The organism is Bradyrhizobium sp. USDA 4454, assembly GCF_054822705.1.
In genome coordinates this window covers 3,785,840-4,690,517 of sequence record NZ_JBTRCN010000001.1, presented here as the reverse complement: position 1 = coordinate 4,690,517, position 904,678 = coordinate 3,785,840, and the positions used below count along the sequence as shown (strand labels likewise).

Annotated in this window: 855 protein-coding genes, 8 tRNA genes and 15 pseudogenes (2 of these 878 cut by a window edge); 440 read left to right on the top strand and 438 right to left on the bottom strand. The window is 64.8% G+C overall.

The window, feature by feature from the left end; all coding sequences use genetic code 11:
- The 9 genes from eda to ACVIW0_RS22065 all read left to right on the top strand — a co-directional run.
- Nucleotides 1–288, top strand: the 3' portion of a protein-coding gene (gene eda / locus ACVIW0_RS22105) for a bifunctional 4-hydroxy-2-oxoglutarate aldolase/2-dehydro-3-deoxy-phosphogluconate aldolase (RefSeq protein ID WP_461354251.1). It extends 363 nt beyond the left edge of the window; 288 of the gene's 651 nt are visible here — the last part of the coding sequence; its start codon lies beyond the left edge, outside the window; the stop codon is at nt 286–288.
- 44 nt (nt 289–332) lie between these two features.
- The gene (locus ACVIW0_RS22100; RefSeq protein ID WP_461354250.1) at nt 333–1,505 is read left to right on the top strand and encodes an acetyl-CoA acetyltransferase; all 1,173 of its coding nucleotides are present in this window, start codon (nt 333–335) and stop codon (nt 1,503–1,505) included.
- A 13-nt stretch (nt 1,506–1,518) separates the two neighbouring features.
- On the top strand, nt 1,519–3,072 hold the full coding sequence (locus ACVIW0_RS22095) for a class I adenylate-forming enzyme family protein (RefSeq protein ID WP_461354249.1): 1,554 nt from the start codon (nt 1,519–1,521) through the stop codon (nt 3,070–3,072).
- Between the two features lie 147 nt (nt 3,073–3,219).
- On the top strand, nt 3,220–3,423 hold the full coding sequence (locus ACVIW0_RS22090; RefSeq protein WP_461354248.1) for a hypothetical protein: 204 nt from the start codon (nt 3,220–3,222) through the stop codon (nt 3,421–3,423).
- A gap of 273 nt (nt 3,424–3,696) precedes the next feature.
- Nucleotides 3,697–4,896, top strand: coding sequence for a CaiB/BaiF CoA transferase family protein (locus ACVIW0_RS22085; protein WP_461354247.1), 1,200 nt, complete (start codon nt 3,697–3,699; stop codon nt 4,894–4,896).
- An 11-nt stretch (nt 4,897–4,907) separates the two neighbouring features.
- Nucleotides 4,908–6,074, top strand: coding sequence for an acyl-CoA dehydrogenase family protein (locus tag ACVIW0_RS22080; protein ID WP_461354246.1), 1,167 nt, complete (start codon nt 4,908–4,910; stop codon nt 6,072–6,074).
- Nucleotides 6,075–6,222: 148 nt separating this feature from the next.
- Complete coding sequence (locus tag ACVIW0_RS22075) at nt 6,223–7,359, top strand: thiolase family protein (RefSeq protein WP_461354245.1); 1,137 nt, start codon at nt 6,223–6,225, stop codon at nt 7,357–7,359.
- Nucleotides 7,356–7,715, top strand: coding sequence for a Zn-ribbon domain-containing OB-fold protein (locus tag ACVIW0_RS22070; RefSeq protein WP_461354244.1), 360 nt, complete (start codon nt 7,356–7,358; stop codon nt 7,713–7,715). The genes ACVIW0_RS22075 and ACVIW0_RS22070 overlap by 4 nt, the downstream gene beginning before the upstream one ends.
- Before the next feature lie 420 nt (nt 7,716–8,135).
- Nucleotides 8,136–8,663, top strand: coding sequence for a carboxymuconolactone decarboxylase family protein (locus ACVIW0_RS22065; RefSeq protein WP_461354243.1), 528 nt, complete (start codon nt 8,136–8,138; stop codon nt 8,661–8,663).
- A gap of 169 nt (nt 8,664–8,832) precedes the next feature.
- Here the strand turns inward: ACVIW0_RS22065 and glsA (ACVIW0_RS22060) are convergent, their stop codons facing one another.
- Together glsA (ACVIW0_RS22060) and ACVIW0_RS22055 are read right to left on the bottom strand one after the other, a co-directional pair.
- The gene (gene glsA / locus ACVIW0_RS22060; RefSeq protein WP_461354242.1) at nt 8,833–10,692 is read right to left on the bottom strand and encodes a glutaminase A; all 1,860 of its coding nucleotides are present in this window, start codon (nt 10,690–10,692) and stop codon (nt 8,833–8,835) included.
- Nucleotides 10,693–10,973: 281 nt separating this feature from the next.
- Nucleotides 10,974–11,195, bottom strand: coding sequence for an acyl-CoA carboxylase biotin carboxyl carrier protein subunit (locus tag ACVIW0_RS22055; RefSeq protein WP_461354241.1), 222 nt, complete (start codon nt 11,193–11,195; stop codon nt 10,974–10,976).
- 130 nt (nt 11,196–11,325) lie between these two features.
- Here ACVIW0_RS22055 and ACVIW0_RS22050 point away from each other — a divergent pair, with 130 nt between their 5' ends.
- Nucleotides 11,326–12,300, top strand: a complete 975-nt coding sequence (locus ACVIW0_RS22050) for an IclR family transcriptional regulator (protein WP_461354240.1) — start codon at nt 11,326–11,328, stop codon at nt 12,298–12,300.
- Nucleotides 12,230–13,789, top strand: coding sequence for an acyl-CoA carboxylase subunit beta (locus ACVIW0_RS22045; protein WP_461354239.1), 1,560 nt, complete (start codon nt 12,230–12,232; stop codon nt 13,787–13,789). The genes ACVIW0_RS22050 and ACVIW0_RS22045 overlap by 71 nt, the downstream gene beginning before the upstream one ends.
- 46 nt (nt 13,790–13,835) lie before the next feature.
- Here ACVIW0_RS22045 and ACVIW0_RS22040 read toward each other — a convergent pair whose 3' ends face one another.
- On the bottom strand, nt 13,836–15,140 hold the full coding sequence (locus ACVIW0_RS22040; protein ID WP_461354238.1) for an MFS transporter: 1,305 nt from the start codon (nt 15,138–15,140) through the stop codon (nt 13,836–13,838).
- Between the two features lie 108 nt (nt 15,141–15,248).
- Nucleotides 15,249–16,445: an acetyl-CoA C-acyltransferase gene (locus ACVIW0_RS22035; protein ID WP_461354237.1), complete on the bottom strand. Its 1,197-nt coding sequence runs from the start codon at nt 16,443–16,445 to the stop codon at nt 15,249–15,251.
- A gap of 693 nt (nt 16,446–17,138) precedes the next feature.
- Between ACVIW0_RS22035 and ACVIW0_RS22030 the strand changes: the two genes are divergently transcribed.
- Nucleotides 17,139–18,398, top strand: a complete 1,260-nt coding sequence (locus tag ACVIW0_RS22030; protein WP_461354236.1) for an MFS transporter — start codon at nt 17,139–17,141, stop codon at nt 18,396–18,398.
- Between the two features lie 81 nt (nt 18,399–18,479).
- On the opposite strand, the gene ACVIW0_RS22025 is transcribed toward ACVIW0_RS22030, so the two are convergent.
- Complete coding sequence (locus ACVIW0_RS22025) at nt 18,480–20,759, bottom strand: FdhF/YdeP family oxidoreductase (RefSeq protein WP_461354235.1); 2,280 nt, start codon at nt 20,757–20,759, stop codon at nt 18,480–18,482.
- A 309-nt stretch (nt 20,760–21,068) separates the two neighbouring features.
- Complete coding sequence (locus ACVIW0_RS22020; RefSeq protein WP_461354234.1) at nt 21,069–21,839, bottom strand: enoyl-CoA hydratase; 771 nt, start codon at nt 21,837–21,839, stop codon at nt 21,069–21,071.
- Nucleotides 21,840–22,060: 221 nt separating this feature from the next.
- Between ACVIW0_RS22020 and ACVIW0_RS22015 the strand changes: the two genes are divergently transcribed.
- The gene (locus tag ACVIW0_RS22015; protein ID WP_461354233.1) at nt 22,061–22,609 is read left to right on the top strand and encodes a PaaI family thioesterase; all 549 of its coding nucleotides are present in this window, start codon (nt 22,061–22,063) and stop codon (nt 22,607–22,609) included.
- A 60-nt stretch (nt 22,610–22,669) separates the two neighbouring features.
- Complete coding sequence (locus ACVIW0_RS22010) at nt 22,670–23,281, top strand: TetR/AcrR family transcriptional regulator (RefSeq protein ID WP_461354232.1); 612 nt, start codon at nt 22,670–22,672, stop codon at nt 23,279–23,281.
- Nucleotides 23,282–23,592: 311 nt separating this feature from the next.
- On the opposite strand, the gene ACVIW0_RS22005 is transcribed toward ACVIW0_RS22010, so the two are convergent.
- On the bottom strand, nt 23,593–25,155 hold the full coding sequence (locus ACVIW0_RS22005; protein ID WP_461354231.1) for a winged helix-turn-helix domain-containing tetratricopeptide repeat protein: 1,563 nt from the start codon (nt 25,153–25,155) through the stop codon (nt 23,593–23,595).
- Nucleotides 25,156–25,326: 171 nt separating this feature from the next.
- Here ACVIW0_RS22005 and ACVIW0_RS22000 point away from each other — a divergent pair, with 171 nt between their 5' ends.
- Nucleotides 25,327–25,560, top strand: a complete 234-nt coding sequence (locus ACVIW0_RS22000; RefSeq protein ID WP_461354230.1) for a DUF1127 domain-containing protein — start codon at nt 25,327–25,329, stop codon at nt 25,558–25,560.
- 15 nt (nt 25,561–25,575) lie between these two features.
- Here the strand turns inward: ACVIW0_RS22000 and ACVIW0_RS21995 are convergent, their stop codons facing one another.
- The gene (locus ACVIW0_RS21995; protein ID WP_461354229.1) at nt 25,576–26,490 is read right to left on the bottom strand and encodes a LysR family transcriptional regulator; all 915 of its coding nucleotides are present in this window, start codon (nt 26,488–26,490) and stop codon (nt 25,576–25,578) included.
- Between the two features lie 120 nt (nt 26,491–26,610).
- Here ACVIW0_RS21995 and ACVIW0_RS21990 point away from each other — a divergent pair, with 120 nt between their 5' ends.
- From ACVIW0_RS21990 to ACVIW0_RS21950, 9 genes are all read left to right on the top strand, one after another.
- The gene (locus tag ACVIW0_RS21990) at nt 26,611–28,107 is read left to right on the top strand and encodes a CoA-acylating methylmalonate-semialdehyde dehydrogenase (RefSeq protein ID WP_461354228.1); all 1,497 of its coding nucleotides are present in this window, start codon (nt 26,611–26,613) and stop codon (nt 28,105–28,107) included.
- Between the two features lie 21 nt (nt 28,108–28,128).
- The gene (locus ACVIW0_RS21985) at nt 28,129–29,274 is read left to right on the top strand and encodes an isobutyryl-CoA dehydrogenase (RefSeq protein WP_461354227.1); all 1,146 of its coding nucleotides are present in this window, start codon (nt 28,129–28,131) and stop codon (nt 29,272–29,274) included.
- Complete coding sequence (locus ACVIW0_RS21980) at nt 29,271–30,350, top strand: enoyl-CoA hydratase/isomerase family protein (RefSeq protein ID WP_461354226.1); 1,080 nt, start codon at nt 29,271–29,273, stop codon at nt 30,348–30,350. Before ACVIW0_RS21985 ends, ACVIW0_RS21980 begins: the two co-directional genes overlap by 4 nt.
- A gap of 25 nt (nt 30,351–30,375) precedes the next feature.
- Nucleotides 30,376–31,263, top strand: a complete 888-nt coding sequence (gene mmsB, locus ACVIW0_RS21975) for a 3-hydroxyisobutyrate dehydrogenase (RefSeq protein ID WP_461354225.1) — start codon at nt 30,376–30,378, stop codon at nt 31,261–31,263.
- A gap of 148 nt (nt 31,264–31,411) precedes the next feature.
- Nucleotides 31,412–33,136, top strand: coding sequence for an AMP-binding protein (locus ACVIW0_RS21970; protein WP_461354224.1), 1,725 nt, complete (start codon nt 31,412–31,414; stop codon nt 33,134–33,136).
- 12 nt (nt 33,137–33,148) lie between these two features.
- Nucleotides 33,149–33,628, top strand: coding sequence for a MaoC family dehydratase (locus tag ACVIW0_RS21965; RefSeq protein ID WP_163162560.1), 480 nt, complete (start codon nt 33,149–33,151; stop codon nt 33,626–33,628).
- 141 nt (nt 33,629–33,769) lie between these two features.
- Nucleotides 33,770–33,958: a hypothetical protein gene (locus ACVIW0_RS21960; protein ID WP_461354223.1), complete on the top strand. Its 189-nt coding sequence runs from the start codon at nt 33,770–33,772 to the stop codon at nt 33,956–33,958.
- A gap of 261 nt (nt 33,959–34,219) precedes the next feature.
- Nucleotides 34,220–35,137 (top strand): SDR family NAD(P)-dependent oxidoreductase, encoded by a 918-nt coding sequence (locus ACVIW0_RS21955; RefSeq protein WP_461354222.1) that lies wholly within the window; start codon nt 34,220–34,222, stop codon nt 35,135–35,137.
- 123 nt (nt 35,138–35,260) lie between these two features.
- Nucleotides 35,261–36,496: a BaiN/RdsA family NAD(P)/FAD-dependent oxidoreductase gene (locus ACVIW0_RS21950; protein WP_461357388.1), complete on the top strand. Its 1,236-nt coding sequence runs from the start codon at nt 35,261–35,263 to the stop codon at nt 36,494–36,496.
- 34 nt (nt 36,497–36,530) lie between these two features.
- Here the strand turns inward: ACVIW0_RS21950 and ACVIW0_RS21945 are convergent, their stop codons facing one another.
- Entirely contained in the window at nt 36,531–37,748 is a 1,218-nt protein-coding gene (locus tag ACVIW0_RS21945) for an MFS transporter (protein WP_461354221.1), read from the bottom strand.
- Between the two features lie 93 nt (nt 37,749–37,841).
- On the opposite strand from ACVIW0_RS21945, the gene ACVIW0_RS21940 reads away from it, so the two are divergent.
- Entirely contained in the window at nt 37,842–38,744 is a 903-nt protein-coding gene (locus tag ACVIW0_RS21940) for a LysR family transcriptional regulator (protein ID WP_461354220.1), read from the top strand.
- 104 nt (nt 38,745–38,848) lie between these two features.
- On the opposite strand, the gene ACVIW0_RS21935 is transcribed toward ACVIW0_RS21940, so the two are convergent.
- From ACVIW0_RS21935 to ACVIW0_RS21925, 3 genes are all read right to left on the bottom strand, one after another.
- Entirely contained in the window at nt 38,849–39,928 is a 1,080-nt protein-coding gene (locus tag ACVIW0_RS21935) for a D-TA family PLP-dependent enzyme (protein WP_461354219.1), read from the bottom strand.
- A gap of 108 nt (nt 39,929–40,036) precedes the next feature.
- Nucleotides 40,037–41,851, bottom strand: a complete 1,815-nt coding sequence (locus tag ACVIW0_RS21930) for an ABC-F family ATP-binding cassette domain-containing protein (RefSeq protein WP_461354218.1) — start codon at nt 41,849–41,851, stop codon at nt 40,037–40,039.
- 4 nt (nt 41,852–41,855) lie between these two features.
- Nucleotides 41,856–42,353 (bottom strand): YaiI/YqxD family protein, encoded by a 498-nt coding sequence (locus tag ACVIW0_RS21925; RefSeq protein ID WP_461354217.1) that lies wholly within the window; start codon nt 42,351–42,353, stop codon nt 41,856–41,858.
- A 135-nt stretch (nt 42,354–42,488) separates the two neighbouring features.
- Here ACVIW0_RS21925 and ACVIW0_RS21920 point away from each other — a divergent pair, with 135 nt between their 5' ends.
- Complete coding sequence (locus tag ACVIW0_RS21920; protein WP_461354216.1) at nt 42,489–43,289, top strand: hypothetical protein; 801 nt, start codon at nt 42,489–42,491, stop codon at nt 43,287–43,289.
- 160 nt (nt 43,290–43,449) lie between these two features.
- Here ACVIW0_RS21920 and ACVIW0_RS21915 read toward each other — a convergent pair whose 3' ends face one another.
- Nucleotides 43,450–45,822 (bottom strand): xanthine dehydrogenase family protein molybdopterin-binding subunit, encoded by a 2,373-nt coding sequence (locus ACVIW0_RS21915; RefSeq protein WP_461354215.1) that lies wholly within the window; start codon nt 45,820–45,822, stop codon nt 43,450–43,452.
- A gap of 239 nt (nt 45,823–46,061) precedes the next feature.
- On the opposite strand from ACVIW0_RS21915, the gene ACVIW0_RS21910 reads away from it, so the two are divergent.
- Together ACVIW0_RS21910 and ACVIW0_RS21905 are read left to right on the top strand one after the other, a co-directional pair.
- The gene (locus ACVIW0_RS21910; protein ID WP_461354214.1) at nt 46,062–47,105 is read left to right on the top strand and encodes a Ppx/GppA phosphatase family protein; all 1,044 of its coding nucleotides are present in this window, start codon (nt 46,062–46,064) and stop codon (nt 47,103–47,105) included.
- Nucleotides 47,106–47,272: 167 nt separating this feature from the next.
- On the top strand, nt 47,273–47,977 hold the full coding sequence (locus tag ACVIW0_RS21905) for an RlmE family RNA methyltransferase (RefSeq protein ID WP_461354213.1): 705 nt from the start codon (nt 47,273–47,275) through the stop codon (nt 47,975–47,977).
- Between the two features lie 144 nt (nt 47,978–48,121).
- Here the strand turns inward: ACVIW0_RS21905 and ACVIW0_RS21900 are convergent, their stop codons facing one another.
- Entirely contained in the window at nt 48,122–49,609 is a 1,488-nt protein-coding gene (locus ACVIW0_RS21900) for an MFS transporter (RefSeq protein WP_461354212.1), read from the bottom strand.
- Nucleotides 49,610–49,750: 141 nt separating this feature from the next.
- On the opposite strand from ACVIW0_RS21900, the gene ACVIW0_RS21895 reads away from it, so the two are divergent.
- The 4 genes from ACVIW0_RS21895 to ACVIW0_RS21880 all read left to right on the top strand — a co-directional run bounded on the left by ACVIW0_RS21895 (nt 49,751) and on the right by ACVIW0_RS21880 (nt 53,620).
- On the top strand, nt 49,751–50,002 hold the full coding sequence (locus ACVIW0_RS21895; RefSeq protein ID WP_461354211.1) for a hypothetical protein: 252 nt from the start codon (nt 49,751–49,753) through the stop codon (nt 50,000–50,002).
- Nucleotides 50,003–50,182: 180 nt separating this feature from the next.
- Complete coding sequence (gene guaB, locus ACVIW0_RS21890) at nt 50,183–51,673, top strand: IMP dehydrogenase (protein WP_461354210.1); 1,491 nt, start codon at nt 50,183–50,185, stop codon at nt 51,671–51,673.
- A 243-nt stretch (nt 51,674–51,916) separates the two neighbouring features.
- A complete protein-coding gene (locus ACVIW0_RS21885) occupies nt 51,917–52,939 on the top strand; it encodes an NADP-dependent oxidoreductase (RefSeq protein ID WP_461354209.1) in 1,023 nt (340 codons plus the stop codon).
- A gap of 390 nt (nt 52,940–53,329) precedes the next feature.
- Nucleotides 53,330–53,620 carry a hypothetical protein gene (locus tag ACVIW0_RS21880; protein WP_461354208.1) on the top strand — a complete coding sequence of 97 codons (291 nt, stop codon included), beginning with the start codon at nt 53,330–53,332 and terminating at the stop codon, nt 53,618–53,620.
- Nucleotides 53,621–53,626: 6 nt separating this feature from the next.
- On the opposite strand, the gene ACVIW0_RS21875 is transcribed toward ACVIW0_RS21880, so the two are convergent.
- Nucleotides 53,627–54,463: a metallophosphoesterase family protein gene (locus ACVIW0_RS21875; protein ID WP_461354207.1), complete on the bottom strand. Its 837-nt coding sequence runs from the start codon at nt 54,461–54,463 to the stop codon at nt 53,627–53,629.
- Between the two features lie 360 nt (nt 54,464–54,823).
- On the opposite strand from ACVIW0_RS21875, the gene ACVIW0_RS21870 reads away from it, so the two are divergent.
- Both ACVIW0_RS21870 and ACVIW0_RS21865 read left to right on the top strand, forming a co-directional pair.
- The gene (locus ACVIW0_RS21870) at nt 54,824–55,246 is read left to right on the top strand and encodes an MAPEG family protein (RefSeq protein WP_461354206.1); all 423 of its coding nucleotides are present in this window, start codon (nt 54,824–54,826) and stop codon (nt 55,244–55,246) included.
- 22 nt (nt 55,247–55,268) lie between these two features.
- Nucleotides 55,269–56,568: pseudogene (locus ACVIW0_RS21865) on the top strand (RsmB/NOP family class I SAM-dependent RNA methyltransferase).
- Between the two features lie 96 nt (nt 56,569–56,664).
- On the opposite strand, the gene ACVIW0_RS21860 reads toward ACVIW0_RS21865, so the two are convergent.
- Nucleotides 56,665–57,936, bottom strand: a complete 1,272-nt coding sequence (locus ACVIW0_RS21860; RefSeq protein WP_461354205.1) for an MFS transporter — start codon at nt 57,934–57,936, stop codon at nt 56,665–56,667.
- Nucleotides 57,937–58,051: 115 nt separating this feature from the next.
- On the opposite strand from ACVIW0_RS21860, the gene ACVIW0_RS21855 reads away from it, so the two are divergent.
- Nucleotides 58,052–58,504 (top strand): winged helix-turn-helix transcriptional regulator, encoded by a 453-nt coding sequence (locus tag ACVIW0_RS21855; protein WP_461354204.1) that lies wholly within the window; start codon nt 58,052–58,054, stop codon nt 58,502–58,504.
- A gap of 394 nt (nt 58,505–58,898) precedes the next feature.
- On the opposite strand, the gene ACVIW0_RS21850 is transcribed toward ACVIW0_RS21855, so the two are convergent.
- Nucleotides 58,899–59,270, bottom strand: coding sequence for a nuclear transport factor 2 family protein (locus ACVIW0_RS21850; protein ID WP_461354203.1), 372 nt, complete (start codon nt 59,268–59,270; stop codon nt 58,899–58,901).
- A gap of 138 nt (nt 59,271–59,408) precedes the next feature.
- Here ACVIW0_RS21850 and guaA point away from each other — a divergent pair, with 138 nt between their 5' ends.
- Both guaA and ACVIW0_RS21840 read left to right on the top strand, forming a co-directional pair.
- Nucleotides 59,409–61,007: a glutamine-hydrolyzing GMP synthase gene (gene guaA, locus ACVIW0_RS21845; protein WP_461354202.1), complete on the top strand. Its 1,599-nt coding sequence runs from the start codon at nt 59,409–59,411 to the stop codon at nt 61,005–61,007.
- An 89-nt stretch (nt 61,008–61,096) separates the two neighbouring features.
- Entirely contained in the window at nt 61,097–61,999 is a 903-nt protein-coding gene (locus ACVIW0_RS21840) for an HNH endonuclease (protein ID WP_461354201.1), read from the top strand.
- A 744-nt stretch (nt 62,000–62,743) separates the two neighbouring features.
- On the opposite strand, the gene ACVIW0_RS21835 is transcribed toward ACVIW0_RS21840, so the two are convergent.
- A complete protein-coding gene (locus tag ACVIW0_RS21835; RefSeq protein WP_461354200.1) occupies nt 62,744–63,307 on the bottom strand; it encodes a TetR/AcrR family transcriptional regulator in 564 nt (187 codons plus the stop codon).
- Between the two features lie 113 nt (nt 63,308–63,420).
- Here ACVIW0_RS21835 and ACVIW0_RS21830 point away from each other — a divergent pair, with 113 nt between their 5' ends.
- Nucleotides 63,421–64,074, top strand: coding sequence for a glutathione S-transferase (locus ACVIW0_RS21830; RefSeq protein WP_461354199.1), 654 nt, complete (start codon nt 63,421–63,423; stop codon nt 64,072–64,074).
- Between the two features lie 152 nt (nt 64,075–64,226).
- Here the strand turns inward: ACVIW0_RS21830 and ACVIW0_RS21825 are convergent, their stop codons facing one another.
- Nucleotides 64,227–64,826, bottom strand: a complete 600-nt coding sequence (locus ACVIW0_RS21825) for an NADPH-dependent F420 reductase (RefSeq protein WP_461357387.1) — start codon at nt 64,824–64,826, stop codon at nt 64,227–64,229.
- Nucleotides 64,827–64,852: 26 nt separating this feature from the next.
- Nucleotides 64,853–65,587 carry an SDR family NAD(P)-dependent oxidoreductase gene (locus tag ACVIW0_RS21820; RefSeq protein ID WP_461354198.1) on the bottom strand — a complete coding sequence of 245 codons (735 nt, stop codon included), beginning with the start codon at nt 65,585–65,587 and terminating at the stop codon, nt 64,853–64,855.
- 291 nt (nt 65,588–65,878) lie between these two features.
- Between ACVIW0_RS21820 and ACVIW0_RS21815 the strand changes: the two genes are divergently transcribed.
- Complete coding sequence (locus ACVIW0_RS21815) at nt 65,879–66,775, top strand: LysR family transcriptional regulator (protein WP_461354197.1); 897 nt, start codon at nt 65,879–65,881, stop codon at nt 66,773–66,775.
- A gap of 85 nt (nt 66,776–66,860) precedes the next feature.
- Here ACVIW0_RS21815 and ACVIW0_RS21810 read toward each other — a convergent pair whose 3' ends face one another.
- Nucleotides 66,861–67,097, bottom strand: a complete 237-nt coding sequence (locus ACVIW0_RS21810; protein ID WP_461354196.1) for a hypothetical protein — start codon at nt 67,095–67,097, stop codon at nt 66,861–66,863.
- Nucleotides 67,098–67,683: 586 nt separating this feature from the next.
- Between ACVIW0_RS21810 and ACVIW0_RS21805 the strand changes: the two genes are divergently transcribed.
- Nucleotides 67,684–68,880 carry a serine hydrolase domain-containing protein gene (locus ACVIW0_RS21805; protein WP_461354195.1) on the top strand — a complete coding sequence of 399 codons (1,197 nt, stop codon included), beginning with the start codon at nt 67,684–67,686 and terminating at the stop codon, nt 68,878–68,880.
- On the opposite strand, the gene ACVIW0_RS21800 is transcribed toward ACVIW0_RS21805, so the two are convergent.
- Nucleotides 68,877–69,524, bottom strand: coding sequence for a glutathione S-transferase family protein (locus ACVIW0_RS21800; RefSeq protein ID WP_461354194.1), 648 nt, complete (start codon nt 69,522–69,524; stop codon nt 68,877–68,879). The genes ACVIW0_RS21805 and ACVIW0_RS21800 overlap by 4 nt on opposite strands.
- 334 nt (nt 69,525–69,858) lie before the next feature.
- Here ACVIW0_RS21800 and ACVIW0_RS21795 point away from each other — a divergent pair, with 334 nt between their 5' ends.
- The 3 genes from ACVIW0_RS21795 to ACVIW0_RS21785 all read left to right on the top strand — a co-directional run bounded on the left by ACVIW0_RS21795 (nt 69,859) and on the right by ACVIW0_RS21785 (nt 74,428).
- Entirely contained in the window at nt 69,859–71,487 is a 1,629-nt protein-coding gene (locus ACVIW0_RS21795; protein WP_461354193.1) for a DUF1963 domain-containing protein, read from the top strand.
- A gap of 996 nt (nt 71,488–72,483) precedes the next feature.
- Nucleotides 72,484–72,960 carry a VOC family protein gene (locus tag ACVIW0_RS21790; protein WP_461354192.1) on the top strand — a complete coding sequence of 159 codons (477 nt, stop codon included), beginning with the start codon at nt 72,484–72,486 and terminating at the stop codon, nt 72,958–72,960.
- 205 nt (nt 72,961–73,165) lie between these two features.
- Nucleotides 73,166–74,428, top strand: a complete 1,263-nt coding sequence (locus ACVIW0_RS21785; protein WP_461354191.1) for a serine hydrolase domain-containing protein — start codon at nt 73,166–73,168, stop codon at nt 74,426–74,428.
- Nucleotides 74,429–74,553: 125 nt separating this feature from the next.
- Here ACVIW0_RS21785 and ACVIW0_RS21780 read toward each other — a convergent pair whose 3' ends face one another.
- From ACVIW0_RS21780 to ACVIW0_RS21765, 4 genes are all read right to left on the bottom strand, one after another.
- Nucleotides 74,554–75,051: a peptide deformylase gene (locus ACVIW0_RS21780; RefSeq protein WP_461354190.1), complete on the bottom strand. Its 498-nt coding sequence runs from the start codon at nt 75,049–75,051 to the stop codon at nt 74,554–74,556.
- Between the two features lie 69 nt (nt 75,052–75,120).
- On the bottom strand, nt 75,121–75,993 hold the full coding sequence (locus tag ACVIW0_RS21775) for a bifunctional helix-turn-helix transcriptional regulator/GNAT family N-acetyltransferase (RefSeq protein WP_461354189.1): 873 nt from the start codon (nt 75,991–75,993) through the stop codon (nt 75,121–75,123).
- A gap of 71 nt (nt 75,994–76,064) precedes the next feature.
- Nucleotides 76,065–76,925 carry a DMT family transporter gene (locus ACVIW0_RS21770; protein ID WP_461354188.1) on the bottom strand — a complete coding sequence of 287 codons (861 nt, stop codon included), beginning with the start codon at nt 76,923–76,925 and terminating at the stop codon, nt 76,065–76,067.
- Complete coding sequence (locus tag ACVIW0_RS21765) at nt 76,922–77,428, bottom strand: MarR family winged helix-turn-helix transcriptional regulator (RefSeq protein ID WP_461354187.1); 507 nt, start codon at nt 77,426–77,428, stop codon at nt 76,922–76,924. Before ACVIW0_RS21765 ends, ACVIW0_RS21770 begins: the two co-directional genes overlap by 4 nt.
- 208 nt (nt 77,429–77,636) lie before the next feature.
- Here ACVIW0_RS21765 and ACVIW0_RS21760 point away from each other — a divergent pair, with 208 nt between their 5' ends.
- Entirely contained in the window at nt 77,637–78,434 is a 798-nt protein-coding gene (locus tag ACVIW0_RS21760) for a DUF899 domain-containing protein (RefSeq protein ID WP_461354186.1), read from the top strand.
- 34 nt (nt 78,435–78,468) lie between these two features.
- Here the strand turns inward: ACVIW0_RS21760 and ACVIW0_RS21755 are convergent, their stop codons facing one another.
- Nucleotides 78,469–79,368: a LysR family transcriptional regulator gene (locus tag ACVIW0_RS21755; RefSeq protein WP_461354185.1), complete on the bottom strand. Its 900-nt coding sequence runs from the start codon at nt 79,366–79,368 to the stop codon at nt 78,469–78,471.
- A gap of 99 nt (nt 79,369–79,467) precedes the next feature.
- Here ACVIW0_RS21755 and ACVIW0_RS21750 point away from each other — a divergent pair, with 99 nt between their 5' ends.
- Together ACVIW0_RS21750 and ACVIW0_RS21745 are read left to right on the top strand one after the other, a co-directional pair.
- Nucleotides 79,468–80,025 carry a GNAT family N-acetyltransferase gene (locus ACVIW0_RS21750; protein ID WP_461354184.1) on the top strand — a complete coding sequence of 186 codons (558 nt, stop codon included), beginning with the start codon at nt 79,468–79,470 and terminating at the stop codon, nt 80,023–80,025.
- Nucleotides 80,022–81,215, top strand: a complete 1,194-nt coding sequence (locus ACVIW0_RS21745; RefSeq protein ID WP_461354183.1) for an MFS transporter — start codon at nt 80,022–80,024, stop codon at nt 81,213–81,215. Before ACVIW0_RS21750 ends, ACVIW0_RS21745 begins: the two co-directional genes overlap by 4 nt.
- Before the next feature lie 20 nt (nt 81,216–81,235).
- Here the strand turns inward: ACVIW0_RS21745 and ACVIW0_RS21740 are convergent, their stop codons facing one another.
- Nucleotides 81,236–82,675 carry an MFS transporter gene (locus ACVIW0_RS21740; protein ID WP_461354182.1) on the bottom strand — a complete coding sequence of 480 codons (1,440 nt, stop codon included), beginning with the start codon at nt 82,673–82,675 and terminating at the stop codon, nt 81,236–81,238.
- Between the two features lie 115 nt (nt 82,676–82,790).
- On the opposite strand from ACVIW0_RS21740, the gene ACVIW0_RS21735 reads away from it, so the two are divergent.
- Nucleotides 82,791–83,702 carry a LysR family transcriptional regulator gene (locus tag ACVIW0_RS21735; protein ID WP_461354181.1) on the top strand — a complete coding sequence of 304 codons (912 nt, stop codon included), beginning with the start codon at nt 82,791–82,793 and terminating at the stop codon, nt 83,700–83,702.
- 15 nt (nt 83,703–83,717) lie between these two features.
- Here the strand turns inward: ACVIW0_RS21735 and ACVIW0_RS21730 are convergent, their stop codons facing one another.
- Nucleotides 83,718–84,617: a LysR family transcriptional regulator gene (locus ACVIW0_RS21730; protein WP_461354180.1), complete on the bottom strand. Its 900-nt coding sequence runs from the start codon at nt 84,615–84,617 to the stop codon at nt 83,718–83,720.
- 214 nt (nt 84,618–84,831) lie between these two features.
- Between ACVIW0_RS21730 and ACVIW0_RS21725 the strand changes: the two genes are divergently transcribed.
- The gene (locus tag ACVIW0_RS21725) at nt 84,832–86,349 is read left to right on the top strand and encodes an MFS transporter (protein WP_461354179.1); all 1,518 of its coding nucleotides are present in this window, start codon (nt 84,832–84,834) and stop codon (nt 86,347–86,349) included.
- A 51-nt stretch (nt 86,350–86,400) separates the two neighbouring features.
- Here the strand turns inward: ACVIW0_RS21725 and ACVIW0_RS21720 are convergent, their stop codons facing one another.
- A complete protein-coding gene (locus tag ACVIW0_RS21720) occupies nt 86,401–86,820 on the bottom strand; it encodes a cupin domain-containing protein (RefSeq protein WP_461354178.1) in 420 nt (139 codons plus the stop codon).
- Nucleotides 86,821–86,906: 86 nt separating this feature from the next.
- Nucleotides 86,907–87,308 carry an Ohr family peroxiredoxin gene (locus ACVIW0_RS21715; RefSeq protein WP_461354177.1) on the bottom strand — a complete coding sequence of 134 codons (402 nt, stop codon included), beginning with the start codon at nt 87,306–87,308 and terminating at the stop codon, nt 86,907–86,909.
- 148 nt (nt 87,309–87,456) lie between these two features.
- On the opposite strand from ACVIW0_RS21715, the gene ACVIW0_RS21710 reads away from it, so the two are divergent.
- Nucleotides 87,457–87,924, top strand: a complete 468-nt coding sequence (locus ACVIW0_RS21710) for a MarR family winged helix-turn-helix transcriptional regulator (protein ID WP_461354176.1) — start codon at nt 87,457–87,459, stop codon at nt 87,922–87,924.
- Nucleotides 87,925–87,991: 67 nt separating this feature from the next.
- Here ACVIW0_RS21710 and ACVIW0_RS21705 read toward each other — a convergent pair whose 3' ends face one another.
- Both ACVIW0_RS21705 and ACVIW0_RS21700 read right to left on the bottom strand, forming a co-directional pair.
- Entirely contained in the window at nt 87,992–89,335 is a 1,344-nt protein-coding gene (locus ACVIW0_RS21705; protein WP_461354175.1) for an ATP-binding protein, read from the bottom strand.
- On the bottom strand, nt 89,332–90,054 hold the full coding sequence (locus tag ACVIW0_RS21700; RefSeq protein WP_461354174.1) for a response regulator: 723 nt from the start codon (nt 90,052–90,054) through the stop codon (nt 89,332–89,334). The genes ACVIW0_RS21705 and ACVIW0_RS21700 overlap by 4 nt, the downstream gene beginning before the upstream one ends.
- Before the next feature lie 286 nt (nt 90,055–90,340).
- On the opposite strand from ACVIW0_RS21700, the gene bamA (ACVIW0_RS21695) reads away from it, so the two are divergent.
- The 3 genes from bamA (ACVIW0_RS21695) (at nt 90,341) to ACVIW0_RS21685 (ending at nt 95,008) form a co-directional block, all read left to right on the top strand.
- Entirely contained in the window at nt 90,341–92,863 is a 2,523-nt protein-coding gene (bamA, locus tag ACVIW0_RS21695) for an outer membrane protein assembly factor BamA (RefSeq protein WP_461354173.1), read from the top strand.
- 130 nt (nt 92,864–92,993) lie between these two features.
- Nucleotides 92,994–93,545, top strand: a complete 552-nt coding sequence (locus ACVIW0_RS21690; protein WP_461354172.1) for a carboxymuconolactone decarboxylase family protein — start codon at nt 92,994–92,996, stop codon at nt 93,543–93,545.
- A gap of 242 nt (nt 93,546–93,787) precedes the next feature.
- Nucleotides 93,788–95,008, top strand: coding sequence for an MFS transporter (locus ACVIW0_RS21685; protein ID WP_461354171.1), 1,221 nt, complete (start codon nt 93,788–93,790; stop codon nt 95,006–95,008).
- 31 nt (nt 95,009–95,039) lie between these two features.
- Here ACVIW0_RS21685 and ACVIW0_RS21680 read toward each other — a convergent pair whose 3' ends face one another.
- Together ACVIW0_RS21680 and ACVIW0_RS21675 are read right to left on the bottom strand one after the other, a co-directional pair.
- Nucleotides 95,040–95,684, bottom strand: coding sequence for a Vgb family protein (locus tag ACVIW0_RS21680; protein ID WP_461354170.1), 645 nt, complete (start codon nt 95,682–95,684; stop codon nt 95,040–95,042).
- An 87-nt stretch (nt 95,685–95,771) separates the two neighbouring features.
- Nucleotides 95,772–96,992 (bottom strand): helix-turn-helix domain-containing protein, encoded by a 1,221-nt coding sequence (locus tag ACVIW0_RS21675; protein WP_461354169.1) that lies wholly within the window; start codon nt 96,990–96,992, stop codon nt 95,772–95,774.
- A 92-nt stretch (nt 96,993–97,084) separates the two neighbouring features.
- Between ACVIW0_RS21675 and ACVIW0_RS21670 the strand changes: the two genes are divergently transcribed.
- Nucleotides 97,085–97,333: a hypothetical protein gene (locus ACVIW0_RS21670; RefSeq protein WP_461354168.1), complete on the top strand. Its 249-nt coding sequence runs from the start codon at nt 97,085–97,087 to the stop codon at nt 97,331–97,333.
- 5 nt (nt 97,334–97,338) lie between these two features.
- Here ACVIW0_RS21670 and ACVIW0_RS21665 read toward each other — a convergent pair whose 3' ends face one another.
- The gene (locus ACVIW0_RS21665; protein ID WP_461354167.1) at nt 97,339–98,430 is read right to left on the bottom strand and encodes an adenylate/guanylate cyclase domain-containing protein; all 1,092 of its coding nucleotides are present in this window, start codon (nt 98,428–98,430) and stop codon (nt 97,339–97,341) included.
- A gap of 76 nt (nt 98,431–98,506) precedes the next feature.
- Between ACVIW0_RS21665 and ACVIW0_RS21660 the strand changes: the two genes are divergently transcribed.
- Nucleotides 98,507–98,959: an SRPBCC family protein gene (locus ACVIW0_RS21660; RefSeq protein ID WP_461354166.1), complete on the top strand. Its 453-nt coding sequence runs from the start codon at nt 98,507–98,509 to the stop codon at nt 98,957–98,959.
- Between the two features lie 13 nt (nt 98,960–98,972).
- Here ACVIW0_RS21660 and ACVIW0_RS21655 read toward each other — a convergent pair whose 3' ends face one another.
- Nucleotides 98,973–99,614 (bottom strand): HD domain-containing protein, encoded by a 642-nt coding sequence (locus ACVIW0_RS21655; protein ID WP_461354165.1) that lies wholly within the window; start codon nt 99,612–99,614, stop codon nt 98,973–98,975.
- Between the two features lie 209 nt (nt 99,615–99,823).
- On the opposite strand from ACVIW0_RS21655, the gene ACVIW0_RS21650 reads away from it, so the two are divergent.
- Nucleotides 99,824–100,789 (top strand): GlxA family transcriptional regulator, encoded by a 966-nt coding sequence (locus ACVIW0_RS21650; RefSeq protein ID WP_461354164.1) that lies wholly within the window; start codon nt 99,824–99,826, stop codon nt 100,787–100,789.
- A gap of 72 nt (nt 100,790–100,861) precedes the next feature.
- The gene (locus ACVIW0_RS21645) at nt 100,862–101,431 is read left to right on the top strand and encodes a histidine phosphatase family protein (RefSeq protein ID WP_461354163.1); all 570 of its coding nucleotides are present in this window, start codon (nt 100,862–100,864) and stop codon (nt 101,429–101,431) included.
- A gap of 21 nt (nt 101,432–101,452) precedes the next feature.
- Here the strand turns inward: ACVIW0_RS21645 and ACVIW0_RS21640 are convergent, their stop codons facing one another.
- Nucleotides 101,453–101,806, bottom strand: coding sequence for an MmcQ/YjbR family DNA-binding protein (locus ACVIW0_RS21640; protein ID WP_461354162.1), 354 nt, complete (start codon nt 101,804–101,806; stop codon nt 101,453–101,455).
- 178 nt (nt 101,807–101,984) lie between these two features.
- On the opposite strand from ACVIW0_RS21640, the gene ACVIW0_RS21635 reads away from it, so the two are divergent.
- The 4 genes from ACVIW0_RS21635 to ACVIW0_RS21620 all read left to right on the top strand — a co-directional run bounded on the left by ACVIW0_RS21635 (nt 101,985) and on the right by ACVIW0_RS21620 (nt 104,672).
- Nucleotides 101,985–102,614 carry a PadR family transcriptional regulator gene (locus ACVIW0_RS21635; protein ID WP_461354161.1) on the top strand — a complete coding sequence of 210 codons (630 nt, stop codon included), beginning with the start codon at nt 101,985–101,987 and terminating at the stop codon, nt 102,612–102,614.
- A gap of 23 nt (nt 102,615–102,637) precedes the next feature.
- Nucleotides 102,638–103,282 carry an O-methyltransferase gene (locus ACVIW0_RS21630; RefSeq protein ID WP_461354160.1) on the top strand — a complete coding sequence of 215 codons (645 nt, stop codon included), beginning with the start codon at nt 102,638–102,640 and terminating at the stop codon, nt 103,280–103,282.
- 125 nt (nt 103,283–103,407) lie between these two features.
- Nucleotides 103,408–104,106, top strand: a complete 699-nt coding sequence (locus ACVIW0_RS21625) for a GNAT family N-acetyltransferase (protein ID WP_461354159.1) — start codon at nt 103,408–103,410, stop codon at nt 104,104–104,106.
- 221 nt (nt 104,107–104,327) lie between these two features.
- The gene (locus ACVIW0_RS21620; protein ID WP_212014469.1) at nt 104,328–104,672 is read left to right on the top strand and encodes a Lin0512 family protein; all 345 of its coding nucleotides are present in this window, start codon (nt 104,328–104,330) and stop codon (nt 104,670–104,672) included.
- Between the two features lie 24 nt (nt 104,673–104,696).
- Here the strand turns inward: ACVIW0_RS21620 and ACVIW0_RS21615 are convergent, their stop codons facing one another.
- Nucleotides 104,697–105,545 (bottom strand): SDR family oxidoreductase, encoded by an 849-nt coding sequence (locus tag ACVIW0_RS21615; RefSeq protein ID WP_461354158.1) that lies wholly within the window; start codon nt 105,543–105,545, stop codon nt 104,697–104,699.
- Nucleotides 105,546–105,834: 289 nt separating this feature from the next.
- Here ACVIW0_RS21615 and ACVIW0_RS21610 point away from each other — a divergent pair, with 289 nt between their 5' ends.
- The 3 genes from ACVIW0_RS21610 to ACVIW0_RS21600 all read left to right on the top strand — a co-directional run bounded on the left by ACVIW0_RS21610 (nt 105,835) and on the right by ACVIW0_RS21600 (nt 110,321).
- The gene (locus ACVIW0_RS21610) at nt 105,835–107,952 is read left to right on the top strand and encodes a phospholipase D-like domain-containing protein (protein ID WP_461354157.1); all 2,118 of its coding nucleotides are present in this window, start codon (nt 105,835–105,837) and stop codon (nt 107,950–107,952) included.
- A 150-nt stretch (nt 107,953–108,102) separates the two neighbouring features.
- Nucleotides 108,103–108,807 (top strand): glutathione S-transferase family protein, encoded by a 705-nt coding sequence (locus ACVIW0_RS21605; protein ID WP_461354156.1) that lies wholly within the window; start codon nt 108,103–108,105, stop codon nt 108,805–108,807.
- A gap of 185 nt (nt 108,808–108,992) precedes the next feature.
- On the top strand, nt 108,993–110,321 hold the full coding sequence (locus ACVIW0_RS21600) for a dicarboxylate/amino acid:cation symporter (RefSeq protein WP_461354155.1): 1,329 nt from the start codon (nt 108,993–108,995) through the stop codon (nt 110,319–110,321).
- Between the two features lie 1,077 nt (nt 110,322–111,398).
- Here ACVIW0_RS21600 and ACVIW0_RS21595 read toward each other — a convergent pair.
- The 3 genes from ACVIW0_RS21595 to ACVIW0_RS21585 form a co-directional block, all read right to left on the bottom strand.
- Nucleotides 111,399–111,647, bottom strand: a complete 249-nt coding sequence (locus tag ACVIW0_RS21595; RefSeq protein WP_461354154.1) for a hypothetical protein — start codon at nt 111,645–111,647, stop codon at nt 111,399–111,401.
- 205 nt (nt 111,648–111,852) lie between these two features.
- On the bottom strand, nt 111,853–112,062 hold the full coding sequence (locus ACVIW0_RS21590) for a cold-shock protein (RefSeq protein ID WP_456755241.1): 210 nt from the start codon (nt 112,060–112,062) through the stop codon (nt 111,853–111,855).
- 400 nt (nt 112,063–112,462) lie between these two features.
- On the bottom strand, nt 112,463–113,416 hold the full coding sequence (locus ACVIW0_RS21585; RefSeq protein WP_461354153.1) for an amidohydrolase family protein: 954 nt from the start codon (nt 113,414–113,416) through the stop codon (nt 112,463–112,465).
- A 302-nt stretch (nt 113,417–113,718) separates the two neighbouring features.
- On the opposite strand from ACVIW0_RS21585, the gene ACVIW0_RS21580 reads away from it, so the two are divergent.
- Entirely contained in the window at nt 113,719–113,985 is a 267-nt protein-coding gene (locus ACVIW0_RS21580; protein ID WP_461354152.1) for a hypothetical protein, read from the top strand.
- 217 nt (nt 113,986–114,202) lie between these two features.
- Complete coding sequence (locus ACVIW0_RS21575) at nt 114,203–114,580, top strand: hypothetical protein (RefSeq protein WP_461354151.1); 378 nt, start codon at nt 114,203–114,205, stop codon at nt 114,578–114,580.
- Nucleotides 114,581–114,672: 92 nt separating this feature from the next.
- Here ACVIW0_RS21575 and ACVIW0_RS21570 read toward each other — a convergent pair whose 3' ends face one another.
- The gene (locus tag ACVIW0_RS21570) at nt 114,673–115,059 is read right to left on the bottom strand and encodes a cupin domain-containing protein (protein ID WP_461354150.1); all 387 of its coding nucleotides are present in this window, start codon (nt 115,057–115,059) and stop codon (nt 114,673–114,675) included.
- A gap of 257 nt (nt 115,060–115,316) precedes the next feature.
- The gene (locus ACVIW0_RS21565; RefSeq protein WP_461354149.1) at nt 115,317–116,870 is read right to left on the bottom strand and encodes a winged helix-turn-helix domain-containing tetratricopeptide repeat protein; all 1,554 of its coding nucleotides are present in this window, start codon (nt 116,868–116,870) and stop codon (nt 115,317–115,319) included.
- Between the two features lie 163 nt (nt 116,871–117,033).
- Between ACVIW0_RS21565 and ACVIW0_RS21560 the strand changes: the two genes are divergently transcribed.
- The 3 genes from ACVIW0_RS21560 (at nt 117,034) to ACVIW0_RS21550 (ending at nt 119,068) form a co-directional block, all read left to right on the top strand.
- Entirely contained in the window at nt 117,034–118,074 is a 1,041-nt protein-coding gene (locus ACVIW0_RS21560; RefSeq protein ID WP_461354148.1) for an alpha/beta fold hydrolase, read from the top strand.
- Between the two features lie 16 nt (nt 118,075–118,090).
- On the top strand, nt 118,091–118,600 hold the full coding sequence (locus ACVIW0_RS21555; RefSeq protein ID WP_461354147.1) for a cytochrome P460 family protein: 510 nt from the start codon (nt 118,091–118,093) through the stop codon (nt 118,598–118,600).
- A gap of 99 nt (nt 118,601–118,699) precedes the next feature.
- Complete coding sequence (locus ACVIW0_RS21550) at nt 118,700–119,068, top strand: ArsC family reductase (protein ID WP_461354146.1); 369 nt, start codon at nt 118,700–118,702, stop codon at nt 119,066–119,068.
- 252 nt (nt 119,069–119,320) lie between these two features.
- Here ACVIW0_RS21550 and ACVIW0_RS21545 read toward each other — a convergent pair whose 3' ends face one another.
- A complete protein-coding gene (locus ACVIW0_RS21545; protein ID WP_461354145.1) occupies nt 119,321–119,938 on the bottom strand; it encodes a hypothetical protein in 618 nt (205 codons plus the stop codon).
- Between the two features lie 455 nt (nt 119,939–120,393).
- On the opposite strand from ACVIW0_RS21545, the gene ACVIW0_RS21540 reads away from it, so the two are divergent.
- The 7 genes from ACVIW0_RS21540 (at nt 120,394) to ACVIW0_RS21510 (ending at nt 126,915) form a co-directional block, all read left to right on the top strand.
- Nucleotides 120,394–121,149, top strand: coding sequence for an ABC transporter ATP-binding protein (locus tag ACVIW0_RS21540; protein ID WP_456756557.1), 756 nt, complete (start codon nt 120,394–120,396; stop codon nt 121,147–121,149).
- Nucleotides 121,142–121,885 carry an ABC transporter ATP-binding protein gene (locus ACVIW0_RS21535; protein WP_461354144.1) on the top strand — a complete coding sequence of 248 codons (744 nt, stop codon included), beginning with the start codon at nt 121,142–121,144 and terminating at the stop codon, nt 121,883–121,885. The genes ACVIW0_RS21540 and ACVIW0_RS21535 overlap by 8 nt, the downstream gene beginning before the upstream one ends.
- A 39-nt stretch (nt 121,886–121,924) precedes the next feature.
- The gene (locus tag ACVIW0_RS21530) at nt 121,925–123,145 is read left to right on the top strand and encodes an ABC transporter substrate-binding protein (RefSeq protein WP_461354143.1); all 1,221 of its coding nucleotides are present in this window, start codon (nt 121,925–121,927) and stop codon (nt 123,143–123,145) included.
- 65 nt (nt 123,146–123,210) lie between these two features.
- A complete protein-coding gene (locus ACVIW0_RS21525; protein ID WP_456755231.1) occupies nt 123,211–124,074 on the top strand; it encodes a branched-chain amino acid ABC transporter permease in 864 nt (287 codons plus the stop codon).
- 1 nt (nt 124,075) lies between these two features.
- Complete coding sequence (locus ACVIW0_RS21520) at nt 124,076–125,044, top strand: branched-chain amino acid ABC transporter permease (protein ID WP_461354142.1); 969 nt, start codon at nt 124,076–124,078, stop codon at nt 125,042–125,044.
- A gap of 145 nt (nt 125,045–125,189) precedes the next feature.
- Complete coding sequence (locus ACVIW0_RS21515; protein WP_461354141.1) at nt 125,190–125,834, top strand: DUF47 domain-containing protein; 645 nt, start codon at nt 125,190–125,192, stop codon at nt 125,832–125,834.
- Nucleotides 125,835–125,910: 76 nt separating this feature from the next.
- Nucleotides 125,911–126,915 carry an inorganic phosphate transporter gene (locus tag ACVIW0_RS21510; protein ID WP_461354140.1) on the top strand — a complete coding sequence of 335 codons (1,005 nt, stop codon included), beginning with the start codon at nt 125,911–125,913 and terminating at the stop codon, nt 126,913–126,915.
- On the opposite strand, the gene sugE is transcribed toward ACVIW0_RS21510, so the two are convergent.
- Entirely contained in the window at nt 126,916–127,230 is a 315-nt protein-coding gene (gene sugE, locus ACVIW0_RS21505; RefSeq protein ID WP_461354139.1) for a quaternary ammonium compound efflux SMR transporter SugE, read from the bottom strand.
- Between the two features lie 151 nt (nt 127,231–127,381).
- On the opposite strand from sugE, the gene ACVIW0_RS21500 reads away from it, so the two are divergent.
- The 9 genes and pseudogenes from ACVIW0_RS21500 (at nt 127,382) to ACVIW0_RS21460 (ending at nt 137,380) form a co-directional block, all read left to right on the top strand.
- Nucleotides 127,382–129,001, top strand: a complete 1,620-nt coding sequence (locus ACVIW0_RS21500; RefSeq protein ID WP_461354138.1) for a peptide chain release factor 3 — start codon at nt 127,382–127,384, stop codon at nt 128,999–129,001.
- A 259-nt stretch (nt 129,002–129,260) separates the two neighbouring features.
- Entirely contained in the window at nt 129,261–129,836 is a 576-nt protein-coding gene (locus tag ACVIW0_RS21495) for a hypothetical protein (protein ID WP_461357386.1), read from the top strand.
- Between the two features lie 192 nt (nt 129,837–130,028).
- Nucleotides 130,029–130,613: an NnrU family protein gene (locus ACVIW0_RS21490; protein ID WP_461354137.1), complete on the top strand. Its 585-nt coding sequence runs from the start codon at nt 130,029–130,031 to the stop codon at nt 130,611–130,613.
- Between the two features lie 2 nt (nt 130,614–130,615).
- Nucleotides 130,616–131,437 (top strand): 3-methyl-2-oxobutanoate hydroxymethyltransferase, encoded by an 822-nt coding sequence (gene panB, locus ACVIW0_RS21485; RefSeq protein WP_461354136.1) that lies wholly within the window; start codon nt 130,616–130,618, stop codon nt 131,435–131,437.
- Between the two features lie 10 nt (nt 131,438–131,447).
- The gene (locus ACVIW0_RS21480) at nt 131,448–133,040 is read left to right on the top strand and encodes a class I adenylate-forming enzyme family protein (RefSeq protein WP_461354135.1); all 1,593 of its coding nucleotides are present in this window, start codon (nt 131,448–131,450) and stop codon (nt 133,038–133,040) included.
- Between the two features lie 156 nt (nt 133,041–133,196).
- A complete protein-coding gene (locus tag ACVIW0_RS21475) occupies nt 133,197–133,853 on the top strand; it encodes a tetratricopeptide repeat protein (RefSeq protein WP_461354134.1) in 657 nt (218 codons plus the stop codon).
- Nucleotides 133,854–133,889: 36 nt separating this feature from the next.
- Nucleotides 133,890–134,448 (top strand): annotated as a pseudogene (locus tag ACVIW0_RS21470) (hypothetical protein).
- Nucleotides 134,449–134,706: 258 nt separating this feature from the next.
- Entirely contained in the window at nt 134,707–136,089 is a 1,383-nt protein-coding gene (gene der / locus ACVIW0_RS21465; protein WP_461354133.1) for a ribosome biogenesis GTPase Der, read from the top strand.
- A gap of 40 nt (nt 136,090–136,129) precedes the next feature.
- Nucleotides 136,130–137,380, top strand: a complete 1,251-nt coding sequence (locus ACVIW0_RS21460) for an MFS transporter (RefSeq protein WP_461354132.1) — start codon at nt 136,130–136,132, stop codon at nt 137,378–137,380.
- 215 nt (nt 137,381–137,595) lie between these two features.
- Here the strand turns inward: ACVIW0_RS21460 and ACVIW0_RS21455 are convergent, their stop codons facing one another.
- From ACVIW0_RS21455 to ACVIW0_RS21390, 14 genes are all read right to left on the bottom strand, one after another.
- Nucleotides 137,596–138,822 carry an ABC transporter substrate-binding protein gene (locus ACVIW0_RS21455; protein WP_461354131.1) on the bottom strand — a complete coding sequence of 409 codons (1,227 nt, stop codon included), beginning with the start codon at nt 138,820–138,822 and terminating at the stop codon, nt 137,596–137,598.
- Between the two features lie 136 nt (nt 138,823–138,958).
- Entirely contained in the window at nt 138,959–140,095 is a 1,137-nt protein-coding gene (locus ACVIW0_RS21450; protein ID WP_461354130.1) for an NHL repeat-containing protein, read from the bottom strand.
- A gap of 199 nt (nt 140,096–140,294) precedes the next feature.
- Complete coding sequence (locus ACVIW0_RS21445) at nt 140,295–141,035, bottom strand: SDR family NAD(P)-dependent oxidoreductase (protein ID WP_461354129.1); 741 nt, start codon at nt 141,033–141,035, stop codon at nt 140,295–140,297.
- Between the two features lie 198 nt (nt 141,036–141,233).
- A complete protein-coding gene (gene purF, locus ACVIW0_RS21440; protein WP_461354128.1) occupies nt 141,234–142,784 on the bottom strand; it encodes an amidophosphoribosyltransferase in 1,551 nt (516 codons plus the stop codon).
- A 25-nt stretch (nt 142,785–142,809) separates the two neighbouring features.
- On the bottom strand, nt 142,810–143,445 hold the full coding sequence (locus ACVIW0_RS21435; protein ID WP_461354127.1) for a CvpA family protein: 636 nt from the start codon (nt 143,443–143,445) through the stop codon (nt 142,810–142,812).
- 187 nt (nt 143,446–143,632) lie between these two features.
- The gene (gene radA / locus ACVIW0_RS21430; RefSeq protein ID WP_461354126.1) at nt 143,633–145,135 is read right to left on the bottom strand and encodes a DNA repair protein RadA; all 1,503 of its coding nucleotides are present in this window, start codon (nt 145,133–145,135) and stop codon (nt 143,633–143,635) included.
- Between the two features lie 77 nt (nt 145,136–145,212).
- On the bottom strand, nt 145,213–145,707 hold the full coding sequence (locus ACVIW0_RS21425; protein ID WP_461354125.1) for a hypothetical protein: 495 nt from the start codon (nt 145,705–145,707) through the stop codon (nt 145,213–145,215).
- A 350-nt stretch (nt 145,708–146,057) separates the two neighbouring features.
- A complete protein-coding gene (locus tag ACVIW0_RS21420; RefSeq protein ID WP_461354124.1) occupies nt 146,058–146,345 on the bottom strand; it encodes a hypothetical protein in 288 nt (95 codons plus the stop codon).
- Nucleotides 146,346–146,721: 376 nt separating this feature from the next.
- On the bottom strand, nt 146,722–147,447 hold the full coding sequence (locus ACVIW0_RS21415) for a sulfite exporter TauE/SafE family protein (RefSeq protein ID WP_461354123.1): 726 nt from the start codon (nt 147,445–147,447) through the stop codon (nt 146,722–146,724).
- Between the two features lie 237 nt (nt 147,448–147,684).
- Nucleotides 147,685–148,455: an exodeoxyribonuclease III gene (locus ACVIW0_RS21410; RefSeq protein ID WP_461354122.1), complete on the bottom strand. Its 771-nt coding sequence runs from the start codon at nt 148,453–148,455 to the stop codon at nt 147,685–147,687.
- A 31-nt stretch (nt 148,456–148,486) separates the two neighbouring features.
- Nucleotides 148,487–149,791, bottom strand: a complete 1,305-nt coding sequence (alr, locus tag ACVIW0_RS21405; protein ID WP_461354121.1) for an alanine racemase — start codon at nt 149,789–149,791, stop codon at nt 148,487–148,489.
- Nucleotides 149,792–149,839: 48 nt separating this feature from the next.
- Nucleotides 149,840–151,342, bottom strand: coding sequence for a replicative DNA helicase (locus tag ACVIW0_RS21400; protein WP_461354120.1), 1,503 nt, complete (start codon nt 151,340–151,342; stop codon nt 149,840–149,842).
- Between the two features lie 292 nt (nt 151,343–151,634).
- Nucleotides 151,635–151,757 carry a hypothetical protein gene (locus tag ACVIW0_RS21395; protein ID WP_321176887.1) on the bottom strand — a complete coding sequence of 41 codons (123 nt, stop codon included), beginning with the start codon at nt 151,755–151,757 and terminating at the stop codon, nt 151,635–151,637.
- A 387-nt stretch (nt 151,758–152,144) separates the two neighbouring features.
- The gene (locus ACVIW0_RS21390; RefSeq protein ID WP_461354119.1) at nt 152,145–153,398 is read right to left on the bottom strand and encodes a class I SAM-dependent methyltransferase; all 1,254 of its coding nucleotides are present in this window, start codon (nt 153,396–153,398) and stop codon (nt 152,145–152,147) included.
- 258 nt (nt 153,399–153,656) lie between these two features.
- On the opposite strand from ACVIW0_RS21390, the gene ACVIW0_RS21385 reads away from it, so the two are divergent.
- The 3 genes from ACVIW0_RS21385 to ACVIW0_RS21375 all read left to right on the top strand — a co-directional run bounded on the left by ACVIW0_RS21385 (nt 153,657) and on the right by ACVIW0_RS21375 (nt 155,777).
- A complete protein-coding gene (locus ACVIW0_RS21385; protein WP_461354118.1) occupies nt 153,657–154,622 on the top strand; it encodes a hypothetical protein in 966 nt (321 codons plus the stop codon).
- A gap of 91 nt (nt 154,623–154,713) precedes the next feature.
- Nucleotides 154,714–155,319, top strand: a complete 606-nt coding sequence (locus tag ACVIW0_RS21380) for a TetR/AcrR family transcriptional regulator (protein WP_461354117.1) — start codon at nt 154,714–154,716, stop codon at nt 155,317–155,319.
- Entirely contained in the window at nt 155,316–155,777 is a 462-nt protein-coding gene (locus tag ACVIW0_RS21375) for a PaaI family thioesterase (protein WP_461354116.1), read from the top strand. Before ACVIW0_RS21380 ends, ACVIW0_RS21375 begins: the two co-directional genes overlap by 4 nt.
- Before the next feature lie 49 nt (nt 155,778–155,826).
- Here the strand turns inward: ACVIW0_RS21375 and rplI are convergent, their stop codons facing one another.
- The 4 genes from rplI to rpsF form a co-directional block, all read right to left on the bottom strand.
- Nucleotides 155,827–156,426 (bottom strand): 50S ribosomal protein L9, encoded by a 600-nt coding sequence (gene rplI, locus ACVIW0_RS21370; RefSeq protein ID WP_461354115.1) that lies wholly within the window; start codon nt 156,424–156,426, stop codon nt 155,827–155,829.
- A 51-nt stretch (nt 156,427–156,477) separates the two neighbouring features.
- Nucleotides 156,478–157,401 (bottom strand): DUF2232 domain-containing protein, encoded by a 924-nt coding sequence (locus tag ACVIW0_RS21365; protein WP_461357385.1) that lies wholly within the window; start codon nt 157,399–157,401, stop codon nt 156,478–156,480.
- 176 nt (nt 157,402–157,577) lie between these two features.
- The gene (gene rpsR, locus ACVIW0_RS21360; protein ID WP_016844287.1) at nt 157,578–157,817 is read right to left on the bottom strand and encodes a 30S ribosomal protein S18; all 240 of its coding nucleotides are present in this window, start codon (nt 157,815–157,817) and stop codon (nt 157,578–157,580) included.
- 6 nt (nt 157,818–157,823) lie between these two features.
- Nucleotides 157,824–158,291 carry a 30S ribosomal protein S6 gene (gene rpsF, locus ACVIW0_RS21355; protein WP_279706200.1) on the bottom strand — a complete coding sequence of 156 codons (468 nt, stop codon included), beginning with the start codon at nt 158,289–158,291 and terminating at the stop codon, nt 157,824–157,826.
- Nucleotides 158,292–158,654: 363 nt separating this feature from the next.
- Here rpsF and ACVIW0_RS21350 point away from each other — a divergent pair, with 363 nt between their 5' ends.
- The 9 genes from ACVIW0_RS21350 to gmk all read left to right on the top strand — a co-directional run bounded on the left by ACVIW0_RS21350 (nt 158,655) and on the right by gmk (nt 167,363).
- Nucleotides 158,655–159,359 carry a TetR/AcrR family transcriptional regulator C-terminal domain-containing protein gene (locus ACVIW0_RS21350; RefSeq protein ID WP_461354114.1) on the top strand — a complete coding sequence of 235 codons (705 nt, stop codon included), beginning with the start codon at nt 158,655–158,657 and terminating at the stop codon, nt 159,357–159,359.
- On the top strand, nt 159,356–160,381 hold the full coding sequence (locus ACVIW0_RS21345) for a fatty acid desaturase family protein (RefSeq protein ID WP_461354113.1): 1,026 nt from the start codon (nt 159,356–159,358) through the stop codon (nt 160,379–160,381). The genes ACVIW0_RS21350 and ACVIW0_RS21345 overlap by 4 nt, the downstream gene beginning before the upstream one ends.
- A gap of 224 nt (nt 160,382–160,605) precedes the next feature.
- Nucleotides 160,606–161,559: an ACP S-malonyltransferase gene (fabD, locus tag ACVIW0_RS21340; protein ID WP_461354112.1), complete on the top strand. Its 954-nt coding sequence runs from the start codon at nt 160,606–160,608 to the stop codon at nt 161,557–161,559.
- Between the two features lie 20 nt (nt 161,560–161,579).
- The gene (gene fabG / locus ACVIW0_RS21335; protein WP_018271293.1) at nt 161,580–162,317 is read left to right on the top strand and encodes a 3-oxoacyl-[acyl-carrier-protein] reductase; all 738 of its coding nucleotides are present in this window, start codon (nt 161,580–161,582) and stop codon (nt 162,315–162,317) included.
- A gap of 288 nt (nt 162,318–162,605) precedes the next feature.
- Nucleotides 162,606–162,845, top strand: a complete 240-nt coding sequence (locus tag ACVIW0_RS21330; RefSeq protein ID WP_002716125.1) for an acyl carrier protein — start codon at nt 162,606–162,608, stop codon at nt 162,843–162,845.
- A 96-nt stretch (nt 162,846–162,941) separates the two neighbouring features.
- On the top strand, nt 162,942–164,207 hold the full coding sequence (gene fabF / locus ACVIW0_RS21325; RefSeq protein ID WP_461354111.1) for a beta-ketoacyl-ACP synthase II: 1,266 nt from the start codon (nt 162,942–162,944) through the stop codon (nt 164,205–164,207).
- 225 nt (nt 164,208–164,432) lie between these two features.
- On the top strand, nt 164,433–165,692 hold the full coding sequence (gene mltG / locus ACVIW0_RS21320; protein ID WP_461354110.1) for an endolytic transglycosylase MltG: 1,260 nt from the start codon (nt 164,433–164,435) through the stop codon (nt 165,690–165,692).
- A gap of 126 nt (nt 165,693–165,818) precedes the next feature.
- Nucleotides 165,819–166,706 carry a YicC/YloC family endoribonuclease gene (locus ACVIW0_RS21315; protein WP_461354109.1) on the top strand — a complete coding sequence of 296 codons (888 nt, stop codon included), beginning with the start codon at nt 165,819–165,821 and terminating at the stop codon, nt 166,704–166,706.
- A 3-nt stretch (nt 166,707–166,709) separates the two neighbouring features.
- Nucleotides 166,710–167,363 carry a guanylate kinase gene (gmk, locus tag ACVIW0_RS21310; protein WP_461354108.1) on the top strand — a complete coding sequence of 218 codons (654 nt, stop codon included), beginning with the start codon at nt 166,710–166,712 and terminating at the stop codon, nt 167,361–167,363.
- Between the two features lie 59 nt (nt 167,364–167,422).
- Here gmk and ACVIW0_RS21305 read toward each other — a convergent pair whose 3' ends face one another.
- The 8 genes from ACVIW0_RS21305 to lptF all read right to left on the bottom strand — a co-directional run bounded on the left by ACVIW0_RS21305 (nt 167,423) and on the right by lptF (nt 177,474).
- Nucleotides 167,423–168,472, bottom strand: coding sequence for a hypothetical protein (locus tag ACVIW0_RS21305; RefSeq protein ID WP_461354107.1), 1,050 nt, complete (start codon nt 168,470–168,472; stop codon nt 167,423–167,425).
- A 270-nt stretch (nt 168,473–168,742) separates the two neighbouring features.
- The gene (locus ACVIW0_RS21300; protein WP_461354106.1) at nt 168,743–169,801 is read right to left on the bottom strand and encodes an alcohol dehydrogenase; all 1,059 of its coding nucleotides are present in this window, start codon (nt 169,799–169,801) and stop codon (nt 168,743–168,745) included.
- A gap of 19 nt (nt 169,802–169,820) precedes the next feature.
- Nucleotides 169,821–170,675, bottom strand: coding sequence for a 16S rRNA (adenine(1518)-N(6)/adenine(1519)-N(6))-dimethyltransferase RsmA (gene rsmA / locus ACVIW0_RS21295; RefSeq protein WP_461354105.1), 855 nt, complete (start codon nt 170,673–170,675; stop codon nt 169,821–169,823).
- Complete coding sequence (gene pdxA, locus ACVIW0_RS21290) at nt 170,676–171,677, bottom strand: 4-hydroxythreonine-4-phosphate dehydrogenase PdxA (protein WP_461354104.1); 1,002 nt, start codon at nt 171,675–171,677, stop codon at nt 170,676–170,678.
- Between the two features lie 17 nt (nt 171,678–171,694).
- Nucleotides 171,695–172,645, bottom strand: coding sequence for a SurA N-terminal domain-containing protein (locus ACVIW0_RS21285; RefSeq protein WP_461354103.1), 951 nt, complete (start codon nt 172,643–172,645; stop codon nt 171,695–171,697).
- 73 nt (nt 172,646–172,718) lie between these two features.
- Entirely contained in the window at nt 172,719–175,136 is a 2,418-nt protein-coding gene (locus ACVIW0_RS21280; protein ID WP_461354102.1) for an LPS-assembly protein LptD, read from the bottom strand.
- 77 nt (nt 175,137–175,213) lie between these two features.
- Nucleotides 175,214–176,311: an LPS export ABC transporter permease LptG gene (gene lptG / locus ACVIW0_RS21275; RefSeq protein WP_461354101.1), complete on the bottom strand. Its 1,098-nt coding sequence runs from the start codon at nt 176,309–176,311 to the stop codon at nt 175,214–175,216.
- Nucleotides 176,308–177,474, bottom strand: a complete 1,167-nt coding sequence (gene lptF, locus ACVIW0_RS21270; protein ID WP_461354100.1) for an LPS export ABC transporter permease LptF — start codon at nt 177,472–177,474, stop codon at nt 176,308–176,310. Before lptF ends, lptG begins: the two co-directional genes overlap by 4 nt.
- A 370-nt stretch (nt 177,475–177,844) precedes the next feature.
- On the opposite strand from lptF, the gene ACVIW0_RS21265 reads away from it, so the two are divergent.
- The 3 genes from ACVIW0_RS21265 to ACVIW0_RS21255 all read left to right on the top strand — a co-directional run bounded on the left by ACVIW0_RS21265 (nt 177,845) and on the right by ACVIW0_RS21255 (nt 180,488).
- Nucleotides 177,845–179,347: a leucyl aminopeptidase gene (locus tag ACVIW0_RS21265; RefSeq protein ID WP_461354099.1), complete on the top strand. Its 1,503-nt coding sequence runs from the start codon at nt 177,845–177,847 to the stop codon at nt 179,345–179,347.
- Between the two features lie 18 nt (nt 179,348–179,365).
- Nucleotides 179,366–179,818, top strand: coding sequence for a DNA polymerase III subunit chi (locus ACVIW0_RS21260; protein WP_461354098.1), 453 nt, complete (start codon nt 179,366–179,368; stop codon nt 179,816–179,818).
- A gap of 157 nt (nt 179,819–179,975) precedes the next feature.
- Nucleotides 179,976–180,488 carry a hypothetical protein gene (locus tag ACVIW0_RS21255; protein ID WP_461357384.1) on the top strand — a complete coding sequence of 171 codons (513 nt, stop codon included), beginning with the start codon at nt 179,976–179,978 and terminating at the stop codon, nt 180,486–180,488.
- 17 nt (nt 180,489–180,505) lie between these two features.
- On the opposite strand, the gene ACVIW0_RS21250 is transcribed toward ACVIW0_RS21255, so the two are convergent.
- The 3 genes from ACVIW0_RS21250 to ACVIW0_RS21240 all read right to left on the bottom strand — a co-directional run bounded on the left by ACVIW0_RS21250 (nt 180,506) and on the right by ACVIW0_RS21240 (nt 183,137).
- Entirely contained in the window at nt 180,506–182,371 is a 1,866-nt protein-coding gene (locus ACVIW0_RS21250; protein WP_461354097.1) for an ABC-F family ATP-binding cassette domain-containing protein, read from the bottom strand.
- Between the two features lie 107 nt (nt 182,372–182,478).
- Nucleotides 182,479–182,661 carry a hypothetical protein gene (locus ACVIW0_RS21245; RefSeq protein WP_461354096.1) on the bottom strand — a complete coding sequence of 61 codons (183 nt, stop codon included), beginning with the start codon at nt 182,659–182,661 and terminating at the stop codon, nt 182,479–182,481.
- A gap of 221 nt (nt 182,662–182,882) precedes the next feature.
- On the bottom strand, nt 182,883–183,137 hold the full coding sequence (locus ACVIW0_RS21240; RefSeq protein WP_050425937.1) for a hypothetical protein: 255 nt from the start codon (nt 183,135–183,137) through the stop codon (nt 182,883–182,885).
- Nucleotides 183,138–183,484: 347 nt separating this feature from the next.
- Between ACVIW0_RS21240 and ndk the strand changes: the two genes are divergently transcribed.
- Together ndk and ACVIW0_RS21230 are read left to right on the top strand one after the other, a co-directional pair.
- Nucleotides 183,485–183,907: a nucleoside-diphosphate kinase gene (gene ndk / locus ACVIW0_RS21235; RefSeq protein WP_461354095.1), complete on the top strand. Its 423-nt coding sequence runs from the start codon at nt 183,485–183,487 to the stop codon at nt 183,905–183,907.
- A 113-nt stretch (nt 183,908–184,020) separates the two neighbouring features.
- Nucleotides 184,021–184,857, top strand: coding sequence for a TerC family protein (locus ACVIW0_RS21230; RefSeq protein WP_461354094.1), 837 nt, complete (start codon nt 184,021–184,023; stop codon nt 184,855–184,857).
- Nucleotides 184,858–184,919: 62 nt separating this feature from the next.
- On the opposite strand, the gene ppx is transcribed toward ACVIW0_RS21230, so the two are convergent.
- The 4 genes from ppx to ACVIW0_RS21210 form a co-directional block, all read right to left on the bottom strand.
- Nucleotides 184,920–186,422: an exopolyphosphatase gene (gene ppx, locus ACVIW0_RS21225; protein ID WP_461354093.1), complete on the bottom strand. Its 1,503-nt coding sequence runs from the start codon at nt 186,420–186,422 to the stop codon at nt 184,920–184,922.
- Between the two features lie 12 nt (nt 186,423–186,434).
- Nucleotides 186,435–188,639, bottom strand: coding sequence for an RNA degradosome polyphosphate kinase (locus ACVIW0_RS21220; RefSeq protein WP_461354092.1), 2,205 nt, complete (start codon nt 188,637–188,639; stop codon nt 186,435–186,437).
- Nucleotides 188,640–188,771: 132 nt separating this feature from the next.
- Nucleotides 188,772–189,449 (bottom strand): P-loop NTPase family protein, encoded by a 678-nt coding sequence (locus tag ACVIW0_RS21215; RefSeq protein ID WP_461354091.1) that lies wholly within the window; start codon nt 189,447–189,449, stop codon nt 188,772–188,774.
- 84 nt (nt 189,450–189,533) lie between these two features.
- Nucleotides 189,534–190,076 carry a CDP-alcohol phosphatidyltransferase family protein gene (locus tag ACVIW0_RS21210; protein WP_456755167.1) on the bottom strand — a complete coding sequence of 181 codons (543 nt, stop codon included), beginning with the start codon at nt 190,074–190,076 and terminating at the stop codon, nt 189,534–189,536.
- A 160-nt stretch (nt 190,077–190,236) separates the two neighbouring features.
- Between ACVIW0_RS21210 and purM the strand changes: the two genes are divergently transcribed.
- Together purM and purN are read left to right on the top strand one after the other, a co-directional pair.
- Entirely contained in the window at nt 190,237–191,310 is a 1,074-nt protein-coding gene (purM, locus tag ACVIW0_RS21205; RefSeq protein WP_461354090.1) for a phosphoribosylformylglycinamidine cyclo-ligase, read from the top strand.
- Complete coding sequence (gene purN, locus ACVIW0_RS21200; protein ID WP_461354089.1) at nt 191,307–191,957, top strand: phosphoribosylglycinamide formyltransferase; 651 nt, start codon at nt 191,307–191,309, stop codon at nt 191,955–191,957. The genes purM and purN overlap by 4 nt, the downstream gene beginning before the upstream one ends.
- Nucleotides 191,958–192,091: 134 nt before the next feature.
- Here purN and ACVIW0_RS21195 read toward each other — a convergent pair whose 3' ends face one another.
- The 3 genes from ACVIW0_RS21195 to ACVIW0_RS21185 form a co-directional block, all read right to left on the bottom strand.
- Nucleotides 192,092–192,295, bottom strand: a complete 204-nt coding sequence (locus tag ACVIW0_RS21195; protein WP_021079877.1) for a cold-shock protein — start codon at nt 192,293–192,295, stop codon at nt 192,092–192,094.
- Between the two features lie 353 nt (nt 192,296–192,648).
- Nucleotides 192,649–193,797, bottom strand: coding sequence for a ribonuclease D (gene rnd, locus ACVIW0_RS21190; RefSeq protein ID WP_461354088.1), 1,149 nt, complete (start codon nt 193,795–193,797; stop codon nt 192,649–192,651).
- A 952-nt stretch (nt 193,798–194,749) separates the two neighbouring features.
- Nucleotides 194,750–195,502 (bottom strand): helix-turn-helix domain-containing protein, encoded by a 753-nt coding sequence (locus ACVIW0_RS21185; RefSeq protein WP_461354087.1) that lies wholly within the window; start codon nt 195,500–195,502, stop codon nt 194,750–194,752.
- Nucleotides 195,503–195,592: 90 nt separating this feature from the next.
- Here ACVIW0_RS21185 and mhpA point away from each other — a divergent pair, with 90 nt between their 5' ends.
- Genes mhpA through ACVIW0_RS21165 form a run of 4 tightly spaced genes read left to right on the top strand, consistent with a single transcriptional unit; the run spans nt 195,593 to nt 200,202 of the window.
- Complete coding sequence (gene mhpA, locus ACVIW0_RS21180; protein WP_461354086.1) at nt 195,593–197,110, top strand: bifunctional 3-(3-hydroxy-phenyl)propionate/3-hydroxycinnamic acid hydroxylase MhpA; 1,518 nt, start codon at nt 195,593–195,595, stop codon at nt 197,108–197,110.
- Complete coding sequence (locus ACVIW0_RS21175) at nt 197,082–197,936, top strand: fumarylacetoacetate hydrolase family protein (protein WP_461354085.1); 855 nt, start codon at nt 197,082–197,084, stop codon at nt 197,934–197,936. The genes mhpA and ACVIW0_RS21175 overlap by 29 nt, the downstream gene beginning before the upstream one ends.
- Before the next feature lie 18 nt (nt 197,937–197,954).
- A complete protein-coding gene (locus tag ACVIW0_RS21170; protein WP_461354084.1) occupies nt 197,955–198,953 on the top strand; it encodes a VOC family protein in 999 nt (332 codons plus the stop codon).
- A 16-nt stretch (nt 198,954–198,969) separates the two neighbouring features.
- Nucleotides 198,970–200,202 carry an ABC transporter substrate-binding protein gene (locus ACVIW0_RS21165; protein WP_461354083.1) on the top strand — a complete coding sequence of 411 codons (1,233 nt, stop codon included), beginning with the start codon at nt 198,970–198,972 and terminating at the stop codon, nt 200,200–200,202.
- 36 nt (nt 200,203–200,238) lie between these two features.
- Here the strand turns inward: ACVIW0_RS21165 and ACVIW0_RS21160 are convergent, their stop codons facing one another.
- From ACVIW0_RS21160 to ACVIW0_RS21140, 5 genes are all read right to left on the bottom strand, one after another.
- Nucleotides 200,239–200,448, bottom strand: a complete 210-nt coding sequence (locus ACVIW0_RS21160; RefSeq protein WP_456755157.1) for a hypothetical protein — start codon at nt 200,446–200,448, stop codon at nt 200,239–200,241.
- Nucleotides 200,449–200,551: 103 nt separating this feature from the next.
- Entirely contained in the window at nt 200,552–201,667 is a 1,116-nt protein-coding gene (locus tag ACVIW0_RS21155; RefSeq protein ID WP_461354082.1) for an acyltransferase family protein, read from the bottom strand.
- Nucleotides 201,668–201,735: 68 nt separating this feature from the next.
- Nucleotides 201,736–202,959, bottom strand: coding sequence for a chromate efflux transporter (gene chrA / locus ACVIW0_RS21150; protein ID WP_461354081.1), 1,224 nt, complete (start codon nt 202,957–202,959; stop codon nt 201,736–201,738).
- Nucleotides 202,960–203,318: 359 nt separating this feature from the next.
- Nucleotides 203,319–203,813 carry a YciE/YciF ferroxidase family protein gene (locus ACVIW0_RS21145; protein ID WP_461354080.1) on the bottom strand — a complete coding sequence of 165 codons (495 nt, stop codon included), beginning with the start codon at nt 203,811–203,813 and terminating at the stop codon, nt 203,319–203,321.
- Between the two features lie 188 nt (nt 203,814–204,001).
- A complete protein-coding gene (locus tag ACVIW0_RS21140; protein WP_461354079.1) occupies nt 204,002–204,901 on the bottom strand; it encodes a LysR family transcriptional regulator in 900 nt (299 codons plus the stop codon).
- Nucleotides 204,902–204,978: 77 nt separating this feature from the next.
- On the opposite strand from ACVIW0_RS21140, the gene ACVIW0_RS21135 reads away from it, so the two are divergent.
- Nucleotides 204,979–205,968 (top strand): zinc-dependent alcohol dehydrogenase family protein, encoded by a 990-nt coding sequence (locus ACVIW0_RS21135; protein WP_461354078.1) that lies wholly within the window; start codon nt 204,979–204,981, stop codon nt 205,966–205,968.
- Nucleotides 205,969–206,053: 85 nt separating this feature from the next.
- On the opposite strand, the gene ACVIW0_RS21130 is transcribed toward ACVIW0_RS21135, so the two are convergent.
- On the bottom strand, nt 206,054–207,526 hold the full coding sequence (locus ACVIW0_RS21130; protein WP_461354077.1) for a protein adenylyltransferase SelO: 1,473 nt from the start codon (nt 207,524–207,526) through the stop codon (nt 206,054–206,056).
- Nucleotides 207,527–207,722: 196 nt separating this feature from the next.
- Between ACVIW0_RS21130 and aspS the strand changes: the two genes are divergently transcribed.
- Nucleotides 207,723–209,630, top strand: coding sequence for an aspartate--tRNA ligase (gene aspS / locus ACVIW0_RS21125; RefSeq protein ID WP_461354076.1), 1,908 nt, complete (start codon nt 207,723–207,725; stop codon nt 209,628–209,630).
- A gap of 149 nt (nt 209,631–209,779) precedes the next feature.
- Here the strand turns inward: aspS and ACVIW0_RS21120 are convergent, their stop codons facing one another.
- Complete coding sequence (locus ACVIW0_RS21120) at nt 209,780–211,795, bottom strand: hypothetical protein (RefSeq protein ID WP_461354075.1); 2,016 nt, start codon at nt 211,793–211,795, stop codon at nt 209,780–209,782.
- 223 nt (nt 211,796–212,018) lie between these two features.
- Between ACVIW0_RS21120 and ACVIW0_RS21115 the strand changes: the two genes are divergently transcribed.
- Together ACVIW0_RS21115 and ACVIW0_RS21110 are read left to right on the top strand one after the other, a co-directional pair.
- A complete protein-coding gene (locus ACVIW0_RS21115; RefSeq protein ID WP_461354074.1) occupies nt 212,019–214,328 on the top strand; it encodes an NADP-dependent malic enzyme in 2,310 nt (769 codons plus the stop codon).
- A gap of 154 nt (nt 214,329–214,482) precedes the next feature.
- On the top strand, nt 214,483–214,935 hold the full coding sequence (locus tag ACVIW0_RS21110; protein ID WP_461354073.1) for a DoxX family protein: 453 nt from the start codon (nt 214,483–214,485) through the stop codon (nt 214,933–214,935).
- A gap of 113 nt (nt 214,936–215,048) precedes the next feature.
- Here the strand turns inward: ACVIW0_RS21110 and ACVIW0_RS21105 are convergent, their stop codons facing one another.
- From ACVIW0_RS21105 to ACVIW0_RS21090, 4 genes are all read right to left on the bottom strand, one after another.
- A complete protein-coding gene (locus ACVIW0_RS21105; RefSeq protein ID WP_461354072.1) occupies nt 215,049–215,606 on the bottom strand; it encodes a dihydrofolate reductase in 558 nt (185 codons plus the stop codon).
- A gap of 78 nt (nt 215,607–215,684) precedes the next feature.
- Nucleotides 215,685–216,689, bottom strand: a complete 1,005-nt coding sequence (locus tag ACVIW0_RS21100; protein WP_461354071.1) for a polysaccharide deacetylase family protein — start codon at nt 216,687–216,689, stop codon at nt 215,685–215,687.
- A 159-nt stretch (nt 216,690–216,848) separates the two neighbouring features.
- Entirely contained in the window at nt 216,849–217,418 is a 570-nt protein-coding gene (locus ACVIW0_RS21095; protein WP_461354070.1) for a glutathione peroxidase, read from the bottom strand.
- 178 nt (nt 217,419–217,596) lie between these two features.
- Nucleotides 217,597–219,306 carry a L,D-transpeptidase gene (locus tag ACVIW0_RS21090; RefSeq protein ID WP_461354069.1) on the bottom strand — a complete coding sequence of 570 codons (1,710 nt, stop codon included), beginning with the start codon at nt 219,304–219,306 and terminating at the stop codon, nt 217,597–217,599.
- A 293-nt stretch (nt 219,307–219,599) separates the two neighbouring features.
- Here ACVIW0_RS21090 and ACVIW0_RS21085 point away from each other — a divergent pair, with 293 nt between their 5' ends.
- Nucleotides 219,600–220,103, top strand: a complete 504-nt coding sequence (locus ACVIW0_RS21085) for a CreA family protein (protein WP_461354068.1) — start codon at nt 219,600–219,602, stop codon at nt 220,101–220,103.
- Nucleotides 220,104–220,146: 43 nt separating this feature from the next.
- Here the strand turns inward: ACVIW0_RS21085 and ACVIW0_RS21080 are convergent, their stop codons facing one another.
- Complete coding sequence (locus ACVIW0_RS21080) at nt 220,147–220,374, bottom strand: hypothetical protein (RefSeq protein ID WP_461354067.1); 228 nt, start codon at nt 220,372–220,374, stop codon at nt 220,147–220,149.
- A gap of 442 nt (nt 220,375–220,816) precedes the next feature.
- Here ACVIW0_RS21080 and ACVIW0_RS21075 point away from each other — a divergent pair, with 442 nt between their 5' ends.
- Both ACVIW0_RS21075 and ACVIW0_RS21070 read left to right on the top strand, forming a co-directional pair.
- A complete protein-coding gene (locus ACVIW0_RS21075; protein ID WP_461354066.1) occupies nt 220,817–220,975 on the top strand; it encodes a hypothetical protein in 159 nt (52 codons plus the stop codon).
- A 38-nt stretch (nt 220,976–221,013) separates the two neighbouring features.
- Complete coding sequence (locus tag ACVIW0_RS21070) at nt 221,014–221,409, top strand: hypothetical protein (RefSeq protein ID WP_461354065.1); 396 nt, start codon at nt 221,014–221,016, stop codon at nt 221,407–221,409.
- 50 nt (nt 221,410–221,459) lie between these two features.
- Here the strand turns inward: ACVIW0_RS21070 and ACVIW0_RS21065 are convergent, their stop codons facing one another.
- Genes ACVIW0_RS21065 through pdxR form a run of 3 tightly spaced genes read right to left on the bottom strand, consistent with a single transcriptional unit; the run spans nt 221,460 to nt 223,424 of the window.
- A complete protein-coding gene (locus ACVIW0_RS21065; protein ID WP_461354064.1) occupies nt 221,460–221,702 on the bottom strand; it encodes a DUF6719 family protein in 243 nt (80 codons plus the stop codon).
- A gap of 11 nt (nt 221,703–221,713) precedes the next feature.
- Nucleotides 221,714–221,863, bottom strand: a complete 150-nt coding sequence (locus tag ACVIW0_RS21060; RefSeq protein WP_165445530.1) for a hypothetical protein — start codon at nt 221,861–221,863, stop codon at nt 221,714–221,716.
- Between the two features lie 46 nt (nt 221,864–221,909).
- Nucleotides 221,910–223,424: a MocR-like pyridoxine biosynthesis transcription factor PdxR gene (gene pdxR, locus ACVIW0_RS21055; protein WP_461354063.1), complete on the bottom strand. Its 1,515-nt coding sequence runs from the start codon at nt 223,422–223,424 to the stop codon at nt 221,910–221,912.
- 73 nt (nt 223,425–223,497) lie between these two features.
- Between pdxR and ACVIW0_RS21050 the strand changes: the two genes are divergently transcribed.
- Together ACVIW0_RS21050 and ACVIW0_RS21045 are read left to right on the top strand one after the other, a co-directional pair.
- Nucleotides 223,498–224,223, top strand: a complete 726-nt coding sequence (locus tag ACVIW0_RS21050; RefSeq protein ID WP_461354062.1) for a pyridoxamine 5'-phosphate oxidase family protein — start codon at nt 223,498–223,500, stop codon at nt 224,221–224,223.
- Nucleotides 224,224–224,278: 55 nt separating this feature from the next.
- Nucleotides 224,279–225,556: an ArgE/DapE family deacylase gene (locus ACVIW0_RS21045; RefSeq protein WP_461354061.1), complete on the top strand. Its 1,278-nt coding sequence runs from the start codon at nt 224,279–224,281 to the stop codon at nt 225,554–225,556.
- Between the two features lie 110 nt (nt 225,557–225,666).
- Here the strand turns inward: ACVIW0_RS21045 and ACVIW0_RS21040 are convergent, their stop codons facing one another.
- Both ACVIW0_RS21040 and ACVIW0_RS21035 read right to left on the bottom strand, forming a co-directional pair.
- Complete coding sequence (locus ACVIW0_RS21040; protein WP_461354060.1) at nt 225,667–226,452, bottom strand: cobalamin-binding protein; 786 nt, start codon at nt 226,450–226,452, stop codon at nt 225,667–225,669.
- Nucleotides 226,453–226,484: 32 nt separating this feature from the next.
- A complete protein-coding gene (locus ACVIW0_RS21035; RefSeq protein WP_461354059.1) occupies nt 226,485–226,616 on the bottom strand; it encodes a hypothetical protein in 132 nt (43 codons plus the stop codon).
- Here ACVIW0_RS21035 and ACVIW0_RS21030 point away from each other — a divergent pair.
- The gene (locus ACVIW0_RS21030; RefSeq protein WP_461354058.1) at nt 226,615–227,013 is read left to right on the top strand and encodes a PaaI family thioesterase; all 399 of its coding nucleotides are present in this window, start codon (nt 226,615–226,617) and stop codon (nt 227,011–227,013) included. The two genes, ACVIW0_RS21035 and ACVIW0_RS21030, sit on opposite strands and share 2 nt — an antisense overlap.
- Nucleotides 227,014–227,153: 140 nt before the next feature.
- Nucleotides 227,154–227,777 carry a GNAT family N-acetyltransferase gene (locus ACVIW0_RS21025; protein ID WP_461354057.1) on the top strand — a complete coding sequence of 208 codons (624 nt, stop codon included), beginning with the start codon at nt 227,154–227,156 and terminating at the stop codon, nt 227,775–227,777.
- An 82-nt stretch (nt 227,778–227,859) separates the two neighbouring features.
- Here ACVIW0_RS21025 and ACVIW0_RS21020 read toward each other — a convergent pair whose 3' ends face one another.
- From ACVIW0_RS21020 to ACVIW0_RS21010, 3 genes are all read right to left on the bottom strand, one after another.
- Nucleotides 227,860–228,168 (bottom strand): hypothetical protein, encoded by a 309-nt coding sequence (locus ACVIW0_RS21020; protein ID WP_279706102.1) that lies wholly within the window; start codon nt 228,166–228,168, stop codon nt 227,860–227,862.
- Between the two features lie 89 nt (nt 228,169–228,257).
- Nucleotides 228,258–228,557: a putative quinol monooxygenase gene (locus ACVIW0_RS21015; RefSeq protein WP_461354056.1), complete on the bottom strand. Its 300-nt coding sequence runs from the start codon at nt 228,555–228,557 to the stop codon at nt 228,258–228,260.
- Nucleotides 228,558–228,573: 16 nt separating this feature from the next.
- On the bottom strand, nt 228,574–229,257 hold the full coding sequence (locus ACVIW0_RS21010; protein WP_461354055.1) for a DUF2161 domain-containing phosphodiesterase: 684 nt from the start codon (nt 229,255–229,257) through the stop codon (nt 228,574–228,576).
- Nucleotides 229,258–229,398: 141 nt separating this feature from the next.
- On the opposite strand from ACVIW0_RS21010, the gene ACVIW0_RS21005 reads away from it, so the two are divergent.
- Nucleotides 229,399–229,743, top strand: coding sequence for a hypothetical protein (locus ACVIW0_RS21005; protein WP_461354054.1), 345 nt, complete (start codon nt 229,399–229,401; stop codon nt 229,741–229,743).
- On the opposite strand, the gene fabG (ACVIW0_RS21000) is transcribed toward ACVIW0_RS21005, so the two are convergent.
- On the bottom strand, nt 229,740–230,420 hold the full coding sequence (fabG, locus tag ACVIW0_RS21000; protein WP_461354053.1) for a 3-oxoacyl-ACP reductase FabG: 681 nt from the start codon (nt 230,418–230,420) through the stop codon (nt 229,740–229,742). The genes ACVIW0_RS21005 and fabG (ACVIW0_RS21000) overlap by 4 nt on opposite strands.
- Nucleotides 230,421–230,547: 127 nt before the next feature.
- On the opposite strand from fabG (ACVIW0_RS21000), the gene ACVIW0_RS20995 reads away from it, so the two are divergent.
- Nucleotides 230,548–231,237, top strand: a complete 690-nt coding sequence (locus ACVIW0_RS20995) for an SGNH/GDSL hydrolase family protein (protein WP_461354052.1) — start codon at nt 230,548–230,550, stop codon at nt 231,235–231,237.
- A 136-nt stretch (nt 231,238–231,373) separates the two neighbouring features.
- The gene (locus tag ACVIW0_RS20990) at nt 231,374–231,580 is read left to right on the top strand and encodes a hypothetical protein (protein ID WP_035634033.1); all 207 of its coding nucleotides are present in this window, start codon (nt 231,374–231,376) and stop codon (nt 231,578–231,580) included.
- A gap of 41 nt (nt 231,581–231,621) precedes the next feature.
- On the opposite strand, the gene ACVIW0_RS20985 is transcribed toward ACVIW0_RS20990, so the two are convergent.
- On the bottom strand, nt 231,622–232,365 hold the full coding sequence (locus ACVIW0_RS20985; protein WP_461354051.1) for a tyrosine-protein phosphatase: 744 nt from the start codon (nt 232,363–232,365) through the stop codon (nt 231,622–231,624).
- A gap of 98 nt (nt 232,366–232,463) precedes the next feature.
- Between ACVIW0_RS20985 and ACVIW0_RS20980 the strand changes: the two genes are divergently transcribed.
- Entirely contained in the window at nt 232,464–232,775 is a 312-nt protein-coding gene (locus tag ACVIW0_RS20980; RefSeq protein ID WP_461354050.1) for an MliC family protein, read from the top strand.
- 104 nt (nt 232,776–232,879) lie between these two features.
- Here ACVIW0_RS20980 and ACVIW0_RS20975 read toward each other — a convergent pair whose 3' ends face one another.
- Complete coding sequence (locus ACVIW0_RS20975) at nt 232,880–233,089, bottom strand: DUF2735 domain-containing protein (protein ID WP_461354049.1); 210 nt, start codon at nt 233,087–233,089, stop codon at nt 232,880–232,882.
- A 541-nt stretch (nt 233,090–233,630) separates the two neighbouring features.
- Between ACVIW0_RS20975 and ACVIW0_RS20970 the strand changes: the two genes are divergently transcribed.
- The 5 genes and pseudogenes from ACVIW0_RS20970 (at nt 233,631) to ACVIW0_RS20950 (ending at nt 236,862) form a co-directional block, all read left to right on the top strand.
- Nucleotides 233,631–234,665: a glutamine synthetase beta-grasp domain-containing protein gene (locus tag ACVIW0_RS20970; RefSeq protein WP_461354048.1), complete on the top strand. Its 1,035-nt coding sequence runs from the start codon at nt 233,631–233,633 to the stop codon at nt 234,663–234,665.
- A 182-nt stretch (nt 234,666–234,847) separates the two neighbouring features.
- The gene (locus ACVIW0_RS20965) at nt 234,848–235,552 is read left to right on the top strand and encodes a GrlR family regulatory protein (RefSeq protein WP_461354047.1); all 705 of its coding nucleotides are present in this window, start codon (nt 234,848–234,850) and stop codon (nt 235,550–235,552) included.
- 123 nt (nt 235,553–235,675) lie between these two features.
- Nucleotides 235,676–235,798 (top strand): annotated as a pseudogene (locus tag ACVIW0_RS20960) (ABC transporter substrate-binding protein); the annotation flags it as partial.
- A 32-nt stretch (nt 235,799–235,830) separates the two neighbouring features.
- Entirely contained in the window at nt 235,831–236,649 is an 819-nt protein-coding gene (locus ACVIW0_RS20955; RefSeq protein WP_461354046.1) for a tetratricopeptide repeat protein, read from the top strand.
- Nucleotides 236,650–236,712: 63 nt separating this feature from the next.
- Nucleotides 236,713–236,862, top strand: a complete 150-nt coding sequence (locus tag ACVIW0_RS20950; protein ID WP_461354045.1) for a hypothetical protein — start codon at nt 236,713–236,715, stop codon at nt 236,860–236,862.
- Between the two features lie 41 nt (nt 236,863–236,903).
- Here ACVIW0_RS20950 and ACVIW0_RS20945 read toward each other — a convergent pair whose 3' ends face one another.
- Nucleotides 236,904–237,347 (bottom strand): DMT family transporter, encoded by a 444-nt coding sequence (locus ACVIW0_RS20945; protein ID WP_461354044.1) that lies wholly within the window; start codon nt 237,345–237,347, stop codon nt 236,904–236,906.
- 159 nt (nt 237,348–237,506) lie between these two features.
- On the opposite strand from ACVIW0_RS20945, the gene ACVIW0_RS20940 reads away from it, so the two are divergent.
- A complete protein-coding gene (locus tag ACVIW0_RS20940; protein ID WP_461354043.1) occupies nt 237,507–239,129 on the top strand; it encodes an ABC-F family ATP-binding cassette domain-containing protein in 1,623 nt (540 codons plus the stop codon).
- 67 nt (nt 239,130–239,196) lie between these two features.
- Nucleotides 239,197–239,732, top strand: a pseudogene (locus ACVIW0_RS20935) (REP-associated tyrosine transposase).
- 96 nt (nt 239,733–239,828) lie between these two features.
- Here the strand turns inward: ACVIW0_RS20935 and ACVIW0_RS20930 are convergent.
- Nucleotides 239,829–240,461 carry a DapH/DapD/GlmU-related protein gene (locus ACVIW0_RS20930; protein WP_461354042.1) on the bottom strand — a complete coding sequence of 211 codons (633 nt, stop codon included), beginning with the start codon at nt 240,459–240,461 and terminating at the stop codon, nt 239,829–239,831.
- Nucleotides 240,462–240,673: 212 nt separating this feature from the next.
- Here ACVIW0_RS20930 and ACVIW0_RS20925 point away from each other — a divergent pair, with 212 nt between their 5' ends.
- Nucleotides 240,674–241,549, top strand: a complete 876-nt coding sequence (locus ACVIW0_RS20925; protein WP_461354041.1) for an MBL fold metallo-hydrolase — start codon at nt 240,674–240,676, stop codon at nt 241,547–241,549.
- An 18-nt stretch (nt 241,550–241,567) separates the two neighbouring features.
- On the opposite strand, the gene ACVIW0_RS20920 is transcribed toward ACVIW0_RS20925, so the two are convergent.
- Nucleotides 241,568–241,864, bottom strand: a complete 297-nt coding sequence (locus ACVIW0_RS20920) for a PilZ domain-containing protein (RefSeq protein WP_461354040.1) — start codon at nt 241,862–241,864, stop codon at nt 241,568–241,570.
- An 8-nt stretch (nt 241,865–241,872) separates the two neighbouring features.
- Nucleotides 241,873–242,757 (bottom strand): DUF2336 domain-containing protein, encoded by an 885-nt coding sequence (locus tag ACVIW0_RS20915; RefSeq protein ID WP_461354039.1) that lies wholly within the window; start codon nt 242,755–242,757, stop codon nt 241,873–241,875.
- 216 nt (nt 242,758–242,973) lie between these two features.
- On the opposite strand from ACVIW0_RS20915, the gene ACVIW0_RS20910 reads away from it, so the two are divergent.
- Nucleotides 242,974–243,933 carry an AraC family transcriptional regulator gene (locus ACVIW0_RS20910; protein WP_461354038.1) on the top strand — a complete coding sequence of 320 codons (960 nt, stop codon included), beginning with the start codon at nt 242,974–242,976 and terminating at the stop codon, nt 243,931–243,933.
- A gap of 71 nt (nt 243,934–244,004) precedes the next feature.
- Nucleotides 244,005–244,250: a PilZ domain-containing protein gene (locus ACVIW0_RS20905; RefSeq protein ID WP_461354037.1), complete on the top strand. Its 246-nt coding sequence runs from the start codon at nt 244,005–244,007 to the stop codon at nt 244,248–244,250.
- A gap of 110 nt (nt 244,251–244,360) precedes the next feature.
- Here ACVIW0_RS20905 and ACVIW0_RS20900 read toward each other — a convergent pair whose 3' ends face one another.
- Entirely contained in the window at nt 244,361–244,609 is a 249-nt protein-coding gene (locus ACVIW0_RS20900) for a hypothetical protein (RefSeq protein ID WP_461354036.1), read from the bottom strand.
- A 148-nt stretch (nt 244,610–244,757) separates the two neighbouring features.
- Here ACVIW0_RS20900 and ACVIW0_RS20895 point away from each other — a divergent pair, with 148 nt between their 5' ends.
- Both ACVIW0_RS20895 and ACVIW0_RS20890 read left to right on the top strand, forming a co-directional pair.
- Nucleotides 244,758–245,435, top strand: coding sequence for a nitroreductase (locus tag ACVIW0_RS20895; RefSeq protein ID WP_461354035.1), 678 nt, complete (start codon nt 244,758–244,760; stop codon nt 245,433–245,435).
- A gap of 293 nt (nt 245,436–245,728) precedes the next feature.
- Complete coding sequence (locus ACVIW0_RS20890) at nt 245,729–246,892, top strand: acyl-CoA dehydrogenase family protein (RefSeq protein WP_461354034.1); 1,164 nt, start codon at nt 245,729–245,731, stop codon at nt 246,890–246,892.
- 135 nt (nt 246,893–247,027) lie between these two features.
- Here ACVIW0_RS20890 and ACVIW0_RS20885 read toward each other — a convergent pair whose 3' ends face one another.
- Together ACVIW0_RS20885 and ACVIW0_RS20880 are read right to left on the bottom strand one after the other, a co-directional pair.
- Nucleotides 247,028–249,109 (bottom strand): methyl-accepting chemotaxis protein, encoded by a 2,082-nt coding sequence (locus ACVIW0_RS20885; protein ID WP_461354033.1) that lies wholly within the window; start codon nt 249,107–249,109, stop codon nt 247,028–247,030.
- Nucleotides 249,110–249,349: 240 nt separating this feature from the next.
- The gene (locus ACVIW0_RS20880; RefSeq protein WP_461354032.1) at nt 249,350–249,601 is read right to left on the bottom strand and encodes a hypothetical protein; all 252 of its coding nucleotides are present in this window, start codon (nt 249,599–249,601) and stop codon (nt 249,350–249,352) included.
- Between the two features lie 181 nt (nt 249,602–249,782).
- Between ACVIW0_RS20880 and ACVIW0_RS20875 the strand changes: the two genes are divergently transcribed.
- Complete coding sequence (locus ACVIW0_RS20875; RefSeq protein WP_461354031.1) at nt 249,783–250,373, top strand: NADPH-dependent FMN reductase; 591 nt, start codon at nt 249,783–249,785, stop codon at nt 250,371–250,373.
- Nucleotides 250,374–250,394: 21 nt separating this feature from the next.
- Nucleotides 250,395–251,177, top strand: a complete 783-nt coding sequence (locus tag ACVIW0_RS20870) for an SDR family NAD(P)-dependent oxidoreductase (RefSeq protein WP_461354030.1) — start codon at nt 250,395–250,397, stop codon at nt 251,175–251,177.
- A 13-nt stretch (nt 251,178–251,190) separates the two neighbouring features.
- Here ACVIW0_RS20870 and ACVIW0_RS20865 read toward each other — a convergent pair whose 3' ends face one another.
- Entirely contained in the window at nt 251,191–251,571 is a 381-nt protein-coding gene (locus tag ACVIW0_RS20865; protein ID WP_461354029.1) for a hypothetical protein, read from the bottom strand.
- A 241-nt stretch (nt 251,572–251,812) separates the two neighbouring features.
- Between ACVIW0_RS20865 and ACVIW0_RS20860 the strand changes: the two genes are divergently transcribed.
- On the top strand, nt 251,813–252,379 hold the full coding sequence (locus tag ACVIW0_RS20860) for a L,D-transpeptidase (RefSeq protein WP_461357383.1): 567 nt from the start codon (nt 251,813–251,815) through the stop codon (nt 252,377–252,379).
- A 107-nt stretch (nt 252,380–252,486) separates the two neighbouring features.
- On the opposite strand, the gene ACVIW0_RS20855 is transcribed toward ACVIW0_RS20860, so the two are convergent.
- Nucleotides 252,487–253,590 (bottom strand): hypothetical protein, encoded by a 1,104-nt coding sequence (locus tag ACVIW0_RS20855; protein ID WP_461354028.1) that lies wholly within the window; start codon nt 253,588–253,590, stop codon nt 252,487–252,489.
- Nucleotides 253,591–253,968: 378 nt separating this feature from the next.
- On the opposite strand from ACVIW0_RS20855, the gene ACVIW0_RS20850 reads away from it, so the two are divergent.
- Complete coding sequence (locus ACVIW0_RS20850; protein WP_461354027.1) at nt 253,969–254,550, top strand: septal ring lytic transglycosylase RlpA family protein; 582 nt, start codon at nt 253,969–253,971, stop codon at nt 254,548–254,550.
- Nucleotides 254,551–254,966: 416 nt separating this feature from the next.
- Nucleotides 254,967–255,173: a hypothetical protein gene (locus ACVIW0_RS20845; protein ID WP_461354026.1), complete on the top strand. Its 207-nt coding sequence runs from the start codon at nt 254,967–254,969 to the stop codon at nt 255,171–255,173.
- Nucleotides 255,174–255,238: 65 nt separating this feature from the next.
- Here the strand turns inward: ACVIW0_RS20845 and ACVIW0_RS20840 are convergent, their stop codons facing one another.
- Nucleotides 255,239–255,967, bottom strand: coding sequence for a class I SAM-dependent methyltransferase (locus ACVIW0_RS20840; protein ID WP_461354025.1), 729 nt, complete (start codon nt 255,965–255,967; stop codon nt 255,239–255,241).
- Nucleotides 255,968–256,142: 175 nt separating this feature from the next.
- Between ACVIW0_RS20840 and ACVIW0_RS20835 the strand changes: the two genes are divergently transcribed.
- Both ACVIW0_RS20835 and ACVIW0_RS20830 read left to right on the top strand, forming a co-directional pair.
- Nucleotides 256,143–256,328 (top strand): hypothetical protein, encoded by a 186-nt coding sequence (locus ACVIW0_RS20835; RefSeq protein WP_128970955.1) that lies wholly within the window; start codon nt 256,143–256,145, stop codon nt 256,326–256,328.
- Between the two features lie 285 nt (nt 256,329–256,613).
- On the top strand, nt 256,614–257,135 hold the full coding sequence (locus ACVIW0_RS20830) for a DUF1993 domain-containing protein (RefSeq protein WP_461354024.1): 522 nt from the start codon (nt 256,614–256,616) through the stop codon (nt 257,133–257,135).
- A gap of 109 nt (nt 257,136–257,244) precedes the next feature.
- Here ACVIW0_RS20830 and ACVIW0_RS20825 read toward each other — a convergent pair whose 3' ends face one another.
- The 7 genes from ACVIW0_RS20825 to ACVIW0_RS20795 all read right to left on the bottom strand — a co-directional run bounded on the left by ACVIW0_RS20825 (nt 257,245) and on the right by ACVIW0_RS20795 (nt 260,408).
- The gene (locus ACVIW0_RS20825; RefSeq protein WP_461354023.1) at nt 257,245–257,481 is read right to left on the bottom strand and encodes a hypothetical protein; all 237 of its coding nucleotides are present in this window, start codon (nt 257,479–257,481) and stop codon (nt 257,245–257,247) included.
- Between the two features lie 328 nt (nt 257,482–257,809).
- Nucleotides 257,810–257,983: a hypothetical protein gene (locus tag ACVIW0_RS20820; RefSeq protein ID WP_461354022.1), complete on the bottom strand. Its 174-nt coding sequence runs from the start codon at nt 257,981–257,983 to the stop codon at nt 257,810–257,812.
- A gap of 8 nt (nt 257,984–257,991) precedes the next feature.
- Nucleotides 257,992–258,222, bottom strand: a complete 231-nt coding sequence (locus tag ACVIW0_RS20815) for a DUF6894 family protein (protein WP_461354021.1) — start codon at nt 258,220–258,222, stop codon at nt 257,992–257,994.
- A gap of 140 nt (nt 258,223–258,362) precedes the next feature.
- Nucleotides 258,363–258,707 (bottom strand): tRNA-binding protein, encoded by a 345-nt coding sequence (locus tag ACVIW0_RS20810; RefSeq protein ID WP_461354020.1) that lies wholly within the window; start codon nt 258,705–258,707, stop codon nt 258,363–258,365.
- Nucleotides 258,707–259,333, bottom strand: a complete 627-nt coding sequence (locus ACVIW0_RS20805) for a LysE family translocator (RefSeq protein WP_461354019.1) — start codon at nt 259,331–259,333, stop codon at nt 258,707–258,709. The genes ACVIW0_RS20810 and ACVIW0_RS20805 overlap by 1 nt, the downstream gene beginning before the upstream one ends.
- Before the next feature lie 18 nt (nt 259,334–259,351).
- On the bottom strand, nt 259,352–260,224 hold the full coding sequence (gene pdxY / locus ACVIW0_RS20800; protein ID WP_461354018.1) for a pyridoxal kinase PdxY: 873 nt from the start codon (nt 260,222–260,224) through the stop codon (nt 259,352–259,354).
- A 10-nt stretch (nt 260,225–260,234) separates the two neighbouring features.
- Nucleotides 260,235–260,408, bottom strand: a complete 174-nt coding sequence (locus ACVIW0_RS20795; RefSeq protein WP_016840760.1) for a hypothetical protein — start codon at nt 260,406–260,408, stop codon at nt 260,235–260,237.
- A gap of 500 nt (nt 260,409–260,908) precedes the next feature.
- On the opposite strand from ACVIW0_RS20795, the gene ACVIW0_RS20790 reads away from it, so the two are divergent.
- Nucleotides 260,909–261,139, top strand: a complete 231-nt coding sequence (locus ACVIW0_RS20790; RefSeq protein ID WP_461354017.1) for a hypothetical protein — start codon at nt 260,909–260,911, stop codon at nt 261,137–261,139.
- Nucleotides 261,140–261,412: 273 nt separating this feature from the next.
- Here the strand turns inward: ACVIW0_RS20790 and ACVIW0_RS20785 are convergent, their stop codons facing one another.
- The gene (locus ACVIW0_RS20785) at nt 261,413–262,213 is read right to left on the bottom strand and encodes an alpha/beta fold hydrolase (RefSeq protein ID WP_461354016.1); all 801 of its coding nucleotides are present in this window, start codon (nt 262,211–262,213) and stop codon (nt 261,413–261,415) included.
- Nucleotides 262,214–262,335: 122 nt separating this feature from the next.
- On the opposite strand from ACVIW0_RS20785, the gene ACVIW0_RS20780 reads away from it, so the two are divergent.
- The 5 genes from ACVIW0_RS20780 to ACVIW0_RS20760 all read left to right on the top strand — a co-directional run bounded on the left by ACVIW0_RS20780 (nt 262,336) and on the right by ACVIW0_RS20760 (nt 267,590).
- Nucleotides 262,336–263,274, top strand: coding sequence for a LysR family transcriptional regulator (locus tag ACVIW0_RS20780; RefSeq protein WP_461354015.1), 939 nt, complete (start codon nt 262,336–262,338; stop codon nt 263,272–263,274).
- Nucleotides 263,275–263,660: 386 nt separating this feature from the next.
- A complete protein-coding gene (locus tag ACVIW0_RS20775) occupies nt 263,661–264,383 on the top strand; it encodes an ROK family protein (RefSeq protein WP_461354014.1) in 723 nt (240 codons plus the stop codon).
- 133 nt (nt 264,384–264,516) lie between these two features.
- On the top strand, nt 264,517–264,777 hold the full coding sequence (locus ACVIW0_RS20770; protein ID WP_461354013.1) for a PepSY domain-containing protein: 261 nt from the start codon (nt 264,517–264,519) through the stop codon (nt 264,775–264,777).
- 180 nt (nt 264,778–264,957) lie between these two features.
- Nucleotides 264,958–266,241: a cystathionine gamma-synthase family protein gene (locus ACVIW0_RS20765; RefSeq protein WP_461354012.1), complete on the top strand. Its 1,284-nt coding sequence runs from the start codon at nt 264,958–264,960 to the stop codon at nt 266,239–266,241.
- A 158-nt stretch (nt 266,242–266,399) separates the two neighbouring features.
- The gene (locus ACVIW0_RS20760; protein ID WP_461354011.1) at nt 266,400–267,590 is read left to right on the top strand and encodes a S1C family serine protease; all 1,191 of its coding nucleotides are present in this window, start codon (nt 266,400–266,402) and stop codon (nt 267,588–267,590) included.
- Here ACVIW0_RS20760 and ACVIW0_RS20755 read toward each other — a convergent pair.
- Together ACVIW0_RS20755 and ACVIW0_RS20750 are read right to left on the bottom strand one after the other, a co-directional pair.
- Nucleotides 267,583–268,599: an LLM class flavin-dependent oxidoreductase gene (locus ACVIW0_RS20755; protein WP_461354010.1), complete on the bottom strand. Its 1,017-nt coding sequence runs from the start codon at nt 268,597–268,599 to the stop codon at nt 267,583–267,585. The genes ACVIW0_RS20760 and ACVIW0_RS20755 overlap by 8 nt on opposite strands.
- Before the next feature lie 553 nt (nt 268,600–269,152).
- Nucleotides 269,153–269,980: a hypothetical protein gene (locus ACVIW0_RS20750; RefSeq protein ID WP_461354009.1), complete on the bottom strand. Its 828-nt coding sequence runs from the start codon at nt 269,978–269,980 to the stop codon at nt 269,153–269,155.
- Between the two features lie 288 nt (nt 269,981–270,268).
- Here ACVIW0_RS20750 and ACVIW0_RS20745 point away from each other — a divergent pair, with 288 nt between their 5' ends.
- From ACVIW0_RS20745 to ACVIW0_RS20735, 3 genes are all read left to right on the top strand, one after another.
- Nucleotides 270,269–270,856 carry a hypothetical protein gene (locus ACVIW0_RS20745; protein ID WP_461354008.1) on the top strand — a complete coding sequence of 196 codons (588 nt, stop codon included), beginning with the start codon at nt 270,269–270,271 and terminating at the stop codon, nt 270,854–270,856.
- Between the two features lie 252 nt (nt 270,857–271,108).
- Nucleotides 271,109–272,233, top strand: a complete 1,125-nt coding sequence (locus ACVIW0_RS20740) for a metallophosphoesterase (RefSeq protein ID WP_461357382.1) — start codon at nt 271,109–271,111, stop codon at nt 272,231–272,233.
- 586 nt (nt 272,234–272,819) lie between these two features.
- On the top strand, nt 272,820–273,092 hold the full coding sequence (locus tag ACVIW0_RS20735; RefSeq protein WP_461354007.1) for a DUF2312 domain-containing protein: 273 nt from the start codon (nt 272,820–272,822) through the stop codon (nt 273,090–273,092).
- A 181-nt stretch (nt 273,093–273,273) separates the two neighbouring features.
- On the opposite strand, the gene ACVIW0_RS20730 is transcribed toward ACVIW0_RS20735, so the two are convergent.
- Together ACVIW0_RS20730 and ACVIW0_RS20725 are read right to left on the bottom strand one after the other, a co-directional pair.
- Nucleotides 273,274–273,651 (bottom strand): hypothetical protein, encoded by a 378-nt coding sequence (locus ACVIW0_RS20730; protein WP_461354006.1) that lies wholly within the window; start codon nt 273,649–273,651, stop codon nt 273,274–273,276.
- A 122-nt stretch (nt 273,652–273,773) separates the two neighbouring features.
- On the bottom strand, nt 273,774–277,553 hold the full coding sequence (locus ACVIW0_RS20725) for a vitamin B12-dependent ribonucleotide reductase (protein ID WP_461354005.1): 3,780 nt from the start codon (nt 277,551–277,553) through the stop codon (nt 273,774–273,776).
- A gap of 826 nt (nt 277,554–278,379) precedes the next feature.
- On the opposite strand from ACVIW0_RS20725, the gene ACVIW0_RS20720 reads away from it, so the two are divergent.
- Complete coding sequence (locus ACVIW0_RS20720; protein WP_461354004.1) at nt 278,380–279,273, top strand: DMT family transporter; 894 nt, start codon at nt 278,380–278,382, stop codon at nt 279,271–279,273.
- Between the two features lie 383 nt (nt 279,274–279,656).
- Here ACVIW0_RS20720 and ACVIW0_RS20715 read toward each other — a convergent pair whose 3' ends face one another.
- Together ACVIW0_RS20715 and ACVIW0_RS20710 are read right to left on the bottom strand one after the other, a co-directional pair.
- Entirely contained in the window at nt 279,657–281,894 is a 2,238-nt protein-coding gene (locus ACVIW0_RS20715; protein WP_461354003.1) for a CHASE3 domain-containing protein, read from the bottom strand.
- Between the two features lie 21 nt (nt 281,895–281,915).
- Nucleotides 281,916–282,320, bottom strand: coding sequence for a response regulator (locus tag ACVIW0_RS20710; RefSeq protein ID WP_076860141.1), 405 nt, complete (start codon nt 282,318–282,320; stop codon nt 281,916–281,918).
- A gap of 244 nt (nt 282,321–282,564) precedes the next feature.
- On the opposite strand from ACVIW0_RS20710, the gene ACVIW0_RS20705 reads away from it, so the two are divergent.
- Nucleotides 282,565–283,401 (top strand): DMT family transporter, encoded by an 837-nt coding sequence (locus ACVIW0_RS20705; protein ID WP_461354002.1) that lies wholly within the window; start codon nt 282,565–282,567, stop codon nt 283,399–283,401.
- A gap of 67 nt (nt 283,402–283,468) precedes the next feature.
- Here the strand turns inward: ACVIW0_RS20705 and ACVIW0_RS20700 are convergent, their stop codons facing one another.
- Nucleotides 283,469–284,053, bottom strand: coding sequence for a BA14K family protein (locus ACVIW0_RS20700; RefSeq protein ID WP_461354001.1), 585 nt, complete (start codon nt 284,051–284,053; stop codon nt 283,469–283,471).
- A gap of 268 nt (nt 284,054–284,321) precedes the next feature.
- Between ACVIW0_RS20700 and ACVIW0_RS20695 the strand changes: the two genes are divergently transcribed.
- Nucleotides 284,322–284,732, top strand: a complete 411-nt coding sequence (locus tag ACVIW0_RS20695; protein ID WP_461354000.1) for an NADH:ubiquinone oxidoreductase subunit NDUFA12 — start codon at nt 284,322–284,324, stop codon at nt 284,730–284,732.
- A 381-nt stretch (nt 284,733–285,113) separates the two neighbouring features.
- Here ACVIW0_RS20695 and ACVIW0_RS20690 read toward each other — a convergent pair whose 3' ends face one another.
- Complete coding sequence (locus ACVIW0_RS20690; RefSeq protein ID WP_461353999.1) at nt 285,114–285,800, bottom strand: DJ-1/PfpI family protein; 687 nt, start codon at nt 285,798–285,800, stop codon at nt 285,114–285,116.
- A 129-nt stretch (nt 285,801–285,929) separates the two neighbouring features.
- Here ACVIW0_RS20690 and ACVIW0_RS20685 point away from each other — a divergent pair, with 129 nt between their 5' ends.
- Complete coding sequence (locus ACVIW0_RS20685) at nt 285,930–286,868, top strand: GlxA family transcriptional regulator (RefSeq protein WP_461353998.1); 939 nt, start codon at nt 285,930–285,932, stop codon at nt 286,866–286,868.
- 539 nt (nt 286,869–287,407) lie between these two features.
- Here ACVIW0_RS20685 and ACVIW0_RS20680 read toward each other — a convergent pair.
- From ACVIW0_RS20680 to ACVIW0_RS20665, 4 genes are all read right to left on the bottom strand, one after another.
- Nucleotides 287,408–287,842: a hypothetical protein gene (locus ACVIW0_RS20680; protein WP_461353997.1), complete on the bottom strand. Its 435-nt coding sequence runs from the start codon at nt 287,840–287,842 to the stop codon at nt 287,408–287,410.
- A 183-nt stretch (nt 287,843–288,025) separates the two neighbouring features.
- A complete protein-coding gene (locus ACVIW0_RS20675) occupies nt 288,026–289,249 on the bottom strand; it encodes an SLC13 family permease (protein ID WP_461353996.1) in 1,224 nt (407 codons plus the stop codon).
- Nucleotides 289,250–289,411: 162 nt separating this feature from the next.
- On the bottom strand, nt 289,412–290,353 hold the full coding sequence (locus tag ACVIW0_RS20670) for an alpha/beta hydrolase (RefSeq protein ID WP_461353995.1): 942 nt from the start codon (nt 290,351–290,353) through the stop codon (nt 289,412–289,414).
- Nucleotides 290,354–290,384: 31 nt separating this feature from the next.
- Nucleotides 290,385–290,627, bottom strand: a complete 243-nt coding sequence (locus ACVIW0_RS20665; RefSeq protein ID WP_461353994.1) for a hypothetical protein — start codon at nt 290,625–290,627, stop codon at nt 290,385–290,387.
- 323 nt (nt 290,628–290,950) lie between these two features.
- On the opposite strand from ACVIW0_RS20665, the gene ACVIW0_RS20660 reads away from it, so the two are divergent.
- On the top strand, nt 290,951–291,967 hold the full coding sequence (locus tag ACVIW0_RS20660) for a DUF2155 domain-containing protein (RefSeq protein WP_461353993.1): 1,017 nt from the start codon (nt 290,951–290,953) through the stop codon (nt 291,965–291,967).
- Between the two features lie 115 nt (nt 291,968–292,082).
- On the opposite strand, the gene aat is transcribed toward ACVIW0_RS20660, so the two are convergent.
- A complete protein-coding gene (gene aat, locus ACVIW0_RS20655) occupies nt 292,083–292,763 on the bottom strand; it encodes a leucyl/phenylalanyl-tRNA--protein transferase (RefSeq protein ID WP_461353992.1) in 681 nt (226 codons plus the stop codon).
- Nucleotides 292,764–292,999: 236 nt separating this feature from the next.
- On the opposite strand from aat, the gene ACVIW0_RS20650 reads away from it, so the two are divergent.
- From ACVIW0_RS20650 to ACVIW0_RS20620, 7 genes are all read left to right on the top strand, one after another.
- Nucleotides 293,000–294,445: a DASS family sodium-coupled anion symporter gene (locus ACVIW0_RS20650; protein ID WP_461353991.1), complete on the top strand. Its 1,446-nt coding sequence runs from the start codon at nt 293,000–293,002 to the stop codon at nt 294,443–294,445.
- A gap of 268 nt (nt 294,446–294,713) precedes the next feature.
- Nucleotides 294,714–295,928 carry an MdtA/MuxA family multidrug efflux RND transporter periplasmic adaptor subunit gene (locus ACVIW0_RS20645; RefSeq protein ID WP_461353990.1) on the top strand — a complete coding sequence of 405 codons (1,215 nt, stop codon included), beginning with the start codon at nt 294,714–294,716 and terminating at the stop codon, nt 295,926–295,928.
- Nucleotides 295,925–299,032 (top strand): MdtB/MuxB family multidrug efflux RND transporter permease subunit, encoded by a 3,108-nt coding sequence (locus tag ACVIW0_RS20640; RefSeq protein ID WP_461353989.1) that lies wholly within the window; start codon nt 295,925–295,927, stop codon nt 299,030–299,032. The genes ACVIW0_RS20645 and ACVIW0_RS20640 overlap by 4 nt, the downstream gene beginning before the upstream one ends.
- A gap of 3 nt (nt 299,033–299,035) precedes the next feature.
- Nucleotides 299,036–302,320 (top strand): efflux RND transporter permease subunit, encoded by a 3,285-nt coding sequence (locus ACVIW0_RS20635; protein ID WP_461353988.1) that lies wholly within the window; start codon nt 299,036–299,038, stop codon nt 302,318–302,320.
- Entirely contained in the window at nt 302,321–303,805 is a 1,485-nt protein-coding gene (locus ACVIW0_RS20630) for an efflux transporter outer membrane subunit (protein ID WP_461353987.1), read from the top strand.
- A gap of 8 nt (nt 303,806–303,813) precedes the next feature.
- Nucleotides 303,814–304,134 carry a hypothetical protein gene (locus ACVIW0_RS20625; RefSeq protein ID WP_461353986.1) on the top strand — a complete coding sequence of 107 codons (321 nt, stop codon included), beginning with the start codon at nt 303,814–303,816 and terminating at the stop codon, nt 304,132–304,134.
- 11 nt (nt 304,135–304,145) lie between these two features.
- Complete coding sequence (locus ACVIW0_RS20620; RefSeq protein WP_461353985.1) at nt 304,146–304,484, top strand: BA14K family protein; 339 nt, start codon at nt 304,146–304,148, stop codon at nt 304,482–304,484.
- A 13-nt stretch (nt 304,485–304,497) separates the two neighbouring features.
- On the opposite strand, the gene ACVIW0_RS20615 is transcribed toward ACVIW0_RS20620, so the two are convergent.
- From ACVIW0_RS20615 to ACVIW0_RS20565, 11 genes are all read right to left on the bottom strand, one after another.
- Nucleotides 304,498–305,169 (bottom strand): hypothetical protein, encoded by a 672-nt coding sequence (locus ACVIW0_RS20615; protein ID WP_461353984.1) that lies wholly within the window; start codon nt 305,167–305,169, stop codon nt 304,498–304,500.
- A gap of 249 nt (nt 305,170–305,418) precedes the next feature.
- Entirely contained in the window at nt 305,419–306,510 is a 1,092-nt protein-coding gene (locus tag ACVIW0_RS20610; RefSeq protein ID WP_461353983.1) for a sensor histidine kinase, read from the bottom strand.
- Nucleotides 306,507–306,947 (bottom strand): response regulator, encoded by a 441-nt coding sequence (locus ACVIW0_RS20605; protein WP_461353982.1) that lies wholly within the window; start codon nt 306,945–306,947, stop codon nt 306,507–306,509. Before ACVIW0_RS20605 ends, ACVIW0_RS20610 begins: the two co-directional genes overlap by 4 nt.
- A complete protein-coding gene (locus ACVIW0_RS20600; RefSeq protein ID WP_461353981.1) occupies nt 306,944–308,473 on the bottom strand; it encodes a sensor histidine kinase in 1,530 nt (509 codons plus the stop codon). The genes ACVIW0_RS20605 and ACVIW0_RS20600 overlap by 4 nt, the downstream gene beginning before the upstream one ends.
- 100 nt (nt 308,474–308,573) lie before the next feature.
- The gene (gene accC, locus ACVIW0_RS20595; RefSeq protein WP_461353980.1) at nt 308,574–309,929 is read right to left on the bottom strand and encodes an acetyl-CoA carboxylase biotin carboxylase subunit; all 1,356 of its coding nucleotides are present in this window, start codon (nt 309,927–309,929) and stop codon (nt 308,574–308,576) included.
- Between the two features lie 24 nt (nt 309,930–309,953).
- The gene (accB, locus tag ACVIW0_RS20590; protein WP_461353979.1) at nt 309,954–310,451 is read right to left on the bottom strand and encodes an acetyl-CoA carboxylase biotin carboxyl carrier protein; all 498 of its coding nucleotides are present in this window, start codon (nt 310,449–310,451) and stop codon (nt 309,954–309,956) included.
- Between the two features lie 52 nt (nt 310,452–310,503).
- Nucleotides 310,504–310,977, bottom strand: coding sequence for a type II 3-dehydroquinate dehydratase (gene aroQ, locus ACVIW0_RS20585; protein ID WP_461353978.1), 474 nt, complete (start codon nt 310,975–310,977; stop codon nt 310,504–310,506).
- A gap of 336 nt (nt 310,978–311,313) precedes the next feature.
- Nucleotides 311,314–312,165 (bottom strand): DUF1236 domain-containing protein, encoded by an 852-nt coding sequence (locus ACVIW0_RS20580; protein ID WP_461353977.1) that lies wholly within the window; start codon nt 312,163–312,165, stop codon nt 311,314–311,316.
- A 126-nt stretch (nt 312,166–312,291) separates the two neighbouring features.
- Nucleotides 312,292–312,429 carry a hypothetical protein gene (locus ACVIW0_RS20575; protein ID WP_461353976.1) on the bottom strand — a complete coding sequence of 46 codons (138 nt, stop codon included), beginning with the start codon at nt 312,427–312,429 and terminating at the stop codon, nt 312,292–312,294.
- A 254-nt stretch (nt 312,430–312,683) separates the two neighbouring features.
- Nucleotides 312,684–313,451 carry a DsbA family protein gene (locus tag ACVIW0_RS20570; RefSeq protein ID WP_461353975.1) on the bottom strand — a complete coding sequence of 256 codons (768 nt, stop codon included), beginning with the start codon at nt 313,449–313,451 and terminating at the stop codon, nt 312,684–312,686.
- Nucleotides 313,452–313,537: 86 nt separating this feature from the next.
- Entirely contained in the window at nt 313,538–314,947 is a 1,410-nt protein-coding gene (locus ACVIW0_RS20565) for a M48 family metalloprotease (RefSeq protein ID WP_461353974.1), read from the bottom strand.
- A gap of 238 nt (nt 314,948–315,185) precedes the next feature.
- On the opposite strand from ACVIW0_RS20565, the gene ACVIW0_RS20560 reads away from it, so the two are divergent.
- A complete protein-coding gene (locus tag ACVIW0_RS20560) occupies nt 315,186–316,373 on the top strand; it encodes a pyridoxal phosphate-dependent aminotransferase (protein WP_461353973.1) in 1,188 nt (395 codons plus the stop codon).
- Nucleotides 316,374–316,559: 186 nt separating this feature from the next.
- Nucleotides 316,560–317,894 carry a dicarboxylate/amino acid:cation symporter gene (locus ACVIW0_RS20555; RefSeq protein WP_461353972.1) on the top strand — a complete coding sequence of 445 codons (1,335 nt, stop codon included), beginning with the start codon at nt 316,560–316,562 and terminating at the stop codon, nt 317,892–317,894.
- A 123-nt stretch (nt 317,895–318,017) separates the two neighbouring features.
- On the opposite strand, the gene ACVIW0_RS20550 is transcribed toward ACVIW0_RS20555, so the two are convergent.
- Together ACVIW0_RS20550 and ACVIW0_RS20545 are read right to left on the bottom strand one after the other, a co-directional pair.
- A complete protein-coding gene (locus ACVIW0_RS20550) occupies nt 318,018–319,250 on the bottom strand; it encodes an NAD(P)/FAD-dependent oxidoreductase (RefSeq protein WP_461353971.1) in 1,233 nt (410 codons plus the stop codon).
- Nucleotides 319,251–319,355: 105 nt separating this feature from the next.
- Nucleotides 319,356–321,827 carry an Rne/Rng family ribonuclease gene (locus tag ACVIW0_RS20545; RefSeq protein WP_461353970.1) on the bottom strand — a complete coding sequence of 824 codons (2,472 nt, stop codon included), beginning with the start codon at nt 321,825–321,827 and terminating at the stop codon, nt 319,356–319,358.
- Between the two features lie 63 nt (nt 321,828–321,890).
- On the opposite strand from ACVIW0_RS20545, the gene ACVIW0_RS20540 reads away from it, so the two are divergent.
- From ACVIW0_RS20540 to ACVIW0_RS20515, 6 genes are all read left to right on the top strand, one after another.
- Nucleotides 321,891–322,628, top strand: a complete 738-nt coding sequence (locus tag ACVIW0_RS20540; RefSeq protein ID WP_461353969.1) for a hypothetical protein — start codon at nt 321,891–321,893, stop codon at nt 322,626–322,628.
- A gap of 615 nt (nt 322,629–323,243) precedes the next feature.
- The gene (locus ACVIW0_RS20535) at nt 323,244–324,581 is read left to right on the top strand and encodes an N-acetylmuramoyl-L-alanine amidase (RefSeq protein WP_461353968.1); all 1,338 of its coding nucleotides are present in this window, start codon (nt 323,244–323,246) and stop codon (nt 324,579–324,581) included.
- 267 nt (nt 324,582–324,848) lie between these two features.
- A complete protein-coding gene (locus ACVIW0_RS20530; protein WP_461353967.1) occupies nt 324,849–327,350 on the top strand; it encodes a penicillin-binding protein 1A in 2,502 nt (833 codons plus the stop codon).
- A gap of 106 nt (nt 327,351–327,456) precedes the next feature.
- Nucleotides 327,457–328,588 (top strand): peptide chain release factor 2 gene (gene prfB, locus ACVIW0_RS20525; protein ID WP_461353966.1). Its coding sequence is split into 2 segments (ribosomal slippage): nt 327,457–327,525 and nt 327,527–328,588, totalling 1,131 coding nucleotides; the frame shifts between segments, so codons are not numbered across the junction.
- Between the two features lie 3 nt (nt 328,589–328,591).
- Nucleotides 328,592–329,461 (top strand): NAD(P)-dependent oxidoreductase, encoded by an 870-nt coding sequence (locus tag ACVIW0_RS20520; RefSeq protein ID WP_461353965.1) that lies wholly within the window; start codon nt 328,592–328,594, stop codon nt 329,459–329,461.
- 169 nt (nt 329,462–329,630) lie between these two features.
- Complete coding sequence (locus ACVIW0_RS20515; protein ID WP_461353964.1) at nt 329,631–330,566, top strand: DMT family transporter; 936 nt, start codon at nt 329,631–329,633, stop codon at nt 330,564–330,566.
- On the opposite strand, the gene ACVIW0_RS20510 is transcribed toward ACVIW0_RS20515, so the two are convergent.
- A complete protein-coding gene (locus ACVIW0_RS20510) occupies nt 330,478–332,589 on the bottom strand; it encodes a carbamoyltransferase C-terminal domain-containing protein (protein ID WP_461353963.1) in 2,112 nt (703 codons plus the stop codon). The two genes, ACVIW0_RS20515 and ACVIW0_RS20510, sit on opposite strands and share 89 nt — an antisense overlap.
- Nucleotides 332,590–332,838: 249 nt before the next feature.
- On the opposite strand from ACVIW0_RS20510, the gene ACVIW0_RS20505 reads away from it, so the two are divergent.
- Entirely contained in the window at nt 332,839–334,074 is a 1,236-nt protein-coding gene (locus tag ACVIW0_RS20505) for an ABC transporter substrate-binding protein (protein WP_461353962.1), read from the top strand.
- A 181-nt stretch (nt 334,075–334,255) separates the two neighbouring features.
- On the opposite strand, the gene ACVIW0_RS20500 is transcribed toward ACVIW0_RS20505, so the two are convergent.
- Both ACVIW0_RS20500 and ACVIW0_RS20495 read right to left on the bottom strand, forming a co-directional pair.
- A complete protein-coding gene (locus ACVIW0_RS20500; RefSeq protein ID WP_461353961.1) occupies nt 334,256–335,611 on the bottom strand; it encodes a peptidoglycan DD-metalloendopeptidase family protein in 1,356 nt (451 codons plus the stop codon).
- Between the two features lie 100 nt (nt 335,612–335,711).
- On the bottom strand, nt 335,712–336,440 hold the full coding sequence (locus ACVIW0_RS20495) for a peroxiredoxin (RefSeq protein WP_461353960.1): 729 nt from the start codon (nt 336,438–336,440) through the stop codon (nt 335,712–335,714).
- A 229-nt stretch (nt 336,441–336,669) separates the two neighbouring features.
- Between ACVIW0_RS20495 and ACVIW0_RS20490 the strand changes: the two genes are divergently transcribed.
- Complete coding sequence (locus ACVIW0_RS20490) at nt 336,670–340,380, top strand: YhdP family protein (protein ID WP_461353959.1); 3,711 nt, start codon at nt 336,670–336,672, stop codon at nt 340,378–340,380.
- A 422-nt stretch (nt 340,381–340,802) separates the two neighbouring features.
- Here ACVIW0_RS20490 and ACVIW0_RS20485 read toward each other — a convergent pair whose 3' ends face one another.
- Both ACVIW0_RS20485 and ACVIW0_RS20480 read right to left on the bottom strand, forming a co-directional pair.
- The gene (locus ACVIW0_RS20485; RefSeq protein WP_461353958.1) at nt 340,803–341,588 is read right to left on the bottom strand and encodes a hypothetical protein; all 786 of its coding nucleotides are present in this window, start codon (nt 341,586–341,588) and stop codon (nt 340,803–340,805) included.
- 1 nt (nt 341,589) lies between these two features.
- The gene (locus ACVIW0_RS20480; RefSeq protein ID WP_461353957.1) at nt 341,590–341,742 is read right to left on the bottom strand and encodes a hypothetical protein; all 153 of its coding nucleotides are present in this window, start codon (nt 341,740–341,742) and stop codon (nt 341,590–341,592) included.
- Nucleotides 341,743–341,988: 246 nt separating this feature from the next.
- Between ACVIW0_RS20480 and ACVIW0_RS20475 the strand changes: the two genes are divergently transcribed.
- A complete protein-coding gene (locus ACVIW0_RS20475; RefSeq protein ID WP_461353956.1) occupies nt 341,989–343,014 on the top strand; it encodes a hypothetical protein in 1,026 nt (341 codons plus the stop codon).
- A gap of 213 nt (nt 343,015–343,227) precedes the next feature.
- Nucleotides 343,228–343,551: a hypothetical protein gene (locus ACVIW0_RS20470; RefSeq protein ID WP_461353955.1), complete on the top strand. Its 324-nt coding sequence runs from the start codon at nt 343,228–343,230 to the stop codon at nt 343,549–343,551.
- Nucleotides 343,552–343,598: 47 nt separating this feature from the next.
- Here the strand turns inward: ACVIW0_RS20470 and ACVIW0_RS20465 are convergent, their stop codons facing one another.
- On the bottom strand, nt 343,599–344,846 hold the full coding sequence (locus ACVIW0_RS20465) for an MFS transporter (protein WP_461353954.1): 1,248 nt from the start codon (nt 344,844–344,846) through the stop codon (nt 343,599–343,601).
- 112 nt (nt 344,847–344,958) lie between these two features.
- Entirely contained in the window at nt 344,959–346,212 is a 1,254-nt protein-coding gene (tyrS, locus tag ACVIW0_RS20460) for a tyrosine--tRNA ligase (protein ID WP_461353953.1), read from the bottom strand.
- Between the two features lie 151 nt (nt 346,213–346,363).
- Here tyrS and ACVIW0_RS20455 point away from each other — a divergent pair, with 151 nt between their 5' ends.
- The 3 genes from ACVIW0_RS20455 (at nt 346,364) to ACVIW0_RS20445 (ending at nt 348,561) form a co-directional block, all read left to right on the top strand.
- Complete coding sequence (locus ACVIW0_RS20455; protein ID WP_461353952.1) at nt 346,364–347,467, top strand: anhydro-N-acetylmuramic acid kinase; 1,104 nt, start codon at nt 346,364–346,366, stop codon at nt 347,465–347,467.
- Nucleotides 347,468–347,550: 83 nt separating this feature from the next.
- Nucleotides 347,551–348,228 (top strand): glutathione S-transferase family protein, encoded by a 678-nt coding sequence (locus tag ACVIW0_RS20450; RefSeq protein ID WP_461353951.1) that lies wholly within the window; start codon nt 347,551–347,553, stop codon nt 348,226–348,228.
- A 3-nt stretch (nt 348,229–348,231) separates the two neighbouring features.
- Nucleotides 348,232–348,561: a DMT family transporter gene (locus tag ACVIW0_RS20445; RefSeq protein WP_461353950.1), complete on the top strand. Its 330-nt coding sequence runs from the start codon at nt 348,232–348,234 to the stop codon at nt 348,559–348,561.
- Between the two features lie 101 nt (nt 348,562–348,662).
- Here the strand turns inward: ACVIW0_RS20445 and ACVIW0_RS20440 are convergent, their stop codons facing one another.
- Nucleotides 348,663–349,310, bottom strand: coding sequence for an alpha/beta hydrolase (locus tag ACVIW0_RS20440; protein ID WP_212398774.1), 648 nt, complete (start codon nt 349,308–349,310; stop codon nt 348,663–348,665).
- Between the two features lie 467 nt (nt 349,311–349,777).
- Here ACVIW0_RS20440 and ACVIW0_RS20435 point away from each other — a divergent pair, with 467 nt between their 5' ends.
- From ACVIW0_RS20435 to ACVIW0_RS20400, 8 genes are all read left to right on the top strand, one after another.
- On the top strand, nt 349,778–350,935 hold the full coding sequence (locus ACVIW0_RS20435) for a cysteine desulfurase family protein (RefSeq protein WP_461353949.1): 1,158 nt from the start codon (nt 349,778–349,780) through the stop codon (nt 350,933–350,935).
- Nucleotides 350,936–351,029: 94 nt separating this feature from the next.
- Nucleotides 351,030–352,526 carry a Fe-S cluster assembly protein SufB gene (gene sufB, locus ACVIW0_RS20430; protein ID WP_461353948.1) on the top strand — a complete coding sequence of 499 codons (1,497 nt, stop codon included), beginning with the start codon at nt 351,030–351,032 and terminating at the stop codon, nt 352,524–352,526.
- Between the two features lie 59 nt (nt 352,527–352,585).
- Nucleotides 352,586–353,338 carry a Fe-S cluster assembly ATPase SufC gene (gene sufC / locus ACVIW0_RS20425; protein WP_461353947.1) on the top strand — a complete coding sequence of 251 codons (753 nt, stop codon included), beginning with the start codon at nt 352,586–352,588 and terminating at the stop codon, nt 353,336–353,338.
- 17 nt (nt 353,339–353,355) lie between these two features.
- Nucleotides 353,356–354,678: a Fe-S cluster assembly protein SufD gene (gene sufD, locus ACVIW0_RS20420; protein ID WP_461353946.1), complete on the top strand. Its 1,323-nt coding sequence runs from the start codon at nt 353,356–353,358 to the stop codon at nt 354,676–354,678.
- On the top strand, nt 354,675–355,922 hold the full coding sequence (locus tag ACVIW0_RS20415; RefSeq protein ID WP_461353945.1) for a cysteine desulfurase: 1,248 nt from the start codon (nt 354,675–354,677) through the stop codon (nt 355,920–355,922). Before sufD ends, ACVIW0_RS20415 begins: the two co-directional genes overlap by 4 nt.
- Nucleotides 355,919–356,290: an SUF system Fe-S cluster assembly protein gene (locus ACVIW0_RS20410; RefSeq protein WP_461353944.1), complete on the top strand. Its 372-nt coding sequence runs from the start codon at nt 355,919–355,921 to the stop codon at nt 356,288–356,290. The genes ACVIW0_RS20415 and ACVIW0_RS20410 overlap by 4 nt, the downstream gene beginning before the upstream one ends.
- 168 nt (nt 356,291–356,458) lie before the next feature.
- Nucleotides 356,459–356,848, top strand: coding sequence for a HesB/IscA family protein (locus ACVIW0_RS20405; RefSeq protein WP_461357381.1), 390 nt, complete (start codon nt 356,459–356,461; stop codon nt 356,846–356,848).
- A gap of 149 nt (nt 356,849–356,997) precedes the next feature.
- Nucleotides 356,998–357,480, top strand: coding sequence for a TfoX/Sxy family protein (locus ACVIW0_RS20400; protein ID WP_461353943.1), 483 nt, complete (start codon nt 356,998–357,000; stop codon nt 357,478–357,480).
- Nucleotides 357,481–357,532: 52 nt separating this feature from the next.
- Here ACVIW0_RS20400 and ACVIW0_RS20395 read toward each other — a convergent pair whose 3' ends face one another.
- The 4 genes from ACVIW0_RS20395 to ACVIW0_RS20380 all read right to left on the bottom strand — a co-directional run bounded on the left by ACVIW0_RS20395 (nt 357,533) and on the right by ACVIW0_RS20380 (nt 362,528).
- Nucleotides 357,533–358,600, bottom strand: a complete 1,068-nt coding sequence (locus ACVIW0_RS20395; RefSeq protein ID WP_456755014.1) for a GGDEF domain-containing protein — start codon at nt 358,598–358,600, stop codon at nt 357,533–357,535.
- Between the two features lie 207 nt (nt 358,601–358,807).
- Nucleotides 358,808–360,301, bottom strand: a complete 1,494-nt coding sequence (locus tag ACVIW0_RS20390; protein ID WP_461353942.1) for a DEAD/DEAH box helicase — start codon at nt 360,299–360,301, stop codon at nt 358,808–358,810.
- Between the two features lie 427 nt (nt 360,302–360,728).
- A complete protein-coding gene (locus ACVIW0_RS20385) occupies nt 360,729–361,361 on the bottom strand; it encodes a helix-turn-helix domain-containing protein (protein ID WP_461353941.1) in 633 nt (210 codons plus the stop codon).
- Nucleotides 361,362–361,574: 213 nt separating this feature from the next.
- Nucleotides 361,575–362,528, bottom strand: a complete 954-nt coding sequence (locus ACVIW0_RS20380) for a helix-turn-helix transcriptional regulator (RefSeq protein WP_461353940.1) — start codon at nt 362,526–362,528, stop codon at nt 361,575–361,577.
- A 228-nt stretch (nt 362,529–362,756) separates the two neighbouring features.
- Here ACVIW0_RS20380 and ACVIW0_RS20375 point away from each other — a divergent pair, with 228 nt between their 5' ends.
- From ACVIW0_RS20375 to ACVIW0_RS20365, 3 genes are all read left to right on the top strand, one after another.
- Entirely contained in the window at nt 362,757–364,277 is a 1,521-nt protein-coding gene (locus ACVIW0_RS20375) for a caspase family protein (protein ID WP_461353939.1), read from the top strand.
- A gap of 72 nt (nt 364,278–364,349) precedes the next feature.
- Entirely contained in the window at nt 364,350–365,594 is a 1,245-nt protein-coding gene (locus ACVIW0_RS20370) for an FAD-dependent oxidoreductase (RefSeq protein ID WP_461353938.1), read from the top strand.
- Nucleotides 365,595–365,792: 198 nt separating this feature from the next.
- On the top strand, nt 365,793–366,569 hold the full coding sequence (locus tag ACVIW0_RS20365; RefSeq protein ID WP_461353937.1) for an outer membrane protein: 777 nt from the start codon (nt 365,793–365,795) through the stop codon (nt 366,567–366,569).
- Nucleotides 366,570–366,638: 69 nt separating this feature from the next.
- On the opposite strand, the gene ACVIW0_RS20360 is transcribed toward ACVIW0_RS20365, so the two are convergent.
- The 4 genes from ACVIW0_RS20360 to ACVIW0_RS20345 form a co-directional block, all read right to left on the bottom strand.
- Nucleotides 366,639–367,409 carry a glucose 1-dehydrogenase gene (locus ACVIW0_RS20360; protein ID WP_461353936.1) on the bottom strand — a complete coding sequence of 257 codons (771 nt, stop codon included), beginning with the start codon at nt 367,407–367,409 and terminating at the stop codon, nt 366,639–366,641.
- A 198-nt stretch (nt 367,410–367,607) separates the two neighbouring features.
- Nucleotides 367,608–368,399: an outer membrane protein gene (locus tag ACVIW0_RS20355; RefSeq protein ID WP_461353935.1), complete on the bottom strand. Its 792-nt coding sequence runs from the start codon at nt 368,397–368,399 to the stop codon at nt 367,608–367,610.
- Between the two features lie 228 nt (nt 368,400–368,627).
- Nucleotides 368,628–370,688: a DNA topoisomerase IV subunit B gene (gene parE, locus ACVIW0_RS20350; protein ID WP_461353934.1), complete on the bottom strand. Its 2,061-nt coding sequence runs from the start codon at nt 370,686–370,688 to the stop codon at nt 368,628–368,630.
- Nucleotides 370,689–370,815: 127 nt separating this feature from the next.
- The gene (locus ACVIW0_RS20345; RefSeq protein WP_461353933.1) at nt 370,816–371,184 is read right to left on the bottom strand and encodes a hypothetical protein; all 369 of its coding nucleotides are present in this window, start codon (nt 371,182–371,184) and stop codon (nt 370,816–370,818) included.
- 188 nt (nt 371,185–371,372) lie between these two features.
- On the opposite strand from ACVIW0_RS20345, the gene ACVIW0_RS20340 reads away from it, so the two are divergent.
- From ACVIW0_RS20340 to ACVIW0_RS20320, 5 genes are all read left to right on the top strand, one after another.
- Entirely contained in the window at nt 371,373–371,903 is a 531-nt protein-coding gene (locus ACVIW0_RS20340; protein ID WP_461353932.1) for a DedA family protein, read from the top strand.
- A 148-nt stretch (nt 371,904–372,051) separates the two neighbouring features.
- The gene (locus ACVIW0_RS20335; RefSeq protein WP_461353931.1) at nt 372,052–373,041 is read left to right on the top strand and encodes an MBL fold metallo-hydrolase; all 990 of its coding nucleotides are present in this window, start codon (nt 372,052–372,054) and stop codon (nt 373,039–373,041) included.
- Between the two features lie 342 nt (nt 373,042–373,383).
- Nucleotides 373,384–374,061, top strand: coding sequence for an FMN-binding negative transcriptional regulator (locus ACVIW0_RS20330; protein ID WP_461357380.1), 678 nt, complete (start codon nt 373,384–373,386; stop codon nt 374,059–374,061).
- Nucleotides 374,058–375,035 (top strand): N-acetyl-gamma-glutamyl-phosphate reductase, encoded by a 978-nt coding sequence (argC, locus tag ACVIW0_RS20325; protein WP_461353930.1) that lies wholly within the window; start codon nt 374,058–374,060, stop codon nt 375,033–375,035. The genes ACVIW0_RS20330 and argC overlap by 4 nt, the downstream gene beginning before the upstream one ends.
- Nucleotides 375,036–375,048: 13 nt before the next feature.
- Nucleotides 375,049–375,642 carry a class I SAM-dependent methyltransferase gene (locus ACVIW0_RS20320; protein ID WP_461353929.1) on the top strand — a complete coding sequence of 198 codons (594 nt, stop codon included), beginning with the start codon at nt 375,049–375,051 and terminating at the stop codon, nt 375,640–375,642.
- 30 nt (nt 375,643–375,672) lie between these two features.
- Here the strand turns inward: ACVIW0_RS20320 and ACVIW0_RS20315 are convergent, their stop codons facing one another.
- Nucleotides 375,673–376,071 (bottom strand): MAPEG family protein, encoded by a 399-nt coding sequence (locus ACVIW0_RS20315; protein WP_461353928.1) that lies wholly within the window; start codon nt 376,069–376,071, stop codon nt 375,673–375,675.
- A gap of 73 nt (nt 376,072–376,144) precedes the next feature.
- Nucleotides 376,145–377,953, bottom strand: coding sequence for a PHA/PHB synthase family protein (locus ACVIW0_RS20310; RefSeq protein WP_461353927.1), 1,809 nt, complete (start codon nt 377,951–377,953; stop codon nt 376,145–376,147).
- A 290-nt stretch (nt 377,954–378,243) separates the two neighbouring features.
- Between ACVIW0_RS20310 and ACVIW0_RS20305 the strand changes: the two genes are divergently transcribed.
- The 7 genes and pseudogenes from ACVIW0_RS20305 to ACVIW0_RS20275 all read left to right on the top strand — a co-directional run bounded on the left by ACVIW0_RS20305 (nt 378,244) and on the right by ACVIW0_RS20275 (nt 385,995).
- Nucleotides 378,244–378,531, top strand: a complete 288-nt coding sequence (locus ACVIW0_RS20305; RefSeq protein WP_461353926.1) for a hypothetical protein — start codon at nt 378,244–378,246, stop codon at nt 378,529–378,531.
- A 216-nt stretch (nt 378,532–378,747) separates the two neighbouring features.
- A complete protein-coding gene (locus ACVIW0_RS20300; protein ID WP_461353925.1) occupies nt 378,748–379,968 on the top strand; it encodes an LL-diaminopimelate aminotransferase in 1,221 nt (406 codons plus the stop codon).
- A gap of 38 nt (nt 379,969–380,006) precedes the next feature.
- A pseudogene (locus tag ACVIW0_RS20295) lies at nt 380,007–381,327 on the top strand (homoserine dehydrogenase).
- 79 nt (nt 381,328–381,406) lie between these two features.
- On the top strand, nt 381,407–382,405 hold the full coding sequence (gene glpX, locus ACVIW0_RS20290) for a class II fructose-bisphosphatase (protein WP_461353924.1): 999 nt from the start codon (nt 381,407–381,409) through the stop codon (nt 382,403–382,405).
- Between the two features lie 139 nt (nt 382,406–382,544).
- Complete coding sequence (locus ACVIW0_RS20285) at nt 382,545–383,264, top strand: haloacid dehalogenase type II (protein ID WP_461353923.1); 720 nt, start codon at nt 382,545–382,547, stop codon at nt 383,262–383,264.
- Nucleotides 383,265–383,319: 55 nt separating this feature from the next.
- Nucleotides 383,320–385,161, top strand: a complete 1,842-nt coding sequence (gene recJ, locus ACVIW0_RS20280) for a single-stranded-DNA-specific exonuclease RecJ (RefSeq protein ID WP_461353922.1) — start codon at nt 383,320–383,322, stop codon at nt 385,159–385,161.
- Nucleotides 385,162–385,179: 18 nt separating this feature from the next.
- Nucleotides 385,180–385,995 (top strand): glucose 1-dehydrogenase, encoded by an 816-nt coding sequence (locus ACVIW0_RS20275; RefSeq protein WP_461353921.1) that lies wholly within the window; start codon nt 385,180–385,182, stop codon nt 385,993–385,995.
- A gap of 185 nt (nt 385,996–386,180) precedes the next feature.
- Here ACVIW0_RS20275 and ACVIW0_RS20270 read toward each other — a convergent pair whose 3' ends face one another.
- A complete protein-coding gene (locus ACVIW0_RS20270; protein ID WP_461353920.1) occupies nt 386,181–387,413 on the bottom strand; it encodes a lytic murein transglycosylase in 1,233 nt (410 codons plus the stop codon).
- Nucleotides 387,414–387,524: 111 nt separating this feature from the next.
- On the bottom strand, nt 387,525–388,100 hold the full coding sequence (locus ACVIW0_RS20265; RefSeq protein ID WP_461353919.1) for a MarR family winged helix-turn-helix transcriptional regulator: 576 nt from the start codon (nt 388,098–388,100) through the stop codon (nt 387,525–387,527).
- Nucleotides 388,101–388,183: 83 nt separating this feature from the next.
- On the opposite strand from ACVIW0_RS20265, the gene ACVIW0_RS20260 reads away from it, so the two are divergent.
- The 4 genes from ACVIW0_RS20260 to ACVIW0_RS20245 all read left to right on the top strand — a co-directional run bounded on the left by ACVIW0_RS20260 (nt 388,184) and on the right by ACVIW0_RS20245 (nt 390,810).
- Entirely contained in the window at nt 388,184–388,663 is a 480-nt protein-coding gene (locus ACVIW0_RS20260; protein WP_461353918.1) for a carboxymuconolactone decarboxylase family protein, read from the top strand.
- A gap of 43 nt (nt 388,664–388,706) precedes the next feature.
- Nucleotides 388,707–389,213, top strand: coding sequence for a cupin domain-containing protein (locus tag ACVIW0_RS20255; RefSeq protein ID WP_461353917.1), 507 nt, complete (start codon nt 388,707–388,709; stop codon nt 389,211–389,213).
- 111 nt (nt 389,214–389,324) lie between these two features.
- Nucleotides 389,325–390,218 carry a dihydrodipicolinate synthase family protein gene (locus tag ACVIW0_RS20250; protein ID WP_461353916.1) on the top strand — a complete coding sequence of 298 codons (894 nt, stop codon included), beginning with the start codon at nt 389,325–389,327 and terminating at the stop codon, nt 390,216–390,218.
- Nucleotides 390,219–390,387: 169 nt separating this feature from the next.
- Complete coding sequence (locus ACVIW0_RS20245) at nt 390,388–390,810, top strand: chorismate mutase (RefSeq protein ID WP_461353915.1); 423 nt, start codon at nt 390,388–390,390, stop codon at nt 390,808–390,810.
- Nucleotides 390,811–390,895: 85 nt separating this feature from the next.
- Here ACVIW0_RS20245 and ACVIW0_RS20240 read toward each other — a convergent pair.
- Both ACVIW0_RS20240 and efp read right to left on the bottom strand, forming a co-directional pair.
- Nucleotides 390,896–392,477, bottom strand: a pseudogene (locus ACVIW0_RS20240) (M23 family metallopeptidase).
- A 37-nt stretch (nt 392,478–392,514) separates the two neighbouring features.
- Nucleotides 392,515–393,081, bottom strand: a complete 567-nt coding sequence (gene efp, locus ACVIW0_RS20235; RefSeq protein ID WP_461353914.1) for an elongation factor P — start codon at nt 393,079–393,081, stop codon at nt 392,515–392,517.
- A gap of 378 nt (nt 393,082–393,459) precedes the next feature.
- On the opposite strand from efp, the gene epmA reads away from it, so the two are divergent.
- Genes epmA through ACVIW0_RS20215 form a run of 4 tightly spaced genes read left to right on the top strand, consistent with a single transcriptional unit; the run spans nt 393,460 to nt 396,109 of the window.
- Nucleotides 393,460–394,512: an EF-P lysine aminoacylase EpmA gene (gene epmA / locus ACVIW0_RS20230; protein WP_461353913.1), complete on the top strand. Its 1,053-nt coding sequence runs from the start codon at nt 393,460–393,462 to the stop codon at nt 394,510–394,512.
- The gene (locus ACVIW0_RS20225) at nt 394,509–395,600 is read left to right on the top strand and encodes a lysine-2,3-aminomutase-like protein (protein ID WP_461353912.1); all 1,092 of its coding nucleotides are present in this window, start codon (nt 394,509–394,511) and stop codon (nt 395,598–395,600) included. Before epmA ends, ACVIW0_RS20225 begins: the two co-directional genes overlap by 4 nt.
- A complete protein-coding gene (locus tag ACVIW0_RS20220) occupies nt 395,551–395,820 on the top strand; it encodes a hypothetical protein (RefSeq protein ID WP_461353911.1) in 270 nt (89 codons plus the stop codon). Before ACVIW0_RS20225 ends, ACVIW0_RS20220 begins: the two co-directional genes overlap by 50 nt.
- A 22-nt stretch (nt 395,821–395,842) precedes the next feature.
- Entirely contained in the window at nt 395,843–396,109 is a 267-nt protein-coding gene (locus ACVIW0_RS20215) for a hypothetical protein (protein ID WP_461353910.1), read from the top strand.
- Nucleotides 396,110–396,175: 66 nt separating this feature from the next.
- Here the strand turns inward: ACVIW0_RS20215 and ACVIW0_RS20210 are convergent, their stop codons facing one another.
- The 3 genes from ACVIW0_RS20210 to ACVIW0_RS20200 form a co-directional block, all read right to left on the bottom strand.
- Nucleotides 396,176–397,261, bottom strand: coding sequence for a 3-deoxy-7-phosphoheptulonate synthase (locus ACVIW0_RS20210; RefSeq protein WP_461353909.1), 1,086 nt, complete (start codon nt 397,259–397,261; stop codon nt 396,176–396,178).
- Nucleotides 397,262–397,496: 235 nt separating this feature from the next.
- Nucleotides 397,497–398,069 (bottom strand): HdeD family acid-resistance protein, encoded by a 573-nt coding sequence (locus ACVIW0_RS20205; RefSeq protein WP_461353908.1) that lies wholly within the window; start codon nt 398,067–398,069, stop codon nt 397,497–397,499.
- 48 nt (nt 398,070–398,117) lie between these two features.
- Entirely contained in the window at nt 398,118–399,155 is a 1,038-nt protein-coding gene (locus ACVIW0_RS20200) for a PrsW family glutamic-type intramembrane protease (RefSeq protein ID WP_461353907.1), read from the bottom strand.
- A gap of 422 nt (nt 399,156–399,577) precedes the next feature.
- Here ACVIW0_RS20200 and ACVIW0_RS20195 point away from each other — a divergent pair, with 422 nt between their 5' ends.
- Nucleotides 399,578–400,483 carry a sulfite exporter TauE/SafE family protein gene (locus ACVIW0_RS20195; RefSeq protein ID WP_461353906.1) on the top strand — a complete coding sequence of 302 codons (906 nt, stop codon included), beginning with the start codon at nt 399,578–399,580 and terminating at the stop codon, nt 400,481–400,483.
- Nucleotides 400,484–400,490: 7 nt separating this feature from the next.
- On the opposite strand, the gene ACVIW0_RS20190 is transcribed toward ACVIW0_RS20195, so the two are convergent.
- Nucleotides 400,491–401,723 (bottom strand): hydantoinase/carbamoylase family amidase, encoded by a 1,233-nt coding sequence (locus tag ACVIW0_RS20190; protein WP_461353905.1) that lies wholly within the window; start codon nt 401,721–401,723, stop codon nt 400,491–400,493.
- Between the two features lie 184 nt (nt 401,724–401,907).
- Here ACVIW0_RS20190 and ACVIW0_RS20185 point away from each other — a divergent pair, with 184 nt between their 5' ends.
- The 5 genes from ACVIW0_RS20185 to ACVIW0_RS20165 all read left to right on the top strand — a co-directional run bounded on the left by ACVIW0_RS20185 (nt 401,908) and on the right by ACVIW0_RS20165 (nt 403,513).
- Entirely contained in the window at nt 401,908–402,231 is a 324-nt protein-coding gene (locus ACVIW0_RS20185; RefSeq protein ID WP_461353904.1) for a hypothetical protein, read from the top strand.
- 196 nt (nt 402,232–402,427) lie between these two features.
- Nucleotides 402,428–402,577, top strand: a complete 150-nt coding sequence (locus ACVIW0_RS20180) for a hypothetical protein (RefSeq protein WP_461353903.1) — start codon at nt 402,428–402,430, stop codon at nt 402,575–402,577.
- Between the two features lie 156 nt (nt 402,578–402,733).
- A tRNA-Glu gene (locus tag ACVIW0_RS20175) sits at nt 402,734–402,808 on the top strand.
- Between the two features lie 170 nt (nt 402,809–402,978).
- Nucleotides 402,979–403,236 carry a PilZ domain-containing protein gene (locus ACVIW0_RS20170; protein WP_461353902.1) on the top strand — a complete coding sequence of 86 codons (258 nt, stop codon included), beginning with the start codon at nt 402,979–402,981 and terminating at the stop codon, nt 403,234–403,236.
- A 31-nt stretch (nt 403,237–403,267) separates the two neighbouring features.
- A complete protein-coding gene (locus ACVIW0_RS20165) occupies nt 403,268–403,513 on the top strand; it encodes a hypothetical protein (RefSeq protein ID WP_461353901.1) in 246 nt (81 codons plus the stop codon).
- A gap of 18 nt (nt 403,514–403,531) precedes the next feature.
- Here ACVIW0_RS20165 and ACVIW0_RS20160 read toward each other — a convergent pair whose 3' ends face one another.
- The 4 genes from ACVIW0_RS20160 to ACVIW0_RS20145 form a co-directional block, all read right to left on the bottom strand.
- The gene (locus tag ACVIW0_RS20160) at nt 403,532–404,173 is read right to left on the bottom strand and encodes a glutathione S-transferase family protein (RefSeq protein ID WP_461353900.1); all 642 of its coding nucleotides are present in this window, start codon (nt 404,171–404,173) and stop codon (nt 403,532–403,534) included.
- Between the two features lie 348 nt (nt 404,174–404,521).
- Nucleotides 404,522–404,974: a VOC family protein gene (locus ACVIW0_RS20155; protein WP_461353899.1), complete on the bottom strand. Its 453-nt coding sequence runs from the start codon at nt 404,972–404,974 to the stop codon at nt 404,522–404,524.
- A gap of 583 nt (nt 404,975–405,557) precedes the next feature.
- Nucleotides 405,558–405,803 (bottom strand): hypothetical protein, encoded by a 246-nt coding sequence (locus ACVIW0_RS20150; RefSeq protein ID WP_461353898.1) that lies wholly within the window; start codon nt 405,801–405,803, stop codon nt 405,558–405,560.
- Between the two features lie 125 nt (nt 405,804–405,928).
- Nucleotides 405,929–406,102 (bottom strand): hypothetical protein, encoded by a 174-nt coding sequence (locus tag ACVIW0_RS20145; protein ID WP_461353897.1) that lies wholly within the window; start codon nt 406,100–406,102, stop codon nt 405,929–405,931.
- 164 nt (nt 406,103–406,266) lie between these two features.
- On the opposite strand from ACVIW0_RS20145, the gene ACVIW0_RS20140 reads away from it, so the two are divergent.
- The 3 genes from ACVIW0_RS20140 to ACVIW0_RS20130 all read left to right on the top strand — a co-directional run bounded on the left by ACVIW0_RS20140 (nt 406,267) and on the right by ACVIW0_RS20130 (nt 407,607).
- Complete coding sequence (locus tag ACVIW0_RS20140) at nt 406,267–406,614, top strand: GrlR family regulatory protein (protein WP_461353896.1); 348 nt, start codon at nt 406,267–406,269, stop codon at nt 406,612–406,614.
- Between the two features lie 233 nt (nt 406,615–406,847).
- On the top strand, nt 406,848–407,033 hold the full coding sequence (locus ACVIW0_RS20135; protein WP_461357379.1) for a hypothetical protein: 186 nt from the start codon (nt 406,848–406,850) through the stop codon (nt 407,031–407,033).
- A gap of 298 nt (nt 407,034–407,331) precedes the next feature.
- Entirely contained in the window at nt 407,332–407,607 is a 276-nt protein-coding gene (locus tag ACVIW0_RS20130) for a hypothetical protein (RefSeq protein ID WP_461353895.1), read from the top strand.
- Between the two features lie 102 nt (nt 407,608–407,709).
- Here ACVIW0_RS20130 and ACVIW0_RS20125 read toward each other — a convergent pair whose 3' ends face one another.
- Nucleotides 407,710–407,871: a hypothetical protein gene (locus ACVIW0_RS20125; RefSeq protein WP_461353894.1), complete on the bottom strand. Its 162-nt coding sequence runs from the start codon at nt 407,869–407,871 to the stop codon at nt 407,710–407,712.
- 190 nt (nt 407,872–408,061) lie between these two features.
- Between ACVIW0_RS20125 and ACVIW0_RS20120 the strand changes: the two genes are divergently transcribed.
- The 5 genes from ACVIW0_RS20120 (at nt 408,062) to ACVIW0_RS20100 (ending at nt 411,607) form a co-directional block, all read left to right on the top strand.
- A complete protein-coding gene (locus ACVIW0_RS20120) occupies nt 408,062–408,823 on the top strand; it encodes an SIR2 family NAD-dependent protein deacylase (RefSeq protein WP_461353893.1) in 762 nt (253 codons plus the stop codon).
- A gap of 215 nt (nt 408,824–409,038) precedes the next feature.
- A complete protein-coding gene (locus ACVIW0_RS20115; RefSeq protein WP_461353892.1) occupies nt 409,039–409,701 on the top strand; it encodes a cold-shock protein in 663 nt (220 codons plus the stop codon).
- A 122-nt stretch (nt 409,702–409,823) separates the two neighbouring features.
- On the top strand, nt 409,824–410,297 hold the full coding sequence (locus ACVIW0_RS20110; RefSeq protein WP_461353891.1) for a DUF192 domain-containing protein: 474 nt from the start codon (nt 409,824–409,826) through the stop codon (nt 410,295–410,297).
- 120 nt (nt 410,298–410,417) lie between these two features.
- A tRNA-Pro gene (locus tag ACVIW0_RS20105) sits at nt 410,418–410,494 on the top strand.
- Nucleotides 410,495–410,830: 336 nt separating this feature from the next.
- On the top strand, nt 410,831–411,607 hold the full coding sequence (locus tag ACVIW0_RS20100; protein WP_461353890.1) for a cyclase family protein: 777 nt from the start codon (nt 410,831–410,833) through the stop codon (nt 411,605–411,607).
- Between the two features lie 556 nt (nt 411,608–412,163).
- On the opposite strand, the gene ACVIW0_RS20095 is transcribed toward ACVIW0_RS20100, so the two are convergent.
- Nucleotides 412,164–412,427 carry a hypothetical protein gene (locus tag ACVIW0_RS20095; RefSeq protein ID WP_461353889.1) on the bottom strand — a complete coding sequence of 88 codons (264 nt, stop codon included), beginning with the start codon at nt 412,425–412,427 and terminating at the stop codon, nt 412,164–412,166.
- Nucleotides 412,428–412,792: 365 nt separating this feature from the next.
- Between ACVIW0_RS20095 and ACVIW0_RS20090 the strand changes: the two genes are divergently transcribed.
- Entirely contained in the window at nt 412,793–414,613 is a 1,821-nt protein-coding gene (locus tag ACVIW0_RS20090) for a carbamoyltransferase family protein (protein ID WP_461353888.1), read from the top strand.
- Nucleotides 414,614–414,655: 42 nt separating this feature from the next.
- Here ACVIW0_RS20090 and ACVIW0_RS20085 read toward each other — a convergent pair whose 3' ends face one another.
- From ACVIW0_RS20085 to ACVIW0_RS20075, 3 genes are all read right to left on the bottom strand, one after another.
- Nucleotides 414,656–416,125, bottom strand: coding sequence for a SagB/ThcOx family dehydrogenase (locus ACVIW0_RS20085; RefSeq protein ID WP_461353887.1), 1,470 nt, complete (start codon nt 416,123–416,125; stop codon nt 414,656–414,658).
- Between the two features lie 12 nt (nt 416,126–416,137).
- Entirely contained in the window at nt 416,138–418,390 is a 2,253-nt protein-coding gene (locus ACVIW0_RS20080) for a TOMM precursor leader peptide-binding protein (protein WP_461353886.1), read from the bottom strand.
- A 209-nt stretch (nt 418,391–418,599) separates the two neighbouring features.
- On the bottom strand, nt 418,600–419,007 hold the full coding sequence (locus ACVIW0_RS20075; RefSeq protein ID WP_461353885.1) for a hypothetical protein: 408 nt from the start codon (nt 419,005–419,007) through the stop codon (nt 418,600–418,602).
- A 263-nt stretch (nt 419,008–419,270) separates the two neighbouring features.
- Between ACVIW0_RS20075 and ACVIW0_RS20070 the strand changes: the two genes are divergently transcribed.
- On the top strand, nt 419,271–420,164 hold the full coding sequence (locus ACVIW0_RS20070; protein ID WP_461353884.1) for a VOC family protein: 894 nt from the start codon (nt 419,271–419,273) through the stop codon (nt 420,162–420,164).
- A gap of 9 nt (nt 420,165–420,173) precedes the next feature.
- Here the strand turns inward: ACVIW0_RS20070 and ACVIW0_RS20065 are convergent, their stop codons facing one another.
- Nucleotides 420,174–421,337 carry an OpgC domain-containing protein gene (locus tag ACVIW0_RS20065; protein WP_461353883.1) on the bottom strand — a complete coding sequence of 388 codons (1,164 nt, stop codon included), beginning with the start codon at nt 421,335–421,337 and terminating at the stop codon, nt 420,174–420,176.
- Nucleotides 421,338–421,592: 255 nt separating this feature from the next.
- Here ACVIW0_RS20065 and ACVIW0_RS20060 point away from each other — a divergent pair, with 255 nt between their 5' ends.
- Nucleotides 421,593–421,898, top strand: a complete 306-nt coding sequence (locus ACVIW0_RS20060) for an ETC complex I subunit (protein WP_461353882.1) — start codon at nt 421,593–421,595, stop codon at nt 421,896–421,898.
- A 50-nt stretch (nt 421,899–421,948) separates the two neighbouring features.
- On the opposite strand, the gene ACVIW0_RS20055 is transcribed toward ACVIW0_RS20060, so the two are convergent.
- Nucleotides 421,949–422,443 (bottom strand): Lrp/AsnC family transcriptional regulator, encoded by a 495-nt coding sequence (locus ACVIW0_RS20055; protein ID WP_461357378.1) that lies wholly within the window; start codon nt 422,441–422,443, stop codon nt 421,949–421,951.
- Between the two features lie 2 nt (nt 422,444–422,445).
- The gene (locus tag ACVIW0_RS20050; RefSeq protein ID WP_461353881.1) at nt 422,446–423,096 is read right to left on the bottom strand and encodes a TetR/AcrR family transcriptional regulator; all 651 of its coding nucleotides are present in this window, start codon (nt 423,094–423,096) and stop codon (nt 422,446–422,448) included.
- Nucleotides 423,097–423,282: 186 nt separating this feature from the next.
- On the opposite strand from ACVIW0_RS20050, the gene ACVIW0_RS20045 reads away from it, so the two are divergent.
- From ACVIW0_RS20045 to ACVIW0_RS20030, 4 genes are all read left to right on the top strand, one after another.
- Nucleotides 423,283–424,455 (top strand): isovaleryl-CoA dehydrogenase, encoded by a 1,173-nt coding sequence (locus ACVIW0_RS20045; RefSeq protein ID WP_461353880.1) that lies wholly within the window; start codon nt 423,283–423,285, stop codon nt 424,453–424,455.
- 203 nt (nt 424,456–424,658) lie between these two features.
- Complete coding sequence (locus ACVIW0_RS20040; protein WP_461353879.1) at nt 424,659–426,263, top strand: carboxyl transferase domain-containing protein; 1,605 nt, start codon at nt 424,659–424,661, stop codon at nt 426,261–426,263.
- A 14-nt stretch (nt 426,264–426,277) separates the two neighbouring features.
- A complete protein-coding gene (locus ACVIW0_RS20035) occupies nt 426,278–428,287 on the top strand; it encodes an acetyl/propionyl/methylcrotonyl-CoA carboxylase subunit alpha (protein WP_461353878.1) in 2,010 nt (669 codons plus the stop codon).
- Entirely contained in the window at nt 428,284–429,198 is a 915-nt protein-coding gene (locus ACVIW0_RS20030; protein ID WP_461353877.1) for a hydroxymethylglutaryl-CoA lyase, read from the top strand. The genes ACVIW0_RS20035 and ACVIW0_RS20030 overlap by 4 nt, the downstream gene beginning before the upstream one ends.
- A 236-nt stretch (nt 429,199–429,434) precedes the next feature.
- Here the strand turns inward: ACVIW0_RS20030 and ACVIW0_RS20025 are convergent, their stop codons facing one another.
- Nucleotides 429,435–429,617, bottom strand: coding sequence for a hypothetical protein (locus tag ACVIW0_RS20025; RefSeq protein ID WP_461353876.1), 183 nt, complete (start codon nt 429,615–429,617; stop codon nt 429,435–429,437).
- A 312-nt stretch (nt 429,618–429,929) separates the two neighbouring features.
- Between ACVIW0_RS20025 and ACVIW0_RS20020 the strand changes: the two genes are divergently transcribed.
- The 3 genes from ACVIW0_RS20020 to ACVIW0_RS20010 all read left to right on the top strand — a co-directional run bounded on the left by ACVIW0_RS20020 (nt 429,930) and on the right by ACVIW0_RS20010 (nt 435,157).
- On the top strand, nt 429,930–431,531 hold the full coding sequence (locus ACVIW0_RS20020; protein ID WP_461353875.1) for a sensor domain-containing diguanylate cyclase: 1,602 nt from the start codon (nt 429,930–429,932) through the stop codon (nt 431,529–431,531).
- A gap of 1,072 nt (nt 431,532–432,603) precedes the next feature.
- Nucleotides 432,604–434,334: a dihydroxy-acid dehydratase gene (ilvD, locus tag ACVIW0_RS20015; protein ID WP_461353874.1), complete on the top strand. Its 1,731-nt coding sequence runs from the start codon at nt 432,604–432,606 to the stop codon at nt 434,332–434,334.
- Complete coding sequence (locus tag ACVIW0_RS20010) at nt 434,321–435,157, top strand: tetratricopeptide repeat protein (RefSeq protein ID WP_461353873.1); 837 nt, start codon at nt 434,321–434,323, stop codon at nt 435,155–435,157. The genes ilvD and ACVIW0_RS20010 overlap by 14 nt, the downstream gene beginning before the upstream one ends.
- A 21-nt stretch (nt 435,158–435,178) precedes the next feature.
- On the opposite strand, the gene xth is transcribed toward ACVIW0_RS20010, so the two are convergent.
- Nucleotides 435,179–435,979 carry an exodeoxyribonuclease III gene (gene xth / locus ACVIW0_RS20005; protein WP_461353872.1) on the bottom strand — a complete coding sequence of 267 codons (801 nt, stop codon included), beginning with the start codon at nt 435,977–435,979 and terminating at the stop codon, nt 435,179–435,181.
- 10 nt (nt 435,980–435,989) lie between these two features.
- The gene (locus ACVIW0_RS20000; protein WP_461353871.1) at nt 435,990–436,448 is read right to left on the bottom strand and encodes a GNAT family N-acetyltransferase; all 459 of its coding nucleotides are present in this window, start codon (nt 436,446–436,448) and stop codon (nt 435,990–435,992) included.
- Between the two features lie 226 nt (nt 436,449–436,674).
- On the opposite strand from ACVIW0_RS20000, the pseudogene ACVIW0_RS19995 reads away from it, so the two are divergent.
- Together ACVIW0_RS19995 and ACVIW0_RS19990 are read left to right on the top strand one after the other, a co-directional pair.
- Nucleotides 436,675–437,809 (top strand): annotated as a pseudogene (locus tag ACVIW0_RS19995) (efflux RND transporter periplasmic adaptor subunit).
- Nucleotides 437,810–437,812: 3 nt separating this feature from the next.
- Nucleotides 437,813–440,941 (top strand): efflux RND transporter permease subunit, encoded by a 3,129-nt coding sequence (locus ACVIW0_RS19990; RefSeq protein ID WP_461353870.1) that lies wholly within the window; start codon nt 437,813–437,815, stop codon nt 440,939–440,941.
- 62 nt (nt 440,942–441,003) lie between these two features.
- On the opposite strand, the gene erpA is transcribed toward ACVIW0_RS19990, so the two are convergent.
- Nucleotides 441,004–441,333: an iron-sulfur cluster insertion protein ErpA gene (gene erpA / locus ACVIW0_RS19985; RefSeq protein ID WP_021081206.1), complete on the bottom strand. Its 330-nt coding sequence runs from the start codon at nt 441,331–441,333 to the stop codon at nt 441,004–441,006.
- Between the two features lie 139 nt (nt 441,334–441,472).
- On the opposite strand from erpA, the gene ACVIW0_RS19980 reads away from it, so the two are divergent.
- The 12 genes and pseudogenes from ACVIW0_RS19980 to surE all read left to right on the top strand — a co-directional run bounded on the left by ACVIW0_RS19980 (nt 441,473) and on the right by surE (nt 454,053).
- Entirely contained in the window at nt 441,473–442,681 is a 1,209-nt protein-coding gene (locus ACVIW0_RS19980; protein WP_461353869.1) for a deoxyguanosinetriphosphate triphosphohydrolase, read from the top strand.
- Nucleotides 442,682–442,690: 9 nt separating this feature from the next.
- Nucleotides 442,691–444,487, top strand: coding sequence for an arginine--tRNA ligase (argS, locus tag ACVIW0_RS19975; RefSeq protein WP_461353868.1), 1,797 nt, complete (start codon nt 442,691–442,693; stop codon nt 444,485–444,487).
- 118 nt (nt 444,488–444,605) lie between these two features.
- Complete coding sequence (locus tag ACVIW0_RS19970) at nt 444,606–446,090, top strand: SPOR domain-containing protein (protein WP_461353867.1); 1,485 nt, start codon at nt 444,606–444,608, stop codon at nt 446,088–446,090.
- Nucleotides 446,091–446,136: 46 nt separating this feature from the next.
- Nucleotides 446,137–447,159 (top strand): beta-N-acetylhexosaminidase, encoded by a 1,023-nt coding sequence (gene nagZ / locus ACVIW0_RS19965; protein WP_461353866.1) that lies wholly within the window; start codon nt 446,137–446,139, stop codon nt 447,157–447,159.
- Complete coding sequence (locus tag ACVIW0_RS19960; RefSeq protein WP_461353865.1) at nt 447,156–447,977, top strand: segregation and condensation protein A; 822 nt, start codon at nt 447,156–447,158, stop codon at nt 447,975–447,977. Before nagZ ends, ACVIW0_RS19960 begins: the two co-directional genes overlap by 4 nt.
- A gap of 22 nt (nt 447,978–447,999) precedes the next feature.
- Nucleotides 448,000–448,720 (top strand): annotated as a pseudogene (scpB, locus tag ACVIW0_RS19955) (SMC-Scp complex subunit ScpB); the annotation flags it as partial.
- A gap of 347 nt (nt 448,721–449,067) precedes the next feature.
- A complete protein-coding gene (locus ACVIW0_RS19950; RefSeq protein WP_461353864.1) occupies nt 449,068–449,301 on the top strand; it encodes a twin-arginine translocase TatA/TatE family subunit in 234 nt (77 codons plus the stop codon).
- A gap of 190 nt (nt 449,302–449,491) precedes the next feature.
- A complete protein-coding gene (tatB, locus tag ACVIW0_RS19945; protein WP_461353863.1) occupies nt 449,492–449,989 on the top strand; it encodes a Sec-independent protein translocase protein TatB in 498 nt (165 codons plus the stop codon).
- Entirely contained in the window at nt 449,986–450,786 is an 801-nt protein-coding gene (tatC, locus tag ACVIW0_RS19940; protein WP_461353862.1) for a twin-arginine translocase subunit TatC, read from the top strand. Before tatB ends, tatC begins: the two co-directional genes overlap by 4 nt.
- A 203-nt stretch (nt 450,787–450,989) precedes the next feature.
- Nucleotides 450,990–452,321 carry a serine--tRNA ligase gene (gene serS / locus ACVIW0_RS19935; RefSeq protein ID WP_461353861.1) on the top strand — a complete coding sequence of 444 codons (1,332 nt, stop codon included), beginning with the start codon at nt 450,990–450,992 and terminating at the stop codon, nt 452,319–452,321.
- A 16-nt stretch (nt 452,322–452,337) separates the two neighbouring features.
- On the top strand, nt 452,338–453,207 hold the full coding sequence (locus tag ACVIW0_RS19930; protein ID WP_461353860.1) for a hypothetical protein: 870 nt from the start codon (nt 452,338–452,340) through the stop codon (nt 453,205–453,207).
- A gap of 78 nt (nt 453,208–453,285) precedes the next feature.
- Nucleotides 453,286–454,053 carry a 5'/3'-nucleotidase SurE gene (gene surE, locus ACVIW0_RS19925; RefSeq protein WP_461353859.1) on the top strand — a complete coding sequence of 256 codons (768 nt, stop codon included), beginning with the start codon at nt 453,286–453,288 and terminating at the stop codon, nt 454,051–454,053.
- A gap of 106 nt (nt 454,054–454,159) precedes the next feature.
- Here surE and ACVIW0_RS19920 read toward each other — a convergent pair whose 3' ends face one another.
- Nucleotides 454,160–454,537: a response regulator gene (locus ACVIW0_RS19920; RefSeq protein WP_461353858.1), complete on the bottom strand. Its 378-nt coding sequence runs from the start codon at nt 454,535–454,537 to the stop codon at nt 454,160–454,162.
- A gap of 345 nt (nt 454,538–454,882) precedes the next feature.
- On the opposite strand from ACVIW0_RS19920, the gene ACVIW0_RS19915 reads away from it, so the two are divergent.
- Entirely contained in the window at nt 454,883–455,539 is a 657-nt protein-coding gene (locus ACVIW0_RS19915; RefSeq protein WP_461353857.1) for a protein-L-isoaspartate(D-aspartate) O-methyltransferase, read from the top strand.
- Between the two features lie 110 nt (nt 455,540–455,649).
- Nucleotides 455,650–457,038 (top strand): peptidoglycan DD-metalloendopeptidase family protein, encoded by a 1,389-nt coding sequence (locus ACVIW0_RS19910; RefSeq protein ID WP_461353856.1) that lies wholly within the window; start codon nt 455,650–455,652, stop codon nt 457,036–457,038.
- 229 nt (nt 457,039–457,267) lie between these two features.
- Here the strand turns inward: ACVIW0_RS19910 and ACVIW0_RS19905 are convergent, their stop codons facing one another.
- Nucleotides 457,268–458,251, bottom strand: coding sequence for an ATP-binding protein (locus ACVIW0_RS19905; protein ID WP_461353855.1), 984 nt, complete (start codon nt 458,249–458,251; stop codon nt 457,268–457,270).
- A gap of 191 nt (nt 458,252–458,442) precedes the next feature.
- Between ACVIW0_RS19905 and yajC the strand changes: the two genes are divergently transcribed.
- The 5 genes from yajC to ACVIW0_RS19880 are packed head-to-tail and all read left to right on the top strand — an operon-like array spanning nt 458,443 to nt 462,710.
- Nucleotides 458,443–458,787, top strand: a complete 345-nt coding sequence (gene yajC, locus ACVIW0_RS19900; protein WP_461353854.1) for a preprotein translocase subunit YajC — start codon at nt 458,443–458,445, stop codon at nt 458,785–458,787.
- Nucleotides 458,788–458,826: 39 nt separating this feature from the next.
- Nucleotides 458,827–460,422 (top strand): protein translocase subunit SecD, encoded by a 1,596-nt coding sequence (secD, locus tag ACVIW0_RS19895; RefSeq protein ID WP_461353853.1) that lies wholly within the window; start codon nt 458,827–458,829, stop codon nt 460,420–460,422.
- A 10-nt stretch (nt 460,423–460,432) separates the two neighbouring features.
- Nucleotides 460,433–461,461: a protein translocase subunit SecF gene (gene secF / locus ACVIW0_RS19890; RefSeq protein ID WP_461353852.1), complete on the top strand. Its 1,029-nt coding sequence runs from the start codon at nt 460,433–460,435 to the stop codon at nt 461,459–461,461.
- Between the two features lie 5 nt (nt 461,462–461,466).
- Nucleotides 461,467–461,850, top strand: coding sequence for an Mth938-like domain-containing protein (locus ACVIW0_RS19885; protein WP_461353851.1), 384 nt, complete (start codon nt 461,467–461,469; stop codon nt 461,848–461,850).
- The gene (locus ACVIW0_RS19880) at nt 461,847–462,710 is read left to right on the top strand and encodes a phytoene/squalene synthase family protein (protein ID WP_461353850.1); all 864 of its coding nucleotides are present in this window, start codon (nt 461,847–461,849) and stop codon (nt 462,708–462,710) included. Before ACVIW0_RS19885 ends, ACVIW0_RS19880 begins: the two co-directional genes overlap by 4 nt.
- On the opposite strand, the gene ACVIW0_RS19875 is transcribed toward ACVIW0_RS19880, so the two are convergent.
- The 4 genes from ACVIW0_RS19875 to ACVIW0_RS19860 form a co-directional block, all read right to left on the bottom strand.
- A complete protein-coding gene (locus ACVIW0_RS19875) occupies nt 462,707–462,991 on the bottom strand; it encodes a DUF1488 family protein (RefSeq protein ID WP_461353849.1) in 285 nt (94 codons plus the stop codon). The two genes, ACVIW0_RS19880 and ACVIW0_RS19875, sit on opposite strands and share 4 nt — an antisense overlap.
- A gap of 70 nt (nt 462,992–463,061) precedes the next feature.
- Nucleotides 463,062–464,165 (bottom strand): AMP-binding enzyme, encoded by a 1,104-nt coding sequence (locus ACVIW0_RS19870; protein ID WP_461353848.1) that lies wholly within the window; start codon nt 464,163–464,165, stop codon nt 463,062–463,064.
- Between the two features lie 5 nt (nt 464,166–464,170).
- Nucleotides 464,171–465,604, bottom strand: coding sequence for a methylenetetrahydrofolate--tRNA-(uracil(54)-C(5))-methyltransferase (FADH(2)-oxidizing) TrmFO (gene trmFO, locus ACVIW0_RS19865; protein ID WP_461353847.1), 1,434 nt, complete (start codon nt 465,602–465,604; stop codon nt 464,171–464,173).
- Between the two features lie 159 nt (nt 465,605–465,763).
- Complete coding sequence (locus ACVIW0_RS19860; RefSeq protein WP_074278622.1) at nt 465,764–465,916, bottom strand: DUF1127 domain-containing protein; 153 nt, start codon at nt 465,914–465,916, stop codon at nt 465,764–465,766.
- A 343-nt stretch (nt 465,917–466,259) separates the two neighbouring features.
- On the opposite strand from ACVIW0_RS19860, the gene ACVIW0_RS19855 reads away from it, so the two are divergent.
- Together ACVIW0_RS19855 and ACVIW0_RS19850 are read left to right on the top strand one after the other, a co-directional pair.
- Nucleotides 466,260–466,661, top strand: coding sequence for a hypothetical protein (locus ACVIW0_RS19855; protein WP_461353846.1), 402 nt, complete (start codon nt 466,260–466,262; stop codon nt 466,659–466,661).
- Nucleotides 466,646–466,930, top strand: coding sequence for a hypothetical protein (locus ACVIW0_RS19850; RefSeq protein ID WP_461353845.1), 285 nt, complete (start codon nt 466,646–466,648; stop codon nt 466,928–466,930). Before ACVIW0_RS19855 ends, ACVIW0_RS19850 begins: the two co-directional genes overlap by 16 nt.
- A gap of 117 nt (nt 466,931–467,047) precedes the next feature.
- On the opposite strand, the gene ACVIW0_RS19845 is transcribed toward ACVIW0_RS19850, so the two are convergent.
- On the bottom strand, nt 467,048–468,046 hold the full coding sequence (locus ACVIW0_RS19845; protein WP_461353844.1) for an AraC family transcriptional regulator: 999 nt from the start codon (nt 468,044–468,046) through the stop codon (nt 467,048–467,050).
- A gap of 487 nt (nt 468,047–468,533) precedes the next feature.
- On the opposite strand from ACVIW0_RS19845, the gene ACVIW0_RS19840 reads away from it, so the two are divergent.
- Nucleotides 468,534–468,959, top strand: coding sequence for a DUF3574 domain-containing protein (locus ACVIW0_RS19840; RefSeq protein ID WP_461353843.1), 426 nt, complete (start codon nt 468,534–468,536; stop codon nt 468,957–468,959).
- A gap of 26 nt (nt 468,960–468,985) precedes the next feature.
- Here ACVIW0_RS19840 and ACVIW0_RS19835 read toward each other — a convergent pair whose 3' ends face one another.
- Both ACVIW0_RS19835 and ACVIW0_RS19830 read right to left on the bottom strand, forming a co-directional pair.
- Nucleotides 468,986–469,801 carry a lytic murein transglycosylase gene (locus tag ACVIW0_RS19835; protein ID WP_461353842.1) on the bottom strand — a complete coding sequence of 272 codons (816 nt, stop codon included), beginning with the start codon at nt 469,799–469,801 and terminating at the stop codon, nt 468,986–468,988.
- A 268-nt stretch (nt 469,802–470,069) separates the two neighbouring features.
- On the bottom strand, nt 470,070–470,981 hold the full coding sequence (locus ACVIW0_RS19830) for a DUF2189 domain-containing protein (protein ID WP_461353841.1): 912 nt from the start codon (nt 470,979–470,981) through the stop codon (nt 470,070–470,072).
- Between the two features lie 288 nt (nt 470,982–471,269).
- Here ACVIW0_RS19830 and ACVIW0_RS19825 point away from each other — a divergent pair, with 288 nt between their 5' ends.
- Both ACVIW0_RS19825 and ACVIW0_RS19820 read left to right on the top strand, forming a co-directional pair.
- On the top strand, nt 471,270–471,683 hold the full coding sequence (locus ACVIW0_RS19825) for a DUF3597 domain-containing protein (RefSeq protein ID WP_461353840.1): 414 nt from the start codon (nt 471,270–471,272) through the stop codon (nt 471,681–471,683).
- A 114-nt stretch (nt 471,684–471,797) separates the two neighbouring features.
- Nucleotides 471,798–472,589, top strand: coding sequence for a fumarylacetoacetate hydrolase family protein (locus tag ACVIW0_RS19820; protein ID WP_461357377.1), 792 nt, complete (start codon nt 471,798–471,800; stop codon nt 472,587–472,589).
- Nucleotides 472,590–472,683: 94 nt separating this feature from the next.
- Here ACVIW0_RS19820 and ACVIW0_RS19815 read toward each other — a convergent pair whose 3' ends face one another.
- Entirely contained in the window at nt 472,684–472,956 is a 273-nt protein-coding gene (locus tag ACVIW0_RS19815; protein WP_461353839.1) for a GNAT family N-acetyltransferase, read from the bottom strand.
- Nucleotides 472,957–473,058: 102 nt separating this feature from the next.
- Here ACVIW0_RS19815 and ACVIW0_RS19810 point away from each other — a divergent pair, with 102 nt between their 5' ends.
- From ACVIW0_RS19810 to ACVIW0_RS19760, 11 genes and pseudogenes are all read left to right on the top strand, one after another.
- Complete coding sequence (locus ACVIW0_RS19810) at nt 473,059–474,003, top strand: tetratricopeptide repeat protein (protein ID WP_461353838.1); 945 nt, start codon at nt 473,059–473,061, stop codon at nt 474,001–474,003.
- Between the two features lie 181 nt (nt 474,004–474,184).
- Entirely contained in the window at nt 474,185–474,586 is a 402-nt protein-coding gene (locus ACVIW0_RS19805) for an SPW repeat protein (protein ID WP_461353837.1), read from the top strand.
- 209 nt (nt 474,587–474,795) lie between these two features.
- The gene (locus ACVIW0_RS19800) at nt 474,796–476,436 is read left to right on the top strand and encodes an acyl-CoA synthetase (protein WP_461353836.1); all 1,641 of its coding nucleotides are present in this window, start codon (nt 474,796–474,798) and stop codon (nt 476,434–476,436) included.
- 4 nt (nt 476,437–476,440) lie between these two features.
- Entirely contained in the window at nt 476,441–477,316 is an 876-nt protein-coding gene (locus ACVIW0_RS19795; RefSeq protein ID WP_461353835.1) for a PCC domain-containing protein, read from the top strand.
- 496 nt (nt 477,317–477,812) lie between these two features.
- Nucleotides 477,813–477,923: pseudogene (locus ACVIW0_RS19790) on the top strand (AAA family ATPase); the annotation flags it as partial.
- Complete coding sequence (locus tag ACVIW0_RS19785; protein ID WP_461357376.1) at nt 477,915–478,469, top strand: AAA family ATPase; 555 nt, start codon at nt 477,915–477,917, stop codon at nt 478,467–478,469. The pseudogene ACVIW0_RS19790 and the gene ACVIW0_RS19785, both read left to right, overlap by 9 nt.
- 160 nt (nt 478,470–478,629) lie before the next feature.
- Nucleotides 478,630–479,169: an SRPBCC family protein gene (locus ACVIW0_RS19780; protein ID WP_461353834.1), complete on the top strand. Its 540-nt coding sequence runs from the start codon at nt 478,630–478,632 to the stop codon at nt 479,167–479,169.
- A 2-nt stretch (nt 479,170–479,171) separates the two neighbouring features.
- Nucleotides 479,172–480,110, top strand: a complete 939-nt coding sequence (locus ACVIW0_RS19775; RefSeq protein WP_461353833.1) for a YVTN family beta-propeller repeat protein — start codon at nt 479,172–479,174, stop codon at nt 480,108–480,110.
- Nucleotides 480,111–480,455: 345 nt separating this feature from the next.
- Entirely contained in the window at nt 480,456–480,788 is a 333-nt protein-coding gene (locus ACVIW0_RS19770) for a PRC-barrel domain-containing protein (RefSeq protein WP_461353832.1), read from the top strand.
- 91 nt (nt 480,789–480,879) lie between these two features.
- A complete protein-coding gene (locus ACVIW0_RS19765) occupies nt 480,880–481,032 on the top strand; it encodes a hypothetical protein (RefSeq protein WP_461353831.1) in 153 nt (50 codons plus the stop codon).
- Between the two features lie 91 nt (nt 481,033–481,123).
- Nucleotides 481,124–481,273 (top strand): hypothetical protein, encoded by a 150-nt coding sequence (locus ACVIW0_RS19760; RefSeq protein WP_461353830.1) that lies wholly within the window; start codon nt 481,124–481,126, stop codon nt 481,271–481,273.
- A 148-nt stretch (nt 481,274–481,421) separates the two neighbouring features.
- Here ACVIW0_RS19760 and ACVIW0_RS19755 read toward each other — a convergent pair whose 3' ends face one another.
- From ACVIW0_RS19755 to ACVIW0_RS19740, 4 genes are all read right to left on the bottom strand, one after another.
- Nucleotides 481,422–481,775, bottom strand: a complete 354-nt coding sequence (locus ACVIW0_RS19755; RefSeq protein WP_461353829.1) for a barstar family protein — start codon at nt 481,773–481,775, stop codon at nt 481,422–481,424.
- A gap of 52 nt (nt 481,776–481,827) precedes the next feature.
- Nucleotides 481,828–484,812: an excinuclease ABC subunit UvrA gene (gene uvrA / locus ACVIW0_RS19750; protein ID WP_461353828.1), complete on the bottom strand. Its 2,985-nt coding sequence runs from the start codon at nt 484,810–484,812 to the stop codon at nt 481,828–481,830.
- Between the two features lie 257 nt (nt 484,813–485,069).
- A complete protein-coding gene (locus ACVIW0_RS19745; RefSeq protein ID WP_461357375.1) occupies nt 485,070–485,729 on the bottom strand; it encodes an outer membrane protein in 660 nt (219 codons plus the stop codon).
- Nucleotides 485,730–486,188: 459 nt separating this feature from the next.
- Nucleotides 486,189–486,932, bottom strand: coding sequence for an outer membrane protein (locus ACVIW0_RS19740; RefSeq protein ID WP_461353827.1), 744 nt, complete (start codon nt 486,930–486,932; stop codon nt 486,189–486,191).
- Nucleotides 486,933–487,381: 449 nt separating this feature from the next.
- Between ACVIW0_RS19740 and ACVIW0_RS19735 the strand changes: the two genes are divergently transcribed.
- The 3 genes from ACVIW0_RS19735 to gyrA all read left to right on the top strand — a co-directional run bounded on the left by ACVIW0_RS19735 (nt 487,382) and on the right by gyrA (nt 491,120).
- Nucleotides 487,382–487,873 (top strand): single-stranded DNA-binding protein, encoded by a 492-nt coding sequence (locus ACVIW0_RS19735; RefSeq protein WP_461353826.1) that lies wholly within the window; start codon nt 487,382–487,384, stop codon nt 487,871–487,873.
- Between the two features lie 135 nt (nt 487,874–488,008).
- Nucleotides 488,009–488,170 carry a hypothetical protein gene (locus ACVIW0_RS19730; RefSeq protein WP_461353825.1) on the top strand — a complete coding sequence of 54 codons (162 nt, stop codon included), beginning with the start codon at nt 488,009–488,011 and terminating at the stop codon, nt 488,168–488,170.
- Nucleotides 488,171–488,393: 223 nt separating this feature from the next.
- Nucleotides 488,394–491,120, top strand: a complete 2,727-nt coding sequence (gyrA, locus tag ACVIW0_RS19725; RefSeq protein ID WP_461353824.1) for a DNA gyrase subunit A — start codon at nt 488,394–488,396, stop codon at nt 491,118–491,120.
- Nucleotides 491,121–491,184: 64 nt separating this feature from the next.
- Here the strand turns inward: gyrA and ACVIW0_RS19720 are convergent, their stop codons facing one another.
- Nucleotides 491,185–493,101 carry a potassium transporter Kup gene (locus tag ACVIW0_RS19720; RefSeq protein ID WP_461353823.1) on the bottom strand — a complete coding sequence of 639 codons (1,917 nt, stop codon included), beginning with the start codon at nt 493,099–493,101 and terminating at the stop codon, nt 491,185–491,187.
- A gap of 232 nt (nt 493,102–493,333) precedes the next feature.
- A complete protein-coding gene (locus ACVIW0_RS19715; RefSeq protein WP_461353822.1) occupies nt 493,334–493,591 on the bottom strand; it encodes a hypothetical protein in 258 nt (85 codons plus the stop codon).
- Between the two features lie 267 nt (nt 493,592–493,858).
- Here ACVIW0_RS19715 and coaD point away from each other — a divergent pair, with 267 nt between their 5' ends.
- The 5 genes from coaD (at nt 493,859) to queA (ending at nt 497,031) form a co-directional block, all read left to right on the top strand.
- The gene (coaD, locus tag ACVIW0_RS19710) at nt 493,859–494,356 is read left to right on the top strand and encodes a pantetheine-phosphate adenylyltransferase (RefSeq protein WP_461353821.1); all 498 of its coding nucleotides are present in this window, start codon (nt 493,859–493,861) and stop codon (nt 494,354–494,356) included.
- Between the two features lie 50 nt (nt 494,357–494,406).
- Nucleotides 494,407–494,970 (top strand): peptidylprolyl isomerase, encoded by a 564-nt coding sequence (locus tag ACVIW0_RS19705; RefSeq protein ID WP_461353820.1) that lies wholly within the window; start codon nt 494,407–494,409, stop codon nt 494,968–494,970.
- Nucleotides 494,971–494,975: 5 nt separating this feature from the next.
- Entirely contained in the window at nt 494,976–495,413 is a 438-nt protein-coding gene (locus tag ACVIW0_RS19700) for a hypothetical protein (protein ID WP_461357374.1), read from the top strand.
- Nucleotides 495,389–495,853: a peptidylprolyl isomerase gene (locus tag ACVIW0_RS19695; RefSeq protein WP_021081268.1), complete on the top strand. Its 465-nt coding sequence runs from the start codon at nt 495,389–495,391 to the stop codon at nt 495,851–495,853. Before ACVIW0_RS19700 ends, ACVIW0_RS19695 begins: the two co-directional genes overlap by 25 nt.
- Nucleotides 495,854–495,954: 101 nt before the next feature.
- The gene (gene queA / locus ACVIW0_RS19690; RefSeq protein WP_461353819.1) at nt 495,955–497,031 is read left to right on the top strand and encodes a tRNA preQ1(34) S-adenosylmethionine ribosyltransferase-isomerase QueA; all 1,077 of its coding nucleotides are present in this window, start codon (nt 495,955–495,957) and stop codon (nt 497,029–497,031) included.
- Between the two features lie 207 nt (nt 497,032–497,238).
- On the opposite strand, the gene ACVIW0_RS19685 is transcribed toward queA, so the two are convergent.
- The 4 genes and pseudogenes from ACVIW0_RS19685 to ACVIW0_RS19670 all read right to left on the bottom strand — a co-directional run.
- Nucleotides 497,239–498,276, bottom strand: coding sequence for an aspartate-semialdehyde dehydrogenase (locus tag ACVIW0_RS19685; protein WP_461353818.1), 1,038 nt, complete (start codon nt 498,274–498,276; stop codon nt 497,239–497,241).
- A 231-nt stretch (nt 498,277–498,507) separates the two neighbouring features.
- The gene (locus ACVIW0_RS19680) at nt 498,508–499,110 is read right to left on the bottom strand and encodes a PepSY domain-containing protein (protein ID WP_461353817.1); all 603 of its coding nucleotides are present in this window, start codon (nt 499,108–499,110) and stop codon (nt 498,508–498,510) included.
- 305 nt (nt 499,111–499,415) lie between these two features.
- Entirely contained in the window at nt 499,416–500,177 is a 762-nt protein-coding gene (locus ACVIW0_RS19675) for a TetR/AcrR family transcriptional regulator (RefSeq protein WP_461353816.1), read from the bottom strand.
- A gap of 113 nt (nt 500,178–500,290) precedes the next feature.
- Nucleotides 500,291–500,704: pseudogene (locus tag ACVIW0_RS19670) on the bottom strand (patatin-like phospholipase domain-containing protein); the annotation flags it as partial.
- Between the two features lie 175 nt (nt 500,705–500,879).
- Here ACVIW0_RS19670 and tgt point away from each other — a divergent pair.
- Complete coding sequence (gene tgt, locus ACVIW0_RS19665) at nt 500,880–502,013, top strand: tRNA guanosine(34) transglycosylase Tgt (protein ID WP_461353815.1); 1,134 nt, start codon at nt 500,880–500,882, stop codon at nt 502,011–502,013.
- Nucleotides 502,014–502,023: 10 nt separating this feature from the next.
- Here the strand turns inward: tgt and ACVIW0_RS19660 are convergent, their stop codons facing one another.
- The gene (locus ACVIW0_RS19660; RefSeq protein ID WP_461353814.1) at nt 502,024–502,245 is read right to left on the bottom strand and encodes a hypothetical protein; all 222 of its coding nucleotides are present in this window, start codon (nt 502,243–502,245) and stop codon (nt 502,024–502,026) included.
- Nucleotides 502,246–502,472: 227 nt separating this feature from the next.
- On the opposite strand from ACVIW0_RS19660, the gene cysK reads away from it, so the two are divergent.
- Entirely contained in the window at nt 502,473–503,447 is a 975-nt protein-coding gene (gene cysK, locus ACVIW0_RS19655; protein ID WP_461353813.1) for a cysteine synthase A, read from the top strand.
- A gap of 18 nt (nt 503,448–503,465) precedes the next feature.
- Entirely contained in the window at nt 503,466–503,705 is a 240-nt protein-coding gene (locus ACVIW0_RS19650) for a BrnA antitoxin family protein (protein ID WP_050400483.1), read from the top strand.
- A gap of 100 nt (nt 503,706–503,805) precedes the next feature.
- On the opposite strand, the pseudogene ACVIW0_RS19645 reads toward ACVIW0_RS19650, so the two are convergent.
- Nucleotides 503,806–503,961, bottom strand: a pseudogene (locus ACVIW0_RS19645) (EamA/RhaT family transporter); the annotation flags it as partial.
- Nucleotides 503,962–504,151: 190 nt separating this feature from the next.
- On the opposite strand from ACVIW0_RS19645, the gene ACVIW0_RS19640 reads away from it, so the two are divergent.
- Both ACVIW0_RS19640 and ACVIW0_RS19635 read left to right on the top strand, forming a co-directional pair.
- Nucleotides 504,152–504,550, top strand: a complete 399-nt coding sequence (locus ACVIW0_RS19640) for a RidA family protein (RefSeq protein WP_461353812.1) — start codon at nt 504,152–504,154, stop codon at nt 504,548–504,550.
- 11 nt (nt 504,551–504,561) lie between these two features.
- Nucleotides 504,562–504,768 carry a hypothetical protein gene (locus tag ACVIW0_RS19635; RefSeq protein WP_229197489.1) on the top strand — a complete coding sequence of 69 codons (207 nt, stop codon included), beginning with the start codon at nt 504,562–504,564 and terminating at the stop codon, nt 504,766–504,768.
- Nucleotides 504,769–504,837: 69 nt separating this feature from the next.
- Here ACVIW0_RS19635 and ACVIW0_RS19630 read toward each other — a convergent pair whose 3' ends face one another.
- The 6 genes from ACVIW0_RS19630 to ACVIW0_RS19605 all read right to left on the bottom strand — a co-directional run bounded on the left by ACVIW0_RS19630 (nt 504,838) and on the right by ACVIW0_RS19605 (nt 508,638).
- Nucleotides 504,838–505,392: a hypothetical protein gene (locus tag ACVIW0_RS19630; protein WP_461353811.1), complete on the bottom strand. Its 555-nt coding sequence runs from the start codon at nt 505,390–505,392 to the stop codon at nt 504,838–504,840.
- Nucleotides 505,337–505,696, bottom strand: a complete 360-nt coding sequence (locus tag ACVIW0_RS19625) for a hypothetical protein (protein WP_016846110.1) — start codon at nt 505,694–505,696, stop codon at nt 505,337–505,339. Before ACVIW0_RS19625 ends, ACVIW0_RS19630 begins: the two co-directional genes overlap by 56 nt.
- A 184-nt stretch (nt 505,697–505,880) precedes the next feature.
- On the bottom strand, nt 505,881–506,480 hold the full coding sequence (locus ACVIW0_RS19620) for a formyltransferase family protein (RefSeq protein ID WP_461353810.1): 600 nt from the start codon (nt 506,478–506,480) through the stop codon (nt 505,881–505,883).
- Nucleotides 506,481–506,598: 118 nt separating this feature from the next.
- Nucleotides 506,599–507,888, bottom strand: coding sequence for a hemolysin family protein (locus ACVIW0_RS19615; protein WP_461353809.1), 1,290 nt, complete (start codon nt 507,886–507,888; stop codon nt 506,599–506,601).
- A 165-nt stretch (nt 507,889–508,053) separates the two neighbouring features.
- A complete protein-coding gene (locus ACVIW0_RS19610; RefSeq protein WP_461353808.1) occupies nt 508,054–508,293 on the bottom strand; it encodes a hypothetical protein in 240 nt (79 codons plus the stop codon).
- A gap of 129 nt (nt 508,294–508,422) precedes the next feature.
- On the bottom strand, nt 508,423–508,638 hold the full coding sequence (locus ACVIW0_RS19605; protein WP_461353807.1) for a hypothetical protein: 216 nt from the start codon (nt 508,636–508,638) through the stop codon (nt 508,423–508,425).
- 421 nt (nt 508,639–509,059) lie between these two features.
- Here ACVIW0_RS19605 and ACVIW0_RS19600 point away from each other — a divergent pair, with 421 nt between their 5' ends.
- The 8 genes from ACVIW0_RS19600 (at nt 509,060) to ACVIW0_RS19565 (ending at nt 513,142) form a co-directional block, all read left to right on the top strand.
- The gene (locus tag ACVIW0_RS19600; protein ID WP_461353806.1) at nt 509,060–509,251 is read left to right on the top strand and encodes a hypothetical protein; all 192 of its coding nucleotides are present in this window, start codon (nt 509,060–509,062) and stop codon (nt 509,249–509,251) included.
- Between the two features lie 133 nt (nt 509,252–509,384).
- On the top strand, nt 509,385–510,236 hold the full coding sequence (locus tag ACVIW0_RS19595) for a 3-hydroxybutyryl-CoA dehydrogenase (protein ID WP_461353805.1): 852 nt from the start codon (nt 509,385–509,387) through the stop codon (nt 510,234–510,236).
- Between the two features lie 312 nt (nt 510,237–510,548).
- Nucleotides 510,549–510,809 (top strand): DUF3551 domain-containing protein, encoded by a 261-nt coding sequence (locus ACVIW0_RS19590; RefSeq protein WP_461353804.1) that lies wholly within the window; start codon nt 510,549–510,551, stop codon nt 510,807–510,809.
- Between the two features lie 89 nt (nt 510,810–510,898).
- Entirely contained in the window at nt 510,899–511,063 is a 165-nt protein-coding gene (locus ACVIW0_RS19585) for a hypothetical protein (protein ID WP_461353803.1), read from the top strand.
- Between the two features lie 54 nt (nt 511,064–511,117).
- Entirely contained in the window at nt 511,118–511,855 is a 738-nt protein-coding gene (locus tag ACVIW0_RS19580; protein WP_461353802.1) for a hypothetical protein, read from the top strand.
- A 126-nt stretch (nt 511,856–511,981) separates the two neighbouring features.
- Complete coding sequence (locus tag ACVIW0_RS19575) at nt 511,982–512,176, top strand: hypothetical protein (protein WP_461353801.1); 195 nt, start codon at nt 511,982–511,984, stop codon at nt 512,174–512,176.
- A gap of 259 nt (nt 512,177–512,435) precedes the next feature.
- The gene (locus ACVIW0_RS19570; RefSeq protein WP_461353800.1) at nt 512,436–512,684 is read left to right on the top strand and encodes a hypothetical protein; all 249 of its coding nucleotides are present in this window, start codon (nt 512,436–512,438) and stop codon (nt 512,682–512,684) included.
- 212 nt (nt 512,685–512,896) lie between these two features.
- Complete coding sequence (locus ACVIW0_RS19565; protein WP_456754865.1) at nt 512,897–513,142, top strand: hypothetical protein; 246 nt, start codon at nt 512,897–512,899, stop codon at nt 513,140–513,142.
- 22 nt (nt 513,143–513,164) lie between these two features.
- Here the strand turns inward: ACVIW0_RS19565 and ACVIW0_RS19560 are convergent, their stop codons facing one another.
- Nucleotides 513,165–513,620, bottom strand: coding sequence for a hypothetical protein (locus ACVIW0_RS19560; RefSeq protein ID WP_461353799.1), 456 nt, complete (start codon nt 513,618–513,620; stop codon nt 513,165–513,167).
- 117 nt (nt 513,621–513,737) lie between these two features.
- Between ACVIW0_RS19560 and ACVIW0_RS19555 the strand changes: the two genes are divergently transcribed.
- On the top strand, nt 513,738–514,109 hold the full coding sequence (locus tag ACVIW0_RS19555; RefSeq protein WP_461353798.1) for a hypothetical protein: 372 nt from the start codon (nt 513,738–513,740) through the stop codon (nt 514,107–514,109).
- Between the two features lie 985 nt (nt 514,110–515,094).
- Here ACVIW0_RS19555 and ACVIW0_RS19550 read toward each other — a convergent pair.
- Complete coding sequence (locus tag ACVIW0_RS19550) at nt 515,095–515,289, bottom strand: hypothetical protein (protein WP_461353797.1); 195 nt, start codon at nt 515,287–515,289, stop codon at nt 515,095–515,097.
- A 157-nt stretch (nt 515,290–515,446) separates the two neighbouring features.
- Between ACVIW0_RS19550 and ACVIW0_RS19545 the strand changes: the two genes are divergently transcribed.
- From ACVIW0_RS19545 to ACVIW0_RS19505, 9 genes are all read left to right on the top strand, one after another.
- Nucleotides 515,447–515,716 carry a hypothetical protein gene (locus tag ACVIW0_RS19545; RefSeq protein WP_461353796.1) on the top strand — a complete coding sequence of 90 codons (270 nt, stop codon included), beginning with the start codon at nt 515,447–515,449 and terminating at the stop codon, nt 515,714–515,716.
- A gap of 1,910 nt (nt 515,717–517,626) precedes the next feature.
- A complete protein-coding gene (locus tag ACVIW0_RS19540; RefSeq protein ID WP_461353795.1) occupies nt 517,627–517,863 on the top strand; it encodes a hypothetical protein in 237 nt (78 codons plus the stop codon).
- Nucleotides 517,860–518,201 (top strand): hypothetical protein, encoded by a 342-nt coding sequence (locus ACVIW0_RS19535; RefSeq protein WP_461353794.1) that lies wholly within the window; start codon nt 517,860–517,862, stop codon nt 518,199–518,201. Before ACVIW0_RS19540 ends, ACVIW0_RS19535 begins: the two co-directional genes overlap by 4 nt.
- 78 nt (nt 518,202–518,279) lie before the next feature.
- Nucleotides 518,280–519,266: a hypothetical protein gene (locus ACVIW0_RS19530; RefSeq protein ID WP_461353793.1), complete on the top strand. Its 987-nt coding sequence runs from the start codon at nt 518,280–518,282 to the stop codon at nt 519,264–519,266.
- Nucleotides 519,263–520,015, top strand: coding sequence for an HK97 family phage prohead protease (locus ACVIW0_RS19525; RefSeq protein WP_461353792.1), 753 nt, complete (start codon nt 519,263–519,265; stop codon nt 520,013–520,015). Before ACVIW0_RS19530 ends, ACVIW0_RS19525 begins: the two co-directional genes overlap by 4 nt.
- Before the next feature lie 3 nt (nt 520,016–520,018).
- A complete protein-coding gene (locus ACVIW0_RS19520; protein ID WP_461353791.1) occupies nt 520,019–520,756 on the top strand; it encodes a hypothetical protein in 738 nt (245 codons plus the stop codon).
- 11 nt (nt 520,757–520,767) lie between these two features.
- A complete protein-coding gene (locus tag ACVIW0_RS19515; RefSeq protein WP_461353790.1) occupies nt 520,768–522,285 on the top strand; it encodes a hypothetical protein in 1,518 nt (505 codons plus the stop codon).
- Between the two features lie 53 nt (nt 522,286–522,338).
- Nucleotides 522,339–525,674, top strand: coding sequence for a hypothetical protein (locus ACVIW0_RS19510; protein WP_461353789.1), 3,336 nt, complete (start codon nt 522,339–522,341; stop codon nt 525,672–525,674).
- 16 nt (nt 525,675–525,690) lie between these two features.
- The gene (locus ACVIW0_RS19505; RefSeq protein WP_461353788.1) at nt 525,691–526,026 is read left to right on the top strand and encodes a hypothetical protein; all 336 of its coding nucleotides are present in this window, start codon (nt 525,691–525,693) and stop codon (nt 526,024–526,026) included.
- Between the two features lie 10 nt (nt 526,027–526,036).
- Here the strand turns inward: ACVIW0_RS19505 and ACVIW0_RS19500 are convergent, their stop codons facing one another.
- Together ACVIW0_RS19500 and ACVIW0_RS19495 are read right to left on the bottom strand one after the other, a co-directional pair.
- Nucleotides 526,037–527,440: a HEPN domain-containing protein gene (locus tag ACVIW0_RS19500; RefSeq protein ID WP_461357373.1), complete on the bottom strand. Its 1,404-nt coding sequence runs from the start codon at nt 527,438–527,440 to the stop codon at nt 526,037–526,039.
- Nucleotides 527,441–527,617: 177 nt separating this feature from the next.
- Nucleotides 527,618–527,854 carry a hypothetical protein gene (locus ACVIW0_RS19495; protein ID WP_461353787.1) on the bottom strand — a complete coding sequence of 79 codons (237 nt, stop codon included), beginning with the start codon at nt 527,852–527,854 and terminating at the stop codon, nt 527,618–527,620.
- Between the two features lie 695 nt (nt 527,855–528,549).
- On the opposite strand from ACVIW0_RS19495, the gene ACVIW0_RS19490 reads away from it, so the two are divergent.
- From ACVIW0_RS19490 to ACVIW0_RS19475, 4 genes are all read left to right on the top strand, one after another.
- Complete coding sequence (locus tag ACVIW0_RS19490; protein ID WP_461353786.1) at nt 528,550–529,200, top strand: hypothetical protein; 651 nt, start codon at nt 528,550–528,552, stop codon at nt 529,198–529,200.
- A gap of 321 nt (nt 529,201–529,521) precedes the next feature.
- Nucleotides 529,522–530,760 (top strand): hypothetical protein, encoded by a 1,239-nt coding sequence (locus ACVIW0_RS19485; RefSeq protein WP_461353785.1) that lies wholly within the window; start codon nt 529,522–529,524, stop codon nt 530,758–530,760.
- A gap of 333 nt (nt 530,761–531,093) precedes the next feature.
- Complete coding sequence (locus ACVIW0_RS19480; RefSeq protein ID WP_461353784.1) at nt 531,094–531,558, top strand: MerR family transcriptional regulator; 465 nt, start codon at nt 531,094–531,096, stop codon at nt 531,556–531,558.
- Between the two features lie 373 nt (nt 531,559–531,931).
- Nucleotides 531,932–533,023, top strand: coding sequence for a hypothetical protein (locus tag ACVIW0_RS19475; protein WP_461353783.1), 1,092 nt, complete (start codon nt 531,932–531,934; stop codon nt 533,021–533,023).
- A gap of 56 nt (nt 533,024–533,079) precedes the next feature.
- Here ACVIW0_RS19475 and ACVIW0_RS19470 read toward each other — a convergent pair.
- The 3 genes from ACVIW0_RS19470 to ACVIW0_RS19460 all read right to left on the bottom strand — a co-directional run bounded on the left by ACVIW0_RS19470 (nt 533,080) and on the right by ACVIW0_RS19460 (nt 537,025).
- Nucleotides 533,080–533,155: transfer RNA gene (locus tag ACVIW0_RS19470), tRNA-Lys, on the bottom strand.
- Between the two features lie 233 nt (nt 533,156–533,388).
- Nucleotides 533,389–536,217, bottom strand: a complete 2,829-nt coding sequence (locus ACVIW0_RS19465; RefSeq protein ID WP_461353782.1) for a glycosyltransferase — start codon at nt 536,215–536,217, stop codon at nt 533,389–533,391.
- Nucleotides 536,218–536,410: 193 nt separating this feature from the next.
- Complete coding sequence (locus ACVIW0_RS19460; RefSeq protein WP_461353781.1) at nt 536,411–537,025, bottom strand: beta-1-3, beta-1-6-glucan biosynthesis protein; 615 nt, start codon at nt 537,023–537,025, stop codon at nt 536,411–536,413.
- A gap of 244 nt (nt 537,026–537,269) precedes the next feature.
- On the opposite strand from ACVIW0_RS19460, the gene ACVIW0_RS19455 reads away from it, so the two are divergent.
- Nucleotides 537,270–538,898 (top strand): glycoside hydrolase family 17 protein, encoded by a 1,629-nt coding sequence (locus ACVIW0_RS19455; protein WP_461353780.1) that lies wholly within the window; start codon nt 537,270–537,272, stop codon nt 538,896–538,898.
- Here ACVIW0_RS19455 and ACVIW0_RS19450 read toward each other — a convergent pair.
- The 3 genes from ACVIW0_RS19450 to ACVIW0_RS19440 form a co-directional block, all read right to left on the bottom strand.
- Nucleotides 538,858–539,238, bottom strand: coding sequence for a hypothetical protein (locus ACVIW0_RS19450; RefSeq protein ID WP_461353779.1), 381 nt, complete (start codon nt 539,236–539,238; stop codon nt 538,858–538,860). The two genes, ACVIW0_RS19455 and ACVIW0_RS19450, sit on opposite strands and share 41 nt — an antisense overlap.
- 96 nt (nt 539,239–539,334) lie before the next feature.
- Entirely contained in the window at nt 539,335–539,847 is a 513-nt protein-coding gene (locus ACVIW0_RS19445) for a hypothetical protein (protein WP_461353778.1), read from the bottom strand.
- A 97-nt stretch (nt 539,848–539,944) separates the two neighbouring features.
- Nucleotides 539,945–540,709, bottom strand: a complete 765-nt coding sequence (locus ACVIW0_RS19440) for a hypothetical protein (protein WP_461353777.1) — start codon at nt 540,707–540,709, stop codon at nt 539,945–539,947.
- Between the two features lie 185 nt (nt 540,710–540,894).
- On the opposite strand from ACVIW0_RS19440, the gene glmU reads away from it, so the two are divergent.
- Complete coding sequence (gene glmU / locus ACVIW0_RS19435) at nt 540,895–542,253, top strand: bifunctional UDP-N-acetylglucosamine diphosphorylase/glucosamine-1-phosphate N-acetyltransferase GlmU (RefSeq protein ID WP_461353776.1); 1,359 nt, start codon at nt 540,895–540,897, stop codon at nt 542,251–542,253.
- 238 nt (nt 542,254–542,491) lie between these two features.
- Here glmU and ACVIW0_RS19430 read toward each other — a convergent pair whose 3' ends face one another.
- The 7 genes from ACVIW0_RS19430 to ACVIW0_RS19400 form a co-directional block, all read right to left on the bottom strand.
- The gene (locus ACVIW0_RS19430; protein WP_461353775.1) at nt 542,492–542,674 is read right to left on the bottom strand and encodes a hypothetical protein; all 183 of its coding nucleotides are present in this window, start codon (nt 542,672–542,674) and stop codon (nt 542,492–542,494) included.
- Nucleotides 542,671–542,991, bottom strand: a complete 321-nt coding sequence (locus tag ACVIW0_RS19425) for a hypothetical protein (protein ID WP_461353774.1) — start codon at nt 542,989–542,991, stop codon at nt 542,671–542,673. Before ACVIW0_RS19425 ends, ACVIW0_RS19430 begins: the two co-directional genes overlap by 4 nt.
- A gap of 10 nt (nt 542,992–543,001) precedes the next feature.
- Nucleotides 543,002–543,319, bottom strand: coding sequence for a hypothetical protein (locus ACVIW0_RS19420; protein WP_461353773.1), 318 nt, complete (start codon nt 543,317–543,319; stop codon nt 543,002–543,004).
- Nucleotides 543,320–543,391: 72 nt separating this feature from the next.
- The gene (locus ACVIW0_RS19415) at nt 543,392–543,847 is read right to left on the bottom strand and encodes an Hsp20 family protein (protein WP_461353772.1); all 456 of its coding nucleotides are present in this window, start codon (nt 543,845–543,847) and stop codon (nt 543,392–543,394) included.
- A gap of 893 nt (nt 543,848–544,740) precedes the next feature.
- Nucleotides 544,741–546,324, bottom strand: a complete 1,584-nt coding sequence (locus tag ACVIW0_RS19410; RefSeq protein ID WP_461353771.1) for a solute symporter family protein — start codon at nt 546,322–546,324, stop codon at nt 544,741–544,743.
- A 13-nt stretch (nt 546,325–546,337) separates the two neighbouring features.
- Entirely contained in the window at nt 546,338–546,640 is a 303-nt protein-coding gene (locus ACVIW0_RS19405; protein ID WP_461353770.1) for a DUF485 domain-containing protein, read from the bottom strand.
- Between the two features lie 78 nt (nt 546,641–546,718).
- Nucleotides 546,719–547,669 (bottom strand): LysR family transcriptional regulator, encoded by a 951-nt coding sequence (locus tag ACVIW0_RS19400; RefSeq protein ID WP_461353769.1) that lies wholly within the window; start codon nt 547,667–547,669, stop codon nt 546,719–546,721.
- A 259-nt stretch (nt 547,670–547,928) separates the two neighbouring features.
- Between ACVIW0_RS19400 and ACVIW0_RS19395 the strand changes: the two genes are divergently transcribed.
- Together ACVIW0_RS19395 and ACVIW0_RS19390 are read left to right on the top strand one after the other, a co-directional pair.
- Nucleotides 547,929–549,020 (top strand): carbon-nitrogen hydrolase family protein, encoded by a 1,092-nt coding sequence (locus ACVIW0_RS19395; protein WP_461353768.1) that lies wholly within the window; start codon nt 547,929–547,931, stop codon nt 549,018–549,020.
- A gap of 135 nt (nt 549,021–549,155) precedes the next feature.
- Nucleotides 549,156–549,950 (top strand): adenylate/guanylate cyclase domain-containing protein, encoded by a 795-nt coding sequence (locus ACVIW0_RS19390; RefSeq protein ID WP_461353767.1) that lies wholly within the window; start codon nt 549,156–549,158, stop codon nt 549,948–549,950.
- Between the two features lie 61 nt (nt 549,951–550,011).
- Here the strand turns inward: ACVIW0_RS19390 and ACVIW0_RS19385 are convergent, their stop codons facing one another.
- Both ACVIW0_RS19385 and ACVIW0_RS19380 read right to left on the bottom strand, forming a co-directional pair.
- Nucleotides 550,012–550,170 (bottom strand): hypothetical protein, encoded by a 159-nt coding sequence (locus ACVIW0_RS19385; RefSeq protein ID WP_461353766.1) that lies wholly within the window; start codon nt 550,168–550,170, stop codon nt 550,012–550,014.
- Between the two features lie 135 nt (nt 550,171–550,305).
- Nucleotides 550,306–551,418 carry an acyltransferase family protein gene (locus ACVIW0_RS19380; protein WP_461353765.1) on the bottom strand — a complete coding sequence of 371 codons (1,113 nt, stop codon included), beginning with the start codon at nt 551,416–551,418 and terminating at the stop codon, nt 550,306–550,308.
- Between the two features lie 338 nt (nt 551,419–551,756).
- Between ACVIW0_RS19380 and glmS the strand changes: the two genes are divergently transcribed.
- Together glmS and ACVIW0_RS19370 are read left to right on the top strand one after the other, a co-directional pair.
- On the top strand, nt 551,757–553,583 hold the full coding sequence (gene glmS / locus ACVIW0_RS19375; protein ID WP_461353764.1) for a glutamine--fructose-6-phosphate transaminase (isomerizing): 1,827 nt from the start codon (nt 551,757–551,759) through the stop codon (nt 553,581–553,583).
- Nucleotides 553,584–553,678: 95 nt separating this feature from the next.
- Nucleotides 553,679–554,470, top strand: coding sequence for a DUF502 domain-containing protein (locus ACVIW0_RS19370; RefSeq protein ID WP_461353763.1), 792 nt, complete (start codon nt 553,679–553,681; stop codon nt 554,468–554,470).
- Nucleotides 554,471–554,515: 45 nt separating this feature from the next.
- On the opposite strand, the gene ACVIW0_RS19365 is transcribed toward ACVIW0_RS19370, so the two are convergent.
- On the bottom strand, nt 554,516–555,646 hold the full coding sequence (locus ACVIW0_RS19365) for an FAD-dependent oxidoreductase (protein WP_461353762.1): 1,131 nt from the start codon (nt 555,644–555,646) through the stop codon (nt 554,516–554,518).
- A 251-nt stretch (nt 555,647–555,897) separates the two neighbouring features.
- Nucleotides 555,898–558,006, bottom strand: coding sequence for an ATP-dependent DNA helicase RecG (recG, locus tag ACVIW0_RS19360; RefSeq protein ID WP_461353761.1), 2,109 nt, complete (start codon nt 558,004–558,006; stop codon nt 555,898–555,900).
- Nucleotides 558,007–558,149: 143 nt separating this feature from the next.
- Here recG and ACVIW0_RS19355 point away from each other — a divergent pair, with 143 nt between their 5' ends.
- Together ACVIW0_RS19355 and mfd are read left to right on the top strand one after the other, a co-directional pair.
- Entirely contained in the window at nt 558,150–558,440 is a 291-nt protein-coding gene (locus ACVIW0_RS19355) for an FAD assembly factor SdhE (RefSeq protein ID WP_461353760.1), read from the top strand.
- On the top strand, nt 558,437–561,955 hold the full coding sequence (gene mfd, locus ACVIW0_RS19350; protein WP_461353759.1) for a transcription-repair coupling factor: 3,519 nt from the start codon (nt 558,437–558,439) through the stop codon (nt 561,953–561,955). The genes ACVIW0_RS19355 and mfd overlap by 4 nt, the downstream gene beginning before the upstream one ends.
- Before the next feature lie 121 nt (nt 561,956–562,076).
- Here mfd and ACVIW0_RS19345 read toward each other — a convergent pair whose 3' ends face one another.
- The 3 genes from ACVIW0_RS19345 to ACVIW0_RS19335 all read right to left on the bottom strand — a co-directional run bounded on the left by ACVIW0_RS19345 (nt 562,077) and on the right by ACVIW0_RS19335 (nt 566,718).
- Nucleotides 562,077–563,303: a GGDEF domain-containing protein gene (locus ACVIW0_RS19345; protein ID WP_461353758.1), complete on the bottom strand. Its 1,227-nt coding sequence runs from the start codon at nt 563,301–563,303 to the stop codon at nt 562,077–562,079.
- A gap of 106 nt (nt 563,304–563,409) precedes the next feature.
- Complete coding sequence (locus ACVIW0_RS19340; RefSeq protein WP_461353757.1) at nt 563,410–564,963, bottom strand: AMP-binding protein; 1,554 nt, start codon at nt 564,961–564,963, stop codon at nt 563,410–563,412.
- 18 nt (nt 564,964–564,981) lie between these two features.
- Nucleotides 564,982–566,718, bottom strand: a complete 1,737-nt coding sequence (locus ACVIW0_RS19335) for an extracellular solute-binding protein (protein WP_461357372.1) — start codon at nt 566,716–566,718, stop codon at nt 564,982–564,984.
- A 401-nt stretch (nt 566,719–567,119) separates the two neighbouring features.
- Here ACVIW0_RS19335 and ACVIW0_RS19330 point away from each other — a divergent pair, with 401 nt between their 5' ends.
- On the top strand, nt 567,120–567,956 hold the full coding sequence (locus ACVIW0_RS19330) for an invasion associated locus B family protein (protein WP_461353756.1): 837 nt from the start codon (nt 567,120–567,122) through the stop codon (nt 567,954–567,956).
- A 347-nt stretch (nt 567,957–568,303) separates the two neighbouring features.
- On the top strand, nt 568,304–569,578 hold the full coding sequence (locus tag ACVIW0_RS19325) for an MFS transporter (RefSeq protein ID WP_461353755.1): 1,275 nt from the start codon (nt 568,304–568,306) through the stop codon (nt 569,576–569,578).
- A gap of 44 nt (nt 569,579–569,622) precedes the next feature.
- Here the strand turns inward: ACVIW0_RS19325 and hspQ are convergent, their stop codons facing one another.
- Entirely contained in the window at nt 569,623–569,955 is a 333-nt protein-coding gene (gene hspQ / locus ACVIW0_RS19320; RefSeq protein WP_461353754.1) for a heat shock protein HspQ, read from the bottom strand.
- Between the two features lie 121 nt (nt 569,956–570,076).
- Here hspQ and ACVIW0_RS19315 point away from each other — a divergent pair, with 121 nt between their 5' ends.
- Nucleotides 570,077–571,030: an AEC family transporter gene (locus ACVIW0_RS19315; RefSeq protein ID WP_461353753.1), complete on the top strand. Its 954-nt coding sequence runs from the start codon at nt 570,077–570,079 to the stop codon at nt 571,028–571,030.
- A 170-nt stretch (nt 571,031–571,200) separates the two neighbouring features.
- Here the strand turns inward: ACVIW0_RS19315 and ACVIW0_RS19310 are convergent, their stop codons facing one another.
- The gene (locus tag ACVIW0_RS19310) at nt 571,201–572,385 is read right to left on the bottom strand and encodes a UbiH/UbiF family hydroxylase (protein WP_461353752.1); all 1,185 of its coding nucleotides are present in this window, start codon (nt 572,383–572,385) and stop codon (nt 571,201–571,203) included.
- 134 nt (nt 572,386–572,519) lie between these two features.
- Here ACVIW0_RS19310 and pcsA point away from each other — a divergent pair, with 134 nt between their 5' ends.
- The 3 genes from pcsA (at nt 572,520) to ACVIW0_RS19295 (ending at nt 575,029) form a co-directional block, all read left to right on the top strand.
- Complete coding sequence (pcsA, locus tag ACVIW0_RS19305; protein ID WP_461353751.1) at nt 572,520–573,248, top strand: phosphatidylcholine synthase; 729 nt, start codon at nt 572,520–572,522, stop codon at nt 573,246–573,248.
- A complete protein-coding gene (locus ACVIW0_RS19300) occupies nt 573,245–573,970 on the top strand; it encodes a TerC family protein (RefSeq protein ID WP_461353750.1) in 726 nt (241 codons plus the stop codon). Before pcsA ends, ACVIW0_RS19300 begins: the two co-directional genes overlap by 4 nt.
- A gap of 84 nt (nt 573,971–574,054) precedes the next feature.
- Nucleotides 574,055–575,029: a quinone oxidoreductase family protein gene (locus tag ACVIW0_RS19295; protein ID WP_461353749.1), complete on the top strand. Its 975-nt coding sequence runs from the start codon at nt 574,055–574,057 to the stop codon at nt 575,027–575,029.
- Nucleotides 575,030–575,125: 96 nt separating this feature from the next.
- Here ACVIW0_RS19295 and ACVIW0_RS19290 read toward each other — a convergent pair whose 3' ends face one another.
- From ACVIW0_RS19290 to rimO, 4 genes are all read right to left on the bottom strand, one after another.
- A complete protein-coding gene (locus ACVIW0_RS19290) occupies nt 575,126–576,322 on the bottom strand; it encodes an acetylornithine transaminase (protein ID WP_461353748.1) in 1,197 nt (398 codons plus the stop codon).
- A 247-nt stretch (nt 576,323–576,569) separates the two neighbouring features.
- Nucleotides 576,570–576,896 carry a tetratricopeptide repeat protein gene (locus tag ACVIW0_RS19285; RefSeq protein WP_461353747.1) on the bottom strand — a complete coding sequence of 109 codons (327 nt, stop codon included), beginning with the start codon at nt 576,894–576,896 and terminating at the stop codon, nt 576,570–576,572.
- A gap of 400 nt (nt 576,897–577,296) precedes the next feature.
- Nucleotides 577,297–577,512, bottom strand: coding sequence for a hypothetical protein (locus ACVIW0_RS19280; RefSeq protein WP_461353746.1), 216 nt, complete (start codon nt 577,510–577,512; stop codon nt 577,297–577,299).
- A 381-nt stretch (nt 577,513–577,893) separates the two neighbouring features.
- Nucleotides 577,894–579,219: a 30S ribosomal protein S12 methylthiotransferase RimO gene (rimO, locus tag ACVIW0_RS19275; protein WP_461353745.1), complete on the bottom strand. Its 1,326-nt coding sequence runs from the start codon at nt 579,217–579,219 to the stop codon at nt 577,894–577,896.
- A gap of 219 nt (nt 579,220–579,438) precedes the next feature.
- Here rimO and ACVIW0_RS19270 point away from each other — a divergent pair, with 219 nt between their 5' ends.
- The 3 genes from ACVIW0_RS19270 (at nt 579,439) to ACVIW0_RS19260 (ending at nt 581,596) form a co-directional block, all read left to right on the top strand.
- Nucleotides 579,439–580,029, top strand: coding sequence for an ANTAR domain-containing response regulator (locus ACVIW0_RS19270; RefSeq protein ID WP_461353744.1), 591 nt, complete (start codon nt 579,439–579,441; stop codon nt 580,027–580,029).
- The gene (locus tag ACVIW0_RS19265) at nt 580,026–581,183 is read left to right on the top strand and encodes a CmpA/NrtA family ABC transporter substrate-binding protein (RefSeq protein WP_461353743.1); all 1,158 of its coding nucleotides are present in this window, start codon (nt 580,026–580,028) and stop codon (nt 581,181–581,183) included. Before ACVIW0_RS19270 ends, ACVIW0_RS19265 begins: the two co-directional genes overlap by 4 nt.
- A 260-nt stretch (nt 581,184–581,443) precedes the next feature.
- The gene (locus ACVIW0_RS19260; protein ID WP_461353742.1) at nt 581,444–581,596 is read left to right on the top strand and encodes a hypothetical protein; all 153 of its coding nucleotides are present in this window, start codon (nt 581,444–581,446) and stop codon (nt 581,594–581,596) included.
- 74 nt (nt 581,597–581,670) lie between these two features.
- Here ACVIW0_RS19260 and ACVIW0_RS19255 read toward each other — a convergent pair whose 3' ends face one another.
- From ACVIW0_RS19255 to pxpB, 4 genes are all read right to left on the bottom strand, one after another.
- Entirely contained in the window at nt 581,671–582,093 is a 423-nt protein-coding gene (locus tag ACVIW0_RS19255) for a hypothetical protein (protein ID WP_461353741.1), read from the bottom strand.
- 150 nt (nt 582,094–582,243) lie between these two features.
- Nucleotides 582,244–583,017, bottom strand: coding sequence for a LamB/YcsF family protein (locus ACVIW0_RS19250; protein ID WP_461353740.1), 774 nt, complete (start codon nt 583,015–583,017; stop codon nt 582,244–582,246).
- A gap of 88 nt (nt 583,018–583,105) precedes the next feature.
- The gene (locus ACVIW0_RS19245) at nt 583,106–584,140 is read right to left on the bottom strand and encodes a 5-oxoprolinase subunit C family protein (protein ID WP_461353739.1); all 1,035 of its coding nucleotides are present in this window, start codon (nt 584,138–584,140) and stop codon (nt 583,106–583,108) included.
- Entirely contained in the window at nt 584,137–584,868 is a 732-nt protein-coding gene (gene pxpB, locus ACVIW0_RS19240; RefSeq protein WP_461357371.1) for a 5-oxoprolinase subunit PxpB, read from the bottom strand. The genes ACVIW0_RS19245 and pxpB overlap by 4 nt, the downstream gene beginning before the upstream one ends.
- Before the next feature lie 215 nt (nt 584,869–585,083).
- On the opposite strand from pxpB, the gene ACVIW0_RS19235 reads away from it, so the two are divergent.
- Nucleotides 585,084–585,782, top strand: coding sequence for a ribonuclease activity regulator RraA (locus tag ACVIW0_RS19235; RefSeq protein ID WP_461353738.1), 699 nt, complete (start codon nt 585,084–585,086; stop codon nt 585,780–585,782).
- A 23-nt stretch (nt 585,783–585,805) separates the two neighbouring features.
- Nucleotides 585,806–586,210, top strand: coding sequence for a (R)-mandelonitrile lyase (locus ACVIW0_RS19230; protein WP_461353737.1), 405 nt, complete (start codon nt 585,806–585,808; stop codon nt 586,208–586,210).
- 159 nt (nt 586,211–586,369) lie between these two features.
- On the opposite strand, the gene ACVIW0_RS19225 is transcribed toward ACVIW0_RS19230, so the two are convergent.
- From ACVIW0_RS19225 to ACVIW0_RS19185, 9 genes are all read right to left on the bottom strand, one after another.
- Nucleotides 586,370–587,119, bottom strand: coding sequence for a DUF2147 domain-containing protein (locus ACVIW0_RS19225; RefSeq protein ID WP_461353736.1), 750 nt, complete (start codon nt 587,117–587,119; stop codon nt 586,370–586,372).
- 175 nt (nt 587,120–587,294) lie between these two features.
- Nucleotides 587,295–588,068 (bottom strand): transporter substrate-binding domain-containing protein, encoded by a 774-nt coding sequence (locus ACVIW0_RS19220; protein ID WP_461353735.1) that lies wholly within the window; start codon nt 588,066–588,068, stop codon nt 587,295–587,297.
- 51 nt (nt 588,069–588,119) lie between these two features.
- Nucleotides 588,120–588,791 carry a hypothetical protein gene (locus tag ACVIW0_RS19215; protein WP_461353734.1) on the bottom strand — a complete coding sequence of 224 codons (672 nt, stop codon included), beginning with the start codon at nt 588,789–588,791 and terminating at the stop codon, nt 588,120–588,122.
- Between the two features lie 80 nt (nt 588,792–588,871).
- Complete coding sequence (locus ACVIW0_RS19210) at nt 588,872–590,296, bottom strand: amidase (RefSeq protein WP_461353733.1); 1,425 nt, start codon at nt 590,294–590,296, stop codon at nt 588,872–588,874.
- A 161-nt stretch (nt 590,297–590,457) separates the two neighbouring features.
- Complete coding sequence (locus tag ACVIW0_RS19205; protein WP_461353732.1) at nt 590,458–591,447, bottom strand: hydroxyacid dehydrogenase; 990 nt, start codon at nt 591,445–591,447, stop codon at nt 590,458–590,460.
- Between the two features lie 28 nt (nt 591,448–591,475).
- Nucleotides 591,476–592,576, bottom strand: a complete 1,101-nt coding sequence (locus ACVIW0_RS19200) for an ABC transporter ATP-binding protein (RefSeq protein ID WP_461353731.1) — start codon at nt 592,574–592,576, stop codon at nt 591,476–591,478.
- A 4-nt stretch (nt 592,577–592,580) separates the two neighbouring features.
- A complete protein-coding gene (locus ACVIW0_RS19195) occupies nt 592,581–593,492 on the bottom strand; it encodes a carbohydrate ABC transporter permease (RefSeq protein WP_461353730.1) in 912 nt (303 codons plus the stop codon).
- Nucleotides 593,492–594,430 carry a carbohydrate ABC transporter permease gene (locus tag ACVIW0_RS19190; protein ID WP_461353729.1) on the bottom strand — a complete coding sequence of 313 codons (939 nt, stop codon included), beginning with the start codon at nt 594,428–594,430 and terminating at the stop codon, nt 593,492–593,494. Before ACVIW0_RS19190 ends, ACVIW0_RS19195 begins: the two co-directional genes overlap by 1 nt.
- 117 nt (nt 594,431–594,547) lie before the next feature.
- Nucleotides 594,548–595,888 (bottom strand): ABC transporter substrate-binding protein, encoded by a 1,341-nt coding sequence (locus tag ACVIW0_RS19185; protein WP_461353728.1) that lies wholly within the window; start codon nt 595,886–595,888, stop codon nt 594,548–594,550.
- 455 nt (nt 595,889–596,343) lie between these two features.
- Between ACVIW0_RS19185 and ACVIW0_RS19180 the strand changes: the two genes are divergently transcribed.
- Nucleotides 596,344–597,093 (top strand): Spy/CpxP family protein refolding chaperone, encoded by a 750-nt coding sequence (locus ACVIW0_RS19180; protein ID WP_461353727.1) that lies wholly within the window; start codon nt 596,344–596,346, stop codon nt 597,091–597,093.
- A gap of 260 nt (nt 597,094–597,353) precedes the next feature.
- Here the strand turns inward: ACVIW0_RS19180 and ACVIW0_RS19175 are convergent, their stop codons facing one another.
- From ACVIW0_RS19175 to ACVIW0_RS19165, 3 genes are read right to left on the bottom strand one after another with little or no spacing between them, the layout of a single operon-like run.
- Nucleotides 597,354–597,755: a VOC family protein gene (locus ACVIW0_RS19175; RefSeq protein ID WP_461353726.1), complete on the bottom strand. Its 402-nt coding sequence runs from the start codon at nt 597,753–597,755 to the stop codon at nt 597,354–597,356.
- 24 nt (nt 597,756–597,779) lie between these two features.
- Nucleotides 597,780–598,967 carry an acyl-CoA dehydrogenase family protein gene (locus tag ACVIW0_RS19170; protein ID WP_461353725.1) on the bottom strand — a complete coding sequence of 396 codons (1,188 nt, stop codon included), beginning with the start codon at nt 598,965–598,967 and terminating at the stop codon, nt 597,780–597,782.
- Between the two features lie 11 nt (nt 598,968–598,978).
- The gene (locus ACVIW0_RS19165; RefSeq protein WP_461353724.1) at nt 598,979–600,385 is read right to left on the bottom strand and encodes an MFS transporter; all 1,407 of its coding nucleotides are present in this window, start codon (nt 600,383–600,385) and stop codon (nt 598,979–598,981) included.
- 219 nt (nt 600,386–600,604) lie between these two features.
- Here ACVIW0_RS19165 and ACVIW0_RS19160 point away from each other — a divergent pair, with 219 nt between their 5' ends.
- Nucleotides 600,605–600,904, top strand: a complete 300-nt coding sequence (locus tag ACVIW0_RS19160) for a PilZ domain-containing protein (RefSeq protein ID WP_461353723.1) — start codon at nt 600,605–600,607, stop codon at nt 600,902–600,904.
- Between the two features lie 88 nt (nt 600,905–600,992).
- Nucleotides 600,993–601,724 (top strand): adenylate/guanylate cyclase domain-containing protein, encoded by a 732-nt coding sequence (locus tag ACVIW0_RS19155; protein ID WP_461353722.1) that lies wholly within the window; start codon nt 600,993–600,995, stop codon nt 601,722–601,724.
- A gap of 146 nt (nt 601,725–601,870) precedes the next feature.
- Here the strand turns inward: ACVIW0_RS19155 and ACVIW0_RS19150 are convergent, their stop codons facing one another.
- On the bottom strand, nt 601,871–603,940 hold the full coding sequence (locus tag ACVIW0_RS19150; protein ID WP_461353721.1) for an ATP-dependent helicase: 2,070 nt from the start codon (nt 603,938–603,940) through the stop codon (nt 601,871–601,873).
- Between the two features lie 112 nt (nt 603,941–604,052).
- Here ACVIW0_RS19150 and ACVIW0_RS19145 point away from each other — a divergent pair, with 112 nt between their 5' ends.
- Nucleotides 604,053–604,310, top strand: a complete 258-nt coding sequence (locus tag ACVIW0_RS19145; protein ID WP_212013805.1) for a hypothetical protein — start codon at nt 604,053–604,055, stop codon at nt 604,308–604,310.
- A gap of 180 nt (nt 604,311–604,490) precedes the next feature.
- Here ACVIW0_RS19145 and ACVIW0_RS19140 read toward each other — a convergent pair whose 3' ends face one another.
- Entirely contained in the window at nt 604,491–604,745 is a 255-nt protein-coding gene (locus tag ACVIW0_RS19140) for a hypothetical protein (RefSeq protein WP_461353720.1), read from the bottom strand.
- Nucleotides 604,746–604,829: 84 nt separating this feature from the next.
- Entirely contained in the window at nt 604,830–605,024 is a 195-nt protein-coding gene (locus ACVIW0_RS19135) for a DUF3072 domain-containing protein (RefSeq protein ID WP_461353719.1), read from the bottom strand.
- A gap of 121 nt (nt 605,025–605,145) precedes the next feature.
- Here ACVIW0_RS19135 and ACVIW0_RS19130 point away from each other — a divergent pair, with 121 nt between their 5' ends.
- The 7 genes from ACVIW0_RS19130 to ACVIW0_RS19100 all read left to right on the top strand — a co-directional run bounded on the left by ACVIW0_RS19130 (nt 605,146) and on the right by ACVIW0_RS19100 (nt 618,108).
- Entirely contained in the window at nt 605,146–605,412 is a 267-nt protein-coding gene (locus tag ACVIW0_RS19130) for a hypothetical protein (protein WP_461353718.1), read from the top strand.
- Between the two features lie 162 nt (nt 605,413–605,574).
- Complete coding sequence (locus tag ACVIW0_RS19125) at nt 605,575–605,757, top strand: hypothetical protein (RefSeq protein WP_461353717.1); 183 nt, start codon at nt 605,575–605,577, stop codon at nt 605,755–605,757.
- A 290-nt stretch (nt 605,758–606,047) separates the two neighbouring features.
- Nucleotides 606,048–612,338, top strand: a complete 6,291-nt coding sequence (locus ACVIW0_RS19120) for a HAMP domain-containing protein (RefSeq protein WP_461353716.1) — start codon at nt 606,048–606,050, stop codon at nt 612,336–612,338.
- Between the two features lie 13 nt (nt 612,339–612,351).
- The gene (locus ACVIW0_RS19115) at nt 612,352–613,845 is read left to right on the top strand and encodes a sensor histidine kinase (protein WP_461353715.1); all 1,494 of its coding nucleotides are present in this window, start codon (nt 612,352–612,354) and stop codon (nt 613,843–613,845) included.
- A gap of 70 nt (nt 613,846–613,915) precedes the next feature.
- Complete coding sequence (locus ACVIW0_RS19110; RefSeq protein WP_461353714.1) at nt 613,916–615,073, top strand: HlyD family secretion protein; 1,158 nt, start codon at nt 613,916–613,918, stop codon at nt 615,071–615,073.
- Nucleotides 615,070–616,683 carry a DHA2 family efflux MFS transporter permease subunit gene (locus ACVIW0_RS19105; RefSeq protein ID WP_461353713.1) on the top strand — a complete coding sequence of 538 codons (1,614 nt, stop codon included), beginning with the start codon at nt 615,070–615,072 and terminating at the stop codon, nt 616,681–616,683. The genes ACVIW0_RS19110 and ACVIW0_RS19105 overlap by 4 nt, the downstream gene beginning before the upstream one ends.
- 117 nt (nt 616,684–616,800) lie before the next feature.
- The gene (locus tag ACVIW0_RS19100) at nt 616,801–618,108 is read left to right on the top strand and encodes a PQQ-dependent sugar dehydrogenase (protein WP_461357370.1); all 1,308 of its coding nucleotides are present in this window, start codon (nt 616,801–616,803) and stop codon (nt 618,106–618,108) included.
- Between the two features lie 18 nt (nt 618,109–618,126).
- Here the strand turns inward: ACVIW0_RS19100 and ACVIW0_RS19095 are convergent, their stop codons facing one another.
- The gene (locus ACVIW0_RS19095; RefSeq protein WP_461353712.1) at nt 618,127–618,384 is read right to left on the bottom strand and encodes a hypothetical protein; all 258 of its coding nucleotides are present in this window, start codon (nt 618,382–618,384) and stop codon (nt 618,127–618,129) included.
- A 194-nt stretch (nt 618,385–618,578) separates the two neighbouring features.
- Here ACVIW0_RS19095 and ACVIW0_RS19090 point away from each other — a divergent pair, with 194 nt between their 5' ends.
- Nucleotides 618,579–619,397, top strand: coding sequence for an aminoglycoside phosphotransferase family protein (locus tag ACVIW0_RS19090; RefSeq protein ID WP_461353711.1), 819 nt, complete (start codon nt 618,579–618,581; stop codon nt 619,395–619,397).
- 10 nt (nt 619,398–619,407) lie between these two features.
- Here the strand turns inward: ACVIW0_RS19090 and ACVIW0_RS19085 are convergent, their stop codons facing one another.
- Together ACVIW0_RS19085 and ACVIW0_RS19080 are read right to left on the bottom strand one after the other, a co-directional pair.
- Nucleotides 619,408–619,575 (bottom strand): hypothetical protein, encoded by a 168-nt coding sequence (locus ACVIW0_RS19085; RefSeq protein ID WP_176531327.1) that lies wholly within the window; start codon nt 619,573–619,575, stop codon nt 619,408–619,410.
- A gap of 95 nt (nt 619,576–619,670) precedes the next feature.
- Nucleotides 619,671–620,129 carry a winged helix-turn-helix transcriptional regulator gene (locus ACVIW0_RS19080; RefSeq protein ID WP_461353710.1) on the bottom strand — a complete coding sequence of 153 codons (459 nt, stop codon included), beginning with the start codon at nt 620,127–620,129 and terminating at the stop codon, nt 619,671–619,673.
- Between the two features lie 118 nt (nt 620,130–620,247).
- Between ACVIW0_RS19080 and ACVIW0_RS19075 the strand changes: the two genes are divergently transcribed.
- Both ACVIW0_RS19075 and ACVIW0_RS19070 read left to right on the top strand, forming a co-directional pair.
- Nucleotides 620,248–621,168 carry an alpha/beta fold hydrolase gene (locus ACVIW0_RS19075; RefSeq protein ID WP_461353709.1) on the top strand — a complete coding sequence of 307 codons (921 nt, stop codon included), beginning with the start codon at nt 620,248–620,250 and terminating at the stop codon, nt 621,166–621,168.
- Nucleotides 621,169–621,335: 167 nt separating this feature from the next.
- The gene (locus ACVIW0_RS19070) at nt 621,336–621,608 is read left to right on the top strand and encodes a hypothetical protein (protein ID WP_461353708.1); all 273 of its coding nucleotides are present in this window, start codon (nt 621,336–621,338) and stop codon (nt 621,606–621,608) included.
- 44 nt (nt 621,609–621,652) lie between these two features.
- Here the strand turns inward: ACVIW0_RS19070 and ACVIW0_RS19065 are convergent, their stop codons facing one another.
- From ACVIW0_RS19065 to ACVIW0_RS19055, 3 genes are all read right to left on the bottom strand, one after another.
- Entirely contained in the window at nt 621,653–622,750 is a 1,098-nt protein-coding gene (locus tag ACVIW0_RS19065; protein WP_461353707.1) for a 2OG-Fe(II) oxygenase, read from the bottom strand.
- Nucleotides 622,751–623,006: 256 nt separating this feature from the next.
- Nucleotides 623,007–623,639 (bottom strand): SGNH/GDSL hydrolase family protein, encoded by a 633-nt coding sequence (locus ACVIW0_RS19060; RefSeq protein ID WP_461353706.1) that lies wholly within the window; start codon nt 623,637–623,639, stop codon nt 623,007–623,009.
- Nucleotides 623,640–623,880: 241 nt separating this feature from the next.
- Nucleotides 623,881–625,140, bottom strand: a complete 1,260-nt coding sequence (locus ACVIW0_RS19055) for a histidine kinase (protein ID WP_461353705.1) — start codon at nt 625,138–625,140, stop codon at nt 623,881–623,883.
- Nucleotides 625,141–625,296: 156 nt separating this feature from the next.
- Between ACVIW0_RS19055 and ACVIW0_RS19050 the strand changes: the two genes are divergently transcribed.
- From ACVIW0_RS19050 to ACVIW0_RS19040, 3 genes are all read left to right on the top strand, one after another.
- Nucleotides 625,297–625,941 carry a response regulator transcription factor gene (locus ACVIW0_RS19050; protein ID WP_461357369.1) on the top strand — a complete coding sequence of 215 codons (645 nt, stop codon included), beginning with the start codon at nt 625,297–625,299 and terminating at the stop codon, nt 625,939–625,941.
- A 1,995-nt stretch (nt 625,942–627,936) separates the two neighbouring features.
- Entirely contained in the window at nt 627,937–628,284 is a 348-nt protein-coding gene (locus ACVIW0_RS19045; RefSeq protein ID WP_461353704.1) for a response regulator, read from the top strand.
- A gap of 126 nt (nt 628,285–628,410) precedes the next feature.
- Nucleotides 628,411–629,487 carry a flavodoxin family protein gene (locus tag ACVIW0_RS19040; RefSeq protein WP_461353703.1) on the top strand — a complete coding sequence of 359 codons (1,077 nt, stop codon included), beginning with the start codon at nt 628,411–628,413 and terminating at the stop codon, nt 629,485–629,487.
- A 25-nt stretch (nt 629,488–629,512) separates the two neighbouring features.
- On the opposite strand, the gene ACVIW0_RS19035 is transcribed toward ACVIW0_RS19040, so the two are convergent.
- The 4 genes from ACVIW0_RS19035 to ACVIW0_RS19020 form a co-directional block, all read right to left on the bottom strand.
- Entirely contained in the window at nt 629,513–630,403 is an 891-nt protein-coding gene (locus ACVIW0_RS19035) for an SDR family oxidoreductase (protein ID WP_461353702.1), read from the bottom strand.
- A 149-nt stretch (nt 630,404–630,552) separates the two neighbouring features.
- Nucleotides 630,553–631,314, bottom strand: coding sequence for a Crp/Fnr family transcriptional regulator (locus ACVIW0_RS19030; protein WP_461353701.1), 762 nt, complete (start codon nt 631,312–631,314; stop codon nt 630,553–630,555).
- A 1,447-nt stretch (nt 631,315–632,761) separates the two neighbouring features.
- On the bottom strand, nt 632,762–632,932 hold the full coding sequence (locus tag ACVIW0_RS19025; protein ID WP_461353700.1) for a hypothetical protein: 171 nt from the start codon (nt 632,930–632,932) through the stop codon (nt 632,762–632,764).
- Nucleotides 632,933–633,088: 156 nt separating this feature from the next.
- Nucleotides 633,089–633,487, bottom strand: a complete 399-nt coding sequence (locus tag ACVIW0_RS19020; protein WP_461357368.1) for a response regulator — start codon at nt 633,485–633,487, stop codon at nt 633,089–633,091.
- A gap of 94 nt (nt 633,488–633,581) precedes the next feature.
- Here ACVIW0_RS19020 and ACVIW0_RS19015 point away from each other — a divergent pair, with 94 nt between their 5' ends.
- Together ACVIW0_RS19015 and ACVIW0_RS19010 are read left to right on the top strand one after the other, a co-directional pair.
- Nucleotides 633,582–634,592 carry a chemotaxis protein CheB gene (locus ACVIW0_RS19015; protein ID WP_461353699.1) on the top strand — a complete coding sequence of 337 codons (1,011 nt, stop codon included), beginning with the start codon at nt 633,582–633,584 and terminating at the stop codon, nt 634,590–634,592.
- Complete coding sequence (locus ACVIW0_RS19010) at nt 634,592–634,861, top strand: hypothetical protein (RefSeq protein WP_461353698.1); 270 nt, start codon at nt 634,592–634,594, stop codon at nt 634,859–634,861. The genes ACVIW0_RS19015 and ACVIW0_RS19010 overlap by 1 nt, the downstream gene beginning before the upstream one ends.
- A gap of 18 nt (nt 634,862–634,879) precedes the next feature.
- Here the strand turns inward: ACVIW0_RS19010 and ACVIW0_RS19005 are convergent, their stop codons facing one another.
- A complete protein-coding gene (locus ACVIW0_RS19005) occupies nt 634,880–635,155 on the bottom strand; it encodes a hypothetical protein (protein WP_461353697.1) in 276 nt (91 codons plus the stop codon).
- Between the two features lie 103 nt (nt 635,156–635,258).
- Here ACVIW0_RS19005 and ACVIW0_RS19000 point away from each other — a divergent pair, with 103 nt between their 5' ends.
- The 13 genes from ACVIW0_RS19000 (at nt 635,259) to ACVIW0_RS18940 (ending at nt 645,232) form a co-directional block, all read left to right on the top strand.
- The gene (locus ACVIW0_RS19000; RefSeq protein WP_461353696.1) at nt 635,259–638,429 is read left to right on the top strand and encodes a CheR family methyltransferase; all 3,171 of its coding nucleotides are present in this window, start codon (nt 635,259–635,261) and stop codon (nt 638,427–638,429) included.
- A 1-nt stretch (nt 638,430) separates the two neighbouring features.
- Nucleotides 638,431–639,177, top strand: coding sequence for a Crp/Fnr family transcriptional regulator (locus ACVIW0_RS18995; RefSeq protein WP_461353695.1), 747 nt, complete (start codon nt 638,431–638,433; stop codon nt 639,175–639,177).
- Between the two features lie 675 nt (nt 639,178–639,852).
- The gene (locus tag ACVIW0_RS18990) at nt 639,853–640,701 is read left to right on the top strand and encodes a hypothetical protein (protein WP_461353694.1); all 849 of its coding nucleotides are present in this window, start codon (nt 639,853–639,855) and stop codon (nt 640,699–640,701) included.
- 32 nt (nt 640,702–640,733) lie between these two features.
- Nucleotides 640,734–640,955: a hypothetical protein gene (locus ACVIW0_RS18985; protein ID WP_461353693.1), complete on the top strand. Its 222-nt coding sequence runs from the start codon at nt 640,734–640,736 to the stop codon at nt 640,953–640,955.
- A 4-nt stretch (nt 640,956–640,959) separates the two neighbouring features.
- A complete protein-coding gene (locus tag ACVIW0_RS18980; RefSeq protein WP_461353692.1) occupies nt 640,960–641,403 on the top strand; it encodes a hypothetical protein in 444 nt (147 codons plus the stop codon).
- A gap of 67 nt (nt 641,404–641,470) precedes the next feature.
- On the top strand, nt 641,471–641,968 hold the full coding sequence (locus ACVIW0_RS18975) for a hypothetical protein (RefSeq protein ID WP_461353691.1): 498 nt from the start codon (nt 641,471–641,473) through the stop codon (nt 641,966–641,968).
- Between the two features lie 2 nt (nt 641,969–641,970).
- Nucleotides 641,971–643,056 carry a YihY/virulence factor BrkB family protein gene (locus ACVIW0_RS18970; protein WP_461353690.1) on the top strand — a complete coding sequence of 362 codons (1,086 nt, stop codon included), beginning with the start codon at nt 641,971–641,973 and terminating at the stop codon, nt 643,054–643,056.
- A 68-nt stretch (nt 643,057–643,124) separates the two neighbouring features.
- Nucleotides 643,125–643,331 (top strand): hypothetical protein, encoded by a 207-nt coding sequence (locus ACVIW0_RS18965; protein WP_461353689.1) that lies wholly within the window; start codon nt 643,125–643,127, stop codon nt 643,329–643,331.
- 85 nt (nt 643,332–643,416) lie between these two features.
- On the top strand, nt 643,417–643,977 hold the full coding sequence (locus ACVIW0_RS18960) for a type 1 glutamine amidotransferase domain-containing protein (RefSeq protein WP_461353688.1): 561 nt from the start codon (nt 643,417–643,419) through the stop codon (nt 643,975–643,977).
- Between the two features lie 9 nt (nt 643,978–643,986).
- Nucleotides 643,987–644,316, top strand: a complete 330-nt coding sequence (locus ACVIW0_RS18955; RefSeq protein ID WP_461353687.1) for a four-helix bundle copper-binding protein — start codon at nt 643,987–643,989, stop codon at nt 644,314–644,316.
- A gap of 340 nt (nt 644,317–644,656) precedes the next feature.
- Complete coding sequence (locus ACVIW0_RS18950) at nt 644,657–644,836, top strand: hypothetical protein (RefSeq protein ID WP_461357562.1); 180 nt, start codon at nt 644,657–644,659, stop codon at nt 644,834–644,836.
- Nucleotides 644,837–644,893: 57 nt separating this feature from the next.
- A complete protein-coding gene (locus ACVIW0_RS18945) occupies nt 644,894–645,052 on the top strand; it encodes a hypothetical protein (protein WP_461353686.1) in 159 nt (52 codons plus the stop codon).
- A gap of 24 nt (nt 645,053–645,076) precedes the next feature.
- On the top strand, nt 645,077–645,232 hold the full coding sequence (locus ACVIW0_RS18940; protein ID WP_461353685.1) for a hypothetical protein: 156 nt from the start codon (nt 645,077–645,079) through the stop codon (nt 645,230–645,232).
- A gap of 192 nt (nt 645,233–645,424) precedes the next feature.
- Here ACVIW0_RS18940 and ACVIW0_RS18935 read toward each other — a convergent pair whose 3' ends face one another.
- The 5 genes from ACVIW0_RS18935 to ACVIW0_RS18915 form a co-directional block, all read right to left on the bottom strand.
- A complete protein-coding gene (locus ACVIW0_RS18935; RefSeq protein ID WP_461353684.1) occupies nt 645,425–645,856 on the bottom strand; it encodes a CBS domain-containing protein in 432 nt (143 codons plus the stop codon).
- 274 nt (nt 645,857–646,130) lie between these two features.
- The gene (locus ACVIW0_RS18930) at nt 646,131–646,883 is read right to left on the bottom strand and encodes a DUF72 domain-containing protein (RefSeq protein ID WP_461353683.1); all 753 of its coding nucleotides are present in this window, start codon (nt 646,881–646,883) and stop codon (nt 646,131–646,133) included.
- Nucleotides 646,884–646,913: 30 nt separating this feature from the next.
- On the bottom strand, nt 646,914–648,701 hold the full coding sequence (locus ACVIW0_RS18925; RefSeq protein ID WP_461353682.1) for a thiamine pyrophosphate-requiring protein: 1,788 nt from the start codon (nt 648,699–648,701) through the stop codon (nt 646,914–646,916).
- Nucleotides 648,702–648,842: 141 nt separating this feature from the next.
- Nucleotides 648,843–649,379 (bottom strand): DUF4142 domain-containing protein, encoded by a 537-nt coding sequence (locus ACVIW0_RS18920; RefSeq protein WP_461353681.1) that lies wholly within the window; start codon nt 649,377–649,379, stop codon nt 648,843–648,845.
- An 11-nt stretch (nt 649,380–649,390) separates the two neighbouring features.
- On the bottom strand, nt 649,391–649,879 hold the full coding sequence (locus ACVIW0_RS18915; protein WP_461353680.1) for a YciE/YciF ferroxidase family protein: 489 nt from the start codon (nt 649,877–649,879) through the stop codon (nt 649,391–649,393).
- Nucleotides 649,880–650,094: 215 nt separating this feature from the next.
- On the opposite strand from ACVIW0_RS18915, the gene ACVIW0_RS18910 reads away from it, so the two are divergent.
- Nucleotides 650,095–650,298: a CsbD family protein gene (locus tag ACVIW0_RS18910; protein ID WP_050420890.1), complete on the top strand. Its 204-nt coding sequence runs from the start codon at nt 650,095–650,097 to the stop codon at nt 650,296–650,298.
- A 918-nt stretch (nt 650,299–651,216) separates the two neighbouring features.
- Here ACVIW0_RS18910 and ACVIW0_RS18905 read toward each other — a convergent pair.
- The gene (locus ACVIW0_RS18905; protein WP_461353679.1) at nt 651,217–652,749 is read right to left on the bottom strand and encodes a CYTH and CHAD domain-containing protein; all 1,533 of its coding nucleotides are present in this window, start codon (nt 652,747–652,749) and stop codon (nt 651,217–651,219) included.
- A gap of 431 nt (nt 652,750–653,180) precedes the next feature.
- Nucleotides 653,181–653,270: transfer RNA gene (locus tag ACVIW0_RS18900), tRNA-Ser, on the bottom strand.
- Between the two features lie 124 nt (nt 653,271–653,394).
- Here ACVIW0_RS18900 and ACVIW0_RS18895 point away from each other — a divergent pair.
- Complete coding sequence (locus tag ACVIW0_RS18895) at nt 653,395–653,826, top strand: arsenate-mycothiol transferase ArsC (protein ID WP_461353678.1); 432 nt, start codon at nt 653,395–653,397, stop codon at nt 653,824–653,826.
- Nucleotide 653,827: 1 nt separating this feature from the next.
- On the opposite strand, the gene ACVIW0_RS18890 is transcribed toward ACVIW0_RS18895, so the two are convergent.
- Complete coding sequence (locus ACVIW0_RS18890; RefSeq protein WP_461353677.1) at nt 653,828–654,253, bottom strand: NUDIX domain-containing protein; 426 nt, start codon at nt 654,251–654,253, stop codon at nt 653,828–653,830.
- 854 nt (nt 654,254–655,107) lie between these two features.
- On the opposite strand from ACVIW0_RS18890, the gene ACVIW0_RS18885 reads away from it, so the two are divergent.
- Complete coding sequence (locus ACVIW0_RS18885) at nt 655,108–656,037, top strand: septal ring lytic transglycosylase RlpA family protein (RefSeq protein WP_461353676.1); 930 nt, start codon at nt 655,108–655,110, stop codon at nt 656,035–656,037.
- Between the two features lie 30 nt (nt 656,038–656,067).
- Here ACVIW0_RS18885 and ACVIW0_RS18880 read toward each other — a convergent pair whose 3' ends face one another.
- Complete coding sequence (locus tag ACVIW0_RS18880; protein ID WP_461353675.1) at nt 656,068–657,003, bottom strand: alpha/beta fold hydrolase; 936 nt, start codon at nt 657,001–657,003, stop codon at nt 656,068–656,070.
- A 162-nt stretch (nt 657,004–657,165) separates the two neighbouring features.
- Here ACVIW0_RS18880 and ACVIW0_RS18875 point away from each other — a divergent pair, with 162 nt between their 5' ends.
- The 6 genes from ACVIW0_RS18875 to ACVIW0_RS18850 all read left to right on the top strand — a co-directional run bounded on the left by ACVIW0_RS18875 (nt 657,166) and on the right by ACVIW0_RS18850 (nt 663,850).
- Entirely contained in the window at nt 657,166–658,425 is a 1,260-nt protein-coding gene (locus tag ACVIW0_RS18875) for a D-alanyl-D-alanine carboxypeptidase family protein (RefSeq protein ID WP_461353674.1), read from the top strand.
- A 1-nt stretch (nt 658,426) separates the two neighbouring features.
- Nucleotides 658,427–659,113, top strand: coding sequence for a dTMP kinase (gene tmk, locus ACVIW0_RS18870; protein ID WP_461353673.1), 687 nt, complete (start codon nt 658,427–658,429; stop codon nt 659,111–659,113).
- Nucleotides 659,110–660,150, top strand: a complete 1,041-nt coding sequence (locus ACVIW0_RS18865; RefSeq protein WP_461353672.1) for a DNA polymerase III subunit delta' — start codon at nt 659,110–659,112, stop codon at nt 660,148–660,150. The genes tmk and ACVIW0_RS18865 overlap by 4 nt, the downstream gene beginning before the upstream one ends.
- 90 nt (nt 660,151–660,240) lie before the next feature.
- Entirely contained in the window at nt 660,241–662,241 is a 2,001-nt protein-coding gene (gene metG / locus ACVIW0_RS18860; protein ID WP_461353671.1) for a methionine--tRNA ligase, read from the top strand.
- Nucleotides 662,242–662,255: 14 nt separating this feature from the next.
- Entirely contained in the window at nt 662,256–663,047 is a 792-nt protein-coding gene (locus ACVIW0_RS18855) for a TatD family hydrolase (RefSeq protein ID WP_461357367.1), read from the top strand.
- On the top strand, nt 663,044–663,850 hold the full coding sequence (locus tag ACVIW0_RS18850) for an MBL fold metallo-hydrolase (protein WP_461353670.1): 807 nt from the start codon (nt 663,044–663,046) through the stop codon (nt 663,848–663,850). Before ACVIW0_RS18855 ends, ACVIW0_RS18850 begins: the two co-directional genes overlap by 4 nt.
- Before the next feature lie 199 nt (nt 663,851–664,049).
- On the opposite strand, the gene ACVIW0_RS18845 is transcribed toward ACVIW0_RS18850, so the two are convergent.
- Genes ACVIW0_RS18845 through ACVIW0_RS18835 form a run of 3 tightly spaced genes read right to left on the bottom strand, consistent with a single transcriptional unit; the run spans nt 664,050 to nt 668,668 of the window.
- A complete protein-coding gene (locus tag ACVIW0_RS18845) occupies nt 664,050–665,699 on the bottom strand; it encodes an acyl-CoA synthetase (protein ID WP_461353669.1) in 1,650 nt (549 codons plus the stop codon).
- 24 nt (nt 665,700–665,723) lie between these two features.
- A complete protein-coding gene (locus tag ACVIW0_RS18840; RefSeq protein ID WP_461353668.1) occupies nt 665,724–667,610 on the bottom strand; it encodes a TRAP transporter large permease in 1,887 nt (628 codons plus the stop codon).
- 38 nt (nt 667,611–667,648) lie between these two features.
- Nucleotides 667,649–668,668 carry a TRAP transporter substrate-binding protein gene (locus tag ACVIW0_RS18835; protein WP_461353667.1) on the bottom strand — a complete coding sequence of 340 codons (1,020 nt, stop codon included), beginning with the start codon at nt 668,666–668,668 and terminating at the stop codon, nt 667,649–667,651.
- A gap of 389 nt (nt 668,669–669,057) precedes the next feature.
- Between ACVIW0_RS18835 and ACVIW0_RS18830 the strand changes: the two genes are divergently transcribed.
- The 4 genes from ACVIW0_RS18830 (at nt 669,058) to ACVIW0_RS18815 (ending at nt 672,069) form a co-directional block, all read left to right on the top strand.
- Nucleotides 669,058–670,305, top strand: a complete 1,248-nt coding sequence (locus ACVIW0_RS18830; RefSeq protein ID WP_461353666.1) for a DUF763 domain-containing protein — start codon at nt 669,058–669,060, stop codon at nt 670,303–670,305.
- A gap of 101 nt (nt 670,306–670,406) precedes the next feature.
- Nucleotides 670,407–671,036 (top strand): nitrile hydratase subunit alpha, encoded by a 630-nt coding sequence (nthA, locus tag ACVIW0_RS18825; RefSeq protein WP_461353665.1) that lies wholly within the window; start codon nt 670,407–670,409, stop codon nt 671,034–671,036.
- A complete protein-coding gene (gene nthB / locus ACVIW0_RS18820) occupies nt 671,033–671,692 on the top strand; it encodes a nitrile hydratase subunit beta (RefSeq protein ID WP_461353664.1) in 660 nt (219 codons plus the stop codon). The genes nthA and nthB overlap by 4 nt, the downstream gene beginning before the upstream one ends.
- Nucleotides 671,692–672,069, top strand: coding sequence for a nitrile hydratase accessory protein (locus ACVIW0_RS18815; protein WP_461353663.1), 378 nt, complete (start codon nt 671,692–671,694; stop codon nt 672,067–672,069). The genes nthB and ACVIW0_RS18815 overlap by 1 nt, the downstream gene beginning before the upstream one ends.
- Before the next feature lie 154 nt (nt 672,070–672,223).
- Here the strand turns inward: ACVIW0_RS18815 and queC are convergent, their stop codons facing one another.
- On the bottom strand, nt 672,224–672,943 hold the full coding sequence (queC, locus tag ACVIW0_RS18810) for a 7-cyano-7-deazaguanine synthase QueC (protein ID WP_461353662.1): 720 nt from the start codon (nt 672,941–672,943) through the stop codon (nt 672,224–672,226).
- 127 nt (nt 672,944–673,070) lie between these two features.
- Here queC and mazG point away from each other — a divergent pair, with 127 nt between their 5' ends.
- A complete protein-coding gene (gene mazG, locus ACVIW0_RS18805; RefSeq protein WP_461353661.1) occupies nt 673,071–673,886 on the top strand; it encodes a nucleoside triphosphate pyrophosphohydrolase in 816 nt (271 codons plus the stop codon).
- Nucleotides 673,887–674,085: 199 nt separating this feature from the next.
- Here mazG and mgtE read toward each other — a convergent pair whose 3' ends face one another.
- From mgtE to dusB, 8 genes are all read right to left on the bottom strand, one after another.
- Nucleotides 674,086–675,456: a magnesium transporter gene (gene mgtE / locus ACVIW0_RS18800; protein ID WP_461353660.1), complete on the bottom strand. Its 1,371-nt coding sequence runs from the start codon at nt 675,454–675,456 to the stop codon at nt 674,086–674,088.
- Between the two features lie 150 nt (nt 675,457–675,606).
- Nucleotides 675,607–677,001 carry a GTPase HflX gene (gene hflX, locus ACVIW0_RS18795; protein ID WP_461353659.1) on the bottom strand — a complete coding sequence of 465 codons (1,395 nt, stop codon included), beginning with the start codon at nt 676,999–677,001 and terminating at the stop codon, nt 675,607–675,609.
- 11 nt (nt 677,002–677,012) lie between these two features.
- Complete coding sequence (hfq, locus tag ACVIW0_RS18790) at nt 677,013–677,261, bottom strand: RNA chaperone Hfq (protein WP_006020546.1); 249 nt, start codon at nt 677,259–677,261, stop codon at nt 677,013–677,015.
- 361 nt (nt 677,262–677,622) lie between these two features.
- Nucleotides 677,623–678,993 (bottom strand): nitrogen assimilation response regulator NtrX, encoded by a 1,371-nt coding sequence (gene ntrX / locus ACVIW0_RS18785; RefSeq protein WP_456754740.1) that lies wholly within the window; start codon nt 678,991–678,993, stop codon nt 677,623–677,625.
- 17 nt (nt 678,994–679,010) lie between these two features.
- Nucleotides 679,011–681,515: an ATP-binding protein gene (locus tag ACVIW0_RS18780; protein ID WP_461353658.1), complete on the bottom strand. Its 2,505-nt coding sequence runs from the start codon at nt 681,513–681,515 to the stop codon at nt 679,011–679,013.
- Nucleotides 681,516–681,690: 175 nt separating this feature from the next.
- Nucleotides 681,691–683,133: a nitrogen regulation protein NR(I) gene (gene ntrC / locus ACVIW0_RS18775; protein ID WP_461353657.1), complete on the bottom strand. Its 1,443-nt coding sequence runs from the start codon at nt 683,131–683,133 to the stop codon at nt 681,691–681,693.
- A gap of 12 nt (nt 683,134–683,145) precedes the next feature.
- Nucleotides 683,146–684,321: a two-component system sensor histidine kinase NtrB gene (locus tag ACVIW0_RS18770; protein WP_461353656.1), complete on the bottom strand. Its 1,176-nt coding sequence runs from the start codon at nt 684,319–684,321 to the stop codon at nt 683,146–683,148.
- Nucleotides 684,318–685,319 carry a tRNA dihydrouridine synthase DusB gene (dusB, locus tag ACVIW0_RS18765; RefSeq protein ID WP_461357366.1) on the bottom strand — a complete coding sequence of 334 codons (1,002 nt, stop codon included), beginning with the start codon at nt 685,317–685,319 and terminating at the stop codon, nt 684,318–684,320. Before dusB ends, ACVIW0_RS18770 begins: the two co-directional genes overlap by 4 nt.
- A gap of 293 nt (nt 685,320–685,612) precedes the next feature.
- Between dusB and ACVIW0_RS18760 the strand changes: the two genes are divergently transcribed.
- From ACVIW0_RS18760 to ACVIW0_RS18750, 3 genes and pseudogenes are all read left to right on the top strand, one after another.
- Nucleotides 685,613–686,809, top strand: a complete 1,197-nt coding sequence (locus ACVIW0_RS18760; RefSeq protein WP_461353655.1) for a bifunctional 2-C-methyl-D-erythritol 4-phosphate cytidylyltransferase/2-C-methyl-D-erythritol 2,4-cyclodiphosphate synthase — start codon at nt 685,613–685,615, stop codon at nt 686,807–686,809.
- Between the two features lies 1 nt (nt 686,810).
- Nucleotides 686,811–687,410, top strand: coding sequence for a CinA family protein (locus ACVIW0_RS18755; protein WP_461353654.1), 600 nt, complete (start codon nt 686,811–686,813; stop codon nt 687,408–687,410).
- A gap of 32 nt (nt 687,411–687,442) precedes the next feature.
- Nucleotides 687,443–687,604 (top strand): annotated as a pseudogene (locus ACVIW0_RS18750) (BA14K family protein); the annotation flags it as partial.
- A gap of 313 nt (nt 687,605–687,917) precedes the next feature.
- Here the strand turns inward: ACVIW0_RS18750 and ACVIW0_RS18745 are convergent.
- From ACVIW0_RS18745 to lipA, 3 genes are all read right to left on the bottom strand, one after another.
- Nucleotides 687,918–688,376, bottom strand: coding sequence for a type II toxin-antitoxin system RatA family toxin (locus tag ACVIW0_RS18745; RefSeq protein ID WP_461353653.1), 459 nt, complete (start codon nt 688,374–688,376; stop codon nt 687,918–687,920).
- Nucleotides 688,377–688,389: 13 nt separating this feature from the next.
- On the bottom strand, nt 688,390–688,929 hold the full coding sequence (locus ACVIW0_RS18740; protein WP_461353652.1) for a P-loop NTPase family protein: 540 nt from the start codon (nt 688,927–688,929) through the stop codon (nt 688,390–688,392).
- A gap of 68 nt (nt 688,930–688,997) precedes the next feature.
- Entirely contained in the window at nt 688,998–689,957 is a 960-nt protein-coding gene (lipA, locus tag ACVIW0_RS18735) for a lipoyl synthase (RefSeq protein ID WP_461353651.1), read from the bottom strand.
- 132 nt (nt 689,958–690,089) lie between these two features.
- On the opposite strand from lipA, the gene ACVIW0_RS18730 reads away from it, so the two are divergent.
- Nucleotides 690,090–690,695, top strand: a complete 606-nt coding sequence (locus tag ACVIW0_RS18730) for a DNA-3-methyladenine glycosylase (protein ID WP_461353650.1) — start codon at nt 690,090–690,092, stop codon at nt 690,693–690,695.
- A gap of 4 nt (nt 690,696–690,699) precedes the next feature.
- Here ACVIW0_RS18730 and ACVIW0_RS18725 read toward each other — a convergent pair whose 3' ends face one another.
- From ACVIW0_RS18725 to ACVIW0_RS18670, 12 genes and pseudogenes are all read right to left on the bottom strand, one after another.
- A complete protein-coding gene (locus tag ACVIW0_RS18725; protein ID WP_461353649.1) occupies nt 690,700–693,567 on the bottom strand; it encodes a valine--tRNA ligase in 2,868 nt (955 codons plus the stop codon).
- A gap of 151 nt (nt 693,568–693,718) precedes the next feature.
- Entirely contained in the window at nt 693,719–694,462 is a 744-nt protein-coding gene (locus ACVIW0_RS18720; RefSeq protein WP_461353648.1) for a PopZ family protein, read from the bottom strand.
- A gap of 334 nt (nt 694,463–694,796) precedes the next feature.
- Nucleotides 694,797–696,179, bottom strand: a complete 1,383-nt coding sequence (locus ACVIW0_RS18715) for a TolC family outer membrane protein (RefSeq protein ID WP_461353647.1) — start codon at nt 696,177–696,179, stop codon at nt 694,797–694,799.
- A gap of 214 nt (nt 696,180–696,393) precedes the next feature.
- Complete coding sequence (locus tag ACVIW0_RS18710; protein WP_461353646.1) at nt 696,394–697,059, bottom strand: protein-L-isoaspartate O-methyltransferase family protein; 666 nt, start codon at nt 697,057–697,059, stop codon at nt 696,394–696,396.
- Between the two features lie 123 nt (nt 697,060–697,182).
- Nucleotides 697,183–697,362: a hypothetical protein gene (locus ACVIW0_RS18705; protein WP_461353645.1), complete on the bottom strand. Its 180-nt coding sequence runs from the start codon at nt 697,360–697,362 to the stop codon at nt 697,183–697,185.
- Nucleotides 697,363–697,498: 136 nt separating this feature from the next.
- Nucleotides 697,499–697,573, bottom strand: a tRNA-Asn gene (locus tag ACVIW0_RS18700).
- Nucleotides 697,574–697,927: 354 nt separating this feature from the next.
- A complete protein-coding gene (locus tag ACVIW0_RS18695; protein WP_461353644.1) occupies nt 697,928–698,311 on the bottom strand; it encodes a RidA family protein in 384 nt (127 codons plus the stop codon).
- A gap of 22 nt (nt 698,312–698,333) precedes the next feature.
- Nucleotides 698,334–699,578 (bottom strand): annotated as a pseudogene (locus ACVIW0_RS18690) (acetamidase/formamidase family protein); the annotation flags it as partial.
- A 105-nt stretch (nt 699,579–699,683) separates the two neighbouring features.
- A pseudogene (locus tag ACVIW0_RS18685) lies at nt 699,684–700,697 on the bottom strand (helix-turn-helix domain-containing protein); the annotation flags it as partial.
- Between the two features lie 151 nt (nt 700,698–700,848).
- Nucleotides 700,849–702,090 carry an acetamidase/formamidase family protein gene (locus tag ACVIW0_RS18680; protein WP_461353643.1) on the bottom strand — a complete coding sequence of 414 codons (1,242 nt, stop codon included), beginning with the start codon at nt 702,088–702,090 and terminating at the stop codon, nt 700,849–700,851.
- A gap of 49 nt (nt 702,091–702,139) precedes the next feature.
- The gene (locus ACVIW0_RS18675) at nt 702,140–703,759 is read right to left on the bottom strand and encodes an amino acid ABC transporter permease/ATP-binding protein (protein WP_461353642.1); all 1,620 of its coding nucleotides are present in this window, start codon (nt 703,757–703,759) and stop codon (nt 702,140–702,142) included.
- Between the two features lie 5 nt (nt 703,760–703,764).
- Entirely contained in the window at nt 703,765–704,664 is a 900-nt protein-coding gene (locus ACVIW0_RS18670; protein ID WP_461353641.1) for an ABC transporter substrate-binding protein, read from the bottom strand.
- 514 nt (nt 704,665–705,178) lie between these two features.
- Here ACVIW0_RS18670 and ACVIW0_RS18665 point away from each other — a divergent pair.
- Nucleotides 705,179–705,361 (top strand): hypothetical protein, encoded by a 183-nt coding sequence (locus tag ACVIW0_RS18665; RefSeq protein ID WP_024584196.1) that lies wholly within the window; start codon nt 705,179–705,181, stop codon nt 705,359–705,361.
- A 43-nt stretch (nt 705,362–705,404) separates the two neighbouring features.
- On the opposite strand, the gene ACVIW0_RS18660 is transcribed toward ACVIW0_RS18665, so the two are convergent.
- The 6 genes from ACVIW0_RS18660 to ACVIW0_RS18635 all read right to left on the bottom strand — a co-directional run bounded on the left by ACVIW0_RS18660 (nt 705,405) and on the right by ACVIW0_RS18635 (nt 715,488).
- Nucleotides 705,405–705,478: transfer RNA gene (locus ACVIW0_RS18660), tRNA-Cys, on the bottom strand.
- A gap of 55 nt (nt 705,479–705,533) precedes the next feature.
- Nucleotides 705,534–706,259, bottom strand: coding sequence for a tRNA-uridine aminocarboxypropyltransferase (locus ACVIW0_RS18655; protein WP_461353640.1), 726 nt, complete (start codon nt 706,257–706,259; stop codon nt 705,534–705,536).
- Between the two features lie 37 nt (nt 706,260–706,296).
- Nucleotides 706,297–709,401, bottom strand: a complete 3,105-nt coding sequence (locus ACVIW0_RS18650; RefSeq protein WP_461353639.1) for an efflux RND transporter permease subunit — start codon at nt 709,399–709,401, stop codon at nt 706,297–706,299.
- The gene (locus ACVIW0_RS18645; RefSeq protein ID WP_461353638.1) at nt 709,398–712,526 is read right to left on the bottom strand and encodes an efflux RND transporter permease subunit; all 3,129 of its coding nucleotides are present in this window, start codon (nt 712,524–712,526) and stop codon (nt 709,398–709,400) included. The genes ACVIW0_RS18650 and ACVIW0_RS18645 overlap by 4 nt, the downstream gene beginning before the upstream one ends.
- A gap of 48 nt (nt 712,527–712,574) precedes the next feature.
- On the bottom strand, nt 712,575–714,029 hold the full coding sequence (locus ACVIW0_RS18640; protein ID WP_461353637.1) for an efflux RND transporter periplasmic adaptor subunit: 1,455 nt from the start codon (nt 714,027–714,029) through the stop codon (nt 712,575–712,577).
- Complete coding sequence (locus ACVIW0_RS18635; protein WP_461357365.1) at nt 714,019–715,488, bottom strand: efflux transporter outer membrane subunit; 1,470 nt, start codon at nt 715,486–715,488, stop codon at nt 714,019–714,021. The genes ACVIW0_RS18640 and ACVIW0_RS18635 overlap by 11 nt, the downstream gene beginning before the upstream one ends.
- A gap of 615 nt (nt 715,489–716,103) precedes the next feature.
- On the opposite strand from ACVIW0_RS18635, the gene ACVIW0_RS18630 reads away from it, so the two are divergent.
- A complete protein-coding gene (locus ACVIW0_RS18630) occupies nt 716,104–717,138 on the top strand; it encodes a cysteine synthase A (protein ID WP_461353636.1) in 1,035 nt (344 codons plus the stop codon).
- A gap of 117 nt (nt 717,139–717,255) precedes the next feature.
- On the opposite strand, the gene ACVIW0_RS18625 is transcribed toward ACVIW0_RS18630, so the two are convergent.
- From ACVIW0_RS18625 to ACVIW0_RS18610, 4 genes are read right to left on the bottom strand one after another with little or no spacing between them, the layout of a single operon-like run.
- Nucleotides 717,256–717,996, bottom strand: a complete 741-nt coding sequence (locus ACVIW0_RS18625) for an amino acid ABC transporter ATP-binding protein (protein ID WP_461353635.1) — start codon at nt 717,994–717,996, stop codon at nt 717,256–717,258.
- A gap of 11 nt (nt 717,997–718,007) precedes the next feature.
- The gene (locus ACVIW0_RS18620; protein WP_461353634.1) at nt 718,008–719,528 is read right to left on the bottom strand and encodes an amino acid ABC transporter permease; all 1,521 of its coding nucleotides are present in this window, start codon (nt 719,526–719,528) and stop codon (nt 718,008–718,010) included.
- Entirely contained in the window at nt 719,525–720,730 is a 1,206-nt protein-coding gene (locus ACVIW0_RS18615; RefSeq protein WP_461353633.1) for an amino acid ABC transporter permease, read from the bottom strand. Before ACVIW0_RS18615 ends, ACVIW0_RS18620 begins: the two co-directional genes overlap by 4 nt.
- Before the next feature lie 24 nt (nt 720,731–720,754).
- Nucleotides 720,755–721,774, bottom strand: coding sequence for an amino acid ABC transporter substrate-binding protein (locus ACVIW0_RS18610; protein ID WP_461353632.1), 1,020 nt, complete (start codon nt 721,772–721,774; stop codon nt 720,755–720,757).
- A 335-nt stretch (nt 721,775–722,109) separates the two neighbouring features.
- On the opposite strand from ACVIW0_RS18610, the gene metC reads away from it, so the two are divergent.
- The 5 genes from metC to ACVIW0_RS18585 all read left to right on the top strand — a co-directional run bounded on the left by metC (nt 722,110) and on the right by ACVIW0_RS18585 (nt 727,915).
- The gene (gene metC, locus ACVIW0_RS18605; protein ID WP_461353631.1) at nt 722,110–723,306 is read left to right on the top strand and encodes a cystathionine beta-lyase; all 1,197 of its coding nucleotides are present in this window, start codon (nt 722,110–722,112) and stop codon (nt 723,304–723,306) included.
- A 286-nt stretch (nt 723,307–723,592) separates the two neighbouring features.
- The gene (cpaB, locus tag ACVIW0_RS18600) at nt 723,593–724,396 is read left to right on the top strand and encodes a Flp pilus assembly protein CpaB (protein ID WP_461353630.1); all 804 of its coding nucleotides are present in this window, start codon (nt 723,593–723,595) and stop codon (nt 724,394–724,396) included.
- A 13-nt stretch (nt 724,397–724,409) separates the two neighbouring features.
- Complete coding sequence (locus tag ACVIW0_RS18595) at nt 724,410–725,876, top strand: type II and III secretion system protein family protein (protein WP_461353629.1); 1,467 nt, start codon at nt 724,410–724,412, stop codon at nt 725,874–725,876.
- A gap of 33 nt (nt 725,877–725,909) precedes the next feature.
- Entirely contained in the window at nt 725,910–726,650 is a 741-nt protein-coding gene (locus ACVIW0_RS18590) for a CpaD family pilus assembly protein (protein WP_461353628.1), read from the top strand.
- Nucleotides 726,647–727,915 (top strand): AAA family ATPase, encoded by a 1,269-nt coding sequence (locus ACVIW0_RS18585; RefSeq protein WP_461353627.1) that lies wholly within the window; start codon nt 726,647–726,649, stop codon nt 727,913–727,915. The genes ACVIW0_RS18590 and ACVIW0_RS18585 overlap by 4 nt, the downstream gene beginning before the upstream one ends.
- 27 nt (nt 727,916–727,942) lie before the next feature.
- On the opposite strand, the gene ACVIW0_RS18580 is transcribed toward ACVIW0_RS18585, so the two are convergent.
- On the bottom strand, nt 727,943–728,704 hold the full coding sequence (locus ACVIW0_RS18580; protein WP_461353626.1) for a tetratricopeptide repeat protein: 762 nt from the start codon (nt 728,702–728,704) through the stop codon (nt 727,943–727,945).
- A gap of 202 nt (nt 728,705–728,906) precedes the next feature.
- Nucleotides 728,907–729,152: a PilZ domain-containing protein gene (locus ACVIW0_RS18575; protein WP_021079298.1), complete on the bottom strand. Its 246-nt coding sequence runs from the start codon at nt 729,150–729,152 to the stop codon at nt 728,907–728,909.
- 270 nt (nt 729,153–729,422) lie between these two features.
- Here ACVIW0_RS18575 and ACVIW0_RS18570 point away from each other — a divergent pair, with 270 nt between their 5' ends.
- Nucleotides 729,423–731,105 (top strand): Na/Pi cotransporter family protein, encoded by a 1,683-nt coding sequence (locus ACVIW0_RS18570; protein ID WP_461353625.1) that lies wholly within the window; start codon nt 729,423–729,425, stop codon nt 731,103–731,105.
- A gap of 17 nt (nt 731,106–731,122) precedes the next feature.
- Here ACVIW0_RS18570 and ACVIW0_RS18565 read toward each other — a convergent pair whose 3' ends face one another.
- From ACVIW0_RS18565 to ACVIW0_RS18535, 7 genes are all read right to left on the bottom strand, one after another.
- A complete protein-coding gene (locus tag ACVIW0_RS18565) occupies nt 731,123–732,937 on the bottom strand; it encodes a peptidoglycan DD-metalloendopeptidase family protein (protein WP_461353624.1) in 1,815 nt (604 codons plus the stop codon).
- A 145-nt stretch (nt 732,938–733,082) separates the two neighbouring features.
- On the bottom strand, nt 733,083–733,421 hold the full coding sequence (locus ACVIW0_RS18560) for a lipid-A-disaccharide synthase N-terminal domain-containing protein (protein ID WP_461353623.1): 339 nt from the start codon (nt 733,419–733,421) through the stop codon (nt 733,083–733,085).
- A complete protein-coding gene (locus ACVIW0_RS18555) occupies nt 733,421–734,182 on the bottom strand; it encodes a glycosyltransferase family 2 protein (protein WP_461357364.1) in 762 nt (253 codons plus the stop codon). Before ACVIW0_RS18555 ends, ACVIW0_RS18560 begins: the two co-directional genes overlap by 1 nt.
- 87 nt (nt 734,183–734,269) lie before the next feature.
- Nucleotides 734,270–735,115 (bottom strand): phosphatase PAP2 family protein, encoded by an 846-nt coding sequence (locus ACVIW0_RS18550; RefSeq protein WP_461353622.1) that lies wholly within the window; start codon nt 735,113–735,115, stop codon nt 734,270–734,272.
- Between the two features lies 1 nt (nt 735,116).
- Nucleotides 735,117–736,859 carry an ArnT family glycosyltransferase gene (locus tag ACVIW0_RS18545; RefSeq protein ID WP_461353621.1) on the bottom strand — a complete coding sequence of 581 codons (1,743 nt, stop codon included), beginning with the start codon at nt 736,857–736,859 and terminating at the stop codon, nt 735,117–735,119.
- Nucleotides 736,860–736,941: 82 nt separating this feature from the next.
- Nucleotides 736,942–739,056: a penicillin-binding protein 1C gene (gene pbpC / locus ACVIW0_RS18540; protein WP_461353620.1), complete on the bottom strand. Its 2,115-nt coding sequence runs from the start codon at nt 739,054–739,056 to the stop codon at nt 736,942–736,944.
- Complete coding sequence (locus ACVIW0_RS18535; RefSeq protein WP_461353619.1) at nt 739,053–744,260, bottom strand: alpha-2-macroglobulin family protein; 5,208 nt, start codon at nt 744,258–744,260, stop codon at nt 739,053–739,055. The genes pbpC and ACVIW0_RS18535 overlap by 4 nt, the downstream gene beginning before the upstream one ends.
- A 290-nt stretch (nt 744,261–744,550) precedes the next feature.
- Between ACVIW0_RS18535 and ACVIW0_RS18530 the strand changes: the two genes are divergently transcribed.
- Nucleotides 744,551–744,627, top strand: a tRNA-Arg gene (locus ACVIW0_RS18530).
- A 261-nt stretch (nt 744,628–744,888) separates the two neighbouring features.
- Nucleotides 744,889–745,134 carry a hypothetical protein gene (locus ACVIW0_RS18525; protein ID WP_461353618.1) on the top strand — a complete coding sequence of 82 codons (246 nt, stop codon included), beginning with the start codon at nt 744,889–744,891 and terminating at the stop codon, nt 745,132–745,134.
- Between the two features lie 459 nt (nt 745,135–745,593).
- On the opposite strand, the gene ACVIW0_RS18520 is transcribed toward ACVIW0_RS18525, so the two are convergent.
- Both ACVIW0_RS18520 and ACVIW0_RS18515 read right to left on the bottom strand, forming a co-directional pair.
- On the bottom strand, nt 745,594–746,646 hold the full coding sequence (locus ACVIW0_RS18520; protein ID WP_461353617.1) for a hypothetical protein: 1,053 nt from the start codon (nt 746,644–746,646) through the stop codon (nt 745,594–745,596).
- Nucleotides 746,647–746,661: 15 nt separating this feature from the next.
- Nucleotides 746,662–746,844, bottom strand: coding sequence for a hypothetical protein (locus ACVIW0_RS18515; RefSeq protein WP_461353616.1), 183 nt, complete (start codon nt 746,842–746,844; stop codon nt 746,662–746,664).
- 83 nt (nt 746,845–746,927) lie between these two features.
- Here ACVIW0_RS18515 and ACVIW0_RS18510 point away from each other — a divergent pair, with 83 nt between their 5' ends.
- On the top strand, nt 746,928–747,128 hold the full coding sequence (locus ACVIW0_RS18510) for a hypothetical protein (protein ID WP_461353615.1): 201 nt from the start codon (nt 746,928–746,930) through the stop codon (nt 747,126–747,128).
- Between the two features lie 10 nt (nt 747,129–747,138).
- Here the strand turns inward: ACVIW0_RS18510 and ACVIW0_RS18505 are convergent, their stop codons facing one another.
- Nucleotides 747,139–747,330 carry a hypothetical protein gene (locus ACVIW0_RS18505; RefSeq protein ID WP_461353614.1) on the bottom strand — a complete coding sequence of 64 codons (192 nt, stop codon included), beginning with the start codon at nt 747,328–747,330 and terminating at the stop codon, nt 747,139–747,141.
- Between the two features lie 192 nt (nt 747,331–747,522).
- On the opposite strand from ACVIW0_RS18505, the gene ACVIW0_RS18500 reads away from it, so the two are divergent.
- Both ACVIW0_RS18500 and ACVIW0_RS18495 read left to right on the top strand, forming a co-directional pair.
- Nucleotides 747,523–747,873 carry a DUF6173 family protein gene (locus tag ACVIW0_RS18500; protein ID WP_461353613.1) on the top strand — a complete coding sequence of 117 codons (351 nt, stop codon included), beginning with the start codon at nt 747,523–747,525 and terminating at the stop codon, nt 747,871–747,873.
- Between the two features lie 90 nt (nt 747,874–747,963).
- Nucleotides 747,964–748,227, top strand: coding sequence for a hypothetical protein (locus tag ACVIW0_RS18495; RefSeq protein WP_461353612.1), 264 nt, complete (start codon nt 747,964–747,966; stop codon nt 748,225–748,227).
- Nucleotides 748,228–748,280: 53 nt separating this feature from the next.
- Here the strand turns inward: ACVIW0_RS18495 and ACVIW0_RS18490 are convergent, their stop codons facing one another.
- The 12 genes from ACVIW0_RS18490 to ACVIW0_RS18435 form a co-directional block, all read right to left on the bottom strand.
- Nucleotides 748,281–748,868, bottom strand: coding sequence for a hypothetical protein (locus tag ACVIW0_RS18490; RefSeq protein WP_461353611.1), 588 nt, complete (start codon nt 748,866–748,868; stop codon nt 748,281–748,283).
- A gap of 612 nt (nt 748,869–749,480) precedes the next feature.
- Nucleotides 749,481–750,374, bottom strand: coding sequence for a hypothetical protein (locus ACVIW0_RS18485; protein ID WP_461353610.1), 894 nt, complete (start codon nt 750,372–750,374; stop codon nt 749,481–749,483).
- Nucleotides 750,343–752,532 carry a phage tail length tape measure family protein gene (locus ACVIW0_RS18480; protein WP_461353609.1) on the bottom strand — a complete coding sequence of 730 codons (2,190 nt, stop codon included), beginning with the start codon at nt 752,530–752,532 and terminating at the stop codon, nt 750,343–750,345. The genes ACVIW0_RS18485 and ACVIW0_RS18480 overlap by 32 nt, the downstream gene beginning before the upstream one ends.
- A gap of 19 nt (nt 752,533–752,551) precedes the next feature.
- Nucleotides 752,552–752,845 (bottom strand): hypothetical protein, encoded by a 294-nt coding sequence (locus tag ACVIW0_RS18475; RefSeq protein ID WP_461353608.1) that lies wholly within the window; start codon nt 752,843–752,845, stop codon nt 752,552–752,554.
- Nucleotides 752,846–753,291: 446 nt separating this feature from the next.
- Nucleotides 753,292–754,194 carry a hypothetical protein gene (locus ACVIW0_RS18470; protein WP_461353607.1) on the bottom strand — a complete coding sequence of 301 codons (903 nt, stop codon included), beginning with the start codon at nt 754,192–754,194 and terminating at the stop codon, nt 753,292–753,294.
- A gap of 11 nt (nt 754,195–754,205) precedes the next feature.
- Complete coding sequence (locus ACVIW0_RS18465) at nt 754,206–755,567, bottom strand: DNA-packaging protein (protein WP_461353606.1); 1,362 nt, start codon at nt 755,565–755,567, stop codon at nt 754,206–754,208.
- Nucleotides 755,554–756,180 (bottom strand): hypothetical protein, encoded by a 627-nt coding sequence (locus ACVIW0_RS18460; RefSeq protein WP_461353605.1) that lies wholly within the window; start codon nt 756,178–756,180, stop codon nt 755,554–755,556. The genes ACVIW0_RS18465 and ACVIW0_RS18460 overlap by 14 nt, the downstream gene beginning before the upstream one ends.
- Before the next feature lie 614 nt (nt 756,181–756,794).
- A complete protein-coding gene (locus ACVIW0_RS18455; RefSeq protein WP_461353604.1) occupies nt 756,795–757,919 on the bottom strand; it encodes an AAA family ATPase in 1,125 nt (374 codons plus the stop codon).
- On the bottom strand, nt 757,916–758,140 hold the full coding sequence (locus tag ACVIW0_RS18450) for a hypothetical protein (protein ID WP_461353603.1): 225 nt from the start codon (nt 758,138–758,140) through the stop codon (nt 757,916–757,918). The genes ACVIW0_RS18455 and ACVIW0_RS18450 overlap by 4 nt, the downstream gene beginning before the upstream one ends.
- On the bottom strand, nt 758,137–758,508 hold the full coding sequence (locus ACVIW0_RS18445; RefSeq protein ID WP_461353602.1) for a putative PDDEXK endonuclease: 372 nt from the start codon (nt 758,506–758,508) through the stop codon (nt 758,137–758,139). Before ACVIW0_RS18445 ends, ACVIW0_RS18450 begins: the two co-directional genes overlap by 4 nt.
- A 185-nt stretch (nt 758,509–758,693) precedes the next feature.
- Complete coding sequence (locus ACVIW0_RS18440; RefSeq protein WP_461353601.1) at nt 758,694–758,933, bottom strand: hypothetical protein; 240 nt, start codon at nt 758,931–758,933, stop codon at nt 758,694–758,696.
- Between the two features lie 24 nt (nt 758,934–758,957).
- A complete protein-coding gene (locus tag ACVIW0_RS18435) occupies nt 758,958–759,167 on the bottom strand; it encodes a hypothetical protein (protein ID WP_461353600.1) in 210 nt (69 codons plus the stop codon).
- A 596-nt stretch (nt 759,168–759,763) separates the two neighbouring features.
- Here ACVIW0_RS18435 and ACVIW0_RS18430 point away from each other — a divergent pair.
- A complete protein-coding gene (locus ACVIW0_RS18430; RefSeq protein WP_461353599.1) occupies nt 759,764–760,972 on the top strand; it encodes a tyrosine-type recombinase/integrase in 1,209 nt (402 codons plus the stop codon).
- Between the two features lie 233 nt (nt 760,973–761,205).
- Nucleotides 761,206–761,328: transfer RNA gene (locus ACVIW0_RS18425), tRNA-Arg, on the top strand.
- 88 nt (nt 761,329–761,416) lie between these two features.
- On the opposite strand, the gene ACVIW0_RS18420 is transcribed toward ACVIW0_RS18425, so the two are convergent.
- Complete coding sequence (locus ACVIW0_RS18420) at nt 761,417–762,832, bottom strand: Ig-like domain-containing protein (RefSeq protein WP_461353598.1); 1,416 nt, start codon at nt 762,830–762,832, stop codon at nt 761,417–761,419.
- A gap of 817 nt (nt 762,833–763,649) precedes the next feature.
- Here ACVIW0_RS18420 and ACVIW0_RS18415 point away from each other — a divergent pair.
- The 3 genes from ACVIW0_RS18415 (at nt 763,650) to ACVIW0_RS18405 (ending at nt 765,671) form a co-directional block, all read left to right on the top strand.
- On the top strand, nt 763,650–764,120 hold the full coding sequence (locus tag ACVIW0_RS18415; protein WP_461353597.1) for a DUF992 domain-containing protein: 471 nt from the start codon (nt 763,650–763,652) through the stop codon (nt 764,118–764,120).
- Nucleotides 764,121–764,865: 745 nt separating this feature from the next.
- Nucleotides 764,866–765,162 (top strand): OapC/ArvC family zinc-ribbon domain-containing protein, encoded by a 297-nt coding sequence (locus tag ACVIW0_RS18410; protein ID WP_461353596.1) that lies wholly within the window; start codon nt 764,866–764,868, stop codon nt 765,160–765,162.
- A 203-nt stretch (nt 765,163–765,365) separates the two neighbouring features.
- A complete protein-coding gene (locus ACVIW0_RS18405) occupies nt 765,366–765,671 on the top strand; it encodes a hypothetical protein (RefSeq protein WP_461353595.1) in 306 nt (101 codons plus the stop codon).
- Here ACVIW0_RS18405 and ACVIW0_RS18400 read toward each other — a convergent pair.
- From ACVIW0_RS18400 to ACVIW0_RS18390, 3 genes are all read right to left on the bottom strand, one after another.
- Nucleotides 765,668–766,303 carry a 2-dehydro-3-deoxy-6-phosphogalactonate aldolase gene (locus tag ACVIW0_RS18400; RefSeq protein WP_461353594.1) on the bottom strand — a complete coding sequence of 212 codons (636 nt, stop codon included), beginning with the start codon at nt 766,301–766,303 and terminating at the stop codon, nt 765,668–765,670. The genes ACVIW0_RS18405 and ACVIW0_RS18400 overlap by 4 nt on opposite strands.
- Nucleotides 766,304–766,314: 11 nt before the next feature.
- Nucleotides 766,315–767,229, bottom strand: a complete 915-nt coding sequence (locus tag ACVIW0_RS18395) for a 2-dehydro-3-deoxygalactonokinase (RefSeq protein WP_461353593.1) — start codon at nt 767,227–767,229, stop codon at nt 766,315–766,317.
- A gap of 196 nt (nt 767,230–767,425) precedes the next feature.
- Nucleotides 767,426–767,641 carry a hypothetical protein gene (locus ACVIW0_RS18390; RefSeq protein ID WP_456754686.1) on the bottom strand — a complete coding sequence of 72 codons (216 nt, stop codon included), beginning with the start codon at nt 767,639–767,641 and terminating at the stop codon, nt 767,426–767,428.
- A 188-nt stretch (nt 767,642–767,829) separates the two neighbouring features.
- Between ACVIW0_RS18390 and ACVIW0_RS18385 the strand changes: the two genes are divergently transcribed.
- Nucleotides 767,830–768,027 (top strand): hypothetical protein, encoded by a 198-nt coding sequence (locus ACVIW0_RS18385; RefSeq protein WP_461353592.1) that lies wholly within the window; start codon nt 767,830–767,832, stop codon nt 768,025–768,027.
- A gap of 79 nt (nt 768,028–768,106) precedes the next feature.
- Here ACVIW0_RS18385 and ACVIW0_RS18380 read toward each other — a convergent pair whose 3' ends face one another.
- A complete protein-coding gene (locus ACVIW0_RS18380) occupies nt 768,107–768,412 on the bottom strand; it encodes a hypothetical protein (RefSeq protein WP_461353591.1) in 306 nt (101 codons plus the stop codon).
- 142 nt (nt 768,413–768,554) lie between these two features.
- Nucleotides 768,555–768,767, bottom strand: a complete 213-nt coding sequence (locus ACVIW0_RS18375; RefSeq protein WP_461353590.1) for a hypothetical protein — start codon at nt 768,765–768,767, stop codon at nt 768,555–768,557.
- 150 nt (nt 768,768–768,917) lie between these two features.
- Here ACVIW0_RS18375 and ACVIW0_RS18370 point away from each other — a divergent pair, with 150 nt between their 5' ends.
- Both ACVIW0_RS18370 and ACVIW0_RS18365 read left to right on the top strand, forming a co-directional pair.
- Complete coding sequence (locus tag ACVIW0_RS18370; RefSeq protein WP_461353589.1) at nt 768,918–769,154, top strand: hypothetical protein; 237 nt, start codon at nt 768,918–768,920, stop codon at nt 769,152–769,154.
- 304 nt (nt 769,155–769,458) lie between these two features.
- Entirely contained in the window at nt 769,459–769,815 is a 357-nt protein-coding gene (locus ACVIW0_RS18365) for a DUF6481 family protein (RefSeq protein ID WP_461353588.1), read from the top strand.
- 56 nt (nt 769,816–769,871) lie between these two features.
- On the opposite strand, the gene ACVIW0_RS18360 is transcribed toward ACVIW0_RS18365, so the two are convergent.
- Complete coding sequence (locus ACVIW0_RS18360; RefSeq protein WP_461353587.1) at nt 769,872–770,105, bottom strand: pentapeptide MXKDX repeat protein; 234 nt, start codon at nt 770,103–770,105, stop codon at nt 769,872–769,874.
- A 315-nt stretch (nt 770,106–770,420) separates the two neighbouring features.
- Between ACVIW0_RS18360 and ACVIW0_RS18355 the strand changes: the two genes are divergently transcribed.
- The 4 genes from ACVIW0_RS18355 (at nt 770,421) to ACVIW0_RS18340 (ending at nt 773,814) form a co-directional block, all read left to right on the top strand.
- Nucleotides 770,421–771,443: a TRAP transporter substrate-binding protein gene (locus ACVIW0_RS18355; protein WP_461353586.1), complete on the top strand. Its 1,023-nt coding sequence runs from the start codon at nt 770,421–770,423 to the stop codon at nt 771,441–771,443.
- On the top strand, nt 771,443–771,994 hold the full coding sequence (locus ACVIW0_RS18350) for a TRAP transporter small permease (protein ID WP_461357363.1): 552 nt from the start codon (nt 771,443–771,445) through the stop codon (nt 771,992–771,994). Before ACVIW0_RS18355 ends, ACVIW0_RS18350 begins: the two co-directional genes overlap by 1 nt.
- Nucleotides 771,991–773,349, top strand: coding sequence for a TRAP transporter large permease (locus ACVIW0_RS18345; protein WP_461353585.1), 1,359 nt, complete (start codon nt 771,991–771,993; stop codon nt 773,347–773,349). The genes ACVIW0_RS18350 and ACVIW0_RS18345 overlap by 4 nt, the downstream gene beginning before the upstream one ends.
- A 225-nt stretch (nt 773,350–773,574) precedes the next feature.
- Nucleotides 773,575–773,814, top strand: coding sequence for a hypothetical protein (locus tag ACVIW0_RS18340; protein WP_461353584.1), 240 nt, complete (start codon nt 773,575–773,577; stop codon nt 773,812–773,814).
- Here the strand turns inward: ACVIW0_RS18340 and ACVIW0_RS18335 are convergent.
- Nucleotides 773,811–774,659: an SMP-30/gluconolactonase/LRE family protein gene (locus tag ACVIW0_RS18335; protein ID WP_461353583.1), complete on the bottom strand. Its 849-nt coding sequence runs from the start codon at nt 774,657–774,659 to the stop codon at nt 773,811–773,813. The two genes, ACVIW0_RS18340 and ACVIW0_RS18335, sit on opposite strands and share 4 nt — an antisense overlap.
- 287 nt (nt 774,660–774,946) lie before the next feature.
- On the opposite strand from ACVIW0_RS18335, the gene ACVIW0_RS18330 reads away from it, so the two are divergent.
- On the top strand, nt 774,947–777,175 hold the full coding sequence (locus ACVIW0_RS18330) for a lytic transglycosylase domain-containing protein (protein ID WP_461353582.1): 2,229 nt from the start codon (nt 774,947–774,949) through the stop codon (nt 777,173–777,175).
- A gap of 160 nt (nt 777,176–777,335) precedes the next feature.
- Here the strand turns inward: ACVIW0_RS18330 and ACVIW0_RS18325 are convergent, their stop codons facing one another.
- From ACVIW0_RS18325 to eno, 13 genes are all read right to left on the bottom strand, one after another.
- Nucleotides 777,336–778,307, bottom strand: a complete 972-nt coding sequence (locus tag ACVIW0_RS18325; protein ID WP_461353581.1) for a tripartite tricarboxylate transporter substrate binding protein BugD — start codon at nt 778,305–778,307, stop codon at nt 777,336–777,338.
- Nucleotides 778,308–778,450: 143 nt separating this feature from the next.
- Nucleotides 778,451–779,692, bottom strand: a complete 1,242-nt coding sequence (locus ACVIW0_RS18320) for a threonine synthase (RefSeq protein WP_461353580.1) — start codon at nt 779,690–779,692, stop codon at nt 778,451–778,453.
- A 169-nt stretch (nt 779,693–779,861) separates the two neighbouring features.
- Nucleotides 779,862–781,283, bottom strand: a complete 1,422-nt coding sequence (gene lpdA / locus ACVIW0_RS18315; protein ID WP_461353579.1) for a dihydrolipoyl dehydrogenase — start codon at nt 781,281–781,283, stop codon at nt 779,862–779,864.
- Nucleotides 781,284–781,300: 17 nt separating this feature from the next.
- On the bottom strand, nt 781,301–781,543 hold the full coding sequence (locus tag ACVIW0_RS18310) for a hypothetical protein (RefSeq protein WP_461353578.1): 243 nt from the start codon (nt 781,541–781,543) through the stop codon (nt 781,301–781,303).
- The gene (locus ACVIW0_RS18305; protein WP_461353577.1) at nt 781,544–781,720 is read right to left on the bottom strand and encodes a hypothetical protein; all 177 of its coding nucleotides are present in this window, start codon (nt 781,718–781,720) and stop codon (nt 781,544–781,546) included.
- A gap of 12 nt (nt 781,721–781,732) precedes the next feature.
- Nucleotides 781,733–783,097, bottom strand: coding sequence for a pyruvate dehydrogenase complex dihydrolipoamide acetyltransferase (locus tag ACVIW0_RS18300; protein WP_461353576.1), 1,365 nt, complete (start codon nt 783,095–783,097; stop codon nt 781,733–781,735).
- A 2-nt stretch (nt 783,098–783,099) separates the two neighbouring features.
- Nucleotides 783,100–783,405: a DUF5076 domain-containing protein gene (locus ACVIW0_RS18295; protein ID WP_461353575.1), complete on the bottom strand. Its 306-nt coding sequence runs from the start codon at nt 783,403–783,405 to the stop codon at nt 783,100–783,102.
- Between the two features lie 5 nt (nt 783,406–783,410).
- Nucleotides 783,411–784,814 carry a pyruvate dehydrogenase complex E1 component subunit beta gene (locus ACVIW0_RS18290; RefSeq protein ID WP_461353574.1) on the bottom strand — a complete coding sequence of 468 codons (1,404 nt, stop codon included), beginning with the start codon at nt 784,812–784,814 and terminating at the stop codon, nt 783,411–783,413.
- A gap of 45 nt (nt 784,815–784,859) precedes the next feature.
- Entirely contained in the window at nt 784,860–785,879 is a 1,020-nt protein-coding gene (gene pdhA / locus ACVIW0_RS18285; protein ID WP_461353573.1) for a pyruvate dehydrogenase (acetyl-transferring) E1 component subunit alpha, read from the bottom strand.
- A gap of 159 nt (nt 785,880–786,038) precedes the next feature.
- Complete coding sequence (locus tag ACVIW0_RS18280; protein WP_461353572.1) at nt 786,039–786,356, bottom strand: FtsB family cell division protein; 318 nt, start codon at nt 786,354–786,356, stop codon at nt 786,039–786,041.
- Nucleotides 786,357–786,519: 163 nt separating this feature from the next.
- Entirely contained in the window at nt 786,520–787,071 is a 552-nt protein-coding gene (locus ACVIW0_RS18275) for an NADPH-dependent FMN reductase (protein ID WP_461353571.1), read from the bottom strand.
- Between the two features lie 167 nt (nt 787,072–787,238).
- Complete coding sequence (locus ACVIW0_RS18270; protein WP_461353570.1) at nt 787,239–788,375, bottom strand: zinc-binding dehydrogenase; 1,137 nt, start codon at nt 788,373–788,375, stop codon at nt 787,239–787,241.
- 48 nt (nt 788,376–788,423) lie between these two features.
- Nucleotides 788,424–789,707 (bottom strand): phosphopyruvate hydratase, encoded by a 1,284-nt coding sequence (gene eno / locus ACVIW0_RS18265; protein WP_461353569.1) that lies wholly within the window; start codon nt 789,705–789,707, stop codon nt 788,424–788,426.
- A 165-nt stretch (nt 789,708–789,872) separates the two neighbouring features.
- Here eno and queF point away from each other — a divergent pair, with 165 nt between their 5' ends.
- Nucleotides 789,873–790,349: a preQ(1) synthase gene (gene queF / locus ACVIW0_RS18260; protein WP_461353568.1), complete on the top strand. Its 477-nt coding sequence runs from the start codon at nt 789,873–789,875 to the stop codon at nt 790,347–790,349.
- A 10-nt stretch (nt 790,350–790,359) separates the two neighbouring features.
- On the opposite strand, the gene glsA (ACVIW0_RS18255) is transcribed toward queF, so the two are convergent.
- The 3 genes from glsA (ACVIW0_RS18255) to kdsA all read right to left on the bottom strand — a co-directional run bounded on the left by glsA (ACVIW0_RS18255) (nt 790,360) and on the right by kdsA (nt 794,426).
- Nucleotides 790,360–792,210, bottom strand: coding sequence for a glutaminase A (glsA, locus tag ACVIW0_RS18255; RefSeq protein WP_461357362.1), 1,851 nt, complete (start codon nt 792,208–792,210; stop codon nt 790,360–790,362).
- Between the two features lie 156 nt (nt 792,211–792,366).
- The gene (locus ACVIW0_RS18250) at nt 792,367–793,560 is read right to left on the bottom strand and encodes an MFS transporter (RefSeq protein WP_461353567.1); all 1,194 of its coding nucleotides are present in this window, start codon (nt 793,558–793,560) and stop codon (nt 792,367–792,369) included.
- Nucleotides 793,561–793,574: 14 nt separating this feature from the next.
- Complete coding sequence (gene kdsA, locus ACVIW0_RS18245) at nt 793,575–794,426, bottom strand: 3-deoxy-8-phosphooctulonate synthase (protein WP_461353566.1); 852 nt, start codon at nt 794,424–794,426, stop codon at nt 793,575–793,577.
- A 169-nt stretch (nt 794,427–794,595) separates the two neighbouring features.
- Here kdsA and ACVIW0_RS18240 point away from each other — a divergent pair, with 169 nt between their 5' ends.
- Nucleotides 794,596–794,928, top strand: coding sequence for a PAAR domain-containing protein (locus ACVIW0_RS18240; RefSeq protein ID WP_461353565.1), 333 nt, complete (start codon nt 794,596–794,598; stop codon nt 794,926–794,928).
- Between the two features lie 158 nt (nt 794,929–795,086).
- Here ACVIW0_RS18240 and ACVIW0_RS18235 read toward each other — a convergent pair whose 3' ends face one another.
- Entirely contained in the window at nt 795,087–795,413 is a 327-nt protein-coding gene (locus tag ACVIW0_RS18235; protein WP_461348250.1) for an NIPSNAP family protein, read from the bottom strand.
- Nucleotides 795,414–795,584: 171 nt separating this feature from the next.
- Between ACVIW0_RS18235 and ACVIW0_RS18230 the strand changes: the two genes are divergently transcribed.
- From ACVIW0_RS18230 to ACVIW0_RS18220, 3 genes are all read left to right on the top strand, one after another.
- Nucleotides 795,585–796,259: a response regulator transcription factor gene (locus ACVIW0_RS18230; protein WP_461353564.1), complete on the top strand. Its 675-nt coding sequence runs from the start codon at nt 795,585–795,587 to the stop codon at nt 796,257–796,259.
- Nucleotides 796,256–797,635, top strand: a complete 1,380-nt coding sequence (locus ACVIW0_RS18225) for a sensor histidine kinase (protein WP_461353563.1) — start codon at nt 796,256–796,258, stop codon at nt 797,633–797,635. The genes ACVIW0_RS18230 and ACVIW0_RS18225 overlap by 4 nt, the downstream gene beginning before the upstream one ends.
- A 159-nt stretch (nt 797,636–797,794) precedes the next feature.
- Entirely contained in the window at nt 797,795–798,460 is a 666-nt protein-coding gene (locus ACVIW0_RS18220) for a class I SAM-dependent methyltransferase (protein ID WP_461353562.1), read from the top strand.
- Nucleotides 798,461–798,478: 18 nt separating this feature from the next.
- Here ACVIW0_RS18220 and ACVIW0_RS18215 read toward each other — a convergent pair whose 3' ends face one another.
- Both ACVIW0_RS18215 and secG read right to left on the bottom strand, forming a co-directional pair.
- Nucleotides 798,479–800,110, bottom strand: coding sequence for a CTP synthase (locus ACVIW0_RS18215; RefSeq protein WP_461353561.1), 1,632 nt, complete (start codon nt 800,108–800,110; stop codon nt 798,479–798,481).
- 167 nt (nt 800,111–800,277) lie between these two features.
- Nucleotides 800,278–800,670 carry a preprotein translocase subunit SecG gene (gene secG, locus ACVIW0_RS18210; protein ID WP_461353560.1) on the bottom strand — a complete coding sequence of 131 codons (393 nt, stop codon included), beginning with the start codon at nt 800,668–800,670 and terminating at the stop codon, nt 800,278–800,280.
- A 205-nt stretch (nt 800,671–800,875) separates the two neighbouring features.
- On the opposite strand from secG, the gene ACVIW0_RS18205 reads away from it, so the two are divergent.
- Nucleotides 800,876–801,442, top strand: a complete 567-nt coding sequence (locus ACVIW0_RS18205; RefSeq protein WP_461353559.1) for a helix-turn-helix domain-containing protein — start codon at nt 800,876–800,878, stop codon at nt 801,440–801,442.
- A 3-nt stretch (nt 801,443–801,445) separates the two neighbouring features.
- Entirely contained in the window at nt 801,446–801,979 is a 534-nt protein-coding gene (locus tag ACVIW0_RS18200) for a GNAT family N-acetyltransferase (protein WP_461353558.1), read from the top strand.
- A gap of 148 nt (nt 801,980–802,127) precedes the next feature.
- Here ACVIW0_RS18200 and tpiA read toward each other — a convergent pair whose 3' ends face one another.
- Nucleotides 802,128–802,880, bottom strand: coding sequence for a triose-phosphate isomerase (tpiA, locus tag ACVIW0_RS18195; RefSeq protein ID WP_461353557.1), 753 nt, complete (start codon nt 802,878–802,880; stop codon nt 802,128–802,130).
- A gap of 317 nt (nt 802,881–803,197) precedes the next feature.
- Between tpiA and ACVIW0_RS18190 the strand changes: the two genes are divergently transcribed.
- From ACVIW0_RS18190 to ACVIW0_RS18170, 5 genes are all read left to right on the top strand, one after another.
- Nucleotides 803,198–805,099, top strand: a complete 1,902-nt coding sequence (locus tag ACVIW0_RS18190; protein ID WP_461353556.1) for a peptidylprolyl isomerase — start codon at nt 803,198–803,200, stop codon at nt 805,097–805,099.
- A 65-nt stretch (nt 805,100–805,164) separates the two neighbouring features.
- Nucleotides 805,165–806,187 carry an anthranilate phosphoribosyltransferase gene (gene trpD / locus ACVIW0_RS18185; protein WP_461353555.1) on the top strand — a complete coding sequence of 341 codons (1,023 nt, stop codon included), beginning with the start codon at nt 805,165–805,167 and terminating at the stop codon, nt 806,185–806,187.
- 4 nt (nt 806,188–806,191) lie between these two features.
- Nucleotides 806,192–807,013 (top strand): indole-3-glycerol phosphate synthase TrpC, encoded by an 822-nt coding sequence (gene trpC / locus ACVIW0_RS18180; RefSeq protein ID WP_461353554.1) that lies wholly within the window; start codon nt 806,192–806,194, stop codon nt 807,011–807,013.
- A 4-nt stretch (nt 807,014–807,017) separates the two neighbouring features.
- Nucleotides 807,018–807,551 (top strand): cyclic pyranopterin monophosphate synthase MoaC, encoded by a 534-nt coding sequence (moaC, locus tag ACVIW0_RS18175; RefSeq protein ID WP_461353553.1) that lies wholly within the window; start codon nt 807,018–807,020, stop codon nt 807,549–807,551.
- Between the two features lie 154 nt (nt 807,552–807,705).
- Nucleotides 807,706–810,438: a bifunctional diguanylate cyclase/phosphodiesterase gene (locus tag ACVIW0_RS18170; protein ID WP_461353552.1), complete on the top strand. Its 2,733-nt coding sequence runs from the start codon at nt 807,706–807,708 to the stop codon at nt 810,436–810,438.
- 1 nt (nt 810,439) lies between these two features.
- Here the strand turns inward: ACVIW0_RS18170 and ACVIW0_RS18165 are convergent, their stop codons facing one another.
- Nucleotides 810,440–811,942 (bottom strand): calcium-binding protein, encoded by a 1,503-nt coding sequence (locus tag ACVIW0_RS18165; RefSeq protein ID WP_461353551.1) that lies wholly within the window; start codon nt 811,940–811,942, stop codon nt 810,440–810,442.
- Nucleotides 811,943–812,271: 329 nt separating this feature from the next.
- Nucleotides 812,272–813,630: a S41 family peptidase gene (locus tag ACVIW0_RS18160; RefSeq protein ID WP_461353550.1), complete on the bottom strand. Its 1,359-nt coding sequence runs from the start codon at nt 813,628–813,630 to the stop codon at nt 812,272–812,274.
- Between the two features lie 877 nt (nt 813,631–814,507).
- Between ACVIW0_RS18160 and ACVIW0_RS18155 the strand changes: the two are divergent.
- Nucleotides 814,508–814,690 (top strand): annotated as a pseudogene (locus ACVIW0_RS18155) (hypothetical protein); the annotation flags it as partial.
- A gap of 99 nt (nt 814,691–814,789) precedes the next feature.
- Here the strand turns inward: ACVIW0_RS18155 and ACVIW0_RS18150 are convergent.
- The 4 genes from ACVIW0_RS18150 to ACVIW0_RS18135 all read right to left on the bottom strand — a co-directional run bounded on the left by ACVIW0_RS18150 (nt 814,790) and on the right by ACVIW0_RS18135 (nt 818,365).
- Nucleotides 814,790–814,939 (bottom strand): hypothetical protein, encoded by a 150-nt coding sequence (locus ACVIW0_RS18150; RefSeq protein WP_461353549.1) that lies wholly within the window; start codon nt 814,937–814,939, stop codon nt 814,790–814,792.
- A 230-nt stretch (nt 814,940–815,169) separates the two neighbouring features.
- A complete protein-coding gene (locus ACVIW0_RS18145; RefSeq protein WP_461353548.1) occupies nt 815,170–816,186 on the bottom strand; it encodes an ABC transporter substrate-binding protein in 1,017 nt (338 codons plus the stop codon).
- A gap of 222 nt (nt 816,187–816,408) precedes the next feature.
- Entirely contained in the window at nt 816,409–817,320 is a 912-nt protein-coding gene (locus ACVIW0_RS18140) for an amino acid ABC transporter substrate-binding protein (protein ID WP_461353547.1), read from the bottom strand.
- Nucleotides 817,321–817,429: 109 nt separating this feature from the next.
- A complete protein-coding gene (locus ACVIW0_RS18135; protein ID WP_461357361.1) occupies nt 817,430–818,365 on the bottom strand; it encodes a DUF3280 domain-containing protein in 936 nt (311 codons plus the stop codon).
- Nucleotides 818,366–818,601: 236 nt separating this feature from the next.
- On the opposite strand from ACVIW0_RS18135, the gene ACVIW0_RS18130 reads away from it, so the two are divergent.
- The 4 genes from ACVIW0_RS18130 to ACVIW0_RS18115 all read left to right on the top strand — a co-directional run bounded on the left by ACVIW0_RS18130 (nt 818,602) and on the right by ACVIW0_RS18115 (nt 821,812).
- The gene (locus ACVIW0_RS18130) at nt 818,602–820,008 is read left to right on the top strand and encodes a HAMP domain-containing sensor histidine kinase (RefSeq protein WP_461353546.1); all 1,407 of its coding nucleotides are present in this window, start codon (nt 818,602–818,604) and stop codon (nt 820,006–820,008) included.
- On the top strand, nt 820,005–820,667 hold the full coding sequence (locus tag ACVIW0_RS18125) for a response regulator (protein WP_461353545.1): 663 nt from the start codon (nt 820,005–820,007) through the stop codon (nt 820,665–820,667). The genes ACVIW0_RS18130 and ACVIW0_RS18125 overlap by 4 nt, the downstream gene beginning before the upstream one ends.
- Before the next feature lie 175 nt (nt 820,668–820,842).
- Nucleotides 820,843–821,571 (top strand): Crp/Fnr family transcriptional regulator, encoded by a 729-nt coding sequence (locus ACVIW0_RS18120; protein WP_461353544.1) that lies wholly within the window; start codon nt 820,843–820,845, stop codon nt 821,569–821,571.
- A 10-nt stretch (nt 821,572–821,581) separates the two neighbouring features.
- The gene (locus ACVIW0_RS18115; RefSeq protein WP_461353543.1) at nt 821,582–821,812 is read left to right on the top strand and encodes a DUF6894 family protein; all 231 of its coding nucleotides are present in this window, start codon (nt 821,582–821,584) and stop codon (nt 821,810–821,812) included.
- Nucleotides 821,813–822,372: 560 nt separating this feature from the next.
- On the opposite strand, the gene ACVIW0_RS18110 is transcribed toward ACVIW0_RS18115, so the two are convergent.
- Entirely contained in the window at nt 822,373–822,528 is a 156-nt protein-coding gene (locus ACVIW0_RS18110) for a hypothetical protein (RefSeq protein WP_461353542.1), read from the bottom strand.
- Nucleotides 822,529–823,299: 771 nt separating this feature from the next.
- Here ACVIW0_RS18110 and ACVIW0_RS18105 point away from each other — a divergent pair.
- The 3 genes from ACVIW0_RS18105 (at nt 823,300) to ACVIW0_RS18095 (ending at nt 824,195) form a co-directional block, all read left to right on the top strand.
- On the top strand, nt 823,300–823,506 hold the full coding sequence (locus ACVIW0_RS18105; RefSeq protein ID WP_461353541.1) for a hypothetical protein: 207 nt from the start codon (nt 823,300–823,302) through the stop codon (nt 823,504–823,506).
- A 35-nt stretch (nt 823,507–823,541) separates the two neighbouring features.
- A complete protein-coding gene (locus ACVIW0_RS18100; RefSeq protein WP_461353540.1) occupies nt 823,542–823,727 on the top strand; it encodes a hypothetical protein in 186 nt (61 codons plus the stop codon).
- A gap of 216 nt (nt 823,728–823,943) precedes the next feature.
- Nucleotides 823,944–824,195, top strand: coding sequence for a hypothetical protein (locus ACVIW0_RS18095; protein WP_461353539.1), 252 nt, complete (start codon nt 823,944–823,946; stop codon nt 824,193–824,195).
- A 601-nt stretch (nt 824,196–824,796) separates the two neighbouring features.
- Here ACVIW0_RS18095 and ACVIW0_RS18090 read toward each other — a convergent pair.
- Both ACVIW0_RS18090 and ACVIW0_RS18085 read right to left on the bottom strand, forming a co-directional pair.
- Nucleotides 824,797–825,126 (bottom strand): hypothetical protein, encoded by a 330-nt coding sequence (locus ACVIW0_RS18090; RefSeq protein WP_461353538.1) that lies wholly within the window; start codon nt 825,124–825,126, stop codon nt 824,797–824,799.
- A 206-nt stretch (nt 825,127–825,332) separates the two neighbouring features.
- Nucleotides 825,333–825,515, bottom strand: coding sequence for a hypothetical protein (locus tag ACVIW0_RS18085; RefSeq protein ID WP_461353537.1), 183 nt, complete (start codon nt 825,513–825,515; stop codon nt 825,333–825,335).
- Nucleotides 825,516–826,355: 840 nt separating this feature from the next.
- On the opposite strand from ACVIW0_RS18085, the gene ACVIW0_RS18080 reads away from it, so the two are divergent.
- The 5 genes from ACVIW0_RS18080 (at nt 826,356) to ACVIW0_RS18060 (ending at nt 830,248) form a co-directional block, all read left to right on the top strand.
- Complete coding sequence (locus tag ACVIW0_RS18080) at nt 826,356–826,982, top strand: HAD family hydrolase (protein ID WP_461357360.1); 627 nt, start codon at nt 826,356–826,358, stop codon at nt 826,980–826,982.
- Between the two features lie 25 nt (nt 826,983–827,007).
- Nucleotides 827,008–828,219: a molybdopterin molybdotransferase MoeA gene (locus tag ACVIW0_RS18075; protein WP_461353536.1), complete on the top strand. Its 1,212-nt coding sequence runs from the start codon at nt 827,008–827,010 to the stop codon at nt 828,217–828,219.
- 243 nt (nt 828,220–828,462) lie between these two features.
- On the top strand, nt 828,463–829,167 hold the full coding sequence (lexA, locus tag ACVIW0_RS18070) for a transcriptional repressor LexA (protein ID WP_461353535.1): 705 nt from the start codon (nt 828,463–828,465) through the stop codon (nt 829,165–829,167).
- A gap of 268 nt (nt 829,168–829,435) precedes the next feature.
- Nucleotides 829,436–829,864: a hypothetical protein gene (locus ACVIW0_RS18065; RefSeq protein ID WP_461353534.1), complete on the top strand. Its 429-nt coding sequence runs from the start codon at nt 829,436–829,438 to the stop codon at nt 829,862–829,864.
- A 156-nt stretch (nt 829,865–830,020) separates the two neighbouring features.
- Nucleotides 830,021–830,248 (top strand): hypothetical protein, encoded by a 228-nt coding sequence (locus tag ACVIW0_RS18060; RefSeq protein WP_461353533.1) that lies wholly within the window; start codon nt 830,021–830,023, stop codon nt 830,246–830,248.
- On the opposite strand, the gene ACVIW0_RS18055 is transcribed toward ACVIW0_RS18060, so the two are convergent.
- The 3 genes from ACVIW0_RS18055 to ACVIW0_RS18045 all read right to left on the bottom strand — a co-directional run bounded on the left by ACVIW0_RS18055 (nt 830,245) and on the right by ACVIW0_RS18045 (nt 834,756).
- Nucleotides 830,245–832,530 carry a ComEC/Rec2 family competence protein gene (locus ACVIW0_RS18055; RefSeq protein ID WP_461353532.1) on the bottom strand — a complete coding sequence of 762 codons (2,286 nt, stop codon included), beginning with the start codon at nt 832,528–832,530 and terminating at the stop codon, nt 830,245–830,247. The genes ACVIW0_RS18060 and ACVIW0_RS18055 overlap by 4 nt on opposite strands.
- 124 nt (nt 832,531–832,654) lie before the next feature.
- Nucleotides 832,655–833,041 carry a YybH family protein gene (locus tag ACVIW0_RS18050; protein WP_461353531.1) on the bottom strand — a complete coding sequence of 129 codons (387 nt, stop codon included), beginning with the start codon at nt 833,039–833,041 and terminating at the stop codon, nt 832,655–832,657.
- Between the two features lie 35 nt (nt 833,042–833,076).
- Entirely contained in the window at nt 833,077–834,756 is a 1,680-nt protein-coding gene (locus ACVIW0_RS18045; RefSeq protein WP_461353530.1) for a glutamine--tRNA ligase/YqeY domain fusion protein, read from the bottom strand.
- 202 nt (nt 834,757–834,958) lie between these two features.
- On the opposite strand from ACVIW0_RS18045, the gene gltX reads away from it, so the two are divergent.
- Nucleotides 834,959–836,380 (top strand): glutamate--tRNA ligase, encoded by a 1,422-nt coding sequence (gene gltX, locus ACVIW0_RS18040; protein ID WP_461353529.1) that lies wholly within the window; start codon nt 834,959–834,961, stop codon nt 836,378–836,380.
- A gap of 160 nt (nt 836,381–836,540) precedes the next feature.
- Nucleotides 836,541–837,842 carry a citrate synthase gene (gltA, locus tag ACVIW0_RS18035; RefSeq protein ID WP_461353528.1) on the top strand — a complete coding sequence of 434 codons (1,302 nt, stop codon included), beginning with the start codon at nt 836,541–836,543 and terminating at the stop codon, nt 837,840–837,842.
- A 135-nt stretch (nt 837,843–837,977) separates the two neighbouring features.
- On the opposite strand, the gene lpxB is transcribed toward gltA, so the two are convergent.
- The 3 genes from lpxB to lpxA are packed head-to-tail and all read right to left on the bottom strand — an operon-like array spanning nt 837,978 to nt 840,827.
- Nucleotides 837,978–839,156, bottom strand: a complete 1,179-nt coding sequence (gene lpxB / locus ACVIW0_RS18030; protein ID WP_461353527.1) for a lipid-A-disaccharide synthase — start codon at nt 839,154–839,156, stop codon at nt 837,978–837,980.
- Nucleotides 839,156–840,013, bottom strand: a complete 858-nt coding sequence (locus tag ACVIW0_RS18025; protein WP_461353526.1) for an LpxI family protein — start codon at nt 840,011–840,013, stop codon at nt 839,156–839,158. Before ACVIW0_RS18025 ends, lpxB begins: the two co-directional genes overlap by 1 nt.
- 19 nt (nt 840,014–840,032) lie before the next feature.
- Nucleotides 840,033–840,827: an acyl-ACP--UDP-N-acetylglucosamine O-acyltransferase gene (gene lpxA / locus ACVIW0_RS18020; protein ID WP_461353525.1), complete on the bottom strand. Its 795-nt coding sequence runs from the start codon at nt 840,825–840,827 to the stop codon at nt 840,033–840,035.
- Between the two features lie 134 nt (nt 840,828–840,961).
- Between lpxA and ACVIW0_RS18015 the strand changes: the two genes are divergently transcribed.
- A complete protein-coding gene (locus ACVIW0_RS18015) occupies nt 840,962–841,285 on the top strand; it encodes a KTSC domain-containing protein (RefSeq protein ID WP_461353524.1) in 324 nt (107 codons plus the stop codon).
- A gap of 12 nt (nt 841,286–841,297) precedes the next feature.
- On the opposite strand, the gene fabZ is transcribed toward ACVIW0_RS18015, so the two are convergent.
- From fabZ to ACVIW0_RS17950, 13 genes are all read right to left on the bottom strand, one after another.
- Entirely contained in the window at nt 841,298–841,756 is a 459-nt protein-coding gene (gene fabZ / locus ACVIW0_RS18010; protein WP_461353523.1) for a 3-hydroxyacyl-ACP dehydratase FabZ, read from the bottom strand.
- A complete protein-coding gene (gene lpxD / locus ACVIW0_RS18005) occupies nt 841,756–842,817 on the bottom strand; it encodes a UDP-3-O-(3-hydroxymyristoyl)glucosamine N-acyltransferase (protein WP_461353522.1) in 1,062 nt (353 codons plus the stop codon). Before lpxD ends, fabZ begins: the two co-directional genes overlap by 1 nt.
- Nucleotides 842,818–842,849: 32 nt before the next feature.
- Nucleotides 842,850–845,390, bottom strand: a complete 2,541-nt coding sequence (gene bamA / locus ACVIW0_RS18000; RefSeq protein WP_461353521.1) for an outer membrane protein assembly factor BamA — start codon at nt 845,388–845,390, stop codon at nt 842,850–842,852.
- A gap of 175 nt (nt 845,391–845,565) precedes the next feature.
- The gene (rseP, locus tag ACVIW0_RS17995) at nt 845,566–846,717 is read right to left on the bottom strand and encodes an RIP metalloprotease RseP (RefSeq protein WP_461353520.1); all 1,152 of its coding nucleotides are present in this window, start codon (nt 846,715–846,717) and stop codon (nt 845,566–845,568) included.
- A gap of 43 nt (nt 846,718–846,760) precedes the next feature.
- Nucleotides 846,761–847,987 carry a 1-deoxy-D-xylulose-5-phosphate reductoisomerase gene (gene dxr / locus ACVIW0_RS17990; protein ID WP_461353519.1) on the bottom strand — a complete coding sequence of 409 codons (1,227 nt, stop codon included), beginning with the start codon at nt 847,985–847,987 and terminating at the stop codon, nt 846,761–846,763.
- Between the two features lie 4 nt (nt 847,988–847,991).
- Nucleotides 847,992–848,861, bottom strand: a complete 870-nt coding sequence (locus ACVIW0_RS17985) for a phosphatidate cytidylyltransferase (RefSeq protein WP_461353518.1) — start codon at nt 848,859–848,861, stop codon at nt 847,992–847,994.
- On the bottom strand, nt 848,858–849,616 hold the full coding sequence (locus tag ACVIW0_RS17980; protein ID WP_461353517.1) for an isoprenyl transferase: 759 nt from the start codon (nt 849,614–849,616) through the stop codon (nt 848,858–848,860). The genes ACVIW0_RS17985 and ACVIW0_RS17980 overlap by 4 nt, the downstream gene beginning before the upstream one ends.
- 20 nt (nt 849,617–849,636) lie before the next feature.
- Nucleotides 849,637–850,200: a ribosome recycling factor gene (frr, locus tag ACVIW0_RS17975; protein ID WP_461353516.1), complete on the bottom strand. Its 564-nt coding sequence runs from the start codon at nt 850,198–850,200 to the stop codon at nt 849,637–849,639.
- Between the two features lie 72 nt (nt 850,201–850,272).
- Entirely contained in the window at nt 850,273–850,989 is a 717-nt protein-coding gene (gene pyrH / locus ACVIW0_RS17970; protein ID WP_461353515.1) for a UMP kinase, read from the bottom strand.
- 71 nt (nt 850,990–851,060) lie between these two features.
- A complete protein-coding gene (tsf, locus tag ACVIW0_RS17965; protein WP_461353514.1) occupies nt 851,061–851,984 on the bottom strand; it encodes a translation elongation factor Ts in 924 nt (307 codons plus the stop codon).
- A gap of 127 nt (nt 851,985–852,111) precedes the next feature.
- Nucleotides 852,112–853,104 carry a 30S ribosomal protein S2 gene (locus ACVIW0_RS17960; RefSeq protein WP_461353513.1) on the bottom strand — a complete coding sequence of 331 codons (993 nt, stop codon included), beginning with the start codon at nt 853,102–853,104 and terminating at the stop codon, nt 852,112–852,114.
- A 225-nt stretch (nt 853,105–853,329) separates the two neighbouring features.
- The gene (gene dnaE, locus ACVIW0_RS17955; RefSeq protein ID WP_461353512.1) at nt 853,330–856,857 is read right to left on the bottom strand and encodes a DNA polymerase III subunit alpha; all 3,528 of its coding nucleotides are present in this window, start codon (nt 856,855–856,857) and stop codon (nt 853,330–853,332) included.
- Between the two features lie 594 nt (nt 856,858–857,451).
- Complete coding sequence (locus tag ACVIW0_RS17950; protein WP_461353511.1) at nt 857,452–858,186, bottom strand: outer membrane protein; 735 nt, start codon at nt 858,184–858,186, stop codon at nt 857,452–857,454.
- Between the two features lie 294 nt (nt 858,187–858,480).
- Between ACVIW0_RS17950 and ACVIW0_RS17945 the strand changes: the two genes are divergently transcribed.
- Nucleotides 858,481–858,774, top strand: coding sequence for a DUF3551 domain-containing protein (locus ACVIW0_RS17945; protein WP_461353510.1), 294 nt, complete (start codon nt 858,481–858,483; stop codon nt 858,772–858,774).
- 25 nt (nt 858,775–858,799) lie between these two features.
- Nucleotides 858,800–859,081, top strand: a complete 282-nt coding sequence (locus ACVIW0_RS17940) for a DUF3551 domain-containing protein (RefSeq protein ID WP_461353509.1) — start codon at nt 858,800–858,802, stop codon at nt 859,079–859,081.
- A 112-nt stretch (nt 859,082–859,193) separates the two neighbouring features.
- Here ACVIW0_RS17940 and ACVIW0_RS17935 read toward each other — a convergent pair whose 3' ends face one another.
- From ACVIW0_RS17935 to ACVIW0_RS17890, 10 genes are all read right to left on the bottom strand, one after another.
- Entirely contained in the window at nt 859,194–859,892 is a 699-nt protein-coding gene (locus ACVIW0_RS17935; RefSeq protein ID WP_461353508.1) for an ABC transporter ATP-binding protein, read from the bottom strand.
- 9 nt (nt 859,893–859,901) lie between these two features.
- On the bottom strand, nt 859,902–861,182 hold the full coding sequence (locus ACVIW0_RS17930; protein ID WP_456754558.1) for a lipoprotein-releasing ABC transporter permease subunit: 1,281 nt from the start codon (nt 861,180–861,182) through the stop codon (nt 859,902–859,904).
- Between the two features lie 71 nt (nt 861,183–861,253).
- Nucleotides 861,254–862,573: a proline--tRNA ligase gene (gene proS, locus ACVIW0_RS17925; RefSeq protein WP_461353507.1), complete on the bottom strand. Its 1,320-nt coding sequence runs from the start codon at nt 862,571–862,573 to the stop codon at nt 861,254–861,256.
- A gap of 164 nt (nt 862,574–862,737) precedes the next feature.
- Nucleotides 862,738–864,327: a copper resistance CopC/CopD family protein gene (locus ACVIW0_RS17920; protein WP_461353506.1), complete on the bottom strand. Its 1,590-nt coding sequence runs from the start codon at nt 864,325–864,327 to the stop codon at nt 862,738–862,740.
- Between the two features lie 4 nt (nt 864,328–864,331).
- Nucleotides 864,332–864,859: a YcnI family copper-binding membrane protein gene (locus ACVIW0_RS17915; RefSeq protein ID WP_461353505.1), complete on the bottom strand. Its 528-nt coding sequence runs from the start codon at nt 864,857–864,859 to the stop codon at nt 864,332–864,334.
- A gap of 7 nt (nt 864,860–864,866) precedes the next feature.
- A complete protein-coding gene (locus ACVIW0_RS17910) occupies nt 864,867–865,394 on the bottom strand; it encodes a copper chaperone PCu(A)C (protein ID WP_461353504.1) in 528 nt (175 codons plus the stop codon).
- Between the two features lie 35 nt (nt 865,395–865,429).
- The gene (locus tag ACVIW0_RS17905) at nt 865,430–865,927 is read right to left on the bottom strand and encodes a TlpA family protein disulfide reductase (RefSeq protein ID WP_461353503.1); all 498 of its coding nucleotides are present in this window, start codon (nt 865,925–865,927) and stop codon (nt 865,430–865,432) included.
- On the bottom strand, nt 865,924–867,150 hold the full coding sequence (locus tag ACVIW0_RS17900) for a sialidase family protein (protein ID WP_461357359.1): 1,227 nt from the start codon (nt 867,148–867,150) through the stop codon (nt 865,924–865,926). Before ACVIW0_RS17900 ends, ACVIW0_RS17905 begins: the two co-directional genes overlap by 4 nt.
- Before the next feature lie 11 nt (nt 867,151–867,161).
- Nucleotides 867,162–869,564: a TonB-dependent receptor family protein gene (locus ACVIW0_RS17895; protein WP_461353502.1), complete on the bottom strand. Its 2,403-nt coding sequence runs from the start codon at nt 869,562–869,564 to the stop codon at nt 867,162–867,164.
- Between the two features lie 83 nt (nt 869,565–869,647).
- Entirely contained in the window at nt 869,648–870,268 is a 621-nt protein-coding gene (locus ACVIW0_RS17890) for a DUF2946 domain-containing protein (protein WP_461353501.1), read from the bottom strand.
- Between the two features lie 209 nt (nt 870,269–870,477).
- Here ACVIW0_RS17890 and ACVIW0_RS17885 point away from each other — a divergent pair, with 209 nt between their 5' ends.
- The 4 genes from ACVIW0_RS17885 to ACVIW0_RS17870 all read left to right on the top strand — a co-directional run bounded on the left by ACVIW0_RS17885 (nt 870,478) and on the right by ACVIW0_RS17870 (nt 874,613).
- Nucleotides 870,478–870,903: a globin gene (locus ACVIW0_RS17885; protein WP_461353500.1), complete on the top strand. Its 426-nt coding sequence runs from the start codon at nt 870,478–870,480 to the stop codon at nt 870,901–870,903.
- A gap of 89 nt (nt 870,904–870,992) precedes the next feature.
- On the top strand, nt 870,993–872,054 hold the full coding sequence (locus ACVIW0_RS17880; RefSeq protein ID WP_461353499.1) for a sugar ABC transporter substrate-binding protein: 1,062 nt from the start codon (nt 870,993–870,995) through the stop codon (nt 872,052–872,054).
- A 9-nt stretch (nt 872,055–872,063) separates the two neighbouring features.
- Nucleotides 872,064–873,566, top strand: a complete 1,503-nt coding sequence (locus ACVIW0_RS17875) for a sugar ABC transporter ATP-binding protein (RefSeq protein ID WP_461353498.1) — start codon at nt 872,064–872,066, stop codon at nt 873,564–873,566.
- A 12-nt stretch (nt 873,567–873,578) separates the two neighbouring features.
- Nucleotides 873,579–874,613 (top strand): ABC transporter permease, encoded by a 1,035-nt coding sequence (locus ACVIW0_RS17870; RefSeq protein ID WP_461353497.1) that lies wholly within the window; start codon nt 873,579–873,581, stop codon nt 874,611–874,613.
- Nucleotides 874,614–875,401: 788 nt separating this feature from the next.
- Here ACVIW0_RS17870 and mtnK read toward each other — a convergent pair.
- From mtnK to ACVIW0_RS17760, 22 genes are all read right to left on the bottom strand, one after another.
- Nucleotides 875,402–876,706, bottom strand: a complete 1,305-nt coding sequence (mtnK, locus tag ACVIW0_RS17865; protein ID WP_461353496.1) for an S-methyl-5-thioribose kinase — start codon at nt 876,704–876,706, stop codon at nt 875,402–875,404.
- A gap of 73 nt (nt 876,707–876,779) precedes the next feature.
- Nucleotides 876,780–877,055: a DUF1467 family protein gene (locus tag ACVIW0_RS17860; RefSeq protein WP_461353495.1), complete on the bottom strand. Its 276-nt coding sequence runs from the start codon at nt 877,053–877,055 to the stop codon at nt 876,780–876,782.
- A 6-nt stretch (nt 877,056–877,061) separates the two neighbouring features.
- Nucleotides 877,062–877,466: a methylmalonyl-CoA epimerase gene (mce, locus tag ACVIW0_RS17855; protein WP_461353494.1), complete on the bottom strand. Its 405-nt coding sequence runs from the start codon at nt 877,464–877,466 to the stop codon at nt 877,062–877,064.
- Between the two features lie 188 nt (nt 877,467–877,654).
- Nucleotides 877,655–879,328 (bottom strand): ribonuclease J, encoded by a 1,674-nt coding sequence (locus tag ACVIW0_RS17850; RefSeq protein ID WP_461353493.1) that lies wholly within the window; start codon nt 879,326–879,328, stop codon nt 877,655–877,657.
- On the bottom strand, nt 879,328–880,134 hold the full coding sequence (locus ACVIW0_RS17845; protein ID WP_461353492.1) for a biotin--[acetyl-CoA-carboxylase] ligase: 807 nt from the start codon (nt 880,132–880,134) through the stop codon (nt 879,328–879,330). The genes ACVIW0_RS17850 and ACVIW0_RS17845 overlap by 1 nt, the downstream gene beginning before the upstream one ends.
- A gap of 59 nt (nt 880,135–880,193) precedes the next feature.
- Nucleotides 880,194–881,630 (bottom strand): NADH-quinone oxidoreductase subunit NuoN, encoded by a 1,437-nt coding sequence (gene nuoN, locus ACVIW0_RS17840; protein WP_461353491.1) that lies wholly within the window; start codon nt 881,628–881,630, stop codon nt 880,194–880,196.
- Nucleotides 881,631–881,641: 11 nt separating this feature from the next.
- Nucleotides 881,642–883,156 carry an NADH-quinone oxidoreductase subunit M gene (locus tag ACVIW0_RS17835; RefSeq protein WP_461353490.1) on the bottom strand — a complete coding sequence of 505 codons (1,515 nt, stop codon included), beginning with the start codon at nt 883,154–883,156 and terminating at the stop codon, nt 881,642–881,644.
- Nucleotides 883,157–885,229, bottom strand: a complete 2,073-nt coding sequence (gene nuoL / locus ACVIW0_RS17830) for an NADH-quinone oxidoreductase subunit L (protein WP_461353489.1) — start codon at nt 885,227–885,229, stop codon at nt 883,157–883,159.
- 8 nt (nt 885,230–885,237) lie between these two features.
- Complete coding sequence (gene nuoK / locus ACVIW0_RS17825) at nt 885,238–885,546, bottom strand: NADH-quinone oxidoreductase subunit NuoK (protein ID WP_016841823.1); 309 nt, start codon at nt 885,544–885,546, stop codon at nt 885,238–885,240.
- Nucleotides 885,543–886,181, bottom strand: coding sequence for an NADH-quinone oxidoreductase subunit J (locus tag ACVIW0_RS17820; RefSeq protein ID WP_456754535.1), 639 nt, complete (start codon nt 886,179–886,181; stop codon nt 885,543–885,545). The genes nuoK and ACVIW0_RS17820 overlap by 4 nt, the downstream gene beginning before the upstream one ends.
- Before the next feature lie 125 nt (nt 886,182–886,306).
- On the bottom strand, nt 886,307–886,801 hold the full coding sequence (gene nuoI / locus ACVIW0_RS17815) for an NADH-quinone oxidoreductase subunit NuoI (RefSeq protein WP_018271854.1): 495 nt from the start codon (nt 886,799–886,801) through the stop codon (nt 886,307–886,309).
- A gap of 7 nt (nt 886,802–886,808) precedes the next feature.
- Nucleotides 886,809–887,879 (bottom strand): NADH-quinone oxidoreductase subunit NuoH, encoded by a 1,071-nt coding sequence (gene nuoH, locus ACVIW0_RS17810; RefSeq protein WP_461353488.1) that lies wholly within the window; start codon nt 887,877–887,879, stop codon nt 886,809–886,811.
- A gap of 10 nt (nt 887,880–887,889) precedes the next feature.
- Nucleotides 887,890–889,965, bottom strand: coding sequence for an NADH-quinone oxidoreductase subunit NuoG (gene nuoG / locus ACVIW0_RS17805; protein WP_461353487.1), 2,076 nt, complete (start codon nt 889,963–889,965; stop codon nt 887,890–887,892).
- A gap of 9 nt (nt 889,966–889,974) precedes the next feature.
- Nucleotides 889,975–891,300, bottom strand: a complete 1,326-nt coding sequence (gene nuoF / locus ACVIW0_RS17800; RefSeq protein WP_461353486.1) for an NADH-quinone oxidoreductase subunit NuoF — start codon at nt 891,298–891,300, stop codon at nt 889,975–889,977.
- A gap of 19 nt (nt 891,301–891,319) precedes the next feature.
- The gene (locus ACVIW0_RS17795) at nt 891,320–891,538 is read right to left on the bottom strand and encodes a hypothetical protein (protein WP_461353485.1); all 219 of its coding nucleotides are present in this window, start codon (nt 891,536–891,538) and stop codon (nt 891,320–891,322) included.
- Nucleotides 891,538–892,149: an NADH-quinone oxidoreductase subunit NuoE gene (nuoE, locus tag ACVIW0_RS17790; protein ID WP_461353484.1), complete on the bottom strand. Its 612-nt coding sequence runs from the start codon at nt 892,147–892,149 to the stop codon at nt 891,538–891,540. Before nuoE ends, ACVIW0_RS17795 begins: the two co-directional genes overlap by 1 nt.
- Nucleotides 892,150–892,192: 43 nt before the next feature.
- Nucleotides 892,193–893,389 (bottom strand): NADH-quinone oxidoreductase subunit D, encoded by a 1,197-nt coding sequence (locus ACVIW0_RS17785; RefSeq protein ID WP_069276821.1) that lies wholly within the window; start codon nt 893,387–893,389, stop codon nt 892,193–892,195.
- On the bottom strand, nt 893,386–894,003 hold the full coding sequence (locus ACVIW0_RS17780; protein ID WP_461353483.1) for an NADH-quinone oxidoreductase subunit C: 618 nt from the start codon (nt 894,001–894,003) through the stop codon (nt 893,386–893,388). The genes ACVIW0_RS17785 and ACVIW0_RS17780 overlap by 4 nt, the downstream gene beginning before the upstream one ends.
- Nucleotides 894,004–894,013: 10 nt before the next feature.
- On the bottom strand, nt 894,014–894,619 hold the full coding sequence (locus tag ACVIW0_RS17775; protein ID WP_461353482.1) for a NuoB/complex I 20 kDa subunit family protein: 606 nt from the start codon (nt 894,617–894,619) through the stop codon (nt 894,014–894,016).
- Nucleotides 894,610–894,975, bottom strand: coding sequence for an NADH-quinone oxidoreductase subunit A (locus ACVIW0_RS17770; RefSeq protein WP_461353481.1), 366 nt, complete (start codon nt 894,973–894,975; stop codon nt 894,610–894,612). The genes ACVIW0_RS17775 and ACVIW0_RS17770 overlap by 10 nt, the downstream gene beginning before the upstream one ends.
- 626 nt (nt 894,976–895,601) lie before the next feature.
- Entirely contained in the window at nt 895,602–896,420 is an 819-nt protein-coding gene (locus ACVIW0_RS17765) for an alpha/beta fold hydrolase (protein WP_461353480.1), read from the bottom strand.
- Between the two features lie 118 nt (nt 896,421–896,538).
- Entirely contained in the window at nt 896,539–897,552 is a 1,014-nt protein-coding gene (locus ACVIW0_RS17760) for a TRAP transporter substrate-binding protein (RefSeq protein WP_461357358.1), read from the bottom strand.
- Nucleotides 897,553–897,751: 199 nt separating this feature from the next.
- Here ACVIW0_RS17760 and ACVIW0_RS17755 point away from each other — a divergent pair, with 199 nt between their 5' ends.
- The 7 genes from ACVIW0_RS17755 (at nt 897,752) to ACVIW0_RS17725 (ending at nt 903,557) form a co-directional block, all read left to right on the top strand.
- On the top strand, nt 897,752–897,955 hold the full coding sequence (locus tag ACVIW0_RS17755) for a hypothetical protein (RefSeq protein WP_461353479.1): 204 nt from the start codon (nt 897,752–897,754) through the stop codon (nt 897,953–897,955).
- 335 nt (nt 897,956–898,290) lie between these two features.
- Entirely contained in the window at nt 898,291–899,280 is a 990-nt protein-coding gene (locus ACVIW0_RS17750) for a UbiA family prenyltransferase (protein ID WP_461353478.1), read from the top strand.
- A 2-nt stretch (nt 899,281–899,282) separates the two neighbouring features.
- Nucleotides 899,283–900,908, top strand: a complete 1,626-nt coding sequence (locus ACVIW0_RS17745) for a hypothetical protein (RefSeq protein WP_461353477.1) — start codon at nt 899,283–899,285, stop codon at nt 900,906–900,908.
- Nucleotides 900,901–901,545: a haloacid dehalogenase-like hydrolase gene (locus ACVIW0_RS17740; RefSeq protein ID WP_461353476.1), complete on the top strand. Its 645-nt coding sequence runs from the start codon at nt 900,901–900,903 to the stop codon at nt 901,543–901,545. The genes ACVIW0_RS17745 and ACVIW0_RS17740 overlap by 8 nt, the downstream gene beginning before the upstream one ends.
- Before the next feature lie 97 nt (nt 901,546–901,642).
- Entirely contained in the window at nt 901,643–901,843 is a 201-nt protein-coding gene (locus tag ACVIW0_RS17735) for a hypothetical protein (protein ID WP_461353475.1), read from the top strand.
- A gap of 14 nt (nt 901,844–901,857) precedes the next feature.
- Complete coding sequence (locus tag ACVIW0_RS17730; protein ID WP_461353474.1) at nt 901,858–902,049, top strand: hypothetical protein; 192 nt, start codon at nt 901,858–901,860, stop codon at nt 902,047–902,049.
- Between the two features lie 164 nt (nt 902,050–902,213).
- A complete protein-coding gene (locus ACVIW0_RS17725; protein WP_461353473.1) occupies nt 902,214–903,557 on the top strand; it encodes a hypothetical protein in 1,344 nt (447 codons plus the stop codon).
- Nucleotides 903,558–904,017: 460 nt separating this feature from the next.
- Here the strand turns inward: ACVIW0_RS17725 and ACVIW0_RS17720 are convergent, their stop codons facing one another.
- Nucleotides 904,018–904,678: the 3' portion of a Gfo/Idh/MocA family protein gene (locus ACVIW0_RS17720; RefSeq protein WP_461353472.1), read on the bottom strand. Its footprint extends 422 nt past the window's final position; the window shows 661 of its 1,083 coding nt (coding positions 423–1,083); the start codon falls outside the window, past its right edge — the gene reads right to left on this strand; it ends in the stop codon at nt 904,018–904,020.

Here is a 904,678-nt window from a genome sequence, read left to right as displayed (position 1 = left end):
GAGCTGATGCAGGCGCTGGCGCACGGCTTCGACGTCGTCAAATTCTTCCCCGCCGAGCAGGCCGGCGGTATCAAGGCACTGCGGGCCTTGGCCGGTCCATTCCCGAACGTCAGGGTTTGCCCGACCGGCGGGATCGGCGAGGCCAATGCGGCGACCTGGCTCGCCGAGCCGAATGTGCTGGCGGTTGGCGGCTCCTGGCTGTGCCCGGCAGCCGATATCCGCGCCGGCAACTGGGCGGGCATAACCGCCATGTGCGCCAAGGCGATGAAAACGCTGAAAGCTAGCTGAAGATACGCTACATAACTCCCGAACAGGAACAGGGAGAGACGACCATGACGGCAGCCAGCATCGTGGGTTGGGCGCACACGCCATTCGGAAAGTTCGACGCGGAGACCGTCGAGGGTCTCGTGGTCAAGGTCGCCAATGAGGCGCTGGCTGACGCCGGCATCGCCGCATCCGATGTCGACGAGATCATGCTTGGCCATTTCAACGCCGGCTTCTCGCCGCAGGATTTCACGGCCTCGCTGGTGCTGCAGGCCAATCCGGCGCTGCGCTTCAAGCCGACCACCCGCGTCGAGAACGCCTGCGCCACCGGATCGGCCGCCGTGCACCAGGGCATCCGCGCCATCGAAGCGGGCGCCGCGAAGATCGTGCTGGTGGTCGGCGTCGAGCAGATGACCAGGACGCCGGGCCCGGAGATCGGCAAGAACCTCTTGAAGGCGTCGTATCTGCCCGAGGACGGCGACACGGTCGGCGGCTTCGCCGGCGTATTCGGCAAGATCGCGCAGGCCTATTTCCAGAAATACGGCGACCAGTCGGACGCGCTGGCGATGATCGCCGCCAAGAACCACAAGAACGGCGTCGCCAACCCTTACGCGCAGATGCGCAAGGATTTCGGCTTCGAGTTCTGCCGCGCCGAGAGCGAGAAGAACCCGTTCGTCGCAGGTCCCCTGAAGCGGACCGATTGCTCGCTGGTGTCGGACGGCGCCGCGGCGCTGGTGCTGACCGATGCCGAGACCGCCAAGACCATGGGCAAGGCGGTAAACATCCGCGCCACCGCGCATGCGCAGGATTTCCTGCCGATGTCGAAGCGCGACATCCTGCAGTTCGAAGGCTGCACCACCGCCTGGCAGCGCGCGCTGCAGAAGGCGGGCCTGCAGCTCTCCGATCTCTCCTTCGTCGAGACCCACGACTGCTTCACCGTCGCAGAGCTGATCGAATATGAAGCGATGGGCCTGACGCCGAAGGGGCAGGGCGCGCGCGCGATCATGGAAGGCTGGACCCAGAAGGACGGCAAGCTGCCGGTCAATCCGTCCGGCGGCCTCAAGGCCAAGGGCCATCCGATCGGCGCCACCGGCGTGTCCATGCACGTGATGAGCGCGATGCAGCTCACCGGCCAGGCGCCCGAGGGCATGCAGCTCAAGAACCCGCAGATCGGCGGCATCTTCAACATGGGCGGCGCCGCGGTCGCCAATTACGTCTCGATCCTCGAGCAGGCCAAGTAGTCTGAACAGTAGCTTGAACATTGCCGAATGGCTGGCGGCGACGGCGCGGGCGCGTCCCGATGCGCCGGCGCTGCTGACCGGCTTCGACCTCGATGCCGACTACGCAACGTTCGCCCGCCGCGCCGCCTCGATCGGGGCGGCGCTGGCGCGCGATCACGGCGTCGTTGCCGGTGACCGCATCGCGCTGTTCGCGACGAACTGCACGCAATACCTCGAATGCCTCTATGGCATCTGGTGGATCGGCGCCGCCGCGATCCCGATCAACGCAAAACTGCACGGCCGCGAAGCGGCGTGGATCTGCGGCAATGGCGGCGCCAAGCTCGCCTTCGTCTCGGATGACACGATCGGCGCGTTGACGGAGGCGAAGGACGATTGCCCCGGTGGCATGACCATGCTGTCGGTCGACGGCGACACCTACGAGGCGATGCGCAGCGGTGAGGGCGCGCCTGCGCCGCTGCCGTGCGAGACCAACGATCTTGCCTGGCTGTTCTACACCTCAGGTACGACCGGCCGCCCGAAGGGCGTGATGCTGAGCCACGGCAATCTGCTTGCGATGTCGCTGTGCTATCTCGCCGATGTCGATCCGGCGACGCCGCACGATGCCTCGCTCTACGCCGCGCCGATCTCGCATGGCGCCGGCCTCTACAATTTCCCGCATGTCCGGATGGGCGGCCGCCACGTCGTTCCGGAGTCCGGCGGCTTCGATCCGGACGAGGTGCTCAATCTCGGCCGTCAGCTCGACAATGTCGTGATGTTTGCGGCGCCGACCATGGTGCGCCGCCTGGTCGATGCCGCCAAGAAGCGCGGCGAGAATGGCGAGGGGCTGCGCACCATCATCTATGGCGGCGGGCCGATGTACACCGCCGACATCCTCGACGCGATGGCGACGATGGGCCAGCGCTTCGTGCAGATCTACGGCCAGGGCGAATCGCCGATGACGATCACGGCGCTGTCGCGCGACTGGCACCGCGCCAGCGATCATCCGCGCTACCTCGAGCGGCTGGCGTCGGTCGGCACCGCACAGAGCGTCGTCACCGTGCGCATCACCGGCAAGGACGGCCAGCCTTTGCCCGCCGGCGAGACCGGCGAGATCGAGGTCAAGGGCGCCACCGTGATGCTCGGCTACTGGAACAATCCGAAGGCCAATGCCGAGACGCTGAAGGACGGCTGGCTGCGCACCGGCGATGTCGGCCGGCTCGATGCCGACGGCTTCCTGACCCTGTCGGATCGCTCCAAGGACGTGATCATCTCCGGCGGTACCAACATCTATCCGCGCGAGGTCGAGGAAGCGCTACTGACCCATCCCGATGTCAGCGAGGTCTCGGCGATCGGTGTGCCGGATCCGGAATGGGGCGAGATCGTCGTCGCCTGCGTCGTGCTGAAGGACGGCGCCACGGCCGACGACGGCAAGCTCGACGCGCATTGCCTGGCCTCGATCGCCCGTTTCAAGCGACCGAAGCGCTATGTCTATCTCGATGCCCTGCCGAAGAACAATTACGGCAAGGTGCTGAAAACCGCGCTGCGGGAGATGATGGCCAAGCGCACTGCCTCCAAGGGCATGGGCTAAGACGCGACCAGGCCGGGGGTTGAATCAAAAACATCGAAAACAACCCCATGTACAGGAGGGATTGGGGTCACCCGAGCGGTTAAGGGATAGGCCACAGCCTGCCGTCACGCTAAGCTGCCAGCGGCCCAGTCACCGGGAGAACGGACCATGGGAATCGAGACGTCGCTGTCGCTGTCGGAAGTGAACGATCGCATCGCGATCGTCCGGGACAATATCAGGCAGCTGATCGAGCAGGCTGCGGGCGCGGCCGGCGCCGAGGTCGAGGAGCGCATCGCCGAGCGGCTCGAGCAGCAGAATGCGGAACTGGAAAAGCTCCTGAAGGCGCGCGAGGTGATGACCGGTGGCCGGTAGTGGCCAGTAGGGTGGGCAAAGGCGCGTGCGCCGTGCCGACCATCGATGCCGTGCGCGAGCTGGTGGCACGCTTCCGCCTTCGCTCTTCGAGCTACGGCGGACAAGTCGCTTTGCCTACCCTGTACTGGTTCTGATGGAGCGCCGGCGTTCCGCCGCGCGGAAGCGGCCCAGCCGTTGCGGCGCATACGCCCATACGCCCGGCGCAGCTTGATCTCCGAGAAAACCTCCCGTTACTAGGCTTCAATCCAGAACAGCCGGGGAGCGCGCAGCACGATGGGACCATTGCAGGGTATCAAGGTCGTCGACATGACGACCGTGCTGATGGGACCCTACGCCACGCAGATGCTCGGCGATTACGGCGCCGACGTCATTAAGGTGGAATCGCCCGATGGCGACGTGACGCGGCAGATCGGTCCGACCCGGCATCCCGGCATGGGGCCGGTGTTCCTCAACACCAACCGCAGCAAGCGCTCGATCTGCCTCGACCTGAAGAAGCCGGCTGGACGCGAGGCCGTGCTGCGGCTGATCGCGAAGGCCGACGTGCTGGTCTATAATGTGCGCCCGCAGGCGATGGCGCGGCTGCAACTCGGCTACGACGTCGTCGCCAAGGTCAATCCGCGGCTGATCTATGCCGGCGTGTTCGGCTTCGGCCAGGAAGGACCGTATGCCGCAAAGCCCGCTTATGACGACCTGATCCAGGGCGCCACCGCGCTGCCGGCGCTGATGGCGCAGACTTCGGATGGTGTGCCGCGCTACGTGCCGAATGCGCTGGTCGATCGCATCGTCGGCCTCACCGCTGTCGGCGCGATCTGCGCGAGCCTGGTGCATCGCGACCGCACAGGGCAGGGCCAGCGCGTCGACATTCCGATGTTCGAGACCATGGCCGGCTTCGTGATGGGCGACCATATGGGCGGGTTGACCTACGACCCGCCCCTCGACAAGGGCGGCTATGCGCGCCATCTGTCGCCGGACCGGCGGCCGTACAAGACACAGGACGGCTACATCTGCGTGATCGTCTACAACGACAAGCAGTGGGAGAATTTCTTCAAGGCGACCGGGCGCGACGATCTGCGCAGCGATCCGAAGTTCGCGACCTTCGCTGGCCGCGCCGCCAATATCGATGTCGTCTATGCCGAGCTCGCGCGCATCCTGCTCACTAAGACCACCGCCGAGTGGAACGAGATTCTCGAGAAGGCCGACGTGCCCGTGATGCCGATGCACGATCTCGAGAGCCTGCTTGAAGACCCGCACATGGTTGCCACCGGCGTCTTCCCCGTGGTCGATCACCCGACCGAGGGCCGCATCCGCAGCATGACGCCGTCGGCGCGCTGGTCAGAGACCAAGGTCGAGCCGAGCCGGCTGGCGCCGCGGCTCGGCGAGCACAGCATGGAGATTTTGCAGGAGGCAGGTTTCTCGACCGACGAGATCGCGGCGATGCTGCGCGACGGCGCGGCCAAAGCGGTGAAGGCATAGGAGCACGACCGATGGATTTCGCACTCTCCGCCAACCAGGAATCGATCCGCGACGCGGTGGCAAAAATCTGCTCGCGCTTTGACGAAGCCTACTGGCTGAAGAAAGACAAGGAGGGCGGCTACCCGGCGGACTTCCACCGCGCGCTGGCCGATGCCGGCTGGCTCGGCATCTGCATCCCGGAGGAATATGGTGGCTCCGGCCTCGGCATCACCGATGCCGCGATCATGATGCGTACGATCTCGGAATCCGGTGCCGGCATGTCCGGCGCGTCGGCCGTGCACATGAACGTGTTCGGACTCAATCCGGTGGTGGTGTTCGGCACCAAGGAGCAGTGCCAGCGCATGCTGCCGCCGATCATCGACGGCCGCGACAAGTCGTGCTTCGCGGTCACCGAGCCCAACACCGGCCTCAACACCACGCAGCTCAAGACCCGCGCGGTGCGGCAGGGCGACAAGTATATCGTCAACGGCCAGAAGGTCTGGATCTCGACCGCGCAGGTCGCCAACAAGATCCTGCTGCTGGCGCGCACCACCCCGCTGGAGGAGGTGCGCAGCCCGACCCATGGCTTGAGCCTGTTCTACACCGACTTCGACCGCAAGCGCGTCACCGTTCATGAGATCGAGAAGATGGGCCGCAAGCCGGTCGACTCCAACGAGCTGTTCTTCGAGAATTTTGAAATTCCGGTCGAGGACCGGATCGGCGAGGAGGGGCGCGGCTTCGAATACATCCTGCACGGCATGAATCCCGAGCGCATCCTGATCGCGGCGGAAGCGGTCGGCCTCGGCCAGATCGCGCTGAAGCGGGCGTCGGACTACGCCAAGGGGCGCATCGTGTTCAATCGTCCGATCGGCATGAACCAGGCGATCCAGCATCCGCTGGCGAAATGCTGGATGGAGCTCGAAGCCGCCTGGCTGATGGTGCTGCGCGCCGGCTGGCAGTACGACCAGAACCTGCCATGCGGACCGGCGGCGAACGCGGCCAAATATCTCGCCGCGGAAGCCGGCTTCCACGCCTGCGAGCAGGCTGTCATGACCCATGGCGGCTTCGGCTACGCCAAGGAATATCATGTCGAGCGCTACCTGCGGGAATCGCTGATCCCGCGCATTGCCCCGATCAGCCCGCAACTCATCCTCAGCTTCATCGGCGAGAAGGTGCTCGGCCTTCCGAAGTCGTATTGATGATGGGTGACGGGTCTCTCCACGTGTCATTCCGGGGCGCGCCGCTTGGCGCGAGCCCGGAATCCATCGGGCGACATATCGTGCGGCGAAATGGATTCCGGGCTCGCGCTTCGCGCGCCCCGGAATGACGAGGGGAGGGAGTAGCGCAATGAGCTTCGTCACCGGCGTCGGCCTCACATCCTATGGCAAGCATGAGGGCCTGTCCTCGCTGGACCTGATGAGCAAGGCGGCCGAGCTTGCGATAACAGATGCCCACCTGAAGCGCGCCGACATCGACGGCATCCTGTGTGGCTACTCCACCGTCTCGCCGCACATCATGCTGGCGACGGTGTTCGCCGAACATTTCGGCCTCCGCCCGTCCTACGCTCACGCCGTGCAGGTCGGCGGCGCCACCGGCCTTGCGATGACCATGCTGGCGCATCACCTCGTCGATGCCGGAGTCGCGAAGCACGTGCTGGTGGTCGGCGGCGAGAACCGGCTGACCGGGCAGAGCCGCGACGCCTCGATCCAGGCGCTGGCTCAGGTCGGGCATCCCGATTATGAGGTGACGCTGGGACCGACGATTCCGGCCTATTACGGCCTGGTCGCGACCCGCTATATGCATGAGTACGGCGTGACGCAGGAGGACCTTGCGGAGTTCGCGGTGCTGATGCGCAAGCACGCGCTGACGCATCCCGGCGCGCAATTCCACGAGCCGATCACGGTCGCCGACGTGATGGCCTCGAAGCCGGTGGCGATGCCGCTGAAACTGCTCGACTGCTGCCCGGTGTCCGACGGCGGTGCGGCCTGCGTGATCAGCCGGGAACCGACCGGCGACCAACGGGTTCGCGTCCGCGGCTGCGCCCAGGCGCACACCCATCAGCACGTCACGGCGGCGCCCGCGCTGAGCGAGCTCGGCGCGGAGATTTCGATCGCCAAGGCCAAGCAGGCGTCGGGCCTCGCGATCTCGGACGTGCGCTACGCCGCGGTCTATGACAGCTTCACGATCACGCTCGCGATGCTGCTCGAAGATCTAGGCCTCGCCGGGCGCGGCGAGGCGGCGGCGCGGATGCGCGCCGGCTATTTCAACGGGGACGGCGAAATGCCGCTGAACACCCATGGCGGACTGCTCAGCTATGGCCATTGCGGCGTGGGCGGCGCGATGGCGCATCTGGTCGAGACCCATTTGCAGATGACCGGCCGCGCCGAGAACCGTCAGGTGCGCGACGCTTCGATTGCGCTGCTGCACGGCGACGGCGGCGTGCTGTCGTCGCATGTCAGCATGTTCCTGGAGCGCGTGCGATGAGCGGACCGATCGCCGACTGGACCAAGGGCAGTGAGGCCATCACCTATCAGACCTGCAACGCCTGCGCTGCGCGGCAATACTTCCGCCGCAGCTTCTGCGCGGCGTGCGGCGCGACCGACCTCGCCGAGCATCGCGCCAGCGGGGCAGGGACGGTGTATGCGACCTCGCTGGTCTGCCGCGCCGCGACGCCGGAGACCCGGGCGCACGTGCCCTACAACATCGTGCTGGTCGATGCCGATGAGGGCTTTCGCATGATGGCCCATGGCGACAACGACCTCGCCATCGGCGACAAGGTCTTGGCGCGCTTCACGCAATTTGCGGGGCGGCTGGTTCCATATTTCGCGAAGGCGAAATGAGAGGCCGAACGACCCAGCCAGAACGCGAGACCAGGCTGAACTGGTTCGCTCTCGCCCCTCAAGTTTGCGGATACTATCGCCAATAGAAAATAAAGCTGGCGATGACGAGCATCGCCGTCACCGCCAGCATTTGCGCAAGCGCTTCCGAGGCCGCCCTCTTGGTGGCTTCCTTCATGCGTTTTCCCCTAGACTTGGGCGTGACTCATCGTTGCGCGTATGACGCGCAAGACGGCCAGATTTTCTACTCGGAACACCCCGCGTCGAGCATTCGCTTTGATGAGTCCCCACTCAGCGAATATCGACTGTGGCAGGGTTGTCTTTGAATGCGGCGGCAATTTGACTCGGGCGTGTTGCTCCTGCGACGGCCGGCAGATACTGTTTCGAACCCGACAGAAACGACGGCAAGATCAAGGTTAGGAAATGGCCCGCATCGACTACTCCGATCCCGGGAAGGCAAGCCCGCGCACCCGCGAGATCCTCGACAAGAACCGCAACGCCAACATCTTCCGCATGATGGCGCACTCGCCGAGCTATTTTGAGCAGTACTGCCGGCTCGGCGGCGCGATCCGCCACAAGGGCGAGCTCGATCCGGTCGTGCGCGAGCTCGCCATCACCCGAACCGGCATCCTCTGCGAGGCGCCCTACGAGATCGTCGCGCACAAACGCATCGGCAAGAATGTCGGCGTCACCGACGAGCAGAACGCCGCGCTCGAGAACTGGCAGTCCGCGACTTGCTTCAACGAGGTGCAGCGCGCCGCGCTCGCCTTCACCGACGAGATCGTCAAGCTGAAGAAGCCGACGGATGCGACCTTCAAGGCGATCGCGGCGCTGCTGACACCGGCCGCGCTGATCGAGCTGCAGCTCTCGGTCGGCTTCTACATCATGACCTCGAAATTCCTCGAGACGTTCGAGATCGACTTGCAGCCGGTGACGGAAGTGGTGAGCTGAGGTCTTTGCCTCTCCCCGCGCGCGGACCGCGCGCGGGGAGAGGCCGGATCGCACGAAATGCGGTCCGGGTGAGGGGGAGTTTCCGCGAGTTCGACACGAAGTCCTTTTGCGGAGGCAGCCCCTCACCCCGACCCTCTCCCGTAAGAACGGGGGGAGGTGAAACAGACATCTACCCCGACGTCAGCAGATCGAGCTTCGCATTCGCCACGATCAGCCGCTCGGCGAGGAGCTGCGCGAGGTTGCGCATGATGCGCTCGCCGGCGCGCGGGTGCTGCTCGCGGAAGCGCTCGAAATCCGTGATCGCGACCTCATAGGCGGTCGCCGACATGTCGGCGAGCACGTCCGCCGAACGTGTCGGCTCCAACAGCGCCATCTCGCCGAACGCCATGCCGGCGGTCAGCGTCGCCAGCCGGATGCCGTCGGGCAGGGTGACGTGGACCACGCCGCTGCGCAGGAAGAACAGCGAAGCCGCCTCGCTGCCCGCGGCCATGATCTTCTCATTCGGCTGGTAGGTCCGGACGGTGCAGCGCGCGGCAAGATCGGCGATCTCTGCCTCGCTCAATCCGGCGAGCAGCGGCTGCTCAGACAGCTCCGTGGTCTCGAAGAAGTCGATCGAGCCACCATAGCGGTAGACGATCTGGTCCTCCGCCCACTCGATCGCGGTGTCGAGCAGGTAGAAATCCCTGATGTTGCCGAGCCGCTTGGTCCACTCGCTGATCGTGGCCCATTCGCGCGAAGTCCGCTTGATGCCGGACAGGATCACGGTGACGCCGAGCTCGGCCAGTTCCTGGAAAGCCTCGGAGACCAGCCGGGCACCGGCGCGGGTCGTTGCGGTGACGCGGCGCAGGTCGAAGATCACGAATTCCGGTCGCGGGCTGCCGGCGAGGCGGCGCGACACATAGTCGACATTGGACAGCGACAGCGTGCCGACCAATTCGATCACGCGGACCTCCTGGAAGTGCCTGGCCAGGATCTCCTGCTCCTGCGGCCGGCGCAGCCGGCGTGACGGGTTCTTGCCGATATTGTAGTCGGCGATGATGCTGTGGCGGGCGTCGTCGCTGCGGTTGAGCATATGCAGATCGTAATGCGCCGACAGCGTCTCGCAGACCTTGATGCCGCGCACGCTGTTGCCGTGCTTGTCGAGCTTTGGCGAGTAGCTGCCGAGCCCGAGCCGCGCCGGCAGCGCCGCCAGGATGCCGCCGCCGACCCCGCTTTTGGCGGGGATGCCGACGCGGTAGATCCATTCACCGGCAAAGTCGTACATGCCCGACGAGGTCATCACCGACAATGTGCGGGCGATCGCGTAGGGCGTCACCACCTGCTCGCCGGTCAGCGGATTGATGCCGCGATTGGCCAGCGTCGCCGCCATCACGGCGGCGTCGCGCGCGGTGACGAGGATCGCGCATTGCCGGAAATACACGTCGAGCACCGCGGGCACGTTCTCCGTGATCACGCTGTTGGTGCGCAAGAGATAGCCGATCGCCCGGTTCCGGTCGCCGGTCGCGCTCTCGGAGGCGTAGACCGCCTCGTCGACCTCGAGCTCGCGGCCGGCGAAGCGGCCGAGCGCCTGGCGGATATAGTCGAATGCGCCAGCGCCCTTGTCGGCATGGAGCAGGCCGGAGCAGGCGATCGCGCCGGCATTGACCATCGCGTTGAACGGATGGTTGTCGGCGTTGAGCCGGATCGAGTTGAAGGGGTCGCCTGACGGTTCGACGCCGATCACGCTTTCCACCCGCTCGGCGCCCAGCGTGTCCAGCGCCAAGGCGAACACGAACGGCTTTGACATCGACTGGATGGTGAAGGGCACCCTGGTATCGCCGACCTCGTAGACATGACCGTCGAGCGTCGCCAGGCTGATGCCGAAATGGGCAGGATCGGCCTTGCCGAGTTCGGGGATGTAATCCGCGACCGCGCCGGCAGCCTCCGGGAGGAAGTCTGCGTAACAAGCGTGCAGAAACCGCAGCAGCGGCGGCTGCGAGCGGGTCCAGTTGACGGTGCTGGCGGTGACGGGAGGAGGCGATTGTTTCATCGCCTCCTGTTGTGCAACGCAATCAGGGCGCGCGCAACTGAGCGCCCGCCGTCGTCGGCCGTGCATGGAGCCGAGCGCGCGCGAGCCGGTAGCTGTCGGCTTTCGAACAGATGTTCACAAAACGAGCGGTTGCTCGGTAAATGTATCGCCATGCGAAACTTTATACCCGGAACGTTTCGAGCGAGAACTGGCATGGTGAAGCGTGCCGCTCCCAAAGGAGGCGCCGTCCATCACATGACATCTGGGAATCTAGTCCGCGCCGGGTGGTGCGAAGGTAGCGTTCAGGTCTCGACGATCGCGACCGCCTGGCCTTCGGCGATGACATCGTCGATCCTGACCAGAATAGACTTGATTTTGCCTGCTGCCGTCGATGTGACCGGTATTTCCATCTTCATCGCCTCGACGAACGCAATCTCGTCGCCATTGCCGATGCTGTTGCCGGCCTCAACGGGAAGCGCGCAAACGCGCCCGGCAACTTCGGTCACGACCTTGATCTCTGGCATTCCACTCTCCGACACCGTCCTGCGGAAATTTCATCCGGCGAACGGCTTTTTGTTGTGGCGGCAGATTGCCTGAGGTAGCTTCTTCTGCAAGTGGAATTTTATTCCGCATGACGGAATGGAGCCAAAACAAATGGGACGGCGCTCGGAACGGCTTAGCAGGCAGGGAATGCTCGCCAGCGAGACAGGCGATGGCGATGTCATCCAGGTGGTGTCGCGCGCCTTCGACGTGTTGCGGTGCTTCGAGGGACACGAGGCGCGGCTCGGCAATCTCGAAATCTCGAACCGCTGCGGCCTGCCGCGATCGACGGTGTCGCGACTGACGCACACGCTGACCCGGATGGGGCAGCTGGTCTATCTGCCCCGTGACCAGAAATACCGAATCGGTCCGAGCGCGGTCGCGATGAGCACCACGATGATGAAGGGGTTGCAGCTGCGCAACCTGATCCGGCTGCGCCTGCAGGACGTCGCCGATCAGTTGCCCGGCACCGTGGGCTTCGTGATCCCCGACCGTTTCCATCTGGTCTATCTGGAGTTCGCCCGCGCGGCGAACGCACTCGGCCTGCATGAGGCCACCGGCAGCCGCATTTCGATGGCGACCACCGCCGCCGGCCACGCCTACACCGCCGCTCTCGATCCCGCGATCGGCGACGCGCTGATCGCGGAGATGGAAGGCGAGCTGCCCGAGAGCGCCAAGATGCTGACGCCGCGCATCGCCGCCAACCGCCGTCATTTGCAGGAGCACGGCTACGTCGTCGCCTGCGGCCTGTGGAGCCCGCACATCAACGGCGTCGCGGTGCCGCTGTGGTCGCCGCAATACCAGACCTATGTGGTCACCACGATCGGCCTGCTCTCGGCGATGTATGACGAGGCGCGGCTGCACCGCGAGGTCGCGCCGCAGATGATCGAGCTCGCTGCCGCGCTCGGCAGCCTGTTCGAAGGCGCCGACGGCGACATCTTCAGCAATCGGATCGAGCGCAAGTCGCTTCCGGTGGCCAGCCATAACAACAATAAAATCATCAAGACGGGAGCGGTGAATGAACTGGAAGCCGGAACTCGACGACCTCGCCCGGCGCGAAGCGTTCGCGCGGGAGATGGGAGGCGTTGACAAGGTCAAGCGGCAACGCGACCAGGGCCGGCTCACCGTTCGTGAGCGCATCGACAAGCTGGTTGACCAGAACAGCTTCCACGAGGTCGGCGCCATCTCCGGCATCGCCGAATACGACGAGAACAACGAACTTAAGCAACTGACGCCGGCGAACTGCGTGTTCGGCCGCGCCAGGATCGACGGCCGCACCGTGGTCGTGGTCGGCGATGATTTCACCGTGCGCGGCGGCTCGGCCGATGCGTCGATTTCCGCCAAGCCGTTGATGGCCGAGGAGATGGCGCATGACTTCCGGCTGCCGATCATCCGCGTGATCGAAGGCTCCGGCGGCGGCGGCTCGGTGAAGACGATCGAGACCAAGGGCGCGGCCAATCTGCCCGGCGGCGTGGGCGGCACGCGCTGGTACTGGTACACGACCGCCAACCTGGCCCGGGTGCCGGTGGTCGGTCTCGGGCTCGGTTCGGTTGCGGGCCTGGGTGCCGCGCGGCTCGCGGCCACGCATTACTCGGTCATGACCAGGAGCTCCGCGATGTTCGTCGCCGGCCCGCCGGTGGTGAAGCGCCTGGGGCAGGATCTGACCAAGCAGGAGCTTGGCGGCGCCGACATCCAGACCCGCGCCGGCGCGATCGACCAGGCCGTCGAGACCGAAGAAGAGGCATTCGACTATGCGCGGCGCTTCCTGTCGTATCTGCCGTCGTCGGTCTACGATCTGCCGCCGACCATTCCCTGCACCGACGATCCCGAACGCGCCGAAGAGTCGCTGCTGAATGCGGTGCCGCGCAACCGGCGGCAGGTCTACAAGATGCGGCCGATCATCGAGGCCGTGGTCGATAAGGGCTCGTTCTTCGAGGTCGCCGCCAATTTCGGCCGCCCTGTGATCACGGGCATTGCGCGGGTCGAGGGCCGGGCGGTGCTGCTGCTCGCCAGCGATCCCTTCCACTATGGTGGTTCGTGGACCGCGGACGCCTGCCAGAAGGTGGTGCGCTGGGTCGACTTCGCCGAGACCTTCCATTTGCCGGTGGTCTATCTGATGGATTGCCCCGGCTTCATGATCGGGCTCGAGGCGGAGAAATCGGCGACCATCCGGCACGGCGTGCGGGCGATGGCGGCGGTCAACCAGAGCACGGTGCCGTGGTGCACGATCATCATTCGCAATGCGTTCGGTGTTGCCGGCGTGGTGCATCAGCCGGCCAACCGCTTCTCGATACGCTATGCCTGGCCGTCGGCCTATTGGGGTTCGCTGCCGCTCGAGGGCGGCATCGAGGCGGCCTATCGCGCCGAGATCGATGCCGCCGCCGATCCCGCCGCCAAGCTGCGCGAGATCGAGGATCGCCTCAACAAGCTGCGCTCGCCGTTCCGTTCGGCCGAGAAGTTCTGGGTCGAGGAGGTGATCGACCCGCGCAAGACGCGCTCGCTGCTCTGCGAGTTCGCGCGTCTCGCCGAACCGATCCGCACTGCCGGGCCGCCGCGCAACATGTCGACGCGGCCGTAAAGTCGGAGTAGGCGATGGCCGACATGGACCGCGGCAGGCCGCAGCCTCAGGCCGCCGCCGGCTTCGGCTCGGCCACCGGCTTCGGTTGCGGTCGTGCGATCGCGAGCGTGATCAGCGCGGCGAAGACACACAGCGCGCCGGCGATGAAGAACGCCGGCAGATAGCTCTGATAGATCGTGCGCGACAGGCCGGCGCCAAACGCGGCCGCGCCGGCGCCGAGCTGGTGGCCGGCAAAGATCCAGCCGAACACCAGATTGGCGCGCTCGGCGCCGAAGCGCTGCGCGGTGAGGCGCACCGTCGGCGGCACGGTCGCGATCCAGTCGAGCCCGTAGAACATCGCAAACAGCGACAGGCCGTAGAAGGTGAAGTCGGAATACGGCAAATACAGCAGCGACAGGCCGCGCAGCCCGTAATACCAGAACAACAGATAGCGGTTGTCGTAGCGATCTGACAGCCAGCCCGAAATGATGGTGCCGAAGAGATCGAAGATGCCCATCGCGGCGAGCAAGCTCGCGGCCCGCACCTGCGGGATGCCGAAGTCGAGGCACATCGGGATCAGATGGACCTGGACCAGGCCGTTAGTCGAGGCGCCGCAGACGAAGAAGGTCGCGAACAGGATCCAGAACACCAATGATTTCGAGGAGTCGCGCAGCGTGCCGAGCGCGGCCGCCATGATCGGCGCATTGGCCGGCGGCGGGGCCGGAAGCGGCGCGGTGCCCGCATCGCCGAACGGGCGCAGGCCGACGTCGCTCGGGCGGTCACGCATCAGCATCAGCACGGCAAAGGCGGCGACGCCGAGCATGACGCAGACGAATCCGAGCGCGAGGCGCCAGCCGTAACGCTCCGTAATCGCAGCGAGCAGCGGCAGGAAGGCGAGCTGGCCGGTCGCGACGCTCGCGGTGAGCATGCCGATCACGAGGCCGCGTCGCGCCACGAACCAGCGGGTGGCAATCGTCGCGCCCAGCACCAGCGCGGTCATGCCGGTGCCGATCCCGATCACGACGCCCCACAGCGCGATCAGCTGCCAGACCTGCGTCATCGCGAGCGACGCGATGAGGCCTGACACCACGATCAGTTGCGCCGCCAGCGTCACGTTGCGCAGGCCGTAGCGGTTCATCAGCGCGGCGGCGAACGGCGCCATCAGCCCGAACAGGATGAAGCGGATCGAGAGCGCCGAGGAGATCTCGGCGGTGGACCAGCCGAATTCCTGCTGCAGGGGAACGATGAAGACGCCGGGTGCGCCGACCGTGCCGGCGGAGATCAAAGCGGCCAGGAAGGTGACGGCAACCATCACCCAGCCGTAGTGAATGTTGCGGCGGGCGAGGGCGGAAGCAAGCCAGTTCGAGATCATTGGGTTCCGGATCAATTGCGGTGAAAGCTTTGCGTGGTGCACAATATGGCACGAGGGAGCCATGGCTAAAATGCCATAGTTCCCTCGTTTTCGGACTCGGATTGCAGGCTAGTGCGTGACGCGCTCGATCGCGATCGCGGTGGCTTCGCCGCCGCCGATGCACAGGGCGGCGATGCCTCGCTTCAAATTCTGCGCCTCCAGCGCGTGCAGCAGCGTCACGATCAGTCGCGCGCCGGTGGCGCCGATCGGGTGGCCGAGCGCGCAGGCGCCGCCATTGATGTTGAGCCGGTCACGGGGAATTCCGAGGTCACGCTGCGCGGCCATCGCGACCACCGCGAACGCCTCGTTGATCTCGAACAAATCGACATCGCCGACGCTCCAGCCGACCTTGTCGAGCAGCTTCCTGATTGCCGGGATCGGCGCGGTGGTGAACCATTGCGGCTCCTGGCTGTGGGTGGCGTGACCCTTGATCTCGGCCAGCACCGGCAACCCGTCGCGATCGGCCAGCGAGCGCTTCGCCAGGATCAGCGCCGCGGCGCCGTCGGCATTGGCCGAGGAGGCGGCCGGCGTGATGGTGCCGCTTGCGCGGAACGCCGGCTTCAGGCCGGGAATCTTGGCCGGGTCGACCTTCAACGGATGCTCGTCATTGGCGACGATGCGGGGACCTGCCTTCTCGGCGAGCGTGATCGGCGCGATCTCGGCCTTGAAGGCGCCGCTCTCGACCGCCTTGCGGGCGCGGCTCAGCGTCTCCATCGCGAACGCATCCTGGTCGGCGCGGGTGAACTGATAGGCCTCCGCGGTGGCTTCGCCGAAATCGCCCATCGAGCGGCCGGTCTCGTAGGCGTCCTCGAGCCCGTCCATCATCATGTGGTCGATGATGCGGTCGTGCCCGGCGCGATAGCCGCCGCGCGCTTTCTGCAGCAGATACGGCGCATTGCTCATGCTCTCCATGCCGCCGGACAGCACGATCTCGGCCGAGCCGGCCTTGATGATGTCATGGGCCAGCATGGTCGCCTTCATGCCGGAGCCGCAGACCTTGTTCACGGTGGTGGCGCCGGTCGCATCCGGCAGCCCGGCGCCGCGCGCGGCCTGGCGGGCGGGGGCCTGGCCCTGGCCGGCGGGCAGCACGTTGCCCATGAACACCTCGTCGATCCGCTCGGGCGTGAGTTTGGCGCGGTCCAGCGCCGCGCCGATCACATGCGAGCCGAGCTTGTGCGCCGCGAGCGGCGCGAGCTCGCCCATGAAGCGGCCGAGCGGGCTGCGGGCGGCGGAGAGAATGACGACGGGATCGGTGCTGGTTGCCATGGCAGGGTTTCCTTCAATGCCGGCGATTTTTGATTGAATTATATACATCATATGATGCGATGCAAAAAATGCAACCGCGGCTCCCATGACAAAATGTCGTGTTCGCATGAGTTGGCAGCGTGATGTGCGGTCCCACCCAATCCCGCTGTCGTCCCGGCGAAGGCCGGGACCCATACGCCGCGGCGGAAGTTGTTGAGGGACTCGTCGTTCCCAATGACCATTTGTGGTTATGGGTCCCGGGCTTCGCCGGGACGACAGCGAACGTGTTGCGCGGTCCATTGCCAAATATCGCCGTCGTGGCGAAAGCCAGGACCCATAACCACCGGATTTCGATCGTGAGCGAGATCTTGGCCCCAGCGTCGCGCAGCAATTGCCGTTTGGGGTAATGGGTCCTGGCTTTCGCCGGGACGACGATGAGCATTGTTCTCGATTCAAATCGTCATACCATGGGGGTGTCCCGCGAAAGCGGTGAGCCGGTATTCCAGAGACGGTTGTGCTTGAGCCGAGAAGCCGCGGCGTGCTGGATCGCCATCCCGCCGCGCATGGCCGCATGCGGCGGCCTCGATTGACACCGACTCCGTCGGCGCTAGGCTCCCGGAACGGCAATATTTTCCAATAGAATCAAGACCTGGAATCGAGACCCAGAAGAACCAAGAAAAGGGCAGGACACGCCGTGACACGCGTCATCGCGCCGTGAGCGGGACCGCGCGGACTTCCGCGCTCGCGCCATTTCGCATCCGTAGCTATCGTTTCCAATGGCCTTCCGACCTGCTCACCTCGTGGGCGTTCGAAGTCGAGACGCTGGTGCTCGGCTGGTACATCATGGTCGAGACCGGATCGGTCTTGCTGCTGACCGTGCTCGCCTCGCTGCAATATGTCGGGACGCTGGTGGCCCCCGTGGTCGGCATGATTGGTGATCGGATGGGGCATCGCGATCTGCTCGCCGTGATGCGCTTTGTCTATACGGCGCTGGCCGGCACCATCATGACCCTCGCGCTATCAGGACATCTGGCGCCGCTGAATGTCATGATCATCGTTGCGATCATGGGGCTGATCCGCCCGTCGGACCTCGGCGTGCGCGGCGCGCTGCTCGCCGACATCATGCCGCCGGAGCAACTGGTCGGGGCCATCAGCCTGGCGCGCACCACGCAGGATTCGGCGCGGATCGCGGGGGCGCTGACCGGCGCCGGATTGTTCGCGGCGCTCGGCATCGGCTATGTCTATGTCGGGATCGCCTCTTTCTATTTCATTGCCGCCATCCTGATGCTGTGCATGAACCGTCCGAAATTGCACGGCACGACGGATCGGTCGGCGGTCGACCTGCCGGGATCGAAACTGCTGCACGACCTCAAGGAGGGCATCGTCTATGCCTGGAGCGGCCCGGGCATGCGCGCCGCGCTCTGCGTCGCGTTCCTCGCCAACCTGACCGCGTTTCCGCTGACCAACGGGCTGCTGCCATACGTCGCGCGCGACATCTTCCATACCGACCAGACCGGCCTCGGCTATCTCTCGGCGAGCTTTGCTGTGGGATCGCTGATCGGCTCGATCACGCTAAGCATGGCCGGCGGCGTGCGGATCGCGCGGCTTCTGATCGGCGCGACGCTCGCCTGGTACGCGATGCTGCTGGTGTTCGTCGAGCTCAGAACCATGCCGGTGGCGATGGCCTGCCTGCTGCTCGCCGGCATCGCGCAAAGCATGTCGATGATCTCGGCCGCCGTGATGCTGATGCGCAATGCCAGCGCGCATCTGCGCGGTCGCGTGATGGGCGTGCGCATGATGGTGATCTACGGCCTGCCGCTCGGCCTGCTCGCGGCCGGCAGCCTGATCGACCTGATCGGCTACACCGCGACCGGCACGCTACTCGCCGCCGCCGGCTTCATCGCCATGCTCGCGATCGCGCTGCACTGGCGGGCGGACCTCTGGCCGACGCATGCGCCGGCGAACACAAGATAAAACTCCTGTAGCCCGGATGAAGCGCAGCGCAAATGGCGGCCCTCGGATTTCGCTTGCGCTCCATCCGGGCTACGAAAGCCGCTACGTCGCCTGGGCCGCCCGGCGAATATGCACAGGCACCGACTTATAGGACGGCGTGCCGCTCTCCTTGTCCTGATAGTCGAGCGGCACCAGGCCGTTGGCCTCCGGATAATAGGCGGCGACCGAGCCGCGGGCGATGTCGTAGGCGATTGCGGTCAGGGTGAGGCGGCGCGGCTCGCCCGAGGGCAGCGCGGTCTCGATCTCGACCAGGTCGCCATGGGCAAGTCCGCGTTCGGCGAGATCGGCTGCGTTGGTGAACAGCACGTCGCGCCGTCCGAACACGCCGCGATAGCGGTCGTTCAGCCCGTAGATCGTGGTGTTGTACTGATCGTGGCTGCGGATGGTGGCGAGCTTGAGCACGCTCTTGTCGGTGAGGACAGGGTCTTCCTCAAGGCCCTTGAAGATCAGGAACTCGGCCTTGCCTGACGGCGTGGTCCATTTGCGCTCGGTCGGCGGCAGCGGCAGGCGGAAGCCGCCGGGAATCCGGATCCGCGCGTTGTAATCCTTGAAGTCGGGGAACACGCCCTCGATGGCGTCGCGGATGCGGTCATAATCCGCGACCAGGTCCGTCCACGGCACCTTCGACGCCGGCAGGGTCGCCATCGCCATGCCGGCGACGATCGCCGATTCCGAACGCAGATTTTTCGAGGCCGGGGTGAGCTTGCCGCGCGAGGCATGCACCATCGACATCGAATCCTCGACGGTGACGACCTGCGGGCCCGAGGCCTGGATGTCCTGCTCCGTGCGGCCCAGCACCGGCAGGATGATCGACTGCTTGCCGACCAGAAGATGCGAGCGGTTCAGCTTGGTGCCGAGATGCACGGCAAGCTCGAGCTTGCGCATCGCGGCGGTGCAACGCTCGGGATCGGGCAGCGCAATGGCAAAATTGCCGCCGAGGCAGATCAGCACCTTCGAGCGGCCGTCGTCGATCGCCTCCATCGCCGCGACCGCGTCGTGGCCGTGATGCCGCGGTGGCTTGAAGCCGAAGGTGCGCTCGATGCCCTCGAACATCGGGATATTGGGCTTCTCGGTGATCCCCACGGTGCGGTTGCCCTGCACGTTGGAGTGGCCGCGCAACGGGCAGATGCCGGCGCCGGGCTTGCCGTAATTGCCCTTCAACAGCAGCAGGTTTGCGATCTGCTGCACATTGTCGGTGCCGCGCATGTGCTGGGTGATGCCCATGCCGTAGGTGACGATGGTGGCGTTGGATTTTGCATAGGCGGCGGCGACCTCGCCGAGCTGGGCGCGGCTGAAACCGGAGACGGTCTCGATCTTGTCCCACGGCGTCGCGCGGAGGTCGGCGGCGAACGCATCAAAGCCGTTGGTGTGCTCGGCGATGAAGGCGTGGTCGAGCACGTCGTGGCTCGAATCGTCCTTCTCGATCAGCGCCTTCATGATGCCCTTCAGCACCGCGGCGTCGGCGCCGACCTTGGGCTGGTAGTAGGTCGAGGCGATCCGCGTCGAGCCGAGCGTCGCCATCTCGATCGGGTCCTGCGGATCGGCAAAGCGCTCCAGCGCACGCTCACGCAAGGGGTTGAACACGATGATCGGCACGCCGCGACGCGACACTTCCCACAAGGTGCCCATCATGCGCGGATGGTTGGTGCCGGGATTGTGGCCCATCGCGATGATCAGCTCGCAATGGTCGAAATCGTCCAGCGACACCGTGCCCTTGCCGATGCCGATCGATTGCGGCAGCCCGACGCTGGTCGCCTCGTGGCACATGTTCGAGCAGTCGGGGAAATTGTTGCTGCCGTATTCGCGCGCGAAGATCTGGAACAGGAAGGCGGCCTCGTTGGAGGCGCGGCCGGAGGTGTAGAACTCGGCCATGTCAGGATCGGGCAGCGCGCGCAGGCTCGCGCCGATCCGCGCAAAGGCGTCGTCCCAGGAGATCGGCTGGTAGGTGTCGCTGGCCGCGTCATAGGCGAGGGGCTCGGTCAGCCGGCCTTCGTTCTCCAGATGGAAGTCGCTCCAGCCGAGCAACTCGGTAACGGTGTGGGCGGCGAAGAAATCCGGCGTGACGCGCTTGCTGGTCGCCTCCCAGGTCACGGCCTTGGCGCCGTTCTCGCAGAACTGGAAGGTGGAGGTGTGTTCCTTGTCGGGCCAGGCGCAGCCCGGACAATCGAAGCCGTCGGGCTTGTTGGTTCGCAGCAGCGTGATCGGCGCCTCGACCAGTTCCATCTGGTCGCGCACCGCGATCGCCGTGGCCTTCAGGGCACCCCAGCCGCCGGCCGGAGCATCATAGGGTCGGATACCCGGAACGTCGCGCTTCTGGACCATACGTCCTCCTGCAGCTCTTGAAGTGTGACCCCGTGCGTCTGTCCCGAAGTTGATTGTTTTGTTGGCCGCGTGCGCGGCGATCCACGTGAGCAGAGTGTTGTGATCGACGTTCTCGATCTGGAACACCTGGCTAGTGCGTGAGGTTAGACTAGTCGGCTGCGGCCTGCGGTCAACAGTCCGTCAAATGCGTAGCCCGGATGAGCCAAGCGATATCCGGGGCAAGTGGTCCCGTATATCGCGGAGCCTGTCATCGGGCGCGCGTTCGCGCGACCCGTTGGCTCATGCGGGCTTCTACAAGTCCTCGCCAGGCTACCGCTTCCGATCCAGAAATCCCTGCAATAGCCGCTGCGGCTCACCGCTCTGGAACGATTTTCCGAACACGCCGACGCTGAGATTGACCGACTCGGTCAGCGGCAGCTCTTCCCACTGCCGCAGCAGGTCCTTCTGGATGCGCAGCGCTTCGGGGCCGCATTCCAAGAGCGCCTTCACCGTGTGCTCGACGGCCTCGTCGAGGCCGCCGGGCTTTGCCACGGTGTCGACCAAACCCCAGGCGAGCGCGGTTGGCGCGTCGATGTTTTCCGCGGTCATCATCAGCCAGCGGGCGCGGCCCCAGCCGATCAGGCGCGGCAAGAGCGCGGCGTGGATCACCGAGGGGATCCCGACGCGCACCTCGGGCATGCCGAACATCGCGTCATGCGCGGCGACGCGGACGTCGCAGGCGGCGGCGACCTCGAGGCCGCCGCCGAGACACCAGCCGGGCAGTCGTGCGATTACGGGCGCCGGGAATTTGCGCACCGCCTCGCAGAATTCGCGCAGCCGGCTGATGAAGGCTTCCGCGGATGTCTGATCGAGCGTCGCCATCTCCTTGATGTCGGCGCCGCCGATCATGCTGCGCTCGCTTTCGCCGGCGAGGATCAGCGCGCGGATGGTCGGATCGGCGGCGAGGTGCTCGAAGCCCTCGCGCACGCCGTTGGTGACGGCTGAACTCACGATGTTCAGCTTGCCGGCGTTGCAGATCGTGAGGCGGACGACGCCTCTGTCGTCGCGGGCGATGCCGCAGTGCGGATTGAGCATATCCATGGAAAAGGTCCCGGCGCAGGAATTGAGTAACACGTCATTCCGGGATGGTGCGTAAGCGCCAGACCCGGAATCTCGAGATTCCGGGTTCGATGCTTCGCATCGCCCCGGAATGACTTGGGTCATGTCCCGGACAAAGCGGGCCTCTGTCAAGGCACTGGCCCGTGGTTGCGCCGCACGGCGCCGACATATAGAATTACATGTATCATATAAACGGAGCCGTCATGACCGCCGAGACCGCCGATCTTCATTCACCCGACCTGAAGCGCGTGCGCGTGGTGGAATGGCAGGCGCCCGGGCCGGTGGCGAAGGCGGCGCTCCCGATGTCCGGCATCGCGGCGATGTGCGCGATCCGCGATGGCCGTCTGCCGCCGCCGCCGATGGCGAAATTGATCGGCTTCAGCGTGGCCGTGGTCGAGGAGGGGCGCATCGTGATGGAGCTCGAGCCGCATGAGAGCCTGGAGAACACCATCGGCCTGCTGCACGGCGCGGCCGCCGCCGCGCTGCTCGATACCGCGATGGGTTGTGCGATCTCGACCCTGCTGCCGGCGGGGCAGACATCGGTAACCCTCGACCTCAAGCTGACCTATCTGCGCCCGCTCTCGGTGCGCTCCGGAACCATCGCGGCCGAGGGCAAGGTGATCAAGCTCGGTCGCCAGACCAGCTACACCGAGGGCTTCGTCCGTGACGGCACGGGCAATCTTGCGGTGCACGCGACCGCGACATTTTCCATGCTGGGCGGGGAACCCCAGACCCTGAACAAGACGAAATAAATGCAGCGTCGCGGCTGCAAATCTGCTATTATATGATTAGAAACATTCCATGAGATCGGCATGCGCTATTCGAAAGAACACAAGCAGGAGACCCACGCGCGGATCGTGAAGCGGGCCGCGACGCGGCTGCGCGAGAGGGGCGCCCACGGCATCGGCGTCGCCGACCTGATGAAGGACGCCGGCCTGACCCATGGCGGCTTCTACGCGCATTTCGATTCGCGCGAGGCGCTGGTGATCGAGGCCTTCAACTACGCCATGGACCGCGCCAACGAGCGCTGGCGCAAGGTGACCGCAGAGGTGCCGCCGGAGAAGCGGCTGGCGACCATCGTCGACGGCTACCTCTCGGCCGCCCATCGCGACGAGCCCGGTCAGGGCTGCGCGGTGCCGGCGCTCGGCGCCGAGATCGCCCGCGAGAGCCCGAAGACCCGCAAGGCCTTTGCCCTCAAGCTCGACCAGATGATCGACATGATCACCGACCAGATCCAGGACGTGCCGCGCAAGGCCGCGCGCAAGCAGGCGATGGGTGTGCTCGCGACCATGCTGGGCACCATCGTGATGTCGCGGATCGCGGGCAATGGCGAAATGTCCGATGAGATCCTGAGCGCAGGCCGCGAGGCGGTGCTGGGCCGGGCGGCGGCGAAGGCGCCGGCGAAGAAGGCCAAGGTGAATTAACGCTTCGAGCGGCGTGCGCCGGACGTTGTCCGTGGTCCTGAGGAGCGCCACCGGGTCCGCGCGAAGCGCGGCCCGATGAATCCGCGCGTCTCGAAGGATGCGCGGCCCGGCTGCTGGCCGTCGACCCTTCGAGACGGCCGCTTCGCGGCCTCCTCAGGGTGACGGGTGTGAGTTTGCCGCCTTACGTCCCGCCAAACAGCGCGCGCTCGGCTTCCACGGTCTCGTAGATGTAATCCGCGACCGCGCGGATGCGGGCGAGGTCCTTCGGCGTGCGCCGACTGCAGCTCGGGAAACGGGTTGCGACCTCCCGATCAGTCCGGGAGCCCCGCTTTGCGAAGGCCCTTGGCAAAAAGGGCGACATTCTCCGCCCGACGAAAGGGTGCCAGATCTTCCAGGTTGGAGATACGCAGATCGGGATTGCGTTCGCGTGCTCGAGCGATGCCCTTCCGTGCTGGTTCAAGGCGTCCGGCGAGCCCATTGCAGGCGGCGGACATGCAGATTGCCAGCAGGAAATCCGGATTGTCGCGCAATGCCTTTTCTGCCCATGACAACGCCGTATCATAGCGGCCCAAGAGAAAATGGGCGTACGACACGGCAGCGTGTACACTATAGTTCGTCGGATCGACCGGGCTCAAGCGCATCGCTCGCGCCGTGTAGTCGAGGACGAGGTCGGGCTCACCTCTAAAAATTCTCACCCAGGCACCAATGTTCCAGGCTTGCGCCAGGTTCGGATTGATCGCCAACCCGCGATCCACGAATTCAATGGCGTCATCGAACTCATGGGCGATGAAGGCAAGCGCATACGCACCCATACACATCGCTGCCGGGTCATCTGTTCCGAGATGCACCGCTTTCCAGCCTAGCTGCGTCGCTTCGGCAGTTCCCTGCTCACGATCGATCATCCAGCGACGCGCTTTGCGTTGGATGTAGCACCACCCGGCCATGCCATAGGCGCACGCCAGACTGGGGTCGAGTTGAATCGCCTTGTAAAAGAGCTCGAGCGCTTCGCCGTTCGCTTCCCTGGTCCAGCGACGAACGATCGCCAACCCGCGCAGGTAATAGTCGTATGCATCGAGATTTTCGGTTGGTTTGCGCCTGGCTCGCCTGATTTCTTCTCGCTGCAACATGGGCGCGATCGCACCCACCACCGTAGAGGTCACCTGGTCCTGCAGATCGAAGATATCCTCGAGCGCACCATCAAAGCGGTCAGCCCAGAGATGCGCACCGGTCTCAGCATCGATCAACTGACCGGCGATCCGAATGCGATTTCCGGCCTTGCGCACGCTTCCTTCGAGGACATAGCGCACCGCGAGTTCGCGGCCCACCTGCTTGATGTCCACGGACCGGCCCTTGTAGGTGAAACTCGAATTGCGCGCGATCACAAGCAGCCAGCGAAACCGCGACAGTGCCATCGTGATCTCTTCCACGACACCATCGGCGAAATACTCCTGCTCCGGGTCGGCACTCAGGTTCTGGAAGGGCAGCACGGCAATCGACGGCTTGTCGGGAAGCGCGACGGTGGGCTGCCGCGGTCCTGGCGGGGCGGTGTCCATTGCCGGTGCCTGTTCTTCCCGGACCGCACCGATGAACCGGAAACCCTTGCGCGGCAGTGTCTTGATGAGACGCTGCTCCTCGCCGGAATCGCCGATTGCGCTCCGCACCGCGTTGAAGCGTGTGGTTAAGGCTGCTTCGGATACGGCACGCCCATTCCAGATCGCCTCGATGACATCGTCCTTGCTGACGACGCGCTCCCTGTTGCGGATCAGGAAAACGAGCAGGTCGAATACCTGTGGCGCGACGGAAACCACGTCCGTCCCGCGATGCAACTCGCGCCGGGCCATGTCGAGTGCATACTCCTCGAAGAGATAGCGCAAGCTGCGAATCCCTTGGGTGCGCCTCTGATGATCGCCAGAAGGCGCTTTGGCACTGTGTCCAGCGTCAAGAATAAGCGGCCGGTGAGGAAAATGTAAGCCGACTGTTAAGCGCGCGCGCTCGTGCGGCGGCAAGCTTGTCCCGGTCGAAAGAACGATCCCGGAGGTGCTGAAATGAGCACGGCCTATAGTCCAGCCAACTCGGCCCAGACGACTGCGCTGCGCGTCCCCAACGTCTTCAAGGGCTTTTGGGACGCCCTTCAGGAATGGCGCAAATGGGAGCGGCTGCGCGTCGAGCTCGGCAGCCTGAGCGATCAGGAGCTCATGGACATCGGGATATCGCGTGGCGAGATCGACTATGTCGCATCGAACCGGGATACCGACCCGCGAGGCATCCGATCTGCCTGACGCTACCGACGGGCTTTACATCCCGCCAAACAGCGCGCGCTCGGCTTCCACGGTCTCATAGATGTAATCCGCGACCGCGCGGATGCGGGCGAGGTCCTTGCTGTCGGCGTGCATCAGGAGCCAGAAGGTGCGCGAAATCCGCACCTCCTCGGGCAGCACCGGTTGCAGTTCGGGGTGGGCTGATGCCATGAAGTGCGGCAGCACCGCGATGCCGAAGCCCGCGATGGTGGCGTTGAGCTGCGCGATCAGATTGGCGCTGCGGAATTTCGCGGAAATCTTTGGCGAGACCTGCGGCAGATAGTCCAGCTCCGGCGTGAACAGCAGCTCCTCGATGTAGCCCACGAAGCGATGTCCCGGCAGGTCGGTGCGGGCGGCAATGGCCGGCGCCTGAGCGAGATAGGCGGGTGCGGCATAAAGCCCGAGCGCGTAGTCCAGGAGCTTGCGGCCGACGATGCGGCCTTCCTTCGGCATGGTCAGGCTGATCGCGATGTCGGCCTCGCGCTTGGAGAGCGAGAACAGCCGCGCGGTGGCGACGAGCTGCAGGTCGAGATCGGGATACCGCTCGGTGAACTTGACCAGCCGCGAGGCCAAAAAATGGCTGCCGAAGCCGTCGGGCGCGCCGATCCGCACCGTGCCGGTGAGATGCGCGCGCGAGCCGCCGACCGCCTCCTGGTTGGCCACGATGGTGGATTCCATCGCCTCGGCGCTGTCGGCGACGCGCTGGCCGGCTTCGGTCAACAGATAGCCGGTCTTGCGGCGATCAAACAGTTTTGCCGAGAGGTGGCCTTCCAGCCGGTCGACACGGCGGATCACTGTGGCATGATCGACGCCGAGCTGCTTGGCGGCAGCCGAAACCGACCCGCCGCGCACGATGGCGAGCACGAAACGGAAGTCGTCCCAGTCGATTGTGCCGCCGCCTTGATCCAGCATTTCCGCACATCTAAGGTGCAATTTATCGGACTTGAATCCTATAAAATGCAGGGTCAATAGGGTTTGTAAAGCGATCTCGCCGCGCGCAGCGGCGATTCACGTCTCCAAGGGAGGATATTCATGCGCTCGATCGGACATTTCATCGGTGGCAAGGAGGTCAAGGGCACATCGGGCCGTACGGCCGACGTCTTCGAGCCGATGACCGGCGAGGTTCAGGCCAAGGTGGCGCTGGCCACCAAGGCCGAGGTCCGCGCCGCGGTCGAGAACGCCAAAGCGGCGCAAGGCGAATGGGCCGCGACCAATCCGCAGCGCCGCGCCCGCGTCATGATGAAGTTCGTCGAGCTGGTGCAGCGCGACTACGACAAGCTCGCCGAGCTTCTGGCGCGCGAGCACGGCAAGACGGTTCCCGACGCCAAGGGCGACATCCAGCGCGGCCTCGAAGTCGCCGAGTTCGCCTGCGGGATCCCGCATCTGATGAAGGGCGAGTACACCGAGGGCGCCGGTCCCGGCATCGACATCTATTCGATGCGCCAGCCGCTCGGCGTGGTCGCCGGCATCACGCCGTTTAACTTCCCGGCGATGATCCCGATGTGGAAGTTCGCGCCCGCGATCGCCTGCGGCAACGCGTTCATCCTCAAGCCGTCCGAGCGCGATCCCGGCGTGCCGATGAAGCTCGCCGAGCTGATGATCGAGGCGGGGCTGCCGGCCGGGATCCTCAACGTCGTCAACGGCGACAAGGAAGCGGTCGACGCCATCCTCGACGATCCCGACATCAAGGCGATCGGCTTCGTCGGCTCGACGCCCATCGCACAGTATATCTATGAACGCGCCGCGCAGACCGGCAAGCGCTGCCAGTGTTTTGGCGGCGCCAAGAACCACGCTATCATCATGCCCGACGCCGACATGGACCAGACCGTCGACGCGCTGATCGGCGCGGGCTACGGCTCGGCCGGCGAGCGCTGCATGGCGGTCTCGGTTGCCGTCCCGGTCGGCAAGACCACCGCCGACCGTCTGATGGAAAAGCTGATCCCGCGCGTCGAGTCGCTCAAGATCGGCACCTCGGTCGATCCGTCGGCCGATTACGGCCCGCTGGTGACCCGCGAGGCGGTCGAGAAGGTCAAGAGCTACATCGACATCGGCATCAAGGAAGGCGCCAAGCTCGCGGTCGACGGCCGCGGCTTCAAGATGCAGGGCTACGAGAACGGCTTCTATCTCGGCGGTTCGCTGTTCGACAACGTCACCAAGGACATGCGGATCTACAAGGAAGAGATTTTTGGTCCGGTGCTGTCGGTGGTGCGCGCCCACGACTACCACGAGGCGCTGGCGCTGCCGTCCGACCATGACTACGGCAACGGCGTCGCGATCTTCACCCGCGACGGCGACGCGGCGCGCGATTTCGCCGCCAAGGTCAATGTCGGCATGGTCGGCATCAACGTGCCGATCCCGGTGCCGATCGCCTATTACACCTTCGGCGGCTGGAAGAAGTCGGGCTTCGGCGACCTCAACCAGCATGGTCCGGACTCGATCCGCTTCTACACCAAGACCAAGACCGTGACCTCGCGCTGGCCGTCCGGCGTCAAGGATGGTGCGGAGTTCTCGATCCCGACGATGAAGTAAACCTTCATCGTGGGCGGCGAGATGCAGTTCGCTCTCAACGAGGACCAGATCGCGGTTCGCGACATGGCGCGGGCATTTGCGGCGTCGAGGATCGCGCCGCACGCGCTCGAATGGGACGAGAAGAAGCACTTTCCCGTGGACGTGATGCGCGAGGCCGCAGGCCTCGGCATCGGCGGCATCTATATCAGGGACGATGTCGGTGGCTCGGCGATGACGCGGTTCGACGCGGCGCTGATCTTCGAGGCCTTGGCGACGGGCTGCCCGACCACCTCGGCCTTCATCTCGATCCACAACATGGCGTCCTGGATGATCGATGCCTATGGCAACGACACCCAGCGCCGGCAATGGCTGCCGAAGCTCTGCACCATGGAGCTGATCGCAAGCTACTGCCTGACCGAGCCGGGCGCCGGCTCGGACGCCGCGGCGCTGCGCACCCGCGCGGTGCGCGACGGCGATCACTACGTGCTCAACGGCCAGAAGCAGTTCATCTCCGGCGCGGGCAGCACCGACCTTCTGGTGGCGATGGTGCGGACCGGCGGCGATGGTCCCGGCGGCGTCTCCACTGTTGTCGTCGACGGTAAGACGCCGGGCGTGTCGTTCGGCAACAATGAGCGCAAGATGGGCTGGAACGCGCAGCCGACCCGCGCCGTGATGTTCGAGAATGCCCGCGTGCCCGTCGCCAACCGGCTGGGCGAGGAGGGCATCGGCTTCAAGATCGCGATGGCCGGCCTCGACGGCGGCCGGCTCAACATCGCGGCGTGCTCGCTCGGCGGCGCGCAGGCGGCGCTCGACAAGGCGCTGGCCTACATGAAGGACCGCAAGGCGTTCGGAAAGCGGCTCGACGAATTCCAGGCGCTGCAATTCAAGATCGCCGACATGGCGACCGAGCTGGAGGCCGCACGCACCTTCCTGTGGCGCGCGGCGGCGGCGCTCGACCGCAAGGACCCGGACGCCTCGATGCTGTGCGCGATGGCCAAGCGGTTCGGCACCGATGTCGGCTTCGAGGTGGCCAACCAGGCGCTGCAATTGCACGGCGGCTACGGCTACTTGAGCGAATACGGCGTCGAGAAGATCGTGCGCGACCTGCGCGTGCATCAGATCCTCGAAGGCACCAATGAAATCATGCGGCTGATCGTGTCGCGCAAGCTGATCGAGGGCGCGCGATGAATGATATGGCCGCGGAAGGTGACCTGATCGCGCGCAGGGAAGGGGCGGCCGGCATTATCCGGCTCAACCGGCCGAAGGCGATCAATGCCGTGACCCTGGAGATGTTCCACGACATCGACAAGGCGCTCGATGCGTTCGAAGCCGATCCCGATGTCGCCGTTATCGTGCTGGAAGGGGCCGGCGAGCGCGGCCTGTGCGCCGGCGGCGATATCCGCGCGCTCTGGGAGAGTTCGAAGGTCAAGGGCGACCTCGGCAAGATCCTGTGGCGCGACGAATACATCCTCAACGCCCGGATCAAGACATTCCCAAAGCCCTATGTCGCCTTCATGGACGGCATCGTGATGGGCGGCGGGGTCGGGCTCTCGGCGCACGGCCGCCACCGCGTGGTGACGGAACGGACAAAACTCGCGATGCCCGAAGTCGGCCTCGGCTTCTTCCCCGATGTCGGCGGCACCTACCTGCTGTCGCGCTCGCCGGGCGAGGTCGGCACCTATTTTGGGCTCACTGGCACCACGATGAATGGTCCCGACGCGATCTACGCCAAATTCGCCGACGCGGTGGTGCCGAGTGCCAAGCTCCCGGCGCTGCGCGAGGCGCTGACCAAGGTCGCCCCTCGCACGAACTCGGCCGAGATCGACCGGCTGATCGCGGACTTTGCCACCGGCGAGACATCCGGGCCCGTGGCCGCGATGCAGGCCAGGATCGACGGCTGGTTCGCGCGCGGACGGATGCAGGACATCATTGCGGCGCTGAAGGCCGATGGATCCGAACTGGCGCAATCGACCTTGAAGACGCTCGGCGAGAAGTCGCCGCGCGGCATGGTGGTGACGCTGAAGCTGCTGCGGCTGGCGCGCGCAACCGAGACGCTGGAGGAGTGCCTGGTGCGCGAATATCGCGCCGCGCTCGAAGTGTTCGCCAGCGACGATTTCCGCGAGGGCGTGCGCGCCGCCGTGATCGACAAGGACCGCAACCCGAAATGGTCGCCGGCTGATATCGCGGACGTGACGCCGGAGATGCTCGCGCCATACTTCGCCGAGATCGGCGCCGACGAATTGAAATTTCCAGACAGCAAATAGAAACGTCGCAAGCGGAGGATTTCCCATGGCAAACGTCGCATTCATCGGGCTCGGCAACATGGGCGGGCCGATGGCGGCCAATCTGGTCAAGGCCGGCCACAAGGTAACCGCGTTCGATCTGGTCGCAGCATCGCGCGAACAGGCGAGGCACGACGGCGCCGCGATCGCCGAGAGTGGCGTTGACGCGGTGACGGGCGCCGATGTCGTGATCACCATGCTGCCGGCCGGAAAGCATGTGCTCGGCGTCTGGAACGAGGTGCTGCCCGCGATGACCAGGGGCGCGCTGATCATCGACTGCTCGACCATCGACGTCGAAAGCGCCAAGCAGGCGCATGCGCTCGCCGCCAGGCACGGCATGGCTTCGGTCGATGCGCCGGTCTCCGGCGGCACCGGCGGCGCCAAGGGCGCGACGCTGACCTTCATGTGCGGTGGCGAGGCGACGGCCTTTGCTGCGGCGCAGCCGATGCTGGCCAACATGGGCAAGAAGATCGTGCATTGCGGCGCCGGCGGCGCGGGGCAGGCGGCCAAGATCTGCAACAACATGATCCTCGGCATCTCCATGATCGCGGTCGGCGAGGCGTTCGTGCTGGCTGAAAAGCTCGGCCTGTCGCACCAGGCGCTGTTCGACGTCGCCTCGACCTCGTCGGGGCAGTGCTGGTCGCTGACGACCTATTGCCCGGTCCCTGGCCCGGTGCCGACCTCGCCCGCCAACAACGACTACAAGCCGGGTTTCGCCTCCAATTTGATGGTGAAGGACCTGACGCTGGCCCAGGACGCCGCCAATGCCGCGGGCGCGGTCACGCCGCTCGGCAGGCACGCGCAGGAGATATACAAGGCCTTCGATGCGTCGGGCCATGGCGGGGTCGACTTTTCCGGAATTATCCAGCACGTTCGCAGCCTCGCTGGGAAATAGCGGGCTTTTCACTGGTAGCCCGGATGGAGCGCAGCGAAATCCGGGACAGCTTCATCAGTTGGCGCGACCGGCCCCGGATTACGCTTCGCTCCATCCGGGCTACGAATGCAACGCTGGTCGCCTAGCGTGAATTCGACGGGTTCCGACGATGACCACATTTCAGGACGCTCGCGCCTTTCTGCTCAAGCACCGCACCGACTACGACGCAGCGGTGAAGGGATTCCGCTGGCCGGATCCGGTGCCGTTCAACTGGGCGCTGGACTGGTTCGACGCCGAGCTGGCGCGCAATGCCGAGAGCCGCGACCGCGCGGCGTTGTGGATCGTCGATGCCGCCAGCGGCAACGAGACGAGACTGTCCTTCGCCGAGCTGTCGCGCCGTTCCAATCAAGTTGCAAATTTCCTGCGGGCGCAGGGGCTGAAGCGCGGCGACCATCTGTTGCTGCTGCTCGGCAATGTGGTGCCGCTGTGGGAGACCATGCTGGCGGCGATGAAGCTCGGCGTCGTCGTGATCCCCGCGACTACGCTGCTCACCGCCGACGAATTGCGCGACCGGCTTGATCGCGGCAAGGCGAAAGCGGTGGTTGCGACCCAAGATCAGGTCGCAAAATTCGCGGGCCTTGGCAGCGACAGGCTGGTCCGCATCGTGGTCGCCGCGACGCAGAAGCAGGACGGCTGGCTGCCGTTCGAGGACGCGGCGAAGGCACCCGAGGCCTTCACGCCGGACGGACCGACCAAGGCCGACGATCCGATGCTGCTCTATTTCACCTCGGGCACCACGGCAAAACCAAAGCTGGTGCGGCACAGCCAGCGCAGCTACCCGGTCGGCCATCTCTCGACCATGTACTGGATCGGCCTGCAGCCCGGCGATATCCATCTCAACATTTCCTCGCCCGGCTGGGCCAAGCATGCCTGGAGCTGCTTCTTCGCGCCGTGGAATGCCGGCGCGACGATCTTCATCGCCAACCAGCCGCGCTTCGAGGCGAAGGGACTGCTCTCGATCATCGGCCGCTGCGGCGTCACCACGCTGTGCGCGCCGCCGACGGTGTGGCGGATGTTCATCCAGGAAGACCTCGCAAGCTTCAAGGTCGCGCTTCGCGAGGTCTGCGGCGCCGGCGAGCCGCTCAACCCCGAGATCATCGACCAGGTCAAATCGGCCTGGGGCCTCACCATCCGCGACGGCTATGGCCAGACCGAGACCACGGCGCTGGCCGGCAATTCGCCGGGGCAGAAGGTCAAGGTCGGTTCGATGGGCCGGCCGCTGCCGGGCTATCGCGTCCAGGTGACCGACAATGACGGTCATCCCGCCAAGGAAGGCGAGGTGACCCTGCTGCTCGGCGCCCACCGACCGGCAGGCCTGATGCAGGGCTATCAGGGCGACGACGGCCGGCTGATCGGCACCGACGGCGAGATCTATCGCAGCGGCGACGTCGTGTTCACCGATGACGAGGGCTATCTCACCTTCGTCGGCCGCACCGACGATGTGTTCAAATCCTCCGACTACCGGATCTCGCCGTTCGAGCTCGAGAGCGTGCTGCTGGAGCATGACGCGGTGGCGGAAGCCGCCGTGGTGCCAAGCCCGGACCCGATCCGGCTCGCGGTCCCCAAGGCCTATGTGCTGCTGGTCTCCGGTGTCGAGCGCACGCCGGAGACGGCGCTGTCGATCTTCAAACATTTGCACACGCGGCTCGCACCGTTTAAACGCATCCGCAAGATCGAGCTGGTCACCGAACTGCCCAAGACGATTTCCGGCAAAATCCGTCGCGTGCAGTTGCGCCGGCTCGAACATGACGATGTCAGAAGCGATGCGTTGCGCGGAGCCGAGTTCCGCGAGGAAGAATTTCCGGAGCTGCAGAAGGTGCGGACCTCCGGTTAGCGGAGGTTAGCAATGAACGAAGTCTGGAAGAAGCCGCCGGTGTCGCTGGAAACCTACCAGGGCATGGTCGGCAAGGAGATCGGCGTGTCCTCGTGGCACCTGCTCGATCAGGGCCGCATCGACACCTATGCCGACGTGATCGAGGATCACCAGTTCATCCACGTCGATCCTGAGCGCGCCAAGAAGGAGACCGCGTTCGGCACCACGATCGCCCACGGCTTCCTCACGATGTCGCTGCTGTCCATCATGTCGTACGAGGTGATGCCGGTGCTCGAGGGCACCGCGATGGGCGTCAATTACGGCTTCGACAAGCTGCGCTTCATCTCGCCGGTGCGCTCGGGAAAGCGTGTGCGCGGCCGCTTCGTGCTGGCGGAAGCCACGCTGCGCAAGCCGAAGGAACTGCTGTCGCGCACCAATGTCACGGTCGAGATCGAAGGCGAGGAGAAGCCCGCGCTGGTCGCCGATTGGCTCGGCCTGATCTATTTCAGCTAGAGCGATTGCTGAGTAGCTCCACCTTTTCCGCAAGCGGGAGAGGTGGAGCGAACTCGTCTGATTCAAGTCACGCATTGACGGCCGTGTTTCCCGGTGTCCATGATACCGCCTTCAGGCGGTGCGGTCCCGGGAGTGGCAGCCATGGTGCAGAACTTCGTCGCCGGACTTGTCGTCGTCGGTTTGCTGGTGATTGGGGCGATCAGCTACGCCCAGGAGCATCACGAGTGCTGGAACGGGCACCTGATCAGCAACTTGAAAGACAAGACGTTGAGGGACGGCCACCTCATCAAAGCCCTGAAACCCTGCGGCTCGATGGCTCCTGACGTCTAGCCCGCCGCGCGGCCGTCACGGCCAGCCTTGCCCGGGCTTGACCCGGCCATCCATCGCTGCTCAAAAGCTGCCAATCGCGAGCGTTTCCACCCTCTCCCCCTGTGGGAGAGGGTGGCTTCGCGGCACGCGAAGCCGGGCGAGGGTCTGTCTCCACGCAAAGACTCTTGCTTGAGTTCGCGGAGACAAACCCCTCATCCGGCGCGCTTTCGCGCGCCACCTTCTCCTACAAGGGGAGAAGGGAAGTAAGCAGGACGGACAAGCATGGCAATCAGGTTTGATGGACGCGTCGCTATCGTCACCGGCGCGGGCAATGGTCTTGGGCGGGCACATGCGCTCGGGCTCGCCAGCCGCGGCGCCAAGGTCGTGGTCAACGATTTCGGCGGCGCGCGCGACGGCACCGGCGGCTCGCTGTCGCCGGCCGAGGCCGTGGTCGAGGAGATCCGCAAGGCGGGCGGCACCGCGATGGCCGATGGCGCCGACGTCTCAAATTTCGAGCAGGTCACCGCGATGGTCGAGCGCGCCACCAAGGAGTGGGGCAGCGTCGATCTGCTCTGTGCCAATGCCGGCATCCTGCGCGACAAGTCGTTCGCCAAGATGGAGGTCGCCGACTGGGCCAAGGTGCTCGACGTGCATCTCACCGGCACCTTCTACTGCTGCAAGGCGGTGTGGGCCGGGATGCGCGAGCGCAATTACGGCCGCATCGTGCTGACGACCTCGTCGTCCGGCCTGTTCGGCAATTTCGGTCAGGCCAATTACGGCGCGGCGAAGGCCGGCATGGTCGGCCTGATGAACGTGCTCGCCGAGGAGGGCCGCAAGAACAACATCAAGGTCAACACTATCTCGCCGACCGCGGCGACCCGGATGACCGAGGAACTGCTGCCGCCGCAGGCGCTGCAACTGATGAAGCCGGAGGCCATCACGCCGGCGGTCGAATTCCTGCTCTCGGAGGACGCGCCGACCCGCACCATCATGGGCGCAGGGGCCGGCTCGTTCGCGGTGATCCGGGTGCTGGAGACCGAAGGCGTCAACCTGCCGCAGTCCGAATGGACGCCGGACGGCGTCGCCGCGCACTTCAATGCGATCAGCGACATGTCGACTGCGAAAGCGCTGCAGGGCGCCTTCGAGCAGACGCAGAAATACGTCGCCCAGGCCGCTGCGCGTGCCGGGATCAAGCTGTAACCGTCATTCCGGGGCGATGCGCAGCATCGAAACCGGAATCTCGAGATTCCGGGTCTGGTGCTAACGCACCATCCCGGAATGACACCTTTTGTTGTGGCGCCGAGCTGGGCCTACACTCACGCCATGTCATCACCCTCCGTCAGCCACGTCGCCGTCATCGGAGCCGGACCTGCCGGCCTGATGGCGGCGGAGGTGCTCGCGCAAGGTGGCGCTGCTGTCACCGTCTACGACGCGATGCCGTCGGCCGGCCGCAAGTTCCTGATGGCCGGCCGCGGCGGGCTCAATCTCACCCACTCCGAGCCGTTGCCGGATTTCCTCAAGCGCTATCGCGAGGCGATGCCGCGCCTGAAGGCTGCGGTCGAGGCGTTTCCGCCGGATGCGTTGCGCGCCTGGAGCGAGGCGCTGGGCCAGCCGACGTTCATCGGCAGCAGTGGCCGCGTGTTTCCAAAAGCGTTCAAGGCATCGCCTTTGCTGCGCGCCTGGTTGCGGCGGCTCGATGCCGCCGGTGTTGCATTCGCATTCCGCCATCGCTGGGTTGGATGGGACGCGAGTAGTGCTCTGCTGTTCGAGACGCCGGACGGCCGGCGTGCGGTCGATGCTGATGCAACCGTGCTGGCACTCGGTGGCGCGAGCTGGCCGCGGCTCGGCTCGGATGCGGCGTGGGCAGGCGTCCTCGCAGCGAAGGGTGTTGCCATGGCGCCGATGAAGGCGGCCAATTCCGGCTTCACGGTCGCCTGGTCGAATATCTTCCGCGATCGATTTGAAGGTCAGCCACTCAAGAGCGTCGCGCTCACAATCGGTCCGCATACGGCGCGCGGCGAGGCCATTGTCACCCGCACAGGGATCGAGGGCGGCGCGATCTACGCGCTGTCGGCCGAATTGCGCGAGGCGGTGCTCACCGAGGGAGCGGCGACGCTCAGCGTCGCGTTGCGGCCCGACACCGCGCGCAACGAACTGGTCGCGCGCCTGTCGGCGGCAAAGGGCAAGCAATCCGTCTCCAACTTCCTGCGCAAGGCGGCGCAGCTCTCGCCCGTCAGCATCGGATTGTTGCAGGAGGCCGCCGTCGCATCCGGCCGATCGCTGGCGTCGCTTTCGCCGGCCGACCTGGCCGTGCTGATCAATGCGGTGCCAGTCAGGATCACCGGCGTGGCGCCGATTGCGCGCGCGATCTCGAGCGCCGGCGGGATCAGGTTCGACGAACTCGACGACCATTTCATGCTGCGGCGGTTGCCGGGTGTGTTCGCCGCCGGCGAGATGCTCGACTGGGAGGCGCCGACCGGCGGCTATCTGTTGCAGGCGTCGTTTGCAACGGGCGTCGCCGCCGGAAAGGGGGCGTTACGTTATATCGGCATCGCATAGCCGCGGGCGCTCGACTCGTCGGAATCGGAAACACTCACTCGGAACCGGTCTTCGTCACGAGATCGGTGATGAACCCGAGCACGCCGAACGCCGCAGCCACTGCGCAGACCGCTATCCAGCCACCAAAGCTCCACGCCGCTGACGCCGCGGCGGCGCCGACCGCGCCGCCGATGAAGAACAGCGCCACGAACAGGCCGTTGATCCGGCCGCGCGCCTCGGGCCGCAGCAGATTGACGGCGCGCCGGCCAAGCGTCTGGTCGGTCGTGATGCCGAAATCGAGCAGGACGGCGCCGACGCCCAGCAGCGAGAGAGCCGCGATCCGCGACTCGATCATGCCGGCCCAGGCGCACAGCACGAGCGCGCCGACGATGAGAAGATGCGAGACGATCAGCAGCGGCCGCGCAAAACCCCGGTCGCCCCATCGCCCGGCGATCGGGGTCGCTGCCGCCCCGGCGACGCCGATCAGCGCGAACAGCGCGATCCCCCTGGCGTCGAGCTTGAACGGCGCATCGGGCAGCCGCAGCGCGATCGCGACCCAGAACGCGGTGAAGGATGCCATCACCAGCGCCGCGGTCCAGGACCGCACCCGCAGCACCGGCTCTTCTCGCAGCAGTCTAGGAAACGAACGCAGCAGCGCGCCGTAGCTGACCTTCGCCGCCGGCTGAAGCGTCGGCAGCGTGCGCGCCAGCGCGGCGGCGAGCACCGTCATCAGCACCGCCGATGTGAAGTAGTAGCCGCGCCAGTTCCAGCTGTCCGCGATCAGGCTCGCCATCGGTCGCGACAGCAGGATGCCGATCATCAGGCCGCTCATGACATCACCGATCGCTTGTCCCCGCCGTTCCGGCGGCACCATCGCGGCCACCAGCGGCACCACCATCTGGATCGCGGCGCAAGAGGCGCCGAGAATGAAGGTAGCGGCCAGCAGCATCAGCGGCGTCGGCGCCAGCGCGGTGCCGATCGCGGCCACGATGGCGCAGGCCAGCGTGCGCAGGATCAGCCGCTTGTTCTCGACCAGATCGACCAGCGGCACCAGCAGCAACAGGCCGAGCGCGTAGCCGAGCAGGGTCAGCGTCGAGATCAGGCCGGCCTCCAGCGCGCTCATGCCGAGCGAGCGGCCGATCAGGCCGACCAGGATCTGCGGCGCAAACAGGTTGGTGACGACGGTGCCGGTGGTGATGGCGCCGATCCAGATCAGCGGACGCACGGAGCTCGTGCGCGCCGGGGAGAGTTTGGTGGCTTCGGAAATGGTCATGGGACCTCGCAAGGACGTGGCGAGGCCCCCTTTAGGGGATCGGCCTAATATGCTACAATTCAAATAAGATAATGAAGAATATGCGGGATTGTTATGAACACGCATGACCTCGTGGCGTTCGTCGCCGTGGTGGAGACCGGATCGATCGTCGCGGCGTCGTCGCGGTTGAACCTTACCCAGCCCGGCGTGACGCGGCGGATCCAGAATCTCGAGGAGATGCTGGGCGCGCAGCTGCTCGACCGGCTGTCGAAGCCGCTGAAGCCGACGGCTGCCGGCATCGAGGCCTATGAGCAGGGCCGCCGCCTGCTACGGATGCTCGACGATCTCAAGTCGGGCGTTGCCAATGACGGCGTGGTGCGCGGCGAGTTCAGGCTTGGGCTGACGCCGTATTTGTCGGAGGCGGGACTGGCCGGCCCGCTCGATGCGGTGCGCGCGGAATTTCCCGCGCTCGCGGTGCGCGTCGTGGCGGGCCTGTCGCCGCACCAGATCGAGGCGGTGTCGCGCAACGAGCTGGATGCGGCGGCGATCTGCATTCCCGACGGTGCCGTGCCGCCGTCGGACCTCGCCGCCGACGATCTCGGCGCGCAGCCGGTCATCTTCGTCGTCGCGCGCGACATCAAGCTGCCGAAAGACACCGACCTCGAATGGTTGTCGCGCATGGGATGGGTGATGAACCAGGACGGTTGCGGCTTCCGTCAAACACTGAGGCGCCAGTTCGAAGCCGCGCATCTGCCGTTCAATGTCGCGGTGGAGGCGCTCGACAGCGAGCTGCGGCTGTCGCTGGTCGCGCGCGGGCTCGGCATCGGCGTCGTGACGCCGGTCGCGCTGAAGCGAAGCGCGCTGCGCAGCCGGCTCAAGGTGGTCAGGATCGAGGGGTTCAAGGCCGCGGTCCGGGCCTGGGTCGTGCATCGCCCGCCTGCCGGCCGCCTGGCGCGGCCGATCGAGGTGTTTCGCGCGGCCCTGGACCATGAGCTGCAGGCGCTGATCCGGGGGTAGGGCGAAATCGTAGGGTGGGCAAAGCGCAAGCGTGCCCACCATCACGAGCACGCCGAGAATGGTGGGCACGGCGCAAGGGCGCCTTTGCCCACCCTACGGGAGCGCTAGCGCAGCTTGCCCCTTGCCGTCACCGGCAACGCGCCGATGATTTCATCGCCACGCACCATCACGACTTCGTCCATCATGTTGACGACGACGCAGACATGGTTGGGCACGATCCGTACCACGTCGCCGACGTCAGGCCGGGTGTTGCTGCGGGAGAGGTCGAGGAAGCCGTGCTCCTCGGCGAAGCGCGCGATCTTGGCCTCGGGATGTTCGAGGATCAGGCCGTGACCCTCGAGCCCGCCGGTGTCCGAGGTCAGCGTCTTGGAGCCGGCATCGAGGATGCCGCGCTCGGGGCCGGCGCGGCTGACCACGGTGGAATAGATGTGCAGCGCGCAATCGTCCCAGGTCGCGACGCCGGCCGCGACCTGCATGCGGTCGTTGTAAATGTAAGTGCCGAAGCGATGCTCGGTGCCGCCCTTCAGTCTGCCGAGATTCTTCAGGTTCGGCGTACCGCCGGTCGACACGATGGTCGCATCGAGGCCGTGGGCGCGGACGCCGGCCAGCGCCTCGTCGTAAAACTTCTGCGCATCGGCCCAGCCGCTCTCGGTCGGGTACAGCATGAAGCCCGCGAAAGTCAGACCCTTGGAGGCCGCGATCTCGCGCGCCAGCGCGATCGCCTCACGCGGGGTCTCGACGCCGGCGCGCTTGCGGCCGGTGTCGCATTCGACCACGACCGAGAGCGGACGCCCCGAGGCGGCGGCGGCCTTCGGCAGGTCGCCGACCACGACGGAATTGTCCGCCGCGACGGTGACGTTGGCCTTGGCTTGCAGCGCGCCGAGCCGCGCCATCTTCTCGTCGCCGAGCAGATTGTAGCTGATCAGGATGTTGTCGATGCCGCTGTCCGCCATGATCTCGGCCTCGCCGAGCTTCTGGCAGGTGATGCCCTTGGCGCCCGTCTTGATCTGCAGCTGCGCCAGCATCGGGTTCTTGTGGGTCTTGATATGCGGCCGGTTGGCGACGCCGGCCTCGTCGCAGGCTTTCTGGATGCGCGCGATGTTGCGCTCGACCCGGTCCATGTCGATCACGGCGCAGGGCGTGCCGTAGTCCTTGGCGATCTTGGCGGCGAGGGTCGTGGTCATCGGGTCAACTCCAGTTTGACGTTCTCGTCATTGCGAGGAGCTCGCGACAAAATTGCAAAGCAATTTTGCGCTGAAGCGACAAAGCAATGACGGCAAGAACGTTTAGGTTCATGCCTGTTCGATCTCTTCGCGCAGCACTTCGAGCTCGAGCCAGCGGTCTTCGGCGGCGGCGAGGTCTTGCTGCGCCTTGGCGATCGCGGCCGACGCCGCGTCGAACGTCTTGCGATCCTTCGCGTAGAGATCGGGATCGTCGAGCAGCTTCTGCTGCTTGGCGATCTCGGCGTGCAGTCTGTCGATCGTCTTCGGCAGCGTCTCCAGCGCGTGCTTCTCGTTGAAGCTCAGCCGGCGCCGCGGCGCGGCTTCGGGTGCAGCGGCCCTGGCTTCCTTCTTCTCTTCGGTCGGGGCATCCGCCTTCACCGTCTCGCGCTTCACGTCGGCGCCGCGCTGCGCCAGCATGTCGGAATAGCCGCCGGCATATTCGATCCAGCGCCCCTGGCCTTCGGGCACCACCACTGAGGTCACCACGCGGTCGAGGAAGTCGCGGTCGTGGCTGATCAGGATCACCGTGCCCTCGTAATCGCCAAGCATGTCCTCGAGCACGTCGAGGGTTTCGAGATCGAGATCGTTGGTCGGCTCATCCAGGATCAGGAGGTTCGACGGCTTGGCCAATGCGCGGGCCAGCATCAGCCGGCCGCGCTCGCCGCCGGAGAGCGCCTCCAACGGCGTGCCACGCTGCTCCTGCGCGAACAGGAAGTCTTTCATGTAGCCGATCACGTGCTTCGACTTGTCGCCGATCATGACGTGATCGCCGCGGCCGCCGGTCAGCGCCTCGGCAAGCGTCAGCTTCGGATCGAGGCTTTCGCGATGCTGGTCGAGCGTCGCCATCTCGATATTGGCGCCCAGCCGCACCGAGCCGGAATCCGGCGGATCGTTGCCGATCAAGAGATGCACCAGCGTGGTCTTGCCGGCGCCGTTCGGGCCGACGATGCCGACGCGGTCGCCGCGCTGAATCCGCGTCGAGAAGCCGTCGACGATCTTGCGCTCGCCATAGGCCTTGCTGATATTCTTGGCCTCGATCACCAGGCGGCCGGATTTCTCGGCCTCGGCGGCGGCGAGCGTGGCATTGCCGGTGGCGCCGCGATAGTTGCGGCGTTGGTCGCGCAGCGCGTGCAGATTGCCGAGCCGCTTCACATTGCGCTTGCGGCGGCCGGAGACGCCATAGCGCAGCCAGTGCTCCTCGTTGACGATCTTGCGGTCGAGCTTGTGCTGCTCGCGCTCTTCCTCGGCCAGCACCTCGTCGCGCCATTCCTCGAAGGCGCCGAAGCCGCGTTCGATCTGCCGGATCTGGCCACGATCGAGCCAGGCGGTCGCGCGCGACAGATTGGTGAGGAAGCGGCGGTCGTGGCTGATCAGCACCAGCGCACAGCGGCGGCTCTCCAGTTCGCTTTCGAGCCATTCGATGGTCGGCAGGTCGAGATGGTTGGTCGGCTCGTCGAGCAGCAGGATATCGGGCGAAGGCGCCAAAACCCGTGCCAGCGCCGCGCGGCGCGCCTCGCCGCCGGAGACATGCGCCGGATCTTCCTCGCCGCTGAGGCCGAGCTGTTCGAGCAGATAGCGCGCCTGGTAGTGGTCGTCGCCGGGACCAAGCCCTGCCTCGACATATGCCAGCGTCGTCTTGTGCTCACCGAAATCAGGCTCCTGCGGCAGATAGCGGATGGTGGCGCCGGGCTGCACGAAGCGGCTGCCGGCATCGGGCTCGACCAGGCCGGCGGCGATCCGCAGTAGCGTCGACTTGCCGGAGCCGTTGCGGCCGATCAGGCAGACGCGCTCGCCCGCGGAGACCGACAGCTCGACGCCGGTCAACAGCGGCGTGCCGCCGAAGGTCAGGCTGATGTCCTTGAGCTGGATGAGGGGCGGGGCCATCGCGCTAATCCCCGTTCGCAGGCAGCCGCTCGGCGCGGCGGCGCTGGATGCGGCGGATGGTCTGGTCGAGCGTCGACAGGAAGGTCGAGCGGTCGCGCGGCGAATATGATTTCGGCCCGCCTGTGATCTCGCCCGACGAACGCAGGTCGGTCATCAGATTGCGCATCGCCAATGTCATGCCGATCGACTGTTCCGTGAACGGTTTCCCATTTGGCGCGATCACGTCGGCGCCGGCCTTGACGCAGCGGCTCGCCAGCGGAATGTCCGCGGTGATCACGATGTCACCTTCATGCACGCGTTCCGCGATCCAGTCGTCGGCCGCATCCATCGCGGCGCCGGCGGCGACGCGCTCGATCAGCGGATCCTGCGGCACGCGGATGAAATTGCCGGCGACCACGCTGACGGGCACGCCGAGCCGGATCGCGACGCGATAGATCTCGTCCTTCACCGGGCAGGCGTCGGCATCGACATAAATGCGGGTGGGAGCAGGGGTTTCAGTCATCGATTCAAGAGTTGGAGAGCGCGGCCTGCGTGTACTCCATCGGGCGGAAAATTGCGAGCAGAACGAGAGGCTTGCTACGTTGTCCGGTTCGACTACGATTGCCCGAGAAAAACAACCGAAATAAGGGGAAACCCGATGGATTTGAAGGCTTCGCACACCTACCGCGTCTCGGCGTACAACACCTCGAAACTGTCGGAGAACAAGATCCACGACGACACGGTGGCGAAAAAATTCGGCTTTTCCGGCGGGCTGGTGCCCGGCGTCGATGTAATGGCCTACATGATGCATCTGCCGGTCGAGAGATGGGGCCGCGATTTCCTCGAACGCGGCCTGATCGAGGCGCGCTTCGTCAAGCCGGTCTATGACGGCGAGATCGCCGAGCTGACCGGGCAGGAGACTGGCAATGGGCTGACGATCGAGCTCTTCAGCCGGGGCGAACTCTGCGCCACCGGCACCGCCTCGCTGCCGGCCTCCGCGCCGACAGTCGTGCTCGGCGATTACAAGCAGGTCGCCGCGGTCGCCGAGCGCAAGCCGGTCAGCGCGTCGTCCTATGAAGAGGGCAAATGGCTCGGCACCATCCCGCGCGACTGGTCGGGCGACGCCGCGAAGGACTATCTCGCCGATATCCGCGAGACCGATCCGATCTACTTGCGCGAAGGCCTCGGCCATCCCGGCTTGCTGCCGCGGGTGATGAACAAGGTCCTGGTCGACAATGCGATCCTCGGGCCGTGGATCCATGTCGGCACCCGCATGCAGCTGTTGTCGGCGGGCAAGATCGGCGACGAGCTGACGGCGCGCGCCAAGGTGACCGGCAATTACGACAAGAAGGGCCACCGCTTCGTTGAGCTCGATGCGCTGGTGCTCGGCAACGGCATGCCGCTGGCGCATTGCTGGCACATCGCAATCGTCCAGCCGCGCGAGCAGGCCGCGGCGTAGGGAAGGGGCACAGCGTCTCCACGCCACAGCCGTCATACCCCGCGAAAGCGGGGTATCCAGTACGCCGCGGCCCGTCGGCTCAAGCACTGCCGCCTCTGGAATACTGGATCGCCCGCTTTCGCGGGCGATGGCAGCGGTGAGTCGGGGAGGCAGCGCGCCCTTACGCCGCCTTCGCCTTGGCGTCCTGGATCGCGCGCCAGACGCGCTCCGGCGTCAGCGGCATGTTGATGTGCTTGATGCCGTACTCCGACAGCGCGTCGACCACCGCGTTGACGATGCAGACCAAGCTGCCGGCGCAGCCGGCTTCGCCGCAGCCTTTTGTCCCCAGCGGATTGGATTTCGCCGGCGAGGGGTGATCGCCGACCAGCATCGACGGCACGTCGCCGGCGCGCGGCAGCGCGTAGTCCATGAACGAGCCGGTGATCGGCTGGCCCGAGGCGTCGTAGCTGACTTCCTCCATCAGCGCCTGGCCGATACCCTGCGCGACGCCGCCATGGAGCTGGCCGGCGACGATCATCGGATTGACCACGACGCCGAAATCGTTGACCGCCGAGTAGCGCACGATCCGCGTCACACCGGTGTCGGGATCGATCTCGACCTCGGCGACGTGGCAGCCATTCGGGAAGGTCGAGGCGGTCTCCTTGGTGGCGTGATCGACGTCGAGCGTGTCCGGCGTACCCTCGGGCATCTTGCCGGCGCGCATCCGCTCGGCGAGCTCCATGATGCCGATCGAGCGGTCGGTGCCGGCGATGGTGAAGCTGCCCTGGCCGAACTCGATGTCGGCCTCGGACGCCTCCAGCATATGCGCGGCCGCCTTCTTGCCCTTCTCGATCACCAGCGCCGCAGCTTCGACGATCGCCTGTCCGGTCGCGGTGATCGAGCGCGAGCCGCCGGTGCCATTGCCGAACCGCACCAGATCGCTGTCGCCCTGTTCGAGCGTGATCTTCTCGAAGGGCACCCCGAGCTGTTCGGACAGCACCTGCGCGAACGGCGTGGCGTGGCCCTGGCCATAGTCGAGCGTGCCGGTGGTGAGCTTCACCGAGCCGTCGGGCTCGAAGGTGATCTTGCCGAGCTCGCCGGACGGCGGCGCCGTGACCTCGAGATAGGAGCCGACCGCAACGCCGCGCAGCTTGCCGTTCTTTTTGCTCTCCTTCTTGCGCTTGGGGAAATTCTCGTAGTCGGAGATCTCCAGCGCCTTCTGGAACACGCCGGCGAAATCGCCGCTGTCATAGGTGACGCCGGAGGCGGCCGAGAACGGCAGCTGCGAGGGCTTGATGAAGTTGCGCTTGCGCAAGGTCATGCGGTTGATGCCCATCTCGTCGGCGGCGGCATCGATCAGCCGCTCCATGTAGTAATTGGCTTCGGGCCGGCCGGCGCCGCGATAGGCGCCCATCAACGTGGTGTTGGTCAAGACCGTCTTGATGTCGACGCCGAGCAACGGCGTGCGATAGACGCTGGCGAGGTTCTTGCCGGTGTTGAGCGACAGCGGCCCCGGCGCGACGCCGGTGATGTAGGCGCCGAGATTGCCGTAGCCGGAGAGCCGTACCGCGAGGAACTTGCCGTCGGCATCGAGCGCGAGCTCGGCATGGATCAACTGCGCGCGGCCCTGGCTGTCGGACAGGAAGCTGGTCGAGCGCTCGTCCAGCCACTTCACCGGGCGGCCGAGCTCGCGCGCCGCATGCGCGATGCAGGTGTATTCGGGATAGCTGAGGTTCTTCATCCCGAACGAGCCGCCGACATTGCCGGTCAGGATGCGGACCTTGTCGGCGGGCACGTTGAGCAGGCGCGCCATGATCGCTTTGTTGCCGGAGACGCCCTGGGTCGGCACCTGCAACGTGAAGCGTTCGGTCGTCTTGTCGTAATGGGCGAGGGCGACGCGCGGCTCCATCGAGACCACGGCGACGCGGGTGTTGACGATGTCGAGTTTTGTGACGTGCGCGGCCGCGGCGAACGCTGCCTCGATCTTGGCGGCGTCGCCATAGTGATAGTCGAGCGCGACGTTGTTCGGGATGTTGTCATAGAGCTGCGGCGCGCCCGGCTTGGCCGCCTCGGCCGCGTCGGTCACTGCCGGCAGCGGCTCGATGTCGACCTCGACCGCCTCGGCCGCGTCGCGGGCCTGCGCCGCGGTCTCCGCAACCACGAAGGCCACGGGATCGCCGACGAAGCGCACCTTGTCGGTCGCCAGCGCCGGACGGTTGGTTTGCAGCAGCGGCGAGCCGTCGCGGCTCTTCAGCGGCAGGCCGCAAGTGAAGGGGTTGTAGCCCGCGGCCGCGAGGTCGGCGCCGGTCCAGACCCCGAGCACGCCCGGCATCGCCCTGGCGGCCGCCGTATCGATCCCCTTGATGATTCCGTGGGCATGGGAGGAGCGGACCATCCAGCAGATGGCCTGGCCCGGCAGGCAGAAATCGTCGGTGTATTTGCCCTTGCCGCGCACCAGGGTGTCGTCCTCCTTTCGTCGAACAGGCTGTCCGACACCGTATTTTTGCAGTGCGATAGCGTTTTCGAGGGAGGCTGGCGGCGTATGATCTTGCATCGAAAATGACCTGAAATGCCCGGATTTGGTGGCGTTTGGGGGCGCAGACGAGATAACGCACGCCCCCCTTAACGACAACGCCCGATTGGGCATGGAGCCAATGTGAACGGAGTTTGCGCAGGGCTTTGACGCTGCTAAAGTTTCCGTGAACGACAATTATTCGGCGGGCCCATGGATTGCTCCTGGTGGAGATTGCTCCTGGTGGATTGCTCCGGGGGTCCTGCGGAAAGACAGTTTTGATGAACGACCATGTGCGGCTTTGCGACGGCCCCCCGGCCGGCGAAGCCCCGTCAGGGTTGGTCGCGGCAGCCGCGGAAAGCGGGGTGTACGCCGCGCTCGATCTTGGCACCAATAATTGCCGGCTGTTGATCGCCTGTCCCACTGGCGACGGGTTCCGCGTGGTCGACTCGTTTTCGCGGATCATCCGGCTCGGCGAGGGTATCGCCGCGACCGGCTCGATCAGCGAGGCGGCGATCGAGCGGGCGATTGCCGCGCTCGCCATCTGCAGCGACAAGATCCGCTATCGCAAGGCGCGCCGGCTGCGGCTGATCGCCACCGAGGCCTGCCGCGCTGCCGGGAATGCCGAGAGTTTTCGCGCGCGCGTCGCGGCCGAGACCGGCATCGAGCTCGAGGTGATCGATCGCGAGACCGAGGCGACGCTGGCCGTGATCGGCTGCTCGCCGCTGCTCGACCCGAAGGGGCGGGGCGCCATCCTGTTCGACATCGGCGGCGGTTCGACCGAGCTGGTGCGGATCGAGCGCGATCCCGACGCGCCCGACGCGCCGCCGCGCATCAAGGCGTGGATGTCGATCCCGCTCGGCGTCGTTACGCTGGCCGAGAATTTCGGCGGCAGGAACGTCACCCGCGATCTGTATGCGCAGATGATCGACGAGGTCGCCCGCCACGTCGCGCCATTCGCGGCCGAGCACGGCGGGGATCTGCGCGGCATGCACCTGCTCGGCACCTCGGGCACCGTGACCACGCTGGCCGGTGTCTTCCTCAACCTGTCGCGCTATGACCGCCGCCGCATCGACGGCATCTGGATGGAGGATGCCGATGTCACCGCCACGATCCAGAAATTGCTCGGCATGAGCTATGAGGCGCGGGTCAGCAACAGCTGCATCAGCGTCGAGCGGGCCGACCTGGTGCTTGCCGGTTGCGCGATCCTCGATGCGATCCGCAACGCGTTCCCGACGCCGCGGCTCCGCGTCGCCGATCGCGGCCTGCGCGAGGGCATGCTGGTCGAGATGATGCGCGAGGACGGCGCGCTTCGGGCGTGCTAGGGCTTCTCTTGCCTCGCCCCGCTTGCGGGGAGAGGCCGGATTGCATGTTAATGCAATCCGGGTGAGGGGGACTCTCCACGAGCGCATCTCTCACCTTCATTGCGGAAGCAGCCCCTCACCCCAACCCTCTCCCCGCAAGAGCGGGGCGAGGGAGAAGAGAAAATGAAATGGCGAAAGACACCACCGGGCGGCTGCACGTCACGGTCAAGAGCGGCGGCAAGCGCAAACTGTCGTCGAAACTCTGGCTCGAGCGCCAGCTCAACGATCCCTATGTCGCCAAGGCCAAGGCGATGGGTTACCGCTCGCGCGCGGCCTTCAAGCTTCTCGAGATCGACGACAAATACCGCCTGCTCAAGCCGGGCATGACCGTGGTCGACCTCGGCGCCGCGCCCGGCGGCTGGAGCCAGATCGCGGCCAAACGCACCGGTGCCGCCGACGGCAAGGGCAAGGTGGTCGCGATCGATCTGCTGGAGATGGGCGAGATTCCCGGCGTCACCTTCGCGCAGCTCGATTTCCTCGACCATGACGCGCCCGAGAAGCTGATCGCGATGATGGGCGGCCGCGCCGATTTCGTGATGTCCGACATGGCCGCCAACACCACCGGCCATCGCAAGACCGATCAGCTCCGCATCATCGGCCTGGTCGAGACCGCCGCGCATTTCGCCGGCGAGGTGCTCAATCCCGGCGGCACGTTCCTGGCAAAAGTGTTCCAGAGTGGCGCCGACGCCGAACTGGTGGCGCAGCTGAAGCGCGATTTCGCCACCGTCCGCCACGTCAAGCCGGCCGCCAGCCGGCAGGATTCGTCCGAGCGCTACGTGCTGGCGACCGGGTTTCGCGGACAGCAGCATGAATTGCGAACTCCGTCACCCTGAGGAGCGCGTAGCGCGTCTCGAAGGGTCGACGGCCCGGCTGGTGGCCGTGCATCCTTCGAGGGCCGCTGAAGAAGCGGCCACCTCAGGATGACGGTGATAGATCGAGCGCGCACCTCGTCATTGCAATGACGGAGGTAACCAGCCTCACCCCAGCCGCTGATCCCGCGCGTTCTGGGTATCCTCGGTCGCGGCCTTGACGGCGTCGGCGGCGGCGCGTTTCTCGGCGCCCTTGCGGCTCGAGATGTCGATCGCCTTGCGGCCGGCGATCTCGTTGCCGGCGTCGGCGGGCATCTGCCAGAAGAACCAGGCCGAGGCCGCCGAGATCAGCGACACCACGATGAAGGCCGGCGCGAACACATCGGCGGAGAGCTCGGTTGCATGGTGCAATGCCAGCGTGGTCTCGACCGAGAACGCGCCGACCGCGACGCCGGCGGACACCGCGAGCTGCTGGTTGACGCTGACCAGCGTTGTGGCGCGACTCATCTGCGGCGCCTCGACCTCGGCATAAGCGACGGTGTTGATCGCGGTGAATTGCAGTGAGCGGAAGAAGCCGCCGACCACCAGGATGGTGAAGATCAGCATCAGCGGCGTCGAGATCGTGAACAACGCGCAGGCGGCGAGGAAGGCCGAGCTGACCACGGCATTCACCGTCATCATGTTGCGGAAGCCGAAGGCCTTGATGATGCGCGCCGCGAGCGTCTTCATGCCCATCGCGCCGACGGCGGACGCAAAGGTGACCAGGCCGGACTGGAACGGCGACAGGCCGAAACCGACCTGCATCAACAGCGGCAGCAGGAACGGTAGCGCGCCGATGCCGAGCCGGAACATGAAGCCGCCGACGATCGACGCGCGCATGGTCGGCAGCCGCAGCAGGCCGAAATCGAGCACCGGCGAGCCGGTGCGCCGCGCGTGCAGGACATAGAGCGTCATCGAGACCGTGCCGATTCCGACCAACGCGGCGACGATCGGCCAGGGCAGCAGGTTGAGACCCGCGACCGACAGTCCGAAGGCGATGCCGGCAAGGCCGATGCCGGCCAGCACCAGTCCCATCAGATCGAAACGCTCCGGGTCTTCGCTCTTGATCGGGTCGATGTATTTCAGGGCCAGGAAGATGCCGAGCAGCCCGATCGGGATGTTGATCAGGAAGATCCAGTGCCAGGAGAAATAGGTGGTGATGAAGCCGCCGAGCGGTGGACCGATCACCGGGCCGATCAGCGCGGGCACCGTCACCCAGGCCATCGCGTTGACCAGCGCGCTCTTGTCGACCGAGCGCAACAGCACCAGCCGTCCGACCGGGGTCATCATCGCCCCGCCGAGGCCCTGCACGATGCGGGCGAACACGAAATCGGTCACCGAGCCCGACAGCGCGCAGCCGATCGAGCCCAGCATGAACACGGCCACCGCGCCGGCAAACACGATGCGGGCGCCGAAGCGGTCGGCGGTCCAGCCGCTCGCCGGGATGAACACCGCGAGCGACAGCAAATAGGAGGTGATCGCAAGCTTCAGCGTCAGGGGGCTGGTGCCGATATCGGCGGCGATCGCCGGCAGCGACGTCGCAATCACCGTGGAGTCCATGTTTTCCATGAACAGGGCGGTGGCCACGATGAGCGGGATCAGGCGTTGTTTGTTCATCAAAATAGGACAGCTATGCTGAAAAAGGCGGGCGAGGGGGCCATATCATCCTCCCCCCGGCCACGCTATTGCGGAACCGGTCAAACGCCCTAAATCCTGCGTGACGCTGGTATGCATCCGCTCGCGTCAGAGGTATCCGCCGTGATCTACGTCCTTGCCGCTCTCTTGCCGCCGATCGGGCTGCTCCTGAACGGACAGCCATTTTCGGCCCTCTTCAATCTGGTCCTGATCGTGTTTTGCGCGATTTTCGGGCTGTTTTTCCACGTGTTGCTGCTGGTGCCGTCGGCCCATGCGGTGATTGCCGTCCACATGAAGCGGGAAGACCGCCGCCATCGCGAGATGGTCGAGGCGATCCGCCGGCACGGGCCGCCGCCCGGATACAGGGTGCCCTGAATCGGCCGGTAAAAAGGCCTGTGCATGGCTGGCAAACGCTTTGATTCGTCATGCCGCCATGCTATCGACCAGCGTCAACCCCACCGATGGGCGCCGATTCGACGGTGACGCAGCAGCGTCGCCGCAGGCGGCGTTCATCCGTAAGACCATCGCGGCTGGACCGCAGATAAGGAGTTGGCAATGGCCACGGGATTTCCGGCTATCCGCGAAGCCTTCACGTTCGACGATGTGCTTCTGAAGCCCGGTCTGTCCGACGTCCTTCCCTCGGAAGTCGATATTCGCTCGCGCGTCACCCGCGCGATCTCGCTCAACATCCCGATCATGGCGTCCGCGATGGACACCGTCACCGAAGCGCGGATGGCGATCGCGATGGCGCAGGCCGGCGGCCTCGGCGTCATTCACCGCAACTTCGATCCGGACGGCCAGGCCGCGCAGGTGCGGCAAGTGAAGAAGTTCGAATCCGGCATGGTGGTCAATCCGCTGACCATCGGCCCCGACGCCACGCTGGCCGACGCGCTGGCGCTGATGAAGGAGAACGGCATCTCCGGCATTCCGGTCGTCACCGGCGCCGCCAAGAACGTGCCGGGCAAGCTGGTCGGCATCCTGACCAACCGCGACGTCCGTTTCGCCAGCGATCCCCGCCAGAAGGTCTCGGAGCTGATGACGCACGAGAAGCTGGTGACGGTGCGCGAGGGCGTCAGCCAGGACGAGGCGAAGCGGATGCTGCACCAGCACCGCATCGAGAAGCTCCTGGTCGTCGACGAGCAATATCGCTGCGTCGGCCTGATCACCGTCAAGGACATCGAGAAGGCGGTCGCCCATCCGCTCGCCTGCAAGGACGAGCACGGCCGCCTGCGCGTCGCCGCCGCCACCACGGTCGGCGAGACCGGCTATGAGCGCACCGAACGGCTGATCGATGCCGGCGTCGACGTCGTCGTGGTCGACACCGCGCATGGTCATTCGCAGCACGTGCTCAACGCCGTCAACCGCATCAAGCGGCTCTCCAACGCCGTGCAGGTCGTGGCCGGCAATGTCGCGACTGAGGGCGGCGCACAGGCGCTGATCGATGCCGGCGCCGACTGCATCAAGGTCGGCATCGGCCCGGGCTCGATCTGCACCACGCGCATCGTCGCCGGCGTCGGCGTGCCGCAGCTCACCGCGATCATGGATGCGGTGGCGGCGGCGAAGAAGGCCGACATCCCCGTGATCGCCGACGGCGGCATCAAATATTCCGGCGACCTCGCCAAGGCGCTCGCCGCCGGCGCCGACATCGCGATGGTCGGCTCGCTGCTCGCCGGCACCGACGAGACGCCGGGCGAAGTGTTCCTGTGGCAGGGCCGCTCCTACAAGGCCTATCGCGGCATGGGCTCGGTCGGCGCGATGGCGCGCGGCTCGGCCGACCGCTACTTCCAGCAGGACATCAAGGACACGCTGAAGCTCGTGCCCGAAGGCATCGAGGGCCAGGTGCCCTACAAGGGTCCGGTCGGCAACGTGATGCACCAGCTCGCCGGCGGTCTCCGCGCGGCGATGGGCTATGTCGGCGCCAAGGACATCAAGGACTTCCACGACAAGGCCGAGTTCGTCCGCATCACCGGCGCCGGCCTGCGCGAGAGCCACGTCCACGACGTGACCATCACCCGCGAAGCCCCCAACTATCCGGGCGGGGTGTAGAGCTCCTCTCTCCACGTCATTCCGGGGCGTGCGAAGCACGAGCCCGGAATCCATTCATCGGCCAACGATGCGGCTCGATGGATTCCGGGCTCTCGCTTCGCGAGCCCCGGAATGACGTGCCTTGTCATTTCAAACAACATTTCAAACAACACGCGCATCAGAACAAAATCCATCTCCCTTGCGGCGAGGCGGATTGCATGACTACGTGTGCGCCACGAACCAATCATCTCAGAGGAAATCCATATGTCCCAAGGAAAGCGCATCGTTCTGGCGTCGCGCCCGCATGGCGAGCCTACGCCGGCCAATTTCAGGCTTGAGGACTACACGCCGCCGACGCCGGGCCCGGGCGAGGTGCTGCTGCGCACCATCTGGCTGTCGCTCGATCCCTATATGCGCGGCCGCATGGCCGACGGTCCGTCCTATGCCGCACCGGTGCCGGTCGGCGGTGTGATGGAAGGCGGCACGGTGAGCGAGGTGATCGCGTCCAACAATCCCGGCTTTGCCAAGGGCGATATCGTGCTGTCGCGCGCCGGCTGGCAGACCCATGCGATCTCGGACGGCAAGGGCCTTGCCAAGATCGATCCGAAGCTCGCGCCGATCTCGACCGCGGTCGGTGTGCTCGGGATGCCCGGCATGACCGCCTATACCGGCCTGCTCGAGATCGGCAAGCCGCAGGCGGGCGAGACGGTGGTGGTCGCGGCCGCGTCCGGCGCGGTCGGCTCGGCGGTCGGCCAGATCGCCAAGATCAAGGGCGCGCGCGCAATCGGCATTGCCGGCGGCAAGGACAAATGCGCCTACGTCAAGAACGAGCTCGGCTTCGACGAGTGCCTCGACCATCGCGATCCCAATCTCGCAGCCAAGCTGAAGGAAGCCTGCCCGAAGGGCATCGACGTCTATTTCGAGAATGTCGGCGGCGCGGTGTTCGATGCGGTGTTTCCGCTGCTCAATGCGTTCGCACGCATCCCGGTCTGCGGCCTGATCGCGCATTACAACGATACCGAAGCGCATGCGCCGAAATGGGCCGGCGCGATGATGCGCAACATCCTGACCAAGCGGCTGACCTTCCGCGGCTTTATCGTCAGCGATTTCGCCGCGATGCATGGCGACTTCCTGCGCGACATGTCGCAGTGGGTGCGCGAGGGCAAGGTCAAGTACAAGGAGTTCGTGACCGAGGGGCTGGACAGCGCGCCGGAGGCCTTCATGGGCCTGCTCAAGGGCGCCAATTTCGGCAAGCAGCTGGTCCGGGTCGGGCCGGACAAGGCGTGATGCTTCCAGGATTCGATTTACCTCTCCCCGACGGGGAGAGGTCGATTTGCGTAGCAAATCGGGTGAGGGGCCGCGGCTCAACGTGGGACCGTCAACCCTCACCCGGCGCTTCGCGCCGACCTCTCCCAAGGGAGAGGCGAAGACACGAGTTGGTCCGGGTCGGGCCGGATAGGGCCCAGATCATGATGCGTTTCCACGGAATCGCATCATGATCTCATCTCTTTGTTTGAGCATGATCTTTTCGGAAAACCGGTTTCCACTTTTCCGGATCATGCTCTAGCGCGGGGGCGTTCCAGCTCCCAATCCGCGCAACAAAGTAGCAAAACCGCCACATCGGCGGGGTTTTTGGGGGCCCTCTGGCTCCCATTTGCTTGACGGGACCCACAGCACTTGATTCAATATGGCTATATTTCAGGTGTAGCCGTGGTTTTTGAAGTCATTGTTTCCGGGGTCATTCTCCTCGCCGTCGGCTATTGGGTGACGATGTTCGTCATGGGCCGCCGCGACGACGTGTTGCATGGAAAATTCGTCGAGGAAGAGCCGGCCGCTGAGCCGGTTCGCGTCACGCCGCAGGTGCTGCGCGGGCGGCCCGCACCCGCAGCGCCGCAACCGAGCAAGGACTCGCTGCAGGCGCTGCTCACCGTCATCAAGCGGGACCTGAACGACGCGGCGCGAAGCTGAGATCGCTCAGGCCGGCTCTTTGCCGAGCAGCGTGTCCAGATCGACATCGACCTGGCCCTTCGCCCTGACGTGGCGGACCTCGAAACTGTCGGGCTGGAAGCGGTACTCGACGAGGCCGACTTCCTTGCTGCCGATCAATTCCTGTCGCGCGTCCGAGATGACGAAGCCGGCCGAGGGCGCCCAGACGTGCCGGACATGCTCGAACGTGTAGTCGCGGCGCTGGTGCACATGGCCGCTGCCGACCAGGCGCCAGTCGACCTTGCCGAACATCTCGATCAGGCGGCGCCGCGCCGGCTGCGGCACGTAGCGGAACGAGGTCTCGACGCGTTCGGCATCGTAGGGCAGGTCGAGATAGAGCGGCTTGTGCACGAACAGCGCGACCGGTCTGCCGACCGCCTTGTCGAGCGCGCTTGCGAGCCAGTCGAACTGCTCGGCCTCGCGGTCGAGGCCGGTGTTCATGATCAGCGCGTTGAGCCCAATGAAGCACCAGCCGGCGGCGTCGAAATGCCAGCGGTCCTCGCCGAGCACCGAGGTGAAGGCTCCGCACGTTTCTTCGGTCGGCAGCTGTGCCGGCGTGGGGCCGACCGCGGTCGGATTGTCGCCGATGTCGTGATTGCCGGGCAGATAGAGACAATCGACCGGCAGCGCGTTGTGCAATTGCTTGGCGAATGCCAGATCGTCGCGGCTGGTCGGCCCGTCGAACGCGACGTCGCCGGAGTTGAGCACGAGATCGGGCCGCGTCGCGTCGATGTGCTCGCTGACGCGATGAAAATTGTCGATCAGCGGCGTGAAGCGGCGCGCAAGGTGGGTGTCGGAGATTTGCGTCAGGCGAAACTGGGCCATGGATCGATCCTTTCGCCCGGAGCATAGGTCGGCGCGAAGTCGGAACGATGACGATTTCGGCGACGTATTCGCGGCTCTGTTTGATGCGTTGTTTGATGTCTTGTTTAAATGAGACGGCTTCCAAACAGGCCGATGTTGGGCAGGTTTGTCCTCGCTTCTGACGGCGCCGCGCTCGGGGCCGCGCCGTCGAAGATCAGGGTGACGATGCTCATCGCGTCATCCAAGGGACTGAAACCGTCATTGTTCCCAGGAGTTGTTCACCCGGGCCCGATCATGGTTCAACGGGTTACCCAGGCGCCTTATTGGGACGCTTCATTGTGCTGGGCCGCTCCGGCGGTTAAGAGGGCTGAGGAGATTCTGATGTCGGTTCAAATGGTTCTGTTGCCGGTCTTCGTCCAGATCGGGCTCACCTTCGTGCTCCTGTTCGGGATGGCGACGCTGCGCACGCGGACGCTGGCGAGCGGTGAGACGAGGATGAAGGACATCGCGCTGCGCGAGCCGAACTGGCCGGCCCGCACCACCCAGTTCGCCAATTGCTTTGCCAACCAGTTCGAGCTGCCGGTGCTGTTCTATGTCCTGATCGCCATTGCGCTGCCGCTGCGCCGTGCCGATCTGTTCATCGTGCTGATGTCCTGGGTGTTCGTGGTCACGCGGTTCGCCCATGCCGGCGTGTTCGTCACCTCCAACGACGTGCGGCCGCGCTCGCTCGCCTGGTTCGCCGGCGTGCTGGTGCTGGCGGCGATGTGGCTGTATTTCGCGCTCAGGCTGCTGCTGCTGATCTGACGCACCCAACCGAAAGAGATCCATGACCCCCGCTGCCCGGCTTTCCGCCGCGATCGAGCTGATCGCCACCATCGATGCACAGCGCATTCCCGCGGCGAAAGCGCTCAAGGAATGGGGCACCGCGCACCGCTATGCCGGATCCGGCGATCGCGCCGCGATTTCCGGCCTGATCTGGGACGTGCTGCGCCGGCAATCCTCCGCGGCCTGGCTGATGGACGATTCCAGCGCCCGCTCGCGCGTGCTCGGCATGCTCAAGCTCGAGCGCGGCATGGATGTCCCGACGATTTCTGCGCTGTGCGACGGCGGCCGGTTCGCGCCGGATCCGCTGACCGCGACAGAGGAGGCCGCACTGACCTCGCGCTCGCTGGCCGATGCGCCGGCGCATGTCGCGGGCGACTATCCCGATTGGCTCGATCCGCATCTGGCCAAGGTGTTCGGCGACGACCGCGCCGCGGAGGCGACCGCGATGGCGAGCCGGGCGCCGCTCGATCTGCGCGTCAACACGCTGCGCGGCAAGCGCGAGAAGGTGCTGCCGCGGCTGGCGCATCTCGGCGCCAGGGAGACACCGTGGTCGCCGCTCGGCCTGCGCATCGAGCTCGGCGCCGATGCGCGCAACCCCGGCATCCATGCCGAGGAGGATTTCATCAAGGGCGCCATCGAGGTGCAGGATGAGGGCTCGCAGCTCGCCGCGCTGTTCTCGGCCGCCAAGCCCGGCGAGCAGGTGATCGACCTCTGCGCCGGCGCCGGCGGCAAGACGCTGGCGATTGCGGCGATGATGCAAGGCAAGGGGCCGGCTGATCGCGACCGACAGCGACAAGCGCCAGCTCGCGCCGATCCATGAGCGGCTGTCGCGCGCCGGCGTGCACAATTGCGATGTCCGCACCCCGCGCGGCGAGGAGGATGTGCTGTCTGACATCAGGGCCTCCGCCGACCTCGTGCTGATCGACGCGCCGTGCACCGGCACCGGCACCTGGCGCCGCAACCCCGACGCCAAATGGCGGATGCGACCGGGCGCGCTCGAGGTGCGGCTGAAGGATCAGGCCGAGGTGCTGGAACGCGCGGCGCCGCTGGTGAAGGCCGGCGGCCGCATCGCCTACATCACCTGCTCGGTGCTGTCGGAGGAGAACGGCGAGCAGGTCAGCGCCTTCATCGCGCGGCATCCGGAATTCTCGGTGCAGCCGCCGGAGCAGACAGCATCGGTGCTTTGGGACAAGGCCGAGCAATTTGCCGAGGCTGCGCTGCTGTCCGCGGAGGGCCTGCTGATGACGCCGCGCCGCACCGGCACGGATGGATTTTTTGTTTCGGTGCTGAGGAAGGCGTGACTTCGTAGGGCGGGTTAGCCGAAGGCGTAACCCGCCAACTTCGTGCCGCATGCGGCGAACGGTGGATTACGCCTTCGGCTAATCCACCCTGCGATTCTACGACGACACCGAGCACATACCCGCTGGCACCTTCGTCTTGCTCACCGCGATCACCCAGAACAGCAGCGCGACGGCGCTGATCGCGGCCCCCAGCGCACAGACGCCGAGCCAGCCGGCCGCCGCATAAGCCAGCGTCGAAGAGATCGCGCCGAATCCCGTGCCGATCGAATAGAACACCATGTAGCCGCCGACCAGGCGGCTCGCGGCGTCGGGGCGGGCGGCGACGATCAGGCTCTGGTTGGTGACGTGGATCGCCTGCACCGCGAAGTCGATCATCACGACGCCGGCCAGCACCAGCCATAGCGACGTGTTGAGGCAGGCGATCGGCACCCAGCCGGCCAGCATCAGCAGCAGCGACAGCCCGGTGGTGCGCTGGCCCCAGCCGCGATCGGCGAGGCGGCCGGAATTGCGCGCCGCCAGCGCGCCGGCTAGGCCCGCGATCCCGAGCATGCCGATGGTGGTGTGCGACAGCGACAGCGGCGGGGCCGCGAGCGGCAGCACGACCGAGCTCCAGAACACGCTGAAGCTCGCGAAGATCAGCAGCGCGAACACCGCGCGCTCGCGCAAGATCGGCTCCTCGACGAACAGCGCGACCGTCGAGCGCAGCAGTTTTGCGTAGGACGATCCCGCCATCGGCTGCGGTGCGTGCCGCGGCAGCGCGCGCGCCAGCAGCGCTGCCAGCACCAGCGTCAGCGCGGCCGAGGTGAGATAGACTGCGCGCCAGCCGGCGAGATCGGCCAGCGCGCCGGCGGCAAAACGTGCCAGCAGGATGCCCGACACCACGCCGCTGGTGACGGTGCCGATGGTGCGGCCGCGATCGGCCGGTGCGGCCAGCGTCGCGGCGTAGGCGACCAGCACCTGGATCACGACGGCGAGCAGCCCGATCAGCACCATGCCGATGAGCAGCACAAAGGCATTAGGGGCCGTGCCGACGATGGCAAGCGCAAGCGCCGACAGCACGGTCTGGCCGACGATCAGCTTGCGGCGGTCCCAGAGATCGCCGAGCGGCACGATCAGCATCAGCCCGAAGGCGTAGCCGATCTGGGTCAGGGTCACGACGCCGCCGATCACCGCCGGCGTGATGGCAAGATCCCGCGCCATGGTGTCGAGCAGCGGCTGGGCGAAATAGATGTTGGCGACGCTGAGCCCGCAGGCGACCGCGAACAGCAGCACGACCGCCGGCCGGAGGGCGCCCGCGTTGCCGCGCTTGTCGTCCGCCGCGTCTTCCTGCCTGGCCGGCCCGGCCTCTGCCATCGATTGGTCCGTCATCTTGCCTCCGCTGCAATTCGCAATCTGGTCTTATCATGAGACCAGTTGCATCGCACGCTGTCTAGTCCTATTTTAGGACCAGTTCGGAATCGTGATCGAAGGGAGGCTGCGTGCAATGAAGCGGACCGGCTTTGCAAAGGCGGACTGCCCGGTGGCGCGCGCGCTGGATGCGATCGGCGACTGGTGGTCGCTGCTGATCGTGCGCGACGCGTTCGACGGCCTGCGCCGGTTCGGCGATTTTCAAAAGAACCTTGGCATCGCCAAGGGGATGCTGACGGCACGGCTGCGCACGCTGGTCGAGCTGGGCGTGCTCGAGCAGGTGGCGGCGTCGGACGGCAGCGCCTATCAGGAATATGTGCTCACCAAGCGCGGCCACGACCTGTTCCCGATTGTGGTGGCGTTGCGGCAGTGGGGCGAGGCGCATCTCTACGCCCGCGGCGAGCCGCATTCGGTGCTGCTCGATCAGGCCGGCCAGGCGGTCGGGCAATTGGTGCTGCCGTCGAACCGCGGCAAGCCGCTGGCGTGGTCGGACACCAAGGTGAAGAAGGTTGCGGCGCGCAGGCGGTGAACATCGCGCTTACTTCGTAGGGTGGGTTAGGCGAAGCCGTAACCCACCAACTTTCTCTCCGTGTGACGCGGCGGGTTACGCCTTCGGCTAACCCGCCCTACGATTCGACGACAACCTCAATGCACCAGATGGTTCGCCGAGCCCTGCCGGATCTTGCCCTCGGCATCCAGCCGCAGATATTCGCAGATCCTGTTGCCGCGTTCGTTCCGGTAGAACACGACGACGCTGTCGGGCGAGACATAGAGGTCGATCAGTGTCGTAGGGTGGGTTAGGTCAACGGGTCCGCGCGAAGCGCGGCCCGATGACAGGCTCCGCCGTAACCCACCAACTTTCTCACCGTGTGACGCGGCGGGTTACGCCTTCGGCTAACCCGCCCTACGATTCGCCGGCAACCTCAATGCACCAGATGGTTCGCCGAGCCCTGCACGATCTTGCCGTCGGCGTCACACCGCAGATATTCGCAGATCCTGTTGCCGCGTTCGTTCCGGTAGAACACGACGACGCTGTCGGGCGAGACGTAGAGGTCGATCAGCTCGAAATGCAGCTCGGGCAGTTTCGCCAGCGCCGCGCTCCAATAGGCCCGCAGCTGCGCCTTGCCGCGCACCGTGCCGGAGGGGTCGAAGCCGAATGCCGGGATCCGGTCCGAAGTCATCTCGGTATCCTCGGCATACATCGCCAGCACGCGTTCGAGGTCGCGTGCGTTCCAGGCGGCGATCCAGTCGTGGCCGAGGGCTGCGAGGCGCGACGGGTCGTGAAAATCCGGCATCGGTTTCCTCCTTGTTTGCTTATGGCCAAATTAGGTCAATCATATTGACCTATATCGATTTGTCCATGCCCAAAGAAGAATGTGGGCGCCCCGTCGAGCGCGGTTGCGGGGGCCGGCGCCGTCGCGTATCTGCTTGCCATGACAGCCCAGCACACAGACCGTGAACCGTCGACGCCCTCCGTGGCCTCGGCGCATGACAAGATTCTGATTGTCGATTTCGGCAGCCAGGTGACGCAACTGATCGCCCGCCGCGTCCGCGAGATGGGCGTCTATTCCGAGATCGTGCCGTTCCAGAAGGCCGAGGCCGCCTTCAACGAGATGAAGCCGAAAGCGGTGATCCTCTCCGGCGGCCCGGAGTCGGTGCACGAGACCGGCTCGCCGCGCGCCCCGCAGCTGATCTTCGAGTCAGGCGTTCCCGTGCTCGGCATCTGCTACGGCCAGATGACCTTGGCGGCCCAGCTCGGCGGCGAGGTCGAGGGCGGGCATCACCGCGAATTCGGCCGCGCCGATGTCGAGGTGAAGACCGATAGCCAGCTGTTCGACGGCATCTGGAACCACGGCGAGAAGCACCAGGTGTGGATGAGCCATGGCGATCGCATCACCAAAATGCCGCCCGGCTTCTCGGTGGCCGGCACCTCGCCGAATGCGCCGTTCGCGATCATCCAGGACGAGAAACGCAAATATTACGGCCTGATGTTCCATCCCGAGGTGGTGCACACGCCCGACGGCGCCAAGCTCTTGCGCAACTTCGTGCGCAAGGTCGCAGGCCTCACCGGCGACTGGACCATGCGCGCCTTCCGCGAGGAGGCGATCGAGAAGATCCGCGCCCAGGTCGGCAAGGGCAAGGTGATCTGCGGCCTCTCCGGCGGCGTCGATTCCGCGGTCGCGGCGGTCCTGATCCACGAGGCGATCGGCGACCAGCTCACCTGCGTGTTCGTCGATCACGGCCTGCTGCGGCTCGACGAGGCCAAGACCGTCGTCGACCTGTTTCGCAACCACTACAACATCCCGCTGGTCCATGTGGACGCGTCGAAAGAATTTCTCGGCGAGCTCCACGGCGTCACCGATCCCGAAGTGAAGCGCAAGACCATCGGCCGCTTGTTCATCGACGTGTTCGAGGCCGAAGCCAAAAAGATCGGCGGCGCGGAATTCCTGGCGCAGGGCACGCTCTATCCTGATGTGATCGAGAGCGTCTCCTTCACCGGCGGCCCGTCGGTAACCATCAAGTCGCACCACAATGTCGGCGGCCTTCCTGATCGCATGAACATGAAGCTGGTCGAGCCGCTGCGCGAGCTGTTCAAGGACGAGGTGCGCGTGCTCGGCCGCGAGCTCGGCCTGCCCGAAGTGTTCGTCGGCCGCCACCCGTTCCCGGGCCCGGGCCTCGCGATCCGCTGTCCCGGCGACATCACCAAGGAAAAGCTCGACATCCTGCGCAATGCCGACGCCGTCTATATCGACCAGATCCGCAAGCACGGCCTCTACGACGCGATCTGGCAGGCTTTTGCCGTGCTGCTGCCGGTCAAGACCGTCGGCGTGATGGGCGACGGCCGCACCTACGAATACGTCGTCGGCCTCCGCGCCGTCACCTCGACCGACGGCATGACCGCGGACTTCTACCAGTTCGACATGAAGTTCTTAGGTGAGACCGCGACGCGCATCATCAACGAGGTGAAAGGCGTGAATAGGGTGGTGTACGACGTCACGTCGAAGCCGCCAGGGACGATTGAGTGGGAGTAGTTAGGCTCGGGAGCGCCAATCCCATGATAACTTCCTGGAGCGTTAACACGAAGACCAAATAGATTCGGGGAGGTCGGGCCGAAAGAGTTATGGGATTTGGCGTATTCATTCATCGGTCAGACTCGATCTACGACGACAGTCCTGCGGAAAAGTATCAATTTCCCAGTCAGTATTTGCGCCGTGTCCAGGCCTGTGTCGGTGATTGGATTATCTACTATGAGCCAAGCAAAGTGGCAGAGACAAAAGGCTACTTTGCGATAGCCAAGATTAGCCAAATTATCTCCGATCCCAGCGTTTCCGGGATGTACCTCGCACTGATCGAGCCAGGGACTTATCTTGACTTCGCAAAGCCGGTTCCCTTCAACGGTGCAGAGGGACCGGTGGAGCGAGGTGTTCTCAATGATGAGGGACGCATATCCGGACGGGCTCAATCGGCGGTTCGTCCACTTTCACCCGAAGATTTCGCCAGGATAGTCGGACTGGGCTTCGAGGAAGATGTGCCTCTGTTGCCGCGTTCCGACAATGACGTGCCATCGCTCGATCTTGGAGAGGGAGCACAAGCGCCCTTCATATACGACCAGCAACGCGACCGCATAACTGTTACGATGTCGAGGATCATGCGCGACCGGGTTTTTCGTCGCGTCGTTCTGCGTGCTTATGACGCACGGTGCGCGATCACAGGACTAAAACTGATCAATGGAAGAGGGCGCGCGGAAGTCGCTGCCGCACACATTCGGCCAGTCGAGGCGAGCGGGCCGGATATTGTCAGCAACGGGATCGCGCTTTCAGGGACGGCGCATTGGATGTTCGATCGCGGCTTGATCAGCTTGGCTGACAATTTGGAAATATTGATCTCGCGGCAAACCAATGATCCGCAGGGCATACGATCGATAATTAACAAATCAGGGCACGCGCTTGCACCGCAGCGGATGTCCGACCGTCCCCATCCGCATTTTCTGAGATGGCATCGTCAATATTGCTTCAAGCAGTGATGAGCTTGCAGTGCTAGGAAAGCGTAGCGCGGAGCGAAGCGATATCCGGGCGTTTGCTGTGTGGTCTCCCGCTGCTCCCATGCGGGCTACTCGCTGAGCAGTGACGCCACCTGACCCGGTGGAAATCAAATCCGCTGACTTCGCCTGCGACAAATCACCCCGACGGGCAACTCAGCAAACCCGTCAATCCCCAGATAAGAAAATATTCCGCTTGGCGTTTTACCCAACTCAGATGTTCAATATGTGCGTCTCACCCGACACGAGGGGCGGATCGCGATCGTCACGAACGCGGGTCGAGATGCGGTGGACGCTGAATGCGCAACTGACGAGTGCGCGTGAGGTGGACGGCGAAGTCGTGCAGGCCTGACGCCCTAGTGGTAGGTGTCTTTTCGGATTGCGCAATGCGCGTCGCGAAGACGGTGACAACAAAGCCCAGTCTCGCCGGGGAGAGCACGTATAAGCCGCACAACCATCGCGCAGGGAAGGCCGGGTTGTTCCCGGTTACACCTGTGGTCCTACCCCCGTGCTTACTACCCATTGCACGGGGCCCATGGGTGCGATCGGCACCCGGTCTTCCCTGCGCCCTCTGCCACGTGCGAGGGCGAAACGACCCGCAAGGCTCGGACGTTTCCGTCGCGAGAATGCCGTTGCATGCCCTTAGCGCCGGCTAAAGCGCGAGGGTGGAGAGGGTGGATCAGCCGGGGGCGCGATGCACCACGTCAGCAGGATTGAGTCATGGACGACCTACTTCGGCAGCAGACCCGCGGCGCGATAATTGTCGATCGCTGCGTCGTAGAGCGAAATATCGGAGCGGCTTCTGGCGACGAGCTGCGCGCCGGCGATGGCGGCGAAGATGGCGCGGGCGCGCTGTTCGCTCTTTCTCGCACTGACCAGGCCCGCCGCCACCAACAACTTGCTCAGCCACGCCACGTTGACGTCGGCAAAGGTCTGGACTTCCTGCTTCACCGCGTCCGGCAGGTCGTCGACCTCCGCGGACATGAAGCTGCACAGGCACATGCGATTGTTGTTCTCGAGCGCCTTGCGAAACACCTCGGGATAGCGGCGCAGGCAGCGGACGGGATCGGCGGTTTCCGCCAGCATCGCCTCGAGCTGGGCGGCGGTGTCCTCCCAGTAGCGCCGCGCCACGGCTGCGCCGAGTTCGGCCTTGCTCGGGAAATGGTGGTAGATGCTGGCCGCCTTGATCCCGACGTCCTCGGCGAGATCGCGGAAATTCAGGCCGCCATAGCCGCGCGCCTGCGCGGTCCGCCTTGCTGCCGCCAAAATGGCCTCCCGCGCGCTTGAACTCACGTCGTCCTCTCACTGCTTCGTTATCTACCAAGTGACAGGTAGGCCTTGACTCGGCGAATTAAAAGTCCTCATATCGGACCTACCAAGTGACAGGTAGACAAATAGGAGTGATGATGAAGATTTACGATTTTCCGACCGGCCCATATCCGGCCCGCGTTCGCATCGCCTTGGCCGAAAAGAACCTGCGGCCGCAGGTGCAGTTCGTCCTGGTCGATCTCTACAAGGGCGAGCACAAGCAGCCCGACTTCCTCGCCAAGAACTACTCCGGCACCTTGCCGGTGCTCGAACTGGACGACGGCACCTACATTGGCGAGTGCACGGCCATTACCGAGTACCTCGACGCGCTCGATGGCGCGCCGACGCTGACGGGCAGAACGCCGCGCGAAAAGGGCGTGATCCACATGATGAGCAAGCGTGCCGAACTGGAGGTGCTCGACGCCATCAGCGTCTATTTCCACCACGCCACGCCGGGCCTAGGGCCGCATGTCGAGATCTATCAGAACCCCGAATGGGGATTCCGCCAGCGCGACAAGGCCCTCAGGGGGATGCACTATTTTGACGGCATCCTGAAACGACAGCCGTTCGTCGCCGGCAACGCGTTCACGATGGCCGATATCACGCTGATCGGCGGCTTGATCTTCGCAGGACTCGTGAAGGTGCCGGTGCCGGCAGAGTGCGAGGCGCTTCTCGCATGGTACGCAAGGATGCAGGAGCGTCCGAGCGTCAAGAACCGGATCACGATGTCCGAGCCCATCATGGCATCTTGATTGAGCAAGCGTAGCCCGGATGAGCGAAGCGATTTCCTGTCCGCGTGTGCGCGGCGGCCCGCATGTCGTGGAGCTTGTCATCGGGCGCGCGTTCGCGCGACCCGTTGGCTCATGCGGGCCACTCGCTCCGGGGTCAATCACGCGATCGTGGATCATTGCTCCTTCTTGAACAGATCCTGGAAGATCAGCGGGCCCCAGACGCGCCCGCGTGCGTGCACCAGCGCGCCACCCTCGTTGAGCTTTCCGAGCTTCAGGGGCGCGAATCCGAGTTGCTTGGCCAGGGCCTCGACCGGAGCGATCGCGTCCTCGTCGTCACCAGACAGGAAGACCACCCGGTGGCCGCCCTCGACGACGGGATCGGCAGCCAATTTTGCTGCGACCAGGTGATTGAAGCCTTTGACATACCGGGCGCCGTTGAAGGCCTTCGCGGCGAAGGCGGAGGAGAGCAGACCATCCAGCTCCTCAAGCCGGACCAGCGCGTTCATCGCGTCGATCACCATCTTGCCTTGCCAGCTCGGCAGCGCCTTCGCGACCTCGCGATGCTCCCCGAACGGGACCGCCAGGATGATCGTGTCGGCCGCGAGTGCATCCCGCAGCGACTTGGCGACGACCGTGGGTCCGATCGCGCGAGCCTGCGGCGCCAAATCCTCGGCAGGCCGGCGGCTCGCGACGGCCACCTCGATCTTCTTGCGGGCGAAGGCCGTGGCAAGCGCCTGACCGACCTTGCCGAAGCCGATAATTGCATAGCTCATGATACGTTCTCCGATCAGGTGCGATTTCAAATGGCCGAGAAACCGCCGTCGACAGACAGGTCCACCCCATTCACGAAGCTGGAATCGTCGGAAGCAAGGAACAGCGCGGCCGCCGCGATTTCCTCAGGACGGCCCATCTTTCCGCGCGGGATCAGAGATTCGAACATCCGCTTTGCTTCCTCGGTGAGGACCTGGTCCTGCATCGGCGTGGCGATCGGCCCCGGGCTCAGCACGTTCACCCGGATATTCCTGCCCTTCAGTTCGTTGAGCCAGGTGCGTGCGAATGAGCGCAACGCCGCCTTGCTCGCCGCATACACGCCGTAACCGGGAAAGCCTTTCACCGACGCAACCGACCCGGTCATGAAGATCGATCCGCCATCGCCAAACAGCGGCAGCGCCTTCTGCACGGTAAACAGCGTGCCGCGCGTATTCAGGCCGAAGGCCGCATCGAAATGCTGCTCGGTGATCTCGCCCAGTGGGACGGCTTCGCCGATGCCGGCGCTCGCGTACAGGACGTCGATCCTGCCCTTTTCGCGGCTGACCGTCTCGAACAGGCGGTCGAGGTCGTCGAGATTGGCCGCGTCGCCGCGCACGCCGGTGACGTTCCGGCCGATCAGACTGACGGCCTGGTCGAGCGCCTCCTGCCTCCGGCCCGTGATGAAGACATACGCGCCTTCTTCGACGAACCGCTTGGCGCTCGCCAGCGCCATGCCGCTCGATCCACCCGTGATCACTGCAACCTTACCCTCAAGCTTTCCCATGATTGTTCTTCAGGCTCCATTTTCGACGCGTTTGGGGGAGGCCCCCGAGAGCCTCGACATAGACCCGCGGGTGTTGGGCGTTGAGTGCGGAAGCGCGCACATCGGTGGTGCGAAATCGATCCACCTGGACGGGCTGACGCCAGCGGCGAGGATGGGTATCCGCCCTTCGTGAATTGCGCCGCGCGCTTGCCGGCACAGGCTTTGATCGCCGCCAATGTCCCCCACATACGAGCTGCTGACGTATCGGATACGCGTTTTGGGAGGGGCACCGCGGTGGTGCCGGATTGCACCATGATCGACTGGGATGACGTTCGCTACTTTCTGGCCGTTGCGCGCGGAGGCTCGGTGCGGGCTGCCGCCGAGCGCCTCGGGGTCAATCACTCAACCGTGCTCCGACGCATCGCCCAGCTCGAGGAACGCCTCGGAGCGCAGATGTTCGAACGGCTGCCTTCGGGCTACCGCCTGACGGCTGCGGGGGAGGAGGTGCTCGAATTCGCCGACCAGATGGAGGCGTCGTCGCACCAGCTGGAGACGCGCGTGTTCGGGCGCGACCAGAGCGTGCGCGGGCGTCTGCGGGTGACGCTGGCGCCGACGCTGGCGACACACCTGCTGATGCCTGATTTCGCCGAGTTCGCGCGTCTGTATCCGGACATCGAGATGGACATCCTCTCGTCCGGCGAGCTGGCAAACCTGACCAACCGGGAGGCCGACGTCGCGATCCGCGTCGTCTACGACCGCAAAAACCTTCCGCTCAATCTTCACGGCCAGAAGGGACCGGAGGTGTTTGGCGGCATCTACATGTCCCGCGATCGACTGGCCGCGTGGCGTGCCGGCGCGCCTGACCCGGTCAGGTGGATCGTCATCAGCATTCACGGAATCCCGGACTGGGCCCACGAGGGTGAGGTTCGCGCCGCGGGGGTTCCGTTCAGGATCACGGACGCCGAGGCGCAGCTCGTTGCCGTCCGGCAAGGGCTCGGGATGACGACCCTGCCGTGCTTCATTGGCGATGCCGATCCCCATCTGGTGAGGGCACCCGGCACCCACCTGCACATGTACGGAACGCTCTGGCTTCTCACCCAGGGGGAGACGCGCAAGACGAAGCGCGTGCGGTTCTTCACCGAGTTCGTATCCCGCAGGCTCGCCGCCTACGCGCCGCTGCTCGCGGGGCTGTCCGTGTCGCGCGACTGATGCGCGGACGTAGCGAGCGTAGCGGCGACATAGCGCGCCGATCAAGCGGCTAGCGGCCGCTCGAACGGCGATGCGTCCGGCGCGATCAATACGGACCGGGTTCGCAGGGGACATTGTCTCCGGTCCAGGGCGCGGTGGCGAATGCGCCGACCCGCGGCGCCGGGATGCAGGCGCGACCATCGACGTAAACCGGCTCGGCCGGCGCGGCGGCGCTGGCCTCCGCGACGTGGCGGGACACCGCGTGGGTTTCACGCGCCATTGCCGGCGACGCGATCATGGCAACCGCGATCAAAGCAGCCGACAGCAGTTTGACGTTCGTCATTGCGTTTCTCCGTTTGTTGATGGGGCCAAGCAGTCTGGCCTCGTCGGATAATTGTGCGCGGCAACGGCGGAGTTAAATGTAATCCTCGCTCACGCCGGCTCAACGCTGCGTGAGTCACGAGGTCACGCCGTCGTCGTGCAGCCGATGTGGACCATCACCGGCACACTGGATGAACGAAACGTCGTCCGTCACATCTTTGCGTGATGGATCGTGAGGATGCGTGCGCGCTAGTGTCCCGAATCCGCAGTTCGCATCATTTGCCGCAGCTTCGGAGCGAGCTTCGGATTCGATAAGGACACTGGCAAACTTGCAATTCTAGTGTGCTTTATGAATGCGAAGTTCGCGAAAGCAGTTGCCGCGAAGCCGCACGAACTTCGCATTCAGCAGACTGGCTCGTCCTGCGATCTCTGCGGAACTTTTCGCGACCACCAAGAACTCGGCGCGAGCCAACGCCTGATGACGTTGCTGTCGGCATGTTCTTTCCTTGAAACAAACAGTAACGGTGATTTCACTCGCGCCAGGCGGAGTTGTGTGCGAGGATGCAACCCAAGGTCAACATCGTGCATCTTCACTGGTGGAGGGCGAAATGAGCGACCAAATGATCGAAGGAACGACAAGTCCAGCACAGATCGTTCAGGAGGCGGCCGCAGATTATCTCAGTATCAGCAATGCGCCTGGCTGCTGCATCGCAGTCTACGACGAAAAGTCGTTCGGCACCAAGGGCTACGTCTATCCAAAGGGGCTGTCAGCCGTTGCCGGCTCGTCGCCCGCGCCATTTAATGTCACGACCGACACGGTGTTCGAGATCGGATCGGTGACCAAGGTGTTCACCAGCACATTGCTGGCGGTTGCCGTGCAGGCGGGCGCGGCCTTTCTTGATGACAGCGTCGGCTATTGGCTGAACTATAGCCACAGTTTCGGTCCAGACCCGGTGGGAACGCCGGTGCTGGACGCCATCCAACTCGTGCAATTCGCCACCCATACCTCCGGCATGCCGGAGCAGCCGGGGGACGGCTTGACTGGCTACAGCGAGCAGCTGTTTGCTGATGAGTTACCATCCGCCGATCTCATCAAGTGGTGGAACAAATATGATACGCCCCCTTCAGGCTGTTGGCAGTACTCCAATATCGGCTTTGTGACCCTGGGCTTTGCAGTCACGCAGATGTTCCCGACAGACCGAGGCCACAACTACAACGAGATGCTGGCCAAATATGTCACCGGTCCGCTCGGCATGAAGCAGACCGGAGCGGTCGTCAATTCATCATGGAAGGTCGCGCGGGGATGTATCGGGCATTGGAGCAAGGGTTCTGAGCCGCCATATCCGATCGTTTTCGACCGCAACACGCCGACCAACGACTCGGCCTTCGATCTGAAGACCACCGGCGACGACATGATCAAATTTCTTGCCGCGCAGATCGTGGCCCCGAACGGGACGCTCGGGAAGCAGATCGCGCTCACGCAGCAGGAGCAGGGGACATTCCCCGTCTGCGGGCAGGACAACAGCGTCACCATGGGCCTTGCCTGGCAAATCACGTCAGACAATCAAGGCAATACCGTTTTCACAAAGAACGGCGCGACGAGCAAGGGCGGATTCGAAGCGATCGTGATCGTCGTGCCGGGGCTGCAATGCGGTGTGGCGGTGCTGAGCAATCAGTACTTCAATGCGTCGGGCGTGCATCCCGCGGGGATCGGACCCGGCCGCACCGCGCTGAAGATCATCTCGCAGCTTCATCCAGGTTTCGAGCTGAGCGAACCGCTGGCAGAGCACGATCCATTCGACTAGTTTTGCTTGCCCGTGTTGACCGCCAGCTGCGCCGCGAATGCCCGCCGGTACGCCGGCCGCGCTTCGCCGCGCGCGACATAGGCGGAGAGGTTCGGGTATTCGTCGAGAAGGCCCGATGCCCGCAGCCTGAGCAGCACCGAGACCATCATCAGGTCGCCCGCGCTGAATTGGCCGTCGAGCCAGTCGGCCTCGCCGAGCCGGATGGAGAGCTGCTTCAGGCGGTCGCGGATGCGATCGATCACCAGCGGCAGACGCTCTTCGCTCCAGGGCTTGTCGCTCTCCAGAATCCTGGCGGTCATGAGTTCGAGGATCGGCGGTTCCACCGTGTTGACCGCGGCGAAGATCCAGCTGATCGCGCGGGCGCGGCCATTGGCATCGCCGGGCAGTAGGCCGGCATGATGCTCGGCGATATGGAGCACGATCGATCCGGTTTCGAACAGCGCGAGATCGCCGTCCTCAAAGGTCGGGATCTGGCCGAACGGATGCAGCGCCAGATGCGCCGGCTGCTTCATCGCCTGGAATGAAACGAGACGGACCTCATAAGGCTGGCCCACTTCCTCCAGCGCCCAGCGGACCCGCGTATCGCGCGCCAGTCCCTTGCCGCCGTCGGGCGAGCGTTCGAAGGCGGTGATGGTGGGGGGCATCGCTTTTCTCCGTGTCGTTGCGTCCCGAGGACGAAGAGGCGGCCGGTCTCCCGACAACCGATTCCGGAATATCTGGATCAAGAAGTTCGCTGGAAGGACTGAGGAAACGCAACCCATCGCATCTTGAACGCGCACGCGCCATGGCGGGTCGCGCTTTCGTTGGCCCGACCGTCCTGCTTTCTTCGACCCACCATCGCTCCACGCAAACGAACAAGCGGGACGACAAGGTTACGCGTTTGCTAATCGCGCCGCGCAGCCGCGCAAGACCGATTCCGCAGCCCGTTAACGCCCTGCTGCTACCTGAGGGTGTCTTCCGGAGCCCTGGATCGTGAGCATGTCGTGGTGGCAAGTCCTGGTCGTCTGCGCTGTCGTGTTCGTCGTTTGGGACTTTCGGCGCTTCCGGCGCGGCAGGGAGGCGGCAGGGCCGGCGACGTCGGCACCGTCTGCCGCGGCGGCGCGCACTGCGCCGGTCGAGCCGCCGGCCGGCATCAGCGAGAGCGTCTCCGTCGTGTTGCGCCGGCAGGTGCCGCCACGGACTGAAGCGCCGCGGTCATGGCTTGGCGGGTTGCCGATGCTGCCGGACGGCGTCGAATGGCCGCGGTCGGTATCCGAGGAGCATCCGGAGCGGGGCGAGCGGCCGCTCCATTTCATCGCGCAGATCGCCTGCGCCGACCTGCCGGTCGAACTGTGGGGCGGTCTCGGCCCGCGGCATGGATTTCTGCTGCTGTTCATCGATCCCAATCAGGGCGTGCCGGAGGGACCTGACGCGCTCTGCGTGCTGCACGTCGATGCGCTGGGATCGGAACGGCAAGCACCCGCGGATCTCGGGCCCGTGCACGACGGCATGTATTCGGGACCGAGCTACGACTATTGCCGCTCGGTCGACGAAGTGCCGGATCGATGGCGGCGCTGGCCGGTCGATCTCGTCGTCGTCGCCAACGAGGCCAGGATCGAAGGCCAGCGCACGCGCGTCGCTCCGGACAATTTCGCGCAGGTGCTCTATGCGGGGCAGCCTGTCGCGTCGGATGGTCAGCGGCCGGCCGAACCCGAGCCCTTTACCTGGCGCGGTGCGCTTTACGTGCTCGACACTATTGCGCGCGCATATGCCAAGCCGGCCAAACCGCCGGCCGAGTCGCAGATTCCCGACTGGCTGGTAGAGCGGCTGAACCAGCCGGGCTATATCGGCTCCATCCTCGCCGCGGTTGAGGCCGACGCCGCCAAATGGATCGCATCGTCGGCGGTCATGCTGGAAGGGCCCGAGCCGGACGACGCGGCCCTGCGCCAGCAGCGCGCGCAAATCCGGTCCGCTGCCGCGCATCGCAAGTCTCGACGCGATGCGCTGGCCGACTTCCTGGCACGCCATCCAACGCCCGGCGCGATCGTGGATTATCTCCGTCGGTCCGATCGCGAGCATCACGACTGGCTGGCGGGGGTGAGCGAACGCGTTGCCGGCGAACGCGCCGCCGTCCTGACGCATGATCTCGACAGCCCGATTCCGGATCAAGCCTGGCACGAGCTCAAGGCGCGGCTGCAGCAGGACGCGTTCCAATTCTGGAGATACGCCGCGACGGAGCGGGATGGGGAGGCCGGCCATGTCACCTTCCACGAGACCGTAATCTCGGCCTATGGGGAGCGGCGCTTCGGCATCAATGAACTCGTGGCCGACTATTACGTCGATGACGCGCGTAGATCGTTGATTCCGCCATCCGTGCTTGCGGAATTCGAACCGCATTGGCGGAGCATCTACCACAATCGTCCGCACCGTATCGGCGGTTACCACGACGGCCTGCAGTCGGATGCCCGGATCGGCCCGGCCAGCGAGCTGCTGCTGTTCCAGATCGCAACCGATGACGCGATGCACTGGTGCTGGGGCGATGTCGGCGCCTATTATGTTTTCCTCGAGATGGGCGCGTTGAAGGCAATGGATTTTTCGAAGGCGACGATGACCCTTGAATGCTATTGAGGGACGACCGGGCGGATGCGGGTGCGGCAGAGCCGCGGCCGGCGCAAATCAATTCCCACCCTTGCACCTGCGACATATCATCCCGACGGGCAACACAGCAAATCCTGTCAATCGCCTCGCGCGAAAATATTTCGCTTTATCAGAAGCGCAACTCATTGTATGAATTCCCGGTCTCACCCGATACGAGGGGCGCTTCGCGGTCGTCACGAACGCGGGTCGAGATGCGGTGGACGCTGCGCGTGGCCTGACGAGAGCACGCAAGGCGGACGGCGAAGTCGTGCAGGCCTGACGCCCTAGCGGTAGGTGTCTTTTCGGATTGCGCAGATGCGCGTCGCGAAGACGGTGACAACAAAGCCCAGTCTCGCCGGGGAGAGCACGTATAAGCCGTAACCCATCGCGCAGGGAAAGCCGGGTTGTTTCCGGTTACACCTGTGGTCCTACCCCCGTGCTTTCTACCCATTTGCACGGGGCCCATGGGTGCGATCGGCACCCGGCTTTCCCTGCGCCCTCACCAACGGAGAGGGTGGAACGAACAGCAAGACTCGGACAAATCATGTCGCGAGAATGCGATGTTATGATTCACAGCTCGCGCAACAAACTCATTGTCGTCCCGGCGAAAGGCCGGGACCCATTACCCCAAATGCGCATTGTTGTGCGACGTTGGGGCCAGCATACTTCAACAACACAACCCTGTGGTTATGGGTCCCGGCCCGCGTGCGCAATTGCGCACTAGGCCGGGACGACGATGGGGATGTATTTCGCGCCACACACTCGCTGTCGTCCTGGCGAAAGCCAGAACCCAGTACCCCAAATCTCAATTGTTGCGCGACGCTGGGCCGCGATCGCATCCGCAACCAAGCCGGTGGTGATGGGTCCTGGCTTTCGCCAGGACGACAGTGGTGTTGGAGGCCTGGTGTTCCGCAGAATTATTTTCATGAGCCTGTCGGCCGGCGTTGTCGTCAACCGTCCTTTGCACACACAAGGGAGAAACTGCAAATGACCGATCTCGTCACATGCCTGTGGTTCGATCAGGGCCGGGCGCGCGAAGCCGCCGAGTTTTACGCCGCGACGTTTCCCGACAGCCATGTCGACGCGGGGCATGTATCGCCGATACCGGGCATCGGGCAGGGCGAGGAACTGACGGTCGAATTCACCGTCCTCGGCCGCCACTTCGTCGGGCTGAACGGCGGTTCCAACTTCACGCCGAACGAGGCTGTCAGCTTCATGGTGCTGACCGATAGCCAGGAGGAGACCGATCGCTACTGGAATGCCGTCACTTCGAACGGTGGCAAGGAATTGCCGTGCGGCTGGTGCCGGGATCGCTGGGGCTTTGCCTGGCAGATCACGCCGCGGCGGCTGCTCGAGCTCGTCAACGGCGCCGATCGCGCCGCGGGCAGGCGCGCGATGGAGGCGATGATGACGATGAAGAACATCGACATCGCCGCGATCGAGCGCGCGGCCGCGGCAGCGTAGGGTGACTAGCCGACCACGTCCGCCGTAGCTCAACGAGCGAAGGCGGAAGGCGTAATCCACCGTTTTCACCGGGGTGTGCGTCATGGCGGGTTACGCTTGCGCTAACCCGCCCTACGCATCGGCGGAGCACCCCGGCGCAAACGCGGGATGTGCGGCCTGCCATCGCGTGATACGAACGCGCATCGCAGCTCTGGAGCCAGAATTGATGTCCGTCGCAGCCGCCGCCAATCAACAACAAAATCCCACCGCCGCCGAGAGCGATCCGCAAGTGCTCGGCTGGATGCAGGGCTTTCCGCCGCCGCAGGACAAGACCATCACGTTCCAGGACGGCTCGTTCCGCAGCTTCCCCGAGCTGCGCTGGGCCTGGAGCAACATTCGCCAGTTGGTGCCGACGGTGAATGTCTGGCGCGGAGCCGGGCCGGCATCGGTGCTGCCGCGCGAGGATCACGAGATCGGCGCGTCCGCGTCGGTGACAATGGACGGCCGGCCGCAGACCTTCGCGCAGATGCTCGAGGAGAGCTACGCCGACGGCATCGCCGTGCTGCATCGGGGCAAATTGATTTACGAGCGCTACTTCGGCGCCTTGAAACCGCACAAGCCGCATATCGCCATGTCGGTGACGAAATCGTTCACCGGCACGCTCGCCGGCATCCTGATCGCGGAGGGAAAGATCGATCCGCAGGCGCCGATCACGGACTACGTGCCGGAGCTGAAGGCCAGCGCATTCGGCGATGCGCGCGTGCATGAGGCAATGGATATGACCACGGGCCTGAAATACACCGAGGTCTATACCGACAGGAATTCCGACGTGTGGGGGCTGCGGCGCGCCAACGGCATGGCGCCGATCCCGCCGGGCTATGACGGCGCCACCAACATCTTCGATTTCCTCTGCGCGCAGCAGAAGCAGGGCGAGCACGGCAAGGCGTTCGCCTACAAGACCGTCAATTCCGACGTGCTGGCCTTCATTATCAGGCGCGCCAGCGGCATGACGTTGTCCGATTTGCTGTCCGAGCGGATCTGGGCGCCGATGGGCGCGGAGGAGGATGCGCATTACCACGTCGACCGCATCGGCACCGAAAGCGGCGGCGGCGGGCTGTCGACAACGCTGCGCGATCTCGCCCGTTTCGGCGAGACCATCCGCAACCACGGCCGCTTCAACGGCCGCCAGATCGTGCCGTCCACGGTGGTCGAGGACATCGCGCGCGGTGGCGATCCCGAAAAGTTCAAGCCGGCCGGCTACACCACCTTGCCCGGCGCGTCCTACCGCAATCAATGGTGGGTGACGCACAATGCGCACGGCGCCTACATGGCGCGCGGCGTGCACGGCCAGGGCATCTATGTCGATCCCAAGGCCGAGATGGTGATCGCGCGCTACGCCTCGCACCCGATGGCGGGTAACGCCGCCAACGACCCCGTGACGCTGCCGGCCTACATGGCGCTGGCGAAGGATTTGATGGCGGGAGGCTAGCGACGCAGGCGGACTCGCACGGTGCCGTAGGGTGGATTAGCCGAAGGCGTAATCCACCGACCAATCTCACCAGTGATGCTGGTTGCGGCGGGTTACGCTTCGCTAACCCACCCTACGAATCTCGCTTAACCGCGCGAGATCTTCTCATACCGCTTGATCAGGCGCTCCCGCTTCAGGCGGGACAGCCGCTTGATCCAGAACACGCCGTCGAGCTGATCGATCTCGTGCTGATGGCACACCGCAAGCAGCCCGTCGGACTCCTCGGTCTGCATGTTGCCGTCGAGGTCCTGATAGCGGATTCGGACCCGCGCATGGCGCTCGACCTCGTCGGTGACGCCGGGCATCGAGACGCTGCCTTCCTTGTGCAGCATCATCTCGGGCGAAGTCCGGATGATCTCCGGATTGACGTAGGTGCGGGGGCCTTCCTTGGCATCGAGCTCGAGCACCACGACGCGCAGCGGCACGCCGATATGCGGCGCGGTGATGCCGATGCCGGGTGCGGCGCGCATGGTCTCGAGCAGGTCGGCCGTCAGCTCGCGCAGCGTGTCGTCGAACACGGCCACCGGCTCAGCCGGCAACGCAAGGCGCGGATCGGGATAGCGGACGATGGGGCGGATGGTCATGCCGCTGTCTTAGGCCAGCGCACGGCGCCGGACAACACGGGCACGCAGTCGCCGCGCGCGGTGCGCCGCTCAAAGCCGCTTTTCGAAGAACAGATCGGGGTAGGGATCGTCGTTGAAGCGCGGGATCTCGGTCCAGCCGGTCCGACGGTAGAGCTGACCGGCTTCCGCCAGCGCGCTGTTGGTGTCGAGCCGCAGCACCGCGATGCCGAGTTCGCGCGCGGCACGCTCGGCGGTATCCATCAGGCGGCGGCCGAGGCCGAGGCCACGCGCGGCCGGCGCGACCCACAGCCGCTTGATCTCCGCGAACTCGCCGCTCGTGCCCTTCAGCCCGACGCAGCCGAGCGGCAGGCCGTCCGACATCGCCACGATGAAGCTGCCGCGCGGGCGCACCATGTCCTTGGCATCAGGGTCGCGCGACAGCTTGACGTCAAAGCCCTGTTTGAAGCGCCGCGCCAGCTCGGCGTAATACTCGCCGAGGCAATAGCGCGCCTCGTCGCTGCGCGGGTCCATCTCATCCAGCGACGTGCCATCGCGCCCGAGTGCCGAGGCGATCAGATCCATCGCCGCCAGCAGCGCCCCGCGCTGGCTGTGGTGGCTAAGGAAGTCCCTGGCCTGCCGGTTGGAGATTGCCTCATAGGCATTGAACTCGCGCCTGCCTGCCGGCGTCAGCCTGGCGATGCGGCGGCGCGCATCGTCCTCATGCGCCGTGGTCTCGATCAGCCCTTCGTCCTCGAGGCTGCGCAGCAGGCGGCTCATCAGGCCGGAATCGAGCGCGAGATAATCCCTGATGTCGCCGACATCGCTGCGTCCGTGGCCGATCGCGTTCAGCACCCGCGCCGCCCCGAGCGGCCGGCCGCGTCCGAGGAACGAGGTATCGAGCGCGCCGACGGCGGAGGTTACGGCACGGTTGAAGCGGCGAACGCGGGAAACGGGGTCGAGCATATATCTGACTTTAGTCAGAGATATTGCTCGCGTCAATTGCGATGCCCGTCTGACCAGGTCAGCGAACCGGACTAAGCCCGCGCCAGCACCAGCACGTTGCCGGCGAGGATCGCGGCGGCGCCGGCAAGCACCGGCCAGCCCAGTGCGAGGTGCTCGAACAACGCCGACAGCACGAGGGCGACGAGCGGCACCAGCGCCAGCGTGTAGGCGGCGCGGCCGGGACCGAGCCGGCGCACCAGCTCGAAATACAGCATGAAGGTGATGCAGGATGCGGCGACGGCGAGATAGAGGAAGCTCGTGACATAAGACGGCGACAAATCGACGGCAAACCGCGTGCCGGTCGCGATCGCCCACAGCGCGCTCGCGGCGGCGCCGACGAAGGCCCCCCACCCCAACACCGAGGAAACCGGCAGTCCGGCGCGCTGGTTGCGCGCGCCGACGGTGGTGCCGGCGCCGGTCGCGACCGCCGCCGTGAGCGCCCAGGCGAACCCGGCGAGCGATGCGGTGCCATGCGCGCCGGCGCCGGGCAGGAAGATGATCGCAAGCCCGAGAATGCCGCACAGCGCGCCCCACACGAAGCCGGAGGAGATCGGGACGCCGAGCGCGGCGCGCGCGATCACGGCGGCGAACAGCGACGAGGTCGAGAGCACCAGCGCCGCAAGCCCGCTCGGCATTCGCGCGGCGGCTTCATAGAAGGCGATGAAGGCGATAGCGAAGAACAGCACGCCCTGCAACGCGACGGCCGGGCGGTCCTTGCGCGGGATCGCAAGCGGCACGCCGCGCAGCCCGCCGTAGCCGAGCAGGATGAGGCCTGCGAACACCATGCGCAGCGCCACCGACCAGGGCGCGGGCGTGACGCCGGCCTGCATCGCGGTGGCCAGCGCGCCGCCGCCCCAGAGCAGTGCGGTCAGCGCGAACAGTGCGGCGGTCATGGTGCGCCGGTGTCGTCGCGCAGCGCGCGCCAGCCGCCCACGTCGATCCGCGCGCTCTCTGCTTCGAGCCGGGTGAGGGCGGAATCGAGCGTGGTTTGCTCGCTGTCCGAGAGGCGCGCCAGCAGCCGCGCCTCGATCGCGCTGCCGAGCGCGGCGATCCGGTTGAACGCAGCCCGGCCGCTGCGGGTGATGCTGACCGCGGCGAAGCGGCGGTCGGTCTTGCCGGGACGCCGCACCGCGAAGCCGAGCTCGGTGAGCTGGCCGATGCCCCGGCTGACCGCGAACGGATCGAGCGCGCAGGCGCGGCCGATCTCGGACGCCTTGGCGGCATCGCGCTCGGCGATGACGGCGAGGATGCGCCAGCCGGCCTGGCTCAAGCCGAATGTCTCGCTGTAGAAACTCTCCAGCGGGCGCGCGATCTGGGCTGCGACCAGGAACAGGCGATAGGGCAGCCAGGCGCTGAGCTTCAGGCCATCATCGGAGGCACCGGCAGTCTGTTTCATGGCGAAAGGTTCGCACGGGTAATTGCAAAGTGCAAGCATTATGCAAAGAGACCGCAAGGCACGGATGCGCGCAAATCCCGACACACTTGTCACTCCCACTCGTCATGGCCGCCGCGCCAGATTGCGGCATGGCCAATGACGAACGGCCGCCGGCGCCGGAACTGCGCAGGGTCCCGGAGTTCGTCCAATTCGAAGGATGGAGAGCATCATGAGCAAATCAGCAGAGAACGATCGCGGCGGACTGGCGGGAATGCAGACCCCGCCGGTGGTTTCGCAGGAGGTGTGGGAGGCGGCGCGCCTGCAGATGCTGGTGAAGGAGAAGGCGCATGTGCGGGCGCGCGACGCGCTGGCGGCCGAGCGGCGGCGGATGCCCTGGATGGCGGTCGAGAAGCCGTATGTCTTCGAAGGACCGAATGGCAAGATGAGCCTGCTCGATCTGTTCGAGGGCCGCCGGCAGCTGATCATCTACCGCGCGTTCTTCGAGCCCGGCGTGTTCGGCTGGCCCGATCACGCCTGCCGCGGCTGCTCGCTCGGTGCCGATCAAGTCAGCCACCTCTCGCACCTGAACCAGCGCGACACCACGCTGGCCTACGCCTCGCGCGCACCGCAGGCCGACATCGCGCGGCTGAAGGCGCGGATGGGCTGGGACATGCCGTGGTACACCATCACCGACAGCTTTGACGCCGACTTCGGCGTCGCCGAGTGGCACGGCCACAACGTGTTCATCCGCGATGGCGAGCGGATCTTCCGCACCTACCTCGTCAACAGCCGCGGCGATGAATCGATGGGCACCGTGTGGAGCTATCTCGATATCACGCCGTTCGGCCGCCAGGAGCTCTGGGAGGATTCGCCGAAGGGCTATCCACAGGGCCCGACCTACAAATGGTGGAACTGGCACGACAATTACGAGGCCGAGACCGCGCCGAACGCGAAGTGGGCGGCAGTGACCGATGCCGGTGAAGCGGCATTCCGCAAGATCGCCGAGCAGGAACGCAAGGCCACCTGACGAGCCGCGGCAGGGAGGATGCGCGGCGTCCTCCCTAGCGCTCGTTGTCCTTGGCGGTCGCGAGTCCCTTCAGGGCGGACAGCATCTCGCGCAGCCCGCGGTCGAGGCGCTTGTCGCGGCGGATCACGACCGCGAGCCGGCGGTAGAGTTTGGGCGACAGCGAGCGGACGATCAGGTCGCGCTGCTTGGTCCTGGGAACGGCCATGCCGGGCAGAATTGCGCAACCGAGGCCGGCGCGCACCATCTCCTTGATCGCCTCGACGCTGCCGAGCGACATCAACGGCTTCAGTGACACGCCACCGCGCGCCAGCCATTCGTCGGCGGTGCGCCTGGTGTTGCCGCCGGGCTCGAACAGCAGCACCGGTCTGCTCGCCAGCACCTCCGGCGTGATCCGCGCCGGCAGCTTCATGTCGCGCGGCGCGATCAGCACGAACTCGTCGTTCATCACAGGCGTGACCTCGAAGCTGCGTCCCGACACCGGCAACGTCACCAGCGCGATATCTATCGTGTTGTCCTCGACCGCCCGCGCGATCTCCGCCGTGTTGCCGGTCGTGACCGTGATCTCCAGCGACGGCATTGCAGTCCGCAGCTCCTTCAGGATCGGCGGCAGCAGGAAGATGCAGGCGGTCGCGCCGGTGCCGAGCCGCACGCGGCCGGCGGTTCCCGTGGTCTGCTGCGCGACGGCGTCGACCGCCGAGGTTACGGCCGCGTTGATCTGATGCGCGTGCGAGAGCAGGGCGGCGCCGGCGGCGGTCGGCCTGGCGCGTCGACCGACCCGCTCGATCAGTGTCGCATTGAGGCTGCGCTCGAGCTGGCGCACCTGCAGGCTCACCGCAGGCTGCGTCAGCTGCAATCGCTCCGCCGCGGCAGAGAAGCTGCCGCTGTCGATCACGACGGCGAAGCTTTCGAGATAATCGAGGTTGAGGCTTTTCATCAAAGTAAGTTTTATACCGTTCATAACCAATCAAAGCTTCACTTATATAGCGCCGAGGCGCATGCTCGGGCAACAATGACGGCACGGGTGAGAGACGGAATGACGACAGGCAGCAACGGCGTCGTGGTCCGGGACGCGACGGACGACGACATGGCCGAGGTGCAGGGCATCTACGCCCATCACGTGCTCCATGGGCTCGCGACCTTCGAGGAAGTGCCGCCGACGCTCGACGAGATGCTTGGGCGTCGCGCCGCCGTGCTGGCCGCGGGGCTGCCGTATCTCGTGGCCGATATTGATGGACGTGTGGCCGGCTACTCCTACGCGACGGCGTACCGGCCGCGGCCCGCCTATCGCAACACCATCGAGGACTCGGTCTATGTGGCGGAAGCCCTGCGCGGTCGTCGTGTCGGCGCGGCGCTGCTGCAGGCGCTGATCGAACGAGCCGAGGTGGGGCCCTGGCGGCAAATGATCGCCGTGATCGGCAACAGCGGCAACGCCGGATCGATCGCGCTGCACCGTCGCATGGGTTTCGAGATGGTCGGAACGCTGAGATCGGTCGGCTTCAAGCTCGGGCAATGGGTCGACACCGTGCTGATGCAGCGGCCGCTCGGGCCGGGCGCGTCCACGCTTCCCTCGGACAGGGAAGCAACCCGGTGATCGCACGCCGGATCGTGGCCGCGCTCGGGCTGGCGCAACTGATCTCGTGGGGTGCGACCTATTATCTGATCGGCGGCTTCGGCGAGCAGATATCAGCGGATCTCGGCTGGAGCCGCGACATCGTCTATGGCGGATTTGCCGCGGCGCTGTTGGTGATGGGGGTGACGTCGCCGCTTGCGGGCAGATGGGTAGACGGTCGCGGTGGCCGCGAGGTGATGGTCGCAGGCGCCGTGATCAATGCGCTCGGCTGCGCCGGTCTTGCGGTCTCGCATCAGATCGGCACCTACTTCGCATCGTGGATCGTTCTCGGGCTCGGCATGCGGCTGACGCTGTACGATGCCGCATTTGCGGCGCTGGCCCGAATCGGCGGGCCGGAGGCGCGCCGCGCGATGTCCGGGATCACCTTGCTCGGCGGCCTGGCCGCCACCGTGTTCTGGCCGCTCGGCCACACGCTCTCGGAACACTTTGGCTGGCGCATCGCGGTGCTGGCCTATGCCGGCTTCGCGCTGCTGACGATTCCGCTGCATCTGCTGATTCCGAACCAGCGGTTTGCCGGCGTGTCGACCTCTGCGGCGACGGCAGCTCGGAAGCCGCTCGCGGTCGGCCGGCGGCAGTTGGCGGCGGCCGGTGGGCTCTATGCGGTGATCATGACCGGCGCGAACTTCCTCAATGCAGGCATGTCTGCACACATGATCGCGGTGCTTTCAGATCTCGGCCTCACGGTCACGGTGGCCGTATGGATCGCGACGCTCCGCGGCATCGGGCAGTCCGCCGCGCGTCTTTGCGAAATCCTGTTCGGTGCACGGCTCGATCCGCTCGCACTCAATTTGATGGCCTGCCTGATCATGCCGCTCTCCTTCATCGCGGGCCTGTTCAGCGGATCGTCGAAGGAGCTGGGGATCGCCTTCGCGCTGCTCTACGGCGCCTGCAACGGCATTCTGACCATCACCCGGGGAACGCTGCCGCTGATCTTGTTCGATCACCGCAGCTACGGCACGCTGGTCGGCCGGCTCATCGTTCCGAGCTTCGTCCTGCCGGCGGCCGCGCCCTTGCTCTATGCGATCGTGATCGACCGGTTCGGCAATGCGAGCGCGCTGTATCTCTCGATCGGTCTTGCGATGATGACGCTGCTCGCCGCCGTCCTGCTCAAGCTGCTGTTTCCGCCGCCGCTCGCGGCCGCGAGGCAATAGTCGTGTCGGCGGTGTCGATCTCAACCCGCCGCCGGCTCGCGCGGCAGCCACAGCGACAGCCAGCCGCCGAGCGCCAGCAGCGCGACGTTGCAGCCGAGTGCGATCGTGAAGGCATGCGTGTAGTCGTCGGCCTGCGGATGCGGGCCGAGCAGGCTGTAGAACACGCCGCCGATGATCGCGACGCCGAGCGCGGCGCCGATCTGGAAGGTCGAGATCATCATGCCCGATGCCAGCCCGGCATGACGCGGATCGATGCTGCCGATCACGGCCTTGATCACGGACGGCATCACGGTGCCGAAGCCGAGCCCGCCGCAGATCAGGCCGAACTCGAGGCTTTGCGGCAGCGCGCCGCCGACCGACAGCATCACGACGCCAAAGCCGACGACCTGGAGCGCAAAACCCAGCGCCAGCGTGCGCGCGCCGAGCCATTGCATCACCAGCGACGACAGCAGCGAACTGACGAAGAAGCCGGTGGCAAAGGGCAGGGTGGCGAGGCCGGCCGCGAGCGGCGAAAAATGCAGTCCGCTTTGCAGGTAGACCGCAAAGGTCAAATAGAACGACGACAGCATGTAGAACGCGAGTGCCATCACCAGCCCGATCACGAAGTCGCCGTTGCGCAAGAGTTGCAGGGCGACCAGCGGATCGCCGCCGCGGGCTTCGAGCCTCGCCTCGAAGCGGACGAAGGCGGTGAGCATCAGCGGCGAGGCCAGCAGCATCGCGACGATCCAGATCGGCCAGCTGGATTCGCGGCCCTCGATCAGCGGATAGACCAAAAGGCCGAGCGTGAGCGACAGCAGGATGACGCCGCCGATGTCGAGACGCTGGGCATGCTCGGCGCGTGAATCTGTCAGCAACAGCAGCCCGCCGATGAACGCGGCGAGGCCGATCGGCAGGTTGATCAGGAAGATCGCCTGCCAGGCCAGTCCGAACGGATGGGCCGACACCAGGACGCCGCCGAGCACCTGGCCGCAGATGTTGGCGAGGCCGAATGTCGCGCCGTAGAAGCCGAGCGCGCGGTCCTGTTCGGCCGTCGGAAACAGCACGCGGATCGAGGCGAGCACCTGCGGCGCCATCACGGTGGCGGCGAGGCCTTGCAGGATCCGTCCAGCCACGAGGACCGTCGGTGACCATGCGACGCCGCACAGCAGTGACGCGATCGTGAATCCGGCGACGCCGGTCAGGAACATGCGTCGTCGACCCAGGAGGTCGCCGAGCCGTCCGCCGGTGATCAGGAACACCGCGTAGGTCGCGGCATAGGCCGAGATCACGAACTGAACCTCGCTCGGGCTCGCACCGAGATTGTCGCGAATGGCCGGCAGCGCGAGGTTGACGACGTTGAAGTCGAGGATCGGCAGGAAGGCGCCGGTAAGCAGCACCGGCAACGCCAGCCATCGCCGTGGATCGGCTGCCGCCGGCCGCGTGTCGTGCAATCGAAATGTCTCGGTGGTCTCGCTGGTCACTTGGCCTGCTCCTCTGGGTAATCGGCGGCGTGCTGCGCCTGTCGATCGAACCCGGAAGATGGTCTGTCTGTTTGTGATAAGATATTGTCCAGGGATGCGAAGCGAGTTTGCAAAAATGCACAGCCCCCTCGACTGGAATGACCTTCGCCTCGTCCTCGCGGTTGCACGCGAGGGCAGTCTGTCGGGCGCGGCGCGCCGGCTCGGCGTCACGCATTCGACGGTGTTTCGCCGCCTCGGCGCGATCGAGACCGCGATCGGGACGCGGTTGTTCGAGCGCTTCCGCGACGGTTATGCGCCGACCCCGGCCGGCGAGACCGCGGCGGCATCGGCGGCCCGGCTCGAGGACGAGGTGCTCGCGCTCGAGCGCAAGCTCGCGGGGCAGGACCTCAGGCCATCAGGCACGGTTCGGATCACGACGACCGACACGCTCGGCGCGGTGCTGATGCGGCATCTGCCCGCGATGCGCGCCGCGCATCCGGAGATCCAGCCGGAGATCATCATCTCCAATGCGATGGCGAACCTGACGCGCCGCGAGGCCGAGATCGCGATCCGGCCGACACCGGCGCCGTCCGGGCTGCTGGTCGGGCGGCGGATCGCCGATATTGCCCATGCGGTCTACGGATCGCGCAGCTATCTTGCCCGGCGCGGCGACAACGATCTGTCGGCGCATGATTGGATCGGGCTCGACGACGCGCTGGCAGGAACCGTCATCGCCGGCTGGATGCGCGACAAACTGCACGCGGCGCGGATCGCCTGCCGCGTAGATGCGCTACCGGCGCTGCGCGATGCCGCGGCGGCCGGAATCGGGCTTGCCTTGCTGCCCTGCTATGTCGGCGATCTCGCACCGACGCTGCGCCGCCTGACGCCGAAGGCGCTCGCTGAGCCGCGCTCGGCGCTGTGGCTACTGACCCATGATGATCTCAAGCGCACCGCGCGCATCCGCGCGACGCTGGATTTCCTCGCCACGGCACTGGCGTCGGAACGCGCGCTGTTCGAGGGCAAGCGCGCTGACAGCGCTCGGCGCTAGACGGTCTTGCAGAGTTCACATCTGGAGGACGTTTGCCGGGATGTTGCCTGCTGTGCGATCAACTGGCGGCCGATGATGGTCGCGAAAGGCGCCGACGATCGTCTTCAGGATCGCGCGGGATCTGACGTCGGACAGTGCCGACAGCAGCACGATCTCGGACGGGGCCAGCGCAGGGAGGCCGAATTTCTCGCCAACCTCGATCGTTCCGGGAGGCGCCATCCGGCGCGAGAATATCGAAATCGCAAGGCCGGCTGAAACGGCCTCGGCAACGGCAAAGGCGCCGCAGCCAAGGAAGGTCTCGGTCCACGGAAGGCCTGCGGCGTCGAGCGCGCGAGTCGCGGTGTTGAGGATGCCGCAGGACGGTGAGGAGGCTGCCAGCCGAAACGGCTCGCCGGCGCGGTGGACAAAGCCGGGCGTGGCAAACCAGCCGAAATGATCAGGTCCAAGCACGTCGCCGTCGCGGCGGTCGTCCTCGCGAAATACGATCACCGCGTCGATCGAGCCGTGATCGAAGGCATCGATCAGGTCACGGGCATCATCGAGCCGGACCTCGATCGTGAGTGCCGGGTCGTGCGTGCTCAGCCGCGCCAGCACCGTGGGGAGCTCGGGCGCTCCGACGTGGGTGGCTATCCCGAGCGAGAAACGGCGGCGCGCCGACGACAGGCCGGCGACGGCGCGGTCGTGCGCGGCAAGGAAGGCGCGGGCGGACTCGAGAAACACCGCGCCCTGCGCCGACAGCCGCACCAGCCGCGGCGTCCGCTCGACGAGCTTCTGCCCGATCCGGGCTTCCAGCCGCTTCAACTTCACGCTGATCGCGCCTTGCGTGGTGCCGAGCGCATCGGCTGCGCGGGTAAAGCTCTTGAGATCGGCGATCGTCACGAACGCCTTGACGGCATCGACATCGAGGGTGGTCATGTCATTCATCCGGAATTGTTGTCTCTGAAATATCTAGTCATCCAATTCACCAATGCTCAAGCGGTGACTAGCTTTGCGTTGTGAAGCGCCGCGGCCACCCGATTCCTGCCGCTGCTGCCTCAATACATCGTGAGTCGATCGACCGACGCTGCTGCCAGCACCCTGGCAACAGCGCGCGGTATGCCGTTGGCTCGTCACAACAAAAGGCCCGATCATGTCAACTGAACCGAGCCGCCGCGGCACTGTCGTGCTGGCAGCCGCATGTCTTGCCTGCCTGATGTTTGGATTGGAGATATCCAGCATTCCCGCGATCCTGCCGACGCTGGAGCGGGTGCTGCATGCCGATTTCAAGGCGCTGCAATGGATCATGAACGCTTACACCATCGCGGTGACCACGGTGCTGATGGCGATCGGGACGGTGGCGGACCGCTACGGACGTAAGCGCGTCTTCCTGGTCGCGATCGCCGCCTTCGGCATCACCTCGCTGATCTGCGGCGTCGCCTCGAGCGTCGAAATGCTGATTGTCGCCCGGTTCCTGCAAGGCCTGAGCGGCGGTGCGCTGTTGATCTGCCAGATCGCGGTGCTGTCGCGCGAATTCCAGGGCGGCCGGCTGCGCGCCGTCGCCTGGGGCTGGTGGGGCGTGATCTTCGGCATCGGCCTCGGCTTCGGACCGATCATCGGCGGCGCCGTGGTCGCGGTGCTGAGCTGGGAATGGGTGTTCCTGGTCCACGTGCTGTTCGCGGCGGTTGCCTTCGTGCTGACGATCGGCGGGGTTCATGAATCGAGGGACCCGAAGGCGAGCAGCCTCGACGTCGCGGGCATCGTGACGATGTCGCTCGCGGTGTTCTGCCTCGCGTTCTACATCACGCAGGGGCCGGATCTCGGCTTCGTCAGTTCGAAGGGGCTCGCGATCCTCGGCGTGTCGGCCATGAGCTTCGTCGCGTTCCTGGTTGCCGAGAGGGTCAGCCGGCGTCCGATGTTCGATTTCTCGGTGTTCCGGATCCCGGCGTTCGCAGGCTCGATCATCGGCTCGGCGGCGATGAACCTCAGCTATTGGCCGTTCATGATCTATCTGCCGATCTGGTTTCATGCCGGCCTCGGCTATGACAGCGTGTCCGCCGGGCTGGCACTGCTCGCCTATACGCTGCCGACCTTGGTGATGCCGCCATTCGCCGAGCGGCTGTCGCTGCGCTACCAGCCGGGCCTGATCATTCCGGTGGGGCTGTTCACTATCGGCGCCGGATTCATGCTGATGAAGTTCGGCAGCGCCGCCGCACAACCGGACTGGCTGACGATGCTGCCGGGCTGCCTGCTCGCCGGAATTGGCCTCGGCATCACCAATACGCCGGTCACCAACACGACGACCGGCTCGGTCTCGAGCGACCGCGCCGGCATGGCCTCCGGCATCGACATGAGCGCGCGGATGGTCTCGCTGTCGGTCAACATCGCGCTGATGGGGTTTATCCTGTCGAGCGGCGTGCTGGCGCATCTGAAGGCCGTGCTGCCATCGATGGACGGCGCGCAACTCCGCGTCATCGCCGAGCGGATCGCCGCCGGCGACGTTGCATCCGCACCAGAGCTGACCGGGTCGATCGTGCATCAGGCACTCGCGAGCGGGTTCGGTTGGGTGATGCTCTATGGCGGCATCGGCGTCTGGATCATGGCGGCGATCAGCTTCCTGATCTTCAATGCGCGGCAGGTCGCGCAGGCCCAAGCCCAGGGCACCAAGTGAGACGCCGCCGCTGCGCCCGCCCTGAGGAAAGGGGCGGGCAGGCGGGATCTGTCACTTCACGAGGGTCAGCAGCGGCTTGTCCTTCTCGACGATGTAGGTCGCAAGCTCGCTGGCCGTGACGTCGCCGACGTTCTTCGCCGCGTGGACGGCGCCTGCGGGGATGAACAGCACGTCACCGGCCTTCAGCGTTGCCGGCGATCTGCCGTCGACATCGTATTCGAGCGTGCCGGCGAGCACATAGATGATCTCTTCGCCGGGATGGGTGTGCTGGCCGAACGCCTTGCCAGGCGCGATGTCGACGCGCACCTGGACGGCTTCACGTCCGGGGGCGCTGAGGTCATGGCGTTGCAGGTCGGTTCGGGTGATGCCGGCCGGCAGCTCGGCCTGCGCGCTCGGGATCGTCAGGAGACTTGCAGCGAACAAGGCCGTCCTTGCGAGAAGGCGCGTCGCCGTCAACAGCTTGCTGGTCATCTTGGACTCCAGGTTTGTCGTCTGAATCTGTCCGGCCGCGAACCGGCAAGCGGCCGGTCCGCGTCGGAGGTCGTCATGAGCTGGTCTCAAACGAGGGTGGTCGTGACGTCGATGTTGCCGTGCACCGCCTTGGAGTAGGGGCAGATGCCGTGCGCGGCTTCGATCAGCTGCTGCGCAACCTCGCGCTCGACGCCGGGAATGTGGACGTTGAGGCGCGCGCTCAGGAAGAAGGCGCTGCCGGCCTGGTTCAGATCGATCTCGGCGTCGACCTCGGGCTCGCTCGCGAGCTTGACCTTGCGCTGGCCGGCCGCGAGTTGGATCGCGCCGATGTAGCAAGCCGACCACGCGGCGGCGAACAGGTTTTCGGCAGCCGGGTGCGGCTGCGGCAGCTTGACGTCGAGGAAACCGTCGCGCGAGCGGGCGGCACCGTTCGGGCCGGCGGTGACGTGGGTCTTTCCGGTGACGAGAACCTTGGCATTGGCGGTCATGGCGAACTCCTTTCGGTTGAATTTAAATCGTGTCCGATTTAATCGGATACGTGTCGAAATAAACCCCGCATTCGAGCGTGTCAAGCACTTCCGATTTAATCGGATACGATTTATATTGACCCGGACTTCACAAACTCCGGAGCCGCCCGTGACCCGCCTCGCCAAGACCGAAACCAAAGGCCGAAAACTCTCGAATTTTCTGTGCTTTGCGGTCTATTCGGCCAATCTGGCCTTCGGCCGCGCCTACAAGCCGATCCTGGACGCCGTCGGCCTGACCTACACCCAATACATTGCCTTGATCGCGCTGTCGGAGGCCGACGACCAGACCGTCAGTGCGCTCGGCGAGAAGCTATTCCTGGAATCCAACACGCTGACGCCGATCCTCAAGAAGCTGGAGCAGAGCGGCTATATCAGCCGCACCCGCGATCCCGCCGACGAGCGGCAGGTGCGGGTGAGCCTGACGGCGGCCGGCCGGCGGCTGCTCGATAAGGAGATCAACGCGTCGCTGGTCGAGGCCACCGGGCTCGGCGACGAGTTTCCGATCGTGCAGAAGAGCGTGGTCAGGCTGCGCGACAATCTGCTGCATCACATGCGCGGCGACTCGAAGAAGGGCTGAGCCTCCGGCGGCGACTGCCGCGTCACGCCGGACGAACTGAAACGGCGTTCTCAGAAGCTCACGTGAGTTAGCCCGACACAAGCTCGCGCAGCGCGGGGCGAGGCAGGCTCGTTTCGGCTCGATCCGATACAAGATGCACGGCTCCCGCCAGCGCGATACGGACAAGAAGGCCGTGCGGCTCGTTGTCGTGCAGGGACAGTTCGCCACCATGCCCACGCACCATGGCCTGCGCGATCGAAAGACCGAGCCCGAAGCCGCTCTTCTCGTCCATGGTGCGGGCCTCGTCGCCGCGGATGAAGGGCTTCAGCATATCGGCTCGAAGGTGCGCCGGAATCCCCGGGCCGTCGTCGGTGACGTCGATGACGGTGCGATCGGCGGATGCGGACAGCCGGATATCGACCTCGCTGCCGAACCGCAGCGCGTTTTCCACCAAATTGGTCACGGTGCGGCTGATCTCGCTGGGGCGGATCAGAAGCGATGCCCTGGTCGGGCCGTGGTAGCGCACGACATGACCGCAATCGGAGAATTGCTCGCACACCGTCTGCAGCAGGGCGGCCACGTTCACCAGCGTCGGCTTCGCCGCGCTGCCGCCGCTCAGGAATGACAGCACGGATTCCAGCATCGCCTGCATCTGGTCGAGATCGTGCAGGGTCTCCGCGCGCTGCGCGTCGTTCTCGATATATTCGGACCGGAGCCGCAACCGGGTGATTGGGGTGCGCAGATCATGACTGATGGCGGCGAGCATGCGCGTGCGATCGTTCATCAGGGTGGTGATGCGTTCGCGCATCCGATTGAGCGCGACGGCGGCAGCGCGGATTTCCTCCGGACCGGTCTCCGGAAGCGGAGCGGCCGCCTGGCTGACGCTGAAATTCTCGGCGGCGCGGGCAAAGGCGGAGAGCGGCGCGCTAAGCGCGCGACCGGCCCAGACGCCGAGCAGCGTGACGCTGACGAACAGGAACAGGAACGTGCTGACCCAGAATGCGCCGAAGAAAGGCGGCATTTTCGTCGGGCCGATCGTCGCTTCGACCAGGGCTCCGTCCGGTAACCGAACCGCCGCCGGCGCAGCCTTCGCGGAAAACTCATCGATATCGTCGACGTCGGGTGCCTCGGACGAAGCCCTGTCAGACGAGTCGGGAGCTGCATCGCGCAAGGTGAAGTGCAAGCGGGGAAAGGCCCGGTCGGCCGCCTGCAACAGCGCTGGGCGATTGGCCGCAGGCGCCTCGGCCAGAAGCTTGGCAACCAACTGGAACTGATGGATCGGCCGGTCCGCGAACGATTTCGGTTTCTGGCTGGTGAAGTAGAGCCCGATCAGCGCGTGGATCAGCACCAGCGACAGCAGGATTAGGGCCGCGATCTGGCCGCTGATCCGGCGGAAGCTGAACAGTGCGGCGATCCTGCGGGTCCAGCTCATGCGTCCTCCACATGCGGCGTGAAGATGTATCCGCCGGTGCGCACCGTCCTGATCACCGACGATCCTTCGCTGATGTCGAGCTTGCGGCGAAGCCGGCTGACCAGCACGTCGATGCTGCGTCCGAACGGACTGGCTGGCCGGCTGCGCGTCATGGTCAACAGGCCATCGCGCGTCAGGATCCGGCCGGGCCGCTCGCAGAACACCTGCAGCAGGTCGAACTCGGCGCTGGTCAGCGTGACCTGGGCGCCGTCGGGATCGCGCAGTTCACGCAGGCGCAGATCGATGGTCCAATCCTGGAAGCGCAGGCGGGCAGCGCTCTGGCCGGAGCGCCCGGCAAGGTCGGCCTGGGCCTGGCGGCGCAGCACGGCGTTGATCCGCGCCAGCAACTCGCGCGGGTTAAACGGTTTGGCGAGATAATCGTCCGCGCCCATCTCGAGCCCGAGGATCCGGTCGAGGTCCTCGCCCTTGGCTGTCAGCATGATGATCGGGATCGTCGAGTCGCCGCGCAGGCGGCGGCACAGGGTCAGTCCGTCCTCTCCCGGCAGCATCAGATCGAGCACGACGAGATCGAGCGAGTGCCCGGCAAGGTAACGATCCATTTCCCGGCCGTTCGAGGCCGTGGCGACCAGACAGGATTGGTCGCGCAGGTAGCGGGCGATCAGGTCTCTGGTTGGCAGATCGTCCTCGACGACCAGGATCTTTGGCGTATGTGCAAGCATGGTCCGCGACTGGGCCTCTTGATGAAGGGTGTCGTCGCGCGCGTTGCGGCGCGCTCAGCCATCAATCGACCAGCATAGGCGTCGCTTGTGGGCGGCATTGCGCCTTTTCGTAAGCATAATGTTTCTGAACTGTGAGCGGCGCACGCAGGCGGAAACACACCGGGCGGCGATCAGCGCTGCGTCGCGCTCACAGTCCCAAACCACTGGAAATAATCCCGCAATCCGGCAGCCACACCGCAGCCATCACCATCCCCTCACAACGGGTGACTTGTTCGCGAGGTGTGGAATGAAAACGTGGCGGAGCCTTGTCGCGGCGATCGTACTTGCGGTTTTTTCGATCCCGGGGACGTCGGTGACATCGCTGGTGACTTGGCTGTTGGTGGCGCCGGTGGCAGCCCAATCGGTTGATGCGATCACGATCGAAGGCAACCGGAGGGTCGAGGCGGAGACCGTCCGCTCCTATTTCAGGCCCGGGCCCGGCGGCCATCTCGATCAGGCGGCCATCGACGATGCCCTCAAGGAGCTGGTCGGGACCGGCCTGTTCCAGGACGTCAAGATCAATCGCATCGGCGGTCGGATCGTGGTTTCGGTGATCGAGAATCCCGTGATCGACCGAGTCGCCTTCGAGGGCAACAAGAAGGTCAAGGACGAGCAGCTCTCGGCCGAGGTACAGTCGAAGCCGCGGGGCACGCTGTCGCGGCCGATGGTGCAGTCGGATGCGCTGCGGATTGCTGAAATCTACCGGCACTCCGGCCGCTACGACGTGCGCGTCACGCCCGAGATCATCGAGCGCTCGAACAACCGCGTCGATCTCGTCTTCACCGTCGACGAGGGCGCCAAGACCGGCATCAAGACCATCGAGTTCATTGGCAACAACAGCTTCTCGGCGTCGCGTCTGAAGGACGTGATCAAGACCCATGAGACCAACTTCCTGAGCTTCCTCGGCAACGCCAACATCTACGACCCCGATCGCATCGAGGCCGACCGCGACCTGATCCGCCGCTTCTATCTGAAGCACGGCTATGCGGACGTGCAGGTGGTGGCCGCGCTCGCCGAGTATGACCCGGAGCACAAGGGCTTTCAGGTGACCTTCAAGATCGAGGAGGGGCAGCTGTACCGCGTCGCGACCGTGAGCTTCCAGTCCGGCATTGCCGGCTTCGATCCGAACAGCCTGCGCTCGCTGTCGCGCGTCAGCGTAGGTTCGCTCTACAACGCCGAGGCGGTCGAGAAGTCGGTCGAGGACATGCAGATCGAGGCATCGCGCCGTGGCTACTCCTTCGCAGTGGTCCGTCCGGACGGCAACCGGAATTTCGAGGCCCATACGGTGGGGATCGTGTTCCACGTGGACGAAGGGCCACGCAGTTATATCGAGCGCATCGACATTCGCGGCAATGGCCGCACGCGCGACTATGTGATCCGTCGCGAGTTCGACATCTCCGAGGGCGATGCGTATAATCGCGCGCTGGTCGATCGCGCCGAGCGGCGATTGAAAAATCTCGACTACTTCAAGACGGTGAAGATCACCACCGAGCCCGGCTCGTCCAGCGATCGCGTCATCCTGGTTGTCGATCTGGAGGAGAAGTCGACCGGCGACTTCTCGGTTTCGGGCGGCTATTCGACGACCGACGGCGCGCTCGCCGAGGTCAGCGTCTCCGAACGCAATCTGCTCGGCCGCGGCCTGTACGCGAAGGCATCGGTCAGCTACGGCCAATACTCGCGCGGCCTGACGTTGTCCTTTGTCGAGCCGTATCTGCTCGACTATCGCATCGCGCTCGGGCTCGATGCCTACTACAAGGAGCAGTTGCCGACGTCCTTCACGACGTATGGCGTGAAGACGATCGGGTTCTCGCCGAGGCTCGGCCTTGCCCTGCGCGAGGACTTGACCCTCCAGCTGCGCTATTCGCTCTATCAGCAGGAAATCTCGCTCGATAGCGCCTATAACAATTGCAACAACAATGCGGCCAACACCTCGCTCGCGTTCAATCCGACGCCCGCCTACATCCAGAGTGTGCTCCACGGCATCGACCCCACCAATTCGGTCTCTTCGGGGCTTTACGGATATGGTTGCTATGGCGACGGCGAATCCACGCTGCCGGTGCGTGAGGAGTTGGCGCAGGGGGCAACCTGGACCTCGGCGGTCGGCTATACGCTGACCTACAACACGCTCGACAACAACAAGAACCCGACCGACGGCTTGCTGATCGATTTCAAGCAGGATTTCGCCGGCGTCGGCGGCGACGTGAGCTATCTGAAGAGCGCGATCGACGCGAAATACTACACGCCTTTAGTCTCCGATCTGATCGGCCTGATCCATTTGCAGGGCGGCCTGCTCAGCAAGGTCGGAAACAATGATCCGCGCATGCTCGATCATTTCCAGATGGGGCCGAACCTGGTGCGCGGCTTTGCCACCGGCGGCATTGGGCCGCGTGACATCACCTATGCGAGCTTCGGGGCGACCGGGGATGCGCTCGGCGGAACCAAATATTGGGGTGCGTCGATGGAGTTGCAGATGCCGTTCTGGTTCCTGCCCTCCGAGGTCGGGCTGAAGGGCGCGGTCTATGCGGACGCCGGCTCGCTGTGGGACTACCAGGGCCCGACCTCGTGGGCCGCGACGGGTGAGGTGAATACGGCCGCCTGCAAATGCGGCCTGCAATACGACGACGAGAACGTGGTGCGGACCTCAGTCGGCATCGGCCTGATCTGGGCGTCGCCATTCGGCCCGCTGCGCTTCGACTACGCGGTGCCGATCACCAAGGGCAAATACGATATCGTGCAGGAGTTCAGGTTCGGCGGCGGAACGTCGTTCTAGGGCGATGGCTTCGTGTATCGTCGCCAGCGGCAGCGATCCAGCGTGATAAGTGCCATGCCGTCGGGCGGCTTGCGGTATCGGACGAAGCGGGGCAGGCTGGGCCGGTTCAATTCCGATCCGAGGCAAGATCATGTCACGCGTGTCCGTCAAGACCAGGAACGACCTGCCGGCCGAGCTCAAGCCGCTGTGGGACAAGATGACCACCTACGGCGCATTCGAGAACCAGGCCGGCGTCATGGCGCAGCGGCCGCCGATCTTCAAGCACATGTGGTCGCTGCTGGTCGATCTTGCCGACGAGGCGGTGGTCTCGAAGCGGCATCTCGAGCTTGCGCTGGTGACGGTGTCGCTGTTGAACAAGTGCGACTACTGCGTCTCGCACCATGCGCCGAAGCTCGCGATCCAGGGCGTCTCGGAGGCGGGCGCCGAGCGCTTGCTCGACTATCAGGATCACCCCGAGCTTGATTCGCTCGACAGGCTGGTGGTCGAATATGCGATCGCCATCACCAACAATTGGAACAAAACCCGCGACGAGATCTTCGCACGCCTGCGCGAGCATTTTTCGGAAGCGCAGATCGTCGAGCTGACCTGGCGGATCGCGCTGTGCGGCGCCTTCAATCGCTTCAACGACATTTTGCAGCTCGACGTCGAGCAGGGCGTCCCGCAGCGCGAAGCCGCGGAGTGACGGTCTGACCCAGCGATCCCTGCATGCCCATTCCGCGCCGAGACCAAGGAAACATCGGCGGCAAGTAAAAAGGAACCCCTCCCGTTCGGCGGGCGCATCCATAGGTACACGCCCTAGCATCGCGGTAGCGGCCCTGGCCGCTGCCAGGCTCGCAAAAAAGTGAGCCGGCGCGGTCCTTCGTTGTCGGTTCCGGTCCGGCCCGTTCGTCTTTCAGCCAGAACGAACGCCATGGGAGTTCCGGAATGAGCAATTCGACCTATCGCTGGGTGATCGTCGCGGCCGGCGGCCTGCTTGGCTGCGTCGCGATCGGCGGCATGTTCTCGCTGCCGGTGTTCCTGCAGCCGATGGCGCGGGAGACCGGCTGGTCGGTGACCGGGATCTCCAGCGCGATGACCATCGGTTTCCTCGCGATGGCCTTCACCAGCATGATCTGGGGCACGCTGTCCGACCGGTTCGGGCCGCTCCCGGTGGTGCTGACCGGATCGATCGTGCTGGCGGCAAGTCTGGCGCTGGCAAGCCGGGCGACCTCGCTGCTGGCCTTTCAGTTCATGTTCGGCGCGCTGGTCGGCGCGGCCACGGCGGCGATCTTCGCGCCGATGATGGCCTGCGTCACCGGCTGGTTCGACACCCATCGCAGTCTCGCCGTCTCGCTGGTGTCGGCCGGCATGGGCATGGCGCCGATGACCATGTCGCCGCTCGCGGCCTGGCTGATCTCCCACCACGACTGGCGGACCGCGATGCTGATCGTCGCAGGCGTGGTCGGCGCGATCATGATCCCGGCGTCGTTGCTGGTGCGGCGCCCGCCGGCGCTGCAAGGCGACGCCCCAGAAGCAGCGGTCTCCGCCAACGGAGAGCCGCCGATGTCGCTGGCACAGGCGCTGCGTTCGCCGCAATTCCTGATCCTGATCACGACCAATTTCTTCTGCTGTGCCACCCATTCGGGGCCGATCATCCACACGGTGAGTTACGCGGTGACCTGCGGCATTCCGCTGGTTGCCGCGGTCACGATCTACAGCGTGGAGGGGCTCGCCGGGATGGGCGGTCGTATCGCCTTCGGCCTGCTCGGCGACCGCTTCGGCGCCAAGCGCGTGCTGGTGCTCGGCCTGCTGGCACAGGCATTCGGCGCGCTCGGCTACGTCTTCGTGCGCGAGCTTGCCGCATTCTATGCGGTCGCGGCGATCTTCGGCTTCATCTATGCCGGCACCATGCCGTTGTATTCGGTGCTGATCCGCGAGAATTTCCCGCTGCGCATGTTGGGCACCGTGATCGGCGGCACCGCGATGGCCGGCAGCCTCGGCATGGCGACCGGGCCATTGGCCGGCGGCCTGATCTACGATGCCTTTGCGAGCTATACGTGGCTCTATGTCGGCTCCTGGGCCACGGGCCTCGGCGCGTTCCTGATCATGATGACCTTCCGGCCGATGGCCTCGGCGCGACCCACCGCGGTGCCCGCTCCGGCTTAAGCTGGCTCAGCGCGTGGAGCGATCGTTCGCTTCACGCGCGGCTGCGCTTCGGCCGGCGGATCGCGCGCACCTTGTTGTTGCTCGAGCCGCTGCCGCAGAAGAAGCGGTCCTTGCCGTCGGATTCGAGCCCGGAGACGAACGTGCCCTTCGGCATCTCCAGCCGCTCCATGACTTCGCCGGTTTGCGGATCGATCCGCCTGACGTCGCTCTGGTCCTCTTCCCAGGTGCCGTGCCAGAGTTCGCCATCGACCCAGGAGACGCCGGTGACGAAGCGGTTGCTTTCGATGGTGCGCAGCACCTTGCCGGTGTCCGGATCGACCTGCACGATGGTGCGGTCGCGATACTGGCCTACCCACAGCGAACCTTCCGCCCAGGCGAGGCCCGAGTCGCGGCCGCCGCCGGGCGCGGGGATGGTGGCGATCACGCGTCCGCTGCTCGGCTCGATCTTCAGAATGCGGTCTTCGGCGATCTGGTAGAGGTGCTTGCCGTCGAAGGCGGTGCCGGCATGGGCCGCGATGTCGAGGGTGCGGGTGGTGTTGCCGCTGTCGGGATCGAACGCGATCAGCTGGCCGCCGGCCGCGAACCAGACCTGCTCGCCGTCGAAGCTGACGCCGCCGACGCTCTCGACGCCCTCGAAGGCATATTCCCGGATGATCTCGGCTTCAGACTTCTTCATGCTCCACTCCAGATTTTGTTCTGACGCGTTTTCTTTGCGCGAACCGGTACCCACTTCGCGCGAAAACGCTCCGATTGCAGCCCCATGCTAGCCGTTGGGCAGCGGGGCAGGGAGTAACAACGTCGTCGTGAATCCCGGCACCGGGGGCGTCATCCAGCGCCGGGCCCGGGCGCGACCGACCGACTGCACCTTGCCGGTGGCCGCCAGCGCATCGAGCGCGCGCTGCACGGTGCGCTGGCTCGCCCCGAGCGCGACCGACAGCGCCGAGCTCGACCAGGCCTCGCCGTCGGCGAGGAACGCCAACACCGCCGCATGCTCTTCCTCGACTGGCAGCGCCAGCACGCTCACCTCACGCCGGCCGTGCGGCTCCAGCACGAAGCCGTCGGGCGTGGCGCTGAGGTCGGCGAGCGGCCGCAAGGCCCGGCGCAGCCGCCCGATTTCGACCCGCAGCCGCGCCCGGTGCGATTCATCGGCGTGCTTGCCGCGAAAGGCGCGCGCGATCAGCGTGCTGCGCGACACGTCCTGCGGCCAGGCTTCGCCCAGCGCGCGGGCGAGCGCAAACAGCACCGGACGCCGATTCAGAGAGATCGTTGTCCGGGCATCGCGCACCGCGTAGCGGCAGGCATCGACGACGAGCGCCTTCGACGCCATCAGGGCCTCGACTTCCTCGAGCAGCAGCGGCCGTTCGCTGCCGCGTGCGATCAAGCGTGCCGCGGGCGTGGCGAGCAGGTTCGCGGTGCTCTCGACCTCCGCTGCAAGCGCGGCGATGCGGGCGCGCCGTGCGGCATCCCTTGCGCGGGCCAGTGCTTCGCGGGCCGGCTTGGTGCGCAGCCGCCGCATCGCAATCCCGGCGACGACCAGTTCATGGCCGACGCGCAGCGCCGGCGGGAAGGGCGCCGGATCGAGGTCAGACAGCATGCGCTCGGCGGCATCGAGGCTCCCGATCAGGAGCAGGCGGCGGATCTCGAGATAGCCGGCATGCGCGGCGTTGAGCGCATCGCCGCGCGCCGCGAGCGTCGCGCGCGCCGCGGCGAGGCTCTTCGAGGGAAAGGACAGGTCACGCGATACCAGCGCGATCTCGGCCTCGGCCACCACGCAGCGCGCCCGCGCGATCGCCTCGCGTGGGCCGAACGCGCGGCCGGCGCGCCGCAGCAGCTCCTTGGCGCGGGCGAAATCGCCGAGCCTTGCCATCGCGATGCCGCGCAGCGCCAGCGCCGGCGCGTCGTCGCGCAGGGCCACCCGTTTCAGTGCGCCGAGGGGATCACCCGCCGCGAGTGCGCGCGCCGCAGCTGTAATCAGCGAGTCCATTCGAATCCCGACACACTTGTCACTCTCGCCCTCCGAGGCCCGGTCCTAACCTAGCACATGACGACATGGATCATCTCCAGAGAGATCGAACGATGAGCGGTATCGAAACACGTGACGATCGGTTGAAGGGCAGGCCGGGCGGGCGCGGTTCGACGGCGGCGCGCTGGCTGTCGCTCGCGGCAGCGCCGACCTTCGCGGTCATGGCGCTGCTGGCGACGATGACGCCGGCCGACATGATCTGCGGCGCCATGCAGGGGCCGCTGTCATTGCAGGGCATGGTCCCGATGTACGTGCTGATGAGCGCGTTCCATCTGGCGCCGTGGCTGCGGCTGTTCCGATGACCGGCTCATCCCTCCGGCAGCGTGAAGACCGCGCAGGGCCGTGCGATGCCGCGCAGCTCATGGGTGCCGAGCGCAACCAGCGGCATCTCGGTCGCGGCAGCAACGGCTTCCGAGACCAGCACGCTCTGCTCCAGCGGTTTGCACAGGCCTTCCAGCCGGCTGACCAGATTGACCGCGGCGCCGATCGCAGTGAAGTCGAGCCGGTCCGCGGCGCCGATATTGCCCCAATGCACCTCGCCGAGATGCAGCGCCGCGCCGAATGGCAGGGGCGGCAGGCCGCGGCTGCGCCGCTCGGTGTCGAGATGCGCCATGCCGACGCGCGCCGCCGAGACCGCGCGCAACGCCGCCTCGCATGCGCTGCGCGCGCTGATGGTGACCGGAAAGATCGCGAGCAGGCCGTCGCCGATGAATTTCAGCACCTCGCCGCCGAAGGCATGGATCGCGCCGGCGATGCGGTCGAACCAGGCATCGAGCGCCGCGATCACCTCGGCAGGCGGACGGCTTTCGGAGAGCGCGGTGAAGCCGCGCAGATCGGCAAACAGCAGCGCGGCGCGGATGGTTTCGCCGGTGTTGCGCCGCAAGGGCGACGCCAGCACGCGCGCCGCGCTGCGCCGGCCGAGATAGGCCTCCAGCGCCGCCGTCAAGGTCGCGCGCGCCGCAAGCGCGGCGAGCGGCGCGGCCATGAAACGCGCCGCCTCGCGCAATCGATCCGCCTCAGTGGGCGTGAAGGGATCGGCCCCGATCCAGCTCAGGGTCGGACCATCCGGCCGCGTTCCGATCGTATCGTCGTGGATCGGGCCGGGCGCGAGGCTATTGAGCCAGCGCCGGCCGGCATCGCCGGATCCCACCATAGCGGGCATCGCAAAGGGTTGTTCCGGCGCGAAGCCGAGCGCCTCGATGACCTCGCCGGTGTCGGCGCGCCACAGCCAGGTCCGCCTGGCGATCAGCGGGTGCGGAACTTCGAGCGTCAGCGCACCGCCGGCAAGCGGCAGACCATCCGTGATAAGGTGGCTCCCGAGGTCCGCCAGCAACCGGTTGGCGCCCGCGGTCTCGGCGGCGGCGTCGACCAGCCAGCTCAGTGTCGAGGACATCTGCATCACCCCATCATGCGATTGACGCACCGCCCTTGTCACGAATTATCCCGAAACCTGACCGCCCATGGAGGATAGACCGATGACCGAAGCCTTCATCGTCCAACGCGAGATGCAGATCGCAGCCCCGCGCGCAACGGTGTTCGCGTTCCTGACCGACCCGCAGAAGATCGTCAGCTGGATGGGATTAGAGGCCGAGACCGAGCTGCATCCCGGCGGGCTCTATCTGCTCAAGGGCGTCTCCGGCGATCTGTCGCGGGCGGCGCGCGGTGCGTTCCGCGAGGTCGTGCCGGTGCATCGACTTGCCTACAGCTTCGGATGGGAAGGCGGCGCCGAGGTGCCGCCGGGATCCAGCCTGATCGAGATCGACCTGATCGACAAGGACAGCGGCACGCTGTTGCGCATGACCCATAGCGGCCTGCCGAATGCCGAGCAGTGCGCGGCCCATGACAAGGGCTGGGCGCACTATCTGAGCCGGCTTTCACTCGCGGCGGCCGGTCGGGATCCCGGACCGGAACGCGGTCCGCCCGCCTGAGAGTCGTTTTGCGTCATGTCGGCCATTTCGAACCAAGGATGATCGAGCAGAAGTTCGTCCTTCTGTAGTTCATGTCCTTCAGCGCCAGCACGTCGGCCTTGACGTTGCCAAAGGTGGTGTGCGGCTTCTTGATGGTGCCGCTGGCGAAATGATCGATGATGTTCTCCTTGAAGTTCGCCTCGCGCGGATGGTGCGCGCAGACGTGGTCGCGGTGTGCATCGGAGAAATCGTCGTAGGCGATGCCGAGTACGTCCATCTCGACGCCGGCGGTGACCAGCGCGACGGTCGGACGCATATGCTCGGGAATGCCGGGCGTGGTGTGCAGTGCGATCGAGGCCCAGACGTCGTCGATGTCGCGTTCGGGTATGCCGTAACGCCTGAGGAAATCGCGCGCGGCGTTGGCGCCGTCGACCTCGAAGCGCAGATCGGGGCTCGCATGCGCCGGCGTGAGGCCCATGTCGTGGAACATGGCGCCGATATAGAGCAACTCGGGATCGAAGTTCAGCTTGCGGCGGTTGCCGGTCAGCGCGCCCCAGAAGAACACGCGGCGGCTGTGATTGTAGAGCAAATCGTCCTCGGCATCGCGCACCAGCTGGGTCGCGGCGCGGGCCATGGCGCTGTCGGGTACGCGGATGCCGGCGATGATCTCGGTCATTTCAAGACGCTCCTCGATGTGGCAAGACGAGACCATGGCGTGGGATCACGCGGGCTCGGCGCTCGCTTCTGCGGTGTGTTCTGGATCGCCTTCCGGCGTGATCCGTGGCGGCGCTGTTGTCGCTTGTTCTGGGCCGATCCCGCAACGATCGCGCGCCGCCGGATCGGGCCAACGAGACGTCGTTTCGCGCCAGCGGGCAGGGAGAAGGCATGGCGGTTCAGAAGGTCGCGGTCGCGATTCACGAGGGGGTTCAGGCGCTCGACGTCGCCGGTCCGGTCGACGTGTTCGCGGAAACGAACGGCTTTGTGCCCGCAGGCGATGGCTATGAGACGGTGCTGGTTGGCGCCACCCGCGAACCGCTGCGCGCATCGAACGGCATGAAAATCGCGGCCGACCTCAGCTTCGACGAGGCAAGGCAGAAGTTTGATATCCTGTTGGTTGCCGGCGGGCCCGCGCTGCCCGAGGCCGCGCCGGATCCCGAAATGACGCAGTGGCTGCGCGGGGCGCCGGAGCGCGCTGAACTCTACGGCTCGATCTGCACCGGCGCCTTCGCGCTCGGCCATGCCGGGCTGCTCGACGGCCACAAGGTGACGACGCATTGGCAGAACGCGCAGCGGCTGGCGGCGCGCTTTCCGGCCGCGGACGTGATTCCCGATCGGATTTACATCCGCGACGGCAGGCTGATGACCTCGGCCGGCGTGACCGCGGGGATCGATCTCGGGCTCGCGCTGGTCGCCGAACGTCATGGGCCGGAGGTTGCGGTCGCCGTGGCAAAGCGGCTGGTCGTGGTGGTGCAGCGCCAGGGCGGGCAGTCGCAGTTCAGCCCCTATCTCACCGCGCCAGTCGACGAAGCCTCGCCGATTGCGCGGGCGCAGGCGCATGTCATGGAGCAGGTCGGCGCGCGCCACACGCTGCAATCGCTGGCGGAGGCCGTCGGCATGAGCGTGCGCAATTTCGGCCGCGCCTTTGCGCAGGAGACCGGCATCACACCGCACGAATTCGTCGAGCGGGCGCGGGTCGATGCCGCGCGCCGGCTGCTCGAGGGCTCGGACCGGCCACTGAAAGCGGTTGCGTTCGACTGCGGCTTCGGTTCGGCCGATCGGATGCGCATCGTGTTCACCGAGCGGCTCGGCGTGTCGCCGGCGCAGTACCGGTCGAGCTTTCGCAAATTGTGATGCGGTTCATCAACCGCAGGCTGTATCGAGGCTAGCATCATTCCGCCCCATCTCTGCTCCGGAGAGGCCGCCATGGACGCACTCACACTCTTCATCATCCGTCATGCCGAGAAGCCGGACGACGGCTGGCCGGGCCCCGGCTTCACCGCAAACGGGGTGTCGGATACCGAGTCGCTGGTGCTCCGCGGCTGGCAGCGCGCCGGCGCATGGGCGGCGTTGTTCGGCACCGAACTCACTGGCGGCGACTATGCCAAGCCCGACGCGATCTATGCGGCGATGCCGGGCACGACGCCCAATCAGCCGCCGTCGAGCCGTCCCGCCGAGACGATCTCGGCGCTCGCCGCGCGCCGCCACCTGAAACCGAACGAAGGCTTTGCCAAGGGGCAAGAGCCGGCGCTGATGAAGGCCGTGCTGGCGTCGAAGGGCATCGTGCTGTTGTGCTGGGAGCACAAGACGATCATCTCCGACATCCTGCCGCTGATCCCGGTCAGCAAGGGCACGCCGCCGACCAAATGGGAGGGCGACCGCTTCGACGTCGTGCTGCGGTTCGAGCGCGCCAAGGGCAATGACAAATTCGCCTTCAAGCAGCTGTTTCCGAAATTGCTGTCGGGCGATTCCGATAGGCCGCTGGGGAGCAGCTGAGCCGCGCGGCGGCCGCGCCGATCAGTCGAAGCCGAGCGCCTTGCGCGATTTTCGCGTCAGCTTCGCCGCGATCAGCGCATGCGCCTGATTGAGATAGGCCTTGAGCTCTGCGTCGGGCAGGGCGTCATTCCGCACCAGCTGCACCCATGTGGCGCGCGCCAGATAGGGCGCGGGCCGCGCCAGGCCCTGCTCGATCAGGAGCTGGTAGGCCATGGACGAGGTCTTGAACATGAAGCCGCCGGTGCTCTCGATGATGCCGCCGGCCAGCGCGAACATCTTGCCGCCGACCTTGAACACCGACGTGCCCTCCCATTGCACCACTTTGGTGGCGGCGGGCAGTCGCAGGCAATGAGCTTCGAACGTTTTGGGGCGCATGAGGACTGGAAGGATTTTCAAAGCCATAAGCCGGCGGCGCGCACGTCGGCAAGTCTGGGGTGGGGCGGCGACTATGACTGCTTGGTTGCGGCTTCGCCCCCGAGGCCTCACGCAAACGTGGGTTGCGATCTTTCTGTCTGGGTATATCGTAAGATATGTTTTCAGTAAGGAAAGACCGATGAGAAAATCAAGGTTTCATGACCGGCACGACGATGGCTTCCGGTTCGGGTTTTTCGCCATTGGCCGGCACGGCCGGGGCGGTCATCGCTTTGGCCGTGGCGGGCATGGCTTCTTCGGCCGGGGCGGCGGCGACTTTCCGGGATCGCGGCGGCTCTCGTCGCAGGATCTGCAGCTCGTCATCCTGGCGTTGCTCGGCGAGCAGCCGGCGCACGGCTATGAGCTGATCAAGACGATCGAGGAGCGGTCGGACGGCTTCTACAGCCCGAGCCCGGGCGTGATCTATCCGGCCCTGACCTTCCTCGAGGAGATCGGACATGCCAGCGTCACCCAGGACGCGGCGCGCAAGCTCTACAGCATCACCGAGCAAGGCAAGGCCTATCTCGGCGATAACCGTGCGACCGCCGATACCATTCTCGAGGCGTTGTCGCGGATCGGCCGCCGCATGGAGGAGGTGCGCGAAGCCTTCGCCGGCATCAGCGATCTCGACAGTGAGGCGTCCGACGATATTCACCGCGCGCGTCATGCGCTGAAGAGCGCGCTGCGCCAGAAGCGCGGCTGCGATGCCGCCGAGGCGCGACGGATCGCGAAAATTCTCGACCGCGCGGCCGCCGAAATCCTGCGGCAATGACGCCGTCGCAAAGGAGACCCTTCATGTACAACGCCGAACCGCACAGCGCGATTGCTGACGCCCGCGTCGCTGCCGTCATCGAGCGCCTGCAGGCCACGCGCCGGGCGCCGGTGAGAGGCAATCCGATGCAGAGCGGCAGCCGTGATCCGCACGACTATGCCGAGCAGGGATTCTCGATCCGCCCGGAGCAGGGCGAGCTGATCTACCTGCTGTGCCGCGGCCTGCGCGCCAGGCGCGTCGCCGAGTTCGCGACCTCGGTCGGAATGTCGACGCTCTATTTCGCCGCCGCAATGCGCGACAATGGCGGCGGCACCGTGATCGGCTCGGAGATCGTGCCGGCCAAAGTCGCGGCCGCGAAGCGCAACCTTGCGGAGGCCGGCCTTGCCGATTACGCCGAAATCCGCGAAGGCGATGCACGCAAGACGCTGCGCGATCTCGGCGGCCCCGTCGACTTCATCCTGATCGACGGCTGGCCGGGCGAGAAGGGAGCGACACTGGCGCGCCAGGTGATCGAGATCGTAGCTCCTCAGCTTCGTGTCGGCGGCTATGTCGTGAACGACAATGCCGAGGCGGATTTTTTGGAGTTCGTGCGTGATCCCAAAAATGGCTTCGTGTCGATCACGCTGCCGCTGAAGGGCGGCACCGAGCTCTGCCTGAAGGTGGCGTAAGCGCCGTTCGGTCCAACGACAAGAAATCCGGCTGGCGTGATTGTGAGCCGCAACGGCATCACGCCAGGCTGGATTTCATCGCCGCTTCTTGCTCTTCTCTGGAAAAATCAGGAGCGAAGCGCCGCATGTCCGATGTTCCGCCAACCCATCCGCTTGATCGTCCTATCTGGAGCGCGCTGACCACGCGGCAGCGCGATCTCGCGGAAGGTGGCGCCGCTGCAAGGCGCTTCCCGCTCGCGATCGCACCCTTCGCCGACTTGGTCGACATGTCGCCCGAGAGCTTTGCCGCGCTTGGTGCGCTGCTGTCGGGGCCTGATATCGCGGTGCTGTTCACGCCCGATCCGGTCGCCGTGCCGGCGGAGTTCAAGGTGCTGCTGGCCGAGACCGGCGAGCAGATGATCGGGGTGCCCGCGGACTATTCCGCGCCCGGCGTCGAGATCGTCAGGCTCGGCGTGGCCGACGTTCCCGCGATGATGGCGCTGACGGAAATGACCAAGCCCGGTCCGTTCAGTGCGCGGACGCATGAGCTCGGCAATTTTTTCGGCATCCGCGTTGGCGGCGAGCTGGTCGCGATGACCGGGGAGCGGATGAAGCCCGGGAACTACACCGAGATGACCGCCGTCTGCGTGCATCCGGATCACCGCGGCCGCGGCTATGCGCAGGCGCTGCTGTCGGCGGTCGGCCGCCAGATCGTGGCGCGCGGCGAGATTCCGTTCCTGCACGTCTTCACCAGCAACGTCTCGGCAATCGCGCTCTACCGCCGCCAGGGCATGGCGATCCGCCGCCGTCTGCACATCACGGTGTTGCAGAAGCAGGGCGAATGAGAGGCTCACGTCAGCCGGTTGCCGGCAAGGTGCACCGTGCGCTTGTCGCAGCACGGATCGAACGGCGGACAGGTGGCGCGGGGCTCTCGACGTTGTGAACGACGCTTCCGTCAGGCCCGCCAGTCACAACCGCGTGGACGAGTCGCGGGACCCGGCTTGACGCCGCGGGCGCGGCGGTCGAAGGAGTGAGCGTCTCTCACGAACGACAACAGGAAAGTTTCATGACACGCGTGCGCTGTATCACCGAAATGGGCATGGGCGTCGACGTTCACGGTCGCGACGCCACCAAGGCTGCCAAGCGGGCCGTCTCGGACGCGATCCGCCATTCCAGCCTCGGCTTTTTCCGCATGCTCGGCAAGACCGCCAACGACATGTTCGTCGATGTCACGATCGCGGTGCCGAATCCCGAAGCGGTCGATACCGAAGCGGTCGCCAGGGAACTGCCCTATGGCACCAAGACGGTGAAGGCGATCGCGGGCGGGCTCGAGATTCCGTCGGATCTCGGCAACGACCCGATCCTGATCGCGAACGCCGCCGTCATCGTGAGCTTCGACGACGGGAAGTGACGAACGGGCAGCGGCGGCCGGCGTTTATTCGCCGCCCCTGAAATAGTCCGGCTTGGCGGTGGTCCAGGTCTCGCCCCAATGCTGGCCGCCGCCGTCGACGGTCAGCATCTCACCGGTGATGAACTTGCCGGACGGCGCGGCGAGATAGACCGCGGCTTCCGCGATGTCCCAGGACGTGCCCGGACGCATCATTGGATTGGAGCGTGGATAGGTGGCGCGCGCCGCCTCGCTGTACACGTTCCAGCCCTCGGTCTCGATCGCGCCTGGCGCGATGCAATTGATGCGGATGTTCAGCGGCGCCCATTCGACCGCCAGCGCGCGCGACAGCCCGATGACGCCGGACCGCGCCGCGATCGAGTGCGCGATGCCGTAGAGGCCGTGCGTCGTGACCACGACGATATTGACGATGCTGCCGGGATGTGTGCGATCGCGCCAGCGCTGCGCCGCGGCCTGCATCATGTACCAGGTGCCGTTGAGGTTGGTGTTGATGACCGCGTTCCAGCCCTTGATCGAGACGTCGATCGCGGCCTGCGGGAACTGGCCGCCGGCGCTGTTGATGAGATGATCGATGCGGCCATGCTCGGTCCATAGCGTATCGAACATCGCGTTGACCGCGTCGGCGTCCCTGATGTCGGCGACATGCGCCGATGCCTGCAGGCCGCGATGGCCGAGATGATCGACCAGCGCGTCGAGCTTGTCGGCATTGCGCCCCGCGACAACGACGTGGGCGCCGAGCCGGGCGAACAGCCAGGCGATGGCGCGGCCGATGCCACCGGCGCCGCCGGACACGACGACCACCTGACCGGCCAGCGCGTCGGCCGCGAACACCGTCGGATGTGTCGCGAGTTCGTCGTCGGAGAGGCCTGGAGGCATTCGTCGTCCGTGTCGGTTGGAGCTGTCGCGAGCCAATCTGTCCTATCGGCCGCCGCGCGGCAAGGCCGCACGGACCGCCGATACATTCGCGTGATCTGTGAGTCAGCTCACAGCTTTCGGTAGCAAATCCATCCAAGGTCACGTGGCGCGCGGCGCTGGCGATTGTGCGGATCGCAACCGCGGCGTCATCGTCGCGCGATCTGATTCGGGTATTCATTGATGCGGCCCCGGCAGACCTGCTGCGGGGTTCGAGGTGCTTGATTCTCAAAACCGGATTTGAGGAGGCGTTATGAAAGCCGTTGCGTTCTCCAACAACGACATGGCCGTGGTCGCCTGGACCTTCGGCGGCAAGCTCAAGGATTGCCTCGGCTTCGCCGTGCACCGGATCGACGTCAAGGCGGGAACGGAAACCGTGCTGCCGGCGCTGGCCACGTTCAAGGGCGAGCAGGCGACCGAAGGTCGTACCACCGCCGACGATCCCGTCCAGAAGTTCTTCTGGAAGGATGTCTTCGCCAAACGAGGGGGCACCTACAAATACAAGATCGTGCCGATGACGGGCGCCCCCGGCAAGCTCACGCCGATGCCGTTCGGTCCGCTGATCTCGAACCAGGTGCAGCTCAATCCGAACTACGGAACGCTGTCGGCATATTTCAATCGCGGCATCCTCGCGACGCAGGCCACCGCCCACAAGCTGACCGACGGATCGCCGGCGGGTGCAATGGTCGACGTTCTGAAGGAGCGGATTGTCAAGATCGGCGATCAGCTGCGCGTCGACCTTGCCGGAGACATGATCAAGGCGCTCACCATGTTGCCGGATGAAGCGTTGACCTCGAACGGGGAGTTGCTGCTCGCACTCTACGAATTCCAGGATCCCGAGCTGATACAGCATTTTGCGGCACTGCATAGCCGCGGCAGTCTGATCCTCTCCAACATGCCCAGCGGCAGCACGAAGACCGGCGATCTCACCAACGACACCTATGCCGAGGAGCGCAAGCAGATCAAGGCGGCCGGATTGACCGTCATCGACCGGTTCATGCCGAGCAACAGCATCGGCCACAACAAGTTCCAGGTGCTGGTCAACGGCACACCGCAGGCGGTGCTGTTCGGATCGACCAATTGCACGTCGAATGCGCTGTGCGCGCAGACCAACAACACGATCATCGCGCGCTCGCCGGCGATGGCTCAGGCCTATGCCGACTACTGGCAGCGGCTGAAGCAGGACACCGTGCCATCAGGCAATAACGGCAAGGCGCAGCAGGGGCCGGCGCTGCGCAGCGCCGACGGCGCCAAGCTGCCGACCATCACGCTGGAAGACAACAGCGGTACGGTCGATCTCTGGTTCTCGCCGAACACGCCCCAGCGTCGTGCCAGCAAGCCCGGACCAAACGAGCCGACGCCGCCCGACATGCAGATGGTGTTCGATGCGATCGCCGGCGCCAAGCAGGCGATCGTGTTTCTGGTGTTCGAGCCGGGCTCGCCGAGCATCATCACGAAGATCGCCGACGCGTTGAAGGCGAAGCCGTCGCTGTTCGTGCGTGGCGCGGTCACCGCGCCCCAGGCGTCGGGCGATTTCGCCGTCGGTATCACCGGCGGCGGCGCGGGGACCAGGCCGGCCAAGCGGCAGAAGGGCGATCCGCCATTGCCCGAGGATTACCGGGTGATCCATACCCGCGGCGTGACCAAATCGGACGCGTTCGGGCAGTGGGAGGCCGAGCTGAACCAGGCGGGCCACGCCGTGATCCACGACAAGATCGTCGTGATCGATCCGTTCGCCGATGATTGCGTCGTCATCACCGGCAGCCACAATCTCGGTTACAAGGCCTCCTACAACAACGACGAGAACATGGCGATCATCCGCGGCCATCGTGCGATCGCGGAAGCCTATGCCGCACATTGCCTCGACGTCTACGATCACTACGCCTGGCGCTACTGGCTGCAAACCAGCCCCAACACGGCCTGGCATTTCCTCGCAACCGACGACAGCTGGCAGAACAGCTACTTCTCGGCCGACAATCAGGTCAAATCCGCCGAGCTGTCGTTCTGGCTGTCGGCGACTCCGGCCGCAGAGGCGTTGCCGACGCCGGTCGATCAGAGCAGCACGCGCGTCCGCCCGGGCCTTCAGGCCGCGGTCGGTGGCGTCGCGCCGGCGATCGGTCCGCATGCCCGCGCGCCGCGCCGGCAGGGTGGCGCGACCAGGCGCAGCCCGGCAGCCGGCCAGCCGAGGGCCGCCGCGGCCGCGCGGAGCAGGGTCGCGAAGACCAAAAAGTCGACAACCAGAACTGTGAAAGCCAAATCGGCAAGGGCCAAATCAGCAAAGGTCAAGACCAAGAAGGCGTCGAAAGCCGGGAAGCGTCGGGTGGCGGCCCGTCCTGCCAAGCGCGCAAAGACGAAACGCGCGAAGACGTGATCGGGTGATCCGTCGGAGCGAGCTATCGAACGGGCGATGCGGATCGCGCCGGAAGGTTGAATAATTGCGGAGGGGGCGGGCTTCAATCGGCGCGCCGGATCACCTAGATTGTTTCGGCCTCCGATCGCCCGCCCTCCGACGAGTTCATCCATGCCCGACCTGTCTGCCTTTCCGATCACCAAGCGCTGGCCCGCGCAGCATCCCGACCGCCTGCAGCTCTATTCGCTGCCGACGCCGAACGGCGTGAAGGTCTCGATCATGCTGGAGGAGATCGGGCTGCCCTACGAGGTGCATCTCGTCGACTTCAACAAGGACGACCAGAAGACGCCTGAGTTCCTGTCACTGAATCCGAACGGCAAGATTCCGGCGATCCTCGATCCCAACGGTCCCGACGGCAAGCCGCTGCCGCTGTTCGAATCCGGCGCGATCCTGCAATATCTCGCCGACAAGACCGGCAAGCTGCTGCCTGAGGATGCCGCGCGCCGCTATCAGGCGGTCCAGTGGGTGCATTTCCAGATGGGCGGCATCGGGCCGATGTTCGGCCAGGTCGGCTTCTTCCACAAATTCGCCGGCAAGGACTATGAGGACAAGCGGCCGTTGCAGCGCTACGTCGCCGAGTCCGCGCGCCTGCTCGGCGTGATGCAGACGCATCTCGCCGGACGGCAATGGTTCATGGACGACGAATACAGCATCGCCGACATCTCGATGCTCGGCTGGGTGCGCAATCTGATCGGCTTCTACGGCGCGCGCGAGCTCGTCGAGTTCGACCGCTTCACCCACGTCGCGGCCTGGCTGGAGCGCGGCCTGAAGCGGCCGGCGGTGGAGCGCGGCTTGAACATTCCGAAGCGCGCCTAAGTGCGCTTCAGCAGCTCGTAGACGATCGGATTGTCGGCGCAGGCGCCAAAGCCGCATTCGAGCCGGCCGCAGTCTATGACAGATTCGTGTGCGCGCGCGGCGGCCTGAATGGCCATTGTCGCTTGCCTGCGGCTCCGCCAAGATGGCATCACGAGTTTGAGTTCACTTCCAGCCCGGGGCACCTCATGACGACAGACGCGATCAAGCCCGCAGTCCATCACAAGCATCAGCCCTGGTACAAGATCCTCTACGTCCAGGTGCTGATCGCGATCGTGGCAGGCGTCCTGGTCGGGTACTTCTATCCGAGCCTCGGCAAGGAACTGAAGCCGCTCGGCGACGGCTTCATCGCGCTGATCAAGATGATGATCGCGCCTGTCATCTTCTGCACCGTGGTGCACGGCATCTCCTCGATGGGTGACCTCAAGCGCGTCGGCCGGGTCGGGCTGAAGGCGCTGATCTATTTCGAGACGGTGTCGACGGTGGCGCTCGCGGTCGGCCTCTTGATCGGCGAATTATTGCAGCCCGGCCGCGGCTTCAACATCGATCCCGCCACGATCGATCCGAAGTCGGTCTCCACTTACGTGACGCAGGCCAAGGAGCAGGGCATCGTTTCCCATCTGATGGCGATCATCCCCGACTCTTTCTTCGGTGCGCTGGCGCGCGGCGACCTGCTGCAGGTGCTGCTGATCTCGATCCTGTCGGGGTTTGCCATCGCCCTGATGGGCAAGCCCGGCGAGCCGATCGCCGAGGCGATCGACAAGGCCGCCAAGATGTTCTTCGGCATCATCCGCATGATCGTCCGGCTTGCGCCGCTCGGCGCGTTCGGCGCCATGGCGTTCACGGTCGGCGCCTACGGTCTCGGTTCGCTGGTCAACCTGGCGGCGCTGATCGGCACCTTCTATCTGACCAGCGTGCTGTTCGTGCTGATCGTGCTCGGTGCGATCGCGCGGCTGGCGGGCTTCTCCATCATCCGCTTCATCGCCTATATCAAGGACGAGCTCCTGATCGTGCTCGGCACCTCGTCGTCGGAGACCGTGCTGCCGCAGATGATCCAGAAAATGGAGCATCTCGGCGCCTCGCGCTCGGTGGTCGGCCTCGTGGTGCCGACCGGCTACAGCTTCAACCTCGACGGCACCAACATCTACATGACGCTGGCGACGCTGTTCCTGGCGCAGGCTACCAACACCCATCTGACGATCTGGCAGGAGCTCGGCATCCTCGGCATCGCCATGATCACCTCGAAGGGCGCCTCCGGCGTCACCGGCGCCGGCTTCATCACGCTCGCAGCGACGCTGTCGATCGTGCCTGACATTCCGATCCAGTCGATTGCGATCCTGGTCGGCATCGACAAGTTCATGAGCGAGTGCCGCGCGCTGACCAATTTGATCGGCAATGGCGTCGCCTGCGTCGTGATCAGCCTCTCCGAGGGCGAGCTCGACAAGGACGCGCTGCACGAGACCATGGCGCACCCGCTCGAGCTCGGCGAGGCGCTGGAGCCGGGCGGGACAGGCTAGGGCAATATGACGGTATGGGCCGTCGAATGCGGCGCAGCCAAAATACCGAGGAACAACCCCATGCAAAGGAGCCGGCGGCGCCCGGCTTTGGCCGAACGACTTGACACGTCGGGCAACTCAGGGGTAATTTTCTAATATTCCGAAATGGCACGGGCCTCCGCTCACCCCAACGCATGTCCCAATAAGCCATGTCCCAATAAGCCATGTCCCACTAAGCTATGTCGCACAAAGGCATGTCGCACATTTGCGCCAAGCCCTGAGTGCATGATTCGCGATCAGACCTATTGTGATTAGTTTGCGCAATGGAGGACGGGCCTCGCCCCGGCGAAGGCCGCCGCACTCGGCGGACTCTTTCATGGTGCCCGAGATTGTTCGACACGGTCTTTGTCAGGCGTCAAAGACTCAGAGTTGGCTACCATTTGCCTTCCGTCGCATCTGCGTAGCCGCGCCTTCGATGAACTTTGCAAGCCACTCGAAATTGCTCAGGAGGCTTTCGGCGTGTCTGCGTTCCATCGAGCCGGGCGCAAATGAATCCGTCAACCGCCGTTGCCGCTCGGCGCGCGCGCGGCATGCCATGGCCCTGGTTTCGGCGAACTCAGTTGCTCGCGCTCGTGGCCTAACTTCCTCTCTTCCTCGATCAGTATCCGGGTAGCCGTTGCTCTGGTTTCCTTCCTCTTACCATCGCAAAGGTCAGAACACCTGTCTTGACCGGTATTCCAACGGCACCTGTCAGATAATCCGAATGGCAGAAAGCCTTGCGCGGTGCTTGGGCGACCTCAAGCGATGTCCCTGCAACGTGAGGCTGCTATCTTACTTTAATGCGGCATCCGCATTTCCGGGTGAGCGTGCGTTATCACCGACAGCGCGTCACTGGGCATCGGTGGCTGAGAGAGACATGTGCTCCCGCCCGTCAACGAGGACGGCGCAAATGGACACCCCGGACGACGCAAAGCGCGTGCCTCTGTCCTGCCCCAGATGCAAAGAGCCGGCCCCTTTGTATCTGAGGCTCCCGAATGGAGCGGGCGTCGTTGTGCATCTCTATCGATGCATTCGATGCAGGGAGTTGATCTGGGACGACTAGGAAAGCTTCACGACGCGCTTGGCTCGTGGCGTCCCCTTGGCGAGCCGTGCAGCCGGCGCCGCATTGGCCGCAGCCTCGACGTCGCGGGCTTCGCGAAGCGCACGCAGCCGTTCCATGTTCTTGCGGATGGCCTGCGCCTCGCGCTGTACATCGGCGATCGCACGCGCGCCTTCTTCGGCCGCAATACGCTTGCGCTCGGCGAGAGCAAGGCTTGCGGGCGAGGACTCCGGCGGCTTCCTGGCCATCGCTGATCCCTTTCCATAGAGGCGCCAAAGCCCGCCCAATCCTCAATCGAGGGGATCGAGCGGGCTGCGACGTCATCCCAGTACATCCGTGAGAATGACGCCACCGGCTTGCGACGTTGTGCTGGGCCGATACTGGCCCATCTCAGGAGAGCGCGTCAGGCGCGACATCCCGAGCTCGGTTCCGATTTTGTCGGAACGCAATGTTTCAAGCCAGCTGGAGATTCTCGGCGCTCGTCTTGCCGCGCATCTTGTCGGTCTTCAGCTCGAAAGAGAGCTTCTGGCCTTCAGCGAGGCCGGACAAACCGGCGCGCTCGACGGCGCTGATGTGAACGAACACATCCTTGCTGCCATCGCTCGGCTGAATGAAACCAAAGCCCTTCTGACCGTTGAACCACTTCACTGTACCTGTTGTCATCTTGTCGTCTCCAATGCGCATATGCGCCATCGTGCGCAGGATCGCGCGTTATCCATTCAACTGGCGATGTCTTTGGAGGAGGGCCGCTTTGACCATTCAACAAGGCGCAACGGCTAATCGAATAACCACAGTATATGCACTTCTCGCGCGAATACAAGCTCGCCGGTAGTGGGTTCCATCTCTGCTGTCGTTATGGTCGCATCAACGACCTCGGCGAGGGTGTCGCCTGGGTCGTGATCAGCCTCTCAAAAGGCGGACGTTCGACCAGGCAACCTGACACGTCAGGCATCAGGAGCATTCTTCTAGTATTCCGAAATTGCGCAAGCGTCCGCACCTGCGGAAATGCGGACATCTTTCGAGGTCGCTGAGGGGCGAGGGCCGGACTCGGCAACAATTTGGTTCACGTCCAGCGAAGCCGCGCCAGAATTGCGCGACCCATGATCCAGTCCTTGTCGCTTTCGGTGAGGAACGGAAGCTCCTCGGTGAATTGCGTTACGCGCTGCCGGTAGGTGGCTCTCGCGAATGAATTGGTTATATCGGTTCCCCAGTGGCATCGCTCCGGGCCGTAGGCGTCGAACAGGCGGTGGATATGCGGGATCACGTCACGGAATGGATAGGGTTCAGTCGAAATCAGCGGCACCGACGACAATTTTACCGACACATTCGGATATTTTGCGAGCGCGGCGGCCTGGACGATGGCTTCCGGCACCACGTTGTTGCTTGCGGATCCCGATGAATCGGCATGAGGGCGAAGACCCGCGCCGACGCCCATGTGGTCGATGATGAGCGTAAGTTGCGGGTGTCGCTCGGCGATGAGGGCGAACAGCGATGTCTGGCCCGATGTGAGAAACATCACGGGCAGGCGGGCCTTCTCCGCCGCCGGCCAGAACCAGTCCGCGGTCCCGTCTGTCAGCCATGCCGCTTCGCCGGGGCCGAAGTTCAGCCTCACGCCCAGCACGCCGGGCTGGTCGCGCCAGGTCGCAAGCCGTGCCGCGCGGTCGGGCTTGTCGATGGCGACACGCGCCATGATGGCGAATCGCCCGGGGTACCGTTTGACCGCCTCCTGGGCATAGTCGATGCGCTCGCCTTCGAGCGATGCCGGCGGAACGATGACGACGCGATCGACGCCGGCCTCGTCCATCAGTGGAATTATTCGCTCGATAGTGAAGGGCTCCGGAAGCTGCGGTTTGGCACCGGGGAGCCAGGGTCTTTCCGGCGTGCTCGCCGGCCACAGGTGAACCTGCGAATCAACGATCACCCGTTTTTGCTGCGCGACCGTTGTCGCGGCGTGCTGCATTGACAGCGCGACGCCGGTCGCGACGGTGCCGGTCAGAAAACTGCGGCGCGAAGGCATGCGATGTCTTTCCTGTTCTATCATTTTAGTCACGACGTGACGGTGATCGACACGGCGCCGCGCTGGATCAAAGCAAATTGGCCCGCAATATTGAGGATCACATCAGGAAATTGCGATCATGGAAATGGGGTTCAAAGGTCAATTTGCGGCGCTACAATTTTGAACTGCACATGTCGCAGTTGGTCAAAAGGCGACAAAGACGGCTGACCGGGCGACGTCCGCAAAGGGCCAATAGCGGTCATTCACTCGGGCGAAACGGCATAGTAGACTTGCGTTCCATTCCATAGCCGCGTCGGGGGCCGATGGGTTTCAAGATTACGCTTGTTTGCTGCGGGATTGATGCTTCTGTTGGAGCAATGGCGGCACAAGACATCCAAAATGAATTCAGCAATCACCGTCGATGGCATCGAGAGGTCCACTGTCATTACGAAAGTGGGACCCTGATCCTCTGCGGGACTAATGATTTTGATCAGGCCGGGCTAGCCTTTCTGGACGAGTTTGGCGACTGCCTCTCCGCATATCTCAAGGACCACGGTGCTGTTCGTGTGCTCTCAGTTGAGGCCGTGTAAACCCGCCACGGGTCGGCCTAGCGGGAAATCCGCTTCGGGTCAAAGGCTGCCCCGGCAGCGAGCATGCCCTCGGTCGGGTCACCTCTCGGAAGCGGACATCGCCGCGCCCTGGGCTGAGGTCAGCCATGGGCCAAAAGCTGCCGTCCGCACCGGCGATTGAGCAGGGGCCAGTGAGAAGTTAAAAGCAACCCAGAGGCGGGCTCCGACATGCGGCGCGATGGCGACCGCCTTCCTCCTAGATGCAAAAATAGGTGGTGCGCGCATTATGAATACGCAGAACGAGGACGTGGATTGGCTTAACCCTTGGATTCCGATTGAAAGCGACGAACAGCGGCAGGCACTGGAAAGCGAGCTGCATCGAGAGCTTACCCCCGGGCATCAGCTTGTCGGATTGTCCGTTGTCGCGCTCGCAATGCGCAGGGACCAAGATGACGTGCTGTTCCGGCTCCAAGATGGCCAAGTGGCGGTGGTTCATCTCACGTGGAAAGGCGGACCAGAAATTGACGCGCGCTGGCCGGAGACCGCCTGCTATTCGTCCTTGGGCGAATGGATCGAGGTTGCAATGAAGCCGGACCACTTGGACTTCAATAGTTGAACCCACAGGTCCGTCTTGGGTCAAAGGGCGACATCAATCAGCCTTGGCTCGACGTCCGCTTGGCGGCCCGAAGCGGACATCAGTTTCGCCTTCTATTTTGGCGCTGGCTTATCGTAGAGGGGCTTGCCCTTATCGGCGATATGCACCGTCAGAAGTTTCAGCGTCTTGTCGCCGACCACCTTGTAAGCCCCATGAGGCACATCCCGAACATTCATCCCGACGGTGCCGGTCGGAATAGGCACCTGCTTTCCATCGGGCAACTCGATAAGACCACCCTCGAGGAAGTAGTACGACTCGTCACCATGATGAATATGCAGCGTCGATGTCTCGCCGGGCTTTATCTCGCTGATGCTGGTGACGATTTCCATGTTCGTGCCCGTTAGGTCACCTCGCTTCAACTCCTTTCGAAACGGGGAGTCCTGTGCACTTGCCGTGGTCACGAACATTGAAGCCAAAGCGGCTGCGATTATGACCTTCATGGAAAATATCCTTTTGAAAAAAATGCGGCTTGTCTGGGTCTGCCCTTCCAAGCTTGTCGGAATTTACACCTATCGGCAAGGTCGTGCTGGAGGGCCAGCACCCCGCAACTGGTGAACATGTCGGCGCTGCTTCGGGTCAAGCTCGACAATCCGCAGCGTGAGCAGAGTGCGTCCGCTTTCGGCACATCGCGACCGCTCCCGCGGCACAAGCGTGCGGTGTATCACGGGTGAACGATCGTCGCGCTCCCCGAGCGGTGTCAGTCCGGGACGCCAGCGGCCTTGAGGGTCTCACGATAAATCGCGGACATCGATTGCACCGGGAATGGAATGCGCGACAGGAAGCCGGAGATCGAAAACTCCGGATCGACCTTGAGCAGTTCGCGCGCCGTCTGGGTCGCGCGGTCGCGCTCGCCGGTCTTCACCAGCGCTACAATCAGCACGCGCAGCGCGACTGCGAAGCGGCGGTTCTGCGCCAGCGCCTTGTCGGCCCAGACAACCGCTTCGGCAAAGTTGCCGTCGAGCACCGCGCAGATCGCGAGCGCCGCGGCGGCGAACCAGCCGCGCGGGTCGCGCGGGTTGAGCCGCTGCGCGCGCTCGATCATGGCGCGGCCGGCGGTCTGGTTGCCGCGCATCGCCTCGATCCAGCCGCCGAGCACCAGCGCCATCGCCGAGTTCGGATTGATCGCCAGCGAGCGCTCGAACAAGTCGCGCGCCGGCTCGATCTCGTCGGCCATGTTCCAGATCGCGAACGCCGCCATCCACAGCACCTGCGGATCACCGGGCGCAAGCTCCACCGCGCGCCAGGCCTGCGCGACCGCGCGCTCCCGGTAGGTGTCATCAGGCTTCAGCCAGCCCTGGACATGGCGCATCGCATGGCAATAGGCCGAGGCGGCCAGCGCCGGTGCGTAATTCGGATCGAGCGCCAGCGCCTGGTCGAGGCAACCGAGCGCGGCTTCCATGCTCTCGGGCGTGAACTCGTATCTCAGGCTGTAGGCGCGCAGCAGCAGATCGTAGGCGTCTAGCTTGTCGGGCGGCGCTGCCCGCACCCGCTCGGCTTCCGCGACCAGCATGGTCGGCTCGATCGCGCCGACCACGTTCTCGGTGATGCGGTCCTGCAGGTCGAACACGTCGGTCGCCGCACCATCGAAGCGGTCGGCCCACAGATGCGCGCCGGAGGTCGCATCGATCAGCTGGCCGGTGATGCGCAAGCGATCGCCGCCGCGGCGGACGCTGCCCTCCAGCACATAGCCGACGCCGAGCTCGCGGCCGACCTGGCGGATATCGACCGCCTTGCCCTTGTAGGTGAAGGCGGAGTTGCGCGCGATCACGGTGAGGCGGCTGCAGCGCGCCAGCGCGGTGGTGATGTCCTCGGCGATCCCGTCGGCGAAATAATCCTGCTCGGGATCGCCGCTCATATTGGTGAAGGGCAGCACCGCGATCGACGGGCCTTCGCTCAGTCGCGGCGGGGCGGCGTTGTCGGCGACCAGACGAGCGGACGCGCTGTCCTCCCGGACATCGCCGACGAAGCGGAGGCCCTTGCGGGGCAGGGTGCGGATCAGCCGCTGCGCTTCGCCATTGTCGCCGATCGCGGTCCGCGCGGCGTTGACCCGGCTGCTCAGCGTCGCCTCCGAGACGATCCGGCCGTGCCAGACGGCGGCCAGCACCTCGTCGCGGCTGACGACGCGGTCGCGGGCCCGGATCAGGAATTCGAGGAGGTCGAAGACCTGCGGCTCGACGGCCACCAGGGCAGCGCCGCGGCGCAGCTCCCGGCGCTCGGAATCGAGGGTCAAGTCGTTGAAATGGTATGTCAATTCGAAGAGTCCGGCGGCCGGCGGCTGAATTCGGGGCGGAACCTAGCACAGGCCGACGGAAGCCAAAATCACGACGGTCTGAAGGACAAATCCATGTCCTCTGAAAGCGGGCGGGTTCGGTCTCTGCGATAGTGATTTCGACACCAGACGCAAGGAGATCGCCATGTCGCAAGCCATCAATCAGCAACGCCGCCGCTTCCTCGGCATCGCCGGCGGGATCCTTGCCGTGTCCCGGTTCGGCTTGATCGGATCGGCCAGCGCGCAGTCCAAGCCGGCGCCATTGGCGGTCAAGGCTGGCGGCCACACCACGATCGGTCCGGTGAAGCAGATCAACGCCGGCGTGCTCGATACCGGCTATGTCGAGATGGGGCCGGCGTCCGGTCCCGCGGTGATCCTGCTGCACGGCTGGCCCTACGACATCCACAGCTATGCCGACGTCGCGCCGGCGCTGGCGGACGCCGGCTATCGCGTGATCGTGCCGCATCTGCGCGGCTATGGCAGCACGCGCTTCCTCTCCAGCAATACCAAGCGCAGCGGCCAGCCGGTCGCGGTCGCCGCCGACATCATCGCGCTGATGGACGCCTTGAAGATCGAGAAGGCGGTGCTCGGCGGTTATGATTGGGGTGCCCGCACCGCAAACATCATGGCGGTGCTCTGGCCCGCGCGCTGCAAGGCCATGGTGTCGGTGAGCGGCTACCTGATCGGCAGCCAGGCCGCCGGCAAGCTGCCGCTGCCGCCGAAGGCCGAGCTGCAATGGTGGTACCAGTTCTATTTCGCCACCGAGCGCGGCCGCGAGGGCTATGCCAGGAACCGGCGCGACTTCAACAAACTGATCTGGCAGCTCGCCTCGCCGCAGTGGAAATTCGACGACGCCACTTACGACCGCAGCGCGGCCGCCTTCGAGAATCCCGACCATGTCGAGATCGTGATCCACAATTACCGCTGGCGGCTCGGCCTCGCCGAGGGCGAGGCGAAGTACGACGCCTTCGAGACGACGCTGGCGCAGGCGCCTGCGATCGCGATCCCGACCATCACGATGGAGGGCGACGCCAACGGCGCGCCGCATCCGGAGCCCGCCGCCTATGCCAAGAAGTTCTCCGGGCATTACGAGCACCGCCAGCTCGCCGGCGGCATCGGCCACAATCTGCCGCAGGAAGCGCCGCAGGCCTTCGTGCAGGCGATCGTCGACGTCAGCAAGGTCTAGAGCCGGGCAACGGATCATGAAGCAGGTTGTGAAATGGGCCGCTGCCGCGATCGCGGCAGCCTGCATCAGCGCGTCATTGCCGTTTGCCGTCGGCCATGCCGATGACGCCGCATTGGCATCGCCGATCTTCGGCGTGAAAATCCCGGATGGCTATCGCGACTGGAAGCTGATCGCGGTCGGCGAGGAGACCGGGCTCGACGAACTGCGCAGCGTGCTCGGCAACACAACCGCGGTAAGGGCGTATCAGGACCGCGCCGCGCGATTCCCCGACGGCACCGTGCTGGTCAAGCTCGCCTGGAAGCGCAAGCCGGTTGCGGGCCTCGACGGCGCCTTCATCACGGGACCGGCGACCACGGTGCAGGTCATGGTCAAGGAAAGCGCCAAATATGCCGCCACCGGCGGCTGGGGCTTTGGCCGCTTCATCGACGGCAAGCCGGTCGATGCCGCCCAGCACGAGACGTGCTTCGCCTGTCACAAGGCCCACGCCAGCGATCACGATTTCGTCTTCACGCACTACGCACACTGAGTGCGACTGATATCGGTGTGGAGAGTGGCGCGCTCCGATCTGGCGCTGCCGTTGCAGTGAGGTTAGTTTCCCCGCCGCAATCGCATGCGGGGAACGGCTTTGACCATCACCATCTACGGCATCAAGAACTGCGACACCATGAAGAAGGCGCGCGCCTGGCTCGACGATCATGGCGTCGCCTACGACTTCCATGACTACAAGACGGCCGGGATCGCCAAGGACAAGCTCAAGCAGTGGAGCGAGGAGGTCGGCTGGGAGACGCTGCTCAACCGTGCCGGCACCACGTTCAAAAAGCTGCCCGATGCCGACAAAGAAAGTCTGAATGAGCGCAAGGCGCTGGCGCTGATGGCCGAGCAGCCCTCGATGATCAAGCGCCCGGTGCTCGACCTCGGACTAAAGCGCGTGGTCGGCTTCAAGCCGGATATCTATGCCAAGGAAGTGCCGGCGAAGGCGCGCAAGAAGGGGTGATGCGTTCGGCGCCAGCCAAAACGGGATGAGTCGCGATTGAAGTGGCTTGGCGGTTTCGGTTCACCTCTCCCCGTTGGAGAGAAGTCGGATTGCGTCTGGCGAGGCGAAGCATCGTCCAGTGCAATCCGGGTGAGGGCTCTTGCTCTCTCGATAGACCGCAGCCCTCACCCGATTTGCTTCGCAAATCGACCTCTCCCAAGGGAGAGGTGGACTTCCGACGCCGTTGCAGGCCAACCTATCTCGTCATGCCCCCTAGATCAGCTCGACCGAATCCTGGCTCGCCGGACGATCCGACGGCACGAACCTGCGGTCGATCACCGCGCGCACCGCGACGAGCGGGACCGACTTCGCCTTCACGCCCATCAGATTGTGCAGCCGGAAGCCGCCCTCGATGCTGATCGCCTTGTAGGAGCCGATGATGTGCTCGACGGTGTCGCCGCGTCCGAACGGCAGCAGCAGCCGCTCGTAGGAGACGTCCTTGCCGTCGGCGTCGGTGAGCTCCGCGACGGTGTAGGTTGGTCGCATTCGCTCGAGGCAGGCGCGATAGGAGAGGACAACGGCGGCATAACGCTCCGGGCCGATTGCGTCATGGAGATAGCGGTTGGTGCGCAGCCGCGGCTCGACGTGCTCGTTGCCATAGGCCGTCGTCAGCCTCGCGCCTTCCTGCGTGATGATGAAGCGCGCGGCGTCGCCGCTGCCCTCGACGTCAAAGCCCATCATGTCGGCGCGCTCGTCGGCGCTGCCGTCGGTGTGGAAATCGCACAGCAGGGGAAGCGCATCCGGCGTGCGCAGCGCGCGCAGCCAGGCATTCAGCAGCACCCGCTGCGTGATCGATTTGATCACCGATGGATCGGCGCTTGTGAAAGGCATGGGCTAGCCGGAGCGGGGGATCGTCGGGACGCGGGCATAAAGCCGCAGCCACGCGTTGAGGACATCGCGTGGCCGGATCGACATGACGACCGAGGAATTGGCGCTCTCGAAATGCAAGGCTGCAGCCGTTCATCATTCAATGGCCAGAGCTTCGGCGACAAGGCGGAAATATTCTATGAAAGGGAAGGAGCGGAGCAAAACACCCTTAATGCCGACTTTCCGAGGCGCAAAGCGCGCTCAAATACCATTCGACTAAGGATCAACCGGAACAAGCCGTGCCGATACTGCACTGCACAGCTTTCCACCTTGCGTAACCACCGCAGATGACGGCATATTCCGGCCCGGAGGAGGCGGGCGCCGGACGGTTTCCAAGACGGACCGACGACCTGTCTGACATGAAAAAACTGGCCACGCGGGCGAGGCGCTTCGCGGCGATGGCGTATGGGGGAATCTTTTTGGCCGATGAGTTTATCCTCGAAACCAGCGGATTGACCAAGGAATTCGCGGGTTTCTTTGCCGTTCGCGACGTCGCGCTGAAGGTGCGTCGCGGCAGTATCCATGCGTTGATCGGGCCGAACGGCGCCGGCAAGACGACCTGTTTCAATCTGCTGACCAAGTTCCTGAAGCCGTCGGCCGGCCAGATTCGCTACAAGGGCCAGGACATCACCGCGATGCCGCCCGCCGACGTGGCGCGGCTTGGCCTCGTCCGCTCGTTCCAGATCTCCGCGGTGTTTCCGCATCTGACCGCGCTGGAAAACGTGCGCGTGGCCCTGCAGCGCCAGCACGGCTCGTCATTCGATTTCTGGCGCTCCAAGAGCGTGCTCGACCGCTTCAATCCGCGCGCCCATGAACTCCTCAACGATGTCGGCCTGAGCGAATTCGCCAACACGCCGGCGGTCGAGATGCCCTACGGCCGCAAGCGCGCACTTGAAATTGCAACCACGCTCGCGCTCGACCCCGAGATGATGCTGCTCGACGAGCCGATGGCCGGCATGGGCCATGAGGACATCGACAAGATCGCGGCGCTGATCAAGCGGATCTCGGCCAAATACACCATCCTGATGGTCGAACATAACCTCTCGGTGGTGGCCAACCTCTCCGACATCATCACCGTGCTGACGCGCGGGCAGGTGCTGGCGGAGGGCAACTACGCCGACCTCTCCAAGGACGAGCGCGTGAAGGAAGCCTATCTGGGAGCGGGTCATGGCTGAGGCAAATCTCGCGGAGAAGCCGGTGGCCGCGGCCGGCGCCGAGGTGCTGGCGGTCAAGGATTTGCAGGCCTGGTACGGCGAATCCCACATTCTGCACGGCATCAATTTCAACGTGAAGGCCGGCGAGGTGGTGACGCTGCTCGGCCGCAATGGCGCCGGCAAGACCACCACGCTGAAGTCGATCATGGGCGTGATCGGCAAGCGCTCCGGGTCGATCCGCTTCGACGACAAGGAGATCATCCGCGCCACCTCGGACAGGATCGCGCGACTCGGCATCGCGTTCTGCCCGGAGGAGCGCGGCATCTTCGCCAGCCTCGATGTGAAGGAGAACCTGCTGCTGCCGCCGGTGGTGCGCCCGGGCGGCCTGCCGCTCGACCAGATCTTCACGCTGTTTCCCAACCTGAAGGAGCGCCTCACCAGCCAGGGAACCAAGCTGTCGGGCGGCGAGCAACAGATGCTGGCGATCGCCCGCATCCTGCGCACCGGCGCGCGCTTCCTGATGCTGGACGAGCCGACCGAAGGGTTGGCGCCGGTCATCATACAGCAGATCGGCCACACCATTGCGCGCCTGAAGTCGCAGGGATTTACCATCCTTCTGGTCGAGCAGAATTTCCGTTTCGCCTCGACCGTTGCCGACCGCTACTACATCGTCGAGCACGGCAAGGTGATCGACGGCTTCGCCAATTCCGAGCTGTCCGCCAACATGGACAAGCTGCATACCTATCTCGGCGTTTGATCGCCCGAGCCAGAAAATTTAAGGACTGAGGGAATCCCCATGAAGAACACGATTTCTGCGCTTCTGCTCGGCACCGCGATGGCGCTCAGCGTCGCGAGCATTGCCTCCGCCGACGACAAGGTCGTCAAGATCGGCGTGCTGTCGGATCAGTCCGGCCTCTACGCCGACCTCGCCGGTCCCGGCTCGACGCTGGCGGCGCAGATGGCGATCGAGGATTCCGGCCTCAAGGCCAAGGGCTGGACCATCGACCTGATCTCCGGCGATCACCAGAACAAGCCCGATATCGGCACCACCATCGCGCGCCAATGGTTCGACGTGGACAAGGTCGACACCATCGTCGACGTGCCGAATTCCGGCGTCGCGCTTGCGGTCAACAACGTCGTCAAGGAAAAGAACGGCGTCTACATCAATTCGGGTGCTGCGACCTCGGACCTCACCAACGCACAGTGCTCGCCCAACACGGTGCACTGGACCTACGACACCTACATGCTGGCGCACGCCACCGGCCAGGCGCTGGTGAAGGCAGGCGGGGACACCTGGTTCTTCCTGACCGCGGACTACGCGTTCGGCGCGGCGCTCGAGCGCGACACCACCGCGGTCGTCACCGCCAATGGCGGCAAGGTGGTCGGCGGCGTCAAGCATCCGCTCAACACCGCCGACTTCTCCTCGTTCCTGCTGCAGGCGCAGGCCTCCAAGGCCAAGATCATCGGTCTCGCCAATGCCGGCGGCGACACCACCAACTCGATCAAGCAGGCGGCCGAGTTCGGCATCGTCAAGGGCGGCCAGAAGCTCGCCGCGCTGCTGCTGTTCCTCACCGACGTCAAGGCGATCGGGCTCGAGACCGCGCAGGGCCTCAACTTCACCGAAACGTTCTACTGGGACCTCAACGACAACACCCGCGCGTTCTCCAAGCGTTTCTCGGAGAAAATGAAGAGCGGCGCGCCGCCGACCATGGTGCAGGCCGGCGTCTATGCGGGCCTCACACATTACTTCAAGGCGCTGGACGCGCTCGGCGGCAATCCGCATGACGGCGCCAAGGTGATCGCCAAGATGAAGACGATCCCGACCGACGATCCGCTGTTCGGCAAGGGCGAGATCGAGCCCAACGGCCGCGTCACCCACGACGCCTATCTGTTCGAGGTGAAGAAGCCCTCGGAGTCCAAAGGACCGTGGGACTTCTACAAGCTGGTCGGCACCGTGCCGGGCAAGGAGGCCTTCACGCCGCTCGACAAGAGCACCTGTGCGCTCCTGAAGAAGTGACGATCATGCCCGCCGGCCATGCGCGTGGCCGGCGGGCTTCATCTATCTAAGCGAAAGCTCACTCGATGCAGGCTCTCTACGCACAGCTTCTGGTCGGACTGATCAACGGCTCATTCTACGCGCTGCTCAGTCTCGGGCTTGCCGTCATCTTCGGCATGCTCAACATCATCAATTTCGCGCATGGCGCGCTCTACATGATGGGCGCGTTCGTGGCGTATTTTCTGCTCAACCTGGGCGGCATCAACTACTGGTGGGCGCTGATCATCGCCCCCGTCGTGGTCGGCATCTTCGGCATGATCCTCGAGCGCACCATGCTGCAATGGCTGACCGGGCTCGACCATCTCTACGGCCTGCTCTTGACCTTCGGCATCGCGCTGATCGTGCAGGGCGTGTTCCAGAACTATTTCGGCTCCTCCGGCCTGCCTTACTCGATCCCGGATCAGCTCAAGGGCGGCGTCAATCTCGGCTTCATGTTCCTGCCGATCTATCGCGGCTGGGTGGTCGTGTTCTCGCTGGTGGTGTGCCTTGCCACCTGGTTCCTGATCGAGAAGACGCAGCTCGGCGCCTACCTGCGTGCCGCGACGGAAAACCCGACGCTGGTGCGCGCCTTCGGCATCAACGTGCCGCGCATGATCACGCTGACCTACGGTCTCGGCGTCGGCCTGGCCGCGCTCGCCGGCGTGCTGTCGGCGCCGATCAACCAGGTCCGCCCGCTGATGGGCGCCGATCTCATCATCGTGGTGTTCGCGGTGGTCGTGATCGGCGGTATGGGCTCGATCATGGGCTCGATCATCACCGGCTTCACGCTCGGCGTGATCGAGGGATTGACCAAGTATTTTTATCCCGAGGCCTCCAACACCGTGGTGTTCGTGCTGATGGTGCTGGTGCTGCTGGTGAAGCCAACGGGACTGACGGGACGGGCGGCCTGATATGTCAGCATTGACCGACGATACACTTCCGGTGACGCCGCGCGCGATGCGCGACGAGATGATCGTATTCGCCGTGATGGCGGCGCTGCTGGCGATCGTGCCGTGGACGGGGATCTATCCGTTCTTCGTGATGCAGGCGCTGTGCTTTGCGCTGCTCGCCTGCGCCTTCAACCTCTTGATCGGCTTTGGCGGCCTGCTGTCGTTCGGCCACGCCATGTTCCTCGGCACCGCCGGCTACGTCTCGGCGCACGCGCTGAAGGTGTGGGGGCTGCCGCCCGAACTCGGCATCGTGGTCGGCACCGCGGCGGCGGCCCTGCTCGGCCTCGCCACCGGCTACATCTCGATCAAGCGGCAGGGCATCTACTTCTCGATGATCACGCTGGCACTGTCGCAGCTGCTTTACTTCCTGTATTTGCAGGCGCCGTTCACCCATGGCGAAGACGGCATCCAGGGCATCCCGCAAGGCCATTTGCTCGGGATCTTCGACCTCTCGAAGCCGATGGTGCTGTACTACGTCGTGCTGGTCGGCTTCCTTGCCGGCTTCCTGTTGATCTACCGAACCATCAACTCGCCGTTCGGCGAGGTCTTGAAGTCGATCCGCGAGAACGAGCCGCGCGCGATCTCGCTCGGCTACAAGACCGACCAGTACAAGCTCTTGGCCTTCATCCTGTCCGGCACGCTGGCCGGCTTTGCCGGCTCGCTCAAGGTGTTCGTGGCGCAGAACGCCTCGCTCACCGACGTGCATTGGTCGATGTCCGGAGAAATCGTGCTGATGACCCTGGTCGGCGGCCTCGGCACCATCTTTGGCCCGGTGGTCGGTGCGTTCGTGATCATCGCCATGCAGCAATATCTCGCCGGGTTCGGCCAATGGGTGACGGTGATCCAGGGCGTGATCTTCGTGGCCTGCGTGCTGCTGTTCCGCCGCGGCCTGGTCGGTGAGCTGGCCCATCTGCTCAGGCGGTCGCTGTAAGGGCAGGGGGCGGGATTTTCGGCCGACATAGCGGTGGACGACCGCCCGTTCGGGCGGTCGTTTCAGGTTTTTTCCCCGCCAGATGCTCTATGACAGTTCCGTGACAGTCGCTAAAAGGGCTGTCCCGGAATGATGGAACAGAGACATGCTGCGCTGGTTTCGCGCCTTCCTGCCCAAGGAAGAGCGATTTTTCGAGCTGTTCGCCCGCCACGCCCAGACCTCCGTGCAGTGCTCGCTGGCGCTGCAGGACATGCTGAAGGGCGGGGACGAGACCCCGGTGTTCTGCCAGCGCGTCAATCAGTTCGAGAACGACGCCGACAGCGTCACCCGCGAGGTGCTGACCGCGGTTCGCCGCACCTTCATCACCCCGTTCGACCGCGGCGACATCAAGAACCTGATCACCGCGATGGACGACGCGGTCGACCAGATGCAGGCGACCGCCAAGGCGGTGATGCTGTTCGAGGTGCGCGAGTTCGAGCCGCCGATGCGCGAGATCGGCACCCTGATCGTCGAATGCGCCAATCTGGTCGTCCGCGCGTTGCCATTGTTGCAGGCGATCGGCCACAACGTCTCGATGCTGACCCAGATCACTGAGGAACTGACCAAGCTCGAGGGCCGGGTCGACGATCTCCACGATATCGGGCTCAAGGAATTGTTCCTCAAGCACCGCAACGCCAACACGATGGATTTCATCGTCGGCGCGGAGATCTACGACCACCTCGAGAAGGTGGCCGACCGCTTCGACGACGTCGCCAACGAGATCAACTCGATCGTGATCGAGCAAGTCTGAGCATGATCCGGAAAAGTGTGGAGCGGTTTTCCGACAAGATCATGCGCAAGAAAACACAATAAAGCTGGGGCATCACGTGGACGCCACGCTGGGTCTTCCGGTTCTGACCATCCTGATCGCGGTCGCGCTGCTGTTCGACTTCCTGAACGGGCTGCACGACGCCGCGAACTCGATCGCGACCATCGTCTCGACCCGGGTGCTGCGGCCGCAATATGCGGTGTTCTGGGCGGCGTTCTTCAACTTCGTGGCCTTCGCGGTGTTCGGCCTGCACGTCGCCAACACCATCGGCACCGGGATCATCGATCCGGCGGTGGTGGATGCGACCGTGATCTTCGCCGCGCTGGTCGGCGCGATCGTCTGGAACGTGATCACCTGGGGCTTAGGGATTCCCTCATCGAGCTCGCACGCGCTGATCGGCGGCCTGGTCGGCGCCGGCATGGCGAAGGCGGGCATCTCGGCGGCGGTGTGGAGCGGGCTCACCAAGACCTTGCTCGCGATCGTGCTGTCGCCGCTGGTCGGCTTCCTGCTGGCGCTGGTGCTGGTCGCGATCGTGTCCTGGCTGTCGGTGCGCTCGACGCCGTTCGCGGTCGACCGCGCCTTCCGCATCCTGCAATTCGCCTCGGCCTCGCTGTATTCGCTCGGCCATGGCGGCAACGACGCGCAGAAGACCATGGGCATCATCGCCGTGCTGCTCTACTCGCAGGGCCATCTCGGCGACACCTTCGAAATCCCGTTCTGGGTCGTGCTGGCCTGCCAGAGCGCGATGGCGCTGGGCACCCTGATGGGCGGCTGGCGGATCGTCCGGACCATGGGGCTGCGGATCACCAAGCTGACGCCGATGCAGGGTTTTTGCGCCGAAACCGGCGGCGCCGCGACGCTATTCATCGCGACCTATCTCGGGGTTCCCGTCTCGACCACCCACACCATCACCGGCGCCATCGTCGGCGTCGGCGCCGCACGGCGGCTCTCCGCCGTGCGCTGGAACGTGGCGAGCTCGATCGTCTACGCCTGGGTCATCACGATCCCGGCGTCGGCCGCGATCGCGGCCGCGACGTACTGGGTTGTGCAGGTTCTCAAATAGCTAGCCGACCAGTTTCAGCCCGACGATGCCGGACACGATCAGGGCGATGCTGGCGAGCCGCATCGCGCTCGCGGGCTCACCGAGCAGGATGATGCCGAGCGTTGCGGTGCCGACCGCGCCAATCCCGGTCCAGACCGCGTAGGCGGTTCCAATTGGCAGCGTCTTCAGCGCGAGGCCGAGCAGCAGCACGCTGCCGGCCATCGCCGCCAGCGTCAGCACCGATGGCACCGGCCGCGAGAAGCCCTCGGTGTATTTCAGCCCGATCGCCCAGCCGATCTCGAGCAGGCCTGCGGTGAACAGAATGGCCCAAGCCATAACGAACCCTCCGGATAAGGCAGGGTCGTCCCCGCGGCTGATGTGGTGAGGAAAGGTCGTCCTTCCCGGCCAGATATGGGGAACGCGCCGCCGCTCCGCATTGCGACAAAACGCCCTTGATTGCGCCCGTTTTCCCTGCCAAATGCCGGCCATGTCCGATACCGCTGCAACCACCGAATCGCCGTCCCGCTCGCCGCTGTCAGAAGAAGTGGCGCGGCGGCGCACCTTTGCGATCATCTCGCACCCGGACGCCGGCAAGACCACGCTGACGGAAAAGCTGCTGCTGTTCGGCGGCGCCATCAACCTCGCGGGCCAGGTCAAGGCCAAGGGCGAGCGCCGCAACACGCGCTCGGACTGGATGAAGATCGAGCGCGAACGCGGCATCTCGGTGGTCACCTCGGTGATGACCTTCGAATTCAACGACCTCGTGTTCAACCTGCTGGACACGCCGGGCCATGAGGACTTTTCGGAAGACACCTATCGCACGCTGACCGCGGTCGATTCCGCCGTCATGGTGATCGACGCTGCGAAAGGCATCGAAGCGCGCACGCGAAAACTGTTCGAGGTGTGCCGGCTGCGTGACATCCCGATCATCACCTTCATCAACAAGATGGACCGCGAGAGCCGCGACACGTTCGAACTCCTCGATGAGATCGAGAAGACGCTGGCGCTCGACACCACCCCGATGACCTGGCCGGTCGGCCGCGGCCGCGACTTCCTCGGCACCTATGATGTCGTCAATGGCGGCGTGCGCCTGCTCGAGGGTGGCGGCGCCAAGACCGGCGCCACCGAGCAGATCGACATCGCCGATCTCGGCAGGCGCAACCCCAACCTCGACGTCGCCGAGGTCAAGGACGAGCTCGCGCTGGCCTCGGAGGCCTGCAAGCCGTTCGAGCTCGCGGCGTTCCGCGAGGGGCATCTGACGCCGGTCTATTTCGGCAGCGCGCTGCGCAATTTCGGCGTCGGCGACTTGCTCGAAGGCCTCGGCAAATTCGCGCCGGCGCCGCGCGCGCAGGACTCCGATCTGCGCAAGGTCGAGGCGGCCGAGCCGCGGATGAGCGCGTTCGTGTTCAAGATCCAGGCCAACATGGATCCGAACCATCGCGACCGCATCGCCTTCGCCCGGCTGTGCTCGGGCAGGCTCAGCCGCGGCATGAAGGCCAAGCTGGTCCGCACCGGCAAGAACATGAGCCTGTCGAGCCCGCAATTCTTCTTCGCGCAGGATCGCTCGGTGGCGGATGAAGCGTTCGCCGGCGACGTCGTCGGCATTCCCAACCACGGCACCTTGCGGATCGGCGACACCCTGACCGAGGGCGAGGATCTGACCTTCGTCGGCGTGCCGAGTTTTGCGCCTGAAATCGTCCGCCGCGTCCGCCTCACCGATGCGATGAAGGCGAAGAAGCTGAAGGAAGCCCTGCAGCAGATGTCGGAGGAGGGCGTCGTGCAGGTGTTCCGCCCGCGCGACGGCGCGCCGGCGCTGGTCGGCGTGGTCGGTCCGCTGCAGCTCGACGTGCTGAAGGCGCGGCTCGACGCGGAATATTCGCTGCCGGTCGAGTTCGAGGTCTCGGAATTCTCGCTGGCGCGCTGGATCTCGTCCGACGACCGCAAGAAACTCGACGCTTTCATCGCTGCGAACAATTCCGGCATTGCCGACGATGTCGACGGTGATCCCGTGTTCATGGCCAAGAACGAATTCTATCTCGGCTACACACGCGAGCGCGCCGAGGGCATCACCTTCTCCAACGTCAAAGACGTGAAGAAGAAGGCGTAGGGGCCGCTTGCTCCCCTGTCGTCCCCCGGCTCGACCGGGAGACCCAGTACGCCGGGGCTTGTCGATTGATCACAACCGTCTCTGGAATACTGGATCGCCCGATCAAGTCGGGCGATGACAGCGGGATTGTGGCTAGACAAGCGCGAGGAATTGAACGTCGCCCGGCTTGCTCCGGTCCGGCCGCGGTACCATGTTCCCCGGAGCGCAATCCGGGTCCGTCTGCATGTTTCGACGCGTCGCCATCTGTCTCGCTTTTGCCATGCTGGCCTTTGTGCTCGCGAGCGCTGTCTCTGCGCAGCAGCGGCAACAGACCAACCCGGCGCCGTTCGCACACACGCCTTGCAGTGTGCTCGACGAAGGGCCTTGCATCCCGTCTTATTGCAGCGTGTTCAACACCGGGCCGTGCTTTCCCGAGATGGATTATCCGTACGGCGAAAATCTCCAGCTCACGATCCTGACCGTGCCGCCCGAGGGGCAGGCCGAGAAGTACCGCAAGCCGGATCACGATCTCAATACCATCGGCGATCTCTTCGCCGCATTGCGCTCCTGCTGGGCGCCGCCGCCACCGGGCGATGCGCGCGCGGGCATGCAGATGTCGGTGCGCTTCAGCTTCAAGCGATCCGGTGAGATGATCGGCGCGCCACGACTGACGTTTTCGACGCGGGGCATCCCGGCCGACACCCGCACCACCTACCTCAACGCCATCAATGCCTCGCTGGGTGCCTGCCTGCCGCTGAAATTCACCGGCGGGCTCGGCGGCGCGCTGGCCGGCCGCCCGATCATGATCCGCTATGTCGACAATCGGGAGCTGGCCAAGCCGGCCGGCAATCCGTGATGGCACGTCATTCCGGGGCGATGCGAAGCATCGAACCCGGAATCTGGAGGTTGGCTTGCGCGCGCTATAATCTCGAGATTCCGGGTCTGGCCCTGCGGGCCATCCCGGAATGACGGCATAGGCTGCAACGCATTGCTTTCCGCAGTCTGAAGATGTTAGGCGAGGGCATCAATCAATCAGCGGAGGAACATCGTGGGACTGCTCGTCATGATCCTGGGTCTCGTGCTGTTCCTCGGCATCCATGTGCTGACCAGCCTGCGCGACCTGCGCGCGGGCATCGTCACTGCGATGGGCGAGGGGGCCTACAAGGGCGTCTATTCCCTGGTGTCGTTCGCAGGGCTTGCGCTGATCATCTGGGGTTTCGGCCACTACCGCGCGACCGGCTGGATCGACGTCTGGACGCCGCCGACCGCCTTCAAGCACATTGCGGTGGCGCTGATGCTGCCCGCCGTCATCCTCGTCGTCGCCGCCTATATCCGCGGCCGCATCTACACCACGCTGAAGCATCCGATGCTGGCGGGCGTGAAGCTGTGGGCATTCGCGCATCTGCTCGCCAATGGCGATCTCGGCTCGATCATCCTGTTCGGCTCGTTCCTCGGCTGGGCGGTCTATGACCGGATCTCGCTGAAGCGTCGCGCCGATGCCGGTGCGCCGCCGATCCCGGTGGGCGGCCCGACCAACGACCTGATCGCGATCGCGGTCGGTGTCATCGTCTATCTGGCGCTGGCGTTTGCGTTCCACGCGGTCGTGATCGGCGTGCCTGTCATGGGAGCCTGACTATGTCTGTTCAATCCGCCATCAAGCGCAAGACCGCGCCGGATCTGCGCGCCCGCAAGAATGGCGAGCCGATCGTGATGCTGACGTCGTACCACGCGCACACCGCGGCACTGGTCGACCGCCATTGCGACGCCATCCTGGTCGGCGATTCCCTCGGCAACGTCATGCACGGCTTCGAGACCACGGTGCCGGTGACGCTCGACATGATGATCCTGCAAGGCCGCGCGGTGATGCGCGGCTCGCAGGCCGCGCTGGTTGTCGTGGATATGCCGTTCGGCTCCTATGAGGGGTCGAAGGAGCAGGCGTTCCAGTCCGCGGTGCGGATCATGAAGGAAACGCTGTGCGGCGCGGTCAAGCTCGAGGGCGGCGCGCGGATGGCCGAGACGGTGGCGTTCCTGTCCGAGCGCGGCATTCCGGTGATGGGCCATATCGGCCTGACGCCGCAGTCGATCAACACGCTGGGCTCGTTCCGCGCCCAGGGCCGCGAGGAGGAGACCTGGGCGCCGATCGAAAACGACGCCAAGGCCATTGCGGAGGCGGGCGCGTTCTCGATCGTGGTCGAGGCGGTCGCCGAGCCGCTGGCGCGCAAGATCACGCAGTCGATCGCCGTGCCGACGATCGGCATCGGCGCCAGCGCGGCCTGCGATGGTCAGGTGCTGGTGCTCGAGGACATGCTCGGCCTGTCGCCGCGCGCGCCGAAATTCGTCCGCCGCTACGGCAATCTCGGCCCCGCGATCGAGGAAGCGGTCGCGGGCTATGCGCGCGACGTCAAGAGCCGCGCCTTCCCGGGGCCGGAGCACGTCTACGGAATGAAGAAGAGCTGACGAGGCACGCATGGACTGGTCGCAATACGGATTGCCGCCGATGCGGCTCGAGCTCCGCTTCGGCGATCGCGTCGTGCCGGCATTCGCGGAGCGGCCGGCCAGCCTGTGGGCGATGATCGCGGACGCCGTGGCGCAAAACGGCGACGGCGAGGCGTTGGTCTGCGGCGCGACGCGAATGAGCTGGCGCGAGGTCGCCGAGCAATCGGCCAAGGTCGCGGCGGGGTTCTCAAAACTCGGTCTTGCGCCCGGCGACCGCGTCGCGATTCTGCTCGGCAACCGCATCGAGTTCGTGCTGACGATGTTTGCTGCCGCGCATGCCGGGCTGGTCACGGTGCTGCTCTCGACGCGCCAGCAAAAGCCCGAGATCGCCTATGTGCTGAACGATTGCGGCGCAAAATGCCTGGTCCATGAGGCCACGCTTGCCGACCGCATCCCTGATGCGGCCGATATTCCCGGCCTCGCGCATCGCCTCTCGGTCAGCGACGACAGCGCGTCGCAATTCGGTCCGCTGCGCGACAATGTTCCGGCGCAGGCACCGGCGGAGGTGAGGGAAGAGGACACCGCGATGATCCTCTATACCTCGGGCACTACGGGCCGGCCCAAGGGCGCGATGCTCGCCCATTGCAACATCATCCACTCCTCGATGGTGTTCGCATCCTGCCTCAAGCTGACCAAGGCCGATTGTTCGATCGCCGCAGTGCCGCTCGCGCACGTCACCGGCGCGGTCGCCAATGTCACCACGATGGCCCGCTGCGCCGGCGCGCTGATCATCATGCCGGAGTTCAAGGCGTCCGAGTATCTCAAGGTCGCGGCGCGCGAGCGCGTCACCTATACGGTGATGGTGCCGGCGATGTATAATCTCTGCCTGATGCAGCCGGATTTCGACAGCTATGACCTGTCGAGCTGGCGGATCGGCGGCTTCGGCGGCGCGCCGATGCCGGTCGCGACCATCGAAAAGCTCGACGCCAAGATTCCCGGACTGAAGCTCGCCAATTGCTACGGCGCGACCGAGACGACGTCGCCTTCGACGCTGATGCCCGGCGAACTCACCGCGGCCCATATCGACAGCGTCGGCTTGCCATGTCCCGGCGCCGAGATCGTCGTGATGGGCGCCGACGGCCGCGAGGTGCCGCGCGGCGAGATCGGCGAGCTCTGGATCCGCAGCGCCTCTGTCATCAAGGGCTACTGGAATAATCCGAAGGCGACCGCCGAGAGTTTTACCGCGGGCTTTTGGCATTCCGGCGATCTCGGCTCGGTCGATGCCGACAATTTCGTCCGCGTGTTCGACCGCCAGAAGGACATGATCAACCGCGGCGGCCTGAAGATCTATTCCGCCGAGGTCGAGTCGGTGCTTGCCGGCCACCCGGCTGTGATCGAGAGCGCGATCATCGCCAAGCCGTGCCCGGTGCTCGGCGAGCGTGTGCACGCGGTGATCGTGACCCGCAGCGAGGTGAATGCGGAAAGCCTGCGCGCCTGGTGCGCCGAGCGCCTGTCCGATTACAAGGTGCCGGAGACCATGGTGCTCAGCACAACGCCGCTGCCGCGCAACGCCAACGGCAAGGTGATCAAGCGGCAGCTGCGGGAGACGCTGGCGGGGGCGTGATCTGGGCAGGACAAACGTCCCCGGTTAACGCTTTGATCCGCCTCGCTTTGCCTTGCCTCCGCCACACCGTTAGGGTAACGCCGCCGCGATGTGGGGATCGGGTAGGGGCAGAGCTCCACCCAGATTCGCGGTCCCGAGGGGATGGGATAGCTTTAAGTGTCTGAATTATTTGACGAAGTAGACGAGGAAGTCCGTCGCGATCAGCTGAAGAAGCTGTGGGACAAGTACTCGATCTTTATCATCGCGCTGGCGGTCCTGGTGGTCGCCGGCGTCGGTGGCTGGCGCGGCTACCAATATCTTGAGGCCAAGAAGGCTGCCGTGGCCGGTGCGGCGTTCGACCGCGCCGTCGAGCTGTCGGACCAGAACAAGCACGCCGAGGCCGAGGCTGCCTTTGCCGACCTGATCACCAAGGCCCCGTCCGGTTACCGCACGCTGGCACGGCTGCGCATGGCCGCCGAGGTCGCGACCCGCGACCAGCCGGCCGCCGCAAAACTCTATGACGAGATCGCAGCCGATCGCAGCGTCGGCGGCCCCGATCAGGATCTGGCGCGGATCCGCGCCGCGCAGCTCGTGATGGAATCCACGACCTATCCGAACATGCTGCAGCGGCTCGAGGCTGTGGCGACGTCGAAGGATTCGACGTTCCGTCACTCCGCGCGCGAGTTGCTGGCGCTGTCCGCCTGGCGCGCCAACGATACCGCCGCGGCGCGGCAATGGCTCGACCAGATTGCCAATGACGGCGAGACGCCGCCGAGCATGCGCTCGCGCGCCGAAGCGCTGCAGGCCCTGTTGCCGCCGGTCGCCAAGAGCTGACAGGCGCGAAACCCGAGTTTGAGTGAGAGATCGACCATGCGACGCTCGCAACGCCTGATCGCAGCCGCAGTCCTCACCGCGCTTTGCGGCGCGCTGGCCGGCTGCGGCAGTGGCGGCATGGCCAATTTCGACCCGAGCGACATGCTCGACTTCCTCGACACCAAGAAGAAGCTGCCGGGGCGACCGCAAGCCGGTGTTCCCCGAAGGCGTGCCCGGCCTCGAGCAGGGCGTGCCGAAGGAATTGTACAAGGGCTCGCAGCAGGAGCAGCTCGACCAGCAGAACGCTGCGGCGGCCGCGGCTGCCCAGCCGGCTCCAGCACCGGAGTCGCCGAAAGGCGCCAAGAAGCACGCCAAGCGCGCCGCGCCATCAGCGGATCAGGCGGCTGCTCCCGATGCCGCGACCGAGGAGGGGGGCCCCGCCGCGGTGCCGTCCGATCCGAAGCCGAAGAAGATCGTCCGCCGCCGCACCACCGCGCCGCCCGCCGACGACCAGCAGGCGCAGCCTGCCGCTCCGGCCCAGCAGCAGACCCAGACCACGCAACAATCCGGCGGCGCGTTTCCCGCGCCGCTACCGAGCGGCGGATTCAGCCGCTAATCGCCTGTGGGATTCCACCTCGCCCCGCCTGCGGGGAGAGGTCGGAATTCAAGCACAGCTTGAATTCCGGGTGAGGGGGGTCTCCACGAACTCACATCTTGCGGTGTTCGCGGAGACGGCCCCTCACCCCAACCCTCTCCCCGTAAGAACGGGGAGAGGGAGAAGGAGCCCCATCATTTGCTTCGACCGCTCTCCATTCGTGCTGTAGTTCTTTCGAGCACTTTGACCCGCGGATGACAGACCGCGCCTGGATGATCCATGTCTTTTACCATCGCCATTATCGGCCGGCCCAATGTCGGAAAGTCGACGCTGTTCAACCGGCTGGTCGGCCAGAAGCTCGCGCTGGTGGACGACGAGCCCGGCGTCACCCGTGACCGCCGCGAGGGCCAGGCCAAGCTCTACGATCTCGACTTCACCATCATCGACACCGCAGGGCTCGACGAGGGCGCCAAGGGCTCGCTGACGGCGCGGATGCAGGAGCAGACCGAGACCGCGATCGAGCTCGCCGACGCGCTGATGTTCGTGATCGACGCCCGCGTCGGCCTGACCCCGACCGACCGCGCCTTCGCCGACTTCGCCCGCAAGGCCAACAAGCCGGTCGTGCTGGTCGCCAACAAGGCCGAGGGCAAGCATGGCGAGATCGGCGCCATGGAATCCTATGCGCTCGGGCTCGGCGATCCCGTGCAGATCTCGGCCGAGCATGGCGAGGGCATGGGCGACCTGCACGAGGCGCTGAGCGCGCTGGTGCCCGAGACGTCGGAAGAAGACGCCGAGATCGAGGATGACGAGGACATCTCCGAGGAGGAGGCCGCGCAGCGCCCGATCCGCGTCGCCATCGTCGGCCGGCCCAACGCCGGCAAGTCGACCCTGATCAACCATCTGCTCGGCGAGGAGCGGCTGTTGACCAGCCCCGAGGCCGGCACCACGCGCGATTCCATCGCAGTCGAGATCACCTGGCAGGGCCGCCAGTTCCGGGTGTTCGACACCGCCGGGCTGCGCCGCCGCTCGCGGATCGAGGAGAAGCTGGAAAAGCTCTCGGTCGCCGACGCGCTGCGCGCGGTGCGCTTCGCCGAAGTCGTTGTCATGATGATGGACGCGCAGAACAAGTTCGAGGAGCAGGATCTGCGCATCGCCGATCTGATCGAGCGCGAGGGCCGCGCGATCGTGCTCGCGGTCAACAAATGGGACCTGGTCGAGCGCAAGCCCAACCAGATTTCGCAACTGCGCACCGATGCCGACCATTGGCTGCCGCAGGTCAAGGGCGCGCCTGTTGTCGCGGTCTCCGGCCTGATGGGCGAGGGCATCGACCGACTGATGACGGCGATCCAGGAGGCCTATGCGGTCTGGAACCGGCGGCTGCCGACCTCGGCGCTCAATCGCTGGTTCGAGCAGGCGATCCAGGCCAACCCGCCGCCGGCGGTCTCGGGCCGCCGGCTGAAGCTGAACTACATCACGCAGGTGAAGGCGCGCCCGCCGAGCTTCGTGCTGTTCTGCTCGCGTGCGGACGCGATTCCGCGATCCTATCTGCGCTATCTCATCAACTCGCTGCGCGAGACCTTCGATCTGCCGGGCACGCCGATCCGGATCACGCTGCGTGAGAAGGCCAATCCGTTCGCCCACAAGCGCAAACGGCCGTCGTGAACGGGCATAGCGTTTTCGAGCGAAGTGGGTACCGGTTCGCGTGAAGAAAACGCGTCAAAACGAGAATGACACGGTTGCTGTAGCGCAACCGCGCGGCGGCGCGGTGATCTTCATCTTCATCACCCTGTTGCTCGACATGCTCGCGCTCGGGATCATCATCCCGATCCTGCCCAAGCTGATCGAGGGCTTTGTCGACAACGACACCGCCAGCGCGGCACGCATCTTCGGCGTGTTCGGCTCGATCTGGGCGTTGATGCAGTTCGTCTGCTCGCCGATCCTGGGCGCACTGTCCGATCGCTTCGGCCGCCGGCCGGTGGTGTTGCTGTCCAATTTCGGCCTTGCCGCCGACTACGTGCTGATGGCGCTGGCGCCGAACCTGATCTGGCTGTTCATCGGGCGGGCGATCTCGGGCATCACCTCGTCGAGCATCTCGACCGTGTTCGCCTATATCGCCGACATCACCGCGCCGGAGCAGCGCGCCGCGATGTTCGGCAAGATCGGCGTGGCGTTCGGCGCCGGCTTCATCCTGGGGCCGGCGCTCGGTGGCCTGCTTGGCGAGATCGATCCGCGGCTGCCGTTCTGGGCGGCGGCCGGCCTGAGCTTCGTCAACGGGCTATACGGCCTGTTCATCCTGCCGGAATCGCTGCCGGTGGAGCGGCGCGCGCCGTTCAAATGGAAGAGCGCCAATCCGATCGGCGCGATGCATTTCCTGCGCGCCAACCCGACGCTCGCCGGGCTGTCGCTGGCGACGTTCTTCGGCCAGCTCGCGCATGTCGTGCTGCCCTCGGTGTTCGTGCTCTACGCCACCTATCGCTACGGCTGGGACACCGGCACCGTCGGTGCGACGCTGGCGCTGGTCGGCCTCTGCGGCATGATCGTGCAGGGCGCGGCGATCGGCCCGATCGTGCAGCGGCTCGGCGAGCGCAACGCGTTGTTCCTCGGCCTCGTCTGTGGCGCCCTGGGCTTCGTGATCTTCGGCGCCGCGCCGTCAGGCCAATTATTCTGGATCGGCATTCCCGTGATGGCGCTGTGGGGGATTTCCGGCGCCGCGACGCAGGCCTTGACGACGCAGCTCGTCGCCGCCGACCAGCAGGGCCAGTTGCAGGGCGCGACATCCAGCGTGCAGAGCATATCGGAATTGATCGGCCCGTTCCTGTTCACGCTGACCTTCGCCTATTTCATCGGCGAGAGCGCGCCGTTCAAGATGCCCGGCGCGCCGTTCTATCTGGCCGGCGCGCTGCTGCTGCTCGCGCTCGCGATCGCATGGCGCGCGACATCACAGAAATCGTAGGGTGGGTTAGCCGAAGGCGTAACCCACCGACTTCGTGCCGCGAAGAGAGATGGTGGGTTACGCTTCGCTAACCCACCCTACGACAGCTCGCTGATACGGAGCGTGTCATTCCGGGATGGTGCGCAAGCACCAGACCCGGAATCTCGAGATTCCCCGATGCGCAATTGCGCATCTGAGGTTCGCGCATTGCGCGTCCCGGAATGACTGCTACGCAGTCACTTCTTCACCAGCGGACAATCGCTCGCTTCGAGCGGCTTGGCGGCGTCTTCCGGCGAGATGGTGGCGATCAGCTTGTAATAATCCCAGGGATATTTCGACTCTTCCGGCTTCTTCACCTCGAACAGATAGGCCGGGATGATGCGACGGCCGTCGATCCGCAGCGGACCCTTGCCGAACAAGGGATCGTCGGTCGGGATCTCCTTCATCTTGGCGACCACCTTGGCGCCGTCATGCGGATTGCCGCCCATCGCGTCCAGCGCCTTCAGATAATGCAGCACGCCGGCATAGACGCCGGCCACCGTCATCGACGGCATCGAGCCCTTCGGCGAGACCTTTTGGAAGCGCTTCGACCAGGCGCGGGTCTGGTCGTTCGCGTCCCAGTAGAATGACTCGGTGAAGGTGAGGCCCTGCGCGATCTTGAGGCCGAGCGCATGCACGTCGTTGACGAACAACAGCAGCGCCGCGAGCTTCTGTCCGCTCGCGGTGATGCCGAATTCGGACGCTTGCTTGATCGCGTTGGTGGTGTCGCCGCCGGCATTGGCAAGGCCGATGACCTTTGCCTTGGAGGCCTGCGCCTGCAGCAGGAACGAGGAGAAGTCGGCGGTGTTGAGCGGGTGCTTGACGCCACCGAGCGACTTGCCGCCATTCGCGGTGACGACCGCCGTGGTGTCGCGCTCCAGCGCATGGCCGAAGGCGTAGTCGGCGGTGAGGAAGAACCAGGTGTCGCCGCCGGCCTTGGTCAGCGCCTGGCCGGTGCCGTGGGCCAGCATGTAGGTGTCGAACGTGTACGAGATCGTGTTGGCGTTGCAGGCCTTGCCGGTGAGGTCGGCGGTCGCAGCCCCCGAGTTGAGCACGATCGAGTTCTTCTCCTTGGCGAGATTGCTCACCGCCAGCGCGACGCCGGAGTTCGGCGTATCGGTGATGATGTCGACCTTCTCATTGTCGATCCAGTTGCGCGCGATGTTGACGCCAACGTCGGGCTTGTTCTGGTGATCGCCGCTGAGCACCTCGATCTTCCAGCCCTTGGCGAGCAGACCGGAGTCTTCCACCGCCATGTTGGCGGCCGCCACCGAGTTCGGGCCGCCGATGTCGGCATAGAGGCCCGACATGTCGTTCAGCACGCCGATCTTGACGTTCTTGTCTTGAGCAAGGGCCGGCGTTGCGAGGCCGAGTGCAGCGCAAGCGAGAAGCACGGCGTGGCGCCGTGCGAGTGTCGTCGTCATAAGACATTCCCTCCACTGTAAACTTTTCCGGACAGCCCTCTTGCGGGGCCTTGTGCCGATGGTTCGGGTTTCCGCTTACCCTGTCCTTGGGCAAGCGGCAATGCGCATAAAGCCGAAGGAGGCACGTCGTCGCCTCTTATTTAAGCGCATCCGAGATCGGCTTGAATTTCTGGATCCGCTTGCCGTCGACCTCGCCGGTGTAGACGTTGCCCTTCTGGTCGACCGCTATGACGTGGAGCAGGGCGAATTGTCCGGCATTGCGGCCGCTATGGCCGAAGGTGCCGACCACGGAGCCATCGTCGCGCTTGATGACGCGGATCTCGTTGTTGGTGCCGTCGGCGTTCAGCAGATAGCTCTGCTTCGGATCGGGCCACAGCGCGAGATCGAACACCGCGCCGTCGCCGCGGGTGTTCTTTTCGTAGAACCATTCCCGCACGAAGGTGCCGTTCTTCTGGAACACCTGGATGCGGTCCTGGCTGCGATCGCAGACATAGACCAGCCCGTCACTGGCGATCTTGATGCAATGCACGGGATTGCCGAACTGTTCCTGCACCGCCGCGCTCGGATCGTAGGGCGGCTGCTTGTCGTCGGTCGGCAATTTGCCATAGCCGCCCCAGTGCCGCTTGTAGGCCAGCGTGGTGGCGTCGAACACGATGACGCGGCGGTTTCCGTAGCCGTCGGCGACGTAGAGCTCGTTGGCATCCTTATCGACCGCGATCCCCGCGGGCCGGCCGAGCTGGGTGGGGTCGTTGCTATTGGTGCGCGCGGCGACCTTGCCAATCTGGCCGAGATATTTGCCGTCGAGCGAGAACTTCAGGATTTCGCTGTCCTCATCGGCATTGCCGCCGATCCAGACGAAGCCGCGCTCGTCGACCTCGATGCCGTGCTCGCGGCCGACCCATTGATAACCGTCGCCGGGACCGCCCCAGGATCGCAACAGATTGCCGTCGGCGTCGAACTCCAACACCGGCGGCGCCGCGACGCAGCACTTTGCGCGCGGCGGGGTCAGGCTCGCCGCCTTCTCGCCGTCAGTCAGCGAGCGCGGCCGGTGGATCACCCAGATGTGGCCCTGCCAGTCGACGGTGATGCCGCCGATCTGGCCGAGGATCCAGTTGTTGGGCAGCTCTTTCGGCCAGGACGCGTCGACCGTGAAGGTCGGGACGTCACCGGCCCGGGCGGGCGCGGGCGGAATGAAAAGCGCTGAGGATGCGATGCCGGCGGAGAGGAACAATCCGGACAGAATGGAGCGCGCGCGATTGAACGTCGGCGTCATGATGCCTCCCGAGAGTTTTCTTGGCGGGCCGTGCCGCTGGGGAGGGCAGTCAATCGTGGGGCGGGGGGCGAGTCAATGTCTCCCGCCATTGCAGGCGTTGCGTAGCCCGGATGGAGCGAAGCGAAATCCGGGACACGTCTTTCGGCGAAGAAACAGCCCGGAGTGCGCTGCGCTCCATCCGGGCTACGGGAGGATTCATTTACGCCGGCGGCTGGAACGTGCGCAGCGTGCGTGCCTTGTAGTCGTACAGCTTGCCGGTCTCGGTCCATTCGGGCGAGCACATCGGCACGATGAACTCCGCGGCCATGTCGGGCGTATCGAGCGTCATCGGGTCTTCGCCGGGAAACACCTGCGCGCGCATCCTCGTGCGGATCGGGCCGGGGCTGAAAAGATTGACGCGCAGCGGCGTGTTGGCGGTCTCGTTGGCCCAGGAGCGCACCAGCGCGTCGAGCGCGGCCTTGGAGGCTGCATAGGGGCCGAGATAGGCGCTGGCCTTGTGCGCCACGCCCGAGGTCACGAACACCGCGCGGCCGGCGTCCGACTGCCGCAGCAGCGGGTCCATGCAGCGGATCAGCTGGAAGTTGGCGGTGACGTTGATCGCCATCACGTCGTTCCACGGCTTCAGCTCGATATGGCCGAGCGGCGACGAGGGACCCGCCGTGCCGGCATTGCCGATGAGGATGTCGAGCTTGCCGTGGCGCTCATGCAGCGCGAGCCCGAGCCGCGCGATGCCCTCGTAATCGGTGAGCGAGAGCGGCACCAGCGTGGCGCTGCCGCCGTCCTTGCGGATCGCGTCGTCGAGCTCTTCCAGCCCGCCTTGGGTGCGCGCCACCGCCACGACATGCGCGCCGGCCTTGGCCAGCGCGACTGATGTCGCATAGCCGATGCCGCGCGAGGCGCCGGTCACGAGGGCAATCCGGGAGGCGAGGGGTTTTGTCATGTCGGTCTGTCCGCGTCTTTGCCGGGGGTATTACAGACTGAAATGGCCGGGACAAGCCCGGCCGTGGCCAAAACACATGGTCATTCCGGGATGGTCCGAAGGACCAGACCCGGAATCTCGAAATTTGATGCAAGAACGCAAGACAACTTCGAGATCCCGGGTTCGATGCTGCGCATCGCCCCGGGATGACGCTTCGCGTCAGCTCGCCTCCGCCAGCAGCGAGAGCTGGCGCGGCGCGGCCTCGGTTTCGCTCTGGTCGGTGAGGTGGGTCGGATATGCGCCGGTGAAGCAATGGTCGGCGAATTTCGGATTGGCCGGATCGCGGCCCTCATAGCCCATCGCGCGGTACATGCCGTCGATCGACAGGAAGGCGAGCGAGTCGGCGCCGATGATGTCGCGCATCTCCTCGAGCGAATGGGTCGCCGCCAGCAGACCGCCGCGGTCCGGGAGGTCGATGCCGTAATAGTCGGGATAGAGGATCGGCGGCGAGGCGAGGCGGAAATGCACCTCGCGGGCGCCGGCATCGCGCATCATGCGCACGATCTTCTTCGAGGTGGTGCCGCGCACGAGCGAGTCGTCGATCAGGATGATGCGCTTGCCCTCGATCGCGGCGCGGTTGGCCGAATGCTTCATGCGCACGCCGAGCTCGCGCACGGTCTGGGTCGGCTGGATGAAGGTGCGGCCGACATAGTGGTTGCGGATGATGCCGAGCTCGAACGGCACGCCGGAATACTGGCTGTAGCCGACCGCGGCGGGCACGCCGGAATCCGGCACCGGCACCACGACGTCGACCTCGGGATGGCTCTCGCGCGCGAGCTGGGCGCCGAACGCCTTGCGCACGTCGTAGACCGAGCGGCCGCCGACGATGGAGTCGGGCCTGGCGAAATAGATGTATTCGAAGATGCAGGGCCGCGCCGGCTTCGGCGGGAACGGCTTGTGGCTGTGCGCGCCGTGCTCGTCGAACACGATGATCTCGCCGGGCTCGATGTCGCGGACATATTTGGCGCCGATCATGTCGAGCGCGCAGGTCTCCGAGGTCAGGATCGGGCGGCCGTCGAGGTCGCCGAGCACCAGCGGGCGGATGCCGAGCGGGTCGCGCGCGCCGACCAGCTTCTTGTTGGTCAGCGCGACCAGCGCATAGGCGCCCTCGATGGTGCGTAGCGCCTCGATGAAACGGTCGATGAAGCGGGTGCGCTTCGACTGCGCGACCAGATGCAGGATCACCTCGGTATCGGTGGTCGACTGCATCATGGCGCCGCCCTTGACCAGCTCGCGGCGCAGGGTCAGGCCGTTGGTCAGGTTGCCGTTATGGCCGACCGCGAAGCCGCCGGCGCTGAGCTCGGCGAACAGCGGTTGCACGTTGCGCAGGATGGTGCCGCCGGTCGTGGAATAGCGGACATGGCCGACCGCGGCGTTGCCGGGCAGCCGATCGATCACCTCGCGGCGGGAGAAGGCGTCGCCGACCAGGCCGAGGCGGCGTTCACTGTGGAAGCGGCCGCCGTCGAAGGAGACGATGCCGGCGGCCTCCTGGCCGCGGTGCTGGAGCGCATGCAGGCCGAGCGCGGTGATGGCGGCGGCCTCGGGATGGCCGAAGACGCCGAACACGCCGCATTCCTCGCGGAGCGTGTCGCCATCGAGATCGGGGTGGTATCTGAGAGGGTCGTTTTTGGGGTCGTCTTGCAGTTCGATCGGGCCGAGGTCGAGATCCATTTGGTCGCTATGATCCGAAGGGGTCTGCATCTCGTTCATCGCCTCTCGTAAGGGCCCAAATAGTTTATCGGCCCGCGGGTTTCTCGATCAGCTTTTTCAAGCTGTCACGCGCAGGTTTGCTATAGCCATCACCCGACGTCGGCGTCGCCTGATCATTGGTATCGGCCGCAGAATCGTCGTCTGGCTTATTCTTCTTGAACTTCTTTAAGATGGTGTTCTCGGGGTCATCAGGCAAGAGCGTCATGAGCCAATCCCCGGTTCCCTGCAGCACCACCCGGGACTTCGCGCCGGTCACCCAGTCGGGCCGCTGCTTGTCCGGAACCAGCCAGGTGAAGAACATGAACGCCACGACCACGATCAGCAGGCCGCGGGCGAGCCCGAACAGGAAGCCGAGGGTGCGGTCGAGCGCGCCGATCCGGGAATCCAGGATCATGTCGGAAATCCGCACCGTGATCACGGAAACCACGATCAGCGTGCCGATGAAGGTGCCGGCGACCACGACGATGGCCGCGACCGTGTCGTTGTTGAAGTAAGTTTTGGCGGTCGGCAGCAGCTTCGAGAAAGCATACAGCGTGACCAGCGCGGCGGCGCCCCAGGCCGCGATCGACAGGATCTCGCGCATGAAGCCGCGCACCATGGCAAGCAGGCCCGAGATCAGCATCACGCCGAGCAGGACGAGATCGAGTAGTGTTACGGGCATCGGCTGGTCAGGTCCGCTGGTACGTTTCGGTACGCTGTTAAGGGCTTACGCTGTGAGAGCTCTCGCGAATCGGCAAAGACGGTGCCGTCCTAACTGAGGCGCATCGGGGCATTCCGGCAAGGCCGCAACACCACCTGTCCCGCGCGGCGGATGTATAGCGGCGAGGGGCTGAGACGTCACGCCCGCTTTAGGTGGTCTCGCGACGGAATCGGGCCGGTGTGGCATTTTTCCCAGCCTTATCAGCGTCTCCGGAGCCACCCGGGTCGCCTCTTGGCGTACCTTCGTCGTCCCGGGGCGCAGCCCGGCCGCCGCGGGGCGTTCCGCGCGCGGCAATTTCGGCGACCAGCGTGGTCAGATTGCCGACGCTGTTGAGCGAGAGCCCCATATCGCCACCCGGTTCGCCGCGGGCCGATTCGGGCAGGATGGCGCGGCCGAAGCCGAGCTTGAGGGCTTCCTTCAGCCGGGCCGGGGTCTGCGCCACAGGGCGGATCGCGCCCGACAGCGAAATCTCGCCGAAATAGACCGCATCCGTCGGCAGCGGCGCATTCACCAGCGAGGACACCAGCGCGGCGGCCGCAGCGAGGTCGGCGGCCGGCTCCTGGATGCGCAGGCCGCCGGCGACGTTAAGATAGACGTCATGTCCGGACAATTTGACGCCGCAATGCGCTTCCAGCACCGCCAGCACCATCGACAGCCGGCTCGGGTCCCAGCCGACCACGGCTCGGCGCGGCGTGCCGAGCGAGGTCGGCGCCACCAGCGCCTGCAACTCGACCAGCACCGGGCGGGTGCCCTCGATGCCGGCGAACACAGCCGTGCCGGGGCTGCCGAGTTCGCGTTCCGAGAGGAACAGTTCGGACGGGTTGGTGACCTCGCGCAGGCCGAGCCCGGTCATCTCGAACACGCCGATCTCGTCGGTCGCGCCGAAGCGGTTCTTCACCGAGCGCAGGATGCGGAACTGCTGCGAGCCTTCACCCTCGAACGACAGCACCGCATCGACCATGTGCTCGACCACGCGCGGGCCGGCGATCTGGCCGTCTTTTGTCACGTGGCCGACCAGGATGATCGCAGCGCCAGTCTTCTTGGCGAAGCGAATGAGGGCCTGCGCCGAGGCACGGACTTGGGTCACGGTGCCGGGCGCGGATTCCACCGTGTCGGTCCACATGGTCTGGATGGAATCGATCACGATCAGCCGCGGCACCGCGCCTTCCGACAGCGTCGAGACGATATCCTCGACCGAGGTTTCCGAGGCGAGTTGCACCGGCGCGTCGGCGAGCCCGAGCCGCTCGGCGCGCAGCCGCACCTGGGCGACCGCCTCTTCGCCGGAAATATAGACCGCGCGGTGGCCGGCGCGCGCCATCATGGAGGTGGCCTGGGTCAGCAGCGTGGATTTGCCGATGCCGGGATCGCCGCCGACCAGGAGCACCGAGCCGCGCACGAAGCCGCCGCCGGTGACGCGGTCGAGCTCAGCCATGCCCGATGAGAGCCGCGGCGCGTCCTGGGTCTTGCCGGACAGTGATTCCAGCGCGAACGTCCGCCCCTTGCGCTTGGAGCGGATCGAGACCGGCACCGAGCCCGTGGTGTCCTCCTCGGCCAGCGTGTTCCATGCGCCGCAGGAGTCGCACTTGCCCTGCCAGCGATTATACGCCGCGCCGCAGTTCTGGCAGACAAAGGAGAGGGTCGATTTGGCCATGGAGCAGGTGAGTCGCGCTATCGCACGTGATGCATAACACGGTTCGGCCGCCGCGCACGATCCATTGACGCCGCCGATCAGCGGGAAAACACCCGTGTTCCGGCCGGCCATCGCGGCTTGTCGCCGACCGGGCTTGCGCCGATCTCCCAGCCGACGCCACCCCACAGCACGTCGACGGCGCCAAGCTCGCCCGCGCTATCGCGGACATAGAAGACATTCGGCTTGGCGTTGACCTCGAGCGGACCGCCGCTGCCGTTGGGCTGCCGCATCAACGCGCACCAGACATCGGCCAGCCGGCTCTCGTGGCTCTGGCCCAGTCTGACCAGGATCTCCCTGTCGCTTGAGACCGCGATCAGGACGAAGGTCTGCAACGATGCGCCGCCGATATCGTCCTCGACCTTGTTCGCGAAGCGCTGCGCGAAGGTCGCGCCGAGCCAGGAGATCTTCACCGCGGCGCTCGACGCGATGTCCTCCTTGAAATGTTCCCGTGCGACGAATTTTTCGACGTGGGGGATTGCCGAGGTCGACGGCGGATCGGACGGTTCTACAGCTTTCGGTTGCAGAGGGCACACGACGCGGTCAGCAGCGACAGCGGAACTCGGTGGGCCCTGTTTCGAATCGTCGGCGGCGACACTCAAAGCTCGTGTTGCGAGAAGCAAGGCCAACAAGAGCGTGAGGCTTAACTGGCGCATCTTGTTGTCGTCCCTGAATCCGCTGCGTTCGCGGAGACAAGGTAAACCGCATCTTGCAGATGTAAATCAAAGATCGGGTTTCTGGTTAAGGATAAAAAGTAAGTTCAACTACAGCGCGAATTTGAATCAAATGCGCTTCGGCGCGAGGGGAACTGCAAAAGGAAAAAGGAAAACAGTCGTTCGCATGCTCGGCGCTTGCGAGTCGCTTGTTGCGCGCGCGGCCACGGCGGCTAGACGCGGATGTCTCGCACCGACAACAGCAGCGGCGAATGCTCGCGCGGCGCCAGGCTCGCCGGCAGCGCCCGGCAGCATCTGGCCTGGGCGCGCAGCGGATCGCTCCAGCTCCAGCGAACGCGCCAGGACGGATTGTTGGCGTAGGCCGGAATGCGCCAGACCCAAATCGTCTCGTAGACGCTGTCTCCGAAGTGTTCGACATCGGGCTTTGCTGTCGGCCAGACGGCCGAGCCAACGAGCGCGACGATCAACATCATCGTGGAGGCGATAATCACTTTGCGCATCACGCGCCTGCCTTTCCTGCCAGTCGTGGGCGTTTGATGACCCGCGACTCCCATTGCGCCGACTCGCGACAGGTCGATGCTTTGGCTCCGAGGCGACATCGGTAATAACGGCCGCTGAGATGCGGCGCGGCGGCATCGCATCGTGTCGTCTGGGTTATCGGGTCTTGCACCCGGAGTTCCGATCGACTTCACGATGCTTGCTTGTACAAAGTCCTTTTTCAGTAACGTTCGAACGGAAGCAATACAGTGTCTTTAGTCATCCGATCGGATACGGGCAATCCGGAGAACAACGGAAGGTCGGTGCTCAACAAAACTCTTTCGGGGTACACGCCGCGGGCTGCGCAAAACCCCGTAGACTTACGACATGCCTGTGAGCCTACGACGCCATTGCCGACCACAGCAGCGCCGTGCCCGCCGCCAGCATGATGCCGTCCATGATCAGGCGAAACGCCTCCGGCTTCATGTGCAGCACGAAGCGTTTGGCGATGAAGGCGCCCGCCATCAGCGAGGCGCCGGCGATCAGCCCTTTCAGCGCGATGTCCGGTGTCAGCGCGCCGAAGCGTTCGAAGGTCACCGACTTGCTGAGATAGAGCCCGAGCGAGCTCGCCGCTTCGGTGGCGAGGAACGCGCCCTTGTTGAGACCGTAGAACAGGAACAGCGGCACGCTGAGCGGGCCGGTCGAGGCGACGATGCCGGTGAGGTAGCCGATCAGCGCGCCGCCGACCATCAGATGCCAGAGATCGGCTTTGAGCTTGTGCTGCGCCAGCCAGTGCCGCACCGGCACCATCGCGATCAGGAACACGCCGATCGCGATATCGACCACGCGCGAGGGCAGCACGAGCAGCGTGCGCGCGCCGAGCGCGGCGGCCGGAATGCCCGTGATCGAATAGGCGGCGCAAGCGCGCCAGTCGACGTCGCGCCACCAGGCCAGGATGCGCGACAGATTGGCCATCACGGCGGCGACCGCCATGATCGGCACCGCCTGTTTCGGGCCGTATTGATAGACCAAAACCGGCATCAGCATGATCGACGAGCCGGTGCCGACGATGCCGGAAATGGTGCCGGCGACGAGGCCGACGATCAGGACGAAGACGAAGCCCACCTGTCCGCTCCGAGAGGAGATTTGCCCATGCCACCGATTGGCCCGGCGGCGCAAGGGTCGCGGATAGCGCCACATATTCGGCGTCGTCCCTGCGAAAGCAGGAACCCATAACCACAGGCAGTCATTGTTGAGCGACGCCCGAACGACGAGTCTCTTCAACAACAGCCGCCGCGGAGCATGGGTCCCTGCTTTCGCAATGCTTTCGCAGGGACGACGGCGGTGGTGGGGCTGACACCATCACTTCAACACCACCCACGCCGGTGCGTGATCGCTGGCACCTTCCTCGCCGCGAATGTCGCGGTCGACGCCGGCTTTCGCGAGCCGCGCGGCGATCTCGGGGCTGAGCAAGAGATGATCGAGCCGGAGGCCGGCATCGCGCGGCCAGCGCTGGCGCTTGTAGTCCCAGAAGGTGAACATCGGCTGGTCCGGATGCAGCGTGCGGATCGCATCGCACCAGCCCTGATCGACCAGCGCCTTGAATGCGGCGCGGCTCTTCGGCTGGATCAGGGCATCCTTGTCCCACGAGCGGGTCGGATAGATGTCGAGTGGCGTCGGTGCGACATTGTAGTCGCCGGCGAGCACCACCGGCACCTCCTGCTTCAGCAGCTTGGCGGCGTGGGCGCGCAGCCGCTTGAACCAGGCGAGCTTGTACTCGAATTTCGGTCCGGGCTGCGGATTGCCGTTCGGCAGGTAGAGGCTGGTGACGACGACGCCGCGCACCGCGGCCTCGATGTAGCGCGCCTCGTGGTCGTCGCGATCGCCGGGCAGGGCGGTGCGGATCAGCACCGGATCGGCGCTGCGCGCCAGGATGGCGACGCCGTTCCAGGTCTTTTGTCCCTGCCACACCGCGCGGTAGCCGGCCTTCGCGAGCGCGGCCGCCGGAAACTCGGCGTCGCTGGCCTTCAACTCCTGCAAGCTGACGACGTCCGGTTTGGCCGCCTTCAGCCAGCGCAGCAAATTGGGCAGCCGGCGGTTGACGTTGTTGATGTTGAAGGTCGCGATCTTCATGCGGTCGAACGATCGCGCCGATTCAATGCCGTCAGGCGGATGGCAATGGCGGCGGTGCAGCAGGCGCTGCCGTCGGCAAAACTGGCGGCGCCGCTTGCGTGGCGGCCGGTTCGCTCGCCTCGGAGACCGCGTCAACTTTCTCTGCGGCCGCGCCGCTTGTCGCGGCAACCGCATCGCCGCCCTTGTAGATGCGCACGAAGCGGCGGCCGAGGCTGGTCAGCACCTCGTAGCCGATGGTGCCGAAATGATGCGCGACCTCGTCGACGGTGATGCCTTCGCCGATCAAGGTCACCATGTGGCCGCGGCGCACCGCGTTCTTGTCGAGGTCGGTGACATCGACCGCGATCAGGTCCATCGAGATGCGGCCGGCGATCGGGCAGCGCTTGCCGGCGACCATGACCTCGGCGCCGCGGGTGCCGTCATTGGCGCTGGCGGCGCGGAAATAGCCGTCGGCATAGCCGGCGGCGATGATCGCAAGCCGGGTCGGCCGGCGCGCGGTCCAGGTGCCGCCATAGCCGACGGTCTCGCCGCGATCGATGTTGCGGATCTGCACGATGCGCGCCTTGAGGTCGACCACCGGCTGCATCGGGTTGTCGGCCTCCGGCGTCGGATTGACGCCGTAGAGCGCGCAGCCCGGCCGTACCATGTCGAACTGGAATTGGGCGCCGAGGAACACGCCGGAGGAGTTCGCCAGCGAGGCCGGCACGCCGGTGAACAGGCTTGCGATCTCGCGGAAGCTCGAAAGCTGCCTGGCGTTGACCGGACTGTTGAGCATCTCGGCGGAGACGAGGTGGCTCATGACCAGCGTGATGCCGTGATCGCCGGCATTGATCCGCGGGATGATGCCCTGCGCCTCGCTGACCGTGAGCCCGAGCCGGTTCATGCCGGTGTCGATATGAATGGCGGCGCCGCCGGACCAGCCGGAGCGGCGGCAGAACACATCCCATTCGGCGAGTTCGTTGAGATCGCCGATCACGGGCTTGCAGTCGATCCTTGCGTAGGCATCGCCGGTCTGCTGGAAGAAGCCGCCGAGCGAATACACGGTCGCCTGCGGAACGGCCGCGCGCACCACGGCGGCCTCCTCCACATTGGCGACGAAGAAGGTCTTGCAGCCCGCTTTGGCGAGCGCCCGCGACACCTGCTCGGCGCCGCAGCCATAGGCGTTGGCCTTGACCACGGCGGCGCATTCGGCGGGGACCGCGGTCTTCTCGAGCTTGCGCCAGTTGGCGATGATGGCGTCGAGGTCGATGGTCAGGATGCCGGTGGCGGCCGGGTGGGCCGCCAGCAGATTGGCTTCGGGTGTCAGCTGCGATTTCGCGTCGGTCACGATGTTCATGGCGCAGTTGTACGCGGCGGGCTTCCGCCGTTCAACCGCGCAGCGGAATCAATGGGCGTGATCCGGAACCTGACCGTCGGCCGCGAGATCGCCGAACCGGGTGACGCTGGCCTCGAAGTGCAGTTCGACGGTGCCGGTCGGGCCGTGGCGCTGCTTGCCGATGATGACTTCGGCCTTGCCGTGGGCGAGGCCCATTTCCATCTGCCACTTCTCGTGCTCGGGGGTGCCGGGGCGCGGCTCCTTGTTCGCAAGGTAGTATTCCTCGCGATAGACGAACATCACGACGTCCGCGTCCTGCTCGATCGACCCGGATTCACGCAGGTCGGACAGTTGCGGCCGCTTGTCGTCGCGGTTTTCGACCTGACGCGACAGCTGCGACAGTGCGATCACCGGAACGTTCAGTTCCTTGGCCAGCGCCTTCAGACTGGTGGTGATCTCGGTGATTTCCTGCACGCGGTTGTCGGTACCCTTCTTGCCGGAGCCCTGCAGCAGCTGGATGTAGTCGATCACGATCAGGTCGAGACCCTTCTGACGCTTGAGCCGCCGCGCCCGCGCGGTGAGCTGCGAGATCGAGAGGCCGCCGGTTTCGTCGACATAGAACGGCAGCGACTGCAACTCGATCGAACAGTCGCGGATCTTCTCGAAATCGAGCTCGGAGATGCCGCCGCGGCGGATGTGGCTCGACGGAATTCCGGTGCGTTCGGCGAGAATACGGGTAGCGAGCTGCTCACCGCTCATTTCGCAGGAGAAGAAGCCGACCGAGCCGCCATTGGCGGCCTTGACGGTGCCGTCGGCCTGGACCTCGGGCACATAGGCCTTCGCGATGTTGTAGGCGATGTTGGTGGCGAGCGAGGTCTTGCCCATGCCGGGACGGCCGGCGAGCACGATGAGGTCGGAGGGTTGCAAGCCGCCCATGCGGGCGTCGAGATCGCGCAAGCCAGTCGAGATGCCCGACAGCTTGCCGTCGCGCTGGAATGCCTTTGCCGCCATATCGACGGCGACCGTGAGCGCATCGGCAAAGCGCTGGAAGCCGCCGTCATAGCGGCCGGTCTCGGCGAGCGCGTAAAGCTGCCGCTCGGCGTCCTCGATCTGCGCACGCGGAGCGAAATCGACCGGCGCGTCGTAGGCGACGTTGACGATCTCCTCGCCGATCTGGATCAGGTTGCGGCGCAGACTGAGGTCGTAAACCGTGCGCCCGTAATCCTGCGCGTTGATGATGGTGGTCGCTTCGGCCGCAAGGCGGGCGAGATATTGGCTGACCGTCATGCCGCCGAGGTCGAGCTCGGCGGGCAGGAAGGTTTTCAGGGTGACGGGCGTTGCAACCTTGCCCATCCGGATCAAACTACCGGCTGTCTCGTAGATCTGCTGATGGATGACTTCGAAGAAGTGCTTTGCCTCGAGAAAGTCGGATACGCGATAGAACGCGTCATTGTTGACCAGGATGGCGCCCAGCAGACCTTGTTCCGCTTCGATGTTGTGCGGCGCATTGCGATAGGTCGGCGATGCGGCGTCGGGCGCGAGCTTGTGGACGTTCGAATCAATCAAGGCCATGGACGAGCTTATTCTTCTGATTGCGTCGTTGCTGCGATTTTCGGCTGTGGGGCGGCGATCAAGCGCCAGCCCGGCACGAAGCGAAAGGACGGATGTTTCTTATGCACGATTCACACAACGCGGTGTGTGAATCCGCGACAGCCGGATGCATTCCGCTTGACGGGGGTTGGCCCGGGATTCGGCGGGCGGCGGCCGATCAGCAATGTCGTTGGGAAAAGACGGACCCAGCCTGAACCTTTTTGGGGGCGAGCCGACCTATCCAAAGGCGAGGAGGCTGCTGGCCCCGGTTCCTTCAGATCAGGATAAGGAAAGCCAGCGCGATCAAGGCGGCCACCACGCCGGTGGCGATCAGGGCGTAGTCGGTCGCGATATCGCGCTGCGGGTCCAACATCGTCTGGTGCGTTTCTCGGGTCATTCCGGACCACTACGACAGCCCGGAACAGACCTCTGTGAAGCAGATCACACCTGCTGCACTTTCTTTGCAGCGGGATCGCGGGAACGATCCGGCGGATTCCGGGTTGTAGTCGCTCAGGGAAGATACGGCGGCGATGGCTCAAGAGTTTCAGACAGCGCGATCGGGGCTTGGATCGGGGTTTGGCCGCACAGGCGGTGTGGACCGCCGCTGGCTGGCCGCGCTTGTCGACGCCATGGAGCAAGCGGCGCGTCCTGAGGTCCGGAATGCTCCCTGTGACGCAGGGCTGATCTCGGCCGCCGCGGCCCATCTGGCACGTCCGGCCCCGACCTTCGTCCATTGCGGGTCGGCCTACAGCCTCCGCAACTAACAGCACCTATCCTATCGAGCTTACTCGCCGGCGAGTTGCAGCCGGGGCTTGGCGGCGTCGGCTTCCTTCAGCCGCAGCCGGGCTTCCTCGCGCCCGATATAGTCGCGGGTCATCGGGACGATGCCCTGGCGTTTGGTGAGCTGGAGCTGGAAGTTCATCATGTTCTGCACCCGGAACGACATCTCCGAGGCGGCGAGGTAGAACTCCCACATCCGGGCGAAGGCCTCGTCGTAAAGCCGCACGGCCTCCTCGCGCCGCGCCATGAAGCGCTCGCGCCACGCTTTCAGCGTCTCGGCATAGTGCAGCCGCAGGATCTCCATGTCGCAGATCAGCAAGCCGGCCTTCTCGATCGCCGGCATCACCTCGGACAGGGCCGGGATGTAACCGCCGGGGAAGATGTATTTGCGGATCCAGGGGCTGGTGACATCCGGGCCGGTCGAGCGGCCGATCGAATGCAGCAGCATCACGCCGTCGTCGCTCAGGAGCTCGGCGCAGCGCTTGAAGAAGGTCTCGTAATAGGCGACCCCGACATGTTCGAACATGCCAACCGAGACGATGCGGTCGAAGGGGCCGGGGATGTCGCGGTAGTCCTGCATCAGGAAGCGCGCCGATTGCGACAGGTTCCGCTCCGCCGCCCGGGCGTTGGAAATCTGCAACTGCTCGGTCGACAGCGTGACGCCGGTGACATCCGCGCCGGTCATCTCGGCAAGATAGAGCCCGAGCCCGCCCCAGCCGGAACCGATATCGAGTAGGCGATGGCCGGGCTTGATCAGCAGTTTTGCCGCAAGGTGGCGCTTCTTGGCGAGCTGGGCGTCGTCCAGCGTGGCGTCCGGCGTCTCGAAATAGGCGCAGCTATATTGCTTGTCGGCGTCGAGGAAGAGGGAATAGAGGCGGCCGTCGAGGTCGTAATGGCGGGCGACATTGCTTCTGGAGCGGCCGCGCACGTTGATCTGCTGGGCGCGCCGCCCGAGGAAGCGCAGCCAGGCCTGTAGCCTGGCGAAGTTCGGCAGCATGGCCGCCTGACCCATCAGGACGGCCAGCACATCGGCGATGGTCCCTTGTTCCACCACGAACGTGCCGTCCATAAAGGCTTCGCCGAGGTAAAGTTCGGGATCGACCAGCACGCGGAACTGGGCAGCCCTGGTCATGAAGCGTACGGCCACCGGAACGCCGGTGCCATCACCGCATGTGAATCGGGCGCCGCTCGCGGTCGTGAACGTGATCGAACCGCGGCGGATAAAGCGCCCCAAGAAGTATCGCAACAATCGGTCCATCGAGACACCAACGGAGCGGCCAGCTGCACATCGACACAACCGGAGCCGATCACTCCAATGTGTCCCCAAATTAAACATAAGCAGCGAATTGGATCACGCTATTGCGTTGTGCTCAAAGCCGATATTCCAAAATGTGACAATTGCGTGGATGCGTCACGCGTGCGCTTCCATTCGCGCGATAATCGTCTAAAAGGTGACCGCCGCGGCCGATCCATCAGGCGCCGACGGCGAATTTTCCGGAATCTGGAGACTTAAGGAATGTTGAGCCGAGCCCTCAGTCTGGCGACGGTGACGCTTCTGATTGGCCTGTCGGCCGGGTCAGCGCGCGCACAAAACCTCGAGGCCGGCAAAAGCCCCTCCCAGATTTTCGCTAACACCTGCACGGCCTGCCACAAGAGCCCGCGCGGCCTGCTGAAGACCGTGCCGGCCGGTTCGCTGCCGGGCTTCCTGCGTCAGCACTACACCACATCGAGCGACATGGCCGGCGTGTTGTCGTCCTACCTGATTTCGAACGGTGCCAACGATCCGCGCTACCAGGCCAAGGACCAGCCCAAGGGGGCCAAGGGAGCCAAGGGCAGGGAAGCCAGGCAGGAGGCAAACCAGCCTCCGGAGCAGGCCTCCGAGCGTTCGTCGCGCCGGCAGCATCAGGGCACGGCGCAGGAAGGTGCCAAGGAAGCTGCGCAGGAAGGTGCAAAGGATGGAGCAAAGCCCGATGCGGACGGGTTGAATCCTGACGGACGTCCCGGTCACCACCGGGGCAAGCGCATGGCCCGCCCGACCGAGCCGCCCGAGGGCGCCAAGCCGGAGGATGGCCAGACGCCGCAGGCCGCAAGCGAGGGCAGGCCGTCGCGCCAGAAGCATGGCCGTCGCGGCAGGCCTGCTGAGGAGCCACGGTCGGACGAGGCGCCGAAGGGCGAGGCCGCGGGCGACGAGCCCAAGGCCCAGACGGCCGTGAAGCATGAAGACAAGGGCGAGGCCGAGAAGCCGGCGAAACCTGCCAGCCAGCCCGACTCGGCCAAGCTCGATGCGCCGAAGAGCAGCAGCGAGCCTGCAGCCGTGCGCTCCGACCCGGTTCCGCAGGTCACGCCGGCGCCTTCCGCGTCCGAGCCCGCCGCTGCGTCTCCTGCTCCCGCCGCGCCGCCGGTGACCGCGACCGCGCCGCCGCCCCCGCCGCCCCCGACGACGCCAGGCTCCGGTCCGCCGGAGGCGCCAAGCTCGAAGTAATTACCGACGCCGGACCCGTAGAGGGCCGGCGTTTTCATTTGACCGCCACTAGAGCAAAGCTCTAGAGTATTGATCTAACCGAGGGGACGAGGTGGGTACGGCACGCGAAGATCTGCTGGCGGCGGGATTGGCGGTGTTCGACCGCGACGGCTTCGAGGGCGCAACCGTGGCCGAGATCCGCTCCCGCGCCCGCGCCTCCAACGGCAGCTTCTTCCACTTCTTCACCTCGAAGAAGCAGCTCGCCGGAACCCTGTTCCTGGAGATCCTGCAAACCTATCACGCCGCGATCATCGCCTCCGTCAACGATACGCACGGCGCCAGCGACGGCGTCGCGCGGCTGATCCACGCCCATCTCGATTGGGTCGTGACGTTCCGGCGCGAGGCGCGCTTCCTGTTCGAGATTTCGCGCAGCGAGTGGGGCGAGGAGGTGCGCGGCGCGCAGCGCAGCGAGAATTCGCGGCTCATCGAGGCCATCGAACGCTGGCGCGCGCCGCTGCTCGCGCGCGGCGAGTTGCTGCCGATGACTCCGACGCTGTTCTTCAGCCAGATCATCGGGCCGGCGCAGATCTTCTGCCGCGCCTATCTGTCGGGCCGCCATCAGAACGATCCGCGCGAACAGGTCGAGACGCTGATCGCCTGTGCGATCCGCGCGGTGGTGGCGCCGGGTGCACCAGAGCGAGCTGTAGGGACGTCATGAGCGAGATCGATCCGGACTTTGCGCCGATCGCGACGCGAATTCGCGACAATGTCGGCCGTCAGGGTTTTATGGGTTTGGTCGGCGCCGAGGTGGCCGAACTGTCGCGCGGGGCGTGCACGCTCGCGGTCGACCGTCGGCCGGAGCTGTTGCAGCAGCACGGCCTGTTCCATGGCGGGGTGACGGCGTTTCTGGTCGACAACGCCACCACGATCGCGGCGGCGACGTCGCGCGGCCAGCCGGCGCTAACCGCGGAGTACAAATTGAACCTGCTATCGCCGGCGTCGGGCGATCGCTTGATCTGCCGGGCGCGCGTGATCAAGCCCGGACGCCAGGTCGCGGTCGTCGCAGCCGACGTGTTCTGCATCATCGACGGCAAGGAGAAGCACACCGCGACCGCGCTCGCATCGATCGCCATGCTCGACGACCAGGCGGCGGCACGAATCCAAAGCCCGGCCTGATGAGGGCCGGGCTTTGTCGTGCTTGGTCGGTTGGATGATGCAGAGAAGCTTACTTCTCTTCGGCAGCCGGAGCCGGTGCGGCTTCGTCGTGCTGGGCTTCCGGATCGAAGAACTCGCCGGCGGCGGCAAGGGCCTCGGCGGCGGCATCCTGATCTTCCTGGCGGGTCGAGATGTCCTCGCCGCGCTTGATGCGCTCGGCCTCGTCGGCGGAGCGGGCGACCGTCACGGTGACGCTGGTCTCGACTTCGGGGTGGACCGCGATCGTCACCTTCTGCTGGCCGATCACCTTGATCGGCGAGTCGAGCCAGACCTGCGGACGGGACACCGTCACGCCATCGGTCGCCAGCGCGGCGACGATGTCGCGCACGGTGACCGAGCCGAACAGCTGGCCGGATTCGGAGGCCTGGCGGATGATGACGATGTCGCGGCCGTCGATCTTCTCGGCGACCTTGGCGGCTTCGCCCTTGGCCTTGATGTTGTTGGCCTCGAGCTCGGCCTTCATGCCGTCATACTTGGCGCGGTTCGCCTCGGTGGCGCGCAGCGCCTTGCCGCGCTTCAGCAGGAAATTGCGGGCGAACCCGTCCTTGACGCGCACGACTTCGCCCATCTGGCCAAGCTTGGCGACGCGTTCGAGCAGAATGACTTCCATTTTCGTTCTCCTTTGAGATGCTAAGTATTGTTTGAGTGGTTGGATCGAATCTCACTCGGCCGGCAAGGGCGGCGGTCTGGTTTGCAGAAAGCGCTGGCGCAATCCGAGCACGGCGTCGGCGATGCCGAGCGCGGCCATTACGAGGACCGGTATGCCTGACAGGACTAGACTGAGCGCGACCGTGACGACGTAGGCGCAGGTCAGCCTGAACGTGCGATTGCTGGCCGACAAGGTCAGAACGTGCACGACGGCAAAGCCGACGACAGCGTAGGCAAACAGCAACGCACCTACGACGGTGCCTGCGAGCATCGCGAACCAGCCGCCGAAAAAGCAGAAAGCGATGGCGACCGCCAGGATTGCAAGCGTGATCGGCGGCAGCATGACGCTTCGCACATCGGGCCATGGGCGATGCAGGCGCCCGGATGTCAGCGCGACTTTGGCAGCAAGCCAGAGGTTGAGTACCCACATCAACGCTGCGTTCGCCGAGAATACCAGCGGGCTGAGATAGCCAAACAACCTGGCGCGCGATGCGATTTGCTCGGGCGTCCAATCGACTTCAGCCTGACGCGCGATCTCGCTGAGCAACTGCCGCATCGGCTCGGCAATCGTTTCGACGTCGACGCTGTAGATCCACAGGATGGCCACCGCCGTGAGAGTAGCTATGATCGCGATCCAAAGCAGGATACGGCCAACCGGATACCATTCCAGGTCAGCAGCGTTACCCGGCGTCGCCGCAGCGACTGGCCGTCCGAGCAGGGCAAGATAGCCGAGCCACCACGCCGGCAACGCGCCCGTGAGCGCGAAGCGGAAGCCGTGGAACATGCCGGGAAGCGCGGTCAATGCGATGGTTGCGACGATGCCGCTCACGGCACCGGCCAGCGGCCCCCAGCCAAGCGCCGCCACGATCAGCGGCAACGGCGCAAAATAGGCCAGCAACAGCGAGACCAGCACGCCCGAACTGGTCGAGGCGAACATCAACGCCGACGCGGCGCCGGCGGCGAGTGCAACGGTGAATATCCCGATCATCAGCTGTCCCGCCCCCTTTGAGCGGTTAGGGGTTCTGCTCGAGAACCCCAACCATCGGCGACCGGACGACCCGGAAGCCTTATGAGAATGAGCGGCCGGCGACGAATGCCGCCGGCCGGAAACTATTAGCGGATCACGTAAGGCAGCAGGCCGAGGAAGCGCGCGCGCTTGATGGCGCGGGCGAGTTCACGCTGCTTCTTGGCGGACACGGCCGTGATGCGGCTCGGCACGATCTTGCCGCGCTCGGAGACGTAACGCATCAGCAGCTTGGAATCCTTGTAGTCGATCTTCGGCGCATTCGCGCCCGTGAACGGGCAGGACTTGCGGCGACGGAAAAACGGACGGCGGGCACCAGCATCAGCCATGATTCATTACTCCTCGGTCGCAGCTTCTTCGTCGCGCGGACGGCGCGGACCGCGGTCGCCACGGAAGCCGCCACCTTCGCGGTCACCACGGAAACCGCCTTCGCGGTCGCCACGGAAGCCGCCGCCACGGTCGTCGCGCTCGCGATCACGGTCGGCCTTGCGCATCATCGCGGACGGGCCTTCCTCGTGCTCTTCGACGCGCACGGTGAGGTAACGGATGACGTCTTCGTTGATCCGCTCCTGGCGCTCGATCTCGGTGACGACAGCCGACGGTGCGTCGATGTTCATCAGCACGAAATGCGCCTTGCGGTTCTTGTTCATGCGATAGGTAAGCGAGCGCACGCCCCAGCTCTCGGTCTTGGTGACCTTGCCGCCGCCCTGTTCGACAATGCCCGTCATCTGGGCCGTCAGTTCATCCACCTGCTGGGTGCTCGCATCCTGACGCGCGAGAAAAACATGCTCGTAAAGAGGCATGGTTGTCCTTTCCTGTGTTGGCGCGGGTTTCCGGCGACAAGCCCTTCGAGACCTTCGGAAAGGACTCGAGCTGCTCAGAAGGCGGGAGCACGGGACGACGGGCCGACTGGCCCTGCCACATCAAAATCAGCGGGTGAGGAAATCAACGCGCGAGTTTGCTGAGACCGTCCGTTCAGCTCCCGGCCGGAGCCCACGAATGGCGCGCTTATACGGATTTTGGCCGCGAAAGCAAGCGTGCGCAGCCGGTCTCGGCCGCCGGATTGCAGGACGGCGTAGCCCTCTGGGCCGCCTGGCGCAACTTTGGGCTATTTCCTGTTGATTTCTTTGTTTGTATGTCATACAAATAACTTGGGAGGATGATCGATGGGTTCGGAGACCGCCAGCGGCATGCCTGCGTCCGATCCGAAGCACGCCGTCCGCGCGACACGGTCCGCGGGGCGCAAGATGCGGTCGCTGCTGCTCGATGCCGCCAGCCGCCTGTTCAAGGAGCGCGGGCTCTCGGGCACCTCGATTTCCGACATCGCCGCGGCCGCCGACGCCTTCCCGAGCCAGATCACCTATTACTTCCGCACCAAGGAGGCGCTGTTCGTCGAAGCCGCCAGCCGCGACATGCTCTACCTTGCGCGTGCGACCGAGCAGGCGGCCCTGACGGCGCACACGCCGCGGGAGTACACCCACGCTTTGGCCGAGACCGTGACCGCGACCGACACGGTCGCCTTCTTTGCCGAGGCCCTGACGCTGACGCGGCGCCGGCAGGATCTCGCACCGCTGGTCGAGCGCACCATCGAGCGTCTGCACAGCGAGGGCGCGCGGGCCTATGCGGGTCAGGTCGAGCGCCACGGCTGGCGCTCGCTGCGCGCCCCCGAAGAGAGCTCGCGGCGCTTCTGGGCGATTGCAATCGGCGTGATCGTCGAGGGTTTTGCGATGGGCCGCAGCGCCGAGGAAATGTGTCGCGATTTGCTGCGCGCACTCGGCGAACAGGCGACATCGACATCGACTGCTGACACGACGCGCCTGCGCCTGGTCGGCGATCCCAGCACTTCAACGGACGGGGAGACAAGCTCATGACCGCGCTGCGCATGCGAGCCCGCGATTTCCTGTCCGAAGACGAGCTGGTGTCCGTGCGGGAGCGCGCGACGTGGAAGGGCGTGGCCTTGATCGCGCATGCCTGGGCGCTGATCATCGGGGCGATCGCGTTGGTTGCGTGGTGGCCCAATCCGCTGACCTATCTGCTGGCGGTTGCGATCATCGGCTCGCGCCAGCTCGGCCTTGCCATCCTGATGCATGACGGCGCGCATGGTTGTCTCTCTGCCGACGAGAAGACCAATCTCACGCTGAGCCAGTGGTTCTGTGCCTATCCGATCTTCGCGGAAACCCGCGGCTATCGGCGCTATCATTTGCAGCATCATGCGCGGACGCAGCAGGAGGATGATCCGGATCTCGTGCTGTCGGCGCCGTTTCCGATCACCAGGATGAGCTACCGCCGCAAGTTCTTCCGCGACATCACCGGGCAGACCGGCTACCAGCAGCGCAAGGCGCAGCTGCTCAATGCGATCGGGCCGAAGGAGTGGCCGCTGTCGCGGCGTGCGGCGAGTTTCTGGCAGAAGCTCGGGCCGCAATGCGTCACCAACGCGCTGCTGTTCGCGGCCCTTGCCGGCGCGGGCGTGTGGTGGGCCTATCCGCTGCTATGGCTGGTGCCGCTCTTGACCTGGATGATGGTGATCACGCGGATCCGCAACATCGCCGAACATGCCGTCGTGCCCGACAGCTCCGATCCGCTGCGCAACACCCGCACCACGCGGGCCAATGCGCTCGAGCGGCTGTTCATCGCGCCGTATTACGTGAACTATCACCTCGAGCATCATCTGCTGTTCTACGTGCCTTGCTACAACCTGCCGCGCGTCCACCGCATCCTGAGCGGAAGCCGCTATGCCGAGCGGATGGAGGTGCAGCCGGGCTACGCCGCCGTGCTGCGGCTGGCGACGGCCAGGCCCGCCCATGAGGATCGCCCGGGCCAGCTGGTCAACAGCGCCCGCCGGGCGCGGGCCGGGGGCAAGGTTAACGCCGACCAGAATGCCGGCGGATTTTAGCGCCGAACCCGTCCAACATCCCCAGGGTTCCGCCCACGCGGCTTGACAGCGCGCCCCCCATCAGTGTCTTACGGCCCGGTCCGGAGCCGATTGCAAGGATTGGTTGCAAGGGAGTGGCTTGGACCCGCTGTGTGGCGCGCCTCGCGCGAGGCGGATACCGTTTTCTCCCTGCGGCAGGCGAGGCGCTTGCGCGGGGATCGCGCTCAACAAGGTAGGGATCGCCGATGACGGCAGCATTTACGTTTCCCGGGCAGGGCTCGCAGGCGGTCGGCATGGGCAAGGCCCTGGCCGACGCCTTTCCGGTCGCCAAGGCGGTGTTCGACGAGGTCGACTCCGCGCTGGGCGAGAAGCTGACCGCGATCATCTGGGATGGTCCGGGCGAGACGCTGCAACTCACCGAAAATGCCCAGCCGGCGCTGATGGCGGTCTCGATCGCCACCCTGCGCGTGCTGGAGAGCGAGGCCGGCTTCTCGGTAGGCCGCGACGCGGCCTTCGTTGCCGGACACTCGCTCGGCGAATATTCGGCGCTTGCCGCCGCCGGCAGCCTGACCGTCAGCGACACCGCGCGGCTGCTGCGCACCCGCGGGCTTGCGATGCAGAAGGCGGTGCCGGTCGGCGCCGGTGCGATGGCTGCGCTGCTCGGCCTCGACTACGAGGCGGCGGTGGCGGTCGCCAACGAGGCGGCGCAGGGCCAGGTCTGCCAGGCCGCCAACGACAATGGCGGTGGCCAGGTGGTGGTCTCCGGCGACAAGGCTGCGGTCGATCGTGCGGTCGAGATCGCTAAGACCAAAGGGGCAAAACGCGCGATGCTGCTGCCGGTGTCGGCCCCGTTCCACTGCAAGCTGATGCAGCCGGCGGCCGATGCGATGGCAGAGGCGCTGTCCGGCGTCACCATCAAGGCGCCCGCGGCGCCGCTGGTCTGCAACGTGCTGGCTTCCGCGATCACTGATCCCGACGAGATCCGCCGCCGCCTGATCGAGCAGGTCACCGGCACCGTTCGCTGGCGCGAGTCGGTTGCCTATATGGCAGGGCAGGGCGTGACGCGGTTCTTCGAGATCGGCGCCGGCAAGGTGCTGAGCGGTCTCGTCAAGCGCATCGCCGATGGTGCGGTCGGCGTTTCCGTCGGCGGCCCGAACGATATTGCTGCAGCCAAGGATGCGCTGGCAGCGTCGGCGTAAAGAGCCGGAAGGAGAATTCGATGTTTGATCTGACTGGCAAGACCGCGCTGGTGACGGGCGCAACCGGCGGCATCGGCGGCGCCATCGCGCAGGCGCTGCACGCGCAGGGCGCGACGGTGGCGATTTCGGGGACGCGGCGCGAGGTGCTGGACGGCTTCGCGGCGAAGCTCGGCGAGCGCGTGCATGTGCTGCCGTGCAATCTCTCCAGCAAGGACGATGTCGAGGCGCTGGTGCCGGCAGCGGAAGCCGCGATGGGTCAGGTCGACATCCTGATCGCGAACGCCGGCATCACCCGCGACAATCTGTTCGTGCAGTTGCGCGACGAGGATTGGGACGACGTTATCGCCGTCAACCTGACCGCGACCTTCCGCCTGGCGCGTGCCGCGACCAAACTGATGATGCGCAAGCGCTTCGGCCGCATCATCGCGATCACCTCGATCGTCGGCGTCACCGGCAATCCGGGGCAGGGCAATTACACCGCGTCGAAGGCCGGCATCATCGGCCTGATCAAGACGCTGGGCGCCGAATACGCCAAGCGCGGCGTCACCGCCAACTGCATCGCGCCGGGTTTCATCAAGACGCCGATGACCGATGCGCTGAACGACAAGCAGCGCGAGGCCATCCTGGCCAAGGTTCCTGCGGCGCGGCTTGGAACGCCCGAGGATATCGCCGCAGCGGCGGTCTATCTGGCCTCCAACGAGGCCGCCTACGTCACCGGACAGACGATTCACGTCAACGGTGGGATGGCCATGATTTGAGCTACTTACCGGTTCTCGCAATGCGGCGAAAAGCCGTTTTCGGGAGCCGGTTCAGGCGTGTAGTCAAGGCTTTGGAAGTATGGTAGCTGAACCCCCGTGGATGGGCGAAGAACGCCATTGCAGGATTTTGAAACCCTGTATATTGGCGTGGCGACGCCTGCCGTTCGCCGGGGCTTTAGTCGGCTACGACCGGGCCGAATCAAGACTATGCGCGACTGAGTAATCGAGACGACCACGATGGCTCGTATCGTCTTGGGGTCGGGTCCAATGGAACAACGAGGTTGAACGATGAGTGAGATTGGCGAGCGGGTTAAGAAGATTGTGGTCGAGCACCTTGGTGTCGAGCCCGAGAAGGTGGTCGATAGCGCGAGCTTCATCGATGACCTCGGCGCCGACAGCCTCGACACCGTCGAGCTCGTGATGGCTTTCGAAGAAGAATTCGGTTGCGAGATTCCGGACGACGCGGCGGAGACGATTCTGACCGTCGGCGACGCGACCAAGTTTCTTGAGAAGAACGCGAAGAGCTGACGCCGATCGCGAAGTTGACGGGGCCGGACGGATCGCGGTCGAGCGGTCCCCCGGCTTCTTACTATTTGCCGCGCATTGCCGGCCGGAGAGGTGGAAATGAGACGAGTTGTCGTCACGGGGCTGGGCATGCTTACACCGCTCGGCTGCGGCGTTGACGCAACTTGGGCGCGTATCCTCGCCGGAGACAGCGGCGGCAAGAAAATCGATACCTTCGAAGTGTCGGACCTGCCGAGCCAGGTCGCCTGCTACATTCCGCGCGGCGACGGCTCCAATGGCACCTTCAATCCCGACCAGTGGATGGAGCCGAAGGACCAGCGCAAGGTCGACGATTTCATCCTCTATGCGATGTGCGCGGCCAAGCAGGCACTTGATGATGCCAACTGGCATCCGACCTCCGATGAGGACCAGTTCGCCACCGGCACGATGATCGGCTCCGGCATCGGCGGCCTCACCGGCATTGCCGAAACCGCGGTGCTCCTGAAGGAGCGTGGACCGCGCAGGGTTTCTCCCTTCTTCATCCCGGGCCGCCTGATCAATCTGGCGTCAGGCTATGTCTCGATCGAGCACGGCCTGAAGGGTCCCAATCATGCGGTCGTCACGGCGTGCTCGACCGGCGCGCATGCGGTCGGCGACGCGGCGCGGCTGATCGCGCTGGGCGACGCCGAGGTGATGGTCGCGGGCGGTGCCGAATCGCCGATCTCGCGCATCGGCATTGCCGGCTTCTGCGCGGCGCGGGCGCTGTCGACCGGCTTCAACGACAACCCGACCAAGGCATCGCGGCCCTACGACAAGGATCGCGACGGCTTCGTGATGGGCGAGGGCGCCGGCGTCCTGGTGCTCGAGGAATACGAGCACGCCAAGCGGCGCGGCGCCAAGATCTATGCCGAGGTCACCGGCTACGGCCTGTCGGGCGATGCCTTTCACATCACCTCGCCGCCGCCGGACGGCAATGGCGGCTTCCGCAGCATGAGCATGGCGTTGAAGCGCGCCGGCCTTGCGGCATCCGATCTCGATTACATCAATGCGCACGGCACCTCGACGCAGGTCGGCGACGAGATCGAGCTCGGCGCGGTCGAGCGTCTGCTCGGCAATGCGGCTTCGAAAGTTTCGATGTCGTCGACCAAGTCCGCGACCGGACATCTGCTCGGCGCGGCCGGCGCGATCGAGGCGATCTTCGCGATCCTGGCGATTCGCGATAATGTGGTGCCGCCGACCATCAATCTCGACAATCCGTCGGTGCAAACCGCGATTGATCTGGTGCCGCATACGTCGCGCAAGCGTGACGTCAATGTGGCGCTGTCCAATTCCTTCGGTTTCGGCGGCACCAACGCCTCCGTGATCGTGCAGCGCGTGACCAATTAGTAGGTGTTGAGAGCGTTTTCGAGCGAAGTGGGTACCGGTTCGCGTGAAGAAAACGCGTCAAAACAAGAATCTGAAGTCCCGTCCCGATTCAATCGGAATGGGACTTTAGCACTAGTCCACCGTTTTGCCGTATTCCGCGGTGACTCCTAATAGCGGGCGTATGCTATTGGCGGGGCAGGGGTTTGTCCGGCCACGATTCAACCGGCAGGATATTGGTTTGCATCGATGAGTGAGAGGCCGCCCATTTCACCGAGGAGTCCCCGCGCGGCGCTGGAGCCCGAGCAGGTTCCGCCGCCGCCCAAGCGCTCGGATCGCGCCCGCAATCCCTTCGTGATCGTCGGCAACGCCATCTTCACGATCCTGATCATCCTGATGCTCGGCGCCGGCGCGACCTATTACTATGGCAAGCAGGCGCTGGAATCGCCGGGACCGCTGCAGGAAGACAAGATCGTCAACATTCCCGCGCGCGCCGGCAAGCGCGACATCGCCGACGTGCTGTCGCGCGAGGGCGTGATCAACGTCAATCCGTGGGTGTTCATCGGCGGCGTGTTTGCGCTGAAGGCGAGCTCCGACCTCAAGCCCGGCGAATATTCGTTCCAGAAGAATGCCAGCCTGCGCGACGTCATCGCCACCATCGTCGACGGCAAGGTGGTGCAGCACGCCATCACGATTCCCGAGGGCCTGACCTCCGAGCAGATCGTGTCGCGGCTCTCCGACAACGACATCTTCACCGGCTCGGTGCGCGAGATCCCGCGCGAGGGCACGCTCTTGCCGGAGACTTACAAATTCCCGCGCGGCACCACGCGCGACCAGGTGATCCAGCGCCTGCAGCAGGCGCAGAAGCGCGTGCTCGCGGAGATCTGGGAACGCCGCAACACCGATACGCCGCTGAAATCGCCGGACCAGCTGGTGACGCTGGCCTCGATCGTCGAGAAGGAAACCGGCCGCGCCGACGAGCGCAGCCGCGTCGCCGCGGTGTTCGTCAACCGGCTGCGCCAGCGCATGAAGCTGCAATCCGACCCGACGATCATCTACGGGCTGGTCGGCGGCAAGGGCACGCTGGGACGGCCGATCAAGCGCAGCGAGATCACGCAGCCGTCGCCCTACAACACCTATGTGATCGAGGGCCTGCCGCCCGGACCGATTGCCAATCCCGGCCGCGCCTCGCTGGAGGCGACCGCCAATCCGGCGCGCACCCGCGACCTGTTCTTTGTTGCCGACGGAACCGGCGGCCACGCCTTTACCGAGACCTACGACCAGCACGCCAAGAACGTCGCCAAGCTGCGCGCCTCGGAAAAGCAGATCCAGAACGACACAGTCGAGCCTGCGGATGATCCCGCGCCTGCCGCTGCGGCGCCGGGCGCGGCGGACAGCAATCCCACGGCGACCACGCCGCCGAAGCCCACCAATCAGAAGAAGCCGCCGCGCAGCGGTCGCCAGGGCGCAGCCCAGCAGACCACTTCGCCGCCCGTCGTGCAGCGCTAGCTTCTCGTTTCCCGGAGGTGGACGTAATTCCACTTTCACGGAATCCGTTTTAAGATCGCACCGGCTGCTCACGAGTCCCGCGGGCTCGGGGGGAGTCTCAAATCATTCTGTTGGAGAGTTCACGCGATGGCGCTGTCGAGCATGACTGGCTTTGCCCGAAGCCATGGCGCGAGTGGTCCCTATACGTTCGAGTGGGAGCTGAAGTCGGTCAATGCCAAGGGTTTTGATCTGCGGTTGCGGCTGCCGCCGGGCTGGGACGAACTGGAGGCGCTGGCCAAGAAGCGCGCCGGCGAGATGCTGTCGCGCGGCACGGTCTACGCCAATCTAAGCGTCAAGCGCACCGACGCGGCGCAGACCATCCGCATCAATGAGGACGTGCTGGCCGCCGTCGTGAAGGTCGCGGGCACGCTCGCGCAACGCATCGACGCGGTGGCGCCGAGCATCGACGGACTGCTCGGCATCAAGGGCGTCATCGAGGTGGTTGAGCCCGAGAGCAACGAGGAGGAGGACAAGGCGGCGCGCGAGGCCGCGGCGATGGCCTTCGAGCAGGCGCTCGCGAGCCTCGTCGAGATGCGCCGCCGCGAGGGCGATGCGCTGGGCCAGATCCTGATGCAGCGGATGGACGAGATCGAGCGGCTCGCCAAGCGCGCCGAGGCGGCGCCCGGCCGTAAGCCCGAGGCGATCAAGGCGCGGCTCGCCGAGCAGATCGCCGCGCTGCTGGAGACCTCCGATCGCTTCGATGCCGACCGGCTCAGCCAGGAGGCGATCCTGATCGCGACCAAGGCCGATATCCGCGAGGAGCTCGACCGCATCGCCTCGCACATCGCCCAGGCGCGCGAGATGATCGGAAAGGGCGGCCCGGTCGGGCGGCGGCTCGACTTCCTCGCCCAGGAGTTCAATCGCGAGGTCAACACCTGCTGCTCGAAGTCGAACGATGTCGAGCTGACCAATACCGGGCTTGAAATGAAGAACGTGGTCGAGCAGTTCCGCGAACAGGTCCAGAATCTGGAGTGAATGATGACGGCGCAGGGTTTTGACGGCGTAGAGCGGCGCGGACTGATGTTCGTGCTGTCGTCGCCCTCGGGCGCCGGCAAGACGACGCTGTCGCGCATGCTGCTCGATCGCGAACCGGGCCTGAAAATGTCGGTGTCGGCGACGACGCGGGCGCGGCGTCCGGGTGAGGTCGACGGTCGCGACTATTTCTTCGTCGACAAGAAGACGTTCGAGACCATGGTCGAGCAGGGTGAGCTGCTCGAATGGGCGACCGTGTTCGACAATCTCTACGGCACGCCGCGCGCGCCGGTCGAGGCGGCGTTGTCGGTGGGGCAGGATGTGCTGTTCGACATCGATTGGCAAGGTACGCAGCAGCTTCACCAGAAATTACAGACCGACGTCGTGAGGGTCTTCATCCTCCCGCCGTCTGCGGCCGACCTTGAGAAGCGCTTGCATACGCGGGCACAGGACTCGGAGGAGGTCATCCGTGGGCGGATGAACCGGGCTTCCGACGAACTGAGCCATTGGGCCGAATACGACTACATCGTGGTCAATCAGAACATCGACGACGCATTTGCTGAAGTGCAGTCGATTCTGAAGGCCGAACGGCTCAAGCGCCAGCGGAGAACCGGCTTGACCGAATTCGTACGCGACCTGCGACGCCAGCTCGAGAAGTAACGCTGCGGGATGGTGATGCGATCGCAGCGATCGCATCACGAGTTCATTTCCTAACTGGCCTAGTTCGCCGCGCTGCGCGCCAGCCGCTGCAGCATCGCTGCGATCTGCCGGTTGTCCTGCTCGCTCTGGGCCGGATCACGGGCCGCCTCACGACGCGGCGCCGGCGTCTCGGCGCGGCGCGGAACCGGGGTCTCGGCACGGCGCGGGGGGGCCTCCGACAGGCGCAGCGGACGGTCGCGGCCGACCACCGCCATCGGCGGCGCCGGCTCGGTGTGGAGCGAATCCCAGGGCGCCTGCCACTCGTCCTTGATCTGGTAGGGCGGCGTCCGCGTGCGTGTCAGGCGGAACACCAGCGCGCTGACCAGGCCGGCCAGCGCCAGCGCTCCGACCATCACGATCAGCAACATCTGCGTCGAGGACGATGACTTGTCCGCGGGCGCCTCGGCCGCAGCGGCGGCCGCTGGTGCCGGCGCGGCCGCTTGCTGCGGCGTCGCGTCGGCCTGGGCGACCACGGTCGGCTGGTCCGCGGCATGCCGGGTTCCGTTGGTCCCAGCCATGCTCGATGCATCCAGCCACCTGGCGTTCACGTCCGATGGCTGGCCGTTTGCGCCGGTGGGCGCGGCTGATGCCGCCGGATCGGTCGACGCCGGCGTGCCGCCAGCCTGACCTGCATCCGGGCTTGCAACAGGCGCGGCCTGCTGCGAGGGCCATTCGGCATGGGCGTTGGCAACCGATTTGCGCATCGCCGGTTGCGGCGCCGGCTGCGCTGCCGGCGCCGGCTGGCTCGGTGGCGGCGCCGCGTCGGCCGTCGCGGTGTCGGGCGCGGCCGCGGGCTGCTGCTGCGCTGTCGCGGTCTTGGCGACAACCTTGTTCTTGGCATCACCAAGGTACCAGCACTTCTTCTGGGTGCTGCGGTCGAGGTGGTAGAACCAGTGGCTCCCCGCCGGCGCGGTTCCCTTCGGCGCGGACTGACAGGTGTCGGCCGTCTTGGTGTTCGCCGTATTGGTTACCGCCGGAGCGGCGGCGTTCTCGGCCACGGCGCCGAAGTTGGCCCCGGCCACAATGCTGGCGGCAAGCGCCGCAGCGAATTTCGCTGAACGATTTGACATACGCGTCCCCGGTATTCTTTTTTACGCAAACGCTGGTGCAACCAATCTCGGTAAAGAGTTGGGTCGCAATGCGCCGCAAATCCGGAACGGGTTGGGCTTAATTGAGGCTCGCAGCGTGCCGCAATTGGGGCGAGCCGGTGGCCGAGGAAGGCTGCGCTGGACCGATGGCGTCCGGCGCGACCAAGCTGTGGCGCAAGAAACATCGCAAGAAACATGATGTCCCGCCGGCGCTACAGCGCCGGCGGGACATCACGGTTAGTTCTTCAGTACTTAGTTCTTCAGTACGATGCGTCCCACGACCTTGCCGGCACGGAGTTCATCGATCCATTTCTGGACGTCGGCCATCGGCTCTTCCTTCATCGGCGTCGGCTTGATCTTGCCGGCGCGGGCGAGCGCCATCAGCTCCTGGCCCTCGGCCAGCGTGCCCACCATGAAGCCTTCGATGGTCATGCGCTTGTAGACCCATTGCACCATCGGCAGCGTGAACTGGCCGCCCATCAGGCCGGACACCACGATCTTGCCGCCGCGTGCCACCGTCGCCACCGCAAACGCCATCGACTTCTCGTTGCCGGCAAAGTCGACGACGCCGTCGAAGCCGCCGTCGCTCTCCTTCAGCATGCGTTTGACGACATCGGGCTCTGCCGGATCGTAGGCCGCCGCCGCTCCGTTCTTCAGCGCGGTCTCGCGCGCCGCGGGGCTGAGATCTGCAACCGTGATCGGCTGCTTGAACATCGCCTGCGCGAACGACAGGCCCATCATGCCGACGCCGCCGAGACCGATCAGCAACAGGTTGCGCTGGCGCGGACGATCGACCAGGCGCTTCAGCGCGCCATAGGCGGTGACGCCGGAGCACATCAGCGTGGCGGCCTGATTGACCGGCAGCGGATCGTAATCGAGCAGATACTTTGCGTCGGGCACCAGCACATGGGTGGCGAAGCCGCCGTCGATCGAGACGCCGAGGAAGCGCTGCTTCACGCAGAGATTCTCGTCGCCGGCGAGGCAGTCGCGGCATTGGCCGCAGCCGATCCAGGGGAAGACCGCCTTCTTGGCGCCGACCAGATCCTTTGGCGCATCAGGACCGACCTCGTCGACGACACCCGCGATCTCATGGCCGAGCGTGAAGGGCAGGGTCATGCCGCGGGTGGTGTCGAGCTTCTTGCCGCCGCCGAGATCGGCGTAGCCGTCCTGGATGTGCAGATCGGAATGGCACAGGCCGCAGCGCTCGATGCGCACCAGCACTTCGCGTCCCTGCGGCGTCGGAGTGTCGACGATGGTTTCGCACAGCGGTGCATCGAACTTGACGAGGGATTGGCGAACCATGCGCGCCATTACGTTTTCTCCTGTTGTTCTATTTTGTGGACCGTATATCGGCCAATTCCCTCGCCATGGCAACAAAGCCCGGGACCGGGATGGTTTCGGCACGCCGTGTCGCGTCGATACCGGCTGCGGCTGCGAGCCGCGCCGGATCGGCCGAGAGCGATTTCAGGCTTTGGCGCAGCATCTTGCGGCGCTGGCCGAAGGCGGCAGCGGCGACTTGCTCGAGCAGGCGGCGGTCGCACGGTGCGGGCACGGCGCGCGGGATCAACCGTACCACCGAGGACGTCACCTTCGGCTGCGGCACGAACGCTGCGGGCGAGATGTCGAACAGGATCTTGGTCTCGGCGCGCCAATTGGCGAGCACCGCGAGCCGGCCATAGGCCTCCTCGTCCTCATGCGCGACGATCCGTTCCGCGACCTCGCGCTGGAACATCAAGACCATGGTGTCGTACCAGGGCGGCCACGGCTCGATCGACAGCCAGTCGATCAACAGCTGGGTTGCGATGTTGTAGGGCAGGTTGGCGACGATCTTGGCCTTAGCCCCACCAAGCAAGGGACGCGGATCGAAATGCTGCGCGTCGCCATGCACGATCTCGATGCGGCCGGGGTAGCGCTTGACGATGTAGTCGAGCGCATCAATCGCGCGCTCGTCGCGTTCGATCGCGACGACGCGCCTGGCACCCATCGCCAGCAGCGCGCGCGTCAGTCCGCCGGGGCCGGGTCCGACCTCGATCACGGTGCAATCTTCCAGCGGGCCTGCGGCGCGGGCGATGCGCGCGGTCAGGTTGAGATCGAGCAGGAAATTCTGGCCGAGCGATTTACGCGCCGACAGCGAATGCTCGCGAATGATGTCGCGCAGCGGCGGCAGATCGTCGATCGCGCTCACCTAGCTCGACGCCGCGGCCATGCGCGCGGCGAGCCGCAGCGCGGCGATCAGGCTCGACGGATTGGCCTTGCCGGTGCCGGCGATGTCGAACGCGGTGCCGTGATCCGGCGAGGTCCGGATGAACGGCAGCCCCAACGTGACGTTGACGGCATCCTCGAACGCGATGGTCTTGATCGGGATCAGCGCCTGATCGTGATACATGCAGAGCGCGCAGTCATAGGTTTTTCGCGCGGCGGCGTGGAACATGGTGTCGGCGGGCAGCGGGCCGCGGGCGGCAATGCCCTCGCGGCGCAGAATCTCGACCGCGGGCGCGACGATCTCGACGTCCTCCATGCCGAGCGTACCGTCTTCACCGGCATGCGGGTTGAGGCCGGCAATGGCGAGCCGCGGCGCCGCGAGGCCGAACCGCGCCTTCATGTCGGCGACCACGATCCGCGCGGTCGACACGATCAGGTCGGTCGACAATTGCGCCAGTGCCTCGCGCACCGACACATGGATCGTCACCGGGACGACGGCCAGCGCCGGCGACCACAACATCATCACCGGCTGCGGCGCAGCCTCGCCGGGAGCGGCCAACTCGGCGAGAAATTCAGTGTGGCCGGGATGGCGGAAGCCGGCACGGTACAGCACGTTCTTGGCGATCGGATTGGTGACAACCGCGCTGGCCTTGCCAGACGTGACATCGGCGACGGCCTGACGGATCGACGCCAGCGCCGCATCGGCACTGGTCCCGTCGGGCTTGCCCGGTCGCGCCGTTGCCGCCTTGCCGGTCGCGACGACGGGCAGGGCACGCGCAAACGCCGCGGATGCTTCCTCGGCGCTGACCTCAGCGAACGTGACGGCGAGCCCGAGCGTCCTGGCGCGCTCGGCAAGCGCGGCGCGGTCGCCGAGCAGGTAGAACGGCGGAAGATCGAGCTCGCGGCGCCGCAGCCATGCAGCGAGCGTGATGTCGGGGCCGATGCCTGCGGGCTCGCCGGATGTCAGTGCGAGAGGTTGGGCCATGCGTCAACGATAGTCGATCATCGCCCGCCTGGATATTCGATCATCGCGGCCTTGCGGACTTCCTGCAGGTAGGCCTTCGACTTCGCCTCGTACTTCTGCACGTACATCTTGTCCCGCATCTCACGCTTCTTCGGCGTGTCCACGGTGGTTGCCTTCCGCCCGCAAAGGGCGACCATTTCGACGCCCTGCTTGGTGACCTCGGGAGGGGTGAGGTGACCGACCGGAGTCTTATCCAGGATGTCGCGCAGCGACTGCGGCAGGTCGGCCGATGTCTTCACCACGATCTCGCGGATCGCGGCGTTGCGCATCGACTTGAAGAAGCTGTTGGCCTCCTCGCAGCTGGTGACGCGCTCGCGCAAACTGTCCGCTTCCTTGCGGCGTGCCTCGAATTCGGACTGCGCAGCGCCGCGCGGTACGATCAGGACGACCGGCTGCATCCTGTATTCGAAGGCCTCGGCGTCGGGGGCCTCGCCGGTCCCCTTGACCGCGGTGTCGACGTCCTTTTCACCGACCTGGAGGCTTTCCTTGAAGCGGCCACGGACCAGGCTGGTCCAGACCATGTCGGCCCGGATGCGCTGTTTCAGCGTATCGGGCCGGATGCCCTTGCTCTCCAGCACCTTGGTCAGCTGGTCGTTGGACAGCCGCATCCGCTGCGCCATGCCGCCATAGGACTGCTCGATATCGTTGGCGGTGGGATCGACGCCGAACTTCTTGGCTTCCTTGATCTTCAGCTTCTCGTCGATCAAATCGTCGAGGACGGCCTTTCGATCGGGGGCCTTGCCGCCGGTCAGCGCGTTCAGCTTGGAGCGCTGCTCGATGTCGAAATTGGTGATGGGCTCGCCATTGACCATGACCGCGATGGTCTGGGCATGCAGCCGCGCACCGCCCCCGAGCAGGAGGAAGAGTGCTAGCAGGCAACTCAGCACGAGCGAACGGCGGCGCGTTGGCAGGCGAGCGGCGGTCGTCATTATCGTCATGTCAGCCGTTTAAACCAATTCAAGCCGGGGCCACAGGCCCGCGGGCAAAACAAGCCCCCGCTTGTTACTGCATGCCAGCCGCACTGCTGGTCGTGGAGGTCTGGGCAATCGTTCGCAGCCCGATCTGGAACATGATCGCGTGGCTGAGAACGGGCGGCTGCGAACCCGCCTGATAGGTATAGGACGTGACATAATTGGCAGCCAGCACGAAGCAGTCGTCCACATAGCCTGCGCCGACCGCATACTGGTTGATCTTGTTCGCTTCAAGGTCCCAACGCGCCGCACCCTGAACCACCCAGTTCGACGCCACCTTGACCGAGCCGCTCGTGAGGATACCCTCGCGGCGCGTCAAATAGCCAAGTTCGGGCTGCGCCGCATAGTCGCCGTAGGTTACCGCGACCGACCAGCGATCGAAGTTCGCGGCCGCCGTAGCCTCGAACCGGTTGATGTTCCAGGTCGCCTCATCCATCCGCGTGCGGACGCTGAACGTGTAGGTGCGGTTGGGCGAATAGGCGAGGCTCGCGACATAGTCCGAACGCGCGTTCTGCAAGCCGGAGTCGATGCCGGTGTTGGTGACGTCGGCGACCGCGAACGAGTTCAGCCCGAACAGCTGGTAGGACTGCCCGAACATCGCCTTGACGCTGCCGCCATGATCGAACTGCGTGGTGGCCTGCACGCCGACATTGGCGCGGCTGCCGCCCTCGACGCGATCGTAGCCGGAGAACTTGTCGACCGCGAACAGGTTCGAAGTGTCGAACACCAGGCTCTGCGCGTCCTCGTTCGGAAGCTTGCCGGCGTTGGGCTCGTTGGGCCGGATGATGACCTGCGCGATCGGCTCGACAGTCGTCGTGCCCCACGGCTGCACGTTGATGAAGGGGTAGCGGTATTCGAAGCCGACCGTCGGCATCAGACGAACCGTCTGGGTATCGCCGACCGGCAGGAAGTTGGACACGCCGGGCTGGTTCGAGATGTCGGCGTTGATGGCGTCGGCACGCACGCTGACGAACGGCGTCCAGATCTGGCCGAGCGGGTCGGTGTAGGACTTGCGCCACTGCGCCTCGGCCGTCAGCCGCGTGTAGGTGCCCGGCATGCCGCGCAGCAGGCACTGCGACGGAATCCGCGCCATCGGATCGGCCGACGTGGTCAGGCACAGGCCGTTGGTGTTGGCGGTCGTCGTGATCGGGTCGAACACCGCAGTTTCGCGGGTCAGGTTGACGAAGTTCATCTTGTAGCTGAACTCGCCGCCCAGGATCGGACTGTTGATCACGTTGTTGTAGTCGATCACGGGCGCGACCACCGGGACCTGGTTCTGGTTGCCCGAGTAGCTGAGATAGTAGATCGCGCGCGCGTCGAAGAAGCTGCGGTTGCCGACGCCGGTCAGATAAAGCTGCGAGATGGCCTCGGTCGGCAGCGACAGGAACGATCCGAACGGGTCCTTGTACTGGGCGAGCCGGTAGTCGGACATGAAGAAGTAGTCGGACAGCAGCACGCCGTCCCAACCCCAGACCCATTTGTCGTTCAACGCGAACTGACCCTTGGTGTCGATGCCCCAGCGGAACTGGCGATCACCGGGCTGGCCGGCGAACGCGCCGGGATCGGTCTGGTCGATGCCGTAGAGCCGGATCTGATAGGCGCCGTCCGCAAAGCGCTGGCGGAATTCGGTCTGCAGCAGCACGCCCTGCTTGGACGTGATGCGCGGATTGAAGGTCGCGTCCATGTCAGGCGCGATCGCCCAGTAATAGGGGATTTCGACGCCATAGCCGAACGCCGTGTACGAGGTGAAGCCCGGCATCAGGAAGCCGCTCTTGCGCTTCACGGTCGGATCGGGCGTCGAGAAGTAGGGCAGATAGGCCAACGGAACGCCGAAGAATTCGAGCTGGGCGTTCTCGAAATAGAGCATCTTCTCGGTCTGGTTATGGATGATGCGCGCGCCCTTGACCTGCCACAGCGGCGGCTTCTTCGGATCATCCTTACAGGGCGCGCAGGCGGTATAAACGCCGTTGTCGAACACCGTGTAATTGCCGCTGGACCGATCGGCGCGGGTCGCCGCCATGCGGGTCTGGTCTTCGGTATCGACGCGGAGCGAATCGACGAAACCGTCGCGGTAGTCGTCGCTGAGATCCATGATGTTGGCGTAGGTGATCTTGCCTTCCGCATCGGTCATGCGGATGTTGCCTTCGGCATGAAGACGCTTGGTCTTCTGGTCGTAGATGACCTTGTCGGCCTCGACGCTGGTGCCGTTGTAGAACATCTGGACGTTGCCGACCGCCGAGATCCGCGAGTTGTTGTAGTCGTAGTCGACCTCGGTCGCCTGGACGAGCATCTGCCCGTCGTTCTTGGCCGGCGGGCGGGGCGGCTTCGGCGGACGCGGATTGTAGGTGAACGCCTGCGCGGCAGCCGGCGTCGACGCGACGACCTCGAGCGTGCTGACCGCGATCAACGCGGCGAGAAGAGTTGAGATCGAAACGCCAAACGCGGCCATACGGCTCCGTTGGCGGCGCAGAGCACTGCGCCGCCCGCAAGCAGGCGACCTCAACTGGCGGGAAGCGACACCGGCCACTACCCGTCCTCCTGGTACAGCAAGGCTAAGAAGCCGGTGAGGCTACCCACGACGACGGGCAACCACGCCGCAGCGATGGGATGCATCAACTCAGCCTTGCTCAAATCTTCCGTTACTTTCGACAGCACGTAGAGCAGAAAGCCTGCGCCCACGCCACTCAAAACCATCTTCTGCACGCCGCCCATCCGAAAGAAGCGGAGGCTCACAGAAGCCGCCAACATCACCATCGCAGCCAGCAAAAACGGCTGTGCGATGAGCTTGTGATACTGCAAGCGATAGCCGGCCGTCGCGAACCCTGAGCTCTCCGACGAACGGATGTAGTTCGGCAGTTGCCAAAAGGACACAGTCTCGGGGGTGGAGAAGCTGTTGCGCACCTGTGCCGGGGTGAGGGTGGTGGTCAGATAGAAGGTGTCCTGATCCACCGGAGGCTTGTCGAGGGTGTATCGGCGTACGCCGGTGAACACCCAGCGGCCTTCTTCGAGGGTCGCTTCGCGCGCTTCGATTCGCTCCTTGAACTGCAGCGCCGTATCGAATCGAAACACCGTCAGTCCGGTCAGCCGGATGCCCTGCTGCTCGCTGCGCGCGGCATTGATGATCGCCTGACCTTCGTCGTTGATCTGGTTGAGCCAGAAGCCAGACGCGTCCTGGATGCCGCCGCCCGGCGCCGAGCCGAACAGCTCGGCTTCCATCCGTTTGGAGAGCTCGCGCAGATTGGCCGAGACCGGATTGTAGGCGGTGGTCGCGAAGATGCCGAGCACGATCGCGCTGGCCAGCGCCGGCGAGATGAATTGCCAGGCCGAGACGCCGGCGGCGCGGGCCACCACGAGCTCGAGCCGCCGTGACAGAGCGAGGTAGCAGGTCATCGCGCCGATCAGCACGCAGAACGGCATCAGCTTCTCGAGCAATTGCGGCACGCGGAACAGCGAGGTCTCGGCGACGGTGATGGCGGAGACGTCGACCAGGCCGGACGTCTTGCGCACCATCTCGATGTAATCGACCAGCACGAGCAGCACGAAGATGCCCGCGAACACGCCCACCGCCGCGACCACGAAGCGGCCGGCGAAATAGCGCCCGAGCGTGTTTGTGACCATGCTCATGCGGTTGCCGGCCTCCGGAACAGGCGGGCGATCCGCTCGTTGTTCCTATTGATCGCTTCCAGCAGCCGTGGCGGCGGTTCGACGACCACGCCGCCGACGATCATCCAGATTCCGACCGCGATACCACCGAACAGCATCAGGTATTGCAGCAGCGCGGCGATCGGCGTCTTCACCGCCATGACCGAGCAGGCGAAGCCGACCATGCGCAGGCCGAACACCGCGAAGACCGAGCCGCCGATCGAGAAATTGCGGCTTTGCCGCGTGGTGCGCGGCGCGCCGAGGAAGGCGAAGGTGAGGGCGGCGAATGCGAACGGATAGACCGGCGCCATGAAGCGGTCATGCAGCTCCGCGAAGAACTGGCCCGACAGCTGCTTGTAGGTCTGATCGTTCTCGTCAGGCCACATCAGCTCCCAGAGATAGCGCTCGCGAATCCCAAGCGTGACGTCGCGGCCCTGCGAGAATTTCGACATGTCGAAAGCGTAGCGCTGAAACACCACCAGCGTCGGATCGCGCTTGCCGACTTCGAATCGCTCGAGATTGCCGTCCTCCAGCACGAGATATGAACCGTTCTCGTTCTTCAGCACGGTGCCGTGGTCGGCGACGATGGTGACGCGCTGCTGCGGATCGCGGCGATCGTCGACGAAAACACCGCCGAGCACGCCGCCGGGCAGCCGCTCGCGGATCCGAATCGTCAGGTTCTGATCGAGCTGGGCGAAGCGGCCGGGCTGCAGGATGTTGGTCAGGACGTCGGCGGTGATCTCGGCGTCCCACTGCTTGATTCGGCGCATCCCGTCGGGGGCGAGGTAGGCGCCGATGAAGGCGACCAGTGCCGCCACCACGCAGGTGGCCAGGAAGAACGGCCGGAATAGCCGGAACGGCGAGAAGCCGGCCGCGTTCATCACGATGATCTCGGAATCGGTCGCGAGCTTGTTCAGCGTGTGCGAGATCGCAATCATCAGCGCGATCGGGGCGATGATCAGGACCAAAGCGGGAATCACGAGGCCGGTGATGCCGAGGAAGGTCAGGATGGTCTGACCCTGGCTGGTCATCAGGTCGATGCCGCGCAACGCCTGGGTAATCCAGATCACGCCGGTGAGGCTGACCAGGACAAGCGCAAACGACGCCAGCGTCGTTTTGAAGATGTACTTGTCGATCGACCCCATCGCTACCGCACGGCCCCCAAGACCCCCTGCACGCAGCCGAACGCACGGCTTTCGACCAATCCCGTCAACCCGGGTTCCCCTTTGGCCGAGCCGCGGACTCATCCGGCTCACTCTGTGTCCACTCTCTCACTACCATCCCTTTGATCCGTCAACAAAATGGCCGAGCCAAGGCACGCTTAATTTATGGTTAATTAATCGCTTTTGTGGCCTTCCGGCCACTCCGGCGCTTGGCAGCGGCGCAGCCGACAGGCCATAGTGTGCGGCAAGCCCGGCCCGGGCTGGTCCCGGACCGCCATCGCAATGCTCACCCCGCGCGCCGGAAGGACCGCCTCAGGTCCGAGCAACACCCTGAGTTCTGGAGGATTTTCCTATGTCCGACGCCGTCAAGGTCGGCTTTGTCCCATTCTCTGCGTCCGCCCGCGGCATCCTTGTCGCCTTTTGTGACGAGCAATTGAAGCTGGGAGCCACTGCAAGGAAGGCGCTGGGGGCTGCCGCCGAGACGGTGAAGCGGGCGGCCGCAGCCAACCAGTTCAAAGGCAAGAGCGGGACAACGCTGGACATCCTGGCGCCGGAGGGACTCAAGGTCGATCGCCTGATCGTGATCGGTACCGGCAAGGCGGCCGACCTCAAGGAGAAGGACTTTCTCAAATTCGGTGGCGTGCTGGCCGGCAAGCTCAACGCCGGCAGCGGCGCGATGACCGTGATCGCGGAATTGCCCGAGGCCGCAATGGCAGCAGGCCAGGCGGCTTCGATCGCCACCGGTATCCGCCTGCGCGCCTACAAGTTCGACCGCTACAAGACCAAAAAGAAGGACGGCGAGGACAATGCGGTGCGGGCCGAGGTCTCGATCGCGGTCGACGACGTCGCTGCCGCCAAGAAGGCGTTCGCGCCTGAATCGTCGGTCGTCGACGGCGTCAACCTGGCGCGTGAGCTCGTCAACGAGCCGCCGAACGTGCTGTACCCCGAGGAGTTCGCCCGCCGAGCCAGCCAGCTGCGCAAGCTCGGCGTCACCGTCGAGGTGCTCGACGTCAAGGCGATGACCAAGCTCGGCATGGGCGCGCTGCTCGGCGTCGGGCAGGGCTCGGCGCGGCCAAGCCGGACCGTGATCCTGCGCTGGAACGGCGGCAAGAAGAGCGAGGCGCCGGTCGCATTCGTCGGCAAGGGCGTCTGCTTCGACACCGGCGGTATCTCGATCAAGTCGGCCGGCGGCATGGAGGATATGAAGGGCGACATGGGCGGTGCGGCCTGCGTGGTCGGGCTGATGCACGCGCTGGCCGCGCGCAAGGCCCGCGTCAACGCGGTCGGCGCCATCGGCCTCGTCGAGAACATGCCCGACGGCAATGCGCAGCGTCCCGGCGACATCGTGACCTCGATGTCCGGCCAGACCATCGAGATCATCAACACCGACGCCGAGGGACGCCTCGTGCTCGCCGACGTGCTCTGGTACGTCGCCAAGAAGGTCAAGCCGAAATTCATGGTGGATCTGGCCACGCTGACCGGTGCCATCATGGTCGCGCTCGGCACCGATCACGCCGGCATGTTCTCCAACAACGACGAGCTCGCCGAGCGCCTGACCAAGGTCGGCCTCGAGACCGGCGAGAAGGTGTGGCGCATGCCGCTCGGTCCCGAATACGACAAGCAGATCGACTCGCAATTCGCCGACATGAAGAACACCGGCGGCCGCAATGGCGGCTCGATCACGGCGGCGCAATTCCTGCAACGCTTCGTCGACGGCACGCCCTGGGCGCATCTCGACATCGCCGGCACGGCGATGGGCGCGCCGAAGACCGAGATCAATCAGAGCTGGGGATCGGGTTACGGCGTCCGGCTGCTCGAGCGGCTGGTCTCGGACTATTATGAAGCCAAGAAGTAAGAGAGTGTCGGCCGGCGCATGACCGAGGTTCTGTTCTACCATCTACAGAACATGACGCTGGAGAGCGTGCTGCCGCCGTTGCTCGAGAAGTCGCTCGAGCGCGGCTGGCGGGTGGTGGTGCAATCGACGTCGCAGGAGCGCGCCGAGACGCTCGACGCGCATCTGTGGACCTACAGCGACGATTCGTTTCTGCCGCACGCGACGGCGCGCGCCGCCGACGCACAGGATCAACCGATCATCCTGTCGATCGAGGAGAGCAATCCGAACCGGGCCAATGTCCGCTTCCTGGTCGACAATGCGGCGCTGCCGGCCGACTGCGACAGCTATGAGCGGGTGGTGCTGGTGTTCAACGGCGACGACCCGGACGCAGTGGCCGCCGCGCGGGAGAGCTGGACCGTCTGCAAGGCGCGCGGCTTCGAGGTCACCTACTGGCAGACCGACGAGCGAGGACGCTGGCAGCGGCGCCAATAGCGATATCGACTAATTAATGATAATTCGACGTTTCCCGGGGCGGGTCACGGTCATGCCGCAAAGTGATGTTCGGACAAGCCCTTACCTCATGGGGTCAGGAGCCTTGTCGATCGTGCGAGACGGAACATTGAGTCGGAAGTCGCTGCTGGCGTTGCTGGTGCTTGCGCCAGGGCTTGCCGGTTGTTCCGGCGCGTCCGACGTCTTTTCGCGTGATGCGGACTGGTTCTCGCGCCCTGGACGGGTGTTCATCCGCAACATCTCGATCGAATCGCCGCCGCTGACGCCGGACAAGCCGGTGACCAACGACGATCTCGTCAGTGCCGACGGCGGCTGTCCGGGCATGGCACCGCCGGCGGGCGCAACTGACGCGAACGCACAGGCTCCCGGTGCTCCGCCGCCGCAGCCGGCCGGCGGCAGCGTCGCACTCGGCCACACCGAATGCGACGTGGTGCGCGGCATCGGCGCCCCCGACAGCGTCAATCTATCCAGCGGCCCGGGCGGCGAACGCGTCGCGGTCGTGACCTGGTCGCGCGGCGCACGCGCCGGCATCTACACCTTCACCTCGGGACGCCTGACGTCGGTCGAACGTGGGCCGGATGCTGCGCCGGAGCCGAAGATCGCGAAGCCGACGAAGAAGCCGAAGAAGCCGGCGCCAACCTCGAACGGTTGAGCGCCTTCCGGAAGATTCTAGTTCGCGGCTTCGTCGAGTTCGGCGCTGGCTTCCAGCCATTCTTCCTCGGCGCGTTGCAGTGCGCTCTCGGCGCCGGCGCGCGCCTTGGTCAGCTGCGCGGCCTGTTTGGGATCGCGCGTGAAAATATCGGGCAGCGCGAGCGCGGTATCGATTTTTGCAATGATGCCGTTGATGCGCTCGATCTCGGCCTCGGCCTGCGCGATCCGCTGCCGCGGTGACGCGCGCTTCTCATTCCTGATCCGTTCGGGCTTTGCCGGCTGCTCCCTGACGCGCTCGCGCGACGCAGTGCGTCCGTCATTGGCCGACAGGATCATGCGGCGGTATTCGTCGAGATCGCCCTCATAGGCCATCACGGTCTGGTTGGCCACGACCCACAACCGGTCTGCGCAGGCCTCGATCAGATAACGATCGTGCGAGACCATGATGATGGCGCCGGGGAATTCGTTGATCGCCTCCGCCAGTGCTGCACGGCTGTCGATGTCGAGATGGTTGGTCGGCTCGTCCAGGATGATCATGTTCGGGCCATAGAACGTCGCAAGCCCGAGCAGCAGCCGCGCCTTCTCGCCGCCCGACAGGCTCCGCACCAGCGTGTCACCGGCCTTGCCGGAGAAGCCGATCGCGCCGACGCGGCCGCGCACCTTGCTCTCCGGCGCCTCGGGCATCAGCTTGCGGATGTGATCATAGGGCGAGCCGTCGAGATTGAGCTCGTCGACCTGGTGCTGGGCGAAATAGCCGACCGATAATTTGTCGGCTTTCGTGATCCTTCCCGAGAACGGCGCGAGCTTGCCGGCCAATAGCTTGACCAGCGTCGACTTGCCGTTGCCGTTGGAGCCGAGCAGCGCGATGCGGTCGTCGGTATCGACGCGCAAGGTGACGCGATTGAGCACCGGCTTGCCCGGCTCATAGCCGACCGAGACGTCGTCGACCGCGATGATCGGCGGCGACAGCAGTTTCTCCGGCGCCGGGAACGAGATCTCATGGACATCCTGGGTCACCAGCGCGGTGATCGGCTTCATCCGCTCCAGCATCTTGACGCGCGACTGCGCCTGGCGGGCCTTGGAGGCTTTCGCCTTGAAGCGGTCGACGAAATCCTGCAGCCGCTTGCGCTCATCGGCCTGCCGCTTGGCGTGCTTGGCGTCGAGCAATTCGCGCGCGGCGCGCTGCTCCTCGAATGAGGAGTAGGTGCCCTTGTAGAGCGTCAGCCTGCCGCGATCGAGATGCAGGATCTGATCGACCGAGGTATCCAGCAGATCGCGGTCGTGGCTGATCACGATCACGGTGCGCGGATAATTGGCGAGATGGTTCTCCAGCCACAGCGTGCCTTCGAGATCGAGATAGTTGGTCGGTTCGTCCAGCAGCAGCAGATCGGGCGCCGAGAACAGCGTCGCCGCCAGCGCCACGCGCATGCGCCAGCCGCCGGAAAATTCCGCGCATGGCCGCGCCTGGTCTGCGGTCGAGAAGCCGAGGCCGGAGAGGATCGCCGCGGCCCGCGCGGGCGCGGAGTGCGCGTCGATGTCAACCAGCCGGGTCTGAATCTCGGCGATCCGGTGCGGATCGTGCGCCGTCTCGGCCTCGCGCAGCAGCGCGTCGCGTTCGAGATCGGCCTTCAGCACGACGTTGATCAGGCTTTCCGGCCCGTCGGGTGCTTCCTGCGCAAGGCTGCCGATCCGCCAGCGCGGCGGCAGCGTGATGCTGCCGCTCTCGGTCGGCAGGTCGCCCCTTATGGCATGAAACAGCGTCGACTTGCCGACGCCGTTGCGGCCGACAAAGCCGACGCGCGCGCCGGGCACAATTTGCACAGAACTGTGATCAATCAGCAGCCGCCCGGCGATCCGGACCGAGATGTCAGTGATGGAGAGCATGCCGCGTTGTCACCGGCCCCGGTGACAAACGCAACCCCGTCTATTGGTAAAATCTATCCGGAAGGCTGTTGCAAAACGTAATTGGGCCGCTCGTGAGCCCGAAACATCTAATGGCGGTCGTTTTCCCGTCGGTGCATTTCATCAAGGAGCTGCTGCAGGCGGGGCGACAGCGCACGCTCCGGCCGCAGGCTTTGCTGGAGCCGTTCACCCACCGCATCGCAGATATAACGGCAGGTCTTGGGATCGATCTGATCTGGATCGGTGTCGATCTGGGTCATCGTCATGCTCATGGCAGGTCTCTTGGATGCCTTTTGGCGAGTTCCACCTCGCGTGTTCGTAAATCCTCCGCATGACAAGTCGCGACCCTGAATTTGGTTTCCGCTCCGCCTTACTCTCAGCTTGAGGTAGTGAACGGCGGTGTTGCGCGGTTGGGTTCCCCAAAAGCATGAAAAAAGCCCCGGCGCGAGGCCGGGGCTGAGCAAGTCAGGGAGCAGTCGACAGAACAGATGGATCAGTAGCAGCGGTTGACCAGGCGCCAGCGCGGACCCCACGGGGTCGGTACGACGCGGCGGACATAGCAGCCGCCGTAGCCATATCCGTAACCGCCGTAGTAGGCGGGACCTCCGACGATGACGCGCGGGCCGCCCCACCAGCCGTGATGCCATCCACCGTGCCAACCACCCCAGGCCGACGCGGAGGTCGGGGCGAGCGCGGCAGCACCGAGCGAAATCGCGGCAATGGCGGCGAGTGAAATCTTGCGTAACATGATCGTCTCCTCGAGCTATGAGCGCGCGTGACGCGCGCGGTGACATCGTTTCCCGAGACGTCCTGTGAGGCTTGCGGATGGGGGCCAGCAAGGCGTCCGATCGATGCAGAGCCTAAATGGCGGCAGCTGAACGGCGGCGGCATGGCGCTGACAGAATGGGTTCACCTAGGTGAAATCGCGGTAAGCTTGCCGAGCCGACCCGCGGACCAGAGGCCGCCCGGATGACGGTTTTCGTCGTGAAAATGCATTAAAACTAAAGGCTAACGCGTCACAGGGTCGCTTGCCGTCACCCCAGCGCGCCGATATAAGCCCCGGCAACTCCCAGCCACGTTTACAAGGACGAAATCATGGCGATTGAACGCACCTTTTCGATCATCAAGCCCGACGCCACCGAGCGCAACCTGACCGGCGCGGTCAATGCGGTGATCGAGAAGGCGGGCCTGCGGATCGTGGCGCAGAAGCGCATCCGGATGACCCGCGGCCAGGCCGAGACCTTCTACGCGGTCCACAAGGCGCGCCCGTTCTTCGGCGAGCTGGTCGACTTCATGACCTCGGGCCCGGTCGTGGTCCAGGTGCTGGAGGGCGAGGGCGCCATCCTGAAGTATCGCGACGTGATGGGTGCGACCGATCCGTCGAAGGCCGCCGAAGGCACCATCCGCAAGCTCTATGCGAAGTCGATCGGCGAGAACTCGGTGCATGGTTCGGATGCGCCGGAGACCGCGGCGATCGAGATCGCGCAGTTCTTCGCCGGCAATGAGATCGTCGGCTGACGCCGCACAATTGGAAGTGACGCGGTCTCCCTTGGGAGGCCGCGTCGAAACAGAACTGGGGAGCGGCGGACGTCCGCCGCCAGGGGCGGCCGCAAGGCCGATTAGGACTCGCTGTGGACTGGCTGTGGCAGATCTTTGATCCGGCGAACATCGGCGCGTTCTTCACCGAGTTCAAGAATGAGATGGCGACGCCGACCTTCTGGGTCGCCGTCGGCAAGATCATCTGGATCAACGTCCTGCTGTCCGGCGACAACGCACTGGTGATCGCGCTGGCCTGCCGCGGGCTCGCGCCGCGCCAGCGCCTGTGGGGCATGATCCTCGGCGCTGCCGCGGCGGTGCTGCTGCGCGTCATCTTCACCGGCATCGTCGCCAGCCTGATGGAGCTTCCCTACCTGAAGCTGGTCGGCGGCCTGGCGCTGATCGTGATCGCCGCCAAGCTCTTGGTGCCGGAGCAGGAGGACGAGGACAGCGTGCACGCGGCCGCCCATCTGTGGGCCGCAGTTCAGATCGTGGTCGTCGCCGACATCGTGATGAGCCTCGACAACGTGATCGCGGTGGCGGCTGCCGCCAATGGCAGCGTGCCGCTGCTGGTGCTCGGACTTGCGATCAGCGTTCCCCTGATCGTTGCCGGCGCGGCGCTGATCATGGCGCTGCTGACCAAGCTGCCGGTCCTGGTCTGGGCCGGTGCCGCGCTGCTCGGCTGGATCGCCGGCGACGTCATCGCGACCGATCCCGCGGTGCATCCCAAGCTCGATGCGCTGTTGGCCGGACCGCTCGGGGCCAAGCTCGATTCCTGGCTGGCCTCAATCGGAATGACGCCGCAATTCGCCCATGGCAACGGCGGCGAGATCACGCTCGCCATGCTCGGCATCGTCGTGGTGCTGGCGATCGGGGCGCTGTGGCGCCGCCACGCGCTGCGCAAGGCCAAGCACGCCGCCAAGGCGGCGTAACCATAACGCTTTCGAGCGAAGTGGACGCCGGTTCGCGTGAAGAAAACGCGTCAAAAAAAGCTTTAGCGCCGCACGATCGAGCCGGCGCGGCCGAGCAGCCGCGCCAATTGCCTAAAGCGGCTGCCGACGCGATCGGCGACCAGATCCACCATCCGGTGCTCGAACACCAGCATCAGCTTGCGGCCCTGGGTGCGGAAATGCGTCAGCGGCAGCACGCCGGTGCGCGCCGCCGTGATCAGATGCGCGACGCGGAACGCGGCGCCGAGCACGCGCGCGCGCTCGTCCATCGCCGGCGTCACCAGCGCGCGGATCTGCGGCGGCGGTTCGTTCTCCTCGCTCAGCCCGGCGTAGCGATAGAACACCGACAGTGCGACGAAGGCACGGCCCTGATGCGTGATCGAGCCGAAATTGCCGTTCATGATCAGGCTGAGGGTTTCCTCGCCGCGATGATCCGGGTGCACGCGCCAGCCGATGTCGGAGAGCAGGCAGGCGACGTGACGCAGCCTGCGATCCTCCTCGGTCTCGCGCAGCCTGACCACGCGCACCAGCCGGTCGGTCCACGCCGTCAGCTCCTGGGCGTGGCGCGCCGAGCGCGACAGCAATTCGTTGAGGTTCTGTGCGGCGCAGAGCAGCCCGTCCTTGGCGCGCTCGGTCGGCGGCAGCATCTCGTAGAGCAGGCCTTCGCGCACGCCGAAGGTCGAGAACACGATGGTCTTCGGCTGCGCTGCGCGGATGATGTATTCGAGCACGAGCGCGGCATAGGCCAGTAGCGGCCGCCGCGCATCGGCGATCGATTCGATATTGGCCAGCGTGTTGGTCGCCGCGAGCCGCCGCAGCCGCTGCGCGAAATCGAGCGCGTCGGCGGCCGGGATCGAATAGCCGTGCATCACCTTGAGCGGGTAGCCGCTCTGGATGATGTGGATGCGGGCCAGCGCGCGCCAGGTGCCGCCGACCGCGTAGAAGGTGCGACCGCGGCCGGTCTTGAGCTGGGCGACGCCGAGCAGCTCGTTCTTGACGATGCGTTCGGCGCGCTTGAGCGATTTGTTCGAGAGGTCCTGCAGCGCGAGGCTGCCGAGCGGCAGCGTCACGCCGCTGCGCACGCGGCTGCCCTTGACGTCGATCAGTTCGAGCGAGCCGCCGCCGAGATCGCCGACGATGCCGTTCGGATTGTGGATGCCGGAGACGACGCCGAGCGCGGATAGCTTCGCCTCACGCGGGCCGGTGAGAATTTCGATCTTGGCGCCGCAGATCCGCTCGGCTTGCGCGATGAAGTCCGGACCGTTCTTGGCGTCGCGGCAGGCGGCGGTCGCGATCGCATAGACGCGGCCGACCTGCTGGATCCTGCACAACGCGCGGAAGCGGCGCAGCGCGGTCAGCGCCTTGTTGACGGCGTCGGTCGCGAGCAGGCCGGTGCTCTGCACCTCGCGTCCGAGCCCGCACAGCGCCTTCTCGTTGAAGATGGTGACGAGGCTGCGCGCCAGCGCCTCGTACACCACGAGACGAACCGAGTTCGAGCCGATATCGATCACAGCGACGCTGGAAGCGCGCTTCCGCGGCCGCTTCACCGGTAGGCCCCCTTAGGACGATGGCTGCTGACGTTCGTTGCGACGCGTGAGACGGCGCGGTGAAGATTCCTTGAGAGACTTACCACGGCCGGACAGACTCGGATTTGTCATGAAGTAGTCATGCAGATTGAAAGGCTCTTCGCCTTTCGCGGCCTTCATACGCGTAGACGACCCATCCGGCAACAATTGCCAGCTCTGCTCGGTGTCCTTCAGGTTCGCGACCATGATCTGTTCGAGAACCTGCTGATGCACCGTGGGATTTTGCAGCGGACAGAGAACCTCGACGCGGCGGTCGAGGTTCCGCGGCATCATGTCGGCGGACGAGATATACACAGCAGCTTTTGTGCTCGGCAGGCCTTGCCCCATGCCGAAGCAATAGATTCGGCCGTGCTCCAGGAACCGGCCGATCACCGATTTGACGCGGATGTTCTCCGACAACCCGGGCAGGCCGGGGCGCAGGCAGCAGATGCCGCGCACCACGAGCTCGACCGAGACGCCGGCCTTGGAGGCCTCGTACAGCGCGTCGATGATGTCGGGGTCGACAAGCGCATTCATCTTCATCCACACCGCGCCCGCACGGCCGTGCTTGACGTGGGCGATCTCGCCATGGATGTGCTCGATGATCCGCTTGCGCAAGGTCAGCGGCGACACCGCCATCTTCTCGATGTCGCTCGGCTCGGCATAGCCGGTGATGTAGTTGAACACCCGCGCGACGTCGCGGCCGATGATCGGATCTGAGGTGAAGTAGGAGAGGTCGGTGTAGATGCGCGCGGTGACCGGATGATAGTTGCCGGTGCCGGTGTGCACATAGGTGGTGAGATTGCCGCCCTCGCGGCGCACCACCATCGACAGCTTGGCGTGCGTCTTTAGCTCGATGAAGCCGTACACCACCTGCACGCCGGCACGTTCGAGGTCGCGCGCCCAGCGGATATTGGCTTCCTCGTCGAAACGCGCCTTGAGCTCGATCAGGGCGGTCACCGACTTGCCGGCCTCGGCGGCCTCCGCCAGCGCGCGCACGATCGGCGAGTTGTTCGAGGTGCGATACAGCGTCTGCTTGATCGCGACCACGTCGGGATCGCGCGCCGCCTGTTGCAGGAACTGGACGACGACGTCGAAGGATTCGTAGGGGTGGTGGACCACGAGGTCCTTCTGCCGGATCGCGGCGAAGATATCGCCGCCATGGTCGCGCACCCGCTCGGGATGACGCGGCACATAGGGCGGGAACTCGAGGTCGGGGCGGTTGAGGCGGGTGAGCTGCGACAGCTCGTTCATCGCCAGCACGCCATCGACCAGGATCACTTCATCGTCCGCGGCTGACAAGGCGTGCTGCACGAAGATGCGCAGCTCTTCCGGCATCGTGGCCTCGATCTCGAGCCGGATCACCGATCCGCGGCGGCGGCGCTTGAGCGCGGTCTCGAACAGGCGGACGAGGTCCTCGGCCTCTTCCTCGATTTCGAGTTCGGAGTCTCTGATGATGCGGAATGCGCCCTGGCCCTTGACGGTGTAGCCGGGAAACAGGCGGCCGATGAACAATCCGGTGGCCTGTTCGAGCGTGATCAGCCGCGCCGGAGTGCCTTCCTTGGTGGACGGGATGCGAATGAAGCGGTCGATCTTGCCGGGCATGCGGATCAGCGCGTTCATCGCCTTGCCGTCGGAGATCCGCGACAATTGCAGCGCAACGGTGAAGCCGAGGTTCGGGATGAACGGGAACGGATGCGCCGGATCGATGGCGAGCGGGGTCAGCAGCGGGAAAATGTTGTGGAGGAAGTGATCCTCGATCCAGCTGCGCTCGGACTTGGTGACATCGCGCCCGTCGACCAGTTGGATGCCGACCTTGGCCAGGATGTCACGCAGGTCGCTCCAGATCGCCTGCTGGTCGGAGGCGAGCTGCGACACCGTCTTGTTGATCATCACAAGCTGCTCGGCCGGCAGCAGGCCGTCCGGGCTGCGCTCGGTGATGCCCTCGCGGACCTGCGCCTTGATGCCGGCGACACGGACCATGAAGAACTCGTCGAGGTTATTCGCCGAAATCGACAGGAAGCGGACCCGCTCCAGCACGGGATGGCCGAGATTGACCGATTCCTCGAGCACCCGGCGGTTGAAATGCAGCCAGGAGAGCTCCCGGTTGATGAATCGCTCGGGGCTGGTCGCGATCGTGGGGAGAGGCGCGAGTTCCGCCTCTTTCTCTTTGATTTCAGATGCTTGTGCCGAGTCCATCAAGTGCTGGTCCAATTCGGGGCGAGGGGCCGGAGCGGTCTAGCCGACGGCCGCAGAGACCATGTGATATTGCGATGACGTTTCGATGACATTGATGTTCCGTCCGCCTGCGCCGTCAAGCCGCGGCACCGCTCAGGCGTCGCGCAACAGCTCCGCCGCCAGCGCCCGCGTGACCGGCCGGCCGAGCCGGAGCGCCTCGGTGTCGAGCAGCTCGACCGCCTGACGGACGGCAACGTAGGAGCGCTCGATCCGGTTGCAGAGGTAGCTGACCAGCGGCTCGTCCACGCTCATCTGGCGGTCGGCGCAGAACTTGACGATCAGGCCGCGGAACAGCTGGTCGTCGGGCGGCAGCAGCGTCACCGTCGGCACCGCGCGGAGCCGCGACCGCAGATCGCGCAGCTCGATCTCGAACGCAGACGGCGGGATACGGGCCGTGATCAGCAGGTAGGCATCGTCCTGGCGCGCGAGATTCATCAGGTGAAACATCGCGCGCTCGTCGAAATCCGACGGCCTCAAATCCTCGACTACCAGCGCGCCGGTCGCGAGCGCGGCCGGCACCGTCTCGGCAGTCAGCGCATGTGCCGCGGTCGCGCGGGCGCCGGCGCTCTCGGCCCAGATCGCGGCGAGGTGGCTCTTGCCGGAGCCGTCGGGGCCGACCAGCAGCATGATCCGGTTCGGCCAGTCGGGCCAGCCGTCGATCAGCGCCAGCGCCGCCTCATTGGCCGGGCCCTCGAGGAAATCGTCGCGGGTCAGTTTCTCCTCGTGCGGCAGGGCCAAGGCCAATTGACGAGGTTGAACGCTACCGGCCACGCAAGTCTCCAAACCACTTCATTATTTTAGCATGATCGCTGCGCAAACGCTTTGCGTTTGTCGCGGGCACCGGTTTCCAGTTTTCTACCGAGCCTCGATCGTGCTCATGTGCCGCACCCACTCCACGAGATAGAGTGACACCGAACCCAAAGTAAAGATCGTGACCAGGCCCATCAGGATCAGGTCGTAGGGATGCGGCTCGAAGCGAAAGCCGAGCGAGGCGAGCACCAAGGCTGCAAACGCGACCTGCGCCGCCGTGTTCAGCTTCGACACCATCAGCGGCTTCATCTCGACCGGCTTGTCGAACAACCATGACACAATCACGGCAGACACGATCATGATGTCGCGCGACACCACCAGAATCACGATCCAGCGCGGCACCGCGCCCCAGATTCCGAGCGCGACATAGATCGACACCAACAGCGCCTTGTCTGCGAGCGGGTCGAGCAGGGCGCCGAGCTCGCTCGTCATGTTGAAGCGCTTGGCGAGGAAACCGTCGACCGCGTCCGATACGCCGGCGATCACGAAGATCGCAAACGCGATCTCCATCTGGCTCGACACGATGGCCCAGACGATCACCGGCACCAGGATGATGCGGCCGAGGGTAATGATGTTCGGAATGCTCAAGTTGGGTCGCTTCCCGGCTAGCAGCCTGATTTTACTCGATATCCGGCTCTTTTGCGCAGCCGCCTTGTGTTATCTACATAGTATCGTGGCGAGCTGCCCGCGAGCCATTGCGCGGGGGCGGAATTCCTCGTAACCAGCCCCTTATCATCTGGAATTGGGCATGACCGAGCGCAAAAACGGGCTCACTTACGCGGATTCGGGTGTCGATATCGACGCCGGCAATCGTCTGGTCGATCTGATCAAGCCGATGGTGCGGGCCACCGCACGGCCCGGCGCGGACGCCGAGATCGGCGGATTCGGCGGGCTGTTCGACCTCAAGGCGGCGGGCTTCAAGGATCCGGTCCTGGTGGCCGCGACCGATGGCGTCGGCACCAAGCTGAAGATCGCGATCGAGACCGGAATCCATAGCGGCATCGGCATCGACCTGGTCGCGATGTCGGTCAACGACCTCGTCGTGCAAGGCGCGGAACCGCTGTTCTTTCTCGACTATTTCGCCTGCGGCAAGCTGCATCCGGAGGCCACCGCGCAGATCGTCGCCGGCATCGCCGAGGGCTGCCGCGAATCCGGCTGCGCGCTGATCGGCGGCGAGACCGCCGAGATGCCCGGCCTCTACAAGGACGGCGATTACGACCTCGGCGGCTTTGCGGTCGGCGCGGCCGAGCGCGGCACCCTGTTGCCGACCGGCGATATCGCGGCCGGCGATGCCGTGATCGGGCTGGCGTCCTCGGGCGTGCACTCCAACGGCTATTCGCTGGTGCGCAAGATCGTCGAGCAGTCCGGCGTGGCCTATGATGCGCCGGCGCCGTTTGCGCCGGTCATGACGCTCGGCGCGGCGCTGCTGACGCCGACCAGGCTCTATGTGAAGTCCTGCCTGCGCGCGATCCGGGATACCGGCGCGGTGAAGGGGCTCGCCCATATCACCGGCGGCGGCTTCACCGACAACATCCCGCGGGTGCTGCCGAAACATCTCGGCGTCGGCATCGATCTGGCGCGGCTGCCGGTGCTGCCGGTGTTCAAATGGCTGGCCGAGCAGGGCGGCATCGCCGAGCTCGAGTTGCTGCGCACCTTCAACTGCGGCATCGGCATGATCGCGATCGTCAGGCGGGATGCGGTCGATGCGGTGACCGAGGCCTTCACCGCCGGCGGCGAGACCGTGACGCTGCTGGGCGAGGTGATCGAGGCGAAGGACGAGCATCGCGTGGTTTATAACGGTCATCTCGATCTCTCGCGATGAAGCGCCGCACAGCCATCCTGATCTCCGGCCGCGGCTCCAACATGGTCGCGCTGATCGAGGCCGCCAAGGCGCAGGATTTTCCGGCCGAGATCGTGGCCGTGATCTCCAACCGCGCCGATGCGCCCGGGCTCGAGAAGGCGGCCGCGAACGGCATTCCGACCGTCGTCATCGAGAGCAAGCCGTTCGGCAAGGACCGCGCCGGCTTCGAGGCGGTGCTGCAAAAAGCGCTCGACGACAGCCAGGTCGAGTTGATCTGCCTCGGCGGTTTCATGCGGCTGTTCACCGCCGACTTCGTCCGGCATTGGTACGGCCGGATGCTCAACATCCATCCGTCGCTGCTGCCGTGCTTTCCCGGCCTCGATCCGCACGGCCAGGCGCTGCGCGCGGGGGTCAAGCTGTCGGGTGCGACGGTGCATTTCGTGATCCCGGAGACCGACGCCGGACCGATCGTTATGCAGGGCGCGGTCGCCGTGGCCGACGACGACACGCCGGAGACGCTCGCAGCGCGCGTGATCACCATCGAGCATCGCATCTATCCGGCGGCGCTGCGGCTTCTGGCCAGCGGCCGGCTCAAGCTCGAAGGCGACGTCTGCAAGACGCAGGGCAGCACCGCGACGGACGGCACACTGATCGCGCCGGCGCCTTAGCGCGCGGTGGCACGAGATGTCCTCGGGAAGAATCCCCCGGGTGATGCGGCCGGGGGAGGCATCAGGATGAACAGCGGCAGTCAGTGAACCCCGGAGGTTCAGCGAACCTTGGAGGCTCAGTGAACCCTGGAGGTTCAGTGAACCTTGAGGTTCTCTGCCGACGCCTTGCCGCGGTTCTCCACTAGCTCGTACTCGACGGTCTGGTTCTCGTTGAGTGTGCTGAGCCCTGCGCGTTCGACCGCCGAGATGTGGACGAACACGTCCTTGTCGCCGACGGCCGGCTTGATGAACCCGTAACCTTTGGTCGGGTTGAACCATTTGACGGTACCCTTCGGCATCGTCTCTCTCCCAGTCTAGACATAAAAAAGACGCGGCCACGTTTTCCACGTGCCACGCCACAAGCGGGCTTTCCGCCGTCTGCTCAGTTTCCGGGTCTTCAGATCCAAAGTCTTCAAGTCCGAAGTTTCGCCTCTCGAAGCCTTGTACGTCGAAGCTTTGGACAGCAACGTCGTGAAACGCACAGTCGAACGGCCGCGATCCGATTGTGAAAGGATTGCAACACGAAAATTGCGGCTTAGCAAGCGCGGTGGTTTCGTGTGACGCAACCTCCGCCTGTGCGGGTCGAACGCCGCGGAGCGTTCGGTCACTGGCCGAGTGCCGGTGGAACCTGGTGCGCGCAGCGCGGCGTGCGCTAGCCCCGATCGACCCGCACCACGCGGCCCTTGTCGATCGCCAGCGCGAGCTGGCCGTGCTTGAGCTTCAGCGCGGCCTCGCCGAACAATTCGCGCCGCCAGCCATGCAGGGCGCCGACCTCGGCGTGGTCGCTGGCCGCGATCTGCTCGAGATCGTCGACGGTGGCGATCACCTTGCTGGCGACGCCGTGGCGCTCCGAGGTCATGCGCAGCAGCACCTTCAGCAGCTCGACGGTCGCAGCGCCATTGGAATTGTTGCGCGGCTTTTCCAGCTTGGGCAGCGTGGCCTGATCGCGCGCCAGCCCGCGCTGCACCGCGGCAATGATATCGGCACCCCATTTCGAGCGCTCGAAACCCTTCGGCAGCGAGCGCAGGTTGCCGAGCTTGTCGAGTGAGGTCGGCGCATGGGTGGCGATATCGCCGACCGCATCGTCCTTGAGCACGCGCGAGCGCGGCACGTCGCGGCTCTGCGCCTCCTGCTCGCGCCAGGCCGCGACCTCGATCAAAACCGCAAGCTCGCGCGGCTTGCGGACGCGGGTCTTGAGCCGCTCCCAGGCGCGCTCGGGATGGAAGTCGTAGGTCTTCGGCGAGGTCAGGACCTCCATCTCCTCGCTCACCCAGTCGCTGCGGTTGCGCTTCCGCAAATCGGCATCGAGCGCGGCGAACACCTCGCGCAGATGGGTGACGTCGGAGACGGCGTAGTGCAGCTGCTCCTCGCTCAGCGGACGGCGCGACCAGTCGGTGAAGCGATGCGTCTTGTCGGGGCGGTGGCCGGTGACGCGATCGACCAGCTGGTCGTAGGCGATGCTGTCGCCATAGCCGAGCACCATGGCGGCGACCTGGGTGTCGAAGATCGGATGCGGGATGGTGCCGGAGAGGTGCCAGACGATTTCGATGTCCTGCCGCGCGGCGTGGAAAACCTTCAGCACGGCTTCGTTCGACATCAGCTCGAAGAACGGCTTGAGGTCGATGCCGGGCGCGAGCGCGTCGACCACGACGGCTTCGTCCGCGCTTGCCATCTGCACGACGCAGAGCAGGGGATAATAGGTCGTCTCCCGCAGGAACTCGGTGTCGACGGTGATGACCTTATGTTTGGCGAGCCGGTCGCAGGCGGCGGCGAGGTCGGAGGTCGTGCTAATCAGATCCATGAACAGTCCATGACGGCTTGACCCCACGCGTTCTGCCGAAAGTGCAGCTATGTCAAGGGTCTTGCAGGGATTTTGGCCCTGCATGGGGTAAGGGACACGGCATTTTTCAATTGATTGGGCGTGATTCGAGGGCGTTTTCCGCTTGGTCGTGCCGGGAATTCGTCGGTTCTGCCGGCTTTCGCCGGGACGACGATGAGGATGGTCGCGCGATCGGTACCGTTAGCCAACCCAGCATCGGTCTCATCGCCCGGCTTGACCGGGCGATGACAGCTGAGGTGGGAGACAGCTTCGCGTGCTCGCACCACAATTCGGTATCGTCCCGGCCTAGTGCGCAATTGCGCACGGAGGCCGGGACCCATAACCACAGGGTTGTGTTGGTGACGAGGGCTGTGGCACCAGCGTCGCGCAACAATTCGCTTTTGGGGTAATGGGTCCCGGCCTTCGCCGGGACGACAATGAGTTTGTTGCGCGAGCTGTGAATCATAACATCGCATTCTCGCGACATGATTTGTCCGAGTCTTGCTGTTCGTTCCACCCTCTCGGTTGGTGAGGGCGCAGGGAAAGCCGGGTGCCGATCGCACCCATGGGCCCCGTGCAATGGGTAGTAAGCACGGGGGTAGGACCACAGGTGTAACCGGGAACAACCCGGCCTTCCCTGCGCGATGGGTTACGGCTTATACGTGCTCTCCCCGGCGAGACTTGGCTTTGTTGTCACCGTCTTCGCGACGCGCATTGCGCAATCCGAAAAGACACCTACCGCTAGGGCGTCAGGCCTGCACGACTTCGCCGTCCGCCTTGCGTGCTCTCGTCAGGCCACGCGCAGCGTCCACCGCATCTCGACCCGCGTTCGTGACGACCGCGAAGCGCCCCTCGTGTCGGGCGAGACGGACGCATTAAACATCTGAGTTGGGTCGGATGTCAAGTTAAATTCTGCAAATCGGAAGGTCGGCGCCTACAACGCGCGCAGCCGGGCCTCGATGGCGCGGATGGCGTCGCGCAGCGGGGCCTGGCAGCGCGCGATTCCTTCCGTCGCGGTCAGCGCCTTGGTCATCCAGATGATCGAGGCGCAACCGATCACGTGCCGGTCGCGGCGGATCGGCATCGCGATCGTGCCGGTGTGAGGCCAGATGCGGCCGCCCTGGCGCACGGCGTAGCCGCGGCGACGGACGCTCTGCAACTGCTTCTCCGTTGCGGCGCGCTCGGTCAGTTCGCCTGACGTCTCGAGCAGATCGAGCAGCAGTGCGCGCTCGCGCGCGGTGGTGAATGCGAGGTAGGCGAGACCGGCGGAACTGGCGAGCAATGGAATGCGTACGCCGACCATGCGCCGGTCGATCGACATCGGTGCGAAGCGATGCGTGGACTCTCGGACCACCATTGTTGCGCCTTCGAGCGTCGTGACGTCGCACGGCCAGAGGATCTTGCGGGTGAGATCGAAGATCACGGGTGCCGCCGCCGCCCCCAGCCATTGCTCGTCCTCGAACCCGTCGGAGAGTTCGCGCACTTTCAGGAGCAAGGTGAACCGGTCGTCGGAACGGCTCTGCATGACGTAGCCGGCGTCGATCAGGGTTTTCAGCGAGCGATAGACCGTGGCCCGCGGCAGGCCGGTCTCCCGCGCCAGCGTCAGCGCGCTGGCAGAGGCGTGGCGGTTCAGCGCGGCGAGGACGGCGAGGCCCCGGCCGAGCGCGCGGATCGGTTTGACGTCCATGGTGTGTTCACCTGGTGAACAGAACTGCCGTCGTCGTTGCACGGTCCGTGACCGGGTGGCAAGCCTTATCGCAACGGAAAGGGGAAACGCATGGACGGGCCGCAACGCGTCAGCGGGCTTTATGACGTCGCAATCGTCGGGTTCGGCCCGGTGGGTGCGACCTTGGCCAACCTGCTGGCGTTGGAGGGGCTCAGCGTGATCGCGCTCGATCGCGAGGCCGCACCTTACGCGCTGCCGCGGGCCGTGCATTTCGACGACGAGGTCATGCGCGTCTTCCAGGCCATCGGTCTGGCAGACCAGATATTGCCGTTCACCCACGTCTCGCCAGGCATGCATTTCATCGACGGCGACGGCAAGCTGTTCCTCGACTGGTCGCGGCCGCTGCAAATCGGCCCAACCGGATGGCACACGAGCTATCGCTTTCATCAGCCCGACCTCGAACGGGTGCTTCGCGCCGGTGCGCGCGCCCACACATCGGTCGACATCCGCTTGCGCGCCGACGCCTTCGCAATCGATCAACGCAGCGATCACGTCGCGATCCGCTTTGAAAGCCTTGCCAACGGCAAGCTCGAGGAAGCGAAAGCGCGCTATGTCGTCGGCTGCGACGGCGCTCGCTCGCTGGTCCGGCGGCTGATCGGTTCGGAGCTGGACGATCTTGGCTTTCACGAGCGCTGGCTGGTGATCGACGCGATCCTGAAGCGGCCGAAACCCGAGCTCGGCGACTACAGCGTGCAGTTTTGCGACGCCCGCCGTCCGGCGACCTATGTCCGCAGCGTCGGCGATCGGCGACGCTGGGAAATTGCGATCATGCCGGATGACGATGTACAGCGGATCACCGATCCGGAGAATGTCTGGAAGCTGCTGGCGCGCTGGATCACCCCCGACGACGCCGATCTGGAGCGTGCGGCGTCCTACAGCTTTCATTCGGTCATTGCATCGAGCTGGCGCCGGAAGCGTCTCCTGATCGCCGGCGATGCCGCGCACCAGACCCCGCCGTTTCTCGGGCAGGGGATGTGTGCGGGCATTCGCGATGTGGCCAATCTTGCCTGGAAGCTCGGACGCGTGATCCGCGGCGAGGCGAGCGACGTCTTGCTGAACAGCTACCAGAGCGAACGGTATCCCCACGTCCGCGAATATATCGAACTCGCGGTCCGGCTCGGAAGCCTGATCAACGCGACGCGCATCGAGGGCCGGGAGGTGGGCGCAGAACCGCGACGGATGGCGACCATCAAGCCGCGGCTTGGGCCGGGTCTGTTCAGGCATGGGTGCACCGTGGCGGGCACGCCGGTCCCGCAGCCGAAGCTGTCGAGCGGGCGCCGGCTCGACGATCACGTCGGCTATCGTTTTGCCGCGCTCGCGCGGCCGGAGTTTCTGGACGGACTGGATATCGCGATGCATGAGCGCTGCTGCCAACACGGCATCGTCCTGGTCAGCGACGGCCAAGGTCCGCTGAACGACTGGCTCGACAGCGTGGACGCGAACGCCGCGCTGGTCCGGCCCGATCGATACATCGTCGGACTGGCGAAGACCCCAGAGGAATTGTCGGCGCTGGTCGACAGCATGAACCAGGAGGATTTGGATGAAGCTCGTATCGTTCTCGACTGCTGACGGACGCGGATACGGATGTGTCGTCGATGGCGGCATCGTCGTGTTGTCGACCGCATTTGGCGATCGTGCGCCAACCTTGCGAGATCTGCTGGCGGAAGGATTGCTTGGCGAGGCTGCGGAGCTTGCCAAGGCATCGATGCCCGACCTCGCCTTGAGTGCAGTCGCCTTCGATCCGGTGATCCCAAACCCCGACAAGATCATCTGCGTCGGCCTCAACTACCGCGACCACGTCGCCGAGACCGGCCGCACGGTCACAGAGAAGCCTGCGCTGTTCGCGCGCTACGCCGGCAGCCAGATCGGTCATCTTGCACCCCTGGTGAAACCTACGGTGTCTGATGAGTTCGACTACGAGGGCGAGCTGGCCGTCATCATCGGCAAGGGAGGACGGCACATCGCGCGGGACGCGGCGCTGACGCATGTCGCGGGCTACGCCTGCTACAATGAGGGCAGCATCCGCGACTGGCAGCGACACACCAGCCAGTTCCTCTCCGGCAAGACCTTCGCAGGCACGGGCGCGTTCGGGCCGTGGATGGTGACGAGCGACGAGATTGCCGATCCATCGAAGCTCACGCTCACGACGCGGATCAACGGACAGGTGGTTCAGCACACCACGACGGACCTCCTGATCACCGATATCCCGGGCCTGATCGCCTACATCTCCACCATCCTGCCGCTGCTGCCCGGCGACGTGATCGTGTCGGGCACGCCGGGCGGCGTCGGCGCAAAGCGCAACCCGCCGCTCTGGATGAAGCCCGGCGACGTTGCCGAGGTCGAGATTTCGGGGATTGGCGTGTTGCGCAATCCGGTGGTGGCGGAAGCCGCCTGACAGGGACGGAGGAAGCCAATGGAAAGCAATGCCGAAATCAACGCGCTCGGCTACATCGGCATCCAGTCGCAACGGCTCGAGGACTGGACCGGCTTTGCAACCAGGCTGCTCGGCATGCAGCCGATCGATCGTGGTGGCGGCACGCGCGCATTCCGGATGGACGACCGCACACAGCGCCTCGTGGTGAGCGATCGCGAGGGCGATGCTGCCGGCTTCTTTGGATGGGAGGTCGCCGATGCGGCCGCGCTCGAGCGGCTTGCGGCACGGCTGGAGCGGCACGGTACCGCGGTGCGTCGCGGCACCCGTCAGCTCGCGGACGAGCGGCACGTTGCCGACCTCATCGCCTTCCGCGACCCCGCCGGCAATCCGCTGGAGGTCTTCCACGGGCCTGCGATCGCGGACGCGCCGTTTGTGCCGGCGCGGCCGATTTCGGGATTCAAGACCGGGCCGCTCGGCATGGGCCATGTCGTGCTGAATGTCGAGGATGTCGAACCGCTGCTGCCGTTCTATCGCGATCTGCTCGGCTTCAAGGTCAGCGACTTCGGGTTGACGCCGTACAAGCTGTACTTCTTCCACGTCAACGGCCGTCATCACAGCTTTGCGATGGTCGGCTCGGGCCGGCGCGGGCTGCATCATTTCATGGTCGAACTTTACAGCCTCGACGACGTCGGGCAGGGCTACGATCTGGCGCAGCTCGACGAGGGACGGATCGCCTTCACGCTCGGGCGTCACACCAACGATTTCGTGACCTCGTTCTACGCCACGACGCCGTCCGGCTTCTTCGTCGAATATGGCTGGGGCGGCCGCGTCATCGATCCTGCCGCCTGGCAACCGCATGAAACCTTCGACGGCCCGAGTTTCTGGGGCCACGATCGGCTCTACATGGAGCCGGAAGGCCGCGAACGCCTGCGCGAGATGCGGCTCTCGGCAGCCGCACGCGGGGTGCGAGCGCCGATGCCGGACTGTCCCTGGCTCGACGCCATGACGGGGCGCGGCGCGTCCATCGAGCGAACATGAAGCAGGGGAGGTATTGATGGCCGGAAGGCGAAGCCTGACCGTGCGATGGCTGCTTGACGTGACGCTGCCGCTCATCGCTGCCGTGACGCTGTCGGGCAGCGCGTCCGCCGAGATCAGGGGCGACGCGATCCGCATCGGCGTGCTGACCGACATGAGCGGCATCTTCGCCACCGCGATGGGGCCTGGCTCGGTGGAGGCGGCGCGGATGGCGGCGGAAGATTTCGGCGGCAAGATCAATGGCAAGCCGATCGAGATCCTGCAGGCCGACCACCAGAACAAGGCCGACGTGGCGTCGGCGATCGCACGGCGCTGGTTCGACCGCGAGGGCGTGCAGGCCATCGCCGATGGCGGCAGCTCCGGCGCGGCGCTCGCCGTGCAGGAACTGGTGCGCGAGAACAAGCGGGTGTTGCTGATCTCGGGCGCCGGCGCCGTCGAACTCACGGACAAGGCCTGCGCCCCGACCAGCGTGCAGTGGACACACGATGCGTCCTCGACTGCCAATGCGGTCGTAGCCGGCGTGTCGAAGACCGTGCAGGGCTCCTGGTTCTTCATCACCGCGGACTATGCGTTCGGGCACGCGGTGGAGGCGATCGCGCGGACCAAGCTCGACAAGCTCGGGGTGAAGGTCGCCGGCAGCGTCAAGACCGCGCTCAACACGGCTGATTTCGCCTCCTTCCTGCTGCAGGCGCAGGCCAGCGGCGCCAAGGTGCTGGCGCTCAACGCCGCCGGCGACAATGTGACGATCATGAAGCAGGCGCAGGAGTTCGGCTTTGCGCAGCAGGGCATCGCGGTGGTGCCGATGACGTTCCAGAACATCGACATCGTCGCTGCCGGGCTTTCGGTCACGCAGGGCGACCTGATCGCGACCAGCTTCTTCGAGGATGTGACGCCGGCAGCGCGCAAATGGGCCGACGCGTTCTTCGCCCGCCGCAAGGCGATGCCCTCGCAGATCCAGGCCGGGGTCTATTCGGCCGTCCGGCATTATCTGCAGGCGGTGAAGGACACGGATTCCGACGACGGGGAAGTCGTGATGGCGAAGATGAAGGCGACGACGGTGTCGGATGCCTATACGCCACAGGGGGCGATCCGCGCCGACCAGCGCATGGTGCACGACCTCTATCTCGTGCAGGTCAAGACACCAGCGGAGTCCAAAGGGCCATGGGACCTGGTCAAGCTCGTCACCACGATCAAGCCTGACGAGGCATTTCGCTCGCTCGAGGAGAGCAAGTGTCCGTTGGTCGGGCGTTGAGGGGCGGCGATCGGCGCGTTCTTGCCACCGAGCCCGTCAACGCCAGGCTTTCTCGTTCTTCTGCTCGTAGTCCTTGAATGCCTTCTCGAGGCCGCCGAGAACCTCGGCCGATGTTTCGAACATCGCCTTCAACTGCGGCTCGTCAACTTTCTCGATGTCTTCGCGGAGGTGGGTGCGGATGTCCTTGAGCGCCTTCTGCATCTTCTGCGTATGATGGCGCGGATCACGATCTGTCGCACTGGCCATGTCGAGTCTCCTTGCTGATCGAGCTTCGCCGGATCGTGACGGAGTCCGGTGAGATGGCGATCAACGGTCAGGGCATAACGACGTTCCAACCAATCGGGCGGGATCAACCGTCCGTGAGCAAGGCATTGCCGGGGCGGCCAAGACTCGATGGCCATCCGAGTCGCGAGGCGAGCACCGTCAGCTTGTCCCTGACGTGATAATGCGCGGGGCCTTCGAGGAAGCGCCAGACCAGCCACGCCAGCACGACCATGCCGGTGACGACGAGCGCGGCCGAGAGCGCGTTCGGCGTCGGCGTCATCAGCAACAGGATCACGTAGCCGAGCTGCAGATGCAGCAGGTAAAGCGGATAGGTGATGCCGCCGACGGCCCTGACGATGTTGTCCGGCAGCGGCACCGACTTGATGCGGGTGGCGGCGAACACGATGCCGAGCGAGACGATGCAGATCACCGTGACGACGCCGGGATTGAAGCTGCCATGGGTGTGGACGCCGAGCCGCTCCAGCTTGTGCACGGCCTGGAACGTCGCCGTGCCCATCGCCAGCGTCAGCAGGCTGTAAAGCCTGGTGTCGCGCCGTCCGCGATAATGCTCGTAGATCAGCAGCCCGACGGCGAAGAAGCCGCTGTCGTCGGCCATAAACAGTTTCTCGAACAGCGGGATGTCGAGCGTCAGCTCGTTGGCGAAGGTGATGGCGATCCACGCCGCGATGATGGTGTCGATCCGCCGCGGGAAGACGCCCCAGGCCAGGAACAGCGCGACCCAGACGTAGAACACCACCTCGATCACCAGCGACCAGTAGGCATCGTCCATGTAGGGCTGGCCGAGCATCGGCGCGGCGATGAACAGGTTGGCCAGCCATTGCTGCCAGCTCACGTGGAAATACGCCTGGCCGAGCAGCAGCGTCGTCAGGAAGGTCAGCGTCATGCAGATGACGAAGGTCGGATAGATCCGGCTGAAGCGGGCGATCGCGAAACCGACCGGCGTGCGGCCCTCGGCCGAATAGGCGATGACGAAGCCGGAGATCGCGAAGAACACGGGGACGCCGAGGAAGCCGTATTGCGCGACCGGGGCGAGATAGGGCAGCGCGACCAGTTGCGCGCCGTGCGATGCCACGCCCCAGAAGCCGTAATGATACAGGATGACGGCCCCGACCGCGGCGAGCCGCAGCAGGTCCAGCACGGGAACGCGGCCCGGATCCGCATGTTTGGAAACATTTGGCATAGGCCGGTATTTTGGCCGGCAGCCGTGAAGGCGTTCTTAATCCGGCGCGCGAAACGCCTGAGGGCCGTTCACGATTGCAGGAGCCCGGTGGCGATGCCGGCGCCGGCGCTGAGCACGACCACCACGAGCGGCGGGGCCCGCCACGCCGTCAGCAGCACGAAGCCCGCCAGCGCGATGCCGAAGTCGAGCGGGCGCTGCGCGCTGCTGGTCCACACCGGATTGTAGAGCGCGGCGCCGAGGATGCCGACCACGGCGGCATTGACGCCGCGCATCATCGCCTGTGCCGAAGGCTGCTTGCGGAAGCTGTCCCAGAACGGCAGCGCGGCGAGCAGGACCAGAATGCCCGGCAGGAAGATGCCGATCAGGCCTGTGACCGCGCCGGGCACGCCGCCGATCACGGCGCCGAGATAGGCGGCGAAGGTGAACAGCGGGCCCGGCACCGCCTGTGCGGCGCCGTATCCGGTCAGGAACGCATCGTCGCCGATCCAGCCCGGCGTCACCACCGCTTCGCGCAGCAGCGGCAGCACGACATGCCCGCCGCCGAACACCAGCGCGCCGGAGCGGTAGAACGCCTCGAACAGGCCAACGCCGGGCCATGTGCTGGCAAGGAGCGGCAGTCCGGCGAGCAGGGCAAGGAACAGGATCAGTGCCACGACGCTAACGCGGCGCGACACCGGCATCGCAATATGCGTGACGCCGTTAGCCTGTTGCGCGCGGCACAGCCAAAGCCCTGCGATGGCGCCGAGCACGATGGCGCCGATCTGCGCGATCGACGACGAACTGGTGAGGATGAGGAGGGCGGCCACCGTCGCGATCGATGCGCGTTCACGATCGGGGCAGAGCGCGCGCGCCATGCCCCAGACCGCCTGCGCCACGATCGCCACCGCGACCAGCTTGAGGCCATGCACCAGGCCGGTGCCGGCCGGGCCGCTCAATCCGCTCGCGCCATAGGCAAACAGCACCAGCGCAATCGCCGACGGCAGCGTGAAGCCGGTCCAGGCCGCCAGCGCGCCGAGATAGCCGGCGCGCATCAGGCCGAGCGAAAAGCCGACCTGGCTGCTCGCCGGGCCCGGCAGGAACTGGCAGAGCGCGACCAGGTCGGCATAGGCCTGCTCGTCGAGCCAGCGTCGGCGGGTGACGAACTCGTCGCGGAAATATCCGATATGGGCGATCGGGCCGCCAAAGCAGCTGACGCCGAGCTTGAGGAAGATCAGCAGCACCTCGAGCGGCGAATGTGCGGAGCTCGCGGTGGAAGGCGGGGTGCCGGGCTGCTGGACGTTCGGGTCGTTCAAGCGGCGTCAAGTCCCTGACTGGCGTCCCAGGCCCGGGACTCATCGCAATCAGCATATCGGGATTCGATGACGCCTTGGCGGGATATTATCCGCCGGCAGGCTCACTCGTAGCGCATGTTCTTCGACGGCCGGCGCGCCGCGGGCATCGCCAGCACGACGAGACACAGTGCGATCATCGCCAGTCCCATGAATTCGAATGCAAATGCGTCCACGACCCATTCTCCCCCATCAGAAACAGTTAGACTTGTTGGGGGAGCGTTGACGCGCTGTTAAGCCTTATGGTTACCGCCGAGGGCCTCCCGGCATGGTGGAAGGTGAGTTAACGCTCACGTCGGAGGCATCAGGCGGATTGAGCTGCGTTACGCGGCCAGGGCATCCTGGTTGATTTCGCCCTTGGCGAGCGTCGTCAGCAGCGCGTCGACCTGCCGTTCTTCCTCGAGGCTGTCGTGCAGCAGCCGCTGATCGTCGCGCAGATCAAGCTGGCCGGCGAGGGCGGCTGCGCTGCCATAGGCGGCGATCTCGTAGTGCTCGAGCTTCTGCGCCGAGGCGAGCAGGCCGGCATCGCGGAGATAATCGTCGGGCAGCAGCGAAACCATCTTGGCGGTTTCGTGAATCAGCGCCTGCATGGCCTGGTCGGTATGCTCCAGCGGATCGGCGCCGTGCATGCGCAGCAGCGATTTCAACCGCTCGCCCTGCACGATGGTCTCGCGGTGGTGCCGGTTGAACGCATCCTTGAGCGACGGATGCGACGCGACTTCCGCCATCCGCGCCAGTGCCACGGCGAGCTGGTCCTCGACGCTTGCGAGCTCCTGAAGCTCGGCAACATACATGTCCTTGAAGCTGGTGATCTTCATCGTGAAACCTTTCTTGTGTCGGGACTCGGGCGTGGTGGCGGCCGGAACCGGCTGTCCGGGCACCCTGCCGGCCCGAGCTGCTGCCGCTCAGCGGAACGGAACCTCGATGACACGAGGCCGCACGTTCCACGTTGTCCGGCCAACGATGTGCGCGGGAAATCGTTGCAAACCAATCAGGGGGCGCGGCGCTACGCCACGAGTTTCGGCAGCGCGGTCGCCAGCGCGTCCACCGCAAGGCGGACCTTTGGCGGCAGTCGCGGCGTCGGCAGCCACAGCGCATGGCAGTCATAGGGCAGCTCGCCTTCGCTGCCGAGAACGCGGACCAGCGCGCCGCTGTCGAGGCGCGCGCGTACCAGCCAGGACGGCAGCCACGCGAGCCCCATGCCGCGCACCGCGGCGTCGGCGATGGCTTCGAGATCGTCGAGCCTGAGCCGCCCGGCCGGCCACACCTCGCGCGGTGGCTGACCGTCGCGCGGGAACAGCCACGGTCGCGCGCGGCCCAGGCGGCGGTAGTTGATCGCCTGATGCTTGCCGAGCTCGTCGAGCGTGCGCGGTCTGCCATGGGCTTTCAAATAGGCGCGCGAGCCGCACACCACCATGCGCTGGCGCGCGATGCGCCGCGCGATCACGCCGGACGGCGCGGCGAGATCGCCGGTCCTGATCGCAAGGTCGTAGCCGCCCTCCATCAGATCGGCGACGGAATCGCCGAACGAAAGATCGAGCTCGAGCGCGGGATGTCTCTGCGCCAGCTTGAGCAGCAGCGGTGCCACGCAGTAGCGGCCCAGCAGCGCCGGCATCGTCACCCGCAGCCGCCCGCGCGGCTCCGATAGCTGATCGGCCGCAAGCGCGTCGGCGGCATCCGCTTCGGCGAGCACCGTGCGGCAGCGTTCGTAATAGGCTTGACCGAACTCGGTCAGGCTCTGCCGTCGCGTGGTGCGGTGGAGCAGGCGGACACCGAGCCGCTCTTCAAGGAAGCGGACATGCTTGCCGACCATGGGGCCGGACATTTCGAGCGCCTCGGCGGCGGCGGCGAAGGAGCCGAGGTCGACCGCCCTGAGAAACACGGCCATGCTGGTCAGGCGGTCCATCAATTCGAAACTCCCAGTTTTCCGCGGAAATCGCCTTGGCATAGCACATTCAAATCAACTGTTTTGGAGTGTTGCCGATGGCGCGCGTGGTTCGTTTTCATCAAATCGGCGGTCCCGAGGTGCTGCGCATCGAGGATGTTGCGATCGCGCTGCCCGCTCGCGGCGAGGTCCGGATTCGGATCAAGGCGCTCGGGCTGAACCGTGCCGAAGCCCTGATGCGGAAGGGGACCTATATCGAGACGCCGGCGCTGCCGTCCGGCCTCGGCCTCGAGGCCGCCGGGCTGGTCGAAGCGATCGGCGAGGGCGTCAGCGGTTTCGCACCCGGTGATGCCGTCAGCATCGTGCCGCCGATCTCGATGGCGCGGTGGCCGGCTTATGCCGAGCTCGCGACATTCCCGGCCGAGCTGGTCGTCAAGCATCCGCCGGAGCTGGGGTTCGAGGCGGCGGCCGCGGTGTGGATGCAATATCTCACGGCGTACGGCGCCTTGATCGATGTTGCCCGGCTCGGTCGTGGCGAGTTCGTCGTGATCACGGCGGCATCGAGCAGCGTCGGGCTCGCCGCGATCCAGATCGCCAATCGCATCGGTGCGATCCCGATCGCGGTGACACGGACCTCAGCCAAGGTGCAGGCGCTGCGCGACGCCGGCGCCGCGCATGTGATCGCGTCCGCGGAGGAAGACCTGCAGTCGAGGCTGGAACAGATCGCGGGCCGCGACGGCGTGCGTGTCGTGCTCGATCCGGTCGGCGGCCCGGTTTTCCTGCCGCTGACATCGGCTATGGCGCACGGCGGCATCCTGATCGAGTATGGCGGGCTCAGCTCCGAGCCGACGCCGTTTCCGGTGTTCACGGTGCTGAGCAAGAGCCTGATCCTGCGCGGCTACCGCGTGCACGAGGTGGTCGGGGATCCGGCACGGCTTGCGGCGGCGAAAGCATTCATGCTCGACGGGCTTGCCGACGGCGCGCTGAAGCCGATCATCGCCAGGACGTTTGCGTTCGACGAGATCGTCGACGCGCATCGCTATCTGGAATCGAACACGCAGTTCGGCAAGATCGTCGTGACGGTGTGAGCGCAGTGCGCAGAGCGGATTAGCCCACCGGGTCCGCGCGAAGCGCGGCCCGATGACAGGCTCCGGCGTAATCCGCCCTACAAAGCTACGTCCCGCAGAACGTCTGCGTCACCAGCTGCTCGGGCAGGGGCGGCTCGGCATATGCCGCGTAGTGCGGCTGATCTTCGTACGGCTTCGCCAGCACCGTCAGCAGCTCCTCGAACGGGGCGTAGTCGTCGTTGCTGACGGCGGCCGCAATCACCGCCTCGATGCGGTGGTTGCGCGGGATGAAGGCCGGGTTGACGGCATTCATTGCGGCCTTGCGCTCGGCCGCGCTCTGCGGCTCCAGCGCGAGGCGGACGCGCCAGCGGGCGGCCCATTCGTCGAACGCGGCGGGATCGGTGAACTGCGCGCGGACATCGACAGCGTCGTCGGCGGCGGCGTCGCCGAGATGGCGGAAGGTCAGTGTGAAGTCGGCCGCGTTCTTGGCCATCGCGTCGAGCAGGTCCTGGATCAGCGCCTCGTCGCCGTCGTGCGCGGTGAACAGGCCGACCTTGGCGCGCAGCCCGGCCTGATAGGCCGCGGTGAATTTTTCCGGGAATTCGCCGAGGATCAATTGCGCCTGCTCGATGGCCTTCTCCTGCTCGCTGTCGAACAGCGGCAGCAGGCACTCGGCGAGGCGGGTCAGATTCCACAGCGCGATGCGCGGCTGGTTGGCATAGGCGTAGCGGCCCATCTCGTCGATCGAGGAGAACACCTGCGCCGGGTTGTAGGCGTCGAGGAAGGCGCAGGGGCCGTAATCGATGGTCTCGCCCGAGATCGAGGTGTTGTCGGTGTTCATCACGCCATGGATGAAGCCGACTAAAAGCCAGCGCGCAACCAGCGCCGCCTGCCGCGCCACGACGCCGGCGAGCAGGGCGTGATAGGGCTGCGCAGCATCCTTCAGCTCGGGATAGTGCCGGGCGATGACATGGTCGGCCAGCGCCCGCACGCCATCGGTGTCGCCACGGGCCGCGAAGAACTGGAAGGTGCCGACGCGGATGTGGCTCGCGGCGACGCGGGTTAGCACCGCGCCGGGCAGCGCGGTCTCGCGCATCACCGGCTCGCCGGTGACGACCGCGGCCAGCGACCGGGTGGTCGGAATGCCCAGCGCGAACATCGCCTCGCTGACGATGTATTCGCGCAAGACGGGACCGAGCGCGGCGCGGCCATCGCCGCGGCGGGAGAACGGGGTCGGGCCACTGCCTTTCAGCTGGATGTCGCGGCGGACGCCGTCCTTGTCGATGACCTCGCCGAGCAGGATGGCGCGGCCGTCGCCGAGCTGGGGAACAAAGTGGCCGAACTGGTGGCCGGCATAGGCCATGGCGATCGGGTCGGCGCCGTCGGGCAGCCGCTTGCCGGCGAGGATTTCGGCGCCCTCCGCGGTCGACAGCAGGTCCGGGTCGAGCCCGAGCTGGATGGCCAAAGGCCGGTTCAGCTTGATCAGCCGGGGGGCTGCCACCGGGGTCGGCGCGACGCGGGCGAAAAAGTTCGCCGGGAGCGCCGAATAGGTGTTCTGGAACGGGAAATGGATGGTCATATCCCGAAGATAGGCCTGCGGGCCGAATAGGCAAACGATTGGCGGCGTCGGCCCGTAAAATCTGCCGTTTGACCCGAAAACCGACCGTTCCATTGGTTGCCGCACCGGCCCTCGTCGGCTAAACCCTCCGCAACTTCGGACAGGGCATTTTGGCCCTGTCGCGATTCGACCCTCCGACATCAGTTTTGGGACTAAAATGCATCGCTACCGGTCACACACATGCGGCGCGCTCCGAGAGAGCGATATCGACCAGACGGCCAGGCTGTCAGGCTGGGTCCACCGGGTCCGCGACCATGGCGGCGTGCTGTTCGTCGATCTGCGCGACCATTACGGCATCACCCAGTGCGTGGCCGATCCGGACTCGCCGGCGTTCGCCGAGGTCGAGAAGTTCCGCTCCGAATGGGTGGTGCGGATCGACGGCAAGGTGCGCCGTCGTCCCGCCGGCACCGATAACCCGGAATTGCCGACCGGCCTGGTCGAGATCTACATCAAGGAGATCGAGGTGCTGGGCCCGGCGGCCGAGCTGCCGCTGCCGGTGTTCGGCGAGCAGGAATATCCTGAGGACATCCGGCTGAAGTACCGCTTCCTCGACCTGCGTCGCGAGAAGCTGCACCAGAACATCATGACCCGCGGCGCGGTGGTCGATTCCATGCGCAAGCGGATGAAGGAGCAGGGCTTCTTCGAATTCCAGACCCCGATCCTCACCGCATCGTCGCCGGAAGGCGCGCGCGACTTCCTGGTGCCGTCGCGGATTCATCCCGGCAAGTTCTACGCGTTGCCGCAGGCGCCGCAGCAGTACAAGCAGCTCTTGATGATGTCGGGCTTCGACCGCTACTTCCAGATCGCGCCGTGCTTCCGCGACGAGGACCCGCGCGCCGACCGCCTGCCGGGCGAGTTCTATCAGCTCGACGTCGAGATGAGTTTTGTCGAGCAAGGCGATGTCTTCGAAGCGATGGAGCCCGTTATCACGGGTGTTTTCGAGGAGTTTGCTAAGGGGAAGCCAGTGACGCGGGGCTGGCCACAAATTTCCTATACCGCTTCCATTCGAGCATTCGGCACGGATAAGCCCGATCTGCGAAATCCGCTGGTAATCCATGATGTGACGAATATCTTTCGCGGCTCAGGCTTCGGGCTCTTCGCCCGGGGCATTTCGGGCGATGAGAGAGTTCGCATATGGGCGATTCCGGCGCCTGGTGCCGGTAGTCGAGCATTTTGCGATCGCATGGACAGTTGGGCCAAGGGCGAGGGGCAACCGGGCCTTGGGTATATTTTCTGGCGTGACGGCGATGTGGCAGGAGCGGGGCCAATCGCGAAGAACCTCGGCCCTCAACTAACCGCAACGTTGATGCGCGAGCTCAATGGGCGGTTGGGTGAGTTTATCCGTTTGCCGGTACCCGTCGAAGAGCAGAATTCGATGGAGACACTTTCTGGCGAGAACTTCCCGCTAGAGATCGCAAACCGGTATCGTAGCCTTCGCCCGAATGGTCTTCTGGACGGGGATGCAGTCTTCTTTGTAATGGGGATACCCAAAGATATCCACAAATTCGCCGGTGCCGTTCGAACCAAGATCGGTGACGAAATGAACCTCACCGATAAAGAGCGGTTTGAACTCGCTTGGATTATCGACTTTCCGATGTTTGAGTATAACGAGGAAGAGAGGAAGGTCGATTTCTCTCACAACCCATTTTCCATGCCTCAGGGAGGGCTGGGAGCGCTTCAGAACCTAGATCCGCTGGGTGTTTTTGCGTTCCAGTACGACATCGTTTGCAACGGCTACGAGATCGCCTCGGGCGGCATCCGCAACCACAAGCCGGAAGCGATGGTGAAGGCGTTCGAGATCGCGGGCTATGGCGAGCAGGAGGTCATCGACCGGTTCGGCGGCATGTACCGTGCGTTCCAGTACGGCGCGCCGCCGCATGGCGGCATGGCGGCGGGCCTCGATCGCATTGTGATGCTGCTCTGCGGCACCAACAATCTGCGCGAGATCTCGCTGTTCCCGATGAACCAGCAGGCCATGGATTTGCTGATGGGCGCGCCGTCGGAAGCGACGCCGAAGCAGCTCAAGGAGCTGCACATCCGGACCAATTTGCCGGCGAAGGGGTAGCCTTCGAAGTCACCTCGCCCCGCGCTTGCGGGGAGAGGTCGGCGCGAAGCGCCGGGTGAGGGGCTTCTCTCCGCGTAAACTTATCTACCGAATTTGCGGAAGCAGCCCCTCACCCCAGCCCTCTCCCCGTAAGAACGGGGAGAGGGAGGCTAGAGCCCCGTCGAGGCCTCGATCTTGAATTGCGCCAGCGCCGATTGCGGATCGGCCTTGAGCAACTGCATCAATTGCAGCACCGGCGCTTTGGCGCGCGGGGTCAATTTGATGACCAGCGTCTGCCCCGGCGTCTCGATGAACTGGCTGATCGCGGTGACGAGGGCGGTGGCATCCGGGTTGGCGGCACCGATCGCTTCGCTTTGCGCCTTGATGCTGTCGAGGATGGTCTTGCGCGCCTCGTCGCGGCCGACATTCTGGGTGCGGGCGAACTGGGCGACTGCAATATCGATGACGCCGAGATCGTGGACGATGAACTCGATCGTGCCGGCCTCGATCTGCGCGGCTGCGCCCATGGACTCCGCCGCGCTGGTCGAAAACGCCTCGCGCGGCACATTGCCGAGCGCGACCTTCGCCGATGCATTCAACAGGCCGGCCATGTTGAGCTTGACCGGTTCGAGCGCGAACGCGCGTGACGCCTCGGTCCAAACAGCGCCGAGATCGGCATCGACTGCCATCCGGTCGATCCCGGCGGCGACCAGCGCCTGCTGCTGCGGATCGGCCGCATCCAGCGGCGCCGCCATCTTCGCGACCAGGTGCAGTTTGCTCGGGATCGTTCCGACGAACTGACCCCAGTCGAGGCTGAGGACGTCGATGTTGACCGACTTGCCGGTGGCCTTGTAGGGCGACGTGACACCCTTGACCTCGATGCCCTCGATCAGGGGAAACAGCGTGAGCGCCTGTTCAGGCGTCGGCTTCTGTCCGGCGAATTGCGCGGAGAGCCGCATGAGGCTCGCGACATCGAGCGACTTCAGCGCGAAGCGTCCGACCTTGAGGGGGCCGTTCGGCGCATGCGCATCGAGCCCCTCGACCGCGAGCTCGCCGATCTTGCCATGTTCGAAATTGAAGCGCACCGCGGACAACTTGAACGGGCCCTGCGGCGTCTCGACAGCAAGACCGCGGATTTCGGCGTTGCCGATTCCAGCGCCGGAGTAGAGGCCGGCGACCTTTTCCAACAGCTCGCGCGCCTGTGCCGGGCTCGGCGGTGCGCTCCCCTTCGGCGGGATCATCGCCAGCAGCGCCGGCAGCTGCATCCGTGACGGATTGATCCTGACGTCATCGACGGTCACGCCTTCGATCCGCATGTTGAGGCCTGGCATGGCGGTGGCGGCATCGGCTTTCGCCGTGATCACATAGGGGCCGGCCGAAATGTGGCCCTGAATCCGATAGTCCCGGTCGTCGCCGGCCGTGGCCGGATCGAACATCGCCGCCATCGCACCGACGTCGATATCGGTCGCGGCGGCATTGGCGAGGTCGCCGGTCATCGTGACCGGCTTGCCTGCCTGCGGCTGCGTATTGATCCTGAACGCAACCTTGTCGGTCTTGCTGGACGCGATCTTGCCATCCTTCAGATTCTCGATCGCAAGGCCCGAATAGTCGAACGCGCCGCCGGCCCCGTCGCCGACATGTGCGGCGGCGCTGAAGGTCATCGTGCCGGTCAAGGTGGGCGCGGTCACCGATGACGCGTTGACGCTTGCAACCTGCGTGAATCCAAACCGGTACAGCTCGACGATCGACGATGAGGCCGGAAGCTGCGGCAGGGCGGCGGGACCGGAATAGTCCTTCACCGTAATCCGCGGTGCCTTGTAGGTGAGGGTGGCGATCGTCGGCGTCGGTCCGGCGACGCCGACCTCGACATCCTTGAACTCGATGTTGTCGGCAGAGATCCGAGCCGCGTCCGGCTGACCGAGGCCAGTCAACGTGAGGCTGCCGATCTTGACGTTGACAGGGAATTGCGCGCCCAACTCGGCGCCGATGTCGGAAATCGTCAGGGTGCGGCTCTTGGTGTCGAAGGCGATCTTGCCGTGGCTCGCCTTGGCGCCGCCGGCGCGGACCTGCTCGAACGCAGCCTCGACATCGCGGATCACCCGGCGCTGGGCATAGACGTCGAAACCGAAATAGCCGCCGGCCGCGATGACTGCGACGGCGACCAGGCCGAGCAGAATTTTCTTCATTCGGTCAACTCCGGATCATCAAGGGGAAAAAATTGCCAATCCGCGGCCGGAAGGTGCCGCATCGACGGAAGGGCCCGCCCGGGCCTGTTGACGGGGACATTATCGGATGTTGCATCCAGGCGGCGGGACATGCTTCACATCCGGCTCGATTTGCCGGACAAATGACTTTCGCCTGGATTAGCACAGAAACAAGAAATTTGGGCCGGAAACGCGGGGAGCACGCATGTCGTCATCGTCTGAAGAACTCCATAACGCCGCGCTCGCCTATCACCGGCTGCCGCGACCGGGCAAGCTCGAGATCCAGGCGATCAAGCCGCTTGCCAACCAGCGCGACCTGGCGCTGGCCTATTCGCCGGGCGTAGCCGCCGCCTGCACCGAGATCGCCAACAACCCGGCCGAGGCCGCGACGCTGACCGCCCGTGCCAATCTGGTGGCCGTGGTCTCGAACGGCACCGCGGTGCTCGGGCTCGGCAATATCGGTCCGCTGGCCTCCAAGCCCGTCATGGAAGGCAAGGCGGTGCTGTTCAAGAAATTCGCCGGCATCGACGTGTTCGACATCGAGATCAATGCCAACACGATCGAGCGGGTGGTCGAGACCGTCGCCGCGCTGGAGCCGACCTTCGGCGGCATCAATCTGGAGGACATTCGCGGGCCGGAGTGCTTCGAGATCGAGACGCAGCTCAAGGAGCGCATGAAAATCCCGGTGTTCCACGACGACCAGCATGGCACGGCCATTATCGTCGCGGCCGCGATCGTCAACGGGCTGCGGTTGAACGGCAAGCAATTGTCGGATGTGAAGATCGTCTGCTCCGGCGCCGGCGCCGCGGCGATCGCGACCCTCAATCTGCTGGTCTCGATGGGCGCGCAGCACAAGAACATCTGGGTCTGCGACATCGACGGCGTGGTCTATGACGGCCGCAACACCACGATGGATCGCTGGAAGGCAGTCTATACCCAGAAGACCGACGCGCGCGTGCTGGCCGACGTCATTCCGGGTGCGGACATCTTTATCGGACTGTCGGCGCCCGGCGTGCTGAAGCCCGAAATGGTCAAGCAGATGGGCGACAAGCCGTTGGTGATGGCACTCGCCAATCCGGTGCCGGAGATCATGCCGGACGAGGCGCGGCTGGCGCGACCCGATGCGATGATCTGTACCGGCCGGTCGGACTTCCCAAACCAGGTCAACAACGTGCTGTGTTTCCCGTTCATCTTCCGCGGCGCGCTCGACGTCGGCGCCACCGCGATCAACGAGGCGATGAAGCATGCCGCGGTGGATGCCATCGCGCAGCTCGCGCGCGATCCGCCGTCGGATGCGGTGGCCCATGGCTTCGACAGCGGCGAGACACAGGGGTTCGGCCCGGGCTCGCTGATCCCGAGCCCGTTCGATCCGCGCCTGATCCTGCGCATTGCGCCGGCGGTGGCCAGGGCCGCGATGGAATCCGGCGTCGCGACAAGGCCGATCGCCAATTTCGACGAATACGCCGCCAACCTCGAACGCTTCGCGTTCCGCTCCGGCCTCACCATGAAGCCGGTGTTCGCCAAGGCGAAGACCCAGCCGGTGCGCGTGATCTACGCCGAGGGCGAGGACGAGCGGGTGCTGCGCGCGACGCAGGTGGTGCTCGAGGAGAAGCTGGCGCGGCCGATCCTGGTCGGCCGTCCGTCGGTGGTCGAAACCAGGATCAAGCGCTTCGGCCTGTCGATCAAGGCCGGGCGGGATTTCGACCTGGTCAATCCCGAGGACGATCCGCGCTACCGCTCCTATGTGCAGTCCTATATCGACGTTGCCGGCCGGCGCGGGGTGACGCCCGAAGCGGCGCGCACGGTGGTGCGCACCAACAACACGGTCATCGCAGCACTTGCGGTGTCGCGCGGCGAGGCCGACGCGATGCTGTGCGGCGTCGAGGGCCGCTACATGAGCCATCTTCGCCATGTCCGCGAGATCATCGGCTTCCTGCCGGGGGTCAGCGACTACGCCGCGCTGGCGCTGATGATCACCTCAACCGGCGCGCATTTCCTCGCCGACACCCAGGTGCGGCCGAACCCGAGTGCGGAGGAGCTCGCCGAAGTCGCCTCGCTCGCGGCGATTCACGTCCAGCGTTTCGCCTTCAAGCCGAAGGTCGCCTTCGTGTCACATTCCGACTTCGGCAGCTATGATACGGACTCCTCGCGCAAGATGCGGCGGGCCACCCAGCTCCTGAAGGACAAGCATCCGGAGATCGAGGCCGATGGCGAAATGCAGGGCGACACCGCGCTGTCGGGCGTGGCGCGGCGCCTGGTGCTGCCGCAGTCGCGGCTGGAAGGCGAGGCCAACATCCTGATCATGCCGAACCTCGACGCCGCCAACATCGCCTACCAGATGATCAAATCGCTGGCCAACGCGTTGCCGGTCGGGCCGATCCTGATCGGTCCGGCGCGTCCGGCACACATCCTCACCCCCGGCGTGACGGCACGCGGCATCCTCAACATGACGGCGGTCGCCGCCGTCGAGGCCCAGGAGCGCGCCGGCCGCGCGCAGCCGACGCTATTCGGCTGACGGGTTGCTTGAGCACGTCATGTTCGGAAAACCGCAGCGCAGCTTTCCGGATCGTGCGTGGAGCGAGGTGGATTCGATTTGATCGAAGCAGGCGGGGCGGCCATAATCGCTCCGCCTGCTTCGTCCGATTTCCGCCATCCAGTGAGGCCGACCCATGCCAGCTTTCATCACCTTCGGACGAATCCTGTTTGCCGTGCTGTTCCTCTATTCGGGGGCGAGCAAGCTGTTCGGCATCCAGGCGACGGCGGATCTGCTTGCGGCCAAGGTGACGATCCCGGCCGTGGTCGCGCCCTATACGCAGCAGATCGAAACCTTCGTCGGCATGCCGTTCATGCAGCTGCTAGCGATCACGGTCGGCGCCTTCGAGATCATCGCGGGGTTGATGATCGCGGTGAACGTGCTGGCGCGGTTCTTCGCGATCCTTTTGATCATCTTCGTGTGCTTCGCCACCTTCTACTTCCATGATTTCTGGAATCAGCCGGCGCCCGACAACGTCAAGACGCTGATCGATGCGCTGAAGAACCTGTCGCTGATCGGCGCGCTGTTCATCATCGCCGGCTACGGCCGCGGCCCGCGCCGCGACGACCCGGCGTATGGCGACGTGTAGGGCAGTGCGCAATTGCGTAGGGCGGATTAGCGAAGCGTAATCCGCCGACCGGCACATTGGGTGCGAGAGGCGGCGGGTTACGCCTTCGGCTAACCCGCCCTACGAGAAAGTCTTCAACCCGCGCGCCGCCACGGCGTGACGCTGACATCCTGCTCCGGATCGATCAGCTTTGACGCGCCGGCGACGAGGCCGTGCGCTGCCAGCACCTGCTGCGGGGTGCGGGCAGGGACGCCGGGGAAGCACGGCTCGCCGTCGGGGATGTGGACCTTCGGTGCGACCGAGAGCCAAAACGTGTCGTAGCGGTCCATGAACATGCCGAACACGCCGGGGCCGCCGATGATCGCGACCATGCCCGCGGTCACGCCGGCCGCGCGGCTCGCGGTCTCGAACGGGCAGCCGGCGGGATTCCACAGCAGCGCCTTCGGATTGTCGGGGTCGGGTGCGGTGGTCGCGACCTTGCTCGTCAGGATCAGGCGGCGGCGCTTCGGCGCGTTCGGCTGCTCTTCCTGGGAATGGCGGCCGTGGACGACGAGATCGGCGCGCTCGAGCGCCGCGGTGAAGAACTTCTTGTCGCCCTCGATCTTGAGATCGTCGGGCATCACATTGCGCGCATTCGCCAGCCGGCCGTCGGCCGAGACGATGACGAAGCCTTCAATACGCAACGCAGACATGGGAGTCTTCTTACGCGTTTTCTTCACGCGAACCGGTATCCACTTCGCTTGAAAACGCTCAGGACTATCGCCGTTGCCTTACTGGTCGACCGTGGTGACGACGCTGTTCACCGGCCGCGAGCTCACGGTCGGCAGCTTGACGTCCTTGGCGAGGTCCTGCTCGTATTGCGGCAGCACGGTCGCCGGGAATTTCGCGCGCATCGCGACCACCTTGTAGCCGCCGGCCTTGAGCTGCGTCAGCAGCGTCGGTAGGGCTTCCGCGGTGTGCTTCTGGAAGTCGTGCATCAGGATGATGCCCTTGCCGAGCTTGCCGAGCTTCTTCATCACGTTGTCGATCACGGCTTGCGAGTTCTTCGATTTGAAGTCGAAGGAGTCGAGGTCGCAGGAGAAGATCGCGATGTTGCGGTTGCCGAGATAGGTCACCATTTCCGGCGGATGTTGCAGCGCCGGGAAGCGGAAGAACGGCGAGGGTGAGGTCTCCAGCGCCCACTTGACCGCGGCAAACCCACGTTCGATCTCGCCCTTCTTCTGATCCTCGGTCAGCTTCTTGTTGTTCAGATTCTCGTGCGACCAGGTGTGCGAGCCGACGGTGTGGCCTGCGGCATAGACCTGCCGCAGGATTTCGGGATGGTAGGTGGCGTGCTTACCGATCGGGAAGAAGATGCCCGTGGTGCACTCGTCCGCCAGCGCCTTCAGCACCGCCGGCGTGTTGCCCGGCCACGGACCATCGTCGAAGGTCAGCACCACCTCGTGGTCGCGCAGGAAGTCGAGCTGCTTGAAATGCTCGAAGCCGAAGCCGGGACCGCCCGTGGTGTCGATCTCGACGGTGCGGGCGACGCCGAGGGCGTTCGGATTGTTGCAGGCGGCGCGCGCCGGCTGCGGCGGTTGCTTCGGCGGCACCGGAGCAGCGTTTGCGGTGGCGGGCGCGGGCGCCGCGGCGGCGGGCGCTGGAGCTGCGGCCGCGGGAGCTGCTGCCGGCGCTGCGGCGGCGCCCTTGGCAGGCGGCGTCTGCTGCGACCATGCTGCGCTCGACGCGAGCAACGATACGGTCCCTGCGAAAATCAGACCTGCTGCAATGCGCATGGCGTGTTCCCTGCTGATCGCGTTCCGGGTGGCGGTCTTGCCGCGACCGGGCCGCCTTCGCCCCCAACCGATCGTACCCTAGTCGCAGTGGCGACGCCAAGGCAATGAACGCGGTGGGGTCAAAAATCCTCAGTTAATTCCGGGAATTATCGCGGCTTCTCAGGCGACCGCCAAGGCCCGTGCAATCCCGGTCTTGATCCGGGTGTCGTCGGGCGTGACCGACTCAGGAAAGACGTCGGCGATGTAGCCGTCGCGGCCGATCAGGTATTTGTGGAAGTTCCAGCGCGGCACGTCCTTGGGCCGTGACTCCGCCGCCCAGCGGTAGAACGGGTGCGCGCTGGCGCCCTTGACCACGGCTTTCGCCGCGATCGGGAAGGTGACGCCGTATTGATGCTGCGCGGTCTCGGCGATTTCGGTCGGGCCGCCCGGCTCCTGGCCGCCGAAATCATTGGAGGGCACGCCGATGATGACAAAGCCGCGCTCGCGGAATTCGGTCCACAATTGCTGCAATCCGGCATATTGCGGCGTGAAGCCACAGAGCGAGGCGGTGTTCACGATCAGCAGCGGACGGCCGGCATAGTCGGCGAGGCGAATGTCGCCGCCGTCGAGTGCCGGGAACGAGAAGGCGTAGGCCGTGATCCGGCTCATCGCGGGCTGCCCGGCATGCAGCGCAGGGGATGCGGCGGCCGCGGCGAACGCCGCCACGATCAGTGTCCTGCGGTCCATCATGGTCTCGTCCCCGGAACAGGTGCGAGCGGATCATAGTCCAGAGTGACGGCGCGAGTTTTCAAGAAGGCGTCATATGTAGCCCGGACGGAGCGCAGCGCAATCCGGGGCCGCACCCTCAGCGGACAGAGCGGCCCCGGATTTCGCTTCACTTCATCCGGGCTACGCTACGATCGCTGGTCTAACGCAGCGGCAGGATGAAGTCGGTGCCTTCGCCGGTCTCGCCCTGGTTGATGCCGAGGTCGGAGACGATGATCGATGCGCCGCTGCCGAGCGCCTCGCTGATCCGCGCCATCACGTCCGACGGAATCGAGATGCGGTCGAGCGCCTCGGCCGGGCTGTTGGTCGCCGGCTGCGGCCTGGCCTCGACCGGCGCTGCGGCCACCTTGCGGCGATGCGAGGCGCGCTCCTCGACGTCGATGCGGGTAGCGTTCCGGTTCGGCAGCGTCACCACCGACCAGCGCAGCAGGTTCGCATCGCTCTTGTCGGCTTCCGCGGTGAACACATGGGTGCCGAGCGGCCGATCGCTGGCCGCGATCGTCACCGGCACGTCGAACAGCGGCGCAAAGTTCTGCCGCACATAGAGCTTGGAATCCTTGCGGCTGATGAACACCGCGATCTGGCCGGCGCGCTTCGACACGTCGATTTTGGCGATGCCCGGCAGCCGTGCCGGATCCTTGGCTATATCCTTCTTGGCGTCGGCGCTGTCGGCTGCGGTCGCAGCTTCGGCGGGCTTGTCGGCATCCGTTGCCTTGGCTGCGTCCTTGGCCAGGTCAGCCTTTGGCGCCTCGGTCTTGGACGTATCGACCTTGGGCGCTTCGGCAGCGCCAGGCTTGGCAGCGTCGGCCTTCTGCTCGTCGGCCCTGGCTTCCGGCTTCACCGGATCGCTTGCGGAAACCTCGGACTTCGGCCTGTCGGTAGCGCCCGTGGTCTCGCCGACGGTCTTGTCGTCGGTGGCGACGTCGCCGTGAGCGGCGGTGGAACTGGTCTCGGCCGGCTTGTCGGCTGCGATCTTCTCCGCAATGGCGTCGCGCGCGGAGGACGCATCGGACATCGTCGCCGAGGCGCTCGCTGCCGGCATCGCGCGGCTGGCGTCGGCGGTGTGGGTGTTGTCGCGCAGCGAGGCGGTATGGCCGACGCTGCTGCGCAGATCGAGACCGGACTGCTTGTCGGCGCCCTTGTCGCTCTTCACGCCAAGCGGCGCTTCCATCTTCAGGATGTCGTCGGCAACCGGCTGCTGCGGCACGACCCGCTGCGTCACCAGCAGCGGATGCGAGAAGGTCTCCGGCGAGATCGTGCCCGGTGTGACGAACACGCGGGCGCCCATCCGCGTCCAGTTGTACATCTTGACCGCAAACGACATCGGCATGCGGATGCAGCCATGGGAGGCCGGATAGCCGGGCAGCACACCGGCGTGCATCGCGATGCCCGACCAGGTGATGCGCTGCATGTACGGCATCGGTGCGCCGCTATAGATGTTGGACTGGTGGTACTTCTGCTTCTGGATGACGCTGAAGACACCCATCGGGGTCGAATGCCCCTTCATGCCGGTCGACACCGGGCTTTCGGCGTAGAGGCCGTTCGAGTCGTAGACGCTGACCCGCTGCTGATCGATCGAGACCGAGATGATGAGAGGACCCTGCGGCTTGCTGCCGGTCTCCTTCTCGGTTGCCGGAGTCTTCTTCGCGGTGCTGCGCTTCGGCTTCTGCCGATGCGGCGCCGGCATCGGCTCGACCTCGCCATAAAAGGCGGAGTCCCGGTTCCAGTAAAAGAGGGCTGCATCAGCCTGCGTGGAGGCGGCGACGGCGCCGGCTGCTGTCAGAATTGCAAACTGCCAGAACCGCCCGTTCGCACAATCCAAAATCGAAATCCGACGTCGGCTTGCCCGCATATTCCGAATCCCAGTCCAAACTATTCATTGGTTGTCGCAGACACGGAATGCGTTCACCAGCGCAAGCGATCTAACCCTTCCGTGAGGGGTCGATTTTCGACGAAAGCGTAGCAAAAAAGCCTCACAAGAGGTTAAACGCCCAGGTCTGATCACCGAACTGTCAGCGCCTTCCTGTGCGACGTTTGTGCACTACATAGGCGGGACCCCACCCCGCGGAGACCTCCATGATTTCGAGAACTGTGAGCCTGTGTGACGTGCGACCGTTGTCGCGATGGGGGTGCGCGGCGCTGCCGATGTTACTGACCTTGACGCTGGCCTTGGGGCAGGTGGCTCCCGCCGCCGCGGCCGAGGAGCCGGACCTGATCTTCCGCCGCTCGACGGTGTTTAAATGGGTGAGCCCCAACGACAAGCTCGCGACCTATGGCGTCGACGATCCCGAGGTCGACGGGGTTGCCTGTCACTTCACGGTGCCGGAGAAGGGCGGCTTCAAGGGCTGGCTTGGCCTCGCCGAGGAAGTCTCTGATATCTCTTTAGCTTGCCGGCAGATCGGGCCGATCCGGTTCAAGAACAAGCTCGGCCAGGGCGATGACATGTTCAGTAAGCGCCGGTCGCTGTTCTTCAAGAAGATGCAGATCGTGCGGGGCTGCGACGCCAAGCGCAACGTGCTGGTCTACATGGTTTATTCGGACAGACTGATCGAGGGCTCGCCGAAGAACTCGACGTCATCGGTGCCGATCATGCCCTGGGGCGCAGCCGACGCCACCGCCGTGCAGAAATGCGGCGAGTTCATTCAGTAGCCGGAGCAGGGGCTTGGCTGGGTCGGCTGATGCGGCGCGTGAGTTAGCTTTTGGTTTGCCCGAACTGCTTGGCGCCGATGGTGAAGCCTGGCTTGAGCTTCGAGTCGCGGCAGCCGACGAGGCGGACCAGCTTCTGCGGCGCGCACTCGTTGTCGCCCATCACATACGCGCCCTGTTGCGGCATCGCGGCCGTCATCTGTTGCTGCTGGCCGGATTTGCTCGCCGCGGATTCATTGCCAACACCGGTGTTGCCATTGCCCACGACTGACATCCTTCGTTGGATTGCTTCGTTGGATTGGGATTACGACAACGTGCCACCACGGAGTTGGTTGCACGGTGCCCAGATTAAGTCGGCCGACGCGCTCCGCGGTTCAGCAACGCCCTTGGCCGCCCTTGCTGTGCTGCGTCCTGTCTCAGCAGAGGAAGGTTAAGAAAGCGCCGTCGTCCGCTCAATGCGCGAGATAGTCCCCAGCTGGGCGCGCGCGGCGGTCGCGGCGCGCGAAATCTTCGACGCGTGGCCGGTCGCCACCCCGTTACTGAAAACATTGATGTTTTTCGATGAATGTTTCGTGGTTCCTTGATCGACGAAACAATTCTCATGGCCGACGAAACCATTTTCGGCTTGTTCCGCAGAACTCCGGAAACGCCAGATCGTTATCAAACCGTCAACACAACGGCGCCGGGCGCCGAGTCGGAATGACGGAGACAGACACATGCGGACCATCAGCCTGATCCTTGCCTTCGCCTTCGTGATGGCCGGTTCGTCGATGGCCGGGACCCCGGACAACGGTTTGCCCGGGATCGGCACGTTCTCCTATAACGGCTCGCCGGTCGTCACCTCGGCGCCGATGGTGGTGGCGCAGGCCAACTGAGCGCGACGCAAAAACAGAACTGCCGGCAAAGGCTCCCCATGTTGCTCCGTATCTGCTCCGCCGCGATGTTTGCATCGCTTGTTCTGGCGGGTTCCGCGCAGGCCCAATCCCAACTTCCGCTCGAGTCGATGCAGATCCGGTCACTGTACCGGGTGCCTGAACCGCGCGACGAGTTCGTGCGCCAATGCGCGCCGCACATGCTCGGCCGCTGGGCGCATCCCGAGGCGGTGTGCGGCTGCCTGCACGACCATGCCGCTGCGACGGTGGATGATCCCGATCTGCGCCAGGCGCTGCTGCGCGGCATCAGCGAGACCGGCGTGCCGACCATCGAGACCGATTGGGTGCCGCCCTCAAAGCAAAGCGAGATCGGCCCGACCTTCACAAAAATCGCCAAGCCCACACTGCAATGCATGTTCGAGCCGGTCTCGAACTGAGCGGCGCGTTTGATGCATGACGAGCAGGCGCCTCGCGGCAGCGGGGCGTTTTACTTTTTGGCGAGGCGCGGCACGCAGCCTTGGGTCCGCACCACGCCGTTCTGGCTCAGCTTGGCGCCGATGACCTGCTTGATCTGCCCGGCCGGGCAGGAGCCGTCATCGACCAGCACGCGCTGACCGACCCGCAGATCGACGATATCGGCCTCGCGCATGACGGTTTGCCCGGAAGCGGAGTTTGCCAGCGCGACAATCGCGACGGCACCGATCAGCGCGAGCAATCCAATGCGCGGCATCGCGGCCTGCCTCATTTGTTCTGGATCTTGACCCCGTCGGGGCCGACATTGATCTGCAGACCTTCAGGCTGCTTCTTTGCCTGATACAGATTGTAGCCGAGCATGCCTGCGATCACGACCAGCGCGCCGATCACGAGATACAGGACGTTGCGATTGGGCATCCGGTATCTCCGTAAGCGGACACTGACTAAACGCCGGCGACCATAGTCAGATGGCTGCGATTCTCCTAGAGCGCCGGGGCTTGGCAGACGACTTGATGGATACCTTGCGCGTCGCGCGCAGCGCAGTCAGCGTCGTCTTCGCCAATTGTTCCGCCGACGCGATGAGTTGCGGAACCGGATGACCGGAAAATCCCAACACAAAGCCGGGCAGCGGGCGTGCGCGGTGATAGGTCTCGGCGAGCAGCCAGCCGCCGACGCCGGCGGTTGCCTTTGCTCGGGCGGCAACCAGCGGATCGGTCGCCGGATCCAGCCGTGCGACGAGATGCAGGCCCTGCGATGGCACGGGAACCGTGAGCTCGCCCTCGGAAGCGCTGGTGAGCGTGAATGCCAGCACGTCGCGCGCTTCGCGATAGAGCTTGCGCGCCTTGCGCAGGTTGGCGGCGAAGGCGCCGGAGTTCAGCATGTCGGCCACCGCGCCTTCCATCAATGTGGCGGGAAAGCGGTCGAGCGCGGCGCGCGCCGCCGTGACCGGACCGATCAAGGCTTCGGGCAAGGCGCAGTAGCCGATCCGCAATCCCGGGAACAGCGTCTTCGCAAACGTGCCCATGTAGATCACGCGGCGCAGATGATCGATGCCGGCAAGCGACAGCAGCGGCGCACCGTCGTAGCGGAACTCGCTGTCGTAATCGTCCTCGAACACGAAGGCGCCGGCGTCGCGGGCCCAGTCGAGCAGCTCGAGCCGGCGCGGCATCGACATCTGCACGCCGAGCGGAAACTGGTGTGACGGCGTGACATAGGCGGCGCGCGCTGCCGGCGCTGATGCGCGTCCCTTGTCGATGCGCATGCCTGAGCCATCGACCGGCACCGACACCGGCCGATAGCCGCAATGCTCGATCGCGCGGCGCGCCGCCGGATAGCCGGGATCCTCGCACCAGACCTGGTCGCCGGGCTTGAGAATGGCGCCTAGCACGATGCGCAGCGCGTGCAGCGTGCCCGACGCCAGCATGATCTGGTCGGGATCGCAGCGCAGCCCGCGCGCCGACAGCAGATGGTCGGATATCGCGGCGCGCAACTCGCTGCTGCCGCGCGGATCGCCGTAGTGGAGATGCTCGGACCCGAAGGCGCGCAGCCTGCGCCCGGCAAAGGCGCGGAAGCGCTGCAGCGCGCGGTCGTCGATATGGGTGCAGCCGAGCGACAGCGCATTGTGCTGCGGCGGCTCGATCTCGATCCGGGCATGTCGCGGCGCGCTCGCCTGCGCCGGGATGCGTGCCGCGACGAACGTGCCGGAGCCGGTGGTTGCCACCGCAAAGCCGTCGGCGATCAATCGCTCATAGGCGGTGGTGACGGCGTTGCGGCGGAAACCGGTCTGCTTGGCGAGCGTCCGCGACGGCGGCAGCGGCTCGCCCGGCTTGACCAGGCCGCCGATGATGGTGCGGCACAGCGCCTGATAGAGCCGCTGCTGCGAGGCCGCGCCCGGCGTCACATGCGGGCCGGTGAGGTCGAGCGGCAGCTCCGGCTTGCGCGCCGCGGGCGTCCGGGAATTGGTCGGAATTTTTCGCATGGAATTGGCACTATCGCAGACCAAATGAACCGCTACAACTCTGGACAGATTCCAGATTTGACGAGGCTCAGCCGTGACCGAAGGCGCATCCACTCCGTCCTACCCAACGTCGTCCCGCAACCGGGTCAAGCGCAGGCATGACCGCGGCTTCTACGACCACGCCACCGTGCACAAGATCCTGGACGCCTCGATGCTGTGCCACGTCTCCTACGTGATCGACGGCCAGCCATACTGCACGCCGACCTTCTTCTGGCGCGAGGGCACCAGGCTCTATTGGCACGGCTCGAGCGCGAGCCGCATGCTGGAGAACCAGTCGGAGGGACAGCGGGTGTGCCTGACGGTCGCGCATCTCGACAGCCTGGTGCTGGCGCGCTGCGGCTTCAACCATTCGGCCGACTATCGCGCGGTGATGGCGTTCGGCTCCGCCTATCTCGTGACCGATCCCGCGGAGAAGGAGCGCGCCATCGTCGCGATGGTCGACCGCTTCTTCCCCGACCGCACCGCGGGCCTGCGCGCCAGCAGCAAGCAGGAGATCAAGGCGACCTCGTTCATCGCTATGGAGATCGAGGAGGCATCGGCAAAAATTCGCGCCAAGGGCGTTGCCGATGACGACGAGGATTACGAGTTGCCGATCTATGCCGAGCGCATTCCGGTGCGCACCGTGCTCGGCGCGCCCGAGCCGTGTCCGCGGCTGCTCGACGGCGTGACGCGGCCTGCGACGCTCGATGGCTATTCGGAAGGCCGTCTGCTCGAAGATGCATTGCGGGATGCCTATTTTGCGCAATACCCCGCCGGCTGAAATCGGGCTACGGTGCGGCTCCCGCCTTTTCTGATGTCCCCCATGGAGCCACAGCATGACTGCCGAGACGCAACAACGAATCCTTGCCGCCGTTGACGAGGGATTCGATGCGCAGCTTGCGACGACGCAGGCCTTTGTCGCGATCCCCTCGACCCGCGGCGCCGAGGGACCGTGCCAGGACATGATCGGCGATTTGCTGCGCGAGCGCGGTTATGAGGTCGACGACTGGCACATCAATCTCGACGATCTGAAGGATCTGCGCGGCTTCGGCCCGATCGAGCATGATTTCTCCAAGGCGCGCACGGTGGTCGGCACTTACCGTCCGGCGACCAATGCCGGCAAATCACTGATCCTGCAGGGCCACTGCGACGTGGTGCCGACCGGTCCGCTGGAGATGTGGGAGACGCCGCCGTTCTCGCCGGTCATCAAGGACGGCAAGATGTACGGCCGCGGTGCCTGCGACATGAAGTCCGGCACCATCGCCGCGCTCTATGCGCTGGACGCGATCAAGAAGGCGGGCCTGAAGCCGACGGCACGGATCCACTTCCAGTCCGTGATCGAGGAGGAGAGCACCGGCGTCGGCGCGCTCTCGACCTTGCAGCGCGGCTACCGCGCCGATGCCTGTTTCATCCCGGAGCCGACCAACGGCAAGATGATCCGCTCGCAGGTCGGCGTGATCTGGTTCCGCCTCAAGGTGCGCGGCTTCCCGGTGCACGTGTTCGAGGCCGGTGCGGGCGCGAACGCGATCATGGCGGCGTATCATCTCGTGCATGCGCTGGAGAAGCTCGAGATCGCCTGGAACGAGCGCGCCAAGAGCGACCGCCATTTCAGGGACGTCAATCATCCGATCAATTTCAATCCGGGCATCATCAAGGGCGGCGACTGGGCCTCCAGCGTGCCGGCCTGGTGCGATGTCGATTGCCGGATCGCGGTGTTGCCGGGCTGGTCCATCGCCGAGTGCCAGAAGGAGATTCTGGCCTGCGTGTCGGCCGCGGCGCGCGACCATCGATTCCTGTCCAACAATCCACCGCAGGTGGAATGGTCGGGCTTCCTGTCCGAAGGCTATGAACTGGTGAACTCCGAGGCGCCGGAAGCCGCCTTCGCCAAGGCGCACCATGCGGTTTATGGCGGCGCGGTGGAAGATCGCGCCTTCACCGCGCTGACCGATACCCGCTTCTACGGCCTGAACCACGACATCCCGAGCCTCTGCTTCGGCGCCAGCGGCGCGGCGATGCACGGCTTCAATGAATATGTCGAACTGGACTCGCTGCGGAAGGCGACCAAGGCCATGGCCCTGTTCGTCGCGGAATGGTGCGGGGTGGAGAAAGCGTAATCGCACTCTCGCCACGTCATTGCGAGGAGCGAAGCGACGAAGCAATCCATTGCTCCGCATACGCGGACGGAGGGATTGCTTCGCTTCGCTCGCAATGACGGTGCGAGAGGTCAGCCTTCCGCCCACAACGCCTTCACGATCGCATCGAGCCCGTCGGTCAGTGCAGCAGGGCCGGGCTGCAGAATGATCGGCGATTTGATCTCGACGATGCGGTCGTTGCGCACGGCCGGAATGTCGCGCCAGCCCTCACGTACCCTGATGCGGTTGGGCACGACCTTCTTGCCGCACCATGATGCGAGGATCACGTCGGGCATCGCCGCACGCACGGCGTCAGGCGTGACGATGCGATCCCTGGCGGCCTTGTGCCCGCGCAGATGCGGCAGCGCATCCGTGCCGCCGGCGATCTCGACCAATTCGGGCACCCAGCCGATGCCGCTGATCAGCGGATCGTCCCATTCCTCGAAATAGACTTTTGGCCGCGGCGCGCGACGCGGCGTTGCCGCGATCTCAGCCAGCCGTTGCGCGAGATTGATTGCGAGCCGTTCGGCGCGATCGGCGGCACCGACCATCGCGCCCAAGGTGCGGATCATGGCGAGGATACCGGCGATGTCGCGCTGGTTGAAGACGTGGACCGCGACGCCGGCACGCACGAGATCGGCAACGATGTCGGCCTGAAGGTCGGAGAAGGCGAGCACGAGATCGGGGTCGAGCGCCAGAATCTTCGGAATGTCGGCGGAGATGAACGCCGACACGCGCGGCTTCTCGCGGCGGACCTGCGGCGGCCGCACCGCATAGCCGGAGACACCGACAATGCGGTCCTGCTCGCCGAGCAGATACAGTGTCTCGACCGTCTCCTCGGTCAGGCAGACGATCCGGCGGGGTGGGTAGTCGCGCATCGCGCAGGGTATGCAGCCTCGGCGGCACATTGTCACTGCGGCGATGTCACTGTGGCGATCAGGTTATGGTCGCCATTACCTCGGACGTCATTGCCGGGCCCGGCCGGGCACTCCATCATGCCGGCAACAACCTCGAAGAAGGCCACAAAGCAGGGAGTACCCATGACGCCGCTCGAAAAGATCCAGTCGATGAAGATGCCGTTTGCGGAGTTGAAGGGCGTCACCTTCACCGAGGCCAGCCAGGATCGCGTGACCGCGAAGATGCTGGTCCGGCCGGAGCTCTGCACGCTCCATCATACCATCCATGGCGGGGCGGTGATGGCGTTTGCCGACTCGGTCGGCGCTGCTGCCACCGTGATCAACCTGCCTGAGGACGCCAAGGGCACCACGACGCTGGAGAGCAAGACCAACTTTATCGGCGGGGCCAAGGAAGGGATGACCGTGGTCGCGACCGCCACGCCGGTTCACCGGGGCCGACGGACCCAGGTCTGGCAAACCCGACTGGAAACCGAGGATGGCAAGCTGGTCGCCGTGGTCACTCAGACACAATTGGTATTATGATGAGGCAATGATATGATTTTCTGATCACATCATTGTTTACTTAAATGAATCTGGATACTTGAATTTTATGGTGCGTCGCACAATATAGCGGCTGCTAGGGATTCGACGCCTCCTCGAGGGCTACCAAGAGGAGTTATGAAATGAACTATGATTCCATCCGCGCGACGGCTGCCACGGGCACCGTGCGGACGTTGAGCCAGCAGGAGGAGCTTCCTCTGCTGCGCGATCACCTGCTGCGGCTCGACCGTACCAGCCGACATGATCGCTTTCATGGCTTCATCGACGACAGCTTTATCCGCCGCTATGCCGAGCGTTGTGCCAATGACGGCACGGTCATCATCGCCTATTTCGAGGATGGCGTGGTCCGCGGTGCGGCCGAGCTGCATCCGCCGGAGCAATCACCGGATGCGCAGCCCGAGATCGCCTTCAGCGTGGAGCGCTCGGCCCGCCGCAAGGGCGTCGGCAGCACCCTATTCCGCAAGCTGATCGCCGAGGCCCACGCCAAGGGCTACGAGAGCCTGCGCATCACCACCGGCGCGCAGAACGATGCGATGCGTGCGCTCGCCACCAAGTTCGGTGCGCAACTGACCTTCCGTCACGGTGAGTCGACGGGCAGCATCGACCTGACCGAGCAGCGCCAGGCTGAACCGGCGCCGACCGCTGCGCCGGTTACGCCGGTCGAGGCCGCGCGCGCGATCGTCGACATGAACCGCGCCTATTGGCGAATGGTGATGCAGATGTCCGGCTGGGGCCGGGCGGCCTAAAGCCAATCTTTCAGCGCAACAGCAAAAAGGGCAATCCGCTCGGCGGATTGCCCTTTTTCTTTCAGCAATCGGATGTCGTTGTTCAGGTGCCGGTGCGCTTGGCGGGCGCGAGACGGCGGACCACGCGGCGCTCGACCACGACGGAGCGCTGCGCGCCCTGTTCGCCAGCGATCACGCGGGTCGCGGTGCCGGTGCGGGCGCTGACGCGCGCGGTCTTCTTCACCTCGGCCAGCACCTCGTCATAGGGCAGCCCCATCAGCGACGACGCGATCTCGGCCTGGGCCTCCACGTCGTCGGTGATGCCGATAGCGGCGAAGATTGCCTCCTCCAGCGTCGGCGGATCGTGCCGCACGCGCCTTGTGCCGTATTTGGTGTTCCAGTCTCCGCTCATCGCCGCCTCATCCTTGAATCGCGGGAGATACGTAAGGCGCCCAATGTTGCATTGCAATATGAATGTGAGATGGCAATCCAGCCATGCAGCTAGAGTCCCTCAATCTTGTGAGCGTCATAAAGTTCGATCGTGGTCGCCGCGGCCGCGAGAGATTGCAGCGATCGGACGAATTCGCGCGACGCGGGCACCGCGAAGTGCGCGGCCAGCGCGGCGCGGTCGGCCCATTGCTCGAAAAATACCAGCCTGAGCGGATTCTCGCAATCGACGTGGACCGCATGCCAAATGCAGCCGGGCTCGGTGCGCGAGCGATGGACGTGCGCGAGGCTCAGCCGTCGCACCTCGTCGAACGTCTCGGGGCGGGCGGTGACGCTGCCGGTGACGACAATCATGATGTCCCCCAGTCGGTTACGGAGCAGCTTCGGTCCCTGATGCAGTGATCGGCTGTTGCGGCCAGCGCTTCAGCGCGGCGCGGCCGGCATCGGTCAGCACATAGATGCCGCGCTCGGCGCGGTCGAACCAGCCGTAGACATTATGCAGCAGGATCTTGCCGGCGTCGGGAATCTCGGCGCGGAGGTCGCGCACCCGCCGCGGGCCGTCCGACATCGCACAGGCGCAGGCCAGCGCCTGCTGCCGATAGGCCGTCATGATCGGCGCCCGCGTCGAGCCGCCCATGGCGGGATCGCCCTTGCGCTTGCGGTGCTCGGCGATCAGGCGCGAGCGCTTCTTCGGATTGCGCCGGATCGCCGTGGTCGGCGGCGGCACCAGCACCTCGACGTCGCCGCGGTCGGTGACCCCGAGCATGCCGAAGCCGAGCCGCCGGCACAGATTGCGATAGCGCGCGTCACTCTCGCGGCCCTTGCCGCGGGCCGACACCTTGGCCGCGATCCAGACCTCGTCGGCGGCCGCCGCGCGATCGACCGCCTGCAGGATCAGTTCGAGATTGAAGGCGAGCTTGAGCTCACCGATCACGACGACCGGTGGATCATCGCCGCTCAGCGCCACGAGGTCGCAGCCGCCGATCTCGCCCTTCACCGCGAAGCCGAGCTTTTCCAGGAAGCGTTTGACGGGCAGGTAAAGCGCGGTTTCCAACGGGCTGGCTCCGGCGGCCGTTCTGGCCGCGACTCAATTCGCAGCAGCATAGCCGGATCGACCGCTGCCGACGTGGACGGAATTTGCTCAGATCGTGCCCGAGCGGCTATTGTGAGGCCGGGACAACGGCGTGACCACATCATGATCCGGAACGGGCTCTATCACATCACCGTCGAATTCCTCGACGGCGTCTCTGGCGGCAACCAGGGCGTCATGGTGCTGCGCGACGGCCAGATGCGCGGCGGCGACTCGTTCTTCTTTGCCCATGGCAGCTACACCGCGGCCGACGGCAAGTGGAAGGGCGAGGTCACCAACGAGGAGCATTCGCCGACCTATGGCGAGCGCCCGGTGTGGGAACGCAAGGTGGTCACCATCGGATTCACCGGCACCTACACAGACCAGACTGCCGAGGGCCACGGCATGGCGCTCGCCGGCAAGCAGAGCATCCGCTTCAGGTCGAAGCTGCGGCTGCTGGTTGCGGACTAAACCCGCCCGTTCACCGGCAGCAGTGCGCCGGTGACAGCGCTCGCCGCATCGCTGGCGAGGAACAGGATCACCTCGGCGAGTTCCTTCGGTGTCACCCATTTGGAGATATCGGCCTTCGGCATCGCGGCGCGATTGGCCGCGGTGTCGATGATCGAGGGCAGCACGGCGTTGACCGTGACCTTGCCCTTGAGTTCCGCGGCGAGCGACTCGGTGAGGCGATGTACGCCGGCCTTCGAGGCCGCATAGGGGCCCATGCCGGAGGCGGCCTGCAAGGCGCCGAGCGCGCCGATATTGATGATGCGTCCGGCGCCGGACTTGACAAGATGCGGGATGGCCGCGCGCGACGTGTTGAAGGCGGTCATCACGTTCATCGCATGCATGCGCTGCCAGGTCGCGGGATCGCCGTCGCTGACCGCCTCGAAGGTGAAACCGCCGGCGATGTTGATCAGCCCGTCGAGCCGGCCGAAATGCGCGGCCGCCTTGTCGATTGCCGCCTTCGCTTGCGCGGGATCGGTGAGGTCGACGCCGCCGAGCTCGATGCGGTCGGCGGTCCCCGCACGCTGCGAGGCCGCATGATCGATGCCGGCGACGCGCATGCCACGCGCCAGCGCCTCTTCGGCGACCACTTTGCCAAGTGCGCCGAGGGCACCGGTGATGACAATGGCTTTTCCGTTCATGGCGGGTCTCCATATGCGCGAGCTGGCCAAGTGCTCACTATGATCAGGCGGAATTCATTTGCAATGCCGCCAAATTCGTCTCCAACTGCGCGTATTCATCAGTTCATTCATCTCAAGGATGTTTGCGATGCCGGCACCGAGGCCCTGCGAAACCCATCTCGACATCGTCAAGTTCGGCCGTCCGCTGCCGCATTTCGCGGAAGCGCTCCGGCATCAGCGCAAGATCAAGGTGGTGGCGCTCGGATCATCGTCGACGGCGGGCGCCGACAATGTCATGCCGTTCCCGCCGCGGCTCGAAATGCTGCTGCGGCAACGCTTCTTCGGCCGGATGATCGACGTGATCAATCGCGGGGTCGGTGGCCAGGAAGCGCCGGAGGAGTATTCGCGCATCGAGTCCGATGTGACCGCCGAAGCGCCGGTGCTGGTGATCTGGCAGGTCGGCACCAATGCGGTCTACAAGAGTTACAATCCCGCCGAGGTGCGCGCCACGCTGGAGGCAGGTCTCGACGTGCTCGCCGCGCTGCCGCTCGACGTGATCGTGATGGATTCCCAGTACACGCAGGCGATCGTCGGGACGCAAGCTGCGCTCGGCCTCGCCAATGTGATCATGCCGATGATCTTGGAAGTCACGTCAAGCAAGCGCGTCAATCTGTTCAGCCGCTTCATGCTGATGAAGCGCTGGGTCGATGACGGCATTCCGCTCGGCGAGCTCGACGACGGCGGGCAGCTTCACACCAGCGAATGGGCGACCAATTGCGTGACCCAGTCGCTGTTCGCCGCGATCGACGACGCGTTGAAGCCGGAAGCGATCACGTAGGCCTGATTGCGTGACGTCCGACTACGTAAGACTACGGGGGTGGCGTGGTTGCGTAAAATTTGCGGCAGTTCTGTAAGTCGTTTGCAGAACCCTGTCCCTTAGAAGCGGAACTCCAGCCAAGGTAGGGGTTATGCGAATGGGAAATCTTCCGGATCACGGTTTACCGCTCGTTCAGCTTAAGGAGCAGCGGCGCGATCTCGTGGTGGCACTGCAGAATCGCAAGGGGCCAGTGGGCAGCTGGGAATTGATGCAGATCGCAGCGATCCAGCAGGCGATCTCGGCATTCGAGGACGTGATTGCCGACCTCGATGCGGAGCTCGAGCTCGAGGCCGCAGCGGCCTGAGGCGATTGAACTGATCAAGGGATCTGATCAGGGCGATCTGATCAGGCTTGCAGATAGCGGTCTTCAAGCGCCTTGCGCTCGCTCTCGCCGAGCCCGAGGCCTTCACGGAAATAGCCGTCGAGGTTGCCATAGTCGGCATCGATCGCCTCGAACGCCGCCATCAGAAAATCCGCGCGCACGGTGCCGAGCACCTGCTTGACGTCGTCGGGCAGCTCGGTGCTGTGGGCCGGATCGCGCTTGTAGTACTGATTGGTCAGGAGATAGTCGTCCGCGATCACCTGCTCGGGCACCCCGAGCGAATGCAGGATCAGCGCACAGGCAAAGCCGGTGCGATCCTTGCCCGCGGTGCAGTGGATCACCAGCGGCGCGCGGTCTTCCAGCAGATGGGCGAACAGCGTGCGATAGCGCTGTGTGTTGTCCTGCACATAACCGCGGTAGGATTCCCGCATCACATCGATCGCGTCGGCTTCGGATAGTGCACGGCTGTTGGCGATCGCGCGCAGCGCGGCCACCACCGTCGGCTCGACCGGAAGCGAATGCACGGTCACCTCGCTCATGCCGCACAGCGCCTCGGCGCGCTCGGCGACGCCGCGGAAATCGAATGCGCTCCTGACCCCGAGGCCGCGCACCACGGCAACGTCCTGCTCGGTGAGATGCGCCAGATGGTTGGAGCGGAAGATCTGCCGCCAGCGCACCGTCCGGCCGTCGCGCGTCTGGTAGCCGCCGAGGTCGCGGAAATTGCTGGCGCCGGCGAGATTGAGGTGACGGGCAGGGGCTTCGGACATCGGGCGGGCCTGTTGCAGCTGTTGAGGTCTTGGCTCAATCTCTGGCGCAGGAATGACGGGCGCAGACAGGTCTATAACCGGCCTCTCGGGGGGAGAATATGACTTATCGCGGGGGCGCCATTCTGGTTGGCGCATTTGTTGTCGAGATTCTTGGTTCCTCGGCGGCGCTGGCGCAGTCCGCGTTCCGGAATTATCATTGTGCCGACGGCACGCAGTTCATAGCGGCGTTTTTCAGCGACGATAGCCGCGCGCATCTGCAGCTCGACGGCAAGGCGGTGACATTGACGAAGCGGCTGTCGCTGACGGGCACACGCTACAAGGGCGGCGGCGTCACGCTCGAGTTCTCGCGCGCCGGGCTAACCAGGCTCCGGCATGCGAAGCGGCCGGCGACGGCCTGCGAACTGGCATGAACCGAGCTGACATAAAAAAGGGCCGAAACGCTGTGTTCCGACCCTTCTCTATTGTTGTGATGCTGTCTGACGTTTTTGCGTCACGCCGCGCCGCTGCATCGACATCAGTGATCGCGGCTCGGCTTGATGTCGTCGATAGCGGCCTGATGGTACCAGCTCTCGCTGCAGGCCGAGGTCTCGACCTCAGCGAACTCGCGCGCTGATCGCATTTCGCCGTAGCGGCGTCCGCCGAGAGCCGCGCGGCCCCCTGCCGGGAATTGATAGATCGTCGCCGATCCCTGAAGTGGCCCTTGGTTTTGGCCCGTGGTGATCATGTCAAAGTCTCCTTTGGCCGGTGCGAGCCTCCATGGTGCGCCCGACTCATTCGCGTGTGGTTACCGTGATCTTGATATCGACCCGGGCTCGGTAGGGCGCAAGTTGACCAAGAAATAGTCATTCTCCGTCTATTTTGTATGCAAATCCAGATTTGCCTCCTGCGAGGCAGGATGCAACTGACCAACGCTTGGGCCGTGACGATGGTTGCTGGGCGACCGGCGGCCGGACACGAACTGTCACACAGCGCTGCCGCCACATTAATCGGCTGAGGATGCCGTAGCCGAATTTGCTGCAGAAACGGGCGGCGGAGGGGGCGGAGAAAAGATTTTGGCTGACCGCGGCGCATGCCAGCCGCGCTGCTATGTCGCAGCTAAAAGTGCGATGTCCGCTGTGGACATCCGCGAACAGGACGGGTGCCGCAGTGCAGCGACTGGCATTTTAATTGCTTAGTAAGAGCCGGCCGATGGTGGCCGGGTACGCGTGCGGCGACCGACTGGCTTTCGGTTCCTCACGGTTTTGCATCATCAACAGAGAGGTTCAATGACCAAGTACAAGCTCGAGTATATCTGGCTCGACGGATATACGCCGACGCCGAGCCTGCGCGGCAAGACGCAGATCAAGGAATACGCGTCGTTCCCGACCCTCGAACAGCTTCCGCTGTGGGGCTTTGACGGTTCGTCCACCCAGCAGGCTGAAGGCCACAGCTCTGACTGCGTGCTGAAGCCGGTCGCCTGCTATCCCGACGGTGCGCGCGAGAACGGCGTGCTGGTGATGTGCGAAGTCATGATGCCCGATGGCAAGACGCCGCATGTCTCGAACAAGCGCGCGACCATTCTGGACGACGAAGGCGCCTGGTTCGGGTTCGAGCAGGAATACTTCTTCTACAAGGACGGCCGTCCGCTCGGCTTCCCGGAACAGGGTTATCCGGCTCCGCAGGGCCCGTACTACACCGGCGTCGGTTACAAGAACGTCGGCAGCGTTGCCCGCAAGATCGTCGAAGAGCATCTCAACCTGTGCCTGCACGCCGGCATCAACCACGAAGGCATCAACGCCGAGGTGGCGAAGGGCCAGTGGGAATTCCAGATCTTCGGCAAGGGCTCCAAGACCGCCGCTGACCAGATGTGGATGGCCCGCTACCTGATGCTGCGTCTCACCGAGAGCTACGGCATCGACATCGAATTCCACTGCAAGCCGCTTGGCGATACCGACTGGAACGGCTCGGGCATGCACGCCAACTTCTCGACCAAGTACATGCGCGAAGTCGGCGGCAAGGAGTATTTCGAGAGCCTGATGAAGGCCTTCGACAAGAACCTGATGGACCACATCGCCGTCTATGGCCCGGACAACGACAAGCGTCTGACCGGCAAGCACGAGACCGCGCCGTGGAACAAGTTCAGCTATGGCGTGGCTGATCGTGGTGCCTCGATCCGCGTGCCGCACTCCTTCGTCAACAATGGCTACAAGGGCTATTTGGAAGATCGCCGCCCGAACTCCCAGGGCGACCCCTACCAGATCGCTTCGCAGATCCTGAAGACGATCTCCGAGGTGCCGACCGGAGCGAAGGCCGCGGCCTAAGCAACCTTCGGACCCGGATCGAGCCGTCCGGTACCGCTATCGGGTCCGCCAGGGCGACAGCCTTGGCGGACCTTTGCGTTTTAACGACAGTGTTTGCAGGCGGCTTGCCGCCAAAAGCGGTTTCGCCGCGTTATGAACCGCGGTAGATAACGATTGGATATTGGCTGCCGGGGGCACGGCGCTTGTTTGAGGGGTTCTACAAGGTCCGGTTCGAGCTGGGCGGCGCCGTTGGCCGCAGCGTGATGTATGTCGGCAACGGCAAGCTGCTTGGCGGCAATTCGGCGTTCGCCCATATCGGCAGCTACGCCAAACACGGTGACGAGGTCGCGGTCGAGATCCAGACCGTTCGCCACAATCCGGATCCGAACTACCGCGCGATGGCCGGCACCGATGACGCGACCCTGATCGCCAAGGGCTGGCCGGACGGCGAGCTCTACCGCTTCAAGGGCGAGCTCAAGGAATTGCCCGGCGTGCCGTTCCAGTCGGTGATGACGCCGATCACCGCGGACGAGGTCCCGACCGCCGGCGGGGTCGGCGACGGCGGTATCGTCAACGGGCTCTATTCGATCCACATCCGCGTGCTCGACGGTATCGACGGCGGCCTTACCGGCGTGATGCTGCTCAACGACGGCCGCATCCTCGGCGGCGATGCATTCTTCTACTATCTCGGCACCTACACCTCCGAGAAGGGCCGCTGGAAGGGCCAGATCCTCAATCAGGAGCACACGTCGGCGATGGGCGAGAACCCGGTGTTCGGCGGCCGTGAGGTCGGCATCGGCTTTGCCGGCACTTGCGATGAGGAAGGCGCGTTGCTCGAAGCGACCGCACTTGCCGGCAAGCGCAGCCTGCGCCTCACCGCCGCACTCAAGCTGATGCGGCGGGCGTAAGCGGTGGACAATTCGGTTCGCGTGCTCTCGACGGTGGCGCTGAAGGGCGCGGTCGCGCGCCTTGCCGAGGCCGATCTGGCCGCGCGCAGGGTGCGGATCGATGCGGCGTTTGCGCCAATCCTGGCGGTGTTCTCCGCGGGCCGTATGACGACGTCGGCGCGCACCGAAGCGGCGGATCGTCTGCTGCGTTACCTGTCGTCGGCTGATGTTGCGCCGGTGCTGCGCGAGACCGGGCTCGAGCCTTGAATTTGCCCGCACCGCGACGCAACCTGCCGCCCATGTTCAGACCTCTCCAAGCCATTGTGGTCGTCGCCGCGCTGGCGGCACCGGCGCTCGCCCACGCCCAATCCGCCGATCTCGTGCTGTGCGACCGGCTCGCCGCCGATCCCTCCGATCCCGACAAGCCGGCCGACGTGAAGGGCGTAGGCGACATCGCGTCGGCCGACATCGCGACTGCGATCAGGTATTGCGCGGTGGCGGCAAAATCGTCGCGCCGCGCGATGTACGAACTCGGCCGCGCCTACGCCGCCAACCGGCAGACCGCGGAAGCGGCAACCGCCTGGCGCAAGGCGGCCGACAAGGGTTCGACGTCGGCGATGGTCGAGCTCGGCGTGCTCTACGGCAACGGCACCGGCGTCGCCAAGGACGAGGCGCAGGCACGCAAGCTGTTCGAGCGCGCGGCGCAGGCCGGCAACGCGCGCGGCGTCAGCAATCTTGCGGCGCTCGGCGGCAGCGCGGCTGCCGATCCGGCACGTGCGCGCGAACTGCTCGCCAAATCGGCCGAAACCAATGCGGAGGCACAGTACCAGCTCGGCATGATGCTGGCTGAAGGCAAGGGCGGCGCGCAGGACGATGCCGGCGCGCGGGCGTTGTTCGAAAAGGCCGCGGCGCAGAACCATCCGGGCGCGCTGGAGCGGATGGGCGCGTTCGCGCAGGCCGGCCGCGGCGGGCCGAAGGATAGCGATGCCGCAAAAGCCTATTACGAGCGCGCGGCCGCACTCGGCGACGAGGATGCCAAGAAGGCGCTGGAGCGCGCCCGCTGTCCCTATGTCATCAAGGACAAGCGCGGCAACGCCGTGACCAATCTCTGCTTCTAGCCAAACAGGAACGCTCACGCCGGCATCTCGTTGATATGCGAAACGCATAGGCGAGGCGATGTCATGATCCGCAAGCTGCGTTCCGGCGAGTACCGGCTGTATTCCCGCAAGGTCGATCCGAAGACCGGCAAGCGCCGCAATCTCGGCACCTTCAAGTCGCGCGCGGCGGCCGAGAAGCACGAGCGCGACGTGCAGTATTTCAAGCGCCACTAACGCCACATCCGGGCTTGTCGCATCGGCGTTTGCTGACGTGTTCAATCCTTGATCAGGAGCACGCCGCCGATGATCAGCGCGACGCCGGCCAGCCGTGAAATCGACACCGGATGCTGCGCCAGCCCGAACATTCCAAAATGGTCCATCGCGATGCCCGCGATCATCTGACCCGCGACCACCAGCGCCAGCAGCGTCGCGGCGCCGAGCGACGGCAGCAGCAGGATCATCAAGAGGATGAAAATGCCGCCGAGGATGCCGCCGCTCCAGGCCCACCACGGCACCGCCGAGACCAGCTTCCAGGACGGCACCGGCTCGCGGGTTGCGACCAGCACGACCGCCATCGTCACGAGACCGCCGAGATAGCTCACGAGCCCGGCCCAGGCCGGCGAGTTCAAGGCGGACCTGAGATTGCCGTTCAGGACCTGTTGAACGGCGACGGCAATGCCGGCGCCGAGCGCGAGGAGATAGAGAAACCAGACTTGCATGTGACGCCCCGGAACCGATCGCGGAAGGATGTCCTGTCATATTCGATCGGCAACGATCGTGGCATGCATTGGCGCGCGGCGCGAAACCGCGGAATGGGCTTCCACCCACGTCCGAGATCGAATAAGAGGCCGCAACCCCCGAGTCCCCAGTATTTGAGCATGATCCGCCTCGATAACGTCTCCAAGCAAGTCGGCCACCAGATCCTCTTCATCGAAGCCTCCGCGGCGCTCCAGAAGGGCGAGAAGATCGGCCTGGTCGGGCCGAACGGCGCCGGCAAGACCACGCTGTTCCGCATGATCTCGGGCCGCGAAATCCCGGATGAAGGCCAGGTCTCGCTCGATCGCGGCATCTCGATCGGCTATTTCAGCCAGGATGTCGGCGAGATGAGCGGCCGCAGCGCGGTCGCCGAGGTGATGGACGGGGCAGGGCCGGTCAGCGTGGTCGCGGCCGAACTCCGGGAACTCGAGGCCGCAATGGCCGATCCCGACAAGGCGGACGAGATGGACGACATCATCGCGCGCTATGGCGAGGTGCAGCACCAATTCGAGGAGCTCGATGGCTACGCGCTCGACGGCCGTGCGCGCGAGGCGCTGGCCGGTCTCGGCTTCAGCCAGGAGATGATGGACGGCGACGTCGGCAAGCTCTCCGGCGGCTGGAAGATGCGCGTGGCGTTGGCGCGCATCCTGCTGATGCGGCCTGACGTCATGCTGCTCGACGAGCCGAGCAACCATCTCGATCTCGAAAGCCTGATCTGGCTCGAGCAGTTCCTGAAAGGCTATGAGGGCGCGCTGCTGATGACCTCGCACGACCGCGAGTTCATCAACCGCATCATCAACAAGGTGGTCGAGATCGACGCCGGGCAGCTCACTACCTATTCCGGCAATTACGAATTCTACGAACAGCAGCGCGCGCTCTCCGACAAGCAGCAGCAGGCGCAGTTCGAGCGGCAGCAGGCGATGCTCGCCAAGGAGATCAAGTTCATCGAGCGCTTCAAGGCGCGCGCCTCGCACGCCGCCCAGGTGCAGAGCCGGGTCAAGAAGCTCGACAAGATCGAGCGGGTCGAGCCGCCGCGCCGGCGGCAGAGCGTGGCGTTCGAATTCCAGCCGGCGCCGCGCTCCGGCGAGGACGTGGTCAGCCTGAAGAACGTCCACAAGGCCTATGGCAGCAAGCGCATCTATGACGGGTTCGACTTCATGATCCGCCGCAAGGAGCGCTGGTGCGTGATGGGCATCAACGGCGCCGGCAAGTCGACGCTCTTGAAGCTGGTCGCCGGTTCGACCGAGCCGGACGACGGCGCGGTCGCGATCGGCGGAAGCGTCAAGATGGGCTATTTCGCCCAGCACGCGATGGATCTGCTCGACGGCGAGCGCACCGTGTTCCAGTCGCTGGAGGATGCGTTTCCGCAAGCCGGGCAGGGCTCGCTGCGCGCGCTCGCCGGGTGCTTCGGCTTCTCCGGTGACGATGTCGAGAAGAAGTGCCGGGTGCTGTCAGGCGGCGAGAAGGCGCGGCTGGTGATGGCCAAGATGCTGTTCGATCCGCCGAACTTCCTGGTGCTGGACGAGCCGACCAACCACCTCGATCTCGCCACCAAGGAAATGCTGATATCAGCGCTCAGCGAGTTCGAGGGCACCATGCTGTTCGTCTCGCATGACCGGCATTTCCTCGCCGCGCTCTCCAACCGCGTGCTCGAGCTGACGCCCGACGGCATCCATCAATATGGCGGCGGCTACACCGAATATGTCGCGCGCACCGGCCACGAAGCGCCGGGGTTGCGGAGCTAGGGCGACCAAATCTCGCACCCTTTGTAGCCCGGATGCAGCGAAGCGAAATCCGGGATAGTCTGTCCATATGGTGCAATATCGGCGCAACTTCATACCCGGCGGCACGTTCTTCTTCACGGTCACCTTGGAAAATCGGACCTCGTCGCTACCGGTCGAGCACATCGGGCTGTTACGCGCTGCCTTTCGCGCAGCGCGCGCCAAGAAGCCGTTCACGCTGGATGCCATCGCGGTCCTGCCAGACCACCTGCATACGGTGATGACGCTTCCACCCGGCGACAGCGACTTCCCGGATCGCTGGCGGCAGATCAAGAGCCTTTTCACGCGCGCCGTTGCCGCCTCCGGCGTGCCGCTTTCCGCGAACCACCGCGGCGAATACCCGCTTTGGCAGAGACGGTTTTGGGAACGCACCATCCGCAACGAACGCGATCTTGAGCGTTGCGTCGACTACTGCACTACAATCCGACCAAACACCGGCTCGTCTCGTCGCCTGCCGACTGGCAACATACGTCTCTTCACCGATACATCCGGAATGGGGCGTTGCCACCGGATTGGGGTGGCAGCGGTGCGATGGACAATCGCGACTTCGGCGAGCGGAAGGACTGACCCGGATTTCGCTTCGCTCCATCCGGGCTACAGAATAGAGCCATTTGACTTCGTAGCCCGGATGGAGCGAAGCGAAATCCGGGTCCGTGCTCATGGTCACGTCTTCCACCGCGCGCAAAACGCCTCGACGTCGCTGGACTGGAATTCGCCCAGGCGCTCCCAGATGGTCTCGGGCGGCCAATTCCACCAGGCGATCTGCGACAGCTCGGCGGCGATCTTGCGGCTGAACCGCTCCTTGATCGGCCGGGCCGGCACGCCGCCGACGATGGTGTAGGGCGCGACGTCGCGCGAGACCACCGCGCCGGCCGCCAGCACCGCGCCGTCGCCGACGGTGACGCCGGGCAGCACGATCACGCCATGGCCGATCCAGACGTCGTTGCCGATCACGACGCGGTCCGCGCGTCTGTTCTTGAAGAAGTCATGATCTCGCTCGGCGGTGTCCGTGTAGTATTCCGGGCAATAGGTGAAGCGATGCTGGGAGGGGCGCTCCAGCGGATGATTGGGCGCACCGATCCGGACCTGCGCCGCAATCGCGCAGAAGCGGCCGATCACGGCGTCGGCGACGATGCACCCACTGCCGAGATAGGAAAAATCGCCAAGCTCGGTGTATTCGATCGCGGTGTCGCCGAGCACTTCGCAGCAGCGTCCGACCTTGACCTCGCGCAGCTTGACCGTCGGCTCGATCACGGTTTCGGCAATCTTGGGGCGGGAAGGTTTTGGTGCGGTCATGGCGTTGTCCTCGATACGGCGAGCCGCTTCAGTCGCACGATTTTTGTTACGGCGAGATGACAAGACGAGGCAGGCTTTCCATCGAGTTGTCCAGCGAATAGCGGCACGACCGTTTCCAGCAATGCAAAGCCGCATGGCGCGCTGCGCGGTGCCCGGCTTGTTGGAGGCGAGGCCGCCCGCTACGCTTCAGAAAAAAGCGGGAGCGAAACGGCATGAAGCAGATCAGGATCGGCGACATCACGATCGACGCGGTGATCGAGCGCGAGGGGCCGTGGCGGCGACCGCAGGATTTCTTCCCGACCTATGACGATGCCGTGTTCAAGCATCACCTCAACACCATGGAGCCCGAGGTCTTCGATGCCATCAGCGGCATGATGGTGATCACCTACCAGACCTTCGTGGTGCGGACGCCGCGCTACACCATCCTGGTCGACACCTGCACCGGCGAGGACAAGGGGCACCCGCCGCCGTTCGACTTCCCGGGCAAGGAGCGCTGGCGCAACGAGCTGTTCGCGCTCGGCATCTCCTACGAGCAGATCGACTACGTGTTCTGCACCCATCTGCATATCGACCACACCGGCTGGAACACGACGCTGCGCGACGGCCGCTGGGTGCCGACCTTCCCGAATGCGAAATACGTCTTCCACAAGCGCGAGTATGCGGCCTGGCAGGCCGAGCACGCCAAGGGCGCCAATCCGCCCGGCACGGTGTTTCGCGACAATTGCCTGCCGATCGTCGAGGCCGGGCAGGCGCTGTTGGTCGACGACGATTACGCGCTCGATGACACCGTCACGTTGACGCCAACGCCGGGCCATTCGCCCTGCCATTGCTGTGTCAACATTGTCTCGAAGGGGCAGCGCGCAGTGGTCGCCGGCGATCTGATGCATCACGCGATCCAGTGCCGCGAGCCGGAGTGGTCGGCCAAGCCGGATTGGGATCCGAAGCAGTCGGCACGGTCGCGGCGGAAGTTCTTTGCCTCGGTCGCCGGGACCGATACGCTGATCCTGCCGATCCATTTCCCGGCCCCGACGGTCGGCTTGATCACGGCGGACGGCGACCGCTTCGACTATCGCTTCAAGCGCGAGTAGGGCGCGGCAGCCGGCAGTTCAGATGACGGGGCGTCCCTTTCGCCTTCGTTCTTCGATAAATCTCACGCCGATCTCGGTGCCGTCGACACGAACCAGCTCGCAGCGCCGGAACGCCAGTCCCCGCGAGGACAGCACCAGGAAGAACTCCTGCGCCTTCAGCACGTCGAGTGTCCCCTCGACCTCGAGCCGGGCACCGCTCTGCGAGACGTCGAGCAGGATGCAGCTCCGCCGCCAGGTGCCGTCGACACCCATCAGATTGACGGGATGGCGCGTGTCGAGCCTGACGCGCTCCGCCCTGCGGTCACCATATGTCATGATACCGCTCACACCACCCGGGCGCGCTTTGACATCACCGTGGCCCGCGCCTCCGCATCGTCGATCGTGGCTGGAGCGCTTGCGGAGGCGCGAGCCGCACCGGCATCGATGGCGGCGCGGATCGTGTCGCGAAGTTCGGGGCGTGCGAGCTTGAGCAGCCGGGCCTGCCGGCGCGGCGTCGATCGCATCACCAGGTCAGCAAGAACGCGGTGAGGCAGGTCGCCGCGCGAGATCAACGCGTCCGCGATGTCGTCGTCGCGCTCGGCGGCATCGACCATCATGGCAAGGCCGGCGCTGGTCAGATCCGCGCCGGGATTGCCTGCGAGCGCGCGAAGCACATTGCTGTCGCCACGCATCAGCAGAATGTCCGCGAGCTCTGTGTTGACCTGCTTGCGGCCGGCGATCGCGCAGAGATGCCCCTCGGCCCGCATCCAGGCGATATCGATCAAATCGGCATCTGGAATGCAGTCGCATTTTCGCAGCATCGGCGCAGCGACATCGGCGTCGTCATGGTTGGCCAGACGACGCGCCAGTTCCCGCGGCACCAGATGCAAGTCGGCGAGCGAGCGGCTGAGCGTGGTCAGGGTCCGCAGCTCGACGTCGTCAGTCAGGCGGAGCAGGATTCCGTCGAACATCTCGACCTGGTGCGTGCTGAGCCGATGAGCGTCGTCGAGAAAAAGCCCTGCCACCTCCTGCAGCAGGCGCGTGCGGAGATCGGGGGAGCCGGCCTTCAGGACACGGTCGAGCTTGGCAATAAGATCGGGCGAGGCAATGGCTGTCATTGCGGTACCTAAAATGTTCCGCGACGAGGAAACATCATTGTTCCCAGTGCCAATCTGCCTCCCCGAATCTTTAATAGGGGTATAGAATTTGATGGAGAGGGCCGATCCCAACGGTGGATATTCCGGCAAACACTATCGAAATTCGGCAGCGGCGAACCTTTGCCTGATTGTCCGGCTCGGCGAGTGGCCCGCATTTTCCCTGATTGAATTTCTCAGACGATTCGCATTTGGTGCTTGGAATTCATCAATGAGGCCGGCGCGGGGTGGGCGCGGCGCACAAATTTTGCAGAACAGTCCATTTGAAGAACATCTCATAGGAGCGGTCATTTGACGGCGCCATTGCTGGTGCCGAGAGTCTTTCGTTTTGACGATGTTGATGCATTCCGGAGTTCGATCCGAAATCTGGATGTTGATTTCACGCCACTCGTGCGGAAGATTTCGGCCGAGCAGGTCATCCTGAGCTTGCCGGGATGCGAGCTCAATTACACCCAGTCCTTTCCACGGATCGTCGACGCACAGCTTGCGCCGCACACCACCGCTGTCGGGTTCACGATGGACGATGGCGTTCCGATCCGGTTCAACGGCGTCGAGCGCGATCGTGCGGTGATCGTGCTCGGCGGCGGCGGCGCGTTCTATACGTCGGTGGAGCGGACGGCCCGCCAATATGCCTCGGTGATATTCACGCCCGAGATCGTCGACCGCGGTTGGCCGAGCCCCGGTCTCCATTTCAGTATCTACGAGATTTCTCAGCGCGCGCAGGATCGGCTGCGCGAGGTGGTCAGGCAGGTTCTGCTCGTCACGTCGGAACAGGTTGCGATCGCGGAGTTCGCCTCAGGGGCCTCGATCAAGGAGACGCTGCTCGCCGCGATCGACGACGCGTTCGCCGAGATCGTGCCGGCCAGATGGGCGACGCGCGCCAACACGACGCGCCAGTTCAAGGTGTTCAACGACGCGCGCGCCATTCTGGCCGGCGATGTCGCCCATCCGATCTATAGCGGCGAACTCGCCAAGCAGATCGGTGTGTCGGTGCGCACGCTGCACGACGCCATCCAGCGCTACCGCGGCGTCAGCCTGCATCGCTATCTGCGGCTGCGCCGGCTCTGGCTGGTACGCAAGCAACTGCTCGCCGGGGCGCCGAGCGTCAAGGCCTGTGCGCTTGCCTACGGGTTTTGGCACCTCAGCGACTTCTCGCGGAGCTACCGGTCGCATTTCGGGGAGGCGCCGTCGGAGACGCTGGCGGCCGCCCGCCTGCGCGCCGATCCGTCATCGGCCAGACACGAATCGTAACGATCCATCTGAACGAAATCTTAACGCGGGCCGGGGAATCTGTTGGTACGATTCCACCAGAGGCGGCCCTGATGCATCCCCGGCGATTTGCGCGTGTTCGACCGTCGGGTTGCGTCTCCAGTGTGGTCAAGCTCCAGCTAGACCCGAAGACGCCGCTGATCGAATGCCGGCTGGTCGACTATTCCGCCGGCGGGGCCTGCCTGGAGTTTTCCAAGCCGATCCAGTTGCCCGAACGTTTCGAGATGCTTCACGGCAACACCAAGAAGCGCTGCCGGCGGGTCTGGAGCAGAGGCGTGCGGGTCGGCGTCTCGTTCTGACCGCCCAAGGGACGGTTGGTCGCCACCGCCAATAGCCGTTCGGGCCGCGCGCCGCGCGACCCGATGGTCTGTCCCGATTGAAGGGGGCTGATAAGCGCCGACGAAGCAGCTCAGGCGCCGCTCTGGCACTTCTTCATGAATGAGGTCTTGGCCGCGCCGGCGAGCTTCTTGCCGTCCGAGCCGACTGCCTTGGTCTCGCAGGCATCCATCGTGCACTTCTTCATGAATGAGGTCTTGGCCGCGCCGGCCAGCGGCTTGCCGTCCTTGCCGACCGCCTTCGTCTCGCAGGAGGCGTCCTGTGCGAATGCCGAACCGGCGGCAAAGGTCGCGACCACGGCCGCCAAGAAAATCCGCTTCATCTGGGTTCTCCCTAAAGCAAACCAGTGGCCGGATTGGATATCGGATTCTTGGCCCGATCAAGTTCCCACAGCCGATTTTGTCTATAAAATACCCCGGTTGGCTGCGGGAATTCCAGTGCAGCGCGGAACAAAACGGGGGAAACGCCGAATGGAATTCGAGACACTGGTACAGACACGCAAAAGCGTGCGCGGGTTCAAGAAGCAGCCGGTGTCCCGGGCAACCGTCGAGGAGATCATTGAGGTGGCCAAGCGCGCGCCGTCCTCGATGAACACCCAGCCCTGGCACGTCCACGTCCTGACCGGGGCCCCGCTGGAGGAAGTGCGCCGTCGCAACATGGAGGAGATGATCGCCGGCGCCAAAGCAAAGCGCGACATCGTCAGCCATGGCGAGTACCAGGGCGTGCATCGCGGCCGTCAGGTCGACATCGCCAAGAAGCTGTTCGGCGCCATGGGGATCGCGCGCGACGACAAGCCGATGCGGCAGGACTGGGTGCTGCGCGGCTTCCGCCAGTTCGACGCCCCGGTCTCGCTGGTCCTGACCTACGACCGCATCCTCGATCCCGGCGCGGTCTGCCATTTCGACCTCGGCGCGCTCTGCTACGGCATCGTGCTGGCGGCGTGGGACCGCGGCCTCGGCAGCGTGATCAACGGCCAAGGCATCATGCGCTCCGACATCGTGCGCGAGGTCGCCAATATCCCGGAGGACCAGGTGATCATGACCTGCGTCGCGATGGGCTATCCCGACGACAGCTTTGCCGCCAACGCGGTGCGGTCGGACCGCGAGGCCAATGACAACTTTGTCCGCTATGTCGGTTTCGCCGATTGAGGGCACACGCTGGATCTGGCAGCGGCGCTCTTCAACGAGAATCGAACGGTGCTCTGGGCGCTGATCGTCGATCGCTTGCTTGCAGGCAACGACCCCGTGGGGTGTGATCACGTGCTCGACGCGCCGCCGCACCCGACGCAATCGCGCGACCGTTGACCGCGCCGCGGGATATTGAATTCCGTGCAGTGAAAGGCGCGCGCGACGGTGAGCGCGCGCGCGTTTCCGCTATTCCTGCCGACAAAAAATGCGCTACTGATTTTGTGAAACGCAACAGCGCAGGCGAGGAATCTCCGATGAGCGATGATGAACAGACAGCCATGATCCGCGAGACCGTCGCGAAATTCGTCGATCGCGAGCTGATCCCGCTCGAGCCGCAATATCTGAAATCGAAACTGCCCGGCAGCGATCATCCCGAGCTCACATCAGAACAGCGCAAGCGGCTGCGCGACGTCTCGAAGGAGCTCGGCCTCTGGGGCCTCGATGCGCCCGAGGATCTCGGCGGCCACGACCTGCCGACGCGCACGATGGCGGCGGTGCATGAGGAGCTCGGCCGGAGCTGCGTGCCGTTCGTGCTGCCGCCGGACTCGCCGAACCTGCGCATGCTGCAGGCGGTCGGCACCGACGCGCAGAAGAAGAAATACCTGCAACCCTATATCGAGGGCCGGATGGCCTCCGCGATCGCAATCTCCGAGCCCGGCGCCGGCGGCGATCCCGCCGGGATGAAGACGCGTGCGGTGCTCGAGGGCGACCAGTGGGTGCTGAACGGCCGCAAGATCTGGATCAGCAATGCGCGCGCCGCCGACTTCATCATCGTGATGGCACGCGTCGGCAACGACCAGCGCCAGGGCGGCATCACCTCCTTCATCGTCGAGAAGGGCACCGCGGGCTTCATCATCGAGCGCGAGATCCCGATGGTCGGCGGCGGCTCAACCTATGAGATCGTGTTCGAGGACTGCCGTATCCCGAAGGACTCGGTGCTGGGCGAGGTCGGCAAGGGCTACGCACCGATGCAGCTGCGGCTGCGCACGCGGCGGCTCGAGATGGGATCGACCTGCGTCGGCATCACCAAGCGCGCGCTCGATATGATGTGCGAGCACGCCAGGCAGCGCGAGACCTTCGGCGTCAGGCTCGCCGAGCGCCAGGCGATCCAGTGGTGGATCGCCGATATCTCCACCCGCATGCACGCCTGCCGGTTGATGGTACGCGAGGCCGCGGACAAGACCGATCGCGGCGAGGACATCCGCCACGAGGCTTCGATGATCAAGGTGTTCGCGACCGAGATGGCCTATGACGCCTGCGACCATGCCATGCAGACGCTCGGTGCGCTTGGCGTGACGCTGGAATTGCCGCTCAACGCGCTGTGGCAGAAGGCCCGCCTGATGCGGGTCTATGAAGGCCCCAGCGAGGTCCATCGCCAGGCGATCGCTCGCCGCGTGCTCGGCCTGCGCGGGGGGTAGAGGATCACGAGGCGCTCGGCGTCATTGCGAGGAGCGCGAGAACGTAGAACGTAGGATGGGTAGAGCGGAGCGAAACCCATCGCTTGGCCGCGGATGATGGGTTTCGCTTGCGCTCTACCCTCCTACGAGTTCGCGTTACGCCGCCCGCACGTCCGACAGGAAGCGGTTGACCTGGCCGGCGAGGTCCTTCGACTGGGTCGAGAGCTGTTCGGCCGCGCCCAGCACCTGGGTTGCGGCGGCGCCGGTGTCGTCGGCGGCGCGCTGCACGCCGGAGATGTTGGAATTGACCTCCTGGGTGCCGCGCGCGGCTTCCTGGACGCTGCGCGAGATCTCCCTTGTCGCCGAGCCCTGTTGCTCGATCGCCGCCGCAATTGCGGTGCCGATCTGGTCGATCTCGGTGATGACGTCGACGACGCTGCGGATGGCGGTCACGGTCTCGTCGCTGGCGGTCTGGATCGCGGTGATCTGCTCGGAAATCTCGGTGGTCGCCTTGGCGGTCTGGCCGGCCAGCGACTTCACCTCCGAGGCGACCACGGCAAAGCCGCGGCCGGCCTCGCCGGCGCGGGCCGCCTCAATGGTGGCGTTGAGCGCCAGCAAATTGGTCTGTGCCGCGATGCTCTGGATCAGCGTCACGACGTCGCCGATCTTCTGGGCACCTTCAGCCAGCGAGCGCGCGGTGTCGCCGGTGCGGCGGGCATGGTCGACGGCGCGCGCGGCGATCTCGGTCGAGGTCGCGACCTGGCGGGCGATCTCGGAGATCGAGGAGGTCAGTTCCTCGGTCGCGCTCGCCACCGTCTGCACGTTGGTCGACGTCTGATCCGATGCCGCGGCGACAACCGCGGCCTGACGGTTGGTGGCGGCCGCAGTGGCCGACATCGATTGCGCCGTCTCCTCCATGACAGAGGACGCCGCCGACAAGCCCCCGACCAGTTCAGTCACCTTGGCCTCGAACGCGCGGGTCAGGTCGTCGAGCACGCGGGCACGGCGCATCTTGACGTCGTTCTCGGCTTCCTTCTCGGTCGCGAGGCGATCGGCTTCGATCCTGTTGTCCTTGAACACCTGCACCGCGGCGGCCATGGCGCCGATCTCGTCCTTGCGCGCGGCGCCCGGGATCGCCTCGGCGACGTCGCCGGCGGCAAGCCGCGACATCCGGCCGGTGAGGGCAGCGATCGGGTTGAGGATGCGACGGCGGATCATCACGATGAGGCCGGCGCTGGCGGCAACGACCGCGAGCAGCCCGATCAGCGCGATCACGAAGCTGAAGCGCGCCGAGGAATAGGCGCTCGCGAGGCCTTGCTCGGCATTCTCGTAGAACGCCTCGCGCACGGCGATTATGGCGGCGAGGCCGATTTGCGATTCAGGATAATAGGCGTCGAGATCCAGCTCGTATTTGCCGGTGACTGCGCCTTCCTTGACGAGCTTCAACGCCTTGCCGAACCGCTCGACATAATCGGCCTGCATCTTGCCGAGCGCCGTCATGACGTTCGCGGGCGTTGCGGGATTGTTGCGCAGCTCCTGCAAGGTCGAAAGGATCTGCTCGGTGCGGCCGGTCGAGCGATAGAGCTCGAGCTTCTCCGGCTCGGTCGCGACACGCTTGGCGCCGACCAGCGCCTTGTGCAGGCTGGCATTGAGGCCGCCGATGTCGCGCAGCGTCCAGGCGACGTTGGCGTAGTTGGCCTGGCGATAGGCGTTGCCGTCGAGGCCGGCGAGCCGGCGCACCTGCTCGTCGAGCAGCGTGGTGACGCCGGCGTTGAACACGGAATTGACGGCCACGATCTTGCCGGCGGCGGCGCGGCGGGCATCGACCGGGCCGGCGATCGCAGCCGCAATGGCGTCGCGCAGTCCGGTGAATTTCGTCTTCAGCGCGTCGATCTCGCGCGCGACGGCCTCGCCATCGTCGAGCGATCCCGGCAGGATGGCGCGCACCTGGTTGACCTTGGCGAGCGCACTGTCTGTCAGCTGGCGCTGACGGTCGAGCTCGGCGATCTGCTTCGGATCGATCGTGCCGGCTGCGAGCAGCAGATTGGTGGCGTAGCCGCGCTCGGGGTTCATGTACCGCGGGATGTCGCCGACCGCGCGGACGATTTCGAGCCGGCTTTGCGCGTTCGAGACGTTGTCCATGATCTGGTACTTGGTGACGGCGACATAGGCCGCGAGCCCGCCGCCGACCGCGGACAATGAGACGATCGCGGTCGTCAGGAGGGTACCGATTTTCATGGGATGCGCGCCATTCTGGACGAGGGGAGAGACCTCAACCGTACCGGGCGCGCATTAAGCTTGGGTTTATGATGCGGAGCCGCGTGTGGCGCGGCCGCATCCCGATTGTCGTCCCTGCGAGCAGGGACCCATAACCACAGGGCGCGTTGTCAGGGAAGGCCGTGGCCCGGCGTCGTGCAATAATCACCTTCGGTGGTTATGGGCTGGCTTTCGCCAGGACGACACCGGACGGCGCGACGGTCAGTGCTCCTCGCCGTCAGCGCTCTTGGTCGCGGCGCGACGCTGGGTCGTGCCGCCCGAGCCCGCCTCGCCGCAGGGCAGCTGGTTCCAGGTACCGTCCGCGGCCTGCTGGTAGGCCTGGCAGCCCGTCGGCGTGGCGGTGGTGGACTTCTCGTCGGGCTTCTGCCGCTCGGCATTCTTGCCCAGCGCCGGTGTAGCGACAGCGGCGATGGCCGCGAGCGAGCCTGCAAAAACCAGCCTTGCGATCGGCATGTCGGGTTCTCCTTTCTCGAAGCGACGACATATCCAGAAAACAAATCTGGCGATTTTTGGCCGCCGCGGCCGGCCTGCAACCAATTGCTTAACGCCGGGAAAATACCTCCGAACGGCGGTTAACATCTGCGCCGCACGTTGCGGGACGGCTGTCGCAGTGCCGTGCTAGGATCATCAGATCATGACCCACCGCATTCTCGTTCTCTACGGCTCCTACCGTTCGGATCGCATGGGCATCCGGCTCGCGCATTTCGTCATCGACGGCCTGCGTGCCCGCGGCGACGATGTCGAGTTGATCGACGCCAAGGAGGTCGGCCTGCCGATGCTCGACCGGATGTACAAGGAGCATCCGAAGGGGCAGGCGCCGGCCGTGCTCGAAACGCTCGCCGGAAAAATCCGCGACGCCGACGGCTTCCTGTTCGTCACCGGCGAGTACAATTGGGGCATCCAGCCCGGGCTGAAGAACCTGACCGATCATTTCCTCGAGGAATGGTTCTGGCGTCCGGCGGCGATCGCAAGCTACTCGGCCGGGCGGTTCGCCGGTGCGCGCGCCGCGACCGCCTGGCACGGCACCCTGTCGGAGATGGGCATGGTGGTGGTGTCGAGCACGATCAGCGCGGGGCCGATCGCGCAGACGCTGTCGGCCGACGGCAAGCCGATCGGCGAGGGCGGCAAGTCCCTCGAACGCGCCTTCCCGCGCTTTGCCGACGATTTTTCCTGGTGGATTGAAGCCGCCAAGGCGCAGCGGGCGCGCAAGGCGCCGCCATACTGAAGCAAGTCCTCGGAGGGCATCATGAGCCTGTTCACATCGCCCTTCGATCCTGCGCGCGAGACGGCCCTGGTGACCGGCGCCGGCAACGGCATCGGTCGCGCCATCGCGCAGGCGCTGGTCGGCGAGGGTGTGCGCACGGTGTTCGCCGATCTGCATGAGGACAGGGTGTCAGCCGCGATCAAGGCGGCGCCGCGTCCGGAGCTTGCAGTCCCCTGGGTCGGCGACCTCGCGCAGCGTCACGCGTGCGACGCTGTGCTGAAACATGCGCGGGATGCAGTCGGGCAGGTGACGCATTTCGTTCACAGCGCCTCGCCGCCGCGCCGCGAAGCCGATCATGCGATGGCGGTCGATGACGAGACCTGGCGACAGATGCACGCGGTCAATCTCGATGCCGGCTTTCACCTGTCGCGTGAGCTGGCGGGCAAGCTGATCGCCGCCAAGGCGCCGGGCTCGTTCCTGCTGCTGACCTCGCTGCACGCCGGCACGCCGCGCAACCTGCCGCATTACTCGACGGCGAAGGCCGGCATGGCGATGCTGGTGAAGGAGCTGGCCAAGAGCTGGGGCCGCCATGGCATCCGCGTCAATGCGCTGGTGCCCGGCGCGATCGCGGCCGGCGGCTTCGTCGCCGATCCCGCGCTGGCAAGGCACATCCCGCTTGGCCGACTTGGCCAGGCGGACGATCTCGCGCCGATGGCGCTTGCCGTGCTCTCGCACAAGCTCTCCGGCTACGTCACCGGCGCGTCGATCGTGGTTGACGGTGGTTTGTCGCTCACCAACTGGTTCGCACCGCCGGAGCTTGATTGAGAGTTGAAGTTTGTTACTTCGTCCTGATGTAGCCCGCGAGCCGCGACTTCTGGTCCTGGCACCATGTCGTCATGCTGCCGGCGCGGCGTTGGTCCAGGTCGGTGGACTGGGTTGCGACCGCAACTTCCGTCATCAGATCGTCGGGCTGCTTCTCGCCCATCTTGCCGCCGGTGTGCATGTAGGCGATCGCCTTGCGCACCTGCTCGGTGGTGCCGTCCGGCAGGTGCATGTCCTGCGCGCGCTGCACGAGGTCCTGATAGACCAGATCGGTGCCGGGGCATTCGACCTTGGCGGCAAAGGCCTGCAGCACCATCGTGACATAGGCTGCGCGCGGATCGGCGTGGGCCGGTGTCGCCGCGACAATCAGGCCGCCGACCAGCAGAGCGTAACGCATCGAAATTCCTCCCGAGGTTTTAGACATTTTGTCGCAAGGCTAGCGTCCGCGGGAACCGACTGCAACCGTCGGGACACACCTGCGGAAGGAACCGATCAAACAGCCGTGTTCCAGACGGGGCTGCCACGATTTCAGCACGATTTCGGCAGCAAGTGCCACAAGTTGACGCAGGGGGAGATTGATCGTGTCGAAGTTGGGGCTTGCTGCGGTGCTGGTGGGGTCACTTGCGCTTGGCGGCTGCATGCAGGCGACGCTGTCGCCGGTGACGGATGCCGCGATGACGCCGCGCGATCGGCAATTGCTGGCGCATCCGCCCTATGCGGAGGCCAAGATTCCGGATCAGTTCCAGCGCCACATTGTCGATTACACGCGTAAGGAGCAGCCGGGTTCGATCCTGGTCGATACCGATGCGCGCTACCTCTATTTCGTGCTGCCCGGCGGCAAGGCGATCCGCTACGGCGTCGCCGTCGGCGAGGAGGCGATGGCCTTCTCCGGTGTGGCCACGGTGGGCCGGATGGCCGAGTGGCCCGATTGGGTTCCGACCAAGGACATCCAGGAGCGGCTCGGGCCGTATCCGGCGCGCGTCGCCGGCGGACCGGCCAATCCGCTCGGCGCGCGTGGCATCTATCTCTACCAGGGCAACAAGGACACGCTGTATCGCATCCACGGCACCAACCAGCCCGAATATATCGGGCAGGCGATCTCGTCAGGCTGCATCCGCATGAACAATGCCGACGTGATCGATCTCTACCAGCACGTCAAGCCGGGCGCGACCGTGGTGGTGCTGCCGCCAGGACAGAGCGCGTAAAGCCATCAGAACGTAGGACGGATTAGCCGGCCGCGTAATCCGCCATCATCACAGCCAGGGGCGGCGGATTACGCTTGCGCTAATCCGCCCTACTTTTGTGAGTCCCTTTAGCGCAGCGGCATCGGTGGGCGAACCACCGGGCCGCCATCATCCGCGTCGACAACACTGGACTGCTGCTGCGGTTGCACGGGTCGCGGTGTGACGGCCGATTGCGGGGCGACCGGAGCGGGCGCCGGCAGCGGCGCGGCTGATGCCGGCGGTGGCGGCGGCGGGATGTAGGCCTGGGTGGGCCGGCGCACCGGCGGCGGAGCAGCCGCCGTGTGGGGGACGGCCGGCGGCGGCGTGATCGCCGCGCGTGGGCGCGGCGCGATCGGCCGCGGTTCGACCGCCTTGGTCTCGGTGCTCCGCGCGACACGCTGCGTCAGCTGATCCTGGCCGGCCTTGAGCTGATCGATGCTGGCCTTGAGCTGCTCGATCTGCTGTCCCATCGACGCGAGGTCGCGAGCCATCGACTGCAACAATTGCGTTTGGTCAGGTGCGCCTGCGGCCGGCGCCGCCGGGGGGGCGGGCGCGACTGGTGCCGCTGCGGCAGCGGGGGCCGCTGCGGCAGCGGGGGCTGCGGCGGGAGCGGGCGCGGCCGTCGCAACGTCCTGCGGCGCGGCGGCCGGAGCGGCTTCCGCCGGCTGATCGGCGGCGGCTTGCGCTGCGGGCGGGCTTGCCTGGTCGGGTGCGGCCGCGGTTTTGCCCGGCAGCAGCGACGCCAGAGCCTCGATCTGAGGCACGTACTCCGCCACGACCTGCTTGACGCGATCTCCGTAGTGCTGCCACGCCGCAGTGCCCATGGCGCCGGCGATCGCGAATACGAACCAGAAGGCCCGGATCGCCCATTTGTTGGTGGGACGCGGCGCGCGTTCCAGCCTGATGTCGTCCAGCCTGCCATCGTGGCTGGCGCTGTACTCCGGCATCGCCGGGGGCACCGACGTCACTGATATCGGCGTGACCGGTGGCACCGAGGCGGAAGCGATCGGCGGTGCGGATGAGGGCGCAAGGCTCGACGGTGCGAGGCTCGGGCCGAACCAGGGTTCGCGCTGCCCGGGCGCTGTCTTGCCGGCCTGTGCGGACGTTGCGGCACTGTCCGGGCGGGTTGCAGCGAAGCTAGGTTCGATCGCGAAAATATCGTGCGGATCTGCGTCTTTCAGTATGGATTGCATTGGCGGTCCCCGTTTCAGTCCAAGGTCAAACCGCAAATGGCGGCCGGCGAATCCTCGCTCTGTTTCGACCCCTGGCCCGGGCCCCACGACTCCAGTCCGGTTTGACCAAAGCAAGGCGAGAGGGTGGAGAGGTTGGGGAGTTTCGGGACCGAGACCGGGAACCGACGGCGCGGGGCGTCCATCTGCGTGCATGCGCGGCACCGGACTGCACTCCCAGGGAAGCGCCTGGGTTGTGTGGCGCATCCACCACAGCTGACGGGAAATCGCGTGGCGTGCGGCACGTCCGACCACGCTCCGCCACGGTTCCGCCCGGATTGGATTCGGCTGATAGGGCGTTGGATTTTCGGCTTGGGCTGGGGCGCGAGTTGGGGGTGCAACATGTTACGCGACGATGCAGTCCTTTCGTACGTCGACGTCGAACGCAGTGCACATGGTGCTGCGCCCGAACTTCTGTTTGCTCACACACGAAAGTCGCTCCGGCTGTTGGCCGTCATGATCGGCGCAGCATCGCTGGCGGCCTGCGCGCAGTCCACCGTTGTCAGCCAGCGCTCGCAGGCGCTGGCGAGCCGGCCGGCATCGACCGAGCCTGTACGCGCCGCGTCATCTGCCACGCGCACGCATGTGGCGACCGCGCGCAAGCACGCGCCTTACGCCTCGCGCAAGCGCGCAGACACCAGGATCGCATCGCGGGGCATGGCGAGCTTCTACAGCGACGAACAGGAGACTGCGAGCGGCGAGAAGTTCGACGGACGCGAACTGACTGCCGCGCATCCGACATTGCCGTTCGGCACCAAGCTGCGCGTCACCGACGTCAACACCGGCCGTTCGGTCACCGTGCGTGTCAATGACCGCGGCCCTTACGTTCCCGGGCGCATCGTCGACGTCTCCCATTCTGCCGCGCAGTCGCTCGGCATGATCGGCAAGGGCGTCGCGAATGTCAGGCTCGACGTGGTGCAGTGAACTGGATCGCACTCGCAAGGTTCGGGATTTTTGCCGGCCGGATCGGGAAAAAGTCCCGGCGCTGAGGACGCATTAATCCTGTTGTCGGCTCGATGGCGGCACATCAAATTGGGGCCGCTACTTCCCCGCGCTCGCCATTTTTTTTGAGGCGCGTGGATTTCTACCCAAACGAACCTTTCCCCGCCTTGGAGTGTCCCGCCAAGGCGGGATTTTTCTTTGTGGAGGCATGCGCGCCGCGTGCGTTGACACGACGGGCCGGAAATTTAACGACGGCGCTGGATATTCCGACCTTGATGGGCAAGCTCGCGTAGTCGCGACCATGCGTTGCGCCCTGCCGCATCTTGCGGCGGGGCTTCCACCAAATTGTCACACTCCCAGCGAATTGCGGCCCAAAGCCGCTGCCAACACACCGCCGGATGGACGACCTCGGCGAGGGACAAGCGTTGGCCTACAAGATGATCGCAGAACGCGAGAACGAAACGGTCAGGATCGAGCGGGAGAGCACCATCATCATCATCGCCAAGGCCAGGGTCTGGGCCAGCGAGGGATGGCAGGTGGTGATCACCGACAAGGACGGCAAATCATACCCGCCCGAGGAGTTCGACAAGCTGCTCGCGGCGTGATGCGAAGCGTTCTCGAGCGAAGTGGTTACCGGTTCGCGTGAAGGAGACGCGTCGGAGCAGAAGTCCTAGCGCTGCGCTGACACCAGCAGCATCATCGGCCGTTCGAGCTCGTCGGCCAGTTCAGGCATTGCCTTGATCTGCTCGCGTGTCGGGGAGAATTCCTCGACGTGGCGCAACGTGAAGCCGGCCCCGATCAGCGCATTCAGCGTGGTGCCGATGGTGCGGTGATATTTCAGCACACCCTGCACATACCAGTCCGTTCTGCGCTCGCCCTCGATGAAGTAGCGGTTGACCGGCCAGGTCTTGCGGCCGTCTGCGTCCTGAAGCCAATCCGGACGCGTGGCCGCCATGTAGATCGGGTGCTCGATGGTGAAGACCAGGTGCCCCTCAGGAACGAGCGCGCGAACCAGCATGCGCGCCAGCCGGTCGAAGTCCCTGATGTAGTGGAAGGTGAGGGCGCTGTAGGCGAGATCGAATGTCGCCTTCGGCAGCTCCAGCGTTTCGAGGTCGGCGATCTCGTAAGTGATGGCGGGATCCTGCGTCATGGTTTTGGCGCGGGCTATCATGTTCTGCGATAGGTCGACGCCGAGCACGCCGGAGGCGCCTTGCTCGCACATCCAGCGCGACACCCAGCCGAAGCCGCAGCCGAGGTCGGCCACGTGCTTGCCCGCGACGTCAGGCAGCATGGCGCGGATCGCAGGCCATTCCGGCGCGCCGAGCAGTCCGCGGACCTGCCGCGGCAACTGGCTGTAGCCGGCGAAGAAGCCGGGATCGTCATAGATGTTCTGCGCCATGGCCACTCTGGAAGGGACGTTGGTCGCTTCTCTGTAACCGCCGCCGCGGCGTGTGGGAACCGCTGATTGTATCGCGTGCGGGAACCAGACACGGCATTCAGCTGTTTCTGATGTCAGCGCCACGGGATGCGCCGAACGCCCGTCCCTGCGGCGTCAGACAGCCGAGGAGAGCGCCATGATAGCCGAGATGCAGATCCACACCATCGCGCGGCAGATGTTGCTGAAGCACGGCCCCGAAGCGATCGCGCAGGCCGCACAGAACGCGGTGGCCTGCGAGCGCAAGGGCGAGACCGAAGATGCCCGCGACTGGCGCCATATCGAGGACGCCTTGAAGATGATGCGCGGACCGCATCAGAGCTGACGCGGAAGCCACGATGCCTCACTAGTGTGCTGAATGCGAAGTTCGTGCGATCTCGCGGCAGCCACTTTCACGAACTTCGCATTCAGCACACTAGAATCATAAGTTTGCTAGTATCCTTGTCGAATCTGAAGTTCGCTCCGAAGGTGCGGCAAATGACACTAGATGATCCGGCGCTGCGCGCCGGACCATTTGGTCTGCGACCCCCGGCGCTGCTTGCCTTCTCCTGAAATTCCGGGAACTGTGTTCCGGCAAGCAGCAGACAAATTCTATTTGGGGGAATTCGCCATGGCCTTTTCACTCTACGACGCGACCGTTGCCAACTATCTGCAGATCCTCGGCGCCACCTCGGGCTTCCTCGACAAGAGCCTCGCGCATTTCAAGGAGAACGGGGTCGATCCGGCCGAGATCGTCGAGACCCGGCTGTTTCCGGACATGTGGCCGTTCCGCTTCCAGGTGGTCTCGCTCGCGCATCATTCCCGCGGCGCGATGGAAGCTGCGAAGAACGGCGTGTTTGTGCCGCCGTCCGGCAAGCGCGATCTGGATTACGCCGCGCTGCAAGCGCTGGTGAAGGATGCGCAAAGCGAATTGTCGGCCCTGACGCCGGATGCGGTCAATGCGTTGCTCGGGCGCGAGCTGACGTTCAAGGTCGGCGAGCGGTCGATGCCGTTCACCGTCGAGGGCTTCCTGATGTCGTTCTCGCTGCCGAACTTCTTCTTCCACGCGACCACCACCTACGACATCCTGCGCCACAAGGGCGCGCCGCTCGGCAAGCGCGACTTCATCGGCCGGCTGAATCTGAAGAAGTGATCGAGCCGCGCGTCAATCGATCTTGCCGCGGCGGCAACATCGGCCGCCGTTTGCGACAAGACCACGCTCGCGCTGACAAGCGCGATCACCGCGTTTTAGCGCGTGGACGCTAGCCCGTCCTGCGCCAGCGCGGCACGGGATCGAGCGGCGTCCGATACAGCTCGTGCCGGTCGATGTCGGTGACGCGCACGGCGCAGCCGCATGCCTTCAGCTCCGGCTTGACCTGCGACAGCTCGTTGGCGAGCTGATCGGCGCGGTCCGAGGCGAGGCTGATGTTTTCGAGGATGATCGTTCCTTGATTGCGGAACTCGTCCCCCACCACGAGATCGAAGGTGTAGTACGGCATCCCGAAAGTTCTCCGTTTCGGTTTGCATCACAGGGTAACACTGAGTCGTGCTTTCCCTAAGATGCGTGGCGCACAATCAACGAGCGATTGGCGCAAAAACGATGTGCAGCGCATCGCACGATGAACGTTGGAGCACGCGGTACGCAGCACGGCGAAGAGTCTTGTGATTCAGCTCAGCGCCATGCCGTTAAGATTTGATTAAAACTGTCATCGCAAGCTTGCGCCCAGTTGGAATCGCAGCGGAACCGGACTCTGGGAACCGGCAGCTGCAGGAGAAGGCCGGTGGCGTAACGCCCGCCGGCCTTTTCTCGTCCTGGACGCCCGCGACCTAGTCGCGCAATACGGCTTGCTGCCTGGCGCGGCACTTCGGGCCGGGCCCGCGCATGTAATACAGTTCGGGGCGATAGGGGTTCATGACACCGTCAAGCAGCGCGACCCAGCGCGCGACGAGATGGGCGAGGCGGCGGCGAAGCGGGCGCAGGGCAAGTTCCATTGCGTTCATGGCGCGCCTCAGTGCAATTCGCCGAGGATGGCGGTGAACGGCAGCTCGAAGATCTCCGTGCCGATGTCGTCGGTGACGTGGACCGCCCAGTTGCGCCAGTCTTCCACGCTCGGTGTCATGACAAAGCTGCGCGCCAGCTGCTCCGCGTGCACCCGCGCCTCCGAAAGGTCCATGGCGGCGCCGATGCGATCCAGGATGACGTGCCTGTCGTCGGAACAGTGAAAGAAAACTGCAGACATCTTCCGATTCCCATACCAAAGCGATTCTCGCGCACTGCAATAGCAGTGCGCGAGGGCACGGAGAATCCGGGTGATCCCCCATCGGTAAACTACGGGGATTCCAGACGATTTGAATCACGCGGCCGTGATCTCGAAGGGCCTCAGAAGATCGGCTCTCCGATCGCAACCTGGCTGCGCGGGCCGAGCACGATTACCTTGCCGTCGGCATCCTTGGCGCCGAGGATCAGGAGTTCCGAGGTGAAACCCGCGATGTTCTTCGGCCCGAGATTGCAGATGCACACCACCAGTGAGCCGACCAGCGCCGCCGGCTCGTAATTCGTGATCTGCGCGCTCGACCACATGATCCGCTCCGCCCCGACATCGACGCCGACCTTGTATGAGGGATTGCGGGCGCGCGGAAATGGCTGCACCTCGACGACCTTGCCGATCCGGATGTCGAGGCGGGCGAAATCGTCATAGCTGGCCGGGGGCTTCAGTTCGGTCATCAGCGCTCCTGAAACGCGAGGCGGACGCCGAGCGCGATATAGATCGTGCCGACCACGCGGCCCTGCCACTGTCCGATGCGGCGATGCCGCCTGATCCACGGGCTGATCCCGCCGGCGGCGAGTGCGAGCAGCGAGGTATAGGCCGCACTCATCACGACGAAGACCAGGCCGAGCGTCGCGAACTGCGCGACGGCCGAGCCGTGGCCGGGATGCACGAACTGCGGCAAGAAGGCGAGGAAGAACAGCGCGGTCTTCGGATTGAGCATTTCCGCCCAGATCGCCTGCCGGAACGCGCGCCGCGGATCGACCGGCTGCGACGTAGGCAGGTGCAAATCGTCGTTCTTCTCGAACAGCGCGCGGATGCCGAGCACGATCAGGTAGATCACGCCGGCATATTTCACGATCGAGAACGCCAATGCCGAGGTCATCAGCACGGCCGACAGGCCGAACGTCGCCATCGCTGTGTGGACGAGGTCGCCGAGTGCGATGCCGAACCCGGTGGCGATGCCGACGCGTGGCCCGCCGGTGACCGAGCGCGCCAGCACGAGCAGCACGGCTGGTCCCGGGATCAGGAACAGGCCGAGCACGACGGCGGCGTAGGTGAGGAGGGTGGTGAGGTCGATCATGTCACGTGTTCCCGGATGTCAGGATGCAGGGATCGCAACGGCCGCGAAGCGCGGCTTCGGGTCAAGCATCACGTCAGCGCTTTCGACAATCCGCATTTCCTCGGTCCCTCGCTGCGCCGTGCGCTGCAGCACGCCGTGGATGCCTGAGGCGGCATGGCTGAGCGCCTCCGGCGTCGCAAGACCGCGGACACGGGCGGCGGCGAACAGCGCGGCGAACAGGTCGCCGGTGCCGGACGGGCTGATCGGCACGCGCGGGGTGCGCACGCGCCAGGCGCAAGTCTTGCCGGATTGAGTGCGCTCGATCGCCAGCGTCTCGATCTCGCTGTGGGGCGTGCCGGCAAGCTCGGCGCTGGTGACGACGATGGTCGCTGGTCCCCGCGCCATCAGCGCGCGGGCTTGGGTGACGACGTCATCGGTGGTCGCGACGCGCCCGCCGCAGAGGAATTCAAACTCGAAATGGTTCGGTGTGATGATGTCGGCCAGCGGACAGAGCTGGTCGCGCACCAGCGGCGGGATGTCCGGTCGCACGAACATGCCGCGGTCGCGGTCGCCGAGCACGGGATCGCAGCAATAGAGCAGGGCCGGGTTTTGCGCCTTGGCCCGGGCGACGAACTCGGCGACCTCCGTGGCGATGTCGGCCGAGCCGAGATAACCCGACAGGATCATTCGCGCGCCCTCGACCACGCCGCGCTCCTCGACGCCGCGCAAGAGATCGGCGACCAGCTGCACGTCGAGCACCCGGCCGCGGATGGTCGGATAGCCCGGCCGATTGCTGAGCAGCGTGGTCGGCACCGCGACGACGTCGATGCCGTGCAGCTGGATCGGAAAGCTGGCGGCGCTGTTGCCGACATGGCCCCAGGCGACCTGGGACTGGATCGAGATGACGCTCATGGTGTCCGCATCACCCGAACAGCGCGGCGTAGATGACGTAGAGCCAGCCCAGGATACCGTGGATGATCGCCCACAGGATCGAATGGTTCTTGGTGTAGGAGATCGCGATCGCCAGCGCCGAGCCGAACCCCACGCCGTATTTCGCGCCCTCGACGCGGACGCCATAATATCGATTGCCGTTCATGGTGGTCCTTCCAGCGAGGTGCGTGATTGGCGACAGCGTAACCCGCCGGTTGCGGTCAGTTCAACGGCGGACATGCGCGATTGCCGCGCAACGGCGGGTACTCGGGCTAATGGGTCCTGGCTTCCGCCAGGAGGACGGCAGTGGATGGTTCGTGATCCGACTGCCACACCACCGGTGTCATCACCCGCGAAAGCGGGTGATCCAGTATTCCAGAGGCAGCAGTGCTTGGGCCGGGAGGCCGCGGCGTGCTGGATCGCCCTGTCGAGTCCGGGCGATGACAGGTGAGAGTGGGGACGCAGCTTCGAACTCCTCGCGACATGTTTCTCCAGCCGCCGGTCACGTCCCGATCAATCGAATGTGTCGAACTGCGCCGCGGCACACGCGAATTCGTTGCGGCGGAGCGGAATAATCGGCCGCGCCATTCGTCATGGTAGCAGCGAGAATGCTTCAGCAGGCTGGTGAAATGGTCCCATCCTTTTGAATCCAACCGGAGAAGTTCGATGACTGCGATGAGCCATATCGCGGCGGGCCTGATTGCGCTCGCCATTTTGACGACGTCAGCCATGGCGCGGGACGTGCCGATGGAGGGCCGATTTGGGTTCGCAAGGGCTCACCCAGCGAGCCACTGGAGCGGCGGCTCGCCGCACTTACCCGCATCGCATTTCGAAACACTGCCGCGGGATCAGCCGGGCGGCGTCTGCGACCACGGCGACAATGCCATGATCTGCTGAGCCGGACCGTGCATGGCGGTGATCTCCGGCGAAAGTTGCGCTGGCCTTGCTGGGTCGTCTCCCTCCAGCTGCGAGCGCCGCCGCCATGCACATCCTCCGTCCCCAGTTTCGCGTCGAGCAGGACCGCGCGGCGGCGCGCGGCTTCGGCGCCATCGTCGCCACCGATGCGCGCGGCCCGCAGGCGCAAACGCCTTGTTAAGAATCGCTCCGCGCTGATTTTCTCGATTCCGATTCGTTCTGTGCGAACAAAATGGAGTCGGATGGGGAACATAGTCAGGGCGCGACACGCAGGAAGCTCAAGACCTCGCTGTTGAATCGATCTGCCTGCTCGACATTGAGGATGTGAACGCCGGGCAGCAGAACGAGTTTGGCATGGGCGATTGCTGCCGCGATCGCCTCGCTGTGGCTGGCCCGTGTGACGGTGTCGCTCTCGCCGCCGATGACCAGCGTCGGTGCCGCGATCAGCGGGATGACCCGGCGAAGATCGACGTCGCGCAGCGCCGCAAGGCAGCCGGCGAGCCCGCGTGGCGGAGTGGTGAGCACCATGTTGCGGAATTCGTCGACGATCTCGTTCGGCGCAGCCAGCATCGTGGCGGGAAACCAGTTGCGCATGAAGCCGTCGGCACTTGCGTTCATATCCGGCGCCGCCAGGACCGTACGGATCTGCTCGTCGAACGGCAGCTCCGCCGCGAGATAGGACGCGGTGTTGGAGAGGATCAGGCGATCGATGCGTTCGGGCGCGAAGATGCCGAGCCACTGCCCGATGAATCCGCCGAGCGACAGGCCGAGGAAATGCGCGCGATCGATGTTGAGCTCATCGAGCAGTTCGACCACGTCGCGGCCGAGCCGGTCCAGCGAATAGGCGCCAACGGGCGCGTCTGAGCCGCCGTGACCGCGGGTGTCGTAGCGGAGAAGCCGAAACGACCGGCTCAGGGCCGGCACCGTGCGGTCCCACATGTGCAGGTTCGTGGCGATCGAGTTCGAGAGCGCGAGCACCGGCCGGTCATCGGGACCGTCGATGCGGTAGGCAATCCGGCAGCCGTCTCCTGCCGTGAAGTGGTCATCGCCGCTCATCTGCTTGTCCTTTCTGTCCGGGGAAGCCGCCAGCTTCGCATCACATCAGGACTCCAGGCTAGGACTCGCCCATGGCAAGAAAAATTACTAAGATTGATCACTCTCTGTAGGTTTTATGAACAATGGACCGGATCAAGCTTCACGATTTGCGCTGCTTCGACGCTGTCGCAACCAAGGGAAGTTTTCAGGGGGCCGGGGCCGTGCTGAACCGGTCGCACCCGTCGGTGTTCGCGGCGGTTGCCCGCCTCGAACAGCAGCTCGGCCTTGTGCTGTTCGATCGCAGTGGATACCGCGTCGGGCTGACGGACGCCGGGCGGGTGTTTCACACGCGGGCGCGGGCGACGCTGCGCGAATTCGACCTGCTGAAGACCTACGCCGACCAGCTTGTCAGCGGCGAAGAGGTGGTCCTGCGTGTGGTGATTGGCGATCTCTGCCCGCGGCCGCCGGTGCTGCAAATGCTCTCGGAGTTCTTCGCTGGATATCCCAACACGCGCCTGCAGCTGGAATATGAGGCTGTCAGCGGACCGCTCGAGCGCCTGATCGAAGGGGAGGCCGACCTGGTGTTTCATCGCGCGGACCCGTCGGATCCGCGCGTCGAGCAGATCAAGCTTTCGACGACCGCCATGGTGCCGGTCGTCGCTCCCGGCTTTCTGCCGTTCGCATGGACGAAGAAGGTGACGCCGGAGCAGATGCGCCCGTTCACGCAGTGTGTGATCCGCGACACGGCGCGGCGATCACGAGCGGAAAACTTCTTCCTGATCGACGGTGCCCATCAGTGCACCGTGCCGGACCAGGCGATGAAGAAGGAGCTGATCCTGCATCGTCTCGCCTGGGGCCATCTGCCGGCGTGGCTGATCGCGGACGAACTCCGGGACGGCACGCTGATCAGCATTGCCGGCGCGAATTTTCCGGGCCGCGAGGAAAACCTGGCGGCGGTGCGCCATCGCCAGCACGCGCACGGGCCCGTCGCGGAAGCGCTTTGGCGTCATCTCGGAGATTGGCGGCTCACTCGACGCGCGGGGCGGGACAGCAAACGGCTCCGCGCCAAGCGCGGACGTTGAACAGGTTCATGCGAAATCGCGCAAACCTGTTGTTAAGAATCGCTTCGCGCCGATTTTTCGATTCCGATTCGTTCTTCGCGAACGAAATGGAGTCGAACGGAGAACGCGATTGTGATGGCGCCGGTCGCGCCGCCAGCGAGCCCAGCGCTTGCACCATGTGCGATGGGCTCGGTGATATTCCGCATCAGGCGCAATAATCCCACGATGGCACAACATCGATCGCCCGGACGCAGTCTGTGCATAGGCGTTGTTAACGCTTGGGCTGTGTCGATTTTTTCGATTCCGATTCGTTCCTCGCGAACAAATTGGAGTCAGATGCAGAACGGCGCTGTGGCGCGCAATGTGTTTCTCTGCTCCACTCGGTACGCAAGAGGAAGAGCGGATCGATGGTCAAGAAGCCAACCAGGACAACGAAGAAGCCGGCATCGCGCAGGACCGTGCTGGCGATCGACATCGGCGGCACGCATGTTAAGGTGATGACCGACAAGGAGCGCATCAAGCGCGAATTCGAGTCGGGTCCAACTCTGTCTGCGGTCGAGATGGTGCGGCAGGTCAAGGCGCTGACCAGGGACTGGTCCTATGACGTGATCTCGATCGGCTATCCCGGACCGGTCGTTCACAACCGCCCGCTCGCCGAGCCGCATAATCTTGGCCGCGGCTGGGCCGGCTTCGATTTCCACACGGCGTTCGGCCGGCCGGTGAAGGTCGTCAACGATGCGCTGATGCAGGCAATCGGCAGCTATCAGGGCGGGCGGATGCTGTTTCTCGGCCTTGGCACCGGGCTCGGCTCCGCGATGATCGTGGAGGGCGTTTTCGAGCCGATGGAGCTTGGCCATTTGCCATACCGCAAGGACGCAACGTTTGAGGACTATGTCGGCGCCGCGGGCCTCGAGCGGCGCGGCCGCAGGAAATGGCGCAAGAGCGTCGACGACGTCATCGCGCGGCTGTCGGCGGCGCTGGAGCCGGACTATATCGTGCTCGGCGGCGGCAATGCCGACAAGGTGGACAATCCGCCGCCCAAGGTGCGGTTCGGCGACAACGCCAACGCATTCGAGGGCGGCTTCCGGTTGTGGAAGAAGTCAGCGCGCAAGCCGCGCAACGCGCATTGATGAAACGGGAACCGCAGCCAAATCGCCGCGACTGCCGAAGTTTCGCGCTGTTCCGCCGTTGCGGTTCCTGGAACGGATCGGGCGCGCCGCTCGTTTTATGCGGCATAACATCCCGTTCCATGAGGAGTGAAGCATGCGAAGCCTGATTATTCCCGCAATCGCGGCCCTGGCCATCGGTGCCGCGACGCCCGCGATGGCCTATGATACCGGTACACAGATCTCGATGGAGGCGGCGCTGGACGTCGCGACCAATCTCGGCGTTGTGACGGTGTCGAACACCAAGTTTCTCGGCGATGAGTGGGAAGTCGAGGGCCGCGACCGTCTCGGCCGCTGGATGCAAGTCGATGTCGACGCGCGCACCGGCGAGGTGCGTAACGTGGAGCGCGGCTGGTAGCCGCGTCTTCACCCCGGCGTGAGCGATTTGAACGGCCGGCGGGGCGCATCGCCGGCCGTTCGTTATCCAGAACTGTTCGATGCCGTGCTTTGGCCGAACGCTACAAAGGTGCGGTATGCTGGCGGCATATTCCGGGAAGCTGCTGCGAGCCGCGGCGGTCCCGCGACAAGGAGACCGGCCATGACCAAACCGTTTCCATCCAAAACCCACATCGGCAACCACCTGCTGCATCCGGAAACCCAGATGCTGAACTACGGCTACGATCCGCAATTGTCGGAGGGCGCCGTCAAGCCGCCGGTATTTCTGACCTCGACCTTCGTGTTCCGCACCGCCGAGGACGGCAAGGACTTTTTCGATTTCGTCGCGGGCCGGCGCGAGCCTCCGGAAGGCATGGGCGCGGGGCTGGTCTATTCGCGCTTCAATCATCCGAACAGCGAGATCGTCGAGGACCGGCTTGCGATCTATGAGCGCACCGAGAGCTGCGCGCTGTTCTCCTCCGGCATGTCGGCGATCTCGACCACGGTGTTCGCCTTTGCGCGGCCCGGCGACGTGATCCTGCATTCGCAGCCGCTCTATGGCGGCACCGAGACGCTGTTCACCAGAACGCTGGCGGCGTTCTCGATTCAAGCGGTCGGCTTTGCCGACGGCCTCGACGAGGGCGTCGTCCGCGCCGCTGCCGACGAGGCGATGAAGAAGGGCCGTGTTGCGATGATCTTCATCGAGACGCCGGCCAATCCGACCAACGGCCTGGTCGACATCGCGCTGACGCGGCGCGTCGCCGACATGATCGGCAAGGCGCAGGGCTCCACCCCGATCATCGCCTGCGACAACACGCTGCTCGGACCGGTGTTTCAGCGGCCGATCGAGCATGGCGCCGATCTGTCGCTGTACTCGCTGACCAAATATGTCGGCGGTCATTCCGATTTGATCGCGGGCGCGGCGCTCGGCTCGAAGAGGCTGATGAAGGACGTCAAGGCGCTGCGCGGCGCAATCGGCACCCAGCTCGATCCGCATTCCTGCTGGATGATCAGCCGTTCGCTGGAAACGCTGAGCCTGCGCATGGAAAAGGCCGACCGCAATGCGCGGATCGTCGCCGACTATCTGCGCGACCATCCCAAGGTGGCGCAGGTGCATTATCTCGGCCATCACGACGTGGCATCGACTGCGGGGCGCGTGTTCGCGAGCCAAAGTAGCGGCGCCGGCTCCACATTCTCGTTCGACATCACAGGCGGGCAGCAGGCCGCGGAGAAATTCCTCAACAGCCTGCAGATCTTCAAGCTCGCGGTGAGCCTCGGCGGCACCGAGTCGCTGGCGAGCCTGCCGGCGACGATGACGCATTCCGGCGTGCCGGCCGATATCCGCACGAAGATCGGCGTGCTCGACACCACGATCCGGCTCTCGATCGGGATCGAGCATCCGTCCGATCTCGTCGCCGACATCGCGCAGGCGTTGAGCAAGGTGTGAAAAGGTCGTGAGCCGGATGATCCCAGGATCGGTGGAACGGTCTGCTCCGCACTCCGTTAGCATCGGTCGCTCGGCAGTGCGGCCCGGCGCGTGCGGGAACGGTTCGCCGACGTCGCGCCTCGCCCAGCAGCGGGCTGATCCAACCACGGATGCGACCGATGATTCACGGAACCTTGGCTTTCGCCGGCCTTCGCACGTCACTGATCGGCACTGCCGTCTCGTCGGCATTGCTCGTGATCGCCAGTATAGCTCACGCGCAGCCTGCGAGTTCGCCTGCGGATCGTGGCGCTGACGCCGGTCCCGGCGGTTTCGCCGACCTCGCGGAGAAGGTCGGGCCGGCCGTGATCGGTGTCGCCGCCAAGGTGGCGGCGCCAGACAATGACGATGACGATCCTGCAGGCCAATCGCCTGGGTCGGACGAACCCGATCAGGACATGCCGGGGAACATCGTTCCAGGTCCCGGCAAGCGTGGTCCGGGCGCGATGTCGACGCCAACTGAGATGACCTCGATCGGTTCGGGCTTCTTCATTTCGGCGGACGGCTATGCGGTGACCAACAATCACCTGCTGGCAGGCAGCGACACCGCCGATGTCCGTACCAGTGACAACAAGATCTACAAGGCGAAAGTCCTGGCCAAGGACCAGGTCAGCGATCTGGCGCTGCTCAAGGTCGATGGGCGGAGCGATTTCGCCTACGTCAAATTGGCGGATCAAGCGCCGCGCGCCGGCGATTGGGTGCTGGCGGTCGGCAATTCGTTCGGGCTCGGCAACACCGTCAATGCGGGCATCGTCTCGGCGCGTGCGCGCGACCTGGAGACGGGGCCTTCGGAAGATTTCGTGCAGATCGATGCGCGGATCAACCGCGGCGATTCCGGCGGACCGAGCTTCAACGCGCATGGCGAGGTGATCGGCGTCAACAGCATGATCGTGTCGCCCTCGGGCGGCTCGGTCGGTGTCGCCTTCGCGATTCCCGCCGACACCGTGAAGACGGTGATTCCGCAGCTGAAAGAGAAGGGCGCGGTCACGCGCGGTTGGATGGGCGCCCAGGTGCAATCGATCACCCCCGACGTTGCCGAGAGCCTGGGGGCGAACAATCTCCGCGGTGCGGTCGTGGTCGGCGTCCAGAACGGCGGCCCGGCAGCGCAGGCCGGATTGAAGCGCGGCGATGCGATCACCTCGGTCAATGACGAGCCGATCAAGAGCGCGAACGAGCTGACCAAGAAGGTCTATGCGGCGGCGCCGGGCACGTCGGTCAAGCTGTCGATGGTGCGCGACAATGCGCAGAACTCGCTGAACGTGACCGTGGGCAAGCACGCGCAGTCGCAGGCGCCCGGCGGCCCGCTCAAGTAGTCCCGCCGGCCTTGATCCCGCCGGGCTTGATCCCACCAGCCTTGGCGATCAGCTCGAACGAGCGCAGCCGCTTCTGGTGATCATAGACGTCGGAGACGATCATCAGCTCGTCGGCGCCGGTCTCCGCGACCAGCGCATCGATGCCGGCACGCACCGTCTCCACCGAGCCGATGATGGAACGCTCCAGCATCCGCATCGCCTGGACCTTTTCCTGCGGCGACCAGTAGGTCTCGATGTCGTCGATCGGCGGCTGGCTCAGGCCGCGCGCGCCGCGGAAGATGTTGGTGAACGACATCTGCTGCGTGGTGGCGAGGCGCCGCGCTTCCGCGTCGGTGTCGGCGGCGATGATGTTGACGCCGACCATGGTGTAGGGCTGCGCGAGTTGTTCCGACGGCTTGAAACGCGCGCGATAGATCTGCAGCGCCTGGTTCAAGAGCTCGGGGGCGAAGTGCGAGGCGAAGGCATAGGGCAGGCCGAGCTCGCCGGCCAGCATCGCGCCGAAATTGCTCGAGCCGAGAATCCACAGCGGCACGTCGGTGCCGGCAGCCGGCACCGCCTGGATGCGCTGGTTCGGACCGGCGGCCGCGAGGAAAGCCTGCACCTCGAGCACGTCCTGCGGAAAGTTCTCGGCGGATTCCGGCGTGCGGCGCAGCGCGCGCAGCGTCAGCTGATCGGTGCCCGGCGCGCGGCCGAGGCCGAGATCGATCCGGCCCGGAAACAGCCGTGCCAGCGTGCCGAACTGCTCGGCAATCACGTAAGGCGCGTGGTTCGGCAGCATGATGCCGCCGGCGCCGACCCGGATGGTGCTGGTGCCCGCCGCGATATGCCCGATCACGACCGACGTCGCGGCGCTCGCAATGCCCGCCATGTTGTGGTGCTCCGCCACCCAGATCCGGCGATAGCCCAGCGCCTCGGCATGGCGAGCGACATCGCGCGCATTGTACAGCGCCCCACGCGCGTCGGTTTCCTCGGTGACGCGGACGAGATCGAGAATGGAGAGGGCGGCCACGGGAGCTCCGGAGCGTTGGGGACGGGGAGCCGATGGTATTTGGCTGTGTCCAGGGTGGGTGCGAAACGGCGGCGCGGCCGGTTCATGCAGATGCATATGGATACGCCCGCCATGCCGGTCAATCCGCCGGCCGCGGGAACGCGCCGAAGAGACGAAGCGGGCTGCGAGTCCAAAACAGCGGGAACAACCCCATGCAAAGGAGCAGGAGGGCCGCCGGGACTCGAAAATGCGACTTGACCCGTCGGGCAACTCAGCGGTAATTTTCCATTATTCCGAAATTGTGCAGATCACGCAGCATGGGGTGAGCGCAGCTCTGCCCATCCTGCAAGCTGCGAGGAAAAGCTCCGGCAAACGCGGGCTATGTACGTCGACGTGCATGAACGCGTAGTTGCCCGGGAATGCGTGCTCCGTTCGCATCGTGCTACGACCGAATCCGGGTCGGCTATCTCACTCAGCACGGGACCGCCGGCCCAAGCTCGCGGCCGGTCGCCTTGCAGGGGGGCGACCGGCGCGGGTGGATGAAATTCTCCCAATTTCACTCGATGGCAGGGGCTCATCGACGCTCCGTTCGACCGCGATCGCCCGAGAACCGTCGTGTCAGTCCCCACACCACCACGGCGGTCGCTGCCGTCGCGAGCAGATGCTTCAAGGTGTGTCCGCTGACGATGCCAAGCGTGTTGGCGATCTGATGGTCGAGCACCTCGGCGAGCTTGGCCACGACGTACAGCCCGATCGCGGCACCGAAGGCGATGCGCTCGGTGCGCGGGGTGCGATCAATCCACTGCCAGAGCGGGATCAGGACCAGCGGCAGCACCTGGAGCAGCAGATACGGCCGCAGGTCGCCGGCGCCATGCCGGTCGGTAGTGACCCACCACGCGACGCCGGCCGCGGCGAACAGCGCGAGGGCGATCGCCTCGATGTTCGCTCTTGATCCCGGGTGGGTGTCGCCGCGGACGCCGACCAGCAGGCCCGCGCCGGCGAGCGCGATCGGCAGCATGTCCCAGGTCAGCCGGCCATTGCCGGGGGCGAGGTGAAAATAGGTGGAGCCGAACGCGGTCAGGAACAGGCCGATCAGGAACAGGCGATAGCCCGGCCATCCGGCGCGGAGCTGAGCGCTGTCGCGCCGGGGCCAGAGCGCCAGCCAGCCCCAGATCGCGACCAGGGCGAAGCCGGCGTTGGACAGCACATCGCCGGCGTGGGGAATGCCGAACAGGGCCGAGTGATCGGCGAAATCACAGTAGTTGGCCGGCTGCGCGATGCGTCCGTGCGCCGCGAATGCCGCGATGATGCCGATCGTGATGAGTGCCGGGGTGACTTTCAGCCACGGCTTTACGGGCCGATCGGTCCCGGTCAATCCGTCGATCCGGAAGGTCGTTTGCATCGGGGACTCCATCAAAAAATGAACAATGTTCAATTATAGATCAAGAAAATGAGCGATGTTCAAGTTTTATTTTGCAGGGGGAGCCTTCCAGTATCCGCGATGCCTTGAGCACCGGGATGGGCGAGGCGGGCTCATCTGAGCCGGAGGCAAGGCCCGCTCGTCGCAGCCGCCTTTGTGATCTCCCGCCGGCGCTACGCGCGACAGCATTGCACCCGACAGCCGGAACTCCACATCGTGGTCGATTGAGTGGCCGATCGCTGCAGGACGCGGCCGACGCAAGGCAAGCCGATGAAGCTGACGGATTTCTTCCCCAAGAGAAGGCCATCTCTCGCTGAGATAGGCACGACGGCGGTTGGTTGCGTTTGTGGCGAGGCGTTCGGGTGGGCCGGCGCCTTTCTGATCGTGCTGGCAGGAAGCTTCAGTATCTACGCCGGCCTGGCGGTACTTTTGTGCCTTGCGCTGCTCGTTACGCTGTTCGTCCGGCGAGAACTCAAGCTGGACATCAGAGCCCTCGATGATCCCGGCGACAATCCCCGTGCCAACCGATTGATCGGTGATATCAACTCCAGCGCCCCGATCGGAAGGAGCGCACGGCATCCGGCCACGCCTCGTCCGGCCAATCGTATGACCCGCGCGCTCGGCGCCCTGGAAGACATGGCCGTTCGATTTGCGGTCGAGCTTTCCAAATCGGTAGCAATCATCATTGTCCTGACGCTGGGGATGGGTTTTGTCGCTGAAGCGATTGCCTTCGTTCTGTCCGACCGGGATGTCGGCGGTGCCGTCGGGTCTGGTCTGGCCGGTGTCGCCGGCGGCGTGCTCGGCCTGGTCCTTGCCATCGTGATCGTGCTCAGGCGCATTGCCGATATCGAGGATTGACCGGGCATCCGCGATTTGCGCCGCCAGACCGGGGCAAGCGGTGCCTGCACCAGCGAAGCGGGATACGGGCCGGCGTCACGCATCCCGTGATGCTGGCCCGTGGTGTCGCTTCCTCATCCGGCGAGCGCGCGGGGCAATTCGGCAAGGCGCAATGTGCCGAAAATGTTATTGACGCTGGCGGTTTACGCCCACGGCCGATCCACCCTACCTTCGCTGAGCGCAGCCCCGCCAATCCGATCCGGAGCGAGACCCATTCCCCAACTCATCTTCGGCCTGACCAGCCTGTTGATCCTGGCCCGCTTCATCTGGCCGCTCGATTGGCCGCTCGCGGCCAAGATCGTCGCCGCGGTGCTGGTGCTGGTTGCCCTGCAATTTCATCGCTGGAACAGGCTGTCATCGGGATCGGTGTTCGCGCCGGAGTTTCCGCGTCCGGTCGTCGCGCTGTTCAACTGGGCATTCGGTGCGCTCATGCTGCTGGCGCTGCTGCTGCTGGCGCTCGACGCCGGGCTGATCGTCGCCGCTGTGATCCACGGCGGCTTCGTCGGCGTGCCCGACGGCGTCCGCTACGCGCTGGCAGCGCTGGCCGCCACTGCCGCTGCGATCGGCGTCCACCAGGCGATGCGCATTCCGCCGCTGCACGATGTCGAGGTTGCCATCCCTGGACTGCCGCGCGAGTTCGACGGCTACAGCATCCTGCACCTGACCGATCTGCACATCAGCCGGCTGTTTCCGGCGTCATGGGCGCGCGAGGTGGTCGCGCGGTCGAACAAGCTTCGCGCCGACCTGATCGCGATCACCGGCGACCTGATCGACGGCACCATCGAGGCGCGGCGCAACGACATCGCGCCGTTGGCCGACCTGATCGCCGCCGACGGCGTCTACGTGATCTCGGGCAATCACGAATATATCTTCGGCTATGACGGCTGGATGGCGCATTACGAAGCGCTCGGCCTGCGCTCGCTCGAGAACCGCACCATCGTGCTCGAACGCGGCGCCGGCCGCCTGGTGATCGCGGGGATCACCGACCGCGCGTCGCGCCACCGCACGCATTCCGTCCGCGACCTTGCCGCGGTGCTCGATGGCGTCCCCAAGGGCGCGCCGATCATCCTGCTCGACCACCAGCCGGCCGACGCGCGCAACGCAGCCCGGCTCGGCGTCGCCCTGCAACTCTCCGGCCACACCCATGGCGGATTGATCCTCGGCATCGACCGCCTCGCCGCGCGCGCCAATGCCGGCTTCGTCTCGGGCCGCTACGACGTCGACGGCATGACGCTCTACGTCAACAACGGCACCGCGCTGTGGCCGGGCTTTGCCTTGCGGCTCGGCCGGCCCTCGGAATTGACGCGGATCACGTTGCGGGTGGCAGGCGAAGCCTGAGTGATCGATTGCAATGACGCTGTGATGCTTGCGAGCGCGCCGCGAACCTCCGCCGTGTTGGTTGCCCGACGATGGTGTGTTGCACGAAGAAGGTATTAAGCGAATGATGCGGTGTCCGAAATGCGGCACGAAGTTATCGGCCTTGTCGACGTTTTCAGCAAACGTCAAAGAGCTGACGTGTCCCAGCTGTGGTTCACGCTTAACTGTTTCAGGATACGTCCCAACGTTTGCGATTTTGACTTTACTTTCCTGCTACACGCCCTTCCTTTCACCGGAAGGGTTTGTACTTTATTTATTATTTGTTGTTTGTGCGGCGGCAGCAGCAATCTATTTGTTGATCAAGGTTAGCGTTGCTAATCCTTGACCTTCTGTTGAATGGACAGCGTAACCCACCGAGATTTTCGCCAACGAAGCGGCGAATTACGCCTTCCGCCTTCGCTCGTTGAGCTGCGGCGGACGTGGTCGGCTAATCCGCCCTACGCACACCGATACCTCAGCGATCGACACGCCGCGGCGATGCCGCATGCTTAAGACATTGGTCATCTCTTTGCTTGCATTTTCACGACCTCATTCAGCAGGAGGCACCATGTCCGACATCACCATTCCCGGCGGAAAAATTCGTTCCTTCGTCGAGCGGATCGAGAACCTCGACGCCGAAATGGCGGAACTCAGCGAGCAGAAGAAGGAAGTCTTCTCGGAGGCGAAGGGCGAAGGCTTCGACGTGAAGATCCTCAGGGAGATCATCAAGCTGCGCAAGCAGGACCAGGACGAGCGCGACGAGCGTGAAAGCCTGCTCGATCTCTACATGCGCGCGATGGAAACGGCGCCGGCGGAAGACAAGACCGCGAAGGCGGCGTGAGGTTCGGGAAGCGCGATGCTTCCACAAGCAGACAGCAAAGTAGGGCGGGTTAGCGACTTGTCCGCCGTAGCTCATTGAGCGAAGGCGGAGGCGTAAAGATCAATCAAATCGAGAGTGAACCTGCCATTCTTGAATTTAGGGGACTTTGTCCGACCGCCTGGACTGTGGAGTCCGCGGCCCTTCAGGACGCCTTGGCTCGTATCGAAGAAAGGATGCTAGTCCTCTCCCAAAGTGTGCATTGGTTACGGTCCCTCTTCTCGGGAGTCCAAGCTAGCTCGAATGAGAGCGTCGGGCTTTCCTGATGCCGCGCGAGCAAATTTGCAAAAGAGGCGCCGCGGGCGATGGGCGCCTCTAGATCAATGGGGATCGAGGAGAGACCAGTAGATGAGGCTGCAATTAAAGGCAAAGCGCGGAGTAGTGCGCTTTTGCCGACGCTATTGAAGCCGTAAAGCAAGGTCAGGGGGCGAAGCTCGATCTCTTCGCTCTTGGCGAATGCTCGATAGCCCTCTACGCCGACGGCTGTTAGTTCGACGCCGGGGACGTTCTGCGAGCGTGCCATTTATGGTCTCCTTAATCGCGAGTATCTGGGAGCTTCTGGTCCCGGGTTGAATGCGACTACGGAGCAAAATGGCACAGCTCGCTATGAACGGCGAGATTTAGTTGGCTCTGGCCGAACGGCCGTCACGAACACCCCGTCGTCGACCCGCATGTATCACACTTCATGCACGTCCCATTCCGCACCAGCGTGAAGTTGCCGCACTCCGAGCACATCTCGCCTTCGTAGCCTTTTGCTTTCGCCTCGGCGCGACGCTCCGCCTTGGACGGGGCGGCGGCTGCGGCTGTGCCGGGCTTGCTCCATTGTTGCAGGGCCTCGAGCTTCTCGGTCGGCGAGAGGTCGTGGCTGACTTCCTGCTTCAGGGCGACCGCGCCCTCGATGGTGTCGGAGGCGCCGCGCGCGGTTGCGCCGTGCGAGGCCAGCGAGGTCACGCGGTTGCCGCCGGCAGGCGCGTTGTCGGCGTTCTGGCTCACCGCGGCCGAGCCGCCGCGCATGATGACGAGGTTGTCGGTGCGCGAGCGGGTGAGGCCGCGCGACAGATACTTCGTCGCCTGGTGCTGCGGCGCCTCTTCCGGCTGCTCCTTGCCTTCCTCGACGCCCTTGCCGAGCGCGTCGAAGCCACTTTCGTTGGGATCGACATGAGCGAGATCGAAGCGCGACATGTAGCTTACCGCGAGCTCGCGGAACACATAGTCGAGGATCGAGGTCGCATACTTGATCGAGTCGTTGCCCTGCACGGGACCCGCGGGCTCGAAGCGGGTGAAGGTGAAGGCGTCGACATATTCTTCGAGCGGCACGCCGTATTGCAGGCCGAGCGACACCGCGATCGCAAAGTTGTTGATGAAGGAGCGCAGCGCCGCGCCTTCCTTGTGCATGTCGATGAAGATCTCGCCGAGCCGGCCGTCGTCATATTCGCCGGTGCGCAGGTACACCTTGTGGCCGCCGACAACAGCCTTCTGGGTGTAACCCTTGCGTCGATCCGGCATCTTCTCGCGCTCGCGCATCACCACGATGCGCTCGACCAGCTTCTCGACGATCTTCTCCGAGACCTGGGCGGCACGCGCCGCCATCGGCTTCTCGTAGAGCGCTTCCACCACATCGTCCTCGTCCTCATCGTCGGAGATGAGCTGCGAGTTCAGCGGCTGCGACAGCTTGGAGCCGTCGCGGTACAGCGCGTTGGCCTTCAGCGCCAGCTTCCACGACAACAGGTAGGCGGACTTGCAGTCCTCCACCGTGGCGTCGTTCGGCATGTTGATGGTCTTGGAGATCGCGCCCGAGATGAACGGCTGCGAGGCCGCCATCATCCGGATGTGGCTCTCGACCGACAGATAGCGCTTGCCGATCTTGCCGCAGGGGTTGGCGCAGTCGAACACCGGATAGTGCTCGGCCTTCAGATGCGGGGCGCCTTCCACCGTCATCGCGCCGCAGATGTGGACGTTGGCGGCCTCGATCTCGCGCTTCGTGAACCCGACGGCCTGGAGCAGGTCGAAGCCCGGCGCAGCGATGGCCTCGGCGCCGATGCCGAGCTGGTCGCGAATGAAGTCTTCGCCAAAGGTCCACTTGTTGAAGGCGAACTTGATGTCGAACGCGGTCGGCAGCGCCTTCTCCACCTTGGCGATGGCTTCGTCGGTGAAGCCTTTTGCCTTCAGCGTCGAGGCGTTGATCCCGGGCGCATTCGACAGCGAGCCGTGGCCGACGGCGTAGGCCTCGATCTCGGCGATCTCGCTCTCGCGATAGCCGAGCGCGCGCAGCGCAGACGGCACCGCCTGGTTGATGATCTTGAAGTAGCCGCCGCCGGCGAGCTTCTTGAACTTCACCAGCGCAAAATCAGGCTCGATGCCGGTGGTGTCGCAATCCATCACCAGGCCGATGGTGCCGGTCGGCGCCACCACCGTGGTCTGGGCGTTGCGATAGCCGTTGACCTCGCCCAGCGCCAGCGCGTCGTCCCAGGCCAGCTTGGCATGCGCGACGATGTCGGCTTGCGGGCAGGAGGCGTGATCGAGCGGCACCGGGTTGACCGAGAGCGCTTCATAGCCGGTCGCGTTGCCGTGGGCGGCGCGGCGGTGGTTGCGGATCACCCGCAGCATGTGGGCTGCGTTCTTCTTGTAGCCCGGGAAGGTGCCGAGCTCGGCCGCCATCTCCGCCGAGGTCTTGTAGGCGATGCCGGTCATCACGGCGGTCAGCGCGCCGCAGAGCGAACGGCCTTCCTTCGAGTCATAGGGCAGGCCCATGGTCATCAACAGGCCGCCGATATTGGCGAAGCCGAGGCCGAGCGTGCGGAACTCGTAGGAGAGTTCGGCGATCGCCTTCGACGGGAACTGGGCCATCATCACGGAAATCTCGAGCACGATGGTCCAGAGCCGGCAGAGATGCTCGTAGGACTCGATGTCGAACCGTTTTGTGCTGGTGCTGTAGAACGTGAGTAGATTGGCAGAAGCCAGGTTGCACGCCGTGTCGTCCAGGAACATGTATTCCGAGCACGGATTGGACGCGCGGATGTCGCCGGACGCCTTGCAGGTGTGCCAGTCGTTCATCGTGGTGTTGAAGTGCAGGCCGGGATCGGCCGACGCCCAGGCGGCGTAACCGATCTTCTCCCAGAGGTCGCGGGCCTTCAGCGTCTTGGTGACCTTCTTCGTGGTGCGGCCGACCAGATTCCAGTCGCCGTCGGTCTCCACCGCGCGCAGGAAGTCGTCCTTCAGCGACACCGAGTTGTTGGAGTTCTGGCCGGAGACGGTGAGATACGCCTCGGAGTCCCAGTCGGTGTCGTAGATGTCGAACGAGATCTCCTTGTAGCCTTGCTTGGCGAACTGGATCACGCGCTTGATGTAGTTGTCGGGCACCAGGTTGCGGCGCGCGAGCTTGATCTCGCGGCGCAGCGCCGGGTTCTTCTCGGGATCGAAGCAGTCGTCGCCAGAACCTTCGCAGTTGACGCAGGCCTTCATCACGGCCTTGAGGTGCTTCTGGTTGATCTTGGAGCCGGTGACGAGCGCCGCGACCTTCTGCTCCTCCTTCACCTTCCAGTCGATATAGGTCTCGATGTCAGGATGATCGGCATCGACCACGACCATCTTGGCGGCGCGGCGGGTGGTGCCGCCCGACTTGATCGCGCCTGCGGCGCGGTCGCCGATCTTGAGGAAGCTCATCAGGCCCGACGAGCGGCCGCCGCCGGACAGCTTTTCGCCTTCGCCGCGCAGGCTCGAGAAGTTGGAGCCGGTGCCGGAGCCGTACTTGAACAGGCGCGCCTCGCGCACCCAGAGGTCCATGATGCCGCCCTCGTTGACGAGGTCGTCGCCGACGCCCTGGATGAAGCAGGCATGCGGCTGCGGATGCTCATAGGCCGATTTCGATTTTGTCAGCTTGCCGGTCTTCCAGTCGACGTAGTAGTGGCCCTGGCCGGGACCATCGACGCCGTAGGCCCAATGCAGGCCGGTGTTGAACCACTGCGGCGAGTTCGGCGCGACCATCTGCTTGGCCAGCTGGAAGCGGATCTCGTCGAAGAAGGCCAGCGCATCGTCTTCGCTCGAGAAGTAGCCGCCCTTCCAGCCCCAATAGGTCCAGCAGCCGGCGAGGCGATCGAACACCTGTTTTGCGCTGGTCTCGCCGACGATGCGCTCGTTCTCGGGGAGGCTCGCGAGCGCCTCGGTGTCGGGCACCGAACGCCACAGCCACGACGGCACGGTCTCTTCCTCGACCTTCTTCAGGCGCGCGGCAACGCCCGCTTTACGGAAATATTTCTGCGCCAGCACGTCGGAGGCGACCTGCGACCAGAACTCCGGAACCTCGACGTTCTCGGCACGGAACACGACCGAGCCGTCCGGATTGCGGATCTCTGAGGTGGTCAGGCGGAAATTGATCCCGGCATAGGGAGACTGTCCGCTGGTGGTGTTGCGTCGTTCGATTCGCATGGTCGAGCCCCGTCACTTCTTCTGCCCGGTCCCACGTTTCTCGCAGGTTGCCGGAATGTTATCCGTTCGCGGATTTCCGGAACACGTGTGGGCACGCCTCCCGTCATCCGCAGCTCAGCCGGTGGATCCGGCCTGTTCTCTCATCCGCTCGGCGCCGGTTTGGCCCGGCCCTGCGGCGGCACGATCCCTTGGAGGTGCCCGACTGGTCGGGTCCTCCGGGTCATGCATTCAACGCCCCAAACGCTCACGCGACACGTCACGCGTACGCTTCTCAACGGGCCGGTTTCGGCCTCTGTTTCCGGGTCCTTCTCGGCCCGTTTGTCACCCCCGGACTCGAAAGACCTCGGGCCCAAAATCAGGGCAGACAAGCCCTGCACCCGCGGCCCGAAGGCCTGGCGGAGTGGTCATTTTGGAACCCTTGTGGGAGCGACCGGCGGGGACCCAAACACACTCGCGCCGAACAGGTTGAAAGCTAGGCCATGTCCGTTGCGCCCGTCAAGGACTAGTACGAGTTTCTGAATCAAACACTAAATATGGTGGAGGGGAGGGGGATAACAGGGGTGGTGCCGCGCCTGTGATCGCGGCAACTATCGGTGAGTCCTCAGGGATTCCCAAGCCAAAAAAATTCCTAAGCCCTGTGGATTGGCGTTTCGCCCCGCTGTTCACAGGCGAAGTTTTTATTCGACGTCCCGGATTGAATTCTGGGGACTCACGTAGGGCTACGGGCAAACTACGGATCAGGCATGTCAGCGGCGTAATGGTCGGGCGACAAAATCGCGGGCAAGGTGCGGCCGACTCACATCGTTTCACACCCTTGCCGGGTTCCATGACAGTCCAGAAGCCTTCCGGGCGGCCGCGCCTTGCGCCCGCCGGCCTGATGTTCCTCGCCATCACCTCGGTGGGCTGGGGGTTCAACTGGCCGTCCACCAAATTCCTGCTCAGCGAGCTGCCGCCGCTGACCTTGCGCGGCACCACCGGCGTCATCGGCGCCGTGCTGCTGGCCGTGCTGGCGCTGATCCGCGCCCAGAGCCTGCATGTCGAGGCCAGGCTGTGGCCGCGCCTCGTGCTGTATGCGGCGCTCAACGTCACCGGCTGGATGGTGCTGATGGGGCTTGCGCTGCTCTGGCTGCCGGCGAGCGAGACCGCGCTGATCGCCTACACGATGCCGGTGTGGGCGTCGCTGCTCGCATGGCCGGTGCTCGGCGAGCGGCCGACGCTGTTGCGCACGATCGCGCTGGTGATGGCGTTCGCGGGGCTTGCCGCGATCATGGGCGGCAACGGGATTTCGGCAAGCAAGGAGAAGCTGCCGGGTATCATCATGGCGCTCGGCGGCGCCTTCGGCTTTGCGCTCGGCACGGTGCTGGCGAAGAAATATCCGCTGGTGATGCCGCCGATCCCGGCGGCGGCGTGGCAGATCGGAATCGGCTGCGTGCCGATCATGATCGTCGGCTTTCTGGTCGAGACGACGCATTGGGAGCGGGTCACGACGATCGGCTGGTGGCTGCTGGTCTATTCGACGCTGATCCAGTTCTGCGTCGCCTATGTCGCCTGGTTCGCAGCATTGGCCCGCCTGCCGGCCTCGGTGGCCGCGATCGGCACCATGGCGGTGCCGGTGATCGGCGTGATTGCGTCAGCATTCGCGCTGCACGAGCCGCTGGGGCCGACGCAGATCGCCGCGCTGCTGTTCACGCTGGCCGGCGTCGCGCTGGCGACAAGGTAGCCCGTATCCTGTTCCGATTGATGCGTGGTCTTGGGCGCTAGAATGCGCTAGCCCCGTCATCCTGAGAGGATGTGAAAGTATTCAGTGTCATCCTGGCGAAAGCCAGGACCCATTACCCCAACCGCTTGCTGTTGTGCGACGCTGGGCCACTATCGCACTCTCAATCGAACCCGGTGGTTATGGGTCCTGGCTTTCGCCAGGACGACGGCGTGGGGGACCGCTCGCTACAATTTCTCAGACCGTCATCCTGAGGAGCCTGCGCAGCAGGCGTCTCGAAGGATGCACGGCCCGGCTGGTGGCCGTCGATCCTTCGAGACGGCCGCGTTGCGGCCTCCTCAGGATGACGGGGCTAACGGATCATCGAGGCAAGAGTCGCGCTCGCATCACTCGCCGAGCGCCTGCTGCAGCATGCTGGCGAGCTGCGCCTTGCGATAGGGTTTTGCCAGCAGCAGCACGCCTTCGTCGAGGCGGCCGTGATGCACGATCGCGTTCTCGGTATAGCCCGAGGTGTAGAGCACCTTGAGGCCGGGCCGCCGCTTTCGCACTTCGTCGGCAAGCTGGCGGCCGTTCATGCCGCCGGGCATGATGACGTCGGTGAACAACAGGTCGAACGTCTCGCCCTTGTCGACCAGCGCCAGGGCGGCGCGGGCGTCGGGCACCGCGATGGTCTTGTAGCCGAGGCTGCCAAGCTGCGTGACCACGTAGTTGCGCACCAGTTGATCGTCTTCGACCACCAGGATGACTTCGCTGCCGCGCCGCACCGGCTCGGGCGCTGCCGCCTCGACCTCGACCTGGCCGCGGGCAGGGGGCAGATAGAGCTTGATCGTGGTGCCGTGGCCTTCCTCGCTGTAGATCTTGATGTGGCCGCCGGACTGCTTGACGAAGCCGTACACCATGCTCATGCCGAGGCCGGAGCCCTTGCCGACCTCCTTGGTGGTGAAGAACGGCTCGAACACCTTGTCCTGCACCGCGTGCGACATGCCGGTGCCGGTGTCGCTGACCGCGAGCAGCACGTAGCGGCCCGGCGTGATGTCCGGATTGACAGCCGCATAGGCGTCGTCGAGCACGATGTTCTTGGTCTCGAAGAGGAGCTTGCCGCCGTTCGGCATCGCGTCGCGGGCGTTGATCGCCATGTTGAGCAGCGAATTGGCGAGCTGCGACGGATCGATATGGACGCTGGCGACATCGGGCGCCAGCACCGAACTGATCTCGATCTGCTCGCCGAGCGTCGGCCGCAGCAGCTTTGCGATATCGACCACGGTGCCGTTGATGTCGACGTTGCGCGGCTCCAGCGGCTGGCGGCGGGCGAAGGCGAGCAGATGCTGGATCAGCTCGCGGCAGCGCTCGGCGGCGCGGTCGATCAGCTCGGCGGTTTGCGCCAGCTTCGGCTGCGTGCGCAGGCTGTCGACCAGCGTCTCCGTCGTGCCGGTGATGACGGTCAGCATGTTGTTGAAGTCGTGCGCGACGCCGCCGGTCAGCTTGCCGATGGCGTCGAGCTTCTGCGCCTGTTGCAGCTTGTGCTCGGTTTCGCGCGAGGCGGTGATGTCGTGATAGATCAGCGCGGCGCCGGTAACGACGTTGTCGCCGTCGCGCAGCGGCCGGCCCGACACCACGAGGTGAATCTCCGGCGCGCCGCGCACCGGGCGGGCGACGAATTCCAGCCCGTCAAATTCCTCGCCGCGCAGCGCCCTCGCCGAGGGCATGTCGTCGGCCTGCATCGGCGTCTCGCCGTCGGCATGGAACACGTTGCTCATGGCGCGCAGCTGCCGCACCGTCATGCCCGGCTTGTAGCGCAGCATCTTCTCGGCCGCCGGGTTGGAAAGCAGCACGACGCCGGCACTGTCGATCACCAGCACCGCTTCCGCCATGGTGCGGAAGGTGGTTTCCATCACCGAGGTGGAGCGGCGGAGCTCTTCGAGAGCGGCGCCGAGATCCTTGGTGCGCTCGGCCACCTTGCCCTCGAGCGACAGATTGGTCGCCTTGGTCGCGCTGAGCGCGCCCTGCAATTCGCGGCTGGCGCGCCGCGCCGTCAGCGTCAGCGCGACCGCGAGCGCGAGGATCATCGCAACGCCGGCGAGGTCGATGGCCAGCAGCAGCCGGCCATTGGTCTTCGACTGGTCGGTGCGAATCCCGAGCAGGCGGCGCTCCTCGGCGACCAGGCGGTCGAGCGCGGCCCCGAGCTTGTCGGTCAGCGCGCGGCTCTCGCCCGCGGAGATCAGCGCCGCGACGCCGGCGGTGTCGCCCGCGCTGCGCAAGCGGATCAGTTCGGCGCCGAGCGCGATCGCGCGCTCGACCTCCAGCTTAGTGCCGGCGAGCAGCCGGGCTTCCTCGGGGGCCGACCTTACGGCGGTCGTCAGCTCGTCGAACGCGGCGGTTAGGGCCTTGCTCTGGTCGCGGAACTCGTCGGCGAAGGAGGCCTCGCCGGTCAGCGCGAAGCCGCGTGCCGCGCTCTCGACGCCGCGCGGCAGCGGCCGTGCGTCGGAGATGCATTTGAGGACCTTGAGCGTGTGATCGACCGAATCAATCGCGCTGCGCGACTTGACATCCAGCCCGATCGACGCCGCGCTGATGATAAGGAGAATCGCAAGGCCGCTGCCAAGAATGAGACGCTGGGAAGCCATCGACGACGAGAGTACGAGCAATTATTTCGAAAGACGAGCGGAAGGAGCGGACTTCGCGAGACATTCGTTAACGGCGGCAATCAGCGCCTGCGGGGTGAACGGCTTACGCAGGCAGGCGGAGGCGCCAAGCTCGATCGTCATCCGCAGGAAGTCCGGCGCCCGGTCGGCATTGGCGAAGGCATAGCCGGACATCGCGATCACGGGAATATCGGGGGCGCGCTCGTGGAAGACGCGAATCGCCTCGAAACCGCGCATATGCGGCATGAAGACGTCGACCAGCATCACGTCGAAGGTGGCTTTTTCCAGCGCGCGCATGCCCGCTTCGCCGCCGTCGGCGACGGTGACGTCGAAGCCTTGGCGCTGCAAACACACCTCGATGGCAACGCACACCATCGGGTCGTCATCGACCACGAGAACGCTCGGCACGATGCATCCTCTAATCTAACGGCCTTGCGTGCCGTCGACTCGCTTGGCCCGTCTGCGGATTAAGGCGGAACCCAAGTGGAAAGTCTGTATCATAGAATGCATATGCTGTTCGCTGACAAGCAGATTCCCAGCTAGCCCAGACGCCATCACTTGTATTTGTCCGCCCACATGACGACAGCTCGATGACCGCAGTTCCCGTCGCCCGCCGCGCGCGCCGTTGTCGCCGTTCGGCCTCGCATCTCTGGTGGTCGCTTCGACCGGCTGGGGTCTCAATTTCCCGATCATGAAATTCCTGCTGACCGAGTGGCCGCCGCTGTCGTCGCGCGGGCTGTGCGGCGTGATCGGCGCGCTCGCGCTCGGCCTGGTGGCGCTCGCGCGCGGCCAGACATTGCGCGTGCCGGATGGCATGTGGCCGCGGCTTGCCTTGGTGTCGACGCTGTCGATCGGCGGCTGGGTCGCCTCGATGGGCCTCGCGCTGATCTGGCTGCGGGCCAGCGAGGCGGCCGTGCTCGGAATCTCGATTCCGGTATGGGTCGCGCTGGTGGCCTGGCCGGTGCTCGGCGAGCGGGTGTCGCTGCCGCGCGCGCTCGCGCTCAGCGTGGCGCTGGCTGGCATCGCCATGCTGATCGGCGGCGGCGGCATCGATGCGAGCTTTGGCAAGTTGCCGGGCATCCTGTTCGCGCTCGCGGGCGCGCTCTGCGTCGGGCTCGGCACAGTGCTGACCAAGTCCTTCAAGCTCGCAATGCCGCCGCTGTCGCTCGCGGCCTGGCAGCTTGCGATCGGCTGCGTGCCGGTCGCGATCGCGGGCCTCGTGATCGAGCAGCCGCAGCTTGCGGCGCTGTCGCAACTTGGCTGGGCGTCGATGCTCTACATGACGCTGATCCAGTTCTGCCTCTGCTATGTCTGCTGGTTCGCGGCACTGGAGCGGTTGCCGGCGGCGACCGCGTCGATCGGCACGCTGCTGGTTCCGGTCGTCGGCGTGCTGGCGGCAGCCGCGATGTTGCGCGAGCCGCTCAGCACCAGCGACATCGCAGCGCTGGTCGTGACCTTCGCCGCGGTCGCGGTAGCCTTGCGCACGTGAGACGTCGGGGCACGAAAAAGGGCGGCGTGGCCGCCGCCCTGTGTTCGCTCAGGTATTCAGGCCTTCGTTACGGGCAGGGGTGCCGCAGGCCGTCATAGCCGAGATAGGTGCCCGAAGCCGGGTCGTAGGACTTGTAGCGCCGGGCGCAGTAGCTGGGGTCGCCCCCGGGCGCGGCTTCCACGGCGACAGGGGCGCTGTCGTCGTAATAGCCGTAGCTGTCGTCATAGTAGCCGGGGCCGTAGCCATAATAGCCGGAGCCGTAATAGGCGCCCGAGGCGAGGGCGCCACCGACGACTGCACCGGCCACTGCACCGGGCCAGAACCCGCCGCCACGGTGATAACCGCCGTGCCAGCCGCCACCACCGCCGCCGCGCCAACCGCCGCCGCCACCACCGGCCCACTGGCCGCCGCCGCCACCACCGTGCCAGCCGCCGCCGCCGCCCATGGCCGCACCGCGGCCGCCGCCGAAGCCGCCACCACCGCCGCCGATATGGGCACCGCCGCCACCGCCACCGCCGCCGCGGGCACCACCGCCACCGCCCATCGCGCCCATCTGCGCGGCGGACTGGGCGAACGAAACGGTTGGCGCCACAGCCAGCGGCAGCGCAAGCGCCAGCGCCGCAGCGGTGCTCAGAACCTTCATATTGATCATTTTGGACTCCATCAAAACGGACAATGTCTAACCGCTTCTGCAGTCGGACGTTCCAGCGCGAGACGTTGATTGCCCGTCATCTTGGCTTGCCCGCCGGCGCATGTATGGCAGGTGAACAAAACTTCCCGTGACCGCGTCATTTGGTCGCCAAACGGGCCCGCATTAGGGGGCGATACGGGGAGTGCTGGGCTACCCTGGCGGCGGCTGGACATTTCGGGATTCAGGTGGCATCAGAGCCTGATAGCCTCGAACCCGTGACCGGCGACGCATGAAACAATTCCTGCTGAAATTCTTCACCTGGTGGAATGGCCAGACCTTTGGCACGCAATTGTGGACCTCGCGCTACGGCGAGCTCGTCGGCGAGGACGAGCAGGGCAATCGCTACTACCGCACCAAGGGCGGCGAGATCGACCCGACGCTGCATTTCGAGCGCCGCTGGGTGATCTATAACGGCTATGCCGAAGCTTCGCGGATCCCGGCGGGCTGGCACGGCTGGCTGCATCACACCGTGGATGTGCCGCCGACCGAGCAGACGTATGCGCCGCGGGAGTGGGAAAAGCCGCATCTGCCGAACCTGACCGGCACCGCGCAGGCTTACCGCCCGTCCGGCTCGACACTGGCGAGCGGCCGCCGCCCCAAGGCGACCGGCGACTACCACGCCTGGACCCCGGGAAGCTGACCTTCACGCAGTGTTGTCGCGAGCGCAGCATCGCGCGTGCGTTGCACGCGCGCCTGGCAGCGCAAGCGCGCGCCTGTGGACAACGGTAACAGCGGGGACAGCCGCGTCGCCGCTGTTGCTGTCCGCTTGCGCCGGGCGCGCCTTCGCGGCTCAATGAAGCCATCTTACGGAGATGGGAAACCATCGCGTCGGATCGGGCTCCAGATCGCGACTGTCCCGATGAGCAGCGGCCTCCGAGTTGGATGCGGCCGGGAGATAGGCCCCCGGTACAGACGTCCTGAAATCGCCCGCTAATGTGGGGCCACCGTGAGACAGGAAGGGCCGCTCGGGAAACCGGGCGGCCTTTTTCTGTTGCTGCGTTTTTCTGTTGCTGCGGTCGGATCAGGCGAGACGGGCCGCCGCGCGGCTCATCAATTCGCCGCGGCGCGCATGGGCCGGTCCCATCCGCTCCTTCATGAAGGCGAGGATCTCGGCCGGCGCGGTGTCGGGCGAACCGGCATTGAACGGTGGGGCCGGGTTGTATTCGAGCCTGAGCTGGACGGCCTCCGCGGTCTTGCGGTCGACCAGCTCGGACACCAGCGTCAGCGCGAAATCGATGCCCGCGGTGACGCCGCCGCCGGTGAAGCGATTGCGGTCGACGCAGACGCGGGTCCTGGTCGGGATCGCGCCGAAGCCGGCGAGGAAATCGATCGCGCTCCAATGCGTGGTGGCGCGGTAGCCCTTCAGCAGACCGGCGGCGCCGAGCACCAGCGACCCCGTGCACACCGACGTGACGTATTTCGCGGCCTCGGCCTGCTTGCGCAGGAAGGCCAGCATCTCCTCGTCGCCGACCATGTCGTCGGTGCCGGACCCGCCCGGCACGCAGATCACATCGAGCTGCGGGCAATCGGCAAAGGTCGTGGTCGGCGTCAGGACCATTACGGAGTCGGTCGGGACCGGTTCGATCCGCTTCCAGATCAGATGCACCTTGGCGCCGGGTACCGAGGAGAACACCTGCAGCGGGCCGGTCAGGTCGAGCTGGGTCACCTTCGGGAAGACGAGCAATCCAATCTGCAGGGGTTCAGACATCGGTGGCCTCCAAATAGCGCTTGACGGAACCACGGTGCCATGATGGCCTCCTGTCCAAAATGGCGTATTTCCCTCATTTTAGGACGCCACGCCATTCGCAAGGACGCGCCATACGCGAGGATCTGGCACATGATCGGCATCCTGATCTTTCCCGACTTCCAGCTGCTCGACGCGGCGGGCCCGATCGCGGCGTTCGAGATCGCGGCGCGTTTCGCCGACAGCCCGCCTGGTATCAAGACCATCGCGGTGAAGGCGGGGCCGGTGCGCTCGTCGTCCGGCGTCGAGATGCTTGCCCGCGGCTTCAAGCCGTCGGCGGCGATCACGACGCTGATCATTGCGGGCGGCAACGGCGTGCGCGCGCCGGCGACCTGTCCGATCACGCTGGGCTTCGTGCGGCGGATGGCGGAGTGCGGCATCCGCGTCGCCAGCGTCTGCTCGGGTGCCTATGTGCTGGCCGAAGCGGGCCTGCTCGACGGCCGCCGCGCCACCACGCATTGGCAACGCACGCCGCATTTCGTGAAGGCCTATCCGAAGATCAAGCTCGAGCCGGACCAGATCTTCGTCCGCGACGGCAATATCTGGAGCTCGGCCGGAATCACCGCCGGCATCGACCTCGCGCTCGCGATGATCACCGAAGACTATGGCGACGAGATCGCGCAGAAAACCGCGCGCCAGCTCGTGCTGTACCACCGGCGCAGCGGCGGGCAGTCGCAGTTCTCCTCGCTGCTGGAGTTGAAGACGCCGAACGGAAGGTTTGGCCCGCTGCTGGCCTGGGCGCGCGAGCATCTCGACGCGCCGCTGACGGTCGAGGATCTCGCTGACAGGGCCGGGATGAGCTCGCGGCATTTCACCCGCGCCTTCATCGCGGAGACCGGGACCACGCCGTCGAAGGCGGTGGAGCGGCTGCGCATCGAAGTGGCGCGGCAGCGCGTGCAGTCGTCGGGCGAGGCGATCGAGCGCGTCGCCGAGATCACCGGCTTCCGCGATCCCGAGCGGATGCGCCGCGCCTTCATCCGCGCCTTCGGTCAGCCGCCGCAGTCGCTGCGCCGCGCGGCGCGGGCGGGGTAGGTGATTTTGGGACAAGTTCGTTGTCCGATCTCACACGATCCGTTTTATCTTTGCATTGATGAACCAGCGCGACGGTTCCTGTGACCCACGTGAAGTGGGCGTGGGACCGGAGGAGATTCTAATGACAAAGCATCGAACGATTACCGGGTTCGTGGCCGTCGCCCTGCTGGCTGTCACTGCAACCGCCGCAACGGTGAGGTCGCACTTGCCCCGGACCGCGGGCGTGGTCGTTTCCGACACGGACGCGCTCCCGGCCAGGGATTTCAGCGACCGCTGGTCCGCGATCTCCGCCTTGGCTCCGGCAACCGACATGGCTGAGCGCGCACCTGACGCGCGCTAAATCGGTCAGGTCCGGCCCTTCGAGGTGCGCAGGGTTTGCGGCAGCACAAAAGCTCCCCGCCGAGGCGGGGCAGCATATTGAGCGACTTGGTCTCAAATAGAACTAACGGTTCAACCGCGCCGGAATTGCGCGGCCATTCACCAATACACGCTGAAAATCCGCGGACACGCCGGGCACGAAACGTGCCCGAGCCCAGATATCACCGGGTCAAGGTGTCGGTCGCGATCTTCTTCTTGAGTGCTTCGCAGGTATCCCTGACCTCCGTGGTCATCAACGAGACGGCTTCGATCTGCAGGAAGAAGCGCTTGCCCTGATCGCGATAGCCTGCGGCGAACTCCTTGATCTCCGCGATCATGTCGTGGACGCCTGCCACCATGACCTCGCAGTTCTTGGCAGCCAATTGCAGTTCCGTTCCAAGGGCCTCGATCTCTTTCACCGCAGCCTCATATTCGCGCACGACCGCCTCGGCGGACAACATGCCCACCTCGTTGACGCCGTTGCGGTGCTCGACGTAGTCCGGCATCGGCGAGAGAGGCCGAACGTTGCTGCGCGGTCGATGCGGACTGGCAGCGTTGACGTCGCCCTCGATCTGTTCCGACGGGGCACGGGCGAGAACTTCTGCACTAACACTCATGCGAACGCTCCATAAGTTGTTACGGCGAATGGAGTTTATCAATGTCAACGGATTTGTCTCGCTTTTCCACAAGTTTGACGCAAGTCCATTGTGCACCGCAATATGGCGGATTCCACATTTTGCGAGAGCAGGTTGACGACGACCTGAGCGCCTGCGGCTAGCGGGCCGGCCCCGACGGCGAGCTCAATGCGGCGCGTCGGGGTGCCAGCCGAGCAAGGCGAGCATCACGAAGAAGCCGATGACGTAGGCCACCATGATCGGCCAACCCAGGGCGATCCAGCGGATCACGGACTTGGCTTCCGGATACAGGTTGGACATCGCAACGCCTGCGGACGAGCCGAACCAGACCATCGATCCGCCAAATCCGACCGCGTAGGCGAGAAAGCCCCAGTCGTAGCCGCCCTGCTTCAGCGCCAGCGCGGTCAGCGGGATGTTGTCGAACACCGCGGAGACGAAGCCGAGCCCGAGCGCGGTCTGCCATGACGCGGTCGGCAGCTTTTCCACCGCCATCAGCGAAGCCGCCGTGACCAGCGCGAGCAGGAACACGGTGCCCTTGAGCGTCTCCGGCATCACAGACCAGTCCGGCCGCCGCAGCAGCGAGGTGACGAGGATCGCGGCCCAGACCGCGAGCCCGAGCACCGGCAGGGCGTCGAGCAGCGCAGGGAATTTGAGGTTGGCCGTGACGTTGGCGGTCAGCGCGGCGAGCAGGATCACGGCGACGATCGCGACGCGGGTCCAGTCGATGCTGAGACCTGACGGCGCGTTCTTCACGATCGGGGAATAGCGATGCTGCTGCAGCGAGGCCGGCACCGCGAATACCAGCATCGCGACAACAGCGGCGACATAGGCGTCGACGACGGTGAGCGGGCTGATGCCGTCGATCCACATCATCGTCGTGGTGGTGTCGCCGACGACGCTGCCGGCGCCGCCGGCATTGGAGGCTGCGACAAGGGCCGCGAGATAGCCGATATGGACACGGCCGCGGAACACATGGCGCGCGACGGTACCGCCGATCAGCGCCGCCGCGATATTGTCGAGAAAGGCGGACAGCACGAATACGAGCAGCAGCAGGATCAGTCCGCCCTTCCAGTCATCGGGCAGCAGCGCCGGCATCTCGTCCGGGATGCGGCTCTCCTCGAAATGCCGCGACAGCAGCGCAAACCCCATCAACAGCAGGAACAGGTTCGCGAGCGTGACCCACTCATGCTCCATGTGTTGCACGAGGCCGGGCAGGCCCGCGCCGAATTTCGGAAAGTCGGCGAATAGCAGCTTGTAGGCGACGATCGCGGCAAGGCCCGTCAACGCCACCGCGAGCGTGTGGTGATGGAAGATCGCGACGCCGAGCAGGGTCAGCGCGAACAGGATGAAATCGAGCGGGATACCGAAGACGAGGATGGGCGTGAGCAAGAGGGTCTCGCGGGCAGGAGTGCTCGGCGGCGAAGCGCGCCCGGCCGCACTATCGCGTGACGCGCCGAACTTCAAGACGCGCGAACGCCGCAAGGTGCGCTCGCCATGCGCTCCCGAGCCTCGACCAGGGGGCGACGCGACCAGCGTCGCCCGATCCGATCGCTAGCCCAGCGTCTTCAGCCAGGCGCTGATCTCGGTCACCGCGACATTGGCCTGGTTGAGCAGCTTGCCCATGGTGAAGAAGCCGTGGAACTGGCCGGGGAAATGCCGGTAGGTCACGGGCACGCCGGCCTCCTTGAGGAATTTCGCGTACTCGTCGCCTTCGTCGCGCAAGGGATCGGCGCCGGCGGTCAGTACATAGGCCGGCGGCAATCCGGCGAAGCTTTTCGCGCGCGCAGGCGAGGCGCGCCAATCACGCGAATCCGCGCCGCCGAGATAGTGATCGCCGAACCATCCGATTACCGAATGCGTCAGCAGGATGCTGGTCTCGGGCTCGCGATGCGAGGGGTGCCTCCGCGAGAAATCGGTGGCGGGATAGACCAATAGCTGGGCGGCGAGCTTCGGTCCGCCGTCGCGGGCGGTGAGGGCCACCACGGCCGCAAGGTTGCCGCCGGCGCTGTCGCCGCCGACGATCAGGCGCGCGGCATCGATGCCGAGGTCTTTCGCGTTGGCGGCGACCCATCTGGTCGCGGTGACGGCGTCGTCGACCGCGGCGGGAAAGCGGTGCTCCGGTGCCAGCCGATAATCGACCGAGATCACGATCAGCTCGCCCTCATGGGCCAGCTTCTGACAAACCACTTCATGGGTATCGAGATCGCCGATCACCCAGCCGCCGCCATGGAAGAACACCAGGCATGGCGCGAGCCCGTTGGTCGTGCGCAGCGTCTTCGGCGTGTAGATGCGGGCCGGGATCGTGCCGTGCGGCGCCGGGATCGCGAGCTCCTTGCTCGATGCGAGCGCGGGCGGCTCGGGATTGGAGACGAGGCGGGCGGCGCGGTAATATTCGCGCGCTTCCGGTGCGGTCAGCGATTCATAGGCGGGACGGCCGGCCTCCTGGAAGGCCTTGTAGACGGCGGCGGCATCGGGATCGAGAACGACGGGCATGTGACGAACCTTGTTGTGATGCTTGGTGACGTCATTCCGGGGCGATGCGCAGCATCGAACCCGGAATCTCGAAATTCTTGGTGCGCAATTGCGCACGTGAGGGTCTGGCGCGGATATAGTCCTTGACCTCGGCCTCATCGGTGACGTCGGCGGTGATCGCGAGGGCCTCGGCCGAGCCGGGGAGGTCCTTGATGGCACCGGCGAGGTCGGCGCCCTTGTCGGCGCCCTTGCGGTCGACTGCGACAATCCGCGCCCCGTTCGGCGAGCTGATCAAGCGTGGCGGTTCCGATGACGCCGGCAGCCCCGGTGACGACGGCAACCCGGCCATCGAGCCTGATGCGATCTGGCATGTTGGGTTTCCTCTGGCTGGTCCGGTTCGATCCGGATTTTCTCAGGTTTTCACGCGGTGCCGCGTGCCTTCAGCGTGAGGACTATCACATGTGTTCCCAAAGCTGACCAGTGGCTGACAGGCGGGCCGGGGAGAGGTGGCGGGGTGCCCTTTCCCCGCCGTATTCGGCGTGTTAACCGGTGGCCTGCGAGCGGCCGATATCAAGGTAGACTGTCGCGAGCCCGATTCGCCCTCTAAAGCCGCGCGAGATGCTTCGAACCGTTGCCCTGACTGGCTTTGCGGCCTTGCTTGCCGCCTCAACCATCTCGCTTGCGCCGCCCGCGCGCGCGCAGATCGGAACGATTTTCTCCGATCCCGCGCCGCGTCCGCCCGGCTCGATCCCGCGCGGCCAAGTGGCCCCGCCCAGCGACGACGACGAGGAAGTGCCGGAATTGCCGCGCGGCCGCCTGCTGCCGACCCAGCCGCGCGCGTTGCCGCCGGGGCAGGCGGTGCCGCCGGGGCAGGCGGTGCCGCCGCCCGGCAGCGTGCAGTCGCAGCCCTTGGCGCCGCCGCCAGGCAGCACGGTCGCTCCGCCCGGTGTTGCCGTGCAGCCGCCGCAGCCCAATAGTCCCGCCGTTGCCAACACGCCGCCCGGCGCCAATCCGCTGCCGCCCGGGCAGCGTCCCAAGGGGGCGCCTCAGGGCGCGCCGGGCACCGCGCCGCAGACGCCGGCCGCATTACAGCCCGGCGACGAGGTGGTGCAGGAGCCGCCGTCGACCAAGATCACCAACAAGAAGGCGAGCTTCTCCGGCCTCGACAAGATCACCGGACGCATCATCAATTTCGACGAAGACATCGGCGAGACCGTGCAGTTCGGCGCGCTGCGGGTGAAGACCGATGCCTGCTACACGCGACCGTCGACCGAAGCCGCCAATACCGACGCCTTCGTCGAGGTCGACGAGATCACCCTGCAGGGCGAGGTGAAGCGGATATTCTCCGGCTGGATGTTCGCGGCGAGCCCCGGCCTGCACGGCGTCGAGCATCCGATCTACGACATCTGGCTGACCGACTGCAAAGGGCCGGACCAGACCATCGTGACCGCCGCGCCCGATCCGCCGAAGGCGCCGACGCCGCCTCCGCCGCCGGCCCAGAAGCGCGCGCCGCCGAAGCAGGCCGCGCCGCGTCCGCCGCCGCAGCCGCAATACCAGCAGCAGCAGCCGCCGCCACCTCCGCCGCCCCAGCAACAGCGGCCGGGCGGGCTGTTCGGCGGATTGTTCGGGAACTAGGCGCGGTCCCGTAGCCCGGATGGAGCGTGAGCGAAATCCGGGGACCTATCTGCGGACAGTGAAATCCCGGATTGCGCTTCGCTTCATCCGGGCTACGGCATCAGCAAATACATCCTCAATTGCGCTCGGCGATGATCGCCAGCGCGTCGATGCCTTTGACCGGCTGCGTCGTGTCGAGCCTGCAGAAATCCGCGGGCGCGCCCGTGATCGCCTTGTCGAGCAGCGCGCGATAGCGGCGCCGCGAGATTTCGATCGCACCGAACGTCTTCAGGTGCTCGGTGACATATTGCGTGTCGAGCAGCTCGAACCCGCCGGCGATCAGCCGCGCCACCAGATGCACCAGCGCGACCTTCGATGCGTCGCGTTCGGTGTGGAACATGCTTTCGCCGAAGAAGGCGCGGCCGAGACTGACGCCGTAGAGCCCGCCGACCAGATTGTCGTCCTGCCAGACCTCGACGCTGTGGCAATGGCCCGACGCGAACAGCCCGACATAGAGATCGCGGATGCGCTTGTTGATCCAGGTGTCGTCGCGGCCCGGCTGCGGCGCCGCGCAGCCGGCGATCACGGCCTTGAAGGCGGTATCGACGGTGACGGTGAAGACATCCGAGCGCACGGTGCGCGCCAGGCGCGAGGCGACACGGAAGCCGTCAAACGGGATCACGCCGCGCAATTCCGGCTCGACCCAGAATAGGGTCGGATCGTCGGCGCTCTCCGCCATCGGGAAGATGCCGCAGGCATAGGCGCGCAGCAGCACCTCGGGCGTGATCTCGGAGGAGGCGGAGTCGCGTGACGTCATGCCTGTCAAGATAGCAAAGCGCGGGCGGTCTTGCGATGGGCCCGCCGGCGGGGTCGCGACGTGTTGACGAAACGCGCCGGTTCCTCCACAAGCCGCGCCATTCGGCCGCAGTCACCCGAGACGGACTGCACGGCCGTGCTACATTGCAACAAAAAGATGGCGGCGCCGCCGGGGGACCTAGTGGGTACTTGGTGGCTTGCGCGCCCGACAATCAAAACACGTAAGGGGGACGCTGCATGAAGCGGTCATGGCGGACGTTCGCGCCGTTGCTTGTCTGGCTGGTGATCTATCTGATCCCGGTGCCATCAGGGCTGAACGCCAATCAATGGCACTATTTTGCGGTGTTCGCCGCCGTCATCACCGGACTGATCCTCGAATCGATGCCGGTCGGCGCGGTGGGCCTGATCGGCCTGACGGTCGCCGGCGTCGGCGGCTATGTCGAGCCCGATCCCAACAAGTCGCTGCGCTGGATGCTCGGCGGCTTTTCCGAGAGCACGGTGTGGCTGATCGTCGGCGCCTTCGTGTTCTCGATCGGTTACCGCAAGAGCGGGCTCGGCCGAAGGCTGGCGCTCTTGCTGGTGCGGGGGCTCGGCCGCCGCACCGTCGGGCTCGGCTATGCGGTGGCGTTCTCCGATCTGGTGCTGGCGCCGGCGACTCCGTCCAACACCGCGCGCTCGGGCGGCACCATCTATCCGATCGTCAGCAACATCCCGCGCATCTATGGCTCGGAGCCCGGACCGACCGCGGGCAAGATCGGCACCTTCGTGATGTGGACGGCGTTCGCGACCACCGCCGTCACCAGTTCGCTGTTCCTGACCGCGCTGGCGCCGAATGCCGCTGCGCTGTCGATTGCCAAGAAGCTCGTCAATATCGAGGTCGGCTGGTCGCAATGGTTCATCGGCTTCGCGCCGCTCGGGATCCTGTTGCTGCTCGTGGTGCCGCTGCTCAGCTATGTCGTGTGCCGGCCCGAGATCAAGGAGAGCCCGGAGATCGTGACCTGGAGCGAAGGCGAGCTCGCCAAGATGGGGCCGCCGTCGCGGCACGAATGGATCATGGCCGTGCTGGTGCTGCTCGCGATGTTCCTGTGGATCTGCGGTTCCAACCCCAACATCAGCGTGCCGCTGCTCGGCTCGAACTTCATCAACGCGACCACGGTCGTGTTCGTCGTGATCTCGCTGATGCTGCTGTCAGGCGTGATCGGCTTCGAGGACATCGTCGCCGAGAAGAGCGCCTGGGAGGTGTTCTTCTATTTCACCTCGCTGCTCACGCTGTCGTCGGGCCTCAACGAGATCGGATTCATCAAATGGGTCGCCGAAGGCTATGCAAAGCCGCTCGCCGGCACGTCGCCGCTAGTCGGGATGATCCTGCTCGTCTCGTTCTTTTTCTGGATCCACTATTTCTTCTCGAGCATCACCTCGCATACTGCCGCCGTGCTGCCGGTAGTGCTCGCCGTCGGCTCCAGCATTCCCGGCCTGTCGATGCAGACCCTGATGCTGCTCTGCGTCTATTCGCTCGGGCTGATGGGCGTGATCTCGCCCTACGCCACCGGGCCGGCGCCGATGTATTTCGGCAGCGGCTATATCGGCAAAGGCGACTTCTGGAAGTTCGGACTGATCTTCGGCGTGATCTACTTTGCCGGATTGTTGCTGATCGTGTTGCCCTGGTTACAGACGATCGGGTAAAATCGCCACAATCCAGCGAGAAACAGCGCCCGACCGGGACGAGCGGCGATCCTTTACAATTCTTAACGCGCTTTGTGCCGCGGAAGCGTTCAAAATGCTCTTCCGGACGTGGCGCGCGTGGATTCGAGGGGACACATAGAGCCGCGCGAGCTCGTTCGTGTTTCTTCGTGGGCAAGTTATGGACCAGCATATCAAAGACCCGTTGATCCTCGCACCTGGACCTGTCAGGCGAGCGTCACGTTGGCCGGGGATTCTGACGGGAGTTCTCGTGCTGGCGGTGCTTGCCGGCATCGTGTGGTGGACGCGGCAGCAGACCGCGCCACAGCAGGCCGGAGGCGGGCGCAACGCCGGGCCAATGTCGATCGTGCCGGAGACCGTCGGCAAGGGCGATATCGGCGTCAGCCTGAACGCGCTCGGCACCGTGACGTCGCTCGCGACAGTGACGATCCGGAGCCAGATCAGCGGCTACCTGATGAAGATCGATTTCAAGGAGGGCGACGAGGTCAAGAAGGGTGACCTGATCGCCGAGATCGATTCGCGGCCCTACGAGGCGACGCTGGCGCAGGCCAAGGGCACGTTGGCGCGCGACGAGGCGCAGCTCAAGGGCGCGCAGGTCGACCTCACGCGCTACCAGGGCCTCGCCACCCAGAACGCCGTGCCGCACCAGACGCTGGACACCCAGATTGCGCTGGTCGCGCAGTATCAGGGCACGGTGGAAGCCGACCGCGCCGCGGTGAAGTCGGCGGAAGTGAATTTGGCGTATTGCCGCATCGTCTCGCCGATCAACGGCCGCGTCGGCCTGCGCCAGGTCGACCTCGGCAACTACGTGACGCCGGGCGATACCAACGGCCTCGTCGTGATCACGCAGCTCGAGCCGATCAGCGTGCTGTTCACGCTGCCGGAGGACAATCTGCAGGCGGTCGCCAAGCGGCTGAGGGCGGGCGCGGTGCTGCCGACGGCGGCCTATGATCGCAGCGGCGCCAACAAGCTCGCCGAGGGATCGCTGCAAACCTTCGACAGCCAGATCGATGCGACCACCGGCACGATCAAGCTGCGGGCCCAGTTCGAGAACGACAGGCGCACGCTGTATCCGAACCAGTTCGTCAACGTCCGCCTGCTGCTCGATACCCACAAGGACGCCACGACGATGTCGACCGCCGGCATCCAGCGCGGCGTCCCCGGCACCTTCGTCTATCTCGTCAACGCCGACAGCACGGTGTCGGTGCGGCCGGTGAAGATCGGTGTCACCGATGGCGACCGCGTCGAGGTGTTGTCGGGCCTGGTGCCCGGCGATCGCGTCGTGATCGACGGCGCCGACAAGCTGCGCGAGGGCGCCAAGATCGTGGTGCGCTCCGCCGACGCCGCGAACCCCAAAGGTGCGGCGAACGGGGCTGCGAAGGGCGACGGCAAGGACAATAGCAAGGACGGCGCTGATCCCGGCGGCGGCCACCACAAGCGGTCCGAGGACGGGCAGACAAAATGAACCCGTCGCGGCCATTCATCCTGCGGCCGGTGGCGACGACCCTGATGATGATCGCCATCATGCTGTCGGGCATGCTGGCGTTCCGCTTCCTGCCCGTCGCGGCGCTGCCCGAGGTCGACTATCCGACCATCCAGGTGCAGACCTTCTATCCGGGCGCCAGCCCCGACGTGATGACCTCGTCGGTGACCGCGCCGCTCGAGGTGCAGTTCGGCCAGATGCCGAATTTGAACCAGATGAGCTCGGTGAGCTCGGCCGGCTCCTCCGTCATCACGCTGCAATTCGGCCTGTCGATCTCGCTCGACGTCGCCGAGCAGGAGGTGCAGGCCGCGATCAACGCCGCGGGCAATCTGTTGCCGTCGGACCTGCCGGCGCCGCCGATCTACGCAAAGGTCAACCCGGCCGACGCGCCGATCCTGACCCTCGGCCTGACCTCGAAGACCATGCCGCTGACCCAGGTGCAGGACTTCGTCGACACAAGGCTGGCGCAGAAGATCTCGCAGCTGCCCGGCGTCGGCCTCGTCAGCATCAGCGGCGGCCAGCGCCCCGCGGTGCGGATCCAGGCCGACATCCGCAAGCTTGCGGCCTATGGGCTGAACATCGACGATCTCCGCACCACGCTCGGCAACGCCAACGTCAACACGCCGAAGGGCAATTTCGACGGCGCGATGCGCGCCTACACCATCAATGCCAACGACCAGATCCGCAATGCCAGCGACTACCGCTCGCTGATCATCGCCTACAAGAACGGCTCGCCGGTGCGCCTCAGCGACGTCGGCAACGTCGTCGACGGCGCGCAGAACGACAAGCTCGGCGCCTGGATGAACGAGACGCCGGCGATCATCCTCAACATCCAGCGCCAGCCCGGCGCCAACGTGATCTCGGTGGTGCAGGGCATCAAGGATTTGCTGCCGCAGCTGCAGGCGACGCTGCCGGCCGCGATCGACCTCAACATCCTGACCGACCGCACCGTGACGATCCGCGCCTCGGTGCGCGACGTCGAGTATGAACTGACGCTGGCGGTGATCCTGGTCGTGCTGGTCATCTTCGTGTTCCTGCGCTCGACCCGCGCCACGCTGATCCCGAGCCTGTCGGTGCCGCTGTCGCTGGTCGGCACGCTGGGGGCGATGTATCTGTTCGGCTTCAGCCTGAACAACCTGTCGCTGATGGCGCTGACGATCGCGACCGGCTTCGTGGTCGACGACGCCATCGTCGTGATCGAGAACATCTCGCGCTATATCGAGGAGGGCGAATCTCCGCTCGAGGCGGCGCTGCGCGGCTCCGAGCAGATCGGCTTCACCATCATCTCGCTGACGGTGTCGCTGATCGCGGTGCTGATCCCGCTGCTGTTCATGGGCGACGTCGTCGGCCGCCTGTTCCGCGAGTTCGCCATCACGCTGTCGGTGACGATCCTGATCTCCGCCGTGGTGTCGCTGACGCTGGTGCCGATGGCCTGCGCCAAACTGCTGAAGCCGGAGAGCAGGGCGCGCGAGAACACCTTCCAGCGGCTCAGCCGCGAAGGCTTCGATCATGTCATCGCGATCTACGGCCGGATGCTGAACTGGGTGCTCGATCGCCAGACCTTCGTGCTGCTGATCGCGCTTGGCACCTTTGGCCTGACCGCGCTGCTTTATGTCGTGATTCCGAAGGGCTTCTTCCCGGTGCAGGACACCGGCGTGATCCAGGCGATTTCAGAGGCGCCGCAATCGGTGTCCTATGCGGCGATGGCCGAGCGGCAGCAACGGCTCGCCAGCGCGATCCTCAGGGATCCGGACGTCGAGAGCCTGTCATCGTTCATCGGCGTCGACGGCACCAACACCACGCTCAACAGCGGCCGCATCCTGATCAACCTGAAGCCGCACGAGCAGCGCAAGGCCGGCGTCGCGAGCGTAATGGACCGGATCAAGGCGAGCACGGCGGATCTGACCGGCATCACGCTCTACATGCAGCCGGTGCAGGACCTTACCATCGAGGGCACGGTGAGCCGGACGCAGTATCAGTTCATCCTGCAGGACGCCGATCCGAACGAGCTCGCGGAATGGACGCCGAAGCTGGTCGACAAGCTCCGCCAATTGCCCGAGCTCAGCGACGTCACCAGCGATATTTCGGCGCAGGGGCTGTCGGTGTTCGTCGACATCGACCGCGACCAGGCGGCGCGGTTCGGCATCACGCCGGCGACCATCGACAACGCGCTGTACGATTCCTACGGCCAGCGCATCGTCTCGACCGTGTTCACCAACTCGAACCAGTATCGGGTCATCCTGGAGGCCGATCCGTCGCTGCAGAATTCGCTGGATTCGCTGTCGTCGATCTACCTGCCGTCATCGGTCGGCACGACGCCGGTGCCGCTGTCCGTCATGGCCAAGAAGCGGGTGGAGACCGCGCCGCTACAGGTCTCGCATCTCGGCCAGTTCCCGTCGGCAACGGTCTCGTTCAACCTCGCGCCGGGCGCCTCACTCGGCGGCGCGGTGACCGCGATCAAGCAGGCGCAGGCCGACATCAACCAGCCGCTCGGCATGATCACGAGCTTCCAGGGCGCGGCGCTGGCGTTCCAGTCCTCGCTGTCAAACCAGCTGTTCCTGATTCTGGCCGCGATCATCACGGTCTATATCGTGCTCGGCGTGCTCTATGAGAGCTTCATCCATCCGCTGACCATCCTCTCGACGCTGCCGTCGGCCGGCATCGGCGCGCTGCTGGCGCTGATGATGGCGGGTCAGGATCTGACGATCATCGCGATTATCGGCATCATCCTCTTGATCGGCATCGTGAAGAAGAATGCGATCATGATGATCGACTTCGCGCTCGACGCCGAGCGCAACGAGGGCAAGCCGCCGCGAGAGGCGATCTACCAGGCCTGCCTGCTGCGGTTCCGGCCGATCATCATGACGACGATGGCAGCTGTGCTTGGTGCGCTGCCGCTGATGATCGGCAGCGGCGCCGGCTCGGAGCTGCGGCATCCGCTCGGCATCTCGATCGTCGGCGGCCTGTTGGTGAGCCAGCTGCTGACCCTGTTCACGACGCCGGTGATCTATCTCTGGTTCGATCGGCTGGCGCTTCGGTTTGCCGGGCGGGCGGACGAGGTCGGCGAGGCGAGCGGGTCGCGTTGAGCCATGGATCCGTCAACGCCATTCATCCGTCGGCCGGTCGCCACCACGCTGTTGACCTTCGGGCTTGCGGCGGCCGGCATCGTGGCGTTCTTCAAGCTGCCGGTGTCGCCGTTGCCGGCGGTGGACTTCCCGACCATTTCGGTGCAGGCGACGCTGCCGGGCGCGAGCCCGGAGGACGTCGCGACCACGGTGGCCAGCCCGCTGGAGCGGCATCTCGGCCAGATCGCCGACGTCAGCGAAATGACCTCGTCGAGCTCGGTCGGGCAGACCCGGATCACGCTGCAGTTCAACCTCAATCGTGACATCGACGGCGCGGCGCGCGACGTGCAGGCGGCGATCAACGCCGCGCGGGCCGATCTGCCGACCAGCCTGCGCAGCAATCCGACCTACCGCAAGGTCAATCCGGCCGAGGCGCCGATCCTGATCCTGACCTTGACGTCGGACACGCTGACGCGCGGCGATCTCTACGATGCGGCCTCCACGGTGCTGGCGCAGAAGCTGTCGCAGGTCGAGGGCATCGGACAGGTCGTGGTGGGCGGCAGCTCGCTGCCCGCCGTCCGCGTCGATCTGATCCCGCAGACGCTCTACAAATACGGCATCGGGCTGGAAGACGTGCGCGCGGCGCTGTCGAACGCCAACGCCCACAGCCCCAAGGGCGGCATCGACGTCGGCGACCAGCGCTATCAGGTCTACGCCAACGACCAGGCCAACAAGGCCGACGATTACCGGTCGCTGATCGTGGCCTATCGCAACGGTGCGCCGGTCCACCTCTCCGATGTCGGCGAGGTGACCGACGGCGTGGAAAATCTGCGCAATGCCGGGCTTGCCGACGGCAAGCCGGCCGTGCTGGTCATCCTCTACCGCCAGCCCAACGCCAACATCATCTCGACCGTCGACCTGGTGAAGGCGCTGATGCCGCAACTGCAGGCCTCGGTGTCGCCGGCGATCGATATCGGCCTTGCGGTGGACCGCTCGACCACCATCCGCACCTCGCTCCGCGATGTCGAGCGAACGCTGATCCTCGCGGTGCTGCTGGTGGTCATCGTGGTGTTCGCGTTCCTGCGCAGCGCACGCGCAACCTTCATTCCGGTGGTCGCGGTCTCGGTGTCGCTGGTCGCGACCTTCGGGGCGATGTACCTGTTCGGTTACAGCCTGGACAATCTGTCATTGATGGCGCTGACGGTGGCGACCGGCTTCGTGGTCGACGACGCCATCGTGGTGCTGGAGAACGTCACCCGGCACATCGAAAAGGGCCTGAGCCCGCTCGAGGCGGCGCTGAAGGGCGCCAACGAGGTCGGCTTCACCGTGCTGTCGATGAGCATCTCGCTGATCGCGGTGTTCATCCCGATCCTGATGATGTCGGGCATCATCGGCCGCCTGTTCCGCGAATTCGCCGTGACGATCTCGATCTCGATCCTGATCTCGCTGGCGGTCTCGCTGGCGACGACGCCGATGATGTGCGCGGTGCTGCTGCGGCCGCACACCGGCGGTCACGGCAGGTTCTACCGGATCAGCGAACGCTTCTTCGATGCGATGCTGGGCTTCTACCGGCGGACGCTGACCGGCGCGCTCGAACATCCCCTGAGCGTCGTGCTGATCTTCTTCGTCACGATCGGCCTGACCGGCTATCTCTATGTCGTGATCCCGAAGGGCTTCTTTCCGCAGCAGGACACCGGCCGGCTGGTCGGCTCGATCCAGGCCGACCAGAGCGTGTCGTTCCAGCTGATGCAGCAGAAGCTCGCGCAGTTCGTCGGCATCATCAAGCGCGATCCGGCTGTCGAGACCGTGGTCGGCTTCACCGGCGGCGGGCAGACCAATTCCGGCTTCGTGTTCGTGTCGCTGCGGCCGCTCGACCAGCGCAAGCTCGGCGCCGACGGCGTGATCGCGCGGCTGCGCCGCCAGATGTCGGTGGTGCCCGGCGCGACCCTGTTCCTGCAAGCGGTGCAGGATATCCGCGTCGGCGGCCGGCAGTCCAATGCGCAGTATCAGTACACGCTGCAGGGCTCGACGCTGGAGGAGCTCAACGACTGGACGCCGAAGATCGCAGCAGCCTTGCAGCGCGATCCGAACCTTGCCGACGTCAACAGCGACCAGCAGAACAAGGGCCTGGAGTCCAACCTCGTGATCGACCGCGACGCCGCGGCGCGGCTCGGCATCACGGTCAGCCAGATCGACAACACGCTCTACGACGCCTTCGGCCAGCGCCAGGTTTCGACGATCTATGTCGCGCGCAACCAGTACCACGTCGTCATGGAGGTGGCGCCGCGCTACTGGCAGAACCCGGAGACGCTGAAGGACGTCTATATCAGTACCTCGGGCGCATCGGTCGGCGGATCGCAATCGACCAATGCGGTGGCGGGCACCGTGGTGGCGCCGGGAAGCTCGAGCGCGGCAACTTCGGCCAACGCCCAGGCCGCGCGCAACCAGGCCACCAATTCGATCGGCTCGACCGGGAAGGGCGCGGCCTCGACCGGATCGGCGGTCTCGACCAGCAGCGAGACCATGATCCCGCTGTCTGAGGTCGCGGCCTTCAGGCAGGGCGCCACGCCGCTTGCGGTCAATCACCAGGGCCTCTTGGTCGCCAACACCATCTCGTTCAACCTGCCGCCGAATGTTTCGCTGAGCACGGCGGTCGCCAGCATCGAGGCGACCATGAACCGGATCGGCGTCCCGGTGACGATCCGGGGCACCTTCCAGGGCTCCGCCAAGGCGTTCCAGGATTCGCTCAACAACCAGCCATTCCTGATCCTGGCTGCGATCATCACGATCTACATCGTGCTCGGCGTGCTCTATGAGAGCTACGTCCATCCGCTGACCATCTTGTCCACATTGCCTTCGGCGGGTGTGGGCGCCTTGCTGGCGCTGATGGCATTCAAGACCGAGTTCAGTATCATGGCGCTGATCGGCGTCATCCTGCTGATCGGCATTGTGAAGAAGAACGCCATCATGATGATCGACTTTGCGCTGGAGGCCGAACGCGGGCGCGGGCTGGCGCCGCTCGAGGCGATCAGGGAGGCCAGCCTGTTGCGCTTCCGCCCGATCATGATGACGACGATGGCCGCGCTGCTCGGCGCCGTGCCGCTGGCGATCGGCATGGGCGACGGCGGCGAGCTGCGACAGCCGCTCGGCATCGCCATCGTCGGCGGCCTGATCCTGAGCCAGATCCTGACGCTCTACACGACGCCCGTGATCTACCTCTATCTCGACCGGTTCCGCTTGTGGGCGCTGCGCGTCCGCGGCGGCGGCGCCATGCGGATGCGGGGCTCCTCACTTCAACCGGGCGCGTAAATGCCGACAGGTGCAGCGTTGCGAACTCTTATATTGCGAAAGCCGATCCGGTTTCTGCGCGGGGCGGCACTCGGCGGCCTCGGCCTCGGGCTGGGCGTCGGCCTGTCCGGCTGCATCCCCGGGGTCGAGAAGCCCGAGCTCAGTCTCGAAGTGCCGGCGAGCTACAAGACCGCGGCCAAGGGCGACGCGGACGCGGCGGTGCCGGCGCTGGCCTGGTGGCGCGGCTTTCGTTCGACCGAACTGACCGGGCTGATGGAGTCGGCGCAACTCTACAATCTCGACATCGCGGTGGCGATCGCCCAGATCGTGCAGGCCGACGCCCAGGTCGGGGTGTCCGGCGCCGCGCTGCTGCCGTCGATTTCCGGATCGGCAAATGCCGAGCGCGAGAAGCTGGCGACCGGATCGAGTTCATCATTCGGCGGGAGCAGCGGGACGTTCTCGCAATACAGCCTCGGCCTGAGCGCGAGCTACATCGTCGATTTCTGGGGCAAGAATCGCGCGACGCTATCGGCGTCGGAGGAGAGCGCCACCAGCGCCCGCTACAATCGCGAGGTGGTCGCGCTGAGCACGATGGCGACGGTGGCCAATACCTATTTCCAGGTGCTGGCGGCGCAGGACCAGATCAAGGTCACCCGCCGCAACCTGGCGGCGGCCGAACGCATTCTTGCGCTGATCAAATCGCAATTCGCCGGCGGCACCGCCTCGCAGCTCGATCTGTCGCAGCAGGAGGCGCTGGTCGCGACGCAACGCGCGGCGATCCCGCCGCTCGAAGTAACGGTCGGGCAGAACAGCGCGGCGCTCGCGGTGCTGGTGGCGCGTGCGCCGGCCAATTTCACGGTGCGCGGCGGCAGCACCATGCAGATCGCAGTGCCGCGAGTGACGCCCGGGCTGCCGTCGGAATTGCTCTATCAGCGGCCTGACGTCCGCCAGGCCGAGGCGCAATTGGCATCCTCCAATTTCAGCGTCGACGCGGCGCGCGCGGCGTTCTTCCCGCAGATCCAGCTGACCGGCACCACGGGCTTCCAGAGTGCGGCGCTGGCCTCGCTGTTCGCGCCGGGCGCCTGGTACTACACGCTGGCCGCAGGGCTGACCCAGCCGCTGTTCGACGGTTTCCTGCTGGAGAGCCAGTTCAAGCTCGCCAAGGGCCAGCAACTGCAAAACCTGCAGGCCTATCGCAAGGCGGTGCTGTCGGCTTTCGCCGACGTCGAGAAGGCCCTGATCGCGCTGCAGAAGTACACACTGCAGGAGCGCCTGCAATCCGACGTCGTCGCCGCCTCGCGCAAGGCATTCGAGGTCGCCGAGACGCAATTGCGCGGCGGCACGGTCAATCTCATCACGGTGCTGCAGGCGCAGCAGACGCTGTTCACCGCCGAGAACAATTTGGTCACGGTCAGGCTCAACAAGCTGCTGGCGGCGAGCAGCTTGTTCCAGGCGCTCGGCGGCGGCTGGACGCCTGCCGGCACGCTCGCGGCGGCAGTGCCATGAGGTCGGTCATGCAGCGGTTTATCGCACCCGTCGTCATGGCCCTCTTGGCCCTCGTCGCCGCGCTGGGCGCGCCTGCCGGCACCGCCAGCGCGCAGCAGCGGCCGCCCAACAGCGTGCCGCTGGCCTTCGGCATGAGCACCGATCAGGCCAGCCAGTCACTCGGCGTTCCCTTGAATTACGTTCGCGGCACGCCGGGCAACGAGCTGTTCGTGGCGCTGCCCAATGTCAGGGGCAGCGTGCTGTCGCGGCGCAGCGACGGGCTCTATCTGCAATTCGGCAAGGGGCGCCTGATCGCCTGGAAGGGCGACTGGGGGACCAATCCGCAATGAGGGCTTTGACGATGACCGCCATCAGAGCACTGATCGCCTGCGCCGCCATCGCGCTTGGCACGGCTGCTGCGTCTGCCCAGGAATTCGCGCCGCAACGGCCGCTGCGCTACGGCAGCACCGGCGGGGCGTATTTCGACGGCAGGAATGATGATCGCGATTTCCGCAGCAACGGCTCGTTTCCGGGCAGCTTTGCCGCCGATCCCTTCAGCGCGGGTTTCGGCGCGGCCGGCCTGTTCGGCTCGACGCCCTATCACTCGGCGCGGCCGTATCCGTCGCAGGTGATCTTCGGTGCGCCATGTCAGGATTGCCGGCCGTATCGCGCGCGGCGGCACCGCGACAGGCATGATTGACGCATTTGGACCTTTAGCTCTGAAGGTCGTCGATGATGCGCGGCTTCATCCAGCCGACCTTGTCGATGATCTCCCTGCGCAGGGTGTCCTTTTCCATCTCGTATTCTTCATGGGACGCGTCTCGGCCACCGCTCGCGGTGATTCCGAACGTCTCGAGCAGGGCATTGTGCCGCGCCTTCCACCCGATCACATGCTCGATCATGGTCTGCGTGACGGCCGGCAGGAAGCCGGGATGGCCGGCCAGGCCGCATGACGCCGTGGTCTGCGGATCTGATGCCAGCATGATCACGTTCCACTCGTCATAGCCGATCAGATCCATCTGGCCGTAGAGAAACGCGCCATGCGGCCCGTCCCAGATCTTCTGATCGATGACCAGGAACGGCACCGCGTTGCAGTGGCCGTGGCGCGCCGTCATGTCGCGGTTGAAGGCCTCGGTGCGCCCCTGCAGCCGCTTGTTGGCCGCGGCGAACACGGCGAGCCGATTGTCCGACGTCGGCGCGATGCCGCCGGCGTCTTCAGGCGCGAAACCGGCATCACGCAGCATCGGCCCGATCCGCGGATCGTCCCATTGCTTCTTGTGAAACGCAGGCGCCGCGACGTCGCGGTTCGGTGCCGGACGCTCGGCCTCCTTGAGCTCGCCCAAGGTCTCCTGCTTCTTTCCGAAAACCACCCTGCGCCCGAACATATCTGCCGTTCCTGCCAAGTCGGGGGAAAAGCCTGGCAAACAATGCCGAGATTTCCCTTAATTGGTCAGGGCCGGCAGTTGCGATCGAGCGACAGGGTGACGCAGCCGTTAAGGGCAACGCGACAAATCGATCAATCCGGGAACAGCAACGCCAAAGCGCGATGAGATTGAGGATCCGTCATCGCGCCTTAGCTTTTATTTGAGCATGATCTTCTCGGAAAACCGTTTCACACTTTTCCGGATCATGCTCTAGCTGGCGGCGGCGCTTGTCGATTTTGCCGGGGCCGGGCTGACGCGGGCAAACCGCACCACGAAGCGGGTGCCGGTGTGGGCCGGGTCGCGCTCGACGCTGGCGTCGAGCTTGGCGGCCATCGCCGCGACGATGCGCTGGCCCATGCCGGTGCCGCGCGGGTCGGCCTTGTCGTCAAAACCGACGCCTTCGTCGCTGATCGAAAGCTGCAGGTCGTCGCCCTGCGGCTTGAGCTCGACATGGATCGGGCCCGCGCCGTCCGGATAGGCGTATTTCACGGCGTTCATCACCAGCTCGTTGACGATGATGCCGATCGCGACCGCACGGTCGGGATCGATCTCGATCGGGCCGGCGTTGAGCGTCAGCCGCGACATCTTGTTGCCCTCGGCCGATCGCCTGAGATCCTCGAGCAGCGCCTCGAGATACTGGTTAAGCATCACCGTCTTGAAATCGTGCGAGGTGTAGAGGCGGCGGTGCACCTGGGCTACGGCGGCGACGCGGCCCATCGCGTTGGTCAGCGCCGCCTTGACGTCCTGCTGGCTCGCGGAGTTGGCCTGCAGGTGCAGCAGCGAGGCGATGATCTGCAACGAATTGCCGACGCGATGGTTGACCTCGCGGAGCAGAACCTCGCGCTCCGCAGCCAGCGCAGCGTAGCGGTCGCGCGAGGCATGCACCTCGGCCTCGGCCTCGTCGCGCGCCTTCTGGATCGCGGCCTGCCGGATCGCGCCGTTCACCGCGACCTGGAGCAGGGGGATGAATTCGCCTCTGACATCCTTGACCAGATAGTCCGCCGCACCGGCCTTCAGCGCGGTGACGGCGATCGCCGAATCCTGCGAGGCGGTGACGAACACCACCGGCGGGGCGTCGGCTACCTTGAGGATCTGCTCCAGCGTCTCCAGCCCGTCGAGCCCCGGCATGACCTGATCGAGCGCGATGACGTCGATGCCGCCCTGGGCGAGCCGGTCGAGACCTTCCTGGCCGCTAGCGGCATGCACGACCTTGTAGCCCGCGCGCGTCAGCCCGCGTTCGACCAGGCGCGCCAGCGCCGCGTCGTCGTCGATATAGAGCAGTGTCGGCGTTGCGCTGGTCATAGCGAAGCTGGCGGCACCTGAATCACGGAAAAGAACAGGCCAAGCTGACGAATGGCGTTGGCAAAGCTTTCGTAGTTCACCGGCTTGGTGATGTAGACGTTGCACCCGAGTTCGTAGCAACGCTTGATCTCCTGGCTGTCGTCGGTCGTGGTCAGCACGACCACTGGCGTCGACTTGAGATGCTTGTTCTCCTTGACCCGCTTCAGAATATCGATGCCGGTCATGTCAGGCAGATTGAGATCAAGCAGGATGAGCAGGGCCTGGCCCTTGCGCTCGACGGCGCTGCCATCCTTGCCGAACAGGTAGTTCACCGCCTCTGTACCGTTGGTGAACGGGACGATCTCATTGTTGACACCTGAGCGCCGGATATTCCGCTCAATCAGGCGGGCATGGCCCTCGTCGTCCTCGATCATGATGATGGTGACTGGATCGCTCATGATTCCTTATCCCGGTGCTTGCCTGACCATTTGATAGGCAGCGTGATCGTGAATGTGCTGCCGTTGTGGAGTTCGGATGCTACCGACATGGTGCCGCCCAGTCTGCGCACAAGTGCGCGGACATGGGCAAGGCCGATGCCCTGACCGGGCTTGTCCTGGGTTCCGGCCCGCCGAAACAGATCGAAGATGCGCTGGTGGTCCTTCGGATCGATGCCGCGGCCGTTGTCGGCGACCTCGAAGATCGCAAAGCCCAGCTTGGTGCGGCCCTCGATCGAGATCTCTCCGGGAACGCCGTCCCGGAGGTACTTCAGGGCATTGTCGATCAGGTTAGAGAAGATCTGCTCCAGCGCGAGGCGGTCGCTGACGATATTCGGCAGCGTGCCGACCTCAATGGTCGCATTGGCCTCGACCGCCTGATGGGCGACCGTCTTGACGATGCCGTCGATCAGCTCGCGGAGATCGATCCGCTCCGGCTTGAACTCGCGGCGGCCCTCGCGGGTGAGATTGAGGATCGCGCTGATCAGGCGATCCATCTTGGCGATCGACGACTTGATGAAGCTGAGCGATTCGTTGAAATCGTCGGACAGCTGCTTGTCGGAGCCTTCGAGCTCGGGCTCGGCCACATCGGTGGCGTCTTCCGGCATCGCCGGCGCCAGCGAGGCGGTGCGACTGAGCGTGGCGATGCGCTTGAAGATGTCGCCGCGCAATTCCTCCAGTTCGCTGGTGAAGCCCATGATGTTGACCAGCGGCGAGCGCAGATCGTGGCTGACGATATAGGCGAAGCGCTGGATTTCCTCGTTGGCCTCGCGCAGGTCCGCGGTGCGCTCGTCAACAATGGTTTCGAGATTGACTTTGCTGTCGCGCAGCTTGGCCTCGGCCTCGTCGCGTGCCCGCGAGGATTGCCGCAGCAGCACGACCGAGAGGGCGGCAAGCGCCAGCACCATGCAGGAGCCGGCGATGGTGACCGAGGACGCCAGCACCTGGGTCTTGTCAGCAGTTGCGGTTCGCATCGCCAGCAGGCGATCCTCCTCGGTGCGCATGTCGCGGCCGATCCCGGCGATCGCCTCCAGCGCGTCGGTCGATGTGGCTTTGCGCAGGATGTCGACGCTGGTGGCGACGTCATTGTTCTTGACGCGCTCGATGGTGAGGGCGAACTCGGCCAGCCGTTGCTCGGCGGCGGACTTTAGCTTCGCGGCATTGGCGACCTGCGCCGGATTATCGGCGGTCATCATCTGAAGATGATTGAGCGCGGCCGGGATTCTTGCTGCCGCGGATTCGTACTCGGCGAGGTACTGCGGTGCTGATGTCAAAAGATAGGCCCTGGTCGCGCTTTCGGCGCGCCTGATGTCAACCAGCAGGTTGGCGACCTCGCTCTCGGTCTCGACGGTATGGACGACCCACGCGTAGTCTTCGCGCGCCTTGTTGACCAGCAGCACGGACGCCACGCTGATCGCGACCAGCACGAAAAATCCCGCCGAGAGCAGCAGGATCTGCAACGTGGATCTACGTCGTGAAACCGGTGTCACGACGATCTCTTCACGGGAGTGGGATTCAATGCGTCCCCGTCGAAAGCCAATACCCCTCAAATACGCTTGAAGAGGGCCCTCGGTTCCACCCGGTTCCAAACTATTTTGCGGAGGAGGGCTGACCGGCGAGATACTGCTCCAGCCAGTGGATATGATAGTCGCCTTCGATGATGTCGGGCTCGCGCACCAATGCGCGAAACAGCGGCAGCGTCGTCTCGATTCCGTCGACCACCATTTCGTCCAACGCCCGGCGCAGCCGCATCAGGCATTCGCCTCGGGTCTTGCCGTGCACGATCAGCTTGCCAACCAGCGAGTCATAATAGGGCGGAATCACGTAGCCCTGATAGACGGCGGAATCGATCCGCACGCCGAGGCCGCCCGGCGGATGGAATTGCGTGATCCGTCCGGGCGAAGGACGGAAGGTCTGCGGATTCTCCGCATTGATGCGGCACTCGATGGCGTGGCCGATGATCGCGATGTCGCTCTGCCTGGCCGGCAGATCGCCGCCGGCGGCAATCCGGATCTGCTCCAGCACCAGATCGATATCGGTGATGCTTTCGGTGACGGGATGTTCGACCTGGATGCGGGTGTTCATTTCGATGAAATAGAACTCGCCGTCCTCGTAGAGGAATTCGATGGTGCCGACGCCGAGATACTTCATATCTCGCATCGCCTTGGCGCAGGTCTCGCCGATCCTGGCGCGCGCGGCCGCCGCGAGCACGGGCGAGGGGCCTTCCTCCCAGACCTTCTGGTGGCGGCGCTGCAGCGAGCAGTCGCGCTCGCCGAGATGGATAGCGCCGCCACGGCCGTCGCCGAGAATCTGGATCTCGATATGGCGCGGCTTCTGCAGGTATTTCTCCAGATAGACCGAGGCATCGCCGAACGCCGACTTGGCCTCGTTGGCCGCGGTCGAGAGCGCCAGCGCAAGATCGGCCTCGCTGTGTGCGACCTTCATGCCGCGGCCGCCGCCGCCGGCTGCGGCCTTCACCAGCACCGGAAACCCGATCTCCTTCCCGATCGCGAGCGCATCGGCCTCCGAGGTCACCGCGCCGTCGGAGCCTGGCACCACGGGGATGCCGAGCCGCTTGGCGGTCTTCTTGGCTTCGATCTTGTCGCCCATCAGGCGGATGTGCTCGGCCTTCGGTCCGATGAAGCCCAGATTGTGATCCGCGAGGATCTCGGCGAAGCGCGCATTCTCCGACAGGAAGCCGTAGCCGGGATGCACGGCGTCGGCGCCAGTGATCTCGCAGGCGGCGAGCAGCGCCGGTACGTTGAGGTAGGAATCCTTCGACGGCGGCGGGCCGATGCACACGCTCTCGTCGGCGAGCCGCACATGCATGGCATCGGCGTCGGCGGTGGAATGCACCGCGACGGTCGCGATGCCGAGTTCCTTGCAGGCGCGCAGCACGCGCAGCGCGATCTCGCCGCGATTGGCTATGAGGATCTTGTCGAACATCGCAGCGCCTGACGTTGACGGAAGTTATTCAATGATGACCAGCGGCTCGCCGAATTCGACCGGCTGGCCGTCCTCGACGAGGATCTGCGTCACGGTGCCGGCGCGCGGCGAGGGGATCTGGTTCATCGTCTTCATCGCCTCGATGATCAGAAGCGTCTGGCCGGCCGAGACCTTGGCGCCGACTTCAATGAACGGCTTGGCGCCCGGCTCGGGCGACCAATAGGCGGTGCCGACCATTGGCGAAGGCACCGCGCCCGGGTGCTTGGCAAGGTCGGTCGTAGCGGCGACGGCGGCAGCCGGCACCGCCACCGGCGCAGCAACCGCGTGCACGGCTGACGGCACGGAGGCCGCGATGCTGATGTTGCGCGCGACGCGGACGCGCAGGCCGGCGCGCTCGATCTCGATCTCGGTGAGGTTGGTCTCGGCAAGCAAAAGCGCGAGCTCGCGAATGAGGACGCTGTCGTCGCTCTTCGCGTCATTCTTGGATTTTGCGGCTGATTTGTCGTCTGGCTGGCGCGCCATGTTGTTTGATCCGAAATCTCTGTCTGGTGACGGGGAACGTCAGGATTGACGATTAACTCTTTGCCCTGACATCGCTCTTGGCACCGATCTTGGTGGCGAGGCCGATGATGGCGAGCCGGTAGCCGTCGATGCCGAAGCCGCAAAGCGACGCGAAGGCGGCTTTAGCAGTGAACGAGTGGTGCCGGAAGCTCTCGCGGGCGTGGATGTTGCTGACATGGACCTCGATGGCCGGAATCTTCACCGCGACCAGCGCGTCATGCAGCGCGATCGAGGTATGGGAGTAGCCGCCGGCATTGATGATGATGCCGACCGCCTTCTTGGCGTGGGCTTCATGGATGAAGTCGATCAGCTCACCCTCGCGATTGGACTGCCGGCAGTCGACGGTCAGTCCGAACTGGCGCGCAGTGTCTGCGCACAGCTTCTCGACGTCAGCGAGAGTAGCGTGGCCGTAGGTTTCCGGCTCCCGCGTCCCCAGGAGATTGAGGTTCGGGCCGTTCAGCACATAGATGGTTCCGGCAGCAGCCATTCCAAACATTCCTGCCAAAGTTTCCGGCCAAAGGTTCCGATGGGGGGTCCGACAAGGGGTGAGGCGGGCCGGGTTATAGGTAACAACCGGCCGCAGGGGAAGTCTTTAGGTGAAATAGGAACGTCTTCAACAGCTTCTCCCTGGCTGTCAGGTGGTCCCTGTAACCTACGGAAATTGCTGATTAACCAAACTTAACGGAAGACGTGCCGGGGCGCCGCCCCGGCGCGCCATCCACCGGTGACTGCGGGGCGGGACCAATGCAAAACCCCCGCCCCAAGAAGGGGCGGGGGTCGGGATCGTGCCGAGGGTCACCTGGCACCCTCGCGTCGAGGCCAATCAGCCCTCGAGGATGTAGACGATCTCGTGGGTCTGCGGCTCCACGATGATGTAGCGGCCCTTGACCAGGATGAACTCATAGCCGCGCCACTGCGGGTAGATCGTCACGACCCGCTCCGGCAGCGGGTAGAAGTGCACGTCGGCAGGGACGCGGGTGCCGACCGCCACGTTGAAGTTCACGTTGGTGGCTTCGGTGACGTGCTCCGACCTGATCGCGGTCGAGATCTCGGTGCGCTTCTCGGCCGGCGGAGCCGCGGTGGCCGACGTCGCCGCATTACCCGTCGTGGTCTGGGTGCGGCTGGTGTCGTTGGTCTGCGCGCGGTTGGTATTGTCGGCCGGGCTCTTGGTCTGAGCATTCTGGTTGGTGGTGGCACCGCTCTTGTCGCGGGTTTCGGCGGCGTTGTTGCGATCGCGGCCCTCACGGGTTTCCGCGTTCATCTTGCCGCTCTTGTCACGCTCCTCGGCCTTCATGTTGCCGCTCTTGTCGCGGCCCTCGGCCTTCATGTCCTTCGAGCCCTCCCGGGAGCCCTTGGTGGCCTCGTTCTCCGAGCTCATGCCTTTCCTTTGGGTGCTGTCCTCCGCACCCTTGGTGGCCGTGCCCGACTTCTCGGACTCGGCGCCCTTCGTGCTCGGGGACTGACCGGTCGTGGAATGCTCGGAACCCTTCATGCCACCCGAATCGTGCTGCATCGTGCCAGACGATGCGCCACCGGACGGTGCGCTGTGCTGCATGCTCGCGCCGCCGCCAGCCCCGGACTCCTTGTTGGCGCCGCCGGCGCCCTGTGCATTCGCGAAACCGGTGCCGGCGATCAGGGCCGCCGCAGCAACCGAAATCAGAAAGCGGTTTGTCATCATGTTCCTCCTCGTTTTTCAGCATTGCCCGCGCCGACAACGAGAGAGGATGTGCGATGTTCCTGTTGATTTACGGTTCCCCGCGTTTGGTATCCTATGTGAATGCGCGATGAACGCGTGCGCATTTCAACCGCATGCCCAGTCGAACCCCATACTCGCAAGATCGAGCTGGCCGTTGCCGCCGCCGAAATTGAAGCCGCCGAAATGCTCCTCGATCTCGAGATAGGTCGCGCTGAATTTCGGCGTCCATTGGTTCGGAAACATGGTGCCGCCGAGATGGTTGCGGCCATGCAACCGTTCGAGACCGTGCGCGCTGCCGTGCTCGCCATAGGGCGCGATGTAGTCGCCGAGCTCACCCTTGTGTCAGCAGATGATCGCGCGGCGGCTTGCCGACATTGGTCCGTTTGTTGGCGACGGCCCTTGGTTGCGGCCCGCGCCGCGCTGGTTCGATGCGTGCGATCAAAAATCCGGCTGCCTGGCAGCCGGATTTTGTTGAATGAACGCGCTTGGAGCGGCGATCAGCAGGTCGCCTTGCCGCACCGGGCGATGCCGATCTTCTCTTTGAGATTGTCGACGCCGACCGCGCCGACCACGACCTGCTTGCCGATCACGTAGCTCGGCGTGCCGTTCATGCCCATGGATTCGGCGAGCCGGAAGTTCTCCTCGATGGTCGCCTTGACCTCGGGGCTCGCCATGTCCTTCTCGATCTTCGTCATGTCGAGACCGACCTCCTTGGCGACCGCCAGCGCCCGCGCCTTGTCGGCGGCGCCGCGGCCGCCCAAGAGCTTCTGGTGAAACTCGAGATACTTCTTACCAGTCGGATCCTGCATCCGCACGGCGACCGCGACCTGCGCGGCCTCGACCGAGCCCTGGCTCAGCACCGGGAATTCCTTCAGCACGACCTTCAGCTTCGGATCCGATTTCATCAGGTCCATCATGTCGGCCATTGCGCGCTTGCAGTAGCCGCAATTGTAATCGAAGAACTCGACGAAGGTGACGTCGCCGTCCTTGTTGCCGAGCAGGACGCCGCGCGGCGAATTGAAGATGGTGTCGGCGTTCTTGGCAACGCTCTGCTCATGCTTCTCGGCTTCGGCGGCGGCCTGCCGCTTGCTGAGCTCGTTCATCGCCTCTTCGAGCACCTCGGGATGGGCGATCAAATAGTTGCGCACGATGGTCTCGATGTCGCCGCGCTGGGTGTCGTTGAAGCTCTGCGCGGACGCCGACAGCGGTGTGGCGCAGATGCCGAGCGCGAGCAGGGCAGGGGCAAGAAAACGAAGCGCTGGCATGGCGAAATCCTTGTTCGAGATGGCCCGAAATGCGGCTGAGCCGTGGGCCGGTTTCAGTGATCGTTGTATGGAACTACGGTTTATTTCTAGTTGTTTTTCTGACCCGGCATCGGCTTGGCGCTCACAATGTCGTCAGCTTTGACCCACCCGGGCGTGCCGATCGCGAACCGCGTCTTGGCCCGCGACGCCAGCTCGCGGGCGGTCTTGGCGTCGCCACGCAGATAGGCCGCCTGCGCCGAGGCGAGGTCGGCCTGGGCGTAGTCGCCCTTGCGGCCATAGGCCATTGCGAGCTGGGTATAGCCCAGCGGCGCCTCGGGCTCGCGCGCCACGGCGGCACGCAGCATATTGATCGCCTCGTCGGTCAGGGCCTTGTTGTCGGAGGCAACCAGCGCCTGGCCGAGCAGCATCTCGATCAGCGGCGCGCTGCCGGAAAGCTGCACCGCGCGGCGCAGCGGCGCGATGGCCTCGGCCGGCCGGCCGCCTTCGAGCAGCGCCTGGCCGCGCAACTCGTAGAAATAGGGGTTGTTGGGCTGCGCCTGGATCAAGCCGTCGATCTGCGCGATCGCCGAACGCAGGTCGCCGTGCAGGTAGGTGGCGATCGCGCGCGCATAGCGCGCCGGCAGGCTGGTGTTGGTCAGCGGATAGCGGCGATACACCGTGTCCTGCCGCTCCATGAAGCCGGAGATCTTGGCGCGCATCATGTCGTGACGCAGCTGCAGCGCCGGATCGTCCTTCTTGTCCCAATAGGGGCTGGAGCGCGCCAGCTCCTCCAGCGCGGAGACGCGGTCGACCGGCATCGGGTGCGATTGCAGATAGGGGTCGGCGCCGCGCGCGGCGAACAGGCTCTCGTCGGTGAAGCGCTTGAATGTCTCGTACATGCCGCGGGCAGACTGGCCGGTCGCGGTCAGGAATCTGACGCCGGCACGGTCCGCGTTCTCCTCCTGCTGGCGCTGGTAGGACAGCAGCGTGCGCTGAATCACCGATTGCGGCGCCGAGATCGCGGCGGCGCCCGCGCTGGAGAGGCCGCTGCCACCGCCGCCGCCCGCGGCACCCGCGGCCAGCGCGCCGACGCCGAGCAGCATCGCGATGATCATCTGGGTCTGCGCCTGCGCCAGTTGCTCGCGCATCTTGGCGAGATGACCCCCGGCCAGATGGCCCGTCTCATGCGCCAGCACGCCGATAATCTGGTTCGGCGTCTCCGATTGCAGCAGCGCGCCGTAATTGACGAAGATGCGGCGGCCATCCGCGACGAAGGCGTTGAACGAGCTCTCGTTGATGATGACGATCTGGATGTTCTGCTTCTCGAGACCCGCGGCGCGCAGGATCGGCCTGGTGTATTCGCGCAGCAACTGCTCGGATTCGGTGTCGCGCAGCACCGGCGGCCCCTTCTGCTGCTGGGCTTGCGCGGGGACGACGGGGCCGATTGCGAGCGCGACCGCGGTCAGCAATGCGGTCAGCTTGACGGTCCCGGTGCGGCGCGTGAGGCGGAACAGCATGGGCGATCTATCGGCAATGACCGGCCGCACCGGCGTGAAGCCGGGTTCCGGGTCCGACCGGATCAGGCGCGTGGCGCAGTCTGTTGTTTTTGCAGCTCTTCTTCACGCGAACCGGGTATGCACTTGTATTTACTTGGCCTGAAAGCGTTATAAGGAGCCACCGAATGCGGCCAGTCTGGGGCGGGTCGCAGGAAGCGGGAACCCAAATCCGGCAGTGGCCGTGCAATAGCAGAAATCCATGCGTGAAGCGACAGCGAGAGACCGTGTGAGCAGCCTTTTGAAAGCGTCCGGCCGGAGCGACGTTCCGCCGTTCATGGTGATGGACGTGATGGCCGCCGCGGCGCGAATCGAGGCTGCGGGCGGCCACGTCATCCATATGGAGGTGGGGCAGCCGGCCGCGTCCGCGCCGAAGCCTGCAATTGCCGCCGCGCAGGCCGCGCTTGTCGACGGGCGGATCGATTACACCTCGGCGCTCGGCATTCCCTCACTGCGCGCGCGCATCGCCCGGCACTACAGCGACACATATGGCTGCACGGTCGATGCCGAGCGCATCATCGTCACGACGGGCTCGTCCGGCGGGTTCATCCTGGCGTTCCTTGCGATGTTCGAGCCGGGCGACCGGGTCGCGGTCACCGTGCCCGGCTATCCGCCGTACCGGCACATCCTGACGGCACTCGGCTGCGAGCCGGTGCTGATCGAGACCTCCGGCGCTACCCGCCACGCGCTGACCGGCGAGGCGCTGCTGGCCGCCCATCGCAAGGCGCCGTTGAAGGGTGTTCTGGTCGGCAGCCCCGCCAATCCGACCGGCACCATGATGTCGCGCGAGGCGCTGTCGAGCCTGATGGCGGCCGCCGACGGCGCCGGCATCCGCTTCATCTCCGACGAGATCTATCACGGGCTCGATTATGCATTCCCGGCGGTGACGGCGGCGGAGCTGTCGCCGAACGCGCTCGTGATCAACTCGTTCTCGAAGTATTTCTGCATGACCGGCTGGCGGGTCGGCTGGATGGTGGTGCCCGACATGCTGGTGCGGCCGATCGAGCGGCTGCAGCAGAATTTGTCGATCTCGGTGCCGACGCTGTCGCAGATCGCGGCCGAAGCGGCGTTCGAAGGCCGCGAGGAGATGGAGGCGATCAAGCGCGGCTATCAGGAGAACCGCCGCATCCTGATCGAGGGGCTGCCGAAGGCCGGGCTGACCAAGTTCTTGCCCGCCGACGGCGCATTCTATCTCTATGCTGACGTCTCCGACTTCACCTCCGACAGCTTCGCCTTTGCCAGTGAGATGCTCGAGAAGGCCCGTGTCGCAGCGACCCCGGGCGTCGATTTCGACCCGATCCACGGCCGCGCCTTCATTCGTTTTTCCTATGCCCGTTCGGCCGCGGATATGCAGGAAGCAGTTGCGCGGATCGCGCATTGGCTTAAATAGCGCCCAATCTTCAAGAGCCTTCCATCTTGGCGGTTCGATCGGTTTCGCGCACCGGCCCTGGTTTCGGCAGGGGGGGGCAACGCGACAGATCGCCGCGGATAAACCGCAAGGCCCACACAGTTCCATTTGACTTGAACGGCTAAGTTGATCTTGGCTATTTCCGCCATTTCTGAGGGGGAGTGAAACATGGCAACGGCAACCGTTGCCACGGCTGCACCGGCCAGCGCCGGTGGCAAGCCGTGGTACAAGATTCTCTACGTCCAGGTCCTGATCGCGATCGTGCTCGGCGCGCTGGTCGGCGCGTTCTGGCCGTCGCTTGCCACCAATGAGTGGATCAAGGCGCTCGGCGACGGCTTCATCAAGCTGATCAAGATGGTGATCGCGCCGATCATCTTCTGCACGGTGGTCTCGGGCATCGCCCATATACAAGATGCCAAGAAGGTCGGCCGCATCGGCGTCAAGGCGCTGGTCTATTTCGAGGTGGTCTCGACCTTCGCGCTGGTGATCGGACTGCTGGTCGGCAATATCGTGAAGCCGGGCGCGGGCTTCGGCAATGCGGCGGCCAACGCGCAGGCGGTTGCCGGCTATGCCAAGCAGGCGGAGGCGCAGAAGAGCGTCGACTTCGTGCTGCACATCATCCCGGACACCGTCGTCGGCGCCTTCGCGCAGGGCGAGATCCTGCAGGTGCTGCTGTTCTCGGTGCTGTTCGGCTTTGCGATCATGGGCCTCGGCGAGCGCGGTCACACCATCCGCTCGTTCATCGACGATGCCGCGCATGCGGTGTTCGGCGTGATCTCGATCGTGATGCGGGCGGCGCCGATCGGTGCGTTCGGCGCGATGGCCTTCACCATCGGCAAGTTCGGCACCGGCGCGATCCTCAATCTGATGGGGCTGATCGCGACGTTCTATCTGACCGCGGCACTGTTCGTGTTCGTGGTGCTCGGCATCATCGCGCGGGTCGCGGGGTTCTCGATCTTCAGGTTCCTGGCCTACATCAAGGACGAACTCCTGATCGTGCTCGGTACCTCGTCCTCGGAGAGCGCGCTGCCGTCATTGATGGAGAAGCTCGAACGGCTCGGCTGCTCGAAATCCGTGGTCGGCCTCGTGGTGCCCACGGGCTATTCGTTCAACCTCGACGGCACCAACATCTACATGACGCTGGCGACGTTGTTCATCGCGCAGGCGCTCGGCTTCGACCTCACCTTTGGCCAGCAGATCACCATCCTGATCGTGGCGATGCTGACCTCGAAGGGCGCCTCCGGCATCACCGGCGCGGGATTCATCACGCTGGCGGCGACGCTTGCGGTGGTCGATCCGCGGCTGGTGCCGGGCATGGCGATCGTGCTCGGCATCGACAAGTTCATGAGCGAGTGCCGCGCGCTGACCAATCTGTGCGGCAACGGCGTCGCCTGCGTGATCGTCGCCTGGTGGGAGGGCGAGCTCGACCGCGACAAGCTCAACGCCAATCTCGCCCGGCAGATCGATCCGACCGACATGGAGACGGCGGTGACGACGGACTGAGTCGCAGAGCTAAAGCATATGAGACTAGGTTGAGCTGCAACGGCGTCGAAAGTTCACCTCTCCCCGCCGGGGAGAGGTGAACCGAAACCGCGCCAAGCCGATTCAATCAAAACTCATCCCGCTTTAGAACCGGTCCAACCGATATGGCGAGGTGTCCACGGCGGATGCCTCGCCGTTCATCGTTTCGGCGAGCACGCGCGCCGTTGCCGGGCCGAGCGTGAAGCCCTGATGGCCGTGGCCGAAATTGACCCACAGCCCGCGATGCCGCGGCGCGGGTCCCAGCACCGGCAGCATGTCGGTGGTGCAGGGGCGGGTGCCGAACCACGGCTCAGGCTCGACGCGGCTGCCGATCTCGAGCAGCTCGCGCGCGGCGGCTTCGGCGTAGCCGAGCTGGATCGGCGTCGCCGGTGCGTCGGGGCCCGTCAACTCCGCGCCGGTCGTGATGCGGATGCCCTTGGCCATTGGCGCCATCGCATAGCCATTCGCGGTGTCGACCAGCGGCAGGTCGAGCGAGCGGCCGCCCTGGTAGTGCATGTGGTAGCCGCGCTTGCGCACCAGCGGAATGCGGTAGCCGAACTTGCGCAGCAATTGCGGTGACCACGGCCCGAGCGTGACGACGACATGGGCGGCATCGATGCGACCGCCCGCGGTGTCGACCGACCAGCCGGATGGCGTCTGCGCCAGTGTCTGCGCATCGCCGTTCAGCAACGTGCCGCCGAGGCGCTCGAACAATCCGGCATAGGCCGAGACCAGACCGCCGGGGTCCGACACGGTCCACGGCCCGAGCCAGTGAATGGCGCCGGGCAGGTCGTCGCGCAGCAACGGCTCCGCCTTGGCGAGCGCCTTGCCGTCCAGCACGCGGAACGTCACGCCGAAGTCGCGCTGGTTCTCTTCGGCGACTGCGATCGCCTGCTCCAGCGCCACGGGATCGCGATGCAGCAGGCGATAGCCGCCGCGGCGGATCAGGTTGTCGGCATGGGCTTCGCGGATCAGCGTGTCATGCTCGGCGGTGGCGTGGGCGATCAGGCGCGCCCAGGCGATGGTGGCTTCGCGGTGCCGCTCGGGCGTCGAGTTCCACCAATAGCGTAGCAGCGGACCGGCGTGCCGCGGCAGCGAGGCGAGGCGATAGCGCACATCATTGGTCCGCCCCATCGCGATCCGGGCGAGGACGGCGGGATCGCGCGGCATCGGGTAAGGCCGCACCGCCTCGCTCTGGATGATGCCCGCATTGCCGTAGCTGGTCTCGCGGCCGGGCTCCCTGCGGTCGACGAGCGTGATCGACCAGCCGCGGCGCTGCAAATGCAGCGCGGTGCTGACGCCCACCATGCCGCCGCCAAGAACGATCGCGCTTTGCATCGGAATCCGTCTCCGTCAGGCTCCGTTACGCCGGGCTCTGACGAACGGAATGCTGTCCAATAAAAACGCCCGGTGTGAAACCGGGCGTTTTGACTTGCAGGAGCCTTAGTTGCCGCCGCCGAAGCGGCGCGACCACCAGCCCTTGCGGGCCGGAGCCTCGGTCGCGGCGGCTGGCGCCGGCTCGGCAGTTGCCGCTGCCGCGGGTTCAGGGGCGGTTTCCACCGCCGGGCTCTGAGCCAGCGCCGGCGCGTCGGGCTGCGGGCTCGATGCGAAGCTGACCTTTTCGCGGACTGTGGAGCGGCGGCGCTGCGCGCGGTCGCTTTCGGCGGCAGTGTCCTCGGCGGCTGCGGCCGGAGCCTCCGGCGCAGGCGCCGCAACGGCGGTCTCGACCGGCTGCCATTCCGGCGGCGCGGCCACCAGCTCGGGCTGCACGAGCGAGGGAGCCGGCTCCGCGTCATGGCTATCGAAATCGGCGACTGCCTCAGTGGCTTCGGACGCCGGCGCCGGGCTCAACTCGTCGGAGATCGATCCGGCGAGCCCGTCATCCGGTCCGCCGCTGCCGCGCCGGCGGCGGCCGCCACGACGTCCGCGGCGGCGCGGGCGGCGATCGCCATTGCCGGCCTGGTCGTCGCGGGCTGCGCCCTGCTGCTCGTCGCCTTCTTCCTCATCGCCTTCGGCATCGCCGGCGGCAACCGCCTCGCTGCCTTCGGGCAGGACGTGCATGAGGTCGCCGTCCTCGCGCGGTTGCTGCGCGCCGTCGCGCGCTTCGCTGCCACCCCCGCGGCCACGGCGCCGGCGGCGGCGCTTGCGGCGCTGACCGTCGCCTTCGCCCTCGGCCGCGCCTGATTCCTCGCCGGCCGCGCGGTCGTCGGCGAGCCCTTCGGTCTCGTCGGTCTCGATCTCGGCCTCGTAGTCGAACAGTTCTTCCTCGTCGTCGGCCTCGTCGGCCGGCGCCGGTGCGGCAGCGGCCTGCGCGGCAAGCAGCGCCTTGGCGGCTTCGAGCGTATGCACCTGCTCGCCACGATCGATGATGTAGGACTGCTGGCCGTGCACCGTGGCATCCGCAACGATCGACAGCGAGACGCGGAAGGCGTCCTCGAGGTCGCGCAGATGGCCGCGCTTGTGATTGAGCACATAGAGCGCGACATCGGTGCGGGTGCGGACCACCAGATTGTGGGTCGCGCCCTTCATCAGGATTTCCTCGATACCGCGCAAGAGCTGCAGCGCCACCGACGAGACTGAACGGACATGGCCGCTTCCGCCGCATTGCGGGCAGGGCTCGGTCGAGTTCTCCAGCATGCTGGCGCGGATGCGCTGCCGCGACATCTCCAAGAGGCCGAAATGCGAGATGCGGCCGACCTGGATCCGCGCGCGGTCCTGCCGCAGGCAGTCGGACAGCTTGCGCTCGACCGCGCGGTTGTTGCGCTTCTCGTCCATGTCGATGAAGTCGATGACGATCAGGCCCGCGAGGTCACGCAGGCGCAACTGTCGCGCGACTTCTTCCGCGGCTTCCAGATTGGTCTTGAGCGCAGTGTCCTCGATGTGGTGCTCGCGCGTGGCGCGGCCGGAGTTGACGTCGATCGAGACCAGCGCCTCCGTCTGGTTGATCACGATATAGCCGCCGGAGCGCAGCTGCACGGTCGGCGAGAACATCGCGTCGAGCTGGCTTTCGACGCCCATCCGCGAGAACAGCGGCTGGCCGTCGCGATATTGCTTCACCGCGCGCACATTGGCCGGCATCAGCATCTTCATGAAATCGCGCGCTTCGCGATAGCCGGCTTCGCCCGCCACCTGAATCTCGTCGATCTCCTTGTTGTAGAGGTCGCGCAGCGAGCGCTTGATCAGCGAGCCTTCCTCGTAGACCAGGGTCGGCGCCTGCGACTTCAGCGTCAGGTCGCGCACCGTCTCCCACATCCGGATCAGGTACTCGAAATCGCGCTTGATCTCCGGCTTGCTGCGGGAGGCGCCGGCGGTGCGCAGGATGATCCCCATACCCTCCGGCACGTCGAGATCCTGCACCACTTCCTTGAGCCGCGAGCGGTCCTGGGCCGAGGTGATCTTGCGGCTGATGCCGCCGCCGCGCGCGGTGTTGGGCATCAGCACGGCGTAGCGGCCGGCGAGCGACAGATAGGTGGTCAGCGCCGCGCCCTTGTTGCCGCGCTCTTCCTTGACGACCTGCACCAACATCACCTGCCGGCGCTTGATCACTTCCTGGATCTTGTACTGGCGGCGCGGGCGGAACGTGCGCTCCGGAACTTCCTCGAGCACATCGTCGCCGCCGACGGACTCGACGACGTCCTCTTCCTCGCCTTCTTCGCCGTCGTCCTCTTCGTCATCTTCGCCGGCTTCGTCGCCATGCCGGGCTTCCGGCGTGGCCACTTCGGCGACCGCTGCGTATTCGGCGACCGCATGCTCGCCGTCCACGGCGTGCACCTCGTCGCCAGCCACGTGCGGGGCGTCGTCGGCATGCGCGGCGTTTTCCTCGACCTGCTCCTCATGGGCCCGCTCAGGCTCATGATTGACCTCCGCGGCCTCGACGACCTCCGGCGCGGCGGACGCAACGGAGGCCTCGACCACCGCGACGACGGGGTCCGATGAGACGACGGCTGCCGGCGCCTCGCTCAGCGCGGATGCGTGGTCGTGCTCATGGTCGTGGTGGTCATGATCGTGATCATCGGGGCCGTGATCGTCGTGACCATGGTCGTGATGCGCGTGATCGTGCTGATGCTCATGGTCCTCGTGATGCGCATGATCGTGCGCCTCATGCTCGTGACCTTCATGGGCGACCACGTCATGGTCGTGATGCCCGGCATCATGCTCATGATGCTCGGCATCGGCCGGATGTTCGTGCGCCTCGATCGCGGGCTGCGGTGGTGCGTCGGCAGCACCCTCGATCACCTCGCTCTGGACGCGGTCGCCATGGCCGCGGCGGCGGGCATTGCGGTGACGCGAGCGGCGGCGATGACCGCGGTTCTCGTGCTCTTCCTCGGCCTCGCGATGGGCGCGCTCGTCGGCCTCGATCAGCGCCTGACGGTCGGCGACCGGGATCTGGTAGTAATCAGGATGGATTTCGCTGAAGGCCAGGAAGCCGTGACGGTTGCCGCCATACTCGATGAAGGCAGCCTGCAGCGACGGCTCGACGCGCGTAACCTTGGCGAGGTAAATGTTGCCGCGCAGCTGTTTGCGCTGGGCGGTCTCGAAATCAAACTCTTCGACGCGATTGCCGCGGACCACAACGACCCGGGTCTCTTCCGGGTGGGTGGCATCGATCAACATCTTGTTGGGCATTTTGGAACTCTTGACGGCGGCGGGCGCGGATCATGGCGCGCGCAAACTGCGCCGCCCGGTGACGCGACGGTCCACCTGATTCGGGGGTGAGGGGAAGGCCAAAACGCATCTCGCGGCACAGCGCCGGACGGGAACCCACCGGGATGATGCGACGGGCGAGGTTTTCACCTCGCGTCAGCGCGATCATTCGGGAGATCCTGGTCGGCAATGCAGTCTGGCGCATTAAGCGTCGGCCCGTCTAAACATGTTGGCGGCGAGAAATACCGCCGTATCTTTTGCTGAAAGCCCGGCCCGGCGCCGAAGCACCTGCTGGCCATCGCATATCGAGGCCCCAAGGGACCGGATAATCGGTTATGCCGTGTCTCAAACCGTCCCTCTGGCGAGGGAGTGTGTCTGGGACCGGACGCCGCTCGGGCTTGAATCCGCCACTCCGTGTCAGCCGCGCGCGGCGCTGGCTGGGGAGGGACCGGAAAAACACGGCAGGATCTTCGATCTGGAAGGTTCCACCGCTGCACCGGGAGGCTGAACGCGACACAACCGGGAGTACTAGCCGTCAGCATCCCGTACATACGTGGATTGACCGCCGCGTGCAAGGGAAGCGTCACGCCGCCGCAACACTCGGTTCTTTTCATTGGGGCGTCATTAGGGTGCGATTAACCGTGCGGTTCTAATGCGGTAAGAAATAGCTGGGAGGCTCCGAATCGGGTGGAGAACCGCGCAAAACACCTTGTTTTTCTGGGCGGCGGGCTGTTGTGCGCTGCAGCATTGGTGTTTGCCGTGGCCAGCGCCCCGAGCGCGGCCGAGGGTCTGCAGAATGGGCAGGCTGCACCAGCTGCCAATGCCCCGGCCGCCAGTGCCCCGGCCGCCAGCGCGTCGGACTTACCGGTCGCATCCGGCGCCAGGATCGCCGGCGACGACAAGCAGACCCGATTCATCCTCGATTTGGATCGCAAGATCGAGTTTCGCGCCTTCCCGTTGGCCGATCCCTATCGCGTCGTGGTCGATATTCCGCAGGTCAATTTCCAGCTCCCCGCCGGCACCGGTGCGACGGGGCGGGGGCTGGTGAAGGCGTTTCGCTACGGGCTCGTGATGCCCGGCGGCTCCAGAATCGTGTTCGACCTGAACGGGCCGGTGAAGATCGCCAGCGCCTACGTGCTCGACGCCGCCAATGGCCAGCCGCCGCGGCTGGTCCTGGACTTCGAGGAGGTCGATCGCACCAGCTTCGTGCAGTCGCTCGCACCCGAGGGCCGGCCCGAACTGAAGCCGGCGATCTCCGAAACCACCGCGACCGTTCCGGCAGTCACGACCGCGGCGCTGCCGCCGGTGACGACCACCGACCCGCGTCCGCTGATCGTGATCGACCCCGGTCACGGCGGCATCGACAATGGCACCCAATCCGGTGACCAGACCGAGAAGAACCTGGTGCTGGGCTTTGGCCTTGCCCTGCGCGACCGGATCGAGAAATCGGGCAAGTATCGCGTGGTCATGACCCGGTCCGACGACACCTTCATCCCGCTCAACGACCGGGTGAAGATCGCCCGCTCGCAGTCCGCGGCGCTGTTCGTCTCGATCCATGCCGACGCGCTGCCGCGCCGTGAGGGCGACGCCCAGGGCGCCACGATCTACACGGTGTCGGACAAGGCCTCCGACGCCGAGGCCGAGCGGCTGGCGGAAGCGGAAAACAAGGCCGACGCGATCGCCGGCGTGAACCTGACCGATGAGCCGACCGAGGTCGCCGACATCCTGATCGACCTCGCGCAGCGCGAAACCAAGACCTTCTCCAACCGCTTCGCCCGTCTCTTGATGGACGAGATGAAGAGCACGGTGCGGATGCACAAGCATCCGCTGAAATCGGCCGGCTTCCGGGTGCTGAAGGCGCCCGACGTGCCGTCCGTGCTGGTCGAGATCGGCTACGTCTCCAACAAGGGCGATCTCGAGCATCTGGTCTCCGAGAACTGGCGCAACAAGGCGGTCGGCTCGATGGTCCAGGCGATCGATGCGTTCTTTGCGAAACGGCTCGCAACTGCCGGAGCGGCAAAGTGAAATCGGCGGCCTGAAAAGCCGGTGCCGTTGCCCGGAAGCCCTAGTTTGGCCACAGCGGCGACGGTATACACAGGGGACCGCAGGTCCGCAGAATCGGCCATATTGTCCGGCGGCTCTTGTATATTCGCGTGCGCAAGGTGGCTCGCTGGGCCAAAGCTTCGTTGTTGGAAGCCTCGCTGTGGGAGGCGTCGTTGTGTGAGGCTTTCGCACTTTTGGACAGGCGCTTCGAACCATTCGGCGCCCGAGGGTAGGAACGGAACGTCGATAATGCGCCTGCTGGTGCGGTTTTTGGGTTTCTTGTTCGCCGCCGGAACGGTCGTGTTCCTGGTCGGGGTCGCCGCCGTCGCCGGCGCGATCTGGCATTTCTCCAAGGACCTGCCGGACTACTCGCAGCTCCAGGACTACGAACCGCCGGTGATGACCCGCGTGCATGCCGCCGACGGCGCGCTGCTCGGCGAATACTCCAAAGAGCGGCGGCTTTATCTGCCGATCCAGGCGGTGCCGAAGCTCGTGATCAACGCGTTCCTCGCCGCCGAAGACAAGAACTTCTACGAGCACGGCGGTATCGACTATTCCGGCATGGCGCGCGCCGCGATCCTCTATGCGCAGAACTACGGCTCCAACCGTCGCCCGCAGGGCGCCTCGACCATCACCCAGCAGGTCGCCAAGAACTTCCTGCTCACCAACGAGGTCTCGTTCAGCCGCAAGATCAAGGAAGCCTTGCTGGCGATGCGCATCGAGCGCGCCTATTCCAAGGACCGCATCCTCGAGCTGTATCTCAACGAGATCTATCTCGGGCTCGGCGCCTATGGCATCGCGGCTGCGTCGCTGGTCTATTTCGACAAGTCGGTCAACGAGCTGACGATCGCGGAAGCATCCTATCTCGCGTCGCTGCCGAAGGCGCCGGCGGCGCTGCATCCGGTGCGCAACCGTGACCGCGCCATCGAGCGCCGCAATTACGTGATCGACCGCCTGCTGGAGAATGGCTGGATCAAGCAGGCCGACGCCGACAAGGCGCGCAAGGATCCTCTCAACGTCACCAACCGCTCCAACGGCGCGCATATCTTCGCCGGCGAATATTTCGCCGAGGAAGTGCGCCGCGACATCTTCGAGCGCTATGGCGAGAAGAAGCTCTACGAGGGTGGCCTGTCGGTCCGAACCACGCTGGATCCCAAGATCCAGGTGATGGCGCGCAAGACCATGGTCGCCGGCCTCGTCAATTACGACGAGGCGCAGGGCTGGCGTGGGCCGGTTCACAAGCTCGACGCGTCGGGCGATTGGGGCGTCAAGCTTGCCGACGTCAAATCGCTGTCCGACATCTCGCCCTGGCGGATGGCGGTGGTGCTGGAAACCAGCGACCAGTCGGCGCGGATCGGCTTCCAGCCGGGCCGCGAACTCGGCGGCGCGGTCAGCAAGGAGCGACAGACCGGCATCATCACGATGGACGGGGTGCGCTGGGCCAAGTCCAAGGGCAAGGCGCCGACGGCGGTCTCGCAGGTGTTGCAGCCGGGCGATGTGATCTATGCCGACCCGCTGGTGACCAAGGACGGCAATCCGGTCGAAGGCCAGTATCGCCTGCGGCAATTGCCTGAAGTCTCCGGCGCGATGGTGGCGATGGATCCGTGGACCGGTCGCGTGCTCGCGATGGTCGGCGGCTTCTCGTTCGACCAGAGCCAGTTCAACCGCGCGACCCAGGCCTACCGGCAGCCCGGCTCGTCGTTCAAGCCGATCGTGTACTCATCGGCGCTGGACAATGGCTATACGCCGTCGACCACCGTGATCGACGCGCCGATCGAGATCGATCAGGGGCAGGGTGCCGGCGTGTGGCGTCCGGAGAACTATTCGACCGGCAAGTATTACGGCCCGACCACGCTGCGCAACGCGTTGCAGCGCTCGCTCAACACGGTGACGGTGCGCCTCGCCCAGGACATCGGCATGCCCTTGGTCGGCGAGTATGCAAAACGGTTCGGCGTCTATGACGAGTTGCCGAACTATCTGTCCTACGCGCTCGGTGCCGGCGAGACGACCGTGATGCGCATGGTCACGGCATATTCGATGTTCGCCAATGGCGGCCGTCGCGTGAAGCCGACCTTGATCGATCGCATCCAGGACCGCTACGGCCACACCATCTTCAAGCACGACACCCGCGAATGCCGCGGCTGCGACGCGCCCGGCGGCTGGAAGAGCCAGCCCGAGCCGCAGCTTGTCGACCGCCGCGAGCAGGTGCTCGACCCGATGACCGCCTACCAGATCACCGAGATGATGGAAGGCGTGGTCCAGCGCGGCACCGCGACCGTCGTCAAGGAGGTCGGCAAGCCGATCGCCGGCAAGACCGGCACCACCAACGACGAGAAGGACGTCTGGTTCGTCGGCTTCTCGCCGGACCTCGCGGTTGGCGTCTACATGGGCTACGACAAGCCGCGCAATCTCGGCCGCGCCGCGACCGGCGGCCACGTGGCAGCTCCAATCGCCCGCGACTTCCTGAAGCTTGCACTCGCCGACAAGCCGCCGACGCCGTTCAAGGTGCCGGCCGGCATCAAGCTGATCCGCGTCGATGCAAAGACCGGCATGCGCGCCGGCCCGGGCGATGGCGGCAACACCATCCTCGAAGCTTTCAAGCCGGGCACCGCTCCGCCGGAGAACTATTCCGTGATCGGCGTCGCAGATGCCGACGGCCGCGGCCCCGCACCTGGTCCGCAGCCGTCGCAGAGTGGCGGGCAGCCCGATGGCGGCTTCTTCATGCGGCCGGGAACCGGGGGGCTATATTAGTCGTCTCGGTCTCCAAATCGGCAGGATAGTGCGACCAAGCCGATTGCGCTTTGCCGCGCCGGTCGTTACATCCCCCGGAACCTTTTTAGCCAACACCTGAAAGACCATGCGCGCGGAAATCGAACGCCTTGTTGAAGAGATCAAGCAGTCAGTCGGGCTGCTGAGGAGGCATCTTTGACGTCGAACAATCGACGGCACGCCTCGCTGAGCTGAACAAGCTCGCTGAAGACTCCAATCTCTGGAACGATCCCCAGAAGGCCCAGCGGCTGATGCAGGAACGCACCTCATTGGAGGACGCGCTCTCGGGCATCGGCAAGGTCGAGCGCGAGCTCGAGGACCAGGTCGGCATGATCGAGCTTGGTGAGGCCGAGAACGATGCCGGTGTGGTCGCTGAGGCCGAGAAGGCGCTCAAGGACCTCAAGAAGGAAGTCGCCCGGCGCGAGCTGGAAGCGCTGCTCTCGGGCGAGGCCGACAAGTTCGATTCCTATCTCGAAGTCCATGCCGGCGCCGGCGGTACCGAAAGCCAGGACTGGGCGCAGATGCTGCTGCGCATGTACACGCGCTGGGCCGAGAAGCACGGCTTCAAGATCGAGTTCCTCGAGGAGTCCCAGGGCGAAGAGGCCGGCATCAAGTCCGCCACCATCCAGATCTCCGGCCACAACGCCTATGGCTGGCTGAAGACCGAGGCCGGCGTGCATCGGCTGGTGCGCATCTCGCCGTTCGATTCCAACGCGCGGCGGCACACGTCGTTTTCGTCGGTGCAGATTTTCCCTGTCATCGACGACACCATCAAGATCGAGATCAAGGAGTCCGATGTCCGCACCGACACCATGCGGTCGGGCGGCGCCGGCGGTCAGCACGTCAACAAGACCGAGTCGGCGGTGCGCCTGACGCACATCCCGACCGGCATCGCGGTGGTCTGCCAGGCCGGCCGTTCCCAGCACAAGAACCGGGCGCAGGCGTGGGACATGCTGCGTGCGCGGCTTTACGAGATCGAGCTGAAGAAGCGCGAGGAGCAGGCTGCGGCCGATCAGGCCGCCAAGACCGATATCGGCTGGGGCCACCAGATCCGCTCGTACGTCTTGCAGCCGTACCAGATGGTGAAGGACCTGCGCACCGGCGTGCAGACCTCCGACACCTCGGGTGTGCTCGACGGTGACCTCGATGAATTCATGGCGGCAACGCTGGCGCAACGTGCCTTCGGCACCGGGCCCGGTTCCGTCGAGGATGTGGATTAGGCCATGCCGCGCGTCGCTTTCATCGGATTGGGGCGCATGGGCCACGGCATGGCCGGCCGCTACCTCGACGCCGGTTTCACCGTCGCGGTGTGGAACCGGAGCAAGGCCAAGGCCGAGGACCTGATCGCGCGCGGCGCGATCTGGGCGACCTCGCCGGAGGATGCCGCGATCGATGCCGATGCCGTCGTGACCATGGTCGCCGACGACGAGGCCTCGCGCGCGGTCTGGCTGACCAAGGACGGCGCCGCCGCCACCATGAAGGCCGGCACGCTCGCGATCGAATGCTCCACGGTTTCGTATCAACACACGCTCGACATGGCGCGCGAGCTCAACAGCCGTGGCCTGATCTATATCGATTGTCCCGTCACCGGATTGCCGGAGGCGGCAGCCAGCGGCAAGCTGACGCTGCTGGTCGGCGCCGATCCCGCCGATCTCGAACGCGCGCAGCCGTTCCTCGCGCCGATCGGCAGCACGATCCGCCATTTCGGCGCGGTCGGCACCGGCACCGTGTTCAAGCTGATCAACAATTTGATCGGCGCGGTGCAGATCGCAAGCCTGGCCGAAGGCGTTGCGATCGCCGAGCAGGCCGGCCTCGACATGCAATTGGTCGCCGAAGCGCTGGCGACCGGCGCGGCCGCGAGCCCGCAGGTGATCCGCCACAGCAAGCGGATGATCGACCGCAATTTCTCCGGCGCGTCGTTCACGGCGGCGCTGCGCCACAAGGATGCCGACTACGCCGTGCGTCTCGCCGAGACGCTGCTGCCCGGCGTGCCCGTGAGCCGCGCCGCGCTCGCCGCCTACGGCAAGGCCAAGTCCCATGCGCCCGATGGCGACGAAGGTCAGATGATCGAGATCGTGTCGCGGCCGAAATAGGCCGGGCCGCCATGCACGGAAATCGGGTGGGCATATTCGCACGCCTGCGCTAGTCACCGCCGCGACTGCAGGTGAGTGCCCGACCAGCGCGGTCGCCGTCAGATGCGTCTCGCTCAGCGTCAGCGCCGGCGCCGTCCCGGCCCCGATCAGCGGGCCGTGAATGGTGATCATGCCTTCCGCCGACAACCGCATCGATAGCCGCGACTGGCCGCTGCTCGGCCTGTTGTCGGTCCTGTGGGGCGGCTCGTTCTTCTTCAACGGCGTGATCCTGCGCGAACTGCCGCCGCTGACCTTGGTGCTGCTGCGGGTCGTGCTGGGCACGATCATGCTGCTGCCGCTGCTGCGGGTACGGAACATCGAATTGCCGCGCGGCTTGTCCGGCTGGGCGCCGTTCGCCGCGATGGGGCTGTTCAACAACGTGCTGCCGTTTTCACTGATCGTGTTCGGACAGACCTACATTCCGAGCGGGCTGGCCTCGATCCTCAATGCGACGACGCCGCTGTTTGCGGTGGTCGTGATGGCGGCAGCCGGTGAGGAGCGGCTACAGGCACGCCGGGTCGCGGGCGTGGTGGTTGGGCTGATCGGGGTTGCGATCCTGCATGGCGATGCGCTCGGCTTCGAGAGCAACCAGGGCATCGGCATCCTGCTGTGCCTCGCCGGCGCCTTCAGCTACGGCCTCGCGGCGCTGGTCGGGCGACGGCTGCCGCAGCGCGTGCCGCCGCTCGGGACGGCAACGTTCCAGATGATGGCGTCCGCCGTGATGATGGCGCCCATCGCCGCCGCGGCCGACCGTCCGTGGCTGCTGCCGATGCCGCACGCGACGACGTGGCTTGCGGTGCTCGGGCTCGCGGCGTTGTCGACGGCACTGGCCTACATCGTGTTCTTTCAGATCCTGCAGCGCTCCGGACCGACCAACGTGATGCTGGTGACGCTGCTCATTCCAGTCACCGCGATGCTGCTCGGATATCTCGTGCTCGGCGAGCCGATCGCGCTGCGCGAGGTGATCGGCGCGCTGGTCATCGCGAGTGCATTGCTGCTGATCGATGGCCGCGTGCTGGGCTGGTTCGGCCGCGCGCCTGCTTCCACGCCGCATACCATCCGGTAAAGCGGCCGCTGTCGCGCTCGCCGCCGTGCCAGGCGGCATAGGCGGTGCCGTCTTCGGCGACCAGCACCACGGCATCCAGTCCCCTGGACCGACGCAGCGTGTCCATCGCCTGCGCCGGCGTCTGCGCGATCGGGCCTGCCACGTTGAACGACGTGTTGACCGACATCTCGACGCCGATGTGGCGGCCGAGCGCCTTGAGGTAGGCGTAGGTGAGGGGATCGTCCGCCTCGCGCACGATCTGGATGCGGCCGGTGCCGTCGGCGTGCACCACGGCGGGAATCTTCGCGCGCGCTTCCGGCTTCGAATGTGCTGTGAGCACCATGTAATTGTAGGCGTTGTAATCGTCGTCGGATGCGCCGTCTTCCAGCTCGAAATAGTCACGCGCCGCCTCAAGCGTCGCCATCGGCGCCAACGGCCGGATCGCCTCGCGATACTTGACCCGCTCGTTGAGCCGCTCGCGCACTTTGGGATCGCAGGGATTGGCGAGGATCGAGCGATGGCCGAGCGCGCGCGGGCCGGTTTCGGCTGCGCCCTGATAGATCGCGATCACGCCGCCCTGTGCCACCATGCTGGCCATCAGGTCCGCGATCGCATCGCGGCCCTCCGAGGTCGTCACATTGCCGATGACGCTCGAGGCGATGTCGTCGGCTTGCAGCGCCGCGGTGATCTCGGCGTTCGACGGCGGCAGTCCGCAATAGAACGCGTGCGACAGCGCCGCGCCGCGCGGCGCGCCCGCCATATGCGCGAACAGCCAGGCGGCGCCGATCGGCACGCCGGGATCGCCGGGCACCGGCGGGATCCACATATGCAGCCGGGTCTTGCGCTTAAGCGCGCGTTCGAACCACGCCTCGTCGAAATGCTCGAGCAGCCGCATGTTGCCGAGCGCGTTCAGCGCCACGCCGCCGGTCAGCACCAGGCGATGGGTGCCGGTGATGCGCAGGAGATGATCGATGACATGGATCATCGCGTCCTCGAGCACCAACTGCGTCGCGGCCGCCTTGTCGACGCGGTCCTTGGTGTCGGGGCGGTGATCGATGTCCTCGACGCGCAAGACGGCGTCGGGATTCCAGAGCTGATCGGGCCGCAGCGGAGGGCCGAGAATATCGATCAGCGGCTGATGATAGGGATTGTCGGCTGGATCGGCGTACCAATTGGCCATCGCGCGATTGAGCTGCACGCTGCCATCAGGCCCGAGCTGCAGCACGTCCTTCAGGCGCGCATAATACGGATTGGTGGCGCGGTTCATGTCGCCCCAGGCGGCGGCGCCCATGTAGCGGCCCTCGCTGGAGAGCCAGGTCCAGCCGCCCTGGCTCGACGAGACCACGGTGTAGAAGGCGCCGAGCGAATCGAACAGGCTCTCATTGCAATAGAGCCGCTTCATCTCGCCATTCTCGGCGACATAGAGCGAGATCGATCCGACATCGCCGGTGCCGTCGAGCACTGCGATCGCGACACGCTCGCGCATCTTGGCGAACGGCGAGGCCGAGAACGAGTACCAGGCGTGGTTGTCGTGATGCGGCATGCAGATCAGGGGCAGCTGCTCGCCGAGTCCGTACATCTTCGCAAGCTTGCGCGAGATGCGCCGCACCTGGTCCATCTGCCGCAGGTTGATCGCGGGGGCGACCTGCGCGCGCAGCAATTTGAGGCTGGCCGGCGCCTCCTCGAACGAGGTGCGGATCAGCATGGCCATCAGGGCCGGATAGTCCCACGTCGTGACGAAGGCCGCGATGTCGCCGATGTCGCGGCCCATACGCTGCAACACCTTGCGCATGTCGTCGAGCGCGTGTTGCGGAAACTCGTTGGTGTGCTTGTTGCCGGAGAAGCGCTCTTCCTCGTTGTTGACGATCAAGCGCGGGCCGTCGTTCTGGGTGACCTCGACCAGCGCGACGCCGGTGTTGTGGGTGCCGGGGCAGGCGAGGCCCGCGATGTAGATGGTCTCGCCGCGCTGCAGCCTCTCGCGGATCGACGCGATCGTGCGCCGGGCGAACTCGCCATTGGCCTTGTGCAGGCCAAGCTTGGCCATTGCACGTTCGCTGAGAAGGCGCGTGATTTCATGGCCCGCGGCGGCAAAACGCGGATGCCGCGGACCGGTACGAATGTCCGGTTGATGCAATCAGAACGCCTCGACTCGTGATCCCCAGATCGACCTTCAATCACAACCAGCGCCAGGCAACAATGTCGTTTCGCCCAACGGAAAAACCGGCGCTTGCCAGCATATGCGTCTCTTGCGAGACTTGCCGTCAAAACCAACGACAAAAATCGGGAGGAAACGATGCCGGCTCGTTCCGGATATATTGGCGCGATCGTGGCGTTCGCAAGTGCGGCACTGATCACAACCTCGGCCGCCGCGCAGAAGACATACGATCCCGGCGCGACCGATACCGAAATCAAGATCGGCAACATCATGCCGTATAGCGGGCCGGCGTCGTCCTATGGCGTGATCGGCAAGAGCGAGGCCGCGTTCTTCAGGATGATCAACGAGCAGGGCGGCATCAACGGGCGCAAGATCAGCTTCATCAGCTACGACGATGCCTATTCGCCGCCGAAGGCGATCGAGCAGGCGCGCAAGCTGGTCGAGAGCGACGAGGTGCTGTTGATTTTCCAGCCGCTCGGCACGCCGTCCAATTCAGCAATTATGAAATACATGAATGCCAAGAAGGTGCCGCAATTGTTCGTTGCCTCCGGCGGCACCAAATTCGGCGATCCCAAGAACTTTCCCTGGACGATGGGCTTCCAGCCCAATTACCAGAGCGAGGGGCGCATCTATGCGAAATACATTCGCGACAATTTTCCCAACAGCAAGATCGCGGTGTTCTGGCAGAATGATGACGCCGGCAAGGATCAATTCAAGGGCCTGAAGGATGGGCTCAGCGACAAGGCGAGCATGATCATCGCCGACAAGTCCTACGAGGTGTCCGATCCCTCGATCGATTCGCAGATCGTCGCGCTGCACGATTCCGGTGCCGACATCTTCTTCTCCTGGGCGGCGCCGAAGGGCTCGGCGCAGGCGATCCGCAAGGTCGGCGAGCTCGGCTGGAAGCCGAAATTCTTTCTCGCCAACACCGCGACCACGGTCGCCTCGGTGTTGAAGCCGGCGGGGCTCGAATACGCCAAGGGCATCATCTCGACGCAATACCTGAAGGATCCAACCGACCCGACCTGGGACAAGGATGCTGCCGTCGTGAAGTGGCGCGAGTTCATGGACAAATATTATCCGGAAGGCGACAAGACCAACTTCAACAACGTCTATGGCTACGTGCAGTCGGAGGCCATGGTGCAGGTCTTGAAGCAGTGTGGCGACAATCTCACCCACGAGAACGTGATGAAGCAGGCCGCCAATCTGAAGAATTTCCATTCCGACCTGATGCTGCCGGGCATCATGGTCAACACCTCCCCGGACGACTATTTCCCGATCGAGCAGATGCAGCTGATGCGATTCAACGGCGCAGCATGGGAGCTGTTCGGTGACGTGATCACCGGCGAAGTGGGGCACGAGGCGACGCGGTAGGGCGCGGCGGCTGCCAGGGCTTCTTGCCATCATTGCAGCGAAGCTGCATGCGCCGTTGGCGCGGATGCTGCGCTGGTGCGCCTTTGCGTAGCTGTTCAGAACCGATGCTCCGGCCACAGAGGCGATCGGCGGCAAGCGAGCCGCTCGCGCCGATATTCAGATCGGTCGTTGAGCGCTTGAGCTAGCCCGCGCTGAGCCGGACGCCGGCGCGGAGGAATTTCTGCGGATCGACTGCTTCGCCGTCGATGCGGGTTTCGTAATGCAGATGCGGACCGGTGGAGCGGCCGGTCGAGCCGACGGCGCCGATCACCTGTCCGATCTTGACGTATTCGCCGACTTTGACGCCGATCTCGGAGAGATGGCCGTAGCGGGTCGACAGTCCGTTGCCGTGATCGACCTCGACCATACGGCCATAGCCGCCGGCCCAGCCCGCCGACACCACCTTGCCGTTGGCGGTGACCCGCACCGGATCGCCCTGCGCGGCGCGGAAGTCGAGGCCGGTGTGCATCGCCGGCCGGCCGAGGAAGGGATCGGAGCGAACGCCGAAGCCGCTGGTGAACTCGACTTCGCCAACGACCGGCTTGCGATAGGGCACCAGCGCCAGCGTCTGGTTCAGCCGCTGCATCTGCGCGCGGTTGATGTTGATGCGGTAGAGCTGGCGCTCGAACGCGCCGGCATCGGGGGAAAGTTTGACAGGAACAAAAGGTCCGCCCATGCCCGAGCGCGGCACAGCCGCTTCGAGGTGCGCCATGTTGAGGCCGAGATCGCTTATCACGCCGCGCATCCGGCGCACCTTGGAATCGATGCTGTCCTCGACTGACGAGAGGGCCGCGACCTGGCGGCGCTCGACCTGGTCAAGCGAGGTCTGCAGCCGGACCAGCACGTTGTCGACGCCCTGCGCCTTGGCGAACTGGTTCGGCTGGGCCTTGGCGATCAGCGGCGCGCGCGATTCCAGCCGCGCCTCGCGATCCGGCGGCGCCACGAAGATCACGGTGTCGCTGATCGGCGATGGCTTCAGCGGACCGGAGGAGGGCGCCGCCTCGGCGCGGCCCTGCGGCTTGATCGATCCGGTCGCGGTGACATCGGGCATCGCGCCGAGCGCGGTGGCGCGCTGTTCCAGCGTCGACTGCCGCTTCATGATCTGGTCGAGTTTCTGGTCGAACTGCTCCTGGTCGAGCAGCTGACGGCTGGTGGTGCGGTCGACCTTGGCGCGCAGTTCCGAGATGCGGTCCTCATAGGCGTACTGCATCTCGGCCTGGCGCGCGATCAACCGGGTCAGGACGTCATCGCGGAACGCAAAGTAGGTCGCGGTCGCCGCCGACCACATCCCGAGCAGCACGACAGTGCCGACCGCGATCCAGAACACGACCGGTCCGAACCGGACCTGCTTGCCGGCATGGACCAGCGTATAGCCCTCGCGGGAGCTGGCCACGGCAGCGGCATGCTGGACTGCCGGACGGCGCGCCGGCGTCCGGCCATGGTCCTGGGGATGATGGTGTTTCTGGTATTCCTGGTGATGACCGGACCGGCTCGACATCGGTACTCCCGCGGCCGGTCGGACCAAGCTCCGTACGGCTAATCTGCGGGGGCGATTTGAGCCCGGCATGGTTAATTTTCAGGAAACGGAACCGCCCCGATCAGAGCGAACGGGCCGCCTCCAGGAGCGCTTCGGCATGGCCGTCGACCTTCACATGGCGCCAGATCCGGGCGACTTTTCCGCTGGAATCGACCAGAACCGAGGTGCGAATAATTCCCATGAAGGTCCTGCCATACATGGATTTTTCACCCCAGGCGCCATAGGCCTCGAGCATCTCATGCGCCGGGTCGGAGGCCAGCGGAACCGACAGCTGGTGTTTGCTTCGAAATGACTCCTGCGCCTTAACCGTATCGGCGGATACGCCGACCACTTCGGTCCCTGCGGCTGCGAACTCGGTTTTGAGCCGGGTGAAATCGATCGCTTCCCGGGTGCAGCCGGGCGTGTCGGCGCGGGGATAGAAGAACAGCACCAGCTTCTTGCCGGCAAAATCCTTCAGCGAGACGTTGCTTCCGCCGTCGCGCGGCAGGTTGAAGGCAGGCGCCGCGGCACCTTCGACGAGTGTGACGGCTGACGATTTGGTCACGGTCGCGGCCGGCTCTCGCTTTAACGGTTTCGATGCGGCCTTGTGCGAGGCTTTGTCTTGAACACCCGCCGCGGTCTTTGGCTTCGTCGCTTTCTTGGTCGTTTTCTGAGGCGCAGCCCTCTTGGCAACCGCCGTGCGGGTTTTCGTCGCGGACTTCCCAGTGCTTGCGCTTGCGGCGCGCGCAACTTTCGTTGCGACCCGCTTTCCGGTTGTGTTGGAGGATTTCTTGCGCGTTTTCTTGGACATACGCCTTCCTTTCGTCGCTTTCCGAAGCTCAACCATTGGGGTATTGCGGGGCTCATTCGCGGCGGCCGGATTCGCAACCGGCCGCTGGGCAAGTTTGATGGCCACGGAGTATGGTGACAAGGAATTCGACGCGTCACCCGTCCGCTTGCTGAATTGGCGTTTGATTGGTTGGTTTGGTCCAGTTTGGGGGCCAACGGCGAGTAACATGATGAGGCGAGGATAGGCGGCGATGCCGGCAGGGGAGCGCTCGATACGAATCGACGGGCGCCCCGATGACGGCGATCAGCGTCGCCGTCAGCACCGAGAGGCAATGGCAAGGAACACGTCGCCGCAGGGTCCAAATCCGCGCGCCGGGGCTAACTTCTCGCAATGGGAAGACGACGCCGCGTGGGACGAGCAGGATGAGGCGGCGGGCAACCGTGCGCGGCAATTGCTGTCGCGTTCCAACACCAATTTACATCGCTTCACCGATTTCTGTTCCGGCATGCAGCGCTGGTTGAACGGCGAGCGCTGGATCCGCCGCATCGGCTTGGTCGTCGTGGTGCTGGTCGTGATGTTCGCGACCTGCTTCGGCGCGCTTTGGTGGCGGCTCGGCGCCGGTCCGATCAATCTCGATCTGGCGACGCCATGGCTTGCCGCGGCGATCGAGGAGAATATCGGCCACGGCAATACGGTCGAGGTCGGCGGAACCCAGATCGAGCGCGCCGGCCGGATCCGGATCGCGGTGCGGATTCGCGACATCATCGTCCGCGACCGCGATCATGCCGTCGTTGCCAGCGCGCCGAAGGCCGAAGTGCGCCTGTCCGGTACGGCGCTGCTGATGGGGCAGTTGCGCGCGGAAAGCCTCAATTTGGTCGATGCCGAACTGTCGGTGCGGATCACCCCGGACGGCAATGTGACGGTGTCCGCCGGCGACACCGCAAAACCGCTCGCCACCGGCGTCGCCTCCAAGCGCGATGCGGGGATGCCGCCGACGTTCCCCCGACCGGCACCCGCGGCGTCGCCGCCGGCTGCTTCGCCGCCTGCTGCTTCTGCCTCCGAGCCCGCAGCGGCCTCGCCCGATTCGGCGCAGAGCGGGCTGCTCGCCGGTCTCGACTGGCTCGACAGCCTCAGCATGACCGGCCTCGATGGGCAGAACCTCAACGAGATCGGCCTGAAGAACGGCAATCTCGTCGTCGACGACCAGCAGCGCGGCAATAAATGGAGCTTCGAGAATATCAGCCTCAGCCTGCGGCGCCCGAGCGGTGGCGGGGTTGCGCTCAGCTTCGGCGAGGAGGGCGCAAAGCCCTGGTCGGTCCGCGTCCTGATCGGACCGCAGCAGAACGGCGTGCGCGGGGTCGATATCAAGGCCGACAAGGTGTCCACCCGGAACATCCTGCTCGCAATGCGGAGCAAGGATCTGACCTACACCGCCGACCTGCCGCTGTCGGGCGAGATGAAGGGCGAACTCGGCCGCGACGGCCTGCCGACCTATTTCCGCGGCAAGATCAATGTCGGCGCCGGCAACATCATCGACACCGATACGCCCGACTATCCAATGCCGGTCGATTCGGCCGAGATGAGCGTCGAATGGGATTCCGGTCGGCGCGTGCTGCTGGCACCGATCAAGATCGTCTCGGGCGCCAACCGGATCACGCTGCTCGGTCATCTTGAACCGCCGAACGACAACGTCACCGACTGGCAGGCGGGCCTGTCCGGCGGCACCATCGTGCTGGCGGGCACCGACAAGAACGAGCCGCCGCTGATCTTCAACCGCATCAACATCGGTTTTCGCTTCGACACCGAGAAGAAGCGCGTGCTGCTGACCCAGGCCGACATTTCCAATGGCGAGATCGGCGTCGCCGGCACCGGCAGCGTCGACTATTCCAGCGAGCCGAGACTGCAGCTTGGTTTCGCCGGCACGCCGATGTCGGCCTCCGCGCTGAAGCGGATGTGGCCTGTTATCATCGTGCCCGAGGTGCGCGAATGGGTACTGGAGCGGATCGACCGCGGCACGCTCCAGCGCATCGATGTCGGCGTCAATTCACCGGTGCATAACCTGTCGCGCAAGGGACCGCCGATTCCGGATGACGGTCTCTCCGTCAACATCGTCGCCTCCGGCGTCACGGTGCGCCCGGTCGACCAGATGCCTGCGGTGCATGACGCGGATCTGAAGGCCAGGGTGACCGGCCGCACCGCGACGGTGACCATCAACCAGGGCATCGCCGATACACCGGCGGGCCGCAAGATCACGATCTCGGATTTCAGCTTCGAGGTGCCGGACATGGCGCCGAAGCCGTCGCCGTCGAAGGTCAAGTTCCGGGTCGACTGTCCGGTGCCGGCCGCGGCCGAGATCCTGGCATCCGACCGGCTCAGCGATCTCTCCGGTCCGCCGATCGATCCCAACGCCAGCAAGGGCAACGTGACCGCGACGATCAATCTCGGCATGCCGGTGAAGGGCGAGCTGACCAAGGCTGACACGCAATACGCGGTGACCGCCGATATCTCCGGCGTTGCCGTCGACAAGCTGGTGATGAACCAGAAGCTGGAAGCCAATGCGCTGAAGCTTGCCGCCAGCAATGCCGGCTTCCAGGTCAAGGGCGACGTCAAGATCAACGGGCAGGCCGCTTCGCTGGATTACCGCAAGCCGACCGATGGCGATGCCGACGTCAAGCTGCAGGCGACGCTTGACGATGCGGGCCGCGCGCGGCTCGGGCTCGATCTCGGTCCCGCGGTGTCGGGCGCGATCCCGATCAAGCTGAACGGCAAGATCGGCAGCGGCGACAATCCTACCACCAAGATGGGCGTCGAGGCCGACCTGACCCAGCTCAAGCTCGACAACATCCTGCCGGGCTGGGTCAAGGCGCAGGGCCGGGCCGGCAAGGCCACCTTCAACGTGGTGCCGAAGGGGCAATCGACGCGGTTCGAGGATATCTCGATCGACGGCGTCGGCGTGTCGATCAAGGGCGCGCTCGAGGTCGACCAGAACGGCGACCTGATGAATGCGAACTTCCCGACCTATGCGCCGTCGGAAGGCGACAAGACATCGCTGCGGGCCGATCGCGGTCCGGACGGCGTGATCAAGGTGACCATGCGCGGCGACGTGTTCGACGGCCGCGGCTTCCTGAAATCGGCGATCTCCGGCCGCGACAGCGATCCCAAGAGCAAGACCAGGACCACCGATTTCGACGTCGACCTGAAGCTCGGCGCGGTGGCGGGCTTCAACGGCGAGGCGTTGCGCAGCGTCGATGCCAAGGTCTCGCGGCGCAACGGCTTCTTCAAGGCGTTCACGCTGAGCGGCAAGGTCGGCCGCGATACGCCGGTTACGATCGACATGCGTGGCCGCCAGCAGGGCCGCGAGGTGATCTACCTCCAGACCAGTGACGCCGGCGCATTCCTGCGCTTCATCGACACCTATTCGAAGGTGATCGGCGGCCAGCTCACGCTGGCGATGGAGCCGCCGATCCCCGAGCCGGGCCCCAGGGAAGGGCTGATCAACATCACCGGCTTCTCGGTGAAGGGCGAAACCCAGCTCGACCGCGCGGTAGCCGGCGGGCCGGTCAGCACCCAGAACGGCATCGGCTTCGACGCGCTGCGTGCCGAGTTCACCCGCCAGAGCGGCCAGCTCTCGATCCGCAACGGTGTGGTCAAGGGACCGAGCATCGGCGCCACCATCGAAGGCAGCATCGACTACATCGGCAACCAGGTGCGGATGAACGGCACCTTCATTCCGATGTACGGCTTGAACAACATGTTCGGCCAGATCCCGTTCTTCGGGATCTTCCTCGGTGCCGGCAGCAATGAGGGCCTGATCGGCGTGACCTACGAAGTGGTGGGCACCCCGAGCCAGCCGGTGCTCCGCGTCAACCCGATCTCCGCGCTGGCACCGGGCCTGACGCGGAAGATATTCGAGTTCAAGCAATACGGCCCGAACGATCTGCCGACGACGAATAACAATTAGGACAGGCGGTTAAGCGTCATGCCCATGCGTGCAGGGCTCGCCTATGACCTGCCTCCGCGGGGGCGCACTGCCAAAACATGGAAAACAACCCCATGCAAAGGAGCCGCCGGCGTGCGGGCATTCGACACGGCAACTTAACATGTCGGGCAAATCAGTGGCATTATTCTATAATACAGAAACTGTGCAGGCGTGCCTCACCGGCGCGCTATGGGAGTTGAGCGGGCAGGGATCATGACGGCGCCTGCACGTCAGCCCTAGCGCCGTAGCGCTGGCACCACCTGAAGCCGGTGAGCAGCCAGTAATTTGGATACCCCCGTAGTAGCCGAACATCGGGGAATTCGCGGGACATAATGCGCACGCAAGCTTGCGCTCGCAGCGCTATGTGCCAAGTCGCGCATCTTCCGTGCTTATCTTGCGCCGGTTCAGCTATCCATATTTCTTAGACTCGCGGGCACCTGAGCCGCGTTAGCGATACGACGCCATTTGCGTCGAAATTCGGAGGCATTCCATGGTGCGCCGGTCCCTTCGTTAATGATCATGGGACTGTCGCCACGGCGAAAATCGTTCCAATAATCCAACTCGGCTAGTACCAACGGGGCATTCTTCAAATCCAAATCTAGTTTCCTGCGCCGCAGAATTAAATCGTCACCAACTTCGGACCAACGGAGACCATGCAGCCACTTCATTCCGCGCCAAATAACGTTGGTAGAGCCGGGATACTCCGATGGCACGTATTCGCCAAGACAATCGCGTTGTGTCAGAGGTGTTTCAAACTGCAATGCTTGCGCAAGAGCGATGGAATGCAGACCCCATTCGTGAGCCTTCGCAATGATCGCTCTAGCTTGTTCGATGGTCAGTTTTGCCGTTGGTCTCGCGACTGTTTCGTTGTGGATGCATTTGATGGCTTCGAGTAACTCTATGCACTTCGCATCCCGGTTTGTAGTAGCGCCGTAGGCAAACAGCGACTTCATTTGCGATTTGAGCGCGCGGGCCGTGGCATTCTTGCCGTCACGGCCCCACATCTGATTCCAATATACAAGCGTGGAAGCGTTGATTTGGCCAACCGGGCAAGCTCCTTTTTCGGCCTTGATACGCCGCAAGTAGCGACGGCTGTTCTCGCGAGCTCGATAGCTGAGATTACTAAGTCCGGAATTCGGATCAGCCAGGTAGAAGTCGATCAATTGGTCTAATGTGGTCATGGTGGTCATCTCAGATTATTAGAGATGCAGCGTTCATCGCGATGAAAGCAACAATTAAACTCAGCAACGCTAACGCTGCAAGTACGCCAACAACGCCAACGGCACCTTGCGCGGCGATTTGCCAGCCGAGTAGTCGAATAGTGAACTGTTGATTGTGTTGCATTTGTAGGTCTCCATTAAAACTGAGGACTACCTCGCTCCCCCGTGGAGCCTTTGCAACGGCATTGAAGGCTCTTGCACCAAACTGACGAATTGTCAAAGGCTTAGCTGGCGCCGCCATCTTGTCCGCACTCTCACTAACAAAGAATCGAACCCGTGATGCACGAGTATCGAGGCGCGGTCGCTGGTTGGCGGCTCAACGGAGGCGCATGGCTGTGCGGACCATGCAAAAAGCCCTATCTTGTGGTCCATGTCGATTCCACCTGAGCTGTGGCGCTTCACCGAGAGGCATCAGCGCATCTTCAAGACGAAGGAGTGCCTTGCCGCTCGCTACCAGCCGCCGTGTCGTGGCCGTATCGTCCGCGCGCACATCGTCCCTCGTTCCCAGCTGAGGCACATCGCGCGGAATGGACATATCGTTGCCGTGCCAAACTCGTTGCTGGCCATCATGAAGATGCAGCAAACCAAGTTTGAGGCGGTAAAGATCGGCGTAGGCGAGTTCTCGACCATGAACTGTTTCTGCGCTGGTCACGACAAGATGTTGTTCGCGCCGATTGAAGACGCCCCACTAATCTTCTCACCTGAGCAGCTTGCCTTACTGCATTATCGAGCAATGGCTGCTGAATTCTATCAACGGAACAACCAGCTTGAGTCGGCAGAGATAGAATTGGACTGGGAGTCGGATGAACCTCAAGATGAGAGAATTGCGTGGATTTCGTTCTGTAGCAGCAAAGCTTTGGATGATGCGCACCCGGCCTTAAGTCGCACCGAGAAGTTGATCGCGGCCCGTCGTTTCGGAGATGTTCAGAGCCTCATCGTGCGCTTCGATGCGCCGCCAGCCGTGATAGCTGCTGGTGCCTTTCGTCCACAATACGATTTCGCCGCCCAGCGATTGCAGAACATTGCTGACGATTGTTGCTATGTGGCGATGCACCTGCTCGCAGTTGATGGCGCAGCAGTGCTCGTCTTCACTTGGCTACAGGGCGAGGCTGCACCAAGAAAGTTCGTCGACACCTTTGCGGCACTGCCGAAGGAGCAGATGTCATCGCTCGCTGTCCAATGCGCGTTCGAACATCTTGAACACACCTGCATGTCCGATGATTGGTGGAGCGATTTGAAGCGCCCCAAGCGGGCTGCGCTGATTGATCGCGTTCGGCGGGCGAACTCCTTAGCTTACCGTCGTTCACACCGTTGCCTATCCTATCGCATTCGCTTCGCGGATTGGCCGGTCGTGGACATCCGTCTGTCTCATCGCTCTGCCAATACGCAACGATAACGCCTTGCCGGAATGGCAGCAGTTGTTAAGCTAAGACGTTAGCAACCGAACAAACGCGAAATTGTCGGGAAATATGGGTTGGGCGTCCGAATTGCCCGACATTATCTATCATCGCGCGATCCATCAGCAGTTCAACAGGATTGGCAACGACAACGTATAGGCTTACATCGCTATCGGCGCGAGTGGCTATTGATCATGGAAACGAGGACGTCGGTGTCTGAGGGATGGCTGAACGTTATTTTTTTTGTCTGCTTTGCGTTCGGTTGCGCGCTTTCGATTAGGGCAGGCATCAATGCCGCTACGCGAAAGATCGGCAGATGGGACCACAATTCAACGCAAACGTTTCTCGGTTCGATGGGTGATTTCGGCAACTCACGCCTCAAATTCCTGCAGCAGAACGGTGCATACAACGAGGCCGAAGCAAGAATCGTCGCTGAGTATCAAACCTGGGCGTTGCTAGGATGCTTCGCTAGCCTTTTCGGAGGTGCTTTGGTTGACGTCGCTATCGGCAGCCTTCTAGGGGTGCAATTCAAGTGACTGGCGTCTGTCACTTAGTCAGTGATCGTCACGTTCGATAATGTTCATCACCGCCGCAGCGCCGGCACCACCAGGAACGGGATCAATCCCAGCACGACATTGACCAGCGCAAACGCGATCAGCGGATTGTAGCTGTGGGTCCAGTCGTGGATCAGCCCGCCGCCCCATGAGCCGAGCCCTGATCCTAGGCCGCTGCCGATCATGATGGTGCCGTAGATCGTGCCGACGCGCTCGCCGCGGAAGATCTTCAGCGCAGTCGCCGTGATCAGCGGGCCGCGCGAGCCGATCATGCTGCCGAAGCAGATGATGAAGCCGGTCAAGAGCCAGTAGTTCGGGTACCATTGCAGCAGCCAGAGCAGGGTGATGCCTGCTATCGAGACGCCGTAGCTGAACAGCACGCTGGGACGGCGGCCGATGATGCCGTCGAGCGTGGACACGCCGAGCATGCCAACGAACAGCGCGACACCGGAGAATCCCCAGGCCGTGGCTGCCTGCAGCGGCGGGAAGCCGACGTCGATCAGATAGGCGACGATCTGCGCCGTCAGCGCATACATCGCGATCGCGGTGAAGAAGAAGGTCGAGAACAACGCCCAGAAGGCGTGGTGACGCATCGCGCTGAGCAGCGTCCAGCCCTCGTCAGCCAGACTGGCCTCCGCCTTCTTCACGATGTGGGGCGATCCGCCGGCAAGCAGCCGCCATGGCAGGAAGACGAGTGGAACGAGGAGGCAGAGCGCGCCGATGCCGAACACCTGATAGGCCTCGCGCCAGCCGATCCGGTCGATCAGAACCTGCGACAGCGGCAGCAGCAGCAACAGGCCGGCGCCGGTTGCCGAATACATCACGGCCATCGCCGTCGGCAGCCGCGGCCCGAACCAGCGGCCGAGCAGGATCGAGTTGGAGACGTTGCCGATCAGCGCGGTGCCGAAGCCGACGCAGAGCCCGACGCTGAGCTGGAATTGCCAGAGCTGTTGCGCGCGCGAGGCGATCAGGAACGCGCAGCCGAGCAGCGACAGGCCCAGCGCATAGACCACGCGCGGGCCGGAGCGGTCGAACAGGCGCCCGACCAGCGGCGCGGTGAGGCCGCTGGCGAGCCAGGTCAGCGAATAGACCGACACCACCGAAGCGCGGTCCCAGCCGAAAGTTTCCGAGATCGGCTTCAGGAACACCGTGAAGCTGTCGCTGAGTCCGCGGCCGAGCACCGACAGCACGAAGCACAGCGCGAGCACGTTCAACGCGACGCGCGACTGTTTCGCAGGTGCGGAAAGCGTGTCGTTTGGAGACGTGGTCTGGTCCATCGCATTTTTTTGAGCGCGATCGGACGCAAAACCGGAAGTCCACTTTTGCTGATCGCGCTGCTAGAGGGAGCGCGCTTTCCGCACTCCCGACAACCGACAAAAGCGAATGCGCCTATGCAGGCTTCAGCAGGACGTGACGCTTCTTGCCGAGCGACAGTTTCACCACGCCTTCCGGCGTGAGATTGGCCGATGTCAGCAGCATCTTCTCGTCGGTTACGGCGGCGTCGTTGACGCGCAGTCCGCCGCCCTTGATCTGGCGACGTGCTTCACCGTTGGAGGCGACGAGCTCGGCCTTGACGAAGGCAGCGAGCACGCCGACGCCGGCTTCAAATTCGCCGCGCGGAATTTTCACCGTCGGCAAGGTTTCGGCTAGCGCGCCTTCCTCGAAGGTGCGGCGCGCGGTCTCGGCGGCTTCGTTGGCGGCATCGCGGCCGTGGAGCAGGGCGGTCGCTTCCGTCGCCAGCACCTTTTTGGCCTCGTTGATCTCGCCGCCCGCCAGCGCGGCGAGCTTGTTGATCTCGCTCATCGGCAGGACGGTGAACAGCTTGAGGAACTTGACGACGTCGGCGTCCTCGACATTGCGCCAGTACTGCCAGAAATCATACGGCGAGAACTGGTCGGCGTTGAGCCACACCGCGCCCTTGGCGGTCTTGCCCATCTTGTCGCCGGAGGCGGTGGTGAGCAGCGGCGTGGTCAGCGCGAACAGTTGCGGGGTGCCCATGCGGCGGCCGAGATCGACGCCGTTGACGATGTTGCCCCACTGGTCGGAGCCGCCCATCTGCAGCCGGCAGCCGGTGCGGCGCGACAGCTCGACAAAGTCGTAGGCCTGGCAAACCATGTAGTTGAACTCGATGAAGCTCATCTCCTGCTCGCGCTCGAGCCGGAGCCGCACCGAGTCCATGGTCAGCATGCGGTTGACCGAGAAGTGCCGGCCGATGTCGCGCAGCATCTCGATCCAGTTCAATTTCGTCAGCCACTCGGCGTTGTCGAGCATGATGGCGTCGGAGTGGCCGTCGCCGTAGCGCAGCACCTTGGCGAACACGCCGCGGATGCTGGCCTTGTTCGACTCAATCTCCGCGACGGTGCGCATCGCGCGCGTCTCGTCCTTGCCGGAGGGATCGCCGACCATCGTGGTGCCGCCGCCCATCAGCGTGATTGGCTTGTTGCCGCTCTGCTGCAGCCAGTACAGCATCATCATGGTGAGGAAGTTGCCGATGTGCAGCGACGGCGCGGTGCAGTCGTAGCCGACATAGGCGGTGGCCTCGCCCTTCGCGGCAAGCGCGTCGAGGCCCTCGAAATCGGAGCACTGGTGGACGAAGCCGCGTTCCTGTAGAGTGTTCAGGAAATCCGATTTAAATGCAGTCATTTGTCGGCGAGCCAGATCATTCTTGTTTTACGGTTTTTGCATCTATTTGCGGAACCTTGATGCTCAGGGCTGCCGCGGCGGACGCGCAGTGGCATTATAGGATGTACTTGTTTGAGACAAGCCGGGGGTTCCCGGCTGGGGCGCTTCCAGCATGATGTTAACGGCACTCGGTCTGATGAGCGGGACCTCGCTCGACGGGGTCGACGTGGCATTGATCGAGACCGATGGCCGCCAGATCAAGGCCGTCGGGCCCACCGGCTATCGCCCCTACACCGATGGCGAGCGCAGCCTGCTGCGCCAGGCGCTGACGGAAGCCATTCATCTGTCGCAGCGCGACGCCCGGCCGGGGATCTTGCGGCAGGCCGAACTGGCCGTAACCACAGCCCATGCCGAGGCGGTAGCGAGCTTCTCGGCGCAGCACCGGATTGCTCCCCAGGAGATCGACATCGTCGGGTTCCACGGCCAGACCGTGCTGCATCGCCCCGAGCGCAAGCTGACGGTGCAGATCGGCGACGCGCCGGCGCTCGCCAAGGCGATCCACATCCCGGTGATGCATGATTTCCGCGCCGCCGACGTCGAGGCCGGCGGGCAGGGCGCGCCGCTCGTGCCGGTCTACCATCGTGCGCTGGCGCAATCGCTGCACCGCGAGGGGCCGATCGTCGTGGTCAATATCGGCGGCGTCTCCAATATCACCTATATCGACGGCACCGACACGCTGATCGCCTGCGACACCGGGCCGGGCAACGCGCTGCTCGACGACTTCATGTTCCGCCAGATGCACCAGCCGTTCGATACGGCCGGCAAGTTCGCGGCACTCGGCAGGCCTGACGATGCCTGGATCGCGCAGGCGCTGAAGCTGCCGTTCTTCTCGGCTCCGCCGCCGAAATCGCTCGACCGCAACGATTTCGCCAGCCTCAAGCTCGGCGCCGTGGCGCCGGCCGATGGGGCCGCGACGCTGACCGCGTTCACGGCGGCCGCGATCGCCCGGATCGTGCCGCTGCTGCCGAAGGTGCCGAAGAGCTGGATCATCTGCGGCGGCGGTGCCTCCAACCTGACGATGCTGCGGATGCTGCGCGATCGCCTCTCGCCGGCAACCGTCGAGCCCGCCGAGGCGCTCGGCTGGGCCGCGGACGCGATCGAGGCACAGGCGTTCGGCTTCCTCGCCGCGCGCGGCATGAAGGGACTGCCATTGAGCTACCCCACCACCACGGGGGTGCCGATCCCGATGACCGGGGGCATCATCGCGCGACCGTGATTTAGATGCAAATGCATCTATCTTGACAGTTCGATGCCGCTGCATTTAATTCGATGCAGTTGCATTGAACGCGAGGTTTCGTCATGGCCGCCCTGAAGCTGATCAGCCACAAGCTTTGTCCCTATGTGCAACGCGCGGTCATTGCGCTGCATGAGAAGGGTGTGCCGTTCGAGCGGATCGACATCGATCTCGCCAACAAGCCGGACTGGTTCTTGAAGATCTCGCCGCTCGGCAAGGTGCCGGTGCTGGTGGTGACCGCTGACGACGGCAAGGAGGTCGCGCTGTTCGAGAGCAACGTGATCTGCGAGTACATCGAGGAGACGCAAGCCGGCGCCAAGCTGCATCCACAGGACGCGCTCACCCGTGCCGAGCATCGCGCCTGGATGGAGTTCGGCTCGGCCATTCTCGGCGACCTCTGGGGGCTCGAGACCGCAACCGATGCGGCAACCCATGAGAGCAAGCGGCAGGCGGTCGCGGCAAAATTCGCGCGCGTGGAAGCGGCGCTCGGCGCCGATCCGTTCTTCGCGGGCGACAAGTTCAGCCTGGTGGACGCGGTGTTCGCGCCGGTCTTCCGCTACTTCGATCTGTTCGACCAACTGACCGATCTCGCGGTTTTCACCCACACGCCGAAGCTGCGCGCCTGGCGCAGCGCGCTGGCGCAGCGGCCGAGCGTGCGCAGCGCGGTTTCGCCCGACTATCCGGCGCTGCTGCACGCGTTCCTGGTCGGCCACCGCGCGCACATGCTGAAGCTGGCCGCGTAAGCCATGACGCACTCGCTTGCCTGGATCGCGCTCGTCGTTGCCGGCCTGCTGGATGTCGGCTGGGCCATCTCGATGAAATATGCCGAGGGCTACACGCGGCTCGGCTGGAGCCTGGTCTCGCTGGTGCTGCTCGCCGCCTTCGTGTTCCTGCTCGGGCGCGCGTTGCAGGTGCTCGGCGTCGGCGTCGCCTACACGGTTTGGACCGGCATCGGCGCGGCCGGCACGCTCGCGCTGGGCGTGTTGCTGTTCAATGAGGCGCTGAACCCGGTGAAGGTCGCGGGGATCGTGTTGGTGCTGGTCGGGATCGCGGCGCTGAAATTCGCGCCGGAATAATCCGTAGCCCGGATGGAGCGAAGCGCAATCCGGGGGTCTATCCGCGGTGAGAGTGGTCCCGGATTTCGCTTCGCTCCATCCGGGCTACAAGATCGGCGTCGTCAGCGCACGTTGGCGAGACGCATGTCGAGATAACCGGTCACCGTCTCCATCAGCGGCTCGAGCTTGCCGTCGAAGAAGTGGTTGGCGCCGGGGATGACCTGCTGGTCGATCACGATGCCCTTCTGCGTCTTCAGCTTCTCGACCAGCGTGTTGACGTCCTTCGGCGGCACCACGGCATCCCTGTCGCCGTGCACGATCAGGCCCGACGACGGGCAGGGCGCGAGGAACGAGAAGTCGTAGAGATTGGCGGGCGGCGCGATCGAGATGAAGCCCTCGACCTCCGGCCGGCGCATCAGCAACTGCATGCCGATCCACGCCCCGAACGAGAAGCCCGCGACCCAGCAGGCGCGCGCCTCGGGATTGATCGCCTGCGCCCAGTCGAGCGCGCTCGCCGCGTCGGACAGTTCGCCGGTGCCGTGATCGAACGAGCCCTGGCTGCGGCCGACGCCACGGAAGTTGAAGCGCAGCACCGAGAAGCCGCGATGCGCAAACGCGTAGTAGCACTGATAGACGATCTGATGGTTCATCGTGCCGTGGAACTGCGGATGCGGATGCAGGATCATCGCAATCGGCGCGTTCTTCTGCTTGGCCGGGTGATAGCGGCCTTCGAGACGGCCAGCGGGGCCGGTGAAAATCACTTCAGGCATTGTGTTCCCTTGATTGACGCGTTCCCTTGATTGACGTCGATCAATCAACCGGTTGGAGCCATCTTCAGCGGCGGGCGCGAACAGGGCGGCTCATGATGAAATCGGGCGCAGGCACCGCCGGGCGGCACGCTGGAGGGCCTTCTAGCATGACGCAAGGGGCAAAAATCAAGGAAATTGTGCCGCTTGGCCGCGGCGAATCCGTGTCGTGAGGCGCCTGCACCCGACACATCCGCGGCGATCCAGATCGGCACGCCGGATTATGCCATCGGCTACCTGAGTTTTTGGTTTGTCACTTTGCCATCGCGCGCACGGGGGCTTGCGAATGTCTTGCCTGGCAACACGATGAGACGTCCGGCGAGATACGAAAAATCCTTCGCGCCGGGGACTCTGATCTGGTCTCGGTGCCTGACTGCGGTTATGTCGCAGTGGTAGGGCCGCAACCACGGTGATTGCGGCGGACAAGCTCGATGGCCGATCGCGTCTATCTCGACTGGAACGCCACCACGCCGCTTCGCCAGGAAGCGAAAGCGGCGATGGCGGCTGCGTGGGAGTTGAGCGGCAACCCGTCCTCGGTGCACAGCGAGGGACGGCGCGCGCGCCGGCTGGTCGAGGATGCCCGCAACGCGGTCGCCAAGGCAGTCGGCGGCCGGCCGCAGGACGTCGTGTTCCTCTCCGGCGGCACCGAGGCCAATGCGCTCGCCTTGACGCCGGGATTGCGCCGTGGGGCCGGCGCGCCGGCGCGGCGGCTGCTGGTGTCGGCGATCGAACATGCCTCCGTGCTTGCGGGCGGGCGGTTTGCCGCGGATGCCATCGGCGCGATCAAGGTCACACGCGCAGGTGTGATCGATCTCGAGCACTTGCGCGCACTGCTGGCGGATGGTCCGCCCGCTCTGGTCTCGGTGATGCTGGCGAACAACGAGACCGGTGCGATTCAGCCGGTGGCCGACGTCGCCGAGATCGTCCATGCGGCCGGTGGGCTGCTGCATGTCGATGCGATCCAGGCGTTCGGCAAGATCCCGTTCGACCTTGCCTCCACCCGGGCCGGCCTCCTGACGTTGTCGGCGCACAAGATCGGCGGGCCGAAGGGTGCGGGCGCGCTGGTGCTTGCCGAAGGCGTCGAGGGGCTGGAGGCGGCGCTGCGCGGCGGCGGGCAGGAGCTCGGGCGGCGGGCGGGGACCGAGAACGTCGCGGGGATTGCCGGCTTTGCTGCAGCCACGCAGGCCGCAATGGCGGCGCTAAAGGCCGACGCCGCGCGCGTGCGGGGACTGCGCGACCGGCTCGAGCACGGACTGCGGCAGACGCCGGATGTGCTGGTGTTCTCTGACGACGTCAAAAGGTTGCCAAATACCGTTCTATTCACTGCGCTCGGCATGAAGGCCGAGACGGCAGTCATCGGCTTCGACCTCGGGGGAATCGCGGTCTCCTCCGGTTCCGCCTGTTCGTCGGGTAAGGTCCAGCCCTCGCACGTGTTGGAGGCAATGGGATACCGCTCGGAGGTGTCGCAGGGAGCGGTGCGGCTTAGTCTTGGCTGGTCTACCACGGAGACAGACGTGGATTTGGCCCTCAAGGCTTGGCGAAAGCTCGCCGATACCTTAGTTAGTGGGGAACGACGAAACACAGCTTGAACTGTTCTAAGCGGATTTCGTCGCCAAGCATCGTAAGAGATTTTTCGGAACTTGAGATCCACCGCGGTCCTTGAAACCGCGAGCGGAGGATTGAATGCCTGCTGTACAAGAGACGGTCGAGCGCGTCCGGCGCATCGACGTCGACCAGTATCGATATGGGTTTGAGACGCTGATCGAGTCCGACAAGGCCCCGAAGGGGCTGTCGGAAGACACCGTCCGCTTCATCTCCGCAAAGAAGAATGAGCCGGCCTGGATGCTGGAATGGCGCCTGGAGGCGTATCGCCGCTGGCTGACCATGACCGAGCCGACCTGGGCGCGCGTCGACTATCCGAAGATCGACTACCAGGACATCTATTACTACGCGGCGCCGAAGCCGAAGAAGACGCTGTCCTCGATCGACGAGATCGATCCGGAAATCCTCAAGACCTACGAGAAGCTCGGCATTCCCCTGCGCGAGGTCGCGATCCTCGAGGGCGTCGAGCCGCCGCCCGGCGGCGAGCAGACGCCCAACCGCAAGATCGCGGTCGACGCCGTGTTCGATTCGGTCTCGGTTGCGACCACCTTCCAGAAGGAGCTGAAGGCCGCCGGCGTGATCTTCATGCCGATCTCCGAGGCGATCCGAGAGCATCCCGAACTGGTGCAGAAATATCTCGGCACCGTAGTGCCGACCTCTGACAACTATTTTGCGACGCTGAATTCGGCTGTGTTCTCCGACGGCTCGTTCGTCTATGTGCCGCCGGGCGTGCGCTGCCCGATGGAGCTGTCGACCTATTTCCGCATCAACGAGCGCAATACCGGCCAATTCGAGCGCACGCTGATCATCGCCGACAAGGGCTCCTACGTCTCCTATCTCGAAGGCTGCACTGCGCCGCAGCGCGACGAGAACCAGCTGCACGCCGCCGTGGTCGAGCTCGTCGCGCTCGACGACGCCGAGATCAAGTATTCGACGGTGCAGAACTGGTATCCCGGCAATTCCGAGGGGAAGGGCGGCATCTACAATTTCGTCACCAAGCGCGGCGACTGCCGCGGCAAGAATTCCAAGATCTCCTGGACCCAGGTCGAGACCGGGTCGGCGATCACCTGGAAATATCCGAGCTGCATCCTGCGCGGCGACAATTCGAGCGGCGAGTTCTACTCGATCGCGATCTCGAACGGCTTCCAGCAGGTCGATAGCGGCACCAAGATGATTCACCTCGGCAAGAACACGTCGAGCCGGATCATCTCCAAGGGCATCGCCGCCGGCAAGTCGCAGAACACCTATCGTGGCCTGGTCAGCGCCCATCGCAAGGCGACCGGCGCGCGCAACTACACCGCCTGCGACTCGCTCCTGATCGGCGACAAATGCGGCGCGCACACCGTGCCGTATGTCGAGGCCAAGAATTCCTCGGCGACGTTCGAGCATGAGGCGACGACGTCGAAGATTTCCGAGGACGTGCTGTTCTACTGCATCCAGCGCGGGCTCTCGCAGGAGGAAGCCGTCGGCCTCGTCGTCAACGGCTTCGTGAAGGACGTGCTGCAGCAACTGCCGATGGAATTCGCGGTGGAAGCGCAGAAGCTGATCTCGATCAGCCTTGAAGGTTCGGTTGGTTAATCCATCCGCTGAAGGCGCGGCCGATGCGCGCCTTGCGGGTGATGCTCAGGAAAAATCAGATGTCTCTGCTTGAAGTGAAAGATCTCAAGGTTCGCGTCGAGGAGCGCGAGATCCTCCACGGGCTGTCGCTCACGGTGAACCCGGGCGAGGTGCACGCGATCATGGGGCCGAACGGCTCCGGCAAATCGACGCTGTCCCACGTCATCGCCGGCAAGCCGGGCTATGAAGTCACCGGCGGGCAAATCCTGTTCAGGGGCGAAGACCTCTTGGAGATGGAGCCCAACGAGCGCGCCGCCAAGGGCGTGTTCCTGGCGTTCCAGTATCCGGTCGAGATCCCCGGCGTCACCACCTGGAACTTCCTGCATGCGGCGCTCAACGCGCAGCGCAAGGCGCGCGGCGAGGACGAGATCTCGTCGCCGGCCTTCCTCAAGAAGGTGCGCGAGGTCGCCAAGTCGCTCAACATCCCGCAGGACATGCTGAAGCGCGGCGTCAATGTCGGCTTCTCCGGTGGCGAGAAGAAGCGCAACGAGATCCTCCAGATGGCGCTGTTCGAGCCCGCCGTCTGCATCCTTGACGAAATGGATTCCGGCCTCGACATCGACGCGCTGCGGATCGCCGCCGACGGCGTCAACGCGCTGCGCTCGCCGGAGCGCGCGATGGTCGTGATCACGCACTACCAGCGGCTGCTCAACTACATCGTGCCCGACTATGTGCACGTGATGTCGAAGGGCCGGGTGGTGAAGAGCGGCGGCAAGGAACTGGCGCTGGAGCTGGAAGAGTCCGGCTACGCGCAGTTCGAAGACGCTGCCTGACAAATACGGGTTTTGAGATGAACGTTGTCGCAAAGACCGAGACCGGGCGCGCGCTGGGCGATGCATTCGCCGTCGCGCGCGACCGTCTGCCGGGCAAGGGCAAGATCGCCGATCAGCGCCGCCAGGCGTTCGAGGCCTACGAGCGATCGGGGCTGCCGCATCGCCGGATCGAGGATTGGAAATACACCGACCTGCGCGCGCTGATGCGCGAGGTGCTGCCGCTGGCCGCAGCGCCGGATGCAGCGGCGCTGGGTCGTGCCGCGGCCGCGGTCAAGCTGCGCGCGATCGATGGCGTGCGCCGGCTGGTGCTGGTCGATGGCGCGTTCGCGGCTAATCTCTCCGATCTCGGTGGCTTGGAAAAAGGCCTCAGCATCCGCCCGCTGCGCGAAGTGCTGGACGCCGGCGATGGCGCGCTGTCCGCGCAGGCCATCGCGACCGACGTCTCCAACCCGATGATCGCGCTGAACGGTGCGATGGCGACCGACGGCGTTGTCATTGACATCGCCAACGGCACCGTGCTGACCCAGCCGCTGCACATCGTGCACGTCGCATCGGGCGCTACGCCGGCCGCGATGTTCACGCGCTCGCTGCTGCGGCTCGGCCGCGATGCTGGCGTCACGCTGGTCGAGAGCCATCTGGCCGGCGAGGGCGCCAAGGCCTACCAGACCCATGACGGGCTGATTGTCGCGATCGGCGACAATGCGCGGCTCGATCATGTCCGCCTGGTCGAAGACAGCATCGATGCCTTCAACATCTCCTCGGCGACAGTGTCGCTCGGCGCGCACGCCCATTTCAACACCTTCAGCCTGACCTCGGGCGGTCATGTCAGCCGCTACCAGCTGACGATCACATGCGCCGGCGAGGGCTCCAAGGTCGAGACCAACGGCGTCAACCTGATCAACGGCAAGCAGCACGCCGACACCACGCTGTTCATGGATCACGCGGTGCCGCATTGCGCGAGCCGCGAGATCTTCCGTGCCGTCGTCGACGACCGCGCCCACAGCGTATTCCAGGGCCGCATCATCGTCCGTCCGGACGCGCAAAAGACCGACGCCAAGATGATGACCCGCGCGCTGCTGTTGTCCGACGACGCAGAGGCCGACAACAAGCCGGAGCTCGAGATCTTCGCCGACGACGTCACCTGCGGTCACGGTGCGACCACCGGTGCGCTCGACGAGAGCCTGCTGTTCTACATGCGCGCCCGCGGACTGCCCGAGAAGGAAGCGCAAGCGCTTCTGATCCAGGCCTTTGTCGGCGAGGCGATCGAGACCATTGCCAGCGACGCGTTGCGCGAGGTCGCAATTGCCACCGCGCAGCGCTGGCTGGAAGCGAGGGCGTGAGCATGCACAAGGCGGTCGCCAACGGTTCTTACGACGTCGCGCTGGTGCGGCAGGATTTCCCGGCGCTCGCCATGCAGATCTACGGCAAGCCGCTGGTCTATCTCGACAACGCGGCCTCGGCGCAGAAGCCGAATGCGGTGCTCGACCGCATGACCGAGGCCTACAAGAGCGAATACGCCAACGTGCATCGCGGCCTGCATTACCTCGCCAATGCGGCGACGGAGGCCTATGAGGGCGCCCGCGGCAAGGTCGCGCAGTTCATCAACGCGCGCCGCAGCGAGGAGATCGTCTTCACCCGCAACGTCACCGAGGCGATCAACCTCGTCGCATCGTCCTGGGGCGGGGTGAACATCAAGGAGGGCGACGAGATCGTCCTCTCGATCATGGAGCACCACTCCAACATCGTGCCGTGGCATTTTCTCAGGGAGCGCCAGGGTGCGGTCATCAAGTGGGCGCCGGTCGACGATGAAGGCAACTTCCTGATCGAGGAGTTCGAGAAGCTCCTGACCTCGCGCACCAAGATCGTCGCGATCACCCAGATGTCGAACGCGCTCGGCACGCTGGTTCCGGTCAAGGAGGTGATCCGGCTGGCTCATGCCCGCGGCATTCCGGTGCTGGTCGACGGTGCGCAGGGTGCGGTGCATCTGCCGATCGACGTCCAGGACCTCGACTGCGATTTCTACGCCTTCACCGGCCACAAGGTGTATGGCCCGACCGGCATCGGCGCGCTCTATGCCAAGCACGACCTTCTGGTGGCGATGCGGCCGTTCAACGGCGGCGGCGAGATGATCCGCGAAGTGGCCAAGGATTGGGTCACCTATGGCGACCCGCCGCACAAGTTCGAGGCCGGCACGCCGCCGATCGTCGAGGCGATCGGGCTCGGTGCCGCGATCGATTACGTCAACTCGATCGGCAAGGAGCGCATCGCCGCGCATGAGCATGACCTGCTCACCTATGCGCAGGATCGCCTGCGCGAGATCAATTCGCTGCGCGTGATCGGAACCGCCCGCAACAAGGGCCCGGTGATCTCCTTCGAGATGAAGGACGCGCATCCCCACGACGTCGCGACCGTGATCGACCGTCAGGGCATCGCGGTGCGTGCCGGTACCCATTGCGTGATGCCGCTTTTAGAGCGGTTCAACGTGACGGCCACCTGCCGTGCATCCTTCGGGATGTATAATACAAGGGAAGAAGTCGACCATCTGGCGCAGGCGCTGATCAAGGCGCGGGAATTGTTCGCATGACCGATACAGCCGAAGTCAAGACAGCCTCCATGGAAACCACCTCGGCACTGCCGGCGGAGGAGACCGAGCGCATGAGTGGCGAAATCGTCGCGGCGCTGAAGACGGTGTTCGATCCGGAAATCCCGGCCGACATCTACGAGCTCGGCCTGATCTACAAGGTCGACCTCAAGGACGACCGCTCGGTCGACATCGTGATGACGCTGACCACGCCGAACTGCCCTGCCGCGGGTGAACTGCCGACCATGGTCGAGAACGCGGTGGCGAGTGTTCCCGGCGTCGGCGTCGTCAACGTCAATCTGGTCTGGGATCCGGCCTGGACGCCGGACCGGATGTCGGACGAGGCGCGCCTCGTCCTCAATATGTGGTGATGCGCTGGAGCGTTTTCGAGCGAAGTGGCTGCCGGTTCGCGTCAAGAAAACGCGACCAACAAAGGGAGAAGAGGTTGATCCGGATTCGGATCAAGCTCTGAGAGGATCGAGCTTAACCTCGCAATATCAGGCAATTGACTTGCCGCTGGGACTAACCACATGAGTGACATGACGCAAGCTTCACCGACCCCAGCCAAGCCGAAGCGGCCGCGCCCGCAGGTCATGCGGCTGACCGATGCCGCGGCGGAGCGGATCACCGAGCTGACCAAGCGCGCTGATTCCGAGATCGTCGGTCTGCGCGTCGGCATCAAGAACGGCGGTTGCGCCGGACAATCCTACACCGTCGAATACGCCCACGAGATCCGTCCAAGCGACGAAGTGGTCGAGGACAAGGGCGTGAAGATCCTGGTCGATCCAAAGGCTGTGCTGTTCCTGCTCGGCACCGAGATGGACTACGTGGCCGACAAGATGCAGGCCCAGTTCGTGTTCAATAACCCGAACCAGGTCTCCGCCTGCGGCTGCGGCGAATCGGTGCAGCTCAAGCCCGCCACGGTCTGATCGCTGCCGCGCCGCGAAGGCGTGGCATCGCGAGCCCCCCTTTAGGTCCGGTACCCACCATCGTTGCGCGTCGACGGATTCGTCGACCATACTGCACACCAACAGGCTGCGGCAGGCGTGCCCGGTCGCGCTGGAATGAGGGTGGGCACATGGACCGTGAATTTCTCACCGACCTGTTCGTCGATTTCGGCCCGGTCACACTGCGCCGGATGTTCTCCGGCTACGGCATCTCCGCTGACGGCACCAATTTCGCGCTCGCCTTGCGGGCCGGGCTCTACTTCCGCGCCGACGAGCAGACCATCCCGCAATTCGAGGCGGAGGGCTCCAAGCCGTTCCAATACCAGACCAGTTCGAAGACCGTCACGGTGAACTCCTACTGGCAGCTGCCGGCGCGGCTGTTCGACGATGCCGAGGAGCTCGCGGTGTGGGCGCGCCTTGCGCTCGGCGCCGCCCAGCGCGCCGCGCTGCGCAAGCGGCCGAGGAAGCGTGCTGCGGTGAAGTCGAAAGCGCCGGCGAAGGTGGCTGCTGCGAAGAAGAGTGCGGCCAAGCAGGGCGTAGCGAAGAAGCGTGCCGCCAAATCGAAGCGTAGGGTGGGCAAAGCGAAGCGTGCCCACCATCGCACGTCGCGCTAGCTAGAGGAGGTGGGCACGGCGCCATGCGCCTTTGCCCACCCTGCAAAGCGGATCACGCGACGCGGGTCTGGGACTCGGCGCTGTATTCCGGATCGGCCTCGCAGATCACGCGGTTGCGGCCGGCATGCTTCGCGGCATAGAGGCACGCGTCGGCGCGTTCGATCAGCGAATCCGTGTCGTCGGCGGGCTTCAGCATGGAGACGCCGACCGAGATCGTGACACGGCCGAGGATTTCCCCGGTCGACTTCTTTTTCAGCTCTTTGGCCATCACGGCGCGACGGATGTGGTCGGCGACCGTCAGCGCCTGGCGCAGCGCGGTGTTGGGCAACACGACCGCGAATTCCTCGCCGCCATAGCGGGCGGTGATGTCCTGGCCCTTGATGTTCTGCTTCAGCGATTGTGCCACCAGCCGCAGCACCTGGTCGCCGGTGAGATGGCCGTAGGAATCGTTGAACGACTTGAAGTGATCGATGTCGAACATCAAGAGTGACAGCGGTTCGCCGCTGGCCAGTGCGGTCTGCACCGCCATGTCGATCGAGCGATCGAAATATTTGCGGTTGCCTAGGCCGGTGAGCGGATCGGTCAGGCTCTCGGCGCGGATCGCCTCGAGGCTGTGTTGCAGATCGCTGATCTCCGACTTCGACAGCGCGAGCCGGTTCTCCAGTGCCTGGTTGGTCTCGCGCATCTCGCGCGTCGATCTGGCCAGCCCCTCGACGATGGTCTTGATCTGGTCGCGGGTGGTCGCCGTCGACAGGCGGTCGCTGGCGCCGACGAGGCTCGCGTCGTAGGTCGCGGACACGCCGAGCGCATCGGTGATAAGCCGCATGACGGCATCGATCTCGCCGATGACGCGCGCGCCGACCTTGTCGATGCGGTCCGAGGTCTTGATGTGCGAGAGATAGGTTTCGTAGATCTGCTCGAGATCGGATTCGGAGAGCTTGCCGCTGCGCGCCAGCGTCTCGTTGATGACCTTGTTGAGCGGTGCGTTGTAGCCGGTCGCGTAGACGTACCAGATTTCATAGTTGCGGGGGACGGCGGTCTGGCGAAGCGAGCGGATCTGACCAAGCGCGACTTCGGCAAAAGCCAACGTACGTTCGTGTTCGTCCAGCAGCTTGACCACTGTTGCGTCCTTAATGCACGCCATGCCGGTCATGCCCGGCAGCAATGACTAAATTATTGGCGGGAGGGTACGGGACGAGAATGAAGGCAAGGTAAACAGTGGAACTACGGGGATTCGTGCACCCAAAAGGCGAAACCGCGGGCATTTACTTTAAACGCCGGTGATCCTCCTGAATACCGCCGCTGGTGCGGCGGTATCGAACAAGCCTTACGCGCGTGCGCGCACAGGTCGCAGCAGGAAGGCGGGCAGGTGCGAATGGTCGGCGGGCTCCTGGTCCACCTCGCGCTGCGGCCGGCGTGGCTCGGCGCGCCCGATCGACGGTACGTGCGATGGGGCAGCCTGTGGTGACGAGTTGCGGCCGTGGCGCGGCTCGCGCTCCGGCTTGGCTGCACGCTCCTGGCGGGGCTCCTGGTCGAGACGCGGCTCGCGCTCGCCGTGACGCGCCTCGCGTTCACCGTGACGCGGCTCGCGTTCACGGCGCGGCTTGCGGCCGCCGCGTCCGCCATCGCGCGAACCTTCGCGGCCGCGCGAGCGGCGCGGCGCGGTATCCTCGTCGGAGGCGTCGCCGTGAACGGCGTAGTCGCCCTCGGCGCGCGGGATCGGCTGGCCGATCAGCTTCTCGATCGCGGTCATCGACTTGCTATCGAGCGAGGTGACAATGGAGATCGCAGTCCCGGTGCGCCCGGCGCGGCCGGTGCGGCCGATGCGGTGGACGTAATCGTCGGGGTGGTGCGGCACATCGAAATTGAAGACGTGGCTGACGGCGGGAATGTCGAGGCCGCGAGCGGCGACGTCGGAGGCGACGAGCAGCGGAATCTCGCCCTTGCGGAATTGATCCAGCGCGGCGGTGCGGGCCGATTGATCCATATCGCCGTGCAGCGCGCCGACACTGAAGCCATGCTTCTGCAGCGATTTGTGAAGAACCGCGACTTCGCGCTTGCGGTTGCAGAAGATAATCGCGTTGTTGAGGTCCTTGGCATCGCGCAGCAGGCGGCGGAGGATCTCGCGCTTGTCATGCGCTTCGCGGCCGGCGGGAACCTGCAACTGCGTCACAGTGACGGCGGTCGTTGCGGGCTTCGAAACTTCGATCCGGGCCGGGTTGTGCAGGAAGGCCTCGGTGATGCGGCTGATTTCCGGCGGCATCGTCGCGGTAAAGAACAGGGTCTGCCGCGTGAACGGGACGAGCTTGCAGATGCGTTCGATGTCGGGAATGAAGCCCATATCGAGCATGCGGTCGGCCTCGTCGATCACCAGCAACTCGACGCCGGTGAGCAGCAGTCCGCCGCGTTCGGTGTGGTCGAGCAGCCGGCCGGGCGTTGCGATCAGCACGTCGACGCCGCGCATCAGCTTGGAGTCCTGGTCGCCGAATGAGACGCCGCCGATCAGCAGCGCCACGTTCAATTTCTGGCCGGCGCCGTATTTGTCGAACTGCTCCTTCACCTGCGCGGCAAGCTCACGGGTCGGCTCAAGGATCAGGGTGCGCGGCATCCGCGCCCGGGCGCGGCCCTTCTCGAGGAGGGTGAGCATCGGGAGAACGAAGGCAGCGGTCTTGCCGGTGCCGGTCTGGGCAATGCCGAGGACGTCGCGCCGGGCGAGGACGTGCGGGATTGCCTGTTCCTGGATGGGAGTGGGGTTGGTGTAACCGGTGGCCGCAACTGCGGCGAGGACCTTATCGGACAGGCCTAGATTGGAAAAAGACATTGAGCCTCTGGTCGACACCGCCGTTCGGAATCGAAGGTAAAAGGCTGTCGCGTTCGGCCCCGAAACGGCTCGCTTTTTGATAAAGCTCGGGGGCTCTGACTAACGCTGACGGACGGCAAACCTGACGAATCGCGTTTCGATCCGAGGGCCGCGTTGCCTCGCAACATAGGGGCGAAACCGGTAAAGTCAATCTTGGAACCAGCCGGTAAGCCCAAAAAGCTTAACGTTTTCGCCAAAATAACCGTCATTTCCGTCATTTGGCGGTCAAATGAATCGACTGCTCCGGATCCGGTGAGGAGGCCCAGCGGGGCCCCCGCACCAGCCTTGCCGAGAGGCCCGTTGTCAAATATCGAAAAACAACCCCATGCAAAGGAGCCGGCGGCGGTGGCCGGCGTTCGGCCAGGGCTTCAGCGGGCCGCCGCCGCAGCTAGCGGCCCGCAGCCCGGTACTCGCCGGGCGACAGGCCTTCGGATGCGCTGAAGGTCCGGTAGAAGGTGGCGAGACTGCCGAACCCGCAGGAGAGGGCGACGTCGGCGATCGGTCGCGGCGGCTTTTTGCGAAGCAGCCTCCGGCTTTCGCGCAACCGCTCGGCAGTGACGGTCTGCGAGAAGCTCGCGCCCGTCGCCTCGAACAAGACGTGCACGTAGCGGATCGAGACGCCGAGCATCTCGGCGACCATGCCCGGCGACAGCGCCGGCTTGGCGAGGTGACGCGTGATCAGGCGGCGCGCGAGGCTAAGCCGGCCGACGCGCAGCGCCTGCTGGGCGCGGCGGCTGCCCGGTCTGATCGCGCCGCGCTCGATCAGTGCGAGGTCGGCCACGATCTTGACCAGCGCAGGAATGCACGCGTTATCGCCGGCCTCCGTCGCCTCCCTGAAGTCGGCAAGGCAGGCTTCGAGCAACGGCGCCCAGCCGCGATTGCTGATCGCCGAAGCACCGTGGCGCGCCGCCTCGAGGGTCGGCGTTTGATCCGCGTGCAGCTCCACGACGCTCGGTCCGATCAGGCGCGCCGGGCCGGTGGATGATGCCTCCGAGCCTTGATCCTCGTACTTACCGCGCACCGTGCATGACCCCTCGCTCTGCTTGAGAGCGCGCGTCGCCGGTGACGGGACTGGCTGTGCCTGGTCCGGGCGAAGCGCCAGCGCGGTTCTGGCGAAGTCGACGGAAATTATCTTCTCAATGCGCGCAGGCTGATCATTTCGCGTCAAGGAGCACGGATCTGAATCCAACGAGATGCAGGGGAAACGGAGCACCAGCCGGCCCCGGATCGGCGCTCAGGCCGGTCGCGCCCGGTAGTCGCCCGGCGTCATCGATTCGGACGCGTTGAACAGGCGATAGAACGTCGCAAGGCTCTCGAAGCCGCAGGCAAAGGCGACCTCGGCGATCGTCTGCCTCGGCTGCTCGCGGAGCAGACGGCGGCTTTGCGCCAGCCGGAGCGCGGTGACGGTCTCGGAAAAGCTGTTCTCCGTCTCCGCGAACAGGATGTGCAGGTGACGGACCGAAATGCCGAGCAGTCCGGCAATCAGGCTTGGCGTCAGTGCCGCACTCGAGAGATGCCGACGGATCAGGCGGCGGGCCAGCGACAGATGGGCGGTGCGCAACGCCTGCTGGGCGAGCCGGCTCTTCGGTCGCATTTGACCGCGCTCGATCAGCGCGAGATGGGCGAGCGCCCGAAGCATCGGGGCCGCGTCCATGGCCGCCGCGGCGTTGCTTTCGACGAGGTCGCGGAAGCAGGATTCCAGCAGCGCCCGCAGCGCGCTCGCATCCTGCACCGGCCTGGGGACGAGTTCGCCGAACTCGGCACCCGGCGGCACGATGTTCGCCACTGGAATCTTGATGATGCGCAGGTGGAAGCCGTCATCGTGCAGCGGAACGGTGCGGTAGGGCAGGTCCGAATAGCTGGTCGCGAACATGCCATCGCGCACCGCGAACTCATCGAGCCGGGCGCCGCCGAACCAGCCGCCACCGCCGAGCTGCTGGTAGATGCACAGGCTGTCGCTCGCCGCATCGGCGATATCGCCGGCGCGCCGCTCGACGCGGTATGGCGAGGCGCGCAGCTCGACCAGCCCGGCATCGCCGAGCTTGCGCAGCGAGAACTCGCCGAAGAAGTCGCGGCGCCGGTCGGGCTCGAGCTCGGCGGTGACGCCGAACAACCCCTTGGCGCGGACCTCGCGCCAATAGTCGAAGCGATCCCGGGGATCGACTTGATCGGTGGACCATGTGTGCACGGAAAAGCCCTTGGGACCTGTGGAGAGCTCGCGCCGGAGTGAAGGCCCGAATCTATCACGCGGGCCGTAAAAAGAAACTTGACCTGAGGCGGACGGACCGCGCCATGGTGGCCTGGCGGGGGCGGGACATGTCCGACATGGGCCGGCCTTGAACCGGCCAAACGGTTGATCCGACTATTAGGCGGCGGTCGCACGAGCGGCGCATTTGGCGGGCAGGCGGGATTTGGGATGAAGAGCTGGCTTTCGGTCCTTTCGGCGACCCTGTTGGCGGTCGCTCTTGTCGCATCGGCCGCGCCTGCCCAGGCCGAAAAGCGCGTCGCGCTGGTGATCGGCAACAACGACTACCGCAATGTGCCCAAGCTGCAGAAGGCGGTGAACGACGCCCGCACCATGGGCGATACGCTGAAGCAGCTCGGCTTCAACGTCATGGTGGCCGAGAATCTGAACCGGCAGGCGTTCTCCGAGGCGCTGCTCGCCTTCGACCGCGCCGTGGAACCCGGCGACACCGCGTTCTTCTTCTATGCCGGTCACGGTTTCGAGATCGCCGGCCAGAATTTCCTGCTGCCGACCGATGTGCCTGCGGCGACCGAGGGCCAGGAGGAGCTGGTGCGCGACGCCTCGGTTCTCGCCGACCGCATCATCGAGCGGTTGCAGAACAAGAAGGCGCGGACCTCGATCCTGGTGTTCGACGCCTGCCGCAACAATCCGTTCGAGCGGGCCGGCACGCGCGCCGTTGCCGGCGGTGGTGGCCTGGCGCCGATGACGCAGTTGCCCGAGGGCGTGTTCTCGGTGTTCTCGGCGGGGCCGCGTCAGACCGCGCTCGACCGCCTCTCGAACGACGATGCCAATCCCAATTCGGTGTTCACGCGAACCTTTGCCAAGGAGTTGCTGCAGCCCGGCGAGAACCTGGTGCAGGTCGCGCAGCGCACGCGGCGTCTGGTCAGCGAGATGGCCGAGACCGTCAAGCACAAGCAGATCCCGGTTTATTTCGACCAGATGGTCGACGACGTCTTCCTGAACGGGATCGCCAGGGAACAGGCCAGGGAACAGGCGAAGGCGCAGGCCGAGGCGGCCAAGCCGTCCGCGGCGCCGCAGCAGGTGGCCGCGCTGCCGCCGGTCTCGGTGCCGAAGCTGCCGAAGGAGGACTCGATCAACGCGCCAATCGCGAGCTTCTCGCGGCACAATGGCGGCTGGACCGTGGTGTTCTCGATCGCCGATCCGACGCTCGGGATTTCCTGGCGGATCGGCGACAGTGGCGACTTCCGCGAAACCGGCTTCACGGACACGCTCGATCCGCGCACGCGCAAGCGGGTGCCCAATCCCTCGATCGAGCTGCCGGCCGATGCGCCGGCGGCGACGATCGAGCTGCGCTATGTCGATAGCCAGGGCGAGATGCAGGGGCCGTTCCCGATCAAGTTCGATCCCGACGCCGCGCTGATCCGCGACCAGCGCAAAATCCTCGACATGACCGCGACGAGCTGGCTGTCGTTCCGCGAGTTCAACGGGCTCTTGGTCTACTACACCCATCTGATGTCGTATCGCTGCGCGATCCGCGAAGTGCGGATCGGCATCGACAGCGCGGTGCCGGACAAGGTGTTGAAGATGCCCCCCTGCAATCAGCGCGATCCCAGTGCGATCCCGTCCGACGCGCAGCCCTATCTGAAGCTCGCGCCGCAGACCAAGTCGGTTTCAGTCGAGCTGACCTATCGCGACGGCAGCGTGTCGGAAATCAAGACGTTCAGGCGATAGCTTTGCGTCCTTGTCGTCCGATCCGCGTTACAGTCGGAGGCTGACGGGCGAGGCAGCGGCAAGGATGGCATCATGGATGCAGGCAATCCGGCAGGATCGAAACCGCGTCAGATGAAGGTCCGCTGCTGCGTGGTCGGCGGCGGGCCGGCCGGCATGATGCTCGGCTATCTGCTCGGACGCGCGGGCGTCGACGTCGTGGTGCTGGAGAAGCACGCCGACTTCTTCCGCGACTTCCGCGGCGACACCGTGCATCCCTCGACCTTGCAGGTGATGGATGAACTTGGCCTGATCGACGGCTTCCTCAAGCTGCCGCACCAGGATATCCAGAAGCTCGACGGCATGTTCGGCGGCACCTCGGTGCGGATCGCCGATCTCAGCCGCCTCAGCGTCAAATATCCCTTCATCGCGATGATGCCGCAGTGGGATTTCCTCAATTTCCTGCGCGAGAGCGGCACGCGTTTTCCCTCGCTGAAGGTGCTGATGAACGCAGAGGCGACCGACCTGATCCGGCGCGGCGATGCGGTTGCCGGCGTGCGCGTCACCACGCCTGACGGCCCGATCGAGATCGCGGCGGATCTGACCATCGGCTGCGACGGCCGGCATTCCATCGTGCGCGAGCGCGCCGGCCTCGAGGTCGAGGAGATCGGCGCGCCGATGGACGTGCTGTGGTTTCGCGTCGGGCGGCGTCGCGACGAGACCGAGAATTTGTTCGCCCGCATCGACCACGGCAAGATGATGGTGACGTTCGACCGCGGCGACTATTGGCAATGCGCCTATGTGATCGCCAAGGGACAATATGAGGCCGTGAAGGCGAGGGGACTGCCAGCGCTGCTCGACGACGTGCTGCGGCTGGCGCCGATCCTCACGCCCGGCATCGGCGACGTGAAGAGCTTTGACGACGTCAAGCTGCTCACGGTCGCGATCAATCGCCTGACGCGCTGGAACCGGCCCGGCCTGCTCTGCATCGGCGATGCCGCGCACGCGATGTCGCCGATCGGCGGCGTCGGGGTCAATCTCGCGGTGCAGGACGCGGTCGCCACCGCCAACATCCTGGCGGCGAAGCTCGTGCAGGGCTTGCCGTCGGAGGACGAGCTCGATGCGGTGCGGCGCCGCCGCGAATTCCCGGTGCGCCTGACGCAGCGCATGCAGGTGGTCGCGCAGGACAACATCATCAGCGCGGCGCTGAAGGGGGGCGATCAGCCGGTGCCGTTCGCGCTGCGGTTGATCACCGCGACGCCCTGGCTGCAGGGGCTGACGGCCCGTCTGGTCGCCGTCGGGGTGCGGCCGGAGCATGTCCATTCGCCCGTCGCAGGCTGACGGTCGCGCAGAACTGAGAGGAATTTATTAGGGATAACAGCATCTTAAAACAATGGTTCGAAGTTGCGCGGTTGCAACAGCGGGACATGATTCGAAATCGGCCGACACCGATTCCGCGCTGCCGGTTCCCGCGGTTTGCTTTTGGTAAGGGTCTCTCTGGGAATGCTGGTGGCCATCAGACAACCTGGGGGTGCCACCGTGTCTCATGCCAAATTCATTGCCGCGTTGACCGTGACCACGGCGCTCGGCGTCAGCGCCGCTTCGGCGGCCGATCTTGCCGCCCGCCCATACAGCAAGGCGCCGGCCTATGTGGAGGCGATCTACAACTGGGCCGGCTTCTATCTCGGCGGCCATCTCGGTGGCGCCTGGACCAACGAGCAGTGGGTCAACAGCGCCAACACCACGTTGTTCGGCGATCTCGCGCCGGGGCAGGGATTCCGCCAGCGCGGCTCCGGCTTCATGGGTGGCGGTCAGATCGGTTACAACTGGCAGGCCAACAATTTCGTGTTCGGTGTCGAGGGCACGATCTCGGCGCTCGACAATTCCGGCCGCGTCACCAACACGGTGTTCGGCCTCGGCCGCGATGATCAGTTCAGCTGGCGCTCGAATGCGATGGCGACGATCGTCGGCCGTGCCGGCTACGCAATCCAGAACAACCTGCTTTATTTTAAGGGCGGCTATGCCGGCGTGAACAACCGCCTCTCGGTCGTCGACAACCTTCCGCCGGCAACCGGCTCCGGCAGCCAGACCCACTGGGCCAGCGGCTGGACCGTCGGCGGCGGCTGGGAATACGGCATCACCCGCAACTGGACCGTTGGCGTCGAGTACAATTACGCGGCCTTCGAGCGCCAGACCTATCAGCTCGCCGGCACCGCGGCGGGCACCTATACGTTCGATGCCAAGCCGCGCGACATTCAGTGGGCGGTGGTGCGCCTGAACTACAAGTTCGACGCGCCGGTCATCGCGCGCTACTGAGTTTACACCGAGGCGAACAGGATGCAGGAGCTCCGGCTAGCCGGGGCTCCTGTGTTTTGGGCTGAAGGTTCAGACCATGACCGAATAGCCGCCGTCGACCGGGATCGCTGTGCCGGTGACGAAGTCAGACGCCGGCGACGCCAGGAACACGGCGATCCCCGCGAAGTCGTCAATGACGCCCCAGCGCGCTGCCGGCGTGCGGGCCAGCACGCGATCATGCAGCCCGGCGACCTGCTGGCGCGCGCCCCTGGTCAGGTCGGTGTCGATCCAGCCCGGCAGGATGGCGTTGACCTGGATGTTGTCGGGCGCCCAGGCATTGGCGCAGGCGCGGGTATACTGGACGATGCCGCCCTTGCTCGCGGCATAGGCCGCCGCGAAGCTTGCGCCGAAGATCGACATCATCGAGCCGATGTTGATGATCTTGCCGTGACCCGACGCCTTGAGCGCCGGATAGGCCGCCTTCGAGCACAGGAAGGCGCTGGTGAGGTTGGTGTCGATCACCTTGCTCCACTCGTCGAGCTCAAGCTCGTGCGGCGGCTTGCGGATGCTCATGCCGGCATTGTTGACCAGGATGTCGACGCGGCCGAGTTCGCCTGTGACACGCTCGACCATGGCCGCGACCGCGGCCTTGTCGGTGACGTCGGTTGCCACTGCGATCGCCTTGACGCCGCGCTTGCCGAGATCCTCGACGGCGGCCTTCGACTTTGCCTCGTTGCGGCCGACCACGGCCACCGCGGCGCCGGCATCCGCCAGTCCGCGCGCCATGCCGAGCCCGATGCCGCCATTGCCGCCGGTGACGATCGCGACCCGGCCCGAGAGATCAAACTGTCCGTTTTTCATTGTTGTTATCCGCTCTGGTTTGAATCCGGGCGCGAGAGTGCCCGATCATCGCAGCACTGACCAGATCGCACGCAGTGGGTCGGCCCTGCGCCAGCTTGCGTGCAGGCGGGGCGGTTCCAAGCGCCATTCGGGCAACAAAAAGCCCCGGACGATGCCGGGGCTTTTGCTCTGCTATCTCAGCAGGGATCAGTACGCTACTCAGTACTTGGCAACAACCGGACCGGTCCAGTTGAAGCGGTAGACCAGCGAGGTGCTGATGGTCTGGACGAGCGGCTTGAAGGTGATGTCGGTGCCGGCCAGCGCGTTGGTGCCGTCGATCCGCTCCGAGATGTTCTTCTTGTCGTAATAGGCCGCGCGGTACTCGGTCTTCATGAACCAGCCCGGAGCCGTGATGCCGAAAATGTTCAGGTTGTTCTCGACGCCGCCGCCGACGAACCAGCCGCCGCGATCGAAGTCGTTGGTGTGCAGACCCGCGGGGAGAGCGGTCGCGGTGTTGAACAGGGTGGTGCCCTTCCAGTGCGCGTCGGAGTAGCCGGCGTTGACGTAGGAGAGGACGTTCGGGGCGACAAGGTAGCCCAAGCGCGCACCGGCGGCCCAGCTGTAGTCGTTCTTGATGTTGCCGGCGAGGAACGCCGTCTGATCCTGGATGGTGCCCTTCAGGCTGCCGAACTGGCCGTCGGCGAACACGCCGATGACCCAGCTGTTGGCGGTCTGCCAGTCGTAACCAGCACCGACGGTGCCGAACCAGCCATCGCCGCCCTGGCGCTGGTTGAAGCCGAGGATCGGCGCACCCGTCGCGGTCGACTGGGTTCCGGTGTCAGCATCCCAGACGCCGCCGCCGCCGCCGCCGAAGATGTAGAAGCCGGTCCAGCTCGGCGCCACCGCGATCGGCGCGGGGGCCTTGGTGTAGGGGCGGGCGGCCAGATCGGCAGCCGACGCGGAACCCGTCATCGCAGCAACCGCGGTCAGAGCGAGCAAAATCTTCTTCATATCCAAATCCTCGACTAGCGTTCGATCGGGCCGCTGACGGGGTGCGCTGGCACCGATTCCCGAAACTCATGCTGGGACTATACGTGGTTCAGCCGGAAATGCTGTTGCGGGTGAGACACAACCGCCCGAAAACGAAGCCGTTGAGTGCTCTCCGATAAGGCAAAATAAAACCGGCCGCCCGATCCGGAGGCGGCCGGAAATTCGTTGTAAATCAGTCGGTTGGTTGGCCTAGACGTCGAGCAGGTCGTCGCTGGCGAATTCGGCCTTGTCGGAGATGAAGGCAAAGCGGGCTTCCGCCTTGGTTCCCATCAGCCGCTCGACCGAGTCGGCGGTGCCCTCGCGATCGTCGGCAAGCAGCACGACGCGCAACAGAGTGCGCTTGGCCGGATCCATCGTGGTTTCCTTCAGCTGCGCCGGCATCATCTCGCCGAGGCCTTTGAAGCGATTGACCTCGACCTTGGCGTTGGCGTTGAACTCGCTCTTCAGCAGCTCTTCCTTGTGGGCGTCGTCGCGGGCGTAGACCGACTTGGTGCCGTGCTTCAGTTTGTAGAGCGGCGGCACCGCCAGATAGAGATGGCCTTCGTCGATCAGCCGCGGCATCTGCCGGTAGAAGAAGGTGATCAGCAGCGAGGCGATGTGCGCGCCGTCGACGTCGGCGTCGGTCATGATGATGATGCGCTGATAGCGCAGATCCTCTTCGCGGTAATGCGCGAGCGTGCCGCAGCCGATCGCCTGCACGAGATCGGAGAGCTGCGCGTTAGCGGTCAGCTTATCCTTGCCGGCGGATGCGACGTTGAGGATCTTGCCGCGCAGCGGCAGCACGGCCTGCGTCTTGCGATCGCGCGCCTGCTTGGCGCTGCCGCCGGCCGAGTCGCCTTCGACGATGAAGAGTTCGGAGCCTTCGGTGCCGGCGTCGGAGCAATCCGCGAGCTTGCCGGGCAGGCGCAGCTTCTTGCCGGCGGTCTTGCGCGCGGTTTCCTTTTCCTGGCGGCGGCGCAGCCGCTCCTCGGCGCGATCGATCACGAAATCGAGCAGCCGGTTGGCCTGGTTCGGATTGCCCGACAGCCAGTGATCGAACGGATCCTTCATCGCCTGTTCGACGATGCGCTGGGCTTCGGCGGTGGCGAGACGATCTTTCGTCTGGCCCTGGAATTCAGGCTCGCGCACGAACACCGAGAGCATCACGGCCGCGCCCACCATCACGTCTTCCGAAGTGATCGCGGCTGCGCGCTTGCCCTGGCCGGCGCGCTCGGCGTGATCCTTCAAGCCGCGCAGCAGCGCGCTGCGCAGGCCGGATTCATGCGTGCCGCCATCGGGCGTCGGCACCGTGTTGGTGTAGGACGACAGGAAGCCGTCGGCATCGGCGGTCCAGGCGACCGCCCATTCGCAGGCGCCATGCGCGCCGCTGCGGCCGGACTTGCCGGAGAAGATATCCTGATGCACCAGCGTGTCAGCGTGGATCGCCGCGGCGAGATAGTCCTTCAGGCCGCCTGGGAAGTGAAACTTGGCTTCCGCCGGAACGTCTTCGACGCCCTTCAGCAGCTCCTGATCGCAGTGCCAGCGAATCTCGACGCCGCCGAACAGATAGGCCTTCGAGCGCGTCATCTTGAACAGGCGCTGCGGCTTGAAGGCTGCCTTGGCGCCGAAAATGTCGGTGTCCGGCTTGAAGCGGATCCGGGTGCCGCGGCGGTTGTTGACCTTGCCGAGATCTTCGAGCTTGCCCTTGGGATGGCCGCGCTCGAACGTCATGCGGTGCAACTGCCCGCTGCGCGCAACCTCGACCTCGAGCCGCGAGGAGAGGGCGTTGACCACGGAGACGCCGACGCCGTGCAGGCCGCCCGAAGTCTCATAGACCTTGGAGTCGAATTTGCCGCCCGAGTGCAGCGTGCACATGATGACTTCGAGTGCCGACTTCTTCGGGAATTTCGGATGCGGGTCGACCGGAATGCCGCGGCCATTGTCGGTCACGGTCAGGAAGCCGTCGGCGGTCAGCTCGACGTCGATGAAGGTGGCGTGGCCCGCCAGCGCCTCATCCATGCAGTTGTCGATCACTTCGGCGAACAGGTGGTGCAGGGCCTTCTCGTCGGTGCCGCCGATATACATGCCGGGCCGCCGGCGGACCGGTTCCAGCCCTTCCAGCACCTCGATGTCGGCCGCCGTATAGCCAGCTTCAGCGCCTCCCGCGGGGCGCGAAGCAGCCTTCGCCGGGGCACGTCCCTTCGGTTCCGGGGCTCCGAACAGATCGTCGGAAGATTTACTTTTGGCGTTCGACTTCAATGATTTGGCCATGGTTCTTCAAGTGGTGCGCCGGCTTGGGCGCAGCGAATCGGTTGCTCTGACTATGCCACGGATGGGCTGCCAAATGGGGGCGGCCGCACCCTTGGGGGCAGCCGCCTGTTCAGATAGGAGCCTGCGATTACGCCCGCGAGGTGCGGAATACAACGACCGTGAACAGCGCCATGGCGACGACCACCATCAGCGATCCGACGATCGGGGCGGCCTCAAACGAGGGGCCCTTCAGCAGCACGGCGGCGACGCCGGCCGGAAACAGGATGCCGCCCACGATATGCAGCCAGCCCTGGATTCTGGCGAGCAGCATGGTGCCTGCGGCCGGCACCAGCCGGTAGTACAGGCCGAACAGAAACAGCAGCACGCCGCCGACGAGATTGAGATGCGCGTGCGCCGGCCCCAACGTGAAATCGTGCTGGATACCCATGGCGATGCCCGCGAGCATTCCGAACAGCAGGACGAGCACGCCCACGCACATCATCAGTGACCCGATCATCAAAGTGATTCCTTTTTCTTGTGAGGGAGATGCCAGCCAGCCTGGACCGCAGCGGCCTTACCGGAAATCACGTTCGATCCCCGCCTTTGTGACTTGATGTCACGCAATCGGCTGGCTTACCTGTTCTTAGGCTGCGTGCTGGTAGAAAGGTTCATCCGGGTTCAACGGAGCGGAAGGCACTCGACGAGATGGAAGACTTAGCGCGGGCCTTGGCCGAATTCGTGCGCCACCACCAGGCCTGGGCCGCTCCGATCGTCATGTTGCTGGCGTTTGCTGAATCGCTCGCTTTCATTTCACTGTTGGTGCCGGCCTGGGGCGCGCTGGTTGCGATCGGCGCGCTGATCGGCGTCAGCGGCATCAGCTTCTGGCCGATCTGGATCGCCGGCGGCATCGGCGCCGCGCTTGGCGACTGGGTCTCCTACTGGTTCGGCTATCGCTACAAGGAACAGGTCGCGCAGATGTGGCCGCTGTCGCGCTACCCCGAGATCCTGCCGCGCGGCGAGGCCTTCGTGAAGACCTGGGGCGTGCCTAGCATCTTCATCGGCCGCTTCTTCGGCCCGCTGCGCGCGTCGGTGCCGCTCGCGGCGGGCATTTTCGAGATGTCGTATTGGCAATTCCAGGTCGCCAATTTCGTCTCCGCGCTGGTCTGGTCCGCGGCGCTGCTGTTGTTCGGCGATGTCATCGCCAAAGCTTTGGAGTGGATGTGGCGGGTGGTGTAGCGCGTTCCGGAATAAGGCCCACCTGCGGGTGTTAGGCGGGGAGGACAACCGCTCGCGCTGTCGTCATCGCGCGTGCATCGAAACGCTGATACAACCGCGCACACCAGGCGCGAGTTCATTGGGCGCCGCTTCACTGGGAGGACACTATATGGAATTGACACGACGTCACGCACTCGCTGGCGCTGCCGGCATCGCCGCCGCGCCGCTGTTGTCGGCCGCACCTGTGGCCGCCGCCGCGCCCGCAGCCGACAAGCAGGCGCCGGGCTTCTATCGCTACAAGGTCGGCGACATCATGGTCACCGCGGTGTCCGACGGCAAGAACGTGTTCAAGCTGGAAGACAGCTTCATTCCGAACGCGAAGCGGGACGACGTCAACGCGGCGCTGGAGAAGGCGTTCATGCCGCGCGACATGATGACGATCTGGTTCGCGCCGATCGTGCTCGACACCGGCGGCAAGCTGGTCGTGATCGATACAGGCAACGGCGCGCTCGCGAAGGCCAGCAGCAAGGGTGCCAACGGCCTGTTCGCCGACAATTTCGTCGCGGCCGGCTTCGATCCCAAGGCTGTCGACATGGTCGTGATCTCGCACTTCCACGGCGACCATGTGAACGGCCTGCTGACGGCCGAAGGCACGCCGGCATTTCCGAACGCCGAGGTGCTGGTGCCGGCGACCGAATGGAAGTTCTGGATGGATGACGGCGAGATGAGCCGGGCGCCGGCCGGCCGCATGGCGGGCCTGTTCAAGAACAACCGCAACATCTTCGAGGCCGGCCTGAAGAAGAAGGTGACGCCATATGAATGGGGCAAGGAGATCGCGCCGGGCCTGACCTCGGTCGAGACCGTTGGCCATACGCCGGGCCACACCTCCTACGTGCTGGCCTCGAGGGCGGACAAGGTCTTCATCCAGTCCGACGTCACCAACAATCCGAACCTGTTCGCCACCAATCCCGGCTGGCACGCGTTCTTCGACCAGGACGGCGATGTGGCCGAGAAAACCCGCCGCCGCATCTACGACATGGTGGTCGCGGAGCGGCTCCAGGTGCAGGGCTTCCACTATCCGTTCCCGGGCCTCGGCAACGTGGTGAAGGACGGCGCCGGCTACCGCGTCGTGCCGGCGCCGTGGAATCCGGCGATTTAGGATTGTCATTCCGGGGCGCGCGCCCGGCGCGCGAACCCGGAATCCAGAAGTTGAAGCCCGAGGCGGCAGCATAGCCATGGCGCGAGATTCTGGGTTCGATGCTTCGATCGGCCCGGAATGACGAAAGCAGACCTTGACGTCAAAGCGGCGCGGCCTTATAGCCGCGCCCATGATCAACGCCGCGACCATCATCATCGCCCGCCGCCGCCGCATTCTCGCGGTATGGGCGATCGCTCGCGTTTAAGACCATCGCCCCTGCCGCCGGACTTGATCCCGCGGCGCGCTCCTCAAAAAGACACGCGGTTCGATCTGGCGGCTCCTTCGTCACTGGGAGCTTCGACCATGTATACGCCACCGGTATTCAAGCCCGACCGCGCCGCGAGCCTTGGCTTCGCGGAAGCGCGCGGTTTCGGCCTGGCCTGCGCGTGGGACGGCGGCAAGCCGATCGCCTTCGCGCTGCCGTTCTATCTGACCTACGCCGCCGACGGCACGCCGCGGGCGCTGTTTCATGTTGCCCGTCACAATCCGCTGGTAAAGCTGGCGGGTGGCGCAGCAAGTGGGACGCCTTGGCTGCTGGCCGTCACCGGCGCGGATGCCTATGTGTCGGCGGACTGGTATGTGTCGCCCGACCAGGTGCCGACCTGGCTCTATCAGGCCGTGCATCTGACGGGGCCGGTGCGGACCCTGTCGGGTGAGGAACTGGCGGTTCAAATCGACGCGCTGACTGACAAGTTCGAGGACCGGCTGTCGCCGAAGCAGCCGTGGACGTCGGGCAAGATGACAGCCGCACGGCTCGATGCCATGAAGAAGGCGATCGTGGGCCTTGAGATGACGGTGGAAGAGGTGGAGGGCAGCTTCATGCTGAACCAGCACAAATCCGAGACCGACTTTGCTACGGTCGCAAGCCACCTCGGCGCGCAGGCGGATGCCGGCGCGCAACAGATCGCGCATCTGATGCGGCAGGCGCGGCCGGATGTCTTTGCACTCAAAACGAACGAACTCGAAAGGAGCGTGCCATGACCCTCACCGACACCAACCCGAAAACCAGGAGCGGTGCGACCAGGGCCACCGCGTTCGTCGATGGCGCCTCCGGCACCACCGGTCTCGGCATCCAGGAGCGGCTGCAGTCGATCGGCGATGTCGCGGTGAAGCACATCGCCGAGGACAAGCGGAAGGATGCCGGCGCCAAGCGCGCGCTGATGGAGGAGGTGGACCTCGTGATCCTCTGCCTGCCTGACGAGGCGGCCAAGGAGACCGTCGCGCTGATCGACACCATGGGCAGTTCAGCGCCCAAGGTGCTCGACGCGTCGACCGCCTATCGGGTCGCGCCCGACTGGGTCTACGGCTTCGCGGAGCTCGCGCCCGGCCAGGCCGACAAAATCCGCAACGCGCCGAAGGTCTCCAACCCGGGCTGCTATCCGACCGGCGCGATCGCGCTGCTGCGGCCGATCGTCGATGCCGGCCTGCTGCCTGCGGATTATCCCGTCACCATCAACGCGGTGAGCGGCTATTCGGGTGGCGGCAAGACGATGATCTCGAGCTTCGAGGACGGCTCGGCGCCGGCGTTCCATCTTTATGGACTCGGCTTCGAGCACAAGCACGTGCCGGAGATGCAGCTCTACTCGCATCTGACGCGGCGGCCGCTGTTCATCCCGTCGGTCGGCAACTACCGGCAGGGCATGCTGGTCTCGGTGCCGCTGCAGCTCGACGCGCTGCCGGGCAAGCCAACCGGTGCCGATCTGCAGGCGGTGCTGGCGAAGTGGTACGCCGGCAGCAAATATGTTTCGGCGATGCCGCTGCAGAACGAGGCCAGCAAGGGTGGCAAGATCGAGCCGGAGGCACTCAACGAGACCAACCAGCTCGAGCTCTATGTCTTCGCCAGCGACAAGCATCGCCAGGCGGTGCTGGTCGCGCGGCTCGACAATCTGGGCAAGGGCGCCTCAGGCGCCGCGGTCCAGAACATGCGGCTGATGCTCGGGCTCGCCGACAACTGACGGCAAGCGCATCGTGGACGACGCCACGCTGCAATTCTACCGGCGCAATGCCGAGGCCTATGCCGGGTGGGCGAAAGCCCCGTCCACCCGGCTGCTCGGCTTTCTCAAGCTGCTGCCGCCGGGCGGCGCGATCCTCGAACTCGGCTGCGGCGCCGGCAATCATGCCGCGGTCATGCTCGCCGCAGGCTTCGTGCTGCGCGCAACCGATGGTTCACCTGAAATGGCCGAGGTCGCCGCGCGCCGCATCAACCATCCCGTCGAGGCGATGCTGTTCGATGAGCTCAGGGATCACGAGGCCTATGACGGGGTCTGGGCCAGCGCCTGCCTGCTGCACGTGCCGCGCGACGAACTGGCCGGCGTCCTCGGCCGCATCCATCGGGCGCTGAAGCCCGGCGGCCTGTTCTACGCGAGCTACAAGATCGGCCATGGCGACGGCCGCGACAGCATCGGCCGCTATTACAATTATCCGGAGGCGGCTTGGCTGGCATCGACCTACGCCGCTTCAGGAGCGTGGACGCAAGTCTCGTCCGACACCAGCGAGATCAAGAGTTTTGACGAGGCGCCCGCCACAATGCTGCATATCGTGGTGCGGAAGGGCGGGGCGTAGCGCCGGCACGATTGCCGGCGCCGATTGGCATCAGACGATCTTGAAGATCGCGAGCGCCAGCACCGCTTGCGCAAGGAAGCCGACGGTGAAGGCCAGCGTGCGGAACACCGGCAGGCCGAGCGTGTAGACGATCAGATGCGCGACGCGGGCCCAGAAATAGACCGCGCAGGCCAGCACGGTCCATTTGGTGGAATAGTCGGCGGCGTTGAGGATCAGCACCAGCGGTGCGAAGATCACGAGATTCTCGACCGCGTTGTCGTGGGCGAACATCATCCGGTTGGCCCATTCGGCATGCGGCTTGTCGGTGCGCGAGGGATTGCCCATGGCGCCGGAGAGGCCCCGCACCTGGCAGCGATTGATGATGTAGGGAATCCACAACAGCCCGGTCAGGATCACCGTCAGCGACAGCCAGAACAGTTCGCGCGTCATCGTCTCCCCCTCACGTCAATGCGATTCCCGACCGCCGGGACCGTTTGTTTATAGCTGAGCGGAAGAGCTCACGCTACGCGCGGACGCGGACATAGCTGCCCGGTGCGTCCTCGAGCATCGGCATTCCATTCGCCCCCACCATGCGCGCCGGAACCGTCTCCGGATCGTGGCTCTCCAGCCAGGCGCGCCAGTCCGGCCACCACGAACCCTTGTGCTCCTCGGCGCCCTTCAGCCAGTCGGCGAGCTTGATGTCCTTGATGTTGTCGTTGGTCCAGTACTGGTACTTGTTCGACGCAGGCGGATTGACCACGCCGGCGATATGGCCGGAGCCGGACAGCACATACTTCACCGGGCCGCCGAAGAACTGCGAGCCGTACAGCACCGATTCCGCCGGCGCGATGTGATCCTCGCGGGCCGCGAGGTTGTAGACCGGCACCTTCACCTTCGACAGATCGAGCAGCGTGTTGTCGAGCACCATGGTGCCGGTCGACAGCCGGTTCTCCAGATAGCAGTTGCGCAGATAGTAGGAATGGTTCGACGACGGCATCCGCGTCGCATCCGAATTCCAGTGCAGCAGGTCGAACGAGGAGGGCGGCTGGCCCTTCAGGTAATTGTTCACGACATACGACCAGATCAGGTCGTTCGATCGCAGCATGTTGAAGGCCATCGCCATCTTGCTGCCTTCGAGCACGCCGGATTCCTGCATGTCGCGTTCCAGCGCCGAGATCTGGTCCTCGTCGACGAACACCAGGAGGTCGCCGGCATGGGTGAAGTCGACCTGCGCGGCAAAGAACGTCGCCGAGGTCACGCGCTGACGGCGCTTCTCGGCGAGATAGGCCAGCGTCGAGGCGAGCAGGGTGCCGCCGACGCAATAGCCGGCGGTGTGCACCTTCATCTCGCCGGTGGCCTTCTCGATCACGTCCATCGCCGTGAGCGGGCCCTCGGTCATGTAGTCGGCCCAGGTCTTCTTGCCGAGCTCCTTGTCGGGATTGACCCAGGAGATCACGAACACCGTGATGCCCTGGTCGACGCACCATTTGATGTAGGATTTCTCGGGGCGCAGATCGAGGATGTAGAACTTGTTGATCCAGGGCGGCACGATCAGCAGCGGCGTGCGCAGCACGCTCTCGGTTGCCGGGGAATACTGGATCAGCTGCATCAGCTCGTTCTGGAAGATCACCTTGCCCGGCGTCGTCGCCATGTTGACGCCGACTTCGAGATTGCTCGAATCGGACTGGCGGATCCGCAGCGTGCCGTGGCCGGCCTCGATGTCCTCGGCCAGCATCTTCATGCCGCGCACCAGATTGTCGCCGTTGGTCTCGACGGTGGTGCGCAGCACCTCCGGATTGGTCAGCACGAAGTTCGACGGCGCCAGCGCATTGGCGATCTGCTGAACGTAGAATTCGGCTTTCTTGCGGGTGTGCGGATCGATCCCGTCGGCGTCACGGACCAGTTGCTGTGCCCATTTCGAGGTCAGGAGATAAAGCTGCAGGATGAAGTCGAAGAACTGGTTCGACTTCCATTCCGGATCCTGGAAACGCTTGTCGCGGGGGGGCGGCTCGATCGCCGGCTTGGCGTCGGCTTCGCCGGCCATGCGGCGCACCGCCGAGCCCCAGAGATCGAGGTAATCCTTGCCGAGCTGCATCTGCAGCGACGAGGCACGCTCCTTGTCGGACAGCCAGTATTCGGCGATCACGCTGAAGGTCTTGATGACCTCACCGAGCTCGTTCGGCGGCTTGTCGCGGACTTCCCCGGTCTGGCGCGGCTTGAGATAGGCGGCCAGCGCCTGGCCGCTGCTCTCCATCGCTCGCGCGATGTTCATGGCGAAGGCTTCGGCGTTGAATTTGGGTGCGGCTTGGGTGTCGGGAATGACGTTGCTCATCTGCAGGACAATATCGCGTCGTTTGGGGGGCGTCATCGCGCGGTGCGGCAAGGGAAATCAGGCAAAATCCGACGTTTCACTCTGTTGCAGTGCGACAAAAAATCTTTGTTCCGTCATATTGAAGCCTCAGGCATCGCTTTTCTTGTTTCCGCTTTAGGTGTTTCGGGCGACAATGGTTTGAAACGCTAAAGTCGAAATTAACGCAGCGGGGACGCTGCAAGGCTCGTACCAGTGCGACCCGTGTCGGCAACGTGCGACGTGCGCGCTAGCTTGTTGGGACAATTCGGCGCATGCCGATCGATGGAATGAACAGGGGGCTCGCGGCCGCAGTGCTGCTCGCGTCGATGGTGGCGCTGAGCGGGTGCTCGAGCACGATCGCCGATATGGCCATGCCCGCCGATGCGCCGGCCCGCGCCAAGGATCCCAGCGGGTACCTGCCGGTCCATGACCTGCCGCCCGACCGGGCCGATCCGATGATCAAGCCGGCGGATCAGGCCAAGATCGAGCAGGAGCTGATTGCCGCGCGCGAGCGCCAGGCCCAGGCTCAAGCCCAGGCGTCGACCCCTGCCGGCAAGTGAGTCGCGGCAGGCGGCCGATCAGCGCTGGCGCCGCCCGGCGTCCGTGCTAAAAGAAACCCGGTTCAATCGCAGATCCGGCCGCACCCCCAGATCGTTGCGCCTGAATTCGCTCTAAATCATTGATTCGGCGCGATTTCTGTAAGAGGCCGTGACGGCTTCCGCAAGCTTACCAAAGGGGTCGATTCTGGCATCGCGGTTGTCGGAGCAAGGGGTCCCATGGAAGATTTTTACCGCATCCGCCGTCTGCCGCCTTACGTCTTTGAAAAAGTCAATCAGGCCAAGGCGGCCGCGCGCAATGCCGGGGCCGACATCATCGACATGGGCATGGGCAATCCGGACCTGCCGACCCCGCCGCATGTGATCGAGAAGCTCAAGGAGACGCTGGGCAAGCCGCGCACCGACCGCTACTCGGCTTCGCGCGGCATCAACGGCCTGCGCAAGGCCCAGGCCGCCTATTACGCGCGCCGCTTCGGCGTCAAGCTCAACCCGGATACCCAGGTGGTGGCGACGCTCGGCTCGAAGGAGGGCTTTGCCAACGTCGCGCAGGCCATCACCGCGCCCGGCGACGTCGTGCTGTGCCCGAATCCGAGCTACCCGATCCACGCCTTCGGCTTCCTGATGGCGGGCGGCGTGATCCGCTCGGTGCCGTCGGAGCCGACGCCGCAATTCTTCGAGGCGGTCGAGCGGGCCATCATCCATTCGATTCCGAAGCCGATCGCGCTGATCGTCTGCTACCCGTCGAACCCGACCGCCTATGTCGCGGACCTCGACTTCTACAAGGATCTGGTCGCGTTCGCGAAGAAGCACGACATCTTCATCCTGTCCGATCTCGCCTACGCCGAAGTCTATTTCGACGACAACAACCCGCCGCCGTCGGTGCTGCAGGTGCCCGGAGCGATCGACGTCACCGTCGAGTTCACCTCGATGTCGAAGACCTTCTCGATGGCCGGCTGGCGCATGGGCTTTGCGGTCGGCAATGAGCGCATTATCGCCGCACTGGCGCGGGTCAAATCCTATCTCGACTACGGCGCCTTCACGCCGGTCCAGGTGGCGGCGACCGCGGCGCTGAACGGCCCGGACGACTGCATCCGCGAGATGCGCGACACCTACCGCAAGCGCCGCGATGCGCTGGTCGAGTCATTCGGCCGCGCCGGCTGGGAGATTCCGCCGCCGCAAGCCTCGATGTTCGCCTGGGCGCCGCTGCCCAAGGCATTCGAGGCGGTCGGCAGCATGGAGTTCGCGACCCTGATGGTGGAGAAATCCGGCGTTGTGGTGTCGCCCGGCGTTGCGTTCGGCGAGCACGGCGAAGGCTATGTCCGCATCGCGATGGTGGAGAACGAGCAGCGCATCCGGCAGGCCGCGCGCGGCGTGCGCCGCTTCCTTGAAAGCGGCATCGAAACGTTGCACAACGTCGTTCCTCTCGCCAACCGACGCTGATCCTTCCAGGTTGCTTCATCTCCAGGTCCCTTGAATCCATGGTCGCACCCCTGAACGTGGGCATAGCGGGGCTCGGCACCGTCGGTGCCGATGTCGTCCGCCTCATCGAAACGCAAGGACGGGCGCTGGCCGAGCGCAGCGGCCGACCCGTTCGCGTCGTCGCCGTCACGGCGCGCTCGAAGGCCAAGAAGCGCGGCCTGGACCTCGGCGCTATCGCCTGGGCCAAGAGCCCCGAGGCGCTCGCCGAAGATCCCAATATCGAGTGCTTCGTCGAATTGATGGGCGGCGCCGGCGATCCGGCGCTGTCTGCGATCGAGACCGCGCTGAAGGCCGGCAAGTCGGTGGTGACCGCCAACAAGGCGCTGATTGCCAAGCACGGCCTGCGGCTCGCCGCCGCCGCCGAGAAGCACGGCGGCGCGCTGAACTTCGAGGCCGCGGTCGGCGCGGCGATCCCGGTCATCAAGACGCTGCGCGAGGGCCTCGCCGGCACCAGCGTCAACCGCGTCTATGGCATCCTCAACGGCACCTGCAATTACATCCTGACCCGGATGGAGCAGGAGGGGTCTGTCGTTCGAGGAGTGCCTGAAGGACGCCCAGCGCCTCGGCTATGCCGAAGCCAATCCGTCATTCGACATCGACGGTCACGACACCGCCCAGAAGCTCGCGATCCTGGCGAGCCTCGCCTTCGGAACCAAGGTCGCGGAAAGCGCGGTTTACGTCGAAGGCATCTCCTCGATCACGCCGGAAGACCTCAAGGCGGCCGCGGAACTCGGCTACCGCGTCAAGCTGCTCGGCGTGGCCGTCCGCACGGCAAAGGGCATTGAGCAGCGCGTGCACCCGACCATGGTGCCGAAATCGTCCTCGATCGCCCAGGTGATGGGTGTGACCAACGCGGTCGCGATCGATGGCGAGGGCATTCCGCCGATCACGCTGGTCGGCCCCGGCGCCGGCGGCGGCGCGACGGCCTCGGCCGTGGTTGCCGACATTGCCGACGTCGCCCGCGGCATCCGCGCCAAGCCGTTCGGCCGTCCGGTGGAGCGGTTGCGTGACACCACCAAGGCGCCGATGGAACGCCATGAGGGTGGTTACTATATCCGCCTGATGGCGCGCGATCTTGCAGGCACTGCCGCAACAATCGCCACCCGGCTGGCGGAACAGAAGATATCTCTGGAATCCATCGTGCAGCGGCATCCGGATGGCGTCGATGTGAATGGGGCGGCCAAAAAACCTTCACCGGTCCCGGTCATTCTGATTACCTATGCGACCAGCGAGGATGCCGTGCATCGTGCGCTGGCCGCAGTGCAGCGCGACAAGGTCATCAGCGGCCGGCCGCAGGTGATCCGGATCGAGAAAAACTAGCGCATGGCCTGAACGGGTCGGGCGTGAGACGATTGATGCGGGCAGGCTGGCCTGCCCCATAGGCTTAAGGAGTACGCTGATGTCGACCCATATTTCCGTTCCGCCGCAGATGCTGCTCGAGCGCATCCTGACGCTCGAAATCGTGCGGGTGACGGAGCGCGCGGCGGTGTCGGCCGCGCGGCTGCGCGGCCACGGCCAGGAGAAGGCCGCCGACAAGGCCGCGGTCGACGCGATGCGGCGCGAGCTCAACAAGCTGCCGATCGAGGGCACGGTCGTGATAGGCGAGGGCGAGCGTGACGAGGCGCCGATGCTGTTCATCGGCGAGAAGGTCGGCCTCAACGCCGGCCCCAAGGTCGACATCGCGGTCGACCCGCTCGAAGGCACCACGCTGTGCGCCAAGAACATGCCGGGCTCGATCGCCACCATGGCGATGGCCGATGGCGGCACGCTGCTGCACGCGCCCGACGTCTACATGCAGAAGATCGCGATCGGCCCGGGCTACGCCAAGAACGTGATCGAGCTCGACGCGCCGCCGGCCGACAACGTCCGCCGCCTCGCCAAGGCCAAGGGCGTCGACCCGACCGCCATCAACGTGCTGGTGCTCGACCGTCCGCGCCATGCCGAAATCATCAACAGCGTACGCTCCACGGGCGCTGCCGTGCAGCTGATCACCGACGGCGACGTCGCCGGCGTCATCCACTGCGCCAAGCCCGATGAGACCGGCGTCGACATGTATATCGGCACCGGCGGCGCGCCCGAGGGCGTGCTGGCGGCGGTCGCGCTGCGCTGCATCGGCGGCCAGATGCAGTGCCGCCTGATCCTCGACACCGAAGAGAAGCGCGAGCGCGCCCACAAGATGGGCGTCAGCGATCCGAAGATGATCTACGGCATCGAGGACATGGCCAAGGGCGACTGCCTGTTCGCCGCCACCGGCGTCACCACCGGCTCGCTCTTGACCGGCGTGAAGTTCAAGAAGGACGTGATCGAGACCGAGACGGTCGTGATGCGCTCGGTCACCGGCACCGTGCGCTACATCAAGGCCGAGCACCGACAGCTGGAGAAATTCCACCTCGACTGATGCTGTCATTCCGGGGCGATGCGCAGCATCGAACCACAGATGCGCGATTGCGCATCGGGGAATCTCGAGGTTCCGGGTCTGGTGCTGCCGCACCATCCCGGAACGACGCGATCAACAACAAGAACAAGGGGAGACGCGTATGTCCGATCTGTCCGAGGTCAAGGCATTGGTGTTCGACGTGTTCGGCACCGTGGTCGATTGGCGCACCAGCCTGATCAACGATTTCACTACATGGGGCGAAACACGCGGCATCAAGGCCGACTGGACCGCACTGGTCGATGGCTGGCGCGCGGTCTATGCGGCCTCGATGGACGAGGTGCGCAAGAACCCGCAGAACGGCTACGTCATCCTCGACGTGCTGCATCGCCGCTCGCTGGAGAAGCTGGTCGCGCAGTTCGACATCAAAGGGCTGACCGAGGCCGACCTGCAGCATCTGACGCTGGGCTGGCACCGCCTGCACCCCTGGCCCGACAGTGTCGCCGGCCTGACCCGGCTGAAGACCAAATACATCATCTCGCCGCTCTCCAACGGCAACGTCGCGCTGCTCACCAACATGGCGAAGTTCGCAAGGCTCCCCTGGGACCTCGTGATGTCGGCCGAGCTGTTCGAGCACTACAAGCCCGATCCGGAAACCTATCTCGGCGCCGCCAGGCTGCTCTGCCTGCCGCCCGAGCAGGTGATGATGGTTGCCGCGCACAATTACGATCTCAAGCACGCGCAGAAGCACGGCCTGAAGACCGCCTTCGTCGCGCGTCCGACCGAATACGGCCCGCTGCAAAAAGTCGACTTCGAGGCCACCGGCGACTGGGACATTGTGGCCAAGGATTTCGGGGAAATCGCCAGCCGGATGGGCTGCTAGAACTGGCTTGGGATTCATTGAGGCGTTACGATTCCTGCCTGATGGGAAGGGAATCATGACGCTCCACGCAGCCGCATTGCCCGTCGAGGCGCCGCCGGCGTTCCTCGGGGTATCGCGGTCGCTGACCGGAAAGCTCTGGCGCGACCGGCTGGATGCGCGCGGGGCGGCGCGGGCGCTCGCGATCGTGCAGCGGCACAATCTGCCGGAAATGTTGGCGCGCGTGCTGGCCGGGCGCGATGTCGCGATTGACGAGGTCGCCGACGTCCTCGACCCGACGATCCGTAAGCTGATGCCGGATCCGCACACGGTCACCGAGATGGAGACTGCCGCCAGGCGCATTGCGGATGCCGCAATGCGCGGCGAGAAGGTCGCCATCTTCGGCGACTATGACGTTGACGGCGCGACTTCGGCGGCGCTTTTGACCTGGCATCTGCGCCATTGCGGGCTCGACCCGCTGATCCACATTCCCGACCGCATCTTCGAAGGCTACGGGCCGAATGTCGACGCCGTCCGCGCGCTGGCGGCCAAGGGCGCGACGCTGCTCGTCACCGTGGATTGCGGCACCACCAGCATCGAGCCGCTGGCGGAGGCGAAGAAGCTTGGGATGTCGGTCGTGGTGATCGATCATCACCAGACCGGTGATGAACTTCCTGAGGTCGACGCGCTGGTGAATCCGAACCGGCCCGACGATCTCTCCGGGCTCGGCCATCTCGCCGCCGTCGGCCTCGTGTTCGTCACCCTGGTCGCGGTGAACCGCGAGCTGCGCCAGCGCGGTTTCTGGACCGGCGAGATGCCGGAGCCGGACCTGCTCAGCGTGCTGCACCACGTCGCGCTCGGCACCGTCGCCGACGTCGCGCCGCTGATCGGGCTCAACCGCGCCTTCGTCGCCAAGGGGCTGATCGCAATGCGCCGCCGCGACCATGTCGGCCATACCGCGCTGATGGATGTGGCGCGGCTCAATGGCCCGCCGGAGGCTTGGCATCTCGGCTTCATGCTGGGGCCGCGCATCAATGCCGGTGGCCGCATCGGTCGCGCCGATCTCGGCGTGCGGCTGCTGCTCGAGGGCGATGTCTCGGAGGCTGCGCGGATCGCGGCCGAGCTCGATCGCCTGAACGGCGAGCGGCGCGTGATCGAGCAGGCGGCCGAGGCGCAGGCCGAAGCCGAGGCGCTGGCCGCGCTCGGGCTCGAGGATAAGGGCGCCGTCATCGTCACCGCGGCGGAAGGCTGGCATCCCGGCGTGGTCGGGCTGGTCGCCGCGCGGCTGAAGGAGAAGTTCGCGCGTCCGGCGTTTGCGATCGCGCTCGAGCCCGGCGGCATCGGCACCGGATCGGGCCGCTCGATCGGCGGCGTCGATCTCGGCAAGGCGGTGCGGCAGGCGGTGCATGACGGCCTCTTGATGAAAGGCGGCGGGCACGCGATGGCGGCCGGCGTCACGCTGCGCAAGGAGAGGCTTGCCGAATTCCGCGCCTACATGGAAAGCGCGCTGGCGCAGGACGTCGCCAACTCGCGCCATGAGAACGAGCTGTTCATCGACGGCGCGGTGACCGCGCGCGCGGTGACGCCGGAATTCGCCGCGACGCTCAATCGCGCCGGTCCGTTCGGTGCGGCCAATCCCGAGCCGGTGATCGCGCTGCCGTCGCATCAGCTGGTCTATGCCGACGAGGTCGGGCAGGCGCATTTGCGGCTGCGTTTCAAGTCCGGTGATGGATCCGTCGTCAACGGTATCGCATTCCGCTCGGTCGGACAGAAACTCGGCAGCGCCTTGACGCAAAATCGCGGCCAGCAGCTGCACGTGGCGGGCTCTCTTGCAGTTGACCGTTGGCAAGGCACCGAACGTGTGCAATTCCGTGTCCTCGACGTCGCGGTCCCGGATCAGGGCCCGACGGTGATCAAATAAGAAACGTTGGGAGAGGACATGTCAGGACAGGTTGAGGGCAAGGTCGCGCTGGTCACCGGCGGCGCGTCGGGGATTGGCGAGGCCATCGTCGAACTGCTTGCGCGAGAAGGCGCGACCGTCGTTGCGACCGACATCGACGAACTGAGGGGACCGGAACTCGCCGCACGGCTCACGAAGGCCGGGCGCAGCGTGACCTTCCTGCCGCAGGACGTCACCAGTGAAGAGCGCTGGATCGAGGTCGTCGCCGAGATCGGCAAACGCCACGGCCGCCTCGACATCATGGTCTCGAACGCCGGCATCGGTATCGGCGCGCCGTCGATTGTCGAGATGTCGCTCGCGGACTGGCGCCGGCAGACCGCGATCAATCTTGACGGCGTGTTCCTGTCGGTGAAGCATTCGCTGCCGCTGATGCGTAAAACTGGCGGCGGCTCCATCATCATGATGTCCTCGCTCGCGGGCCTGCGTGGCGCCGCGAACCTCGCCGGCTACAGCGCCACCAAGGGCGCGGTGCGGCTGTTCGCCAAGTCGATCGCGATGGAGTGCGCGCAGGTGAATGACGGCATCCGCGTCAACTCGGTGCATCCCGGCATCATCGACACGCCGATCTGGGGCAAGATCCCGACCGGTGCCACCGGCGCCGGCCAGAACGCGCCGATCGATCCCGAGGAGCGCGCCAGGTTTGCGACGCCGCTCGGCCGCGCCGGCCAGGCCATCGAGATCGCGCAAGGCGTGCTCTATCTCGCCTCGGACGCGTCGCGCTATGTCACCGGCAGCGAGCTCGTGATCGACGGCGGCATGAATGCCGGCGGCGTGGTGCGGCAGCCCGCGGCGTAGGTCTCCGTCATTGCGAGCGAAGCGACGCATTTGCATCCTAACCGTGTCGTCCCTGCGAAAGCAGGGACCCATACTCCGCGGCGGATGTTGTTGAACTGACTCGTCGTTCGGGCGTCGCTCAACAATGATGGCCTGTAGTTATGGTCCCTGCTTTCGCACGGCTCACACGGAGTATGTGCCGCGGCCTAGCCGCCTTGCCGTAACCGCGCCAGCACCTTGAGCCCGCCGTAACCATCGGCGGGCAACAGGCCGGTCTTGATCTGAAAATCCTTGATCGCCTTCATGGTGTCGTTGCCGACGCGGCCGTCGGTGCCGCCGGTGTCGAAGCCGGCCTTGGTCAGCCGGGTCTGCATCTCCTGCACCTCGGCCAGCGTCAGCGCGCGCTCCGAGCCCGGGAAGGGCTGGATGAACGGCGGTCCGCCGAGACAGCGATCGCCGAGATGGCAGATCGCCAGCGCGTAGTTCATCGACGGATTGTAGCTCTTCACCGAATTGAAGTTCGGGCCGAGCAGGAAGGCCGGGCCGCCCGCCACGGGAATCCAGAGCTGCGCCGATGCGTTCGGTTGCGGGAACGGCTGGCCGTCGGCTCTGACGACGCCGGCGCTGGCCCAGGCTGCGTAGGTGCGGCTGCCGCTGGCGCCACCGGACGCGCGAACCTCGTAGCCCCAGTGCTCGCCGCGGTGCCACTTGCCGCGATTGACCAGGTATTTCGCGGTCGAGCCGAGCGCGTCGTCGGGCCGGCCGAACGGCGAGACCTTGCCGTCGCCGTCATAGTCGAAGCCGACATTGAGCCAGACTTCCGGCATCCACTGCGAATGGCCCATCGCGCCGGCCCAGGAGCCGTTCATCTCCTCCGGCGTGCTCCAGCCGCGCTGCACGATCTTCATCGCGTTGATCAGCTCGGTCTCCCAATACGCCTTGCGGCGTGGCTCGTTCCAGGCGAGCGCGGCGAGCGAGGGAAACACCGGCGTCATGTGGTTCTGCTGCACCAGCGGATCGCCATAGGCTGACTCGACACCCCACAGCGCGAGCAGCGTGCCGCGCTCGACGCCGAAGTCGCGCTCGATGCGGCCGAACAGCGCGTCGTTCTTCTTCAGCGCCTCGCGGCCGTGGATGATGCGCCAGTCGGAGACGCGGCGGTTGATGTACTGCCAGATCTGCTCGTGGAATTCCGGCTGGTTGCGCATCTGCTTGAACACGCTCATGTCGGGCTCGATCCGTGCCATGCAGCGATTCCAGGTCGCGTCCGAAATGCCTTTTGCCTGCGCGCGGGCGCGGAAATTGTCGCGCCACTGATCGAAGCCGGGAGGCGCGGCGGCCAGCGCGCCGAGCGGATTGGCAAGCGTCACGCCGGCGGCGAGCGCCGTCTTGAGGACGGCACGACGGGCAGGAGACTTCAAAGAATCAGGCTGTTTCATCGGGCCAGTGTAGCGGCGGCCATGGGGCGGGCCAAAGCCATCACGCCGCAAGAAGCACTATTTGATCATGCCCTTGTCGGAAAACCGGTTCCCAGTTTTCCAGGGCATGCTCTAGCTATCCTGCAAATCTGTGGCGATTTTTGACAGCCATTGCCGGACAATTTGCTCGGATTTGGCGTCGAGGCCGGCGGCGAGCCGGCGCTCCTGGGCCTGGGCGATATGGCGGCATTTCTCCAGCAGCGTGGTTCCGTGGCTGGTCAGCGTCCATTGCAGCACCCGGCCGTGGACCGGATGCGGCGCCTTGCGGATCGCGCCGTCGCGCTCGAGGTTGCGGATGATCACACTGACGGTCTGCGGCGTCAGCAGCGCGACCCGCGCCAGATCGGCGCCCGAGAGGCCCGGATAGGCCTTGAGCATGGTGAGCACCACGAATTGCGGCGAGGTGACGCCGAGTCCGGCGAGCCCGCGCTCCATCGACAGCCGCGAGGCCGCATGCGCCTGGCGCAAGAGATAGGCGAGATAGCCCTGTTCGCCGCGCTTGCCCTCGCCGGGCGGCGGGATCGGGGAGGTGAAGAGGGCGTCGGCTGCGCTCGATCGCGAACTGGCGACGGTCCTTCCGCGGGCTCTTGCCGTGGCCGGACGCCGCTCGGCGGCACCTGATTTCCCGCGTTTCTGCATTCCCGCCATGTTGCCGCCGCCAATGTCTGCGTCTTGCTCAATATCAGAGCTCTGATAATATGTCAGTACACTGATAACATGAGGCCAGGCCGATGTCACATGCCCGCAAGGAATACACCGACTTCGAGAAGCTCGCGCCCGATGTCTTCGCCGCGGTGCGTGCGCTCGGCCAGTTCGCGGCGAAGGCCGGCCTCGACAAGCAGCTGCTGGAGCTGGTCAAGCTTCGCGCCTCGCAGATCAACGGCTGTGCCTTCTGCGTGCAGTATCACATCCTGCAGGGCGAAAGCCTCGGCGTGCCCGCCGACAAGCTGAACCTTGTCGTGGTGTGGCGCGAGGCGCCGCAATTCTCGGCCCGCGAGCGCGCGGCGCTGGCCTGGACCGAGGCGCTGACCACTATGCCGAACGGCGTCAGCGACGAGGTCTATGCCGAGGTCGCCGCCGAATTCTCCGAGCAGGAGCTGACCTATCTGACCTCGGCGATCGCATCGATCAATGTCTGGAACCGGTTCGGCGCAGCCTATCGTTGGACGCCGCCACCGCGCCGGCAGAGCGCGAACGCGACGGCTTCGTAACGCCGAGACGCATCAAACGATAATTGACAGGGGAGACGTGCCGATGGCTTCGATGACGATGACACCCCCGCTTCCATTCGCAGGGCCGCCGCGCCCGGTTGCGCTGGCCGTCGCCGCTGGACTGGCCTCGGCCTTCCTGATCGGCAAGGCGTTGCCGACCCCGATGGATGCGATCTCGGCGGTGATCGCGCCGCTCTGCGCCAGCGCCAATGCGGCGTCGCCGCTCGACAAGGTCGAGGTCATCACCTCGCATGCATTGCCGAACGTGGCGGGCAAGCGCGTCACGGTGGTGCGCGTGTTTTATGGTCCTGGCGGGTTCACGCCGCCGCACCGCCATTCCGGCTCGGTGACGGCCTACATCACCAAGGGCGAGATCCGCTCGCAGCTTGGCGGCGGCCCGGTGGAGACCTTCAAGGTCGGCCAGTCCTTCTTCGAGCCGCCGGGCTCGACCCACATGGTCTCGGCCAATGCCAGCACCACGGAGCCTGCGGAGCTGATCGCAGTGTTCGTGGCGGACGAGGGCGCGCAGCTGACCACGATGCTGGAATAGCGCACCGGACCAGTTTGGTGCCAAGCGCGTGTGAAAGTGGACCTTGCGCGAGGCGGCGCGTGGATTGATCACATGACAGGTTGCGGCGACGGTTGCCGAAAGGACAAATCGATGATCAGTCTGAAGGGGCTCTCTGCCTTCCCGATAACGCCTTCGAACCGCGATGGCCGGGTCGATGTGGGCGCGCTCCGCGCGTTGCTCGAACCGCTGATTGCGGCGAAGGTGGATTCGGTCGGGCTGCTCGGAAGCACCGGCTCATATCCATATTTCAGCCGCGAGGAGCGGCGGCGAGCCGTCGAGGCGGCCACGGCCTTGGCCGCCGGCGGGATGCCGATCCTGGTCGGCATCGGCGCGCTGCGCACCGACGACGCGGTGCGGCTGGCGCAGGATGCGCGTGACGCCGGCGCGACCGCGGGCCTGTTGGCGGCGATGTCCTATACGCCCCTGACGGACGATGAGGTGTTTGAGCATTTTCAAACCGTGGCCCGCGAGAGCGGGTTGCCGATTTGCATCTACGACAATCCCGGGACGACCCATTTTCGATTCACGCCGGCCCTCGTCGGCCGCCTGGGCCGTGTCGAGGGGATCGTCGCGGTGAAGAGCCCTGCGCTGGATGCCACGACCATTGCGGATCATCTGAAGGAGTTGCGCGCTGCCGTCCCCAGCGGCGTTGCGCTGGGTTACAGCGCCGACTGGAATTGCACCGAGGCGCTGCTGGCAGGTGGCGACACCTGGTACAGCGTGCTTGCCGGCATCCTGCCGCGGAGCTGCGTGGAGATTGTCCGCGCCGCGGCGAGCGGCGATGCGATCCGGGCACGAGAGCTCGATGCGCGCTTGCAGCCGATCTGGGATCTGTTCAAGACATATTCGAGCCTGCGCGTCGTCTACGCGATCGCCAATCTCAGAGCGATCTGCGCGGCCGAGCCGCCGCGTCCGATCCTGCCGCTGCCCGCTTCTGCCCAGATGAGGGTCAAGGAAACCTTGGCCGCGATGGACGTCAACTGATCGTGAAGATGTGACGGCGCGCGGCCGAACCGGTCGTCGCCCTTCGATCCACGCGCATAGCGTCGCGACGTGCGGTCGAATTTCGCGTCGTCCCATCGGTAGCGTGGCTTCCATCGGCGCGCAAAATCGGCATAAACAATCGCAAGGCTTGCTGGCTGGGAGGTGTCTGATGCGATTGCCGGTGTTTCTGTTGACGCTGCTGGTTCCTGTGATGGCCTGGGCCGAGGAACCCACAACCAATACACCGGCGCTGTGGGGCAGCCCCACGGTCGACAATGGCAAATGCTGCAAGACGCTGGGCGAGGTGCGCGGCAATATCGACCGGCTCGACCGCGAGATCGTGCGCCTGATGGCCGAGCGCGGCCGCTACGTGCATGAGGCCGCGCGCTTCAAGGCCAATCCCGCGCAGGTCGAGGCGCCGGAGCGCGCCGAGGCGGTGGTGAAGAAGGCGATGGCGCTCGCGGAAGCGGACGGGTTGTCGCCCAACGTCGCCGAGGCCGCCTATCGTGCGATGATCCGCGCCTTCATCGATTACGAACAGGGCATCTTCGCAGCCGCCGCGGCGCGCGGCGAAGCACCCTGGAAGAAATAGTTAGAGCCTTTCCGTTCCGATGGAATCGGAACGAGCTCTCGCTCCCTTTCTTGACGCGAACCGGCAGCCACTTCGCTCGAAAACGCTAATTGCCGCCGCCTTCCTGGGTGTCGATGCGGTGCACGACGTCGTCGGGGAGCGCGTGGGCCACGGCGGCTGCAGATCCCGGCTCTGGCACGATCTCGCGGCCGCGGCCGCGGATCAGCCGCTCATAGGCCGATTACCAGCGTGGCGTAGGGATTGACCCACAGCCAGCCGTCGCGCGTGAACACCTGGACGTCGAAATGCAGATGCCGTGACGTGCCGTTGGGATGGTCTAGATAGTTCGAGACCACGCCGATCTTCTCGCCTTCGCTGACGCGGCGTCCGTTGAGCAGGCCGTCGGCGTCCATCGCCGACGGGTTCATGTGCATGTAGCGGAAGCGGACATGCTCGGTGCGGGTGTTGACCTGCAACGTCGCGGCCTGCTGCTGCGCCGAGCGGATCACGACGCTGTCACGCACCGCGACCACGGCCTGCTGCCTGGGGTCGCAGCCGTCCTTGCTGTCGGCCGGACATGCACCGGGTCTGATGTCCTGGCCCTGGTGGCCATAGCCGCTGGCGCACTGACCGACCTCGAAGCTGCGCGCCTCGCAGAAATTGTCCTGCCAGGGATACTCGTCGACGGTCGCGCCCGGCCTGCGCCTGGCGAAGGATTGCGAGTGCGCGAAGGCCGGCGCCTTCTGCAGCGGAAAGCGAATCTGCGAATAGACCGTGACGTCGGGGTGACCGCCTTGCCTGCGCCCGCCGCTGCCCGTGACGATGTCGCCGCTCGGACGGTAGGTGAAGTCGGCCGACTGCGCGAGCGGCCGCTCGGAGACCTCTGAGGCGATGTCGCGGCGCGGCTGCGATGGCTGCCCACCGGCAATGCGCAAGGCCTTCAGGAAGCGTTCGGCGACCGGCGTGGCCTCGCGGCAGGCCAGCCGCTTCGCCCGCGGCGCGCTATCGAGGCACTGGATCGAGACGACATAGGGAATCCCGAAACGGGTGAAGGCGTAGCGGAGATAGCCTTCGCGGATGAAGCGGCGAATATCTGGAAATTGCGCGGCCAGCGCCTTGACCGGGTCGCCCTTGCCGCCGAGCCGGTCGGCGAGGTCATAGACCAGCATCGAGCCCGAAATCTGCACCTCGACCGGCTTTGCGAACGTTCGCAGCGGCATGCCGTCGCCGGCGCCGGGGGCAAGCGAAAACACCGCGTCATAGCCGGATCCGCCGGCATGGAAGACGTCGACTGCGCTGAAATCGGCCTGATAGCGCGTGACCGGGACAGTGCTTGGGGTCCCGCTTTGCCGTGCGTCGAGATAGCTTGCGGGGTCGAACGGCAGCAGCACCGGGATCGGGCAGCGCGCGATGCCGGGGAAGAGTTCCGAGGTCGCCGCGTTCAGTTGCACCAGTGCGGGCGTCGCGCGCGGATCGGAGGCGGGGACGCGGCGCTGGCCGGCGAAAGTGAAGTTCGTCGCGATCGCCGGGCGGGACGTGATCTCCTGCCGCAGCTGGTCGAGCACGGCACGCCATTCGACCCGCATGATCGAGATCGAGGGCGTTCGGAATTCGTCGGCACGGGCGCCGGGAGGCAAGAGCAGGGCTGCAAGCCAGCAACTGATGAAGCTGACCACCTTCCTGTTCACCGCACCCCCCGGTTCGAATCTCCAGCGAGACTAGCGCTCAATCCTTGGCGCGTTCAACGTAGGAACCATCTTCGGTCATGACCACGATGCGCGTTCCAGTGGAAACGTGCGGCGGCACGCCGGTGCGGATGCCGTTGGAGAGCACCGCGGGCTTGTAGGACGACGAGGCCGTCTGGCCCTTGGTGACCGGCTCGGTCTCCACCACTTCCAGGGTCACGCGCTGCGGCAGCTGGATCGCGACCGGATTGCCGTCGTGCATCGACAGCTTCACGGTCATGTTCTCCTGCAGATACGGCGCCGACGAGCCGACGATCTCCTTGGAGACCTGGACCTGATCGTAATTGTCGTTGTTCATGAAGTGGAAGGCGTCGGCATCTTCATAAAGGTAGTTGTAATTGTGGTCCTCGACGGTAGCCTTCTCGACCTGGTCGGTGGTCTTGTAGCGCTCGGAGACCTTCACGCCGTCGCCGATGCGGCGCATTTCGATCTGGCTGACCGGGGTGCCCTTGCCGGGATGAATGTTCTCGGCGGAGAGGACCACATAGAGCTTGCCGTCCTGCTCGATGACATTGCCCTTGCGGATGGAACTGGCGATGACTTTCAAAGGTGTTTTCCTGAATTTGAGAGCGTGAGGGTGCCAACCGGTTCGGCAGCGCCTCGGCCGTGGCGGCGATTTCGGGCCGCAACATACTGATTTATCCCTGAGATGCCAGTCTTTTGCGGCTGTATTCGGCCGGTTGCGAACGTCTATTCAGCGGCAATCGGGCCGGTTTCGTTGAGGGATTGCGATGGGCTAGCGGGCCGCGTCAGATGGACAAGGCCGGCGTCTTTCGACATGAAGGGGCAGGCGTCGCTCCGCCGGTCCGGGATCGAGCATCATGCTGGCTGTCAATTCTTTGGATATCAATGACTTGCGCTTATGTTCTGAGCTGGCGTGCTGGGTGCTTCATGCCGCTTCGATGGTGCCGGAAGCGGGGCTGATATGACCGGACCGGACCAGACCTCGCCCTGGTGGACGCCGCAGCGCTACGCGGACCGCAGGCCGTTCCTGCAGGCGCGGACCGCGATCACGCGGGCGCTCCGGGCGTGGTTCGAGGAGCAGGGATTTGCCGAGGTCGAGACCGCCATCCTGCAGGTCTCGCCGGGCAACGAGACCCATCTGCACGCGCCCCGCACCGAGCTCCGCCAGGCCGACGGCTCACGGGCGACGCGCTATCTGCGCACCTCTCCGGAGTTCGCCTGCAAGAAGCTGCTCGCGGCAGGCGAGCCGAAGATCTACGAGTTCGCGCGGGTGTTCCGCGACCGTGAGCGCGGCGACCTGCATCTGCCCGAATTCACCATGCTGGAGTGGTACCGCGCCAATGCCGGCTATGACGCCATCATGGCCGACACGATCGTCGTGATCGCGCATGCGGCGCAGGCGACCGGGATCGGACGGTTTTCCTTCCGCGGCCGGATGGCCGATCCCTTTGCCGAGCCGGAGCTGCTGACGGTCGCGGCAAGCTTCGAGCGCTTCGCCGGCATTGACCTCCTGGCGACGATCGCGGGCGGCGAGGGCGATCGCGCGGCGCTGGCGGCAGCCGCGCGCGAACGGGTCCGGATCGCTGATGACGACACCTGGTCGGATATCTTCAGCAAGGTGCTGGTCGAGCATGTCGAGCCCAATCTGGGACAGGGGCGCCTGACCGTGCTGTTTGAATACCCGTCGCCGGAGGCCGCGCTGGCGCGCACCAAGGCCGGCGACCCGCGCGTCGCCGAACGGTTCGAGGTCTATGCCTGCGGCGTCGAGCTCGCCAACGGCTTTGGCGAGTTGACCGATGCGACCGAGCAGCGCCATCGTTTCACCGCAGCGATGGACGAGAAGGCCCGCCGTTACGGCGAGCGCTATCCGCTGGACGACGATTTCCTTGCCGCGGTCGGCCAGATGCCGGAGGCGAGCGGTGTCGCGCTCGGCTTCGATCGGCTGGTGATGCTGGCGAGCGGCGCGCCGCGAATTGATCAGGTGGTCTGGACACCGCCTGCAGGAGAGCCATGAACAGGATCGATCCCAAACTGGCGGCGACGCTGCGACAGCCGCGCGAGCTGGTCGATGCCGGCCTCGCAGAGGCCTCGGCGCTCGCTGCGCTCGAGCAGGTGGCTGCGCGCTACGCAGTCGCGGTGACGCCGGAGCTCGCCGCGCTGATCGATCCGGCTGATGCCAACGATCCGATCGCGCGGCAGTTCATCCCGAGCGCGGACGAGCTCGTGGAGCAACCGGGCGAGAACGCCGATCCGATCGGCGACGATGCGCATTCGCCGGTTGCAGGCATCGTGCATCGCTATCCGGATCGGGTGTTGTTCAAGCTGGTCCATGTCTGCGCGGTCTATTGCCGGTTTTGTTTCCGGCGCGAGATGGTCGGGCCGGGAAAGGCCTCGGCCCTGTCGGACGACGCCTACCGCGCGGCGCTGGATTACATCCGCGGCCATCGGGAGATCTGGGAGGTCATCCTGACCGGCGGCGATCCCCTGATGCTGTCGCCGCGCCGGCTGACCGAGATCATGGCCGATCTCGCTGCCATCGATCATGTGAAGATCATCCGCATCCACACCCGCGTCCCGATCGCCGATCCCGGCCGTATCAACGCCGGGATGATCGCGGCGCTACGGGCTCAGGGCGCGACGACCTGGATTGCGATCCACGCCAACCATCCGCGTGAACTCAGCGCCAATGCGCGGGCCGCGTGCATGCGGCTTGCCGACGCCGGCGTCCCCCTGGTTAGCCAATCGGTCTTGCTGCGCGGCGTCAATGACGATGCCGCGACGCTCGAGGCGTTGATGCGCGCCTTCGTCGAGTGCCGCATCAAGCCATACTACCTGCATCACGGCGATCTTGCGCCCGGCACCGCGCATCTGCGCACCACGATCGAAGCCGGGCAGGAGTTGATGCGGGCGTTGCGCGGACGCGTCTCCGGGCTGTGTCAGCCGGACTATGTCCTCGACATCCCCGGCGGCCACGGCAAGGCGCCGATCGGCCCGGCCTATTTGTCGCAGCCGGCTTCCCGCGAATGTGAGGATTCCGCGGAACGGCGGTACCGTGTCGTCGATTATTGCGGTGACGTTCACCTTTATCCGCCGCAATCTTGAGGCGGATATGAGCGGGGCCTGGGACGGTCGGCAGGAGCCGCCCGGGGACGAGGGCAACCGCGGCATCGAAAATGCTGTGATGTTCGGCTTCTTTGCGGTGCTGGTTGCCGCGGGAATCTGGCTCCTTGGCACGATGGCCGATATACGGAAGATTCAGGATTGCGCAGCGCAGTTGCGACGCAACTGTGCTACCTTCGAGCTGCCGGAACGGGCGCGATAGGGATGAGAAGCGGAGACGCGAGATGCGGAAGACAGTGTTGTTGATGGCCCTGATGATGGTTGCGGCGGGAGCGCCCCAGCTTGGAGCGTCCCAGGCCTGGGCGCAGCAGCAGGGCGGATCGTCCTCCATGCAGAAGAATTCGGGAGTGCCGGAAGCGCCGATCGGACATCGTCAGCCGCGCCGCGGCGACGTTCCCAATGAAAAGAATATCAGCGATCCGAACAGCCAAGCCAACAAGGAAGACGCGGCGCTCGACAAGAAGATCAAGAGCATCTGCCGCGGCTGCTAAGCCACGGAAGAGACCGGCGGAGCGCGATAGTCGCCCCGCCGGCCATGCTCAATCCGTCCGGCCGCGTCAGGCCGAACGCTCCTGCAAGCCGTCACGCCGCACGCGGCGCCTTGCGTCGACGGCATCGGCCAGCTGCTTCAAGACGTCAGCCGTGGTTGCGAGGTCGATGCAGCCGTCGGTGATGCTCTGGCCGTAGGTCAGCGGCTTGCCCGGCACGACGTCCTGGCGTCCCGCGACCAGATTGCTTTCGACCATCACGCCGACGATGCGCTGTTCGCCGCCGGCGACCTGCTGCGCGATGTCGGCCGCCACCAGCGGCTGGTTCTCCGGCTTCTTGCTCGAGTTGGCGTGGCTGGTGTCGATCATCAGCCGCGCCGCGACGCCGGCGCGGCCGAGCTCGGCGGCGGCGGCATCAACGCTTGTGGCATCATAGTTCGGCACCCGGCCGCCGCGCAGGATGACGTGGCAATCCTCGTTGCCGCTGGTCGCGGCGATCGCCGAACGGCCGCCCTTGGTGACCGCCATGAAGTGATGCGGGTGCGATGCCGATTTCACCGCGTCCGCCGCGATCCGCACGCCACCATCGGTGCTGTTCTTGAAGCCGACCGGGCAGGACAGGCCGGACGCCAGCTCGCGATGGATCTGGCTCTCAGTGGTGCGCGCGCCGATCGCAGCCCACGACACGAGATCGGCAATGTATTGCGGCGTCGTCATGTCGAGGAATTCGGTGCCGGCCGGCAGGCCGAGGTTGTTCACGGCCGACAGCACGTTGCGGGCGAGCCGCAGGCCCTTGTTGATGTCGAAGCTGTTATCGAGGTCGGGATCATTGATCAGCCCCTTCCAGCCGACGGTGGTGCGCGGCTTCTCGAAATAGACCCGCATCACGATCTCGAGGCGGTCGGCGAGCTGCTCGCGCAGGCCGGCGAGGCGCTCGGCGTACTCGACGGCCGCCGCGGGATCGTGAATGGAGCAGGGGCCGACCACGACCAGCAGGCGGTCGTCGGTGCCGTTGAGGATGGCGTGGATGGCGTTGCGGGCCCCCATCACGACGCGGGTCGCCGTCAGGGTGCGCGGGACCGCCCGCATCACCTCATCGGGCGTACTCAGCTCTTTCAATTCCTTGATGCGAAGATCGTCTGTCGTACTCAGCACGGCTGGCTCCTTTGGATTTTGGGACCTGCCGGCACACAAAAAAGCCGCCAGGTCTGGCGGCTTGTTTTGGACGTTTGCGCAATTCTTCAGATTGAGCGCGATCCTCCTGCCGCCAGCGAGCTGTCGTAGCTAAAGTACCAAAAATAGCTGGTGGCGGATGTGATCATGGGGCGGCTCTATAGCGCAGGGATTTGGGGATGTCATCCCCCAAATGCAACCCCGCCGCGGTTCGCCGTCAGGTGTTGCGCGCCGCCAACGCCATGCCGATCAGGGTCGCTCCGCCGAACATCAGGTTGAGGCCGACCAGCAGGCCGATCGCCCAGCCCGCCGACTCCGGCAGGCCGGCGATGATGAAGAAGGCGATCACGATGTCCATCAGGCCCGCGATCAGCAGCCAGGACCAGCGTCCCGACAATTCGCGGCGATGCTCCAGCGCGTACATGATTGTGGCGACGCCCTCGGCGACGAAATAGGCGCCGATGACGATGGTCAGCGTCAGCACGCCCTGCATCGGACGGGCGAGCAGCACCAGGCCGGCCAGCACGGCGAGCGCGGCCGAGATCAGCGACCACCAGAAGCCCGGCATGTTGCGCGCCCAGAACGTCACGATCAGCCCGCCGATGCCCGAGATCAGGAACATCCAGCCGAGGAAGATGGTGACGGCGAGGCTGGCGAAGGCCGGCACGATCATCGCCGCGATGCCGAGCACCACGAGCAGGATGCCTTCGAACAGGAACGCCTTCCAGTGCGCCTTGACGGCGGCCTGCATCTCCGATCGCAGTCTGTCGAGGTCGTTGGACAACGTCATCGCGGCTCTCCCGATCTGCGCGCGTAACGTCTGCGCGTGCTGCGTATCCTAGCCCTGGCTCGGCGCGGACGGAAAGCCCTCCGCGGCGGTGCGCATCCGGTTGCGGCCGAGGAAGTAGACAGCGGCGGTCGCGATCAGGAGCGCGAGGCCAATCAGGATCGAGGTAAAGCCGATCGGCACCAGGATGAACGACGCATTGCGCTCGGGATTGACGTACCAATGATGCAACGAGGTGAGCAGGAAGCAGACGCCGGCGAAGCCGGTGCCGCCGCCGACCACGAGCAGCGCCCACATCCGCCTGAGCTGGCTGAGCCGCTCGCGCGCGACGTCGGTGCGCGGCGCGTGATGCTTGCCGAGGCGGCGCACCAGGCGGATCGCAAAACCGATCGAGGAGAAGCCGACCAGCACGCTGGCCGAACCGAGCAGCAGCCGCGTGGTCGAGCCGAGATCGGGCATGCGTTGCAACGCGAGCAGCGGAAAATCGAATGCCGCGTGCAGCAGCAGCGGCGCGACCAGCACCAGCGTCCAGTTCGTGATCCGTGCCCAGTCGCGGTGGCCGCGATAGGCGCCAAGCGCGCCGCCGGAGCGCGCGATCGCGAGGTAAGCGCCGGCGATGATCCCGAGCGCGCCGTGGAACGGCACGGTGAGCACGCTGCGCAACGCCGCGAGCGCGCGCCACATGTCCTTGTGCTGGACCAGATAGGCGAGGTTCTCATAGGCGGCAAAGCCGAGCCCGGCAGCCGCGCCATAGACCACCGTATCCATCGGGTCGGCGAAGGCGCGGCGCCGCGTCGAGATGACGACGATGACGAGAACCTTGACGATCTCCTCTGGTGCCGCGACGCCGAACAGCGCGCGCACCGCCTGCGTCGCCCAGGGATTGTCGGGAATGGCGAGCAGCGCATTGAACGGAATGCGCGCCAGGCCGAGCAGCGAGATGCTGGCCGCGCCGAGCACGAAGGCGAGCCACACCTGCACCGGCGGCCCGGGGCGCTCGTCGGCTGCGATGACGAGCCACAACACCAGCAGTGCGGGAGCAATGGCGGCGGCGCCAATGACCGTTGGAAGCGACTCAAGCAACAACATGAGCCGGATGGGCCCCTTCATTGGGCATCACAGCGATGCGCATACCCAAGAAATGGCAGCAAGTTCAGCGGATTGCAAATCGGACGGCGAGGAGAATTGGTTCGGCCGGGGCCATTCTCGTGTCCAATATGCCACGGCGCCCGCGAAAGTGCGCCGCAAGCCCGTTGTTGCAGGCGCGGTCAGAGCTGGGGCGGGCTGCAAGCTATCCGGTTCCTGTAGGCGAAGGCATCATCGAGGCTCCATCAAGGCTTCGTGCGGCGCTCCCCGCGCAGAGCTTTCAACGCTCCGTGAGGTGGCGCGATCTGTCGTCACCGCGAGCGCGGGTGCTTTGCAAAACCCGATGGCCGCAAGTTCAGGCACGGAGGCGATTACGTTAGGCTATAATGCCGCAGGCAAAGCGACTGATCCGGTAAAAGCCAAAGATGCCTTCGATTGATTCTGCTGTGATCGTTCTTGCCGTGATCGCTCTGTTTGCGGCCTTTGTGAACGGTGCGTTGGGTTACGGGTTTTCCTCGCTCACCGTGCCGGTCGCGCTTGTCTTCTACACCAACCGAGTCCTCAACCCCGCGGTTGTCATCGTCGAAGTCTTCGTTAATTTGTATGTTCTGTGCATCAATCTGAGCGGCGTGCCGGCGGTGTGGCGGCGCGTCGTGCCGATCCTGATCGGGCTGTTGCCAGGTATCGCAATCGGCGCCTTTGCGCTGACATCGCTGCAACCCGGCTGGACCAAATTCGCCACCTACTCGATCATTCTGCCATTGATCCTGTTGCAGGCGGCCGGTTGGCGAAGGCCGATCCGGTCGAAATGGCTGGTCGGTCTGCCCTTTGGAACGACGCTTGGGATCCTGTACTCGGTCACGACCATCTCGGGACCGCCGCTCGCGATCCTGTTCAACAATCAGGGCCTCGTCAAAGATGAGTTCCGGGCTGGGCTCGCGCTGGTCCGGGTGGCAGAATCCAGTCTGACGGCGATCGCGTACTACAAGCTCGGCCTGTTCATCGACGAGAGCCGAAGCATCCTGTTCGTGCTGGTTCCCTGCGTTGTCGTCGGCATCCCGCTCGGCGCCTGGCTGATCCGGCGGCTGGATGCCGAGACGTTTCGCCGGATCTGCATGAGCTTCGATGCCTGGGTCGTGGGCTTCGGCCTGTCGCGCGTGTTGATCGAAGTGGAGCTGATCGCCAGTCCGTGGGCCTACAGCGTGATGGCCGGCACGATCCTGATCGACGTCTGCCTGCTGTATGTTTTTTTCACTGCGCGGCGAGGCACCGCGCAGGGCTCGCACGCGCTGGCTTCGCTGCGATCCGGCAACAGAAGCGGTCCGAGCTGACGGCGCCTCAACCTGCCAGCAGGCGCCGGCAGGTTTCGACGAACACCTCGGCCCCTGTGACGATGTCGGCGTCGGCGGTGTTCTCGCTCCAATGATGGCTGATGCCGCCGATCGACGGCACGAACAGCATCGCCGCCGGCATGACGGTGGCGAGCACCTGGGCGTCATGGCCGGCGCCGCTCGGCATCCGGATCGATTTGCCGCCGGCGCAGGCTGCGCTCGCGGCCTCGATCGCATCCTGGAAAGCGGGCGTCATTGTCGCGGGCACGCCGGTACGGATGCGCTCGACCTTCACGCTGCAACGGCCTTGCGCGGTGACCTCGTCCGCCATGCGATGCAGATGCTGCTCGAGACGCGCGACCACCTCGGGATTGTCGTCGCGGACCTGGAACAGCATCTCGGCGGCACCGGGGATGACGCTCGGCGCGCCCGGATCCAGCGTGATGCGGCCGGTGGTCCACACCGTGCGCGGGCCGCACAGGGCAGGGAAGCTGTCGTCGATCGCGACGCAGAACCGCGCCAGCGCCAGTCCCGCATCCTTGCGCACCGCCATCCGCGTGGTGCCGGCATGGTTCTGCGCGCCGGTGAAGGTGATGCGATATTGCCAGATGCCGACGATCGAGGTGACGATACCGATCTTGAGCCCGCTGCTCTCCAACGTGTCGCCTTGCTCGATATGGGCTTCGAGATAGCCGATATGGCGGCCGGCCTGAGCGGTGAGGCGCGGGCGGCCGGCGAAGCCGGCATCCTGCAACGCCTGTCGCATGCTGCGGCTGCTGGAGCGGTCGCGCGCCGCGTCGATATCGGCTTCGGTGGCGGCGCCGACAAAGGATCGGCTGCCGAGGAAACTGCCGAAATGTCCTTCCTCGTCGCACCACGCGGCGACCTCGACCGCGCCGCGAATCTCCGGATCGGGATTGATCACGCGCGCGGCTTCGAGCGCGTAGATCACGCCGAGCGGGCCATCGAGCCAGCCCGCATGGTTCTGGCTCTCCAGATGCGAGCCGGCGAGCAGTTTTGCTCCCGCCTTTTCGCTCGTGCCGAGCACATTGCCGATGCCGTCGATCGTCGCCGTGAGGCCGGCGTCGGGCAGGCGGCCGGCGAGCCAGTCGAGCGAGCGCAGATGCGGCTCGGAGAAGGTCGGCTTGTGCACGCCGGTCTTGTAGGCGCCGATCGCGCGCAGCGCGTTGAGATCGGCGAGCACGCGCTTGCCGTCGAAGCGATCGTTGGTGCCTGGCATGAGAGGACTCCGGATGAGCGTTTTGATTACGTGTTGGCGCCGCAATCCCGTCTTGATGCCGTCGCGGTTGGATGCGACGGAACAATCAGGGTGAACGATTTCTTAGCGGTTCTGCTCTTAGGTCGCAGTACGAATGTCGCAGTACGAATAGCGTGTGAGTGTGATCATGTCTGGATTCCGGAACTTGGCCCGCAAGGCCGCCGTGTTGTTTCTTCCGATCGCCCTCGGCGCCTGCGCGCAGGTTGCGCAGCAATACAGCATGACCGCGCCGCCGCCCGGTCCGGGTCCGCTGGCCTGGGACGGTGCCGGACGGGACCCGAACCTGCCGCAGCCGCGGCGCCATGCGCGCAACGCGTCACCTGCCGTGCCGGAGACGCAGCTATCGGATGCGGATGCCGACGATCGGCTCGCGCGCAAGCTCGTGATCTGCAGCACCTGCATCAAGCAGACGCCGGCAGTGGCGGCGGCGCAGCCAACCAATCGCCAGGACGTCGCCAGCAATCACTAGATCATGATGCGTTTCCACGGCAACGCATCATGATCTCATCTCTTGAGCATGATCTCCGCGCAAACGCCTTTGGCGCTTGTCGCGAGGGAAAACCGGTTTCTACTTATCCGGATCATGCTCTAGCGCCGGCGCCGAGCGCGCGGCTGCCGTCCGGCAGGCCTTAGTTAGGCCATGAAGTCGGTTGATGCGCAGGCCCATGTCGATCCGTAGATTCATTGTTCCCGCCGTCGTCCTCGCGCTTGCCGCCGCCATCCTGGTTCACGTCGGCGGTTCGCGGGCCCATGCCCATGCCCCGCTGCATTGCGGCTTCTGGACCTCGATCGAGGCCGGATTGTCCTGCAGGTAGCCCCTCCGGCGGCCACCAGGGGGCAATCCGGGAAAAGCGCGTCTCGACGCTTGCCCGCCCGGCCAATCGCCACTATACGTTCGCCCGTCGCGGCCGTTGAAGGCTGCGGCCGGTCCGGCCCATCTCACGTCTAACGCATTGATTTGCCGGAAGTTTGCTCCCTTCGTCTATCGGTTAGGACGCCACCCTTTCACGGTGGAGAGAGCGGTTCGATTCCGCTAGGGAGCGCCATTGCGCGCCAACCCGAAATTCCCGCCAATGCAATGACGGTCCCTTGAGCGGGCTGCCCTGCCGTGTCTTCTGGCGGTGTGAACAACCCCGCAATCCCTGCAATCCGCCGCGTTTCCGCAACCCTTTGGTAAGCCACCGGCGCTAGGCGTGTGCCCCCGGGGATGATGTGAATGGCGTTAGGGTCCAAGAAGCGCGACGTGCGCAAATCGCTGCGGCAGTCCGGCTGGATCACGCTCGACGGCGGATTCGCGGCGCGGCCTTGCGTAATCGAGGACATGTCCTCGTCGGGCGCGAAAATCACCGTCCAGGACAACAACACGCTGCCGGCCAAGCTAAAGCTGGCGTTTTCGCGCGATGCCCGCACCGGGCGCGCCTGCGAGGTGGTGTGGCGCGAAGGCAAGACGTTCGGCGTCAAATTCGTGCGCTAGTCTCAAAAGGCTGCGCGGGATAAAAGGCCGGATGCGCAAAGCCTGCCTCGTCATCGCCTTCCTGCTTCCCGCTGCCGCATTGGCGCAGCAGGGCGACCGCCGCTATTTCCAGACGCCGTCCGATGCCGGGAAAACCTTGCCGTCGAAATCGATGACGCGGAGCAATCCGTGCGCGTCGTACGGACCGGGCTTCGTCAAGGTCGAGGGCAGCGACACCTGCGTGAAGCTCGGCGGCGGCATCAGTGTCGAAGGCGGCATGATGTCGAGCGGGCGCTGAGCGGCCTGGCGGCCGCGCTCACGACATCGGCGGCGCGACGATTTGCACGAAGGCGGGCCGCTGCGCGATCTCGCCGAACCAGCGTTCGAGATGCAGCAGCCTCGGTTTGGTGACGCCCTCGACGCCAAACCAGCGTCGCGCGAAGGCGCCGAGCGCGATGTCGGCGATGGTGAACTGATCGCCCTCGATGAAGCGGCGGCTTGCGAGCTGCGCCTCGGCGACGCGCCACACCTCGCCCTCGGCATCGGCGGCCTGCTGGATCTGGACCATGTCGCGCTTCTCCGGCGGGGTGCGCACCAGTCCCCAGAACACCGGACGGTCGACCGGCTGCAGCGTCGACAGCGTCCAGTCGAGCCAGCGGTCGACGGCGGCGCGCGCCTTCGGCGACTGCGGATAGATCGGCGAGTGCTGGCCATAGGCCATGCAGAGATAGCGCATCACCGAATTGGATTCCCACAGCACATAGTCGCCGTCGACCAGGGTCGGAACCCGGCCGTTCGGATTCATCGCGAGATAATCGGGCTGATCGTTATTGCCGAACTGCATGCCGGCGTCGATGCGCCGATAGGGCAGGTCGAGCTCGGCGAGACACCAGAGCACCTTCTGCACATTGACCGAATTGGCCCGGCCCCAGATCGTCAGTTGCGGCTTGCTCTCCATTTCGCGTTTCTTCCCGCTGTTGTGCTTTGCGCGCGTTCTTAGCCGAAGCCTCACGAAAAAGCGCGGGCTGAATTGCACCGAGAACAAAAAGGAGGCTCCGCCGCATTGCGGCAGAGCCTCCTCGATATGCACGCGTCAAAGCTCCGTCAGTGACCGAACAACAACCACAGCACGATGATCACCGGAATCGGCACGCCCAACAGCCAAAGCAAAATTCCTCGTCCCATCTCCGTTGCCTCCTCGCATCCTCTTGTGGGTAGGCAACGTCAACGGTCGGCTCACGTTCCTAACGATCGCCGCGCATTGCCGCGGGAAAGCGCACGGGAACCAAGCGTGCGGACGCGGGGTTTACCAGTGACCGGTATTGGGCATCGACGCCCACGGTTCGGCCGGTGCCTTCGGATCGCCCTTCTGCAGGATCTCGATCGAGTGCAGGTCGGGCGAACGCACGAACGCCATGTTGCCGTCGCGCGGCGGACGATTGATGGTGACGCCCATCTTCATCAGCCTCTCGCAGGTCGCGTAGATGTCGTCGACCTCATAGGCGAGGTGGCCGAAATAGCGGTCCTCGCCGTATTTCTCCTCGTCCCAATTGTAGGTCAATTCAACCAGCGGTGCGCCGCGGGTTTGCGGCAGCGATTTGAGGAGGTGAAGGTCTTCGTCCGCGCAGAGAAACACCAGCGTGAAGCGGCCCTTGTCATTGTCGATGCGGCGCACTTCCTTCAGCCCGAGCGCGTCCTGATAAAACTTCATTGCGACATCGAGATTGCGGACGCGCAGCATGGTGTGCAGATAGCGCATTTTTATCCTCCTGAGAGATTCAGAGATTTTGTTTGGGCTCGGGCGAGACGGGCCAAGAATTAGCAGCAAAATGCGACACGGGGCAGGGATTTTGCACAGCACGCGATATGAGAAAGCCCCGCCCGGGAAAAATCCGGGACAGGGCTTTCGTGGTCGAGCCTTGGAGGCCGCGCCTCTATCTCATCGAATGGTCATCACGGCCAATCAAGGACGCGCGAGGTTGGACATCCTCCAAAAAGCAAAACCGCACGGGCGGCAGGTTCCCGGGTCCGCAAAATAGAAAGCCCCGCAGGCTGGATGCGGGGCTTTCCCAGCTGACGGACTGGGGATCTCTCAGGGCGTGAGCCGTCAACTGTTGGGGATCAAACTTAAGGTTGAATTCGTAAAATGCAACAGCGCCGCGTAGACGGAATATCTTCGTCCCACAGCGCTGTGCCGGATACTGGGCCCTGAAATCCCCAGTGCGAATGAGTCTTGGGGACTGGCAAAAGGTTCAAAGACGTCGCATGGGATACGCGGTGCCAAAGCCGCAAGGGCGCCTACCACCACCCAGGTCTTGATATCTCGTCTCGATATCTCGCGATCAATTCGGCTTCGGCCCCTTGGTGCCGGCTTTTGAGGCTTCGGTCGCGCCACCCGCCGTGTCCTTCGTCTCGGATTCATTGGCCCGTTTTGTATCCATGCCCGTGGTGTCCATCGAGCCCCGCGGAGTGGCTCCATTGGTATTTTCGGGCCGCTCCATGCCGCTTTGCGGGGCGGGACCCGTATTCTGGGCAAAGGCGGCGCTGCAGATCAGGGAGAGGAGGGTGACGACGATTGGCTTGTACATGAATGTCTCCTGGCGTCACCAGGATGACCGGCACGCGGTCGAGTAGTTCCTCTTGATCGCATCGACCGGAGCGGGACGAGCCGCGACCTCCGGGCGCTCGGCGCGGCTGTTGCCGTCGGCGCCCCTCACACCTTGATGTCGAGAATGCTCTCGATGACGTCGCGGTCGGCCTTGTTCTTGGCGGCGAACACGTCGAGCACGTCCTCGCTGATGATACGCGGCTGCTCCTTCGCCGTCTGATCGAGAACGAGCTGCACCCGGGCTTGCGTCACTTCGGCAGGTACGGGGTAAATGAGCATGGCTCTCTCCCTCCGGCAGCCGACCTTGTCAGGGCTTTCTTAACGATTTGTAAGTGCCGGATCCGGGCTTTTCGGCCCGAATCGGCACTCCGGCGGCATCGGCCCGCTCGCCTGCGGCCAGGGTTGGCGCCATACTGCCGCTTTCGGGACCGGTAGCGTGATCGATGAGGAATGGGCTCTATTCGATCCACATCCACATGACGGACGGTGTGCGGGGCCGCGACAGCGGTGTCTTGATCCTGCGCGACGGGTTGCTGATCGGCGGCGGGCCGTATTTCTGGTCGATCGGCGCCTATACGGTCGGCGAGGGGACCTGGAAGGGGCATCTCAGCACCAACCAGCATACGCCGTTACCTGACCCGTTCACGCGGCCGCTGTTCGCAGGCCACGAGGTGACGAGCGGCTTCTCCGGCACCTTCAGCGGCGACCAGGCCGAAGTGTTCGGCACCGTGCTGGTTGGAACCCGCAGCCTCGGCTTCCGGGCAACCCTGAAATGGCTGGCGGTCGCCTGATGGGCGCGAGGCCTGTGGACGGGTGCGCAGCAAGTGTTGAAGCCCGTTGCGCAAATCGACCCGGAGCTGCTGTGGATTTGCTGCGGACAAGCAGGGATATTCTGTGGATTCGCGGTGTGCAGTCGATCGAGCCATCATTACCGGGCCACCGCTAACCCTACCGAGTTAGGTTAAGGGCAACATCGCGTTGTCACCACCTGCGATTGCGCTAGGGATGGTTGCAGGTGACCGCCATGATGCCATCGTTCCATAGCGCTGACCGACCAACCCACCGGCGTGTCATGGTGGTGGGCCTGCTGTTCTGCGCAGCCTTTGTGGCGATCAGCTTCTGGCTGCGGCCGCAGCCTGAGGGTGGCAACGTTCTGGTCAAGGCAGACCGGCTGGTCCGCACGGCGGGAGAAGCGCGCAAGGCGAATTGACAAGGCGCCGCGGCCCGGTGCCCCCGACGCTCAATCCGGCAGCTTCCCGTTCGGGTGCTTGTGATACATGGCGATGCCGATGAAACCGGCAAAGGCCATCACATTCAGCAGCAGTTCCATCCACGCCGGCATCGATGCCAACCTCGCTCATGTGACAGCTAATCCCTGAGGTTGTGTTTTTGTTCCCGCGCGCGCGATCGCATGGTGCGGAACCGGAACAGCCGCTCCGCACCGGGCCTAGTTGCAACCATCCCATCGCGCCCGCGTTAATCTCGCGAACTTAAGCGAGGAGGTTGCGATGAAAAAGACATTGGCAATCCTGGCGACGGTTGCGACGGTTGGCGCAACGATGGTCAGCGCGCCGGCGCAGGCACGCGGCATCGGTCCGGGCCTGGCTTTCGGTCTGGCCGCCGGCGCACTCGCCGCGGGCGCGGCCGGCGCCTATTACGGCCCGCACTATTACTACGGGCCCGCCTACGGCTATTACGGCCCGCGCTACGGCTATTACGATGACGGATACGCCTACTACCGCGGTCCGTATTATCGGCACCACTACTACCGCCATTACTGGTAATGGCGACGAGCCCGGAGCACATCGCTCCGGGCTTTTTCAACGGCGCCTCATGATGGCGGAGAGGACGCTCGCATCGACCGTCCGGTGAGCGAGCAAAGGGCATCAGGCGCGCTTGCGCTGCAATCCGCTCCAGACATTGCCGAGCGTATTGTCGTAATATTCCTGGCGGTCGCGCTCGAACTTCTGCTGCGTCGCCCGGAAGCTTGCAATGCGTGCGACGATTTCCTCGCGCTCGCGCGCGACGCGCTCTTCCAGATCTGTCATTGCCCATCCTCGTCGTCGTGGTCCTATCCCGCGCGCATTGGCGTCGGTGAATCGGGCGTCAATGCGGAGCAGGCCGTGCAGGAATGTGATGATGCTGAGGCGGCGGGCGCGGGCCCGATCGCCTGCGTCGCGATCGAGCGCAACCGGCCCGACCGTGCTATAGTCGGGCTGGCCAACCGGATCGTTTTCAGTGATCGCAAAGGACTTGCGCAACGGCGTCGAGCAGCTCGGCAACATGATTGCCGAGGCATCGTCGATCGTGCCTTTCACCGGGGCGGGCATCTCCACCGAATGCGGCATCCCCGATTTCCGCTCGCCCGGCGGGCTGTGGACCCGCAACCGGCCGATCCCGTTCGACGAGTTCGTCGCGAGCCAGGAGGCGCGCGACGAGTCGTGGCGTCGCCGCTTCGCAATGGAACCGACGTTCGCCGCGGCCAAGCCCGGTCGCGGGCATCGCGCGCTGGCCTCGCTCTACCGGGCTGGCAAGGTTCCCGGCATCATCACGCAGAACATCGACAACCTGCATCAGGCCTCGGGCTTCAAGGCCGACGACGTGATCGAGCTGCATGGCAACACGACCTACGCCCGCTGCATCGGTTGCAGCAAGGACTACGACCTGTCGTGGGTGAAGCAGCGCTTCGACAAGACCGGCAGCGCGCCCGACTGCGCGGACTGCGGCGACCCCGTGAAGACCGCGACGATCTCGTTCGGGCAATCGATGCCCGAGGATGCGATGCGCCGCGCCGCGGAACTCGCCCGGCAGTGCGATCTGTTTCTGGCGATCGGGTCATCGCTGGTGGTGTGGCCCGCCGCAGGCTTTCCGATGATGGCGAAGGAAAGCGGCGCGCGGCTCGTGATCATCAACAACGAGCCGACCGATCAGGACGACATCGCCGATCTGGTGATCCGCCACGACATCGGCGATGCGCTTGGTCCTTTCGTAGGCAATTGATGCCCGATTGATTCGCGGGCTGTGCAAGCCTGTTCATAGTTCCCGCAAGAATCGTTTTTTTAGCTATGCCCGGCAAGCGGGAGTGTTATCTTTTGGTTGAGAGATTCGCGCCGCGTCCAGGTGAGTTGTCCAAGTAAGTTGGTCACGGAGAGCAGCGCGTACAGGATGCGCCGCAACGTCGGCGATCTGCATTTTGATGTGTGGAGTCCGGGGTCATGGGGTCGGACGGATTTGAGTCCAAGAAGCTCGGCGGGCCGCCGAGCGGCGGAGTTGGGCAAAGTCGGATTGCACAAGGCGAGTATGGCAGCGCACCGCGCGATCCGGCGATGGATGCCTTCTCCGGTCTCGGCGACGCCGCGGCCAATCTCGTTGAAGTCTCCGGCGTCATCAAATGGTTCGACGCATCGAAGGGATACGGCTTCATCGTCCCCGACAATGGCTGGCCCGACATTCTGCTGCACGTGACGGTGCTGCGGCGCGATGGCTATCAGACCGCCTATGAGGGCGCGCGCCTCGTCGTCGAATGCGTGCAGCGCGCCAAGGGCTACCAGGCCTTCCGCATCGTCTCGATGGACGAATCGACCGCGATTCACCCGGCGCAGATGCTGCCGCCGCGCACCCACGTCACGGTGACCCCGACCAGCGGGCTCGAGCGCGCGCAGGTCAAGTGGTTCAATCGGCTGCGCGGCTTCGGCTTCGTGACGTGTGGCGAGGGCACGCCCGACATCTTCGTGCATATGGAGACGCTGCGTCGCTTCGGCATGACCGAGCTGCGCCCCGGCCAGTATGTGCTGGTGCGATTCGGGCCCGGCTCCAAGGGCATGATGGCTGCCGAGATCCACCCGGAGACCGGCCCGTCGGCGCTGTCGTCGCACTGAGCCCGTCAGCCGCCTCCCTGACGCAAACGTGAGCCGCCGACGAGGCCTCTCGGCTCTGGCATTTGCCGCAATCATCGGGTTAGGGTCCGCCGGAAATTCTTCCCCGGTGCGAGTATTTGTCGATGAATTCCGTTCGTAGTGTTGGTCGGCTGTGGCTGATGGCTTGCCTTGCCATCATGGCCGGCCTGCTGCTGGCCCCCGCCGCGCGGGCCGCCAGCGTCCAGCCGCTCGAGATCGTCACCAAGTCGGGCGTGCATGTCTTCTCGGTCGAGATGGCGACCACCGAGCAGGAGAAGGAGACCGGCCTGATGTACCGGAAGGAGCTCGCGGACGGCAAAGGCATGCTGTTCGACTTCACCCCGGAGCAGGAAGTGTCGATGTGGATGAAGAACACCTACATCTCGCTCGACATGATCTTCATTCGCGCCGACGGGCGCATCCTACGGATTGCCGAGAACACCGAGCCGCTGTCGACCAAGATCATTCCGTCGCGGGGGCTCGCCAAGGGCGTGCTCGAGGTGATTGCCGGCACCGCGCAGAAATACGGTATCCAGCCCGGCGACCGGGTCGGCCATCCGCTGTTCGGCGGCCGCTAGCCGCCCATTTCTGCGCGATTTCCGGACCGAAACCGCTGCCGATGTCGCAGCAGCAAGCCCAGCATCGGCGCCTTGCTGGCGCCGGCTGAAGCGTGTATCCACGGGGCTTCTCGGAAATGTCGGGGTATAGCGCAGCCTGGTAGCGCGGCAGTTTTGGGTACTGCAGGTCGTTGGTTCGAATCCAGCTGCCCCGACCATCCCATCCCATCCCGAGGCTTCATCGCAACGCTGTGCCGCGGCCGGTCGCGCGAGACCGGGCGGACACAGCTTTGATCGAGATCATCCGGACCGACGCAACAACGCCGCCTGGACGGAATATGTTCGCCCAGGCGGCGCCGTCGAAATACTGGGCCCTGAAATCCCCAGTGCCAATGAGTCGTCCGGACAGGGGATAGGTTCAAAATTGCGCCGCCTTGTCGCAGTCCGCCGCCGGAGATCACGGGCTGAGAACGCGGCCGGATGTGGCTTGCCGATCATGCGCGCGTGCTGGCAGGGTGGGTGGGCCTGACAAGACCAATCCGCGAGGAGTCACCATGGCGCGCAGACTGATCGATATCTCGGTTCCGCTGCAGAACGACGTTCCGGCCGATCCGCCCGGCAATCATCCGACCATCCAGTATATCGACCACCAGCAGGGGCTGCCGCGCATGCTGCAGTTCTTCGACGGATTGAAGGCTGCTGATTTGCCTGACGGGCAGGGCTGGGCGGTCGAGCAGGTCTCGCTCTCCACCCACAACGGCACCCATCTCGATGCGCCCTGGCATTTCCATCCGACCATGAACCGCGGCGAGCGGTCCTGGACCATCGACGAGGTGCCGCTGGAATGGTGCTTCCAGCCGGGCGTGAAGCTCGACTTCCGGCATCTGCCAGACGGTTACGTCGCGACCGCCGGCGATGTCGAAGCCGAGCTGAAGCGCATCGGTCACACCCTGTCGCCGCTCGAGATCGTCGTCGTCAACACCAGTGCCGGCGCGAAATACGGCCAATCCGACTACGTCAATTCGGGTTGCGGCATGGGCTATGAGGCGACGATGTATCTGCTCGAGCGCGGCGTGCGCCTGACCGGCATCGATGGCTGGAGCTGGGACGCGCCGTTCGTTTTCACCGCAAAGCGATATGCAGAGACGAAGGACGCCAGCCTGATCTGGGAAGGCCACAAGGCCGGGCGGCACATCGGCTACTGTCATATCGAGAAGCTGCACAACCTCGAGCAGCTGCCCTCGACCGGGTTCACGGTGTCGTGCTTCCCGGTGAAGATCGAGCGTGCCTCGGCGGGGTGGACGAGGGCGGTCGCAATCCTCGACGGCTAAAGCATGATGAGATTTGGTTGAGCGGGAGCGGCGTCGAAAGTTCACCTCTCCCTTGGGAGAGGTCGATTTGCGCAGCAAATCGGGTGAGGGGTTACGGTCTATCGAGGGAGCAAGAGCCCTCACCCGGATTGCACCGGACGATGCTTCGCATCGTCAGGCGCAATCCGACCTCTCCCCGGCGGGGGAGGGGTGAACCGAGACCGCGCGCCGAGCCGATTCAACCAAAACTCATCCCGATTTACGCTGTGGGCATTCTTGAATGGGCCCGGGAACCGGTGGACAGACTGTTCATTCCGCTCGATTGTTGCGGGATGGCTACAGCCAGAGGCAGATCAATCTGTTCTGATGCACGTCGTAGATGCATTGGGTGATCGGGCCGGCGGCTCGTCCTCGCGTCTCGATTTTCTGAAGCGTTTTCTCCCGTGACTAGAGCCCCGGCGCGTCTCCCGGGGCTCTTTCTTGCGTGCCACCCCTAAGGCGGGCCGCAAAAGAAAATCAGGTGCGCCGAAACCGACGCACCTGATCTTTGCCTTCACATCGCCTGTGTCGGCGGTCGTCAGTACCGGCAAACGCGAACGCCACGCGGGGTCCACCAGCAACGGGGACCGACATAACCGCCGTAGTAGCCATAGCCACGGCCATAATATCCGCGACCATAGCCCCATCCGCGGCCGCGGCCCCAGTAGCCGCGTCCACGCCATTGCGCTTGCGCAGACGACGTGGTGGCGCCGACCAGGATGGCAGAGGTGCTTGCGACATAGACGAACAACAAAGCGACCGCTGCAAGGCAACGAGTCAGGATATTGTAGCGCTTAGTCATTCCAGAGATCTCCACTCACTTCCAACATCAGAACCGATGCTGGCTGTCTCGCTTGAACGCGCGAGACCGATCGTTGGTTCGAGCATCCTAAGACAATATTTTCACTAAGGTTCTTGCGGATTTTGCGGACACTATTCAGGTCGACACATCAGGTCAAGTTACCGTCCCATTTGCAGATATGATCAGGCCGCGGTGTTCATCTTGCCGTTCATCCGCCGTTCATTCTGTTCATCATGATCTGCGGTGATTTGATCGTTGGCCGCAGAGCAGGAATTTGAAGACCTCGAGAAAAGCGTATCGATAACTTGATGTCGACACGATCGTGCTTTCGGAGCCTCCAGTAAATCGCCCGCCCAAGAGTATCCATGCCGAAACAACACACCTATGTCCTGGGTCTCAACGTCTACGACCATGACGTGAGCGCCTGCCTGCTGCGCGACGGCGCGATCGCCTATGCGATCTCCAAGGAGCGCATCACCCGCGAGAAGCACGCTTCCGGCTTCTACAAGGAAGTCGTCGACTACTGCCTGTCCGCCGAGGGCATCACGCTCGACGGCGTCGATCTCGTGGTGCGCAACAGCTACATCCTGCCGGTGCCCGAGATGGAGGAGCGGATGCTCCACCAGGACATGCCGGGCTTTCTGCCGATCGCCGAGCGCAACGAGGCAATGAAGCATCCGCTGTTTCGTTCCAAGTCCGACAAGGTGGTGTCGATCTCGCATCACCTCGCGCATGCCTACAGCGCGTTCGCGGTGTCGCCGTTCAAGGACGGTGTGGTGATGATCGTCGACGGCGTCGGCAACTACCAGGCCGACGCGATGGAGTTCTATCCGCAGGAGGGCGCGTCGCCGCTCGCCCGCGAGTCCGAGAGCTACTACAGGTTCGACGACACCAGTCTGGAATGCCTGAAGAAGGTCTTCATGGAGCCGGCGCGCGGTCTGCTGTCGGACGAATTCTACAACATGCCGGGCCTGGGGGCGCTGTACAGCCGGATCTCGACCTACGTGTTCGGCGACTGGAACAAGTGCGGCGAGCTGATGGGGCTTGCGCCCTATGGTCGCCGCGAGCAGGTCGGCCATCTCCTCGAGATGAAGGACGGCAGGCTGCACGTGCCGTTCTGGGGCGATGACAACCGGCAACCCTTCGTGCTCGACAGCGGCAGCTGGGAGCAGAGCCCTGCGATGCGGCACTGGGAGGACATCGCCTGGCGGGTGCAGGACGACACCGAGAACGTGCTGCTGGCGCGGGCGCGCTGGCTGCGCGAGACCACCGGTGCGAAAAACCTCTGCATGGCCGGCGGCGTCGCGCTGAACTGCGTGGCCAACGGGCGTATCGCGCGCGAGGCAGGCTTCGAGAATATCTGGATCCAGCCCGCCGCCGGCGACGATGGCGTCGCGATCGGCTGCGCCTATTACGGCTGGCTCGAAATCCTCAAGCAACGCCGGTCGTTCGTCATGGACCACGCCTATGTCGGCCGGCCCTATAGCGATGCCGAGGTCGCGGCCGCGTTGCAAAGCTTCCTGGTGCGCATCCAGGTCGATGCGAAACGCAGCGACAATGTCTGCCGCGACACCGCCAAGCTGCTCGCCGACCAGCGCGTGATCGGCTGGTTCCAGGGCCGTTCCGAATTCGGTCCGCGCGCGCTCGGCAATCGCAGCCTGATCGCCGATCCGCGCAGGGCCGAGATGAAGGACATCCTTAACAGCCGCGTCAAGCATCGGCAGGCGTTCCGGCCGTTCGCCCCGATCGTGCTGGCCGAGCGCATGCGGGAGATTTTCGACGGCGAGGAGGATTCGCCCTACATGCTGATCGCAAAGCCGGTGCGGCCGGAGTGGCGCGACAAGATCCCGGCGATCGTGCATGTCGACGGCTCGGCGCGGGTGCAGAGCGTGCGGGAAGAAACCAACACGAGGCTTTATCGTCTGCTGAAGGAGTTCGAGGCGCTGACCGGCGTGCCGGTGCTGATCAACACCTCGTTTAACGTCAAGGGCGAGCCGATCGTCGAAACGCCCGAGGATGCCGTGAGCTGCTTCCTCAACACCGGGATCGACAACCTCGTGCTGCACGACACGCTGGTGTCGAAGACCGCGATGCACAAGGTCGTTGCGCCGGTCATGACTACGTTCGGCGATGTCACGAGCATCGTTGCCGCCACCGCCGCGCCGGATCCGAGCCGCGCAGGCTGATCAGGTTGCTCCGAGCGAGGTTGTCGTGGCGGCGATCGAGGATCAGGCGGGCGCGGATGGCGCGATGCCGCGCCCCAGCGCGAACTGGCCGACCGGCCCCTCGACGTGGAAGTCGAGCCCGGTCATTTTCGCGAACAGGTCGATATTGGCGGTGCCGATCGCACAGCCGCCGAGGCCCAAATCCGTCGCCACCAGATACAGCGTCTGGGTCAGGACGCCGACGTCCTTCAGGATCAGCGCATACGCGATGGCGCTGTACTTCCAGGAGATCCTTCCGAAGCGCGCGGCGATCGTGATCAGGATCTGAGGTCGAGACGATGCGTCCATCGCGAAGGCCGCGCTTTGCATCATGGCCTCGACGTATTGTGGGCGGACGTCGATGGCGGCCAACGCGTGCGCATCGGCGTCGTAATGATAGAGGCCAGGCGTGAGGCCATCGCAATTGGCGACCGCGAGATAGAGCTCGAGCTCGTAGGCGCTGCCTGCTGCGGGATACGGCCTGCTGGTGTATTCGATCTCGGGCCCGTCGTCGGCAAACTCAAGCGGGCTGCTCCATTTCGCCCGGACCCGCGCGACGCTATTCAGGAATGTCGCAAGCTCGGCCAGCGTGATCGGTTTGCGATCGTCGAAATCCCGCGTCGAGCGTCGGTCATGCAGCCGCTGTTCGAGCGTGGAGGCGGTCCGGTCGGAGGCCGGCAGCTTTATGGTCTTGCCTGGCCAGGCCGGCCGGATCGCCGGAAGCGGCGCGATCAGCCCGGTGTGCCGATAGAGGCCGCCCAGCGGATTGGCCTGCCGGCCTTCGGTGCTGCGGGTGTGGAACAGCAGATCGTGGAAATCCCACAGCACCAGGCCGTCGTCGCCTTCGGCCTGCCGCAGGGTATTGCGGTCGGTCGCGTCGGCCTCGACAAGGATGTGACAATCCAGGAGGAGCGCGAGCAGAGTTGGTCCCGGATAGCTGTCTTGTCGCCGGATCTGGCTGATCTTGTGCGGGGTGGCGAGGGTCGTGAGCAGGGCTGCAAGCCCCGCGTCACGAATCCTGAACAGCGCGCCGGCCCGGGGTGATTCCAGCACCATCTCTGCGCCGCGTCGCCGCATATAGGCAAAGCGCGACAGCACGACCGTTGTCGCGGCAGTGAGCTTCGGTGTCCGCGGCCAATAATCCGGAAGCTGCGGTTCGATCACCACCAGATCGCGGTCGGCGCGTGCGCCTCCAAGGCGGTATTCCAGCAGGCCACGGCGCGCCAATTGCCGGAGCAAGCGCTCGATGTCGCGCTCGACCGCGTCGCCGTCGGGCGCGGCGGCAGACAGCGGCAAGCCGGCCGACAGCTGCTGTGCACGCTTTATTGCGGCGGCGCTGAATGTCCCCAGCGGCTCCGAATAGTCGTTGAAATGCGCCGCCATGCTGCCGTCGGCTTGCGCCTGCAACGCGACGCGCGCGTTGAGCCTGGCGAAAAGGGCCGGCGGCGTGCCCCGCGATGTCTTGTTCTCGTTCATGTCCCTGGGCGCAGCCACGCCGGTATCACCTCAGCTATGCGGGAGGAACGGCGTCAACTCGCTCTCGAGCGACGGGCGATCGCGCAATCCCAGCTTGACCGGGACATCGTAGAGCCGTCCCGGTCCGAAGCGGCGATAGAAATGGCGCAGGCCGGGGACGATGACCCGGACCACCGGCACCTCGACGTCCGGCCGGGTCTGATCGAGCACGAGGAAGTCCATGCCGGCGCGTGCGGCGATCCCGACACAGGCATCGGCCTGCGCGCGCGCATTGTCGAGCGGTACGTTCGCCGCCGGGGCGGGGGGCACGATCGGGTTTGGGTCCGGAATCAAGAACGGATGGTCCTCGAGCCGCAGCGGATTGATGCCGTCCAGGCTCGGTTTCTCGCCGCTGCCGCCGCCCATCAAGCCGATCGACAGGAACTGGTTCAGCTCCGTCAGCGACCGCAGCAACGCGATGCGCGGGTCGAAGTGCGAGCCGGAGCCGAACTCGATGTTCTCATGTCCGTTCTGCATCCAGTGCACAATGGCAACATAGGTCGGGATGGCGAGATCGCTGGAGATGTCGAGCACCCAGAGCTTGCGGCCGGATGCCTCGAGCTGCGATTTGAGGTCGCGGACATACGCATCGTCGAACTGGTCGAGGTCGACCTCTGCCCGTCGCGATCGGTTGTACCACCAGATCGCGTAGGCATCGCGCTCCATCAATTCCAGGAAGCCCTGGGTGATCGCCTCCTCGCGGGTGTTGCCGGCCGCGCAGCCGTTGGAATCGGCAGCGAAGGCGGCCGGGCCCTGGTAGAAGAAATACAGCAGGCTGGTCGGAATCTGGCGGAAGCGCTTGTCGCGCAGCGACCAGACCGGGCTCCACTCGATCCGTTGCGATGGATCGAACGGTTCCGGCGCGGGCTGGGTGGGGTGGGAATCGTCATGGTTGTGCACGGCACGGGTGCGGTACTGCTCGTCACTGAACAGCAGGACGTCGTTGGGACGGATTGCGTCGCCGGAGGCAAAGTCGGTGAAGCGCTTGCGCGCCCTGATCTCATCGCCCTGGAAGATTCCCGAATAGCGTTCGATCGCCTCCATCAGTGCGCTGGCCTCGCCTTGCTCGGCGGTGCTGCCCTTGCCGAAGCTGCCGCCGCTCAACCCCGAACGGAGCTGATCGACGTTCTGCGCCGGCGCGGAGAAATTATGTTGGGCGTAGAAATTGGTGTTCATCGGCAGATCGACCTCGATCCGCTCCAGCCGCGTCACCACGCCGGTGAGCGGGCTGACATGCTTCCTGAACCGCGCCACCGTGGCGCGTGACGACACGGCACGGTATCCGCCGCTGGTCATGATGAGCTTGGCGCCCGGTCCTAATTCAACCGGTTGCGGCGCGCGCCGCGGGTTTTGCAGTTTCTTGCTGCCGCAGGTGGGGCATTGCGGTCGTGCCGCCACATAGTGCCTGGCGATCGTCGAGCCCAGCAGGTCGAGACTGACGATGTGGTTGCGCAGATCGGTGCGGAAGCCGCTGGCGATCGCCTTGGCGATCTCGACCGCGGCGAGCTGGATGCCGCTCTGTCCAACCGGATGCTGCGCGAGCGGGGAGACCGCGACCGGCCGCGCCGCGCCGCGATCGAGGAAGCCCCTGACCTCGCGGTTGCGGATCATCCGGTCGAACAGGCAGGTCCAGCACGCAGTCTGACCCGGATTGAACACGGGGCCGACCAGCGGAAACACGCCGGAAGGCTGCACCAGCAACCAGGCCGATCCGTCAGAGAGGTGCTGCAAATTGCGCTCGGCAAGCCGCCGATCGAGGTAGTCATTGACCAGCGTGACCGTGAGGTCGGGCGATGCCTTGACGACGCGGACGCCCAGCTCCTGGAGTGCGTTGCTCAATTCGGCCGCGCCCTTGACGTCGATCGCCTCGAGTCGAACGCGGCAATTGCGAAGGTTCTGCTCGGCGCTCGCCTCCGGAAGGCCCAGGCTCGCCCAAAGCCCGGCAACAGCGTTGGTGTGACCGGGCGGCTTTGAGATCACATAGCGGCGATCCTGCAGCCGCTTGATGGCTTCATTGATCTTGTCCGATGGAAACTTTCGCCCGAGCTCGGCGGTGAGCTTGGCGACACTGCCGCCATTCGCACCGATCGCCGACGCCAGCGCGCAGTAGAGCTCGCCATGGAGGAAGAACTTTCGATCTTCGGAATAGAGGCAGACAACATCCGGAGGCAGCACATAGGCTGTGAAATTCGGGGCGAACTGCAGAACGTCCTTGTCGGCGCGCGGGGTGGATTTTCCTGGCAAAGAACCGTTCCTGTGCAACTTGTGGGTAGACTATTGAATCGGGGACGAGCCGTGAAGCAGGGCGGGGCGCCGGCCTCGACAACCCTCGCGCGGGTGCCCGAAGCGGGCCGGGCCACGATACGGGGACAAGATGAATTGACAACATGAATTGGCCGGGCCGACGTGTGTCGGACCCGGCCATGACGCATGAGAATGCGATGCTGTCTCGACTAGCAGAGGCGGCAGGCGCCCCACGACAGGCAGCAGCCACCACCGCAACCACCGCAGCCGCCGCAGCGGCAGCCACGGCAAGCGCGGCATCCGCCACAGCCACGGCAACCCCGGCAGCCGCCGCATCCGCGCCACGCCACCTGAACGCCGGCTCCGGCGTCTTCCTTGTCGAACAAATGGAATGTCGCGAGGCTGACGTCGGCGATTTCTTCTTCGCCCAGTGTGATGCCGTGCGTCGGGGTGTACTTCTGGACCTGCGGCGCATCTGCAGTCGGCACGGCGGCGGCTGACGCACTTCCCACCAGTGAGAAAGTCAATCCGGCTGCACCCAGAGCGGGCACTGCGGCCTTGGGCACGCGCTTGCCGGTCACACGCTTGTTCTTGGGGGCTTGCTTCACTCGTGGCATACTCGCATCCTCCATCCTTGACGTGCTTTCGAATTCAGCTCTTGCGCATTTGTACAATCCGTCGCAGCTGCATGCAAGACGCGCTGCGCACACACACGCGCGAGGAGCTAGCGTATATCAAGCGTTGTCGTTCATCTTCGTTCCTAGGTTCATCTTGATGAACACGCTTGTTGGCCGGCGCGCGCGGCCGGTCACTATCGTTAACACTTCAGGAATCTCCATGCTGCATTGCGATCACGCCGGCGCCCAAGGGAGGAATAGTCATGCCGGATGATGGCGCGCGTTTCGCATGGTACGAGCTGCTCACCACGGACGTGGATGGCGCGAGTGCCTTCTACGGCAGCGTGCTCGGCTGGGTCACGAAGGATGCGTCGACAACAGCGCTTTCTTACAGATTGTTCATGTCGGGCGAGCTTGCCCACAGCGGCCTGATGGAGTTGCCGGAGGAGGGCAGGCGCCAGGGCGCGACCCCGCGATGGATCGGCTATGTCGGTGTCGACGACGTCGATGTCGCCGTCCGCCGCATGCAGGACCGCGGCGGCGCCGTCTATGTGCCGCCGACCGCCACCAATATCGGCCGCGTCGCCATCGTGGCCGATCCGCAGCGGGCGACGTTCGGGTTGCTGAGCGGATCGGACGTCGTCCCGCCCGCTGCTGACGGACTCGATGCCGTTGGGCGCGTCGGCTGGCACGAGTTGCTCGCGGCCGATTGGCGCCAGGCGTTCGGCTTCTACAGCGCGGTTTTCGGCTGGCGGCCGGCCGATGGCGGCAACGCCCCCGACGAGACCTATCAGATGTTCTCGGCCGGCGGGCTCACCGTCGGCGGCATCTTCAACAAGCGTCCGCTCGAGCCGATCCCGTTCTGGCTTTACTATTTCGACGTCGACGATGTCGACGCCGCCATCGCGCGGGTCAAGGCCGGCGGCGGACATGTCTATGAGGGGCCGCTGCAGCTGCCGGGCGGGAGCTGGATCGTCCGCTGCCTCGATCCGCAGGGCGCCACCTTTGCCCTGGAGGGAGCGCGCAAGCCCGACAGCATCGCGAAGGCGCCGGCGGCGGAGTACCGCTGGACCACCAGCTATGATGCATTCACGTCGAAGGGCAGGTGGCGGAGCGACCAGCCTGCCGGCAAGGGGCGCCCGCCGGGCAGCAAGTGAGGTGGATCGTCAGCCTGCCTTCGCCGGTACCGCCGGTTTCGGTGCCGGCGGCTTGATCGGCTTGTCCTGCCGCTTCGACCACGAGATGTAATAGGCCACGATCGTCATGATCGCGATGCCGGAGATGCTGACGAAGATCTGCGCGAGCAGCGAGCCCGAGCTCATCGAGAGCTCGAAATGTCCGACAAAGGACAGGAACACGCCGACGCAGAACACCGCGAGCGACTGCTGGCCGCAAACGATCATCGGATCGAAGATCTTCCACTCCAGCGCCGGCCAGTCCTTCGGGATGAAACGGATCGTCAGGATCACGATCACCACGAAATGGATGAAGCGGTAGGGCGCGAGATTGGTCTTGTCGTTCGGGTTGAAGGCCGAATAGAGCCAGTGCGGGAACATGGCGCCGAAGTCGGGGAATCGACCGGCCATGGTCATGATCAGCGCGAAGATCATGTAGGCGACGCAGAGCCACAGCGTGTAGGGCGAATTGATGATGCGCATGTTCTTGCGTGCGCCGCCGAGTGCGCACCAGGAGCCGAACACGAACAGCACCTGCCAGGCGAACGGGTTGAAGTACCAGCTTCCGGCCGGATAGGCCGGCAGGTTCCAGCCCATCTGCCGCGACACCAGCCAGAGCACGATCGAGGCCGCCATGGTCCAGTTCGGCTGTCGCAACGTGATCCACAGCACCGGCGGGAACAGGCCCATCAGCACGATATACAGCGGCAGCACGTCGAGATTGACCGGCTTGAATTTCAGGAACAGGCCCTGGCGCAGCGTCTCGGTGGCGTTGTCGACGAGGCCGGCGACGTTGAACTCGTTGATGATCTCGGAATCGCCGAAGCGCAGCGCCAGATAGCTGATCGAGGCGATGTAGATCACGAACAGGATGATATGGGCGACGTAGAGCTGCCAGACCCGCTTGGTCAGCCGTGTCGCGCCCACGATGAAGCCGCGCTCCAGCATCATGCGGGCATAGACGAAGGATGCGGTGTAGCCGGAGATGAAGACGAACAGGTCGGCGGCGTCGCTGAACCCGTAATTCCGTGTCGTGATCCAGTTCACGACATTGTCGGGGATGTGATCCAGATAGATGTACCAGTTGGCGATCCCGCGGAACAGGTCGAGCCGGAGGTCACGTCCTTTGTCGGGCAGGGTAGCGTGGATTTCCATGGGGCAGCGCTTCCTCGAGATGATGCTGTCGAGAAGACCGTGCTGTGACCATCTGGCCGCGGACCCAAGGGCCCGAAACGGAAGCCTGCCGGGGCCAGATTGTCACAGCGCGGTAGAATGACTATACCGGTCCGGCGAAGGCTGCCTCCGAGATCGAGGAATCACCGATCAGTTCGTTGAACGGTGTCTCTATACTATCCCGGCGGTTTCCTTCAAATCGCTTCCATGTCGCATATCCCACGGGGCCGACCATCCATGACCGCACGCATTTTTAAGCCCGCCAAAAACGCGATGCAATCGGGACGTGCCAAGACCAAAGCGTGGCAACTGGACTTCGAGCCGGAGCAGCCGCGCACCGTGGAGCCCCTGATGGGCTGGACCTCGTCGACCGACATGAAGCAGCAGTTGACGCTGCATTTCGACACCAAGGAGGAGGCGGTGGCCTATTGCGAGCGCAAGGGCATCGCCTACCAGGTGATCGAGCCGAAGGATTCGGCGCAGCGCCAGATCGCCTATGCCGACAATTTCGCGTTCCGCCGCTGGGAGCCTTGGACGCACTAAAGGTTGGACGCTTAAGGCCGGACGCACGAGGTCTGAACGCACGAAATCGATCAGCTCGCAGGGCTCGGCGCGAGGCGATCGGGAATCGGCAGCGGCGCGTCCTTGGAGACGCCGAGCACCGGAAAGCTTCGAATTTTACGCACATTGGGCAGGCCGGCGAATTGCAGCAGCTGCCGGCGCATGTCGTCGACGCTGGGTGCGACGCAGCGGAGCATGAAATCGGCATCGCCCGAGATCCGCCAGCATTGCAGGAAGCGCGGCACGGCTGCGACAGCAGCCTCGAACGCCTCGATCGCGGTCAGGGTCTGGCTGTCGAGCTGGATCAGGACGAAGGTCGTCACCTCATAGCCGAGCAGCCGCTCGTCGAGCGTGGCGCGGATCGCCTGCACCACGCCGCGGCTGCGCAGCGCGCGCAGGCGGCGCAGGCAGGGCGGGGCTGTGATGCCGACCCGCTCGGCGAGCTCGTTGATCCTGATCCGTCCGTCGCGCTGCAACTCGGCGAGAATCCGCAGATCGATGTCATCGAGCTGTGGGCGCTCCGTCACAGTCACGAACCCGCCACCGCGGTCCGCGGGCTGTTGCCGCGAACGGCCTGACCGATCGCGGCCTGCGGCGCGACGCCTGACAGCACCAGCTTCTCATGCGCCGCGATGATGGCGTCGCGGGTCAGGCGGCCGCCGGGCCGGTACCAGGTGCAGAGCCCCGTCAACAGCGAGATGATGGCGAAGGTCGCGACCTGGATATCGACCACCTCGAACACGCCCTCGGCCGCTCCGTCAGTGAGGATCTGCGCCAGCCGCGCCTCATAGGCGCCGCGCAGCGCCACCACCGCATCGTAGTTCTTCGCATCGAGGCTGCGCAGCTCGGAATTGGCGATGAACACCTCGCGCTTGCGGGTCATGTGGTAGGTGACGTGGAAAGCGACGAAAGCGCGCAGCTGCGCGACTGGATCGGCCTTGCCTTCGAGCGCAAGATCAAGCTCGCGCAGCAAATCGTTGATATGCTCCTGCACCAGATCGAACAGCAGGTCCTGCTTGGTTGAGATATGGTTGTAGAGGGAGCCGGCCTGGATGCCGACCTCGGCGGCGAGCTGGCGCAGGCTCATCGCCTCGTAGCCGTGCTCGAAGATCAGGCGCACGCCGGCCTTGCGGATCGCCTCCAGCGTGGTCGGGCCGTGTGAGCCGATCGTGCGTGCCATCGGGGCCTCTGAGGAATGTTGGCTTGAGTCCAGGAAACGAGCGAACGACCGTATGTTTATCGCATGAAATCCCAACAAATTCAATGAACTGCGGATTTCCTGGCCAAACCTTAGCACGATTGCTTGCGAAGCCAAGAAAAAAACGTATGATCGTTTAATTGCAGAATGAATGTCACGGGAGGGATCATGGCCTCGAACCAGGCGGCAGTCTTCAATTTCGACCTTGGCGAGACCGCGGATGCGATCCGCGAGACGGTGCATGATTTCTCGACCAACGAGATCGCGCCGCGCGCCGCCGAGATCGACCGCAGCAACCAGTTTCCGCGCGACCTCTGGCCCCGGATCGGTGCACTCGGGTTGCACGGCATCACCGTCGAGGAGGAGTATGGCGGCTCCGGCCTCGGCTATCTCGAGCACTGCATCGCGGTCGAGGAGATTTCCCGGGCGTCGGCCGCCGTCGGGCTGTCCTACGGCGCCCATTCCAACCTCTGCGTCAACCAGATCCGCCGCAACGGCAACGAGGCGCAGAAGCGCAAGTATTTGCCGAAGCTGATCTCGGGCGAGCATGTCGGCTCGCTGGCGATGTCGGAACCGTCGGCAGGCTCCGACGTGGTCTCGATGAAGACCCGGGCCGACAGGAAGGGCGACCGCTTCGTCCTCAACGGCAACAAGATGTGGATCACCAACGGCCCGGTCGCCGATACGCTGGTGGTCTATGCCAAGACCGATCCGAATGCCGGCCCGCGCGGCATCACCGCCTTCATCATCGAAAAGGGCATGAAGGGATTCTCCACCGCGCAGAAGCTCGACAAGCTCGGCATGCGCGGTTCCGACACCTGCGAGCTGGTGTTCGAGGATTGCGAGGTCCCGGAGGAGAATGTGCTCTCCGAAGTCGGCCGCGGCGTCAACGTGCTGATGAGTGGCCTCGACTATGAGCGTGCGGTGCTGGCGGCGGGGCCGATCGGCATCATGCAGGCCTGCATGGATGTCGTGCTGCCCTATGTCCACGAGCGCAAGCAGTTCGGCGAGCCGATCGGCTCGTTCCAGCTGGTGCAGGGCAAGGTCGCCGACATGTACACCACGATGAACGCCTCGCGCGCCTATGTGTATGCCGTTGCAAAAGCCTGCGACCGCGGCGAGACCACGCGCGAGGACGCCGCCGGCGCGATCCTTTACGCCGCCGAGAAGGCCACCCAATGCGCGCTGGATGCGATCCAGCTGCTCGGCGGCAACGGCTACATCAACGACTATCCGACCGGCCGGCTGCTGCGCGACGCAAAACTCTACGAGATCGGCGCCGGCACCAGCGAGATCCGCCGCATGCTGATCGGCCGCGAGCTGTTCGCCAAGACGGGGTAGCGACAACTGTCATTCCCCGCGAATGCGGGGAATCCAGTACACCGCGGCCTCTCGATGAAACGCTGACGTCTCTGGAATACTGGATCGCCCGCTTTCGCGGACGATGACACCGAATGAGAACGCAACTGCAATATTAGCCATCGCGTTCCGGCGCGATCATCTTCGCAAAACCCACAGATACTCCAACGAAACGTGCAACACCGATGCCGCTTCATTCGACGATCGATCCCACATCCTCCGAATTCGCCCGCAACGCCGAGGTGATGCGCGGCCTGGTCGCGGAGCTCCGCGAAAAACTCAATCAGGTGGCCGGCGGCGGCGGCGAGAGCTCGCGCAAGCGGCACACCTCGCGCGGCAAGATGCTGGCGCGCGATCGCGTCGATCTGCTGGTCGATCCCGGCACCGCATTCCTGGAGCTGTCGCCGCTCGCCGCCAACGGGCTGTACGGCGGTGACGTGCATTCGGCGAGCATCATCACCGGCGTCGGGCGCATCGCGGGCCGGGAATGCATCATCGTCGCCAACGATGCCACCATCAAGGGCGGCACCTATTACCCGATGACGGTGAAGAAGCATCTGCGCGCCCAGGACATCGCGCGGCAGAACAATCTGCCCTGCGTCTACATGGTGGATTCCGGCGGCGCCTTCCTGCCGTTGCAGGACGAGATCTTTCCGGACGAGCGGCATTTCGGCCGCATCTTCTACAACCAGGCCCAGATGTCGTCGCAGGGCATCCCGCAGATCGCGATCGTGATGGGCTCCTGCACCGCGGGCGGCGCCTATGTGCCGGCGATGTCCGACGAGAGCATCATCGTGCGCAACCAGGGCACCATTTTCCTCGGCGGCCCGCCGCTGGTGAAGGCTGCGACCGGCGAGGTCGTCACCGCTGAGGAGCTCGGCGGCGCCGATGTCCATTCGCGGCAGTCGGGCGTGACCGATCACTACGCGCAGAACGATGCGCACGCGATCGGGATCGCGCGCCGCATCGTCGGCACGCTGAAGCAGCCGCCCAAGGCACCGCTCAACATGCGCGCCCCCGAGGCGCCGCTGTTTCCGGCCGAGGAGATCTACGGCGTGGTCTCTGCCGACGGTAGAAAACCGTTCGACGTGCACGACATCATCGCCCGGATCGTCGACGGCTCCGAATTCGATGAGTTCAAGAAGCTCTACGGCACCACGCTGATCTGCGGCTTCGCCCATATCTGGGGCTATCCGGTCGGCATCATCGCCAACAACGGCATCCTGTTCAGCGAGAGTTCGCTGAAGGGCGCGCATTTCATCGAGCTGTGCTGCCAGCGCGGCATTCCCCTGGTGTTCCTGCAAAACATCACCGGCTTCATGGTCGGCAAGAAGTACGAGGCGGGCGGCATCGCCCGCGACGGCGCCAAGCTGGTGACGGCCGTTGCCACTGCCGGCGTGCCCAAATTCACCGTCGTGATCGGCGGCTCCTACGGCGCCGGCAATTACGGCATGTGCGGCCGCGCCTACAGTCCGCGCTTCCTCTGGCTGTGGCCGAACGCCCGCATCTCGGTGATGGGTGGCGAGCAGGCCTCGATGGTGCTGAGCCAGGTCAGGCGCGACGGCATCGAGGCCAAGGGCGAGAGTTGGTCGGCGGAGGAAGAAGACAAGTTCCGCGAGCCGATCCGCGCGCAATACGAGAAGCAGGGCAACCCCTATTACGCGACCGCGCGGCTGTGGGACGACGGCGTGATCGATCCCGCCGACACCCGCCTCGTGCTCGGGCTCGGCCTGTCGGCCGCGGCGAACGCGCCGATCGAGCCGACGAAGTTCGGCCTGTTCAGGATGTGACCCAGGATCTCATGATGGACCGCTCAAGACTCTATCGGCGCTTCCGCACGCTTCTGATCGCCAACCGCGGCGAGATCGCCTGCCGCGTCATCCGCTCGGCGCGCGCCATGGGGCTGCGCACCGTCGCGGTTTATTCCGAGGCCGATCGGGAGGCGATGCATGTCGCGCTCGCCGACGAGGCCGTGCTGCTCGGGCCCGCACGGGCGCGCGACAGCTATCTCAACATCGAACGCGTCATCGCAGCGGCGAAGCAGACCGGCGCCGAGGCCGTGCATCCCGGCTACGGCTTCCTGTCGGAAAATGCCGAATTCGCGCAGGCCTGCCTCGACGCCGGTCTGGTGTTCGTCGGCCCGACCGCCGAGATGATGACGGCGATGGGCTCGAAATCAGGCTCGAAGGCGCTGATGGAGAAGGCCGGCGTACCGCTGGTGCCCGGCTATCATGGCGAGGCCCAGGATGAGGCGACGCTGGCCGAAGCCGCCAACCGGATCGGCTTCCCGGTGCTGGTGAAGGCGTCGGCGGGCGGCGGTGGCCGCGGCATGCGCGTGGTCAATTCGGCGGCGGAGCTTTCGGCCGCGATCACCAGCGCCAAGCGCGAGGCCAAGGCGGCGTTCGGCGACGACCGCATGCTGATCGAGAAATATGTCCAGAACCCCCGCCATATCGAGGTGCAGATCATCGGCGACAGCCATGGCCATCTGCTCTCGCTGTGGGAGCGCGAATGCACCCTGCAACGGCGGCACCAGAAGGTGATCGAGGAGGCACCGTCTCCGACGCTGAACGCCGCGCAGCGCGACGCCGTCTGCGAGGCCGCCCGCAAGGCGGCCGGCGCAGTCAACTATGTCGGCGCCGGCACCATCGAGTTCGTCTCCGACGGCAAGGACGTGTTCTTCATCGAGATGAACACCCGTTTGCAGGTCGAGCATCCCGTCACCGAGCTGATATCAGGCGTCGACCTCGTCGAATGGCAGCTCCGCGTCGCGTTCGGCGAGGCGCTGCCGCTGAAGCAAAGCGAGATCAAGCTGAACGGGCACGCCATCGAGGCGCGCGTCTACGCGGAGAATCCGCAAAAGAACTTCATGCCCTCGGTCGGCCGCATCAAGACCTGGCGCACGCCGCCGGAGGGCGACGGCCTGCGCATCGATGCCGGCTACCGCAGCGGCGATAACGTCTCGCCGTATTACGACGCGATGCTCGCCAAGGTGATCGCTTGGGCGCCGACCCGCGAGGGCGCGATCGAGAAGCTCAATCGCGGACTTGAGGAGATCGATGTCCGTGGCATCGTCACCAACATCCCGTTCCTGTCGGCGCTGGTGACGCATCCGGATACGAGAGCCAATGCGATCGACACCGGCTTCATCGAGCGCGAGCTGAAGAACCTCACGGCCGGCACCGGCGCGGCCGGCGAGTTCGAGCTCTGTGCCGCGGTGGCCGCGATCGTCAACGTCGAACAGAGGGCGGCGCGCAGCGAAGCCAACTCGCCCTGGCAGGCGTTCGGCTGGATGCCGGTCGGCCGCCGCCAGCGGGTGTTTTCGTTCCGGCAGGGGCATGAACCCGCCCAGACCATCACGCTGCACTATGGCAACGGGCCGTCGACGCTCTCCGTCGGCGGGCGCGAACTCGCCTTCGAGATCTCGGCGTCCACCGATGGCGGCTTTGATCTGACGCTCAACGGCCTCAAGTCGCGCGTCGTCTCGGTGATCGAAGGTCACGAGATGTACTTGCGCACCCGCAACGGCCGCTTCGACCTGCACTGGGTCGATCCGTTCGGCGGCGAGAGCGAGGAGCAGGTGGGCGAGGACAAGATCGTCGCGCCTTTGCCGGGCACCGTGGTCGCGCTGCTGGCCGAGGAGGGCGCGACCCTGGAGAAAGGCGCGCCGATCCTCACCCTGGAAGTGATGAAGATGGAGCAGACCCTGCGCGCGCCCTATGCCGGCGTCCTGAAGAAGCTCAAATGCAAGATCGGGGACATCGTCGGCGAGGGCGTCGAGCTGGCCGAAGTCGAGCCCGTGGCCGCGTCATGAGCGATCAGATCCGCATCGTCGAGATGGGGCCGCGCGACGGCCTGCAAAACGAGAAGACGCCGGTCAGCGTCGAGGCGCGTATCGCGTTCGTCGAGGCGCTGGTGGCGGCGGGCCTCACCACCGTCGAGGTCGGCGCCTTCGTGTCGCCGAAGGCAGTTCCGCAGATGGCGAGTTCCGATGCGGTGCTGCGCGGTGTCGGTCACGTCAAGGGCGCCGAATTCCATGTGCTGGTGCCGAACGAGAAGGGCTATGACGCCGCGCGCGCGGCCGGCGCCCGGGTGGTCTCTGTGTTCGCGGCGGCGTCAGAAGGTTTTTCGCGCGCCAACATCAATTGCTCGGTCGCGGAATCGATCGAGCGCTTCAAGCCGGTGCTGGCGCGCGCCAAGGCGGATGGCGTCAAGGTGCGCGGCTATGTCTCCTGCGTGCTCGGCTGTCCGTTCGACGGCGAGATCAAGCCGAAGGCGGTCGCCGAGCTCGCGGTGCGGCTGTGGGATCTCGGCTGCTACGAGATCTCGCTCGGCGACACCATCGGCGTCGGCACGCCGCTCAAGGCCAAGGAGATGCTGCGTGCCGTCGGCTCCGAGCTTCCGGTCGCCAACCTCGCCATGCACTTCCACGACACCTACGGCCAGGCGCTCGCCAATCTCTATGCCGGCATGGAGGAGGGCGTACGCGTCATCGATGCCGCCGCCGGCGGCCTCGGCGGCTGCCCCTATGCCCCTGGCGCTACCGGCAACGTCGCGACCGAGGACGTCGTCTACATGCTGGAAGGCATGGGCGTGAAAACCGGGATCGACATGGACAGGCTGCTGGCCACGACGAACGAGGTTGCCGGCTTGCTCGGCCGTCCGCCGGTCAGCCGCGTGGCCTCCGCGCTCAACGCAAAGCGCAAGCGGCTGGGCGGATCGTAAGTTGCAGGATCGATGGAGCGATTTATCCGTCTAGCGGACGCGCTTGGAGCTATGCGCCGCGAGGCGCAGATTCAAGCCGCTAAGTCGTATCCCTGGCTTGCGCAGTCCGGGCTCCCGAAGCTCGCTTCTCAACCCATATAGGAAGCGTGCGACAGCGCCTTGCGCTATCGCCGCCCTCGTTGAGGGCGTTTCCTCCCTAGACTTGGGCCGCTTGTTGTTTCGAGCGGCCCTTTTTCTTAGGCTGCCGTACCGTCGATCGTCGCGATCACGCTCTTCATATCGGTCGCAAGCTCCCGATAGTGTCCGCCCAGCCGCTGGTAGAGTTCGCGGTTGCTCCCATCCAGCGTCCTGCTCGCGATCAGCTCGCATTCGTTGGCGAGGGTCTCAAATCGTTCCAGCTTTGCTTGAAGAGCAGACATGGCGGGCGTGTCCCTGACTGTTACTGAGGGAGTTGCGACGCTACTCCTCCGCCGGCGTCTAGTGCAAAATAATTATACGATAGAACTAAATTCTTTCCGACAGCGACCTTGACCGATTGATGGGTCAAACGGCCGTCACAGGACAGCAGGACGCACCTCGTGTTGCAGCGCACACGGCCCCGGTTCCCGATCAATTCCCCTAAAACCGTTCATGGCTTGGTGACTCAAACGTGCTGATCTGAGGGAGTTCGCAATGCTCCAGGTGGTCTCGCGATGTCCGGACAGGTGTCAGCTTCTCGCGGCCGAACGTTTTTGGCGGGAAAGATCGTCTTCAATTTCGGCCGGTCGGCCTTCGACTGTACGGTCCGGCAGCTCACCGATACCGGCGCGACCGTGGAACTCGAAAGTGTCGTCGGCATTCCCGATCACGTTCAGCTCCTGATCGTCGGCACCCATCAGGTAAAGCCGTGCAAGCGGCTGTGGCAATCGGACCGCCAGCTCGGCCTGGCCTTCGAGGAGCAGCGCGCGAACGTCCCTGCTGCCGCGCCCGCGGCTCCCACGGCTTCCGCGTCCACGGCGCCCGCGCCGGCCGGCATTCCCGAGCGGCGCAGCGGCGACATCCTGCGCGGGCACATGCTGGCGCTGCGCGCCGCGCTCGACCAGATCCCGGTCGGCATTCTGCTGCTGGATTCCGAGCTGAAAGCCCTGTTCATCAACTGCGCGTTCCGGACCATGTGGGTGCTTCCGGACGCGGTCGCCGACCGCAACCCCACCTTCGCCGATCTGATGCAGCACGGCTGCAAGACCATGGCCTATGAGCTGCCGGCTGAGCAGCTTCAGGCTTATCTTGCCGAGCGCGTCCGTCTCGTCAGCACCGGCGACCCGAATCCGATCGATCTCCGGCGCAGCAATGGCGATGTGGTGCGGTGCCAGTGCACGCCGCTGCCCGATGGCGGCCGCATGGTGAGCTACACGCCGGTGACCGACATCGTGCGCGCGTCGGACAAGCTGAAGGTGCTGACCGGCGCGCTCGAGAATGTGGAGGACGGCGTCGTCCTGCTCGACCGCGATCTCAACGCGATCTTCCTCAACCGGCGCATGCGCGAATTCTGGCAGGTCAGCGAGGAGGAGGTGGCGCGGCATCCACCCTACATCACGCTGCTCGCGCGCAATCGCCGGGCGGTCCCTGCGGGTGCGACGGCGGAGCAAATCAAGGCGTTCCCGGCGAAGCGGATCGCCGAGATCAAGGCAGGCGATCACAAGCGCGATGTCCAGACGCCTGACGGCCGCAACATCAGGATCCATTGCTCGACGATGGCAAATGGCGGCCGCATGCTGACCTTTGTCGACATCACCGATCTGGTCAATAACGCACGCCAGCTCGAGGTGCTTGCGACCACTGATCCGCTCACCGGATTGTTCAACCGCAGGCACTTCCTGACCACGCTGGATGCGGAATGGAGCCGGTTTCAGCGTTACTATCGGTCCGTCTCGGTCCTGATGGTCGATATCGATCACTTCAAGAGCATCAACGACCGGTTCGGTCATGCCGTCGGCGACGAGGCGATCAAGGCCGTCGCCGAGATCTGCGTTCGCGGCAAGCGCAAGTCGGACATGGTGGGCCGTGTCGGCGGCGAGGAGTTCGCGGTGCTGCTGCCGGAAACGACATTGTCGCGCGCGCGAACCGTCGCCGAGCGCATTCGCAAGCGGGCGGAAGGGTTGACCTTGAGCGCGGACGATCGTCCGGTGCGCCTGACGGTGAGCATCGGCGTTGCCGAGGCGATCACAAGCATGCCCGGGCTCGATGCGCTGATGAAGGCCGCCGATGCCGCGCTCTATCAGGCCAAGGAGCGTGGCCGCAATCGCATCGAGTGCTGGGGGCCACCAGTGCCGCCGAAGCTGGCGGCGGAGTAAGGTTACGTCACCGGAGCATCTCGTCATTCCGGGGCTCGCGAAGCGAGAGCCCGGAATCCATTTCACCACACGTGATGCGGCCCAATGGATTCCGGGCTCGTGCTTCGCACGCCCCGGAATGACGGGATGAGAGTGCTGCGGGCCCCTACATCTGAGTTGCCCGACGGCGCAAGCCCTCGCAGCAAAAATATTTCGCTTTATCCGAAGAGCAACTCAGTGTATGAATTTCCCCGTCTCGCCCGACACGAGGGGCGCTTCGCGGTCGTCACGAACGCGGGTCGAGATGCGGTGGACGCGGAATGCGCAGTCGACGAATGCGCATGAGGCGGACGGCGAAGTCGTGCAGGCCTGACGCCCTAGCGGTAGGTGTCTTTTCGGATTGCGCAGATGCGCGTCGCGAAGACGGTGACAACAAAGCCCAGTCTCGCCGGGGAGAGCACGTATAAGCCGTAGCCCATCGCGCAGGGAAAGCCGGGTTGTTTCCGGTTACACCTGTGGTCCTACCCCCGAGCTTTCTACCCTTTTGCTCGGGGCCCATGGGTGCGATCGGCACCCGGCTTTCCCTGCGCCCTCACCAACGGAGAGGGCGGAACGACAAGCAAAGCTCGGGCAGATCATGTCGCGAGAATGCGCGAGTATGACTCACCGGCCGCGCAACACATTCGCTGTCGTCCCGGCGAAGGCCGGGACCCATTACCCCAAATGCGCATTGTTGCGCGACAGTGGGGCCACAGTCCGCTCCAACAACACCACCCTGTGGCTATGGGTCCGGCCTTCGCCGGGACGACGATGGTCGGACCTCGCCTCTATTACCATTATACCGTCAGGTTCCCATAAGGACTGATAATACATGGTTGCCCGGCGGCCACGATTGTTGCGCCATCGCAACACGACCCGAACATTTAACCCTAAAAGCAGCCGGTCCGTAGTCGCGCCGCTTTTTGGCCACACCCTAACATGAAAGGATATTCACCTAGCTGAATAGCCAGGGCTCCGACGGCGGGACATTTCTACGGGTTCCGGCGTTGAATGAGCAAAGAGCGCAGGAACGAAGCGTCGGAACAGGGTCGCGATGGACGCCAAGGTGGACGGCAAGATCAAGGGCAGGCTGCCGAGCCGTCACGTGACGGAGGGCCCCGAGCGCGCACCGCATCGTTCCTATCTCTACGCGATGGGGCTGACGACAGCCCAGATTCATCAACCCTTTGTCGGCGTTGCTTCATGTTGGAATGAAGCCGCTCCCTGCAACATCTCGCTGATGCGCCAGGCGCAGGCGGTGAAGAAGGGGGTGGCCTCCGCCGGCGGTACGCCGCGCGAGTTCTGCACCATCACCGTGACCGACGGCATCGCGATGGGCCATGATGGCATGCGCTCGTCGCTGCCGTCGCGCGAATGCATCGCCGATTCGGTCGAGCTGACCGTCCGCGGCCATTCCTACGACGCACTGGTCGGGCTCGCCGGCTGCGACAAGTCGCTGCCGGGCATGATGATGGCGATGGTCCGGCTCAACGTGCCCTCGATCTTCATCTATGGCGGCTCGATCCTGCCGGGCAATTTCCGCGGCCAGCCGGTCACCGTGCAGGACATGTTCGAGGCGGTCGGCAAGCACTCGGTCGGCGCCATGTCGGACGAGGACCTCGACGAGATCGAGCGGGTGGCGTGCCCGTCGGCCGGCGCCTGCGGCGCCCAGTTCACCGCCAACACCATGGCGACCGTTTCCGAGGCGATCGGTCTCGCGCTACCGTATTCGGCCGGGGCTCCGGCGCCCTACGAGATCCGCGACTCCTTCTGCGCCGCCGCCGGCGAGAAGGTGATGGAGTTGATCGAGAAAAACATCCGGCCCCGCGACATCGTCACCCGGGAAGCCCTTGAAAATGCTGCGGCTGTGGTTGCAGCCTCAGGTGGTTCGACCAATGCTGCGCTGCACCTGCCGGCGATCGCCCATGAGTGCGGCATTAAATTCAATTTGTTCGACGTCGCCGAAATCTTCAAAAAGACTCCTTACGTCGCGGATTTGAAGCCGGGCGGCCGTTATGTTGCCAAAGACATGTTTGAAGTAGGTGGCATTCCGCTGCTGATGAAGACGCTGCTCGACAATGGCCACCTGCACGGGAATTGCCTCACCGTCACTGGCCGAACGATCGCCGAAAACCTCAAAAGCGTGAAATGGAATCCGCACCAGGATGTGGTGCGGCCCGCCAGCAATCCGATCACCGTCACAGGTGGCGTGGTCGGGCTGAAGGGTAATCTCGCTCCGGAGGGTGCGATCGTGAAGGTCGCGGGAATGTCCAACCTGAAGTTCACCGGTCCGGCCCGGTGCTTCGACCGCGAGGAAGACGCCTTCGAGGCGGTGCAGAAGCGCAGCTACAGGGAAGGCGACGTGATTGTGATCCGCTACGAGGGGCCGAAGGGCGGTCCTGGGATGCGGGAGATGCTGGCGACCACGGCGGCACTGACCGGGCAGGGGATGGGCGGCAAGATCGCGCTGATCACCGATGGCCGGTTCTCCGGCGCCACCCGTGGCTTCTGCATCGGACATATTGGACCTGAAGCGGCCGTCGGCGGGCCGATCGGGTTGTTGCAAGACGGCGACATCATCGAGATCGATGCGGTCGCCGGCACCCTTAACGTAAATTTGAGCGACGCCGAACTCGCAAATCGTAAGACCAAATGGGCCCCTCGCGCGACGAACCATACAACTGGTGCGCTGTGGAAGTACGCCGAGCAAGTGGGGCCGGCGGTGGATGGCGCAGTCACCCATCCGGGTGGCGCGTACGAGAAACAGTGTTATGCGGACGTTTAAGCGTACGATATTTGCGTTTGCGTTAGGGGCCATTCCGGTGGCGGGCCCCGGATTCGGATTCGACGGCGCCCCGGTCAGCCCCCAGGACACCGTTCTTCCGGTGGTTTCGCCGCAGCCGGGTACCGCCGCCGCGCTGAAGCGCGTCGCAGCGCCGGTTGCTCCGACGGCGACGGCGCCGACCTCCTCCTTCAGCACGTTGCAATACCAGGCCGAGGGCGGCCATCCGGTGGCGCAGTGGAAGCTCGGCAAGATGTACGCCGAGGGTGACGGTGTCATCCAGGACGACATGCGCGCCTTCGAATATTTCAGCCGGATCGCCAATGCGCATGCCGAGGATTCGCCGTCAGCGCCGCAGGCCTCGATCGTGGCCAACGCCTTCGTGGCGCTCGGCCGCTACTATCTGAGCGGCATTCCCAATTCCAAGGTGAAGGCCGACACCGAGCGGGCGCGGGAGATGTTCTCCTATGCCGCCTCCTATTTCGGCAATGCCGACGCCCAGTACGACCTGGCCCGGCTGTATCTGAAAACGCCGGACGCTTCGCGGGACGATTTCCGCTATGGCGCGCGCTGGCTCGGCCTTGCCGCCCAGAAGGGCCAGCATCAGGCGCAGGCGCTGCTTGGCCAGATGCTGTTCAACGGCGACCGGCTGCCGCCGCAGCGGGCCCGTGGCCTGATGTGGCTGACCCTGGCGCGCGACAGCGCCACGCCGGACGAGGCCTGGATCAAGGAAAGCTACAACCGGGCGATCGCGAAGGCCTCCGAGGACGACCGCGCGATGGCGCTGCAGATGCTCGAGCACTGGGTGCAGGGCCGCCGCGACTGAAATCGCGGGCGGCCGATCGGCTCAGGCGGCGGCCTCGAAATCGAGATCGGCCCACACCGGGACATGATCGGACGGCTTCTCCCAGGCGCGGACATAGCTGTCGATGCCGACTTCGATCAGCCGGTCGCTCGCCTGCGACGATAGCAACAGGTGGTCGATGCGCAGGCCCCAGTTCTTCTGCCAGGCGCCGGCCTGGTAGTCCCAGAAGGTGTACTGGCCAGGCTCGTCATTGACCGCCCGCAGCGCATCGGTGAGGCCGAGGCCGAGCAGCGACTGGAAGGCCTCGCGGGTCTGCGGGCGGAACAGGGCGTCATCGGCCCAGGCGACCGGATTGTAGACGTCGCGAGCCGCCGGAATGACGTTGAAGTCGCCGGCCAGGATCAGCGGCTCCTCGGCCTTAAGCCGTTCCCGCGTGTACTCAAGAAGCCGCGACATCCATTTGAGCTTGTAGGGATATTTGTCGGTATTCGCGGGGTTGCCATTGGGCAAATAAAGACACGCCACCCGCACCACGCCCTGCTTCAGCGTCACGACGCCTTCGAGGAAGCGGGCATGGGCATCCTCGTCGTCGCCGGCGAGGCCGGACTTGGTCTCGTCGAACGGCAGCTTGGAGAGCAGCGCGACGCCGTTGAAGGTTTTCTGGCCGTGGGTGACGACATTATAGCCGAGCGCCTCGACCTCGAGCCGGGGAAACGCGTCGTCGACGCATTTAATTTCCTGCAGGCAGACAATGTCGGGGGAACACTCCTTCAGCCAGGCGACCAGAAGCTCGATCCGTTGCCGGACCGAGTTGACGTTCCACGTAGCGACACGAACTGCCATCGGACATCCTTCATTTCATCGGGCGCGCGACCGGGCGCCCCGCTCCGACCACACGTTTCCGCATCTCGATGTGTGGGATGCCGGCCTCCTCGAATTCCAAGCCGACCCGCTCGAAACCGACCCGCGCGTAGAACGGCTCGGCGTGCGTTTGCGCGTTCAGGATCAGTTCCGGATAGCCGAGTTCGGCGGCCTTGGCCATCAACGCGTCCAGCACTCGCGCGCCCACACCTATGCCGCGTGCCGTTTTGAGCACGGCCATGCGGCCGATGTGACCGTCCGGCAGCAGCCGACCGGTGGCCACGGGCGCGCCGTCCTCAGCAAACGCCAGCGCATGCCAGCTCGCGGCGTCCATGTCGTCCCATTCCAGTTCGACCGGCACGCCCTGTTCCTCGACAAAGACGCTGGTGCGGATTGCACGGGACTGCTCGCGGGCTTCTTCCCAGGCGCAGATAAGGACGGAGGCGGACATGTGGTCGGGATTCGAACAGTTCGACGGGGCGACATGGTATGCCCGAATTCCCGCCGATGCGCACGTCGGGGACCGGACCAAAGGCCGCACGATTTTACTTAGGTGGCATACCATGGGCAGTCCGCCTGTGCTAACCCTCTCCAGAAACAAGGCGCAACAATTGCCGAGGGGGGAGTGACGACGCGTTCCGGCCTTCAAGGGAGCCGGCAGCGCACGTGCAAAGCATATGAAAAAACGCAATTTGGTCCTGACGATCGCCGTGCTCGGCATTGCCGCCGGGACGGCTTACCTGACCCGCGCTTCTTGGATGGGTGGCAACGCCGCCACCGCGCAGGGGACCCCGCGGCCGCGCGTGGTCTCGGTGGATCTCGCCATGGCCGAGCGCAAATCGGTGCCGGTCGATGTCGACGCGATTGGACAGGTCACGCCGATCTCCAGCGTGGCGCTGAAATCGCGGCTGGAGACCACCATCGTTTCGGTGCATTTCGAGGACGGCGCCAAGGTCAATGAAGGCGATCTGCTGTTCATGCTCGACGCGCGGCAGATCGACGCCCAGATCGAGCAGGCCGAGGGCGTGCTGGCCCCGCGACCAGGCCCAGCTCGAGGGCGCGCAGCGCGACCTCCGCCGCTACACCGAGCTGGTCGGCAAGGGCGCCACCACCCAGGTCAATCTCGACAACGCCAAGACCCAGTCCGATGTCCTGATCGGCACCATCAAGGCCGACCGGTTCGCGCTGGAAAACCTCCGCGTCCAGAAGAGCTACACCGTGATCCGCGCACCGTTCGCGGGACGGATCAGCGCCGCCAACGTCAAGGTCGGGAACTTCGTGCGCCCCGCCGACACCCAGCCGCTCGCGGTCATCAACCAGATGGCGCCGGTCTATGTCACCTTCGCGATCCCGCAGCGGGCGCTGGTCGATCTGCGTGATGCGATGGGGAAGGCCGATCCGAAGGTGATCGCGACCATTCCCGGCCATCAGCGCTCCGAGAGCGGCAAGGTGGCGATGGTCGAGAACGCCGTCGATGCGACCACCGGCATGGTCACCGTGCGCGGCATCATGAGCAACACAAGCGAGACGCTGTGGCCTGGCACCATTGTGCAGACCAAGCTGATCATCCGCAGCGAGGATGCCGTCGTGGTGCCCACGGTCGCCGTTCAGCGCAGCCAGAATGGCAATTTCGTGTTCGTCGTGAAGGACGGAGTCGCCAGGGTCCAGCCGGTCAAGGTCGACCGCACCTTCCAGGGCTCATCGGTCATTTCTGACGGACTGGCGGGCGATGAAAGCGTCGTCGTCGACGGCCAGCTCTTGCTGTCGGAGGGTTCGCGGGTCGAGCTCCGGGCACGCAAGGCCGGAGCCTGACCGATGACGCTGTCCGAGCTCTGCATCCGCCGCCCGGTCATGACGATGCTGATCACGGCGTCGATCATCGCCTTCGGCGTGTTCGGCTTCCGCCTGCTGCCGGTCTCGGCGCTGCCTAAGGTGGATTTCCCGACCATTGCGGTCACTGCGACCTTGCCCGGCGCTAGCGCCGACACCATGGCGGCCTCGGTCGCCGGGATCATCGAGCGCCAGCTCTCGACCATCGCCGGCATCTCGTCGATGAACTCGAACTCGTCGCAGGGCACGAGCGTCATCACCATCCAGTTCGACCTCAACCGCAACATCGACGCCGCCGCGCTCGACGTGCAGACCGCATTGACGATCGCGCAGCGCCGGCTGCCGATCGAGATGACGATCCCGCCGAGCTTCCGCAAGGTGAACCCGGCGGATTTCCCGGTGCTGTTCGTCTCGCTGGGCTCGGCGACGCTGCCGCTCTCGGCGGTCAATGAATACGGTGACATCACGATCGGGCAGGCGCTGTCGCAGCTGCCGGGGGTCGCGCAGGTCTTGATCTACGGCACGCAAAAATTCGCGATCCGGGTCCAGGCCGATCCGGAGGCCGCGGCCGCCCGCGGCGTGTCGATGGAGGACATCCGCGCCGCGGTGTCGCGCGCCAATTCCTCGACCCCGGTCGGCACGCTGAACGGCCCCAAGCAGGACGTCGCGCTGCAGGCCTCCGGCCAGATGGACAAGGCGGCCGACTACCGCCAGATCTACGTGGCCTGGCGCAACGGCTCGCCGGTCCGCCTCGACGAGATCGCCAAGGTCTATGACAGCGTCGAGAACGACAAGATCGCGACCTGGATGAACGACGAGCGGGCGATCGTGCTCGCGATCCAGAAGCAGCCCGACGCCAACACGGTGGCCGTGGTCGATGCCGTTCTCGCCAAACTGCCGTCGCTGCGCGCCGCGATCCCGCCCTCGGTCACCATGCAGGTGATGATGGACCGCTCGGTCTCGATCCGGCAGGCGGTCAGCGACGTCGAGGAGACCCTGCTGATCGCGGTCGCCCTGGTGATCCTGGTGATCTTCCTGTTCCTGCGCTCGGCGTCCGCGACCTTCATCCCGGCGCTGGCGGTGCCGATCTCGCTGTTCGGCACCTGCGCGGTCATGTACGCGCTGGATTACTCGATCAACAACATGACACTGCTGGCGCTGACGCTCTCGGTCGGCTTCGTGGTCGACGACGCCATCGTCATGCTGGAGAACATCGTCCGCCACGTCGAGCACGGCATGAAGCCGTTCGAGGCGGCGCTGAAAGGCGCCCGCGAGATCGGCTTCACCATCATCTCGATCACCTTCTCGCTGATCGCCGTGTTCATTCCGGTGCTCCTGATGGGTGGCATCGTCGGCCGCGTGTTCCGCGAATTCGCCGTGACGATCTCGGTCGCGATCATCGTCTCCGGCTTCGTGTCGCTGACCCTGACGCCGATGCTGTGCGCCCGCGTGCTGCGCGCCCATGACGCGACCAAACGGCCCAACATCGTGCTGCGCGTGTTCGAGGCGATGTTCGAGGCCTGGCTGCGCGCTTATGAGTGGGCGCTGGACTGGGTGCTGGCCAAGAAGGCGCTGATGCTGGTGGTGACGCTGGCGACGCTCGGCGGCACCATCTATCTCTACATGATCGTGCCGAAGGGGTTCTTCCCGCAGGAGGATACCGGCTTCCTGATCGGCGTGACCGAAGCCGCGACCGACACCTCGTTCGAGGCGATGAGGGTGCGCCAGCAGGCGCTGGTCGAGGTGATGCGGACCGATCCGGCGGTCGACTACGTCAATTCCACCGTCGGCTCCGGTGGTCCCAATCCGACCACCAATTACGGCCGACTGTTCATCGCGCTGAAGCCGCAGAAGACCCGCGACAACGCCACCGTCGTGATCGGTCGGCTGCGTCAGAAGGCGCGCGAGATCCCGGGCATGCAGGCGTTCTTCCAGAGCGTGCAGAACCTCAGTATCGGCGGCCGCATCTCCAAGAGCCAGTATCAATATGTGATGCAGAGCGGCGACACCGAGTCGCTGTACCGGCTGGCGCCGGAGCTGCGCGACAAGATCGAGAAGATTCCCGGCCTGCTCGACGTCACCACCGACCTCTACATCAAGAACCCGCAGATGACAGTCGACATCGACCGCGAGAAGGCGGCGGTCTACGGCGTCACCGTCGATCAGGTCCGCAACCAGCTCTACAACGCCTACGGCGCGCGGCAGGTCGGCACCATCTACATGCCGTCGAACGACTACCAGATCATCCTGGAGGCGCAGCCGCAGTTCCGTGTCGATCCGTCCGATCTCTCGAAACTCTACATGAAGACCGCGAACGGCCAGACCATTCCGCTGGACGCGGTAGCGCGGCTGGTGCCATCGGTCGGACCGCTGCAGATCAACCACCAGGGCCAGCAGCCGGCGGTGACGATCTCGTTCAATCTCGCGCCCGGCAATTCGCTCGGCTACGCAGTCGACAAGATCACAGAGCTCGAGCAGAGCGCGAATTTGCCGCCGACGATCGCGACAGGATTCTCCGGGACGGCGCAGGTGTTCCAGGATTCGCTGCGCGGGCAGGGCGTGCTGATCCTCGCCGCGGTGTTCGCGGCCTTCGTGATCCTCGGCATCCTCTATGAGAGCTTCATCCACCCGATCACCATCATCTCCGGCCTGCCGTCGGCCGGCATCGGCGCGATCCTGACGCTGATGCTGTTCGGGATGGAGCTGTCGGTGATCGCGATGATCGGTATCGTGATGCTGGTCGGCATCGTCAAGAAGAACGCGATTATGATGGTCGACTTCGCGCTGGAGCGCCGCCGCGTTGGGCTGAGCGCGGAGCACGCGATCCGCGAGGCGGCGCTGCTGCGCTTCCGCCCGATCATGATGACGACGTTCGCGGCGATCTTCGGCACGCTGCCGATCGCGCTCGGCGCGGGTGCCGGGGCCGAACTACGTCAGCCGCTCGGCGTCGCGGTGGTCGGCGGCCTCTGCGTGTCGCAATTGCTGACGCTGTTCATCACGCCGGTGATCTACGTCTATCTCGACCGCATCGACCGCAGGCTGCGGCGCAAACTCGATCCGCAGCCGGACGCGGGTGGTGACGTCGCGCGGCCGCAGGTGGTTGCCGCGGAATAGCGTACGCGTCCGGCCAACCGGTGACCGGTTCGCCCCGCGAAGCGGCGTCAGATGAGTTTGCGTTAGATCGAGAAGCTGGTGCCGCAGCCGCAGGAGGCGGTGGCGTTCGGGTTGACGACGCGGAACGAGGCGCCGATCAAATCGTCGACGAAGTCGACTTCCGAGCCCGCTAGGAACGGGACCGAGGCGGGATCGATCAGCACCACGGCGCTGTCGCGCTCGATCACGAGGTCGTCATCGGCCTGGGTGCGCTCGACGTCGAATTTGTACTGGAAACCGGAGCAGCCGCCGCCCTCGACGGAAATGCGCAGCTTGGCGCCGTCGCCTTCCTTGCTGAGGATCTGCCCGATCCGGCGGGCAGCCCGTTCGCTGACAGTGATGGCAGCAGTCATGGTCGGTCTCCAAAACCCAATTCTCGGCGCTATCTAATCGGATCGCGCCCGGCGTCATGCCCAATTCATTTGGTCCGCCGTCTCAGACATAGTTAAGTGCGTCGGACCATGGAATCAAATGGATAAGGACTAAAATACAGTGTCGGTCGGAATGGCTGCCCCCCGTGCGCCTTATGCCTGCGACCCCGACCGCAGCCGTGGCCGGCTGGTCACCGAGCCGCCGAGCCGGACCCGCAGCCCGTTCCGGCGCGACTGCGACCGGGTGATCCATTCCACCGCCTTCCGCCGCCTCAAGCACAAGACCCAGGTGTTCGTCTTCCATGAGGGCGATCATTACCGCACCAGGCTGACCCATTCGCTGGAGGTCGCGCAGATCGCCCGCGCGCTGGCGCGCCAGCTCGGGGTCGACGAGGACCTGACCGAGACGCTGGCCTTAGCGCATGACCTTGGCCATCCGCCCTTCGGCCATGCCGGGGAGCGGGCGCTCGACGACTGCCTGAAAGATGATGGCGGCTTCGATCACAACGCCCAGGCGCTGCGGGTCGTCACCTCGCTGGAGCATCGCTATCCCGAGTTCGGCGGGCTGAACCTGACCTGGGAATCGCTCGAGGGGATCGTCAAGCACAACGGCCCGCTCACCGAGCGCAACGGCGCGCCGACCGGCCGCTATCTGCAAAGCGGCATTCCGGTCGGGATCGCCGAATACAACAAGACATACGACCTCGAGCTCTGGAGCTATGCCTCGCTCGAGGCGCAGATCGCGGCCTTCGCCGACGACATCGCCTACGACGCCCACGATATCGACGACGGCCTGCGCGCCGGCCTGTTCGCGGTCGACGATCTCAAGGAAATGCCGCTGACCGCGGAGATCGTCGCCGAGATCGACCGCCATTACCCTGATCTCGACGAGGTCCGGCGCGGCGCCGAACTGGTGCGTGAGCTAATCTCACATTTCATCAGCGCCGTATTCAACGAGGCGAGCCGGCGTCTGGCGGCCGCGCAGCCGCAATCGGCCCAGGATGTCCGTCGCCACACTGCGCCGCTGATCGCGTTTCCGCCTGAAGTGGCCGAGCAGGAGGCGGCGATCAAGGCGTTCCTGTTCCGGCGGATGTATCGCCATCCGCGGGTGATGCTGGTCATGCGGGAGGCGGAGCAGGTGGTCCGCAATCTGTTCGACCGCTACCGGCAATCGCCCGGCGACCTGCCGGCGGAATGGATCGAGGGCAGCGTGCAGGAGACCGCCAGCGCGAGGAACAGGCGGATCGGCAATTTCATTGCCGGGATGACCGACCGTTTCGCCCTGATCGAGCACCAAAGGCTTTTTGACTCGACCCCGGATTTGCGTTAGCGCCCTGCCATGGCCGACACCACTGCTTCACCACACCTTTTTGCCGACATGCTGACGCGCGTGCACGCGATCTGTGCCGCCGTCGCAGCCGAGGACAACTGGCCCGCGGGCATCGACCTCACGCGCGTCGTGGTCGAGCCGCCGCGCGATGCCAGCCACGGCGACATGGCGACCAATGCCGCGATGGTGCTCGCCAAGGATGCCAAGGCCAAGCCGCGCGAGCTCGCCGACAAGATCGCCGAAAGGCTGCGCGCCGATGCGCTGGTGGCTTCCGTCGATGTCGCAGGTCCGGGCTTCATCAATTTGACCTTGAAGCCGCAGGTCTGGGCGGACGCGCTGCGCGCCGTGCTCGCCGCCGGCTCCGCCTTCGGACGCAGCGACGTCGGCCGGGCCGAGAAGGTCAATGTCGAATACGTCTCGGCCAACCCGACCGGGCCGATGCATGTCGGCCACTGCCGCGGCGCCGTGTTTGGCGATGCGCTGTGCAGCCTGCTGCAATTCGCCGGCTTCGACGTCTGCCGCGAATATTACATCAACGACGCCGGCGCCCAGGTCGACGTGCTCGCGCGCTCGGCGTTCCTGCGTTACCGCGAAGCGTTGGGGCAGGATATCGGCGCGATCCCGGAAGGGCTTTATCCCGGCGATTATCTGGTGCCGGTCGGGCAGGCGCTGGCCAGGGAATACGGCGACAAGCTGCTCGACATGAAGGACGCCGAATGGTTGCCGGTCGTGCGCGACAAGTCGATCGCAATGATGATGGAGATGATCAAGGGCGATCTTGCCGCGCTCAACATTCATCACGACGTGTTCTTCTCCGAGCGCTCGCTGATCACGTCAGGCAACAACAAGGTCGCCGAGACCATCGATTTCCTGCGCGCTAAGGGCGACATCTATCAAGGTCGCCTGCCGCCGCCGAAGGGCAAGCCGGTCGAGGATTACGAGGACCGCGAGCAGTCGCTGTTCCGCGCCACTGCGTATGGCGACGACGTCGATCGTCCGCTGATCAAGTCGGACGGCTCATACACCTATTTCGCATCCGACATCGCCAACCACCGCAACAAGTTCGAGCGTGGCTTCACCAATCTGATCGACGTGTTCGGCGCCGATCACGGCGGCTACATCAAGCGCATGCAGGCGGCGGTGAAGGCGGTGACCGCAGGCAAGGCCGTGCTCGACGTCAAGATCGTGCAGCTCGTCAAGCTGCTGCGCGACGGCGAGCCGGTGAAGATGTCGAAACGTTCCGGCGATTTCGTCACGTTGCGCGAGGTGGTCGACGAGGTCGGCTCCGACGCCGTCCGGTTCATGATGCTGTTCCGCAAGAACGATGCGGTGCTCGATTTCGACCTCGCCAAGGTGATCGAGCAGTCAAAGGACAACGCCGTCTTCTACGTTCAGTACGGCCACGCCCGCGGCCATTCGATCTTCCGCAACGCGCGAGAGGAGGCGGTTCCGGACCTGCCCGAGACCGACGAGGCTCGGTTGGCCTATCTCCGTAGTGCTACGGTGGAGCGGCTAACGGACCCGGCCGAGCTTGACCTGCTCAAGCGACTTGCGCTTTATCCACGGATGATTGAGGCTGCGGCCATTGCCCATGAGCCGCACCGAATCGCTTTTTATCTCTATGATTTGGCCAGTGAATTTCATGCGCTGTGGACCAAGGGGCGCGATTTGCCCTATTTACGCTTCATTATCAATAATGATGCAGAGATCACGAGGGCGCGACTGGCAATGGTTCAGGGCGTCGTCTCGGTTCTGGCATCGGGCTTAGCTGTTCTAGGCGTCCACGCTCCGACCGAGATGCGGTAGGCAGGGGCATTAGGCTCTCACGAGTGGGGATTTGTGAGGGCATCTGGCAGGGGCCAACTCGTTCGGACCGGCTGTGCCGGCGATCTTGGCGCTTTCCCGAAGGGGATGCATCATCACAATGGCTGATCGATATCAGGACCGACATTTTCCCGCCGACACGGCTCCCAAGGCCGACAGCGATCCGCTTGCCGAACTGGCACGGTTGATCGGCCAGACGGATCCATTCGGCGCCGCCACCAAGCCGCCGCCGCGTCCGCTGCAATCGCGCGCCAATGCGCGGCCGCAGCAGTATGAGCCGCAGGCGGACGAGGACGATACGCCGCCCGCGGGCCCGCCGTCCTGGATGCAGCGCGCGCGGCAGGAGGCGGCCGTTCCGCCGCCAGTGCAGCAGGCCGAATACGACGAGCCCGAGCCGGATGATCTGCCGAAGCCGGTGCATCCGTTGCATCGCTATGCGGCGGCCCAGCAGCCGCAGCCTGCACCCGAGCCGGTCGCGACCTATCAGCCAGCCGAGCCTGCCTATCGGCCGGTCGAGGCCCCGCGGCAGCCCGAGGCGTTTGACGACGAGCCGCACTATGGTGGTCAGACCCAGGATCCGGCGCGCTATGACGACGCGCTGTACGGCCAGCTCGAAGCCGGCGAACAGGATTTGCAGCGCGATCCGGCTTATCCGGACGATCCCTACGCCTATGAGGCGTATGACGAAGAGCCCGAGCCGCGCAAGCGCAGCAGCGGCTTGATGACGGTTGCAGCGGTCGTGGCGCTTGCGGTGGTGGGCACCGGCGGCGCGCTCGCCTATCGCAACTATGTCGGTTCGCCCCGCACCGGCGAGCCGCCGATCATCAAGGCTGACAACACGCCGACCAAGGTGATCCCGGCCCAGGCCGATGCGCCGGCCAAGACGCCGGACCGGATGGCGACGGGCGATGGCACCGAGAAGATCGTGTCACGTGAAGAGACCCCGGTCGACGTCAATTCGAAGGCCGCCGGACCGCGCGTGGTGTTCCCGCCGCTGAACACGAACGCCAATCCGCCGCCGGCCGCGAGCGTGCAGACGGCACAGCCGGCGCCGGCACCGGTCACGGCGAACGGGACCTTGTCGAACAGCGAGCCGCGCAAGATCCGCACCCTCGCGGTCAAGGGCGAGACGCCTGATGGCGCGCCGGCCGCGGCGGCACCGGCCACCAAGCCGGCGGCCGCGGCGAAGCCGCCGGTATCGCGCGGCAATCCTTCGGCGGCCAATGCCAGCGTGAACGCGCCGATGTCGCTGACCCCCGGTCAGGCCGATGCGGCGCCGGCCGCGCCTCCGACCCGGGTGGCATCGACCTCGACCGCTTCGGTCGGTGGCGGTGGTGGATATCTGGTCCAGGTGTCGTCGCAGAAGAACGAGGCGGACGCACAGGCGTCATACCGGACGCTGCAAGGCAAATACCGCAACGTGCTCGGTTCGCAGCCTTTGGTGGTCAAACGCGTCGATCTCGGCGAGAAAGGCGTCTATTACCGCGCTTTCGCCGGACCGTTCGGGTCATCGGAAGAGGCGAGCCAAGTCTGCAAGAACCTGATGTCGGCTGGTGGGCCGCAGTGCCTCATCCAAAGAAATTAAAGGCGGTTTCCTTGACCCGTGAGCTGCATGCGGCCTAATCGGCCGAATGACGAACCGCGCATTCATCACGGGCGTATCCGGACTGACCCTCACTGACGCCGAACGCGAATTCATTCGCGCCGAGCGGCCATGGGGCTTCATCCTGTTCAAACGGAACATCGAGAGTCCTGCCCAAGTGGCCGCTCTTGTTGGGGAACTCAGGTCCATCACAGGACAGGCCGATGCCCCGGTCCTGATCGACCAGGAAGGCGGGCGGGTGCAGCGCCTCGGACCGCCGCACTGGCCCGTCTATCCGCCTGGCGCGAGCTTCAGCGCGCTCTACGACATCGACCCCAAGCTCGGCCTTGCGGCGGCCCGGCTCAGTTCACGGCTGATCGCGGCCGATCTGATCGACCTCGGAATCACCGTCGACTGCCTGCCTCTGGCCGACGTTCCGGTGGCCGGCGCCGATGCGGTGATCGGCAACCGGGCCTATGGAACCGAACCAGGCAAGGTCGCTGCGATCGCTCGCGCGGTCACCGACGGGCTGGAACAGGGCGGGGTGCTGCCGGTTCTCAAGCATATTCCCGGCCATGGCCGGGCCACCGCAGACAGTCATTTCCGGCTTCCGACGGTCGATACTGCCAAAGCCGAGCTGGAACGGACCGATTTCGCTGCGTTCCAGCCGCTGGCGGACCTGCCGATGGCCATGACTGCACATGTTGTGTTTAGCGCGCTGGACCCCGTCCATCCGGCGACGACTTCTGCGACAATCATCGAACAGGTGATTCGCGGCCTGATCGGGTTTCAGGGTTTGTTGATGAGTGATGACGTGTCGATGAATGCGCTGGCCGGATCGATTGCCGAACGGACCCGCGCCATCGTCACCGCCGGTTGCGACGTGATCCTGCACTGCAACGGCAATATCGACGAGATGCGCGAGGTCGCACGGGAGACGCCGGAATTGGCCGGCAAGGCGCTCGAGCGCGCCAGGGCGGCGCTCGCTGCGCGGAAGCAGCCCCAGCCGCTCGACCGGCAGGCGGCGCGGGCTGAACTGGATGCGTTGTTGGATCGGGTAGGGACGGCATGACCGCTGAAATTCTATCGTTTGAGACCGGGCGGCCGGCCGAGCTCGCGGATGGCGAACCGGCGCTGGTGGTCGACGTCGAGGGCTATGAAGGCCCGCTCGACCTGCTGCTCACGCTGGCGCGGCAGCAGAAGGTCGACCTGTCGAAGATCTCGATCCTGGCGCTCGCCGACCAATATCTTTCGTTCATCGAGGCGGCGCGCAAGATTCGCCTCGAGCTCGCCGCCGACTATCTGGTGATGGCCGCTTGGCTTGCGTTCCTGAAGTCGCGGCTGCTGTTGCCCGAACCGCCGAGCGCGGAGGGGCCGAGCGCCGAGGAAATGGCCACCGCGCTCGCCAACCGGCTGCGCCGTCTGGAGGCGATCCGCGAGGCGGCCAACCGGCTGATGAACCGGCCGCAGTTCCAGCGCGATATCTTTCCGCGCGGCAATCCGGAATCGATCGCCGAGATCAAGCATCCGAAGTTCACTGCGACGCTGTACGACCTGCTGTCGGCCTATGCCACGCAGCGTCAGTCGCGCGTGCTGACCACGGTGCATTTGCAGAAGCGTACCGTGTGGTCGCTGGCCGAGGCGCGCGCCTCGCTGGAGCGGCTGGTCGGTATCGCCGAGGACTGGAGCTGCCTCGACGAGTACCTGATGAATTACGTCGCCGATCCGACCCAGAAGGCGACGGTGTTCGCGTCGAGCTTCGCCGCAGCCCTCGAGCTGGTTCGCGAAGGCGAGATGGAAATCAACCAGAAGCAGGCGTTCGCGCCGATCTATTTCCGAAAGCGTCAAGCGCAGGCCGCAATGGCCGCGCCGGACCTGTCGGTTGAGTGAGTGGAAGAAGGAGAGCAAGCCCATGGCAAGCTTGGCGGAAGTGCGCAGAGACGAGCCCGAGGAGGAGGTTTCTCCTATGGATCAGCCCGTAGCGCGTCCTGAGGAATTGCGGCTCCTGGAAGCCTTGTTGTTCGCATCGGCCGAGCCGATCGATCAGGCAACGCTGGCAAAGCGGATGCCCGACGGCGTCGATATCAAGCAGGCGCTGGCACAGTTGCAGGCGGAATATGCGCCGCGCGGCGTGAATCTCGTGCGGGTCGCCAACAAGTGGACGTTCCGCACCGCGGGCGATCTGTCGTGGCTGATGACCCGCGAGAGCACCGAGACGCGGAAGCTGTCGCGTGCCGCGATCGAGGTGCTGGCGATCGTTGCCTATCACCAGCCAGTGACCCGCGCCGAGATCGAAGAGATTCGCGGCGTGGTGACCTCGAAGGGCACGATCGACGTGCTGCTGGAAACCGGCTGGATCCGCCCGCGCGGCCGCCGCAAGACGCCCGGCCGTCCGTTGACCTTCGGAACCACCGACGCGTTCCTGTCGCAGTTCAGCCTGGAAGCGCTCGGCGACCTGCCGGGGCTCGAGGAACTGAAGGGCACCGGTCTGCTCGACTCGCGCCTGCCGACCGGCTTTTCCGTTCCATCGCCGTCAGATGACGCGACGCTGCGCGAAGACGAGGAGCCGCTCGAGCCCGGCGATACGCTGGAACTGCTACTGGCGCCGGCCGTTGAGCCAGAGGCCAAGGAACCGAAGGCCGCGACCGAAGCGAGTGCCGAGGTCGGGACCGCCGACCTCAAAACAACGGCCGAGGCCGAAACCGAAGTCGGGGCGGAAGCTGCCGCAGAGCTCGACGCGGACGAGCCTGACGCCGGTGAGCCTGACGCCGATGAGCCGGACGAGCGCACTGAGGCGGGCGACCATGACGGCGCCGACGAGAAGGGCGAATAGCCCGGAATATTCCCGGTTAAGCCTAGCAATATTACGTAGCCGCGACAGCGATTTGCCGCGGCCGAAGTCCTTGTTTTTGACACCCCGCAGGCCTAACTTCCGGCCATGTTCAGGCCGGTCCGCCGGCCATTTTCGGAGGGTTGCAGGATGGGTTCGCTGAGCATTTGGCACTGGATCGTCGTGATCGCAGTGGTCCTGCTGCTGTTCGGACGCGGCAAGATTTCGGACCTGATGGGTGACGTCGCCCAGGGCATCAAGGCCTTCAAGAAAGGCATGCAGGACGACGACAAGGTCGCCGAAAAGGCTGAGCCCACCAAGTCGATCGATCACAATGCTGCGCCGTCGGCCGCGCGCCAGGACGTCGGCAGCAAGGCCGTCTAACGCGTTCGCATCGACGCATATTTCGACGTTTTTTCTTGCGCGTTTTCTTGCGCGAAACGGTGACGCCGTCGCACAGACGCGCTATGGACGCCGATTGAGAAAAGGCGCCGGCAGCCCCAGATCCTGTGAGGACCGCAAAATCCTATCAGGGCTATGGGGCCGATGGCGGCGCGCTTAGGCGGAAGAATTCATGTTCGACATCGGGTGGAGTGAACTGGTCGTCATCGCGGTCGTCGCGCTGATCGCCATCGGCCCGAAAGAGCTTCCGGGCGTGCTGCGCATGGTCGGGCAATGGATGGGCAAGGCCCGCAAGATGGCCGCCGAATTCCAGGGCCAGTTCCAGGAAGCCATGCGCGAGGCCGAGATGGCCGACCTCAAGAAGAGCTTTGACGAGGTCCGGGAAGCCGCAACCGGCATCACCGGCGGCAACATCATGACCTCGCTGCAGAAGGACGTCAGCGACGCCCTGCAGATCGACAAGCCGGTCGATGCGCAGGTGGCGTCTGCGATCAGCGAACCGGTGACGCCCACGACACCGGCGGAGCCGACGCCGGAAACCTTCGTCGAGGCCGAGACGCATGCCGCCGGCGAGCCGCTCGCCATCACCAGTGAGGTAAAGGCGGAGCCGGCGCCGCAGGACGTGACGCCGGCGCAGCCCGACGTGCTGAAGGACGCGAGAGCGTCATGAGCGCCGAAGATATCGAGGCCTCCAAGGCCCCCTTGATGGATCACCTGATCGAGCTGCGTTCGCGGCTGATCAAGGCGCTGCTCGGCTTCGGCGTGGCCTTCATCATCTGCTTCTTCTTCGCCAAGCAGATCTACAACGTGCTGGTGTGGCCGTTCGTCTGGATCGCCGGCCCGGAGAATTCGAAGTTCATCTACACGGCGCTGCTGGAATATTTCATCACCCAGCTGAAGCTTGCGCTGTTCGGCGCGGGCTTCATCTCGTTCCCGATCGTCGCTACCCAGATCTACAAATTCGTCGCGCCCGGGCTCTATAGGCATGAGCGCAACGCCTTCCTGCCGTATCTGATCGCCACCCCGGTGTTCTTCGTGATGGGCGCGGCGCTGGTCTATTTCGTCGTGCTGCCGATGCTGGTGCGGTTCTCGCTCGGCATGCAGCAGGCCGGCGGCGCGGAGACGGCGCAGATCCAGCTGCTGCCCAAGGTCGGCGAGTATCTCTCGCTGATGATGTCGCTGATCTTCGCCTTCGGCGTCGCGTTCCAGCTTCCGGTCATCCTGACGCTGCTCGGCCGCATCGGCATCGTCACCTCGAAGATGCTCAAGGAGAAGCGGCGCTATTTCATCGTGATCGCCTTCATCATCGCTGCCGTGCTGACGCCACCCGACGTGCTGAGCCAGGCCTCGCTGGCGATCCCGCTGCTGGCGCTCTACGAGGGCGCCATCATTGCGGTCCGGATGGTGGAGAAGAAGGCGACCACCGCCTCAACCACGGCGCCGTCGGCGACCAATCCGGCCGAGTAGGGCGGTTTCACCACGTATCCGGCCGTCATACCCCGCGAAAGCGGGGTATCCAGTACGCCGCGGCTTCTCGGCGGCACGCTGACGTCTCTGGAATACTGGATCACCCGCTTTCGCGGGTGATGACGGTCGTGGTAGTGGAGGCGCTGCCAAACGTTGACTTACAACGTTGTCTGCAAAAAAGCGACGTTAGGACCCCGACTGCCATGCACGACATCAAAGCGATCCGCGACAACCCCGCAGCCTTCGACGCCGGCCTGAAGCGCCGCGGGTTGGACGCGCTGTCGCCGTCGCTGCTGGCGATCGACGAGAAGCGGCGTGCGGCGATCCTGGCCTCCGAGCAGGCCCAGGCGCGGCGCAACGCGGCCTCGAAGGAGATCGGCGACGCCAAGAAGGCCAAGGACGAGGCGCGCGCGGCCAAGCTGATGGCCGAGGTCGCAGAACTCAAGACCACGATGCCGGAGCTCGAGGCTTCGGCGAAGGCGGCCGACGAAGAGCTGACCAGGCAGCTGTCGTCGATCCCCAATCTGCCGCTCGACGAGGTGCCCGACGGCACCGACGAGCATGGCAACGTCCAGCACCACGTGTTCGGCAAGGCGCGCGACTATGGCTTCACGCCGAAGCTGCATGACGATCTCGGCACCGCGCTCGGCACTATGGACTTCGAAGCGGCGGCGAAATTGTCCGGTGCGCGCTTCGTCGTGCTGAAGAAGGGACTGGCGCGGCTCGAGCGTGCGATCGGGCAGTTCATGCTCGACCTGCACACCGGCGAGCACGGCTACACCGAGATCAACCCGCCGCTTCTGGTGCGCGATGCCGTGATGTTCGGCACCGGGCAGTTGCCAAAATTCGAGGATGACCAGTTCTGGGCGATCAAGGGCGAATTGCTGTCGACGCCGAATGCGGATCTGCGCAGCGAGCGCCTCGGTCTCATTCCCACCGCGGAAGTCTCGCTGACCAACCTCGTGCGCGAATCCATCCTCGACGAGAAGGAGCTGCCGATGCGGCTCACCGCGCTGACGCCGTGCTTCCGTGCGGAAGCGGGTGCGGCGGGACGCGACACGCGCGGCATGATCCGCCAGCACCAATTTACCAAGGTCGAGCTGGTGTCGATCACGACGCCGGAAGCCAGCAAGGACGAGCTCGAGCGCATGCTGTCCTGCGCCGAGCAGGTGCTCCAGAGGCTCGATTTGCATTATCGCGTGATGACGCTGTGCGCCGGCGACATGGGCTTCTCCGCGCAGAAGACTTACGACATCGAGGTATGGATGCCGGGGCAGGGCGACGGCGGCGCCTATCGCGAGATCTCGAGCTGCTCGGTGTGCGGCGATTTCCAGGCCCGCCGGATGGACACGCGCTATCGCGGCCCCGACGGCAAGCCCCGTTTCGTCCACACGCTGAACGGCTCCGGTACGGCGGTGGGCCGCGCCTTGATCGCCGTGATGGAGACCTACCAGCAGCAAGATGGTTCGATCTCGGTGCCCGACGTGCTGCAGCCCTATATGGGCGGGCTCAAGGTCATCGAGCACGGCATGTGAGGCGAGGGCCAGTGTGATGCCGCTGCACCGTGACATCCACTGGCTTGGCAAGCAATGGGCCGTCACCGGCCATGGTCTGCAACTGATCAATCAGAAGCAGATGGGCTATTACGACATCGAGGCCGCGCGGCTGTGGGACGCCCGCGTGGTCGAGGTGCAATCCAAGGCCTGGATCGACAGACCCGACTTCGACAAGGCGCTGGAGATCGCGCGCGGCAAGTTCGCGCAACTTGCGCCGGCCGACCGGCCGCCGTCTGCCATGGTTGCGCCGCCGCCTCCGCCTCCGAACCGGGCGACGCCGGCGGCCGCGCCACGTGCGCCGCTTGACGCCGCATCGGTGCCGTCGATCGAGGAGCTGCTGGCGCGGCTGAAATCGCGATCGGCTGCGGCAGCTCCCATCGTAAATCCGGCCGAGGCTCCCGCCTCGGTGGCGCCCGCGCCGGCCAAGACTGAGCCTCTCCAGGCGGAAGCCACCAGGTCCGAACTCCCCAAATCGAAGCCTCCGGAACCTCTCAAGCCGGAGCTCCCGCAGTCCGCGCCGCTCACCCCCGAGGCGCCTGTACCTGAAGCTCGGAAGGTGGCCCCGCCGAAGGTTGAGCCGCTCCGGTCCGAAGCTCCGAAATCCGAGACTGCCGAGGCCGTCGCCCCAAAGGCCGAGGCTCCCAGGCTCGAGGCTCCGAAATCCGAACCGCGCTCGGCCGCGCCGGTCAAAAAACTCGAAGTGCCGCCGCTGGCGCCGGCTATCACGGTCGTTCGGCGGTTCGTCAGACCGGCCTGGCCGGTATTCGAGTGCAAGATCGCCGGCAGCGGCAGATTTGTCCGGCCGTGGCGCGTGACCTCGGCGCGATGGCACGGGCCGTCGTCAGGTTTGCCTCCGCGGCCCTAGCCGGTTAAGACGGCCATCGACGCAAAAATCGCAATCGAAGAAACCCGCGTCGAATCGGAACAAGAGGCACTTTGACGGATGCGAATTCTCTGCACCAACGATGACGGCATCAACGCTCCCGGCTTGAAGGTCATTGAGCAGATCGCACGCGCTCTGTCCGACGACGTCTGGATCGTCGCCCCCGAACTCGATCAGTCCGGCGTCTCGCATTCGCTGTCGCTGAACGATCCGCTGCGCCTGCGCGAGATCGGCCCGCGTCACTTCGCGGTGCGCGGCACGCCGACCGATTGCGTCATCATGGGCGCGCGCCACATCCTCGGGGACAAGCTGCCCGATCTCGTGCTGAGCGGCGTCAACAAGGGCCGCAACGTCGCCGAGGACGTGGTCTATTCCGGCACCATCGCCGGCGCGCTGGAAGGCACCATCCTGGGCTTTCCGTCATTTGCGCTGTCGCAGGAGTTTTCGATCGACACCCGCAATGCGCCGCTGTGGGATACCGCGCTTACGTTCGGCCCCGACATCATCCGCAAGGTGATCGAGGCGGGTGTGCCGAGAAATACCGTCATCAACGTCAACTTCCCGTCCTGCATGCCCGACGACGTCAAGGGCACCCGGATCACGCGGCAGGGCAAACGCAATCAGGGCTTCCTGAAGATCGATCGCCGTCACGACGGACGCGGCAATCCGTATTTCTGGATCGGCTTCGAGCGCGCGGCGATGATGGATACGCCGGCCGAAGGCACCGATCTCGCCGCGCTTGCCGCGCGCTACGTCTCGGTGACGCCGCTGCGTCTCGACCGCACCGACGAAGCGTTCTCGGAAACGCTGACCGCGACGCTGAAGTGAATTCCTGTAGCCCGGATGGAGCGAAGCGTAATCCGGGGTCGCTCTCGATACGTAGAAGATTCCCGGATTGCGCTCCGCTCCATCCGGGCTACGAAGAACCTGAAATCTAAACCGGCGCGCGCTTCATCGCGCTGGAGATCACCTGGGCGAGCGTTTCCAGCTGGAAGGGCTTCTGCAGCGCCGGACGGTCGCGATATTCCGGCGGCAGGCCGGACGAGCCGTAGCCGGTCGCGAAGATGAAGGGGCGGTTGCGGGCGTTGATCAGCTCGGCAACCGGGGTGATCACCTTGCCGTTGACGTTGACGTCGAGGATCGCGAGGTCGAATTCGGTGGATTGCGCGAGCTTGACGGCTTCGCCGATCTCGCCGGCCTCGGCCGCCACGCTGTGGCCGAGCTCTTCCAGCATATCGGCGACCATCATCCGGATCATGACCTCGTCCTCCACGAGGAAAACTGAACAGCCCGCCGGCCGTATCGCTGTCATGATGGAATCCTTGCCCGTCCCTGAAATAGGCTCGCAAATAACACCACGAGGCGCAATGCAAACGTTTGGGAATTGGCCCTTTTCCAGCGCGCAACGCAGCCCGCCACGTCGCTCCGGCTGACTTGCTACGCTGGATTCCGACCAAAAGCCGTGGTCCGCGCCATCCGGCGTTCACCGCGCATCGTGTCGGGATTATATGGGAAGCTTCCGCACCGGCGCCAACCCGAATCGGTGTGCCGGTTCCCGGCCGGGAACAAACGGCGACGGGAAATTTTTCCTTAACGCGGTATTTCGGATTTCAATGGCATCAAGCTGAGCGAGATCCGCTGCTGCCCAGAGTCGCTGATGAACATGGCCGTAACCCCCGATCCGACCGAGAAGATGATGTTTCAGCTCACCCTGCGGCGGCGGGGGGTGAGCGATCAGGCGGTGTTGCGCACCATGGAGGAGGTGCCGCGCGAGGTGTTCGTCGATCCGCGCGATCGCAATTATGCTTATCGCGACAGCGCGCTTGCGATCGACTGCGGGCAGACCATCAGCCAGCCCTTCGTCGTGGCCTACATGACCGAGCAGTTGCAGCTGCAGAAGGACCACCGCGTGCTCGAGATCGGCACCGGCTCGGGTTACCAGGCGGCCGTGCTGTCCCGCCTGTGCAAGCAGGTCCTGACCATCGAGCGCTACCGGACACTGGCCGATGCGGCCCGCAAACGCCTCGAGAAGCTGGGCTACTACAACGTCGAGGTGCTGCTCGGCGACGGCTTCGACGTCCCGGCCGGGGCGGGCGATTTCGACCGCATCATCGTCACCGCGGCGATGGAGCAGATCCCGGAGAAGCTGCTGGAGCGGCTTGAGCCGAGTGGCATCCTGATCGCCCCGGTCGGGCCGCATCAGGGCACCCAGACCCTGGTCCGGATGCTGCGGACCGCAAGCGGCTTCGACCGCAAGGAACTGGTCGACGTCCGCTTCGTACCGGCGCTGCCGGGAATCGCGCGCGAATTGTAAGTTTGGCGATTTGCTGCTTGGCACCAACGCCTTATTCGCAGGGTTAAGCGGTTATTTACTCGCGACGTGTTTACTCAAAACAGTCTTTTGTTGCGTACGAGTGAGTAACCATGTCTGGGGTTGTTGAGTTGCTTCGCTCGCGTCGCGTACCGCAGGTTGCGGTGCTGGCGCTGATGTCCATGGCTTTTGCCGGTTGCAGCGCCGATATGTCGTCGCGCTTCTCGCAAAATTCCTACTCGCAAAATCCGTTTGCGTTTGATCCGCAGCCGACCGGCACGGTGCAGCAGGCGCCGCCGCCGCGCGAGCTGCCGCAATACGCGCGGCCGCGAACGCAACCGCAATATTCGCAGTATCAGTCGCAGCCGTTGCCGCCGCCGGTCGCGGCGCCGCAGTCCTATCCGGTTGCCAACGGCAACGCGGGCGTCTCCGGAGGCGGCCGCGGGCTTTCGTCCTACACGCCGCCGCCGGCGCGGCCGCAGATCGAGACCACCGGCACCGTTCCGCGTTCGGTCGCCGCAGCCCATGCCGGACATGGCGGCACCACCATCATCGTCGGCACCAGCGATACGCTGGAGGTGCTGGCGCGCCGCTACAACGTCTCAACCGCCGAGATCCTCCGCGCCAGCGGCTACAAGGGCCCGCGCGCGCTGTCGCCCGGCCAGCAGCTGATCATCCCGCACGCGGGGGCAGTCGCCGCGGCGCCTGCGACGGGGGCACCTGCCACGCGGCCGGTCGCCGCGGCGGCGGCGCCTTCCGGCGTCCACTATGTCAATCGCGGCGACACGCTGCACAGCATCGCGCGCCAGCACCACATCCCAGTGGCCGAGCTTGCCCGCGCCAACAATCTCGACCAGTCGGCGAGGCTCAGCCTCGGCATGAAGCTCGTGGTGCCCGGTGCCAAGACCGCGATGGCGGCTCCAGCGCCGGTTGCGCAACCTGCTGCTGCCGCGCCGGTCGCGACCGCGGCTCCTGCGCCGGCCGTGGCGGCTCCGAAGGTCGTCGCTACTGCGCTGCCGCAGCAGAGCGCGCGGCTGGTGCAGCCGACTGCGACCGTGGAACAGCCGGCCGTTGCGACTGAGCCGCCTGTCGCCGCCAAATCGAGTGAGGCCACCGGCGCGTTGCCGACCTTCCGCTGGCCGGTGCGCGGCAAGGTCATCACCGCCTACGGTTCGAAGACCAACGGCAAGGTCAATGACGGCATCAACGTCGCGGTGCCCGAAGGCACACCGGTGAAGGCGGCCGAAGACGGCGTCGTCGCTTACTCCGGCAACGAGCTGAAGGGCTACGGCAACCTCGTGTTGGTGCGCCATTCCAACGGCTACGTCACCGCCTACGCCCATGCCAGCGAGATCCTGGTGAAGCGAGGCGATACCATCAAGCGCGGCCAGGTGATCGCCAAGTCGGGCCAGTCGGGCGAGGCGGGCTCGCCGCAGCTCCACTTCGAAATTCGCAAGGGATCGTCTCCGGTCGATCCGCTCCAATTCCTCAACGGCGCGTAAGTTACGCGCCGGGACTTCCAAGGGACTTCCAGGTCTCACAACAAAGACAGCGGGGGAGGCGCAAGCCTCCCCGTTTTGTTTGTGCTCGCGCCGTTTCCCGTAGCCCGGATGAAGCGAAGCGCAATCCGGGAGGGTGTGTCCGCGGAGCGAGGCCCCCGGATTTCGCTTCGCTTCATCCGGGCTACGGATCGAACGATGCGGGGAGGGCCGATGCCTGCGGTTCTGTCCGCTACTTGCCGCTCAGCCGCACGCCGAGCCGGCCGGCGAGCTCCTGCGTGTACTGCCAGGCGACGCGGCCCGATCGCGATCCGCGGGTGGTCGACCATTCGAGCGCCTCGCGCTCGAGTTCGTCCTCGGCGATCTTGATGCCGTAATGGTCGCAATAGCCCTTCACCATCGCGAGGTACTCGTCCTGGCTGCAGCGATGGAAGCCGAGCCAGAGGCCGAAGCGATCCGACAGCGACACCTTCTCCTCAACCGCTTCACCCGGATTGATCGCGGTCGAGCGCTCGTTCTCGATCATCTCGCGCGCCAAGAGATGCCGGCGGTTCGAGGTCGCATAGAGGATGACGTTGTCGGGGCGCCCCTCGATACCGCCTTCCAGCACGGCCTTCAGCGATTTGTAGGACGCGTCGTTGCCGTCGAAGGAGAGGTCGTCGCAGAACACGATGAAGCGGAAGGCGGAGCTGCGCAAAAGCTCCATCAGGCCGGGCAGGCTCTCGATGTCCTCGCGGTGGATCTCGATCAGCTTCAGCCGGTCGGCCGGCTTGCGGTCGACATTGATGCTGGCGTGGGTGGCCTTGACCAGCGACGACTTGCCCATGCCGCGGGCGCCCCACAGCAGCGCATTGTTGGCGGGCAGCCCGTCGGCGAAGCGCTCGGTATTCTCCATCAGGATGTCGCGCATCCGGTCGACGCCCTTGAGCAGGCCGATCTCGACGCGGCTGACGCGCGGCACCGGGGCCAGGCGGCCGTCCGGATGCCAGACAAAGGCGTCTGCGGCGGCAAACGACTCGGCCGGATCGGGCGCCGGGGAGGTGGCCGCGAGGCGGCTCGCAATGGTCTCCAGGGCGCTCGCGATCCGCTCGGCGGTCGCGCCGTCGAGCTGAGCTTCCGGGCGTTTTGTCGCGGTGTTTGCGGCACGCTTGGCGGCCGCTTTGGGGGCGGGTTTGCGGGTTGTTTTACTGGTGGTTTTTTTGGCTTTTTTCGGCATTTGTCCAGTTCCTGACGGCGCAGCCTTATCGGGATGGCGGCGGTCCCGCAAGCGCCCTAAATGAAGGCCCGTTAACGTTGCAATTGGGACCGCGGCCGCTATAGTCCGCGCGAATTTGTCCGGACCGCCATACCGCCTCGAAGCTCGAGGGCGCTGCCGGTCCTTTCCCGTCTTATCCGAGGATCGTTCGAATGCTGATTACTCCTGCGTTTGCTCAGGCTGGAGCAAGTGGTGACACCAACAGCATGTTGATGTCGCTGCTGCCATTCGCGCTGATCTTCGTCATCATGTACTTCCTGATTCTGCGCCCGCAGCAGAAGAAGGTGCGCGACCACGCGGACCTCGTGAAGAACATCCGCCGCGGCGACACCGTGGTGACCTCGGGCGGCCTGGTCGGCAAGGTGACCAAGGTGGTCGACGACGACCAGATCGAGTTCGAGATTTCGGACGGCGTTCGCGTGCGGCAGATGCGCCAGATGATTTCGGGCGTGCGGACCAAGGGCGAGCCGGCCAAGGACGAGGCGTCCGCGAGCTGATTGCCGCGGAGCCTTTGCCGAATCTGACAGGTCAATTCGATGTTGTATTTCACGCGGTGGCGAGCGCTGGGGATCATCCTGACAGCGCTGGTGGTCTGCCTGTGCGCCGTGCCCAATTTTTTCCCCGAAGCGCAGGTCAAGACCTGGCCGGCCTGGGCGCAGCGGCGCCTCGTGCTCGGCCTCGATTTGCAGGGCGGCTCGTATCTGCTGCTCGAGGTCGACGCCAACTACGTGAAGAAGGAAAAGCTCGAGCAGGTTCGCGACGATGCGCGCAAGGCGCTGCGTGACGCCAAGATCCAGTTCGTCGGGGGCGTGCAGATCCGCAACGACGCCGTCGAGGCCCGGATTGCGAAGGAAACCGACGTTCCGGCGGCGCTCGCCAAGCTACGCGAGGTTGCGCAGCCGATCGGCGGCTTGCTCGGCTCCAGCGGCCAGCGCGATGTCGACGTGACCGATGCGGGCGGCGGCCTGATCCGCCTCACCGTGTCGCAGCCGGCGATGATCGAGCGGATGCGCAAGACCATCGAGCAGTCGATCCAGATCGTCGAACGTCGCGTCAACGAGCTCGGCACCGTCGAACCGGTGATCCAGCGCCAGGGCACTGACCGCATCCTGGTGCAGGTGCCGGGTCTGCAGGACCCGACTCATCTGAAGGAGTTGCTCGGCAAGACCGCGAAGATGGAATTCCGGATGGTCGACACCTCGGTGTCGCCCGACCAGGGCACGGTGCCGCCGGACTCCGAGCGGCTCATGAGCGCGTCGCCGCCGCCGGTTCCCTACATCGTGAAGAAGCAGGTGCTGGTGTCCGGTGGCGAGCTTTCCGACGCCCAGCCCGGCTTTGACCAGCGCACCGGCGAGGCGATCGTCAGCTTCAAGTTCAATACGTCAGGGGCGCGCAAATTCGCGCAGGCCACCGCAGACAATGTCGGCCAGCCGTTTGCGATCGTGCTCGACAACAAGGTGATCTCGGCACCGGTGATCCGCGAGCCGATCACCGGCGGGCAGGGCCAGATCTCCGGCAGCTTCACCGTGCAGTCGGCCAACGATCTGGCGATCCTGATGCGCGCCGGCGCGCTGCCGGCGCCGCTGACCGTGGTCGAGGAGCGCACCGTCGGTCCCGGCCTCGGCCAGGACTCGATCGAGAAGGGCGAGCTTGCCGCCTATGTCGGTTCGATCCTGGTTATCGTGTTCATGCTGATCACCTATCGGCTGTTCGGCGTGTTCGCCAACATCGCCGTGGCCATCAACGTCGCCATGATCTTCGGGCTGCTGTCGCTGCTCAACGCCACGCTGACCTTGCCCGGCATCGCCGGCATCGTGCTCACCGTTGGCATCGCGGTCGACTCCAACGTGCTGATCTACGAGCGCATCCGCGAGGAATTGCGCGGCGGCCGCAACGCGATCTCGGCGATCGACGCCGGGTTCAAACGGGCGCTGGCGACCATTCTCGACTCCAACATCACCACCTTCATCGCCGCCGCCGTGCTGTTCTACATCGGCACGGGACCGGTCCGCGGCTTCGCCGTGACGCTCGGCATCGGCATCATCACCACGGTGTTCACCGCCTTTACCCTGACGCGTCTGATCGTCGCCTGGTGGGTGCGGTGGAAGCGGCCGCAAACCGTGCCGATCTGAGAGGCCTGTTGTGACTCATATCGTTCTCATTGGCCTTGGCATCCTGATCGCCGTGCTGACCGTCGTCGCGGCGCTCGGCCTGCTGCCGTCGCTGCGTATCGTGCCCGACGATACGCATTTCGATTTCACGCGCTTCCGCCGCATCAGCTTCCCGATCTCGGCGCTGCTCTCGATCCTCGCCATCACGCTGTTCTTCACCCACGGCCTGAATTTCGGCATCGACTTCAAGGGCGGCACGCTGCTCGAGGTGCAAGCCAAGTCCGGCACCGCCGATATCGCCGCGATGCGCACGACCTTGAACAGCCTTGGCCTCGGCGAAGTTCAATTGCAGCAGTTCGGAGGTCCGGCTGAAGTTCTGATCCGCGTCGCCGAACAGCCGGGCGGCGACCAGGCCCAGCAGGACGCGGTCGGCAAGGTCCGCGGCGCGCTCGGCGATAGCGTCAACTATCGCCGCGTCGAGGTGGTCGGACCGCGGGTCTCCGGCGAGCTCTTGGCGTACGGCATGCTCGGCCTGATGTTTGCGATCGTCGGCATCCTGATCTACCTCTGGTTCCGGTTCGAGTGGCAGTTCGCGCTCGGCGCCATGATCGCCAACGTCCATGACATCGTGCTGACGATCGGCTTCATGTCGATCACCCAGGTCGACTTCGACCTCACCAGCATCGCGGCGCTGCTGACTATTCTCGGCTACTCGCTCAACGACACCGTCGTCATCTACGACCGTATCCGCGAGATGTTGCGGCGCTACAAGAAGATGCCGATGCCGCAGCTCCTCAACGAGTCGATCAACTCGACGCTGTCGCGCTCGATCATCACCCACGTCACCGTGACCCTGGCGCTGCTCGCGCTGCTGCTGTTCGGCGGTCAGGCGATTCACAGCTTCACCGCCGTCATGATGTTCGGCGTGGTGCTGGTCGGCACCTATACCTCGATCTTCATCGCGGCGCCGATTCTGATCTATCTCGGGGTTCACACCACGCGCGGCGAGGCGCAGGATGCGCCGGCCAAGAAGCCGGACGCTGTGGCAGCCAAGAAGTAGCCGGCATGGGTAACCCCTCGGACGCTCCCCATCTTCCGAGGTCGGCGCCGATCGAGGCTTACGGCAAGGGCGGCTTTGCGTTTGCCGATATGTCGCATCGCGGCTCGCTGCTGTGCCTGCCCGACTCGATCTGGGCCTGGCCGGTCACCAGGCCACAGGAGATCGACGAATATTCGCTGCAGAAGGTGTTCGCGGCCGCCAATGCGATCGACACGCTGATCGTCGGCACGGGCACCGAGGTCTGGGTGCCGCCCAAGGGCCTGCGCGAGGCGCTGCGCACGGTGCGGGTGGTGCTCGACCCGATGCAGACGGGACCCGCGATCCGGACCTACAACATCATGCTCGGCGAGCGGCGGCGCGTCGCGGCGGCGCTGATCGCGGTGCCATGAGCGCGACGGAAACGCCTAAGGACGGCGCGGCGTACAGCGCCGATCTGGTGCGGAGCCACGACTTCGTCCGCTACGCCTCGACCTTGTTCGTGCCGGGGCCGGAACGCCGCGCGCTGCTGGCGCTCTACGCCTTCAACATCGAGGTCTCGCGGGTACACGAGCAGGTCAGCCAGCCGCTGCCCGGCGAGATGCGTCTGCAATGGTGGACCGATATGCTGGCCGGTACGGGGCATGGTGGCGTCGAGGGCAATCCGGTCGCCGCAGAACTGCTGCAAGCGATCCGCACGCACCGCCTGCCGGTCTCGCCATTGTCAAAGCTGGTCGAGGAGCACCAATTCGATCTCTATAACGACCCGATGCCGTCGCTGGCCGCGCTCGAGGATTATCTCGACGCCACTGCGGCGGCGTTGTTCTCGCAGGCTACGCGCGTGGTGGCGCGGCCGTCAGAGGCGATCGATCACCTGGCCCGGCATGCGGGCCTGGCCCAGGGCATGGCGCAGGTCATCGCGTCGCTGGGCCGCGACGCCGCGCGGCAGCAGCTGTTTCTGCCGTCGCAACTGCTGCAGCAGCACGGCAGCAGCAGGGAGGAGGTGTTTGCCGGCAAGCCGACGCCGGGCATCCGTGCTGCGATCGATCAGCTCGCGGACGAGGCGCAGGGTCATCTGAGGACCGCATTCGGGCTGCTTGCCGACGTGCCGGCCGGCGTGCGGTCGATCTTCCTGCCGCTCGCCTGTGTCAGGCGCGAGCTGAACCGGGCGAGGAGACCCGACAACGACCCGTTCCTGCCGCAGCCGGTCTCACGCCTGCGCACGCTGTGGACATTGTGGCGGGCTGCGCGCACGGAAGAGTTCGGCAGCTAGCTGCTCTGCTTCGAAATATGCTTGGTGAAGATCCGGATCGTCGCGCCCCGGACCACCGGGCTGCTGTCATAGATGTCGGATGCGATTTGCTCGACCGCGTCGCGCAGCGCAACGAATTGCGCCTGTCGCGCCATGCTCGCTGTTCCACGCGTGCCAGCCAGCTCGTCCATCGCGGCGTCGCTGATCTGGCATTCGATTTCCTGATCGCCGTTCATCATGGTGAATCCGAACGCAAGACGTTCGGAATCATATCCTCCGATGCGGCCACGGGTCAGTGGCATTGAACTTGTCCCTTGAGCGCTACCACTCGCAACAGTGGGGGTTGGCGCGGCGTTTGTCGAGGTCACTGCTCTAGCCTGCAGGCCGATCCATCTCGGCCACTTCGAAATTGAAGCGATCGCGCAGATTCTTGCGTTGCTCGAGGATGTCCTTGAGGAACGCGCGATCGGCGTCGTTGCGCATCAGCGGCTCGATCAGGTCGACCTGATTCATCGCGACGAGTTGCAGGATTTCGATGCGCGGCTTGCCGGCGGCATCGCGCGGCAACGCGTGCACGATCTGGATGTGCTCGGGCGGCTTGATGCCCTTGGCGGACGCGAGCGCGCTGCGCAGCGTCTTTTCCAGCGCGGGCTGGTCGGCCTCGACGAAGGCGTAGAGCCCGACGCCGACGCGCCGGTCGGCAAAGGCGACGACCGCGGTGTCGCGCACGTCTGGATTCTTGCGGATCAGATCGATCAGCACCGGCGCGTCGTTGACCAGCCGGCGGCCGCCGCCTTCGCGGTCGGTGAAATTGAAGATGCCGCGCGTGATAGCCTGATAGACCTTCTTGCCGGTCTTGAGCCAGACGCTGGCGACCGCGGACTTCTTCGCCAGCACCTTGCGCTCCCTTGGCGTCAGCGCCTCCGGTGCGTAGCTGCGCTTGTGCTTCAACAGATGCCGCAGATCCTCGTAGGCCGCGATGCGGAACAGCCGGCTGCGGGACTTGAAGCAGGCGGCGAGCTGGAAGTCGGTGAGATAGGCACGGCCGTCGCGGCCGACCAGCCAGTTCTGCTCCTTGGCGAGGTCGTTGTGGCAGATGCCGGCACGATGCAGCTTGCGCAACGCCTGCTTGGCGGAGCGGAAATAGGCGACGTTGCCATGCGGCTTCGCCAGATGCAGCGCCGCGCCGTCGATGAAGCCGCGCACCAGCGCGCGCCGGCCGGCCCACAATAGCTTGGGCCCGACGTCCAGGTCGCGCGCCACGGTCAGCGCGCGGCGCTCGCGCGAGAACAGATGCAGCGCCAGCCCAAATGACCAGAACGGCACCTGATCGAGCCGTCGCAGCACGCCATCGACCTCGCCGTCATCGGCGCGAAAGCGGCCGCGCTCGACGGTCGAGAACACGTCGCGCTTGAGCAGCACGCCCTGGCTCCATCGCGCCGACAGGGTGGCGTCGTCGTCTTTCGGCAAGCTCATGACTGTCAGGCCGCTGCCGCAACGCGCAGATGCTCTGCGATCCAGTGATCGAGGTCGGCGAGCGCCCGAGCGCTCATCGCCCGCTTCTTGGCGACGGTCTTCTCATTGCCGCGCAGCCGCGAGCCGTCCGGCTTCTTGGTCGGCGGGCTGGCCAGCGGCGGGAACAGACCGAAATTGATGTTCATCGGCTGGAACGAGCGCGAACCGGCGTCGATCGTTTCGATGTGGCCGCCGGTGATATGGCCGAGCAGCGCGCCGAGCGCGGTGGTGGCCGGCGGCGGCGGCGGCGCGGCGCCGCGGATGTCGGCGGCGGCGCAGAGCCCGGCGATCAGGCCGACGCTGGCCGACTCGACATAGCCTTCGCAGCCGGTCATCTGGCCGGCGAAACGCAGCCGCGGCTGCGCGCGCAGCCGCAGCTGCTCGTCGAGCAGTTTTGGCGAATTCAGGAAGGTGTTGCGATGCAGGCCGCCGAGGCGGGCGAATTCCGCCTTCTCGAGGCCCGGGATGGTGCGGAACACGCGCTGCTGCGCGCCGTGCTTCAGCTTGGTCTGAAAGCCGACCATATTGTAGAGCGTGCCGAGCTTGTTGTCCTGCCGCAGCTGGACGATCGCATAGGGCTTCACCGTCGGATTGTGCGGATTGGTCAGTCCGACCGGCTTCATCGGCCCGTGGCGCAGCGTCTCGTGGCCGCGTTCGGCCATCACCTCGACCGGCAGGCAGCCGTCGAAATAGGGCGTGTTGGTCTCCCAATCCTTGAAGTCGACCTTCTCGCCATCGCGCAGCGCCGCAACGAATCCATCATACTGCTCCTTGGTCATCGGGCAGTTGATGTAGTCGGCACCGGTGCCGCCAGGCCCGACCTTGTCGTAGCGCGACTGGAACCAGGCCACCGACATGTCGATGGACTCCTTGTGCACGATCGGTGCGATCGCATCGAAGAAGGCCAGCGCATTCTCGTCGGTGAGCTTCCGGATGGCGTCGGCGAGCGGCGCGGAGGTGAGGGGACCCGTCGCAACGATAACGTTGCTCCAGTCGGCCGGCGGCAGCCCTGCGACTTCCTCGCGGCTGATCTCGATCAGCGGATGCTCGTTGAGCGCCCTGGTGACGGCGGCCGAAAAGCCGTCGCGGTCGACCGCCAGCGCGCCTCCGGCGGGCACCTGGTTGGCATCGGCCGAGCGCATGATCAGCGAGCCCAGCCGCCGCATCTCGGCGTGCAGCAGCCCCACGGCATTGTTGGCGGCGTCGTCGGAACGGAACGAGTTCGAGCAGACCAGCTCGGCGCAGCCGTCGGTGCGGTGCGCCTCGGTCATCCGCTGCGGGCGCATTTCGTGCAGGACGGCGCGGATCCCGGAATTGGCGACCTGCCAGGCGGCTTCCGAGCCGGCGAGCCCCGCGCCCACGATGTGCACGGGTTGGGAAGAGGATTGATGCGGTGTCATCGCGCAGCGTTAGCGCGTTTTGATGCCGTATGCATCTGAAACCACCAATAGCGCTTGCAAGCGAAGTGGATACCGGTTCGCGTTGGGAACAGCGCCCCGGAAACGATAACGCCCGCTATGGAAGCGGGCGTTATCCGTCATCAGATGGCCGGCGGCCGATTAGCCGTTGTAGTTACCGGCTGCAACGCGCGGAATGTCCGAGCGGTCGAGGCCGATATCGGCCAGTTCGCGATCGCTGAGCTGGGACAGTTCGCTGACATTGCGCTGGTAATCCCGGAAAGCCTGGATCATGCGGATGAGCGACAGCAACATGGTAGTCTCCTAGTAGTTCGGATTCAGCGTTTCAAAGCCTCATCGTTGAAGTGAATATAGATGATATAGTGCAGTGCGGTAGTTCCGATGTTGCGATGCAGCTAATCCGAAAACGCATGGCCAAGGTAACCCTCGATTAACCGCTCGCCGCCCGCGGAACCGTACTGTGGTCAGAAGTTCCGTCGCGGCCGCAAATCATATAGAAATCTTCCCGATATCAGGTGATTACCGGAATCTGGCGCTTTTGTTCGCACCGCGCGATGTGGTAATTTAAGACCATCAAATCAAGCCTAGACACCGTCAGCCGCATGGATCACGGCTGTGTGGTCCATGCGTGATTCGCATGCAAGAACGCGCAGCTGAAGTGAATATTTATTCATTACATGGCGCGCCCAATCCATCAACGGACGTCGCGTCAATCGGTCGCATTGACGGCGGAGGTATTTTGATCTTGGGGGTGGGAACGGAACGCGCCGCGAGCGCGAGGCCGCTGACTTGTGCTGCTGGTTATCGGAAGTCGATCTCGGTTGAAGTGAACCAGCCAGCAAGCTATTGCGGCACTGCTTCCTTACCGGCTTGTCATCAAAGCACTATTCAACGCATGCGCGATACGCGCGCAGCGCCTATCACATTTGTATCGCGCGAAGTTCATTCTGAACGGTGGCGTGAACAGCGAATAATCGTCCCGCAGATTCCGCAATCACGCTGGTTTCTGTTCAAGAACAGAAGATGGAACATCCCATGATCAAGACATTGATCGCAGCAGCCGCTGTGGCTGCCGTTGCTTTCGCTGTTGCGCCCGCCCAGGCCGCTCATCGTCACCATGCCGGTCTCGCCTGCAGTGGCGACAACCTCGGCAAGACCGAAGCCGCGGTCGAAGCTATGGCCGACAATGAGGTCAAATTCGGGGCGGAGAAGGAGGTCTCGCTCGCTCAGGACGCGATGCTGAACAACAAGTGGGGCGCCTGTGGCGCACACCTCAGCAAGGCTGCAGAAGCCAGCATGGCGAAGTAAGGCTTTGATGATGACGATAAGGGCCGATCGCCTGGGGCGGTCGGCCCTTTGATTTGGCCGGAGCATGGAACGTACAATGCAATCGTCCGGCAGGCGGGCGCCCCGCTCGCATGCCCTTCACGTGTTAGTGCCGATGATCAGCCCCGTTCGCGCCGATTCACGCACGTCCGAGGGGGACGCTCCGTATTGCCGGCGAAAGGTGCGGTTGAAATAGGACACGTCGCCGAAGCCAACCTCAAAGGCGACTGCGCTCACAGGCCGGTCGGCGTGGCGCGGATCGACGAGCAACCGATGCGCTCGTGCGAGACGGCGCCCAAGCACGAATTGTGAGAATGTGGTCCCGTCGTCTTCAAACATCCGTTGCACTTGGCGTGGCGTGACGGCATGCCGCCGCGCGACAGCCGCAACCGTGAGACTACCATGATTGAGATGGTCGACGATATCTGCCTTGATGGCACGCAGCCGCGCGGCGCGGACGCCCCGCCCATCGGCAAGAGCCGCGGCATCTCGCGTTGCGCCGAGCGCCACAGCGATCAGATCGTGCACATGCGAGGCCACGTGGTGCCGTAGCTGAGGCGTCGCAAGCGCAGAATCCTCCTGCAGCGCCCCAACATGGCTCACCAGCAATTTCAGCGCTTCAGTGGAGCGCGCAATAGGCTGCATCACCAAGGAATCGACGCTGCTCACCAGCGGCGCCAGCACCGGCCGCGGAACGTGAAGGCACAGAATCTTCGCCGGCGCGGGGCAGACCATCGCGACCGGATCCGCCGAGCTGAGCAACAGCCCGTCGCCGGCACTCGAGGTGACTTCACGTCCACGCTGCACCATCATGGCGTCGTGCGAACCCACCACCAGGACAAGCCCGTCATTGCCATCCGCCAACTGTTCGGCGCCCCGCTCATAGCGAAACGCCGACATGCTGGCCGACGTGATGGACAGCCCGGGTAGCATCCGCACTGTCACGTCCGCGTGCAAAGAATGATCCGGCAGTGGCGCGAGGTCGGCCTTCAGCACCAGCCGGCCGTACAGATCACGCCATGCGGCCAAACGGTCCTGCTCGGCAAAATCTTCCAGAGAAAATCGGGAAACGGCAGCGTCGTCGGCGGTCGAGGTCATCGGGGAAACTCAAGCTGTCGCAACAGGTGTCGCCGGATTGATGCGTCTGGTTCACCAAGACGACCGGTTCGCGGCAACAAACGCGCGCGACGAAGGGCTTCTAGCCAATCACTCGGCCGCGTCAAAGCGCCCACGCATGTTTCACCCGCGATTCGCCTGCGACAAGTGCAATCCGAGGTGGAACTCGCATCCCGGCTGATGGCCCGGTCGTTTTCGTCCAATGCGCTGTCGCGCCTGTCCTAGCCGGCGGGGCGGACAAGGCACTAAAAGCTATGGCGAAATATTGAGCTCTCTCAGAAGGATAGGTGTGAGCTTGGAACTACTTTTGCGTGTTGATATGGCGCCCCGGCGATGTCGGGCTTGCCATGGACATCATGAGCGGGCTCGCCGTGTTCCTCGGAATGCTCCTGTTTGCCTGGATCGGGCACCCGACCGCAACACCCACGACGTCGCCGGCCGGAGTGCCAAAGCTCACAGTTCGACCTTCATGCGCGCAATGATCCACGCCGCGGCGTGGCTTATCCTCGTTGCGGGAACGAACACAACCAACGCCGAAGGCGCGGCAACGTCTTGCCAGCTGATCAATGGCAAGTCGATGATGCAGGCCGAACTGCTGTTTGGGCGTCGTATCGCCGGACATGGCCGCGTATCGGACGCCCAGTGGTCGGACTTCCTTCTGAAGGAGGTGACACCGCGCTTTCCAGATGGACTGACCCAACTCAGGGCTTCCGGCCAGTGGCGGGACCCGGATACGGGTCGCATCACACACGAGCGGTCCTTTGTCGTGCGCATCATCGCTGCCGAGACCCCGGAGACCTTGGAACGCCTGACACAGATCGGCGCCGCATACAGGCAGCGCTTTCATCAACAGTCGGTTGGCCTCACGCTCTCGACCACCTGCGCATCGTTCTGACCACGCGCTGTAAATAGCGACGGACCTTATGGCGCTTTGGCGAGCTGGGTGGCGAAGTAGCCGATCGTCTTGGCGTAGACCTCGCTCTTGTTCCACTGCTGGATCACGGCAAAATTCTCGCTGCCGGGCTCCCAGCCCTTGCCCGGTTTCCAGCCGTAGCTTTTCAGGAAATTCGCCGTCGAGGCCAGCACGTCCGGCACGTTGTGCAAGAGGTCGCGCTTGCCGTTGCCGTCGAAATCGACTGCGAACTTGATGTAGGACGACGGCATGAACTGGGTCTGGCCGAGCTCGCCGGCCCAGGCGCCGCGCATGTCCTGCGGCGCAAGGTCGCCGCGCTCGACGATGCGCAGCGCGTCCATTAACTCGGCCTTGAACATGTCGGAACGGCGGCAGTCATAGGCCAGCGTTGCCAGCGAGCGCAGGGTCGGAAACTTGCCGGTGTTGACGCCGAAATCGGTCTCCAACCCCCAGATCGCGACCAGGATTTCGCCGGGCACGCCGTAAGCCTCCTCGATCCGCGACAGCACCGAGCCGTAGCGCTTCATCATGTCGGAGCCGCGATTGAGCCGCGGCGGCACCATGCGGCCCGAGAACTGCTCGAAGGTCTGGTTGAAGACCTGCTGCGAATGATCGCGTGACAGGATCGCCTTGTCCTGGGTGACGCCGTTGAGCCCCGCCTGGATCGCGTTCTGTGAAATGCCCTTCGCCGCAGCCTCTTTCTTGAAATCGTCGAGCCAGGACTCGAACGTGCCTGTGCCGCACGGGGCCGCGAGCGCCGACGCGGTCGAGGTCAGGAGCCACGCGCCAACGGCGAGGGCGCGAAAGGGAACGCGAGGGGTCATAGGCAATTCACTCCGAAGGCTGCGATGTCATGGGGTGGTCGCGAAAGGCGCGGGTATGTTCGCGGCAACAGCGGCTAAAACAAGGCTCGTGATCGAGCGGTTTGTCCCAGATCGCGCTGCAAATGCCACGCCAATTTCACATCCTGTTGACGGCTGCACCATGATGCGTTTCCACTTTTCCCGATCATGCTCCAGGTACGACAAACCGCCGGCCGAACATATCGGCCGGCGGTTGCTTTGAGGTTTACGAGTTCGGGTCTAGCCGATGCTATCCGCGGTCACCGCGCCGCCACGGAAACAAATTGGCCGGGAAGTCGGCCGCGGGCTTGCGCTCGCGCGGCTCGGGGATCACAGGCCGTGCATTCGGATCCTTGACGATGACCTCGCGATAGAGATGCCAGGTGGCGTGACCGAGCAGCGGGATCACCACGGCAAGTCCGAGGAAGAACGGGATCGTGCCCAGCAGCAGGAGCACCGCGACGATCAGGCCCCAGGCCGCCATCGGCACCGGGTTCTGCGCGACGGCGCGCATCGACGTCACCATGGCTTCGCCCGCGGTTGCCTGGCGATCGAGCATCATGGGGAAGGCGACCACGCTGATGCAGAGCGCGACCAGCGCGAACAGGAAGCCGACGCTGCAGCCGACCACGATCAGCCACCAGCCTTGCTGAGTGGTCAGCACGCGCTCGGCAAAATCGGGAATGTTGGCCGCGGTCTCGTAACCGAACACTGCGGTGTAGATCGCCTGTGCGGTGGCGATCCAGGTCACGAACAGGGCGAAGAGCAGCGTTCCGACCCCAAGCATCGCGCCGAATGACGGCGAGCGAAACACCTCGAGGGCGTCCCATGCGGATGCTTCTCCGCCGTCTTCGCGGCGGCGGCTCATCTCGTAGAGGCCGATCGCGGCAAACGGGCCGAGCAGGGCAAAGCCCGCGGCCAGCGGAAACAGCAGGGGCAGCACGGAATAGCCGTGCACGGTGCGCGCAAGCACAATGCCGAGCACCGGATAGATCAGACACAGGATGATGGCGTGGCTTGGCACCGCCTTGAAGTCTTCCCAGCCGAGACGCAGCGCTTGATGCAAATCGGACAGGCCGATGGTGCGGATGATTGGCGCAGACGCAGTGCCTTGTCCGCCCTGCGTCACTGATGTGACATTGCCTTGGTATGGCGTGGCCATGGTCGTTGTCTCCCTCTGGGCGGTCGCATTCTGCGCCCGGCGCGCGGGCACAAACGTACCGGCTCTCGAAGCGATCACGAACAAGCCAGACGCGAATGACAAAGCAAGGAACTGGCCGTGTCGCGAACTGTGCAGTGAGGGTACTCCCAAACCGCGGCAAAAGCACTCACGCTTAAGTGAATGTCGCATTGGCAAGCTATTGAGGGGGCGATACAGTTCAACTGCGACCTCGGTCAGCCGGCGCATTGCCGCGTGGCCATCACATCTCAACTCTCTTGGGAGCGAACGATGAGCATTTTCGGAAAAATCATGGGCGCGATCTTCGGTCACAGCGCCAGCGCCGCGCCAGCCGGCGGGACGGCGCCGAGCGCAGCTCCGGCCGGTGGATCCGGCAGCGCGTCGCCGTCTCCCGCCGCCGTGCCGGCCGGCGCGGCGCCCGCGCAGTCGGTTGACGTCGCTCCCATTCTCGACAAGGCGGTGGCAGCGAAGGGTGAGAAGCTCGAATGGCGGACCTCGATCGTCGACCTGATGAAGGCGCTCGACATCGACTCCAGCCTGTCGGCCCGCAAGGAGCTCGCCAAGGAGCTCGGCTACACCGGCGACACCAACGATTCCGCCAGCATGAATATCTGGCTGCACAAGCAAGTGATGACCAAGCTCGCGGCCAATGGCGGCAAGCTGCCCCCGGACATCAAGCACTGACGGGATCATCATCCCGCAAACGGAAAGGGCCCGCGCCAGCGCGGGCCCTTTTTTATCGACCGGCGAGTCTCTATAGATCGGCCAACAGGAAGGAGAACGCCCATGACTACGCGGATGACCGATCTCGATCGCCGGACCATGCTTGCGACTGGCGCGCTTGCGCTGGCCGGCGCCGCCGCGCAGTCCGCACCGGCCCATGCCGAGGCCGCGCCGAAAGCGATGTTTCCGGTCCCACCGGTGACGATCCCGATCGTCGGCGCCACTGAGGTGTTTCAGGTCCGCCGCATCTATTGCATCGGCCGCAACTACGCGGCGCACGCGCTCGAGCGCGGCTCCGACCCGACCCGCGAGCCGCCGTTCTTCTTCCAGAAGCCGACGGACGCCATCCAGAATGTCGCAATCGGTACCGTCGCCGATCATCCCTATCCGTCGCTGACCAAGAACTATCACCATGAGGTCGAGCTGGTGGCCGCGCTGAAATCCGGCGGTACCAACATCCCCGCCGACAAGGCGCTCGACCACGTCTATGGCTACGCGCTCGGCCTCGACATGACGCGGCGCGATTTGCAGAACGGCATGGCCGCCGAGAAAAAGCCGTGGGAGATCGGCAAGAGCTTTGACCACGCCGCGGTGCTCGGGCCGATCCATCCGGCTGACAAGACGGGCCATTTCACCCAAGGCGCGATCTCGCTCGCGGTCAATGGCGCGGTGCGGCAGAGCTCGGATCTGAAGAACATGATCTGGAGCGTCGCGGAGCAGATCGCAAAGCTCTCCGAGGCATTCGAGCTGAAGGCCGGCGACATCATCTATTCCGGCACCCCGGAGAATGTCGGCCCGGTCGTCGAGGGCGACGTGCTGCTGTGCAAGCTCGATGGCCTGTCCGACATGTCGATCAAGATCGTCTGACGTCGGCGGTTCTTTGTTTGAGCATGCTCTCCGCGCAAACGCCTTTGGCGTTTGTCGCGAGGGAAAACCGCTTCGCACTTTTCCGGATCATGCTCTAGCCGGCAAGATCCGCGTATTCCGGATGCTTGTTGAGGTAGTCCACCACGAAGCCACAGCCGGCGATCACCTTGCGGCCGTCGGCTCGGACCAGCTCCAGCGCGCCCTTGACCAGCTCCGATGCGATGCCGCGGCCGCGCAGGGCGCGCGGCGTCTCGGTGTGGGTGATGATCACGGCCGAAGGCGTCCGCCGGTAATTCGCAAACGCGAGCCCGCCCTCGGTGTCGAGCTCGAAGCGGTTTTGGTCCCTGTTGTCGCGGACGGCAGCCATCGCAAAATCCTGACTTGATTCACAGGACTTGATCTAAGCGCGTGAACCCGCCGGTGCAAAGCCGCGACCAACCCGCATATTGGCATTTCTGGATTGAACGATATGCGCATTTTGGCCTGCCTGACCGCCGCATGGCTCGGCGCCGCCCTGACGCTGCCGAATTCCCCGCAAGCAGCTGCCGCCGACGATCCGAGCTGGCAGACCTGCATCGGTGCTGCGACGGCCCCGGGTGACCGCGTCACCGCCTGCACCGCGGTCATCGACGGCAAGACCCAGACCGGCAGGCGGCTGGCCGGGGCCTATTGCAACCGCGGCCATGGACTGACGGAGAAGCGCGAGCTCGACGCCGCGCTCGCCGACCTCAACGAGGCGATCAAGCTCGATCCGGCCTTTGCCTGCGCCTACACCAATCGCGGCCGCGTCTACGCCTTCAAGCAAGATCTCGACCATGCGATCGCCGACTACGACGAGGCGATCCGCATCGATCCGGGCTTCGCGATGGCCTACAACAACCGCGGCGATGCCTGGCTCAACAAGGGCGATCTCGACCGCGCGCTGGCCGATCTCAACCTCGCCATCAAATACAATCCGCAGCTCTCCACCGCCTATGGCAATCGCGGCTTCGTCTACTATCGCAAGCGCGATGCGGCGCATGCGATCGCCGACTTCACCACCGAGATCAAGCTCGATCCGAACGTGCTCGCCTATATCAACCGCGGCAATGTCTATCGCGAGGCCGAGCAACTCGACCGCGCCGCCGCCGACTACAGCGAGGCGGTGAAGCTTGCGCCGACCGATGCGCGCGGCTGGCGTAACCGCGGCATGATCCGGCTGTTCCAGGGCGACAACAAGGGCGGGCTCGCCGACTACGACAAGGCGCTGCAATACGATCCCGCTGACGTCTATTCCTGGAACAACCGTGGCCAGGCCAAACTGCGGCTCGGCGACAAGGCCGGCGCGGCGGCCGACTTGCGCAAGGCGCTCGAGTTGCAGCCCGATCTGAAGACCGCCAGGGAGGCGCTGGCGCGCCTCGGCGGGGCGCGGTGATGGACGGTGTCCGCCGCCGCTGGCCCGCCGCATCGCACACAGGCGGATCGGGCCTTGCGAGCCGATGCAATTCGATTAGTTTGTGCTCAGACATACGCCCGTGATGCGGCCCGAAGGTCGTTTGGTGCGGAATGGCAGGACCGGCCGCTGACGTATGCCCCTTGTCGCAAGGAGGTTCGTCATGTCGGATAATCGCTTCTTCAACAGACACCGCCCCTGGGAGGACTGGCTCGGCATGCTGCTTGGCGTGTTGATCATGGTCTCGCCCTGGTTTCCGATGCAGGTGAGCGGCGCCATCGATATCGAGCGCAGCCATCTGGTGCTCAACAGCTTCATGGTCGGCATGCTGGTGCTGGGCATCTCCCAGCTCGAATATGTCGCGCTGCATCGCTGGGAGGAGGTGGCGAGCATCGTGCTCGGCCTCTGGCTGATGGCATCGCCGTTGGTCTTCGGCTACGCCGAGGACCAGGCGCTGCAGGTCTGGCACATCCTGCTCGGCGCGCTGGTCGCCCTGATCGGCGCGTTACAGCTCTGGCAGGATTGGAACCTGAGCGAGCAGGAATTGGCCAAGCATCCGCAGTAGCGGTCGGGGCGGGCTCGGCCCGGCCGGCGGCCGCGGGCACGCGGTATCATGGCGCCGCAGCGGCGGGCCTTGCCGAGGCGCGGCGCTTGGCGATAAACCGGGCGGCAGCAACCCCTTGCGGCGCTTGAAGACGCCCGGTTCTGACCGAGGAAACACCCGATGCCTGTCCTGACCTTGCCATGTCTGTTGTACGTATCGGCGGGGCGGCAATGAGCGGGACTGAAGCGACCGCGCCGCGCGGCGGGATCGCGCGGGTGTCGCGCCGGGTGATGAATCTCGCCTACATCCTGACCCAGAACGCCCGCCGCCATGGCGACCGTCCCGGCTTTATCTGGAGCGAGAAGGTCTGGTCCTGGCGCCATATCGACCAGAACGTCTCGGCGCTGGCGGCGGCGCTCGCCGCCCGCGGCATCGTCAAGGGCGACCGCATCCTGGTGCATTCCAAGAACTGCGACGAGATGTTCTGGTCGATGTTTGCGGCCTTCCGGCTCGGCGCGGTCTGGGTGCCGACCAACTTCCGCCTGATGCCGGACGAGGTCGCCTATCTGGCGGCGGCCTCCGGTGCCAAGGCGTTCCTGTGCCACGCCGACTTCCCCGAACATGCCAAGGCCGCCGCCAATCCGGCGCTCGAGTTCGTCTGGCGGATCGGCGAGGAGGGCACGTTCGGCGAGGCGACCGTCGGTGACGTCATCGCCAAACACGCGAGTGCGGTGGTCGAGAACGTTGCCGTCGAGTACGACGATCCCTGCTGGTTCTTCTTCACCTCAGGCACGACAGGCCGCTCCAAGGCCGCGGTGCTGACCCACGGCCAGATGGCGTTCGTGATCACCAACCATCTCGCCGATTTGATGCCCGGCACGACCGAGGACGACGCCTCGCTGGTGGTCGCGCCGCTGTCGCATGGCGCCGGCGTGCATCAACTGGTGCAGACCGCGCGCGGCGTGCCGACCCTCCTGCTGCCGTCGGAGAAATTCGACATCGCGGAAGCTTATCGCCTGATCGCCAGGCACCGCGTCAGCAACATGTTCACGGTGCCGACCATCCTGAAGATGATGGTCGAGCATCCCGCCGCAGACCAGCACGATCATTCCTCGCTGCGCTACATCATCTATGCCGGCGCGCCGATGTATCGCGAGGATCAGAAGGCGGCGCTGCACAAGCTCGGCGGTGTGCTGGTGCAGTATTTCGGCCTCGGCGAGGTCACCGGCAACATCACGGTGCTGCCGCCCGGCCTGCACGATCCCGAGGACGGACCGCATGCGCGGATCGGCACCTGCGGCTTCGAGCGGACCGGCATGCAGGTCTCGATCCAGGGCGACGACGGACGCGAGCTGAAGCCGCACGAAACCGGCGAAATCTGCGTGATCGGCCCCGGCGTGTTTGCTGGCTACTACGACAACCCCGAGGCCAATGCGAAGGCGTTTCGCGACGGCTGGTTCCGCACCGGTGATCTCGGCCATATGGACGAGGAGGGCTTTGTCTACATCACCGGCCGCGCCTCCGACATGTACATTTCCGGCGGCTCCAACATCTATCCGCGCGAGATCGAGGAGAAGCTGCTGACCCATCCCGCGGTCGGCGAGGTCGCCGTGCTCGGCGTGCCGGATCCGTTCTGGGGCGAGGTCGGCGTCGCCGTCTGCGTCGCGCGCGAGGGCAGCGAGGCGGTCGACGAGGCGGAGCTTGCCGCTTACCTCGCGCCAAAGGTGCCGCGCTACAAGATGCCGAAGCGTTTCTTCTTCTGGGAGGCGCTGCCGAAGTCCGGCTACGGCAAGGTGCCGAAGCGGCTGATCCGCGACGAGCTCGAGGCGCGCGGGCTGCTCGAGGTGATCGCCAGATCGACGGGCGCGTGAAGCGATGCGCAGCATCGACCAGCCTGGTGCTCCGCATCCTGAGCGCATTCAATGGGTCGCCGCGCGCGGCCGCGCGTTTTCATTCATGCTCGAGGCCGGCATTCCCTTGCTCGCAGCCGTGCACCGCGGCTTTGCGGCCGAAGGTTTTTCCGGCGGCGTGCTGAACGCGACCGGCGGCGCGCTCGGGCCATTCGCCTATGTGATGCCGGCGCTCTCGAAGGACGGCGTCAACGCGGCGTTCTATAGCGACACGTTTCGTCCCGATGGCGTGACCCGGCTCAAGCTCGCGGCGCTGACCTTCGGCGAGCGCGACGGCGCGCCGTTCTTCCATTGCCATGGATTGTGGACCGAGGCCGACGGCCGCTGCAACGGCGGACACATGCTGCCGGACGAGACCGTCGTCGCCGAACCGTTCGAGGTGAATGCGTTCGGGATCGAGGGGGCGACGTTCCTGGCCGAGCCTGACAGCGAAACCAATTTCAAGCTGTTCGGTCCGGTCGCACGCGCGCCGCATGGTGCGAAGACCACGAGCCCTGCCTTCGCGCTGCGGCTGCGGCCGAACCAGGATTTCGCTTGCGCGCTGGAGGGCTTCTGCCGCCAGCACGGCATTTTGCGGGCGCGGCTGCATGGCGGCGTCGGCTCGACCATCGGCGCGGTCTTCAGCGACGGCCACAGCGTGGTGCCGTTTGCGACCGAGCTTGCGGTGACCGCGGGGCAGATCGCGCCCGACGCCAATCGCCGGCTGCGCGCCAGCCTCGATGTCGCGCTGGTCGACTATCTCGGCGGCCTCGCCGAGGGCCGCCTGGTGCGCGGCGACAATCCGGTGCTGATGACGATGGAGCTGGTGCTGGAGGTGCTGGAGGAGACGGAGCGGCCGTAGGGCACGCCCTCTCCATTCGTCGTCCAGGCGTTTGCCAGTCGATATCGCGCCGCACCCTCCGTTGTCGTCCCCGCCTAGTGCGCAATTGCGCACTAGGTGTGAGCTTTCAGTGGCCGATGATGTGTGGGCAGAGTTCGCGCGGCCGGCCCTTGTAAATGCAGACGACCTGCTGCTCGGTAAGGATCGCCTTGTAGAACAGACCATAGCTGCGGTCCGGACCTCGGTTGAGTGGCGGCGGGCAGGGGCGCTGTTGCGCGGCCCTTGGCGCGACGCATCGACAACGCCTGTCCTCAGTCCGGGTTTGATGTTCCTGTTATGTTCTTGACGAGTCTGGGTCGATCTGGGATTGTTTGCTCGGCACGCGCGAGCCCCCAAGGTTGAACCGATGGCCAGAGGACGCAACCGCCCGATCAACATGCCGGCGCCGTATCTGCGGCGGGTCTGGCTCGATCCCGCGCGCATCCTGGACCGCGAGGCCTATCCGTTCGTGCTGCCGCTGCTGCGCGACGATTTCGAGCTGAGTTTCGACAAGGCGATCACCATCATCGTCGGCGAGAACGGCACCGGCAAGTCGACGCTGCTCGAGGGCATCGCCGTGATGGCCGGCTATGACGACGCCGGCGGCGGCAAGGGCTACCGCGCGGTCGACCATGGCCGGGCGCTGGAGAAAATGGGTGGCTCGCTTGCGTCGGCGCTGCGTGCAAGCTGGCTGCCCAAGATCACTAACGGCTGGTTCTTCCGCGCTGAGAGCTTCTTCTCGGTCGCACGATATCTGGACGAGGCCGCGATGGACGCCGGAGGCCTTCCGCCCGACTTCCTGTCGCATTCGCACGGCGAAGGCTTCCTGCGCTTCTTCGAGGAGCGCTGCCAGCGCCAGGGTATCTTCATCTTCGACGAACCGGAATCCGCGCTGTCGCCGTCGCGCCAGATCGAGTTCCTCAAGCTGCTTCACCGGATGCACGGCACCGGCCACTGCCAGGTCATCATGGCGACGCATGCGCCGGTGCTGATGGCCTATCCGAACGCGACGCTGCTGCGGCTGAGCAAATATGGCCTCGAGCCGGTGCGCCTGGGCGATACCGATCACTACCGGCTGATGCGCGAGTTCTGCGACGACCCGAGGGGATTCGTCGAGGCGGCGATCGAGGCGTGAAGCCGCTGCTGTGGGCGGGCTTGCCTGCCGGGGAAGCCGCCGGCCGCGAACTTCGCTCTGGTGCAAGCAGCCGGTCCCCGATCCGGTCTAGAACCTCGAACCATAAATTGCGGCATGCGCCGGGCGGCGGATCGCCGACACACATCGGGAGAGACCAAGGATGAGGCTGACGATCGCGCGTGCTGGCATCGTGGTGGCGGCATTGGCCGTGTTGGGGGCCGCCTGGGCCCATGGGCCGACCCGCCAGAAGGTGCGCGAATCCATCGAGATCGACGCGCCGCAGGCCAAGGTGTGGGCGGTGATCGGCAATTTTCAGGACATGAGCTGGCTCGCCGGCGTCATCAAGACCGAGGGCGAGAAGGGCAACGAGATCGGCGCCACGCGGCGGCTGACGCTGGGGCCGGGCGCCACCATCGACGAGGAGCTCTACAAATACGAGCCCGAGATGATGAGCTATTCGTACCGGATCACCGCGGTCGACGTGAAGGTGCTGCCGGTCACCAATTATTCCTCGACGCTGACGGTGTCGCCGGCGCCGGACGGCAAGTCGAAGCTGGAATGGGCCGGCGCATTCTACCGCGGCTTTCCCAACAACGATCCGCCGCCGGAGCTGAGCGATGAAGCCGCGGTGAAGGCGGTCAGCGGGCTCTACAAGGCCGGGCTGGAGGCGCTGAAGAAGAAGATCGAGAGCGGCACCTGAGCATGCGCGCGGTCGCGTTGGTGGCGCTGCTCGCCGGCCTCGGCGCCGCGCGCGCCGAGGAGGCGTTCGTCACCAACCAGCTCAGCGACGACGTCACGGTGGTCGATCTCGCGACGTCGAAGCCGGTCGCGACGATTGCGATCGGCGGCAAGCCCGCGGGCATCGCGGTCGGCAATGACGGCCGCTTCGCCTATGTGACGAGCCCGGATGCCAAGGCGGTCACCGTGGTCGACGCGTCATCGCGCAAGGTGGTCGGCCGGGTCGATGCCGGCGGCGGGCCGCTCGGTATCGCGGTCGCTCCCGACGGCGCGACGGTCTATGTCGCTGACTGGTACGCCGCGGCGGTACGGGTGATCGACGCGAAAGCGCAGCGGGTCACCGCCAGCATCGCGGTCGGCGCGTCGCCGTCCGGGCTCGCGGTGACGCCGGACGGACTGCTGCTGCTCTCCGCTGACCGCGACGACGACAGCGTGTCGATCATCGACACGTCGACGCGGGAGCGGCGAGGCACCGTGAAGGTCGGCGCGCGTCCGTTCGGCGTCACCATCGATGCCGAGGGCAAGCGCGCCTACACCGCCAATGTCGGCTCCAACGACGTCTCCGTGATCGACATTGCGACGGCGCAGGAGATCGGCCGCGTCCATGTCGGCCTGCGCCCCTACGCGGTGGCGCTGGCGCAGGGCCGCGGCTTCGTCACCGACCAGTATGACGGCAAGGTCAGCGTGTTCGACCTCGCGACTTTGCAGCCCATCAAGCGGATCGCGGTCGGCGATTATCCCGAAGGCATCGAGGCCACCGCCGACGGCAAGCGCATCCTGGTCGCCAACTGGGAGAGCAATACGCTCAGCGTGATCGATGCCGCCGAGCTGAAGGTGGTTGGCGAGGTCAAGGTCGGCGACGGGCCACGGGCGTTCGGGGCGTTTCTCAGACGGACGGAGTAGCGGCGGGCAAAGGCATGCATCCCAAATATGGAGGAACAACCCCATGCAAAGGAGCCGGTTGCTGCCGGCAGGCGGAAAAGCGGCTTGACGCGTCGGGCAACTCAGTGATACGTTTCTATTATTCCGAAGCCGTGCGAGCGCGCGCAGCCGCGCGATAGCATTTGTCGGGTGCTCCCTTCGTCATTGCGAGGAGCCTGTCACCGGCGTTCGTGCAACGCGTTGAGTCGGAATGGCACAGCCTGCCCAATCCGCCCGGCGACCGGTCGCCGAGCCGCGACCCATTGGCTCACCAGCGCGGCAGGCATATATTATCGAGCAAATATCAGGAGACACAGGGAGGATGCCATGCATCATACCTTGGTGCCCAGTGACCGCGTCGAGCACGTCTGCGTCTTCGGGCGCGACGGCGCCAAGCTCGGCTCGATCGAGCGGCTGATGCTCGACAAGGTGAGCGGAACGGTGGCCTACGCCATCATCAAGACCGGCGGCGTGCTGAGCACCCACCACCACTATCCCGTCAGATGGGCTGCGCTGCACTTCGATCCCGCCCGGCAGGCCTTCGAGGCCGAAGTGACGCTGGAAGATTTGCGCACCGGTCCGTGCGAATTCGATGGCGAGGAGTTCGACTGGGGCGACCGCTCGCAGTCGTATACGCACCCGAATTATTGGGCGGTATAGCGCGGAGTAAGTAGGGCGGGTTAGCCGAAGGCGTAACCCGCCGAGTTTGGCGTAAGAGCGGCGGATTACGCTTCGCTAATCCGCCCTACACTTGCTGCACTTCGATCCCGCCCGGCAGGCGTTCGAGGCCGAGGTGACGCTGGAGGATCTGCGCACCGGACCGTGCGAATTCGACGGCGACGAATTCGACTGGGGCGACCGCTCGCGGTTGTCGTATACGCACCCGAACTATTGGGCGGTGTAGCTCGGAGTAAGTAGGGCGGGTTAGCCGAAGGCGTAACCCGCCGAGTTTGGCGTAAGAGCGGCGGATTACGCTTCGCTAATCCGCCCTACACTTGCTGCACTTCGATCCCGCCCGGCAGGCCTTCGAAGCCGAAGTGACGCTGGAGGAGCTGCGCACCGGTCCGTGCGAATTCGATGGCGACGAATTCGACTGGGGCGACCGCTCGCGCGCGTACACGCACCCGAACTATTGGGCGGTGTAGCTCGGAGTAAGTAGGGCGGGTTAGCCGAAGGCGTAACCCGCCGAGTTTGGCGTAAGAGCGGCGGATTACGCGTCGCTAATCCGCCCTACACTTGCTACGCGCCGACGGCCCGCGCACATCGCTCCGCTCATGAGGGCGACTCGCTTTGCTAATCCGTCCTGCGGGCTCGAAGCAGCCACATAACTTGGTCGCGATGTTTGAGGGGAAACGTGACCGAAAGCGGATGATCCTCCGATCTCAACATCTTGCGAGTAGCTTCATTTAGTATCGAGACGTAGGTTATTGCGTTCGGCACATCGCCGATCAGCGGCACGTCAGCGTGCGCCATCAACACGGGACCGGGCTGTAACCACGAGAGATCGCAAATGCATTCCTCGAATGCATCCCAATTCGTTCCAAAGTAATCGGGAAATTTGAGCTGTGCGGCGAGCGTGGCCAACAACGTTGCTTTGGTCGTCAGGTTTTCGGGGATGTCGGCGCGCGTCACCGGAGTGTGCGGCACACCGTCATCTCCGAACGCGAGGAATGTTCGCAGCCCACTCACCCGGCCAACGTCACTCCGCCGCCTCGCTCGCCGAGCTCTTCCTCGGCTTGTTCGCCTTCTTCAGCACCGGGGCCAGAAACTTGCCGGTATAGCTCCGCGGCGCCTTGACGATGTCCTCGGGCGGGCCCCAGGCGACGATTTCACCGCCGCCGTCGCCGCCTTCGGGGCCGAGGTCGATGACCCAGTCGGCGGTCTTGATGACTTCGAGATTGTGCTCGATCACCACGACCGTGTTGCCCTGGGCGACCAGCTCGTGCAGCACCTCGAGCAGTTTTGCGACGTCGTGGAAGTGCAGGCCGGTGGTCGGCTCGTCCAGGATGTAGAGGGTGCGGCCGGTGGCGCGCTTCGACAATTCCTTGGCGAGTTTGACGCGCTGGGCTTCGCCGCCCGACAGCGTGGTGGCCTGCTGGCCGACATGGATGTAGTCGAGGCCGACCCGATGCAGGGTCTGGAAGGTCTCGCGCACCCGCGGCACCGCCTTGAAGAACTCGGCGGCTTCCTCGACCGTCATGTCGAGCACGTCGGCGATGCTCTTGCCCTTGAACAGCACCTCCAGGGTCTCGCGGTTGTAGCGCTTGCCCTTGCAGGTGTCGCAGGTGACGTAGACGTCGGGCAGGAAGTGCATCTCGATCTTGATGACGCCGTCGCCCTGGCAGGCCTCGCAGCGGCCGCCCTTGACGTTGAAGGAGAAGCGCCCGGGCTCGTAGCCGCGCGCCTTCGCCTCCGGCAGGCCGGCGAACCATTCGCGGATCGGCGTGAAGGCGCCGGTATAGGTCGCGGGATTCGAGCGCGGGGTGCGGCCGATCGGCGACTGGTCGATGTCGATGATCTTGTCGATGTGCTCCAAGCCCTCGATGCGATCGTGTGGCGCCGCGCCCTCGCTGGCGTTGTTCAGCTTGCGCGCGATCGACTTGTACAGCGTGTCGATCAAGAGCGTCGACTTGCCGCCGCCGGAGACGCCCGTCACGCAGGTGAACAGGCCGAGCGGGATCTCGGCCGAGACGTTCTTGAGATTGTTGCCGCGGGCGTTGACGACCTTGATGGTGCGGCGGTGGTTCGGCGGCCGCCGGTCGGGCACCGGCACCGACAGCTCGCCGGTGAGGTATTTGCCGGTCAGCGATTTCGGGTTGCGCATGATCTGGTCAGGCGTGCCTTCGGCGACGATGTGGCCGCCATGCATGCCGGCGCCGGGGCCGATATCCAGCACGTGATCCGCCAGGCGAATGGCGTCCTCGTCATGCTCGACCACGACCACGGTGTTGCCGAGGTCGCGGAGTCGCTTCAGGGTGTCGAGCAGCCGGGCATTGTCGCGCTGGTGCAGGCCGATCGACGGCTCGTCCAGCACGTAGAGCACGCCCGTCAGCCCCGAGCCGATCTGCGAGGCGAGGCGGATGCGCTGGCTCTCGCCGCCGGAGAGCGTGCCGGACGAACGCGACAGCGTCAGGTAATTCAGGCCGACATCGAGCAGGAAGGTCAGGCGCTCGCGGATCTCCTTTAGGATCCGTGCCGCGATCTCGTTCTGCTGCGCGTTGAGCGCTTCCGGCACGGTCTCGAACCACTCGCCGGCGCGCTTCACCGAGAGCTCGGAGATCTCGCCGATATGCTTGCCGCCGATCTTGACGCACAGCGCCTCCGGCTTCAGGCGGTAGCCGTGGCAACCCTCGCAGGGCACGTCGGAGAAATACTTGCCGAGCTCCTCGCGCGCCCACTCGCTCTCGGTCTCGCGGTAGCGGCGGTCGATGTTTGTGACGACGCCCTCGAACGGCTTCTTGGTGTCGTAGGAGCGGACGCCGTCCTCATAGGAGAACTTGATCTCGTCGTCGCCGGAGCCGTGCAGCAGCGCGTTCTGGACCTTCTTGGTCAGGTCCTTCCATTTGGTGTCGAGCGTGAACTTGTAGTGCTTGCCGAGCGCGGTCAGGGTCTGGATGTAATAGGGCGAGGATGATTTCGCCCAGGGCGCGATCGCGCCCTTGCGCAGGGTCAGCTCCTTGTCAGGGATGACCAAATCCTCGTCGATGTGCTGCTCGACGCCGAGGCCGCCGCAGGCCGGGCACGCGCCATAGGGGTTGTTGAACGAGAACAGGCGCGGCTCGATCTCGGGGATCGTGAAGCCGGACACCGGGCAGGCGAATTTTTCCGAGAACAGGATGCGCTCGGGGCCGCTCTTATCGTGGATTTTTGCCGTTTTCTTTTTGTCTTCTTTCTTCTCGTCCTGCGCAGCCGCGGCGGGCGCGTCGGCGTATTCGATCACAGCCAAGCCCTCGGCGAGCTTCAGCGCGGTCTCGAAGCTCTCAGCGAGGCGCTGGGCGAGGTCGGGGCGCACCACGATGCGGTCGACCACGACGTCGATGTCGTGCGGGAATTTCTTGTCGAGGCTGGGGGCTTCCGACAGCTCGTAGAAGGTGCCGTCGATCTTGACGCGCTGAAAGCCCTTCTTGAGATACTCGGCGAGCTCCTTCTTGTATTCGCCCTTGCGGCCGCGCACGACCGGCGCCAGCAGATAGAGGCGGGTGCCTTCCGGCAGTGCCAGCACGCGGTCGACCATCTGCGAGACGATCTGGCTCTCGATCGGCAGGCCGGTGGCGGGCGAATAGGGCACGCCGACGCGCGCCCACAACAGGCGCATGTAATCGTAGATCTCGGTGACGGTGCCGACGGTGGAGCGCGGGTTCTTCGAGGTGGTCTTCTGTTCGATCGAGATCGCCGGCGACAGGCCGTCGATCTGGTCGACATCCGGCTTCTGCATCATCTCCAGGAACTGGCGCGCATAGGCCGACAGCGATTCGACGTAGCGGCGCTGACCCTCGGCGTAGATGGTGTCGAATGCGAGCGACGACTTGCCGGAACCGGACAGGCCGGTGAACACCACGAGCTTGTCGCGCGGAATCTCAACGTCGATGTTCTTCAGATTGTGTTCGCGCGCACCGCGGATCGTGATGGCGCGCGATGAGGAGCCCGCGTTCTGTTGGCGCTTCGCCTTGAGCACTTCATCCATAGCGACAATTCCGGGCGCATGATCGGGCGCCTTTTGGGCGCGCATCGCCGGTGATGCCGGGAGCCTGCGCCGATGGGGTGTGAAGACTGGAACGTAGGAAGAACAGCGGACAATTTCCAGTGCTGAATAGTGGCCATCAACGGATAGTTTGCCGGATGGCAGCAGCCGTCAGCAGGACCGGTTCCGAAATGCAAAAAAGGCCGGCGCGAGGCCGGCCTTTCCGTGCGATCCGACGCTGGATCCGCCTGGTCCGTTGCTCAGTACTTGGCGACGATCGGGCCGCCGAAGTGATAGTTCACGCCGAACTGCACGGTGTGCAGGTTGATGTCGGGCGAGGGAATGCCGAAGTAGGTTTCGCCGCCGAGGCTGCGATACAGGTACTCGCCCTTGATCGACCATTGCGGCGCGATGAACGCCTCGATGCCGGCGCCGACCGTCCAGCCGGAGTGGAAGTTGCTCTGCGAGACGCTGACGCCGCCCGCGCTGAGGGAGAGCTTGTTGTCGGCCCAGGCGTAGCCGCCGGTGCCGTAGAACAGCACCTTGTCGACTGCGAAGCCGAGGCGGCCGCGCACGGTGCCGAGCGCGTCGATCTTGCTCGTCGCGGTGATGCCGAACGCGGTAGCGGAGGCATTGACGTCAGCCCAGGCACCGTCGGCCTCGAGGCCATACACGATGTTGCCGGCCTGCCAGTTGTAGCCGATGGTGCCGCCGCCGAAGCCGCCTTCCATCTTCGGGTTGCCGGAATCTTCGCTGGCGTAGCCGCCGAAGCCGCCGATGTAGAAGCCGGTCCAGTTGGTGATCGCGACCGGCGGCGGAGCCTTCACGTAGGGCGCGCGAGCCGCCATGTCAGCCGCCATGGCCGGTGCAATTGCGCTGAGGGCAAACATGCTGGCCGACGCCAGCAAAACATTCCTGATTTTCAAAGTCCCAGTCCCATTTTCTTGTTGTCCCCTCAAACATTGAAGGGAGCGTCACGGCAGTGTCGCGTGACGATCACGTGTTTTTACATGGAAACCTTGGAAGTTGTGTATCCATGAAACCACAATGCACGGAAAACGAGTGCATGAGGTGCGCACGTACCAGTAAGGGAGTTGGCGCGAGGCTGGCCGCTGTTTCCATACGGAGGCACGGCAGGGCCCGCCCGGACGTTGTAGCCGATCACGCCGCCGATGAAGCCGCCGCCGATGGTGTAGCTTTGCGTGCCGATCACGGCCGCATTGTTCGGGCGCTGAGATAGGTCTCGCTGCTGGTGCCCCAGCCGCCGCCCTGGGCGCCGAGATAGAAGCCGGTCTAGCTGGTCATGGGCGTGGCAACCGCCGGCTAAACAAAAGGCCGGCGCAGGGCCGGCCTTTCGCCTGGATCAAATCCGCGCGCGATCAGTAGCGCGCAACGACCGGGCCGCCCCACTTGTAGTTCACGCGGACGGTGACGAGGTCGACGTCCTGGCGGTCGCGGATGCTGCTGAACAGCGCGCCGGTCGGGGTGGTGAGGTTGTAGGTCTTGTCCTGCATGAACAGGTGGTCGTACTCGATGCCAGCGGTCCAGTTCGGCGCGAAGCCGACTTCGATGCCGGCGCCGATGGTGCCGCCCCAGCGGGTGTCGCTGGCGCTGCCGACGAGCAAGCCGGTCGGCGTGAAGTAGGTGTTGAAGCGGTTGTCGGTCAGCGCGGCGCCGCCCTTGGCGTAAAGCAGGACATTGTTGACGGCGTAGCCGATCTGGCCGGTGAAGAGGCCGAATGCGTCGATCTTGGTCTGGTTGGTGAACAGGCCCGGGAAGATCGCGCTGTTGTTGCTGCCCTTCAGGTCGGCCCAGTCGCCCTGCGCTTCGAGGCCGAACACCCAGGTGCCGGCCTGCCAGCGATAGCCAATCTGACCGCCGGCGACGCCGCCGGTCGCATCATGGCAGCCATCCGATCCGATGAAGATGCCGGCGGGGACCTGGTCCCAGCAATTGTGGCTCGAGCCCCAGCCGCCGTTGGCGCCGATGTAGAAGCCGCTCCAGTCATAGACGGCAGCGATCACCGGCGGCGCCTTGGTGTAGGGGCGTGCCGCCAGATCGGCAGCCGCGGCCGGCGCAGCAAACGCAACCAGAGCAACCGTCCCGAGCAAAAACTTCTTCATTGCAAAACTCCCCGGCTTCCCGATCGGCTTCCAAATGGGTCCCAAAGCCGACCTCAGACGCGAGCGCCCGTCTGATGGCTGACAGCTATACGCCGATTCAACCGGAAAGGCCGTCTCCCAAAAGTCACACTCGCGGAAGAAGTGCGGCGAGAATAAGATGCTGATCTATTTATTGATTTTCTAACGTCGTGGCGCAGCCTGGCGGCTGAAAGCCAAATCGACTGCCGCATCCTTGCCTCGGCCCGCATCTACGGTTGGTTGTAGCGAACAAAACTGGAACATTTCCGGCCGGGATGCTATATCTGATTATCGTGGATAACCGCGCGAGGGCGAAGGCGCCAAGCCGCCACCGGCGTATAGGGTCATCCACGACGCCTGCAATGTAAGTGGCGAAGGTTGAGAGTGGTGGCCGATGTCCGGACGCCCGGTTTTTGAGTGGAGATGATGCGATGGCAGGAAGCGTGAACAAGGTGATCCTGGTTGGAAACCTCGGCAAGGATCCGGAGATCCGGCGGACCCAGGACGGTCGTCCGATCGCCAATCTGTCGATCGCCACCTCGGAAACCTGGCGCGACAAGGGCACCGGCGAGCGCAAGGAAAAGACCGAGTGGCACCGCGTCGTGATCTTCAACGAGGGCCTCTGCAAGGTCGCCGAGCAGTACCTGAAGAAGGGCGCCAAGGTGTACATCGAGGGCCAGTTGCAGACCCGCAAATGGACCGACCAGAGCGGCGTCGAGAAGTACTCGACCGAAGTCGTGCTGCAGGGCTTCAACTCCAACCTCACCATGCTCGACGGGCGGGGCGGCGGCGGAAGCAGCTTCTCCGATGATGGCGGCAGCGATTTCGGCTCGTCCGGCCCGGTCGGCTCGGCGCCGCGCCGCGCAGTCGCCGCCGGCGGCGGCAGCCGCAACAGCGACATGGACGACGACATCCCGTTCTGAGCATGCGCGGGCATTGCGTCGGCTGCCGTTCCGTGAAGATCACTTGCCGGGACGGCGGTCCGATGTGCCGCGGCAATTTCCTCATGTGAATTATGAGGATAACTCTCTAACACCCTAGGACATTGTACCCGGCTGATGGCGGTCAGCGCGGGTTCTTGGCGTCACCGCCGCACGGCGTCACACGTCCGCAGCCACAAATACACGATGATCGGGATTTTCTTCGGCGCGCTGGTCATTGCCCGGCCGTTCACGTTCATGCCGGGGCGGATCATGCATGCGGTGGTATTCGGCCAATGACGGGATGTACGAATAGCGAATGGGGAGTGGCGAAGGGGGGTTCTCCGCTCGCTGTTCGCTACTCGCCATTCGCTTCTCGACCAAGCGGCCGTGGTCTCGCCGACCCACCCGTAAGTGCATGAAAGAACGAAGGGAAAAACGGCTTGCCGGAGCCGTGGAAGGGTGGTTATCAGGCCCCCGATGGGCTATATGATTCCCCAGTAAAACTGACCGGATTTCCCCTTTGTCCGACAACGACGACCACAAGCCCGGCGAGCCGCCGGGGCCCTCAGATATTCGTCCCGTTTCCATTCTCGACGAGATGAAGAAGTCCTACCTCGATTACGCCATGAGCGTGATCGTGTCGCGTGCGCTGCCCGATGCACGCGACGGGCTCAAGCCGGTGCACCGGCGCATCCTCTACTCGATGCACGAGCAGGGACACACCCCGGACAAGAAATACGTCAAGTCCGCGCGCGTGGTCGGCGACGTCATCGGTAAATATCACCCGCACGGCGACCAGTCGATTTACGACGCGATGGTCCGCATGGCGCAGGATTTCTCCCTGCGCGTGCCGCTGATCGACGGCCAGGGCAATTTCGGCTCGATCGACGGCGATCCGCCGGCGGCCTATCGATACACCGAAGCGCGGCTGACGCGGGCGGCATTGGCCGTCCTCGCCGACATCGACATGGAAACCGTCGATTTCCAGCCGAACTACGACAACTCCGAGAAAGAGCCGTCGGTTCTGCCGGCCCGGTTCCCGAACCTCCTGGTCAATGGCGCCGGCGGCATCGCGGTCGGCATGGCGACCAACATCCCGCCGCACAATCTCGGCGAGGTGGTCGACGCCTGCGTGGCGCTGATCGACAATCCGGCGCTCACGATCGACGAACTGATCGGGATCATTCCCGGACCTGATTTCCCGACCGGCGGCGTCATCCTGGGTCGCCAGGGCATCCGCTCGGCCTATCATCTCGGCCGCGGCTCGATCGTGATGCGCGGCAAGGTGACGATCGACACCATCCGCAAGGACCGCGAAGCGATCATCATCTCCGAAATTCCCTATCAGGTGAACAAGGCGACGATGGTCGAGCGCATCGCCGAGCTCGTGAAAGAGAAGAAGATCGAGGGCATCGGCGACCTGCGCGACGAGTCCGACCGCGACGGCTATCGCGTCGTCATCGAGCTGAAGCGCGAAGCGGTGCCCGACGTGGTGCTCAATCAGCTCTACCGCTTCACGCCGCTGCAGACCAATTTCCCCGCCAACATGCTGGCGCTGGATTCCGGCCGTCCGCAGACGATGAATCTGAAGGACCTGCTCAACATCTTCATCGCGTTCCGCGAGCAGGTGGTGACAAGGCGGACCAAGTTCCTGCTCGGCAAGGCCCGCGACCGCGCCCATATCCTGGTCGGCCTTGCGATCGCGGTCGCCAATATCGACGAGATCATCCGTGTCATCCGCACCTCGCCCGATCCGAACACCGCGCGCGAGGCCCTGATGTCGCGCGACTGGCCGGCGCGCGACGTCGAGGCGATGATCACGCTGATCGACGATCCCCGGCATCGCATCAACGAGGACGGCACGCTGCGGTTGTCGATGGAGCAGGCCAGGGCGATCCTCGATCTCCGGCTGCAACGCTTGACTGCGCTCGGGCGCGACGAGATTTCCGAAGAGCTCGACAAGCTCGCGGCCGAGATCGCCGACTATCTCGACATCCTGCGGTCGCGTGCCCGCGTGCAGGGCATCGTCAAGACCGAGCTCGCCGAGGTGAAGCAGCAGTTCGCGACGGCGCGCAAGACCGAGATCATCGAGCAAGAGGGCGAGGTCGAGGACGAGGACCTGATCCAGCGCGAGGACATGGTCGTCACCGTGTCGCATGCCGGCTACGTCAAGCGCGTGCCGCTGTCGACCTACCGGGCGCAGCGCCGCGGCGGCAAGGGCCGCGCCGGGATGCAGACCCGCGACGAGGATTTCGTCTCGCGGCTGTTCGTGGCGTCGACCCACACGCCGGTGCTGTTCTTCTCGTCCCGCGGCCAGGTCTACAAGGAGAAGGTCTGGCGGCTGCCGATGGCCGCCCCGAACGCGCGCGGCAAGGCGCTGATCAACATCCTGCCGCTGGAGCAGGGCGAGCGCATCACCACGATCATGCCGCTGCCGGAGGATGAATCCTCCTGGGGCAACCTCGACGTGATGTTCGCCACCACCGGCGGCACCGTCCGCCGCAACAAGCTGTCCGACTTCGTCGACGTCCGCCGCTCCGGCATCATCGCCATGAAGCTCGGCGAGGGCGAGGCGATCGTCGACGTGCAGATCTGCACCGAGCATGACGACGTGCTGCTGACCGCCGCCGGCGGGCAGTGCATCCGTTTCCCCGTCACCGATGTGCGCGTCTTCACCGGCCGCACCTCGATGGGTGTGCGCGGCATTGCGCTGGCCGAGGCCGACAGGCTGATCTCGCTGGCGATCCTGCGCCATGTCGAGACCACCTCGGACGAGCGCTCGGCGTACTTGAAGATGCGCCGCGCGGTGGCCGGCGAGGCCGCGACCGAGGAGCCGGTCGAGGCCGAGGGCGAGGAGACCGCGAATGCGATCCAGCTGTCGCAGGAGCGTTATGCCGAGCTGTCGGCCGCCGAGCAGGTGGTGCTGACCGTCTCGGTCAACGGCTACGGCAAGCGGACCTCGTCCTACGAGTACCGCACCACCGGCCGCGGCGGTAAGGGCATCGTCGCGATGAGCGTCAACAACCGCAACGGCAACCTGGTGGCGTCGTTCCCGGTCGAGGATGCGGACCAGATCATGCTGGTCACCGACAAGGGCCAGCTGATCCGCTGCCCGGTGGCTGACATCCGCGTCGCCGGCCGCTCGACCCAGGGCGTGATCGTGTTCGACACCGCCGAGGACGAGCACGTGGTCTCGGTCGAGCACATTCCGGAAGAGGAAAACGGCGAGAACGGCAACGGCGGCTAAAGCCGCCGGAAGGTCTCAAACCTTGTAGCCCGGATGGAGCCAACGGGCTACGTGGACGATGAGATCAGATCTCGATCTCGGTCCCGAACTCCACCACCTGACCGGTCGGCACGCCGAAGAAGGCCGCCGATCGCTCGGCGTTGCGTTGCAGGAAGGCGAACAGCGATTCCCGCCACACCCACATGCCCGGAATGTCCTCGCGCGGGATGATGGTCTCGCGGCCGATGTAATAGGTCACGTCGGAGAGATCGATGCCGGGCAGCTTGGCCTGCCGGCAGGCGGTCTTCAGCCCCTCATAGATCGTCGGATACTGCATGAAGCCATAATGCAGGATGATGCGGGTGATGCCCGGGCTGATCTCGATGACGTCGGCGCGCTCCTCGTCGGGAATCCTCGGCCGCTCCTCGATCTGCACGGTGACCAGCAGCACGCGCTGATGCAGCACGTGATTGTGCTTGACGAACTGTGTCAGCGCCAGCGGCACCCCGTTGGGGGCCGAGGCCAGGAACACGGCGGTGCCGGGCAGGCGGGCGCTGCATTTGTTGACCGCGGTCTCGATCAGATCCTCTTCCGGCTGACGCAACTTGCTGCGCGCCTTCTCGACCAGCTTCACGCCGCTGCGCCAGGTCATCATCAGGAACGCAACCGCGCCGGCGAGCAGCAGCGGGAACCAGCCGCCTTCGAGCAGTTTCTCGGTGTTCGCCGCAAAGAAGATCAGGTCGATGACGAAGAAGAAGCCGTTCACCGCGATCACCAGGATCGGCGAATAGCCCCACTGGATCGCGACCAGGGCTGCGAGCAGCGTGGTGATCGCCATCAACAGCGACACCGCGATACCGTAGGCGCCGGCGAGCGCGTCCGAGGTGCCGAACGCCAGCACCGCGCCGAGTGTGCCGGCCGCGAGCAGCCAGTTCACCAGCGGCACGTAGATCTGTCCGATCGCATCGCTGGTGGTATGGCGGATATGCATGCGCGGCAGGAAGCCGAGCTGGATCGACTGCTGGGTCAGCGAGAACACGCCGGAGATGATCGCCTGCGAGGCGATCACGGTGGCAAGCGTCGCGAGCAGCACCAGCGGATAATGTGCCCAGTCCGGGGCAAGCTGGAAGAACGGGTTGTCGATCGAGTTCGGGTCGTTAATCAGCTCGCCGGCCTGGCCGAAATAGTTCAACACCAAAGCGGGCAGGCAGACCGCGAACCAGGCGAGCCGGATCGGAAAGCGGCCGAAATGCCCCATGTCGGCGTACATCGCCTCACCGCCGGTGACTGCGAGGAAGGCCGCGCCGAGGATGGCGAAGCTGACGTGAAAATCCTGATGGATCAGGAAATCGAATGCATAATACGGGCTGAGTGCGACCAGCACACCGGGCGCCTTGACGATGCCGTGGATGCCGAGCGCCGCGAGCACAGCGAACCAGAACAGCATTACCGGGCCGAAGATCTTGCCGATGAAGCCCGTGCCCTGCTTCTGCATGATGAACAGGCCGATCAGGATGACCACGGTGAGCGGCACCACCGCGGGCGTCAGCGAGGGCGCGTCGACCTTGAGACCTTCGATTGCCGACAGCACCGAGATGGCCGGCGTGATCGCGCCGTCGCCATAAAGCAGGGCGGCGCCGATCAGCCCGACCAGAAGGAGGTGCGCCCGCCAGGTGCCGGGGGCCGCGTTGCGCGCCGAGAGCAGCGCCAGCAGCGCGACGATGCCGCCTTCGCCGCGGTTGTCCGCGCGCAGGATCAGCATCGCATATTTGACCGAGATGATCAGGATCAGCGCCCACAGGATCAGCGACACCACGCCGAGCACCGCACTCGAGGTCAGCGGCCCGCCATGGGCGGCAGCCTTGGCCGCTTCCTTCAGGGCGTAGAGGGGGCTGGTGCCGATGTCGCCATAGACGACACCCAACGCACCGAGCGTGACCGCAACCGGGATCGGATTGGTTGGAGGGTGGCCGGAAGAAACGATGGCGGGTGTACTGGTCACGGCAATCCCCCGATGGCTTGCGCCCGCCGGATCATCCGGCCGGGCGCCTTGAACGATAGTCTGCGACGGGACGTCGCAAATTACCATTGGGTTCTGCGTGACGGCCTTGACCTTACGTCAGGCTGACGGCTGGTGTGCCGCTCCAATCGCGTCGGGCCGGCAATTTTCGGGGGTACGACGTTGTCGCAATTGCTTCACGCGAACCGGCTCGACCTCGGCGGGAAAACTTATTCTACGGGGTGCGGTCGGCTGTGACGAGGCGGGCTTCGCGGACCACCGTCTTGGTGCCGGCGCTGCGCAGGCAGGAGGCTGCGAAATTCGGCCAGGCTTGCTGCGAGCAGTCCTTTCCGACCGGATGAATGTCGAGACGGTCAGCCTTGGCCAGCGGCTGCGGGGTGGAGGCTTCGACCTGCGGCGCAAAGCCCGGCAGCACGGTGAGCGCAGCGGCAATGAACGCGGCAACGGCGATAGCGGAAAGTGCCTTGATCATGACGTCCCCATGTGATCGGGCCCCCGGGCCCGTCGTTTCGTTGCTCCGTGTCTACCGGCCGCAAGTTTCCTGGTGTCTTCGCCACCCCAGGAAATGGTTTCGTCGCGAGCCGGTTTTGTTTCGTCCACCAATGGCCGACGAAACATTCACCCTCGTAGACGCTGGCATCCCAGGACTCGTTCACAGGACGAGGTAGAGTTTTATTTCGCGCGGTCGAGGGAACCGGGGGCGGCTTGCCGGGGCGGGCCGGGCGGGTTAGGAGGGACCATGTCTCGTATAGCGCTCTATCCCGGCTCCTTCGATCCCGTCACCAACGGCCATCTGGACGTTGTGAGACAGGCCGTCTTCCTCTGCGACCGCCTGATCGTCGCCATCGGCGTTCACCCCGGCAAGAAGCCGCTTTTCTCCACCGAGGAACGGCTGGCCATGGTCCATGAGGTGTTCGGCCCTATCGCCCAGCAGGCGGGCTGCGCCTTCGAGAGCGCCACTTATGACAACCTCACGGTCGCTGCGGCGCGCGCGGCCAAGGCCACGCTGATGATTCGCGGCCTGCGCGACGGCACTGATCTCGACTACGAGATGCAGCTGGCCGGCATGAACGAGGCGATGGCGCCCGAGGTGCATACCGTGTTCGTTCCGGCATCCGTCGCGGTCCGCCCGATCACCGCCACACTGGTGCGCCAAATCGCCCAGATGGGCGGCGACTTCTCTGCATTCGTGCCGTCATCAGTCGCCGCTAGCCTGAAGGCCAAGTTCGCCGGCTGAGACCGGCGGGGCCTGCCACATCCCGAACGTTAAAGAGATCCGGAGTTTCCATGATCCGCATTCTTGCATTTGTTGCCGCGCTGCTTTGCGTCGTGCCCGCGGTCGCGCAGCCGTTGCCGGCCGGCCTCGACAAGGCCAATGCGATCGTGATCGATGGCACCAAGGGCCGTATCGTCATCAAGCTGCGCACCGATATCGCGCCCCAGCATGCCGAGCGCATCAAGCAGCTGGCGCGCGAGGGCTTCTACAACAACGTGCCGTTCCACCGCGTGATGGACGGCTTCATGGCGCAGACCGGCGACGGCCAGAACTTCAACGGCACCGGCGGCTCGAAATATCCGAACCTGAAGCAGGAATTCTCGCAGGTGCCGTTCAAGCGCGGCATCGTCGGCATGGCCCGGCGCGGCGACAGCGTCGACAGCGCAAATTCGCAGTTCTTCATCATGTTCGCCGACGGGCCGAGCCTCAACGGCCAGTACACCGTGATCGGCGAGGTGGTGTCGGGCATGGACGTGGTCGACAAGCTGAAGAAGGCATCGGCTGGCTCGCCCGGCGGCGCCGTCACCGATCCCGACAAGATGGTGAAGGTGCAGGTCGCATCCGACATCAAATGATCCGGATGCCGGCGCCCAGCAAACCGCTTGCCTGGTTCGCCGCGCCGCTGATCTGCCTTGCGCTGGCGACGCCAGTGCGGGCCGAACCGGAGCAACTCAATACGATCAGGGATGTCGTCCTTGCCATCCATCGCTGCTGGCGGCCGCCGCCGGCGGACAAGGCCGGCCCGATCGACATCACCGTCATCGTCAGCTTCAACCGCGAGGGCGCGATCCTCGGGCATCCGAGGATCAGCTATGAATCGCAGGAGGCGACCGACAATGACCGGATCGCATACCGGGTCGCGGTGATGGAGACGTTGCAACGCTGCACGCCGATGCCATTTACCGAGAGCCTGGGCGGCGCAGTGGCTGGCCGCCCATTCGCAATCCCGTTCAGGAACAAGAAATATCCACCCCGAAGCCAGGAGAAGCGAGCATGGCTGCTACCGAAAATACTCTGATCCTCGAAACTACCCAGGGCCCGGTCACGATCGAGATGCGCCCGGACCTCGCGCCCGGCCATGTCGCGCGGATCAAGGAGCTGGTGCGCGAAGGCTTCTACGACGGCATCGTGTTCCACCGCGTGATCGACGGCTTCATGGCGCAGACCGGCTGCCCGCAGGGCACCGGCATGGGCGGAAGCGGCAAGAAGCTGAAGGCCGAGTTCAACAAGGAGCCGCATGTCCGCGGCACCGCCTCGATGGCGCGCGCCGCCAACCCGGATTCCGGCGACAGCCAGTTCTTCATCTGCTTCGACGATGCCTCCTTCCTCAACGGCCAGTACACGGTCTGGGGCAAGGTCACCGAGGGCATGGAGAATGTCGACAAGATCAAGCGCGGCGAGCCGGTGCAGAACCCGGACAAGATCGTCAAGGCGCGCATGGCTGCCGACGCGGCGTAACTGGCACTGTCATTCCGGGGCATGCGAAGCATGAACCCGGAATCTCGAGGTTCCGGGTTCGATGCTCGCGCATCGCCCCGGAACGACGTGGCTGGGCATCCATGCGCACCGATCTCTTCGACTTCGAACTGCCGCCCGAAAGCATCGCGCTTCGGCCCGCCAGCCCGCGCGATTCCGCGCGGATGCTGGTCGTGCATCCGGACGGCGCGCTGCGCGACGCCACCATTGCCGACCTGCCGCATTGGCTCGAGCCGGGCGATCAGATCGTCGTCAACGATACCAAGGTGATCGCCGCCCAGCTCAAGGGCCGCCGCATCGGACGTGAGACCGAGCCGAAAATCGAGGCGACCCTGATCAAGCGGCTCGACGGCTCGCGCTGGCAGGCACTGGTCAAGCCGGCGAAGAAGCTCAGCCCCGGCGACACCGTCCGTTTCGGCAATGAGGGCAAGGTCTGCCTGCTCGGCAATCTCGATGCAGAGGTCGAGGCGAAGGGGCAGGAGGGTGAGGTGACGCTGTCATTCTCGTTCCATGGCCCGGTGCTTGACCAGGCTATCGCCGATGTCGGCGCCACGCCGCTGCCGCCCTACATCGCCTCCAAGCGGACGCCTGACGACCAGGATGTCAGCGACTACCAGACCATGTTCGCGTCGAACGAAGGCGCGGTCGCTGCACCGACGGCGGGACTGCATTTCACGCCGGCGCTGGAGGCCGCGCTGAAGCGCCGCGGCGTCGAACTGCATCGGCTGACGCTGCATGTCGGGGCAGGGACGTTTCTGCCGGTCAAGGCCGAGGAGACCTCGGAGCACAAGATGCACGCCGAGTGGGGCTGCATCACCGCGGAGACCGCTGTCGCCTTGAATGCCGCGCGCGCAAAAGGCGGCCGGATCGTCGCGATCGGCACCACGTCGCTGCGGCTGCTCGAAAGCGCCACGACGCCTGACGGCATCGTGCAGCCGTTTGCGGCCGAAACCTCGATCTTCATCACGCCTGGCTATCGTTTCCGCGCGGTCGATATCCTGATGACGAACTTCCATCTCCCGCGCTCGACGCTGTTCATGCTGGTCTCAGCCTTCTCCGGCCTCGAGACCATGCAAAGTGCTTACGCGTACGCGATCAGGGATGGCTACCGGTTCTATTCGTATGGCGATGCGTGCCTGCTGTTTCGGCCAACCGGGTAATTCAGCGAGCTCAACTCCGTCACCGTCACCCCCGCGCAACGGCTTTGCCGTTGTCGCTGGAGGTGGCCGCTTCTTCAGCGGCCCTCGAAGGGCGACGGCCCGACTGGGGCCGATGCATCCTTCGAGACGCCGCTTCGCGGCTCCTCCAGCGACAATGGCTACGCCATTGCGCGGGGATGACGGGTCTAGCATTGCCACATGGTGCCCTCACGCCATCGCGCGCTCCGGCAGCAACTCGGCGATCTGCACCGCGTTCAGCGCGGCGCCCTTCAGCAGCTGATCGGCCGCGACGAACATCGAGATCGAGTGGCCGCTAGGGTCGCTGAGATCCTTGCGGATGCGGCCGACCAGCACGTCGTCCTGGCCGGAGGCGTCGATTGGCATCGGGAAGTAGTTCTTGGCGCGATCGTCGACGATCTTGACGCCCGGCGCCTGCGCCATGATCGCGCGCACCTGATCCTCGGTGATCGGCTTCTCGCATTCGAAGGTGATCGCCTCGCAATGCGCACGCAGCACCGGCACCCGCACGCAGGTGACGCCGATCGCGATCTTCTCGTCCTCGAAGATCTTGCGGGTCTCCTTGATGACCTTGGTCTCTTCGTCGTTGTAGCCGGTCTCCGGATCGACCGCCGTGTTGTGGTTGAACAGGTTGAAGGCGTAGGGGTGCGGCATCACCTTCGGGGTGTAGACCTGTCCGTTGAGATTGGCGCGGGTGGATTCGACGAGCTCGTCCATCGCGGCGGCACCGGCGCCGCTTGCGGCCTGGTAGGTCGAGATGATCACGCGCTTGATGCGGTTCTTCTGGTGGATCGGCCACAGCGGCACCAGCGCGGTGATGGCGGCGCAGTTCGGGTTGGCGATGATGCCCTTGTGATCGCGGATGCGTCGCGCGTTGATCTCCGGGATCACCAGCGGCACGTTCGGATCCATCCGGAAGGCGGAGGAATTGTCGACCACGACGGCGCCGGACTTCACCGCAAGCGGCGCGAACTTCCTGGAGATGCCGCTGCCGGCCGAGAACAGCGCGATGTCGACGCCCTCGAAGGCGCGCTCGGTCAGCTCCTCGATCACCACCGGCTTGCCGCGGAAGGTGACGGTCTTGCCGGCCGAGCGGGCGCTCGCCAGCGCCTTCAGCTTGCCGACGCGGAGGTCGCGCTTGTCCATGGTGGCGATGAATTCGGCGCCGACTGCGCCGGTGACGCCGACAATCGCGACGACGGGATCGTTACTCACTTTGTCCTCCATTCGGGTTGAAATTCAGGCAACAAAAAAGCCCCGGACCTTGATCAGGCGGGGCTTCGGGCAGAGATGATGCGTTCGACCGACTACGCGCGCACGCCTCCCGAGGCCCCGGAGGGCTTGGTGGTTTTGCTGGTGCGTTTGGTCGCGGTGATCATGGTGCGGACTTATGCGGGAGAGATCGGCGTCCGTCAACGGCTTTTGGGCGAAAATCTGGCGAAGGAATACTGGGTATGCTCAGCGCCGCCGCGCGCCGGGCGGCTCGAGGATGACCTCTTTCAGGTCGCTGCCTGCGAGCACGACGATGACGAAATTGAGCTTGCCGCGCTCGCGCATCAGGCCGCCCGAGATCGCCTTTCCCGACGTCGTATGTTCGGCGACGCGCACCGCATCCGCCAGGCGGTGCCGGAGCGCCCTGAGCACTGTGAGGTTGTCGCGGTCGTCGGCACCGAGGGACGCCAGCGTCGAGGGAGGCTCGCCACCGATGACTTCGCCGGTCGAGGCGTTGATGGCATGCTGCCAGATGCGGTCCCGCTGCATGGTCTTGACCCGGTAGACCGCGGGCTCAGCCGCGCCGTCGAAGCTGACGTCGGCGGTGATCGCGCCGGAATGCAGCGCCTCCGCAATCGCCATCGCCTTGCGCAGCGAGATCTGGGCCGCCTGGAAGCTGTCGAGCTCGCGGCGAACCGCGTGCACGTCGAGCGCGCTGTCGCTGTCCTGTGGGGTGAGGGCTGCGGCCGCCGAACTCGTGACCGCATGCGCCGGCGACGCCAGGGGCAGGGCCAGCAGCGCGGTCGCAAGCAGCCGTGTCCCGAATGCCCAACGCAGCAGTCCGCGCAATCGTCCTGTCCTCATCGTCAAACCTGTATCGAACTTGTGCTCGCGCGTTGCCCGCTTCGGATCGGCCTCTTGGGCCGGGAAAATGCGGCCGGCCCTCGTTAGTCAAAGGCCGGCCGCCGAACGTTCAGACGAAGCGATGGCGGCAGCTCCGTCATGACGATCGAAGTTTACAAGGCGGCGCAAAACCCATTGGGGGGCTGATCCGGGTTCGGCGTCTCTTTGCAACTAAACAATACGGTTTCGTTCCGTTTATTCAAGGCTCATCACGGCAACGTGTAAGGCGCGGAAACGATCCTGTTAAACTGTCAGCGGGCCGGCCGCCGGCGCGCCTTCGCGGCCTCCCTGGCCGCCTCGCGCAGCCGGTCCTTTGGCCCGACCGCGCCGGCCAGGAACAGCCGGATCGACACTTCCATCCGCCTCTCGGCAGCTTTCATGTCGATCGGAATCCCGAATGTCGCCATCCGATGGGTGTGGCCGACCACCATGTTGAGGAAGGTCTCGGCGGCGATCGTGGTGTCCTCGAGGTCGAGGGCGCCCTTGTCGACCAGATGGTCGAAGAAATCCGCCGTCGTGGATACGGCTTTCGACCAGCCCTCGTCGACCGCGAGTTTGGCGACCTCGGGGAAATTGATCGCCTGCGCGGTCAGGATCCGGCTGAAGGCGATGGAATCCGCGCTGCAATTCAGCACCAGCAACTGGCGGCCGAGATCGATCAGCCGCTCCTCGACCTGGCCGTCGCAGCTTCCGTCGCCGTGCATCTCGGCCGCCGCGGCAGCGAGCGGGGCAAGCCAGCGGGCGATTTCGCGCCGGAGCACCGCGGCGAATAGGCCACGCTTGTCGCCATACTGGCCATAGACCGTGGGCTTACTGACACGAGCGGCCTCGGCCACCGCATCGATCGACGTCGCCTCGAAGCCGCGCTCAAGGAACAGGCGCGTGGCGACCTCGATCAGCCGTTGGTCGCGCTCGATCGCGGCGTCCCGGGTCGGCCGGCCGCCGCGTGACTTGATCACGCCGCGTTTGGCCGCCTTGTTGGTCACTTTGGCCTTGGTTGCCGTCAATCCCATTGCCCATTCATCTCGTTGTGCGCCGGACGGGGCGCTCCGGTCTATAACCCGCGCGATGCGGATTCGTCCATTCGGCGGTACCGGGGGCGGGTCGCTCAGGGCGGCGTCGCGGTCTAGGCCTGGCCAGCGGCGGCCTTCTCGTAGCCGTACTGGTAGAGCGCACGCATATAGCCGGTGTCGAAGCCCTGGGCTTCCGGCGACGGGTAATCGCGCTCGATATAGGACAGATGGAGGCCCAGCCGGTTGCGCCGGGCGAAATCATAGGTCGACAGGATGACGGAGCGGGTCTGCGCCTGGGTGATCGCGGAAATGCTGCGCGAGGCGACGTCGATCGTCGCGTCCGACACCAGTAGCGGGATCGAGGCGGAGGCGGCCATCACGTCGCGAAACAGCCGCAGCGCTTCCGTCGTTCCGACCGCGGCGATCCGCCCCATGTCCCAGATTACCGTGCGCTGGGTGTCGAGATCGGTGGTGACGATCAGGAGCTTTCGGTCCTTGGCGTTCTCGCGCGCCACCTCGCTCGGGATGAGGACGGTCCGCCGCCATATATATTGTTGAATCAAAACGAAACCGTTTCGTGTTGTTTAACGGAGACGCAGTGCCAGAGCAAGCTTCCGATCGACCGTGCGCGGTCACGAAGTCGCGCGGGAGCCGTTACCCGACGGGTTGATCGGGCGTCAGTGACACGCAATAAGCAGCCGCATGACGCTTCCCAATCATTTCGAGCTTTTGGCAACCGACGGCGCAGCCCGTACCGGCCGCCTGACCACGCCGCATGGCCTCGTGCGGACGCCCGCCTTCATGCCGGTCGGCACCGCGGGGGCGATGAAGGGCATGCATTGGCGCGAGGTGCGCGACGCCGGCGCCGATATCGTGCTCGGCAACACCTATCATTTGATGCTGCGGCCGGGCGCCGAGCGGATCGCAGGGCTTGGCGGCCTCCAGCGCTTCACCGGCTGGGGCGGCCCGATGCTGACGGATTCCGGCGGCTTCCAGGTGATGTCGCTCTCGGAATTGCGCAAGGTGACCGAGAAGGCCGTGACCTTCCGCTCGCACATCGACGGCGCCAAGGTCGAACTGTCGCCCGAGCGCTCGATCGAGGTGCAGCGGCTGCTCGGCTCCGACATCGCGATGCAAATGGACGAATGCGTGCGGCTGCCGGCGGAGCGCGCCGACATCGAGCGCGCGATGCAGCTTTCGCTGCGCTGGGCGGAGCGCTCCAAGCGCGCCTTCCAGAGCGCACCCGACGGCTACATGCTGTTCGGCATCGTGCAGGGCGGCGATGTCCCCGACCTCCGTCATGCCAGCGCGCGCGGGCTGACCGACATTGGCTTTCACGGTTACGCGATCGGGGGGCTCGCGGTCGGCGAGCCGCAGGCGGTGATGTTGTCGATGATCGAGGAGACCGCACCGGCGCTGCCGGCGGATCGGCCGCGCTATCTGATGGGCGTCGGCACGCCGGAGGACATTCTGGAGGCGGTGGCGCGCGGCGTCGACATGTTCGACTGTGTGATGCCGACACGGAACGGACGCCACGGCATGGCGTTCACCCGGTTCGGCCAGATCAATTTGCGCAATGCCCGGCACATGGACGATACGCGTCCGCTCGACGAGGAGAGCTCGTGGCCGGCGGCACGCGACTATTCGCGCGCTTATCTGCATCACCTGGTGCGATCAGGCGAAACACTTGGGGCAATGCTGCTGTCTGAGATCAATGTCGCCTATTACCAGGAGCTGATGCAGGGCATCCGCGATGCGGTGGCGAGCGGCACGTTCGAGGATTTTCGAACGAAAACGCGCGCCGGTTGGGCGCGCGGGGACATCGCTCAGAGGTGAGCTTATGAGATCAGTTGCACACGATCGGGATCGGTTTCACCGAGTGCTTGGTCACGAACCCGTAACCGCAGTTGTCGCAGGTCCAGAGATAGCTGATCAGATTGGCGTGGAGGTACGCGGACGCTTCCGCCGCAACCATGGAATCCGCACACACCGGACAGGTCGGCAAATCGCTGCCGCGCGGATCGGGCCGAGACGCCGTGGTCGACAGAACTTCAGCAAGAGCTGGCATGTGACCTCCTTTGCGTTCTGAGCTGCACCTGACGAAAGTATATAAGCGCACTTGTTTGACTATGTCGCAACACAAATGCGTAGGTTTTACGTTATTTGGCTGAGGTTTCGATTTTGCGATGCAACGAATTCGCGTCGCGACCGTTTCACACTTGCGCGTTTTGGTGCGCTGCCTCAAATGAGCAAGACCGCATATTTCCAGCATATCCCGCAACGAGGAGCCGCTTGATGGACGCGCCGTCGACAACGAGTGCAGTGCAACCCGGACGCGGCCGCGTCTTTGACTCCATCGTCGACGCGATCGGCTCCACGCCGATCGTGCGGCTGCGCAGACTGCCGCAGGCGGCAGGCGTCAACGCGACGATCCTCGCCAAGCTCGAATACTTCAACCCGGCAGCCAGCGTGAAGGACCGCATCGGCGCCGCGATGATCGTGGCGATGGAGAAGGCCGGCATCATCAACGCCGACACTGTGCTGATCGAGCCTACCTCGGGCAACACCGGCATTGCGCTGGCCTATGTCGCCGCGTCGCGCGGCTACCGGCTCAAGCTCGTGATGCCGGAATCGATGTCGATCGAGCGGCGGCGGATGCTGGCGTTCCTCGGCGCCGAGATCGTGCTGACGCCGGCGGCGCAGGGCATGAAGGGCTCGATCGCGACCGCAGAAGAACTGGTGCGCACGACGCCCAATGCGGTGATGCCGCAGCAGTTCAAGAACCTCGCCAATCCCGAAATCCATCGCCGCACCACCGCGGAGGAGATCTGGAACGACACCGGGGGCACCATCGACTATTTCGTCGCCGGCGTCGGCACCGGCGGCACAATCACCGGCGTCGGCCAGGTGCTGAAGCCGCGCAAGCCGTCGCTACGGATTGTCGCCGTGGAGCCGGAGGAGAGCCCGGTGCTGTCGGGCGGCCAGCACACGCCGCACAAGATCCAGGGCATCGGCGCCGGCTTCATCCCTGACATCCTCGACCGCTCGGTGATCGACGAGATCGTCAAGGTCAACAGCGCGACCGCGATCGAGACTTCGCGCGCGCTGGCGCGCAACGAAGGAATCCCCGGCGGCATCTCCTCGGGCGCAGCGATTGCGGCTGCCTTGCAGATCGGCAAGCGGCCGGAAGCTGCTGGCAAGACCATTCTGGCGATTGTGCCGTCATTCTCGGAGCGCTATCTCTCGACGGCGTTGTTTGAAGGAATTTGAGCCACAGGAATCGAGCACATGGCTGATCAGCCGAGACGTCCGCGAACCCTGAACGATGCCCGCAGCGAGGCCGAGGCGGCGTTCAAGCGCGCCACCACCAAGGTCGCCGACGCGGTGCCGAAGACGGTGGCCGTCCCCGGCGTGCGGGAGCAGGTCACGCTGCGGATCGACCAGGACGTGCTGGAGTATTTCCAGGAGGGCGGTCCCGGCTGGCAGGACCGTATCAACGCGGCGCTGCGCAAGGCCGCCGGGAAGTAGCGCATCCGAGAAGGCAGCCCGGGACGATTCCCGGGCTCTTTGCTGTGATCGGCGCAGCGGCGCGACGCGCGTTCAACTCGCGTGTACGATCAGCGGAGACAAGCACCACGAAGCCGAGCACGCCGCGCACGGCCATCACCTGGAAGACGTTGACCTCGCGCGTCGCTTCGCGGCCGGCCACCGCCACGATCAGCATCAGCGCGAGCCAGCCGGACATCCACAGTGCGGCGCGGGTCTTTGAGGGCGTGCGATCCATGACGGAAATGAAGTGAGAAGGGATTCCCGGTATCGGCGAGCTGCCGCAAATTTGCAGCGCGCAATTCCGTCGACCGATGGTGCGCCGGCTGCGCAATCTCTGCTAAGCACAAGATGACCCAGAATTTCGAGATTCCGGGTTCGCCCGCTTTCGCGTGCGCCCCGGAATGACCATCAGGGAGGATCTGCTCATGCGTGTCTTGCAACCGGCCGAATGGTCGAAACCCCGCGGCTTCTCGCACGGTGTCGCGTTCGACGCGCCAGGCAGATGGATCGTGCTCGCGGGCCAGACCGGCGGCGACGAGAAGGGCGACTACGCCTCCGACATGGCCGCGCAGGTCGGCACCGCGCTGAAGCGCATCATCACGCTGCTGAACGAGGCCGGCGCCGGCCCGGAGCACATCGTCCGCCTGACCTGGTACCTGACCAGCCGCAGCGAATACGAGGCCGCGGGGGCCGGCATCGGTGCGGCGTGGAAGGAAACGCTCGGGCGCAATTTTCCGCCGTCGACGCTGCTCTATATCGACGGCCTGGTCGATCAGCGCGCCAAGGTCGAGATCGAGGTCACGGCGTTCATTCCCGCAGCATAGGATATTCAGTCATGAACAAGAGCAACATGCGAAAGGCGCCTGAGCTCCTCACGGGGTTTGCGACCGGCTGGCCGGAGCAACAGCCGGATATCATGGTGATCTCCATGACGACCGACAAAGGCGTGCACGACTTTGCGGTCAACAAGGAGCAGGCGCTGTTGATCGCCCGCACCATCCAGCAGACCGCCGAGAATCTCGGCAAGCCGCGCACCGCTTAGCAAGCGCATGGCCAACAAAAAACGCCCTCGAGATTTTGGATCCGGGGGGCGCTGTTGTCTGAAGGCCGGTTACTTCGTCAGCGTGATGCTGGCGCCGCGGAACTGGCTGTCGGCCCTGATCGTGACCGACTGCTTGTTGCCGCTGGTGCGCATCGAGATGTCGGCGTTGAAGCCGGGGGCGCTGGCCACGACCTGGAAGTTGCCGCCGGCGCCGCGACCGCGCAGGTCGCCGCTGACATTGCGGCTGGATTCGCTCCAGGACCCGCTGACCGCGCTGCCTTCGGCCTGCACGTCGGCTGCCAGGTTGAACTTGTAGGCGTCGCTGGCGCAAGTGAGGCTCATGGTCATCCTGGGTCCGCCGACGTGATAGGTCGCACGGCAACGAATCCGCTCGCTGGATCCGTCGTCCAAGGTCACCGTGCCGGCGCCCGACCAGGTGCCCGCCATCCCGGCGAACGGGCCGGACTGCGCATGGCCCGTAGTGCTCGCGACTGCGGTCATGAAAAACGCGGCGGCTGCAATTGCTGGCCGCCGCGCGATGGCGAAGAAACGCGATACGCTGGTGATCTTACTGACGGGATGCTTCCCATCGGCCGCTGCACGGTACGCCAGCTGATGCGCCATTCCACTTCCCCGATCCGGAGTTGCCACTGAGTTGTCCGTTCGCATATGCACCATTGATCGAGACTCGCACAAGTCCCCCGCTGCCGACGGTGCCGGAGATCGCCGCACCCTGTGCCGAGATCTTTCCCTCAGCGACGGTCACGGTCGAGCTCTGCGACGGCTCGCAGCTTCCGGTCTTGGTGACGACGGTGACATTCCAAAGGCCGTCATAAGGCTGCTGAGCGGACGCGGGAGCAGCGGTGAGGGCGGCAGCCGAAGCGACCGAAGTGACCAAAATCAGGTCGCGGATGCGGATCGAACGCATGAATCAAATCCCTGTCATTTCGTGTGATGACGCGGCTTATCCTGTCACAATGTGTTCAAAATTTGCTGCGGCGCGGGAACCCCCGAATGTTCCTGTGAACTCAAACACATCATAGTGAATCTGGTTCCGGCTCCGGAACCGAATAGTTTGTGTCTGCTCGTTCGTAACTCGGTACCATTGCGGACTAATGCTTGCCGGGGCTCAGATTGGGCGCCTTGGTCGCAAACTGCTCGTCCTGCGGCTTGGCCGGCAGCGCGCCATTGACCTTGCCGTAGTCGATGACCTCGCCGAGCAGACGCAGTCCGAGCGGCGCCAGCGCGCGCTCCCAGAGCTCGCGGGCGGTCTCGCCTTTCTTGACGAACACCCAGTCCTGCGCGGCGATCGCGCCGGCATCCATGCGGTCGGCGAGGTGATAGATGCTGCCGCCGGCGATCGGATCGCCTTCCTTGATGGTCCATTCCACCGCTGCGATGCCGCGGTGACGCGGCAGCAGCGACGGGTGGTATCCAATGCCACCAAGCTTGGCTACGGCAAGCGCCTCCCGGCTGACGCGGGCGTGGCTGTGGGCGGTGATGATCAGGTCGGTACCCGGCGCGATCTCGGCGGCGGTCACCAGCTTGGGATCGGCCTGAACGACGACTTCGATGCCGGCCGCCCGGGCCGCGGCCGCCAGCCGGTCCTCGCCGTCATGGACGACCACCCTGACCAGCGTGACGTGGTGCTCGCGCAGCATGTTCAGGGTCGTCACGCCGAAATGGCGGGAACCGACGAGGGTAATGCGCATGGGATCAATTCCGTGGGGTTCACTCGGAGGGATTTCAGCCGCCGTTATGCCGATAGCACATGGTGGCGGCCTGTTTCGCTGTCCTGCCCGTTATCAACAGGCCGGCCGGCTGGCAATGTCAGGCCGCCGGCGGCTTGCTCGCCAGAACCTTGTCGATGCGCCGGCCGTCGAGGTCGACGATCTCGAAATTCCAGCCCTGCGCGGTGGTTTTCGCGCCGGTATCGGGGATCGCGCCGAACGCATGCAGCAGGAAGCCGGCTGCGGTCTGATAGGGCCGCGGCGAGGGCAGGGTGATGCCGAGCAACTCGCCGAATTCGAGCGCCGGCATCCAGCCTGAAATGAGATAGGAGCCGTCGGCGCGCCTGACATAGGCCGGCTCGGCTGGGCCTTGCTCGGTGTGGAAGGCGCCGACGATGGCTTCGAGGATGTCGGCGCTTGTGACTACGCCCTGGAAGGTGCCGTACTCGTCATGCACGAGGCCGATATGCACCGCGGAGTCGCGCAGGATCGCGACCACGTCGCGGGCGTCGACGGTCTCCGGGATGATCGGCGCATCGCGCGTCAACGCGCGGATATCCGGCGTCTGACCGGCGAGGTAGACGTCGAGCACGTCCTTGGCCTGCACGATGCCGAGCGCATGATCGCGGTTGCCGTCGAACACCACGCAGCGCGAGTGATTGCTCTTCTGCAACGTCGCCAGGATTTCGGGCGCGGGTGCGGCGAGGTCGATCAGGCTGACCTCGTGGCGCGGCGTCATCACGGCGCCGACCGGCAGGTCGCCAAGCCGCATCACGCCGGCGATCATCTCCTTTTCGCCGGGCTCGAGCACGCCGGCGTTCTCGGCCTCCACCACCAGCGTCTTGATCTCGTCCTCGCTGACGCGGTCCTGGGCGTCCTCGCGATGGCCGAGCAGCCACAGCAGCGACTTGCCGGAGCGGTCGAGCAGCCACACCACCGGCAGCGACAGTTTCGCCATCACCGTCATCGCCGGTGCGGCGCGCACCGCGATCGCCTCGGGATCGCGTAGCGCGATCTGCTTCGGGACCAGCTCGCCGACAATCAGTGAGGCATAGGTGATGACGCCGACGACAACGGCGACACCGGCGGCGTCGGCGATGTTGGCCGGCACGCCAAGCTCGAACAGCCATTGCGAGAGCCGCTGGCCGAGCGTGGCGCCCGAGAAGGCGCCTGAGAGCACGCCGATCAGCGTGATGCCGATCTGCACGGTGGAGAGGAATTTTCCGGGATCGGAGGCCAGCGCCAGCGCGCGGCGCGAGCCGCTGACGCCGCGTTCAACCAGCGCGGCGAGGCGCGCCGGACGCGAGGAGACGATCGCGAGCTCCGACATCGACAACAGACCGTTGACGACGATCAAGACCGCCACGATCGCAAGTTCCAGATATAACACGGGAGTCCCTAAGCTTTGGCGGTGTGGGCCGCTCTACGAGAGCCCAATATAGCCATGCCGGAGCAGTTTTGCTCTCCTCGTCGCGCCTCCCTGCACAAGCAGAGGCTGCGTATGGTGCGCGTGCGGCAGGAGATCGCGGCATTTTGGCGCGCTGGCAGACGGACGCTAGACGAGGATCCGCAGTTCCGGCCTGGCGAACGTTCTGCCCGATGGCGAGGGCTGGCTCAGCCGTTTGGACGCAGCCTGCAGCTGCACGCGCAAATCGGCGTTGCATTGCTTCATCTGGTTGCGCAGTTCGCGGCGGGAGAAGGCGGTGAGCGAGGGGTCCGCAAGCTGCTGCCAGGCGTTGCGGAGCCATTCCTGCAGTTCGCGAATATTCTGATCCAAACCGTCGGGCTGGGTCATGCCGCCAAATCCCACGAAGCGATCAGTTGCAAGGTAACGCTGATTCGCCTCGCTTCACCTAGCGCTATGTTGCGTTGGCGCGTTCGCGGCAGGGGAGATCGGATGCGGGCAGGCGCGCTGCTGCGCGCGTCAGCGCAGCTTGCGGGGGCCGCTGCGCAGGAGATCCAGCGCGACCGGCAGCGCGAGGAACAGCGCAGCCGTCATCGAGACATGACGCGTCTGAAGTGCGGTCAGGCCGAGATCGTATCGCGCGAGATAGGCCAGCATGATCGCCGTGTAGGCCGCGACGCAGATCGCGACGGCGATGCCCGCGAAATCGGTCTTGCTGTCGGTCTCGGAGTCCATGGCGGCATCACTGCGTGGCTAGCGAGGCGGGCTGCGTTGCGGCTGGCTTTGACCCGGGAGCTTGATCGGGACGTGGGGCGAGGTGCTCACCACCCGCGGGCTGCCGTCGGAATGAGTCTGGCCGTTCAGCAATGTCTCAAGAACCAAAAAGAATTTCTCAGAAAGCATGGGCGTAGCCCTCGTCGTCTAATTTCCTTCTGTCGCGGCACCCCGCGGAAAATTCGATCAACTAAATGCGAGTCGCACCGGCCTGGCGATGCTGCGGCACGGGGGCTTCAATACGCAATCCGGACACTACCGCTGCCCGCACCGTCAACCCATCAAGGCTGGCGCGAAATAGTTGCCAAGTTCCTAACGATTGCCGGCACAGCACGTGATGGCACTCACCGTTCCTTCAAGGATGCACGTTAACGATAGGGGTATGGATCGTGACCAGGACATCGACGAGGGATTTGGATCGGCACTGCGCCGCAACTACGGCCGGCTGGCCTGGTGGATCGTGCGGTTCAACCGCGTGTTCGAGCCGTCTCGCGCGGCCGAGCCGTCGCGGACCGAGATTCCGTCGCGCCGCGCCGTTCCGCCCCGGCGGCCCGTCCCGCCGCGCCCCGAGTAATCCCACCACAATACCATCGTCTACTGTATCGGCGGTTCGGCCGGGCTGCTATTCATGCGCCATCCGCGGACCCACGGTCCGCCGTTGTTGACGACGCGGCCGTGCGGCCGCGCAAGCTGCGAGGGACGAACGCATGATTGAGACGGTTGGCATTATCGGCGCCGGGACCATGGGCAACGGCATCGCGCAGATCTGCGCAGCGGCGGGGCTTGGCGTCACCATGGTGGACATTTCCGACGCAGCGGTGCAGCGCGGCCTGAAGACGGTCGGCAGCAGCCTCGAGCGCCTGGTCGCGAAGGAGAAGATGACCGCGGCCGATCGCGACGCGACGCTCGCGCGCATCGATGCCACCACCGACAAGGCGAAGCTCGCCGCCTGCGATCTCGTCATCGAGGCCGCGACCGAGAACGAGGAGCTCAAGGTCAAGATCCTCAGGGATCTCTGCGCCGGCTTGAACCCGAGCGCGCTGGTCGCAACCAACACCTCGTCGATCTCGATCACCCGCCTTGCAGCCTCGACCGATCGTCCCGACCGCTTCATCGGGATGCATTTCTTCAATCCGGTGCCGGTGATGGCGCTGCTCGAATTGATCCGCGGCTTGCAGACCTCCGACGAAACCGTCGCCAAGGCCGAAGCCTTCGCCAAGCGGGTCGGCAAGGTCGCGATCACCGCGAAGAACAGCCCGGGCTTCGCGGTCAACCGTATCCTGTGCCCGATGATCAACGAGGCGATCTTCGCGCTGCAGGAAGGCATCGCGACTGCGGAGGAAATCGATGCCGGCATGAAGCTCGGCTGCAACCATCCGATCGGCCCGCTCGCGCTCGCCGACCTGATCGGGCTCGACACCATGCTGTCGGTGATGGAGGTGTTCTACACAGGCTTCAACGATCCCAAGTACCGGCCGGCGCCGCTGCTGAAGGAGATGGTCGATGCCGGCCATCTCGGCCGCAAGACCGGGCAGGGGTTCTACAGCTACAGCAAGTGATGTCTGCGCGCCGGCGACCCCGTAGTCATCCGGGATGGATCGCGCCGACAAGCTCGCGTAACCACGACTCCCTGATCCGCCACTGAGGCGGGGGACATCAGACACGAGGCCCGGTCTCCTAGGCACACCGGGCCTCGTGTTTTTTGTATGCGCTCCCTGTATGCGCCAAGCCCGCTTGGGGCGGTTTTCGATGTCCAGGCACGCCGTCACGCGCGGGTCACAGCTTCTTGAGCCGGCGAGCGAATATCTCGCGGATTTGGCCTGCGTACCTACATCAGCGGCTGGATGCCGATTGAGAAGGAAGCAGGAATCATGCGCAGCACGAAGTGGGCGCTTCTGGCGTTCGCCGCGCTCGGGACGAGCTGGCTTGTCGGCGCCGCACAGCCGGCGGCCGCCGGCCCCTACGACTATCCCTGGTGCATCCAGGGCAAGGAGGAGGGGTATCCCGGCTACTGCGGCTACCAGACCTACCAGCAGTGCCAGGCGTCGGCGTCAGGCCGCGCCGCCAGCTGCGGCATCAATCCGCGCGTTGCGCTCACCCAACCGCGAATGGCGCCCCGGGCGCTCCGCTGAGCGGGCAGGGCCGGCGGCCTTCCGGCCAACAGGCACGATGGTTGCATTGGCTGTGGATGGAGAATTGGCCCCCCTGCGTTGGAGAGCAAATGGGCGAGATAATCAGGTTCATCTCGAAGTCTGAACTGGAACGGGCGCGTCTGATCCGCGAGGCCCGCGCCAACTACGAGCGCATCTTTCCGTCGGCCGATGCGGCCGATGCGCCGGGCGCTGCCGTCGAGGGCGACGGCGGCGAGGCGTCGTCGAAGCCGTAGCCGTTATTGCCAAGGATTTGTTGCGGACAAGGCGGACACAAGGCAGGGGCCGCGATGTGGAAACGGATCTGGCGGGTCTGGACCGTCGACAAGCCGGCAGCGCTGGGCGGCTGGCTCTGGCAGATCCTGGTCGTCGAGCTCGCCGCCGTGCTCGACCGGCTGACGCTGCGCAAGCTGATCGCGCTGATCCCAGTCGTCATCCTGATCGGCGCCTATTGGCACCGGATTCCGCTGCCGCCCGAGTTGATGCTGGTGGGCGATCTGCTGGCCTATATCGACATCTTCTCGATGATCTTCCTGGTCGGCCTGTTCACGCGCGTCGCGACCGTCATGGCCGTCGTCAGGCAGGCCATCGATGTCGTCGGCAGCGTGCTGCGGCGGGTGCACCGGTTCGGCATTCGTCACCGCCGCGCCAAGGGCGGCCTGCGCCGCAGGCGGCTGACGCGGGCGGAGACCGACGACGATGACGCTGCCGTCATTGCAGGCCTGGCCTGGCTTAATCCGGGGCGGCCGGATTGTGCCGATGCGAGCTGGAGAGATCTGTCGGAGCCGGCCGGGATCGATGAAACGCGAGACCCATCTGGAAACTCCAGACGCCGAATACCAATGCGCCGGCCGCACAGGCGGCCACGAAGGCCCAATCGCGTTTCTTCATCTGCTTCAACAAGGCCACCCCTGTGCCGCATCGACCGCCGTCTGCTCCGACGACATGACTGCCGGGCAAGACTCACGCATTCTGGACGCGCTTGTCGATTCGCACCGCGCGCATCGGCAGCGGTCACGCAGCGGTGATGATCACATCATGCATCCAGCAACAATGCGAATGAATCGGCCGGTGTCCGCAACAATCTTGCCAAACTTTCACTGGGTCGCCGGAGCACTCAGTTCGAAGATGCAGAACCAACCGGACGAATCGCGATGACCGAACTTGAAGAGCTTCGCTATTTCGAGCACCAGTGCCTGGAGATGGCGGAGCAGTCCACATTGCCGGATGCCCGGCGCGCGCTCGAGGTCCTGGCGCAAAACTACGCCGCTGCCGCCGAAATTCTCGAGCAGCGCGCGCAATCCGCCAACACCGCGCTCACGCAACTGCTTCGCTGCCTGGGGCTCTAAGGGCAGTTACGGGCAAAATCCGAGCATGCGAACCTGATGGAAACCTGCTCCGGTTCCCGGCCGTCGGCGCGGTCTGCGACGAGCGGAATCCAGGGAATAAGGGATCGCAAGCCGGCTCCAATGGTCTTCCTCCGCCGGTCCGTGACGATGGCGTGGAACGCGCCACGATGTTGAACAGGCGTTCAGGAAAGTTCCGAACTTGTTCCTGCAACATGCGCGGACGCCGATCGTTGTCACGCCGTACTGGAAGGAGGATGTCATGACGAAGCTGACTTACGCACTTGCCGCCGTTGCGGCACTGTCGATCGCGGCACCGACCATCGCCAGCGCGCAGGGCGTGGGCGTCTATATCGGCGGCGACCGCGGCTACTACGGCGATCGATATGATCGATATGAAGGTCGACGCGTTTATCGGGACTACGATCGCGGCTGGCACCACGGCTGGTACAACCACCACCGCGACTACGATCGCGGCGTCGTGATCCGTGGACATGACTGGGACGACTAGCAAGTCCAGCATATCTGCCTCACGCGGAGGCCCCGCTTCGGCGGGGCCTTTCCGTGTCGGCGAGCGCCATGAGCGCCACGCGCGAACAACGTTTCCTTAACCCGACTCACGCAACCTCGTCCCGGGCCGTCTGGATGGGCCACTAGCAGAAGGCCGCCACGGGACGTTACGTGGCGGCCTTTTGCGTCTCACAGTGTTGAGGGAGACGACCGATGGACTACGGCGCCTTCACCGACGCCAGCCTGAAGATGATGTACGAAGCCATCCGCGGCGCGCTGAAAGCCGACGATGAATTCGAGGCCAACGGCGAAGACCCGAAATTCCGTGTCCGTTCGACGCCGGAGTGGAAACGGCACGCCGGCAGTCTCGAGGCCGAGATGCTCAAGCGCGGGCTCCCGCTCGAGATCATCGACTGGACGGGCGGTCAGGGCGAGTTGCCGCTGACGGTAGACCCGTGAGCGTGCGGCGCTAACGTTTAGGCTATCCTTTGGGAATGGGCTTCCCGCCCGCGGGCCCTATTGGCTTGGGACCGGCCAAGGGCGGCGGGCTGATGGATGGAAACGGGATCTGATCCGTTTCGTTGGTTGATTTTTCCGGTCGCTTCCCCGGGCGAACCTCATCGTCCAATGACGGACAAATCTTCTCCCAGCCTGGACCATAGGCCGTGCCCAGAAAATCGATCCGATCGGTCTCGAAGGTTTGCACAATCCGTTGCCTGCTGCAGGCGGAGACGATTGCGGTTTTGGCTTCTTTGCCGAGGGGGCCTGTCAGCGAATAGCGCAGCGTGACCGGTGCGCCGCAGCGGTTGACGACAGTCCACGTCTGCAACGTGCCGTCCTTCGTTCTGATGGGGCCTGTGAGGCAGGTTTGTGCATTGGCCGTTGCCGCGAGGAGGCAAGGCGCGAGCCAAACTGCGACAGCCCTGGCAAGTTTCATGTGCGAGCTCCCAGCATCGCATTTTGCACGCGGAAGGAGGGATGGCCACCCGCTCGCCTCGCTCACGCTCAACAGGTATGCTGCAGCCACCCGTGGGGAGCTTTGAGGAGTGTATCCGTGCGCGTCATACGAGATGGATTGCTATCGCTGCTGGCCTTGGGCGCGTTGACTTTGGAAGGTCACGCGCAAGCCCCGATCGCAGCATTGGAGTGCGATTTTCCAGCCGCCTCCACTGATGACTGGAACATGGCCGCCTCGACCCTGCAATACTACGTCGATCCAGCGGGAGGCTGGAAAGCGAGCCAGGATTCGTTTTCCTTCGACGGCCCGACAACGATCACGATCGGTGGAAACGATCTCGTAGCTTCGCTGTCGATCACGATTTCCCGGCAGTCCGGCAAAGCGACCAAGACTCTGTCGTCGGGCGGGAAATCCCTGACCCTCAGCGGGGAATGCAGAAAAATGGCATCCGACGGACGAAAGTTCTAGGCGCGCCGACCTCGGCTTTTCAATTTTTGTGTTCAGCCTGATCACCAGTCGGCGGATAGCAACGCGTTCCGGCTAAGCGCTTGGTGGGCGGCCGCAAAAAATCCCCTCTCCCTGTTCACGCACGGAGAACCACGGAAACAATCCGTGTGCTCATGTTTGTGCGGATTGCTCGTGCTGTTGCCACGGCGATACAGAGAACCCCGCGTAACGATGCTAACCAACTGCATCTGAACCAAGATGGGGTTGCGTCGTGTCGGGATCTGATCATTGGAACGGTACGAATAGCGCTTACTCGTCTGCCGAAGCGCCGCGGCTGCGCGATGAGCAGCAGCAGTTCGACCGCTATCACAAGTTCGACGATGCCATCTCGCGATCGGCGCAGAGTGGCTCGAGAACCGTGATTTGGGATCGCTACAACCCGCCGGTTCGTTGACCGGCGGCTGGGCCATCCCATCGGGGACGGCATGCTGTTCTGACCGTCCCGAAAAAGTACGCCGCCGGGCCCGAAATGATTTGTCCCGGCGGCGCCCTGTCTCAATCTGGGGACTGCAATCCCAGCACAAAACGAGATCGCAAGTTCGGTGCCAGCCATCGAAGCTCCGGGCGTTACGAGGCGCCATCGCCTCCCGGATGGCATTTGATCCGCCTGCCGCGATAGCGCCACGGGCGCTGGCAAATCGAGACGAGCACCAGCATGCAGATCGCGGTGCGCCGGCCGACCGTTGAGCATCAGTGAATCAGTCGTTCCAGCCGTTCCTCGATCGTTCCCGGATAGCGATCAAACGACTGGTTCTCTAAGGTCCCGTAGCCAAAGATGGAATCGCAGCAGGTCTAAGCCCCCTCATCAGGCTGTCGCATTCTTGCCGCTTCCCGTTCCCTATGCCCAACTCTGTTCATGGACCTTAGGAGTTACACGGTGTCGTTTGTTTGCTTTATGTTCTCAGGGAACGGTACCCCAATATGGCTATATGTTTCCGGTGGGCACCTACTGCTGCCCCCTGAGGTCGTCAGTCAGCATCTGCTTGATGCGTTCGGCCTCTTCTCTCGTGAGCTTCTCGGCGAATGGTCCGTTTTTCTTTAGCTGCGCCGGCCCTTTCAGTTCTCGATCATAAACCATCCAGTCGTCGGTGCTTCCTTTGCGAACGAGGAACCGAGCCTGTTGAGGTGCTTTGGTGTTCAACGATGCCTCCTCAAATGTGGCCCACCGGTCTCAAAAACACACATCAAGTGACGCTTATTCCTGACCGGGGACATTGAAATTCCCAGCTGCAATCATTCAGCACGGTTCATGCCATTGGGTTGGGACAGAGGAGTGGCATCTGCGGAGTTCGCGTCCAATGAACGTGTTTTGGATTCATCGTTCGGCTTTGGGCTTGTTGTACTTCGGGCCGGGCGCGCCAGCGGCACCGCACAGGATGATTGCTGCCGCGGCCGCCATCGTCAGCGCCACCGCGACCACACCGATTGCCGTCGCCGCAGCGAAAATCGAGCGCGGCGACGCTACAGCCTGGCGCGCGTGCACCGCACCGGGACGAGGCCATCGGGATCGTTTGCTAAGCGCACAGGCGGGCCGCGGGCTGTGCAATGCCCGAATGGCCGATCGCTAGCGCGAACGGCACAGCCTTTGTGGCGATCTTGTTGCCGGTCATGCCGAGATGCCCGTGAGCGTCAGTGCCGGTGGTAAACGTCAAAAATTACGCCGCCGGGCCCGAAATGGTTTGTCCCGGCGGCGCCCTGTTCTTCCAGCCTCTGGGCCCTGAAATCCCCAGCATCGATAACCTAGCAACGCTTGTGTCAAAGCGGCTGTCACCTGGTTCACACAGTTTTGGAAGAAGAGCTGGCGCCAGGGCCAGCACGCCAGCTCCTCCCGAAACGGACCGCGACATTGTCGTCCCCAACGGTCCCGTCCCGTGAATAGCCTGCGCTGCTTGGGTTGCTGATCTACTAACGCGGCTCAGGAACAAGTCGCGACCGCGGGAATCGTCTATTGGCTCCCGAAATTATGCCTATCCCCCACGGCGATCGGGAGCTGGAATGGCGGCCCTGGCGCGCCGCCCGCGCCGGGGTCGTTTATTATCCGGCGGCGTCGCAGTTTCGCTACCGCAAAAAAATCGGTGCTTGGGGAGGGGGAACTTCAACCTAAGTTATTGAATTTGTTTGGTGAGCGCGGAGGGACTCGAACCCTCGACCCCATGATTAAAAGGCTGGCGACACGTCAGCAATAACAATCCGCATTCCGACATTTCCCCCGTTCGTTCCGGCATTGATCGGAAAGGACTATTTTGTGTTGTCGGAATGCAAAAATAAGGGAAGCCGCCGGCCACACCTGCGAAATGGTGGCCTGTCATGAGCCGCGCAAGCCCTCCGGCCGCCCCCGGCGCCCCCCTGGGGGCGGAGGTAGCCAAGCTCCCAAAACCCTCGCAAAAAGCCTTGGTAGCTCGGCGACGCGCGAAAGCTGAGATTGATCTGTTGCGCGTCGCGTGGGGGGCGGCGGGGCAGAGTGCACGTCGGCAGTTTTTGTCTGAGCTGCTGGCCCCGGTTTGCAAGAGAATTAAACAACGCACCGCCGCAACTCAAACAGACAGCGACGCGACTATAGATCGATTCCTCAAGAGGTGCGTGGTCGCCGCTATCGGCTGTCGCGTTCAGTCAGCGGCGTTGTACGCAGCCTACCGAGTGTTCACCATTGGCCATGGCGACGAGCCAGTCTCTCATAAGGCCCTGTCGCTGAGCCTCACGCGACTTGGCTATCGGCGGCACGTTTCGAACGTAGTTTGGATCCTCGGGGTTCGGCTCATCGACAGCGGTGGCGCGTCGTGAAAGGTCCGCTTTCATATCTTCTGGGAGGTTGCAACCTCCCATGGGAAGATAGCGGCGGGAGCTGCCGCAACCATTTAAGCTCCCACCATCCTCCCGACATTCCTCCCGTCGCTGTGTTGCTGAAATGGCACCGATGGTTTGCGAGAGTCTGTCGAGAGTTTGCAAAAACCCTCTCAAGCAAGATTTGTGAATGCCATCAGGATATTGGCCTGCGCTGCGCGAGGGTTCGAGGGTTTTCGCGCGCGCGTATGCAACTCGCGAGAGGCGGGGCGTGCATGCGGTCAGGTGATTTCCAAGGCTGTCTAACGAGCGAAGCCGGTTATGCGCGTGTGGGCAAAAACCCTCGTACCCTCGCGTCTTTCCCCTCATCCATCGGCCATCATTCATGAATTCACGATTCAAACCCTCTCCAAAACCCTCTCCAGACTCTCGCAAACCCTCGAAGAGGAATTTGGACCCGCTATTCGAAGCTGAGAGAGCGGTTCGAGATCGGTACCGTTTCCGACGGAAAAGCGGTTCGCGTTCGTTGCCGCGCCGCTCTTGCCTTGGAAAGACCCTTGCGAGCGGGTCCTTCTGAGGCCCCTGGCTGCATGCGGAGCGGCAGAGCGTTCGACCTGTCTAGTGAGGTGAATTTTTCAAAAGGCTCAAATTTCAAATTTGAAGACCGGTGAAAAACTCAGATGGAGAAGATTATTCCATGCGAACTGTCGTCACGAAGGGCGCATACGCCAAACGCAAATCTCGGTCGCCGCAAGCTGTGTCGGCATGGATCGCCGACGGCAAGATCAGCAAAGCAGCGATCATCGGCGAGGGCCACCGCGCGCGCATTTGGGTCGAGCAAGCTGACGCGGACCTAAAGGCCAATCTCAATCCGTCCCAGCAGTGGTCGCAGGCAGTGCCTGCGAACGATCCTGACGCGTGGCGGCGCCAATGAGTAAGTCGAGCCCTGCTGCTACGGATGATCTCGCTCTGCGCGAGGAGCTCGCCAGGCAGCAAGAGGCCAATGAATTCATGGCTCGCGAGATCGCCGCTCTTCGCGAAACAGTCCGCCAGATGCAGGCGAGCCGCGATAAGGACGTCCTGTCGCGAGCGAGCGAGCCGAACTACGCCGCGCCGAAGAGCGCCGCTGTCGGCACCACCCTTGATGCCGGCACCATCCGGAAATGGTGCGCGGACGGCGAGATCGACTGCAGAAGGCTTGGCGGCCGATGGTATGTCGACCTCAATGGCGAGCGCACGCGAACGCGCCTCGCGCTGTTCCGTCGCGTTTGATCGTGTTTCGTCGCTTTTCAGGGGCTGGCGAGAGTAGGGCCGACGCGCGTAGTTCTTGGGTCGAGGAGAGACTCGACCATGCAAATCCCGTTTTTGAAGACCGACAAGGCGAAGAAGGCGCAGCGCGATCTCGACGCCGCGCTCGGCCGGCAGCAGAAGATCAAGGCACGGCTCGAGGCCGCGGAACGGCAGCTCGCTGACGCCACGGCGCTTCCGATCAAGCTGGCCCGCGACGGGGCCGATGACCGTGAGCTCGATGCCGCCGAGGACCGCGTCCGTTCCGCAGACCAGCGCGTCGCGACGCTCCGTACCGCCTTGGTCGAGGAAACGGCAAACGCAGAAGCTGCCGAACAGCAGCTCGCCGAGCTTGCCGACCAGGCACTGCGGGCTCAGACCGCCGCCGCGATCGAGGGTTGGATCGCCGAAATCAGAGACCTGAACGAGCAGCTCGGGCCGGACGGTTTCCTGGCGAAGCTCGCGGCTATCGCGGACCAGGCGTCTGTGATTTGCCCCGATGCGAAGGGAGTGTCGATCTTCGCCGGAAGTGCCCGGGCCGAGCTGCTTCCCGCGATCGGTCTCATGATCGACCTTCTCGACAACCGCGTGCATGGCGTGCGTGCCGGCACCCTCCCGGCGGCGCTGCCCGCTCAGCCGGCCCCCTTCGTTCCCGCACCGAAGCCCATCACGGAACGCATCTGGTTGATCAAGCCGATCGCATGGTCGGAGGGCAGTCTTACCAGGATCGAGGATTCAAATCGGTATGTCGATCTGGCGCCGCACCTGGCCCAACGCGCGATCGATCGCGCTGCCGCTGTGCGGCTGGATGATCCACGCGCCGGCCAGCGCGTCGTCAGCTGGCGCCAATGGCACGGGTTCGGCCAGCCGAGCCTCGACAAGTGCGTCATGCTCGACGGTGAGACGCTGGCCGCGCTTCAGCGTGAGCAAGCCGCTCCCGCGGAAAGCAAGGTCATGCATTCCCGGACCGCGCCGCTATTCGAGGTCATCGATCGCGGGCCGGCGTACGTGCTCCAGACAAACCCCGGCAATCCCGGAGAAGCGGCATGACCGACACGCGCCGCGCGCCGCTCGGCGTCATCGAGCACCGCTTTGCCGACGTCAAGGCGAGCAGCTACGACGCCGAAGCCCGGACCGTCGAGGCCATTCTGTCCGTCGGCGCCGAGGTCAAGCGCGGCTACGGCGTCGAGCGGTTGGAGATCAGCCGGGCTGCGGTCGATCTCGGCAGGGTAACCGGTCCCGGCGTGCCGCTGATCGACAGCCACAACGTGCTCGGGATCGACAACGTCCTGGGGCGCCTCGCCAAGGCCTGGTTCCAGGGTGAGGCCCTGATGGGGTTGATCGAGTTCGACGACTCGGATGCCGGCCGCAAGGCGGAAGGCATGGTTTCGCGCGGCACCGTGCGCGGCATCTCGATCGGCTACTGGGTCGACCAGTGGGAAGTCACCGACGAGGATGGCAACATCATCGATCCGGAGCGCGAGCGGCTGGTGTGGGACGAGGATTACCTCTTCACCGCCAAGCGCTGGGAGCTCCTCGAGGTGTCGCTGGTCAGTGTGCCCGCGGATCCCGCGGCGTTCGTGCGTTCGGTTCGCATTGCAAACCCGGTCGTCGCCGCAATCAAGGCTCGGATGGAGGCACGCCAGCGGATCGCGACAGGGACATCGCAAGATTTGGCTGGTGACCGAGCCATCGCTGGCATCGCCGATTGGGCTCGCTTGGCCAATACGACCGGCGAGATAGCCCCCCGCGTATCGCGTCGTCGCTTCCCTCGAAAGCCGATTTGGCGGGGGATCTAAGACTTGAGCAGCAACATCATAACTACAGCACCCCGCCGGCGCGGCGGGACGCTGGGAGCCGAGCCCGCTGGATTCAGAGTCACCAGCGCGGCTCGGCTCAGCCTTCCGGACGCTGAAGGTGCGGAGCGGATTTCCATCCACGAGGCTGGCCACGCGATTGTTGCGCGCATTCTCGACAAGCCAGTTTCTTTGGCCACTGTGGTTGCGGATGCTGAACTCGGATACGGCGGTTGCGTCTGGAGTGGGGAAGGCGAGCTGACCCGAAGATCGTCGCTGCGCGAAGGTGAGAGCACCGTTTTCGAGATTGCTCGTGTTGTTGACCAGCACATGCCCCGCCATGGTGAGGCACGAGATGACGCAGATGCTTGGTTCTCGTGCGTGCTTCACCACGTGATCGAGGCTCTAGCCGGTGCAGCAGCTGAGAACGTGATCTTCGGTTCCTTCAACGAGCACGGCTGCAGCTCCGATTTCCTGAAGGCTGCTCGTTACGCGCAGACCATCTGCAGCTCGGATCGCTCGGCCTGGCAATTCCTCGAATTCGCGCGCACCGAGGCAGAAGAGATGCTGACCAGGTATCGCGGCGTGCTGGTCGCGCTGGCCCGCGCGTTGCGAGACCAGAAGGAAATGGACGGCGCCGCGATTGATCGCGTGATTTTCGAAACGCTAGCGCATGAGGATCTCGATCGTGAGCGCGAGCGGCGAGCGTATTGGATGAGCAGACGAATCGACCAAGCCGGATAGCTAGGCGCGCTATGACCAACGCCCCAACGACCCGCAAAACCCACGTCATCCGCATCCTGGGCACCAACAAGAACGGCGATGTGCTGTCGCATCTGTGGGCGGACCTCGAGCGCATCGACGTCGCCAAGGGCAAGACCCAGACGGCAAAGGGGTATCTCCAGGGCTATCAGCAGAAGTTTCGCTGGCAGGACGACCCGACGGCCGACGATTACAATCCGGATGGCAACCCCGCGCGGGAGACCGTCATCGTTAAGCTCTGCGATCCCAATTCCAACAATGTGAACGATCCCGTCGAATGGATCCCGATCCCGGTCATCGTCGGCTTCCACAGCAGGTTGACCGGCGGAGCGGACGCCGACATCACCTCAGACAATGTCGGCCACGTCGCGCGGTTCAAGAATTCGGTTGCGAACATTGCCAGGATCGTCGAAACGCGACGCATCTGTCACTACGACACCAACATCGATGCCGCCGCATCGGCCGCGTTCGAAGCCAATCCGACGCTGAGAGCCTATGTCGTTCCTGGCGATCAATACGTCCGCGACAACACGACGAAGGACGATTCCCAGCATGTCGAGCACGAGATCATCACCTATCTGAAGGGCAGCGGAAACGAAGCCGACATCTCCGTTCGCCGCAACCAGGTGAAGCTGCTCAACCAATACCTGATCGATGAGAGCGATCCTGCCACACTGGCGATTGTCGGCAGCCAGGGCATCAATCCGCCATACCGGCTCGATCCGTTCCAGAACATCGTCAATGTCCAGTTCAGGACGATATATCTGTTCGTTAGCATCGACGCGTCAAACAGTGCAGCTTCTTCCGGGCCTTATCCAGATGTGCCAAGTGTCGGTGCGCCTTCCATATCGATAGATGCTGTTCGCGGAAAAGGTGCGAAGTTGCTCGACGCCTATGAGCCGCCTGACTTCAATCACGTCATTGATGGCCCGCTCCAATGTATGACCTGGAACCCGGACTTTTTCACAGCTCAAGAAGCGTATGCCGAGGACCACTACGGCATAACTCCTTACAGTAATGGCGCATGCGACATGACCGGTGTGCCGCCTCTTGTGGACGCTACGCCAATTGATTTTGAACATCAGTTTCTTGTCGCCAGGCAATATCTGTTCGCGGTGCCGGCCGTCGACGGAGTCATTGCTCTCAACTTCAGTGGTCTCATTGCAGCGACCGACACCAGTGACGGTCCAAACCAGAAGACGACGAATGGAGTTGGAAATATCAATGTTCGCGTCTGGTCGACCGTTCGCGACAGGATCAAGAAGCTCGATCAATTGGTCGATATCCACAACGACGGCAAGGAACGGCCGACGCAAGACGACATGGTTATCTCAGGTTGCAACAGCGAAACCCAAGGTCGCTTCTTGATCAACGTCAAGCAAGACAAGGATAAGGCCCACGCACAGACCGACAATTGGGGCAACACATATCAGCCCTACAAGGTGACGCTCGATCCCGGTCCGGGTGCCGATCAGATTCCGGCTCAACCCCCGCCGCGGCTGCCGAAATAGAAGTCGAGCAAAGAGGACTGACGTTCGCATCGTTCGCATAGAGGAAATTGACAATGGCTGATCGGATCGTCCAACGCATTTCGCTCGAGGGGGCGGAAGATGTTCAGGCCAAGCTCAAGAAGACGGGTGAGGTCGGCGCGAAGGCACTTGCCGACACCAACAAGACGATCGGCGACCAGAACTCGGGGCTGGCGAAATATGGCGACGTCTTCGCCGGCCTGACCGGCAAGACCGAGGAGAGCCGCGAGCAGCTCGAGGGCATCAAGAAGGTCCTCGAGACCATCAAGCCCGCAGCGGAAAAGGCCGGGCTCGAGATCGGCGGCATCGGCGAATTCAGCAAGATCGGCCGCGGCGGCATCGTCGCGCTTGGGGCGGCGATCGGCACCACGCTTCTCACCGCGATCGAGAAAGTCGGCGACACCGCGCGATCGCAGGCCCAGCGCCTTGGCGTCTTTGCCGGCTCAGCGCAGAAAGGCGTCGAAGCATATAGGCAGCTCCAGAAAACCGGCCAGGAGCTGAAGGTGCCGACGGCCAGCCTGGCTGAGCCGTTCGAACAGATCGCGCGTGCGAACCAGCGGTTTGGAAATCAGCTCTCCGGCGGACAGGAGTTGAACGCGCTGAAGTCGCTGTTCACCGGCGCCGAGGCGGATCGTGTCGGCGAAGAGCAAGCCAATCCCGCGATCAAGACCTTCCTGGCGGGACTGCAGGACGGAGGCCGGCTCACACCCGAGCTGGCGAAGGGATTTTCGGACGTCTTGCCGACCCTGATGAAGCGGCTGCTGGAAGATCTGCAGAGCCGTCTCCCCGGCGCGAGCGTGTACAGTGCACCCGAGACCTTGAAGTCGCTCGGCAACATTCTCCCACAGCTTGAGGAAGACCAGAAGGCGACGCAAGCCACGTTCGGCACCAGCATCGGCCAGTCCCTTTCACACTTGAAATCGGAAGCCTCGAAGCTGGGCGATGCCCTGAACGGCTCACAGATTGTCTCAGCCACGCTCGATGGCGCCGCCAAGTTTCTGGGCGCGACAGCGGAAGGCATCAAGGCAATTAAGGAAGCCAGGCACGAGGCCGACTTCAAGGACGACCTCAAGCCGAATCCTGCGGCCGTAAGGGCAACTGGACGATATCGAAGCCCGGGCGACGCACCGCTCTCGCCAGACGAACTTGGTACGCCGGGGATCGTCGCCCAGCCGATCGATAAAATTCAGGGCGGGGAAGGCGATCAGGTCGCCGCTGCCGACAGCATGGACAAGACGGCGAAGTCCGCCGAGCAGCTCTCCGCAGCGCTGGATAAGACAACTGACAGCGCCGAGGGCGCCCAGCATGTCTTCGATCGAGACCGAGCGCTGCACCTTGAAAATGCGCTCGGTGCTGCGGCTGCAAAGTTCGCGACCGAACAAGCGCGCATAGACTCGAAATTCAAGCCGGAAGAAGTTGATCTTCAGGTCGATAGGGACCGGCTTGCGGTCGATACGGCGAGTATTGCAAAGCAAAGCGCCCAGATCGGCGTGCAGGAAGCCGCGAAGGGCAAGGACCTCGCCGATCTCGCGCCCGAGCAGGCGGAGAGTGCGTCGCGCAACGCGGAGAGCCGCTACACCAAAGCGTTGTCCAATTTGCGCCGGCTGCAAGGCTACGACACTAGCTTCTTGGACCGCCGCAATGTCCTGCAGGACGCCAGCGACGAGCTTGCGGACGCCGACACCGCCCGCAAGGTGGCGAACGTCAACCGCAGGTATGCCTATTTGGAGCCGCAAAAGGCCGAACTGGCGCAAAGGAAGGCACAGACCGAGCTGACATCTGCGGATTATCTAGCGCGGGACTCTTCCCTGAAGCTTGCGAAGGATGAGCAGCAGAGGCCGCTGTCGACCGACGTTGCCGGCCTGCGCTACCAGCAGGCTCAGCTGGACGAACAGAAGAAGCTCGGCACGCTGGGCGTTGAGGAAGTCAAGCTCCTGGACGAAATTCTATCGACCCTGCACAAGCAGAGCGAGGACCAGGCGAAGAAATCGGAAGGGCGAGGGTCCGAGGAGCGGTCCAGTGGCGGAAGTCGCCAGCTCGGCGAGGCCGGCGCGGGAGGGACCGCAGGGACAACGAGCGCGGCTCCCAGCGGTCGCGACCTCCTCGGCGCTGGCGGCGTCGTCAACATCCCGCCCGGCGCAACCCAGGATGAAATCAACCGGGCGCTTGCAAAGCAGCGCGGCGCCAGCCAGCAGCCGACGACCGAACAGCCGAACCTCGCACCGAAGGAAGCATTCCGGGCCGATCAGGATCAGGCGATCGAAGATCTGAAGGCCGACTGGAAATCGCAGCGTGAGCTCAATGCGCAGCTGCACAACGGCGGAGCGCAGAACGCTCCTGTGGCGCGGACGCGGTCCGGCGTGTCGCAGAACTATCCGCCTCCTGTCCGCGGACATTATGACGACAACTACAATTTCGTGCCGGACGTACCTACGGATTCTGGCCTCGGTCGCGGCTCGGTTGCCGGCCCCGGCGGCAGCGGCGGCTCGATCCCGGCAACGAACGACTATGAGTTCGCGGGCCGTCGCAACCCTGCGGGACCGTATCAGGAAGGCATTTCCACGCCGTTGACGTTCCCGCAATACAACAGGGATCAGCAGCAGAACCTGCCGTCGATCTATCCCAATGGCGTGCCGTTGCCGCAGCCGCGGCCGCCCGAAGCAGATCAAGGCCAGCAGTCGTCGCTGCCCGACGCGGCGAAGCTTAACGGCCTCAGCTCGGCTTTCGACAGTTTCGTGCAGGCCGTGGTGCAATCACTCAACAGCGGGAAGTCGCAGGTCGCATCGGCCGGCGACCAGCAGCAGGCGCAGGCCCCGGCCGCGTCGGCAGCCGGCGAGGCAGGGCAGGGCCTCGATCAGACGACCGGCCAGGTCAAAGACAGCCTGCAAAACCTTGCATCGGCCATCGACAGCGCAGCCGACAAAATCCATGCCGGCGGTGCGGAGGCTGGGACTGAGACGGTCCATGCGGCGGGCGGCGGCGAAATTCACGGGCCCGGAACGACGACGTCGGATTCGGTGCCGGCGATGCTGTCCAGGAAAGAATTCGTGGTCAAGGCGGCGTCCGCGCAGAAGCATCTCGGCTTGCTGCACGCGATCAACGATGGAAGGGACATCCTGCATTTCGCGATCGGCGGACCTGTGGGCGGCGTGATGGGCGACATTGGCATGCCGTCGCTCAAAGGAGTTGGGTTTGTTGCGCCATCGTCACCCAAGAGCGGAGATCACGAGCATCACGGCAGCCTCGATCTGAGAACTGACAATGGCACTCATCGGGTCTTTGCACCCGGTCAGGTGCTAAGAGCGCTGCGGCGTGATGCGCAGGAAAGTTCGGTTGCCCGAACTGGCCGAATGCCATTCTGGTACAAGTAGACGGGGATGATCATCGATGTTTGGCATTGACGATCGCGGTGAATTCCTGAAGGCATGGCAACTACTCGGGGAGCGTCTTTTCCTTCTCAAGGCGATCTATCTCGTCGATGCGCGCGGGTTCACCTCGTATTTGGTCGCAGAACGGGAGCGCAGCGGGTCGCGAGAGAAGGAGGTAAAGATCCTCGAGGAGATTTTGCAGATTGCCGAGACCGTGCATTCCGCGGTCGAGCTCCTCCAGAGCGCAGAAAGCCGCTTTCGCGAATGTGCCAGCGCCGCCGACCTGCTGCAGGCTGAGCAGTGGAACGCTATGGCGTCAGCGTTGCAGGCGGCGACGCCGGCCGGGAGTGCGTGATCCTCTCGGTTTAAGCTAAATGAGACTTCCTTGCCTTTAGCAGGCCGACAGCGATGAACTGTTGCCTAATTACGTAAGATCGAGGGCCCTTTGTGATCTGGAGGTGGTTCGGATCAACGCCGATCTCGTGCAATATCAAGCAGTGGTACAACAGGGCAAGCGCTTCGCTATACATTTCCAGCTTGCGCACAAAGCTGAGATAGGAATCGTCCTTCTCGCCGCCAAAATGGGAAATCAGGTTGCGCAGACGTGCGCACTCGTCCGCGAATTTGTTGACGGCCTTTCGATCGAACTCCAGCGGAAGTGACCTAACGATGGAGCTTATGCGATCGGCCAAGGATGGTTCATGGGCATGTTTCAGCTTGCCTTTGAGCCATTTCCTATCCTTGCTATTGCTGACCTGCTCAAGAATGCGATCGAGCTTCGCTGAGAGCGATTCTGCTGCAGCTTGAGGGTCATCATTCTTTCGATGAAAAGCTTCCATGCCCCAGACGAGGTTGACGAAGCGGTGTTCGGGATACAGGTCGTTTCGTCGCAACGTGCCGAGGTAGAGATAGATACCTGGGCCAAGACGTTCACGCAGATGCACCCATTGCCGCCAGAGTGCGCCGAATTTTGTGCGTATCTGCGGGAACGTCGTCCAACATTCACTCCAATTAATAGGTCGCTCATACCCCGGCGGACCTTGAAAGAGATACCACTGGCAAGGTGGACCCTGCCGCAATTTTAAAATCGGATGCGGCAGGCTGAAATTGCTCCCCGTGAGGAGGATGAGGAAATCGTTCAACAGGCCGAAAACATCAGACTGCTGTTCCACAAGCTGCGCGGGCCTATGAGGGGTGTGGATAAGCGACACCTGGTCACTCAAAGATACGACTTGCGTGCTACGTTTGATACCAGGCTGGAATTTGATTTGGAGAGTCTCATCGTCAAGTTTGTAGAGCGCATTCTTGCGATTGGTGTACGTCGCGCGCGTCGTGTTTTTCGTTAGCTTTACCTTGATCGGTTCCGATTGAAGCCATTGATGGAGACCTGCGAGGTCGATGGTCATTGAGCTGACTTCGGGACGAACGCCAGCTGGAAACGGGGCGTCGGCCATCAAGCACTCGAAGGCCATGAAATTTAGGGTAGACGGCCCGGCGGTCCGGAATTGAGCGCCATCCCGAAGAAATTCAACGAGCAGGACCCGTTTTCCCGACGATGTGAGAATGCCCTGAATAGGCTTGTCGATCTTCTCACCCTGACGTTCCATTACCGCTTCCAATGCGCTCCCAAGCCCCCGTAACGGCCCGTCGAGCTCGAGCCGGATATGATCGGCTTCGATCGTAAGGTGACCTGCGACAGCGGATGGCGGCGCAGACTGTCCGTCTGGGAGCGGGTCTTCGTTCAGCCAAAAAAGACCGCGCGACTGCACAATTGGCGCTGGCTTCAAATTGATTGCCCCTGCAAATTCACAACCGCAGAATCGTAGCTCAATCACAAGGCGCGCGAAAGCAGTCCCGATGGGTGATCTCGGCTACAAATAAGGAAGGAACGCCGCCCGGCAGAGCGCCTGATCCTTCCCTCGGCTGCTGGCGGCTGTCTGGACGAATTAGGCCGGCCGCTTGCCGAACACCTTGCGGCGTTCGCCCGGTGATCCGGGCAGAAGAGGGTGGTGCTGGTCGTCGTTCCGTTCTCGCGTAGCCAGGACTCCGGCGCTGCAGGCGACCAGCGCCTGGATCACCAGGGCGCCGGCGACGAGGGCACTCCCGGGCACAGCGAGATACAGCACGATCGCTGGAGCGACAATGACGGCCAGTCCAATGACGAAGGCAAACCGACGGTTCATCTGCAATAACTCCACGCAGGTCTGAATCCTCTAATTTAGACATTCCCGCCATAGGTGAAAAGAGTCTCGCGACTCACATTTGGTTGAATCTCGAAGAAGGGTGGTCAAATCGGGACAGCGGGGCACGCCGGAATTTGCCTACGCCAAAAGCCCGCGAGGGGGCTTGGCAATCGGTTGCAAATCATGGAATCTGTCCGTTGGGCCTGAAAACCCGGACCTGAGAAGCTTCCGACCCGTTTGGCGACGGATTGAAGCTTGCACCTTCAAGCCTTTGGCGAGGCTTTCGGTGCACGATGCGCCTTGGCGGGCGCGTCAACCTGGCTGTGTGCTTAACACGGCCGGGGTGGCGCAGCAATGCCTTGGGCCGCCAAGCCTTGGGCTGATGTCCAGGGCGAAAGCCTAAAGGCTGCGTCGCGTGTCTCTCAGGCACGTTTTCAGACCCCGGCTGCGCGCCGATCGCGCCTAACCGGCCCTGAAAAGCCAAGACTGAGAGCGCTCCGAAAATGACAAACACCAGCTGCGCATCGCCCTGCGCATCGCCGCCTGACGGCGATCGATTTTCTCCACCGGCCTCTATTCCGACAAGCCCGGCGCCCGCATGCCTGCCGTCCGATGCTTCGATCGAACCGACCCGAGCCATCGAGAATTGTAAGCCGGGCGCCGAGGGCGCCGCTGTGTTGAGTAGGAGATCCCTAATGAATTTTATCACGACGACCGCGATTGCCACAGCCGTACCGACCGCTGCTGCCCCCGCGATGATGTTGGATGATCGGCATCCCACCCCTGATCCCATTATCGCGCTCGTGAGCGAATTGATCGAGACGGAGCGGTTGCTGGTGTCGATCGAGGAGCGTCGCACCAAGGCCGAACGGATCCTGAACCGTTGGGAGCGACGGAATCGCAAGCCCGCAATGCGGGACGCAATAGTCCTCGGCAGTAACGCGGAATATGCGCACTGGTTCAATCAATGGGTCGAAGCCGACAGCGACGAGGCCAAGGAGAGACTTCGGCTGAGCGATCCAAATCGGGATCGAAAGCTGGCGATGAGCGAGCTTGAGCAAGCGAGAAGCATATGGAAATGCAGAAGAGAGAACGCGGCGCGGCAACTTGAGCTCGACGACATTCTCGACACGCAGCTGAAGACCCATAACCGTGTCGAGGAGATCGTTGCAGAGCTGGCCGATTTTCGGCCCGTTTCTTTTGAGGGCCTGGCGGCGAAGGCGCGCGTGGCTCGGGAGCTGATCCCGCGCAAAGAAAACTGGAGCGATGATTTGAAATTTGCTCTGACATTCGACATCGGCGCGATGGCCGGCGAGCTGGAGGAGTGTTCAAGTCTTGCAGCCTGAAAAAGCCTGGCCTGGGAAATTCTCACATCCTCCCGAGGTGGCCGCTCGCAGGCTTGAATGGCTCGCTCTCTAAGAGCATACTTCGGGGGTTGAAATTCAGCAGACTGAGCTGCCTTCATAAAGAAGAAACCCGCCGGTTGCTTCGGCGGGTTTCTCTTACTCGAAAGGGCGGTGGCAAGGGCGCGTCGAATGAGAACCCCGCAATCCCGCATTGATGAGCTTGTACAGAGGCCGGCCGAAGGTCTTCCAGTTGAAATCAAGACGTGGATCGACCCGACTTCGCCTGAGGGGATAGCAAAGATTGCGCGGAGCTGTTTGGCAATGCGCAACCAGAATGGCGGTTTTCTGATCGTCGGGCTGAACGATCGAACGCTGCAACCGGACGTGGCCGGCAAGCCTGCTAACTCCCGCGATACCTTTCACGTCGACAAGATCCAACAGATCGTATCTCGCTTCGCGCATGACGCGTTCGAGATCGAGGTCGGCTACGGCGTCCGAGACGGAATCGACCTCCCGGTCATTGCGATCCCGCCCGGCATTCAATACCCGGTCGCTTCGAAGGCCGACCTGGCTGGAAATGATGGAAAGAAGCTTGTTCGCTTTGGCGATGTCTACTGCCGAACGCTTAATTCAAACGGCCGCGTTAGCACGGCGGTGGCTCAGCCGAACGACTGGCGCGATATTTTCGACCGATGTTTCGATAATCGCGAAGCCGACATTGGAGCGTTCCTGCGCCGTCACCTGGGACCTTCCGCAGAAAAGCTTCTGACGTTCGGCACTCAGCCACGTCAGAACGCTCAGACCGGCACGCTTGCCCTTCTCGACGAAGGAAGGAGCTATTTTGAGCAGGCTTCAGCCGATCTGAAGGGACAGGCGGCCGTTTTTGCTAAAAACGGCGCCAAGTTTGAAGTCGCGCTGGTTATCGATCCGGTCAAGCAGCATGAGCTTCCAACACTGACGTTTCGTCATACAGTGTCTTCCGCGAATCCTAATCTAACAGGATGGCCGATCTGGCTGGATTCCAGCAGCTTTGCCGATGAGAAGCTGAGGCCGGTTGTTCGGGATGGTAGGTGGGAAGCCCTGATTATCGCGATGGACCATTTTGATTTCGAAGTGTTCGATCCGAACGGCCGCTTTTATCTGCTGCGCGTTTTGCAAGACGACATCAGTAAGAATGCGCCGCCCGCGGGGACGGCTCTCGATCCCATCCTTACAATTCTTCGCGTCGCTGAGAGCATTGCCGTTGGATTGTCGTTTGCGCGCTCCTTGGGCTGGAGTCTGAACGAAACGACGCTTGGCTTTGCATTCCGCTGGACGGGCCTGGCGGGCCGCCAACTGCAGCCATGGGCCAATCCGGATGTGCTCATCAGTTCCTGGGACAAGACCGGATCGGAAGCTGTTGTGAGCTACGTTGAAGTGCCGGCGGATACGCCGCTGACTGCGATCACCCCGGCGGTCGAGACAGTCGTTCGCAACCTGTTTGTCCAATTTGGCGGGTACCAGTTTCCGACGGCTTCAATCGAAGGCTGGGTGCGCAGGCTCATCGAGCGGCGGCTTTAAGCCGCGCATCGTGGGAGATTGGGCCGGACTGGGAGCTTGCAAAAATTGCACGCGCTGCTGCCATACTGCCCATGGGACGTGGTGGCGGGGCAGGGGATTTGCGAGGGTTTGCGAGGCCTTGCCGCTTGCTGGCGAGGAAAGGGAGCGGCTCACGTTTATCCCCCATAAACCAAGACCGGCGCGGTTGCGTCGAGGCGCAAATCAGTGCATCCTTGGCGATGCGTTCTGAGAAAATTCGACCAGAAAGGGGACCGGAGTGAGCAACCGGGCCTCTCGGATAGCCCCAGCGACGCAACCAACAAATCGCGAGGAGCCCGAGATGTTGGCCTATATATGGACAAAAAGTATTTTGCCGGAGCCGTAGCAAAGGTCACGGGATCTCCTCTGGAGACCTTGCGTTCTTGGTGCAATCGAAACGGGCTTCTCCGCGCCGGTCTTTCGCGCCACGGTTGGCGACGCTTCTCGGTGGCCGATGTCTGCGCCGTTCAGCTCGTCGCCAAGTTAACCGCGATGGGTCTTTCCGCGCAAAGAGCCGTCGACGCGGCATCCATGGCCCTTCCCATCCTTGAGCACCGAGTGAGCGGCACGCTGCCAGCCTACTTGCTCGTATCAGCTGAGGGCGGCGCCGCGGTGCAGGTTGTCAGCGCGGATGATCTGACCGAACTTTGCCGCCTATTTGATGATCAGGCGCATGATGCAATCGTCGTTTGTCTGGACTGCGCGAGATTGTTCGCTCCAGTTTTAGATCGCCTCGACGAGCGTTCGCCGGGCGATGTCGCCGGCGGCGGGAGGGCATGATGTCGCGCCCTGTCGCAAATCCTGGTTGCGGCTGGCCCCTGGAGATGCGGGCCGAGACTGCAGCAGCGTATGTCGATGAGCCCTCGGTGGATGCATTCCTTTCCAAGGTCGCAAGCGGCTTGTATTCACAGCCGTCGCGAGTGAAGGGCGCGCTCCCTAAGTGGCACCGCGCCAAGCTCGACCACGATGTAGCGCGTCGACACGGTCTGCGTTGCGACGCGCCGGCTCTGGCAGAAAACGCGGAGGATCTTGTCTGATGCCCCGCAGCAAGCCCGCCGGCTGGCCCGACCTGATGACGGCGAAGCGCCTCGCAAGCGGCGCGACCGCCTATTATTGGGCGCCGCCGACGCGAGCGAGGCGATCGGGCTGCCCCGTGCTTCCCGAGGCCCTGGGGACCGATTACGGCATAGCTAAGCGCAAGTGCGACGACGTGCTCAATCCGCACTACAGGGCCTGGCTGACGCATGGCGAAGCCGATCTCGCGTCGCCGCGGGCGCCATCAGGAACTTGGGACTGGATGGTCGGGATCTACAAGCAATCCCCGAAGTACAAGAGCAAGGGCGCCGAAACCCGGTCATCGTATGATCGGATGCTGGCGCTCGTCTCGAAATATGTGCTGAAGGACGGGCGTCTGTTCGGAACACTCGCCTTGGCGTCGATCACGCCGGGGACTGCCGATAAGCTGTTCGAGAAGCTCCAGGCGAACCCCAAGGGCGGGACGCGGACGCGCACGGCCGTGCTGGCGATGCGTGTGTGCCAGCGCGCGTGGGGCGTCTCAAGGCGCTCTGAGCCTCGCCTGGTGCCGTCTGAGAACCCATTCCAGAAGATGGGGCTCAGCTACAAGGCCAAGCCCACGCGACTGTTCCAGCACGACGACCTGGTCAGATTCGTCACCAAGGCCGACGAGCTCGGTGAGCGGTCGGTTGGCACCGCGGCCATGATCGCGTTCTATTGGCTGCAGCGCGAGGTCGACATTATCGGCCGGCTGGCATGGTCGAATTACCGGCCGGCCGATGCGCCCCAGACCGCCAAGATCCATCACCACAAGACAGGCGAGATCGTCGACCTGCCGCTCTACGATGACGACGGAACGCCGCTTTGGCCCGAATTGATGTCTCGCCTGGACGCGGCAGATCGACACGGTTCCCTGATCGTTACCCGCGATGCCGTCGATCGGTTCAAGGGCACTAGGCTTCCGTGGAAAAAGCGACATTTTCTGCGCCACGTAGCGAAGATCAGAGCCGCGGCCGGCATCGACCCGGAAATCAAGTTCATGGGTCTTCGCCACGGCGGCAATGTCGAGGGTGCCGATGCCAACCTAACGGATGCGCAGCTGCGCGCGCTCAGCGGCCACAAGACCACCGCAGCGCTGCTTCGATACGCCCAGGCGACCACGCAACAGCGAAAATCTGGGGCGAGGATGAGACTGAACGCCAGAACGAAAGGTGCGCAAATATCGGAATGAGCATGTGACGCCATGTCGGAATGACAGGGCAAACACATGCTAAGTGATTGAAATTATGGTGAGCGCGGAGGGACTCGAACCCTCGACCCCATGATTAAAAGTCACGTGCTCTACCGCCTGAGCTACGCGCTCACTCACCTGAACATTGGATCCGGACGCATGCGATGAACCGCTCCGGATCGTGCTCCAGCCCGCGCTGTGTAGGGGGCAGGGCCCATCGGGTCAATAGCCGAGGGCTCGTCAATTGTGCACGGCTGCGGCGGATTTGCCTTTCCGCGGCGCGCGGTTAGGGCCGTTTCTTGAAGTAGATCTTGTTTGCGCATGATCTATCCGGAAAACCGCTGCGCACCTTTCCGGGTCGGGCGCTAGCTGTCGTGGCGGATTTCCGAGCCGACCGGCTGCTGCGGGGCGGCGACCGAGGGCAGGCTGACCGGGCGCAACCCGATCAGTTCCGCGGTGCGGATCGCGCTGTTGCGCCAGAACGCGAACTCGTTGATCCGCGAATTCTCCAGGATCGCGATCGAAACCGCGGCGAGGAATGGCAGGCTTTGCAGCACCAGCACGCCGGCGAAGATGTAGATCTCGCGCACCTGCTTGAAGCCGTTGGTCACGATCAGCACGATTGCGCCGATCAGCAGCAGCACGCCGATCACCGCTTCCCAGAACGCCTGGAATTCGATCGACATCCGCGACAGGCCGCCCTTGGAGGTGCGGGCGAAGGCGAGGTGCTCGGTGATCAGGCCCTGTGCCACCGCGCGCGACACCGTCCACTGCACGCTCATCGCCGCGATCATGGCGCCCAGCATCTGGCCGGCCTTGATGTTCACCCGCAGCCGGTAGAGCGCGACAAAGTGCACCAGCGAGACGATGAAGGAGGCGATGATCGGCAAGGTCAGGATCTTGTCGGGGATCGCGATGTCGGCGAAGGCGACGATCGGCACCCAGATCAGGTTGAGGATCGCGACCACGACGCCGAGGCTTTCGGCCCCGAGCCAGTTGAGCCAGCCGAGCGAGAATTCGCGGCGCTGGTCCGGCGTCAGCCGGCTCGCGCCGGGCAGGAAGCGCCGCCAGTGCTTCTTGACAATCTGGAAGCCGCCATAGGCCCAGCGATGGCGCTGCTTCTTGAAGGCCTCGTAGGTGTCGGGCAGCAGGCCTTCGCCGTACCGCACATTGGTGTAGTGCGTGAGCCAGCCTGCCTGCTGGATCGAGAGGCCGAGATCGGTGTCCTCGCAGATCGTGTCGGAGGACCAGCCGCCAACCTTGTCCATCGCAGCGCGGCGGATCAGGCACATCGTGCCGTGCACGATGATGGCGTTGAACTCGTTGCGCTGGACCATGCCGATGTCGAAGAACCCGGCATATTCGCCGTTCATGATGTAGTGCATCACCGAGCGGTCGCCGTCGCGATGCTCCTGCGGCGCCTGCACCAGGCCGACGCGCGGATCTGCGAACGCCGGCACAAGGTCCTTCAGCCAGTCCGGATGCACGACATAGTCGGCGTCGATGATGCCGATGATCTCGGCATCGGCCGCGGTGCGGTCCATCGCGATGCGCAGCGCGCCGGCCTTGAAGCCCTGCACCTTCTCGGCATTGATGAACTTGAAGCGCTCGCCGAGCAGCCGGCAGTGATCCTGGATCGGCCGCCAGAAGTCGGGATCGGGCGTGTTGTTGATGATGCAGACGCACTCGAAGTTCGGATAGTCGAGCCGCGACACCGCATCGAGGGTCTGCTTCAGCATCTCGACCGGCTCAAAGTAAGCCGGGATGTGGATCGAGACCTTCGGGAACGTGACGTCCTCGCCGATCGTGGCCGGCGCCAGCGGCGCGCTCTTGCCGATCAGCCGGCGCGGGCCGTGGCCGAACGCCACCGCCGCGATCTCCTCGATCCGCGCCATCGCGATAAGTACGAGGGGAACAAGGAGCACCAGGCCGAGGCTGAGCGCGAAGGCTGAGCCCCAGACGAAATAGTGCGTGGTCCAGTAGGAGAATACGGTCGCAACCCAGGCGCCGACGCCATTGGCCGCGGCCGACAGCAGCAGCGCCTGCATCACGGTCGGCTGGTCCAGCCGCAGGATCGGCAGCGACATGAACAGGCCAACCAGCACCGCGACCAGCGCGATCTTCCAGTAGTTCGGATCGGTGACCGGTCCGGTCCAGGCGAACTTCGCCTCGCGGTCGGCATTGAGGATGCCCCAATAGGGACCGACGCCGCCTTCGAAGAACTTCCAGGGCTGATCGATGGCTTCGACGATGTTGTAGTCCATGCCGATGGCTTCGGCGCGGGTGACGAAGTTGCGCAGCACGGTGGCCTGCTGGAATGCGCCCGGCTCGGCGTTGCGCAGATTGTAGCCCTGGCTCGGCCAGCCGAATTCGGCGATCAGGATGCGCTTGCCGGGGAAGGAGTCGCGCAACAGATTGTAGCGATCGACCGCCTGATCCACCGCCTGCTTGTCGGTGAAGTTTTCCCAGTAGGGCAGCACGTGGGCGGCGATGAAGTCGGACGAGTTGGCGAGCTGCGGATGATCGCGCCAGATGTTCCAGATTTCGCCGGTCGTGACGGGAACGTTGACCGACTTCTTGACCCGCTGAATCACCCTGATCAACCGGTGCACGTTGTTTTCGGCAACCGCCCATTTGACGGCTTCGGCGCGCTTGTCCTCAGGCTGCGTCTCCGCGTCGTGAAGGCGCTGTGCTTCCTCGCGCAGGATCCGCTCGGAGTCCTCAGGCGACAAGCCGATCTCCGGAACCGTGCCAAGGTTTTCGAGCGGGACCTGCTCGCCGCGGAACACGGTTTCGTTGCCGACCACGATGCCGATGACGTTGCTGCTGCGCTTGGCAAGATTGATCGCGGCGTCGAGCTCGCGATTGTTGCGGTTGGCGTCCTTGTCGATCCACGCGCCGACCGTGACCTTCATGCCGAACTCGGCGGCAACCGGAGGCACCAGTTCGTTGCCTTCGGTCGACGAATAGAGGCGGACCGCTTTCGTGAGCGTGGAGAGCTTTCTGAGGTCGGTGCGCACCTTCTCGGTGTCGGCAGCAACGTCAGCGACGGTGTGCCCTGACTCGAATGGGGCGTAGGACAGGCTCGGCAGCGTGCCACGGAAATCGGGCGCCGACTGCTTCTCCTGGAAGAGACCCCACAGGGCGGCGTGGGCGGCGGTGACAAGCAACAGGACGGCGACGACGGCGCGCATCGCGGTTAAACCATACGGGGCCTGAGAGTGAGGACTAAGCGAACCCGTCCCCTGGGTTCGACCAACATGACGGCGGAGGCAAAGATATCTCCGCCATCCGATTTAACAACTGGTGTGCCGCGATGGCGTTTTAAGGGCGCAAGCCGTTCCAGTCGCGAAAAAATCGCGACCGGCGCCGGGCGTGCGGGCGGCGCTATTTCGACGCCGGTGCGGGTGTGGCCGACGCGGTCGGTGCAGGCGAGGGCGAGGCCGCCGGCGCGGGCGCGGCGTTGCCTGCCGTCGACGGTGCCGGGCTCGGCGCTGCGGCAGCCGCCGCGGCCTGCGGCTGCGCGCCCGGGTTGATCCAGCAGGCGTGGATGCGGCCGTCGAGGCTGCCGCGCACCTTGTCGTCGATCTGGGCGCCGAACCGGGTCAGGCAGCGGAACGCGGCCTGGACGTGGCCGCCGGGGCAGCCGAACCGGTCATAGAGGTCGAGGTGGCGGAACGCGGTGTCGAGGTCGTCGTTCCACATCAGGCGGACCACGCGGCGGCCGAGCCAGACGCATTCCGGGTTGCCCGCGGGGCCATTGATGGCCTGTTGAGCCTCGCCGAACTCCTCGACCTTGCGCTGATTGGCCTCCCGCGCGGCATTGGCGTTCGCATCGGCCGGATTTCCGGGCTGCTGTTTGGCCTGATCCGGCGGATTGGGCGTGCCGCTCTGGGCGAAAGCGCCACCGGCTCCGGTGAGGAGGGCGAGACCGGCCACAAGGCCGGTTACGGCAAGGTGGCGCAAAGCAGTGTTCTTCAACTCAAGCAGCCGTCGACGCATGTATTCCCCGATAATGTTCCTGCCCCCGCGGGATCATCCTAACGGCTCGCGTGATGCCGTCCAAATAGGTCTCCAGTGCGGCGGAGACTCTGGCGGAGTCAGATGACTGGAATTTGGTATTTTGTCCAGCAAGCTCACAACTTTATCGATCCGGCGTGAAACTGTCGCAGGACAACCATGGTATTGACCTAATCCCGCTCTTGGCAGATGGGCTGTGACCGGCTAATTCGACGGTCCCCGGAGGATGGAACCGATTTCGCTTCGTACGCCACTGGCGCTTCTCCTGATCTCGCTCGCCGTGATTGCTTCCGTGTGGTGGTGGCTCGCCACGCCGATTACGCTCGCGCGTGCGCCGATCGATCCTGCCGCAAAGTTGCAATGCGTGTCCTACACGCCGTTCCGCGGAGCCCAGACGCCTCTTGATCCTACGACACAAGTCCCGGTCGAGCAGATCGAGCAGGATCTGACCGATCTCGCCAAGGTCACCGATTGCGTGCGGACCTATTCGATCGAGAACGGCCTCGATCAGGTCCCCGGCGTTGCGGCCAAGGTCGGGCTGAAGGTGATGCAGGGCATCTGGCTCAGCAGCAACCGCTTCAAGAACCTGCAGCAGATCGCCATCGCCGTCCGCCTCGCCAAGGAATATCCCGGTGTCGTCACTTCGCTGATCGTCGGCAACGAGGTGCTGCTGCGCGGCGAGATGACGGCCGCCGACCTCGCGGGCAACATCCGCGCGGTGAAGGCTTCGGCCGGCAATATCCCGGTCACCTATGCCGATGTCTGGGAATACTGGGTGAAGAACCGCGAGATCTACGACGCGGTCGATTTCATCACCATTCACATCCTGCCGTATTGGGAGGACGTCCCGATCAAGGCCAAATACGCCGCGGCGCATGTCGACGATATCCGCAAGCGGATGGCGGTGACGTTCCCCGGCAAGGAGATCCTGATCGGCGAGACCGGCTGGCCGAGCCAGGGACGGATGCGGGAGGGCGCACTGCCGTCGCGCACCAACCAGGCGCGGGTGGTGTCCGAGATCCTCGACCTCGCCAAGCGCGAGGGCTTTCGCGTCAACCTGATCGAGGCCTATGACCAGCCCTGGAAGCGCAAGCTCGAGGGCACCGTCGGCGGCAATTGGGGCCTGTTCGATTCGATCAAGCGGGAGGTGAAGTATCCGCCGGGCGTTGCGATCAGCAACTATCCCGACTGGAAGCTGCAAATGGCCGGCGGCATGGCGCTGTCGGTCGTCACCTTCCTGGTCGCCTGGCTGACGCTGCGCCGCCGGCCCTGGACGCCGCGGCCGTCGGCCTGGATCGCGGTCGGCATTTCGGCGACCACGGCGGGGACGCTGCTCGGGATCGCCGGCGACAAGATGTATTACGAGAGCTACGGCGTTGCCGGCTGGCTGCATTGGGGCGTGCTGCTTGCGGCAGGCATTGCCGCGCCGCTATTGACCGCGCATGGGCTGATTGCGGGGCGCTCGCTGCCGACCTTCCTCGAACTGGTCGGGCCGCGCGACTATCGCGGCAAGGGCATGTTCGGCGCGGTGCTGGCGATCGTGCTGGCCGCGACCACCGTGATCGCGGCCGAAACCGCGCTCGGCTTCGCCTTCGATCCGCGCTACCGCGATTTCCCCTATGCCTCGCTGACCATGGCCGTGGTGCCGTTCGCGCTGCTGACCATGCTCAACCGTCCGAAGGAGGGCACCCGGCCGATCGCGGAGTCCGTGTTCGCCGGTCTGCTGACGATCGCCGCCGCCTACACCATCTTTAACGAGGGCGCCATCAACTGGCAGTCGGACTGGACCTGCGTGATGTTCCTGCTGCTGGCCGCTACGCTGTGGCGGGCGCGGGCCGCGCAAAACCCAGGATAAACAGCCCGATCGCCAGCCCCGACAGCACGACGTTGTAGAGCACGATGCCGAGCCCTGCGGCGATCAGGCCGGCGGTGAGCAGCACGATCGACGGCCGCGTCAGGTTCAGCACGGCGATCACCAGCGCCGTGATCCCGAACACCGAGTTCTTGAACAGCACGGTCGAGAGCGCGCGCGCCTTGCAGAGCATGGTCTGCGCGCCCGCGTCGCAGGCCAGCGCGACCGGCGAGAACTCGATGGCCAGATAGCGCACATACAGCGCGTAGCCGACGGTGAGGAAGCCCACGACCATCAGGAACTGGACCTGATAGGGGGAGAGGCGGAACGGAGGTTTGGTCATGCGGGCACTATGGTCGGGAAAGGGGGCGGGGACAAGGCTCGGTGTGAGCCGCCATATCGGTTGAGAATTTGGCCGCAATCCATTGGCCTGACAGGATCATTGGTTGTTGCGCCGGAATATCGAGGAGATCGTCGAAGGCTCCGGCTTCTTGTCCTCGGCAACAGCCTGCTGCGGCGGCGCGGCCGCGCGCTTCGGCACGAACCGGCGGTGCGGCAAGGCCGGCTTGGCTGCGGCGGGCGGCTCGTTCAAGGCCAGCCGCTGGCCGTCATAGACCGCGGTCTCGCAAGTCCGCTGGACCAGGCTGAGGCCGGCGCAGATCTTGGCGGCGGTGCCGGCGTCGTTCAGCGGTCCGGCGACGAGGTGCAACTGCATGCCGAGCCCGTTGCCGTTCTCCTTGATCACGATGATCGGTTTCAGCGCGGCCAGCGGCGCGTTGGCCTTGGACTTCAGCAGGCCGCGCCACAGCGCGCGCAGTCCGTTGACCGAATTCGCGGTGCCGAGGTCGACACCGAACTCGGTGCGCTGGATCTGCGCCTTCGGCGCGTCCGCCTCGTCCTCCGCGTCGTCGTCGGGATCCGCCTTGATCACCGGTGGAGGATTCGGCGCCACGCCCACATCGTTCGCAGTCGGCGGCTTGGCCGCTTCGACGGGCTTGTTCGCGGCTGGATCGAGCGATGCCAGCTGAGGCTTATCGGTCAGCGGCTTATCAGCCAGCGGTTTGTCCGCAGCGACTTTGGTGTCGACTGCGGCGGACACAGCGGTGGCGCTGATCGGACTGGCAACGGACGGAGCGGGCGGCCGAAGCCGGTGGCGCATTGTCGGAGACTGGCGGTTTTTCCGTAGTTGTCTGGGGCTTCGGCGCGATGGGCGCGGGTTTCTTGTCGGCGGCGGGCTTTTCAGCCGTCGCAACGGGCTTCTCGATCGCTGCAGGCGGCTTGCTGTCGGCAAGTGCCGGGACCTTGTCGGCCGTCGACGGCTTGTCCGGCGCAGCAGGAGGCGTCGTTGCGACGGCGGCGACGGCCGGTGCCGGGGCTGCTTGTGCCGAATTGGCTGGTGCAGGCGGCGTTGCCGGGGGCGATGGGGCTGGGGCCGTCGGCTGCCTGGCAATCGCGCCGGTCACGGAATCCAGGCCTTGCTCCAGCGTGGTGACGCGCGAATAGAGCCGGTCGCGATCGCCGTTGAGCGTATCGATCGCGGACGCCAGCCGGCGCGTCTCGTTGTGGCTTTCCTTGGCAAGCGTCTGCAACTGCTGGGCCTGGCGTGCGACGTCGGATGCGGCGATCTGATCGCGCTTCAGCGTCAACGCCGACTGATTGGCCATCACGGCGATGGTGACGGCGCCGACTGCGGCAACGCCCCAGGATCCGAGCCGCCACAGCATGCGGCGATCGAAAGCATCCTCCTCGGCCAAAAAGCCGGAGCTGCTCTCGGTGTCGAATTCCGCCGCCAGATTGTCGCGATCTTTGGCCAAAGCCCGCTTGGCCCTCCTCAAGGCCCGCCGAATCACGAGGCAAAGATTAACAGGAAATGGACCGGGAACTTGAATCCGGAGCGGCAAGAGAGGCGAATCGGTTTCCTCTGGCGGGGAAAACAATTTAAAGACGGCCTCGAACCAAGCTTGGCGCAGCGAACTGCGCGCGACATTGAGGATTGCGAATGACTGCGCGAACCAGCCTGACAGTGGTGCTTGCGGCCGGCGAGGGCACGCGGATGCGCTCGTCGCTGCCGAAGGTGCTGCACCCGGTGGCCGGGCAGTCGCTGCTGGCGCATGTGCTCAATGCTGCCGCCTCCGGCGAGGGATCGCAGCTCGCGGTCGTGATCGGCCCCGACCACGAGGCGGTCGCCGCCGAAGCCCGACGGGTGCGGCCCGACGCGCAGACCTTCGTGCAGCGCGAGCGGCTCGGCACCGCGCATGCGGTGCTGGCCGCGCGCGAGGCGATCGCCCGCGGTGCCGACGATCTCCTGATCGCGTTCGGCGACACGCCACTGATCTCGGCCGAGACCTTTGCGCGCATGCGTGCGCCGCTGCGCGGGGGTGCTGCGCTGGCGGTGCTCGGCTTCCATGCCGCCGACCCGACCGGCTACGGCCGCCTGGTGGTCGAGAACGGCAGACTGGTTGCGATCCGCGAGCAGGCCGATGCCAGCGCTGAAGAGCGCAAGATCACGCTGTGCAATGCCGGCGTGATGGCGTTCGGCGGCAAGACCGCCCTCGCGATCATCGAGAAGATCGGCAATGCCAACGCCAAGGGCGAATATTATCTGACCGATGCCGTCGGCATCGTCAGGGAACTCGGACTGGAGGCCGTCGTGATCGAAACCAGCGAAGACGAAGTGCGCGGCATCAACACCAAGGCGCAGCTCGCCGACGCCGAGGCCGTGATGCAGGCGCGGCTGCGCAAGCAGGCGCTCGAGGCCGGCGTGACCCTGATTGCGCCGGAGACCGTCTATCTCGCCGCCGACACCAAATTCGGCAAGGACGTCGTGATCGAGCCGTTCGTGGTGATCGGTCCGGGCGTTGCGATCGACGACGGCGCCGTGATCCATGCCTTCTCGCACATCGTCGAGGCAACGATCGGCAAGAAGGTGGAACTCGGACCCTACGCGCGGCTGCGGCCCGGCACCTCGCTCGGCGATGGCGTGAAGATCGGCAATTTCGTCGAGACCAAAGCTTCGAGACTGGAGGCCGGCGTCAAGGTCAATCACCTCTCCTATGTCGGCGATACTCATGTCGGCGCCAATTCGAACCTCGGCGCAGGCACCATCACCTGCAACTATGACGGCTTCCTCAAGCACAAGACGCTGATCGGCGAGGGCGCCTTCATCGGCACCAATACGTCGCTGGTCGCGCCGGTGACGATCGGCAAGGGCGCCTATATCGGTTCGGGCTCGGTCATCACCAAGGACGTCCCCGACGATGCGATGGCGGTCGAGCGTAGCGAACAGTCGATCCGCGAAGGCGGCGCGGCGCGCTACCGCGCGGCGAAGCTGAAGGCGAAGGCGGCGAAGGGAAAGTGATCTTCTCTCGACATATTTGTGAGCCTGTCTCAACGAATAGGTGTCGTCCCGGCGAAAGTCGGGGACCCATACTCCGCAGTGGAAGTTGGGGACAGGACTCGTCGTTCCGGCATCGTGAAGCAATGACCATCGGTGGTTATGGGTCCCGGCTTTCGCCGGGACGACACTGAATTTGTTGCGCCACTTGCGAGTCGCACATCCCTGCGCGCGCGGCTTGTCAGGTTGTTCGTCGGCCTGGTCAGGCCGCACGTGCAGACGGATCCGCGCCATAAAGCAGATCGTTCAGCATCCGACGTTCTTTCTCGATTCGTCGCCTGAGCAGCTCCCGCTCGTGTTCTGATTTCGCGGTATCGAGCAGGAATTGATAGTGGCTGATGACCTTTTCGCTCCCACGTATGAGCAGACGCTGCAGCTCTGTCATGGCCGGCCCTCTCCTGACTGCCCGACAATTTGCGCGTTCGCCGGTGGATCAAGGACAAGAGGCGGTATGTCGGCCGTCAACGCCTGCATCGCTGTCATCTCTTCAGAAAGACGTCGGTTGACGAAATCGCGTTCCAGGTCGGAAAGCTCGGTGCCGAGCAGCCGCCGATATCGGCCAACATTGGTGCGATGTGCACGCAGCCGTTCGAAGCGCTCATCGATCTGTTCTGATGCTCGCAGCCGATCTCTGTTGAACCTTGACCACCAGCGATCTTCAACCCTGTCGATGACTTGTTTCGGAAGCCTGATCTCGGTCATGGGGGCACTCCTATGCCGCGGCGACGTGGCGCTCGGTGGAGTGGAGCCGGGCCGGCCTTCCCCCTGGCGGTTCGCGCGGATCGTCAAGCGCGCGCAGCGCGTCGAGGATATCGCCGACTGGAACGGGCGATCTAAGTTCCGGAGGCGCGCGCAGAGCAGGATTGGATGCGACGGCGCAGGCATCCGAAGCCCAGGATGCCAGAATGCTTCTCTTCGCCGCCATCGTCAGGCAGGGATCGCGCAGCACATCGCGCGGATGTTCGTATTGCCTGCCTCTCGGCAGGCGAAATGCAAGGACATTGTCGACAGTCGCGGTCGTCGGCCGCATGGGTGCCTCCGTTCTTGAGACGAAACCAGAGATGAGGAGCCGCGCCCCAGCGGAGCGCGGCTTTGCGGATCGTTAGGCTGCCACGCCTTCCAACTGGCGCGGCGCCTTGCTTGGAGCTGCATTGATCGCAATTCGCCTCGGCTTCATGGCCTCCGGCACTTCACGGGCGAGCTCGATCTTGAGCAGGCCGTTATCGAACGACGCGCTCTTGACCTCGACATGATCGGCCAGACTGAACTGTCGTTTGAAGCGACGTGTCGAGATGCCCTGATAGATGTATTCACGCTCGCCCTTTTCGACCTTCGCGCCTTCGATGGTCAGAACGTTCTGCTCTGCCGTCACCGATATCTCGTCAGGTGCAAAGCCGGCGATCGCGAGCGCGATCTGGTACCGATCCTCCGCAAGCCGTTCGATATTATAGGGGGGATAATTGTCCTCGCCGGCGCGTTGGACGGTCTCAGCGAGGTCAAAGAGCCGATCAAAGCCAATGGCTGACCGGAACAGGGGAGAGAAGTCGTACGTGCGCATAGCCAAATCCTCCATAGAGCAAGATGGATATGAACGGCACCGGACACGACCGGTGCCCGTCTCGCCTGGGCCCGACTGGCGCCCAGGCGCTGGCCCGCAAGGGCCTAGCTAGCAAAAAATTAGAAAACCGGTTTCGGAAGTCAAGAAGTGTCGTGAAAAAAATTTGGCGTTCGCCAGTCGTGCGGAGAGCCACTGCTGGACCAGCCGGCGGGTTGGCAGTCGCGCCCCGGTCGGGGCGAGCCGGCGTTATTGAAGCCGCGGCCGCAGACGGGTCCGACATGGCGAGAGATAGCTCATAAGTCGGACGTCTTGAGGCTGCCATCAGCGGCAGGCTCAGCATCATCCGCAAGCGATCATCTGCAAAGCGCAGCGCCAGCCGAGCCGGCGTTCGGGCGAGTGGCCGACTTTGCAGCTTGAACTACGGGGAGCGGGATTTCACCAAACCAAGAGCCAAGCCACGCTTGCGATCAGGGTCACCAAGGACACCGCCGCGGTGCAGACAAAGGCGACTTCCACTCCGTCGATATGGTGGTGATTCGCCGGCATGTCGTCTCGTCCTAGATCGGCCCCCGTGGGCCTGATGACATCAGCCATTCCGTCAAATGAGCCGTGGTCTCATCGTGTCGCGCCTTCCTCAGCAATGCTTCTCGCTCTCGGCTGGGCGGGAGCTCCTTAGCCCGTTTGCGCAGCGCTTTGGCTTCCTGGGCGAGGCGCTCTTTAAGGGGCAAGATCTGCTTAACCCGGCGTCGCCGCTTCATGGCTCTCCTCTCTCCAATGCTGACGTTCGCTGCCCCAAAACAGCAAAAATCCCAACAGAGAGAAAAGTTCCGATGCCGTTCGCGTCACAGATGGACTTCCGCGCCGGCTGAACGCGATCGGGATTGCCGACAGGCTCAAGCCGCGCTCTTGGCCCGGGCAGGCACGCTGGTGTTTGGCTGGACCGGTCCAAGCAGGATGCGCTGCTGCATCTCGTCGAAGGCGAGATCGGCGTTCTTCTCCTGCGTGACCAGCGACAGCAGGATCGCGACCGCAAAGGACAGCGGCATGCTGATGATCGCCGGATTGCGCAGCGACACGAACCACCATTGATGCTCGATGGCAGCCAGCGGCTTGCCGAGAACGTCGACCTGGATGGTCGGCGACAGATAGATCAGCACCAGCGAGCTCAGCGTGCCGACCAGGATGCTCGCGACGGCCGCGGGCGTGGTGAAGCGGCGCCAGGTGATGGCGAGCACGAGCGAGGGGAAATTCGCGGCGCAGGCGATCGAGAACGCGAGCCCCGCCATGAAGGCGACGTTCTGGCCTTCGAACGCGATGCCGAGAATGATGGCCAGGATGGAGATCATGACGGTCGCGACGCGCGCGACCTTGAGCTGCTCCGCCTCCGAGGCGGTGCCGCTCCGGATCACATTGGTCCAGACGTCGTGGCAGAGCGTGGCGACGCCCGACAGCGTCAGGCCGGCGACGACGGCGAGCATGGTCGCGAACGCGACCGCGCAGATGAAGCCGAAGAACGCATTGCCGCCGACCGTGAGTGCGAGCAGGGGGGCCGCCATGTTGCCGCCGCCTCCGGCCTTTGCCACCGCCTCGGGACCGACCAGCACCATGGCGCCGAAGCCGATGATGAAGACCATGAGATGAAACACGCCGATCAGGCCGGTGGCATAGAGGATCGACAGCCGCGCGGCCTTGGCGTCCTTCACCGTGTAGGCCCGCATCAGCACGTGCGGCATCGCAGCGGTCCCGAACATCAGGCCGAGCCCGAGCGAAATCGCATCCCATTGGCCGGAGACCACCTTCGATCCCGGCTGCAGGACCCTGGTGCCGTATTTCTCGGCCGCCGCGGCGAACAGCTTCAGCGGGTTCATGTCGAAATGGGTCAACACCAGAAAGGCGAGCAGGATGCCGCCGCCCATCAGCAGCGCAGCCTTCACCACCTGCACCCAGGTCGTCGCCAGCATGCCGCCGAACAGCACATAGACCAGCATCATGCTGCCCACCACGACGACCGACCAGGTGTAGGGCAGACCGAACAGCAGCTTGATCAGCGATCCCGTCGCGACCATCTGGGCGATCAGGTAGAACAGAATCACGGCAAGGGTTCCGACGGCGCTGGCCACGCGCACCGGGCGCTGGCGCAGGCGATAGGCCACGACGTCGGCGAAGGTGAAACGGCCGACGTTGCGCAACGGCTCGACGATCAGGAACAGAATGATCGGCCAGCCGACCAGCCACCCGATCGAATAGACCATGCCGTCGAAACCGTTCGAGGTGACGATGCCGGCAATCCCGAGCAGCGCGGCGGCGCTCAGGAAGTCTCCAGCGAGGGCCCAGCCATTCTGCCATGCCGTGACTTGGCCGCCGGCGGCAAAGAAGTGCTCCGTGGTGCGCGTGCGCCGCGCAGCCCAATAGGTGATCGCCAGCGTCAATGCCATGAAGGCGAAGAAGAACCCGATCGAAAGCGTGCTGCTGCCCATCTTCTCTGCCTCTTCAGTGAAGGTTGCGGATGCCGGCGTCGAATACCCGGTTCGCCCACAGCACGTAGACCAGGCAGAGCACGAAGGACGAGATGATGACGAGCGGCCCGAGCACGATGCAAAGCGACAGGCCGGGCACCAGGATGGTGCCGAGCAACGGCTTGTCGAACGCGAACAGCGCCATGAAGCCGAAATAGATCGCGATCATTGCAGCGCTCAGAATGAGCGCGACGGTTAGCCGTCGCTTGGCAAGTCTGTTGGCAAGTGCAACGCCGCTCGGCACCGGATTGGCATTGCCGGGAATCATCGCGTTCATATCGGCCCCCTCAAACCTTCAGCGCGCAACGCGTTGCGCCAATCCGACAAGCTTCGGCCGGGCCCCGCTGGAAGGGAACTATGGATTTTTGCAATCTGCTGTGCGCGGCTGCGGCACGGCATCGGCCAGCGAGATCTGCATGTCGGGATCCTGCTTCAGGGTATTCTTCAGGAACGCGCGGACGGCGCGGATGCGCGGGGCAAATTGCAGGTCGCTGTGCACATTGAGCCAGACCTCGCGAGCGGTGCTGGCAAGGTCTGGCAGCACGGGGATGAGGTCGGGCCGGTCCCTGGTGGCAAAGCTCGGCAGCATTACGATGCCGAGGCCGCCCGCCGCCGCATTCATCTGCGCGATCATACTGTTGGAGTGGAAGGCGACCTTCGGCTCCTCGATGACGTCGGCGAGCCAGCGCACCGAGTCGACCTGGACCAGGTCCTCGATATAGGACACGAACCAATGCTCCCCGAGCTCGCGCAGGCTTGCCGGCATGCCATGACGGTCGAGATAGTCCCGGCTCGCGAACAGTCCGAGCCGAAACTTGCCGATGCGCTCCGAGATCAGGCCCGGACCGGGCGGCCGGAAGAACGACACGAACAGGTCGGCTTCGCGCTTGTGCACGTAGACCGTCTGGGCTGACGTGACGAGCTCGACGCAGAGTTGCGGCGCGGTGCGCCGCAGTTTGGCGAAGCGTTGTGCCAAATAGAGCGAGGCGATCCCCTCCATGGTGGCGAGCCGCACCGTCCCGGCGAGCTCCTGGGTGTCGCTGGCGCTGGCCTCCTCGCGAATGGCGATCACAGCGCTTTCGACCCGCTCGGCATGACGCAGCAATCGCTCGCCGACCTCGTTGAGCCTGAGCCCGGTGCGGTGACGTTCGAACACCGCAATGCCGAGCGACGCTTCCATCTGGGCGATGCGCCGGCTGACGGTGGAATGGTCCAGCCGCAGCCGCTTTGCTGTCTGGCTCAAATTCCCGGCGCGGGCGGCGCAGAGAAACACCCGCAAATCGTCCCAGTTGATCGTATCGAACATGACCTGCCTCCGGATTGCGGCTCTTCTCGGTAAAGCAATTCCCGTTCCAGCGCCCGGCGGTTCCGATCCTTCGCAACCGACCTTGCGACAATTCCCATGCATGCCGCCAAGGCCGGGATGATACCGCTTCGCTCGCCTCGTCCTAGAGCTTTTCCGTTCCGATTGGATCGGAACGGAGCTCTAGATTTTGTTCTGACGCGTTTTCTTCAGGCGAACCGGTATCCACTTCGCTTGAAAACGCTCTAGCCGGGATTTCGACATGCTCCCTCGTTTCAAGGCTGCTGCTGTCCACGCCGCGCCCGTCTTCCTCGACAGCCGGGCCACCACTGCGAAGGCGATCGCCATCATCCGCGAGGCGGCCAGGGCCGGCGCCGAGCTGATCGCGTTTCCCGAAACCTACATTCCAGCGTTTCCGGTCTGGGCCGCGCTGTGGCCTCCGATCGACAACCACGACCTGTTCGTGCTCATGGCCGAGCAATCCGTGCTGCTGGACGGACCGGAAGTCGCGCAGCTCTGCGCCGAGGCGCGCGCCCTCGGTGTCACCGTCTCGATCGGCATCAGCGAGCGCTCGGCCGTCAGCGTTGGCGGGCTGTGGAATTCGAACCTGTTGATCGGCGAGACCGGCAACATCCTGATCCATCATCGCAAGCTGGTTCCGACCTTCTATGAGAAACTGGTGTGGTCGTCCGGAGATGGCGCGGGCCTTCAGGTCGCAGAGACGCGGCAGGGCCGGATCGGCGGGTTGATCTGCGGCGAAAATACCAACCCGCTAGCCCGCTTCGCGCTGATGGCGCAGGGCGAACAGGTGCACATCTCGAGTTGGCCGCCGATGTGGCCGACCCGGCGTCCGGCCGGCGGCGGCAATTTCGACAATGTCGCCGCCAACCGCATCCGCGCCAGCGCCCATTGCTTCGAAGCCAAGGTGTTCGGAATCGTGACCGCCGGCTACATGGATGCGGCGATGCGCAGCTTCCTCATTGAACGCGACAGTAGCATCGCCGAGGTGATCGACCGGACGCCACGCGCCGCGAGCTTCTTCGTCGATCCGACCGGCGTGGTGTTCGGCGATGAATTGCAGGATCAGGAGGGCATCGCTTACGCGGAGATCGATCTCAATCGCTGCGTCGAGCCGAAGCAGTTTCACGACGTGGTCGGCTACTACAACCGCTTCGACATCTTCGGCCTGACGGTCGACCGCAGCCGGCTGACCCCGGCACGATTTCGCGGTGATGAGCAGCTGGTCGCGCAAGCGCAGGACGACGCAATTCCAGCCGTCGATGTCGACGCTGGCTCGAACGGGCAGGGGCGCGACCTCACCGGGTTCAAGAGCGGTCGCATGTTTGGTGCCTGACGGCGGTTCGAGCGTCTGTGCAACTGCCAGGCGTCTGCGAAACACTCCTGCGAACCACTCCTGTTGCCAACGCGGGAATGTCTGACTACGCTTGCCCTGGTAAGCCCCAAGCGCTCGTCGACCGGCCGGACGCTCATGCCTAAATTCCTTCGCATCGGAGTCCATCAGTCGAACGTGTCTGGATACACTTCGAAAGCCTGGTGCATTCGCCGTACCGGCTCGACGGTGTTCCTGAAGTGGGGCGCGGTAGAGGTTCACGGCGCTGGGGCTGGGCGAAAGGTCTACTGGACGTTTTCGCCGCAGGAAAAAACCATTCGCTGCCGCACGGTGCAGCGTGCCCAGGACTACACCCGGGCCGCCATCGCGCGGCGGCGCAGCCATCGCTATGAGCCTCTGACCGGAAACATCGCGAACCGGCGCCGGACGGCCGATCGGGACTCAGAGCTCGAACAGGCGCTCGCCACGATCCTCTATGTCGACATCGTCCGATCCACCGAAAAGGCCGCGCGGCTCGGCGACACGCGCTGGGCGACGGTGATGAACCACTACTATGTCGCTGTGCGCAGAGAGCTGAAGGCCATGCGGGGCAAGGAAGTCGTGACGACGGGGGACGGCCTGCTGGCAACGTTCCGCGCGCCGGCGGCCGGCATCCGTTGCGCCACCGCAATCCGCGACGCCGTGCGCACGCTCGGGCTCGAGATCAGGGTCGGGCTGCACGCCGGCGAATACAAGGTGAGCGGGGCAGAGGTGATCGGTCTCGCGTTCCACATCGGCGCGCGTGTCGCCGCGAAGGCGCGGGCCGGCGAGGTGCTGGTCTCGAGCGCGGTCAGGGATCTGATGGCGAGGTCCGAAATCCGCTTCAAGGACCGCGGCGCGCACCAGCTCAAGGGCGTGCCGGAGCGCTGGCGGCTCTATCTGGTCGAGCACTGAGCCGTTCAGAGAGGTCATCGGTGCTGCAATGGGCATGCGGCCTACGCTAGCTATCCGCGCGTCATTCCGGGGCGCGGCTCTTTGGCGCGAACCCGGAATCCATCGTCTTCCGGCACTGCCCGGCCAATCGGTCAAAGGCGAGTTCGTGCGGCGTGTCGAGCATGTCGAGTTCTGCGAGCACATCCAGGCGCTGCGTCTCACGATCGGGCGTGGTTTGCATCAGGGTACCTCCGGCGGCGGCACTCTCTCCGAAAGGCGCTAACGAGGCGTTGATATTAGGCGCAAGTGCCGTCGGTGCAGCGTGCGTGCTGCTTCGCGTGCATGCTGCACCGGTTCCGGTATAGCCAGCAGGCGATCAGCCGGCGCGGTACACCGGGCTTTGCAATCCGTCGGGGTGCTTGTCGTCGATGGAGCTTGAATGTTTGCGGTCCGCACCGCTCTTGAAGCGCAGCGCCGGTTGCTCGATAACGCGCCATGTCGCGGCCGCCGCGATGATCGTCGCCGCGATCAGGAGGAGCGCGGCCGGGAAGCCGCGCCATCCGCAGGTGTGCAACAGAATCGCGATCGGCACGTGATGTAGATAGACGCCGTATGACAGGTCGTTGCCTGCGAGCAGCTTGGACAAATTGGTCCAGCTGAAGGCGACCGACATCACGCAGCAGGCAAGCAAGATGGTCAGCACGGTCGATTGCAGCGTTGGGTGATCATACACGATGCCGCTCTGGTCGCCGAACAGGGCGATCGCCTCGGCATAGAGCAGGACCCACAGGACGAACTTGCCGCGGAACAGCAGTTCGATTCGATGCCAGAGCAGAAAGAATACCGAGCCGATGCCGAAGAACCAGAAATAGAACAGCGGATTGATGAGGCGGGTGACCTCATCGGTCGTGGTCACATTGGCCAGATGGTGCGAATACAGGGTGAGGGCGAGAACCACGGCCAGCGAAGCCCATCGGCGGCGCATGATGGGCGGCAAAAAGATCACCGGGACGATCAGGTAGAAGCCCAGTTCGAGCACAACGGTCCACAGCGCAGCCCCGGGCAGGAATGGCATCGCCTCGTTCCAGGCGAAAGGGTATGGCGACAGCAGCCAGTCGGCGAGGGAATCGGAGCCGGTGGCGAGGATCACGGTCCAGTAACGCAGAAATTCTCCGCTGAGCAGCGCCCGCAGCGGCAACGCGCCGAACCCGACCAGCAGCGCGAGGATGATCGCGAGATTGAGCCACAGCGCGGGATAGATGCGCAGGCAGCGGTTGCGCAGATATGCGAATACGTCTCCGTCATTGCGAAAATACGTGCTGGTGATCAGGAAGCCGCTGATGATGAAGAAGATCGGAACGCCCGAGGTGTAGACCACCAGCAGCGGTATCGGCTTCGTCCACGGAACCCTGAGCCAGGCGGCATGCTGCAGCAGGACGTTGCAGGCTGCGAATAGCCGCAAAACGTCGAAATTATTCCTGTGGTCCACGTCGCCCCCAAGCCAGAGCGAACGCGCTCTTGGCATGCAGCGCGAGTTGTGATTGATCGTGTCAGGTTGTTTCGCGCCGTGGCCAAGGTTGCCATACGGGGCTTATCGCACCCTTAACGTGTGCTGCGACATTGCGTGCATCACCTCGTGCGGGCGACGTAGTCCGAGATGGTTAGCCTCGATTAACCAGCCTCGCTCATCCTTTCGCGTCAACCTTGCCGCTTAAGATTGTCGCAATCGGCAATAATTATTGAGTATCGTGCGGCCGGCGATTCCCGTTAAGGGACCGTGTCGCCGCTTCGGCAAATTTTCGGCGATTTTTGGGGACATTGAACCGCATGTGCGGCATCGTCGGTATTCTTGGACGCGCTCCGGTCGCGGAGCAATTGGTGGATTCGCTCAAGCGGCTCGAATATCGCGGCTATGATTCCGCGGGGGTCGCGACGCTGGAGAATGGCGCGCTGGCGCGGCGCCGCGCCGAGGGCAAGCTGAAGAACCTCGAGGCCCGCCTGGAGGCCAAGCCGCTCGGCGGCCACACCGGCATCGGCCACACCCGTTGGGCGACCCATGGCCGGCCGACCGAGAACAACGCGCATCCGCACGCCACCGAACGCGTTGCCGTGGTGCATAACGGCATCATCGAGAATTTCCGCGAGTTGCGCGAGGGGCTCGAGGCCAAGGGCGCGGTGTTTGCGACCGAGACCGACACCGAGGTCGTGGTGCATCTGGTCGACAATCTGCTCAAGGGCGGCGTCGCGCCGGTCGAGGCGGTGAGGGCGGTGCTGTCGCAGTTGCGCGGCGCGTTCGCGCTCGGCTTCATCTTTGCCGGCGAGGACGATCTGATGATCGGCGCCCGCAACGGTCCGCCGCTTGCGATCGGCCATGGCGAGGGCGAGATGTATCTCGGCTCGGATGCGATCGCGCTCGGGCCGTTCACCGACACGATCAGCTATCTCGAGGACGGCGACTGGGTGGTGCTGAACCGCAAGGGCGCCACCATCTTCGACAAGGACAACGCCATCGTCCACCGCGAGGTGATCAAGCACACCACCGCGACTGCGCTGGTCGACAAGGCGAACTACCGCCACTTCATGGCGAAGGAGATCCACGAGCAGCCGGAAGTGGTCGGGCACACGCTGGCGCGCTATGTCGACATGGCGACCGAGCGCGTCACCATGCCGGTCAAGCTGCCGTTCGACTTCAAGGATATCCAGCGCGTCTCGATCACGGCCTGCGGCACCGCGAGCTATGCCGGATTCGTTGCGAAATACTGGCTGGAAAAGCTGGCGCGGCTGCCGGTCGAGCTCGATGTCGCCTCCGAATTCCGCTACCGCGAGGCGCCGCTGCGCAAGGGCGATCTCGCGGTCTTCATCTCGCAATCCGGCGAGACCGCCGACACGCTGGCGGCGCTGCGCTACGCCAAGGCGCAGGGCGCGCACACGCTCTCGGTCGTCAACGTGCCGACCTCGACGATCGCGCGCGAAAGCGAGACCGTGCTGCAGACGCTGGCCGGTCCCGAGATCGGCGTCGCCTCGACCAAGGCCTTCACCTGCCAGCTGATGGTGCTGGCCTCGCTCGCGGTTGCCGCCGGCAAGGCGCGCGGCGAGCTGTCCGATGCCGACGAGGCCAAGCTGGCCCACGGCCTGGTCGAAATTCCGCGCCTGATGTCGGAAGCGCTGACCACCGAGCTGCAGATCGAGAAACTGGCGCGCGAAATCTCGAAATCGCGCGACGTGCTGTATCTCGGTCGCGGCACCAGCTATCCGCTGGCGCTGGAGGGCGCGCTGAAGCTGAAGGAGATCTCCTACATCCACGCCGAGGGCTATGCCGCCGGCGAGCTCAAGCACGGGCCGATCGCGCTGATCGACGAACACATGCCGGTCGTGGTGATCGCGCCCTACGACAAGGTGTTCGAGAAGACCGTCTCCAACATGCAGGAGGTCGCCGCCCGCGGCGGCAAGATCATCCTGATGACCGACGCCAAGGGCGCCGCGGAGGCGACCATTCAGTCGCTGGTGACGATCGTGATGCCGGACATGGGGGCGACCTTCGCGCCCATGGTCTACGCCGTCCCGGTGCAGCTGCTCGCCTATCATACCGCCGTGGTAATGGGCACCGACGTCGACCAGCCCCGGAATCTGGCCAAATCGGTCACGGTCGAATAGTCGCAAGCGGGGCCGGTACACGGCCCTTCAAAAATCCGCCGGAATGGCTTAGCTGGGTGGTGGACTACGGCCGCTTCGACGACCCTGGAACCGCAATGACCTCCAACCCAGTGCCTCCCGCCTCGACGGGTGAATTGCCCCCGGATGCCCCGCGCGGGCTGATGGCGCGTTTTCGCACCTATTTCCTGACCGGCCTGGTGGTGGCCGGGCCGGTTGCGATCACCCTGTATTTGACCTGGTGGTTCGTGAACTGGGTCGACAATCTGGTCCGCCCGTTCGTGCCGACGGCCTACCGGCCGGAAACCTATCTGCCGTTCGGGCTGCCCGGTTCCGGCCTGATCGTCGCGGTCATCGCGCTGACGCTGCTCGGCTTCCTCACGGCCAACCTGATCGGCCGCACCCTGGTCGATCTGGGCGAGCGGTTGCTCGGCCGAATCCCTGCGGTGCGCGCGATCTATCGCGGCCTGAAGCAGGTGTTCGAGACGCTGTTCTCGGGCAACGGCTCGAGCTTCCGCCGCGTCGGCCTGGTCGAGTTTCCTTCGCCCGGCATGTGGTCGATCGTGCTGATCTCGCAGGCGCCGAACGCCGAGCTCGCGGCCAGCCTGCCCGGCGAGGAGGAGCATATCTCGGTGTTCCTGCCATGCGCGCCGAACCCGACCACCGGCTTCTTCTTCTACGTGCCGAAGAGCAAGATCATCGAGATCGAGATGAGCACCGAGGATGCCGCGACGCTGATCATGTCGGCCGGCGTGGTGCAGCCAGGCTCCACCGATCAGAAGCGCGCCGCGGCGCTCGCCGGCATGGCCAACGCCGCGCGCATCGCCAACCAGGGGACGGCCAACCAGGCCTCGTTGCAGCCGGCGGCGCCGGCCAAGGTGGACGGCTGATGAGCCCGGAGACGCGCGCAGCGTCCGGTGAAGAAGCACGCTTGCTCACGTAAGATGCTTCCTGAACAGCGCGACCACGCCGTGAGGTGCGCTGTCGTCGAAGAACCGCTCCAGGTTCCGCGCCGTCTGGTCGGCGACCTTGGCGCTGCGCGGGAAGAGATCGTGTTCATATCGGGCAAGCGCGGCTTCGACATCGTCGGGACTGGCGATGAGGGCCCGCGCGAGCTCTGCGCCATCATACAGCGCAAGGTTCGCGCCTTCGCCGGCGAACGGCGACATCAGGTGCGCCGCATCACCGAGCAATGTCAGCCCTGGTATCCGCTTCCATCGATGGCCGACCGGCAGCGCATGGATCCGGCGTAGCACGGGATCGGTCTCACCGTCCGTAATCAACGCGGTAAGTTGCGGGGCCCATCCGCGGAATTGCCCGGCAATATGCGCCAGGCCAGCTTTCGCGTCGCTGACGTCGATGGAGTTGATCCAATCCTCTGGCTTGTTCAACGCCGCATAGGTATGCAGCGTTCCGTCCGCATAACGATGCGCCAGAATGGCTTTGCCCGGAGCGACCGCCATCAGCGTGCCGCTGCCGATCGCATCCGCGCTTGCCCTGTGGCGGGCATCGCCATCGAACAGGAATGTCTCGATGAACGAGATGCCAGTGTAGGCGAGCCTTGAATCCGACAGCAGCGGACGCACCTTCGACCACGCGCCGTCGGCACCGACGAGCACGTCCGATGTCACCGTGGCGCCATGCGCAAAGCCGATGTCGTGCCGTCCGTCAGCGCGCGGTGCGATCGACGTCACCTTGTGACCCCATCTGATCGCATCCGGAGGGATCGAATTGATCAGCATGCGCCGCAGATCGCCGCGGTCGACTTCGGGGCGATTGCCCTTGGGGTTGCCGGGATGGTCGAACAGGACCTGGCCGTCCTTGTCGACAATACGCTTGGCATCCTCGCCGGGGCGGACGAGGCCGAGGAATTGGTCAAGCAGCCCTGCGGCCCTGAGCGCGACCTGACCGTTATAGTCGTGAATATCAAGCAGGCCGCCCTGTGCCCTTTCGCTCGCGGAGCTCTCCGCTTCGTAGATTGTCGCTGCGAGGCCGTGGAGATGCAGAATACGTGCGAGAGTGAGGCCGCCAAGCCCGGCGCCGATGATTGTGATTGGATGTCGCATCTGTAGCGCTCCTGTGATCGCAAGCATGCAGCGTCCGGAGGCGCTGATCGCTGCGACGGGCCTGATGTTGTCAGGCGGTTGCTTTCGGAGACGCTGGCCGGACCACACGAGGCGCGTGGTTGGCGTGTACGCGACAGCTTGCCGGGCGTGCCGGTTCAGGCGGTCGTTTTTCGCGACGGCAGGACCAGTATAACGGTTTATCGCGCAAGGCAAGACCGAACGGTCGCGCCGAACCGGCCCGTCGCTGGTGGCTACCCCGCGCCGATCAGCGGCACGGCCTCATCGCGTTCGTAGAGGTAGAGCAGGACGCGCAGCGCTTCGCCGCGTTCGCCCTTCAGCTTCGGATTGTCCTTCATGATCCGCAGCGCCTCGTCGCGCGCCTGGGTGATGAGCTGGCCATGCACCTCGGAGCGCGCGATGCGGTAGCCGGGCAGGCCGCTCTGGCGGATGCCGAGCACGTCGCCTTCGCCGCGCAGCTTGAGGTCTTCTTCCGCGATCCGGAATCCGTCCGTGGTCTCGCGGATCACCTTCAGCCGCGCCTTCGACATCTCGCCGAGTGGCTCCTTGTAGAGCAACAGGCAGGTTGACGCCTCCGAGCCGCGGCCGATGCGGCCGCGCAGCTGATGCAGCTGCGCAAGGCCGAAGCGCTCGGCGTTCTCGATCACCATGATGGTCGCCGCCGGAACGTCGACGCCGACCTCGACCACGGTCGTCGCGACCAGCAACCCGATCTCATGCGCGGCGAATTGCGCCATCACGCGATCCTTCTCGGTGCCCTTCATCTGGCCGTGCACCAGGCCGACGCGATCGCCGAACCGCTTCTGCAGGGACTCGAAACGCTCGGTGGCGTTGGTCAGATGCTCGGTGCCTTCGGCTTCTGACTCATCGACCAGCGGACAGATCCAGTAGACCAGCTTGCCGGCGCCAAGCGCGCGGCCGACGCCGTCGATCACGTCCTCGATGCGGCTCATCGGCACCGCGCGGGTGTCGATCGGCTGGCGGCCGGCGGGCTTCTCACGCAGCTCCGAAACATCCATGTCGCCGAAATAGGTCAGCACCAGCGTGCGCGGGATCGGCGTCGCGCTCAGCACCAGCACGTCGACGGCTTCGCCCTTCGAGGTCAAGGCCAGGCGTTCGCGCACGCCGAAGCGATGCTGCTCGTCGACCACGGCGAGCGCCAGCGCCTTGTAGATCACGTCATCCTGGATCAGCGCATGGGTGCCGACCAGGAGGTCGATCTCGCCGGCCTCGAGCCGTGCCAGCAGCTCGCGGCGCTCCTTGCCTTTCTCGCGGCCGGTGAGGATTGCCACCCGCATTCCGGCGCTTTCGGCGAGCGGGGCGATGGTCTTGATGTGCTGGCGAGCCAGGATTTCGGTCGGCGCCATCAGCGCGGCCTGCTTGCCGGCTTCGGCAACGGCGGCGGCCGCCAGCAGCGCCACCACGGTCTTGCCGGAACCGACATCGCCCTGCACGAGGCGCAGCATCCGCACCGGCTGTTGCAGGTCCGCGATGATCGCTGCGACCGCCTCCTGCTGCGACCTGGTCAGCGCATAGGGCAGGGCGTCGATGATCTTCCTGCGCAGATGGCCGTCACCGGCGTTGCGCACGCCGGCCGGGCGGCGCAGCGTGGCGCGGATCAAAGCGAGTGCGAGCTGGCCGGCGAGCAGCTCGTCGAACGCCAGGCGTGACCAGAACGGGCCGTCGGGCAGGATGTCGGTGAGCTCGACCGGAACATGGACGCGGGTCAGCGCCTCCCGGATTGGAGGGAAGTTGCAACGGCGCAGCACCTCGGGGCTGATCCATTCCGGCAGCTCCGGCAGCTTGGTCAGCGCCTGCGCGATGGCGCGCCGCAGCGAGCCGATCGCAAGCCCCTCGGTCAGCGGATAGACCGGATCGATGCCGGAGAGTTTTGCAAAGCCGGCCTCGTCGACGACGCGGTCGGGATGCACGATCTGCGGGATGCCGTCATACATCGCCAGCGTACCGGAGACGTAGCGCTTCTCGCCGACCGGCAAGAGCTTCTCGACATAGCCGGGCTGGGCGCGGAAGAAGGTCAGCACGACATCGCCGGTATCGTCGCTGGCGTAGACCAGATAGGGCGCCCGCGAATTGCGTGGCGGCGGCGGGCGATGGCGGTCGACAGTGACCTCCAGCGTCACCATGGTTCCGACCACGGCATCGCGGATCTTCGGCCGCATCCGGCGATCGATCACGCTCGCCGGCAAATGCAGCAACAGGTCGACCAGCCGCGGCGTCTCGCTGCGGTCGAGCAGATAGCGCAACAGTTTGTCCTGCTTCGGGCCGACACCCGAAAGCGTCGTGACCGGGGCGAACAGCGGATTGAGCAGGGATGGGCGCATCGGCGTCCTTTACACACGACTCAGGTCATGCGCGCAAGGAAGCCCCAAAAGGCGGCGAATGAGGGCTGACATTGGCCATGGCCATCGCTATATCAAGCCCGCCCGGCACGTCCGGGCTTTTGGCGTTCGAATGGATTTGGGACATGACGGGATCGACACGATCGAGCAGCGGGCTCGATGACCGCCGCAAGCGGCTTTTGTTTCGCTGCTGGCACCGCGGCACCCGGGAGATGGACCTGATCCTCGGCCGCTTTGCCGATGCCGAGATCGCTGGCCTGTCCGATCAGGAACTCGGCGAGCTCGAGCATCTGATCGAGGTGCCGGATCCCGACCTCTATGCCGCGCTGACCGGCGACAAGGTGCTGCCGGCCCAATACGCCACCGCGCTGTTCGCCCGCATCAAGGCGTTCCGGGTCGCGGATCCCAGCGCATGAAGCAGCCGATGAAATTGCCGGCGGCGATGCTCGCGCCCGGCCGGGTGCTGACCATAGCCAACGTCGCCGAGGGCGCCGAGGGGCTCGTGATCTCCGACCTCGCGCGTGCCATCGCCGCGCAGCCGAAGCGGTCGGCGGTCAGCCTTGCCGTAGTGTGCCGCGACGGTGCGCGGATGCAGCAGCTCGCCCGCGCGCTGGAATTCTTCGCGCCCGATATCGCCGTGATCCAGGTTCCGGCCTGGGACTGCCAGCCCTACGACCGCGTCTCGCCGCATTCCGGCATCCTGGCGCAGCGCCTGACCGCGCTCGCCAAGCTCTCGCGCCTCGTCGGCAGTGACAAGCCGCTGATCGTGCTTACGACCGTGAACGCCGCCGTGCAGCGCGTGCCGGCGCGCGATCAGGTTGCCGCGCAGGCGCTGTCGGTCGCGCCCGGCAATGTGGTGCCGATGGACTCGGTCGTCGCCTGGCTCGAGCACAATGGCTACACCCGCTCGTCCACGGTGCGTGAGCCCGGCGAATACGCCGTCCGCGGCGGCATCCTCGATCTTTATCCGGCCGGCCTCGACCAGCCGGTGCGCTTCGACTTCTTCGGCGACAGCCTGGAATCGATCCGCACCTTCGATTCCGAGACCCAACGCACGCACCTCGACATGCGCGGCCTCGATCTGGTGCCGGTGTCGGAATTCCAGCTCACGACCGAGACCATCCGCCGCTTCCGCATGGGCTACGTCGCGGCCTTCGGCGCGCCGGAGCGCGACGACCAGCTCTATGAAGCGGTCTCCGAGGGACGGCGCCATCCCGGCATGGAGCACTGGCTGCCGCTGTTCCAGGAGCGGATGGACACGCTGTTCGACTATCTCGACGGCGCGACTGTCGCGATTGAGCCGCAGGGCGAGGACGCCGCGCGCGAACGCTTCACGCAGATTGCGGATTACTACGACGCGCGGCGCGAGGCGCTGGAGCATCCGGGCAGCGGCGCGATCTACAAGCCGCTGCCGCCCGACAGACTGTACCTGACCGAGTCCGAATGGACAAAACTGCTCGGCGAGGCGCCGCTGGCGCGGCTGACGCCGTTCGCGGTGCCCGAGGGCTCGCCGGACGTGTTCGATGCCGGCGCGCGGCAGGGCCGCAATTTCGCGCCTGAGCGTGCCGACACCAACGTCAACGTCTTCGAGGCCGTGGTCGGCCATATCGGCGCACTGCAATCGCAACGCAAGAAGGTCGTCGTCGCGCTGTGGAGCGAGGGCTCGCGCGATCGCATGGGCGCGATGCTGCGCGACCACAAGCTGCTCAATACGACGAGCGTCAACACCTGGCGGATCGTGCAGGCGACGCCGCGCAACGAGACCATGCTGGCCGTGCTCGGCATGGAATCCGGCTTCGAGACCGACGAATTCGCCGTCATCAGCGAGCAGGACATCCTCGGCGACCGCCTGGTGCGGCCGCGCAAGGCGAGCCGCAAGCTCGACAATTTCATCTCGGAAGTGACGAGCCTGGCGACCGGCGACCTCGTCGTGCATGTCGAGCACGGCATCGGCCGCTTTGTCGGCCTCCAGACACTGGAAGTCTCAGGCGCGCCGCATGACTGTCTCGAGCTGCATTATGCGGCGGAAACGAAACTGTTCCTGCCGGTCGAGAATATCGAGCTGCTGTCGCGCTACGGCTCCGACAGCGCCAATGTCGAGCTCGACCGGCTCGGTGGCGGCGGCTGGCAGGCACGCAAGGCCAAGCTCAAGAACCGCATCCGCGAGATTGCCGGCGAGCTGATCAAGATCGCCGCCGAGCGGCAGCTGCACGAGGCGCCGAAATTCCCGCTGCAGCCGCATGTCTATGACGAGTTCTGCGCGCGCTTCCCTTATGAGGAGACTGAGGATCAGCTCGGGGCGATCAATTCGACCTTGAAGGACCTCGAGATCGGCCGCCCGATGGACCGGCTGATCTGCGGCGACGTCGGCTTCGGCAAGACCGAGGTGGCGCTGCGCGCGGCGTTCGCCGTGGCGCTCGAAGGCAGGCAGGTCGCGGTCGTGGTGCCGACCACGCTGCTGGCGCGCCAGCATTCGCGGACCTTCACCGAGCGCTTCAAAGGTTTCCCGGTCAATGTCGCGCAGGCCTCGCGGCTGGTGTCGACCAAGGAGCTCAATCAGGTCAAGAAGGGATTGGCCGACGGCAGCGTCGACATCGTCGTCGGCACCCACGCGCTGCTCGGCAAGGCCATCAAGTTCAAGGATCTCGGCCTTTTGATCGTCGACGAGGAGCAGCATTTCGGCGTCAGCCACAAGGAGCGGCTGAAGCAGCTCCGCGCCCAGGTCCATGTGCTGACGCTGTCGGCGACCCCGATCCCGCGCACGCTGCAACTGGCGCTGACCGGCGTTCGCGAGCTTTCGATCATCGCTTCGCCGCCGGTCGATCGTCTCGCGGTGCGCACCTTCGTCGCGCCGCACGATCCCCTGATGATCCGCGAAGCGCTGCTGCGCGAGCGCTACCGCGGCGGGCAGGCGTTCTACGTCGTGCCGCGGATCGAGGACCTCGCCGGGGTCAAGGACTTCCTCGACAAGAACGTGCCCGAGATGAAGGTCGCCGTCGCCCACGGCCAGATGCCGCCGACCGTGATCGAGGATATCATGTCCGCGTTCTACGACGGCAAATACGACATACTGCTGTCGACCACGATCGTCGAGTCCGGTCTCGACATCCCGAACGCCAACACGCTGATCGTGCACCGCGCCGACATGTTCGGCCTCGCCCAGCTCTATCAGCTGCGCGGCCGTGTCGGCCGCTCCAAGCTGCGCGCCTATGCGCTGTTCACGCTGCCGGCGCAGCAGAAGATCACCGCGCAGGCGGAGCGGCGGCTCAAGGTGCTGCAATCGCTGGAGACGCTCGGCGCCGGCTTCCAGCTTGCCTCGCACGACCTCGACATCCGCGGCGCCGGCAATCTCTTGGGCGAGGAGCAGTCTGGCCACATCAAGGAAGTCGGCTTCGAGCTGTACCAGTCGATGCTGGAGGAGGCGATCGTCAACCTCAAGGCCGGCGTCGCCGAGCCCGCCGCCGACCGCTGGTCGCCGCAGATCACGATCGGCATGCCGGTGCTGATCCCCGAGGACTATGTCAACGATCTCAGCGTGCGGCTGTCGCTCTATCGCCGTCTTGCCGATCTCGACACCGACGAGGACATCGACGCCTTCGCCGCCGAGATGCGCGACCGCTTCGGCGTGCTGCCGGACGAGGTGCGCTATCTTTTCAAGGTCGCCGCGATCAAGGCCTATTGCCGCCGCGCCAATGTCGGCAAGGTCGATGCCGGCCCGAAGGGCGCCGTTATCGCATTCCGCGACAACAGCTTCGCGCATCCGGAGCGGCTGGTGACGTTCATCCGCCAGCACGGCCAGGCCGCCAAGGTGCGGCCCGACATGAAGGTGGTGTTCTTCCAGGAGTGGGACACGCCGGAAGAACGGCTTGCCGGCACCACGGAGATCCTGCGCCAGCTCGCCAACCTCGCGGAGAGCAAGAAGGCGGCGTAAGCCACAGTTCTCTCCGCGTCATTGCGAGGAGCGGAACGACGACGCAATCCATTCCTCCGCGCGCGCGAAGAGATGGATTGCTTCGCTTTGCTCGCAATGACGGTGTGAAGAAGTCGCGGACCTACGACGCCGCGCGCTCCGCTGCTCCGAACAGGCGCCCGAGCAGCGACTGGGCGGAATCGCCCGGCATCAGCGTTGCGACGCTGACGGCGGGTTCGGCGCGCGCGTCGCGGCGGCCGTTCTGGGTGTGGCGCATCACGCTGGCGAGGCGCCGCGTGATCGCCTGGGCATTGCGCAGGTCGGTGCCGGCGAATGCCACCACGAGCGAGCGGTCGTCGTACACCGCGCCGAAATCGGCCTGGCGCATCAGCCGGCTGATGATCCGCGCGCCGTCGAATTGCGCGCGCGGCTGCGTCGTGTCGAAGGTGAAGCGCGCCACCGAGAGCGCGCCGCCACGCTCGGAGGTCTGGTAGACGGCGGTTGCGAAATCGCGCTCGAACGCGGCCTTGGTGAGCAGGCCGGTGCGGGCATCGAGCAGGCCCTTGGCGTCGATCGCCTTGAGCATGCGGCCGAGCCGCGCCTCGAAGGCGTGCTGGCGGATCATCGGCAGCGCCATGTCGGCGACGCGGGTCGGACCGGCGGCGACGATCTCGAGATTGGGCAATTCGTAACGCGGCGTCAGCTCGCCCGAGGCGACGATGACCGGCAACGGGCGGAAGCGGACGTCTTCGGTCAGCACGGTCAGGAACGCATCCATCACGCGCGGCGTGAAGCCTTCGGCCAGCACGATGCCGTCGATGTCGCGGCTACTGAGATGCTTGGCGGCGGCCTCGATGCTGAGGGCACCGACCACGCCGGCGCGTTCGCCGAGCGCGACCGACAGGGTCGGATAGGCGCCGCCACGGCCGATCAACAGCGCAGTGGCCTCGCCGATGGGATCGATATCGGACATCGCGATCGGGGCTGGCGGTACCAAGCGGCGCATCACGGTCGCATGCAGCGCGCGAACACGTAAGGACGCGTTGAGCCGGGCGACCAGGCGGTCCGGCAGCCCTTTCTTCTGGAAGAACGCGATCACGGTGTCGGGCAGGGTGGTCGCGGGATCGATCGCGATCAGCGGCAGATAGGGCGCGCGGGCGGCCGCGCGCTTGGCCAGCCCCGCCAGCGTGACGAAGTCGACGCCCTCGGCGGCCGCGATGATCGCCGCCGGTTTGACCTGCTCGATGGCCCGTCCGACCTCGTTCCAGTCGGTGACCACGACCGGGAACAGCTTTGTCTCATCGAGGGCGGCGGCGAACGGCGGCTTTGCCGACGCCGATACGATGAGGACCGGACCTTGTTGAGACATTCGAACGCTCGAAACCAATGCTCAGGAACAGCAACGGCGGCGATGCTAGTGGGCATGGCTTAATGCGGCGTCAACACAATGCTAAGACTAACGCAATGATAAGATTTCAACTCGTTCCGGCGCCGTTACGGTCGCGAAAAGCTTCGACCATCAATAAGTTAAGCCCAAGTTCTGCGAGGGCGTCGCGGGCCCGCGCATTGTCCTGGGCCCGTCCGGCCAGCCGGTGGCCGCTGAGTCGGTCCGGCAAGGCCGTCAGCAGCGCGCCCTGGCCGAGGCGGCGCGACCATTCCTGCAACTCCTGGGCATGGAAACGGTAGCCGCCGACGGTCATCACCCCCGACGGCGGGGCGGTGATGTTGATGGCGCCGGTCACGCGATCGACCCGCGCGGCATATTCGGTGTCGACGTAATCGCGCGCCGGCGGCGCGATCAGGGTGTCGGCCGGCGGAGGCGGCGGCGCGTAGGCCGCGACCGGCACCATCGGGCCGCGCAGGCCGAGCGTGCCCTTCGGCGTCAGCAGGATCTCGCCGGCGATCGATGCGCCGGGCGCTTCACGCGGCGCGCTGTGCGGACCGGGCTTGATCGCGGCCGGCGCGCCGTCCTGGGCGTTGCGGCGGGCGCCGAACAGCCCGGCCTCGCCGAACAGATAGACGTCGGTCATGCTCACCCGCCGCGAGGTCCAGTGCGCGCTGGAGGCAACCTGCTCCGGCGTGCGCCAGAGGCCGATTACATTGCGCAAAGTGGGCAAGCGCTCCGACAGGCCGCGCTCGTCGAGCCGCAATGCGAGCTGCGCGGGTGCGATCAGCGTGTCGCAGCCGTGGTCGTTGAACTGGGCCTCGAACGTGTCCTCGTCGAACGGGTGATGCATGACGAGCGTTCCGCCCGACAGCAGCCAGATCACCAGCGAGGAGCAGATGCCGGCAAACGACATCGGCGCCAACGCCGCCATGACGGTGGCGCCCTGCGCCAGGTCGCTTTCCAGCGACATCGCGAGCCCGCCGGCGATCAGGCCGAAATGAGCGCGCGGCACCGGACGAAAGCCATCGCTGGTGACGTCGAAGGAGATCAGCGCCGGCTTGCGGCCGTCCTGGATCATCGGGCGCGAGGTCCTGGAGTCCCGCAGGATCGCTTCGTCCAGCGAGGCCATGCCTTCGGGCAGGTCAGTGCCGAAGCCACAGACGTGGCGGATCGAGAACGCCTCGGCCGCGGCGTTCATCGCGATGTCGGCATAGGAGACGCCGTCGATCTTGGCGCAGGTGACGATCGCCCGCGCCGCGGTGCGGTTGAGGACCGACGTCAGCTCGGCCTGTCGCCACAGCAGCGGCAACGGCACCACCACCAGGCCGACGCGATGGGCGGCCAGCACCGTCAACGCGAACTCGATCGTGCTTGGTAGCTGAACGGCGATCACCGTATTGGCCGGCAATCCGCTCTCGACGAAGTGGGCCGCGATTGCCGAGATCGCGCGGTCGGCCTGGGCATAGGTCAGGCGCTTGCGGGTCTGGCCGGTGACGCGCTGCTTGTTGAGCGGATCGACCAGTGCCAGCGCATCGGGTTGCCGTGCCAGGATGCGCTTGAACAGGGTATCGAGCGTTGGCGAGGTGATCGACTGGTTCACAGGGTCAACGTCGGTTGCATCGCTTCGATCGGACCGGGTCATGCCGCATCGCCTGGTCGATCATCGGGATTGCGCGCCGGGCTTCTGCCACCAAGTCTCCGGCAGGTAGCCCGTCAGCGCATTGGTCGAAGGCCGTTCTATCCGATTCCAGCGCGCGTTCCATTGCTCTCCCGCATTAAATAGGGGGATAGCGTAGCAGCCCGACATCAGGGCCCGGTCCAGCGCACGCACCGCCGAGACGAAGGCGGGCTGCTCCCGCGCCGCCAGCAGCGCCGCGATCATGGCGTCGATCGCCGGATCCTTGGCGCCCATGTAGTTTCTGGTGCCCGGCACGTCGGCGGCCTGGCTGCCCCAGTAGAACCACTGCTCGTTGCCGGGCGACAGCGACTGGTCCCAGCGGATTGGGACCATGTCGTAATCATAGGCGACTCGGCGCTGCTCGAACTGCACCGCGTCGACCACCCGCACCGCGGCGTCGATGCCGGCCCGCTTCAGGTCGCGCTGATAGGCCAGCGCGATCCGCTCATGCTCGCGGGTCGTGACCATGATCTCGAAGCGCAGCGCCGTCCCAGTCGACCGCTGCTTCAACACCGTGCCGTCGAGCGCATAGCCGGCGTCCGCCAGGAGCTTGAGCGCATCGCGAAGCACACTACGGTCGCGTCCCGAGCCGTCGGTGACGGGAAGGCGGTAGCGGCCCTCGAGGATGTCGGGGGCAATGTGCGAGAGGTACGGCTTGAGCAGTTCGCGCTCGCGCTCGTCGGCGGGGCGGCCATAGGCCGACAATTCGGAACCGGCGAAATAGCCGCCGGAGCGCGAATAGAGTTCGAAATAGTAGTTGCGGTTGATCCATTCGAAATCGAACAGCATCAGCAGCGCCTGGCGCACCCTGATGTCGGCAAATTTCGGCCGCCTTGTGTTGAACACCAGATATTCTGATGGTGCCGGCGTGCCGATCTTGACGGGATCGCGGATCACGTCGCCGCTCTTGATCGCCGGGAAGTCATAGCCCTCGTGCCAGCGCAGCGGCTCGGGCTCGGTCCTGAAGTCGTACAGGCCACGCTTGAACGCCTCGAACTGTCCATTGGCGTCGCGGTAGTAATCGAGCCTGATCTCGTCGAAATTCCACAGGCCGCGATTCACCGGCAAATCGCGCCCCCAGTAATCGGGGTTGCGGGTGAAGGTGACGCTGGCGCCGGGCTTGACGTCCGCAACGCGGTACGGACCGGAGCCGATCGGCGGCGCCAACGTCGTCTCCTCGAATTTGGCGACATCGGTGGCATGGCGCGGCAGGATCGGCATCAGGCCGAGAATTAGCGGCAATTCGCGATCCGCAACGCCGCCGAAATCGAACCGCACCGTGAGCGGGTCGAGCACTTCGGCCTTTGCGACTTTCGAATAATACTGGTGATGCAGCGGACGGCCGTGATCGCGCAGCAGCTCGAGCGAGAACACCACGTCGTCGGCCGTGACCGCGTGCCCGTCGGAGAAGCGCGCGCGGGGATCGATACGGAATGTCACATAGCTTCTGGCGTCGTCGGTCTCGACGCTGCGGGCGAGCAGGCCGTACAGCGTGAACGGCTCGTCATTGTTCCGGGCCATCAGGCTTTCGTAGACATAGCCGCGCTCATAGGCGTAGCCCCTGAGCTGCTGCACGGCGAGGCCCCTGACGATCAGGGGATTGAGGCTGTCGAACGTGCCGTCCCGGGGGCTCAGCACCAGGCGGCCGCCCTTGGGGGCGTCCGGATCGGCATAGGGCAGGTGGGCGAAGTCCGCCGGCAGCGCGGGAGCGCCATGCATCGCGAGGGCATAGCTCTCGGCCGCCGCCGCGGGGGAAAGCCCGCTCGTCAGCAGACCCAGGACGAGTGCCGAAACAAACGCCAAGCCGCATGCCAAGCCGAGCCGGACGACGCGCCCGGGAACAGGTGTGTGAGGTGCGGGATCTGATTCGCGGAACGTCACGCCGGGAGGTTTATCACAGGGCGCTGAAACCCGTCGCCACATGGGCGCAAATACGGTTGTCGGCATTGATCTTTCCGCGCGCCGCTGTATTGAAGGCGTGCAATTCGATAGGCGGGAACGCCAGTCACGTATCCGCCTCAATTGACGAGGAGACAGCCGCGCGAGCAGCTGTGTTTCGCGGCTATGTGTCGGCGCCTGCAGCGGTTTCGGGCGCCGTCGTTCAGAAAGGGTTTTCCGCAATGAATTTCCGTATCTTGGCCGCCCCGGTCCGGCCGCATGGGCGCATTGTTGCCCTGATGGCGGCGACGGCATTGTCTGCAGCGCTCCTGGTTCCTGCCGCTCAGGCCCAGCAGCCGGCAGCGCCGGCGCCTGCGGCACCGAAGGCAGCGCCCAAGGCGGCACCAAAGGCAGCTCCGAAGGCTCCGGCAGCCCAGGCACCCGCAACCCCGGCACCGGCACAGGGTCAGGCGCCCGCGGCGGCCGCCGGCCAGCAGCCGCCCCAGGATCAGCAAATCCAGCTGATCTACGCTCCCTGGACCAAGTTCTGCCTGAAGGGCCAGGAAGCCAACGCCAAGCAGGTTTGCTTCACCGGCAAGGACGGCCGCATCGAGTCGGGCCAGCCGGTGATCGCCGCCGTGATCATCGAGCCGGAAGGCGAGCCGAAGAAAATCCTGCGCGTCACGCTGCCGCTCGGCATGCAGCTCGTGCACGGCACCCGCATCATCGTCGACAACAACCCGCCGCAGCAGGCGCCCTATGTGATCTGCTTCCAGAACGGCTGCATGTCGGACTATGAGGCAACCCCCGAGCTGATCGCCAACATGAAGAAGGGCCAGAACCTCGTGGTCCAGGCGATCAATTCGAACGGCGCGCCGCTGACCTTGCCGCTGCCGCTCAACACCGAATTCGCCAAGGCCTATGACGGTCCGCCGACCGATCCGAAGGTGTTCGAGGAAAACTCGAAGAAGCTGCAGGAAGAGCTGCAGAAGCGCGCCGAAGAGCAGCGCAAGAAGCTGGAAGGCGCGGGCGGTGGCTCCGCGCAGGCTCCGGCGCCGGCCAACCCGGCGACCAAGTAAAAACGATAGGAACTTCGATCACGCGTTCAAGAAAGCGCGAGATCGTCGCAAGCAAAAGGCGCCCGCAAGGGCGCCTTTTTTGTCATGCGATACAGACTGGCTGATGGCAGCCTGCTGCGCTGGTGATCGTGCGCATCGTGTGCGATGTTGGCTGAAGGGCACTGCGGTTGCGTCGCGCCGTGAGCGCTTATCGCCGGTGTCTTGTCCGGACAAATCCGGCGTCGCAGCACAATCATAAATCCGATACGGGAGGCCAGACGAAAGCGCGGGACACGCGCCTTCGATGCGCCGACGCGCGTGGTTGTTCGTGACCGCTGGCCGCCATTCGCAGTCATGGAAGTCGCGCAATGTCCCAGCAAGTCAGCACGCAGCGTCGGCAACCGGTCTCCCGGCCCACAGAGCCGCCGGTCGCCGCGGCTGCGGATGATGCGGGTATCCGTCTCAACCAGGACAACGTCCCAGGCAGCTTTCATCCCGCCATCGTCCATCTTGCGCTGGCGATGGGTGGGTTCGCGATCGGCATCGCCGAATTCGCCACCATGAGCCTGCTGCCGTTTTTCGCCCACGATCTCAACGTCAGCGAGCCCCAGGCCGGCCACGCGATCAGCGCCTATGCGCTCGGCGTCGTGGTCGGCGCGCCTGTCATCGCCGTGCTGTCGGCGCGGATGACACGGCGCAATCTCTTGATCGCGCTGATGGGCTTCTTCGCGCTGATGAACGGCCTCTCCGGCCTCGCGCCGGACTATCACACAATGCTGGTGTTGCGCTTCCTCGCGGGGCTGCCGCACGGCGCCTATTTCGGCATTGCGATGCTGGTCGCGGCCTCGCTGGTGCCGATGGACAAGCGCACGGCGGCGGTCGGCCGCGTGATTCTCGGCCTCACGATCGCGACGACGATCGGTGTGCCGCTGGCCAATGGCGTGGGGCAGGTGATCGGCTGGCGCTGGGCGTTCGCGATCGTGGCCGGCCTCGCGCTCCTGACCGCGATCCTGGTGCTGATCTTCGCCCCGCGTGATGCCGCCGACACCAATGCGAGCCCGCTACGCGAATTGTCGGCGCTCGGGCGCAAGCATGTCTGGCTGACGCTTGGGATCGGCGCGATCGGCTTCGGCGGGCTGTTCTCGGTCTACACCTATCTGGCGTCGACCATGCTGGCGGTGACGCATACATCGCCGGCGCTGGTGCCGGTCACGCTGTGCGTGTTCGGCGCCGGCCTCACCGCCGGCAACCTCATCGTGCCGCGCTTCGCCGACCGCGCGCTGATGGCGACCGCGGGCGGGCTGTTGCTGTGGTCGGCGGCGACGCTGGCGCTGTATCCGCTGGCGGCCGGCACTGTCTGGACGTTGAGCGCCGACGTGTTCCTGATCGGGCTCGGCGGGGCGCTCGCCACGGTGTTGCAGACCCGGCTGATGGATGTGGCCGGCGAGGCGCAGAGCCTTGCCGCCGCGCTCAACCATTCCGCCTTCAATGTCGCCAATGCGCTCGGCCCGTGGCTCGGCGGCATGGCGGTTGCGGCAGGCTATGGCTGGACCTCGACCGGCCTCGTCGGTGCAGGACTGGCGCTGGCAGGCTTTGTGGTCTGGGCGATCGCGGTAGCGCTGGCCAAACGCGAGGGCGTGTGAACGCGGCCGTGCCAACGCCGCAGCATTCGCAGGGCCGGGGCGCGTCAGTTCAGCGAGGGATTGCGCGGACGGTAGCCGCCGGACTTGTCCTTGATGAAGATCTCCGCCACCTGCGAATGCCGGATCGGCTCGCCGGAATCGTCCGGCAGCAGGTTCTGCTCCGAGACATAGGCGACGTACTCGGTCTCCGAGTTTTCCGCGAGCAGATGATAGAACGGCTGGTCCTTGTGCGGCCGCATCTCCTCGGGGATCGACAGCCACCATTCCTCGGTGTTGTTGAACTCCGGGTCGATATCAAAAATCACGCCCCGGAAGGAGAACACCCGGTGACGGACGATCTGCCCGATCTGAAACTTGGCGGTGCGCGCTTTGATCATGGTTCGTCGATAGACCAACATTGTGGCCGATGCTAGGGGCTAAGCTTCGAATTAACCTTCGATTTACCGATTCCAGCCCTGCAAAAACCACCCGAAAACCGGCCGAGAAACTACTTTCAGAATGATCGATATCCTCAATCTAGCCTTGCCGTATTTCGGCTTGATCTTCATCGGTTACGCGTGCGGAAAAGCCAAGGGTTTGCCCGAGAGTGGGCTCGCCTGGATGAATTTCTTCCTGCTTTACGTTTCGTTGCCGGCGCTGCTGTTCGGGATCATGTCCAAGACCCCGTTTGCGGAGCTGAACAACCCGCCTTTCCTGATCGCGACCACGCTCGGCACCGTGACCGCGTTTTTCCTGGCGATGGTCGCGGGCAAGCTGATCGGGGGCCTCTCGCTGCGCGAGGCGACCTTGGCCGGCCTGTCGGGCGCCTACGGCAATATCGGCTATATGGGGCCAGGCCTCGCGCTCGCCGTGCTCGGCGCCAAGGCGGCGGCGCCGACCGCGCTGATCTTCTGCTGCGACAGCATCTTCCTGTTCTCGATCGTGCCGCTGCTGATCGAGCTCACCGACCGCGACCATCCCTCGCTGCTGCATGCGTTCGGCGTGGTGCTCAAGCAGATCGTGCAGAACCCGCTGATCATGTCGGCGGTGTTCGGCGCGCTGGTCGCCGCGTTTCACGTCCCGATGCCGGTCGCGCTCGACCGCACCATCCAGTTCCTGGAGAACGCGGCCGCGCCGACGGCGCTGTTCGTGCTCGGCATCACGGTGGCGCTGCGGCCGTTCGAGCGGGTGCCGTGGGAGGTGCCGGGCGTGGTCGCGATCAAGCTCTTGATCCATCCGCTGCTGGCCTTCGCCCTGATGCTGCTGTTCGGCCCGTTCGCGCAGCCCTGGGCGGCGACCGCGGTGCTGATGGCCTCGCTGCCGCCGGCGCTCAACGTGTTCGTGATCGCGCGGCAGAACGACACTTGGATCGAGCCGGCATCGGTCGCGGTCTTGATCGGCACCTTCGCCTCGGTGGTCACGCTGACCAGCGTGATGTGGTTCATCCAGAGCGGCCGGCTGGTGTTTCCCTAAGACGTGACGAACTTGAGTTGAACCGGTCCGATGCGGATCCGGTTCACCTCTCCCCATTGGGGAGAGGTCGATTTGCGCAGCAAATCGGGTGAGGGGCCGCAACTCCCACGATAGACCGTAATCCCTCACCCGGCGCTACGCGCCGACCTCTCCCAAGGGAGAGGTGTAGCCTAGCGCCGCCAGGACGGCGCGAGGCCCTCGCGCATCGCGAGCCGCCGCAGCGGGCCGAAGGCGCCGAGCAGATGCAGGCCGGCGGCGCGCGCTGTCTGTACGCCGAGGAAGTCGCTGAGCAGCGACCGGTTGGCGATGTCGATCGCCCAGGTCCGGCTGGCAACGTCCGGACGCCGCGCCGCCTGGTAGCGCGACAGCACGTTTGGCGCGCCGGGATCCTCGCCGCGGCCGATCGCCTGGCCCACGATTTCGGCGATATCGGCCGCGTCGCGCAGCCCCATGTTGAGGCCCTGCGCGCCGATCGGCGGCAGCACATGGGCGGATTCCCCGACCAGCGCGATCCGGTCTTTTGCAAATTGCCGCGGCCGCTCGATCGCGAGCGGAAACACGTGACGGCCGCCCTGGACCTCGACGCGCCCGAGGATCGAGTGCGACTGGCGCTCCGCCGCGACGGATAGTTCGTCGTCGCTGAGCGCCTTCAGTCGTTCGGCCTCCTTGGGCGAGGAGACCCAGACCACGCTGCTTCTGTTGCCGGCGAGCGGCACGAACACGCAGGGGCCGTGCTCGGTGTGAAACTCGGTCGAGATGTTCTGATGCGGCCGGCTATGCGTGATGTTGAAGGTGAGGGCGGACTGCCCGAGCGCGCGGCTCGTCACCGCGATGCCGGCGGCCTCGCGCGACAATGAATTGCGGCCCTCGGCGCCGACCACGAGCCGTGCCCGGAGCGATTGGCCCTGCTGCGTCGCCACGGCGACTGCGGCATCGCCCGGCTGCACCGAGGCCGCCTCGTCGTCGAACCGGGTCAGCGCGGCCAGTTCGCCGGCGCGCTCCTCGATCGCTGCGACCAGCGACCGGTTGTCGATGTTGAAGCCGAACTGCTCGCGGCCGATCTCCTCGGAGGAGAACCGCACCTCCGGCGCGCGGATCAGGCGGCCGGTGTCGTCGACCAGGCGCATGGTCTTGAGCGCCGCCGCTTTGTCGCTGCAGCGCCGCCAGACGTCGAGCCGTTCCAGGATCTCGGTCGAGCCGCCAAGCAGCGCGGTGGTCCGGTTGTCGGCATAGGGAGCGCGGCGCGCCAACAGCGCGGTCCGCGCGCCGGCGTCGGCCAGCGCGATCGCGGCCGTCAAACCGGCCGGACCGCCGCCTATTACGATAACGTCATAATCCTGCGAGCTGTCGGTCATATCAGGGACATTTGACATGCTTGGCCCGATTTTCAAGCCATTGCTAACCACCAAGAGTTTCCAACGCTTTGCGCGGCCGAACGCCGCAACAGCGCATATGCAAAGGGCGCCGATTCCTGATAGCACTTCCGCCGATGGAGCATTCGAGCCAGCCCGATACGTTGCCAGAACGGAAGCGGACCGCCGCATTCTCCGTTCATATTTTCACGGCGCTCGGCGCCGGCGTCGCGCTGCTGGCGATGCTGGAAGCCGTGCGCGAGCACTGGGCCAACATGTTCGGCTGGCTCGGGGTGGCGCTGATCATCGACGGGATCGACGGCCCGCTGGCGCGCCGGCTCGACGTGGTGCGGCTGCAGCCGAACTGGTCGGGCGAGGTGCTCGACCTGGTGGTTGATTTCGTCACTTATGTGTTCGTGCCGGCCTATGCGATCACCGCGAGCGGCATGCTGCTGCCGCTGGCTGCGCCGATCCTCGGCATCGGCATCGTGGTCTCCAGCGCGCTGTATTTCGCCGATCGCCGCATGAAATCCGACGACAACCATTTTCGTGGCTTTCCGGCGCTGTGGAATGCGGCGGCGTTCTATTTGTTCCTGCTGCATCTGCCGCCGGTGCTGTCGACCATCGTGGTCGCGATCCTGATCGCGCTGACCTTCGCGCCGTTCCACGTGCTGCACCCGTTGCGCGTGGTGCGGCTGCGCTGGCTGACGCTGTGGCTGCTCGGCGCCTGGGCGCTGCTCGGCATGTACACGCTTGCCAACGATTTCGTCGTCGGCCCCTCGATCACCTTCGGTCTCTGCGCCATTGCCGTCTACATCGTCGGCAGCGACACCGTGATCCGCCGGATGAAAGCCTTCAGAGCATGATGCAATTGATCACCAGCCCGGAAGCCTGGGCTGCGCTATTGACCCTGACTGCGCTCGAGATCGTGCTCGGCATCGACAACGTCATCTTCCTGTCGGTGCTCGTCTCGCGAATTCCGCAACCGCAGGCCAACCGCGCGCGGCAGATCGGCCTGCTGCTGGCGCTGGTGTTCCGCATCATCCTGCTCAGCGTTCTGGTCTGGTTGATCGGGCTGACCCAGCCGGTGATCGCTTTCGCGAACGTCGGGCTGTCCTGGCGCGACCTCATTCTGATCGGTGGCGGCCTGTTCCTGATCGCCAAGGCGACCCACGAGATCCACGCCGAGGTCGAGGCGCGTGACGGCGAGGCGACCGACAAGCCGAGCCCGAACGCGTTCTTCTGGGTGATCGTGCAGATCATCGTCATCGACCTGGTGTTCTCGCTGGACTCGATCATCACCGCGATCGGGATGGCGCAGGACATCGAGATCATGATCGCGGCGGTCGTGATCGCCTGCGCCATCATGTACATCTCGTCCGGACCGGTGGCGCGGTTTGTCGCGGAGCATCCGACCACCAAGATGCTGGCGCTGGCCTTCCTCGTGCTGATCGGCGTGGCGCTCGTGGCCGACGGCTTCAAATTCCACATTCCACGCGGCTACATCTATTTCGCAATCGCGTTCTCGGCGGCGGTCGAGGCATTCAACGTGCTGGCCAGGCGCAACCGCAAGAAGGCGGCCAGCTAGATCCAAGTTCCAGGCGGCTTGGTTGACAAGCCAGCGCCATTGGCATTCGCTTGCCTGGCGCTGATATCTGAGGGGAGCGACGACATGACCAAGGCTGTGCGCGTGCACAAGGTGGGGGGCCCGGAAGTCCTGACCTATGAGGACGTCGAGGTCGGCCCGCCGGGGAACGGCGAGGTCCGGATCCGCCAGCATGCGGTCGGGCTGAATTTCATCGACGTCTATTTCCGTACCGGCCTCTACAAGGCGCCCGGCCTGCCGTTCATCGCCGGCAACGAGGCCGCGGGCGAGGTTTTGGCCGTGGGCCCCGGCGTGACCAATTTCCATCCCGGCGACCGCGTCGCCTACTATTACAACCTCGGCGGCTACGCCTCCGAGCGGGTCATCCCGGCGGACAAACTGGTAAAACTGCCCGACCATATCACCTATGAGCAGGGCGCCGTGCTGATGCTCAAGGGGCTCACGGTCTGGTATCTCCTGCACAAGACCTTCAAGGTCGAGCAGGGCCATCGGGTGCTGATCCACGCTGCGGCCGGCGGTATCGGACTGCTGGCCTGCCAGTGGGCCCACGCGCTCGGCGCGCATGTCATCGGCACCGTCGGCTCGAAGGCCAAGGCCGATCTCGCGCTCGCCAATGGCTGCGACCACGTCATCCTCTACAACGAGGAGAACTTCGTCGAACGCGTCAAGCAGATCAGCCGCGGCGAGCTCTGCGACGTCGTCTATGACGGCGTCGGCAAGACCACCTTTCCGGGATCCTTGTCGTGCCTGCGGCCGCGCGGCCTGTTCGTCTCGTTCGGCAATGCATCGGGCCCGGTGCCGCCGTTCCCGCTCGCCGAGCTCAACAACCACGGCTCGCTGTTCGCGACGCGGCCCAAGCTCAACGACTATGTCGGCACCCGCAAGGAATTGCTCGAAGGCGCCGACACGCTGTTCGCCGCCGTGATCAACGGCAAGCTGCACGTGCCGATCAACCATGCCTATGCGCTGAAGGATGCGGCCAAGGCGCATACCGACCTGGAGAGCCGTGCGACGACGGGGGCGGCGATTCTCAGGCCGTAGCAGACCATCATCATTCCGGGGCACGCGAAGCGTGAACCCGGAATCTCGAGATTCCGGGTTCGATGCTTGCGCATCGCCCCGGAATGACAGTCATCATCAAGCCACCCGCCGCGCCGCACCGACCTTCGTCAGCACCGTGTCCAGGCAATCAATGACCGCGGAGATCTCCTCCCGCGTGACGTTGAGCGCCGGCATGAAGCGCAGCGTGTCCGGCTGCGGCGAGTTGATCAGCACGCCGGCCGCAAACGCCTCGGCGACCACGGCCGCGCCGATCGGCATCTTGAGATCGAGCGCGAGCAACAGGCCGCGGCCCCTGATCTCGCCGAGCCCATGCCGCGCCGACAGCCGCTGCAATTCGCGCTCCAGCAGCAAGCCGGAATCGGCAACCGATTTCAGGAAATCGGGCTTGCCGATCTGATCGAGCACCGCAAGGCCGGCGGCGCACATCAGCGGGTTGCCGTTGAAGGTGCCGCCCTGATCGCCGTGGTCGAAGCACGAAGCATGCTCGGTCGCGAGCAGCGCCGCGAGCGGCACGCCGCCACCAATGCCCTTACCGAGCGTCATGATGTCGGGCGCGATCCCGGCATGCTCATAACCGAACAGCTTTCCAGTCCGGCCCATGCCGGTCTGGATCTCGTCGAAGATCAAGAGCAGGCCGCGTTGCTGGGTCAGCGCGCGCAACTCCTGCAGAAACTGATCCGTGGCGGGCCAGACACCGGCTTCGCCCTGGATCGGCTCCAGCATCACCGCGACCGTCGACGCAGAGATCAGCTTGCGCACCGACTCGATGTCGTTCAGCTTCGCTTTTCGGAAGCCCGAGACCTTCGGCTCGAACAGCGGCTCGAACGCCTTCTTGCCCGAGGCCGACATGGTCGCGAGCGTGCGGCCGTGGAAGCCGCCTTCGAAGGTGATGATCTCGTGCGCGCCACCCTTGTACTTGGCGCCGAATTTGCGCGCGAGCTTGATCGCGCCTTCATTGGCCTCGGCGCCGGAATTGGCGAAGAACACCTGGTCGAAGCAGCTGTTCTGGACCAGCGCCTTTGCCAGCTTCAGGCTCGGTTCGTTGTAGAACGCGGGGCTCGGGGTCAGCAGCCGCCGCGCCTGCGCAGCCAGCGCGTCGGCGATGGCCGGCGGCGAATGGCCAAGCGCGTTGACGGCCCAGCCCTGCACGAAATCGAGATAGCGGTTGCGGTTGTTGTCCCACAGATACGAGCCGGCGCCGCGCACGAACACGACCTCGGGGCGGGCGGTGATGTCCATCAGCGCCTCGAACGGATGGGTAGCGTTGGTCATGTCGATCTCCTCTGGGGTCGGTGTGGGAAAAGGGCAGGCCGAAAAGCGAGAAGGCCGCGCTTTGGGGGCGCGGCCTTCTCGAAAACCCTGGCTGATGTCAGCTCATCAGCGATGGCGTCGGACACGGCGCGGCCCAGCATCGTCGCGGGAGCGACGACGGCAGATGGCGCGGCGGTGGGTCCGGTTCAGCTTCATGGCGCAGGGCCATACAGCGAGAAGGCAGGCCATGTCAAGCGCCGACGAAGTGTCACTCGACGCCATAGCGCGCGAATTCCGCGGCGATGTCGGGCTGAATCGCCTCGGCGGCAGCAATGTCGGCCTGCGCCGCAGCGGCGTCGCCCGTCTTGCGCCGCGCGACGCCGCGGCCATAGAGCGAGCTCGCGAGCTTCGGCTTGATCTTCAGCGCCGCATCGAAATCCGCAATCGCTGCGTCAGGTTCGCCGAGCTTGAGGCGGCAGATTGCGCGGCTGTCGAGCATGTAGGGATCGTCCGGATTCCATTGCAGCGACTGCTCGCAATCCGCCAGCGCCTGCTGCGCCTGGCCCAGGATCACCCGCGTCAGGGCAACGCGCATTGAGCGCGGCCGCATATTTCGCATTGAACTTGATCGCGTTGCTGAAATCGTCGAACGCCCGCGCGTAGTCCTGCCGTCCGAGATGGAGGTTGCCGCGCGCGTAATAGTCGCGGTAAACGGCCGGATCGAGCCGCAGCGATTGATCGAGATCGGCGAGCGCCCGATCGACTCGCCGCGATCGCGAAACAGCCGGGTGCGGTTGCCATAGGCCGGTGCGTAGCGGGGATCGAGCCGGAGCGACGTGTCGTAGTCGGCCAGCGTATCTATCTCTGCCCTCCCGGAACTTCGGCGCAATTGACGCCGGATGGCCTTCGCGTCCGTCCACTTGCCGGGAATCCGATCAGTTGGCTTCAAGTGCCGGATGACCTGCTGGGGAGCATGTCCGAGACATGGCCCTTCGTTACTCCTCCAGCTCCTTGAGAATGCGGTTCCGGTGCTGAATGTGCTGCGCCTGGGACGCATGGAAGTTGTCCAGCAGCTTCTGAGCCTCGTCGGCATTGTGGCCCCGTCGCAACATGCCGCGTATCCGCTCCTCCTGCTCAGCAATGTGTCGCGCGCCTTGCGCGATGTGCCGCTCGGCGTCTTCCAGGTGTCTGAGCTGCATGGCGCGGTCCATGCGAGAGCTTACCCCCCCCCCCCCCCAAAAAAAGCCAAACGGTAAATCGCACCCTAACCGTCGTCGGCTTCTCGCAACTGGGTATTGCACCCAGCGAAGGTGTTTGGAGATGGACACTGCAGGATTTCCAAGCACCGCTCGATGTTTTCAAGGGAGCGCCGGATCACCTGCTGGTCCATCGCCCGGTCAGGACGAGTCTGTCATGCAGATGACGAGCCGAGAGCCTGAATTTGGGGTGGGCGGGTCATTCGCTGCGGACCTAAGGCGGGCCCACGGTACCCCCCATGGCCGCAAGTCACGCGGCGGTCTGACGAGCAAAATCCACGCGGTGGTCAACTCGCGTCAATCAGGCTATGGCTGCGCCTTAATGAGTCCCGCGTCCTAGAATCCCGCGACGCTGCCGTGCAAATCGTATTCGTCGGAGCGCTCGATCCTGGCGGTGACGATCTCGCCGACTTTCAGCGGACGGCGGCTGGTGAGGTAGACCGCGCCGTCGATCTCGGGCGCATCGGCCTTTGAGCGGCCCTTGGCGACCGTCGGGCCGACCTCGTCGATGATCACCTGCTGGCGGGTGCCGACCTTGCGCTTCAGGCGCCGCGCCGAGATCTTCTGCTGCCGGGCCATCAGCGCATTCCAGCGCTCCTGCTTGACCTCCTCGGGCACGGCATTGCCGATCGCGTTCGACGTGGCGCCGGCGACCGGCTCGTATTTGAAGCAGCCGAGGCGGTCGATCCCGGCTTCATCGAGCCAGTCGAGCAGATAGGCGAAATCGGCATCGGTCTCGCCGGGGAAGCCGACGATGAAGGTGGAGCGCAGCGTCAGCTCGGGGCATTGCTCGCGCCACTTCTGGATCCGCGCCAGCGTCTTCTCCTGCGCAGCCGGGCGCTTCATCGCGCGCAGCACGTCGGGGCTCGCATGCTGGAACGGGATGTCGAGATAGGGCAGCACCTTGCCTTCGGTCATCAGGCCGATGACCTCGTCGACATGCGGGTAGGGATAGACATATTGCAGCCGCACCCAGGCGCCGAGCTCGCCGAGCTCCTTGGCGAGGTCGAAGAACTTCGCGCGCACGCTGCGGTCCTGCCACGGGCTCTCGGCATATTTCAGGTCGACGCCATAGGCCGAGGTGTCCTGCGAGATGACGAGCAATTCCTTGACGCCGGCCTTCACCAGCCGCTCGGCCTCGCGCAGCACGTCGTTGGCCGGCCGCGACACCAGATCGCCGCGCAGCTTCGGGATGATGCAGAAGCTGCAGCGATTGTTGCAGCCTTCGGAAATCTTCAAGTACGCGTAGTGGCGCGGCGTCAGCTTGACGCCCTGCGGCGGCACCAAGTCGACATGCGGGTTGTGCGCCGGCGGCAGCGCGCGGTGCACGGCATCGAGCACGCTCTCATATTGCTGCGGGCCCGTGATCGAGAGCACGCCGGGATAGGCGCTCTCGATCTGCTCGGGCTCGGCGCCCATGCAGCCGGTCACGATGACCTTGCCGTTCTCGGCCATGGCCTCGCCGATCGCGGCCAGCGATTCCTGCTTGGCGCTGTCGAGGAAGCCGCAGGTGTTGACGATGACGATGTCGGCGCCATCATGCTTGCGCGCCAGCTCATAGCCCTCCGCGCGCAGCCGGGTGATGATGCGCTCGGAATCCACCAGGGCCTTGGGGCAACCCAAGGACACAAAGCTCACTTTCGGCGCGGCGGCCTCTTGCATATCGTCCCAAATCTGCCTGATTGATGGGCAGGAGCTAGTCCCAATTGCCGAGAATTACAACCCTTTCCGGGGCCTTCCGGCGTGATATGGATGCGATTGCCGGGTTCTTAAGAGAGCGTTTTCGAGCGAAGTGGGTACCGGTTCGCGTGAAGAAAACGCGTTTGAGCAAGGATGAAAGCATACTGCGATCCAATTGGATCGCATTATGTTCGGTGGCCGATGAGCGCTGAATCGTCTCCCAGGATCGTCATCGTCGACGAGAGCCCGATCCGCGCGGCCATCCTGGAGGAGGGACTGCGGGAGGCCGGCTATACGGACGTGGTCCATATCAGCGAGATGCAGAGCCTGCTGTCGCGGATCTACGCGCTTGACCCAGAGATCATCGTCATCGACCTCGAGAACCCCAGCCGCGACGTGCTGGAACAAATGTTCCAGGTCAGCCGCGCGGTGCGCCGGCCGATCGCGATGTTCGTCGATCAGAGCGATGCCGCCTCGATCCAGGCCTCGGTCGAGGCGGGCGTTTCAGCCTACATCGTCGACGGGCTCAAGAAGGAACGGATGAAGCCGATCCTCGATCTCTGCGTGTCGCGCTTCAATGCCTTTTCCAAATTGCAGGACGAGCTCGACCGCACCAAGCATGCGCTGGAGGAGCGCAAGGTGATCGATCGCGCCAAGGGCATCCTGATGAAGGTGAAGGGGCTGACCGAAGAGGAGGCCTATGTGCTGATGCGCTCGACCGCGATGCGCGAGAAGAAGAAGATCGGCGAGATCGCGCAATCGATCCTGACGGCGTCGGAGCTGCTCAAATGACCACATCCTTGCGCATCGGGTTCATTCCGCTGGTGGATGCCGCCGCCCTGATCACCGCCGTCGACAAGGGCTTTGCCGCGGACGAGGGTCTCGACGTCACCCTGATGCGGGAAGTGTCGTGGTCGAATGTCCGCGACAAGCTCAATATCGGCCTGTTCGATGCCGCCCATCTGCTGGCGCCGGTCGCGATCGCTTCCAGCCTCGGGCTCGGCCACGTCAAGGTGCCGATCACGGCGCCCTTCAATCTCGGGCTCAACGGCAACGCCATCACGGTGTCGCCGGCGCTGCATGCGGCGCTGATGGAGGAGCTCGATGGCGATCGCTTCGACCCGATGGCGACCTCGCAAGCGCTGGCCCGCGTGGTGGCGAAGCGGCGCGGAAGCGGGGCGGAGCCGCTGACCTTTGGCATGACGTTTCCGTTCTCGACCCACAATTACCAGCTGCGGTTCTGGATGGCCGCCGGCGGCGTCGATCCCGACGAGGACGTCCAGCTCGTGGTGCTGCCGCCGCCCTACATGGTGGACAGCCTCGCCAACGGCCTTGTCGACGCGTTCTGCGTCGGCGCGCCCTGGAATTCGATCGCGGTCGATCTCGGCATCGGCCACATCCTGCATTTCGTCTCCGATATTCTGCTCAGCGCGGTGGAGAAGGTGCTGGCGGTGCGGCAGAGCTGGTCGGAGAAGCATCCCGACATCGTCGCGTCGCTGGTGCGCGCGCATCTGCGCGCCGCCGAGTTCATCGAGCAGCCCGAGAACCGGAGCGAGGTGGCGCGCATCCTCAGCTCACCCGAGCGGATCGGCGTCGATGCCAGCGTCATCCAGCGTACGCTCGATGGCCGGCTGAAGATCTCGCCCGACGGCACCATGCGCGAGAGCAGCCGCTATCTGCTGGTCGGGCGCGAGGCCGCGGCGCGGCCGGACCCGGTGCAGGCGGCCTGGCTCTATGCCCAGATGGTGCGCTGGGGCCAGACGCCGTACCGGCCGGAGGCGCTGAAGGCTGCGATGGCCGTGTTCAGGCCTGACCTTTACGACGCCGCGTCAGGGCGCCCGGCAGGCGCCTCCAGCGCCATCGGCGCGTTCGCCGGTCCACCCTTCGATCCGGCCGACATCCCGGGCCATCTGACCGCCTTCAAGATCGGGCGCTGGAAGCCCTGAGCGGCGGGCAGCGGCCTCAGTTATCCCCTCTTGGCTCCTTTGCATGGGGTTGTTTCACGAGTTTTTGGTCGTTGCGAGGCCGGCGGGTTCCGGACGCCTCGGATTGCAACGAATAGGATTCTCGGGCCCGCTCTCAAGAAGGAATATTCCTCTCGGAACCGGGTTCCCGAAGGCGGTGGCATCGCTATTTTCGCCACCCGCTTGAATTGCCGCGCGAACGATATTCCATATGCCCGAGAATGGGGCGTTGGAGATCGACCATGCGCGAACTATCGGCGGAAGCCCGCCTGCACCTTTACGCGCGACACATTTCGAAGAAGTCCGGGACCGGCGTACATACCGCGGCGCTGTACAGCGCGTTTGCGGTGATCGCGGCCATCGTGTTCGGCACGCTGTCCGTCCACCCGTTCTGAGGCCCTGAGAGAATTGCAAAGCCGCCGTCCGATGTCCTCGGGCGGCGGCTTTGTGTCGGCTGGATGCTGACGGCTCAGTAGCCGTAGCCGTGACCGTAGCCATAGCCGTAGCCGTAGCCACCGCCGCAGGTGTTGCAGGTCTGCTGAACCGGCGCGTAGTAGGAATAGCCGGGCGAGACCATCTCGGTGCGCTCCTGGGTGGCGTATTGCGGCGCGATGCGCTCATAGGCGACGCCTTCGGGCGCGACCATCACGGTCTGCGGCACCATCACGGTACGGTACTGCGCCGGCGTGCGATGCGCGACGACGCGGCCTGGTGCGACCATCACGGTTTCCTGCACGGTGCGATATTGCGGCGGCACGCTCTGCACCTGATAGCAGGTCGTGCAGGGCTGGGGCGGCGGCGTATAGCAGCTGTAGCAGCCGGCGGAGGCCGCGCTGCTGAACGCGGCGGTGGCGACCGCAGCAATGGCGAGGGAGAGGCTGGTGCGGAACATGCTTTGGTATCCAATTTCCTGAGAGGACAATCAGAGGCTCGGAAGCTGCACCTAGCAATCAAACGGCAAGTTTGGGTTTAAGAAGACTCTTAACGGAATCTAAAGGGCCGGCGCGGCGGCCGGCCCTTGCTGATGGATGGCGTCGTCGGCTCAGTGCGCGGTCTTGAACGGCGCAACCGTGATGCCCGCCTGCTTCAGCGCCGCGCGCAAATCGCGCGCGATCTCGACCGCGCCATGCGTGTCGCCATGGATGCAGACGGTGTCGGTCTGCATCTTGATCACCTTGCCGGTGATTGAGACGACCGCGCCATCCTGCACCATCCGCACCACGCGCTCGGCGATCGCCTTGGGATCGTGCAGCACCGCACCGGGCTTCTTGCGCGACACCAGATTGCCGTCGTCCTCATAAGCGCGGTCGGCGAATACTTCATGCGCCATTCTGAGATTGGCGGCTTCGCCTGCGCGCACCAGCTTCGAATTTGCGAGCACAACGAAGATGAGATTTGGATCGACTGCCTTGATCGCACTGGCGATCGCCCTCGCGGTCATGTCGTCCTCGCAGGCGACGTTGGACAGCGCGCCGTGCGCCTTCACATGGGTCACCTTGTGGCCGGCCGCGGTCGCGATCGCCTGCAGCGCGCCGATCTGATAGGCGACGAGGTTCTCGATCTCCGAAGAAGTCAGCCCGGGCACCGGGCGGCGGCCAAAGCCGTGCAGGTCGCGATAACCAGGATGGGCGCCGATGCTGACGCCGCGCGCCTTCGCGAGCTCGACCGTCTTCCTCATGATGTCGGCATCGCCGGCATGGAAGCCGCAGGCGACGTTGACCGAGGTCGCAAGCTCGATCATCGCGGCGTCGTTGCCCATTTCCCAGGGCCCAAAGCTTTCGCCGAGATCGCAATTGAGGTCGATGGTTGAGGTCATGACGACAGATCCGTTGTTGTTGGTATTGGCTCACTTGCTTGAGCATCATCTTATCGGAAAACCGCTTCGCACTTTTCCGGATGATGCTCTACGGGACGGCGACCTGCCAGGTCGCAGCATCGATGGCGCTGACCGCCTGGCCAGCGACGTTAGCATCTCTCAGCGCCTCGATGTTGAGGCCGAAATCCTCGATGCTGCGGAGGTGGTCGGGCAGGGACCGCAGCAGCGCGTGGAACTTGATCGCCTCGGCCTGCGCCTCCGCCATCGTCACTGCCTTGAAGCGGAACGGCCTGCCGGCGGAGATCTGCGCGAAGCGGCCGAAATCGGCCGTGATCACGGTTGCGATCTTCGGATAGCCGCCGCTGGTGCCGCGGTCCGGCATCAGTACGATCGGCTGGCCGTTGCCGGGCACCTGGATGCTGCCGTTGACCGTGCCGTCGGAGACGATGTTGTGGCCGTCGAGGTGCTTGATGACGGGACCTTCGAGCCGGTAGCCCATGCGGTCGCTGGTGGCCGAGATCTTCCACTCGCTGTCGGTCAACAGCTTCTTGCTGTCTGCGGCGAACTCGTCGTCCTGGGGGCCGAACAGGATGCGGATCGGCGCCTCGGAGGCCGCCGGCAATTCGATGCGACGCTCGGGCGAGCCACTCGCGGCTTGCGTCTTCAGCTCGTCGCCGCTTTGCAGCGGTCGCGGGTAGGGGCTGCCGAGCCCGGCGCGGGCATTGACGGCGAGGCTGCCGAACATCGGCTCGCCCTCGATGCCGTGCTCGATCGCGAGATAGCTGAACGAGCCGCCGCGCGCGAAGCCGAGATTGAGCGTCTCGCCGTCGGCCAGCGTTGCCGAACTGTCGAACGCAACCGGCCGACCGCCGATATCCGCATTGCGCTCCGCGCCGGCGAGCCCGACGCGCACGGCGCCGTTGCGTGCGGTGAAGCTGGCGCCGAACGGGCCGATCTCGACCGCGGCAGCGAACGGCGCATTGCCGACCAGGGTATTGGCCGCAGCCAGCGCAAGCCGGTCCATCGCGCCGCTCGGCACCAGGCCATAGCGCTGCGAGCCCGGACGACCCGCGTCCTGCACCGAGGTCGCCGGGCCGATCGAGGTGACGACGAGCTTGCTCATAACGTCACCAGTTCTGCGACGAATTCGCCGGCCTCGGCGGCGCGGTCCTGTTCGGCAAAGGTCTTGGCGTCGATCGCCGTGAAGGTGATGGCGTCGCCCGGCTCCAGCAGGAAGGTCGGATCGCGATGCAACTGATAGGTCCTCACCGGCGTTCGGCCGAGCAGGTGCCAGCCGCTCGGGCCGGCCAGGCACTGCACCCCGGTCTGGATGCCGCCGATCGAGATGGTGCCGGCGGGCGTCAGCAACCGCGGATCCTTGCGCCGGGGCATGTGCAGGAACGTCTCCAGACCGCTGAGATAGGACCAGCCGGGCGTGAAGCCGATCATGGCGACGCGATAGTCGCCGGCGACATGGCGCGCCACAATGTCATCCGGCGTGGTCTGGAGCGCTTTCGCGACATCCTCGAGATCGATGCCGTGCTCGCCGCCATAGGTCACGGGGATGCGCCAGCGCCGCGTTCCGGTCTCGGTCGGCAACGCCTTGGCGGCGCGCGCGAGAATCTGCTCGCCTAGCGCATCGAAGCCGATCTGTACGGGATCGTAATGCACCAGCAGCGAGCGGTAGGTCGGCACGGTCTCGCTGATGCCAGCGATCGGCTCGGCCGCGATCACGCGGTCGAGCGCCAGCACCCGCCGGTTGGCGGCATCATCGATGGTGCGGCTGAATTCCACCGTGACGGCGCTGTCGCCGCTCGGCAAAAGGCGGGGAGGACTTAAGGGTTCGGCCATTGGATCAAGCAGGCTTCGGTCACCCATCAAGCTAGCGTGTTTCGCTCCGGAACGGAATTCGCTTCCTGCAAAATGATGCAGCAACTTCAATAAATTAATCGGCATGCCAGCGATAAATTTGGATGATCGCAGGATTTTCGTTCAGCCCTTGACGCAACGCCCTTGCCCGGCAACATGCGCCGGTCTTTTTCCTCCCATCGGAGCAAGCTTTCCAGATGTCACTGTCCACTGAGGCGATCGCGACGCTGTCGCACGTGTCCACCGCCACCATCACCACAGTCCTGCTCAAGAAGGGCCTGCGCAACATCTGGATGCGCGGCACCAAGCCGCTGAAGCCCGGACAGAAGCGGCTGGTTGGACCCGCCTTCACGCTGCGCTTCGTGCCGGCCCGCGAGGATCTGGCGACGCCGGAGTCGTGGTCGTCGCCGATCTCGACCCGCACCGCGATCGAGGCGATGCCGGCGGGCTGCATCGCCGTGGTCGATGCCATGGGCATCACCGATGCCGGCATTTTCGGCGACATCCTTTGCGCGCGCATGGTCAAGCGCGGGGTGACGGCGCTGATCACCGACGGCGTGGTGCGCGACGTCGAGGGCGTGCTCGGCACCGGCCTGCCGGTGTGGTGCGACGGCTATGCCGCGCCGCCGTCGGTTGCAGGGCTGACGTTCGTTGGCTGGGGCGAACCGATCGGCTGCGGCGGCGTTGCCGTGTTTCCGAATGACGTCGTCGTGGCCGATCAGGACGGCGCGGTGCTGATCCCGGAGGCATTCCTCGATCACGTGCTCGCCGAAGGGCCGGAGCAGGAACGGATGGAAGCCTGGATCGTCAACGAGGTGAACAACGGCGCCCAATTGCCCGGCCTGTATCCGATGAATGCGGAGACCAAGGCGCGTTACGCCGCGGCCAAGAAATAACGTCAAGAAAGGGAGGTAACCCCATGGACATCCACGTTTCCGGCTCGCGGCCGACCCGCCGCGCGCCGGCGGAGCATTTCACCGGCAGTGTGCTGCAGGACCCGATCAACATGGCGCCCGCGCCGGCCCGGCTGAATGCCTCGCGCGTGTCGTTCGAGCCCGGCGCGCGCACCGCCTGGCACACCCATCCGCTCGGGCAGACGCTCTATGTGATCTCAGGTATCGGCCGGGTCCAGGCCAAGGGCGGCCCGATCCGGGAGATCCGCCCCGGCGACGTCGTCTGGATTCCGCCGAACGAGAAGCACTGGCACGGCGCCTCGCCCGACAACAGCATGACCCACATCGCCATGCAGGAGGCGCTCGACGGCGTGTTCTCGACCTGGATGGAGCACGTCACCGACGAGGAATACAACGGCAAGGCCGGCTGATAGGCCGCCGCTGGCCAACGAGAAAAGCCCCGCTCTTGAGTGGGGCTTTTTGTTGTCCACGTGTAGCCCGGATGAAGCGCAGCGAAATCCGGGGGCGGTCTCTCCCGCGGCGGAAATCCCGATTTCGCTGCGCTTCATCCGGGCTACGAAGTTGATCGATCAGTTCACCCGCGTCCAGGTCTGGCCACCGCAGAACATGCCGCCGAATGCGCAGCCCTGGACCCGCAGCGTGTCGGGGCCCTTCAGCGCGATGGTGGAATCGTAGGTGCTGCCGCTGTTCGGATCGAAGATACGGCCGCTCCATTTGTCCTTGCCGGGCTTCATGTTGATCAAAACCTGCTCGCCATTGGCGTTCGACTTCTTGTCGACCGCGTAACCGCAGAGATTGGCGCCGCATTGCTCGATGCGGACCTTGCCTTCCTTCTCCTCGGTCAGCCAGAGGCCGAGCGGGGAGTTGGCTGCTTGCACGGGGTTTGCTGCCGGCTTGGGCGCAGGCGCGCTTGGCGGGGCGGCGCCGACAGTGACGGGCTTTGCCGGCGGCGCAGCGCTCTGCTGCACAGCGGGCGGCACGGGCGGCGGCGGTGTGGTCGCGGCAGTCGGCAAAGGTGGCGCCGCCGCGCCGCTCGGGTCGGCCGGCTGAGACGCTGTCGGTGCGGGCGGAGGAGCAGCGGGCACGGCTTCAGAATCCGTCTTGGCTTGCTTGGGAGCCGTGTCGCGCTTCTGCTCGGCGTCCTTGCTTTTGGCGCGCTTGGTGTGGCGGGGAGTATTGTCGTAGACGCCGGGGATCGAAACCGTGCCGCGATCCGGATCGATGCGGATGGTGCGACCGCCATAATCGAAGGTGTATTGCGCCTGTGCTGCGGCCGTGCTTGCCAGCACAAGGGTGGCGATCGCCAGAAGTTGTCTCATCTCGACCTCCGCTGAACCCCGTTCGCAAGGGCTATCCGGTGACCGCCTCGTTGAACGAGTCCCAAATCACGGTCAGAACATGAGTCGTGTCCTCGCGGTTGAGGTTCAAATCACTGATTGCAGTTTGGTTTCAGGCGATCCGCATCAAATGACGAGCGCGTGCGTTTGACGCAGGCTATTCGAACCATGCAGCGTAGATCTTGGCGTAGCTGCCATCCTCGCGCACGATGTGGAGCCACTGGTCGACGAACGCCTTCAACGCGACGTCGCGCTGCATCCAATACGCTTTTTCGGCGAAGTCGAACGGCTTGTCGGGATGCACGGCGCAGAGCACGCCGGGATGCAGCTTCTGCTGATAGCGTGTCTCCGACGCATCGGTCATCATCAAATCGGCGTCGCCCCTGGCGATCTCGTCGAAGATTTTGGTGTTGTCGTTGAACACGCGGATCTCAGCGGCCTTCACATGGGCGCGGGCGAACCGCTCATTGGTGCCGCCGGGATTGACGATGACGCGGGTGCCGGGCTTGTCGATCTCGGCGAGCGTGTTGTACTTGCCCTGGTCGGCGCAGCGCGCGATCGGCGTCTTGCCTTCCCGCATGATCGGAGTCGAGAACAGGCCCTTCTTCTGCCGGTCGAAGGTGATGGAGATGCCGCCCATCGCGATGTCGAAATTGTCGGCTTCGAAATCTTTCATCATCTGCGGCCACGATGTCGGTACGAACTCGACCTTGACGCCGAGCGCCTTGCCGAGCGATTGCGCCATGTCGACGTCGAAGCCGCGGAAGGTCTTGGTCTCCTTGTCGAGCGCCGTGAAGGGCAGATAGTCGCCGGTCATGCCGACGCGCAGCGTGCCGCGGTTAACGATCTCATCGAGCCGGGACGGCGCTGGCTGCGCATGCGCGACGGACAGAAGCAGAGCGAGAGCAAGGCCGGCCAGCGCGCGAAACATAGAAGTGTTCTCCATTCGCGGATTGCGGTGCCCATGAGTGGGCATCGTCACTCAAGTTTCGGTGCTGTCCTTGCGCGCCTGAAGCGCGGTCGCGGTGCGGCTGATGATCTCGTGCCTGAAGTGCTCGAAGCGGCGCCGCGCTTCCGCTTCGCGATCGTCGACGAATTTGATCGCGGCATCCCCGTCCATCGGGCCGTTGACCAGCGGGGTCGATCCTTCGCCGACGGTCTCGTCGACGTAATATCGGCCGCCATCCTCGCGCACCGTCCAGCGAAAGCGCAGCGCGGCCATCGGGCCCGGGCCCGACTTCGAATAGCCGTTGGCCTCGATCGGCTGGTGCGGTTGGACGGGTTCAGGCTCCGGCTGGCTCGGCTGCGGTTCGACCGCTGCGGCTTCGACGACCTCAGGTTCGCGGGCCTCGGGTTGGCTCGGCTCGGGCTGTTCGGCAGGTTCGGACTGTTCAACCGGAGGCGGCTCGACCGCCGACGGCGCGGCGGGTGCGGCCTCGGTGGACACGGTCGTGATCGACACAGTCTCCACGGTAACGATTTCGACCGAGGTTGGCAGCGGCGGCGGCATCGCGATCGGGGCCGGCCGCTCCTCAGCGGGCTCGGCTGGCTTGTCGGCCGTCTTGTCGGACGATTTGGCCTTCTCGGGAGGTGTCGTCGTCTGATCGAGAATGCTCGCGATCGCGGCGAGCGCATTGTCGGTCGGGTCACTCACGGTTCGGTCTCCCAGGCATGACGCCGGCGGAATCGTACCGACGCCCTTCCTATCTACCTGATCCGACTATCGTTTGTCAGCTAGGCGCAAACCGGCGGGCGCCGGTCCTTCCAGGGCCGGACCTGTTCGAGCTGGCCGGCGAGGCGGAACAGCAAACCTTCCTCGCCGAGCTTGGCCGCGAACATCATGCCGAGCGGCAATCCGGCCTTGTTCCAGGCCAGCGGCACCGACATCGCCGGCTGGCCGGACATGTTGAACATCGAGGTGCCCGGCATGTAGCGGCGCAGCACCGGCGCAATGTGGGTGAGGTCCTCGGACATCGTGTTCAGCTCGCCGAGGCGGAGCGGCGGCGCGCACAGTGTCGGGCTGAGGAAGATGTCGCAGCCTTCGAAAAACGTCGCGAGCCCGCGCGAGATCTGGAACGCCGCAAGCTGAGCCGCGACATAGTCGGCCGGGGTCATCTTGGCCGAGTTCTGACCGCTGGCGAGCGTCAACCGCTCGACATCGTCCGATGTCAGCGCGCGCCCGACGCGCTGCTCGAGCAGGCGGATCGTCAGCGCCGTGTTGCCGCCGACGATCATCGTCATCGTTGCTGCCGGATCGGCCGCAAGCGGCGGTGCGCGCTCCTCGACGTGATGGCCGAGGCCGGCCAGCAGCTTGGCGATGTCGCGGACGGCCGCTGATATCTCCGGATCAATGGCATCGCCATAGGGCGACTTGTCGGTGAAGCTGATGCGCAGATGGCCGGGGTCGCGGCCGACTTCCTGCGAGAACGGCCGCTCCGGCGCGGGCGCGACGTAGAGGCTCGATGGCTCCGGACCATGGATCGCATCCATCATGACGGCGCTGTCGCGGACGCTGATGCTGAGCACATGGCCGACGGAGAAGCCGCCCCAGCCTTCGCCGCGGTCGGGGCCGACCGGGTTGCGGGCGCGGGTCGGCTTCATGCCGAACACGCCGGAGGCGGAGGCGGGGATCCGGATCGAGCCGCCGCCGTCGCTGGCATGTGCGACCGGCAGGATGCGCGCCGCGACCGCGGCACCGGCGCCGCCGGACGAGCCGCCAGAGGAATGGTCGAGATTCCAGGGATTGCGGGTCGGGCCGAACAGGCGGGATTCCGTCGTCGGCATCAGGCCGAATTCGGGACTGGAGCTCTTGCCGAAGATCGCAAGGCCCGCATCGAGAAAGCGCTGCGCCAGCGTGCTGTTATGGTCGGCGACAAAATCCTTCAGCAGGCTGGCGCCCGAAGTGGTGCGCGTGCCCGCGAGCAGATCGAGGTCCTTGAGCAGGAACGGCACGCCGGTGAAGGGGCCGTCGGGCAACCCCTTGGCGATCTGGCGCTCGGCGTAGTCGTAATGCTTGACGACAACAGCGTTGATCTTCGGATCGATGGCGGCGGTGCGCGCGATCGCCTCGTCGAGCAATTCCTTCGCGGTCACGTCCTTGTTGCGGACCAGCTCGGCGAGACCGACCGCATCGTAGTTGCCGAATTCCTTGAAGGCCATGTGCATGCTCCGCATCGCCGGGCCGACCTCGCGGGATCGGCCACGGCGCATCTAGAGCACGATCCGGAAAAGTGTGCAGCGGTTTTTCTGAAAAGATCGTGCTCAACAACAAACTAAAGCGCGATGACCTATCTCACCGCGCTTTTGGGAAGGCTGAAAGCTCAGCCGAGGACGTCCTGGTTGATCACGTTCTGGCGCAGCGGATTGCCGTCCAGCACGCTCAGGATATTGCGCGCTGTCTGTTCGCTCATGCGATCGACCGCCTCGACGGTGACACCCGCCACATGCGGCGCCATGATCACGTTGGGCAAAGCGTGCAGTGGCTGGCCGACCGGCGGCGGCTCGACCTCGAACACGTCGAGGCCGGCACCGGCGAGCTTGCCTGAGACCAGCGCGTCGTGCAGCGCCGTCTCGTCGACGATGCCGCCGCGGGCGGTGTTGATGAGATAGGCGGTCGGCTTCATCAGGCGGATCCGGGCCGCGTTGAACAGGCCGACCGTTTCGGGATTCTTCGGGCAATGGATGGTGACGAAATCTGCCCGTGGCAATGCCGCCTCCAGGCTCGGCACCGCCTCGCAGCCGGCCGCGGCGATCTCGCTGGCGGGCTTGTAGGGGTCGTACACCAGCACGTTCATTTCCATCGCAAGGCAACGCTTGGCGGTGCGCGTGCCGATGCGGCCGAAGCCCACGATCAGCACGGTCTTGCCGTAGAGATCGAACGGCAGCACGCCGAGCCGGCTCGCCCAGGTGCCGTCCTTGACCATCGAATGCATTTCCTGCGCGCGCTTGGCCAGCGTCAGCATCATGAACAGGGCCTGCTCGGCGACCGACGGCGAGTTGGCGGTGCCTGCGACCATCAGCGGCACCTTGCGGCGGGACAGCGCCGGCACGTCAACCGCGTCGTAACCGACGCCGATCCGGGTCACCACCATCATGCCCTTGGAGGCTTCCAGCTCGGCCTCGCCGAACGGGGTGGCGCCGAGCGCCACGCCATGGACCGGGGCATGCTGCTCCAGCATCGCCTGGAAATCCTTGGCCGAGATCAGGTTGGGAAATTCGATGAGTTCTACGTCGTCCCGCTCGTTGAGGAGCACCCGCGCTCCCGGAGACAGAGTCTGGGTGATGAAGATCTTCTTCTTGTTGGTGGCCATTTCCTGCCCTTGAGGTTCTCGTACGCCGTCAAAGGACGGCGCCGGTCACCTCGTTTAGCAAATGCATATTGTTGAGGTCCACAGCCAATCGGAGCGGCCTGCCATCCTGCGCGCCGGCGTTGGGGTTGACCCGGCCGCAGACCTGGCTGCCCTCCAGCGTGAAATAGACCAGGGTCTCCATGCCCATCGGCTCGGTGACGTCGAGCACTGCGTCGAACGGCTCGACGCCGGGCTCGGCGTGCGGCCGTGCCTCCATGACATGCTCGGGCCGGATGCCCAGCAACAATTTGTCGCTGCGCGAGAGCGTCTGGTAGCGGGCGGCGCGTGCCGGCGGCAGGGTGAAGGCGAGGCGGTCGGTCAGCCGCACGTTGAGCTTGCCGCCGACATCCTCGAGCCGGCATGGCACAAAATTCATCGCGGGCGAGCCGATGAAGCTCGCGACGAACTTGGTCGCCGGCTTGTGATAGAGCTCGTTGGGCGTGCCGATCTGCTCGATCTTGCCGTGGTTCATCACCACCACGCGGTCGGCCAGCGTCATCGCCTCGACCTGGTCGTGAGTGACGTAGACGGTCGTGGTGCGGACCTTCTGGTGCACCTTCTTGATCTCGATCCGCATCTGCACGCGCAGCTTGGCGTCGAGGTTGGACAGCGGCTCGTCGAACAGGAACACCTTGGGATTGCGCACGATCGCGCGTCCCATCGCGACGCGCTGGCGCTGGCCGCCGGAGAGCTGCTTCGGCTTGCGGTCGATCAGGTCGGTGATGTCGAGCATGCGGGCGGCTTCCGTCACCCGGCTCTTGATCTCGGCCTTGGGATAGTGCTTCAGCCGCAGCCCGAACGACATGTTCTCGGCGACGGTCATATGCGGATAGAGCGCGTAGTTCTGGAACACCATCGCGATGTCGCGATCCTTCGGCGGCACGTCGTTGACGACGTCGCCGCCGATCATGATGTCGCCGTCGGAGATGTCCTCGAGTCCGGCGATCATCCGCAGCGTTGTCGACTTGCCGCAGCCGCTCGGGCCCACCAGCACCACGAACTCATGGTCGGCGATATCGAGGTCGATGCCGCGCACCGCCTCGACCTCGTCGTAACGTTTCACCACCTTGCGCAAGCTGACGTCGGCCATAAGTTCAACCCTTTGTCGCACCGGCGGTCAGGCCGGCAATGTAGTAGTCCATCAGGAAGGCGTAGATGATCAGCGGCGGCGCGGCGCCGAGCAGGGCGCCGGTCATGATCTGTCCCCAGTTGAAGACGTCGCCCTTGATCAGGGTGGTGATGATGCCGACCGGCAGCACCAGCTGGTCGGTCGAGGTGGTGAACACCAGCGGATAGAGGAACTGGGCCCAGGAGACGGTAAAGGCGAAGATGGTCGCCGCGATCAGGCCGGGCAGCGCGACCGGGATGAAGATCCGCGTCAGTGTCTGGAACCAGCTTGCCCCGTCGATGATCGCGGCCTCGTCGAGCTCCTTCGGGATCGAGGCGAAATAGCCGATCATGATCCAGGTGCAGAACGGCACCGTCAGCGTCGGATAGATGAACAGCAGGACGTACCAGCGATTGACGAGCTGGATGCCGGTCCAGTCGCCGAACACCGCGAACATCTTGAACAGCGGAATGAACAGCAGGCTGTCCGGGATCAGGTAGGTGAGGAACACCCCGGTCGCGAGCGTCGCCGAACCCCAGAACTTCATCCGCGACAGCGCAAAGGCGGCCGGCACGCTGATCAGCATCGTGATGGTGACCACGATGATCGAAACCCAGGCCGAATTCCAGAAAAAGCGCAGGAACTGGTTCGAGGTCAGCAGTTGGACGTAGTTCTCCAGTGTAGGCTGGTGCACCCACCACGGATTGGTTGCCGCCGAGATCTCCGCGCTGCCCTTCAGCGAGGTGATCAGCATGTAGAACGGCGGCGTCAGCGAGAAGATCGCGAACAGGGTCAGGAAGAAATACGACCAGCGCAGCGCCCAGGTCCGGTCGCGGCTCATGCTGCCATACTTGATCTTGCGGGTCGGGCCGGACTTGTCGATGGTCATCGTGCTCATCAGGCTTCATTCCCGCGTTTGGAGATGTCGCGCAGGATGAAGATCGCCGCGACGGCGAGGATCGGCACCATGAACAGCGAGACGCTGGCGCCGAGCGGAATGTCGCTGCCCTCGATGCCGACGCGGAACGCCCAGGTCGCGAAGATGTGGGTGTGGTCGAGCGGGCCGCCCGCGGTCAGGATGCGGACGATGTCGAAATTGGCGAACGTCACGATCAGCGAGAACAGTGTCGTGATCGCGATGATGTTGCGCATCATCGGCAGCGTCACGTACCAGATCCGCTGCCACCAATTGGCGCCGTCGATCGCGGCTGCTTCATAGAGCTGGTCGGGCACCGATTTCAACGCCGCCAGATACATGATCATGAAGAATGGCGCGCCGTACCAGACGTTGACCAGGATCACCGAGAAGCGCGCCCACATCGCGTCGCCAGTCCACGGGATCGGGCCGATGCCGAAGAACGACAGCGTGTAGTTGAAGGCGCTGTAGGACGGGTCGAACAGCCACAGCCAGGCCAGCGTGCTCATGGCCGGCGGGATCACCCATGGCACCAGCAGCATGCCGCGCCATTTGCGCTGCTTGTTGGCGGGCACGTTGTGCACGAAATGCGCGACGATGAAGCCGATCAGCGCTTTGAAGATCACCGCCGAGATCGCGAAGATGCAGGATTGCTTGACCACCAGCCAGAAGGTGTCGCGCTTGAACAGGAACTCGAAATTGCCGAAGCCGACGAACTTGGTCATCGCCTTGTTCAGCGTCGCAAGATGCAGGGAGTAGAAGGCGGGGTAGAGCACGAGAACCGCGATCAGGACGATCAGCGGCAACGTCATCAGGAACGCGGCCATCGACTTGCGCCGCAGCGCGTTGCGCAAGCCGACGCGCCGCCGACCCGACTGGGCTGCGGCTGCACGGTTGGATTGGAATGCGACATCAACCATGACGCTGGTCCCTCGCGCGGTTTGGTTGCACGGCTCGTCGGTTCGGCGGTTGGGTTGCGAGGACGAGACCCCGCGCGGCTGGCACGATCGGCAGCCGCGCGCGAACCCGTCCGTTCGTCAGCTTCGCATGAAGCCCTCACACTCGCCCTCGGCCCAGGCGAGCGTCTTTTCCATGGCTTCACCCTGGTAGTATCGCAGGCACATCTTGGTCAGGGTGGCCTGGAAGTAGATCTGCTGCGCGACCTTGGGCGGGGCAGGCGAGGCCGCCATCGACAGCGTCTGGTGCTTGAAGGGGTTCGGGTAGTGGTAGAGCGTGCCCTTGGGCGGCCCGACCTCTTCCCAGACCTTCAACGTTGTGAGCTTTTCGTAGGCCGGCAGGTCGTAGCCGCCGCTCGCGACCACCATTTTCTCGATCGAGGCCGGTTGCGACAAATGGGTCAGCAGGCTCTTGGCCGCTTCCTTGTTCTTCGAGAACGACCAGATCGACCAGAAGAACGGCAGATAGGGCGCGAAACGTCCCTTGGGCCCGGCGGGGAAGCCGTGGGTCCAGCATTGCTCGGCGACTTGCGGGGCATCCCGCTTGGCCACCGCCCATGCGCTCGGCGGGTTCATGATCATCGCGCCCTTGCCGGCGACCAGCCACTTGTTGTTTGAGGCGTCGTCCCATGCGGAGACATCTGGCGGCAGGAGGGCGATCAGCTTCTTGTAGAACTCGAGCGATTGCCGCACCGCGTCGGTCTTGACGGTCAGGTTGCCCTTGGCGTCGACCAGCTGGGCGCCGAACGAGTTGAAGATTGCACCGGCGGTGTCGACATTGTCGCTGGTTTCGCCAAGACCGATGCCGAACGGGAAGCCGGCCTTGTGGCAGGCTTCCGCCGCCTTGAGGAACGTATCGAGGGTCCAGTTGTCGGCCTTCGGCGGGCTTCCTGCCGGATACATCTCCTGGACGTCGATGTTGGCATATTTCTTCATCAGGTCGATGCGCGAGCAGGGGCCCTTGATCTGGCTGCCGACGCTGGCGGGAACACCCAGCCATTTGCCGTCGGCCTGGCCGAGATATTTTACTGTGCCGTTGACGTCGCCGTTCTGCTTGATCAGCGGCTCCATGATGTCGGTGACCGGCTCGAGCAGCTCGGCGTTGGCCTGCGGCCACCAGGTCGGCATCTGGAAGATATCGTGACCGGATTTCGCCTGTGCCTCGGCGGCGATGGTCACGATGTTCTTGTTGCCCTGGCTGGTGATGTAGTCGATCTGGACCTCGACCTTTTCCTTGGCGGCCCATTCGTTGACGAGCTCGGTCGAAGCACTGTTCGCACCCGGCACCCAGTGGTCCCAGAAGCCCATCGAGAGCTTTCCGGCTGCGTAGGCGCCACGCACATAGGGGGCTGTAATGAGCGCCGCCGATGACAGCGCTGTCGCTGCAACGAATTCCCGGCGCGAAAGCTTCTTCCGTGACATCGCATTCCCTCCCTGGTAGCCGACGGACAAAAGGCTTTTTTGAATCCCGTTGCTGTTTTTGTGCGTCGCGTTGGCGCGACGTCGCGGGATTTCGTTCACACCGATCAGAACAGAATTGCTTGCGGCTGTCGAGAAACGAGATGCTCGTGCCACGTAGTACTAACGTTGTGGTCAAATTGCAGGCAGTGCCAGCGGGCGTCATCGCCATTGCAGGCGGTTTTCGGCGTTTCGTGTAATCATGTTGCGATGCACGCGATGCGCGACGCGGAGACGCTCGCGGACGGTGCGCGGTTGAGCCGCAGGTTTCCGGCCCGGCCGGATCGAACCGTGTTCCATCATGTTGATGCCCAGCGCGACGGATAGACTTGCTGAAGCTGGAAACGATAAAGTCCGGATTCGTCGAACCGACCCCCGCATCAAACGTGCAATCCACAATCGATCACGGAGATCCGATCATGCTCATCCCGGTAGCGAAGCTGCGAGCGCATTGGAGGTTGTGCGCTGCGGTTGGGGCCGCCACCGTCACGCTGCTTGCAGTGCCCCACATGGTCGATGCGCAGATCGTGCAGGGCGTCGAGAAAGGGGCGCGCGAGGGCAACAAGGCCGCCGGACCGGTCGGTGGTGTGCTGGGCGGCGCGATCGGCGGCGTGGTCGGCGTGGTGACCGGCGTGACTGGGGTGTTCACCGGCAACAACGCCAATCCCAATGCCGGCAACGGCAAGAACGCGCAGACGCCGGTGTCCGGCGACAGGCAGGGTGCCAAGGCCGGCAAATCGGCCAAGGCCGCGACCAAGGACAAGGGCGCCAAGCAGGCGCCGACCGTGTTGACCCAAGCGGGTGCGCCGCAGCTCACGGCCGAGCAGATCGTCGCCAACAGCGACGCCAACATCGAGCGGATCAAGAAGGAACTCAATCTCACGCCGGAGCAGGAGAAGAACTGGGCCGGCTTCAACAGTGCGATGCACTATCTCGGCCATAATGGCGCCGACCGGCTCAACTTGCGCATCGCGCGGGCGCAACGCGATCCACCCGATGACATCATCGAGCAGATGCGCAACGAAGCCCAGTTCCTCAATGACCGCGCGGCCGATCAGCGTAACGTTGCCGACGCCGCCGAGCCGCTCTATGCGAGCCTCGACGATAAGCAGAAACAAATCTTCATCAACGAAATGGTCCGCCTCAGCCACGAACGCGGGCTCGACTAAGAACCTTTCGGGGACGAAGTGGGGACGAATAGCCGGGCCACCATGCCCTGGGGTAGGTTAAAGGCGCAGCACCCGGCTATTCTGCCGCAGCGGCGGCCCGTTTAATTCGTCATTCAATGTTGAAGAAAAACGGACCGGATCACGCCCGAGTGATGGCCGAGTCGGGGCCTTGTCGGGAACCATCCACAGCCCGAAGGCGAGCGCAGAAGAAGCGATGGATGGCCGGCAAAACCAGCTATCGCGATCTCAGACGGTCGCGCTCAGCTCTTGGGGAAGTTCAGCTCCACGCCGATGCCGTCGGGATCGTAGAGGAAGATCTGGGTGTCGCCGGTGCGCGGCACGATCTGCTCGCGGTAGCTGACGTTGTTCGCCTGGAGGCGCCTGCGCACGCCGTCGACGTCGGTGGCGGCAAAGGCGATGTGGTCGAGGCGACCGGTGTCCTCGTATTTCTTCTCGGTGCCGCGCACCACGATGCCGTCGCGCGGCTTGCGCGTGCCCATCAAATGGACCGTGGCCTGGCCGCCGGAATAGAGCCAGTAGCCCGGGAAATCGAGCGGCGGCCGATCGCCGTTCTCGAGCCCGAGCACCTCGCAATAGAACGTCTTGGTCTTCTCCAGATCCTGCGGTTCGATGGTGAAATGCTGCAATCCGCCCAGTGGCATGGTTCGTCTCCTTGAGAATTCAGATTAGACAAAGCTGAGGTCGGCCTCGGCGCCGAGCATCCAGGCGCCGACGGTCTCGAAATGGCTGAAGCGGCCCTGCAATTGCTGGGTCACGGTGTGGATGTCGCGGAAGCGGCGCTCCAGCGGATGGCCATCGAAGATCGCGGTGGCGCCGGCGCTGTTGTAGGCGAAGTCGACGGCTTCCCTGGCCTTGTGGATGGCGTGCGTGGCGGCCATCCGGATCGTCATGCGCTGCGCGACCGTGATGCTGTGGCCGGCGACCAGATCCTGCCAGATATCGGCCATCGACTGCAGCAGGAAGGCGCGGGCGGCGCGCAGATTGACCTCGGACTGGGCAAGGCCCGACTGCACCACGGCATTATCACGCAACGTCTTCGTCATGCCGCGGGGCACCTTGTTGCGGGCGACGTCGACGAAACTGTCCAGCGCGCTGCAGGCAATGCCGCAGGCGACCCCGGCAAAGCCGATCTGATAGCAGGTGTGGTTGCTCATCCGGTACAGCGGGCCGTTCTCGCGGCACTCGCGGTCGAACTCGCGGGTGATCGAATGATCCGCGCGGACGAAGAAGTCGTCCAGCGCGAACTGGTCGCTGGCGGTGCCGCGCAGCCCGACCGTGTTCCAGATGTCGGTCCATGCGACGTCTTCGGTCCGCACCAGCATGGTGCGCTCGATTTGCTCGCCATTGGCATCGCGGCGCGGCGAACCGTCCGCGGCGTAGATCGGGCAGTGCGCGCCGAGCCAGGTGGCGTGCCGCCCGCCGGAGGCAAACGACCAGACCCCGGTGACGCGGTAGCCGCCCTCGCATTCGATCGCCCTGACCTTCGGGCCGGGGCCCCAGGCCAGCACGGCGCGCGGGTCGGCAAACACCTCCTGTGCGACCGGCAGATCGAGATAGGCCGCCGACATCGCACAGCCGCCGGCCTGGCTCAGGCACCACGCCGTCGAGGCGTCGGCCTTGGCGATGGCCTCGATGACATGGAAGAAGGTGACGGGATCGGTCTCGATCCCGTCGGCCGAACGCGGCAGCAGCAGCCGGAACAGCCGCGCCTCATGCAGCCGGTCGAGCAGATCGGGCGGCAGGCGGCGCGTCGTTTCGATCTCGTTGGAGGCGGCGGCCACCGCGTCCCTGACCGCCTCGGCGCGGGCGATAACGTCGCGATCGCCCGCAAGATCAGCCGAAGTCACGTTCATGTCAGCCTCCCTCAGGCGCGCCGGATGGTGGCGGAGGCCGCGACGTCAGCCGTCGCGTTGAGCTCCTTGTCGATCTGCTCGATCGACTTGCCCCGGGTCTCGAGCCCAAAGAACAGATAGACGGCGCCCGCCATCAGGAACCAGCAGCCGAGATAGACGAAGGCGGTCGGGATCTGGGTTAACGGCACATCCGGCTTGAGGTAGTTGTTCGAGCCGACGATCAGGGCGAGGCCGACCGGCCCGATGATCTTGCCGATGCCGCCGAAGCCGTAGGCCGAGCCCATGCCGGTGGTGCGCAGATGCGACGGCCAGACCTCCGCCGCATAGGGGCCGACGATCGCAAAGCCGCCGTCGGCGAAGAAGAAGGCGGCACCCAGCAGCAGCCAGAACGCCGACATGCCGAACAGCGTCGCGTCGTAGTGATAGCCGGCGATAATGGTCAGCGCGCCGGCGCCGAAGCCGAGCAGGCCGCCGGCGACGCGCCGTCCCAGCAGTTCCGAGAAATAGGAGAACGAGATGCGGCCGAGGAAGCCGGTGACGCTGAGCAGGATCATCATCTTGGCGGCCTCCTGCGGCGTGACCTTCAGCAGCAGCACGAACAGCGCGGGCGCCCACAGCGTGATGCCGTAGACGCCGGTCTGGGCGCCGGCATTGCCGAGCCAGGAGACGATCAGGCTGCGCGGATATTTGAACAGGTCGAACCAGCTGGTCTTGACCACTGGACCTGCGTCGGCCGCGCTCGGCAAGGGCAGTTCGGAGGGCTGGACCTGGAGCGCCCAGGCGAGGGCCTTGCGGGCTTCGTCGTAGCGTCCCTGCCGGCACAGCCAGCGCGGCGATTCCGGAACCCAGAGCCGGACCAGCAGCACCAGGACCGCTGGCAGAACGCCGATCGCAAACAGCACCCGCCATTGATCGGTGCCCATGATCGCACCCAGCACCGCACCCAGGCCGACGCCGAGCGGAATCACGCAGGTGACGAGCCCGCCGACCCAGCCGCGCTTGTGCGAGGGCATGAACTCCTGCACCAGCGGCAGGTCGACGCAATACAGGCCGCCGACGCCGGTGCCGACGAAGAAGCGCAGGATCGCGAGATAAACCCAGCCATTATCGGGGGTGAAATAGAGCAGGCCGGTCGCGATCGAGAAGTTGAGCACCGTGCCGATGAAGACGATGCGGCGCCCGACCCGGTCGGCGAGCCAGCCCCAGAGATAGGCGCCGATGATGGCGCCGATGCCCGAGCTCATCAGCACGGTCGCCGACTGGCCGAAGGTGAGTTTCCAGGGGCCGATCAGGAAGGCAAGCACGAAGCCGATCAGGAAGTAATCGAAGAATTCCAGCGCATCGCCGATGATGGCTGCCGCAAGGATCTTGATCTGGTTGCCGGTCAGAGTCGTCCGGCGATCGAGAATCTCGAACATGGCGCGTCTCCCCATGGCGCCTGTTCATTATTGTTCGGGGCGTGCGTCGCGCCAGCGCATCGCCCATGGGATGAGGCTATCCTCGCGCCGCCGCGAACGGCAAGCCCGCGCGGACGCGGAGCTCATCTGCACCGACACGATAGGCAATTCGGCTTACTGCTGCGCATAAATCACGGTGCGTAAGCCCGACGTGAGCCGCGTCAGCCGTTGACTCCGGCAATGCCGATCGCCCAGGTTTGCGTCAACAAAGCGTGGGGGGCAGGCCGGGTGGACGAAAAGCGCAGGCATCCGCGAACCGAGGTCAATGAACCCGGCTATGTCTCGTCGGGCGGTTCGGTCATGCACTGCACGATCGTGAACATATCCCCGGACGGAGCGGCGATCGAGGTGGGGAATCCGGCCTTCGTCCCGCACAGATTCCGCCTGGTCATGGCCAACGACGCCTCTGTCGTCTACGAGTGCCAGGTGATCTGGAGCAAGAAGACGCGGATTGGACTGAGTTTCGTCAAGCCGGCCTGAGCGCGGCAATCTCGGTGGGGGACGCCCGTGATCGACCGTGCTACGGTGGGTGGGTGGTTTCGTTGCTGGAACAGCAGATGATACGCCGATGACTCCGGAACCTGCATCGATCTGCCTCGGCTGTTGGCAGAATCTGCACATGCCGATCCCGCTGCGCGGCCCGCTGTCGGCACCGTTCCGCCTGTTCGGCGTCAAGCCGAGCCGCATGAACCCGAACGTGTGCACGATCTGCGAGATGGCGTTCTCGAAGATCATGAAGGCGCGCGCCGTGACCATCGACGCCACCATCCTGTTCGCCGATCTGCGCGGCTATACCACGCTGACGCAGACCATCGCGCAGGACGGGCTGACGTCGCTGCTCGATGCGTTCTACGACGACTGCGCCGCCGCGATCTGGCGCTATGACGGCATTCTCAACAAGACGATCGGCGATGCCGTGTTTGCGATCTTCAATTTTCCGGTGCGGCGCGACGATCATGCCGTGCAGGCCCTGCTGGCTGCGCGCGACATCCAGCGCCGTTTCCAGGAAAGGCACGATGCGCTGGTGCGGAGGATCGGCGCCGGCGACATCGAGCTCGGCATCGGAATCGGAATGGACAGCGGGGACACCAATTTCGGTGAGTTCGGCCAGGCCCATCGCGACCTGACCGCGGTCGGCACCGTGGTCAATCGCGCGGCACGCGCCCAGGCGATCGCAAAATCCGGCGAGATCCTGGTCACGTCAGCCGTGCGGGATCGAACCCGCGACATGGTCACGGCAGCCGGTTCCGATCACAGCCTGAAGGGCTTCGACCAGCCCGTTACATTGTTTCCTGCGTGAATTGACGCGGCGCAAAAAAAGACGGCTCCAGCGCGGAACACCGCGCCGAAGCCGTCTGGGATGGTCGTTTGCCGATTACGAACGCCGCTTCAACGCGAGGCCGACAGCTTCGTTCCGCGTCGCCCTGAAAATCTTTCCGGCGGGCGTCAGCGCCACATCCCGCGCATCCGGGCGCCGATGTCGATTGGCGGCGCTCGGTTCGCGGTCGAGGCTTGTGCAGCCGCAGCCCGTGGCCAGCTGGTCCGCTCGAACATCGGCAGCAGCCGTTCCGGGATGAAGCGGGTGCGCGAGGCGTACATGTGGCGGTCGCCCTTGGCGGCCTGGCCATGGACGAAGAAGCGCTGCGGCACCAACAGATGCAGATCGTCCTTGGCGCGGGTCATCGCGACATAGAGCAGGCGGCGCTCCTCCTCGAGCTCCGCCGACGTGCCGGCGCCGAGGTCGGAAGGCATGCAGCCGTCGACGACGTTGAGGACATAGACCGATTTCCATTCCTGCCCCTTGGCGGAGTGGATGGTCGACAGGATCAGATAGTCCTCGTCGAGCAGCGGCACGCCGGCCTGATCACTGGTGGCGTCGGGCGGATCGAGCGTGAGCTCGGTGAGGAAGCGTTCGCGCGACGGATAGCCGCCGGCGATCTGCTCGAGCTGAATGAGATCGGCGCGGCGCACCTCGCTGTCCTCGTGGATGCGATCGAGATGCGGCTCGTACCAGAGCCGCGCGCGCTCGATGTCGACAGGCCATTCCGAGTAGCGCAGGTTCTCGATCGCCTCGACGAACAGCCGCCAGTCGGCGCCGGCGCGCGGCGGGGCGGGCAGTGCGCCGAGGGCTGCGATCGGATCGGCGGCTTCAGCCATGTGGTCGAGCACGCGCTGCGCCGAGGCCGGCCCGACGCCGGGCAACAGATGCAGGATGCGAAAACCGGCGACGCGGTCGCGCGGATTGGCGGTGAAGCGCAATAACGCCAGCATATCCTTGACATGCGCGGCGTCGAGGAATTTGAGGCCGCCGAATTTCACGAACGGGATGTTGCGGCGGGTCAGCTCGATCTCCAGCGGTCCGCTGTGCGACGAAGTGCGGAACAGCACCGCCTGGTGCTTCAGCAGCGCGCCTTCCTCGCGGTTGGCCAGCACCTGTTCGACAATGTAGCGCGCCTGATCGGCCTCGTCGCGGATCGTGACCAGCAGTGGCTTGCGGGTCGAGATCCGGTCGGTCCAAAGATTTTTGGTGAAGCGCTCCTTGGCGAGCGAGATCACGCCATTGGCGGCAGAGAGGATCGGTTGCGTGGAGCGATAGTTGCGGTCGAGCGTGATGATCTCGGCGGCCGGGCTGAACTGGCTCGGGAAGTCCAGGATGTTGCGCACGGTGGCGGCGCGGAACGAATAGATCGACTGGGCGTCGTCGCCGACCACCGTGAGCCCGCGTCCCGCCGGCTTGAGCGCGAGCAGGATCGAGGATTGCAGGCGGTTGGTGTCCTGATATTCGTCGACCATCACATGATCGAAGCGGCAGCCGATCTCCTCGGCCAGCCCGGTATCCGTCACCATCTGTGCCCAGTAGAGCAGCAGATCGTCGTAATCGAGCACGTTCTGCCGTTGCTTGGCTTCGACATAGGCCGCGAACAATTGCTTCAACTCGCTGGCCCAGCCGGAGCACCACGGGAAGAACTGGCCGAGCACGGCTTCGATCGGCATCTCCGCGTTCACGCAGCGCGAATAGATCGCAAGGCAAGTGCCCTTGGTCGGGAACCGGCTTTCGGTGCGGGAGAAGCCGAGATCGTGGCGGACCAGGTTGATCAGGTCGGCGGAGTCCTCGCGATCATGGATCGTGAAGGCCGGGTCGAGCGCGATCCGCTCGGCGAATTCGCGCAGCAGCCGCGCGCCGATGCCGTGGAACGTGCCGGCCCAGTTCAGCGCGTCGGTCATGACCGAGGCGCGATCGCCGAGCACACGCCGCGCGATCCGTTCGACGCGGCCGGCCATCTCGGAGGCGGCGCGCCGCGAAAAGGTCATCAGCAGGATGCGGCGCGGATCGGCGCCGGCGAGGATTAGATGCGCGACGCGATGGGCAAGCGTGTTGGTCTTGCCGGAGCCGGCGCCCGCGATCACCAGCAGCGGCGCACCCACGATGCAATCCTTGCCGACGCCATGCTCGACGGCACGGCGCTGCTCGGAATTGAGCGCATCGAGATAGGCTGTGTTGGCAAGGTCAGGCACGAATCACCCCCACGAAACGCTAACAGACATTGCGATTCCGTGGAGCCAGCCCAGCGACGCGGGAGCAGAGAATTTAGATTGACATTAACGCCGCCCGGCGCACAACCGCGCCATGGGTGACGTTTCCAAATCCGACACGCCGCTGAAGGCGACATTCAAGGTGCGGCTCAACGGCGAGACGGTGACGCTTGCGACCGTCGGCCAGGCTCACCGCTTCATTAGCAATCTCAGCGCGGTCGAATGGATGGAGTTCCGCTCACTGCATGACGACGCGTTGGTTGCGCTGGAGCGGGCGGCCGGGAACGCGATGCTGACGGTGCAAGCAACCAACGCGCTGCGGACGCTGTTCGTCCGCGCAAAATTGCTCTGAAAAGACAAAATTGCTTTGAAAAGAAATGGGCCGCCTTGGCCCTCCGAGGCGGCCCGAGAGTGCGGCCGATGCGCGTTGCGCATCCGGCCGTCGCGTGTACCGCCGTTACCTTGTTTGCGGCCATAACGGACAGGGCCTTACGCAGCGACCGCCGATTCGGCTGTAGCTGCAACAGCACAATCAGGGACCAATGTCGTCGGCGAGCCGGTCATACACAAGGGCCGAGCGCATGTTCATCGTTGCGATCCTCAGATAGCTCGGTTCGCGCATGGCATTGTTGAACATCATGATCGCGGTCTTCCAGTAGCCGCGCTCGCGCTGATCGAGGCTCAGCGCTGAAAGATAGTCCGCCGCATCGCCGACGGTTGCGAGCGTGCGGCCGTCCTTCAGCACGATCGGGAACGCCAGCGGCGACCGCTTCTCCAACTCCAGCACGTGACGCTCCCCCAAAGACGAAGCAGCAATAGCAGAACTGGCTGCGCCGCCATATCGAAGGCTTGAGGGAGGTGGGTCGGCGGCTCAGAAAGAATCCGCCAGCGCGATCTCGGCCTTCAAGGCGTTGATACGCCGTTCGGCCTCCTCGGACGTCAGGTCACGCGCGTACTGGTCGGGCTGATAGGCCTCCTCGGCGAGGCTCCTCAACCGGAGCCCCTGGGCACGGGTCATCAGCCCGCCAAGGCGCTCCGCAACTCCGCCATATCTCACTGCTGCCATGCCCATCGCTTACCTCGCTTGCTGGATCGTGACTTGACAATATGTTCTATTTTCGTTCTAACAAGCCATGGACAACAAAATCAACGAAATTCGCCGGAAGATCAGCACGTTGCGGGCTGAGATGACCCTGATCGAGGCGTCGATCCGGGATCAGGTCAATCGCGATCTCGATTGCAGCGAAGCGTCATACCGGCTGATGGCGATGCGCGCCGAAGTGGCCGAGCTGATTGGCCTGTGGAAGGCGGCCGGCGGCGGCGATCGACTGCCAACGGTCAGGGAGCGGTTGAGCCGAAGCTACGCGGATCGCCCGAGCGCGACGGTCAAGCCGGACCGGAGCAAGCTCGGCAAGGGGAAGACCGCGGCAGGCCAGGGCGCCGCGCGAACCTGATCCGGACCAGGCGCGGCCAGACGCCTGGCACGGTCTCGCGCCTGAATAGGTTTCCGGACTGGAACCCGGAGGGCGGGACGGCATTTTCCTGTGGTGAGAGCCAACACCATAGCATCGCCCAGCGCCATGATCGCCGATCCGACCGCGCCACCGCGGGCATCGATGAATGACGATCGCAGCCCGCTGCTGACGCTGATCTCCTGCATCAGCTGCATCAGGACGATGCGGCTCGAGAGCAGCTCTCCGGGCAATGACGGCAGAGATATTCTCCAATACCGCTGCGAGCAGTGCAGCCGCATCGAGCGGGTGCAATTGGTGCGGCGAAGCTGGCCGGCTGACCGCTAGCCGTTGGTTGGCTCCACGACCGGAGTTTTGATGCTGGTCGGTGCACGACGCGCGCGCTTCAACCCGCGGCCGTCCCTTTGCAGTTGCACAATCACACTGCACGAAAAGTTCCAATTGCGGATTGGAACTTTTGGTTCCATTCACGATTAAGGCACTCGATTTGTGTCACAAATTGCCGTCCCGGCGTTTTCCCGCTTGAATCAATCAAGGGCAGTCATTCTTATGGTCACACTGGCTTTTCCGAGTCCTTGGATCCTCGGGATTCTTGGCCAGCGCGTAGGGGAAATTCCATGACCGATCTCGGTTCGCCGCCTCGTCCCCGTGCTGATACCCGCCGCGCCCAATCATCCAATGGAAGCCTCGACTCCTCGCACGATCTGCTGCAGTCCCTGCAGGCGATGCGCGGCGGCGACTTCTCGGTCCGGATGCGCGGCGACTATCTCGGGATCGACGGCAAGATCGCGGACGCCTTCAACGAAATCGCGGCTGCCAATGAGCGCATGGCGCAGCAATTGGCGCGCGTCGGACAGGTCGTCGGCCGCGAGGGACAGACCCGCCAGCGCGTCAATTTCGGCCTCGCCAGCGGCGCATGGGCCGACATGGAGAGCTCGGTCAACACGTTGATCGATGACCTGCTGTGGCCGACGCGCGAGGTCACCCGCGCGGTCGCCGCGGTGGCGCAGGGCGATCTGCTGCAAACCGTGCAGCTCGACGTCGAGGGCAGGCCGCTGCGCGGCGAATTCCTGCAGTCGGCGAACATCGTCAACACGATGATCAAGCAGCTCTCGGTATTCACCTCCGAGGTGACGCGCGTCGCCCGCGAAGTCGGCACCGAGGGCAAGCTCGGCGGCCAGGCCCAGGTGCCGGAAGTGACCGGCGTCTGGAAGGACCTGACCGAGAGCGTCAACTCGATGGCCAACAATCTGACCGGCCAGGTCCGCAACATCGCCGAGGTGACGATCGCAGTCGCAAACGGCGACTTGTCGAAGAAGATCACCGTCGACGTCCGTGGCGAGATCCTGCAGCTGAAGGAAGCCATCAACACGATGGTCGATCAGCTGCGTTCATTTGCTTCGGAAGTGACGCGCGTGGCGCGCGAGGTCGGCACCGATGGCAAGCTCGGCGGCCAGGCCATCGTGCCCGGCGTCGCCGGCACCTGGAAGGATCTCACCGACTCGGTGAACGCGATGTGCGGCAACCTGACCGCCCAGGTCCGCAACATCGCCAACGTGACCACCGCCGTGGCGCGCGGCGACCTGTCGCGCAAGATCACGGTCGACGTCAGCGGCGAGATCCTCGAGCTGAAAGACACCATCAACACGATGGTCGACCAGCTCAACTCGTTCGCCTCGGAAGTGACGCGCGTGGCGCGCGAGGTCGGCACCGAAGGCAAGCTCGGCGGCCAGGCCCAAGTGCCCGGCGTCGCCGGTACCTGGAAAGACTTGACTGATAACGTCAACTTCATGGCCTCGAACCTGACCGCGCAGGTCCGCAACATCGCCGACGTCGCGACCGCGATCGCCGGCGGCGACCTATCGAAGAAGATCACGGTGAACGTGTCCGGCGAGATCCTTCAGCTGAAGGAGACGCTCAACACCATGGTCGACCAGCTCAACGCCTTCGCCTCGGAAGTGACGCGCGTGGCGCGCGAGGTCGGCACCGAAGGCAAGCTCGGCGGCCAGGCCAACGTGCTCGGCGTCGCCGGCACCTGGAAGGACCTGACCGACAACGTCAATTTCATGGCCTCGAACCTGACCGCCCAGGTCCGCAATATCGCGGGCGTCACCACCGCGGTCGCCAATGGCGATTTGTCGAAGAAGATCACGGTCGACGTGCGCGGCGAGATCCTCGAATTGAAGGACACCATCAACACGATGGTGGACCAGCTCAACGCCTTCGCCGGCGAGGTGACGCGCGTGGCGCGCGAGGTCGGCACCGAGGGCAAGCTCGGCGGCCAGGCCGAGGTGCGCGGCGTTGCCGGCACCTGGAAGGACCTCACCGACAGCGTCAACTCGATGGCGTCGAACCTGACGGCCCAGGTCCGCAACATCGCCGAGGTCGCGACCGCAGTTGCGAAGGGCGACCTGTCGAAGAAGATCACGGTGAACGTCTCGGGCGAAATCCTTCAGCTGAAGGAAACGCTCAACACGATGGTGGACCAGCTCAACGCCTTCGCCGGCGAAGTGACGCGTGTGGCGCGCGAGGTCGGCACCGACGGCAAGCTCGGCGGCCAGGCCGAGGTGCCCGGCGTCGCCGGCACCTGGAAGGATCTGACCGACAGCGTCAACTCGATGGCCGGCAACCTGACGGCCCAGGTCCGCAACATCGCCGAAGTTGCAACCGCGATCGCCGGCGGCGACCTGTCGCGCAAGATCACGGTCGACGTGCGCGGCGAGATCCTTCAGCTGAAGCAAACGCTGAACACGATGGTCGACCAGCTCAACCGCTTCGCCGGCGAGGTGACGCGCGTGGCGCGCGAGGTCGGCACCGACGGCAGCCTCGGCGGCCAGGCCAACGTGCCCGGGGTCGCCGGCACCTGGAAGGACCTGACCGACAACGTCAACTCGATGGCCGGCAATCTGACCGCGCAAGTCCGCAACATCGCCGAGGTGACCACTGCCGTGGCACGCGGCGACCTGTCGCGCAAGATCACGGTCGACGTGAAGGGTGAAATCCTCGAGCTGAAGAACACCATCAACACGATGGTCGACCAGCTCAACGGCTTTGCCGGCGAAGTGACGCGCGTGGCACGCGAGGTCGGCACCGAAGGCAAGCTCGGCGGCCAGGCCGAGGTGCCCGGCGTCGCCGGCACCTGGAAGGATTTGACTGACAACGTCAACTTCATGGCGTCGAACCTGACCGCGCAGGTCCGCAACATCGCCGAGGTGGCGAGCGCGATCGCCGGCGGCGACCTGTCGAAGAAGATCACGGTGGACGTGCGCGGCGAGATCCTGCTGCTCAAGGACACCCTGAACACGATGGTCGAGCAGCTGCGCTCGTTCGCCGCCGAGGTGACGCGCGTGGCGCGCGAGGTCGGCACCGAAGGGCGGCTCGGCGGCCAGGCTGTGGTGCCCGGCGTCGGCGGCACCTGGAAGGATCTGACCGACAACGTCAACCTGTTGGCCGCGAACCTGACCACCCAGGTTCGCAACATCGCGGAAGTGACGACCGCCGTCGCGCGCGGCGACCTGTCGCGCAAGATCACGGTCGACGTGAAGGGCGAAATCCTCGAGCTGAAGAATACCATCAACACGATGGTGGACCAGCTCAACGCCTTTGCCGGCGAGGTGACGCGCGTGGCGCGCGAGGTCGGCACCGAAGGCAAGCTCGGCGGCCAGGCCGAGGTGCCCGGGGTCGCCGGCACCTGGAAGGATCTGACCGACACCGTCAACGTCATGGCAGCGAACCTGACCGAGCAGGTGCGCGGCATCGTCAAGGTGGTGACCGCGGTCGCCAACGGCGACCTGAAGCAGAACCTGACGGTGAAATCGAAGGGCGAGGTGGCCGCGCTCGCCGACACCATCAACAACATGACCGAGACACTCGCGACCTTCGCCGAGCAGGTCACCAGCGTGGCGCGCGAGGTCGGCGTCGAGGGCCGGCTCGGCGGTCAGGCCAACGTGCCCGGCGCGGCCGGCACCTGGAAGGATCTCACCGGCAACGTCAACCTGCTGGCGGCCAACCTGACCTCGCAGGTGCGCGCGATCGCGGAAGTGGCCACCGCCGTGACCAAGGGCGACCTGACGCGCTCGATCCAGGTCGACGTGCGCGGCGAGGTCGCCGAGCTCAAGGACAACATCAACACCATGATCGGCAACCTCCGTCTGACGACGGAGCGCAACACCGAGCAGGACTGGCTGAAGACCAATCTGGCGCGCTTCACCAACATGCTGCAGGGCCAGCGCGATCTCGCGACCGTCGGTCGCCTGTTGCTGACCGAGCTGGCGCCGCTGATCAATGCCCATATGGGCGTGATCTACCAGGTCGACAATCCCGAGAATGCGCAGCTGCGCCTGCTGTCGGCCTATGCCAGCGACAGCAGCAATCCGCATCCGCAGATCGTCCAGTTCGGCGAGGGGTTGATAGGTCAATGCGCGCTCGACAAGCGCCAGCGCCTCGTCTCGGATATTCCCGGCGATGCAGTGCCGGTCAATTCGGCGCTGATGCGGATCATGCCGAAGAACCTCGTCGTGTTCCCGGTATTGTTCGAGAACCAGGTCAAGGCGGTCATCGAGCTGTCCTCGATTTCGTCATTCACGACCTCGCAGATCACCTTCCTCGAACAACTGACCGACAGCATCGGCATCGTGCTCAACAGCATCGAGGCGACGATGCAGACCGAGGCGCTGCTGAAACAGTCGCAGCAGCTTGCCGGCGAGTTGCAGACCCAGCAGAAGGAGTTGCAGCAGACCAACGACCAGCTCGAGCAGAAGGCCCAGCAGCTCGCCGAACGTAACGTCGACGTCGAGCGCAAGAACCAGGAGATCGAGCAGGCGCGGCGCGCGCTGGAGGAAAAGGCGACCGAGCTGTCGCTGACCTCGAAGTACAAGTCGGAGTTCCTGGCCAACATGTCGCACGAGCTGCGGACGCCGCTGAACTCGATCCTGATCCTCGGCCAGCAGCTCACGGAAAACCCCGACGGCAACTTGACCGCCAAGCAGGTCGAGTTCGCCCGCACCATTCACGGCGCCGGCACCGACCTGTTGAACCTGATCAGCGACATCCTCGATTTGTCCAAGATCGAGTCCGGCACGGTGACGGTCGAAGCCGAGGAAATTCTCACCTCGAGCCTGCTCGAGACAGTCGGGCGGCCGTTCCGGCATGAGGCCGAGAACCGCCACCTGTCCTTCAGCATCGACGTGGACGCCAACCTTGCGCGCAGCATGGTCACCGACTCCAAGCGGCTGCAGCAGGTGCTGAAGAACCTGCTTTCGAACGCGTTCAAGTTCACCGCGGAAGGCGGCGTCAGCCTGACCGTCTCGGCGGCCGTCGGCGGCTGGAGCGCGGAGCACGCGATCCTCAACACCGCGCCTGCCGTGGTTGCGTTCGAAGTGTCGGATACCGGCATCGGTATTCCGCAGGACAAGCAGAAGCTGATCTTCGAGGCGTTCCAGCAGGCCGACGCCGGCACCAGCCGCAAATACGGCGGCACCGGTCTCGGCCTTGCCATCAGCCGCGAGCTGGCAGGCCTGCTTGGCGGCGAGATCCATCTGCGCAGCGCGCCCGGCAAGGGCTCGACCTTCACGCTCTATCTGCCGCTGAAATATGCCGGACCATCGGTTGCACTGCGGCCGCAGGCTCAGCCGATACAAATGCCGCACACCTCGGCGCCGTCGCTGCAGGCGGCGGGTACGCAGGAGCGTGTCATCGAGCAGCTTCCGGACGACCGGCTCGATCTCGAGCCCGGCGACACCATCCTCTTGATCGTCGAGGACGATCCGCATTATGCGCGGGTGCTGATCGATCTGGCGCGCGACAAGGGCTTCAAGGTGCTGGTCGCGAGCCGCGGTGCCGAGGCGCTCGATCTCGCCAAGCAGTTCCAGCCGAGCGCGGTCTCGCTCGATGTCTTCCTGCCGGACATGCTGGGCTGGACCGTCTTAAGCCAGCTCAAGCACAATCCGCTGACCCGGCACATTCCGGTCCAGATCATCACGCTCGACGAGGATCGGCAGCATGCGCTGGCACGCGGCGCCTTCTCCTTCGTCAACAAGCCGACCACGACCGAAGGCGTCAGCGCGGCGCTGTCGCAGATCAAGGAATACGCGCGGCCGCGCCGCAAGCGTTTGCTGATCGTCGAGGATAACGCAGCGGAACAGCTCAGCATCACCGAATTGCTCGGACACGAGGACATCGAGATCGTGACCAGCGACACCGGGGCAGGAGCGCTGGCGACGTTGCGCGAAAATCCCTGCGACTGCATCGTGCTCGATCTGCGGCTGCCCGACATGAGCGGTTTCGAGGTGCTGGATCAAATCCGCAAGGACGAGGCGCTGTCCAATATTCCCGTTGTCGTGTTTACGGGCCGGGAACTTTCGGCACAGGAGGACGCGGAACTGCACACGATGGCGCGCAGCATCGTCGTCAAAGGCGTGGAGTCGCCCGAACGTCTGCTCGACGAAACGTCACTGTTCCTGCACCGTGTGATCACGGAATTGCCCGTCGAAAAACAGAGGATGCTGGAGAAGCTCAACAGTTCCGATGAAGATCTGATCGGCAAGACCGCGCTGCTGGTCGACGATGACGCCCGCAACATCTTCGCGCTGTCGAGCGTGCTGGAGCGGCGCGGTATGAAGGTGTTGACTGCAACAACGGGTCACGAGGCGATCTCGCTGGTCGAGTCCAATCCGAAGATCGCGATCGTGCTCATGGACATCATGATGCCGCAGATGGACGGTTACCAGACCATCGGCGCGATCCGGCAAAATCCCGCCTTTGCGCGGCTGCCGATCATCGCGCTGACGGCGAAAGCGATGAAGGGCGATCGCGAGAAATGCCTGGAAGCAGGCGCGTCCGACTATCTGGCGAAACCCGTGAACACCGAGCAACTGCTGCTGGCGATCCGCATGTGGCTGCACCGCTGATCGGCGATCGAACATGATGGACGAAAAGGTAAACATCCTCTTGGTCGATGACCAGCCGGCGAAGCTGCTGGCCTATGAAGTCATCCTGAAGGAATTGGGCGAGAACCTGGTCGCGGTATCATCGGGCCGCGAGGCGCTCGAGTTCCTGCTCAAGAACGAAGTCGCGGTCATCCTGGTCGATGTGTGCATGCCCGAACTCGACGGCTTCGAGCTCGCGGCGATGATCCGCGAGCATCCGCGTTTCCAGAAGACCGCGATGATATTTATCTCGGCGATCCAGGTCAGCGATATCGACCGGCTGCGCGGCTACGAGATGGGCGCGGTCGACTACGTCCCGGTGCCAGTTGTGCCCGAGGTGTTGCGGGCCAAGATCCGCGTGTTCGCCGAACTCTACCGCAAGACGCGGCAGCTCGAACGCCTCAACGCCGAGCTCGAGGACCGCGTCCGCGCGCGCACCGCCGAGCTCGAGCAGTCGACCACCCGGCTGGTCGAAAGCGAGGCGCGCCGCAGCATGGCGATCGCCGCGGGCAAGATGGGCTCGTGGGACTGGGACTGGGTCAACGGCGATTGGATGTGGGACGAGGGCCAATACAAGATCTTCGGCGTCGATCCCAAAACCTTCGCGCTGACATCGGACAACATCCAGGGGCTGTTCCACCCCGACGATGTCGAAGAGTTGAAGCAGGCCTGGGCCGGGTTCGGCAACGGACAGACATCCTATGAAGCCGAATTCCGCGTCATGCGGCCGGATGGCGAGGTGCGCTGGTGCGTCGGCACGGCGGCGGCGACCAGCGACCGGAACGGCAGGGTGGTGCGGGTGAGCGGCGTGACTGTCGACATCACCGATCGCAAGAGGGCCGAGGAACGGCAGAGCCTGTTGACCCGTGAGGTCGACCATCGTGCCAAGAATGCGCTTGCGCTGGCGCAATCGATCGTGCGGCTGACGCGCGCGCAGAACGTGACCGCCTATGTGCGGGCGGTCGAGGGCCGCATCACGGCGCTGGCGCGGGTTCACACCGTGCTGTCGCTATCGAGCTGGCAGGGGGCCGAAATCCGCCGGCTGGTGACCGAGGAGATCGCGCCTTATTCCGAGGCCGGGCAGATCCAGATCGAGGGCGCCGAGGTGCAGTTACAGCCCGCGACCGCGCAGACATTGGCGCTGGCGCTGCACGAACTCGTCACCAACTCCGCCAAATACGGCAGCCTGTCGGTGCTGTCAGGCCGGCTCGCGATCACCTGGGAAGTGCAGGACGATACTTTGATCCTGGCCTGGGTGGAATCCGGCGGGCCGCCGGTGACCAAGCCGAAGCAGAAGGGTTTCGGCACGCGAAGCGTAATCGCCAGCATCGAGACCCAGCTCGGTGGCCGGGCCGATTTCGATTGGCGCGCCGAGGGCCTGATCTGCCGGCTCACGGTTCCGCTCAAGTCGCTTGTTGGGGAGACCACGGCGTACCGCGATCTATCGGCGGCTGCGCGCGAGCCTATGGTCAGTTCCAGGGCCGTTTAGCAGGAACCAAGCCTCCGGCGCTGCGGTTAACGAGGGCTGATCGCTCCCGTTCGTAGCCTGAGGTGCTGCCGTGGATGCCCAAACCCGAGAGCGCGGGCCGTCCGCTGAGGAACCGCGGCAGCCCGAACACGCCCCAGAGCAAAAAACGCGGCCAGACCGTACGTCGCCCCCGCAGCCGGACACCGACCGCAAGCCGTCGATGCGCGACCGGCTGCGCGAGCACTGGATGCTTGCCACGGCCGGCGCTTGTCTGCTGCTGCTCGCGCTCGTCGGTGGCGTGATCTACTGGCTCAACATCCGGCACTATGAATCGACCGACGACGCGTTCGTGGCTGCGCGCAGTTTTGCCGTTGCCGGAAAGGTCGGCGGCTACGTCGTCGAGGTCCCAGTCACCGACAACCAGCACGTCAATGCCGGCGATCTCCTCGCGCGGATCGATGAGCGCGACTACAAGATATCAGTCGATCAGGCCAGCGCGCAGGTCGCGGTCGCCGAAGCCAACATCGCCAACGTCGAGGCGCAGATCGACAGCCAGCAGGAACAGATCAAGGAAGCCAAGGCGCAGCAGCAGCAGGCCGAGGCGCAATTGAAATTCGCGCAGGAGGAGGCGGCGCGTGCCCAGAATCTGGTCGAGAAGGGCGCAGGCACGGTGCAGCGGCAGCAGCAGACGCGCTCGGATCTCGATGCTCAACAGGCCAATGCGAGCCGCGCGAGGACGGCGGTGACCGCGGCCGAGCTCGGCGTCAAGACGCTCGAGGCTCAGCTCAAGAGCAGCAAGGCATCGTTGGAGCAGGCGCAGGCACAGCTCGATCAGGCCAAATTGAACCTGCAATATACACGCATCACTGCGGCGCAGTCCGGACGCGTCGTCAAACTGAGCGGCGCGGTCGGCACCTACGTCGCGCCGGCGCAGAGCGTCATGATGTTCGTGCCTGACGAGATCTGGATCACCGCAAACTACAAGGAAACGCAACTCACCGACATGCGTCCGGGTCAGCCGGTCGAGGTCAGGATCGACGCCTATCCGGGACGCAAGCTCACCGGCCGCGTGGCTTCGGTTCAACCCGGTTCGGGCACTGCCTTCAGCCTGTTGCCGGCGGAAAACGCGACCGGCAATTTCGTCAAGGTCGTGCAGCGTGTTCCCGTGAAGATCGTGGTCGACAACTGGCCTGATGATGTGCCGGTCGGGCCGGGCATGTCGGTCGTGCCCTGGACCAGGGTGCGATGAGCGACGTCGCGGCAGGTGGCGGCGCGGCCTGGTCGCCCCAGCGCTCGGCTGCGGGCGGGCATAATCCCTATCTGATTGCCTTCGTCGTCTCGATCGCGACCTTCATGGAGGTGCTCGACACCACGATCGCCAATGTGGCCTTGCGCCATATCGCAGGCGGCCTGGCGGTCGGCATTGACGAGAGCACCTACGTCATCACCAGCTATCTCGTCGCCAATGCCATCGTGCTATCGATCTCGGGCTGGCTCTCGACCGTGATCGGCCGCAAGCGGTTCTACATGATTTGCGTCGCCACGTTTGCGTTCGCTTCACTGCTCTGCGGATTGGCCTGGAGCCTGGAGGCGCTGGTTCTGTTCCGGATCATCCAGGGCCTTGGCGGTGGCGGGATGGCGACCAGCGAGCAGGCGATCCTCGCCGACTCCTTTCCGCCGGCCAAGCGCGGCCAGGCTTTCGCGATCTACGGCGTGGCAGTGGTGGTTGCTCCCGTGATCGGACCGACGCTCGGCGGCTGGATCACCGACACTTATACCTGGCACTGGATCTTCCTGATCAATGTGCCGATGGGCTTGATCTCGCTTTTCCTGGTCGGGACCCTGGTCAACGAGCCGTCCGGCGCCGAAGAGGAGCGCAAGGAATTGCTCAAGAACGGCCTGCGCGTCGACTATATCGGCTTCGTGCTGGTCGCGATCGGGCTCGGCTCGCTTGAATTCGTATTGGACGAAGGCCAGCGCAAGGACTGGTTCGGGTCCGACATGATCACGGGCTTCGCGCTGGCGTCGGCGGTTTGCCTGATTGCGCTGATCCCGTGGGAGCTGACGCGCAAGGATCCGATCGTCGACCTCCGCCTGTTGGGACGCCGCCAGTTCGGATCGTGCTTTCTGGTGATGCTGTGCACCGGCGCGGTGCTGATCTCGTCGACCCAGCTGTTACCGCAATTGTTGCAGACGGAGCTGAACTATACCGCGCTTCTTGCCGGGCTTGCGTTGTCACCCGGTGGCATCGTCACGCTCACCTTGATGCCGGTTGTCGGCAATCTCGTCAGCCGCGTGCAGCCGAAATATCTGATCGCACTCGGCGGCTGCATCGTCGCGTTCTCGATGTGGCATCTGACGGGACTGAACGGCGACATCACCTATGGCTACGCCGCGCTCGCGCGCATCTTCCTCTCGGCAGGCCTTCCGTTCCTGTTCCTGCCGGTCACGACAGCGTCCTATGACGGCGTGCCGCCGGACAAGACCAACCAGGCCTCGGCGCTGATCAACGTCGCCCGCAACATTGGCGGGTCGATGGGCGTCGCACTGGCGCAAACGGCGCTGGCGCAGCGCCAGCAATTCCACCAGAGCCGGCTGATCGAGCACGCCGCGCCGTCCGATCTCGGCTATCAGCAAACCATCGATACGATGACACGCTATTTCCAGGCCCAGGGATCGAATGCATCGGACGCCGCATCTCAGGCGATCGCCTGGGTCGGCCAGACCCTGCAGCAGCAGGTCGATCTCCTTGCTTACATCGACGTGTTCTGGATGCTTTCGATCGTCGGACTCGTGATGATCCCGCTCGCCTTGATCATCAAGCCGGTCGATCTGGCTGGGCCGCCAAAGGGACACTAGAGCAGACGACATTGTGAATGCGGATAGCGGTCGAACCGCGCTATGAATTGCGCGGCTGATCGTATTTCACGCGAGGAGCATATGCAAAAAGCAAAATTTGCCGGCGTGACTCTGTCGATGGTTTTCCTCGCAACGGTCGACGTCACGCGATCGGGTGCCGAGCCTGTCCTGAAAGGCGCGGACGCCTTCGGCGACTGGCAGCGCGACAAGCCCGGCACGATGCGCCTGATCACGCCGCAGGACTTGCCCAGACCGGGTGCTACAGCCTCCAGGAGCAATCCGTCGCGCGTGGTGCAGCGGCCTGCCTCGGCCGTGCCGCAGGTGCCGGCGGGGTTCAAGGTCGAACTGTTTGCGAGCGGCTTGAGCGGCCCGCGGATCATCCGGACCGCGCCCAATGGCGACATCATCGTCGTGGAAACCGGCCCCGGCCGCATCCGCGTCCTGCGCAGCGAGAGCGGTGCAAGCAAGCCTGCGACCAATGAAGTCTATGTCACCGGATTGAACCGGCCGTTCGGCATCGCGTTCTTCCCGAGCGGCGACAATCCGCAATGGCTCTATGTCGCCAACACCGACAGCGTTGTGCGCTTTGCCTATCGCAACGGCGATCTCAAGGCACAAGGCAAGGCCGAGACGATCGTCGCCAATCTTCCGCACGGCTACGGCCATTCCACGCGTGACATCGTGTTCACACCCGACGACAAGCGGATGCTGGTGTCGGTCGGCTCCGCCGGCAACGCCGGCGAGGGGCTTGGCCAGCCGCCTGGTGGCATTGAGGCCTGGAGCCGCGACCACGCACTCGGCGCAGCGTGGGGGGCCGAGACCGACCGTGCCGCCGTGCTCGCTTTCGATCCCGACGGCAAGAACCAGAAGCTGTTCGCCACCGGGATCCGCAATTGCGTGGGGCTCGCGATCCAGCCCGGCAGCGGCACGCCCTGGTGTTCGACCAACGAGCGCGACGGCCGCGGCGACAACCTCGTGCCCGACTATGTGACGCGCATTCGCGAAGGGGCGTTCTATGGCTGGCCCTGGTACTATATCGGCGCCAATGAGGACCCGGCGCATGCCGACGCGCGTCCCGACCTGAAGGACAAGGTGACAGTCCCAGACGTGCTGTTGCAGGCCCACTCCGCCTCGCTTGGCCTGACCTTCTATACCGGCAGCAACTTTCCGTCCGAATATCGCGGCGATGCCTTTGCCGCCGAACACGGCTCGTGGAATCGATCCAAGCGCACCGGTTACAAGGTCATTCGCATCCGGCTGAAGAACGGCGTGCCGACCGGCGAGTACGAGGATTTTGTCACCGGCTTTGTCATCGGCGACAATGAGGTCTGGGGCCGCCCGGTCGGCGTGACCGTGGCGCGCGACGGCGCACTATTGGTCTCCGAAGACGGCAACGGCACGATCTGGCGGGTGAGCCACGATTAGGCGTTCAAGCGAGATCCGCTATCCCAGACCGTCCTTGAGGCCGTATTCCTCGTAGATCGTGAGGGGGTCGGTATCCGGAGACAACCGGCATTTGGCCTGCGCCAGATGCAGCGTGACGGCGCCGGCCTCGCACCGCGCGGTCAGGATTTTCCGGACATCCTCCATATGCGCGCGCGGCTGATGCTTTGACGGCAGCTGTTCAAGCGCAACCAGCGCTGTGGCCAGGGCCTCCGTGACCACCCATTCGTCGTGTCCGGTAATTCCCTTTCGCGGCATCGCCACATCCTCCTAGTACCGGCTGCGACATTGTAGCGCGAGAAGGGTGGGGGCTGTCATCAGCCAACATGGGCAAGGCGCAGGGAACTGGCTGGAGACAGCCCTGCCACGATGTGCCGCAGGGAACCAGCGTGGCGGCGCGCGCGGGCAATGATTAGAACGGCGGTCACGCGCCTGCCCAATCAGCCAGCCGGATGTTCGAACCCTATCTCTCGGCCTGGAGCCTCGTCCCCGACGGCGATCCGATCGTGACCCGTGCTGCACGGTTGTTGCCGGTGCGGCGGCACGGGGTGCCTGCCATGCTCAAAGTCTCGCACGAACCGGACGAACGCCTCGGCGCCCTCGTGATGGAATGGTGGGATGGCGACGGTGCGGCGCGCGTCCTTGCCCGTGACGGCGAGGCACTGTTGCTCCAACGGGCGATGGGGTCGGCTTCGCTCAGCGCAATGGCGCGAACCGGCCGGGACGACGAGGCCTGCCGAATCCTCTGTGCGACGGCCGATCGGCTGCACGCCGAGCGAACCAAACCACGGCCGGATCTGACGCCGCTCACGCATTGGTTTCGCGAGTTGTGGCCCGCGGCGAGAGCGCATGGCGGCATCCTGAACCGGTCGGCTGAGATCGCTGAAGCGCTGCTCGGCGATCAGCGCGAGATCGTGGTGCTGCATGGCGACCTGCACCATGACAATGTGCTCGACTTCGGCGCGCGCGGCTGGCTCGCGATCGATCCAAAGCATCTCGTCGGCGAGCGCGGCTTCGACTTCGCCAACATCTTCACCAATCCGGATCTTGCCGATCCGACACGCCCCGTCGCAACCGAGCCCGGACGCTTTGCACGGCGTCTCGGCATCGTCGTCGAAGCCGCGCGGCTCGATCGCCGGCGCCTGCTGTCATGGATCCTCGCCTGGACCGGCCTGTCGGCAGCATGGTTTCTCGGCGACGGTGATCCGCTCGCCGACGTCGATCTGCAGATTGCAGGGCTTGCCGCGGCCGAGCTCGAGCGGATGGCGTAGGGCGCAGCAACTATGCCGCTGCGGCGCTCGCGCCACTCAGCGACACGCTCAGGATTCGCCACTTCGATATGTCGAAGAAGTAGGCGGCCTTGATGCGCGCGGAGGCGGGATCCGGCGCCTGAATCGCCGTGTGGAATTTCCGCTCCCCATCGCTCAGCGAAATCCGGAATGTCTGCATTGCTCGAACCTCCACGCGAAGATGCTGCGGCAAGGAGGGTTAACATCGAGTTGCTGTAGGGGGCGCGCGAATGTTACGCCGCTTCTCACGCCGTCTCAGTCAGGTGAGGCCGGCGGCAGCCGCACCATCGTATCCTCGGCGCCGACGACGCGTCCGTCCTGTGCGCGCAACTCGAGCCGGCGCACCGGCAGCCCGTTCTTCTTGTCGACCAGCAGCACATGCGCCTCGCCGGGCTCGAAGAAGAAATCCTCGCCCCATTGCCGGAGCGCGACCAGGAGCGGGAAGAGACCGCGCCCCTTCTCGGTCAGCACATATTCCTGATAGGGGCTACCGTCGGAAGCGGGCACCGTCTCCATGATGCCGTGGGCGAGAAGATTGCGCAGCCTGGCCGAAAGGATGTTCTTGGCAAGCCCGAGGCTCTTCTGAAACTCGCCGAACCGGCGCAGCCCGTCGAATGCATCGCGGACGATCAGGAGCGACCACCAGTCGCCGATCGCATCCAGCGGCCGCGCCACGCCGCACAAGGAATCCTTGTGGCTCACTCTCTTGGCCATCGCGCTTCGCCTGACGCTCCCCATGTCACGGTCCGATCGTCAGCTCGATATATCGGTTGCAAAGTGAAACCTCAAGCGGTACATAGTGGTTTCAAATTGAAACCATACGGGGCTCCTCATGATCCAAGCCGACGCCACATTCGAGGGCACCTTTCCGTTCGCGCCGCATTTCAGCACGGCTCCGGGCTTCCGGATGCACTATCTCGACGAAGGCCCGCGCGACGACGAGGTGGTGCTGTGCCTGCACGGCGAACCGACCTGGGGCTATCTGTTCCGCCATCTGGTGCCGGTGCTGAGCGCAACGCACCGCGTGGTCGTTCCGGATCACATGGGCTTCGGCAAGAGCGCGACGCCGACGCAGCGCAGCTATTGGCTGCAGGACCATGTCGACAATCTCGAAGCGCTGGTCCTCGCGCTCGACCTCACCGGCATCACCCTCGTCATGCACGATTTCGGCGGCCCGGTCGGCATGGGATTCGCCGCGCGCCATCCGGATCGCATCCGGCGCATCATCTCGGCCAACGGGCCGACGCCGTTCGGGCAGCGCGACTTGGTCGAGCGCGTCGTCGCAAACGCCGAGGTCTCGCCCTGGTTTCAATGGATCGCCAGGGCCGAGGCGAGCGGCGAGCTCGAGCCGGTGCTTGAACAGCTTGGCTTCAACATCCTGAGCACGCTGAAACTCAACGGCTTCGAGAACAATTCCGTCATCACCGACGCCTGGCTCGCGGCCTATGGCTCGCCGTTCGCGCGGCCGGCCGACTGTCTCGGCGCGGTCGGGTGGGCGAAGGGCTTTGCCACCGGTGCACACACATTCGCGGCGCCCCATCCCGCCGCCGACCGCCTGATCCGGAGCAAGCCCGCGCTCGCGATCTGGGGCGAGGCGGACCGCACGCTGCGTGCCGAGCATTTCCTGCCGCTGTTTTCCGCGATCTTCCCGGCGGCCCCGATCAGGCGTCTTGCCGGTGTCGGGCACTACTGCTTCGAGGATGCCCCGCAGGAAATCTCCGGCCTGATCGCGGAGTTCGTCCGGCAGACGTGACGTTGGTCAATCGAGAGAGCGCGGCAAGCGGGCTTGGGTCGGTTGTGTCAGCCAGCAGCCGGATGATCGCTTGGTCCGTGAAAAATGCTATTGACGCCTTGTGGGTTAGCTCGACAATTGCCGTAACGCGTAGCCAAGCCGTTCATGTTTACTCGAAGGAGTTTTTGATGAGGATTGTCCCGTTCGCTGCATGTCTTACGATCATTTGTCATGGCGCGGCCGCTCAAACGTCCGGATGCTCGGCCATTTCGAACGCGAGCGATCGATTGGCCTGCTACGACAAGGCCGCCTCGATCGCAGGTAATAGCCCGGAGAAAGACAAGACCGCGCCATCAGGCTCTTCAGACGCACCATCGAAGAAACGAAGCGTCGTCGAGATGCTTGCCGATGAGAACGCAAAACTGAACGCAAAGCTCAAAACCATATGCCGCGGCTGCTGACGTCGATGGAAAGCCGATCGGCCATCCACCGGCAGCGAGACCGTTTACTGATCGGGCCTTGTAATGAAGCTGCGGTTTTGATCGCGGATCTCCGCAGCCGCTTCGTCGTAGAGGAAGGGGAGGAAGGCATAACGCCTTCCGCGCGTGACCAAACTCACGGCGTGCAACAATGAGCAAGAGAAGACCACGGCGCACCCCGGGGCCGGCTTGAATGATTGAGGTCCGTATTCGGGGAAACCGATTTCGCCTCCCTCAAAATCCTCGTTGAGATTGATCGAAACGGCAAAGCGGCGGTGAGCCGTTCCCTTGGTCGTGTTGTCGCGATGAGGCGCAAAGTGCGCATTGTCGGCGGCATCGTAGCAACCGACCATGTATCGTTCGATGTGAGTGGCCTTGAATTGGTGAACCTTGGCGATCTCGGGGACGATCGCGCGATCGATTCTCTGGTCGACCTGCCGCCTCAGTTCGACATCTTCCAGAAGATAATCTCTCCGCGCCTTGAATCGCAGGTCCGTCACACCGACCGTCTTGCCGTCGATCTCGCGCATGACGCCGGACATTTGGCCGCCGTTCGCCTCGTAAAGATCGATCAGGCGCTTGCAGAAGCTGGGTTCGAAGACATTCGGCAGATAGAGGATCGGGGCCTGCAAACGTATTCCGGAGAAGCGATCTGGCGGCGGCAGAGAACGCAGGTGCGATATCAGCCAGGAGGTTCGCGCAATCGGAAGCAGGCCGATCACCCGCAGCGTTGGATCGATCAGCACCCACATCCGCGTGTAGCGGGATTGGTTGGCTTGGGCCTGGGAAACTGCCCCGTAGAGACGGCTGACTTTGCCGTCGAAATCCAAAAAGTACTTAACACCCTCTCTCTCGGATATCCTCTGGTCGGCCTTGTCCTTTTGATCGACCGTTACGCCATAGAAGGCCGCGTGCTTTCCGTTGAAAACGTCAGCGGCGTCCAGAACCTGCTGGATCAATTCGCGCGCCTGATCGTCACCTGCGCTGCCAAGAAAACAGAGTGCGAGATAGCGGCCGGCAGCAGTCGAAAACGTATAATTCGCAACCGAGAGCGTTTGTTGTGAAAACCACGGCGCTGCACTTCCCGGGCCAATATCCAGCTTCTCCTCGTGACTTTGAACCATCCGATCACCTCAATTATTCATCCGAGTATAAATTTCGCTTCACGCTGCCACAGCGAGCGCCAAACGAGGGATCACTGCAATGCGATCCGGGTGTCCGACATGGCCGTCGACCGCCCGAGCGACGCGCACGATGGTGGCCATGCCCAACTGAATGGCGATGAAGATGCCACGAATGCTCCAAAATGCCCAGCGCGCGCCAGCGTGGCCTGCGCACCCGAAGCCCGCCTTGAACCGCACAAGGCGGTCCGTCCCCGGATCACATGTCGCATTCCGCCGAGATCACCGCCTGGAGTGCCGGCACCCAGACCCGGTAGGCGGCAGCGGTGAAGTGAATGCCGTCCGGCATCTTCGCGCCAGACGGCAAATGCGGATCGATGAACCGAATGCCGCGCGCGACTGCGGCCGCTTCGATCTCGCGATTGCTTGCGCCGTCAGCTGCGACGGCAATGGCCACCACTGGTCGCGTCGACAGCGGCTTGACGGTGTCGACGAGGTCGGCGAAGTCGCGTTGCGCCGTTGGCGAACCGGCATCGTTCGCGCCGACCGCGAGCACGAGCAGGAACGCGCCCTGGTCCTCCAGCAGACGTAGGGCAAGCTGCCTCGCCTCCCGGATGGTCTGACCGCCGACGCCGGCGTTGATGACCGGACGTCCGCAAAGCTGCCGTGGCAGCGGAGCCATTTCAGTGATGCTGTCACCCAGCACGACGATCGGCGCCGTCGCACCGGTGAGCGCGGCGCCGATCATGAATTCACGCACCGCGGCGTGATCGTGAAAGCGATGTTGGGACACCTCACCGAAGCGATGGCGCATTCGCTGCAGTTCAGCGAAGGAAGCGACGAAGCCAACCAGAAAAATGATGGCCAACACCCAGGGAAGCGCGCGATACATTGCTCCTCGGAGGTAGCATCGCGGCCAAACCCCGAGCAATATTCAGAAACAACCGCAGCGTTCACGTTTTACGGATCACGTCTCTAGAGAGGTTACTGGATACGGCAACGCGCAGCCCGTTACCTTTGGTACAGTGATCTATTTGATTGATGTTGGTGATCTGGTTGTCGGTCGGATCCGTCTTGTCGCGCTTTCGGCTCTGAGCCCCTTGCAACCGGTGACACGCGTTAGCAGTCCTCGGTCACCGCCCGATGTCTTTGTCGAGCGGAAGCCGGCAACGCACAACGGTCTGGCCTTGCTCGCGAAGCAGTTGCAGGTCTCCGTCGAGCACACGCGCGCGCTCGTGCATTCCGGTCAGGCCTCTGCCGAACGTCAGGTCCTGCGGCAGGCCAATGCCGTCGTCGAATAGCTCGATCTCGATCTGATCTCCGTTGACCGTCGCCGTGACGCCCATCGTCGTCGCCTGTGCATGCCTAAGCACATTGGTCACACCCTCCTGGATCACGCGATAGGTCGTTTGCGAAAGCAGGCCGTCGAGGTCGTCCAAGCGATGATCGATACGAGATGTCACGCGGAGGCCGGGAGCCTGGGATTGGGCATTGCGCAGCAGCGCTTGCAGACTGGCGGCCAATCCCAGTTCGGCAATGTAGACCGGGCTGAGGCCCTCCAGCACGCGCCGGTTCGCCTGCTGCAAGGCCTCCGTCGCGCTGAGAATGCCGTGCGCGGGCGAGCCCGGCTCGGGAGGCCCTTCCGCCTCCGGATCGGACAGCGCCGTGGCGTTGGCGCGGATTGCGAACAGAAGCGGGCCCATCTCGTCATGCAGCTCACGGGCCAGTTCGCGGCGCTCGTCGTCCTGGACGGCAACGAGTTTGCGCAGCAGGTCCCGATTGTCGCGGCTGAGGCGTTTTAGCGTCGCGGCAAGCTCGTTGGCTTCTGCGCAGCTTTTGCGAATTTCCGGTGGGCCAGCCAGCGGGATCGCGGCATCGTACACGCCGTTGCGCATCCGGGTCAGTCCGGCACCGAGCTGCGCCAGCGGGCGAAGCGCCGTGCCCGTCGTAAAATAGGCGCTGAGCCCGGCGAGCAGCATCAGTGCCGCGCTCGAGCCGGCAACGGCCAGGAAGCCCATCCATTTCTCCAGGATCTCGGCCGAGAGGTCAGGGCTGAAGACGATATCACCGACATGCGTCGCTCGGATTGTGACCGGATGGGCGGAGCCGAGCTCGGGAATCCGCAGCAGAGCGGTAAACCAGGCGGGAACGTTGCCACGGTAAGTGTCCGACGTCGCGCGCTGCCGGTCGGCTCCCAACGGCACGAACGCGATGGCGGCAGGGGTGCCAAGGGAGGCTGCGAATGCATCGAGCGCTTGTTGCGGATTGTCCGCGGCCGCAAGCGCAGCATTTAGCGCCTCGGCTACGCGTTGGGCCGAGCGGGCGCCCTGGGCATTCTCATTTTCGAACTGCTCAGGCGAGAAGGTCCGCAGCGCAAGGCCGCCGAGCAGCAATGCGCCGACAACCATTGCAGCCATGGGCAGCAACAGCCGGGCGCGAAGGGAAAGGCGGTTCCACAGTCGATCCGGGAGGCTTGGCACTGCGGGCTCCGTTCGGGATTCTTCTCTTTCAATTTCCGCGCGAAGTTCTATTTAGGCGGAGGAGGTAGCGTGCAAGATACGGCCAAATCAGCCACCAGGATATTGATCGTCGACGACCATCCCGTGGTGGTGTCGGGCTGCCGATCCCTGTTCGCCGCAGACAAGACAGTGAAGATCGACGAGGCCGCGGATGCCAAAGCCGGTCATCGAGCTTTCCTGCAGAAGCGGCCGGATGTGACCGTTATCGATATCAAGCTTCCCGATGTTTCCGGGTTCGAGCTGCTGCGCAGGATTCGCAAGGACGATCCAGACGCCCGCATCATCATGTTCAGCATGAATGACGATCCCGCATTCGTCGTGCGGGCTGTGGAGATGGGAGCGCAAGGCTATCTGTCGAAGAGCGACGATCCGCGCCTTTTCGTCAAGGCGGTGCGCAAGGTCGCGGCTGGCGAACGATTCATTTCGCCGCATCTCGCCGAGGCGATCGCTTTCGGCGGTGCCGCGATCAAGGCAAACCCGGCCTCGCAGATGTCGGCGCGGGAGCTGGAAATCCTTCGGTTGCTCGGTCGCGGCGACAAGATCGTCGACGTCGCATCGGCGCTGGGCATCTCCTATAAGACCGTCGCCAATACCACGTCTCTGCTCAAGCAGAAGCTCGGCGCGAAGAGCCATTCCGACCTGGTGCGGATCGCCGTCGAAATGGAACTCGGCTGACCCTGCCGAGAATTGGACTGGCCGCGTCCAATGGCGCGGCCAGTCCTTCATTGCCGGAAGAACGGACTGCATTCGTCGGGGCAATGGAAGCGACCAATGCACCCTTCCAGCAACCTTCATTGGAAAGCCTCCGGACGGGTCACCACCTGGGGAATGACCAGCCTTGCCATTCCCCGGGCCAATCCGAATCGCGATAGCTCGCAACGCGCTGGCCGCGCTGTGCAAGCCGTGGGCTTCGCTCGCGCTGCGCGTGCCGGGTCGGCTTTGCATGCCGCGCGATCTGCTCGAGTGTTTTCGACGGGGGGGACCTGGGCGGGTCGGCCTCAGCGACAGCCGCGGGCTGCGGTGCGGGAGCTTGGGCAGTGATGGGAGCCGGGGGCGCCGGCGAGGCGGTGACGAGTGGGGCGCTTGTATCCATCCGTATCGCTTCCGGCCATTTTTGCCGCGAGTGAATGCGGATCGTTGCGCGGTCGATGTCGTTGCGGGCAACGGTCGCTGGTGCTGCCGGAAAATACCAATCCGCGACAAACAGCAATCCGAGCAGCACTGCGCTTGTAAACAGAAAGTATCGAAACAGAGGCATCAAACCGTCCCGCAATTCCGGGCCGCATGTCGGCACTGGCGCCGACCAACGGGAAAAAACGGCAATCGTTCCGCCAAAAAAGAGGCCGCCGATTGGCGGCCTCTTCGTGCAGCTGGTGCGCGAGCTACCAGGTGGTCCACCTGCCGCCGCGCCAATAGCCCCGACCCTCGTGCTCACGGAAAGTGAACCGCTCGTGCGGTCCCCAGCGCCAATTGTCCTCGTGGACAACGACGCCGGCGTCTCTCGGATAATCGTAAACCTCGTGGGTGTGCCAGCACACTTGCCCAGAGCATACGATCGCAGCCGATGCGCTCATCGCGGAAGCAGCCAGAAAGCCCGCCCCAAGAATGGCGCCGACGGCCGTTTTGCCTATCAGTCCCATGTCATGTCTCCTCATGCCGAAACCATTCCCCGTGCGCCGACAGTTGGGATTCACGGCTGTTCCTGGCTTTCGGGAGAAATATGCAACTTGGCTGGGAACGGTCGGCCACTGCCGCGGTTGATGGCTTGTGCTTTAGGCACACAATCAACTTCCCCCAAGGGCTCCGGCGCGGTTCCTCGGCTGCGCCGGAGCTAACATTTGCGTCCGAGCCTAAGCGCAGAATGTCGCGTTGAACCGTGCGATATGGCACGCAGTTAATCGCGTCAGCTGAAGCGCCTCCAGGACAGCAGACGTTTGTCGGCAGCACGCTAATGGCAGTCGAACGTCTGCTAGAGCGGCGTCCGGACCTGTTGGGCGGCCGGCAACGTAAGGTTCTTCGCGGCTCTCGATTCCACGAATAGGCCGGAGGTTACGATCAGGGCCAGAGAGAAAAATGCCACCACCGACATGCATGCAAACTGATCACCAGCGCCCATCGCAGCCACTCCGCGTTCGTTTCAAGCCGTGAACGTGGCAGACATCAGTTCGTTCCTTCGATCGGGAAAAACCGGCAATGGTCGGCTAATCATGGTCACTGTGAGCACAGGGATATGACGCCCCGTCAGGGACGGGGCAGGGCGATGGTCACGGATGGGCCCTCGAAACGGCGGCCCAGGTATCTCCGAGAGAGGTGACGTATCTCTCATATGTTAATGCCGGAACCAGCCCTGGAAACGAAAAGCAGACGCCGATGCCTTGCCGGAATCGATGCCCGCCCGTAGTCATCCGAAGGGTGCAGTTGATGGACTTCATCGACCGCTACTTTTTCGCCGCAACGATTACAGTGACTGTCGTGCTCTGGCTTTACCTCGCTTTGCTGGTGGCCGGTAGCTGACGGCGGACGGACGCCTGAACGCGAGCTTTGGTTGGCCGAGCAGGCCATGGCCTGCTTCAGGCAAGCGGAACGCGCGCCGTTCCGGGAAACCCAATCGGCGCAACAACGTTAACTCCTCGAAATCATCCGCGAAGATCAACGAGCAGAGGTACTGCTATGCGTACGATCTTGATCGTGGAAGACGAGTATTTCATTGCGGACGACTGTGCCACGCTGGCACGTCAGGCCGGCTACCACGTCGTCGGGCCGTTCGCTTCGGTGGATGAAGCTCACCCGCATGCATCCAGCGCTTGTGGCGCGCTGATCGACATCAACGTCAATGGAACCGCGTCCTACAAATTGATCGATGCGCTGCTTGAGATGGGCACGCCAGTCACGCTGTATACTGGGTACGATGCCGGCATTCTGCCTGAGAGGTACGCGCACCTTCCGGTGGTGACCAAGCCGCGGGGGTGCGCCGAAGCTCTCGGGATATTGTGCAAGCAGATGGCCTCGGCCGGATAGGACAGCACACCAACTCGATCTGCAGCGGTCGAATCGCGCCGGAGGTGCAAACGGCTCCCGTTGTGACATTGGAACCGCTGGCACTGCCGCCGCGTTGGTGGCGACCTATGTCTTTGGTCCCGATGCATGACGCAGCCTGATGTCCGGAAGGGCATGCCTTCCGTCCAATTGTCACGCGACGAGTTCGAGCGGCGCTATCGAAGCCGATTCACCGATCCTGGTTTTGGGCCACTGCATCGCGAGATTGATGCGATCGTCGCGGCCGCATGGGACGCCTACAGTCATTCGCGCAAGGCGCCGCAGACGCGGCAGGCCGGGCCCGGATTTTCCGATCCGACTTACGACATCGCCGTCGACTGGCTGGCAGCGCAGCAGGCGATACTGGAGGCTCAACGGCGCCACGACTCGGCCGATGCGCCAGCACGTATTCTCGTTATCAATGGTTCGCCCCGCAGCGAGCATACTTGCCCTGGTGAGATGTCGAAGACGTGGCGTCTGGTTAAGCTGGCTGAGCCGGTTCTTCGACAAATGGGCTTTGCCGTGGATATTCTGGATCTCTCGAGATTGACGTCCGAGTTCGGCAAGCAGATTCACCCCTGCAAGTCCTGCGTCGCGACGGCGATGCCGCTTTGCCACTGGCCGTGCAGCTGCTACCCGAACTACTCGCTGGGGCAGACCGACGACTGGATGAACGAGATCTACCCGCTTTGGGTAGCTGCACGCGGCATTCTCATCATCACGCCGGTGAATTGGTATCATGCGCCTGCTGGGCTGAAGGCGATGATTGACCGGCTGGTTTGTGCGGATGGAGGAAACCCAGATCCGTCTTCGACGCACGGCAAACGAGCGGACGAGGCCAAGGCGCTGGAGCTGAAGGGCTGGTCCTATCCACGCCATCTCGCTGGCCGTCATTTCGGCATCGTGGTGCACGGCGATAGTGTCGGCGCCGAAACGCTCCGGCGGTCATTGTCGGACTGGCTGACCGATATGTGTCTCATTTCGAGCGGGCGTGCCGGGGAGGCGGACGGCTATCTCGGCTACATGGAGCCCTACGCGACCTCGCATCAGGCGCTCGACAAGGACACGACGTTTCAGCAGGAGGTCGTGAATGCGGCGAAGGCGCTGGGAAACGCCGTAAAGCTCGCGCGTGCGGGCAAGCTTGAAAATCCCAGAGGGGGCATCGACGATCCCAATCCGAAGTGAGGCTTTGGATAACTCCGCGGCCTATTCAAGGCTGCCCGGACCCGCCCGCAGATCCGTAGACCTGACCCGTCGCGTAGCTCGCATCGCCTGCGGCGAGCTGCACATAGATCGATGCGAGTTCTGCCGGCTGGCCAGGCCGGCCAAGCGGCGTTTGTCCGCCGAACTTCTCCAGCTTTTCCATCGACGCTCCGCCGGAGACTTGCAATGGGGTCCAGATCGGACCAGGCGCGACGCCATTCACCCGGATCCCCTTCGGGCCGAGCTGCTTGGCCAGCGACTTCACGTAGTTCATGGTCGCAGCCTTGGTCTGCGCATAGTCGTAGAGTTCGGGCGAGGGGTCGTAGGCCTGCTCGGAGGTCGTGCCGATGATGCAGGCGCCAGGCTTGAGATGCGGCAGCGCTGCCTTGATGATCCAGAATGGCGCGTAGATGTTGGTCTTCATCGTCGCATCGAAATCGTCCGATGAGACGTCGAGGATGGACTCGCGCGATTGCTGGCGGGCAGCGTTGCAGACGACGATGTCGAGACCGCCCAGGCCGTCCACGGCGCGCGCAACCAGCTCCCTGCAGAATGCCTCGCTCCTGAGGTCGCCGGGGATCGCGAGCCCGCGGCGGCCGTCTGCCTTGATCAGTTCGATCACGTCCTGTGCGTCCGGCTCTTCGGTCGGGAAGTAGTTGATCGCAACGTCAGCGCCTTCGCGGGCAAACGCGATGGCCGCCGCGCGGCCCATGCCGGAATCGCCACCCGTAATCAATGCCTTTCGGCCTGCCAGCCGGCCCGAGCCCTTGTAGCTGGTTTCACCGTGATCGGGACGCGGCTCCATTTTGCCTGCGAGGCCGGGCCATGGTTGCGACTGCTTCTTGAATGGCGGTTTCGGATGGAGGCGGGTCGGGTCTGTTAGGCGTTCCGGTTTCATCGGCTCGTTTCCCTGGCTGTTTGTTGAGGCGATCACCAGACATGATCGACCTCCCGTCCGGCTGGACAACATGCCTGGGCGAGATTCGTTGCTGCCTGCTTGCGTCGTCGACCGCCACCCAGCCGTTCGACCATCCGCGACGCCGCGGATCAGTGCATCTTGGTCGTTTCTGCGGGCTCGACCGTCACATACGCAGGCAGCCGCAGATAGGCCGGATCGAACCTGGCCAGGCGGACCAGTCCGTTCCAGTCGGTGATCGTGATGATCCTTGAATGCCATTGCAGCAGGTTACTGCGGCGAAGTTCCTGGATGGTGCGATCGACGTGAAGCGCAGACAGGCTGCAGGCCGCACCAAGGTCGGACTGCGTAAACGGTGATGGAATTCGAAAGTCCCTTGCGAGGCCGACGGCCCGAAGGCGCACGAAGATCTCGCACAGCAGATGAGCCACGCGTTGCAGCGCATCGCGGCTGCTCAAATTCACGATCCAGTTTCGCGACCCGGCGGCATCGCCCAGGATCAGAAGAAGAAGTGCATGCGCAAGCGATGATGATAATCCGCACAGATCGCGCAAGACGTCATGAGGAACCGAAGCAATAACGACCGGCCCAACCGAGACGAGATTGTAGTCGAGACGAGCATCGTGGATCGTAAAGAGATCCGGGACATCACCGGGGACATGGATCGAAACGATCTTGTCCTCGCGGCTGTCGAGGTCGAGCCAACAAAGGTATCCCTGCAGCAGCAGGTGGCAATGCGTTGATGTCTCTCCGCGTCGCAGGATGTGATGGCGATGGCCATAATGATCGATACTGCTCGGCAGTTTCGCGAGCAGATCGAGATCATCAGGCGACAATTCGACCAGATTTGCCAGGCGACCGGCAAATTTCGAGAAAACGAATCCTGCTTGCATGGCGCCGCCCGCGATTGCCCCAGCGCCTGAACCTAGTGACGACCGCAAGGGCATGTCATTAACCTATGACATGCCGCGCGGGCGGACGACATCGACCACTGCCAACAGAGCCAAGTCGATCCCAGTGCGGGTGAGGGCGGAAGCGTAATCTGGGTCCATGCGCATGTTGCGGCACGATCGCCGCAGCGAGAATACGCGGACGAGCAGCATCATTGTCGCGACACATTCTGTCCAAGCCGACACATTCTGTTCAAGCTTTGCACCCGTTCGACCATCGGTCGAACTGCTAGTCCCAATTGGCTCCGTGAAGAATTCTCAAGCGCTTCAAGTTCCAGGCGTAGTCTCGGTTAGCAACTTTCCTGAATAAGGTTTATTGTCTTTCCATCACCGGCCGAGGCTCTGTCCGTAGGCGTCGGTGGCTGAGAGACCGAGTGCGCTCCCGCCTGCAAGGTCGAGGGAGCGCGCAATGACGCCAGCCAGCCCGATTCCAGCTATCCGCAGCTCACGCCCGACGTCTGCACAAGACGCGGCCATCATCGATAACTCCAGAGCCGTTATCGCGCGATCGCTGGATATTCTGAAGCAATGCCAGCCCGGGACATTCCTCGGAAGCCAACGGCGTGAGGAGACGTCCCGGCAAGAATAACGGATATTCAAGCGCCTGTGCCTTAATTCCATGATGGAAAGGGCGAGACCAAAGAAACGGCCCCAGCGGGGGGCACGGGCTGAGGCCGCTCTTGCACTGTGGTGTCCAAGAGCCGCCGGCAGGGACAGCCCTCGAACCTGCGACAACTGGCGCCGTGTGGGGCCAGTTCCTAACCGATCAAGAGGCAGCTGACGCCGACGACGAGCGCGAGAAACGATAGTCCCGCGATGCTCAGGAAGCCGTAGTCCAAGCCGTCCATTTTCTCCAATCTGAACATTCGGACAATCTGCGCCTCGGTTGCAGCCGGTGGCATTTAAGTATGCATGTCAGTAGAGGTGCCCTATTTCGTCAGCATCAAAAAGGAGCGACCCCAGCGAGAGGGGCGAGGTGGGGCATCCTTCATTCCGTCGTTGCTGAACCGCCAGTGCCGATAATCAGGAGGACCCTCGGGCCCGACGCGGCCGCCACCGAGGGCAAGGGCTCATCGGGTCAAAATGTTTCGCTGCCTGCGTCAGGGCCGTTTGGGGCCCGTTGCCCGGATCCGTCGGAGCAACTTCTTGTCGGCGTCAAGGAAGCAATCGAGATGCGAAGCGAATTGGTAGCTGAGCGCCAACCGTCGCCAGGATCGCGCCAGCAACTCGTAATCCTTGCGAGCGGTTTCGTCGCCCGACGTTGCGGCGCGTTGGTCGGCATCGTCAGCCAATAGCTGACATTTCGCGATCTGGCCGGTTGAATCGTGCAGCATCGCTGTCCTTCATGGAAGAGGATGCATCGAGCAGAGCAACTCGCCGGTGATCGACCCTAGCTGATGTTGGGCCTCAAGGTCCGCAGTTGCGCGGCGACGCGGCGTAGCTCATCAGCCAATTGCACATTGCGCAGGCGAGTCTCGCTGACGGTTGAGAGGTCCGCGACCAGCGCCCGCTCTGCGGCCGTCTGCTCCAGTTGCTCGATACGTCTTTCGATCTCGGTCATAACGCATCCCCCGTCCGATATCGTGACGCGGGCATGGTGAGCCACCTTGCGAAGGTGCGCCTTAACATTTGCAAAGCGCCCGCCGGATTTCTTTTCTCCGCAGCGCGGGCTATTGCGCTAGAACCTGATCGTTAGGCGAGCGGACGCTGGCTGCGTTCAGGCGCGCAGGATCATGCCCGCCAGGCTCCGCGCCATGGCGCGATGGTCGAGCGGCTTTTCCCACAACGCGACGTCCGCGAACTCGTTGCTGATCACGATCCTGTCGTATCCCGAGGTGAACACGATCGGCACGCCGCGCGCGCGCAGCTCACGCGCGACCGGATAGATCATCTGCTTGCGGATGTTCACGTCGAGTACCGCGCCGTCGATCACGCCGCCATCATGCAGCATGCGAAGTGCATCGTCGATGTCGCCGACCGGACCGGCGATGTCGGCGCCGAGCGAACGGAATGCGCTGCCCATGTCATCGGCGAGAAAATATTCGTCTTCGACAATCAGGACGCGCCGTCCGGTCAGGAGTGGACGTTCGCGCGAACCGGCAGCAAATCGAGACATATCGGCTCCAGCCTTCCGGCGTGAAATCACCGCAAAATTGGAACATAGGACGAAACCTCGCCTTGTTGCAAACAACGTTAAAAGGGCCGGTTCCATGCCCAACCACGACATCATCGTCATCGGCGGTTCGGCGGGGGCGACTGCACCCTTGAAGGATATTCTCGGCCGGTTGCCGTCCGATCTGCCGGCTGCGATATTCATCGTATTGCACATACCGGCACACGGCATCGGCATTCTCTCCACCGTCGCCAGCGCGGCCGGCAAGTTGCCGGTCCGGCAAGCGGAAAGCGGCATGGTGATCGAGAACGGTCATGTCTACTTGGCGGCACCGGACTGTCATCTCCTGATCAATGACGGCCATATGATGCTCGGGCGGGGGCCGCGCGAGAACCTGGTGCGGCCGGCGATCGATGCGTTGTTTCGCTCGGCCGCGCTGCACTACGGACCGCGGGTGATCGGCGTGGTGCTGAGCGGCCTGTTGTCCGACGGCGCGGCGGGTCTCAACGCGATCAAGCGTTGCGGGGGGATCGCATTGGTTCAGGAGCCCCAGGACGCCATGGCCGACGAAATGCCGCTTCGTGCGCTGGAAGCCACCACGGTCGACCTGTGTGTTCCGGGGGCTCGGCTTGGTGACGTGCTGTCGGATCTGGTTCGGGAGCGAGCCGGCGCCGTCCTGCCGATTCCGCCCGAGATCGTGCTGGAGGTGAAAATTGCGGCGGGCGAACGGGTCGGCAGTGACACACTGGTCGAGATCGCCGATCCTGCGCCGCTGACCTGCCCCGGGTGCGGGGGTGTCCTTTCCGAACTCAAGATGGGCCATCCGCTGCGATTTCGCTGTCAGGTCGGCCATGCCTATACGGCCGATGCCCTCGCCAAGGAGCAGGAGGGCCGGGTCGATGAGGCGCTTCGGGTCGCGCTGCGCATCATCGAGGAACGTGCCGAGCTGGTGCACCGCATGGCCGAGGACGGCCGCCAGAGCGGACGTCCGGCAGTCGCGCAGATGTACGACGCTCGCGCCGCCGAGTATCGCGAATATGCCGACATGATCCGCCGCGTCATGCTAGAATCACTCGATCCGAAGCGACCGGCGCGGAAGGAACCGTGATGGCCAGCGCTGATTACGCGAACTGGGCCGAACAGCTCCGGTCCGAGCGAGTGATTCTGGCAAAGGCGGAGATCGATATCGAGGAGGGCTGGCGGCGGCTCCGCAACCAGCAGGACCTGCTGGATTGGCTGCAGCGGGCCGGCCACGACACCAGACAGGCCGAGCGCCTGGTCGGCCTGCTCAAGCGGACGCTGGTCGAGTGGGAGCGGCACCGCAGCCTGATCGAACAGCGGGTCGCTTATCTCGAGGAACGGGTCACATTTACCTAGTCTCAGGAAGGAAGTGAGTCAGGCCGAACTAGCTTTTTGGGGGTGCTGGATACGCCGCATTGCCCTGAATACGGCCCCGACCTCGTACATGTGGTCGAATTGCTGTAAGACGCTTTGCCGCCAGCGGTCATTTTCGTCCATCAGACGCTGTGCATCGGCCATTGCTCGCTCGGCCCGCTCGATCAGGGCTGCAAGCTCCTCGGATACATGTATCGTCGGTAGGGCTGCCACGCCGGCAGTATGGCGCTTCCCGCCTACAAAAACAATCGGCGCCGACGAATGATAGTTCCCCATGGAAATCGCAGAATTCCCCACTCCGACCATTTGGATAGGAGTAAACTCTGCTATCAACGGGCGCGGGTGAGATCCCCGCAGGAGAGTGAGAGCCGCAGCTACCATGGATGACGTCGGCCAGCCGCAGAGCGGAGATGAAGAGCGCCAGTCCAAGGCGCCGCTGATCATAGGCGTGGGCGCGTCCGCCGGCGCGCTGGATAGCATCGAGCAGTTTTTTTCCAGGCTGAAGCTCACCCCGGACCAGTCCGTGGTGCTTGTGTTGCAGTACCGCGACGCGGTGGATGATGCGCGGTTGCGCGACGTGTTGCAACGCGCGGACGGCGCCAGCTTGTCCGAAATCAGCGACGGGCAGTCTGCCGAAGGCGGCATTGTCTATCTTTGCCCCGCCGACATGATTACCACGATCCACGGCGATCGGTTCTGGGTTCGTCGCGCCGAGCAGGCGCGAGGTGAGCGTGCGACCATTGACAGCTTCCTGGTCTCGCTGGCGGAAGAACGTGCGGAGGAATCCATCGGTGTCGTGCTCGCCGGGACGGGGGGCGACGGTACGCTTGGTGTCGCGACCTTGAAAGATCATGGTGGCCTTGCGATCGCTGAGCGCATCGGTGGCGGCCAGTCCGATCCGCACGAGGAGGGCAATTCGGCGGTGGCGATCGCCGATTTCGTGCTGCCGCCCGAGGAGATCCCCGAGCATATCGACGTCTATGCGCGCCACCTGCGTCGGCTCGAGGAGAAGCAAGGTTTCGACGAGGTGCTGGCCGCCGCGGCGACCTCGCTCGCGCGCATCGCGGACATCCTGCGCAACAAGACCGGCAACGACTTCCACGGCTACAAGCAGAACACGTTTCTGCGCCGCGTCCAGCGCCGCATGCAGGTGGTGCAGATCGACGACATCTCCGCCTATGTTGATTTCCTGAGGAACGACAAGGACGAGACGCTACATCTTTTCAACGATCTCCTGATCGGCGTCACGGAATTCTTTCGGGACAAGAAGGAGTTCGATGTCCTGGAAACCCAGATCATCCCGAAGATCCTCGAAGGGAAGGGCGCGGGCCAGCAGGTGCGCGTCTGGGTGCTCGGTTGCGCCACCGGCGAAGAAGCCTATTCCATCGGCATCCTGCTGCGCGAGCACATGGCCGGCCTCGATTCGGTGCCTCAGGTACAGATCTTCGCGACCGATATCGACGGCCGTGCACTCGCCGCTGCGCGTGTCGGGCGGTATCGCATCAGTATCGAAAACGATATGACGCCGGAGCGGCTGGCGCGTTGGTTTGTGCGGGAAGGCGATACCTATTGCGTGGTCAAGGAGCTGCGCGAGATGTGCATCTTCTCGCAGCACAACGTCATCAAGGATGCGCCGTTCTCCAAGCTCGATTTGATCTCTTGCCGCAATCTCCTGATCTACCTCAATGCGGAGCTGCAGAACCGCGTCATTCCGCTGTTTCACTTTGCATTGTTGCCGGACCGATTCCTGTTTCTGGGCAATTCCGAGAACGTCACGCGGCATCCGAAGCTGTTCGCGCCGGTCGATCGCCGCGCACGCATCTTCAAGAAGCTCGAGACCGGGACACGGTTGCCGCCGGAATTTCCCATTACGACGGCGGCCGGGCGGGCAGCGGTGGATATCCCTCCGATGCGCGCCGTCGGTCCGGATGTCGGCCTCGAGCGCCGCGCCCAGCGCATCTCGGAGCGCTATGCGCCTGCCTATGTCATTACCGACGACAACTTCCAGATCCTGCATTTCTCCGGCCGCACCGGCCGATACATCGAGCCGACCGCAGGCACCGCCACGCTCGACCTGCTGCAACTTGTGCATCGCGACCTCAGGCTCGAGCTGCGTACGGCGCTCAGCCGTGCCGCGGAAACAAACGAAGCGGCGCATGCCGAGCAGGTGCAACTCGGCGTCAACGGACACCGCGTGCTGGTCGACATCGTGGTCGAGCCCATCCTGGACGGAGCCGCCAGCCACCGGAGCTTCGTCGTGCTGTTCAAGGATGGCCCGATCCGCCCGGTGGACCCGCCCGAGAATAATCCCAATGTTCTGGTCAGGACCGAGCATGTCGAGCGGCTGGAGAGCGAGCTGCGCGCCACTCGCGAACGGCTGCAAGCCACGATCGAGGAGCTCGAAAGCACGAACGAAGAGCTCAAGTCCTCCAACGAGGAATACCAGTCGCTCAATGAGGAGCTGCAATCCGCCAACGAGGAACTCGAGACCTCGCGCGAGGAATTGCAGTCGGTCAATGAGGAGCTGACCACGGTCAATGGCGAACTGGCGCACCGCGTGCAGGAACTGACCCGTGCCACCAGCGACCTGAAGAACTTCCTCGAAAGCACCCAGATCGCAACGGTGTTCCTCGACAACGATCTGAGGGTGATGAACTTCACGCCGGCAATCACGCAGTTGCTGCATCTGGTCGAGACCGATGTCGGCCGCCCGATCGCGCACATCAAGGCGCGCATTCCGATCGAGGAGCTTTACGACGACGTGCGCCGTGTGCTGCGGACGCTGGCGAGCGCCGAGCGCGAGCTGACCGCGCCCGACAGCGGCACCCGCTACATTGTGCGCATCCTGCCTTATCGCAGCATCGATAATTTCATCGCCGGCGTCGTGATCACCTTCATCGACGTTACCGCGATCACGCGGGCCGAGGAACGGCAACGACTGCTGCTTGCCGAATTGCAACACCGCGTCCGTAACACGCTCGGTGTGGTCCGCTCGATCGCGCGTCGCTCGGCCGAAACCAGTGCCAGCGTCGAGGACTATGCATCGCATCTCGACGGCCGTCTCAATGCCTTTGCGCGAACGCAATCGCTGGTGACGCGCGATCCGGAAGGCGGCGTCGACCTCGAATACCTCGTCGTCGAGGAGTTGCTGGCCTACAATGCGCGAGAGGGCGAGCAGCTGAAAGTTTCAGGCCCCAAGATCCGGCTGCAGCCCAAGGCTGCGGAGACCTTCGCGCTGGCGATCCACGAGCTTGCAACCAACGCGCTGAAATATGGCGGGCTGAGCGCGACGGCCGGGCGGATCGAAGTCAACTGGCGCATCGATGACGCGGCCGAGCCACGACAACTTGTGTTTGACTGGCGCGAACGGGGCGGGCCGGCGGTCACGCCGCCGCGTCGCAGGGGATTTGGATCCGAGCTGCTGGAGCGGACCCTGGCGTTCGAGTTCAAGGGCAAGAGCACCCTCGACTTCAATCCATCGGGCGTTCAGTGCACGATCGCAATTCCGATCAGCCCGCAAACCATCCATACGCCGAGTGCGGGGAACTGAGATGCATCCCCCGATGCTCGAGGGGACGCTCGCGCAGCCGGTGATCCGGCGGCTCAACGCCTTGCGGCAATTGTCCGAGCGAGGGATCGCGTTGCTGCAGCAGGCGATCCTGGAAGGACTGCAGCGTGCGCGTCCAGGCGAAGACCTTGTGAGCGAGGGTGATCCGATCGACAGCGTCCGGATCATTCTGTCAGGCTGGCTCTGCCGCTACAAGACGCTGGAGGACGGCCGGCGGCAGATCGTCAATTTTGTTTTGCCGGGCGATTGCTGCGACGCCTGCGTCTATCTGCTGTCAGTGATGGATCACTCGATCGGTGCTCTGACCCCGGTTACTTATGCCGCGATCAGGCGGAGCGCGTTTGAGCAGCTCCTCGCGAGCGACCGTTCGGTCGCGGAAGCCATGTGGTGCGAAACCATGGTGAACAGCGCGATCCAGCGCGAATGGACGGTCAATATCGGTCGGCGTGTCGCGCTGGAGCGTGTCGCGCACCTGTTGTGCGAGCTCCACGAGCGGCTGCTTCCAGTCGACATGATCGAGGATGGCTCCTGTCTGTTTCCGATTACGCAAATGGACCTGGCTGATGCCACCGGCCTGTCCGTGGTCCATGTCAACAGGACGTTGCAGGAGCTGCGCAGCTCTGGCCTGATCGTGCTGCGCGACCGTACGCTGACGATCACCGATCTGAAGGTGCTCAAGGACACGGCGCTGTTCTCGGCGGATTATCTGCACACCAAGCGGCGCGGCTAGGCGTTGTCCCTTGCAGCGTCTGCCTCGTGATGGCGCGAATTTCCGTACCACTTTAACATACTTAAAGTCGCGTCTTGCTGCTCCGCGTAGCTCTTCGTCCAACGCTAGAGGCAGGGGGAGTGCGATGCTCGATGGTGAGACGGTGGCCGTGCTTCGCGCAGTGCTCGACGAGGTCTGCGGAGACGTCCCGCGGTCCGATACCACGCGGCGGACAAGTGTGGCATCAGGACTGCTGCAGGCCGTTCGTGACGGGCGTTCGTCGATCGACGAACTCAGGCAAGCCGGCCGGGCTGCGCTGTGCAGCGTCCCAACGATGTGGCCCTGAAAGCCGCGGCGTCGCCGATATCGCAGTGCACAGTTGCTGAGGTGAGTGCCGGAACATGTTTCGACGCGCACTGGCTTGAGATGGCGCTCTTGAAGGAGCGTCAGCTCAGCTGAAAGAACTCCACTCTGGGCCTCGGCTCCCAATCCCTGGGCCGAGGCTTTCTTTTGTCGAGTTGAGGTGCGGGTAGCCGTCGCGCGAGTGCGCGTCCGCGTAGGAACTTTGGCTTCTCGGGCAGATTGTCAGCACGACGTGAGCGGAGGAGGCTTGCATGAACCAGCTGATTTATCTGGTCGGACTGATCGTGGTCATTCTCGCGATATTGTCATTCTTCGGGTTGCGATAGGCGCGTCATGGATAACGAGCATGGGCTTGCCGTGTCCGCCGCCAACAGGACCGGCCTTCGGCTGCAGTGGAGCCCGGTCATTGCCGGCGCACTCACCGCGGCGGCGTTAACGGCGATTCTGATCGGATTCGGTGCTGCAATTGGCTTGGGCGTGAGCTCGAGTTCGCCGTCGTGGCGCGATGCGTCGGCTGCGCTTGCGCTGCTATCTGGGCTGTACCTGATTTTGCAGGCGCTGGTCAGCTTCGGCGTCGGCGGATATATCGCCGGCCGAGCGCAGCGCGTCATCGGCGCGACACCAGCGGATATGATCGAAAGCCGCGACGGGCTGCATGGTCTGACGGCTTGGGCCCTCGCTGTCATCCTGGGAGGGGCGATCGTCGCGCTGGTCGGCATGTCGACCGCGCGCCCGGTGCTGCAGAACCGGCCATCGGCGACGGCCGCGGAGCCGCTCCTGAGCGTAGAACTCGACCATCTTTACCGGTCCGTTCGGCGCCCGGCCAACATCGACATCGGTTACGAGCGCGCCGAGGCCGGCCGTATCCTGCTGACCAGTTCGAGCCACAGCGGGATCAGCGCCGAAGATCGCAGCTATCTGATCCAGCAGGTTGCGGCCACAACCGGCCTGGCTGCCGCCGAGGCGGAGAAGCGCGTCGACAGCGTGATCGGAGATGCCAGGACCACCATCCAGCGCTCGCGGCGCAGCGCGGTGATCCTGGCGTTCTCGGTGGCGGTAGCGCTGCTGTTCGGTGCGGTCGCGGCGTGGGCAGCAGCCTGCGCCGGCGGCCGCCATCGCGATGGCGCAACTCTGCCAGAGTGGATGGGCGGCAGGCCGACAACGGCCGTGCCGGTCGTCTGATGCAGTTGAACATTCCTTCAAGGGAGACGATGATGGCGACGATCTTGGTGATGGATCACTCCGGCGACACGCGGCAGCAGTTCGACCCTAACGACAGGGAGCAGCTCGCCTGGGCGAATGCGCGCTTCGCTGAGCTGACAGCCGACGGCTATACTGCTGCGGTGCGGAGGTCCTCCGGCGAAGCTGCACTGGTCCGCGCGCTCGATCCGGTCGCCGAGGAAACCTTGTTCTATCCCAGGCTGGTCGGCGGTTGACGCCATGATGGCCCGTCTGCGTGAGATGGTTCTGGGGGGCCGGCTACGGCGCGCTGCCGCCAGGATCCACGCGCCGCTGGCGTCGATCTGGGATCGCTGGACGGCCTATGAGAGATGCGAGGCGCGCGGAATTGCGTTGATGTCCTCATGGCTCTCACCGGAGCAGCGGGCTCAGTTCGAGAAATACAGACGCTTCGATGTCATCGGCTCAGAATCTGGCAAGCGATACCGCATTTGCTACGGGACATCGACCAACGTCTACGAGATGGACGGCCGGGATCGCGTCGTGCTGGGCTGGTGCTTCCGTCCCGTCGGATTTCTGGTGCCCGGCGACGTCATGCTTGCCCAGAAGATCGCGCTGGAAACCAACGAGCGCGCAACGCTCATGGTGGCGCAGCCATTCCCAAGCTCGCTGCCGCCGCGTGCCAGTTTCCCTGCAACCCGTTAGGTCTTCTTGCTCATCCTGCGGGTTGCCGGAAGCCGACGTACAACGGATATCGCCAAAGGACATCGCTATGGGCGCCAAGTCCCGACCGCCTTCGCTGAGCTTGATCTTCCGCTCCTACCTTGGGGATTTACGGCAGTGGATCGGGCATTTGGTGACCGGCTACGCGCTGGCAGGCGGCTTCATGCTAGTCGGTGCGGTGTCGCTCGTGGTCGCGATCGGGATTGGGGTCGCAGCGGCCTTCCACGCTCTTGAGGTGCGTTACGATATCTGGATGGCATACGCAGGGATCGGGGGCGCCTTTGTGCTCGTTGGGCTCGTGGGGCTGGTCGTGGGTCGCGCGCTGCTCGCGCGTCCGGCGCCGGCCGCACCTCGCCCCAGCCGGCAGGCCGACATGATCAAACGGTCGATCGCAGTGCCTGTCGCGGCGCGCCTCATTGCCACTTCCCGGACCGGAGCGAACGCGGATACCACAACGCAGGTGCTGGCCGCCGGTGCTGCTGTCCTTCTGGTCGGCTGGTTTGCCGCATCGCGTTTCAGGCGCCGGCCGGATGCCATTCAGGACTAGCGATGGCTCCGCGCTCCAACTGGCCGAACGACCTCATGCTCGCCGGTGCAACAGCGCTGGCGACCCTGGCGGTCTATCGGTATGTGTCTCGACCGGAGCCGCAGGTCGAGCAGGAGCAGGGCGCCGAGGCCGCGCTGGCCGAAACTCAGGATCGCGGACGGCTAGCCGAGACGCCGACACAAATTCCGGCCGCAGGCTGGAAGGATATTCTGCTGCGAACCTGGCAGCAGATCGACGAGGACCGGTTGCTGGCGACCGCCGCCGGCGTCGTGTTCTACGGGCTGTTGGCGATCTTTCCGGCCATCACGGCGCTGGTCTCGAGCTACGGCCTGTTCGCCGATCCGTCGACGATCTCGTCTAATCTGCAAAGCCTGGCATTGATGTTGCCGGAGGGCTCATTCGCCATCGTCCAGGACCAGGTCGCCCGCGTGCTCGCGAAGGGTACCTCCACGCTCGGGCTTACCTTTGTGGCCGGCCTGCTGATTGCAATCTGGAGCGCCAATGCCGGGATGAAGGCGGTCTTCGATGCGCTCAATGTCGTCTATGACGAGAAGGAAAAGCGCGGCTTTCTCAAACTCAATCTGATGTCGCTCTCGCTTACGATCGCCGCCCTGATTTCGATCATGCTGATGGTCGGAGCGGTGGTGGTCGTTCCGCTTCTGCTGCAACAGGTTGGCCTGGGCACACGGGCCGAACTCATTATCCGGTTCGGCCGGTGGCCGATCCTGGTGCTGCTGCTCCTCAGCGCGCTTGCGGTGCTTTACCGGTATGGCCCCAGCCGTACTAAGCCGCGCTGGCAATGGCTCAGCGTCGGCGCCGTCGCCGCGACGGTGTTGTGGCTGATCGGTTCGTCGTTGCTGTCCTGGTATCTGGCGAACTTCGGGAACTACAGCGCAACCTATGGCTCGCTGGGGGCTGCGATTGGCCTGATGACCTGGATGTGGATGTCCGCCATCATCGTGCTGTGCGGGGCCGAACTGAACTCGGAGATCGAGCATCAGACCGTCATCGATTCGACCGAGGGGCGCCGCAAGCCGCTCGGTGCACGCGGCGCGAAAATGGCCGACACCGTCGGCAAGGTGCCATAGTCTGACCGCTCAACGTCGCATGCGGCAATTTGTGTAGGAACAATCAGCAACGCCGGACTTTATGCCGAATGGTTCTGATCAACGTGCTGGAAAAACCGATCGAGCGCATCAAGGAAACCTGCGAGCTGATGGGCATCGCGGATCAGTTCGATCGTGCGTTGCCCGACCTTGAGACATTTCTCGAGGCGGAGGTCGCGCAGGGTGAGGTGAGCGAATCGAAGCTGACCTTTGATGGGCTCTGCTATCTGCGGCAGCTGCTGACGACGGCCCAATGACATCCGTCCGGCATTACGCCGGCCGGTCGCTCCGCGGTTCGCGTTGAATCCTGAGCCATTCACGCAAGCGCCAATGGAGCAATTCATGGATTTGAACGGCAAGAAGATCGCTATCCTCGCGACGCACGGGTTTGAGCAGTCAGAGCTCGAAGTGCCGCGCGATCGTCTGAAGAAGGCCGGCGCCACGGTCGATGTGGTGTCGGTCGCTGCCGGCGAGATCAAGGGATGGGACAAGAAGGATTGGGGGCGCCCCGTCAAGGTCGATAAGACGCTCGATCAGGCCGCGGCCGCCGAATACGACGCGATCGTCCTGCCCGGCGGACAGATCAACCCCGACCTGCTGCGGGTCGAACCCAAGGCACTGAAGTTCATCAAGGATATCTTCGACGCCAAGAAGATCGTCGCCGCAGTCTGCCACGCGCCGTGGCTGTTGATAGAAACCGGGATCGCCAGGGGCCGCAAGATGACCTCCTACAACTCGATCAAGACTGATGTCATCAACGCCGGGGCCGCTTGGCAGGACGCCGAGGTTGTCGTGGATCAAGGCGTTGTGACCTCCCGAAACCCCGGTGATCTCGAAGCGTTCAGTGCCAAGATCATCGAAGAGGTGAAGGAAGGCCGGCACGTCAAGCGCAGTGCTGCATGAGGTATCGACATGGCATTTTCGGAAGAAATGAACCGATGTGTTGAGGCCTGCCTGTCCTGCTACAGGACCTGTCTTGGCACGGCCATGAACCATTGCCTCGTCACCGGCGGCAAGCATGTTGAGCCGGCGCATTTCCGCTTGATGATGGCGTGCGCGGAGATGTGCCGGACCGCGGCTCACTTCATGTTGATCAACACCCCGCATCACAAGCATACGTGTCGCGAATGCGCAGAACTCTGCGGTGAATGTGCCGAAGACTGCCGTCGCATTGGTGGCATGGACGAATGCGTGGCCAGGTGTCGTGCGTGCGCGGAATCCTGCCGGAAGATGGCAGCCTGACCGCCAGCCTTGATGGGAGACGCGGGCGGTTCCTAGTCCGGTCCGTGGTGAGAGGGGTGCACCTAGGAACTTCGCTTCGAACGTGCCGTTGACCCCTTTCGAGGCAACGAAAAATGCAACAAGAGCTAACAGCCGCGTCCGGTCAATCCGGCTTCGACGGCGAAGCTAGGCACCGTTTCCGATCGCCTGCTTCGTCCTGAGCACTCGCCTGATCCGCAGCCACCGTATGCGTGGTTCACATGGTCGGCAATGTTGGTCCGTGACATTCCCGGCCGTCGAAGCCACCGCGCTGCCAGCGCAAGTGCACGGTCGCGACGAGGTTCAATCATAGAGGCCAATTGTGTCGAACATGCTCGAAGAAAAGCTCAGGGATGCGATCATCAGCGAATTGAAGCGGCAGGCGGCCAACCGGCCGGATTTGCTCCGCATTCAGGAGACTGCGGACCTCTCGGTCAACGGAACGATCGACCTCGATGCGCTGGTCATGGTGATCGCAGGCTCGGTTGCCGGTGGCCCCTGAACGTGCAGCGTCAGGAACCGTTCTAGACGCAAATGCTCGGTATTGAGGGAGATCGATATGAACAGAAAACCTGTGACACCGGATCGTGGACGCGAAAGCGACTGGGGTTCGCATGCGCAAACCGACAAGCCATGGAAGGGCAATCCGGAGAAGGAGCAGGGCTCCGAGGACGAGAAGCCGGATCTGGAAAAGTGGCGGGACTCGAACACGAAGTGATGCGCGAGCGCTTGGAGACATCACATGGATATGGGCCTCGAAATCATCTACGGCATCGCAGCGCTCGTATTGCTTACGGCTCTGATTTTCGGGGTGCTGCAGCACCAATTCCGTAAGAAGCGGGCGGTTCGGGCCGCCGATGAGATCGTTCGTGAGAGATACAAACGGAACGAGACGTAAATCGGCGCCAAGCGAAGAAGGCTTGCTAGTCGGAACTCACATAGTGGGCACGCCAGATCAGCGCCGTGATGATCAACGCTACAATTCCCACTGTAGTCAGCGTCCATGGAACATATGCGGGCATTGGCGCACCTTGAGAGGGTGCCCGCTCCGTAAGCTGGACTCCGGAGCGGGAGCGGCGAGCGAATTTGCCTAGAGTTGCGCGTGTTGGGTCGTCGGCCGGGAGATCTGGCTCAACGCTGCGCCGGTGCCATCGTTCGGCTGGATCTGCGCGATGTCCCCGAGTGCGATGATGCCGACCAGGCGCTTGTCCCGATCCAGCACCGGCAGGCGCCGTACCTGGATCGCTCCCATGTTCTTGGCGATATCGTCGATCTCCTGATCCTCGAAGCAATACTTCACCTCGGCGGTCATGATGTCGCCGACCCTTGACTCCGGACCCCGGCCCATTCCGATGCCGCGAACCGCGATGTCGCGATCCGTGATCATACCAACCAGACGCTCATTGTCGGCGACCGGCAGCATGCCAATGCCGAGCGTTCCCATCGCTTCAGCGACGTCGCGGAGCGTGTCATCGGGGGTGCACAGCTGGACCTCTGGTGTCATCGCGTCGCTAATCCTCATGATCGTCTCTCCATTTGGGCTGCCAGTCTCAACGGCCTAACGATGCGGCTCGGAGCGGCGTTCCTAACTTTGTGCGGAGTTACCTGCCATTCTCCGCGGTCAGCTCGAACGACCTGACGACAAAGTGCTTCTCGATGGCGCGCAGAAGATCGACCGGCGGTTGGGCGTCTTGCGGCCGTCGCCACACCAAACCTCAGCGCGACGGCTTTCAGCATATCGGATGGCATCGCATTTGGTTGCTCTATTGGGAAGCCAATGCGGGGCGCAATCGTTCCTACGACGAATGCCGCCGTGGAACTGCCGAGCCGAGCAGATCGCAAAGCCTGCCGGCGTCGGCCGGCGCGGCGCTCTTTTGATCATTGTCGAAGTAGACGTAGACATCGCAGCCCTGCCGCTTCCAACTGCGGATGCGCTTCGCCCAATCGGCAAGTTCGGCCGGCTTGTAGTGCCCACTGTAGCGCCCACCGGGACCATGGCCCCGGACATAGACGAAGTCGGCGGTTCGCCTCCAGGGGGAGGGTGCGTCATGGTGATCCGAAATGCATAGCGCCATATTGCGTTCAGCGAGGAGCTTCAGGATGGGCGGAGCGTACCAGCTCGGGTGACGGAACTCGAACGCGTAGCGCCGGCGTCGCTTCAAGAGCTTGAGGAACGAGGCCAGCCGCTCGGCATCCGCGGTGAAGTTGGGCGGCAGCTGGAACAGGATTGGCCCAGCCTTGTTGCGCAGGATCGACAGCCGGCTCTCCAGCAACGCAAGACTGTTGGCAGAATTGCCGGACAGCCGTTTCCAGTGCGTGATGAATTTCGAGGCCTTCCATGAAAATACGAAATCGTCGCCGGTCGCTTCGCGCCAGTCGGCAACAGCCTTCTGCGTCGGCGTGCGGTAGAACACGCCATTCAGCTCCGTCGACTGGAAATGGCTAGCGTAGTAATCCAACTGCCGCTTGAGCGGCAGTCCCTCGGGGAAAAACGCACCGCGCCAGGACGCATAGTGCCAGCCGGACGTACCAATCAGAATGCGCGCCATCGCGAGCAGTGTCCAATTCCTGAGATCGCCTCAATCCTTCCCTGGAAGGATCGTCTCGAGCACCTGCCGTGCGGCGCCGCGGATCGCGCCGACCTCATTGGGATCGCCCTTGGCCAGGGCGATGGAAAAGTTCTTGGCCTGCTCCAGCGTGATGTGCGGCGGGAGCGGGGGCACCTCCGGATCGGTCTTGATCTCGAGTACTACGGGAATATCGCTCGCCAAAGCCTGATCCCAGGCCGGTCCGACAAGATCGGGCCGATCGACATAGATGCCGCGCAGGCCGATCAGCTCCGCAAAGCGGGAGTAGGAAACGTCAGGGATGCGCTGCGAGGCCTCGAACTTCGGATCGGCATTGATGATCCGTTGCTCCCAGGTGACCTGATTGAGGTCCTCATTGTTGAATACGCAGACGATCCAGCGGTGATCCTTCCAATGCCGCCAATATTTTGACACCGTGATCAGCTCGGCCATGTTGTTCATCTGCATCGCGCCGTCGCCGACCAGCGCGATCACGGGACGGTCGGGCGCGGCATATTTGGCGGCGATCGCGTAGGGGACCGCTGCTCCCATCGAGGCCAAGCCGCCGGAGAGCGAAGCGTTGGTGCCTGGCCGCATTTTGAGATCGCGCGCGAACCAGTTGGCGCATGAGCCGGAGTCGCTGGTGATAATTGCGCGGTCGGGGATTCGCGGCGACAGCTCCCAGGTGACGCACTGTGGATTGACCGGTTTGGCGGGCTGTCGTGCGCGGTCCTCCAGCGTCGCCCACCATTCACGGACGTTCCCCTCGATCGACTTGCGCCAGCCGTCCGTGGCCTTCTGCTTTAGCCGCGGCAACAGGGCGCGCAGCGTCTCGGCGGCGTCACCGACGAGGCCGACCTCCATCGGGAAGCGGATCGACAACATACCGGCATCGATATCGATCTGGACGCCGCGGGCGCAGCCTTCCTTCGGCAGGAATTCGGAGTAGGGAAACGCCGAGCCGACCATCAGCAGCGTGTCGCACTCCATCATCAGGTCATAGCTCGGCTCGGTGCCGAGCAGGCCAATCGACCCGGTCACCCAGGGAAGGTCGTCGGGCAGCACGGCTTTGCCAAGCAGCGCCTTGGCGCAGCCGGCAGATAGCCGGTCCGCAACCGCGATGACCTCGTCGGTCGCGCCAAGTGCGCCGGCTCCGACCAGCATGGCAACCTTCTTGCCGGCGTTGAGGATATCTGCGGCACAGTCGAGTTCGGCTTCGTGCGGAACGATACGGGGCGGGGTGTAGCCGGTGCCGGAGCGCAGCGTGCCGTGGGCGCGCGGCGGGTCTTCGTAATCCTCCTCCTGGAGGTCGTTCGGGAGAATGACGGCGGTCACGGTACGCCGGGCGAGCGCGATCCGCGCTGCGCGATCGATCAAATGGCGGACTTGCGCTGGCGAGGAGGCCTGGGCGACATAGGCACTCGCCACATCCTTGAACATCGAGATCAGGTCGAGCTCCTGCTGATACTGCCCGCCGAGCGCGTTGCGCGCCTGCTGGCCGACGAGAGCGAGGACCGGCTGATGGTCCAGCAGCGCGTCATAGAGCCCGGTCGTGAGGTGCGAGGCTCCCGGCCCCGAGGTCGCGATGCACACCCCGAGGCGCCCGGAGAATTTGGCGTAGGCCGACGCCATGAAGGCGGCCATTTCCTCGTGGCGGGCCTGGATGAACTCAATGCTGCCGCCGGCGCGATTGAGCGCGCCGAACACGCCATTGATGCCGTCACCGGGATAGCCGAAGATATGCCGCACGCCCCAATCGTGCAGACGGTGAACGATGAAATCACTGACGGTCTGGGACATGGGAGGCCACCTCGGCGCTGACGTTCGAGGTTGAACGACGTGCTCCGAGAGCTGTTCCTAACGGAGGGAGACCAGTCAGCCGTCGGTAGTGCAGGCCGAAGATCAAGGCGACGACTGAAAAAATGTCGAGCGCTCTTCCCGTTACTTTCGGTTCTTGTCTAGTTCCTGGGCCATTGCGAGATGGTGCTTGAGCGCAAGCAAGGTCCTGTCAGCCCAATCCTTCAGCTTCGGGTCGTCGCCGCCCTTGGCATAGCGTTCGAATAGGGAGACTGCGTCCTTGTGGGCGCTGACCTGCATCGGATCGTATTCGCTGGCGAAATCGGCCGGCTTGGTGTTGCGCAGCACGTCGAGCTTCTTCTGCGAGCTGTCGTCGAGTCCGCTCGGCAACGCAGCCTTCATCTCGCCCGTGACCATCGCCTTCAGCTCGGTACTGGTCTTGGTATGGTCCGTCACCATCTGGTCGGCGAACTTCTTTTCCGCCGCATTGCCCTTCTGCTGGGCGATCTTGGCTGCTTCGATCTCGAGCATGTCGCTCGTGGCCACTTCCTTGATGAAGTCTTCCGTCTTCGGCGCGACGCCGAGAACGGAGTTGACGCCGGTCTTCTCACCAACCGATTGGGCTAATGCGGGCAGTGTCAGCCCGCAGCTGATGGCCATCGCCAGAATGGTTCGCTTCATCGCCGGTTTCCTTAGGCCGCTTCGGCGTTGATCGCGCTGACCGCGAGCTTGGTGAGCGTCTCGTCGGTCTTCTTTTCCTCGGCCAGGGTCTGGTCAATGAGCTTGACGGCATCCTTCATGCTGAGCCGGCTCGCCCAGGCCTTCAGGGTGCCGTAGCGGGCGATTTCATAGTGCTCGACGGCTTGGGCCGCGGAGAGCAGGCCGGCATCCAGCGCCGGCGTGTCGGCATACTCCTCCATGATCTCCTTGCCTTCGTCGAGGATGCCCTCGATGGCGTCGCACTTCTTGCCGCGCGCCGGCTTGCCCATCAGGTCGAAGATCTGTTCGAGCCGTTCGATCTGGCCCTCGGTCTCGTCATGGTGCTTCTCGAAAGCCGCGCGTAGATCGTCGGATTCTGCAGCCTTGGCCATACGTGGCAACGCCTTCAGGATCTGCTTTTCGGCGTAGTAGATGTCCTTGAGGGTATCGAGGAAGAGGGCGCTCAGATCTTTCTCCGACATGGATCGCTCCGTCAGTTGGGTGGATGGTCGGACGTCCCAACACGCGCACAGAAAGCTAGTTCCTATCGCTGCTCGCTGCGCGACAAGGTGCCACTGCGTGCGGCGCGTCTCGATTGCGAAGTCTTGCCGGATTGCGAAGTCTTGCCGCAAGGCAGTCGCGGAACGAAGCCTCGGGCGGCTCGTTAGTCGGTTTCATCGTTGAAGGGAGAAACGCGATGGATTGGAATCGTGTCGAAGGCAACTGGAAGCAGATGAAGGGCAAGGTCAAGGAGCAGTGGGGCAAGCTCACTGACGACGACCTCGATGTGATCGCCGGCAAGCAGGACCAGCTCGAAGGCCGTCTGCAGCAGCGCTACGGCTACGCCAAGGATCAAGCCGCGAAGGAGGTCAACGACTGGTACGGCCGCCAGAAATGGTGAGTGGCACGTACCCCGGGCTCCGCTTCGGCGGGGCCCTTTGCTTTGCTTATCCTTTTGCTTTGCTTATTTGGAACGGGGGCTCATACGACGCGTTGGAAAGTACCGTCATTGCCTCGACGCGCGCACCATCTCGCGCAATACGACGCGACCAACCGAGCGCGCCGCCTCGATCCTGACATGGGCTGATGAGCACGTGGTTTGTGCGTTGACGCTGGGCGCACTGGGCGAGCTCGTCGTGGGATCGGCGATTGGGGTGGTGCTTGAGCGGCTGATCCGGTGCGTGACCGGCTACGGTTCGGGCAGGTCGATCTAACCCGCCCGAGATAGTACGCCGGCCCCAAACGAGCTGTCTCACGTCCGGGTCAGGAAAATAGCCCCATGCTGTCAGGCGCGCCCGCAGAAACGGCCTCAGCACTTCTGGGGGCCGGAGGCCAGCGCTGAGGCCGTTGCCTGAACATCCGGGGCTGTGCTGTTGGAGGCAGGCAAAAGGATCATGCCGTCGCAAGAAGTTCCCGCATTAGCATATGTAAATGAGGGGCTCGGCTTGCCCGGCAGTGTGGTTCCGACCACACAGATGGGAGCGGCAGCTGTCTTCAGTGTCCGAGCAGAAGCCGAAAGCCAAAATAGACGCCCGTAACCACAGCCGCCGTTATGACGAATGAAAAAAGGACGCGCCAGAGGTCGGCTTGCTTGGGCTCGAAGATGGGTTCGTTCTCCTGAGCCACGGGGTGTGTCATCCTGGAAAGCCAGATCACCGATCAAGGTAAACTGAGGAAGCCGGCCGCCGCTTTAACATGGGTGAAGGGGACGGACTGATTCTTGGCGCGCTAATCCGACGATATGCCGCGCTTTGAGAGCTCGCGCTCGACCCTGTGCAGCCAGGGTATGCGTGTCACGTGTCACGCGGCCAAATTCGGCCTAGCGGGGCTCAACGTCCAAAGGATGCAGCCCATGAAGCGCTTTCGCGGCGGCCTTCATGTAGTCATGGGTGGCCTCGCATTCCTGGCCGACGATGAGGCCCGATGCGAAGGCTTGCGCGCGACGGTTCGCGGGCGGTGCGGCCAGTGCGGCCTCCGTCGCCAGCTTGCGATGTGCCATGAAGTCGTTGAGCGATCCCAGGGCGGATTGTATCCGCTTCAGCCGATCGGAGACACGCGTGAGCGTCTCTTGATCCGCATCCTCATAGAGGTTTCCGAAGAAGTCTATAGCATAGCGGATCTTCTTGATCTTGATGCGCAGTTTGTGGCGCTGTTTCGCATCGAGATCGTTCAGCCGCTTGCCCTGTTTTCGTGCCTTCCTGATTCGGCGGTCGAGAATGTCCCCCGCATAGCCGGCGATCGATCGATCATCCGTTTTGCGGGACCGTCCGGATTCAATCCACTCGACCGTATCGATCAGAAGGCGGCGGTAGCGGGCGGAAGCAATCGCGTCACGGGCGCGTCTGAAGGCCGCGACGCGATGTCCGGAAAACCTCTTGCGGATTGCTCGTACACCGCGGCTGGGCGCGTCCTGAACGACTGGCTGAATACTTTCCCGAAGAAATACGTCGATCTCCCGCGCCGGCGCGAGCTCTGCCGTAAGCCATTTGAGCCCAGCCTTGATCCGTGCGGTGTCTGCGTGCGGCAAGACATCGTCGAACAGGGAGATGGCTGCCCGCAGCCGCCGCATGCCAACGCGCATTTGATGCACGCCTTCGGAATCCATGTTCCGCACCGGATCGCTGTTCGCCGTGATCTGACGAACCGTCGAATACGCAATCACGCGGAACGCATCCCGCGGTGTGAGCTCCCGTTCGAGTTGGATCGGCTCGGCATGCTGCGCGCTGTCGCTGCGTCCGGCGATGAGCTGAAAGCCGCGCTCCGCCTTCGAGCTCAGATCAAGTTCGGCGCCGGTCCTGCGTTCGATATTGCGCGCCAGTCGAAACAGATCTGCGAGATGTCCGGACTTCAGTTCCAGCTCGAACTCGGCAATGGGCCGCGAGCGCCGTCTGGTGTCAACCTGGCCGCGATCGACAGCGACTTCAATTTGGCTGTTCCGGACTCGTCTTGTCTGCGCCGTGCGATGAACGTTGGTCCGAAAGACCGGTCGTAGCTTGCGCGCAAGTTTTCCGTCGGCCAAGTCTTCGAGCGGCGTATTCTTCGTCTCCGTGAGGTCAGGCTTTTTGCCGGCGACCTCATACTCCCATTCACCGCGCGTAACCGCCGTGCCGGTGTTCTTAAGGGTCTGCAGGTAGCGATCGCCGGCCTTGCGGACGCGAAGTGTGAGACCGTGTCGCCTAAGCTTATGCTTTTTCGTGTCATAATAGATCGACACGAGGTCTTGTTCGGATCGGTCGCGGGCCCGCCGACCACCGTTGCGCGATACCAAGGACAATTTGCGCGGCGCAACGCGGAATTTGAGTTCGGTTTCGGAATTCATCGGCGAGGCATCCTTGCCGACGTAAAGTGTCACGCGAGATGGATGTTCCAAGCGCTTGCGCCGACGATTGATCGTCGCGAACGCAATTGTAAGATGGGGAAGTGGAGCGTCACGGCGCCGGCGTTGAGCGCGTCAGCGAGCGCGCGTGACTGCTGCGCCATGACGAATATGCGCCCGCCGTCGCTTCTAATTGCTATCTGGATTATTGTGCCGTTTGACCCAATCGCAATTTTCCGGCTGAAGGCTGACCGCTTGCGACCGCCGAGAGCCTCTCTGAGGTGTCTCTGATATAGCGGGGCGAGCAGGTGGGCTCTCAATGAGCGAGAAGTGGCTTAATAGGGCTGCTGATAGGACCGGGTTGCAACCCAGCTTTAAAAATGACCAAAATCAGATGTTTGGCCGCGGTCCGAGACGTAGGTGAACAGAACGTACCGGACACATGGGTTACACTTTCCCGAATTTGATGGCGGAAGGGGTGGGATTCGAACCCACGGTACCCTTGCGGGCACGCCGGTTTTCAAGACCGGTGCCTTAAACCACTCGGCCACCCTTCCGGATCGATCGGATCAGGCCCCTTAGCGTAGGGCGACGCCGAACGCAACGCGAACTTGGCAAGAACATCGGCGTTAGATAGGTCGTTTGCTCGGTTCACCGGCAGCCAACGGACTGAATTTGAACATGAAGCGCGTCCTGTTTCTTTGCACCGGCAACTACTATCGAAGCCGCTACGCGGAAGAGCTGTTCAACCATCTCGCAAAGACCAAGCGTCTGGCATGGCACGCATCCTCCAGGGGCGCGGCTGAGCGAGGCTCGCCCGATAACGTCGGGCCGATGTCAGTCTTCGCCGATGACCGCCTTCGCGCGGTGGGCATCATTCCGGACGGCGCAACGCGCTATCCGCAGCCTTGCTCATTGGCTGATTTCGACGGTGCCGACCTCGTGATCGCGCTAAAGGAGGCGGAGCACCGTCCGCTGATCGAGCGTCGGTTCCCTGATGTCGCGGACAGGGTGACCTATTGGCACGTGGACGATATCGACGTTGCTCATCCGGCGGTCGCGCTGGCCATGCTCGACGATCTCGTCCGCGAGTTGGTGTCGTCACTCGGATAAATCACGCACGCTTCAGGAAGATCGCGAGCGCATACTCCGCGGGGCGCGCGAGCAGGCCGCTGATCCGTTCGAGTTCGTCGATGGCGACGATCTCGAGCCGGCCTTCGGTGACGTTCAGCTGCGCGACAGGCACGTCGCGGGCGAGGAACACCTCGCCGTGGAGAGTGCCACCTGGCGTCAAATGATCGGGTCCGGAATACCGACCGATCAACTCAAACCGCTCGGGCGGCAGATAGTAACCAATCTCCTCATGGATTTCGCGAACGACGCATTCCAGGAAAGTCTCGGCACCTTCGCGCCGGCCGCCAAACAGGCTGATCTTTCCGCGATCGGAGACGTGGGCTAGGTCGTCACGCCGCTGCAGGAGCAGCCGGCCATCCGTGCTGACGAGGAGTGCGGACGTTCCCTCTCTTACCGGGCCGGTCATCCGTCAGTCTTCTCCCTGCGAGCGTACCGCCTGCACTATGCGTGAGGCTGGGAGAAGGCAGTGCATCCGCCGTGCCGACGCGATCTCGGGCAGGACATGCCGAAGCGGTATCGCGGGAATTTCGAGATTGATGCCGACCTCCGGTCGGCGAGGGACACCTGTCGTCGCGGGCGCGGATTGCACCCCAAGGCATCGCGCGTTCAGCCGAATGCGAACGCCAGCAGGCTGGAGCACAGTAGCACGAGGCTTGCTGCGGTCAGGGTCAGAAACCCGTCGGAGACCAAATCGTGATTACGCATGATACACCTGCTTTCAACCGATGCTCATCCGAATTGATTAAAGCTTTCCGAACATTCACTCCTGGAAAGAGGTGACGCGTCTTTCCGCTTTCAAGGGGCCGTCAGGCCCGGTACCGATAGCCTTCCACGGCATGCGCCAAGAAGATCGCCGCACTCACCAAGCCCATCACCGCTGTAACCGTCTCGATCATCGCAAACTTCCTTTGCGCCCCACGCGGAAGACAAAACGATTGCAGCCTTGCACAGTCAAAAAGATTCAATTGTTGGAATCCAAGATGCCCCCCGACTGATGATTTGCTGCAACAGTGTGTCTGATAGCGGGACAGGCGAGGGCGTTTTGCGCTGAGGGCGGTCCGTAGAACGACGGAGAAGGCGCAATAGACCATTCACCAAGACGCCACCGCCCGACTGCTCTCCCCATTTCCGCCGTGTTCCGGTTGCGATATCTTCACCATCCGGTGCGGAGGTGGGCCGTGCTGTGACAGAATCGATCCGACGCCTCGGAGTAGGCGCGGGTCCGCCAGAATGGGTACTTTGGGGCAGATCTTGGGGCAGATGGGGACTAGACGGCCAGATTCGATAATCCGGACGGCGCGCGGCGCCGCTGCCGTGGCGACGTGCCTCATCCTCGCCAATTGCGCCAACTCAAACCTCGCCAGCCGGATCGATCCCAAATACGGCGTGTCGTCGAGCCCACGGGTCGTGGCGCTCGGAGATCCCGTGCCGAAGGGCGGCGGCACCTACCGCGTCGGCAAGCCCTATGTCGTCGCCGGCCGCACCTATGTGCCGGAGGAGAACGAGAACTACCGCGCCGAGGGCATGGCGTCCTGGTACGGCGACGATTTCCATGGCCGCCTGACCGCCAATGGCGAGGTGTTCGACATGGGCTCGCTGACCGCCGCCCATCCGACCTTGCCGATGCCGAGCTATGCGCGGGTCACCAATCTCAGCAACGGCCGGTCGCTGGTCGTCCGCGTCAACGACCGCGGTCCCTACCACGGCAACCGCCTCATCGATGTCTCGAACAAAGCCGCCGAACTGCTTGAATTCAAAGGCAATGGTGTCGCCCACGTCCGTGTCGAATATGTCGGCCGGGCACCGCTCGAAGGCTCCGACGACCGCCAACTGATGGCGACCTTGCGCACCGGTACCCCGGCGCCGTCACCGTCGATGGTCCGGGTCGCCTCGGCACGGCCGTTCGTGCCCGAGCTGTCGTCCTCGGCGGGCCGGGTCCGCGGCGATGTCCCGTTGCCCGAAGGGCGGCCGTACAGCCTCGGCAACACCCAGGCCGACTACGCCTCGGCTAACGCGACGTCCGAAATGTCGGCCTCAAGCCGGGCGCACCGTCGCGTCGCGAACAATCAGCGCGAAGTCTCCTATGAGGGTGACCCGCGCTATGCCGCAACTTCGAGCCCGGCGGCGGCCTATCTGCCGATCGACGCGCGCGGGCCCTCCGAAGTCCTGAGCGGACGCGGGCTCTACTGATCAGGCGCACTTGGTCTGATCACCGTCTGATCACTTCAGAAACGCGATCAGTGCCGCATTGACCTCGTCGGGGCGCTCCTGCTGGATCCAGTGGCCGGCGCCCTCGATGATGAGCTTCTGCTTGAGGTTCGGCAGCACCCGCTCCATGTCCGCCACCCGCTTGGCGCCGATCAGCCCGGTGATCACCGAATCGTTCGAGCCGGCGATGAACAGCGACGGCTGATGGATCTGCGCGTCCTGCCAGGGCGCGGTCAGCTCCCAATTGCGGTCGAGATTGCGGTACCAGTTCAGGCCGCCGCGGAAGCCGGACTGCCGATAGCCCTCGGCGAATTCGGCGATGTCGGCCTCGGTGATCCAGGCCGGCAACGGCATCCCGGTCGGCAGCTTGCCGAGGAAGCCCTTGGCCTCGTCGACGAACATCGAGCTCGGATCGGAGACGCCGCGCCCGAGCACCAGCCGCATGGTGTGAGCGATGTCGCGCTCGAATTCCGCCTCGGCGACCCCGGGCGGCTGGAAGTACTGCCAATAGAAATTGGTGATGCCGCTCTCGCGGAGGGTTTCCAGCGGACGGCCGCGGCCACGGAATGGCGGCGGCACGCTGAGCCCGGCGACCTTGGTGAAGATATCTGGACGGAATAGAGCTGCGTGCCAGGCGACCGGCGCGCCCCAGTCGTGGCCGACGATGATAGCCTGCGTCTCGCCGAGCGCAGCCACCAGCGCGACCATGTCTCCCACAGTGTCGAAGATCGTGTAGGCGCCGACATCGGCCGGTGCTGCGGTCCGGCCAAAGCCGCGCATATCGGGGGCGACGACCCGGAAGCCCGCAGCGGCAAGTGCCGCGATCTGGTGCCGCCACGAATAGGACAGTTCCGGCCAGCCGTGGCAGAGCACGACCAGCGGGCCTTGGCCTGCCTCGCGCACGAACATGTCGATGCCGTTGGCGGAAATGGTGCGGGAGTATGACATTCGCGTTTCCGCCTTGTTTGCCGGTTGTGCTGTCGCTAGCTGGTTCCAAGGATACGGACGTTCATTGCCGCCGGCAATCCAAACGACCGTGCACAAGCGCAGAAACCTCAGTTGTTTGCGATACTTCCAGCTGTTAGAACGCAGTCTTTCAGGACATCGCCGATGCCAGCCCCAACCGCAGTTCCCCGCACGTTACTCGCTCGCGCCGGGCGGTACTGGCGCGGCCTCGTTGCGGCCGCCGTCGCGCTGGCGATCGGCTGCGGCGGGGTGGTCTACGCCGCCAACAACAGCGTCCAGGGCGCCAAGAAGGAAGAGGGCGGGTTCGACGGGGATGCGCCGACCGCGATCCTGGTCGAGGCCTCCTCGGGCAGCGTGCTGTTCGAGAAGAACGCGGACGAATTGCGGGCCCCCTCCAGCATGATGAAGCTGATGACCGCCGAGGTGGTGTTCGATGCCATCAAGAAGGGCGACATCAAGCTGACTGACGAATACCGGATCAGCGAGAACGCCTGGCGGCGGGGCGGCGCGCCATCCGGCACCTCGACGATGTTCGCGGCGATCAACAGCAAGGTCTCGGTCGACGACCTGCTGCATGGCGCGATCATCCCGAGCGGCAACGATGCCTGCATCGCGCTCGCCGAAGGCATTGCCGGCAACGAGCATACGTTCGCGACCGACTTCATGACCAAGCGTGCCCGCGAGCTCGGTATGACCAAGTCGACCTTCGGCAATTCCAACGGGCTACCCGATCCCACCAACAAGATGACGGTGCGGGAACTCGCGGTGCTGGCACGGCACATCATCCTGACCTATCCGGACAGGTACAAGCTGTTCGGCGAGAAGGAATTCACCTGGAACAAGATCCGCCAGCAGAACCGCAATCCGCTGCTGAATGCGTTGCCCGGCGCCGACGGGTTGAAGACCGGCTACACCAAGGAAGGCGGCTACGGCATGGTCGGCTCGGCGGTGCAGAACGACACAAGGCTGATCGTCGTGGTCAATGGCCTCGAGGATTCCGACGACCGCGCCACCGAAGCCAAGAAGATGCTGGAATGGGGGTTCCGCAGCTTCGAGACCCGGGTCCTGATCGCGGCCAACCAGCCGGTCGGCTACGCCCGGGTGTTCGGCGGCGAGAGCCGGTCGGTCAAGCTGGTCAGCCCCGATCCGATCAAGGTGATGGTGTCGAAGAACGGTAACGACAAGCTGCTGGCGCGCGTCATCTATAGCGGCCCGGTCAAGGCGCCGATTACGGCCGGCCAGAAGATCGGCGTCGTGCGCGTCTGGCGCGGCGCCAATGTCGCGGTGGAGTCGCCGGTCTACGCGGCGGATGCGGTCGGCACGGGGTCGACGATGCGCCGTGCGCTGGACGGCGCCCAGGAGCTGATGATCGGAATGTTCCGCGCGGGAGTCGAGAAGCTCTGACATGGCGGACGCAGCACTCCAACGGCCGACCTTGCGCGGTCGCTTCATCACCTTTGAGGGCGGCGAGGGGTCGGGGAAATCGACCCAGATCCGCAAACTCGCCGAACGGCTCGACACCGCCAAGCTGCGTGTGATCGTGACCCGCGAGCCCGGCGGCTCGCCGGGCGCGGAGATCATCCGTCATCTCGTGCTGTCGGGGATGGGCAAGCTGCTCGGGCCCGAAGCCGAGACGCTGCTGTTTGCCGCCGCGCGCGACGATCATGTCCGCACCGTGATCCTGCCGGCGCTCAACCAGGGCATCTGGGTGCTGTGCGACCGCTTCTTCGATTCCACCCGCGCCTATCAGGGCCAGCTCGGGCAGGTGCCGCCGGGTCTCGTCAATGCCATGCAGCGCGTGACCATCGGCGATCTCAAGCCCGATCTGACCTTCATCCTCGACGTGCCGGTTGAAGTCGGCCTGCAACGCGCCGCCGCGCGCCGCGGCAATGCCACGGCCGATCGTTTCGAGGCCGAGGGCAGCAAGTTCCACCAGGATCTGCGCGACGCGTACCGCCGGATCGCGGCCGAGGACCCGGAGCGCTGCATCCTGATCGACGCCACACCCGATCCGGACACCGTCACGGCCACGATATGGGCCGCGCTGCGCGAGCATCTACGCGCCACGCTCACCGCGGACAGTCCGGCATGAGCGCGCGCAAGGTCGAACAGGAGAGCATAGCTCGCCATCCGCGCGAAACGTCCGATCTGTTCGGGCATCGCGAGGCGGAGAGCACCTTGCTCGATGCCTATCGCAGCGGACGGATTCCGCATGCCTGGCTGATCGGCGGCGCGCAGGGGATCGGCAAGGCGACACTGGCCTACCGCATGGCGCGGTTCGTGCTAGCGTTTCGCAATCCGAAATCATCCCAGGTGCAGGCGGCGCCGACGCTGCGGGTCGATCCGTCCGATCCGGTGGCGCGGCAGATCACGGCCGGTGCCCATGGCGGGCTGCTGGTGCTGGAGCGCGGCCTCAACGACCGCGGCGTGATGCGCACCGTGATCACGGTCGACGAGACACGCGAGACGATCTCGTTCTTCGGCTCGACCGCCGCGGTCGACGGCTGGCGCGTCTGCATTGTCGATACCGTCGACGAGCTCAATCCGAACGCTGCGAACGCGCTCTTGAAAATCCTCGAGGAGCCGCCGCAGCAGTCGCTGTTTTTACTCGTCAGTCACGCGCCGTCGCGGGTGCTGCCGACCATTCTGTCCCGTTGCCGCAAATTGCTGCTGCGGCCGCTCGATACGGACGATGTGGTGCGCGCAGCCGCGGCCGCTATCGATATCCGCGCTGACGATCCGGCGCTGCTAGAAGCCGCCGCGGCTTCCGAGGGCAGCGTCGGGCGGGCACTCTCGCTGCTCGGCGGCGATGCGCTGAAGCTGCAGCAGCGCACGGCCGCGCTGCTCGCGGCGCTGCCGCGCGTCGATCCGCGCGAGCTGCATGCGCTGGGTGATGCGCTCGGCACCAGCGACCGCGTCGCGCTCGCCGCCTTCATCGACGGCATCGATCGCTGGATGAGCGAGCGCATGCGCAGCGGCGACGTCAATGCCAATCTGCCGCGCCTTGCACGGCTGGCGGAGGTATGGGAAAAGATCGTCCGCGCCGCGCGCGATACCGAAGCCTACAATCTGGAGCGCAAGCCGCTGGTTTTCTCGGTGTTTTCGATGCTCGCGGACGCGACCCGATAGACGCCAAGTCCAAGCAACGCACCTGTCTGAAAACACCTCTGTCTGACAACACTCCCGACAATCTCGTTTCGATCTGCAAAGGATTCCGTGGTGGCGACCGCTAAGAAGAAATCGTCGAACAAGGCCAACAAGACGAAGAAGGCATCGCCCGCGCGCGCGACCAGCAAAGCCACGAAGTCACGCGCGGCCAGGAAGGGCGGGCGCGTCATCAAGACGGCGAAGAAGGCCGCCAAGGCCAAGACGGGAGCCAAAAAGAGGGAAGCCAAGAAGTCGGCAGCGAAGAAGGCTGCCAAAAAGACCGTGAAGAAGGCTGCGAAAAAGACGGCCAAGAAAACGGTCAAGAAAGCCGCCGCGAAGGCCACCAAGGCCGCGCCGAAGAAAGCAGTTGCACCGGCCGTCGTACCGCTAGCAAAGCAGCCCGCTCTGCCGAAGGCTCCGGCCGCCGAGAAGGCGCCGAGACCGGCAGCGGTCCGCGCGCCGAAGCCGCCCAAGGCCGCAAAGCCCGCAGCCGCGGCTCCTGTATCCACACCCGTTTCGGCTCCCACCGCGGACCGCGGCAACATCTACTACATCACGACCGCAATCGCCTATCCGAACGGTCAGCCGCATATCGGCCACGCATACGAGGCGATCGCGACCGATGCGCTGGCGCGCTTCCAGCGGCTCGACGGCAAGGATGTGTTCTTCCTGACCGGCACCGACGAGCACGGCCAGAAGATGATCCAGACCGCGCAAGGCGAGGGGATGACGCCGTACGATCTCGCGACGCGCAACGCCGCGCGCTTCAAGGAGATGGATGAGCGGCTCAACGTCTCGTTCGACCGCTTCATCCGCACCTCCGAACCTGCGCACCACAAATCGGTGCAGGAAATCTGGCGCCGCATGCAGGACAATGGCGATATCTATATCGACACCTATGCCGGCTGGTATTCGGTGCGCGACGAGGCCTATTACGCCGAGGACGAGACCACGGTCGGCGAGGACAATGTCCGCCGCGGCCCGCAGGGCACGCCGGTCGAGTGGGTCGAAGAGAAGAGCTATTTCTTCAAGCTCTCGGCCTACCAGGACAAACTGCTGCAGCTCTATGAGAGCCAGCCCGATTTCATCGGCCCGGATTCGCGCCGCAACGAGGTGATGAGCTTCGTGCGAGGCGGGCTGAAGGACCTCTCGATCTCGCGCACAACGTTCGATTGGGGCGTCAAGGTGCCCAACGATCCCGAGCATGTGATGTATGTCTGGGTCGACGCGCTGACCAACTACATCACCGGCGTCGGCTATCCCGACGCGAACGATCCGCGCTGGCGCTACTGGCCGGCTGATGTGCACATCATCGGCAAGGACATCATCCGCTTCCACGCGGTGTACTGGCCGGCCTTCCTGATGTCAGCCGGTATTCCCCTGCAGAAGCGGGTCTATGCGCACGGCTTCCTGTTCAGCAGGGGCGAGAAGATGTCGAAGTCGGTCGGCAACGTGGTCGACCCTTTCAATCTCGCCGACCAGTACGGCGTCGACCAGGTGCGCTACTTCTTCCTGCGCGAGGTGCCGTTCGGCCAGGACGGCAACTACAACCACGAGGCCATCGTCGCACGCATCAACGCCGACCTCGCCAATGATTTCGGCAATCTGGCGCAGCGCTCGCTGTCGATGATCGCCAAGCAGCTTGGCGGCGTGCTGCCGGAGCCCGGCGAGTTCAGCGACAACGACAAGGCGATCCTGGCGCAGGCCGACGCCATGCTGGAGACCTCGCGGACCGCAATGGCCACGCAGCAGATCCATCAATGGCTCAACACGGTCTGGGCCGTGGTCGCCGAGGCCAACCGCTATTTTGCCGGCGAGGCGCCGTGGGCGCTGGCGAAGACCGATCCGGTGCGCCAGATGACGGTACTCTACGTCACCGCTGAAGTCGTGCGCCAAATCGCGATCATGGCGCAGGCCGTGATGCCGGAGTCCTGCGGCAAGATGCTCGACAGCCTCGGCATATCGGCGGATGCCCGCAACTTCGCGGCGATCGCGGAGCGGATCAAGCCGGGCACGGCGCTGCCGGCGCCGGTCGGCGTGTTCCCGCGCTACGTGGAACCGAAGACCGAATGAGCGGTTCGAAATTCATGCTGGTCGACAGTCACTGCCACCTGGACTTTCCCGATTTCGCCGACCATCTCGACGGGATCGTCGGGCGCGCCGGAGCGGCCGGCGTCGGCCGCATGGTCACGATCTCGACCCGGGTGAAGCGGCTCGACGGCTTGCTCGCGATCACGGAGCGCTTTCCCGACGTCTACTGTTCGGTCGGCACCCATCCGCATCATGCCGATGAAGAGGATGGTATCCAGGCCAGCGAACTGATCGAGCTCACGAAGCACCCGAAGGTGGTGGCGCTCGGCGAAGCGGGGCTCGACTATTTCTACGAGCATGGTTCGCGCGAGGCGCAGGAGCGCGGCTTTCGCGCGCACATCGCGGCTGCCCGCGAAACCGGCCTGCCGCTCGTGATCCACACAAGGGAGGCCGACGAGGATTGCGGCCGCATCCTGGAGGATGAAATCGCGAAGGGCCCGTTCAAGGCCGTGCTCCACTGCTACACTGGCGGACGCGAGCTCGCGATGAAGGCGATCGCGCTTGGGCTGTCGATCTCGTTTACGGGCATCCTGACCTTCAAGAAGTCGGACGCCTTGCGCGCGCTGGCGGCCGAGCTGCCGGCCGACCGCATCATGGTCGAGACCGATGCGCCGTATCTTGCGCCCGGCAAATTCCGCGGCAAGCGCAACGAGCCGTCCTACGTCGTCGAGGTCGCCAAGGTGCTCGCCGAGACCCGCGGCGTCTCCCTGGAAGAGATCTCGCGGCAGACAAGCGAAAATTTCTTCCGGCTGTTCTCCAAGGTGCCGGCGCCGAAGGTTGCTGCATGATGCTGACACTGACCATCCTGGGCTGCGGCTCATCCGCCGGCGTGCCGCGCCCGGCGCTCGGCTGGGGCGCCTGCGATCCCAACAATCCCAAAAATCGCCGTCGCCGCTGTTCGATCATGGCCGAGCGCACCATGGAGCACGGCACCACGCGGGTCGTGATCGACACCGCGCCCGACCTGCGCGAGCAACTGATCGACAGCAATGTCGAGCATATCGACGCGGTGTTCTTGACCCATGAGCATGCCGACCAGACCCATGGCATCGACGATCTGCGCTCGGTCGTGCTGCACCAGCGCCGCCGCATCCCGGTCTACTTCAATCAGTCGACCGCCAAGGACATCATGGCGCGGTTTTCCTATTGCTTCATCTCGCCTGAAGGCAGCGACTATCCGCCGATCCTGACCCGGCATTCGATCGAGGCCGGCGAGAGCCACACGGTGCAAGGGAAGGGCGGTCCGCTGAAGCTCGAGGCCTTCCTGGTGCAGCATGGCCGGATCCCGGCGCTCGGTTACCGCATCGGTGACGCCGCCTATACACCCGATCTGCACGACATTCCCGAGGAGAGCTGGCCGGCGCTGCAAGGTCTCGAGCTCTGGATCGTCGACGGCCTGCGCTACGCGCCACATCCCAGCCATTTCAGCGTTGCCGACGCGCTGTCATGGATCGAGCGCTTCAAGCCGAAGCGTGCCGTCATCACCAACATGCATTCCGACCTCGATTACGAGGTGCTGCGGCAGAGCCTGCCGGCCGGTGTGATCCCGGCCTATGACGGCATGCGGCTGACGCTCGATCGAGCGGGCTGATAATCCGGTTGATCCAGAGCGAGGCGCCACACGCTCGCTGTCGTCCCTGCCTAGTGCGCAATTGCGCACGGGAGCAGGGACCCATAACCACAGGGCATCGTTGTTGAAGTAAGCTGTCGCTCCAGCTTTGCAATACAATCGGTATTCTTTGTTATGGGTCCCGGGTCAAGCCCGGGACGCCAGCGAGTATGCGCCGCTGTCAGACCGAGATCGCCTTGGCCGAACCGACCTGATTGCGCAGCAGGAACTTCTGGATCTTGCCCGTGGATGTCTTCGGGATCACGCCGAACACCACCGACTTCGGCGTCTTGAAACCCGACATGTGCTCGCGGCAATAGGCGATGATCTCGGCCTCGGTCGCCTTGGCGCCGTCCTTCAGCTCGATGAAGGCGCACGGCACTTCGCCCCATTTCGGGTCGGGTTTTGCCACCACCGCCGCGAACAGCACCGCCGGGTGCTTGTAGAGGATATCTTCGACCTCGACCGACGAGACGTTCTCGCCGCCGGAGATGATGATGTCCTTGGAGCGGTCCTTGATGATGACGTAGCCGTGCTCGTCAAGCACGCCGAGATCGCCGGTGTGAAACCAGCCGCCGGCGAAGGCTTCCTGGGTCGCCTTCTCGTTCTTCAAATAGCCCTTCATTACGATGTTGCCGCGGAACATGACCTCGCCGATGGTCTCGCCGTCGCGCGGCACCTCGCGCATGGTCTCGGGATCCAGCACCGTGACGGCTTCCTGCAGCGGATAGGACACGCCCTGGCGCCGCTTCAGCTGCGCGCGCGCATCCGCCGGCAGCTGGTCCCAGCCGGGTTGCTCGGCGCAAACGGAGGCGGGGCCGTAGACCTCGGTCAGCCCGTAGACATGGGTCAGCTTGATGCCGATGCGCTCGGCGCCTTCGAGCACCGCAACCGGCGGCGCGGCACCCGCGATCAGACCGACGACGTGCCTGGCCTTGCCGGTCTTCGGCGCGTCAGGCGCGTTGATCAGCGTGTTGTAGACGATCGGCGCGCCGCACATGTGGGTGACGCCGTGCTTCGGGATCAATTCGAAGATCTTGGCCGGATCGACTTTGCGCAGGCAGACATTGACGCCGGCGGTCGCTGCAATGGTCCAGGGGAAGCACCAGCCGTTGCAGTGGAACATCGGCAGCGTCCAGAGATAGACCGGATGCTGGCCGAGATTGCCGGCGAGGATGTTGCTGACGGCGTTGAGATAGGCGCCGCGGTGATGGGTCACCACGCCCTTCGGATTGCCGGTCGTCCCCGACGTGTAGCTCAGTGCGATCGCATTCCATTCGTCGGCCGGCGGCCGCTCCACGAAGGCCGGATCGCCTGCCGCGACCGCCGCCTCATATTCGATTTCGCCGATCCGTTTGCCGCCGGTAAACGCCGCATCGTCGACGTCGATCACGAGCGGTTTTGCGCCTTTCATCTGCGTCAAGGCTTCAGCGATCACGCCGGAGAATTCGGGATCGACGAGGATGATCTTGGCGCCGCCATGGTCGAGCTGGAACGCGATCGACGCCGCATCGAGGCGGATATTGAGCGCGTTCAGCACCGCGCCGGTCATCGGCACCGCGAAATGCAGTTCGTTCATCGCCGGGATGTTCGGCAGCATCGCCGCGACGGTGTCGCCATGGCCGATGCCGTGGCCCGCGAGATAAGACGCAAAGCGCTTGCAGCGCTGGTAAGTCTGTTTCCAGGTGAAGCTGCGGCCTTCATAGACCGCACTGAGATGGTCGGGATAGACCGCCGCCGAGCGCGCCAGGAAGCTCAGCGGCGAGAGCGGCACGTAGTTGGCTGATGTCTTGTCCAGCCCGATCGAGTACTGGTTTTGAGCTGCACTCATGGCTCTATCCAATCCGCTAGGTTCTCAAAGGAATCCGATCGATATCCAGGGGAAGATGGCGACGATGATCAGGCCGATCAACAGCGCCAGCATGTAACCCCAGATCGGCCGGATGCCCTCGGCCGGATCGACGCGCCCGATGGCGCAGGCGGCATAATAACCGACGCCGAACGGCGGCGCGAACAGTCCGATGCCCATCGCCAGGATGATGATCATGGCGTAGTGCACCTCGTGGACGCCGACCTGGCGCGCAATCGGAAATAGCAGCGGCCCGAACAGCACGATCGCCGGGATGCCCTCGAGCACGCTGCCGAGGATCACGAAAGCAAGGATCGAGACCGCGATGAAGGTCGCCGAGCCGCCGGGCAGCCCGGCCATCGACGCCGCCAGCGCCCGCGAGAAGCCGGACTGGGTCAGGCCCCAGGCCATGCCAGTGGCGGTGCCGATGATGAACAGGATCGCGCCCGACAGGCAGGCGGTGTCAATCAGCATCGGCAGCAGCCGCCGCCAGTTGAACTGGCGGTAGATCAACAGGCCGATGACGAAGGCGTAGACGATGCCGATGGTCGAGACTTCGGTGGCGGTTGCGATGCCTTCGACCACGGCGTAGCGGATCACGAACGGCAGCGCCAATGCGGGCAGGGCGAACACCAGCGCCTTGCCGATCTCGCTGCCGGAGGCGCGCTGCACGTGGCTGAGATCCTCGCCGCGGTAGCGCCACCACACCAGCGCCGACAGCGTGATCGCCAGCACCACGCCCGGCAACAGGCCGCCGGTGAACAGCGCCGAGATCGAGACGCCGGTGACCGAGCCGATCGTGATCAGCACCAGGCTCGGCGGAATGGTTTCGGTCTGCGCGCCGGTCGCGGCGAGCAGGGCGACCAGGTCGCCCGGTCTGGCGCCGCGCTGCTTCATTTCCGGGAACAGCACCGGCGCGACGGCGGCCATGTCGGCGGCCTTCGACCCGGAGATGCCGGAAACCAGATACATGGCGCCGACCAGCACGTAATGCAGGCCGCCGCGGACATGTCCGAGCAGGCTCGCCAGGAATGCCACCATCGCGCGCGCCATGCCGGTCATCTCGATCAGGAGGCCGAGGAAGACGAACAGCGGCACCGACAGCAGGATCAGGTGGCTCATGCCCTCGTCCATCCGACCGACCAGCACCATCAGCGGCGTCCGCGTCGTCAGCGCCAGATAGCCGAAGATCGCCATGCCGAAGGCGAAGCCGATCGGCACCCCGGCGAACACGCAGAAGCCGACCACACCGACGAAGAAGATGATCAAATTGAGGTTGCCGAGCGGTCGCAGCATCGGTTGCGCCAGCCAGAACACGCCGATCAGCGCCGCCACGGTGAGCGCCGCCACCAGGAAGGTCTTGAAGTCGCCGACCCGCGCCAGCCGCAGCAGCGCGAACAGCCCCATCAGGCAGGTGCCGACCGGCAGCGCCGCTGCACGCCAGGTGTTGGAGATCTGCAGCGCCGGCGTGGTGATGAAGCTTTCCTCGTAGGCGTATTCATAGGCCGGCCGCACGATCAGGATCAGGAACGCCAGCGCGGCGCAGGTCGCAACCACGTCGAGATAGGCCCACAGCCGCGGTCCGGCGCTCGCGACCAGCGCCGTCATCCGCATGTGCTCGCCACGGCGGAATGCGACCGCCGAGCCCAGCATGGCAAGCCACAGGAACAGGATCGAGGCCAGCTCGTCGGACCAGATCAGCGGCGCATGCAGCACGTAGCGCGACACCACGCCGGCGAACAGGATGACGACCTCGGCGACCACGAGGATCGCCGCGGGGATTTCCACCAGAAGCCCCAGTGCGGCCTCGATGGAACCGATAGTGGAGCGGCGGCGAGGGGGCTGTGACGCCGCCTCGCCGGCCACGGCCGGCGTCATCTCGACATGAGCCATAGCAAATCTCCCGCTGGCAAAGCCTCCCGCGTGATTGATCAGGACAGTTTGCCGACGGACTTCTCGAGCAGATCCCAGGCCTTCTCGCCGTACTTGCCCTTCCACTCGGCGTAGAAGCCGGCGGCGCGCAGCTTGTCGCGGAACGGCCCGACCTCGGGCTGGTTGAACACGAGGCCCTTGCCGGTGAGCTCCTGCTTCACGGTGGCGTTGAGCTTCTCGGTGTCCTCGCGCTCCTTGACGGCGGCGGCGTTGACGTTCTTGGCGACGATGGTCTTGATATCGTCCGGCAGTGCCGCCCAGGCCCTGCGGTTCATCAGGAACCAAAAACCGTCCCACATGTGGTTGGTCATCGAGCAGTACTTCTGCACCTCGTACAGCTTCGCGGCCGAGATCAGCGCCAGCGGGTTTTCCTGGCCCTCGACGATCTTGGTCTGCAGCGCCGAATAGACCTCGCTGAAATTGATCGAGGCGGGCGAGGCATCGAACGCCTTGAACATCGAGGTCCACAGCGGCGACACCGGCACGCGGATCTTGAAGCCCTTGAGATCGTCGGGACCGGTGATCGGCTTGGTGGACGACGTGGTCTGGCGGAAGCCGTTGTCCCAGATCTTGTCCATGACCTCGAGGCCGGCCTTGTTGATCTCGCCGCGCACATAGCCGCCGAGCTCGCCGTCCATGGCCTTCCAGACCGTGGGATAATCGGGGAACGCGAAACCGATGCCGTTGATCGAGGCGGCCGGTACCAGGGTCGCCAGGATCAGGCCGGACAGCGTGAAGAACTCGACGCCGCCGGAGCGCACCTGGCTCAGCATATCGGTATCGGAACCGAGCTGGCTGTTGGGGAACACCTGGAGGTCAAACCGGCCATTGGTTTCGGTCTTGATCGCAGCCGCCATTTCCCGGGCCCGCGCCACGAACGGATGCGACTCCGGCAGGTTGTTGGCGAACTTGTAGGAGAACTCGGCCGACTGGGCGCGCGCGACATACGGCGCGCCAATTCCGCCCAGGACGGCGGAAGCGGCGGAGACCTTCAGCAGCGTGCGTCGTGAAAAGCTCATTGGTGTTGCTCCCTTGAGAGGCTTGTTGTTGTTCTGAGATGCCATCCTATACGGACCTGATGCCGCAGGGTCACCAGCGATCTCTGCACAGCGGGGCTTATTGCAGCGTCCGCACGCCGCGGCAATATCGGCTTTCTGACGAGACGGAGCGCGCGCGGATCGCTGGTGCTGCGTGCACCGGCCGAACCAGCAGTCGTCGGGCGCCAAGCTGCGGTCCTACGCGAAGATTTCCAACTAAATATCTGATCTAATTGTAGATATAAATATTCCATAATATACCTTATGCGAATTGTGGATTTGGAGGTCTGGGACACTTGACGCCGAGGCGCGCGGCTTTGCCTGATAGTCGTCCCCCGACTCAACGACGCCATGGCGAGGCTTGCAGACCGATGGCCCGACGTACCGGCAGCGCTGATCTGCCTCTCCATGGTGGCCGCGTGCCGCCGTGGCTGGCGCAGCGCATGGCCACGCTGGGCGCGATCATCGCCCAGGCCGTGGTCCATCATTACGGTCGTGACGCGTTCCTGCAGCGGCTCTCGCATCCGTTCTGGTTCCAGTCGTTCGGCGCCGTGATGGGCATGGACTGGCATTCGTCTGGAATCACCACAAGCGTGATCGGCGCGCTCAAGCGCGGGCTGACGCCAATGCAGGACGAGCTCGGCATCTACGTCTGCGGCGGCCGCGGCAAGCATTCCCGGCGCACGCCGGACGAACTGACGGCGCTGGGCGAGCGGACCGGCTTCGACGGCGTTGCCCTCACCCGCGCCAGCCGTCTGGTCGCCAAGGTTGACAGCGCCGCGGTCCAGGACGGCTTCGAGCTCTATCTGCATGGCTTCTTCGTCACCGCGGATGGCAAATGGACCGTGGTCCAGCAAGGCATGAGCGACAGCAAGCGGCAGGCCCGGCGCTATCACTGGCATTCCGAGGGCCTGCGCAGCTTCGTCGACGAGCCGCACAGCGCGATCGACGGCCCATCGCAGGGTGAGATCGTCAATCTGACCGACCACCGTGCCGACGGCTCGCGTCAAGCCCAGCTCGATTTGCTTGCCGGGCTCGGTCCTGACGGGATCGCGCGGGAATATGCCGAGCTGACCGAGAAGGTGGAGGCGCAGGGCGATCTCCTGCATCTGATCATGCCCGCGCATCACGACGTCCGCTCCAGCGATGTCTTCATCCGTCGCCTGCACGGCACCCTCGCCGCCGCCGCCGAGCGCGGCCCGCTCGACTTCCCCGAGCTGCTGCTGACGCCAGGTGTCGGCGCCCGCACCGTGGAGTCGCTTGCGATGGTCGCCGAGGTCGTGCACGGGACGCCGTATCGTTTCCGCGATCCGGCGCGCTTCTCGCTCGCGCATGGCGGCAAGGACCGTCATCCGTTTCCGGTGCCGATCAAGGTCTATGACGAGACCATCGGCGTGCTCAAATCGGCGGTGCAGCAGGCGAAGCTCGGCCGCGACGAGGAGTTGCAGGCCTTGAAGCGGCTCGATGACCAGGCCCGCAGGCTGGAACGAACCGCGACCGGTCCGTCCTTCGATGCGTTCGTGGCCAATGAGCGCGCGCGTTCGCCAAGCCTCGACGGACGCTCGGTGTTCGGCTGGGAGGCTGACCTCGCCGGCCGCGACGGCATCAGCAAGCGATAGAGCCGCGATCATCACACGGTCAACCGCGCATACCTCCCAGCTCGCATTGATGTGTATGGCTTGCCTCGACATGGCACGGCGGTTTCGCCTATCCTGTGGGCATGAGCGAACATGATCATCACCACCACGATCACGACCATTCCGAACTGTCGGAGACCGAACTGCGCGTCCGCGCGCTGGAATCGATCCTGACCGAAAAGGGCTATGTCGAGGCTGCCGCGCTCGACGCCATCGTGCAGGCCTATGAGACCAAGATCGGCCCGCACAACGGCGCCCGGGTCGTCGCCAAGGCCTGGAGCGATCCCGCCTTCAAGCAGGCGCTGCTCGAGGATGCCTCCAAGGCGGTCGGCACCCTCGGCCATGTCAGCCGGGTCGGCGACCACCTGGTCGCGATCGAGAATACGCCTGGCCGCCACAACATGGTCGTCTGCACCTTGTGCTCCTGTTACCCCTGGGAAATGCTCGGACTGCCGCCGGTCTGGTACAAGGCCTCGCCGTACCGCTCGCGCGCGGTCAAGGATCCGCGCGGCGTGCTCGCCGATTTCGGCGTCAGCCTGCCCAAGGACACCGAAATTCGCGTGTGGGATTCGACCGCGGAGACGCGCTTCCTGGTGCTGCCGATGCGGCCCGCAGGAACCGAGGGCTGGAGCGAAGAGCAACTCGCCGAACTCGTGACGCGCGATTCGATGATCGGCACCGGATTCCCGAAGACGCCGGGAGCCCCGTCGTGAACGGCGTCCACGACATGGGCGGCATGGACGGGTTCGGCAAGGTCGAGCCCGAGCCGAACGAGCCGATGTTCCATGAAGAATGGGAATCGCGCGTGCTCGCCATGGTCCGCGCGATGGGCGCGGCCGGCGCCTTCAACATCGACACCTCCCGCTTCTATCGCGAGACCCTGCCCCCGCAGGTCTATCTGTCGAGCTCCTATTACAAGAAATGGTTGCTTGGGCTGGAAGCGCTGCTGCTCGACAAGGGCTTCATCTCCAAGGACGACGTCGCGGCCGGACATTCGGTGGCGCCGGCGAAATCGCTCAAGCACGGCAAGTTCTCCATCGCCGACGTCGAGCGCATCATGGTGCGCGGCAAGTTCGGCCGCACCGCGCCCGGACCGGCGAAGTTCAAGGCCGGTGACCGGGTGCGGGCGAAGAACATCCACCCCGCCACGCATACGCGGCTGCCGCGTTATGTGCGCGGTCATGTCGGCATCGTCGAGCGCGATCACGGCTGTCACGTGTTCCCAGACACGGTGGCGAACGATGCGGGCGAGCATCCGCAATGGCTCTACACCGTCGTGTTCGACGGGCGCGAGCTATGGGGACCGGACTCCGATCCGACCATCAAGGTCTCGATCGACGCGTTCGAGCCGTATCTGGAGGCGGTGTGATGGATGCCGGCGCCGCCGCGCGCGCGACCAGCGCCGTGTCCAGCATTCCCCGCGATCAGGACGGCCCGGTGTTCCGCGCGCCCTGGGAAGCGCAGGCGTTCGCGATGGCGCTGACGCTGCATGACCGCGGCGTGTTCACCTGGCCCGAATGGGCCGCTGCGCTCGCCGACCAGATCAAGCGCGCGCAGGACGCCGGCGATCCCGACACCGGCGAGACCTACTACCAGCATTGGCTGGCAACCCTCGAGCATCTCGTCGCCGCCAAAGGCGTCACGACGCAAGAGACGCTGCATCGCTACCGTGACGCCTGGGACCACGCCGCCGACCGCACCCCGCACGGCCAACCGATCGTCCTGACGGCGGCGGATTTCGAGTAGCGGCGTAGTCCTCTCTCCCTTTGGTCATTCCGGGGCGCGCCTCTTGGCGCGAGCCCGGAATCCATCAGGCCGCATAGTTCGTGGATCAATAGATTCCGGGCTCTCGCTTCGCGTGCCCCGGAATGACGGACAAATGGGATTGCCGTCTGGCAACTCAGTGATTGCTCTGCGCGACGTACTCCCGCCAACCCTTGGCCCGCAGGCTGCACGCCGGGCATTCGCCGCAGCCGTAGCCCCAATCGTGCTGCGCGCCGCGTTCGCCGAGATAGCAGGTGTGGGAGTGCTCGCGGATCAGGTCGACCAGCCCTGCCCCGCCGAGTTCGTGCGCGAGCCGCCAGGTCGCGGCCTTGTCGAGCCACATCAGCGGCGTGTGCAGCTCGAAATCCTTGGCCATGCCGAGGTTGAGCGCCGACCGCAACGCCTTGATGGTCTCGTCGCGGCAATCCGGATAGCCGGAGTAGTCGGTCTCGCACATGCCGCCGATGATGTGGCGGATGCCGCGCCGGTAGGCCAGCGCCGCGGCGAAGGTGAGGAACACGAGGTTGCGGCCCGGCACGAAGGTGTTGGGCAGACCGTCCGCGCCCATTTCGATGGCGACGTCGCGGGTCAGCGCGGTGTCCGAGATGTCGGACAAGGTCGGGATATCCAGCGTATGGCTGTCGCCAAGCTTCGCCGCCCAGTCGGGACGCGCGTGCTTGATTCCGGCCAGCAATTGGTCACGGCAGTCGAGTTCGACGGCATGGCGCTGGCCGTAGGAGAAGCCGAGCATCTCGACGCGGGCAAAGCGCGACAACGCCCAGGCCAGACAGGTGGTGGAATCCTGGCCGCCGGAAAACAGCACCAGCGCCGTGTCGGAATTGCTTTGATCGGTCATGGAACGGGGCTTAGCACTCCTTGGCGCCACGGCCAATCGGTGGACAGCGCCGCGATTCCGGCGCGTTTTGCTGGGATCGACAGCGGCGATTTGGCATAAGACGTCTACTCTCACAGTCTGGTGTCCCATGACCCCTTCCCGCGACATTTCCCGCCTGATCGAGATCATGGCTGCGCTGCGCACGCCGGTGACCGGCTGCCCATGGGACCTAGAGCAGGATTTCCAGACGATTGCGCCCTACACGATCGAGGAAGCCTATGAGGTCGCGGATGCGATCACGCGCGGCGATCTCGACGATCTGCGCGAGGAGCTTGGCGATCTACTGCTGCAGGTGGTCTATCACGCGCAGATGGCCGAAGAGCAGAACGCGTTTGCGTTCGGCGATGTGGTCGAGGCGATCACCAGGAAATTGATCCGCCGTCACCCGCATGTGTTTGCCGACAGGGACGGCAACATCCAGCCTGCCGGCGTCAAGAGCGCCTGGGAGCGCATCAAGGCCGAGGAGAAGGCCGAGCGCGCGGCGCGGCGGCCGCCCGAGGACACCGCGCACGCATCCTTGCTTGCGAGCGTGAAAGCCGGCCTCCCTGCCCTGACGCGTGCGGTGGAATTGCAGCGCAAGGCGTCGACCGTCGGCTTCGACTGGAACGATCCGCGCGCGGTGCTTGCCAAGATCCGCGAGGAAGCCGACGAGATCGAGGCCGCGCTGGAGCGCAACGACAAGGCCGAGATCGCGGAAGAGACCGGCGATCTGATGTTCGCGCTGGTCAACCTCGCCCGCCACGTCGATGCCGATCCGGAAACAGCGCTGCGCGCGACCAACGCCAAGTTCGAGCGGCGGTTTGCCTATATCGAGAGAGCGCTCGCCGCGAAGGGCCGCTCGCTCGACGACGCGACGCTCGAGGAGATGGACGTGTTGTGGAACGAGGCGAAGCGCGACAAATGAAGCCGTCGTCCCGGCGAAGGCCGGGACCATACCGCGTGATCTAGCGGTTGGTTGAGGTATCAGTCCCGCGCGAGTGATCGACGGACGCACGGAACTGCGATCGAGCGCAATAACGACGGCCGGTGGTTATGGGTCCCGGCCTTCGCCGGGACGACAGTGAGTTTGTGGACGCGGTCGCCTCAAATCGCGCCACCTCCGCCTACAACAGCGTCCCGTGCAGGATCACCGCGGCAACACCGAAATAGATCACGAGCCCCGTCACGTCGACCAGCGTCGCGACGAACGGCGCCGACGCGCTGGCGGGGTCGAAGCCGATGCGCTTGAGGATGAAGGGCAGCATCGAGCCGCACAGCGAGCCGAAGGTGACGATGCCGACCAGCGCGGCGCCGACGGTCGCGGCGACAAGCACCCAATGCGGGCCGTAGTCGAACAGGCCGAGCGTCTGCCAGAGCGTGATCCTGATGATGCCGATCAGGCCGAGGATGGCGCCGAGCACGATGCCGGTCGGCAGTTCGCGCACCGCGACCCGCCACCAGTCGCGCAGCCGCACCTCGTGCAGCGCCAGCGAGCGGATCAGCAGCGAGGTCGCCTGCGAGCCGGAATTGCCGCCGGAGCTCATGATCAGCGGGATGAACAGCGTCAGCACGATCGCCTTCTCGAGCTCGCTCTGGTACGACTGCATTGCGGTCGCGGTCAGCATTTCCGACAGGAACAGGGCACACAGCCAGCCGGCGCGCTTCTTGATCATCTCGCCGAAACCGATCCGCAAGTAAGGCTCGTCGATCGCTTCCATGCCGCCGAACTTCTGGGCGTCCTCGGTCGATTCCTCGACGATGGCGTCGATGACGTCGTCGACCGTCACGATGCCGAGGATATGGCCGGGGCCGTCGACGACCGCAACGGCGAGCAGATCGTAGCGCGAGATCAGCCGCGCCGCCTCCATGCGGTCGGCCTCCGGCGCGATCATCAGTGGCTTGCGCGCCGGCGCCGCGGTCAGCACATTGGCATGCGGATCAGCCGAGATCAGGCGGCGCAGCGGCACGGCCTGGATCAGGGTCTTCTTGACCGGGTCGATGACGAAGATCGAGTAGACGGTCTCGCGTGTGCGCTCGACCATCCGGATGTGATGCAGCACCTCGGCAATGGTCCAGGTCGAGGGCACGCTGACGAACTCGGTCGTCATGATGCTGCCGGCGCTGCGCTCGGGATAGGCCAAGAGCCCCGAAATGACGTTGCGGGTTTCCGGATTGAGGCCGTTCAGCAGCGTGGTGCGCAGCGGCTCGACCAGCTCCTTGAAGATGTCGGCGGCGCGGTCGTCGGAGACGCCCGACAGCAGCGACACCGCGGTGTCGATCGGCAGCTCGGCCAGGATCTCGCAGGTGTTGTCGAGCCCGGGCAGGTCGAGCACCTCGATCGCCTTCTCTGACGGCAGCGATCGCAGCAGCTGCGCGGCCTCCTCCGGCTCCCTGGCATTGAGTGCGTCGACGATGTCGGGCGCCCGGGCGTGGGCGAGATCACCGTGCTGGCCGGCGAGCGTGTCGTGGGTGATGGTTTCGCTGGTGTCCTGCATCGATCGGCCTCGGCTTTGCGTCCCGCAGCGCAATGAACCAAGGCCGCGCAGATTTCAAACAGAAAGTGCGGCGGCACGTCGCAGGCGGCCCGGAGCAAGGCCGCGTCACGGCGCCGTCACATTTCGGGAAATTGCGAACGTGTGCCCGCTCTAGGCCTCGTGGGGCACCGCGGCGAACCGGCTCACGACGATGTCGCGCTTGGTCTCGTCGACGCGCACCGTCATGTCGAAGCGCTCGCCGTTGAGCTCCTTGTTCAGGACCTCGGCATTGCGATGCAGCCAGCTGATGCCGGCCCCGTCGGAGGCGTCGATCGACAGCTGCAAGGTCGTGCGCTTGGCCGCGAGGCGATCCTCGATCGCCGTCAACAGCGCATCGATCCCCTCGCCTGTTGCGGCCGAAACCAGGAAGCAGGGCCGCTCCGGCGGCCGGCGCGCGGCGATGTTGCGCAGATTGTCCCGCTCCTCCGGATCGAAGCGATCGATCTTGTTCCAGACCTCGATGACGCGCTGGCCACCGTCGGCGTCGGGATCGATGCCGAGCTGGCGCAACACGCCCCCGACGTCGCGTTCCTGCGCTTCCGCGTCTTCATGCGAGATGTCGCGGACATGCAGGATGATGTCGGCTTCCAGCACCTCCTCCAGCGTGGCGCGGAATGCGGCCACCAGCTGGGTCGGCAGATTGGAGATGAAGCCGACCGTGTCCGACAGCATCGCCTTGCCGCCATGCGGCAGGTTGAGTGCGCGCAGCGTCGGGTCCAGCGTCGCAAACAGCATATCGGCGGCCTGCACGTCGGATCGGGTCAGGCGGTTGAACAGCGTCGACTTGCCGGCATTGGTGTAGCCGACCAGCGCCACCACGCGGTACGGCACGCGCTGACGCCCGGCGCGATGCAGCCGCCGCGTCGCCTGCACCTTCTTCAGTTCGCCCTCGAGCTTGGTGATGCGCTCGCTGATCAGGCGGCGGTCGGCCTCGATCTGGGTTTCGCCGGGGCCGCCCATGAAGCCGAAGCCGCCGCGCTGGCGCTCGAGGTGGGTCCACGACCGCACCAGGCGGCTGCGCTGGTAATTGAGATGGGCGAGTTCGACCTGCAGCGCGCCCTCCTTCGTCTTGGCGCGGCGGCCGAAGATTTCCAGGATCAGGCCGGTGCGGTCGAGCACCTTGGCGCTCCAGGCCTTCTCGAGGTTGCGCTGCTGGATCGGCGACAGCGCGCAATCCATCACCACGAGCTCGACCTCATTGCTGGCGACGAGGCCGTTGATCTCCTCGACCTTGCCCTTGCCGAGATAGGTCGCAGGCCGGATCTGGCTGATCGGCGCGACGACGGAGTCGACCACGCTGAGCTCGATCGCCGCGGCAAGGCCGGCGGCCTCCTCGATCCGCGCTTCATAGTCGCGGACAGACGCCTCCGTTTGCGCATCGCCGTCGCCGCGGCGCATGCGCATGTACGGGCCGATGACGATCACCCGCCCGCTACTGCCGTTCCCCGCCGACCCGGCCCTGGATTTGGTCCGGTCGGCGCCCCCTTCACGATTGAAGGGTTCCAATCAGTTCACTCTCAAGCCGGTGCGTCCTCACCACCTTCGAACAGCTGAATCGGAGCGCCGGGCATGATGGTCGAGATCGCGTGCTTGTAGACCAGCTGCGAGTGACCGTCGCGCCGCAGCAGCAAGCAGAAATTGTCGAACCATGTGACAATGCCTTGCAGCTTTACTCCGTTGACAAGAAATATCGTCAGTGGCGTCTTGGTTTTACGAACGTGATTCAGGAAGGTGTCTTGTAGATTTTGTGCGCGGTCTGCCGCCATTGTTTTTGTCCCGCAAGCTTGTGCTTCTTTTTATTGAACCGGTTCTGGCCCTCTGACGGAGCCTCCTCCGGCTGCCCGCCTGCCCTGAGATCCCCCTCTGGCAGGCGTAGCGGTAGGATTAGAGGCCACGCGCGGTTTTTAGGCAAGCCGGTTCGCGGTGCAGTCGGTAGGAACACGGTGGCAATTCTAAGAAATGGCGAGGAAAGAGACGAATATTCTCGTGGAGAGTGGATAAATCGCCGGTTGTACCGGCTCCGCACTCGCCCCGCCCGGCCCCCCAGCAGCGCCCAGTATCCCCGGCGGCATCGCCGGGGCGTCGCCCTCACCGACAGCCAGCCGTCGGCCGTCAGGCGCTTCGGAGTCAGCCGACCCCGAGCGCCTTCAGCTTGCGATGCAGCGCCGAGCGCTCCATGCCGACGAACTCCGCGGTACGCGAGATGTTGCCGGAGAAGCGGCTGATCTGGGCGATCAGGTAGTCGCGCTCGAACACCTCGCGCGCCTCGCGCAGCGGCAGGCCCATAATGTGCTCGCCATTGTTGGAGGTCGGCATCGCCGGCACCATCGAGCCGACGTCCTGCGGCAGCATGTCGGCGGTGATGATCGCCTCGGGGCCACCGCCCGCCAGGATCATCACGCGCTCGACGTTGTTGCGGAGCTGGCGGACATTGCCGGGCCAGACATGCGACTGCAGCACGGCCATCGCGTCCTGTCCGATCTGCCGCTTCGGCAGGCCGGTCGCCGCCGAAATCTGGTCCATGAAATAGTCGATCAGCTCGGGGATGTCCTCGCGGCGCTCCGACAGCGGCGGCACCCGGATCGGAACCACCGAGAGGCGATGATAGAGATCCTCGCGGAAGCGGCCCGCAGCGATCTCCTCCTCCAGATTGCGCGCGGTCGAGGAGATGATGCGAACGTCGACATGCACCTTGCTGGTGCCGCCTTGGCGCTGGAAGGTCTGATCGACCAGCACGCGCAGGATCTTGTTCTGGGTCTCGCGCGGCATGTCCGCGATCTCGTCAATGAAAAGCGTGCCGCCATGCGCTTCCTCGAGCGCGCCGGCCTTGCGTTGTTGCTCGCCATTGGCGCCTTCGATGCCGAACAGCTCGATCTCCATGCGCTCCGGCGTGATCGCGGCGGCATTGATCACCACGAACGGCCCCTCGGCGCGTCCGGAGGCGTGGTGCAGCGTCCGCGCGGCGAGCTCCTTGCCGGCGCCGGACGGCCCGACGATCAGGATGCGGCTGTTGGCCTTGGCGGCGCGGTCGATGGTCTGGCGCAGCTGGTTCATGCAGGCCGAGCGGCCGGTCAGCACGCTCGCGGCGGGTGCGAGCTGCTTGAGCTCCTTCACCTCGCGCTTCAGCCGCGAGGTCTCCAGCGCCCGGGTTGCGACCAGGATCAGCCGGTCCGACTTGAACGGCTTCTCGATGAAGTCATAGGCGCCGCGCTTGATCGCGGCGACTGCGGTCTCGATGTTGCCGTGGCCGGAGATCATCACGACCGGCAGATCGGCATTGTCCTTCTTGATCTGCTCGAGCAGCTGCAGGCCGTCGAGCTTGGAGCCCTGCAGCCAGATGTCGAGGAACACCAGGTTCGGGCGGCGGTTGGCGATCTCGGCCAGTGCCGAATCGCTGTCGCGCGCGGTGCGCGTGGAAAACCCCTCATCGTCCAGGATGCCCGCAACGAGGTCGCGAATGTCAGCTTCGTCGTCGACAATCAGAATGTCACTGGCCATGGGTTACACCTGTCTTGTCAGTCGCGCGTCGCGGCTTTGAATTTTGGCATTTGGATTTCTGGCTGTTGCGCATTTGGCTCTTGATTATTTCGTTCTGGATTATCGCGTTCTTGAGTTGGTTCTTCGGTTGGTTCTTGGATTTTTGGTTCATTGTTGGTCGCCTGTGCCGGGCCGTTGGTCGGCTCTTGCGGCGGATTTTTTTCACTGTCGGGATCGATCTGGTGCGGTTTTGCGTCCGGTTTCTGGTCCTTGCTCTCGGCCTTCGTCTCCGGCTTGGCCGGCTGGCCGGTGACGGAAAAGCGCAGCCGCATCCAGGCACCGCGTTGGCCCTCGCGGAAATCGGAGGCATCCTTGAGCTCGATGCGGCCGCCATGGTCCTCGAGGACACGGCCGACGATCGCAAGTCCGAGGCCAGTGCCCTTCGCCCGCGTCGTGACATAGGGCTCCAGCAGGCGCGCCCGCGCGACCTTGGGCAGGCCGATGCCGTTGTCGACGACGTCGATCAGGATGTCGTTACCCTCGCGCTGCGCCACGACGTCGATGCGGCCCTTGCCGAGCTCTTCCGGCGGGACCTGCTCGATCGCCTCGGTGGCGTTCTTGATGATGTTGGTCAGCGCCTGCGAGATCAGCCGGCGGTCGAACTGCGCCGGCAGCGGCGACTGCTTGATGTCGGCCTCGATGTCGAGATCGGGATGCGCAACCTTCATCAGGAACACCGCCTGACGCACCACGTCGGCGACGTCCTCGCCTTCCATCACGGGCTTCGGCATCCGCGCAAAGCGCGAGAACTCGTCGACCATGCGCCTGATGTCGTCGACCTGGCGCACGATGGTGTCGGTGCACTGCTCGAAGATCGACTTGTCCTTCGCTTCGGTGATGGTCTTGCCGAATTTGCGGCGGATGCGCTCGGCCGAGAGCTGGATCGGGGTCAGCGGGTTCTTGATCTCGTGGGCGATGCGGCGCGCAACGTCGCCCCAGGCCGAGGTGCGCTGCGCCGAGACCAGTTCGGTGATGTCGTCGAGCGTGATGATGTAGCTGTCGCGCGACTGGCTGGTCTGCTCGGCCGACACCCGAACCGACAGATTGCGCTCGCTGCCGTCACGCAGGATCGTCACCTGCCCCTGCACCAGCCGCTGCGTGCCCTCGCGCGCGGTCTTCATCATCTCGTCGAGCTCGGGCAGCACGTCCGACAGCGGATGGCCGAGCGTCTCCGATTCGGCATGCCCGATCAGCTTCTCCGCCGAGCGATTGAGGATGCCGACGCTGCCTGAGGCGTCGACACCGATGATGCCGGCGCTCGCCGACGACAGCACCGCTTCGATGAAGCGGCGGCGGCTGTCGATGGTCTCGGAGGCATCGACCAGCTCGTTGCGCTGGGTGCGCAGCTCCTGCGTCATCTTGTTGAAGGTTTCGCCGAGCAGTGCGAGGTCGCTCGCCGATTTGTTGACGGGCACCTGGACGTTGAGATTGCCGGTCGAGACCTCGCTCGCCGCGCCCATCAGCTGGCGGATCGGCGACACCAGGCCGTTGGCGAAGTTCAGCCCGATCAGCACTGAGGCCATCAGGATGGTCAGCGCGATCACCGCGAACATCAGCGCGAACGCGACCTGGATGCCGAGCCGTCGGGTCTCGAGCTGGGCATATTCGGCGGCGCTGGTCTGGGTCTGCTTGAGCTGGGCAACCACGGCCGGATCAAGCAGCCGCGCCACGTAGAGGAAGGTGTCGTCAAAGGTCTTGAGGCGAACCACGGAGGCGACATAGCTCTCCGGGAATACCGAGATCTCGGGATCGGTATCGTTGACCTTGCTAAGAAAATCCGGCGGCGGCAGCGCGTAGCTCAGGTTGATCCCGGTCTCGGCGCTCTCCAGGATGTGGCCGTCCTTGTCCATCAGCACCACGACCGGCAGGTTGCGCGCGGCAGCGGCTGCGGTCAGGAACTCGCGGAACGAGAGGCGGTCCTGGTCGTAGAGCGGGGTCAGCCGCGCACGGGAGATGTCGTTGGCCATCCCCAGGATGTCGCCGCGGATCAGCTGCGCATGCTCCTGCATGTAGGCGCTGGCAATGGTCAGCGAATTCTGGATCACCTCCTTGGTGGGACCCGAGAACAGCCGGTCGAGGCCGCGCTCGATGGTGACGTTGGCCACGATCGAGACCAGCACGGCGGGCAAGACCGCGATCACCGAGAACAGGCCGACGATCTGCACATGCAGCCGCGCCGCCGCCCGGCCGCGCCGCCTCGCCTGCACCATCTGCCAGACTTCCCGGACGATGATCCCGACCAGCAGCAGGATGGTGCCGGCATTGATCATCAGGAACGAGCGGACCACCTCGGGCGTCGGCTCGATCGGGGTCAAGTTGGTCAGCACCACGAAGGTGAGGAAGCCGGACAGCAGCGCGAGAGCGATGGCGAACGGCGCCAACCAGCGCCGCAAGGGGAAGCCACGCGCCTCCGCCGCTGCCTCTGCATTGGGTCCGGCCGATGACGCGTGTAACGTTGAAGCGGTGGTCTCTGCGCTGGTCATACCGGCAATTGAGCTGAGTGCGATCGCCCGCGGGAATTGCGAACTGATGCAATCATATCACAATGTTGCCGAATTGCGACATTTCCGCGGCGCAAACCGACAGTGCGGCGCGGTGTCCTCAACACCATTTGTGACTACTCAATAACGGTAGCGGCGCTGCCGCCCGTCCTTAAGCCTACCCGCCGCTCCGGTAGACCTGGATATCGAGGTCGCGGATCTTCTTCCGCAGCGTGTTGCGGTTCAATCCGAGCAAATCGGCGGCCCGGATTTGGTTGCCGCGGGTCGCCGCCAGCGCGGCGGTCAACAGCGGGATCTCGATCTCCTTGAGGATGCGGTGGTAGAGGCCCGGCGGCGGCACGCCGTTCGGGAACCCGGAGAAGTGCGAGGACAGATAGGCCTCGACCGCGCCGCCGAGATTGTCGACGCCGACGGTTGCCGTGCTGCCGGAGGTGACCGCCGGCGGCGCCAGCTCGCCATCGATGACCGATGACGTAATGACGTCCTGCGGATACAGCGCGGCGAGCCGCCGGGCGAGGTTTTCCAGCTCGCGGACGTTGCCCGGCCAGCGGTGCTGCTTGAGCCGCTCCAGCGCCTGGGCGTCGAGCTTCTTCGGCGGCAGGCCGTCCTTCTCGGCGAGCGAGAAGAAGTGCCGGATCAGGTCCGGCAGATCCTCGATGCGCTCGCGCAAGGGCGGCAGCCGCAACGGCACCACGTTGAGACGGAAGAACAGGTCTTCGCGGAACAGGCCCTGCTGGATCAGGATCCGCAGGTCCTTGTTGGAGGCCGCGACGATGCGGACATCGGTCTTGATCGGGGTGCGGCCGCCGACGGTGGTGTATTCGCCCTGCTGCAGCACGCGCAGCAGCCGGGTCTGCGCCTCCATCGGCATGTCGCCGATCTCGTCGAGGAACAGCGTGCCGCCCTCGGCCTGCTCGAAGCGGCCGGAGGCGCGGGTGTTGGCGCCGGTGAAGGCGCCGCGCTCATGGCCGAACAGTTCTGACTCAATGAGGTCGCGCGGGATCGCCGCCATGTTGACCGCGACGAACGGGCCGTTGCGGCGCCGGCCGTAATCGTGCAGCGCGCGGGCGACCAATTCCTTGCCGGTGCCAGATTCGCCCGAGATCATCACGGTGAGATCGGTCTGCATCAGCCGCGCCAGCACGCGGTAGATTTCCTGCATCGCCGGCGAGCGGCCGACCAGCGGGATCGAATCGAACTCGCCGTCGTCGGCGGAGCTCGAGACCCGCTCTTTCGGTTCGGCCAGCGCACGGCCGACGATGGTGATCAGCTCCTTCAGGTCGAACGGCTTCGGCAGATATTCATAGGCGCCGCGCTCGGAGGCGCGGATCGCGGTCATGAAGGTGTTCTGCGCGCTCATCACGATGACAGGCAAATTGGGCCGCATCTTCTTGATCCGCGGCAGCAGATCGAACGCGTTCTCATCCGGCATCACCACGTCGGTGATCACGAGATCGCCCTCGCCCTGGCTGACCCAGCGCCACAGCGTGGCGGCGTTGCCGGTCAGGCGAACCTCGTAGCCGGCGCGCGACAGCGCCTGGTTCAGGACGGTCCGGATGGCAGTGTCGTCGTCAGCGACAAGTATGCTACCTGCAGGCATTGTTGTTGTTCCTCATCGTGCGTCCTGAGAGGCAGGCGAGGACGTACCCGGAACGTCATCGCGGTTGCTATGGTCGTGTTGCTTGGCAGCGCTGTACATCGGCATCAGCACGCGGAAAGTGGTTTTGCGCGGCTGCGACTCGCATTCGATGATGCCGCCGTGATCGCCGACGATCTTGGCGACCAGCGCGAGGCCGAGCCCGCTGCCGGTCTGCTTGGTGGTGACGAAGGGGTCGAACAGGTTCGGCAGCAGGTCTTCCGGCACGCCCGAGCCGTTGTCCTTGACGCAGAATTCGAGCGGCAGCGAGACCCGCGATTTCTTGCCGGGCACCGACAGCCGAACGCCCGGCCGGAACGCGGTGGTGAGCTGGATCTCGGCATCGGTGCCGAGATCGGCGACCGCTTCGGCGGCATTCTTCACCAGATTGAGGAACACCTGGATCAGCTGGTCCTGGTTGGCGAGCACCGGCGGCAGCGACGGATCGTAGTCCTCGATGAAACGCACGTTGCGAGCGAAGCCGGATTGCGCCAGCCGCTTCACATGATCGAGCACGGAATGGATGTTGACCGGGCCGCGCGCCACCGGGCGGTCGTCGCCGAACACCTCCATGCGGTCGACCAGCGTGACGATGCGGTCCGCCTCGTCGCAGATCAATCGCGTCAGCAGCCGGTCCTCGGAGGATGCCTGGTGCTCCAGGAGCTGCGCGGCGCCGCGGATACCCGACAGTGGATTCTTGATCTCATGGGCGAGCATCGCGGCCAGCGCGATCACCGAGCGCGCCGCGCTGCGATGGGTGAGCTGGCGGTCCATCTTGTCGGCGATGGTGCGCTCCTGCAGCATCACCACGATGTGCCCGGGCCGCTCGGTCAGCGGCGCGACGTGCAGGTCGACCTGGCGATCGCCGCCGATCCGCGGCGTGCCGAGATCGACCTTGTACTCGTTGACCGGCGAGCCGCTGGCCCGCACCTGCTCGATCAGCGCCAGCAGCGGGCTGCCGAACGGCACCAGCTCCTTCAGCGACTGCCGGCGCAGGAACTGGGTCGAGATCTCGAAGAAGGATTCGGCGGCGATGTTGGCATCGACGATCCGTCCGTCGGGCGCGACCAGCAGCACCGGATTGGGCAGCGCGTTGAGGATGGCCTCGCCGTCGGTCGGCACGGGGCGGCGAAATTCCATGGCTGACGTCATGCGGCAGCACTCCAGGCAAAATCGTCGTAGGCGTCTTCGAGTGAGCGATGCACGCTGGACGGCTCTTCCGAAGTCAGGATGGCCTGCCGCCAGGTCTTCAAGGTCGCCGCCGGCGCGCAGCTATAGGCGGCAGCCGTCTCCAGCGCCCAGCCGAGATGCTTGCGCGCATGCTTGAGGCCGACGCGCAGGCCGTAGTGGTTGCACACCTCGTCGTAGAGCGCGCGAACATGCTTGAGCTGCTCGGCGAGCGACGGCGCAGCCTCGGCGATCCCGGTCTCCAGGCGGCGGCCGATCTGACCGGGCAGCCAGGGTTGGCCCTGCGCGCCGCGGCCGATCATCACGGCGTCGGCACCCGACTTCTCCAGCGCGCCGATAGCCTTGTCGAACGAGGTGATGTCGCCGTTGACCACGACCGGGATCGTGACGGCGTCCTTGACCGCGCGCACCGCAGTCCAGTTCGCCTCACCCTTGTAGAACTGGCAGCGGGTGCGGCCATGCACGGTGATCATCTGCACGCCCGATGCCTCGGCGCGCCGCGCCAGTTCGGGCGCGTTGAGCGAGCGGTCGTCCCAGCCGAGCCGCATCTTCAGCGTCACCGGCACCTTGACCGCGGCAATCGTCGCGTCGATCAGCGTCGCCGCATGGTCGAGGTCGCGCATCAGGGCCGAGCCGGACTGGCCACCGGTCACATGCCGCGCCGGGCAGCCCATGTTGATGTCGATGATGTCGGCGCCGGCGCCTTCGGCGATCCGTGCGCCCTCCGCCATCCAGCGGGTCTCGCAGCCGGCCAGCTGAACCACATGCGGCCCGATCCCGGCGGCCTCGCAACGCAGCTTCGACATCGGCTTGCCGTTCACCAGATCATCGCTGGCGGTCATCTCGGAGACCACAAGACCCGCTCCCAAAGTGGCCGCGAGTCGCCGGAAGGGCGCGTCGGTGATCCCTGACATGGGCGCGAGAAGAACCCGGTTGGCGACACCAATATCGCCTATCTTCAACGGGTTATGAGGGGTACTTTGCACGCCGGTCACAGCCGTCTCGTCGTTTTGTCGTTTGGTCAGCAACGCCATTGCAGCTGACGCGGCCCATTCTGCGCACAATTCTTGTGCAGTCAAGGCTCATGCCTACGGTTTAGACATTCCTACCACCGACGCAAGTGCACTGCAACAAAATCTGCTTTTCCCACAGTCGTCGCAAACGCTCTGTTTTTGCGCAGCGGTCATGCTAAGGGCTGTGCGCGCGGCGATCCCCGCCGCCCCCTCATCCCCGATTCGCCTGTCATTGGTTCAAAATGCCGAAGCCTGAGCGTACCGCAGCCATCCTCGTCGCAGCCGGCCGTGGGCTGCGCGCCGGCGCAGGCGGTCCGAAGCAATACCGGACGATCGGCGGCCAAACGGTGATCTACCGCGCCATGGAGGCGTTCTCCGGACATCCTGATGTCTTTGCGGTGCAGCCGGTGGTCAATCCCGACGACTCTGCGCTGTTCGATGAAGCGGTCGCTGGCCTGCGCCATCAACCACCGACGCCAGGCGGCGCGACCCGGCAGGCTTCGGTGCATGCCGGGCTGGAGGCGCTTGCCGCCGAGAAGCCCGACATCGTTCTGATCCACGATGCCGCGCGGCCCTTCGTCACCGCAGCCGTGATCTCGCGCGCGATCGCCGCCGCCGGCCGGACCGGTGCCGCGATCCCGGTGATTCCCGTCACCGATACCGTCAAGCTCACCGGCGCTGCCGGCGACGTCGAGGCGACGCCGGAGCGCGCGCGGCTGCGGATCGCGCAGACGCCGCAGGCTTTTCGTTTCGACGTAATATTGGAGGCGCATCGTCGTGCTGCGCGCGAGGCGCGCTCCGATTTCACCGACGATGCGGCGCTTGCTGAATGGGCGGGATTGACGGTTGCGACGTTTGAAGGTGATCCTGCCAACATGAAACTGACCACCCCCGAAGATTTCGTGCGCGAGGAAGCGCGGCTCGCAAGCCAGCTCGGCGACATCAGGACCGGCACCGGCTACGACGTGCACGCCTTTGGCGACGGCGACCATGTCATGCTCTGCGGCGTGCGGGTGCCGCATACGCGCGGCTTCCTGGCTCATTCCGACGGCGATGTCGGGCTGCATGCGCTGGTCGACGCCATCCTGGGCGCGCTGGCCGACGGCGACATCGGTTCGCATTTCCCGCCGAGCGACGCCAAGTGGAAGGGCGCGTCCTCCGACCAGTTCCTGAAATACGCCGTCGAGCGCGTCATCGCGCGTGGCGGACGGATCGCCAATCTCGAAGTGACGATGATCTGCGAGCGGCCGAAGGTCGGTCCGCTGCGCGACGCCATGCGCGACAGGATCGCGGAGATCTCCGGCGTCCACATCTCGCGTGTGGCGGTCAAGGCGACCACCAGCGAGCGGCTCGGCTTCACCGGCCGCGAGGAAGGCATCGCGGCGACTGCGAGCGCGACGATCCGTCTTCCCTGGGACGACAAGAGCTGGAGTGCCTGACATGGGCGGCAGCGACGCTCGTGCCCTCTCCCGCTCGCTGCTCGACCTGTGCCGGATGCGCAAGCTGACCATCGCGACCGCTGAATCCTGCACCGGCGGCCTGGTCGCTGGTGCGCTCACCGATATCCCCGGCTCCTCCGACGTGATCGATCGGGGCTTTGTCACCTATTCGAACGAGGCCAAGCGGGTGATGCTCGGCGTCAAGGCCGCCACGCTCGAGACCTTCGGCGCGGTGAGCAAGGAAACCGCGACCGCGATGGCGATCGGCGCGCTGGAAAAGGCCGGCGTCGACCTTGCGGTTTCGATCACGGGGATTGCGGGCCCCGGCGGCGCGACGCCGGGCAAGCCGGTCGGCCTGGTGCATTTCGCCGTCGCCGCGCGCGATGGCCGCATCCTGCACCGCGAGCAGCGCTTCGGCGCGGTCGGCCGCAGCACGGTGCGGCAACGCTCCGTGGTCGAAGCGCTGCGCATGCTGATGGAGCTTGCGCGTCCTCCGCAGGCCGCCAAGCCGCGCCGCGAGGCCGCCAGCCGGTTGCGGCCGCGGGTCGCCCGTTCGCCGCGCAGTCACGCCGCGAAACGCCGACGCCCGCCGCGCGGATAGGCCGACGAGAGTCGAACCGCGCCAGGGCACAGATCATCGGCGGGCTTGCGGCCGGTGCGATCATCGGCGGCGCCATCGCGGCGAGCCAGGCCATGGCCAACAACGACGCCTACTGCTCGCAGCGTTTCCGCACCTACGACCCGGCGTCCCGCACCTACATCGCCTCCGGCGGCGTGCGCCGTTCCTGCCCGTGACGCCAGCCTTCCGTCATTGCGAGCCAACGGGTCGCGCGAACGCGCGCCGATGACAGGCTCCGCGAAGCAATCCATCTCACCTCGCGGGGAGACCTGGATTGCTTCGTCGCTATTGCCCCGCAATGACGGCAGGCAACCGCCACGTCCCATCGGGCGGAGTCAGCGCGCCTGTCTAATTAGTAAAATAATACCGCCGATTTGTCCGACATGTCGAGTTGCCGGATCGAATACGTGCGGCCGGCTCCTTTGCATGGGGTTGTTTTCGATGTTTTGGCAGTGCGCGCCTGCGGAGACAGGCTACACAGGACCTTCGCTAGGCCGGCTTGCCGTGGATCTGGTCGGCGCGCTTCTCGAACGCCGCGGCGAAGCGTGCGAATGCGGCGTCGAACATCGAGCCCATCAGCATCGCCAGCATCCGGCTCTTGAATTCGTAATTCAGGAAGAAGCCGACATCGCATTCGGTCTCCGACTTCGGCTCGAAGCTCCAGCGATTCTCCAGATTGCTGAACGGCCCGCGCAGATATTCGACCAGGATCTTCAGATTGGGCCGGTCGAGCGTGACCTTGCTGGTGAAGGTTTCCTTGACCAGCTTGAAGGAGACCGTCATGTCGGCCACCACGATTTCGGTGCCGTCGTCCTTCGGCGTGCGCTGGCGGACCTTGAGCGCCTGGCACAGCGGCACGAATTCCGGATAGCGCTCGACGTCGGCGACCAGATCGAACATTTGAGACGCGGTGTGGCGAACCCGCCGCTTGCTTGAGAATCTTGGCATCAGAGTCTTGGCATCAGTGAATACTCGCACGGTCTTGCTGGCGTGCGATGCTCTCCAGATAATGGTCCGCCTGCGCCCGATCGGTGAAGCAGACCAGCGATTGATCGGGGCGCAGTCCGTTGAAATATTCGAGCAGCTTCGGCCGCTGCTGCTGGCGATAGGTCCAGACGTAGCGGAAGAATTCCAGATCGATCTTCTCCGGGCAGCCTTCGGCCATCTCGGGGCGGACCTGGCCATAGCTGCCGGCGATGCGCCTGAAGATACCCAGCATGCAGGCCGATCGCGGCAGGTCGAACCAGATGATCGTGTCGGAGAGCTCGCGGCGCAGCTCACCTGCGCCACTCTTCATATAGTTGCCATCCATGATCCAGCGCGGCTCGCGCGCGGCTGCGATCATGCGATGCTCGAATTCGTTCTTGTCGGACTCGACCCAGCCCGGTTTCCAGAACAGCGCGTCGATCGAAACCGTCGGGATGCCCCTCATGACGGACAGCCGCCGCGCAAATGTCGACTTGCCGGATCCCGACGATCCCATCACCAGAACGCGCTGCATTGGTCCCGTCCAAAGGCTCGATCAAGCAACGGCGCGTGACGGCGCCGGCTCACCGCCGTTTACAAAATCTAGCGGCTGCGGGCCGTGCGCGCCGCCTGCAGTTTGGCAAAATCCTCGCCGGCATGATGCGACGAGCGCGTCAGCGGACTCGCCGACACCATCAGAAAACCCTTGGTATAGGCGACCCGCTCGTAGCCGGCGAACTCGTCCGGCGTCACGTAGCGCATCACGGCGTGATGCTTGCGGGTCGGTTGCAGGTACTGACCGATGGTCAGGAAGTCGACCTCGGCCGAGCGCAGATCGTCCATCACCTGCAGCACCTCGTGCCGCTCTTCGCCGAGACCGACCATGATGCCCGATTTGGTGAAGATGGTCGGGTCAATCTCCTTGACCCGCTGCAGCAGCCGGATCGAATGGAAGTAGCGGGCGCCGGGACGGACCGTCAGATAATGCGACGGCACGGTCTCCAGATTGTGGTTGAAGACGTCGGGCTTGGCTGCGACCACGCGCTCGAGCGCGCCGTCCTTGCGCAGGAAGTCCGGCGTCAGGATCTCGATCGTGGTGGTCGGGCAGCGCGCGCGGATGGCGCGGATGACTTGCGCAAAATGCTCGGCGCCGCCGTCAACGAGATCGTCGCGATCGACCGAGGTGATGACGACATGGGCCAGTCCCAGCTTGGAGACCGCCAGGGCGACGTGTTCGGGCTCATCGGCATCGAGCGCGCCGGGCATGCCGGTCTTGACGTTGCAGAACGCACAGGCGCGGGTGCAGGTGTCGCCCATGATCATGAAGGTGGCGTGCTTCTTGTCCCAGCACTCACCGATATTGGGGCAGCCCGCCTCCTCGCACACCGTGACGAGGCCGTTCTCCTTCACGATCTTGCGGGTATCCGCATAGCCGCGCGTGTTCGGCGCGCGAACCCGGATCCAGTCCGGCTTCGGCGGCGACACGGCATCCGGCCGGTTCACCTTTTCGGGGTGCCGCGGGCGGAGCTGAGTGGTGGAGATGGTATCGACGATGGTGACCATAGGTGCCTGCAAGTCGCGAGAAACCATAGCTAATCGGTGTTGATGCGGCTCGCAACCCGCGCCGGGACCCTAGCAGATCAGCCCATATATTGGCAGTCTTGCGGCCTGTTCCACGCCGATTCCCACTTCAAAATGGCTCAAAAACCCCGCTCCCCCCGTGCGACCGCGCCGCGCCTCGGCAAGGCGCTGAAGCGCTCCTTCTTCGATCGCAACGTGCTCGAGGTCGCGCCCGACCTGATCGGTGCGACCTTCCTGGTCGGCGGCGTCGGCGGCATCATCACCGAGGTCGAGGCCTACCATCACACCGAACCGGCCGCGCACTCGTTCAACGGCCCGACCCCGCGAAACCAGGTGATGTTCGGCCCGCCGGGCTTCTCCTACGTCTACCGTTCCTACGGCATCCATTGGTGCGTCAATTTCGTCTGCGAGGAGCCGGGCTCGGCCAGCGCCGTGCTGATCCGCGCGCTCGAGCCGACCCATGGGCTCGCCGCGATGCGAAGGCGGCGCGGGCTGGAGGACGAGCGCGCGCTGTGCTCAGGTCCCGGCAAGCTCTGCGAGGCACTCGGCATCACCATCGCACACAGCGAATTGCCGCTCGATCGCCCGCCGATCGCGCTGCATGCGCGGCTGGAGACGCCCGACATCGTCACCGGCATCCGGATCGGCATCACCAAGGCCGTCGAGCTGCCCTGGCGCTATGGGCTGAACGGATCAAAATTCCTCAGCAAGCGATTTTGAGCGGCTATGACGCCTTCTTCAGCCGCTCGATCGCCTCGATGATCTTGGTCCGGCGCTCCTGAGCTGCGGCGCGCTTTTCCTTCTCTTCCTCGACCAGCTCTTCCGGCGCGTTGGCGACGAACTTGTCGTTGGAGAGCTTTGCGTCGACCCGCTTGATGTCGGCATCGGCCTTGCCAAGCTCCTTCTCCAGCCGCGCCCGTTCGGCCGCAAGATCGATCACGCCCTTCAATGGCAATGCGACCACTTCGCCGCGCACCAGCAACTGCATGGCGCCTTCCGGTGCGGTGTCGGCGAAGGAGATGTCCGACAAGCGCGCGAGGCGCTTGATGGTGTCGTTCCAGCGGAGGGCGCGGTCGCGCGCTTCCTCGGACGTCGTCACGATCACCAGCGGCGTCAGCGTCGACGGCGGGATGTTCATCTCCGCCTTTACCGACCTCATTGCGGTGACGAGATCGACCACCCAGCCGATCTCGGCCTCGGCTGCAGGATCGCTGAACTCATCGGCGTCGAGCGCAGCAATGACCGACGGAATGACCGGATCGACCGCCGGACCGGCGATGGCGATCGCCGCCAGCTGTTCGCCGGTCACGCCGGACTTGCGCGGCCAGGACGCCAGCACAAGGAGGCCGTCGCGCTTTGCCGTCACGGCCCACAGCTCTTCGGTAATGAATGGCATGAACGGATGCAGCAGCTTGAGGATCTCGTCGCGGGTCCAGGCGATCATGGCGCGGGTCTCGGCCTTGGCTGCGCCTTCCTCGCCCATCAGCACCGGCTTGGCGAGCTCCAGATACCAGTCGCAGAACACGTTCCAGACGAAGCGGTAGATCGCCCCGGCGGCGTCGTTGAAGCGATGGTCCTCGATCGTCTCGGTCACCTCGCGGGTGACGCGCGAGGTCTCGTGCGCAATCCAGCGGTTAAGCGTCTCCTTCGCGCCCTTCGGATCGAAGCCGTCCGGCTTCACGCATTCGTTCATCTCGGCGAAACGGCAGGCGTTCCAGAACTTGGTCGCGAAATTGCGGTTGGTCTCGACCAGATGCGGCGACAGGCGGATGTCATGGCCCTGCGCCGCCTCGCGGGTCAGCGCGAAGCGCAGCGCGTCGGCGCCGTACTCGTCGATCACGCCGAGCGGATCGATGACGTTGCCCTTCGACTTCGACATCTTGGCGCCCTTCTCGTCGCGGACGAGGCGGTGGATGTAGACGGTCGAGAACGGCGCCTGCTTCATGAAATGCAGGCCCATCATCATCATGCGGGCGACCCAGAAGAAGATGATGTCGAAGCCCGTCACCAGCGTGTTGGTCGGGTAGTAGCGCGCGACCTCCGGCGTATCGTCCGGCCAGCCCAGCGTCGAGAACGGCCATAGCGCCGAAGAGAACCAGGTGTCGAGCACGTCCTCGTCGCGTGTGATGAAACCCTCGCGCTTGGCGGGATCGGTGGCCATCTCATGGCCCTGCTCCGGCGTGATGACTTCCTGCTCGACGTAATAGCCGAGCGCGTTGCCGACCGCCTCTTCCTCGGTCTCGGCGACGAACACCTTGCCGTCCGGCCCGTACCAGGCCGGGATCTGATGGCCCCACCACAGCTGGCGCGAGATGCACCAGGGCTGGATGTTCTCCATCCACTCGAAATAGGTCTTTTCCCAGTTCTTCGGCACGAAGGTCGTCTCGCCCGAACGCACCGCCGCCATCGCCGGCTGCGCCAGCGTGTGGGCGTCGACATACCATTGGTCGGTCAGATAGGGCTCGATCACGACGCCGGAGCGGTCGCCATGCGGCACCATGTGGGTGTTGGGCTCGATCCGCTCGAGGAAGCCGAACTCCTCCAGCCGCGCCACGATCTTCTTGCGCGCGGTGAAGCGTTCGATCTTGTCAAACTCGGCGGCGAATTCGTCCGCGCCCATCGGCAGGCCGCGCAGATAGTCCTCGTTGCCAGAGAGGCTGAGGCAGCCTTCCTGGTCGAGCACGCTGATCTGCGGCAGGCCGTGGCGCTTGCCGATCTCGAAATCGTTGAAGTCGTGCGCCGGTGTCACCTTGACCGCGCCGGAGCCCTTTTCCGGATCGGAATAGTCATCGGCGACGATCGGAATCTTGCGGCCGACCAAGGGCAGGATGACGTGCTTGCCGACCAGATCGGTGTAACGCTCGTCATCCGGATGCACCGCGACCGCGGTGTCGCCCAGCATCGTCTCGGGCCGCGTCGTCGCGACCACGATGAACGATTTCGGATCCTCGGGGCTGAAAGTCCGGCCCTCGATCGGATAACGCAGGTACCAGAGATGGCCCTTGACCTCGACCTGCTGCACTTCGAGATCGGAGATCGCGGTGAGCAGCTTCGGGTCCCAATTGACCAGGCGCTTGTCCTTGTAGATCAGGCCCTGCCGGTGCAGCTCGACGAACACCTTGACGACGGCGCGCGACAGGCCCTCGTCCATGGTGAAACGCTCGCGCGACCAGTCGCAGGAGGCGCCGAGGCGCTTCAGCTGGTTGACGATGGTGCCGCCGCTCTCGGCCTTCCATTGCCAGACCCGCTCGAGGAATTTGGCGCGGCCCATGTCGCGCCGCCCCGGCTCCTGGCGTTCCATCAGCTGACGCTCGACCACCATCTGGGTCGCGATCCCGGCATGGTCGGTGCCGGGCTGCCACAGCACGTCGCGGCCGCGCATCCTCTCGAAACGGCACAGGATGTCCTGCAGCGTGTTGTTGAGCGCGTGGCCCATATGCAGCGAGCCGGTCACGTTCGGCGGCGGGATCACGATGGTGAAAGGCGCGGTGTCCTTGCGCTCCGGCCGGCCGGCCTTGAACGCCCCGCTCTCCTCCCAGATCCGGGCCATGCGGTGCTCGATATCGGCGGGCTGGTAGTTTTTCTCGATCATGACAATGCGCTGTGGACCATGGGAAAGGCTAGAAAGCCGCCGGAGCGCACCAAGTCAACCGGACCGGCACGTCAAAACGGCGTTTTGGGTGTTTTGGGCATTTGGGGGCTGAAATGGAGGCCGCCAGGCCCGCGCGGCGTCCCGCGCCGAGCTACCGCCCGCGGGAGACCCGCTCGATCTCGGCCTTGACGATCCGCTCGACCAGCCCCGGCAGGTTGTCGTCCAGCCAGGACTTCAGCATCGGCCGCAGCATCTCCTTGACCAGATCCTCCAGCGTCCGAGCATTGTTGCTCAGCACGGTGTTGGCCAGCGAGTTGAAGGCGGATTCGACCGCCCGCATCGTGGTTCCGGAGATGATCTGCTGCATCGGCGCGGGCTCGCTTGCAGGCCGCTCCCGAGCAGGTTCCTGCGCCCGGCTGCGGGCTTCGGTGAACTCGACATCGTCCTGCGGCTCGACCTTGCGGAACGACGGCGCGGCTGCCGGGTCCGGCAGCGCCATGTCGTCGGTGAGCTCGAACACGTCGGCTTCGGGCTGGGCTTCGGGTCGGGCTTCGGGCTGCGGAGACGACCGGATCTCGGCCGCGGGCGTCGCCTCGTCGAGGCTGGCGAGCAGCGAGTCGATGTCGTCTTGACTGTTGCTGGCCGGGGCCGACGCGGGCGGCGGTGATTTCGGCGCGGGCGCGGCGGCCTTCGCGGCCGGTGGCGCTGCGGGGGGCGGGCTCTTCATCGCGGGCTTGGCTGCGGGAGGTGGCTCGACCTTCGGCGGCGGCGGTGCCGCGGCCGCCGCGGGCTTCTCGGCAGCGCCCGGCTTCGCCTCGTCGTCAGCAATGATGCGACGGATCGACGCCAGGATCTCCTCCATCGAGGGCTCTTGGACCTTCGCAGGTTGCGTCATCTCCGACTCCACATCGAAACTTATTTTACATCAAGCCCGAGAGGATTCGCCGGTTCCGATGATGCGGGCGGAGATTTTCACGGCTCCCGCCCGACTTGTCCCCAGATCAAGCCCGCCCGAGGCTTTGTGCAAGCTTCGTGTCGCCCACTGCAGCGTGATCACAGGTGGCGTCGCACCCGTCATCACGCTACGCCGGCGCGCCGCGAATCGGCTTGCTGCCCGATAAAACGGTATGTCAGGCCAATTATCGATTGCAAGCAAACGCGCCAGTCCGTGGTCCTGATTAACTCAGAACCACAAACATGGCGCGACAAGCGATGCTGATGTGAAGGTATTAGCGGCCGTCGGGCGTGCGCACGCCGGCCCAGTTGTCACGAACCTGCTGGTAATGCACGCTCGGATCGTAGACGCTTGTGGCAAGGCCCAGCACCTGCGGCGACAGACGGCCGATGTAGTTCAGCACATTGTAAGACGCGACGACGCGATCGTGCTGCGCGGTAACCAGCGAGTTGCGGGCATTGACCAGCGCCTGCTGCGCGTTGAGCACGTCGAGCGTGGTGCGCTGCCCGGCCTTCGCCTCTTCACGCACGCCGTTCAGCGCGATCTCGGACGCGGCGACCTGCGCCTGCGCCGACGCCACCTGCGACTTGCCGGCGATCAGCTGGCCCCATGCGGTGACGACGTTGGCGCGTGCCTGATCCCTTGTCTGTTCCAGCACGAGGCGCTGCTGCGCCAGCGATTCCTTGGACTGCCGGATCAGCGAGTATTCCGCACCGCCCTGATAGATCGGCAGCGTCAGTTGAACGCCGACCGAGGCATTGAAGAGGCGGTACACGGTCAACTGTGTTTCGTAGCCCTGGCTGACCGATGCCTGCAGCGCAACCGACGGCAGTAGCGCGCCCTCGGCAACCTTGGTCTGCAAGTAGTTGACGTCGACGCCAAACATCGCGGCGGTGACGTTCGGGTTCTGGGTCAGGCCGAGCTCGACGGCGGCCGACAGCGTCGCCGGCAGGTACCGGTCGACCGGCGAGCCCGGCGCGGGATTCTGCGGGTCGACACCGATGATGCGGCGGTAGTTCGAACGGGTCGTCGTCAGGTTGGATTCCGCGGTCAGCTGCTGGGTTCTGCCCGCCGCAAGCTGCGCCTCGGATTGCGCGACGTCGGTTCGTGTCACTTCGCCGACATTGAAGCGATCCTGGGTCTGCTTCAGCGTCTGTTCCAGCACGCGCGTATTGCTGCGCTGGACCTCGACGATGGCCGCGTCACGAAGATAGTCCATGTAGATGGTGGCCGCGGCCAAAAGCACGGACTGCTCGAGCGCACGCAAGCCTTCGCGCGCCGACGACACCTGGCTTTCGGCGGCCCGCACCCTGGGCGCGGTCTGCGCGTTGTACAGCGACTGGTTGGCGGTAATGCTAACGGTCCGCTGCCGGCTCACGCCGAACACGGCCGGAGTTCCCTGCCCCAATTGCTCATCGGTATATTGTCCGCCCGCATTCGCATTGAGCGAGACCCTCGGGCGGTAACCCGAGAGCGCTTGCGGAACGTTTTCGTCGGTCGACCGCACCAACGCACGTTGTGCGTTCAGCTGGGGATTGTTCTGGTAGGACCGCACCAGCGCGGATTCGATAGTTTCGGCGAGCGCGGGCACGGGGCCCATCTCCACCAATAGAAGGACGGCAGTAGCAGCCGCGGCGATAGCCTTCACCCCACGCATCCCCGGTAATCCAATCATTGTAGTCGCCGTCTCCTCACGCAAGTCGGTCCGGCGGTCGCTTCAGACGAAGTGAGTCCCGCCTCACCTTAGTCCGCAGCTAAGGGCAACGGAACTACCCCGCAACGGAACGTGGACGAAACTCTTCACGTGGGGCAAACGGGCCACACTTCTGATTTGGAACGGGATTTTATCAGCCGGTGCGCCGCGATAGCGGTCAGAAGACGAAGGCGGGAACCCGCTCGAGCCCCGGCAGCACGGGGGCCGTGGCGTCAAACAGCTCCCGATGGCCGAAATCCCCGTGGGAATGCGTCACGAGGGTGGCGCGCGGCGGCGGCTTCAGGCCGAACACCCCGACCAGCCGGCCCCCCTCCTTGAGCTGGCCGAACAGCCCGGTGGGACGAACCTCGGTCGCGCCATTAAGGACAATGACGTCGAACGGCGCGCCCGTGGCATCGCCATCGGCGGCGGCCGCGGTCCTAACCGTCACATTCTGGATGCCGAGTTGGGCGAACGCGGCGGACGCTTTTGCGGCCAGCGCCGAATCGCTTTCGGTTGCACTGACCTCGGCGGCAAAGCGCGCCACAATGGCGGCCGCATAACCGGTTGCGCAGCCGACCACCAGGACGCGGTCGGTGGCCTTGATCTCGGCGGCCTGCAACATCTTGGCCAGCAGCGCCGGCGCGATCAGGCAGCGCCTGGTCGCCCCACCCTCGGTGACATCGAGATCGAGATCGAGATAGGCGAGCGCCTGCTTGTCGGCCGGCACGAACACCTCGCGCGGCACGGTCAGCATGGCTTCGAGAATACGATCATCGGTGACGTCGCTCGGACGCACCTGACCATCGACCATGTACTGGCGCGCGGTCGAAAAACCGGTCATTGGCGGGACCCTGCAAATCGCGGCATTGCCGCTGGAGAAGCTCGAACAGGGCCATCTTTTGGAACAGGCTCCGCCAAAACGCAACACGGCGTTGGCGTCCAGGACGTGCTCCGCGGCGCGCGTCTACTCGATCGTGACCGCCAGCCGGCCGATCAGGCGGGCCACTTCGTCAAGGTGCTCGGAATCGTGCTCCTCGACGGCTTTTGCGAGCAGGCGAACGCACTCGTCATCACTGATGCAGGGGGCATCGTCCGGCACAAGCGTCGGCTGCGGCATCGACAGGTCGATCAGGCTAATGGCCATCAAAATCACCTCTCAAGACCCGGCAAGACGAAGTGTCGAAGGCTATTGAGTCGATTTGACGACGTATTTGGTTCTGCCGGCAACAGACCACGGGCTTGTGATTGGCGATGTGGGATGTTGATGGGGCCAGCAAAACTGGCTCCCCGGGCTGGATTCGAACCAGCGACCATTCGATTAACAGTCGAATGCTCTACCGCTGAGCTACCGAGGAATAGGCGAACAGTGTTCGCGAGCGGGCAGCGTATAACAAAGCCTTTCGGGCTTGCAAAGAACCAAATGGGGCTCCGGCCAAACTTTAGCGGGGAACGGTAAACCTCTGCGGCACAAGGGTTTGCCGGCTTTTCGGGGCGGTGCAGGTCGGCCCCGGCTGTCCCTGTCGGCGCCGCCGCGTGTCCGGAAGCACGGTCGGCGCGGCCATCGCGCCGCGCCGACGATTCTGGCTCGGCGCTCCTCGCCCCCGCCTCATTCCACGATGAAAAAAGGTCGGATCGTGGCGCAGCCTCAGGCCGTTGAGTTTGCAGAGAAGCTGCCTTACCTGACGGATCTGAGTTGACGTCATTGGCCGCTACGGCCGGCGGCAGACCAGGTCGATTTCGATCAGCGCGTCATAGGCAAGCCCGGTGACGCCGACACAGGTTCGCGCCGGCAGCCGATCCGGCGGGAAGAACGTCCGGTATGTCTCGTTCATCGCGGCATAGTCGTCCTTGAAACGCGTCAGATAGACCCGCGACATCACGATATGCTCGAGGCCGAGACCAAGGCCTGCGAGCACAACACGCAGATTCTCCATTACGGCTTTTGTCTGGGCCACGATTCCATCCGGCAGCACGCCGGGTGTCGCCGGCGTATCCGGCATCTGACCGGTCACGAACACGAAGCCGTCGGTCTCGACGGCATGGCTGAACGGCGCGACCGGCTTCGGTCCGCCTGCAATCATATGGAATTTCACTGTTGGTCTCCGCTTTGCGCGATCAGCCGTCGCAGAACAGCCGTTTGCTCAGAATGGCGTGCACGCCCCAATTGCCATCGACCACCTGAGTCACGCCGAAGTCAACCGCCGCGGACATCAGCGCGATCGCTTCGTCCTCGCTCAGGCCTTTGACGCTCATCAGGAAGCGGCGCATCTTGCGGAAGGCATCCTTCATTGCGAGATCGAGCGACGACTTGGCGTAGACCTCGCTCTGCCCCTGCGCGCCGAACTCGGCGAGATAGTTCGGATGGCTGAAGCCGGTCAGCACCCAGTCGGTTGCGGTCTCGATCAGGGGATAGCTCAGGTCGGCAAAGGGCTGTCCGGCGTGACTGCCTTTCTTGTGCAGGATCACCTGGAACGTGCCTGTCATCGAGCATTCGATCGCGGTGCCGCTGAGCTCGCCGTCGCCTTGCGCCGCATGGGGATCGCCGACCGACAGCAGCGCGCCTGGCACCGATACCGGCAGATAGACGGTCGAGCCCTTGCCTAGTCGCCAATTGTCGAGATTGCCGCCGAAATAGGACGGCGGCACCGAATCGACGAAATCGACCTCGCGGGGCGCCACCGCGATCACGCCGAAATGCGGCCGCAGCGGAATGCGAACACCGTCAAGCACGGCATGGCGACGCTTGACGCTGCCGGGCGCGACCGGGACACCGGGATAATCATAGGTCGCGTGCACCACGCCGGACGGATCGGTCTGCGGCTCCCAGCGATAGGAGTAAAGCGCCCGGGCGTAGGATGAACCGTCGCCGTCTGGACATATCTCGTAGATGGTGACGACCTCGCGCGGCTTCGGACCGGCGAGAAATTCACCGTAGTGATAGCCCCACCAGGCGGCGACGCTGGAGCCGAACACGCGGCCTTCGAACTGCGGGTGGCGGCTTGGCCGCGGCACGATGTCGAGGATGCGCACCTCGAGCACGTCGCCGGGCTGGGCATCCTTCACCGCGACGGGGCCGGTGCAGATGTGCACGCCGAACCCCTCGCCCGCCCCGCGCCCGAACACCGAGGCATCCATCGGGCCGGCGCCACGACGATCCACATTCTTGCGTCTCGCGGTCCAGCCGAACACGCTCTCCGCACCGGGATCGCCCGAGATCATCCGCTCCGGATCGTCGGATGCGTGCTGCGAGAGCGTCTCGATCGTGATGGTGTCGCCCGATGCGATCTCGGCCTGCGGCGGCAGCGTGCGGCTGAAATAGCCCCAGTGAACCTTCTCGGCCTCCACCGCGAGGTGACGGTGAGCCTGTGCGCCAAGAACACTATGAACCACACCATGGACCGCACCACGAACCGCGCGGCCATCGTCGCGCGACATTGCCGCGGCTTTCGGTGAGATCGCCACCGGCTGATGCGTGCGCAACTGCGCCAGTGCATCCTGCGGCCAGCCGCGCTGGCCGATCGACGCGGGGGCCGCGCGTTCGGCCTCCTGCTGGCGGAATTCGCGCGGCGGCAGACCGAAGCGATGGCGGAAGACGCGGCTGAAATGAGCGGAATCGCTGAAGCCGAAGCGATAGGCGATCTCGGAGATCGAGCGATGTGCCTCGCTCGGATTGGACAGGTCGGCCCACGCACGCTGCAGCCGGCGCTCGCGGACATAGTGCGTGAAATTGTCGCCGACCCCCTCGAACAGCTTCTGCAGATAACGTTCGGAAATCCCTTCGGCCTGCGCGACGCTCGCAGGCGCAAGGTCGGGATCGTCGAGCCGTCGCTCGATCGCCTGGCAGATCCGGTGCAGGGTCGCAGCCTGCGATGCGGTATGGCGGGCATCCGGGGCCGCCCCCGCGAACTGATGCGCAATGGTGAGCAGGAGATCGGCCATGGCCTGCGCCACCGTCATCCATGCGCTGTCGTCCAGCGTCTCCAGCGTCCGCGCGGTCGCATCCAGCATGCGGGAAAAGACATCGGCCAGACCGCCCGGCGCCACCACGCGCGCCTCGCCCAGCCGCAGCTTGCCGGGAATCCGGCCGTGCAGCGCGTCCGCCGTCACCGACAGCACGATCGCCCGCATGTCGCGCTGGAACACGACGCTGCAATCCCCGCTCCTCGGCAACAGCAGCAAGTGCCCAACCGGCACGATCTGATGGCTGGCGCCATGTCGTAGCATTACGCCGTCATCGATCGGCAGCAGCGCAACCGGGAGGCCCTCGGCGCCCTGCGGCAATGGCGCAACCGTCTGCGCCCCCGCCGCGATCCGGGTCAGTGCGATCCCGGGAGCGCTGCGATGCGAGGCGGTTGCATGGCCATCATAGGGAGGCTTGGCGGGGTCCGGCCGCAAGCCAACGACGCCCAGCACGTCCCGCCACGCCTCGGGCCGGTCGTCTTGCGCATAGGATTCGCTCGTGAACGGACGGAAGCTCATCGCATCGACCCAATCGGGGTCGATCGAAGCAACCTGCGTGCCAGTTGCGCCTGCTAGATCATCATGCGTCTCCACGGAATCGCTTCATCTCATCTCTTTGTTTGAGCATGATCTTTTCGGAAAACCGGTTTCCACTTTTCCGGATCATGCTCTAATCGCACCTGAACACGTTCTTCCGGATGGTGCCGTGGACGCCCCAATTGGCATCGACGACCTGGGTGACGCCGAAATCGGCGCCCACCGACATCAGCGAGATCGCCTCGTCCTCGCTCAGCCGATGCACTGTCATCAGGAACCGGCGCAGCTTGCGGAATGCGTCGCGCATCGCGCGGTCGAGGCTGGAATGGCTGGCGATCTCGGTCTGGGCGTTGGCGCCGAGCTCGGCGAGGTAGTTCGGATAGGTGAAGCCGTAGACCGACCAGGCCTGCTCGGTTTCGAGCATCGGGTGGGTCAACCCTTCCAGCGCGGTGCCGCCGAGATCGCTCTTCTTGTGCAGGATGAATTCGAAGTCGCCGGTCAGCGAGGTCTCGATCGCGGTGCCGCCGAGCTCGCTGTCGCCCTGGGCAGCATGGGGATCGCCGACCGAGAAGAATGCCCCGGGCACGGCGACGGGATAGTACATCCGCGCGCCCTTCCCGATCCGCCAGTCGTCGATATTGCCGCCGGTGTAGCTCGGCGGGATCGAGCTGACGAAATCGGCTTCCGACGGCGCCAGCCCCATGGTGCCGAAATGCAGCCGCGCCGGCACCTTGACGCCGGTCAGGATGTTCTCGCGCTTGCGGATGGTGCCGTGATCGACCCGCACGCCGGGATAATCGATGGTCGGATGAAGGGTGCCGTCGGGATCGGTTTGCGGCGTCCAGACGTAGTTGTAGACCGCCTTGGCGAACGGCTCGCCCGAGGTGTCGAGCTCGAAGATGGTGATGACCTCGCGCGGCTTCGGCTCCTCGATCAGGTCATGATAATGAAACCCCCAATTGGCTGCGACGTTGGAGCCGAAGCACCGGCCGGCGTGGCAGGCGCTGCAACTCGGCCGTGGCTTGATGTCCAGGATACGCACTTCAAGGACATCGCCCGGCTCGGCATTCTCGACCGCGACCGGACCCGTCAGCAGATGAACGCCGAGGCCCTCGCCGGAGCCTCGGATGAACGGCCCCTCGGTCGGGCCCGAGCCACGGCGCGCCACGGCCTTGTGCTCGCGCGTCCAGTGAAACACGCTTTCGGCGCCCGGATCGTTCGCGATCATCCGCTCGTAGTCGTCGTTGGCGTGATGGGTCAGGGTTTCGATCGTGGCGCGATCGCCCGAACGCAGCGTGAGCGCGGGCGCAACCTTCTTGCTGAAATAGCCCCAGTGAACGGTCGCCGGCGAAACCGGCAGATTGAAGTGCCTCATGCAAGTGCCTCTTCGATGGGTCGGAGGATCCTCTGATCGCCGATCACGTTCATCGCACGGTCTCCAGCGTTTTCTCGGCGTCCATCACGTTGAGGAAGCGCGCCGTGACGGGGTTGCGCGGGTTGGAGAGCACCTCGTGCGCCGGTCCCTCTTCGAGGATGACGCCGCCATTGAGGAAGGCGACGCGGTCGGCCACCTCGTCGGCGAAACGGATCTGGTGGGTCGAGATGATCATCGTCAGGCCCTCGTCGACCGCCAGCCGCCGGATCACTTCGAGCACCTCGTTGACGAGCTCGGGGTCGAGCGCCGACGTCGGTTCGTCGAGCAGCAGCACGCTCGGATTTGGCGCCAGCGCGCGTGCGATCGCCACCCGCTGCTGCTGGCCGCCGGACAGATGGCGCGGCAGCGCATCGGCGCGATGGCTGAGGCCGACGCGATCGAGCAGCTCGCGCGCCCGGCGGTCGGCATCGACCCGCGTCATCCCGTGTACCCAGCGCAGCGGCCCCGCGATGTTCTCCTTCGCCGTCAGGTGGCTGAACAGGTTGAACTGCTGGAACACCATCCCGACGCCGACGCTGGCGCGCTCATTCGCAATTGCGCGCGGCGACAACACCTTGCCGTGTTCGGAGAAGCCGAGACGGCGGCCGCCGACCCGAACGGTGCCGGCGTCCCAATCCTCCAGATGATTGATGCAGCGAAGCAGCGTGCTCTTTCCGGAGCCGCTGGGTCCGAGCAGCGCCACGACCTCGCCGACGCGCACCGTCATGTCGACGCCGTTGAGCACGGCCTGCGCGCCATAGGTCTTGCGCAAATCCCTGACCTCGACCGCAACGTTGTTGCGCGCAATGGCCGCGGCCCGCCTGGCGCGCGCCTCCGTCGACAGAACGCGCGGAGCCGGTGGCGGGATGTCAGCGGGCTGCACCGCGACCTCGACGCCGGGCGCGGCCTTTTCGACCAGCCCGAGCACAGTTTCAGGATCGCCGCGACGCCACGGCAGGAGATCCGCAAGCCCGCGCTGGCGCCGGTCGAGATCGAGCATCCGTTCCAGCACGAGCTGGATCATGCTGACGGCGCCCGTCAGCACCAGATACAGCAGGCCGGAGGCAAAAAAGATCGAGAAGAAATCGAAGGTGGAGGATGCAAGCTGGGTGCTTCGGAGCGTCAATTCCTGCACGGCGATCACCGAGGCGAGCGACGAATTCTTCAAGGCGCTGACGGCCTCGTTGCCGAACGCCGGGATCATGGTCCGGATCGCCTGGGGGGCAATCACCCGCCGCAGCAGCACGGACGGCGTCATACCAAGCGCCTGCCCGGCGGCGAGTTGCCCGCGATCGACGCCGAGCACACCCGCGCGCAGCATCTCGGCAATGAAGGGCGCTTCGTTGCAGGCGAGCGCCAGACCAGCCGCGAGGATGGCCGGCAGCTTGATGCCGATATGCGGCAGCGCGTCGTAGGCAAACACCATCTGCAGGATCAGCGGCGTGCCGCGGAAGATCACGGTGTAGCCGCGCGCCAACCCCGCCAGCAGCCCGAACCGGCTGAGCTGCATCGAGGCGAGGATCAACCCCAGCAGCAGCCCGCCGCCGAGCCCGAGGGCGGTCACCTGGAGGGTGATCTCGATGCCCTCGAGCAGATACGGCAGGCTGAGATAATGGAGGAACAGCGACATCAGGATCAGTTGACGGTCAGCAGTCCCGGCTCCTTCAGATTATTGGGGTCGAGATCCCACTTCTTCAGCAGCGCGAGCTGATCGCCGGATTTGTGGATTTCGGTCAGTGCAGCCATCACGGCTTCCCGGAACTTGGGCTTGTCCTTCGGCACGGCGATGCCGACCGAATACGGAATGGTGACCGCAACCGCCTTTTCGAGCTTGTCGGGATAGGCCTTCACGGCATTGTCGACCGTGTTGACGTCGTTGACGTAGGTGTCGGCGCGCCCCGCCAGGATAGCCTGGATACAGTTCGCGTTGTTGTCGTAGAGCTGCAGCGTGGGCTCCGGCTTGCCGGCGGCCTTGCATTGCGGAATCAGCGCCTGCACCAACGGCACCTCGACGAAGCCCGTGTTCTCGGCGGCTGCGGCGCCGCACAGCGACAGATTGATGCCGTTGATGCCCTTGGGGTTGCCCTTGGCGACCAGCACACCATCGAACACCTTCGAATAGGTGATGAAGTCGGCCGCCTTGGCCCGCTCTTCGGTGGCGTAGATGTCGGAAATGACGATGTCGGCTTGCCCGCTCGCCAACGTGGTGAGCAGCGCCGCGAACGTCACCGCCTTGTAGGTGAGCTTGAAGCCGAGACACTCGCCGATCTCTTCGCCGAGATCGATGTCGAAGCCGACATATTTGCTGGGATCCTTCGGATCGATCGCTTCATAACCCGGGGTGTGCGGGTTGATGGCGTTGACCAGCGTCTTGCCCTTCCAGTCCGGGTATTTCGCCTGCAACGCGGCGCATTCGGCAGGCGCAGCCTGGGCGCCGACCGGCGCTAAAAGCCCGGCGGCGGCAACGGCGCTCAATATCGCCAGGCACACTGAACGCGACGCGCGCCATCCATTCCCACAAAGCCAATTTTGCATATTGCCAGCTCCTTCGAATTTGTCATGGCGAGGCCATGTCCCAAAACTCGACGGAAAGGCTACTGGGAACGATGCCGGGAAAGCTTGTCCCGGGACGTACAAAAAATTGGATCAGCCGGGCCTGAGAATTGGGCAGACCTGCTCAAGATTCATTCGTGACGGCCGCCGAATCCTTCGCCGATCTCTTGCCATTCTTGGGATCGCGCGGTTGCTCACGCACCGCGACACGCGACCAACGGCCAGCTTGCCCGCGCTGTCACGTCTCCCTAAAATTCCTGCGATATTTAACGGCTATGAATACTGCCGGAGATTCCGGAAGAGTTTTTCGAAACATGTGATTTGTCTCACACGAGGTGCGGCCATGCCGACCTAGGTTCCCCCCGCGGGAGGGGCAATCAGTGATTCATTAACCAAGCCGGGCACCATCGTTCTTTTCATAAAATTCGAACGATTCGCTCAATCCGGACCGAAGACAGTTTTGCGACCATTGCGCTCTCGAACCTCGGAGAGCGCGATGAGCGAAGTCGAATTTGATCTGCTGCTGGACGCCGTGCGTACGGCAATCGCGCCCATTGCCCAGGAGGATTTCGTGGCTCAGCCCTCGCCCCGTATTCAGCCGCCACCGCGTGCTGCCAATGACAACCAGGCGCCGTGGCCGCTGATTCCGTTTCCTGAAGGTTGGTATGCCGCAAGCTAAAGCGGCTTCTCATTTATCGGCTGCAAGCCATTGATGAGATGAGTGGAGGCCACGACCAGAATTGAACTGGTGTACACGGTTTTGCAGACCGTTGCGTAACCACTCCGCCACGTGGCCCCTTGCGGCGCACTTCATATACGCCCTCTCTCAGATAGGCAACCAAGCCCAATAGCTATCGCCGGCGCTTCCGATAGTCCCGTTTCCTGGGTTTTGGCGCCAATTCCGGCATTTTGGCCTGGACTTCGCGGAATCTCGCCAGCATCCGCTCGAAACTATCAGTTAACGTTGCAGCGATATCGGGTCGCTTTTGCAGCCCGGCCAGCAGGATGGCGGCCGCTTCGATGGTGGACAGGCCGTCGCGCCGCGGTTCCCGACGCAGCTTGCCGTAGCGCGAGGGCCGTTTCGGCCCGAGAATCACCCGCTGGCACTTCAGCATCCAGGCATTGCGCCACCACAGCGCCTTGGCCTGGCTCCAGGTACCGTCAAGCAGCACGACCCCCTCGATGTCGGACAGGATGGCGCGCTGGTGCGGCTCCAGTTCGCCCTTGCGGTTGATCGCGACGATCTCGGCGTCGGTCTCGAGGTCCTCGACCTTGGCCGAGCCCAGATAGAGCACCGCCCAGCGCGACGGATCGGGCACCGGCCGGCCGAGCGCCTTGGCGAGGCTCGGCCAGGACAGCCCGATCCGCACCACGGCGTTGTCGAAATGCCGCGCCAACAGCCGCGCGGTGCCGAGCGCCCGGTCCTGCTCCTGCGGATGGATCAGGATCAGCAGCTGGATGCGGCTCTCGATCGGCGTGATGCTGTCGCAGATGCAGAGCGGCAGCGGCTTGCCGCAATGCAGGCACTCCTCGATCTCGGCAGTAACGTCGGTCTTGACTTCGGTCGGGTCGGACATCGCTCCGCTATACGCGCGCGGAGCTGCACAATTCAACCTATTCCGCCGGCGCGTGCACGCCCGATGGCTCGCGGCGCTGGCGCAGCCGGTCGATCAAGAGATAGATCACCGGCGTGGTGTAGAGCGTCAGGATCTGCGACACGAACAGGCCACCGATGATGGTGATGCCGAGCGGCCGGCGCAGCTCGGTGCCCGGGCCGGTCGCAATGACCAGGGGGATGCCGGCGAACAGCGCGGCCATGGTCGTCATGAGGATCGGACGGAAGCGGGCCCGGCAGGCTTCGAAGATCGCATCCCGCGACGACAGGCCCTGATGCCGCTCGGCGTCGAGCGCGAAGTCGACCATCATGATGCCGTTCTTCTTGACGATGCCGATCAACAGGATGATGCCGACGAAGGCGATCACGGTCAGCGGCGTGTTGGTCACCTGCAGCGCCAGCAGGGCGCCGAGGCCGGCCGACGGCAGGGTCGAGATGATCGTGATCGGATGCGCCAGGCTCTCATAGAGCACGCCGAGCACGATATACATCGCGACCAGCGCGCCGAGGATGAGCAGCGGCTGCCGTCCGCTGGTCTTGTTGAAATCGCCGGCATTGCCATCGAAGCTGCCGCGAATGCCCTCCGGCATGTGCAGCTCGTTGACCGCCTGCTGGATGTTGGTGGTCGCGACCTCGAGCGGCACGTCGGGCAGCAGGTTGAACGACACCGTGGTCGAGGGGAAGCCGCCGGAGTGGAAGACCGCGAGCGCCGACAGTCCGCGCTGGTAGTGCACCAGCGCCGACAGCGGCACCTGCACGTCATTGGCGCCGGCGACATAGATGCGTTCGAGGTTCGACGGATCGCTCTGGAATTTCGGATCGATCTCGAGCACCACGACGTACTGGTTGCGCTGGGTGTAGATGTAGGAGATCTGCCGCTGCGAGAACGCGTTGTTGAGCGCGTTGTCGATATCCTGCACGCGGACGCCGAGGCTGGAGGCGGTCTTGCGATCGATCACCAGGTTGAGCTGCAGGCCGCCGGGATCGCGGTCGGAGGACACGTCGGTGATGCCGTCCACGGTCTCCATCCGCTTGGCGACCAGCGGCGCCCATTTCTGCAACAGATCGAGATCGGTCGAGGCGAGCGTATACTGGTAGTCGGAATCGCTTTGGCGGCCGCCGGTGCGGATGTCCTGGGCGGCGAACATGAACAGGCGGATGCCCGGTACCATGAACAGGTTGCGGCGCAGCCGGTCGATGACCTGCGCGGTCGATAGGCCTCCCCGCTCCTCCGGCGGCTTCAGGCTGATGAACATGGTGCCGCGGTTGGAAGTGGCGCCGCCTGGGCCGCCGCCGGAGCCGACCGACGATCCGATGCCGGCGACCGCGGGGTCGGCCATCACGATGTCGGCGAGCCGCTGCTGCAACTGGAGCATCGCCTGGAACGAGATATCGGCCGACGCCCGCGTCGAGCCGATCACAAAGCCGCTGTCGTCGGTCGGGAAATAGCCCTTCGGCGTCTTGATGTAGAGCGTCACCGTCAGCGCGACGGTGGCGAAGAACACCACCAGGGTCAGGAACGGATAGCCGAGCACGGTCCGCAGGGTCGATGCATAGAATGCCACGACCCGCGACAGGGTGCCCTCGATGGCGCGGTCGTACCAGGTAGCGCGATCCGAGCTCGCCTCCTTGATGTAGTGCGCGCAGATCATCGGGGTGATCGTCACCGAGACCAGGGTCGACACGATGATGGCGAACGTCAGGGTCAGCGAGAACTCGCGCAGCAGCCGGCCGACGATCCCGTCCATGAAGATCAGCGGGGTGAAGGCCGCGATCAGCGACAGCGAGATCGACAGCACCGTGAAGCCGATCTGCTTGGCGCCCTCGACCGCAGCCGGATACGGCGCCATGCCCTGCTCGAGATTGCGGTACATGTTCTCGATCATCACGATGGCGTCGTCGACCACGAAGCCGACCGAGATCGCGAGCGCCATCAGCGACAGATTGTCGATCGAGAAGCCGGCGAGCCACATCCCGGCGCAGGTGCCGGCCAGCGCCAGCGGCACCGAGACGCCGGCGGCAATCGTCGGCACGATCCGGCGCAGGAACACGAAGACCACGACCATCACAAGCACCGCGGTCGCCAGCAGCGTGAACTGCATGTCCTCGACGCTGGCGCGGATCGTTCCGGTGCGATCGACCAGGGTCGAGATCTCGACGCCGGCCGGAATCCACTTCTTCAGTTCCGGCAGCAGCCTGCGAACGCTGTCGACGGTATCGATGACGTTGGCGTCGCCCTGCTTGGTGATCTGGATCAGCACCGCCGGCTGCTTGTTGAACCAGGCGATCGAACGCGAGTTGCGGACGGAATCCTCGACCTCGGCGACATCAGAGAGCCGCAAAAAACTGCCGCTCGCGCTCTTGATGACGATGTCGCGGAACTCGGCCGCCGTGCGCATCTGCTTGTTGATCGAGAGCGTCTCGCTCAGCCGGTCGCCGTTGAAGATGCCGACGGGACCGAGCGGATTGGCATTGATGATCGCGGTCCGGACATCGTCGGTCGCGATCCCGGCGTTTGCCAGCGACACCGGATTGAGCGCGATCCGAACCGCCGGCTGGTCGGCGCCGCTGACGGTGACCTCCCCGACCCCAGGCACTTGCGAGATGCGTTGCGCCAGCACGGTGTCGGCGACGTCGTAGATCGCGCTGGTCGAGATCGTTTTCGAGGTCAGCGCCAGCACGAACACCGGCGCCGCGGCCGGATTGGCCTTGCGGAACTTGGGCAGCGACGGCAGGTCGCTCGGCAAATCGGCGAGCGAGGCGTTGATCGCGGCCTGCACGTCGCGCGCGGCGCGGTCGATGTCGCGCCCGATCGAGAACTGCACCTGGATGCTGGTGGTGCCGAGCGAGCTCGTCGAGGTGATCTGGTCGACGCCCGAGATGGTACCGAGCTTGCGCTCCAGCGGTGCGGCGACGGTCGCGGCCATCACAGAGGGATCGGCGCCCGGCCGCGACGCCGACACCCGGATGGTCGGGAAGTCGACATTCGGCACCGAGGACACCGGCAGGAACTCGTAGGCGACGATCCCGACCAAGAACAGCCCGATAGCCAGTAAGGTGGTGCCGACCGGCCGGCGGATGAAGGGCTCCGAGATCGAGATCACTGCATGCCCTCGGTGGCTCCGGCGATCGGCGGGCCGCCCCGGCCCGGCTCCGGTACCGCCCGCTCGATCCGGCGATTGAGCCGGTCGAGCGCGAGATAGATCACGGGCGTGGTGTAGAGCGTCAGCAGCTGGCTCAGCAGCAGACCGCCGATGATCGAGATGCCGAGCGGAAAGCGCAGCTCGGCGCCGGTGCCGCTTTCGATCGCGAGCGGCAGCGCGCCGAACAGCGCCGCCAGCGTGGTCATCATGATCGGCCGGAAGCGCAGCAGGCAGGCCTGCACGATGGCGTCATAGGACGACATGCCCTGGTGCCGCTCGGCCTCCAGCGCGAAGTCGATCATCATGATGGCGTTCTTCTTGACGATGCCCATCAATAGGATGATGCCGATCAGGCCGATCACCGAGAGGTCCTGCCCGCACAGCATCAAGGCGAGGATGGCGCCGACGCCGGCCGAGGGCAGCGTCGACAGGATCGTGATCGGGTGGATGTAGCTCTCGTAGAGCACGCCGAGCACGATGTAGATCGTGATGATCGCGGCCAGGATCAGCCAGGGCTGGCCGGCCAGCGAGCGGGCGAATTCGGCGGCGTCGCCGGAATAGATCCCGGCGATGCTGCCGGGCATTCCGATCCTGGTCTCGATCGCCTTAACCGCCACCACGGCATCGCCAAGCGCCTCGCCCGGCGCCAGGTTGAAGCTGAGCGAGACCGACGGGAATTGCGCCTGGTGCGAGATCGCAAGCGGCGCCGTGGTGCGGACTAGCGTCGCCACCGCCGACAGCGGCACCTGCGCGCCGTTGGTACCCGGCAGATACAGCTTGTCGAGGATCGACGGGTCGCGCTGGTACATCGGCAGCGCCTCCAGCACCACGCGGTACTGGTTGGCCTGGCCGTAGATCGTCGAGATCTGCCGCTGCGCAAAGGCATCGTTCAGCGTGTCGGTGACGCCCTGCAGATTGACGCCGAGCTGGCCGGCGCGCTGGCGGTTGACGTCGAGCGCGGCGCGCAGGCCGCCGTCCTGCGCTTCCGACGAGACGTCGCGAAAGATCGGGTCGCGACGCATCTCGGCGACCAGCTTCTGCGCCCATTGCGAGACTTCGGCGGCATCGGTCGCGGTCAGCGTATACTGGTATTGCGAACGGCTCGACTGGGTCGAGATCTGCACGTCCTGCACCGGCTGGAAGTAGACGGTCATGCCGGGTACCGTCGCGACCTTCTGCTTGAGCCGCTCGATCACCTTGACGACGCCGTCGCGCCGCTCGTCGAGCGGCTTCAAGGTCATGACAAGGCGGCCGACATTGGTGGTCGGATTGACCGAGCCGGATCCGATCACCGAGACCACGCCGACCACATCAGGATCGGCTTTGATGAGCGCGGAGACCGCGCTCTGCCGCCGCTGCATCTCGGCGAAGGAAACGTCAGGCCCCGCCTCGGTTACCGCCGTGATCGAGGAGGTGTCCTGCAACGGCAGGAAACCCTTCGGCGCCAGCACGTACATGACGAGCGTCAGCGCGATGGTCGCGAACGTTACCAGCAGTGTCGCGCGCTGGCGCTGCAGCACCCAGAGCAGCGTGCGATGATAGAACTCGACCATGCGGTCGATGAAGCGGCTGACCGCGGCGAGGCCCGGCACCGCCATCTCCTCATGGATGTTCTTGAGCAGCCGCGAGCACATCATCGGCGTCAGCGTCAGCGAGACGATCGCCGAGGTCACGACCGCGATCGTCAAGGTCAGCGCGAATTCGCGGAACATGCGGCCGACCAGCCCGGACATGAACAGCAGCGGGATGAACACGGCGATCAGCGAGACCGTCAGTGAGATCACGGTGAAGCCGATCTCGCTGGCCCCCCTCAGCGACGCCTCCATCACCGTCTCGCCGTCTTCCATGTGGCGGACGATGTTCTCGATCATGACGATGGCGTCGTCGACCACGAAGCCGGTTCCGATGGTCAGCGCCATCAGCGACAGATTGTCGAGGCTGAAGCCGGCGAAATACATGATGCCGAAGCTCGTGATCAGCGACAGTGGCAGCGCGACGCCGGCGATCAGGGTCGCGCGCAGCGACCGCAGGAACAAGAGCACCACCAGTGTCACCAGCACGACGCTCAGGATCAGCGTGAACTGCACGTCGTGGACAGAGGCGCGGATCGTCACGGTGCGGTCGGAGACCACGGTCAGCTTGACGCCGGCCGGCACCGCGCGCTGCAGCCGCGGGATTTCGTCGCGAATCTGCTTGACCACGTCGATGACGTTGGCGCCGGGCTGGCGCTGGATGTCGATGATGACGGCCGGCGTGCCCTGGTACCAACCGCCAGTGCGGTCGTTCTCGAGCCCGTCGACAATCTGGGCGACGTCGCCGATCGTGACCGGCGAGCCGTTGCGATAGGCGATGATGATCGGCCGGTAGGCGTCGGCGGCGGCGATCTGGTCGTTGGCGGCGATGGTGTAGGATTGCTGGGCGCCGTCGAGCGAGCCCTTCGGCCCCGACACGTTGGCGCCGGCGATTGCGTTGCGCAGATCCTCCATCGCGATGCCGTAGGCCGCAAGCCGCGCCAGATCGGCCTGCACGCGCACCGCAGGCTTCAGGCCGCCGAGGATCGAGACCCGGCCGACGCCGGAAATCTGGCTCAGCCGTTGGCCCAGGATCGTATCGGCGAGATCGCTCATCGCCCGCAGCGAGATCGTGTCCGAGGTCAGCGCCAGGGTCATGACAGGCGCGTCCGCCGGGTTCACCTTGGCGTAGACCGGCGGGTACGGCAGCGTCTTCGGCAGGATACCGGCCGCGGCATTGATCGCGGCCTGCACGTCCTGCGTGGCGCCGTCGATGTCGCGGTTGAGGTCGAACTGCAGCGAGATCTGGCTGACACCGAACGAGCTCGTCGAGTTCATCGACGACAGCGACGGGATCTGGCCGAGCTGCCGCTCCAGCGGCGCCGTGATCAGGGAGGCCACCACGTCGGGGCTCGCGCCCGGCAATTGCGTCGTCACCTGCACGGTCGGGAAATCGACCTGCGGCAACGCCGAGACCGGCAGCGCCCAATAGCCCAGCGCACCGCCGATCATTAGCGCGATGCCGAGCAGCGAGGTGGCGATCGGCCGGCGGATGAACGGTTCGGAGACGCTCATGGTTGCGCGCTCGCTGATAGATCAGACATCACGAGGTCAGGATGCCGGTCATGGCTGCGCCTTTGGCGCGCCGCCCGATTGTTCGCCCCCTGCCGCCGGTGCCGGGCCGGTCTGCCCCTTCTGATCGCCGTCGCTGTGCTCGCGCCGGCCGCGGTGCTCGCCGTTCTTGCCCTGCCCGTCCTGCTTGCCGTCCTTGCTTGGGCCGTCGCCCTGCGCCCCGCCGCGCTTGCCATCGGGATTGCGGCTGCGCTTGCGCGGCGCGAGATCGGCGGCCGGCGGCCCGTCGTCCTTGCCGACCACGACCTTTGCGCCATCGGAGAGATTGGCAAAGCCCGTGGTCACGACGCGATCCGACGTGGTCAGGCCGCTGGCGATGACGGCCTCATGCTCGTTCTGCTGGGTGACTGTGACCGGCTTGGCCGTGACGACGTTGTCCTCGCCGATCACGTAGCTGAAGGTGCCGGCGGGACCGCGCTGCACGGCCGAGGTCGGCACCACGATCGCCTGGGCCAAGGTCTCGACCTTGAGGCGGACGTTGACGAACTGGCCGGGCCAGAGCTGGTAGTTGGCATTCGGCAGTTCAGCCTTCAGCTTTAGCGTGCCGGTCGTCGGATCGACCTGGTTGTCGATGCCGGTGAGCTTGCCGGTGTCGATCACGGTGACGCCGTCATTGCCGAACACGTCGACCGCAAGCTGGCCCTTCGCGGCGGCGGCGTTGACGCGCATGATCTGCTGCTGCGGCAGGCTGAACCACACCGCGATCGGCTGCAGCTGGGTCAGGATCACGAGCCCGGTGGTGTCAGAGGCATGGATGATGTTGCCCTGGTCGACCTGGCGCAAGCCGGCGCGGCCCGCGATCGGCGCCACGATCTTGGTGTAGCTCAGCGTCGCGGCCGCATTGTCGATCGCGGCCTGATCGGCCTTGATCAGCGCCTCCTGCTGCGCGACCAGCGCGCGCTGCGTGTCGGCCTGCTGCTTGGAGCCGGCATTGGTCGACGCCAGCTGTTCATAACGGGCGAGGTCGAGCTTCTGGTTGGTGAGCAGCGCGACGTCCTGCGCCTTCTTGGCGACGGCCTGGTCGTACTGCGCCTGATAGATCGCGGGATCGATCTCGCCCAGCACGTCGTCCTTCTTGACGTCCTGGCCCTCGACGAAATTCACCTTGAGTAGCTTGCCGTCGACCTGCGAGCGCACGGTGACGGTGTTGAGCGCCTTCACCGAACCAACGCCGTCGAGATAGACCGGTACGTCATGCACCTGCGGCGTGGCCGCAAGCACCGGCACCGGTAAATCGGGCCGCGCGCCTGCACCGCGCCCGCCCCCTGCGCCCTGCTTGGGCTGGAACGCGAGCCAGCCGAGATAGCCGAGCCCGCCCAGGATCACGAGCGTGATGAGCAGCGACACCATGCGCCCGAGCAAGCGGGAGACCAGGCTCCGCTTGCGCGGTGCGGTGCTCTTCTCGTCGTCCTTGCCGTTTTCCTTGGAGTCGGGCTTAAAGAGCATCGACCGGTCTTTCCATTTTCGGTTCCCAGCCGCCCCCCAAGGCCTGATACAGACTCACGATCGCCAAAAGCCGGGCCAATTGGGCCTGCGAATAGGCATCTTCCGCCTGGAACAAGGTCAGCTGCGTGTTTAGCACAGTTACGATGTCGGCGGTGCCGGCCTTCAGCTGCTGCTCGGCGAGGTCAAAGGCGCGCCGCGACGACGACAGCACGTCGCGCTGCAATTGCAGCCGCCGTGTGGTCTCGCGGATCGCGACCAGCGCATTGTCCACATCGGTGAACGATTGCACGACGGTCTTGCGGTAGGTCTGCAGCAGTTCGTCCTGCCGCGCCTTTGCGTTTTCGAAATTACCGAGGATCCGGCCGCCGTCGAAGATCGGCTGGGTCATGCTGCCGACCAGGTTGAAGAAGGCCGCATGCGGCTGGAACAGCGAGACCAGCGCCTGACTCTGGTAGCCGCCCGTCCCGGTCAGTTGGATGCTCGGAAAGAACTGCGCCCGCGCACTGCCGACATTGGCCGTCGCGGACGCAAGCTGCGCCTCCTGCCGGCGGATATCAGGACGCTGGGTCAGCAATTCCGATGGCAGTCCCGGCGTCACGCGCGGGATCGCGACGGAGTTGAGCGAGCCGCCGGCGACGCGCACGCTCTCGGGCGGCCGCGACACCAGCACCGCGAGCGCGTTGATATTCTGGTCGAGCGTCTGCCGCAGCGGCGGCACCAGCGCGCGCTGATTGGCGAGCACGGTTTCCTGCTGCGCGACGTCGAGATCGGAGCCGGTGCCGGCCTTGAAGCGCTCCCGGATCGCATTGAGGATGCGCTCGGCGCTGGCGATGTTGCGCTGCGCGGTGCGCAACCGGTCCTGGCTGGCGAGAACCGTGAAATAGGCGTTGGCGACACTTGTAAGTGTAGTCAGCGCCACCACCTCGCGGTCAAAGCGGTCGGCGACTGCAGTTTCCTCCGCCGCCTGCGCGGCGTCGCGGTTCTGGCCCCAGAAGTCGAGCTGATAGCTGGCGCTCAGCGAGGCGTTGTAGTTCACCACCTCGCGCCCGCCATTGGTGAGGCCGCTGGCGCTGGAGCCGGAGGTGCGCGAATAGGTCTCCGAGCCATTGAGATTGACGGCCGGCAGCAGCGCCGCGCCAGCCTGCCGCGCCAGCGCATCGGCCTGGCGGAAGCGCGCCACGGCAGCGGCGATGTCGAGGTTGACGGTCTGCGCCTCCTCCATCAGCTGCGTCAGCTCCTTGGAGCGGAAGCCCCGCCACCAGTCGAGCGTCGGAAGCGCCTCGCCCGGCCGGCTCAGGCGCGCGGCCTTGTAGCCTTGCGGCACGTCGAGCGCCGGATCGGGGATGTCCTGGGTCAGGATGCAGCCGGCGGAGCCCGCGACCAGGCCGAGCGCGACCAGCGAGCGTCCCGCGAGCCGTCGCAGGCGGACAGCGAGGCCGAATTGGCCTCCAGGCACCATCGCGGACGCGGGCTGGGTCACACCCGTTCTCCGCCGCGGCCAGACGTCGCCTGTGGCGCACGAATGACGCTTTCAGCGATGGTCTGGGTGACGTTCACGGGACAATGCTTTCAATGGAACCTGCTTGTCCATCCTACCCTTGGGATGATGGGGCGGACAGCCCTGTCAGGATTGCGCGACGTCGCATCCCCTGCGATTCGTGGCCATCCTGGATATCCGCTTCTCCCTATTTTTTAAGGCATTTCCGCGTATTTCAGCGCTTGGCGGAAGTTGCCATTGTTACCAAGATTTCATGGGGATTTCTCAGCCCCTGTTGCCTCGAATCCGCAACCTGGCCACAGCCGCGGCGATCCTAGCGATGCCGCGCACCGCGCCGGAGGGTCTCGAACCGGCCTGCCGCGCGCATCTGATGCCAAACCGTCCGGCGCAGAGCGATTCTGCCAGGTGAGTGACGCGGCGCAAAACGCGGTTCTCGCGATGCGCGTGCGATCCGCGCGCATTGGCCAAAGCGTGTTGAACCCACCATTTGCCGCAGTGCGAAAGCCCTTCCCTTTTTCGGTCAGCACACTAGGTTCGCGGCAAGCAAGACACAGACCGGCAAAGAAATTCCCCGACATGGCATTCAACAAAGACGTCATTGAAGCGATCGGCAACACCCCGCTCATCAAGCTGAAACGCGCATCCGAGCTGACCGGCTGCACCATTCTCGGCAAGGCCGAATTCATGAATCCGGGCCAGTCGGTCAAGGACCGCGCCGGCAAATGGATGATCCTGGAGGCCGAGAAACGCGGCGTCCTGAAGCCGGGCGGCCTCGTGGTCGAGTCGACCGCCGGCAATACCGGCATTGGCCTTGCGGTCGTCGCCAGCGCGCTGGGCTATCGCACCCTGATCGTGATCCCGGAGACCCAAAGCCAGGAGAAAAAGGACTTCCTGCGGCTGTGCGGCGCCGAGCTGGTCGAGGCACCGGCGCTGCCATTCTCCAATCCGAACAACTATCAGCATCTCGGCAAGCGTCTCGCCGACCAGCTTCGCAAGACCGAACCGAATGGCGTGCTGTTCGCCGACCAGTGGAACAACCTCGACAATCCCAAGGCACATTACGACTCGACCGGCCCGGAGATCTGGCAGCAGACCAACGGCCAGATCGACGGCTTCATCTGCTCGGTCGGCACCGGCGGCACGCTTGCCGGCATCAGCCGCTACCTGAAGGAGAAGAACAAGGACATCGTCACCGCCTGTGCCGATCCGCACGGCTTTGCGATGTATGAATTGTTCAAGCACGGCGAACCCAAGATGACGCCGGGCAATTCGATCACCGAAGGCATCGGGCTCGGCCGCGTCACCCCGGTGGTCGAGACCGCCAAGGTCGACACCGCGTTTCTGGTCTCCGACACGGACGCCGTGACGGTGATCTATGAATTGCTCGAGCACGAGGGCCTCTGCCTCGGCGGCTCGACCGGCGTCAACATCGCCGGCGCGATCCAGCTCGCCAAGCAGCTCGGGCCCGGCAAGACCATCGTCACGATCCTTGCCGATTCCGGCAGCCGCTATCTCTCCAAGCTGTTCAATCCGGAGTTCATGCGCTCGAAGAACCTGCCGGTGCCGGAGTGGCTCGAGAAGCGCACCAAGATCGAGCTGCCGTTCGTATAGGGTGCAGCGTCATTCCGGGGCGATGCGAAGCATCGAACCGGAATCTCGAGATTCCCCGATGCGCAATTGCGCATCTGAGGTCTGGTCCTTCGGACCGTCCGGGAATGACGACGAAGATCACCGCAAGATCTGGCTCAAGAACAGCTTTGACCGCGCATGCTGCGGGTTGGCGAAGAATTCCTGCGGCGTGTTCGACTCGATGATCTGGCCGGCGTCCATGAACACGACGCGATTGGCGACCTCACGGGCAAAACCCATTTCATGAGTGACGACCAGCATGGTCATGCCTTCCCTGGCGAGATCGACCATGGTGTCGAGCACCTCCTTGACCATTTCCGGGTCGAGCGCCGAGGTCGGCTCGTCGAACAGCATCACCTTCGGGTTCATGGTCAGCGCGCGGGCGATCGCTACGCGCTGCTGCTGGCCGCCCGACATCTGGCCGGGAAACTTGTTGGCCTGATGCGGGATCTTGACCCGCTCGAGGAACTTCATCGCGGTCGCCTCGGCATCCTTCTTCGGGACGTTGCGCACCCAGATCGGCGCCAGCGTGCAATTGTCGAGCACGGTGAGATGCGGAAACAGGTTGAAGCTCTGGAACACCATGCCGACCTCGCGCCGCACCTCGTCGACCCGGCGCAAATTCGGTCCGAGCTCGATGCCGTCGACCGTGATCTCGCCTTCCTGGAATTCCTCCAGCGCATTGATGCAGCGGATCAGGGTCGACTTGCCCGAGCCGGACGGGCCGCAGATTACGATGCGCTCGCCCTTGCCGACCTCAAGGTTGATGTCGCGCAACACGTGGAAGTCGCCGTACCATTTGTTGAGCGTGGAAATGTTGACGATTGGGGTTGTGGACATGATGACCTTGTTCAGTGGCGGCGGTGGGCATTGAGCCGGGTTTCGACGAACAGCGCGTAACGCGACATTCCAAAGCAGAACACGAAATAGATCATTCCGGCAAAGGCAAATCCGGTGAAGGCCGTGGTCGGCGTCGACCAGGCCGGGTCCGAGAACGACGCCCGCAGGGAGCCCAGCAGATCGAACAGCGCCACAATCGACACCAGCGAGGTATCCTTGAACAGCGAGATGAAGCTGTTGACGATGCCGGGAATGACGTAGCGCAGCGCCTGCGGCAGCACGATCAGCGACGTCGTCTTCCACCAGGACAGGCCAAGCGCCGATGCCGCCTCCGCCTGCCCGCGCGCCACCGCGGCCAACCCGCCCCTGATCACCTCGGCCATATAGGCGCCGGTAAAGATCGCCACGCCAATCAGCGCACGCAACAGGCCGTCGACCGAGAAATTGCCCGGCACGAACAGCGGCAGCATGTAGGTCGCGAAGAACAGCACCGTGATCAACGGCACGCCGCGCCAGAATTCGATGAAGGCGATCGAGAAGATCCGGATCAGCGGGATGCTGGAGCGACGGCCGAGCGCGAGCGCAATCCCGATCGGCATCGAGGCGACGATCCCCGTGATCGCGATCACCAGCGTCACCAGCAGGCCGCCCCACAGCCGGGTGTCGACGATCGGAAAGCCGCCGCGATCGAGCCCCATCAGCCTGATGCCAACCGCGATCCCGGCGAACGTCAGCAGGCTGCCGATCAGGACCTTGCCACCGGTCCGCATGCCGCCGCCGAGGACGAACAGCACAGCGGTGACGATCGCGGCGGTGACCAGGAAATCGCTCCAGACCGGCAGCGACGAGGCCTGCAACAGATCGCGCAACCAGGTCAGCGGGTAGATCAGCCAATGGATGATTAGGCCGGCCAGCACGAGCAGCTTGCCCGGTACCCACAGCAGCGGGGCGATCGCCGAACCCTTGCTGAGATTGACCAGGAGATCGCCGGCGCCGCCGATGCTCTGCTCGAACAGCTGCAACAAGCCGGCGGTCCAGCTCACGCCGAAGCCAGCAATGCCGCCGCCATGCAGCAGGAAGAACGCCACCACGGGAAGCGCGAAGAAGAACAGGCCGGAATTCAGGCCCTTGGCCGGCAGGCGCGGCATCAGCAACGGCAGCAACAGCGCGGCGCCGAGCCCATAGGTCAGGTTGACCCGCCAGCGCTGGGCTTCCGGATAGAAGCCATAGATCAGCTGCGTCAGCTTGGCTTGAATGTAGGGCCAGCAGGCGCCGACCTCGTGCCCCGCTTGTTCGGCCAGGCAGGCGGTGCGATCCTTGCCGGTCCAGACCGCGTCGACCAGCAGGAACTTGACCGCGGGGATGATCAGGTACCAGGCCAGCAACAGCCCGAGGATCGTCAGCAGGATGTTGCCGGGCGAATTCAACAGCCGCGTGCGCAGGAATCCGATCAAGCCGCTGGTCTTCGCCGGTGCCGCACGCTCGGCAACCAGATCCTGCCGGACAAAGGACGTGGCGGAGATGTCCGTCATGCCACCATGCTCCGGTTGATCCGCCAGTCGTAGATGCTCATTAGCGCGCTCGTGGTCAGCGAGAGCAGCAGGTAGACGCCCATCGTCATGGCGATGATCTCGATCGCCTGCCCGGTCTGGCTCACCGCGGTGCCGGCGAACACCGAGACCAGATCCGGATAGCCGATCGCGACCGCCAGCGACGAATTCTTGGTGAGATTGAGGTACTGGCTGGTCAGCGGCGGTACGATGACGCGCATCGCCTGCGGCACCACGATCAGCCGCAGCGTCGCGGCGCGGCTCAGCCCGAGCGAGGAGCCCGCCTCCATCTGCCCCTTATGCACCGACAGGACACCGGCGCGGACGATCTCGGCAATGAAGGCCCCGGTGTAGGTCGACAACGCGACCGTCAGCGCGACGAATTCGGGGATGATCCGTGCGCCGCCGGCGAAGTTGAAGCCCTTCAGCTGCGGCAGCTCGAACTTCAACGGCCAGCCGAAGACCAGCATCGAGACCAGTGGCAGCCCGACCAGGCACGCCAGCTCATAGGGCCAGATCCGGATCATCTGCCCGCGCTGGAACAGGGCACGCCGCGCAGTGTGCCGCAAGCCCATCGCCACGACGATGCCGATCGCGAGCGCGACCAGGAACGGATAGAGCCCCGGCTGGCTGATCGGCTGGGGCACGATCAGCCCGCGATTGTTGAGGAAGAACGTGCTGAAGATCGAGATGCTCTGCCGCGGCGCCGGCAGCGCTGCGAGCACGGCGAGGTACCAGAACAGGATCTGGAACAGCAGCGGCAGGTTCCTGACGATCTCGACATAGATGCCGCCGATCCGCGACAGCAGGCCATTCGGTGACAACCGGCACAGCGCGACGATGAAGCCGATCACGGTGGCAAAGACAATGCCGATCACCGAGACCAGGATCGTGTTCAACAGACCGACGAAGAACACCCGCCAATAAGTGTCTGAGTTGTTATAGGCGATCAGACTCTGATTGACGTCAAAGCCCGCATTGTAGTTGAGGAAGCCGAAGCCCGATGCAATGTGCTGGGTCTCCAGATTGGTGCGCGCATTGGCGACGACCTCATAGGCGATCCAGGCCAGGATCGCGGCGAAGGCAATCTGGGCCGCCACCCCGTTCCAGCCGGTCTTGCCGCCAAGCGCACGCTTCAGCCTGAGGGCCAATTGCAGCGGTGGTTTGCGGGGCGCGATGCTCATCGCCGCAGCCGTCGGCTGGATCGATCAGCGGATCGGCGGCGCGTACTGGATACCGCCCTTGTTCCAGAGATTGTTGACGCCGCGGGCGATGCCGAGCGGCGAGCCGCTGCCGACATTGCGCTCGAAAGCCTCGCCGTAATTGCCGACAGCCTTCACGATCCGCACCACCCAGTCCTTGGTGAGGCCGAGCTGTTCGCCCAGATTGCCGTCGGTGCCGAGCACCCGTTTCATCTCCGGCTTGTCGGATTTGAGCATCGTGTCGACGTTCTTCTGGGTGATGCCGAGTTCCTCGGCATTGATCATCGCAAACAGCGTCCACTTCACGATGTCGAACCACTGGTCGTCGCCATGGCGCACCATCGGCCCCAGCGGCTCCTTGGAAATGATTTCCGGCAGCACGATGTGATCGGCGGGGTTCGCGAGCTTGAGACGGCTGGCATAGAGCCCGGAGGCGTCGTCGGTGAAGACGTCGCAGCGTCCGGATTCATAGGCCTTGACGGCCTCGTCAATGCTGCCGAACGCGATCACCTCGTACTTCATGTTGTTGCCCTTGAAGAAGTCGGCGAGGTTCTGCTCGGTCGTGGTGCCGGTCTGCACGCAGACCGACGCGCTGTTCAATTCCATCGCCGAATTGACCTTGAGCGACTTCTTCACCATGAAGCCCTGCCCGTCATAATAGGTCACGCCGGCAAAATTGGCGCCGAGCGAGGTGTCGCGCGATACCGTCCAGGTGGTGTTGCGCGACAGCACGTCGATCTCGCCGGACTGCAGCGCGGTGAAGCGATCCTTGGCCGACAGCGGCACGAACTTGACCTTGGTCGGGTCGTCGAGCACCACGGCGGCAATGGCCCGGCAGACGTCGACGTCGATCCCGGTCCAGTTCCCCTTGTCGTCCGGCGCCGAGAAGCCCGGCAGGCCCTGGCTGACGCCGCAGGATAGCTGGCCCCGATCCTTGACCGTCTTGAGGGTTTGCGCCGAGGCCGCCTGGTCCGACAGGGCGGCGGCGGCAACGGCAAGAAAAACAGCCAGGGATGCGCATTTCATGGGCAGGGCCTTTCAGGGTCGTCCGTTGGACGTTTGCTTTGCGATCGCCTCGCGCGCTTCACGGGCCATCCCAATGATCCAATGCAGCAAAGATGCCGGTCCGACCGGCAGTTTGTGGCAAGCCGGTCGGGCAATGGATCGTAGGTCGCGGCAGGCCCCTCAACGTGCGGCGACTGGTAGTTGCGCTGCATCACATAGCGACTGACGAGCCGGGTCAAGGGGTTGACGCATGTCTTCTGCGTCCTGTTAGTAACACCTCCCGGCGTAGCCCCGTCGCCCGACGCGGTGCGGCCGCGGCAAAAAGTCTAAAGTCTAAAGTCCAACGGCAGCGATCCATGACCTCCTCAGACGGCTCCACGCCCTCCCGCCCGCAACACATCGCAACCCGCCTGGTCACGGCCGGCCGCGACACCAAGGCCCAGAGGGGCTTCGTCAATCCGCCGGTGTTTCACGGCTCGACGGTGCTCTATCCGACCGCGGAAGACCTCCACGCCCATCGCGCCGAATTCACCTATGGCCGCCACGGCACCCCGACCACCCGGGCGCTGCAGGACGTGCTGATGGCGCTGGAAGGCCCGCAATGCGCCGGCGTCGGGCTCGCACCGTCCGGCGCCGCCGCCATCAGCACCACGCTGCTCGCCGTGCTGAAGGCCGGTGACCACCTGCTGGTGTGCGACAATGCCTACCGGCCGACGCGCAACGTCTGCAACGGCATGCTGGGCAAGCTCGGGATCGAGACCACGTATTTCGACCCGCTGATCGGCGCCGGCATCGAGACCCTGTTCAAGCCGAACACCCGCGCCGTGCTGCTCGAGGCGCCCGGATCGCAGTCCTTCGAGATGCCCGACCTTCCGGCCATCGCGGCGGTGGCCCATGCCCGCGGCGCGCTGGTCATCGACGACAACACCTGGGCGACACCGCTCTATCACCGCTCGCTCGAGCAGGGTGTCGATATCAGTATGCAGGCCGCGACCAAATATATCGGCGGCCATTCCGACATCATGTTCGGCACCATCTCGGCCAATGCGAAGGCATGGCCGCTGATTGCCGAGGGTATCCGCCTGCTCGGCGTCTGCGCCGGCCCCGACGACGTCTATCTCGCGCTTCGCGGCGTGCGCACGCTGTCGGTGCGGTTGGCGCAGCATCATCGCTCCGGGCTTGAGATGGCCCGCTGGCTGGCCGGGCGGCCCGAGGTCGCGCGCGTGCTGCACCCTGCCCTGCAAACCGATCCCGGCCATGCGATCTGGAAGCGCGACTTCACCGGCGCCTCCGGCCTGTTCAGCATCGTGTTGAAGCCCGTTCCGCAAACCGCGGTCGATACCATGCTCAACACGCTCACGCTGTTCGGCATGGGATTTTCCTGGGGCGGCTTCGAGAGCCTGGCGATCCCGTTCGACTGCAGCGACTATCGCACCGCGACCAAATGGTCGCCGGGCGGACCGACGCTGCGGCTGCATATCGGGCTCGAGAACGTCGACGACCTCAAGGCCGATCTCGATCGCGGGTTTGCTGCGTTGAAGGCCGCGCTCTGACCTTCGGCGCCGGCTGCCACGTTAGACCAGATTAACCACGACCGACGTGCCGTGCCCCGCGTTGCGACCAAGGTCGCACGCGCGGGAGCACGTGCGATGTCCGGGATTCTGCGGAGATGCGACCGGCTCCGATAACTCGCCGTTCACCATCCCCACCAATCCCTTAATTGTCCGGACCTTCCATCAAGTTCCCTTATACTTTTGCGGCCGTAGTGATGCTCCGGGAAGGGCTGTCAGTGCCGCAAGGAACGTGACTGCCCGACGTTAAGGGCATTCAGACAATCGCATGAAGACGGCACGCATCGTGGTCCTCGGCATCGCCGGCGTCGCAGGCCTCGCGGCCATGTATCTCGCGAGCGTTGGCGATAAAAAACCGGCGCTGGTCGCGCCGCCAGTGGTGCAATTGCCGACCGTCGAAGTGCTGGTGGCGAAGTCCGACATCGGCCTTGGCCAGTCGGTCAAGGCCGAAGACCTGCAATGGCAACGCTGGCCGGCTGAGACCGCGAGCGCCGCGTTCATCCGCCATGACACCAATCCCGACGCCATGAACGACGTGATCGGCTCGATTGCGCGCACACCCTTCATCATCGGCGAGCCGATCCGCGAGCAGAAGCTGGTCAAGGCCAATGGCAGCGGCTTCATGGCCGCGATCCTGCCCTCCGGCATGCGCGCGATCTCCACGGAAATCTCGCCGGAGACCGGCGCCGGCGGCTTCATCCTGCCGAACGACCGCGTCGATGTGATCCTGTCGCGACGCGACAAGAGCCCCGATCAGGTCCAGGGTAGCCGCGACATCATCACGACCGAGATCCTGCTGTCCAACGTCCGCGTACTGGCGATCGACCAGGCGCCGAAAGAGAAGGACGGCAACAACTCCCTCGTCGGCAAGACCGTGACCCTCGAACTCAAGCCCGAGCAGGCCGAGACGCTGGCGCGTGCCCGACAGAGCGGCACGCTGGCACTGGCGCTGCGCAGCATCGCCGACGTCAACGAGAAGACCGACGAGACCAGAGACCAGGCCCCGAAGCGGGGCGAGAGCATCAAGGTGGTGCGTTTCGGCATCCCGAGCTCGCAGACGACACAGAAGTGATGGGGGCTTCGCTATGACCACGGCTGCAAAACAACTGGCGACACGGACCACATTGGTCCGCTCGCTGTCATTCTCGGCGGTCACCGCCCTGATGCTGATCCCTGCCCTCGCCAGCGCAACCGATCCGGACAAGAACGCGGATGTCGCGGTGACAAGCAGCATTGCCGCCAAGACGCGGTTCGTTTCGCTCGGGGTCGGCAAGTCTGTGGTGGTCGACCTGCCCCGCGAGGCCAAGGACGTCCTGGTCGCCGATCCCAAGATCGCCAACGCGGTGATCCGCTCGGCGCAGCGCGCCTATATCATCGGCGCGGCGGTCGGCCAGACCAACGTGGTGTTCTTCGATGCCGACGGCAACCAGGTCGCCTCCTACGACATCGCGATCAAGCGTGACCTCAACGGCATGCGCGCCGCGCTGAAGCAGATGCTGCCGGGCGTCCAGATCGAGGGCGTCGGCGAAAGCGTCGTTCTGACCGGCACGGTGGCAAGCCCGGTCGAAGCCCAGCAGGCCGGCGACATCGCCGCGAAGCTGGTCGGCAGCGCCGACAAGGTCGTCAACTCCATTGTTGTGCGCGGCCGCGACCAGGTGATGCTGAAAGTCACCGTCGCCGAAGTCCGCCGGGACGTCATCAAGCAGCTCGGCGTCGATCTCAGCGCCAACATGAACTATGGCACTGCCGCGGTGGTCTTCAACAACGCCAACCCCTTCACCGCCAACAACGGGCCGCTCACCAGCAACTTGCTGACCGGCGCTGCTCTCAACAAACTCGGCGTGCCGACCGTCACCGCGACACTGCGCGCGATGGAAAGCGCGGGCGTGGTCAAGACGCTGGCCGAGCCCAACCTCACCGCGATCTCCGGCGAGTCGGCGACCTTTGTTTCGGGCGGCGAGTTTCCGATCCCGACCGGCGTCACCTGCCAGACGACGACGTCGGGCACGATCGGCAATTGCGTGCAGACCGTCAGCTTCAAGAAGTTCGGCATCTCGCTCAATTTCACCCCGGTGGTGCTGTCCGAGGGACGCATCAGCCTGAAGGTCATGACCGAGGTTTCCGAAGTCTCGATGGAAAACGCCCTGACCGGCGGCCAGAACGGCACGACCATTCCCTCGATCAAGACCCGCCGCGCCGACACCACGCTGGAAGTGCCCTCCGGCGGCTCGGTCGCGATGGCCGGGTTGATCCAGGAGCAGACCAAGCAGGCCATCAACGGAATGCCGGGCGTCGATCAGATCCCGGTGCTCGGCCAGCTGTTCAGGAGCCAGGACTTCGTCAACAACGAGACCGAGCTCATGGTTATCGTGACGCCCTATGTGGTGCGCGCGGTCGCGCAGAAGGAATTGTCCCGTCCGGACGACGGATTTGCTCCGGCCTCCGACGCACAGTCGGCGCTGCTGGCGCGCGTCAATCGCATCTACGGCGTTGCCGCCCGTGCCGAGCCGATCGGCGCCACGCCGGTCAATTTCGGCTTCATCATCGACTGAGGCGCGGGCCTGAAGGGGTTGGGGGATCCTATGATGACACGCAACACGCAAGCCGGTCACATCAGAGCGCTGTCGCTGTGCGGCGCCCTCGTCGTCAGCGCCATCGCGCTCGGCGGCTGCAACCTGACCGGCGACAATGTCGTAACCGGCACCGTGCCGGACGACTACCGGCAGCGGCATCCGATCGCAATCACCGAGGGCGAACAGTCGATCGTCGTGTTCGTGAGCCGGACCCGCGGCAACCTCACCGAAACCCAGCGCGACGACGTCATGGGACTGGCCCGCACCTGGCGCCGTGAAGGCACCGGCGCGATCGCGGTCGACGTGCCGGCCGACACCTCGAACGCGCGCTCGGCGCAGGCGGTTTACCAGGAGATCCGCGGCGTGCTGGCGTCGATGGGGGTGCCCGCCCACGCCATCACCAGGCGCGCCTATCACGTCGACGACCCGCGCGCGCTTCCGACCATTCGCCTCAGCTACCCGAAGATGGCCGCGGTCGCCGGTCCCTGCGGCGTGTGGCCGAGCGATCTTGCTCCCTCGATCTACAATCCGAACTACAACGAGAACAAGCAGTACGAAAATTTCGGCTGCGCCACGCAGCGCAACCTTGCCGCGATGGTCGCCAATCCGTCCGATCTCGAGCAGCCGCGGACCGAAACCGCCGCCTACACGCCGCGCCGCTCGGTCGCGTTCCAGAAATACAGCAAGGGCGAGTCGACCGCGACCATCTATCCTGAAGCCGATAAAGCCAAGTTGAGCGACGCCGGGAAATGACCGAACCACAACACGAGCCGCACCACGCCAACGACCACATTGCGCCGGCGCCGCGGATTTCGGTGCAGGCCTTCTGCGCCAGCGTTGCGACCGCCGCGACCGCGCGCGCCGCCGCCGAGGACCGCCGGCTCGCCAAGGCTCACCTCTCTGTCCACATGGGCGGCATCGCCGCGGCGATCGACACCTATCACAAGGCACCGACGCCCAACGTCATCATGCTGGAGACCGAGCCCGACAGCGATTTCCTCGCCGGCCTCGACGAGCTCGCCACGGTGTGCGATCCCGGCACCCGCGTCGTCGTGCTCGGCGCGCCCGGCGAGGCTGCGCCATATCGCGAATTGGTGCGGCGCGGCGTCAACGACTACGTCATCGGGCCGGTCAAGGTGCTCGATGTCGTGCGCTCGATCTGCAGCCTGTTCTCGTCCTCGGAAGCGGTCTCGGTCGGCCGCCTGATCGCGGTCGCGGGCGCCAAGGGCGGCGTCGGCGCCTCGACCATTGCCCACAATGTTGCCTGGACCATCGCGCGCGACCTCGGCCTGGATTCGGTCGTGATCGACCTCGACCTCGCCTTCGGTACCGCCGGGCTCGACTACAACCAGGATCCGACACAGGGCATCGCCAACGCGGTGTTCTCGCCCGAACGTCCGGACAGCGCCTTCATGGACCGCCTGCTCGCAAAATGCGGCGACCATCTCAGCCTGCTGGCGGCGCCGGCCACCCTCGACCAGGTCTACGATTTCGGCGCCGAAGCATTCGACGCCATCTTCGACACCATGCGCATGACCACGTCCTGCATCGTGCTCGACGTCCCGCATCAATGGACCGCCTGGACCAAGCGCGTGCTGGTGGGCGCCGACGACATCCTGATCGTCGCCGAACCCGACCTTGCCAACATGCGCAACACCAAGAACATGATGAACCTGCTGAAGACCGCGCGTCCGAACGACCGGCCGCCGCTCTACTGCCTGAACCAGGTCGGCATGTCGAAGCGCCCCGAGATCGAGATCAAGGATTTCGCCAAGACAATCGACAGTCAGCCGATTGCGACCATCCCGTTCGATTGCAGGCTGTTCGGCGAAGCCGCCAACAATGGCCAGATGATCGCGGAAGTCTCCCCGCGCCACCGCACCACGAGAACCTTCCTGCAGATCGCCCAGCGCCTCACCGGCCGCCCTGACCTCGCCGAGGCGCGGGAATCGTTCCTGTCGCCGATCCTCAAGAAGCTGCAGTCGCGCCGCAGCAGCGGGCGCCGCGCCGCCGGTTAGCCCGCCAGAACCTCGCCAGGAAACGCTTCAGTCGCGACGGCTGGCCGCGACCGGGATCTTGTCGGTATCGGTCCGGCTCGCGTCCCTGCGCGCCAACAGCCGCTTCAGCGCGGCAACGTTGGCCGAGCCCTGCTCCGGCGGCAGGTCGGCCTTCATGATGGCTTCAGCATCGGCCTGGCGGCCCTGCAGGCCGACCACGACGGCAAGATTGGTTCGCACCCGCATGTCATCGGGAGCACGCTCCCGCGCGCGGCGCAGCGTCTCCTCGGCCTTCGGCAGGTCCTTCGACAGCAGATAGGACAGGCCGAGATTGGACAGCACGGACGGATCGTCGGGCACGATCTTCAGCGCGCTCGCATAATACTGGCGTGCCTCGTCGTGGCGATCGAGCTGATCGAGCACGGCGCCCTGTGCCGACAGGATGCGCCAGTCCGGATCCTCCGGGGCGTGGGCGCGCCCGAGCACGTCGAATGCCTGCTGGAAATTGCCGTTGTCGGCGAGCGCCCGCCCGTAACCTGCGAGCAGCGCCTTGTTGCTGGGCTGCGCCAGCACCGCCTGCTCCATGACGGCGACGGCCTGTGCCCGCTGGCCGGTGGCGCGCAGCGCCCGGGCGTATTTCAGGGCGGCGTCGGTGTCTTTCGGATTGGAGCGGACCCGCTCGTGGTAAGTCGCGATGTCGCGCCGCGGATCGGCCGGGGACGGCGTGGCCTCCGCCGTATCGCCCAATGACCCGGTGATGTCTGACGGGCCCGAGGTCTGACAGGCGGCAAGCCCGATCAGCAGGACCATGGCAGATACCGAGCCCGCGAGCTGGCGCACGCGGCCTAAGGGTCGGCAAAGTTTTTCAGACATCAACGAGACTCGGAACAGCGAATGTTCCGGGATGCTCACAGCTTAACCCTAAGTTCCGGTTAAGGATGCCATCATCTCGCCGTCATCCGGCCCAGAAGCGGTACCGGATGCCGGGCGGCCAACCAGCCTGGCGGCTGATTCAGTCGACGAACTGGGCGCCGAATTCGTGCCCGATCCGCCAGGCCAGACGGCACTGACGCGGGCTGCCGGACGACAGGATGATGGTGAATTCCGGCGGAATCTCCAGATATTCGGCGATCACCTTGACGCCACCCGCCGAGATGTCGGTGATCATGCAGTCACGCGGCAACGACCCCGTGCCCAATTGAATTTTGGCGACGCTCCGGCACTCGCGGCGTTCGCTCTTGCGGCGATTCACAAACATTCTGATGATCCCCACGCCTTTCTGGGCAGCTTGCTGGCTGGACAGCTCTCTCGTTGCTACCGTGATAGCGGGGAAAGATTGGAAACTGCCTAGCGGAACCAATCGCAATTGAGCGGACATTTTCGAGGTTCATTTACCAGGCCCGCCCCCCGTTGGCCCCGCCGCCAGTCGTTTCCGACCGATTCCAACAGGAACAAAAAGGGTTGATCCCAGGTCATTTGGCGATAGCGTGGCCCCTTCGACTCGCATTTGCCGGGAAATCCAAGACGTATGGGAAGCCTTGTCCTGCTTGATCTGATGGGGGGCGTCGCGCTGCTGCTGTGGGGCCTGCACATGGTCCACAGCGGAATTCTGCGGGCCTTCGGGCCCGATTTGCGGCTGTTGCTGGCGCGGGCGCTGAAGAACCGGTTTACCGCCCTTGGCGCCGGCCTCGGTCTCACCGCCCTGCTCCAGAGCTCGACGGCGACCGCGCTGATCACCAGTTCCTTCGCCGCCGAGGAGATCGTCAGCTTGGTGCCGGCGCTCGCGATCATGCTCGGCGCCAATATCGGCACCACGCTGATCGTGCAGGTGCTGTCGTTCAACGTGGCGGCCGTGGCGCCGGTGCTGTTCATTGTCGGCCTCGTCGCGTTCCGCAGCGGGCCGCGCTCCCGGATCAAGGATCTCGGCCGGGTCTCGATCGGGCTTGGCCTGATGCTGCTCGCGCTGCACATCCTGCTCGACACGATGGCGCCGGCCGAGAATGCGCCGGGCGTGCGCGTGTTCCTGAACGCGATCACCGGTGATCCTGTGCTCTGTATCCTGATCGGCGCGGTCGTCACCTGGCTGGTGCATTCCAGCGTCGCCAGCGTGCTGCTGGTGATGTCGCTGGCCTATTCCCAGTTCATCTCGCCCTATGCCGCGTTCGCGCTCGTGCTCGGCGCCAACCTCGGCAGCGCCGTCAATCCATTGCTGGAAGGCGCGCGGCGCGACAATCCGGCAAGCTACCGGCTGCCGGTCGGCAACCTCGTCAACCGCGTCGTCGGAATCCTGCTGGTGGCGCCGTTCCTGCGGCCGATCACGGAAGCCATCTACACCTGGCAGCCCGATCTCGCCAAGGCGACCGCGCTGTTCCACATCGCCTTCAACGTCGCGACCGCGCTGCTGTTCATCGGCGTGCTCGACCAGATGGCGCGGCTGCTCGAGCGGCTGCTGCCCAAGCGGGCGCAGGCGACCGATCCGTCACGGCCGCGCTACCTCGACGAAGGCGCGCTGGAGACGCCCTCGCTCGCGCTGGCCGATGCCGCGCGCGAAGTGCTGCATATGGGCGACTACACCGAGGCGATGCTGCGCAAGGTGATGGCGGCGATGATGACCAACGATCGCGCTTTGGTCGACCAGGTGTCGAAGATGGACAACACCGTCGACCGCCTGAACGAGGCGATCAAGCTTTACGTCACCAAGCTCACCCGCGGCAGCCTCGACGAGCGCGAGGGGCAGCGCGCCATGGAGATCATCGCGTTCGCGATCAATCTCGAGCATATCGGCGACATCCTCGACAAGAATCTGAGCGAACTCGCGACCAAGAAGATCAAGCATCGCCTGCAGTTCTCTGCCGAAGGCGCCGACGAATTGTCGGCGTTCCACAAGCGCACAATCGATTCGCTGCGGATGGCGTTCGGCGTCTTCATGTCCGGCGACGCCAACGAGGCACGCAAGCTGCTGATCGAGAAGGCGGCGCTGCGCGCGGCCGAACTGGCCGCCGTCGAGCGTCATCTGGAACGCCTGCGCGAAGGCCGGCCGGAGACCATCGAGACCACCTCGCTGCATCTCGACGTGCTGCGCGACCTTCGCCGCATCCACTCGCATATCTGCTCGGTCGCCTACCCCGTGCTCGATGCCGCCGGCGAGACCGCAACCGATCGCGAGAATGCGGCGGACGCGGCCGAACTTCCGGCACCCGGGCGGCTCTGATCGAGGCGTCTTCGAGGTCAGGTCGGCGGCCGGTGCTCGGAGCCGGGATGCCGTGGCGGCGAAGCGGAGACAGCGGCAAGCTGGTCGATGCTGTCACGCTGGCGATCGAAAGCCCCAAGGAGATCGCCTTGCAGCAGTCGGCCGCCTGACAGCTTCATGCGCAGCGGATCGACGTTGCGACCGTTGATCCGCACCTCGTAATACAGATGCGGTCCGGTCGACAGCCCGGTCGATCCGACATAGGCAATCGTCTCGCCCTGACGCACGCGGTCTCCGATCTTCAGGCCCGACGGAACGCTAGCGATGTGGGCATAGGTCGTCTCATAACCGCGATCGTGGCGTATTCGGATGAATTTGCCGTAGCCGCGTTCGTACCCCTCAGTCTCGACGACGCCGGCGCCCGCGGCCGCGATCGGCGAACCGTAGGGTGCCGCATAATCGACGCCCTCATGGAAACGGCGGTCGCCAAGGATCGGATGAATCCGCCAGCCGAACCCGTCGCCGAGGCGCCCGCTGACCACCGGCTTGCGCAGCAGGAATTTGGTGATGGACTGGCCGTCCTCATCATAAAAGTCGGAGCTGCCGTCATCCGGCGCCGTGAAGCGGTAGTACCGCCGCGTCTGCCCGCCTGCCGTCAGGTCGATGAAGACCAGCTCCGGCTGGCCGAGATCGTTTGGCGCATAGATGATCTTGGCCGCGTCGGCATCGCCGAGCGGCGCGTCGAGGTCGAAATCGCGGGCACAAAGCCGCATCAGTTCGGCAACGATTCCTTCGTCGACGTGGTTGGAGCGCGCCAGCGCGGCGAGGCCGTCGCGCAGCGTTTCGCCGGGGACGGCATGCGTGTCGATCGACTGGCGCAGCAAACTCTCGCTCCGCGAGGAGGCGTCCGGCTGCTCGGGCACAATGACCTGGTATTGGCCGCCATCGGTACGACCGACAGCGAATACAGTGGAATCCGCCCGTTCGATCGACACTTTCGCGACATGGCTGCGTGGCAAGCTGCCCTCGCCGCTCTGTTCAACGATCGTGATCCTCTCGCCGCCGGACAGTGCCGCTTGAGAGCCGGCCGACGGGAAAGCGGCAAGCACCGCCGGCGCGTCCTCCGTCGCAGCGGTCAATGCCCGCAGAATGGCCGACAGCGTGTCGCCGGCTCGCGCGATGATGACATGCCGATAGTGGCGAGGCGACGCGGCAGATTTCGGCAGGTTGGTGACGTTGACCGCGTCACCGATCGGAGCTGTCGGATGCGGCGGCACGTCTTCATCGGCTGCGTAGGCGCTGGCGCCGCCCGGCAGCCCGCGGCGTGACGAAGCTGTCCGGATGATGAGTGGCAAGTCCGACAGCGCAGCATCTGGCGAGCTTGCGCGCTGCTGATCCTTGCCGTCTGCCGGCACATCGCGACCGCGTTCCTGCTGCGGTTCGGGATTGATCTCCGCGAGCCGCGCGGACACGCGGGTGAACGAACGGACCGAGCCGGCGTCGCTCAGCTGCTCGATCCTGAATGCGGAGCGATTGCCTTGCGCGCCCGGCTTCCGATCCAGCCGGTCGCCGCGCCGTGCCTCGTCGACCACCTCTGCCGCGAAGCGCGGAACCGAAACGATCGGCGAGACCGCGAATCGTGCGTGATAGCCAAACGTCCCGCGAAGCGCGCCGCCGAGCAGCGCGACGGCGGCGGCTCCGATTAGGACCGTCCCCGCCATCCAGCGGAGACTGATCGTGCGACGGTCCGGCAACTCGCCGTCGCCGCTCAGCGGCGGCGCGTCAAACGGCAGGACATCGCGGGCGCTCGATGCTTGACCACCCGCTTTCGTCGCTTCGCCACGGCCGTTCATCAACGCCCCTCATCCGTTGGCGCAGGGACTCGGGATGCCGCCACGCCCACGGCAAGCGGTAGATGCCATACGCCTTGGGGCGATTGTTTGACCGCCGTTCAGATTCGGCCGCAATTGATGAAGGGGCTGGGGGTGATCACGACGATCAGTTCTCGAGCGTCTTCGAGGCACGCCCGCGGTTCTTCAGGATCAGCATGATGTTGCGGACATAGATCAGCGTCGCTAGGCCCTGCCCGATGATGATGACCGGTTCGCGCTTGGCTAGCCCATAGATCAGCGTCATCAGGCCGCCGCCCATCGAAAAGAACCAGAACGCCATCGGCACCACGCTCTGGCCGGCGCGCTCGCTGGAGATCCACTGCACCAGGAAGCGCGCGGTGAACAGCAGTTGCGCCACGAGGCCGAACGCCAGCCAGAAATCGAACTTGGCGACGAACGTGTCGTAGAAATAGGCGCTCAGCGCCTGGCCAAACTGAATCAGCATCACTTCACCTCGGTGCGGCGCGTCACGTCGGAGACATTGGTCACTTCAGTGACGGCCGGCGTCGGCTTCTTGCGGCGGATCAGCCACCACACACCGGCGAGATCCATGATCCCGATCCAGAGCCGGTCGAAAAATCCGTAGTTCGAGACGCCGGAATGGCGCGGGCGGTCGACGACATCGACATAGGCAATCGCCAATCCCTCGCGGCGGACCAGCGCCGGAAGGAAGCGATGCAGCCCGTCGAAGTAAGGCATCGCCAGGAACACGTCGCGCGGAAACGCCTTCAGGCCGCAGCCGGTGTCGCGGGTGCCGTCGCGCAGGATGGCGCTGCGCACAGCGTTGGCGATGCGCGATTGCAGCTTCTTGAAGCCGGTGTCCTTGCGGCCGACGCGCTGGCCCGCGGCGAGACCAACGCGGCCGTTGCCGCTTTCGATCGCCGCGATCAGCTTGGGCAGGAAGGCCGGATCGTTCTGGCCGTCTCCGTCGAGCGTCGCCACGATCGCCCCACGCGCGGCACGCACGCCGCTGCGCACGGCGGCCGACTGGCCCGAAGAGACCGCATGGCGGAGCTGCCGGAGATTGGGCCGCTGCGCCATGATCGCGCCGAGCCGCTCGCCGGTCGCGTCCGTCGAACCGTCATTGACGTAGATAATCTCGTAGGCCCAACGGCCGTCGAGCGCGGCCGCGATCTCGGCGATCAGCGGCGCGATATTGTCCGCCTCGTTGCGCACCGGCACGACGATGGAGACGGCGACCGGCATCTGGTCGGAAACAGGCAATTCGGCACTCGTGGTTGATGAAGGGCTCGCGGCTGGAACCCGCCCGATCCGGCCGCCGGGCGACCGCTTTTATGGGGCGAAGGCGCTCCTCGCAACCCCTTTGAGGCGCCCTTCCGATGGTCCCGGCAAGGCCAAAACGGTGCCATCGCGACTGATGGCGAAACCAAGGCGGCGGGCGGCGAACCAGTAGCGCACGGCTATGGCGCCGATGACGCCGACCAGCGCGCCGGCCACCACGTCGCTCGGATGATGCGCCAGCAGTACGAGCCGTGTCGCGATGATGATCAGCGCATAGACCAGCATCGCGACCCGCGCGCGCGGCCACACCGCCGAGACGGCAAAAGCCAGCGCGAACGCCGTGATCGAATGGCCCGAGGGAAAGCTCGAATAGGCTTCGGTGCCGGCGAAATGCTGGAAGTTGAACGCGTTGGCCTTGCCGCCGACAAACGGTCGCCCGCGGCCGACGATCCACTTGAGCACCTCTCCCACCGCCACCGAGAGCGCGACCGACAGGAACAAGTATTGCAGCCGCGTCCCCAGGCCAAGCAAAGTGGCGCGCGGCACGCCGCGCAGCGCAGGCGCCGCCAACGCGACAATGATCAGCAGCAGACCGAGCGCGCTCAGCACATACTCGTCCTTGCCGAAATCGGTGAGCACCTTTACCCACCAGAGCCCCGGCGTGCCGCGTGGCGGCATCAGGCTGATTTCGGCGACATCGACCGCATACATCAGCGTGATGATCACGGCGCCGACGAGGACGACGAGCAACAGCACGTGGCGCGCCGAACGCCGCGCCGCCTCGGCCCGTCGCGAGTGCGACGGCGCGCGCACGAGCTGTGCAAGAGACAGCCAGACCAGCGTCAGCAATCGTCCGAAATAGTTGGCGGATTCCGGGTTGGCTGGCTGCGCCGACATGTCACTCCGTCCCTTCGGAACGGAAGATCGCGATCGAGACCGCCTTGCCCTGCGAGATGTTGTAGCCCTCGATGCGCACCGGCGCGTTGTAGCGCAGGCCGATCGCCTCGGCGCGCTGCACGAAAGCGCGCTCCGAGCGCTGTTCGATCAGCGCGAAGCGGCAGGAGCCTTGCCCGAGGAAATCCGCGGCGCCCGAGCCGTCGGTGAGCAGCGTCGAGGTATCGGTCATGAAGACGAGGCTCGGTTCATGGAAACCGGCGGCCGCCGCCTTCGGGCCGACGCAGGTCACGTTGCGCAATGCGCGTGCGACCTCCTGGCTCGGAAACACGGTGGTGAGCCGCGGCAGCACCACGCCATAGGTTGCGCCTGCCATCAGCGCCGCGGCGATCACCGCGTTGAGCAGCGAGCGCTCGGCACGGCTGTCCTCGAACATCCACCACGCGATCAGGCCGAACACCATCGCCACCGCGAACAACGGCCAGGCCGGAAACACCGGCTGATGGATCGCCTTGATCGCGCCGACGATCACCAGCACGGCACCGAACGCGGGGATCGCGAACCACCAGGCTGCGCCACGGATCAGCCAGGAGCGCGACAGCACCCGCCGCTCCAGCGCGCCCACGGTGAGGATCGCGATCGCCGGATAGAGCGGCAGCACATAGTGCGGCAGCTTGGTCAGCACCGCCTCGAACACGATCCAGGACGGGACCAGCCAGGCCAGCAGGAACTGGGCGCCCGGCTCGCGCCGCGCGCGCCAGATCGCCGGCGCCGCCATGCCGGCGAGCGGTGCACCGGGCCAGAACGTGATCCAGAACAACAGGAGATAAAGCCCGGGCGGCGCGCCGTGGGATTCCTGCGCGCCAAGCTTGCTCAGCATGTCGCCGCCGACCGAGTCGGCAAAGAAGGTCTCGCCGGCACGCAGGAAGATCAGCACGAACCACGGCAGCACCAGCACCAGGGTCCACATCAGGCCCCACACCGGGCGCATGCGCCAGAACCACGCCGCCGATCGATCGAGGACAGCAAGCCCGGCCATCGCAAGGCCGACGAACATCAGGATCAGCGGCCCCTTGAGCAGGATGCCGACCGCGAGCGCGGTCCAGAAGATCGCAGGCGGTGCCCATGAGGGATGGGCCGGATCCTCACCGCGCTGCCAGGACAGATAGACGCGCGCCATCGCGCCCATCGCCGCCGTCACCGTCAAGAGCAGCATCGCGTCGGTCTTGGCGAGTCGCGCCTCGGCCCCGAGCAGCACGCAGCTCGCCATCATCAAGGCGGCCAGCACCGCCCCCTGTCGTGTCACGAAGGCAAGCGCGGTCCAATAGGTCAGCAAAACGGCGCCAATGGCGCCGATCAAGGACGGCAGGCGGTAGACCCAGATTCGGACCTGGGCGCGCGGCACCCCCAGCGCGGTGATCGTCTTCAACGCCGCCGCCTGCATCCAGTAGATGCCGACCGGCTTCTTGTAGCGGACGTCGTCCTGGAAACGGATGTCGACGAAATCGCCGCTCTCGACCATCTGCTTGGTCGCCTGGGCAAAGCGCACCTCGTCGCGATCGATCGGCGGGATGGTGAAGAAGCCCGGCAGGAACAGCACCAGACAGGTCAACGTCAGGAATACGATCGAACGCCATTGGCTGGCCGTTGCGAACTCGAACGCCATGAACAGCCTGCGGCTCGAATGCGCAGGTTTTACAGACTGTTGCCCTGCTCCAAAGCGCCGGGGTTGGAGGCCATCCACCATGGGTTTCGCATACGATGAAACCGCAGCGCAAACAACCGTGCAGTTCCGCTTTCCCGCGCGATCATTGCACGCGGATCACACATCATTGCACTCGGATCACAACGGTATCCACGGCACCCGTCGCGTCGATCACGGTGAGCCGCGCAAAGCCCGGCCCGGGCGGCTCGATCAGGCGCTGGCGCCGGCTGTCGATGTCCCCGACTGAGACACCGTTCACCAGGACCGTCAATGGCAGCACGCCGCCGGCGACCTTGACCGGCATCGGCGCACTACGTCCGCCCTCAGATTGATCGACGTCGATGCGCGAGCCATTCAGCGGAAACTGGATGTGCGGCGCCTGGTCATTGCCGCTGCGGACCAGTTCGCCGAGCGGCCGAAACCGGCGCAGCGGCGGCGGCAGCTTTGCATTGGAGGCGACCAGCACACCGCGCGGCGGCTTCGGCAACGCCGCCGGGATCCTGCCGGTGCGCGCAAAGGCATCGAACAGGATCGGCGCCGCCGCGGTGCGGCCCACCAGGCCCGGCACCGGCGCGCCGTCCGGACGGCCGACCCAGACCCCGATCGTGATGCGGCCGTCGAAGCCGACCGACCAGGCATCGCGATAGCCGTAGCTGGTTCCGGTCTTGAAGGCGATCCGGTTGTGCACGCCGTTCTCCGGCGGCGGCGTACCGAGCAGGACGTTGCCGACCTGCCAGGCCGCAGCCTGGTCCATCAGCCGCATGGTGTCGCGGCCGTCAGTTTCCTGCATGATCTCGCGCAGCGGCTTGGTCGCGCCGAGCCGCGCCAGGCCGGAATAGAGCTGGGCGAGGTCCTGCAGCGTGACACCGACGCCGCCGAGACCCATCGCGAGCCCCGGCGCTTCATCCTTCGGCAGCACGAGATTGGTGCCGGCCTGCTTCAGCCGCGACGACAGACGGCTGGCACCGACCCGGTCGAGCAGCGCGATCGCCGGCACATTCAGCGACAATTGCAGCGCCTTGCGGATCGGCACCGTGCCCTGGAACGTCATGTCGAAATTTTCAGGAGCATAGGTGCCGAAGCGGATCGGCCGATCCTCGATCAGACTGTCGGGATGGACAAAGCCGTCCTCAAAGGCGAGGCCGTAGATGAACGGCTTCAAGGTCGAGCCCGGCGAGCGCACCGCGCGCGTCATGTCGACCTGCCCCGCCCGCCGCTCGTCGAAATAATCCGCCGAGCCGACGCGCGCGAGCACGTCGCCTGATTCATTGTCGACCACGATGATCGCGACCGAGACGTCGGGCCCCTGCGCCATGGCGCGGTCGCGCGCCAGCGCCTCCAGGTTCCGTTGCAGCGTGGCGTCCAGCGTCAGCTTGATGACGGGCATGTCCTTCATCGTCGCGATCGCCTGATCGGACGAATGCGGCGCCAGCATCGGGATCTGCCTGCGCAGCTTGGGCACCGCGGTCGTCCTGGCCTGCGCCGCATCGTCCTTCGACACCACGCCGTCCTCGACCATGCGGTCGAGGACGCGGTCACGCGCAGCATGGGCGGCTTCGGGAAAGCGGTCGAGCCGGCGCCGCTCCGGCGATTGCGGCAGGGCAACCAGCAGTGCGGCCTCGGCAAGCGAAAGCCGCTTCGGCTCCTTGCCGAAATAGGCGATCGAGGCGGCACGGATGCCTTCGAGATTGCCGCCGAACGGTGCCAGCGCCAGATAGAGATCGAGGATCTGGTCCTTGGAGAGCTGCCGCTCCAGTTCAATCGCGCGCACCATCTGCCGCAGCTTGGCGTAGATCGAGCGCTGGTGCCGCGGCTCGATCAGCCGCGCCAGCTGCATCGTGATGGTTGAACCGCCCGAGACGATATGGCCGCTTGTGAGAAGCTGGAAGCCGGCGCGCGACAGCGCCAGCGGGTCGACGCCGTGATGCTCGTAGAAGCGCTTGTCCTCATAGGCGAACAACAGCTTGAGATAGCCGGGATCGACCGCCGTCTTCGCATCGACCGGCACCCGCCAGCGGCCGTCCGCCATCGCATAGGCGCGCAACAATTTTCCATTGCGATCGACGACCGTGGTCGAGACCTGCTGCGCCTGCGCGAGCGGCAGCGCACCGAGCGAGACCACCCAGCCGGCGAAGGCGCTGGCTCCGACCAGCGTCGCGACGGCAGAGATCGCCAGGACGGTCCTGATCCGTCGCCAGCGCGATCCGCGTTCCGGTGCTGTCCTCAACGTCGCGCTCATTTCGCCGCCTTCACCTCGACCGCGCCGGTACCGCTGCGGCCGTAGCGCGAGGGATTGTACATGTCCTCGACATAGGCCTGCGGCAGCACATATTTGCCCGGCGACACCGCACGCACGACATAGGCAACCGTGAACACCGACTTGTCGTTGGCGCCACGGTCGATCGCCGCGGTGAAGCGGTCATCGCGGAATTCGGTGTTCTTCGGCTCGACGCCGTCCTCGATCCATTCCAGCGTGCCGGAATCGCCAGATGACACCAGGTTCGGGTTGTCGATCTCGAGTCCGGCCGGCAGATAGTCGGCCACCATGATGTGACCGAATTCCGGCTTGGCTTCCGTGACCTTCAACACGACCGCGAAGCGGTCGTTCTGTTTCGCCTTGGTGACATCGGCCGGCTTGCCGTCGAGCGTGAAATAGCTGCGCTCGATCTTGAACCCGTTGGACGCCGCAGGCTCCGGCGTCACCGGCGAGCCCGACACCGAGATCACCGCCTGCACCGGTGCGTCGCCGGTGTTGGTGATCTTGAGCGGCTGGCCCGTCATCTCCTCGGCCTTGTAGCTGCGGTAAACCGCGGTCTTGACCGCCTGGCCGTTGATGTCGAGCGCCAGCGTCTCCTTGGCGAGCGCGCGTGCCGCCAGCACCATCCACGCATTCTCCTGCGTCGAGGTGTAGGGCGACAAGCCCCGCGCCGCTTCCACCCGCAGCACGGCCTGCGTCAGCGTGGTGCGCGGCGCATTGCCCTCGCCCGCGAGCGAGACCAGCGCCGCCGCGTCGCGCAGCGCCGAGCCGTAATCCACCCGGCCGAACTCGATCACGGGTTTGGGGTTCAGCGCGTCGAGCGCGGCACCATAGACCCGCTCGGCCCTCGCCTTGTCGCCGACCAGGGCCAGCGCCGCGGCAAGCTGCGCCTTCGAGATCGGCGTCGCCAGATTGTTCAGTTTCGTGTCGGCGAGATAGCGCAGGTCGCCGATCGGCGCCGCGCCGTTGCGCGCGAGGACGTAGAGGCCGTAGGCCAGATCGCGGCCGCCGTCCTTCTCCGGCTCGTTGGCATTGACCACCGAGTTCCTGACGCGGTCGAGCGCGTTCTTGAACAGCACATCCGGCACCGCAAAGCCCTTTTCGCGGGCCCGCGTCAGGAAGTCGGTGACATAGGCATCGAGCCAGGCGTCGTCGCCGCCCGCAGACCACAGGCCGAACGAGCCGTTGGAGCCTTGTCGCGCCAGCAGCCGCTCGATCGCGTCGCGGATGCGCTGGTCGACCGCGGTGTCCATCGCGAGATGGGCGCCGGCGGCGAGATCGTTGACATAGAGCAGCGGCAGCGCGCGGCTGGTGATCTGCTCGGAGCAGCCATAGGGATAGCGGTCGAGCGCCTTCAGGATGCTGGCGGCATCGAGCGCGGTCGACAGGCTCGCCGAGACCGAGACGCTGCCGGTGCCCGGCACCAGATCGGAGAACATGTCCGAGGTCAGCGTCAGGCTCTCGCCCTTCGCCAGCGTGCGGATCGAGCGGCGCGCCAGCACTTGCGTCGCCGGCTTGACGTCGAGCGCATAATGCCGCGCCAGCGTCAGTCCGTTCGGGCCGGAAATATTGACATCGAAATCGGCGCGCCCGGCGCCGCCGGCCTCGAGGCCGAGCGACAGCGATGAACGCTGCTTGGCGGCCAGCTTCACGGTCGTGCTCGAATTGCCCGAGGCCTTGATCGGGCCGGTGGCCTTGACGCTGATGGCGTAGTCGCCAGCGGCGCCTTCGACATTGTCGATATCCATGCTGATGGTGCCCTTGTCACCGGTCAGCAGGAAACGCGGCAAGGTCGCGGTCACGACCACGGGATCGCGCACGATCACGTCGGTCGTCGCGCGGCCGAGCTTGGTGGCGCTCCAGGCCACCGCCATCACCCGCGCGGTGCCGGCGAATTCCGGGATGTCGAAGCTCACTTCCGCAGTGCCGTCAGGGCCGACCGTGACGATGCCCGAATACAGCGCCAGCGGCTTCTGCGTCGGCGGCGAGCCCTGCAACTCGGCACCGGCGGCGTCACCGCCGCTGCGGATCTGGCCGCGCGTGCCCTGCATGCCGTCGATCAATTGCCCATAGAGGTCGCGGATCTCGGCGGTCAGGCGGCGCTGGCCAAGATAGTAATCGTCCGGCGCGGGCGGCTTGTAGTTGGTCAGATTGAGGATGCCGACGTCGACCGCGGCCAGCACCACCTTGGCGTCCTCGCCGGGATTGAGCCCGCCGAGCTTGACCGGAATCTTCAGCGTCGAGCCAGGCCGCACCAAGGCAGGCGGCGAGAGCTCGACGGCCAGCGTGCGGGTCTTCTTGTCGATGCCGAACCATTTCAGCCCGATCGCGCGGCCGGGCATGCGCCCGGCGGCGGCATCGAGCGGACGGCGCAGCGTCGTCATCACATAGGCGCCGGTGCCCCAATCCTTGCCGACCGGCAGCTTGACCTGCTGGGTGCCCTCCTTGACGTCGACGCTTTGCGTCGTCAGCAGGCGATCGCCGAGCACATAGACCGTGACCTTGCCTGACGTGCGCGCATTGACCGACACCGTCATGGTGTCGCCCGAGGCATACTCCGGCTTGTCGATCGAGGTTTCGAGCAGGTCGGGCGTGTCGGCGCTGCCGTCGGAATACCAGCCGACATCGAACTGCACCGAGGTCACGGGCCCATCAGCATCGGTCGATTTGACGTCGAGCCGGTAGCGGCCGGGCTGCGGCTGGAAGGTCAGGCGCGTCGGCTTGTCGGCCGCGAGGTTGACGTCGCCGTCGGCAACGCGGCGGGTCGACTTGACCGGCTCATAGTTCCACGACGAATTCTGGCGGTACCACTGGTAACGCGATTCGAGCTTCAACAACTCGTAGCGCAGCCCGTCGCGCTGCAATTGCTTGCCCTCGGGCGCAACGAACACGACGTCGAATTCGGCCTTGTCGCCCTCGGCCACGCTTTTGTCGCCGAACAACGGCTTGACGCCGATCAGCGAGGCGCCAGGGGCAACCGGCAGCACGATCTTGCGCTCGACCGAGCGGCCGCCGGTCTCTGCCATGCGGATGTAGATCTGGGCCTCCTGCGGCCGGGTCGAGGTCGGCACCTTGTCGAGCTTGACCGGGAAGCTCGCCGCGCCATTGGCATCGGCCTCCGGCAGGTCCTCGATCGGGGTCCGCTCGTTGCTCGCGGTCTGCTCGTCGTCGACACCGAACTGGTAGCCGGCATAGCCGGGCCGGCCGTTCGCCGCCGGTCCGACCAGCATGTCACCCTCGAGCTGCAGACCCGAGGCCGGCGCGCCGTAGAGGAAGTGGCCCGAGACCTCAAGTTCCACTGGAACTTCAGCTTTGATCACCTTCTCCTTGCTGGTCAGGTCGAATTCGACCCGCTCGGGGATGTAATCCTCGACCATGAAGGTGGTCTCGCCGACCGACGAGCCCTTCGGGTCGGTGAAGACGCGCGCCCGCCAGGTGCCGGTCGGCACCGCGGAATTGAGCGCCAGCGCCAGCATGCGGCCGCCGGCGCCCTGGTCCGGCAGCACGGCGCGGCGGAATTCGACGCCGTCGGGCCGCTCGATCACCATTGTAAGGGGCGTCCCGGTCAGGGCGTTGCCCTGCCCGTCGCGCAGCAGCGCGGTCAGATAGACGGTCTCGTTGGAACGGTAGACGCCGCGCTCGGCGTAGACGAAGGCGTCCGCACCGGCCGGGATCACCCGGCCGGCGACGCCGCGATCGGTGAGATCGAAGGCATTGGTCTTCAGGCTCAGGAAGGCGTACTCGGACTTTTCGCCCATCACCGTGAGCAGTGCCGGCGACAGTCCGCCCTCGCCGCGCGCCAGCCCCTGCTCGAACAGCACATGACCGGCCGCATCGGTCTTGCGGGTGGCCAGGATCTCGTTGTTGCGGGCGACCAGCTTCACCTCGGCATCGGCGACCGGCTCGGTCGAAGCCAGCGAGTTGACGAAGACGTGGATACCGTTATTGCCGGAGAACGCCGACAAGCCCATGTCGGAGACGATGAACCATTGCGTCGCCAGGGTGCCGTCGTCGTCGCTGCCCGGCCCCTTGGCCGCGGCGGTCATGACATAGACACCGGGCTGCAGGTCGCCGAGCGCCTGATCGACCGGAAACGCGGTGACGACGTCCTGGTTCAGCGTGGTGGCGGTCGCGAGCTCGCCGGACCACACCTTGACGCCGCGCTGGTCACCGAGATCGGACAGCTGGTAGCGGCTCAGCGTGCTCTGGAAGTCAGAGTCGATCACCGTGTTGATCAAATTGCGGTCGCCGATCCGGAACACATCCACCGTGACCGCTGGCGTGTTGACGCTGACCACCGGGATACCGCGCTGTCCGGTCCGCGGCAGCACATAGGCCCGCCCGGTGAAGCGCACGAACGGCTTGCGGTCGCGGACATAGATGTTGAACTCGGCCGATTTCGGCAGCGTCTCCTTGACAGTCGACGGCAGGCCGGCGCGCAGGTTGATGTTGTAGCGCTCGCCATGCTTCAGCCCGTCGACGCAGAGCTGCTGGCCTTCCGCCGACAGAGCCGGCTTGTCGGTGCCGGCGAGCGCGAGGTACGGCGCGAAGTCGACGCGCTTGGCCAGCTCCTCGGAGAACTGGAAGCAGGCCCGCGGCGAGGCGGCGTCGGAATCGACGGTATAATCGAGCAGCCGGAAGCCGTGCTCGTCGCGCATCTTCTCATATTGGCCTCTGATATCGGCGACCTCGCGCTGGTCGAGCGACAGCCGCAACGCGTCGAGTGCCGGACGCCACAGCTTGCGCTCGGCGAGCGCCTTGCCGAGCACGGCCAGTGCGTCGGCCTCCTCGCCGGCATTGCCGGCGCGCTGATAGGCGATGTAGGCGGCGGTCGAGGCGCGCTCCATCAGGAAGGTCTGCTCGCTGGAGCTGGCGGAACGGATCTGGAACACGGTCTTGGCGAGCCGCAGCCAGTTGGCGCCGTCCTCCGGCGCGGTCGCCGCGATCTGGCCAAGGATCGTGAGCCCGCCCCGGAAATCATTGCGCCTGAAGGCGGCGTCCGCGTCGGTGCGCAAGGTCGCGGCCGACTTGTTGACCGCGCCGGCCTCGCTCTTGATCTGGGCCTCCAGCTTGATCGCGGAATCGGCGAGATCGTCGCGCTTGAACGCCTTGTCCGCGGCCTGCGCGTTCACCAGGGCGAGCGCCAGCATGGCGCAAATCGCGGCGGCACGAACCAATCCGATCATGATGGAGCTCCTGAACGCCCCCGCGGTCGAGCGCCGCGTTGGGACAAAAATGCGCGAAACGGTGACGGAGTGAAGGCGCAGACATGAACGGACGACATCGTCGCAGCTCGCATTGCCGACATTCCTTCGACCAGCCCCGGCGGCCACGTCAATGGCGGCTCGGCGGACTGGCAGGCCAATGCAGGACGAGGACCCCTGCTCGCCTTTTGTCGCGCGACCACAAAAATCGGTTCGGCCGGGCTTGGCGGAACAGCGGATTTTTCATAATGGCGGTGCTACAAGGCCGGCACGGTCCCGTAGCTCAACTGGATAGAGTAGCGGATTTCTACTCCGCGGGTTGCAGGTTCGAATCCTGCCGGGATCGCCACGACTTATGCCGATAAAATAAGGGTTTCTTGCAGTTTCGGCTTCGTTCCGGTGCCCGTTTTCGTGTTGCAGGGCGTTGCGAGCCGACACCAGCAGAATCAACGCGTTACGGAAGACTACCAATCACTCCGCGCAACACGGGTGCAACACAGCGAGTTCTCGTTTCGATCGCGGACCTACTATTGCTGGCGGCCGCCTGGATGCTTACGTCCCAGGCGCCCAGGCTCTGGGCCGAGGCAACGTTCATACTTGAGGGGTTGCGATGGGTTTTTTCGATGAACTGCGTAAGGACTCGCCACTGCACCGTGCTCACATCATCGATGACAATACCTTTAAAATCACCGCTGTCGACGAGGGCATGAACGCTCTGGGTGCGTTTCAGCGCGTGGTTCATGACACGATTCGCCATGAAGGCGAAGACGGCTACCAGATAGTGACCAAGAACCGTAACACTGGGCATTCGCTTACAGGCCCGATCTATGACTTCATGGTGCTTAAGCGCGATTGAAGCTGCCCGCCAGCATGAACCGGCGCGTTGGCGCGCGCTCTGCAGTTAAGTTGATGCTGGGGATTTCAGTGTCCCAGTTCGGGAAGGAAACGCCGCCGGGCATGTATTTTTGAGACCGGCGGCGTCTTTTCCTGACAAACAATCGGAGATTTTCGGCCGCGGCGGCAACTGGCCCCCGCGTATACGATCTCGCAAGATTAGACCGAGAAGTTGGAGACCATGCAATCGAGAGGAGGTTCCTATGACCAAACTTTTGAGTGCTCCGGAGAAACTTCAACGCCCTCAGGCAAAGCCAACGAGCGCGGGATAACCACACTCTCCCGGACTAAGAAGGCGGCATCGACAGAACGTCGGCCCCGTAGAGAGAACCCAGATGTGGAGAACGAGAGGTCGCCCCGATTGGCGGCCTCTCTGCTTTTGACCGAAGGTTGTCGGCGCCCGGAGACGTTGGGACCGCCCTCATGCCTGCCCGATCTCATCCTCCTCGAGCACTGGCCATTCCGGCATCGCGTAGCCCGTCACAGCAATGCTGCCTGAGAGCCCGCAGAATTCAGCGACCGCAATGAAGAGCTGCTGAAAAGCGGCCTCGTCCTGGAAGTAAAATTCGCCACTGCTCGCCTGAAGCGGCTCGATTCGCCAGAACGCGACAAGGGCCTTAGCCTTGAGCCCCGCGAGCGAGGTGACGGGCAGCTTATCGATCGCAGTGGCTAGCGGCATGATCTCTTGTTCGAGCTCCGCCAGGCTCTCGAGCGCCTCCCCGACGCGTATCCTGGACAAGGCTTCCTCGAAAAACTTCCCCTTTTCGGTTTGGGTGCGCTTGTTTTCCGTATCCCAGACGTCAAACGGCACGCCTTCACCGAATCGCTCGTCCGTCTCCTTGTGCGCCTGCACCTGCCGTCGCGCCCATTCACCGTGCCGCGCGTAGTACTCACGAACCAGCGGCTCCAGTTTTGCGGAGAGCTCGATCAGCTCGGCGTCGACGCTGGGCCAGCCGGCCGGCAGCGGTGGACATTGCGCCTTGCGTGGGTGGTGCCGGCCGCAATCATGCTCGTCGTTGCGCCAATCGACCCCCACCAGATCCAAAACCGCAGCCGCTCGAGATGATGGCTGGGGATCGCTTCTCCAGTCCGGATTGCGCAGATGCCAGTGAGCTCCGGCGTTGTCGAAGAATACGATCTTCTCGGCCATCGAGCCGAGCTGCGGCCAGATCTCATTGCAGAGAATGCGCCGCTCCATCTGAAGCCAGGCCGCATAGGCATGCATGGCGCGGATATCTGGCGCTGTCGGCATCGCAGGCGAGGGTACCGGGACGGCAGCCGCCGCTGCGAACGAAACGATCTTGTTCATCATAGATCTCCTGCTCATTGCAGCCCCGGCTGAGGGAATCTGCGACGCGCCGGATGGTTCACCCACGTTTTTGACTCCCTGATCCGCGTCCGGGCGGCTATCGGGAATCAATTGCGGCGACGACAATTGTTCAGCGCCCGCGGCGCTGTTGCTCAGTGCCTTCATGGATCGCGCCCTCCGTTACGCCGTCTCGAGAATGCGGCAGGTCTCGGCGGCGCCACCATCCAGACGGCGCGGGCGGTCGGTCTCGACCAGGTCGCCAGTCAGACCGTCGTCTTCGGCGCGACGAAAGGCAGCCGCAACGAACGGATCGCGGAACAGAGAGGACAGTTTTGTGCTATGATTTGCGGTAGCTCGGGCCATCTGAAACCTCCGGTGGCTCTGGGTTAGAGCCGGAGTGGAAGTTGCTGCTTCCCTCCGGCTTGCTTTTCTGATACCAAATAATCATGAAGAGCGCAAGAAAAATTGGTACCAAAAAATCAAGGGGCAGACCCGCTACCGGCGTAGGTGTGCAGATCGGCGCAAGGTGGTCGCCGGAAGTGCTTGAAGCGATTGACGATTGGCGCCGGAACCAAGCCGACCTGCCCGGCCGGCCCGAGGCCATCCGCCGGCTGGTCGAGATTGGACTAAAAGCCACGGCAAAATAAGCCGCCGGCATCACTCCTCGGTATCCTCGCGTTTCACACCAGCCCCAATCAAGCCGAGCGACAAAAGGGCGAGTGCCTTTCTGGCGGCGGAAATGGCCGTATCCCCTGCTGTTGTGGCACCTGGTGCCGATCCAAGCACTTCGAGCGCGGCCTTTAGACGATCGTCGACGGCATTATCCGACAGTGGTTGATTGTCCGGCATAAAGTCGCCCTACCCAAGCGGGACCGATCTTTGTCCGATGAGCATACTGGACGCAAACTCTTTAGCGCAGTTTTTCACGTGGTAGTCCGCCGGGGCGCATTGTGTGTAGGGCGGAAAACCCAAAGTTAAACGGCTTGCAAAGCGGGCCGCGTGGCAAAATGGAACCTGATCCGAATCAAGCAGGAGATATCCATGGTAAATCCACGCCACTTTCACATACCAGTGCCCCCACCCAATCCGATGTATGAGTACATGCGCCAACAAAACAACCAGGCGGGTGACGCTAAGGAGCGCCTGCTTGGGCTGATCAACGACTATCAGGAGCGAATGTCGGACGACGTCGAGATTGGCATAAGAGTTGCGGGATCAACATCGTTTCGACTTCGCGCAATCAGCGTATCTAACCCGGACATTATGATCTTCGATGGCATCGACGATAACGGAAATGAGGTTAGGTTGCTGCAGCATCATTCGCAGGTAGCAATTCTCTTGGAATCGATGCCCAAGCTGGGCACCGAGCCATTCAGGGTTGGCTTTACATAAGCAGCTTGACCAACCCGTGGGTGATCAGTTCGTACCATGATCGAGTCCTAGCGGCTTCACTCCGCACGCGATCAGCGCGATCATCAGGCCATGCCCTGGCGCCGCAAGCCCGCTCACTTCCTCCGCTACTGGTGTGGTCCCGTCGATCGCGACGCCGGTTTCAAGACGGTGCTGGTGTTCTGTGTCGGGTGCCAGCACCACAACGGCCGGCTGAAGCTTGCCGACCTTCCGGACTGGGATTGGGCGCACATCAGCGCTCATCTAAAGTGCACCGCATGCGGGAAGGTCGGCTGGGTCGATACGCGGCTGGACTGGGGTGAGGTCGTAAACTTCGCGAAGGGCATCTCCGGCTGATTCGCCAAACCGGCGTCGAGCGCCTATGTTCCGGTATGCCCATCACTCGAAAGTCAGGAGCCGATCACGTAGCCACCGCCCGAACCGCCACCACCGCCGCCGGCCGCGTCGTCAAAGGCGCTGACCAGCAGCCCGATGTAATAGTGATCAAGGCTGGAATTCGCATTGGCGAACGCGCCGGTCGATCGACTGATGCCGTATCCGCTCGTCCCCCATGGGTCAGATGCGCGATGACCGGCGCTACCCAGCGTTTTGTAATATCCGGTGATGTTGCCCGCGCCAGGCGTCATGACCGCGCCGAGTGGCTGGTTGGCTGTGGCTGAGTATGGCGTCGGAAATTCGATGTAAATCACACCCGGCGTACTGTTCAGCACAATCGTTTTTTGGGTCAGCGTCACACTCTTCTGCGCCACCGGTGTGCCGAGCGGATCGCTGTAGAGATTCAGCGTGAAGTCTCCCGAGGGCGCCGCCCAGCAATATATGCCACACACTTTCATCGGGAACGGCATCTGATAGAGCTGGCCGTACTCAGCCTTCGTTGAGCCACTATTCCAGATTCTCGAGTTGATAGCAGAGAGCACGTCGCTGCCGGCAATCCACCCATAAGCGCCGTCAGCGAATGTGATGATGATGTTCGGCATGAATGCCTGCTGTCCGAGATACGACGTTCCGTTATATTGCGCGACGGACGGGAAGATCGCGGAGCTGGAGTTCGGGCACGGCGAAGAAAAGTTAATGACGTCAGATCCACCCCTGGCAGTCATCTGAACGGCGAAAGCGACCAGATCACCATTTGCGATCGTCTTTGATCCGGTTGTCGGAACGCTAGTCTGCCACGCCGTGCCAGTAATCCCACCGCCGCCGCCCGTATAGGACGTTGCGACGTCGAACGTAATGACGTTTGAGACGTTAACTGCCCTACCTGGAGGCCCATTGCTGGTATCGACCGCAGCAAGCCCAACCGATACTGAGGTGCTTCCGCTCGCGAACGTAATCGTATCCGTTCGCCATCCGATTGAAGATGATCCTGTCGTATTTATCGTGTGCGAGCCGCCATCAGACGTCCTCACGCGGCCGACAATGATAGCGGCGGCGTTTACCGCACTAACATTGAACGACGAGGTGCCACTGCCTGGTTTCACGCTGGGATTTGGGCCAAGGTATGCATACGGACCCGGTAGTGACTGAAGCGTCATATGTTCTAGACTCCTTGGATTTTGAAACGATTTGGAACTTCGATAGATCAGCCACCGCTACAGCGGTGATCTGCCGGCCGCTTTGAGCCGGCGGCGCTCTTGCCTGTTCATGCCGGGCAACTGGATTACTGACGCTGCCGCGCGCAGTGGCGCCTCCCGCTCCAATCGCCACCTCAGCCAATCGATAGGCTGCGGCTCGATCTTTCCCCCGACCTTGTCCTCGTGCCACGTATGGATTTTTCGTTGCGTCACGCCCTTTCGGTCAACTGAGGTCAAAAGCGCGTAACCACCGACTACGTATCTCGGCGGCTGGCTGTTACCAAAAGGCTTGCGCCGCTGCAGCTCCATGAATTGCAGCAGGTCGATGTCGGGTTTAAGATTCTCTGTATCCAAGATCGAGAAACGCGCCTGTTCGAACTGCTCTCGCGAGGGCGTCGGACTGCACGCTATGTTCAAGGGCCAACCCTGCGCTACCAGTCGAAATGGCGGGCAGCTTCCCGGGTTTTTTCCGTCGCGCTTTTCCCAGTCATCGACGTTCTCGAGCCAGATCGTAAAGCCCTCGGCGCGGTTACGTCGATGAGACCAGCCTATCATCCAGGCCTCGCAGACAAGTCGGCCCCGCCTCGTGGTGTCGCTACAATAGGCCCGAAAGACATCCCTCATCAGGGATTCAACGCGAATGTCCGGCTTGCCGCGGAGTTCTTGGACCGGCCCGGGTACCGTCTGCGCGCCGTCCACGACTTCGTCAAAGGATGAAAAGTTTTCTCTGACCGCCGCGACCACGAAATCACCCAGGCCAACAGAACCCAAAGTAGAGATCGCGCAATTCAGCTCCGGCAAGAGAGTGCACTTGTCGCCGATCCAAGTGATCACGCCGTCGTCGAGATAAGCGGTCGCGTCCACCAGCAGGTGGCAGGCGTCACGCTGCTTGAGCCAAATGACTGCCGACACCGGCTGGCTTCCTTTCGGTTCTATGCTGAATTGCTTTGCTGCGGCCTACTTCGCGCGATTCTTCCGGCTTCGCGGCCATGAACAGGGCGAGTTGATCCTGTGAGGCTTCGACAGGCTTCTGGTTCAGGAGCCAAATCCGGTAGCGAGCATTTTCTTCTTGTTGGTCGGCGACCGCTTGCGCAGTGCTGATTTGCGCCTGTGCGTTCGCCCGCTGCTGCAGAGCAACGTTTTCTGCAGTGAGACCGTCAACACCTTCGCGAACGAGCTGATTATAAGTCGCCTCCGCCTGCGCGGCGGCTTGCTGCAGAGGTGTTCGCGCAGACGCGACAGCGAATTGGTCCCGCAAAGCAGCCAACTGCTCCTGCGCCGAGGAATTTACTTGAGCCTGTGCCGCCGCATAATTACTGGCCGACAACGCCAGTGCTTCTGCCGTCGTCTTCCCCTGGTCGAGGTAGTTGTTATAGTCCGCTGTGGCTTGCGCCGCCATCTTCGCTGCTCCGCCAATAGCCTCGTAAACTGGCAGCTGATTTTGCGCAGCCTGCAGTGCCATCGCCGTCGACTGCCCGACTGCGCCCCACTGCGTGCCGATCGCAGCAACCCGCTGATTGTAAAGTTCAGCTTGGCCCTGCGCCTCTTGGGTCTTCGAGATGATATTCTGAATTGCTGTGATGGCAGCGTCCGCGCCAGGAGCCGCGACGCCGCTGGCTTTCGCGGTTTCCAGCGTAGCGAGTGCCTTCTTTAGATCCTCGATTTTATCGATTTGAGGATCAAGCTTATGGACGACATCGTCCGACGCCTTCGACAGGGCGTTTAGCTGGGCTCTGGCCGGGCCGGCATCGATGTCATGAAGTTTCTTGTTCAATTCGTCGAGTTGGGCGCCCATTTGGGCAACGCCTGCCAGCCCCTCGGGACCGCCCAGGTTCGTCAGGTCAGCGGAAGGTCCAAGAGCATTAACGGCGGTTGATTGCTGCTGCCTGAGTTGCTCCGGGCTAGCAATGGGACCATTCCCCGGACCGGGACCATTCTTGATGAGCGAGAACGTATTCGAGAGGAACTGATAAGCCTTGGTCAGGCCACCAACAGTGTCTTCCGCCTTCCTGTTCGAAGCAGCGACACCGTCGATCCATACCTGCAATGCTTGGGTTTTCGCTGACGCATCGAGCGAGCCAGCGGCCTGTAGGTCCAGAGAGCGGATGTAATCCAAGGTCGCTGCGTTCAGCGAACCATATGGCGCATCGAGTTTCTTGATGCCCTCGACCAAGTCTCCAGAAAGAGCGCTCGCAAAGTCCTTTGTTGCTTCAGTTGCATCCTTACCGGTCAGGAGTGCGTAGCCGCGCACCGCGTCGCCGGCTCCCTTGAGACTGCCGACAGCAACGTTTCCTGTCTTCGTCAGTTCAATGCCGAGACTGCGGGAGTCGGCAATCGACATTCCCATTGCGCTCGAATTGGCCTTGGCGAATGAATTGATATCGGCCGCAGTCGATCCAGTTCGCTCACCGATCCCGATTAGCGATCGATCGATCTGGTTCGAGGATTCTGACCAGCTATTCCCGAGGTATAGTGCGCCAGCAGCGAGGCCAGCCGCGCCACCGACTGCGAGCCGCATGGGCGTAAGGATTCCGCCGATCCAACCAGCAACCTCCTTGAGGGCCCCAGAGACGCCTCCCTGACCCGTTGCCGCAAATGACAAGTGGTTCAACTGTCCAGTCAATGCCTGCGTCGGCGGTATGCCCAGCAGAAGCTGCTCGCCAAAAGATCGGATCGAGTGGAATGCAGCCTGTCCTTGCGTGGAAAGGCCCCCGTGAGCAGCGGCAAGTTTTTCGGTAGCGCCTACCGAAGACTGGATCACTCCGTTTGCATCCGCAATTCCCTTTCGCATGGCATCGAAGGAGATAACGTTCTTCGACAGCGCCGCGTTGATGGAAGCACCCATTTGCGCGACTGTGCCGCTGGTGTCCTTGGCGGCGGCATTCGCTGCGGATATGCCCTTCGACATATCGCCGAATACGCTGACCGATGCCTTGGCCTTGCTGCTGAGGTTGTCAGCTGCCTTGCCAGCGTCATTGGCCGCCCCGGAAAACGCCTTCAGGTCCTGCGTCCCCGCCTTGACCTGCGAGGAATCAACACTCAGGCCAAGACTTGCAACTTCACCGCTCATCTAACTACCCGTTTCGCCTCTAGTGCTTTGCGACCTGTTCGGAGCCCACCCACGGAATTGGGGCAATGACATTGGCGGAGGTTTCAGCGAGCCACCGCGAAACCGCCAAAATGGCTTCGGTTCGCTCTTCGATCGTGCCGGCGGTAGCAGCCAGTTTGAGCAAAGCCAAAGCAGACGTTGCGCCTCTAACTAAGCAATTCCGTTGTATCTCGAGCTGCTGGCCGAGCACTGTCGTCGCGGCCAGCAGCTCCGTGAGATCCGCACACCGCTGGGAATCATCGGCCCTTGGCTTGGAGCGCTTTTTCATCGCCATTTGAGATTAGGCTCGGCCCGACATTCGCTTGCCCTTCACAGGCAATTCGACGGTGACACTGGCTTTCGTGCCGGACGGTGGCGGCGCGGCCTGTCTTGCAGTTGCGGCCTTCACATGGTTCTCTGTGGCGCTGGCAACCGCTTCAGTCGCAGCGTGGTGGTTCACTCCAGGGGGAAGTGCGTTTCTCATTTGCTGTGTCCTTTCGTTAAATCTAACTTCCGTGTTTTAGAATTCGGTCGAATCCGCCACTGAATCCGCCGGCCGCTACCGCGCTGATCGCGCTAGGCTCGATGTGCTTGTCAGCGCTTCGTCTGAAAGGCCTCCCATCACGCGACAGAATTCTGTGCGGGCTCATGCTTGCAAGTTGATTGAAGTCAAATGCGGTGCCGGGTCCTTGATCGGTCCATTGTCCGTCTTCACCTCGAGCAGTCATTTTCCATGCTCCATTAGGCCGCAGCCTTGCGTTGATTGAATTCGTCGAGCGTTTCCGCCTCGATTCCGTTGGCGAGCTCGTCGGCAGTCGGCTCCCGAGCCACGCCGCGCTCCAGATCGATTACGCGACCCTTGCGCAGCCATGGCACCTGCTCCCTGGCCTCGATCGGCGCTGCGGCCTCGTTGAACTGCTCGAGCGTCATCCCTGTATCGATTCGCGCGCTGTCGCGGGCAGCTTCCACCGCAGTGCTCGCGACGTTGATCGCGGTCTCCAGTTCGGCGATGTCGTCGATCAAGCTGCCGTGCTCCTCGCGCAGAGCTTTCTCCTTCAATGTGCCAATGTGTGTGTCCGCGACGCCGCTCATGGCAGCCGGCTTTTCAATGATGGCCATCCGGATCATCGGGTCGATGTCTTCGGCCCGGCTGATCTTGTCTCGCTCGGCCAGCGGCAAGCCACGAAGCCAGGTCCGGATTTCCATTCGCGCAATCGCCCCGGCTGCGTCGGTCGGATCGGGCTTCGGCAGCTGGAGACGGTTGCGCATCTCGTCCAATTCCTGCTTGGCCTTCGCGATTGCGCGGCGCCCTTGGTGAAAAACGGGCACGCCCTGATGCAGGATATGGTTGCGATGCTGGTCTTGCCGGCCCTGCTCGGTGTATCGGGCATCGGCCTGGAGCTGGCGGCCGATGCTCTCGGCAAGATCGACGGCGGACAAGGCGCCGAGATAGGCTTTTTCCAAACGCTCTACCGTGGAGCCCGGCTTTGACTTCAGATCCCACATCCGAATCGCCTGGTTGGTGCGAAGGGATGGCAAGAATTTTGGCCGTCCTTCCGGACTCGATGCCGATGCCGACACGCCATCCACCTGTAGAATCCGTCGCCGGCCTTTGATGCCGAACTTCTCTCCAACTGTAGTCATCGCCTGGTCTCCTAATATCGTGCAATCGTTGTCGCGAAACCGCCGGCCAACTCGCCCTCGGTGATCAACCCATCGTATTTGCTGGTTGGCTTCGGCGCGTCGCCACCAAGGCGGTAGAAGCCCTGAACGGCGCCCTGAGCCTGCTGTTTCGTCATCAGCTCAGTCAAAGCCCACACCAGCGCGTCTGCACGGTCGGGCGAGCCCTCGCCGAGATAGCCCTCTCCAGTCATCGCAGCGAGCTGGTCTTCAAGCTCGGTGAAATTGCCGGCGTGGCGAACCTTGTTCTGCTCGTACAGAGCCGCGATCGGCTCCGCGCGCTGGATCTTGCCCCTGCTCGCCGTCACCTCGCGGTAAGGGACGCTCGGATTAACCGTGCGGATGACGTGCTGAACCATCGCGCCGCCAAAGTTTCTTTCGGCAACGATGCGATCAGCTCTGAATTCATGATACGCCGCTACGGCGCGGGCACCCCACACAGCGGGGGAAGCCTTGATAGTGCGGTCGGCCAGCACATAGCCCAGCCCATCCCTGCCGAGGCCGGCAACAACAATGCCGACAGCGTCGCCGCCGTCCTCCTGTCCGGCAGTGCCCGATGGATCGATCGCGACGACAACGCGCTTTAGATCGGGAAGGGCGCCTGTGAACCGTGCCTTCTCGAGCAAATCCCGCGTCCAGAGAGCGCCCTGCACATCGTCCAGAAGCTCCGCGTTGAGCTCCTGACGGCCAAGCCGGGTGCCCTCATAACGGGCCTTGATGGCATCGAGGAACGGCCCAGCGAGGTTAGCTGCGTTCTCAAAGGTCGAGCCGCGCGTAACCACGACGTCCTTACGCTCGAGCAACTCCTTGATGAGCTTGAGCGGCCGTGGCGTAGTGGTAGCAATCCAGCGCGGGTGATCGCCAAGCCGAAGACCGAACTGAAGCATCGACCATGCCGCAGCCGGATCATTCCAGGCAGCTAACTCGTCAGCCCAGGCGAGATCGAACTGAGGGCCGCGGAGGCGATCGGCCTCCTCGCTTGAGAATGTATGGGCCACGGCGCCATTGGGCCACGTCAGCTTGCGCTTCGAGGGCTCATATTCCGGCCGGCACCAGTCGGACGAGATGGCCAGGAGGCCCGACTCGCCCTCTACCATCGTATCGCGAGCGTCGGCAGCGGTCGGGGCAACCATCGCCACCCGTCGCGCCCTGCCCGTCTCAACCTCTTCCTTGACCCACTCGGCACCGGTCCTGGTCTTGCCGAACCCGCGGCCCGCCATGACAAGCCAGCCATTCCAGTCGCCATCCGGCGGCAACTGCGACGGACGCGCCTTCGTGCGCCAGCCGCCATCAGCCAGCGTGTCGGCAAGCTGTGCGGCGAGACTACGCTGCGACATGGTCGATTACCTTCGCAGGGAGCGCCGCTGGTGCGTTGGTTGCGTCCAGGTCCCGAAGTGCCAGCACGACGGCTGCACGCGCATCAGGATGCGGCGCAAGGGCTCGGAGAATGGCCGCCTGCACCTTCATGAAGGCCGGATGTTCGCTGATCAGCGCAATGTTGTTGGTGACGTGGTAGGTGTTCGACCTGGCTAGATCGCCGAGCTCGCCGCTAACCCGCGCGATCGTCTCGAGCGTGGCCGTCAATCGGCCCGCGACGTAAGCAGCGCCCCTGCCGTCGCCGGCCTCGGTCATGTTGGCCATGACGCCCATCAGCACCGTTCTCACGGCGTGCAAGTGATCGAGGACAGATCCGCCCGTGTCCGCGGCCTTGGCGGCCAGGTCCTGCAACTGGACGGGTCCGGCCAGGTAGCCGGCCTTCATCTCGTCGCTGACGTGGTCGCGGTAGTGACGGTGGATCGCGTCACGGTGGACGCCGAACTTCTCTGCCAGGCTGTCGAGAGATGCCCCGCCCGCGCGCAATAGCTCAATGCGCCATCGTTCATCGTGGCGGCAGACTTGGCAACGTTGGGAGCGTGTGACGCCCATGGGCAGCGTGACTTTCCAGTACATCCGTGGAAAGCCCGCTCCGCTTGCGCGGCCATGGGCACATCGGCGAACCGATGCAGAGAATCTAGCGCGAAAAACTGTAGCGCTTCAACAGCCGCGATTACAAACGTCTACAATCGACGCAACACGGCAGCAACACGCCCTGCAAACCGTTGAGATGACTCGCCGATTTCGTGACCCACGGATGAGATATCCGATACTCACACCAAACCAGCGGGGGCGACTGCTCAACAACGGCTGCAAACATGCGTCGCGGGCAGCAGTTGATTTTGCCGATTTTGCCTGACCGCCGCTCTTGGTTACGGTGGTTACGGTACGGGTTACGTTACGGTTACGGTTCAAGCAGGTTACGGGGTTACGTTACGGTACGGCCCCCTATAAGGGGCCGTAACACGTAACCAACCTCGGCCCGTTTTCGTTGACGGTGCGGAAGCGCCTTAGCTTGAACTGCCCAGCTATCCGTTCCTGCTCTGGGGCATCATCGGGAACGGAGAAGAGGCCAGAGCCGACGCACCACTTTGTTTTATGCGCCTCGCAGATAAACCAATGGCGACCGGCTTCGTCATCGATATATCCGTCTTCCCTTCCGCAGAATGGACATGCACCGAAGTAGTCTGTCATGACTGCACCGCGTGCCATATGCCTGCGTATTCGCGAGCCAAGTTCCTGGCCTTCAGCGACCTGGCGATGTCGTGCAGGGTCGCTTTCCGCTTTTTGCCGATGTCGAGATCGCGAGCAGCGGCATTCCAGTCCTCCGTGGAGAGGCCGGCGGCGCCTGCGTCCCGCAGCAGCCCAAGCATGGTTTTCTGATTGGCGCTGAGCTTCGGCTCGCGCTTCACAGCAACTTGCGCCGAAACCTCCTCGCCACTGACGATGTTGACCGTGATTGGGTCGCCGTCTTCGTCAGAACCGAACTGGTGTATCTCAGACTTGAAGGAGAACAACGGCCCCTCGGCTAAGTCATTGGCCTTGGTTATGGTAGCCGTCTTGATCTCGCCACCAGAAATTTCCACCATCAGATCGACGTCGCCATAAAAGGCGTTTGAGCCTCGGGCGCCACGGGATTCGTCCTTCCCCGTATGGCCAACCAGGGCTATGTGCGGCCGACCGGTCAATTCCTTCAGCCGCTCCAGGTTGGTGAACAGCCGGCCCTGATCCTTTGCCTTGTCTTCGTCGCCGCCACCGGCCGCAATCAGCTTGGCGTGCGTATCAAAGATCACAACCGACAAGAACGTATCGGTGAATGCCTCGGCGTTCTTGATTGTGTTGGCGACCTTGGCGACGTTTTGAGGGGCAAGCAGGTCAATGGTCGCCGGAACGACAACGATATTGCGCTTAGGATCGAGCCCAAGCCGCTTAATCTGAGCCTCGATCCTGCGTCTGACCAGATCCGCGCGCTCGAGCGCGAAATAGATCACACCGTAATCGAAATGGCCCTTAAATTTCTTCCCGTGCCAATCCAAGCCATAAGCGACACTGACGGATAGATCCGCCATCAGCGCTGACTTCAAGCTACCGGGAGGGCCAACCCATGCCGATGTTTCGCCGAACGCGATGGCGCCCTTCAATATCCATGACTTGGCGTATTCCTCATTGCCGAAGAACTCATCCGATACTTCAAATCGAAAGCCGGCGCCGTATTCGTCGCGCTTCCGGCTTCTCGGGGGAGATTTTTTGCGGCTTGTGCCGTCGGCATATGTGCAGTTGCCATCTGCGTCATAGACCGGGTTGTTCTCAATCATTCGGCCCCCATCAATTCGGGGTAGACCAGATTGATCGCGCCCATCTCCTCAAGCTTGGCGTCAGCCTGAGCCGTCGTGATTCGTCCGTTCTTTAGTTGAATGCCAATAACTCGCACTTCGCTGGCGAGCCACATGGCGCGGCTGTACATGAAGCGCAGCCCGGCGAGCTGCAGTTGTTTCCGGATGGCGGGGTCCGAGACCATGAGTCGATGGTGGTTCATGCTGCGTCACCATCGGGTCCGATGATGACGCGCTCGATCCGCAGCTTGTTCTTGTCGGCCGCAGACGCAATCTCTGCTGCCAACCTAAGCGGCACGATCACCAGCGGCTCGCTGCGATCGGCCCGGACAATCAGGATGTCCCGGTCAACCAGCCAACGATAAAGCTCTCTGAAGCCGTCCGCGCGACACTTTACCTCGACGACGCGGTCGACGCCGACGACGGGCACCGTTAAGTCGCCCAAGTAGGAGCCGCCGGCAGATCCTGATAGTGGCACGCGCTCGGCCGCAAAGCCGCGATCTTGAAGGAATTTGACAATCGCACGCTCGGCGCGATTGCCCTTGTCTCTGGATTTTCTGCCGCCCTTCATCGTTGAGCCTCCCCGAACACGAGAGGTGCAACGATCGACGCCATCGCGAGACTAATTGCGCAACGGCGTGTCAGACGTGACGCTTGAAGTTTGATGAGTGGTGCTTTAGATTCCGCAGTGTCTCGCCAGACACCATTCGGAATTGGGTCGCCTTCTTGGCGGCCCGCTTCGTTTTCGGCCATGAACTATGCGGTCTCCGATTTCAAAACCGCACTGGCCTCTAATAGCCCCTCGACTACTCCGAGAAGATAATCTCGTCCGATAACGACGCAGCGCGGTGTCGCTTGCATCTCGCCATCGCGGCGGCGTTCGAAAATGCGTAGTTCGGCTTTGGTGCTGCCGTTGTAATCCTTGAGTGCGATCCGGAATTCTTCGCGGCCAGATTTGACCACGCAGGCAATCAGGCGCTCCGGTTTAGCCGTCATGGGGTTTCGAATTGGGATCATCGATTAGGAATCTCCCTTTGCGGCGCTCAGATAGCGTTCGCGGATCACGCTCTTTAGGCCGATCCACCGCGCACCCTCTTTGAACACTCCCGGTAGAAGATTCTTCTCAGCGAGGTAATAGAGCCTACGCTCTGGACGGCCAGTGAACCGACTGATGGCCTTCATTCCCTCCAGCAGGTCATCTGCTAGGTCCGACACAAGTTGAGTGGTCATTGCATCTCCTGTTCTGACCAAATACGTTTTACGCACTTAACTAGACAAAAAATTTAGCTGTTCAACTCGGATAGGTAGCCCGACAGGCTAATGATGGCTGCAAGGCCACCGGGCTTCCGCAGTGCCTTAAGGTCTGGCGCCCCCTTGAAAAGGGTCGTCAGGTTCCCACCATCCCAACTCTCGTACATTAAGCACCAACTGTCGTCGCCACGGATTGCGTCCTCAATCGTCCTTTTGAGGCCAACCATTTTCAGAAACGACTGACGGACGGACTTTGAAATTGCGATCAATTCGCCGATCGCAATTTGCCGAGCTGCGAAAGGGTGAATGAGACAGGCGATGATCGCCTCGTCCCGAGAGAATTTGCGGTGGGTACCCGTCCCCGCCCTATCGGTATCTCCCTCAGGCACAATGACGCCAGCGTCGGCCCACAACTGTATGGATCGGCGCTTGGCGCCCGTGATGCGGGCTAGATCGGCGAGTGAGTAAAGGTCCATGATCACCACAAGAACGTAATACGCACTTTGCACTTTACAAGTGTTCGCGGCTGTGTCAAACGTTTTTTATTGATTGGCGGGTTTCCCAAAGGAGTGCCCATGGCCACCGTTCGCAAACGCAAGCTCCCGTCTGGCCTCATCCGCTGGCAGGCGTCCTACGTGGACGGCGGCGGCAAGCGCCGCGCGAAGCTCTTCGAACGCAAGTCAGACGCTGAGGCGTGGCTGGATGAAACCCGGTATGACGTGTCGCGGGGCACGCATACGCCTGGAAGCGTCTCCCCAACCGTCAAGGCTGCTGCCGCCCTCTGGATTAAGCGCTGCAAGGACAAGGGCCTCGAGCCCATGACCGTGAAGCAGTACGAGGAGCACGTCGAATTGCACATTGTGCCGTTTATCGGCGCAAAGAAGCTCGCCGAAATCACCGTTCCGGCCGTGAACGCCTTTGCCGATCAACTCCGCGACAACGGACGATCGGGAGAGATGATCAAGCGCGTGGTTCGGTCACTCGGGGGCATTTTCAAGGAAGCCAGGCGCCGCGGGCTAGCGTCCACCGCACCGACCGCCGGCATTGACCTGGACTTGCCTGACCGTGATGACCCTCGCCCGGTGATCCCCGCCAAGGCAGAGCTCCAGGCCATCATTGGGGGCGCGCACGGACGCTGGCGCCCGTTGATCCTGGTGGCCATCTTCGCGGGCCTGCGCGCCAGTGAGCTGCGCGGCCTCCGGTGGGCGGATATCGATTTCGAGACCAAGCAGATCAACGTCACACAGCGGGCGGATGCTTCACACCGAATCGGCAAGCTGAAGTCCAGATCTGGCTACCGGTCGATCCCCTGCCCGCCCCTGGTACTAAATGCGCTTCGCGAGTGGAAGCTGGTCTGTCCGAAGCGTGATACCGGGAAGAAGGACGCAACCGGCGAGCCCGTGAAGGTGTTCGATCTCGCCTTCCCAAATGGTCTGGGTAAGGTGGAGTCGCACTCCAACCTGATCGAGCGCGGCCTCGACCCGATCCTAATTGCGGCCGGTCTCTCGGAAACCCGGCCTCTGCTGGATGCCGCCGGCAAGCCGGTTCTGGACGAAGCTGGGGAGCCCAGGACCGTCGAGTCGGGCAAGTACGGTATGCACTCGCTACGCCATGCCTGTGCCTCTCTGTGGATCGAGAACGGCTATAACCCCAAGCAGATCCAGCGGCTAATGGGTCATAGTTCCATCAAGGTGACATTTGACGTCTACGGCCATCTGTTCGCCGATGCGGACGCCGATCAGAAGGCCGCTGAAGCGGTTCAAGCGCGGTTGTTGGGAGGCTAAATGTCAAGACACGAACTCGACCACAGCAGAACTTCGGATAGTAGCGGGAAGCGCCACCGATGGACTTTCGTCGATGACGACCCGCTCAATGACGGATACGTTCTTCACGAGACGCTGGAGGACACGTTCACAACGGCCAAGCTGCTCACCAGGGTAACGCATACGGAGCAGATAAGCGTTGGAACGTTTCTTTTTTCGGACATTAACCCAAGGGCCAAGAACAAACTTCAGGAGATTCTGGAGCAGCGCGGGCGCAACACGTCGGCAACACGGCAGCCATAAGTCATTGTCACCATTCAATGTCCAGCGGATTTCTACTCCGCGGGTTGCAGGTTCGAATCCTGCCGGGATCGCCAGCCCTGACTCGTCACCTTATTTTTCAATCACTTGCGCCGATATTAGACACTACACCGGTTGCGTTAGCCACCGGCTGTTCGCACGGTGTCAACTCACGATGGAGAAATTCGCCGCTGTGACTGTGCCCGTGGTGGCACCGTTGAGCCAAACCGCGGTGTCGCTGTCGACCTGAATCACGAAGTAGGCGCCGTTCTGGTAGGAGTGCGACAGCACGTCGGCGAACGAGCCGAAGCCTGTGCCATTCAGCTGCACCGTATCGGTGGCAGCGTTGAAGTCCTGGACCACTTCGACACCGGGCACGTCGTTGGAGACGAAAATGTTGTTGCCGCCGCCGCCGAAATAGTAGTTCACGCCTTGGCCGCCGTCGAAATAGTCGTTGCCGGCGCCGCCGAGCAGAACGTCGACGCCGTCACCGCCATACATGGTGTCGTCGCCGTTGCCGCCGTAGGAATAATCATTGCCCTTGTCGCCGTACATGACGTCGTTGCCGTCGTCACCGTTCTCGACCACCCGACCCTGGCGTGCGATCATGACGTCATTGCCGACTCCGCCGTACGCGTTGCTGCCGTCGCCGGCGCTCATGTAGATCCAGTCGTTGCCGGCATCGCCTTCGAGTAGATCGACACCGTCGCCTCCGATCAGCGTGTCGTCTCCGTCGCCGCCGTACAGCGTGTCGTTGTTGTCGCCGCCATAGGCTGCGTCGTTGCCGTATCCGCCGAAGACCAGGTCATTGCCGCGGCCGCCATCCAGCACGTCGTTGCCGGCGCCGCCGTAAAGGCCCGGTGCTACGGCGGAGCCGGCAGCAACGATGTTGGCACCACTGTCATCCCCATCGCCGCCGTAGATCGTATCGTTGCGGTTTGAACCATATAGGGCGTCGCGGCCGGTACCGCCGTCGATGACGTGGGCCTGGGTGGTCAGGCCGGAGGTGTCATCCTGAACCCAGTCGTCGCCGCTACCGCCGTACTCGTACTGTGCAGCAGCGCTATTGCCGCCCTGGATGAGGTCGTTGCCGTCGCCGCCGTAAAAATTGCCGAAGGCGGTGCTGGTCGAAGTCGCGTACAGATAATCGTTGCCCTCGCCTCCGTCCCAGTAATCGGAACCGGGCATACTGCTGCCCAGCGTATCATTGCCCTGGCCGCCATAAAGTGTCTCGTATTCAGCGAGTGGAGCGACGCTGTCGTTGGTGCTGTCGCCGTAAAACGGGGCAACAAACATGACATCAGTGGTCAGAAGAAGGCTGTTTACGAATGCGGAAATTGTTACGCGCTCGTTAACCGAGTCAGTGAGGCTTACGACGGCCACGCCATTTTGGTCGGTCACAGCAGACGCGGGAAGCGTGGCATGGCCAGCTGGGGAAACAGAGAGAGAGACAGTTGCACCGGCGACAGGGACGCCCGATGCGTCCTCCAAGGTCACCGTAATATTTACCGTGGAGTCTGCCGGAGCACGCGAGGACGAAGCAACTAAGCTTGAGTTGTCTCCAGATGGAGGACCGGCCACGTTGCCTCTCGCAAAATTGGTTGCAAATATTTGGGCTTACCGACGGCGCGCAAGTCGTATCACGGCATTTCAGCGTCGGTCGTCACCCGTTCGGGCTAAGGCCGCCAGATCGTATGGGACAGTCGATTTCCGGGCCCGCTTGCACCTAAAGACCGATCGGACAACGATCCGGGGGCCACAATTCTCAAATGAGCAGAGTAAACGGCAGCTGATGCGATGGGCAGCCGCCGCCTCGACGAAACCATTTTCCGCAAGCCGCGAAGCCGGCCGGAAACAAACCCGGCCTAGCGTCTCACCATTGGACCAAAAGGGGATTCGGTCATGTGGGATTTCATCAACGAACTGTATCGGGATTTTTGCCTGGCGCGCGTGCAGGAGATGCGGAAGCTCGAGCATCGCAGCTGACCGGTCGGAGCATGAACAAACGATCGCCGTTGGCAAGTGCCCTGCTGACCGCAATGGCAATTGCGGTGGTTGTTTGGGCCACATTCGGGCCGCCGCCGGGGCACAAGAAGGTTCGCGCCCAACACCAGACGATCGCCACTCGCTGATCCCCGTAGGACTCCGGTGCTTTCGAACCTTTACGCCGGTCTTGCAGACACACCAATACTGGGATTGCGGGCCCAGATTGGAACAGGGCGCCGCCGGGACAATACATTTCGAGCCCGGCGGCGTAGTTTCGCGCGCCAAGTCCATCAGTTGCGATGCCGGCTGTGGGCTGCGGCCAAATCCGCGCTCCAGATCCGCATTGTAAGGCTCCCTTAACCACCAGCGAAGGCCGCCTCCGCGGGTGCGGACCGATGCACATCGATCCGCGTTGTCCGGCACCATGCCCACAACGAGCCGTTGGATCGCTCTTGCCATAGGCGGCGCGGCAATCCTCGCCCCGCCCATCACGACGGCAGATGCCCAGCAGGTGCAAGCCGGAACGCTCGATTGCCGCGGTGGCCCCGATACCGGCTTCATTCTCGGCCCCGTGACCACGCTCGCTTGCATCCTGCACGCCGATAGCGCGCCGGATAGTCGCTACGTCGCCGCCATCAGGAACCTTGGCGTCTTCATCGGCGACCAGGAGGTTGCATTGACCTGGAAGGTGATGGCGCCGGTGCCATGGCTCGCTGGCGACGACCTCACCGGTGGTTACAGCCATCCCGGCGGGGCCGATACCAATGTTCTGACTGGTGGCTCGACTGCATCGATCACCTTGCATCCATTGAATGAGCCGAACGCCGGCTCAACTCCAACGGTGAAAATCGACAACCTGGAGCTTCGGCCGGTGGATCGTTGACGACAGCCAAAAATGCACAACGCCGCCCGCTTGAAATAGATGCGGACGGCGTCGGCCCTAGCCCCAGGAAGGTCATGCAAAATCCTGACGACCTCAAGTCTGCATAGTTTGTGCCAAGGCGCATGTCCCAAATTGGCTATCACGGGACTGCCGATCGGCCCGGATCGGATTTGGTAAGCACGTCGGTTCGCAAATCGATGCCGCCGAACGGCAATCGAAGACACCCGACTGATCGCAGGCACGACATGCCACGCGAAAAAATCACAACGCCGCCCGCTTGAAATCTCCGCGGACGGCGTTCGCATTGGCCCAGGTGGTGCAACATCCCGATGGCGCCAAATCTGCAAATCCTCGACCCACGATCATGGCCCATATGGGCTATTTTGCTGATGAAAAACGAAGGTAGGTTAAGCGCTGAGGCGTCGGTGACGATGCCTCACGACCAAAGTGTCAACTTGGCCTCAGCGTGGCCCACGCGCTGAGGCCTTTCTTTTGGGGGCACGGCTTTGTGTTGACGCTCCGCCCTGAAATCGCAGCCCGCCTTTCTCATTCAGCGCACGACTCCACTCCGTAGTTCTCCGGGCGTGAACAAAGTTCCGGCACCATTTGAGCAGTCACACGCGCTCTTCGTGCGCTCGCTTCCGCCGCGCTCGCTGGCGATGGACTTCGCGATTTCTTAAGACTGAATTGCTTCCTCAGGGAGATTGCAAGCGCGCTCATTGTTCGTCGATAGTCCGGGACCGATATGGAAGACTCCGTCCAGATCCGCTGCACACGCTGCAAGAACGTCTTTCGCGACCGAGCCAAGCGGTTGCAGAACGGTTATTCGCGCCAGTGCCCAAGCTGCGAGATCGTCCTGTTCTTCGACGAGGACTCGCACGACGCCAACATCAAGCGCGCGATGCGAACGGCGCGGCGCGCACGCAAGGATATGCGTGAAAGCGAGGGCGTCAGCGCAAGAAAGACCGCCGCCCTTCCCCGGCAGTATGGCGGCCGCTCGGCATCGAACGCTCGGAGCCGCGAAGACGAGGACCGCGATTGAGTTTGGCGCTGCCGGCCGCTCTCCCGCCTGCCTTCAATTCGGCGAGCATCTGGTCAGTCCACTTGGTCGGAGCCCGGACGCTGCGATCGATCCAATGCGAAGCCGAGACGCCATTCGGCGGACCGGATGGTGTCGGGCCGGCACAAGAATTTCGTCAGGAATGACCGTGTAAGGAAGATGCTCCATCGCCCGGAGAGGACGTCATGCGGAACCTGAACACTGTCCTGACCAAGCTGAACGACCGCCTGCTGCGGCTGGAGGGCGAATTGTTCGTGCTGCGGTCGATTGCGCGTGCCACCCTCACCTCCGGCGACGACTCCGCCGTTCGTACCCGCAAGCTGCTCGAAGGCGCCAGGCTCGCGCTCTCGGACGAAGCCGAACGGCCGCTCGATGCGGCGACGGGAAAATACGTCGCTGCCGCGATCGCGATGGTCGAGGAGTTGCTCGAAGACCCCCGCAAGGCGGCGCCGCTGTTCCGCGTCATCGACGGCGGCAAGCGGGACGACTAGCCGGTGCCCTGCACGGCCCTGTCATAGGCCTCGATCGTCAGCTTCGCCCGGACAGCGATATCCGGAGCCGTCATGCCCGGCTTGTAGAGGCTGCTGCCGAGCCCGAATGCACGGATGCCCGCCTTGACATACTCGGCAAAATTCTGGTCGGAGACGCCGCCGACGGCGGCGATCATCAGATCCGGCGGCAGTACGGCGCGGATCGCAGTGATGCCGGAGGCGCCGAGCACACTCGCCGGAAAGAATTTCAGGCCCGAAGCGCCCGCGCCTGCCGCCAGCAGCGCCTCCGTCGGCGAGAACACGCCGGGCAGCGTGACCATGGCATGATCCCGGGCGCGGGCCAGCACGTCGACATCGACATTCGGCGACACCATGAGGCGGCCGCCGGCGTCATGGAGGCGATCCACGTCTGCCGCCGTCAGCACCGTGCCGGCGCCGATCAGCACATCGGCAGGGGCGCGCTTCGCTGCGATCTCGATCGAACGGAACGGCTCCGGCGAGTTCAGCGGAATCTCGATCGCCGTCATGCCGGCCTCGATCAGCGGCCTGACGATATCAGATGTTTCTTCGGGCCTGATGCCGCGCAGGATCGCGACCAGTGGACGCTGCATTGGCGGAAAAGGAATGCTCATGCGTGGATCCTTCACGTGTTCCAGATCGCCGCCGCGGCGCTGCTGAGGCCGCGGCGCGCCGCCTCCTCCGCATCCATGACCGTGAGCGGAATCGAAAGCGCCTCGAGCGCCATCTGATAGAGCCGCTGCAGCCGGCCCGACGCAATCAGCATCACCGGCGTGGCTCGTTCGCGCTCCGCGAGTCCCGCAGCCAGTTCGACGCCGATCAAGGTGCCCGAGATCGCCTCACGCGCGGCCTGCGCGCTGCCGCCGAACAGCAGCTGACGCGCGCGCACCCGAAACAGCAGATTGGCCGCGCGCGCCGGCGCGGCGAACGCCTCGGCGACGGCCGCGCGGAACGCATTGCCATCGACCGCGTCCTCGGCGCCAGCAATCGCGTGCGCTAGGATGGTGTCGCGCGCGATCGCGCCGAACAACTCTCCGGTCATGAAGGTCGCAAAGCGTTCGACCGTGCCGCCGTGCATCCGCACCCATTTGGAATGCGTTCCCGGCAGGCAGACATCGGCCGCATCTGCCGCATCGAGACCGAGCGCGCCGAGCAACTGGGTTTCCTCGCCGCGCATCACGTCGGGCGCCGCGGCATCGCGCTGTGCGATCCCGGGGAGGATCCGGATGTCGCGCGCCTGCCGGCTGACCGCGACGGCGCCTTTGAGGATGTCGGAGAGATGCGCGGGCGTATCGATATAGCCGGCCTCGACCCAGCCCTGCCGCGCGCCCGCCATCCCGCAGATCACCACCGGCAGATCAGCCGCAACGCCGAGCGCATCGAGATGCGATTGCAGCACCGGCGCAAAGCCCGTCCTGGCGGCCGCCGTCATGCCCTCATCGCTGCGGCGTTCGCCGAGCACCTGGCCGCCGGCGCTCATCAGCCAGAGCCGGAAGCTGCTGGTGCCCCAATCGACCGCGACATGGGAAGGATCGCTCATCGCGTTCGGTTCCACTCTCAGTTGCCGGCGCGCTGACTGCGCCGCTGAGGCGATAAAGCCGTTCATCGCGCCGTGCAAGCCGCGCGGTTACCGCGACGCCGGGCGACGCCATCTGTCTTCGATCCTGGCCTTGATGGCGCGAACGGGCACGGCTGCTTGCCGTTACCCCGCAGCATCGCATCGGCGATTGCACGTCTTACCGCGCGCCCTTCAGCGTGCAGGACGTCGTGCAGGTGGTGACGTTGCCACGGTCACACTTGATGCAGGCATTGACGCACTGATCCATGACCTTGGGATTGTACTGGCTGTAAAGATTGGCCGCGCAGCTGTTGGTCGATCCCGTGACCTCCGGGTCGGGCCAGCAACCGGACAGTAAAAATGCTGCGGCACTCAAAATGGCGACCTTGCGCATAAGGCCTCCTGCCACGCTCTATCCAAGTGACTTTGCGAGTAACCTTGATGGGTTAGGTTAAATTCCGGTTTCAATTGCGACCTTATTCGGAAGCAGTATTGCTTATCCACCGGACATTTCCCCAAGGGTCCGGGCCCACACCGGCAAGGCCGTCAGGCAACCCCGCCTGGCGGCTTTGTTGCCCAGCAATGCGCAAGGATACCAACAAGATGGCCCGAAAGCCGCGGTGGTCGTTCAAGGAGGACCGACGACTGATAGAACTGGCACGCTCCTCCAAGTCGTTGGAAGAGGTCGTGAAGGTCACCGGTCGCTCGCCCGAGCGAATCAAGAAGATGGCGATGCGCCTCGGCCTGTCGATCAAGCCGCGCGGCACCACCAAGAAATAATCTGAAACGCAGGCGCAGCGGCGCCCCGCCGGTGAGAGCGTTCCGAATCCGCGCAAGCGAACGCGTCAGAAAACAGGATTTAAGGTTCCGGCGGACAATCGTCCTTTGCCCGCACCGTAATCGCCTTGAGCTCAGCCGCCGGCTTGATGTCGCCCTCAGCCTTAGCCTCTCGCTCAGCCTTAGCCTCTCGCTCGGTCTCGGCCGTCCGGCTGCAAGTCGTCAGCACAAACGCCAACCGGCTGCATTGCCACGCCGGCCCGAGGGCCGCGCTGGACACCGGCTCGGGCGACGCCAACGTCAGGGAGAGATACGCTACCAAAACGGCACCCGCCGCGCCTGCGGCGGCCAGCGCCGCGCCCTTTCCGGACCACAGCTTGGATATCATGGCCTTGGTTCCCGCCGATCTCTGGGAGTCGATAGGGCAACCCACCCGTCCGCGTGTGATCGGAATCACAACCGGCATCAAACAGATCAGCCCTGGTGTTTGCGGGTGATGTGGGATCGATATTGCACTGCCGCAAGATGGCTCAGCGTGCCGGCTCGATCACGTTACAGTTGGTCCGGCCCGACATCAGGCAGTCCTGCATCTTGCTCGCCGCGGTCAGGTCATGCGCGAGCCACAGTCCGACCGCGAGCATGACCGCGGCCACCAGCAGTCCGATCAGCGCGCCCCGGCGGCTGCCTCCATCTTCGGGTTGGCTCATCCTTGTTTCGGTTCCCGGTTGCAACGCGCGCATCATGACGATTTGCACGGTTGGGTGCGATCAATTCTGCAACACTTGTACAGCGAAATGCGCGCCCGCAGCAGCGGGCACTGCAATTCCGTTGCATGCGGTCACGACTCGCGAAACACTGCTCGCAGCAATGGAGCGCGTGTGCGGGGCGTGCCAGTGAGCGAACAGCAAGCAACGACCGAAGCAACGGCCTACGACTATCGGCGTTACAGGCAGCTGCTCTCGGAAGCAATCGACGAGACCAGCAGGCTGCGGCTGATCAGCCTCCTGATCTCCGAAAAGGCCCGCGACAGGTTGGAATCCCAGCGCGCCTCGGACCGGAGCGCGATGACCGCCGAGACCGTCGCCAAAGTGCTCGGCAGCGGGCGGCGCGAGCAAGTTCAGCGCGGCTAGAGCATGATCCGGAAAAGTGGAAACCGGTTTTCCGAAAAGACCATGCTCTAACAAAGAGATGAGATGATGCGATTCCGTGGAAACGCATCATGATCTAGGCGCTGCAGCAGATTCGGTGACCAACCACTCACCAGGCCGGCGGCCTGGCGGGGCCGTCACCAGCAGTCCACCATTTGCTATCAGCTCATATCACCCTTGCTCCACAACCTTCCCTTCGCCACTGGCAATTTCGCGGCCGTTCACTTATTGAAGCGCCGAACCAAACCCCATCCATCACCCGAACAGAAAGCAGCAGGCTTCCTCTATGAGTGGCTTCAAGGAACCGGGTTTTGCCGACCGCCAAAAGGCGGCCCTGCAGGCACGGCAAAACCTCCTCAACAAGTTTCGCGCCCAGCCAGGCGCTGACGATCCGACGGTGAAGGCACGTGCCGAGGAGCGCGCGGCGATCGCCGAACGCCGTGCCAAGGCCAAGGAAGTCCGTGAGGCCGAGAAGGCCGAGCAGAAGCGCCGCGAGGAAGAAGCCGCCGCGGTCGAGGCCGCCCGCATCGCGCGCGAGAAGGAAGAAGAAGCCGCTCGAGAGGAAGCCCTGCTCGCCGAGCAGAAGGCCAAGCGCGACGCGCGCTACGCCGCGCGCAAGGAGCGCGGCAAGAAGAAGCGCTGAGGCATAACCAGGCCCGCCATGATGGCGGGCCTGTGAAGGATGCGTGGCGGCGGCGGTCAGTTCTTCTTCATGCCGTCGTCTTTCTTCATCATCGCGCCGCCGTCCTTCTTCATGGCGTCGTCCTTCTTCATCATGCCACCGTCCTTCTTCATGGCATCCTTCGACATCGAGTCCTCCTTCTTCATCGCGTCTTCCTTGCCCATCTTGTCCTGAGCGAAGGCGGCGGGAGCCAGCGCGAGGCTGAACGAGAGCAGCGCGGCGGAAAGGCCGAGGCGGGTGTTGGTGGTCATGATGATGATCCCTTGTGTGGTCGAATGTGAGCGCGACGACTTGCCGCTATCTGCTCGACGCGCTTGCAACGCCCGTTGTTACCTCCAATAACAAATTCTTGAAGCTGCACGGCGCGTGCCCGTGTGGGTTGAATGACGCCGGAGCACCGGCGCGGCAGTGTGCGCCGCAGCATCAGCAAAGCTTGCGACCAAGTATCGGCTCGCACTATCAGGGCGCCTCGAACTATCAGACTAGGGAATATTCAGGCGAAGACCGGCTAAGCTAAGGCTCTGCGCCGGCCTAACAGCCACTCAAGAAGCTCTCAGGGGAGAACAATGCTCACACGCCGCCACGTCCTCGCGTCCGCCCTCGCCGCACCCGCGATCCTGCGGATGGGCATCGGGACCGCGCACGCCGCGACCACGCTGAAGATCTCGCACCAATTCCCCGGCGGCACCATCGACAAGGGCGACTTCCGCGACCGGCTGTGCCGAATGTTCGCGGCCGAAATCGCCAAGCGCTCGGGCGGCGACCTCACCGCCGAGATCTATCCGAACTCGTCGCTGATCAAGACCAACGCGCAGTTCTCGGCGATGCGCAAGGGCGCGCTCGATCTCAGCCTGTATCCGATGCCCTATGCCGGCGGCGAATTGCCGGAGACCAATATCGGCCTGATGCCGGGCCTCGTCACCACCTACGACCAGGGCCTGCGCTGGAAGAAGGAGCCGGTCGGCAAGGCGCTGAGCGACTTCCTCGCCGACAAGGGTATTCTCCTGATCTCCTGGGTCTGGCAGGCCGGCGGCGTTGCCAGCCGCTCCAAGGCGATCGTGGCGCCGGAAGACGCCAAGGGCCTCAAGGTGCGCGGCGGCTCGCGCGAGATGGACATGGTGCTGCAGACCGCCGGTGCCGCCGTGCTGTCGGTCCCCTCGAATGAGATCTACGCGGCGATGCAGACTGGCGCCTGCGATGCCGGCATCACCTCCTCCACCAGCCTGATCTCCTTCCGCCTCGAGGAGGTCGCGAAGTCGCTGACCTCGGGCGCCGGCGCCTCCTACTGGTTCATGCTGGAGCCGCTGATGATGTCGAAGGCGATCTTCGACAAGCTGCCGAAGGGCCAGCAGGACATCATCCTCGCGGTCGGCAGCGAGCTCGAGGCCTTCGGCCGCAAGGGCGCGCAGGACGACGACATCGAGGTCACCAAGGTCTACGAGAAGGCCGGTGCCAAGGTCAGTGCGCTCGATGCCGCCACCGTCGGCAAGTGGCGCGACATCGCGCGCGACACCGCCTGGAAGGACTATGGTGCCAAGACGGCAACCGCCGCCAACCTGCTGAAGCTCGCAAGCGACGTTGCCGCATGATGCATGGTCCGGTCGCGGATCAAGCCGAAACCACTGGCATCGCCACGGGCAATACCGTCGTAGCGATGCTTGGGCGCGCGCTGTCCGTCTGCAACAACGTCATCGTGGTGTTCGCCGCGCTCGCCTTGATCGCGGCCTGCGGGATCCTGAGCTACAGCGTGCTCGGCCGCGCCCTGTTCCACAGCCCGAACTACTGGCAGGACGAGGCCGCCGTGTTCCTTTTGGTCGGCGCCACCTTCATGACCTCGGCCTATGTGCAGGGCCAGCGCGGCCATGTCAGCATCGAAGCGTTCGTCGGCTTGCTGTCGACCCGCGCCAACAGTGTCAGGCTGTGGCTGGTCGATGTCGCGAGCTTCGCGTTCTGCACCTTCTTCGCCTGGAAGTCCTGGACCCTGGCCCACGAGGCCTATGCCGACGGCCAGGTCTCCAACTCGATGTGGTCGCCGCCGCTCGCCATTCCCTACGGGCTGATGGCGCTTGGCATGACGCTGCTCTGCATCCAGCTGCTGTTGCAAATCCTCATTCCGTTGACCGGTGGCGCGCGCCGATGACCGTGTTTGGTATTGGCATCTCCTACGGGCTTGCCACCCTGTTTGCGATGTTCTCCGGCATGCCGATCGCATTCGCGCTCGGTGCGGTCGCGGTCGTGTTCATGGCGATCTACATGCCGGCGGCGTCGCTCGATACGGTGACGCAGAACGTCTATGAGGAGATGGCCTCGATCACGCTGCTGTCGATTCCGCTGTTCATCCTGAAGGGCGCGGCGATCGGCAAATCGCGCGCCGGCCAGGACCTCTACTCGGCGCTGCATGCCTGGCTGCATCGGGTGCCCGGCGGCCTCGGCGTCGCCAACGTGTTCGCCTGCGCGCTGTTCGCGGCGATGGCCGGCTCATCGCCGGCGACCTGCTCGGCGATCGGTTCGGCCGGCATTCCGGAGATGCGCAAGCGCGGCTATTCCGGCGGCTTTGCCGCCGGGATCATCGCCGCCGGCGGCACGCTCGGCATCCTGCTGCCGCCCTCGATCACGATGATCCTGTTTGCCGTCGCCGCCGAGAAATCGCTGGGGCGGCTGTTTCTCGCCGGCATCGGGCCCGGGCTGCTGCTGGTGTCGCTGTTCGGCCTCTACGCCGTGGTCCGCTTCCGCAGGGAATACGCGACGGCCAAGGCCGCCTATGCGGCGACCGGCAAGGATGCGGCGATCCTGCAGCGCGACGAGTTCACCATGGCCGAACGTTTCAGCGCACTGCCGCGCGTGATCCCGTTCGTGCTGCTCCTGACCGGCGTGATGATCGCGCTCTATGGCGGCTACGCGACGCCGTCGGAAACCGCCGGCCTCGGCGGCCTGCTGGCGCTCGGGCTGATCGCCGTCATCTACAGCGTATGGAAACCCAGCGACCTGTCGCCGATCCTGAAATCGACCATCCGCGAATCGACCATGCTGATGCTGATCATTGGCATGTCGCTGCTGTATTCCTACGTGATGAGCTATCTGCACATCTCGCAATCGGCGGCCGAGGCGATCGTCGCGATGCATCTGCCGCGCTGGGAGCTGCTGTTTGCGATCCTGGTGATGGTGATCGTGCTCGGCTTCTTCCTGCCGCCGGTCTCGATCATCCTGATGACCGCGCCGATCATCCTGCCGCCGCTGCGCGCGGCCGAGTTCGACATCATCTGGTTCGGCGTCGTCATGACCATCGTGATGGAGATGGGCCTGATCCATCCGCCGGTCGGCCTCAACATCTTCGTCATCCGCAACGTCGCGCCCGACATCCCCTTAAGCGAGGTAATCTGGGGCACGCTGCCGTTCGTGCTGCTGATGATGTTCGCGGTGCTGCTGCTGTGCGTCTTCCCGGAGATCTCGACCTGGCTGCCGAACCTGGTGATGGGGCCGGACGGCGGCCGCTAACGCGTTGGGAGCGGAGTGGATGGCGGTCAGGCCGCCTCCTGCTCCCGTGCCGCCAGGGCCCTTTCGATCCGACGGACGAGCGACGCCGTCGGACGCCCCTCGCGCTGGAGCCGGCGAAGTTCGTTCCACAGCCTGATGATTGCGCGGTCTCGCTCAGCGTCCATTGCGGCATTTCTCCCGGCGCGCCAATATGAACGAAACAGGAACAACATTCAAGAACCCAAGATGCCGGTGCATGCGCTGGAACCAGAGCGGCGCTGCGCAATTGGTTCCTGCATGAAAATGGCCAAGGCAATTCGGAAACAAGCGCAGACCGCGGAGCGGGTCGCAACGACGACGGCGGACGCCATCGTCGCCAACCAGATGCGCTCCCTCGCGCGCGCCTTCAGGAGCCAGGCCGACATCCTGAAGAAGAAAGAGAAGAAAAAGAGGAAGTCGTCTCGTGGGTCGGACGACGACGCCTAGGGATGCCCGTCGCCCGGCGTATCGACTTCCACCACATCGATCCGCGACACCGATTTGCCCTTCCGCAGTTCCTCGTACGAGGTCTCCGCACTCAGGCAGAACAACGTCCGGCGATCCGCGCCACCAAGCGCGCAGGCCAGTGCACGGCGGCCGGGCACGGCAATGCGTTGGCGCTCCACGCCATTGCAATCGATCCGCACAAACGCATCCTCTGTGAACGACGCCACCCAGACCGCGCCATCGCGATCGAGGCAGATGCCGTCGGGATCATTGATACGACCGAGCCGCCCGCGAAGGCTCAGACCGCCATCGGGTGCGATGTCGTAGTCGGCAAGACCGGCACCATCCATCTCCGCGACGACGAGCCGGCGATGATCGGCGGAGACGGCAATGCCGTTGGGAAAGCGCAGGCCGTCGGCGACGACGCGGGCGCTGCCGTCGGGCAGCACCAGGATGATCCGGCCGACGGCGCCGCGGCCCTCCGGCGGCGGCAGATTGAAGCCGAGATCGCCGATATAGGCACGCCCCTGCCCGTCGACGATCATATCGTCGATCGTGCCGGCCGCGACCTCGGAGAGGTCGGCATAGAGCGACAGCCCCCGGTCGGAAAATCGCAGCAGCCGCTTCCTGAACATCGTCAGCACGACAATGTCGCCATCAGGCAGCACGCCGAGGCCACACGGCGTGTCGTCGCTCACCGCGGCATGCTCCCGCAAGTCACCCGACGGGCCAATGCTCAGCAGCGTCCGCGCCATGCAGTCGACGAACCAGAGCCGCCCGCGATGCCAGCGCGGGCCTTCGAAATAGCGGCCACCGTCGAGGATGGTGGTGAGGCAAGCCGTCATGGCGCACCGGCCGGGAATACGTGATCTGTCTGTGACATCTTCAACCCCAGCGAAGCACTTTCCACGAAGATACATCCCCGGTCGCACCCGGCAACTTGTCCGTCGTCACCGTAAAACCCCGGTTCCCGTGGGTTCCACGCGCCATATTCCATATTTCGCCGCGTTTCCCTGCTGAGTTGCAGCCGCATTAACACTCGGGAATCGAGGGTAGTGGTAATCTGCGGCGGTTGTGCCGCCGTATGACGCGTTCTGTTTGTGCCTCATGGTTTCTCAGGGGGGACCAGGGAATGAACCGTTGCCTACGTCCGCTGGCGTGCTTCGCCACCGCCGCCGCGCTCGCGCTGCTCCCGATCAAGGCAGACGCCAAGCCGCATCACCAGCACCAGGCCAAGAGCGGCCACGGTGACAAGAAGGCGCATGGCGCCAAGATCAGCTCAAGGGCCGGCGCCAAGTCTGCGCGCGAGACCTCCGGCAAGCGCCGGCATGCCAGGCATGGCGCCGACAAACACAAATCCGCCAAGGCCAAATCCGTTCCGTCCAAATCGGCTGAGACCACGCAGGCAGAACCGGAGAAACCCGCCGGGCCGCAACTGTCGGGCGATCTCGCCATGGTCAGAGACGCGATCACGGCTGCGCGCCGGGGCAAGACCAACGACGCCACCGACATCCAGGCTGGGATCACCGACCCGGTCGGACGCAAGCTCGTCGAATGGTATCTGCTGCGCCATTCGGAATCGAATGCACCGTTCAGCCGCTATGCGGCGTTCATTACCGCCAACCCAGACTGGCCAAGCGTCACGCTGCTGCGCAAACGCGCTGAAGCGCGGATCTGGCAGGAGCGCAGCGATCCGGCCACGGTGCACGGCTTCACGCTCGATCAGCCGATCAGCGCCAAAGGCAAGTTCGCGCTCGCCCGCACGCTGCTCGCCGAAGGCGACCGCGACGCCGCAGCGCGGCTGGTCCGCGAGGCGTGGCGTTCGGACGAATTGCTGGAGCGGACCGAGAGCGACGCCTATGACGCGTTCAAGGACCTGCTGACGCGCGACGACCATCGCGCGCGCATGGACAAGCGGATCGGCGCCAAGGATCTCGCCGGCGCCCGGCGCGCGGCGCAGCACCTCGGCAGTGACGGGCTCGCAATCGTAAAGGCTTGCGGCGCGGTCCGCGGCCAATCCAGCAAGGCCGAGGACACGCTCAACGACGTGCCGGCGGATGCCCGCAGCGATCTCGGCTATACGCTGTGCCGGATCCAGTTTCTCCTTGCGAAGAACCGGATCGACGACGCCGCGCGCGTGACGATTGCCGCCGCGCCCGAGACGATGGCGCAGCAGGACACCGACCAGTGGTGGCGTGAGCGCCGCATCCTCTCCCGCAAGCTGCTCGACCAGGGCCAATACCAGGCGGCCTACGACGTGATCCGGGACGCGGCGGCGCCGGACAACCCCTATTACCGTTCCGACATGCACTTCATGCGCGGCTGGATCGCGCTGCGCTATCTCGACGATGCCAGGACCGCCGCCGCGCATTTCGCCCACATCGACGAAGGCCAGACCAACCCGACCGTGCTGGCGCGCGCCGCCTATTGGCGCGGCCGCGCCGCCGAGGCGCTCGGCAATACCGTCGCGATGCGGGCGGACTACCAGGCCGCCGCGCGCTATCCGACCGCCTATTACGGCCAGCTCGCGCTGGCCAAGCTCGGCCGTGACGGCGTCGAGCTGCACGCACCCTCGCCGGCCGCTAGCGCCGCCAGCATGGCGGCCGACGAGCGGGTGCGCGCCGCCGACATGCTCTATGCGATCGGCGAGCCCGACATCGTGCTCTATTTCGCAGCCGACCTTGCCGAACAAAGCACCGATGTCGGGATGCTCGAGGCGCTCGGCGAACTCACCGGCCGCCGCAACGATGCCCGCGCCATGCTGCAGATCGGCAAGATCGCGCTCGGGCGCGGCTTCGCCTTAGATCATTACGCCTTCCCGGTGATCGGCATTCCCCAGCACACCCCGATCGCGCCCGATATCGGGCGCAGCATGACCTACTCGATCGCGCGCACCGAAAGCGCGTTCGACCAGCGCGACAAGTCGGCGGCCAACGCCGTCGGCCTGATGCAGGTGACGCCCGAAGCCGGCCGCGACACCGCCAAGCGCTTCGGCGTCAGCTATGACTGGGGCCGGATGGTGTCCGATCCGGTCTACAACACCCAGATGGGCGCGGCCGAGCTCAGCGCGCTGCTCTCGGAATACCGCAACTGTCACATCATGACGTTTGCCGGCTACAACGCCGGCCGCGGCCGCGTCCGCGACTGGATCAAGGCCTATGGCGACCCGCGCGATGCCAAGGTCGATCCGGTCGACTGGGTGGAGCGGATTCCGATCTCGGAGACGCGCAACTACGTCCAGCGCGTGATGGAGAACTTTGCGGTCTATCGGGCGCGGTTCGAGGATGCCGGCACGGCACTGGCCAAGAACGGCGAGCGCGTCGTAACGCAGGAGAGCAACGCAGCGCCGTCGGGGCAATGAGACGATGCCGCCTCAATAATGCAACGTCGTCCCGGCGAAGGCCGGGACCCATAGCCACCGCTATCGGTTGGTTGAAAATCGTCGCGCCGCATGCCCTTTTCCAAGGCCGCGGCGTATGGGTCCCGGCCTTCGCCGGGACGACGCGGAGGGGAGCGCGCCCTCAATCGACCCTCACATTCGCCGCCTTGATCATCGGCCACCATTTTGCGATTTCCGCTTTCTGCCAGGCGCCGAGCGCTTCCGGCGTCAGCTGGTCCTTTGGCGGCATCTGCAGGCCGAGATTTTCGAGCTGCTTCTGTACCGCCGGGTCGGTCATCGCCGCGACCGCGGCGGCATTGAGCTTGGCCACGATCTCCTTCGGCGTGCCCTTCGGCACCCAGAGGCCGGACCACAACGTCATGTGGAAGCCCGGCAGCCCGGCCTCGTCGACCGTCGGAACCTCGGGCGCATTCGTGACCCGTTTGGAATCGGTCACGGCGTAGGCGCGGATATTGCCGGCGCGGACCTGGTTGATCGAGTTCGAGGTCTGGTCGACGATGATGTCGATCTGGCCGGCGACGAGGTCGTTCAACGCCGGTCCGGTGCCGCGATACGGCACGTATTGCAGCTTGATGCCGGAGACATTCTCGAAATACAGCCCGGCGATGTGGCTGCCGCTGCCGGCGCCCGCAGTGCCCGCGGTCGGCGGCGCCGGCCGCGACTTCAGCCACGCCAACAGCTCCTTCAGCGATGTCGCCGGCACCGCATTCTTGCTGACGATGATCATCGGATTGCTCGGCAGCAGCACCACCGGTTCGAGATCGGTGACGAGGTCGTAGCCGAGCTTGTAGATCGCGCCGTTGGCGACATGGGTACCGAGATGGCCGAACGAGACGGTGTAGCCGTCAGGCGCCGAGCGCACCGCGCGGCCGACCCCGATCGAGCCGCCCGCGCCGGTCACGTTCTCGATCAGCAGCACCTCGCCGAGCGACTGCTTCATGTGCTCGCCGAGGATGCGTGCCATCGCATCCGAGGGGCCACCGGCGGCGAACGGCACCACGATGGTGATCGGGTGCGCGGGATAGGTTTCGGCCGACGCTGGGCTGGCAAACGTCGAAAGCGCAGCCAAAACGGCCCACAAGATTCTACGCATCAATCACTCCCTCAAATGACACCGTCATTGCGAGGAGCTCGCGACAAAATTGCAGAGCAATTTTGCGCTGAAGCGACGAAGCAATCCATCAGCACGCGCGGTGAGATATGGATTGCTTCGCTGCGCTCGCAATGACGGACCGCTCAGAACTGCGAGAAGTCGATCGGCTTGTGCCGGTCGAGCGTGCGGGTGACCGGCGGCAGCGGGTATTTCAGGCCGCTGGCGCAATTGAACAGCATCACGCGGTCGGTCCTGGTGACGCGGCCGTCGGCGAGGCTCTGCTTGTAGGCGGCATAGGTCGCAGCGCCCTCCGGGCACAGCAACAGCCCCTCCTCGCGCGCGACCTCATTGAGCGCTGCGGTGATCTTGTCGTCGTCGACGGCGATCGCAAAACCCTTGCTCTCGCGCACCGCGCGCAGGATGAGGAAGTCGCCGATCGCCTGCGGCACGCGGATGCCCGATGCGATGGTGTGGGCGTCCTCCCAGCGTGCCGCGTGCTCGGTGCCGGCCTCATAGGCCCGCACCATCGGCGCGCAGCCCGACGCCTGCACCGCGACCATGCGCGGGCGCTTCGAGCCGATGAAGCCGATCGTCTCGAGCTCGTCGAACGCCTTCCACATGCCGATCAGGCCGGTGCCGCCGCCGGTCGGATAGAAGATCACGTCGGGCACGTCCCAGCCGAGCTGCTCGGCGAGCTCGAGGCCCATCGTCTTCTTGCCCTCGATCCGGTACGGCTCCTTCAGCGTCGAGGTGTCGAACCAGCCGACCTTTGCTTTTCCCTCGCCGACGATCTTGCCGCAGTCGTCGATATAGCCGTTGACGCGATAGACGGTGGCGCCCTGCAGCTCGATCTCGCTGACATTGACCTCCGGCGTATCCGCCGGGCAGAAGATCGTGGTCTTGATCCCGCACGAGGTGGCATAGGCCGCGAGCGCCGCGCCGGCATTGCCGTTGGTCGGCATCGCCATGTGCTTGATGCCGAGCGCCTTGCCCATCGACACCGCCATCACCAGGCCGCGCGCCTTGAACGATCCGGTCGGCAGCCGCCCCTCGTCCTTGACGATGATCTCGCCGCCGCCGAGCTTGGCGCCAAGCCGCGGCAGCCGGACCAGCGGCGTCGTGATCTCGCCGAGGCTGACGATGTCCCGGCATTTGCGCACCGGCAGCAGCTCGCGATAGCGCCACAGGTCGGCCGGACGCTGGGCCAGCGCGTCCTTGGTCAGCGCCTTCTTCACCCCAGCAAGGTCATAGCGCACCAGGATCGGCTTGCCGGCCTTGGACAGGTTGTGGACCTGGTCGGCCGCATAGTGATCGCCCTCCATCGCGCATTCGAGATGAGTCACAAAGGTCGGGCGTTCGATGGTGAGGTTGTCGTTGTCTTTCACGAAATTCGGTCCTTCTTGTTCTTCGTGACGTATTCCCTGCCAGGACCCGTTACCCTGAGGAGGCCGCGCAGCGGCCGTCTCGAAGGGCGACGAGCCCCGGCGAGCGATCTGGGCCGTGCATCCTTCGAGAAGCTTGCTGCGCAAGCTCCTCAGGATGACGGAACGAGAGTCAGATATTCAGCACCCGCCCGTAGGCGTCCAGCACCGCTTCCTTCATCATTTCTGACAGGGTCGGATGCGGGAACACGGTGTGCATCAACTCCTCTTCCGTAGTCTCCAGATTCATCGCCACCACATAGCCCTGGATCAGCTCGGTGACCTCGGCGCCGATCATGTGCGCGCCGAGCAATTGCCCCGTCTTCTTGTCGAAGATCACCTTGACCAGGCCCTGGTCCTCGCCGAGCGCGATCGCCTTGCCGTTGCCGACGAACGGGAAGCGGCCGACGCGGATCTCGCGGCCGCCTTCCTTGGCCTTGGCTTCGGTGAGGCCGACGGAAGCGACCTGCGGGTTGCAGTAGGTGCAGCCCGGGATCATCAGCTTGTCCATCGGATGCGGATGCAGGCCCTTGATCGCCTCGATGCAGATCACGCCCTCATGCTCGGCCTTGTGCGCGAGCATCGGCGGACCCGCGACGTCGCCGATCGCGTAGATGCCGGGAACGTTGGTCTTGCCGAGGCCGTCGATCACGATGCAGCCGCGGTCGGTTTTGACGCCGAGCTTTTCGAGCCCGAGATTCTCGATGTTGCCGACCACGCCGACCGCCGAGATCACGCGCTCGAATTCCTTGGTCTGCGGCTGGCCCTTGCCGTCGTCGATGGTCGCGACCACGCTATCGGCCTTCTTCTCCAGCTTCGTCACCTTGGTCGAGGACATGATCTTGATGCCCTGCTTCTCGAACCGTTTTCGCGCGAGGCCTGCGATCTCGGCGTCCTCGACCGGCAGAATCTGCGGCAGCACCTCGACCACGGTGACGTCGGCGCCCATGGTATGGAAGAACGAGGCGAACTCGATGCCGATCGCGCCCGAGCCAACCACCAGCAGCGATTTCGGCATCCGCTCCGGCACCATGGCCTCGAAATAGGTCCAGATCAGCTTCTTGTCGGGTTCGAGCCCGGGCAACACGCGCGGCCGCGCGCCGGTCGCGACGATGATGTGCTTGGCCTGGTAAGTGCCCTCGCCGCTCGCGCCCTTCGGCGCCTCGACGGCCGACTTCTTCACCGTGATCTTGCCGGGCGCATCGATCGTGGCGTCGCCCCAGATCACCGTGACCTTGTTCTTCTTCATCAGGAAGCCGACGCCGTCATTGAGCCGCTTCGAGACACCGCGCGAGCGCTGCACCACGGCCTTCGGGTCGAAGGAGACGTTGTCCGCCGACAGTCCGTAGTCCTTGGCGTGCTGCATGTAGTGGTAGATCTCGGCCGAGCGCAGCAGCGCCTTGGTCGGGATGCAGCCCCAGTTCAGGCAGATGCCGCCGAGATAGGACTTCTCGACGATCGCTGTCTTGAAGCCGAGTTGCGCGGCGCGGATCGCGGTGACGTAGCCGCCGGGGCCGGAGCCGATGATGATGACGTCGAAGGATGTGTCGGCCATGGCGGCTCCCGTTCAACTCAATTTGTGGCGCCGCGGGCGCGGCTTCTTGCGATCAATGACCTGACCAGCCATTCGAGCCCGATCACCACGGTCATGATGGCCAGGGCCGTCAGCACGATCGGCTGGGCGATGTTCCGCGCCAGTTGTTCGCCGGCGAAGAACGCAGAGTGAAGAAAATCCAGCCCGACCGGATTGCACACCAGCGCGGCCGATAGCAGCAGCGAAATCCAGGGCCAGCGCGTGCAGGCCGGGCCGGCCATTCATCGGTACTCCTGCCATACCGCACCGAGGAAGATGGTCCACACCAGCGCGAGCACGGCCGCGCCGGTCATCATCATCCTGAACTGGAACGTCGAGATCAGGTCGCGGTTGACCGCGACCAGCAGCGCGACGGCGATGGCGGCGAGCAGGACGTACGGACCGACGATCGCGTACATGGCCGATGCCCGTCACACCATCATCATTACGGGGTTCTCGATTAGCTGCTTGAAGGCGCCGATCAGCTCGGCACCGAGCGCGCCGTCGATCGCGCGGTGATCGCACGACAGGGTGACGCTCATGATGTTCGCGATCTCGATCTTGCCGCCGCGCACCACGGGGCGCTCCTCGGAGGTGCCGACCGCAAGGATCGAGGCGTGCGGCGGGTTGATCACGGCGGTGAAGTGGTTGATGCCGTACATGCCGAGGTTCGACACCGCGGTCGTGCCGCCCTGGTATTCCTCCGGCTTCAGCTTGCGGGCGCGGGCGCGGGCGGCAAAGTCCTTCATCTCGTTGGAGATGGTCGACAGCGTCTTGGTCTCGGCCTTGCGGATGATCGGCGTGATCAGACCGCCCGGCATCGCCACCGCGACGCCGACGTCGGAATGCTTGTGCTTGAGCATGCCGCCTTCGGTCCAGCTGACGTTGCAGTTCGGGATCTTCTGCAGCGCGACCGCCATCGCCTTGATGACGAAATCGTTGACCGAGATCTTGTAGAGCGGCTTCTTCTCCTTGTCCTTTGGCGCAGCCGCGTTGATCTCCTCGCGCGCGGCGAGCAGCTTGCCGATGTCGCAGTCGATCGTGAGATAGAAGTGCGGGACGTTCTGCACCGAGGCGGTGAGACGCTGCGCGATGGTGCGGCGCATGCCGTCATGCGGCACGACCTCGTAGGAGCCCGGCTCGAACAGCGCCAGGATCTGCTTGTCGGACATTGACGGCGCGATGCTCGGCCCCGCGGCGGGCGCGGCCGCCGGCGCCTTCAGGCCCTTGCCGGACTTGGCGTCGTCGACGTCGCGGGCGATGACGCGGCCATGCGGGCCGGTGCCGGTGATCCGGCCGAGATCGATGCCGGCTTCTTTCGCCAACCGGCGCGCCAGCGGCGAGGAAAACACGCGGGCGTGGCCATTGGCCTGCGACGCCGCGGCCGCAGGTGCGGCCGCCTGGGTGGGCCCGGCCGCGGGTGCCGGAGCTGGTGCAGCGGCCGGGGCTGATGCAGGGGCCGGCGCGGCCTGGGCCGCGGGCTTCGGCGCCTCGGCGGGCTTCGGCGATGGCGCTACGCCCGCTTCGGCGCTGGCGGCCGCCTTCACATCCTCGCCGTCGCCGGCCATCACGGCGATGACGTCGTTGACCGGAACGTCCTGAGTGCCCTCGGGCACCAGGATCTTGGCGATCGTGCCTTCATCGACGGCTTCCACTTCCATCGTCGCCTTGTCGGTCTCGATTTCCGCGATCACGTCGCCGGACTTGACCTTGTCGCCCTCTTTCTTGAGCCACTTGGCGAGGTTGCCCTTTTCCATCGTCGGCGACAGCGCGGGCATGAGAATATTGATCGGCATTGTCAGTGACCTTGTTGCGACCGCGGTTTGGTTTGGCCCATGTCGGTCGGCCGGGCGATTTCGGCTTCGAACATCTCGACGATGCGCGCGAGCGCCTCGTCCTCGGAGTATTCGCTCTCGCGCGAATAGGCGCGCGCGGCGTGGCGGGCGATGTCGACAAGCATCAGCCCCCACATGTCCGGCTCCTCGAAGGCGCGCTGGAACGCGATCGACAGGCCGCCGTCGACGACAAAGGCGCGCAGCACCTCGATGGCGTCGTCGCGGCCCATCACGTCGGGCGGCAGCGGCTGCTCCTTGGGACCGGCCATCGGCGTTACCGGTAGGACACGGCCTTGGCGGCCGCGACCACCTCGGCGACGGAGGGCAGAGCGAGCTTTTCGAGGTTCGCGGCATAGGGCATCGGGACATCCTTGCCGGAGACACGCGCGACCGGCGCATCCAGATAGTCGAAGGCGTGCTCCATGATGCGCGCGGCAACCTCGGAGCCGACGCCGCTCTGCTGCCAGCCCTCTTCGACCGTGACCGCACGTCCGGTCTTCTTCACCGAGTTGATGACGGTCTCGGTGTCCATCGGACGGATGGTGCGCAGGTCGATCACCTCGGCCTCGATGCCTTCCTTCGCGAGTTCATCAGCGGCCTTCAGCGCATAAGACATGCCCATCGCCCAGGAGACGATGGTGACGTCCTTGCCGGCGCGGGCAATCCGCGCCTTGCCGATTGGCACCACGAAATCGGGCAGCTTCGGTACCTCGCCGGTGTGGCCGTACAGCACCTCGTTCTCGAGGAAGACCACCGGGTTGGGATCGCGGATCGCGGCCTTGAGCAGGCCCTTGTAGTCGGCAGCCGAATATGGCGCGATCACCTTGAGGCCGGGGATCTGCGAGTACCACGCGGCATAGTCCTGGCTATGCTGGGCGGCGACGCGCGCGGCGGCGCCGTTCGGGCCGCGGAATACGATCGAGCAGCCCATCTGGCCGCCGGACATATAGAGCGTCTTGGCGGCGGAGTTGATGATCTGGTCGATCGCCTGCATGGCAAAATTCCAGGTCATGAACTCGACGATCGGCTTCAGGCCGGCCATCGCCGCGCCGACGCCGACGCCGGCAAAGCCGTGCTCGGTGATCGGCGTGTCGATCACGCGCCGGGCACCGAATTCCTGCAACAGGCCCTGCGTCACCTTATAGGCGCCCTGATACTCGGCGACCTCCTCGCCCATGATGAAGACGTCGCCGTCGCGGCGCATCTCCTCGGCCATCGCATCGCGCAGCGCTTCGCGGATGGTCTGGGTGACCATCTCGGTGCCGGCAGGGATCTCCGGATCGGGCAGCGGCTCGCTGGCGGGCGCGGCCGGTGCCTTCGCCGCGGGCTGCGGCGCTTCCGCCTTTGCATCTCGCTTGGCTTCGGCAGCAGGCGCGGCCTCGGCAGCCTTCGGCGCCGGAGCGGCCGGCGCATTGGCGAGGTCGGCCGTGCTTTCGCCGTCGGCCAGGATGGTGGCGATCGGCGTGTTGACCGCAACGTCGGCGGTGCCCTCCGGAATCAGGATCTTGCCGAGCGTGCCCTCGTCGGTGGCCTCGACCTCCATGGTCGCCTTGTCGGTCTCGATCTCGGCGATGACGTCACCGGACTTGATGGTCTCGCCTTCCTTTTTCAGCCATTTGGCGAGGTTGCCCTTCTCCATGGTGGGCGACAGCGCAGGCATCAGCACTTGAATGGGCATATCGGCTCCCGAAATCGGTCTTGAGATTCGTCTGCGCGGATGGGGTCAGCGGTAGATGTCGGTGTAGAGCTCGGACGCATCCGGCTCCGGATCGTGCTGGGCGAAGTCGGCGGCCTCGTTGACGATCTCGCGCACCTCGGCGTCGATCGCCTTCAGCTCCTGCTCGCTGACGCCGGATGCGAGCAAACGGTTGCGCACCTGCTCGATCGGATCCTGGTCGTGGCGCACCTTCTCGACTTCCTCGCGGGTGCGGTACTTCGCGGGATCGGACATCGAGTGACCGCGGTAGCGGTAGGTCTGCATCTCGAGGATGATCGGACCGTTGCCGCCGCGGCACCAGGCGGTAGCCTCATCGGCGGCGGCCTTCACCGCGCGCACGTCCATGCCGTCGACCTGCCGGCCGGGAATGTTGAAGGAGGCGCCGCGCTTGGAGAAGTCCTGCTGCGCTGACGCGCGCGACACCGAAGTGCCCATCGCATAGCGATTGTTCTCGATCACATAGATCACCGGCAGCTTCCACAGCTCCGCCATGTTGAAGCTTTCGTAGACCTGGCCCTGGTTGGCGGCGCCGTCACCGAAATAGGTCACGCTGACGTTATCGTTGCCGCGATAGCGGTTGGCGAACGCAAGGCCGGTGCCGAGCGGCACCTGCGCGCCCACGATGCCGTGACCGCCGTAGAAATGCTTCTCCTTGCTGAACATGTGCATGGAGCCGCCCTTGCCGCGGGAATAACCGCCACGGCGTCCGGTCAATTCAGCCATCACGCCCTTGGCTTCCATTTCGGTGGCCAGCATGTGGCCGTGGTCCCGGTAACCGGTTATGACCTCGTCGCCCGGCTTCAGCGCCATCTGCATGCCGACCACGACGGCTTCCTGGCCGATATAGAGATGGCAGAAACCGCCGATCGCACCCATGCCGTAGAGCTGGCCGGCCTTCTCCTCGAAGCGCCGGATCAGCAGCATGTCCCGCAGCGCCTTGAGCTCCTGCTGCTTGGAGAATTCCGGCGGCGAGCCAGCCTTCTCCTGCCCTGAGTCCTTTGCGACGGTTTTCTTGGGTGTGGCCATGGCAATTCCGGGTGAGAGAAGTCGAAGAACCCTCTCTAACCCAACTCAAATCGGCTTGGAAGGATTGCGTTCGCCCGATGGAATTTTGCTATGCCGCAGTGCAGCGCGGCGCGACACTTTTGTGATAGCGCGCACGTGTTTTTGAAATTTGAGAACGCGTCAGTTCGCCTTGTTGATCCGGACCAGATCACGCGGGTTGACGTAGTCGAGCTGGAAGCGCGCGCGCTCGTCCAGCATGTCGGGATCGACCCGGTCCGACCGCAGCAGCGACACCCGCTGCTCGCCCTCGGCCCGCTCCTTCTTCAGGCGCGCCAATTCCGAGGTCAGCCCGATGATTTCCTGGTCGAGCTCCTGCCGCGCATTCAGGCCGTATTTCCCGGTGTACGCGTTGATGCCGAAATAGCCGACCATCAGCGCCGCCAGCGTGTAGAGGGCGAGACCGGACAGAATCGATTTGAGGCGCGTGCGGGAAACCATGGCCGCGAAGATGCGGCCATGGAGTTAATGGATTGCTAAACGAGAGCGTTTTCGAGCGAATCCTGTCTGGACTTGATCCGGGATGGATACCGGTTCGCATAGCAATCAAGTTTACGCAGGTTGCGTAGACTTATCTGCGGTAGAAAACGCGTCAAAAAAGAGCCTAGCCATTCTGCTTTTCGATGAAGGCCGCGAAGGCGTCGAGATACTGCTGCAGCACGCCCTTGAGCGACTCCTTGGTCAGCTCGCCCTTGTCGTCGAAGGCGTCGCCGACACCATTGAGATAGGCCTCCGGCTGGCCGAGGATCGGGCCCGAGATGCCCGGCAGGATGTTCTGCAGATGCTTCACCGCGCTGACGCCGCCGAGCGGTCCGGGCGAATTGCCGATGATGCCGACCGGCTTGCCGAGGAACGAGCTCTTGCCGTAGGGCCGCGAGGCGACGTCGATCGCGTTCTTCAGCACGCCCGGGATCGAGCGGTTGTATTCGGGGGTCACGAACAGCACGCCGTTCGACTTCTGCAGCTTCTCGCGGAACGCGAGCCAGTCCGCCGGCGGGGCCGCCTCGAGGTCCTGGTTGAAGAAGGAAATCCCCTGCAGCGTCGTGACCTCGAGCTTCAGCGAGGCGGGCGCGAGCTTGGCCAGCGCATTGGCGATCTTGAGCGAGAAGCTCTCCTTGCGGATGCTGCCGACGACGGTGACGATGTTATAGGCCATTACAGATTTCCCCTCGGGTTTGCGTGAAGCTCGTGGACCTCACCTACCGGCCCGTCAAGAAAGATGCAAGTGCATGGATCATCCAATTCCGGAAACGCAGCGTTTCGCGGAATTGGTCTACGCAAAAGTAAAAAGGCCGTCCCGGGGACGGCCTTTCGTTTCAGTCCTCATCCCTTGTTCGGGTTGATCAAGAATTTCTCGCCGGTGGCGCGCTTGTTGTAGACGGCGATGTTGTCGAGCTGCAGGGCTTCCTGCAACGACACCACCTTGGTGTAGTGGCTGGCGAAGGTCGTCTTCAATTCGGCCACCACGCGCTGGCGCAGCTTGTTGCCGGCCTCGGGGCCGATCTTCATCAGGAACGGGAACAGCAGCCAGCCGCCGACGCCCCAGGCCATGCCGAAGCCGCGCGGCAGCTCGATCGAGCGGGTGTCGAGGCTGCCGTAGATATAGACCTGCTTGTGCACATTCGAGCCGTAGCGGCTGTAGGCTTTTGCAGTTTTGTTGATCGCGGTCTCCATCGCGACCAGGATCTGGCCCGCGAGCTTGCCGCCCCCGATCGCATCGAAGGCGATGGTCGCGCCGGTCTCGACCAGCGCGGCGGTGAGCTTGTCCATGAAATCGGGCGCCGAGGAATCGACGACATGCCGGGCGCCGATCTTGTGCAGGATGTCGGCCTGCTCCCTGTTGCGCACGATGTTGACCAGACCGATCTCGTCCTTGAGGCAGATCCTGTTCAGCATCTGGCCGAGGTTCGACGCCGCCGCGGTGTGCACCAGCGCCTTGTGTCCCTCACGCCGCATCGTCTCGGTCATGCCGAGCGCGGTCAGCGGATTGACGAAGCAGGATGCGCCTTCCGCCGGCGTGGTGCCGTCGGGCAACGGCAGGCATTCGCCGACCCGCAGCGTGCGGTATTGCGCATACATCGCGCCGCCGATCATCGCGACCGTGCGGCCCATCAGTGCCTTCGCGGCGTCCGAGGAGCCGGTCCGGATCACGACGCCGGCACCTTCATTGCCGACCGGCATGGATTCGTCGAGCCGCGCGGCAAGGCCCGGCAACGCCGCCTCCGGCACGCGCGCGGTCACGACAGGCAAGTCCTTGCTGCCGGAGACCTTGGCGGCCGACATGTCGGCGGGGCCGATCAAGAGACCGAGGTCGGACGGATTGATCGGGGTCGCCTCGACCCGGACCACGACCTCGTCGGGACCGGGCTCGGGGGTCGGGACATGGACCAGCGACAATTCCAGCTCGCCATCCTTCTTGAGCAGTGAACGCAGTTGCAGACCGCTCTTGCCGTCGCTCATCCTGACCTCCCTTTTTTGCGTTTGTTAGATCCCGACCAAATTGGGGCGCTAGGCCAGCGCCTTCAAGGTCGCCCGGCCGGCGTATTTCGCCTGAGTGCCGAGCTGCTGCTCGATGCGCAGCAGCTGGTTGTACTTGGCGGTGCGGTCGGAGCGCGCCAGCGAGCCGGTCTTGATCTGCCCGCAATTGGTGGCGACCGCGAGATCGGCAATGGTGGAGTCCTCGGTCTCGCCGGAGCGATGCGACATCACGGCGGTGTAGCCGGCCTTGTAGGCCATCTCGATCGCCGCCAGCGTCTCGGTCAGCGTGCCGATCTGGTTGACCTTGACCAGGATCGAATTGCCGCGGCCATTCTTGATGCCATCGGCGAGCCGCTTGACGTTGGTGACGAACAGATCGTCGCCGACCAGCTGGCACTTGTTGCCGATCGCATCCGTCAGCTCCTTCCAGCCGTCCATGTCGTCTTCCGACATGCCGTCCTCGATGGTGACGATCGGATAGCGGCCGACCAGATCGGCGAGATATTTCACCTGCTCGGAGCGCGAACGGGTCTTGTTCTCGCCGCCATAGACATAGGCACCGTCCTTGAAGAACTCCGTGGAGGCGCAGTCGAGGCCGAGCACGACGTCGTCGCCCGCCTTGTAGCCGGCCTTGCCGATCGCGTTCATGACGAATTCGAGCGCGGCGTCGGCCGACGGCAGGTTCGGCGCGAAGCCGCCCTCGTCGCCGACATTGGTGTTGTGGCCGGCCTTCTTCAGTTCGCCGCGCAACGTGTGGAAGATTTCCGAGCCGCAACGCAGCGCCTCGGCGAACGAGGTGGCGCCGACCGGCAGGATCATGAATTCCTGGAAGTCGATCGGATTGTCGGCATGCACGCCGCCATTGATGATGTTCATCATCGGCACCGGCAGCGTCCGTGCCGAGGTGCCGCCGACATAGCGATACAGCGGCATGTCGAAGGATTCGGCGGCGGCCTTGGCGCAAGCCAGCGAGACGCCGAGGATGGCGTTGGCGCCGAGCCGGCTCTTGTTCGGCGTGCCGTCGAGATCGATCATGATTTGGTCGATCGCAACCTGCTCCTCGACCGCTTGGTCGGCGAGCGCCTCGAAGATCTCGCCATTGACCGCGGCAACCGCCTTCTGCACGCCCTTGCCGAGATAACGCGCCTTGTCGCCGTCGCGCAGTTCCACCGCTTCATGCGCACCCGTGGAGGCGCCCGACGGCACCGCCGCGCGGCCGACTGACCCATCCTCCAGCACCACATCGACCTCGACCGTGGGATTGCCGCGGCTGTCGAGGATTTCGCGGCCGATGATGTCGACGATGTCAGTCATGAGAACCTCTTGTGGCAGGGAGGGGGTCGGATCGCGGTGCTTCTAGCGCAATGCATCGAGGGGGAAAAGGCCGCCTGACCGGCTCCTTTGCATGGGGTTGTTTTGCAGGAAAACCGGTTTCCACTTTTCCGGATCATGCTCTATGAGACCGGAACGGAGACCCCAATGGCAAAGAAATCCAGCAAATCAACGACCTCCCCCGGCCTGCAACTCGGTCGCGCGGTGGAATGGCCCGACAGCCCGGACAAGGCGCAGCTCGACCGCGTGCCCAATCCGCAGGCTGGGGCCGATTATCTGGTCCGCTTCACGGTGCCGGAATTCACCTCGATCTGCCCGGTGACGGGACAACCGGATTTCGCGCATCTGGTGATCGACTATGTGCCGGGCCGCTGGCTGCTGGAGTCGAAGTCGCTGAAGCTGTTCACGGCGAGCTTCCGCAACCATGGTGCCTTCCACGAGGACTGCACCGTGATGATCGGCAAGCGGATCGCCGACGAGATCAAGCCGAAATGGCTGCGCATCGGCGGCTACTGGTATCCGCGCGGCGGCATCCCGATCGACGTGTTCTTCCAGACCGGAAGGCTGCCCAAGGGCCTCTGGGTTCCCGACCAGGGCGTCGCGACCTATCGCGGGCGGGGCTGATCCGGCCGCCTCAATAGGCGCTCAACAGATCGACCTTGGCGTTGGCAAGGATCAGGCGCCGTGCCAACAGCGCGGACAGATTGCGCATGATCTTCATCGAAATCTGCGGGTGAAGCTGACGATAGTCGGCAAAGCTGTCGAGCGGCAGCTCGAGGCATTTGACCGGCGTGTCCGCCCAGACGTCGGCGCTGCGGTGGCTCTCGATGATCGCCATCTCGCCGAACTCCATTCCCGGCCCAAGCGAGGCAAGCCGCACGCCGCTCGGCAGCTTCACGCTCACCATCCCGCTTTGCAGGAAGAACAATGAATTGGCCGGTTCGCCGGCCATGACGATGCGCTGGCCGGCGTCGTAGCGGCGCGGCGTCGAGAGTTCGGCGAGCGCGGCGATCTCCTCGGGTGCGAGATCGGCCAACAGCGCCTGCTCGCCGAGATGGGCCGTCTCCTTGGTCTCGGTGAAGCCACCATAGCGATAGATCAGTTGATCTTCTGCCCACTCAACGGCGTCGTCGAGGAGCGGAAAATGCCGCAGCCGCGTCGGTTCCTCGATCTGCGCGCGGATCGTCGCCCAGACCGGCGACGTCGTCTCGACACCGGAGATGATCGTGGTGACACCGGAATTTCCGAGCGTGGCAATTTTCTCAGCCAGCAGCTGAGAGCCGGCCGCCGTAATGTCGGGCACGCGGCGGAAATCGAGGATCAACAGCGGCGCGCCGGGCGGCTCGCTGGACAGTCTGCGGGTGACGTAGTCGATCGCCGCGAAGTTGAGCGCCCCCACCAGCTCAATGACGCGGGTATCGCTGTGGCGGTCATCGAGGATCTGCTGTTCGTGCGGCTGGCGGCTGCGGCGGGAGGTGATGCCGAAGATGTCGTAGTCGGCGATGATGCAGGTGCGGACGTCGCCGCTGCGGTTGAGCATATGCAGATCGAACTGCGCCGACAGCGCCTCGCAAACCCTCAGGCCCCGCACACTGTTGAAGTGCCCATCGAGCAGCGGCGAAAAGGTGCCGAGCCCCAGTTGCGACGGGAGAGCTGCGACGATGCCGCCGCCGACCCCGCTCTTGGCGGGCATCCCGACGCGATAAATCCATTCGCCGGCATAGTCGTACATCCCCGAGCTTGTCATCACCGACAGCGTGCGCGCGACGACATGCGGCGTGACCACCTGAACGCCGGTGACCGGGTTGACGCCGCGATTGGCGAGCGTTGCGGCCATCACGGCGAGGTCGCGTGCCGTGACGAGAATGGCACACTGCCTGAAATAGATGTCGAGCACGGCATCGACGTTGTCTTGCAGCACGAGGTAGTTGCGCAACAACCACGCGATCGCGCGATTGCGGTTGCCGGTCGCCGTCTCCGAGGCATGGACCGCGTCGTCGACGTCAAGTTCGCGGCCGGCAAACTGGCTGAGCTTGTCCCGGATGCGTTCGAATGCGGCGCTGCCGTCGACCTCGTGGATCAATCCGGAGCACGCGATCGCGCCGGCGTTGACCATTGGATTGAACGGCTTGTTGTCGTTGGTCAGCCGGATCGAGTTGAATGCCTCGCCGCTCGGCTCGACACCGATCGCCGCCGCGACGCGCGCTTCGCCGACGAGGTCGAGAGCCAACGCAAACACGAACGCCTTTGAAACGGACTGGATGGTGAAAGGAACGCCGCTGTCGCCGACTTCGTAGACATGGCCGTCGATGGTGACGAGGCTGATGCCGAAATGCGCCGGGTTGGCCCGTTTCAGCTCCGGAATGTAGTCGGCGAGTACGCCGGAATTGTCCGATCTGAATTCTTCGTGGCAGGAGGCCAGAAAGCGTTGAAGTGGAGGCTCGGTGCCATATCCCGTTGTTCTGACGTCTGCACTTCTGCGAATGGGCCAGCCAGTCTGGACGTCCACGCTCTCACCTCAAATGGCGAGTAATAAGCAATCCTCATGCCATGCGCGGTCATCCGAGGGGCGTCGCGACGTGCGTCATCCTGACGCTGCGCCCTCTTCCCTGTCTGCCGCAGCCGGCGAGACCTTGGGCGCTTACGCCGTCTTCGCATCGGCGGGTCGGGTCTGCCGCAGAAACCGGGCGCAGATGAATCCGAGCACCACCATCACGGCGGCGGCCGAGACCAATGTCGCGGTTTTGCCGGCGTGTTGCAGTCCAAAACCATAGGCGATCGGGCCGACGGTCTGGCCCATGAAGAAGAAGAACGAGTGCAGCGACAGCGCGGTGGCGCGCGCTTCGACCGACAGCTCGCTGGCGAACACCTGCAGGCAGCCGTGGATCATGTAGAAGCCGAGGCCCATCACCAGGAGGCTCGCCATCTGAAGCTTCCAGTGCGGCCCGAAGGCGATGCCGACGAGCTGGATCGCGACCAGGGTCGCGCCAACGATCATCATCCCCCTCACCCCGATCATCGGCAGCAAACGCGCCACCGTCAGCGTGTAGAGCAATCCGCCGATCGCAAAGCCCGCGATCACGATGCCGGCGATCGACAGCGAAGTCTCGCCGAGCTCGAACAGGAACGAGGCGATGAACGGAAACAGCCCGAGCACACAGCAGCCTTCGACGAAGACCGCCGAATAACAGATGCGTGCGTTCGGATTGGTGAAGATGGTGCGATAGCCGTGGCGCAGCGCCTTCAGGCTGGTGCGCGGCGGTCGGTTCAGCGCGGCGCCGCGGAAGCCGGCCGCGACCGCAAGTGCGACGATGATCACGAGGCCGCCGAGCACCGCCAGCACGCCGCGCCAGCCGAGCAGATCGCCGATCAGCCCGGAGGCCGTGGCGCCGAGCAGATTGCCGGTCATCGAGCCTGCGAGTGTCCGCCCGATCGCGAGCTGCCGCTTGTCCGGGCCGACGAGATCGCTGGTCAGCGACAGCGCCACCGGAAACACACCGCCCGAGCCGATGCCGGCGAGGATACGGGTCACGAACAGCATCGGGAACGAGGTCGAGAGCGCGCCGAGGATGTTGGCGACGCCGAGCAGCCCGAGGCAGATCGTCATCAGCCGCGCCTTGCCGAACAGGTCGGCGGCAGCGCCGATCGCCGGCTGCACCGCGGCAAAGGTGAAGGCGAACACCGCGGCAAAGCTCGCCGCGGTCGCGATGCTGACGCCGAAATCATCGGCGACATGCGGCAAGACCGGATCGAGCGCGCGTACCGAGAGGCTCGCCGCGAAGGTCGCCAGCGTGATGACGTTGAGGGCCGGCGGCATGCCGCTGGTTGCGGTCATGTCGTGATCCGCGGTCAGGCCGTCTTGGCGAGCGCGTCGAACTGCATCAGCCGCTTGACGAGGGATTCGAAATCGCGGAGCGGCACCATGTTGGGGCCGTCGGACGGTGCGTGATCCGGATCGGGATGGGTCTCGATGAACACGCCGGCGACACCGACCGCGACCGCGGCCCGCGCCAGCACCGGTACGAATTCACGCTCGCCGCCCGACGACGTGCCCTTGCCGCCCGGCTGCTGCACCGAATGGGTAGCGTCGAAGATCACGGGCGCGCCGGTGGTGCGTGCAAGAATCGGCAGCGCGCGCATGTCTGACACCAGCGTGTTGTAGCCGAACGACGCGCCGCGCTCGGTGACCAGCACATTGGCGTTGCCGGCGCCGGTGATCTTGCTGACCACATTCGTCATGTCCCACGGCGCCAAAAACTGCCCCTTCTTGACGTTGACAGCCTTGCCGGTCGCGGCCGCCGCCAGCAAGAGATCGGTCTGCCGGCACAGGAACGCCGGGATCTGCAGCACGTCGACCGCCTGCGCCGCCTCCGCGCATTGGTCGGGTTCATGCACGTCGGTCAGCACGGACAGCCCGAGCGAAGACCGGATCTCGGCGAAGATCGGCAGCGCCTGCTTCAGCCCGATGCCGCGCGCGGCCGACGCGCTGGTGCGGTTCGCCTTGTCGAACGAGGTCTTGTACACCAGACCGATCTTGAGCCTCCCCGCGATCTCCTTCAGCGCCGAGGCCACTTCGAGCGCGTGCGCGCGGCTCTCGAGCTGGCAGGGACCGGCGATGATCTGTAGCGGCAAGGCGTTGCCGAACTTAGCCGATCCGACGGCAACGATCGGCGCGGCTGGCGCGGAAACCTGATTGGTCAAAATGCTGCATCCTTATTGGCCTGCGACCATGCAATCCCACGCGCGAGGGATCAAGCCGTCCTGCACGATGAGGGGGTTGCGCTGACGCCGTGGGTGGGCCGTGCTATCACAATCCTGCCCCAACCGCCCCTGTAGAGTTGAGGCGGAACGGATTCCCAAGGGGGATGAAATGCGTCTGTCGATGATCGGAGCCGTTGCCGCCCTGTCGGCGATGTCCGGCCTGGCCTATGGCCAGACTAGCAGCCAGCCCGGGGTCGTCACCAGCGGCGCTGCCGGCGTCACCATCAATGGCAAGCCAGCCGCGCGCAGCGGCGACACCACCAGCAATGGCGGCCCGCTGGTCGAAGGCGTGCCCAACGTGCTGATCAACGGCAAGCCTGCCGTGGTGATGGGCGACCGCACGCATTGCGGCGGCAAGACCACCTCGGGCAGCCACGGCGTCTTCATCAACGGCAAGCCGATGGTGACACAGGGCGATCAGACCTCGGGCTGCCCGCAATAAGCTCCTGCGGCACGCTTCTTCCCCTCATGGTGAGGAGCGCGGAACGCGCGTCTCGAACCATGAGGCTCCAGCTGTGGCCTACATCCTTCGAGACGCTTGCTTCGCGAGCTCCTCAGGATGAGGGGTAGAATTTGTTGGCAGGCGCCAGCGGGCCGTCGTTACTTCACCGCTGAGAACGACGTCGGCACCAGGAGCTGGTTGACGATGTTGAGAACGATCTGGCCGTCCTCCTCGGTCTTGGCGCGCGCGCTGATCCATTCCGGATCGGTCGTGAACGCGGTCCACTTCTTGTCGCGCTCGGCGAGCGACTCCCAGGCCAAGAGATAGGTCAGTTCCTGGTTGGATTCGCCGACCAGCGTCGTGAAGAAGCCAGCCTGCTTGATGCCGTGCTTGTCCCACAGCTTGAGCGTGATGGTCTCGAAACGCTTGAGCAGCGCCGGCAGCCGGCCCGGCAGGCAACGATAAACGCGGGTCTCGTAGATCATTGGCGGTACTCCCAGAATTGTTTGCGCGGGCGGTTATAGCTACTCGGTTCCGGACTGTCTTGAGGGGGTGACAACATGGCACCCCTGCTCACGGCAGGCGGCCATTTCCGCAATGTTGTTGCAATGTTACTTGCCTTAAAAGCAGCCCTTCAGGATCTGGACCCAAAGCACATGCGGATATTGCTGGTCGAAGACGAGGCCGAGATGGCGGCGGCGCTGTCGCAGGCACTGAAGGGCTACGACATGGTGGTCGACCATGTGCCGAACCTTGCCGAGGCCGAGGAAGCGATCTCCGCCGACGTCCACGCCGCGGTGCTGCTCGACCGCCAGCTTCCCGACGGCGACGGGCTCACGCTGATCCCGAAACTGCGCGCCAAGGCGGACGGTGTGCCGATCATCGTGCTGACCGCGCGCGGCGACCTCGCCGACCGCATCACCGGCCTCGACTCAGGCGCTGACGATTATCTGGCCAAACCCTTCGCGGTCGAGGAACTGCTGGCGCGGCTGCGCGCCGTGCTGCGCCGGCCCGCCGGTTTGCAGCTCGAGATCATCAAGGCCGGCCGCGTGGCATTCGATTGCGGCCACCGCGAGGCCAGCGTCGATGGCCGCCCGCTCGAGCTGCCGCGGCGCGAGCTGCTGGTGCTGGAGACCCTGCTGCGCCGCATGGGCCGCACCGTGCTGCGCGCCACGCTGGAGGAAGCCGTCTACAATTTCGAGGACGAGATCCAGTCCAACGCGCTCGACGCCCATGTCTCGCGCCTGCGGCGCAAGCTTGCCGACGCCGGTGCCGGCGTCGAGATCCACAGCATCCGCGGCGTCGGTTACCTCCTGAAGCAGACGTCATGAGCGAGGCGGCCGATCACTATTGCCTGCGCTCCAAATTGAGCTGGTGGCTGGTGACGTTGCAGGCGGCTCTGCTCGCCCTGCTCGTCATCCTGCTGATCGCGGGTCTGTGCGCCTCCGGCATCCTGCTCGTGCCGCGCGACGAGGACCACGTCATCGGCATCGTGCAGGGTGCGCTCGCACGCGATCCGCAAGGCGGCCTGGTGCTGCGCCCGACACCGGATCTGAAAAAGCTGCGCGAGAACACGCCCGACCTCTGGTTCGTGGTGCGCGACCGGCAGGGCCATTCATTGTCGGAAGGTGCGGTGCCGAGCGAGTTTGCCAGGATCGGTGACGCACTCGACCAGATCAGCCAGGCGCGGCTCGGCTGGCAGATGTTCGAGGACGATCCGCGCAAGCCGCCCGCCCGCATGAAGCGCGTCAACACCGATGCCGGACCGGTTCAGGTGATGACAGCCACGCAAGGACCGATGACGCGCACCAAGACGGTGCTCGCCACCTCGCTGGCGTTTCTCGCCGTCGCCCTGCCCGGGCTCATGCTGATGGCCGCGGCGACCTTCGTGGCAACGCCGATGGTGATCAGGCGCGCCTTTGCCGGCCTCGACACTGCGGCCGACGAAGCGCGCCGGATCGATTTCCGCCAGCGTGGCAGCCGACTGTCGGCGGACCATCTGCCGCTCGAAGTCGCGCCGCTCGTGACCGCGGTCAACGATGCGCTGAAGCGGCTCGACGACGGCTATTCGCGCCATCAGCGCTTCGTGGCCGATGCGGCGCACGAATTGCGCACGCCGATCGCGATCCTCAACACGCGGCTGGAATCGCTGCCTCCGGGCCCCGAGAAAACCCGCCTGCTGGAGGATTCGGCGCGGCTTGCGACCCTCGCCGAGCAATTGCTCGACATCCAGCGCTTCGACCAGTGCCGCAACCCGTTCGTGCGGGTCGATCTCGTCGCGGTCGCGCGCAATGTCGCCGCCGACCTCGCGCCGCTGGCGATCGCGGCCGGCTACGAATTGTCGCTCGATGCCGCAACCGATCGCGTCGAAACGCTTGGCGACCGCGCCGCGCTGGAGCGCGCGCTGACCAACCTCGTGCAGAACGCCATCCAGCACGGCGGCCGCCGCGGCACCATCACCATCCACGTCGGCAGCGCCGCGACCATCGATGTGACCGACGAAGGCGACGGCATTCCGCAGGACCAACGCGCGCGGATCTTCGATCCATTCTACCGGCTCGCGCCGCTCGACCGCGGCGCCGGGCTCGGGCTGAATATGGTGCGCGAGATCGCAAGGCTGCATGGCGGTCACGTTTCCGTACTCGACGGTCCGAAGGGCGGCGCATGCTTCCGCCTCACATTACCGCCGGCGCCGTTCGTCTCGTGATGCCAGAGCGTTTTCGAGCGAAGTGGATACCGGTTCGCGTGAAGAAAACGCGTCAATTCCAGCAACAATGCGCAATGTTCTCGCAATGCAGCTCCCGCAAACAACGCATCACGCTTCGCATGTGAGTCGAAGCGGGACGACACTTTGTTGGGAATCCCAATGTCACATGATCTCCTGTCTTTCTTCACGGCGTGGATGGCAGCGCCCGGCCGCGTCGGCGCCATCGCGCCGTCGGGAGCCGCGCTCGCCGAGCTGATCACGCGCGACATCTCCGCCGACACCGGCCCGGTGCTGGAGCTCGGTCCGGGCACTGGCGCCTTCACCTATCAGCTATTGAAGCGCGGCGTACGTCAGCAGGATCTCACGCTGGTCGAATACGGCTCGGATTTCATGCGGCTGTTGCAGCTGCGTTTTCCCGGCGCGCGCGTGCTGTGGATGGACGCGGCGCGGCTGGCCTGGGAACGACTGTATGACGGCGCGCCGGTCGGCGCCGTGGTCAGCGGACTGCCGCTGCTCAACATGTCGCCGCGCAAGGTGATGGCGATCGTCGGCGGCGCGTTCAGCTATATGCGTCCCGGCGGCGCGTTCTATCAATTCACCTACGGCATGCGTTGTCCGGTGCGGCGGCCGATCCTCGACCGGCTCGGCCTGCGCGCCACGCTGGTCGACCGCGCCATCCTCAACGTGCCGCCGGCCGCGGTCTACCGGCTGACGCGGCGCCCGCAATACAGATTGATGACGCGCGACGGCGCGCTGGCGGCCGGTGCAGACAGTCTGCCGATCAAGAAAGAACGCCGGGCCAGCGAGGACTGCGCCACCATCTGACGGCGCGGCTGATCGAGCTTAGACCAGCCGGCTCTGCTTCGCTGCCGCCTCGATGAACGAGGCGAACAGCGGGTGCGGTTCGAACGGGCGCGACTTCAGCTCGGGATGGAACTGGACGCCGATGAACCAGGGATGGTCCTCGTATTCGACGATCTCCGGCAGCACGCCGTCGGGCGACATGCCGGAGAAGCGCAGGCCGTGCTGCTCGAGCCGGTCCTTGTAGGCGGTATTGACCTCGTAACGATGGCGGTGCCGCTCGGAGATCTCGGTCGCACCGCCATAGACCTGCGAGACGCGGCTGCCGCGGTTTAGCGCGGCAGGATAGGCGCCGAGCCGCATCGTGCCGCCGAGGTCGCCGCTCTGCGAACGCCGCTCCAGCTCGTTGCCGCGCAGCCATTCGGTCATCAGGCCGACCAGCGGCTCCTTGGTGGGGCCGAACTCGGTTGAGTTGGCCGCCTCGATGCCGACCAGATTGCGCGCCGCCTCGATGACGGCCATCTGCATGCCGAAGCAGATGCCGAAATACGGCACATCGCGCTCGCGCGCGAACTGCGCCGCGCGGATCTTGCCCTCGGCGCCGCGCTGGCCGAAGCCGCCGGGCACCAGAATGCCGTTGACGTGCTCGAGGAACGGCGCCGGGTCCTCGTTCTCGAACACCTCGCTCTCGATCCAGTCGAGATTGACCTTCACCTTGTTGGCGATGCCGCCATGCGAGAGCGCCTCGATCAGCGATTTGTAGGCGTCCTTCATGCCGGTGTATTTGCCGACGATCGCGATCGTCACCGCGCCTTCCGGATTGCGGACGCGCTCGTTGATCACGTTCCAGCTCTGCAGCGCCGGCGGAATCTTCGCGGTGATGCCGAAGGCGGCCAGCACCTCGTCGTCGAGGCCGGCCGCGTGATAGGCCTCCGGCACGGCATAGATGTTGTCGACGTCGCGCGCCTCGATCACCGCGCTCTCGCGCACGTTGCAGAACAGCCCGAGCTTGCGCCGCTCTTCCTTCGGAATCTCGCGGTCGGTGCGGCACAGCAGGATATCCGGCTGGATGCCGATCGAGCGCAGCTCCTTCACCGAATGCTGTGTCGGCTTTGTCTTGAGTTCGCCGGCGCTTGGGATGTACGGCAGAAGCGTCAGGTGGATATAGACGGCGTGATCGCGCGGCAGCTCGTTCTTGAGCTGGCGGATCGCCTCGAAGAACGGCAGGCCCTCGATGTCGCCGACGGTGCCGCCGATCTCGACCAGCACGAAATCGTACTCGTCGTTGCCCTCGAGCACGAATTCCTTGATCGCGTTGGTGACGTGCGGGACCACCTGGATGGTGGCGCCGAGATAATCGCCGCGGCGCTCCTTGGTGATGATGTCCTGATAGATACGCCCGGTCGTGATGTTGTCGGCCTTGGTGGCCGGACGACCGGTGAAACGCTCGTAATGGCCGAGATCGAGATCGGTCTCGGCGCCGTCGTCGGTGACGAATACTTCGCCGTGCTGATACGGCGACATCGTTCCGGGATCGAGGTTAAGATAAGGATCGAGCTTGCGAAGGCGGACTTTGTAGCCTCTGGCCTGCAGCAGAGCGCCGAGCGCCGCTGAAGCCAGACCCTTGCCGAGCGAGGAGACCACGCCGCCGGTGATGAATATGTACCGCGCCATGGGACTTTACCTTTAATCCGCTTCCTGCGATTCGCAAAACGAATCAGCTGTTCCCGGCAAACAATTCGCCGGGCTGTGGGTTTCGATAAACTGAGAGCGATTTCAGAGCATTAATGGGGGTTCTGGATGCACGATGCGAGCGCTGCATCCTGCATGGCCACCCCGCTTTATTGCGACCGTGGCGCCTGCGGCCCGCTCGGGGCCTGCTGGCCCTGCTGCTCGTCGGTCTTCTTCAGCGAATCGAGGATGCCGCCGGAGGTCGGCGGCGTCAGCGGCGTGCCACCGGCCGGCTGCGTCTGCTGCGCCGGCGCGCCGGTGCCGATGATCGAGCTCGGCTTGCGGTCATAGCCCGCGTACCAGGACAGGAACAGGCTGGTCAGGAAGAAGCCGACCGCCAGGATCGCGGTGGTCCGCGTCAGCAGATTCGCCGTGCCGCGGCTCGACATGAAGCCGGCACCGCCGCCCATGCCGAGGCCGCCGCCTTCGGATTTCTGCAGCAGCACGGCGCCGATCATGATGGCGACGATCATGAGATGGATGATGATAACGACAGTCTGCATCGCAAGCCTTCCGTCACAAGCCGCCAAGCGGCCAGACAAACGGCGCTATCGGCTTTGCGGGTTTCGTGAAAGTCGCGCCCTGTTACACGATTGCACCGGGCATTGTCACCCCCGAGATAGTCGCAGCGATTGACATCACAAGCAGCGCCAACGGAGCTCGCCGGAGCCCTTGATCGGAGCCGGAAAATTCCATTATAATTGACATATGGATGCTTTAGTAGACGATCTGAGCCAGCGCCTGGCGCAGCGGATCAGGCTCGAGCGCGACGGCCGCGGCTGGTCGCTGGCCGAGCTTGCCGAACGCGCCGGCGTCTCGAAAGCGACCATCAGCAAGATCGAGCGCGCCGAGGTCAGCCCGACCGCGGTCGTGCTGGTGCGGCTCGCCTCGGCCTTCGACCTCACGCTGGCTGGCCTGATGCTGCGAGCCGAGGGCCAGGGCGAACGGCTGTCGCGCGCCGCCACGCAGCCGCTGTGGCGCGATCCGGAAACCGGCTATCTGCGCCGCCAGGTGTTCAGCCGTCCCGATCATCCGGTCGAGCTGGTGCGGGTCGAGCTGCCGCCGAAGCAATCCGTCACCCTGCCCGCCTCGTCCTACGCCCATATCCGCCAACTGGTCTGGGTCCTGAGCGGCAGCCTCGTCATCACCGAAGGCGGCGCGCGTCACGTGCTCGCGAGCGGCGATTGCTTCGGCTTCGGCCCGCCGGCGGAAACCACCTTCGCCAACGAGAGTAACGCCTCCTGCACCTATGTGGTCGCCCTGGCCCGGAGCTGATTCATGCCGCAGTTTGCCATCAAGCCACTCGCCGACGAGCCCGGGATTCGCGGCGCGCTCAGCGAGCTGCTGATCGAGACCGTCGCCAGCGGCGGCTCCGTGAGCTTCATGCATCCGCTGTCGCCGGGCGGTGCCGGTGCGTTCTGGCGGGACGCGCTTGGCGCGGCCGCGCGCGGCGAGCGGATCGTGCTCGGGGCGTTCGACGGCAATGATCTGATCGCGACCGTGACGCTGCTGCTGAAACTGCCGCCGAACCAGCCGCATCGGGCAGAAATCGCAAAGATGATGACGCGCCTCAGTCACCGCCGCCGCGGCGTCGCAACGGCATTGCTCCACGCCGCCGAGCGGCTCGCAATCGAGCACGGGCGCACGCTGCTGGTGCTCGACACCGCCGTCGACGACGGCGCCGCGCCGCTCTACGAGCGATCAGGCTTTCAGCTCAGCGGCATCATCCCGGATTACGCGCTGAAGCCGCATGGCGGACTCACCGGAACGATGATCTACTGGAAGCGGATCGGTGCTGCTGCGGCCGCGTAAATCAGCACTAATCCCGTCATCCTGAGGAGGCCGCGCAGCGGCCGTCTCGAAGGATCGACGGCCCGGCTGGTGGCCGTGCATCCTTCGAGACGCGCTACGCGCTCCTCAGGATGACGGTGTGAAAGCTCAGGGTAGAGCGGGCAGCCACCTAACACCCCGCGGCGATTGCCAGGAAGTCCGACGCCTTCAGGCTGGCGCCGCCGACCAGCGCGCCGTTGACGTTGGCGACGGCCATCAGCTCGGCCGCGTTCGACGGCTTCACCGAGCCGCCATAGAGGATCCTGATCCTATTTCCCTCGGCCTTGAAGCGATCGGTGAGCTGTCCCCGGATAAATCGATGAACTTCCTCGACATCTTTGGCGGTCGGGGTGAGACCGGTGCCGATCGCCCAGACCGGCTCGTAGGCCACCACCAGGTTGGCCGCGGTCGAGCCATCGGGCAGCGAGCCGGCAAGCTGGGTGCCGCAGACATCGAGCGTCTTGCCGGCATCGCGCTGCTCGCGGGTCTCGCCGATGCAGACGATCGCGGTCAGGTGGGCGCGCCAGACAGCCTCCGCCTTCTGCCGAATCAAGGCGTCGGTCTCGCCATGGTCGGCGCGCCGCTCGGAATGGCCGACGATGATGGCGACCGCGCCGAGGTCTTTGAACATTTCCGCCGACAGGTCACCGGTGTGGGCGCCCGATGGCTTCGGATGACAGTCCTGGGCGCCGACGGCGACCTTCGAGCCGCGCGCTCTGTCGGCGAACGCCCCGACCAAGGTCGCCGGCGGACAGACCAGCAGGTCGGCCTTGCCGGCGACATCGCCGGCGCCGGCCAGCATCGCGTCGAATTCGGCAAAGGAGGATTTCAAGCCGTTCATTTTCCAGTTGCCGGCGATCAGCGGCCGGATGGCGTCGGTCATGTCGGATGTCCCATCTTCTCAACGTCGTCATGCGCTATCAGAGCCGGGCCGTGACTTCCAGAGCGCGGCTTGGCTCCCGCCCGCGCGGCGTGCGGAGCGCTTTCGAGCGAAGTGGGCACCGGTTCGCGTGAAGAAAGCGCGTCCGAACAAGAGCCTGCCCGCTTCAATCCGCCCCCTCACCCATGGTTGCGGGGGGGCTTCGGCCACTTTATAAGCGTTTTCAATTCGGTGACGCCCCGCTGCCGGACCATAAAGTCCCGACTTTTGGTCCCACTTGGGCACGACCCGGTTCCCCTCCTGTAAAACAAGTTGGACCCATGCTTCGAGGAATGCGGAAAGCCTCATCAAACTGGCTCGGCAAGACCGTTATGGCCGTGGTGATGGGCGTTTTGATCGTCAGTTTCGGAATCTGGGGCATTGCCGACATTTTCAAGGGGTTTGGCCAGTCGACCTTCGCCAAGGTCGGCGGGACCGAGATTTCGGCCGAGCAGTTCCGCCAGATCTATACCGACCGCCTGCAGCAGCTTGGCCGCCAGTTCGGCCGTCCGCTGACCCCGGACCAGGCGCGCGCCTTCGGCATTGACCGCCAGGTGTTGCAGCAGACGCTCGCGGAAGCCGCGCTCGACGAGGAGGCGCGCCGCATGGGCCTCAATGTGTCCGACGCCGAGGTGCTGCGCGCGGTCTACAACGATCCGAACTTCAAGGGCCTCAACGGCCAGTTCGACGCCCAACGCTTCCAGGCCGTGATCCGCAATTTCGGCTACACCGAAGGCCGCTACATCGCCGAGCAGCGCCGCGTCGGCTTGCGCCGGCAGATCGCCGGCACCGTCTCGTCCGGGATCGAGCCGACCAAATCGATGGTCGAGGCGCTGACCCGTTTCCAGAACGAGCAACGCTCGATCGATTTCGTCACGCTCGGTGCCGCGCAGGCCGGCACCATCGATCCGCCCTCGCCCGAGGCGCTCGCCGCCTATTTCGAAGACCACAAGGTCCAGTTCCGCGCGCCCGAATACCGCAAGATCGCCTTCGTCGCGATCACGCCCGAGGAAATCGGCAAATGGGAAACCGTGTCGGACGAGGATGCCAGGAAGCTGTTCGAGGAGCGCAAGGACCGGCTCAGCAAGCCGGAGAAGCGCGAGGTCTCGCAGATCGTGTTCCCGGACGCCGGCGAGGCGCAGGCCGCGCGCGCCCGTATCGCCTCGGGCACCTCGTTCGACGACATCGTCAAGGAGCGCAACCTCAATCCGGCCGACGTCAATCTCGGTCTGGTCGCAAAGTCGGCGATCCTTGACCCTGCGGTCGGCGACGCCGCCTTCGCGCTGCCGGCGGGCGAAGTCAGCCAGCCGGTGCAAGGCCGTTTCGGCGTCGCGCTGGTCAAGGTCGGCAAGATCGAGCCCGGCGTGACCCCGAGCTATGAGAGCGTGGCGCAGCAGGTGAAGAACGAGATCGCCGCCGAACGCGCGCGCACCAAGGTCGCCGAGCTGCGCGACAAGATGGAAGACGAGCGCGGCGGTGGCTCCAGCGTCATCGACGCGGCACAGAAGCTGAAACTGGCCGCCGTCACGATCGACGCGGTCGATCGCTCGGGACGTCTGCCGAACGGCCAGGTCGCGGCCAACATTCCGCGCGGCCTCGACGTGGTGTCGCAGGCCTTCAACACCGACGTCGGCGTCGACAACGACCCGATCCAGTTCAACAACGGCTATGTCTGGTACGACGTGCTCGGCATCACGCCGTCGCGCGAGCGCACCCTCGACGAGGTCCGCGACCAGGTCGAGGCCAAATGGCGCGAGGACCAGATTTCCGCCAAGCTGCGCGCCAAGGCGACCGAGATCGTGCAGAAGCTCGACGGCGGCGCCAAGCTCGCCGACGAGGCGGCTGCGGCGGGCGTCAAGGTCGAGACCGCGACCAACTTCCGCCGCGAGGCAACGCCGGCCAACGTGCCGGCCGGCGTGATCGCGGCCGCGTTCCGCACCGCGAAGGACGGCGACGGCCAGACCTCGGTCGCCGGCGGCAGCCAGTGGGTGGTGTTCCGCGTCACCGACGTCACGGTGCCGCCGGTCGACTTCGCCTCCAACGAGGTCAAGCAGCTCACCGAGGCGCTGCGGCGCTCGCTGAGCGACGAGCAGGTCGCGCAATATGTCAGCAAGATCGAGTCCGACATCGGCGTGACCGTCAACCAGGCAGCCTTCGCACAGGTGACAGGCGCGAATAATTGAGCATGATCTGAGCCGCAAACGCTTTCCGCGTTTGTCGCGCTCCAGCAACAGACCTGAGCCAGCGAATGGACGACCTGAAATCGATCATCGGAAAAGTCGCCACCGGCGCCACGCTGACGCGTGAGGAAGCGGCAGCCGCCTTCGACAGCATGATGTCGGGCGACGCCACGCCCTCGCAGATGGGCGGGCTGTTGATGGCGCTGCGGGTGCGCGGCGAGACCGTCGAGGAGATCACCGGCGCGGTGAGCGCGATGCGCAGCAAGATGCTGCCGGTCAAGGCACCGGCCGAGGCGGTCGACATCGTCGGCACCGGCGGCGACGGCTCCGGCTCGGTCAACGTCTCGACCTGCGCGGCCTTCATCGTGGCGGGCGCCGGCGTGCCGGTCGCCAAGCACGGCAACCGCGCGCTGTCGTCGCGCTCGGGCTCGGCCGACGTGCTGGCCTCGCTCGGCGTCAAGATCGACCTGACGCCCGAACAGGTCGGGCGCTGCGTCAGGGAGGCCGGCATCGGCTTCATGTTCGCGCCCGCGCATCATCCGGCGATGAAGAATGTCGGCCCGACCCGGGTCGAGCTCGCCACCCGCACCATCTTCAACCTGCTGGGGCCGCTGTCGAACCCGGCCGGCGTCAAGCGGCAGATGGTCGGCGTGTTCTCGCGGCAATGGGTGCAGCCGCTGGCGCAGGTGCTCAAGAACCTCGGCTCCGACAAGGTCTGGGTCGTGCACGGCTCCGACGGCCTCGACGAGATCACCCTCACCGGCCCGACCTTTGTTGCCAGGCTTGAGAATGGCGAGATCACGACATCGGAGGTGTCGCCTGAGGACGCCGGCCTTGGCCGCGTCGGCGGCGAGGCGCTGAAGGGCGGCGATGCCGATGCGAACGCGATCGCGCTCTCCAGCGTGCTGAACGGCAAGCCGAGCGCGTATCGCGACGTCGCCTTGCTCAACGCCGCGGCGGCGCTGATCGTGGCCGGCCGCGCCAAGGACCTCAAGGAAGGCGTGGCGATCGGCGCCCAGTCGCTCGACAGCGGCGCGGCCGCCGCGCGGCTGAAACACCTGGTCGCGGTTTCCAACGGTTTGAGCGTGTAAAACGATGTCCGATATCCTGACCAAGATCGAGGCTTACAAGCGCGAGGAGATATCAGCCGCAAAGCGCGCGCGTTCGCTCGCCGAGGTCGAGGCGCAGGCCAAGTCGGCCTCGGCGCCGCGCGGCTTCGTCCGCGCGCTCAGGGACAAGCACGCACGTGGCGACTACGCGCTGATCGCGGAAGTGAAGAAGGCCTCGCCCTCGAAGGGACTGATCCGCGCCGACTTCGATCCGCCCGCGCTCGCGAAGGCCTATGAGGCCGGCGGTGCGGCGTGCCTGTCGGTGTTGACCGATGCGCCCTCATTCCAGGGCCATCTCGACTTCATGGTCGCGGCCCGCGCCGCGACCAGTCTGCCGGTGCTGCGCAAGGATTTCATGTTCGACACCTACCAGGTGGCGGAAGCGCGCGCTCATGGCGCCGACTGCATCCTGATCATCATGGCCGCGCTCGACGACGCCGCTGCCGGGGAGCTCGAGGACGCCGCAATCTCCTACGGGATGGACGTGCTGATCGAGATCCACGACGGCGCCGAGCTCGACCGCGCCTTGAAACTTCGCTCGCCGATGATCGGCGTCAATAACCGCAATCTGCGCACCTTCGAGACCACGCTCGCGACTAGCGAGGCGCTGGCGCCGCTGATCCCGCGCGACCGCCTGATGGTCGGCGAGAGCGGCATCTTCACGCCTGACGATCTCGCCCGCCTGGAGCGCGTCGGGATGTCGACCTTCCTGGTCGGCGAGAGCCTGATGCGCCAGCAGGACGTCACGGCGGCGACCCGAACCCTGCTGACGCGGCCGACCGCACCGCGCGCCACCGGCACGCGCTGACGCGATGGCGCGGAAGACCAAAGCCAAGAACACGGCTGCGACCGAGGTCGAGCCGACCGGCACGGCCCTCACCCATATCGACGCCAAGGGCGACGCGCGCATGGTCGACGTCTCGGCCAAGCCCGCGACCGAACGGACCGCCGTCGCCGAAGGCCGCGTCCTGATGAGCAAGGCCACGCTGGCGCTGATCGAGCAAGGCCGCGCCAAGAAAGGCGACGTGCTGGCGACCGCACGGATATCAGGCATCATGGCGGCGAAGCGGACCTCGGAATTGATCCCGCTCTGCCATCCGCTGGCGCTGAGCAAGGTCACGGTCGATATCGCAACCGACCGCAAGCTGCCCGGCTGCATCGTCCGCGCCAGCGTCAAGGTGACCGGGCCGACCGGCGTCGAGATGGAGGCGCTGACCGCGGTTTCGGTCGCCTGCCTGACGATCTACGACATGATCAAGGCGGTCGAGCGCGGCGTGCGCATCGAAGGCATTCATCTCGTCGAGAAGATCGGCGGCAAGTCCGGGCACTACCGCGCCGGCAAGTGACCCCTGTTGTGCAGGACGGCGTTTCGCGCCCGTCCGCAACCGTTCGTTAACCAGCCTCGCTAACCGCAGCTCCATCTCGTTCGGATACGACTTTCGCGGGCCGGCGGTGCGTGAAAGCTACTTCCGGGTGAAAAGCCTGGAAGCGAATGCATCAATGAATCCAAACGGCAGCGCCTCATTCAATATCACCTCGGTGATCGGCAGCGGTCCGATCCGCTGGCTGATCCTTGGCGGCGCCGTGCTGATGGCCGCGATCGCGATCGGCGCGACCCTGATGGCGGAGAATTTCCGCGAGCGCGCGTTGCACAACAGCGAGCGCGAGCTGGAGAACACCGTGCTGCTGCTGGCGCGGCATTTCGACCAGCAGCTCGACGATCTCGAGGTGGTGCAGCGCGACCTGATCGCCTTCATGCGCGACAACGGGATCGCGACGCAGGAGAATTATAAGCGGCGGATGTCGGCCGCCGACATCCATGCGGTGCTCAAGTCCAAAATGGAGGCGCTGTCCAACGTCGGCAGCCTCAACGTGTTCGACGCCGAGGGCGCGCTGATCAACAGCTCGGGCGCCTGGCCGCTGCCGCAAGCCTCTATCGGCGATCGCAGCTACTTCCAGATCTTCAAATCGAGCCCCTACTCGCCCGACATGCAGGTCGCACCGGTGATCAGTCGCGTGACCGGAAACTGGACCACGGTCATCGTCCGCAAAGTCACCGGCCCGCACGGCGAATTCCTCGGCGTGGTCGGCCGCGGCATCGAGCCGGCGACCTTCGAGAAGTTCTTCTCGACCGTTGCGCTCGGCGAAGGTGCCGCGATATCGATGCACCATCGCGACGGCACGCTGCTGGCGCGCTATCCGCATGTCGAGGAGCTGATCGGGAAGAATTTCCGCAGCGGCCCCGCCAACCAGCAGCAGGTGTTCGAGCAGCCGGCGAGCACCACGCGGCTCGCCAGCCCGGTCGACGGCAAGGACCGCCTGGTGTCGTCGCGGGCGCTGACCAAATTCCCGATCGTCGTGGTCGCGACAACCACCACGGAAGCGGCGCTCGCCAATTGGCGCGAGCAGATCGCCATCCTGATCGCGGTGACCAGCATCTCCGTGCTGGCGATCGCGATCCTGCTGACCCTCGTGGTGCGCAAGCTGGTGCAGCAGCATCGCGCCCAGCAGCAGCGCCTGACCCTGGAAAAGCTCCGGCTCGACACCGCCGTCAACAACATGACCCAGGGACTGCTGCTGTTCGATGCCGCGCAGCGCCTGGTGATCTGCAACAAGCGCTATATCGAGATGTACGCCCTCTCGGCCGACATCATCAAGCCCGGCTGCAGCTTCCGCGACGTCATCGTGCATCGCCACCTGACCGGCTCGTTCCAGGGCGATGTCGAACGTTACGTCAACCTCGTGCTGCGCGACGTCGGCGTTCGCAACACCATGGTGATCACGACGCCCGACGGGCGCTCGATCCAGATCGTCAACGAGCCGCTCGCCGACGGCGGCTGGCTTGCCACCCACGAGGACGTCACCGAGCGCCGCCGCGCCGAGGAGCGGATCACCCATCTTGCCCACTATGATGCGCTCACCGATCTGCCGAACCGCGCGCTGTTCCACGAGGAGATCAAGCGCGAGCTGTTGCATGTCACACCCGACAGCCAGCTTGCCGTGCTCTATATCGACATCGACGAATTCAAGGGCGTCAACGACTCGCTCGGCCACATGGTCGGCGACGAGCTGCTCAAGTCCGTCGCCAGGACGCTGAGCGGCGTGATCGGCGACGGCGATTTCGTCGCCCGCCTCGGCGGCGACGAATTCGCGATCGTGCAGACCGGCGTGAAGAGCGAGGTCGAGGTCACCGACCTGGTCGCGCGCATCTACGAGGTGATCCGCTCGCCCTATCAATGCCTCGGCCACCAGGTCACGACCGATGCCAGCATCGGCATCGCGCTGGCGCCGAAGGACGGCACCGATCTCGACCAGATCATGAAGAACGCCGACCTCGCGATGTACGCGGCCAAATCGGCCGGCCGGCGCGTCGCGCGGTTCTTCGAGCCGGCGATGGATGCCGACGCCCGCGCCCGCCGCGAGCTCGAGATGGAGTTGCGGCAGACGATTGCGGCCGGTAGCGGGCTCGAAGTCTTTTACCAGCCCTGCGTCGACCTGCGCAGCAACGCGATCACCGGCTGCGAGGCGCTGGTGCGCTGGCGTCATCCGCTGCGCGGCATGATCTCGCCGGCCGAGTTCGTGCCGATCGCCGAGGAGACCGGCCTGATCAACCAGCTCGGCGAATGGGTGCTGATGACGGCCTGCAAGGAGGCCGTGAACTGGCCCGATCACGTCAGGCTCGCCGTCAACGTCTCGCCGGTCCAGTTCAAGAGCGGCACACTGGCGCTCAAGGTGATCGCGGCGCTTGCGGCGTCGGGCCTGTCGGCCGGCCGGCTCGAGCTCGAGATCACCGAGGCGGTGCTGATCCGGGACGACGAGACGGCGCTCGCCGCGCTGCACCAGCTGCGCGCCATCGGCATCCGGATCGCGCTCGACGATTTCGGCACCGGCTATTCGTCGCTGAGCTATCTGAAGCGCTTCCCGTTCGACAAGATCAAGATCGACCGCTGCTTCGTCACCGACATCGCCGACCCGCAGGGCTCGGCCGGCATCGTCGAGGCCGTCGTCAACATCGCCGCCGAGCGCAGCATGACGACCACTGCGGAAGGCGTCGAGACCGCGCAGCAGCAGCAATTGCTGCGCGAACTCGGTTGCTCGGAAATGCAGGGTTTTCTGTTCAGCGCCCCGAAGCCGGCAGCGCAGATCCGCGAGCTGTTGGCCGGGCATCGTCATGGCCCGGCTGCGGGTGCGGGCGCCACACGCCGGCGCAAACCCGTCGCCGGAGCGGCGTAGCTTACGTAAAACTGAACATATTGGCGCTGAGCTGTCCGGGCCCCGTGCCGATCAACCAGACGGCATTGCCGGCGCTGTCGGTGATGATGGTGGTGTTGATGGCGGCATTGTAGGACGAGGCCGCTAGCACGTCCGAAAACGACTGCAGCGAGGTGCCGGCAAAATTCACGACATCGCTGACCCCGCCGGTGTTGAAGTCCTCGATCACCATGACTTCGGAGGTGGTATCGTTGATCGTGAAGGTGTCTGAACCGCCGCCCCCCCAGGCGTAATCGATCCCACCGCCACCGCTGACGACGTCGGCACCGGAGCCCATCAAGAAGACGTCGACGCCACTGCCGCCCATGACTGTATCGCCGCCATTGGAGCCATAGACGTAGTTCTGGCCCGATCCGCCGTAGATGAGGTTGCCGTCGGTCTCACCCGATGAAATGAAGATATTGAGGCCGGAGCCGCCGTACATCGTGTCAACGCCGGTGCCGCCGTAGAAATAGTTGGTGCCGGCACCGCCATAAAGAACGTCGGCGCCGTCTTCACCGTACATGACGTTGACATCGGAAGAGGCCAGCCCGCCGGAGCCATCCAGCGTGTCGTCACCCGTTCCGCCGAACAGATAGTTCGACCCGGCATCGCCGTGCAATGCGTCGTTGCCGTCAGCGCCGATCAGGATATCGTTGCCGTAGCCGCCGAACATCGCATCGTTGCCGCCGAGACCATACAAATAGTCGTTGCCCCAATATCCGTAGATGGTGTTCGGGCCAGCCTCGCCGATCAGGATATCGTTGCCGAGGCTGCCGACCGCGACCTGGATATTGAACACGCCGTCATGTCCGATGGTAGGCCCGATCGCATAATGAAGTCCGAGGTCGAGCGTCACGCCGCCGCCGACGCCGGAAAAACTGACGGTGTTGATGCCGGCGCCGCCGTCGTAGACATCGTTTGAGCCATCGTCGCGCCCGGCGGACAGATAATCGTTGCCGTTGCCGCCGTTCAGCGTATCGGCGCCGCCATTGCCGTAGATGACGTCATTGCCGTCACCCCCGTTCAATGTCTCGCTTGAGTCTTCTCCGGCCAACAGGTCGTTGGCGCTGGTGGTACCGACCATTTGCAAAAGCGACGTGTCCGTTGCCTTGAACTGCGAGGTTACACCACCGGCCCTCCCGCTTTCGCCGATGTGGGTCCCGTCAACGAGATAGATATCGCGGAAAAAATCCCAATCCGCGTAATAGGGCTCGTAGCTGATGAATTCATCTATGATATAGGCGACATCGAACAGCGATCCCATAAACAGCACCGTATCGCTGGCGCTGCCGCCCACGGGGGCAACATAGTCGCTGCCGTCGCCCAACTCGAACGCGAACGTGTCGCTGCCCAGTCCACCAATAAGGGTATCGTTGCCAGCTCCGCCATCGAAATAATCGTTGCCGCCCATGCCGGAGATGCTATCGGCGCCGGCGGTCCCGATTAGGGTGTCGTCTCCCGTCGTCCCGTTGATGTTCGCCATGAAAAACTCCCTGAAATTGGATCAGCCGTCCGGCTATTTTGGGCACTCGAAAAAGCGGCAATTCCCGCGAAGGGTCGCCACTATCATTGGAACAATGAAAGCCCGCGCTTGATAGGACCCCGTGTTTTCAACGGTTGGCAATGTGCGAGATTTAATTAGCACGCTTCGGTTGAGTCAATCTTGGACGCAAATAGATACACTCCAAAAATGCGGACGCCGCGTCGCCTGATTGGGTGATGAAAAGGTCTCACCATGAGGCTCGGGAAATCTCTGCCCCAGAAGCAAAAAAGCCGCCCCTCGGGGCGGCTTTTTGCTGCTCGAACGTTGAACTAGTTCGGCACCGGCCGCTTCTGCGCGGCCTTGGTGTCGGCGTTCTTGGCGTCGGCGTTGACGGTGACGCCGCGCAGCTGGTTGAAGGCCGCGGCCAGCGCCTTGTCGTTCTTCTCGTCCGGCGGGACGTAGGACTGCGAGCCGGTCTGCTCGGCGCCCTCGGCCGAGAGATGGCCGCGCATCGAGGCCTCGCCCTTGATCTCGGAGCGGGTCTTGAACTCGTCCGGCACCTCCTGCAGCACCTCGATGTCGGGCTTGATGCCGAGCGCCTGGATCGAATGGCCCGACGGCGTGAAATAGCGCGCCGTGGTCAGCGCCAGCGCGCCATTGCCGGTGCCGAGCGGAATGATGGTCTGCACTGAGCCCTTGCCGAACGAGCGGGTGCCGATCAGGGTCGCGCGCTTGTGGTCGTGCAGCGCGCCGGCGACGATCTCGGAGGCCGAGGCCGAGCCGCCGTTGATCAGCACCACCAGCGGCTTGCCCTTGGTCATGTCGCCGCCATGGGCGGTGAAGCGCTGGGTCTCTTCCGGATTGCGGCCGCGGGTGGAGACCACCTCGCCGCGCTGCATCAAGGTCGAGGTCACCGACACCGCCTGGTCGAGCAGGCCGCCCGGATTGTTGCGGAGGTCGACGACGTAGCCGGCGAGCTTGTCCTGCGGGACCTGCTTCTGGACGTCCGCGATCGCCTTGCGCAGGCCCTCGGTGGTCTGCTCGTTGAACGAGGTGATCCTGATATAGCCGATGTCATTGCCCTCGACGTGATACTTCACCGGGCGGACGCGGATGATCTCTCTGGTGATCGAGAGCTCGATCGGCTTGTCGGCATCCTTGCGCACGATCTTCAGCCGGATCGAGCTGTTGGGCGCGCCCTTCATCTTGTTGACGGCCTGATCGAGCGTCATGCCCTGGATCTGGTCGTCGTCGATCGAGGTGATCACGTCGCCCGACATGATGCCGGCGCGCGAGGCCGGCGTGTCGTCGATCGGCGCCACCACCTTGACGAAGCCGTCCTCCATCGTGACCTCGATGCCGAGCCCGCCGAACTCGCCATGCGTGGTCTCCTGCATCTCCGCCCAGCCCTTCTCGTTCATGTAGCGGGAGTGCGGATCGAGCGAGGAGATCATGCCGTTGATCGCCCCCTCGACGAGCTTGGAGTCCTCGGGCTTCTCGACGTAGTCGGTCTTGACCTTCTCGAACACTTCGCCGAACAGATTGAGCTGCGAATAGGTGTTGGAGTTGTCGGAATGCGCGGCGGCATTGGCGACGGCGAATAGATGCGCCCCCTGCGGCGAGGCCACGAGCAGGGTGAGACACGCCCCCGCAACCGTCCCGAGGAAGAAGCCAACATGTTTGCGCATTATCCGTGATCCCTTCGCTATCGGCCGGCAACGTTTCGCAACATTCGGCCCGCCTCACCCCGACGCGGGGCACCACACAACGGCTTTTTGGTCGGATCAAGGCCGCCTCGTCACCGGACCATTACGTTCGTGTCACGAGGCCCCGATCGGTTCCAAATCAGCACTTAGTCAGCATTCCGCCAGCCTCAAGTCAGCTCCCGGTCGGCCTCTGGGCCAGTTTCCCGCACCCGTTCCGGTGGATCGAGGCCCCGGGTCGCGAATCCACGCACGGCCGACGCGGTGCCTACCGCCTTGGGTTATCTACTAATTCACGATCCGCGGCGATCAAATTCGCTTGTTTGTCACGCGGAAATCTGTCCGACACGACGGCGATGACGAGCGCGCCGACCGGCACGCCGCGATCGTATCCCGATCGATGCCGGCCCGCCCCGAACGACAGTTCGCATTGCTGGATTAGCATCCTAAGGTTGTCTTTCGCTGGATTTGACCGCGAGGCTCATTCGGGTTCATGCAGCCCGCTTTGCCAGGTCGACGGCAGGGTCCCCGAATCCGCGCTTCGCACGCGTGTTCCATCGCGACAAATCCAGCGTGCACAGGAAAATTCCAGCGTGCACAGGAAATGATCGCCGCGAAACACGTTGTCCCAGGCAACCAAGGGAGGACTCTCATGAGAACCAGGACGATCGCGCTGCTCATCGCAGCCATTACGGCGACCGCGCCGTTCGCGGCCGCGCAGAACCTGCAAAACGAGGCCGACAAGGGCGCCAAGACACGCAACTCCGGTGAATCCGGCTATGTCGGCGACCAGCAGCGTCCGGGCGCCGCCACCACACCTCCGGGGCGCCCAGATGCCACAACGGGTTCCACGGACGCCGCGACATCTCCGAGCGCCCAGAATTCCGGGACCGGCATCAGCGGAGCGCCGGGCAACAAGAACGGACCGCCCCCTGGCCAGAGCACGGTTGGCTCAAGCTCGCAAAACCTGCATGTCCAGGAGCAGGATCCGTCAAACGTCAAGGGATTGCCCGGCAACAAGAGCGGTCCGCCAGCGAAACGCTGAGCGCGTGACGTTGACGTCAACCCAGAGCAGCGCCGCGCGAGACGCCGCGTGCGCGACGCTGGTCTGACTATTGAGCAGACTTGCTATTGAGCGGTTTTGCTATTGAGCGGTCTTGCGGATTGCGGAGACGTCGGTCGGGCAGCCGGCTCCGCAATCGACCGACTTCCGCTGATCGGTAACGCGCCACACCAGCAACGCGACCAGAACAACGACGGTGACGGTGAGCTTGGCCAATGCGTCGTGATTCAATGTCGGCTCCGAACAACGATCGGCATCAAGACCCGAGTTGCCTGACACCATCATGATACGGTCCTGGCGCGGCCCGCAACCTTCCCGCTCAGCATGGCAGCACGGCAGTGAGGCCAGAGCCGTTCCTGCGGCCCCAGCCGTTACACCGGGCCGTAAAACAGCGAAGTTCCGCGCGCGACTGAATTTGACCGGGAGCCCTTAGCCCATATGGGCTATGGTGCCGGCGGCCATCAGGTCCGTGCCAGGTTCGCGGCACCTGCGGCGATCGCAGCGTTGAAGCTCGTGTCCCAGAATTTTCCAACCTCGGTGCGTGCGTCGAGCACGCCGAGCTTGAGGAAGGTGTCGGCGACTTTCTGGTGGGTCTCCGGCACGTCCGGCGTCACGCCGGCGAGCGAGAAGTCGTCGCTGCGCCGGGCGAACTGGTCGAGAATGTCCTGCAGAGGCAGATGGGTTTCCGCCACCTGCGCGGCCGCATAGACCGCAAAATTCTTGTTGGCGAATGCATAGGCGCGCTGGATCCGCAGCAGCAGATCGCTCACCGCCGCGTGGCGCAGCGGATCGTCGACCGCCTTCGGATTGGCGTAGATCGGGAAATTGCCCGAGAGATAGCCGACGCCGGTCTTGAGCAGGCGCGCGCCCTGCTTGGCGATCGCAAGCTGCCCGTTATAGCCGTAGATCGCCCAGGCATCGAGCTTGCCGGAGGCGAACGCCGAGTAGCCGTCCGACGGCGTCAGATTGATCGCCTCGATATCGCTGAACGCGAGGCCGGCTTCCTCGAGCTGCTTGGCGAGAAAGTAATGCGCCGTCGTCGCGCGCACATAGCCGACGCGCTTTCCCTTCAGATCCGCGATCGAATGGATCGGCGCGTCCTTTGCCGCCACCGTGACCTGGATGTTGAGATCCTCATGGGTGACCGCGATGAAGCGCACCTTGGCATTCTGCCGCGCGGCGAACATCGCCGGGATCTCGCTGCCCGATCCGATGTCGAGCGCATCGCCGTTGAGCGCCTCGATATGGAGCACGCCGTTGTTGAGCTCCTTCCATTCGATGCTGTACGGCGTCTTGTCCTCGCCCGCCGCCTGCAACAGCGGACGCCAGCCGCCCTTGTAATAGGCTACCCGCAGCGTGACGCCGCCGAGATCGGGGCCGCTGCCCGCTCCCGCTTCCGCGCGCACGCCGCCCGCGACCAGACCTCCGGCGAGCACGCCGAGCGCGGAACGTCGAGAAAGAGGCAATCGCTTGGACACCGGCAGCTCCTGATCAGCAGTCACACCTGCTGCAAGCTTAGGAGAAACGCCGCCGAAGTATATGAGACGCTATTTCGTTTTTCGCCGCAGACGCGAAAAGCCGTTCCAAAGATCATGGCTTGACGCGGAAAACCATATCCAACGACGAGACGTAGCCCGGATGAGCGCAGCGACATCCGAGGCCGCTCCCTCAGTCGCCCAGGCTGTCCCCGCTACTCCGCGCTACTTCGCAACCTCATACACGTCAGGATCGTAGCTCGAGTTCGGATGGGCGAACGCGTGGCGCAGCGCGGGCGACATCGCCACGTTGTAGTTGATGCCTTTCGGCGGGGTCGGCTGCTCCAGCCACTTCCGGTACATCCCTTCGATCTCCGGGCTCTGGTAGAGCTCCGCGGTGGCGCGGTCGGCGAGCGCCTTGAACGGCGCGTCCTCCCGGCGCAGCATGATGCCGAACGGCTCGGCCTTCGAGAACGCCTCCTCGCTGATCATGTAGAGCGCAGGCTCCTTCGACCGCGCGATCGCCACCGCAAGCTGGACGTCGTCGAGCGCATAGGCCTGGGCGCGATCGGTCTCCAGCATCAGGAACGCCTCGGCCTGGTCCTTGGCCGGCAACACATTGATGCCGAGCGTGCGGTCGGTATTGACCTTGATGAGCTGCGTGAGGTTCACCGAGCCCGCCACGGCGGTGACCGACTTGCCCTTGAGGTCGTCGATCGTGTTGATCCCGGCCGATTTCTTGGCGGCAAAGCGCGTCGCGCTCAGGAAGTGGGTGTTGGTGAAGGTCACCTGCTTCTGGCGCTCGGCGCTGTTGGTGGTCGCCGAGCAGTGCAGATCGAGCGTGCCGTTGACCATCAGGGGAATCCGGTTCGACGAGGTCACCGGCAAATAGTCGACGGCGATGTCGGGCATGCCGAGCCGCTTCTTCACCGCGTCGACGATCTTGAGGCAGATATCGAGCGCAAAGCCGATCGGCCGCGCATTGTCGTCGAGATAGCTGAAGGGAACCGACGCTTCCTGAAAACCGAGCGTGACCTTCTTGGTCTCCTTGATCTTCTGCAGCGTGCCCGACAGCTCCTCGGCCGCCGCGGGGCTCGCGGCGAGCGTGAGGGCGAAACAGACGGCGGGCAAACGCATTGGCAGCTCCTGTGCGGTGATCAGGCGGCGGTGATAGCGCACAGATGAAAGCGAGGCCAGACGACGCTGTGTCTGGCAGCTATCGCAGTTTGCGAATGGTGCTTTCGACTTATCGCTGCGCCCCGGCCTCGAGCAGGCGGTCGCCGACCAGATGGACCGCGCCGCGGGTCCAGGAATAATCGGCCCCTATCCGCAGGCCGCTGTCGCCGCGCGCAACGACCGTGCCGCTGCGGGCATCGCGCACCTGGAAGCCGACCGTATATTCGGTGCGGCTGACCCGCCGGATTACGCCGATCAGCGATTGATCGGCACCGAGCTGTTGTGCAATCGCCGCCTCGCAGCCGTCGCAGTCGCGCAGCGCGCGCGCCTTGACCGGCTCTGCCGTCACGGTGCCGGTATCGACCAGGCGGTAGCGCCCGGACTGCGCAATGCGGTCGCGCACGCCCTTCGTCACCTCGGCGAGCGTGGCCACGTCGGCGCCGGCAAGCCCCGACGAAGGTGCCGCGGAGGTATCCTCGAGCTCGAATTCGAACACCGCAAGCCCGATCGGTGCCGCAGTGGCGGCCGCTTCCGGCGGCAGCGCGGCCGCAAGGGCGCCGCGCACTTCGCGCGACATGAACATCGCGGCGTGCTCCCACGCCTCATCGGTGTCGCCACGGAACGTGTAGAGCTTCTCATACAGCACCTGGCTCGCGCTAACATCGATCACCGCGACCTTGGCCCACTGGACCAGCGTGCTCATCTTCTGCACGCCGCCGATCACCTTGATCCGGGCCTCGCCCGCGGGCGCCGCCGCCGGGACCAGCCGATAACGCGGCTCCGCGGCGACATCGGCGCGCAGCTTCTGCACCAGTGCCTCGAGCCGCTTCTGGTGGGCGGCGGTCTGGTCGATCACCTCGCCCGACGTATCGAGATAGCTGAAATCGTCGATGCTGACGCCGAGCGGAGCCGCCGCCGCTGCGGCGGTCCCGGCGTGCAGGGCAGCAATTCCGGCCAGCAGGCCGATCAGGGCAACAGAGAGCAAGACGAGACGGGACTGGCGCATGATCGGGCCTTTCGGCGGTTGGTGGGGCGGCTCGCTCGCAACCTGGGCCGACGGGCCCCCGCGCCGCAGCGGCGCGCCTCCCGGCCGGTGCCGGGAAAATTTCACGATCGCGATCCGCACCCAGGGAACGGCCATGGCGGCGCTTCTCGGCGCTTCCGTTCTGCCGTTTAATAGCGGGACGGCCCTGCCCGCGACCGCGCGCCAGCGGCCGTCTGCGACCCCGTGAGGATGCGCCGATGTGGACTTGGTCCGGAAGCGATCTGAAGCTGCGGCTGACGCTGCGTGTGGCTGTCGTGACGGCGCTCTGCCTTGCCGGCATCGCCGGCTACTTCCTGATCGAGTCCGATCGCGCGGTACGTGCCAGGATCGCGGCCGTTGCCGACGTCACCGCCAAGACGCTGGAGTTGCAGCAGAGCAAGATCCAGTGGCTGAACAATCCGCGCGCCGAATTTCCCGATCTCGACAGCGTTGCCGGCTCGGTCATGGCGCCCGGCCTGTGCCTCGCCTTTCGCAGCACCGGCGGCGAGATCAGCCAGCGCTTCTGCGGCGGCGCGCAGACCGATGCGGCCGCGCCGCCGCAGGCCTTCGCGGCGCTCTATCGCCGCCTGTTCGATCCCGGCCGCGAAGCCGTCCGCCCGGTGATCTCGCGCGGACAGACGATCGGTGAGGCCGTGGTCTGGGTCGATCCCGCCGTGCTGACCGCCGAGGCCTGGCACGATGCCGGCCGCCTGATGGCGGCGCTGCTGATCGCGCTGCCGCTGCTCTGTGCGCTGGTTTATGCCGCTCTCGCCCGCGCGCTGCGTCCGACGCGTTTGATCCGCGACGGGCTCGAGCGGATCGCCGCAGGCGACCTCGCGGCGCGCCTGCCGCCGTTCGACCTCGCCGAACTGTCGGCGATCGGCGACGTCTTCAACCAGCTCGCCGAGCGTCTCGCCACCGCGCTGTCGGAGCGCAACGCGCTGACGCAAAAACTGATCCTGGTACAGGACGACGAGCGCCGGCACCTCGCGCGCGAGCTGCATGACGAGTTCGGGCAATCGCTGGCCGCGATCCGCGCGCTAGCCGCCTCGGCACGCCTGACCGCGGTTCAGGATTGTCCGCCTTTGCTCGCCGAATGCGACGGCATCGCACGGACCGCGACCGACATGATGGAGACGTTGCGCGGCGCCCTGTTCCGCTTGCGCCCGCCCGATGTCGACGAACTCGGACTGGCCGCCAGCCTGGAAGGCCTGGTCGCCGGCTGGAACGGCCGCAGCCGGGGAGCGCCGCGGTTCGAGATCGCCATGGCGGGATCGTTCGAGCGCATTGCCGCCCCGGTCAGCGCCAATCTCTACCGCATCGTGCAGGAGGCGCTCACCAATGCGGCCAAGCACGCCGGCGCCACCCGCGTGACGCTGCGGCTTCAGATGCGCGAGGCCGCGCCAGGCGACGCCGGCGAAATCGCGCTCGCGATCGACGATGACGGCCGGCCCGGCGAGTCCCCGATCAAGTCCGGCATGGGCCTGCTCGGCATGCGCGAGCGGGTCGCTGCGCTGGGCGGACGGCTGAGCTTCGAGGCCGGACAGCCCAACGGCTCTTCGCTCCGCGTCACCGTTCCCGTCGCAGCCGGCCCGGACGTCGCACCGGTGGAATGCGCGGCATGAACAATACGGCGCGAACCATCATGCTGGTCGACGACCACGCCGTCGTTCGCGAGGGCTATCGGTCGATGCTGCAGAAGCAGCCGGGCCTCCGTGTCGTCGCAGAAGCCTCCGGCGGTGCCGAGGCCTACCGCCTCTACAAGGAGACCGAGCCCGACCTCGTGATCATGGACCTGTCGATGCCCGGAATCGGCGGCATCGAAGCCATCCGGCGCCTCCGGCAATGGGACAAGCACGCAAAAATCCTGGTGTTCACCATGCACCAGAACGCGGCCTTCGCGGTGCAGGCGATCCGCGCCGGCGCCAGCGGCTACGTCACCAAGACCAGCCCACCCGAGGCGCTGGTGCACGCCGTGATGGATGCACTGTCAGGCAAGATCGCGATCAGTCCAGATATCGACCACGAGCTCGCGCTCAGCCACCTCGCCGGCGAGACCGCCGCCGCCGACCTCTTGACGGCACGCGAGTTCGAGGTGCTGCGCATGCTGCTCGCGGAGAGGACCACCGACGAAATCGCCGAGGCGCTGCACCTCAGTCCCAAGACGGTCGCCAACCTGCATTCCCTGATCAAGGACAAGCTTGGCGTCGGCACCGATATCGAGCTGGTCCGCCTCGCGCTGCGGCAGGGCATCCTGACGCAGATCGATCTGGGTGAACGCTGAGCCCGCCGGGCCGTTCGACCAGCGACAGAGCGCGTCCGCACCTGGAACGCGGGTCCCATCCCGGTTGTTGTATGTCATCGTCGGCAATGACCTTCGGGCGCCGGTTGCGCCCGCGCCTTCCGAAGCAGCCGGACCTCCCTGATCGTCCTGGCTCAAGTGACAGGGAACCGGGACGATGGCTGAAACTCTCTCGGACGTACTGGTGCGCAAGATCAGTGTATCCAACAGGCTTGATCAAGCGGATATCGAGACGCTCAAGACACTCCCGATTCAGAGGCGTCAGGTCCGCGCGCGCGAAATCATCGTGGCGGACGGGCAGAGAGCGACCCAATGCTGCCTGGTCGCGGAGGGCTTCGTGTTCCGCGCCAAGTCAACGCCCGATGGGCAGCGACAAATCCTGTCGCTGCACATTCCAGGCGAGATTCCCGATCTTCAGAGCCTCCATCTCGGCATCATGGACCACGATCTCGTCGCGCTCACGTCCTGTACGCTGGGCTTCATCCCGCATGAGGCCTTAAAGCGGATGAACGCGGCGTTCCCGAACATAGCCGCCGCGCTCTGGCGAGAGACGCTGATCGACGCATCCATCTTCAGGGATTGGATTCTCAATATCGGCCGCCGAACCGGCACTCAGCGCATGGCCCACCTGCTGTCGGAAATGCGGCGCCGGCTGGAGGCGATCGGCCGAACCTCAGGCGAGACCTTCCGGTTTCCGATCACGCAGGCCGAACTCGCCGACTGCTTGGCCCTGTCGACGGTGCACGTCAACAGGGTTCTGCAAGAACTTCGAAGCGAGGGACTGATTGAGATAGACCGCGCCGCCTTCAATCTGCTCGACCGTGCGCGGCTGGAGGAACACGGCCAGTTCGATCCCCATTATCTCCATCTCCACCCATCCGTGTAACGGGGCAACCGTGGCAAGATTCTTTTTTGACCTTCAGGAAGATGGCAGTGTTCTTCTGGATGACGACGGCGTCGAGTTGGCCGACGCGCGCCAGGCTGAACTCAAGGCCTGGCAGACGGCTTGCGACATCGCCAAGGAAAGTGCGGGCCAGCGCTCCAGATCCGTCAGGCTTCTAGTACGCGATGAGCATACCCGGATCCTGACAGTCGAACTCAACGCGACGGTGCTTGCGAAGCCGTAGGACCTAGCTGTGGATCGGCGGCGCAAAGAAAGGCCCCAGCGAGGGGGTACACACGCTGAGGCCAGAGCAACTTGGTCACGCCATCCTAGACCTCGCGCCCGACACTTTCTCGTGCCCATTCGGAGTACCGGAATTGTACGGGTCGAAGATGCGAACATTTTTCCGCGTTCGTCCGTATCCGTATGGTCAGGATTTTGTCATCCCTCCTGGGGCTAAAACCAGCGCCGCCCGCCGTATTTCAATGCGGGCGGCGTTGCTCGTGTCTGATCGAAGGCGCTCGCCGCGTGCGCGACGCGGTCGAAAGTTTTTAGAAGGTTCCTCGAAGGGAACCGGAACGGAAACGGATCACAATTAGTTGGATTGGGTGATTTCGAAGATGGAGCGTCGACGCCGTGACCCGCAAAACCCTTCAGGCACGTTCAGAGCAGGCGCTCGTCGTTATTATCCTTAGCACCGGCGCGCTGATCGCATATCTCGGTTTGGCGCTGTCCAGATTGTGAGCTGCGCGGCAAATTAATCGGCCGAGAACGGTTGTTTGAGCTACCGCCAAATATTGAAGATCAACCGGGGAATTGCGGTTCGATCAGCGACAAAATCATCAGCGTGGCGATCAATATCGAGGGCCCGCAGGCGACCACCGCGGCTAGCCAAAGCTCGGAATGCGGAAAGATTTCATGATTGTCCTGCACGAGTGGCCTCCAGGCGAATCCGACCATGTATGGAAATCATTGGGTTGCCTGGCGTTCCATTCGCATTCGAGGAACGACAGGTCTCGATAAGCGTCTACCGCGGAGCTCGCGCAAGCGGCCGGCGAGGAAGCGACACGTCGTGCACTGGTCGTCGACTGCGGCGAGGTCGCTCAATCAACCGCCGACCATTCGGCGCGTCGCAATCGGGAACGCCAGGGGCACGGAATCTCTTCGATCCGACCGGAACAGATCGACTGTCATGCACCGCATCTACTATTTCACTGTCTTTCTCGCCGTGACCGGTTCGGTCTTCGGCCTGCTGGTTGCGCTTGAGAAGGCAGTCGGCGGCTGATGCGAAGTTTTATGGCGCGCTTCAGGCGCGGCACCGGACACCGAAGCTCGGAAAAGAAGAGGCCCCAGCGAGTGGGCACCACACTGAGGCCAAGGTCCGTTCGTCCATGGTTTTGCGGTGTCATCCGCTTAGAAGCCAGCCGACGCTGGCGACGAGTGCGACGAATGACATTCCGGCAAAGCCGAGAAAGCCGATCTCCACGCTGTCAATTCGATGAGGCGCTGACATCATTGCAGCCTGCATTCGTCTGCCGGCGGCCGCATTCAACTATGCATGTCAGAAGCCATGTCCTATTCGCGGCCTACGCACTCAGATTGCACGATGCACTTGCGCCGGTTGGTTCCTGCCCGCGGCAAAAATTCCGCTAGCGCCGGATTAACCTATGTGGATGTCATGCAACGCCGTTGGTGGCCGAATTCGCTCGGAGATTGCGCGCGAGCGACGCCATGGAAAAGAAACGACGAAATCGGGTTAAGCAAACGACGTCCCTGACCTTCCGACTGCTAAAGCTTGCCGAAACAGCGCGGATCAGGGCGAGCAGCTTGCCGCCCGGAGCTGAACGTGAACGCATGCTGAGCAAGTCACTTGAAGCGCGGCGCGCACTCGAGATCGAGAAATTCCTTGCAACCCCTGGAGCAGCGCTGCCTTCGTAGGGCCGTCGCGCATCCATCGTCCAACGGCATCGGACATGTCAGTCGAGCGGATCGAATATCAGGGTCATCATCTGACGATCATCGAGCAGCGAGGCGGCGGCTTCCTGGTTGAGATCACACCTCTTGCCGGCGGCCCGTCGATCAGGACGCAAACCTTCCAGAGCACCCAAGAGGCGATCGCGAGAGCCAAGGCGACCATCGAGAAGCATCCGAGCAAGTGAATCCGGCGAGTTGCAAGCAAGAAAGCCCGGGCGCGTCAGCGGACGGACACCCAGACGCGATCCGCTGCGGCGTACCGGTCGATGGCCACGATGATTGCATGGACGACTGATTGCATCGGCGACTGCATGACAATCACGCACTTTAACTAAGTTAAGGCGGGAACCTGGTCGGGGTTGCACGGTGTCGCCGGCGCTCGAAACACTTGGGAGGATCGCGTGAATGCGATCCTGACTTCCGCCGGCTGGGGCACTGCGATGATCGTCCCGAAAGGACCCCTGTTCATCATCAACATTTCAAACCCTGACGCCTTCTCAGGGAAAGGCAGCATCATCATGCTCGAACTGGCGGACGAGGATGCTGCGGTAAGAGTGGCTCAAAAGATTGCCGCTGAGACAGGACGCCGGGTGATCGTGCGGAAAGAAGACTTGCAGGTCATCGAAACGATCGCGCCGCCCACGACGCATTAGAATGCGAAACCCGGAGAATGCGAAGATCCGGCCAGAGCGCATGGCCGGCCGTCAACTCCCCTGGCTCCGGAGAATGTTCGGGCCTACGCTCGATGTTGTCCGAGCAGTCCATTTTGTGCAGAGCCGGCAACGGCGCACGTTTGCAGACGCCCCTGAAGACCACGAAGGTGTGCCCCTGACTCGGGGACAGAGCCAGGGGCACCGGAAACGCCAACCCTACCGTTCCTGTTGGGTGGCGCTCATTCTCCAATACGCGGCACCAAGTGCTGTCGTTCCTAACAGGTGCTGTCGTTGTAGCAGGTGCTGGTCCTGATCGTCATGCTAGCCACGCATTACGCGCGCTCCCTCAGCAATGATCTCGCCCGACAAGAAGCGACCCCAGCGAGGGGGCACTAGCCGGGGCCAAGGTGGTTCGGTCCATCCACTGAGATAGACAGGTTCAACCGATCACAGCGCACTCACGCCTACGATCAGCGCGACGAAGGAGATCGGCGCCAGGCCAATGAACTCAACACCGTCCGCGTGACTGAACCCGAACATGCGTGCAGTGTCGGCCCAACTCCAGTGATCGCATTAAAGTAGCAATGTCAGCGAGATTGTCCTAATTCCCGGCGCGGGCCCGGTGCAACTGAGCTCGGCGTTCAAGCCGTCCACATTCCTCGTCATTTATGCTGATGCTGCTGTCGCCCTCGATGAAGGCTTGGGACCCTAGCAGCACGCTTAGACGCACAGGCCATTGTATTGGCGCGAGCTCGATCTCTTCCGGCAATGGCACCGGATCGTAATGCTTGCGTCCTAGGAACGTGTCCGGAAGCGGCTCTCTGAGAACGTTGATGGCCGTCGCTGCCGCCGCATCATATAAGGCTTTCTCCTTGGCGGACGCCAATTTTTGGTTGCTCACTCGATAGATGCCCCACCAATGGCCCGTCATCACGCTCACTCCTGAACATGGACCACCAAAACATCGAACGAGGACGGCTATCAGCTCTTCAACAACCGGCCAGAAGGCAGTTGCTCCATCTGGCTGCGAACTTTCAAGATGGCCTCTTGTGTTTCCCTCACGGTCCAGGATCGCCGCATCGGCTCCTTGCAGCGAATCCAGGTTGCATTGTCGTCATATTTGTCTGGTTGCGAGCCCTACCGCGTTCTGTGGATCTGTGCGTGCGCTTCGGCTTCATCCTCCAAGCGTCGCCAGTGCAGGTATTGCAGGTTACGGTCTAGTCGTTCCGCCTTCCAAACGGCTTCGCGAAGCTCGTCAACGAGCCGCTTGCTCTCCGCGATTGCACGATCTGCGCGATCAAAAAGCGCATCTTCCGGCATCGGCGCGCTCCCTTGCAGTGCAGGCGGGAGCGCAATCTGTCTCTCGGCCACCGACGCCCACGGACAGAACCTTGGCCGGTGATGCGCATCAAATTATCACAATTTCGCTTTGTTCGGCAGTCTGGATTTGCTTGCGCCTGCTGCGCGCCATCTTGAGCCTGCGACAGGACGACCCGACGGGCAACTCAGCCAAAACCTGTCAATCCCGATTGATGAAAATATTTCGCTTTATCCGAAGCGAAACTCGGTGTATGGTCTGCACGTCTCGCCCGACACGAGGGGCGCTTCGCGGTCGTCACGAACGCGGGTCGAGATGCGGTGGACGCCGATTGCGCAGTCGACGAAATGCGCATGAGGCGGACGGCGAAGTCGTGCAGGCCTGACGCCCTAGTGGTAGGTGTCTTTTCCGATTGCGCGGGTGCGCGTCGCGAAGACGGTGACAACAAAGCCCAGTCTCGCCGGGGAGAGCACGTATAAGCCGTAACCCATCGCGCAGGGAAAGCCGGGTTGTTCCCGGTTACACCTGTGGTCCTACCCCCGAGCTTTCTACCCTTTTGCTCGGGGCCCATGGGTGCGATCGGCACCCGGCTTTCCCTGCGCCCTCTGCTTTCAGAGTGGCGAGACGAACAGCATGACTCGGGCAATCATGTCGCGAGAATGCTAACTTATGACTCAATGGCCGCGCCACAAACTCACCGTCGTCCCGGCGAAGGCCGGGACGACGGCGGTATGCGCGAGACCGGTCTCGCGAAGGATGCATCGCCTTGCAATTCCACACACCCGTCACCGAAATCGGGGACATTGCCGGCTGCCCGCAATTTTCGTACATGGTTTCACGCAATGACCTCGCACCTCTCCCCCGATTCCGTCGACGTGCTGCTGTTCGATATCGGCCGCGTCGTGCTCGACATCAACTTTGACAAGGTGATGGCGCACTGGGCGCAGCATGCCGGCTGCTCACCTTCGGACCTCGCCACGCGCTTTGTCGTTGACGACAGCTTCAAGCATCACGAGATCGGCCGGATCGACGATGCCGCGTTCTTCGAAAACCTGCGCCGGACACTCGACATCGACCTCACGGACGCGCAGTTCCTCGAAGGCTGGAATTCTATCTTCGCCGGCGAGATGCCCGATATCGCTCCCCTGCTCGCGGCCGCGGCGAAGCGGATGCCGCTCTATGCATTCTCCAACACCAATCCGGCCCATGTCGCGCATTTCTCGGTTGTCCACGCCGATCTGCTGAGCCATTTCCGCACCGTGTTCCTGTCCTCGAGCATCGGCCATCGGAAACCCGACGCCGAGGCCTACGATCATGTGGTAAAAGCCATCGGCGTGCCGGCGTCGCGGATCCTGTTCTTCGACGATCTGGCTGCCAATATCGAAGGCGCGCGGGCGCGCGGCCTTCATGCGGTCCACGTGACATCGACGGATGACGTGGCAAGGGCGCTGACCGCGCTTGGGATTTGAACCCTGGACTTGAGGAGCTCCGAGCGTGGCCCTGATGCCGGTTGCCGATGCCCTGTCCGCCGTCCTTGCCGGCGCCGAACCGCTGCCCGAGGAGATGGTCGCGCTCGATGCCGCCTATCACCGCACCCTGGCGCGCGACCTCGCCGCGCGGCGCACCCAGCCGCCGCAGCCGATGTCGGCGATGGACGGCTATGCGGTGTGCGCCGCCGATGCGGCTGACCTGAAGGCACGGCTGAAGGTGATCGGCGAAGTCGCCGCCGGCCGGCCGTTCGAGCGCACGGTCGGCGCAGGCGAAGCGGTGCGGATCTTCACCGGCGGGGTGATCCCTGACGGCGCCGACGCCGTCATCATCCAGGAAGACACCGCCGTCGACGGCGACCACATCACGATCACCGAGCCAGCCGCCGTTGGACGGCATATCCGCCCCGCGGGGGTCGACTTCCGCGAGGGCGACGTGCTCCTCTCGGCCGGCAGCCGCCTCTCCGACCGGGCGCTGTCGCTGGCCGCCGCCATGAACCATCCGGAACTCGCCGTCCGCCGCCGTCCGAAGGTCGCGGTGCTGGCGACCGGCGACGAGCTGGTGATGCCGGGCTCGCAGCCCGGACCCGGCCAGATCGTCTATTCCAACGGCTATGCGCTGCGGGCGCTGGCCCGCGACGAAGGCGCCGAGACCGTCGATCTCGGGGTCGCCGCCGATACGGTTGCGGCCACCACGGCGGGGATCCGCCGGGCCCGCGATACCGGCGCCGACATCCTGATCACCACCGGCGGCGCCTCGGTCGGCGACCACGACCTGGTCAAGCAGTCGCTGGAGGCCGAGGGCGTCGCGATGGCGTTCTGGCGGATCGCGATGCGGCCCGGCAAGCCGATGATGCACGGCCGGCTCGGGGCGATGCGGGTGATCGGCCTGCCCGGCAATCCGGTGTCGTCCTATGTCTGCGCCTTCCTGTTTCTGGTGCCGTTGATTCGGGCATTGAGCGGCCGAACAGCGATTCATCATCGCCGCGCGAGGGCCGTGCTCGGCCGCAACCTCGCCGCCAACGACCAGCGCGAGGACTATCTGCGCGCGCGTCTCGAGGCGCGCGACGACGGCACGCTGATCGCAACGCCCGTGATGCAGCAGGATTCCTCGCTGCTCGGGAATCTCGCTGCGGCACGGGCACTTCTCGTGCGTCCGCCGTTCGCGCCCGCGACTGCCACAGGCAGCGAGTGCGAGATCCTGATGCTGCCCGAATAGGATTTTCTCACCGCGCCGATCGGGCGCCGCCGGGCGCGTTCACCTGAAATTAAGTGGTTGCGGAACACATATCGAACATATAGTGTCCGTTCATGATTTGTTTCGAGTACTGGTGTCTACAATCGGGAGGCGGCCCGGGAGCGCTTGCAACAAGCACCAAGCTCCCCTGGTCAGGCCCGGCCTGCAGGCCCCACTGAAGAGTCTCGGAATCGAACGACGCTATCAACCGGGGGAATACTCGAGATGCTCACGCGCAAACAGTACGAACTTCTGCGTTTCATCAATGAACGTCTGAAAGAGGCCGGCGTCCCGCCCTCATTCGACGAGATGAAAGATGCGCTCGACCTGCGCTCGAAGTCCGGTATCCACCGCCTGATCACTGCGCTGGAGGAGCGTGGCTTCATCCGCCGCCTGCCCAACCGCGCCCGCGCCATCGAAGTCATCAAGCTGCCTGAGCTGTCGGCCGGGGGCGGCAACGGCCGCCGCGGCTTCACCCCGAGCGTCATCGAAGGCACCCTCGGCAAGCGCACTTCTACGCCGCCGGTCGCCGAGGATGACGGCAATCGTCCGGTCGCGGTCCCTGTGATGGGCCGGATCGCCGCCGGTACCCCGATCGAGGCGCTGCAGACCCGCAGCCACACCATCAGCGTACCGCCCGACATGCTCGGCTCCGGCGAGCATTATGCGCTGGAGGTGCGCGGCGACTCGATGGTCGATGCCGGCATCCTCGACGGCGATATGGCGCTGATCCAGCGCAACGACGTCGCCAATACCGGCGACATCGTGGTGGCGCTGATCGACGAGGAGGAAGCCACCCTGAAGCGCTTCCGCCGCCGCGGCGCATCGATCGCGCTGGAGCCCGCCAACACCGCCTATGAAGTGCGCATCCTGCCTCCGAACCGGGTCCGCATCCAGGGCAAGCTGATCGGGCTCTACCGCAAGTACTAAGCTGCAAATACTTGATTGCAAATACTTGCGGCGGCGAGGAACGAGCGTCACATCGGATCGTTCCTTGCAAGATAGCGCAGCATGCGGTCTGCCCGATGCGCTCCGATACCTCTCGCGCAGTGTCGCGTGTTTGTGATTGAGGCGGTCGCGGGCGAGTCGTACAATCGCCCAGAAACGAGCTGACACTCGTTCGCTATCGTCCACTCTGGTAGAGGCCCATGCCTCAAAGAGAGGCACGGGTCGCTACCTCCATTTGAGGAGCCATCCGATGTGTGACTATAGTCTGCACGCCGTGGCATCGCGCCCCGCCATTGTCGGAGAGACGCTGATCACCACGACCTTCCGCGGCACGTCGACCCGCGGCTTTGCGTCGGAGAACGATCCGACTGTCGCGGTCTGCATGCTGCCGGGCACCGAGCTCGCTTTCGCCGAGAACGTTCGCTATGACAGCCGCTGGATCTGGACCAAGACGCTGAACTATCGCGTCGGCGTGTTCAACGAAGTCGAGCCCGACGTGCCCGATCGTCATCATGACGCGGTCGAATTCCCCGACGGCAGCCACGTGTTGGTGACCCAGCTCGTCGAGGGACAACGCGTCAGCGTGCTGCAATTGCCGGCACTGCATCCGCCGGTCACGCAGAAGCCGAAGGTCGTGGAGCGGCGGCCCTCCGCATTTACGTCGCTGTTTTTGGGTTGAACGCATCGTCGCCGCCGGATGACCGAGCGGCGAGTGACCGAAAGGATTTCGAGCGACCCCGGACACCGGTTCCGGGGCGCGGCGGGAGATTTGCGTCGGCGGCCACCTTGGCGCATCATCGGGCGCAGAGGATGTGCGCTCACGGAAACCTGCTCGGTGGTCGATAAGGTCACATGGCAAAAGGCTGGACGCGTCACGGAGCCGGGCCGCTACATGTTCCGGTTCGGCTGGTTGACGGTGACGGCTGATGACCTGAAGGTCTGGGAGCAGTTTCCCGAGGCGTCCTTCACCCTCGTCAAGAAGCCCGACGCCGGCCCCGATTCCGACGAATACCATCTCGGCCTGTTCGAATTGCCGGCCAGCCCCTCGCCGGACCACGGCTAATCCTCCCCCTGCACATCGCTCTCCGCCGGCGTGGCGTCGACGGCCGGCCGTGGCGCGGCGGCGGGGGCGCGGAGCGTCGTCTCGGCATCGCCGTCGCCGGGAACCGCCGGCGACCACGGCCGGTCGATCCCGCCGGGCTTGACCGCATCGATGGCGTAGCCGTCACGGGTCCGCCGCAGCGCCAGCGCGCCGTGACGCCGCAACCGCTCGACGTCGACCACCGAGGCCGCGCAGCCATGCGGCGCCGGCCGGGCGGTGACGATCAGCGCCGCGCGCTCGCAATCATCCGCCAGCGCCTCCGGCCGGCTCGCCAGCGCAACGAAGGCATCGCCGGGCCCTTGCGTCACGCAGCCGCTCGGATCGCAGGAGACGCCCTCGCCGAGCGATGCATCGGTGGCCGCCCGCGCATCGGCGTCCGCCGCCAGCCACTCCTTCACCAAAAAGGCATCCTTGGCGCTATGCATCAGGTGCAACCGCCCGTCGCCGCCGCGGACCGCGACGTTGCGGCCATCGGCGGAAATCAGCACGTCCGGCTGCGGCACCCTGAGCGCCCAGATCGACGCCACGACCAACAGCACCGCGCCCGACCAGCGCAGCGGCGTGCGCAGCAGCCCGAGCAGGATGAGGCCCGCGCTGGCGGCGATCAGCGGCCCGATCCCGAACGCCGCCATCCGGCCGACCGCACCAGGCAGCGCGGCGACCCATTGCGTCACGAGGATCATCCAGTCGATGCCAAAGCCCATGATCGCCCAGAACACGCCGTCGAAGCCGAACGGCATGGCGACGAGTCCGAGCAGGCCGGCCGGCATCACGACCGCCGACACGACAGGCATTGCCGCGAGGTTCGCGAGCAGCCCGTACGGCGTCACGCGATGGAAATGGAACGCGGCGTAGGGCGTCGTCGCCAGCCCTGCCACAAGGGAAGCCAGCATCAGCATCGTGAGCTCACGCCCGCCCCACAGCGCAACCCGCGCGGTCGCCGAATGATCGGGCGAGGCCAGCAGGTTCGGCAGCCCGATCTGCACCAGCGCGACCAGCCCGAGCGTCGCCGCGAACGACATCTGGAAACTCGGATGCACCAGCGCCTCCGGCGCGATCGCCAGCACGATCAGCGCCGCCACCGCCAGCGTGCGGAAGGTGATCGCGCGGCGGTCGACCATGACAGCGATCAGCACCACGGCCGTCATGAAAAACGATCGCTGCGTCGCGACTTCCGCTCCCGACAGCAGCAGATAGAACGCCGCGGCGACCAGCGCGGCCGCCGCCGCCCATTTCTTGATCGGGTATCCCGCCGTCAGCGCCGGAAACAGCGCCAGCAGCGCGCGCACCGTAAAGAACACGACACCCGCGACCACGGCCATGTGATAGCCGGAAATCGACAGCACATGGCCGAGCCCGGAGATGAACATCGCATCGTTGACCGGCGTCGTGATCGCGTCGCGCCGGCCGGTCAGCAATGCGGTTGCGATCGCGCGCTGATCGCCGTCGAGCGTGGTGCGGATGCGCGCGTCGATGGCGTCGCGCAGGGCCTGCATGAAGGCGGCGTAGCGCAGCGCAAGACCGCCGGCCGCCGGCGGCTCTCCGGTCTTGACCGCGCCCATCGCGAAGCCGGAGGCGCCGATGCCCTGGAAATACAGGTCGCGGCCGAAATCATAGGAGCCGGGACGCTGCGGGGCGAGCGGCGGCATCAGCCGCGCCTTCAACTCCACGAAACTGCCGACCTCGGGCGCGGTGCCCTTCTTCACCGAGAGCCTGACCCGCTCGAGCTTCGGCGCCTCGCGCTGGCTTTCCATCGACACGACGCGCAGCACGAAGCGGTCGGTCTTCTCCCTGATGTCGCGCGTCTCGACGAATCCGCTCAGCGCCACGGAATAGATCGGCCGCGCCAGCACGCCGTGGGCGATCCGCGCGGTCTTCCACGTGGCGGTGGCCAAGCCCGCGGCGATCGCGGCCAGCATCACGATGGCGGGAAATGCCCTGCTCCGTCGCAGCAGCAGCGCCAGCACACAGAGCGCGATCGCGACCGCAGCCGCGACCGACAGCACAGGCTCGTGCTCGGCGGCGAAGTACAACGCGATGCCGGTGCCGAACGCCACCGGCGCCCACGGCAACAGCCGCCCGGCGCCGGCCTCGGCGCGCGCCCATTGCCGCAATGTCTCGACGAATGGTCGCCAGGTGCTGGCGCGCACGGGCACATAGCCGCCGGCCGGCACAGCAGCGCGCGGCGGCCACGTCCCCGCGTAGCCACGTTTGCCGCCCGGCGTAGTGCCCTGCTCCGCCATTCCGCTTGCGATCCCTGCCGGACCGCGAGGCTAGCGGATGCCGCAGTCTCCCGACTAGCGGAACGAAACCGAAACGCGCAACCGAAGGCTGTGAGATATAGGGACAGCCGGACGCGCCGCGCGCCTAGATCAGCGGCGTCTGCGACGAGACGTGATGGCAGACGATCTTCCAGTTGCCCTCCTCGCGGACGATCACCCAGGTGATCTTGACGGCAAGCGACGGCGCATCGCCGTCAAGGAAGAAGGATGCGATCGCAGCCATGTTGACGAGATCGGCATTTACGCGTTCGGTCCTGACCTCGGCGAACCGAACGCGCGGCCGCTGCCAGCGCGGCAGGCCGTTGAAATAGGCCTTCACGCCCTCGCGGCCACGATACAGCGTCGGATTCGAGCCGAAGAAGAACGCGTGCTGCGAATACAGCGCGGCCAGCGCCTCCGCGTCGAGCTTGCTGAAACCCACGGACCATCTCGCCATGATGGCGGAGACGATGTCGTCGCTTTCACCAGGCATCGATCGCCTCCCTCGGCTGTGCTTGCTGGACCGTTCTAGCCCTTGCCGCCGACTTCCTTGGCGAAGGTGTCGCGCAGGCCGATGGTGCGGTTGAACACCAGTCTGTCCGGCGTCGAATCCGCATCGCGCACGAAATAGCCCTGGCGCTCGAACTGCATCACCTCGGGCGAATTGCTCTCGGCGATCGCAGGCTCGACCCGCGCATCGGTCAACACTTCCAGCGACTGCGGGTTGAGATCGGCGACAAAATCGGCGGCGTTCGGGTTCGGATTGGCAAACAGCTGATTGTAGATCCGGATCTCTGCCGGCTTCGACTGCGCTGCCGGCAACCAGTGCATCGTCGCCTTCACCTTGCGTCCGTCGGGCGCGTTGCCGCCCTTGGTCGCAGGATCATACGTGGCGCGCAGCTCAACGATCTCGCCGGCGTCGTTCTTGATCACGCCGGTGCATTTGATGAAGTAGGCGTAACGCAGCCGCACCTCATTACCGGGCGACAGACGGAAGAACTTCTTCGGCGGGTTCTCCATGAAGTCGTCACGCTCGATATAGAGCTCGCGGCCGAATGCGATCTTGCGGGTGCCGGCATCCGGATTGTCGGGATGGTTGATCGCCTCGATCTCCTCGACCTGCCCTTCCGGATAGTTCTCGATCACCACCTTGAGCGGCCGCAGCACAGCCATGCGGCGCAGCGACGTGCGGTTCAGCTCCTCACGGATGCAGAATTCGAGCATGCCGACATCGACCACGCTGTTGGCCTTGGCGACGCCGATGCGCTTGACGAATTCGCGCACCGCGGCCGGCGGCACGCCGCGCCGCTTGAGACCGGCGACGGTCGGCATCCGCGGATCGTCCCAGCCCGAGACGTGGCCGTCACGGACGAGCTGGGTCAGCACGCGCTTGGACAGCAGCGTGTAGGTCAGGTTGAGCCGCGCAAACTCGTACTGGCGCGGCTTCGACGGCACCGGCAGCTTGTCGAGCAGCCACTCATAGAGCGGACGGTGATCCTCGAACTCCAGCGTACAGATCGAATGGGTGACGCCTTCGATCGCGTCCGACTGGCCGTGCGCGTAGTCGTAGCTCGGATAGATCGACCATTTGTCGCCGGTGCGCGGATGTTGGGCGTGCAGGATGCGGTACAGCACGGGATCGCGCAGGTTGATGTTGCCGGCCGCCATGTCGATCTTGGCGCGTAGCACGCGGGCGCCGTTGGGAAACTCCCCGGCCTTCATGCGGCGGAACAAGTCGAGGTTCTCCTCGACCGACCGGTCACGGAACGGCGAGTTCTTGCCGGGCTCAGTCAGGGTGCCGCGGGACGTGCGGATCTCCTCCTGCGATTGATCGTCGACATAGGCAAAGCCGGCCTTGATCAGGCCCTCGGCCCAATCATACAGGCGCTCGAAATAATCCGACGCGAAGAAGAGGTTGGTGCCCCAATCGTAGCCGAGCCAATGGACGTCGGCCTGGATGGAGTCGATGTATTCCTGCTCCTCCTTGGTCGGATTGGTATCGTCGAAGCGCAGATTGCACTGGCCGCCGAACTCCTGCGCGATGCCGAAATTCAGGGCGATCGACTTGGCGTGGCCGATATGCAGGTAGCCGTTCGGCTCCGGCGGAAAGCGGGTCACGATCCGGTTGTGCCTGTGGGAGGAGAGATCGGCCTGGACGATGTCGCGAATGAAGTCGCGCCCCGCCTCTGCCGTCGTGTCAGTCGTCATCAAAGGGTTCCCTGGAGAAGTCAGCTCAACCTTCTGCCAAATTCGCGCCGTCCGGCCAAGTCTGGTTTGAAGCCTGGTTTGAAGTCTGGTTTGAAGCCTGCTTTCAGGCCTGGTTTGGCGGGCAAACGGTCAACCGAGGCTTTAGTTATGTCCGGTTCCTGCTATACACCACCGCCGTTCCCAGCATACGTCTCGTTCGATCATGACCAATCCCGTCGTTACCCGTTTCGCCCCCTCACCGACCGGCTTCCTCCATATCGGAGGTGCCCGCACCGCGCTGTTCAACTGGCTCTACGCCAGGAAGCTCGGCGGCAAGATGCTGCTCCGGATCGAGGACACCGACCGCGAACGCTCCACCAAGGAGGCGATCGACGCCATCCTGGACGGCCTGAAGTGGCTGGAGCTCGACTGGGACGGTGACGTCATCTACCAGTTCAGCCGCGCCGCTCGCCATCGTGAGGTCGCCGAGGGCCTGCTTGCCGCCGGGCGGGCCTATTATTGCTACGCCACGCCGGAGGAACTGGCCGCGATGCGCGAGAAAGCGCGCGCCGAGGGCCGCACCCGCCTCTATGACGGCATGTGGCGCGACCGCGATCCGGCGACCGCGCCGTCCGACGTCAAGCCGACCATCCGCCTCAAGGCGCCGCAGACCGGCGAGACCGTGATCGAGGACCAGGTCCAGGGCCGCGTGGTCTGGCAGAACGAGAACCTTGATGACCTCGTCCTGCTGCGCGGTGACGGCACCCCGACCTACATGCTCGCCGTCGTGGTCGACGACCACGACATGGGCGTCACCCACATCATCCGCGGCGACGACCACCTGATCAACGCCGCGCGCCAGAAGCAGATCTACGACGCGCTGGAGTGGGAGCTGCCGAGCATGTCCCACATCCCGCTGATCCACGGCCCCGACGGCTCGAAACTGTCGAAGCGGCACGGCGCGCTCGGCGTCGACGCCTACCGCGCGCTGGGCTATCTGCCGGCCGCCTTGCGCAACTACCTCGTCCGGCTCGGCTGGAGCCATGGCGACCAGGAGATCTTCTCGACCCAGGAGATGATCGACGCGTTCGACCTCTCGGGCATCGGCCGCTCGGCGGCGCGGTTCGATTTCGCCAAGCTGGAGAACCTCAACGGGCACTACATCCGGCAGAGCGACGATCAATCCCTCGTGACCCAGTTCGAGCGCGTGCTGGATTATGTTCCTGAAGGCGCCGCGCTAAAGGCCAAGCTCAACGACACGACCCGTGCGCAACTGCTGCGGGCGATGCCGAGCCTGAAGGAGCGCGCCAAGACGCTGCTCGAGCTGATCGCGGGCGCCTACTTCATCTTCGCCGATCGGCCGCTTGAGCTCGATCCGAAGGCGGCGGCGCTGCTCACGCCGGACACGCGCGCGCTGATCGGCCGCCTGCAAACGGCGCTGGAAACCGTCAACGACTGGACGGCAGAAACGACCGAGACCGCCATGCGGAATTTCGCCGAGCAGAACAATCTCAAACTCGGCGCCGTCGCCCAGCCGCTGCGGGTGGCGCTGACCGGACGCACAACGTCGCCGGGAATCTTCGACGTGCTGGCCGTTCTGGGACGCCAGGAGTGCCTCGCCCGCCTCGCCGATCAGGCGGCGTGATCCTGCATGGACCCCCTCCAGGGTCCATCTTGCAGCGCACATTGCAATGAGCTACCCATCCCCAGACGCCTTCTCAATAAGCCGTTCCGCCCCGCCATGGGCCGCAATTTAGCGACTGGGCAAGGTCGGTTTTCGCAACGAATTCATCGGGGATATCGCGATGGACGCAAAATCCAGCAAGACAGCCACACTCACCATCGGCAACAAGAACTACGATTTCCCGATCCTGAGCGGCACGGTTGGGCCTGATGTGATCGACATCGGCAAGCTTTACGGCCAGGCCGGGGTGTTCACTTACGACCCCGGTTTCACCTCGACCGGCAGCTGCCAGTCGAAGATCACCTACATCGACGGCGACGCCGGCATTCTCGAATACCGCGGCTATCCGATCGAGCAGCTCGCCGAGCACGGCGACTTCCTGGAGACCTGCTACCTCCTTCTCCGCGGGGAGCTTCCGACCCCGGCGCAGAAGAAGGAGTTCGACTACATGGTCACGCACCACACCATGGTGCATGAGCAGATGGCCCGCTTCTTCCAGGGCTTCCGCCGCGACGCCCACCCGATGGCGATCATGGTCGCCGCAGTCGGCGCGCTGGCCGCTTTTTATCATGACTCCACCGACATCAACGATGCGAAACAGCGCGAGATCGCCTCGATCCGCATGATTGCGAAGATCCCGACGCTGGCTGCGATGGCCTACAAGTACACGGTCGGCCAGCCCTTCGTGTACCCGAAGAACTCGCTGTCGTTCGCCGAGAACTTCCTCAACATGTGCTTCGCGGTGCCCTGCGAAGACTACAAGATCAATCCGGTGCTCGCCGACGCGCTGGACAAGATCTTCATCCTGCACGCCGACCACGAGCAGAATGCCTCGACCTCGACGGTGCGTATCGCCGGCTCCTCGGGCGCCAACCCGTTCGCCTGCATCGCGGCCGGCATCGCCTGCCTGTGGGGACCGGCACATGGTGGCGCCAACGAGGCCGCACTAGCGATGCTCGCTGACATCGGTACGGTCGACAAGATCCCCGACTTCATCGCCAAGGTGAAGGACAAGAACAGCGAAGTCCGCCTGATGGGCTTTGGTCACCGCGTCTACAAGAACTATGACCCGCGCGCCAAGATCATGCAGAAGATGTGTCACGCGGTGCTCAAGGAGACCGGCCACGGCGACGATCCGATGCTCAAGGTTGCGCTGGAGCTCGAGAAGATCGCGCTGAACGACCCCTACTTCATCGATCGCAAGCTGTACCCGAACGTCGACTTCTATTCGGGCATCACGCTGAAGGCGATGGGCTTCCCGACCTCGATGTTCACCGTGCTGTTCGCGGTCGCCCGCACCGTCGGCTGGATCAGCCAGTGGAGCGAGATGATCGAGGATCCGCAGCAGAAGATCGGCCGTCCGCGCCAGCTCTACACCGGTGTCGCCCGCCGCGACTATGTGGCGATCGACAAGCGCAAGTAAACTGCATCACCGAGAATACCGAGACGGCGCCATCACTCCCGGTGGCGCCGTTTTCGTTTGCCCCGCGCGGCTTGTGTCGGAACGGAGGTCCAGATTTTCGTTTTGGCGCGTTTCCTCCACGCGCCCGAAAACCCTCTATCTCGAACGCCGGTCCATCTCGGCCAGCACGATATCGGCGGCGCGCACGCTTGGCGGCTGGTCGCCGGTCGACATCTTGCCGTCCATCGTGGCGAACGCCACGAGCTGCCGCAGCCGGTCGGGCGAATCCTTGAGCAGGTCGCCCAACGCCGCCGCGAGCTTGTCCGGCGTGCAGTTTTCCTGCAGGTACTCGGGAATGATGTCGCTGCCGATCACGAGATTGGCGAGGATCACCGACGACACCCGGATCGCGCGGCGCAGGATGAACGCTTCGGCGGCGCCGACCCGATAGGCCGTCACCATCGGAACGCCCGACAGCGCGAGCTCCAGCGTCACCGTGCCCGATTTCGCCAGCGCGGCGCGCGCGATACGGAACGCGGCGCGCTTCTCGGTATCGCCCACCGCGATCCGCGGCGCGATCGGCCACGACGCCACGCCCTCGCGCACCATCGCCTCCAGATGCGGCATGGTCGGCAGCACGAGCTCGAACTTCATTCGCTCGCCGAGCGTACCGAGCGCTGCGCCGAACAGCGCCAGATGATGCCTGATCTCGCTGCGCCGGCTTCCCGGCAGAACCAGCAGGACCGGCGGCTGCGCGTCGCGTCGCTTCTGCTCCTCCTCGTTCGGCCGAAGCGAAGCGAGCTGCTCGGTCAGGGGATGGCCGACATAGCTGCAGGGCGGCCCCTGCAGCTTGCGATATTCCTCCGGCTCGAACGGCAGTAGCGCCAGCACGTGGTCGACATAGGCTCGCATCGCGCGTGCCCGGCCCGGCCGCCAGGCCCAGACCGACGGCGACACGTAGTCGACGATCGGAATGCTCGGGTTGCGGGCGCGAACGCGACGGGCGACGCGATGCGTGAAATCGGGGCTGTCGATGATGACCAGCATGTCGGGCGCATCGGCGAGCACGGCATCGGCGGTGCGGCGGATCAACCGCAGGATCTTCGGCAATTGCTTCACGACCGCGGCAAAGCCCATGATGGAGAGCTCCTCGATCGGAAACAGCGGCGTGATGCCCTCGTCGGCCATCGCCCGGCCGCCGACGCCGGAAAACGTCACGGCATCGCCGAGGCGCTGGCGCAGCACCTTCATCAGCGCCGCACCGAGACGGTCGCCGGATTCCTCTGTCGCGATGAGGAAGATCTTGCGGCCGGTCGTGGGACTAGGCGCCTGCATCAGCCGGCCAGTCCGATGACGAACAGCCCTTTGGCGTCAGCAGCCTCGATCAGCGCCTGCGGCTCGGCGGCGAGCGTGTTGCCGGCGATCACCGCGATCCCCGCGATGCCTGCCGCCGCCGCACCCTCGACCGTGCGCGGGCCGATGGTCGGCAGATCGAAGCGCAGATCCTGCTTGCTCTTCGGCGCCTTCACCAGCACGCCGCGGCCGGCCTTGGCGCGGATACGCCCCTCGGCGCGCAGCCGCGCCACGCGCGCGAGCAAACCGTCGGTGCCTTCGATGTCCTCGACCGCAACCACATGGCCGTCGATCACCACGGCCGCCTGGCCGATGTCGAACGGGCCAAGCGCGTCGAGCACGCCGCGGCCGCGCGCGATATCGGCAAGCGCGGACCCGTCCGGCGTCGCGCGCGTCACGGCGCCTTCCGGCATCAGGAGATCGGGCGCGACATCCTTGATGCCGACCATGCGAAAGCCCTGCTGCTCGAGGATGCGGCCGACGCTCGACAGCAGATGATCGTCGCCGCCGCGAAACGCGCGCACGACGTGACCGAGCAAGCGCAGCGTGCCCCAGTCGAGCCGGATCTCCGACAGCGCGGGACGCACCAGGGTGCCGATGAAGATCAGATCACGGCAGCCTTCATCGCGGAACAGCCGCGTCGCCCGCCCGAGCTGGCCGACCGAGATCCAGCGGTGGCGAAACTTCTGCAAACGCGCCGGATCGCAGGCGCCGCGCAGCGCGAACAGCACCGGCGTGATGCCGCGCGCGGCAAGCTGATCGGCAACCGCGAACGGCATGGCGCCGCCGCCGGCGATCACGCCGACCGGCGAGGAAAGCGAGGGAGCCGCTGACGTCATGCTGGCGGCCATCCCCTGCTCATTTGGTATCGGCGGGAAGGCAGAGCGGCCGGTGCTTGCCGCCGTCGATGAAGCTGAGGATCTCCGCGATGGCGGGATCTTCGCTCGCCAGCGGCTGCACCGACGCCAGCCGCTCGGCGAAGACGCCGGGGCCATGGAACAGCTTCTGATAGAACGCGCGCACCACAGAAAGCCGAGCTTTGGTGAACTGGCGCCGCCGCATGCCGATGATGTTGAGGCCCTCGAGCGCCGCGTACTGACCGTTGGCGAGCCCGAACGGGATGATGTCGCCGCGCACGCCGCAGACGCCGCCGATCATCACCTGCGAACCGACGCGGGTGAACTGATGCACCGCCGACAGGCCGCCGATATAGACGAAGTCGCCGATCTCGCAGTGGCCGCCGAGCGTCGCCGAGGTCGCGAAGATCGCGTTGTCGCCGACCATGCAGTCGTGGCCGACATGGCTGTTGTTCATGAAGAAGCCGCGGTCGCCGACGCGGGTTAGCCCGCCGCCCTTGATCGTGCCGACATTCATCGTCACACCCTCGCGGATCGTGCAGGCTTCGCCGACCTCGAGACGGGTCGGCTCGCCGCGATAGCTGAGATCCTGCGGCGGCCCGCCGAGCGCGGCGAACGGCGAGATGACGCAGCCGGCGCCGATCCTGGTGTGCCCGTTGATGGTGACATGCGCGATCAGCTTGCAGTTCTCGCCGAGCACCACATTGGGGCCGATGATGCAGTACGGACCGATCTCGGTGCCGGCCCCGATCACAGCGCCATCCGCAATCCGCGCAGTGGGGTCGATCATGCTCATGCAGTTCAGATCCGGATTCGTTAATGGCGCCAAAGCGCTATGCTGTCGATTGGGCGGTCGTTAGCGCGACTTTGCCCGCCCTGTCCAGTGACGTATCATGACCGCCCGTTGCAAGAGAAGGTCGCAACCATTCCATGGTCCGGGCCGCCACGCTGATCCTCAGCCTGCTCTCTCTGCCGATCGGCCCGGAGACGGTCGATCTCGGCAACAGCACGTCCGTTGATCTCTCGCGCTTCGACTGCCGCGACATCAATCGCAGCACGATCGTGCAGCGGGTCTGCTACAACACGAACGAACGCACGCTGCTGGTCGCGGTCAGGGGCAGCTACCAGCGCTATTGCGGCGTCCCGACCGTGACCTTCGATGCACTGATGAGTGCGCCGTCGATGGGCGTCTACCTCAATCGCGTCTTGCGGATCGCGGGCGCCGACGGCCGATATGACTGCACGAGGTCGTAGCGGCCAGTCGGGTCAATCCGTCAGCATCGCGCCGACATCGGCTTCGGCGACGACCTGGCCGTTGACCTTGGCATCGCCGTGAAACCACCACATCGTCTTGCGGCGGCCGAGCGAGCGCATGTGGTACTCGATGGTGTCGCCGGGTATCACCGGCTTCCTGAACTTGCACTTGTCGATGGTGAGGAAGTACACCGCGCGCGGCTTCGCGGTGCCCTCGACCGACTTGATGCCGATCACGCCGGCGGTCTGCGCCATCGCCTCGATCATCATGACGCCGGGATATACCGGCCGCTCCGGGAAATGTCCCTGGAACGCCGGCTCGTTGAAGGTGACGTTCTTGATGCCGATGCCGCTGTAGTCGGTGCGGATCTTGATCACGCGGTCGATCAGCAGCATCGGAAAACGATGCGGGAGCGTCTTCAGGATATCGTTGATATCCACGAGCTCGAATTTGACCGGTGCCTCCTCCATCACTCCTGTTCCTTGCCTTTGGCTTCATTGTCGCGCACCAGGCGCTCCACCGCGAGAATTTCCCTGAACCACTGCTTGGTCGGCTTGGCGAAATGCCCGCCCCAGCGGCCGTTGGGAGGGATGTCGTCCTTGACCGCGCTCATCGCCGTCACCTGGGCGCCGTCGCCGATCTTGAGGTGGTTGTTGATACCCACCTTGGCGCCGAGCGCGACATTGTCGCCGATGGTCAGGCTGCCGGCGAGCCCGATCTGGGCCGCGAGCAGGCAGTGCCGGCCGATGATCACATTGTGGCCGATCTGGACCTGGTTGTCGATTTTGGTGCCCTCGCCGATCACGGTGTCGCGCAGGGAACCGCGGTCGATGGTCGAGGCGGCGCCGACCTCGACATTGTTCTGGATCACCACGCGGCCGGTCTGCGGTACCTTCACGTGCCCGGCCGGCCCGAAGAAGATGAAGCCGTAGCCGTCCTGGCCGATGTTGCAGCCGGGGTGGATCAGCACGTTGTTGCCGATCAGCGCGAACTGAATGGTGGTCTTGGCGCCGACATTGCAGTCGCGGCCGATCTTGACGTCGGCGCCGATCACCGCGCCGGCACCGATGATGGTGCCCGCGCCGATCTCGACCCGCGGGCCGATCACGACCAAGGGATCGACGATGACGCCGTCCTCGAGACGCGCGGTGGGATCGATGATCGCCGACGGGGCGATACCCTCGGTGTCGAACCAGGATTGCGGCCGCAGCGCGTCGGCATGCCACTCGCGGGCGAGCTCGACGAACGCGAAGAACGGCTTCGCCGCCCGCAGCACCGCCGTGCCCTTCGGCACCTGCGCCTCGAAGCGCGGGCTGACCAGGCAGGCGCCGGCCTTGGTCGCGGCCAGCTGGTCGGCGTATTTGAGATTGTCGAAGAACGCGAGATGCATCGGGCCGGCCTCGTCGAGCGAGGCCAGCCCCCTGATCTGAAGCGCGCCCCGTTCGGGGTCGACCAGTTGCGCCTTCGTCAGCGCGGCAATGTCAGCCAGCGATGACGAAGGAGGACTTTTGAAGAAGCTCGGCTGCGCCATTCCATCCGTCGCAGTCCGGTCGAGCAGCGGTATTAGAACGTCGTACCGCCGCCAAACCGGAATTCTTGCACGCGGTCATACGCACCCTTGGTCAGCGGCACCGCGTAGTCGAAGCGCAGCGGACCAAACGGCGACTGCCAGATCAGGCCGACACCGACCGAGGTACGGACAACCTTGCTGTCGTCATAGCTCAGACCAAGGCAGGTGCCCGGAGACGGCGGGTTGTTGGTCGGCTTGATACAGCCGGGCTGGTTGACTTCGCCGGTCGCCGCCCACGAGGTCGGGCCCTGGTAGTCGTACAGGCCGCCGGCGTCGGCGTAGACCGCGCCCTTGAGCCCGACTTCCTTCGGCAGGAACCAGAACGGCATCTGCAGTTCCGCCGACACGCCCCAGTACTTGGTGCCGCCAATGGCGTCCATCGTGCCATAGGGATTGATGTCACGCGGACCGATGCCGTTCGGCGCGAAGCCGCGGACCAGGTTCGGACCCATCTGGAAGTGATCCAGCATGCGCAGATCCTGGCTGCCCAGCTTGTTCAGGATACCGCCCTGGGCGTGGATCACGCCGACGATGTCGGAGACCAGCGGGGTGTAGTACTTGGCGTCGATCGCGGACTTGATGTAGCTGACGTCGCCGCCGACGCCGGCGAAGTCCTGCTTGAAGTCGACGATCAGGCCGTCGGTCGGGTTCTTGTTGTTGTCGAGCGTGTTGTAGTTGAGCGTATAGCCCAGCGCCGACGTGAGGGTCTTGCCGCCCGCCAGCTCCCTGCGGACCGGCAGCGAGGCTTCGCCGTCGTAGAAGCAGCCAAGACCGTTGGTCGACACCAGGCTGATCCCATTCAAGTTCGCATAGGCCGGGCTCGGATTGAACGCGGGATTCGGCGTGCCATCCGGCAGGAGCGGCACGTTGTTACAGTTGTTCAGCGTCGACGGCAGGGTGATTTCCTGCTGATAGATCGAGTAGCGCAGCTGCAGCGAGAGGTCTTCCCGCAGGCTGAAGCCAAGCCGCGGGCTGAAGCCCAGCGTCTTGGTGCCGTAGGCGATGTAGCTGTTGGAGAGCTGCTGGCGCTGATAGAAGTCAAGGCCAAGCGCGATGCGGTAGTCGAGCAGGTAGGGCTCGACGAACGACAGCGAGTAGCCGCGGGCATACTGGCCGTAGGTCACCGACGCCTTCGCGAACAGGCCGCGGCCGAGCAGGTTGCGCTCGGAGACGCTGACTTCGGCCAGCGCGCCGTCGGTGGTCGAATAGCCGCCCGACACCGAGAAGTCGCCGGTCGATTTCTCCTCGAGATCGACGATCAGGATGACGCGATCGCTGGAGGAGCCCGGCTCGGTGGTGATCTTCACCGTCTTGAAGAAGTCGAGGTTCTTCAGCCGGCGCTCGGCGCGGTCGACCAGCGCGCGGTTGTAGGCGTCGCCCTCAGAGATATCGAATTCGCGGCGGATCACGTAGTCGCGGGTGCGGCTGTTGCCGCGGATGTTGATACGCTCGATATAGGTGCGCGGGCCTTCGTCGATCGCGAACGTGATCGACACCGTGTGATTGTCGAAATTGCGATCGCCGCGCGGCCGCACCACCGCGAAGGCATAGCCGCGGCGGGATGCCTCGATCTGCATTTCCTCGACCGACTTCTCCAGCGCCTCGGCGTTGTAGAGCGAGCCGACATTGACGCGCGAATAGGAGCGCAGCGCGTTCGGATCCAGCGTTGCGATCGACGAACTGAAGTTGACGGACGCGACGCGGTACTGCTGGCCCTCTTCGATCTTGAAGGTAACCAGGAAGCCCTTCTTGTCGGGATCGTATTCGGTCAGCGCGGCCACGACCTGGACGTCGGCATAGCCGTTCTTGAGGTAGAAGCGGCGAATCAGGTCGCGATCGGCCTCGACCCGGTCGGGGTCGTAGACGTCGTTGCCGCCGAGAAAGCTCAGCAGGTTCGATTCGCGGGTCTTGATGACGTCGCGCAGCCGGGACGCCGAATAGGCGTTGTTGCCGATGAACTCGATCGACCGCACGCCGGTCTTCACGCCTTCATTGACCTCGAAGATCAGGTCGACGCGGTTGTTCGGCTGCTCGATGATCTGCGGATTGACCCGCACGTCGTAACGGCCCGAGCGGCGGTAGATTTCAGCGATGCGCAGCGCATCCGACTGGACCATCGGGCGCGAGAAGGTACCGCGCGGCTTGGACTGGACTTCGGCGGTGAGCTGCTCGTCCTTGATCTTCTTGTTGCCCTCGAAGGCAACGCGGCCGATCACCGGGTTCTCGACCACGACCACGACGAGGCGGCCGCCCCGTTGATCGATGTGAACGTCCTGGAACAGGCCGGTCTCGATCAGCGCTTTCAGGCCGTCGTCGATCTGGGCCTGGCCCAGCCGTCCGCCCGGTCCGGGATGGAAGTAGGAGCGGATGGTTTCAAGCTCAACGCGGCGGTTCCCCTCCACCGCGATCGAATCGACAGACTGCGCTTGCGCGGGCGCAGACACAGTTACGGCCGCCAAGGTGGCAGCCACCGGCACGGCGAACATGACCAAGGCGGCGAACAGCCCCCCCCTCACTCGCATTCCAAACATCATGCGCAACGCGCCCTTATCTTAGCAATGCCAGATCGTTCCCCAACGACCCGACAGATTCCCAACCTGCCGCTCAGCTTGTAACCAACTTTGCCAAGGGGGCAAACTTACTACAGCAGAACATTTCCATTTTCATACCAAGACGTTGCCCATCGGCAACGCCACAAAAAAGCCCGCTTCAGGACCCGGCGATCCTGAGGATGTCGTTGTAGGTCGCAAACACCATCAGCATCAGAACCAAACCCAACCCGATTCGGAAACCCACCTCCTGCGTCCGCTCCGAAAGCGGGCGGCCGCGAAGCGCCTCCGCGCTGTAGAACAAGAGGTGTCCGCCATCCAAAAGCGGGATCGGGAACAGGTTCAAGAGGCCGATCGAGACCGACAGGATGGCGCAGAGATTGACCACGAACTGGAATCCGGCGCTGGCGGCCTGCCCCGACAGCTTGGCGATTCCGATAACTCCGCTCACCTCGCCCGGATTGCCGGTCCCGACGAACAGCGATCCCAGGAACTTGAAGGTGCTGGCAATGATGTACCAGACCTGCTCGACGCCGATCTTCAGGGCCTCGAAGACGCCGACCGGGGCGCTGGATGCCTCGCCGACCTGAGCCTTATGCTCGATTCCGAGCACGCCGATTCGGTGGGCATTGCCGAACGGGTCCTTGACCTCCTTCAGCGCCGGCGCCGCCTTGAGCGAAACAATCGCGCCGTCCCGCTTTACCTTGAAGCCAAGTACTGAACCAGCGTTCGAAGCTACGATCCGCTGCATGTCGGCAAAGCTCTGGATCGCGCTGCCGTCGATGTCCACGACGACGTCGCCAACCTTGAAGCCTGCCTTTGCCGCGGCGCTCTCGGCGACCAGGCCGTCAACCCGGGCGATCGTGCTCGGCTTGCCGTAATAGAGCGCCATGCCTGCGAAAATCAGGGCGCCGAGGATGAAATTGGCGACCGGGCCCGCCGCGACGATGGCGGTGCGCCTGCCGACCGATTTGTGATGGAAGCTGCCCTCACGCTCCTCCGCCGTCATGGCGGCGAGCGTCTCGGTCTGCGGCGTCGATGCCTCGCTGTCGTCACCGAAGAACTTGACGTAACCGCCGAGCGGGATCGCCGAGATTTTCCAGCGCGTGCCATGCCGGTCATTGAAGCCGGCAAGCTCCGGTCCAAAGCCCAGCGAGAAGGTCAGAACCTTCACGCCGGCCCAGCGCGCGACCAGGAAATGGCCGAGCTCGTGAAAGAAGACGACGATGGTCAGGACGAACAGGAAAGGAACGATGTAACCCAGGAGCCCATGGCTCAACGCATTGACACTATGAAGAAAATACTCGGGCATCAGATTCCCCTCGACAAGAGCAATCAGGCTCCGTCCCAACCCTCTAGGTTGCCTTTAAGGCAATTTGAGGCAATAGGGCGGCAGCTTTATTTCGCGCGATATGGTCAACGGAAATCGCATCGTCCGCCGAGTGCAGTGGTGGCTGATTCCCGGACCGTATCCAATCGTTCATCGTCGCCTCGACCAGCCGGGCAATCGCGCCGAACTTGATCTTGCCGGCGATGAACGCGGCGACTGCGATCTCGTTCGCGGCGTTGTAGACCGTGGTCGCACCGTGCCCCATCCGCAGCGCCTCGTAAGCCAGCCGCAGCCCCGGGAAGCGCTGGAAGTCCGGCGCCTCGAAGGTGAGCTGCCCGATCTTGGCGAGATCGAGCTTGGCGGACGGGCCGATGACGCGGTCGGGCCAGCCGAGGCAGTGCGCGATCGGGATCCGCATGTCGGGGGTGCCGAGCTGGGCCACCACCGAACGGTCGGAGAACTCGACCATGCCGTGGATGATCGACTGCGGGTGCACCAGCACGTCGATCTCGTCAGGCGTCAACGCGAACAGATAGGACGCCTCGATCACCTCGAGGCCCTTGTTCATCATCGACGCGGAATCGATCGTGATCTTCTGTCCCATGCTCCAGTTGGGATGCTTCAGCGCCTGCTCCAGCGTCGCCTGCTCGATGTCGGCCGGAGCCCAGGTGCGGAACGGGCCGCCGGACGCGGTGATGATCACCCGGGTCAGTTCCTCGCGGTTGCCGGAGGCCAGCGCCTGGAACAGCGCATTGTGCTCGGAGTCCGCCGGCAGGATGCAGGCGCCGGCCTTCTTGGCCCGCTCCATGAAGATGTCGCCGGCGCAGACCAGGCACTCCTTGTTGGCGAGCGCGACGGTGGCGCCGCGATCGACCGCGGCTAGCGCGGGCTTCAGTCCGGCCGCGCCGCTGACCGCCGCCATCACCCAATCCGCCGGCCGCGCCGCGGCCTCAATGATCGCGCTCTCCCCGGCCCCGCATTCGATCCGGGTTCCGGAGAGCGCAGCCTTCAGCTCGGCAAGCTTCGCAGGATCGCCAATCGCGGCGAACCGTGCGCCGAACTCTTTGGCGAGCTTGGCGAGAGCCTCGACATTGCCGTTCGCGGTCAGCGCCTCGACCTGATAGCGGTCGCGGGCGCCACGCAGCAGATCCATCGTGCTGTCGCCGATCGAGCCGGTGGCACCGAGGACGGTCACGGTCCGCACGGCGGATGCCGCCACGGCCTTGTTGTTACGCAACGGAACTGGGCTCATCTCATCACCAAACCATAAGACCGCGGCCGACGCCATCGGCGCCACCACGGAGAAAGCCGAAAATCGCCGCCACAATGACGGCCGCGACAAATCCGTCCAGGCGGTCCAGGAGGCCGCCATGACCGGGAATGACGTGGCTCGAATCCTTCACCCCGAACCGCCGCTTCACCGCGGATTCGAAGAGATCGCCGAGCTGCGAGACCACCGACAGCACGGCGCCGAGCATCAGCAGCGGGCCGGTCGTGCCGATCTCGAAGGCGGCAAAGCCGGCAGCAACCACAAGGCTCGCCACGAAGCCGCCGAGCGCACCGGCCCAGGTCTTCTTCGGACTGACCCGCACCCAGAGCTTCGGCCCGCCGATGCTGCGGCCCGCGAAATAGCCGCCGATATCGGTGACCCACACGACCAGCAGCACGAACATCAGCGCGGCAAAGCCCTTCGCTGGATCGAGACGCAGCAGCACCGATGCAATCTCGGCGGCCGCGGCATAGAGCAATCCCGCAATTGCCCAGCCGCGCCGCACTCCCGACGTCAGCGCGACGGCAACCACACCGACCAGGAGGATGTCCAGGGCCGCATCGATGCGGCCGGCCATCAGGCAAAGTCCGGCAAGCAGCAACGCGAGGGCACCGGGCACCACGACGCGCAGCTCCCGCCCGAGCCCGGTGACGGCAAGCCATTCCACGTACAATCCGACCGCCACCACCGTCACCAGCAGCGACCAGGCGATGCCGCCCAGATAAGCCAGCGCGATCGCGAGCGGCGCCAGCACCAGTGCCGCAACCACGCGCATCATGAGGTTGCGCGACCCTTGCTCACTTGCCGCCGGCGGCTGCTCGCTTGCTGCCGCCGACGCGGCTTCGCCCTCGGTCACGAGCCGGTTTTCGCGGCGAGGCCGCCGAACCGGCGCTCGCGCTTGCCGTATTCCGCAATCGCGCCTTCCAGCGCCGCCTTGTCGAAATCCGGCCAGTGGATCGGCACGAACACCAATTCACTGTAGGCGGCCTGCCACATCAGGAAGTTCGACAGCCGCTGCTCGCCGCTGGTGCGGATGATCAGGTCTGGATCCGGAATATCGGGCGCATCGAGATACTGTCCGAGCGTGTCGGCATCGATGGAGTCGGCGTCGCGCTTGCCTTCCGCGACTTCACGCGCAAGCCGCCGCGCGGCCGTCGCGATCTCCGCACGCGAGCCGTAGTTGAAGGCGACGACGAGGTTGAGCTTGTCGTTGTTCCTGGTCAGCTCCTCGGCCTCGTTGAGCAGCGCGCAGATATCGGCATCGAGACCGTCGCGCTCGCCGATCACGCGCACCCGTACACCGTCACGATGCAGCGTCGCCAGATCGTTGCGGATGAAGCGGCGCAACAGGCCGAACAGATCGCCGATCTCGGTGGCCGGGCGCGACCAATTCTCCGAGCTGAACGAAAAGATCGTGAGGTAGACGATGCCGAGTTCATGGGCGGCACGCACCACGCGGCGCAGCGCCTCGACGCCGCGGCGATGGCCCTCGACGCGCGGCAAGCCGCGCGAAGCGGCCCAGCGCCCGTTGCCGTCCATGATAACAGCCACATGCAACGGACTGCCGGAGCGATCCGGTCCGTCGGTTGCTGGGGCGGCGGCGTTCGACATCGGCTCGTTCCCGGAGGCCTTCAGACCGTCAGGATTTCCTTTTCCTTGGCGGCAAGCAGTTGATCGACTTCGGCGATCACGCTGTCGGTCGCCTTCTGCACCTCGTTCGACAGGCGCTCCTGATCGTCCTCGGATATCTCGTGATTCTTCTCGAGCTTCTTGATGACGTCGAGGCCGTCGCGGCGCACATGGCGGACCGCGACCTTGGCCGCTTCGGCGTATTTGTGCGCCACCTTGACGAGCTCCTTGCGGCGCTCCTCGTTGAGTTCGGGAATCCGCAACCGCAGCACCTGGCCTTCGGTCGCCGGCGACAGGCCGAGGTTGGAGTCGACGATCGCCTTCTCCACCGCCTTGACCATCGTCTTGTCCCAAACCTGCACCGAGAGCAGGCGCGGCTCGGGTACGCTGATGGTCGCAACTTGGTTGAGTGGCATATGCGAGCCGTAAGCCTCGACCTGGACCGGCTCCAGCATGGACGCCGCGGCGCGGCCGGTGCGCAGGCCACCGAGCTCGTGCTTGAGCGATTGTGTGGCGCCCTGCATGCGGCGCTTTACGTCGTTGATGTCAAACCCAGCTGCGGCCATGACGTTCTCCCTTCACTAGAAACCGGCTATCGACGCCCTCGGGTCCGAAGTCCGGACCCGGAGGCGCGGCAATCAGCCGGCGACGACCGTGCCGTGTCCGGACCCGCGCAGAATCGCACCGATCGAACCGGGCTCCGCGATCGAGAACACGATGATAGGCAGCGACGTCTCGCGGGCAAGTGCGAAAGCGGTCGCGTCCATGACCTTGTAGCCGCCGTCGATCGCCTGCGAATGGGTCAGGCGGTCGAAGCGCTTGGCTTTGGGGTCCTTCTTCGGATCGGTGCTGTAGACGCCATCGACATTGGTGGCCTTCAGCACCGCCTGCGCGCCGATCTCGGCCCCGCGCAGCACGGCGGTGGTATCGGTGGTGAAGAACGGATTGCCGGTTCCACCGCCGAGCAGGACGATGCGTCCTTCGGCGAGATATTTGTGCGCCGCAGTACGGGTGAACAGCTCGGAAATCTCCGGCATCACGAAGGCCGACAAGGTCCGCGCCGGGTTGCCCTTGCGCTCGATCGCCGCCTCCAGCGCGAGGCAGTTCATCATCGTGGCGAGCATGCCCATGGTGTCGCCGGTCGGCCGCGATACGCCGCGCGAGGAGACTTCGACGCCGCGGACGATGTTGCCGCCGCCGATCACGACAGCGACCTCGACACCGAGCTTGCGGGCCGCGATCAGGTCGTCGGCGACCCGGTCGACCGTCGGCTGATCGATACCGAAGCCCTGGGAGCCGGCCAGATATTCGCCGGACAGCTTGATCACCACGCGACGATAGATCGGCTCGGCCATGATGCGATCGCTTTCTTGTCCCGCGCAGGCAGGCTTCCGGCGCAGCGCGCCGGACGCCTCGGTGTCAGCGGTTACTTCTTGCCGCTGGCGGCCGCGACTTCGGCGGCGAAGTCGCTTTCCTGCTTCTCGATTCCCTCACCGAGAGCATAGTTCACAAAGCCAGCGATTTTGATCGGCCCGCCGACCTTACCCTCAGCTTCCTTCACCGCCTGGGCAACCGACTTGCCGCTGTCGTGGATGAAGGCCTGATCGAGCAGGCAGACCTCCTTGTAGTAGGTCTTCAGGCCGGAATCGACGATCTTCTCGATGACGTTCTCCGGCTTGCCCTGCTGGCGGTACTTGTCGGCCAGCACGTCCTTCTCGCGCTTGACGGTCTGCGGATCGAGCCCGGCCGGATCGAGTGCCAGCGGCTTTGCCGCCGCCACGTGCATGGCGAGCTGGCGGCCGAGCACGGCGAGTTCGTCGGTCTTGCCGGTGGACTCCAGCGCCACGATCACGCCGATCTTGCCGGCGCCCTCGACGACCGCGTTATGGACGTAGCTCGACACCACGCCCTGGCCTACCTCGAGCGAGGCGGCGCGGCGCAGCGTCATGTTCTCGCCGATAGTGGCGATCGCATCCGAGATCGCGGTCTCGACGGTGGCGTCGCCGACCTTGGACGCCTTGATGGTCTCGACATCGGCACCATGCTTCAGCGCGACCTGGGCGATCATCTTGACCAGGCCCTGGAACTGCTCGTTGCGCGCGACGAAGTCGGTCTCGGAATTGACCTCGACCAGCACACCCTTGGTACCAGCGGTCAGCGCGCCGATCAGGCCCTCGGCCGCGACGCGGCCGGCCTTCTTGGCGGCCTTGGACAGGCCCTTCTTGCGCAGCCAATCCTGCGCAGCGGTCATGTCGCCGTTGTTCTCGGTCAAGGCCGCCTTGCAATCCATCATGCCCGCGCCGGTCGACTCGCGGAGATCCTTGACCATCGCTGCTGTGATCGTTGCCATCGTTCAATGTCCTTCTTGCCTGTACAGAAACCGCGGCGCCCGATGACGCCGCTGTCTGCAACAGGGAAATCGTTGTTCGTGGAAGCAAAGCGGCGGCCGGGCAGACCCCGGCCACGCCGCGTAACTTTTATTCCGCTTCGGCGAGCGTCTTGGCCTGGGCGACCCAGGCGTCGGCACGGCTCGGCAGACCGACTTCTTCGCCGATCTTGTGCGCGGTGTCGTGGTCGAGCTCGGCGAGCTGCCAGTAGTGGAAGATGCCGAGGTCGTTGAGCTTCTTCTCGATCGCACCGGACACGCCGGTGAGCTTCTTGAGGTTGTCGGCGGTGCCGCGCGGACCGGCGAGGCCCTGGAAGCCGGACGGCGCAGGCGCCGGGAGGTCTTCCTGCACGGGCGCAGCCGACGCGCCGATATCGATTCCGGACTCGCCCTGGGCGCGGGAGATGCCGTCGATGGCGGCGCGCGCCACGAGGTCGCAATAGAGCGAGATCGCGCGGCCGGCGTCGTCATTGCCCGGCACCACATAGGTGATGCCCTTCGGGTCCGAATTGGTGTCGACGATCGCGGCGACCGGGATATTAAGCCGCTGGGCTTCCTGGATCGCGATGTCTTCCTTGTTGGTGTCGATCACGAAGATCATGTCGGGAAGACCGCCCATGTCCTTGATGCCGCCGAGCGAGCGGTCGAGCTTGTCGCGCTCGCGCTGCAGCGTCAGCCGCTCCTTCTTGGTGTAGGAGTTGGCTTCGCCCGACGACAACACGTCGTCGAGATGACGCAGGCGCTTGATCGAGGCCGAGATCGTCTTCCAGTTGGTCAGCGTGCCGCCGAGCCAGCGCGAATTGACGAAGTACTGCGCGGAGCGCTTGGCCGCATCGGCAACGCCGTCCTGCGCCGAGCGCTTGGTGCCGACGAACAGGATGCGGCCGCCCTTGGCGACGGTATCGCTGACCGCCTGCAGGGCACGGTGCAGCATCGGCACGGTCTGCGCGAGGTCGATGATGTGAATGTTGTTGCGGGCGCCGAAGATGTAATCCTGCATCTTCGGATTCCAGCGGTGGGCCTGGTGGCCAAAGTGAACGCCAGCTTCCAGCAGCTGACGCATGTTGAATTCGGGCAGCGACATAGATCTAATTCTCCGGTTGGTTCCTCCGGAAACGTGTGAGCAAACGCGCCTGAATGGCCCGGTTGCCACCGGACGGCCTTTGAGAGCCATGTTTCCGTGTGAGATGGCGCGCTATATAGCGCGATTTGCGCAGGAAGCAAGGAAATACGGCCAGTTACACCGGCCGGATCGGCCCAAATCGTGCCGAAACGGCCCTGTTTGCCGTCCCGGCGGCCCCTTTTCCCGTTACAGCGTCTGGACGTCGACCACGCCCGCGACCGCCTTGAGCGCGCCGGCGATCTGCGGCGAAACCTTGTAGCGACCGGGCAGTTTCATCTCCACCTCGGTTTCGAGGTCGAGCATCATCACCAGCGAGACGTCGCCGTCGGCGGCACCTGCCGGTGGCGCCGCCGCCGGTGCGGGCTTGGCTACCTGTGGCTTTGCCGTGCCGCCCGGCGCGGGTGCAGCGTCCGGCATGTTGAGCCGGCGGGCGATCGAATCCAGCGGCCTGGTGTCACGGACGAAGATGCGCAGGCCCTTCTGCGTCTTGGCCGCGGCATGATCCAGCGGTTCGGCGTGCAACACCCTCGCCCGCACGTCCTCGCCCTGCAGCTCGGCGCCGAGCTGCAGCAGCACGGCCGCGCCCGGCTCCAGCACGTCGCGGTACTGCGCGAGCCCTTCCGAGAACAGCACTGCCTCGAAATGGCCGGTCGGGTCCGACAGGCCCATGATGCCCATCTTGTTGCCGGTCTTGGTGCGCCGCTCCATGCGCGACACCACCGTTGCCGCCACCTTGCCCGCGGTGGCGCCGGTCTTCACCGCGCGCGAGAACTCCGCCCAGGATTGCACCCGCAGCCGCTTCAGCGCGGTGGCGTAATCGTCGAGCGGATGGCCCGACAGGAAGAAGCCGATCGCATCATATTCGCGCCGCAGCCGGTCCGCCGGCAGCCACGGCTCGACCTGCGGCAGGATGATGCTCGGGGCATCCGGCGCGCTGCCGAACATGTCGTTCTGGCCCGACGTCGCCGCCTCGTGGCTGCGCTGGCAGGCGGCAAGGATCGCGTCCGCGCCGGCGAACACGCGCGCGCGGTTCGGATCGAGCGTGTCGAACGCGCCTGCCGCGGCGAGGCTCTCGATGATCCGCTTGTTGACCGCGCGCGGGCTGACCCGCGCGGCGAAATCGGCCAGCGAGGTGAAGGCGCCACCCCTGTTGCGCTCGGCGATGATCTGCTCCACGGCCTGGATGCCGACGCCCTTCAGCGCGGCGAGCGCGTAGTAGATCGTGTTGTCGCTGACCTCGAAGGTCGCGCCGGAGCGATTGATGTTGGGCGCCTCGACCTTGATGCCGAGCCGCTGCGCCTCGGACCGGAATTCGGACAGCTTGTCGGTGTTGTTGAGTTCGAGCGTCATCGACGCCGCGAGGAACTCGACCGGATAATGCGCCTTCATGTAGGCGGTGTGGTACGACACCAGCGCATAGGCCGCCGCGTGGCTCTTGTTGAAGCCGTAGTCGGCGAATTTGGCGAGCAGCTCGAAGATCGTCTCGGCCTGGCCCTTGCCCACGCCGTTCTTCATTGCGCCGGCAACGAAGATGTCGCGCTGCTTGTCCATTTCGGCGCGGATCTTCTTGCCCATGGCGCGGCGCAGCAGGTCGGCCTGGCCGAGCGAATAGCCGGCCATCTGCTGGGCGATCTGCATCACCTGTTCCTGATAGATGATGACGCCGAAGGTCTCCTTCAGGATCGGCTCCAGGATCGGATGCAGATATTCCGGCTCCTCGTCGCCGTGCTTGCGCGCGCAATAGGTCGGGATGTTCGCCATTGGCCCCGGGCGATACAGCGCCACCAGCGCGATGATGTCCTCGAAGCGGTCCGGCCGCATGTCGATCAGCGCGCGCCGCATGCCCTGGCTTTCCACCTGGAACACGCCGACCACATCGCCCCGCGCCAGCATCTGATAACTCGCCGCATCGTCGATCGGCAGCGTCGCGAGGTCGACATGGACGTCGCGCTGCTTGAGCAGCTTCACCGCGACGTCGAGCACGGTCAGCGTCTTGAGGCCGAGGAAGTCGAATTTCACGAGCCCGGCCGGCTCGACCCATTTCATGTTGAACTGGGTGACCGGCATGTCCGATTTCGGATCGCGGTACATCGGCACCAGCTCGCTCAACGGCCGGTCGCCGATCACGATGCCGGCGGCGTGGGTCGAGGCGTGGCGCGTCAGGCCTTCGAGGCGCTGCGCGATGTCGAACGCACGCGCCACCACCGGATCCTCGTCGCGGAACGCCTGCAGCTTCGGCTCGCCCTCGATCGCCTGGGCCAGCGTCACGGGGGCCGCAGGATTCTGCGGCACCAGCTTGGTCAGCTTGTCGACCTGCCCGTACGGCATCTGCAGCACGCGGCCGACGTCGCGCAGCACGCCGCGCGCCTGCAGCGTACCGAAGGTGATGATCTGCGCCACCTGGTCGCGGCCGTAGCGCTCCTGCACATACTGGATCACCTCGCCGCGGCGGTCCTGGCAGAAGTCGATGTCGAAGTCCGGCATCGAGACGCGTTCGGGATTGAGGAAGCGCTCGAACAGCAGCGCGAAGCGCATCGGATCGAGGTCGGTGATGGTCAGCACCCAGGCGACCAGCGAGCCGGCGCCGGAGCCGCGGCCCGGTCCGACCGGAATGCCCTGCGCCTTGGCCCATTTGATGAAGTCCGACACGATCAGGAAGTAGCCCGCGTATTTCATGCGGGTGATGACGTCGAGCTCGAAGGCGAGCCGCTTGCGGTAGTCCTCCTCCGTCATGCCCGGCGACAGGCCGTGCACCCGCAGGCGGTTGGCAAGCCCCTCCTCGGCCTGGCGCTTCAGCTCGGCGGCCTCGTCGGCGGCGGCGTCGGCGCTCGCCGCACCACCGACCGTGAAGAACGGCAGGATCGGCTTGCGGGTCTTCGGCCGGAACGAACAGCGTTCGGCGATCTCCACCGTCGAGGCCAGCGCCTCCGGGATATCGGCGAACAGCACCGCCATTTCCGCGCGGGTCTTGAAGCGGTGGTCGGGCGTCAACTGCTCGCGGTTGGTCTCGGCGATCAGATGGCCGCCGGCGATGCACAGCAGCGCATCATGCGATTCGTAGTCGTCGGCGCTGGCAAAATACGGTTCGTTGGTCGCGACCAGCGGCAGGCCCTTCGCATAGGCAAGATCGATCAGCCCGCCCTCGGTGCGGCGCTCCTTGTCGGTGCCGTGGCGCTGCAATTCGATGTAGAGACGGTCGCCGAACAGGCTGGCGAGGCGTTCGCAGCGGGTGGCCGCCAGCGCCGCCTGCTCGGCGCGCAGCGCCAGCGCGATCGGCCCGTCGGGCCCGCCGGTCAGCGCGATCAGATCCTCGGCGTTGTCCGTGAGCCAGTCGAACTTGATGTGCGGGGTCTGGTTGACCGGGGTCTCCAGGAACGCGCGCGAGTTCAGCCGCATCAGGTTCTGGTAGCCGCGCTCGCGCGCCGCCAGCAGCACGATTCGCGCAGGCCCGCTCGTCGCCAGGATGCTCCGCGTGGTCGGGTCGACGTCGCCGAAATCGACCGCCAGCTCGCAGCCGACGATCGGCTGGATGCCGTAGCCGGCCATCTTGTCGGAGAATTCCAGCGCCCCGAACATGTTGTCGGTGTCGGTGAGCGCCAGCGCCGGCTGGCGATCGGCCTTCGCAAGCTCGCCAAGCTTGGCGATCTTGATCGAGCCCTTCAGCAGCGAATAGGCGGAATGAACGTGAAGATGGACGAATCCGGCATTCGGCATGGCTGCTTACGGGATCTCTTGAGGCAAGGCTTGAGACAAGGATGGTGCGAGTGCCTGGGCCGGAACGCGACAGCAACAGGCCCGACTCGCATCCCCATCGTGGGGCCTCGACCCTGCCAAGTCCACGCCGAACCGGGCGTGGCGGCAGGTCCTCCCGTTTTTCCCCAGGGTGGTACCGATCCCCCTGTCCCGCGGGCACAATTTCAGAACTGGGTGATCAGCTGGGCCCAAACCGCGATCATCCCCACGAACAGCGTGATCGATGCCAGCGCCGCAGCTTCCTGCACGAAAATCTTCAACATGGCCGCTCTCCCTGAACTGGAACGTATGCAGAACATTGTTCCTTTTTTGTTCTAGGAGTCAAGCAAGGGGTGCCGGGTCAGTTTGAAAACTGACCTCGAAAGACTTCCCTTGGTTAATCATGGCGGGAGCTGGCAGCGAGGCCCGCCCGCAAGCTGCGAGGTTGTCCCACGCGGTCCTCGGCCGGTGGAGATGCCGCAGGCCCAGCGCAATCCGTCCAGCCAACAAAAAACCCCGGGCCGAAGCCCGGGGTTTTCGTCGTCGCTTGGATCAAGCGAGCGATCAGTATTTGGCTCAGTACTTGGCGATGATCGGACCACCGAACTTGTAGTTCAGGCGGCCGAGGACCATGTCGGTGTCGCCACCGGTGTGGAAGCCAGCCACGGCAGCACCGGCCGGGGTGACGAAGGTCGCGCCGTGGGTGTCTTCGAAGATGTGGTTGTATTCGACACCCAGCGACCAGCCCTGAGCGAAGGCGAACTCGAGACCAACGCCGACCGTCGGGCTCCAACGGGTGTCGTAGCCGGTCTGGGACGCCAGCGCACCGCCGGGAGCCAGGAACTGATAGTTGCGATCGGTGACCGCAGCACCGCCCTTGGCGTAGAGCAGGACGTTGTTCCAGGCGTAGCCGATCTGGCCGGTGAACAGGCCGAACGCGTCGGTCTTCGAACGGACGACGCCGCCCGCGACGAAGTTGTTCGCGGTGCTGCCGGTCAGGTCAGCCCAGTTGCCCTGAGCTTCGAGGCCGAACACCCAGCCGCCGGCCTGCCAGCGGTAGCCGATCTGACCACCGACGGTGCCGCCGTTGGCGTCGTAGCTGCCGGCCTGGCCGAAACCGTCGACCGAACGGTTGTCGTGGCTCTGGGCCCAACCACCGTTGATACCGATGTAGAAGCCGGTCCAATCATAAACAGTGGCGACGATCGGCGGCGGAGCCTTCGTGTAAGGGCGAGCCGCGAGGTCAGCCGCGGAAGCAGCGGTCGCGCTGAGCGCGATCAGGCTGGCGGTGACAAGCAAAATCTTCTTCATTTTTCCCGTTCCAACTTTTCTACAGGCCCCCAAGGCCGCGAGACACCCTCATAGCAGCCCGGAACGGAATTGCTGTAACTTCGGTGCAACAGACAGGCCCAAACGACTTCGCTCAAATTTGAAGTTAATACTGTATTACAAGGCATTTACTGGAACTTTTGCCACACGGCTGCCGCATAATTTTCACAATTCAAATCTGCGCGGGCAACGGCGCGCAAGATCGTGTTGACCGGAACCAGGTTGTCCGATTTGGATCATCGTCGAGATCGAATCTTCGCAGCAATAGGAATGCACATGCGGACGATGATATTTGCTGCTGCGGCATCTGTGGTCGCGCTCGCTACGCTCAACACCGCTCCGTCACATGCCGTCGGCGTGCGCTACCCGTTCTGCATTCAGGGCGACCGTTATCCCGGTCTGAGCAACTGCTCGTATCCGTCCTATCAAGCGTGCCTCGCGACGGCCAGCGGCATCGGCCAGACCTGCGTCGCCAATCCCTACTATGCCGGCGACAACGACCCGCGCTCGTATCTTCATACGCCCGCGCGGGAGCGCGGCGACAGCTTCTTCGATCTGTTCATCCACTGACAGTCCGAGCTTCGGGCAACCGCTGATGCGCAACTTGATTCTGGGACTTGTTCTTGGACTCGCGGCCCTTGGCATCGTCGCGACCGCGCCGGCCAACGCGCAGAAATACGATTCCACCTCCCCGGTCTGCAAACGCAACTATCGATGGGGCGGTGAGGACACCGACTGCGGCTACACCTCGCTGGCGCAGTGCCAGGCTTCAGCGTCCGGGCTGGGGGCGATGTGCATCGACAACCCCTACTATATGGGCCCGCCGATCGGCCCTCGGACGAGGGCATCCGGCAGACGGTCCCGCCCGGCCTATTGAGGATTCCGAAGCGCTTTCCGCGTCGCTTGAAGCAGGACAAAAAGGCCCCGGATTCCACACCTTAGCGCGCGTTCTTCACGCGGGGCGTCACCCGCTTCGCGCGACAATGCCGCTAGTCGAGCTCGACGATCTGTCCGTTGGACAGGGACACCCGCCGATCCATCCGAGCGGCGAGCTCCATGTTGTGGGTCGCGATCAGCATCGCGACGCGGGTCGCCCTCACCAGTTGCATCAGTGCATTGAAGACATGATCGGCCGTGCCCGGATCGAGGTTGCCGGTCGGCTCGTCGGCAAACAGCACCCGCGGCGCGTTGGCCACCGCGCGTGCGATCGCCACGCGTTGCTGCTCGCCGCCCGAAAGCTCGGCCGGACGATGGGTGATGCGGTCGCCAAGTCCGAGATAGGCAAGGATCTCGGTCGCGCGTTTAACGGTCTCGGAGCGTTTGAGGCCGCGAATCATCTGCGGCAGCATGACGTTTTCGAGCGCCGAGAACTCCGGCAACAGCCGGTGCGATTGATAGACGAAACCGATATCGGAACGGCGGATCTGCGTACGATCAACATCGGACATCTGCGAGGTCGGCGTACCCGCGACATAGACCTCGCCGTCATCGGGGGTCTCCAGCAGACCCGCGATGTGCAGCAGCGTCGACTTGCCCGACCCCGACGGCGCCACCAGCGCCACCGATTGGCCGGGCCACAGCGCCAGCTTGGCGCCGTTCAGGATCGTCAGCGTCGCTTCACCCTGCTGGTATTCCCGCTTGATGTCATGAAGATAGATGACCGGCGTGTCTTCCGCCCCCTCCGCCATGTGCGCTCCTTATTCGTACCGGAGCGCATCGACCGGATCGAGGCGCGCGGCGCGCCACGACGGGTAGAGCGTCGCCAGGAAGGACAGCGTCAGCGCCATGATCACGACGGCGAGCGTCTCACCGAAATCGACCTCGGCTGGCAGCTTCGACAGGAAATACAGCTCAGGCGAGAACAGCTCAGTGTTGGTCAGCCATGACAGGAATTGCCGGATCGATTCGATGTTCAGGCAGATCAACATGCCGACCGCAAAGCCGGTCAGCGTTCCCACCACGCCGATAGAGGCGCCGGTGATCAGGAAGATCCGCATGATCGAGCCCTGCGAGGCGCCCATGGTGCGCAGGATCGCGATGTCCTGTCCCTTGTCCTTCACCAGCATGATCAGCCCGGAGACGATGTTGAGCGCCGCGACCAGCACGATCATGGTCAGGATAAGGAACATCACGTTGCGCTCGACCTGCAGCGCGTTGAAGAAGGTCGAATTGCGCTGCCGCCAGTCGACCAGGAACACCGGCCGCCCGGCCGCCTCCGTCACCAGCTTGCGGTAGGTGTCGATCTTGTCCGGATTGGTGGTGAACACCTCGATCGAGGACACGTCGTTGTTGCGGTTGAAATAGGCCTGCGCCTCGGCCAGCGGCATGAACACGAAGGTCGAATCGTATTCCGACATGCCGATCTCGAACACCGCGGTGATCTTATAAGGCTTGATGCGCGGCGTGGTGCCCATCGGCGTCACCGCGCCCTTCGGCGACACCAGCGTGATCATGTCACCGGCGTGCAGCGAGAGCTGGTCGGCGAGCCGGCGGCCGATCGCGACCCCCTGCCCCTCGTCAAAACCCTCGAGCGTGCCTTGCTTGATGTTCTTGGCAATCGAGGTGAGGTTGTTGAGGTCGTCGGCGCGGATGCCGCGGATGAACACGCCGGCGGCGTTGAACGGCGATGAGCCGAGCCCCTGGCCGTCGACAACAGGCGCGGCGAGGCGAATGCCCTGCACCTGGCTGATGCGGTCAGCGACATCCTTCCAGTCGGTCAGCGGCGATTCCAGCGGCTGCACCAGAAGATGTCCGTTGAGGCCGAGGATCTTGTCGAGCAGTTCCTTGCGGAAGCCGTTCATGACCGCCATCACCACGATCAGCGTGGCAACGCCGAGCATGATGCCGAGGAACGAAAACCCGGCGATGACCGAAATGAAGCCTTCCTTGCGGCGTGCGCGCAGATAACGTCCGGACAGCAGCCATTCGAATGGCGCAAAAGGCGGGGTACGGACTGGCTCGTTCATGGTCTCATCCATCTGTCGATAATCCCATGATTCGGGCCAAATGTGGCCGGATTACCCCGCCGACAGCGCAGCGTGAATAAACTTTAACCCGCGAGCTTCGCGACCACGTCGGCCGGGCTCATGGTGTCGCGAGAGCCGTCGCTGCGGCGCTTCACCTCGACCTTGCCGTCCGCAAGCCCCTTCGGTCCGACCAGAATCTGCCAGGGGATGCCGATCAGATCGGCGGCAGCGAACTTGGCGCCGGCACGCTGATCGGTGTCGTCGTAGAGCACGTCGACGCCCTTCGCCGAGAGCTCGCGATAGAGCTGCTCGCAGGCGCCGTCGACCGCGGCATCGCCCTGCTTGAGGTTGAGGATCGCGGCGCGGAACGGCGCCACCGCCTCGGGCCACTTGATGCCGGCGTCATCGTGGCAGGCCTCGATGATCGCGCCGACCAGGCGCGACACGCCGACACCGTAGGAGCCGCCATGGATCGGCACGTCGAGGCCGTCGGGCCCCGCCACCATCGCCTTCATGGTGTCGGAATATTTGGTGCCGAAATAGAAGATCTGGCCGACCTCGATGCCGCGGGTGTTGAGCCGCTTTGCTTCGGGCACTTCCCGTTCGAAGCGCGCCGCCTCGTGAACGTCCTCGGTCGCAGCATAGACCGAGGTCCACTGCTTGATGATCGGCGTGAGATCGCCGTCATAATCGACGTCCTCGCCCGGCACCGGCAGGTCCAGCACATCGCGGTTGATGAACACGCCGGACTCGCCGGTGTCGGCGAGCACGATGAATTCGTGGCTGAGGTCGCCGCCGATCGGGCCGGTCTCGGCCCGCATCGGGATCGCCTTCAGGCCCATTCGCGCGAAGGTGCGCAGGTAAGCCACGAACATCTTGTTGTAGGAGCGTCGCGCGCCGGCCTCGTCGAGGTCGAACGTATAGGCATCCTTCATCAGGAATTCGCGGCCGCGCATCACGCCGAAGCGCGGACGTTGCTCGTCGCGGAACTTCCACTGGATGTGGTAGAGGTTCAGCGGCAGGTTCTTGTAGGACTTGATGTAGGAGCGGAATATCTCCGTGATCATTTCCTCGTTGGTCGGCCCGTACAACAGCTCGCGCTTGTGACGGTCGACGATGCGCAGCATCTCAGGGCCATAGGCGTCGTAGCGGCCGCTTTCGCGCCAGAGATCGGCGAGTTGCAGCGTCGGCATCAACAGCTCGAGCGCGCCGGCGCGGTCCTGCTCCTCGCGCACGATCTGCTCGATCTTCTTCAGCACCCGGAAGCCGAGCGGCAGCCAGGCGTAGATGCCGGCGGCCTCCTGCCGGATCATGCCCGCGCGCAGCATCAGCCGGTGCGAGACGATCTCCGCCTCTTTCGGGTTTTCTTTCAGGATGGGCAGGAAAAACCGCGACAATCGCATGGCGTTACTCGGGAATCAGGAAAGCGAGGGAAGAGCTGCAGTGAAACCGGATCGGATGTGAAAACACAAGGCCGCCCAATAAGAAAAACCCTTCAAATCAGGCTATTTTCGGCCATTTGAATGAATTGCGTCGCGCCCAGCCGCCGGGCTTGCTGACTGCGGCATTACCTGACCTCGAAATCGTCTTCCAGTGTCACTTTCTTGAAATCGTTCACCAGGGCATCGATCTGCATGTGCCAGCGGCCCGGGACCGTCAACGGCACCTTGCGCACGTGCCAATAGCCGTCGGGACCGCGCGTGGCGGCGCGTTCCATCGGTTCGATGCCGCGCGCGGGCAGGCTCAACGTCAGCGTCGTCTCCTTGGCGGCGAACGGGCTGGCGTCGCCGTTCATCAGCTGCAGCACAAAGTCATTCTGCCCGACCTTGCCCGGCCCGATCAGCACCTGGAACATCGCGGCATCGGTGTGGATGTGGACTGCGAGCGGAACGTCGGCCGACATCGCCAGCACGCGCGGCGGCGGTGTGAAGCGCCACACCGCGACGAGACCGAGGATGGCGATCATCAGCACGAATTCGACCGCGATCGAACGCTGCAGCGGCCGTGTCCGGTGAAATTCGCGCCCGATCGCCGGTATGAACACCAACCGGTTCAGCGCGGCGAACCCGAGCAGCAGCGCGACAAGCACAAGTTTCGCGACCAGGAGGTTGCCGTATGCGGTGTCGATCAGCGCGCCAAAACTCTCGAGCTGGACGATCGCGAGCGCCAGGCCCGACAAGGCGATCAACGCGACGACCGGCACCGCGAGCATCGAAAAGCGCCGGAGCACCCGCAGCAGCGTATCCTTGCGCTGCCAGGCGAGCACGGCCAGCGGCGCCAGCGCACCCATCCAGAACGCCAGGCCGACGCCATGGATGAACAGCGCCGTCCGGGTCAGCCATTGCGGAGAGGCGGTCGCGGCATGGCCGCTGATTGCGAACGACAGCCCGACGCAGATCATCGCGACCGCGGTTCGGATAAAGGCCGCGCGGAACGACGGGCTGCGCCAGGCGATCGCCGAAATCAGCATCGCGGCAATCGCCAGCAGCAGCGCTGGAAACAGGCTGGTGCCGGCGGCGCTGGCCCATGCCGCCCAGGTCAGGAGTCCCGAGAGCGGCAGGTTCAACAGGTCGACGCCCTGCAGGCCGAGTGAAGCGACCGCGCCGGCAAGGCCGATCTTCAGCGCCGACATGATCAGCCGCTCGCCGGCCGGGCCCTGCCCAATCCAGGCGGCAAAGAACACACCACCAACGCCGGCGAACAGCCCGAAATAGAGCGCGAGCCGCGCCAGCCAGATCAGCGCGTGGAGCACGCCATCGCCTGATGGCGCCGCCGAGCCGGTGACGACACCGATCGAGAACAGCAGCGAGCCCGCGACCGGATGGCCATCCTGCGACACCACGCGATAGCTGACCACCTGCGTGCCCTGAGGCAGACCGGCCGGTAGCGTCACCATCACCGATTGATCGGCGGCGCGGAACGCGACATCGCGCGGCTTGCCCGCAGCATCGAGGAAGCTGACCGCGGTCGGCGCCACCGCTTCATTGAAACGGAGCACAACCGTCTTCGGTGCTTCCGTCACCACGCTGCCGTCCGCCGGCTCGGCCCCGATCAGGACGGCATGCGCGTGGGCTGAGGTTGCAAGGCATAGCACCAAAAACAACGCCGAGAGCAGCGCAGCAAGACTTGCCTTCACAAGGCTTGCGACCCGCCGCATGGCTTTACGACTTCGGTAGCAGCTTGACTGCGGGCGCCGGTGTCTTGCTGCCGTGCTCGTGCCCACCGCCTTGCCCTTCGGCCGGGATATCGATCCAACGGCTGACGCCCTGCTCGCATTCCTGCACGACGGGGAAATACAGCGTGGTGTTGGGCTTCAACGCGTCGGTGAGAAACGTCTGCATCACGAACTCGTCGTAGTTCTGGTCGGAGAGCTTACCACCGCTCCAGGCCACTTCCGTGACGCCCTCGGAGAGCTTGGCGCCATGATAGTCATATTGCGCGGCATATTTGCCGGTAAGCGTATCGAGACTCCAGCCGGGCTTCGGCATCGGCTTGACCCCGATCACGCCTTCCGGAATCTGCACGCGGATCTTGACCGTCGCCGATCCCGCGCAGCCATGCGGCACCGCGAACACCGCCTTGTAGTACGAACCGACCGTCGCCTGCTTTCCTTCGAGCGTGATATGCGCGACCGCAGGCGACGCTGCAAGCAGCGCCGCCATTGCCATGAGAAGCGTGTGTGACCGCATGATTGCCTCACATCTTCTTCATGTCCATGTGACCGGAATGGTCGCCGTGGCCGGAATGATCGCCGCCGCCCGGCGCCTGCGCGCCGATCGCCTGTACATCGAGCGAGACCGAGACCTTGCCGGCCTTCTCGAACTCGAGTGTGACCGGCACCTTGTCGCCCTGCTTCAGCGGGTTCTTCAGATCGAACATCATCAGATGATAGCCGCCGGGCGCGAACTTGACGGTCTTACCCGGCTCGATGGTCAGACCCTTGTCGAGCGCGCGCATCTTCATCACGCCATTGTTCATCGACATCTCGTGGACTTCGACCTTGCCGGCGACGTCGGCCGAGCCCGACACCAGCCGGTCAGCCGTCGTCCCCTTGTTCTCGATCGTGAGATAGCCGCCGCCGATCTTGGCACCGTTCGGCGTTGCGCGCGTCCACGCCTGGGTGATCACGAGGTCGCCGGCCTTGACGTCCTCGGCGCGCGCGGACGTCGACACGAGTGCGGCGATCAGCGCGGTGAGAGCGAGGATGCGGGAGAGCGTGTTCATGGCGACGGATTTCCTTTCAGGTTGAGGTCGTCGTGTTATCGGCTTGCTGCGGTCTGAGCTTCAGACCATGTGTTGAGATCGGCCATTTCGGCCGAGCCTTCGATCGTCGTGATCGTTCCGTCCCGCGCGATCAGCATGGTTCGCGGGATGTCGCCTTGCCAGGCCGGATCGATCTCGAATCTCAACCGTTCGGCAAAGCCGTCGTCGAAAATCCAGTTCTCGGCCGATCCGAGCCCGGCCTTATCCAGCATCGATCGCGTCGCCTCCGGCAGGTCCGGCACCAGATCCGCGCTGATCGTGACGACGTCGATACCCGGGTGATCCTTCATGAACCGGCCGAGCTGCGGCAGCTCGACCTTGCAGGGGCCACAGGTCACACCCCAGAAATGCACCAGGGTCGGATGACCGGCATGGACATGCAGCAGCTTTTGCCAGCTGCCGCGTTCGAACGGCTTCGGCGCGCCCTCGCCTGCCGCCCGTGCGGACGGCAGCGTTGCGAGCAGCACAAGAGCCGCGAGCAAATGACGCGTCATGGTTCGCCCTCGATCGCTTGAAAATGGTAGCCGTCGGCCTTCGTCATCCACGACAAATAGGTCTGCCGGCCGTCCGAGACGAGCAGCGGATGGTCGGAGCTGTCGGCCGTGCCGGCGATCACGGCTGGTTTCGACCAAGTCGCTCCATCGTCGCGCGACGTCATCAGATTGATCGACGTCGTCTGCCCGTCGAATTCCTTCCAGGCCATGACGAGCCCCTGCGGCCCCGCGATGACCTGCGGCCGGGACGGGCTACGGTTCGGCTGACCGACCAGAATCGGATCTGAGAAGGTTTGACCGCCGTCACGCGACCGCGCGTAGAACAGTCCCTTGCGCACCTTGCCGTTGGTGTACCAGGTTACGTGATAAGTGCCGGCGGCCGAAATGGTCAGGCTCGGACCATGGTGCGGACAGGCCGCGATCTGCCAATCGTCGCGGCTCACCCGATGCAGCGCGCCCGGCGTTGCGAGATCGGTGAACGTCACGATCGCATGGTCGCGCACGCCGCCTTCGAAGATGTTCCGGAACACCACCACCGGATGGCCTGCGCCATCGAACGCCAGCGCGAGACGGCAGCATTCGCAGGTATTGTCCGCCGCAAGCTGCGCATCGGAATAAGTCGCGCCACCGTCCTTCGACGACGCAAAGAACAATCCGGCGCCGTCATATTTCTCGCCGCGCTGCTGCGCCGGGACACGGTTGCGCTTGTCGAGCCATACCGCAAACACGGCGCCGGCGCGATCGAAGCCGATCGCCTCGAACCGCTGGCTCTCATTGTTTGACGTGATCGGCTTGGGCGGGTCAAAGCTGCGCCCGCCATCGGTCGACCGCGTGGTCAGCACCTGGCCGTTGAAGGCCTGGTCGCGAAAGATCGAAAACGCCACGGCGATGTCGCCCTTGGCATCGATCGCAAGCTTCGGCCGCGCGTCCGGTCCCCAGTCCAGGTTGAGACGGTCACGGGTGACCTGCACCGGGGTGGAAAAGCTCTTGCCCTGGTCCTTCGAGCTTGCGACGGAGATCTGGCCACCGGCCATCCACGTCAGCCACAACGTGCCATCCGGCCCAAAGGCCGGACTGACCTTGGTCGCACAGCGCAGGCTGGTGTCTTCGCAGGCCGCCTCGGAGGCGTGCTGATGGCTCATCTGCGCGAGGGCAAGGCTCGGCAATACTGCAAGCATGACCGTCGCCAGCACCGTCAGAGCCGCAGGTTTGCGATGCGTCATCGATGCGCTGTTCATTTGAACGCAATCCTCATGCCCGCCACGAAGGCGCGCGGCGACCCGGCATAGATCGAGTTGGTCGAGTTCGCCAGTACGCTCGCGGGATTTTGAATGCCCGCCGCCGTCACCGAATTCGCGATGTTGTTCGCCGAAGCCACATAGGTACGGTCAAACACGTTCCGCACCTCAAGATACAGATTCAGCGACTTGAAATAGTCGGAGATCAGATCCGTCGCGTAGTGAACGTTGAGATTGACCAGCTCGTAACCCGGCGCCCGCAGCAGATTGGCGTTGTCCATGTAGAAGCTGTCCTTCCACTGGACTTCGACGAACCCGCCGAGGCCCTGCAACGGGCCTGACAATTGGTCGTAGCCCAGCCGGGTCGTCAGCTCATTCGGCGAAATGCCGGGAATCTTGTTGCCGGCGCGATTGAAGCTGAACACCGCACCGTTGGTGAGGTTCTCGACGTATTCCGTGTAGACCTCGTCGAGATAGGTATAGGCCGCCGAGAACCGCCAGCCCGGCAGGAATTTCCAGTCGGCGGCGAGTTCGATGCCGCGATGCTCCGAGCGCGGCGCGTTGAACGTGTAGGAAATGCCGGAGATCGGCGTCGCCTGCGAAACCAGCTCGTCCTTGAAGAACTCGTAGAACCCGGTGACGCTCACCTTGAGCGCATTGTTCGGCGTCCAATCGGCGCCGAGGTCGTAGCCAAGATTCTTCTGCGTCCGCAGCGCGGTGTTGTTGCCCGATAAGCCATTCGGCAACACGAACAAATTGCTGACCTGCGGCGTGCCATATCCCGTTGCCACCCGTCCGCGGAATTGCCAATCGCTGTTCACCCGGTAGAGCAACGCGAGCTCAGGCGCGGTATTCTGGAATTGTCGGTCCGCGGTCGTGATGGCCGTGGTCGTCGCCCCGGCTGCTCCGGTGTATGTATAAGCGGTGTTTCGGCCGGTGAGATTGGTGGTTTCCCAGCCGATGCCGGCGATGGCCGTCAACGCAGGCGTGAGCTTCAACTCCTCGCGCGCGCGCAGGCCGTAATTCGTCGTCGTGCTGAACAGATTGCTGGACAGGCTGCCGAGCGTCGCATTGCCGCCCGGCATCACGTTGCGGGTGTCGCTCGAAGCCGTCAGCGTGTTGTAGAAGCCGCCGAAATAGGTCGTCGAATCCAGTCCGAAGATCTCGCCACGCCTGACCACGTCGCTCATGTAGTTGTAGGACGGGAAGTCGCCGATCGCGCTGGTCGATCCCGTCGGCTGGCTGATATTGCGGTCGTCGAACACGAACTGGTTGCGCCAGGTGGTCTGGTTGTCGAAATCGTGCTCCCAGCGGCCGCCGACGATGGTGCGGCGGTCGTCGCGCCCAAGGCCCGCCTGGACGGCGGTTTCCTTGTCGGTCCCCGCCGCGGAGTTGAAGCCGTTGTTGAACAGGGTCACGGTTCCGCATCCCGGCGCGGCGGTGGCCCCGGTCGCACAGCCCTGCTGGAACGGGTTTTGAGTGAACTGATTGAGCGACGAGCGGATCGGCAGGCGTGCCGTCAGGTCGTTGTTGATCAGCTTCACCGTGAAACGATCGTCCGGCGTGACCTGCACCGTGCCGAGGAAATTGACGGTCTGGGTATTGAACCAGCTGTTGCCGATATAGCCGTCGCCGCGGACATCGCTCGCGAACAGCGAGGCCTCGAAATTGCCGACCTTCTTGCCGGCGGCCAGATAATTGTTGAGATAGCCGAAGCTGCCGCCGTCGACGCCGTATTCCACGCCGTCAATCGTGCCACCCGGCCGGGTCCGGAAGTTCAACGCACCGCCGGTGGCGTAATTGCCGTACAGCGCCGATGATGGCCCCCGGACCACGTCGATCGCTCCATAGGCATGCGGATCGATCAGGTCGCTGCGTGACAGGCCGTCCGGCTGGGTCACCGGGAAGCCGTCGTCGAAGATGACGAGGTTGCGGATGGCAAAGCCGTTCCGGGCATTCGATCCCCGGATCGAGATGCCGAAATCGCGCGGGCCGTTGCCCTGCTTGATCGAGACGCCCGGACTGTCGCGCAGCACGTCGGCGACCGAGAATGACGGCCGGTTGTCGAACTGGCTGCGGTCGATGGTGGTCTGGGTCTGGCCGGCCGGCGCCCGGTTCAAGCCGTCGCGGGTCGCGGCAAGCGTCTCTGCTGGTCGCGCACCGCCAGCCGGGGCCGCGGTCACGGCCGGTGCTGGTGCCAGCTTCGGGGCACGCCGGACCGATGCCGCCCGCGCCCGCGGCTTCGGCCCCGCCGGCTTGGCGCGGGCTGCCCGCGGCGATGGGGCGTCGACGGTGACGGAGGGCAGCGTCGTCTGCGCCTCCGCCTCGAAGGTGAACGTGGAAAGGGCCGCGCCCAGCACGAGCGCACCTGCCCCGCCGCGCGGTTGAAACCGAAACATGGATGAATCCTGACACCGGCTCTTCGGCCGGCTTGTTCAAGGGCACTCGCCGGCGCGGACGCGCACCGGCAGCGGGAACGTGGTCAGGAGAACAGCGGTGGCGCGCGCGCTTGCGCGGTAAGGCCCGCCCGCGAGCGATCGAGCTCGCTGGCGAAATCGAGCCAGGCGATTCGGCTCGGCACGCGTTCGATGGCCTGGGTCGCAACTTGCGGATGATCAACCGGCGCACCGGTCTGCAGCACGCTGCAAGCGGAGCAACAGCCGTCATGGGCGTCGTGCCCGGTCTGGTCGCCTTGGGCGGCTCCAGAACCGGCATCGCCGTGGCAGATGGCGGCGGCCGCCAGTGGATCGGACAGCGCAAGGCTCGCCGCCCAGCAGGCCCCGATCGGTGCAAAAATCTGCACCAGCAGGGCAACCAGGACGATGGGCAGAAAATTCTTCAGCCGCCGGCGCATCGCAAAATCCATCCGCAACGAACCTAACCACCACGGCCGTCGGAAGTCGAGATCGCGGGCAGCGTCCGTTTCTTCCGGCTGACGGAAATCTTCGAGCGTGGCAGTTGCGTCACGACTGCTCCACATGCGGGCGTACCCCCTTACCCGGCCACGTGTTTCCCGGTCGTTTTCGCAACCGGCGGTGGCGCCATCCCAATCATTTCGCAAATTGCTCGAAATTTGAACAATCGTTGCCGAAAATGGTGACAAGCCTGGAAAGATGGTCTACCAATTCGGGCGCAGGCCAGCCGCGAGGTGTGTCCTGGTGGTCCAAGTCTCGGGAGGAGCCCGACGCGCACAAGCAGCGTCACCCCATCAATCAAGATCAAATCGAATTCTTGGGGCAAATAGGGTCGACACAATTTTTGGAGCAGGGCTTGGCGCCCTGCTCTTTTTTTATGTGATGATCGCATCGTGCAATGACCTCATCATCGAATCCAATCGAACGTAGTTTCGAACTGGCAGCGGCACTCTGCGGTGATCTGACGCCGCGCGTGTACCAGCGATTGTTTCGCGAACATCCCGAGGCGCAGGCGATGTTTCGCAGCGAAGGCAGCGGGCCGGTGAAAGGCTCGATGCTGGCTTTGACGATCGAAGCCATCCTCGATTTCGCCGGTGAGCGCCGCGGGCATTTTCGCCTGATCGAATCGGAAGTATTCTCCCACGATGCATACGGAACGCCGCGTGAATTGTTCGTGGCGTTCTTCAACGTGATCGCGGACTGCTTGCGCGACATTCTCGGCGAGCAATGGTCCCAGGAGATCGATGCTGCGTGGCACAAGCTGCTTCGCGACATCGAGATCATCGTCCTACAACAGAAACATCTCGTGGAAGACAGGGCGTAGCGCCGCCGTTCTGATTGTGACACACTCCCTTTATCCGCGGCGCGTGCAACTGACGCCGACGGAGAGAAAAAATTAAGAGGGAGCAAACAATGCCAGGAATCGACAAGGAAGCCGACAAAGGCATCGACAAGGGGATGGACAAGGCGTCGACGACGCGGCGCGACCTTCTGCAGATGGCGGCGGCAGGTGGCGCTGCAGCCGGCTTGCTCGGCGGAATGGGCATGACGACGTCCGCGCTCGCGGCCGAGATGGGACGTTCGGAGAAACCGCTGAAGGCCGCATTCTCCAATGCCGGACTGCAGGCAACGTGGTGCGCGCAGGGCAAGCAGGCCGCCGAGTTCTGGGGCAAGCTGTTCAACGTCGAGGTCACCTGGTTCGACGGCCAGCTCGATGCCGTCAAGCAGCGCGCCGCGATCGACAACATGGCCTCGCAGAAATGGGACTTCGTTGCGATCCAGGCATTCGGCATCGGCACGCTGACCCAGCCGGTGCAGAAGATGATCGACGCCGGCATCCCTGTCATCGACATGGACACGCTGATTGCCCCGCTCGACCAGATCAACGTCCACTCGTTCCTGGCGCCCGACAACGAGTTCATGGGCGCCTCCGTGACGCAGGCGCTGTGCAACGCGATCGGCGGCAAGGGCAAGGTCATCATGACCCAGGGTGCGCTCGGCCACACCGGCGCACAGGGCCGCGCCAAGGGCTTCAACTCTGTCGTGAAGCAGTTCCCGAACATCGAGGTGCTGGACACCCAGCCCGCCGACTGGGACGTCTCCAAGACCGCTCGGCTCTGGGAAACCTATCTGACCAAATACTCGCAGATCGACGCGGCGTTCTTCCACAATGACGACATGGCGCTCGCCGCCTACAACATCATGAAGGCGCGCAACCGCACCAACATCCTGATCGGTGGCGTCGACGCCATGCCACCGGCGATCCAGGCAGTCAGCGAAGGCCGCATGTTCGCGACCGTCCGCAATCCGTCCTGCCGCATCCATGGCGGCGCGATCGTCGCGGGCGTCGCCGCCGTGGTCGGCGGCGAGAAAACCGGCCAGGGCATCCCGAAGAACGTCGTCACCGACGGTCCCGTCGTGACCAAGGCCAACGCCGCCGGCATGCAATGGATGGAGGATCACTTCCTGATCTGAGCGGGCCTCATGTCGCAGGGACGCTCCCCGATCCTCGAGTTGCACCAGATCACGAAGGCGTTCGGCGGTGTCGAAGCGCTTCGTGGGGTCGACTTTGCGCTGCACGCCGGCGAGATCCATGGTCTCGTCGGCGAGAACGGCGCCGGCAAAAGCACGCTGATGAAGATCATCGCCGGCGTGCATCCGGAGTTCTCCGGCCGCTTCATGCTCGACGGCAAGGAAACCCGCTTCCGCTCCACCCGCGACGCCCATGCCGCCGGCATCGGCATGGTGCATCAGGAGCTCAGCGTCGCGCCCGACCTCACCGTCGCCGAGAACGTCTTCCTCGGCAACCAGCCGACCAACCGGCTCGGCCTCGTGCAGTGGCGGCGGATGGCGCGCGAGGCCGGCGAGCAGCTCGCCCGCTTCGGCATCGACGTCGATCCGACGACGCGGCTCGGCGATTTGCCGATCGGCTTGCAGCAGCTGATCGAGATCGCGCGCGTGCTGTTCTCCGGTGCCCGCATCATCATCCTGGACGAGCCGACCTCCGCGCTCTCGCCGCCCGAGGTCGAACGCCTGTTCGCGACGCTGCACAAGCTTCGTGACCAAGGCACCAGCATCGTCTTCATCTCGCATTTCATCGAGGACATCCTGCGCGTCTCCGACGTGGTGACCGTGTTCCGCAACGGCCGCAAGATCGCTGAGACCGCCTCCGCCGACACCACCAAGGGCGCGCTGATCGAGGCCATGATCGGCCGCGGCGGTGAGGTGCTGGAGCACAGCTACACCGACGACCTCATGCTCCCGCAATCCGGCGGCGGCGCGGCCGTCCTGAAAGTGGACCAGCTTACGCTCGGCCGCACCCTTCAGGACGTCTCGTTCGAGGCGCGCGCGGGCGAGGTGCTCGGCATCTACGGCTTCATGGGCTGCGGCCAATTGGAGCTGTCGCGCATCCTGTTCGGCAAGCTGCGGCCCGACCGCGGAACGCTCGCGGTCGACGGCGCCGCAAAAACCTTCCGCAGCACGGCAGCCGCCCGGCGGGCCGGCGTTGCGCTGGTGCCGGAGAGCCGCCGTGCCATGCTGTTCCACCAGGAGCCGGTCTACAAGAACATCTCGATCAGCATCCTGGAACGGATTTCGGCGCTGCTGCTCAAGCCGATGCGCGAGCGTGCCATCGCCCAGCGTCAGGTCGAGCAGTTGCAGATCAGGCCGCCGGTGGTCGGCCTCGATCTCGGCATGCTCTCCGGCGGCAACCAGCAGAAGGTGGCGCTGGCGAAATGGCTGACCTACCCGCCGCGCCTGCTGGTGCTGTGCGAGCCTACCCGCGGCATGGATGTCGGCGCCAAGAACGACGTGATCAACATCGTGCGCGACCTCCGCGCCAAGGGACTGGCGATCATCGTGCTGTCGACCGAGCCGGAAACGGTGCTGTCGCTGGCCGACCGGATCCTGGTGCTGAAGCGCGGCGCGGTGGTGCGCGAATTTGCAGGCGAGGCAGTCAGCAAGGATCGGCTGCTCGAGGCGGCCTGATGGAGTGGAACAATGGCAAGCAGTGACAGTGCGACGGCGCGAGCGGACCACCAACGGCCGCGCGGACTGGCGCCGTTTCTGCGCTCGCAGATGCGCAACATCGCGCCGTTCCTGACGCTGATCTTCCTCAGCGTCTTCTTCGCGATCGCGAGCCCGTCGTTTGCGACCATCGACAATGTCGGCAACATCCTGACCCAGGTGTCGGTCACCGGCATCATCGCGGTCGGCCTCACCTTCGTGATCCTGTGCGCCGAGATCGACCTGTCGATCGCCAGCATCGCCAACGTGACAGGCATTGCGGTGGCGTATTTCACGTTGCAGGAATCCTACGTCAATATCGCCAACGTGCCGATGCCGGGCGTTGTCGCGATCCTGCTGGCGCTGGCGCTGTGCGCGCTGCTCGGCCTCGTCAACGCGCTGGGACTGACCATGATCGGCATCCCCTCCTTCATCATGACGCTCGCCATGATGCAGATCGCGGCCGGCGTCTCGGCGCTTTTGGTGCGCGGCCAGATCGCCTACAAGGTGCCGGACCTGATCACGACGCTCGGCTCGGGCTCGATCGGCGGCATCCCCTGGATCGTGATCGTCGCAGCGGTGATGCTGCTCGGCGGACACCTCGTGCTGACCTACACGCGTTTCGGCCGCTACGTCTACATGGTCGGCGGCAACCGCGAGGCCGCCGAATTTGCCGGCCTCAATGTCAAGCTCATTCTCGGCGCCGTGATGGTGATCTCGGCGGTCTGCTCGGGGATCGGCGGCATGCTCGGCGTCGCCCATTTCGGCAGCGCACAGCAGAACGAATTCGACACGTATCTCTTGGATTCGATCGCGGCCGTGGTGGTGGGCGGCACCAGCCTGTTCGGCGGCCGCGGCGGCATCGGCAACACCATCGTCGGCCTGTTCGTGCTCGGCGTGCTCAACAACGGCCTCGACCACGTCAATATCGACAGCTTCCTGAAGATCCTGATCCGTGGCCTGATCCTGCTCGCGGCCCTGATTATCAATGTGTATGCGCAACGGCTGCGGGAGCAGGCTGCGGATTAGCGCGGAGCCGAGCACAAAGCTCTCTCCTCTCGTCGTCCCGGCGAAGGCCGGGACCCATACGCCGCAGCGGGTGTTGTCGGACAGACTCGTCGTTCCGCCATTGCGCAATTATTTGCAGCGGTGGTTATGGGTCCCGGCCTTCGTCGGGACGACGCTGAGTATTTGTTGCCACTTGTGAGTCAAACATCCGCGTTCTCGCGACATGATCTGTCCGAGCTTTGCTGTTCGTTCCGCCCTCTCCGTTGGTGAGGGCGCAGGGAAAGCCGGGTGCCGATCGCACCCATGGGCCCCGAGCAAAAGGGTAGAAAGCTCGGGGGTAGGACCACAGGTGTAACCGGAGCAATCCGGCTTTCCCTGCGCGATGGGTTACGGCTTATACGTGCTCTCCCCGGCGAGACTGGGCTTTGTTGTCACCGTCTTCGCAACGCGCACCCGCGCAATCGGAAAAGACACCTACCACTAGGGCGTCAGGCCTGCACGACTTCGCCGTCCGCCTTGCGTGCTCTCGTCAGGCCACGCGCAGCGTCCACCGCATCTCGACCCGCGTTCGTGACGACCGCGAAGCGCCCCTCGTGTCGGGTGAGACGGGCGGGATTGAACATCTGATTTGCCCGACGACGGAAGGGTTAATTTGCCCGTCGGGGTGATTTGTCGCAGGCGTTCCCCTGACGTCATTCCGGGGCGTGCGAAGCACGAACCCGGAATCCATCGAGCCACGAGCTGCGTGGAAGAATGGATTCCGGGTTCTCGCTGCGCGAGCCCCGGAATGACGAGAGGCGACGGTGCAACTACCTGGCGAAATCCGGCTGCCAGTGGCGCAGTTCGCGCGCGGCGTAGGTGATGGTGCCTATCGTCGTGAACGACGCCGACTCCAGCATCATGTTGCGCGCGAGCTTCAGCGCCCGCGCCTCGCAGATCGCGCGCTGCTTCTCGTCGGCAATCCACTCGAAATCGATGTTGTGCGCGAGGCCGAGGATGCGCCGGATGGTCTTGGCCGCGGCAAAGCCGACCGTGTCCCGGAACAGCCGCGCCATGTAGACCTGCCGTTCCGCCTCCAGCCGCGCAGCGCCCGCCTCGCCTGCGAACAGCGACACCGGATAGCCGTCGCCCTTCGCATCATCGCGCCAGAGCGCGAGAAACTTGCGCGAGAACTCGGTCCAGACGCCCTCGATGGTTTCCAGGAGCCAGGCCTCGAATGCGGCGCGCTCGCCCGGCGTCCGCTCATGGCCGGCGGAGGCCAGATAGGCCATCAGCAGATTGCCAATGACGGCGCCGATGTCAAAACCCATCGGGCCGTAGAAGGCGAACTCGGGATCGATCACCCTGGTCTCGGCTTCGGTGACCATGATCGAGCCGGTGTGCAGGTCGCCGTGCAGCAGCGCCTCCGGGCTCGCCATGAACTTCAGCTTCAGCCGGCTAATCGCGACATGCAGGTCGAGATCCTCGCGGAACGCCGCCGCCGTCGCGTCGAGATAGGGCGCGGTCCAGCGGTTCTGCCCGGCGATGCGATAGGGATCGGTGAAGATCAGATCCTCGGTGATCTTGCAGAGCGCGTGGTTGCCGGCGAAATCTGCGATCCCCTGCTTCTTCTCCGCGGCCGACAGCGCGAGATCGGACGTGAAGAACAGCGTCTGCGCCAGGAAGGTCGAGATGTCCTCGACGAAGCGCGGGTAGCGCGTGGCCCCGATCAGGCCCTTGCGCATGATGATGTGCGGCTCGAGCAGCTCCATCGCGGTGAGCGCGAGCGGCCCGTCATGGTGCAGCACCGCCGGCACGAGTTTTGGCGCCAGCCGCGCCTGATGCACCAGCGCCAGATGCTCGTAGTGTGCGCGCGACAGCGGCAGCGGCCAGCTCTCGCCGACCAGCCGCACATAGGGCAGCGCCTGCTTGACCGCGATGCCGCCGCCTGGTCCCTTGACGATGAAGACGAGGTTGAGGTTGCCGTCGCCGACCTCGCTGATCGACCAGTCGGCAGGGGCGCCGCCGAGATGGGTGGCGATGGCGGGAAGCCTCGCGAGATAGTCGCGCAGATCGGCCTCCCGCAGGATCCGATATGCGCTCTGCCCGGAGGCCGGTTGCGCCTGCAGGTTCATCGTGGTCGCCTCCTCCGCGTCGCCAGGGTGAGGTTGATCCTCACTCCATCGGCACCAATTCAGGTCACTTGATCTAGAACGGCATTCCCATCAGCCTCGACAGCCGCTCGACCGAGAGATAGCCGGCATAATAGGCCCACATCCCGATCGCGAAGATCACGGCCGACAGCAGCGTGGTCGCCAGCAGCTTGCGGCCCATTCGCGCCAGGATCGGGGCGCCGGGATCGGTGCCGGGCGCGCCGACGCCGTCCTCGTGCTGGCTGCGCACGCCGAACGGCAGCGTCAGGAAAAGCACGAGCCACCACAGCACGAAGTAGATCGCAAGGCCGGTGGAGATCTGGTACGCCATATGGCCTCAGGCCTGCTCGATCTCGACCAAGGCGCCGGAAAAGTCCTTGGGATGGAAGAACAGCACCGGCTTGCCATGCGCGCCGATCTTCGGCTGGCCGTCGCCCAGCACGCGCGCGCCCTCGGCGATCATGCGGTCGCGCGCTGCGATGATGTCGGGCACGTCGTAGCAGACATGGTGGATGCCGCCGTCGGCATTCCGCTCGACGAATTTCGCGATCGGCGAGGCCTCGCCGAGCGGCTCGATGAACTCGATCTTGGTGTTCGGCAGCGTCACGAACACCGTGACGACGCCGTGCTCCGGCAGTGGCACGGCATCGGAAATCTCGGCGTTGAAGGCGGCGCCGTAGATCTTCGCGGCTTGCTTCGCATCCTTGACCGCGATCGCAACGTGATTGAGCCGGCCCAGCATGTCTCTCTCCCTTTATCTACTCGCGCGCTACCGCGGCGATTCGCTCCACCTCTCCCCGATGGGGAGAGGTCGATTTTGGGCAGCAAATCGGGTGAGGGCCACAGCCACACGAGAGACCGTAACCCCTCACCCGGCGCTACGCGCCGACCTCTCCCAAGGGAGAGGTGAACCTCCGTTGCCGCTCCAACTCAACTGACCGTCAGAACGTGCACGACGCAGATCGGCTTCTTGCCCCATTGCTCGTTCAGCGCGGCCCGCACCGCCCGCCGCACCGATTCACCCAGCGCATCCGGATCGCGCCGCCGCGGCTTCGGCAGGCCCTCGATCGTCGATACCACCACGTCGAAAACGATGTCGTCGAGCAGTTCGCCCGCCGCATTGTTCTCCGGCATGCCGACCAGATCAACCTCGGGATCGTCGACCAGTTCGCCCTGCGCGGTCATGGCGATGGCGACGAAGGCGCAGCCGGCAAAGCCCATCCGGCGCCGCTCGACCACGGCGCGCGACTTGGAGTCCTCGAGGATGGTTCCGTCCTTGTAGAGCCGGCCCGCCGGGATTTCGCCGACGATGCCGGGCTCGCCGGGCCCGAGCTTGACCAGGTCGCCGTTGCGGCAGGTCAAGACCTTCGGCACGCCGGCGGCGCGCGCCAGCTTGGCGTGCTCGGACAGATGCAGCGCCTCACCATGCACCGGGATCAGGAGTTGCGGCCGCACCCAGGAGATCATGTCGCGCAGCTCGTCGCGGCGCGGATGGCCGGAGACGTGCACCAGATGTTCGCGGTCGGTGATGATCTCGACGCCCTGCATGACCAGGTTGTTGATGATCGAGCCGACCGCCTTCTCGTTGCCGGGAATCGTGCGGGAGGAGAAGATCACGGTGTCGCCCTTGTTCAGGGTGACCTGCGGATGGTCGTCATTGGCGATCCGGGCCAGCGCCGCGCGCGGTTCGCCCTGGCTGCCGGTGCACAGCGCCAGCACCTTGTCGGCCGGGAAATGGCCGTAATAGTCGACGCTGCGGAACTTGTGCGATGCGTCGAGGTAGCCGCATTCGCGCGCGACCTGGACCACGCGCTCCATGGCGCGGCCGACCACCACGACCTCGCGATCGGCGGCGTTGGCAGCGTCCGCCACCGCCCGCACCCGGGCGACATTCGAGGCGAAGGTCGTCACCGCGACCCGCCCCTTGGCCGCCTTGACCAGCTTCTTGATCGTGGCGGCAACCTCGGTCTCCGAGGGCGAACGGCCGTCGCGCACCGCATTGGTGGAATCGCCGACCAGCGCCAGCACGCCCTCGTCGCCGAGCTCGCGCAGCCGCCGCTCGTCGGTCGGCTGGCCGATGATCGGGGTCGGGTCGATCTTCCAGTCGCCGGTGTGCAGCACGGTGCCAACCTCGGTCTTGATCGCCAGCGCGTGCGACTCGGGAATCGAATGCGCGACCGGGATGAACTCGACATTGAACGGACCGATATCGACCCGCCCGCCCGATGGGATCACGGTGACCGGGATTTTCGGCGGGTTGCGCTCGGCGGCGCATTTGGCCTCGAACAGCGCTGCGGAAAACTGCGTCGCGTAGATCTTGCAGCCGAGCTTGGGCCAGAGATCGATGATGGCGCCAAAATGGTCTTCATGGGCGTGCGTCAACACGAGGCCCATCAGATTGTTGCGTTCCTTTTCGAGGAAGCGGACGTCCGGCATGATCAGGTCGATGCCCGGCAGATGCTCCTCATCGCCGAAGGAGACACCGAGATCGACCGCGAGGAAGGAGCGCTGGTGGCGGTTGCTCAGTCCATAGATCGACAGGTTCATGCCGATCTCGCCGACACCGCCGAGCGGCGCAAAGGTGAGCTCGTCAGGACGCGCCATCAGCTGGCCCTCACCGAGGCTGCGTTGCCGAAATAGACCTCGCCGGCGGTCACGGGCATGCGCTGACCGTCGGCGGTGCGGACGATCAGGCAGCCGGTCTCGTCGATCGTATCGAAAGTGCCTTCAAGGGTCGCGCCGCCGGTCTGAACCGCGACCTTGTCCCCGAGCCCGGCCGCGCGCTCCAGCCACAGCCTGCGGATCTCGGGGAAGCCGCGGCCATCGTCCCAGATGCCGCGATACTCGACCCAGGCGTCAGACAGCGCGGTAAACAGTTCTTCCGCGCCGATCTGGATGCCGAGCGCGGCGAGCGATACCGCCGGCGTCGGCGTCCCCTCCGGCGCTGCGACGACATTAGTGCCGATACCCACGACCACCGCAAGGCGATCGCCAACCGCCTCGGCTTCCAGCAGGATGCCCGAGAGCTTCTTGCCATTGGCCAACACGTCGTTCGGCCATTTGAGGGTGAATTTCGGGGTGCCCGGCCCGAGCCGCAGCGCCGCCTCGATGCTGAGCTTCTGGAGTGCTGCCTCGAGCGACAACCCGGCGGCAAAGCCGAGCGTGGCGGCCACTGCCGGCTGGACGTCGGTCACCTCGAGGATGCTGCTGGCGAGATTGCCGCGCGGCGCAACCCAGACCCGCTGGCGCCGGCCGCGGCCCGCGGTCTGCTCGGGCGTGACGAACCACATCGGCCCCTGCTCGCCGTCGCGGGCGCGCAGCATCGCCTCGGCATTGGTCGAGCCGATCTGGTCGAAGGCGGCGAGCCGGTAGCCCGCCGCTATGGCTCGGGGTCCGAGCGCGAAGGTCATGTCGAACTTATGCGCATGATTGGTTCCGAAAGCGAGCCTCGTGTTTTCGGAACCATGCGCTAGAACAACGACTTCGCCGCCGCCGTCGCCACGCTGACCAGCGGGCCCGGATAGGCGAAGTAGAAGATGTTGAAGATGCCCGCAACTGCGAGCACGGTGCGCAGCTCGACGCGGACCGGGTCGAGCTTGCCGAGCGGCTGGTCGAAATACATCACCTTGACGATCGACAGGTAGTAGAACGCGCCCACCACGCTGGTCAGCACGCCGATCACCGCGAGCGTGAACAGATTGGCCTTGATCGCGGCGACGAATACGTACCATTTGCCGAAGAAGCCCGCGAGCGGCGGCACGCCGGCAAGCGAGAACAGCAGCATCGCGAAGACGAAGGCGATCAGCGGGTTGGTGCGCGACAGGCCAGCGAAATCGCTGATCTGCTCCAGCGGCTGGCCGTTGCGCTTCATGGCCAGGATGATCGAGAACGAGCCGAGCGTCATCGCGACATAGATCGCGATGTAGATCAGCACGCCCTGCGCACCCTCGACCGTGCCGGAGGCAAGGCCGACCAGGGCAAAGCCCATATGGCCGATCGAGGAATAGGCCATCAGCCGCTTGATGTTGCTCTGGCCGATCGCCGCAAACGAGCCCAGCGCCATCGAGGCGATCGCCACGAACACCAGGATCTGCTGCCACTGGGTGACGATGCCGGGGAACGCGGTCAGCGTCGCACGGGTGAACACGGCGAGCGCCGCGACCTTCGGGGCGGAAGCGAAGAACGCGGTCACCGGCGTCGGCGCGCCCTCATAGACGTCGGGCGTCCACATGTGGAATGGCACCGCCGAGACCTTGAAGCAGAGGCCGGCGAGCAGGAACACCAGGCCGAACACGATGCCGATGCTCCCCGTGGTCGCGGCCGCCGCGATGCCGGCGAAGCTGACGGTGCCGGTGAAGCCGTAGATCAGCGAGGCGCCGTAGAGCAGCATGCCCGACGACAGCGCGCCGAGCACGAAATACTTCAGGCCGGCCTCGCTCGACTTGGCATTGTCGCGTGCGCTGGCGGCGACGACGTAGAGCGCAAGACTCATCAGCTCGAGGCCGAGATAGAGCGCAATCAGATCACCAGCCGAGATCAGCACCATCATGCCGAGCGTCGACAGCAGCACCAGGATCGAGAACTCGAAGTTGCGGGTCGACGGCTGGGACAGGTACTCGGTCGACAGGACCAGCGTCGCCGCCGAGGCGATCAGGGCCAAGACCTTCAGGAAGCGGGCGAAATCGTCGACGATGAAGCTGCCGCCGAAGGTCACGAGCTTGCCGGCCGGCAGCCAGAGCTCCAGCACGCCGGTCAGGACCAGCAGACACACCGCAAGCGCAGTGACGAGGCGCGTGGTGCCCTGCCCGCGATAGGCCCCGATCATCAACAGCACCATGGCGCCGACCGCGAGCACCAGCTCCGGCAGCACCGGTTGCAACTGATAACCTGCACTGGAAAAGCTCATGGGCGAAGGCCTTACTGAACGGTCAGCGCGGCTGCCTTCACGGCAGTCACGGCGGTTTGGTAATTGTTGACGAGTTGCTGCACCGAAGCCGCCGACATGTCGAGCACCGGCTTCGGGTAGACGCCGAACAGGATGGTCAGCGCGATCAGCGGGAACAGCGTCACGCATTCACGGAAGGTGAGATCCTTGATCGACATCAGCGACGGCTTGACCAGCGCGCCGAACACCACCTTGCGGTAGAGCCAGAGCGCGTAGCAGGCCGACAGGATCACGCCGGTGGTGGCGAAGAACGCGGTCGGCAGCGAGATCTTGAAGGTGCCGAGCAGCGTCATGAACTCGCCGATGAAGCCGGACGTGCCGGGCAGACCGACATTGGCCATGGTGAAGACCATGAAGGTCAGCGCGTAGAGCGGCATCCGGTTGACGAGGCCGCCATAAGCCGCGATCTCGCGGGTGTGCATGCGGTCGTAGACCACGCCGACGCAGAGGAACAGCGCGCCGGAGACGATGCCGTGCGAGATCATCTGGAACATGCCGCCGGCGACGCCCTGCGTCGTTACAGCGAAGATGCCCATGGTGACGAAGCCCATATGCGCGACCGAGGAGTACGCGATCAGCTTCTTCATGTCCTCCTGCATCATCGCCACCAGCGAGGTGTAGATGATGGCGATGACGGACAGCGTGAACACGAACGGCGCGAAGTCGTGGCTGGCCAGCGGGAACATCGGCAGCGAGAAGCGCAGGAAGCCGTAGCCGCCCATCTTCAAGAGGATCGCGGCCAGGATCACCGAGCCCGCCGTCGGCGCCTCGACATGCGCATCGGGCAGCCAGGTGTGCACCGGCCACATCGGCATCTTCACCGCGAACGAGGCAAAGAACGCCAGCCACGCCCAGGTCTGCATCGACCGCGGCACCGCGGTGTGCATCAGGGTCGGGATGTCGGTGGTGCCGGCGTTCCAGTACAGCGCCATGATGGCGAGCAGCATCAACACCGAGCCGAGGAAGGTGTAGAGGAAGAACTTGAACGACGCATAGACCCGGCGCGGGCCACCCCAGACGCCGATGATCAGGAACATCGGGATCAGGCCGCCCTCGAAGAACAAATAGAACAGCACGAGGTCGAGCGCCGAGAAGGTGCCGATCATCAGCGTTTCCAGGATCAGGAACGCCATCATGTATTCGCCAACGCGACTCGTGATCGCCCTCCAGCTCGCGATGATGCAGAGCGGCATGATCGCGGTGGTCAGGATGAGCAGCGGCAGCGAGATGCCGTCGACGCCCATGTGATAGGTGATGCCGGTGGCGAGCCAGGACGTCTTCTCGACGAACTGGAAGTCGGTCGAGGCCGGATCGAAGCGCGCGACCAGGATCAGCGACACCGCGAAGGTGATCAGCGTGGTCCACAGCGCGATCCAGCGCGCCGTGCGGTTGGCGCTCTCGTCGCCGCCCCGCGCCAGCAGATAGACCAGGATCGCACCGACCGCCGGCAGGAAGGTCGTGACCGAAAGGATGGGCCAGGTCGTCATTTACTGGCCTCCCAAGCCGAACATGAACCAGGTGATCAATCCGGCCGCTCCGATCAGCATCGCGAACGCGTAGTGATAGAGGTAGCCGGTCTGCAGTTTCACGACGTTGCGGGTGACGTCGAGCACGCGCGCCGAGACGCCGTCGGGACCGAAGCCGTCGATGATGAAGCCGTCGCCCTTCTTCCACAGCGTATAGCCGAGCCACTTGGCCGGACGCACGAAGATCCAGTCGTACAGCTCGTCGAAGTACCATTTGTTGAGCAGGAACTGGTACAGCATCGGCTGCTGGTTCGCGAGCTCGACCGGCAGGTACGGCCTGCGGATGTAGAACAGGTACGAGACGAACAGGCCGAGCGCCATCATCACGGTGGGCAGCGGCGCGAGCCAGCCCGGCATGTGCTCCATGTCCTCGAGGATGTGCGGGTTCATCTTGAGGGATTCGCGGAAGAACTCCTCGACGCCGTGCGGGCTGGCGAACACTTCCTTGAACGGGAGGCCGGCGAGGATCGAGCCGGCGGCAAGCACGCCGATCGGCACCAGCATCCAGACCGGGCTCTCATGCGCAGCCTCGTAATGCTTCTGGTCGTGCGGCTCGCCGAAGAACGTCTTGAAGATCAGACGCCAGGAATAGAACGAGGTCAGGCCGGCGGCGGCGATCGTCAGCAGGTAGGCGTAAGCCGCGAACGGGTTGTGCGCCGCATAGGCCGCCTCGATGATCGCGTCCTTGGAGAAGTAGCCGGCGAACAGCGGGAAGCCGGTCAGCGCCAGGGTGCCGATGCACATCACCGCGAAGGTGTACGGAATCTTGCGCCACAGGCCGCCCATGTTGCGGATGTCCTGCTCGTGATGCATCGCGTAGATCACCGAGCCTGACCCCAAGAACAGCAGCGCCTTGAAGAAGGCGTGCGTGAACAGGTGGAACATGCCGACCGAATAGGCCCCCGCGCCCATCGCCACGAACATGTAGCCGAGCTGCGAACAGGTCGAATACGCGACGATGCGCTTGATGTCGTTCTGCACCAGGCCAATCGTGGCGGCGAAGAACGCCGTGGTCGCGCCGAAGAACATCACCACCGCCTGCGCGGTCGGCGACAGCTCGAACAGCGGCGACAGCCGCGCCACCATGAAGACGCCGGCGGTGACCATGGTCGCGGCGTGGATCAGCGCCGACACCGGGGTCGGGCCTTCCATCGCGTCCGGCAGCCAGGTGTGCAGCAGGAACTGGGCCGACTTGCCCATCGCGCCCATGAACAGGAACAGGCAGGTCAGGGTCAGCGCGTCGACCTGATGGCCGAAGAAGTTGACGGTCTTGCCGGTCAGCCCGGGCGCGGCGTGGAAGATGGTCTCGAAGTCGGTCGAGCCGACCAGCGCGAAGATCGCGAAGATGCCGAGCGCGAAGCCGAAGTCGCCGACGCGGTTGACCACGAAGGCCTTGATCGCGGCCGCGTTCGCCGACGGCTTCTGGTACCAGAACCCGATCAGCAAATAGCTCGCGAGACCCACGCCCTCCCAGCCGAAGAACAGCTGCACGAGGTTGTCCGAGGTCACCAGCATCAGCATCGCGAAGGTGAACAGCGAGAGATAGCCGAAGAAGCGCGGCCGGTTCGGGTCCTCGTCCATGTAGCCGATGGAATAGAGGTGGACGAGCGCGGACACGGTGTTGACCACGACCAGCATCACGGCGGTCAGGGTGTCGACCCGCAGCGTCCAGGCCACCTGCAAGTCGCCCGAGGTGATCCAGGGCAGCAGCACGACGCGGGCGTCATGGTGCATGAAGCCGACATCGACCAGCGCGAACCAGGACAGCGCTGCCGAGACGAACAACAGGCCCGTGGTGATCAGCTCGGCCAGCCGCGAGCCGGCCGCCGGCGGCTCGGAGACGTGATGGTCGTCGTGGCCGTGGTCATCATGAGCATGGTCGTCATGGGCCGCCGACGCATGGGCGTCGCCATGCGCATCGTCGTGATGGTCGACGGTGTCGCCGCTCGGGCAGCGCGCATGCGCGCCGGTCAAGGCGATAATGCCTGCGAGGATGGCGCCCAGCAGAGGCAGGAATACGATTGCCTGGTACATCGGCGCGCCTAGCCCTTCATCAGATTGACGTCTTCAACCGCGATCGAACCGCGGTTGCGGAAATACACCACCAGCACCGCGAGGCCGATCGCAGCCTCGGCGGCCGCCACCGTCAGCACCAGCAGCGCGAACACCTGGCCGACGATGTCGCCGAGGAAGGTCGAGAACGCCACCAGGTTGATGTTGACCGACAGCAGAATCAGCTCGATCGACATCAAGATGACGATGATGTTCTTGCGGTTGAGGAAGATGCCGAGGATCCCGAGCGTGAACAGGATCGCGGCGACCGCCAGATAGTGCCCTAGCCCGATCGTCATTTCACCCACTCCGCCGCATCGGCATCCTGCAGGCCCTGCCCCGACGCCACCTTGCGCATTGCCATCGCCATGTCAGGCGTGCGCGCGTTCTGCACGTTGATGTTCTGCCGCTTGACGTTGGCCTTGTGGCGCAGCGTCAGCACGATGGCGCCGATCATCGCGACCAGGAGCACCATGCCGGCGAGCTGGAAGTAATGGATGTACTTCGTATAGAGCACGAGGCCGAGCGCCTCGGTGTTGCTGACATTGCTCGGGATCGCCGCGGTGATCGTCTTGGTCACCTGCGGGTTGATCACCCAGGCGCCAACGACTAGCAAGAGCTCGAACATGAAGATGCCGCCGATCACGATGCCGATCGGCAGGTACTGGATGAAGCCCTCGCGCAGCTCGACGAAATCGACATCGAGCATCATGATGACGAACAGGAACAGCACCGCGACCGCACCGACATAGACCACGATCAGCATCATCCCGAGGAACTCGGCGCCCATCAGGATGAACAGGCCCGAGGCGTTGACGAACGCCAGGATCAGATACAGCACGGAGTGCACGGGATTGCGCGAGACAATCACCATGACCGCGCAGGCCACGCAGACCGTGGCAAACAAATAGAAGAACAGCGCCGGAAGGATCATCGGGTGGCCCCCGTCATTCCAGGGCGGCTCGAAGAGCCGAACCCGGAATCTCGAGATTCCGGGTTCGATGCTGACGCATCGCCCCGGAACGACGTTGAGATTTGGTCAAGGATCATGCCCTCACCTCACCGGTACGGCGCGTCGAGCGCGATCGACTTCGCAATCTCGCGCTCCCAGCGGTCGCCGTTGGCGAGCAGCTTGGCCTTGTCATAGTACAGTTCCTCGCGGGTCTCGGTCGCGAACTCGAAATTCGGGCCCTCGACGATGGCGTCCACCGGGCATGCCTCCTGGCACAGGCCGCAATAGATGCACTTCACCATGTCGATGTCGTAACGCACCGTGCGGCGGGTGCCGTCGTTGCGGCGCGGGCCGGCCTCGATCGTGATCGCCTGCGCCGGGCAGATCGCCTCGCACAGCTTGCAGGCGATGCAGCGCTCTTCGCCGTTCGGATAGCGGCGCAGCGCGTGCTCGCCACGGAAACGCGGCGAGATCGGGCCCTTCTCGAACGGATAGTTCAGCGTCGGCTTCGGCTGGAAGAAATAGCGCATCGCCAGGAAGAACGCCGAGACGAATTCCGAGAGCAGAAGCGAGCGGGCTGTTGCGTTGACATTGACACTCATGACGGCCTCACTTCGGCGCGATGCCGGCGAACTGCAGCACACCGGCCACGATCGCCACCATCGCCAGCGACAGCGGCAGGAACACCTTCCAGCCGAGCCGCATCAGTTGATCGTAGCGGTAGCGCGGCACGATCGCCTTCGCCATCGCGAACATGAAGAACATGAAGAACACCTTCAGGGCGAACCAGACGATGCCCGGAATCCAGGTGAACGGCGGCAGGCTGACCGGCGGCAGCCAGCCGCCCAGGAACAGGATCGACGCCAGCGCGCACATCGTGGTGATCGCGACATACTCGCCGAGCATGAACAGGAGATACGGGGTCGAGCCGTATTCGGTCATGAAGCCGGCGACCAGTTCGGATTCAGCCTCCACCAGGTCGAACGGCGGACGGTTGGTCTCTGCCAGCGCCGAGACGTAGAACACCACGAACATCGGGAACAGCGGCCACACATACCAGTTCAGGATGGTGAGCTGCGGCAGGCCGACCAGGTGCGCCAGCCCGCGGGTGTTCTGGGCCTCGACCACGGCCGACAGGTTCAGCGAGCCGACGCAGAGCAGCACGGTGATGATGACGAAGCCGATCGAAACCTCATAGGACACCATCTGCGCCGCGGAGCGCAGCGCGGCCAGGAACGGATATTTCGAGTTCGACGACCAGCCGGCCATGATCACGCCGTAGATCGACAGCGACGAGATCGCGAAGATGTAGAGGACGCCGACATTGATGTCGGAGATCACCCAGCCGAGATTGAACGGGATCACGGCCCAGGCGGCCAGCGCCAGGACGCACGAGACCAAAGGCGCCAGCAGGAACACGCCCTTGTTGGAGCCGGACGGGATCACCGGCTCCTTCAGCACGAACTTCAACAGGTCGGCGAAGGATTGCAGCAATCCGAACGGCCCGACCACGTTGGGGCCGCGGCGGATCTGCACCGCCGCCCAGATCTTGCGGTCGGCGAGCAGGATGTAGGCGATCGCGATCAGGAGCACGACGAGCAGCAGCAGGCTCTCCGCGACCATGATGATCAGCGGCCAGAGGAAGCCGGTCCAGAACGAGCTTGCGAAGAAATCAGCCATCAGGTCACGCTCACTCCGCTGCCGTCAGCATTCGGCCCGACGCCAGCCGCGAGCATTCCGCCATCACGGCAGAGGCCCGCGCGATCGGGTTGGTCAGATAGAAATCCTCGACCGCCGGCTTGAATGCCGCCTTGTCGACGGTACCGCCCTTGCCGGCCAGCGCCTTGACGTCTTCAGCCTTGCCGGCCTCGATCTGGTCGAGCCGCATCAGATGCGGATAGGTCTTGAACATCGATTGCCGCAGCGCCTGCAGCGAGTCGAACGGCAACTTCTTGCCGAGCACGTCCGACAGCGCGCGGATGATCGCCCAGTCTTCGCGGGCTTCGCCCGGCGGGAATGCGGCGCGGTTAGCGATCTGCGCCCGGCCCTCGGTGTTGACGTAGATGCCCGACTTCTCGGTATAGGCCGCGCCCGGCAGGATGACGTCGGCGCGATGCGCGCCCTGGTCGCCATGGGTGCCGATATAGACCACGAAGGTGCCGTCCGGCGCCTTGATCTCGTCGGCGCCGAGCAGGAACAGCACGTCGAGCGTGCCGAAGGTCGTCATCTGCGCGGCGGTCAGGCCGCCGGCGGAAGGCGAGAAGCCAATATCGAGCGCACCGGCGCGCGAGGCGGTATCGTGCAACACGGCAAAGCCGTTCCAGCCGTCCTTGAGCGCGCCGACATCGACGGCGAGCTTGGCCGCCTGCGCCAGCACCGCGGCGCCGTCATGCCTGGTATAGGCGCCGGGGCCGACCAGGATGATCGGGTGCTGCGCGTTCTTCAGCACGTCGGCGAAGGAATGCTTGCCGGCGACGAGATCGGCCAGCGTGTCGGTACCCGCACCGAGATAATCGATGTCATAGGTGAAGTCGGCCTTGGCGCCGATCATGCCGACCTTGAGGCCGCCGGTGCGCCAGCGCTTGCGGATCCGCGCGTTCAGCACGGCGGCTTCCTTGCGCGGATGCGAGCCGATGATCAGGATCGCATCGGCCTGCTCGATGCCGGCGATCGTCGGGTTGAAGATGTAGGAGCCGCGGCCCGCCTTGGCGTCGAAGGCGTCGCCGCCCTGCACCGCCAGATTGACCGAGCCGAACGCAGCGAGCAGCTCCTTCAGCGCATACATTTCATCGACCGCGGCGAGATCGCCGGCGATCGCGCCGATCCGCTTGCCGTCGCTGCGGCCGACCTTGGCCGCGATGGCGGCGAAGGCTTCCTGCCAGGTCGCAGGCTTGAGCTGGCCGTTCTCGCGCACATAGGGACGGTCGAGGCGCTGCGTGCGCAGGCCGTCGACGACATGACGGGTCTTGTCGGAGATCCACTCCTCGTTAATCGCCTCGTTGATCCGCGGCAGGATGCGCATCACCTCGCGGCCGCGGGTGTCGGCACGGATCGCCGAGCCGACGCCGTCCATGACGTCGACCGACTGCGTCTTGCCCAGTTCCCAGGGCCGCGCCGCGAAGGCGTAGGGCTTCGAGGTCAGCGCGCCGACCGGGCAGATGTCGACGAGATTGCCTTGCAGCTCCGAGCTCAGCGCATGCTCGAGATAGGTGGTGATCTCCATGTCCTCGCCGCGCCCGGTCGCGCCCATTTCCGGCGCGCCGCAGACTTCGGCGGAGAAGCGTACACAGCGCGTGCACTGGATGCAGCGGTTCATCGAGGTCTTGACCAGCGCGCCGAGATACTTGTCCTCGACCGCGCGCTTGTTCTCGGCGAAACGGCTGGTGTCGACGCCGTAGCCCATCGCCTGGTCCTGCAGGTCGCACTCGCCGCCCTGGTCGCAGATCGGGCAGTCCAGCGGATGGTTGATCAGCAGGAACTCCATCACGCCTTCGCGTGCCTTCTTGACCATCGGCGAACGGGTCGAGATCTCCGGCGGCTCGCCCTTCGGGCCCGGACGGCAGTCGCGCACGGCCCAGGCGCAACTGGCGACCGGCTTCGGGCCGCCCTTCACCTCGACCAGGCACATCCGGCAATTGCCGGCGATCGACAGCCGCTCGTGATAGCAGAACCGCGGAATCTCGGCGCCAGCCGCCTCGCACGCCTGCAGCAGCGTGTACTCGGCCGGCACATCGATCTCTTTGCCATCGACGATGATCTTGCTCATGTCTCTTCTCTACTCCGCCGCGACCATGTGGACGGGATCACGAACGCCCTGATCGTCGAGATCGGCCTTGTGCGAATACTGATCGATACGCTCTTCGATCTCGTGACGGAAATGCGCAATCAATCCCTGGATCGGCCACGCCGCGGCGTCGCCGAGCGCGCAGATCGTGTGGCCCTCGACCTGCTTGGTGACCTCCAGCAGCATGTCGATCTCGCGCTTGTGGGCGCGGCCCTCGGCCATGCGGGTCAGGACGCGCCACATCCACCCGGTGCCCTCACGGCACGGCGTGCACTGGCCGCAGCTCTCGTGCTTGTAGAAATACGAGATGCGCGCGATCGCCCGGATCAAATCGGTCGACTTGTCCATCACGATGACTGCCGCGGTGCCGAGGCCCGAGCGCAGCTTGCTGAGCGAGTCGAAATCCATCGGCGTGTCGATGATCTGCTCGGCCGGCACCATGCGCACCGACGAGCCGCCGGGGATCACGGCCTTCAGATTGTCCCAGCCGCCGCGGATGCCGCCGCAATGCTTCTCGATCAGCTCGCGGAACGGAATCCCCATCGCCTCTTCGACGTTGCAGGGCCGCTCGACGTGGCCGGAGATGCAGAACAGCTTGGTGCCGACATTATTCGGACGGCCGATGCTGGCGAACCAGGCGGCGCCGCGGCGCAGGATGTCGGGCGCGACCGCGATCGACTCGACGTTGTTGACGGTGGTCGGGCAGCCATAGAGGCCGACATTGGCCGGGAACGGCGGCTTCAGCCGCGGCTGGCCCTTCTTGCCCTCGAGGCTCTCGAGCAGCGCGGTTTCCTCGCCGCAGATATAGGCGCCGGCGCCGTGCGCGACATAGATGTCGAACGGCCAGCCGTTGATGTTGTCCTTGCCGACCAGCTTGGCCTCGTAGGCCTGGTCGATCGCCGCTTGCAGGCGCTCGCGCTCGCGGATGAACTCGCCGCGGATGTAGACATAGCAGGCATGCGCGCCCATCGCGAAGCTCGCGAGCAGGCAGCCCTCGACCAACAGATGCGGATCGTGCCGCATGATCTCGCGGTCCTTGCAGGTGCCGGGCTCGGACTCGTCGGCGTTGACGACGAGATAGCTCGGACGGCCGTCCTTGGATTCCTTCGGCATGAAGGACCATTTCATGCCGGTCGGGAAGCCGGCGCCGCCACGGCCGCGCAGGCCCGAGGCCTTCATCTCGTTGATGATCCAGTCGCGGCCCTTGTCGATGATCCCCTTGGTGCCATCCCAGGCGCCCCTACGGCGCGCGCCCTCGAGGCCCCAATCATGCAGGCCGTAGAGGTTCTTGAAGATGCGGTCCTTGTCGTCGAGCATAACAAAAACTTTCCGAACATCACCGATTGGCTTGGGAGTACGCGAGCCCGGCAGCGCAGCCGCCGAACACGATGGCCCACAACAGGCTGGATTCCAGCGTGGCGCTCAGGCCGTAACGCTGCAGCAGGAACATAAAGCCGGCCGCGACAACGGTGTGCAGCGCGATCGTGCGCCAGACCTTCATCGCAACCGCCCTCCCGTCTTCCTGCCCGTTCGCCTGCACCTGAAAGCCCCGCATCAGGTGGTTTCCTTCAGCGTCGTCGGCCCGCCTGCGGGCGCCGAGAACTGACGGTCGATCTGCGGGCCCGGCTTCGGCGGATTGCCGGCGGCAAAGCCGTCGAGCACCTTGCCGAAGCTTTCCTTGGTCAGGTCCTCATAGGTGTCCTTCCAGATCAAGACCATCGGCGCGTTCACGCAGGCACCGAGGCACTCGACCTCTTCCCAGGAAAAGTTGCCGTCCTTCGACAGCTGGAACGGATCGTGATGGATGCGATGCTGGCAGACCTCGATCAGATCGGCCGCGCCGCGCAGCCGGCACGGCGTGGTGCCGCACACCTGCACATGCGCCTTCTTGCCGACCGGCGAGAGCTGGAACATGGTGTAGAACGTCGCGATCTCCAGCATGCGGATATGCGGCATCTCGAGCAGGTCGGCGACGGCGCGGATCGCCGCTTCCGAGACCCAGCCCTCGTTCTGCTCCTGCGCGCGCCACAGGATCGCGATCGCGGCCGAAGCCTGGCGGCCCGGCGGATATTTCTCGATCTGCTTCTTGGCCCAGGCCAGATTCTCCTCCGTGAACTTAAAGCTCGCGGGCTGCAGTTCCTTCGGGGCAAGGCGGCGGACGGACATCGATCAAACTCTCAATTGGCGCGCGGTTCGGATGCGGACATCGTCACCGGTCGACCTCGCCGAACACGATGTCCAGCGAGCCCAGGATGGCGGAAACGTCGGCCAGCAGATGGCCCTTGCAGATGTGATCCATCGCCTGCAGATGGGCGAAGCCCGGCGCGCGGATCTTGCACTTGTAGGGCTTGTTGGTGCCGTCGGCGACGAGGTAGACGCCGAACTCGCCCTTCGGCGCCTCGACCGCGGCGTAGACCTCGCCGGCCGGCACGTGGACGCCCTCGGTGTAGAGCTTGAAGTGATGGATCAGCGCTTCCATCGAGCGCTTCATCTCGCCACGGCGCGGCGGCGCGATCTTGTTGTCCTCGACCACGACGGGGCCCTGCCCGTCGGGCGCTTTGAGCTTCTGGATGCACTGCTTCATGATGCGCACCGACTGGCGCATCTCTTCCATGCGGATCAGGTAGCGATCGTAGCAGTCGCCGTTCTTGCCGATCGGAATGTCGAAATCCATCTCGGCGTAGCACTCATAGGGCTGCGACTTGCGCAGGTCCCAGGCCGCGCCCGAGCCGCGCACCATCACGCCGGAGAAGCCCCACTCCCAGGCTTCCTTCAGCGGCACCACGCCGATGTCGACGTTGCGCTGCTTGAAGATGCGGTTGCCGGTCAAAAGCCGGTCGAGGTCGTCGACGACTTTAAGGAACGGATCGCACCACGCCTCGATATCGTCGATCAGCTTCGGCGGCAGGTCCTGATGCACGCCGCCGACACGAAAGAACGCCGCGTGCATGCGCGAGCCCGAGGCGCGCTCGTAGAACACCATCAGCTTTTCGCGCTCTTCAAAGCCCCACAGCGGCGGGGTCAGCGCGCCGACGTCCATTGCCTGCGTCGTGACGTTGAGCAGATGCGACAGGATGCGGCCGATCTCGCAATAGAGCACCCGGATCAACTGGCCGCGGCGCGGCACCGTGATTCCGAGCAGCTTTTCCGCCGCGAGGCAGAATGCGTGCTCCTGGTTCATCGGCGCGACATAGTCGAGCCGGTCGAAATACGGAATCGCCTGCAGGTAGGTCTTATGCTCGATCAGCTTCTCGGTGCCGCGGTGCAGCAGGCCGATATGCGGATCGACGCGCTCGACGACTTCGCCGTCGAGCTCCAGCACGAGGCGCAAAACGCCGTGCGCCGCCGGATGCTGCGGACCGAAATTGATGGTGAAGTTACGCAGATTTTGCGGCTGTTCATTCATGGCTTCGGCTCCGCCTTGGCCTTCTCGTCGCCGGGCAGCGGATAGTCCGCGCCTTCCCAGGGCGAAAGGAAATCGAAGTTGCGGAATTCCTGGTTGAGCCGGACCGGCTCGTACAGCACCCGCTTTTCCTGGTCGTCGTAGCGAACCTCGACGAAGCCGGTGAGCGGGAAGTCCTTGCGCAGCGGATGGCCGTCGAAGCCGTAATCCGTCAGCAGACGGCGCATGTCCGGATGGCCGGTGAAGATCACGCCGTAGAGGTCGTAGGTCTCGCGCTCGAACCAGTCGGCGCCCGGGAAGACGCTGATGATCGACGGCACCTGCGTGGTCTCGTCGGCCTGCCCGCGCAGCCGGATGCGGGTGTTCAGCGTCGGCGACAGCAGGTGGTAGACGACGTCGAAGCGCTTCTCGCGGCTCGGATAGTCGACCGCGGTGACGTCGGTGATGTTGACGAAACGGCAGCCGGCGTCGTCGCGCAGAAACGTCACGACGTCCACGATTCTGCCAATCTCGACCTCGATAGTAAGTTGATTGAACGCGACCGAGTGCGCCGTGGCGGCGCCCGGAAGCGCGCTCACGATCGTCTGCCCAAGGGCGTCGAGCTTGCCGTCGTCCATGCCTGAAACCTTAGCGTTCGATGGTGCCGATACGGCGAATCTTCTTTTGCAGCAGCAGCACGCCGTAAAGCAGCGCTTCCGCCGTGGGCGGGCAGCCCGGCACGTAGATGTCGATCGGCACGATGCGGTCGCAGCCACGCACCACCGAGTAGGAGTAGTGGTAGTAGCCGCCACCATTGGCGCAGGAGCCCATCGAGATGACGTAGCGCGGCTCCGGCATCTGGTCGTAGACCTTGCGCAGCGCGGGCGCCATCTTGTTGGTCAGCGTGCCTGCGACGATCATCACGTCGGACTGCCGCGGCGAGGCACGGGGTGCAAAGCCGAACCGCTCGACGTCGTAGCGCGGCATCGAGACCTGCATCATCTCGACCGCGCAGCAGGCGAGACCGAAGGTCATCCACATCAGGGAGCCGGTGCGCGCCCAGGTGATGAGGTCATCGGCGGCCGCGACGAAGAAGCCCTTGTCGGACAGCTCGTGATTGACCTCGAGGAAAAACGGATCATTGGCGCCGACCGGCTTGCCGGTCGACGGATCGAGAATACCCCGCGGCGCCATCGCGACATCAGGTTTGGCGATCGCCGGCTGCGAGGATGCGGCGGTGGGGCTCAATCCCATTCGAGCGCGCCTTTCTTCCATTCATAAGCGAACCCGACCGTCAGCACGGCCAGGAAGACCATCATCGACCAGAAGCCGGTCGCACCGAGCTTTCCAAACGCCACGGCCCAAGGGAAAAGGAACGCCACTTCGAGGTCGAAGATGATGAAGAGGATCGCCACCAGATAGAAGCGGACGTCGAACTTCATGCGGGCGTCGTCAAAAGCGTTGAATCCGCATTCATAGGCGGACAGCTTTTCCGCGTCCGGCGACTGGAACGCGACCAGGAACGGCGCGATCAGGAGCGCCAGGCCGATCAGGCTGGCAACTCCGACAAAAACCACAAGTGGAAGGTAATTCTGCAGGATGCCGGTCATCGGCGAGGCCTTCTTGCTGCGGTTTCGGACGTCCCGCAGATTCGTTGATTGGAATTGTTCTTGCAGGCTTTAGCGCAGCGCAACAGAGGGCGCAAGACAAGCAATTTTGACGCTTTTACCGTCGTTCCGCCGGGGCTCTTGGCCGCATCGGGCGGATGCGCATGCCTCAATGGCCAACGCTGCCGCGGTCATCCGGTGCCCTGCAACCTCGCCATATCAGCCCAGCTCTCGTTCGGAAGCGAGCATCTCGGCGGCCGTGGCGGTCGAGACGCCAATGTGTCCAAGCAGCAGGTTAGGATCCCCCGGTCCGTACTTGTTCCAGCGAGCGAGGATCCCCCGGCCGCCGGCTCGGATGGCTATCTGCGGAGGACCATGTGGGCCGGGAGCAGGTCTGCCCGGCGCTTGTCCGGGCAGTGTTGTGGGGGGCCAGAGCAGCCGAAGACAGGAAATCGCCGGCCTGGCGCGGCCGGTGCAATAGGACCGTCGCGGCCCGGACCTCACCCCGGTCACTCGCGGCCCGCCGGGGGGCGAATTGCCACGCTGCTGGCCGCCGGTCAGCCTCGGCGGCGATGCGGCGGATATCCCCAGAAAAGTCCGGTTTGACCGACGCCGGTATCGCAGGCGAGCTAGGCGTCCATGAATGCCAGCAGGTCGGCCATCAGGCGCGCGCTGTGGGTCAGCGGCAGTGCGTGCGGCGCGCCCTCATAGACGGCGAGCTTGCTTCCCCTGATCAATCTTGCCGTCTTCGCGCCGGTCAGCTCGAGCGGTGCGCTGGCGTCCTTGTCGCCATGCACGATCAGGGTCGGGCGATCGATGTCCCTCGCAGCAGTGCGCAGATCGGCAAAGGAGATGGTCTTGCGGCAGGCCAGCGCCACCGGCAGTGGCACGCTCAGCATCATCTCCCTGACCCAGGCCCGCGTGGCCTCTGGCGTGTCGGGCATGAAGAACGGCGCCTCGTTCTCGCCCATCCATTTCGGGAAGTCCTGCGCGATCGCGGCATTCTGGGCATCGATCATCGCTCGCGGCACCGCGTCCGGATTGTCCTCGTTCTGGACCAGATACGGCGTGGTCGGCGCCACCAGCACCAGCCGCGCGATACGGTCCGCGCCGTGACGCGCCAGATAGTTCACCGCCTCGATCGATCCCATCGAATGCGCGACGATCGTGACGTCGTGCAGATCGCGCTGCTCGATCACGGCGGCGACGTCGTCGGTCAGCGTGTCGAGATCGTATCCGGTCGCCGGCATATCGGAGCGGCCATGGCCGCGCCGGTCCGGCGCGACGCAGCGATAGCCCTTGGCATTCAGCGCCACGATCTGGCTGCCCCAGATGCTCGAATTGAATGTCCAGGCGGCAAGCAGCAGCACCGGCTTGCCCGAGCCCCAATCCTGTACGAACAGCTTTGTGCCGTCGCGGGCGGTCGCATCATGCGGTTGGCTAACCATCGCGTGTCTCCCTTTGCGCATCGACCGACAACATCGCGGCCGATCAGCGACCATCGCAAAGGGAGATCGCGCGCGCGATTACGCGTCAGGTCATCGCGCGCCTGATGTCAGGCCGGGCTCACGTGAGCTTGCCGGTATATTTCTCCAGCGCCGCCCAGGCGTCCGCGCCGTAGGTCTTCTGCCATTGGGTGTAGAAGCCGGCCTTCACCAGCGCCGCCCTGAACTGCACCGGATCGGGCTTGTTGAAGGTCATGCCCTTCCCGGTCAGCTCGGCCTGCAACGAGCGGTCCATCTCGATCAGGTCCGCACGCTCCTTCACCGCCGCCGCGTCGAAGGCGGTGTTGATGAGCTCGAGCAGATCGGGCGGCAGGCCCGCCATCGCGCGGCGGTTGCCGATGATCCAGTAGCCGCTCCAGCAATGGTTCGACAGCGCGCAGTATTTCTGCACCTCGTAGAGCTTGCCGGTCGAGACCTGCGCCAGCGGGTTCTCCTGCCCTTCGACGATGTGGGTCTGCAGCGCCGAATACAGCTCGCTGTAGGAGATGCTCGACGGCAGCGCGCCGAGGCCGGAGAACAGTGAGGTCAGGAGTGCGGTCACGGGCACGCGGATCTTGAAACCCTTGAGATCATCGACGCTGCCGAGCTGTCGGCTCGACGACGAGGTGATCTGGCGGAATCCGTTGTCCCAAATCTTCTTCAACGGCACCAAGCCGGTCTTGGCGATCGCCTCGCGCACGGTATCGCCGACACCGCCGTCCATCGCCGCCCAGACTTGGTCGTAGGTCTGGAACGCGAAGCCGATGCTCGGCAGTCCGGAAAGCGGCACCAGGATCGACAGGGTCAGGCTCGGCGCAGCCATCAAGTCGATACCGCCGGCCCGGACCTGCGACAGCATCTCCGGATCGCCGCCGAGCTGGCTATTGGCAAACACCGTGATGTTGACCCGGCCGGACGATTGCGCGCCGACCGCCTTGGCGGCCTCGGTCAGACGAATTGTCAGCGGGTGGGTTTCCGGAGTGTTGACGCCGAGCTTGAAGTCGAACTCGGCAGCGGCAAGGACTCGTTTGCCAAACAGCGTGGCGGCGACTGCGCCAGAGCCGGTTCCCAGCAGGCCCCGGCGGGTCATTTTCATTGTTTTCATTATTGTTTTTCTCCCGAGCGCGTTCCGCGCCTGGAGCCAGTTTCAGCCCTCCGGCTCTGTGACGCAAGGCACGGTGAAACCAATCGACCTGTGGCACGAAACCATTTCCGGGAACTCACGAAACGATCCGGAAACAGATGGGGCTTACCAGTAGCTGCCATAGACGGCGCATAGACGCCCGGAGGCGACCATGAACCACTCGATCCATTCAGCCGATCGCGCGACCCACCTCAAGATTGTGGTGGTTGCCCTTATTGCGGCGATCGGGATTGCAGCTTTCGGCATTTCGGCCCGCAACAACGCGGATTTCACCCAGACGGCTCAGACCACCCAGGTCGTCAAGGCCGGCAAGCCGGTGGCGGTCACCTCGTCGGGCACCTCGACCGTCCGCTAAGGTTGCTCCAGGCTTTCGCAAACAGGATGGCCGCCTTCGGGCGGCCTTTTCGTTGTCCGCGGCCGAACTGAACCAGCTGTCCCGTTCCGGCGCATGCCGCGAAAAGCAAACGACCGCGACCGAACGACGGCCTTAGGCCTCACCAGCCCCGCAGGCGGCCCGACCAAGCCGAAATTCCCACCAACTCCCTCCTCCGCTACCGGCGTCAACCGAATTGCGCGCCTGAGACCCGGTCGGCCGCCGCGCCAGGCGGCGCGGCACGATCGCTGCCCCTTGGAGACCGTCTCCCCCCGCTCGCGCCCCGATGCGGGACAGGCAGAGTTTGGAGGTTTGCGATGTCCGTCACCAACCACGCCCCGCCGGCCGCCGGCATCACCGACTACGTTGCGATCGCCAGACCCGACCACTGGATCAAGCATGTGCTGATCATTCCCGGCGTCGCGTTTGCGCTGATCATGTCGCAGACCGGGCCGATCGAGCTTGCAACGCTCGCCGAGCGCCTGATCATCTGCCTGTTGGTTGCGATGGCGCTGTCGTCGGCCAACTACACCATCAATGAATGGCTCGACGCGCCGTTCGAAGCGATGCATCCGACCAAGCGGACGCGCCCCGCGGTGCAGACCGCGATGTCGCCGACCGTCGTGCTGGCGCAATACGTCGTGCTGACCACCGTCGGCATCTGGGCCGCAAACCGGCTCGGCTACGCCTTCGCCGCCACTGCGACCGTGTTTGCGGTGTTCGGCGTGATCTACAATGTGCGTCCGATCCGCGCCAAGGACCGCGCCTTCGTCGACGTCATTGTCGAGTCCCTCAACAATCCGCTGCGCTTCCTGTTCGGCTGGTTCGCCGTGGTGCCGAGCATCGCACCGCCGGTGTCGATCCTGCTCGCCTATTGGTTCGGCGGCGCCTTCCTGATGGCGGCCAAACGGGTCTCCGAGCACCGCGCGATCGTCGAGGCCGGCGGCACCGCCAACCTCGCAGCCTACCGGCCCTCCTTCGCGGTCTATACCCATTCTAGCCTGGTCACGAGCTGTCTGGTCTGCGCCCAGGGTTTTGCCTTCATGATGGCGATCTTTCTGCTGAAATATCGCATCGAATATCTCGTCGTCGTGCCGATGCCGATCGCGCTGTTCGCATCCTATATGCGGCTGGCGCTGACGCCGGATTCCGCCGCGGCACGGCCGGAGGAACTGATGCGGCAGCCGGCGATGTTGATCGCGGCCGGTGTCACCATGGCGCTGTTCGGCGTGCTGACCTTCGTCGACCTGCCCTGGCTGAACAGCCTGACGAGCTCCGACCTGATCCGTCTCGGCGGGATCCGCTGACCATGTCGATCGCAACGCCGTTCGAGACGCCGAAGGCCAATGGCGGTGTCGTCGCCGTGGCGCTGCTGTTCGCAGCGTTGCTGGTGCTGCTGGATGGTCCGATCTGGCTGGTGAAGCTGGTGCCGACCCAGGACGGGCCGGTGCATCTGGCGCAGGCTGACCTGATCGCCCGCTTCGGCTTGGGCGGCACGCTCGAGGGGCCGGCGGCGTCATTCTACCAGTGGAATCCGCGGATCGAGCCGAACTCGGCGATCTATCTCCTGCTCGCCGCGCTGATCCGGCTGACCGGCGATGCGCTGGTCGCCAACAGCCTGTTCCTCAGCCTCTATGGCCTCATCTGGATCGTCGCGGCATTCGTGGCAAGCCGCGCGGAGACCGAGCATCCGCTGCTGCCGGCGCTGTTATTGCTGCCGATCGCCTTCGGCGTCTTCATCCATTGGGGTTTCTACAATTTCGCGCTCGGCATTCCGCTGTTCCTGTTGTTCGCAAGCTTCTGGCGCGCCCTCGACGGACGCCGCGACGCGCTGGCCTTCGTGGCGACCGCGCTGTTTCTCACCGCGCTCTACCTCACTCACATCACCTCGGTCGTCGCAGCCTGTCTGTTGCTCGCCGCTGACGGCATCGCGCGCGCTGTGGCGACCTTTGAACGGGATGGCGCCGGGGCTGCCGTGCAGCGATTGCTGCGCGATGGCGCATGGGCTGCCGCGGCGGCGCTGCCGGTGCTGCTGCTGATCGCAGGCTTCCTCTCGGCCTACCAGAACATCGCCGGCGAGACTGCCAGCACCGAAAGCGGAATCGCCCAGATCATCCGCCGCATCGTGGCGGCGACCTACCTCTTCACCTTCACCTGGTGGGAGGTGATTGCGCTTGCGCCCGTGCTCGGCGCGATCGTGCTGGCAGGTTTCATCGCGCTGCGGAGCTTCCGTTCCGGCGACCTGCTGTGGCCGATCTTCTTCGTCCTCGTGCTGGCGCTGTCGTTGCTCAATCTGAAGACCGGCTCGGCGCTGCTGTCGGAGCGCCTTGCGCCCTATAGCGGGATCGCCATCGTGCTCGCGATCGCAAGTCGCCAGCCCGCTCCGGGGCTGGCCCGCGCGCTCTGCCTCGCGGCCTTGTCCGGGCTGATCGGGCAGACCGCGGTCCGCGCCGTCGCCTACAAGAGCTGGGCGCCGACGCTGGAGAGCGAACTCGCCGCCGGCCGCGACAATCCCGGCGCGAGCTTTGCCAATGCCGATCTGATCACCCAGCGCGACAGCCATTTGTTCGCCTGGCGCATCCGCCCGACGCTGCATGCGGCGCAGACCGCCGCGCTTGCAGGCCGCGGCGTCGGCCTGTCGTCGCCGCTGCCGTCGACACGCTATTTCGGCTATTTCCCGCTGCAATATGTCGAGGCGCGCGATTTCATGCGCGCCACGGCCGATTGGCAGGACACGCCCGACGTTGCCTCGGTGACAAAATTCCGCGCCGCCAGCCATGGCGCGCCGCAGGTCCTGATCGTCTCGCGCTCCGATCAGGATGGAGTGGCCTTTGCCGCCAGGTTCGGCTACGGCGATTGCAGGACCACCGAGACCGGCGCGCGCGAGATCGACGTGTGCAAGGTCGCAACCCGGCTGAGCGCCGCGAATGACTGAGCCTCGCCCGCCCTGCGAAACCATTACAATGCCGCAGGATGCTTCCCGCTTTGACGGATCGCACACGCTGCTCGGACTGCCGACGTCGCTGCCCCTGGTGCTCGACCTCGACGGCACGCTGATCAAGGGCGACCTGCTCTATCTCAGCTTCTTCTCGATCCTGCGCCGCAATCCGCTGATCGTCGCATCATGCGCCGCCTGGCTGACGCGCGGCCGCGCGGCGTTGAAGCGCCAAGTCGCGCTGCGCCAGCGCATCGACTGGAGTCGGATCGAGCTGCATCAGGACATCGTCGCGCTGGCCGAGCGCGAGAAAGCCGCCGGCCGCCGCATCGTGCTGGCGACCGCAGCCGACGCCTTGCTCGCGGACCGGCTGGCATCGCGCCTGCCCTGGATCGACCAGGTGCTCGCCTCCGACGGCGCGCACAACCTCAAGGGCGCCAACAAGGCCGACCTGCTGCGCAAGACCTTTCCGGAGGGCTTCATCTACGCCGGCGACAGCGCATCCGACCTTGCAGTCTGGGCGCATGCGGCCGGCGTGATCACCGTCAATGCACGGCAGCGCGTGCGCGCCGACGCTACCGGGCTCGGCAAGCCGACGCTGCATTTGCCGGGCCGCGCGGCAGCGGCGAAATCTTAACCGCGTCCTAACACGGTCGTTCGATTGCGATCCGCTCCGCGATCCTGGTTTTAAAAATTGTTCCCTATGGTCGGCGTCAACAGGGGCGCAGGCCACAATGAATTTACAGCAACAAGTCATTTCGACCGGCTTCAAGATTACCTGCACGGACTGCGGCAGCCTGGCGATCAGGATCGCCGATCCGGCGCACGCGTCCGGCGACACCATCATCGAATGCCGCCGCTGCAGCGCGGTGCGCGGCACGGTCGCCGACCTGCACATCCTGGCGCGGCGCGGCCGCGACCTGTTCGAATTCTAACCCCGGCGACGCCGATGCTGTCAGACCCGAAAGCGACCATGCAGAGCGACGTTCCCATGGACACGGTCTGGTCGATCCTGGAGGCCGCCAACGAATTGGGCGACACCCACACGGTCGACGCCTGCCGTCGCGTGATCGACGCGAATTTGCGCGGCGATACGCCGGGACAATCCGACCTGGAGGCGGTCGCCGCATTCTTTGCCTGATCACGGCAACGTGCGGCCCTCGACGACTTCAATACGGCACTGCGATGACCGAGCGCCGGATAGAAACAGACCAACACAGACCGAGACGTCGCATAACTTTGCTTAACTTGCATCGGCCGAGGCCGGCTGGCTAGCTGCCACCAGCTTTCGATTCGGACGGACCGATGCAATTGACGCGCAATGACCTGGCCGTCGGGGCCACGATCGCTGGGTTCTTCGTCCTCAGCGTCGCCTCGATGATCGCCTGCGGGCACGCGTTCCCGGCGATGCATGTCTGGCGATCCCACCTCACGGCGCAGGCGGTGCTTGGCACCGCGATCATGGTCGCGTTCATCCCGGCATTCGTCGCGGGACGATTCAGCTTCGGCTATCTGCTGAGCTTATCGCTGCTATCGGCCGTGTTCGGCTTCGTCTGGCTCAGCTTCTTCAGCGCATTCGATTATCCGCACGCGACCGCCCGCTGGGCCATGATCGCCGCACTGGCCGCAGCGATGGTCCCCCTGATGGTCCAGACTGTTCCGCTCTGGCGGCCCAACCTGTCCGATGCGGCCCTCAAGCGGATCGCCATCGTACTGCTGGTGTCGTCGTTTGCGGTGCTGATCGGCGACATCTCCTACGGGGCCAATTTCGGCAATCCCTACGGCGCGGCGCGGAACGCCGTGGCGCGGCCGGCGCTGTTGAACTATCTGACTGGAATCATCATCGGCGCAGTGCTGCCCTATCTGTTCGCGCATTTGGCGTCGCGCCGGCAATGGCTGCCGGCCGCCGGTGTGCTGCTGATTGCGCTCGGCTTCTATCCGGTCGTCAACAACAAAACGGTGCTGCTGTTGCCGCTCTGGCTGCCGTTTCTGTTCTGGCTGTTCAGCCGGTTCGACCCGCGGCTGGCCACGGTGCTCGCCTTCGTCATTCCGATGCTCATCGGCCTGGTGGCGTTCGTCGTTCTCGGCGCCGACAAGAACTATGTCGTGTTCAGCGCCATCAATCTGCGCTTCATCGCGACCCCGTCGCTCGCGCTCGATCAATATGCCGACTTTTTCGCGCATCATGAGCTCACGCGGTTCTGTCAGATCGCCGTGCTGCGCCACCTGATCGCCTGCCCGTATGGCGAGCTCGGCCCAACGCTCGGCGCGGTCTATCGCGACGGCAATTTCAACGCCTCCTTCCTCGCCACCGAAGGCATCGCCTCGGTCGGCCTTGCGCTTGCGCCGGTATCGGCCTTGATCTGCGGCCTGATCCTGGCGGTGGGGTCGATGGTCTCGCGGCACCTGTCACCGCGCTTCATCGCGGTATCGTCAGGCATCGCCGTGCAGACGGTCATGAACGTGCCGCTCACCACCGGCCTGCTGTCGAACGGCATCGCGCTGCTGTTCCTGCTGTGGTGGCTGACGCCCGAATGGCAAACGGCAGCTTCGCAAAGTCGAGAGCAGGCAGCGCAGGCCGGTCTCGCCGCCCGATCGTTCCGTTTCGACCAGGCGCGCCGTCGGGCCAAAGGAGCTTGCGAACAATGAGCGGCCGAAAAGTCACGCTGCCGTCCGTTGTGACACTTCTCAAAAGTGGCACCGATCAGGGGAACTACACCCCGGTCATTCGCCGCGGACGCGATCGCCCTAGGGTTGCAAGTTCAAGCGGTTGCAAAAAGCAGGTCCCACTGCAACGGTCTCACCTGCTATCAATCTCCGGCGGTCGCTGTCCGTCTTGGGTTGGCATCAAGAATCGGGGTCATCCAGCGATGTCGTAGGAGTTTTGAGTGAATGAATTTGTGCTGGGCAGGATGGAAGCTCTGGCCCCGCTTGTAATGATAGCTGCGGGTTTCATGCTGGTGCTGTCTGGACTAATCAGCAGATCACGGCAAAGGCGATTTGAAGCGGAGCAGGAACAAGAGCAACCGAAACCGTCCCGACCGCAAATGGCGCCACTCCCTCGATTGCTTTCCGCTGAACGTTCGAACAGGAACAATCCAGACACCAGCTAAGTATTGCGGTGCGCGACCCTACTCACGACACCCAGCCGGCTCAGCCGCGGCGTGAAGCGCAGCGCCACCTCCTCGCCGGTCTCGATCGACTCATAGAGCGCCGAGATCAGCTCCAGGCTCTTGCGGCCCTCGAGCCCGTCGACCAGCGCCGCGCGCTGGTTCTCCAGGCAGTCGACCACGTGATGATAGTAGGCCTGGTGGCCGAAGCCGTAGACGTTGGGCGGGTTGACCGAGAACTTCTCCACCACGTCCTTGTCCGATGGCAGCTCGTTGACGAAGCGCCAGTGCCGGATCTGGTTGACGGCAAACCCAGAAATCTCGACCGTGCCCTTTTCGCCGAGGATCGACAGCGAGCCCTCGAGATCGGTCGGACGCGCCGCGGTGGTCGCCTCGATGATGCCGAGCGCGCCGTTGCGGAACTTGAGCGTCGCGACCGCCGTGTCCTCGGTTTCGATGTTGGCCAGCGCCGTCGCCGCGCGTGCATGCACGCTAACGACGTCGCCGAAGAACCACTCCAGCATGTCGACATGGTGACTGGCCTGATTGGTCAGCACGCCGCCGTCATAGGCCCAGGTGCCGCGCCAATCGTCCTGGTCGTAATAGGCCTGGTCGCGGCACCAGCGCACCCGGACCGTCCCCAGGATCAGCTTGCCGAAG

Bases quoted from the DNA above. Each gene is read 5' to 3' on its own strand.
- moaC (WP_461353553.1), top strand. From the start codon at position 807,018: ATGGCGCGGAAGACCAAAGCCAAGAACACGGCTGCGACCGAGGTCGAG.
- ACVIW0_RS20300 (WP_461353925.1), top strand. From the start codon at position 378,748: ATGGAAGATTTTTACCGCATCCGCCGTCTGCCGCCTTACGTCTTTGAA.
- ACVIW0_RS18350 (WP_461357363.1), top strand. From the start codon at position 771,443: ATGCATGGTCCGGTCGCGGATCAAGCCGAAACCACTGGCATCGCCACG.
- ACVIW0_RS19025 (WP_461353700.1), bottom strand. From the start codon at position 632,932: ATGACCGAGATCGAAAGACGTATCGAGCAACTGGAGCAGACGGCCGCA.
- ACVIW0_RS21725 (WP_461354179.1), top strand. From the start codon at position 84,832: ATGTCAACTGAACCGAGCCGCCGCGGCACTGTCGTGCTGGCAGCCGCA.
- guaA (WP_461354202.1), top strand. From the start codon at position 59,409: ATGACAGCCCAGCACACAGACCGTGAACCGTCGACGCCCTCCGTGGCC.
- ACVIW0_RS21635 (WP_461354161.1), top strand. From the start codon at position 101,985: ATGAGAAAATCAAGGTTTCATGACCGGCACGACGATGGCTTCCGGTTC.
- ACVIW0_RS21965 (WP_163162560.1), top strand. From the start codon at position 33,149: ATGAACGAAGTCTGGAAGAAGCCGCCGGTGTCGCTGGAAACCTACCAG.
- mazG (WP_461353661.1), top strand. From the start codon at position 673,071: ATGACCCCTTCCCGCGACATTTCCCGCCTGATCGAGATCATGGCTGCG.
- ACVIW0_RS21060 (WP_165445530.1), bottom strand. From the start codon at position 221,863: ATGCCCAATCGCAACGTCCTGTATCTCGTGATCGGCGCGCTGGTCGTG.
- ACVIW0_RS22040 (WP_461354238.1), bottom strand. From the start codon at position 15,140: ATGATCTCGAACTGGCTTGCTTCCGCCCTCGCCCGCCGCAACATTCAC.
- ACVIW0_RS21100 (WP_461354071.1), bottom strand. From the start codon at position 216,689: ATGCGCATTGCAGCAGGTCTGATTTTCGCAGGGACCGTATCGTTGCTC.
- ACVIW0_RS18470 (WP_461353607.1), bottom strand. From the start codon at position 754,194: ATGACTACAGTTGGAGAGAAGTTCGGCATCAAAGGCCGGCGACGGATT.
- ACVIW0_RS21985 (WP_461354227.1), top strand. From the start codon at position 28,129: ATGCAGTTCGCTCTCAACGAGGACCAGATCGCGGTTCGCGACATGGCG.
- ACVIW0_RS20830 (WP_461354024.1), top strand. From the start codon at position 256,614: ATGGCCTTTTCACTCTACGACGCGACCGTTGCCAACTATCTGCAGATC.
- ACVIW0_RS18565 (WP_461353624.1), bottom strand. From the start codon at position 732,937: ATGAACGGCCGTGGCGAAGCGACGAAAGCGGGTGGTCAAGCATCGAGC.
- ACVIW0_RS20995 (WP_461354052.1), top strand. From the start codon at position 230,548: ATGCCGGCACCGAGGCCCTGCGAAACCCATCTCGACATCGTCAAGTTC.
- ACVIW0_RS20970 (WP_461354048.1), top strand. From the start codon at position 233,631: ATGACCAAGTACAAGCTCGAGTATATCTGGCTCGACGGATATACGCCG.
- argS (WP_461353868.1), top strand. From the start codon at position 442,691: ATGGCCGACACCACTGCTTCACCACACCTTTTTGCCGACATGCTGACG.
- ACVIW0_RS19260 (WP_461353742.1), top strand. From the start codon at position 581,444: ATGCGCGAACTATCGGCGGAAGCCCGCCTGCACCTTTACGCGCGACAC.
- ACVIW0_RS18205 (WP_461353559.1), top strand. From the start codon at position 800,876: ATGGATGCTTTAGTAGACGATCTGAGCCAGCGCCTGGCGCAGCGGATC.
- ACVIW0_RS18895 (WP_461353678.1), top strand. From the start codon at position 653,395: ATGAAGCGCGTCCTGTTTCTTTGCACCGGCAACTACTATCGAAGCCGC.
- ACVIW0_RS18520 (WP_461353617.1), bottom strand. From the start codon at position 746,646: ATGAAGGCACTGAGCAACAGCGCCGCGGGCGCTGAACAATTGTCGTCG.
- ACVIW0_RS19100 (WP_461357370.1), top strand. From the start codon at position 616,801: ATGGTTTTCCTCGCAACGGTCGACGTCACGCGATCGGGTGCCGAGCCT.
- ACVIW0_RS18885 (WP_461353676.1), top strand. From the start codon at position 655,108: ATGGGGACTAGACGGCCAGATTCGATAATCCGGACGGCGCGCGGCGCC.
- ACVIW0_RS21260 (WP_461354098.1), top strand. From the start codon at position 179,366: ATGACCGAGGTTCTGTTCTACCATCTACAGAACATGACGCTGGAGAGC.
- ACVIW0_RS21925 (WP_461354217.1), bottom strand. From the start codon at position 42,353: ATGACTGAAACCCCTGCTCCCACCCGCATTTATGTCGATGCCGACGCC.
- ACVIW0_RS20095 (WP_461353889.1), bottom strand. From the start codon at position 412,427: ATGACTAAGCGCTACAATATCCTGACTCGTTGCCTTGCAGCGGTCGCT.
- ACVIW0_RS18525 (WP_461353618.1), top strand. From the start codon at position 744,889: ATGGGTTTTTTCGATGAACTGCGTAAGGACTCGCCACTGCACCGTGCT.
- ACVIW0_RS19885 (WP_461353851.1), top strand. From the start codon at position 461,467: ATGGGTAACCCCTCGGACGCTCCCCATCTTCCGAGGTCGGCGCCGATC.
- nagZ (WP_461353866.1), top strand. From the start codon at position 446,137: ATGACGAACCGCGCATTCATCACGGGCGTATCCGGACTGACCCTCACT.
- ACVIW0_RS20200 (WP_461353907.1), bottom strand. From the start codon at position 399,155: ATGTTGTTGCTTGAGTCGCTTCCAACGGTCATTGGCGCCGCCGCCATT.
- ACVIW0_RS18395 (WP_461353593.1), bottom strand. From the start codon at position 767,229: ATGAGCGATCCTTCCCATGTCGCGGTCGATTGGGGCACCAGCAGCTTC.
- mce (WP_461353494.1), bottom strand. From the start codon at position 877,466: ATGCTGGGCCGGCTCAATCACGTTGCGATCGCGGTCAAGGATGCGAAG.
- glmS (WP_461353764.1), top strand. From the start codon at position 551,757: ATGTGCGGCATCGTCGGTATTCTTGGACGCGCTCCGGTCGCGGAGCAA.
- ACVIW0_RS20750 (WP_461354009.1), bottom strand. From the start codon at position 269,980: ATGCAAACGACCTTCCGGATCGACGGATTGACCGGGACCGATCGGCCC.
- ACVIW0_RS19175 (WP_461353726.1), bottom strand. From the start codon at position 597,755: ATGCCACTGGGCGGATTGCAGCATTTCACCATCGAACCGCAGGATCTG.
- nuoN (WP_461353491.1), bottom strand. From the start codon at position 881,630: ATGAGCTTTTCCAGTGCAGGTTATCAGTTGCAACCGGTGCTGCCGGAG.
- ACVIW0_RS19610 (WP_461353808.1), bottom strand. From the start codon at position 508,293: ATGACCCAGCCCGACGGTTTGGATCAGAATATTCGCGAACTGCAGGAA.
- ACVIW0_RS22055 (WP_461354241.1), bottom strand. From the start codon at position 11,195: ATGCCAGAGATCAAGGTCGTGACCGAAGTTGCCGGGCGCGTTTGCGCG.
- nuoF (WP_461353486.1), bottom strand. From the start codon at position 891,300: ATGCTCGACGACAAGGACCGCATCTTCAAGAACCTCTACGGCCTGCAT.
- ACVIW0_RS19195 (WP_461353730.1), bottom strand. From the start codon at position 593,492: ATGAGCACGATGACCATCGACAAGTCCGGCCCGACCCGCAAGATCAAG.
- ACVIW0_RS18465 (WP_461353606.1), bottom strand. From the start codon at position 755,567: ATGTCGCAGCGTAGTCTCGCCGCACAGCTTGCCGACACGCTGGCTGAT.
- ACVIW0_RS18610 (WP_461353632.1), bottom strand. From the start codon at position 721,774: ATGAAATGCGCATCCCTGGCTGTTTTTCTTGCCGTTGCCGCCGCCGCC.
- ACVIW0_RS19300 (WP_461353750.1), top strand. From the start codon at position 573,245: ATGATGCAATTGATCACCAGCCCGGAAGCCTGGGCTGCGCTATTGACC.
- ACVIW0_RS19370 (WP_461353763.1), top strand. From the start codon at position 553,679: ATGACCTCCAACCCAGTGCCTCCCGCCTCGACGGGTGAATTGCCCCCG.
- ACVIW0_RS19845 (WP_461353844.1), bottom strand. From the start codon at position 468,046: ATGACCTCGACCGCCGACGACGCTGCCGTTTCCCGATTTTCTCTGGAA.
- ACVIW0_RS21605 (WP_461354156.1), top strand. From the start codon at position 108,103: ATGCCCGACCTGTCTGCCTTTCCGATCACCAAGCGCTGGCCCGCGCAG.
- ACVIW0_RS18570 (WP_461353625.1), top strand. From the start codon at position 729,423: ATGGGAAGCCTTGTCCTGCTTGATCTGATGGGGGGCGTCGCGCTGCTG.
- ACVIW0_RS18760 (WP_461353655.1), top strand. From the start codon at position 685,613: ATGCCGAAGCCTGAGCGTACCGCAGCCATCCTCGTCGCAGCCGGCCGT.
- xth (WP_461353872.1), bottom strand. From the start codon at position 435,979: ATGGCAGTTCGTGTCGCTACGTGGAACGTCAACTCGGTCCGGCAACGG.
- ACVIW0_RS19325 (WP_461353755.1), top strand. From the start codon at position 568,304: ATGTCCCAGCAAGTCAGCACGCAGCGTCGGCAACCGGTCTCCCGGCCC.
- fabF (WP_461354111.1), top strand. From the start codon at position 162,942: ATGAGACGAGTTGTCGTCACGGGGCTGGGCATGCTTACACCGCTCGGC.
- ACVIW0_RS18080 (WP_461357360.1), top strand. From the start codon at position 826,356: ATGACCTCGCACCTCTCCCCCGATTCCGTCGACGTGCTGCTGTTCGAT.
- ACVIW0_RS18295 (WP_461353575.1), bottom strand. From the start codon at position 783,405: ATGGCCGGTCCCAAGGAGCAGCCGCTGCCGCCCGACGTGATGGGCCGC.
- ACVIW0_RS20905 (WP_461354037.1), top strand. From the start codon at position 244,005: ATGCATCCCCGGCGATTTGCGCGTGTTCGACCGTCGGGTTGCGTCTCC.
- ACVIW0_RS19040 (WP_461353703.1), top strand. From the start codon at position 628,411: ATGACGCAGCCTGATGTCCGGAAGGGCATGCCTTCCGTCCAATTGTCA.
- ACVIW0_RS19570 (WP_461353800.1), top strand. From the start codon at position 512,436: ATGACGAAGCTGACTTACGCACTTGCCGCCGTTGCGGCACTGTCGATC.
- ACVIW0_RS21645 (WP_461354163.1), top strand. From the start codon at position 100,862: ATGGACGCACTCACACTCTTCATCATCCGTCATGCCGAGAAGCCGGAC.
- ACVIW0_RS22050 (WP_461354240.1), top strand. From the start codon at position 11,326: ATGGGACGGCGCTCGGAACGGCTTAGCAGGCAGGGAATGCTCGCCAGC.
- ACVIW0_RS20445 (WP_461353950.1), top strand. From the start codon at position 348,232: ATGACGCACTCGCTTGCCTGGATCGCGCTCGTCGTTGCCGGCCTGCTG.
- ACVIW0_RS21195 (WP_021079877.1), bottom strand. From the start codon at position 192,295: ATGCCGAAGGGTACCGTCAAATGGTTCAACCCGACCAAAGGTTACGGG.
- ACVIW0_RS18755 (WP_461353654.1), top strand. From the start codon at position 686,811: ATGGGCGGCAGCGACGCTCGTGCCCTCTCCCGCTCGCTGCTCGACCTG.
- ACVIW0_RS21655 (WP_461354165.1), bottom strand. From the start codon at position 99,614: ATGACCGAGATCATCGCCGGCATCCGCGTACCCGACAGCGCCATGGCC.
- ACVIW0_RS19815 (WP_461353839.1), bottom strand. From the start codon at position 472,956: ATGGCTGCCGTCCGCGACAACAGGGACCAAAACCGCTTCGAGCTCGAC.
- mhpA (WP_461354086.1), top strand. From the start codon at position 195,593: ATGGACGGGCCGCAACGCGTCAGCGGGCTTTATGACGTCGCAATCGTC.
- ACVIW0_RS20950 (WP_461354045.1), top strand. From the start codon at position 236,713: ATGATCCGCAAGCTGCGTTCCGGCGAGTACCGGCTGTATTCCCGCAAG.
- ACVIW0_RS19785 (WP_461357376.1), top strand. From the start codon at position 477,915: ATGGCCGGCTATGACGACGCCGGCGGCGGCAAGGGCTACCGCGCGGTC.
- ACVIW0_RS19135 (WP_461353719.1), bottom strand. From the start codon at position 605,024: ATGGCAGCAGTGAGATATGGCGGAGTTGCGGAGCGCCTTGGCGGGCTG.
- ACVIW0_RS20025 (WP_461353876.1), bottom strand. From the start codon at position 429,617: ATGTCTGCTCTTCAAGCAAAGCTGGAACGATTTGAGACCCTCGCCAAC.
- ACVIW0_RS21280 (WP_461354102.1), bottom strand. From the start codon at position 175,136: ATGGCCGCGTTTGGCGTTTCGATCTCAACTCTTCTCGCCGCGTTGATC.
- ACVIW0_RS20250 (WP_461353916.1), top strand. From the start codon at position 389,325: ATGATCAGTCTGAAGGGGCTCTCTGCCTTCCCGATAACGCCTTCGAAC.
- parE (WP_461353934.1), bottom strand. From the start codon at position 370,688: ATGGCCAAATCATTGAAGTCGAACGCCAAAAGTAAATCTTCCGACGAT.
- ACVIW0_RS21730 (WP_461354180.1), bottom strand. From the start codon at position 84,617: ATGACCACCCTCGATGTCGATGCCGTCAAGGCGTTCGTGACGATCGCC.
- tyrS (WP_461353953.1), bottom strand. From the start codon at position 346,212: ATGACTGCATTTAAATCGGATTTCCTGAACACTCTACAGGAACGCGGC.
- ACVIW0_RS21185 (WP_461354087.1), bottom strand. From the start codon at position 195,502: ATGGACGTCAAACCGATCCGCGCGCTCGGCCGGGGCCTCGCCGTCCTC.
- ACVIW0_RS19630 (WP_461353811.1), bottom strand. From the start codon at position 505,392: ATGGCGCATCAGCTGGCGTACCGTGCAGCGGCCGATGGGAAGCATCCC.
- ACVIW0_RS17735 (WP_461353475.1), top strand. From the start codon at position 901,643: ATGAATTTACAGCAACAAGTCATTTCGACCGGCTTCAAGATTACCTGC.
- ACVIW0_RS19930 (WP_461353860.1), top strand. From the start codon at position 452,338: ATGCCGCTGCACCGTGACATCCACTGGCTTGGCAAGCAATGGGCCGTC.
- ACVIW0_RS19000 (WP_461353696.1), top strand. From the start codon at position 635,259: ATGGATGACGTCGGCCAGCCGCAGAGCGGAGATGAAGAGCGCCAGTCC.
- ACVIW0_RS20500 (WP_461353961.1), bottom strand. From the start codon at position 335,611: ATGTCGAGCCGGTCCGGTCATCACCAGGAATACCAGAAACACCATCAT.
- aroQ (WP_461353978.1), bottom strand. From the start codon at position 310,977: ATGGCTGCTGCCGGAACCATCTATGTGCTGAACGGCCCGAACCTCAAT.
- ACVIW0_RS21570 (WP_461354150.1), bottom strand. From the start codon at position 115,059: ATGAAGGTCATAATCGCAGCCGCTTTGGCTTCAATGTTCGTGACCACG.
- ACVIW0_RS20485 (WP_461353958.1), bottom strand. From the start codon at position 341,588: ATGACCACCATGACCACATTAGACCAATTGATCGACTTCTACCTGGCT.
- ACVIW0_RS18630 (WP_461353636.1), top strand. From the start codon at position 716,104: ATGGCATTCAACAAAGACGTCATTGAAGCGATCGGCAACACCCCGCTC.
- ACVIW0_RS20630 (WP_461353987.1), top strand. From the start codon at position 302,321: ATGCCGACAGGTGCAGCGTTGCGAACTCTTATATTGCGAAAGCCGATC.
- ACVIW0_RS21620 (WP_212014469.1), top strand. From the start codon at position 104,328: ATGACACGCGTGCGCTGTATCACCGAAATGGGCATGGGCGTCGACGTT.
- pbpC (WP_461353620.1), bottom strand. From the start codon at position 739,056: ATGAGCGCGACGTTGAGGACAGCACCGGAACGCGGATCGCGCTGGCGA.
- ACVIW0_RS18975 (WP_461353691.1), top strand. From the start codon at position 641,471: ATGGGCGCCAAGTCCCGACCGCCTTCGCTGAGCTTGATCTTCCGCTCC.
- ACVIW0_RS19830 (WP_461353841.1), bottom strand. From the start codon at position 470,981: ATGGCCACGCCATACCAAGGCAATGTCACATCAGTGACGCAGGGCGGA.
- ACVIW0_RS20030 (WP_461353877.1), top strand. From the start codon at position 428,284: ATGAGCGATCAGATCCGCATCGTCGAGATGGGGCCGCGCGACGGCCTG.
- ACVIW0_RS20840 (WP_461354025.1), bottom strand. From the start codon at position 255,967: ATGGCGCAGAACATCTATGACGATCCCGGCTTCTTCGCCGGCTACAGC.
- ACVIW0_RS21940 (WP_461354220.1), top strand. From the start codon at position 37,842: ATGAACACGCATGACCTCGTGGCGTTCGTCGCCGTGGTGGAGACCGGA.
- pdxA (WP_461354104.1), bottom strand. From the start codon at position 171,677: ATGGCCCAACCTCTCGCACTGACATCCGGCGAGCCCGCAGGCATCGGC.
- ACVIW0_RS21660 (WP_461354166.1), top strand. From the start codon at position 98,507: ATGACCGAAGCCTTCATCGTCCAACGCGAGATGCAGATCGCAGCCCCG.
- ACVIW0_RS20305 (WP_461353926.1), top strand. From the start codon at position 378,244: ATGCCGATCGATGGAATGAACAGGGGGCTCGCGGCCGCAGTGCTGCTC.
- ACVIW0_RS17880 (WP_461353499.1), top strand. From the start codon at position 870,993: ATGCCAGGAATCGACAAGGAAGCCGACAAAGGCATCGACAAGGGGATG.
- ACVIW0_RS20615 (WP_461353984.1), bottom strand. From the start codon at position 305,169: ATGTTCGGGCGCAGGGTGGTTTTCGGAAAGAAGCAGGAGACCTTGGGC.
- ACVIW0_RS19355 (WP_461353760.1), top strand. From the start codon at position 558,150: ATGACGGGATCGACACGATCGAGCAGCGGGCTCGATGACCGCCGCAAG.
- ACVIW0_RS18780 (WP_461353658.1), bottom strand. From the start codon at position 681,515: ATGACCAGCGCAGAGACCACCGCTTCAACGTTACACGCGTCATCGGCC.
- nuoE (WP_461353484.1), bottom strand. From the start codon at position 892,149: ATGTCCGTCCGCCGCCTTGCCCCGAAGGAACTGCAGCCCGCGAGCTTT.
- ACVIW0_RS21330 (WP_002716125.1), top strand. From the start codon at position 162,606: ATGAGTGAGATTGGCGAGCGGGTTAAGAAGATTGTGGTCGAGCACCTT.
- ACVIW0_RS20475 (WP_461353956.1), top strand. From the start codon at position 341,989: ATGTCGATTCCACCTGAGCTGTGGCGCTTCACCGAGAGGCATCAGCGC.
- ACVIW0_RS18740 (WP_461353652.1), bottom strand. From the start codon at position 688,929: ATGCAGCGCGTTCTGGTGATGGGATCGTCGGGATCCGGCAAGTCGACA.
- ACVIW0_RS19330 (WP_461353756.1), top strand. From the start codon at position 567,120: ATGAATTTCCGTATCTTGGCCGCCCCGGTCCGGCCGCATGGGCGCATT.
- ACVIW0_RS21110 (WP_461354073.1), top strand. From the start codon at position 214,483: ATGCCAGCTTTCATCACCTTCGGACGAATCCTGTTTGCCGTGCTGTTC.
- ACVIW0_RS21595 (WP_461354154.1), bottom strand. From the start codon at position 111,647: ATGGCCAGGAAGCCGCCGGAGTCCTCGCCCGCAAGCCTTGCTCTCGCC.
- ACVIW0_RS18360 (WP_461353587.1), bottom strand. From the start codon at position 770,105: ATGACCACCAACACCCGCCTCGGCCTTTCCGCCGCGCTGCTCTCGTTC.
- ACVIW0_RS21840 (WP_461354201.1), top strand. From the start codon at position 61,097: ATGGGATTTGGCGTATTCATTCATCGGTCAGACTCGATCTACGACGAC.
- ACVIW0_RS20375 (WP_461353939.1), top strand. From the start codon at position 362,757: ATGAAGAGCTGGCTTTCGGTCCTTTCGGCGACCCTGTTGGCGGTCGCT.
- ACVIW0_RS20745 (WP_461354008.1), top strand. From the start codon at position 270,269: ATGAAGCTGACGGATTTCTTCCCCAAGAGAAGGCCATCTCTCGCTGAG.
- hfq (WP_006020546.1), bottom strand. From the start codon at position 677,261: ATGGCGGCAGACCGCGCACAAAATCTACAAGACACCTTCCTGAATCAC.
- ACVIW0_RS18640 (WP_461353637.1), bottom strand. From the start codon at position 714,029: ATGCTCTTTAAGCCCGACTCCAAGGAAAACGGCAAGGACGACGAGAAG.
- ACVIW0_RS21525 (WP_456755231.1), top strand. From the start codon at position 123,211: ATGCAGGCTCTCTACGCACAGCTTCTGGTCGGACTGATCAACGGCTCA.
- ACVIW0_RS18445 (WP_461353602.1), bottom strand. From the start codon at position 758,508: ATGAAGGGCGGCAGAAAATCCAGAGACAAGGGCAATCGCGCCGAGCGT.
- ACVIW0_RS20465 (WP_461353954.1), bottom strand. From the start codon at position 344,846: ATGGACCAGACCACGTCTCCAAACGACACGCTTTCCGCACCTGCGAAA.
- ACVIW0_RS19080 (WP_461353710.1), bottom strand. From the start codon at position 620,129: ATGGCCAAGAGAGTGAGCCACAAGGATTCCTTGTGCGGCGTGGCGCGG.
- ACVIW0_RS20090 (WP_461353888.1), top strand. From the start codon at position 412,793: ATGCCGAAACAACACACCTATGTCCTGGGTCTCAACGTCTACGACCAT.
- ACVIW0_RS20340 (WP_461353932.1), top strand. From the start codon at position 371,373: ATGGAAGACTTAGCGCGGGCCTTGGCCGAATTCGTGCGCCACCACCAG.
- lpdA (WP_461353579.1), bottom strand. From the start codon at position 781,283: ATGGCCGACACATCCTTCGACGTCATCATCATCGGCTCCGGCCCCGGC.
- nuoK (WP_016841823.1), bottom strand. From the start codon at position 885,546: ATGACGATCGGGCTAGGGCACTATCTGGCGGTCGCCGCGATCCTGTTC.
- ACVIW0_RS21930 (WP_461354218.1), bottom strand. From the start codon at position 41,851: ATGGCCCCGCCCCTCATCCAGCTCAAGGACATCAGCCTGACCTTCGGC.
- ACVIW0_RS21955 (WP_461354222.1), top strand. From the start codon at position 34,220: ATGGCAATCAGGTTTGATGGACGCGTCGCTATCGTCACCGGCGCGGGC.
- nuoH (WP_461353488.1), bottom strand. From the start codon at position 887,879: ATGGCTGATTTCTTCGCAAGCTCGTTCTGGACCGGCTTCCTCTGGCCG.
- ACVIW0_RS20510 (WP_461353963.1), bottom strand. From the start codon at position 332,589: ATGGCCAAGCTTGGCCTGCACAAGGCCAATGGCGAGTTCGCCCGGCGC.
- ACVIW0_RS21560 (WP_461354148.1), top strand. From the start codon at position 117,034: ATGTCGCAAGCCATCAATCAGCAACGCCGCCGCTTCCTCGGCATCGCC.
- ACVIW0_RS21450 (WP_461354130.1), bottom strand. From the start codon at position 140,095: ATGACGCCGACGTTCAATCGCGCGCGCTCCATTCTGTCCGGATTGTTC.
- ACVIW0_RS21760 (WP_461354186.1), top strand. From the start codon at position 77,637: ATGAGCAAATCAGCAGAGAACGATCGCGGCGGACTGGCGGGAATGCAG.
- ACVIW0_RS21030 (WP_461354058.1), top strand. From the start codon at position 226,615: ATGACGCCGCTCGAAAAGATCCAGTCGATGAAGATGCCGTTTGCGGAG.
- ACVIW0_RS21780 (WP_461354190.1), bottom strand. From the start codon at position 75,051: ATGACCATCCGCCCCATCGTCCGCTATCCCGATCCGCGCCTTGCGTTG.
- ACVIW0_RS19015 (WP_461353699.1), top strand. From the start codon at position 633,582: ATGCCCAACCACGACATCATCGTCATCGGCGGTTCGGCGGGGGCGACT.
- ACVIW0_RS20195 (WP_461353906.1), top strand. From the start codon at position 399,578: ATGCCTTCGATTGATTCTGCTGTGATCGTTCTTGCCGTGATCGCTCTG.
- ACVIW0_RS19860 (WP_074278622.1), bottom strand. From the start codon at position 465,916: ATGTTGCTGTCGCTCATCCGCATGATCCAGGCTTTCCGGGATTACCAG.
- ACVIW0_RS20605 (WP_461353982.1), bottom strand. From the start codon at position 306,947: ATGAGCGATCCAGTCACCATCATCATGATCGAGGACGACGAGGGCCAT.
- ACVIW0_RS18965 (WP_461353689.1), top strand. From the start codon at position 643,125: ATGGTTCTGATCAACGTGCTGGAAAAACCGATCGAGCGCATCAAGGAA.
- ACVIW0_RS21385 (WP_461354118.1), top strand. From the start codon at position 153,657: ATGTTGAGCCGAGCCCTCAGTCTGGCGACGGTGACGCTTCTGATTGGC.
- ACVIW0_RS19490 (WP_461353786.1), top strand. From the start codon at position 528,550: ATGAATTTTATCACGACGACCGCGATTGCCACAGCCGTACCGACCGCT.
- ACVIW0_RS18225 (WP_461353563.1), top strand. From the start codon at position 796,256: ATGAGCGAGGCGGCCGATCACTATTGCCTGCGCTCCAAATTGAGCTGG.
- ACVIW0_RS20900 (WP_461354036.1), bottom strand. From the start codon at position 244,609: ATGAAGCGGATTTTCTTGGCGGCCGTGGTCGCGACCTTTGCCGCCGGT.
- ACVIW0_RS20725 (WP_461354005.1), bottom strand. From the start codon at position 277,553: ATGCGAATCGAACGACGCAACACCACCAGCGGACAGTCTCCCTATGCC.
- queA (WP_461353819.1), top strand. From the start codon at position 495,955: ATGCGCACCGATCTCTTCGACTTCGAACTGCCGCCCGAAAGCATCGCG.
- ACVIW0_RS22025 (WP_461354235.1), bottom strand. From the start codon at position 20,759: ATGGTCCAGAAGCGCGACGTTCCGGGTATCCGACCCTATGATGCTCCG.
- ACVIW0_RS21395 (WP_321176887.1), bottom strand. From the start codon at position 151,757: ATGACCCGAGAAACGCACCAGACGATGTTGGACCCGCAGCGCGATATC.
- ACVIW0_RS21575 (WP_461354151.1), top strand. From the start codon at position 114,203: ATGGCGACCGCCTTCCTCCTAGATGCAAAAATAGGTGGTGCGCGCATT.
- ACVIW0_RS19180 (WP_461353727.1), top strand. From the start codon at position 596,344: ATGCTCATCCCGGTAGCGAAGCTGCGAGCGCATTGGAGGTTGTGCGCT.
- bamA (WP_461354173.1), top strand. From the start codon at position 90,341: ATGAAAACGTGGCGGAGCCTTGTCGCGGCGATCGTACTTGCGGTTTTT.
- alr (WP_461354121.1), bottom strand. From the start codon at position 149,791: ATGAACATCGTGACCGACGCGAAATCGCAGCTGACACCCGAAGCCAAT.
- ACVIW0_RS21755 (WP_461354185.1), bottom strand. From the start codon at position 79,368: ATGAAAAGCCTCAACCTCGATTATCTCGAAAGCTTCGCCGTCGTGATC.
- ACVIW0_RS19535 (WP_461353794.1), top strand. From the start codon at position 517,860: ATGAGTAAGTCGAGCCCTGCTGCTACGGATGATCTCGCTCTGCGCGAG.
- ACVIW0_RS20880 (WP_461354032.1), bottom strand. From the start codon at position 249,601: ATGCCGATCGCAAGGCTGGTTTTTGCAGGCTCGCTCGCGGCCATCGCC.
- ACVIW0_RS20570 (WP_461353975.1), bottom strand. From the start codon at position 313,451: ATGCCAGCGCTTCGTTTTCTTGCCCCTGCCCTGCTCGCGCTCGGCATC.
- ACVIW0_RS20980 (WP_461354050.1), top strand. From the start codon at position 232,464: ATGACTTATCGCGGGGGCGCCATTCTGGTTGGCGCATTTGTTGTCGAG.
- lptG (WP_461354101.1), bottom strand. From the start codon at position 176,311: ATGAGCATGGTCACAAACACGCTCGGGCGCTATTTCGCCGGCCGCTTC.
- ACVIW0_RS20990 (WP_035634033.1), top strand. From the start codon at position 231,374: ATGGGAAATCTTCCGGATCACGGTTTACCGCTCGTTCAGCTTAAGGAG.
- ACVIW0_RS18435 (WP_461353600.1), bottom strand. From the start codon at position 759,167: ATGACCACTCAACTTGTGTCGGACCTAGCAGATGACCTGCTGGAGGGA.
- ACVIW0_RS21615 (WP_461354158.1), bottom strand. From the start codon at position 105,545: ATGCCTCCAGGCCTCTCCGACGACGAACTCGCGACACATCCGACGGTG.
- secG (WP_461353560.1), bottom strand. From the start codon at position 800,670: ATGCAGACTGTCGTTATCATCATCCATCTCATGATCGTCGCCATCATG.
- tsf (WP_461353514.1), bottom strand. From the start codon at position 851,984: ATGGCAACGATCACAGCAGCGATGGTCAAGGATCTCCGCGAGTCGACC.
- ACVIW0_RS18545 (WP_461353621.1), bottom strand. From the start codon at position 736,859: ATGGTGGATGGCCTCCAACCCCGGCGCTTTGGAGCAGGGCAACAGTCT.
- ACVIW0_RS20075 (WP_461353885.1), bottom strand. From the start codon at position 419,007: ATGCCACGAGTGAAGCAAGCCCCCAAGAACAAGCGTGTGACCGGCAAG.
- ACVIW0_RS17785 (WP_069276821.1), bottom strand. From the start codon at position 893,389: ATGAATGAACAGCCGCAAAATCTGCGTAACTTCACCATCAATTTCGGT.
- ACVIW0_RS18500 (WP_461353613.1), top strand. From the start codon at position 747,523: ATGGTAAATCCACGCCACTTTCACATACCAGTGCCCCCACCCAATCCG.
- ACVIW0_RS20735 (WP_461354007.1), top strand. From the start codon at position 272,820: ATGTCCGACATCACCATTCCCGGCGGAAAAATTCGTTCCTTCGTCGAG.
- ACVIW0_RS21885 (WP_461354209.1), top strand. From the start codon at position 51,917: ATGTCCCAAGGAAAGCGCATCGTTCTGGCGTCGCGCCCGCATGGCGAG.
- lpxA (WP_461353525.1), bottom strand. From the start codon at position 840,827: ATGAGCATGATCGACCCCACTGCGCGGATTGCGGATGGCGCTGTGATC.
- ACVIW0_RS21990 (WP_461354228.1), top strand. From the start codon at position 26,611: ATGCGCTCGATCGGACATTTCATCGGTGGCAAGGAGGTCAAGGGCACA.
- ACVIW0_RS19225 (WP_461353736.1), bottom strand. From the start codon at position 587,119: ATGAGACAACTTCTGGCGATCGCCACCCTTGTGCTGGCAAGCACGGCC.
- ACVIW0_RS18015 (WP_461353524.1), top strand. From the start codon at position 840,962: ATGGTCCGGGCCGCCACGCTGATCCTCAGCCTGCTCTCTCTGCCGATC.
- aat (WP_461353992.1), bottom strand. From the start codon at position 292,763: ATGACGTCACGCGACTCCGCCTCCTCCGAGATCACGCCCGAGGTGCTG.
- ACVIW0_RS18385 (WP_461353592.1), top strand. From the start codon at position 767,830: ATGCGCAAGGATACCAACAAGATGGCCCGAAAGCCGCGGTGGTCGTTC.
- ACVIW0_RS21735 (WP_461354181.1), top strand. From the start codon at position 82,791: ATGCACAGCCCCCTCGACTGGAATGACCTTCGCCTCGTCCTCGCGGTT.
- ACVIW0_RS19800 (WP_461353836.1), top strand. From the start codon at position 474,796: ATGAGCGGGACTGAAGCGACCGCGCCGCGCGGCGGGATCGCGCGGGTG.
- rimO (WP_461353745.1), bottom strand. From the start codon at position 579,219: ATGCAAGAGGCCGCCGCGCCGAAAGTGAGCTTTGTGTCCTTGGGTTGC.
- purM (WP_461354090.1), top strand. From the start codon at position 190,237: ATGACCGAGCGCAAAAACGGGCTCACTTACGCGGATTCGGGTGTCGAT.
- ACVIW0_RS19660 (WP_461353814.1), bottom strand. From the start codon at position 502,245: ATGCCAGCTCTTGCTGAAGTTCTGTCGACCACGGCGTCTCGGCCCGAT.
- ACVIW0_RS21410 (WP_461354122.1), bottom strand. From the start codon at position 148,455: ATGAAGATCGCGACCTTCAACATCAACAACGTCAACCGCCGGCTGCCC.
- ACVIW0_RS19850 (WP_461353845.1), top strand. From the start codon at position 466,646: ATGGAACATCCCATGATCAAGACATTGATCGCAGCAGCCGCTGTGGCT.
- cpaB (WP_461353630.1), top strand. From the start codon at position 723,593: ATGAAGACGGCACGCATCGTGGTCCTCGGCATCGCCGGCGTCGCAGGC.
- ACVIW0_RS19675 (WP_461353816.1), bottom strand. From the start codon at position 500,177: ATGGGATTGACGGCAACCAAGGCCAAAGTGACCAACAAGGCGGCCAAA.
- ACVIW0_RS20150 (WP_461353898.1), bottom strand. From the start codon at position 405,803: ATGTACAAGCCAATCGTCGTCACCCTCCTCTCCCTGATCTGCAGCGCC.
- ACVIW0_RS20040 (WP_461353879.1), top strand. From the start codon at position 424,659: ATGCCGCTTCATTCGACGATCGATCCCACATCCTCCGAATTCGCCCGC.
- ACVIW0_RS21445 (WP_461354129.1), bottom strand. From the start codon at position 141,035: ATGACAAAACCCCTCGCCTCCCGGATTGCCCTCGTGACCGGCGCCTCG.
- ACVIW0_RS21855 (WP_461354204.1), top strand. From the start codon at position 58,052: ATGAAGCGGACCGGCTTTGCAAAGGCGGACTGCCCGGTGGCGCGCGCG.
- ACVIW0_RS19625 (WP_016846110.1), bottom strand. From the start codon at position 505,696: ATGCGTTCGATCCGCATCCGCGACCTGATTTTGGTCACTTCGGTCGCT.
- gmk (WP_461354108.1), top strand. From the start codon at position 166,710: ATGACGGCGCAGGGTTTTGACGGCGTAGAGCGGCGCGGACTGATGTTC.
- ACVIW0_RS20730 (WP_461354006.1), bottom strand. From the start codon at position 273,651: ATGGCACGCTCGCAGAACGTCCCCGGCGTCGAACTAACAGCCGTCGGC.
- ACVIW0_RS18850 (WP_461353670.1), top strand. From the start codon at position 663,044: ATGATGCTGACACTGACCATCCTGGGCTGCGGCTCATCCGCCGGCGTG.
- ACVIW0_RS18475 (WP_461353608.1), bottom strand. From the start codon at position 752,845: ATGGCGATGAAAAAGCGCTCCAAGCCAAGGGCCGATGATTCCCAGCGG.
- ACVIW0_RS20170 (WP_461353902.1), top strand. From the start codon at position 402,979: ATGGCGTTAGGGTCCAAGAAGCGCGACGTGCGCAAATCGCTGCGGCAG.
- rpsF (WP_279706200.1), bottom strand. From the start codon at position 158,291: ATGCCTCTTTACGAGCATGTTTTTCTCGCGCGTCAGGATGCGAGCACC.
- ACVIW0_RS20530 (WP_461353967.1), top strand. From the start codon at position 324,849: ATGCGCCTGCTGGTGCGGTTTTTGGGTTTCTTGTTCGCCGCCGGAACG.
- ACVIW0_RS18555 (WP_461357364.1), bottom strand. From the start codon at position 734,182: ATGCCGGTCGCCGTCTCCATCGTCGTGCCGGTGCGCAACGAGGCGGAC.
- ACVIW0_RS18595 (WP_461353629.1), top strand. From the start codon at position 724,410: ATGACCACGGCTGCAAAACAACTGGCGACACGGACCACATTGGTCCGC.
- ACVIW0_RS18330 (WP_461353582.1), top strand. From the start codon at position 774,947: ATGAACCGTTGCCTACGTCCGCTGGCGTGCTTCGCCACCGCCGCCGCG.
- ACVIW0_RS21650 (WP_461354164.1), top strand. From the start codon at position 99,824: ATGGCGGTTCAGAAGGTCGCGGTCGCGATTCACGAGGGGGTTCAGGCG.
- sugE (WP_461354139.1), bottom strand. From the start codon at position 127,230: ATGGCTTGGGCCATTCTGTTCACCGCAGGCCTGCTCGAGATCGGCTGG.
- ACVIW0_RS21960 (WP_461354223.1), top strand. From the start codon at position 33,770: ATGGTGCAGAACTTCGTCGCCGGACTTGTCGTCGTCGGTTTGCTGGTG.
- ACVIW0_RS21545 (WP_461354145.1), bottom strand. From the start codon at position 119,938: ATGCCTTTCACAAGCGCCGATCCATCGGTGATCAAATCGATCACGCAG.
- ACVIW0_RS18890 (WP_461353677.1), bottom strand. From the start codon at position 654,253: ATGACCGGCCCGGTAAGAGAGGGAACGTCCGCACTCCTCGTCAGCACG.
- ACVIW0_RS20770 (WP_461354013.1), top strand. From the start codon at position 264,517: ATGCGAAGCCTGATTATTCCCGCAATCGCGGCCCTGGCCATCGGTGCC.
- ACVIW0_RS18335 (WP_461353583.1), bottom strand. From the start codon at position 774,659: ATGACGGCTTGCCTCACCACCATCCTCGACGGTGGCCGCTATTTCGAA.
- ACVIW0_RS19395 (WP_461353768.1), top strand. From the start codon at position 547,929: ATGCTCCCTCGTTTCAAGGCTGCTGCTGTCCACGCCGCGCCCGTCTTC.
- ACVIW0_RS19810 (WP_461353838.1), top strand. From the start codon at position 473,059: ATGCGCATTTTGGCCTGCCTGACCGCCGCATGGCTCGGCGCCGCCCTG.
- ACVIW0_RS19045 (WP_461353704.1), top strand. From the start codon at position 627,937: ATGCGTACGATCTTGATCGTGGAAGACGAGTATTTCATTGCGGACGAC.
- ACVIW0_RS17835 (WP_461353490.1), bottom strand. From the start codon at position 883,156: ATGACGACCTGGCCCATCCTTTCGGTCACGACCTTCCTGCCGGCGGTC.
- ACVIW0_RS17745 (WP_461353477.1), top strand. From the start codon at position 899,283: ATGTCGATCGCAACGCCGTTCGAGACGCCGAAGGCCAATGGCGGTGTC.
- erpA (WP_021081206.1), bottom strand. From the start codon at position 441,333: ATGACTGCTGCCATCACTGTCAGCGAACGGGCTGCCCGCCGGATCGGG.
- gltA (WP_461353528.1), top strand. From the start codon at position 836,541: ATGGACGCAAAATCCAGCAAGACAGCCACACTCACCATCGGCAACAAG.
- ACVIW0_RS21285 (WP_461354103.1), bottom strand. From the start codon at position 172,645: ATGACGACCGCCGCTCGCCTGCCAACGCGCCGCCGTTCGCTCGTGCTG.
- ACVIW0_RS21825 (WP_461357387.1), bottom strand. From the start codon at position 64,826: ATGAGCTATGCAATTATCGGCTTCGGCAAGGTCGGTCAGGCGCTTGCC.
- ACVIW0_RS20640 (WP_461353989.1), top strand. From the start codon at position 295,925: ATGAACCCGTCGCGGCCATTCATCCTGCGGCCGGTGGCGACGACCCTG.
- ACVIW0_RS18720 (WP_461353648.1), bottom strand. From the start codon at position 694,462: ATGACGCAACCTGCGAAGGTCCAAGAGCCCTCGATGGAGGAGATCCTG.
- surE (WP_461353859.1), top strand. From the start codon at position 453,286: ATGCGAATTCTCTGCACCAACGATGACGGCATCAACGCTCCCGGCTTG.
- ACVIW0_RS21860 (WP_461354205.1), bottom strand. From the start codon at position 57,936: ATGACGGACCAATCGATGGCAGAGGCCGGGCCGGCCAGGCAGGAAGAC.
- argC (WP_461353930.1), top strand. From the start codon at position 374,058: ATGACCCTCACCGACACCAACCCGAAAACCAGGAGCGGTGCGACCAGG.
- ACVIW0_RS21085 (WP_461354068.1), top strand. From the start codon at position 219,600: ATGTTACTGACCTTGACGCTGGCCTTGGGGCAGGTGGCTCCCGCCGCC.
- ACVIW0_RS17910 (WP_461353504.1), bottom strand. From the start codon at position 865,394: ATGAACACGCTCTCCCGCATCCTCGCTCTCACCGCGCTGATCGCCGCA.
- ACVIW0_RS18620 (WP_461353634.1), bottom strand. From the start codon at position 719,528: ATGACGGACATCTCCGCCACGTCCTTTGTCCGGCAGGATCTGGTTGCC.
- tgt (WP_461353815.1), top strand. From the start codon at position 500,880: ATGACGCTTCCCAATCATTTCGAGCTTTTGGCAACCGACGGCGCAGCC.
- ACVIW0_RS19835 (WP_461353842.1), bottom strand. From the start codon at position 469,801: ATGACCCCTCGCGTTCCCTTTCGCGCCCTCGCCGTTGGCGCGTGGCTC.
- ACVIW0_RS19115 (WP_461353715.1), top strand. From the start codon at position 612,352: ATGATGGACGAAAAGGTAAACATCCTCTTGGTCGATGACCAGCCGGCG.
- ACVIW0_RS20435 (WP_461353949.1), top strand. From the start codon at position 349,778: ATGGCCGATCGCGTCTATCTCGACTGGAACGCCACCACGCCGCTTCGC.
- ACVIW0_RS19290 (WP_461353748.1), bottom strand. From the start codon at position 576,322: ATGACCAACGCTACCCATCCGTTCGAGGCGCTGATGGACATCACCGCC.
- pdxR (WP_461354063.1), bottom strand. From the start codon at position 223,424: ATGCGAAAAATTCCGACCAATTCCCGGACGCCCGCGGCGCGCAAGCCG.
- ACVIW0_RS21905 (WP_461354213.1), top strand. From the start codon at position 47,273: ATGGCGAAAGACACCACCGGGCGGCTGCACGTCACGGTCAAGAGCGGC.
- ACVIW0_RS18090 (WP_461353538.1), bottom strand. From the start codon at position 825,126: ATGACGGGCCATTGGTGGGGCATCTATCGAGTGAGCAACCAAAAATTG.
- ACVIW0_RS22080 (WP_461354246.1), top strand. From the start codon at position 4,908: ATGGATTTCGCACTCTCCGCCAACCAGGAATCGATCCGCGACGCGGTG.
- ACVIW0_RS18250 (WP_461353567.1), bottom strand. From the start codon at position 793,560: ATGACCGCAACCAGCGGCATGCCGCCGGCCCTCAACGTCATCACGCTG.
- ACVIW0_RS20270 (WP_461353920.1), bottom strand. From the start codon at position 387,413: ATGAAACAGCCTGATTCTTTGAAGTCTCCTGCCCGTCGTGCCGTCCTC.
- ACVIW0_RS20205 (WP_461353908.1), bottom strand. From the start codon at position 398,069: ATGACGTTGTCCAACGACCTCGACAGACTGCGATCGGAGATGCAGGCC.
- ACVIW0_RS19715 (WP_461353822.1), bottom strand. From the start codon at position 493,591: ATGATCAAGGCACTTTCCGCTATCGCCGTTGCCGCGTTCATTGCCGCT.
- ACVIW0_RS18325 (WP_461353581.1), bottom strand. From the start codon at position 778,307: ATGCGTAGAATCTTGTGGGCCGTTTTGGCTGCGCTTTCGACGTTTGCC.
- ACVIW0_RS20945 (WP_461354044.1), bottom strand. From the start codon at position 237,347: ATGCAAGTCTGGTTTCTCTATCTCCTCGCGCTCGGCGCCGGCATTGCC.
- ACVIW0_RS21075 (WP_461354066.1), top strand. From the start codon at position 220,817: ATGCGGACCATCAGCCTGATCCTTGCCTTCGCCTTCGTGATGGCCGGT.
- ACVIW0_RS20515 (WP_461353964.1), top strand. From the start codon at position 329,631: ATGCCTTCCGCCGACAACCGCATCGATAGCCGCGACTGGCCGCTGCTC.
- ACVIW0_RS18375 (WP_461353590.1), bottom strand. From the start codon at position 768,767: ATGATGCGCGCGTTGCAACCGGGAACCGAAACAAGGATGAGCCAACCC.
- aspS (WP_461354076.1), top strand. From the start codon at position 207,723: ATGCATCGCTACCGGTCACACACATGCGGCGCGCTCCGAGAGAGCGAT.
- ACVIW0_RS20805 (WP_461354019.1), bottom strand. From the start codon at position 259,333: ATGATCGACCTCACCACCCTCCTCACCTACGCCGCCGTCGTGCTCGGC.
- ACVIW0_RS22090 (WP_461354248.1), top strand. From the start codon at position 3,220: ATGGGAATCGAGACGTCGCTGTCGCTGTCGGAAGTGAACGATCGCATC.
- ACVIW0_RS19340 (WP_461353757.1), bottom strand. From the start codon at position 564,963: ATGACCCGGTCCGATCGAAGCGATGCAACCGACGTTGACCCTGTGAAC.
- tmk (WP_461353673.1), top strand. From the start codon at position 658,427: ATGGCGGACGCAGCACTCCAACGGCCGACCTTGCGCGGTCGCTTCATC.
- ACVIW0_RS18120 (WP_461353544.1), top strand. From the start codon at position 820,843: ATGGCTGAAACTCTCTCGGACGTACTGGTGCGCAAGATCAGTGTATCC.
- fabG (WP_461354053.1), bottom strand. From the start codon at position 230,420: ATGAACGGAAAAGCCATTGTCATCACCGGTGCCCTCGGCGCACTTGGC.
- radA (WP_461354126.1), bottom strand. From the start codon at position 145,135: ATGGCCAAATCGACCCTCTCCTTTGTCTGCCAGAACTGCGGCGCGGCG.
- ACVIW0_RS21920 (WP_461354216.1), top strand. From the start codon at position 42,489: ATGGATTTGAAGGCTTCGCACACCTACCGCGTCTCGGCGTACAACACC.
- ACVIW0_RS19580 (WP_461353802.1), top strand. From the start codon at position 511,118: ATGTGGAAACGGATCTGGCGGGTCTGGACCGTCGACAAGCCGGCAGCG.
- ACVIW0_RS19640 (WP_461353812.1), top strand. From the start codon at position 504,152: ATGCGTGTCTTGCAACCGGCCGAATGGTCGAAACCCCGCGGCTTCTCG.
- ACVIW0_RS19600 (WP_461353806.1), top strand. From the start codon at position 509,060: ATGGATCGTGACCAGGACATCGACGAGGGATTTGGATCGGCACTGCGC.
- nuoG (WP_461353487.1), bottom strand. From the start codon at position 889,965: ATGAGCAAGATCATCGTCGATGGCAAAGAGATCGATGTGCCGGCCGAG.
- mgtE (WP_461353660.1), bottom strand. From the start codon at position 675,456: ATGCAGGACACCAGCGAAACCATCACCCACGACACGCTCGCCGGCCAG.
- recJ (WP_461353922.1), top strand. From the start codon at position 383,320: ATGACGCTCCACGCAGCCGCATTGCCCGTCGAGGCGCCGCCGGCGTTC.
- ACVIW0_RS18930 (WP_461353683.1), bottom strand. From the start codon at position 646,883: ATGGCGCGCATTCTGATTGGTACGTCCGGCTGGCACTATGCGTCCTGG.
- ACVIW0_RS17905 (WP_461353503.1), bottom strand. From the start codon at position 865,927: ATGACGCGTCATTTGCTCGCGGCTCTTGTGCTGCTCGCAACGCTGCCG.
- ACVIW0_RS20455 (WP_461353952.1), top strand. From the start codon at position 346,364: ATGATGTTAACGGCACTCGGTCTGATGAGCGGGACCTCGCTCGACGGG.
- nthA (WP_461353665.1), top strand. From the start codon at position 670,407: ATGAGCGAACATGATCATCACCACCACGATCACGACCATTCCGAACTG.
- ACVIW0_RS21040 (WP_461354060.1), bottom strand. From the start codon at position 226,452: ATGCGCGACTACCCACCCCGCCGGATCGTCTGCCTGACCGAGGAGACG.
- ACVIW0_RS20660 (WP_461353993.1), top strand. From the start codon at position 290,951: ATGCTTCGAACCGTTGCCCTGACTGGCTTTGCGGCCTTGCTTGCCGCC.
- ACVIW0_RS17845 (WP_461353492.1), bottom strand. From the start codon at position 880,134: ATGACCTTCGCGCTCGGACCCCGAGCCATAGCGGCGGGCTACCGGCTC.
- ACVIW0_RS20625 (WP_461353986.1), top strand. From the start codon at position 303,814: ATGCAGCGGTTTATCGCACCCGTCGTCATGGCCCTCTTGGCCCTCGTC.
- ACVIW0_RS19420 (WP_461353773.1), bottom strand. From the start codon at position 543,319: ATGCGGCCGACGACCGCGACTGTCGACAATGTCCTTGCATTTCGCCTG.
- ACVIW0_RS18665 (WP_024584196.1), top strand. From the start codon at position 705,179: ATGAGCGAAGTCGAATTTGATCTGCTGCTGGACGCCGTGCGTACGGCA.
- pyrH (WP_461353515.1), bottom strand. From the start codon at position 850,989: ATGGCCGAGCCGATCTATCGTCGCGTGGTGATCAAGCTGTCCGGCGAA.
- ACVIW0_RS19565 (WP_456754865.1), top strand. From the start codon at position 512,897: ATGGACTACGGCGCCTTCACCGACGCCAGCCTGAAGATGATGTACGAA.
- ACVIW0_RS20490 (WP_461353959.1), top strand. From the start codon at position 336,670: ATGCCGGCAGGGGAGCGCTCGATACGAATCGACGGGCGCCCCGATGAC.
- ACVIW0_RS18625 (WP_461353635.1), bottom strand. From the start codon at position 717,996: ATGTCCACAACCCCAATCGTCAACATTTCCACGCTCAACAAATGGTAC.
- ACVIW0_RS20245 (WP_461353915.1), top strand. From the start codon at position 390,388: ATGCGATTGCCGGTGTTTCTGTTGACGCTGCTGGTTCCTGTGATGGCC.
- ACVIW0_RS18065 (WP_461353534.1), top strand. From the start codon at position 829,436: ATGTGTGACTATAGTCTGCACGCCGTGGCATCGCGCCCCGCCATTGTC.
- ACVIW0_RS20125 (WP_461353894.1), bottom strand. From the start codon at position 407,871: ATGACAGATCTGGAAGAGCGCGTCGCGCGCGAGCGCGAGGAAATCGTC.
- ACVIW0_RS19345 (WP_461353758.1), bottom strand. From the start codon at position 563,303: ATGTCTCAACAAGGTCCGGTCCTCATCGTATCGGCGTCGGCAAAGCCG.
- ACVIW0_RS19035 (WP_461353702.1), bottom strand. From the start codon at position 630,403: ATGAAACCGGAACGCCTAACAGACCCGACCCGCCTCCATCCGAAACCG.
- ACVIW0_RS19410 (WP_461353771.1), bottom strand. From the start codon at position 546,324: ATGGGCAGCAGCACGCTTTCGATCGGGTTCTTCTTCGCCTTCATGGCA.
- ACVIW0_RS17935 (WP_461353508.1), bottom strand. From the start codon at position 859,892: ATGGCGGAGGGGGCGGAAGACACGCCGGTCATCTATCTTCATGACATC.
- ACVIW0_RS21140 (WP_461354079.1), bottom strand. From the start codon at position 204,901: ATGGACCGCCTGACCAGCATGGCCGTGTTTCTCAGGGCGGTCGACCTC.
- ACVIW0_RS20635 (WP_461353988.1), top strand. From the start codon at position 299,036: ATGGATCCGTCAACGCCATTCATCCGTCGGCCGGTCGCCACCACGCTG.
- ACVIW0_RS21400 (WP_461354120.1), bottom strand. From the start codon at position 151,342: ATGGCCTTGATTGATTCGAACGTCCACAAGCTCGCGCCCGACGCCGCA.
- ACVIW0_RS20780 (WP_461354015.1), top strand. From the start codon at position 262,336: ATGGACCGGATCAAGCTTCACGATTTGCGCTGCTTCGACGCTGTCGCA.
- ACVIW0_RS18045 (WP_461353530.1), bottom strand. From the start codon at position 834,756: ATGACGACTGACACGACGGCAGAGGCGGGGCGCGACTTCATTCGCGAC.
- ACVIW0_RS18550 (WP_461353622.1), bottom strand. From the start codon at position 735,115: ATGTCGGCGCAGCCAGCCAACCCGGAATCCGCCAACTATTTCGGACGA.
- ACVIW0_RS21810 (WP_461354196.1), bottom strand. From the start codon at position 67,097: ATGACGAACGTCAAACTGCTGTCGGCTGCTTTGATCGCGGTTGCCATG.
- ACVIW0_RS22015 (WP_461354233.1), top strand. From the start codon at position 22,061: ATGACCGCCGAGACCGCCGATCTTCATTCACCCGACCTGAAGCGCGTG.
- cysK (WP_461353813.1), top strand. From the start codon at position 502,473: ATGGACGCGCCGTCGACAACGAGTGCAGTGCAACCCGGACGCGGCCGC.
- glmU (WP_461353776.1), top strand. From the start codon at position 540,895: ATGACTGCGCGAACCAGCCTGACAGTGGTGCTTGCGGCCGGCGAGGGC.
- ACVIW0_RS18110 (WP_461353542.1), bottom strand. From the start codon at position 822,528: ATGGTCGGATTCGCCTGGAGGCCACTCGTGCAGGACAATCATGAAATC.
- ACVIW0_RS20650 (WP_461353991.1), top strand. From the start codon at position 293,000: ATGAAGCGGTCATGGCGGACGTTCGCGCCGTTGCTTGTCTGGCTGGTG.
- ACVIW0_RS19730 (WP_461353825.1), top strand. From the start codon at position 488,009: ATGGCGGTCAGCGCGGGTTCTTGGCGTCACCGCCGCACGGCGTCACAC.
- ACVIW0_RS21535 (WP_461354144.1), top strand. From the start codon at position 121,142: ATGGCTGAGGCAAATCTCGCGGAGAAGCCGGTGGCCGCGGCCGGCGCC.
- ACVIW0_RS18730 (WP_461353650.1), top strand. From the start codon at position 690,090: ATGGCTCAAAAACCCCGCTCCCCCCGTGCGACCGCGCCGCGCCTCGGC.
- ACVIW0_RS17860 (WP_461353495.1), bottom strand. From the start codon at position 877,055: ATGGCGTACCAGATCTCCACCGGCCTTGCGATCTACTTCGTGCTGTGG.
- ACVIW0_RS17930 (WP_456754558.1), bottom strand. From the start codon at position 861,182: ATGGATGAGACCATGAACGAGCCAGTCCGTACCCCGCCTTTTGCGCCA.
- ACVIW0_RS17775 (WP_461353482.1), bottom strand. From the start codon at position 894,619: ATGGGATTGAGCCCCACCGCCGCATCCTCGCAGCCGGCGATCGCCAAA.
- ACVIW0_RS18940 (WP_461353685.1), top strand. From the start codon at position 645,077: ATGGATATGGGCCTCGAAATCATCTACGGCATCGCAGCGCTCGTATTG.
- ACVIW0_RS20180 (WP_461353903.1), top strand. From the start codon at position 402,428: ATGTCGATCCGTAGATTCATTGTTCCCGCCGTCGTCCTCGCGCTTGCC.
- ACVIW0_RS21170 (WP_461354084.1), top strand. From the start codon at position 197,955: ATGGAAAGCAATGCCGAAATCAACGCGCTCGGCTACATCGGCATCCAG.
- ACVIW0_RS21820 (WP_461354198.1), bottom strand. From the start codon at position 65,587: ATGGGAAAGCTTGAGGGTAAGGTTGCAGTGATCACGGGTGGATCGAGC.
- serS (WP_461353861.1), top strand. From the start codon at position 450,990: ATGCACGACATCAAAGCGATCCGCGACAACCCCGCAGCCTTCGACGCC.
- ACVIW0_RS20685 (WP_461353998.1), top strand. From the start codon at position 285,930: ATGATCGGCATCCTGATCTTTCCCGACTTCCAGCTGCTCGACGCGGCG.
- ACVIW0_RS21390 (WP_461354119.1), bottom strand. From the start codon at position 153,398: ATGGACCGATTGTTGCGATACTTCTTGGGGCGCTTTATCCGCCGCGGT.
- ACVIW0_RS19990 (WP_461353870.1), top strand. From the start codon at position 437,813: ATGACGCTGTCCGAGCTCTGCATCCGCCGCCCGGTCATGACGATGCTG.
- ACVIW0_RS18400 (WP_461353594.1), bottom strand. From the start codon at position 766,303: ATGAGCATTCCTTTTCCGCCAATGCAGCGTCCACTGGTCGCGATCCTG.
- ACVIW0_RS21850 (WP_461354203.1), bottom strand. From the start codon at position 59,270: ATGCCGGATTTTCACGACCCGTCGCGCCTCGCAGCCCTCGGCCACGAC.
- ACVIW0_RS18410 (WP_461353596.1), top strand. From the start codon at position 764,866: ATGGAAGACTCCGTCCAGATCCGCTGCACACGCTGCAAGAACGTCTTT.
- ACVIW0_RS18945 (WP_461353686.1), top strand. From the start codon at position 644,894: ATGAACAGAAAACCTGTGACACCGGATCGTGGACGCGAAAGCGACTGG.
- ACVIW0_RS20670 (WP_461353995.1), bottom strand. From the start codon at position 290,353: ATGCCCGTCGTTCTCGATCCCGATGCCGCCGCCGTCTACAAGGCCTTC.
- ACVIW0_RS18505 (WP_461353614.1), bottom strand. From the start codon at position 747,330: ATGCCGGACAATCAACCACTGTCGGATAATGCCGTCGACGATCGTCTA.
- ilvD (WP_461353874.1), top strand. From the start codon at position 432,604: ATGGACGCCAAGGTGGACGGCAAGATCAAGGGCAGGCTGCCGAGCCGT.
- ACVIW0_RS19635 (WP_229197489.1), top strand. From the start codon at position 504,562: ATGAACAAGAGCAACATGCGAAAGGCGCCTGAGCTCCTCACGGGGTTT.
- ACVIW0_RS20680 (WP_461353997.1), bottom strand. From the start codon at position 287,842: ATGAGTGTTAGTGCAGAAGTTCTCGCCCGTGCCCCGTCGGAACAGATC.
- ACVIW0_RS20135 (WP_461357379.1), top strand. From the start codon at position 406,848: ATGATGCCATCGTTCCATAGCGCTGACCGACCAACCCACCGGCGTGTC.
- ACVIW0_RS19125 (WP_461353717.1), top strand. From the start codon at position 605,575: ATGAATGACGATCGCAGCCCGCTGCTGACGCTGATCTCCTGCATCAGC.
- ACVIW0_RS19185 (WP_461353728.1), bottom strand. From the start codon at position 595,888: ATGTCACGGAAGAAGCTTTCGCGCCGGGAATTCGTTGCAGCGACAGCG.
- sufB (WP_461353948.1), top strand. From the start codon at position 351,030: ATGCCTGCTGTACAAGAGACGGTCGAGCGCGTCCGGCGCATCGACGTC.
- ACVIW0_RS20715 (WP_461354003.1), bottom strand. From the start codon at position 281,894: ATGGCTTCCCAGCGTCTCATTCTTGGCAGCGGCCTTGCGATTCTCCTT.
- ACVIW0_RS18160 (WP_461353550.1), bottom strand. From the start codon at position 813,630: ATGCGCAAACATGTTGGCTTCTTCCTCGGGACGGTTGCGGGGGCGTGT.
- ACVIW0_RS17885 (WP_461353500.1), top strand. From the start codon at position 870,478: ATGACCTCATCATCGAATCCAATCGAACGTAGTTTCGAACTGGCAGCG.
- ACVIW0_RS17920 (WP_461353506.1), bottom strand. From the start codon at position 864,327: ATGCGGCGGGTCGCAAGCCTTGTGAAGGCAAGTCTTGCTGCGCTGCTC.
- ACVIW0_RS21065 (WP_461354064.1), bottom strand. From the start codon at position 221,702: ATGCCGCGCATTGGATTGCTCGCGCTGATCGGTGCCGTCGCGATTGTC.
- ACVIW0_RS19205 (WP_461353732.1), bottom strand. From the start codon at position 591,447: ATGGCCACCAACAAGAAGAAGATCTTCATCACCCAGACTCTGTCTCCG.
- ACVIW0_RS19385 (WP_461353766.1), bottom strand. From the start codon at position 550,170: ATGCAAACCACGCCCGATCGTGAGACGCAGCGCCTGGATGTGCTCGCA.
- ACVIW0_RS18645 (WP_461353638.1), bottom strand. From the start codon at position 712,526: ATGAGCGTCTCCGAACCGTTCATCCGCCGGCCGATCGCCACCTCGCTG.
- ACVIW0_RS18710 (WP_461353646.1), bottom strand. From the start codon at position 697,059: ATGACCGGTTTTTCGACCGCGCGCCAGTACATGGTCGATGGTCAGGTG.
- mltG (WP_461354110.1), top strand. From the start codon at position 164,433: ATGAGTGAGAGGCCGCCCATTTCACCGAGGAGTCCCCGCGCGGCGCTG.
- ACVIW0_RS20845 (WP_461354026.1), top strand. From the start codon at position 254,967: ATGGACGACCTCGGCGAGGGACAAGCGTTGGCCTACAAGATGATCGCA.
- ACVIW0_RS18450 (WP_461353603.1), bottom strand. From the start codon at position 758,140: ATGAACCACCATCGACTCATGGTCTCGGACCCCGCCATCCGGAAACAA.
- ACVIW0_RS19105 (WP_461353713.1), top strand. From the start codon at position 615,070: ATGAGCGACGTCGCGGCAGGTGGCGGCGCGGCCTGGTCGCCCCAGCGC.
- ACVIW0_RS20975 (WP_461354049.1), bottom strand. From the start codon at position 233,089: ATGATCACCACGGGCCAAAACCAAGGGCCACTTCAGGGATCGGCGACG.
- ACVIW0_RS19920 (WP_461353858.1), bottom strand. From the start codon at position 454,537: ATGACAGCGATACGGCCGGCGGGCTGTTCAGTTTTCCTCGTGGAGGAC.
- ACVIW0_RS20810 (WP_461354020.1), bottom strand. From the start codon at position 258,707: ATGACCGAACTGAAGCCCCCGGCCAGCTATGACGATTTCGCCCGCCTC.
- ACVIW0_RS20720 (WP_461354004.1), top strand. From the start codon at position 278,380: ATGACAGTCCAGAAGCCTTCCGGGCGGCCGCGCCTTGCGCCCGCCGGC.
- ACVIW0_RS21715 (WP_461354177.1), bottom strand. From the start codon at position 87,308: ATGACCGCCAATGCCAAGGTTCTCGTCACCGGAAAGACCCACGTCACC.
- ACVIW0_RS19280 (WP_461353746.1), bottom strand. From the start codon at position 577,512: ATGGACCGCGCCATGCAGCTCAGACACCTGGAAGACGCCGAGCGGCAC.
- ACVIW0_RS20865 (WP_461354029.1), bottom strand. From the start codon at position 251,571: ATGCGTTACGCTCTGCTGGTCGGCGGCCTGATTGTCGCGGCGACACCG.
- ACVIW0_RS20795 (WP_016840760.1), bottom strand. From the start codon at position 260,408: ATGAACGGCAATCGATATTATGGCGTCCGCGTCGAGGGCGCGAAATAC.
- ACVIW0_RS18960 (WP_461353688.1), top strand. From the start codon at position 643,417: ATGGATTTGAACGGCAAGAAGATCGCTATCCTCGCGACGCACGGGTTT.
- ACVIW0_RS18655 (WP_461353640.1), bottom strand. From the start codon at position 706,259: ATGTCCGACCCGACCGAAGTCAAGACCGACGTTACTGCCGAGATCGAG.
- ACVIW0_RS19960 (WP_461353865.1), top strand. From the start codon at position 447,156: ATGACCGCTGAAATTCTATCGTTTGAGACCGGGCGGCCGGCCGAGCTC.
- ACVIW0_RS20495 (WP_461353960.1), bottom strand. From the start codon at position 336,440: ATGTCCAAGAAAACGCGCAAGAAATCCTCCAACACAACCGGAAAGCGG.
- ACVIW0_RS19875 (WP_461353849.1), bottom strand. From the start codon at position 462,991: ATGCCACTGACCCGTGGCCGCATCGGAGGATATGATTCCGAACGTCTT.
- ACVIW0_RS21910 (WP_461354214.1), top strand. From the start codon at position 46,062: ATGAACGACCATGTGCGGCTTTGCGACGGCCCCCCGGCCGGCGAAGCC.
- ACVIW0_RS19560 (WP_461353799.1), bottom strand. From the start codon at position 513,620: ATGAAACTTGCCAGGGCTGTCGCAGTTTGGCTCGCGCCTTGCCTCCTC.
- ACVIW0_RS19605 (WP_461353807.1), bottom strand. From the start codon at position 508,638: ATGGACTCCGAGACCGACAGCAAGACCGATTTCGCGGGCATCGCCGTC.
- ACVIW0_RS17945 (WP_461353510.1), top strand. From the start codon at position 858,481: ATGCGGACGATGATATTTGCTGCTGCGGCATCTGTGGTCGCGCTCGCT.
- secD (WP_461353853.1), top strand. From the start codon at position 458,827: ATGTTGTATTTCACGCGGTGGCGAGCGCTGGGGATCATCCTGACAGCG.
- ACVIW0_RS18100 (WP_461353540.1), top strand. From the start codon at position 823,542: ATGTCAGTCGAGCGGATCGAATATCAGGGTCATCATCTGACGATCATC.
- gltX (WP_461353529.1), top strand. From the start codon at position 834,959: ATGACCAATCCCGTCGTTACCCGTTTCGCCCCCTCACCGACCGGCTTC.
- ACVIW0_RS18305 (WP_461353577.1), bottom strand. From the start codon at position 781,720: ATGTACGCGATCGTCGGTCCGTACGTCCTGCTCGCCGCCATCGCCGTC.
- ACVIW0_RS19070 (WP_461353708.1), top strand. From the start codon at position 621,336: ATGAGGATTGTCCCGTTCGCTGCATGTCTTACGATCATTTGTCATGGC.
- ACVIW0_RS21005 (WP_461354054.1), top strand. From the start codon at position 229,399: ATGATCCGGAACGGGCTCTATCACATCACCGTCGAATTCCTCGACGGC.
- ACVIW0_RS19950 (WP_461353864.1), top strand. From the start codon at position 449,068: ATGGGTTCGCTGAGCATTTGGCACTGGATCGTCGTGATCGCAGTGGTC.
- ACVIW0_RS19220 (WP_461353735.1), bottom strand. From the start codon at position 588,068: ATGTTTCGCGCGCTGGCCGGCCTTGCTCTCGCTCTGCTTCTGTCCGTC.
- rnd (WP_461354088.1), bottom strand. From the start codon at position 193,797: ATGGATCTGATTAGCACGACCTCCGACCTCGCCGCCGCCTGCGACCGG.
- ACVIW0_RS22000 (WP_461354230.1), top strand. From the start codon at position 25,327: ATGAGCACGGCCTATAGTCCAGCCAACTCGGCCCAGACGACTGCGCTG.
- ACVIW0_RS18290 (WP_461353574.1), bottom strand. From the start codon at position 784,814: ATGCCCATTCAAGTGCTGATGCCTGCGCTGTCGCCCACCATGGAGAAG.
- ACVIW0_RS17770 (WP_461353481.1), bottom strand. From the start codon at position 894,975: ATGACCGGCATCCTGCAGAATTACCTTCCACTTGTGGTTTTTGTCGGA.
- ACVIW0_RS18985 (WP_461353693.1), top strand. From the start codon at position 640,734: ATGGCGACGATCTTGGTGATGGATCACTCCGGCGACACGCGGCAGCAG.
- ACVIW0_RS22085 (WP_461354247.1), top strand. From the start codon at position 3,697: ATGGGACCATTGCAGGGTATCAAGGTCGTCGACATGACGACCGTGCTG.
- ACVIW0_RS21935 (WP_461354219.1), bottom strand. From the start codon at position 39,928: ATGACCACGACCCTCGCCGCCAAGATCGCCAAGGACTACGGCACGCCC.
- ACVIW0_RS19250 (WP_461353740.1), bottom strand. From the start codon at position 583,017: ATGACCTCAACCATCGACCTCAATTGCGATCTCGGCGAAAGCTTTGGG.
- ACVIW0_RS20045 (WP_461353880.1), top strand. From the start codon at position 423,283: ATGGCCTCGAACCAGGCGGCAGTCTTCAATTTCGACCTTGGCGAGACC.
- ACVIW0_RS21625 (WP_461354159.1), top strand. From the start codon at position 103,408: ATGTCCGATGTTCCGCCAACCCATCCGCTTGATCGTCCTATCTGGAGC.
- ACVIW0_RS18855 (WP_461357367.1), top strand. From the start codon at position 662,256: ATGCTGGTCGACAGTCACTGCCACCTGGACTTTCCCGATTTCGCCGAC.
- queF (WP_461353568.1), top strand. From the start codon at position 789,873: ATGGCAAAGAAATCCAGCAAATCAACGACCTCCCCCGGCCTGCAACTC.
- rplI (WP_461354115.1), bottom strand. From the start codon at position 156,426: ATGGAAGTCATTCTGCTCGAACGCGTCGCCAAGCTTGGCCAGATGGGC.
- mmsB (WP_461354225.1), top strand. From the start codon at position 30,376: ATGGCAAACGTCGCATTCATCGGGCTCGGCAACATGGGCGGGCCGATG.
- ACVIW0_RS19230 (WP_461353737.1), top strand. From the start codon at position 585,806: ATGGACATCCACGTTTCCGGCTCGCGGCCGACCCGCCGCGCGCCGGCG.
- ACVIW0_RS18815 (WP_461353663.1), top strand. From the start codon at position 671,692: ATGGATGCCGGCGCCGCCGCGCGCGCGACCAGCGCCGTGTCCAGCATT.
- ACVIW0_RS20225 (WP_461353912.1), top strand. From the start codon at position 394,509: ATGAACAGGATCGATCCCAAACTGGCGGCGACGCTGCGACAGCCGCGC.
- ACVIW0_RS19620 (WP_461353810.1), bottom strand. From the start codon at position 506,480: ATGCGCATTACCCTCGTCGGTTCCCGCCATTTCGGCGTGACGACCCTG.
- ACVIW0_RS21240 (WP_050425937.1), bottom strand. From the start codon at position 183,137: ATGTTACGCAAGATTTCACTCGCCGCCATTGCCGCGATTTCGCTCGGT.
- ACVIW0_RS17980 (WP_461353517.1), bottom strand. From the start codon at position 849,616: ATGTCGAACGCCGCCGCCCCAGCAACCGACGGACCGGATCGCTCCGGC.
- ACVIW0_RS18615 (WP_461353633.1), bottom strand. From the start codon at position 720,730: ATGAGCATCGCGCCCCGCAAACCACCGCTGCAATTGGCCCTCAGGCTG.
- ACVIW0_RS19545 (WP_461353796.1), top strand. From the start codon at position 515,447: ATGAACGTGTTTTGGATTCATCGTTCGGCTTTGGGCTTGTTGTACTTC.
- lipA (WP_461353651.1), bottom strand. From the start codon at position 689,957: ATGGTCACCATCGTCGATACCATCTCCACCACTCAGCTCCGCCCGCGG.
- ACVIW0_RS21265 (WP_461354099.1), top strand. From the start codon at position 177,845: ATGTCCGACGCCGTCAAGGTCGGCTTTGTCCCATTCTCTGCGTCCGCC.
- ACVIW0_RS20255 (WP_461353917.1), top strand. From the start codon at position 388,707: ATGGCTTCGATGACGATGACACCCCCGCTTCCATTCGCAGGGCCGCCG.
- accB (WP_461353979.1), bottom strand. From the start codon at position 310,451: ATGGCGCGCCAGCCAGACGACAAATCAGCCGCAAAATCCAAGAATGAC.
- pxpB (WP_461357371.1), bottom strand. From the start codon at position 584,868: ATGGCCGAACCCTTAAGTCCTCCCCGCCTTTTGCCGAGCGGCGACAGC.
- ACVIW0_RS22065 (WP_461354243.1), top strand. From the start codon at position 8,136: ATGGCCCGCATCGACTACTCCGATCCCGGGAAGGCAAGCCCGCGCACC.
- ACVIW0_RS20555 (WP_461353972.1), top strand. From the start codon at position 316,560: ATGGCAACGGCAACCGTTGCCACGGCTGCACCGGCCAGCGCCGGTGGC.
- ACVIW0_RS21640 (WP_461354162.1), bottom strand. From the start codon at position 101,806: ATGCGCCCCAAAACGTTCGAAGCTCATTGCCTGCGACTGCCCGCCGCC.
- ACVIW0_RS17870 (WP_461353497.1), top strand. From the start codon at position 873,579: ATGGCAAGCAGTGACAGTGCGACGGCGCGAGCGGACCACCAACGGCCG.
- ACVIW0_RS19145 (WP_212013805.1), top strand. From the start codon at position 604,053: ATGGGTGACGTTTCCAAATCCGACACGCCGCTGAAGGCGACATTCAAG.
- ACVIW0_RS19160 (WP_461353723.1), top strand. From the start codon at position 600,605: ATGCCGATCGCCCAGGTTTGCGTCAACAAAGCGTGGGGGGCAGGCCGG.
- ACVIW0_RS21300 (WP_461354106.1), bottom strand. From the start codon at position 169,801: ATGGCGCGCATGGTTCGCCAATCCCTCGTCAAGTTCGATGCACCGCTG.
- ACVIW0_RS18725 (WP_461353649.1), bottom strand. From the start codon at position 693,567: ATGATCGAGAAAAACTACCAGCCCGCCGATATCGAGCACCGCATGGCC.
- ACVIW0_RS20815 (WP_461354021.1), bottom strand. From the start codon at position 258,222: ATGTCTGCAGTTTTCTTTCACTGTTCCGACGACAGGCACGTCATCCTG.
- ACVIW0_RS18220 (WP_461353562.1), top strand. From the start codon at position 797,795: ATGTCACATGATCTCCTGTCTTTCTTCACGGCGTGGATGGCAGCGCCC.
- lptF (WP_461354100.1), bottom strand. From the start codon at position 177,474: ATGGGGTCGATCGACAAGTACATCTTCAAAACGACGCTGGCGTCGTTT.
- ACVIW0_RS18340 (WP_461353584.1), top strand. From the start codon at position 773,575: ATGCCGGTGCATGCGCTGGAACCAGAGCGGCGCTGCGCAATTGGTTCC.
- ACVIW0_RS20885 (WP_461354033.1), bottom strand. From the start codon at position 249,109: ATGAAAATCGGTACCCTCCTGACGACCGCGATCGTCTCATTGTCCGCG.
- ACVIW0_RS20820 (WP_461354022.1), bottom strand. From the start codon at position 257,983: ATGAACGCAATGGAACTTGCCCTGCGCCCGCTTCGCCGCCGCCTCGCC.
- ACVIW0_RS18865 (WP_461353672.1), top strand. From the start codon at position 659,110: ATGAGCGCGCGCAAGGTCGAACAGGAGAGCATAGCTCGCCATCCGCGC.
- ACVIW0_RS21090 (WP_461354069.1), bottom strand. From the start codon at position 219,306: ATGCGGGCAAGCCGACGTCGGATTTCGATTTTGGATTGTGCGAACGGG.
- ACVIW0_RS19510 (WP_461353789.1), top strand. From the start codon at position 522,339: ATGGCTGATCGGATCGTCCAACGCATTTCGCTCGAGGGGGCGGAAGAT.
- ACVIW0_RS18830 (WP_461353666.1), top strand. From the start codon at position 669,058: ATGGCCCGACGTACCGGCAGCGCTGATCTGCCTCTCCATGGTGGCCGC.
- ACVIW0_RS20130 (WP_461353895.1), top strand. From the start codon at position 407,332: ATGAAAAAGACATTGGCAATCCTGGCGACGGTTGCGACGGTTGGCGCA.
- ACVIW0_RS20165 (WP_461353901.1), top strand. From the start codon at position 403,268: ATGCGCAAAGCCTGCCTCGTCATCGCCTTCCTGCTTCCCGCTGCCGCA.
- ACVIW0_RS17765 (WP_461353480.1), bottom strand. From the start codon at position 896,420: ATGGTTAGCCAACCGCATGATGCGACCGCCCGCGACGGCACAAAGCTG.
- ACVIW0_RS19735 (WP_461353826.1), top strand. From the start codon at position 487,382: ATGGCAGGAAGCGTGAACAAGGTGATCCTGGTTGGAAACCTCGGCAAG.
- ACVIW0_RS21045 (WP_461354061.1), top strand. From the start codon at position 224,279: ATGACTGCCGAGACGCAACAACGAATCCTTGCCGCCGTTGACGAGGGA.
- ACVIW0_RS21805 (WP_461354195.1), top strand. From the start codon at position 67,684: ATGAGCGACCAAATGATCGAAGGAACGACAAGTCCAGCACAGATCGTT.
- ACVIW0_RS20610 (WP_461353983.1), bottom strand. From the start codon at position 306,510: ATGACCAGCGCAACGCCGACACTGCTCTATATCGACGACGACGCGGCG.
- ACVIW0_RS18280 (WP_461353572.1), bottom strand. From the start codon at position 786,356: ATGGTTTCCCGCACGCGCCTCAAATCGATTCTGTCCGGTCTCGCCCTC.
- ACVIW0_RS21365 (WP_461357385.1), bottom strand. From the start codon at position 157,401: ATGTTCGCCTCGACCAGTTCGGGCGTGCTGGTCTCGCTGTTGCTGGCC.
- ACVIW0_RS20480 (WP_461353957.1), bottom strand. From the start codon at position 341,742: ATGCAACACAATCAACAGTTCACTATTCGACTACTCGGCTGGCAAATC.
- ACVIW0_RS20145 (WP_461353897.1), bottom strand. From the start codon at position 406,102: ATGCTCATTTACCCCGTACCTGCCGAAGTGACGCAAGCCCGGGTGCAG.
- ACVIW0_RS20790 (WP_461354017.1), top strand. From the start codon at position 260,909: ATGACTGCGATGAGCCATATCGCGGCGGGCCTGATTGCGCTCGCCATT.
- ACVIW0_RS21685 (WP_461354171.1), top strand. From the start codon at position 93,788: ATGAGCAATTCGACCTATCGCTGGGTGATCGTCGCGGCCGGCGGCCTG.
- ACVIW0_RS19905 (WP_461353855.1), bottom strand. From the start codon at position 458,251: ATGCCGAAAAAAGCCAAAAAAACCACCAGTAAAACAACCCGCAAACCC.
- ACVIW0_RS19795 (WP_461353835.1), top strand. From the start codon at position 476,441: ATGCGCAGCATCGACCAGCCTGGTGCTCCGCATCCTGAGCGCATTCAA.
- ACVIW0_RS18995 (WP_461353695.1), top strand. From the start codon at position 638,431: ATGCATCCCCCGATGCTCGAGGGGACGCTCGCGCAGCCGGTGATCCGG.
- ACVIW0_RS20035 (WP_461353878.1), top strand. From the start codon at position 426,278: ATGGACCGCTCAAGACTCTATCGGCGCTTCCGCACGCTTCTGATCGCC.
- ACVIW0_RS19805 (WP_461353837.1), top strand. From the start codon at position 474,185: ATGTCGGATAATCGCTTCTTCAACAGACACCGCCCCTGGGAGGACTGG.
- ACVIW0_RS18235 (WP_461348250.1), bottom strand. From the start codon at position 795,413: ATGATCTACGAGACCCGCGTTTATCGTTGCCTGCCGGGCCGGCTGCCG.
- ACVIW0_RS18440 (WP_461353601.1), bottom strand. From the start codon at position 758,933: ATGACGGCTAAACCGGAGCGCCTGATTGCCTGCGTGGTCAAATCTGGC.
- ACVIW0_RS19585 (WP_461353803.1), top strand. From the start codon at position 510,899: ATGGGCGAGATAATCAGGTTCATCTCGAAGTCTGAACTGGAACGGGCG.
- ACVIW0_RS20700 (WP_461354001.1), bottom strand. From the start codon at position 284,053: ATGATCAATATGAAGGTTCTGAGCACCGCTGCGGCGCTGGCGCTTGCG.
- ACVIW0_RS20010 (WP_461353873.1), top strand. From the start codon at position 434,321: ATGCGGACGTTTAAGCGTACGATATTTGCGTTTGCGTTAGGGGCCATT.
- ntrC (WP_461353657.1), bottom strand. From the start codon at position 683,133: ATGCCTGCAGGTAGCATACTTGTCGCTGACGACGACACTGCCATCCGG.
- ACVIW0_RS19010 (WP_461353698.1), top strand. From the start codon at position 634,592: ATGGCCAGCGCTGATTACGCGAACTGGGCCGAACAGCTCCGGTCCGAG.
- ACVIW0_RS18130 (WP_461353546.1), top strand. From the start codon at position 818,602: ATGTGGACTTGGTCCGGAAGCGATCTGAAGCTGCGGCTGACGCTGCGT.
- fabD (WP_461354112.1), top strand. From the start codon at position 160,606: ATGACGGCAGCATTTACGTTTCCCGGGCAGGGCTCGCAGGCGGTCGGC.
- ACVIW0_RS20955 (WP_461354046.1), top strand. From the start codon at position 235,831: ATGTTCAGACCTCTCCAAGCCATTGTGGTCGTCGCCGCGCTGGCGGCA.
- purF (WP_461354128.1), bottom strand. From the start codon at position 142,784: ATGAACGAGATGCAGACCCCTTCGGATCATAGCGACCAAATGGATCTC.
- ACVIW0_RS20765 (WP_461354012.1), top strand. From the start codon at position 264,958: ATGACCAAACCGTTTCCATCCAAAACCCACATCGGCAACCACCTGCTG.
- ACVIW0_RS18165 (WP_461353551.1), bottom strand. From the start codon at position 811,942: ATGGCGAACATCAACGGGACGACGGGAGACGACACCCTAATCGGGACC.
- ACVIW0_RS18215 (WP_461353561.1), bottom strand. From the start codon at position 800,110: ATGGCGCGGTACATATTCATCACCGGCGGCGTGGTCTCCTCGCTCGGC.
- ACVIW0_RS20315 (WP_461353928.1), bottom strand. From the start codon at position 376,071: ATGACGCGCGAACTGTTCTGGCTGTCGCTGACGGTGATCCTGACCGGG.
- ACVIW0_RS21035 (WP_461354059.1), bottom strand. From the start codon at position 226,616: ATGGGTACTCCCTGCTTTGTGGCCTTCTTCGAGGTTGTTGCCGGCATG.
- ACVIW0_RS18845 (WP_461353669.1), bottom strand. From the start codon at position 665,699: ATGAGTGCAGCTCAAAACCAGTACTCGATCGGGCTGGACAAGACATCA.
- ACVIW0_RS21995 (WP_461354229.1), bottom strand. From the start codon at position 26,490: ATGCTGGATCAAGGCGGCGGCACAATCGACTGGGACGACTTCCGTTTC.
- nuoI (WP_018271854.1), bottom strand. From the start codon at position 886,801: ATGAGTGTCAATGTCAACGCAACAGCCCGCTCGCTTCTGCTCTCGGAA.
- ACVIW0_RS19430 (WP_461353775.1), bottom strand. From the start codon at position 542,674: ATGACAGAGCTGCAGCGTCTGCTCATACGTGGGAGCGAAAAGGTCATC.
- ACVIW0_RS18480 (WP_461353609.1), bottom strand. From the start codon at position 752,532: ATGAGCGGTGAAGTTGCAAGTCTTGGCCTGAGTGTTGATTCCTCGCAG.
- ACVIW0_RS18270 (WP_461353570.1), bottom strand. From the start codon at position 788,375: ATGAGCGACGGCAAGAGCGGTCTGCAACTGCGTTCACTGCTCAAGAAG.
- ACVIW0_RS19090 (WP_461353711.1), top strand. From the start codon at position 618,579: ATGTTCGAACCCTATCTCTCGGCCTGGAGCCTCGTCCCCGACGGCGAT.
- lpxD (WP_461353522.1), bottom strand. From the start codon at position 842,817: ATGGCGCAGCCGAGCTTCTTCAAAAGTCCTCCTTCGTCATCGCTGGCT.
- ACVIW0_RS19870 (WP_461353848.1), bottom strand. From the start codon at position 464,165: ATGAGCTTGCCGAAAGACGACGACGCCACCCTGTCGGCGCGATGGAGC.
- ACVIW0_RS18770 (WP_461353656.1), bottom strand. From the start codon at position 684,321: ATGACGTCAGCCATGGAATTTCGCCGCCCCGTGCCGACCGACGGCGAG.
- ACVIW0_RS21220 (WP_461354092.1), bottom strand. From the start codon at position 188,639: ATGGACTCGGCACAAGCATCTGAAATCAAAGAGAAAGAGGCGGAACTC.
- ACVIW0_RS18875 (WP_461353674.1), top strand. From the start codon at position 657,166: ATGCCAGCCCCAACCGCAGTTCCCCGCACGTTACTCGCTCGCGCCGGG.
- ACVIW0_RS21345 (WP_461354113.1), top strand. From the start codon at position 159,356: ATGACCGCGCTGCGCATGCGAGCCCGCGATTTCCTGTCCGAAGACGAG.
- ACVIW0_RS18300 (WP_461353576.1), bottom strand. From the start codon at position 783,097: ATGCCGATCAATATTCTCATGCCCGCGCTGTCGCCGACGATGGAAAAG.
- ACVIW0_RS19780 (WP_461353834.1), top strand. From the start codon at position 478,630: ATGAGGCTGACGATCGCGCGTGCTGGCATCGTGGTGGCGGCATTGGCC.
- ACVIW0_RS17900 (WP_461357359.1), bottom strand. From the start codon at position 867,150: ATGACGCATCGCAAACCTGCGGCTCTGACGGTGCTGGCGACGGTCATG.
- pcsA (WP_461353751.1), top strand. From the start codon at position 572,520: ATGGAGCATTCGAGCCAGCCCGATACGTTGCCAGAACGGAAGCGGACC.
- ACVIW0_RS19910 (WP_461353856.1), top strand. From the start codon at position 455,650: ATGTCTGGGGTTGTTGAGTTGCTTCGCTCGCGTCGCGTACCGCAGGTT.
- ACVIW0_RS20925 (WP_461354041.1), top strand. From the start codon at position 240,674: ATGAAGCAGATCAGGATCGGCGACATCACGATCGACGCGGTGATCGAG.
- ACVIW0_RS20895 (WP_461354035.1), top strand. From the start codon at position 244,758: ATGGAATTCGAGACACTGGTACAGACACGCAAAAGCGTGCGCGGGTTC.
- ACVIW0_RS19190 (WP_461353729.1), bottom strand. From the start codon at position 594,430: ATGGTTGATGTCGCATTCCAATCCAACCGTGCAGCCGCAGCCCAGTCG.
- ACVIW0_RS21495 (WP_461357386.1), top strand. From the start codon at position 129,261: ATGCTGGCCTTTGTGCTCGCGAGCGCTGTCTCTGCGCAGCAGCGGCAA.
- ACVIW0_RS18970 (WP_461353690.1), top strand. From the start codon at position 641,971: ATGGCTCCGCGCTCCAACTGGCCGAACGACCTCATGCTCGCCGGTGCA.
- ACVIW0_RS18910 (WP_050420890.1), top strand. From the start codon at position 650,095: ATGGATTGGAATCGTGTCGAAGGCAACTGGAAGCAGATGAAGGGCAAG.
- ACVIW0_RS18980 (WP_461353692.1), top strand. From the start codon at position 640,960: ATGATGGCCCGTCTGCGTGAGATGGTTCTGGGGGGCCGGCTACGGCGC.
- ACVIW0_RS20565 (WP_461353974.1), bottom strand. From the start codon at position 314,947: ATGCTGTTCCGCCTCACGCGCCGCACCGGGACCGTCAAGCTGACCGCA.
- ACVIW0_RS20760 (WP_461354011.1), top strand. From the start codon at position 266,400: ATGATTCACGGAACCTTGGCTTTCGCCGGCCTTCGCACGTCACTGATC.
- ACVIW0_RS20520 (WP_461353965.1), top strand. From the start codon at position 328,592: ATGCCGCGCGTCGCTTTCATCGGATTGGGGCGCATGGGCCACGGCATG.
- ACVIW0_RS18880 (WP_461353675.1), bottom strand. From the start codon at position 657,003: ATGTCATACTCCCGCACCATTTCCGCCAACGGCATCGACATGTTCGTG.
- ACVIW0_RS21115 (WP_461354074.1), top strand. From the start codon at position 212,019: ATGTCGTCATCGTCTGAAGAACTCCATAACGCCGCGCTCGCCTATCAC.
- ACVIW0_RS18515 (WP_461353616.1), bottom strand. From the start codon at position 746,844: ATGGCCCGAGCTACCGCAAATCATAGCACAAAACTGTCCTCTCTGTTC.
- ACVIW0_RS19030 (WP_461353701.1), bottom strand. From the start codon at position 631,314: ATGCAAGCAGGATTCGTTTTCTCGAAATTTGCCGGTCGCCTGGCAAAT.
- ACVIW0_RS20440 (WP_212398774.1), bottom strand. From the start codon at position 349,310: ATGCCTGAAGTGATTTTCACCGGCCCCGCTGGCCGTCTCGAAGGCCGC.
- ACVIW0_RS17780 (WP_461353483.1), bottom strand. From the start codon at position 894,003: ATGGACGACGGCAAGCTCGACGCCCTTGGGCAGACGATCGTGAGCGCG.
- ACVIW0_RS20825 (WP_461354023.1), bottom strand. From the start codon at position 257,481: ATGCCGTACTACACCTTCGATCTCGTGGTGGGGGACGAGTTCCGCAAT.
- ACVIW0_RS21610 (WP_461354157.1), top strand. From the start codon at position 105,835: ATGAAAGCCGTTGCGTTCTCCAACAACGACATGGCCGTGGTCGCCTGG.
- ACVIW0_RS19315 (WP_461353753.1), top strand. From the start codon at position 570,077: ATGATCGATATCCTCAATCTAGCCTTGCCGTATTTCGGCTTGATCTTC.
- ACVIW0_RS19310 (WP_461353752.1), bottom strand. From the start codon at position 572,385: ATGACCGACAGCTCGCAGGATTATGACGTTATCGTAATAGGCGGCGGT.
- ACVIW0_RS19335 (WP_461357372.1), bottom strand. From the start codon at position 566,718: ATGCATGGCGCTCCCGCGCTGCCGGCGGACTTCGCCCACCTGCCCTAT.
- ACVIW0_RS19700 (WP_461357374.1), top strand. From the start codon at position 494,976: ATGCCGGCGCCCAGCAAACCGCTTGCCTGGTTCGCCGCGCCGCTGATC.
- hspQ (WP_461353754.1), bottom strand. From the start codon at position 569,955: ATGATCAAAGCGCGCACCGCCAAGTTTCAGATCGGGCAGATCGTCCGT.
- ACVIW0_RS20155 (WP_461353899.1), bottom strand. From the start codon at position 404,974: ATGCGCTATCTGCACACCATGCTGCGCGTCCGCAATCTCGATGTCGCA.
- ACVIW0_RS21790 (WP_461354192.1), top strand. From the start codon at position 72,484: ATGACCGATCTCGTCACATGCCTGTGGTTCGATCAGGGCCGGGCGCGC.
- ACVIW0_RS21435 (WP_461354127.1), bottom strand. From the start codon at position 143,445: ATGCCCGTAACACTACTCGATCTCGTCCTGCTCGGCGTGATGCTGATC.
- ACVIW0_RS21665 (WP_461354167.1), bottom strand. From the start codon at position 98,430: ATGCAGATGTCCTCGACACTGAGCTGGCTGGTCGACGCCGCCGCCGAG.
- ACVIW0_RS19020 (WP_461357368.1), bottom strand. From the start codon at position 633,487: ATGTCTCGATTTGCTGCCGGTTCGCGCGAACGTCCACTCCTGACCGGA.
- ACVIW0_RS19365 (WP_461353762.1), bottom strand. From the start codon at position 555,646: ATGCGACATCCAATCACAATCATCGGCGCCGGGCTTGGCGGCCTCACT.
- ACVIW0_RS19095 (WP_461353712.1), bottom strand. From the start codon at position 618,384: ATGCCGCGAAAGGGAATTACCGGACACGACGAATGGGTGGTCACGGAG.
- ACVIW0_RS19855 (WP_461353846.1), top strand. From the start codon at position 466,260: ATGCAAGAACGCGCAGCTGAAGTGAATATTTATTCATTACATGGCGCG.
- ACVIW0_RS21350 (WP_461354114.1), top strand. From the start codon at position 158,655: ATGGGTTCGGAGACCGCCAGCGGCATGCCTGCGTCCGATCCGAAGCAC.
- ACVIW0_RS20920 (WP_461354040.1), bottom strand. From the start codon at position 241,864: ATGACATATGGTGACCGCAGGGCGGAGCGCGTCAGGCTCGACACGCGC.
- fabG (WP_018271293.1), top strand. From the start codon at position 161,580: ATGTTTGATCTGACTGGCAAGACCGCGCTGGTGACGGGCGCAACCGGC.
- ACVIW0_RS18920 (WP_461353681.1), bottom strand. From the start codon at position 649,379: ATGAAGCGAACCATTCTGGCGATGGCCATCAGCTGCGGGCTGACACTG.
- ACVIW0_RS20310 (WP_461353927.1), bottom strand. From the start codon at position 377,953: ATGAGCAACGTCATTCCCGACACCCAAGCCGCACCCAAATTCAACGCC.
- ACVIW0_RS20560 (WP_461353973.1), top strand. From the start codon at position 315,186: ATGCGTGAAGCGACAGCGAGAGACCGTGTGAGCAGCCTTTTGAAAGCG.
- ACVIW0_RS20400 (WP_461353943.1), top strand. From the start codon at position 356,998: ATGGACCGTGAATTTCTCACCGACCTGTTCGTCGATTTCGGCCCGGTC.
- ACVIW0_RS20940 (WP_461354043.1), top strand. From the start codon at position 237,507: ATGATCCGCCTCGATAACGTCTCCAAGCAAGTCGGCCACCAGATCCTC.
- ACVIW0_RS17740 (WP_461353476.1), top strand. From the start codon at position 900,901: ATGACTGAGCCTCGCCCGCCCTGCGAAACCATTACAATGCCGCAGGAT.
- ACVIW0_RS18025 (WP_461353526.1), bottom strand. From the start codon at position 840,013: ATGACGTCAGCGGCTCCCTCGCTTTCCTCGCCGGTCGGCGTGATCGCC.
- ACVIW0_RS19155 (WP_461353722.1), top strand. From the start codon at position 600,993: ATGACTCCGGAACCTGCATCGATCTGCCTCGGCTGTTGGCAGAATCTG.
- ACVIW0_RS21915 (WP_461354215.1), bottom strand. From the start codon at position 45,822: ATGCAAGATCATACGCCGCCAGCCTCCCTCGAAAACGCTATCGCACTG.
- ACVIW0_RS21675 (WP_461354169.1), bottom strand. From the start codon at position 96,992: ATGGACTCGCTGATTACAGCTGCGGCGCGCGCACTCGCGGCGGGTGAT.
- ACVIW0_RS20875 (WP_461354031.1), top strand. From the start codon at position 249,783: ATGACCCACCGCATTCTCGTTCTCTACGGCTCCTACCGTTCGGATCGC.
- dnaE (WP_461353512.1), bottom strand. From the start codon at position 856,857: ATGCCGAATGCCGGATTCGTCCATCTTCACGTTCATTCCGCCTATTCG.
- ntrX (WP_456754740.1), bottom strand. From the start codon at position 678,993: ATGGCCAGTGACATTCTGATTGTCGACGACGAAGCTGACATTCGCGAC.
- ACVIW0_RS22070 (WP_461354244.1), top strand. From the start codon at position 7,356: ATGAGCGGACCGATCGCCGACTGGACCAAGGGCAGTGAGGCCATCACC.
- ACVIW0_RS21555 (WP_461354147.1), top strand. From the start codon at position 118,091: ATGAAGCAGGTTGTGAAATGGGCCGCTGCCGCGATCGCGGCAGCCTGC.
- ACVIW0_RS18590 (WP_461353628.1), top strand. From the start codon at position 725,910: ATGACACGCAACACGCAAGCCGGTCACATCAGAGCGCTGTCGCTGTGC.
- ACVIW0_RS18085 (WP_461353537.1), bottom strand. From the start codon at position 825,515: ATGCCGGAAGATGCGCTTTTTGATCGCGCAGATCGTGCAATCGCGGAG.
- ACVIW0_RS18275 (WP_461353571.1), bottom strand. From the start codon at position 787,071: ATGGCCTATAACATCGTCACCGTCGTCGGCAGCATCCGCAAGGAGAGC.
- ACVIW0_RS20285 (WP_461353923.1), top strand. From the start codon at position 382,545: ATGTCCGATCTGTCCGAGGTCAAGGCATTGGTGTTCGACGTGTTCGGC.
- nuoL (WP_461353489.1), bottom strand. From the start codon at position 885,229: ATGTACCAGGCAATCGTATTCCTGCCTCTGCTGGGCGCCATCCTCGCA.
- ACVIW0_RS21245 (WP_461354096.1), bottom strand. From the start codon at position 182,661: ATGAGCATGACGATGACCCAGATCGACACCGATCCAGATCAGATCGAT.
- mfd (WP_461353759.1), top strand. From the start codon at position 558,437: ATGAAGCAGCCGATGAAATTGCCGGCGGCGATGCTCGCGCCCGGCCGG.
- ACVIW0_RS20580 (WP_461353977.1), bottom strand. From the start codon at position 312,165: ATGACAAACCGCTTTCTGATTTCGGTTGCTGCGGCGGCCCTGATCGCC.
- tpiA (WP_461353557.1), bottom strand. From the start codon at position 802,880: ATGACCGACGCCATCCGGCCGCTGATCGCCGGCAACTGGAAAATGAAC.
- ACVIW0_RS17915 (WP_461353505.1), bottom strand. From the start codon at position 864,859: ATGCGGTCACACACGCTTCTCATGGCAATGGCGGCGCTGCTTGCAGCG.
- ACVIW0_RS18840 (WP_461353668.1), bottom strand. From the start codon at position 667,610: ATGGCTCATGTCGAGATGACGCCGGCCGTGGCCGGCGAGGCGGCGTCA.
- ACVIW0_RS20695 (WP_461354000.1), top strand. From the start codon at position 284,322: ATGAAACAATTCCTGCTGAAATTCTTCACCTGGTGGAATGGCCAGACC.
- ACVIW0_RS18635 (WP_461357365.1), bottom strand. From the start codon at position 715,488: ATGGTGCCTGGAGGCCAATTCGGCCTCGCTGTCCGCCTGCGACGGCTC.
- ACVIW0_RS20505 (WP_461353962.1), top strand. From the start codon at position 332,839: ATGCCGGCTCGTTCCGGATATATTGGCGCGATCGTGGCGTTCGCAAGT.
- ACVIW0_RS20275 (WP_461353921.1), top strand. From the start codon at position 385,180: ATGTCAGGACAGGTTGAGGGCAAGGTCGCGCTGGTCACCGGCGGCGCG.
- ACVIW0_RS19455 (WP_461353780.1), top strand. From the start codon at position 537,270: ATGGAACCGATTTCGCTTCGTACGCCACTGGCGCTTCTCCTGATCTCG.
- ACVIW0_RS21815 (WP_461354197.1), top strand. From the start codon at position 65,879: ATGATCGACTGGGATGACGTTCGCTACTTTCTGGCCGTTGCGCGCGGA.
- ACVIW0_RS20370 (WP_461353938.1), top strand. From the start codon at position 364,350: ATGGATGCAGGCAATCCGGCAGGATCGAAACCGCGTCAGATGAAGGTC.
- ACVIW0_RS20410 (WP_461353944.1), top strand. From the start codon at position 355,919: ATGACCGATACAGCCGAAGTCAAGACAGCCTCCATGGAAACCACCTCG.
- ACVIW0_RS19695 (WP_021081268.1), top strand. From the start codon at position 495,389: ATGGCTGCTACCGAAAATACTCTGATCCTCGAAACTACCCAGGGCCCG.
- ACVIW0_RS19540 (WP_461353795.1), top strand. From the start codon at position 517,627: ATGCGAACTGTCGTCACGAAGGGCGCATACGCCAAACGCAAATCTCGG.
- pdxY (WP_461354018.1), bottom strand. From the start codon at position 260,224: ATGAGCGTCATCTCGATCCAGTCCCAGGTCGCCTGGGGCCATGTCGGC.
- ACVIW0_RS19120 (WP_461353716.1), top strand. From the start codon at position 606,048: ATGACCGATCTCGGTTCGCCGCCTCGTCCCCGTGCTGATACCCGCCGC.
- ACVIW0_RS19525 (WP_461353792.1), top strand. From the start codon at position 519,263: ATGACCGACACGCGCCGCGCGCCGCTCGGCGTCATCGAGCACCGCTTT.
- ACVIW0_RS19740 (WP_461353827.1), bottom strand. From the start codon at position 486,932: ATGAAGAAGTTTTTGCTCGGGACGGTTGCTCTGGTTGCGTTTGCTGCG.
- ACVIW0_RS20450 (WP_461353951.1), top strand. From the start codon at position 347,551: ATGGCCGCCCTGAAGCTGATCAGCCACAAGCTTTGTCCCTATGTGCAA.
- ACVIW0_RS18495 (WP_461353612.1), top strand. From the start codon at position 747,964: ATGCCCTGGCGCCGCAAGCCCGCTCACTTCCTCCGCTACTGGTGTGGT.
- ACVIW0_RS20690 (WP_461353999.1), bottom strand. From the start codon at position 285,800: ATGTCTGAACCCCTGCAGATTGGATTGCTCGTCTTCCCGAAGGTGACC.
- ACVIW0_RS18405 (WP_461353595.1), top strand. From the start codon at position 765,366: ATGCGGAACCTGAACACTGTCCTGACCAAGCTGAACGACCGCCTGCTG.
- ACVIW0_RS22020 (WP_461354234.1), bottom strand. From the start codon at position 21,839: ATGGATATGCTCAATCCGCACTGCGGCATCGCCCGCGACGACAGAGGC.
- ACVIW0_RS20835 (WP_128970955.1), top strand. From the start codon at position 256,143: ATGATAGCCGAGATGCAGATCCACACCATCGCGCGGCAGATGTTGCTG.
- tatC (WP_461353862.1), top strand. From the start codon at position 449,986: ATGAGCGCCGAAGATATCGAGGCCTCCAAGGCCCCCTTGATGGATCAC.
- ACVIW0_RS21515 (WP_461354141.1), top strand. From the start codon at position 125,190: ATGCTGCGCTGGTTTCGCGCCTTCCTGCCCAAGGAAGAGCGATTTTTC.
- ACVIW0_RS18230 (WP_461353564.1), top strand. From the start codon at position 795,585: ATGCGGATATTGCTGGTCGAAGACGAGGCCGAGATGGCGGCGGCGCTG.
- ACVIW0_RS21945 (WP_461354221.1), bottom strand. From the start codon at position 37,748: ATGACCATTTCCGAAGCCACCAAACTCTCCCCGGCGCGCACGAGCTCC.
- ACVIW0_RS21315 (WP_461354109.1), top strand. From the start codon at position 165,819: ATGGCGCTGTCGAGCATGACTGGCTTTGCCCGAAGCCATGGCGCGAGT.
- ACVIW0_RS21015 (WP_461354056.1), bottom strand. From the start codon at position 228,557: ATGATTGTCGTCACCGGCAGCGTCACCGCCCGCCCCGAGACGTTCGAC.
- ACVIW0_RS21130 (WP_461354077.1), bottom strand. From the start codon at position 207,526: ATGACCATCCATTTCCCGTTCCAGAACACCTATTCGGCGCTCCCGGCG.
- ACVIW0_RS21080 (WP_461354067.1), bottom strand. From the start codon at position 220,374: ATGTCAGTCGTGGGCAATGGCAACACCGGTGTTGGCAATGAATCCGCG.
- ACVIW0_RS19650 (WP_050400483.1), top strand. From the start codon at position 503,466: ATGGCTGATCAGCCGAGACGTCCGCGAACCCTGAACGATGCCCGCAGC.
- ACVIW0_RS21305 (WP_461354107.1), bottom strand. From the start codon at position 168,472: ATGTCAAATCGTTCAGCGAAATTCGCTGCGGCGCTTGCCGCCAGCATT.
- ACVIW0_RS19595 (WP_461353805.1), top strand. From the start codon at position 509,385: ATGATTGAGACGGTTGGCATTATCGGCGCCGGGACCATGGGCAACGGC.
- ACVIW0_RS20775 (WP_461354014.1), top strand. From the start codon at position 263,661: ATGGTCAAGAAGCCAACCAGGACAACGAAGAAGCCGGCATCGCGCAGG.
- ACVIW0_RS18135 (WP_461357361.1), bottom strand. From the start codon at position 818,365: ATGCGCCAGTCCCGTCTCGTCTTGCTCTCTGTTGCCCTGATCGGCCTG.
- ACVIW0_RS21875 (WP_461354207.1), bottom strand. From the start codon at position 54,463: ATGGCCCAGTTTCGCCTGACGCAAATCTCCGACACCCACCTTGCGCGC.
- ACVIW0_RS20870 (WP_461354030.1), top strand. From the start codon at position 250,395: ATGAGCCTGTTCACATCGCCCTTCGATCCTGCGCGCGAGACGGCCCTG.
- ACVIW0_RS21630 (WP_461354160.1), top strand. From the start codon at position 102,638: ATGTACAACGCCGAACCGCACAGCGCGATTGCTGACGCCCGCGTCGCT.
- ACVIW0_RS17750 (WP_461353478.1), top strand. From the start codon at position 898,291: ATGTCCGTCACCAACCACGCCCCGCCGGCCGCCGGCATCACCGACTAC.
- ACVIW0_RS19170 (WP_461353725.1), bottom strand. From the start codon at position 598,967: ATGAACGTGACTTCGGCTGATCTTGCGGGCGATCGCGACGTTATCGCC.
- ACVIW0_RS19505 (WP_461353788.1), top strand. From the start codon at position 525,691: ATGTTTGGCATTGACGATCGCGGTGAATTCCTGAAGGCATGGCAACTA.
- ACVIW0_RS19820 (WP_461357377.1), top strand. From the start codon at position 471,798: ATGACCGATCTCGATCGCCGGACCATGCTTGCGACTGGCGCGCTTGCG.
- ACVIW0_RS20050 (WP_461353881.1), bottom strand. From the start codon at position 423,096: ATGGCACGCACGATCGGCTCACACGGCCCGACCACGCTGGAGGCGATC.
- trmFO (WP_461353847.1), bottom strand. From the start codon at position 465,604: ATGACACCGCATCAATCCTCTTCCCAACCCGTGCACATCGTGGGCGCG.
- ACVIW0_RS19825 (WP_461353840.1), top strand. From the start codon at position 471,270: ATGAGCATTTTCGGAAAAATCATGGGCGCGATCTTCGGTCACAGCGCC.
- ACVIW0_RS19400 (WP_461353769.1), bottom strand. From the start codon at position 547,669: ATGTTCGATACGATCAACTGGGACGATTTGCGGGTGTTTCTCTGCGCC.
- ACVIW0_RS19415 (WP_461353772.1), bottom strand. From the start codon at position 543,847: ATGCGCACGTACGACTTCTCTCCCCTGTTCCGGTCAGCCATTGGCTTT.
- ACVIW0_RS21530 (WP_461354143.1), top strand. From the start codon at position 121,925: ATGAAGAACACGATTTCTGCGCTTCTGCTCGGCACCGCGATGGCGCTC.
- purN (WP_461354089.1), top strand. From the start codon at position 191,307: ATGAAGCGCCGCACAGCCATCCTGATCTCCGGCCGCGGCTCCAACATG.
- ACVIW0_RS21105 (WP_461354072.1), bottom strand. From the start codon at position 215,606: ATGTCTGCGTTGCGTATTGAAGGCTTCGTCATCGTCTCGGCCGACGGC.
- ACVIW0_RS18675 (WP_461353642.1), bottom strand. From the start codon at position 703,759: ATGTCGCTGTTCCTCCATTATCTCAGCCTGCCGTATCTGCTCGAGGGC.
- ACVIW0_RS19530 (WP_461353793.1), top strand. From the start codon at position 518,280: ATGCAAATCCCGTTTTTGAAGACCGACAAGGCGAAGAAGGCGCAGCGC.
- mtnK (WP_461353496.1), bottom strand. From the start codon at position 876,706: ATGAACCTGCAGGCGCAACCGGCCTCCGGGCAGAGCGCATATCGGATC.
- ACVIW0_RS20850 (WP_461354027.1), top strand. From the start codon at position 253,969: ATGTTACGCGACGATGCAGTCCTTTCGTACGTCGACGTCGAACGCAGT.
- ACVIW0_RS17940 (WP_461353509.1), top strand. From the start codon at position 858,800: ATGCGCAACTTGATTCTGGGACTTGTTCTTGGACTCGCGGCCCTTGGC.
- ACVIW0_RS22075 (WP_461354245.1), top strand. From the start codon at position 6,223: ATGAGCTTCGTCACCGGCGTCGGCCTCACATCCTATGGCAAGCATGAG.
- ACVIW0_RS21770 (WP_461354188.1), bottom strand. From the start codon at position 76,925: ATGACCGCCGCACTGTTCGCGCTGACCGCACTGCTCTGGGGCGGCGGC.
- ACVIW0_RS19705 (WP_461353820.1), top strand. From the start codon at position 494,407: ATGATCCGCATTCTTGCATTTGTTGCCGCGCTGCTTTGCGTCGTGCCC.
- yajC (WP_461353854.1), top strand. From the start codon at position 458,443: ATGCTGATTACTCCTGCGTTTGCTCAGGCTGGAGCAAGTGGTGACACC.
- ACVIW0_RS18915 (WP_461353680.1), bottom strand. From the start codon at position 649,879: ATGTCGGAGAAAGATCTGAGCGCCCTCTTCCTCGATACCCTCAAGGAC.
- ACVIW0_RS19480 (WP_461353784.1), top strand. From the start codon at position 531,094: ATGGACAAAAAGTATTTTGCCGGAGCCGTAGCAAAGGTCACGGGATCT.
- recG (WP_461353761.1), bottom strand. From the start codon at position 558,006: ATGCGCCCATCCCTGCTCAATCCGCTGTTCGCCCCGGTCACGACGCTT.
- ACVIW0_RS18510 (WP_461353615.1), top strand. From the start codon at position 746,928: ATGAAGAGCGCAAGAAAAATTGGTACCAAAAAATCAAGGGGCAGACCC.
- ACVIW0_RS19005 (WP_461353697.1), bottom strand. From the start codon at position 635,155: ATGGGGAACTATCATTCGTCGGCGCCGATTGTTTTTGTAGGCGGGAAG.
- ACVIW0_RS21585 (WP_461354153.1), bottom strand. From the start codon at position 113,416: ATGCCTTCGCGCCGCAGTTTTCTGACCGGCACCGTCGCGACCGGCGTC.
- ACVIW0_RS17730 (WP_461353474.1), top strand. From the start codon at position 901,858: ATGCTGTCAGACCCGAAAGCGACCATGCAGAGCGACGTTCCCATGGAC.
- ACVIW0_RS22035 (WP_461354237.1), bottom strand. From the start codon at position 16,445: ATGGCAACCAGCACCGATCCCGTCGTCATTCTCTCCGCCGCCCGCAGC.
- ACVIW0_RS20330 (WP_461357380.1), top strand. From the start codon at position 373,384: ATGTATACGCCACCGGTATTCAAGCCCGACCGCGCCGCGAGCCTTGGC.
- ACVIW0_RS18715 (WP_461353647.1), bottom strand. From the start codon at position 696,179: ATGCGTGGGGTGAAGGCTATCGCCGCGGCTGCTACTGCCGTCCTTCTA.
- ACVIW0_RS20110 (WP_461353891.1), top strand. From the start codon at position 409,824: ATGAATTCCGTTCGTAGTGTTGGTCGGCTGTGGCTGATGGCTTGCCTT.
- ACVIW0_RS21590 (WP_456755241.1), bottom strand. From the start codon at position 112,062: ATGACAACAGGTACAGTGAAGTGGTTCAACGGTCAGAAGGGCTTTGGT.
- ACVIW0_RS19245 (WP_461353739.1), bottom strand. From the start codon at position 584,140: ATGAGCAAGCTCGTCGTCACCTCGATCGGCCCGGCGACCTCGGTGCAG.
- ACVIW0_RS19210 (WP_461353733.1), bottom strand. From the start codon at position 590,296: ATGGCCTTCAAGGAATTCGGCAACTACGATGCGGTCGGTCTCGCCGAG.
- fabZ (WP_461353523.1), bottom strand. From the start codon at position 841,756: ATGGAGGAGGCACCGGTCAAATTCGAGCTCGTGGATATCAACGATATC.
- panB (WP_461354136.1), top strand. From the start codon at position 130,616: ATGTCTGTTCAATCCGCCATCAAGCGCAAGACCGCGCCGGATCTGCGC.
- ACVIW0_RS21800 (WP_461354194.1), bottom strand. From the start codon at position 69,524: ATGCCCCCCACCATCACCGCCTTCGAACGCTCGCCCGACGGCGGCAAG.
- rpsR (WP_016844287.1), bottom strand. From the start codon at position 157,817: ATGGCTGATGCTGGTGCCCGCCGTCCGTTTTTCCGTCGCCGCAAGTCC.
- coaD (WP_461353821.1), top strand. From the start codon at position 493,859: ATGTCTCGTATAGCGCTCTATCCCGGCTCCTTCGATCCCGTCACCAAC.
- ACVIW0_RS17875 (WP_461353498.1), top strand. From the start codon at position 872,064: ATGTCGCAGGGACGCTCCCCGATCCTCGAGTTGCACCAGATCACGAAG.
- dxr (WP_461353519.1), bottom strand. From the start codon at position 847,987: ATGAGCCCAGTTCCGTTGCGTAACAACAAGGCCGTGGCGGCATCCGCC.
- ACVIW0_RS21020 (WP_279706102.1), bottom strand. From the start codon at position 228,168: ATGAGCGGAGACTGGAACACCAAATACGGCACAAGGCGCGTGCGGCAC.
- ACVIW0_RS20930 (WP_461354042.1), bottom strand. From the start codon at position 240,461: ATGACCGCACCAAAACCTTCCCGCCCCAAGATTGCCGAAACCGTGATC.
- ACVIW0_RS22100 (WP_461354250.1), top strand. From the start codon at position 333: ATGACGGCAGCCAGCATCGTGGGTTGGGCGCACACGCCATTCGGAAAG.
- ACVIW0_RS19775 (WP_461353833.1), top strand. From the start codon at position 479,172: ATGCGCGCGGTCGCGTTGGTGGCGCTGCTCGCCGGCCTCGGCGCCGCG.
- ACVIW0_RS18490 (WP_461353611.1), bottom strand. From the start codon at position 748,868: ATGCCGAACATCATCATCACATTCGCTGACGGCGCTTATGGGTGGATT.
- ACVIW0_RS21120 (WP_461354075.1), bottom strand. From the start codon at position 211,795: ATGAAGAAAATTCTGCTCGGCCTGGTCGCCGTCGCAGTCATCGCGGCC.
- pdhA (WP_461353573.1), bottom strand. From the start codon at position 785,879: ATGGCCACACCCAAGAAAACCGTCGCAAAGGACTCAGGGCAGGAGAAG.
- ACVIW0_RS19485 (WP_461353785.1), top strand. From the start codon at position 529,522: ATGCGCAACCAGAATGGCGGTTTTCTGATCGTCGGGCTGAACGATCGA.
- ACVIW0_RS20620 (WP_461353985.1), top strand. From the start codon at position 304,146: ATGACCGCCATCAGAGCACTGATCGCCTGCGCCGCCATCGCGCTTGGC.
- ACVIW0_RS18925 (WP_461353682.1), bottom strand. From the start codon at position 648,701: ATGTCCCAGACCGTCAGTGATTTCATCGTTCACCGTCTGCACGATTGG.
- ACVIW0_RS19840 (WP_461353843.1), top strand. From the start codon at position 468,534: ATGCGCGCAATGATCCACGCCGCGGCGTGGCTTATCCTCGTTGCGGGA.
- glpX (WP_461353924.1), top strand. From the start codon at position 381,407: ATGTCGACCCATATTTCCGTTCCGCCGCAGATGCTGCTCGAGCGCATC.
- ACVIW0_RS19235 (WP_461353738.1), top strand. From the start codon at position 585,084: ATGTCACTGTCCACTGAGGCGATCGCGACGCTGTCGCACGTGTCCACC.
- ACVIW0_RS21420 (WP_461354124.1), bottom strand. From the start codon at position 146,345: ATGCGCAAAGTGATTATCGCCTCCACGATGATGTTGATCGTCGCGCTC.
- ACVIW0_RS19880 (WP_461353850.1), top strand. From the start codon at position 461,847: ATGAGCGCGACGGAAACGCCTAAGGACGGCGCGGCGTACAGCGCCGAT.
- frr (WP_461353516.1), bottom strand. From the start codon at position 850,200: ATGGCCGCAGCTGGGTTTGACATCAACGACGTAAAGCGCCGCATGCAG.
- ACVIW0_RS21690 (WP_461354172.1), top strand. From the start codon at position 92,994: ATGTCACGCGTGTCCGTCAAGACCAGGAACGACCTGCCGGCCGAGCTC.
- ACVIW0_RS18190 (WP_461353556.1), top strand. From the start codon at position 803,198: ATGCTTCGAGGAATGCGGAAAGCCTCATCAAACTGGCTCGGCAAGACC.
- sufC (WP_461353947.1), top strand. From the start codon at position 352,586: ATGTCTCTGCTTGAAGTGAAAGATCTCAAGGTTCGCGTCGAGGAGCGC.
- ACVIW0_RS21135 (WP_461354078.1), top strand. From the start codon at position 204,979: ATGGCGCGCGTGGTTCGTTTTCATCAAATCGGCGGTCCCGAGGTGCTG.
- eno (WP_461353569.1), bottom strand. From the start codon at position 789,707: ATGACTGACATCGTCGACATCATCGGCCGCGAAATCCTCGACAGCCGC.
- glsA (WP_461354242.1), bottom strand. From the start codon at position 10,692: ATGAAACAATCGCCTCCTCCCGTCACCGCCAGCACCGTCAACTGGACC.
- ACVIW0_RS18745 (WP_461353653.1), bottom strand. From the start codon at position 688,376: ATGCCAAGATTCTCAAGCAAGCGGCGGGTTCGCCACACCGCGTCTCAA.
- ACVIW0_RS21095 (WP_461354070.1), bottom strand. From the start codon at position 217,418: ATGATGGACCGCAGGACACTGATCGTGGCGGCGTTCGCCGCGGCCGCC.
- ACVIW0_RS21980 (WP_461354226.1), top strand. From the start codon at position 29,271: ATGAATGATATGGCCGCGGAAGGTGACCTGATCGCGCGCAGGGAAGGG.
- ACVIW0_RS17895 (WP_461353502.1), bottom strand. From the start codon at position 869,564: ATGTTTCGGTTTCAACCGCGCGGCGGGGCAGGTGCGCTCGTGCTGGGC.
- ACVIW0_RS19255 (WP_461353741.1), bottom strand. From the start codon at position 582,093: ATGTTCCGCACCAGCCTCTCCCTCGCCATTGCTGCGGTCGCCACCGCC.
- ACVIW0_RS19515 (WP_461353790.1), top strand. From the start codon at position 520,768: ATGACCAACGCCCCAACGACCCGCAAAACCCACGTCATCCGCATCCTG.
- ACVIW0_RS17795 (WP_461353485.1), bottom strand. From the start codon at position 891,538: ATGCGGGGCTTTCAGGTGCAGGCGAACGGGCAGGAAGACGGGAGGGCG.
- ACVIW0_RS17820 (WP_456754535.1), bottom strand. From the start codon at position 886,181: ATGATCCTTCCGGCGCTGTTCTTCTATTTGTTTGCCACGGTCTGCGTG.
- ACVIW0_RS19685 (WP_461353818.1), bottom strand. From the start codon at position 498,276: ATGGAGGACAAAGTGAGTAACGATCCCGTCGTCGCGATTGTCGGCGTC.
- ACVIW0_RS19425 (WP_461353774.1), bottom strand. From the start codon at position 542,991: ATGACCGAGATCAGGCTTCCGAAACAAGTCATCGACAGGGTTGAAGAT.
- ACVIW0_RS18345 (WP_461353585.1), top strand. From the start codon at position 771,991: ATGACCGTGTTTGGTATTGGCATCTCCTACGGGCTTGCCACCCTGTTT.
- ACVIW0_RS20070 (WP_461353884.1), top strand. From the start codon at position 419,271: ATGCCGGATGATGGCGCGCGTTTCGCATGGTACGAGCTGCTCACCACG.
- ACVIW0_RS18380 (WP_461353591.1), bottom strand. From the start codon at position 768,412: ATGATATCCAAGCTGTGGTCCGGAAAGGGCGCGGCGCTGGCCGCCGCA.
- ACVIW0_RS21775 (WP_461354189.1), bottom strand. From the start codon at position 75,993: ATGCTCGACCCCGTTTCCCGCGTTCGCCGCTTCAACCGTGCCGTAACC.
- ACVIW0_RS20355 (WP_461353935.1), bottom strand. From the start codon at position 368,399: ATGAAGAAGATTTTGCTCGCTCTGACCGCGGTTGCTGCGATGACGGGT.
- ACVIW0_RS18170 (WP_461353552.1), top strand. From the start codon at position 807,706: ATGAATCCAAACGGCAGCGCCTCATTCAATATCACCTCGGTGATCGGC.
- ACVIW0_RS21520 (WP_461354142.1), top strand. From the start codon at position 124,076: ATGTCAGCATTGACCGACGATACACTTCCGGTGACGCCGCGCGCGATG.
- bamA (WP_461353521.1), bottom strand. From the start codon at position 845,390: ATGATGTTTGGAATGCGAGTGAGGGGGGGGCTGTTCGCCGCCTTGGTC.
- ACVIW0_RS21145 (WP_461354080.1), bottom strand. From the start codon at position 203,813: ATGAAGATCACCAGCTTCAAGGACATGTATGTTGCCGAGCTTCAGGAG.
- ACVIW0_RS21500 (WP_461354138.1), top strand. From the start codon at position 127,382: ATGTCCGATACCGCTGCAACCACCGAATCGCCGTCCCGCTCGCCGCTG.
- ACVIW0_RS19590 (WP_461353804.1), top strand. From the start codon at position 510,549: ATGCGCAGCACGAAGTGGGCGCTTCTGGCGTTCGCCGCGCTCGGGACG.
- ACVIW0_RS20855 (WP_461354028.1), bottom strand. From the start codon at position 253,590: ATGCAATCCATACTGAAAGACGCAGATCCGCACGATATTTTCGCGATC.
- ACVIW0_RS18455 (WP_461353604.1), bottom strand. From the start codon at position 757,919: ATGATTGAGAACAACCCGGTCTATGACGCAGATGGCAACTGCACATAT.
- ACVIW0_RS19970 (WP_461353867.1), top strand. From the start codon at position 444,606: ATGGCTGATCGATATCAGGACCGACATTTTCCCGCCGACACGGCTCCC.
- ACVIW0_RS18460 (WP_461353605.1), bottom strand. From the start codon at position 756,180: ATGTACTGGAAAGTCACGCTGCCCATGGGCGTCACACGCTCCCAACGT.
- ACVIW0_RS21970 (WP_461354224.1), top strand. From the start codon at position 31,412: ATGACCACATTTCAGGACGCTCGCGCCTTTCTGCTCAAGCACCGCACC.
- ACVIW0_RS18390 (WP_456754686.1), bottom strand. From the start codon at position 767,641: ATGCGCAAGGTCGCCATTTTGAGTGCCGCAGCATTTTTACTGTCCGGT.
- ACVIW0_RS18560 (WP_461353623.1), bottom strand. From the start codon at position 733,421: ATGCTGATTCAGTTTGGCCAGGCGCTGAGCGCCTATTTCTACGACACG.
- ACVIW0_RS20100 (WP_461353890.1), top strand. From the start codon at position 410,831: ATGGCGCGCAGACTGATCGATATCTCGGTTCCGCTGCAGAACGACGTT.
- ACVIW0_RS21950 (WP_461357388.1), top strand. From the start codon at position 35,261: ATGTCATCACCCTCCGTCAGCCACGTCGCCGTCATCGGAGCCGGACCT.
- ACVIW0_RS18050 (WP_461353531.1), bottom strand. From the start codon at position 833,041: ATGCCTGGTGAAAGCGACGACATCGTCTCCGCCATCATGGCGAGATGG.
- lpxB (WP_461353527.1), bottom strand. From the start codon at position 839,156: ATGCAGGCGCCTAGTCCCACGACCGGCCGCAAGATCTTCCTCATCGCG.
- ACVIW0_RS19465 (WP_461353782.1), bottom strand. From the start codon at position 536,217: ATGCGCGCCGTCGTCGCCGTCCTGTTGCTTGTCACCGCCGCCCACGCC.
- ACVIW0_RS21670 (WP_461354168.1), top strand. From the start codon at position 97,085: ATGAGCGGTATCGAAACACGTGACGATCGGTTGAAGGGCAGGCCGGGC.
- queC (WP_461353662.1), bottom strand. From the start codon at position 672,943: ATGACCGATCAAAGCAATTCCGACACGGCGCTGGTGCTGTTTTCCGGC.
- ACVIW0_RS21025 (WP_461354057.1), top strand. From the start codon at position 227,154: ATGAACTATGATTCCATCCGCGCGACGGCTGCCACGGGCACCGTGCGG.
- ACVIW0_RS21900 (WP_461354212.1), bottom strand. From the start codon at position 49,609: ATGAACAAACAACGCCTGATCCCGCTCATCGTGGCCACCGCCCTGTTC.
- ACVIW0_RS19270 (WP_461353744.1), top strand. From the start codon at position 579,439: ATGAGCGCTGAATCGTCTCCCAGGATCGTCATCGTCGACGAGAGCCCG.
- ACVIW0_RS19200 (WP_461353731.1), bottom strand. From the start codon at position 592,576: ATGGCCGACGTCAGCTTGCGCAAGGTGGTGAAACGTTACGACGAGGTC.
- ACVIW0_RS19265 (WP_461353743.1), top strand. From the start codon at position 580,026: ATGACCACATCCTTGCGCATCGGGTTCATTCCGCTGGTGGATGCCGCC.
- ACVIW0_RS21375 (WP_461354116.1), top strand. From the start codon at position 155,316: ATGAGCGAGATCGATCCGGACTTTGCGCCGATCGCGACGCGAATTCGC.
- ACVIW0_RS18140 (WP_461353547.1), bottom strand. From the start codon at position 817,320: ATGCGTTTGCCCGCCGTCTGTTTCGCCCTCACGCTCGCCGCGAGCCCC.
- tatB (WP_461353863.1), top strand. From the start codon at position 449,492: ATGTTCGACATCGGGTGGAGTGAACTGGTCGTCATCGCGGTCGTCGCG.
- ACVIW0_RS18200 (WP_461353558.1), top strand. From the start codon at position 801,446: ATGCCGCAGTTTGCCATCAAGCCACTCGCCGACGAGCCCGGGATTCGC.
- ACVIW0_RS18310 (WP_461353578.1), bottom strand. From the start codon at position 781,543: ATGGCCGGCCCGGCCTGCACGCGCTGGCCCTGGATTTCGCTGCTGCTA.
- ACVIW0_RS19065 (WP_461353707.1), bottom strand. From the start codon at position 622,750: ATGGTTCAAAGTCACGAGGAGAAGCTGGATATTGGCCCGGGAAGTGCA.
- ACVIW0_RS18935 (WP_461353684.1), bottom strand. From the start codon at position 645,856: ATGAGGATTAGCGACGCGATGACACCAGAGGTCCAGCTGTGCACCCCC.
- ACVIW0_RS21480 (WP_461354135.1), top strand. From the start codon at position 131,448: ATGGACTGGTCGCAATACGGATTGCCGCCGATGCGGCTCGAGCTCCGC.
- ACVIW0_RS21160 (WP_456755157.1), bottom strand. From the start codon at position 200,448: ATGGCCAGTGCGACAGATCGTGATCCGCGCCATCATACGCAGAAGATG.
- ACVIW0_RS18575 (WP_021079298.1), bottom strand. From the start codon at position 729,152: ATGTTTGTGAATCGCCGCAAGAGCGAACGCCGCGAGTGCCGGAGCGTC.
- ACVIW0_RS20860 (WP_461357383.1), top strand. From the start codon at position 251,813: ATGCAGGCGACGCTGTCGCCGGTGACGGATGCCGCGATGACGCCGCGC.
- ACVIW0_RS18680 (WP_461353643.1), bottom strand. From the start codon at position 702,090: ATGAGGCACTTCAATCTGCCGGTTTCGCCGGCGACCGTTCACTGGGGC.
- ACVIW0_RS20190 (WP_461353905.1), bottom strand. From the start codon at position 401,723: ATGCCAGGCACCAACGATCGCTTCGACGGCAAGCGCGTGCTCGCCGAT.
- ACVIW0_RS19075 (WP_461353709.1), top strand. From the start codon at position 620,248: ATGATCCAAGCCGACGCCACATTCGAGGGCACCTTTCCGTTCGCGCCG.
- ACVIW0_RS17725 (WP_461353473.1), top strand. From the start codon at position 902,214: ATGCAATTGACGCGCAATGACCTGGCCGTCGGGGCCACGATCGCTGGG.
- ACVIW0_RS20575 (WP_461353976.1), bottom strand. From the start codon at position 312,429: ATGTTTCCGAACCAATGGACGCCGAAATTCAGCGCGACCTATCTCGAG.
- ACVIW0_RS19285 (WP_461353747.1), bottom strand. From the start codon at position 576,896: ATGCGCGTTGCCCTGACGCGGGTGATCCTGGGCCAGGCGCAGCAGGCG.
- ACVIW0_RS21750 (WP_461354184.1), top strand. From the start codon at position 79,468: ATGACGACAGGCAGCAACGGCGTCGTGGTCCGGGACGCGACGGACGAC.
- ACVIW0_RS20405 (WP_461357381.1), top strand. From the start codon at position 356,459: ATGACGCAAGCTTCACCGACCCCAGCCAAGCCGAAGCGGCCGCGCCCG.
- ACVIW0_RS18580 (WP_461353626.1), bottom strand. From the start codon at position 728,704: ATGGTCCTGCTGATCGGGCTTGCCGCCTGTCAGACCTCGGGCCCGTCA.
- ACVIW0_RS19165 (WP_461353724.1), bottom strand. From the start codon at position 600,385: ATGTTCGAGATTCTCGATCGCCGGACGACTCTGACCGGCAACCAGATC.
- metC (WP_461353631.1), top strand. From the start codon at position 722,110: ATGACCTCCTCAGACGGCTCCACGCCCTCCCGCCCGCAACACATCGCA.
- ACVIW0_RS18535 (WP_461353619.1), bottom strand. From the start codon at position 744,260: ATGATCGGATTGGTTCGTGCCGCCGCGATTTGCGCCATGCTGGCGCTC.
- ACVIW0_RS21070 (WP_461354065.1), top strand. From the start codon at position 221,014: ATGTTGCTCCGTATCTGCTCCGCCGCGATGTTTGCATCGCTTGTTCTG.
- ACVIW0_RS20335 (WP_461353931.1), top strand. From the start codon at position 372,052: ATGGAATTGACACGACGTCACGCACTCGCTGGCGCTGCCGGCATCGCC.
- ACVIW0_RS19060 (WP_461353706.1), bottom strand. From the start codon at position 623,639: ATGTATCGCGCGCTTCCCTGGGTGTTGGCCATCATTTTTCTGGTTGGC.
- ACVIW0_RS18990 (WP_461353694.1), top strand. From the start codon at position 639,853: ATGGATAACGAGCATGGGCTTGCCGTGTCCGCCGCCAACAGGACCGGC.
- ACVIW0_RS17760 (WP_461357358.1), bottom strand. From the start codon at position 897,552: ATGAAAATGACCCGCCGGGGCCTGCTGGGAACCGGCTCTGGCGCAGTC.
- ACVIW0_RS21700 (WP_461354174.1), bottom strand. From the start codon at position 90,054: ATGCTTGCACATACGCCAAAGATCCTGGTCGTCGAGGACGATCTGCCA.
- ACVIW0_RS18365 (WP_461353588.1), top strand. From the start codon at position 769,459: ATGAGTGGCTTCAAGGAACCGGGTTTTGCCGACCGCCAAAAGGCGGCC.
- ACVIW0_RS20060 (WP_461353882.1), top strand. From the start codon at position 421,593: ATGACCGCACGCATTTTTAAGCCCGCCAAAAACGCGATGCAATCGGGA.
- ACVIW0_RS19495 (WP_461353787.1), bottom strand. From the start codon at position 527,854: ATGAACCGTCGGTTTGCCTTCGTCATTGGACTGGCCGTCATTGTCGCT.
- ACVIW0_RS18105 (WP_461353541.1), top strand. From the start codon at position 823,300: ATGGAAAAGAAACGACGAAATCGGGTTAAGCAAACGACGTCCCTGACC.
- ACVIW0_RS17755 (WP_461353479.1), top strand. From the start codon at position 897,752: ATGAACCACTCGATCCATTCAGCCGATCGCGCGACCCACCTCAAGATT.
- ACVIW0_RS20000 (WP_461353871.1), bottom strand. From the start codon at position 436,448: ATGTCCGCCTCCGTCCTTATCTGCGCCTGGGAAGAAGCCCGCGAGCAG.
- ACVIW0_RS21870 (WP_461354206.1), top strand. From the start codon at position 54,824: ATGTCGGTTCAAATGGTTCTGTTGCCGGTCTTCGTCCAGATCGGGCTC.
- trpC (WP_461353554.1), top strand. From the start codon at position 806,192: ATGTCCGATATCCTGACCAAGATCGAGGCTTACAAGCGCGAGGAGATA.
- ACVIW0_RS20215 (WP_461353910.1), top strand. From the start codon at position 395,843: ATGCGGAAGACAGTGTTGTTGATGGCCCTGATGATGGTTGCGGCGGGA.
- epmA (WP_461353913.1), top strand. From the start codon at position 393,460: ATGACCGGACCGGACCAGACCTCGCCCTGGTGGACGCCGCAGCGCTAC.
- sufD (WP_461353946.1), top strand. From the start codon at position 353,356: ATGAACGTTGTCGCAAAGACCGAGACCGGGCGCGCGCTGGGCGATGCA.
- ACVIW0_RS20550 (WP_461353971.1), bottom strand. From the start codon at position 319,250: ATGCAAAGCGCGATCGTTCTTGGCGGCGGCATGGTGGGCGTCAGCACC.
- ACVIW0_RS21165 (WP_461354083.1), top strand. From the start codon at position 198,970: ATGGCCGGAAGGCGAAGCCTGACCGTGCGATGGCTGCTTGACGTGACG.
- ACVIW0_RS20065 (WP_461353883.1), bottom strand. From the start codon at position 421,337: ATGGAAATCCACGCTACCCTGCCCGACAAAGGACGTGACCTCCGGCTC.
- ACVIW0_RS20360 (WP_461353936.1), bottom strand. From the start codon at position 367,409: ATGAAAAACGGACAGTTTGATCTCTCGGGCCGGGTCGCGATCGTCACC.
- ACVIW0_RS19450 (WP_461353779.1), bottom strand. From the start codon at position 539,238: ATGACCAAACCTCCGTTCCGCCTCTCCCCCTATCAGGTCCAGTTCCTG.
- der (WP_461354133.1), top strand. From the start codon at position 134,707: ATGTCTTTTACCATCGCCATTATCGGCCGGCCCAATGTCGGAAAGTCG.
- ACVIW0_RS22010 (WP_461354232.1), top strand. From the start codon at position 22,670: ATGCGCTATTCGAAAGAACACAAGCAGGAGACCCACGCGCGGATCGTG.
- guaB (WP_461354210.1), top strand. From the start codon at position 50,183: ATGGCCACGGGATTTCCGGCTATCCGCGAAGCCTTCACGTTCGACGAT.
- ACVIW0_RS17950 (WP_461353511.1), bottom strand. From the start codon at position 858,186: ATGAAGAAGATTTTGCTTGTCACCGCCAGCCTGATCGCGCTCAGCGCG.
- ACVIW0_RS18670 (WP_461353641.1), bottom strand. From the start codon at position 704,664: ATGCAAAATTGGCTTTGTGGGAATGGATGGCGCGCGTCGCGTTCAGTG.
- ACVIW0_RS18585 (WP_461353627.1), top strand. From the start codon at position 726,647: ATGACCGAACCACAACACGAGCCGCACCACGCCAACGACCACATTGCG.
- ACVIW0_RS20785 (WP_461354016.1), bottom strand. From the start codon at position 262,213: ATGAGCGGCGATGACCACTTCACGGCAGGAGACGGCTGCCGGATTGCC.
- ACVIW0_RS18125 (WP_461353545.1), top strand. From the start codon at position 820,005: ATGAACAATACGGCGCGAACCATCATGCTGGTCGACGACCACGCCGTC.
- ACVIW0_RS21795 (WP_461354193.1), top strand. From the start codon at position 69,859: ATGTCGTGGTGGCAAGTCCTGGTCGTCTGCGCTGTCGTGTTCGTCGTT.
- ACVIW0_RS21720 (WP_461354178.1), bottom strand. From the start codon at position 86,820: ATGACCAGCAAGCTGTTGACGGCGACGCGCCTTCTCGCAAGGACGGCC.
- ACVIW0_RS20160 (WP_461353900.1), bottom strand. From the start codon at position 404,173: ATGGAGAGCAAGCCGCAACTGACGATCTGGGGCCGGGCCAATTCGGTC.
- ACVIW0_RS18240 (WP_461353565.1), top strand. From the start codon at position 794,596: ATGCGTCTGTCGATGATCGGAGCCGTTGCCGCCCTGTCGGCGATGTCC.
- uvrA (WP_461353828.1), bottom strand. From the start codon at position 484,812: ATGGATGAAGTGCTCAAGGCGAAGCGCCAACAGAACGCGGGCTCCTCA.
- ACVIW0_RS18955 (WP_461353687.1), top strand. From the start codon at position 643,987: ATGGCATTTTCGGAAGAAATGAACCGATGTGTTGAGGCCTGCCTGTCC.
- ACVIW0_RS21175 (WP_461354085.1), top strand. From the start codon at position 197,082: ATGAAGCTCGTATCGTTCTCGACTGCTGACGGACGCGGATACGGATGT.
- ACVIW0_RS19405 (WP_461353770.1), bottom strand. From the start codon at position 546,640: ATGAACGCGATGATTCCCGGCAATGCCAATCCGGTGCCGAGCGGCGTT.
- ACVIW0_RS17960 (WP_461353513.1), bottom strand. From the start codon at position 853,104: ATGTCGCTGCCCGAATTCAACATGCGTCAGCTGCTGGAAGCTGGCGTT.
- ACVIW0_RS18055 (WP_461353532.1), bottom strand. From the start codon at position 832,530: ATGGCGGAGCAGGGCACTACGCCGGGCGGCAAACGTGGCTACGCGGGG.
- lexA (WP_461353535.1), top strand. From the start codon at position 828,463: ATGCTCACGCGCAAACAGTACGAACTTCTGCGTTTCATCAATGAACGT.
- ACVIW0_RS19130 (WP_461353718.1), top strand. From the start codon at position 605,146: ATGACCCTGATCGAGGCGTCGATCCGGGATCAGGTCAATCGCGATCTC.
- trpD (WP_461353555.1), top strand. From the start codon at position 805,165: ATGGACGACCTGAAATCGATCATCGGAAAAGTCGCCACCGGCGCCACG.
- ACVIW0_RS19915 (WP_461353857.1), top strand. From the start codon at position 454,883: ATGAACATGGCCGTAACCCCCGATCCGACCGAGAAGATGATGTTTCAG.
- ACVIW0_RS21580 (WP_461354152.1), top strand. From the start codon at position 113,719: ATGGGTTTCAAGATTACGCTTGTTTGCTGCGGGATTGATGCTTCTGTT.
- ACVIW0_RS21680 (WP_461354170.1), bottom strand. From the start codon at position 95,684: ATGAAGAAGTCTGAAGCCGAGATCATCCGGGAATATGCCTTCGAGGGC.
- ACVIW0_RS18705 (WP_461353645.1), bottom strand. From the start codon at position 697,362: ATGGCCATTAGCCTGATCGACCTGTCGATGCCGCAGCCGACGCTTGTG.
- ACVIW0_RS20265 (WP_461353919.1), bottom strand. From the start codon at position 388,100: ATGGCGGGAATGCAGAAACGCGGGAAATCAGGTGCCGCCGAGCGGCGT.
- ACVIW0_RS19460 (WP_461353781.1), bottom strand. From the start codon at position 537,025: ATGCGTCGACGGCTGCTTGAGTTGAAGAACACTGCTTTGCGCCACCTT.
- ACVIW0_RS21705 (WP_461354175.1), bottom strand. From the start codon at position 89,335: ATGAGCTGGACCCGCAGGATCGCCGCACTGTTCAGCTTCCGCCGGATC.
- ACVIW0_RS22045 (WP_461354239.1), top strand. From the start codon at position 12,230: ATGAACTGGAAGCCGGAACTCGACGACCTCGCCCGGCGCGAAGCGTTC.
- ACVIW0_RS21250 (WP_461354097.1), bottom strand. From the start codon at position 182,371: ATGCTCTCCATCACTGACATCTCGGTCCGGATCGCCGGGCGGCTGCTG.
- ACVIW0_RS21455 (WP_461354131.1), bottom strand. From the start codon at position 138,822: ATGACGACGACACTCGCACGGCGCCACGCCGTGCTTCTCGCTTGCGCT.
- rseP (WP_461353520.1), bottom strand. From the start codon at position 846,717: ATGCCCGAGTATTTTCTTCATAGTGTCAATGCGTTGAGCCATGGGCTC.
- ACVIW0_RS18430 (WP_461353599.1), top strand. From the start codon at position 759,764: ATGGCCACCGTTCGCAAACGCAAGCTCCCGTCTGGCCTCATCCGCTGG.
- ACVIW0_RS20390 (WP_461353942.1), bottom strand. From the start codon at position 360,301: ATGTCTTTTTCCAATCTAGGCCTGTCCGATAAGGTCCTCGCCGCAGTT.
- ACVIW0_RS19085 (WP_176531327.1), bottom strand. From the start codon at position 619,575: ATGCAGACATTCCGGATTTCGCTGAGCGATGGGGAGCGGAAATTCCAC.
- ACVIW0_RS17850 (WP_461353493.1), bottom strand. From the start codon at position 879,328: ATGGCGCGTCCTGACGAGCTCACCTTTGCGCCGCTCGGCGGTGTCGGC.
- proS (WP_461353507.1), bottom strand. From the start codon at position 862,573: ATGCGATTGTCGCGGTTTTTCCTGCCCATCCTGAAAGAAAACCCGAAA.
- ACVIW0_RS20140 (WP_461353896.1), top strand. From the start codon at position 406,267: ATGAGGAATGGGCTCTATTCGATCCACATCCACATGACGGACGGTGTG.
- ACVIW0_RS20890 (WP_461354034.1), top strand. From the start codon at position 245,729: ATGAGCGATGATGAACAGACAGCCATGATCCGCGAGACCGTCGCGAAA.
- ACVIW0_RS20115 (WP_461353892.1), top strand. From the start codon at position 409,039: ATGGGGTCGGACGGATTTGAGTCCAAGAAGCTCGGCGGGCCGCCGAGC.
- ndk (WP_461354095.1), top strand. From the start codon at position 183,485: ATGGCGATTGAACGCACCTTTTCGATCATCAAGCCCGACGCCACCGAG.
- ACVIW0_RS18835 (WP_461353667.1), bottom strand. From the start codon at position 668,668: ATGAGCTTTTCACGACGCACGCTGCTGAAGGTCTCCGCCGCTTCCGCC.
- ACVIW0_RS19575 (WP_461353801.1), top strand. From the start codon at position 511,982: ATGACCGAACTTGAAGAGCTTCGCTATTTCGAGCACCAGTGCCTGGAG.
- ACVIW0_RS21785 (WP_461354191.1), top strand. From the start codon at position 73,166: ATGTCCGTCGCAGCCGCCGCCAATCAACAACAAAATCCCACCGCCGCC.
- ACVIW0_RS21155 (WP_461354082.1), bottom strand. From the start codon at position 201,667: ATGCCAAATGTTTCCAAACATGCGGATCCGGGCCGCGTTCCCGTGCTG.
- ACVIW0_RS19770 (WP_461353832.1), top strand. From the start codon at position 480,456: ATGCATCATACCTTGGTGCCCAGTGACCGCGTCGAGCACGTCTGCGTC.
- ACVIW0_RS20260 (WP_461353918.1), top strand. From the start codon at position 388,184: ATGTCACATGCCCGCAAGGAATACACCGACTTCGAGAAGCTCGCGCCC.
- ACVIW0_RS21600 (WP_461354155.1), top strand. From the start codon at position 108,993: ATGACGACAGACGCGATCAAGCCCGCAGTCCATCACAAGCATCAGCCC.
- ACVIW0_RS19295 (WP_461353749.1), top strand. From the start codon at position 574,055: ATGACCAAGGCTGTGCGCGTGCACAAGGTGGGGGGCCCGGAAGTCCTG.
- ACVIW0_RS19390 (WP_461353767.1), top strand. From the start codon at position 549,156: ATGCCTAAATTCCTTCGCATCGGAGTCCATCAGTCGAACGTGTCTGGA.
- accC (WP_461353980.1), bottom strand. From the start codon at position 309,929: ATGTTCGACAAGATCCTCATAGCCAATCGCGGCGAGATCGCGCTGCGC.
- ACVIW0_RS18355 (WP_461353586.1), top strand. From the start codon at position 770,421: ATGCTCACACGCCGCCACGTCCTCGCGTCCGCCCTCGCCGCACCCGCG.
- ACVIW0_RS21765 (WP_461354187.1), bottom strand. From the start codon at position 77,428: ATGAAACAGACTGCCGGTGCCTCCGATGATGGCCTGAAGCTCAGCGCC.
- ACVIW0_RS21830 (WP_461354199.1), top strand. From the start codon at position 63,421: ATGAAGATTTACGATTTTCCGACCGGCCCATATCCGGCCCGCGTTCGC.
- ACVIW0_RS20985 (WP_461354051.1), bottom strand. From the start codon at position 232,365: ATGTCCGAAGCCCCTGCCCGTCACCTCAATCTCGCCGGCGCCAGCAAT.
- ACVIW0_RS20345 (WP_461353933.1), bottom strand. From the start codon at position 371,184: ATGATCGGGTCACTGATGATGTGCGTGGGCGTGCTCGTCCTGCTGTTC.